Consider the following 671,052-nt stretch of genomic DNA (forward strand, 5'->3'; position numbering starts at 1 on the left):
GCCATCGACATCGGCATCGCCGCCCAAGCAGCCGAGGCCGTCGGCGCCATGGAGCAGTTGGTGGCCATCACCGTCGAGTACATGAACACCCGTAAGCAGTTCGGCGTCGCCATCGCCAGCTTCCAGGCGCTGCGCCACCGCATTGCCGACGTGAAGATGCAGCTGGAGCTGGCGCGATCGATGAGCTACTACGCCAGCCTCAAGCTTGGCGAAGATGCCGCCCAGCGCCGCCGCGCCGTCTCGCAGGCCAAGGTACAGCTGAGCCAGTCCATGCGTTTCGTCGGCCAGCAGTGCACCCAGCTGCATGGCGGCATCGGCGTAACCGACGAGTACATCTCCAGCCACTATTTCAAGCGCCTGACGACGATGGAAATGCAGTTCGGCGACGGCCTGCACCATCTCGGCGAAGTCGCAGCCCGGATGCAGGACACCGCCGGCGTTTTCGCCTGAGCCGCCGCGGCACAATCGCCGCATGAGCACCTCGACCGCCACGCCCGCCCCCGCCCTGCTGGGCAGCGTTTGTGATGTCGCCGGGCTCAAGCTCGGCCACCACACCGACCCGCGCCGCCCGACCGGCTGCAGCGTGGTGCTTTGCGAAGCCGGCGCCGTCGCTGGCGTCGATGTGCGCGGCGCCGCGCCCGGCACCCGCGAAACCGATCTGCTGCGCCCTGAGAACACCGTCGATCGCGTTCATGCCATCTGCCTGAGCGGCGGCAGCGCCTTTGGCCTCGATGCCGCCAGTGGTGTGATGCGCTGGTTGCTGGAACGCGGCCATGGCTTGAGCGTCGGCCCCGCCTGCGTGCCCATCGTGCCGGCCGCGGTGCTGTTCGATCTTTGGGTCGGCGACCCCAGCATCACGCCCGATGCCCAGGCTGGCTATGCGGCCTGCGAAGCCGCCAGCGCCAGCTGCCAGTTGCAGGGCTCGGTCGGTGCCGGGGCTGGCGCCACCGTCGGCAAGCTCTTTGGCACGGCGCGGGCCATGAAAGGTGGCATCGGCATGGCGTCGATCCGCCTGCATGGCATCACGGTGGCGGCGCTGGTGGCCGTCAATGCCGTTGGCGATGTGCTGGCCCCCGTCACCGGCCTTGTGCTGGCTGGCAGCCGCGACGCGAATGGCCGGCCACGCAGTGCGGCCGCCGCCCTGCTGGCCGGCGAACGCCCCGCCAGCCTCTTGCGCGGCAGTGCCACCACCATCGGCCTGGTCGCCACCGATGCGCCGCTGAACAAGCCGGCGGCGACCAAGCTGGCGCAGATGTCGCACGACGGCCTGGCCCGCTGCATCAACCCCATCCACACGCCCAGCGATGGCGATGTGATGTTCGCGCTGGCCACCGGACATGCCAAGCAGGCAGCAGACCTCACCTGGCTGGGCACGCTGGCCGCCGAGGTCACGACACGGGCCGTTCTGCAGGCCATCTACAGCGCCACGCCGTGGACTCAAGCCGGGCTGCCCGCCATCCCGAGCTGGCGGCAGCTGCAGCGGACCGTCTGAGACAATCGCGCCATGATGATGCGCCTCTCCCAAATCCTTTTTTCCCAGGGCTTCGGCTCGCGCCGGCTGTGTGCCGGTCTGATCTACAACGGCGAGGTCAGCGTCAATGGCGACGTCATCGACGACCCGGATGCCGAGTTCGACACCAGCGGCTTCAGCTTCGAGGTTTCAGGCAAGACCTGGCCCTTCTACGACAAGGCACTGATCCTGCTCAACAAGCCCAGCGGCTACGAGTGCTCGCAAAAGCCCAAGCATCACCCCAGCGTGATGAACCTGCTGCCTGCGCCGCTGCGCGAACGCAATGTGCAGCCAGTCGGTCGCCTGGACGAAGACACCACGGGGCTGCTGCTGCTCACCGACGACGGCACCCTGATCCACAAGCTGACCAGCCCCAAGCACCATGTGCCCAAGGTCTACGAGGCGCGCTGCAAGCACCCGGTCACGGCCGAAATGGTCAAGGCGCTGACCGACGGCGTTGAGCTGCATGAACCCGAGCTGCGCCGCCCCGATCCGAGCGGCAAGCCCCGACCACCACGGCCGCCCGAGTTGGCCCGTGCCGAGGCCGCAGAGGCCTTTGACAGCCATGGCCTGCGCCTGACCTTGACCGAGGGCAAGTACCACCAGGTCAAGCGCATGGTGGCCGCGGCCGGCAATCGCGTCGAGGCCTTGCATCGCCCGCAATTCGGCGCACTGCGCCTGCCGCAAGACCTGGCCCCGGGCCAATGGATCTGGGTCGCCAGCCCCGACCTGATTGCCAAGCTCTGAGGCCTCAGTCAGGCTCGAGGCCTGCGCCAGGCAAGATCTGACCCCGCTCTGATCTTGCTATTCGCACAAACACACGTATTCCCTGAGGTCTGTTTGCGACGCACCGGGGGCTTCCCCTTAGTCCTGCTGTCATATTCCGAGTAGAAACTAAACGTATCAGGGGCATCCAAATAATTCCCCATCTATGCAAGATCGAGTTCGCCACAGATGCGGGCCGACTTGTTCGGGATGAACGAAAACATGACAGTTGGGCCCACGAGGGGCGGAGGAAGCGAGGCCGGCAAGGCCGCCATCGACGCGCAGGTGCAAGCCGCGCGCGTCGCCTCGCTGTATGAGCTGACCATTCCACCGACGCTGGCGGGATGGCTTTTTTGCATCTTTCCGGTCTATCTGCTGTGGCCGCACCTGCCGCACGACTTGCTCGGCGGCTGGTTCGCGTTGCGCAGCCTGATCGTGCTGGCGCGCTGCGCCGATGTGATGCAGTTCCGCCGTGCCGCCCCCGGGCCGCAGGAGATCGCTCCCTGGCGCCGCCGCCACCTGGCGCTGCTGACGCTGGACGGCCTCAGCTGGGGCGCGATGGGCTGGTATTTCCATACACCGGCCGTGCCGGACCTGAACGGCATCATCCTGGCCTGCATCGTGGCCCTCGGTGCCATCGGCCTCTTCTCCCTCGGCGCGGTGTTCCGCGCCCATCTGCTGTTTGCCTCGGTCACCTTCGCGCCGCTGATGCTGTACCAGGCGCTCGCCGGCACGCCGGCCGGCTGGCTCAGCGTGCTTGGCCTGGGCCTGTTCCTGGCTGTCTCGATCTATGAATCGCGGCGCATCGAAGCCCATCACAACGAACTGCTGCGCCTGCGCTTCGAAAACGCCTTCGTGGCCGAACAGCGCCAGCAGGCCTTGCAAAGCGCCGAGCTGTCGAGCACCAGCAAGAGCCGCTTCGTCGCAGTGATGAGCCACGAGATTCGCACCCCGCTCAACGGCATCCTCGGCATGACCCAGTTGCTTGAGCGCTCCCCTCTGGACGCCAAGCAGCGCGAGCAGGTCGACATCGTGCGCCGCTCCGGCCGCCACCTGCTGACCTTGGTCAATGACATCCTCGACCTGGCCCGCATCGAGTCGGGCAAGCTGGTCGTCGAGTCCGGGCCGGTGCTGGTGCGCGAGGTGGTTGACGATGTCTGCCAATTGCTCGGCGAGACGGCACGCGACAAGGGCCTGGACTTCGACCTGCAAATGGCCAGCGGCCTGCCCAGCCACGCGCTGGGCGATGCCTCACGCATCAAGCAGGTGCTGCACAATCTGGTCGGCAATGCGATCAAGTTCACCGAGCGCGGCAGCGTCTGCGTCGAGGTCTCGACGATTCTGGACATGCGCGCCGGCACGCTGTTGCGCTTTGCCGTGCGTGACACCGGCGAGGGCATCGCGGCCGATCAGATGGAGCGCGTGTTCGCGCCCTTCGAGCAAGCCGAAAGCGTGGCCTCACGGCGGCGCGACGGCACCGGCCTCGGCCTGACGATCTCACGCGAACTGGCGCGCGCCATGGGCGGCGATTTGCGCTGCGCCTCGACACCCGGCCAAGGTTCGGTCTTCGAATTCACCCTGCCGCTGCTGAGCTGTGCGCCTCAGATCAGCGCCCAAGTCGACCCGCCCCCGCGCGACACGTTGCCGCAGTTGCAAGGCCGGGTGCTGCTGGTCGACGACAGTGCCGTCAACGTGCTGGTGGCAGCCAGCATGCTGGAGCGCTGCGGACTGCGCGTCGATGCCGCCGAGCACGGCCGCGAGGCGCTGGAGAAGCTGCAGGCCGGCCGCTATGAGTTGGTGCTGATGGACTGCCAGATGCCCGAGATGAACGGCTTCGAGGCCACGCTGGCCTGGCGCCAGCATGAGGCCCGCGAATCGCTGGCCCGCACGCCCATCGTCGCGCTGACCGCCAGCGCGGTGAACGGCGACCGTGATCGCTGCCTGGCCTGCGGCATGGACGATTACCTGGTCAAACCGTTTGAAATGGACGATCTGCTGCAGGTCGTGCAGCGTCATCTGCGCCCGCACGAAGAGGGTCTCAGCCGCATCACGGCCGAAGCGCTGGCCTTCGCCTGAGCACCAGCTGGGAGCACTCGCTGCTGCCCTTGGTCCGGGAACCCGCCGGCAGGCCGGATAATCGCCCCCCATGCAGGTTTTTCGCGGCTTCCAACATCCCGGCATCGCCAGCGCCTGTGCGCTGACGATAGGCAACTTCGACGGCGTCCATCGCGGCCACCAGGCCATGCTGGCCTTGCTACGCTCCGAGGCCCAGCACCGTGGCCTGCCTTCCTGCGTGATGAGCTTCGAGCCTCATCCGCGCGATTTCTTTGCTGCGCGCCTCGGCAAGCCTGAGCTGGCACCGGCACGCATTGCCACCTTGCGCGACAAGCTCAGCGAGCTGGAGCGCTGCGGCATCAATCAGGTCGTCGTCTTGCGTTTTGACGAGCGCCTGGCCGCCTTGAGCGCGCAGGACTTCATCAGCCAGGTGCTGGGCCGCGGCCTGAATGCGCGCTATGTGCTGGTCGGTGACGACTTCCGCTTCGGTGCCAAGCGCCAGGGCGACTACGCCACGCTGGACGCGGCCGGCCGCACCCACGGCTTCGATGTGGCGCGGATGATGAGCTACGAAGTCCACGGCCTGCGCGTCAGCAGCTCGGCCGTGCGCGAGGCGCTGGCCGCCGGCGATATGGAGGCCGCTGCACGACTGCTGGGCCGCCCCTATTCGATCTCCGGCCACGTCGTGCACGGCCAGAAACTGGGGCGCAGCCTGGGTGCCTCGGCGCCAGGCGCCGACGATGGCTTTCGCACGCTGAACCTGCGTTTCCCGCACGACAAGCCCGCCGCCATGGGCATCTACGCGGTGCGCACCCATGGCCTGGGCGAGCAGCCGCTGGACGGCGTCGCCTCACTGGGCGTGCGCCCCACCATCGAGGACGCCGGCCGCGTCTTGTTGGAGGTGCACTGCCTAGCCTGGCCGGCCGATCTGGGCTGCAACGGGGCCTACGGTAAACTCGTGCGCGTGGAACTGCTGCACAAACTGCGTGATGAAGCCCGCTACGAGGGCCTGGAAGCCCTGACGGCTGCGATCCGTCGGGACGTGGACAACGCACGTGCCTTCCTCGCCACCCATGCCGCGGTGCGCCGCCAGACCACCCGCGACCGAATTTGACGCGGCGCCCCGGCCGCCTCGCTTCGCCGCCTTAACGTCCTAGCGCATTTGCACCGCAGCCGCCGCGCTGCAGTGCCCACCTCACTTGACGGGCCCCCTGCCCTGATCCCGATTCCGTCTGCCCGTCCAGCAAAGAACTGCCGCCGCCATGAACGACACCACCAAGCCCGATACCGCCGCGCCCGACTACCGAGCGACGCTGAACCTGCCCGACACCCCCTTCCCGATGCGCGGCGACCTGCCCAAGCGCGAGCCGGGCTGGGTCAAGCAATGGGAAGAGCAAGGCATCTACAAGCAGCTGCGCGATGCACGCTGCGGCGCGCCGAAGTTCGTGCTGCACGACGGCCCGCCCTATGCCAACGGCCAGATCCATATCGGCCATGCGGCGAACAAGATCCTCAAGGACATGATCGTCAAGGCGCGTCAGCTCGAGGGTTTCGATGCCGCCTACATCCCGGGCTGGGACTGCCACGGTCTGCCGATCGAGAACCAGATCGAGAAGACCCACGGCCGCGGCCTGCCGCGCGACGAGGTGCAGGCCAAGAGCCGCGCCTATGCCGGCGAGCAGATCGACGCGCAGCGCCTGGACTTCAAGCGCCTGGGCGTGCTGGGCGAGTGGGACCGCCCCTACCGCACCATGGACTTCAAGAACGAAGCCGGCGAGATCCGTGTCCTGAAGCGCCTGTTCGAACGTGGCTTCGTCTATCGTGGCCTGAAGCCGGTGTACTGGTGCTTTGATTGCGGCTCCTCGCTGGCCGAGTTCGAGATCGAGTACCAGGACAAGCAAAGCCCGGCCGTTGACGTCGCCTTCCTGAGCGCCGAGCCCGACAAGCTCGCCGCCGCCTTTGGTCTGGCCGCGCTGGCCAAGGAGGCCTTCACCGTCATCTGGACGACCACGCCCTGGACCATCCCGGCCAACCAGGCGCTGAACCTGAACCCCGAGCTGCCCTACGCGCTGGTCGACACGCCGCGCGGCATCTTCATGGTCGCCAAAGCCCTGGTCGAGAAATGCCTGGCGCGCTGGAAGCTCGAAGGCACGGTGCTGGCCACCACGCAGGGCAAGAACCTGGCGATGCTGAAGTTCAAGCATCCGCTGGCGCATGTTGACGCCGGCTTTGATCGCGAAAGCCCGGTCTACCTGGCCGATTACGCGACCGCGGAAGACGGCACCGGCGTCGTTCATTCCGCGCCCGCCTATGGCCTGGATGACTTCCAGAGCTGCGTGTCGCACGGCATGGCCTTCAAGGACATCCTGAACCCTGTGCAGGGCAACGGCTGCTATGAGGCCAGCCTGCCACTGTTCGGCGGCCTGCACATCTGGAAAGCCAACCCTGTCATCGCCGAAGCGCTGGAAAACGCCGGCCGCCTGCTCTCGCATGTAAAGATCACCCACAGCTACCCGCACTGCTGGCGCCACAAGACGCCAGTGATCTACCGCGCGGCAGCGCAGTGGTTTGTGCGCATGGATGAGGGCGAAGGCCTGTTCGCCCTCGACAAGGCCGAGAAGAGCCTGCGCCAGACCGCGCTGGAAGCCATCGACGCCACCAGCTTCTATCCTGAAAACGGCCGTGCCCGCCTGCGCGACATGATCGCCGGCCGGCCCGACTGGTGCATCTCGCGCCAGCGCTCCTGGGGCGTGCCGCTGCCCATCTTCCTGCACAAGGACAGCGGATTGCCGCATCCGAAGACGCTGGAGTTCATCGAGCGCGCCGCCGAGATCGTCGAGGCCGGCGGTGTTGAAGCCTGGGCCAAGCTGGACGCGGCCGACTGGCTGGGCGCCGAAGCGGCCGAGTACAGCAAGGGCAGCGACATCCTGGACGTCTGGTTCGACTCCGGCTCGACCTTCCAGCACGTGCTCAAGGGCAGCCATGCCGGTGCCGCCCACGACAGCGGACCCGAGGCCGATCTCTATCTGGAAGGCCACGACCAGCATCGCGGCTGGTTCCACAGCTCGCTGCTGATTGGCTGCGCACTCTATGGCCGCGCGCCCTACAAGGGCCTGCTGACCCACGGCTTCGTCGTTGACGGCCAGGGCCGCAAGATGAGCAAGTCGGTCGGCAATGTGGTCGCACCGCAGGCGGTCAGCGACAAGATGGGTGCCGAAATCCTGCGCCTGTGGACGGCAGCGACCGACTACTCCGGCGACCTCGGCCTGGACGAGAAAATCCTCGCCCGCGTCGTCGACGGCTACCGCCGCATCCGCAACACGCTGCGCTTCCTGCTGGCCAATGTCAGCGACTTCGATGCCAAGGCTGACGCCGTGCCGCTGGACCAGCTGCTGGAGGTCGACCGCTATGCGCTGGCCCGCGCCGCCGAACTGCAAACGGAAATCCTCGCGCACTTCCAGCGCTACGAGTTCCATCCGGTGGTGGCCAAGCTGCAGGTCTACTGCTCGGAAGACCTCGGTGGCTTCTACCTCGATGTGCTGAAGGACCGCCTCTACACCACGGCCCCGAAGAGCCTGGCCCGCCGCTCGGCGCAAACGGCACTGTGGCAGCTGAGCCATGCGATGCTGCGCTGGATGGCACCCTTCCTCAGCTTCACTGCCGAGGAAGCCTGGCAGGTTTTCGACGGCGACCACGCCGGCAGGAGCATCTTCACCGAGACCTTCTGGAAGTTCCCGCAAGGCCAGTCCGATGCCGACTTGCTGGCCAAGTGGAGCCGCATTCGCACCATCCGCGAGGCGGTCAACAAGGCCATCGAAGAGGTGCGCGCCGCCGGCCAGGTCGGCTCGTCACTGCAGGCCGAAGTCGCCCTGGGCGTCAATGCGCAAGACCTGACCCTGCTGCAAAGCCTGGGCGAGGATCTGAAGTTCGTGCTGATCACCTCAGCCGCAACCATCAGCGAGGCGGCCGAGTTGACGGTGACGGTCAGCCCCTCGACGGCACAGAAGTGCGAGCGCTGCTGGCACTACCGCTTCGACGTGGGCAGCAATCCCGCCCATCCGACGCTGTGCGGCCGCTGCGACAGCAATCTGCACGGCAGCGGCGAGGCCCGCCAGTTCGCGTGATCGGAGATCCGCGACAGCCTGGCCACAAGCAATCAGGGGCGTTGCTCACAAGGAGCAACGCCCCTTTTGCTTCCGTCGACCGCGAGGCGTCGCCAGCTTCCGTTCAAGCCGGCCTGGCCGGTAGGTCCTGCCCGTCCAAGGTGCGGAAGCTGCCCACCACGCCCGCCAGCCGCTCCGCCTGATCCTGCAGCGACTCGGCCGCCGCCGCGCTCTGCTCGACCAAGGCCGCATTCTGCTGTGTCATGTGGTCGAGTTGGGTCACGGCGTCGCTGATCTTGCCGATGCCCTCACTCTGCTCTGCGGTGGCTGCGGTGATGCGCACAATCATGTCGCTGACCTGGCGCACGCTGGCGACAATTTCCTCCATCGTGCGCCCGGCATCACTGACCAGCCGGGTGCCCGACTCCACCTGCTCGACGCTGGCGCCAATCAGGCTCTTGATCTCCCGCGCGGCCTGAGCGCTGCGTTGCGCGAGACCACGCACCTCGGCCGCCACCACGGCAAAGCCGCGCCCCTGCTCGCCGGCCCGCGCCGCTTCGACTGCCGCATTCAAGGCCAGGATATTGGTCTGGAAAGCAATGGTGTCGATCACACCAATGATGTCGGCGATCTTGCTGCTGGCGTGATTAATGCCATTCATCGTCTCCACCACCTGCACCACCACCTCGCTGCCACGCTGTGCCACTGCCGAGGCTGTGCTGGCCAGTTGATTGGCCTGCACCGCGGCATCGGCGGTCTGGCGCACATTGCCATTGACTTGGTCCATGCTGGAGGCCGTCTGCTGCAGATTGCTGGCCGCCACCTCGGTGCGCGTGCTCAGGTCGTGGTTGCCGGTAGCGAACTCGGTGCTCGAGACCTGGATGCGATCAGCACTCTGGCGCAGCTCCCCCACCAGCACCCGCAGCCGCGCTTGCATATCGGCCAGGCTGCGCAGCAGGTCGCCCACCTCGTCATCCTGGTCGGAGTTGATCGGCTGGGTCAGATCACCTTCGGCCACGGCCTGGGTCAGGCGCTGGGCCTTCTGCAGGTCGCTCACACAGCGGTTCTTGACGATGATGATGGCGGCAGCCGCCAACAGCGCGGCCAACAGGGCGGCCGCACCGGTGCTCCATTGCAGGGTTCGCTCGCGCACGGCTGCAGCCTGCGCCATCTCCTCGGCATCCTGTTCGATCTGTGCCACCACATTGGCGAGCAGCTTGGCCAGAGATTCGTAGCTGTTGTCGGCGTTCTGCATCGCAGCCACGCCAACGTTTGGATCGACCGAGGCCATGTCAATCGCCTGATCGGCCTGCTTGACATAGTTGTCGATCAGCGCCGAGGCATCGGCGACGGTCTTGCGCAGCGTGTCGTCAGCAGACTCAGCCTCGAGCAGGCCTTGCAACTGCTGCTTGATGCCGCCCATCTGCTGCGCCAGCTTGGCACGCACCGCCTTGACCTGTGCATCGTCCAGCGAGGCAACCAGTGCAACGGCCCGGTACGACCTCGAATGCACAGCGCCAAGCAACTCCTGCTGGGCGCTGAGCGTCTTGAAAACCTGTATCGAGTTCGCAAACTCAGCGCGCGCCGTGGCCGCCTGCCGGCTCGACAGGCCGGCATTGACCACGGCCGCCAACAAGACGATGCTGATGGCTGCCATTGGCGCCATTAAGAGCTTGGGTCCAAGTCTCATTTTTTACTACTCCCTGACCAAGCGCCGCCCGAAGTGGGGCGGCCTCACATCAACTCATTTGTAGACGCCTCCGCAGACCACGGTTTGTTCCAGCCGCTCGCAATACATTGACTTCGGCTCGACTTTTTTATTCTCGGGATTGGTGAACTTGTAGTCCTGCCAGAAGCTCGGCTTCGCTTTGCCCATCTCGACCCGCTCGCGGACAAAGGCCTTGCCGTCGACATCCTTCAAGTCGATCAGATTGCGGCCAACCATCTTTTCATTGGCGCCATGGGCGTGGACCACGCCATCGAGGCCATAGACGACCAGGTAGAGATCCTCCTGGCGGAACTGTCCGGCCTTGCTGGTGATTTCGGCATAGCCCTTGGTCGTGCCATTGGCCTTGATATAGGCCACGCCCTTTTTGACCATCTGCACCGCCTGATCCGGCGTAGCGCCGCCGTCAGCGGCGTAGGCCGGAGCCAGGGTCACGCAGGCCAGAGCCAGCAGGGCACGGGAGCAAAGACGCTTCATGTTTCCATCCTTCCTGAAGTGACAAGACAAAGCTGCCCGCACACGCCCCATTCAGCTGCCGCATTAGGTGAACGGCTTGGGCACCGGTTTCAAGAGAACACCGCTCATTGCCCGGGCGCAGGCCCGAGGTCTGAGTTCACGAAGTCTGCGCAGCCAGCTGATCGCTGAATGGCCGAACAGAGGGGAGAAGATACGCCATCTCAGAAAAATACTCAGCACTTCCGTGAAGCGCGGGCTGCTGCCAGAACGGAGCAGCCTGCCGAGCCGGCTACAGTTACGGCCTTGCCCGCATCTGCCCATTTCATGTCCACCAAGCGCTCCACTTCCGCCGCCGCCCCTCTGTTCCAGTGGCTGGCCATCGCTCTGATTGTGATTCTTGCCGATCAGTTCACCAAGATCTTGATCGTCGGCAATTTCCAGCTGGGTGGCAGTGTCACCGTCACCAGCTTCTTCAACGTCGTACGCTGGCACAACACTGGCGCCGCCTTCAATTTCTTGGCTCACGCGGCGGGCTGGCAGCGCTGGTTCTTCGTCGGTCTCGGCACCGCAGCCACGCTGTTCATCATCTGGCTGCTGCGCCGTCATGGTCAGCAAAAGCTCTTTGCCTGGGCGCTGTCGCTGATATTGGGCGGGGCGATCGGCAATGTGATCGACCGGCTGGTGCATGGCTACGTCGTCGACTTCATTTCCATCCACTATCAGGATGCCTGGACCTTCCCAGCCTTCAACATTGCCGACAGTGCCATCACCATCGGCGCCGTGCTGCTGATCTGGGACGAGTTGCGACGCGTCCGTCGGGGCTGACCCTCCCCTGGAAACCACGCTGTCTTCGCGGGCTTTATCGGGCTAGGCTGCGGCATCCAGAAGGGAGCAGCCGCCATGAGGCCCAGTGAAGCGCCAGTCGATCCGAACACCGAGGCCACCGACCCGGAAGCTGCCCCTGAGGCCGCCGCTGTCGACACCGAGGCCATCTCGGCCTTCAGCCTGCGCCTGCACCCGCTGAGCTATGCGCAGCCCTTTCAATGGCTGCAGGCCGGCATGCGCGACTTTCTACGCCAGCCTGTCATTGGCGCGTTCTACGGCTGCCTGTTCATGGCGATGGGCTGGCTGCTGCTGACGGTCTATCGCCACGCGCCTGCCTACTTGTTGGCCCTGTCGGCCGGTTTCCTGTTGATGGGGCCCTTTTTGGGCATGGGGCTGTACCAGGTCAGCATGCGGCTGCAGCGCGGCGAGCGCCCTGACCTGGGCGACTCGCTGACCGCCTGGGACAGCCATATGGGCCAGATGGCCATCTTTGGCGGCGTGCTGCTGATCCTGGAGATGATCTGGGCCCGCGCCTCGCTGATCGTCTTCGCCGTCAGCTTTGATGGCATGCCTGATCTCGGCGGCTCGATCGAAAAGTTCCTTGACCCGGAGAACCTCGGCTTCGTCATCGCCTACTTGGGCGTCGGTGCGCTTTTCGCCGGGCTGATCTTCGCCATCAGCGTGATCTCCATCCCGATGATGCTGGACAAGCAGGTCGACGCCATCACTGCCGCGCTGACCAGCCTGCGCCTGGTGCTGACCCAGACCGGCGTGATGCTGCTCTGGGGGGCGCTGATCACGCTGCTGGTGATCGTGGCGATGTTGCCCGGCTTTGCCGGACTGCTGGTCATCGGCCCGGTGCTGGGCCATGCCAGCTGGCATGCCTACCGGGCCAGCGTGGCCGACTGAGCAGCAAGGCTGCTGAGGTCGGCAAGCCGGCAACAGCCAAAATCTTCTCGGCGCCCGCTGTCACTCGGTTGACAATGCGAGCTGCTTCTCGCGGCCGACAGCGTGGCCGCCGCCCCATCCACCCATGCTTGATTTCTCCAGTTTGTCCCATTACGACTGGCTCGACGTGCCCATGTGGGTCTTCGATCTGGAGCGGCGCCGCAATCTCTGGGCCAATGCTGCGGCACTGAGTTTCTGGCGTGCCGAAAGCGCCGAGGAGTTTCTCGGCCGCAGCCATGCCGACATGACCGAGGTGGTGCGTTCGCGGCTGGCCGTCACCGCCGCCGATCATGCCCAAGGCAAGATCGTGCGCGAGCAATGGACGCTCTACCCCAAGGGTCAGCCGGTGACCGTGATGCTGGTCTCGCGTGGCATGCGCACGCCGGATCGCCGCCAGGTGATGCTGTTCGCGGCCGACTCGCTGCCCGGCGGCACCGACAAGTCGATGCTGCGAGGCGTTGAAGCGCTGCAACACACCTCGGTGCGCATCGCCATGTTTTCGCTGCGCGACGGCAGCGTGCTGATGCGCAATCCGGCAGCTGCGCTGTTCTTTTCCGGTCTGGTCAAGGCAAGAGGGCAATCCGATTTCTCCTTGCTCTTCGCCGATGCTGAGATTGCCAAGCGCATCATGGTCCAGGTGCAGCGCGGCCAGACTTTTGCCGCCGACCTGGAACTCAACACCAGCAGCGGGCGGCGCTGGCACAGCCTGGACGCACGGCCAATGCGCGATCCGGTGACCGGCGACCTGGTGATGCAGCTCAACGCTCGCGATATCGCAGACCTCAAAGCCACCCAGCAAGCCTTGGAAGCGGCCCGCGAGGCCGCCGAAGCTGCCAGCCAGGCCAAGAGCGCCTTCCTGGCCAATATGAGCCATGAGATCCGAACGCCGATGAATGGCGTGCTCGGCCTCACCGAACTGGTGCTGCACACCGAGCTGAACGACAAGCAGCGCAAGTTCATCGAGTTGGCACACAGCTCGGCCAAGGGCTTGATGGTCATCATCAACGACCTGCTGGACGTGGCCAAGATCGAAGCCGGCCGGGTGCAGATCGACGCCAGCCGTTTCTCGCTGCACGACTGCCTGCGCGAGTCGCTGCACCCGCTGCTGCTGCAGGCCCATGAGAAAGGCATTCAGCTGCACGCCAAGATGCAGCCGGGCGTGCCGCAATTTCTCATGGGCGACGCGCTGCGGCTGCGCCAGGTCATCGTCAATCTGGTCGGCAATGCGCTGAAGTTCACCGAGCGCGGCGAGGTCAGGCTGGAGGTTCAGCGCCTGGACGACGGCGATCTGCCTGCCACGGCCCCGGTGCTGCTGCGCTTTTCGGTGCATGACACCGGCATCGGCATGACACAGGAGCAAATTCGGCTGATCTTTGCCCCCTTCAGCCAGGCCGACGGCAGCATCACCCGGCGCTTTGGCGGCACCGGCCTGGGTCTGACCATCGTTCAGCGCCTGGTCGACCTGATGGGCGGCCAGGTGCAGGTCGAAAGCCAGCCTGGCACCGGCTCCTGCTTCAGCTTTGAAATCACCTTGCCAGTGGCGCCAAGCGCTGAGGCAAGACCTGAGCCCAGCGGCTCACACGAGTAGCACGCCCGAGCCCACCGTCGTGCGGGCTTCCAGATCGCGATGAGCCTGGGCCACCTCGGCCAGCGGGTAGCGCTGCTCGACGCGGATCTGCACCTGCCCCCCCAGCACCACGGCAAAAAGTTCGTCGGCCATGGCCTGCGTGCTTTCGCGGGTGGCCAGATGGGTGAACAGCGTTGGCCGGGTGACATACAGCGAGCCCTTCGCACTGAGGGTGCCCAAGGCGACCGGCGGCACGACGCCCGAGGCATTGCCAAAGCTGGCCAGGAGGCCGAAGGGCGCCAGGCTGTCCAGCGAGGCATTCCAGGTGTCGGCGCCGACCGAGTCATAGACCACCTTGACGCCCCGGCCGCCGGTGATCTCGCGCACCCGCGCGGCCACGTCTTCACGGCGGTAATTGATCACATGGCTGGCCCCGGCGGCCAGGGCCAGCGCGCATTTCTCGTCGCTGCCGGCGGTACCGATCAGTTGCAGGCCCAGCGCCCGCGCCCAGTTGCAGGCAATCAGGCCAACGCCGCCGGCCGCGGCATGAAAGAGCACATGATCGCCGTGCTGCAGGCCGCCCTGGGGCAGCGTCTTCTTCAGCAGGTATTGTGCGGTCAGTCCCTTCAGCATCATGGCCGCGCCGGTCTCGAAGCTGATCGCATCGGGCAGTCGCACGACGCAACGGGCCGGCATCACCCGTGCCGTGCAGTAGGCGCCCACCGGCTGGCTGGCATAGGCCGCGCGATCACCGACGCGCAGGTGCTCAACACCCTCGCCCACCGCCTCAATGACACCGGCCGCCTCCATGCCCAGTCCTGAAGGCATGGGCAGCGGATAGACGCCGCTACGGTGGTAGATGTCGATGTAGTTCAGGCCGCAGGCGACGTGGCGGATGCGAATCTCGCCGGGCCCGGGTTCGCCGAGCTCCAGCTCGACCAGTTTCATCTGCCCGGCATCGCCGGGGGCCTCGATACGAACCGCTTGTGCGCTTGTCATCTGCGTGCCTGCTGAGGAGTGCGAATTCCGCTATCGTGCCAGCCTTCAGCCGGATTCGCCTGCGGTGATTACGGATGCCCCCCAAACGCTGCACGCCCACCATGAAGCTGACGCCCCGGCTCGCCCTCTTGCTCACCCTGCCGCCGCTGATGTGGGCCGGCAACGCGGTGGTCGGCCGCCTGGTCGCCAGCAGTGTGCCGCCGCTGCTGCTCAACGCGCTGCGCTGGAGCCTGGCTTTTGTGCTGCTGGCGCCGCTGGCTCGTGGCCTCTACGCGCAGCGCGGCGAATTGCTGCGCCGCTGGCGCTACTTCGCCGTCGTCGGCTTTCTGGGCATGGGCTGCTACAACGCACTGCAGTACCAGGCGCTGCACAGTTCGACGCCGATGAATGTGACGCTGATTGCCGCCAGCCTGCCGGTCTGGATGCTGGCCATTGGCGCACTGCTGTTCGGCGTCATGCCGAGCCCGCGCCAGCTGCTCGGCGCCCTGCTCTCACTGGCCGGCGTGGCACTGGTGATTGCACGCGGCGAGTTGGCGGCGCTGGCGCATATCCAGTTCCTGCCCGGCGATATGCTGATGCTCTTGGCGATCTTTTCCTGGGCGCTCTACAGCTGGTTGCTGGCCCGCCCCCCGCGGTTCTTGCGCAGTGAGATGCAGGGCGAGCAGCGGCCGAACTGGAATTGGGCCGAGCTGCTGATGGCACAGCTGGTCTTCGGCCTCGCTTTCGCCGGCAGCATGGCTGGCCTGGAGCAGTGGCACGGCGCCGCGCCGGTGGCCTGGGGGCCAGGTCTTGCGCTGGCCCTGGTCTATGTCGCCATCGGCCCCTCGCTGATCGCCTACCGCTGCTGGGGCCTGGGCGTGGCCGAGGCCGGCCCGTCGCTGGCGGCCTTCTTTGGCAATCTGACGCCGGTGTTCGCCGCGCTGATGTCGGCGGCGATGCTGGGCGAGTGGCCGCAGCCCTATCACGGCGCCGCCTTCGCGCTGATTGCCGCCGGCATTGCCGTCAGCGCAAGGCGCTGAGCTTATTGCGACTGACGGCTGCCGGTGAAGCTGCCCGAGCCATTGCCGCGGGCCATGCGCCAGGTGCCATTGACGGCGCCGCTCATCGGATCGATGGCGCCGGTGAACACGGCCCCCCCGGCCTGACCATTGGCCGTCAGCGTCACTCGGCCGTTAGGCGCCACCGCCCCCTGGATGCCAAAAGCACCAGTCTGGGCCGACTGGCCCTGGCCGCTGACCATGCCATTGGGCATCACGACCACGGTGAAGCTGCCCTGATCGGCGCCATAGAAGCTGCCGCTGAAACTGCCGTAGATGCCGCTGCCGGTCGTCAGCGGAGCCGGCGCCGGCGCTGCAGCCACCGGGCCGCAGGCGCCGACCAGGGTGCGCTGCACCCAGCCGCTGAAGTTGGCCGCGTCGACATAAACAAAGCCGTTCTTGACCTCGCCGGAGGCAATCAACTCCTCGGTCTTGGGCACGGTGGCCACCACCTTGGCGTCCTTGGCCGCGTCGGCATAGGCCTTGACGTTGGCGATCTTGGCGCACAGCGTCTGGCCGGCCTGCTGTGGCGCCTCGGCCTTGGTTGAGGCGGCAGCATTGGCATCGCCGGCTGCGCTGCTGCTCTTGATCAGCGAGGGCTGATCGCGGATGGTCTGGACGATCTTGTTGTAGTTGTCGAGGAAGCTGGCGGCCACCATCTTGCCCTCGGGGGTGCTGGTGTAGCCGCCCAAGGCGCCGAGCGCGCCGCCGCCAAAGGCCCAGCCGCCGATACCGAAATCGGTCTTGGTCGCCTTGCCCTCGGCCGCCGCCACCTGGATGCTGGAGCGCACATCGGCCACCAGCAGGCTGGTCGAGGCTTCCTTGAACTTGAGGCTGCCGGCGATGGCGCCGAGCACGCCCAACTTGCCGAACAGCGCGCCACCGACACCGCCGGTGGTCGAGGAGCCGACCTGCACATTGGGCGTCATCACAAAGTCGGCCGCCTGCATCTGGCCCTTGCCAACGTTGGACTCCTGGCGCAGATCGCCACCCTGGGCCAGCGCCCGCTCCTGCTGCAGGTTTTGCATCGCGACGCCGCGTTCGACCACGTCGAAGCAGCCGGACTGCTGGATCATCATCCGCAGCAAGGCAGCCGGCGAACCCAGGCCGTATTGCGAGAGGTGATTCCAGCCGGTCTGCGGCTCGGCCACGGCGATCACGCCGAGCTTGGTCGAGCATTTCTCGACCTGCGAGCTGGTCTCTTCGGCCTGGGCCGCACCCACGGCCGCCAGCGCCATTACGGCGCCCAGCGCCAGCTTCCATCTGCTTGTTTGCATTGCCATCCCCTTGCTCAGAATTGCAGCGCCGCAGGTTTGATCGCGACGCACGGCGCGCATTGTCTCCAGCAGCCAGGGCCTGGTCGCGGCGGCAGCGCGGCGCAGAAGTTACCGCTGGTAACGCCGGCTGTCAAAACGTCCCCGGGTAGGCGCCGCCATCGAGTAAGATGTTTTGTCCGGTCAGATAAGCGGCCTGCACGCTGCACAGCATCGCGCAGATGGCGCCGAACTCGGCGGCCGTGCCAAATCGCTGTGCTGGAATGCCGGCCGCTCGCCGCGCCGCCACCGCGTCAAGTGCCTGGCCGGTCTTCTCGGCGCCGGCACGCAGAGTCTTCTGTAGCCGCTCGGTATCGAATGCGCCGGGCAGCAGGTTGTTGATCGTCACATTGCGCGAGGCCAGCGCCGGCTGGCGCGCCAGGCCGGCAACAAAACCGGTCAGCCCCGAACGCGCGCCATTGGAGAGGCCCAGCGTATCAATCGGTGCCTTCACCGCGCCCGAGGTGATGTTGATGATGCGACCGAAGCCGCGCGCGGCCATCGCGTCCACCGTGGCCTTGATCAGCGCAATCGGCGTCAGCATATTGGCCTCCAGCGCGGCCAACCAGGCCTCGCGGTCCCAGTCGCGGAAATCGCCGGGAGGCGGTCCGCCGGCGTTGTTGACCAGGATGTCAACCTGCGGGCAGGCCTGCAGCGCTGCGGCACGACCGGCCTCGGTGCTGATGTCGCCGGCCACGGCCAGCACCTGCACGGCCGGGTTCTGCACCCGCAGCGCCGCGGCCGTGGCCTCCAGCGCCTCGACACCGCGAGCGGTGATCACCACATTGACGCCCTCGGCCACCAAGGCCTCGGCGCAGCCCCGGCCCAGGCCCTTGCTGGCCGCACACACCAAGGCCCAGCGGCCCTTCAATCCCAGATCCATAGACTCATCTCCAACGTCCCAGCAACCACACGCCGCCCAGCACCAGCACCGTGCCGCCGGCCACCCAGGGTGTCAGCGGCTCGTCCAGTATCAGCATGCCCATCAACAGCGTGGACATGGGCCCGATCATGCCTGTCTGCGCCGTCACCGCGGCGCCAACGCGTTCGATCGCCATCATCACCATCAGCACCGGCGCAAAGGTGCAGGCCAGCGCATTGAGCAGCGACAGCCACAGCACCGGTGAGGGCTGAGCCAGCGCCAGCGACACTGGCCTGAGCAGCAGAAACTGCGCGATGCAAAGCCCGCAGGCCACGCTGCTGGCCAGGCCGGTGAGGCGCAGCGAGCCGAGCCGGCGCACCTCCTCGCCGCTGAACAGCAAATAGCAGGCATAGCTGAGCGCGCTGCCGAACACCAGGGCCGCGCCGCGCCAGACCTCGGGGCCCTGCCAGTGAAGTTCCTGACCGAAGACCAGCAGCACGCCGCTGTAGCTGATGCCCAGGGCCAGCAACTGGCGCAGGCTGACGCGGCGCTTGAAGATCAGCCAGCCCAGCAGCAGCACCAGGGTCGGGTTGAGATAAAGAATCAGCCGCTCGAAACCGGCGCTGATATAGGCCAGACCGGCGAAGTCCAGGTAGCTGGCCAGGTAGTAGCCGCTGAAACCCAGGCCAAGAACGGCCAGGCGATCGCGCCAGCTCAACGCCGGCTGGCCGCGGCCGGCCCACCAGGCCAGTGCCAGGAACAGCGGCAGCGCGAACGACATGCGCAGCATGATCAGCGTGACCGCATCAACGCCATGCCGGTACGCCAGCTTGACGATGATGGCCTTGCCGGAAAAGGCCACCGCGCCCAGGCTGGCCAGCGCCATGCCTGGCCAAAGCGGCCGGGATTCGCCGGCCGATGTTGCTGCTGCTGTCATCGGGCTCATTCTAGGAAGCGCGCCAGGGCCGCGGCATCGTGAAGTCGAAAGCCCCGCCACAGCCGCGGCGAAGTCGCCAGCCTGGTCTTAAATTGGTCTCGAAATCTGTCGCGCCCGTGACAAAGCTCGCAGACAGCAGCGCTGAGCGCTTTCTACAATCGGTCTCAAATTGGTATTGCCATCCATGCAGCAGCGCCCCCGCGCTGAGCCCTGCGGGGCTGGAGGACGAGGAGACCCTGATGACGACTGTGCCCCGGCACCGCGCCAGCCTGCGCGGCCTGACCCTGATCGAGCTGATGATTGCCCTGGCCCTCGTGGCCATCCTGGCCGCGGTCGCGATGCCGGCCTACACCAGCTACATCACCAAGGCCCGCGCCAAGGATGCCAGCGCCGATCTGGCCGCGCTGGCGCTGAACATGGAGAACCGCTACCAGTTGCAACTCAGCTACCCGGTCAACGCCGCCAACACGGTGGCCAGCAGCAGCAACTTTTCCGGCTGGGCGCCGACGCAATCGGCCTTCTTCAACTACACCCTGGTCAGCACCGCCAGCAGCTACACGCTGACGGCCACCGGCAAGGCCGGCGCCAGCGGCTGCACGCTGACGCTGGACAACAGCAACGCGCGCAGCGCCACCAGTGCCTGCGGCTTCAGCTCATGGTGAGGCCCGCTGCGCGTTCTCAGCGCGGTTTCAGCGTCATCGAAATGATGGTGGTGCTGACGCTGATGCTGCTGATCGCCGTCGCCGCCGCGCCCTTTGCCAGCAGCTGGGGCAATCAGGCAGCGGTGCGCCAGACCCAAAGCCTGCTGCTGCAGGCGATGGCACTGGCCAAGGCCACCGCGCTGCGCAACCCCCAAGCCAGCCCGGCCGACCAGCCGGCAGCCACCCTGCTCAGTAGCGCGGCCGGCCTGTGTGTCTTCGCCGGCACGCCCAGCAGCCTGGCCTGCAGCGGTGCGCTGTGGCGCGCCACGCCCTCGGCCAGCATCCAGCTGCAGGGCGCCACCAGCCAGTGCATCGCGCTGGCCAGCGACGGCCGCCCACTCAACGCCAGCGTCGGCAGCACCGACTGCCTGAGCACCCTCAGCTACACCATCAGCCGCGGCAATGAAACCAGCCAAGCGCAACTCAACTAAACGGCAACGCGGCGACGCCCTGCTGGAGAGCCTGGTCGCCGTCGCGCTGCTGGGCATCATCGGCCTGGGCCTGTGCTACGCCCTGGGCCGTGCCATGGTGGCGCAGAAGTACCAGAAGGCGCAGAGCCTGACGGTGCAGGCGGTGCGCTCGACGCTGCAGTCGCAAGGCGTGGCGAGCGCCTGCCCGACAAGCGGCAGCAACAGCAGCACGCAAAGCATCAGCCTCAGCCTCAGCGACAGCATCAGCCTCAGCAATGTGCAAAAGTCCTGCACCATCGCCGCCGTCACCGTTTCGGTCAATGGCGTGACCAAGACAGCGCAGCTGCCACTGGTGCGCTATGCCGTCGACGCCCAAACCCTGCTGGGGCCAGGCACCTTGATGCTGGGCAATCAATGATGCGGCGCTTTCAAGCAGGCGTCAGCCTGATCAGCCTGATGGTCGGCCTCGCGATCTCGATGTTCGCCGTGATGGGCGCGTTGGCCTTGTACCGCAGTGCCAGCCTCAATATGTTCGGCAATGGTGGACTGGTGCGCAATGCCGCGCAGGACGGTCAGCTGGCCAGCGGCCTGCTCAGCGCGCAGATCGCGCTGCAAGGCGCCGGCTACGGCATCAGCAATGCCGCCAGCGGCACCGATCTGCTCTTGCTTGGCAATGGCAGCATCAGCAACGGACGGCTGAGCGGTACGCCAACGACGATTCTGAACAGCGCCACCAGCGGCAATCTGCTGGTCTGGGGCGAGCAGATCAATGGCGTTTACCGTTGCCAGGCCTTGCTGATCGACAGCAACGACAAGTCCCTGCGCCTCTACAAGTCCAGTGGCAGCTGCAGCCCCTTGGCCAGCAACTGGAATGGCGCCATGGGCTGGAGCAGCAGCACGCTGATTGCCCCCCATGTGCTCAGCCAAGCGCCACGGCTGAGCCTGCGCGGCAATGCCGGTTGCTGGCCCTATGGCGCGGTGCCCAACACCATCAGCAGCCTGGCCGCACCCAGCGCGCCGCTGGAGCTGCAGCTGGGCTACGACACCAGCACCGCCGGCGCCAGCAATACCTACACCCTTTGCCTGTCCAACTTCCGCTCATGAAGACACGACGCTCACAGGCCGGCATGGCCTCGCTGCTGTTCATGCTGCTGTCCGGCCTGGCGCTGGGGGCGATGGTGTTTGGCGCCGTCTACTATGTGCGCGGGCTGCAGGCCCAATCGGTCACCGTCCATGCGCTGACCCAGGCCCAGCTGCGTGCCTGGAGCGGCGCCGAGGCCCTGCGCCAGTACCTCTACCAGCTCGGCGCCACGCCGGCGGCGGCGCTCAGCGGTGGCCAGTCGATCAGCTTCAACGGACTGAGCGGCGTCAGCGCCACCGTCAGCGCGGTCACGCCGAACGAAACCAGCAACTGTGGCGGCGGCACCCTGGTCGCGGCCGACATCGTGGGCAGCAGCGGTGGCGCGAATTCGCTGCTGGGGGTCGTCTACTGCGCGCGCGGCTCGGCCGCCAGCAGCGGCACCCTGGTCGAAGCCATCAATATCAAGGGCGATCTGCAACTGGGCGGTGATCTGAACGTCAGCAGCGACAGCTCCACCCGCATGGTGGTCGACGGCCGGGTCAGCGGCAGCGGCAGCCTGAACGGCATCTCCAATCTCTATGCCAGCGGCGACGTCAGCCTGGGCGGCGCCACCAGCATCGCGACGCTGTTTTCCGAGGGCAATATCAGCCTCGATGGCAGCGGCCAATACACCAGCGTGAACAGCATGCGCAATGTCAGCCTGAGTGGCAGCGTGCAGGTGGCCACGCTCAATGCCAATGGCGCGGTCAGCCTGCAAAGCAATACCGTCACCGAGCTCAACGCCATCGGCAACGTCAGCCTGGGCAGCAATGCCGGGGTCAGCCAGCTGAAGACGCAGGGCAATGTCAGCGCCAACAACAGCCGCATCACCGGCACCGCCAGCGTCCAGGGCGACTACAGCGAAAGCAGCAATGGCGCCGTGAACGCCGGCCGCTATGGCGGCAGCTTGAGCAAGCCGAGCTGGAACAACCAGCTGAATCTGAGCCGCCAGGCCGGCCTGCAAGTCGCCATCACGCCGCTCACTGCGACCACGATCAGCACGCCGCGTATCGACACCTATGCCTTCAAGGCCTCGGCCAACTATGTGTTCGAACGCGTCGGCAACGACACCCGGGTGACCGTCAACAGCGTGCACAGCATTCCCGATGGCAGCTACTACCTGGCCGGCAGCGGTGCCAACCAGGACTGGCTGTGCCGCACAAACAGCTATGCCGCGGCCAGTTGCCTGGCCAAGATCTGCACCGGTTTTTCGGACCACAACAGCTGCTTCAGCTATGCCAACGGCACCTGGACGGTGGCCGGCCAAGGCATGGCGCCGGGCGTGGTCTGGTTCGCCGGCGACCTGATTGCCGGCCAGGGCAGCTACACCAACACCTTCCTGGCCAGCGGCAATATCAGTACCGCCGGCAACAACATCAGCACGGCTTTGAACTATGCCGGTGCTGCCACGGTGTGCAGCCAGACCCAGTTCCCGGGCCTCTACCCCAGCAATTTCTGCAACAGCAGCGGCGCGCTGATCGAAAACGCGCTTGGCAATATCGTCTTCGCGGCCGGCGGCTATGTCGGCAGCAGTTTCAGCGGCGGCCGCATCGACCTGAGTGCGTCCAACCATGTCTATGGCGACGTGCTGGCCGGCGACACCCTGACCACCGGCGGCAGCACCGTCGTGCACGGCTATATGGTGGCCGCCCGCGGCAGCAATATCGGCAGCAGCCGCCTATCGGCCAGCACCTCGCTGGACCTGCGCAATCTGCCCAGCAGCTTCAAGCCCGGCCAGCTGCCGACACCCGGCACGCCGCTCTCGGCGACGCTGCTGTGGTCGCGCTACCGTTAAGGACGCGCTACCGTCAGGCCGGCAACGCCGCCAACTCGGCGCGCGTCATCAGCCGCTCCATCAGCTCGCGCACGCTGCGGATCTGCTCGCCAAAGGGCAGGCTGCCGGCGCCACGGAAGAACAGCCCCTTCTTGACGTCGCCACGCAGCGCGGCGGCCAGCTGGTTGTCGATGCAGAACTGGCCCCAGTCCTTCAGGCCGTCGCGCAGGCCGCACTGGGCCAGGCAGTCAAAGGCCTTGGTGCAACGGCTCTTCACATGGGCCACCGCCTGCAGTTTGTGCTCGATCTTCATATAGGCGCGCAGCCAGGGCGTGCCCACCGCGCGGGCCGGCAGGCCGGCGACGCTGGTGAACTCGACCATGTCCTCCTCACGCGCCTCGGCCAGCACGCGCTTGAAGGCCTCATCGGCATCGCCTTCGGTGGTCACCGCGAACGGCGTGCCCAGCTGTACACCAGCCGCACCAAGGCCCTGCAGACGCTCGATGTCCTCGAAGCTGCGAATGCCGCCGGCAACGATCAAGGGAATCTCGCGCTCCAAGCCAGCCCTGCGGAAGAAGTCCTGACACTCCGGCAGCACACGTTCGAAATCAAAGCGGCCATCGTTCAGATCGGCAATACGCGCCGCGCCCAGGTGGCCGCCGGCCAGCCGCGGGTGCTCGATCACGATGGCATCGGGCAGACGCTTCTTGCGCTCCCATTTCTTGACGATCAGCTGCACACCACGGGCGTCGCTGAGGATGGGGATCAACAGCGCCTTCGGGTGGTCTTGAGCCAGATCCGGCAGATCCAGCGGCAGGCCGGCGCCAACGACGACGGCATCGATACCCGCCTCCAGCGCCCGGCGCACCTGCACCGCGTACTCGCTGACGGCACGCATCACGTTCAGCGCCACCAGGCCGCGCCCCTGCGCCAGCGCCTTGGCCGCAGCGATCTCGCGATCCAGCGCCTCCAGATTCGCCTCGTTGATCAGCCGCTTGGCTTCTTCCCCTGCGTTGAGCCCCTCGGTACGCGCCATCAGATCGGCATGATGGCGACGCAGATCGACCGAACTCAAGGTGCCGATGCCGCCCAGCGAGGCCACCGTGCCGGCTAGCCGCTTGGCGCTGACGCCCACGCCCATGCCGCCCTGAACGATGGGCAGCAGGCTGCGCCCGGCCAGTTGCAGGGCGCGCAGGCCGCTGCGCTCGAAGGTGGGCAGCAGTTCGGCAGCGATGAAGGGAAGGCTCATGGTGGCGTCTGGTCTGATGGGTGTGAAGAACGCGAACCAGCCCGGCCCGCGAGACCGCTAGGCTAAGCGCTCGGATTTAGACGCACCTTGACCCATATCATTGGCGCCCGGGATGCCCGGCCACTGCGCCAACCTGGCCCCGTCGATGTCGCCCTGCAGCGGTGGGCAAACGTAACAGCCGCCGACGGATGCCCGGAAGCACTGCCGAAACCGCGCTTTTGTGCCTTTGGCGAGACGATGGCGCCTCCATAATGCTGATAATGCAAGCAGCTGCCCCGGCAGCCTGTACGTTGCCGCTTGCTGCACTCGCTCGGGAGGACACAGACCTTGAGGTTGTTCAAAAGCTCCTTGCGCTACGCCGTTGTGCTGGCGCTGGTGATCGGCCTTTTGGCACCCACCGTCATCGTCTTGAGCATCGACGTCCAGAGCACGCGACGGATCGCGCTGGACGATCTGCAGCGCGACCTGACCCGCACGACCGAGGTGCTGGCACTGTCGCTGTCCGAGCCGATCTGGCAGGTCTCGGCCGATCTGGCCGAGCCGATGATCAAGGCGCAGATGGACGACCCGCGCTTTGTCCGCGTCCGCGTGATGGAGCCGTCCAGCACCCAGCCCTTTCTGGACCTGCCGACCACGCCAATCGAAAGCGATCCCAATCTGACGCTGACACAAACCCGTCCGGTGGTGCGCGATGGCCGCGAGATTGCCAAGCTCACCGTCTCGATGAGTGCGGCGCCGCTGCTGGAAGTGAAGCGCGCCGACATGCTGCGCTCGCTCTGGCGCAGCGCGCTGACACTGACGATTTCGCTGGGCCTGATCCTCTGGGTGATGCAGCGCCGCGTGCTGCAGCCGATGAGCCAGCTGAGCAATGCCGCCGATGAACTCGCCGCCGGCAAGCTCGACCGCCCGCTGGAGTTGGGCGGCGCCGATGAAATCGCCCGCGTCGGCAAGGCCATGGAGCGGATGCGCCAGGCCCTGCTGCGCGCCTTCGAGGATTTGCGCGGCCATGCCAACACGCTGGAAGACCAGGTGGCGCAGCGCACCGCCGAGCTGACCTCGGCCAATGGCGAGTTGACCCAGGCGCTGGCCAATCTGAAGACCGCGCAGCGCGAGCTGGTCGAATCCGAGAAGCTGGCCTCGCTGGGCCGTCTGGTGGCCGGCGTGGCGCATGAGCTGAACACGCCGCTGGGCAATGCGATGACGGTGGTCTCGGCACTGGAAGACCGCTGGGCCAAGCTCGACCAGATGCTGACCGACAACACGCCGATGCGGCGTAGCCAGCTGGAAGAGCTGGTCAAGGACACCCGGCGCGGCCAGGACATCCTGCAGCGCAATGTGCAGAAGGCCGCCGATCTGGTGCGCGACTTCAAGCAGGTGGCCATCGACCAGACGACCGACTCACGCCGCGACTTCGAGCTCTCGCAGGTGATCGAAGACGTGCTGGTGATGGTCGAGCCCAGCTTCAAGCACACGCCGTTTCGCATCCACACCACGCTGGAACGCGGCGTCGAGATGAGCAGCTACCCCGGTGCATTAGGCCAGGTGCTGACCAATCTGCTGATGAACGCGCTGATCCATGGCTTCGAGGGCCGCGACGAAGGCTGTGTCGAAGTCAGCTGCTGCCGCATCGACAACAGCGAGGTCGAGCTGATCGTCAATGATGATGGCCGCGGCATGGATGCATCGGTCGCGCGCCGCATCTTCGATCCCTTCTTCACCACCAAGCTGGGCAAGGGCGGCTCGGGCCTGGGCATGCACATCGTGCACAACATCGTCACCAATGTGCTGGGCGGCCAGATCGAGGTGCTGTCCAATCCCGGCCAGGGCGCCAAGATGGTGATACGCATCCCGACTATCGCGCCGCAGCGCTCAAGCAACGACGACTCGGTGCATTGAAGAGCGGCGCAATGCGCCTCAGTGCAAGACCAGCACCGGCAGCTTGCAACGGCTGATCACCGCCTTGGCGTGTGAACCAAACACCAGGTCGCCGAACAGGCCGCGGCCATGGGTGGCCATCACGATCAGATCGCAGCCGCGCTCCTGCGCCACCTCGATGATGGCCTGCACCACATCGTCACTCTGCCGGTAGCAACCGGCATAGGCCACACCGGCCTGCTGCGCCGCCTGTTCGAAGGCCGCCAGCACACTTAGGGCATGAGCCTCGGCCTGCTGGCGCTGCTCAACCGTGGCCCGCTCGTAATGGCTGGGATGCATGCCCACGATGGGCAGGGCCGGCGCGGGTTCGCAGATGAAGCCCGTCAAGCTGCCACCCAGGCGGCTGGCGAGCTCGATCGCCGCGTGCACCGCATGCTGGGACAGTTCGCTGCCGTCGACCGGCACCAAGAGATGGCTGAACATGTGCGCGTCCTCCTCGCCGGCCATGCTACGCCCGCATCGCCTGGCTGCCCAGAGGCTCAGCCCGCGGGCTGAGGCCCGTCACACAGCGTCACACAAGCCACACCGAGCGTCCACTGACGCGCCGGGCCTGCCCCGGAACAATTCAGTCAACGCAGCAAACACTGCGCCGGCAAGGCAGAGGCAAGACGCCCCTGCCCCATGAAACGAACTGAAAGGACAGACCATGTCGAGCAAGCAACACCTGACCCCGAGCACCCTGATCGGCGCCTGCGCCGCCGCCCTGGCCCTGTGCAGCACGGCCGCCATCGCCGCGCCGGACCAGGGGCTGTACATCGGCGCCGACCTGGGCCGCAGCAAGAACGACATCAGCATCCCGGCCGATGTCAAACCACAGCCGGGCAGCAGCAAGTCGGCCACCAGCCTGGGCCTGCATGTCGGCTACCAGTTCAACCGCCACTTCGCCACCGAGCTGAGCGTGGCTCGCCTGGGCAAGGCCAGCATCGGCGACAGCAGCAGCAAGACCACCGCCTATTCGCTGGATGCGCTGGCCAAGCTGCCGGTGAGCGATCAGTTCAGCGTCTATGGTCGCCTGGGCGCCAGCCACTACGAGCGCGGCTTCCAGGGCCTGGCCAACACCGGCGGCCAGCACAGCGTCGGCATGCACGTCGGCCTCGGTCTGGACTACGCCATCACCCTGCAATGGGGTCTGCGCGCCGAGCTGAGCCGCCACAACAACCTGCCTGATGGCGCCGGCTACGGCCGCAGCACCGATCAGTGGAGCATGGGCGTGAACTACCGCTTCTGAGCGTTGCGTTGACGAGCGCCGGGCCAGCTTTCGCATCCGCGAACCCTGGCCGGCGCTGTAGCAGGCCCGGGGCGCGCTACAGTTCGCCCCATGATTTCACGTCTTCTTCCTGCCCCGATTCTGGGCGCCCTCACCGGCCTGCTGCTCGCGCTCAACACCGTCGTCGGTGTCGCGCTGATGATTGTTCCCGCCTTGCTGAAGCTGTTGCTGCCCATTCCCGGCGTACGGCGTCTCTGCGATCAGCTGCTCAATGGCATTGCCGCCGGTTGGGTGGCGGTCAACAACGGCTGGATCGCCACGCTGAATCCACAGCACTGGGATGTGCAAGGGGTGGACGGCCTGCACGAACGCGGCTGGTACCTGGTCTCGCCCAATCACCAGACCTGGGTGGACATCCTGGTGCTGCAGCGCGTCTTCCACGGTCGCATTCCGTTTCTGAAGTTCTTCCTGAAGAGCGAACTGATGTGGGTGCCGGTGATCGGCCTGGCCTGGTGGGCGCTGGACTTCCCCTTCATGAAGCGCGGCCGCAGCGCCGGCTCGCAAGCCGCCGATCTGGAAACCACACGCAAGTCCTGCGAGAAGTTCAAGACCATTCCGACGACGGTGATCAATTTCGTCGAAGGCACGCGCTACACCGCCGGCAAACACGAAGAGCAGAAAAGCCCCTACCAGCACCTGCTCAAGCCCAAGGTCGGCGCGCTGAGCATGGCGCTGGCGACAATGGGCGAACAGTTCGAGGCCCTGCTGGATGTGACCCTGGTCTACCCCGAAGGGACGCCGACCTTCTGGGATCTGCTGTGCGGCCGCTGCGGCCAGGTCATCGTGCGCGTTCAGCAGCGCGAGATTCCTGCCGATCTGGTCGGCGGCAATCCGATGGAAGACAAACGCCTGCGCGCCGGCATCTCGATGTGGATCAAGAAGCAATGGTCCGAAAAGGACGAGCTGATCAAGCAGCTGCTGGTTAAGCCATAAAGCCAGCAGCTGCCATGAGCGCTGAACAGAGGCTTCTCGCCCTCGGGCTGCAACTGCCCGGCAGCAGCGCGCCGGCCGGCAACTATGTGGCCGCCGTGCAAAGCGGCGCCCTGCTGTTCCTCTCCGGCAAGGCACCATCGGCCATTGACGGCCGCTTGCCCAAAGGCCGGCTGGGCCGGGAGTTTGATACCGAGCAGGGCTATCAGCTGGCCCGTTCGGCCTGCATCGAACTGCTGGCCACGCTGCGCAAGGAACTGGGCTCGCTGGACCGGGTGGCCCGCGTCGTCGACCTCCATGGTTCGCTGAACACCACGCCGGACTTCGAGGACCACGCCCGCGTGCTGGACGGTGCCTCGGATCTGCTGGCCGAGGTCTTTGGCGCGGCCGGCCTGCATGCCCGCTCGGTCGTTGGCGTCGCCTCGCTGCGCCTGGGTGTGCCGCTGACGCTGAAGGCGGTGGTCGAAATGCACCCCGGCAGCTCGCCTCAGGGCTGAGCCCACTGCCGCCACGGCGGGCTCGCGCTACCATCGCCGCGCAGCTCCACGGAAGTCCGCATGAAATCAAACCAGCCCGAGTCCAGCGCAGCACCCAGCCTGCCCCCTGCGGCCTTCATCGACGCCAAGATCCGCGAACTGGGCGACTGGCGCGGCGAGACGCTGGCCCAGCTGCGCGCCTGGATCAAGGCCGCCGACCCCGAGGTGGTCGAGGAAGTGAAGTGGATGGGCACGCCGGTGTGGTCGCATGGCGGCATTCTGTGCACCGGCGAAACCTACAAGGACAAGGTCAAGCTGACCTTCATGAAGGGCGCCTCGCTGCCCGACCCCAGCGGGCTCTTCAACGCCAGCCTGGACGGCAATGCGCGCCGCGCCATCGATATCGCGGCCGGCCAGACGCTCGATGCCGCGGCCTTCATGCAGCTGATCCAGGCGGCTGTGGCCGCGAACAGCAAATCCAAGCCGAGCAAGGCCGGCAAGACGGCATCCAAGCCCTAGCGAACTTGACTGATGGACCTTGGCCTTTTGTGCCACACGCGTCCATTGACCGAACAGGCACTTCCGGAGGAGCCAGACATGAAACGCAGAGCCCTGCTGAGCCTCGCCGCCACGGCCAGCCTCACCAGCTTGACCCGGGCCGCCAGCGGCGCCGAGCCCGCGAAAACCGTCCGCGTTCGCGTCGAGACGGCGCTCGGCGCCTTTGTGCTGGCGGTGGATGCGCAGCACGCGCCCCTCACCGCCGAGAACTTTCTGCGCTACGTCGATGCCAAGCTGCTCGACGGTGGCTCGGTCTATCGCATCGTCAGCGAGGCCAATCAGCCCGCCAGCGTCAAGCAGCGCATCCAGGTCGTGCAATGGGGCATGAACCTGCCCGACGACAAGCCCACCCCCTTCCCGCCCATCGCCCACGAAACCACGCAGAAAACCGGCCTGCGCCACCGCGACGGCACCATCTCGATGGCGCGCAAGCAGCCCGGTAGCGCCGCGGCCGAGTTTTTCATCTGCATCGGCGATCAACCGGCGCTGGACTTCGGCGGCCTGCGCAATCCGGATGGCCAGGGATTTGCAGCCTTTGGCCAGGTTGTCGAGGGCATGGATGTGGTCCGGGCCCTGCACGCCAAGGCGCAGGCGCGCGACATGCTCGATCAGCCGATCGCCGTGCGCACGGTCAGGCGCGGCTAGCTGCGTGCCAGCTCATTACTGGGTTAGCATCTGAGCCACGATTGATCCAGGCCGGCACGCCTCTGCCCGCGTGGCAAACGGTTGAATGCGAGGATCAGTTGGAAAAGCCCCCGGACACAGCGCGCAAGCGCAAGCCTGCCAGTCATCTCACTGGTTCGCGGCCTGGCCTCTGGCGGATCGGCCTGCTGCTGGGCGCGCTGCTGCTGCCGCTGGCTTTGCAGCAGCTCGGCAACGCGCCGGTGCGCATTGCCGATCAGGCCCTGCTCTATGTGCTGCTGGCGCTGGGCATGAATGTGGTCGTTGGCTATGCGGGACTGCTGGACCTCGGCTATGTGGCCTTTTATGCCATCGGCGCCTACCTGTTTGCGCTGCTGTGCTCGCCCCATCTGTTCGAACAGTTCGCGCTGATACGCCAGCTCTTCCCGGGCGGGCTGCATACCGCCTGGTGGTTGGTGCTGCCGCTGGCGGCCTGCCTGGCCGCGCTGCTGGGTGTGCTGCTGGGAGCGCCGACCCTGAAGCTGCGCGGCGACTACCTGGCGGTGGTGACGCTGGCCTTTGGTGAAATCATCCGCCTCTTCATCAACAATCTGGCCCACCCCGTCAATCTGACCAATGGCGCACGCGGCATCAGCCAGATCGACGATGTGCAGCTGCTGGGCACGAATCTCGGCAAAGGCCTGAGCACTGCGGGCATGCAGCTGCCCTCGGTCACGCTGTACTACTACCTGTTCCTGGCCCTGGTGCTCATTGCCTTGCTGGTCAGCTGCCGGCTCGAGCGATCACGAATAGGCCGCGCCTGGATGGCCATCCGCGAAGACGAGACCGCCGCGCTGGCCATGGGCATCAATACCCGGAACCTGAAGTTGGCCGCCTTTGGCATGGGCGCCAGTTTCGGCGGCGTGGCCGGGGCGATGTTCGCGAGCTTTCAGGGCTATATCTCGCCGGAGTCGTTCAGCCTGAACGAATCCATCCTGATCGTCGCCATGGTCGTGCTTGGCGGCATCGGCCATCTGCCCGGCGTGGTCGTCGGCGCGCTGCTGCTGTCGGCGCTGCCCGAAGCCCTGCGCTATCTGACCGGGCCGCTGCAGACCCTCAGCGACGGGCGGCTGGACGCCCCCATTCTTCGCCAGCTGCTGATTGCACTGGCGATGATTGGCGTGATGCTGCTGCGCCCAGCTGGCCTGTGGCCGCTGCGATCACGGGGCAAGGCCGCGCCACAAGCGCTGCGCTGAACTGCGATTCGCTCAGAGGCTGAACACCTGCACCGCACTGGCCAGGCGGCCGGCCTGATCCTTCAGGTTCTCGCTGGAAGCGGCCATTTCCTCGACCAGGGCGGCGTTCTGCTGGGCCACCTTGTCGAGCTCATGCACTTGCAGCTGTAGCTGTTCGATATCGTCGCTGTCGCGGCTGGAGTCGCTGTCCAGCTGCGTCATCAGCTGGCTCAGGCGCTGGATTTCGTCGACCATGCTTTGCAGCGTGGCCCCGGTGTCATCAACCTGGCGGCTGCCGGTTTCGGTGCGCGCCGAGGCATCGGCAATCAGCGACTTGATCTCGCGGGCGGCCTCGGCACTGCGGGTGGCCAAGGCACGCACTTCGGCGGCCACGACGGCAAAGCCGCGGCCCTGCTCGCCGGCACGGGCCGCCTCGACGGCCGCATTGAGCGCCAGGATATTGGTCTGAAAGGCGATGCCATCGATGGTGCCAATGATGTCGGTGATGCGCCGCGCCGCCTCGTTGATGCCGTGCATCGCGCCTATCACCTGACTCATCTGCGTGCCGGCCCGTTCGGCCACCTGCTGCACGCTGGATGCCAGTTCATGGGCCTGACCCGAGCTCGCGATGCGCAGGCTCAGGCGCTGCATCACCTCATCCAGCTTGGCGCTGGCGCGCTGCGTGGTGGCCGCGGTTTCCTCGGTGCGGCTGGACAGGTCCATATTGCCTTGGGCAATCTGCCCCGAGGCCGAATGCAGCTCGTGCACATTCGCGCGCACCTCGCGCACCAGCGTGGCCAGCCCCTGCTGCATGCCGTGCATGAAGGCCATCACGCTGGACTTGTCGCCCTGCTCCAGGCGAATGCTCTGGTTCAGGCTGCCCTTGGCAATGCCCTCGGCAATGCTGCGCACGCCGCTGGGCTCGGCGCCCAGCGAGCGCATGATGCGCGCCGTGATCAGCCCGGCCACCAGCATGCCCAGCCCGCAGGCCAGCGCCAGACCCAACCAAGCGGACCACCGGGCCTGCTGGTAGCGCTGGCCCCCGAGCTCGTATTCCTGCTTGGCGACCTTGAGCTGCACCTCGACCAGCGCATTGAGCTTGTCGCTCAGCGGGTCAACCGTCTGGTAGAGCTCGGTCTTGACCAGCTTCTCCAGGCCAGCCTCATCATGCGCGGCCAGCAGCCCTTGCAGGCGCTGGCGCATCACCTCGGCGGCTCGCATCAAGGGCTCGATGTCGGTGACCAGTCGCTTTTCGTCCTCGACCAGAAAGGTCTCGACATAGGCTTTCCAGGTCTGCTTGACGGTGGCCCCGGACGCATCGACCAGCGCCTGGCCGGCCGCCCAGTCCAGATTGCCGTTGCGCACCTTGTGCGAGGTATCGACGATATTGACCGCATACATATCGGCCACCGTCTTCAGCTGCTGCAGCGGCACGACGCGGTCGTCGTAGACAGTGCGTAAGGCTTCGTTGGACAGCGCCAGCAGCCGCATGCCCGCCAAGGCCAGCAAGGCCATCAGCACGCACATCAGGCCGGTCAAGACGGCCAGCCGGGCACGCACCGTCGGGATGCGTGCAAACAGAGCATCAAGCATCATCAAAGCCCCCCTGGCTTTACAGACCCGTACATCGCGGGCGAAGCCGTACGCTAGCACGATCGTGCCGCGCTAACACGCAGAAATCAGCGCATTCAGGGGGCTGTTCAAGGCTTCAGCCGCAGCGATGCCAAACAAGGCAGCGAGCCGTTGTCCAGTGATGGCAGTTCATGAGCCGGCCACCGCGAGCACCAGCCCGCAGCGTGGCCAGAGCTGAGGCTGCTTACTGCGACGCTGCAGACGCTGGCAGTGAGGCCGAGGCGGCAGCCGGGCTGGAGGCGGTTTCGGCTGGCGCCGCCACCTCGTGCTTCTCACCGCCCATATCGATATTGCCGCCGCTCTTGGTCAGCACAAAAATGGCCAGGGCCGCGAAGATGGCAAAGCCGACGAGCAATTTCCACATGGTTGGATTCCGAAAAAGTCTGCTGAAGATGGCGCGATTGTTCAGCGCCTTGCTGACAGCAGGCTGAGCGACATCAAGCCAAGCTCATCTGCTGGACGCCTTCCGGCGTGCTGTAGTGCAGCAGATGGCTCTGGTCGCGATAGTCGATGCGCAGCTCGGCGTATTCCTCGCCCTGCTGCCAGCGCAGCTGCAAGACCTCGTCGGCGGTGTCGGCCAGGCTGAACTGGCCGGCGAAGGCCGGATGCTCGTTGCGCAGCCGGATCAGCGCCAGCAACTGCTGCACCACCGGGCGCTGCAGCTCGGCCGTGATCTCATCGACGCTGTAGTGGTGGCGATTGATATCGCGCCCCACGCCACTCTGGGCCAGCAATGCCATGTCGTTGCCACCGGCCAGCAGGCCGACGTAATAGACCTGCGGCACGCCGGGCAGGAAGAACTGCAGCGCACGCGACAGCAGATAGGCCCGCTCATCGCCACCCAGTGCCGCGAAGAAGCTGCAGTTGACCTGATACAGGTCCAGATTCGACGCCGCCGCCCCGGTGGCCTGGCGGCTCTGCCCGCCGCTGTTGGCGTGGACGCGCTCAACCAAGGCATCGAGCTCCGCGGGCGGCACCAGGCCGGGCGAACCAATACGGTCCTGCGCATCGGCGCCGATGTCGATGATGCCGATGCCGTCATGGGTGTCCAAGACCGTCAGCGCGTTATGCGGGCGCTCGGCAATCCAGCGCTTCAGCGGCGCGGCCGTCTTGAAGAACAAGGCATGCAGGGCCAGCGGCGGCAGCGCGAAGTCATAGACCCAATCGACCCGGGCGGCGATCTCGATCTGGCGCCGGTAGTAGCTGTGGATCTCGACCAGCACCTCGATGCCCAGCCGGCGCGCTTTGGCCGCGAAGTCGGCGATGAAGGCAAATGTCTCGGGCATCATGAAGCAGGACTGACCGGCCTTCTTGATCGCGTAGCCGGCGGCGTCCAGCCGGATCATGCGGATGCCGCTGTCGGCAAAGCGCTGCAGGATGCTGTTCAGATAGGCCTCGCCTTCGGGGTGATGGACGTCGATGTCCAGTTGCTTGGGCGTGAAGGTGGTCCAAAGGATTTTCTTCTGGCCGTTCTTCAAGGTGGCGTAGTGCAGCGGCAGGCCGGGCCGCGGCCGGTAGACGGCGAGCAACTGCTGTTCGGTCGCCCCTTGCGGGAACACCGAGTCCAGGGTCAGGAACAGGCCCGCATAGGGCGAGGCATCGCCGCGGGCCGAGTAGTCCTGGAACTGCGGCGAATCGGCCGAGATGTGGTTGACGATCACATCGGCCATCACCTCGGTGTGCTGCGCCAGCGCCTGGATATCGGCCCAGTCGCCCAGCCGCGGATCGACCTGGGTGTGATCGATCGGATCAAAGCCGGCATCGGCGCCATCGATGGGGTAGAAAAACGGCAGCAGATGGACGCCACCGAACAACCCCGCCAAGGGCCCCTGCAGCAGTACGCTCAAGCGCTGCACGCCGCCGCCACCAAGGCGGTCCACATAGGTGATCAGCTGTACCTGGTTCTTCATGGCAAGACCTGTCCCTGCCAAGCACGACACGCCGTCGTGCCTGGCATCAAAAACGGTTGAAATCAGTGCGCTGGCCGACGCGCCTCAGGCCGGCCCGACACGCGCTGCGGCCGCAGCCCCGGGCCGGGCCACGCGCAAGACCGCGATCGCCGCCAGCAGCAGCAGCACGCCGGCCAGCCGAATGACGTTCTCGGGCTGCCCGCCCAGCAGCGGCTGGTAGATCAAGGGCAGCGTCACCATCTGGATCAGCATGGGAATGACGATGAACATATTGAAGATGCCCATATAGACCCCGGCACGCTGTGGCGGAATGCTGCCGGCCAGCAGCACATAGGGGTTGCCCATGATGCTGGCCCAGGCCAGGCCGATGCCCAGCATGGGCAGGAACAGCAGCCAGCGGTTGTGGATCTCGGGGATTGCCCACATGGCCAAGCCCGCCAGCATCAGGCACAGCGCATGCACGCGCTGCGCGCCGAAGCGCCGGGTGAAGGGCAGCATGGCCAGCGCCGCCAGAAAGGCCACGAAGTTGTAGAAGCCGCCAATCTGACCATTGATCAGGCCGGCATCGCGAAAGCCCTGCGAGCTGGCGTCGCTGGTACCGAACAGGGTCTGAGCCAGGGCCGGCACGATATAGATCCAGTAGCACATCATCGCGTACCACTGGAACAGCTTCATCCACCAGAGCTTGCGCATGGTCTCGGGCATCTCGCGAAAGGCGCTGACGATTTCCTTCAGCGTCTCCGCCGCCCCGCTGGGCCGTGCCGCCAGGGCCTGCGCCTCGGCCGCGCTCAGCGGCAGCTCGGGCACCTTGCGCACCGACCACCAGACCGTCGTGAACGAAAACAGCGCGCCGATGGCAAAGGCCAGCACGGTGATCTGCGGGATATTGCTGCTGGTGACCGCATCCTTGTTCATGCCCAGCGCCACCATGATGGAGGGCGCCAGATAGGCCAGCGTCTGCGCCAGGCCGGTGAAGGCACTCTGGGTCAGAAAGCCCTGGGCATGCTGGCTCTCGTCCAGCCGGTCACTGACGTAGGCGCGGTAGGGCTCCATCGTCACGTTGTTGGCGGCATCAAGCAGCCACAAGAGGCCGGCGGCAAACCACAGCGTCGGGCTCATCGGCATCAGCAGCAGGCCCAGGCTGCACAGCAGCGCGCCAATCAGGAAGTAAGGCGTGCGCCGGCCCCAGCGCGTCACCGTGCGGTCGCTGATGGCGCCGATCAGCGGCTGCACCAGCAGGCCGGTCATCGGCCCGGCCAGCCAGAGCAAGGGCAGACTGGCTTCATCGGCGCCCAGGTATTTGTAGATCGGGCTCATATTGCTCTGCTGCAGCCCGAAGCTGAACTGGATGCCGAAGAAACCGACATTCATGTTCAGGATCTGCCACAGGCTGAGGCGGGGCTTGGCACTGATCGGCGTGACACTCATGCGGCACTCCTTGTCGCGTCGGCCGCAGCCGCCTTGCCCCGGCCCAGCGCAGCATGCCAGGGCAGGTAGAAAGCCTCATCGGCCGGCACCGGGCCGCGCTCGCCGCACATCGCGGCGGCAAATCGATTGGCCAGCGCCAGCGCCTTCGCGATCGGCTTGCCCTGCAGCGTGGCGGCCAGCGCCATCGCGCTGAAGGCGTCGCCGGCACCGACGGTGTCGACCAATCGCGCCAGCGGCACGCCGCCGCCCTCGGCCTCGACCAGGCCATGCCGATCAAAGCAGGCATAGCCGGCCGCACCCCGGGTCAACACGATGCGCTGCAAAGCAAAGCGCTGCGCCAGCGTACGCACGGCCGCGCTGCAGGCCGACGCATCACCGCCGCCCACCAGCGCTGGATCGCCGGGCAGGTCGAACCAAGCCATCAGCTGCACCAGCTCCACATCATTGAGCTTGACCCAGTCGGCCCGCGCCAGACAGTGCTCGGCCAGGGCCGGCGCGGCGCTGCCGGCGCGCAGATTCAGATCTAGGTAGCGCAGGCTGCCGCGCTGACCGAGTTCGTCCAGCAGCGCGCCGAGCCGCTGGCGCGCCGCCGGGCTGCGCTGCGCCAGGCTGCCGAAGTAGACGATGGCCGGCGGGCGCTCGGCAAAGTGCTCGGCCAGCGGCTGCGTGTCCAGATGGTCCCAGGCCGCATCCTCATGGATATGAAAGCTGTGCCCGCCGTTGGCCGACTCGCTGATCGTCACCCGGCCCGTGGCCTGGCCGGCATCACGCTGCACCCCGGCCTCGCTGAGGCCGAAGCGGCGCAGGCTCTGCAGGATCAGCGCTGCGGCCGCATCCTCGCCCAGCCGGGTGGCCAGCAGCGCAGGCTGGCCCAGCGCGGCCAGCGAGCGCGCCACGTTCAGCGGCGCACCGCCGGCGATGTGCTGGTCGGCGAATTCGTCGACCAGCGCCTCACCGAGCAGCAGCACCGGCTGGCCGGGCAGCGCAAAGGGCATGGCGGCTGTGTTCATGGCCACTCAGAACTCGTACTTGAGCGTGGCACGAACCGTGCGGCCGGTGAGCGCGCGGGCCGCATGGCCATCGCCCTCGATCTCGGTATAGGCCAGCGCATTGAAGAGGTTGTTGGCCGAGACCGACAGCTGCGTCTTCGCATTGAGCTGGTAGTTCACAAAGGCGTTGACGACGGTATAGCCCGGCATGGTGATGGTGTTCTGGTCGTCGCCGAAGGACTTGCCCGAGCCGATCAGCGAGGCGCCAAACTCCAGCTCCCCGATGCTGTAGCTCGGCGTGATCTGGTAGACCACATCAGCCTGGCGGCGCGGCTTGTTGCCGACCACGGTGGCGTCGTTGCTGCCGGCGATCTTGGCGTGGGTGAAGGTGGCGCCGCCGCTGAGTTTGAACGGCCCCTGTGCGTAGGCCGCTTCCAGCTCCAGGCCACGCGACTCGTACTTGTTCGCGGTGAAGGTGCGCGTCGTCACCTCGTAATTGCTTTCCTTGGTGCGCGCATTGAACAGCGTGGCGAACAGGCTCAGCCCTTGGCTGCGCCACTTGAGGCCGGCCTCCTGCTGATCGATCTCGTTGACGGCAATCGGCACCGAGCCGTCGAGCGGGTTGCCGTAGAGCAGCCGGTCGGCGCTGAAGGCCACGCCATTGCTGGCGCGGGCGAACACGGCCATATCAGCGCTGAGCGCGTAGTTGGCGCCGAGCGAATAGCTGTTGTGATTGACCTTGTAGCTGACCTGCTTCTGGCTGGCCGCATCCCACTTCTGCGCGGTGTTGTCGCCGGCCAGCGTAAAGCCCTGTGCCTTTTGTTCGTCGCGACGCAAGCTGACATCCAGGTTCAGCGGGCCGGACTCCCAGGCCAGGGCCAGATAGGGCGAGGTCTCGGTGTACTGCACGTCAAAGGTGCGCGTGCAGCAGCCGCCCCAGGTCGTCCAGCCGCTAGACACCGGGTTGCTGCTGGGCTTGCCGGCCGCGTCGACCACCTGGGCACTGTTGCCGCTCATCGTCAGGTTGTACTGGTTCCAGAACCAGGTCGCGGCGACGTTCTGCGAGCCGTAGAACAGGCCAGCAACCAGCGTCGTCTTGCCGCCGGCACCGGCGAAGCTCTTGCTCAGCTTGAGGTCGTTGAAGACGTTGTCGAAATTGTCCAGCGCGGTATTGAACAGCGTGCCGGTGAAGAAGCTGGCCTTGCCGTTGTTGCCGCTGCCATTGCCGTTATCGGCCGGGAACAGCGCGATGAAGCGCCCCGAGTTGCTGCTCTTGCGGAACTTCTCGTCCAGGCTCAGCCCGTCGCCGAGGTCCAGGCTGCTTTCCAGGCCGACCGCCGTGCTCTTGACGCGCAGGCCGTCCCGCGTGGCGGTGTTGCTGTAGCCGCCGTCCTTGTTGAAGCTGCTGTCACGTGCCAGCGAGGGCGTGATGAAGAAGGCTTCGCGCGGATCGATGCCGGCAATCGTGTTGATGCGACCGTTGCTGACGGTCACCGGCACCGGCATCAGCGAGGGCGTGCGGTCGTCCAGCGATTTGAAGCTCAGGCGCACAAAGCCGTTGCTGAGCTTTTGCGTCAGATTGGCCTTGAGCTGGCCGCCGTTTTCCAGCGTTTGGCCGGTCGGCCGGCCGCCTTCGCCGATGCGCTGAAAGCCGCCCACATGGAAGGACAGGCCATTGCCCAGCTTGCCGCCGTAATCGGCATCAACGCGCCACAGCCGGCGATCCAGCCCGGCCGTCAGCCCCAAGGCGCCGCCGGTCTCGCTGCCGGTCTTGCTGATGAAGTTGACGATGCCGCCGGGCGAGTTGCTGGCCAGCGTCGAGGCCGAACCACCGCGCACGACTTCCAGGCGCTCGGTGTTGTAGTCGGCACGCAGGAACTGGTCGGCCGTACCGAAGGCGATATCGCCGAACAGCAGCACCGGCAGGCCGTCTTCCTGCATCTGCACATAGCGCGAACCGCCGGCCGACAGCGGCACGCCACGCACGGTGATATTGGCATTGCCCTCGCCGCCCGAGGACTCCGAGCGCACGCCGGGCACCGAGCGCAGCAGCTCGGCCGCGTTGGTGGCGCCGGACTTGCTCAGCTGCTCACCGTCCATCGCGCTGACGGACAGGCTCTGCTTCATCTTGGTGGTCTTCACCGAGGCACCGGTGACCATCACCGCATTGAGCTTCAGGCCATCGCCGGCGGCCTCATCCGGCCGGGCGGCCTCCTGGGCGTGCAGCGCCGGCGCGAAGCCCAGCAGGATGGACAGCGCCAACGGCGCAAGAACGGGACGAGCGATGGGAGTGGGGCGAGTGGCGTACATCTTGTCTCCTGGCCCGATGCTCGCACGACGGCGGCATCGTTTGGTGTGGTGAAACGACACGGAGTTGCTGGCCCGACTCGCCCCGTTTCAAGGCGGCATGCACAAAGGCGTCTCCGTTGGCACCAATGTACGACTACCTCACTCGTTTTGCAATCGATTGCATTTTAGGGAAAACGCCTAGATTGCCGATATTTATTCAATACCAATCACACCTGTTCAGTTCATTTGCTGTGTTTATGCAAACGCTTGCAAACGCAGCGTGTGTGCAGATCCTGCCGGCTTGAGCTGCGTTACGCGGCAGCGGACCAGGGCACTGCTCAGGCGGCAGCCGGCGCGCTCTCGCGGACCACCAGATGAACAGGCAGCGTGATCGGTGCCACGTGTTCGCCTTCCATCATCCGCATCAGCGCCTGCACCAGTTCGGCGCCGGCCAGGGCGACCGGCTGATGCACGCTGGTCAGCGGCGGATCGCAGTAGGCGGCCAGCGGCATGTCGTCATAACCGCTCACCACCACGTCCTTGGGTACCGCCCTGCCCTGCCCGCGCAGCGCCTGTATGGCCTGCAGGGCCAACAGATCGCTGCAGGCCAGCACGGCATCGACCTCGCGATGCGCGGCAAAGAACTGCTCGATCGCCCCACGGCCGACGTTCACCTCGAAGGGCACGGCCAGCTCCAGCGCCGCTTCACGCGCCACGCCGGCACTCGCCAAGGCCTGCCAGAAGCCTTCACGGCGCATCATCACCTCGGGCAGGGCCGCGTCGCCCAGAAAGGCGATGCGCCGGCGCCCCAGCGCGAGCAGATGCTCGGCCGCCAGGCGCCCGCCCAGCACATTGTCGCCACCGACGCTGCAATAGATCTGCTGTGCCAGCTGCGCGCCCCAGACCACCACCGGCAGCTTGCGCGCCGCCAGCTCATTGAGCTGATCGTGATGGCGCCACTGGCCGATGATCAAGAGCCCGGCCGCCTTGCCGGAGTCGATCGCATGGGCGGCCAGGTCCAGCCGTTCGGCATCGACGCGCGACAAGAGCATGTCGTAGCCCCGGTCGGTCAGCGCATCGGCGATCGCGCCGACGATGGACAGGAAGAAAGGATCCGAGATGTGCTGGCGCGAGGCCGCGTCGTAAGGCACGACAACAGCCACCGTGCGGTTCTTCTGCAGGCGCAGGTTCTGCGCGCCAAGATTGATCGAGTATTTCAGCGAGCGGGCCAGTTCGGTGACGCGCTCTCGCGTCTCTTGATTGACCAGCGGGCTGCCATTGAGCGCCCGCGACACCGTCGCCACCGAGACCCCGGCCAGCCGCGCGATGTCAGCCATCTGCAGCCGCCGCTGGTCGGCAGGTTTGGCCGGCGTGGCGTCGGTGGGCTTGATCGGTTCGGACTGCTTGCTCATCTGCTCAATTGTGCATCGGCCGACAATCCCGGCGAGGCCTACGGCCCTGTCGCCAGCCGGTGCATTGTGCGAGCTACGTCACGGTCAAGGCGCCGTTGTTGCCTCTCAGTCCAGGCAAGCTGCAAACGCCGCTTGCGCGTGCACCTTGGTGGTGTTGAGCCAGCGCAGCCCCTGGCTCTCGAACTGAGCCAGATGTTGCAATGATGGAAACGCCAGCGGCAATTCGGTGCAGGACAGGCTCACGGCCCGCTGCGGCCCCGCCGCAATGCCCAGCTCGGCAAAGGAGCGCTCGGCGATCTCGCTCATCAGCGCAGCGGCCTCGCCGCTGCGTTCGGCATACAGGCCCATGATCAGCCGGTACAGCGCTTCACGATCGGCTTCTCGCGGCGGCTTGTGCCCGCGCACGCCATGGCGCGCCAGCACGGCCGAGAAGGCATCCGACTCCAGCGTCGGCCGGGTGCCAAGAATCAGCACATCGCTCAGGCCGGCTTTAACGCAGGCCGCACTGACGGTTTCAAAAATGCTCAGCACCGGCATCGTCAGCCCGGCGGTGATGGCCTCAAAGCGGTTGTGCGGCGTGTTGCTGGCGATCAGCGCGAAGTCGGCACCGGCCGATTGCAGGCGTCGCAGCGCGGCGTTGAAATAGGCGTCATAGCGCTGCCAGGACGCCTCGTCCCCGGGCTGGCCGCGCAGCGAGAAGCTGTGATTGACGTTGACCGATTCGATGCTGAATTCCGGCATCGGCGCCGGGCCAACGAAGGCGCGACCGGCCGCCGCTTCGGCCTCATGCCAGCGCTGACTCATCCGGCAGATCGCTTGATAGAACTCCACCGTCGAGGGCCAGGCCACGCCGCCCACCATGCCAATCTTCTTCATCGCTACCCCACCGATCTGACAGAGAGGCCGCGATTGTGGCGCAGGCCAAATGCCTCATCGGTACACCGCCCGGCAAGCACGCTGCGAACAAAAAAAGGCGGCCCGCAGGCCGCCTCGAAGTCCGGTAAAGGAAAAGTCGCTATCCATCCATCGCGCGAATCAGTCGTGGGCGTAGATGTCCACGTCCTTGGTTTCGCGGATGAACAGCATGCCGATCACGAAGGTCGCCGCGGCGATGCCGATCGGGTACCACAGGCCGTGATAGATATTGCCGTTTTGCGCCACCATCGCGAAGGTGATCGAGGGCAGCAGACCACCAAACCAGCCATTGCCGATGTGGTAAGGCAAGCTCATCGAGGTGTAGCGGATGCGGGTCGGGAACAGTTCCACCAGCATCGCGGCGATCGGGCCATAGACCATGGTCACGTACAGCACCAACACAGACAGGATGGCGATCACCAGCGGCTGATTGACCTTGGCAGGGTCGGCCTTGGCCGGATAGCCGGCGGCCTTCAGCGCCTCGCTCAGCTCCTTCTTGAAAGCGGCGATGCCCTTGGTGCTGGCCTCGTCGAACTTGTGCTCGGTCGCCTTGGTGGCATTCAGGCCGTTGATGACCTTGTCGCCAACCTTGATCACCGCCACGCTGCCGGCCGGGCCAGGCAGAGTTTCGTAGCTGGCCGAGGACTGCGCCAGTGCACGCTTGGCGATGTCGCAAGAGCTGGTGAAGTCGACTTCACGAGCGATTGGGCTGCCCTGGAAGGAGCAGGTCGACATATCCACCGTCAGCGAGATCTGAGCGGTGGCTTGCGCCTTGGCCAGATCCGGGTTGGCGGCATTGGTCAGCGCCTTGAACAGCGGGAAGTAGGTCACGCAGGCCAGCAGCAGGCCGGCCATGATGATGGGCTTGCGGCCGATCTTGTCGGACAGCGTACCGAACACCACGAAGAACGGTGTGCCGATGATCAGCGACACGGCAACCATGATGTTGGCCGTGGCGTTGTCGACCTTCAGCACGCTGGTCAGGAAGAACAGCGCATAGAACTGGCCCGAGTACCAGACCACGCCCTGACCGGCCACCAGGCCGAACAGCGCCAGCAGCACGATCTTCAGGTTCTTCCACTGGCCGAAGGACTCGGACAGCGGTGCCTTGGAGGTCTTGCCCTCGGACTTCATCTTCTGGAAGGCCGGCGATTCATTCATCGACAGACGGATCCAGACGCTGATGCCCAGCAGCAGGATCGAGACGATGAAGGGCACGCGCCAGCCCCATTCGGCGAAGGTGGCTTCACCCAGCGTGTTGCGGGTCAGCAGAATCACCATCAGCGACAGGAACAGACCCAGCGTGGCCGTGGTCTGGATCCAGGAGGTGTAGGCACCCCGCTTGCCCTGCGGCGCGTGTTCGGCCACATAGGTGGCGGCACCACCGTACTCACCACCCAGCGCCAGGCCTTGCAGCATGCGCAGGCCGATCAGGATCACCGGGGCGGCCGCACCAATCGCTGCATACGACGGCAACACACCGACGATGAAGGTGGACAGGCCCATGATCAGGATGGTGACCAGGAAGGTGTACTTGCGGCCGATCATGTCGCCCAGGCGGCCGAACACCAGCGCGCCGAAGGGGCGCACGATGAAGCCGGCGGCAAAGGCCAGCAGCGAGGCGATGAAGGCCGCCTGCGGATCCAAGGCCGAGAAGAACTGCTTGGCGATGATGGGCGCCAGCGAACCGTAAAGGTAGAAGTCGTACCACTCGAACACGGTGCCCAGCGAAGAGGCGAAGATGACCTTCTTCTCTTCTGCCGTCATCGGCGTGTTGGTGGTCACTGCTGTTGCAGTTGCCATGTGGGAAGTCTCCAGTGTGTTGATCGTGGAGAACCACCGCCCGGTGATCCTTGGGATGGACTGTGAAGCCCTCCTCTGACCCGTCTCTGACGCCAGCCTGAACGCTGGCTGACAAACCCCAAGGCAACCCTAGGGCGCGATTTCACATTGCGAGAAATTGCCACCCGGCAGGGAAAGCACTGAGCTGCCCGTGTCAGCCGTCGACCAGCTTGCGCTGCAGCTGCGGCCGGGGTCAGGTCTTGCGCTGCACACCCACCGGCGTGGCCGCGGCGGCTTCCCAGGCAGCGCTGACAAACCAGGGGTCGTCGCGCAGATAGGCGGCCAGCATGTCCAGCGCGTCCAAGCCCCAGAACAGCTTGTCATCAACCGCGATGGTCGGCACGCCAAAGACGCCCTGCGCGATCGCCGCCTCGGTGGCCTCGCGCAGCGCCTGCTTGACCGGCTCGCCCTCGGGGGCTTGCGCCGGGGCCAGGTCTTGCGTCAGTGCGGCCAGCCGTACAGCGTCTGCCGCGTCGGCCCCGCCCTGCCAGACATGATTGAACACCCGCTCGACCACCCAGCGCGAAGGCGTCTGCCCCGTGGGCGCGCAAGCCCAGGCCAGCCGCAGCAGCGGCAGCGGGTTGAAGGGATGAGCGGCCGGCAGCTGCAGCGGAATCTGCAGGCGGTGGGCGGCCCAGGCAATCTGCCGGTAGGTCCAGGCGCGCTTGGCCGGGATCTCAGCCGGCCCTTTTTGCCCTCCGGCCTTGAGCATGGCGGCGAACAGCACCGGCACATAGTCAACGCTGTAGGACAGCCCCTGCAGTGCCTCGGGCAGCCGCGCGAAGGCCAGCGCCGCGTAGGGCGAGATCGGGTCGAAATAGAAACGCAGCGACTTCATCGGCCCTCCGCCCTCTTTTTGCGCTCAGACGCTAGGCTCGGCCGCCGTGAACACGCCCTGCTCCAGCAGGACCTCACGCCGCGGCGGCAGCAGGGCGAGGATCTGCAGCCGTGTCGCATCATCGGCCTTGGACCAGACGGTGATCTCGGCAATCGTTCGCGCGCAGCCCTCACACCAGCCGGTCGGCTCGTGCATCTTGCAGACATTGGTGCAGGGCGAGGCCACCCGTGCCGCCCCCGTTGAAGCAAGCTGGGCGCTCATGACTGCACCACATCGATGATGGGCGCACCAGTCAGCTGGGCCAGCTCGTCCGGCGTCATCCGGAACACCCCGTTCGGGTGGCCGGCCGCGGCCCAGATCTGGTCGAAGCGAAACAGCTCGCGGTCGACAAACAGCAAGGGTGCCGCCGCCCCATCCAGCGGCGCAAAGCCCAGCGGCGACACGCCACCGATCGAGAAGCCGGTGCGCGCCTTCACATAGTCGGCATCGGCGCGGCCCAAGGGCCCGGTATGGGCCTGCAGCTTCTTCTCATCGACACGGCGATCGCCCGAGGCGATCACCAGCACCGCCTGCTCGTCGGACTTGCGCTTGAAGACCACGCTCTTGGCAATCTGGCCCAGGCTGACGCCCAGCGCATCGGCGGCCTCCTGCGAGGTGCGGGCTGCTACCTCCAGCCACAGCGGGGCATGGCCATGCTGACGTTGCAGCAGCGCTTCGCGCACACGCTCGAAGCCTTCGGGGTGGCGGGTGTCTTTGTCGTTCGGATCACTCATGGGCGCTATTGTGTCAGCGCAGCGCCACCGAGCAGGCTCAGCAGCCCAAGCCCCCACACAAGAGGGCGAATATCAGTGCCTCGGCGGACTTGAAATCGTCAACCTCCAAGGCCGGCTTGCCGAGCAGGATGGCGAACTGCGGGCCCAGATCGGCATAGGCCTGGGTCATCGCCCAGATGCTGAACATCAGATGGCGGTAGTCCAGCCGCGCAATCCGCTTCTCGCGCGCCCAGCGCTCGAAGGTGCGCACATCGGCATTCAGCGCCGGCAGCACGCGCGATTCGATGGCGTCGCGAAAGCGCGGCGCACCGGCCATCACCTCGCGGGCAAAGACCTGCGAACCCGCCGGCCGCTCGCGCGAAAAGCGCAGCTTGGCCACGATGTACTCGCGCAGCGCGGCGCGCGGGTCGGTGCCCGAGACAATGCCGGCCATGCGCGTCAGCCACTCGTCCATCACATCGTCCAGCACCTGGCGGTAGAGCGCTTCCTTGCTCGGGTAGTAGTACAGCAGGTTGTGGCGCGACAACCCCAGCCCGGCGGCGATGTTTTCCAGAGACGCGCCTTCAAAGCCATATTGCGCGAACTGGCGCTCGGCCTCCGCACAGATGGCAGCCTGCTTGCGCAGGCGCGCGGCCCGCGGCGCGGCGCGCTTGACCGTTGGTGCTGAAACCTCGGATGCTGCTGAAGACTTGCTGGGCGGCTTGGACATGATGGGCCGCGATTATCCCGATGCCGGCCCGCAACGGCGCGGGCCACACCAAGGGAATTCACCAACTGGTCTATTTTTACCAATTGGTAAAACATTCAGACACCGCAGCCTGGATGAACGTCGCAAGCGCTGCGTCACGCTCTCGGAGGAGTTCCATGGACAAGACCGCTGTCGGCATCAACAAGCCCGGCCTGTGCAGCCACCGGCTCGACGACACTGCTTTGGCGCGCAATTTCAGCGACGCCCACCCGCCGCTGAGCCGCCACCAGGCGCAGATCGAAGCCGAGCGCTGCTATTACTGCCATGACGCGCCCTGCATCACCGCCTGCCCCACCGGCATCGACATCCCCAGCTTCATCGCCCGCGTCGCGCAAGGCAATGAACGCGGCGCCGCCGAAGCCATTCTCACGGCCAATCCGCTGGGCGGCATGTGCGCTCGGGTCTGCCCCACCGAGATCTTGTGCGAACAGGCCTGCGTGCGCAACAGCCTGGAGGACAAGCCGGTTGAAATCGGCCTGCTGCAGCGCCACGCCACCGATCACTTCTTCGCCAGCCAGGCCGTCGGCGCCAAGCCCCTGTTCGAGCGCGCTGCCAGCAGCGGCAAGCGCGTCGCCGTGGTCGGTGCCGGCCCGGCCGGCCTGGCCGCCGCTCACGGTCTGGCGCGATGCGGCCATGCCGTCACCCTGATCGAGTCGCGGTCCAAGCTCGGCGGCCTGAATGAATACGGCCTGGCCAGCTACAAGACCACCGGCGGCTTTGCCCAGCAGGAGGTGCAGTGGCTGCTGTCCATTGGCGGCATCACGGTACAGACCTCCACCCAGCTCGGCCGCGACATCAGCCTGGCCCAGCTCTGCGAAAGCCACGACGCCGTCTTCCTCGGCCTGGGTCTGGCCGGTGTCAATGCGCTGGGCATTGCCGAGCCGCCCTTGAGCGAGGCGATGGACTCTGTCGAAGGGTTGCGCGACGCGGTCGACTTCATCGCCGAGCTGCGCCAGGCCGGCCACCCGCGCGATATTGCCGTGGGCCAGCGCGTGCTGGTCATCGGCGGCGGCATGACCGCGGTTGACGCTGCCGTGCAAAGCCGCCTGCTCGGCGCTCGCGAGGTGCAGATCGTCTACCGCCGCGGCCCCGCGCAGATGGGCGCCTCGGCCCATGAGCAGGCCTGGGCGCAACAGAACGGCGTGCAGCTGCGCTGCTGGGCGCGGCCGCTGGAATTGCTGAGCCAGAACGGCCGCGTCAGCGGCATGCGCTTTGCGGTCACTGCCGAGCAAGACGGCCGACTGATAGACACCGGCGAGCAGTTCGAGCTCGCGGCCGATATGGTGCTCAAGGCCATCGGCCAGCAGTTCGTCGCCGATCCGGTCGCCGCCCAGCTGGAACTGCAGAATGGCAGGCTGCGCACCGATGAGGACGGCCGCTGCGGGCAGACCCGCATCTGGGCCGGCGGCGACTGCCGCCACGGCGGCCGCGATCTCACCGTTGAGGCGGTCGAGCACGGCAAGCGTGCCGCCATCGCCATCGATCAGATGCTGCGCGGCTGAGCCGCTCACTGTCACAGAAATTCTTCGCGAGGCCGGCCAAGGCCACGCAGCAGACAAGAGGGTGAACCCATCATGGCGGACATCAGCAGCAATTTCCTCGGCATCAAGAGCCCCAACCCCTTCTGGCTGGCCTCGGCGCCACCGACTGACAAGGAGATCAATGTCACCCGCGCCTTCGAGGCGGGCTGGGGCGGCGTGGTCTGGAAGACGCTGGGCGAGGACCCGCCGGTGGTCAATGTCAGCGGCCCGCGCTATGCCACGCTGATGAGCCAGGATCGCCGCGTGATCGGGCTGAACAATATCGAGCTGATCACCGACCGGCCGCTGCGCACCAATCTGGAGGAGATCCGCCGCGTCAAGCGCGCCTGGCCGGACCGGGCGATGATCGTTTCGCTGATGGTGCCCTGCACCGAGCAGAGCTGGAAAAACATCCTGCCCATGGTGGAGGACACTGGTGCCGACGGCATCGAGCTGAACTTCGGCTGCCCGCACGGCATGAGCGAGCGCGGCATGGGCTCGGCGGTGGGCCAGGTGCCGGAGTACATCCAGATGGTCACCGCCTGGTGCAAGCAGTACAGCCGCCTGCCGGTGATCGTGAAGCTGACGCCCAATATCACCGACATCCGCCAACCGGCCCGCGCGGCCAAGGCCGGCGGTGCCGATGCGGTGTCGCTGATCAACACGATCAACTCGGTGATGGGCGTTGACCTCGACCGGATGCAGATGAGCCCCAGCACCGATGGTTGGGGCTCGCACGGCGGCTACTGCGGCCCGGCGGTCAAGCCGATTGCGCTGAACATGGTGGCCGAAATCGCCCGCGACCCGGCCACCGCCGGGCTGCCCATCTCGGGCATCGGCGGCATCAGCACCTGGCGCGATGCGGCCGAGTTCATCGCCCTGGGCGCCGGCACGGTGCAGGTCTGCACCGCCGCCATGGTCTATGGCTTCAAGATCGTGCAGGACATGTGCTCGGGCCTGGCCAATTTCATGGACGAACGCGGCTACCGCACGCTGGACGAGATGGTCGGCCTGGCCACGCCGACGGTCAAGAACTGGAACCAGCTGAACCTGAACCATGTCGAGAAGGCCGTCATCAATCAGGACAGCTGCATCCAGTGTGGCCGCTGCCACGTGGTCTGCGAAGACACCTCGCACCAGGCGATCAGCGCCAGCAAGAACGGCCAGCGCCATTTCGAGGTCAAGGAAGAGGAATGCGTGGGCTGCAATCTCTGCGTGTCGATCTGCCCGGTGCCCAACACCATCAGCATGCGGGCCCTGCAGGCCGGCGAGATCGATCTGCGCACGGGTGTGTCGGTGACGGGCAGCTACGCGAACTGGACCACTCACCCCAACAACCCGATGAGGACCGCATGAACACGGCCGGCGCCCCACCGACGCGCACCCTCTCAAGGGTATTCCACGTGGCAGCCTGAGGCCACCCGGCACAGAGTTTGCTCACGTCAGCCATCACAGCAAAGGACAGCCCCATGAGCGATCTAGGCAGCACCAGCGGTTTGTGGAACGAGGACCTGGCGCCCACCAGCGCCGCGCAGCGCACCTGGCGCTGGTACCACTTTGCCGCGCTCTGGGTCGGCATGGTGATGTGCATCCCGGCCTACACGCTGGCCGCCAGCCTGATCGACTCCGGCATGAGCTGGAGCCAGGCGGTGCTGACCGTGTTTCTGGGCAATCTGATCGTGCTGCTGCCCATGCTCCTGATCGGCCATGCCGGCGCCAAGTACGGCATTCCCTATGCGGTACTGGCCCGGGCCTCATTCGGCACCCGCGGCGCCCGCCTGCCGGCCTTGTTGCGCGCCCTGGTGGCCTGCGGCTGGTACGGCATCCAGACCTGGTTCGGCGGCATGATGATCTACACGCTGGCCGGCGTGCTGATCGGCCATCCGCTGGAAGGCGACAAGCTGCCCGGCCTGGGCATCAACAGCGGCCAGCTGCTGTGCTTCCTGGCCTTCTGGGCGATCCAGTTCTACTACGTCGTCCACGGCATCGACGCGATCCGCAAGCTGGAGACCTATACCGCGCCGATCAAGATCCTGATCTGCTTTGTGCTGCTGTACTGGGCTTGGAGCAAGGCCGGCGGCTTTGGCCCCATCCTCGACCAACCCTCGGCCTTTGTCGAAGGTGGCAAGAAAGCCGGCCAGTTCTCGGCCGTGTTCTGGCCCTCGCTGACGGCCATGGTCGGCTTCTGGGCCACGCTGGCGCTGAACATCCCCGACTTCACCCGCTTTGCCAAGAGCCAGCACGATCAGGTGCTGGGCCAGGCGCTCGGCCTGCCCGCGCCCATGGGCCTGCTGGCCGCGCTGGCGGTGTTCGTGACCTCGGCCACCGTGGTGATCTACGGCAAGGCGATCTGGGACCCGGTCGACCTGGCCAGCCGGATGAGCGGCGCCGCGGTGCTGATCGCACTGATCGTGCTGTTGATCGATACCGTCAGCGTCAATCTGGCCGCCAATCTGGTTGGCCCGGCCTATGACTTCTCGGCGCTGAACCCGCAGGCCATCAGCTACAAGACCGGCGGCTACATCACCGCCGGCATCGCCATCCTGATGATGCCGTGGAAGATTCTGGAGAGCAGCCAGGGCTATATCTTCACCTGGCTGATCGGCTACTCGGCGCTGCTGGGGCCGGTGGCCGGCATCCTGATCGTTGACTACTACCTGCTGCGCAAGACCCGGCTCGATGTGCGCGAGCTCTACACCGAAGGCGGCGCCTACAGCTACGCCGGCGGCTGGAACTGGGCCGCGGTGGCCGCCTTCGTGATCGGCGTGCTGCCCAATGTGCCGGGCTTTCTGAATGCCGCCTTTCCGGCCGCCTTCCCCGATGTTGCCGAGGTCTTCAAGCTGATCTACACCTATGCCTGGTTCATCGGCCTGGCGCTGGCGGCGCTGGTCTATCGGGTGGCGATGCGGGGCAAGGCTTGAATGCAAATTCGAATGCAAACCACAGAGACACAGAGACACGGAGTAAGACAGGTCAGCATTCGATTTGGCACGTGTATTGACTCTGTGGCGCTGTGTCTCCGTGGTCTGTTCCATTTCAACTGAGGGCTTAGAAGCATGGCTGCATTGCTGATCCAGGGCGCCACCGTCGTCAATGCCGACCGTGAGGAGCGCGCCGATGTGCTCTGCGTCGACGGCCGCATTGCCGCCGTCGGCCCCCGTGCGCAAGACCTGACCCCGGCCGGCGCCGAGCGGCTCGATGGCAGCGGCCAGTACCTGCTGCCCGGCGGCATCGATCCGCACACGCATATGCAGCTGCCCTTCATGGGCACGGTGACGATGGACGACTTCTTCACCGGCACGGCCGCCGGCCTGGCCGGTGGCACCACCAGCATCATCGATTTCGTCATTCCCAATCCGCAGCAGTCGCTGCTGGAGGCTTACCAGACCTGGCGCGGCTGGGCCGAGAAATCGGCGGCCGACTACGGCTTTCACGTCGCCATCACCTGGTGGAGTGAGCAGGTCCATGCCGAGATGGGCCAGCTGGTGCGCGACGAGGGCATCAACAGCTTCAAGCACTTCATGGCCTACAAGAACGCCATCATGTGCGACGACGAGACGCTGGTGAACAGCTTCCGCCGCGCGCTGGAGCTCGGCGCCATGCCCACCGTGCACGCCGAGAACGGCGAGCTCGTCTATCTGCTGCAACAGGAAGTGGCCAGGATGGGCATCAGCGGGCCCGAGGGGCATCCGCTGTCGCGCCCGCCCATGGTCGAGGGCGAGGCGGCCAATCGCGCCATCGCGATTGCCGATGTGCTGGGCGTACCGATCTACATCGTTCACGTCTCCTGTATCGAAGCCGCCGAAGCCATTGCCCGCGCCCGCGCACGCGGCCAGCGCGTCTACGGCGAGGTGCTGGCCGGCCATCTGCTGATCGACGACAGCGTCTACCGCCACCCCGACTTCGCCACCGCCGCCGCCCATGTGATGAGCCCGCCCTTCAGGCCCAAGATCCACCAGGACTTCCTCTGGCGCGGCCTGCAATCCGGCCAGTTGCACACCACCGCGACTGACCACTGCACCTTCTGCGCCCAGCAAAAAGCCGCTGGGCTGGACAACTTCGCCAAGATCCCCAATGGCTGCGGCGGCATCGAAGAACGCCTGGCGGTGATCTGGGATGCCGGCGTCAACAGCGGCCGGCTGACGCCCAGCGAGTTCGTGGCCATCACTTCGGCCAATACCGCCAAGCTCTTCAACCTCTACCCGCGCAAGGGCCTGATCGCGGAAGGCGCCGATGCCGACCTGGTGCTCTGGGACCCACAAGGCACCAAGACCATCTCCGCCGCCACCCAGCACTCCAAGGGCGATTTCAATATCTTCGAAGGCCGCAGCGTGCGCGGCATTCCCAGCCACACCATCGCCCAGGGCCGCATCGTCTATGCCCAGGGCGAGCTGCGCGCCGAGGCCGGCCGTGGCCGCTACCTGAAACGCCCGGCCTTCGGGCCGAATTTCGCGGCGGCCAAGGCACGCCAGCAAGACCTGAGCCCGACCGCGGTCAAGCGCTCGTGAATCCCGTCAAGAGGCCCCGCATGGACACATCCCAGAGCAACATCACCGCCCTGCGCATCAACGGCAACCGCCTCTGGGCCTCGCTGATGGAGCTGGCGCAGATCGGCAAGACCGACAAGGGCGGCGTCTGCCGCCTCGCCCTGACCGAACTGGATCGCCAGGGCCGCGATCTGGTGCTGGGCTGGGCCCGCGAGGCCGGCATGACGGTGACGGTGGACAAGATCGGCAATGCCTTCATGCGCCGCGCTGGCCGCAACAACACGCTGCCGCCGGTGATGACCGGCAGCCATATCGACACCCAGCCGACCGGCGGCAAGTTCGACGGCAACTACGGCGTGCTGGCCGGCCTGGAGGTGGTGCGCACGCTGAATGACCACGGCATCGAGACCGAAGCGCCGATCGAGGTCGCCTTCTGGACCAATGAAGAGGGCTCGCGCTTCGTGCCGGTGATGATGGGCTCGGGCGTGTTCGCCGGGGCCTTCACACTGGAACATGCTTATGCGGCGCGCGATACCGAGGGCAAGACGGTGCGCGAGGAACTCGAACGCATCGGCTATATCGGCAGCGAGGAGCCAGGCGCGCACCCGATTGGCAGCTATTTCGAAACGCACATCGAGCAGGGCCCGGTGCTGGAAGACCATGGCGTGACCATCGGCGTGGTCACCGGCGTGCTGGGCATCAAATGGTATGACTGCACCGTCACCGGCATGGAAGCCCACGCCGGCCCGACGCCGATGGCACTGCGCAAGGACGCGCTGCAGGTGGCCACGCGGCTGATGCAGGACGTAGTGGCCGTGGCGCATAAGCATGCGCCGCATGGCCGCGGCACCGTCGGCATGGTGCAGGTGCACCCGAACAGCCGCAATGTGATTCCGGGCCGGGTCAGGTTCAGCATCGATCTGCGCAATGCCAGCGATGCGCTGGTCGATGCCATGGACGCCGACATTCGTAGCCGGGCCGCCCGCCTGAGCCATGAAACCGGTCTGTCCATCCAGATCGAGCTGGTCTCGCACTACCCGGCCCAGCCCTTCCATGCGGACTGCATCAAGGCCGTGGCCCGGGCCGCCGAGCGGCTGGGCTATTCGAACATGCCGGCGGTCTCAGGTGCCGGCCATGATGCCGTCTATATGGCGCGGCTGGCACCGGCCGGCATGATCTTCATTCCCTGCAAGGACGGCATCAGCCACAACGAGATCGAGGATGCCAAGCCCGAACACATCACGGCCGGCTGCAATGTGCTGCTGCTGGCGATGCTGGAGCGGGCGATGGCCGCCGCGTGATGCTGCTCTTTCACTCGCGCCAATGGCCGTGGCGGCGCGGCACATAGACCTCGCGCACCCAGTCCTCGCGCACAAAGTAGACCGGCCGGCCGCAGGCGCCATAGCGCTCGCAATGGCGGTGCCAGTGGCGCTGATGATGCACCGGTGCATAGATGTAGAGCGGTTCCCGGTACTCGCGCCGTTCGCGATAGACCGGCTCGGGCCGCACCAGCACCGGCTGCGGATAGACCACCCGCGGCATCATCGCCGAGCCAATGTCGACACGGCCATAGAAACCCGGTTCGGCGACGCGCAGCGACAAGCTGGCGTCCTGGGCCGCTGCCAGATCGGCGCTGGCCCACAGGCTCAGCCCCAGTCCAAGGCCCAACAGGGCTTGCGACAGCGTTCGGTTGAGCAAAGGGATTGGTCGGGTCATCGTGCGGATCATCGTGCGGCTCCTCGAACAAGCGTCAAGCATTGACCACTGCTCAACGGCTGCCCGGGACCACACGACGACCCGCGCTTGCAACTGCTTACAAGCCCGACTCCAGCAGTGCCAGCGCCGCAGCCAGGCCCGGCGCCGGGCTGGCCAGCACCGGCCGCGGCCAGTCCTCATCGGCCAGCGTCGCCATCGAGGCCTGGGCCAGCAGCACCGCATCGACAGCATCGTTGCCCGCGCCCGCAAGCGCATTGCGCAGCGCCACACGGAGCGTGGCCAGGTAGCCCGCCTCATCGCCGGCTTCAAAACAGGCCCAGGCCTCGCTGACCAGCAGCGTGCGCGCCTGCAAGACCTGACCCCGAGCCTCGGCCACCGCCTGCAGCAGGCTCAGCGTTGGCGCCAGCGTGCTCTGCAGCGCGGCCACCACCAGCAGGCGTGGCCCATGGGCAAGCGCCAGCTCGCACATGGCACGGTCAACGCGCAAGGCCCGCAGCCCCGGAAACTCCGCCATCGCGGCGGCGGCCCGGGCCTCCACCAGCCCGCCCAGGGTCGAGCAGGTGCACAGCAGCACCGCAGCGCCGCTGGCGCGCGCGTCGGCGAGTGCCTGGTCAATGCCGGCCTGCAGCTCGACCGAGCCCAGGCCCTGCTCACGCGCCAAGTCCAGCAATTCCGGCTGCACCCGATGAGCCAGCGGCAGCCCCGGTGCCAGGCACTGCGCCAAGGCCTCGAAGCGGGCGATATGAACGGCCGCGGTGTGCAGTAGCAGCAATCGAGCGGCCTGGGGCTCGGTGGCCTGCATCGTCATGGCGCGTCAAGCTCCAGCCGCGCCAGCACCTGATGGCTCCAGTCCATCAGCTCCAGCACCTCGCCCTCCAGGCGCCAGCGCTGCACCTCACCGAGCGCAGCAATGAAGCGCTGCTCCTGCTCCATGCCGCGCGGGCAGGCCATCATCGTCGTCACCGGGTGCTTGATCGTCAGCCGCTCGCCCTGAACGCTGAAACTGCCCATGATGCGATTGCAACCGCCCGAGCCGCTCAGGCGCGACTTGGTGGCGCTGAAGATCAGGTGTGGCGCGCGTGCGCCACTGGCACGGGCCTCGATGGCGGCGCCATCGAGCTTGCTCAGCCGCCAGCGCTTGTCCTGCACGGCGGCAAAAGCCGCTGCGCCAGCGGCCTGGCTGGCAGCACTCGCCGCCGGGGCAGCGGCCGGGGCCGCCGTCACTGAGGCCGGTGTGGCCAGCGCAGTGAGCCAGCCGGCCAGCAAGCAACCGGCGGCGCTCGGCATGCCAATCCTGCGCGGTGTGAATGATGCTTCTGCCATGGCCCTGCCTTCCAAGTCTGCCGAGTACGTCGGCCAGTATCGTCGCAAGCGGGAAGCCCAGCGGGTCTTGCGGGCGCCTGTCACACAAGATCAGCGCCCACGCCGCACAATGGCCTCAGCCATCACGTCGGAGCGCGCCTTCATGAGCACCCTTGCCCTTCATCCCTTTGCCAGCACCCTCGATCGCTTTCACTGGGGCAGCGACAAGAGCGGGCAGTTCTACTCGTTGCCACGACTGGCCCAGCAATACCCGAATATTGCGCGGCTGCCGATCAGCCTGCGCATCGTGCTGGAATCGGTGCTGCGCAACTGCGATGGCGAGCGTGTCGGCCGCGAACACGTGGCGCAGCTGGCCAACTGGCAGGCAGGCGCCGCGCGCAGCGAGGAAATCCCTTTTCTGGTTTCCCGCGTCGTGCTGCAGGACTTCACCGGCGTGCCACTGCTGGCCGATCTGGCCGCGATGCGCAGCACGGCCGCCGCGGCAGGGCACGAGCCCGGCCGCATCGAGCCCCTGGTGCCGGTCGACCTGGTGGTGGACCACTCGGTGATGATCGACCACTACGGCGACGCTGCGGCGCTGGACCTCAACATGAAGCTGGAATTCGAGCGCAACCGCGAGCGCTACCAGTTCATGAAATGGGGCATGCAGGCCTTCCAAAGCTTTGGCGTCGTGCCGCCGGGCTTTGGCATCGTCCACCAGGTCAATCTGGAATACCTGGCCCGCGGCCTGCACAAGCGCAAGACGGCAGCCGGCAGCGCGAAGCTCTACTACCCTGACAGCCTGGTCGGCACCGACAGCCACACCACGATGATCAATGGCATCGGCGTGGTCGGCTGGGGCGTGGGCGGCATCGAGGCCGAGGCCGGCATGCTGGGCCAACCGGTCTACTTCCTCAGCCCCGATGTGGTTGGTTTCGAGCTGACCGGCCAGCTGCGCGAGGGCTGCACCGCCACCGATCTGGTGCTCACGCTGACCGAGCAGCTGCGCCAGGCCAAGGTGGTCGGCAAGTTCGTCGAATTCTTCGGCCCGGGCGCCGCCCAGCTCTCGGTGCCAGATCGCGCCACCATCGCCAATATGGCGCCCGAATATGGCGCCACCATGGGTTTCTTCCCGGTCGATGGCAAGACGCTGGACTACTTCCGCGCCACCGGCCGCAAGCGCGGCGAGATTGCCGCCCTGGAAGCCTATTTCCGCGCCCAGCAGATGTTCGGCATGCCCGGCACGCCCGAGGCCCATGCCTTCACCGCCGACATCGCCTACAGCCAGCGCCTGCGCCTGGACCTGGGCAGCGTCGTGCCCTCGCTGGCCGGCCCGAAGCGGCCGCAGGATCGCATCACCATCAGCGATCTGTCGCCGCGCTTTGCCGAGCTGTACAGCGCGCCGCCCACCGCCAACGGCTACAACCGCCCGGCCAAGACACTGCGCGAACGCGTCAGCACCGAGAGCGGCCTCTCGCTGGGCAATGGCGATGTGCTGATCGCCGCCATCACCTCCTGCACCAACACCTCCAACCCCAGCGTGATGCTGGCCGCCGGCCTCTTGGCCAAGAAGGCCGTCAAGGCCGGGCTGCGGGTGGCGCCCCATATCAAGACCTCGCTGGCGCCGGGCTCGCGCATCGTCACCGACTACCTGGAGCGGGCCGGCCTGCTGCCCTATCTGGAAAAGCTCGGCTTCCATGTTGCCGCCTATGGCTGCACCACCTGCATCGGCAATGCCGGCGACCTGACGCCGGAGATCAACAGCGCCATCACCGAGCACCAGCTGGTCTGCGCCGCGGTGCTCTCGGGCAATCGCAACTTCGAAGCCCGCATCCACCCCAATCTGAAGGCCAACTTCCTGGCCTCGCCGCCGTTGGTGCTGGCCTATGCGCTGGCCGGTAACGTGATGGTCGACCTGATGCGCCAGCCGCTGGGCATCGGCAAGGGCGGCCGCGAGGTGTTTCTGGGCGATGTCTGGCCCAGCAGCGAGGAAATCCACAAGCTGCTGCGCCATGCCCAGGATGGCAAGGCCTATCGCCGCAACTACGAGCAGATCGCCAGCCGGCCAGGCCGGCTGTGGCAGCAGATCAGCGGCGCGGCCGCGGGCCAGGTCTATGACTGGCCGGCCAGCAGCTATATCGCCGAGCCGCCCTTCTTCGCCGGCTTCGAGCTGGAGCCGGCGGCGCGCGAAGCCAGCATTCGCGGCGCCCGCATCATGGCCCTGTTCGGCGACTCCATCACCACCGATCACATCTCCCCCGCCGGCAGCATCCGCGCCGATTCACCGGCCGGCCTGTGGCTGCAGGCCCAGGGCATCAAGCCCGCTGATTTCAACAGTTACGGCTCACGCCGCGGCCATCACGAGCTGATGATGCGCGGCACTTTTGCCAATGTGCGCATCAAGAACCTGATGCTGCCGGCGCAGGCCGACGGCAGCCGCGTCGAGGGCGGCCTGACCCTGCTGCAACCCAGCCAGGATACGCTGCCCATCTACGACGCCGCGATGCGCTACCAAGCCGCCGGCACGCCGACGGTGATCTTTGCCGGTGAGGAATACGGCACCGGCTCCAGCCGCGACTGGGCCGCCAAGGGCACGCAGCTGCTGGGCATCAAGGCCGTGGTGGCACGCAGCTTCGAGCGCATCCACCGGGCCAACCTGGCCGGCATGGGTGTGCTGCCGCTGCAATTCATGCCGGGCGAGAGCTGGGCCAGCCTGGGCCTGCAAGGCGATGAGCTGATCGACATCGTCATCGACGGCGAATTGACCCCACTGCGCGAGGTGTCACTCGCCATTCAAACTAGGGGGGGTGAGCGCCGTGAGCACCGCTTGCTGTTGCGCCTGGACACCGCCATCGAACTCGAATACTTCCGTCACGGCGGCATTCTTCCCTATGTGCTGAGGCAGTTGCTGCGCTCATGAGCTGGTGCACGCCGGACCTTGTAACGCAGCTTCGCGTGCTCCGTATCAGTTAGCTCTTACAGCTTGACCGGGCGCTGATCGGCCCACTACGCTTCAGCGCTCCACTGACACATGTGCCGCATTGCTCGCCGAGCTTGCCGATGAAGTACAACGCTCCGCCACAGCTATCGTCTCCTACAGCCCCCGAGTTGCTAGCGCCAATGCTGCGCGTCTTGCAGAGCAGTGCCGCGACTGCTACGCCTGCTGCTGGCCGAATCGCCGAACGCCTGCATGGCGAGCTCGCCCAGCTGCTGGCCATGGCCTTGGTCCACTTCGATCACGCCCGCTCCGATCCCGAAGCGTTTGGTCGCGCGCAAGTGCTGGTGCAGGAGGCGCTACGCGCCACACGCACCCTGTTGCGCGAGCTGGCGCTGTCGGAGTCGAGCGTCGCGTCAGCCCCCAGGCCGGACCTGGCACGCCAGCTGCAGCACTGCATCGAGCAGCTGCACCGCACTCACAACCTGGCGATCGACTTCGTCTGCGACGGCCAGCCCGAGCCGCTGCCAGACGCCATTGCCAGCGCGCTGCTTGATGGCACGCAGGAGCTGCTGAACAACGCCTGCAAGCATGCCGGCCCTGGCCGTGTCGAAACCCGGCTGTTTGCCCGCCCTGGTCGCCTGGCCATCACTGTGGCCGATCACGGCGCCGGCCTGGCCGCCACGCGCCCCACCTGGGCCAGCGCGCCCACCGGGCTCGGTATGCCGCTGCTGCGCGAACGCCTGGCCGCCATCGGTGCCACACTGCGCTGGCGCATCGGCCGTGGCGTGCAGGCCCGCATCAGCTGGCGCGCCTTGCCCTCGGGAGCACCGGCATGAGCATCCAGGTCATCGTCGCCGACGACCACCACATCGTTCGCGAAGGGCTGGTCGCGCTGCTGGAGCGCGAGCACGACATTGAGGTGCAGGCCCAGGCCCGCGACGGCATGGAGCTGGTGCGCCTGGCCCGCGAGCACGACCCCGATGTGGTGCTTGTCGATGTGGCCATGCCCTGCATGAACGGCATCGAGGCGATGCGCCGGCTGCGCGCCGAGCCGATGCGCTGCAAGATGATCTGCCTGTCGGTCCACGCCGAGCCGCAGCAGGTCGCCGCCGCGCTGGACGCCGGAGCCAGCGGCTATGTGCTGAAGGAAAACTCCTTTGACGAACTGGCTCGCGGCGTGCGCCGCGTGATGGCCAACCAGCTGTTCCTGAGCGGCGAATTGGTCGGCGAGATGCTGCTGGGGCGGCTGCAGAGCCGCTCGCATGGCGGCTCGCCCGATGGCTCAGGGCCCGGCAGGGCATCCGCCACTGGCTCTGCCCTGACCCGTTTGACCCCGCGGGAGCGCGAGATGGTGCAGCTGTTCTCCGAAGGCTATACCGCCCAGGAAATCGCCACCCAGCTGCACCTCAGCGCCAAGACGGTTGCCACCCACCGCGAACACGTCTTCGCCAAGCTGCAGATCCAGGGCATTGCCGAACTGACGCGCTTTGCGCTGCGCGAGGGCTTGAGCAGCCTGGACGTCAGCCGGCCGCGTGCTTGAAGCGCGCAGGCCAAAGCGCCCGTTGATCGCAGCGCTCGACGCCAGGCACAGCACACGGTCAGGGAGGCCCCGATGGCAGACACCGACAAGCAAATGCGCGCCCCGGCAGGGCCAGCCCAGACGCCGATCTTTCGCGCCGCCGCGCTGCACAGCCAGCCGTTTGTCACGGGCACGGCCAGCGGCCGGCCTGCACAGCAGCAGCACAGCCCGAGGATGGTGGCGCAAAGGCGACAAATCCACAGCCTGAGCGTAGCGGCGCAGCGTGCCAGCGACGAGCGCCCGGCAGCCGCGAGCAAGGACTTGCCAGCCGGCCTGAAGGCCGGCGTTGAAGCACTTTCCGGCTTGTCCATGGACCATGTCCAGGTCCACTACAACTCGGCGCAGCCGGCGCAGCTGAACGCACGGGCCTATGCCCAGGGCAGTCAGATTCACCTCGCTCCGGGGCAACAACAGCACCTGCCCCACGAGGCCTGGCATCTGGTCCAACAGGCTCAGGGGCGAGTACGGCCAACGATGCAGATGAAGCCCGGCCTTGCCATCAACGACGACGCCGGCCTGGAGCGGGAAGCAACGCAGATGGGGGCCAAAGCCTTGGCCGCCCCAGTGCTCGGGCCGGGTGCTCTGCCCCTGCAAGCCATGCCAGCGCGGGCGGGCGACGCAGCGGCACCGGTGCAGCGGGTTCTGACCCTGGACAACGCCGATTTTTCCGAAGTCAATCAGATCAGGAAACTAGGCGGTGCGGCCGAAGGCGCCTACCTGGTCAGCGATGGCGATGGCGAAGTCGTCGTCAAGATTGCCGAAGGCATCGATGGCACCGTCCTGGCTTACAACTTGGCCAAGGACTTTGGCGTTGCAACGCCCAAGGGCCGGCATCTGACTCTGGACAGCGACGCTGGGCGCGCGCTGCTGGCCAAGGCCGAAACGCTGTCGCCCGAGTTGTTCGGCAAATTGACTGCTGCGAGCAGCGTCACGCTGTGGTCCATGGTCAGGGGCCAGACCCTGGGCCAGCTTGGCACTGCGGTCGGCGGCGAGCAAGGCGCCATCGAGGGTGAAGCCAACTTTCAGCAGATTGGCCGGATGCTGGTGTTTGACGCCGCCATCCTCAACGAGGACCGCTTCAAGCTGGCCTTCAATCTTGCGACCAACGCCGGCAATCTGATGGTTCAAGACCGCGCGCCGGTCGCCATCGATCAGGACTTTGCCAACATCGACAAGGATCCCGACTCCTCGCGCAACGAGCAGATCGATAACTACGGCGAGATGATGGCCAGCCGACTGCAAGCGCTGCTGGCTGATCCAGACGCCATGGCGAGCGCGCTTTGCAAAAAGCTCAGCGGCGAAGGCTACAAGATGTTCGCCGGCCAGGAAGCGCCCATTGCCGCCGGCATCCGACAAGGCATCGCTGTCTTGCGCACGCTGGCAGCAGACGACAACCAGCGCCTGCCGACGCTGATCGGCTGGGCCAAGACGTTCGATGCCAGCAGCGATGTCGATGCCGGCAAAGTCAAGTCCTACTGGCGCAGCCTGCTGGCAGACTGAGCATCGCCTGCACAGCAGCCCACCTGCTGGCTGAAGGCCGGCCGGCTCAGTTCGCCGGTTTCCAGCCCTGCACCGCCTGGCGCCCAACCGAAGAGTCGTCGGTGAAGAAGCCGTCGATGCCGGCATCAAGATAGGCGCGGATCTCGGCGATGCTGTTGCCGCGCGTGTTTGGATCGGCCGCCGGGCTGCCCTTCAGGCTCACAGGCAGGAAGGTGTTCTCCGGGCGCAGCGTCCAGATGGTGATCTTCAGCCCTGCTGCGTGGGCGTCCTTGACAAAGCTGGTCGGCTGGCCAAGCGCCAGCGTGCTGCCATTGGCATCGCGGGTATGCGGAATGACCCATTCCTTGTACGGCCCCACGGCATAGGCATAGCGGGCGATCTCCTTCAAGCCATCGGCGCTGACCATATCGGCGTAGCCGCGCGTGTTGGCCGCGCCTTCCTGCACAAAGTCCCAGGGGCGTCCGCCGCTGTTGATCAGCTGCACCAGGCGTACCGAGCTCTTCTGCGCGATCGCCTTCAGATTGGCCACCTCGAAGGACTGCACGATCACCGGCGCCTCCTTGTTGTTCCAGCCATTCTTCTCCAGCACCGCCAGCAGCGCCGGCTCCAGCGCCAGGCCCAAGCCCTGGAAATAGCTTGGATGCTTGGTCTCGGGAATGATGCCGATGGTGCGACCCTTGGCTGCTGTCTGCGCCTTGGCCAGATCGATCACCTCCTGCAGCGTCGGGATCTCGAACTGGTCGTTGTAGGCCACATTGGCCGTGCGCACGGCAGGAATGCGCTCACGGGCCCGCAGCGTCTTCAGCTCGGCCAGCGTGAAATCCTCGGTGAACCAGCCACGGATGCTGACACCATCAATACTCTTGGTTTTCAGCCTGTCCTTGAACTCGGGCTTGTCGGCCACATTGGTGGTCGCCTCCTTGATGCTGCCATCGGCATTCAAGATGGCGATGGCGTTCTCGTGCCGTGCCACCAGCACGCCATCCTTGGTGCTGACCAGATCGGGCTCGATGATGTCGGCGCCGTCGTCGATCGCCTTCTGATAGGCCGCCAAGGTGTGCTCCGGGCGCAGGGCCGAGGCGCCGCGATGGGCAATGACGGCCGATTGAGGCGGCCACGGGGCGGCCTCGTCGGAGCCGCTACCGCAGGCGGCCAGCACGGTCACCGTCAGGGCCAGCGGGGCGGACAGACGCAGGCCTTGCAGCCAGGATTTCTTGATTGCATGCACGATGTGAACTCCCTATTGTCGTGATGCCCGGCAGCTTGGCAGCGGCAGATGACAGGCGTATGCAAACCCCTGAACTCGCTACGGCGATCAGTGGATACGCAACTGATCCGCTGCAGCGAGCCCGCCAACTCAGCATTTTTCCTAGGCGCAAACCCCGAGCAGGCAAGACCTGACCCCAGCAGCCAGCGAGCACAGCGCCTAACGCCCGGGTTTCCCCGCTCAGCAAATTGCTGAGCCCAAATCAGCCGCCGTCCGATAGCAGACGGAGGCAAGCAAACCTAGGCTTTGCCCATCGGTGCCATGGGGGCGCCGTCGCCTGTCCTGGATGCACCATGATTGACGCCGCTCTGACACAGATTGCCGGTCAGCTGAACCAGCATCTGCGCCAGCGTTTTCAGGTCAGCGAGGACCTGGCGGTCTTGTCCAATCTGCATGAGCAGAACGGCACGGCGGTGCCCATCGTGGCCAACAAGCTGGTGATCTTTCTGGCCGGGGTAGAGCGCGACACCATGGCCCATCGAAGCAACAGCAGCAGCAACACCGCCACCCGCGTCGGCAGCGCGCAGTTGCGCCAGCAGGAACCGGTGTTTCTGAACCTGCTGATGATGTGCGCGGCCAACTTCAGCGGCACCAACTATCCGGAAGCGCTGAAGTTCCTGTCTGGCGCCATCGGCTTTTTCCAGGCCACACCGGTGATCGACCATCACAACGCACCGACGCTGGACCGCCGGCTGGAGCGCCTGATCCTGAACATCGAGAACTTGAGCAGCTCCGAGATGCACAGCCTCTGGGGCATTCACAGCGGCCGCTACCTGCCCTCGGTGCTCTACCGGGTGCGCATGGTCAGCGTCGACAGCGAACAGATCCTCGGCCGCGATCAGCCGATCCGCGTCGGCGATGTGCGGGGGCTCTCATGAGTCTGAAGCTCAGCAGCGATGCGCGTACCGATACGGGCCGCCAACGCCTGCGCGAGCCACGCGCCGCCGAGCAATTCCTGCCGCTGCTCAGCGTCGGGCTGCAGCACGAGTACGGTGCCAGCGCGCTGGCCGGCCTCAGCCTGACGCCGAGCCAGGCCACCCGCGAGCTGTGCCGCCAGCATGGCCTGCTGCTGCGCAGCGATGCCGGCGGCCTGACGCTGATTGGCGCCGCCAGTGCCCTGCCCCAGCTCTGGCAGGCCCAGCGTGACGAGGCTTGCGACTACCTGCTCAGCTGGCGCCTGGATAGCAGCGAGCCGCTGTTCGCGCTGGCCAGCGCCGACGACGTGCCGCGCCATCTGCTGTTGCCGCTGGCGCCGCGCTCGGCACTGGACAGCGACTGCGAGGCCTGGTGCCAGAGCCTGGGCCGGCGCGAGCTGCTGCGCTTCGCCGCCCGGCAGTGCCGATGGAAATACCTCTTGCTCGGCGACTGGGCCAGCCTGGCGGCCAGCGGCGATATCGCCGATCTGGCGCTGAGCCTGAGCCCCGCGCTGAACACCGCCGCCACGCCGCTGCAGTTCCAGCGCGACGCGGAGCAGGAAGCCCTGCCCGATGGTCGGCTGGCCTGGGTCTACCGCAGCCCCGAGCCGCTGCCACTTGCCGAGCACAGCAGCCGCCGCGTCGCCCTGAGCGATGCCGGCAGCACACCAGCACGCGTCCTGATGGGCGCGCTTCCCCATGGCGCCCCACGCAGCCTGCAGCGCGAAGCCCGCGCTGGTGGCAGCCAATGGGTGACCGAAATCTTCCTTATCCGATGACGACTCAACCAGGAGAATTGCGATGGCTGTAATGAAGACGCCGGGCGTCTATATCGTCGAAAAGAACGCCTTTCCGAACTCCGTGGTCGAGGTGGCCACGGCGGTGCCGGCCTTTGTCGGCCACACCGAGTTCGCCGACAACCACAACACCCCGTTGTCACTGCGGCCCTGGCCGATCAGTTCGATGGCCGAGTACCACCAGTACTTTGGCGGCCCGCCGAAACCGCGCTTTGCGCTGAGCGAAGAAGCCGATCCACTGGACGCGCAATTCCAGGCACTCAGCGAGCCCGACACGCCGTCGAGCAAGAAGGGCTACAAGCTGGCCCAGGTCAAGGGTGTGGCCGGCCATGACTTCGGTCTGTACAACGCGCTGCGCCACTTCTTCCAAAACGGCGGCGGACGCTGCTATGTCGTCTCGATCGGTAGCTACAAGCAGGAGCTGGACCCGGACCTGTTCCAAAAAGGCATCGACGCGCTGAAGAAGGAGCAGGAGCCGACGATGCTGCTGGCCCCTGAGGCGGTGCGCTTTGAGGACGCCAACACCTGCAAGGACATCCAGCAGGCCATGCTCAATCACTGCGGCTACGAGATGAAGAATCGTGTCGCGATTCTTGATGTCTACAACGGCGACAAGCCGCGCGAGTACCCGCCCGGCGATCCGGTTGCGGCTTTCCGCGACAGCCTGGGCATCAACTTCCTCGACTTCGCCGCGGCCTACTACCCCTGGCTGAACACCTCGGTGGTCGGTGAGAAGGAAGTTGACTACGAGAACATCGCCCCGGACAGCCTGGATTTGCTGTGCACGCTGCTGCGCGCCGAATTGAACCTGCCAGCCGATCGCCCTGGCGCCGAGAAGCCCAAGGCCCGCGCGATGTGGGACGAAGTTGCCAAGCTGAAGACCGATTTCACGCCCATCGTCATTGCCGAAGCGCGCAAGCAGCGTGACGACGCCGCCGCCAAGCAGAGCACGGCGGCGCGGGCCAAGGTCGAGAGCGAGGCCAAGGCAGCCAAGAAGTCGGCCGATGAGATTGCCGCTGCACTGAAGACCTTTGACGATGCCCAGGCCCAGGCCAAGGCAGACGCCGACAAGGCCCGCACCGATGCCCGCAAGGCCTTCATCGACGATTTCGTCACCAAGGCCAAGGCCGCCGATGCCGACCTGACTGACGCCGCCGCCGCCGAGCAGGCCGAGACCGCCGCCAAGGCCTGGGACGTCAGCTACGACAACCCGCTGTCCAGTGCGGCGCTGGCCGATGGCGTCAAGGTCCGTCGCGAGCTGCTGAACAAGACCCTGGTCAATGCCAGCAACGTCTTCAAGGCAGTGCTGACCGAGGTGCGCCGCCAGCTCAATGTGATGCCGCCGAGCAGCGCCATGGCCGGCATCTACACCATGGTGGACAACACCCGCGGTGTCTGGAAGGCACCGGCCAATGTGAGCCTGAACGGCGTGATCTCGCCGACGGTCAGCATCTCGCATGAGCAGCAGGAGGACCTGAACGTCAGCGCCCAAGGCAAGTCGATCAATGCGATCCGTGCCTTCATCGGCGAAGGTGTGCTGGTCTGGGGGGCACGGACACTGGACGGCAACAGCCTGGACTGGCGCTACATCAATGTGCGCCGCACGATGATCATGCTGGAAGAGAGCTGCCGCTTGGCCGCCAAGGCCATGGTCTTCGAGCCCAACACCGCCAACACCTGGGTGACCATCAAGAGCATGATCGCCAACTTCCTGACCAGCGTCTGGAAGCGTGGCGGCCTGATGGGCGCCGTGCCCGAGGATGCCTTCAGCGTCCACGTGGGCCTGGGCGAAACGATGACGCCCAACGACATCCTCGAAGGCATTCTGCGTGTCACCGTGCTGGTGGCCATGGTCAGACCGGCCGAGTTCATCGAGATCACGTTCCAGCAGCAGATGCCCAAGTCTTGAGCGGCTGAGTCCTTTTTACTGCGCGACCGCCATGCGGCGTTGGCCGGATGCTCGGAATCCTCACGTACCCCAAGTACGTTGCGGTTCCTGCGCTCCGTCCGCCTGGCCTGGCGGCCGCTCGCTACAAAAGTACCCAGCCTCTGCGCAGATCCACCCGCACAGCAATTGAGTTAACGGAGAAATACCATGGCTGACGACGGCTCCAAGCAATCCACCAATGTCTGGCCGCTGCCCAAGTTCCACTTCCAGGTGAAGTGGGACTCGGCGGTGATGTCCTTCGAAGAGGTCTCCGGCCTCGATGTCGAAGCCCAACCGATCGAGTACCGCCACGGCGACAGCCCGGTGTTCTCGGCGATCAAGATGCCAGGGCTGAAGAAGTACGGCAATGTCACGATGAAGAAGGGCGTCTTCAAGTCGGACAACAAGTTCTGGGACTGGTTCAACCAGATCAAGATGAACACCATCAAGCGGGTACCGGTCACGATCAGCCTGCTCGACGAGGAAGGCAAGCCGACGATGGTGTGGACGCTGACCAATGCCTGGCCGACCAAGGTCACCGGCACCGATCTGAAGTCCGAGGGCAACGAGGTGGCGGTCGAAACCATCGAGATCGCCCACGAAGGCCTGACCATCGCCAACAGCTGATCGCCCCATGAGCGCCTACGACTTGCTATCTGCCAAGGCGTTGGGCCTCTGGGAAGCGCCGCCGGTTGCCTTCCACTTCTCGGTCAATATCGGGCTTGTACCGGCCGGTATCGATAGCTCCTTCCAGGAGGTGTCAGGGCTGACCCAGAGCCTTGAGACCGACGAGCTGCGCGAGGTCTCCGAGAGCGGCTACCGGCTGCCGCTGCCCAGAGGCGTCAAGCAAGGCACGCTGAGCTTGAAGCGTGGCATCGCGCCGATCAGCTCACCACTGATGCAATGGTGCATGGCGACACTGCAGGTCGGGCTGGCGCTTCGCATCCAGCCCTTGCCAATTCTGGTCAAGCTGCTTGACCCGGATGGGCTGCCACTGCGTGCCTGGCTGCTGGGCGACGCCTACCCGATCAGCTGGGAGTTCGACAGCTTCGCTTCGACCAAGAACGACATGGCGATCGAACAGATCGACTTGCAGTACACAAGCTGCGTGAGGATGCTATGACTCTGGAAGTACGCCAGCTTCATTTGAAGTCCACCGTCCTGGACCAGAAGGACAGCGGCAAGGCCGGGGCACAAGCCAGCGAGACGAACAAGCCCGCTGCAGCTGGCGATGGCAGTGGCGACGACTTTGAGGCGCGCGAGCAACTGAAGGAAGAGATTCTGGCCGAGTGCCGGGTCTGGCTGCTGGCACAGCTGCAGCAGCTGCGCGAGCGCTGAAACGCCTGAGCCCCCACCTAACGGACCTCTTCCATGGCCACCTCAGCAGCCGCCTTGACAGCCTCGGGCATGAAACAGCCGCTCACTCTGAGCGCCTGCAATGCTGACGAACGCGCTGGCAGCTACACCGTCATCAGCGGCAAGAGCTATCAGCTGCAGATCAACCCGAGCGACTTCAAGCATTCGCGCTCGATTTGCTACAACACCAAAGTCCCCCTGGGCGCTCCTCGAAGCACGCTCAAGTACAAGGCCATGGGCCCGGAGACCGTCAGCTTTTCTGCGGTGCTTGACGGAACCGGGGTCGTACCCAGGCTGCAAGGTTTCAACACGCCGCTGGAGGTGGCCGATCAAATCGATGCAATCAGCGAAATCATCTACAACTATGACGGAGAAATGCATGAGCCGCCCTATGTGCAATTGCTCTGGGGCAAGCTGGTCTTCTATGGCAGGTTGCAGACCTTCAAGTCCGACTACTTGGTGTTCAAGCCCAGTGGCGTGCCACTGCGGGCAAAGCTGGACCTGGAGTTCCTAGGTTCCAGCTCTTCACAGTCCACTGAACTGGCGGCCAACAAGTCCAGCCCGGATTTGAGCCACGTCGTTGAGGTGCGTGACGGTGACACGCTGCCCTTGTTGTGCCTGCGCATCTATGGCGACAGCCGCTACTACACCGCTGTCGCGCGCCACAACGGGCTGGCCGAGTTCCGCCGGCTCATGCCCGGGCAACGCCTGCATTTCCCACCATTGGAATGAGCCACCGCAGGAGACCGCGCCATGCCTTCAACAGCCTCCACTGAGGGCGTGCTTCGTCTGCTCGTCTCTTGCAACGGTGATGAGCAGCCCAGCCTGCCTGTCATCAGCTGCAGCATCCGACTGGCGCTCAATGCCGTACCCTGGGCCCGCCTGGTGATCGAAGACGGTGACATGCCGAACAAGTGCAGCCCGCTGAGCGACGGTGAACTGTTCAAGCCCGGCACTGAAGTCAAGATCAACGCGGGCTATGCCAACCAGGACACCGAGGTGTTCAGCGGCATCGTCGTCCGCCATGGCTACAAGATCACCGGCAACAACTACAGCCGTTTGATCGTCGAGTGCCGCGACAAGGCCTGCAAGATGACGCTGGGGCGCCGAAACGCCAACTACGTCGACAAAAAGGACAGCGACATCATCCAGACGCTGATCAGTGACGCCGGCCTGAGCGCCACCGTCAGCAGCACCGCCATCACGCACAAGGAATTGGTGCAGTACTACTGCAGCGACTGGGACTTCATGCTGGCCCGCGCCGAGTTGCTCGGCCTCGTGGTCAACGTAAGCGGCGGCGCTGTCAGCGTCAAGGCGCCCGCTGTCGATGCCGCGCCGGTGCTGACCCTGACCTGGGGCGACAACCTGTTCGAACTGCATGCCGATATCGATGCGCGCAGCCAGTGGACAGCCGTACAGGCACAGGGCTGGGACCCGGCGCAACAGGCGCTGGTACAAGGTGCCTCAGCCGAACCGCTGACACTGAACAGCCAGGGTGATCTGGACAGCGCCACCCTGGCCGCGGTGGCCTCGCCAGCCACCGTGCTGCTGCAAAGCCCAGCCAGCAGCGATAGCGCACTGCTCGACCAATGGGCCAAAGCGGTGCAGCTCAAGGCCGGCCTGGCGCGCGTGCGTGGCCGCATGAGCTTTCAGGGTACTGCCGCCGCCCTGCCCGGCAGCTTGATCACGCTGGCCGGCGTCGGCAACCGCTTCAACGGCGATGTCTATGTCAGCGCCGTGCAGCACGAGATGGTCGACGGCAACTGGATCAGCGAGGCCGAGTTCGGGCTGGACCCGAACTGGCTGGTCGAACGCCCCGACGTTGTCGCGCCGCTCGCCAGCGGGCAGCTGCCCGGCGTCAGCGGCCTGCAAATCGGCGTCGTGATGAAGCTCGACGGCGACCCCGCCGGTGAGAGCCGCATTCAGATCAAGCTGCCCAGCCTGAGCAATGCCACCGAAGGCGTCTGGGCCAGGCTGCTGCAGCTGTATGCCTCAAACAGCTTCGGCGCCCTATTCCTGCCCGAGGTCAGCGATGAGGTGTTGGTCGGCTATCTGAACGGCGATCCGAGTTGCCCGGTCGTGCTCGGCAGCCTCTACAGCAGCAAGCAGGTCAGCCCCTATGCACTTGAAGCGGCGAACAACACCAAGGCCATCGTCACCCGCTGCAAGCACAAGATCGAATTCAATGAGGAAGACAAGATCATCACCGTCACCACGCCGGCGAACAACAAGCTGGTGTTGGATGACAAGGACAAGAGCATCCTGGTGCAGGACCAGAACGGCAACAGCATCAAGCTCAGTGAGAGTGGCATCGCGCTGGACAGTCCCAAGGACATCAAACTGACCGCCAAGGGCGGCATCACGCTGGACGCGGTCAATGCCATTTCCATCAGCTCCAAGGCCGACGTCAAGGCCGCCGGCCTGAACATCGCCTGCGAGGCCCAGGTCGGCTTCACCGGCAAGGGCAGCGCCACCGCCGAACTCTCCGCCTCGGGCCAGACCACGGTCAAGGGCGCGATGGTGATGATCAACTGAAGCCAGCGCGAGCCCAACACCATGCCCCCCGCCGCCCGCCTCACCGACATGCACACCTGCCCGATGCAGACCCCGGGCCTGCCGCCGATTCCGCATGTCGGCGGCCCGGTGATCGGCCCCGGCGTGCCCACGGTGCTGATCGGCAAGCTGCCAGCCGCCGTGCTCGGCGACAACGCCGTCTGCGTCGGCCCGCCCGACGTGATCGTCATGGGATCGGCCACAGTGATGATCGGCGGCAAGCCCGCGGCCCGCATCGGAGACAGCACGGCACATGGCGGCTCCATCGTGCTTGGCTGCTTCACCGTACTCATAGGAGGCTAGGGATGACCCACCCCCTACGCGCTACGCGGCTCCGCCAGCCGCGCCTTGCCAGCGGCAAGGCCCTTCGGCAGGCACAAACGCCAAGGCCTTTGTGTCCAGCCTCAGCCCCCTCGAAGGGGGCACACCCGCAGGACCGGCAAAGCCGGATCCTCGGGTGCCGCTGGATCGAAACGTGGCGCAGATTCCGGCCGCAAAGCGCTACGCGACAAGGAGCATGCAGATGAGCTTCCTGGGCCGAGGCTGGAGCTTTCCGCCGCGCTTTGACGGCGGCAAGCGCCTGGTGATGGTGGAGAACGAGGCCGATATCGAGGAGAGCCTGCGCCTGCTGCTGGCCACGCGCTGTGGCGAGCGGGTGATGCAGCCGGCCTACGGCACAACGCTGCACCGGCTGGTCTTCGAGGGTGCCAACGAGCAGTTGCTGACCGAGCTGAAGGACATGTTGAAGAAGGCCATCCTGTTCTTCGAACCGCGCGTCGAGGTGTTGCAGATCGAGGCCCATATTTCGGCCGAGAACTGGGGGCTGGTGCAGCTGCTGCTGGACTACCGCATCCGCACCACCAACACCCGCCACAACCTCGTCTACCCGCTCTACCTCGACCAGGCCAGCCACCCGGTCAGTGCAGGCTGAGCCGAAGGCGAACATCATGCACCCCGGTACCCAACAAGACGAACGCCTGGCCCCGCCGCTTGACCCGGCGCTGTCGCCCCCCTATCTGCGCCCCGATGAGCTTGATCTGGCCACCCGTTTGCGCCTGACGCTGGAGCTGGCGCGCAGGCTGCGCTTTGTCGACGATATGGGCCTGCAGCAGGGCGACTGGGGCGAGGTGCTGGATCAGGATTTGAGCCTGCTGCTGGCGGAGATGGCGGCCTGCCCGGCGTTGGCCGAAGAGGGCCGGGTGATGGCGATCTGGGCGCGGCTGTCGGACCGGCAGCAATGGCACTACTGCCGCCGCCTGGCCGAACAGTTGGACGGCTGGTGCGCACGGATGGAGCAACACGCCGCTGCGCCAAGCAACGAGGCCGGTGGCAGCCCAGCGGCGGCGCGCCTGCTGCAGTTGCTGCAAGGGCAGCTCGACGGCGAGCTGGGACGTCTGCTGCTGCTACTGCTGCACCGCTTCAGCGCGGATGGTGGCAACGGCCTGCCCATGCTGAGGAGCCGCATCAGCAGCAAGCACCTGCCCGCCGTCGACCAACAGCCTCCCGGCGGCGATACTGACCGCATCCTGCGCCAGCTCTGGCTGGGCCTGGCACGCGCGCGCCGCCAACTGGCCCTGCTGGCCAAGACCCTGCTGCCTGCCAGCCTGCAGCAAGGCGACCATGATCCCGCGCTCGGGGCGCTGTTGGCCTTTGCCCAGCTGCTGCAACTCAGCCGCGGGCCGCTGGACGCCTTCACCGACAGGCTGACCCGCTACTACTACCGTGACAGCCTGGGCTTCAGTCCGCAGAGCGCCAGCGCCGACCGCGTCCATGTGCTGCTGGAACGCGATCCGCGTCACAGCCGCCCGGTGCTGCTGCCGCAGGGCTGCCTGTTCATTGGCGGCAAGACTGAGCAGGGCCAGCCCTTGAACTATCGCGCAGAGCAGGAATTGCTGCTCAGCACGCTGAAGGTCGAGCAACTGCTTGCGTTGCGCCTGCAAAGTGATCCGCGCATCTCGCCGGAATATGAGTTCGGCTACGCCACCGAGGCGCATGCGCTGCAGTTGCGGCCACCGACCCCCGAAGAGGCGGCATTGCCGCGCGCACGGGCCTGGCCGCTGCTGGGCGGTGGCCCCTGCATCAGTTTCGACGAGGCCCGCCAAGGCTTGGTCCTGGCCTCGCCACTGCTGCAACTGCAAGAGGGCGAGCGCGAGATCCTGCTCGAACTGCAGCTCAACCATCCACTGGCGCAGGACAATCAGCTGCAGCGTGCCGCCGCCGATCTCGACACCATGCTGCACAACACACCAGCGCCGCAACAGGCGGCCCAGCGCGATGCAAGGCTGGCTCATGTTCAGCGGCTGTGGTTGCAAATCTTCGTGCGGCTGGCCAGCTACGAAGGTCTGTCGAGCCCGCCAGCGGACAGGCTGTCCGAGCACGCCAAGCCCTTGTCGGAAAGACTGGAGCAGCTGTGCCGGCGTCCAGCCCGCCATAGCCTGCGTCTGGCCCAATTGCGCGCGCAGCGCCACCATACGCTTCCCGCCACCGGCCCCTGGCTGGCGTTCCTGCTGGCACTGTGTCTGGAAACCCATCGCCCCGAGCTCCTGCGGCCGCGGCTGGGCCGCTTGTTCGCGGTCTGGGTCAGCGTTGGCGACGAGGAGTTGGCTGCGCATGATCTGCGCGCGCTGCGCCGTCATGCCCAAAAGGTGCTGGGCAATAACCGCGGTGCCGTGGTGCAGGTCGACAACCCGCTGTCGCTGATCTATGGCCACAAGCCGATGGAGCGCTCGCTGATCTTTGATCGCGTCTTTCGCGGTCTCTGGTTGGCCAAGCTGAGCAGTGCCCAAGGCTGGCTGCCGCTCAAGGAGGTCTACACCAGCCGGCTCGACAGCGGCATGGCGCAATCCCCCGGCGGCCGGCTGCAGCTGCGTTTGGCGCTGTCGGCCGGCGCACCGGCGGTGCAGGCCTGCACTGCCGCTTTGCATGGCGCGGGCTGGCCGGCGCTGCCGGTGCTGCAGCTGCGCATGTCGGGCCAGACCCGTGTGTTTGGCTGCAGCCTGCTGCAGCAGCTGCCGCTGGACGCCGTCCGCCTGCAGGTGCGTGTCAGCGGCGTGCGCCAGTTGCAGCTCTACAACCAGCTCGGCCGGCTCGACCCCAGCAAGCCCTTCCTGCCCTTTGGCCCCCTGCCCGACCGATCCGCCTATCTGATGTTCACCAATGCCGAACTGGCGGCCAAGCCGCTCAGCGCCCTCAGTCTGCAACTGCAATGGGCCGGGCTGCCCAGCAGTGGCCTGGCCGCGCACTATGCTGGCTATGCCGAGCCTGCCGCCGGTGTCAAGCATCCGGCCGAGCGCAGCCCGCGACGCTGGGACGAGGCCAGCTTCATGGTCCGGCCGGCGCTACTGTCCGCCGGGCGCTGGCAGGACGGCAGCGGGCGCCTGCGCCTGTTCGCCGACCAGGGCGCGCGCCAGAACATCACGCTCGATGGCGACGATCTGCAGCGCCTGCATCAGCCGATCAGCGCCGCCGGCCCGAGCGAGTACAGCCTGGCCAGTCGCCAGGGCTTTTTCCGGCTGCGACTCGAGGGCGACGAGAGCGCCTTTGGCCACACGCTCTATCCGCAACTCCTGAGCGAACGGCTGACGCAGAACAGCCGCATCAAGCAACTGGAAGATCAACAGCCGCTGCCCAAGGAACCCTACACACCGCGCCTCGAACAGATCAGCCTCAGCTATGCCGCCGAGGAGCGCATTGCTGCGCGCCAGGACCGCGGCACCCTGCCCGGCCAGAGCCATGCCAGCCAGCTGCTGCAACTCTGCCCCTTCGGCCTGCAGCAGCTGCAGCGTGGTGGCGCCGATCAGCGTTATCACCTGCTGGCCCATTGGCCCTGCGGCGGCCAGCTCTATATCGGCCTCAGCGGCACCCCTAGCGGCGGCGCCCTGAGTCTGCTGTTCCAGCTGCAGGCCGACGCTGCCGCCGAGTCGCTGGCACGGCCTCGCCCCCAGCTGCGCTGGGCGGCCTGGTGTGGTCAGCAATGGCGCGAACTCGAGCCCTACCGGCTGCTACTCGACGACACCCAGGGCCTGCTGCGCACCGGCCTGATGATGCTCGATCTGCCTGAAGGCCTGACTGCCGACTGCCCGGAGCTACCCGCCGGTGACAAGGGCCCCTTGCTCTGGCTGCGGCTGTCGGCCAGCGGCAATCTGGAGCGGCTCGCACCGGTGCAGGGTCTGTGGAGCCAGGCGGTTAGCGCGCGGCGCGTCAGCCCGGCCGGTGCTGAGGCACAAGCGGTGCTGCCGGCCAACAGCATTCAAGCCACCCAACCGGCCATCGCCGGCCTGGCCAGTGTGCGCCAGCCGCTGGCTTCCTTCGATCTTCACGAGGCCGAGAGCGAAGCACAGCTGCGCACCCGGGTGGCCGAGCGGCTGCGCCACCGCGACCGCGCGCTGACACCCTGGGATATCGAACGTCTGGTGCTGCAGGCCTTTCCCCAGGTGCAGAAGCTCAAATGCCTGCCGCTGGGCGCCGAGGGCCAGGGCCGTCGCCGGGTGCTGCTGGTCGTCGTGCCGGCATTGCCGCCGGGCCGCGAGATCGACGGCACCGAGGCGCCGCGACTGGACGCCGCCACGCTGGACGAGATCGCGGCCTATATCCGGCGGCGCGGTGTCGCCGATCTGCCGCTGCTGGTGCGCAACGCCGTCTACGACCGCATTCAGGTGCGCTGCAAGCTCAAACTCAAGACCGGCGTGCAGGCCGGTGAGCGGCTGCGCCAGCTGCACCAGGCGCTGCGCGACTACCTCTCGCCCTGGCGGCCAGGCGGCATCACCGCCCGCTTCGACTGGCAACTGCGCGCCGATGAGGTCGAGGCCTATCTGCGCGCACAAGATGGCGTCGAGGCGGTGGGCGAAGTTTCGCTGCTGCATATCGTGCGCAACGACCGCGGTCGCTACAGGCTGGACGACAGCGCGCGGCGTCCGCAGCAAAACCTGGTCACGCCCTCGCGGCCCTGGAGCCTGGCGCTGCCGACACGCAAACACCTGCTTGAACTCAGCGATACGCCGCCGCCCTCGGCGCCGCGCACCACCGGCCTGGCCCGGCTGGCGCTGGGCGGCAGCTTCATCATTGGCAGGGCACTGGCATGAAGCAGCTGGAAAACCGCAAAACACTGAAGGAGCTGTTCCGCGACGGCGCCTTGCCGAGTGAGAACGACTTTGCTGCGCTGATCGATTCGATGCTCAATATGAGCGACGAGGGGTTTCGCAAGACGCCGGAGAACGGTGAGGAAATCTACGCGCCGGTTGGCCACCACGCGCTGCTGAGCTTCTACCGCGATCAGTTCCCCGACCGCGCGCTGTGGCGCGTCGCGCTCAGTCCGGCGCGCGACCGCCTGCACATCAGCAGCGGCGATCAGAGCCAGCCGCTGCTGGGCATGGAAGCCCCCGAGGCAGAGGCGCCGGAAAAGGCCGAACTCGGCGACGTCGATCTGGTCAACCACCGCGGCCGGCTGGGCATTGGCTGCGCCGAACCGCGCGACACATTGGATGTCGCCGGCATCGTGGCCAGCAGCGGCCGCCGCGGTCGCCACAGCACCGCCAAACGCATCAAGGCCAATGGCAAGTGGCAGGACGTGATCAGCGGCTTGCAGGGCTGCCAGGGCTTTGAAGTCGTCGCCGGGGCCGGCGGGCCGCACGGCAAGGGCCATTTCGGCCTCTTGCATGCGATTGCCCTGAGCACTTTCAATCCCAGCTTCGGTCTGCTGGCCTGGTGGCGCCGCCGCCGCGGCATCCGCCAGACACAGGCCTGGTGGGGTCGCCGCTGCGACCGGCTGGAACTGCGTTGGCATGGCGGCAGCGGTCGCGGCGGCAGCTATGCGCTGCAGATACGCACCGGCTGCAATTTCGGCGACGACCAAGTCATCCAGGTTCAGCTGACCCGGCTGTGGTTCGACCCCGAAATGGCCGATTGCCGCCAAGCTGATCTTGGCGCCGGCAGCGGCGACGAGTCGCCATGAGCAGCCAGACCCGGCACGCACTGCAGGACTTGCCGCTGCCTGGCGACAAGCCCTTGCCTCAGCAGCGGGCCTTGAGCGCCCCGCAACGCCTGGCGCGCCTGCCGGCCGCGCGCGAGCAGCGCGATCCGCTGGGCTTCGATGCGCTGCGCGAGGCGGCGCTGCAACTGGCCCAGGGCGCCAGCCGCCAGCAGTGGACCGACTACAACCTGCACGACCCCGGCGTCACGCTGCTGGAAGCGCTTTGCTACGCACTCAGCGAGGACATCTTCGCCTGCCGGCAAAGCGTGCCCGAGCTGCTCGGCCTGCTGGCCGACGACGCAGGCGACGACCCCAACGCCAGCATCAGCGATGCCGCGCTGCAACGCCACGCGCTGTATGGCCGCCGCGACGCCCTGCCCTGCCGGCCCAGCACGGCAGCCGACTACCAACGCTGGCTTTACGACCTCTGGCCCGAGGCCCGCCACCTGCGCATCCGCGCGTTGCGCGACCATGCCGGCCGCGCCAGCGGGCTGTGGCAGCTCTCGCGCCAGGCCCAGCAGGCCGATGTCAACGATCAGCAGCAGGCGCTGGCCCAGACAAGCGCCTACTGGGCGGCACGCAATCTCGGTGAAGACCTGCTAGATGTGCAGCAGTTGCTCAAGCCGCGCTGGGTCAGCTTGCGTTGCCGCTTGCGGGTCGACGGCCAACGCGATCTGGCCGAACTGCTTGCCGAACTGCTGGCCCGCTGCGACGACTACATCGCCGCCCGTCCACTGCGCCGCGCGGTTGCCGAACAGCCGGACGCTCGCCGCAGCGGCCCGCTGATGGGTCAGGGCTGGGTCAGCCGCCGCGAGCTGGAACGCTGCCAGGCCGACGAACTGAAGTTCAACGACCTCGCGCTCTATCTGCGCGACACCGTCGGCGTTCTCGACGTCGACGAGCTGCGCCTGGAGGAAAGCGCCGAGCTGCGCATGCTGAGCTCGCTGGACGGCGATCCGACCGACCCCGAAGGTCCGCAGCCGCTGCTGCGGGACGCCAACAGCCTGCCGATGCGCGGCGCGGGCTGGGCCTTGCGTCTGGCCTGGCCGAGCAGACCCGAAGACCTGGAAGGCTGGCAGGTCAGCGGCCAGGGCAGCAGCGATCAGCTGCCGCTGCAGCAGCTCTGGCAGCAGTTGGAGGACGTACGGCGCACGCCGCGCCGCTTGGCCCTGCCCGAGCTGGCCGGCGCCCCGGGCCGTGACGCCCGCGAGGCGCGCGACACGCCGCCCGCGTATGTGGCCGCCAGCAGCCATCTGCCCGAGGTCTACCGCCACCCTGGCCGGCACGGCGCCAGCCTTGAACTGCGATCCGGCAGCAGCGGGCAACGCCTGCAATGGCATGCCTATCTGGCCCTGCTGGAGCAATGGCTGGCCCATAGCCGCGCACAGCGCCAGCACCTCGGCGAGCTGTTTGACATCGGCCGCGCCATGGAGCCCAGCTATTGGTGGGACCTGCCCGGCAATGCCCAATTGCCCGGGCTGGACGCTGTCGCGCCCGACCCTATGGCCACCCTGGCGCGGCCACAGGCTCAAGCGCCGGGCGAGGGCCTCTATCTGCAGCCACGCGCCCAGCTGGAGCGCGATCTGTTTGCCACCGCCGACGATGCCATCGAGCGCCGCTCCCGCGTACTCGACCAGCTGCTGGCCATGCATGGCGAGGGGCTGGACTTCCAGCCGCTGCAAGGGCTGCCCTGCTATTGGTCGGCCCCCAGCTGGCGGCGTCATCTGCTGCGCTGCAAGCAACGCTACGCCCGTCAGCTGCCCTTGCTGACCCGTGACCGGGCAGCGGCCTTCGATTACAGCCAACCCATGCTCGGCCGGCGCGACAACCGCAGCCCGCTGGCGCTGCGCCTGGCGCTGCAGCTGGGCATGGCGCATCCCTTCCCACGCCTGCTCACGCCGGCGCTGGAGGCGCTGGGCCTGCAGCTCATCCACGATGACCGCCCGGCCAGCGGCGAGCCCCCCATGGTCCACGCCGATGCTCAGCACGAGCCGCTGCATCTGCTGCCAGGCAGCCGCCCGCCGCGGCGCGGCGCCGAGCTCCGTGCCAGCTGGCAACTGCTGCGCCGCCATCTGCCCCGGCTGCGCGATCCCTTGCCGGCGGCCCTGCTGCGCAGCGCCGTTTATGCCGAGCGTTATGTTCTGCAACACCATCAGGGCATATTGAGCCTGCTGCTGACTGGTGAGAGCCGCGGCCAGCAGTGGCAGCTGGCAAAGGTCAACAGCAGCCAACAGGCCTTGCAGCTGGCCACCGAGCTGCACCATCTGGCCTGCGCACTGCAACGCCATGCGGAGGGCCTGCACCTGGTCGAACATCTGCTGCTGCGCCCCCCGGGCCACGACAGCACCAGGCTCGACGGCCTTCACCGCGCCAAGCTCAGCCTGCTGCTGCCTGGCTGGACCGCGCGGGGCGCCGACGCCCGCTTCCAGGCGCTGTGCCGCGACGCCTTGCTGATGGCCGCGCCGGCCCATCTTGAAAGCCGCGTATTCTTTCTGCAAGCCGAGGACATGGCGGAGTTTGAACGTCTCTATGCCGGCTGGCTGCAGGCCAAGGAAACCCACTGCAAGCTGCTGCAGCGCGGTGCACTGGACGGCCCCATGACCGAGCAGCTGGCCCAGCAGGCCGCTGCACTCACCGCATTTTTACGGCCTCTGTGGGCTCGCCCTGAAGCCTCTGGCAGCAGCGCATGAACAGCAGCCACCGCATCGAAACAATCAGCTGGGAGGCCCGCTTTGAACATGCACGGCTGGCCCAGCAGCAACAGGAACGCCTGAGCCGCTTCATCCATCAGCAAGCCCTGCCCTGCCTGGCAAGGCGTTTTGACGCCTTCAGCCCGCCCGACGAGGTCTGGACGGTGGACCGGCTGGAGATCGACATCGGCCAGTTGCGCGTCCAGGACAGCCCGGCGCAATGGCTGCAGCAATTCGACGCCGCGCTGCAGCGCAGCCTGGCCAGGCTGGCCGCGCAAGGCGTGCACGGCCTTCACGCCGGCAGTGCCGCCAGCGCCGCCAGTGGCGCCACTGGCAGACCATTGGCAGCGGGGCGGCAAAGCGGCGCCAGCCACGAGTTGGGCCAGTTCCTGTACTACCTGCAGCATGGCCTGCTGCCCTGGGGGCTGCCGCTGCGCTCGGCGCGCGATCTGGCCGGCTGGCTGGAGCGCTTGGCCTTGCAGCACGGCCCACGGTTGTGGCAGGCGCTGCAGCAACTGATGCCACCGGAGCCGGTGCTGGCGCGGCTGGCACTGATTGCACCGCACGCCGGCCTGCAGGCGCTGCTGAGCGTGCGCCACCGCGAACTGGCCGAGGCGATGCTGCTGCTTGACGAGGCCTGGCTGGCCCCCTTGCAAACGCGCGGCCGCCTGAGCGCCTACCAGGTGCAAAGCCTGCAGCAGCGGCTGCGCGCGGCCGGCCTGCATGCACTCTGGGGCCTGAGCGGTGGCGCGCTAGGCGGCGCACGACAGCGCCGCCTGCTGGGCGAGCTGCAGGCCAGCCATGCCGAGCTGCTGGGCCCGGGATGGATCTCGCTGCAGCGAGCGCTTGAGGGTCAGGTCTTGCCCCGCCAGCCCGGTTCTGAGCTGGCCGCGGCGATGCTGCGCGCCTTGCTCGGTGTGGGCACCGCCGAGCTCGCCATAGCCGCGGCGCCAGCAGAGCGCCAGGCGGAGTCCATTGCCCGGCAGGAACACGATGAACCATCGCCCGCAGTCACCAGGCAGGCCGAAGCCCCCCTGTCGCGCCTGGCCCAGGCGGCCTGGCGACGACTGCAGCAGCAACTCGACGCCTGGGCCGCCGGGCGAGCGCCGGCCGGCAGCGACCTTGCCGCTTTCAGCACCGCGCTGGCCGAGCTGCACCGGCAGGCCCCTGCCGGGCTTCGCCACAGCTTGCGCGAGCAGTTGCGCCGTCGCGCCGCCCGCCGTGCCTGGAGTCAGGCGCTGCCGGCCGAACACAGCTGGCCGCTGCTGGCGCTGCTGGCCGATCGCGGCGAGGCGAGCTCCGGCAAAGCGCCCGGCAGTACCCGGCCGCAGAACCGGACAGCGCCACCGCAATGGGCTGACTCACTGCGCCAGACTGCCCTGCAGCTGCTCAGCCATTGTCCTGCCGAGCAACGCCCCGGCCTGAGCACGATGCAGTCGCTGCTGCTCGAGGCCAGCCTGGCCTATCTGCTTGAGCATGGTCGCGCACCCAGCAGCCACAGCGCCTGGCTGGCCGTCTGGCACGGCGCCTGGGCACGCTGGCAGCGGCCGGAAGCCCCGGCCGCGGACCAGGCGCTCGGCCCGGCCGCAAGCGCCAGCGAGCATGAGCGCGATCAAGCCTCCGCCCGGCTCCCCAGCAAGAACCTGCCGGTCGAGCAGGCCGCCCTGCTGCGTCTGCAACGCCTGCCCTGGCTGCCAGGCCTGATCGCCGTCTGGCAACCCGGCCCGGGCCCCGCCTCGGCACCAAGCGCCACGAGCGAGACCGACAAAGCTGCAGGTATCAGCACGGACAGCGGCGCGCCAAGCGACCCCAGCTGGACCCATGCCGGTCTGCGCCGCTGGCTGTGGCAGGAGGCCGAGCTGCTGGCTGCGCTGCCCGGCGCAGCCCTCACCGAAGCCGGTCTGCGCCGCCACTGGCAGGCGCGCTGGCCGCGCAGCGGACTGCCCCATCCGCAGGCTGCCATGCCTGCCAGCAACGCTGCAGATGTGCGCGCGGGCGATAGCGCGCCGAAGGCTGCCACGGAGCACCCCAGCCAGGCGCTGAACGACGAGCCTGAGCACCAGCCATCTGCCGAGCCAGCCCGCGCGGCGCCATTGGCCGAGCAGCTCCAGCAACTCTGGCAGCACTGCGAAGCCCGTCGCTACGGCCCGACCGACCGGCTGCGCCTGGCCGAACTGCTGGAGCGTCCAGAGGACTGCCAGCAATGGTGTACCCAGTTTGACGAGGCGCAGCGCTGGCGGTGGCTGGCGGCGCAGTTCGGCGACAGCAGCGCCAACTCGCTGCGGCGCGGCCTGGATCAGCTGCTGGCCGAGATTCAGCAACCACAGCCCAGGTCAATCGCGCAGGCGGATGAGCAGCAGTCTGCGCCGTCATTGCCGCCCTCAGGTGAAAGCCTGGGCCACGGCGCAAGAGCACCACAGCCCGCTGTGCCCTGGTGGCCCTTGCTCTGCGAGCACCTGTTCGTGCTGGCCGGCCCACCCGACGCAGCGGCACTGCGGCGCCACTACCTGAATGCCATCACCACACCGGCCCGCCCCAGCAGCGCCAACGCCAGCACCGCACAACCCGCGCCAACGACGGCGCCGCAGGCGGCAGTCGCTGGCTTGACGACGGCGGCCATCGAGTCCGCGCTGGCCGGCGATCCGCCGCCCGCCGTCGCGCCAAAGCCGGTCTCGGCAGCGCGCCCGGTGGCGAAGGCGCCGGCGCCCGCCCCCCGCGGCCCGCTGGCGGCGCCGATCTGGGTCGACGACGCGGGTCAGGTCCTGCTCGCCGCCTATGCCGAACGGCTGTTCAAACACCTGGGCCTGATCGAGGCCGGCAAGTTTGTCGATGCCGAGGCGCAGGCGCGCGCGGTGCTGTGCCTGCAGGCCTTGGTGCGCGGCGAGGCGCCCAGCAGCGAGCCGCTGTGGCCCTTGTCCAAGCTGCTCTGCGGCCTGGCCCCGAACGACCTGCTGCCGGCCTGCGAACCGCTCAGCGCCACCGAACACGCGCTGCTGGCCGATTTGCTGGTGGCCGTGATCGCCCACTGGAAGGCCATCGGCAAGACCTCGGTGGCCGGGCTGCGCGAAAGCTTTCTGCAACGCGAGGGCCGGCTGGAGCGGCAGAAGGCCAGCGACGGCGAACCGCCGCCCTGGCGGCTCAAGGTGCAGCCGCGCGCCTTTGACATGCTGCTGGATCGCCTGCCCTGGGGCTTCTCGATCATCAAACTGCCGTGGATGCAAGGAGTGCTGCATGTGGAATGGCGCTGACACGGCGCATGCTCAGGCGCTGGAGCTCGAACTCGACTGGCTGGCCGAGCTCTTGAACGCGCGCCTGGAGCAGCATTTCCAGCAGACGCCGCTGGCGCTGACGCTGCCGCCGCCCGCGCTGCCGGCCGGCAGCGAGCTGGCCCGCGTCCACGCCGAGCTGGCCGAGCTGCAAGGCCTGCCCAGCCTGAGCGTCGAGGAACGCCTGCTGCTGGCCCTGGCGCTGGCGCCGCATCTGCGGCCGGCCGCGCTGGACCTGCTCTTCATGCGCAACCAGAACCTGGAGCGCGGCTTCACCGAGTTTGGCGGCATCAAGAGCCAGACCCATGGCGGCTTCATCCCCACCGGCGAGACGGCCGCCTTCCTGATTGCCGGCGAATCGCTGGCGCGCCGCTTTGCGCTGCTGGCCCTGTTCGACCCCGGCCATGGCTTCGCCCGCCGTGGCCTGCTGCGCCTGGAAGCGCCGGCCAATGGCGAGCCGCAGCTCAGCGGCCTGCTGGCGGCCAGCCCCGAGGCGCTGCAGCGGCTCTCCACCGGGGTCTGGCACAAGCCCGACTACAACGCCCAGTTCCCCGCCAAGTTGATCAACAGCCCCTTGAGCTGGGACGATCTGGTGCTGGCCCCCGAGGTGCTCGACGAGGTGCGCCAGCTCTGCGCCTGGCTGCAGCACGGGCCGACGCTGATGCAGGGCTGGGGCCTGGCGCGCAGCCTGAAGCCCGGCTACCGCACGCTGTTCTACGGCCCGCCCGGCACCGGCAAGACGCTGACCGCCACGCTGATCGGCCAGCAGGCGAAGCTTGACGTGTACCGGATTGATCTCTCGATGGTGGTGTCCAAATACATCGGCGAGACCGAGAAGAATCTGGCCCGCGTGTTCGACCAGGCCGAGACGCGCAACTGGGTGCTGTTCTTCGACGAGGCCGATGCGCTGTTCGGCAAGCGCAGCGCCGCCAGCAATGCCAACGATCACCACGCCAACCAGGAAATCGCCTATCTGCTGCAGCGGGTCGAGGACTTCCCCGGTGTCGTCATCCTGGCCAGCAATCTGCGCGGCAATCTGGATGAAGCCTTTTCAAGACGATTTCAATCGATGGTCTATTTCCCCATGCCCGATCCCGAGCAGCGGCTGCGCCTGTGGCGCGGCATGCTGGCCGGGCAACACCTGGCCCCCGATGTGCGGCTGGACGAGATCGCCGAGCGCTACGAGCTCTCCGGCGGCGCCATCGCCAATGTGGTGCGCCATGCGGCGCTGAGCGCGGTACGCCATGGCCGCGAGCAGGTGCGCATCGGCGAGCTGCGCAGCGGTCTGGCCAAGGAACTGCGCAAGGAAGGAAGAACGCTGTGAACCCCGCTCACCTGAACGACCGCCGCCCGCGCTGGCCGCGCCTGATCGCCACGGCGCTGTGGCTGGGCGCCAGCCTGAGCGCCACCGCCAGCGAGCCCGAGGCCGCCGCCACCGCCACCAACGCGGCCAGCGCCGTGGACAGCGCCGCCAGCAGCAGCCCCGTGGCCCCGCCACGCCCGGCCCAGAGCGCCAGCCTGCCATCGATGAAGACGCCGCGCTGCCAGGCCGGTGCCAGCGAGGCCGCATGCTGCTGCGCCGCCAACCCGCCGCTGCGCCTGGATCTGCCGCCGGTGCGCCTGCCTACGGGCGTTGTCGGCAAGGACTACAGCCGCCAGCTCAGCGCGCAAGGTGGCCAGCCGCCCTACAAATACCGGATCAGCGGCGGCGATCAGCCCGAGGGCCTGGCGCTTGACGAACAGGGCAAGCTGAGCGGCAAGCCGCTCGTCGTCAAGAACTACAGCTTCACCGTCACCGTCAGCGACGATCAGGGCCGCAAAGGCCAGCAGGCCTACAGCCTGAGCGTCATCGCGGCGCAGGCCGCCAAACCCGCCGCCGCGGCATCGTCGCCAGCAACGGCCACGCTGAAAGCCGTCTCGCCGCGCGAGGCCCAGGCCAAGGTCCCGGCACCGCGGCGGCCGCAGGTCGAAGTCTTCAAGCTCGACGCTGCCACCTTGAAGCTGCTGGTGCCCACGCCCGGCCCCGAGGAGGAGGAAGCGCTGAAGCAGGCTGCCGCCAAGCAGGCCGAAGACGAGCGCGTCAACGGCGTGCTGATCGAAGCGCCGGCAACAGCGGCAGCGGCCGCCTCGGCCCCTGCCGCCGATGCCCCGCCGCCGGCGCCCGGGCCGCTGGAAAAACCGCAGATCGAGCAGCTGCTGCAACTGCTGACCCCGCTGCTCAATGTCGAGTACCCAACCCAGCAGCTGTTCGAAGCCGCCCTCGATGGCCAGCTCTGCCAGTTCGTTGCCGAGCTGACCCGCGTCAGCGCCGGCAAGCAGGGCGTCAAGCCGCCGAGCAGCGAAGAGTTTGCCCGCGCCTGCCCGCCGACCGACTGGCCGCGCCGCCTCGCCGAGGCCCAGGCCCGCCGCGCCCGTGTGGCGGCGGATCCGGCCAAGGCAGTGGCAGCGGCCAGCCTGAAGCCGGCCACGCCGGACATCAGCTGGCAAGACCTGGCCCCCAGCATCATGCCGCCTGAGCTGCGCGCCTGGCTGATCGAGCGCAGCGGGCGCAAGTACCTGCTCAGCTTTGACAAGAAGATCGCCTGGGACGGCAAGGGCTGCGGCTGCGTGCAGGAGGAGATCGGCGGACAGATCTACGGCTTCTTTCCTGACTGGTGGTCCAGTGGCAAGCCGCAGAAGATCGACTTCAGCCGCCTGCACCGCGTCAGCGTCTTCGGCCTGGCCTTCAATGACGACGGCAGCCTGGCCCTGCCCGAGCATATGGAGCCGGGCTTCAACGATTTCGTCCAGCAGGCCCGTGTGCACGGCACCGAGCTGGACCTCACGCTCTACCGCAATGACTGGCAGTTCCTGAAGAACGCCGACCGCAACGAACGCGACAGCATGGTCGAGCGGATGATCCGCGAAGTGCCGGGCCGGGCCTTGGGCGTGATCGACCGGCGGTTGGACGACTGGGCCTCGCGCATCATCGGCGTGCTGCCCGGCCTGAGCCGGGCCACGCGAATGGGCGACGGCATCACGCTCTTTCTCGACAAGCTGCCACCACGCAGCGACAAGGCCTGGCGTGATCAGTTCGATGCCTTCTACAAAAAGCTGGTCGAAGGCCTGATCGCCACGCTGCGCAATGGCCCCAACGACTACACACTGAACCTGGTGATCAGCGACCGCGAACTGGCCACGCCAGGCGCCTTCGAGCTGGACAATCTGTTCGACTACCTGCGCCAGGCCGAGGAGCCGACGCTGCTGCGTGGCCGTATCCATGCGGAAACGGCCGAGTACAAGAGCAACACCAATCTGACGCTGCGCTTCATCGTCACGCTGTCTGAGCCCACCGGCGACAGCAAGAAGGCGCTGCGCATCAAGCTCGATCAATCGACCGCCATCCGCGGTGGCGACCGGCGCATCTTTCTGCGCAAGCTGATCCCCATGGTCTCGCCGCGCAGCAAGGGCGGCCAGCAGTTCGGCGACGACCTGATCTACTACGACGACAACTATGGCGGCGTCGCCTTCTGGCCGCTGCCGATCAAGGAGGTCTCGACGCCGGTCGACTTCGATCAGAACTTCGACACCGCCTTCCTGACCGGCTCAGTCAGCGACTTCAAGCTGGCCGTGCGCGGCTGGGTCTGTGAACACCGCTGGCCGCTGCGTGCCGCCTTTGATCTGTTGCTGATGGTCGGCGCCGGCTGCTGGCTGGCCATGGCCTTGAACTGCGCCTGGCGCGCCCGCTGGGGCCGCTATATGCCGCTGGGCGCGCTGCCGCCGCTGGCCGTCGGCGGTCTGCTGTTCACCTTCGACCCGGCGCTGAAGCCGCTGCGTGAAAGTCCTTTCCTGCTGTGGACCCTGCTCGTCGTCGTGACGATCTGGGCGGTTTTGGCGATGCGAAGAACCCAGGTGGAGAAACCATGAGCACGAGCAAGCAAAGACTCTCAAGCCCGGCCCGGGCGGCCGCCCCGCTGCAGGCGGCTGCCGCCAACGCAGGTGGCCTGGCCGCCGACGCCAGCAGCCCTCGCCAGCTGGCCCAGGGCGCGCAGATCGCGCAGCTGGAGCGCAAAACCAAGGGGCATTCGCGCGGTGCCTCGCATTCGACCACCGGGCCAACAGGCAAAACCACCTCGCACCAGCCCGGCAAGGGGCGCACGGAAGACCCGCGCAAGAGCGCCGCCAAGAACCGCAAGCGCGACCGCATGCTGCAGGCCAATGTGGCGAACTCGATTGCCAAGGACAAGAAGTGAGCGCCTCGTCCCAGCAGATGTAGCACGGGTCGTTGGACCCGCGCCCATACGGAGCAACCGCAATGAGCAACGCCCCGCGCCAACGCCTCGCCGCCGAGCCTGCCGGCCCGCAGCGCTCACCGGCCGCCGACGCCGACACGGCCGTCGCCCACGGCGGCGGCAGCGCCCTGCCCGCCTGGTCCGACAGCCCGCGCCAGCTGAAACAGGCCGAGCAGTTGACTCAGCTGCAGCCTGCCGCTGCGCCCAGCGCCACGGCCCAAGGCGGACTGCCCGATGGCCTGCGCAGCGGCATCGAAGCCCTGTCCGGCATCGACATGTCCGGCGTGCGCGTACATCGCAATTCCACCAAGCCGGCAGCGCTGCAGGCGCATGCGTATGCACAGGGGCAGGACATTCACCTGGGGCCGGGGCAGGAGAAGCATCTGCCTCATGAGGCCTGGCATGTGGTGCAACAGGCACAGGGGCGGGTGCGGCCAACGATGCAGATGAAGGCGGGCGTGCCGGTCAATGACGATGCCGGCCTGGAGCGAGAGGCGGACGTGATGGGGGCGAAAGCCACACAGATCGGGTCCGTTCCTAGCGGGACGTCAAGGCCGACGCGCGCACCGAACGCAAATGGTGGCATTCAGAAGGCCGCGATTCAACGCAAAGTCGGATTCGAGATCGAGGTCCTGCCCTACAGGATTCAAGAGAGTGACGAGCGCCAGTTGGCCAAGGCTGAGGTCTTGCACCAGGCCGATGGCTGGAAGCTGACCCCCGATGGTCATACCGATGACAACTGGACGCCGGAGTACGTGGTGGCGGCTATCGACGAGACGACCAATGCCGACCAGATCCCTGTCGTTCTGGGCCAGGTCGCGGCCCACGCCCGGGACCAGCTGCAGACGCCGCAAAGCTGGAGCGCTGGCCAGGACCTGACTGTCTATGAAGACATGGACCAGGAACTGGTTGGCAACTTCCATGTCACCGGAGGCTTGCGGCTTAGTCGGCTGGCGCAAGTCATCAAACTGCTCTATCCCGGTGACGAGGCGCTGGCCACGCGCGCGGAGGGCACTCACTACTTCGACGAGAACTACAAGAACGTGGTGGCGCTGATCGCCCTGCAGGTCGCCGACCTCGTCAACAACCCGGGGCAGGACGGTGCGTCGGCGAAGCAGCGTGTGAGCATGCTGAGCCGCACCGATCTCGGCCTTGTACTCGCCAAGGTCAAGGGCTGGAAGAGGAAGGAAACCTTTGTCGCCGATGTGCTGACCGCATCCCAGGTCGCCCGCAATGCACGCCTGTTCAACCATGTCTTGCCCGGTTCTGGCGGAAGCGGAAGGACCATCGACGACCAGCAGAACCTTACCGTCAGCCAGTGGTTGGACCAACTCTGGACCGGCGCCGACTATGTCTGGAGCGAGACCGCTGACGACCAGGGCGGCCACTTCCCGATGGAGAGGGTCGGCCCGAGCACCCTGGGACATCGTGCGGAGGGCGTGATCCTGGAACTCCGAGCGCTTCAGGAGCAGGGCGTGTACTCCCCTCGCGTGGACGATTGGGCCGATGTTGGCGTCAAGTACGCCACGATCTTCCGGATGCTCAATGATAAGAAGACCAACCCCCAGATTCGAGCGGCGCTTGAATGAGCACGCAAGCCGCGCGAGGCTCCAGACGCCGGCGGAGCGCCCCCTCGTTCAAGGCTACGGCGCCTGAGCGGGGCTGGCGTCCTCGTCGCCCCGTCGCTCGAACCAGCGTGGGTGAATCCATGAACTCCGCGGCGCCAGCCCAACATCCCATCACCTCCCCATGAGCATGAAACGCGCTTCCAGCAAAGATGGCAGCCAACTGTCCGTCAGCACCTCGCGCGGGCCGGCAGCAGTTAGCCTGAAGCCCGCCAAAGGCACCGCGAGCCCACCACCCAGCAGCCCTCGACAGCGCAAGCAAGCCTTGCAGCTGGCGCAACTCCAAGGCGGCGGCAGCGCTGCCTCCCATGCCAGTGCTGGCCTGCCAGAGCCACTGCGAGGCGGCATCGAGGCCATGTCTGGCATCGACATGTCCGGCGTCCGCGTCCATCGCAATTCGAGCAAGCCGGCAGCCTTGCAGGCGCATGCATTTGCGCAAGGTCGCGACATCCATCTCGGGCCGGGTCAAGAGAAGCATCTGCCGCACGAAGCCTGGCATGTGGTGCAACAGGCGCAGGGCCGCGTCAGACCGACGTTGCAGATGGCCGGCGGTGTTGGTGTGAATACCGACGCTGCGCTGGAGGCCGAAGCCAGCAGCGTCGGCGCGCGTGCCCAAGGCCTCGGCAGCGCTGGGGCAACGGGCATGGCGCTGCGCCCCTTGAACGTCGGCGCTGATACCGTCAGCCGCTTTGCCTCCAGATTCAAGGGCAAACGCGATCCGGCCCCGCGGAAGTATGAAATCACCGAACAGACGCTGGATGAATACATCGGCGCGATCGAAGCGGGCGAGTTCACGGACGACGACGTCATCGAGACCTTCAAGGCGGCCTTCCAATTGGCCAACATCGGCAGGGAAGACGCGCAGTTCGTTGAAGACGCTTGGCAGGAGGCCTACAACGCGTTCGCCAAGCGCAACATTGAGTTGGAGCGGCCTGACGCGGCCGGTGGCGTCAAGAAGAAGGACTTTGCGAAATCCAACCCGCGACCGACGCTCACCGTCAAGCTGCTGCCGGACATCGTCGACCGCATGGAGCAGATGGTGCAGGCACTGACCGCCCTCGACAAGCGCTTCGCCGCCCTCAATCATCAATCACTGGCCAACAACCTCAGCTTCGTCGTCGACATCAAGGGCGTGCCCGAGTACGCCGGATTTCCGGAGCTCGTCATCGACGGCGCACAGAAATGGGCCGGGCTGGGCGTCGACATCGGTCAGTTCTTCAGCGAATTCGATCGCCTCAACAAGATCCCCAGCAAATGGGTCGCCGAGACGGCCGGCGGCATGATTGGCGCGATTGCCGAAATCGCTGACGCGCTGCGCGCGCCGGCCCCCGGTCGCGACAGCGTGAAAGGCATGCTGGGCGGCGAATACCTGGGCTATGCGGCCGCTGACCTACAGAACAACCCAGGCGCGCTGGGCGGCGATGATCTGCGCCGCTTGAAGGCGACCAGCGACGTCGCAGAGCAGCAGCGTATCCTCGCCTCACTCAAGCAGGACGTCGACCGCCGGGAGCTCCGTGCCAATGGCGATGAGTACTACATCGAGGTCAAGGACAACGCGCACACCGCCCGCGTCAAGCACAGCGGTGGCGCGCAGGTCGACCGGCTCTGCGCCGTCGTCGCCAAGATGAACCGCGATGCCCCGGGGCCGCAGCGCTTCGCTGCCCTCTCGCTGGCCTCAGGTCGCGGCTTCCAGGAGCTCTTCCTCTCAGGGGTCGGCCAGATCTACATCCATTTCGGTTTGCACATCTTTGTTGAGGGCAAGCATTACACGCCCGAGGACATCAGGGCGCTCTGGGACGACCATGCCGGCGAGCGCGCTGCCCAGTTGCTGACCAAGAGCAAGGCCTCGGCAACGAACTACAAAAACGCCGGCGACCTTCGCCCACCGACGGGTGTCTGAAGCGCAAGGTGTAGCCACCATGAGCCAGCCCCGACCTGAGCAGGTCCATACGGTCCGACGCCGGGCCCGGCAGCTTGGCACAGCTCTAGGCCGGCGCTTGCATGGACGGGGCTGGCCACGCTCAAGGGCCGAGCGGCGCAGGCCCGCTGACGCAGGCGCCGCAGGTGACGCAGCATGACCCCCCTCGCTGCTCCGCAGCATGCCGACGGTGGCGCCGCGCGAACCTCGCTACCGGCCGCCGAAATGGCTTACCGTCCAGCTTCGGCCGGCGCTGAACCCAGAAGCGCCTGGGCCGACAGCCCCCGCCAACAGCAGCAGAGCGCGCAGCTGGCTCGCTTCAGCCCGGCGGCCACCGCTCCCGGTGCCGATCAAAGACAGGGCGCGCCAGGCCCGCTGGGCACAATAGCTCAGCAAGGCCAGCACAACTCGGTCCTGAGCAAGCCTGGCGCTGCGGCAGGCACCGCAAGCGCCTTACGCTCCGGCGCGGTAGTGCAACGCGGCGGCGGCAAGGGCATCGCCAAGAAGGACGCGCCGCCAGCACCCGACGACGCCAGCCTGTTCGGCGACGGCCCGGCCTGGGCCGAGGTCCGTGGCGTCGAAGCGGAAAGTGCGGCGCGAGCGCGCCATGCCACCGATGAGGCGGTCCATGACCATTGGACCGGCATGTTCTGGAGTGCGGTGCCCAGCTTCAGAATTCTCGATCCGGAAGCCGACGACGGCGACGTGGCAGACCTCGACCAGTCGATGCTGGCGATCTATGTGCGCGACACCATCGTCGACAAGCTCGATGCCGCCTGCAATACCGCGGTCCAGCTCGAAGGCTTCCGGCTCGACTTCGTCACCGGCCTGGTGACCATCGCCACCATTCGGCTCGGGCCGATGCTGGTCAAGGGCGGAGGGCGCAGCGTCCTCAGCGGTGGTGCCTCGATCAATGGCGTCGAAGCGGAATTCACATTGGCCGACCTGTGGCGCGCCTATCGCAAGCAGGCGATGCAAAGCGCCGTCACCATCCGTTTCACCTCGATCCACTTTCCGCGCCTGCAGATCGCTGCCGACAAGGCCGATCAAGCAGACAAAGCTGCCAAGGCCGCCCAAACGTCCGAGGCATCCCCCGCGACAGCCAAGCACGAGTCCGCCAGCAGCGGCGCTTCAGCGCCGGTCAAGCTTCCTGACACGTCATCGGACACAGCAGCGATGCCGGCGCCAGTCCGACCGAGCGAGCCCACCGCCACCGAAAAGCCCGATGCGCCGGCATCCTCCGCGGCACAGGCCCCACCCTCGGCGGCAGTGGTGCTCAGCGTGCTGGACTCGCTCAAGCTCGGCTTCCATGTCGACGCGGTCGAGCTGCAGGTCTTCCAGCAGCAGGGCGATGATCTGCTGCTGGGCGTGCTGGTGCGCAGTGGCGCGCTACGTCTGCAGGCCGGCGGCGCCCTGCGCGACGCACTGCTGCCGTTGACCAAGGCCAAGACGGTGACGCTTGATGGGCAGGACGTTGAGCCCGCCGCGCTGAGGGCCAAGATCGAGACCGGCGCGCTGCGCGGCGGCCTGTTTGCCAGCATGCGCAGCTGGGACCCGCAGAAGATCGCGGCGATGCGCGAAAAGTATCTGCGCCCCCTCCAGCAAGCTTTGGCGGACGCAGGCCTCACGCCGGCCCAGACCCACGACATCCAGGCCGCGATCGAGTTTCTGCAGGGCAATGCGAAGGCCTTCAAGGAGCACGAAGTACGCAAACAGGCGCAGGCCAGCGCGAGTGCCGCCGCGGAGGAAGAAGCGCGCCCCGAGCAACGTCGCCTGGCCCGCGAGCGTGCCGAGCAACTCGGCCTCACCCGGCCCAGCCGCGACGCGCCGGTGCTGAGCAGCCTGACGGTCGAGGACATTCATGCCGCCGTTGTCGGTGCCAACACCTCGCGATCCGGCGAAACGCGGGCGCGGCTGGCCATCGGCCGCATCCGCGGTCGCCAGCTTGGGCGCGAAACCGCGACCGACACCGTGGGCATCGGCGCCATCGACATCGAACGCATCGAAGCACGTCTGCTGCATCAGCAACTGGGCCTGCAGATCGGTGGCGTCATGGCCAGTGAGCTGCGCTACGGCAGCGGCGGCAAGGCCGATGATCCTCTGGCCGGCGACGTGCTCGGTATCGACAGGCTCAGTCTTGGCCGCAGTGCGGCCTCGGTGCGCGTCAGCGAGCCGTCGCGGCTGGATCGCAGCACGCTGCACGCGCAGGCCCATCTTGGCACGCTGGAGGCGCGCGGCATCGGCATCAAGCGCGGCGACACCGCCCTGCTCGCACAGCAGGCCAGCGTCAGCGGCGCCGATCTGGCCGCCACGCGCCAGGGCGGGCAGCAAGGCCTCAGCGCCCGCGGGCTGGGTCTTGACGTCCGCGACTTGACCGCTGCCAGCCAGGGCCAGGTGCTGAGCGTCAATGCCCTCAATCTCGCCCCCAGCGCGGCGCACCTTGAGCGCGATACCGCGGCTTCCTCGGGCAAAGCTGGCGCCAAGGCCGGGACGAGCACGGTCGTCCGCGGCGAAACCGGCGCCCTGTCGCTGGGTGGCGTGCTGCTGGAGGATCCGCAGGCACACAGCCAGGCCAGCATCAGCGCCCTCAGCCTGGGCGCCGCCGAGATCACTGGCCGGCAGGACAACGCCGGGCGCGAGGCCGATCTGAGCCTGCAAGGCCTGGCCAGCGTTGCCGACGATGTAGGCCTGGCCAGACCGGGGATGTCCGCTCGCGTCAAGCGGGTGCACGCTGGGCCCGTAGAAGCCCGGCTGGGCAGCAGCGCTTTGGGCAGCAGCGTCGAGCTGGGGCTGGAGCGTGCCGGCCTGCGTGGCCTCAGCGCCGGCCAGACCGGCGCAAAAGGCTTGCCGCCGAGCAGCCTCGACATCAGCGAGGCCTCGCTAGGCGGGGTCAAGGCCATCGCCCTCGACAATATCGCCCTGGCCGGACTCGAGCACATCGACGTGCGCGGCGTGGACCTGCGCAAGCACTCGCCCCTGCCCGGCCCCCCGGGCACCGAGCAGCGCTGGCAGCAGCAGACACTGGCGGCACGTGCCGGCCAGATCAGGCTCGATCGGCTTGAACTCGACACAGCGATGGGCGGCGATGAGGCCGCGCCGGATCGCCGCGGCCTCACCCTGGCCGGGCTGGGCCTGGCCGATGCCCATCTGCAGCGACGCACACGGAGCGATCGCCTCAGCTACAAGATGCAAAAGGCGATCGCCGCGCGCGACAAGGCCATTGCCAATGCCGAGCAGCAACGCGCCATCGCACGGCGCCAGGCCGATGACCAGCTCAAGGCCGCGCTGGCCCAGATCGACCATGACGAGCAAGTCAAGCAGGCAGCACCTGGCCCCAGCCAGGCTGGCAAGGCCCAAGCGCTACCGGCCCGAGCGGCAGTGGTAGCGCCCAGTCCTGCCGACAAGCTGCGTGCCAAGGCCCGCGCCAACCATGAACAGGCTCTTGCGGCGGCCCTGAAATCCTGCGAGACGGCCAAGCAAGCTGCCGCCGCCGCGTTTGCCAAGCGGGAGCAGGTGCTGGCCAAACGTGAACGCGAGGGCGTCGAGAAACGCAAGGCCGGCGTGCACAAGCAGCAGGGCAGCGACGTCGACGTCGGCGCGCTGACGCTCTCCAGCATAGCCGCCGAGCTGAGCGGCTTCGAGGCCGGCCGGCCCGCCGTCGAGCACATCGATGTTGGCACGCTGGAGGCGCGCGGCGCCGCCCTGCACAAGGCCGGTGAAGGCGACGACAGCAGCCTGACGGTCGAAGTTCAGCGCATGCTGCTCGAACTGGACGAAGCGCAGAACGGTGCCGTCCTGCTGTCGCTGCGCACCGGCAAGGACATGCTGGAGAACCTGCTGGGCGACAAGTCCGGCGCCACGGCCAACTTCATCGGCGGTGTCGATAACACACAGCTGGATGTCCGGGTCGGCGTCATCGGCGGGTTCGTCGATCTCGCCAGCGCCGCCGCCAGCTTCGGCAAAGACACTTCATGGCGCACCAAGAAGCTGATCGAGAAGCTGCTGAAGGGGCTCCATGTCGGCGGAGATATCGCTCGCGACAAGCGTGCTGCGGCGCATGAACAGCCGCATCTGCACATCGTCTCTGGTGTCGAATTCCAGCTCGAGCAGCTGGGACTGGAACGTTTGCACAAGGCGCAGAAAAAGGTCTTCGTCGGGCGCAAGGCGATCGGCGAAAAATCCCAGGGCGGCGTGCATCTGAAGCACCTGCTCGAGAGCGGCCTGCAAGCGGCGATCGACCAGGCCATCGTCGGCCCGGGCACCGAAGCCGCACGAGTGCCGGCCAGCGATGGCTCACCGAGCGCCGAGGCCGCGCTGGGGCTGCGCCAGCTGGGTGGCGCGTCAGTCCGCGGGCTTGATGTGCGGGACGTCCATCTCGCCACGCAATCCGGCAGCCAGCCCGGCAGGGTGCCAAGCCAGGCGCTGCATCTGGGCGTCGGGCGCGCTCGGCTCGGCGAGGTCGGCGTCAGCGCCGAACGGGTGGCACCGCTGCAGCAGCTGCTGCAGACGCTGGGCCGCGCGATGCTGGGCGAAAAGCCTCCGCCCAAAACCCCAGCCGAGGCCCCACGCAAGGGCCCGTCCGACGCCGACCTGCCGGCCGCAAAAGTCCCGGCATCCAGCGCCACCGGGGCCAGTTCAGGCCCTGTTGCCGCAGCGCCGACCAAACAAGACACGCCGCTGGATGCGCTGTTCAAGGCCTTTGAGGCCTTGCTGGGTGGCGGCAAGGCCCATGGCGGCGCCGGCTCAAGGGGCGCGGCCCGGGCCGACGATCTGCCTCAGGTGCGCCGCTTTGCAGGCGCCGACGGCCATGCCTTGGGTGTATCGGACACCACCGGCGACGGCAGTTGCGGCATCCATGCCATGCTCGGCGTGCCGGTCTGGAACCCCGAGCTCCAGCGCATGGAGTACCGGCATGCTGACCCGGCAGGCAAGCGCCGCGATATCGCCACCGTGCTGCGTGCCCACGACGCCCGCTATCTGGCCGCCTATACCGAGCACCTGACCACCATCCTCAAGGACATCTGGAGCAAGGTGGCGCGCGCACGGGCCAATGGGCAGGCCGACGATGCGAACTTCGACATCCATGACCGTCTGCTTTGGGCCGGCCTGCGGCGTGTCGACGGTGTGGAGGCCGCGCTCGGGCGAGCCGAACAAGACGAAGAACGCGGCGCTCCCGCCTTGGTCGAGGGCGTCAGAGCGGCGATTGACCGCTACGTCGCCGGCATGCGGGCGGCCAGCGCCGACTACGACGCGGCGCGCCTTGCGCTGGCCGACGCGCTGATCGCCAGCAACGCTCCCGCCGACGCCGACTTGCGCGGGCGCCTTCAGGCGGCCGTGGGTAACGCCGGCCGCATTGCGCTGCTGCGCGCCGAGCCCGCGGCGACGCTGCGCCGCGCCGTCAACAACCATGTCGACCATGTCCGCGCGGCCGTGCGCGCGGCCCCGGCGATACACGCCGACGAGGCGGCGCATCGGGCGCTCGAAGACGTTCCGGTGGCGCCCTACCGCGCGGTCGTCGTCGCCAGGCGCAACGCCTTGCTGGATGCCTATGCCGGCATCGTTGAAAACGCCGGCTACTACCTCGCGCCGCCTGACCTCGCCGTGCTGGCCGACCTCGAGCACAGGCAGTTGGTTCTCTATCGACAAAGCCATGCCGCCCCCGGCCAGTACGAGGAGATCATGCGGCACGGTCATGCCGGCGACCCGCTGACGCCGATCTTCCACGGTGGCGCGCACTATGAGCGCGCGCAGCGGCACTGACTCATGCAGCCCGCAAGCGCCGACATCAATGGGTCGCGGCGCGCCACAGCTGCGACCCACCCCAACCGATACAGACCTTCCGGAACAGGAGCTTGCCGATGAGCACCCGCACCCGCCAAACAAACAGCCACAGCCTGCGGACCGCAGCCAAGGCCCCGGCGGCCGAGCGTGACGGGCCTCGCGCCGCCGGGCAGCTCGCGTCGTCCGCCAGCCCGCGCCAGTCGCAGCAAGGCGTCCAGCTGGCGCAGCTGCAGCGCCGCGAGCCAGCGTCGGCCCGGGCGGGCTTGCCCGCCGAGCTGCGCAGCGGCATCGAATCGCTGTCCGGCGTCGATATGTCGGGCGTTCGCGTGCACCGCAACTCGAACAAACCGGCGGCGCTGCAGGCCCATGCCTATGCGCAGGGCCAGGACATCCACCTCGCCCCCGGTCAGGAGCAGCACCTGCCCCATGAGGCCTGGCACCTGGTGCAGCAGGCCCAGGGGCGTGTGAAGCCGACGCTGCGGATGCAGGGCGGCGTGGCCGTCAACGACACACCCGCACTCGAACGCGAGGCCGACCTGATGGGCGCACGGGCCTTGAAGAATGTCGGCACAGCGCCCGTCAGCCAGCGCCGCAGCAGCGTCAATGCTAGCGCCCCATTGCAGCGCGTCGGCCGCGGCGGCCACATCGCCATCGGCGCTGCCTTTGGCAGCGTCATTCCGGTGCTGGGCACCGCGCTGGGCGCCTATATCGGCAATCGCATCTACAACAAGAAGCAGCGCCGGCCGGCGCGCGGCCAGCGTGGCGGCACTGCGGTCGGCGCCGCGGCACCGCACCTGCCGGCCTTCCAGTTGTTTATTCAGGCCGTCAGAACCGACATCCAGGCGGGTAACTTCCAGGCCGCCGCCGATGCGATGTCGACCCGGCGCACCGCGCTGCTCAACAACCTCGGCCTGCATCTGGATCTGTCCCTGCTCGCCGGACCGGCCGATAAGATGGTCTCGACCATCGCCACGAAGAATATGTACTTCCCAGGCACGCAGCGCATCGCCATCACGCTGCCGGCCACCAAATTCCCTGCATTGACCACCTTCTGGGCCGACGATCCGGCCCGTTCGCGCCAGGTGCTCTTCATGGCGCTGGAGGAGTTCATGCATGCCTACCAGCACCTCAGCGACAGCTTCTTCTCGCCAGACACCAGCGAATACAAGAGCACCGATAGAGCCCACAACGCCGCCGCACAGGCCGGAGCCGCCGGCTATGACTACGACGAAATCGATGTGATGGCCGCCTATCAGGACTGGGGCGAGGACGTGCAGGCGCTCGACTATGTCAATCGCTACCCAGAGCGCCAGCATTTCCAGCAGTGGCGCCAGGACCGCCAGACGCCGGGCTATCGCTTCAAGGACAAGCTGGCGCTGAACTGAAGTTCGAAGGCAGCGCAGTGCTCACGCCGCGCCGCATCCGACTCAGCCGCGCACCTCGACGCCCGCCGCCTTGCCGGCGCAGCACGCGTTCGAGCTCACGACCTGCAGAGACGACAAACCGACGCTGGCCTTGGCGACATCAAGCACCGTGGACATCTGTGTCGGCATGCCGGCGAATATCCGATAGCGAAGGGGCGTCGCGCTGGCGCTGAAGAGATGCCCAAGCTCGATCGCATCGGGACGCGCATCAAGCTGCCACGCGCCACTCAACAAGGAGTCAGACCCATAGCACAAGGGTCAGCAAGAGCCTGTTGGCCTTTTTTTTTGGCGACGCCGGCATGTGCCAGCCCGGCGGCAAGCAGCGTCATCTGCCCTTCGCTCAAGGGAGAAGCCGGGTACCCGACAGCTCCGGCCGCACTCGCCCGAACAGGCACTGCAGGCAGAGTTCGCCAGCCAGCATGTGTTCGTGCAGGCACTGGCCCGGCCCCAGCAGCAGATGCAGAAGCTACAAATGCTCGGCCTTGTTCAGGCGGGTGATTTGAAGCTCGGGCTTGAATTCGACCGAGCCTCAGCGCCATCACTCGGCTGAGATCCAGCCTTGCCTGGGCGGATGGCCGGCGCTATCGCCGTGCTTGAGCCAAGCGCAGCGCGGGTGCACCCTAGCGCCGCTGTGGTGTGGCCTTGCTACAGTCGCGCAGGCCTGTGGCGAAAGCCTGCACCGTCAGCGCCGCGGCCATCACATCGAGATCGAAACGAGAGGAGCAAACATGCAGACCCCACAGTTGCACAAGCCGACCGGCGCCTTTGTTGGCGCTTCATGGGCGGCAATGATTGCCGGCGCCGGTGCCTATCTGGTCGGGCTCTGGAATGCGGAGATGCAGCTGAACGAGAAGGGCTATTACTTCACGCTGCTGATGTACGGGCTGTTCTCGGCCGTGTCGCTGCAAAAGTCGGTACGCGACCGGCTGGAAGGCATCAGGGTCACGGGCCTCTATTTCGGTCTGTGCTGGGTCTCGCTTGGCGTGGCGCTGCTGCTGCTCGGTGTCGGGCTCTGGAACGCCACGCTGAGTGCCAGCGAAAAGGGCTTCTACGCGATGTCCTTCCTGCTCAGCCTGTTTGCCGCCGTCGCCGTGCAGAAGAACGTTCGCGATATCGCCCTGTTCGAGCCGGCAGCGCCGGTGAACGAGGGCACCAGCGAAGGCTAGTGCCCTGTCAAGAAAGGTCTGCCTACAAGAAGCGCACCTCAAAGTCCACCGCATTGCTGGTGTAGAAAGGGCTGGACGTCACCACCTGCAGCGACTGCACGCCGGCACTGGCCTGGTCGACATAGAACACCGCGGTGAGCTGGTTTGGCGTAGCGGCCGTGATGCGGTAGGGAATCGGCGTTGTGCCGCCGCTGAACACCAGGTGGTTGCTGTACAGCCCGCTGGCAAAGCCGCTGCCCAGAATCTGCACGGTCACACCGGCCGGGTTACCCCGGTAGGCCGAAGTCGGGCTGATATCGGATATCTGCGGTGGCGCTGCCGGCGCATCGCTGCCACCCCGCACAACGATGCTGGGGTCCATCAGCTGCGTCAGCCCGAGGTAGACCGGATAGCTGCTGGAATGCTGATAGCCCGCCTGCGCCGCAAAGGCTTCAAGATAGTCCGCCAGGCCGCTGACCAGGCTCTCAAAGCTCAGGCTGCTGCCGATGAAACTGCCGGCGAAGGTTTCTGATGGCAGCTGTGTATAGCCTTGCGGGCTGAGCATGCTGGCCAGCGGCTGCAGCACCAAGGGCTGGAAATACTTCCACTCTTCAGCGGCCGTCGCTGACAGATTGCCAAAGTCGATCACGTCGACACTGTTGTTTGGCGTCGCATAGAGCGCGAACAAGGGGCCCGCCAGGCCACCGCTGGCGATGTTCTGCCCTGCGCTGAACAGTGGCGCCGCATCCAGCGAACAAGCGACGTTGTCGAGATTGCTGGCCAGGCTGGTGTCCCAGCCCGGGAAGGACCCTGCCGCGGCGGCCTGCTGAAAGACCGCGCCCGCATTCGCAGCAAACAAGGCATTGCCCGCAGTCGGCGCGGCAAAGCTGACGCAGCTGACGGTCGACGCGCCGGAAGCATCCCAGGCGCTTTGGTTTTCCAGCAGGTACAGCGCCAGCGTGCTGGCCAAGACGCCGCCCAGGCTGTGCCCGGTCACGCACAGATTGATCGGCTTGCCCTGCGGCGCACGCTCGGCCAGGAATGACAGCAGCTGACCATGGACCGGATCTGTCATATTCGGCCCGAGCAGCACCTGCAGATCGATGCTGGTCGACTCCGAGATCGCCGCGCCAGCCTGGCACTTCGACACCGCGCCGGGCACCGGCCAGGGCATGGTGTCGATCACCTCGAAGTCCTCCAGAAACCAATCGACTTGTGAGACGAAATTCGTGCCGCGCACGGCGATGGCATAGTCGGCGCTGCTGCCGTTCTGCAGCACATACACCATGTTGTCCTGGTACTTCGCGCCGGGCACGGTGAAGGCAATTGGCCCCCAAACCACCGACCAGGTCGACAGATCGACCGGGCTGCCGATCGACTGCAAGGCGGCGTTGATATTGCTGAGGATGATGGCCTCAGGGTTCGGCGTCGTGATCCGCTCGCCGGTGTACGCGAGGTAGGCGAAGCAGAGCATCTGCTGGCGCACGCTGAGGTTGGTGATGGTGGTGTCGACGGTGGACATGGTTCTCTCCCTGCGCAAAAGGCGCCGGCGCACGTGGCGGGCATGCAGGGCGCAACAGCCGGCGTGGTCGAGCCCTGTTCATCGGTGCGCTTGAATGACGATCCAGCGTCGATGCTGCAAGGAATGTGCAGTGCGCCCAGGGGCAGGTCAATCTCAGTTCGGCCAGCAGGGTCTTAGCCCAAGCAAGCCATTCACCCTGCTAGTTATCCGTAGCCACCGAGTCAACCTGTCACCACCAGAGTCAGCAACAAACTGCTGTCCATTTCGGCCACCACCGCATGCGCCTGCCCGGCGGCCAGCAGCGTCATCTGCCCGGCACTCAGTGGCAGCTGCGTGCCCGGCATCTCCAGCCGCACACGGCCGGCCAGGCAGTGCAGACAGAGTTCACCGGCAAGCTTGTGTTCATGCAGAGACTGGCCGGCGCCCAAGAGCAGGTGCAGCAGCTGCAGCTGCTCGGCCTTGATCAGGCTGGTGCTTTGACCCTCGGGGTTGAATTCGGCCAAGGCCTGAAGGTCGATCAGCTGGCCAGGGCTGGCGTGTTGCAGTGCCATGAGCGTCTCCCGCTGCACGATACCGGCCGGGGCGGACGGCGAACGTGCCGGCCTCATTGTGATCCGAACGAAGGCGCATCAGCCTGATCGGCAACTGATACGGGAAATCAGCATTTGACCGATAGCCCTCGCCGACCCGGCTGCACACACTAAGGCCTGGAAGGCGCGCTTGCGCCGGGAGCGTTGGATGCTGACGACGGATTTGGCTTCAAGACTTGAGTGCATGCGCGGCGGGCGTCTGCTGCGCCATGCCGGCAGTGGCTGGCTGATGGCCGCTGCCCTGCTCACGGGCTGCAGCCATCTGCCGCCGGCGCCTCCTGCACCCTCAACGCCAGCTGCGGCGCCACTGTCCGCTACCGAGGCTGTCGTCGATGCGCCCGGCGAAGGCCTGGGCGGCTCGGCAGTTCGGCTGCCGGGCTGGGCCGAGCGCATTCAGCATCTGGCGCTGCAGGAATGGGCCTTGTGGGGGCGCGTGCGCTGGCAGTTGCCGGCCGACAGGCTGGAGCGTCCGCGTGGCGCCGAGGCCCCCACCGAAGCGGATGCAGCCTTCACCAGCCGCGTGCTGCAGTACTGGAGCAGTGCCGTGGGCAGCGAGCTGACAGAGTCCAAGCTGCTGTTTCCCGACGGTTCTCTGCAGGCCTGGTCGGCGGCCTTCATCACGCATCTGGCCCGCGGCGCCGGCCTGGGGGCGGATTCATTTCCGTCCGGCCGCACGCATTGGGGTTACATCCGCGCCAGCCTGGAGCAGCCGCGGCGCAGCGGCTTTGCGGCCCTTGACGCGAGCCAGACGGCCCCTCAGCTGGCCGATGTCATCTGCGCCCCGCGCGAGGTCTCGGTCAGCCAGTTCAAACAGTTTGCCCAACTCGGCAAGCTGAGCCGGCAGGAGCGCGAACGGGCCTGGCCCTTCCACTGCGACCTCGTTGTGGCAATCAGTCCCACTGCGCTGGGCGCCATCGGCGGCAATGTGCAGGAACGCGTGGTCTGGACCGACACCCCGCTGGATGCCCAGGGTCGCCTGCTGCCGCTGCCGCAACGCCCCTGGCTGCTGATCCTGCGCCGCGCCGAGAGCGGCAACGGTGCTGGCCGCAGACAGGGTCAGCCATGAAAGCTCTCGAGCGCCCCGCCACCGAAGCGTCAGCCGATGAACCGGGCTGGCGTGCGCACTGGCGCAGCATCGTCACGATTGCCTCGGGCATCAGCGTCATCGTTGGCGTATTTGTCTCGGTGGGCCACTTCCGCGATTTCGTCGAGAACTCGATCCGCGGCGATATGTCCAAGCGGCTGGCCGCGCTGCAGCAGGTCAAGGAGTTCCTCGCCGAGGACGCGCGCATCGCGCGCTGTGCCGATCGCTTCCTCAGCACGCGCTGGCCGACGCTGCAAACCGAGCTGCCGTCGCGTGTGCAGGCTCGCAACGGTCGCTCCGTGTACCTGAGCGAGGAGATGAGTGACTACGCCGCGGTGCACTACCACTACGAACAGCTGGGAGCGCTGGTCAAGCTGCGCTATATCGAGTTTCCGCTGGTCTTCGAGATCATCGCCTTCCCTGACGAGTACATGGAAGCCACGGCCAGCGCGCAGGCAGCGTTGGCGGCCAGCTGGTATGGCCCGAACAAGCCGCTGAAGGACTTTGGCGCCAACATCCGCTGGTTGCAGCGCTGCTACCAGCACAGCCGCAAGCTGCCGCACGGGCAGACGCCGGCATGCCCGACCGAATGAAGCCCGGCCGAGTGAAGCCCGGCCGGGCCGCGCTGTACCCCTCCCGGCACTGACACAGCGCTGATACAGCCCGCCCGCCTTGTGCCTTGGCCCGCGGCCGCCGCAGCCCTAGCCTTGCAGCCTGTGTTCTCACTCGCTTCAAGCAAGCCCCGCTGCCATGACCGACCTGCTGCCGCTGATGACCTACTGCCTGGTGATGTCCGGCACGCCCGGGCCGAACAATGTGATGCTGACGACGGCGGGCGCCAACTTTGGTTACCGCGGCGCCTTGCCACAGATCCTCGGCATCGTCGTTGGCGGCTTCCTGCTGACGCTGGCCTGCTGCCTGGGGCTGGGCACGCTGTTCCTCGCCTACCCGTTGGCGCAGCAGGTGCTGCGCGTCGGTGGTGCGCTCTACCTGGTCTGGCTGGCCTGGAAGCTCACCGGTGCGCGCATTTCCGAAGCCGGCGCGCTCGATCGGGCGCCAGGATTCGTTCACGGCGCGCTGTTCCAGCTCGTCAACCCCAAGAGCTGGCTGAAGGCAATCACACTGGCCTCGGTGTTCATGCCGGCCTGGCTCTCGCCCTGGCCGGCCGCCCTGCTGGTGGCCACCTTGGGCGCCCTGGTCGGCTTTCCAGCGATCTCCATGTGGGCCTTGTTCGGCATGGCGATTCGCCGGGTGCTGACCCGACCCAGGGCCCAGCGCCTCTTCAACCTCGCCATGGGCGGCACGCTGGTGGTGCTGGCGCTGCTGATCCTGCGCTAAGCTGCCTACGTGATTGCCATCGACCGCCACTCCCCCACCCCGCTGGCCGACCAGATCGAGGCCGGCCTGGCCGGGCTGATCGAGCGCCGCCAGCTGCCGCCCGGTGCCCGGCTGCCTTCGATACGGGCGCTGGCCACGCAGCTGGCGGTCAGCCCCAATACCGTGGTGCTGGCCTACGACAAGCTGGCCTCTTCCGGCCTGATCGATTCACGCGGTACGGCCGGTTTCTTCGTCTGCGAGCCGCGCCCGACCGAGCGTGACGAGGTGCTGCTCGAGGCCGGCGAGGAGCAGGAAGGTGTCTGGCTGGCCCAGCAGGCCAATGACCAGCGTGCCGGCGTACTGCTGGCCAGCAGCGGTGCACTGCCGCCCACCTGGCTGGAAGACGCCGTGCCGGCCGCCGCCGTGCAGCGCGGGCTGGCACGCAGCAGCGCCGGCATGGCCTCGCGCTGCCCGCCGCAAGGCCTGCCCGAGCTGCGCGAACGGATCGCCACGCTGATGCGCGCGCAGGGCATCGCCGTTGACGCCGGCCGGCTGATGACCTGCTATGGCGGCACCCATGCGATTGATCTGATCTGCCGCAGCTTTGTGCGCCCCGGCGATGCGGTGCTGGTCGAGGACCCCGGCTATTTCCTGATGTTCGACCGCCTGCGCCAGGACGGCGCCCGGCCCATCGCCGTGCGTCGCGGGCCGGACGGCCTCGACCTCGAAGCGCTCGATGCCGCCTGCCGCGAACACCGACCGCGCCTGCTCTTCCTGCAGCCTGCCCTGCACAGCCCGACCGGCTGGAGCAGCACGGCCGCCAATCTGCATCGCGTGCTGCTGCTGGCGCGCCAGCACGGCCTCCTGATCGCCGAGGATGATGTGCATGGGCATTTCCATCCCGGCCATCCGGGGCGGCTCGCGGCGCTCTCAGGGCTGGAAGGCGTCATCTACTACTCGAGCTTCTGCAAGGCGCTGAGCCCGGCGCTGCGCATGGGCTATATCGCCGCCGAGCCGGCGCTGCTGAAAACGCTGATGCGCAGCAAGATCTGCTCGGTGCTGACCAGCGCGGCGCTGAACGAATACGTGCTGCTGGAGGTGCTGATCGCCGGCCGCTGGCGCAAGCACCTGGACCGCCTGCAGGCCCGGCTGCTGCAGGCGCGCAGCCAGTGCGCCCGCCAGCTCACCGAGGCCGGCATCCAGCTCGACCATCCCGGCGAAGGCGGCATCTTCCTCTGGGGCACGGTACCCGAGGGCGTTGATGTGCAGCTCTTGGTGCAGGATGCGATGCGCAACAAGATCCTGCTGGTGCAAGGTTCGACCTTCTCGGCCGAGCGCAAGCCCGATCCGCACATCCGCTTCAACGTCGCCTTCAGCCAGCACCACCGGCTGGGCGACTATCTGCGCGAACGGCTGCAGGCGCTGGCCGGCGCTCAGGCAACGCTGGCCGCGCTGCGCTGAGTTCGGGGAGGCTGCGGTCTCAGCCCTTGAGCAGATCAGGCAAGACCTGACCCTGGCTGGCCAGCCAGGCTTCCAGCTGCGGCAGTAGCGGGCCCAGGCGCTCGTCAACGGCGGCGCGCACGGTGTCCACCAGCACCTGGGTCTGGCGCTCGATCTCGATGTTCAGCGCGGCGCCCTCGGCCTTGTCGGCAAAGGTGGTCATGCGCAGGGTCTCGGGGATCAGCCAGACCTCGAACCAGCCCGAGCCGTCGCGTTCGCGGCCGGCCTCGGCAACGGTCAGGCTGGCGCCGTTCACCGCGATATAGCCCTTGGCAAAGATGTAGCGCATCCACGGCGCCGGCACGCCGATGCGGATCACATGGTTGTTGGCCGGCTGGCGGATCGCCTGCACCGTGGCCATGAAGTCCACATGGCCGGAGAGCGGGTGGCCGCCAATCTCGGCGCCATCGCGGGCCGCGCGCTCGACATTGATGCGGCTGCCCACATGCAGGCCGGCCAGCGTGGTGAGATTGAGGCTTTGCTGCATCACGTCGAAGTCGGCGCGGTCGCCCTCGTGCAGCGCCGTCACCGTCAGGCAGACGCCGTCCGAGGCCACACTGGCGCCGATCTCCAGCCCGGCGCAAAAGCCGGGCGGGAACTGCAGCGTGAAGCTGCGCAGACCGGGAAGATCGCGAATCGCCGCCACGCTGGCGACGCCTTGGACAATGCCTGTGAACATCAGGGGGCTCGGGGCTGCTAGGAACAGCCCGCCAGCTTACCAGCTGACCTCGCGATCGGGCGTCGAGCCGATCTTGTGGATGGACAGGTCGGCGCCGTCGAATTCCTCTTCCTGGCTCAGCCGTAGACCCATGGTGGCGCGCAAGACACCGTAGACGACGAAGCCGCCAGCCAAGGCCCAGGCCACGCCGATCAGCGTGCCAATCAGCTGCGCCGCCAGGCTCACACCACCGATGCCGCCACCGGCCACCGAGCCAAACACGCCACAGGCCATGCCGCCCCAGGCGCCGCACAAACCGTGCAGCGGCCAGACGCCCAGCACATCGTCGATCTTCCAGCGGTTCTGCGTCAGCGTGAACATCTTGACGAAGATGAAGCCGGCCACGCCGCCGGTGATCAGCGCACCCAGCGGATGCATCAGATCGGAACCAGCGCACACGGCCACCAGCCCAGCCAGCGGGCCGTTGTAGGCAAAGCCGGGGTCGTTGCGGCCCAGCAGCGTCGCCACCAGCGTGCCGCCCACCATGGCCATCAGCGAGTTCACCGCGACCAGTCCGGAGATCTTGTCCAGCGTCTGCGCGCTCATCACATTGAAACCGAACCAGCCCACCGCCAGCACCCAGGCGCCCAGGGCCAGAAAGGGAATGCTGGACGGCGGGTGCGCGCTGATGGCGCCATCCTTGCGATAGCGGTTCATCCGCGGGCCCAGCAACAGCACGGCGGCCAGCGCGATCCAGCCGCCCACGGCATGAACGACCACCGAACCGGCGAAATCATGGAACTCGGCGCCGAACTGCGCCTTCAGCCAGGCCTGCAGGCCCAGGCCCTGATTCCAGGCCACGCCTTCGAAGGCCGGATAGATCAGGCCAACGATGACGGCCGTGGCAATCAGCTGCGGGCCGAAGCGGGCCCGCTCGGCGATGCCGCCGGAGATGATGGCCGGAATCGCCGCCGCAAAGGTCAGCAGGAAGAAGAACTTGACCAGCTCATAGCCGTTCTTCGCGGCCAAGGCTTCAGCGCCGGTGAAGAAGTGCACACCGTAGGCCACCGTGTAGCCGACGAAGAAGTAGGCGATCGTCGAGACCGCGAAATCCATCAGGATCTTGACCAGCGCATTGACCTGGTTCTTCTTGCGCACCGTGCCCAGCTCCAGAAAGGCGAAGCCGGCGTGCATGGCCAGCACCATGATGGCGCCCAGCAGAATGAACAGCGCATCGGCGCTTTGCTTGATCGTCTCCATGCAGTCCTCATGTCTGAGCCGGGCCGCCAGCACGGTGCGAAAACGTGCACCGCCTTGGCCCGAGCCGCACCAGAACAGCAAGAACAGTGCCCAGACTGGGGCGGGTTCAGCGGCCAGCCGCTGCACCGAAGCGTGGCGTGTTCGCCCAGCCTCAGTGCATTAACGCACCGCGGCAGTGCACCGCGGCAGTGCGCTGCTCAGCGGTGCGCGTCGAACAGCTCGGCGCTGAAGCCCAGGCTCAGCCGGCCATCGGCCCATTCCACAATGGGCCGCTTGATCACACTGGGCTCGGCCAGGCACAGCGCCGCAGCGCTGGCCGCATCGACGACGGCCGCCTTCTGCGCCTCATCGAGCTTGCGCCAGGTGGTGCCAGCACGGTTGACGACGCGCTCCCAGCCCAGTTCGGCCAGCCAGCGCGGCAGCCGGTCGGCCGGCACGCCGGCCTTTTTGTAGTCGTGAAACTGATAGGCCAGGCCGGCCTGATCCAGCCAGGTGCGGGCCTTTTTGACGGTGTCGCAATTGGGAATGCCGTAGACGGTGATCATCGATGTTGAGGGCAGTAGCGCCAGGATTTGCCAGCCGCGCACGCTACCATGCCGCGATGATTCCCTGGCTTGACGACCACACGCTCGACTTCCCGCCCACCAGCGCTGCGCTGGGCCCGGATTCCGAGGCGCCGGGCCTGCTGGCGGCCGGCGGCGATCTGAGCCCGGCGCGGCTGCGCGCCGCCTATGCGCGCGGCGTCTTTCCCTGGTACGGCCAGGGCCAGCCCATCCTGTGGTGGAGCATGGACCCACGGATGGTGCTGCAGACCCGGCATTTCAAGCTGTCGCGTTCGCTGCGCAAGACGATTGCGCGTTTTCGTGCCACACCGGGCTGCGAGATCCGCATCGACACGGCCATTGCCGAGGTGCTCAAGGCCTGCGCCAGCACGCCGCGCGAGGGCCAGCGTGGCACCTGGATACTGCCCGAGATGCAGGCCGCCTATCTGCGCCTGGCCCGCGCCGGCCACCTGCACACGGTGGAAACCTGGATGGACGGCGAATTGGTCGGCGGCCTCTATGGCGTCAATCTGGGCCGGATGTTTTTTGGCGAATCGATGTTCATGCGCCGCACCGACGCCTCCAAGATCGCGCTGGCCGCCCTGGTCTGCCTATGCCGCGAGCATCAGATCCCCTGGATCGATTGCCAGCAGAACACCCAGCATCTGGCCTCGCTGGGTGCATTCGAGCTGCCACGCCCCCAGTTTGAAGCCCATTTGCGCGGACATATCCCGAGATCGGCACCCAGCGATTGGACCTATCATCCGCAACTCTGGTCGCATCTGGATGTTGTGCCCGCTGACGGGGATGACATCGCCAGCCCCGCCGACGCCCCTCTTGACGCCACCTTCTTGACGCCAAAGCCGCAACCGTGACGCATCCCAAAGAGCTACCGCTGGCCGAGCTGCAGTTCTATGCGACCGCGCCCTACCCCTGCAGTTACCTGCCCGACCGGCTGGCCCGCTCGCAGGTGGCCACACCCAGCCATCTGATCCATTCCGATGCCTACTCCGGCCTCGTTGCGGCCGGCTTCAGGCGTAGCGGCATGTTCACCTACCGGCCCTTTTGCGATGGCTGCAAGGCCTGCGTGCCAATGCGCATTCCGGTGGCCGATTTGAAGCCCACACGCAGCCAGCGCCGTGCCTGGACCAAACACCAGAACCTGCAAGCCCGGGTGATGCGCTTGGCCTTCAACGAAGAGCATTACCAGCTCTATCTGCGCTACCAGGCCGGCCGCCACAGCGGCGGTGGCATGGACCACGACAGCGTCGACCAGTACACCCAGTTCCTGCTGCAAAGTCGTATCAATTCGCGCCTGGTCGAGTTCCGCGAGCAGCAGCCCGATGGCCGCATGCTGCTGAAAATGGTGTCCATCCTGGACATCCTGGCCGATGGTCTGTCTGCCGTTTACACCTTCTACGAGCCCGAGCCTTCAACCAGTTATGGCAGCTACAACGTGATGTGGCAGACCGCCCAGGCCCGCGAGCTGCAACTGCCCTATCTCTACCTTGGCTACTGGATTCAGCAGAGTCCCAAGATGGCCTACAAGGCGCAGTTCACGCCACATGAACTGCTGCTCGACGGTCAATGGCAGCGCATCGACGAGCGGGCTGCCGAACAGCACGCGACGCCGAAATAGGCGCTTGACGCAGTCGCGCCGACAGCCGCTCGGCCTCGTATAGGGCACCTCAACGCAACGGCGCCGATGCGGCGCCCGCACTTGCGGCCAGGCCGGGTGACTCGCCACGCTGCCGCGCAAAGCCGGCCTACGGAAGCGCTGGCGGTGCAGCGGCCGCCCACCGCGTCGATCTGCCAAGGGTTTCACCGCTGATCGAGCCAGGCCCGAAGGTGTACAACCCCGGCCAACACGCGGGCGCGGTCCGGCCGGTGTGCCACAAAGCACAAAGATTTTCTCGAGGGATAGAGACCATGAACAGCAAGTTCCTACGGCGCAAGCCGGCCCGCGGCCTGCGCGAAACACCGCTCCATGCCACCCTGCGCCTCGCCCTGCTGGGCGGCCTGAGCCTGAGCAGCGGCCTGGCCAATGCCCAGGGCGACACGGCAGCGGTCCAGATGGACCGCGTGACCGTCACCGGTTCCAACATCCGCCGCATCAGCGCCGAAAGCCCCAACCCGGTCCAGGTGATCAGCGCCGATGAGCTGAAGAAGTCGGGCTACACCGATGTCTCCAGCGTGCTGCGCAACATTACCGCCAATGGCCAGGGCACACTCTCTCAAGGCTTCTCGGGCGCCTTCGCCGCCGGCGCCAGCGGCGTCTCGCTGCGCGGCCTGATGGTCGGCGCGACGCTGGTTTTGATCGATGGTCGTCGGATGGCGCCCTACCCGATCGGGGACGACGGGCAGCGGCAATTCGTCGATGTATCCAACATTCCCTTCGAGGCCATCGAGCGCATCGAGGTGCTGAAAGACGGTGCCTCGGCGGTGTATGGCTCCGACGCCATCGCTGGCGTCGTCAACGTGATCCTCAAGCGCAGCTTCAGCGGCGCGCAGCTGTCCGCCGACTATGGCCAGAGCAGCAGGGGTGATGGCCGCACCAAGCACGCGACGGCCATCATCGGCAGCGGCGACCTCGCCAGCGATGGCTACAACGCCTACCTGTCGGCCGAAGTGCGCCAGCAGGACCAAATCCGGGTGATCGACCGCCCCGGTGTACTGACCGAACGCGACTTCCGCAAGACGGGCGGCTACGACCTGCGCTACGGCGCGCCGAATGCCGCCAATGGCGGCCTACCGCGCAGCGCCAGCGGCTATCTGACGGACGAATCGGGCGCGATTGTCGGCTTCTTCCCCGGCTGCGATGCGGCCAAGCTGGCCGCCGGCCAGTGCATCTATGAGGACAACTGGTCGCAGCTGCAACCGGCAACGCGCAACGTCAACCTGCTGGCTCGCTACACCCGCAACCTGGACCGCGACTGGCAGTTCTCGCTGCAGGCCAGCCAGTTCCAGAGCAAGGCCGAGCAGATTTCCGGCCCGTCCAACAGTTCACCCGATGGCTATCAGGGCGTTGCCTTCGGCCCGACAAGCCCACTGTCGGTGCTGAGCCTGCCGCCAAGCACCATCGGTCGGGGCAATCCCAGCTTCCCGGCAGGCACCGCTGTCGACCGCGCTGTCTTGCGCAAGACCTTTCTGGATGTCGGACCGAACCGGACGCTGCTGGAATCCAAGGCGAGCCGCCTGGTGGCCGATCTGCATGGCCGGCTGGGCGAGTGGGACCTCAGTGCAGCGGCCGGTCTGACCCAGGTCACGCTGGACATCGTGGCACGCGGAGCCGTCGACGCCGGCCGCCTGCAGACCGCGCTAGACCGCAGCAACAACCCCTATCTCGTCGGCGGCAAGAACAGTGCCGAGGTGCTGGACTTCATCGCCCCGGACAGCACGGCACGGGACAGCTCCAAGCTGCGCTTCCTCAATGTCTCCGCCCAGCGCGAGTTGATGGAACTTGGCGGCGGCGCGCTGGCCGTTTCGCTGGGCGCCGATCTGGTGCATCGCAGCACCCACGCCGAGGCACCGGAGGCGATTGCCGCCGGACGCATCGCCGGCATCAACACCTTTGCGATCGGCGAACAGGATGTGAAATCGGTCTATGCCGAGCTGTCGGCCCCGCTCAGCAAAGCACTGGAGCTGGACGCCGCCGTGCGTTACGACCACTACAACCTGTCGGGCGGCCGCGCCAGCCCCAAGCTGGGCTTCAAGTTCCAGCCCAATGCCAGCTGGGGCCTGCGCGGCACTGTCTCCGGCGGCTTCCGTGCCCCCAGTCCGGCTGAGAACGGTCAGAGCGGCCTGACCTACTTCGCCGGCACCGAGCACGATCCCCTGCTCTGCGCCGACGGCAATACCCAGACGCCGGGCAACTTCCCCTCGCAGTGCTCGTTCGCACCGCCGCATGCCCAACTGCCCAACGCGGCGCTCAAGCCCGAGATCTCCAACTCGCTGACGCTCGGCCTGCTCCTGCAGCCACTGAGCAGCCTGAGCGCCCGGCTGGACTACTACGCCATCGAGGTGAAGAACCAGATCGTGGCCGGCCCCAGCAGCGTCGATGACGCGGTACGCAATCCGGCCAGCACGCCGCTACCACGGGTGCAGGCCGACGGCAGCATCCGCAGCGAGTTGCCACCGGTCGGCACGATCGCCTATCTGCCATCGGCCTATATCAATGCCAACGCGACCAAGACCAGCGGCCTGGAGCTGGACCTGGAGTACAGCGCCAAACTCGGTGACTGGGGCAAGTTCCGCTCCAACTTCATGCTCACCCATGTGCTGAGCTATGACACCACGGTGGGCGGCCAGACCTATCACCTGGCCGGCACGCACGGCCCCTTCCTGGTCGGTGGCAATACCGGCAACCCGCGTGATCGGATCCAGTGGTCCAACAGCTGGTCGCGTGGGCCGCTGCAGCTGACGGCCACGCTGAACCGCGTCGGCGGCATGGACGTGACCGACCCCTCGATGGGCATGACGGACTGCCTCAAGGGCCTGTCCTTCGGCGGCGGTGCCGCTTCGTTCGCCTACCCGGATGTGCTGCAAGGCGGCGAAGGCAAGGTACCCGACGCGCGCATGTGCCGGGTCGCGGCCTTTACCACGCTGGATCTTTCGGGCAAGTATGAGTTCAGCCCCAAGCTGAGCCTGTCCTTCGCGGTGCTGAATCTGCTCGACGCCAAGGCACCGGAAGACTGGTTCACCTACGGCGGCGGCATGGGTGCCTTCCCCTTCAACCCGTCGATGCACACCCAGGGCGCCGTCGGCCGCTTCCTGAACGTCGGCGTGAAGTACCAGTTCTAGGAGCGGCAGCCATGATGCATCGAGTCTCCCGCGAGCAACTGGTCTATGCGATGTCGCGGCACAACAAGCCGGTGTTGGAGGTGGACAGCGGCGCGCGGCTGCTGTTTGAGACCTGCGACTGCTTCCAGGACCAGATCGAAGGCGAAGCCAGTCGCTTCGATGGCGTGGACTGGTCGCGTGTCAATCCGGCCACCGGGCCGGTATCGGTGCGCGGCGCCGAACCCGGCGATGTGCTGGCCGTGGAAATCGAGCACATCAGCGTCGGGCCGCGTGCGGTGATGGTGACGGCGCCGGGGCTGGGAATCTGGGGCCACAGGATCGAGCAGCCCTCGATCCGCAGCGTACCCATCATCGACGGTCAGGCACTCATGCCCGGTGGCGTGACCGTGCCGCTGCGCCCCATGATAGGCGTGATAGGCACGGCTCCCGCCGGCGATCCAGTGCCCTGTGGCGTTCCCGACGCGCATGGCGGCAATATGGACTGCAAGCTGATCTGCGCTGGTCACACGCTCTATCTACCCGTGCAGGTCAGCGGCGCGCTGCTGGCGCTCGGTGATCTGCATGCGGCCATGGGCGACGGTGAGGTATCGGTCTGCGGGCTGGAGATTGCCGGCGAGGTGCAGCTGCGCCTGCACCTGATCAAGCAATGTCCGTGGCCCATGCCGATGATCGCCACCCCGGAGCATGTCTACACCCTCGGCTCGGCCGTCACACTGGACGACGCGGCGCTGCTGGCCAGTCGCCAGATGCTGGCCCTGCTGAACGGCCAGACCCGGCTCGGCGAAGTCGATGCCTTGAACCTGATGAGCATCGCCGGAAACCTGCAGGTCTGCCAGATCGTTGATCCGCAGAAGACCTGTCGCTTTGAAATGCCGCGCGCCATGCTGGCGCAGCTGGGCCTGACGCTTTGAGGAACCCGCATGTCAGTGGAACAATTCGGTTATCAGCAGCAACTCAAGCGTGTGCTGGGCTTCAAGGATCTGCTCAGCTACGGCATGGTGGCCATGGTGCCGATCGCGCCCTTCGGTGTCTACGGCTTTGTGGCCGAGGCCTCTCAGGGCCGGGTACCGCTGGCCTATCTGCTCGGGCTGCTGGCCATGCTGTTCACGGCACTCAGCTATGCGGCCATGGCCGAAGCCTTTCCAGTAGCAGGATCGGCCTACGCCTACACACAGCGCGGTCTGCACCCCTTGGCCGGTTTCTTCGCTGGTTGGCTGCTGCTGCTCGACTACATCCTGGTACCAGCGCTGCTGTTCGTCATCAGCGCCGGTTCCTTGCAAGCACTGCTGCCGGCCTGGCCAAAATGGCTCTGGGTGCTGGGCTTTATTGCCCTGTGCACCGCCATCAATCTGCGCGGCGTCGAGCTGACGGCACGTGCCAACCGGCTGTTCCTGCAGCTGCAGCTGCTGGTGCTGGCCTTGTTCATGGTCATCGGTCTGTGGGCGCTTTACCAGGCCGGCGGACCGGGACTGAGCCTGGCGCCGGTGAGCCCCACCGGCCTGAGCTGGAGCTGGTTGGGCGGCGCAGCAGCCATAGCGGCACTGTCATTCCTGGGCTTTGACGCCATCTCCACGCTCAGCGAAGAGGTGCGCGAGGATCAGCCGCGTGCCGTTTCCCGGGCCACCTTGCTGGTGCTATTCCTGATGGGTGCCTGCTTCATCGCCCAGACCTGGGTCGCCGCGGACCTGGCTCAAGGCTTGCAGATCAGCAGCCCCGACAGCGCTTTCTACGAGATCGCCCAGAAGGCAGGCGGCCGGGCCTTGTTCGTCACCACTGCGGTGGCCACCGCACTGGCATGGGGAATCGCTAACGCAATGAGTGCGCAGGCTGCGGTTGCACGCGTGCTGTTTGCCATGGGCCGCGACCGCCAGCTCCCGGGCTCGCGCTGGCTGGCCGCCGTGCACCCGGTAAGGCAGACGCCTGGCTTCAGCACCGCCCTGGTGGCGCTGGTGTCACTGGCGGTGGCTCTGTATTTCCTCGACGATCCCGCAGCGTTGACCAATCTGGTCACCTTCGGTGCCCTCAGCGCCTTCGGCCTGCTGCATCTGGCTGTGAGCTGGCATTTCCTGGTGCGCCAGCGCAGCCGACGTTGGCTGCGCCACGGCCTGCTGCCCTTGGCCGGCCTGGCGGTGCTGCTCTTCATCCTGCACGGCCAGGACCGTGCCGCCATGCAGCTGGGCCTGGCCTGGCTGGCGCTGGGCGCGCTATGGGCCGGCGTGCAGCGCCTATGGCTGCGCCGTGAGCTGAAGCTGGCCGTCTGATCCGGGCAGCACAAATAACCCTCCAACGCCGCGGCCAGCGCCGCGGCCGAAACGCGAGCGCAGCCACGGCCACGCCCTGCCGGTCAGCCGCGGGATCGGCGATCTTGCCCTGCGCCTCGCGCTGCCCGGTCGGGCCCGCGCCACCCCTCAACTGGCACCAATCTGGTATGCAAAGTTACTCTGCGTTACCGCCGCCATTAGTGTTTTCATCGATGTTTTTGTCCAAACTGGTATCTACATTAAATACCACTAAAACGCCAATGGTCGAAAAGACCAAGAGCAACGGGACCGGTGCTTAGGGGAATCGGGATCCGTATCAAAGAGAGAGACAGCCTCAGCGCTTAGCAGTTCGCGCTCTGGACGCAGGAGACGTTCATGGAGATTCGCGCAGTAAGCCCGCGCTGGCTTGGCCATGCCTTGCCCGCCGCCCCCGCCCACATCGGCCATGTCGGCCGTCGGGCAGCCCTCAGCAGCCATGTGTTGCTCGCCTTGAGTCTGGCCTTGGCCAGCCTGCCCGGCATGGCAGCGATCAATTGCAGCAGCCTGCCGGCCTGGTCGGCCGCCAACGCATACACCTCCGGCACCCAGGTGCAGGATGGCGGCAATGCCTATTCGGCCAATTGGTGGACGCAGAACCAGCCGCCGGCGAGCAACTCCGGCGCCTGGGCCGTCTGGAAGCCGCTGGGCGCCTGCGACAGCGGTGGCGGCAGCACCGGCGGCAACAAGCCGCCCGCCGCCGCCTTCGCTGCCACCGTGGACCGGCTCAGCATCAGCTTCGACGCCAGCGCCTCCAGCGATCCGGACGGTAGCGTCGCCAGCTACAGCTGGAACTTTGGCGACGGCAGCACTGGCAGCGGCGCCAAGCTCAGCCACAGTTACGCGGCCCCCGGCACCTATCCGGTCACGCTGACCGTCACCGACAACAAGGGCGCGACCGGCAGCAAGGCGGCGAGCTACACACTCGCTTCGGTCACCAAGGACCCGGCCACCGGCAAGTACCTGCTCAAGCAGGCCGATGTGCTGGCCACCGAAGCCGCGCTGACCAACACCGCGCTGTTCCGTGCCGTCAAGGCCTCGATCGCGACGCGCGACAACGCGGTCGTCACCGCCACCGCGCCGGGTCTGGCCAGCAATCCGGAAAACGTCAAGCGGGTCGAGCGGTTGCTGCCGGCCAGCCAGTGGGAGTTCCTGTTCCCGCTGCGCAACCCTTCCTATACCTACACCGGCTTGCTCCAGGCGATCGCCAAATTCGCCGGCGTCTGTGCGACGTACACCGACGGCCGCGACAGCGACGCCATCTGCCGCAAGACGCTGGCAACGATGTTCGCGCACTTCACCCAGGAGACCGGTGCCCACGATCCGAACAGCACCACGCCGCAGTGGCGCCAGGCGCTGTACTTCGTCCGTGAGTCCGGCTGCAGCGAAGACGGCTACGGCTGCCCCTACAACAACGAGTGTGCGCCAGGCACCTGGCAAAGCGCCGCCTGGCCCTGCGGCAAGGACGCGCAAGGCCGCTTCAAGCAGTACTTCGGTCGTGGCGCCAAGCAGCTGTCCTACAACTACAACTACGGCCCCTTCTCCGATGCGATGTACGGCGATGTGACGGTGCTGCTGAACAAACCCGAACTGGTCGCCGACACCTGGCTGAACCTGGCCTCGGCGGTGTTCTTCTTCACCTACCCGGCCTCGCCCAAGCCCAGCATGCTGCATGTGGTTGACGGTACCTGGCAACCCAACGCGGCCGACACCGCGGCCGGCATCAAGCCCGGCTTTGGCGCCACGACCAACATCATCAACGGTGGCATCGAATGCGGCCAAGGCGCCGAGAAGCCGCAGTCAGTCAATCGCATCGCCTACTACAAGGCCCATGCGGCAGCACTGAATGTGCCGATCGGCGCCAACGAGGAACTCGGCTGCGCCAATCAAAAGCCCTTCACCGTCAGCGGTGCCGGCGCACTGAACATCTACTGGGATCAGGACTGGTCCTATCACCCGGAGATGCCCGAAGGCAAGGCCTTCGCCTGCAAGCTGGTCGGCTACCAAACCGCCTACTTTGCCCTCAAGGCCGGCGACTACCAGCGCTGCGTCGTGAAGTACTTTGACGTCGTCGTGAAGCCTTAGCCAGGCGACGCGGCGCTCTCGCGCCCTCCGCTCCCCCAGCCGGCAAGACCTGCCCTGACCCGGCGCCCCAAAGGCGCCCCGGGGTCGGGTCTCGCTCATCCTCAGTCTCCTCCAACTCATCAAGAGGTTTCCATGCGAACCCGTCTCGTCTATGCGCTCGCCCTGACGGCCAGCGCCGGCCCTGCCCTGGCCTACAACTGCACCAACGTCGCCCCCTGGAACGCCAGCACGGCCTACAACGGCAGTGCCATCGTCAAGGACAACAACGTGGCCTACCAGGCCAAATGGTGGACCCAGAACGAAGTCCCGGCCACGCACAGCGGCCAGTGGGACGTCTGGAAGAACCTCGGCAACTGCGATGGCAGCGTCAATCAGCCGCCGGTGGCCAGCTTCACCAACAGCGCCAGCGGCCTGACTGTCAGCGTCAACGGCAGCGCCTCGAGCGACCCGGACGGCAGCATCGCCAGCTACGCCTGGAACTTCGGTGACAACAGCACAGCCAGCGGCGCCACCGCCAGCCACGCCTATGCCGCGGCCGGCACCTACACGATCACGCTGACCGTCACCGACAACAAGGGCGCGACCAACAGCAAGACAGCCAGCGTCACCGTCAGTGGCACGGCGGTCAACAAGCCGCCCGTCGCCAGCTTCACCAGCAGCGCCAGCGGCCTGACGCTGAGCGTCAACGGCAGCGGTTCCAGCGATCCGGACGGCACGATTGCCAGCTACGCCTGGAACTTCGGCGACAACACCAGCGGCAGCGGCGTCAGCACCAGCCACGCCTATGTGGCCGCCGGCACCTATACCGTGACGCTGACCGTCACCGACAACAAGGGCGCGACCAACGCCAAGAGCACCTCGGTGACCGTCAGCAGCACCAGCACCAACAAGCCGCCCACGGTGACACTGACCGCTCCGGGCAATAACAGCACGGCCAACGATGGCGACGTGCTGACGCTCAGCGCCAGCGCCAGCGATCCGGATGGCAGCGTTGCCAAGGTCAGCTTCTACGACAACGGTGCGCTGATTGCCGACGATGCCAGCAACCCTTACAGCGTCAGCTGGACGGCCAAGGCCGGCGTGCATGACCTCAGCGCCCGCGCCACCGACGACAAGGGCGCGACCAGCGATCTGGCCACCGCGCGCGTGACCGTCAACGGCGGCGTCGCCGGCGACGAGAAGTGCCGCCCCGAAGGCCTGTACACGACGCCGGGCACGACGCCGGCCTACTGCAAGGTCTATGACGCCAATGGCCGCGAGCTGATGGGGGCCGACAAGCCGCGCCGCATCATCGGCTACTTCACCAGCTGGCGCACCGGCAAGGACGGCACGCCCGCCTACCTGGCCAGCCAGATCCCCTGGGACAAGCTGACCCACATCAACTACGCCTTCGCCCATGTGGACGGCAGCAACAAGCTGTCGATCGGCAACACCGCCGACCCGAACAATGCCGCCACCGGCCTGACCTGGGCCGGCGTGGCCGGCGCCGAAATGGACGCGGGCTTTGCCTACAAAGGCCATTTCAACCTGCTGAACAAGTTCAAGAAGCAGTACCCGAATGTCAAGACGCTGATCTCGGTCGGCGGCTGGGCCGAAACCGGCGGCTACTTCGACGACAGCGGCAAGCGCGTGGCCAGCGGCGGTTTCTACACGATGACCACCAATGCCGATGGCAGTGCCAACACCGCCGGCATCAACACCTTCGCCGACTCGGCCGTGGCCTTCATCCGCCAGTACGGCTTCAATGGTGTTGACATCGACTACGAGTACGCCACCAGCATGAAGGACGCCGGCAACCCCGACGACTTCACGATCAGCAATGCGCGCCGCGCCAGCCTGATGAAGAACTTCGTCACGCTGATGCAGACGCTGCGCGCCAAGCTCGATGCCGCCGGCCAGGCCGACAGCAAGCACTACATGCTGACCGTCGCCGCCCCGGCCTCCGGCTATCTGCTGCGCGGCATGGAGACCTACCAGGTGACCCAGTACCTGGATTACGTCAACATGATGAGCTACGACCTGCACGGCGCCTGGAACCAATTCGTCGGCCCCAACGCGGCGCTGAACGACAAGGGTGACGATTCCGAACTGGTCGCCTGGAGCTACTACACCGCCAGCCAGTACGGCCGCATCGGCTACCTGAACACCGACTGGGCCTATCACTACTTCCGCGGCGCCCTGCCGGCCGGCCGCATCAATATCGGTGTGCCCTACTACACCCGCGGCTGGAAGGACGTGACGGGCGGCAGCAATGGCCTCTGGGGCACGGCCGCACAGACCGACCAGAGCAAGTGCCCTCCCGGCACCGGCGGCGGTACCGTACAGAAGTGCGGCGCCGGCGCGATCGGCCTGGACAATATCTGGCACGACCTCGACGTCTCCAGCAAGGAAGTGCCGGCCGGCTCCAACCCGCTGTGGCACACGATGAACCTGGCCGCCGGCAAGAGCGGCAGCTATATCGGCGCCTATGGCCTGAACCCGGCCACCAATCCGCAGGACCAGTTCGTCGGCAGCTACACCCGCTACTACGACAGCACCCTGGTCGCGCCGTGGCTGTGGAACGCGCAGAAGAAGGTCTTCCTGTCGATCGAGGACGAGCAATCGCTGGGCGCCAAGGCCCAGTGGGTGTCCGACCGCGGCATCGGCGGCGTGATGTTCTGGGAACTCGCCGGCGACTACGCCTACGACAACAGCAAGGCCGAGTACGGCATGGGCAGCACGCTGACCAATCTGCTCTACAACAAGTTCAAGACGGCCGCGCCCTATGGCAACCGGCTGGCGCAGAACTCCACGGCGACCATCCCCAGCGACACGATCGACATCCGGTTCGCCATCAGCGGCTTTGCACTCGGTGATGCGAACTACCCGATCAACCCGACGCTGACCGTCACCAACAAGAGCACGCAGACGCTGCCGGGCGGTACCGATTTCAGCTTCGACATTCCCACCGCGATTCCGGCTTCGCTGACCGACCAAAGCGGCTTTGGCCTCAAGGTCGTTACCGACGGTTCCAACCCCGGTGGTGGCAATGTGGGCGGGTTGAAGAACGACTTCCATCGCGCCGCCTTCAAGCTGCCGAGCTGGCAGACCCTGGCCCCCGGCGCCAGTGTCGCGATCAAGCTGAACTACTACCTGCCGATGCCGACGCCCAGCAACTGGGTCGTCAGCTTCGGCGGCAAGAGCTATGCGCTGACTCAGGAAAACCGCCGTACCACGACGACCAGCCTGGCTGCCACCAGCAGCGCCAATCGTGCCCGGGCTAGCAGCGTCAGCAAGGCCCAGCACTGAGTCCCCTGCCCTCCCTCCCTTCCTTCCTTCAAATGAGAGAGACAACGATGAAGTTCACACCTACCTTTGTCCAGCTGGCCGTCGCGGCCGGCTTCGGACTGGCCGGCTCACACGCCATGGCCTACAACTGCACCAACGTCGCCGCCTGGAATGCGGCGACCGCCTACAACGGCAGTGCCATCGTCAAGGACAACAACATTGCCTACCAGTCCAAATGGTGGACCCAGAATGAAGCCCCGGCCACCCACAGCGGTCAATGGGATGTCTGGAAGAACCTCGGCAACTGCGACATCACCAATACCGACACCACGCCGCCCACCGTGCCAGGCAGCCTGGCCGCCAGCGCCATCACCGCCAGCAGCATCACGCTGAGCTGGGCCGCCTCGACCGACGCCGGCAGCGGCGTTGCCGGCTACGACGTCTACCGCAACGGCACGCTGGTCGGCTCGCCGACCGGCACCAGCTATGTCGACAGCGGCCTGGCCGCCAACACCAGCTACAGCTACACGGTGCGCGCCAAGGACAAGGCCGGCAACAACTCGGCCCAGAGCAGCGCACTGAGCGCCAAGACCTCGGCCGCCGGCAGCTGCGCCGCCGCGCCGGCCACGCCGACCGGTCTGTCTGCCCCGTCCAAGTCCAGCACCGGTGTGAACCTGAGCTGGAACAGCGTCACCGCCGGCCCGAACTGCACCGTGCAGTACCGTGTGCTGCAGGGCAGCGCCCAGGCCGCCCAAGGCGCGGCCACGACGGCCAGCATCAATGGCCTGACGCCGGACACCGACTACAGCTTCAGCGTTCAGGCGGTCAACGAGGCGGGCGCCTCGCCGGCCACCCCGGCCCTGACGGTGCATACCGACAAGGCCACTGTCGGCGGCAAGAATGTGCTCGGCTATTTCGCGCAGTGGGGCATCTACGACCGCAAGTACTTCGTCAAGAACATCGATACCAGCGGCTCCGCCCCGCTGCTGACGCACATCAACTACGCCTTCGGCAATGTGCGCAACAACAAGTGCGAGGTCGGCCTGACGGTGCCGGTGAATGAAGACACGGGCGTGGGCGGCGACGCGTTTGCCGACTACACCAAGTCGATCGACGCCGCTGGCAGCATCGACGGCAAGGCCGACGCCTGGGATGCGCCGCTGCGCGGCAACTGGGGCCAGCTGAAGAAGCTCAAGGCCAAGTATCCGAAGCTCAAGGTGCTGATCTCGCTGGGTGGCTGGACCTACTCGCGCGGCTTCTCCGAGGCCGCCAAGCCTGAGAACCGTGTCGCCTTCGTCAAGAGCTGCGTCGACGCTTACATCAAGGGCGATCTGCCCAAGGTGGACTACGCCGGTGGCCCGGGCGCGCTGGCCGGCGTGTTCGACGGTATCGACATCGACTGGGAGTACCCGGCGGCCTGTGGCCTGTCCTGCGGCAAGCCGGAAGACACGGCCAACTTCACCGGTCTGCTGGCGGAGTTCCGCAAGCAGCTCGATGCGGTCAAGCCTGGACTGCTGCTGTCGATCGCCGCACCGGCTGGCGTGGACAAGATCCGCATGATCGAGCCCGACAAGTTCCACCCCTACCTGGACTTCATCAATGTGATGACCTACGACTTCCACGGCGGCTGGGAAGGCACCACGGGCTTCCACTCGCCGCTGTATGGCAATAGCAATGACCCCGGCACCGGTGATGTGAAGTTCTACAACACCGACGCTGCACTGCAGGCCTACCTGAACAAGGGCGTGCCTTCGAACAAGCTGCAGATCGGCATCGGCTTCTACGGCCGTGGCTGGACCGGTGTGGCCAACGTCGGCAACGGCCTGTACCAGAAGGGCACGGCCGCTCCGGGCAAGTACGAAAAGGGCATCGAGGACTACAAGATCCTCAAGACCCTGGGCTACCCAAGCTTCGTCGACCCGCAAAGCCGTGCGCAGTGGATCTACAACGGCACGACCTTCTGGAGCTTCGACACGCCGGCCCAGATCACCGAGAAGATGAGCTATGCCAAGTCCAAGGGCCTGGGTGGCGCTTTCTTCTGGGAGTTCAATGGTGACGACACCCAGGCCACGCTGCTCAAGGCGATCAGCAATGGCCTGAAGTAAGACCCAGCATCGCCAGCGTCGCGTCCGCCACGGCCAGGCTGCTGGTCAGGCCGGGCGACTCGATGCCCAGCAGATGCACCAGGCCCGGCACGCCATGCGTGCTTGGGCCCTGGATCAGAAAATCAGGGGCCGCCTCGTGCGGCCCCTTTATCTTTGGCCGCACGCCGCTATAGGCCGGCTGCAAGGCGCCGTCCGGCAGCCCTGGCCAATAGCGCCGCACATCGGCATAGAAGCCCTCGGCGCGGGTGGGGTCGACACCATAGTCGAGCTGAGACTCGTTCTCGATCTCCGGCAGCCACTGCGCATCCGGGCCGAAGCGGGCCTGCCCGGCCAGGTCCAGCGTCAGGTGCACGCCCAGCCAGGCGTCCTGCGGCAAGGGATAGATCAGCCGCGAAAACGGCGCCCGGCCGGCCAGCGCGAAATAGCTGCCCTTGCTGAACCAGGCCCTGGGCGCCAGCGCACGGCTCGGGCTGGCCGCCGCCAGCGCCGGTGCGCCAAGGCCGGTCGCGTTGACGATATGGCGGGCCGCCAGCAGCATCTCGCTGCCCTCTGTCGTCGTCATACGCAAGACCTGACCCTGGCCCTGGTCTTCAGCGATGGACAAGACCCGGGTTTGCAGGGCCAGCTGGCCGCCGGCCCGCTCCAGATCGCCTTGCAAGGCCAGCATCAGCCCGTGGCTGTCGACGATGCCGGTCGAGGGCGAGAGCAAGGCGGCACAGCAGCGCAGCTGCGGCTCCAGCGCCTGGGCCTCGGCGCCGCTCAGCCAGCGCAGGTCGTCAACACCATTGGCCTCGGCGCGGGCCTGCAGCTCACGCAGGCCGGCGAGCTGATCGTCGTCCGTTGCCACCACCAGCTTGCCGCAACGTTGGTGGGCCACGCCATGGCTGGCGCAAAGGGCATAGAGCTGGTCGCGGCCTTGCCGGCACAGTCTTGCCTTCAGCGAGCCGGGCGGATAGTAGAGACCGGCATGGATGACCTCGGAGTTGCGCCCGCTGACCCCCTGGCCGATGGCGCGTTCGCGCTCCAGCACCAGCGTTTCCAACCCAAGCAGTGCCAAGGCCCGCCCGCAGGCCAGGCCCAGCACACCGGCCCCAATCACCACCGCATCGACGCTGTCCATCGCGCGCATTGTGCCCGGGCTGTCGACTGTGCCTGCCGCGCCACGGCGTGGGCGCGGCCACCGCGCACAAAGTCACGCCAGCCCGGAATTGGCGGGCAGTCCCCGTGTTTTTCCGGGCATGGGCGCGCAAAGTCGGCGATGACACTCCGAGCCAAGCCAGCACACCACGAGCGGTCGGTGCGCTGGCGGCAGGACAGCCCCAAGATAGGGGCGGAACCGACGAGGATCGAGGCACGCACGCCCCAGCCCGGCCACAGCAGCCGGCGTCTGGGCGCAGCGGCCGGCTTGATTCGTAACGGGTTCACTGCGGTCAAGAAAGTGTGCCAGGGAGCATTTGGACGCGGCCTTTGATGCCGCCGCCCCGTGCCGACCGAAAGTGCCATGTCTCTCACCACCGCCACGCCCCCCGCCAGCTCAGCCGCCCGCCGCGTGCTGATCGTCGACGACAGCCGCGCCATCCAGTCCATCATCCGCCACGCCCTTGAATGCGGTGAGCTGGGCCCAATGCAGATCCAGACTGCCAACAACGGCGCCGAGGCACTGGACAAGGTGGCGCAGTTCAAGCCCGATCTGGTGTTGTCGGACTGGCATATGCCGGGCGTTTCCGGCATCGAGATGCTGCAGACCCTGCGCCAGACCGGCCATGCCGATATGGCGGTGGGCTTCGTCACCACCGAAACCAATCGCGAGCGCCTGAGCGAGGCCGAGATGAATGGCGCCGCCTTCATCCTCAACAAGCCTTTTGACGACAAGGCCCTCTGCCAGGCCGTCTCGCGCTCGCTGCAGAAGCGCCCTACAACTGTGACGTCCAAGCCCCCGGGCCATGGTCCGCAAGCGCTGGAGTCGATCAACCAGACCCAGCAGATGATGTTCGCCCACCTGGGCACCCGGCATTTCGACCTGCGCCGCGCCGAGGGCTTCAGCAACTTCGCCGAGTACCCGCAGTTCATTGCGCTGTACAGCAGCACCGGCCGCAAGAGCGTCTATGCGGTCGGCCTGCTGGACATCGCCGCCTGCTGTCTGATTGGCGGCATGGCCGAGGGCAGCAGCGCCGAACAGATCCAGCTGGCCACCCAAATCGCCCAACCGGCCGCCAAATGGCTGGATCACGCCAGCCGCTTCATGCGCGCGCTCGCACCGGTGCTGGTGAAGCGCAGCGCCAGCGACCAGCCCAGTCTCGGCGCCGCCCGGCTGACCCTGCAGCCCTTCGACAAGCTCGCGATGCTGCTGCAGCAGAACAATGGCCGCACCGAGCTGCGCCTGCATGTGCCCGGTTACGGCGAAGGTCGGCTGTGCTTCCTGCTGGTCTAGTGCAAAGAAATAGACCACAGAGACACGGAGTCACAGAGGAAACACAGAGTCAAAGTGCTCTGAATCTCTCTGTGTCTCCGTGGCTCTGTGGTCGGCTTGCATCTACCGGCCCTGCACCGGCAGCCGCCGGACTCAGAACATCGTGAAGCTGAGCCAGTAGCAAACGCCGGCGACGAAGGCCGAGGCAGGAATCGTGAAGATCCAGGCCCAGACGATATTGCCGGCCACGCCCCAGCGCACCGCCGAGGCGCGCTGCACCGAGCCCACGCCAACAATGGCGCCGGTGATGGTGTGCGTGGTCGACACCGGCACGCCCAGCGCGGTGGCCAGGAACAGCGTCAGCGCACCACCGGTTTCCGCGCAGAAACCGCCGACCGGCTTGAGCTTGGTGATCTTCTGACCCATGGTGCGCACAATGCGCCAGCCCCCGAACATCGTGCCGCAGCCAATGGCCAGATAGCAGGCCCAGATCACCCAGGACGGCGGTGCCTTGTCGGCCGCCGCGGCATAGCCCGAGGCCACCAACAGCATCCAGATGATGCCGATGGTCTTTTGTGCATCGTTGCCGCCATGACCCAGGCTGTACAGGCCGGCCGAGACCAGCTGCAAGCGGCGGAACCAGTTGTCGACCTTCAGCGGCGAGCTGCGGCGGAACAACCAGGCGACGATGACCATCATCAGGGAGCCCAGCAGGAAACCCAGCAGCGGCGACAGGAAGATGAACAGCACCGTCTTGCCGACGCCGGCAGCAACCAGCGAACCGGCCCCCGCCTTGGCAATCACCGCACCGACGATGCCACCGATCAGCGCATGCGAGGAGCTCGACGGGATGCCATACCACCAGGTGATCACATTCCAGGCGATCGCGCCGATCAGCGCCCCAAAGATCACGTGGTGATCAACGATGCCGGGATCGACGATGCCCTTGCCGATGGTGGCCGCCACCTTGAGCTGGAAGAAGGCCACCGCGATGACGTTGAAGAAGGCCGCAAACAGCACCGCCTGCTGCGGCTTGAGCACACCGGTGGAGACCACCGTGGCGATGGAGTTGGCCGCGTCGTGAAAGCCGTTCATGAAGTCGAACATCACGGCCAGCACGACCAGCACGGCCACGACCCAGAACGCTACCTGAACCGATTGCATTGCTGGCGCCCGCTCAGGAGTTCTCGAGGACGATGCCCTCGATCAGGTTGGCGACGTCCTCGCAGCGGTCCGAGATCGATTCCAGCTGCTCGTAGATGGCCTTCAGCTTGATCAGCTCGCGCACATCCTCCTGCTCACGGAACAGCTTGGACATGGCCGAGCGCATCACCCGGTCGGCATCGGATTCGAGCTTGTCGATCTCTTCGCAGGTCTTGATCGCCGCTTCGGCCGTCTGCGGCTGGCTCAGCTTGGACAGCAGCGACACCGCATGCTGAACGCGCTCGCAGCAGCGCGCCGACAGCTCGCCCAGGCGCAGCACCTCCTCGGGAATGCTGCGCACATCGTAGAGCTGCATGGTCTCGGTGGAATCCTGCAGCAGGTCCAGGATGTCGTCCATCGCATTGATCAGGCCGTGGATCTGCTCGCGGTCGATCGGCGTGATGAAGGTGCGATGCAGCAGGCGGTTGACCTCAGCGGTCACGCGATCGGCATGGTGCTCGGCAGCATCGACCTCGGCGGCGTACTTCTCACGCAGGCCGGGATCGGCATAGTTCTGGATCATGGCCATGAAGGCCCGCGCGCCTTCGGCGATCTTGTCGCCATGCTCGTTGAAGAGTTCGAAAAAATTGCCCTCGCGGGGCAGCAGCTTGCCAAACAGCATGAGTTCTCCTGACGGAACAAGCAGGCCGCAGCCACTCGATCCAACAACGCAATTTCAAATAATTGTCATCGCCGCGTCATGCGGCACGGGCAGGAGTGTAAATGCGAGCAGCGCACAACAGTAGGCCGGGGGCCTCAAAAAGCTGGCTCAGGCACCGCGGAAGATGAAGTACACGGCGCCCATCAGGCACAGGCCGGCCCAGATGAAGTCGGTGCGAAAGCCCTGCCCCATATAGAGCATCGAGAAGGGCACGAAGACCGCCAGCGTCACAACTTCCTGGGTGATCTTCAGCTGCGCCAGCGTGAAACCACCTTCGTTGCCGATGCGGTTGGCCGGCACTTGCAAGAGGTACTCGAACAGCGCAATGCCCCAGCTGAGCAACGCGGCAATCCACCAGGGCTTGGCCGACAGGTTCTTCAGATGCCCATACCAGGCAAAGGTCATGAAGACATTGGACAGCAAGAGCAGTACGACGGTCTGCCATCCAGCGGTGAAATTGATCATCACGGCGCCTCCTGCATCATCAAGGGAAGTCCATCGTCGCGCTGCAGCCGCTGATCTGCGACATCGACCAGGCAGTCGTGCAGCTTGCGGCCATCAGCCAGTTCAAGCGTGGCAAGACCTGGCCCCAGCTCCAGCAAAGGCAGCAGCACGAAGGCGCGCTGGTGCAGCCGCGGGTGAGGCAAGCTCAGCCGCGGGTGTTCGAGGCAGAGCTCGCCGTAAAGCAGAAGATCCAGATCCAGCGTGCGTGGCGCATTGCGATACGGGCGCTGGCGGCCGTGCTCCTGCTCGATGGCCTGCAAGGCATCAAGCAGCTGCAGCGGCTCAAGCGCGGTCTGCAGCCGGCAGACGGCGTTCAGGAAATCCGGGCCGCTGGCCTCGATGGGCGCGCTGCGCCAGGCCGAAGAGCAGTCGAGCAACCGGATGCCGGGCAGCGCCGCCAAGGCGTGCAGCGCGGCCTGCAGGGTGGCCCGGGTGTCGCCCAGATTGGCGCCCAGGCCGACAAAGGCCACCGTCTGCCTCATCGCTGCGTCATCGCTGGTTCAACGGCGCGTGGCGCGAATCAGGCGCCTTCGCCAGAGCCGCCGGCGCTGCCGGAGCCAGTCGAAACGCTCCCAGCGCCGCCCTTGGCGCCCGAGGGCTTGCGGCGGCGGCGGCGTTTCTTGGCCGGGGCTGCATCGCCCTCACCCGTGCCTTCGCCGTCAGCGATCAGCGGGCGGCTCTGGCGCTCAGCAGACCCGCCGGGCTGGCCGGTCACGGCCCCCTGCCTGACCTGGTGGACCTTGCTGCCGCGGCGCTGCTTGTCGGCCTCACGGGCGGCGTCCAGCAAGGCGCGGCGTTCCTCGTCGCTGCCCAGGGCAAAGTCTTCCCACCAGTCGACCAGGCTCATCTCGACCTCGCCGACCTCGGCGCGCAGCAGCAGAAAGTCGAAGCCGGCGCGGTAGCGCGGCTGCTCGACCAGGCTGAAGGGCCCATTACCGCTGCGGCGGTCAAAGCGCGGCTGCATCATCCAGATCTCGCGCATATCGGCGGCCAGCTTGCCACGGCCCGAGATGTCGCCGACACGGGCATCAAAGACCTGGTCAATCGCCTGCTGCAGCGCCGGCACCGGCGCTTCGCCGGCGTCGCGCAGCTGCGCCCAGCGGCCTTGCACCTCGTGCCAGAGCATGGTGGCCAGCATGAAGCTGGGCGCCACGCTGCGACCTTCGGCGACACGCAGATCGGTGTCCTCCAGCGCACGGCGGACGAAGTCGCCACGCGGGCCGGCCGGCAGTTCGCCGCGCTCGTCGAGCACCGCATCAAGAATCGGGAACACGCCGCGGGCCATGCCCTGCTTGCGCAGCTCCTCCAGGCTGGCCAGCGAGTGGCCGGTCTGCAAGAGCTTGATCATCTCGTCAAACATCCGCGAGATCGGCACATTGGCCAGCAGCGGCACACAGGCCTTGACCGGTGCGCGCGTCTTGGGCTCCAGCTCGAAGCCCAGCTTGGCGGCAAAGCGCACGGCACGCAGGATGCGCACCGGGTCTTCCTTGTAGCGGGTCTCCGGGTCGCCAATCATGCGCAGCACGCGCTTCTTGGCGTCGGCCAGGCCGCCGTGATAGTCCACCACCAGCTGGCGCTGCGGGTCGTAGTACATCGCGTTGACGGTGAAGTCGCGCCGTGCCGCATCTTCGATCTGCGGGCCCCAGACGTTGTCGCGCAACACCCGGCCGCTGGCATCGACCACATGGCTCTTGCCCGCCAGCTCTTCCTTCGAAGTCTTCTCATTGCCGGCCACCTGCTCGGCCGACTCATTGGCCAGCAGCGCGCGGAAGGTCGAGACCTCGATCACCTCATGCTCGCGGCCTCGGCCGTAGACCACATGGACGATGCGAAAGCGCCGGCCAATGATGAAGGCGCGGCGGAACAGGCCCTTGACCTGTTCCGGCGTCGCATTGGTGGCCACGTCAAAATCCTTGGGCCGGCGGCCCAGCAGCAGATCGCGCACCGCGCCACCGACGATGAAGGCCTCGAAGCCGGCATCGGTCAGCGTGCGCACGACGCGAACGCCGCGCTCATCGAGCAGGTTCGGATCGATGCCATGCTGCTCGACGCCAATCTCCACCCGCTTGCCCAGCGGCGAGGCGGCCTTGGCCGGCTTGCCCAGCAGCTTGTCTATGAATTTCTTGATCATGCGAAGAGTTTCAAAATTGGCCAACCACGCGCCTGGGCCACAGCCTCCAGCGCCGGCGTCGGATTGGTCGCCACCGGATGGCTGACCAGTTCCAGCAGGGGCAAGTCGTTCATCGAGTCGCTGTAGAAGCTGACCCGCTCGAAGTCTGCCATGCGGTGTCCCAGGCCGCTCAGCCAGTCATTCACACGCAACACCTTGCCGGCCTGAAAGGACGGCACGCCACGCACGGTGCCCAGATAGCGCCCCGATGCATCGCGCTGCAGTTGCACCGCCAGCAGATGCTCGACCCCGAAGGCCTTGGCAATCGGCTCGGTCACGAATTCATTGGTGGCCGTGACGATGGCCACCAGGTCGCCAGCGTCCTGATGCTGGCGCAGCAAAGCCCGCGCATTGTCGCCCATCAGCGGCGCCATCACTTCCTGCATGAAGCGCTCGCGCATGGCCAGCGCCTCGGGCAGCGGCCGCGAGCGCCAGACCGAGGTGGCGAAATCGACGTATTCATCCAGATCCAGGCGCCCTTCCTGGTACTGGCGGTAGAAGTCATCGTTGCGGGCTCGCCATTGCTCGCCATCGGCCCAGCCGATGTCGACCATGAAGCCGCCAAACGCGTGGTCCGAGTCGTTCGGGATCAGCGTCCCGTCAAGGTCGAAAAGGGCCAGATTCATCCCGTCATTCCTTCATCAGCGAGCATCTGGCGCAAGAGCGGCACGGTGACCGCGCGCTTGTTGGCCAGCGCAAATTCATCCAGCCTGTCGAGCAGGCGCATCAGGTGCTTGAGGTCGCGGGCGAAGCGGGTGAGCAGATAGTCCATCACCTCGTCGGCCAGCGCGATGCCGCGGCGGTCGGCCTCGCGGCGCAGCGCCGCACGCATCTCGGCCTCGCCCAAGGGCCGCAGCTCAAAGGTCGGCCCCCAGCCCAGGCGGGTGCGCAAGTCCTCGCGCAGATCCAGGTCGACCGGCGGCGCCACGCCGGTGGCCACCACCGCCAGGCCATGGGTCGCGGCCTCGACAAAAAGCGTGAAGGCAGCGCGCTGCTGGCCCAGATCGAAGCGGTCGCAATCGTCCAGCAGCAAGAGGCTGGGCTGGGCGGGGAGTTCCCAGGGCAAGGGGGTGTCGGCGTCATACCAGCCCACCTGCGCGCCCGCGGCCTGCCAGGCCTGGGCCAGGGCCTTCAGCACATGGGTCTTGCCGCAGCCGGCGCCGCCCCAAAGAAAAACCGGCGGCGAATTCGCCGTCAGGCCTTGCAGATAGGCCAGCGCCTGCGTGTTCGCGCCAGGCAGCAGGTTGTCGAAGGAGAAGACCGGTTCGGGACCGAGGGACAGCGGAATCTGCTTCAAGAACGGGAACCCTTGTACAGCGGGCTGGCCAGATAGAGATCACGGACGCGACGGCCGGCAACCACACCCAGCGCCGACACCGGCAAGGCGATCAGCACGCCGAGAAAACCGAACAGATGGCCAAAGGCCAGCAGCGCAAAGATCACCATCAGCGGCGACAGGCCGATGCGTTCGCCGACCAGGCGCGGCGTCAGCACAAAGCCCTCGATCAGCTGACCGAGGCCATAGACCACCGCCACTGCGATCAGGCCGTACAGGCTGGCAAATTGCAGCACGCCGGCCAGCAGCGCCAGCACCAGGCCCAGGCCAAAGCCCAGATAGGGAATGAAGACGGCCAGGCCGGTGAACACGCCGACCGGCAGCGCCAGGTCGAAGCCGGCCAGCAAAAGAGCCACGCTGTAATACACCGCCAGCAGCAGCATCACCAGCAATTGACCGCGCAGATACTGGCCCAGCATCAGGTCGCACTCGGCCAGAAAGCCGCCCACCGGCTCGCGCAGGCGCGGCGGCACCATGCCCCAGGCCCGGCTGATCAGCTGCGGCCAGTCATGCAGCAGATAGAAGAGCACCACCGGCAGGAGCACGGCATTGCCAACGATGGCCAGCACAAAGCTGCCACCGATGCGGGCCGAATTCAGCGCGGTGGCCAGCCAGTCTTCCAGGTTCGCATCGAGGTACTTCAGCACAAAGGCCTTGATGCTGGCGGTGTCCAGCGCGACCTGAACGCCATGCTGCTGCAGCCAGGGCACCAGCGTCTTGTTCAGCGCCGTGGCCAGGATGGGAATCTGCTCGCGCAGCAGCGGCAGCTCCTTGCTGAGAATCGGTACGACCAGCAAGAGCAGCGCCAGCAGCAAGAGCACCGCCACGCTCTCGACCAGCAGTACCGCCAGCACCCGCGGCAGGCCCCGGCGGGCCAGCGCATTGACCGGCGGCGCCAGCGCATAGGCCAGCACCGCGGCAGCGACAAAGGGCGACAGCACCGGCGCCAGCAGCCAGATGAGGAACAGACACAGCAGCGCCAGGCCGGTCCAGGCCAGCGCTTGACGTTGAGGATTGCTGAGCTTCATCGGTAGGAGTGCTGCCGCAAGTGGCGTCGTGAGGCCGTGAGGGTCGTGTGCAGAGCAAAGCCGAACCTTGCCCTGACCAGGGTGGCGGGATTCTAGTGTCAGGTCGAAGGGCCGCCATCGAAGGGCGTGCCATCAATGCAGCGCCGCCCCACCCTGGCTGCGCAGCCAGGCGATTTTTTCCTGCAGTAGCGCCGCATCCGCCACCTCGGGCCGGCGCTGCAGATAGTCGGCATAGTCGGCTGCCGCTGCCGCGTGTTGCCCCAAGGCCTCAAAGGCCGCGGCGCGATCGCGCAGCTCTTCAAATTCCTCCGGCAAGAGCAGCAGCAGGCGGTGCTGCACCGCCAGCAGGGCGGCCCAGTGCTCGGCACTGCGGTGAATTTCCTTCAGATTGCGCAGCATCCGGGCCAGCACCTGGCGCGGGCTGGCGTTTTGCAGGAACAAGGCCAGCGGCAACTCCTGCGGGTCGTCGATGCCGGCCCGCTCCCGGTAGGGCTGCAGATAGCCTTCCAGCGCGTCGCGGCTGAGCGATTGGCCGCTGAAGGGGTCAAGGATGACGTCGCCTTGCGCCAGCTGCAGCTTGATCAGGAAATGGCCGGGAAACGAGACGCCACAGGCACGCAGGCCCAGTTGCTGGGCCAGCTCGAGGTAGATCACCGACAGGCTGATCGGTATGCCCCGCCGGGTGCGCAGCACCTGATGGATATAGGAATTGCTGGCCGCGTAGTAATCATTGACGTTGCCGGCGAAGCCCAGCTCCTGATGGAAGTACTGGTTCAGCGCGCGCAGCTTGTGCAAGGCCGCCGCATCGGCCGGCAGCCGGCGGCGCAAGGTCAGCGCCAGCGCATCGACCTCGGCCAGCACCTGCTGCACATCCAGGCGCGGCTCAGCATCCTGCGCAATCGACGCGGCGGCCTCGAGCAGATTCAGGCTGCCATCGTCGGCGACCAGGCTAGCGAAATACTGCAGCGCCGAGGGCGGCCGCAGGGGCAGGTGCGCACTCATGCCTACATTCAAGCGCGGCGAGCGAACTGGCGCAAGTTCAGGCCCAGCGCCATCAGCACCGCAAAGTAGACCAGCGCCGAAGCCGCCAGCGACAGCGCCATCCAGCCGGCGCGCAGGCCCTCATGGTGGACCATGCCGACCCAGTCCAGGCGCTGCGCCAGCTGATGCTGCAAGGCCCCCATGGCCACGCAGGCGGCCAGCACCCGCAGGCCAAAACCGGCCCAGCCGGGCGCAGGCTTGTAGACATCCAGGCGGCGCAAGCCCCAGAGCAGCCAGCTGGCATTGACCAGCGCGCCGACGCCGATCGACAGCGCCAGGCCGGCCACGCCCACCCAGGGCACAAAGACCAGGTTCATCAGCTGGGTCAGCACCAGCACGGTGATGGCAATCTTGGCCGGCGTACCCGTATCCTGGCGGGCATAAAAGCCGGGCGCCAGCACCTTCACCGCAATCAAGCCGATCAGCCCCACGCCCCAGCCCATCACCGAGCGCGCCGTGGCCGCCACGTCGGCCGCGGCAAAGGCGCCGCGCTGGTACAGCACCGCCACCAGCGGCTCGGCAAACACCAGCAGGGCCACTGCGCAAGGCAGGGCCAAGAGCACCGCCATGCGCAGGCCCCAGTCCAGCAGCGCCGAATACTGCTCGCCATCGTTCTTGGCCTGCGCGGCCGAGAGCTGCGGCGTCAGCAACACGCCCAGGGCGACGCCGAGCAGACCCATCGGAAACTCCATCAGCCGGTCGGCATAGTTCAGCCAGGAGGTGGCGCCCTCGCCGATATGGCTGGAGATCTGCGTATTGATCATCAGCGAGATCTGCGACACGCCGACGCCCAGCAAGGCCGGGCCCATCTGGCGCAGGATCTGACCCACGCCCACATGAGCGCGAGCTTGGCGCAGGCCGGTCAGCGTCAATCCAATACGCGGCAGCAGGCCCACCCGCGCCAGCGCCGGCAGCTGGATGGCCAGCTGGGCCAGGCCGCCGACCGTGACGCCGATCGCCATTGCATAGATGCCGGGATAGCCCCAGCGTTCGATCAGCGGCGCCAGCCACAGCCCGGCAACGATGGAGCTGAGGTTCAGCAGCACCGGTGTCGCCGCTGGCACCACGAAGCGCCGCCAGGTGTTCAAGATGCCGGCCGACAGCGCCACCAGCGACATGCAGCCGATATAGGGGAAAGTCCAGCGCGTCATCACCACGGCGGCCTCGCGGCCATGGGCCGGCATGCCGGCACCCAGGGCCCAGACCAGCAGCGGCGCGCCGATGATGCCCAGCACGCAGGTCAGCAGCAGCACCCAGACCAGCACCGTGGCCACGGCGTCCACCAGCCGGTGCGTGGCCTCGTCACCCTCGGTGGCACGGGTCGCCGCCAGCACCGGCACAAAGGCCTGCGAAAAGGCCCCTTCGGCAAACAGCCGGCGAAACAGATTGGGAATGCGAAAGGCGACCAAAAAGGCGTCGGTCATCGCGTTGGCGCCGAACAGGCCGGCCACCAATTGCTCACGAACCAGGCCGGTGATGCGCGACAGCAGAGTCAGGATGGAAATCGTCGAGGCAGCGCGCAGCAGATTCATGAAGCTTGAGATTCGGCAGAATTCGAAAAAAGGCGGCAGCAGGCACAGCAGGGCCGCAGCTGCCCGCACTGGAGGAAGACGGAGACGTCAGCGCGCCGGGCACATCGCGACTCCTGCACACCTTCACCCGCAAGCAATGCCTTCCGCAGCAGCACGCTGGCCAGCGACATACCCCGGACGGGACAGTCGAGCGGCATTATCAGCGTCCAAACACGCAACGGGATTTTGTTTTCCTGTCACATCAGTGCTATACTCGCGGTCTTTGCACCAACTGGATTACTCAAAAAATGGCAAGCTCTTCCAAAGCCAAGAAGAAAACCGTCCGTTTGGCATCGGGCCGCAAGCGCGCCCGCCAGGACGTCAAGCTCAACGCCGCCAACACGGCGCTGCGTTCCAAATTCCGCACGGTCGTCAAGAACGTGCAAAAGGCCGTGGTTGCCGGCGACAAGACCAAGGCTGCTGAGCTGTTCAAGGCTGCTCAAGCCGTGATCGACTCGGTCGCTGACAAGGGCATCTTCCACAAGAACAAGGCTGCTCGCCACAAGAGCCGTCTGTCCGCCAAGATCAAGGCACTGGCTGCCTAAACAACCAGTCTCGGTGCAAAGCAACAAGGCCCGCGTCAGCGGGCCTTTTGCATTTCCGAAGACCTGCTCAGCGCACCGACGCCAAGCCGTACCAACAGCCGCAGCGCCTCACTCCGGCTGGCGAACAAAGGGCTGGGTGCGATCCGGCAAGGAGGCCGGCTCCGTCGGCAGGTAGGCCAGGTGCTCGCGTGCCTTCAGCCACTCCAGCACCGCATTGACCACCCAGGGGCCATCGTCCAGCGGCAGATCGTGGCCGGCACTGGTGTGCAGGCGCAGCGGAATTCCCCAGGCACGGCTCAGATGCTGAGAGCAGCGCCAATCGACCAAGCCGTCAGCCTGGCTGCACAGCAGCAGCATCGGCGCCGACGGCCGCCGACGGCTGGCCCGGTAGCGCGCCGCCGCCAGCAACTGGCGCAAGGCATTGCGCCCGCTGACCGGCCGCTTCTTCTGCACCTCAACCCAGCGGTCGAGCAGCGGTTCGGCCTGCTCGACCAGGCGCGTGGTCAGCGCCAGCACCTTGGCCTCGCGCCAGCGTGAACCGGCGCGCCAGAACGCCATCATCAGCAGCGACCAGTAGTTGCTCGGCCGCAAGCGGCGGAAGAAGGGGCTGAACGGGCTCAGGCTGGTGTTGATCAGCACCGCCGCCTCGATCTCGTTCGGAAAACGCATCGCCCAGTCGGCCGCCACCATCGCGCCCAGCGACATCGACAGCAGATGGATGGGCCCGCTGACACCGGCGCGGGCCAGCTGATCACGACAGGCGTCGACCATCTCCGGCACCGAGCCGGGGCTCGGCTGCTTGTACAGGCGCCCATTGCCGGGCAGGTCCAGCATCATCACCCGCACCGTCGGTTGCAGCGCCTGCAGGCGATTCAGCAGGAGTTGCGGGAACTGGCCCCAATGGCCACTCTCACGCGTCAACCCACGCAGCAAGACCCAAGTCGGCGCCCCGCTCATGCCTGCTCCCGGCGGCGGCGGTACCACCGCGTCAGCGCCAGTTCGCGGTGGCGCTCGCGGGCCTCGCCCTGCGGCAGCCAGGCTTCGGCACTGCTGGCGGCGCGCGCGCAGAAATCCAGCCAGGCGATGTGCCGGCGCAGCACACGCTGCTGGCGGTGACCGATCAGCGGATTGAAGATGCCGTCGCGCGAGAACAGCTGGCGCGGATTCTTCTTGACCCACAGCCAGGAACCCATCTCCAGCGTCAGCGGCAGCAGCATCGTGCCGGGCAGCGCACTGGCGCGGCGGTAGAGGTGATCCCAGATATCGCCATGAGTCAGGTACTGACGGCTCTGCGGCTCAAAGACATAGCGATGCTGGGCGTGAGTCTGATCCATGATGTCGCACAGCGCATGGATCTCGGCCAGATGCTCCAGCGGTTGTGCGGTATGCGCGTAAGGGAACCAGATTCTGTCATTGAATCCAAAGCCCGAATGGCAGTCGATCGACAAGGCGAATCGATGGGCCAGCAGTTCTTCTTCGACCAAGCCGCACAGCGCCTGGTTCTCGGCCTCCATGGCGGCGCCGGCCTCGCCCCGATACCAGGGCAGCCGCGCACTCAGGCGCTGGCCGCCAATCAGCAATGGCACACCCGCCGCAGCTTCCACCGGCGCATTGCGCATCAGGTCCACGCCGCGCGGATTGGCGCGGGTACCCTGCCACAGGCCGCCTGGGTTGACCAGGGGCATGAAGACCATGCGCAGTGATTCGAGCTGGGTCTGCAGCGTCTTGTCCCAGCGCAGGCGCATCACCAAACTGCCCAGATAGGCCAGCACCACCTGCGCGCCGATGCGCTCCAGCCCATGGACACCGCCAAAAAGCCCGATGGCCGGCACGGCGGGGTCCGGATTGCCCAGTGTTACCGCCAGCACGGGAAAACGCTGCTCGCCTGTATCCACCTGGCACAGCTGGCGCGCCTGCAGATGATGCGCGCCGAGCTGGATCAGACGCTCCAGCTCATTGATTTCGGCCAGCGACGAGAGGGCATCACCCGGGGTGAGGGACATCGATAGAGGACTTCCAGGAAGTCGCACAGCATAGCGGCCCGCCCTGCCGGGCTGCCATCACGTCTGGCGATTAGCGTGCGCATTAGAGCCTGCCATCAAACCGTCATCAAGCCCTTCTAAGCTGCCGCACAGCCCAGAAGAGCCTCAGCGCCGGAGACACGCATGCAAGCTTCGATACAGCGATGGATCACCCACCCCGCCCTGGCGCTGGGCAGCACGGTGCTGTGGGGCGTGATCGAGTGTGTGGCACTGTGGCGCTCGCGCCGCCGGCTGACCCGCAGCCGCTGACACACTGCCTCAGCGTTTGCCGTCGCCGCGCTCGGGCAGCAGGCAGGCCTCGGCGACCTGCAGATGGTTGTCACGGGCAAAGTTCATCACAAAGTCCCAGGCCATCGGTTCCAGCGCCTTCAACTCCTCGTTGACGATGACGCATTTGATGCCGTTGATCACCCGGGGCACGCAGTAGGGCGAGTAGCCGATATGGCTGCCGATGCCGGGCTTGGCGCCGCCGGGGCGGAAGCAAGACATGGCCCCCGCCAGCCGCTCGGCCCAGTCACTGGGCCTGAAAGTGCGGCCCTCCAAGGTCACACCTTGGATGAACACTTCGCGGGGTTTGGCAGGCAGACTCATGGGCGTTGGCTAGTGCCGCAAGGGAACAACAAGGGGTGCGACAGAGGCGCTATTGTGCCTTCATTGTGTTGCGCCGCAGCACACAGCAGTTACCAACAGGCCTCAACTGTGCGGCACTTGTTGGCAACCAAGCCGGTCGCGCTCGATCGCCGCATAGAATCAACGCTCACTTTTTTGCCAGCCTGGCAAGAGGTTCAACCCCGTATGGAGAGCTGATGAACGCCCCTGTCCCGTCTGTCGTCACACCCACCGAACCGCATGTGATGCAAACCTATGGCCGCCTGCCCATCGCGCTGGCACGCGGCGAAGGCTGCTGGGTCTGGGACGTGAACGGCCGACGATACCTGGACGGCCTGGGCGGCATCGCCGTCAACACCCTGGGCCATGCCCACCCCAAGCTGGTGCCGGCGCTGCAGGAGCAGATCGCGACGATGATCCACTGCAGCAATTACTACCATGTGCCGCTGCAGGAAAAGCTGGCTGCCAAGCTGGTCGAGCTGTCGGGCCTGACCAACGCCTTCTTCTGCAACAGCGGCCTGGAAGCCAATGAAGCGGCGCTGAAGATCGCCCGCAAGTTCGGCCACGACCGCGGCAACCACAATCCCGAACTGCTGGTGTTCGAAGGCGCCTTCCATGGCCGTTCGATCGCCACGCTGTCGGCCACCGCCAATCCCAAGATCCATGCCGGCTTCGGCCCGCTGGTGCCTGGTTTTGTGCGCGTGCCGCTGAACGATATCGCCGCCGTCGAGGCGGCGCTGGCCGCCCATCCCAATATCACCGGCATCTTCCTGGAAACCATCCAGGGCGAAGGCGGCGTCAACCCGGCTCGCATCGAATTCCTGCAGCAGCTGCGCCAGGTCTGCGACAAGCACGACATCCTCTTGATGCTGGACGAGGTGCAATGCGGCATCGGCCGCACCGGCAAGTGGTTTGCCCACCAATGGGCTGGCATCCAACCCGATGTGATGCCGCTGGCCAAGGGCCTGGGTTCGGGCGTGCCCATCGGGGCCGTTGTTTGCGGCCCGCGTGCGGCCAAGGTGATGCAGCCGGGCAACCATGGCACCACCTTTGGCGGCAATCCGCTGGCGATGCGCGCCGGCGTCGAGACCCTGCGCCTGATGGAAGAGGAAGGCTTGCTGGCCAATGCCGCCAAGGTGGGCGCCGAGCTGAAGGCCGGCCTGGAGCGCGAGCTGGCTGGCGTGGCCGGCGTCACGGACATCCGCGGCCAGGGCCTGATGCTGGGCATCGAGCTGGATCGCCCGGCCGGCGCCGTGCTGGGTCTGGCTGCTGAAGCGGGCCTGATGGTCAGCGTCACCGCCGATCGCGTCATCCGCCTGGTGCCGGCGCTGATCCTGTCCAGCAGCGAAGCCGCCCAGATCGTTGAATTGCTGGTGCCGGTGGTCAAGGCCTTCCTCGCCAAGGAGCCGACATGAAGCCCGGCAATGGCCTGATGCGCCACTACCTGCAGTTCAAGGATTTTCGCGCCGAGGAATACGCCTACCTGTTCGAACGAGCGGCCATCATCAAGCGCCGTTTCAAGAACTACGAACGCTATCAGCCGCTGGCCGATCGCACGCTGGCGATGATTTTCGAGAAGGCCAGCACCCGCACCCGGGTCAGTTTCGAGGCCGGCATGTACCAGATGGGTGGCTCGGTCGTGCACCTGACCACCGGCGACAGCCAGCTGGGCCGTGCCGAGCCGATCGAGGACAGCGCCCGGGTGATCAGCCGCATGGTCGACATCGTGATGATCCGCACCTTCGAGCAGACCAAGATCGAGCGCTTTGCCGCGCATTCGCGGGTGCCGGTGATCAACGGCCTGACCAACGAGTACCACCCCTGCCAGATCCTCGCCGATCTGTTCACCTTCATCGAGGCGCGCGGCATGGACCGCCGCGGCGGCATCGACATGGACTGCCTGAAGGGGCGCGTGGTGGCCTGGGTCGGCGACGGCAACAATATGGCCAACACCTGGCTGCAGGCGGCCGAGATCCTCGGCTTCACCGTGCACGTCAGCACCCCGAGCGGCTATGAGGTCGACCCGGCCGTGGCCGGCATCAAGAATGCCGATTGCTACAAGGTCTTCAAGGACCCGATGGAAGCCTGCCGCGGCGCCGATCTGGTGACCACGGATGTCTGGACCAGCATGGGCTACGAAGCCGAGAACGAGGCCCGCCGCAACGCCTTCGCCGACTGGTGCGTGGACCGCGAGATGATGGCCGCAGCCAAACCCGACGCCCTATTCATGCACTGCCTGCCCGCCCACCGCGGCGAGGAAGTCAGCGCCGACGTCATCGACGGCCCCCAATCCGTCGTCTGGGACGAGGCTGAAAACAGAATGCACGTGCAGAAGGCACTCATGGAGTACCTTTTGCTGGGTCGCATCGGCTGACCACACGCTCAGCGCGGCCTGATGCTGTCATTCAGGCTGCCTGCCGGGTAGTACTTCTGAAATCCACGCCAGACGGCGCCGCTTTTCGCGCCCTGCTCCAACAGCTCGCGCAGCCTGGCGCGATCACCATCTCCCAGGCTGCTGCGCGATAAGTAGGCGCCGCTTTCGCTCCATGGCAATTCCTCAACCGGTTCGATGCGCAGCCGCTCCGCCAATTGCTGCACCCGCGCATCGCCTGTGATCGCGCCGATCAGGATTGACGGCGCCATCAAAGTCAGATCTGCAGCGCCGGCCGCCAAGGAGCGCGCCACCGACACCGCATCGCTCTCCCAGGTCACCCGCCCCTGTCGCGCCAGCTCCCGCACCAAGGCCTGGTATTCGTCGCCATAGTCAAAGCCACGCACCAGCACGACGCGCAAGTCGCGCCGTTCGCTCAAGTCTTTCAGGCTCAGCAATGCCGGGCGATCGCTTTTCAGCGAGATCAGCGTCGGCCGTGCGCTGATCAAAGGCACGAATTCGCCAAACTCATCGCGACGTGGCGTGCGGCTCGCCGGAATCAGCACATCAGCCTTGCCCGTTTCAAACATCAGCTCCAGCCGCGCCCGTGGCACCGCGGAGAACAGGAACTGGCAGCCATGGCGACGCTCCAAGGATTTCAGCAGCTCGGGATAGACACCGCTGAAGCCGGCATCAGCCGCTATCACGACACTCTGCCCCACTGGCGCCAGAGGCACCTCGATGGGACGCGAACAGGCGGCCGGCTGCGCGTGCAGCGCCGAGGCCCAGAAGCCGCCCAGCACACCGAGCATGCCCAGCAGCCTGACGGCGACCACACGTCGCGGGAGTCGCAACAAAGAGACAGCTTTTCTGCTTTGCATAGGCACCGAGCATAGCCGGCCCCAGGGATTCTCAGCCTGACGTCAGCCGCTTCAGGCATGCTAGCCCCATGAAGATTGCGCTGATTTCCGATTTGCATTCCAACCGCGAAGCGCTGGCTGCCGTGCTCGAACATGCCGCCAGCCATCAGGTCGATCGCTACGCCCTGCTGGGCGACTTCGTGGGCTACGGCGGCGACCCGGCCTGGGTGGTCGAACAGGTGCGCGCCTTGGTCGCCGCCGGTGCCGTGGCCGTGATGGGCAATCACGACAGCGCCGTGGTCCTGGGCGCGCATAGCAGCATGAATGAGGATGCTGCAGCCGCTGTCAACTGGACGCGCGCCCAGCTCAATGCCGAGCAGCTGGACTTCCTCAAGCAGCTGCCGATGAGCGTGGAACGCGACAACTGCCTGTTCGTTCACGCCAATGCCTTTGACCCTGCCGGCTATGCCTATATCCAGGGGCGTCTGGAAGCGATGCGCAGCCTGCATGCCACCCAGGCCCGCTACACCTTTTGCGGCCATATGCACGAGCCCATGCTGTATCACCTGTCGGGCACTGGCAAGGCCGGCGAGTTCACGCCCCAGCCGGGGGTTCCGATTCCGCTGATGTCCAACCGCCAGTGGCTGGTGATTCCCGGCTCCTGCGGTCAGCCGCGCGATGGCAATCCGGCCGCCTGCTACGCGCTGTTTGATCTGGATGCAGGCAGCCTGAGTTTCGAACGCGTACCCTATGACCACGATGCAGCAGCCGCGCGGATTCGTGCTGCCGGTTTGCCGGAGCGGCTCGCCCAGCGCCTGATCACCGGCGAGTGAACCGGGTACCGCGCCACGCGGCATGACTTGGTGCCCCCAAGCGCCCCCACCCTGACCTCTTTCTTGCGCACACCATGGCCGACAACGAACCGCAAGCATCTCTGGCAAGCCCGGCCTCGGCCAGCACCGCGGCTCCCGCACCGGCGCCACAGGGCCCGCTGGAGGCCGGCATGGTGCTCGACGGCTTCCGGCTCGAGGAAAGGCTGCATCAAGGCGGCATGGCCAATCTCTGGCGCGTGACGCGGCTCGATCCGCCAGAAGGTGAAGTCCTTCCGCTGATCATGAAGGTGCCGCGCATCAAGGGCGGCGAAGATCCGGCCACCATCGTCGGCTTCGAGGTCGAGCAGATGCTGATGCCCGCACTCAAGGGCCCCCATGTGCCACGCTTTGTGGCGCGCGGCGACTGGACGCGGCAGGCCTATATCGTGATGGAGCATATCGAGGGTCAGTCCTTGCGTGCCCGGCTTGATGAGGCGCCGCTGCCGCTCGATGAGGTGATTGAGATCGGCTCAAGGGTGGCCACGGCGCTGCACGATCTGCACAAGCAGCATGTCGTGCACCTGGACATCAAGCCCAGCAATATCGTGATGAAGCCGGACGGTACCGCCGTGCTGGTGGACTTCGGCCTGTCGCGCCACGATTTCCTGCCCGATCTGCTGGAAGAGGAGTTCTCGCTGCCCATGGGCACCGGGCCCTATATGTCGCCCGAACAGGTGCAGTTCGTGCGCAATGACCCGCGCAGCGATCTGTTTGCGCTGGGCGTGATGCTCTATCACTTCTCAACCGGTGAACGCCCATTCGGTCAGCCCTCCTCGGTGCGCGGCCTGCGCCGGCGGCTCTATGTGGAGCCGGTACCGCCGCGCGCCATCAATGCCGAGATCCCGCCCTGGCTGCAGGAGGTGATCCTGCATTGCCTGGAAGTCAAACCGGAGCGGCGCTATCAAAGCGCCGCCCAGCTGGCCCTCGATCTGCAGCGGCCCGAATCGGTGGTGCTGAGCAAGCGCGCCGAAAAGATGCAGACCAGCGGCACGCTGAAGACGCTGAAGCGCTGGTTCTTCGCGCTGGGCTCGGAGCCCCCGCTGCAGGCCACCGTCACCGAGCAACTGGCCCGCAGCCCCATCATCATGGCGGCCGTTGATACAGAACACGCCACGGCGGGCTTGCTGGAGCAACTGCGCGAAACCGTGCGACGCATCGTCCAGACTGAACCCGGCGCACGGCTGGCCTGCGTCAGCGTGATGAAGACGGCACGCATCGGCATGGACGAGCTGACCGACAAGGACGGCAAGAGCGTCCACGTCAAGCAGCTGATCGCGCTGAAGCACTGGGCCCGCCCGATCAGCCGGGCACTGAAGCTCGACGATGGGCGCCTCACCTTCCATGTGCTGGAGGCCCCGGACGCTGCCCGCGCCATCATCGAGTTTGCGGCCAAGAACCGCGCCGATCACATCGTCATGGGTGCGCGCGGCAACTCGGCGCTGCGTCGCTATCTGGGCAGCGTGTCGGCGCAGGTGGTGGCCGAGTCGGAGTGCAGCGTCACGGTTGTCAGAGAATCCTGATTGGCCGTCACAGCGATCAAGGCGATCAGCTGTCAGCAGGCCGAATCAGATACCCCTCAAACCGCCGCTAACCAGCCTGCCATGAGCACCTCAACATCGAATCCCTGCCTAGGCTGCGGCGCCTGCTGCGCCAGCTTTCGAGTCGACTTCGCGCGCGAGGAACTGCTCAGCGAGGGCGGCACCGTGCCGGACGGGCTTTGTGTCGACCTGACAGCCGCGCTGCGCAGGATGCGTGGCACCGACCACGCCTCGCCGCGCTGCGCCGCGCTTAGCGGAATGGTCGGCCAGAACGCCAGCTGTGGCATATACGAGTGGCGACCCTCGCCGTGCCGCGAATTCGGCCTGCGCGCGCCGCTGGGCCTAGGCGACGAAGCCTGTGCGCAAGCGCGGCGGCGGCATGGCCTCGAGCCGCTGCAGGGCTAGGGTGTACGCCCTCCTTGAGCCGACGCCTGCAACAAACTTTGCAACTTGGCGGCGTAGACCTGTCGCTTTGACTGTGTCGCACTAGTCTCTTTGGCCAGCACCAACTGCTCCGCAGCAGCGGACATGTCATTCAAAGCATGGTTTGCCAGAGCTAGCCAAAAATGCGCCTCGTCACTGAAAGACGACCGCGCCAACTCCTTGATGAAAAGTTGCTGTGCCAGCCGAGGCTCGCCACGACCCATGGCAGCAATGCCCTCATCAAGATACTGAAACGGCCGTACGGGTTGCAACTGCGCCAGCCGCTTCGTTAGCTGATCACGTTCGACTCCACGATGTGTCTCGCCGAACACCACCGCCAAATTGCCAAGCGCCGCAAGATTGTCGGGTTCGCGCGCGAGCACATGGCGCAACACCTGTTCGGCGAGCAAGATCTGGCCGTGTCGGCGGTAGATAACCGCCAGCGTATTGAGCGCCTGACTCAGGCGCGGCTCAGCTTGCACCGCCGCACGCGCATACCAGTAGGCCGCGTCCAACTTCCCCGCATTCAATGCCTCTGCCGCCCTGTTGTTCATATACATGCTGACGATGACAGACTCGCCGATCTCATGCACGCGCTGCTGCGCACCTGCCGGCAGCGGCAGGAAGTCGATCACCCAGTCGGCTCCATCGCCGGTTGCCCCGACCGGGCTGAAGCGGCGAAGCTGCAGTGACAGATTGACGTGTCCGGAGACGAACAGCAGGTCGTTAGATCGGCTGAGGTAGTGATCAACGTAGACCGAACGATAGTGAACCGGAATGCCTAGCTCGCGTGCAAATGCTGCTGTCATGATGACCAGCGACAGGCAGTTGCCACGTCGGTCGGCAAAGGTTTCGCGGGCCGTGCGCGTGTATTCCGCGTCGTAATCGATCTGCAGTGCACTGTGCTCATAGAGCGCCTCGATCATTGCCCGTTGCGGCCCAATGCGCGCGGCCAAAGGCTCAATCCGCTGCTTGAGGTAAGCCAGCATCTCTGGGCTCCGCTCGAAGACGAGATCAGGACGCGGCACCTGCGGCGGCGCCTTGAATGCGGCGTCAGCCAGCAGGTCCTCGACGGCGAATCGTTCAGGTGACGGCACCGTGCTGCAGCCGGTCAGGACCAGTTGGAGGCCCAGCAAGAAGCCGAGCAAGGTGGTCCACCAAAGTAACTCAGCTGTATAGCGTCGGTGCATGACGACAATCCGCGCCGGGACATTGCCATCTGGCACGGTCAGCGTAGCGCTGTCGCCCGCTGACTGGCCCGATTCAACCGTTCCAGATCGCGCAGGTGATTGAGCTTGGCAGCGTAGAGCTCGCGTTTCTGGCTATTGACACTGCTTTCTCCCGCCAGCTGCAAGTGTTCGGCCGCCTGCCGCAAGTCCTGCTGCGCATAGCTGGCCAGAGCCATCCAAAAATGGGCCTCATCGCTATAAGCGGTGCGCGCCAACTGCTTGGCAAACAGAGCACGCGCCGCTGGATAGTCACCGCGATGCATCGCGGCAATGCCGTCGTCCAAGTACTTGAAGGGCGCGACCGGCTGCAGTTCGCTCAAGCGCAGACGCAGCGTGTCGCGCTCGGCAAGCTTGCCCTGATCGCCCAGCACCAGCGCCAAATTACTGAGAGCATGCAGGTTGTCAGGCTCCTGCGACAAGACCTGGCGCAGGACCGCCTCGGAAGCCGACAGATCGCCGTGGCGCCGATAGACGACACCAAGCGTGTTGTAGGCGGGCAAGTAACGGGGCTCGACCAGCAGCGCAGCCCGAGCCCACCAATAGGCTTCGTCCACCCGCTGGACATTGAGCGACTCGGCGGCCCGGTTGCTCATGTACATCGCTATCACGGTGCTTTGGCTGATCTCGACGCTGCGTTGCTGGCGCGTCAGGGGTTCGGGCTCGAAATCGACAATCCAGGCATCCGACTCCAGCACTTGAGTGCGGCGCTCGCGGATCGGCGAGGACAAGGACAGGTTCACATGACCGGCGAGAAAGGAGAGCTCCTTCGAGCGCGACCACAGCTCATCGACATAGACGGAGCGAAAGTTGAACGGCAGATTGAGATACTGCGCGAAAGCCGCAGTCATGATGACCAGCGACAGACAGTTGCCGCGACGGTCGCGAAAGGCCTCCGCCGCCGTGCGGGTGTAATCGGCGTCATAGCTGATCTGCAGCGCGCTCCGTTTGTAGAGCGCGTCGATCAAGGCGCGGCGTGTGCCAAGTTTGTCGGCCTGCGGCCGGATGTAGCGCTCGGCATAGTTGACCATTTCCGGGCTCATGGCCAACAACTGCCCGGCATCTATCGGTGTCGGCGGCGCTGCAAAGCTGGCATCACGCAACAGTTCCTGTGGACGAGGCTGCAGCCGATCGATCACGCTGGGATCGGTTGTTGCACACGCGCTAAGCAAGAGGCTTGCCACAACGCTGATCAGTCCTGAAATGGGTCGCCGCTGAAGCTGCAACAGCAGTTGGTGCAATCGGTGGGTGGACAAGATCATGGCGAGTGTCTCCGGCTATGGCTTCGGGCCCGGACGCTCCGTACCTGAGCCAGCATCTGCTTTGGTCAATCATGCCCCTCGGCCAAGCGACTGACAAGGCATGCCTATCCACACCCCTGCCGGCACTCATCACTCAGTCCAGCGAGAACACCACCGCACTGCGGCCGGGGACCTTGAAGCGCCCGTTGGCAGCATCAAAACTTGCTTCCTGGCTGACGCGTGGATCGGCGGCCGCGCCGGCAGCCTGCAGCGGGTGCAGCCGCCACGGTTGACCACGCAGCGCATCGAGCTGAAGGGTCTGTGCCGCTGGCGAGGCGTTTAGCAGATACAGCAGGCTGCGCGCCGCAGCGCCGGGCCAGCGCTGCTCGTTCGTTTCACCGTCGAACTGGCCCATCAATTGACCGACCAGCAGCGCGGGGTTCTGTCCAGGCCCGGTATTGTGGAAGCGCAGGCGTCGGCGCACCTCGGCGGCCGTCGGCAGTCGAAACAGACTGGAACTCGCCCGTAGGGCCAGCAACTCACGGAACAGACTGCTGGCCAGCGCCAGCACCTCAGGCCCAGGCTTTACCGCCGGGTCGCGCAGCAGCGGCGCCAGCAGCGCATGGTCGGCGCCGTTGTCGGCCCGCGGCGGCAGACCGCTACCGAAGTGGTTGTCCTGCAGTGTCCAGTCCAGGCGGTTGAACCAGTCGCCGGAGTCATAGCTATTGCGATCCAGCGATTTCGATCGCAGCAGGTCCTGCCCGGCATGGAAGTAGGCGACACCCTGGCTGAAGGCCACCACTGCCGCCCCCAGCGCCTGCACACGGGCTCGATCAATAGCGGGGGTGCCGCGTGGAAGACGCATCACATTCAGATCGAACAGGGTCTGGTTGTCGTGGTTCTCGGCGTAGTTGACCACCTCGCCGGGCTCGCTGACATAGCCCGCCGGCTGATCGCCGTAGGGGATCGCGTCGGTGCGGCGCCAGCTGCCACTGGCGTCTTCAAATTCAAAGTCGCGCAGCGACCCCGCCAGCGCCACGCGCAGCTGATCAGCGGATGCCAGCAAGGCCGGCGCCTGCGCCAGTTGCGCTTGCGGTGACAAGGCCAACACCGACTCATTCGGCGCATAGCTCAGGCCATTGAGCCAGCCCTGGCGGGTGAACAGGGCCGCCCCGCTGTCCCCGGCGCTGCCACCACGCAGCGCATCGCGCCCCCGGTCACTGAAGGTCGCAATCCCCGAGCCGTTCAGTGACAGCTGCGAAGCCTGCACAAAGCGCGCGCCGTTGGCCACCTCACCGAAGTTCCAGCCCTCACCGATCAGCGGCACATGCTGGCCGGCTTGCGCATCGAGCCGGCGCTGCAACGCCTCCATCAGCGCACGCGGTTGATGGGCCATCAGGTCGAAGCGAAAGGAGCTGATCTTGTAGTCGCGCTGCCAGCGCAGCACGGTGTCGCGCGTCAGCTTGGCCATCATCCGGTGCTCGGTGGCGGTGTTGTCGCAGCAGGTCGAGCGCTCGATGCGGCCTTGCCAGTCGAGCCGCTGGTAATAGCCGGGCACGATGCGGTCGAGCACCGACGGCACCTGCTGGCCGGCCGCCGCCGTGTGGTTGTAGACCAGGTCCATGCCGACCCTGAGCCCGGCGGCATGCAGGCCCATCACCATCTGGCGGAACTCGATGATGCGGCGCGCGCCGTCATTCGCATCGCTGGCATAGCTGCCTTCAGGCGCACCGTAGTGCAACGGGTCATAGCCCCAGTTGAAGCAGTCGCGCGCTGCCTCGGCCATCACGGCCGCCTGCTGAGCCTCGCTGTCCGGCGCGGCGCGGGGCACTTGGGGCGTGCTGCAGCCGCGTTCCGGCACGCTGGCGATGTCGAACACCGGCAGCAGATGCAAGTCTGTGACCCCGGAGCGCGCCAGCGCCTGCAGATGGCGCATGCCGGCCGAGGCCGGCTCGGCGAATGCCAGGTATTTGCCGCGTGCCGCTGGGGGGACGCTCGCGTCACTGATGGAGAAATCACGCACATGCAGCTCATAGACCACCATATCGGTGTTGCGCGCCACCGTCTGCGGTGCCCGGCTCTCGGTCCAGCCCGGCGGTTGCAGCGCTGGCGCATTGAGGTCAGCGATATAGCTGCGCCGCGAGTCGGCATTCAGGCTCACCGAATAGGGATCGGTGACGCGGTTGCGCACCAGGCCCAGCCCGGGCACGAACACGTCGACGAGATAGCGGTAGTACTGGCCCGACGCGTCGCCATCGACCTCATCGTGCCAGGCGCCCGTGCTCGCGTCGAAGCGCAAGGGCCGCACCGCCAACGCCGGGCCCTCAGCATCGGCGTAACGGCACAGGGCAACCCGCTGCGCCGTTGGGGCCCAGAGCCGAAAGCGGGACTGTCGGCGCTCAGCGCCTCCGAACGCCCTGCTAGCAATCTGCGCGCCGAAATCGCGCTCATCATCGGCAGCGCGATAGCCCTCGTCGAGCGCGCCGGGCAGCTGCAGCGCGCTGAATCGCAGCACCCGGCCGTGCGGGTCCAGCTCCGCCAGCAGCTGCTGCGCACGCATCAGCTCGATCCAGCGCAGCCGCGGCAGCGCCGCGAGCCGCAGCCTGACGCCGGGCTTGAGGAAGGCAAAACGCTGCGTCAGTTCTGGTGGCAGCGCACCGGTATCGACCTGCAGTGGCAGCACCAGATCAGCGGCGCCGGGGCGCTCGCCCACACGCAGACGAAGGCCTGCAGTTCGTGAGGCATACAGCACAAAGCGGCTCTCAGCCTTGGCGCTCACGCCGGGCCACTGCAGATGCTGAATACCCACCCAGTAGGCCGCTGCGGGCACCTCAGCCGGATCGGCCTGCGCCTGCAGCAGTCGATAGGGAGCTGGATCGTCACAGTCTGCCGCCAGCGCCCGGGTGACGGCACCCTGCGCCGCCAGGGTCACGCCCGATGCCAGCAACAACAGCCAGCGGCGCCAAAGCCTGTTTCCGGGATTTGTCAGCGCCGAGAACAAAGGGGGCAATGGCATGTCGAACTCCTGTTGATGCCAATGCTACTAAAACTACAGGACAAAACCTCAGCCGAAGACCATTCATACAGACAAACGCCTACGTAATATCCACAAAGCAAAGTTGCGATGTAGTATTACTTCATGCAATTGAATCAAGAAGTGCCGCCCAGACTCACAGCCCACGCCAGCCTGGCCATCACGCTGCTTTGCGGCTCCGCCTGGCTGGGCTCTGGCGCGGCAGCCCAGACACCACCCAATGAGGCTGGGCAAGCCTGGGGCAGCATCAGCCCCCTGCCAAACACGAGCACGCTGCCTGAGGGCTGGCAACACGGCGCCTTCATGGAGGTGTTTGTGCGTGGCTACAAGGACAGCAATGGCGACGGCATCGGCGACCTGCGCGGCCTGACCCAGCAGCTGGACTATCTGCGCGACCTGGGCATCAAAGGCCTGTGGCTGATGCCCATCACCGCCAGCGCCGACCATGATCACGGCTATGCCACCACCGACTTCCGCGCGCTGGAGCCCGACTACGGCTCGCTCGACGATCTTGACGAGCTGCTGCGCCAGGCCCACGCCCGAGGCATCGGCGTGATCATGGACTACGTGCTCAACCACAGCGCCGCCAGCCACCCGCTGTTCCAGCAGTCGGCGCAGGGCGCGGGCAACCGCTGGCGAAGCTGGTATGTCTGGCGTGAGCCCGGGCAACAGGCAGACCTGAAGCAATGGGACATCTGGGGCAAGAACCCCTGGTACCAGCAGCTGACGGACGCAAACAGCGACGATGGCTCACGCTATTTCGCCACCTTTGGCGCCGCGATGCCGGACTTCAATCTGCGCCTGCCCGAGGTGCAGGAATTCCACCGCAGCAGCCTTCGCTTCTGGCTCAACCGCGGCCTGGACGGTTTCAGGCTCGATGCTGTTCCCCACCTGATCGAGAACGATGCCGAGCATTGGAACGATCAGCCGGAAAGCCGCCAGCTCACCGGCGAATTCAGCGCCTTGATTCGCAGCTACCCGGGCCGCCATGTCGTCTGCGAAGCCACAGCCAATCCGAGCGCCTATGCCGCTGCCGAGGTGTGCGGAAGCGCCTTTGCCTTCGGCCATGAAGGCCGCATCATCAAGGCCGCTCGCGGCGATCGGCAGGCCGTTGCCGACGTCGCCCACTTTTTCGAGACGGCGCCGCTGAGCCTGGCCACCATGCTGTCCAACCACGATATCTTCGCCGGCCAGCGTGCCTGGGACCAATTCCACGGCGATGAGGCGGCCTACAAGCTGGCCGCTGCCACCTATCTGCTGCAACCCGGCACCCCCTTCATCTACTACGGCGAAGAAATCGGCATGGCCGGCGTCCCCGGTCTCGCCGGCGACGCCCCGCTGCGCACGCCGATGAGCTGGCGCGCGCCCTCGCGCGATCCGCAGGCCGGCTTCAGCAAGGCAGCGCCTTATCGACCCATCTCGCCCAATGCCGCCAGCCACAACGTCGAGCGTGAAGCCGGCAATCCACGCTCACTGCTGAACTTCTACAAGGCCATGCTGAAGCTGCGCAACACGCTGCCAGAGATCGCCAGCGGCAGCTATGAACAGGTGCGCGTCGACGGCCTGATGACGAGCTTCAAGCGCTGCCAAGGCGCGCATTGCAGCATCGTTGCCATCAACTACGGTCGCCAAGCGGCCACGCTGCGCCTGGATGCAAGCGCGGGGTCGCCGCAGTTGCAGCAGCGCTATCCTCGCGAGGGTCAGGTCTTGCCCACCGCGCGCAATGCGGGCGCCGCACGACCTGCCGCGCTGCGCATCAAGATGGCGCCGCGCTCGGTGCAAGTCTGGCGCGAAACTTCCCACATCAACACCCAGCCATGAAGCACAGCCATCACTCCAACGCGCGCAGCCTTGTCATCCTGCCGCTGGGTCTGCTGCTAGGCCTGCTGCTGGGCCTGCTGATGACCCGCGCCCATGCGACGCCGCCCCTGGACCATGTCGAGCCACCCAGCTGGTGGGTTGGCATGAAGGAGCGCCACTTGCAGCTGATGCTGCACGGCCCAGGCATAGCCGAGATGCAGGCCAGCATCCAACACCCCGGCGTGCGCTTGCTGGGCAGCCAGCGCGGCGACAGCCCGAACTATCTGTTCCTGACCCTGGAGATCAGCAAGAAGGCTCGGCCCGGCCAGATGGACATTGTGCTGAGCGCGAAGGGCAAGCCGCTGCTGCGCCAGCCCTATCGTCTGCAGGCCCGTGAACCCGGTTCGGCCGAGCGCCGCGGCTTTGACAGCGGCGATGCGATCTACCTCGTCGTGCCAGACCGCTTCGCCAACGGCGAGCCGGCCAACGACACCCTGCCCGATCTGGGCGATGCCGCAGATCGCAAGCAGCCCGGCGGCCGCCATGGCGGTGATCTGCGCGGCATTGAGCAGCATCTCGACTACATCGCCGGCATGGGCTTCACCCAGCTCTGGGCCACGCCGGTGCTGGAGAACCGGCAGCCCGCCCATTCCTATCACGGCTATTCGATCACCGACCTCTACCGCGTCGATCCGCGGCTGGGCAGCCTGGACGACTACCTGCGCCTGTCTCAGCGCGCCCGCGCGCTGGGTGTGGGCCTGATCCAGGACATCGTGCCCAACCACATCGGCTCCGGCCATTGGTGGATGGCCGATCTGCCGACGCGAGACTGGATCCATCCCGCCCAGCCCTATCGCGAGACCAACCATCGCCACGGCACCGTGCAGGACCCCTATGCCAGCCAAGCCGACACCCGCGCCTTCCTGGATGGCTGGTTTGTGCCGACGATGCCGGACCTGAACCAGGGCCAGCCCCTGCTCGCTCGCTACCTGATCCAGAACGCCATCTGGTGGATAGAGACCGCCGGACTGAGCGGCTTGCGTGTCGACACCTACCCGTACTCCGACAAGCGCTTCCTGAGCGATTGGACCCGCGCCATCCTGGCCGAATACCCGCGCTTCAGCCTGGTTGGCGAGGAAATGAGCGACAAGGCCTTGATGGTGGCCTACTGGCTGCGCGGCCAGCAAGCCCCTGATGGCTACCGCGGCAGCATGCCCAGCATGATGGACTTTCCGCTCCATGGCCGGCTGCGCGAGGCGCTGATCGAGCCCGATGGCGGTGGCTTCGGCCAGGGCCTGGGCAAGCTGTACGAGGCGATGATGGACGACCGCCTTTACCCCGAGCCTGACCGGATGGTGCTATTCGGAGGCAATCACGACACCAACCGGATCTTCTCGGCGCTGGGCCAGGACCCAGCCTTGATGCGCATGGCCGCGGCCGTGATCGCAACAACGCGACGCACGCCGCAGTTCTTCTACGGCACCGAACTGCTGATGACGAGCCCGATCGAGCGCGACGACGGCGCGGTGCGCGCCGACTTCCCCGGCGGCTGGGCCGGCGATGCCGTCAATGGCTTCAGCGGCCAAGGTCTGAGCAGCGAGCAGGCCGGCTTCCAGGACTTTCTGCGCCACCTGCTCAACTGGCGCAAGCACAGCCCGGCCATCCACCAAGGCCGTCTGCTGCACTTCAATCCGCAGGACGGCTGCTATGTCTACTTCCGCATCGCGCCCGAGCAGACGCTGATGGTGGTGCTGAACAAGAACAACATCGCCAAGCACCTGGACAGCCGCCGCTTCGCCGAGGCACTGCCCGCCGGCAGCCAGGGCATCGACATCATCAGCGGCGCCCAGCAGCGTTTGGACGAGCTCATCGAGGTGCCGGCCCGCGCCGTGCTGATGATAGAGATCAAGCCACGCTGAGTGCGCCACCTAAAGGGCGCCACATGAGGTGCGCCACCAACGCGACGTCCAGAATGAGAAAAGGAGCCCGAAGGCTCCTTTCCCACTCCACCCTCTGACGTCAGGGTATTCAGACTTCCCGGCGGCGGCGGGCCAAGGCGCCAACAACGCCCAAACCAGCCAGCAACAGGGCGTAGGTCTGGGGTTCCGGCACCGGCGTCGCCACAAAGCTCAGCTTCAGCTCATTCTGCGGCTGGCCAATGACTGAGGCGAAGCTGCCACCACTGGCGGACAGGCTCAACACGCCGCCACTGAAGCTCAGGCTGCTGAAGGCGCCGACCGGTGCGCTGCTGCTACCGGCGTAGAAGCCGCTGGTAAAGCCAGGTGAGGCTGTGGTGATCGTGCGCCCCAGCGTGCCGCCAAAGCTGACCGCCGGGCCACCATCCACGGACAGCTGGCCGGACGCCGAGGCCGAGGTGCTGCCACCGACTTCGTTGAAGACCAAATTGCCGAGGAAGCCGGAAAAGCCACCGCTCAGCGCAAAGCCAGGCTTGGCCAGAACCGTGAACGAGGGCAGGTTGAAGTTGGCATTCGCAGCAGCGCCACCAATGCTGACCACTTGCACCGAACTGGGCACTTGCCAGGCGAAGCCCACCACGTCTCCGCTCGAGCTGAACGAGTAGGCCGGGGCTCCAAACACCGTGCTGGCATCGAAGTCCAGCACATAGGCGCCGAAGTCAATCGTGTCGGCATGAGCGGCTAGGCTGGCCACAAGGCCCAAGGTGGCCAAAAAAGTCGATTTCAGTTTCATGGGTGCTCCTGGTACTGCATTCGGGGCATGGCCAAAGAGGCATGAACCGCCACTTCGGTCAATAGCATGAAGCGTGACAGACTGCACGAATCGCGTCCATCCCCAAATTGTGTGCCTTCGTTTCAGACGGTGCGATCGGCGCGCAAATTGAAACCGCATTGCGACGATCGCCTGTGGTGCAATAGTCAGGCAGCGGCCACACTCGTGTCGCCGAAGCGTTTCGCACAAGCTCATGAGGAAACAGCCGATGGCCTCTGGAAAGATTCTTGTCGCCCAGGGAGGCGGCCCGACCGCCGTGATCAACCAGTCCTTGGTGGGCGTGGTGCTCGAGGCGCGCCGGCACAAGGGCGTCGAGCTGGTCTATGGTGCCCGCCACGGGGTGCGCGGCATCATCAATGAGGACTTCGTGGACCTCACCCAGGAAACCAGCCACAACCTGGAACTGGTGGCCGGCACGCCGGCCTCGGCCTTGGGCTCGACCCGCGACAAGCCTGATCTCGCCTACTGCCAGCAGATCTTCAAGGTGCTGCAAGCGCATGAGATCGGGCATTTCTTCTACATCGGCGGCAATGACTCCTCGGACACGGTGCGCATCGTCAGCGAGCAGGCGCGCGAGGCCGGCTATCCGCTGCGCTGCATCCACATCCCGAAAACGATCGACAACGATCTGGTCGGCAACGACCACACGCCCGGCTTCCCATCGGCCGCACGGTTTGTCGCCCAGGCCTTTGCCGGCGCCAATCTGGACAACGCCGCCCTGCCCGGCGTCTATGTCGGTGTCGTCATGGGCCGTCACGCCGGCTTCCTGACCGCAGCCTCCGCGCTGGGCAAGAAGTTCGATGACGATGGCCCGCACCTGATCTACCTGCCCGAACGCGTGTTCGAGCTGGAGCGCTTCCTCGCCGATGTGAAGGCCATGTACGCCCGCCATGGGCGCTGCGTGATCGCCGTGTCCGAGGGCATCCACGATGCGTCCGGCCAAGCGATTGCCGCTCAGTTGGCCAAGGATCTGGAACACGACGCCCATGGCAATGTGCAGCTCTCCGGCTCCGGCGCGCTGGCTGATCTGCTTTGCGAGGAAATCAAGAACAAGCTCGGCATCAAGCGTGTGCGTGGCGACACCTTTGGCTATCTGCAGCGCTCCTTTGTCGGCTGTGTCTCGGATGTTGATCAGCGCGAGGCCCGCGAGGTTGGCGAGAAGGCGGTGCAGTTCGCGATGTGGGGCGACCGTGATGGCTCGGTGGCCATCAAGCGCAATGGTTTCTACTCGGTCGACTACGAGCTGCTGCCGCTGGAAGCCGTCGCCGGCAAGACCCGTGTGATGGAGGATGAGTTCATCAGCCCCAGCGGCACCGATGTCACCGATGCCTTCCGCCTGTATTTGCGCCCGCTGCTGGGCTCGGGCATGCCGGACGCCTTCCGGCTGCGCCCGGCGCCGGTCGCCAAGCGGCTGCAACGCTGAATCCGCGCGGCCCGCCCGCGCCCACTCGCTGTTCGCAATCGTTGTTGTTTCCGATGTTTGACGCTGTACCGCCCCTGCCCACCGACATCCTGCGCCAGGCCGCGCGCCTGGCCGACGAGGGCCAGGGCCATGCAGCGGTGGAGCTTGCCGAGCAGGTGCTGGCGCTGGGTCAGCGCAGTGGCGATGAGCTCTTGCAGGCCCAGGCCATGCAGTGCCTGTCCAGCTGCGAGCTGCGTCTGCTGGGTGGCTACCGCCGCGCCTGCGAGCTGGCCCAGCGTGCTGCGATGCTGTACGAGCGCCATGACGATGTCGCCGGCGAGGCCTTGGCCCTGGCTGACCACGCGATTGCCGCGACGCGCCTGGGCCAATACGAAGATGCCGTCGAGAGCGCGCTGCTTGCCGTGCGACTGACGCAGCCGTTGGGTCCCTGCAAGCATCAGGTGATTGCCCAGCATGCCTTAGGCGTGGCCACCTACAGCGGGCGCAACTATGCCGCCGCCGAAGAGGCCTACCAGCAGGCGGTCACGATTGCCCTGCTTTGCCAGCCGCCGCTGAGCACCTATGAGCTGCACATCAATACCGCGCTGGTCGCGGTGGCCGACTTTGCCGCCGATCGCCAGCAGGTCGGCAGCAGCCAGGCCCTTGGCAGGCTGCAGCAGCAGCTCACGCAAGCCAAGCTCACCCGCGAAAGCACCCGCGACAGCATGGCGCCCGGCAGCCTGCATGCGCTGCAGATCAAGTCCGAGATGGCGCACTGCCTCTTGCAATGCTGGCTCGGCGAGCACGAGGCCGCCGCACGCGGGCTGCATCATCTGCGCCTGCTGGCGGCCGAGCTGGCCCAGCCCTGGGCCAATGCGGCCACGCACTGGTGCGCCGCCGAGCTGAGCCTGGCACAAGGCGACTGGCCGGCGGCCGAGGCCGCGGCGGAACGCATGACGGTGACCGCCGAACAAGCTCGCCACGAAGGCCTGATCCAGCTGGGCTACGCGCTGCAAAGCCATCTTTGCGAGGCACAGGGCAAGTACCGCGAGGCGCTGGCGGCCTTGAGGGCCTTGTCGCGCCACGAGCAGGAAAGCCGGCGGCAGAACCTGCAAAGCCGCGCCCACGTGATCGATTGGCAGCTGCAGCTGCGCCAGAACCGCCGCGATGTCCAACACCTGGAGCGGCGCTCGCAGCAGATGGAACAGCTGGCCATGAAGGACACGCTGACCGGCCTGCCCAATCGCCGCCATTTCGAGCAGCATCTGCGCCTGCTGCTGCTGGGCGAGCACGCCATCGCGCCCTGCCTGGCGCTGATCGACGTGGACCACTTCAAGCAGGTCAATGACGGGTTCTCGCACGGCGTCGGCGACGCGGTGCTGCGCACCCTGGCCCAGCTGCTGCGTGAACATCTGCGCGAGCAGGACCTGCCGGCGCGGCTGGCCGGCGACGAGTTCGTGCTGCTGCTGGTCGATGTGGGGCTGGCGCAGGCCCAGCAGATCTGCGGCCGGCTTCAGGCCAGCGTGCAAGCCCATGACTGGCAGGCCATCGCACCGGGCTTGCGCGTCAGCATCAGCCTGGGTCTGGCCCAGTGGCAGCCCGGCGAATCGCTGGAGCAATGGCTGGAGCGCAGCGACGCGGCGATGTATAGCGTCAAGCGGGCACGCCGCCCGGGCTGAGCCGGCCAGCCCGCCGCTAGGCCTGGCTGGCGCTTGCCACGGCCCACGCTGGCTGATGCAGACCGTGCTTATGCGCTCTTGTGTATCAGCGCCTTGATACGCGCCAGCTTGGGCGCCACCACCGGCACCGTCAGCATGGTGCTGGCCACGGCCATCAAGAGCAGCGCGGTGAAGGTCTCGCTGGTGATGATCTGCTTGTCCAGCAGGATGTTGGCGAAGATGATCATGATCAGCGCCTTGGTCTGCAGCAGCCAGCCGATGATGGAAGCCTCACCCGGCTGCCAGCCCAGGATGCGCCCGGCCAGATGGATGCCCATCAGCTTGCCCGCCACCGAGGCCAGCAGCAAGGCGGCGGCCGCGATGAACACGGCCGAGCCGCCCAGGTTCCAGTTGGTGCGCAGCCCCGTGCTGAGGAAGAACACCGGCATCACGACCAGGAGCACATGGTGGCGCAACAGGTCCATCTGCGCCTGATCGAACCAGTCGGCATCGAGCACAGCGCCGGCCAGGAAGGCGCCCACCATGAAATGCAGGCCCGACCAATCGGCGCCAAGGGCACACAGGGCCAGCCAGATCAGGCCGGCATACCAACGATCGCGCGCCGGTATCGCCTGCATCAGCCGCCGCATCGCCCAGGTCAGCGCGGCGAAGGCGATCAGAAACACCAGCTGCTTGCCGACCCGCTGCCAGTCCATCAGGATCAGCGCCAGCACGCCCCAGATCGCCACATCGTCGACGCTGGCGTAGCGCAGGATGCGCTGGCCTATGGGCTGGCGCAGGATCTCCAGCTTCTCCATCAAGAGGATCAGGATGGGCAGCGCCGTCACCGCGCAGGACATGCCCACGCCGAGCACGAACTGCCAGGACAGCGCCCTTGGCCCCATCCAACCGGGCACAGCCACCATGCCCAGCGCCGCCACGCACCCGAAAGCCAACGGCATGCCCAGCGCCAGGCCGGCGGTGATGCCGCTCTCGACGCGGTGCTTCCAGGCCTGTTTCAGGTCCAGCTCGATGCCGGCAATCCAGACGAACAGCATCACCGCCCACCAGGCAATGCCGTTGAGCGACTGCACCACCGACGGGTTGAAGACGAACTGGTAGTAGTCGGGAAAGGCCTTGCCCAACACGCCGGGGCCCAGCAGGATGCCGGTGATGATCTGCACCACCACCAGCGGCGCGAAATAGTCGGTGCCACCGAGCCGCCACACCAGGTAGGGCACGGTGAAAATGATCGTCATCGCGATCAGAAAAATCTCGGTCGTGTTCATCGCCGCATGATGACCCAGCCTGGCCGGCCCGGCGAGCGGAGAGGCCCGGGGTCGGGAACGCCGGGTTTCATGCTAAGAAAGCGGTTTCAAGGCAGGCACATCAGGCCGACATCGGCCCGGCCGCTGGCCGCGGTAATCAGGCCCAGCACACGCCCATGTTCAGGCGTCAGCATGTCCCAGCGCAGGCGCCAGGCCCAGTTGCCGCCGAGCACGCCGGGCACGTTCATGCGGTGTTCCCCGCCCAGGCCCAGCACGTCCTGCATCGGGAAGACCGCCATATTGGCCACGGAGTTGCAGCAGGCGCGGATCATGGCCCAGTGCACATCGTGCGCGCCGCAGGCCAGGTAGGCGCCGGCGAAGGCCCGCTCGCGAGCGCTGGCCTTGTGCCACCAGCCCAGCACCGTGTCGTTGTCGTGCGTGCCGGTGTAGGCCACGGCGGCGCGCGGCCACATCTGGGGCAGGAACTCGTGCTGGCCGTCACCGCCGAAGCCGAACTGCAGGATCTTCATGCCAGGGAAGCCACAGGCGTCGCGCAGCGCGTGAACATCGTCGGTGATGAAGCCCAGGTCCTCGGCCACGATGGGCAGCGGGCCCAGGGCCTTCTCGATGGCGTCGAACAGCGCCTTACCGGGACCGCTGCGCCAGACGCCTTGCTTGGCATCGGGGCTGCTGCCGGGGATCTCGTAGTAGCCGGCGAAGCCACGGAAGTGATCGATGCGGAAGACATCGGCGCTGCTGAGCGCCCGGCGCACGCGGGCGGTCCACCAGGCATAGTCCTCGGTGGCCATGCGGTCCCAGCGGTACAGCGGATTGCCCCAGCGCTGGCCGTCGGCCGACATCGCATCGGGCGGCACGCCGGCCACCGTGACGGTCTGGAACTGCTCGTCCAGATCGTAAAGATCGGGGCGTGACCAGCAGTCGGCGCTGTCATGGGCGACGAAGATCGGCAGATCGCCCATGATGCGCACGCCCCGCGCATTGGCATAGGTCTTCAGGCCGGCCACCTGCCAGTCGAAGCACCACTGGACGAAGCACCAGAAGGCGATCTCGGCGGCGTGCTCTTGGCGGGCGGCGGCCAGGGCAGCGGGCTCGCGGCGTGCCAGGTCTTGCGGCCACTGCCACCAGGGCTGCCCACCCAGCGGGTTGCGGATGGCCATGAAGAGGGCATAGTCGTCGAGCCAGTCGGACTGACTGGCGCACCAGGCGGCGAAGTCGGCCTGCTCCGAGGTACTGGCCTTGGCTCGGAAGCCGGCCTCGGCGATGCGCAGCTGCTGCTCGCGCCAGGGCAGCACGCGGCCGTAGTCCACGCGGCAGGCATCGAAGCCGTCCGCCGGCAGCTGCGTCGCGCTCATCCAGCCTTTGGCTACCAGGGGCTCGAACGCCACCATCCACGGGCTGCCCGCGAAGGCCGAGACGCCCTGGTAGGGGCTGTCACCGGGGCCGATCGGCGTCGAGGGCAGCCACTGCCAGAGGCCCTGGCCGGCCGACTGCAGCCAGTCCACATAGCGATAGGCATCGGGGCCAAAGTCGCCCATGCCATGCGGGCCGGGCAGCGAGGTGATGTGCAGCAGCACACCGGCAGTGCGTTGATTGAGGTCCATAGCGGGAAGTCTCTTACAAAAGCTGAAAACTCAGAGCGACTGCAGCAGCCAGAGGCTGTGGGCCGGCACGCACCAGCCCTCATCACCGGCGCGAACGGATGCCGCCTGCCCGGTGGGGGCGCTGCTGTCGAGCAGGCCCTGCCACTGCCAGCCGGCTGCCACGGCCGGCGCCTGGAAGCGGCGCTCCACGCCGTCCGGGTTGAACAGCAACAGGAGCTTGTCAGACGCAGCCGAGCTGCCATGGGCCGGACGGATCAGGCAGGCCAGTGCGCCGTCCTCGCCATGGTGCCAGTCCTGCACCTGCATCTCGTGGCCGGCGGGCGTCAGCCAGGTCAGACAGGCCAGGCCGACCGCGCCCTGCCCCGCCGTGGCGAACCACTGCTCGTGGCGCAACAGCGCATGGCTGCGCCGCAGGGTCGCCACATGGCCGACGAAGGCCTGCAGATCGTCGCGCCCTTGGCTCCAATCCAGCCAACCCAGCGGGTTGTCCTGGCAGTAGGCGTTGTTATTGCCTTGCTGGCTGTTGGCCAGTTCGTCGCCGGCATTGAGCATGGGCGTGCCCTGGGCCAGCAGCAGCGTGGCGAGCATGGCACGCCGGACGCGATCGCGAGTGGCCACAATCGCTGCGGTGGCACCCTCGCCTTCATGGCCGAAGTTGTGCGCCAGCTCGCCATCGCGGCCGTCACGATTGCCCTCGCCATTGGCGTGGTTGTGCTTGCCGCTGTAGCTGAGCAGGTCGTGCAGCGTGTAGCCGTCATGCACGGCGATGAAATTCACCGAGGCCATCGGCAAGCGCTGGGCATGATGAAACACATCACTGGAGGCGCTGAAGCGGCGGGCGAACTCGCCGCGGCTGATCGCGTGGCCCAGCCGCGGCTGGGTGGCCTCGGCACCGAGCCAGTAGCCGCGCACCGCATCGCGGAACTTGTCGTTCCATTCCATGAAGCGGCCGGGAAAGCGGCCCAGCTGATAACCGTCATAGCCCGCGTCCCAGGGCTCGGCAATCAGATGCACGCCGGCCAGCACCGGATCCTGGCGCAGCGCGGTGAAAAAGGCCGCATGCGGATCAAAGCCCTGCATGCCGCGACCCAGCACCGGCGCAAGGTCGAAGCGGAAGCCGTCCACGCCCATTTCCTGCACCCAGAAGCGCAGCGAATCGAGCACGAACTGCGTCACCCGTGGGTGCTGGACGTTCAGCGTGTTGCCGCAGCCGCTGAGGTTCTCGGCGCGGCTGGCATCGTCGGGCACATGGCGGTAGTAGCTGCGGTTGTCCAGGCCGCGCCAGGACAGCGTCGGGCCGCACTCATTGCCCTCGGGCGTGTGGTTGTAGACCACGTCCAGCACCACCTCCAGGCCGGCGGCATGCAAGGCCTCGACCATGGCGCGGAACTCGGCCGCCACGGCGGCGGGATCGTGCCGCGCGGCCGCACTGGCCAGGCGAGGATCAGGCGCGAAGAAGCCCAGGCTGTTGTAGCCCCAGTAGTTGCGCAGCCCCTTGTCGGCCAGGTGCGGCTCATCGATGGCGTAATGCACCGGCAGCAGCGACAGCGTGCTGATACCCAGGCGCTTGAAGTGCGCAATCGACGCCGGGTGGGCCAGGCCTGCATAGCTGCCACGCGAGGCAGCGGGAACTTCCGGGTGCTGAGCCGAGAAGCCTTTGACATGCACCTCGTAGAGCAGCAGATCGGCCGCCGCATGGCGCGGGGCCGAGGCGCGCGGGCTCGGGCCGAGCAGCGGCGCGGCCACGCGGGCTTTGAGCGCATGCAAGGCGTTGTCACGCGTATCAAAGCTGCGCGGCCCGTCCGGGTGGCCCAGTTCATAGCCATGGTGCTCGGCGCGCCAGCTGAAGTGACCGACGATTTCCCGGGCATAGGGATCGAGCAGGAGCTTGTTCGGATTGAAGCGATGGCCGCGCTCCGGCGCATAAGGCCCATGGGCGCGCAGGCCATAGACCAGGCCGGTACCGACGCCCGGCAGGAAACCGTGGAAGACACCGTCGTGCGGCCCATACAGGGCATAGCGGCGCAACTCCCGCTGCCCGGCGGCGTCGAACACGCAGAACTCCAGACGCTCGGCGTGTTCCGAAAACACCGCGATATTGAGGCCGCCGTCGCGCACCGTGGTGCCCAGCGGTTCGCTGCGCCCAGGTGCCAGATGCGTAGGAAGTGAACTGTTCATGAGGGAGTGGCGGTGGGTTCAAGCGGCGACACGCGAGGCTGATCGACGGGCGCCAACATCAGCGTGGCCAGCGGCGGCAGCAGCAGGCTGATGGCGCCCTCCTGCACCGGCAGCTCGGCCTGCAGATTGCCCTGATTGCTGCCGCCGTAGATCTCGGCATCGGTATTCAAGACCTCGCGCCAGGCGCCGTGCCCGTCAGGCACCGGCAGCCGGTAACCCGGCCGCGGCACCGGCGTGAAATTGCAGATGACGATGGTCTCCTCACCTTTGCCATCGCCCTTGGCATCGCGACGGAGCCAGGCAAAGACCGAGTGATCGCGGTCCTCGCTGATCAGCCATTCAAAGCCGGCCGCCTCGCAGTCCAGGCGGTGCAGGCTGGGGCGTTCGCGGTACAGCCGGTTCAGATCGCGCACCAGGCGCTGCACGCCGGCATGGCGCGCATCGTCGAGCAGCTGCCAGGGCAGACTGGCGTCGTGGTTCCACTCGCTGGCCTGGGCGAACTCCTGGCCCATGAACAGCAGCTTCTTGCCCGGATGGCCCCACATGAAGCCGTAATAGGCGCGCAGAGTGGCGAACTGCTGCCAGGCCGTCGGATCCTTAGGGTCACCGGGCATCTTGCCCAGCATCGAGCCCTTGCCGTGAACGACCTCGTCATGCGAGATCGGCAGCACGAAGTTCTCGCTGAAGGCGTAGACCAGGCCGAAGCTGATCTTGTCGTGGTGCCATTTGCGGTGGATGGGGTCTTCGTGGATGTAGCGCAGCGTGTCGTTCATCCAGCCCATATTCCATTTGTAGTGGAAGCCCAGTCCGCCGGCGCCGGTCGGGGCGCTGACGCCAGGAAAGCTGGTCGACTCCTCGGCCACCGTGATGGCGCCGGGCAGCTCGCGGCCCAGGGTCTCGTTGATGCGTTTGAACAGCGCGATCGCTTCCAGGTTCTCGCGGCCGCCCTGCGCATTGGGCAGCCACTCGCCGGCCGGGCGCGAATAGTCGCGGTACAGCATCGAGGCCACCGCATCAACGCGCAGGCCGTCAACGCCCCAGCATTCGCCCCAGTACAGCGCACTGCCGGCCAGGAACTGCGCCACCTCGTGGCGGCCGAAGTTGTAGATCAGCGTGTTCCAGTCGCGATGAAAACCCTCGCGCGGGTCGGCATACTCGTACAGCGCCGTGCCGTCGAACTGCGCCAGGCCATGGGCATCGCTGGGGAAGTGGGCCGGCACCCAGTCCAGCAGCAGCCCCAGGCCCTGCTGGTGGCAGGCGGCCACAAAACGCGCAAAGCCTTCCGGCGGGCCGAAGCGGGCCGAGGGGGCGAACAGGCCCAGGGTCTGGTAGCCCCAGGAGCCGTCAAACGGGTGTTCGCTGATCGGCAGCAACTCCAGATGGGTGAAGCCGAGGTCGGCGGCGTAGGCCGGCAGCGTCGCCGCCAGCTCGTCCCAGCTCGGCCAGGCGCCATCGCTGCGCCGCCAGGACGCCGCATGCACCTCGTAGATGCTGATCGGCGCATCGCGGCGGTTGGCGGCCGCGCGCACGGCCGGCAGGGGCAAGGCATTGGGCAGCGCGGCGACCACGCTGGCCGTCTCCGGGCGCAGCTGGGCGGCGCGGGCATAGGGGTCGGCCTTCAGCGGCAGCAGCCGGCCATCGGCGGCCAGCAGCTCGTATTTGTAGAGGTCACCGACGGCGGCGTGCGGCACAAAGATTTCCCACACGCCGGCCTGATGGCGCCGCCGCATCGCATGGCGGCGGCCATCCCAGTTGTTGAAGCTGCCGACCACGCTGACCCTGGCCGCATTCGGCGCCCAGACGGCAAAACGCACGCCGCTCACGCCGTCGATCAGGAGCGGCTGCGCACCGAGCAGCTGCCAGGGCCGCGGATGGCCGCCCTGGGCGAACAGGGTCAGGTCTTGCTCGTCCAGCAAGGGGCCAAAGGCATAGGCGTCGGCATAGTGCTCAGGCTGCTCTTGCTCGGCCGACCAGCGCACGGCCAGCCGGTAGCCGAAGCGCTTGCGGCGCCGCGGCACCGTGGCCTCGAACAGCCCATCACCAGCCTGCTGCAGCTCGACCAGCACCTTGCCGCTGGCCGCCTCGATCAGACTGACCGCCGTTGCGCCGGGCAGCAGGGCGCGCATCTGCAGCCGCCCCTGCCCGTCGGCATGCAGGCCGAGCACGGCAAAGGCGTCGCCGTGCCGGCCTTCGATCAGCGCTGCGCGTTCGCTGGGAGCCCGCATAGAGATTCAGCCCAGCGTGCTGGCCGACCAGACCTTGTCGACATACTCGGCAATGGTGCGGTCGGTCGAGAACCAGCCCATGCCGGCCACGTTCAGGATGGCGCGCTGGTTCCAGGCGGCCGGGTCGCGGTACAGCGCGTCAACGCGCTGCTGGGTGGCCAGATAGTCGGCAAAGTCGGCCATCAGCAGATAGGGGTCGCTGCCCAGCAGCTTGTCGACCAAGGCGCGGTAGCGTTCGGTATCGCCGTTGCTGAAGCCGCCATTGGCAATCGCGTCGATCACCTGCTGCAGCTGGCGGTTCTGCTCGACGTAGAGCCGCGGGTCGTAGCCCAGCGCCTTGATCTGCGCCACGGCCTCGGTACGCAGGCCGAAGGTGAACATGTTCTCGGTGCCGAAGGCCTCGGCCATCTCGATATTGGCGCCGTCCCAGGTACCGATGGTCAGCGCGCCGTTCATCGCGAACTTCATATTGCCGGTGCCCGAGGCCTCGGTGCCGGCGGTGGAAATCTGCTCGGACAGATCGGCCGCCGGAATGATGCTCTCGGCCAGCGACACGCCGTAATTTGGCAGGAAGACGAGCTTGAGCTTGTCGCCCACACGCGGATCGCTGTTGACCACACGGCCGACATCATGGGCCAGCTGTATCACCGACTTGGCCATCTGGTAGGCCGAGGCGGCCTTGCCGGCGATCAGCACGGTGCGCGGTGTCCAGTCGGCGTCCGGCTGGGCGACGATGGCCTGGTAGCGCGCGATCACATGCAGCAAATTGAGCAGCTGGCGCTTGTACTCGTGGATGCGCTTGATCTGCACATCGAAAAGGCTGTCCGGGTTGATGGCCAGGCCCAGCTCGCGGCCGACCAGCGCCGCCAGCCGCTGCTTGTTGGCCCGCTTGACGCGGCCGAACTCGGCGCCCAGCCCGGCATCGGCGGCCAGGGCGCGCAGGCCTTGCAGCTGGCTCAGATCCTGGCGCCAGTCCTGCCCCAGCCGCGCATCCAGGACGCCAGCCAGCTGCGGATTGGCCTGCTGCAGCCAGCGGCGCGGCGTCACGCCGTTGGTGACGTTGATGAAGCGTTCGGGATAGAGGCGCGCGAAGTCGGCAAAGATGGTCTGCACCATCAGCTCGGAATGCAGCGCCGCGACGCCATTGACGCGGTGCGAGGCCACGATGGCCAGATGGGCCATGCGCACACGGCGCTCGCCGCCGCTGCCGTAGCCGCCCTCTTCCTCGATCAGCGAGACGCGCGACAGCAGCGCTTCGTCGCCCGGCACGCGCTGACGCAGCTCGTCCAGGAAGCGCTGGTTGATCTCGAAGATGATTTCCAGATGGCGCGGCAGCAGGCGCTCCAGCATGCCCAGCGGCCATTTCTCCAGCGCCTCCGGCATCAGCGTGTGGTTGGTGTAGGAGCAGGCCTGGCGGGTGATCGTCCAGGCCTCGTCCCAGCCCAGGCCGTGCTGATCGAGCAGCAGGCGCATCAGCTCGGCCGGCGCCAGTGCCGGGTGCGTGTCGTTCAGATGGATGGCGTTGCGGCGGCCGAGCTGGTGCAGCGCGCCGCCTTCATTCAGATGGCGGGCAATCAAATCCTGCAGCGAGGCGCTGACCAGCAGCGCCTCCTGCTTCAGGCGCAGCTCGCGGCCGGCCTCGGTGGAATCGTCCGGATAGAGCACCCAGTTGATCGCCTCGGCGGCAACACGGTGGCGCGCCGCGCCAGCATGATCGCCACGGCAGAAGGCGTCGAAATCGATCGGCGCGGCCGCACTGGCCTGCCATTGGCGCAGCGTCGACACCCGCTCGCTGTGATGGGCCGGCACGATGAAGTCATAGGCCTGCGCGATCAAGCGCTCGGCCGGCTGCCAGTGGCGGCTGCCATCGGCCTCGACCCGCACATGCCCGCCAAAGCCGACCGGGTAACGCAGCTCGGGCCGCGGCAGCTCCCAGGCATTACCGAGCGCCATCCAGTCGTCCGGCGTCTCGACCTGGCGGCCGTTCTGAATACCCTGGGCGAACATGCCGTACTGGTAGCGCAGGCCATAGCCAAAGGACGGCAGGCCCAGCTCGGCAAAGGAATCCAGAAAGCAGGCCGCCAGGCGCCCCAAGCCGCCATTGCCGAGCGCCGCATCGGGCTCGCGCTCCAGCACCTCGGGCAAGACCTGCCCCTGCTCGGCAAAGGCCGCGCGCAGCGTCTCGTCCAGTCCCAAGGCGGCCAGCGCATTACCGAGCGCCCGGCCCATCAGGAACTCCATCGACAGGTAGTGAACCCGGCGAGCGTCGGCCGCGCGCTCCCTGTCGGCTGCCTGGCTCGCGGCCCAGCGCGTGGCCAGCAGTTCGCGGCAGGCGCCCGCGGCGGCGCGCATCAGGCTGTCGCGGCTGGGCTGGCCGGGGCACTGGCTCAGCTCATGGCGCAGCGCGGTCTTGAAGTGTTGGCTCAGGTCGTCGTTCATGGTGGCGGGCTTGAAATGGGCTCCGAGGGCCTTGATCGATTGAAGGGCCTGGCGGGCGGTGGTGACGGTCATAGGGCTTGCATCAATGGGCCGAAGGCAGAGGCTCCCGCAAGATTCAGAACAGCCCGCGCCAGGGGGCGCAGACCCGTCTTGAGGGATTCACTCTCGGGCCAGGCCGGGAGCACAACAGCCGCAGCGGCGGCAGCGATGTGCAAAGTATCGCGCCAAGACGGACTTTTGTGTAGTTTCACTACATCGGGTGAACCCTAGTTCGATTGTAAGACATTGATTTTTAATGAATCAAACGCAGAACACCAGGGCACGCGCCGTTGTTAAACTACATTCAAGTCTGTATATTCTCTACAAACAAAGCGTTCAGCGCGTCGGCTGAATGCCGCCGGCAGCCCGCACAGCAGCCGGCGCCCCATCCGAACCCGAGACAAGCCCTGGCGCCTGAGGCGCCACGGCGAAAGGCACAGAAGTGGCGGACGTCCAACTCAAAGCCGTGGCCAAGGCCTACGGCGACATCAAGATCCTGCACGGCATCGATCTGGAGATTCGCGATGGCGAGTTCATGGTCTTTGTCGGCCCCTCGGGTTGCGGCAAATCGACCCTGCTGCGCAGCATTGCCGGCCTGGAAGACATCACCGGCGGCGAGCTGCGCATCGGCGGCCGCCTGGTCAACGATGTGCCGCCGGCCGAGCGCGGCATTGCCATGGTGTTCCAGTCCTATGCGCTGTACCCGCATATGAATCTGTTCGACAACATGGCATTCGGCCTCAAGCTGGCCAAGGTGCCGAAGGACGAAATCGCCACCGCGGTGCACAACGCCGCCCGGATCCTGCATATCGAACACCTGCTCGACCGCAAGCCCAAGGATCTCTCCGGCGGCCAGCGCCAGCGCGTGGCCATCGGTCGCGCCATCGTGCGCAAGCCCGAGGTCTTTCTGTTCGACGAACCGCTGTCCAATCTCGATGCCGCGCTGCGCGTGCGCATGCGCTACGAGTTCGCCAAGCTGCACGAAGAGCTGAAGACGACCATGGTCTACGTGACCCACGATCAGGTCGAGGCGATGACCCTGGCCGACCGCATCGTCGTGCTCTCGGCCGGCAAGATCGAGCAGGTCGGCTCACCGCTGGAACTGTACGAACACCCCTGCAATGTCTTTGTGGCCGGCTTTATCGGCAGCCCCAAGATGAACTTCCTGAGTGGCGAGCTGGAGGCGATCGCGGCAGACCATGCACTCATCAAGCTGGCCGACGGGCTGACGTTGCAGGCGCTCGTGGATGCCAGCAGCGCGCGTGTCGGCGACCGGGTCACCGTTGGCGTGCGGCCCGAACACATCCGTCTTGGGGGTGAGCGCAATGTGCTGCAAAGCACGGTGGCCTTTGTCGAATCACTGGGCGGCACGACCTTTGCCTACTGCCCCTACCCCGGCCTTGAAGAGCCGCTGACCTGCCAGTTCGAAGGCCGCAATGGCTGCGACCGCCTGCGCAGCGGTACCGCGCTGGCCCTGCAGTTCCCGCCCGAGGCGCTCTATCTCTTCGATGCCCAGGGCCAGGCGTTTCGCCGCCTCGCGGCGCCGGAGCTGGCGGCATGAGGTCCGCGCTCGCAATCGCTCTGAGCCTGCTGCTGGCGCCTGCGGCCCAGGCACAAACCAGCGCCAAGCTGCTGGTCTGGATCAATGGCGACAAGGCCTACAACGGGCTGCAAAAGGTCGGCAACGCCTTCGAGCAGGCTTCCGGCGTCAAGGTCGTGGTTGAGCACCCGGTTGACGCGCCCGAGAAGTTCACCCAGGCCGCCGGCGCCGGCAAGGGCCCGGACATCTTCTGCTGGCCACACGACCGCATTGGCGAGTGGGCCAAGGCCGGCCTGCTGACCGCCATCCGCCCCGGCAAGAAGCTGCGCGAAGAAAACGAGGAGGCCGCCTGGAAGGCCATGGCCTATCGCGGCAAGCTGTGGGGCTATCCGATTGCCATCGAAACCACGGGCCTGATCTACAACAAGGCCCTGGTGCCCAAGCCGCCCGCCAGCTTCGACGCACTGATCGCCCTCGACAAGCAGCTGCAGTCACAAGGCAAGCACGCCATCCTGTGGGACTACAACAAGAGCTTCTTCAGCTGGCCGCTGCTGGCCGGCGCAGGCGGCCAGATCTTCGGCCGTGATGCCGCCGGCGAATACGACGCGAGCGCCGTTGGCGTCAACAACGCCGGCGCACTGGCCGGCGCCCAGATGCTGGAGCGCCTGATCAAGCAAGGCCATATGCCCAAGGGCGCGCGCTATGCCGAGATGGAGACCGGCTTCGCCCGCGGCCAGGTGGCAATGATGATTTCCGGCCCCTGGGCCTGGGACAACGCCCGCCGCGCCCAGATCGACTTTGGTGTGGCGCCCATTCCGGCCGTTGTTGCCGGCCAGCCCTCCAAGCCCTTTGTCGGCGTGCTGGGCTGCATGGTCTCGGCCCCCAGCCGCAACAAGGACATCGCCGTCGAGTTCATCGAGAACCATCTGATGCGCCCCGCGGCGCTCAAGCTGCTCGACGACGATGTGCCGATCGGCGTGCCCGCCAACAAGGCCTTCTACGCCGCGCTGGCCGTGAACCCCTTGATCAAGGCCAGCATGGACAACGCCCGCGCCGGCGAACCGATTCCCAATGTGCCCGAAGTCGGTCGCTTCTGGACCGCCATGGACGCCGCCCTGGAGGCCATCACCAACGGCCTGCAGACGCCCAAGGACGCCCTCGACGGCGCCGCCGGACGCATGCTGCTGAAGCAGGCGAAGTGAGCCGGGAGATCATCATGAACGCCTCAACCACCGCTCACCGCTTCGCCTACAGCCAACTGCCGCCCGGGCCGCTGGAGCGCAGCGCTCGCCTGCTGCGCTGGCCACTCACCGGCGCGGCCATGCTGGCCTCGCTGTACCTGGTGTTCATGGTCTACGCCTCGGGCCAGACCCTCGGCGCGCTGGGCCTGCTGGCGCTGTTCGCCGCCGGCTTCTACATCTACGTCAGCCAGGCCGCCTTCGCCGCGCGCTATCTCTTCCCCGGTATCGCCGGCATGCTGGTCTTCATCGCCTTTCCACTGGTCTTCACGGCGGTGATCGGCTTCACCAACTACTCCTCGGCGCACCTCCTGAGCGAGGAGCGGGTGCGCGACTATCTGCTTGAGCAGCATGATGCCGTCGAGGCCCAGGTGATGGGCTACAGCCTGCATGCGGATGGGAAATCCTTGCGCCTGGTGCTGAGCGATGCCACCAGCGGCGAGCCGCGCTTCATCTCTGCACCACTAGCGCTCCAAGGCGGCAAGCAAGCGCAGCTGGTGCCCATGCGGGAGCTCGCGACCGAGGCCCAGGCCTTGGCAGCCACCCTGCCCCTGCGCGAGCTGATTGCGCAGCGCGAGGCACTGTCGCAGCTGAGGCTGCAGCTGCCCGGCCAGGCCGAGCCGCTGCACTACCTGGGGCTGCGCGAGTTCGGGCCGATCCGCCGCCATTGGGAGAGCCTGCCCGACGGCAGCTTGAAGCGGCTCGCCGATGGCCAGGTCTTCCAGCCCAAGCGCGATAGCGGCTTTTTCGAAAGCGCTTCGGGGGAACAGCTGCAGCCCGGCTTCAAGGTGCTGGTGGGCAGCCAGAACTATGCCCGCATGCTGCTGAATGAAGACTTCCGCGGCCCCTTCCTCGCCATCTTCAGCTGGACGGTGATCTTCTCGCTGTCCACCGTCGTGTTCTCGACGGTCATCGGCATGCTGCTGGCCGTGCTGCTGAACTGGGAAGACCTGCGCTTTCGGGGCACCTACCGCACGCTGCTCTTCCTGCCCTATGCGGTGCCGGGCTTCATCTCCATCCTGGTGTTCAAGGGCCTGTTCAACCAGAACTTCGGCGAGATCAATGCCATCCTCGACGCGCTGATCGGCGTCAAGCCGGCCTGGTTTGCCGATCCGCTGCTGGCCAAGATCATGCTCGTGATCGTCAATGTCTGGCTGGGCTATCCCTACATCATGATTCTGTGCTCGGGCCTGCTGAAGGCGATTCCCGCCGATCTGTACGAAGCCTCGGCCCTGGCCGGCGCCGGGCCACTGACCAACTTCTTCAAGATCACCGCCCCGCTGATCATCAAGCCGCTGGCACCGCTGCTGGTCAGCGCCTTCGCCTTCAACTTCAACAACTTCGTGCTGATCGCGCTGCTCACCGATGGTCGCCCCGACTACCTCAGCAGCAAGATTCCGGCCGGTCAGACGGACATCCTGGTGTCCTACACCTACCGCATCGCCTTCCGCGATTCCGGCACCGACTTCGGCCTGGCGGCGGCAATCTCGACGCTGATCTTCATCCTCGTCGCAGCGATGTCGCTGATCAATCTGCGGCTGATGAAACGAGCCCAGCAGTAAAGCAAGGACACAGATCATGGCAATCGTTCGAGGCAAGCAAGCCCGCTGGCGGGTGTTCGGCGCCCATGCGCTGCTCTGGGTGTTCCTGGCGCTCACGCTGTTCCCGCTGCTGGCAGTGGTGTCGATCTCGCTGCGGCCGGGCAACTTTGCCACTGGCAGCCTGATCCCCAGCGAGATCAGCCTGGAGCATTGGAAGCTGGCGCTGGGCATCTCCTACCAGGCCGCCGATGGCAGCTGGGTGGCGCCGCCCTTCCCGGTGCTGACCTGGCTGTGGAACTCGGTCAAGGTGGCCACCATCGCCGCCTGCCTGATCGTCGGCATCTCCACCACCGCCGCCTATGGCTTTGCGCGGCTGAAGTTCCGTTTCAAGACGCCCATCCTGAACTCGATGCTGCTGCTGCAGATGTTCCCGGCGGTGCTGGCCCTGGTGGCCATCTACGCCATCTTCGAGACCATCGGCAGCTATGTGCCGGCCATCGGCCTGGAGACGCACGCCGGCCTGGTGCTGGCCTATCTGGGCGGCGTGGCCACGCACATCTGGACCATCAAGGGCTACTTCGAGACCATCCCGCAGGAGATCGAAGAGAACGCCACCGTCGATGGCGCCACGCCCTGGCAGACCTTCCGCCTGGTCTTGCTGCCGATGGCCGTGCCCATCCTGATGGTCGTCTTTGTGCTGGCCTTCATCGGCACCATCATCGAGTACCCGGTGGCTTCGGTGCTGCTGCGCGAGGAAGGCAATCTGACGCTGGCCGTCGGCTCCAAATACTTCCTTCACGACCAGCGCTTCCTCTGGGGCGATTTCGCCGCCGCGGCGGTGCTCTCGGGCCTGCCCATCACCGCCGTCTTCCTGCTGGCACAGCGCTGGATCGTCAGCGGCCTGACCGCCGGTGGCGTGAAGGGCTGAGCCAACAGGCAGCACCTGGGCTGATCCCAGGCGCGCGCGGGGCCTTGAACTGCTAGGGCCTGTTAACACTACGTCTGCCTGATGCGTTGCCACACAAATCGCCGTGAACGAGGCGCAAAACGAAGCCGGGGCTGCTCCCCCGGCGAGGCTTTGCAACGACGTGCACGGCGATTTGTGTGGCAACCCTCCGGGAGAGGGGCTCCAAGGGCCCCACTCGTTGTTGAACTCCTTGCCCAGGCGGCCAGCCTGGGCGTCGTCGTCCGCCTAGATTGGGGCCCTTGGAGCCCCTCTCGCACAGGCAGACGTAGTGTTAACAGGCCCTAGCCTTGCTGGCCCAGCAGTCCAAGGCAAGCCACCATGCTCGAACCCATCGTCTACGCCGTTCCCGTCTTCTTGCTGATGATGGTGCTGGAGTGGTGGCTGGGCCGGCGCCGCGGCCTGCAGCTCTACCGCGCTGCCGACACCGTGGGCAGCCTGGCCAACGGCATCGCCAGCCAGCTGGTGGCCCTCTTCGTCAAGGCCTGGACCGTGGGCATCTATGCCTGGGTCTGGCAGCACGGCGCGCTGATCAAGCTGCCGGCGAATGCCGTCTGGGTCTGGCTGCTGGCCCTGGTCGGCTACGACTTCTGCTACTACTGGCTGCATCGCTGCGGCCACACGATGGCCATACTCTGGGCCGCCCACGAGGTTCACCACAGCAGCGAGGAATACAACCTCAGCACGGCCCTGCGTCAAAGCAGCAGCGGCTTTCTGTTCGGCTGGCTGTTCTACCTGCCGCTGGCCCTGCTGGGCGTGCCGCCGCTGGTCTTCATCGGTGTCGGGCTGATCGATCTGCTCTACCAGTTCTGGGTTCACACCCGGCTGGTCGGCCGCCTGGGCTGGTTCGACCGCTGGTTCTGCTCACCGTCGAACCACCGGGTTCATCATGGCCAGAACGACTACTGCCTGGATCGCAACTACGGCGGCATCCTGATGTGCTGGGATCATCTCTTCGGCAGCTTTGTCGACGAAAAACCCGACGAGCCCATCATCTATGGCACGCTGACGCCGCTGCACAGCTGGAGCCCGCTGCGCGCCAACACGCGTGGCTATGCCCAGATCTGGGCCGATGCGCGGCTGGCCGAGCGCCGGAGCGAACGCGTGAGCATTTGGTTCCGCCACCCCGGCTGGCGGCCCGAATCAGCCAGCCGCCTGGCGCCCAAGCCAGCGCCCGATCTGCGCCGGTTCCAGCGCTATGAACCGGCGCTGCCGGCCGGCATGCCGCGCCATGGTCTGGAGCAGTTGTTCGTGCTCTTGCTCGCTGGCGTGCTGCAGCTGGCGCTGGCACCCCGGCTCAGCGAGCCGCTGAACCTGCTGGCCAGCGGCCTGATCGTCTGGCAGCTGGTGCTGCTGAGCCGCACGCTGGACGATGGCAGCCTGCGCCGCGAGGGTGCACGCCTGCTGCTGCAGGCCGGCCTGGCGGCCGCGCTGCTGGCACTGTCGCTGACGGGGGCGCTCAGTCCGGGCCTGCCAGACTGGGCTCAGCCCGCGCTCGCCACCTGGGCCGCGCTTGGCCTGGCCGCCAGCGCACTGGGCGGCTGGCGCTTGGCGCGATCGCGCTGACGAACGGCCTCAGGCCGCCTTCGTCACCGGCGCCTCATCGGGCAGCAGCACCCGACCAAACACCAGCTTGACCAGCAAAAGGCCGGCGCCAGCACCCGCCACCAGCAAGGCATGCAGGGCCCAGAACTGGGTGCCGGGCAGCACGTCGAGCAGACCGGCCAGCCAGCCGACAAAGGTGTTGCCGATGAACAGATGCAGGTAGTAGATGCCAATCATCATGCCTTCGAGATTGCGCGGCGCGGCACGCGAGTACAGCGCCAGGCCCACCGGCAGGATGTTGGCAAAGCCCAGGTCATTCAGCAGCGCGTAGCCCAGCGTCCAGGCAAAGCTGATCTTGCCGTGGCCGGACTCGATCTGCACCGCGGCCAGCACCAGCAGCAGCGGCGCCGTGGCGGCCAGCAAGGCGCCCAGGCCCATCTTGGTGATTTCATCCGGCTCACGGCGGCGCGTCGCCCACCAGCGCCAGAAGGCCAGCGAGCCAATCATGGTGGCCGTGCTCATGAAGGCATCGACCGCCTGCAGCCAGGTCACCGGAATTTCCCAGCCGAACAGCACCAGGTCCATGTACTTCTGCGACCACAGCGGGTAGGCATTGTTGAACTGCTGGTTGCCGACGATGGAGCCCATCAGCAGCGGAATGATGGCAATCAGCAGCAGCAGGCGGGCGCGTTCGTTGCCGCTCATCTTGGCGCGCGGTGCACTGTCCTTGCTCGCCGCCTGGCGAGGCGCCTCAACGGGCAGCCAGCGTCGGCCGGCCAGATAGACCACCAGGCCGATCACCATGCCGACGCCCGCTGCGCCAAAGCCCCAGTGCCAGCCGACCTTCTCGCCCAGCGTGCCGCAGACCAGCGGCGCCAGAATCACCGCCACCTGCACCGCCAGCATGAAGATCTGGAAGGCGCTGGCGCGGCGCTTGTCGCCAGGCGCATAGAGATCGCCCACCTGGGCGGCGATATTGCCCTTGAAGCAGCCCACACCGAGCAGCAGGCAGCCGATGGCCGGGAGGAAGCTGGCTTCGAAGGCCATCAGGAAATGGCCCAGCGCCATCAGGCTGGCGCCGATCACCACCGTCTTGGTGCGGCCGAGCACGCGGTCGGCCAGCAGGCCGCCGAAGATCGGCGTCAGATAGACCAGGCCGGCATAGAGCCCGAACACCACCGAGGCCAGCTGCTGCGGCGAGCGCGGGCCGGTGACCGACTCGATCGCCCGGCGCAGCACATCCATGCCGTTCACATGAACGATGTTCTCCGGCTGGAACAGGAAGTTGCTGAGGTAGAGCACCAGCAAGGCCTGCATGCCGTAGTAGGAAAAACGCTCCCACAGCTCACAGAAGGCCAGCCAGCCCAGGCCGACCGGGTGGCCAAAGAAGGCGCGATCACTGCGCGGGCGGGAGGTGTCGCTGGGCACGGCGGCGGCAGCGGCGTCGAGAGGGATGGAGCTCACGGCAAACCGGCCGGCAGCGCTTTTTGAGCCCTGCCGGCAAAAAGGAAAAGCGCGACTGTCCCTGAAATGACACTCAGCAGCAATCGGGCCTGACCCGTGCGTCGGGCGATCAGCGCCCAAAAGCCGGTGTGATGCGCGCAAGATGCAGCGGCCGGCGCTGCCCCGTGCGAATGCCAGAGAACTTTGAGAACTCCCGATGCCCAGCGCTCCCGACATCTGCTTTGACCTCGCCACGCTGGCGCAAGACCGCGATGCCCTGCTCGAACTCAATCTCGAGTACATGCAGTGGGTGCTGGCCGGCATGGCGCCCGTGTTCGGCACCCCGACCGACCGCCTGCAGGACCAAGCTCTGGCCGACTACGTGGCGATCAGCCTCGACAAGGTCTGCGCCGCGGCGCCGCCGCGCGGCGTCTTCTATCTGATCCAGGCTGATGGCCAACTGGCCGGCATGGCCGGTCTGCGGCCCTTGGATACTGGCCCTGCTGCCGGGCCAGCGGCCGAGATCAAGCGCCTCTACATCCGCCCCGCCTGGCGCGGCCAGCGCCTGGGTCAACACGCCCTCGCCCGCCTGCTGGCCGATGCGCGGGCCTTTGGCTACCGCAGCGTCTGCCTGGACTCCGCGCCCTTCATGGCCGCCGCGCATGCGCTCTACCTGGCCCAGGGCTTTCTTGACTGTGCGCCCTATGCGGGCTGCGAGGTGCCGAGCGAGTTCCACGCGCGCTGGCGCTTCATGCGCCTGGACCTGCTGGCCGCACCGGCCTGAGGCAGCCGAGCGCCGTCAAGGCGCTCAGCCGTCCACCAGTCGATTTGTCGTTCCCCCAAGCGCCGGTCGCGATGCGGCGCTTCAGCGCGGGGCCAGATGCTTGTCCAAAAAGGCGGCCACGTGGTTCCAGAAGTCGACCTTGGTGGCGCTGCTGCGCCAGCCATGCCCCTCGTCGCGGTAGAGCAGCCACTCGACGTTCTTGTTGTCCGGCGACAGTGCCCTGCGAAAGCTTTCGCCGTGAATCAGCGGCACGCGCTTGTCGGCGCCACCATAGGCAAGCAGCAGCGGCTGCCTGATGCTGGCGGCGTGCGTCAGCGGCGAGTTGACCTTCAGATCGGCCGCGTCCTTCTCCCGGTCGCCCAGCACCACGGGCAGGCCATGCCGCTTGAAATCGTCGGAGACATCGGACCAGTTGACCGTGTGCAGCATGTCGAGATCGGTGACGCCCACCCAGGCCACGCCGCAGCGAAACAGCTCGGGATCGCGGATCAGGCCCATCAGACTGGCATAGCCGCCATAGCTGGCGCCGGCGATGGCGATTCGCTCGGGATCTGCAATGCCCTGCGCAATGGCCCAGCGGGCCGCGTCGGCCAGATCGTTTTGCATCGCCTTGCCCCACTGGCGCCAGCCGGCTCGGGCATGGGCCGCACCGAAACCCTGGGTGCCACGGAACTGCGGCTGCAGCACGGCATAACCGCGCGCCACCAGGAATTGCAGCTCCGCATCGAATTGCCACGACGGGCCGCGCACAAAGGGGCCGCCATGGACCAGCACCACCAGCGGCAAGCGCCTGGGCTGGCCCTCGGCCTTGGCAGCGCGAGGCAGGCTGAGCCAGGCCGGCAGGCTCAGGCCGTCCCGCGCTGGAATCTGCACCATGTCCATGGCCGCCTGCTGCTTGGCGTCGAGGTCAGGCCTTTGGGCGCCGAGGCGGACGAACTTGCCGGTCTCGCGTTGATAGAGGTAGTACAGCGTCGGCTGGATGTCGGCAAAAGCCTCGACCAGCACCCAGGGCTGCTTGCCCGACCAAGGCAGCGACAGGCGATTCACGGTGCGCGGCAGCAGCTTGTCGATGCGCTCCTGCAACGCACGCACGCCCGGGTCCTGCCACTGCGTCACTTCGGCATCGATGGTGAATCGCCAGCCGAGCACCTGGCCCTGGCTGCTGACGATATGGGCGTCGACATCAAAGGCGGGCGACTGCGCCAGCGGTTCGTCTGTCCAGCGGCCCGTTGCCGGGTCCAGCAACCACAGCGCCTGCTTGTCGCGCCCGCGCCGAGCACTGACGTAGAGCCGCCCGTCCTCGGCCACATGGCGCACCTGCAGATCGCCATCGCCGGTATAGCTGTTGAACTCACTCAGCGTCTTCCAAGCGCCTGATGCCGGATCGCGCCAGAGCAGCGCACTCTGCGCGCCCTGCTGGGTCAGCACCACGCGCAACTCGCCTTGTGCATCGGCCCACCAGCCCACGGCGTGCAAAGGCGCTTCGATTTCCGTGCTGCGGCCGTTGCGGGTGTTCAGACGCAAGAGGCGGATGAAGCCAAGGGACTTGCCGTCAAAGGCTTCCGGGCGCAGCACCAGCACCTCGTCGCCGCTGCGCTGCGTGCTGCCATTGAGCAGATAGGTATTCCAGGGCTCCAGCCGCTGCGTGTCATTGCCATTGCGTGCCCAGACGCGCTGGCGCTCCACCAACTGCCTGAAGCCCGTGCCGTCATGATCGACCGCAAACAGGCCCGGCCCCGCATCGAGCTTGCCCTCGGGTGTCTCGTGATCGCCCAGCGTAAAGGCGAGCCGATCGGGGTTGACCCAGACCACCTGCTGCACATCGGCGGCCTCGGAGCTGAAGGCCACCGTGGGCTTCAGGCTCGCCAGAGCCAGCACCGACAGCATCGCCCGGCCATGTGGCCCCATGACGATCATGGCCAGCCGCTTGCCGTCCGGCGACAGCACGGCGCCCATCATCTGTGGCGGGCGGAAATAGCGCTGCGCATCAGTTAGCGCACCATTCAGCGCACCATTCAGCTCACCAGGCTGCGCATTGGCCTTGGCGTCGCCATCAGCCGCCCATGCGGGCAGCGCAAGTCCCCAGGGACAGGCCGCCAGCAGACCCAGGCCCAAGACACGTCGTCGGTGCTGGTCTGATTTCATTTGAGCATCCTCCACCATAGCTCAGGCCACTCCATTTAGATGCTAGGCATTGCAGGCATCCGAATGGAAAACGGCCCCGACGTTCACACGCCGGGGCCGCCTCAAGACCGCTGTCGTTTAGAACTTGTAGTTGGCACCCAGCATCACGGTGCGGCCCCACTTGATGTATTCGGCCGGGCGATCCTTGGTACCGAAGTAGGTCTGGAAGGCCGAGTCGCTCAGGTTGTTCACCTGCAGGGTCAGGCCCAGGCCCTTGAACTGGCCGTCGTTGAAGTTGTAGCCGATCTGCGCATCGGTGATGTTTTCACCGACCACATAACGCAGCGAACGCGAGGCATCGAAGTTCTTGATTTCACCGATGAAGTCGGAGCGGCGGCGCTGGCTCAGGCGCACCTCAAAACCATCCTTCTCGTAGTAGAAGGTCAGGTTGCTGACGGTCTTGGACAAGCCCGGCAGCGTGATGTCGGCCGAGCCCACCGAACTCTGGCTGTTCGGCTCGGCCTTGATCTTGATGCTGCTGTTGGTCAGGCTGGTGCTGGCGGTGATGCCAAAGCCCGACAGCGAGGGCGAGAACTGGCTGAAAGGCAGCGACACCGTCAGCTCTACACCGCTGAGATTGCCGCCCTGGCCGTTGTAGGGCGCGGTGAAGTCACCCATGGTTTGTGTCGGTGGCGCGCCGACCGGCGGCACATAGCCGCTGACGAACTTCGAGAAGTCGTAGCTGTTGCTCTGCGTGTAGATATAGCTGGTCAGCTTCTTGTAGAAAGCGGCGGCAGCGAAGTAGGCCTTGGTACCGAAGTACTTCTCGTAGGACAGGTCCAGCGCATCGGCGCGCCAGGGATCCAGCTTGGGATTGCCGCCGGTGGCACCGGGCTTGCCGCTGGTCTTGTCCACGCCGAAATCAATGCCGGCGCGCAACTGGTCCAGACGCGGACGGGCCACCTGCTTGGCCACGGCCAAGCGCAGTGTCTGATCGCTGCCCAGATCGAAGGCCAGGTTCAGCGCAGGCAGCACATCGGTCATGCTCTTGCCGTCGTTGATGGGCTTGAGCTCGCTGCCGGCGGGCGCGGTAGAGTCCCAGTAATGCGAGTCGGAGGACTGCTTGACGCTCTGAATCTGCAGACCCACGTTGCCGCGCACCGGAATCGAGCCCCAGGTGCTGTCGATATTGGCCTTGACGAAGGCCGTGGTGATCTTCTCGCGTGCTTCCCAGGAATTGCCGACCTTGTCGTGGTACTGGTTCTCCGCCAGGCTGTAGTTCATGTACTTGGCGACAACGCCGGGCACATTGAAGGACGGGATCGAGGCCAGATTGGAGCCGGCAAAGCTCAGGTCCACCGGCGAATACTGCAGCTCGGAGGCGATCGGTGCCTCTGCCCCGTTGAGGTTGATATTGCCCTCGGGCTGCTGCTTGGTCTTCTTGCGATCGGCGTAGTTCACGCCCAGGTGGAAGTCGGAGAACAGCTTGTTCATAGCTGCCGGTGCCGGCACCTTGGCTTCCAGCTTCAGGCTGCCCAGCTCGTCGGCAACATGCTGAATGCGTGCATAGCCCGAGCCATAGATGCTGTTGCGCAGGAACAGCTTGCTGGCATCCGAGTAGTTCAGCGTCGGATTCATCGTGGCGAAGCCGTCGCTGGGGAAGGCCAGCGTCAGCGTGTCGAACTGCTTGGCGGGCACCAGCTGGGTGTTGATTTCCAGATTGGTTTCATCGCGATTGGCCTTCGAATAGCTGGCGTCGGCGTTCAGCGCCACATCCGCCACCTTGAAGGCATTGTTCCAAGCGATCGAGCTGATCTTGTCATCGCGGTTGTTGTACTGGCCGCGCACCAGCGGGTAGACGTTGGTGACCACGCCGCCCGTCAGCGTCTGGTTGCCGTTGACGGTGGCCTTGGTCCAGACGCAGTCCGGCTTGCAGGGGTAGTCGCCGTTGTAATAGAAGTGCGATTCGAACTGGTTGGCCGTGTCCGTCTGGTTGGACTTGGACGCAAACAGGTCCACCGTGCTGGTCCAGTCCTTGGAGGCCTTGACCTCCAGCGTTGCCATCAGGCCGTCACGCTTGTTGACGCCGGTGCGACGCAGTGCCTTGATGCCATCGGTATCAAAGGTGTTGGCGGGGATGCCCACGCGCGGGTTCTGCGCCCAGGGCTCGTAGGTGCCAGTCTGGTTCTCGGCCACCGGGGTTTCCAGGTGTGCAAAGCCAATCGCCAGGCCCACGGTGCGATCATTGAACTGATCGATGTAGCTGGCGCTGATGCGATTGCCACTGGCCTTGGCATTGGCGGCCGAGCCCAGCGAGTTGTTGGAGAGGCGGCCACCCAGGGTCGTCACGCGGCTGCCAAAGCTCAGCGGACGCACCGATTTCATGTCCAGTGTCCCCGACAGGCCTTGACCCACCAGGCCCGCATCGGGCGTCTTGAACACCGTCACGCCGGCGAGCAGCTCGGAGGGGTAGACGTCGAATTCCACGCTGCGGTTGTCGCCGGTGCTGACCAGCTCACGACCATTCAGCAGCGTGGTGGCGAAGTCGGGCGAGAGGCCGCGAACGCTGATCACCTGGGCGCGGCCCGCCACACGCTGAGCCGACAGGCCCGGCAGACGGGCGATGGACTCGGCAATGCTGTTGTCGGGCAGCTTGCCGATGTCTTCGGCGGACACGGCCTCAACGATGGAGTCAGAGTTCTTCTTGACGGAGATCGCCGCCTCGATGCCCTTGCGGATGCCGGTCACGGTCACGGAGTCCAGCGTGGTCGGGCTTTGCTGCTGCGCATAGGCAGCGCCGGCCATCACCAGCAGCGTGCAGCCTGCAACAACGGGACTGACGCGAAACAGCTCGCGCTTGATCGGGGAAGGTTTCATCACTTGTCTCCTGAAGCTCTCTGTACAACATGGGCCCCGTCTCGCTTCTGCCTGGCCCGAAGCGGCGGGATCTGGAACTCTGGTATGAAAGAATTTTGTACTAAAACTAGATCTTTAGCCAATTCAAGGCAAACCCTAGGTTTTGCCGAAAATCTGTCGTTTAAACCGCAATTTACAGCATTTTAAGCGATCAACCCGTCATTCAAGGGGGTCGATCTTCCGTCTTGATGTCTACTTTACCGATCTGTTTGTAGCTCAACTACATTTACTACATCAATGCTGATGGTGGCAGCGATCACTGCCTCAAGGCCTGGGCGGCGCCGTCCAGCGCCACCAGGGTGTCGGTGATCAGTGCGCTGGGAATCTGGGCCAGATAGGCCTGGAAGCGCCCCTTGGCCTCAAAGCGCTCGCGAAAGGCCGAGGCGAAGAATCGGTCGCCCAGCCTCGGCACGATGCCGCCACCGATATAGACGCCGCCGCGTGCCCCCAGCGTCAGCGCGACGCTGCCGGCAAAGCTGCCCAGCAAGGCACAGAACTGATCCACCGTCCGCCCCGCCACCGCATCCTGGCCGGCCAGGCCGCGCTGCACGATCTGCTCGGCGCTCAGCGCCTCGGCCGGCTGCCCAAGCACAGCAGCCACACAGCGATGCAGCAGCGGCAAACCAATCCCTGACAGCAGCCGCTCGGCCGACACATGGGTGAACTCACGCCGCGCCTGCGCCAGCAGCGCACTTTCGAAATCATCGGCCGGCGCCAGCGTGGCATGGCCACCCTCGCCCGGCAGCGGCACCCAGCGCGAGCCCAGCTGCAAGAGTCCGGCCACGCCCAGGCCCGTGCCTGGCCCGATCACCGCCAGCGTGCCGCGCGGATCGGGCGCGGCACCGTGGCAGCGCAGCTGTGTCGGCCGCAGGCCGGGCAAGGCCAGGGCCAAGGCCTCGAAATCATTGAGCAGCAGCAGCTCACGCAGGCCCAGCTCGCTGCACAGCTGCGCCGGGGTCAGGCGCCAATGGCTGTTGGTCAGCTCCAGCGTCTCGCCTCCCACGGCCGTGGCCACCGCCATGGCCATGCGCACCGGCCGCGGCGCCGCCAGGCCTGTCAGCCCACGCAGCCCGTCCAGATAGGCCAGAACCGCCTCGGCTGGGCCGGCATGATCGGCAACCAGCAGCGCCTGCACATGGCTGGGCCGCGACGTGGCATCGGCCAGCCAGCCAAAGCGGGCATTGCTGCCGCCGATATCGGCCACCAGGGCCGGCCAGCCCGCGCCTGTATCAGGCCGGCTCACGCGCTCGCCCCCGAAGGCCAGCACCGAGCGATGAATCTCATCCGCCGCACCGTTCACCCACTTTCCGCACTTGATGTAGTTTTGCAAAAATTCCTGCGATGCATAACAGTAGCAAAACTACATGATGGCCGCAAGAGGTAAAGTGCCAGCCGCGACGAGACACGCTCGCATTCCTCAAGAAACGGGCTCAAGTCATTGATTTACATTGGCGAGACGGCCGTCTGACGGGAAGCGCCGCACGGCAAGGGATTCACCATCGCCTTCGGACTCCGGGCTAGCACCCTTGCCGCAATGCTGTAGTCACGCTACACCCTCACTACAGCCAGATGCTTCTTGCGCACCAGCATCAAGGGCCACGCTGATAATCGCCAGCATCAGGCGGGCCCGATGGCTTCCGCCACGCCCCCTGGGCCTGATGCGCCTCTGACAAAAAACCGACCATGCTTGCTTTTGACAGCCCCCGACTGATTGCCGACATCGGCGGCACCTATGCGCGCTTTGCGCTGGAGCGGTCGCAGGGCGAGTTCAGCCAGATTGCGCTGCTGCGTTGCGCCGACTACGCAGATTTCCACGCCGCCATCAGCCATTACCTGGACGGCCTGGGCGGCGTCAGCATCGAGCACGCGGCGATCGCGATTGCCAACCCGGTCGAAGGCGACCAGGTGCGCATGACCAACTACCACTGGCAGTTCAGCATCGAGGAGATGCGCCAGCGCCTGGGACTGGACACGCTGGTGGTCGTCAATGACTTCACCGCGCTGGCGATGGCGCTGCCGCGCCTGGGCCCCCGCGACCTGCGTCAGATCGGCGGCGGCGAGGCGCGCAAGAACAGCGTGATCGGCCTGCTCGGCTCGGGCTCGGGCCTGGGCGTTTCCGGCCTGATTCCAGCCGGCGAGAGCTGGATCTCGCTGGGCTCGGAAGGTGGCCACACCAGTTTTTCGCCGCGCGACGAACGCGAGATCGCCGTGCTGCGCCATGCCTGGACGCAGTTCGATCACGTCTCCTTCGAGCGCCTGGTCTCCGGGCCGGGGCTGGAGCTGATCTACCGCGCACTGGCCGAACGCGCCGGCACCGCCGACCGCGGCCTGACCGCGCCCGAGATCACCCAGCAGGCGCTGGAAGGCAGCGACCCGGTCTGCGCCGAAACGCTGGAGGTGTTCTGCGCCCTGCTGGGCACGGCTGCCGCGAATCTGGCCGTCACGCTGGGGGCGCTGGGCGGCATTTATATCGGCGGCGGCATCGTGCCGCGGCTGGGCGAGTATTTCGACCGCTCACCGTTTCGCCAGCGTTTTGAAGACAAGGGCCGCTTCAGCGCCTATGTGGCGGGCATCCCGACCTTCATCATCACCGCCGAGCACGCCACCTTCAACGGTGCCTCGGCCATTCTGGAAGCTCAGCTGCGCAGCCTGCAAACGGCCGCCGGTTCGGCCATCCTGGGCCAGATCCGCCGCGCGCGCAGCGAGCTGTCGCCGGCCGAGTTGCGCGTGGCCGAGCATGTTCTGGCCCATGCCCGCGATGTGCTGAATGCGCCGATTGCCGACATCGCCCGTGCCGCGCAGGTCAGCCAGCCGACGGTGATCCGCTTCTGCCGCTCGCTGGGCTGCGAAGGCCTGTCGGACTTCAAGCTGCGCCTGGCCTCGGGCCTGACCGGCACGGTGCCGGTGACCCATACCCAGGTGAACCTGGATGACTCGATGGTCGAGCTGGGCGCCAAGGTGCTCGGCAACACCGCCTCGGCCATCCTGCAGCTACGCGGCCAACTGAACCGCGACATGATCGATCGCGCGATCGAGCTGCTGCTGCATGCCGGCCGGATCGACTTCTATGCCGTTGGCCACTACGGTGTGGTGGCCCAGGACGCGCAGTTCAAGTTCCTGCGCTTCGGCGTCTCCTGCGCCGCCTATACCGACCCGCGCCTGCAGTCGCTGGCGGCCGATGTGCTGCGCCCCGGCGATGTGGCCGTCATCATCAGCAGCAGCGGCCGGCTGCCGGAGCTGCTGGAGGTGGTGGAGAAGGCGCGCGCCCGCGGTGCGGCCGTGCTGGCGATCACCGCCAGCCAGTCGCCGCTGGCGCGCAAGGCCGATGCCTGCCTGATCGTCGACCACATCGAGGATGTGGCCACCCACCTGCCCATGGTCAGCCGCATCCTGCATCTGCTGATCATCGACATCCTCGCCGTCGGTGTGGCGATGCGGCGCAACCCGGAAGTGATGCAGCAGCTCGACGAAGACGACCGCGCCGCCCTGCAGCAGGCCCAGGGCAGCAAGCCGGCGGCACGCACAGCAGCGCCCGGCATCAGCATGGCCGCGCCGCTGGCCAAGCTGACCTCGCACTCACGCTGAGCCTGACGCTTCAGCTGATGTCGTCCGGCTCGGCCGCGCGCTTGCGGCCATTGATCATCGCGGCGATCAGGTTCTCGCGATGCCGCCAGCTGGTGAACAGCACGCCAGCGACGTGGGCAGCGATCAAGGCCCCGATCAGCAGGGCCAGCGCCGCGTGCAGCTGCTCCAGCCAGGCATAGCCCCAGAGCCAATCGCTGGTGTAGAGCCAGCCGCTCAGGCCCAGCGCGGCACTGAATGCCAACAGTGCCAGCACCATCCAGCCGCCCAGCGGGTTGTGGCCGATATAGCGCGGCTCGCGCCCGGCCAGCAGCAGGCGCAGATAGCGCCAGCCCGCCCGCGGGCCACGCACGAATTGCCTGAAGCGCGCATAGGCACTGCCGCAGCAGCCCCAGACGCTGCGCAACAGCACCAGGCCCAGCGCCAGATAGCCGGCGCCATGATGCAGCCATTCAAAGCCCTGCTCACCCAGCTCAGCAAACAGCGAGCCGCTGAACCAGCCCGTCAGCAAGGCGAGCAGCACCGAGGCTGCCAGCAGCACATGGCACAGGCGCACCAGCCCATCCCAGACCGGCAGCGTGGCCGGCACTGGGGGCTGACGCTTGTGCCGCGCTGCAGCGCGCGCCTCCACCCTCAGGCCACCGTCATGGCTTGGCCGCCTCGCCCTCAGGCTGGACGCGCTCGAAGCTGCCCGGATGGAAGAAGGCCTCGACCTTCTTGCCCTGGGCGTCAAGGCCATAGACCTCGTAGCAGTTCTTGTAGTTCTTGACCTGGCGCACCTTCCAGCCCTCGGCCTCCAGCTTGCGCTGCAGCTCCATCTGCGGCTTCTTCTCTTCCTTGGGCACGACCGGGCAGCTGACATTGCCATGGGCCAGCGCAGCGACCGCCCAGCCCGCCAGGCTCAGCGCGCACAGGCTCTTCAGCAGCATTTGTTTCGTCTTCATCTCGGCTCCTTCATCACAGGGTTGAAAACACATCACTCACATCAATCGCGCCAGAGCAGCTGCGGGCCGGCATCGGCCAGCGTGCGGCAGCCACTCAGCGCCATCGCAATCTCAAGCTCATCGCGCAAAAGGCGCAGCGCCCGGGCCACGCCCAGCGCGCCCGCCGCGGCCAGCGCATGGACATAGGGGCGGCCCAGCAACACCGCATTGGCGCCCAGGGCCATGGCCTTGAGCACATCGCTGCCACGCCGTATACCACCGTCCACCAGCAGCATCGCCTCGGGGCCCAGCTCGGCACGCAGCCGCGGCAAGAGCGCCGCGGTGGGCGGCAGGCTGTCCAGCGTGCGGCCGCCATGGTTGGAGACGATCAGGCCGCTAACGCCCAGCTGAAGCGCCTGGCGGGCATCGTCTTCGTGGGCGACGCCCTTGAGCAGCAGCGGCAGCCGGCTGTGGGCACGCAGCCATTCGACCTCGGCCCAGCCCGCCGCGCGCGGCAGCAGGCCGTCGAACAACGCACTCTGCCCGGGCTGCAGTTCCAGCGGCTGCTTGCGGCCGCCGAGGTTGACGGCACGAATGCCCTCGGGCAGCTTGAAGCCGGCACGGCGCTCGCGATCGCGCGCGCCGTGCACCGGCGCGTCAACGGTCAGCACCAGCGCCTCGTAGCCGGCGGCTTCAACGCGCTGCAGCAGCGCCTGCATGAACTCGCGGTCGTCGCGCCAGTAGAGCTGGAACCACAGCGGGCCGGCCTGCGGCTCGCTGCGCATCACCGCCGCCACCCGCTCCATCTCGACGCTGGCCTGCGCGCTCAGGATCAGGCCGGCCGATTGCGCCGCCGCGGCATGGGCCACGGCCAGTTCGCCGTCGTCGTGGAACAGCTTCTGGTAGGCAATCGGCGCCAGCAGCAGCGGATGCTGCAGCTCGCGGCCCAGCAGCCGCACACGGCAGTGGCCCCCATCGAGCCGGCGCAACACCCGCGGCAGCAGGCGCAGATCGTCCCAGGCCTGGCGATTCGCACGCAGCGTGATCTCGTCGGCCGCGCCACCATTGAGGTAGGCCCAGGCCGCCTCGCCCCAGGGCTTGGCGCTGACACGGGCCTGCGCGGCCGCCTCAAAGTCGGCCAGGTTCACCAGGCCAGCCGGCAGCGCTTCGATGCGGGGCGCGTCGCTCATCAGCTCTCCGCCCACAGGCGCAGCAGGTTGTGATAGCAGCCGGTCAGCCGCACGGTGTCGGCGCTCTCGCCATGCGCGGCACGCAGCGCCATCAGGCTCTGGTCCATGTCGTAGAGCAGGCGGCGCTGCTCGGCGCTGCGCACCATGCTCTCGATCCAGAAGAAGCTGGCCAGGCGCGTGCCGCGCGTGACCGGTTCGACCCGATGCACGCTGCTGCCCGGGTAGAGCACCAGATCGCCGGCGGCCAGCTTGACGCGCTGTTCGCCAAAGCTGTCCTCGATGACCAGCTCGCCGCCGTCGTAGTCCTCGGGCTCGCTCAAGAACAAGGTGCAGGAGATGTCGCTGCGCAGCCGCTGCACGCCGCCGGGCAGGTAGCGGATTGCCTGATCGACATGGCTGCCGTAGGCATTGCTCTGGCCGCCATAGCGATTGAACAGCGGCGGCAGCACTCTTTTGGGCAGCGCGGCAGAAAAGAACAGCGGCTGCCGCTCCAGCGCCTGCAGCACCAGCGCCTGCAGCTGCTGCGCCGCCTCGCTGCCGGCTTGCAGCTGCTCGTTGTTCTTCACGGCGGCGGCCTGACGGCCGGCCGTGGCGCGGCCGTCCTGCCAGGGGCCGGCGGCGAGCAGTTCGCGAGCCCGGGCCAGGCCCTGCGCATCGAGCACCTGGGCAAACTTCAGCATCATGGCCTGGTCCTTTCAGTAAGGGCTGCCCTTTGCAATCAGAACTTGTAGCTGCCGGTCACGGTGACGATGCGGCCCTTGCCCGGAATGTAGTGGCCGGTGTAGAGCGAATCGGCGTACAGCTTGTTCGTCACATTGTCGACATTGACGCGGAAGGACAGTGCATCCTCGATCAACGTGTACTCGGCCATCAGATTGGCAATGACGAACTTGGGCGCATAAAAGCCCGGATTGCGATTGGGTTGCTGGCTGCTGCGTGCGTTCAGGCCGGCACCGATGCGCCATTTGCCATCGAGTCGGTAAGTCGTCCACAGGCTGCCGGAGTAGACCGGCGTCAGCGAGGGGCGCGTGCCCTGCCCCTCTGCTCCGGGGGCGGCGATGTCGATCTTGGCCACCGGCATCCAGGTGAAGCTGCCGAAGACTTCCCAATCCGCCGTGATGTGGCCGATGACATCGACATCGATGCCCGCCGCATGGCGCTTGCCCGACAGCGTGACCAGATTGCTCAGCGGATCGGTGTTGCGCTCATGCAGCTTGGTAGCGCGGAACAGGCCAAAGCGCGTGGTCAGCTTGCCGTCGGCCGAGTCGATCTGCCCACCGAGTTCGATGTTCAGCGACTTCTCCGGCGGGATGTCCTGATTGGCGCTGCTCAGGGAGTAGGTGTCGCCCGAGGTGTTGAACGAGGTGGCCGCCAGGAAGTGCAAGGACAGGCGCTCATTCGGCTGGAACAGCACGGCGGCACGCTTGCTCCATTCGCCGATGTTCATCTGATAGGGCTGCACGGTCTCCGGCGTCTTCGCGTTGGCGGGGATGCTGTAGACCTGGTAGTTGCCGCGCACCTTGTCGTAACGCAGGCCGGCCAGCAACTTCCACATCGGCGCAATCTCGACCAGATCCTGCACATAGGCGCCATAGGCCTTGGAGACATAGTCGTTGTTGGTGCGGAAGCTGCGCAAGCTCTCGTCGACACGGGCGCCATCATTGGGGCTGCCAATCGTCGTCGTAGGCTTGGCCGGCACCACACCGCCTTGCGCCGCACCATAGGCCGCGTAGACCTGTTTCTTCTCCTGGGCGAAATCAACGCCGGTCTGCAGGCTGTGCGCAAAGCCTGCCGCCTGGAATTTCGCGCTCAGATCGCTTTGCAGATTCAGCGTCTGCATGTCCTGCACCTTCAGCTGCGTGCCGCGGCTGATGACGGTGCTCGGACCAAAGCTGTCCAGCGCCACGGCGGTCTTGCCCGGCTGCAGGCTGGCCGCAGCAAAACGCACCGTGCCGGCGCGTTGGTCGCGGCTGTAGTTGGCGCTGCGCAGCTTGGTCACCAGTTCCAGGTCGGCGTTGAAGCGATGCGTGTGGTCCAGCATCAGGTAGTGCGCCGAGCCCTTGTTGTAGTCGCTGGCCAGCCCATAGTAGGCGGTCGGGTCCAGCGGCAGCAGCGTGGTGGCCGAGGTCGGCGCGGCCAGGGTCGGGCGAATCCAGGGCATGCCGTAGTTCATGCCGTTGTCGTTGTCCAAGGCATAGAGCGTCAGGCCGAACTCATCGGTCTCGCCGATGCCGGTACGCAGCGAACCGGCCAGACCGGCCTTGTTCAGGCTGCTGCCGGCACCGTCGTTATCCGAACGCGTGACCATGGTGGCGATGCGCCAGGCCGTCGATTCACCGACCCGCTTGTTGAAGTCGCCGACCGCACGCACACCGGCATGGCTGGAGAAACCAACGTCAACCTGGTTCTGATCGGCCAGCAGCGCCTGCTTGGTGACCTGATTGACCGCGCCGCCGCTGGAGCCGCGGCCGAACATCAGTGCGCCGGAGCCGCGCAGCAGCTCGATCTTGTCGAGGAAGAAGGTGTCGCGGTCGTAGAAGGCCGGGTCGCGCAGACCGTCGATGAAGATGTCGCCAGTGCTTTGCAGCGAGATGCCGTGGATCTTGATGTCCTCCTCGCCACCCTCTGCGGCCTGGAAGGTGATGCCGGCGGTGTTCTTCAGCACTTCCTTGACGTTGTCCAGATTGCGATCGTCGATCAGCTTTTCGGTGACGACGGTCAGCGATTGCGGGATATCGCGGATGTCCTGCTTGCCCTTGCCGATGCGGGTCTCGGTGGCCTGGTAGCCGTCCTTGCCCTGACGCTCGACGGTGGCCTTGATGCGCACGACGGGCAGCGCATCGGCTGTGGCCGCGGCGCCTTGCGCCGGCTGGGTCGGCACGGTCTGGGCCAGCGCGGCGCTGGCCAGTCCAAAGCCGGCGGCCAGTGCGCCCAGTGGCAGCAAGCGGGCGCTGGAGCTCGTGGCTGGCGAATGAGAGTCGCGACGGGACATGGTGAAAAACTTCCTCGGAGATCGTGTTGTGGTGCTGGCTGGGCCGCGGTGAGCAAGGACAGGCCCTTGCCCAACGCCAGGCGTGGCTGTGGATGGGCCGCGGACACAGGTCCGGCGGCGGTAGCGGCGCAATCGCGGCGGCGATGAGCCGCGATTACGCTTCTAGATCGGGGTGGCGAGTCGGCAGCGGCTCAGCCGCTAACGGTCACATTCATGGGCCATAGTCATCGGTCGAGCTCATAAGCCAGCGGCGCCAGCGTTTCCCACTCCACCGGCCGGCCTTCATCGGTTTGCGGCGCGAAACGAGCGCTGCGAATGTCCTGCAAGGCCTGCTGGTCGAGGCGCTCAAAGCCCGAGCTCTTGTGCACCGCGGCGTCCTTCAGCCAGCCCTGGCTGTCGACAACGATGCGCAGCACCACCACGCCCGCTTCCCGCGCCCGCTTGGACAACAGCGGATAGTTCAGCCGCGGCAGCGCCAGATAGCGCAGCGCATGTGGCGGGATCTGCTTCAAGGCGGGCGCCGCGGCGGCGGCGGGCGTCGTGCTGCTGCTGGGTGACTGCTGGGGTGAGGGCAAAGGCGCAGCGATTGGCGCGGCGGTCGGCGTCGAAACAGTGGCCGGTGCTGCGGCGACCTCGGCCACGACACTGATGCTGGGCGGCGCCAGCAGCGCAGGCTGCACGGCGCTGTTCAGGGCGGCAGGCTCATTCAGTGGCTTGCGCTGCACCTGCACGGGTTCGGCGGGTGGTGTCGGCGCCAGCATCTGCACCACCAGGGCCGGCGCCACTTCCGCCAGTCGGCTGCGCACCGGGCTGGCCTGCAACACCGCCCAGAGCAGCAGCAGGTGGACCAGAACGGCGGCCACGCCGAAGCCGCTGCGCAGCCGGCTCCCCTGCCCGTAGCCCAGGGCGGCGGCACTGGGCTCCACATGCAGAGCAGGCGAACGCTTGGGCTGGCTCCGCCGGGCTGAAACGGAGCTGGGCAAGGTCAGGACGGCGGTGGTGTTCACGATGGGACGAGATGCTGGTCGGTGCAATGGCGGGCGACATCGACCAGGGGCAAGGTCAACGCCCTTCAACAAGGGCGATCAACGGCGCGTCGAGGTCAGGTGTGCACTGTAGCACGGAATGCGAACGATTCGCATTTGAATTCGCAAACGAACAAAGGCGCTTCTCAGCGGCCCGATCTGGCCACTACAGGCGCCGTGCCATATCGCTCCGCTCCAGCCGCAACGTTCTATCGCCGGTGCGCGAGGCCGGCCAGCATGCAGACCTTCTCAGCTCCGGCAACGAACATGAAACACCGCCTCGCTCTCCTCATCCGCAAAACGCTTCGCATCGGCTTCGCCCCGCTGATGCTTGTCGGTGGCAACGGGTTGGCCCTGCTCTGGGCCGGCCACGCCAGCCCCGCCACCCTGGGCCCGGGCCTCGCCGCGCTGTTGATGCTGGCTGGGCTGCTCGCACTCGGTGTCGAGCGTCTGATCCCCTACCGGGCCGACGTGCCTGGCAGGCCCGGTGAAGCCGTGCGCGACCTCGTGCATGCAATGGTCAACGAAGGGCTGAGTGCATCGTGCGTGCTGCTGGCCCCGCTGTTGACGGCACAGCTGAGCCTCACTTGGCACGGTCGCCCGGTCTGGCCACTGCACTGGCCGCTGCCGCTTCAATGGCTATGCGCGGTGCTGATCGCCGATGCCGGCATCACCCTGATGCACGTCGCCAGCCACCGGCTGCCACTGCTGTGGCGCCTGCACGCGGTGCACCATTCGGTCCAGCGCTTCTACTGCCTGAACGGCCTGCTCAAGCATCCCCTGCACCTGCTGCTGGAGGCCAGCGTCGGCCTGCTCCCACTGCTGCTGCTGGGGCTGCCTCAGAGCATGGCCATGCTGCTGAGCTTCTCCATCGGCTTGCAGCTGCTGATGCAGCATTCAAACGCCGATATGCAGCTCGGACCCTGGCGGCGCTGGCTGTCGCTGGCGCCACTGCACCGTTTCCATCACCTGCCCTGGGCCGGTATCGGCGATGTCAACTTCGGCCTGTTCACGACCCTGTGGGACCGCCTGCTCGGCACCGCCTACGACGATCCGAGCCGCCGCTTCGGCCCGGGTGACTTCGGCATCGGCACGGAGCCGAACTATCCGCAGGACTACCTCGGACAGCTGCGCCAGCCCTTCATTGCCGCGAGTCGTGCAGCCGCACCGGTCAAGGTGGCGCCAAGCGCGGACACAGCAGCTGGGTCGCGCTGACACCAAAGTTGTGCCTCAGCGTGCGGCCAAAATGCGCCGCATCGGCAAAGCCCGCGGCATGCGCCGCCTGCGTGACACGTTCGCCGTCCTGCAAAAACCTGAAGGCCCGATGCAGGCGGCGCCAGAGCACAAAACGGCTGAATGGCAGCCCCATCCGCTCGGCGAAGAGGTGGCGGAAGCGATCGTCGGACAGCCCGAAGCGGCGCGCCAGGGCCGGCAGTCGCAACACCCCCTCGGCCAGCGATGCATCAAGCAGCGCGCGCATCCCTGCCTCCCATCCCAGATCAGCCCTTGCAGTGGCCCCGGCCTGCCAGCGTGCCCAGAAGCTCGATTTGTCAGCCGCCCCCGTGTCGCCATCGCCGAGGGTGCGCGCTGCCAGCACGCCCTGCAGGGCCTGGCGCCAGGGCGCCGGCAGGCTCAACGCTGACCACGGACGCGGCTCGACAAAAAGCAGGACGCCGTGGTCCGCCGCGTGCAGGCGATGCCGCTGCAGGGGCTCGATCAGGCCATGGCCCGGCAAGGCACGCCCGTGCTGATCGAGCACGCTGACCGCTGCGCCTGACGTATCCAGCAAGGCCTGGGCCGCAAAATGCCGATGCCACCGGTTGTCGCCAATCCGGCCGCGCCAGAGCGCCCAATCGTCGCCAAGCTGCAGCTCGCCGAGCCAGGGCGCCTTGGCTGCAGACTCTGCTGCCGGCTGGGCAGGAACTGCGCGCAGCCCGGCGGCCATCAGTTGCCGTGCTCCGCGGTTCCCGCGGCATCGCACAAGCCACGCAATCGTGCCAACTGCGCCGCATCCAGCCGGCCGCCCGCTTCAGCCAGCACCAGTTGACGCAGCGCCAGCTGCCGGTAGAGCTGACCATGGGCCTCACCCAGGCCATCAAAGGCCTGCAGATGGGCCGCGACGACGGCCGTATCGCCCCGCATCAACGGGCCCGAGAGCGCCGCAGCCAGCCCGGCTCCACCGGTGCTGCTGACGTTGGCCGCTGCGTCCAGACTGCCTCGCGCCAGCGGCAACAGCGCCTGCAGCGCCTGGCCTTCCTCAAGTCCTAGCCGCTTGAATACCTGCACCGCCTCGCCGAGCACGGTCAACAGATAGCTGGCGGCAAAGCCGGCGGCGCCGTGATAGAGCGCCCGGCTGCCGGGCGGCAGTTCAAACGGCCGCAGCTGCAGCCGGCGCGCCAGCTGATGCAGGCCCTGCCGCAGCAGCGGATCAGCAGCCTCGATGGCCACCGTGGTACCGGGCAGATGGCGCAGCGCCGCCGCCGGGTCAGAGAAGATCTGCAGCGGGTGAAAGCCGCCCGTCAAGGCGCCCTGCTCCGCCGCCGCGCTCAAGGCCGTCAGCTCGGTGGCACCGCTGCAGTGCACGACGGCCTGCCCGGCCCGCCAGCGCAGGCTGGCCACGGTGCTGGCAATGGCGTCGTCCGGCGTGGTGACGAACACCAGATCCGCGCGATCCAGCAGCTGCTGGGCCGTCATCAGCTCGGCCGTGGGCACGGCGGTGGCCAGTGCCTCGGCCGAGGCCGCGCTGCGGCTGGCCACCGCGCGCGGCGCCACGCCCGCAGCATGCATGGCCTGCGCCATCACCCGTGCCAGGCGGCCGGCGCCGACAAAGCCCATCACCCACCCGTCCAGATCGCCCTTCACCCTGCCTTGCTCCAGCGTTCAGTTTGGGCGCCATTGTGCTGGAACCTGGACAGGCGCCGCGAGCATCACGGCCGATGAATGCGGCGACGCTGCCGGCCCAGCCCCGCAAGCCCGATGAGGCCCAGCATGAGCAAGCTGGCCTGCGCCGGCTCCGGCACGGCACTGGCGGCATAGTCGTAGCCGCTGGCGCCCTGCGTGTTCAGGCCGGCCAGCGAGGGGCTCAGGCTGAAGCCGGCCGAATGGTAGAAGTCGGCACTGGCCGATCGGGCGCTGCGCGCATTGGCGCTGACGCTGGCGCCCACGGCCAGCATGGCGCTGACACTGATCTCATGGCCCACTGCCGTGTTCAGCACCAGGCTGAAGCTGCCCGGCAGATCGCGATCAGCCTGCCAGACCATCGAATCCAGCGCATGGCTGCTCAGATCGGTGAAGCGGATATCGGCCACGCCGTAGGCCGCCAAGGCACCACCCATCTCGAAGGAAGGTTGGCTGAGCGCGCCATCGATGCGGATGTTCAGCTTGTAGCTGACCGGCGTCCCCGCAGCCAAGCCGGCGCCCGTGACCAGCACGCTGTCGTAGAAGCCGGCCTTGACCTCGGCATCCGCATAGCCCTGGATGATCAGATGCCCGGTCGCATCACAGCAGTAGGGGAAGCTGGCCGAGGCGTAGGCCTTGAGCAGCCCCATATGGGCCAGCACCTTGGCCTCGGCACGGCCTGCGCTGAGCGCGGCCGTGTCGTCCAGGCGCAGCCACTGCGTCGCCCGTGCATCGTTCAGCCAGTTGGCGTCGAGGCCGTGGTAGTCGGAGTCCTGGGGCTGCGGATAGCTGCGCATGACGTTGACGATGGTGTTGCCATAGAGCTGATAGGTGCCGGCCTGCGCCAGCCCGAGCCCGCAAAGGCCAGCGACGAGCATCAGCCGGATCAGCGATGCCGCGCGCCTCATGCTGCGGCTCCCGGGCGACGACGCTGCTGCCAGGCGGCCACTGCCGGCAAGCCGCAGAGCAGCAGCCAGGCGGCGCCCGGTTCGGGCACGCTGCTGGTCATTTCCACCCGCAGGCCGGTCGGCGACTGCGTGCTCAGCGTGTCGAACTCCAGCACGTTCACGCCGGCAATGAAGCCGCTGCTGATGCCAAACCCAGTCCAACGATCGAACTGGGCGATGCCGCTGCCGCTCAGGGCCACGCCATTGAGACGTATGGCCAGGCCGCTGTCATCGGCGGCCCAGCGCCCCTGGATGCGCAGGCTGGCGGCCTCGGCGGCGCTCAGCGTGAACTCGGTGCGCCAGGTGATTGCATCGCTGAGACCGGGCTGGTCGGCGAAGAAGATGGCGGGCGTGGGCACCAGCCAGGACGAGTCGGGCGTATCGAGCACCCAGCCGCCGACGGTGATCGGCGCTCCATCACCGGCGCGCACCGCATAACTGGATGGACCGAAGACCGGCGAACCGACGATCTGGTAGTGCGCATCGATGGCCGCGCCGGAGAGCGGATTGCCGGCGGCGTCGACGCCGGTGTTGTAGGGCCCGAGATGGGCCAGCGCCAGCGGGCTGAAGCAAAGCAGAACGGGCAGCAGCCCGCGGCGCAGATGATGAATAGGCATGTGTAGCTCCCTGAACAGAGTGGCATGCCAGCTGGCATGCCTGGTGAGGCGCAAGGACAAGCTTGCCTGCACACATACGCAAGCCGGCCCGCCCTCCGGCCACCCGACTGCCCGGCCCCCCTAAGGTGTGGGAGCGCAGCCCCTGCTGGTGCCAGGCGCCTGCAGGCCTTGCAAGGCGCGCTCGAGCGCCAGGCCGCTGGGCCGCTGAACCTGAGCGGCACACAGCCGCGCGGCGAGCTCCGCGAGTTCTCGCAACGGCTGCCGCGCCAACCGTGCCTCGGCCCCAAGGCTGGCCTGCAGGTGCTGCAAGGCCTGCAGCGCCGACTGCAGGGCCGGCTCGGCCTGGCCCAAGCCTTGCTGCAAGCGGGCCTGCTGCACCAGCAGGCGGACGTGGTCAAGCGCGACATAGGGTTCCGCGTGCCGCAGCAAGGCTTCGGCCTGCGCGAGCGTCTGCAAGGCCTGCTGCGAACGCCCCTCGCCGGCCTCCAGGCGGGCCAGGCCCAGCAGCGTCGCAACGCGGCCGCTGTCGCTGGGCGCATCCGCCTCATAACGGCGCAAAGCCTGCTGCAGGGCGCGGTATTGGGCAGGCGCTCGTGCTTGCGGCTCCGCCGTGCCCAGGCCCAGCCTGTCGGCTTCGGCCAGCCACCACTCGGCCCGCAGCATGCCGCGCTCGGGCAACTCGGCGTCGAGCGCCTTCAACAGGCGTTCGGCCGCCGGGCCGTCCTGAAGCGCCAAGGTCGGCCAGACCAGGGCCATGCCGGCCGCCTGGGCGCGCGGGTCGCTGCCACCCCAGCGCGCCAAGGCCTGTGTGCGCCGCAGCTGCCCCAGCGCGCGGCTGCGCTCGGCCTCGCCCAGGTAGTCGTAGACGGTGGCGCTGACCTTGAGCAGCTCGTCGGCCAGCTCCGGATCGCTGGGCAGCAAAGCCTCGATCTGCGCCAGCTTCTGCTGCATCAGCGCGCGCATCAGCAGCTCGGGCCGCGCTGCCTCGGCCTGGCGCGGATCCAGCGTGCGCAGCAGGTCCAAGAGATAGCGATTGGCCAGCTGGGCGCGGCGCGCCTGCACACCGGCCTCGTGGGCCTGCCAGAGCGCCAGCGACAAACCGAGCAGCAGCGCCGCCACGCCCAGACCCGCGAGCGGCGCCGCGGCACGATGACGGCGCAGCCAGCAACGCCAGCGGTAGGCCCAGCGCTGGGGCATGGCCTGCACCGGCCAGTGCTCCAGCCAACGCTGCAACTCGGCAGCCAGGGCCTCGACGCTGCCATAGCGCTGCGCCGGATCGGCCGCCGAGGCCTGTTCAATCACCGCCTGCAGCGCCGGCTCAGGCGCGGCGTCTGGCCGGCCGGCCCTCAGCACATCGAGCAGCACCTGGCCCAGCGCGTACACATCAGCACCCACCGTCAGCGCCTGGCCGGCGCGCTGCTCGGGCGGCGAATAACGCGGTGTGTGCGCAGCCGGCAGCAGCGCGGCGCGAGCCGGGCCGGCCTGGCCCTCGTCGATATCCAGCAGGCGGGCAATGCCGAAGTCCAGCAGCTTCACCTGGCCCTCTTGATTGACGAGGATATTGGCCGGCTTCAGATCGCCATGAACGATCAGCCGCCCGTGGGCATGAGCCACGGCAGCCAGCACCTGGAGGAAGAGCTGCACCCGCTGCCGCAGCGGCAGGCCATGCACATGGGCGTTGAGGGGCTGGCCGAGCACGCATTCCATCGCCAGATATGTCTGGCCGCTGGCGTCGACCCCGGCGTCGTAGAGCCGGGCAATACCCGGATGCTCCAGCGCGGCGAGCAGATCGCGTTCACGCTCGAAACGTTGCGCCGCGGCCGACGGTGTTTCGGCCAGCGCAAACGGCAACTTCAGCGCCACCAGGCGGCGCGGGCCGCCCTGCTGCTCGGCCTGCCAGACGCCGGACATGCCGCCCTGCCCGAGCAGGCGCAACAGGCGGTAGGGCCCGATGGCATCGCCCGGCTGCTGCTGTGGCGGCGCCAAGGCAGCCTGGAGCAGCGCAGCGTCGGGCATGCGCAGTTCGGTGTCCAGCGCATCGGCACGCAGCAAGCGATCCACGGCCCGCGCCACCGCCGGGGAACTCTCGCCCAGCACCTGCAGGCGGCGGGTCCGTTCATCGGTGGGCAGCTCGATCAGCAGGTCAAACTGCGCCGAAACCTCGGCCCACAGCGCGGGGGTCAGCAGCGTTGCCCTGGGACTGTCACTCACGATAGGACGTACGTGAAAGGCCGAGCAAAGCGGTCAACCCTGCAGCTCAGCGAGCAGGAAGGCACGGGCCTTGGCCCACTGGCGGCGCACGGTGCGCTCGCTCAAGCCCAGCGCCTCGGCGGTCTCGGCCTCGGTGTAGCCGCCGTAGAAGCGCAGCTCCACCAGCTCGGCCAGCGCCGGGTCGAGCTGCTGCAGCGCCACCAGCGCGGCATCCACATCGATCAGCGATTCGGCAGCTGCAGTAGCGCCCAATGCCCGGGTGTCCCAGGTCTGGCGTTGCCAGTCGCCGCCATGGCGCTGCGCCTGGCGCCGGCGCACATGATCGATCAGGATGTGGCGCATGGCCTGGGAAGCCAGGCTGTAGAAATGCTTGCGCCCGTGCAAGGGCCCCAGCTGGGCCGAGACAAACCGGATAAAGCATTCGTGCACCAGCGCCTCGGTGTCCAGCAAGGTGGGCACCTGATGGCCATGCAGGCGCGCCCGCGCAATGCGGCGCAGCTCCGGGTAGATCAGGCGAAAGGCCTGATCGCCAGCCGCGCCGTCCCCGGCACGGGCCTGTTCCAGCAAGACCGTGAGCTCCACCCCTGAGTTCATGGGGCGCAGTATGGCAGAGCAGCTTTGCGCTCAGCCCCAGGCAGACAGCTGCGCAGAATCACGCCATTTCAAGAGCGGCTCTTGCGCCCGGTGAGCCCGTTGATCCAGGGGCCTAGCTTGGCCGAGGCGGGCACCTGCAGCCTGGCGTCCTCGGGCAGGCCGCGGGCCGACAGGATGGCGCACTGGCTCTTGGGCTTTTCGACCTTGGCGGCCTTCTTGTCGCCCGCCTCGGCCGCCTCATCTTCATCGCCAAACTGATCGGTCTCGTAGAGGTAGAGCAGCCGGCTGCTGCCATTGGCCCATTGCCAGTGGCCCGGCGGCTCGCCGATGGGTTGGCACAGGGCCACGCCGGACACATCGGGAATCAGCCAGCGAAAGGCCCAGGGCAGCAGGCCCTTGAAATCGGTGACCATGGCACGCAGGGTCTGGTCGGTCTTCTGCAGCACCGCCGGGCTCAAGGTTGCCGGCTTGGCCAGCACATCGAGTTCCAGACCCACGCCCATGCTGCCCTTGGGCTGGTTGGTGATCAGCTTGGCGTGTTCCGAGCGTTCCACACTCAACGGCGGCAGGCGCACCAGCCCCTTGGCATCGAGGCCCACATCCAGCACCTCCTCGCTGCCGTCGTCAAACTCGATCTCGATCTTGGTGCCGCGGGCCGGCCGCCCCCCGTTCTTGCCCACCACCTTGAAGTCCAGGCGCACCGTCTCGTTGCCGTGCTTTTGCGCGATCCGGTCGATCTTGTAGATGAACTTGGCCGGCATCACGGCCGGGTCGGGAGAGCGCTTGCCCACCACCTCGACCGGCGCCAGCGAGGCCTCGGGCTTTGCCTCAGCGCCCTCGGCCCGAGCTACGCCGGAGGCACTAACTAGGGCCGCCAGGGTCAACACGGCCCCACAACACATCATGTTCTGATTCACTGTCAAGACTCACCGCGCTGTCCGCGCTTCAGGCTGCACGCCGGCTGGCGATGCCAGGCCGGTCCAAACAGGGCGGGAGTCTATCGAGCATGCCTCGGCCGTCTGCCGGCATGGGCATGAATTGCCGTCTCAGGCGCATGAAATGCGCCAGGCTGGGGATCAGAATGCTGCGATGCCGGTCATCGCGCGGCCGAGGATCAGCGCATGGATGTCGTGCGTGCCCTCGTAGGTGTTGACGACTTCCAGATTGACCAGGTGGCGAGCGATGCCGAACTCGTCGCTGATGCCATTGCCGCCCAGCATGTCGCGCGCGGTGCGGGCGATTTCCAGGCTCTTGCCGCAGCTGTTGCGCTTCATGATGGAGGTGATCTCGACGGCGGCCGAGCCTTCGTCCTTCATCCGCCCCAGGCGCAGGCAGCCCTGCAGGCCCAGCGTGATCTCGGTCTGCATATCGGCCAACTTCTTCTGGATCAGCTGATTGGCGGCCAGCGGCTTGCCGAACTGCTTGCGGTCCAGCACGTACTGGCGGGCCTTGTGCCAGCAGTCTTCAGCGGCGCCCAAGGCGCCCCAGGCGATGCCGTAGCGGGCGCTGTTCAGGCAGGTGAACGGCCCCTTCAGGCCGCGCACCTCGGGGAAGGCGTTCTCCTCGGGGCAGAAGACTTCGTCCATGACGATCTCGCCGGTGATCGAGGCACGCAGGCCCACCTTGCCGTGGATGGCCGGCGCGCTGAGCCCCTTCCAGCCCTTCTCCAACACGAAGCCGCGGATCGCGCCTTCATCGTCCTTGGCCCAGACCACGAACACATCGGCCACCGGTGAGTTGGTGATCCACATCTTGCTGCCGCTGAGGCTGTAGCCGCCCGCCACCTTCTTGGCGCGGGTGACCATGGAACCGGGGTCGGAACCGTGATTCGGCTCGGTCAGGCCGAAGCAGCCGATCCATTCGCCGGTGGCCAGCTTGGGCAGGTATTTCTGCTTGGTGGCCTCGTTGCCGAATTCATTGATCGGCACCATGACCAGCGAACTCTGCACGCTCATCATGGAGCGGTAGCCGGAATCGACGCGCTCGACCTCGCGGGCGATCAGGCCATAGGCCACATAGTTCAGGCCGGGGCCGCCGTACTCGGGTGCAATCGTCGGGCCGAGCAGGCCGATCTCGCCCATCTCGCGGAAGATCTCCAGATCGGTACGCTCGTTGCGGAAGGCCTCCAGCACGCGCGGCACCAGGCGCTCCTGGCAGTAGGCGGCGGCCGCCTCGCGCACCATCCGTTCATCGTCGCTGAGCTGTTCGTTCAGCAGCAGCGGATCGTCCCAGTGAAAGCTTGCCTTGGTGGCCATGATGGTCTCCTGTCTTGGTCTGGTAAGTCTTTGGTGGCTGGCCGGGTGCCCGCGCGTGCGAACACTGATGACCTTGATGATGCGCAAGTATTCCCTGTGAGACGATTCGTGTCCAATACGATTCAGCCATCCACCAATAGGCATTGAATATGGCCACATCGGGCAATTCCCGCCACGCCAGCAGCGCCGCCAGCGCAGCACTCTCACGCGTCGAACTGCGCCATCTGCGCTACTTTCTTGCGCTGGCCGAGGAGTTGCACTTTGGCCGTGCGGCGCAGCGGCTGGCGATGTCGCAGCCGCCGCTGTCGGTGGCCTTGCAGCAGCTGGAAGCGGCCGTGGGCGCCCGGCTGCTGGATCGCGATAGCAAGGGCGTGCGCCTGACCCCCGCCGGCGAGAGTTTTCGCGCCAGCGCGCAGGCCCTGCTCGGCCGCGTCGAAGAGGCCTGCGCGCAGGCCCGCGAGGTGCAGGCCGGCGAGGTCGGCCGGCTGCGCCTGGGCTTTGTCGGCTCGACGCTGTTCCACGGCCTGCCGGCCTGGCTGCAAGCTTTCCAGGCCTCGCATCCCCGTGTGGAAGTGGTGGTGATCGAGCTGAACTCGCAGGATCAGATCCAGGCCTTGCTGCAGGAAGAGCTGGACCTCGCCCTCTTGCACACCGACCGCTTGCCACCCAGCCTGGCCTGCGAGCCGCTGTACGACGAGCCCTTTCTGGCCTGCCTGCCCGCCGCCCACCCGGCCGCCGCCAAACGCCGCGTCGCGCTGGCCTCGCTGAGCGAACAGCCCTTCATCCTGTTCTCGCGCAAGGGTTCGCCGGACTACCACGCCCGCATCGTCGAGATGTGCCGCCAGCAAGGCTTCTACCCGCGGCTGCAGCACGAGGGCCGGCACTGGCTGTCGGTCGTCTCCCTGGTCGCCCGCGGCCTCGGCGTCTCCATCGTGCCGGCGGCCTTTCAGGACGCGGGCATCCAGGGCGCGGTGTTCAAGCCCTTGGCCGAGACGATGGAGCGCAGCCGGGTCTTTGCGGCCTGGCGGGACGATTCGGCGCCGGCACTGCGGGCCGCGTTTTTGGCGGCGAGGAATGGGGCTTGAGCCAATGGCGTTGGCGCCTTGCGCGTCGGCCTTGAGTTGACAGAGCGCGCTTGTCACGCCGAGTGTGTCGCATGGCCAAGCACTGCCCAGTCCCTGCCAGCGGCCGATTCTTTTGAGCCACCTGCCAAGTCCAAAGCTTTGGACACTCATTCTGTTCGTTACCAGTCATGACCTTGGAGAGCGCCAAGATGATGGGACGACATGCGCGCGGTTAGGATCGACTGTTCCACTCATTCAAGCTCAAAGACCACGCCCCCTGAGCCACCTGATGCGCGGCATTGAGCGCTGCCTCGACTTCGCTGGTCTGCGCGAGCGCCTCGCTGAGCACGACGGCCCGATCAGTCGCCCGTCCATCGATCCTGCGCTGATGCCACGCAGCTCACAGCAGGCTGCAGCGACGGCATTGGCTCCAAACGTCGCCAGTGCGGAGAACACACCTCTTCAAGATCGAGCAGCCTGGCAGCGTTCGTTGCTCACCGGGCCCCGCAGGCGGCTATCGGCCAACAACCGCTTCGCGATCAAGTGCACTCGATGTGGCACTTCCGGCCTCCCCGGCAAAGGCCCACAGCCTCACGCTGCGGATTGCTCAGGCAAGCCAAGCCGGTCAGTTCCTTGAGGGCGGCCGAAGCATTTCACGGTGCAAGCCCCAATACTCGACCGCAGCGACGAGCACAGATGACTCGCCCTCGTCGACATGGGCGTCGACTTCTGCGAGTTCGACACAGACGCGCAACAAGGTCAGCCGCAGCCCCGGATCCTGAATCTCGCCCATCAGGTCCGCCAACGTGCGCTCGTCCACCGGGCACGCGCCGGCCCATTGCAACTGGCCGCTCGAATGCAAGTCTTCGCAGCAGCTGTCCAGCAGCGCGTGCAGCTCATGCCGCGCCAGGCCTAGCCGCTCATGGACGGCAAGCCGGTCGAGACACTCGATCTCAGCGTCTGCGATCTCGCCGTCGGCGACCACCGTCAGCGCGACGATGCGGGCTGCGGCCTGAGGACTGTTCACGGGATAGCTACGCATGAGGGGTCTCCTTGCTGGCTGATGGACTCGGGGCAATCAAAGCTATTGCTCAGCCAGGACTTCCTGCGATTGCCCAGCTGGACTTGGCCTTGTTCATAGTCGGAATAACGAATTACGGCGATGTTTGCACTGACGCGTTGGCGGCCGGCGCTGGCGTCACCGTTGCCGAACGCTCGATCAGCTGGTCGGTTTCACTGCGCTCCAGCCCAACGCCGCCGCATTGCGGCCGGTAGTCGAGCTGAAGCAGGACCGGGGGCAATCGGCGCCGAAGCCGTGGCCTGCACGTGAGTGCGCGAGGCGATGGGTGTCATCGAGTCCATGGTGTTTTGCCCTTCGGTCGTTCGAGTTCAGTCTTCTTGACTGATAAAGCGCAGGCGCAGGCGGCGCGCGTCTTTCCCGCGCTGTCGCAGGCGCATGAGGAAGCGCGCGGCACGTGCCAGCGCCTTGTCCAGCGCGGTGCGCCAATCGCTGGCCACCGATGCCACGACCACCGCCCCTGCGCCGTCGGTCCGCAGTTCAACCTGGCAGCGCTTGTCGATGCCGCCGCGCGGCCCGTTCACATCCGACATCTGCACCTCGGCGCGCGGCACTAAAAAGTCCAGGCGCCGCAGCACGAAGCGCACACGGCGTTCAGTCAGGTCGCGCAAATCGGTGGCTTGCGGATGGCGGGACTTGAAAAGCACCTGCATCACGAATCTCCAGTCGTTGATCGTCAGACGGAATGTGGGGCGCCTGGCGGTTCTGAAAAAGCAGTCTTTCAGGAACCCGAACATCGGATAAACCTGAACATAGGGCGGCGCTTCGGCCGCAGACTTCGGGTTTTGACGGCTCCGTTCGGCGCGCGCTGCAGAACGCGAGCCTCCTGGTGCCTAGCCCCGTGGAGAAACAGCCGATGCCCAACACTCGAACCGCGAATGCCGTCCGTCTGGAGTTCGCGCCTGACTCCCTGGTTCAGTCGAATCTGTCAGGCGCCACCCGGCAGCCTTCCAGGACGCGGTCATCCAGGGCGCGGTGTTCAAGCCACTAGCTGAGAAGATGGAGCGCAGCCGTGTTTACGCGGCCTGGCGGGAGGATTCGGTGCCGGCCATGAGACAGTCGTTTTGGGCTGCCAGGCATGGCAGCCGAGACTCAACATTGCGCCTGCGCAGGCCAAGGAGCAAGCGCGAGTGGAGCGGCTACAACTCGACACCGCGAGTGGCCATCGCACTGCGCAGGCGCTCAAGACCCAGCGAAAAGTCAAAGTCATGGATGGCCCGCTCAATCGGCCCAAACGACTCGCCCAGGGCCGCATGCAGCAGCGCCGTGTTGGCATCAAAGCGCTCAACAGCGCCAAAGTCATCCGCTACCAGCGCCGCAGCCAGCTGACTGCACACACGCCTCAGCTCAGGCACATGGTCATCGGCCTCGCGAGGCCCTGTCGGCTCGGCTGAGGCTGCAGGCTGCAAACGACGGCCAATCGCCGAGACCAAATCGGCCAGCGAGTGCGCCACCTGGGCCGTCGACGCATCGAGCAGTGGCCGTGGGCCATGATCGTTGACGCTGCGCTCCAGCCCGAGCGCCAGGACATGCAGCGCTCCGGCGCCGATCTGCGCGCACAAGCCCTTGAAGGTATGGGCAAGAAGCTCGGCGCTGTGCCAGTCACCGGCGTCCAGAGCAGCGGCTAGGCGGGCTGGAAAATCACGCTGGGTCTTGCTGAACTTGTCCAGCAGCGACAAATACAGCGACTCGCGTCCGAGCGCATGACGCAAGCCGACCTGCACATCCAGACCAGCGATGGGCCCGATATGCGCTGCCACCGCATCGCCGTCTATCGGTGGCGTGGGCAAGGCCATGGCCATGTCGGCCGCACGCAGCGGGGGAATCCATCGCAGCAGCGTTGCCCAAAGCTGCTCGGGATCGATGGGCTTGGCGACATGGTCGTTCATGCCCGCCTCCAGGCATCGCTCGCGATCGCCGCCCATGGCATTGGCCGTCATGGCGACAACAGGCAGCGTCGCGCAGGCCGGCAGCACACGCAAGGCCCGCGTCGCCGTGAAGCCATCCATGACAGGCATCTGCAGATCCATCAGCACGATTGCAATGTCTGGCGCTGCGCCCTGGCGCTTCAGCCGCTCCAGCGCCACGGCGCCGTTCTCGGCCAGTTCCACGACAAAGCCGGCTTGCTGGAGCAGTTCGGTGGCGACCTGCTGGTTGAGCTCGTTGTCTTCAACCAGCAGGATACGCGCGCCGGCAATCGTCGACAGATCGGACGCCGGCCTCGACCCGGCAGCCGGCAAGGCCGCGCCAGCCGGCATTCCGCCCAGCACATGCACCACGGTGTTGAACAGCAGCGAGGAGGTCACCGGCTTGAACAGCACGCCTTCAAAGCCCACGCCCTTGGCAACGCTCATCACCTCGTCGCCCATATGGGCGGTGATCATGACCAGGTGCGGCCCCGATCCTGCAAGCAGACGGCGAATTTCCTTGGCACTTGCAATGCCATCCAGCTCGGGCATCTGCCAGTCGAGAAAGACGATGTCGTAGGGCTCACCGGCCTCGATGGCACGCCGCACTTCGGCAACGCCTTGCCGCCCGCCGCCCGCGGACGCGACCACGAAGGACATGCTGCGCAGCAGATCGACGATCACCTCGCGTGCATGATCGTTGTCGTCAACGACCAGCATGCGACGGCCGCGCAAATCGGGCTCGGGAACGAGAAGGCGCGGCTGGGCCTGGCCCCTGCCAAGCCTTGCGGTGAACCAGAAGGTTGAGCCCTTGCCGACCTTGCTTTCGACCCCGACCTCCCCTCCCATCAGCTGCGCCAGCTGGCGCGAGATGGACAGCCCCAGGCCCGTGCCACCGTACTTGCGCGTGGTCGACGCATCGGCCTGTTCGAAGCTCTGAAAGAGCCGGCTGCACTGCTCTTCGTCCAGGCCAATACCGGTGTCGCTGACCTGGAAGCGCAGCACGACCTCCGCGGCCGCCGACTGCGCCACCGCGACGCTGATGGCGATATCCCCGCGGTCGGTGAATTTGACGGCGTTGTTGGCATAGTTGATGAGCACCTGGCCCAGTCGCAGCGGGTCACCGATCAGGCTGTGCGGAACCTCGCGACCGATTTCCAGAATGAGTTCAAGCTTCTTGGCAGCGGCTTTCTCCGCGATCAGGCCCGCGACGCTGTCGAGCACCTCATCCAGCTCGAATTCGACCGCCTCGACGGTCAGCTTGCCCGCCTCTATCTTCGACAGGTCAAGAATGTCATTGATGATGCCCAGCAGGTGCTGCCCCGCCGCCTGAATCTTTTTCAGATAGGCCTGCTGCTGCGGCGTCAGCGCCGTCTTCATCGCCAGATGCGACATGCCGATGATGGCGTTCATGGGCGTGCGGATCTCATGACTCATATTGGCCAGAAAGTCCGACTTGGTGCGGGCAGCCTTCTCGGCCAGCAACTGAGCCTGGCGCATCTGCTCAATGCCGGCGCGTTCGGCAGTGATGTCGTCAATCACCCAGACGGTGCCCTTGGCGTGGTCGCTCAGATCCACCGCGGTACCGGTCAAGCGGGCCCAGAAGCGGCTGCCATCCCGGCGCGTCAGCTCCTGCTCGCGACGATGGACTTCACCGCGCCAGATCTGCGTGTAGACCGGCTCGCCACCGGCATCATTGGCTGCAGCATCGGCATACCAGATGGCCGTGGGCTGGCCCAGCATGGCGCCCGGCGGCCAGCCGAACATCTCATGCAGGCGACGGTTGCCGCGAAGGATGCGACGGTCCGCAATCAAGGCGATGCCTGAGCTGGCCGTATTGAAGATCGCCTGCTGCTCATCATTGACCTGGCGCAGCGCTTGAGCGGCAGCGCGTTCGGCGGTGATGTCCTCGAATATTGCCACCAGTCCGCGCGTCAGATCGGTGGCATCGATGGCGCGACTGAAAACACGGCACCAGAGCGGCTGCCCGTCCTTGCGCAACAGCGACATCTCGCGCACATCGATCGCGCCGCTGGCCATCTGCGGATAGATCTCGGCGCCGGCCTGCTCGTAGGTGGCATCGTCCGGATACCACAGCCGTGTCGAGCGCCCGGTCTGCTCGCCGAAGCCATAGCCGAACATCTCATCCATGCGCCGGTTGCAGCGAACGATGATGCGCTCCTTCAGCAGCACAATCCCGGTGCTGGCGGCCTCGAACAGCGCGTCCTGCTCACGCATCGCCGTTTGCAGCTCGGCCGTGCGGCTTTCAACAAGCTGCTCCAGGTGATCGCGATGGCGTTCCAGCTCGTCGGCCATCGCCTTCTTCTCGGTGATGTCTTCCTTGATGGCCACATAGTGTGAGACGGCGCCTTCAGGCTGATGTATCGGCGCGATGTTCGCGAATTCCACATACTCTCGGCCATCCTTGCGGCGGTTAAAAAGCTCGCCTCGCCAGATCTCGCCGCGGGCCAGCTGCGCCCACATGGCTTCAAAGCTTGCCTTGGGTGTGCGGCCGGACTGCAGCACCCGCGGGTTCAGACCAATCGCTTCAGCGCGGCTGTAGCCGGTACTTCGCTCGAAGGCCTCGTTAACGTATTCGATCCTGGCGTTGAGGTCGGTAATCACGACCGAGCTGGGGCTCTGTTCGATGGCCAGGGACAGCTTGCGTATCTCCGCCGCCGCCGCCTTCTCGGCGCTGATGTCGCGCCAGATGCCCACCAGGTACTCGCAGCCGTTCTGCTCGATGGCCCGCACATGGACGCGGACATCGATCAGCGTACCGTCCTTGCGCCGGTGCAGGGTCTCGAACTCTGCGCCCCCTTGCTCCACGATGACTTGAACGGCTTCAGTCAGCTGCTGCGGCGTCATGCCAGCCTGCACATCAAACAGCCGCAGGCCGAGCATTTCCTCGCGCGAGTAACCCAGCATCTGGCAACTCGCCTCGTTGACTTCCACATACTCCAGGCTCAGGCGGTCGACCAGCTCGATGGCGTCGGGCGCCTCGGCAATCACGGCATCGATCAGCGCCTGCCGGTCTCTTTCTGACGCAGCGATGCGATGCCGCTCGACGGCCGTCGCCAAGTGAGCGGCGATGGCCTCGAGCAAGGCCTGCTCCTCGGGCAGGAAGGGCTCGCCGGCTTCCGGCGGCAGTGGCTGGCCGTAGACCATGATCACGCGGGACGGCTGTCCGTCGATGCCGACAAAGGGCACGCTCAGAGACGGCCCTTCGGCCTGCGTGCCGTAACGTCGATCACCGCATTCGATACACCCCGCCGCCAGTTCCGGATATCGCATCGCAGCGGCCAGCCGTCCGGCGACCATCTCGAACAAGGTGTCTATGTCGATGTCATCGCGGGCCTTGATGCGGACGACGTCGAACAGGCATGAAAGCTCCTTCATGCGCTCGCCTAGATCAGCCTGCGCCTGACGGTGGGCCAGGCTGGTGTCACGAAAGGCCAGCACGGCGTGGGCGAGGTCGGTCAGCAGGCTACGCCGTTGATCGGCCAGCTGACGAACCTGAGACAGGGTCGGTGGATTGACCGCCCCCTTCGACAGTGCATCCAACGCCGAGGTGATGGCCGACAGCCGCCCGGTGAGGCGAAGCATCAGCCAAGCCCAGATCACAATCAGGCACGCGACCAGCACGCCGCCAACGATGGCGTTCTGGATCAAATGAACGTGCAGCGACTCTTCGCGCGTTGCACTGCGACGCTCCATCTGCTCGTTAAGCTTGGCCGCTACCGCCCGGACCCGCTGCGACAGCTGCAGCTGACTGAGTGTCGCCTGATTGGCGTGCCCCATCGCCGCAGCCGGATCGATCACCGCCAAGTCTGTGGCCTGCACGATGGCCGTGCGATAGGCCTGGAAGTCCTGCTGCATCGCGCGCAGGCTGTCAGCGTCTACAGCATCCTTCAGCCCGGCAAGCTCCAGTTCCAGTACCGCCAGCTGATTGACCAGCTGGGCGTGCAGGCGGTAGGCCGCCGCCTGATCGATGCGCGCTGAACGGGCGCGCTCCATGAGCTCCGTCGCCTGCGCCTGAACCACGGCAATGCCATTGTTGACGTTTCTGTTGAGGCGCAGCTTGCGCTGATCTTGCGCCTCTTCAGCGACGGCGGCCAGGTGCCCTGCCCGCAGTTCCAGAAACGACAGCAGATTGATTCCTCCGGCTAGCAAGGCCACCAGAGCCACCGGCAGAAAGAACGCCAGTAGATAGGGTGGCAGCCTGCGGCGTGAGGCCATCACGGACGCCCCGGGCGCAACAACTCGCCCCAGAGCGCCGGCGGGATGCTGGCCACGTATTCGAAACCGCCCTTCTCACCCAGCGGCCGAAAGACCACCAAGGTGGCTTCCTTGGGAAAGTAGCCCATCAGGTCCATCAGGTTGGGCGCATGCGCAATGAGCAGCCGGTTATTGCCGGCTGCGACGGCCGTGGACAAGAGCTGACGCGTGCGGGCGATGATGGGCGCCTTCTGCACATCGGTGAAATTGGCGGTGTACATCAGTTGCTGATCCAGCACATAGGCCTGGCCCGGGAAGGCATCGGCCACCGTGTCCCTGACCCGGCAAAGCGGGCTGATGAGGATGTCTCCGATGGGAATCCTGGCCTTGCGCATCGCTTCGCCGACGCGAACCGCCATCTTGTGTCCTTCGGCAGAGAGCGGCCGTTGCGTCGAGCAATCGTTCAGATCCACACCCGTGGCACGGTCGGGCTTGCTGTTGTCGGTCGCACCATGGCGCAGATACAGCACGAACCCGCCACGACGCAACTGCTCCAGCGTCTGGGCACTGCCCGGCACCTCGTCAAAGCGGCTGGCCGCCGGGGGTGGCATGCCATAGGCGTCGGCCCGCACGACCGGCAGGCAGCACAGCAGCGCCGCAGCCGCCATGCAAGTCCTGAGCTGGGCTGAAACTGCTCTCATGCTGGATCAGCGAAGCGGGCCGCGATCTCGGCGAACTGCTCGCGCTGCGCCACGAACGCATCAACGACCGCCGGATCGAAGTGCTTGCCCCGCCCTTCAAGAATGATGGCCGTCGCTTCGTCCAGCGTCATCGGCGGCTTGTAAACGCGCCGGCTCATCAGCGCATCAAAGACATCGGCCAGGGCCATCAGGCGTGCGGCCACCGGGATCGCATCGCCAGCGCTGCCCGCCGGGTAGCCGCTGCCGTCCCACTTCTCCTGATGCCCCAGGGCGATGTCCTGCGCTACCTGAAGGAAGGCAAAGGCGCTGTCGGCCACTTCAGCCAAGGCCGGGTCGGCCCCGGTAAGCGCCTGCGCCATCGCTCTGCCGATGGCCTCCGAACCGATGGTCGTGTGCGTCTTCATGATCTCGAATTCTTCGGCGCTCAGCTTGCCCGGCTTGAGCAGAATGGCGTCCGGAATGCCGACCTTGCCAATATCGTGCAGCGGCGCCGCTTTGACGATCATGCCGAGCTTAGGGCCGGCGAGCGCCTTCTGAAATCGCTCATGCGTGAGCAATGCCTTGGCCAACAGCTCCACGTAGATCTGCGTGCGCACGATGTGCTGGCCGGTTTCGTTGTCACGCGCCTCGGCCAGACAGGCCAGCGCTCGCACGCTCAGATCCTGAATCAGCCGATTCTCATGCATGCGGCGCTCGACCTCACGCTCAAGCCAGTCGTTCTGCGCGGCCAGGCGGTCGCGTGCCTGCTTGAGCTCCAGCTGTGTGCGGACACGGGCCAGCACGATGGACGGGTTGAAGGGCTTGGTGATGTAGTCCACCGCGCCCAACTCCAGACCGTGCTCCTCGTCTTCGGTGGCGACCATGGCGGTCACGAAGATGACGGGAATCTCGCGGGTCCGTGCATCGCTGCGCAGCCGGCGCAGGACTTCATGCCCGTCCATATCCGGCATCATCACGTCGAGCAGGATCAGGTCGGGGCGCGGCTCGGTGACAGCAGCGCGCAAGGTTCGTTCACCTGAATTGGCCGCCCTGACGTGGTAGTAGGGTTTCAGCAACTCGCCGAGTACGGTGAGGTTTTGCGGCGTGTCATCAACGATCAGGATCGTTGATGTCGGCAGGCTTGCATGCATGGCGACGTGGCTCCAGGATGAAGACGCTGGGCGAGTCCGCTGCGCAGACTGTCAATATTCATTCTCGGCCTTTTCGCAGGCGCGGCAAAGAAACGATTGACGCTGCCCTCGCCCGATCAGTGCCGAACTTGACCCAGGTCAGGTCGATGCGCGCCACTCATGCAGCTTGGCGCCTGCCACCATGCGAGCCAACCCTTGGCCGCCAGGCAGCGCCTGCGCACGCTTACAGACGCCTGGAAAAGAACCTGAGCACCTCAGCGCGCGCCTGATACGCCTGCTCAACCGAGGGGCTGATCGCGACCGAGGGGACAACGCCGGTCGCGAAGTAGCTGCCCCGGTCGGCATAGGGATCAGGCGCAACGATGGGCACCTGCAGGCGATCCCAGGCATGCCGGGCACCGCCATACACATTGAGAGTGACGACGCCGCCATTGGCCGGATTCACCGCTGACACCATTGCCTCACAGGGCTGGCTGCCGTTGTCGTAGCCGTCCTCGCTGCCTATCTGGATCAGCACCGGCGCGCCGGTCAACTGCTGCCATTGCACGCCGAACTTGGCTGGCGTCGTCTTCAACGCCGACAGCACCGCCGCATTGTTCCAGGCATAGCAGACCGGATAGTGGGCCACATGGGCCTTGAACTTGCGGCCGCCGCCGAACTGCCCGGCGTAGAGTCGCTCGGCGGCGCCGAGACTGATCAGCCCTCCCCACGAAAAGCCGAGCACGCCGACACGGCTGCCATCGATGCCCGGCTGCTGGGCCAGGAAGTTCAGCGCCGAGAAGGCATCGGGATAGGTGAGGATGGGCGCACTGGGCCGCTGGCTCAGATTGCTGACGCCACGGGCCTGCCACATATCGATCTGCAGCGTGACGATGCCGGCGGCGTTCAGCGCGGCTTCGTAGAAATCGCCGCGGGCATCGACACCGGCCGAGCCGTGCAGGATCAGCACCGCGGGCAGTTTGCGCACCGTGCTGTCGTGGCGCTCGGTCGGCCGCGGTACGCTGAGCTTGCCCTGTATCGTCAGCATCGTGCCGGGCGCCGCCAGATTGGGCGACGGGAAGCTGATGAAGGACACGTCCAGCCGCGAGGCGGGCTGCAAGGCCAGTTCGCCGGCGGCCGTTGCCGCGTGTGTCAGCGGCGCTACCGCCAGCAGCGCGGCCAGTGCCAGCCTGGCTTTCCACGTCTGCCACTGCAGATGGCGTTTGATGCGAGATTTCATGCGGGTCTCCGTCGCTATCGGCCGGCACCTCACTGGCGCCTCCCTGCCAACAGCGCCAACATACCACCCGCTAGCGCGTTACGTCCTGCACTCCGCCGCCAAAAGAGAAAGGGTCTGTAAATGCGTGGCGCCGGCCCTTCAGCCCAGCACCGCCGTCACTTCGATCTCGACCTTGGCGCGGTCTTCCATCAGCGCCGCCACCTGCACGGCACTCATCGCCACGCCGTACTCGCGCCCCAGCACCTCGCGGTAGACCTGCCCGACCTCGCGGCCGCGGGCGATGTACTCGCGCTTGTCGAGCACATACCAGGTCATCCGGCAGATGTGCTCGGGCGCCGCACCAGCCTCGGCCAGCACGGCCTTGATGTTCAGCAGCGCCTGGCGCACCTGGGCGACGAAATCGTCGCTGTCGAACTGGCATTGCGCGTTCCAGCCGATCTGGCCGGCGACGAAGATCTGCCGCCCGGTGGCCGCCACGCCATTGGCATAGCCCTTGGGCGCTGCCCAATCGGCCGGTTGCAGGATCTGCTTGTTGCTCTTGTTCTCACTCATGGCTGGCACTCCTGGCACGCTCGAGGGCGGCGCGTAAATCATCGGGGAAAGGCTGGGGCTGGTGGCTCACGAGCGAGGTACAGACCAGCACCTGATCGAAGCCGACGCGCAGGTCCGGCCCGGCACCCGAGCCGTGGAACTCGACGCGCAGCGTCAGCGATGTGCGCCCCAGCTTGACGATGCTGACCCGCTGCGCCAGCCGCTCGCCCATGCGGCTGATGCGCTTGAATTCGGTGTTCAGCTGCACGGTAGGCAGGCCAACGCGGCGCGGCCCGAGCAGCTCGGCGTAGTTCACGCCCAGGCCCTCGGTCAGCCAGTCTTCGATCAGCGCATTGAGCATCTCGAAGTAGCGCGGATAGAAGACGATGCCGGCCGGGTCGCAATGGCCGAAGCGCACCAGTTCCTGTCGCCGATAGACGGGGTTCATTGCTTGATCAGTCATGGGACACTGCTCGTGGGCGGCAAAGCGCCGAAATACCCAGCGACGTCCGACGATCCGGCTCCGCCGGGCGTTCGGACGTGCCCCCTTGAGGGGGCCGGCGCAGCCGGTACGGGGTGGTCCATCTCATACTCCCACGTAACGTTGCCAGAGGCTGGGATCGGCATCGAGCGCCGGCGAGTCGCCCTGCCAGGCGATGCGGCCGCGCTCGAGGATGCTGTGCCGGTCGGCCAGCGCGATCAGGCGGCGCACGTATTTGTCGACGACCAGAATCGTCTGCCCCTGCGAGCGCAGCTGTGCCAGGCAGCGCCAGATCTCTTCGCGTATCAGCGGCGCCAGGCCTTCGGTGGCCTCGTCAAGAATCAGCAGATGCGGATTGGTCAAGAGTGCGCGGCCGATGGCCAGCATCTGCTGCTCGCCGCCGGAGAGCTGGCCGCCCATATGCTGGTGGCGCTGCTGCAGGCGCGGGAACAGGGCATAGACCCGTTCCAGATCCCAGCGCATGCTGATGGCGCCGCTGCGGTTGGCCGCGAAGGCCAGCAGGTTCTCGCGCACGCTCAGGTTGGGGAAGATCTGCCGGCCTTCGGGCACCAGGGCCAGGCCCAGGCGCGCGATGCGGTCGGCGCTCCAGCCGGTGATGTCTTCGCCAGCAAAACGGATGCGACCGCCGCGCGGCTTCAGCCAGCCGCACAGGCATTTGATCAGGCTGCTCTTGCCCATGCCGTTGCGGCCCAGCAAGGTCGCGACCTCGCCGCGCTCGATGCGCAGGTCCAGGCCGAACAGCACCTGGCTGTCGCCATAGGCAGCTTCGAGGCCTTCAACTTCCAGCAAGGTGCTGAAAGGCGTAGAGGCTTTGGTGCTCGTCGTCATGTTCAGATACCCATCGGTACGGTCGGGTCCATGCCATCGCGGTAGGACTGATCGCTGAGCTCGATATCGGCCAGCAGACCGTCGGTGCTGCTGCCGACCGCTGCGCGCTGCGGCGTTTGGCCCGAGGCCTCGCTGAGTTCATCACCGAGATAGGCCAGGCGCACTTCGGGATGGGCGCGGATCTCGGCCGGCGTGCCGCAGGCGATCACCCGCCCGGCCACCAGCGTCGAGATGCGATCGGCGAGCCGGAACACCGCGTCCATATCGTGCTCCACCAGCACCAGGGTCAGGTGTTGCCGCAGATGCTGCAGCAGCGCGAACATGCGCTCCGATTCATCGGGCCCGAGGCCGGCCATAGGCTCATCCAGCAAGAGCAGGCGCGGCTTGGCGGCCAGCGCCAGGCCCAGCTCAAGCAGGCGCTGTTCGCCATGGCCCAGGCTGCCGGCACTGCGCTCCAGCTGGCCGGTGAGGCCGATGCGCTGGGCAATCGCCTCGGCCTCGGCATGGGCCATGATGTCGCGCCGTGCTGAACGCCACCAGCTGCGGCCGCCATCGCGCCGCGCCAGCACCGCCAGCAGCAGGTTGTCCATCACGCTGTAGCGACGAAAGATGCTGGTGATCTGGTAGGAGCGCACCAGGCCGGCGCGCACGTGCGCGTCCATGGGGGCCAGGGTCAGGTCTTGACGCTCGAAGATCACCTGCCCGGCATCGGGCCGCAGCGCGCCGCTGATCTGCTGGATCAGCGTCGTCTTACCCGCGCCATTGGGGCCGATCAGCGCATGCACCTCGCCTTCGCGAACGAGCAGATTGGCCTCATCGGTGGCGCGCAAGGCGCCAAAATTCTTGACCAGGCCTTGCACCCGCAGCAACTCAGCCATGGCGGGCCTCCTTTCGGCGCAGCAAGGCGCCCATGCCCTGCGGTGCATAGAGCACGACCAGCAGCAGGAGCAGACCCAGGGCCATCTGCCAGTGCAAGGTGTAGCCAGACAGGAACTCTTCCAGCAGCAGCAAGACCGCTGCGCCCAGCACCCCGCCCCAGAGCAGCCCGGCGCCGCCGATGATGACCATGATCATCAGCTGGCCGCTTTGCGACCAATGCATCATGTGCGGCGTGACCAGCCCGTTCAGATTGACCAGCAAGGCACCCGCCAGCCCGGCCAGCGCAGCGGCCAGCACAAAGGCCTGCCACTGCAGGCGCTGCACTGGCGTGCCCAAGGCGCGCATCCGCGTCTCGTTGTCCTTGATGCCCTGCAGCATCCAGCCAAAGGGCGCGTTGAGCAGGCGTTGCAGCCCCGCCATCACCAGCGCCGCCAGCGCCAGCACCAGCCAGTAGAACTGCTGGTCGTTGGCCAGATTGAGGCCGGGCAGCAGCGAGCGCGCAGGCAATGGCAGGCCATCGTCGCCGCCATAGTTCTTCAGCGAGACGACGAGGAAATAGAACATCTGCGCAAAGGCCAGCGTGATCATGATGAAGTAGACGCCACGGGTGCGCAGGCTGATCGCGCCGATCACGGCCGCTGCTGCCGCACTCACCGCCATCGCCAGCGGCCAGGCCAGCCAGGCCTGCAGGAGCAGCGGGTGGCCGGCCCGGCCGATCTCGGCCAGCACGGCCACGGTGTAGGCGCCCAGGCCGACAAAAGCCGCATGGCCGAAGCTGACCATGCCGCCGAAGCCAAGGATCAGGTTCAGGCTGCTGGCCGCAATGGCGAACACCAGTACCCGGGTGGCGACGCCGGTATAGAACTCCAGACCCACCGCCGCCAGCGCCTGCGGCAAGGCCGCCAGCAACAGCAACAAGGCCAGCGACCCCCAGCGGCCGAGGCCGGTGTGATGCAAAGAGGCAGAAGAAGATGTGTTCATCAGTCAGGACCGGGCGGGGAACAGGCCTTGCGGCTTCCAGAACAACACGGCCGCCATCAGCACATAGATCAGGATGGAGGCCAGCGCCGGGCCGAGATTGGCGGCCAGTTCGGCCGAAGCCATCTGGCGCAGCAGCAGCGGCAGCAGGCTGCGACTGGCGGTATCGACCAGCCCCACCAGCAGCGAGCCGATCAGGGCACCGCGGATGGAGCCGATGCCGCCGATGACGATGACCACAAAGGCCAGGATCAGAATGCTCTCGCCCATGCCCACCTGCACCGCCAGCAACGGCCCGAGCAGCGAACCGGCCAGCGCGCACAGCGCCGCGCCAAAGCCGAACACCAGCGTGAACAGCCGCGAGATATTGACGCCCATGGCCATGGCCATGGGCCGGTTCGAGGCCCCGGCCCGCACCCACATGCCGATGCGGGTGCGCGTCACCAGCACAAAAAGCAGCGCCGCCACCGCCATGCCAACCGCAATGATCAGCAGCCGGTAGGCCGGGTAGAACAGGCCCGGCAGCAGCTCGACCGGGCCGGACAGCAGCGCCGGCGTATTCAGCATCAAGGGCTGCTCGCCCCAGATCATGCGCACCCCCTCGTTGCAGATCAGGATCAGCGCAAAGGTGGCCAGCACCTGGCTCAGGTGGTCACGCTGGTAAAGCCGGCGCAGCAGCGTCAGCTCCAGCAGCATGCCAAACACCGCTGTGCCCGCCAGCGCGGCCAGCACGGCCAGCAGAAAGGAGCCGCTGGCCGCCATCACCGCAGCGGCCAGATAGGCGCCAATCATGTACAGCGAGCCATGGGCCAGATTGATCATGTCCATGATGCCGAACACCAGCGTCAGGCCGGCCGCCAGCAGAAACAGCATCAACCCGAACTGCAGGCCGTTGAGCAGTTGCTCGGCAACGAGAATCCAATCCATTAAGTACTCACGCAGACACAGGAAGGTATTCCCCAGCGGAGCCCGAGGATCCGGCTCCGCCGGGCCTACGGGCTCGCCCCCTGGAGGGGGCGCGCGAAGCGCGTAGGGGGTGGGTCATTTCATCTTGCAGCTGGCTGCGTATGCGTCAGCATGGTTCTCGAAGATCTTGCCCAGCATCTTGTTCGTCACCCGGCCTTGCGCGTCCTTGCCGATGATGCGCAGGTAGTAGTCCTGGATCGGGTACTGGTTGTTGTTGAACTTGAAGGGGCCGCGCACCGACTCGAACTTGGCCGCCTTCAGCGCCTTGAGCACCGCGTCCTTGTCCTCGATCTTGCCCCTGACATCGCGCACTGCGGCGTTGATCAGCAGCGCGGCGTCATAGCCCTGGCTGGCATAGAGCGAGGGCAGGCGCTTGTACTCGGCCTGAAAATCGGCAACGAACTTCTTGTTCGCCGCGTTGTCCATGTCATGGGCCCAGTGCGAGCTGTTGAACATGCCCAGCATCGGCTCGCCCACGGCCTTGATCACGTCCTCATCGGCCGAGAAACCGGGGCCAAACAGCGTGATGTCGCGAGACAGGCCGGCGCCGACAAACTGCTTGATGAAGTTGATGCCCATGCCACCGGGCAGGAAGATGTACATCGCATCGGGCTTGGCGGCGCGGGCCTGAGCCAGCTCGGCGGCGTAGTCCAGCTGGCCGAGCTTGGTGTAGATCTCGTCCGCCACGGTGCCCTTGTAGAAGCGCTTGAAGCCGTTGATGGCGTCCTTGCCTGCCGGATAGTTGGGCGCCAGCACGACGACCTTCTTGAAGCCCTTGTCCATCACCGTCTTGCCGACCGCCTCGTGCAGGTTGTCGTTCTGCCAGGCGACGTTGAAAAAGAAGGGATTGCACTGCTCACCGGCGTATTGCGAGGGGCCGGCATTGGCGCTGATATAGGGTGTCTTGCTGTCGAACACCGTCTGGCCGACGGCCAGCATGATGTTGGAGAACACGATGCCGGTCATGAAGTCGACCTTGTCGCGCTTGAGCAGGCGATCGGTGGTCTGCTTGGCCACGTCGGGGTTCTGCTGGTCGTCGGCCGTCACCACCTCAGCGGGCAGGCCGCCGAGCTTGCCACCCTGGGTCTTCAGCGCCAGATTGAAGCCATCGCGAATGTCCACGCCCAGGCCGGCGCCCGGGCCAGACAGCGTGCTGAGCAGGCCGACCTTGACCTTGTCGGCGGCGAAAGTCGCTTGAGCGGCCAGCAGCGCCACGGCGGCGCAGAGCATCGTCCTTGTCTTCATCGTCTTTGTCTCCTGGAGGGGGTCAAGCGGATTGCTTCAACTTGAAGCGCTGCAGCTTGCCGGTTTCGGTGCGCGGCAGGCTGGCGCGGAACTCTATCGCACGCGGGTACTTGTAGGGGGCAACGGTTGCCTTCACAAAGTCTTGCAGCGTCTTGACCATGGCGGCATCTTCCGCGTGGCCGGGCCGCAGCACGACAAAGGCCTTGACGATCTGGCCGCGTTCCTCGTCCGGCAGGCCGATCACACCACATTCAGCCACCGCCGGATGGGCCAGCAATGCCGCCTCGACCTCGGGGCCGGCAATGTTGTAGCCGCCGGAGATGATCATGTCGTCGGTGCGGGCCTGGTAGACGAAATAGCCGTCGGCATCGATCAGATAGGCGTCGCCGGTCAGGTTCCAGCCCTTCATCACATAGCCGCGCTGGCGCTCGTCGGCCAGATAGCGGCAGCCGGTCGGGCCCCTGACCGCCAACTTGCCCACCTGCCCCGGTGGCAAGACCTGACCCTCATCGTTCATCACGCAGGCCTGGTAGCCGGGCACCGGCTTGCCGGTGGCGCCGGGGCGGGCCTCGGTTTCGGTGTGCGAGATGAAGATGTGCAGCATCTCGGTGGCACCGATGCCGTCGATCATCTCTATCCCGCTGGCCTCTTTCCAGAGCTTGCGTGTCGCCGCCGGAAGCGCCTCGCCGGCACTGACGCACTTGCGCAAGCTGCTGAAGTCATGCTGAGCGACTTGAGCAGCCATAGCGCGGTATGCGGTAGGCGCGGTAAAGCACACGGTGGCGCGGTACTCGGCGATGGCGGCCAGCAGCGCGTCCGGCGCAGCCTTTTCCAGCAGCACGGTCGAGGCACCCACGCTCATCGGGAACAGCACCAGGCCGCCCAGGCCAAAGGTGAAGGCCAGCGGCGGGCTGCCAATGAAGATGTCATCAGCCACCGGCTTCAGCACATGCGGCGGCCAGCAGGCGCAGATCGCCATCACGTCGCGATGGAAATGCATGGTGCCCTTGGGCTGGCCGGTGGTGCCCGAGGTGAAGGCGATGATGCAGCAGTCGTCGGCCGCGGTGTCAACGTTCTGGAAGCTCGCCGGCTTGCCGGCAGCGCGCGCCTCGATGCCGTCCGCCGCATCGCTCATATAGTGTGCCACCGAGCGCAGCACCGGGCATTGCGCCTGCGCCAGCGTCAGTTCCTCAGCCAGCCGCGCATCGCACAGCGCATGGCTGACCTGGGCCTTGTCAATCACCTGCCCCAGTTCCTTGGCGCGCAGCAGCGGCATCGTCGCCACCGCAATCGCACCGACCTTCATGATGGCGAACCAGCAGGCCGCCATCATCGGCGTGTTGGCACCGCGCAAGAGCACCCGGTTGCCGGGCAGAACGCCCAGATCCTCGACCAGCACATGGGCGATCCGGTTGGCCTCGGCTTGCAGATCGGCATAGCTCCAGCGCAGGCCCGGCGCCTGCATGCACAGGCGATCGCCCTGCCCCGCGGCCACCCAGCGGTCCAGCAATTCGCTGGCGCAGTTCAGCCGTTCGGGGAACTGCAGCTCGGGCAGTTCGAAGTTCATCTCGGGCCACTGCTCGCGCGGCGGCAGGTTGTCGCGCGCAAAGGTGTCAACGTGGGATGACGGGGTCATTGCTTGTCTCCTCTTGCCTGCGGCGGTGCTCGTCGTCACACGCTCTTGAGCAGGTCTCGGCCAATGATCAGTTGCTGGACCTCGCTGGCACCTTCGTAGATGCGCAGCGCACGGATCTCGCGGTAGAGCGACTCCACCATCTCGCCGCTCTTCACCCCGCGGCCGCCGAACAGTTGCACGGCCGCATCGATGACGCGCTGCGCGCCCTCAGTGGCCATCAGCTTGGCCATGGCCGCTTCGCGGGTGACGTTCTGGCCCTGGTCGCGCTGCCAGGCGGCGCGGTAGACCAGCAGGGCCGAGCTGTCCACGGTGCAGGCCATATCGGCCAGCTTGGCCTGGGTCAGCGGCAGATCGGCCAGCGTGGCGCCGAACATCTTGCGCTCGCGGGCCTGCTGCAGGCCTTCCTGCAGCGCGCGGCGTGCAAAGCCCAACGAGGCCGCCGCCACCGAGGTGCGGAACACATCGAGCGTGCGCATCGCTACCTTGAAGCCCTCGCCCGGCGCGCCAATCATCTGGCTCTTGGCGACCCGGCAGTTGCTGAACTTCAGGCGCGCCAGCGGGTGCGGCGCGATCACCTCGATGCGCTCGGCGATCTCGAAGCCCGGCAGCCCGGCATCGACGATGAAGGCGCTGATGCCTCTGGACCCTGGCGCTTCTCCGGTCCGCGCAAACAGCACATAGAAATCGGCAATGCCGCCGTTGGAGATCCAGGTCTTCTCGCCGTTGAGCACATAGCTGTCGCCATCCTCGACGGCGCTGCACTGCATGGCCGCCACATCCGAGCCGGCCTCGGGCTCGGACAAGGCAAAGGCCGCCAGTGCCTCGCCCCGCGCGACCCGTGGTAAATAACGCTCTCGCTGCGCGGCCGTGCCGGCCAGCGAGATCGCGCCCGAACCGAGGCCCTGCATCGCAAAGGCGAAGTCGGCCAGGCCGTTGTAGCGCGCCAGCGTTTCACGCAGCAGGCAGATGGCGCGGGTGTCTATGGTGTCGGCCGCGCCGCCCAGGGCCACGCCGGCAATCGCATGCTTGAGCCAACCGGCCTCACCCAGCGCCTTCACCAGGCTGCGGCATTCGGCATCGATGTCGGCGCCGTGGCCGGCATGCAGGTATTGCGCGCACCAGGCGTCGAGCTCGGTGGCAAGCTGGCGGTGTGGGTCGCCGAAGAAAGGCCATTCAAGATGCTTCAAATGCACGATCAGTCTCCCTCGAATACTGGCTTTTGCTTTGCCACAAAGGCGTGATACGCCCGATGGAAATCCTGCGTCATCATGCAGATTGCCTGGGCCTGGGCCTCGGATTCGATCGCCTCGTCCACGCTCATCGCCCATTCCTGGTGCAGCATCTTCTTGGTCATCGCGTGGCCGAAGCTCGGGCCGGCAGCGATCTCCGCCGCCCACTGCAGCGCAGCGGCTTCCAGCGCCTCGGGCTCGGCCAGGCGATTGTGAAAGCCCCACTGATAGGCCTCGTCGCCGCCCAGTGAGCGGCCCGAGTACAGCAGGTCCGAGGCGCGGCCCTGGCCGATGATGCGCGGCAAGATGGAGCAGGCGCCCATATCGCAGCCGGCCAGGCCGACGCGGGTGAACAGAAAGGCCAGCTTGGAGCGGGCGGTACCAACGCGCAGATCAGCAGCCATGGCCATGATGGCGCCGGCACCGGCGCAGACGCCGTCGATGGCCGCCACGATGGGCTGCGGGCAGGCGCGCATGGCCTTGACCAGATCGCCGGTCATGCGGGTGAAGGCCAGCAGGTCCGGCATCGTCATTTGGGTAAGCGGGCCGATGATCTCGTGCACATCGCCGCCAGAGCAGAAATTGCCGCCGGCCCCTTGCACGACGATGGTCTTGACCTCGTCGACATAGCAAAGCGTGCGGAACAGATCGCGCAGCTCGGCATAGGAGTCAAAGGTCAGCGGGTTCTTGCGCTCGGGGCGGTTCAGCGTGATCACGCCGACCGCACCCTCTTGGCGCCACAGAAAATGCTGCGGCTGATAGGCGGCCAGGCTGTGGCGATTGCCGGCGCTCAGGTGCGCATCGATGGGGCGGCTCATGGTGTCTTCTTCTCCTTGCGGACGGTTTTCTTGCTGGCAGTGGCAGGCGCAGCCTCCAGCGTGCCCAGATGTTGTTTCAGATCGGCCAGCAGACCATAGACCTGGCCCTTCTGTTCCGGGCTCCAGCCGGCCAGCAACTCGACCACCCAGCCCTCGTGCGTGGCGGCCATCTTCTTGAACTGGCGTCGCCCGGCCGGCGTGAGCTTGACGCTGAAGGAGCGCCGGTCGCTCGGGTGCGGCACGCGCAGCACCAAGCCTTCGGACTCCAGCTGATCGGTGATGCCGGTGATGTTGCCGCCGGTGACCATCAGCCGCTGCGACAGCTCGCGCATGGCCAGGCCCTCGGGATGGCGCTCAAGCTGCGCCAGCAGGTCAAAGCGCGGCAGTGTGGTGGCGAAATCCTGGCTCAGGCGTTTGCGGATCTGGCCTTCGATCCGCGTGGTGCAGGCCAAGAGGCGCAGCCAGAGCTTGAGCGCCTGGTGATCATCGGCACTGACGCGCGACTCCAGATCGGGGCCCAGGCTGTCGCCAGCGTCGAGTGTGTTCATGACCATTCCCCGCCGCAGACGGCAATCGCCTGCCCGGTCATCGCGCTGGCGCCGCGCGAGGCCAGCCAGGCCACCGTGTGCGCCACTTCCTCGGGCTGCACCAGCCGGCCCTGCGGATTGCCGGCCGCCAGCTCCTGGCGCGCCGCCTCGGCCGTGCGGCCGGTCTTGGCGACGATGTTGGCGACCGCCTGCTCGACGATCTCGGTCTCGGTATAGCCCGGGCAGACGGCATTGACCGTGACGCCCTTCTTGGCCATTTCCAGCGCCAGCGCGCGCGTCAGGCCGAGCACGCCATGCTTGGCCGCGCAGTAGGCCGCCACATAGGCATAACCTTTCAAAGACGCGGTGCTGGCCACATTGATGATGCGCCCAAAGCCGCGCTGCGCCATGCCGGCCACCACCTGCTGGGTGCAGAGGAAGGTACCGGTGAGGTTGACCTGCAACATCTGCTGCCACTGCGCCAGGCTGGTCTTCACAAACGGCGCCGTCTGCGCCTGGCCGGCGTTGTTGACGAGGATGTCCACCGCGCCAAAGTCCGCCGCTGCGGCCGCAAAAGCGGCCTGCACGCTCGTTTCGTCGCCGACATCGCAGCGCTGCTCGGCCACCGGACCCAGCTCAGTCAACCGCGCCCGCTGCGCCTGCAGGCGCGCCAGATCGCGGCCCATCAGCGTGACGCGCGCACCGCGCAGCAGCAACTCACGCGCCACCGCCGCGCCAATGCCGGAGCCACCACCGGTGACCACCGCATGAAGGCCTTGCAGCTCGCTCATGGCTTGGCTGCTTTCTCGCGTGCAAACAGGCTTTCCATCTGCGGCTTGCCCGAGCGGTATTGCTTGGGCCAGGCCAGCTCGGTGAAGCCGATCTTGGCCGCTTCGGTCAGCGTCCAGGCCGGATTGGCCAGATGCGGGCGGGCCACGGCGCAGAGGTCAGCCCGGCCGGCGGCGATGATGGAGTTCACATGATCGGCCTCGCTGATCGCACCAACGGCGATGGTCGGGATGCCGGCCTCCTGGCGGATGCGGTCGGCAAACGGGGTCTGGAACATGCGGCCGTAGACCGGCTTCTCGGCCTTGCTGACCTGGCCCGAGGAGCAATCGATCAGATCGGCGCCGGCCGCCTTGAAGGCCTTCGCGATCTCTACCGCATCGGCTGGCGTAATGCCGCCCTCGACCCAGTCATGCGCAGAGATCCGCACCGACATCGGCAGATGCTCCGGCCAGGCCGCACGCACCGCGGCGAACACCTCCAGCGGGTAGCGCAGGCGGTTCGCCAGGCTGCCGCCGTACTCGTCGCTGCGCCGATTGGTGAGCGGCGAGATGAAGCTGGAGAGCAGATAGCCGTGCGCGCAGTGCAGTTCCAGCCAGTCGAAGCCTGCCGCAGCGGCCCGCTTCGTGGCGGCCACGAAGTCGGCCTTGACACGATCCATATCGCCGCGGTCCATGGCCCGCGACAGCTGGCTGACGCCGTCCAGATATTGCTGGGGCGAGGCGCTGATCAGCGGCCAGTTGGCGTTCGCGTCGGCCAAGGGGCGGTCGATGCCCTCCCAGGCCAGGCGGGTCGAACCCTTGGCGCCGGCATGGCCCAGCTGCACGGCCAGCTTGGCGTCGGAGTTGGCGTGAGCCCAGTCGACGATGCGTTTCCAGGCGGCGCCTTGTTCGTCCGTCCACAGGCCTGGGCAGCCCGGGGTGATGCGCGCATCGGGGCTGACGCAGGTCATCTCGGCAAACACCAGGCCAGCGCCGCCCATGGCGCGCGCGCCCAGGTGGACCAGGTGGTAGTCGCCGGCGATGCCGTTGACGGCCGAGTACTGCGCCATCGGCGACACCACGACGCGGTTCTTCAGCGTCACCGAACGCAGCGTGTACGGCGTGAACATCGGTGGAACGGCCGGCAAAGCCGGGTCGCGATCCATCCCGGCACGCGCAGCAAACCAGCGCTCGTAGCCCTCCAGCCAGGCCTTGTCGCGCAGGCGCAGGTTTTCGTGGCTGATGCGCTGGCTGCGGGTCAGCATCGAGTACATGAACTGCTCGGGCTCGAGCTGGTCGCAATAGCGCAGGCCGCAGACCTCGAACCATTCCATCGCGTTCCAGGCCGCGTTCTGCAGGCGCAGCGTTTCGATGCGGCGCGCATCCTGGTAGGCAGCCAGCACGGCGGGGATGTGGCAGCGGTCATCGCCTTCCTGCTTGAACAACCGGGTCAGCTCGATCGCATCCTCGATCGCCAGCTTGGTGCCGGAGCCGATGGCGAAATGGGCCGTGTGCACGGCGTCGCCCATCAGCACCACATGGCTGCCATGCTTGTTCTGCAGCGACCACTGCTCGCAGACCACGCGTTGGAAGTTCAGCCAGGCCGAGCCGCGCAGATGGCGGGCATTGGTCATCAGCTTGGCGCCCTGCAGGTTCTTGGCGAAGAGCTGCTCGCAAAAGGCGATCGACTGCTCCTGGTCCGCCTTGTCCAGACCATGGGCGAGCCAGACATGCTCGGGGCATTCGACGATAAAGGTCGTGGTCTGCTCGTCGAACTTGTACACATGGGCCTGGAACCAGCCGTGCTCGGTCTTCTCGAACAGGAAGTTGAAGGCGTCGTAAAGCTTGTGGGTGCCCAGCCAGATGTAGCGGTTCGGGCGGGTGACGATGTCGGGCTTGAAGACGTCGGCGTAGCGGCCGCGGATGCGCGAGTTGATGCCGTCGCTGGCGATGATCAGGTCGGAGTCGGCGTAGTCTTCGTCCGACTGCGCATCGCACTCGAACACCAGCTTGACGCCCAGCTGCTCGCAGCGCGCCTGCAGGATGTTCAGCAGCTTCTTGCGGCCGATGCCGACAAAACCATGGCCACCCGAGCGGATCGCCCGGCCCTTGAAGTGCAGCTCGATATCGTCCCAGTGATTGAAGGCTTCCTGGATCTCGGCGGCGGTCTCTGGGTCCCACTCGCGCATATTGTCCATCGTCGCATCGGAGAACACGACGCCCCAGCCGAAGGTGTCGTAGGGCTTGTTGCGCTCGACTACGGTGATGTCGTGCGCCGGGTTGAGCTTCTTCATCAACAGGCCGAAATACAGGCCCGCCGGACCGCCACCGATGCATGTGATGCGCATTGCCTTGTCTCCCGCGGCCAGGCCGCTTGATCGCTTCTCTGTTGGCAATCAATTTAACCGTGAATAGTTTATGTGTAAAGCATATTCACGAAGATCGAGGCGCGACGGGATGCGAAAAAACCCTGAGAGGGTTTTCAGCATATGTTAGATATATCTCTGGCATTTTTGACAACAAAGCACTGTAATGCGCGGCGTGCGCACCGCTTCTTGTTTCATCCCGCCATCAGGAGACCCTCATGCCTCTTCCCCATCTACGCCGCCCTGGCCGGCGGCTCTTGAGCGTCGGCATCGGCGTCAGCGTCGGCGCTGCCGCGCTGCTCGGCCTGGCCACGCTGCCCGCCAGTGCCAGCCCCCAGTCCACCCCACACGCCATGCTGACTGACAGCGCTGTTCTGGGCGCCGAGCAGGCCCGCCTGGCACAGGCCCCGCGCCAGCCTGGCGAAGCCAAACCAGGCGAACACATCGCCCGCCAGCCACTGCCCGCCACGCGGCTGCCGCTGCGCAATGCCGAATCGCTGCTGCCGCGCCAGCAGCGCTACGGCGAGGCCACCGAGCCCAGCAACGAGCAGAGCGAACGCAGCGCACTCAGTCCGCAGGCCCGTTCCGCCCGTGCGCTGCAAAGCCGGCTGGCCAGCCAGGCTGCCGCGGCCAATTGCAGCGGCAGCGATTTCGTCGGCAAGGCGGGCAGCACGCTGATCGCCTTCATCGACCAGGCCTCGCTGCGCGGCTGCATGTACCAGCTCTACAGCGGCTCGGTGGATCAGTACCGCAGCGTCTTCAGCGATGCCAACATCATCAGTGTCGCCAACGCGCTGAAGCAGCGGGCACTGAACTACCCGGGCAATGACACGGGCAAGGCGATGAATCTGCTGTCCTTTCTGCGCACCGCCGGCTACTGGAGCTTCATGAGCCAGGCGGGCGATGCCAGCAATGGCATTGCGCCAGGCAGCCGCAGCATGCTCAATGCCGCCGGCGCTGCACTGCGCCAGCTGACGCAGGCGCCGCATTTCTACGACATCAGCGAGGACAACGCCTATTTCGTCAGCGAGGTGTTCAAGACTGTGCCGGCCGGCTTTGCACCGCTGTTCGCTCCCGCCGCCAAGCGCTGGATCGACCAGGCCCAGCCATCCAGCTTCGCCACCGGCTACTGGACCAATGACGCGATTCTTCAGGCCATGAACGTGCTGTTCTATGGCGACTACCAGGTCGACTTCCAGAACGCCGTCAAGAACGATCCCAGCCTGCCACGCAGCCTGGACAGCTTCCTGACTCGCAATCGCAGCCTGTTGGGCGGTGACTACGCCTACCACCTCAGCAATGCGATGGGCGAGATGCTGCGCTTTCTGCGCTACCCGGCGCTGAAGGCAGAGCTACGCAATCTGGGCATCAACCAGCTGCGCTACTTCCCGGTCACGCAGGACAACGCCGTCGACGTCTGGCTGCGTGCCGCCACCATGGTCGATCAGTACGACGCCGGCAATTGCAGCGCCTACGGCACCTGCAATGCCTACGATCGCATTGCCGCGATCAAGCTGCCGATTCGCTACGCCTGCGGCAGCCAGTACACGATACGCGCCCAGGCCATGACGGCACAGCAACTCAGCGATACCTGCGCCAGCATCAGCCAGCAGACCGGCTACTTCCACACGCTGATGGGCACCCAGCCCGGCCAGCCGGTCGGCAACGACGGCAATGCCCAGCTGGAGCTGGTGGTGTTTGACAGCTACGCGCAGTACTCGCGCTTCTCCGGCTATCTGTTCGGCAACGACACCAACAACGGCGGCATCTATCTGGAAGGCGACCCGGCCGCACCCGGCAATGTGGCCCGCTTCCTGGCCCACCGGGCCGACTGGCTGGCCGGCTTCGAGATCTGGAACTTGAACCACGAGTTCACCCACTACCTCGACGGCCGCTACAACCTCTGGGGCGCGTTCTGGAACTATCCGCTGGAGCTCAATGCCGCGGTGCGCAACCCGGCGGTCTGGTGGATCGAGGGCGTGGCCGAGTACGTGTCCTACAGCTATCGCCGCCAGTACTACGCCGACGCCACCTCGCGCGCCCAGACCGCGCCGCTGGCGCTCAGCGAGGTGCTGCGCAATACCTACAGCAGCGGCCAGACGCGGGTCTACAACTGGGGCTATCTGGCGGTGCGCTATATGCTGGAACGCCAGCCCAACCAGGACCGCAACTTCCTGCCCCTGATGCGCACGGGCAACTACGCCGGCTACAGCGCGCAGATCGACGCCATCGGCAGCAGCCTGGACAGTGACTTCTCACGCTGGCTGGGCAGCTGCATCGCCAGCGGCGACACCAGCTCGGCCGGCTGCGTCAGCCAGCGCCCCGGCACGCTGCCGCTGCTCAACGCCAGCGCCATCGGCGCCTGCAATCTGGGCAATGCCAGCGCACTGGCCAATGGCTGCAGCAAGGCCTTGAGCGCCGGCTCGGGCAGCTACAACTTCTACATCAGCGCCTCTGGCTGGAACGACGTGCTGTTCAGGCTCAGCCAGGTGCAAGGCGGCGTTGACCTCTATGCCAAGGCCGGCGGCTGGGCCTCGGCCAGCGATCATGACGTCAAGGCCGGCGGCGCCGGCGGCAGCGATCTGATCGTCAAGCTGCCCAGCAAGGGCCAGGGCTGGGTCTATGTGAACGTCGTGCCCCGCGCCGGCTTCCAGGGCGCCCAGCTGCGCGCCATGTTCAGCCAGCTGCCGCTGGGCAGCAGCGCCAGTTTCAGCGCTGCCGCGGCGCACTGAGCCCCCCATTCATTGAAACGGAAACCAAACCATGAATCCCATCAATGCCTCCTCCCCTGCGCCGCTGCGCACCTTGCCACTGCTGACTGCGCTGGCGATGGCCGGGCTGCTGCTCTTGGCGCAGCCGGCCCGGGCCGACCTGCAATTCCTCAATGCCACGCAATTCAGCGCCGCCCTGCAACACAGTGGCAGCGACAGCTTTGCCGATCTGCCGGCCGACACCGTGCTGCCCGGCCCGCTGCTGCGCCAGGCGGGCGACTTCGCCTACCAGCTGCAGGCCAGCAACGCCGGCTTCTACGGCTTTGCCGATGCGGCAGGCGGCCTGACACTGAGTACCGAAGAGCTGCTCTCCGGCATCAGCTTCAGCCACTTTGCCGGGGGTGTGAACGCCTTCGCGCTGGACCTGAGCGCGCTGAACTTCTATGGCCAGCCGCGTGAAAACACGATGCTGGCCCTGAGCGTCACCGACCTCAGCGGCGGCACCAGCACACGCCAGCTGAGCCTGGCCGAGGGCTTCAGCCATCTGGCCTTTGTCAGCAGCGCGCCGCTGGCCTCGGTCAGCTTCAGCGTGCTGGACCACGGCAGCGTCTACACCAGCTATGTGTCGCCGGGCATCAGCCACGTCCAGCTGGCCATCGCCAGCAGCGTGCCCGAGCCAGCCTCGGCCGCGCAGCTGGCCTTCGGGCTGTTCGGCCTGTTCGGCCTGGTGGCGCTCAAGTCACCCAGCAGCCGTCAGCGCCGTCGCCGCCAGGATGCAGGGGGCGCCCCGAACTGATACGAACGCAGAGTCGCTGTCATCAGCGCCCCGGTTGCCGCCCTGGCACCGGGGCGTTTTTCTTGGGCGGCGGCCGTCTGCCCTGTCAGGCAGCGGTAGCAGCCTTGGGTTTGCACCCAATCTGCGGGCATGTTGGAATTAACCGACACCACGCGCCAATCAGGCTTGCTATCGTTTCACCGCAATTTGCTTTAAGCCTAAACCATGTCTGCAAGACGCTTGTGGGACATCTCGCCGCTGGTCAGCGACGATGCCCCAATCTTCCCCGGCGACGAGCCCTACAGCCTGCGTTGGACCGCGCGGCTCTCGCCGCAATGCCCTGTGAATCTGAGCGCGCTGACCATGTCGCCGCATGTCGGCGCCCATGCCGATGCGCCTCTGCACTACGCCGATGGTGTGGCCTCGGCGGCCGAGGTCGGGCTCGATGCCTACCTGGGGCACTGCCGCGTGATCCACGCGATCGGCTGCGGCCCCCTGATCCGCATCGAGCATCTTCAGCATGCGGCCGACGCCCTGCCTGCGCGCGTGCTGGTGCGCTGCTGCGAACGTGCCGACACCGTCTGGAACCCGGACTTCACCGCCTATGCGCCCGAGACCGTGGCCTGGCTGGCCGCGCAGGGCGTCAAGCTGATCGGGCTGGACACGCCTTCGGTCGACCCGGCCAGCAGCAAGAGCCTGGACAGCCATCAGCAGCTCCTGCGCCTGAACCTGCGCGTGCTGGAGAACCTGGTGCTCGACGAGGTGCCTGAGGGCGACTACGAATTGATCGCGCTGCCGCTGAAGCTGGCCGGCGCCTGTGCATCACCCGTTCGCGCCGTACTGCGCGAACTCTGAAGGAGACCATCAAGTGACCACCCGCCAAGACTGCGATGTCCGCGACGCCGAGGACGGCCTGCGCGAACTGCGCCATCAATTCGATTTGCCGCCCGGCGTGATCTACCTGGACGGCAATTCGCTCGGCGTACTGCCCAGCGCCACGCTTTCGCGCGTGCAGGAGGTCATCACCCGCGAGTGGGGCCATGACCTGATCAAGAGCTGGAACACCGCCGGCTGGATCGACCTGCCGGCCCGCATTGGCAACAAGATTGCCCGGCTGGTCGGCGCCGATGCCGGCGAGCTGGTGGTGGCCGACTCGACCTCGCTGAACCTGTACAAGGTGCTGTCGGCCGCGCTGCGCATCAGCCTCGCCGATTCACCCGCGCGCCGCGTGATCGTTTCCGAGCGCAGCAACTTCCCCACCGATCTCTATATCGCCGAAAGCCTGGCCCAGCAGCATGGCCTGACGCTGAAGCTGGTGGACAGCGTCGAGGACATCCCCGCTGCGCTGAACAGCGAGCTGGCGGTGCTGATGCTCACCGGCGTCAACTACCGCACCGGCTATCTGCACGATATGAAGGCCGTCACCGCCGCAGCCCATGCCGCCGGTGCGCTGGTGATCTGGGACCTGGCCCATTCGGCCGGCGCCGTGCCGGTGGACCTGAAAGGCGCCGATGCCGATTTCGCGATTGGTTGCGGCTACAAATACCTGAACGGCGGCCCCGGCGCGCCGGCCTTTGTCTGGGCGCATCCGCGCCATGCCGAACGCTTCTGGCAGCCGCTCTCGGGCTGGATGGGCCATGCCGCGCCCTTCCAGTTCACGCCCAACTACTTGCCAGCCGCCGGCATCCAGCGCTACCTCTGCGGCACGCCGGCGGTGCTGTCGATGGCGGCACTTGAATGTGGCGTTGACACCCTGCTCGCGGCCGAACCCATGGGCGGCATGGCCGCGCTGCGCCAGAAGTCGATCGCGCTGACCGAGCTCTTCATCGAGCTGGTCGATGAACGCTGCGCCAAGCTCGGCGTGCGTGTGGCCTCGCCGCGCCAGGCCGCGCAGCGCGGCAGCCAGGTCTGCCTGAGCCTCGCCGCACCGTTGGAACAGGCAAGCTACGCGGTCGTGCAGGCGCTGATCGCGCGCGGCGTGATCGGCGACTTCCGCGCCGGCGACCCGAACGATCTCGCCGCCATGCCGCACATCCTGCGCTTTGGCTTCACCCCGCTGTACATCGGCTTCGCCGAGGTCTATGACGCGGTCGAGCACCTGGTGCAGGTGCTGTCCACCGAAGAATGGAAGCAGGAACAATTCAACCAAAAGGCAGCAGTGACATGACGTGCCCTCATCACCACACCGAAAACGTCGTTCGTGAAGAAGGCGCCCAGCTCGATTTCTCGAAGGACATGAGCTACGGCGACTACCTGAAGCTCGATCAGGTGCTGTCCGCCCAGCACCCGCTCTCGCCCGAGCACAACGAGATGCTCTTCATCGTCCAGCACCAGACCTCGGAGCTGTGGATGAAGCTGATGCTGCACGAGCTCCATGCCGCCGTCGGCTGCGTGGCCGAGGGCCGCCTGCCCGAGGCCTTCAAGATGCTGGCCCGCGTGTCCAAGATCATGGAGCAGCTGGTTCATGCCTGGGATGTGCTGGCGACGATGACGCCGCCCGAGTACACCGCCATCCGCCCCTATCTCTCCAACAGCAGCGGCTTCCAGAGCTGGCAGTACCGCCAGATCGAGTTCATGCTGGGCAACAAGAACGCGGCCATGCTCAAGCCGCATGCGCACCGCCCCGATCTGCTGACCGCCGTGCAGGCCGCCTACGAGGCACCCTCGCTGTACGACGTGGTGCTGCAGCTGATGGCCAAGCGCGGCATCAGCGTGCCCGAGAGCGCCTTGCAGCGTGACTGGACCCAGCCCTATGCGGCGCAGGACGGCGTCAAGCAGGCCTGGCTGGAGGTCTACCGCGACCCGACGGCCCACTGGGACCTCTACCAGATGGGCGAAGAACTGGTCGATCTGGAAGACGCCTTCCGCCTCTGGCGCTTCCGCCATGTGACCACGGTGGAACGCGTGATCGGCTTCAAGCGCGGCACCGGCGGCACCTCGGGCGTCGGCTATCTGCGCAAGATGCTGGACGTGGTGCTGTTCCCCGAGCTCTGGGCGCTGCGCACCGAGCTCTGAGCACGCCCCCGCCGGCCGCGACTCAGGCGCCCGGCTGGCGATTCAGCGCTCGTGCTTGCCATTCAGCGCAAGCACGGGCCGCGGCCGCGGCTGGGTCGGCACAGTGCGCTCATCGCAACAGCACTTCCCCTGAGGAGACCACGATGAGCCCCACCCTGCGCAAGCCCCACAGCCTGACCCGCCTGATTCAAGGCGCCCTGCTCGCCATCGGCCTCGCCGGCAGCATGGGCAGCCAGGCTGCCACCGCCACCGCCACTGCCAGCACCACCACCGCCAGCACCGCCGCCGACACCGCAGTTCAGTTCAAGGACTTGCGCATCACCGTGCGCGGCGACGGTCAGCCTTTGCTGATGATTCCCGGGCTGAACAGCGCCGCCAGCGTCTGGGACGAGACCTGCGCCAAGCTGCAACCCGGCGTCCAATGCCTGATGGTGCAACTGCCCGGCTTTGCCGGCGCGCCCGCCAGCCCCGCCTTCCAGCAGCAGTTCCTGGCCAGCGCACGGGGCCAGTTGCTGGACTATCTGCGCGAACAGGCGCCGCAGGGTGCCAGCGTCGTCGGCCACAGCCTTGGCGGCGTGCTGGCGCTGCAGATGGCGGCCGAGGCCAAGGCGCCGATCAAACGTCTGGTGATCGTCGACTCCCTGCCCTTTCTGGCCGGCATTCAGAATCCGAACGCCACCGTCGACAGCGTCAAGCCCATGGCCGAGGGCATGCGCGCCGGCATGATGCGGCCGGCCAGCCCGGAACAGCGCCGCGCGACGCTGGCGCCGATGGCTGCCACCATGGTGCATGGCGATACTCAGATCGAGACGGTCGTTCAATGGGGCATCGCCAGCGACGCCGCGTCGACCGCTGCGGCCATGTACGAGCTGTGGGTCAGCGATCTGCGCCCCATGCTGCCGCAGGTCAAGGTGCCAACCACCGTGCTCGGCTCCTGGGCCGCTTACGCGCCGATGGGCTCGACCTTGGAAAGCACCCGCGCCATCTTCGAACGCCAGTACGAGGGCCTGAAGGGTGTCGAGCTGAAGATGAGCACCAAAGGCTTTCACTTCCTGATGTGGGACGACGCCGAGCTGGTCAGCAGCACGCTGAAGCAGGCGCTGCGCTGATGCAGCCTGCCCGCGGCGAAGTGCCGCTGCGCCCCTGACGAACGGCGCCGCTGCCGCACAGTCCTTAGAATTGGTGTCACCACAATCGCGGCGTGCCAGCACCCTGGCACGCCGCTGTCACAAGCAGCGCTGGCCCAGCCGGTTGGCGCCAGACCGGAGACCGCCATGGACACCCGCACTTCCGAGATCACCCTGCGCGTCGAACGACTGCGCGACGCCCTGCGCGCCGAAGGCCTGCACGCCTGCCTGGTGCCCTCGGCCGACCCGCATCTGTCCGAGTACCTGCCCGAGCGCTGGCAGGCGCGCCAGTGGCTGTCGGGCTTCACCGGCTCGGTCGGCACCCTGGTGGTCGGCCTGGATCGCGCCGCGCTGTTTGCCGACAGCCGCTACTGGACCCAGGCCGAGGTTGAGCTGGCCAACACCGGCATCGAGCTGGTGAAAGTGCCCTCGGCCGCCTCGCCGCTGTTCATCGACTGGATCGCCCAGCAGCTGCAGTCCGGTCAGACGCTGGCGGCCGATGGCCAGGTGCTCGGCCTGGCCCTGGCGCAGCAGCTGCGCGGCGCGCTGAATCCGCGCGGCATTCAGCTGCGCACCGATCTGGATCTGGTTGACCGGGTCTGGAACGAGCGCCCGGGCCTGCCCGCTGCGCCGGTCTACGAGCACCTGCCGCCGCAAGCCAGCGTCAGCCGCGCTGACAAGCTCGCGGGCGTGCGCGCCGCGATGCAGCGCCATGGCGCCAGCCACCACCTGATCTCCAGCGTCGACGACGTCGCCTGGCTGTTCAATCTGCGTGGTAGCGATGTCGAGTGCAATCCGGTCTTCATCGCCCATGCGCTGCTGGATGCCGCGCACGCCACCATCTTCCTGGCCGAGGGCAAGGTGCCGGCCGACATCGTCGAGCGCCTCGCCGCCGATGGCGTCTCGTTGCAGCCCTACGCGACCGCAGCCACCGCACTGGCTGCCCTGCCCGCCGGCGCCAGCGTGCTGATGGACCCGCGCCGCGTCACCCTGGGCCTGCGCGAAGCCGTGCCGGCCGCGGCCCGCGTGGTCGAAGCCATCAACCCCAGCACCCTGGCCAAGAGTCGCAAGACCGCCGATGAAGCGAAGTTCGTGCGCCAGACCATGGAGCAAGACGGCGCCGCCATGTGCGAGTTCTACGCCTGGTTCGAACAGGCGCTGGGCAAGGAGCGCATCACCGAGCTGACGATTGACGAGAAGCTGTCGGCCGCGCGTGCGCGCCGGCCTGGTTTCGTCGGCCTGAGCTTCTCCACCATCGCCGGCTTCAATGCCAATGGTGCCCTGCCGCACTACCGCGCCACGCCGCAATCGCATGCGGTCGTCGAAGGCACCGGCCTGCTGCTGATCGACTCCGGTGGCCAGTTCCTCGGCGGCACCACCGACATCACCCGCGTCTGGCAGATCGGCGAGGTCACGCCGGCGCAGAAGCGCGATTACACGCTGGTGCTCAAGGGCACGATGGCGCTGTCGCGCGCCGTCTTCCCGCGCGGCACGCTGGGCCCGATGCTGGACGCGCTGGCCCGTGCGCCGATGTGGGAGCATGGCCTGGACTTCATGCACGGCACCGGCCACGGCGTCGGCTATTTCATGAACGTCCACGAAGGCCCGCAGAACATCTCCAAGGGCATCCCGGACGCCAATATGGCGATGGAGATCGGCATGATCACCTCGATCGAGCCGGGCATTTACCGCCCCGGCAAATGGGGCGTGCGGATCGAGAACCTGGTGCTGAACGTGCCGCATGCCACGCCCGAGCAAGGGGCTTTTGGCGAGATGCTGCGCTTTGAGACGCTGACGCTGTGCCCGATCGACACCCGGCCGCTGGACCTGACGCTGCTGCGCGAGGACGAACGCGCCTGGCTGAACGATTACCACCGCGAAGTGCGGCAACGCCTAGCCCCGCTGGTCGCTGGTGCGGCGCTGGACTGGCTGATCCTGCGCACCGAAGCGATCTGAGGCCAGAGCCCCGTCGCCCTTCTCACCCGTTTCGACACGACCAAAGCGCGGCCAAGCCGCGCTTTTTTTTCGTCCTCAGCGGCAAGCGCTGCGCCCTCCCCGCATCAGCTGCAGCTCAGGTTTGCGCAAGAACAAAGCCATGGCTTTAAAGCCAGCAGCGCGGCGCCTAGAGTTGAAGCGTCAGGCCCATCCGGCTGGCAACGCGAGGAGTGAACCATGTCCAGCAAGCAGATCCATGAGTTCTCGGACAGCAAGCTTCACACGGCCCTGCTGTTCGCCCTGTTCGTGATGGCCGCCCTGGTGGCGGTCGATGCGCTGTTCTTCACACCCGAGGGGCAGACGCCGCTGATCTGGCACTTCGATGCCGTCGTCGTGCACGGGCAGTCGAGCCCACCCAAGCCCTGAGCAAGGGGGTGCCTCAGCCGCTGGCTGACTACATCTGTCTGAACAGGTGCAGATAGCTGCGGCTGACCGGCAGCACCTCGCTGCGGCCACGCAGATGCACATCCGCGGTTTCGTTGGCACCGCGGGTGATGTGGCTGATCGCGTGCAGATTCACGACCACCGAGCGATGTACCTGTGCGAAGCGTTTGGGGTCAAGCTGCTCGATCAGTTCGCGGATGGGCGTGCGAATCAGCGCCTCGCCTTCGTCCCAGACCACCAGCGTGTATTTCTCGTCCGAGCGCAGGAAGATGATTTGCTCGACCGGGATCAGCTTCAAGGTTGAACCCACCGACGCACGCAACCACTGCAGGTACTCAACAGGCTGTGCCGCCCCACTCTGCCCTGGCTGCGATCCGCCAGCTGCTGAGGGCAGGCGCAATCGCTGCGCCAGTGCCTCGATGGCGGCTTCCAGCAATTCGCCCTTGGGCAAGCTGGCCGCCACCGCCGCTGTGTCAGCAGGCGATGGCGCCCCTTGCGCAGCACCATGCTGCAAGCGCTGCTGCAGCCGCTGCACGGTGTCACGCAGGCGTATCTCTTCGACCGGCTTGACCAGGTAGTCCAGCGCCCCCTGCTCAAAAGCCTGCACCGCGTACTGCTCGTAGGCGGTCACGAACACGATCTGCGCCCGGCGAGCAATCTGCCGCGCCGCCTCGACGCCATTGACGCCAGGCATGTGCACATCGAGAAAGACGATGTCGGGCTGATGGCGCTCGAACTGCTCCAGCGCCTCCCGGCCATTGCGCGCCGTGGCCACGATCTCAAGCGCCGGCCAGGTCTGGCGCAGCGCCAGCTCCAGGCTTTCGCGCAGCAGCGGTTCATCGTCGGCAATCAGCGCCCTGGGGCGCTGCTCATATCCGTTATCACTCATGGCCAGAAGCACAGTTGGGCGATCAGCCCGTGCGGCGATTGCTCGGCCAGTTCCAGCCGCGAACGCTCACCGTAAAAGACTTTCAAACGCTCGCGCAGATTGCGCAAGCCGGTTCCGGCGCCCGACTGCACGGACAGGCCAACGCCGGTGTCGCGCACCGACAGGCAGACCATGCCGTCCGGCAGGCGCTCGCCACGCAGCTCGATCACGCCGCCTTCCTCGCTGGGATCGATGCCATGGCGCACCGCATTCTCCACCAGGGTCAACAAGGCCATGGGCGGAAAGCGCAGCCCATGGAGCTCAGCATCCACTTCGATGCTGAAGCTCAGCCGATCGGGCATGCGCAGATGCATCAGTTCCAGATAGGCTCGCACCAGGCCCAGTTCATCCTGCAGCGTGGCCTGCTCGTTCTGCAGCCGCGGCATGGCGGCGCGCAGGTAGGCAATCAGACTGCGCAGCACCGGCGCTGCCTGTGGCGAACCGGCCTCCACCAGCGCCCGCACATTGGCCAGCGTGTTGAACAGGAAATGCGGCTCGACCTGGGCCTGCAGCAGGCGCAACCGGGCGTCCAGCGCGCGCCGCTCCAGCTCGCTGCGCTCCAGCTCGAAACGCAGCGCCTGGCTGCGCGCCTCGACATCGCGCTGGCGAAACAGCGCGCCCATGGCCAGCAAGGGGCCAACCAAGAGACCAGAACCAACAATCCAGAAATAGCCCTGGATGCGGCCCTCGCTGCGCAACAGGCGGCCGAGATCCCCTCCGACTGCCACGAGATACACCAGCAAGGTGGCCAGCGGCACCATGGCCGCCACCACCGCCACCTGCAGCAGCCAGCGCGCCATCCAGGGCGGCAGGCGTCGCGGCCACTGCGCGGCGGCCGAGAAAGCCAGCAGCACCAGAATGCCGACGAACATCGTCCGCCCCAGCAAGACCGGGAACGGCGTGATGAAGATGGGGTTGAGCGCCGCCGCAGCGGCCGTCGCCAGCAGCAACGCAACGCCGATGCGCTGTGGCGTCAGATAGGCCATGAAGCCCCGCCAGGCCTCGGCATGGCTGGGAATGGCGGGCGCGCGAGGCTGATCCAGAGACATGGCCGGCACGATAACCGCGCCGATGGCGCTCACCAAGTGATTGGGCGCAAACAGGCGACGAATGACGGCCTGGCATCCCTCAGCCACGACGGTCGCTGCAGATCATCGCCAGCAACCCGTCCTTGTCACCAGCGGTGAACCGCCACTCAGGCCAGCATGCCGTGGCGACACATCACCACATCGCGGCCGGCATTGATGGCAAAGCGCAAGGCGTCGGCCGCCGAGGCCCAGCCGTAGCCGCCGGCCAGGTTTTCATCGCGAAACGCTTCGCGGCGCGGCTGCTGACCGCGCACCCGCACGACCACCACCGCGGCGATATAGCCAAATGAGCGCGGGCGTTCCATGGCGCCCGCGTAGATCCGATAGTCCCCGGCGTCAACTTCATCAAAATGCATGACAGCTCCTGCACATCGCCATACGACAGCGGCGACGATGAGCACACTGTCGTTGAAGGCCATATCGAAGCCCCGCACACCCGATGGGGGCCCCCATCGGGGGGATAGGCAGCCGCCCGCTTGCGCAACGTTGCCAGAGCGACGGCTCAGGCCGCGCCGCGCTGCACCTTGGCGCCCAGCACCGTGATGCCACGGCGGCCGTCGGCCATGGGCGCGGTGGCCAGGCCGAGGTCCTGGAAGCGCTGCTGCATGGCTTCGCTGACCACCCGCCCCTCTGGCGCCTGCGGAATGAACCAGAGCGCCTCACGCTCTTCCTTGGTCAGCATCTTCAGAATTTCAGCGGCACTGCGTTGTGTCATGGCTCGAAACCAGCGAATGGGGATCTGTGTAGGCGGCAACCATAGTGCACCGCGCCGCCCTCGCGCAAGCAGCCACTGACGCAAAGAACTAGCGCAAAGAAAAAGCCCGCTGGGCTTGCGCTCAGCGGGCTCTTGTCTGGAGGAGAGGGGGGGATTCGAACCCCCGAGACGTTTCCGTCCGCCTGATTTCGAGTCTTCTGGAAAATCCATACAAATCAACCACTTAGGTTGATTTCATTTCCGCAACTGCACAAAAATCGCGCAGCTGCAGCCCGCATGAATACTAGGGGTCACATTGGGTTGCGGAAATGATTTTAGAGGGCTGGTGAGCCTCCATGGCGCCGAAGTTGGTCTGCCACTCAACCTCCAGCCCCAGCTGCTCCAGCGCTCGCGCCACCATGGTGTTGATGGCGTAATGGGGTGGATTCACGGTGATGCTGAAACCGTTCGGGTCGTAGGCCGAGTAGCCAATCACAACATACCAACCCTCGACTCGCACCCTTTCCCAAGGGGGAAGTGCATAGATGTGCATTGCATTCAGTTTCGCAATGAGGTCTGGCAACAGCATGGCCCAATGCTAGCCGGGCCGTCGCCCCTCAAGCCCAGCCAAAACGCCCATTTACCCGACTAAAACGCTCGGTCTTTCATCTTGAATCGGTGCCAGATTCACCCCATAGATGGTGCTCAAACGCAACAACGTCGCGGGCCGGTAGCTTCGATTTCTTTATCGACTCGTTCGCCGACTGTGCGCGCACCAGAGTTAGCAAATGTTGCCGACTTCATAGAGCACCGGCTCTATTTTCATTAGCACTCTGCGTTAGCGAGTGCTAAAGCTGAAGCCAAGCACTGGATAAAACACCATAGCGGCTAGCGACAAAACAGGGAGAGGTCAACGGGGTGCGTGCGGGGAACTGACCCTGCCTACGTCGTACCAAGCCTTGCATAATGGGTTTCATGCACGGGCCGGAGCCCATGCAAAAACGGGCTGCACACGAAATGTGAGCAGCCCGTGATGCCCCTCCGGAGAGGGAACAAAGACCTAGTAGGACTCTGCCGTCGGAAGCGAGATCTTACTTTGTTTGGGTTTCCTTAAATGAGGGTTTTTACCAGCCAACATTAAGGCAATCATGAACAATCTTTTCATTTCATACGATCTGCATGCTCCTGGCAGGAGCTATGACCGAGTCATCGAGACTATCAAGAAGCTCGGCAATTGGGCTGCAGTCAATCAGTCGATGTGGTACGTGCGCTCTCGCTACAACAGCGAATCAGCGGTTGCGGCACTTCGGCAGGCGGGAGACAGCAACGACAGCTTCTGTGTGATCGATGCGACCAACAACAACGCCCATTGGTACAACATTGACCAAAAGGTCGCAGAGCAAATTCAGATGAACTGGCGTGCAAATTAAGGAAGCCGCGGCCCGCACATAAATGGGCCAAAGGCCCGCCGTTTGGTGGGCCTTTTTCGTTTCTGGGTCTGGCGGTGGTTGAGGACTAAGGCAAGCGAGCCGCGCCGCCATTGGGTGCGAGCAGCTCATCGGTGCGCTTGGCATCAGCCAGATCAAATATCTCGACGGGCGAAGGCTTAACTAGCTGGCGCGCTTCGCTTTCACTGCCATGCAGCCATTGCTCCCACTCAGCGGGTTCAAGATGGATAAGCGAGCGCTTGTCCTGGCCATCTGGCGGCAGCTCCGGATCTGGCTTGTGCAACCGGCTCAGCAACGGGTGGCTGTCGCAGTTCGTGGTGATCATGGTGAAGTTCGGCACCACCTCGCCAGTGGAGTGGTCGACCCACTCGGACCAGAGGCCGGCCAGCATCCACGGCTGGCCGTCTGCGCGCTTCAACTGCCACCAGATATTCTTGCCCGTCTCCCAGTTGGGCTCCTGATACCAAGATGCAGGCACCAGGCACCGCTGGCCGGCGGCCCAGGCGGCCTTGAAAGTGGGCTTCTTCTCAATGCCTTCGATGCGCGCGTTGTTGGTGCTGCGCGGCCGGCCTCGCTTGCCAGGCACTTTCGACGGCATGTAGTCGACACGCTCCGGCTGACCGGGCCGAATCAGCCCCCACTGCCCAACGAACCCTTCGACGGTGGCGGCATTCGGCCGCAGGAACAGCCCCGGCTGGAACGGTCCAGCGGTGCGCAGTTCGTAGTCTGGCACCACCCATCCGGGGGCATGGCGGGAGATGTACGTCGCAAACTCCCTCTTTGGGGAGACGTGGTAGAGGTTGCACATCCGCCGAATGTACCCCCTCCTCAGGCCCTACCTAAGAGGGGTGCGCAACTGGCCCCTACAAGCTGAAAATTGCGATCAGCAGGGCCTTGGGCAGCCGGAGTGCACGCCGGCGCGCTGGCCAGGGCGGGCACCCTCAGCGGCGGCCGACCTGATCGCCCTGCTCTCATGGTGGTCAGAGCCGTGAACTGACAAGGGGCCCTTTCGGGCCCCTTGTTCCTTGCTGGGTTTCATGCACCTATTGCGACGTACCGCGCGTAGTCCGAGCCTTCAGGGTTGATGTACATCGTCGGACGTTCCGGCGCTTGAACTGCGACGCAACGTGCAGCTCCGTATTCAATCCCACCCTTCCCTGCCAGCCAGGGGCGCGAGGCGAAAAGGTTGCTGGCGATTTCCTCGTATTCGTTGGCGCTGACCGCGCGGGTTTCGATCACCAAGACTCGCATGCGCTCGCCTTGCTCGGCGCGCACCACATCGAGCGAGGTGGGCTTGCGTACAAAATTCAGGGTTTGGCTGGTTTCCATCTTGGTCTCCGGTTGCGATGGCCCCAGTACCGCTCTACGCCGCAACACAGTCAACGACAGCCGCGACAAGCCCTAGCACCGGAGTCTGGCTTTCAAAACAGCCCAGCTGGTTCCGCCGCTTGGTCCCAGGACCAGATCACCAGCTCCTTTCGATCAGCAGCACGAGCGCCACCGCCCACCGTGTAGCTGATGTCGAGGCTTTCCATGTGGAAGCCCGCAAAGCATGCACGGATGTCCGGATGGTCGTTGATGCTGATGATGGCCTTGCCCTGCAGCTCGCGCAGCGTCTGGGCCATGAGTTGATATTGCTCGAACTGGAACGGCACGCCGTAGCCCTCGGTCTGCCAGTAAGGCGGGTCGAGATAGAAAAAGCTGTGCGGCCGGTCGTAGCGGCGCATGCACTCACGCCAGTCGAGACGCTCGATGTAGGTGCTGGCCAGGCGCAGATGCGCGGCGCTGAGCTGCTCTTCGATGCGCAAGAGGTTCACCGGCGGCGCCGTGGTTGCGGTGCCCCAGGTCTGGCCTTCAATCTTGCCGCCGAAGCACTGGTGCTGCAGGTAGTAGAAGCGCGCCGCACGCTGGACGTCGGTGAGCGTCTCGGGCAGCGTGTCCTGCAGCCATTTGAAGACCTCGCGGCTGGATAGCGCCCACTTGAATTGGCGGACGAACTCCTCCAGGTGATGCTTGACGACCCGATACAGGTTCACCAAATCGCCGTTGACGTCGTTGATGACCTCGACCTCCGCTGGGGGCCGCAGAAAGTACAGCGCGGCGCCGCCTGCAAACACCTCGACATAAGTCTTGTGCGGGGGGAAGCGGGGGATCAGCTGGTCAGCCAGGCGGCGCTTGCCGCCAATCCACGGAATGATGGGTTGTGCCATGCGTGAGGGTCCAGGTGGTTAAACTCGGCCCGCCTCCCGGGAGGTGGCAGGGCCTTGGCTGGGCTCACAGGCGCGATCTGTGGGTTTGGTGGCCGTCCACGGTGTTAGCGCACCGTGGGCGGTCGCCCTGTCTTTTTTTCTTGGCCTTGACGTTAGGGTGTCAGGGCTTCATAGGACTGCTCGCAGAACTGACCGGCAATGCGAGCCCGGTCAGCATATTCAGCGAGCTCTCGTCGTCGGCCGCTGCACCGGCCGAGCAGGTCGGCAAGCATTGCGGCGGACGCGGCGGCTGCTCTGCAGCCTTCGGTAGCTTCGGGATCAGCCGAGGCTGAAGTGGCGCGGGCACGCTCGGTGGCGAGTTGCTCGCGCAGGCTGCGAGAAGCAGCGGCAGCACGGTCGCGATCATGCTGAGCTGCATCGGTCTGAGTCTGGGCCGCATTGAGCGCCTCCCTCTGCTGGTTGATGGTGTGCAGGTCTTGCTGCCTGGCCTGCTCGACTGAGCTGGCCAGCGCGGCGGCGTAGGCCTGGCGATCCTGGCTCAGCGCCACTTCTGCGCGCGCCTGTGCTGCCTGGGCACGTGAGGCGCGCACCTCTGCCCAAGAGCCCCAGGCCACCGTGAGACAGATTGCGAGCGCCAGAAGGCGTGCGGGTAAGTTCCCGGTCTGTGTTGGGATCAGCGACATAGGCGCTTCCTTTTGAGCCATAGCAAAGCAGTCAGGCGTCCCGCCAATCGTCCACCGGCCATGCCGGGATGGGCACCGTCTGGCCGGCCAGTGCATGCGTGCAATCGCCAAGCATCTGCATTCGCCCTTCCACAACGAACGAATGACAAACCTTGGCGGCCAGCGGTACCTTCACGCCCTGCTCGCCAGAGTCACGGCGCCGCTGCACGTCAGCCAGATCGCGCTGCATGGCCTCTGGATCGTGAAGATTGGCCGGCTCGCTCCACGTGACCAAGACGCTGGGTGTGAACGTTGGACTCTCCGCATCCTTGTTCCAGCCCCAGCGCGGCCCAGGTCCTTCGCCGGTCTGAATGGTGTGCGGGCCGTCGCAGCCTGGACACCACCAGGTCAAGCGGCCATCGGTGCCGTCGCGGAGGATCGTTGAGATCAGCGCCATGTCACAGACCTCCGCTCAGCAGCCGCATGAGCCCAGCGATCAGGCATAGTGTCGGGATGCAGCCCGCCGCCGTGGCAACGGCGTCCCACACACTGACCTCGTGCTGGCCCGGGTTGGCGCGGTTATCGAGCCAGTCGGCGCCTTCCTTCGTCACGCCGGCTGTACCGGCAGACAGCACGGCTCCGAAAGCCGCCATCAACGGTGTGAGCAGCGCCGATGGCATGCGCAGCAGCTGCGCCGCATACCAACCCGCCACCGCGCCCACCACGGCACCGGCAAGAGACACGATCAGGCCGCCCTCGAAGTGCTGGATCTTGTCGGGCGCCAGGCCAAGACGCGACAGCAGCGCGCTGAGGATGCTCATGATGATGACCTTCCTTCACAGAGGGCGCGCTCGCGGGCGCGCCGGTTGACGATGCCTGGGCAATGGTTCGCCGGATCGCGGCAGTCCTTGCCGGCGACATAGACCCACCGCGACAGCTCAGCGCACGCAGCTGGCACATCACCGGCCTCCAAGCGCTTACGCAGGGTCGAGCCGCAAAAGTTCTTGGCGCCGACGTTGTAGGTGAAGCTCAACATGGCCGCCTCGACATGTGGCGCCAGCTGGACGCTCAAGCAGGCACGCATGTCCGCGTCGTGCTCGTACAAATTGCTGGCTAGGCGCTGGTCGCACTCGGCCGGCGAATAGCGCCGCTGCTCGACGTTCTTGGTGTCGCCGTCGCAGACGGTCCACACACCACCGACGTCTCGGTAGGGTTTCAGGCTCCGGCCTTCCGATTGCATGATGAGCGGCATGACCAGGGCCAGCACAAGCGCGCTGACGCCCGTGCCCACTGCGACGCGTTGCCCTGCGCTCATCGCCGCCCCCTGCGGCCCGCCGGCCGAGCTTCTCGCCACCAGGACCAGAGCTTGTGGGCGATCTGGATGATCAGAAACACGCAGCCCAGGATTGCGGCCAGCGTATGAATGTCGACCCCTGCCCACCAGGCCCCGATAGCGCCAATGCTCGGCGCTGCCTGGATGAGGTTGGAGGCCGCGTCAGATCGATGGTCAGACATGGCTCTCCCTCAGATGTCGTACGCGACGGTGCTATCGCGCAGCAGGTTGTCGACGGCAGAGATCGTCGCTCGAGCGATGCGGATGCTGACCGTCGCGCCGCTGGCGCCGGCCTGCAGCTGGATCAGGCCGTCCAGGCTGTTCAGCACACCGCCGGCATCGGCAGGAATGCGCCACGGCGGCAGGCCCGCCACTCCACGACACGCGGCATTCGGATGTGCCGAGGTGACAGTGCCTGAGCGGTAGAACGTGAATAGCTGCAGCGTTTGCTGGCTGGCCGATGGCGGCGTGTAGTTGGACGAGATACCGACCTGCAGCTTGCTGATGCCCGTAGGCGTGGGCGATGCCAGCACCTCAAGCTCCATCTCTGCCACCACATCCGCGCCCAGCGCCAGGCGGCCATACACCGGCGATGCCTCGAGGTCGCGATGCGCATTGAGGTAGATCTGCACCAGTGCGTTGGCACCCAGCACGAAATCCATTTGCCACCAGTTGCCGAACTGATCGGCCTGACCCGAGCGGTCGGTGTGCGCGCTGAACGAATTGGTGACCGACGAGCCCGCTGGGATGTCAATCGAGCAGCCGCTCGGCACCGTGCCAGTGACCGTTCCACCGCCGCTGCTCGACCCGCCCGTGGTGGTGACGAAGAGCGGGTTGTCGAAGACGTTGTTGGCCGTGGAGACGTTGATCGTGCCGGTATAGGAGCCGGGCACGGCGCAGGCGAGATCGATGTAGGTCGTGGTCGCTGCAACGACTGTCCAGCGACCGTTCCATGCCTTCTGGCCAGCAACCGGCACGTTGATGGTCGCCTTGTCGCCCTTTCGAATCGCTGCAGTTCCGGCCTGCGAGTTGTTCATGGTGACGCGCAGGGTTCCATCGCCATTGGATGCGAGCGCCGTGCCGGTGAGCTTCAGATTGGTCCATGCATCCACCACGGTGTGCGGCAGGTAGATGTTGGGGCGCACGTAGCTGCCCATGTAGGCGGCCAGCATCTTTCCGCGCAGGAACGCGCCCAGGCAGCCGGGATGGATGCTGTCGCCATACATGCCGCTGCGCACATCACCCGCCGCGCTGACCGGGTCCCACGTGATCTCGTCGAGCGGCACGTAGTGAAAACGGGGATCGCTGGCCGCCAGCCACCGGTACCAGCGGTTGAGCTGTGCCGTCCGGTGGGCGAGCCAGCGCGTCTGGTCGCCCGCGCCATTGGCCGGGGAAGTCTCCGGCAGGATGACCACCATAGCCGCCAGCTTGACCAGCTGGTAGAGCTGCTTGCTCGCGCGGCTGATCAGGATGGACAGATCGGTCTGGTCCGAATCAGTCACGTACGGCAAGCCGGTGTAGCGGCTGTTGCCCGTGTTCTTGGTGTTCTTGAGGTCGTTGATCCCTGCATTCCAGAAGACCGCGGCATAGCGTTCAGCAGCCCCCTGCGAGATACGGTCCGCCATGTCGATCAGGCGCTCACCGCCGATGGCATGGCCGCGCACGATCTCCCAAGGCCGGTCAAGCAGAAAGTTCGCCCAGACGACGGTGCCGTTGAGGTTCTCGATGGGCCGGTTGAAGGTGAAGGTGTCGGTCTCTTGGTCCAGGTAGCTGTGACCAAACAACAGCACCCTGCTGCCGGCGCGGCCGATGGGCAGGGGCTGTGCCTCGCCTTGCCAGTGCATCATGGCGCCGCCGGCGGGGTCTTGGCGAGCGGTCAGGCCCGCGCCCTTGCTGTTCAGTTGCGGCATGGTCAAACCCCCGAGGAATAGGCAGACGCCGCTGTGTTCGCGCCCAGCGCTGTGCAGCGCCAGCGCAAGCGGGCCCAGGTGTGCTGCAGCGGCGGTGTGTTGTCAGAGACGCCGGAGCCGGTGTCGGTGCCAGTCATCGGAAACGTGGCAATCGCGGTCCAGCCGGTGGCGCCAGTTGGGTCGTTGGTGCCCTCGGCCACCAGCGTGGCCGAGACAGCTGCTGGAGCCGCAGCCGTGGTCTTGAGCACGACCTGGTGCGTCCAGTTCAGCCGCGCGAGCGGTGCGATCGCACGGCCCGTGCCCGTGGCGGTGAAGTCCTGCTGAAGGACCGGGATGTTGTCCAACATTACGGCGTCCCTTTCGTGAAATCTTGTTGAGGCTGGGCCTGCGCCTTCGCGGCCGCGGCGCTGGCTGCATCGGAGGTGAACAGCAGGCCCTTCGCGCGCGCTTGCTCGCGGAATTGGAAGATTTGGGCCATGACCTCATCGGGGTTGGCACCACGGCGGCGGATGGCCTCGATCTCGCTCATGAAACCGGCCTGCGTGAGTTCCAGCAGCGCCGCCGCCTCATGCAGCGGATTGATCCACGGCATGGCCGGCGCCACGGCAAGGAATGCGCCCTCGGTGCCGGGCTTGACGTCCTTCGGCGGCTTGGCCAGGCCGCTCAGCCGAGCAGCCAGTGTGAAGTCGTCGACCATGGGCGTGATGGCGCGGCCCACGAAATCGTCAGTCAGCGCAGCGTAGTTGCACCAGCACTCAACCAGCTCCTGGCGCTGCGCGCTGTAGGTGCCGTTGTAGTCGCGGGCCAGGCTCGAATAGCTCGCGCTGATGCCTGCGGCAAAGGCGCGTAGCTGGCCGCCGCGCCACGTGACGAGGTTGGGGTTGGGTCGGTTGGAGTCGATCATGCCGATCTCCTCGCCCACGGCCAGCGTGTCGATGATGGCGCCGGGTGACAGCGAAATCTGACGCTGGATGACGTTGCCGTCCTCGTCCTGCATCGGGCCTTCATAGCCGCCGCCATCAGGGGCTTGGCGCTTGACGTAGGCCGTCATCATGGCTGCGACCTTGGCGGCAATACGCTCGCTCTCCTCGTAGTCCTTGAGGTCTTCGATGCGGGTGATGACGCTGGCGAAGCGGGAGACGCCGCGCAGCTGGCCAATGCGGGTCAGGTGCGCGACCTGCAGCATGCGGTCGGCCGGGATGGACTTGAGGCCAGACACACTCAGCGCCGAGAAACCCACCATGTCGCCCGGGAAGGCCTTGAACACGTAGTAGTTGCGCTTGCGGCCCCAGGCGTCCAGCTGCACGCCCTGGACAACGCCGTTGGCGGGGTCGTTGTAGGACATTGGCACCATGTCCGGCTCCAGCAGCTCGACGCTGTAGGGCACCTTAGTGCCGTGGTCCAGGAAGTTCACCGGGCCGATCAGGCGCTGTGCAAACGCCTCGCCTTCACGCAGCCAGGTGCGGCAGAGCAGCCTGCACACGTGCTCGAAGTCGTGCGACCAGGTGACCTCCGGCCGGCGCTTCCAATCCTCGTACAGCGAGGCCAGCAGCGACGCGTACTCCTGATGGATGGTGCCGTCGGCTCGCCGTGGCTGGAACTCAACACCCAGGCCGCGAGGCCCGACGATGTTGTTGACCATCGTATCCAGCGCGCCCGCCACGAGGTCGTAGTTGCGGTCGTAGTGCCGCATCTGCTCGCGGATGCTCTCAGCGCCGGATTGCACCGCGCGGTTGGGCGAGACGTTGCCGCGAGTCAGCTTGCGCTGACGGCTGGGCTTTGCGGCCTCGTAGAACGCCATGGCCTGCCTGGCTTGGAGGCGGCGCATGCCCGCGATGGGATTGAAGGCGGCCACTAGGCGGTCAATGACGTTGAGGCTCGTCATCGCTCAGTTCCCATCCAGGCGCGCCACGCCAAAGCCCAGGCCACCGAGGCGCGCGCCGCCGGCAGCACGATTGGCCTGGCTGTTGAGCACCGCCTGCCACTCCTGCCGGCCTGCTCGAATGGCCGGCAGATCCTCACGCGTGAGCATGCGATCACCGGTTCCCAGATTCATCCGAACCTGCTTGCCGGCCAGGACATCGAGCTCGGCCTTCAGGTAGGCATCGAGCATCTCTTGTGCGGTGGGCGTCGTCATGGCCGCAACGGTATCGCTGGGCCTGTCTCATCCTTTGACAGAAGATGAGACGATTTTTTGCGGCGCTGTTTGTGCGCCGGATGCTCAGCCGCTAGCCGAATCTAGTGTCGCTTGGCAAAACGCGCTTCTGAACCTCAACAGGCGGTGAGAGCAAGCTGAGGCTCCCAGCCGCACTGGCCAGCTTGCGCAGATTGATTGCCGCTGGGGCTTCCTTCGTTGGCTGAACGCCATCACACATTGCGCTCGAGAAACGCGCCCCGTCGCCCATGAATAGTCCCTCAAGCCAAAGGCGCTGCGCCGGGAGCGCTCGACCAAATGCGGCAATTTGAAAGGTCTCGATGCACGCCATCAGCACGGCACTCGCCAGGCCGCAGCGGCGCAATTGAGCAGGTACGATGAAGTAGTTGCCCAGGTAGAGCACGGCCTCCGTTTCAGTTCCATCGAGCACGGACTCGATCTGGATGCCGTGGTCAATCACCTTGAGTGTGACTGAGGCTCGTTCGCCCTTGTGCTTTACCCAGGCCAGTTGGACATTGAACTGCAGTGCATGATTTCGGCCAGACCAATCGAACGAGGCTGGTGTGAAATCCCGAAACGCAATCGTGCTTGCCGAGCTGGCAGTCGCCGATGATTGACGGCCGCGCCGAATGAAGCTCAGAAGACCCATGGTGGTGCCGCTATCGCTAGTTTGCCTCGGTAGCCCGATGCTAGCGCACATAGTGCGCACCTCAAGGCCTTCCGACCTAGCGTCTCACTTCATAGCTGAAGTGCAACACAGACGCCCCAAAAGGATTGGGCACGATCCCTATGCGGAGCCCGCTGTCTAGGCGATAGCTGGGCACCAGCATGGGAATTGCCGGCGCCTTTGGGTACCCTGATACACCGCCCACCGTCAGGGCCCAGCGCCCTTGTTCCAGCGTCCAGCCGGCAAACACACTGCGCCGGCCGTGGCTGTTGAGGTAGACGCCGGCAGTTGCGCCACTCTCCAGTTGCACGTAGGCGCCTGGCGTGAGCGTTCGCAGATCACCGCCGCCTGCGTGCAGCGATAGCAGCTGGATGCCAATCACGAGCCCCGCCGCGCTCATGAGCAGATCCCGCAGTTGATGAGCGCTTGGCGGATGCCGTCGATCAATGCATTCCCGCTCGCGCCTGGCAGTGCGTAGGAACTCTGAGGGCTCCTTCCGTTACATGCGAAAGCTCCACCGACTTTCATCGCGCTAAGACACTCAATGTCTCCGTTGGTCGTGATACCAACCTTCGACGTAATCGTGCTATTGAATCCAGATGTTGCTGGACCGAACACCAGGTTATTCGCGCTGTCGATGCCAATGCCCCAGGGATATTGGCCAGACCGAATCAGGCCAATGTAGGTCCGCTTGCTGGCGCTGGCTGGCAGAGTGACTGACAAGACACCAAATGGCTCGGGCGTAGCGCCGTAAGCAACCGTGACCGCGCCTTCCGCTGCAATTGCGTGAGTGCTGACGACTCCGTTCGCGTATAGACCAGCGCCAGTTGAAGACTGAGCAAATACGCCATTCCCACTAGTCGCAAAGCCATGGACACCGGCGCCAGACAGCGCCGAGCCGCGCACGCCACTGCCACCACCGCTGCTCACAAATCCGAATACACCTGCAGGCGCGGCCGTGTTGCAGATGCTGGCGCCAATAGCCCCGGAGCCGCCGAAATCTGCAATGGAGTATGAAGATCCATAGGCCCCACTGCCGGCCTTGCCGATCTGAGCCAGCACTTCGGTGCCGGCACCAACATCCCCATACAGCCGCAGCGTGTTGGTGCTGCTTTCGTTCAACACTGCCCGCCGGCCTGAACTCGCCGTCTGAATAGTTGCCCCGGTAATCGTTCCACCGGAGATAGTCACGCCGTCGATTGAGCCGGCAGTGATCGAACCCAGGTTTGCGCTGATCGCGCTTAACGAGCCCACCTTCAGACTGCTGATGTAGGGCGTTGTCCAGACTGTGTTTCCGGTGGCCGGATCGTAGATGCCATCGCACTGGTACAGCGTGTTAGTGCTGCTCGGATTCGGGTCACTGGCCACCCAGGCCTGATTGATGCCCCAAGTTGCATTCGACTGCGTCGAGGTCGGGAAGCTGCTGCTGCCCGATGTTGTGATGGTGCCACTGGTCGGCGTCGGGTTGCCGGGCACGCGCTGGTAGGCATACCGGGCCGATGCACCGGCGGTGCCCGGTCCACCATCGGTGCCATTGGCCCCGGCGTAGCCGGCCGACACGATGCCGGCTCCCGTCCAGCTGAAGGCCGTGGTTGCATTTGCCGCGTTGTCGATCAAACTCACGGATGCTTGCCAGAGCGTGTACCCCGGCGAAGGCGTAGTGCCAGGGGTCAGGCTCCATCCCGCCGGCGCCGCCCCGAAGCTGCCCGTCGCCCAGGTGTAGGTTGCCGAGCCCGAAGGCCCTGCGGGGATCGTGGCCGCCCACTGCCAGACCGACACGCGCGCCGCATGCAGGCCGCTGGCACCGTTCAATGACTGCGCGTAGACCGAAGCACCCGAACTCCAGCTCACGCTGCTGCTCAGCGCACTCGCCGTGGCCGTTATCGCCTTGGATGCGACCCAGAGAGACACGCCCGGTGTGCCCGGGTTGGCGGGGACGCTGACGCTCCATCCATCGCCCGCTGAATACCCAGCGTTTGCAGCCGTCGCCCAGGTGTAGGTCGACGTGCCCGTCGGCGCGGCCGGCGCGCCGCTGTTCCACTGCCACAGGTTGACGGTCGCGGTCTTGCTGCCGTCGGCTCCTGCGGAGCCCCCGATCCGAATGGCCGCACTCCAGGATCCAGCGCCAACACGCTGGCGCATGTACATGTCGCCCGGCGAATAGGTGCTGTGCCAGCCGGTCACTCCGTCTACCGAGTACTCAACGGTGAGCCCGGCCGCGTCTATTTCCGCGACTGTGATGAGCAGCGAGACTGGCGTGCCGAAGTTCCGGCTCGTGTCTTGGTGCCGCAACCAGAATCGATAGTCGCCCGGCGTGGCCTGAGCCCAGGTGTGCGAGTTCGCAGCGCCCTGCCAGACCAGGGTTGCTGTGGCAAGCGTCGGGCCCAGGAACAGCTGGCTGTCGAGGTAATCGGCATCTGGGCATTGCGTCCAATAGAGGAGCGCGCCACCGAGGACACCTGTGAATCCGAAGCCGCTGGCCGTCGACGGCGGCGCCTGCTTGCCGAGCACCACATGCTGCAATACGACTGGCTCTGACGACACACCATAGGCATTGACGGCTGCGACTGACACGATCACAACGTCGCCATCGGTCACACCGGTGACGAACAGTTCGAGATCCATTGGCGCACCCTGCACGGTGTTCCAGGTTCGACGTCCGACGCTGCGCCATCGGACCTCAATCACGCCTGAATCCATGAAGGCACTGATCGGTCGATTCCAACTGACACGGATGCGGGAGAGCACCGTCCCGTCCGCCTGCCGCAAGAGCTGTGCGGTGCCGCTGTCGAGACTGACACCCGTCAGCGATGGCCGCTCCCAAGGATTCGGCAAGTTGCTGTTAGGTGTCGGGTCAACTTCCGTTGCGTCGGCAGCGTCATAGGCCGCAGCGCCGTCCTCCTGCAAGGTGAGCTGCACGGCGGACCGCAGGCCAAACTGCCAGTCGGTCACCATGAAGTACTTGGCGCTCCAGCCGTATTCGGCACTGGTAACGCTGACACGGTTGCCTGGCTGCAGCGGCCATGCCCGCAGCTTGGCCGGATAGCTGATGATCAAGCCATTGCGGGCGCGCTCCGTTTGCACCCGTGCGATCTGGCGCGCGCGCACCTCGCTGTCGGTGTACGGCAAATCGAAGGCCTGCCAGAGCACCGCGCCGTCAGCCGCAATGAAAGTCTCATTGCGGTAGGGCTGCATGTCCTTGGCGATGGCAGCATCGCCCGGCACATACCGCGCGTGCACCGCATTGAACAGATCACCTGCGGCCTCCCCTGCCTGCACCACTGAGATCGACCCCGCCAGGTCGTCGTCGGTGAGTGCCATGACGGGCGGCGACCAGGTGCCCGCCTGCAAGCGCCAGGCGCCGGCCGGAAAGGCGTAGCCGCACATCGCTTCGCACAGCTCCTGCAGCACGGCTTCTTTGGCCTGATCGCTGCTGAGGACACCATTCACGGTGTAGCGGGCGATGTTCACCGTTGTTGGCGAGCCGCCAGCCGCTGGCGTCACTGGCACAGCGAACACTTCATCACAGGCATTTGCTGCCGCGATCACTGAATCGGTGTCGATGTCGGCCGCATCAGCACGATAGCCCCACTCGGCGCGCAGCCAGTCGTAGATGCAGAGTGCCGGATTGGCGCTCCAGCTCGTGCCACCGGTGCGCGGGTCCAGCACCAGCCGGCCTTGCACCTGGGCAGTGATGCCGGGCGGCCCGCCCTGGAACTGCTTATGCTCCAGATCCAGCGTAATCACGCTGTAGCAGCAGCCACGCAGGCGATGTGCAGAGGTCCACTTGTCACCCGCGACTGACATCAAGAACGCGTCGGCGGCCTGGTCGTCAGCGCCCAGATGGTGGTGAACGCGAACGCAGCTGCTGCCGGTCGGCAGCGCGGCCAATGCCGTGATCTCCCAGGTGTCGTTCTCGTCGGGCGTCTGGCTATCGCCTCGCACCCAAACCGTGCCGGGCAGCGTGATGGTGCGACCGTCGGGTGAGATCGAGTATGCGTAATCGGGCAGCGAAACTGTCCATGGCAGAGAGTTCCTAAAGGTGCGCAATGCCACGCTGACGATATTTGCACCTGCCGGCAGCGTCATGCTCCGAACCTCGCCGGTTGCGTTGAAGACGCGCGTTCCCCGCGTGTCGTTCGTGTTCCATGCATCCCCCTGGGCCCAGCCGTCAGCATCAATCCCACCCAGGCTGACACCCTCAATCTGCAGGTCGACGATGGCCTGGCATTGATGCCGGGCCCAAATGACAACAAGGTGCTTGTAGGCATCGGGGCGGTTGTAGGCCGCGCCCTCCTCATCCTTGGTTGGCTTATCGCTGGAGAAGATGGCAACGATGTCGCCACCGGTCCAGGCCGTGCCATAGACGATGCGCCAGGCTGGGTCTTCTGACAAAACGGTGGCCTGCCGGTCTTGCAAGGCCGCGTTCCGAGCGGCTTTTGCAGCGGCTGCGGCCTGGCGCGCCTTTGACCTCGCCTGAGCGGAGCCGATCGCACTTGCGGTCACCACAATTGCGACCTTGACCCACACGCTTTCGACCAGCGATGTCGCGACGAAGGCGATCACTGAGATGGGGTCGGCATGAGCGGGAAGCGCGACCAACAGCAAGCCGGCAATGATGAGCAACACGCGATTCACAAGACAACCTCCGGCAGACGCCAGCAGGCGCCCGCAAATCTGGTCGGCACATAGGCAAGGCCGCCGCCTTCGAGCGCGATGGCGGTGTGCTCGCCAACACAAATGCCCACCAATGCACCGATCCGGGCCTCAGTGCAGCGCGCCGTGGTTTCGATCAGCACAACATCGCCCACTCTCGCCAGCGTGGCCGGCGAAGAGGCGATGCCCAATCGCGCGCTCCAAGCGGCTCGCAAGTCGCCGCCAAGCGCCCGCACCAGTCGCAGTGCCTGTCTGGCAGTGAGCGTCTCGGCCAGTCCGTTCATTGGGTTGCGGCCGATTGCCAGTTCGACCCAGCCGGCGGCGAAGTGGCAGCAGTTCGCCGTGCCCCAATCGAACGGCTGAATCGGCCTGGTTAGATAGTCGGTTAGCAGATGGGCTCTGGACATCACCGCTCCTGCTGAAAAGCGGTTGAGAGCCATAGCGCTGGCTGCTTGATGAGCCCTGCGAGGTATTCAAGGCCTCGGTCACCAGGGAAGCGGGCGCGCTGCTGCTCGTCAGACAGGCGCAGGCCTTCGACGTTTCTGGCGCGAGAGAGGCCTGCGCTGGTCAGTGGCAGCTCGATAGAGCCGCCAACCACGCCACCGTCCGGCCCCGGCTGATCCCGCTCGATCTTCACCGGCTGCATGTAGCCGGTGTAGCGCAGCCGTGGCACGCCAACTGGGCGATGCACCTCGTCGACCAGTTGCAGGTACAAGCGGGCCGCCTTGCCGCGATAGCTCTCGACATTGCCAAGCGCCGAGGCAAGCACAGCCGGATTCGCCACGCTTAAGCGCAGGGCAATTGGCTGCGTGCTGGGGTCCAGCGATTCCTTCAGCTCGCCGACGGCGAGCAGGTCTCCCGCAGCGCGGTAGGTCTTCCCTCCGATCTCCAGCGGCACGTTCATGCTGGTAAGGCAGATCTGGCCGCTTGTGAAGTCGAGCTCGACCAGCCATACCACGCCTACCACGCGCGTTGCCAGCAGCGCCAGCTGTGCAGTGTCCAAGGCGAGCATCAGGGCTCCTCGATCAACGAAAGCTGTACACCGGTCACCCACCGGCCCGGATGTGATTGCCATCCAAACCGTGGGTCGACACGCCGCATGTACATGCGTGGGTAGGACCACGAGACGCCAAGGCCAGATGCATACGCACGGCGGGCCGGCGGCTCAAAGGCAACTGAAATGCCACCAGCGCCATCCGCGACTGCGTCTGCCGCGACCATCACCACCTGGCTGCTTCCCTGGCCGGAGCCGATCTGCAGAAGATCACCAGTGGCGAGCGTGCGACCGCCCTGCCCTGCGCCAGCGCTGAGGCTCATCACCGAATCGCCCTGTGCCAGGTTGGCCGCCAATGACACAGAGCCTCGCAACGTTCCCGCTGGCTCTGGGCGCGCGGGATCGAAGGCAGCGATCAGGTTCACGAAGCCGCGCATTTGCATGCCCAGCGCCTTCCACAGCGACGCATCGCGGTCATTCATTGGCGAGGGCGCCTGCAGCACCATGGCCCAGACGGGAACGCCGTAGCTGCGGGCCTGCCCAGTGCTTGTGACGTCGCTGCGCGTCATCGTGTCAGCACTGACCAGCTCGATGCTACAGCCCTTGGCACAGGGCAGATTGGTGGGCATGGTGATGACGCTCATCGAATCGCCCCCTTGTCGCGCAGCATCGCCACCAGCTCGCGCGTATGGGCCTGCTGCAGCTGCTGCACAGCGCCGAGCGTGGCCTGCCTATCGGCCGTGGCGTCCAGGTAGATGGTGGGCGAGTACACGATGCTCGGCGCCACCGCCGCTCCCGCGCTGCGCGCCGGGGCAGTGACTCGCCCCGAACGGCCGGACATCATCAGGTAGTCCTTGCCGTTGGCAGACAGGATCTCCGGATCGCCGCGCTCATTGACCTGGTATAGGGTGCCGCGGGTGACGTCGCCACCGTTGGCACGGCCACCGCCGAGGCCGAGGTCGACAAGGCCTGGCCCTCCAGCAGCAGTGATAGGCGTGCCAAACGGATCAAAGCCAAAGCCAGCGCCAAACAAATTGCCGAAGAGCGCCTCGCCAGCAGATGCAAACTGCTTCGACAGGTAACGGTCGAACACCATCTTGGCAAACTGATCGCGGGCGTAGTCCACCAGGCTGCCGATGCTCCGCTTGCCGGTTCGCAGGAACTGCGAGAAGGCGTCGCGCCCTTGATCGACCCAGCCATTCATGAACTCATCGCGCGAGCGTTTCATCTGCAACTGCGCATCGTCCCAAGCCTCGATCTGGCGCTGCCACTCGGGCTTGAGCTGCTCTGTCAGCAGGCGCTCGCGGTTGACGCGCCAGGCGGCCAGCTCCTCCTCGATCAGCTTGCGGCTGGCGGCTGACTCTTCCTCGAGGTGCAGGCGCTTGCGGATCTGCTCCTCCTCCAGCGCGATCTGGGCCATGCCACGGGCCGTGTCGTCCCGGATCAGGTCCACGCCGAGCTGGCGGTTCTGGTCGCGCAGCTGCTGGAGCAGATCGGCATTGGCCTGCTTGGCTTCTTCGGATTGGCGAACGATCTCAGAGTCTTGTCCGTGCTCGAAGCGGCGGAACTGTTGGTTGGGGGTCTCGTAGTCCGACTTGGGCACCGGGTTCAGCTCGCCGGCCCGGATCTTGTCTTCCAGCTCGCGGCGGCGCTGCAGCTGCTCCACGAGCTTGGCTTCCAGATCCAGCCTGCGCGCCTTCTGCGCGAGCACCTCTTCGGGATTCGCGGCAGTGCGCTGGCCTTCGATTTCGATGGCCTTGCGCGTCTGCGCGATTTCGAGTTCAGTGCGCTTGCGAGCCTCGGCGATCACCGCTGCCGTGTAGGTGCTGTAGCCCACTTCGTTGCGCGCCCAGGCGCGTTCCATCAGCATGTGCTGCTGGTCGAGCGCGGCCTGCTGGTCGGCCAGCATCTTGTTGGCGCCAGCACGCGCCAGGTCGATCATGGCGGACTCATGCCCACGCTGCGCCTCTTCGAGTTCCTTGGCGTTTTGCATGGCCGCAGCCGTGGCCTGGGCTTGGCTCTCGACGGCGTTGAGGAAGGTGCGGTTTGCCGCGCCCATGTCCTCACGCGCCCTGCCCTCCAGGTAGGCACCAAGCCGCCCAATCAGGCTGCCGCCGGCGTTCTCCTGCAAGCGCTGCGCCATCCCGATGGTTGACTGGAGCTTGGCGATCTCCTCTTGCGCTGTGTCTGCGCGCCCGACCCCTTTGGCGGCATCCCAGAACCGACTCCACAGCTGCTCCGCACTCTTGAGCGCCTCGCCCAGCGAATTGAGCTTGACGGGCATGCGTGTGCCCATGGTGTCGCCCAGGATGCGCAGGTTGTAGTCCATCGCCTGCTGCACCTTGCCTTGAGCCTCCAGCTGCTGGATGTGCTTGTACTGGGCAGCGGACAGGTAGTTGTAGGCGCTGTTGTGGGTGTATGCCCATTGCGCAACGCCCTGGCGCATGGAAGCGTAGTCCTTCACGATTTCGTCGGCCGCTTGCCCAGTGACGCGCTGCATGGTGAGTGTCGCTGCGATCGCGCTGTTGAGTGACTCCGCGCCGAACTGCCCAGAGCTAACAACGGCCGTCACCGCGTCCCGCGCCTCGCCCTTCGTTGCGTTGGCGAGGTTCGCATGGGCTGTGGCCAGGCTCTCGACTTTCTCGGCAGTGACGCCGGCAATGTTGCCGGTAAGAGCCAAGGACTTGCCCAGCCGATCAGACTCTGCCCTTCCCTGCCCGATTGCGACAACCGCTCCCAGCGCCGCTGCGCCAAAAGCGCCCATGGCTACGGTCGCCGGTGTGATGAGCGAAGCAATACCGCGCAGGAAGTTGCCCGTTCCACCGAATTGGCCGATGGCTTGCCCGCCCTGCTGGAACAGCGCCAAAAGCACGTTCTGGCCGCCAGCGACTTGGCTGATGAAGTCTTGCGTCTGGTAGCCCAGGCCCTTGAGCTGCTCGGCGGTGACCTTGAAGCTGCCCGCCAACTTGCCGCCCGCGTTGTCGACTTCTTTGAACTTTTCCTTGACCCTGCCGAGGGGGTTCTCAACCCCGTCAGCATCGACCGAGATCCTGAACACGTATTCCTGAATCGACATCACATCACTCCGCGTTCATGGCTTCCAGTGCCGCCAGCTCGAGCGTGCGCAGCTGCGCGAGCAATCGACCAGGCTGGGCTTGCTGCAAGTGCTCCGGCAACTCAGCCGCGATGGCCGGCATGACGACACTCAGCGAGCTGTACTGCAGCCCCACCCGGCACGCACCTGCCATGCTCGACACCCAGACCCATTGCGTCTCCATCGCGAGGAACAGGCTGACGGCGTGCATGTTTTCGGGCCACACCGGGAACAGTTCGGGCTCTTGCTGCCCTTTGAGCTGCTCGCGCAGTGCCTCGATGAGTTCAGGCGGCGCTCTCTGGGCTTCAAGCGCTGCGATCCACTGGTGGCCGGCTTCGAGGCCGCCACGCGCCCAGATGCGCGCGGCCTCTTTCAGTTTCCCAAGGCAGCCTGCTTGTGCGCCTCGAAGTAGCCCTTGACCACCGCGCCGGCCAGCGAGGCCACATCGAGCAGTGCCGCCAGCGTCGCAGGGTTGACTGGCACGTTGGCGCCGTTGCGGTCGCGGATCTCGCCATCCGCCCAGCCGATCAGCAAGCGTTCAGCGATTTGCCGATCACTCAGCTTGCCGCTGCGTGCATCCTCGGCCAAGCGATCGATCTCACTGCCAGGCAGGCGACGCAGCTCGGCCGTGAAGGTGTTGGACACCGCAGTGCCGCCTGACTCTTTCGGCAGGGTGAACGTGACGGGCCATTGGAACGAGGGAGAGAGATCGAGGCAGAACATGGTGTGGCGTCCGATGTTGGGTGTAAGCCAGGAACGGCTCAGAAGCAGACGATGCGCAGCTCGTCGTTGCCAGCCACAGGCGTGGCGCGCACGCTGTAGCCGTTGAGGCGCCGGCCGTTTAGTTCTTCCTTGCTGGGGTCGATGAACTGGGCGGCGGGCATGTGCACCAGGGTCTTGAAGCCAGCTGCGGTGCCGTGGATGAGGCTGACGCCGGTGAGCGTGGCAGCCAGCACATCGGCCATCTTCGACACCTCTTGCGCAGGCGTCATGTCGACCACCAGCTTGCCCACGGCCTCGCGGCCGGTGATGTCGACGGATTCGCCGCCGAGCAGCGCGGTGAAGTTCACCGAGTTGCCCAGCGTCACTTCCAGGCCGGTGCTAGGGAAGGCCGTACCGCCGCTGATGGCAGGAGCCCCGGTGCTGGCCACCGTGCCGCCAAGCATCACATCGCCGGTGTTCGCATCGGTGACGACCAGCGGCGTCTTGAACGCCGAGTAGTCCGCCACGCCCGGGCTGCCGGCAACGATGCCACCGTAGAGGCCCTGGAAGGTGAAGGACATGATGGGCTTGCCGCCCGCGTTGAGCTTGAAGGCCACGTCGCCGCGCGCGCCGAGCAACTTGTGATTGACGCCATCGTCGTGATAGATGATGGTGGCGGATTCGGCGCTGTCGGTGATCGGGGTGTAGTCGACACGCGTGCTGGCCGTCACCACCTCGGCCATGGCGCAGGCACGCAGGGCGGCGCCCCAGCGCGGCGCTTGGCCGGCCGCCCCGCTGCCGACGAATTCGATGTCGAAGCTGAGCTCGACGCTGCGGGTGCCGACTAGCTGCTCACTGGCGCCAAAGTAAGGTCGGACCAGCGCACGGTCGACGTTATTGGCCTTGAGCGGCACGATGCGCTGATTGCTCACCAGCATTTCGTTGGCGCCGTAGGCAGGCACTGCATCGGTGCCGTACGTGGTTTCGATCTTGAGCAGCACGGCTGCCTTGCGGGTATTGCGGCTCATGGCTCAGGCCTCCTGGGCGGCATCGCCGTCAGCCTGGGCGGCGGCGGTGCTGGGTTGAGTGGCGTGCACGAGGGTCAGCTCACCGGTGACGGGATCGCGCATGTAGCTGCCGCCTTGTGCCGGGTTCTGCGGCTCGGCCGGCGACTGGGGGTCGGTTTCAGTGTTCATGGGCTGCTCGGGTTGAATGAGTAGGAGGCGGTCTGGTGCTTGACGCGCAGCAGCAGGCGAAACGCCCCGGTTTGCGTGGCAAGCCGCTGCTGGGCGGTGCTGACGGCAGCGGGCTCAAGTTCCATCACCATGGCCTGCACGGCAGAGTCGCCGGCCAGCCGTTGCAGGCATTGGCTGGCCATGGCCCGGCTGGGCCGGCCCTGGCTGCCCGCCTGGTCGTCGCGGGCAAAGCACTCGATACCGATTTCGCTGAGCCAGGTGCGCGGCGCGCCGAACAGCTCAGGATCTTGGGCCGTTCCGCCGATGTAGGACAGGCGCACGGCAGCGGGCACGCCCTCGGCCACTTCGATACCGTCGTCTTCGGCCACATCTGCGCAGATGGCGGGTGCAGCCTGCAGGGCAGCCAGCATGGTCTGGATCAACTGGTCGAACGCGTTCATGCTGTCAGCTCCAACTGCCAGTGCAGCTCGGCACCGAGGGCTTGGGGGTCGCGCACCAGATAGGCCTGGGCGCCGATGGTGATGCGAGCACCGGCGGCGATAGGTTCGGTGGCGTCTGCCGCCAGGCAGATGAATGAGAGCTGGCGCGCGGCCATGCCGGTGCCGAACAGCTCAGCGGTAGTGGGGACGTCGTTCAAGATGCCATCCACTTCGCCGCCCAGCGGCAGGCGTGCCGTGGCGTTCGCGGTGCCGCGAATGCAAGCCCGGGAAACAGCCTGCTCAAGGGCAGCGAACGGGGTAGGCATGGTCAGTGGCGATCCGGGGCGATCAGCAGTTGATCTTGATGTCCACCGTGGTGACACCGCTGCCCGCGGCCGCTGCCGCATAGCCGGCGTAGGTGTTGCCGGCGGCCGTGACGGTGAGGCGCTTATTGGTGTTGTCCCAGTACAGCGCAGCGCCTTGCGCGACCACATCGGTGCCGAGCTTTGCGATGGTCCACACACCGGTAACGCGCACGGCGCCGGGTGTGTTGGCCTTGATGGTGGTCAGCGCGACGCCGACTTTGGTGCCGATCAGGATCACCGAACCACTGGGCGTGTCAGCTCCCGGGGTGTAGTCCAGATGATCGCCTTCCTGCTTGAAGTTGCCGGCCATGGTGCCGTCCTTTCAGAAGAGTGAGTTGCTTGGGTGCCCCGCCAGGATGTAAGCGGGGCCGGTGGTGTCGATCAGGCGCCGGGGTCTTGATAGGCGCCGCGGAAGTCGATGGCGCCGACGCCGTAGTCCATGCGCACCTTCCAGCTGGAGCCGTCGACGGTGAAGCCGGTCTGCTGCTCCAGGTAGGGCTCCTGATTGCCGTCCAGGAAGTCGACCTCGATGACGGGCGCTTCCATCGGATCGGCGAAGGCGTACCAGGCCGTGCCCGAGAGCCGCGGCGTGTCGACGATGTCGCTGAACAGGTTCTGCACGATGTTGGGCACCTGGAACTTGTTGCTGACCTGGGTGTCGTACTGGCTGCCGTTGACCTGGCGTGCCTGGCCGCCCTTGGAGAGCGGGCCCAGCCAGATGCTGGGGCGCAGATCCAGGAAGTCGTTCTTGCTCACATCCTTCTGCTGGCCGATGGCCTGGCGAGCGGCGTCAAAGCTGGTGGTGCTGGGCGCCGAGCCGGCGCCGGCCAAGTTGCCGTGGTTGGCATGGAAGAGCGCGAAGCCGTCGGCCATCACGGGGTTGCTGGCCAGCAGCGCGTAAACATCGGCCTCGATCGTGCGCTTGGCGCCGCGACCCATGGCGACGGTGACGCCGCTCAGGAAGCCGAGGTCATCGTTGATGATGGTCTGGCGGCTGACGTTGACGACATAGCCCTTGGTGCCGGCCTGCATGGTGGCCTTCTCACCGTCAGGGATGCTGACGTTCTTGAATTCCTGCAGCTCGGTCAGGCTGAGCAGGTTGCCCAGCGAGCCGACGCGGTAGCGCGGGCTCGGCCGGAAGTCGCTCACGCTGCCGATGGCGCAGAAGCGGGTCCAGGTGTCGGGCGCGATGGCGTAGGCGGCCAGCAGCGTCTTGCGCATCGTGTTCTCGAGCAACAGCGGGAAATCGCCCGTGCTTTGCGTGAACGCAGCGGCCACGATGTCCATCTGGCTCATGCCGTCGGTGCGCACACCAGCGCGCTGCAGGCAGGCGGCAGCGATCTCGACCATACGGCGGCCGCGCAGCGGATTGGCACCATCGGCGCGCACGTACTGGCCCTTCTCGTCACGCACGGCGGCGCGGGCCATGATGGCGTTGACGCCCGCGGCGCGGAACTTGTCGCGTTCGTCTTCGATGGTCTGAACACTGGTGCCGCGTGCTGCAGCGCCAGCTGGCTCAACGCCGGCAGCCAGCAGCTTGAGGATGGCCTGGCCTGCGGCCTCGGGCGTGCAGGCGGCGTTGGCGATGCACTGGGACCGCAGGGTTTCCAGCTCGGTCTTGAGATCGGTGCGGGACGCGAAGGGTGTGAACTGCGCGCTGATGTCAGCCTGGCGCTGACGCTCGGCTTGAGCGCCTTGCTCGCGCGCAGCAGCGAGGGCGGCTTGCTGTTCAGCCGCGGTGGGGGTGTTGCCACTCATTCGGTTGGGCTCCTTTGGTGATACGGCGGCTGCCGCGGGTGTTGACTGGGACTGGATGCCGAGCAGCGCACTGATGTGCGCGGGCATATCGCGCAGGCTCGAAGGCCGCACGGCGGCCATGGCGACGACCGGGGCCGCGCTGATGACCTCATCCACAAAGCCCATCGCTTGGGCCTCGGCTGCGGTGTAGAAGTGGTCTTTGCCGTCTTGCAAGAGCGCCAGCATTTCGCTCTGGCTCTTGCCTGTCTTGCTGGCATAGGAGGCGCTGATAGCGGTGGCCCAGACGTCGAGCTGATCGGCGACCGCGCGCAACTCAGGCGCATTGCCGCCTGCGACCGTCCACGGCGCATGCACCATCAGCACCGCGTTCTCGGCCATCTGCCGGGTGTCGCCACCGAGCGCGATCAGGCTGCCGATGGACATCGCGCAGCCCTCGATCACCGTGGTGACATGCGCCTGGTGGCGGAGCATGGCGTTGTAGATGGCGATGCCGTCAGGCACCGAGCCACCCAGGGTGTTGATGCGGACGGTGATGTCGCCCACATCCAGCGCGTTCAGCTCACGCACAAAGGATGCAGCGCTGACGCTCTCGCTCCACCAGTTCTCGCCGATGTCACCGTAGATGAGCACCTCAGCCGAGGAGGCATTGACGGCGCCGACCGCATCGGCACTGACGCCGGCCGTGCTGAGCGCTGCCAGCACCGCGGCGGACACCGCGTTGCGAACACGGATGGAATACCAGGACTTGGGTGCGGGTGGTTGCTTCATGTCGATGAGCCTGCGGTGGCAATCGGTCGCTTCGATGTGCCGCAGTCTCTCGACTTCGCTGTCTCATCGCATGGCAAAGGATGAGACGATTTTTTTCTACCCCCTTGACTTACACACGCGATATACGGTAGCCCGCGAGACGCGGAACTTGCGCACCAGCTCGATCACGTTGTCACCGCGCCAGAGCGCACGCATGGCCGCGTTGCGTTCTTCGACGGCACGCTCTGGCATGGGCACATAGAGCCGCTCGCCGCCGTAGCGCTCGCGCAGCTTGCCGAGCAAGCCGGCTGCGATGTTGTCGGCGAAGGCGCCGTGCAGTCCGGTGGCCTCGCTGAGCATTTCTCGCAGCTCGCGATGGAGCTGCAGCGCGCAGTCGGCTTCCATGGCTGGCGAGTGGCCGCCGCCGTTGGGCTTTCCTGGGTGTGGCTGGTTCATAGGCGACTCATCCATTCGGTGCTGGCCAACCCGCCAGGGGCGGCCGGTGCGAGCGTGCGGCGTCGGTCTCGCGCATTGCCGCCAGCTGCAGCAATGGGCTCGGCCTCTTCCGCATCGGCCTCCGGCGCGCTGCTCGGCGCTTCGGGCACTTGCGAGAAGAGGTCGGGCTCCAGGGCTGCGGAGAGCCGGCGCCAAAGCGCTTCGGTGTACTTGTGGACTTCGAGCATCTGGATGCAGAACAGGGCGTAGACGGTGCAGTCCAGCACTTCGTTGCGCTTGCCCACAGGGCAGTCCCAACGCGTGGTCATGCCCTTGGGGGTGCGCACCGGGATGCGCTTCTCGGCAGTGAGCTGCGCATAGAACTCGCTCGGCAGGGCCGGCGTGAAATGGATGCAGCCCTCGCCGGGCTCGGTGACGGACAGTCGGCCGTGCAGCAGATCCTTGGCGGTGTCGGTACCGACAAACCAGAGCCGAACGCCGCGCTTCTGGATGCGGCCATTGGCTTTGATGTCCACCAGCTTGGAGCGGCTCTTGATCGGCTTGCCGTATTCGCTCTCGCCCTTGATGGCGTACCACCGCGGGTGGGCTTTGGCGTTGCGGCTGATGAACTGGTAGCACTGGTGCGTGAAGTTGCCACCGGTATCGATGGCCACCGCATCGGCATGCATCGGCATGCCGGAGTGGTGCTGGAACTGACGCTCGAGCGCAGGCTTGAGCTTGTCATCCCACTCCCGCAGATCGGCCGGATTGCCGTAGACCACCTGGTAGTCCACAGCCCAGAGTTCCTCCCCTCGCCCAACGCCCCAGCTGACCAGTTCCCAGCGGTCCTTCTGGGTGTCGACACCCGTGACCACGTGCACTGCGCACTGCGGCACAGTGCGTAGCGGCCAGGGGTGCGGCTCGGCCTTGGCGCGTTGCTCCAGCACGCTGGATTCGGTGGACTCGAAGTCGAGTTCGTAGGTCTCGCCGCGTGTTTCGTTGACGAAGCCTTGCATGGCACCGTCGTCGCCGGCCTTGAGGCTGGCCGCGGCCTCGATGCATTCACGAGCGATCTTGGCCCAGGTGGTCTGGGGGCTGTAGGCCGTCCAGACATGAAAGGCCACATGGCGTGGTGGCTTGACGGGCATGCCGCTGACCAGACTGAGCCACTGCGCGGTGTGGTGGTCGTAACGGAAGCCGCCGCGGTCATCCACCCAGCTGCCTTGGTCCCAAATGCGGAGGTAGTCGGCCTGCGTGATGCTGCCATGGCAGTGCGGGCACACGTGGTGCGCGGAGTCTGGATCGCCAGCGTTCCACTTGAAGCCGTGCCGGACGTCTTTGCCGCCCCAGGTCAACGGATGGTCGAGGCCGCAGTGCACACAGGGCACCTGGTAGCGCATGTAGGCCTCGGCCACGTTGGCCCGGCGCTCCACGTGGCTCATGCCCTTGATGCGCGGCGTGCTGCCGACGATCAGCTTGGGATAGGCCGCGCCCTCCAGGCGCTTGCCGGCGAGCGTGATCGGATCGGCACTCTTCTCGACGCGTTGGTCGAAGCCGTCGATCTCGTCCAGCAGCGCAGCAGCGACGGTGATGCGGCGGTAGTTCTTCGCGGCCTTGCCGCCGAGCGTGTGCAGCACGCTACCCAGAAAGCGCTTGAGGTGGAGGGTGTTTTCCTTGGACTTCACCGAGGCGCCGACAAAGACGCTGGCCATGCATTCAACGTCGCGCAGCATTGGCTCAAGCTCGGTCTTGACGAAGCTGTCGCGGTCGTCATCGGTGGGTTGCCAGATGGCTTGGTTGCGGCGCCTGTGGTGGGCGTTGTAGGCCATGAAGGCCAGCAGCATCTTGGTGTAGCCCACGCGTGCGGACTTGGGGACGTTGACCTCCTCGATGGCGTCATTCGAGAAGGCGTCCATGATGCCGATCTGGAAGGGATAGGCCACCCAGTCTTGCTGGCCCTGCGAACTCTCAGCCGACAGGTAGAAGTTCTTGGCAGCCCAGGTGCTGAGCCGTTGCGGCGGCACCGCCTTGAGCGGCGACAGGCCCTTGCGCATAGCGCGCTCGATAGCTGCTCGCGCTTCGGCCGCGGCGACGGCCCAGGCCTGGCGAGGGAGCAGCGCCATGTTCATGGCTGCACCTCGTCATCATCCAGATCGGGCCCGCCAGCGCTCGCAGGGTCGACCTCCTCGTCCTCGTCCTGCGGGACTGTCTCGACCTCGGGAACAGCCAGCCGGCGTGTTGCCGCGACCCAGCCATTGCGGGCCACGGCCAGCGTGGCCATGAGCGTGGTGCGCGCGTCGTCAGGTAGATCAGGGCAGGTCTTTGCCAACTTGGCGGGGAGCGCATCAAGGTGGTCGGCAATGCTCTTGCTGGCATTGGCCAGCACCTCGGCCAGCAGGGCGATAGGTGCATAGGTGCCACGCGCCACCTCGTTCTTGATCTCCTGAGCCTCACGCTGCGCGCGAGCCAGCAGGGCGCGCTCGGTGGTCAGATCCAGATCACCAGATGCCGCCCGGCCTGCAGCCTCTAGGCGCAGCCGCTCGCAGTACGCGAGCAGCCAGGCGCCAGCGCACTCATCGCGCACCAGCGTGCCATCGCCCACCAGCTGCGAGATACGTGCAGGCGAGACGCCCACCAGACCGGCCATCTCGGCCTGGGAGATGGGCTGGCGCAGCAGCTGGGCCAGGGTCATGCTTTCGCTCCGGCAAAGCGGCGCTCTACCTCGGCGTCCATCTGCCGCGGCAGCTCAGCGCGGACGGTGCGGTCCGCCACGCCGTAGAAGTCATAGCGCGGCCGGTAGGTGGCGGCGGGCACGAAGAGGAACATGGGCTCGACGATGGAGCCGTGCAGGCCACTGCGCCGCCAAATGCCAGCCGGCAGATGCTGCTCGCGGCCATTACGGAAGCGCGCAGACGAGCGATTGCCCTTGCCGTGCGATACGAAGTATTCAGCGCCTCCCTTGCGAACCGCCAGCGCACCCTGGCGCTGCAGGCCCTTGGCCTTGATCTGGCTGACTGGCACGAATCGGCCATTGATCCAGCGGCCCCGGCCGGAAAGCTGGTCCTTCCGCTTCTGGGTCATGTTCGCTCGGTAGCCCTGCTCCCCGAAGGCCTGCAGGTAGGACAACAGCTGGACGATGAAAGGCCCAGGCACGCCGCCGAAGCCGTCGCGCGGCGCCTTCGCGCCAGGCACGGCCACCCAGCCAGGCGGCAGCACGCCGATGCGCTGCAGTGCGCGCTCGAAGCGCTTCGGCCTACGCTTGCCGCCGTCGATCTCGGCGCGCAGCACGCTGTTCGGGTCGACGCCCTTGCCGCCGAGGCTCTGCAGATAGAGCGTGGCGAACGGCTTGCTGCTGTTGGCGGCCCCCACCCACACTGACCCGGTGATGTACGGCGTCACGCGGTCAAAGACTGCCCGCATTTCCTTCTGCTCTGCCTCTCGGGCGATGAAGGCCACGGCGTTCACGGCACGGACACCAGCGGCCCGGAATTCATTGGGGAACTTGTTGAGCAAGCTGGTGATGCGTGGGACTGGACTGACTATGCGACCCATCACTTAACCCCCCTAGGCACTGCCGCAAGTAGCGAGCGAAGGGGGCTCGAATTACCCGTCTCCGGGGGCTTCCGGGAGGACCCGCAGCCTGCCCGGGTCGGCCGGGTCCGGGGGGCGGACTGGGCCGGTCGGGCGGGCCGTGCGCCGAGAGCAGTCAGGGGCTGACGGCCATCGACCGTGCAAACGAGTGCACAACCCTTTTCTTCTTTCTCACCCTCTACCTTTTCTTCTTTGGAAAGTAGAAAGGGTGTGGGTGTTATAGGTGTTGCGGCACCTGTTACAGCGCAAAGCCGCGCCGTTACTAGCGTTGCGCTGTATCGAATGGGTTTGCTTCGCATGATATGCAGTCCTTTCGAATGAGGTGAGTACAGTTGCAGCGATGCTTGTGCAACGCGCGTACGGGCGCGCGCCCGGAAACCGCGCAACACGCGTAACAGCGGGGCTTCCAGCCGCAACAGGCGCCGCAACAGCCGCAACAGCGATAGGTCAGGAGCCGAGCGCATCGTCGTCATCACGGTCGTTTCTCCTCATGAAGTCGCGCACGACTTTCTCGAAGTCCTTCACGGCAGCCGCAGCCCACTCGCCCTCGCTGATGCCTGGCTCGGGCGGTGCGCACTTACGAGGCACCCAGCAGCGCACGGCGCGCCGCCCGCCACCCTCGGCCACGCTCACCTTCAGCTGGATCACCTTGGTCTGAATGACTGGCGGCAGCCGGCAGCCCTTCTCATCGCGCTCGACGCGCTCGTGTGCAAACCGCCCAGCGGTGCTGGTGAACTGGGCCTGTGTCGGCCAGAACCGCTCGCCGGTGGCATCGCACCAGCGGCGGAAGGCGCGGTACAGCTGCTCGACGCTGCACACGCGCATCGGCAGATCGAGGAAGCCGCGCAGCCACTCATGCATGAACCGCTCGGCCGGCTTGTAGCTCAGCTCGATCAGGTTCTGCTTGGCGACGGTGAGCGGCGGCTTCGTGTGTTCATCGAAGTCCTGCAAGTCCAACGTCATCAGGAAGTGCATGAACTTGGCCGCACCGCCGTTCGCCAGGAATTCGGCGACGCGTGCATACAGCGTGCCGTCCTCAGCCGCAGGCGTGTAGACCACCAGATAGCGTCGATCCAGATCCTCCAGCACCAGCGGCTGGGACTCATTGGAGAGGAACACAAGATTGGCGTGGTTCGATTCCCAGCGCGTGTCCGCATGCATGGCGCGGATCGGGATCTTCGTGCGCTGGGTGACGATCCACTTCAGCCTGTTCTTGCCGTGGTACATCTCCTGCCGGCTGACCACCTCGTCGCCGATGATCAGCATGCGCCCAGACAGCCAGGTGTTGTACTTGTCCTCCAGCTCGGTCTGCCCGACCATCACGCCATAGTCGCCGAAGAAATCCCGGTAGGCATCGAAGAACAGGTTCTTCCCCGTGCCCTGCGGGCCGTGAAAGACCAGCGCGGTATCCATCTTCGCGCCCAGACGCTGCAGTGGCAGTGCAAGCCAGCGCAACACCCAATCCGCGATCTCTTCTGCCCCCAGGCCAGGCGCCTCGCTGGTCGAACACAGATGCCGCAGCAGCTCGATCATCACCGAGCAATCGCCCGGCTCCGGCTCCAGGGGCAGCCCTTTGAACAGATTGATGCATCCCTTGCCAAGGTCTACCCCGGGTTCGAAGGCGATCTCGTGATCCCGCACCACCCAGCGGTCCTCGCTGGCCATCCAGAGCTTCACCACATCGCCGCCAAACGTGTGCCGGAGGTTCGCGATCTCGATTGCCTTCAGTTGCTCGGTGTCCCAGGCCAGCTTGGTGCCGTACTGGTAAGCAAAGGTCTTCTTCAGCACCAACAGGTTCGCCTGTTCACGCTTGGTCAGCGGGCGGCGACGGCGCTTCTGCGCCTTGCCGTCACCCTCGTCCGCGTCTTCTTGGCCCAGCCCATCGTCATCGGAGTCGCCGCCCCCTCCCCCGCCGCCATGCCCGGCGCCGCCACCGTCTTCGATAGGGGGTGGGGGGGGCTCCGGGCGCTGGCTATCACCCCCGCCGCCGTCCGGCTCGGGCCTGCGTGCAGACGCGCGCCTGCGTTGCGTTAGCTGCACGCCCACGCGCTGCGCGAGCCAGTGCAAGGCCTCCTTCACGGACATGCACCCGAACTTCACGACCACATCGATAGCGGTCAGCTTCTCTTCGGCACCGAAGTCCTGAATGCCGCTCGGCAACAGGCCCAGATCCTCCTGGAGCTCACGCCCCAGATCCTTGGAAGAAACGCGGTACCCGTCCTTGTAGGCACGCGCCTTGGGGAACAGCTCCGGCACCCAGCTGGCCAGCGCCCGCAGCGCCTCTTGGTTGACCCGCTTGAAATCGTCGGCGCCCTCCGTCCTGTCCGTGCCTTCACTGCGCCGCTTGGCTTGCGCCGCGCCGGTTGCTGCTGGCGCTGGTGCAGCGGCAGCTTTGCGCGCATCACGCTCCCGCTTGGCCTGCTCGCACATGCCGCGCATCACCGCCAAGGCTTCCGGGTCCGCCGGCTGGGCCTGCTCAGGCGCATTGCCCCAGCGCTCGCCTGTGCACGTGAAGAACTGGCGCCCGCAATACACCTCCAGTCCAATGTCATCGTCTTTGAACGACTCCACCTCGCCGGAAAGAATGATGTGCACGCCCGTGCCGCTCACGGAGCGCTCCGCATAGCTCGGGCACATGCGCAACACGAGGTCGCAGCGGCGAGAGACTTCACCGGTCTCCAGATCGATGGCGCCATCGATGTCAACGCCAACCAGCCCGTCGCCAGGCAGAAAGGCAAAGCCAATGCCATCCCAACTCTGCCGCGATGCAAACGCGGCAATCACCGCGTCAAAGCTCACCAGCTCAGCACGGTCTAGCGGGTCGCCCTGCTGCACCTGGGGCATGCCCTCAGTAGGCTTGCCGTCCTTGGGTTTGCCATGCGGCCAACCGCGCAACTGCCCCGACGCGTAGTACGGCATCTTGGCCGGCTTCTTGGTAGGGTCCTTGCGCACATAGCGCCACACCAACCACTGCGGTAGCGCGCGCATCGCCTCCGGAAGGCCGCGGAAGCGCTCGATCTGCGCGTTCCGAGCCGCCAATGCGTCAGCTCTTGAAACCATCAGGCGCTGCGCCCCTGCTTGGCGAGCGTCAGCAGTCGCCCCTCATGGTCCTGGCGGCAATCGGTATCGCAGTAGACGGCCAGAGGCATGCAGGCGGCGCCGCAATTGCTGCACCAGCCAGGCCGGCCAGCCGGCACGCGCGCTGCAGCGGCCTGCGCTTCGAGCAGCGCTGCTGCCAGGAACTCTGCCTCGCGCTGTGTGGCCAGGTCGTCTGGGCTGAGACGCGTGGATGGGTCTACATCCACCAGGGCATCAGGCACCGGGCTCATGCGCTCACCGCTTCGGCCTGGCGCGCAGCCCGCAGCTGCTTAAGCAACGTGATGTCATCTGCCGGCCGCACCAGGCCTTGCGCGGCCAGCTCGGCGTTGATCTCGTCGATCCGGTCAATGTCGCGGCGCGAGGCCGCATCCTGCAAGGCCACGATCACGGCCGGCGGGAAATGGCTGCTCACAGCCATCACCGGTCTGCGCCCATCGCCCAGACTACTCTGCATCCGATAGTCACTCATTGCTCGCATCTCCTAGGCACTGCGACGCGCCCCAATGAATCGTTATGCTGTCGGCTCAACGCTGCTGCCAGCGCTCAAGCACCGAACAACCAATGGAAAATCCGCTCGCCAAACTTGCGCTCGACTACTGGTACAAGGTGCTCATGGCCGCCGGCTTGGCTGTGTTTCTTGCCACCGGCGCTGGCTTGCTCCCCGCCTTTCCAACAGCCGCCACCGCTCTCACGGCGCTCGGCGTGTTCTTCGTGGGGGTGGGTGAGTGGATCAATCACCCCTTGCAGACCAGGTTGTTGCGAGCCACCGCCCGCTTTCCGGGCGGCGTTGTCACTGGCCATCCCCGAAGCCCGCACTTCGCTGGCATCGCCTTTGACGCTCTCGGCGCAGCGCTCATCAGCGGCGGGCTCTACAAGTTCCTGGCTTAAGCGATGCCCGCACTTTGGGCAGTTGAAGTAAAACGGAGTGATCGTTGCGCCCGGGGGAAGCTCGATATCTGCGCCGATCAGGTAAGGCCCGTGCTCGCTGTCAGAGAGCGGCTGAGCGAACATGGCGTTGACTGCGTCAGTTCGGCGCATGCTGAGCCCCCTGATGACCCGAAACAGGGACGGCGGGATTGGACGCTGGTGCTATTGCTTGGGCCATACGCCATTGCGCAGCCTGGACCATGCTTTGGTGATGCCGCTTCAGCTCGTCTGGCCACTGGCTGAGGGCGGAATGCGAAATACATAGCGCCTTGGCTGCACGCGTCACTGCACCACGCCCATTACCCCCCAAGAGGGTGATAGCTTCAGACTTAGTCATTTGTTCATAGTAGCATGCTTACTTACAATGGCAAGCACGCTCACTCGTTAGTGCACTAAATTCCAAGCATGGATTTGCAGCACCGCCTCGAACACGTGATGCGCACCATGGGCTGGGATCGCGGAGACTTGATCCGCATATCCAAACAGTCCAGCTCGGTGGTGTCGCAGTGGCTTGGCCATGGCAGCAAGCCAATTAAGAGCATCGCAAAGCTTGAAGCCGCCGAGGCGCTTGCCAGGGCGAGCGGCTTCAACGCGTTGTGGATTGCCAGAGGCAAAGGCGCCCCTCGCCCAGCAGATGATGACGCCATCGCGAAGGGCGTCTGGCCTTTTGAGCGCGTCACACTGGCACAGTTGTTGGCACTTGACCCCGCGATGCGCGCGAGGCTGGAAGCCATGATTGAAGGCGCTATTGCATGCAATGCGCCTGCGCCATTCGCGGCGACTCGATCTGCTTGGCACGGCACCGCCATGCAAATTGCAGCTGCCGTCGATGCCGTCAATAGGACCGATCAGTTCACACGGTTCATCGAGTCCATTGACCGGCAGTTTGAGTCGGCCCGGCCAATTGCTGAACTGCCCGACAGCGCCGTCAAACCGACAAGGTAGTCAGCCGGCGATCAGCCCCCGAACTTGCGATGGCCAATCAAACTCGGCTAGCGCGCGAGCAAAGACATGCGCTGCCTCAAGCCGGTTTAGCGCAGCATCGTTGGCATCCAGCAGCCGTGCATTGCTACGGATCATGAACTGATCTAGTACACAGATCTCACTGTCGCCAGGCGCAGCAAACCAGCGCCAAGTTAGGTAAAGCGGCCTTTCACAGTTCACGCTCAGATAAGTGCAAACGCCAGTGAGGCCTGAGCACATTGGCGTTTCGAAGACGCCTTCGACGCGACTGGTGTAGTGCCCCCATTGAACGCGGCAGAGCTCTGGCCAGCGCATAGCGACTCCGAGCCAGTTCGCCCAGTTCTCGGGCGTTGACTCGTAAGCTCGCTCATCAACAAGGTAAGTGGGCAACATCAGGAGGCCGACTTTCCCCGATTTTTGACCTCTGCGCAACCTGCAATCAGTAGCAGGTTGCGTTAGTCGGCTAACTGAACCACAATCTAACGTCCTAATTGGGGTTGCCATGCTTACTTCCAACGCAATCTTTGCCGCGCGTACAGGCAACGAGTTCCGCGATGAGTTGATCCGATTCACGCACGAGCTTGGCTTTCCGACTTGCGACGTGACAGCGTTCATTCGTCGCGGGAACACTAGTGATGAAGATCACATCTACATCGACAATCTTCCCAGGTCTGACGAATGGAAGCACCTCGACCCCGGCCTTGGGAAGCGCTGCCCCGTGATGCAACACTGCAAGACTTCCAGCCTGCCTACGGTATGGGATGAGTCGACCTACAGGAAGCACAACTGCCTCGATATCTTCGATGCTATCTCAGCATTGGGCCTCCGCAGCGGCGCTTCCGTGTCCCTACATCTGCCAAGCATTTGCTTTCAAGTGTCAGTCCACTCTGACTTGCCACTTGAATCGAAGGCCCTCGGTCGGACCCTAAGCAAACTCACAAGTTTTGCAAGCGCAGCGCTCGTGCCAGCAGAAGCACTTTTCTTCGCCGCCTCCTCAGGTTTTGATGTTCAGTCGCTGACCCGCATAGAGCGTGAAGCTTTGGCCTGGATCAGCGATGGCATGACCGTCGAGCAAGTTGCCAGAAAGTTATCGATGTCCATTACTGATACTGAACAGATGCTAGGGCTGGCGGCCAAAACATTGGGTTGCAGCTCTTCACAAGGCGCTTCCTTGAAAGCGATGCGGCTGGGTATCATTTAGACCGCTCTGCCACACCACTTTTTGGAGAACCCATGAATGAGCATCTGAACCCGGTCGACCAGCCTGTTGAATTGTCCGACGAAGATCTGAAGCACGTCGCCGGCGGGAATGACACCCCACCGCCGCCGCCCCAGCCGCAAGCGGAAGTCACCCCCGGCCCACTGCCAACGCACTAAGGCGACAACACCCGTCGGTAACGGCCCGCCTCAGGCGGGCTTTTTTTCGCCCGAAATGGTTAGCGTATTGACATTGTTAGTACGCCTGCTAATCTCCCGCTTACCAACTAGCGGAGTTAGCAATGGAGAGCCAATCCGGAATCCAGTCTCTTGCAGGCACCCAGTCCCCGACTGCGCAATCACCCGATCCCAGCCGCATCGTCGCAGTCGTGCATCACTCTCGGCGGGCGCTGAAGCCAGTTGTCGGCCGCTCCAGCTGGTGCCGCCGTGCGCACGCTTACCTGAAAGCCTGGGGACTGCGCCGCCGCATCAGCCGGCTTGAGAACGCACGTGTTGAGTTGGTGCACTGGATGGCGATGGACGAGGCCTCTTGCGCCGCCATGCGTATCGACTACAAGAAGAGTCCGGTGCTGATGGACCGCATGGCCCGCGACAAGATCGAACTGGCCAACATGGAGGCCCGCATCGAGCAGATGCTGGACGACCTGCAGGCGATGGAGCAAGCGCTGTGAGCCGCGCCCTTGCCCTCACTGGAACCGCCCAGCGCGCACTGGCCGCTTACATGGTGAAGCGCCTGACGAAGGAGCTGGCCGAGGCAGCCACCAAAGCTGAACAGCCAGGCGCCTACGCGAAGGCGGACGCCGCCAGCATGCGGAACACTTCGCTCGAATACGCCCTCGTTTGCCTCATTGGAGCGCTCGGTGGTGAAGCGGCTGAGCGCGAATTCAGGCAGTCGCTGGGCAAGCACTGGAACGAGGAGCAGAGCATCCCTCTTCAGGGCCAGTCGATCCGCGAGCACGCCTACATGCTTGCCAATTCAGCCGGGCTGGCAGCGCGGAGAGCAGCATGCTGAGCTCGCTCAACCCTATCCCAGCTCCCAACGCGTGGATGGCTGCCGAGTCGCGCAGCTATCGCGCTTGCGCCCTGTGCGAACACGGCGCCGGCGATCTGCTGCACCGCGTGTGCTGCTGCCCCGGCCAGGTGCCGCGCGGCGGCATGCCGGTGAGCCTCGCGCGCTCTGCCACGGGGCCTTGCGGCCCGGATGCGCGGCACATGTCAGCCCCGTGGCTGCGCCTGCAGGCCTGAGCATGCAGCGCGATCTGCAGCCCACCAGCGAGGACCTCCAGACCGCCTGGGATCTCGTCGCGCACCGTGATTGGCCCAGTCTGCACGAGCTGGCCCTCGCAGCCGCTCGCTACAAGGTGCTGCAGGGCGCCGCGCTGCGCGTCGCCCGCGGCGAACGCGTCACCCGCGACAACACGCCCGAGCCGCAGGCCCCCGCTGTGCAAACGCCTGCACACGCGGGAGCCTCGCACGCCCCTCACTCGCAGCACCGCTCCGCTGGCCCGGTGCTGCCCAGCGTCCACCCGCACAGCCACGCACGCGCCTTCGACGCCAAACGCGCAGCTGCCGGCGACCGCGACGACGACTGACCGGCCAGCACCACCACCCACATACGAGGCACCACCATGCCGCACCACCACAAGCGCCACGACCGGCGCGACCGCTTCGCCCACGCTGCATTTGCCATCCCGCTGGAGGAAACGCCACTGGGCATTGCGCTCAACCAGGCCGCCACACTGCTGCCTGCCGAGCGCGCGCTGATCACCGAGCCAATGCAGGCGGCCTTTGACGCGCTGCGCGCGGCCCAGGGCGACGCAAGCCAGCTGGCACACATCATCGACGCCATCAACATCGGCAACGAGATCGCCCGCCGCTACCAGATCGCCTCAGACCACCAGGCCACTCGCGATGCCGCCCAGGCTGCTGTTATCGCGCTGCTCGAACGCGCCCAGGCTACGGGCCGCTGGACGCTACGCGGCGCCGAGATCGCGGCATTTGACGACGCGCTGTGGATCTTCAGCGTGCAGCTGCAGTTCGTCAGCCGCGGCGAACTGGCGACCTGCACCCGAGTGCTCAAGGCCCGGGCGCGCTCAGCACTGGCTGGCAACACGGGCCCGGGCGTGCGCGTCTTCAATGCGCCCGCGCCATCGCACGCGTGAAAGGGCCCGCCATGATCTACACCCCACGCGACGGCTCGGTGGCAGATCGCTACCTCACCTGGCTGCGCGCCAATCCGCTCGAAGAGCTGACGGCGCTTGAGATCGCGCAGCGCTTCGGCACGAGCAGCGCCAGCATCCCCGCCCTTCTCGCCTCAGCGCTACAGAGCAAGATGCTTACGCGCCAACGCGATGCGCAGGGCAACATGGTGTACATCGCCGGCCCCGAGTTGGCGAGGGTGCGCCCCGCCCAAGCGCCGGCAGCGGCCAAGGAAGGCGCGGTGCCAGTGCTCACCGCCGCCACGACACTCACATGGCCGGCCGAAGTGCCGCCGCTTGACCTCGTCATTCCTGTGATGGCCACCGGCAAGCCAGCCAGCAAAAGCCCAACCCCCTTGCTGGACCTGAACGCCATCACCGTGCGCCGCGGCATCCCTGCGCCTGTCACCCGCGAGAGCATCCAGCGGGCGTTCTTCAAGCTGCTTGATCGCTTGGACGCGCCGAGCAGCGGTGCCGACGTTCAGTCCCATTACCGCGCGCCGCTGCAGCGCGCCATTCGCCAATACGTGGCCCAAGCCCCGCACCAGGACAAGCGCTTCTGCCTGCTTCCGAGTGACCAGGGCAAGGCCTTCTTCCTGCTCTATCGCGAGGCCTGATTTGCCATGAGTACCACCGCAATTGAACCGTTGAACCCCTCCACCGCCGAGGCCGCCCAGCACCTGCCGCTGACGCTGTTCCGCCGCAGCCCGACGAATCCGCGCACGCGCTTCACGCCGGCCAAGATCACCGAGCTGGCCCAGAGCATCAAGAAGCTCGGCGGCAATTTCACCCCGATCCTGGCGCGACCGAACCCTGACTACACGCCGACGAACGGACAGCCCCCGTTTGAGATCGTGGCCGGCGAGCGCCGCTGGCGTGCCAGCATCGAGGCGCAGATGCCCACCATCCTGGCGCTGGTGCGCAACCTCACCGACTTTGAGGCGCTGGAGATTCAGCTGATCGAGAACATCGACCGCGAGGATCTGCACCCAATGGAAGAGGCCCATGGCATGCAGGCGCTGTTGCGGCAGCCCAAGGGGCTACAGGGCTACACCAGCGTGGACGAGCTGGCGGCGCGCCTGAGCCGCAGCCGCCGCTGGGTCTACAACCGGCTGCAGCTGCTGCAGCTCTGCCCTGCCGCACAAGAGGCTTTCCTCGACGACAAGCTGCAGGCCACGGTGGCGCTGCTGATCGCGCGCATGCCCAACGAAGCCCAGCAGACCGAAGCCACGGAGCGCCTGCTCGCCGGTTGGGGCGGCGAGCCCTTCAGCTACCGCGCCGCCAGCGAGTTCCTGCAAAAGGAATACATGCTGCGCCTGGACGCTGCGCCCTTCGATGTGCATGCGATCTACCCGACAGCAGGCCCCTGCGGCAACTGCGCCAAGCGCAGCGGCGCCACGCCAGAGCTGTTCGACGACGTCAAGGGCGGCGACATGTGCCAGGACAGCGCTTGCTACCACGCCAAGGAAGCGGACGCCCGCGACGCTCTGCTGCAGTCCGCGCGCGACGCCGGCCACACCATGATTGCTGGCGAGGATGCCCGCCGCATGGTGCCCAGCCCCAACTACCTGCCGCCTGGCCATCTGTGGTTCGACCAAGCCGCTCCCACGCTCACTGCCGACCCGCGCACGCTGCGCGAGTTGTTTGGCGCGAAGCAACGCGACGCCGTCACGGTCGACCACCCGAGCGGCAAGATCTACACGCTGGTGCCCATTGCATCGGCCAAGAAGGTACTCAAGGCCAAGGGGCTGTTGCGTGAAGAGGCGCCCGCGCCGGCTGAAGCGCCCCGCCCAACGTTGTCGGCTGCAGCCGCTGCCGTCAGCCCGCCTGCAGCTACCCCAAAGCAGCCTGCGCCCACTGCCGAAAAGCCTCGCACCGCTGCGCAGCTGGAGGCCGCCATCGAAACGCGCGCCAACGCCTTGCTCGGGCAGATGCTGTTCAAGGCCATCGGTGATGCACTGAGTGCGGCCGAGGAGCCACCGCTGCTGATCCTGCGCTTGGCGATCCGCCAGCTGATGGAGCACACCAGCGCCGAGGGCAACCAGCTGCTGTTCGACGCACGCGGCTGGAAGCAGCCGACCTCCAGCGGCCGATACGACGATGCGCTGGCTTCCGAGCTCGGCCAGCTGGACGGCGGCGAACTCGCCGAGGTGCTGGGCCTGGCGCTCTGCGCCGAGGACCTGACGGACGAGGGCCGCTGCCTGGAAGTCATGCGCGACGAAGATCTGCCCGCGCTGCGCCTGGCTGATGTGTTGTGCATCGATGCGACCTCGATCGAGGACGAAGCCCGCGATGCCGCCGAGCTGCAGATCGGCAACGAAGAGCAGCGCCGCCGAGGCATCGCTGCGGCGCCCAAGCCCGATGCCACTGCCGCCTTCATCACGGCACACGCAGCGCCCGCCGTGGCATCCAAGCCCGGCGCCAAGGTTCAGATCAAGTACCGCAACCCGGCGACCGGCGAGACCTGGAGCGGCCGTGGCCTGCAGCCCCGCTGGCTGAAGGCCGCCCTCGCCGCCGGCAAGACGCTTGCCGACTTCGACACCAGCATCGCGTCCGCGGACACCGCGCCTGCCGCCAACGATGAGGCCGAGGAGGCCGCAGCAGCATGATGCCCATCCAACCCATCGAACACGCCAAGATCGCCTGCTACGGCATCTGCTGCGCGAAGCATGGCGACTGCCAGCACTACCACGCTGTAGAGGCCGCCACGACCCATCACGTGATCGCCAGCTGCGACGACGGACACGGCCATCTGCCGGCGTTCAAGGCCGTCAGCCGAGAAACTGCAGCGGAGGCCACATGAATACACCGGAAGGCCTCTCCCCTGCCGCCGACTTCATCGGCAAGACAGTCCTTGTCACAACGGACAACTGGTTCTATGCGCCCAATGGCTGCCAGTACAGAGCCGCCTTCGGCACCTTGCTGAGCATCGACACCGCCGAGCAAACGCTAGGCGTAAAGCCCAACGGGCGAAGCACGAACTGGTACCTGCGCATCGGCAAGCTCGTCATCGCTGGCTGCCAGGTGCACTACGTGTTGGCTTGCGACGGCTGCAATCTCGGCCAAGCGGCAGATTGGACTGCCAACGATGGCAAGCTCAACCAGTACGAGCGCCCTCCAGCCATCTTCGATGCCGACAACAACGCCACCTGGCCTGCAACCGCAACGGAGGCCACTTGAGCGACGACGCTTTCTCCCTCAACCGGGACGTGCACGCGGCACTGCCCAGAGACGCCATCGCCGCGCATGCGGCGGTGGACGCCCTATTGTTTGAGTTCCAGGCACAAGAAGCCCGCACCGATGCAGCCTACAAAGAGCGCAACCAGGTGGTCGCCGCGCTGGCCCGATGCTTTCCTTCGGGCATAGCGCAAACGCCCATCGAGGGCTGGGCGCCTGAGTGGTGTAACTGCGTCTATATCGATCTGCCCACCGGCCAGGCCAGCTGGCACTTCCACACCCGCGAGGCGCACCTTTTCGCTGGATTGCCTAACTACCCAGGTCAATGGGATGGGCACACCACCGAGGAGAAATACGAACGCCTCGCGCGACTGACTGCCACGCCCAAGGTTGAGCAGCTGGCCGCAGCGATGCCTGTGTGCTCATGCCCAAGCGGCGATGGTTCGCTGCGCTGGCCGTGCTCGGTCCATCCAGCAGCACCACAAGCGCAGCCCGACCAAGCAACCAACGCAGGGCTGATCGCTGCAGACGGCCACTTGTCAGCGTTGGTTGACGAGGCACAGGGCCTGCTTGCTGAGCTGGTGGAATATGCCCGCGCCCTTGAAAGCAACACACGCGGCGGCCAGTCTGAGCGCGGCGAGGTGCCGCTGATGGACCGAGTTGATGACTGGCTTGCGGCCCGACCGGATGTTGAGCCGGCACCACAAGTGCGTGAGCCGATGAGCCCGGAGGAAGAGCTGCGCGAATTCGAAGCTCATGCGTCAGAACTTGGTCTTGATCTGACGCGCTTCGATGGCATAGCAGCACCGTGGCGCAGCGTCGAAACCAGCAAGCACTGGCAGACGTGGAGAGCCCGCGCCGGCATCGGCGGCAACGGAGGTGTGTGATGTTCGGACTCACCAAACGCGAACAGCGCTGGAAGGCCGAGCAGCAGGCTGCCGATCTGTATCTCAGCCTCGTCGGCACAACGCTCAAAGCCGCCGCAGCCGTGCGCGTGGCCGAGGTGGAGGCTGATGCCGAGCTGGTCCGACTTCGCCAGGAAAACGCCAGCCTCGTCAGCGACCTCCAGATGAGCACTCGCGTCATCAACATGCAGATCCAGACCATCAAGGAACTGGAGGCGCAGATCGCCGCACTTTCCAACGGCAACCGAGGACAGCCATGAGCAACGACCAAATTCAGATGGAAGCCACCACGCGCCGGCCAGCAGAAATGATCGGTGCCGTCTGGCAAGAGCTTGAGACTGCGTGCGCCAAGTTCCCGACCTGGCCGACTGCCCCGCTGCACGCTCTGGCAGTGTTAGGCGAAGAGTTTGGCGAGTTGACGAAGGACGTGCTGCAGATGGCCTATGAGCCCGGCAAGACCAGCGCCGAGAACGTGCGCAAGGAAGCGATCCAGACTGCTGCGATGGCCCTGCGCTTCGTCGCCAGCCTGGATGCCTACATCTACAAGGCCGGCGAGCAGCATCGTCAGGAGCAGTGGCAAGCCCATCGCGATGCGTACTCCGCCAGCGGGAGCCTTCATCCCTGCTACGACTGAGGAACCAACCAATGAGTTATGACACGCTGGCGCAGGCGCTGCGCGACATCATCGACCCTATCGCTCACATGGAGCGCAACCTTGAAGAAGGGTACAGCCTTGATGGGCACGCGGCACTTCGCGCAATCAACTCCCGCGAGTTCTACGTGAATTTGGCCCGCCAAGCCCTCTCCACCGCAGAGGCAGAGAAGCCGACGCAAGCAGCCCTGGACGTACTGGCCGAGCGCCAGCGCCAGATCGACGCCGAGGGCTGGGCGCCGGAGCGTGACGACGCCTACACCGACGACGAGCTCGCGAAAGCAGCCGCCGCGTATGCCATGTGTTCGGTCACAACCGACCGGGGGCACCTTGCACTTAGCCTCTGGCCCTGGGATCACGAGTGGTTCAAGCCGTCCGGCAGTCGCCGCAACCTCATCAAGGCCGGCGCCCTGATCCTGGCCGAGATCGAGCGCCTGGATAGGGCGCAGCTCAAGCAAGCAGGGAGCGCTCAATGACGCCCGTCGAGATCCGCCATTTCCATCTGTTCGCCGGCCTGGGTGGCGGCGCACGCGGCTTCAACCGCGGCGAATCCCGCGTCGGCCAGCTGGAGGCTCGCTTCCGCTGCATTGGCGGCATCGATGTTGACCCGGCGGCCATGCGCGATTTCCAGCGCCTGGCCGGCGTGCCCGGCACCGTGCTGGACATGTTCGACCGCGAGCAGTACCGCGCCTTTCACGGCGCCGAGCCTGCGGCCGACTGGCGCGAGGCCACGCCGCAGGACATTCAGCGCGCTGCAGGCGGCGAGCGCCCGCACATCGTCTTCCTGTCGGCCCCTTGCAAGGGCTTCAGCGGCCTGCTCAGCGAGAGCAAGAGCAAGACGGCCAAGTACCAGGCCTTGAACAGGCTCACGCTGCGCGGCGTCTGGCTCATGCTGGAGGCCTGGGCCGACGATCCGCCAGAGCTCGTGCTGTTCGAGAACGTGCCGCGCCTGGCCACCCGCGGCCGCGCGCTGCTGGACCAGATCACGGCGATGCTGCGCGCCTATGGCTACGCCACGGCCGAGACGACGCACGACTGCGGCGAGCTGGGCGGCCTGGCCCAGAGCCGCAAACGCTTCCTGCTGGTGGCTCGCCATATCGCCAAGGTGCCGCCGTTACTGTACGAGCCGGAGCGCCGTCCGCTACGCGCCGTGGGCGATGTGCTCGGCCGCATGTTGATGCCTGGCGATCTGCGCGCCGGGCCAATGCACCGCGTACCGGCGCTGCAGTGGAAGACCTGGGTGCGTCTCGCCTTCGTCGAGGCCGGCAGCGACTGGCGCAGCCTGAACCGGCTCGCGATCGAGGGCGGCCAGCTGCGCGACTATCTGATCGTGCCGTCAATGCACAACGGTGGCCTCGGCGTGCATCGGTGGGAAGAACCGACTGGTGTGATCGCGGGTGCCAGCCGCCCAGGCAATGGCTCATTCTCGGTGGCTGACCCGCGCGCTCCGGATGGAGCCCTGCAATATCAGAACTATGGCGTCTTGCCCTGGGACCAGCCCAGCGGCACCGTCATCGGTGTGAAGAGCCCCGGCCAGGGCACCTACAGCGTGGCAGATCCGCGTCTGCCCGAATCTTCAGCAAGGCACACCCAGATGTTCCGCGTGGTCCGATGGGATCGCCACTCTGCGACGGTGACGGGAAGCCAGCAAGTTGGAAGCGGCGCCGCCTGCGTGGCCGATCCGCGCAACCACGGCGCCGACTTCGCCAAATACGCTGTGGCCGACTGGCAGCGCCCCGCTGGCACCGTCATTAGTGGCAGCACCACCGGCCAAGGCGCCTATGCCGTGGCCGACCCACGCAGCGGCATGGACGCCGACCGCGCTGCCTACCTGACCGGCGGCCACTACGGCGTGATGCGCATGGACCAGCCGGCCGGCGCGGTGAGCGCTGCAGCGTGCCACGACAACGGCAGGTGGTCGGTTGCTGACCCGCGCCTGCCCGAGTCCACCGACAACCTGGTGGCCATCATCCGCGCCGAGGACGGCACCTGGCACCGGCCATTCACCACGCTGGAGCTGGCCGCCCTGCAGTCGCTGGTCGACCCCGAGGAACAGCTGGAGCTCGACGGCCTCAGCGATCAGGCCTGGCGCGAACGCATCGGCAACGCCGTGCCCAGCGACGCGGCCCAGGCCATCGCCAGCGAGATGGGCCGCACCCTGCTGCTGGCCTGGAGCGGCGAAACGTTTCAGCTCAACGCTGCGCCGGTGTGGGTTCGGCCGGTGGCTGTTGGGCTTAGCGTCGCACAGGGGGCTTGATGACTCTAGCTTTTAACAATCGTCCAGCCGGCGTGGTCATCGTTTCGATCGTCATCAAGCTGAAGAACGGCTCCGCAGGTTTTGCATCGGTAGTCCGATACGGAGCCAATAGCCATAGCGCCTGTGTGCTTCCGCCGGGCAGTTTGCTCCAACGCGGAATGTGCCGGCTCCTTCCTACCAAGGCCATCTTGCCTCAAGCAATCGCTACATGCAGCCATTGGAGTCTCCCTTGAAAGAACTCCCAATCTTATTCTCGGCCGCCATGGTCCGCGCCATCATGGCCGGAACGAAGACGCAGACGCGGCGGGTAGTGCGCAAGCAATTTGAAGCCGACGCCATCGTCGCAGAGGTGCCGGCGATAACACCTGAAGGCTGGCAGGTCAGCGGACATTCCGGCCGGTGGTGGGACGACGCCAGTGCGAACCTCGATGATGCGGTGCCCTGCCCCTACGGCAGGCCCGGCGACAGGCTGTGGGTGCGGGAGAGCTTTCGCATCGGCGAAGACCTCGGCGCCGGCTGGGAACCTTGGATGTCTACCGGCGACCGCTTCGTCGCCTACGACTCGCCGGCTGCTGACGAATACTGTGTGCCAGCGGACTACACCATCCCGCGCAATGCTCGTGAAGTGCACAACTGCGAGGGCACCGACGAACACTGGCGGAGCTTCGGCCCAATCCCCAGCATCCACATGCCCCGTTGGGCCAGCCGCATCACGCTTGAGATCACCGGAGTGCGCGTCGAGAGGCTGCAGGACATCAGCGAGGCGGATGCACAGGCCGAGGGCGTCAAGCACAGCCTCCACCTTCCCGGTGGGCGATTTGCTCGCGAGAACTTCGCGCACCTGTGGTGGACGATCAATGGCGACGGGGCATGGGAAGCCAATCCCTGGGTCTGGGTCGTGACGTTTCGGAGGCTGCCATGACGTCAGGGCGCCCCGCGCTGCACGCGCGATCCCAGCACCGTGATGCCCCGCCGGCCATCTGCCATCGGCGCGGTGGCCAGGCCCAGGTCTTGAAAGCGCTGCTGCATCTCTTCGCTGACCACGCGCCCTTCCGGCGCCTGCGGGATGAACCACAGCGCCGCGGCCTCTTCCTTGGTCAGCATGGCACGAATCTCGGTGGCGGTCTTGGCTTGAGTCATGCCCGCCACCATACCACCGGAGGCTGATGTGAACGCCATACTCGGACTACCCCAGCGCGATGAGCTGCAACTCACTGCTGAAGAACTTGAACGCATGACCGGCACGCCAGTTCCACGCCTGCAAATTCACTGGCTCGAATCCAACGGTTGGAAGTTCATCAAGACCCGCGCCGGCGTGCCGGTTGTTGGCCGGCTGTACGCGAACCTGAAGATGGGCGGCGTTGAAATGGCTAATATCGTTGCTCCCGAGGCCTGGGAGCCCGACTTCTCATCCGTGCAATGAACCGCCCCAAGTCCACCGGCCGCAACCTACCGCCGCGCATGCTGCCCCGCGTACGCACGCTCAAGAGCGGCGAAGTCTGGGTCGGCTACTACTACAACGGCCGCGACGACGCTGGCAAGCGCAAAGAGATCCCGCTCGGCACTGACCTTGCAGAGGCCAAGCGCAAGTGGGCCGAGCTGGAGCACGTGCCCCCGCCTGCCGAATCCGGCACGATGGCCGTGGCCTTCAACCGGTACGAGCTAGAGGTGATCCCCAAAAAGGCGCCCAAGACTCAGGTTCTGAACCTGGCTGAGCTGGAGAACCTGCGCGCGGTGTTTGCATCAGCACCCTTCAAGGCCGTGCTGCCCAAGCACATCGCTGGCTACCGCGACAACCGCAAGACCAAGCGCCGGCTGCGCAAGGACGGCACCGTTCGCGATCCAGGCGGCAAGCCCGCGCCAGTAGCAGCCAATCGCGAGCTGGCCCTGTTCAGCGACATCTGGAACATGGCCCGCGAATGGGGCTACACCGACCGCGAGAATCCCTGCCGTGGTGTGAGCAAGAACGAGGAGACGCCGCGCGACTTCTATGCAGACCCTGAAGTCTGGGCCGCCGTGCGCAGCCAGGCGCCGCAGGAGCTGAAGGACGCCATGGATCTGGCCTACCTCAGCGGCCAGCGGCCAGACGATGTGTGCGGCTTCACCGTCAAGCACATCATCGACGATGCACTAACCGCCAAACAGGGCAAGACCGGCAAGCGCCTGCGCATCGATCTGACCGACCGCGAGACTGGCGTGCGGACCGAGCTCGGCCAGCTGATTGACCGCATCAAGGCACGATCAGTTCGCACGCTTGCTCTGCTGGCCACGCCCGAAGGCAAGCCGCTAACACGGCACATGCTGCGCACCCGCTTTGAGGATGCCCGAGCAGCAGCACTGGCCCAGGCTCTGGCCGCCAAAGACGCCGACCTGGCCGCCCGCATCAAGCAGTTCCAGTTCCGCGACGTGCGCCCGAAAGCGGCCAGCGAGATCGAGGACATCGCCCAGGCGCAGAAGCTGCTGGGCCACACCAAAGAGCAGATCACCCGCACCGTGTACCGCCGCGTTGGCGAGCGCGTGAAGCCCACGAAATAGGCCGTTTTCGCCTGAGTTGCGGAAATGGGTTGCGGAAATGGGGCTCAGAAAGCAAAAACCCCGCACTTGGCGGGGTTTTTTAAGTCCTTGATTTACAAGGCTTTCTTCTGGAGGAGAGGGGGGGATTCGAACCCCCGAGACGTTTCCGTCCGCCTGATTTCGAGTCAGGTACATTCAACCACTCTGCCACCTCTCCGGAATTTCGGTGCTCGCGTTGGTTGCTGCGAGTAAGCCCGCTAGTATAGCGAGCTTTTTAGAGACTTCAAAGGTTTTTTGAAAACTCTTTGAAAATCACTCCGCGCGCAGCAGCTCGCGACCACCCAGATAGGGGCGCAGCACCTCGGGCACCGTGATGCTGCCATCGGCGTTCTGGTAGTTCTCCAGCACGGCCACCAGGGCGCGGCCGACGGCCAAACCCGAGCCATTGAGCGTGTGCACCAGCTCGTTCTTGCCCTGCTCGTTCTTGAAGCGAGCCTGCATGCGCCGTGCCTGGAAGGCGCCCATGTTGGAGCAGGAGCTGATCTCACGGTAGGTGTTCTGCGCCGGCACCCAGACTTCGAGGTCATAGGTCTTGACCGCACCAAAGCCCATATCGCCGCTGCACAGCAGCACGGTACGGTAGGGCAGACCCAGCTTTTGCAGGATGGCTTCGGCATGCAGCGTCATCTCCTCGAGCGCGGCCATGCTTTTCTCCGGATGCTCGATGCGGACCATCTCGACCTTGTCGAACTGGTGCTGTCGGATCAAGCCGCGGGTGTCACGGCCGGCGCTGCCCGCTTCCGAGCGGAAACAGGGGCTGTGCGCCGTCAGCTTGATCGGCAGCTGGGCAGCATCCAGCACCTGCTCGCGCACCGTGTTGGTCAGCGAGATCTCCGAGGTCGAGATCAGGTACTGCTCCTGCGCCTCGGCGTCGCCGCCGCGCAGCACCCAGAACATGTCTTCCTTGAACTTGGGCAGCTGGCCGGTGCCTTCCAACACCTCGCGGTTGACGATGTAGGGCGTGTAGCACTCGGTGTAGCCATGCTCGTCGCTCTGCGTATCGAGCATGAACTGCGCCAGCGCGCGGTGCAGCTTGGCCGCCGGGCCGCGCAGGAAGGAGAAGCGCGAACCGCTCAGCTTGGCGCCAGTCTCGAAATCCAGGCCCAGCGGTGCGCCCAGGTCGACATGGTCCTTGATCTCGAAGTCAAAGCTGCGCGGCGTGCCCCAGCGGCGCACCTCGACATTGCCGCTCTCATCGGCGCCGACAGGCACGCTTTCATCGGGCAGATTGGGCACGCTCATCAGCATCACATTGAGCTCTTGCTGAATCGCCTCCAACCGCTCCGCGCCGGCCTTCAGCTCCTCGGCAATCGCACCGACCTGCGCCATCAGCTCGCTGGCGTCCTCGCCCTTGCCCTTCTTCATGCCGATCTGCTTGGACAGGCTGTTGCGCAGCGCCTGCAGTTCCTCGGTGCGGATCTGCACGCCCTTGCGCTCGCTCTCCAGCGCGCCAAAGCGGGCCACATCGAGAAAGGCTTGCGGGTTCTTGCGGGTGTTCAGGCGCACCACGACAGCGTCGAGGTCCTTGCGCAGCAGGGTAATGTCAAGCATGGGGTCTATTCCTTGAAACTGGGCTGAATTCTATGAAAGCGAAACGGCGCCACTGCTGGCGCCGCCTGGAGCATCAAGCACCAGGCTTCAAGATCGGGAGGCGGCCACCTCGGCCATGGACTTGTCGCCCAGGCCCAGCGGCAGCGGGAATCGCACATGCTCTTCAACGCCCGGCAGGCTGCGCACCGAGGTCGCGCCCAGCTCGCGCAGCCGGCTGATCACCGCCTGCACCAGCACATCGGGCGCCGAGGCGCCGGCGGTCAGACCCACGCAGGCACGGCCGTCGAACCAGGCCGGCTGCAAATCATCGGCAGCGTCGACCATATAGGCCGGTGTGCCCAGCCGCTCGGCCAACTCGCGCAGCCGGTTGCTGTTGGAGCTGGTCGGGCTGCCGACAACGACGACCACATCCACCTGCGGCGCCATCACCTTGACGGCATCCTGGCGATTCTGCGTGGCGTAGCAGATGTCCTGCTGCTTGGGCTCACGCACCAGCGGAAACTGGCGTTTGACGGCCGCCAGGATGTCGGCTGCGTCGTCAACGCTCAGGGTGGTTTGCGTCACCACGGCCAGACGCGCCGGATCCTTGACTCGCACATGAGGCACGTCGGCTGCGTCCTCGACGAGGTAGATCCCGTCGCTCAGCTGCCCCATCGTGCCTTCGACCTCGGGATGCCCCTTGTGGCCGATCATGATGAATTCGTAGCCTTCCTTGTGCAGCTTGGCCACTTCGACATGCACCTTGGTCACCAGCGGGCAGGTCGCGTCAAAAACCTGGAAGCCGCGCTCGGCCGCCTCGCGACGCACCGCCTGGCTGACGCCATGGGCGCTGAACACCAGCGTGGCGCCCGGCGGCACCTCGGCCAGCTCCTCGATGAAGATGGCACCCTTGGCCTTCAAATCATTGACCACATAGGTGTTGTGCACGATTTCGTGGCGCACATAGATGGGCGCGCCAAACTTGGTCAGCGCACGCTCGACGATCTCGATCGCGCGGTCGACGCCAGCACAAAACCCGCGTGGCTCGGCCAGCAGGACTTCTTTCTCATTCATCGATGGATTCATTCTCGTTTTCAGGGCATGCGCGAGTCTACCCAAGCCTCGTGGCGGATCATGCTCAGAGCACGCCGATCACCTGCACCTCGAACAGCACCGGCTGGCCGGCCAGCGGGTGGTTGAAGTCAAACAGCAACCAGTCCTCACCCACCTCGCGCACCAAGCCGGCATAGCTGCCCTGCCCGTCCGGCGTTGGGAACTGGACCACATCGCCGGGTCGGTATTCCTCGTCAGGATCGCCCAGCTGGCGCAGCAGGCTGAGCTTGACACGTTGCAGCATGTCAGGATTGCGCGGCCCGAAGGCTTCGCCGGCGGCCAGTTCGAACTGGGTGCGCGTGCCTTCGGGCAGGCCGATCAGCCGGGCCTCGATCGCCGGCGAGAGCTCGCCGGTGCCCAGCGACAGCGTGGCCGGCTTGTCGGCAAAGGTGTTGATCACGTCGGTGCCATCCAGGCCCGCCAGACGGTAATGCAGGGTCAAGAAGGACCCTTGTTGAATGAGGTTCACGGTGATTGCGGCCCTGCGGCCGCCGGCATGGAATGCGTGGATTTTAGGCTTGCCCGACAATGCGGCCTTCCTCAGCCCGCCAATGCCCTGCCCGCCATGCCGCTTGACCACCTGCCGCCCGAGTCGCGACCGCGTGAAAAGCTGCTGGCCCGCGGCCCTGCCGCCTTGGCCGATGCCGAACTGCTGGCCCTGCTGCTTCGCTCCGGCATCAAGGGCAAGCCGGTGCTGCAGATGGCTCAGCAGTTGCTGGACGAGTTCGGTGGCTGGGCCGGCTTACTCAATACCGAGGCCAAGGATCTGGCCCGCATCAAGGGCCTGGGCCCGGCCAAACGGGCCGAAATCGCCGCCGTGCTGGAGATCGCGCGCCGCTCGCTGAACCAGCAGCTGGCGCGCCGGCCGGTGTTTGAGTCGCCTGAGTCGGTCAAGCAGTTCCTGCAGCTGCAGCTGGCCGCGCTGGATCACGAGGTCTTTGCCCTGCTCTTGCTCGATGCCCAGCACCGGCTGATCGCGATGGAAGAGCTGTTTCACGGCACGTTGACCCAGACCAGCGTCTACCCCCGCGAGGTCGTCAAGCGGGCGCTGGCCCATGGCGCTGCGGCCGTCATCCTCGCGCACAACCACCCCTCCGGCGTGGCCGAACCCTCGCGCGCCGATGAATCACTGACCCAGGCCCTGCGCAGCGCGCTGGCCCTGGTGGATGTGCGCGTGCTGGACCATCTGGTCGTCAGCCAGGGCTCGGCCGTGTCGATGGCCGAACGGGGGCTGATGTGAGCGAGAAGCTGAACAGCCTGCAGGACCTGCGCAGCCTGCAGCGTGAGCTGATGCTGCGCCGCCGTCTGGCCGAGGAACGCGCCGAGCGGGAGGCCGCCGCCGCGCGGCTGCGCGAGCGCGAGGCGCGGCTGTTCGAGCTGAGCGTGGGCGTGGTGACGCCGCTGGCCCAGCCCCCGCGGGTGCTACACCGGCTGACCCCGCCAGCGCCGGAGCCGCGCCAGCGCGAGGCCGACGAGCGCTTGGCGCTGCAGCAGGCCTTGTCTGACGACTTTGATGTTGACTCGCTGCTGGAAACCGACGAGAGCCTGTCCTTCCGCCGCCCGGAGATCAGCCCCGAGGCGGTGCGCAAGCTGCGCCGTGGTCATTGGGCGCTGCAGGGGCAGATTGATCTGCATGGCCTGCGCCGCGACCAGGCCCGCGAGGCCCTGGGCCAGTTCATCCACGACAGCGCCCGACGCGGCCTGCGCTGCGTGCGCGTTGTTCACGGCAAGGGCAATGGTTCACCCGGCCGCGAGCCGGTGCTCAAGAGCCGTGTGCGTCGCTGGCTGGTGCAAAAGCAGGAGGTGCTGGCCTTCGTTCAGGCCCGCGCCAGCGATGGCGGCGCCGGCGCGCTGATGGTGCTGCTGATGCAGGTCTGAGCCCGCGTCTTCATGGTCAACCACCATCGAGCTTTATAGCCTTGGCATACGGCGCGCAGTGTTGCTCGCAGCGCAAGTGAGCGTCAAAAAATCGGCTTGACCTGGATCAGACCCGCTCGCTAGTCTGGTGCTGCGGAACATCGGTGTCAGCGCAGTGCATCAAGGCCTGGCTGTTTGGGGCTTGATGGCGCCGTGGATCGAGGAGCGACAGCGACAGGCCTGTGCGGCAAGCACGGGGTGATCGCTGTCACGGCGCAGGGCTGCGCCACCGTGGATCGTGAAAAGCTGTACCCATCAACCTTTGACACGACAAGGCCACAGCATGAACATGACGCGTCCCTCCGAAGCCCCTTCCCGCTTCACCGGCATCGGCCTGGTGGCAGCGGTTCACCTGCTCGCCATCTGGGCGCTGGTGAGCGGTCTGAGCAATCACTGGAAGAAAACCGAACCGTCGCTCGCCCAGGTGGATCTCATCGAAAAGACGGAGCCACCACCACCGCCGCCCAAAATCGTGCAGATCGAGGCGCCCAGCCAGCAACTGCCCGACAAAGTTCAGATCGTCGTGCCCGAGATCACCATCATCGAGACCAGCGACAGGCCGCTGATCCAGACCAGGCCGCTGGACGTGGGGCTGACGACGAGCACACCCGGCACAAGCGTCGGCGTGGTGGAAAAGACACCGGGCACGCCGACCGTTGCCAAGACTGAAAAACCCGGCGCCATCTGCACCCGCATGGGCCAGCCCGAGGCGCCAGCGATGAACTGGAGTGGTGACGCCGTGCTGCGCGTGCTGGCCACTGTGCAGGCCGGGCGTGTGACTGGCGTCGAGTGGCTGGCGGTCAGCGGCGTCGGCGATGCGCGCGCCCGGCGCGCGATGCAGGCGGCGGTCGAAAACACGCTGCGCAGCAGCTATGAATGCCCGGGCGAGCATCGCTTCGAACAGGAGTTCCGCTTCAGGATTGACTGAAGCCCCAGCGCCCCCATGGCGCCGCGGCCTGGCTCAGATATTGCGCATCCAGTCCGCGGTGTTCATGAAGGCGCCGTCCAGGCGCTGCTGAAGCTCGCCGTCAACAGCCAGCTCCTGCATCGCCTGGCGCATGCAGGCCATCCATTGATCACGTTCGGCGATGCCGATGCGAAACGGCAGATGCCGGGCGCGCAGCCGTGGGTGGCCGAATCGCTCGATGAAATAGTCCGGCCCACCCAACCAGCCGCAGAGGAACCAGAACAGCTTGTCGCGCGAACCCTCCAGCGAACTGGGGTGCAGGGCGCGCAGGCCAGCATAGGCCGGCTCCAGGTCCATCAAATCGTAGAAGCGGTCGACCAGGGCGCGCACCTGCGCTTCGCCGCCGAGCCAGTCGTAGGCGCTGGCCGGCGTGTTGGCGGGGGCTGGCGAGGAAGAAGTCGAGTCGGCAGAAGCAGTCATCGCCCGAGCTTACCAAGCCCCGGGGCGCCTCAGCTCAGCAGCTTGGCCGCCAGCGCCTTGATCGCCTGCGCGGCGTCGCAGCCCGGATAGTGCTCCAGCATCAGCTGGCGCTTGAGCACCGCCTGGCGCACCGTCGGATCGACCTTGACCTCGCCCCACAGCTCCAGCTTGAAGCTCTGGCCCGGCGCCGGGCCAACAAAGCGCTGCAGCACCTGCTGCAACTGCCCGCAGATCAGCTTGCCCTCGCCGGCACGTGAGGCCTGGTTGACGACCAGGCCAACGTGTCGCCGGTCCTGCTGCGTGGCCAGCACCTTGATGGTGGCGTAGGCGTCGGTCAGCGAAGTCGGTTCGGGCGTGGCCACCACCAGCACATCGGTGGCCAACGACACGGCAAACAGCACCACATCGGAAATGCCGGCGCCGGTATCGAGCAGCACCCAGTCAAAGCGCGGCTTGACGATCTCGACGATGTTCAGCAGCTTGTCGCGCACCTCAGGGGTCAGCCGCGAGTACTCGACCATGCCGGAGCCGGCCAGCAGCACCGAAAACCCGCCCGGCGCGGGCAGGATGGCCTGCTCCAGCGTTGCCTTTTCGGTGAAGACATCGTGCAGCGTCAGCTTGGGGTGCAGATTGAGCACCACATCCAGATTGGCCAGGCCAAGGTCAGCATCCAGCACCAGGACCTTCTGGCCGCGCGCTGCCAGGGCCGCGGCGAGGTTGGCGGTGACAAAGGTCTTGCCCACGCCGCCCTTGCCGCTGGTCACGGCCAGGGTCTTGGCGCCGCTGCGTGGGCCGGGCATCTTGGGTGGTGCAGCAGGAGCAGGTGTCGTACTCATTCACTATCCTGTTGCGTTACGGCAAACAACATGCCTTTTTCCTCGGCGCTGACCAGCGACTCGACTTGCATTTCCAGACAGGCGCGGTTGCGGCCTTCGGCCTTGGCGCGGTAGAGCTGCCGATCGGCCCGCTCCATCCACAGCAGCGACGACGATCGCACCCACTGCGGCGCAAAGGCACCGCCCAAGCTCACCGTCGCCTGCAGCGAGACACCCGAGGGCAATTGCACGACCGAGGCTGCCACCCGTTCGCGGATGCGCTCGGCCACGGTAGCGCCAAAGGTCGCCGGGCAATTGGGCAGGATGACGGCAAACTCCTCGCCGCCCACACGCGCCACCGTGTCCATCGGCCGCACCGTCTGTTCGACGGCCCGCGCGACGGCCTGAATGACCAGGTCGCCGGCCGCGTGGCCATGGGTATCGTTGACCGACTTGAAATGGTCGATGTCCAGCATCAGCAGCAGCGCCGGCTCGCCCGAGCGGGCGACGCGGTCGACCTCGCGCGACAAGGCCATCTCGAAACTGCGCCGATTGACCAGCCCGGTCAATGCATCCTTGCTCGACAGATCACACAGGGCATCAATGACGGCCTGCAGCCAGGCTTCGCTATAGGGCTCGGCTTCGGGCAGCAAGGCCCCTGCCTGTTGCAGCAGCTGCAAGGCCAGGTCGAGCTGCAGCTCGTGGGGATTGATCAAGGTGGTCTGGGGGCTGGATTCCAAAGGTTTCCCCTGAGGATGCCGCGGCAGTCTAGCAGTGCGTTTCTGCCACAAGGGGCGCGAATTACGGGCGCAAGCGCCACTTGTTCCTGTTTTCACAACAGGCCCTGGCGTCGACACTGCAAAAGACCGGAGAATCAATCAGGCGGAGGGTTTGCGCCCTCCGTTGGACAACCAGAAGCGAGTCCCCTACATGCGCGCAGCCATGCCAGCGACCCCGCCTCCCGCCGAGGCCGTGGATCATGAGTTCAGCTTCAGTCGCGCCGACTTCGATCGCGTGCGCCAGCTGATCTACCAGCACGCCGGCATCAGCCTGCACGACGGTAAGCACGCGATGGTCTACAGCCGGCTGTCCCGCCGGCTGCGCGACACCGGCCACCGCAGCTTTGCCAGCTATCTGCAATGGCTGGAATCGGTCACCGGCCCGCAGGGCGAGCAGGAATGGCAGGAGTTCGTCAACTGCCTGACCACCAACCTCACCTCCTTCTTCCGTGAGGAACACCACTTCCACGCGCTGGCCGAGGATCTCAAACCCTTGGCCGGCAAGCCGGTGCGCATCTGGTGCTGTGCCGCCTCCACCGGCGAGGAGCCCTATTCGATCGCCATCACCTGCCATGAGGCCCTGGGCGGCAATGCGCAGGTGCAGATCGTCTCCAGCGACATCGACACCAATGTGCTCAACACCGCGCGGCGCGGCGTCTACAACAGTGATGCCCGTGGCCTCTCGCAGCCCCGGCTGCGCAACTACTTCATGCGCGGCACCGGGGCCAACGAGGGCCGCATGCGGGTCAAGCCCGAGCTGCAGCGCTGGATCGACTTCCGCACGCTGAATCTCATGCACACGCAGTGGTCGCTGGGCGAGCCCTTTCACATCGTCTTCTGCCGCAATGTGATGATCTATTTCGATGCGCCAACGCAGCGCAAGGTGCTGGAGCGCATTCACAAGGTGATGCGCCCCCACGGGCTGCTGTTTGTAGGCCATTCGGAGAACTTCACCGAAGCCAAGGACCTGTTCCGGCTGCGCGGCAAGACCATCTATGAACGGGTCTGATCAACACCTTTGATTGCGCCTCAATAGAACAACCAACTGGCCGATAAAGCACAAATGAGCACGCCCCCCTCCACCTCCGGCGCTGGAGCCATGCTGTCCAGCACGGCCGGCGCAGCGCGCGTCGCCCAGCTCAAAGCCCAGCATCGCAAGAACGGCGAAGCGTCCTTTTTCTTCTACGACGCCCATTTCAAGAATGCGGCCGTCAAGATCCTGCCCGGCGAGTATTTCGTCGACAACGAAGACCTGCTGGTCATGACCACGCTCGGCTCCTGCATCGCCGCCTGCCTGTGGGATCGCCACGCGCAGATCGGCGGCATGAACCACTTCATGCTGCCCGAGGGCAGCGGCGATTCGGGCCGCTACGGCTCCTTCGCCATGGAGTTGCTGATCAACGAGATGATGAAGCGCGGCGCTTCCAAGGGCCGCATGGAAGCCAAGATCTTTGGCGGTGGCGCCGTGATCTCGGGCATGAACACCATCAATGTTGGCGAGCGCAACACCAACTTCGTGATCGACTATCTGAAGACCGAACGTATTCCGATTGTTTCCAAGGATGTGATGGACATCTACCCCCGCAAGGTCTGTTTCCTGCCGCACAGCGGCAAAGCCATGGTCAAGCGCCTGGCCCCAACGAATGCCGACGCGCTGATCCAGCAGGATCGCGCCGCCGCGCAAAAGGCGCAGCCCGTGGTGGCCACCGGCGGCGCCATCGATCTGTTCTGAGCCGCACGACACAAGGAGTAAGCAATGGCCAAGACCAAAGTCGTGGTGGTCGACGATTCAGCGCTGGTGCGCAGCATCCTCACCGAGATCATCAACCGGCAGACCGATATGGAGTGCATAGGCGCCGCCAGCGATCCGCTGCTGGCACGCGAGATGATCCGCAATCTGAACCCCGACGTGATCACGCTGGATGTCGAGATGCCCAAGATGGACGGGCTCGATTTCCTCTCCCGGCTGATGCGGCTGCGGCCGATGCCGGTGGTGATGGTGTCGACTCTGACCGAGCGCGGCGCCGAGGTCACGCTGAAGGCGCTCGAGCTGGGCGCGGTCGATTTCGTTGCCAAACCCAAGATCGGCGTCGCCGATGGCATCCGCTCGCTGGCGCAGGACATCACCGACAAGATCCGCATCGCAGCCAAGGCCCATATCCGCCGCAGCCATGCCGCACCGCCAGCCGCCGCTGCGCCAGGCGCCGCCCCAGGTGCGGCCGCACCGGCGCCCAAGCCGGTGACGGTGGCCAATATCGGCCGGCTGTCGACCGAGAAGATCATCTTCATCGGCGCCTCCACCGGCGGCACCGAAGCGACCAAGGACGTGCTGGTGAACCTGCCCGCCGACGCACCGGCCGTCGTCATCACCCAGCACATGCCGCCCGGCTTCACCCGCAGCTACGCGGCGCGGCTGGACGGCCTGTGCAAGATCCGCGTCAAGGAAGCGCAGGACGGCGAACGCATCCTGCCCGGCCACGGCTATATCGCGCCGGGTGGCATGCACCTGAGCGTTGAACGCTCCGGCGCCAACTACATCGCCCGCGTCCAGGATGGCGAACCGGTCAATCGCCACAAGCCCTCGGTCGAGGTGCTGTTCAATTCGGCGGCCCGTGTGGTCGGCCCGAATGCACTGGGCATCATGCTGACCGGCATGGGCGCTGACGGTGCCCGCGCCATGAAGGTGATGAAGGACGCCGGCTCCTACAACTTTGTGCAGGACGAGGCCAGCTGTGTGGTCTTCGGCATGCCGCGCGAAGCCATCAATGCCGGTGCCGCCGACGAGGTGCTGCCGCTGAACCAGATCGCCCCGCGGCTGATCGAGCGGCTGCGCAGCACCGCCGGCATTTCGATCAACCGGGTCTGAACTGCCGCGCGTCCCGAACAAGCGCCCTCCGGGGCGCTTTTTTGTTGCGCCAACTCGACAAGGCGGCGAGGCCAGCGTGAACAAGCGCACATCAGGGCGGCTTCAGTGCGATGCACGTAGCCAGGCGCCTGCGGCTTCGTCGGCCTGTCATCTGCGCTGCCGACACTGGCTGGCTCAGTGCCTGATGCCAGGCCATGCTCACCCGCTCCGCCATGCCAGCCCTCCTGATCGATCGCCCCACCTGCCCAGCAACTCAGCTGCACAGCGCTCGCCGCCTGATTGCCGAGGAGCGCCTGCACACGCTGTTCCAGCCCATCGTCAGCCTCGACTGCGGCGTCATCTACGGCCACGAGGCCCTGGTGCGCGGCCCGGCCGGCAGCCCGCTGGAAATGCCGGACGCCTTGTTCGCCGCGGGCCGCGCCGAGGGCCTGAGCATGGAACTGGAAATCCGCTGTGCACTTCAGGCGATGAAGGACTGGAGCCAGCTCCAGCGTCCCGGCAAGCTTTTGATCAATATGAGCGCCGCCGCGCTGAGCCAGGCCACCGCCGATGGACGCTGGCAGCGCGGTCTGGGCATCTGCGAGGACTATGGCCTGCAGCCCACCGAGTTGATGATCGAGCTGACCGAGCATGAGCGCGTTGCCGATATCGACGCCCTGCGCCGCGGACTGACGCTGCTGCGCCGGCTGGGCGTCGGCGTCGCGCTGGACGATTTCGGTGATGGCCGATCCAGCCTGCGCCTGTGGTCGGAGATCCAGCCCAACCTGGTCAAGATCGACAAATACTTCACCCGCGAGCTGCCGGCCCACGCCGAGAAACTGCAGACCTTTCGCGCCCTCTTGCAACTGGCCGAAACCTTCGGCGCCCAGCTGGTTGCCGAGGGCATCGAGCAGCCCGAGGAACTGCGCGTGCTGCGCGATCTCGGCGTGTCCTACGGTCAGGGCTGGCTGCTGGGCCACCCCAGCAGCAGTGGCGCCAGCGAAGCCGCTCCGGCCGCCTTGCAGGTACTGGCCAGCAAAGAGATTGCCGTGATGCCCGAGCTGCGCCGCGCCGGCGGCAGCGGCATCACCGCCGAAAAGCTGATGATGCCGGCACCGGCCATCAGCGATCAGGCCAGCCATGAGCAGCTCTATCGTTTCTTCACCGAGCATGAGGACCAGCATGCGGTGGCCGTCATCAATGCCGCGCAGCAACCGGTCGCGCTGATCGACCGCGCGCAGTTCATCAGCCGCTGGGCCAAGCCCTTCTTCATGGACCTGTACGGCCGCCGGCCTTGCACGCTTTACGCCAACCCCTCGCCGCTGATCGTCGATGCCGACACCGGCATCGAGGCGCTGACCCGCGTGCTGACCTCGGCCGACCAGCGCTATCTGCGCGAAGGTTTCATCATCAGCCGCCAGGGCCGCTATCTGGGGCTGGGCACCGGCGAGCAGCTGGTGCGCTCGGTCACGGAGGCGCGCATCGAGGCCGCCCGCCATGCCAACCCGCTGACCTTTCTGCCCGGCAACATCCCCTTGAGCCAGCACATCGGCCGGCTGCTCAGCAGTGGCCGCGAGTTCGTCGCCGCCTACGCCGATCTGAACCAGTTCAAACCCTTCAACGACCAGTACGGCTATTGGCGCGGAGACGAGATGATCCGCCTGGTCGCCCGCGTCATCGGCGCGCATTGCGACAGCCAGCGCGATTTCGTCGGCCATGTGGGCGGCGATGATTTCGTGATGCTGTTCCAGAGCGACGACTGGGAGCAGCGTTGCGAGCAGATTGTCGGCCGCTTCAACGAGCTGGCGCGCAATCTCTTTGATGCCGAGGCGCTCGAGGCCGGCGGCATCATGGCCGAGGACCGCGAGGGCAATCTGCGCTTTCACCCCTGCACCACGCTGAGCATCGGCGCAGTGCGCGTGGCGCCTGGCCGCCTGCACCGCGCCGAAGACGTGGCCAGCGCCGCCGCCGCGGCCAAGCGCCAGGCCAAGCATGGGGCCCTGGCCGTCTATGTGATGGCGGCCTGAGCTGGGCGTTCAGTGGCCCACGCGCAGCCGTGGCGAGCCGAAGTAGAACATTGCGGAGCGGATCAGCCCGCCGTGAATCTGGTAAATCGCCTGCATTTCCAGCTCACGCAGGCCCTCGGACAAATTGCGCGTGACCAGTTCGTGATCGCAGACCATCTCGCCGATGACGCTGCGATAGAGCAGCTGGGCGTGCAGATCGGGCTCGGCAAAGCGCTCGACGATGCGCGCCCGCATCTCGGCGTGGCCGCGGGCCAGCACGGTGCCGGGATAGAGGTATTGCACGGCATCCTCGGCATAGGTCGAGAGCCAGGCCTCGACATCGCGGGCGTTATAGGCCTCCAGCTGGCGCTGGGCGACAAATTCGGGGCTCAAATGGGTAGCGGGCATGCTCGGTTCTCAATGCTGCAGGAACGTGGTGACGCGCTGGCGCCAGGCTTCGGGCTCTTCGATGAAGGGACGATGGCCGCTGTGCTCGAAGATCTGCTGTTCGCTGGGGGCCGCCTTCAGCGCCGCGCCGATTTGCCGGGCCAGCAGTGGCGGTGCCACCGGGTCGTAGCGGCCGGTCAGCACCAGCGTCGGTGCCTTCACGACTGAAAGCCTCGGCAGCAACTCGACCTTGCGCAGGCTGCCGCCAATCTGCCACTCGGCGTCGGGGCCCAGCATGGCCGCATAGACCTCCGGGTTGAAGGCGTCTCGTGGATCCGCACTGGCAGGCGCCTTGGCATGAGGCTGCACACGATCGGCCCAGTACAGCGGCGCGAAGGCCGGCGCCACCAGGGCCTGGGCTTCGGCGCTGGCAGTCAGCGCCCCTTGCGCGCGCAAGGCCAGCAGTTGCTCCCAACGCTCCGGCTCGTGCAGCTTCAGCCAGACCTTGAAGCCGTCGATCTGGCTCTGCCAGCTGGCCGCGCCATGCAGTGTGTTGCCCAGCACCAGATGGTTGAGCCGCTCTGGATGGCTGATCGCAAACTGCTGCGCCACCAGGCCACCGTAGGAATGGCCATAGACCGCGATGGTCTTTTGCCCGAGAAAGACGCGCAGCCGCTCGATGTCCTCGGCATCACGCTCCAGCGTGTAGCGGCTGGGATCAGCCAGGCGGGCGGATCGGCCGCGGCCGATGTTGTCGACGATCAGCACGCTGAAATCGCGCGCCAACGGGGCAAAGGCATGACGCAGATGATGCCCGCTGCCGCCGGGCCCGCCGGGAATGACCACCAGCACCGGCCCCTGCCCTAGGCGCGTGTAGAAAAGCTCGCCGTCTGGCGTAGCCACGCGGTGCTCTGACCATTGGCGCTCGGCCTGCACGGCACGGGCCTCGCTGCGGCCCAGCGCGAGCGCCTGAGCGACGGATTCACCTGGCTTGCAGGCCGCCAGCGCGGCAGCAAGCAAGAGAACACTGGCAGACCAGAACTGACGCTGATTCATCGCGAAACACTCCTCCTGAACAATGCTGGTCATGCTATCCACCCACAATCAGGAAGGAAAACGCGATATTCTTCAGATTCTGGTTAGTTTTCCTTACCAACAACCCTACTGCAATGTCCCGTCTGCCGCGACTGCCCCTGCAATACCTGGCTGCCTTCCGCGCCGCCGCCGCCAGCGAGAACCTGCGCGCGGCCGCCGAGCAACTGCATCTGACGCACAGCGCCGTCAGCCAGCAGATCCGCGCGATGGAATTGCAGCTGGGCTTTGCCCTGTTCGAGCGCAGCGGCCGGCGCATCCAGCTCAATGCGGCCGGGCGAGCGCTGCAACGCGCCGTCGAACGCGCCTGGGTTGAACTGGACCAGGGCCTGCAGCAGGCGGCCGCCGCCAGCGGCAGTGCCGTGCGGGCCTTGCGCATCACCAGCCTGCCCTCGTTTGCGCAGCGCTGGCTGATGCCGCGCATCGGCCGCTGGCATGCCGCGCACCCGGAAATCGCGCTGGAGCTGCATGCCTCGCAGCTGCTGGTCGATCTTGAACGCGAGGGCTATCAGCTGGCGCTGCGCCAGGGTCAGGGGCCGTGGACCGGCCTGGTCAACGAGGTGCTGATGGAATCGCGGCTGATCCCCGTCTGCGCGCCAGCGCTGGCGCAGCGCTTGATCGGCGCACCGCTGGAGACGCTGGCCGAGCAGGCGCTGCTGGGCGACGCCGCGCGCTGGACGCACTGGTTTGCCAATGCGGGGCTGAAGCGCCGCATCGTGCCCATGGCCAGCTTCAACGATGCCGGCCTCCTGGTGCAGGCGGCCGAGCAAGGCATGGGTGTGGCGCTGGCACGCGAACTGCTGGCCGCCGACGCCTTGCTGGAAGGGCGGCTGGTGCGCGTCTCAGCCCAGGCGCTGGAAGGCTTTCACGACCAGAGCTATCACATCGTCTACCCGCCTGCGCTGAAGGATGAGCCGGCGCTGCGTGCCCTTTGCGAGTGGCTGCATCAGGAAATCGCACTCTCGGCCCGCCAGCTGCGCGGTGACTTGCTGCCGCCGCTGATGGATGGAAGCCCGGGCTAGCGTCGGTCCGCTGGATTCACTCGGCCAGATCAGTCGGCAAGAAAGAGCGACTGCAGATCGCTCAAGAAATCAAAGCCGCGCGCGGTCGGCTGGATGCGGGCTGGATCAGCCTCCAGCAGGCCCTTGGCCCGGCCCTGCTCCAGGCCCACACGAATGCTGGACGGCGGCAGGCCGCTGCGCTCAAGAAACGTGGCCAGCGGCACGCCTTCACGCAGGCGCAGCGCATTGAGCATGAACTCGAAAGGCAGCTCACGGCGCGCCACCTCATGCTCGTTGGACACCGCGGCGCCGGCCAGCGCTTTCTCCATGAAAGCGGCCGGCTCGCGCCAGCGCACCTGGCGTAGCACGCGATGCGGGAAGGACAGCTTGCTGTGCGCGCCGGCGCCAATGCCCAGATAGTCGCCGAACTGCCAGTAATTCAGGTTGTGCGCGCAGCGGTGGCCAGGCCGCGCATAGGCCGACACCTCATAACGCTCCATGCCAGCACCTCCGGTGCGTGCCGTGATCAGATCCAGCATGTCGCTGGCCAGATCGGCATCGGGCACCTCGGGCGGCGCTATCGCAAAGCGGGTATTGGGCTCGATGGTCAGGTGATAGACCGACAGATGGGGCGGCGCATAAGACAGCGCCAGGCTCAGGTCCTGCTCCAGTTCGGCCAGGGTCTGGCCGGGCAAGGCATACATCAGATCGATGTTGAAGGTCTCGAAGGCCTCGGCCGCCTCGGCCACCGCGGCGCGCGATTGGGCGCCATCATGCACACGGCCCAAGGCCTTCAGCTTGGCGTCGTCAAAGCTCTGCACGCCGATCGACAGGCGCGTCACACCGGCCGCCGCAAAGCCTCGGAAACGGTCGCGCTCAAAGGTGCCCGGGTTGGCCTCCAGCGTGATCTCGCAGCCCGGTTCCAGCGGCAGCCGGGCGCGCAGGTCCGAGATCAGCTCGGCGATCTGTTCCGGCGCAAACAGGCTGGGTGTGCCGCCGCCGATGAAGATGCTGACGATGGGCCGCCCCCAGATCAGCGGCAACGCCGCTTCCAGATCGGCCCGCAAGGCGGCCAGGTACTCGCGCGCCGTATCGACCGGCAGTTCGCGACCCTCGCGCCACTCATGTGAGTTGAAATCGCAGTACGGGCATTTGCGCAGGCACCAGGGCAGATGCACATAGAGCGATAGCGGCGGCAGCGCCGCCAGGCTCAGCGTGCCTGGGCGCATCAGCTCGGCAAGGCGGTCTGCGCTCATGCTGCCCCGTTCGGCACGCTCGGCTCGTTGAGCCAAACGCTCTTCAGCTGCTGCACCAACTGCGCCGCCGCCAGCGCGCGATGGCTGAGCCGGTTCTTGGTCGCCGCATCGAGCTGGGCCACGCTTTGGCCGAGCGCGGGGATGAACATCAGCGGGTCATAGCCGAAGCCGCCCTCGCCTTGCGCCGACGGCAGGATCTCGCCATCCCAGCGGCCCATGGCGATCAAGGGCTCAGGGTCGTCGGCGCTGCGCACCGCCACCAGCGAGCAGACAAAGCGGGCGCGGTGCGGGCCCGGCTTGCCGGCCAGCTGTTCGAGCAGCACGCGGTTGTTGTCGGCATCGGACTTGGGCTGGCCAAACAGCGTTGCAAAACGCGCCGACAGCACACCCGGCGCGCCACCCAAGGCATCGACCGACAGGCCCGAATCGTCGGCCAGTGCCGGCAGTCCGCTGGCGGCCGCGGCGTGGCGGGCCTTGGCCAGCGAGTTCTCGACGAAGCTGTGAAACGGCTCCTCGGCCTCGGTGATGCCCAGCGAGCCCTGGGTCACGAGTTCGATACCCAGGGGTGCAAACAGCGCCTGCAGTTCAAGCAGCTTCTTGGCATTGTTGGAGGCGAGGACGATCTTCATCGCTTCAGAGCCCCAGCGCGTCGCGCTGCGCCTGCAGCAACTCGCCGATGCCCTTCTCGGCCAGGTCCAGCAAGGCGTTCATTTCCTTGCGGCTGAAGGCCACGCCCTCGGCCGTGCCCTGCAGTTCGACAAAGCCGCCGCTGGCCGTCATCACGACGTTCATGTCGGTGTCGCAGGCCGAATCCTCGGTGTACTCCAGATCGAGCAGCGGCTGCCCGTCGACGATGCCGACCGAGATCGCGGCCACGCCATCCTTGATCGGCGAGCGCGAGATCTTGCTCTGTGCCAGCAGCCAGCTGACGGCGTCATGCGCCGCCACATAGGCGCCGGTGATGGCGGCGGTGCGGGTGCCACCATCGGCCTGGATCACATCGCAATCGAGATGGATGGTGCGCTCACCCAGGGCGGACAGATCGAACACACAGCGCAGCGAACGGCCGATCAGGCGCTGGATTTCCTGGGTGCGGCCGCTCTGCTTGCCGCGCGCGGCCTCGCGGTCGCTGCGGGTGTGGGTGGCGCGCGGCAGCATGCCGTACTCGGCCGTCACCCAGCCCTCGCCCGAGCCTTTCTTGTGCGGCGGCACCTTTTCCTCGACCGAGGCGGTGCACAGCACCTTGGTATTGCCAAACTCGATCAGCACCGCGCCTTCGGCATGGCATGTGTAGTGGCGCGTGATGCGCACCGGGCGCAGGGCGTTGGCGGCGCGCGTCTGGCGCGAAGGCAGGGAGTTGGTCATGTGGTGGCCCTTGCGGAAAATTCGTCGTCGTTCAAGAAAAACGGCCCCGCGAGCGGAGCCGGTCGGTGGTCGGGCGGCAGATGCTCAGGCGTGCTTCTTTCCAGCGCGGCGGATCGCTTCCTGGATCTCGCGCACCGAGCGCTCGATCTCAGCCTCGTCCATCTCATGGCCTTCGGCGGCGGCACCCTGGATTGTCGAGGCAAAGCCGGTGTCGTCCATGCCCTGAGTGGAAATCGAGTCCATCGCCTCTTCGGGCTCGTCCTCGCCTTCCCACTCGACCGCCAGCGCGGTGACGTTGTCGCTGCGCGCGCCACCCATGCGCAGCGCCTGCTCGACCAGCTCGGGCACCGCATCGGAAATCACACGGGCCGACAACTGCTCGGCAATCGTCACATCGGAGAGCACGCTCCACAGCCCGTCCGAGCACAGCATCATCCGGTCACCCGGCTGCAGCGGGATGGGCCCGGTGATGTCGACCATGGGCTTGCCCGGGCTGCCCAGGCAGGTGAACAGCACATTGCGGTTGAAGCGTTCGGCGCCGGTGGGCTGGCGGCCCAGCGCCTCTTGCAGCTCGCTGTAGGAATGGTCGCGTGTGCGCGCCACCAGCTCCTTGCCGCGCAGCATGTACAGCCGCGAATCGCCGCAATGGGCCCAGTGGGCGTTGCCGCGCTGCAGCACGCAAACGACGATGGTGGTGCGCGGCGTATCGGTGAGGCCCTTGTCCGCGCCATAGCGCAGCAGCTGCTGATGGGCCACCAGCACCGCGTCTTCCAGAAAACGCACCACATCGCCCAGCATCGGCTTGGCATCGCGCTGGAACATGCTGGCCACCGTCTGCAGCGCGATCTGCGCGGCGACCTCGCCCTCCGGATGGCCACCCATGCCGTCGGCCAATGCAAACATCACCGCATCGCGGGTGTAGCAATAACCCATGCGGTCTTCGTTCTTCTCCCGGCCGCCGCGGCGGCTGACCTGATAGACGCCAAATTTCACGCCTTGGCTCCCGTCTTCAGGTTCTCCAGCTGCAACTTCAAACGCTCACTGAAAGTCAATTTCGTGTACCGGCGCTCGGTTTCGCGGGCCAGTTCCTTTTGCAATGCAAACACGCTCTGCGGCCGCGACAAGGGGTCCAGCGACATGCACCACTGGGTCACCTCAAGCAGATTGTCCGAATAGACATTGCGCAGTCGCGACAGGCTCAGCGCCAGCCGGTCTTTCTCCATGCGCTGCGGCGCATCGTTGGGCGGATAGCCCTGCATACAGGCATAGATGCAGGCGCCGATGGCGTAGATGTCGGTCCAGGGGCCGAGCGAGCCGTCGCGCCGGTACATCTCGGGCGCGGCAAAGCCCGGCGTGTACATCGGCCGAATGAAGTTGCCTTCCTTGCTCAGCACCTCGCGGGCGGCGCCGAAGTCCAGCAGCACGGCCTTGTTGTCGTTGGTGATGAAGATATTGGCCGGCTTGATGTCCAGGTGCAGCATCTTGTGCTGGTGGACGATGCGCAAGCCCTTCAGGATTTCGTCAAACAGCGACCGGATCGTCGATTCGCGGAAGACCTTGTCCCGCTTCAGATCGCGGGCGGTGACGATGAAGTCCTGCAAGGTATCACCTTGCAAGTAGTTCATCACCATGTAAACGGTTTCGTTTTCGCGCAGGAAATTCAGCACCGAAACGACACTCGGGTGTGAAATCTGCGCCAGTGAGCGGCCTTCTTCGAAAAAGCTGCGCAGGCCCAAACGATAGAGCGGCTGCTTTTCGGGCTTGACGCGGGGGGTCAGTTCGCCGGGGGAGCGTTCTGCCAGTGACGAAGGCAGGTATTCCTTCAACGCCACCAGGTGCTGTTCGGGGTCTTCAGCCAGGTAGACGACGCCAAATCCGCCTGCCGCCAGCTTTTTGATGATTTGGTAGCCCCCAACTACCGTTCCTGCGGGCAATGGCGCCGGTTTCGGCTTTGACATAATCGAGTTTTGATTGCTACACCGAATGCTCATGCCAGTTTACAGCATGACAGGTTATGCCAGCGCCAGCTCGCAACCTGTCCAGGAAGGCGAAACGAGCACTGTCACGGGCACCAGCGTGACCGTGGAAGCCCGCTCCGTCAATGGGCGTTTTCTCGACCTCAGCATGCGCATGCCCGAAGACCTGCGCGGTCTTGAGCCGGCACTGCGTGAATTGGTCAGCGCCACCGTCAAGCGCGGCAAGATCGAGTTGCGCATCAACACGCAGCGCGAATCGGAGTCAGCCTGGCCGCAGCCGCAGCCCGAACAGCTGAACCGGCTGGCACGGCTGGAAAGCACCATCCAGGGCTGGTTGCCCAAGGCCGCGCCGCTGTCGGTGCAGGAGGTGCTGCAATGGTGCAAGAGCGGTGGCACGACCGAGAAGCTCGACGAAGCCACGCTGGACGCCGCCCGCCGCTGCATCGCCGGCCTGGCCGAGGCCCGTGAACGCGAGGGCGAGAAGCTGGTTGCCATCCTGCTGGAGCGTGTCGCCACCCTGCGCAGCCTGGCCGACCAGGCCGAGCCGCTCCTGCCCCAGGTGGTGCAGCGCCAGCAGCAGCGCTTTCTGGAGCGCTGGCAGGAGGCGCTGGCCAGCAGCGGCGCGGCCAACACGGTGTCCGAGGAAGCGCTGCGCGAACGCGCGCTGAACGAGGCCGCCGCCTATGCGATTCGCATCGACGTCGCCGAGGAACTGGCCCGCCTGCGCGCCCATCTCGATGAAATCACCCGGCTGCTGAAAAAGGGCGGCGAATTGGGCAAACGGCTGGACTTCCTGATCCAGGAGTTGCACCGCGAGGCCAATACCCTGGGCTCCAAGTCCTCGGCGTTGGATCTGACCAATATCTCGGTGGAGATGAAGGTTGCCATCGAACAGCTGCGCGAGCAGGTTCAGAACATCGAATAAGACTCCCCAAACACATGGAATACCCCGGCAATCTCTTCGTTGTCGCCGCCCCCAGCGGCGCCGGCAAATCCAGCCTGGTCAAGGCCCTGCTGGAACTGGACGCCAAGCTGGCCGTCTCGATCTCGCACACCTCGCGCGCACCGCGCGGCCAGGAACAGCATGGTCGCGAGTACTGGTTCATCAGCCCGGACGAGTTCCGCGCCATGGCCGAGCGCGGCGAGTTCTTCGAATGGGCCGAGGTGCACGGCAATCTGTATGGCACCTCGCGGTCTGCCATCGAAGCTCGCATGGCTCATGGTGAAGACGTGGTGCTGGAGATCGACTTCCAGGGCGCGCTGCAGATCAAGCAGCTCTTCCCCTACGCGGTGCTGGTCTTCATCCTGCCACCCAGCTGGGAGGAACTGGAGCAGCGTTTGAACCGTCGCGGCGACACCCAGCCCGAGGTGATTGCCAAGCGCATGGCCAATGCCCGTGTCGAGGTGGCGCAGGCGCAAAGCTTCGATTTCGTCGTCGTCAATGCGGTGTTCGAAACTGCGCTTTTCGATCTGAAGGCGATTGTTCACGCGCAGCGGTTAAAATACGCTGCTCAGCGCCGCAATCGCTCGGCCGTCTTCCGCGCACTCGACCTGCCCTGAAGCCGTCCGAAGCGCCTGGATTTGCTCCGGCGACGCTCCCCAACAACATCACCTGGAACCCAAAATGGCCCGCATCACCGTTGAAGATTGCCTGACCAAGATCCCGAACCGCTTCCAGCTGGTGCTCGCCGCGACCTACCGCGCTCGCATGCTGAGCCAGGGCCATACGCCCAAGATCGAAAGCAAGAACAAGCCCGGCGTGACCGCCCTGCGCGAAATCGCTGCTGGCGAAGTCGGCGTGGAAATGCTGCGCAAGGTGCCGGTCTGAGCCTTTGAGCCGCGGCGCACTGCCGCCTGCCTAGCCTGAGTCGGGCGCCCGCTGTGGCGCCCTTTTTCATTTCTATCGCGGCAATAGTGAACCCTGGCTGATGCCTGCTGTCAGCATGCGGTAAATTCGGGCCATGGGTTTTCGCTCCTTCGCCGCCGCTCGCCTGCCTGCCGCTTTGTCCGGCCTGCCCGGTCTCGCCAAGAACGCCCCCGAGGCGACGCAGGCCGAGGCGGCGTCATTCGACATCTTGCTGCACCGCCTGGCCTATCTGCCCAAGGCCGATATCAAGCGCATCCGCGAGGCCTACAAGTTTGCCGATGAGGCCCATCTGGGCCAGTTCCGCGCCAGCGGCGAGCCCTACATCACCCATCCGATTGCCGTCGCCGGCATCTGCGCCGAATGGCGGCTCGACGCCCAGGCCATCATGGCCGCGCTGATGCACGACGCGATGGAGGATTGCGGTGTCACCAAGACCGAGCTGATCGAGCGCTTCGAGGCGCCCACGGCCGAGCTGGTCGATGGCCTCACCAAGCTCGACAAGCTGCAGTTCTCCACCAAGGAAGAGTCGCAGGCCGAGAGCTTTCGCAAGATGCTGCTGGCAATGGCGCGCGACGTCCGCGTCATCCTGATCAAGCTGGCCGACCGTCTTCACAATATGCGCACCATGGGCGCGATGGCCTTCGAGAAGCGCCGCCGCATCGCCCGCGAGACGCTGGACATCTACGCGCCGATAGCCCACCGGCTGGGCCTGAACGAGATCTATCGCGAGCTGCAGGAGCTGTCCTTCCAGTACATCCACCCCTGGCGGCATGCCGCGCTGTCCAAGGCGATTGCCAAGGCGCGCGGCAATCGGCGCGATCTGGTCTCGCGCATCGAGAAGGACGTCAGCAAGGCCTTCGCCGAATCCGGCGTCAAGGTCGAGATCCAGGGCCGCGAGAAGACCCTGTTCTCGATCTACAAGAAGATGCGCGACAAGCACCTGAGCTTTGCCCAGGTCAGCGACATCTTTGGCTTTCGCATCGTCGTGCAGGACCTGCCGCAGTGCTATTTGTCGCTGGGCGTGCTGCACCAGCTCTACAAGCCGCAGCCGGGCCGCTTCAAGGACTACATCGCCATCCCCAAGCCCAATGGCTACCAATCGCTGCACACCACCCTCGTCAGCCCGCTGGGCACGCCGGTGGAATTCCAGATGCGCACCGAGACCATGCATATCGTGGCCGAAAAAGGTGTGGCGGCGCACTGGCTGTACAAGAACAAGGGCGACCCCAAGGCCGCCCAGCAGCTCGGCTCGCGCTGGTTGCAGTCGCTGATCGACATCCAGGACGAAACCCGCGACGCCAACGAGTTCCTCGAACACGTCAAGATTGATCTCTTCCCTGACGCGGTCTATGTCTTCACGCCCAAGAGCAAGATCATGGCGCTGCCGCGCGGCGCCACGCCAGTCGACTTTGCCTACGCGATCCACTCCGATGTGGGCGATCATTGCGTGGCCGCCAAGGTCAACGGCGAACCGGTGCCGCTGCGGGTCGAGCTGCGCAGCGGCGATGTGATCGAGATCGTCACCGCCACCGGCGCGCGCCCCAATCCGGCCTGGCTGAGCTTTGTACGCACCGGCCGGGCGCGCTCCAAGATCCGCCATTTCCTGAAGAATCTGGAACAGGAAGAATCGCGCGAGCTGGGTCAGAAGATGCTGGCCCAGGCGCTGCGCGCCGAGGGCCTGGCCCTGCCGAGCCTCGACGACGAGGACAACGACGCCGCCCAGCTCTGGCAGGAGCTGGCGCGCTGGGCCGGCAACCGTCATGTGGACGAGTTGCTGATCGAAATCGGCCTGGGCCGCAAGATCGCCACCATCGTGGCCAAGAAGCTGGCCCGCATGCTGGCCGAGCAAGGCCAGCGCCCCGACGCGGTGATGCTCAGCATGGGCCGCTTTGCCAGTGATGACGCCCCGGCCCAGGGCCAGGTCACGCTCGATGGCAGCGAAGGCGCCTCCGTGCGCCTGGCCAGCTGCTGCCGGCCGATTCCGGGCGACGACATCAAGGGCTATCTGGGCCGCGGCGAAGGCCTGGTCGTGCACACCGCCGAATGTCAGGTCGGCCGCCGACTCTACCAGCGCGACAGCGAGCATTGGATTGCCGTCGCCTGGGCCGAGGAGCTGACGCGCAGCTTCGAGGCTGCGATTGGCGTGCTGATGCAAAACGGCAAGGGGGTGTTGGCGCAGATCGCGACGGCCGTCAGCAGCGCCGAAGCCGACATCACCCACATCTCGATGAGCGACGAGGCCCAGCAGCGCGAAACCGCCGAGATGCAGTTGCTCCTGAGCGTGCGCGACCGCCTGCATCTGGCCGATGTGCTGCGCACGATCAAGCGCTCGCCGATGGTCTTGCGGGTTTGGCGCATCAAGCCCTAGCTGTGGGCCCCTCGCCCGCGGGGACGCGGGCGGTCCCCCGAGGGGACGCCGCTGACGACGAGGAGCCCTCGCCTTCAGCGGCTCGCCTTGTTCTTGGGGCGGCCCGGCGAACAAGGCAGAGTCATTGAATTCAAACTAGGCCTTCGGTGCCGGATAGCGGACTTCCAGCACCTCGATCTGCTCGACGCCACCAGGCGTCAAAAGCTGCAGCTCATCGCCTTCGCGGGCCTTGAGCAGCACGCGGGCGATCGGTGAGATCCAGCTGACTTCGCCGGCCAGGCTGTCGGATTCGTCGATGCCCTTGATCGTGATCGTCCGCTCCTCGCCCTTGGCGGTCGCATAGGTCACGGTGGCGCCGAAGAAGATCTGGTCGCTGCCATGGTGGATGCTGGGATCGGCCACCTCGGCGATGTCCAGGCGCTTGGTCAGAAAGCGCAGCCGCCGGTCAATCTCACGCAGGCGCTTCTTGCCGTAGAGATAGTCGCCATTCTCGGAACGATCGCCGTTCTTGGCCGCCCAGGACACGATCTCGACGATCTTGGGCCGCTCGACATCGAGCAATTCCATGAACTCGGCACGCAGCCGCGCATAGCCCTCCGGCGTCATGTAGTTGCGGGTGCCCTGCGGCAATGCCGGCAGGCCGACCTCGTCATCGTCGTCCTGCTCGCTTTCCTTGGTGAATGCCTTGCTCATGCCGTGTATTGTGTCGCCATCCATCGTGACGACGAGGCGCAAGGGCCATGGGCTGTCTGACAGGCACAAGAGTGATCGAGTTCGCCGGCATCGGCCCCGGGCCGATGTGCGGCATGCTGCTGGCCGACCTGGGCGCCGAGGTGATCGTCGTCGAGCGTCCGGCGGCCCAGCGCAGCCTCGGCGGTGGCGGCGCCATGAACCGCGGCAAGCGCTCGATCTGCCTGGATCTGAAACAGGCCGACGATTTGGCCACCGCGCGGCAGCTGATCCTCAGTGCCGATGCGCTGATCGAGGGCCTGCGCCCCGGCGTGATGGAGCGGCTGGGCCTGGGCCCCGAGAGCTTTGAAGCCAGCCATCCCGGCCTGATCTATGGCCGCGTCACCGGCTGGGGTCAGACGGGGCCGCTGGCCCAGGCCGCCGGCCATGACATCAACTACCTCGCGCTGACCGGCCTGCTGTCCTTGTCGGCCCGCCCCGGTGCGGCGCCCACGGTGCCCGCCACGCTGCTCGGCGATATGGCCGGCGGTGCGATGTTTCTGGCCTTAGGCCTGTTGGCCGCGCTGATCGAGCGGCAGCGCTCGGGCCGCGGCCAGACCATAGACGCGGCCATGGTCGATGGCGCCGGACTGCTCGGCAGCCTCGTCCATGCGCTGCGCGGCCAAGGCCAGTGGGACGACGCGCCCGAGCGCAATTTCTTCCTGCACAGCTCGCCGTTCTACGACAGCTTTGAGTGCGCCGATGGCCGCTATCTGAGCCTGGGCGCGATCGAGCCGGCCTTCTATCGCGAGCTGCTGCTGCGCCTGGAGCTCAGCGATGTCGACCCGGACAGCCAGTACGACAGCCGCCAGTGGCCGGCGCTGCGTGCGCGGGTCGCAGCGCGGCTCAAGGAGCGCAGCCGTGATGAATGGGCCGTCATGCTCGAAGGCAGCGAGGCCTGTGTGGCGCCGGTGCTCAGCCTGGACGAAGCTGCTAAGCACGCCCATCAGCGGGCACGTGGCAACTTCGTCGAGGTCCAGGGCCAGTGCCAACCGGCCAGCGCGCCCCGCTTCTCGCGTACACCGGGGCCGCCGGCGCGGCCCGCGCCGGAGCCCGGCCAGGATACCGAGGCGGTGCTGGCCGAGTTGGCTGCGTTGACCGCACGGGGCGCGTGCCCTCACCACGCTGAGCCACGCTGAGCGCTTCAAGCGCTGGCTGCCCGGCAGGCTTCAGCGCGCTTGCAGGGTAGCCACGTGCTGGTACGCGCAGTCGAGGTTCAAGCCCGACTCGTCCTCCATCTGCATGGCGACCCAACGTCGGGTCGCGGCCCCATAGCGGGCCTCGATCATGCAGAGCTGCTCACGCAGCTGTGCCACCGGCTTACCGTCGTGCCAGCGCAGCCACCGGCCATCGTTCTGGCCGCCCTGCGGCTGCGCCGCCAGCAGCTGTATGCCGCTACGCAGACGCAAGGCTTGGGGTGCGCCATTGAGCGCCACGGCCTGCACCTCGCTGCGATAGCTGCGTGACCAGGCGTCGGCGATCAGGGCCACAGTGACGTCGTCACTACCGGGCTCAACCGGCAGCTGCAGGCTTTCATGCCGCCAACGCATCAGCCAGTTCGCCGCCACCGTCAGCAAGGGCGATTGACGCAGGCCGAACGGCGCACTGTTGTGCCTCTCACTCCAATCGGCAAGCCCCAGTTCGGCGGCCAGTGGCGCGGCGCGTTCGCGCCCGCCCAGCGCTTCGACCAGCGCGATGCTGACCGTCAGCGACGCACTGACACCGGTGGTACTGAGCACCGGCCCATCGCGCCAGAAACGGCGGTCCGGCATGTGCATGGCGCCACGGTGGCGGCGCAGCAGGCTGTCGCGGTCAAACCAGTGGCCGGTGAAGCTCCGTCCCTCCAGCAAGCCGGCCTGCCCCAGCACCCGCGTGCCCGAGCAAATGCCAACCATCAGCGCACCGCGCGCGGCCTGCTGACGCAGCCAGGCCAGCACCTGCGGCTCGGCATCGTCATGCAGGGCGGGCACGATGACGATGTCGGCACCGGCCGGATAACGGCGATCAAAATCCTGCAGGTCCTGCTCAATGGCGATACGCAAGGCCGGCATCAGCTCGACCGGCCCACGCCGCAGCGCGACCGCCTCGACATCGGCCACGCCCGAGCGTTTCAGCAGCGCATGCGGCACCAGAAAGTCCGTCGTTTCCGTGCCCTCGTTCAAGGCCAGCACCGCCACGATGGCGCGACGCCCGGGCGGCAGTCGCGAGGGGAGCAATTCGGCGACACTCTGCCCCGCTGACGGGCTGCTCTGCGTCGCTGGGTTCGGCTCGTCGGCAGCCCGCGCGCCCACCAACAGACCGCATGCCAGCAGCACCAACAATATTCCAAAGTAGCGCCAACTGCTGTCCATTCCCGCCCTCTCCTCGTCTTGAATCATGGAGCGCAGCATAGAAAGCACCGTCTTGAGTCACAAGGACATCCGAACCGCAGATTCGGCCAGCGTCGCGACGCGCGAGATTGGCCTGATCATCTTTGACGGCGTCGAAGCCCTGGACGTCGCCGCCCCGGCGAGCGCCTTTGCCAAGGCCGCCGAGCTGGTGCCCGGTGCCTACCGGGTCAGGCTGCTGTCGCCGACCGGCGGCCTGGTCACGACCAATGCCGGCCTGCAGCTGGCGGCCAGCGAGGCGCTTTCGGCGCTCGAGCCCGAGCAGTTGCAGCTCGATACCCTGCTGATCGCCGGTGGCGACGAAGCGGCACTGCGCCACGCCATCATCGAACAGGGGCTCGGCGCCTGGTTGGCGCGGGCCGCACCGCGGCTGCGTCGCGTCGCCAGCATCTGCACGGGCGCCTTCGCGCTGGCCGCAGCCGGCCTGCTTGATGGCCGTCGGGCCACCACCCACTGGCATGCCTGCGATCTGCTGGCCGAGCTGTCGCCGCGCACCGACGTGCTGCGCGAACGCATCTTCGTTCACGACGGGCCGGTCTGGACCTCGGCCGGGGTCAGCACCGGGCTGGACCTGACACTGGCGCTGATCGAAGCCGATCTGGGCCGCACGGTCGCCGTCAGCATCGCCCGACAGCTGGCGCTCTTCATGCTGCGCGGCGGCAGCGATCCGCAGCTCAGCCCGGCACTGGCCGCCCAGGCCCAGGCGGGCCAGCGCATCCGCGAGCTGCTGGCCTGGCTGGTCCAGCATCTGCAGGCCGACCTGTCGGTGCCGGCACTCGCCGCCCGGGCCTGCATGAGCGAGCGCCAATTCAGCCGCGCCTTTCGCCAGCAGACCGGGCTGAGCCCGGCCCGCTTTGTCGCACAGGCCCGACTCGACCGTGCCTGCAGCCTGCTCGCCGACAACGATTGGCCCCAGGAGAAGATTGCCCAGCTGTGCGGCTTTGGCTCCACCGATGCGCTGCAGCGCGCCTGCGCCAGGCAGCATGGGCTGAGCCCGGAGGCATTGCGGCGCCGGCGGCGGACGGGCCCAGCTTGAGGACGTTGCGCCGGCAGAAACAAAGGCGCACCGCGCATGCAAAGTGCGGCGCGCAAAGCAAAAAGGCCCGTGATTGCTCACAGGCCTTCAGGCATTTCTTTTTATTTTGGTGCGGCTGGCAGGATTCGAACCCACGACCCCTTGGTTCGTAGCCAAGTACTCTATCCAACTGAGCTACAGCCGCCAAGAGCCTTAGACTATAACATGCTTTTTACGGCTTGCACAAGCTTCGGCTCGATTTTTTCAGTTTCCGATGATCCATACGGCGCGGTGTCATCAACACCCTTGCAGACCACGATGCGAGAGCCTGAGCCCTCTCTCGGTGAAAGCAAAAGGGTCAGTGTCTGGCACTGACCCTTCACTGTTTGGTGCGGCTGGCAGGATTCGAACCCACGACCCCTTGGTTCGTAGCCAAGTACTCTATCCAACTGAGCTACAGCCGCTGAAAGATAAGACTATAACACGAGATTTCCGCTCTCTTTGGAAATTCAAGTAGTTTCTTTGAAAAACCTTCGCGCAGTGCTCAGGCGCTTGCTGGCGCCGTCCAGCAGCTCAAGATTAGACCCACCCATGCTTGATGGCCACGAGCTCATGGCCTATCCGAGTCCGGCCAGCTGCCAAGTGCCGGCGCGCCGCAGCCACTGATTTGCAGCGGCAGCACCGCGCCGAGCTGGCCACCGGCACTCAGGCCTGCAGCGTGGCCGCGGCCTCGTGGCAGCGCGCCCGGCGTTCGAGATCGCCATCCTGCGCGGCGAGCTCGGCCAGCTTCAGCCAGCTGCGCCGCCGCGCGGCCAGGCTGACGCTGCGGTCTTCACAGACCTGCTCCAGCATGGCCCTGGCCTTGCCCCACAGCTGGCGCTCGGCCAGCACATGGCCCAGTGCATAGGCCAGGTGGTGATCGCGCGGAAAGCGCTGCATCGCCTGCTCCAGACGCTGCAGCCATTCAGGGCCGATGCCGATAACGCACAGCACCAGCGCATCGGCCAGCGTCGAACGTTCGTCGCTGGACAGCTCGTTCAAGCTGTCCCAGAAGGGGCGCATCCAGCCGCGACCATCCTCGGGCGCGCCCAGGGCCGCCGCGCATTGCCCGGCACGGGCAGCAACGAAAACATCCTTGCGATCAGCGCTGTCCAGCTGCTGCCAGGTCTGGCGCAGCTGATCGAGATCGCGCGCGCCTTCCAGGGCCTCGAAGGCAAGCGAGCGCAGCAGGCCCTGCGCAGCGACCCGCGAGAAGCCCTGGTGCTTGGCCAGCAGCCGCGCGGTGCGCAGCGCCTCCAGCGGCTGCTTGGCCAGCCGAGCCGCCTGCAGCTTCAGGCGCAAGGCCTGGGTGCGGCGGGCAACACCTGGCCCCATCTGGGCCAGCAGGTCGAGCGCGCGCAGGGCATCGCGGTCGTCCAGGGCCCATTCGGCGGCCAGCAAGCGGGCGCCCTCTTCCTGGGCCTTGGCCTGCGGGGAGCGCTGGGCCAGCTCCAGGGCCAGGCGCAGCTGCTCGTCGCGGCGCTGCTTGTCCTGCAAGCGATGGGCGCTTTGCGCGGCCAGCAGATGGGCCAGGGCCATGAAGCCGGCGTCTTCGGCCAGATCGGCCGTCTGCGACTGGATGGCCAGCGCGCGCTGCACCGCCTTCTGGGCCCGGCTGTAGCGAGCGCCAAAGAAATCAGCCAGCCCTTCGCGCAACGCCAGCTGGGCACTGCGCTCGCGCTGCGACAGCCGCCATTCGCGCGCCCGCCGCGGCAGGCTGATCAGCGAGTCCAGCGTCTGAATCAGCGTCACCAGCGCGAAGCAGCCGCCAATCAAGAGCAGCAGGAACAGGTTCAGCGACAGGTCCAGCCGCCAGCCATTCCAGTAGAAGCTCGCCAGGCCGTCATTGCTGCCCAGCGTCAGCGCAGCCACAACGGCCACGGCGAACAGGAGAACCAACCAGATCACGGTGCGCATCGTTGTCGGCGCTCCGAATCAGCGGCCCGCGGCGGCCAGGGCCGCCAGCGTATCGTCCGGGCGCGGCACCACCACCTGGCGGGCCTGCCCCTGCACCTGGCGCAGCAACTCGCTGGCCGCCACCACCTTGCGCGAGCGGCCATCGAAGTAGCGGTCCAGCATGTTCAGCGTGTCGCGCAGATCGGACTGCGCGGTGTCGAACTGCCGGCTCATCAGCGCCAGCCGTGCATTGAGCAGGCGCAGCTTCAAGTTCTCGCGCAGGAAATAGCTCTGCTCGGGCGCGATCAGCATCGCCTCCGGCTGGTTGATGCGGGTCACGCGCAGCAGCGACTTGGCCTCCTGCCAGACCTGGCCGGCGGTGTCGCTCCAGCGCGTCTGCGCCGCATTCAGCCAGGCCTGCCAGCCCTCGTCGGCCTCAGCCTTGGGCGCCGGCTTGGCCGCCGGTTTCTCGGCGCGGGCCTGGCGCAGCGCGGCCAGCTCGCTGCTCTTGTCGGCGGCCGACAGCAGCGGCAACTCGTCGAGCAGGCGCACCACCTCGTCGAGCTTGATCGCCAGCGTGGCCACATCGATGACACTGACCGCCTTGACACGATCCAGATCGCGCACCACCGCGCGACGCACACCTTCCAGGCGCGGCTGCTTGTGGCGGGCCAGCCGCTCATCAGCCTGGCGCAAGGCGGCCACCAGCGGCTCGGCACTGCCGGTGATCGTGGTCTGCTGCAGGGCGACGCGGATCGCCGCGTCGACATCGCCGACGACGTTCTCATCGCGCGAACGGCTCAGCGCCTGCATCAGCTCTTCCAGCTGACCGCGCTGCAGCGCGACCTCAGCCAGCCGCGCATCAAGCAACGCGACCTTGGCCGCGGTGTCGCGGGTCAGGTCTTGCGCCTGGCGCGCCGCGGCACGGGCTTCGCTGGCATCGCCCTGGCTGCTGGCCTGGCGGCGCACCAGCTCCTGCTCCAGCGCCTGCAGCCGGCTGTTGCCCATCCAGGCCAGCCCCAGGGCGCTCAGGCTGCACAGCGCCAGCACGGCCGCGGTGATCGGCCAGACATGCGCCGACAGGCCGCGCGGCGATGCCGCCGCCTCGGTGCCGGCCGTTGCCACAGTGGGTGCCGCTTCAAGCGCTGGCACAGGGGAAATGGGGGTGTTGGGGATGTCGCTCACAGTGCGGCGATTCTAGGGTCGACCCTTAGAGCCTCGACAGCGCATTGGCAATTGCCTGTGCATCCGGTCGCGCCAAAACCACATGGCCAAAGCCCAGCTGGCGCACGCTGTCGGCAATGCGCGGGTGGGTGGCAATGGCGCGCGCCGCTGACCACTCCGCGGCCGGTGCCAGCTGGCGCAGATGGCCGGCGGCCTCCGAGCTGCTGAACAGCCAGACATGCTGCCCCGGCGCCGCCACCGCTGCCGCCAGCAAGCCGGCTTCCTCGGCCGAGAGCTGCGGGCAGCCGCGCCGGTAGACCGAAAGCTGCAGCACCTCGGCGCCGCGTTCACGCAAGCGCTCGGCCAGCCAATCGCGCCCGCCCTCGCCGCGCAGCACCAGGGCCAGCCGGCCCTGCCAGTCCAGCGGCTCAAGCAGCGGCCAGAGATGTTCCGAATCCAGGCTGGCCGCGTCGGCCGGCGGCTGGCGCAGCAAGGCCTGCGGCACGCCTTGCGCCAACAAGGCCTGGGCGCTGCCGGGGCCGACGGTGGCCGCCAGCGTTTGCGCCGGCCAGCGCCGCTGCGCGGGCCGCAGGGCGAAGAACTGCTCGACCGCATTGGGGCTGACGAACATCGCCAGCGCCGCCTCGGGCAGCCGCCGCCAGCCTTCCAGCGCTGGTCCCGGATCAAGCGCCGGCGCAATCTCCAGCAGCGGCAGTGCGTGCGCCTGCACACCGAGGGCGGCCAGGCGTTGCAGCCAGTCGGCGGCCTGCTGGCGCGGCCGGGTCAGCAGCAGCGTGGAGCCAGAGGGCGTCGGGCCTGGGCTCAAGTCGCGGCCAGATAGTCCGCCGCACCGAGGGCGCGCAGGGCCTCGGCGGCCTGCTGGCCCAAGGCCAAGGCCTGGTCCAGCTGGGTCACGGTGGCCTGCAGCGTCTGCTTCAGCAAGGGCTTTGCGTTCTCTTCCGGATGACCCAGCGCCACTTGCAGCGTCAGTTGCTCACCGTGCCAACGGCCATGCGCCGCCAGCGGCATGCTGCAGCTGCCGCCCAGTGCACGCGACACCGCCCGCTCGGCCTGGGTGGCGAGCCAGGTCGGCGTGTCGATCAAGCCGGCCAAATGCTGCTGCAGCGCGGCATCATCGGCGCGAATCTCCAGGCCCAAGGCGCCCTGCCCGGCACAGGGAATCATCTGCTCGACGTCGAAACGGCTGCGAATGCGCTCGGCCAGGCCCAGCCGCATCAGGCCGGCTGCGGCCAGCACGATGGCGTCGTAGCCGCCTTCGTCGAGCTTGCGCAGACGGGTGTCCAGATTGCCGCGCAGCGGCTCGATGCGCAGATCGGGCCGCAGATTCTTCAGCTGCACGACCCGGCGCAGGCTGGAGGTGCCGACCAGCGCGCCCTGCGGCAGCGCCTCGAAATTCTCATAGCGATTGGACACAAAGGCATCGCGCGGATCTTCGCGTTCCAGGATGGCCACCAGCGCAAAGCCCTCGGGCAGATCCATGGGCACATCCTTCAGCGAGTGCACCGCCAGCCGGGCCCGCCCCTCGGCCAGGGCGGTCTCCAGCTCCTTGACGAAGAGGCCCTTGCCGCCGACCTTGGACAGCGTGCGATCGAGGATCTGGTCGCCGCGGGTGGTCATGCCCAGCAGTTCGACCTGGGCTTGCAGCTTGTCTTCCAGCAGTGCCTTGACATGCTCGGCCTGCCACAGTGCGAGGCGGCTTTCGCGCGTCGCAATCACGATTTTTTCAGTCATGGCGGCATGCTAGCGCAGTGCTGTCGCAGGCCCGCTACGCGACCGTCAAAGAAACTGGTAAAGTCGAAATCAAGTAACTTGGTTACAGCCTCATTTCGATGCCGCGCCGGTTACCGCGCCCTTCACAGGGCGAGATCGTGCCAGTCCTCCCCCCGCATCACCCGCACCAGCCCAACGGACCGACCATGCCTGCCCGACCCGCCTCCGCCCGCCGCCCAACCGCCAAAGCCACCAGCGCCAGCAAGCCCACTGCGCGCCAGCAGGTGCTGGACAAGAACCAGCCGCTGATGGACGACATCCGCCTGCTGGGCCGCATCCTCGGCGAGGTGATCCGCGAGCAGGAAGGTCGTGAGTCCTACGAGCTGATCGAGCGCATCCGCAAGCTTTCGGTGGCCTACCGCCACAAGGCCGATGCACAGGCCGGCAAGGCCTTTGACAAGCAGCTCAAGAGCCTGTCCGGCGAGCAGGCGGTCAGCGTGATCCGTGCCTTCAGCTATTTCTCGCATCTGGCCAATATTGCCGAGGATCGCCACCATGTGCGCCGCCGCGAGATCCACGAGCGCGCCGGCAGCCTGCAGGCCGGCTCGCTGGCCTACTGCATGGAGCGCCTGCATGAGGCCGGCGTGCGGCCCAACGAGGTGGCCAAGACGCTGCAGCATGGCTTCATCTCGCCGGTGCTGACCGCGCACCCGACCGAGGTGCAGCGCAAAAGCATTCTGGACGCCGAACGCGCCATCGCCGAGTTGGTGGAACAACGTGAACGGCTGCACACCGAGCGCGAGCGGCGCGACAACGAGGGCCTGATCCGCGCCCGCATCACCCAGCTCTGGCAGACCCGGATGCTGCGCTACTCCAAGCTGACCGTAGCCGACGAGATCGAGAACGCGCTGTCCTACTACCACGCGACCTTTCTGCGCCAGATTCCACGCCTCTACGCCGAGCTGGAAGAGGCCCTGCCCGGCCATGAGCTGAACAGCTTTCTGCGCATGGGCCACTGGATAGGCGGCGACCGTGATGGCAATCCCAACGTCACCGCCACCACCTTGCGCCATGCGCTCAAGCGCCAGAGCGAGGTGGCGCTGCGCCATTACCTGACCGAGCTGCATGAGCTGGGCGCCGAGCTGTCGATCTCGGCGCGGCTGGCCCAGGTCAGCCCGGCGATGCAGGCCCTGGCCGAGCGCAGCCCGGACCGCAACGAACACCGCATGGACGAGCCCTACCGCCGCGCGCTGACCGGCATGTACGCGCGTCTGGCCGCCACGCTGCACGCGCTGACCGGTACCGAGGCGCTGCGTCACGCGGTGGCGCCGCAAGACCCCTACCTGAGCCCGGAAGAGCTGCTGGCCGATCTGCGCACCATCGAGGCCTCGCTGAAGAGCCATCATGCCGAGGCCCTGATCGCGCCGCGGCTCAAGCCGCTGCAGCGCGCCATCCAGGTGTTCGGCTTCCACCTCGCCACGCTGGACCTGCGCCAGAGCTCGGACCAACACGAAGCGGTGATTGCCGAGCTGCTGGCCGCCGCCCGCATCACGCCCGACTACAGCGCGCTGAGTGAAGCCGAGCGCCGCTCACTCTTGCTGCAATTGCTCAACGACGCCCGGCCGCTGCGCGTGATCGGCGCGGTCTACAGCGAGCGGGCCGAATCCGAGCTGGCCATCTTCAGCGCCGCCCGCGAGGCGCTGCAACGCTTTGGCCGCGAGGCGATCCGCCACTACATCATTTCGCACACCGAGTCGGTCAGCGATCTGCTTGAGGTGATGCTGCTGCTGAAGGAAGCCGGCCTGCTGCGCGGCACGCTGGACGGCGAGGCCATCAGCGATGTGATCGTCTCGCCGCTGTTCGAAACGATTGGCGATCTGCGCGAGGCGCCGGCCATCATGGCCGCCTTCTACGCCCTGCCTGGCATCGCGGCGCTGATCCAGCGCTCCGGGGTTGGCAATGTCGGCGAGCAGGACATCATGCTGGGCTACTCCGACTCCAACAAGGACGGCGGCATGTTCACCAGCTCCTGGGAGCTCTACCGCGCCGAGATCGCGCTGGTGGACCTGTTCACCGCGCTGAAGGCCGAGCACGGCATCAGCCTGCGCCTGTTCCACGGCCGCGGCGGCACCGTCGGCCGTGGCGGCGGCCCGAGCTACCAGGCCATCCTGGCCCAGCCGCCGGGCACGGTAAACGGCCAGATCCGCCTGACCGAACAGGGCGAGGTGATCGCCTCCAAATACGCCAATCCCGAGATCGGCCGGCGCAATCTGGAGACCCTGGTCGCGGCCACGCTGGAAGCCACGCTGCTGCACCCGACCAAGAGCGCGCCCAAGGCCTTTCTGGCCGCCGCGCAGCAGCTCTCGGACGCCAGCTTCGCCGCCTACCGCGGCCTGGTCTACGACACCAAGGGCTTTGCCGACTACTTCTTTGCCGCCACGCCGATCCGCGAAATTGCCGAGCTGAACATCGGCTCGCGGCCGGCCTCGCGCAAGGCCACCCGGGCCATCGAAGACCTGCGCGCCATTCCCTGGGGCTTCAGCTGGGGCCAGGCCCGTGTGGCGCTACCCGGCTGGGCCGGCTTCGGCTCCGGTGTCGAGGCCTTCCTGACGCAAGACCCGGCCCAGCGCGCGCAAAACCTGACCCTCTTGCGCCGCATGCTCAAGCAATGGCCCTTCTTCCAGGCCCTGCTGTCCAATCTGGACATGGTGCTGGCCAAGACCGATCTGGGCCTGGCCCAGCGCTATGTCGATCTGGTCGAGGACAAGCGCCTGGGCAAGCGCATCTTCGCTGCCATCGAGGCCGAGTTCCGCCGCACGCAGGAGGCGCTGACGCTGATCACCGGCGAACCCAAACGCCTGGCCTCCAACCCGGCACTGGCCCGCTCGATCGAGCACCGCTTCCCCTATATCGACCCGCTCAACCATCTGCAGGTCGAGCTGATGCGCCGCTACCGCGCCATCCCGCTGGAACAGCGCGCCGCCGACCCCAGCCTGGAACGCGTGCAGCGCGGCATCCACCTGTCGATCAACGGCATCGCGGCCGGCCTGCGCAACACCGGCTGAGCCCCGCTGCCGTGCGGGCTCAAACCGGCGGATCGAGCAGGCCGCGGCGCTGCTGCTGGCGAAAGCGCGCCGCCCAGGCGGCCTGATCGATGCCGCGCTCGCGCATCTGCTCGTGCAGCACCCCGGCCTCGCCGCGCTGTGCCAGCGCATGCAGCTGGGCCCGCGCGGCCGGCTGCTGGGTGCAGGACTGGCTGGCCTCGGCCTGCAGCGCCGACACCTCGCCGCTCCACTGTCGCATGGCCTCCAGCTGCTCGGCCCGCGCCGGCCAGGGCCTAGCGCGTTCCAGCCCGGCCATGCGCCGCACCAGGCCCAGGGCCATCCCCTGCTCCAGCATGTTGTCACTGGCCCAGAGTTGCTCGGCCGCCTGCTCGCAGGCCGCGCGCACCGCTGCCTCGCTGCGGCCCTGGCACGCATTCATCAGCGGCGCATAGGACGGTGAGGTCCAGGTGAAGAACAGGGCCTGCATCAATTCCAGCTCGATCTGCTGGCGCAAGCCGGGCTGTGGCGTCTGCGGCAGCTGCAGCAGCTGGATCAGGCTGTGCTGCGCATAGCTGCGCACATAGCGGGCCTGCGCCAAGCCAGCGAGCTGGGCACGCCAGTCGTCGCCGGCCCAGCGACCATTGACACTGCGCACCCGCCACAGCCAGGCATGCAGATTGCCCGGCTCGATGCTGGCCCAGCGCCCACCATCAAGCTGCTGGCAGCCGGCCGGGCCCAGGCAGGGCAGCTGCAAGGCCACCGCCAGCGCGGCCGGATCAGCGGCGCTGAGGCTGAGCTGCAGCAATGCCTGCGCGGCCCGTTCGCGTTGCGCCACCGGCGCATCACTGCGCACCACCAACAGCTCCGCCAAGGCCTGGGCCAAGGGCTCCGGCCGCAAGCGCAGCTGTTCGGCCCAGCGCAGCGCAATCGCGGTGCGCAAGGCGGTGATGCGCCGGCCCCAGCCGGGCTCGGCATCGCTGCCGTGTGGGGCGTCTGAGGTCGGGCTTGACGAAGCGGCGGCCGGGTCGATCGGCTGCAGCTCGCGTTCGAACTGCCAGTGCCCCTGGCCGCACCAACGGGCATCAAGCGCCTCGGCCGCCGGGCCGTCCAACAGCGGCGACGCCTCGTTCAGGCCCTGCTCCACGCGCAGCCGCGCCGCGCTGGCCTGTTCGGCCAATTCCCATGGGCCAGGAGCTCCGGATCTGATTCCAGCGCCAGGGGGCTGCTGCCGCAAGGCGGCCTCGGGATCGAGGGCAGGCGCTTCGGTCAGCGGTGCAGGTCTGAGCATGGCCCAGCACGCCAGAACGGCGGCTGCCATCACCAATCCCCGGCGCACCCAGTGCCGCCCTGCCATACCACTCCCTTGCGGCTGTCTATGCCCGCTTATCTGCAAGCAAGATACACCAAGCCGATGACGATGCCCAGCCGGCGACGCGGCGCCTGAATCATCTAACATCGCAGCACAACAGCATGGGACGGAGGGCCTGGCCGGCGCCCAGTCGCGCAAAGCGCAAACGCGCTTTTGCGGTGGCAACGCCAGGCCGGCCAAGACAGCAATGAACGAGGACGCATATCCATCCACCTCTACGGGCAGCAGCGGGCATGACCTGACCCTCTTGCTGCTGGCCTGGAAGCATGGCGACGCCAGCGCCTTCGAGCGCCTGGCTCACGCGGTGCACCAGGAATTCCTGCGCATGGCCGGCGCCCGGCTGCGCGGCCACGACCCGCTGACGCTGACGCGCGGCGATGTCGTCAACGAGGCCATGCTGCGCCTGATGCAGGCCTCCACCGACTGGCAGAACCGCGATCACTTCTTCGCCATTGCCTCGCTGACCATGCGCAGCGTGCTGCGCGAACATGCCCGCGCCCGCCTGGCCGACAAGCGCGGCGGCCAGCGCGTGCAGATGACGCTGGACGACGAGGCATTTGGCGAGGAATCGATGGCAGCCGACCTGTTGACGCTGGACGCGCTGCTGACCCAGCTCTCGCACGACGACGAGCGCAGCGCCCGCGTGCTGGAGATGAGCTATTTCAACGGCCTGCAGCGCGAGGCCATCGCCGAGGTGCTGGACATCTCGGTGCCCACCGTCGACCGCGAGCTGCGCTTTGCCCGCGCCTGGCTGGCCGAGCAACTCGGGCGCGAGCTGCAGGCGTGATCACCATCCAGACCCAGCCGCCGCCGGTTCGGCCCGACCCGGCACTGCGCCAGGTCAAGGCCCTGTTCAACCAGCTCTGCGACCTCACCGATCCGGCCGAGCAGCAGGCCCGACTGCAGCAGGAGGCGGTGCCGCCGGAGCTGGCTGAGCGCGTGCTGGCCCTGCTGCGCCTGGACACCCAGCACAGCACCCGCGTCGCCCCGGCGGTGCAGCAGATGGCACGCAGTGCCGCCAGCCAGGCCGAACGCGCCCAGGTGCTGCCGCCCGGCAGCCGGCTGGGCGCCTGGACGCTGCAGAGTCCGCTGGGCCAGGGCGGCATGGGCACCGTCTACCTGGCCGAGCGCGGCGATGGCCATTACGAGCAGCGCGCCGCCGTCAAGCTGCTGCGCGGCTTCAGCAGCCCCGAGGCGCTGGCCCAGCTCAGCCGTGAACGGCAGATCCTGGCCCGGCTCAAGCACCCGCATATCGCCCGCCTGATCGATGGTGGCAGCACCGCGGACGGCCAGCCCTTTCTGGTCATGGACCACATCGCTGGTCAGCGCATCGATGCCTGGCTGCGCCAGCGCTACGCCGGGGCCGTGGCCGAGCCCGACCCGTCAGGGGCCGGCATCGACGCCTGCCTGACGCTGTTCCGCCAGGTCTGCGACGCTGTGGCCCACGCCCACCAGCAACAGATCATTCACTGCGACATCAAGCCGGGCAATGTGCTCGTCGACGACGAGGGCCGCGCGATGCTGCTGGACTTCGGCATCGCCCAGCTGCCCGGGCGTGACGACGGTGGCCGCCAGGCGCTGACGCCGCGCTATGCCAGCCCCGAGCAGCAGGCCGGCGAGGCCGCCAGCGCGGTGTCGGACATCTACAGCCTGGGCCGCCTGCTGGAAGACCTGCTCGACCTGCTGCCGGCCTACTGGCAGCTGCCCGCCGCCCGCCGCGCCGAGCTGGCTGCCATCATTGCCCGCGCCTGCCGCGCCGATCCGGCCCAGCGCTACACCAACGTCGCCGCGCTGCTGGCCGATCTGCAGGCCTACCAGCAGCAGCAACCGGTGCACGCCGCCAGCGGCGGCTGGGCCTACCGGGCCTACAAGCGGCTGCGCCGCCGCTGGCCCTGGGTGCTGGCCGGCAGCGCTGCCCTCGGACTCAGCCTGGCCTTCACGCTGCGTCTGGTCCATGAGCGCGACCGCGCCGAGGCCGCCCGGCTGCAGGCGCTGGATGAGGCCGCCAAGGCCCAGGCCGTGCGCCAGGTCGTGATCGGCATCTTCGAGGACTTCGACCCTTTCATCATCGGCCGCAAGCCCAAGTCCTTCGCCGAGTTCGTTGACGACGCGCGGCGCCGCGTCGATGCCGATCTTGGCACGCAGCCGCAGGTGCAGGCCGAGCTCAAGCATGTGCTGGGCCTGGTCTACCAGCGCAGCGGCCGTTCGACCGAGGCCATCACCCTGTTCGAACAGGCGCTGGCCCTACGGCGCGCGCAGCCTGAGCGTAATTTCGCCGTGGAGGCCGAGCTGCTGCACGAGACCACGGTGGCCATGGTCAACACCGGCATGGCGGCCCGCACGCTGCCGCTGGCCCGCCAGGCCCTGCTGCTGCGCGAGCAGGCCAGGCCGATCAATGGCAGCCTGCTCGGCGATTCGCTGGCGGCCCTGGGCCTGGTGCTCACCAAGCTCAGCCATTTCGACGAGGCCCGGCCGCTGTACGAGCGCGCGCTGCAGGTGCGCGAGGCGGCCGATGGCGCCGGCTCGGCCAAGGTCGCCTCGGCCCTGCACAGCCTGGGCGCGCTGGCCGAACGGGAGCAGCGCTATGCCGAGGGCCAGCAGTACCTGGAGCGTTCACTGGCGCTGAAGGCCAAGCTGCTGCCCCCCGAGCACCCCTACACGCTGAACTCACGCCACATGCTGGCACTGTGCCTGTTGGGCCAGGGCCAGGTCGAGCCAGCCGTGCGGCTGCTGCGCGAGGTGCTGCGCCAGCGCAGCAGCGTGCACGGCGAGGCCAGCGTGTTTGCCGCCGAAACCCGCAGCGCCTTGGCGCGGGCCTTGCAGGCCGTGCCGGCCGCAGGCAGCGCCACGGCCCGCGCCGAGGCCGAGGCCTTGCTGCGCCAGAACCTGGCCCAGTTCGCCACAGATCCCGGCCGGCGCAGCAGCCTCTACGCCGCCGATCTGGCCGAGCTCGCCCGCCTGCTGGCGCGCACAACGGGCAAGGGCGCCGAGGCCCTCGCCGCGGCGCGCGAAGCGCTGGAGATTCTGCAAAGCCAGCCCGCCCAGGATCGCGTGGCCATCGCGCAGCTACAACTCGACCTGGCCGAGCAACTGATCAAGGACGGCGCGCTCAGCGCCGCCGCCGAACCGCTGCAAGCCGCCCAGGCAACGCTGGCGCTGCGCCACTGGGCCGCCAGCCACAGCCTGGCGCTGCGCCCCACGCTGCTGCAGGCGCGCTGGCAGCTGGCCAGCGGCCAGGCCCCGGCCGCGCTGGCCACGCTGCAGCCCGTGCTGCCATTGCCCGCGCTGGCAGCGGATGCCGAGCAGGCCTTGCAGGCGCTGCTGGCCGACTTGCGCCGCAGCGGCCTGCAGGTGCCGGCACGCGGCACGCCGGGGAAGGTCTGAGGGATGCCCCGCCGGCCGGCGCCGGCCTTGTTGTCAGCAGCGGTAACAGCGATCATCGCCAGGGATCGGCGTCTATACACTGCACGCCGTTGCCGTTCAGCCCTGCCCACGATGACGCCGCCGCCTGACGCCCCTGCCGCCACGGACACCACGCTCGACGCGATGACCCAGCTGCTGCATGCCTGGCAAGGCGGCAGCAGCGAGGCCTTTGGCCGCATCGTCCAGGCCCTGCATGCCGAGTTCCTGCGCATGGCGGCCTCGCGGCTGCGCGGTCATGACGACGCCTCGCTGAGCCGCGGCGATGTGGTCAACGAGGCCATGCTGCGGCTGATGAACAGCCCGGCCGACTGGCAGAACCGCGCCCACTTCTTTGCCACCGTCTCGCTGACCATGCGCAGCGTGCTGCGCGAGCATGCCCGGGCCCGGCTGGCCGGCAAGCGCGATGGCGGCGACCGGGTCGAGCTGACGCTGGCCTCGGCCGAGCTGGGCGAGGAGGCCCAGGCCGCCGATCTGCTGACCTTGGACAAGCTGCTCGAGCGCCTCGGCCAGCACGATCCGCGCGCGATGCAGATCCTGGACATGACCTACTTCGCCGGCCTGCAGCGCCACGACATCGCCACCGTGCTCGGCGTCTCGGTGCCCACAGTGGACCGCGAGCTGCGCTTTGCCCGCGCCTGGCTGGTCGAGCGGCTGGGCCGCGAACTCGAAGCATGAGCACCGACAGGGCCGCGGCCGATGACGATATCGATGCCGACTACGCCCGCGTCAAGACCCTGTTCGGCGAGGTCTGCGAGCTGCCCGACGAAGCGGCGCGGCGGGCCCGGCTGATCGAGCTGGGCGCCGACGCGCAGATCAGCCAGCGCGTGCTGGCCCTGCTGGCTCAGGACGGCGCCACGCGCCAGCTGAGCGCGCCGGTCGAGGCCATGCTGCTCGATGCCAGCGAGCAGCTGCAAGGCGCTGGCAGCGAGCTGCAGCCGGGCGACCGACTCGGCGCCTGGACGCTGCAGTCCGAGCTCGGCCACGGCGGCATGGGCCGGGTCTTCCTGGCCGAGCGCAGCGATGGCCACTACCAGCAGCGCGCCGCCGTCAAGCTGCTGCTGGGCTGGTCCGGCGCCGAGGCGCGCGCGCAGCTGGCCCGCGAACGGCAGATCCTCGCCTCGCTGAACCACCCGCATATCGCCCGGCTGCTCGACGGCGGCACCACACCCGGCGGCCGGCCCTATCTGGTGATGGAGTACATCGAGGGCCAGCGCATCGATCGCTTCTGCGCGGAGAGGTCGCTCGATCTGCAGGCCCGGCTGGCGCTGTTTGCGCAGGTCTGCGAGGCGCTGGCCTATGCGCACCGCCAGCTGGTCATCCACTGCGATATCAAGCCCGGCAATGTGCTGGTCACCGCCGAGGGCCGAGCCATGCTGCTGGACTTTGGCATCGCCCGGCTGCAGGACCAGGAGCAGAGCGGCCACAGCGGCCTGACGCCGCGCTATGCCAGCCCCGAGCAGCAGGCCGGCCTGCCGCCGACGGTCAGCTCCGACATCTACAGCCTGGGCCGCATGCTGGACGATCTGCTCCAGCCGCTGGGCCGGCAGGCGGCACGGCGCGAGGAATGGCAGGCCATCGTCGCGCGGGCCAGTGCCAGCGAACCGGCGCTGCGCTACCTGAGCGTGGCCGCGCTGCAGAGTGATCTGCGCCGCTTTCATCAACATCTGCCGCTGACGGCACTGCCGCGCCGCTGGCCCTACCTAACCCGCAAATTGCTGCGTCGCCGCTGGCCCTGGGTGCTGGCGGCCGCGGTGGGCCTGCTGATGGCGGGCGGCTTCACGCTGCGCCTGGTGCAGGAGCGCGACCGTGCGCTGCAGGCGGAAGGCCGAGCACGCGCCGAGGCCGCTACGGCCGAGCAGGTCAGCGAGATGATGATTGCGATGTTCGAGGGCGCCGATCCGGCCGTCTCCGGCCGCCCCGATCTCAGCGCCGCGGCCCTGGTCGACAAGGGCCGCGAGCATGTGCAGAGCGATCTGGGCAATCAGCCGGCGCTGCAGGCCCGGATGCGCAGCGTGCTCGGTCGCGCCTACGAGAACATGGGCCAGCCGCGCCCGGCCATCGAGCTCTACCAGCAGGCGGCGGCACAGCTCGGCGCCCAGGGCCGGCTCGACGAGCAGGCCGCCCAGCTCAGCCGTTTGGCGATGGCTTTGGGCAATACCGGCCGCCATGCCGAGGCCGAGGTGCCGGCCCGCCAGGCGCTGGCACTGCGCGAACGGCTGGGCAGCCCGGCACTCGAGCTCGCCGATGCCCGCGACACGCTGGGCTATGTGCTGGCACGGCTGGGGCGTCACGACGAGGCCGAACCGCTGCTCTCGCAGGCGCTGCAGACGCGACGTGCTGCCGAGCAGGGGCCGGACCGGCTGGTAGCCGTCTCGCTGCATCACCTTGGCATGCTGGCGGCCAACCGGGCCCGCTGGGAAGAGGCCGAGGCGCGGCTGCGCGAGGCGCTGGCGATCAAGCAGCAGCTCTTCCCGCCGGAGCACCCCACGGTGCTCAACAGCGTTCAGCAGCTGGCCGCTGCCCTGACCCAGCTGCGCCGGCTCGATGAAGCCCAGGCCCTGCTGCGTGAGCTGCTGCAACGGCGCCGCCAGGTCTTCGGCGTGCACAGCGCGCCCTATGCCACGGCGCTGAACGAACTCGGCAGCGCGCTGCAGGACGCCGGCCAGGCCGAGCAGGCCGTGCCGCTCTACCGCGAGGCGATGGGCATCGTCGAGGCGCTGCAGGGCCGGCGCTCGGCCACCTTTGCCGTCGATCTGAACAATCTCGCCACCGCGCTGGAAGACCTCGGCGATCCGGCGGCCGAGGCGGCCTACCGGGAGTCGCTGGCCATACGCCAGGCGGTGCTGCCCGCTGGCGACCTGTCAATCGCCCGGGCCCAGCACAATCTGGCCCGCTGGCTGCTGCGCCAAGGCCGCGCTGCCGACGCCCTGCCGCTGGCCCAGGCGGCGCTGCAGGGCCGGCTGGCGCGGCTCAAGCCCGAACACCAGGACTGCGTGGACAGCCGCCTGCTGATGACCGAGCTCTCGCTGAATCTCGGCCAGCCCGCCCAAGCCCGCGCGCAGCTCGACACGCTGCTGCCGCTGATGCCCCAGCTGCGGCCCTTGCGACAGGCGCTGCTGCAGCGCATGCTCGCACGGGAACTGCTGCAGCCGCCGCAGCAGCCACAGCAGCGGGCGGCCGCGCTCAAGGCCATCGAATGGCTGCAAATGGCCTTGCCCACGCTACAGGCCCAGCTGCCGCCCAAGCACCTGGAGCTGCTGCGCACGCAGCTGCTGCTCACCACCGCGCAGCGCCAGGCCGGCCAGGGCGCAGCCGCTGCACGAACCTGGCAGGACGCGATGAGCCGCGCCGCCAGCCTGCCGCCCCGGCACCCACTGCGCCGCGCCACCGAAGCGCTCAAGCCCGCCCCGGCCTGAGCCGGCCACGACTGGCACCCAAACCCTGGGTGAACTCCGGACAAACCCTAGGTTTTGATAGTTCCGGGGGCTGATTCGCCCTTAGATCTACAGAGGCCCCGCCGTCATGGTGCGGCCACTGTGCATCAACCAGGGAGAAGTCCATGCATCCATCCACCGTGCCCATGCTTGCGGCGCTGGCGCTCAGCCTTGGGCTGGGCAGCGCGCAGGCCGACAGCCGCTCCTACAGCGGCAGCTTCCAGACCGACGACGAGCTCTTCACCACCAGCTTCACGCTGACCGGTGACGACCTCTTCAGCGCCATCAGCTACTCCTTTGCCGGCGGCAGCAATGCCGCAGGCAGCAGCATCGCCGCCGGCGGCTTTGCCCCGGTGCTGGCGCTGTTCGAAGACCAGCTGGGCCTGGTGCAGCTGGTGCGCGGCAGCAGCACCGTGTGTGGTGCCGGCAGCGCGATCGACCCGCAGAGCGGTTTCTGCTGGGACGCCCGGATGAGCGTAAGCCTGACGGCCGGCCACTACACGCTGGTGCTGTCGCAGGACGGCAATGAGCCGCTTGGCCAATTGCTCAGCGATGGCTACAGCCAGAGCGGCGTGCCCGACTACACCGGCCAGTTCTACCTGGGCCAGGCAGGCCAGCATTTCGTGATGGTCGACGGCAGCCAGCGCAGCGGCGCCTTCGCGCTGGACATCCAGGCCGCAGCCATCCCCGAGCCGGCCAGCGCCGCCTTGCTCAGCCTCGGCCTGCTGGCCCTGCTGCGCCGCCGCCGCGAGCAGTGAGCATTGCCCCAGCCGCCGCCCCCTTTGCACTGAAACAGGACCCATCATGAACAAGCACCACCTCGCCCTGGCCTTGGCCCTGCTGAGCCAGGCCGCCCTCGCCCTCGACCTGCCGCTGGCCGCCGATGCCCACATCAGCAGCGCGCTGCCCGCCAACAACTTCGGCGCCCTGCCCAATCTGAACGTCGGCAACGGGGCGACCGCGCTGCTGCGCTTCGATCTCTCCGCCCTGCCCGCCGGGCTCAAGCCGGCACAGCTGCAGAAGGCGACGCTGAAGCTGCATGTCAATCGCGTCGGCAGCGCCGGGGCGATCGAGCTGCAGACAGTCAACGGCGCCTGGAGCGAAGCCGCCGTCAGCGCCAGCGCGGCACCGCCGACCTCGGGCGCCGGCAGCGGCCCGGTGGCCAGCGTCAGCGCCGCCAATCAGTTCATCAGCATCGACGTCAGCAGTCAGCTGCGCGACTGGATTGCCAATCCCGGCGCGGCCTTCGGCTTTGCCATCACGCCGGCGCTCAGCGCGCCGTCGACGGTGGTCTTCATCGACAGCAAGGAAAACACCAGCACCTCGCATCTGCCGCAGCTGGACCTGACGCTGGCCGAGCAGGGCCCCAAGGGCGACCCCGGGCCGCAAGGCTTGCAAGGCCTGCCCGGGCAGCCCGGCGCCAAGGGCGATCCGGGGCCGCAGGGTCTCCAGGGGCCCAAGGGTGATACGGGCCCCAAGGGCGACACCGGTGCGACCGGAGCGCGCGGAGCGACCGGCGCCACTGGTGCCACTGGTGCCACTGGTGCGACTGGCCCGCAAGGCGCGCAGGGCCCGGCGGGCCCGGTCCGGCTGACCTATGTGCAGGCCGACAGCAATATGGGCGCCAACAGCTGGGGCGGCCTGAATGCCTCCTGCCCCGCCAACACCTTCCTGACCGGCGGCGGCTGCGGCCATCGCGACAACAACAGCGCTCAGGCCGATATCCGGGTCGACTACGCCGGCCCCCATCCGAGTTCGCCGACCAACGCCTTCCACTGCCTGCTGACCAACACCAGCGGCAGCGGCCGCGCCGTGCGGGCCTGGGCCATCTGCGCCTCGGCCACCAGCGTCAGCGTGCAATGAGCAAGCAGGAGACCGCCATGAAGCCATCACCCTCGTTGCACAGCGCCATCGGCGCCGCCTTGCTCGCCCTGATCAGCACCCCAGCCCTGGCGCTGGATGCACCGCTGGCCGCTGACGCGCACATCAGCACCAGCCTGCCGGCCAACAACTTCGGCAGCGTCGCCACCATCAACGTTGGCGGCGGCGCTACCGGCCTGCTGCGCTTTGACCTCAGCGGCCTGCCCGCCGGGCTGAGCGCCAGCAAGCTGGTCAAGGCCAATCTGCTGCTCTATGTGAACCGCGTCGGCACGGCCGGCGCCATCGAGGTGCAGGCACTCAACAGCGCCTGGAGCGAAGGCGGCGTCACCGCGGGCAGCGCACCGGCCACGGCCGGCGCCGGCAGCGGCCCCAGCGTGCCCATCGGCGCGGCCAATCAATTCGTCAGCGTCGACCTGAGCAATCTGGTGCGCCAATGGATCGCCAATCCGGGCAGCAACTTCGGCATCGCGCTCACCCCGTCGCTGAGTGCCCCGGGCACCGTCGTGTTTCTGGACAGCAAGGAGAACAGCGCCACCGCCCATGTGGCCCGGCTGGACCTGACGCTGGCCGACCAGGGCCCCAAGGGCGACACCGGCGCGACCGGGGCCACTGGCGCTCCCGGGCCGCAAGGCGCCAAGGGCGATCCCGGCCCGCAAGGTCTGCAGGGCTTGACCGGGGCGACAGGCGCAACGGGTGCAACGGGGGCAACCGGCCCGCAAGGTGCCACCGGTGCTCAAGGGCCGCAGGGGGTGCAGGGTGTCCAGGGCATTCAGGGCCCGCCGGGACTGTCCAACTATCTGCGCGTCAGCAGCGACGTGAGCGTGCCAGCCAGCTTCCTGGCCCAGCTGGACATCGGCTGCCCCAATGGCCGCAAAGTCCTGGCCGGCGGTTTCAAGCAGCCCGACGGCACGTCGGTGAACAACCAGATCCTGGTCAATGTGCACCAGAGCTTCCCGGCCTCGGACACCCTCTGGCGCCAGTTCATTGCCAACCGCACCGCAGCGCCCTTGACGATCACCATCTGGGCGGTCTGCGCGACGGCCAACTGAGCACAGCGGCCGAGGTAGCGCCGGGTCCGCACCGGACCCGGCCCGCGTTCATGCCTCGCCCGACTCCGGCAGGTGGATCATGCCTGTGTGGTAGTTGTACTCGAAGACCTCGCCATAACGCGCCCATTCGATGGCCACCTTGAGCACCCGCTCGGCCTCGTGGGCGTCCATGCTTTCCTGCAACAGCTTCAGGAACGGCTCCTCGCGCAGCTCGCCGTGCACTTCCTGCTCCAGGCTGTGGCGGATGAAGGCGGCGATGGGCACATGGGCCAGCAGCTGCTGGCCAAAGATCTCGCGGCGGAACTCGTGCTCGCCCTCGACATAGCGCTGGCCCAGCGGCGTGATCAGCAGATCGCCGCGCTCCAGCTGCGCCAGGCCCAGGCGGTGCAGCGCATCGGCCAGCGGCAGCAGTTCCTCGTCGGTGAGGTCGCTTTCCTCGACCAGCTGCGGCAGGTCGGCGCGGCCCTTGAACTGCTCGTCGGCCAGCAGCTCCAGCAGGCTCTCCATCCGACCCACATCGGCCTCGGGCAGGCGGTCGGACAGGTGGGCACGCACCGGCTCGGCCTGACCGCTGGGCACCGAGCCCGCCGTCATCAGGCCGTAGACCTCGTCGATCAGGAGGCGCACTTCGGGGCTGTCCGGATGGCGCGGCCGCGGCAGCGAGATCGGCAGCTCGGCGCGCACACGGCCGGGGTTGCTGGAGAAGATCAGCACCCGGTCGGCCATCATCACCGCTTCCTCGATGTTGTGCGAAACCACCAGCATCGCCTTGGTCGGCATCTGGCCGCCCTGCCAGAGCTCGAGGATTTCGTTGCGCAGTCGCTCGCCGGTCAGCACATCCAGCGCGGAGAAGGCCTCGTCCATCAAGAGCACCGCCGGCTCGGTGACCAGCGCGCGGGCCAGGCCGACACGCTGGCGCATGCCGCCGGACAGCTCACGCGGCAGCGCGCCTTCGAAGCCGGCCAGGCCGATCAGCTCGATGGCCGCTTCGGCCCGGCGTTCCCGCTCGGCCGGCGCCACGCCGCGCGCCTCCAGGCCCAGCTCGACGTTCTGCTGCACCGTCAACCAGGGAAAGAGCGCGAAGGACTGGAACACCATCGCAATGCCCTGGGCCGGCCCGAACAGCGGCTGGCCGCGGTAACGCACATCGCCGCCATCGGCCGGAATCAGCCCCGCCATGATGCGCAGCAGCGTGGACTTGCCCGAGCCCGACTGGCCCAGCAGCGCCACGATCTCGCCTTCCTTGAGCGTGAAATCCACATGCTCCAGCACCGAGCGCGAGCTGCCGTCCGAGGATTTGAAGCTCTTGGCGACGTTCTTCAGTTCAATCAATGGGTTCATACGGTTCTCTGTCTTCCCCAGCGACGCCCGAGGCTCCGGCTCTGCCGGGCCAATGGGCGTGCCCCCTTGAGGGGGCGCGCGAAGCGCGTAGGGGGTGGGCTAGAAATGCATACGCTGTTCGGCCAGGCGGTACAGGCGCCGCCAGACCCAATGGTTCAAGGCCATCACGAACACACACATCACGCCGATGCCCAGCGCGATGCGGGGGAAGTCGCCGATGGCGGTCATGTGCTGGATATAGCTGCCCAGGCCCTGGGCCTGCAGCGTGGTGTCGCCCCAGCTCACATACTCGGCCACGATGCTGGCGTTCCAGGAGCCGCCGCTGGCGGTGATGGCGCCGGTGACAAAGCTCGGGAAGATCGCCGGCAGCAGGTAGCGGCGCCACAGCAGCCAGCCCTTCAGGCCGAGGTTGTGCGCGGCATAGCGCAGCTCGGAGGGAATCGTCGAGGCGCCGGCCACCACATTGAAGAGCAGATACCACTGCGTGCCCAGAATGATCAGCGGCGACAGCCAGATGTCCGGATTCAGCTTCCAGTGCACGATCAGCATCACCGCCACCGGGAAGACAAGGTTGGACGGGAAGGCGGCCAGAAACTGCGCCAGCGCCTGCACCCGCCCGGCGATGCGCGGATTCAAACCGATCCACACACCAATCGGCACCCAGATCAGCGAGGCCACCGCAATCAGCACCAGCACACGGGCCAGCGTGTACAGGCCGAGCTTGAACACATGAGCGGCCTCGCTCCAGCCCACCTCGGCGTGAATGAAGCTGATCAGCCGCCACAGCGCAAACATCACCACCGCGGCCAGCACGGCGTCCCAGACCCGCGCCCACAGGGGGTTGGGCGGGCGCTGCCGGGCGCGGATCGAGGTGCCGTCATGGCGCAGCCTGAAGGTGGCGAAGCTGGCCGTCAGCCAGCGGCCCGGCCAGTCGCCCAGGCGCTTGAGCAGCTTGGTGCGGCGCAGCCAGGTCAAGAGCCAGGACGTCGGCGCATCTTCGCTGCCGCTTTCCTCGAAGCGAAACTTGTCGGCCCAGGCCAGCAGCGGGCGGAAGAACAGCTGGTCGTAAAGCAGGATGCCGATCAGCATGCCGAGAATGGCCCAGCCAATCGCCCCCAGGTCCTTGGCCTCGATGGCCAGCGCGATATAGGAGCCGACGCCGGGCAGCTTGATGTCCTGATTGGCCACCGAGATCGCCTCGGACGCAACCACGAAGAACCAGCCGCCGGACATGCTCATCATCATGTTCCACAGCAGGCCCGGCATCGCAAATGGCAGCTCCAGCCGCCAGAAGCGCTGCCAGCCCGAGAGCTGGAACACCCGCGCCGCTTCCTGCAGTTCGGTCGGCACGGTGCGCAGCGACTGGTAGAGGCTGAAGGCCATATTCCAGGCCTGCGAGGTGAAGATGGCAAAGATGGCCGCGCACTCCACGCCCAGCAGGCTGCCCGGGAACAGCGCGATGAAGCCGGTCACCGTGATCGACAGAAAGCCGAGGATGGGGATGGACTGCAGGATGTCGAGCAGCGGCACCAGCACGCGTTCGGCAATGCGGTACTTGGCCGCCAGCGCGGCGAACACGCAGGCAAACAGCACCGAGGCGGCCAGGGCCAGAAACATCCGCAGCGTTGTGCGCAGCAGGTAGTAGGGCAGCACCAGCGGGTCCAGGCTCAGCGGCAGCTGCTCGCCGACATGAAAGGGCCGGGCCATCTGCGAGGCGGCCAGCGCCAGCAGGCTGAACACGGCCAGCACCAGCGGCAGCAGGGCCCAATCCCAGCGGTTGGTGGCGGGCTCGACGACCTGGCGCGGAAAGAAGCGTTTGTCTTGCATGGTGCGGCAGCGTCGGCACAAAGCTGAGGGAGCGCAGCGGCCGGCCCGGCACCGGGCGGCCACATGAGGCGGCGCGCCATCCTAGCCAATCGAAGCTGAGCGCAAGCTGACCAGACGCGCGCCAGCTCAGCTTGCCCGCGCGGTGCCTACCCGCCGCCCGCCTGGCTCAAGCCTGCTGCTGCGCCAGTGCCTCGCGCACGGCCGCCACCTGGCGGCGCGACACCGCCAGCCATTCATTGACACTGGCCACCCGCACCGCCCAGCCCTCGCCGCCCTCGCTGGGGGCCTCGCCGCCATCGAGCTCGCCAAAATTGGTGCTCGGTGCATGGCGCTCCAGCTCGCGCACCGCCGCCTTGGCCACCAAGGCATTGCGGTGGATGCGCAGGAAGCGTTCGCCCAGGCGCTGTTCCAGATCGGACAGCGAGCCGTCCATCACATAGCTCTGCGCGGCGGTGCGCAGGGTCAGGTATTTCAGTTCGGCCTTGAAGTACAGCACCTCGGCCAGCGGCACGCGCAGCAGGCGGCCGCGGTCGCTGATGGTGATCACCGCCTGCTCGCTCTCGTCCTGCTGGCGCACCGACTGGGCCGCGGCGCGCTCCGCCAGGCGCTGCGCCACCCTAGCCAGCGCCTGCTGCAACCTCTCCCGGCGCACCGGCTTGGTCAGATAGTCCAGCGCATCGAGCTCGAAGGCCTGCACCGCATGCTCGGCATGGGCGGTCACGAAGACCACGGCCGGGCAGACCGGCAGGCTGCGTATCGCATCGGCCAGCTGCAGGCCATCGGGCCCGGGCATCTGCACATCGAGCAGGATCAGGTCGCAGCCATGGTCGCGCAACCAGTGCTGGGCCTGCGAGGCGGTGCCGGCCTCGGCCACCACCTCGGTGCGGGGCTCGCTGCAGGCCTCCAGCAGGCTGCGCAGGCGCAGCCGGGCCAGCGGTTCGTCATCAACAATCAGGATCTTCAGAGGGTTATTCATGGCTGTGGGAAGCGATGGAACTCAACGCGGCAGCACGATGCGCACACTGAAGCGATCGCTGCGCCGATCGATTTCGAAACGCGCCGCCACATCATGCATCAGGCGCAGGCGCTCGCGCACATTGCGCAAGGCCAGGCCATGGCCGGGCCGGCTGGGTGCGCCGCTGATGGTGTTGATGACACGGATCTCGACCTCGCCGCCGCGCACCTTGGTGCTGACCTGCAGATCACCACCGCCATCATTGGGCTCAACGCCATGGCGCACCGCGTTCTCGACCAGGGGCTGCAGCAGCAGGGGCGGCACGCGGGTGGCGCCGGCTTGCGGGTCCAGCTTCCAGTGGATGCGCAGTCGCTCGCCAAAGCGCAGCTGCTCGATCTCCAGATAGCGCCGCGCCAGCTCGACCTCCTCGTCAAGGCTGACCACCGCATGCGTCTCGGCCAGTGCCACGCGGAACAGCTCGCTCAGATCCTCCAGCACACTCTCGGCCCGCTGCGGGTCAACGCGCACCAGCGCAATCGCCGTGTTCAGCGTGTTGAACAGGAAATGCGGCCGGATGCGCGACTGCAGCTCGACCAGCCGGGCCAGCGCATCGGCCGGCCGCTGTGCCCGTTCGCGCAGTTTCAGCCAGTACATCAGCACCCCGGACACGGCGGCGCCCGAGAGCGTCAGCGCCAGCAGGCGAAAGGCCGTGGTCGGCTCGTCGCTGGCCACGTTCAAGAGCTGCCAGCCCAGCCAGGCGGCCAGCGCACCGAGCAGCATCAGCGTGGTCCATTGCAACGCCTCGCGCAGGCCAGCCAGCCAGTGCCGCAGCGCGCACACAATGAGCAGCCAGCCGAGCACCGCGCTCAAGGAGACCACGGTGCCGCTGCTCATCCAGATCAACCACTGTGTCGCATCGCGCGCACCCAGCGCCAGGCCCAAGGCCAACGCCCCCTGCACGCCCAGCACCGCGCGCAACACCAGGCCGACATGGCAGACGTTGAACACCCGCCCGGCCTCGAACAGCGGCAGCACCTCGTCCTGGATTTCGCTCACCGGCGGCGCCAGGCCCAGCATGCTGGTCAGATTGCTACTGTCGGCCCATTCGGTGGAGCTGCGGGTCGTCTCCGGGCCGGCGGTCTTGGTCATTGTTCTTGTCCCTACAATCGAGCGCTGCCGATTCTGCCCCATCCCATGCGGGCGCACCGGCCGCAGCGCCCGCTTCTGGCCCGTGCTGTTACATGCCCTGCCCTTCGCCCCTCAGCCAAGCTCCCATGTCTGACAACCAACTCGCCAACAAATCCCAAGCCTGGTCCGCGCTGTTCTCCGAACCGATGAGCGAGCTGGTCAAGCGCTACACCGCCAGCGTCTTTTTCGACAAGCGCCTGGCCTTCGCCGACATCGAGGGCAGCCTGGCCCATGCCGAGATGCTGGCCGCGCAGGGCATCCTCAGTGCCGACGACCACGCCGCCATCCAGCGTGGCATGGCGCAGATCCTCGACGAGATCAAGAGCGGCGGCTTCGAATGGAAGCTGGACCTGGAAGATGTGCATCTCAACATCGAGGCGCGGCTGACCGAGCTGGTCGGCATCGCCGGCAAACGCCTGCACACCGGGCGCAGCCGCAACGACCAGGTGGCCACCGACGTGCGGCTGTGGCTGCGCGGCGAGATCGACGAAATCAGCCTGCTGCTGAACGCGCTGCAGCTGGCCCTGGTCGAGGTGGCCGAGCGCAATGCCGAGGTCATCCTGCCCGGCTTCACCCATCTGCAGGTGGCACAACCGGTTGCGTTTGGACACCATTTGCTCGCCTATGTCGAGATGTTCGCCCGCGACGCCGAGCGCCTGGCCGATGCGCGCCGCCGCGTCAACCGCCTGCCGCTGGGCGCCGCCGCGCTGGCCGGCACCAGCTACCCGCTGGACCGCGAGCGCGTCGCCCGCACGCTGGGCATGGAAGGCGTCTGCCAGAACAGCCTGGACGCCGTGTCCGACCGCGACTTCGCCATCGAGTTCAGCGCCGCCGCCGCGCTGGTGATGGTGCACATCTCGCGCCTGTCCGAAGAGCTGATCCTGTGGATGAGCCAGAGCTTCGGTTTCATCGATCTGGCCGACCGCTTCTGCACCGGCTCGTCCATCATGCCGCAGAAAAAGAACCCCGATGTGCCCGAGCTGGCGCGCGGCAAGACCGGCCGCGTGGTTGGCCATCTGATGGGCCTGATCACGCTGATGAAGAGCCAGCCGCTGGCCTATAACAAGGACAACCAGGAAGACAAGGAGCCGCTGTTCGACACCGTCGACACGCTGAAGGACACGCTGCGCATCTTCGCCGAGCTGGCGGCCGGCATCACCGTCAAGCCCGAGGCCATGGAGCGCGCGGCCTTGAAGGGTTATGCCACCGCCACCGATCTGGCCGACTACCTGGTCAAGAAGGGTCTGGCCTTCCGTGATGCGCATGAGATCGTCGCCCACGCGGTCAAGACCTCGATCGCCCGCGGCCTGGACCTCTCGCAACTGCCGCTGGCCGAGCTGCAGCAGTTCGATGCCCGCATCGCCGAGGACGTGTTCGAGGTCCTGTCGCTGCGCGGCTCGCTGAATGCCCGCAACATCCTGGGCGGCACCGCGCCGGCCCAGGTGCGGGCCCAGGTCGCGCGCCATCGCGCACGCCTGGCCTGATGCGCGCTCCCAGGATCTCGTCGTGCCCGAGCGCGGGCCGTCGGGCCCTGCTGCTGGCGTTGGTGGCACTGCCGCTGGCAGCGCAGGCCGAGCCCGACCCGCTGTGGCTGAAATTCCTGGCGCATCTGGACGCCGTCAAGACCGTGGCAGCCGATGAGTCCGAGGTCCGGTTCGATGTGCAGCGCAGCGGCCCCGAGAGCCGCAGCGAGCACACGGTGACACGCTACCGGCTGGACCGTTGGGATGGCGACAAACCGGTCTACGTGGTGACTGCTGCCGAGCCGCCGCTGGAAACGAATGACGCCCGCGCCCGCCAGGCCGAACAGCTGGACCAGCTCAACAGCGGCCGCAAGGCCTCGACCGAATGGCTGCGCCCCGACACACCGGTGCGCCGCAGCGACGAGCAGGCTTTCGGCAGCAAGCTGCTGACCCGCTTCGAGGCCGAGGACAAAGGCCTGGGCCGCGCCAGCCAGCTGCAGGCCTGGGTCGACCCGCTCAGCGGCCGGCCCGAGCGCATCGAGGTACGCGGCCGTTTCGTCTTCGTGCTGAACCTGCAGATCGCCACCGACTACCAGACCGACGAACTGGGCCGCAGCCTGCCCAGCCAGATCAGTGGCCAGCTGAACATCGATGCGATGGGCCGCGGCCTGCGCATGGACTTCGGTGTATCCGTGCAGTCCTGGGCCAGCCGCCCCGCCAGCCCCCGAGCCAGCACCCAATAGCGCCAGGGGCAGCGGCGCACGCCTGTATCAAGGCAGCCTGAAGCGCATCACCCCGTCAGACAGCGCCAGCGCCTCATGGCGCAGCGCCGCGGTGGCGGCAGCGGCCTGCTCAACCAAGGCGGCGTTCTGCTGGGTCAAGCGGTCCAGTTCCTGCACATTGCCGCCCACCTGCACCACCCCCTCGCTCTGCTGGCGGGCGCCGACGGCGATTTCGCTGAGCAAGGCCTGCACATGGCCCGCACGGCCGGCCAGCTGCTGCAGCGTCTGATCGGCCTCACGCACCGCCAGATGGCCCTGCTCGACCTGACCCAGGCTGGCGCTGGTCAGCGTCTTGATCTGCCGCGCGGCCTCACCAGCCCGCGCCGCCAGCGCCCGCACCTCGGCCGCCACCACCGCAAAGCCGCGGCCGTGTTCACCGGCGCGCGCTGCTTCCACCGCCGCATTGAGCGAGAGGATATTGGTCTGGAAGGCGATGCTGTCGATCAAGCCGGTGATGTCGGCAATCTCGCGGGCGGCCTGGTCGATCGAGGCCATGCGCTGCAAGGCCAGTTCGATCTGGGCGCTACCTCGTTGGGCCAGCCCGGCCGTGCCGGCCGCCATCTGCTCGGCCTCGCCGGCATGCTCGGCAGTTTGGCGCACGGTGGCCGAGATCTGCTCCATCGCGGCGGCTGACTGCTGCAGGCTGGCCGCGCTGCGCTCGGTGCGGCTGGAAAGGTCCTCGGCCCCGGCGCTCATCTCGCCGCTGGCGCTGACGATGGCCTGCGAACTGTCGCGCACCCGCGCCACGATGCCCTGCCAGGCCAGCTGCAGCTCGGCCAGCGTCTGCATCAAGGCGGTGACCTCATCACGTCCCGGGTTGGCCGGCTGTTGGCTGAGGTCGCCATTGCGCATTGCATCCATCTGCCGCCGCATCCGCGCAAATCCGCTGTGCATGGCGATGAAGAAGGCACGGAAGAGGTAGGCGGCCAAAGCCAGGCAGACCAGGGTCAGCCCGAGCACCAGCTGGCGCCGCCACAGCAGCTCGGCCTCGCGCTCCTGCAGCAAGCCGTCCAGCGCGTCCAGGCCCTGGCGGCCAAAGGCCTGCAGCCCGCGCAGCGCCTGCTCGCCCTGGGCAAAGCGCTCGGCTGCATTGGTAGCGCTCGCCTCTGTGGGCTGGGCCACAGCAGCCAGGTAGTGCTGCAGGCCGTCCAGGCCCTGCAGCGGCAGTCGCTGGTGCAAGGCGGGCCGCGCCCCCTGGGCCCGCGACACATGTCCGCGCATGGCCGACAGGCCATTGACGGCGCCATGGTGCCAGAGTTGATAGCGCTTCAATTCAGCGTCCGGCAAGCCACCGCGTGCCTGGGCATAGCTGGACCAGCCCCACAGCTGACCAACATCCTCCTCCAGCGCCGGCAGCGTCAACACCAAGGCGTTGACCAGGTAGAAGCTGTCCAGCTCCGGGTCCAGCACCAGGCTGCTGTTGTCACCCAGGGTTTGCAGCAACTCCTTCAGCGCCGCCGTGACCGGGCCATAGACGGTACGGCCCTGTTCATCGACCCCGCCAGGCGTACGTGCCGCCTGCTGCCAGACTTGAACAAGCTGCGCATGCGCCGGACCCAGGCGCAACGCCGCTGGCGCGGCATCGATGGCCTGCGCCAGCTGCTTCAAGCCCTGCTCCAGCTGATGTTGGCCGGCGGCGCCGTCCACGGCCAGGCCACCGAGCCGTGCCCGCGTGGCATTGCGGGTCAGCAGCAGCCCCTGCTGCACCTCGCCCAAGGCCCGTAGCAGCTGCACACCCGAGCGCTCCAGTCTCAAGCCGTCCAGCTGCTTCTGGGCATCGGCAATGAAGCAGAGCATCAGGCATAGCAGCGGCACGCCGAATGCCAGGCTGATGCACAAGGCCTTGGCCTTGAAGCTCAGGCGCATCAGCAGCCGCGCCCCCCAGCCAACTTGTTCACGCTCCAGGCCGGCCATGGCTGGCGCTGCGACCTGATGGCGCATCTCACTATTGAATCTCATCATTTCCCTCGACTCGTTCGCGCTTCGCGACGCCGTCGCAGCGACGGCGTGCTGTGGATATGCCTACCCGTGGGCGGCTCTCTTTACTTCGCTACTTCTGGCCGTGCGCACTGCGGCGCCTCATCGTGCCTGCTGGCTTGCCGCTGGTCGCCGCTGCCGCAGGTCTGCAGATTCAGTGCCACGCCCCTTGGCCGAGCGCCGCGCCTGATCTGGCCCCTGTCTGCCGGGGCTTGCAGCGGATTCTTGTGAGCGCCCGTATATGACAAAGCCGAATAAGCACGTCATTGCGGCCTCTGTTTGAGCATCGGCAAGCTGACCAGGCCAGATGCAGCGAAAATGCCGCCTTTGCCACCCATCAGCACCGCGCCACCATGAGCAGTCTTGCCTGGAGCGATCAACTCGCCCTGAATCAGCCGCAGATCGACAGCACCCACCAGGAGTTCGTCGAACTGCTGCAGCGCTTCCGCGACACCCTGGCCAGCGGTGCCGATCCGCTGCCGGCCCTGCGTGAGCTGATCGCGCACACCGAAGAACACTTCGCGATGGAGGAGCGCTGGATGGCGGCCACCGGCTTTGCGCCCGAGAACTGCCACAGCAAGCAGCACAGCATGGTGCTGGACACCCTGCGCGAGGTGCTGCGCTACGCGGTCGAGCTGAAGGACAGCGAGCCGATGCAGATCATTGGCGGCGAACTGGCCCAGTGGTTCCCGGCCCATGCCGAGATGATGGATGCAGCGCTGGTGTTCCATATGCAGCAGGTCGGCTTCGACCCCGCCACCGGCACGCTGCGCGAACCGCTGGCCGCCGAGAGCGCCAGCATCAGCTCCTGCGGCAGCAGCAGCTGCGGCTGAGCCGGGGCGTCCAGCGCCGCGTGATGGCGCGATCCGGCTTACGGCCGCGCGCAGCGGCTCGATGCGGACTTAGCCTGGCAATTGCCGGTAGGGCAGATAGACCACGAATCGGCTGCCCTTGCCCAGCTCGCTGTGCAACTCGATGCGGCCCTGGTGCTTCTCGACGATCTTCTTGCAGATGTCCAGCCCCAGGCCGCTGCCCTCGCCGGTCGGCTTGGTGGTGAAAAAAGGTTCGAAGATCCGTTCGCGCAACTCGGGCGCGATGCCGCAGCCGGTGTCGGCCACCGAGACCACCGCCTCATCGCCCTGGCGACGGATCTCCACCGTCAAGGTGCCCTGCTCATGCATGGCCTGCAGCGCGTTGTGGATCAGATTGGTCCAGACCTGGTTGAGCTCGTCGGGCAGGCACAGCAGGGGCGCCATCGGCTCATAGTGGCGCAGCAGCTCGGTGCCCCGCTTGATCTGGTTCTGGTACATCGTCAGCACCGTGTCCATGCCCTCGTGCAGCTGCGCCTCGACCATGGTGCCGCTGGGGTCGCGACGTGAGAAGGCCTTCAGCGCAAAGACGATCTTGGACACCCGCTCCACTGCCGTATTGATGTTGTGGGCCCCTTGCACGAGGGCGCCGACACCGACAGCGGTCTCGATGATGTAGGGGCCCTGCGGATGGCGCAGCAGCGGCAGGCAGTTGTCCAGTTGCCGATGCGCCTGCAGCTGCACCAGCTGGCTGGCCAGCGCCGCGGCGTTGGCGATCCCGGCCTCGTTCAAGACCCGCATCACCTCGCGCCGCTGCGCCCTTTCCTCTCGGGTGGTCAGCATCGGCGTGGCCAGCGCATCAGGGTCCACCAGACGCATGAATCGTTCGCGACCGGCCTCATCCAGCGCCAGCAGGGCTGCGGGCAGACGCCGCAGGGTATCGTTCAGGGCGCCCAGAATCGTGTCGCCGCTGGACTTGATGGCGCCGATCGGCGTGTTGATCTCATGGGCCACATTGGCCACCAACTGCCCCAGCGAGGCCAGCTTCTCGGCCTGGATCAGCTGCGCCTGGGCGCGACGCAGCTCGGTGACGTCCTGCACCGTCCAGATGTCGCCCTTGGCGGGATCGCCGGTGTCGACCTTGGCACCACTCAGTTCGCACAGCAGCTCTGTTCCGTCGGCCCGGCGCAGCAGCAGCTCGACGCGAAAGACCTGCCCCTCGGCCATCAGTGCATAGCCCCGCTCGGCGGCCTCGAAGCCCGCCTGGCTGGCATAGAACTGACGCGTGTCGCTGCCGACCATCTCCGCCACCTGATGACCGAGCAGATTGGCCAGCGCCTTGTTGACGCGCAGCAGCCGCCGCCCCCGCGTGTAGGCAATGCCGACGCTGGTGTGCTGAAAAATAATCTCGAGCTCATTGCTGGTCTGGCGCAGATCGGTCTGCGCCTGGTCCAGCTCGCGGTTGACCTTGGCCAGCCGGCGGTTCCATGGCACGATCACGGCAATGATCAACAGCACAAAGGCCGTCGCGCCGCCGACGATCTTCCACAGCAGCCAGTAGTCGAAGCCCTGCTCGAAGCGCACCGACACCCAGCGGTTGACGATGGCACGGCGCTCGTCTGCGCTGATCGCGTCGACGGTCTTCTGCATGATGCCCACCAGCAGCGGCTCATCGTTGCGCGCCGCCACCGCCGTCTGCACATTGACCTCGAGCTTGCCGGCAATCTTCAGATCCAGCATCGAGTGCTTCTGCAATTGGTAGCCGATGGCTGCCATGGCATCGACATAGCCCCAGAGCTCACCCCGGCGCACCCGATCGAGCCCGTCCTTGGTGCTTGCAACGTCAACGATCTGCAGCCGCGGATGGAGCTGGCGCAGTTGCTCGGCGAAGGAGTAGGCCCCGATGATGCCGATCTTGCGCTCGCCGATTTCCGAGGCATCCTTGATGAAGAGCTCGCGCGCCTGGGTGGCGATGACCAGCGGTTCGACATCGGTTGGCCGCGTGAAGTTCATCGCGTCGTGCCGGCTCGGCACGTCGGTGGCCATGGGCAGGATGTCGCAGGCCCGGCTGCGTATTGCCGCCAGCGATTCGGCCCAGGTCTTGGTCGGATGCAGCTCGAAGCGCACGCCCAAGCGCTGCTGCATCAGCGCCACCGTCTCGGCAACAATGCCCTCGATCTCGCGCTTCTCATTGATACGCACATAAGGCAGCCAGTCGGGCTCGACGCACATCTTGATGACGCCTTTGCGCGCCAGGTAGCTGCGCTCCTCATTGCTCAGCGGCACCATGGCCTGCATGCTGGCCTCGGGCCCGAACCACTTGGCCTGCAGCTGATGGATCTCACCAGGTGCCAGCGTGGCCAGTGCCTTGTTCAGCATGCTGGCCAGCTCTGGCGACTCCTGGCGGGCATAGAAGTGATAGGCCAGGCCACGCTCGCGCTCGAATTCCAGCGCCGGCGCACCCACTTGAAGCTCGTTCAGGCCTTTCTTGCGCAACCAGTAGCGGACGATCTCGTCAGCCTCGAAGGTCGCGTCGGCCCTGCCATCGGCCACGGCCTGCAGCATCTGCTCGATATTGTCGACCTCCAAACGCAGGATCTCCGGGTGGCGACTGCGCAGAAAACCGTCCTGCGACCAGCCCCGGCCCACTGCCACCGTGCGCCCCTTGAGCTGCCCGAATCCGCTGATCCGGCCTTCACCCTTGCGCGACACAAAGACCGGCCGCAGCTGCGCATAGGGCTCGGTGTAATGGCCGGTACGGGCCCGCTCCTCGGTGTAGTAGATGCTGTGCAGCAGATCGATGCGGCCATCGCGATGCTGCTGCTCGAGTTCATGCCAGGGCGGCCCGCTGACGTAGTCGACCTGCACGCCCAGCCGCTCGGCCAGCAGGTTCAGCAGATCAATGCTGAAGCCCTGCGGCCGGCCATTGACGGCGAAGTCAAAGGGCGGGTAGTCGGTCTCGTTGCTGGCGTGGATGATGGGATGGGCGCGCAGCCAGATCTGCTCGGCCGCGCTGAGCTGTACGGCCGCCGTCCGGCCCGGCTCGGCGTTCAGCCAGCGGCGGCGCAGCTCGGCCTGCTCCTGGTAGCTGATTGAGGCCAGCGCCTTGTCCAGCGCACTGCGCAATAGCGGCCAGTCCTGGCGCACGCCGATGCGGTTGTACTTGTCGCGCGCGCCGCTGAGTTCGGCCTCGCCGCTGACGATGAGCTGCGGAATCGCCCGCTCCAGGATCTGGTAGTTCAAGACCGGGCCATCATCGATGGCCGCATCGGCCTGACCGAAAGCGACCGCCTTCAGCGCTTCCTGGGTATCGCGGGTCAGCAGCAACTTGAGTCCCGGGTGGTGCTTCTCGATCGCCTCCTGGTGCCAGAAGCCGCGCACCACGGCCACCGTCTTGCCCTGCAGCTCGGCCAGATTGCGCAGCGGTTGCTCGCGCCGGCTGGCAATGCCTGGCAGGCTGCTGATCAGCGGCGAAGTGAACAGCGCAAAATGTTCGCGATCCGGCGTCTGCACCATATTGCCAACCAGGTCGATCTGGCGCTTCTTCAGCATCTCGATGAAGGTGGCCCAGTCCGGGCCGCTGACGAATTCGAAGCGAACGCCCAGCTTGGGTTCCAGTCGGCGCAGCAGATCGATGGTGTACCCCTGCGGCTGGCCGTTGCGATTGAAATTGAACGGCGCCCAATCCTGCTCGTTGTGCGCGCGGATGACCGGGTGCTGGGCCAGAAAGGCACGCTCCTCGGCCGTCAACGCCGTCAACGCCGTCAAGGCCGGCGGCGTGGCCGGCTCCCGTCCGGCCGCACGGGCCGGCGCTGACCATAACAGTGTCAGGCAGAGCAGCGCCAGCAAGAGCATCGTCCCAGCAGCGCCAAGATGCCGCCACAAGCCCGGCCCTTGCCCTGCAAGCCTCGGTTGTTCGAGCCGCCACTGACGAGCCATCGCTAACGCCTTCCATGCTGAGCAAAGCGGGCAAATTACAGCATGAAGTGCGCGACACTGCTGACAGGATCGGGCCGCCTCAGGCACGACAATGTGGCATGGCCAGCCCGCACACCCCCACGCTGCCCGAGCGCCTGATCGCACATCTGGACATGGACGCCTTCTATGCGTCCGTCGAGCTGCTGCGCTACCCGGAGCTCAAGGGCCTGCCGGTGGTCGTCGGCGGGCGGCGCATGCATGAACCCAAGACCCTGCCCGATGGCAGCCGCCAGTATGCCCGGCTGCGCGACTACACCGGCCGCGGCGTCATCACCACCTCCACCTACGCCGCCCGCGACCTGGGCGTGTTCTCGGGCATGGGCCTGATGAAGGCGGCGCTGCGCGCGCCCGACGCCATCCTGCTGCCCACCGATTTCGATCGCTACCGGCATTTCTCGCGACTCTTCAAGGCGGCGGTGGCCGAGATCGCGCCGGTCATCGAGGATCGCGGCATCGACGAGATCTATATCGATCTGAGCGAGGTGCCCGGCGTGCGCGAGTCGGTCGGCCACGACCCGCAAGGCGGCGTGCGGGCGGTGGCGCGGGAGATCAAGAACGCGGTGCAGCGTGCTACCGGGCTGACCTGCTCGATTGGCGTGACGCCGAACAAGCTGCTGTCCAAGATTGCCTCCGAGCTCGACAAGCCCGATGGCCTGACCCTGCTGCGCGCCGACGAGATCCCCAGCCGCATCTGGCCGCTGGCGGTGCGCAAGATCAATGGCATCGGGCCCAAGGCCAACGCGAAGCTGGAAAGCCTGGGCATTGAGACCGTTGGCGAACTGGCCGCCGCCGATCCGCAGATGCTGATTGCGCAGTTCGGTCGCAGCTACGGCCATTGGCTGCACGAGGCCGCCCATGGCCGCGACGAGCGGCCGGTGGTCACACACAGCGAGCCGGTGTCAATCAGCCGCGAGACCACCTTTGAGAGAGATCTGCACGCCAAGCTAGACCGCGCCGAGCTGGGCGCCATCTTCACCCGGCTGTGCGAGCAGCTGGCCGGTGATCTGGCCCGCAAGGGCTATCTCGGCCGCACCATCGGCATCAAGCTGCGCTTCGTCGGCTTTCGCACCGTCACCCGCGACCTGACCCTGGATCTGCCCACGCAGGACGCCCAGACGATTCGCCAGGCCGCCGGCGCCTGCCTGAAGCGGGTGGACCTGAGCCAGCGCCTGCGCCTGTTGGGCGTGCGGGTGGGCAGCCTGTCACGGCCGGGCGATCCCGCTCCGGCCCGCCGCCCGACGCGCCGTGTCGACAGCGGCCCCAAGCCCGAGAACCTGTCGTTGTTCTGACGCCGCGCCCGCGCGTCCCAGGGACAGTGAGCGCTGCCCGAGCGGGCCAAACATCGGTATGCTGGCTCGCAAGCCGCCACGGCATGCCCTGGGCGTGCCGGCGTCAGGCAAGGATTTCCCATGCAGTTTGCTTCCCCTGAAGCGTCTCAGCCAGGCCAGGGCCAGGACAGCGCCATGACGCTGGCTCGCTTGCACGCCGTGGCCCTGGCCCACCCCCGGCTGGCACTGCCGCTGTACCAGCACATCGAGGCCGCCTGTCTGGCGCCCGAAGGGGCCGACCCGGCGACCGCACTGGAGGCCGTCTGCGGCCAGTTCTTCGTGCTGGAGCGGCTGGGCCGTGGCGGTGAGCTCTGGCAGCGCCTGCACAGCGCGCTGGAGCAGTCCCGCCAGCTGCATGCCCCGCAGCTGGCCGCCCGGCTGCACGAGGCCTTGGGCCGCATCCACTACCTGCGCGCCGAATATGGCGAGGCCACCCAGCAATGGTCGACCGCGGTCGATCTCGCCGCCGTGGCCGGTGATGCCCGCACCGGCGTCAATGCCCGCATCGGCCTGGGCCAGATCCATTACGCGCTGGGCGACTGGGCCAGCGGCCACCGTTTCCATGCCGATGCCCAGGGCCTGATGGCCGGTCTTGACGACGCCTACCTGGCCGGCAAACTGGCCCTGAACCTGGGCGTCGGGCTGTTCAACCAGCAGGCTTTTGCCGAGGCCGATGGTCAGTTCAGCCAAGGTCTGGCGGCGGCCCGGCGCGCGCGCCACCGCGACTACCAGGCCGAGGCGCTCTGGTACCTGGCGCGCTGCGCCCAGGCCCGTGGCGATGTCGACGGGGCGCTGCTGCGCTGCCAGCAGGCCTTGAGCCTGGCGCTGCGCATCGGCTACGCCTGGCTGCAGGCCAGTGCCAGCGCCACGCTCTGCGAACTGGCCTTCAGCCGTGACGATGCCGTTGAAGCGCTGCGTGCCGGTGAACAAAGCCTGGCCATCGCCAAGCGCATCGGTGCCCGGCGGCTGCAAAGCGCGGCTCATCGGGCGCTGGCCCGCCTCTACCAGTCGCAGGGCAAGCTGGGCGCGGCGCTGGAGCAGCTCTGGCTGCATCAAGGCGTCGAGGCCGAGCTGGCCCGCCACCAGCTGCCCGAACAGGTCGGCCAGCTGGCGCAGTACGACCTCAGCCACAAAGGGCCGGAAGAGCAGCTGCTCGAACTGTCCAACCAGCACTGGCCGGTCGATAACGCCGAAGACTTCCAACGGGCCGTCGAGGCCATGGCCGAGGCCGTGCGCGCCGCGCTGGGGCTGGACGGCCTGCGCTTCTGGTGGGACGAGGAAGCCAAGCACGATTTCCGCGAACTGCGCTGGGACGGCCAACCGGCCGGCAACCTCGCCGGCGCACCACGCTACCTGGCACTGATGGCCACCCAGACCGGTGCACTGGCGCTGGCCGATTTGAGCCTGCACCCCTGCCACCAGGAACTGGCCGCGCTGCAGGGCGCGGCGCAGTCGCGCATCGAACTGGCCCTCACCGTGCAGGGGCGCTGCACCGCCCTGCTGTGGCTGGAACAGCACCAGCTGCGCGCCTGGACGCGCCAGGACGCCCTGCGCGCCAGCCATATCGCCAAGCTCTACGAGCGGCTGCTGCTGGCGCTGGACCTGTCTCTGGCCAAGCAGGCCCGCGCCCAGATGGAGCAGGAAAAGATCACCGCGCTGGGCCGCCTGGTGGCCGGCATCGCCCATGACGTCAACACACCAATCGGCGTGGCCATCACCGCTGCCTCCGGCATGGACGAAGCCGCCAAGCAGCTCAACCGCGCGCTGTGGGCCGAGAAGGTCAGCCGCAACGAGCTGCAGCGCCTGTGCACGCAGATTGGCGCCAGCGCCGAGTTGATCGACCGCAATCTGCAGCGCGCCGCGGCGCTGATCGGCGACTTCAAGCGCGTCGCCGTCGACCAGAGCAGCGGCCAGGTGCTAGAGATCGCCCTGGGCGACTATCTGCGCTCGGTCGTCACCATCCACGGCCCGGCGCTGCGCAAGGCGCGCGCCCAGGTCGAGCTGAAGCTGGAAGATGGCCTGCAGATGACGGTGGCCGCCGGACTGCTGACCCAGGTCGTCTCCAACCTGATCATGAACAGCCTGACCCATGGCTTTGTGCGCGGCGACGGCGGCCAGATCACCATCAGCGCGCGCCGCGAGGGCGAGATGGTGCAGCTGGAATTTGCCGACGACGGCGTCGGCGTCAGCGAAGCCGTGCGTGCCCATGTCTTCGAACCCTTCTTCACCACCAAGCGCGGCCAGGGCGGCTCGGGCCTGGGCATGTTCATCGTGCAGGACATCGTCAACCGACTGCATGGCAGCATCAGCCTGCCGCCCACCAGCAAGGGCTTTTGCGTCAGCATGCGGCTGCCGCTGAAGCCGCCGGCCGAGCCCAAGGCCTAGGCCGGCGCGCGTGTCACGCTCTGCAGGCCCCTAGCGTCCGGTGCGGAAAAAAATTCAAAGCTGGCTGAGCAAAGTTCAGCTGCTGCGCCATGCCTGCCACTAGCATCGGCGCAGCCCTCACCCTTGCCCTGCCGGAGCACCATGCCCACGATCACCTGCATCGAAGACCTGCGACAACTGGCCCAGCAACGCGTGCCGCGGATGTTCTACGACTACGCCGACTCCGGCAGCTGGACCGAGAGCACCTACCGTGCCAACAGCGCGGACTTCCAGGCCATCAAGCTGCGCCAGCGGGTCGCGGTGAACATGGAAAACCGCAGCACCGCGACGACGATGATCGGCCAGTCGGTGGCCATGCCGGTGGCCATCGCACCGACCGGGCTGACCGGCATGCAGCACGCCGATGGCGAGATCCTCGCTGCACGCGCGGCCGAGGCCTTCGGCGTGCCCTTCACGCTGTCGACGATGAGCATCTGCTCGATCGAGGACGTCGCCGCCCATACCCAGGCGCCATTCTGGTTTCAGCTCTATGTGATGCGCGACCGCGATTTCATCGAGCGTCTGATCGAGCGCGCCCGCGCCGCCCGCTGCAGCGCGCTGGTGCTGACGCTGGATTTGCAAATCCTCGGCCAGCGCCACAAGGACATCAAGAATGGCCTGTCCGCGCCCCCGAAGCCGACGTTGGCCAATCTGATCAACCTGGCTACGAAACCACGCTGGTGCCTGGGCATGCTGGGCACGCCGCGGCGCCAGTTCGGCAATATCGTCGGCCACGTCAAGGGCGTCGAGAACATGGGCTCGCTGTCGGAATGGACGGCCAAGCAGTTCGACCCCCAGCTGTCCTGGGCCGATGTCGAGTGGATCAAGAAGCGCTGGGGCGGCAAGCTGATCCTCAAAGGCATCCAGGATGTCGAGGACGCCCGGCTGGCCGTGGCCTCGGGCGCCGATGCGCTGATCGTCAGCAACCACGGCGGCCGCCAGCTCGACGGCGCCGAATCGAGCATCCAGGCGCTGCCGGCCATCGTCGACGCGGTCGGCTCGCAGATCGAGGTCCATATGGACGGCGGCATCCGCAGCGGCCAGGATGTGCTGAAGGCCTGGGCCCTCGGCGCACGCGGCACCTATATCGGCCGCGCCTTCCTCTACGGTCTGGGCGCCATGGGCCAGGCCGGTGTGACCAAGGCGCTGGAAATCATCCACAAGGAGCTGGACCTGACCATGGCCTTCACCGGCCATACCCAGCTCAGCCAGGTCGGGCCGGAGATCCTGCGGCCGGCACGCTGATCAATCCGACGACGATTGATCCCGCCAAGAGAAATCCCCGCCAGACAGCCGTCTGTGCGGGGATTGTTGTCAGCCTTGAGGGCAACACCTGACCCTCATCGCAGCGCCAGCGCTGAGCTCGGCGCTCAGCGTGCGCTCAAAGTCCGCGCAAGGTACGCTCAGAGCGCATTCAGCTCCTTGAGCAGCTTGTCGGCCTTGTCGACCACCTTCATCTGCCACAGCATGTAGCGCGCATCGAGGCAGATGCTGCGCGTGGTCTTGGGGTTGAAGTCCCAGTCGGAGATCACCGCGTCCAGCGTGCCGTCAAACAGCAGGCCGACCAGCTCGGCCTTGCGGTTCAGCACCGGAGAGCCGGAGTTGCCGCCGGTGGTGTCCAGCGTGGCCAGGAAGTTGACCGGCACCGAATCCAGCTCCGGCGCACGGTACTTGTCGAACTGGCGCGCCTTGATGGCAGCGAGCTGCTGGGCCGGTGCATCGAAATCGCCCTTGCCGGTGTGCTTGGCAGGAATGCCGCGCAGCGTGGTGAAGGCCGACCAGCTGGTGCCGTCTATCGTGCCCTGCGCGCGGCCGGCCACCTTGCCAAAGCTGACGCGCAGCGTGCCGTTGGCATCCGGATAGACCGCCTGGCCGCGGCTGGCCTTGAAGGCGATCAGGGCCTTCATCACGCCGGCATAGGCCTGCTGGATATGGCCGCCCAACTCCTTGTTGCGCGCATCGCGCGCCTCGTCGTCCTCATACAGTGCCACGGCGGCAGCGATGAACGGGTCGGAACTGGCCTTGAATTCGTCCACGCTTCTGCCCAGCCAGGCCAGGCGTTCGGCCTTGTCGCCCAGCTTGCTGCCAGCGTACAGCGCGCCGAGCCTGGCCTTGACGGCCACCTCGTCCATGCCGGCGCTGACGCCCAACGTCTTCAGCAGCGTGGCATTGAGCTGATCGGCCGGCAGGGCCAGGTATTGCGCCAGGAAGTGCGAGGCCAGGCGCATGTCGGTCTGTTCGTCGTAGCGGCGTTCCAGCGCCTCCAGGCCCTGGCGGCGGCGCAATGCGTCGCGTTGCTGGAAGCCGGGCCTGCGTTCGGCATCGGGTTTCAGGTTTTGTTGCGCCTGTTGGTAGAGGCTGCGTGCCGTGGTCAGCAGCAGCGGGTTGCTGAAGTTCAACAGCAGTTCGCGCTTCTCCACGGACTGGCGCTCGGCCAACAGCCGCTCAATCTCAGCGATGCTGGCGCCGTACTGCGCGCTGCGCTTGGCGTCGCCATTGACCCAGGCCTTCAGCTCATGGAAGGCGGCGGTCTTGCGGGCCAGGATGTCGCTGCCGGTATAGCTTTCCTGCTGGCCCTGCATGTTCTTGAAGCTGTTGCCATAGCCCTGCACCAAGCCGGCCAGCTTGATCTCGGCCTCACGACGGCCGGCGGTCTCCTGCTTGATCAGCTCCAGCGCCTCGCCAAAGATGCGGATCAGCTCGGGGGCTTCCCAGCCGAAATTGAAGTCCACCTCGGTCGGCAGGCGGTGGCGATCGGTGCCGCCGGGGTAGCCGGTGACCATCACGAAATCGCCTTCCTTCAGCGGCTCGCTGGCCAGCTTCAGGTGGAACTTGGGCGCATAGGGCTTGTTGGCCAGGTTGTAGTCGGCCGGCTTGCCATCCGGGCCGACATAGGCGCGGTAGAAGCTGTAGTCGCCGGTGTGGCGCGGCCAAACCCAGTTGTCGGTCTCGCCACCAAAACGGCCGACCATATCGGCGGGCGCATGGACCAGCCGCACATCGCGGATTTCCAGCTGCTTGATCAGCTGGAACACCAGCCCGCCATAGAAGCGCGAGACGGTGCAGCGGTAGCCCTTGTCCTGCTCGCACTCAGCGACCAGCTTCTTCTGGTTGGCCTCGATCGCATCGCTGCGGACCTTGCCCTTGAGCGCGGTGGTCTTGGCGTCGAGAATTTGCGCGCTGACATCACGCACCGCCTCGGTCACATAGACGCGGCTGCCCGGCGCGGCCGGCAACTCCTCTTCCAGGCTCTGGGCCAGAAAACCCTTCTTCAGCAGGTCGCGCACCGGCGTCGAGTTGTACTGGATGCTGCCGTAGGCGCAGTGATGGTTGGTCACCACCAGGCCCTGCGGCGAGACGAAAGACGCGGTGCAGCCGCCCAGGCTGATGATGGCGCCCATCGGGAATTCGGTCAGCTTGGACAGGCTGGCCGGATCGATGGCCAGACCGGTGGCCTTCAGATCCTTGGCGATTTGCGGCAGCTGCTGCGGCATCCACATGCCTTCATTGGCCTGCGCCAAGCCGATGGACAGGGCCAGCGGCGCCAGCGCAAAGCGGGCCAGTGAAATGGGCTTGCTGAGTCGATTCATGGGGGGAGTCTTGCTGTAGGACGAAGCCTGCGACGATAACGCAGATCGCCCAAATCGCCCTGTGGCAGAGGGCACCGGGGGCAACCCCAGGCCAGGCTCGATCCCTGGCCCTTCTTCTTTGGCGAGCCCCTGCAATGAAGGATGGAGAAAAGGCCGGCGATGGCCGATAAATGTCTGACACCAAACTGACAAATTCCCATACCCCACCGCAGGAGCGCACCATGGACCTGACCCAGCTGATGCAAGTGAAGCGCTGGCTGCTGCTGCATGCGCATTACCACCCGGTGGAGCTGGGCGTGTGGAATCTGGTGCTGGTCTGCTGGCTGCTCGGCTGGGTGGCGGTGCCGGGCGCCTTGCTGGCCCAGCAATGGGCCGCCCTGCCCTTGTGCCTCTTGGGCTTCACCAGCCCGAACTGGTACGTCGGCGGCCGCAAGCGCCTGCACCGCGCCGGCCGCCTGCGCTGCGACTGGCTGACGGCCTTGTGAAGCGCCCCATGGACGAAAAAAGCTCTTTGCGCGTTAGCTGTTGATCAGCCAGAACAAACCACAGAGTTGCAGAGGAATTCACAGAGGGAACAAAGGTTTGCTGCGCTTTTCTCCGTGTCTTTGTGCCTCTGTGCTTGCCCTTGGCTGTTTCCAGAGCATCCACACTTGACGCCCAAAGAGCCGAAAAAAAAGCCCTCGCAAGGAGGGCTTGGCTGTTCAGGCGAAAAAGGCCGTGTCAGTGGATCAAGCCAATCCATTCGCCCCGGGCCTGGTAGCTGTCGAACAGCTGCAGGGCCTGAGCCTGCAAATCGGGATTGGCGCTGGCATGGGCTGCGGCCAGACGCTCGAAGGCATAGAGCCGGTCGTAGATCATTCTTGTCGGCTGCAGCGGCAGGCGTTCCAGCTGCATCAACTCGGCGAAGCGCTGCAACTCACCGCCCTCGACCGCGCCACTGACCGTCAGGCCGATCTCGACATGCTGCTGCGGCAGCAGGCCGGCATCAAGCGCCGCGAGGTAGCGCGGATCGCCATGGCGGGCGTCGAAGAACTCCAGCGGTGCCGGTGCGCGCTCGGAATACAGGTGCAGCGGGATGATCATCTGGGGCCTCGTCAAGCGTCAGTGCTGATGGGCTAGATGATGCGCGGGCGGCGCCAAACTTAAATGTGAAAAAGCGGGGGAAAGCCCCGCTTTTTCCATTCAAGTTATTGCAATCAGGCGCCTTGCCTCAGGTCTTGGGCAGCGTCACCCCGCGCTGGCCCTGGTACTTGCCGCCGCGATCCTTGTAGCTGGTTTCGCAGACCTCGTCGCTTTCGAAGAACAGCACCTGGGCACAGCCTTCGCCGGCATAGATCTTGGCGGGCAGCGGCGTGGTGTTGGAGAACTCCAGCGTCACATAGCCTTCCCATTCGGGTTCGAAGGGGGTGACGTTGACGATGATGCCGCAGCGGGCATAGGTGCTCTTGCCCAGGCAGATCGTCAGCACATTGCGCGGGATGCGGAAGTACTCGACGGTGCGGGCCAGCGCGAAGCTGTTGGGCGGGATGATGCAGTAGTCGCCCTCGACGTCGACGAAGCTCTTCTCGTCGAAGTTCTTCGGATCGACGACGGTGCTGTGGATGTTGGTGAAGATCTTGAACTCGGGCGCGCAGCGGATGTCGTAGCCATAGCTGGAGGTGCCGTAGCTGACGATCTTCTCGCCGGCCGCGTTGTGGCGGATCTGGCCCGGCTCAAACGGTTCGATCATGCCGTGTTGTTCGGCCATGCGGCGTATCCACTTGTCGCTCTTGATGCTCATAAACGCTGTCCCTCAGACTGTGCTGCGGCATTGTAGGGCGTGGCCTCGCACAGGCCGAGGCGGCTGGCGCGGAGGACCGGCAGACCGCAGTCGGGCGCAAATTTGACGCGTTAAGCCGACATCTGCCGCCAAAGTCACGCCAAATACAGGCCAAAGCCTCGGGCTGGGCGATCCAGCTCTCTAGAATCCAGCGCATCGCCACCGTTTGCGCCTGCTGTACCCGGGCCTGCCTGCCGCCATGACCCTGCACGAGATGCTTGAGAAGTCCATCTGGGGCCGCAATCTCAGCAGTCTGGAGATGCAAAAGGTGTTGGCCGAAGCACGCGAGCGCGAGTTCAGCGCCGGGCAGGCCATCGTCCGCGTCGGCGAGAGCGCTGAGCATTGGGTCGGCCTGATCAGCGGGCTGGCCAAGATGAGCGTCAGCAGTGCCGATGGCCGCGAGACCACGCTGATCAGCACCGCCGCCGGCGGCTGGTTTGGCGAGGGCACGCTGATCAAGCGCGGCCGCTGGCAGTACGACGCCATCGCCATGCGCGACAGCCAGGTTGCCCTGCTGCCACGCGACACCTTCGAGTGGCTGCGCAACACCAGCATCCCCTTCAACCACTATCTGCAAAACCTGATGAGCGCGCGCATGGGCAGCTTCATCGCCCTGCTCAGCCAGGACCGGCTGCTCGATTCCAGCGCCCGCGTCGCCCGCTGCCTGGCCGGGCTGTTCAACCCCGAGCTGTATCCCGAGCCGGGCCGCTATCTGGACCTGCGCCAGTCGGAGCTGGGCCAGCTCGCCGGCGTATCGCGCCAGCGCGCCAATATTGCCTTGCAGGCCTTGGAAGCGGCGGGCTTGATAACCGTTGAACGGCGCGGCATCTCGGTGCTGGATCTGCAGGGGCTGCGCGATTACCGCGGCCTGACGGCACAGCCGCCTGCACGCTGAGCCCGGACCGCACAGCAGAACCTTCGATCTGCAGGCAGAATCCCGCCCCCGAACATCAATCCTGCCTGCGACAGCGCGTCGCAGGCCCTTCGCGATGGCCGCCTCCACCACCCTTTACACCGACCGGCTGCTGCTGCGCGCCGCCGGCCCCGCACTGGCCGAAGCGCTGGCCGACTTTCATCTGCGCAACGCCGCCCATCTGGCGCCCTGGGATCCGCCCAGCCCGCCCGGCTTCTTTGACACCGAGGCGGTGCGCGAGCGCCTGGCGCTGGCCGGGCAGGCCTTCGAACAAGGCAGCGGCTACCGCTACCTGATCTGCCTGCGTGAGGCGCCCGACCGGGTGATCGGCCAGTGCAACTTTTCGCAGGTCTCGCGCGGCCCCTTTCAGAACACCATCCTGGGCTATTCGCTGGACGCGCAACTGCAAGGTCAGGGCCTGATGGCCGAAGGCTTGCGCGCCGGCTGCGCCGAAATGTTCAGCGAGCGCGTGCGCCTGCACCGAATCCAGGCCGGCGTGCGGCCCGAGAACGCACGCAGCCGCGCAACCCTGCTGCGACTGGGCTTTGCGCTGGAGGGGCACAGCAAGCGCTATCTCTTCATCAACGGTGCCTGGCGCGATCACGATCTGTTCGCGCTGTTGCATCCCAGCTGGCCTGACGATCAGCCTCCGGCCTGACGCCCTGCCCTCAGCTGGCCGGGCTTTCAAGCGCCGGCGTGCGGATCTCGCCAGGAATACCCCGACGCGCGAACAGCGAATACATGGTCGGCACGACGAAGATGGTCAGCAAGGTGCCCAGGCTCATGCCGCCGACGATGACCCAGCCGATCTGCTGGCGGCTCTCGGCCCCGGCCCCGCTGGCCAGGGCCAGCGGCAAGGCGCCCAGCACCATGGCGCCGGTGGTCATCAGGATGGGGCGCAAGCGCATCGCCGCGGCCTCGACCACCGCCTGCTGCACCTCACGCCCCTGCTGGCGCAGCTGATTGCTGAATTCCACGATCAGGATGCCGTGCTTGGTGATCAGGCCCACCAGCGTGATCAGACCGATCTGCGAATAAACGTTCAGCGTGCCGCCGCTCAGCTGCAGCGCCGCCAGCGCGCCGACCATGGACAGCGGCACCGAGAACATGATGATCAGCGGATCGACAAAGCTCTCGAACTGCGCCGCCAGCACCAGGAAGATGAAAAGCAGCGCCAGCACAAACACCAGGCCCAGCGCACCGCTGGACGAGCGGAACTCGCGCGACACGCCGTTGAGTTCGGTCGCATAACCAGCCGGCAGCACCTGCTCGGCGATCTTGTCCATCGCGTTCAGTGCGTCGCCCAGCGCAAAGCCGGGCGCGAGGCTGGCGCTGATGACAACGGCGCGGCGTTGGTTGAAGTGGTTCAGCTCGCGCGGGCTGACCGCCTCCTGCAGCTTCACCAGGCTGGACAGCGGCACCAGCGCATCGCCCTTGCCGCGCACGAACAGGCGCTCGATTTGCTGCGGCGTTGTGCGCCGCTCGTTCTCGGTCTGCACCAGCACGTCGTACTGCTCGGCGCTGCGCTTGTAGCGTGTCACGGCGCGGCTGCCCAGCATGGTCTCGATGGTGCGGGCCACCTGATCGACCTGCACGCCCAGATCGGCAGCGCGCTCGCGATCCACCTCCAGCAACAGCTCCGGCTTGTTCAGGCGCAGATCGTTGTCGACCTGCACAAAGCCCGGGTTCTTGGCCATCTCGGCGATGAAGCGCTGGGTCACCTGGGCGATGTTCTGGTAGCTGTCGCCGGTGACGAGGACGAAGTTGACCGGCCGCGAGATGAAACCCTGGCCCAGGCTGGGTGGCGTGGTCGGGAAGGCGTTGACGCCGGGCAACAGGCTGACCTGCGGGATCAGCAGCCGCGCCAGCTCCTGCGTGCTGCGGTGGCGCTCGCTCCAGTCCACCGTGCGCAGAATCGCCAGGCCGCTGGCCACATTGGGCGCGCCGGCAATCATGAAGCGCTTGTCCAGTTCCGGATACTGGCCGCCGAGGCGCTCGATGGCTTCCAGGTAGCGGCCGGTGAAGGCCAGCGTCGAGCCATCGGGCGCCGAGACCGGCATCACGATCACACCGCGGTCCTCGATAGGCGCCAGTTCCGATTTGGCATTGAGGAACAGCCAGGCGCTCGCGCCGGCCGAGGCCAGCATCACCAGCACCACCGCCCAGCGCGCCGACAGCGCCGCGCGCAGCGCCGCCGCATAGCGATCGCTGATCCAGACCAGCAGCCGCTCCATCCCGCGGTCAAAGCGGGTCGGTGCCTCGACATGGCGCAAGAGCTTGGAGCACATCATCGGCGTCAGCGTCAGCGCGACGAAGCCCGACACCAGCACCGCGCCGGCCAGCGTCAGCGCGAACTCGACGAACAGCCGCCCGGTGCGCCCCGGCGTGAAGGCCAGCGGCGCGAACACGGCCACCAGCGTCAGCGTCATCGCCACCACCGCAAAGCCAATCTCCTGCGCGCCCTTCAAGGCCGCCTGGAACGGCGACATGCCGGCCTCGATATGGCTGAAGATGTTTTCCAGCACGACGATGGCATCGTCGACCACCAGGCCGATGGCCAGCACCAGGGCCAGCAGCGTCAGCGTGTTCACCGTGAAGCCGGCCGCGGCCATGATGCCGAAGGCGCCGATCAGGCTGACCGGGATCGTCACCAGCGGGATCACCGAGGCGCGCAGCGTGCGCAAGAAGACGAACACCACCAGCGCCACCAGCACCACGGCCTCGCCGATGGTGTGATAGACGGACTGGATCGAGCGGTCGATGAAGACGGCGTTGTCCACCGCCAGCAGCACCTGCAGCGTGTCGGGCAGATCGCGGCGCAGCTTGGGCAAGAGGGCCTGCACCGCCGCCGAGACCTCCAGCGGATTGGCCGTGGCCTGCTTGATCACGCCCAGCGACACCGCCGTCTTGCCGTTCAGCCGGATCAAGGTGCGTTCGCTGGCGGCGGCCTCGCTGACCCGCGCGACATCGCGCAGCTTGACCGCATAGCCGTTGACGCTGCGCAGCACGATCTGCTCGAACTGCGCCACCGTGTTCAGATCGGTGCGCGCGGTGACGTTGAACTCGCGCTGCTGGCTCTCGATGCGGCCGGCCGGCACTTCCAGGTTCTGGCGGCGCAGCGCGTCTTCAACATCCTGCACCGTGATGCGGTAGGCGGCCAGGCGGTCGGCATCGAGCCAGACGCGCATCGCATAGACGCGGTCGCCGCCGGTTTCGACATCGGCCACGCCGGGAATCGTCTGCAGCCGCGGCTTGACGACACGGTTGACCAGATCGGTGACCTCCAGCGGGTCCAGCGTGTCGCTGCTGAAAACGATGCGCAGCGTGGCCTGGGCATCGGCCTCGACCTTGGCGACCACCGGTTCATCAACCGCCGTGGGCAGCCGACCGCGCACGCGGGCGACGCGGTCGCGCACATCGGCGGCGGCGTTGTCGGGGTTTTTCTCCAGCTTGAAGCGCACCGAAATCTGGCTCGATTCGGAGCGCGAGCTGGAGGTAACGATGTCGACGCCGTCTATGCCGGCGATCGAATCCTCTAACGGTTTGGTGACCTGGCTCTCGATCACCTCGGACGAGGCACCGACCAGCCGGGTCGAGACGGTGACCACCGGCTCATCGATGCGTGGGTATTCGCGCAGGCTCAGCTTGCCGAACGACACCAGGCCGACCAACACCAGCAGCAGGGACATGACGGTCGCAAAGACCGGACGACGGATGGAAATCTCGGACAGACGCATGACGTTGCGGCGCTCCGCCTCAGGGCTTGGCAGCCGATGGGCCGGCGCCGGCGGGCGCGCTCGCAGTGGCCGGGCGGCGGCCCTGCTGATCGACATCGATGCGCTTGATCGCCTGCTTTTCACCCCGCATCAGCCGCGACTGCCCGGCCGTCACCACCCAGTCGCCGGCCTTCAAACCGGCCAGCACCTCGACCTTGCCGGGCAGGCGCTGGCCCAGCTTGGCCTCGATCTTCTCGGTCAGCGGCAGCTCGGCCTTGGGGTCGACCAGCTTGATCAGGAACTGCTTGCCGCCCTGCGGCACCAGCGCCTCCTCGGGCACCAGCACCGCCTCGGCGCGTTCGCCCAGGCGCACGCTGACGCGGGCAAACAGGCCGGACTTCAGCTCCGGCGCGCTCTTGTCCAGCCGCGCCCGCACCAGCATCGAACGGCCCGCCGTGTCCAGCTGGGCGTCCAGCGCCTCGACCCGCGCTTCGAAGCTGCGGCCGGGCATGGCGTCCAGCGTCAGGCTGACCGACTGCCCCTTGCGCAGCCGCGGCAGATCGCGTTCGGGCAGGCGGAAATCGACCCACATCGAGGACGCGTCTTCCAGGCTCAGCAGCGCGGCGCCGTCCTTGACGTAATCGCCCAGATTGACCTGGCGGATGCCGGCCACGCCATCAAAAGGCGCGACGATGCGCATGCGTTCCAGCTGGGCGCGGTTCAGCGCCACCTGGGCCTCGGCCACATCGAGGGCTGCCTTGGCCTGATCGACCACGCTGGCCGACACGAAGCTCTGCGCCAGCAGCTCGCGGTTGCGCTGCAGCTGGGTGCGGGCGATGCCGGCCTGAGCCTCGGCCTGCTGCAGCTGCGCGGCCTGCAGGCTGTCGTCGAGCTGGATCAAGACCTGACCCCGGCGCACCCGCTGGCCGTCGCTGAAGCCGAGCTTGACGACCCGGCCGCTGACCTCGGGCTTGAGCATCACGCTCTGCCGGGCGCGCAGGCTGCCAACGGCCTGCGACTCCTCGGCCAGCACACGCAGCTCGACCGGCTGCGCCTCCACCGGCGTGGCCGCGGGCGCCGGCGCCGCGGCGGCCTGAGCCGGGCGATGCTGCCACCAATAGGCGGCCGCACCGAGGGCAAACAAGGCCGCCAGGGCAGCGATGGAATGAAGCTTGGATCTGGTGTTCTGGCTCATGCGCGCGAAGGTCTCCGAGCGCGCACTGTAGCGGGGATAACCCTAGGGCGATGCCCCCTGAATCTGCTCGTGCGCCGAGCGACGGAAACAAGGCCCTGAGCGGCGGTGCAGTGCGCTGGCCGCCCTTTGCACGACTTCAGCCGCGGCCGACCGAGGCCACGCCCTTGTTGGCCAGGCCGTCGGCCCGCTCGTTGCCGGGGTCACCGGCATGGCCCTTGACCCAACGCCATTCCACCTGGTGCAGCTTGCGCAGCGCGTCCAGGCGCTGCCAGAGCTCGGCGTTCTTCACCGGCTTGCCGTCGGCCGTCTTCCAGCCGCGGCGCTGCCAGCCAGAAATCCATTCGGTCATGCCCTTGCGCACGTATTCGCTGTCGGTATAGACGGTGATCTCGCAGCTGCGCTTCAAGGAGGCCAGCGCTTCGATCACGGCGGTCAGCTCCATGCGGTTATTGGTGGTGTTGGCCTCGCCGCCGAACATCTCCTTCTCGTGGCCAGGCGTCGACAGCCAGGCCCCCCAGCCGCCGGGGCCGGGATTGCCCTTGCAGGCGCCATCGGTGTAGATGGTGACCTTGGGCTTGGCAATCTTGGCCGCAGGCGCTTGTGATTCAGTCATGGAAGCTTTGAAACCGATGTCGTTGAAGAGGAAGCTGCGGCGCTCGCCGCAGGCGCGCCACTGAAATGTTGTTGGTGCAGGGCCACCGCCGGCGCCGCTGCACCGGCCGGCCGCTTGCTGCGCAAGAGCCCCACCAGGCGCATGCCATGCACACGCTTGACGGCCGTGACGCAATAGACGGCGCCCAGCACCGGCCACCAGCGCGGCCCCAGCCGCTCCAGCCATTCCCAGCGCGCCAGCCAGCGCTCGCTGCGCAAGGGCGGCCGGTAGCAGCCGAAGTGGGCGCTGTCGATCTCGAAGCTGAGCAGGCGCAGCCAGTCGCGCAGCCGCCAATAGCCGATGAACTCGCCGGCGCGCGGCAGGAACAGGCTGTCGTCCAGGCTGGGCATCAGCCGGTCGCGCAACCGGCCGAGATTCTGCCTCAGTCCCCAGAGGCTGGCCGGATTCAGACCGACGACGACCAGCCGCCCTTCCGGCCGCAGCACCCGCTCGACCTCACGCAATGCCTGGTGCGGGTCAGCGGTCAGCTCCAGCGTGTGCGGCAGCAGCACCAGGTCGAGGCTGTTGGCCTCGAAAGGTAGGGCATCGAAATCGGTCAGCAGGGCCACGCTCTGCGGGGCCGCACCCTCGGCAAAAACGCTCGCCAGCGCATCAGCATCAGCGTAGGCCTCGGCATCGGCGCCGGGCCAATGGGCGACATCGGGCAGTGGCCGCTCGGCGTCATCATGGCTGTTCAAGGCCAGCCAGCGGTGCGGCATCCGGTTGGCCGCCAGGCCGGCCAGCTGCGGCAGGCCCAGCTGCAGCGCATGAAAGCCAAACATGTCGACAACGATCTCGTCCAGCCGCGCCTGTTCCCAGGCCAGCAGATAGCGCCCAGGCGGGGTTCGCAGCCACTGGCCCAGCCCTACAATGACGCCTTCCTTGCGCTCCTGCGTCACCGCAGCACCTCCTGCCCATGCATCTGCTCGCCATCCCAGCGTTTGACGACAACTACATCTGGATGCTGCACGATGGTGTTCAAGCCCTGGTGGTAGATCCGGGCGATGCCGCCCCGGTGCTGGCGACGCTGCAATCGCTGTCGCTGCGTCTGGCCGGCATTCTAGTGACCCATCATCATGGCGATCATGTCGGCGGCGTTTCCACGCTGCAGCAGGCCTGGCCCGACGCGGCCGTCTACGCACCGAGCGCAGAGCTGGCCAGCGGCAAGATCAAGGGCGAGTACCAAGGCCTGTGCGGCGGCAACAAGCTGCGCCTGCTGGATCAGGAACTGAGCGTCATCGAAGTGCCTGGCCACACCGCTGGGCATATCGCCTACTTCATCGCCGCGTCGGCCGGCGCAGCACCGCTGCTGTTCTGTGGCGACACCCTGTTCAGCGGCGGCTGCGGCCGGCTGTTCGAGGGCACGCCGGCACAGATGCATGCGTCCCTGCAGGCGCTGCTGGCCCTGCCGGCAGACACACGGGTCTGCTGTGCGCACGAGTACACCTTGTCAAATCTGCGATTTGCAGTGACAGTCGAGCCCGGCAACGAGGCGCTGGCGGCGTACCAGCACTGGTGCCAGGACCAGCGCAAGCAGGGGCGGTCCACCCTGCCCTCGACGCTGGCCAACGAGGCTGCGATCAATCCATTCCTGCGTTGTGATGTGCCCGGCGTGCAAGCGTCGGTGCGCCAATGGCAGCGCGAACAGTCTTTGCCCATCGCGGCCGACGGCGACGTTGTCGCGATCTTTGCCGGTCTGCGGCAGTGGAAGAACGAGTACCGATGAGCCCATCCGCCCTGCCACAGCACGCTGCACTTTCTGCACCCACCCACCCACGCCTGGGGCTCAGTGCCCTGACTGCCCTGCTCGCCGCCATCCTGGCTGGCTGTGCCAGCACGCCGACCGTCACCGATCGCAACGCCAATACGCCAGCGCGCAACTGGGTGCAGGCTGCGCCACTGACCCAGGCCGAGGCCCTGCAACAGGCCGCTGCCCCCAGCGCCACCGCCGTGGCCAGCAGCGCGCTGCTGGAAGACAGCCTGAACCCCGGCAGCAGCATCGATTTGAACAATGCCGAGGCCCGTGCCGATCTGTGGGCCCGCGTGCGCCGCGGTTTCAAGATGCCCGAGCTAGACAACGACGGCGTCAAAAAGGCCGAGGCCTGGTACAGCGCCCGGCCCGACTATGTGCAGCGCATGACCGAGCGCGGCAGCCGCTACCTCTATCACATCATCGAAGAGGTCGAGCGCCGCGGCCTGCCCAGCGAGCTGGCCCTGCTGCCCTTTGTTGAGAGCGCCTTCCGCGCCGATGCGCAATCGAATGCCAAGGCCGTCGGCATGTGGCAGTTCATGCCGGCCACCGGCCGCGATTTCGCGCTGAAGCAGAACATCTTCCGTGACGATCGCCGCGACGTGCTGGCCTCGACCCGCGCCGCGCTGGACTATCTGGAACGACTGGCCCGCCAGTTCGATGGCGACTGGCAGCTGGCGCTGGCGGCCTATAACTGGGGCCAGGGCAATGTGCAAAAGGCGATCGCGCGCAACCAGAAAGCCGGGCTGCCGACCGACTACGACAGCATCAAGATGCCGGACGAGACGCGCTACTACCTGCCCAAGCTGCAGGCGGTGAAGAACATCGTGCTGCGCCCCGAGGCCTACGGTTTGGCCCTGCCCGAGATCGCCAACCATCCGTACTTCCTCAGCGTGGCCATCGAGCGCGATATCGATGTGGACTTGGCCGCCCGGCTGGCCGGCATGGAACTGGAGCAGTTCAAGCAGTTCAATCCGCAGATGAACAAGCCGCTCATCCTGGCCGCCAGCACGCCGCGGGTGCTGCTGCCCTATGACAACGCCGAGACCTTCGTCGGCAATCTGGCCGCCCACCGTGGCCCGCTGGCCAGCTGGACGGCCTGGGTGGTGCCCAAGACCATGAAACCAGCCGACGCCGCCCGCCAGGTCGGCATGAGCGAGGCCGAGTTGCGCGCCATCAACGGCATTCCGGCACGCATGCTGGTCAAGCAGGGCTCGACGCTGCTGGTGCCGCGTACCGCGCACCGCGATAGCGATGTCTCCGTGCATCTGGCTGAAAACGCCAGCATGACGCTGACACCAGACGCCCCGCCGCTGCGCCGCGTCAGCATCAAGGCCGGCAAGGGCGAAACACTGGCCATGCTGGCCAAGCGGCAAAAGGTCAGCGTCGAACAGCTGGCCAGCTGGAACAAGCTGAGCGCCCATGCGGCGCTCAAGCCCGGTCAACAGCTGGTGATCTACACCAGCAAGCCGGCCGAGCCGGTGCTGCGTACCGCCGCGGCCAGCAAGGCGCCGGTGCGCGCCAGCAAGCCGCAGCGCGCCAAGCCGATCACGGTGGCCATGGCCCCGGGGGCCGGTGCGAACTCAGGCCGACAGCTGGCCCAGGCACAGCGCTGAGCCCAGGGCCGGCTGAGTGTTGGCCGGCGCCTGATTCGGCTGGAAATCAGGCGAAAAACAAGGCCACGCTGCAAGCCACGCCAGCCGCCCAGACCACGCTGCGCAGGCTGGCCTTGTCGGCCAGATAGCAGGCGATATAAGCCAAGCGTAGCGTGATGAAGGCCAGCGCCAGCAGGTCGATGCGAGCCTGCGCGGCCTGCATCTGCTGCGCCGCCAGCACACCGGCGATGAACAGCGGCAGCGCTTCAAAGCTGTTGGCCTGCGCCGCATTGGCGCGCGCCTGCCAGCCCTGCTGGCGCGCCAGCCAGGCGCGCGGATCGCGGTTGTCAAAACCGCCCTCACGGCGCGGCTTGCCAAAGCCCCGCGACTTGGCCAGCCCGGCACAGACGATGGGCAACAGGCAGGCGGCGATCAGGCAGTAGTTCGCGAGGGTCATGTCTTGCCTTTGGGTTCGGATTGAGGATGCGCTTGAAGCCAGCGCCGTGGCCAGGTGGCTGGCGCGCGTGGCCTCAGCGGCGGTCGACCAGCGCGTGGGCGATGGTACCCAGATCCACATATTCAAGCTCGCTGCCCACCGGCACGCCGCGCGCCAGCCGGGTGGCACGCAGGCCGCGCGCCTTCAGCGTCTCGGACAGCACATGCGCCGTCACCTCGCCCTCGGCGGTGAAACTGGTGGCCAGGATCACCTCCTCCACCTGCCCATCCGCCGCGCGCTCCAGCAGCTGGGCCACACCCAGCTCGCGCGCGCCAATGCCGTCCAGCGGGCTGACGCGGCCCTGCAGCACGAAGTAATAGCCCCGGTAGGAGCCGGTACGCTCCATCGCCGCCTGATCGGCCGGCGTCTCGACAACGCAGAGCAGCCGCGCATCGCGCGTGGCGTCCTCGCACAGCGCGCAGATGCGCGCCTCGCTGAAGCTGTGGCAGCGCTCGCACTGCTGCACCCGCTCCGCCGCCGCCGCCAGGGCCGTGGACAGCCGTAGCGCTGCCTCGCGGTCATGCTGCAACAGGTGGTAAGCCATGCGCTGCGCCGACTTCTGACCCACACCCGGCAGGCCACGCAGCGCATCAATCAGTTGCTCAAGAGCGTTCAAAGCAGTGACTTCCGTGGATCCAGCTTCATCGGGCTGCGCGAGCTGCAAGGCCCGAGCGCGCAACATGCTCAGGCCTTCACACAGTGCCGGTATTGACCGAGTGGCGTCCGAGGATCCGGCTTTGCCGGGCCTACGGACGTGCCCCCTTTGAGGGGGCGCGCGCAGCGCGTAGGGGGTGGTCCATCAGAACGGAAACTTCATCCCCGGCGGCAGCGGCATACCAGCCGTCAGCTTGCCCATCTTTTCCTGGCTGACCGTCTCGGCACGGCGCAGGCCGTCGTTGAAGGCGGCGGCGATCAGGTCTTCCAGCATGTCCTTGTCATCGGCCAACAGGCTGGGGTCGATGGTGACACGGCGCACCTCGTGCTTGCAGGTCATCAAGACCTTGACCATGCCGGAGCCCGACTCGCCCTCGACCTCGATATTGCCCAGTTCGTCCTGCGCCTTCTTCAGGTTGTCCTGCATGGCCTGAGCCTGCTTCATCAAACCGGCCAGTTGACCCTTCATCATGATTGCTTCTCCTTCGAGTTCAGTGATTCACTGGCGCTGTACAGAGCCCCGCTCCTGCAGCGCCGATTTCGATGGACTGGCCCACGGCGTGCGACGCGGTATCGCCCGTCGCTACGCCAGCCGGCTCGCCCCAGTCAATGCGGCTTGATCGACCCCTGCACAATCCGCGCCGTCCTGAACTGGCTGAGCAGTTGCTGAACGAAGGGGTCTTCAAGAATGATCTGCTCGGCACGCCGCTGCCGAGCCTGCGTGGCCGTGGCCTCGCGCAGCGCGGCCGAATCGGTGGCCACGCCGGGCTCCAGCTCGATCTGCACCGGCTGATCCAGCAGGGCGGCCAAGGCGGACTGCAGCTTGTCCTTCAGCGCCGGCTGGCGCAGCGATTCGCGCTCGACGCGAAAGCGCCAGCGCTGCGGCGTGCTCTGCTCGTCGATGGCCAGGCACTCGGCCTGCATCGCCAGTTCACGCGCCAACGCTGTCAGCCCCAACTGCCTGACCAGGCCCGCCCAGCGCTCGCCGAGTGCTGTCGGCTGCAAGGGCACATCGGCGCCGGCAGTGCTGGCGTAAGCGCCCTCGCCGCGATCCGATCTGGCGGCGCGACGGGTGGGCTCGGGCAGGTCGCCATAGCCACCGTCAGCATCTGTTGCACCCGGAGCGCCCTGGGCACCATCTTCAGCCTCGGCCGGCCGGCCCGCTTCGCCAGCCTGGGCCGCGAAGCCGTGCCCGTCTTCATCGGCCGGCGGCGCGTCGAGCCAAGGCGGCAAATCATCGTCAGGGGCCGGCGCAGGCGCTGCAGCCACCGGCCGCGGGCGCAGCCGCGCGCTCATTGGCCCGGCATCGGCAGCATCGCGTGACAGGCGCCTGGCTGGCGCTGCCGTCGGCGCGGCAGGCAGGGCTGGCGCTGCTGCAGCTGCGACCTCGTCGACCGCAGGCTCGGGCGCAGCGTCTGGTGCAGCCCCAATCGCCAAGGGCTCGGCGGCTGCCGACTCAAACGCCCTCACTGGCGGCCGTTCACTTGGAGCGTCAGACGGCAGCTCGCTCGGCGAAACAAGGGGTGCGGCGGGCTCAGGCTGATTCAGCGCCGTGTTGGCGGCCGCATAGCCTGGGTCTGGCGCGGGCTCGCTGACTTGGGCTTGAGGGACTTCGGCATCGGCCGAACCGGCGGGCGCCCTGCTTACCGCTGATGCAAGCGGCAGGCTGGCGCTCGGTGGCGCGGTTCGTAGCAGCGGCGCTGTCGCAGCCGGGGCACTCGCGACCGGCGCAGCGTCAGCAGCAGCCGCAACAGGGGCCGGCGCGCTGCTGGCGGTCGACGTCGCGCCGCTCGTGCTCAGCGCCTTGCCGCCACCGCTGCCCCCACCACCGCCACCGGTCGGGCGAAAGCTGAGCATGCGCAGCAGCACCATCACCAGGCCTGCATATTCGTCCGGCGCCAGCGGCAGCTCCTGGCGGCCATGCAGGGCCAGGCTGTACATCAGCTGGGTCTCGTCGGGCGGCAGCAGCGGCGCCAGGCGGCGCAGCTCGGCGGTATCGGGGTCTTGCTCGTCCAGGGCGGCAGGCGCGGCCTGGGCCACGGCGATCTGCTGCAGCGTCGTCGCCAGGTCTTCCAGCGTGCCGGCCGCAGAAAGGCCGAGGCTGCGCAAGCGATCGGCCTGGGCGACGACGGCCGGGCCGTCGGCCGCGATCAGCGCATCAAGAATGGCCACCACATGGCCGCGGTCCACCGTGCCCAGCATCTGGCGCACGCCGGCCTCGGCCAACTGCCCGGCGCCGAAGGCGATGGCCTGGTCGGTCAGCGACAGCGCATCGCGCATCGAGCCGCGCGCCGCGCGCGCCAGCAAGCGCAGCGCGCCCGGTTCAGCCGGCACGCTTTCGGTCTGCAGCACCTGGGTCAGATGCGAGAGCACGTTTTGCGGCGACATCGGCCGCAGATTGAACTGCAGGCAGCGGCTCAGCACGGTGACCGGCACCTTCTGGGGGTCAGTCGTTGCAAGCACGAACTTCAGGTACTCGGGCGGCTCCTCCAGCGTTTTCAGCATCGCATTGAAGGCGGTGTTGGAGAGCATGTGCACTTCGTCGATCATGTAGACCTTGAAGCGGCCAACCACCGGCTTGTAGACGGCCTGATCAAGCAGCTGCGAAATTTCCTCGACGCCACGGTTGGAGGCCGCATCGAGCTCCACATAGTCGACAAAGCGACCGCTGTCGATATCGCGGCAGGCTTCGCAGACGCCGCAGGGCTGGGCGGTGATCGTGCCCTGGCCATCCGCGCCGGTGCAGTTCAGGCTCTTGGCCAGGATGCGCGAGACGGTCGTCTTGCCCACACCCCGCGTGCCGGTGAACAGATAGGCGTGGTGCAAGCGCTGCTGCGTCAGCGCATTGGCCAGCGCCTGCACGACATGCTCCTGACCCACCAGCTCCTCAAAGCTGTGGGGACGGTATTTACGCGCGAGGACCTGATAACTCATGAAGGCATTCTAGGGCTGCTGGAGGGGTAGGCCCCTCGCCCAGGTCCCCGGGCCTTTGGCCCGTGGGCTGGTCGGTCCCCCGAGGGGACGAAGCTTGGCGCCGCTTGCGCAGGCGCCGAGCTTCAGGGCAGCCGCCTTGGGGCGGCCCGGCGGCGGCTGAGGCTGCAGGCCCCTCGCCCAGGTCCCCGGGCCTGCGGCTCCGTGGGCTGGTCGGTCCCCCGAGGGGACAAAGCTCGGCGCCGCTGGCGCGGGCACCGCGCTTCAGGGCAGCCGCCTTGGGGCGGCCCGGCGGCGGCTGAGGCTGCAGGCCCCTCGCCCAGGTCCCCGGGCCTGCGGCTCCGTGGGCTGGTCGGTCCCCCGAGGGGACAAAGCTCGGCGCCGCTGGCGCGGGCACCGCGCTTCAGGGCAGCCGCCTTGGGGCGGCCCGGCGGCGGCTGCAAGTGCGGCGCTCAGGCTTGGCCTGGCTTGGTCTTGGCGCTGGTGACCGATAATGTCCCGATGAGCACGCACGCCCCCTCCTCTCCCGACACGCTGAGCTACGAGCAAGCCGGCGTCAACTACGACCTGATCGACCCGCTGAAGATCAGCGCCCAGCGCGCCGCTTCAGCCACTGGCGCCCATCTGGGCGTTCATGGCTTCAGCGAAGTGCCGGCCTCGCGCGGCGAGTCGGCCTATGTCGTCGATGTGGGCCCGTTCTATATGGCGTCCATCGTCGAGTGCCTGGGCACCAAGACGCTGGTGGCCGATGAGATGCATCAGCTGACCGGCAAGAGCTTCTATGCCGGCATCGCCCAGGACACCATCGCGATGGCGATCAACGACCTGATCACTGTTGGCGCCACGCCACTGGTGGTGCAGGCCTACTGGGCCGCCGGTGGTTCCGACTGGTTTGGCGACAAACAGCGCGCCCAGGCCTTGGTCGAAGGCTGGAAGAAGGCCTGCGACGTCTGCCAGGTCGCCTGGGGCGGTGGCGAGACGCCGGCGCTGGCCGGCATCGTCGAGTCCGGCCGCATCGATCTGGCGGCCTCCTGCACCGGCCTGATCAACCCGAAGACGCGGCTGTCGGTCGGCGACGATCTGGCTGCCGGCGATGCCATCGTGCTGCTGGCGTCCAGCGGCATCCACGCCAACGGCCTGTCGCTGGCGCGCAAGCTGGTTGAGCGGCTGCCGCAAGGCTATCTGACCGAAATCTCGCCCGGCCTCAGCTATGGCGAGGCGCTGCTGGCGCCGACGGTGCTGTACTCGCCGGTCACCGAAGCCCTGTTCAAGGCCGGCATCCAGCCGCATTACTGCGCCAATATCACCGGCCACGGCTGGCGCAAGCTGCTGCGCCATCCGGCGCGCTTCACCTACCGCATCCACACGGTGCCGCCAGTCACGCCGGTGCTGAAGTTCATCCAAGAACAGGCCAAGCAGGATGACCGCGAAGCCTATTCGACGCTGAATATGGGCGCCGGTTTCGCCATCTTCGTGCCCGCTGCCGACGCCGAGCGCACGGTCGAAATCTCGCGCGCCTGCGGCATCGAGGCCTGGGTGGCCGGTCAGCTGGAAGAAGGCGAGAAGCAGTTGCTGATTGAGCCGCTGAACATCCGCTTCAGCGACGACGATTTGCAGTTGCGCTGATCCGCAAGGCCGCCCCGCCACGGGGTGGGCTGATCACATCAACAAAGCCCGCCAGACTGCGACGCCTGGCGGGCTTTGTCGTTCATGGCGCCAACAGTGCGCCGCTCAGGCTCGCAGCCGCCAACCGGCCTGCCACAAGGCCTGCACTGCGGCCTTGCGGGCCTGTTGCAGCAAGTCGCCGGGCTGCAGCGCCGCGCCGCGCGGCAGCGCCGGGCTCAGCCATTGCGGGCCGGTATCGCGCCCCAGACGCGGCTGACCATGGCGCTCGGCGCGAAACAGCGCCAAACGCCAAGCCGGCTGACCGGGGTGGCGCGAGCGGTCAGATGCCTCATCGGCCAGCAGGCCGCACCAATCGTCGGCCTGCAGGCGGTAGGCGGCGGCGAGGATTTCTGCACTGCTGGGCGTGGCGCTCAGCTCGGCAACCTCGTGCCCATGCGGATCAAGCAGATGAAGCGGGGCTTGGACAGCGCTGGCGCCCCAGAGGCGGGCAGACTGAGCCTGGCTGAGCAGACGATCGAATTGAGCCAATCCGTGCATGAATGAAAAACTCCGAGAGCCCACTGGTGTACCGGCGTTTGCCGGCCCGGGGCATCTCGGAGCCGCAACGCTTTAGCCGTATTTGTGATCCGCCCGCAAGTAGTTGGTAAATCGGCGGCAGACAGCTCAAAGCTGAGCGTCTGCCACCATTGTAAGCGCGCTTTGCGCAAACAGCCAAGAGCGCCTGTGCCACATATCACCGCTTTTCGGCCGCCAGTCGCACGGCTTGCTGCGCCGCGATCGCTGGCGGCTGCAACTCGTTCGAGGACGCTGCGCCATCGCTTACAATGCGCGTTGACGGGCCTCCTCGCATGGAAGCGCGGCCAACCGGGTCAGGTGGGGAACCAAGCAGCCCTAGTCGTTGTGACCAGTGCCGGGGGTAAGGCTCGTCAACCCCGAATTCACGCGCGCCGCCTGGCGCACCGCCTCAAGCCCTCGATTCCTGTGAACGAGGGCTTTTTTGTTGCGACGTCCGACCGGACCAGGCCCACGTCAGTCTTGGTACTGGGGTTTGCTGCGGCGCAGATAGAACTCGTCAAACTGCGGTCGCAGGCGTTCGGCCGTGTCAGCGTCCAGCCAGGCGCGGCCCGTCTGGCGCAGCATCTCCGCGCCGGCCGGCGTGCCCAGCGTCCGATCGATGGTGCGTATGGCCGCCAAACCCCAGGGGGTGCGCGGGCAGGCAATGCCCAGCACCAGGGGCGCCGTGGAGCCCTGGATGGGCAGGCCAACAAAGTCGTCTGCGGCCAGCTCGCGCCGGCGCATCTGCTCCAGAGCGCCCTGCGCATCGATCAGATAGTCGCTGCGGCCATGGGCCAGCATGTCTTGCAGCCGCGTGCCAAAGCCCGCCGTGGCGTAATCGGTCAGCGATTTATTGCTGGCCTGCGCCTGCAGCAGGCTGTCGATGCGCTCGCCAAAGCTGCGGCCGCGCAGATAGGCGCCCTGCAAGCGCCCCTGCCGAAGCAGCGTTTCCAAATCCACCTCGCCAGCGGCATTGCGGGGCAGCGCCGTCAGCTTGTCGCGCCTGACGATCAATTCGGCCGGCGGCGCCAGCATGGTGTCGGCGAAATAGGCTTGAGCCTCACGCGCGGCCGTGCGCACCGTGGTCGGCCGGCAGGCATGCTCACCCCGTTCGATCATCTGCCAGCTGCGCAGCGCATTGGTGGCCAGCGGCTCGTGCTTGATCTCGGGCAGCTGCTTGGCGAGGTAGGCAACGATGGGATTGGGCTTGCTGGCATCGGCCTGCAACCAGATGATGTGCTCGACGGCAGGCGCGCCCCCTGCCGCCGCAGCTCGGGCAGCACAAGACAACATCATCAGACCCAGCGCACACAAGGTTCTCATGGCCATCGCTCAGAGATGCTTGCCACCGCGCTGGCTTTCGCTCAACCCGCCTGCTTGAAGGCCATCACCGCCTGGTTGCGCAGCGTGCGCAGCAGCGACAGCTCCTTTTCATCGAGGTCGATACCGCCGGGGCCGGACTTGTCGGCATAGATCATCGCGAAAGGCGCACCGCGCATGGCCATGGGCAGCAGCAGAAAGCTCGGTGACCAGACCGCGCCATTGAACCAGAGCGGCAAGCGACCGGCAATCTTCTCGGCGGTGGCATCGGCAATCAGGGTGTCGGCGCCCTTCTGGCAGACCGCCGAGAACAGATCGGCCTGGCCGCCGGCCGGCGTCCGCAGCGGCACGCGGAACTGACTGACCACGGCCTCAACGCCCTCACCGAGGCCGAAGCGGCCGGTCAGCATCTCCTGCTTGGGGTCGCGCAGGCAGAACACCACCCGCCTGAAGCCGAGGCCGCGGTAGATGGTTTCCAGAATCATCCGCAGCACTTCGTTGAGCTTGAAGTTCTCGACCATCACATTGGTGATGTCCTGTATGCCGGCGGCCAGCGTCTCTGCTGCCTGCTGGCGGAAGATCAGCCGCTCGTCCAGCGTCGGCTCGTGGATGACTGTGGCCTGCAGCTCATGCGGCGACAGCGTGTCGCTGAGTGCCGGGGCCAAGGGCGCCAACAGGCGCAGGCCCGGCGAGCTCTTGGGCAGATGAATTTCCATCGCATCGGCAATCTGCGTCAGCCGCTGGCGGGCCGCAACGGCCGCGGTGTCGAAGGCCTCGGGTGTGGTGCCCAGCGCGCGGGCGTAGCGCTGCGCCATCGCCTTGACGCGGGCATGGGCCTCGGCCGGGTCGGTGTGCAGGATCAGATCGGCCACATCATTGGCCGCCCGAGCCAGCCAGCGCTGGCGCTCGATGGGGCTGTCGACCAGCTTGTGCGAAGCCTCGCCATCCGGGCGACGCATGCTGCGCTGCAGCGACTCAGGCAAGCCCCAGGACTTCGCCACCCCCAGGCCCAGCTGTTCGTAGCTGATGCCCAGCACCTGGGTTGCGGCCACCGCCTCGCTCACCGGCGCCGCGGCACCAGGGCGACGTTCGGCGCGGGTCAGGCGGCGAATCTGGGCCGCTTCTTCCGGGAAGTAGAACTCACTGAGCAGGCGGCCGAGATTGAGGAACATCGCCGCCAGAAAGGTCTCCTCGCTCTCGCGCGGATTCAGGCACAGCTCGCGGGCCAGCGAACCGGCCATCAGCGAGCGCAGGAACTCGACGCGCAGCTGCTGCGCATGGGCCTTGTTTTCCATCCGCTCCAGCAGGATCAGCGACAGGGCCAGATTGCGTATGCCGGCAAAGCCGACCAGGGCCACCGCACGCGACACCGTGCTGATGCTGCCGCCGCCGGCGTGGCTGAAATGGGCGGTATTGACCAGGCGCAGCAGCTTGTGCGTCAGCGCCACGTCCTTCAGGATCTCGTTGGACAGGCTGGTCAGGCTCTCGTTCTCTGAGGCCGTCAGCTTTTGCACTCGCGACACCGCATCCGACATCGCCGGGAAATCGCTCTTGTGGCGCATGCGGCGCAGCAGGAAGTCCAGCGTCGCGTTATCGACCATTTCCTCGGCGGGCACCTGCAGCGCGGGATGCAGCCACTCGGCCAGCGCATTGTGGAAGTCCTGCGCACTGGCCCAGCGCTGGGCCGGGTTGCGCGCCAGGCCGCGTTGCACGATGGCACGTAGCGCATCGTCGACATCCGGCCCCAGGCCATGAGGCAGCAGCAGGTCTTCGGCGATCACCCGGCGCACCGCGCGCCAGGGATCGGGGTCATGGTTCAGGCGCACGCCCGACAGCAGCTCGGCCAGCATCACCGCCACCGCGAACACATCCATCTGCGGCGTCGGCGGCAGGCCGCGCGCCGCCTCGGGCGAGATATAGCCCGGCGTGCCGACGATGCGCTGCGGCGTTTGCGCGCCCAGGCCTTCGACCACGCGCGCGGCGATGCCAAAGTCCATCACCCGCGGCCGCCCCTTGGGATCGAGCAGGATGTTGGAGGGCTTCAGATCGCGATGGACCAGCCCGGCCGCATGGGCCGCCGCGAGCGCGTCCAGCACGCCCAGCATCAGCTCGACCGCGGCACGCGTGTCCAGCGGCGCGCCGCTGCGCAGCCGCTCGCTGAGCGTGCCGCCGGGCACGTATTCAAAGGCCATATAGGCTTGGCCATCCTGCATATCGGCCTCGAACACCGGCACGATATTCGGATGGGTCAGTCGCGAGACCGCACGGGCCTCGTGCAAGGCCTCGTCAAAGTTTGGTGCATCGGCGCCGCGCTTGAGCACCTTCAGCGCCACTTCACGGTCCAGCCTGGGGTCGTGAGCCAGCCAGACTTCGGCCTGCGCGCCCTGGCCCAGCAGCTTGAGCAGCTTGAATCTGCCCAGGGCGGGTGGCGGCTTGGTGGCTTGCATGATGGGGCGCTGGGTTCTGGCCTGTATCAGGGCGGAGAAGGAGCTGTTCAGGGCGTGCCTCGGGTGGTCGGCTTGGGCGAAGGCGGCTGCGCACCGAGGCGGGCGCGCAGCGGCGAGGGAATCGGCGCGGCGGGCGATTCGGGCATCGCCAGATCACTTGTCATCTGCGCTGCACTCTGGCCTGACATCAGCGGTTCGCTGCTGAAGCTCGGTTCGTCCATCAACTCGGCTGCGGCTGCGGCACGGTCAGGCAGTGCCGGTTCGCTGTCGCGCGAGGCCAGCTCCGGATGCAAGGCATGCATCACGTCGCGCAAGCCCAAACCCAGCGCCCGCGAATAGCGCCGCGCGGCCAGTTCGACCGCCTGCTGGCGCTTGTGTTCGGGCAGCAGCTGCGCATCGACCAGCTCATTGGCCAGGCTGCAGGTCAGGCGCAGCAGTTCGGCATCACTGTCGCCGGCGCGCACCGGCGCATCGGGCGATTGGCGGTGCATCATGTGCATCACCTCCTCGCCCAGGCTCCAGTGCCGCGCGACGGCCAGGCCAAAGGCCTCGACATCGCAGCCCAACACCGCATAGGCGGCGGCCTGCTCGCTCATGCCAACCGGATTGGGGTTGTCCTCGGTCGGCTCAGCCGGCTGCATCAGCTGGCGCACCTGCTGAGCGTCATCGGGAAAGTGGTACTGCAGCAGCAAACGGCCCAGGTTCTGCAGCAGGCAGATCAGGTAGACCACCTCGGCGTCGTAGCCGGCCGGCCGCAAGGTGCGCGCAATCACGCCGGCGCGGTGCACCCGCCGCATCAGGCTTTTCAAGAGCTCTGCCTGCACTTCGCCCAAGGGGCCTGGCCAGGGTTTGATGGCGCGTGTGGCCTGCTGCAAGCCATTCAGTCCCAGCATCGCAATGGCACGCTGAAGATTCAGCACCGTGCCGCTGCCGCCCTGCTGCTTCAGCGCGTTATTGACCCGGCGCAGCAGCTCGAGGCTCAGCGCCATGTCCTGCAGCACCAGCGTCGACAACTCGCTGGCATGCTGCGCCTCCAGCGCCGAGGACTGCGCGATCCGCGCCAGCTTGGTCGAGCTGCTGGGCAGATGCCCGGCCCGCTGCATCTTGTCCATCAGCAGCGCGATCGGGCCGCCCTGCTCGTAGGCCGCCGCCGTGCGCCAACCGTCGAGTGCCCGGTGGAAGCTGCGCGCCAGGTGGTAGCGCTGGCGGGCCTGACGATCGGTGGCACGGTTGGCGATCGCGCGCAACGGCTCGGCGATCGGATGCGGTGTCTCCCAACTCAGCCGCACCAGCTCGCGGCCCAAGGGCTGCATCTGCTGCACCGCCGCCTGCAAATCGGTTTGCTCCAGCACGGCTCGGCCGGTCAGCAGCCGGTGCAGGATCAGCCCGACGCAGAGCACGTCCTCTTCCGAGGATTCGCGCACCGCGCGGCGGGTGACGGTGTTGAAGTCGGCGCTAGCCGGAAACACCTCCTGCGCTACTTCCAGGCCCACTAGGCGCACCTGGTTGGCCGCATTGATCAGCACATGGGCGCACTGGATATCGCGGTGGGCATGGCCGGCCTCGTGGGCAAAGGCCAGGCCCTCGAGCAGCTGGCAGACCCAGTCGGCCGCGTCCAGTGGCGTCGGTGCGTTCTGCTTCTGCAAGCGCTCATCCAGCGTTTCGCCCAGTGCACGGTCATAGGCGATATAGGGCCACATCTCGACCCGGCTGACCTCGACCACATGGGCCAGGTTGGGATGCTGGACGCGGGCGCCGGCCTGCGCCATCTTCAGCCAATGCGCGAGTGCCTCCTCGCTATTGGGCTTCTCGCGCGGCATGGACAGCAGCATCTCCTGGCCATGGCGTGAATCGAAGACCAGCCACAGCATGCTGCGCGCACTCTTGCCCAGCAGGGCACGCAACTCGAAACGGCCAAAGCGGCGCATCGGCGCAGCGGAGGCTGCCGGTGCGGGTGCCGGCGAGGACGGGGAAGAAGCAGACACGGCGGAAAGGACCTGGGAGCTCTGTTGGCTAGCTTCGCCGATTTGAACCGCAAGCGCCAGCCCGCAATCGCCGGAACTGGGCAGAATTACTGCCGCTTCCGCAGTGCAGCACGCCGCCTCAGTTGCAGATCTGCTGCCAAACCTTGTCCAGCCGCTTGACGCTGACCGGCTGCGGTGTGCGCAGCTCCTGGGCAAACAGGCTGACGCGCAACTCCTCCAGCTGCCAGCGGAAATCGCTCAGCCGGGCATCCTGCGTCCCCTTCAACTCGGCCAGCCGGCGCAGATAGCGCTGCTCCAGCGGCTTCAACTCGGCCATCAGCCGGGCATCACGGGCCGCGTCAACCCGCCATTTGTCCAGCCGCGCGACGATGGCCTTCAAGTAGCGCGGCAGGTGCTGCGCCTGGGCCCAGGGCGTCTGCAGCACAAACTGCTTGGGGCAGAGCCGCTGCAGCTGGGCCTGGATGTCCTCGGCCACGTCCTTGGGCGCGCGGCTGTCCTTCAGCTTGCGCAGTGCCGCCTGGTACTCGAGCAGGATCACGCCGCTCAACCGTGCCACTTCCTGCGCAATCAGGTTGAGCCGGCTGCGGCCCTCCTCGATGCAGCGCTTGAAGGCGAACTCGTCGCTGGGCAAGGGCTCGCTCAGAAAGGCGCGGTCCAGCGCCACGCCGATGATCTGCTCGCGCAGCTCCTCGGCCGTGCCAAGCTGCATATAGGCCACCGACATCTTCTGCAGGTCCGGAATGTTCTTTTCCAGATACTTCAGCGGCTCCTTGAGCTGCAAGGCGACCAGGCGACGCAGGCCCTGGCGGTGCTTGGCGGCCGCGACATCGGGTTCATCGAAAACCTCGATCTCCACATGCGCGCCCTTGTCGATCAGCGCCGGGAAGCCGATCAGCGCCTGCTTGCCGCGCTGGATCTCCATCAGCTCGGGCAATTCGCCAAAGGTCCAGCTGGTGTAGGTCTGGCTGGCCTCGCGCTTGTTCCCTGCTTCGCCAGCAGCAGACTTGGCCTTGCTCACGACCTCCGCACGCAGCCCGCCCGCCGCCACCGGCGGCAGCGGTGCCGGCTCGGGCGCCGTGCTGGCCAGCTTCAGCTGCGCCAGGGCCTGGAAGGCCGAGCGGGCCTGGCCGCCCAGCTCCGCCTTCAGCGCGGCCAGATTGCGACCGATGCCGAGTTGGCGGCCATGTTCGTCAACGACCAGGAAGTTCATGAACAGATGCGGCTGCAGCTGTTCCAGCTTGAAGTCATTGCGCTGCACGGCCAGCTGGCTGCGCGCCTTGACCGCCTTCAGCAGCACCTCGACCAGGCTGCCCTGGGCAAACGGGTTCAGCTCGACGAACTCGGCCACGAAGTCCGGCAGCGGCACCAGCCGTGCGCGCGGCTTCTGGTGCAGGCTCTTCAGCAGCGCCATCACCTTGGCTTCCAGCATGCCGGGCACCAGCCATTCGCAGCGTTCCTCGTTGACCTGGTTCAGCGCGTAGATCGGGATGCTGACGGTCAGGCCGTCGCGGGCATCGCCGGGCTGGTGCAGATAGTCGGCACGGCAATCGACGCCGCCCAGCCTGATCGTCTTTGGAAACGCGTTGCTGGTGATGCCGGCCGCCTCGTGGCGCATCAGCTCATCGCGGCTCAGATGCAGCAGGCGTGGATTGCCGCGCGAGGCCTCGCGGTACCAGCGCTCCAGGCCGTGGCCGGAGCAGATGTCCTGCGGCAGCTGCTGGTCGTAGTAGGCGAAGATCAGCTCATCGTCGACCAAGACGTCCTGGCGGCGCGATTTGTGCTCCAGCTCCTCGACCTTGGCGATCTGCTTCTGGTTGTGCGCCAGAAAGGGCAAGCGGGTGTCCCACTCGCCATTGACCAGCGCCTCACGGATGAAGATCTCGCGTGCCTTGGGCAGGTCCACACGCCCGAAGTTCACCCGCCGGTTGCTGTAGATGACGATGCCGTAGAGCGTGGCCCGCTCGAGTGCAATCACCTCACCGGCCTTCTTTTCCCAGTGCGGCTCCAGCAGCTGGGTCTTGAGCAGATGGCCGGCCATCGGCGCGATCCACTGCACATCGATATTGGCGATGCCGCGGCCGAACAGCCGCGTGGTGTCTACCAGTTCGGCCGCGATGATCCAGCGACCCGGCTTCTTGCTCAGATGCGCGCCGGGATGGCGCCAGAACTTGATGCCGCGTGCGCCGAGGTACCACTCGTCCTCATCGCTCTTGCAGCCGATATTGCCAAGCAGGCCGGCCAGCATCGACAGGTGCACCTGCTCGTAGGTGGCCGGGCTGCCGTTCAAGCGCCAGCCATGCTCGGCCACCACGGTGTGCAGCTGCGAGTAGATGTCGCGCCATTCGCGCACCCGGCGCGGCGAGACGAAGTTGTCGCGCAGCAGTTGCTCGTAGCGGCGGTTGGACAGCTTGTGCGAGGGGTGGGCACCGTCCGCACCCGGGCCCTGCCCGCCCTTGGACTCTTCCAGCCATTTCCAGAGCTTCAGATAGCCCATGAACTCCGAGCGCTCATCGTCGAACTTCTTGTGCTTTTCGTCGGCCTGTTGCTGCTGCTCCATCGGCCGGTCGCGCACATCCTGGCCGGACAGCGCGCTGGCAATGATCAGCACCTCGTTCAAGGCCTCGCGGCTCTTGGCCTCCAGAATCATCCGGCCGACGCGCGGGTCCAGTGGCAGCTTGGACAGCTCGCGGCCCATGCTCGTCAGCTCATTGCGCTCATCGACCGCGCCCAGCTCGGCGAGCAGCTGATAGCCGTCGGCGATCGCCTTGCGCGGCGGCGCCTCGATGAAGGGGAAGTCCTCCACCTGCCCCAGATGCAGCGCCTTCATGCGCAGGATCACACCGGCCAGCGAGGAGCGCAGGATTTCCGGGTCGGTGAAGCGCGGGCGCTCGTTGAATTCCTTTTCCGCGTAGAGACGGATGCAGATGCCGTTCGAGACCCGGCCGCAGCGGCCGGCACGCTGATTGGCTGCCGCCTGGCTGATGCCCTCGATCTGCAGTTGCTCAACCTTGTTGCGATAGCTGTAGCGCTTGACGCGGGCCAGGCCCGGGTCGATCACATAGCGGATGCCAGGCACCGTCAGCGAGGTTTCGGCCACATTGGTGGCCAGCACGATGCGGCGCTGGCCATGGGGCTCGAACACCCGATCCTGCTCGGCCTGCGAAAGCCGCGCGAACAGCGGCAGGATCTCAACCCCGGGCGGATGGTGCTTGCGCAGCGCGTCCGCGGCCTCGCGGATCTCGCGCTCGCCGGGCAGGAAAACCAGCACATCGCCGCCGCCTTCGCGCCAGAGTTCGTCAACAGCGTCGGTGATCGCGTTGTTGAGGTCGTACTCGCGCGACTCCTCGAAGGGCCGATAGCGCTGCTCGACCGGGAAGGTGCGGCCCGAAACCATGACCACAGGCGCAGGACCCTTGGCCGACTCGAAATGCTTGGCGAAGCGCTCGGCATCGATGGTCGCCGAGGTCACCACCACCTTCAGATCGGGCCGGCGCGGCAGCAGCTCGCGCAGATAGCCGAGCAGGAAGTCGATGTTCAGGCTGCGCTCATGGGCCTCGTCGATGATCAGCGTGTCGTAGGCCTGCAGCAGCGGGTCGGTCTGCGTCTCGGCCAGCAGGATGCCGTCGGTCATCAGCTTGACCGACGCACCCGGCTGCAAGCGATCCTGGAAGCGGACCTTGTAGCCCACGATCTCGCCCAGCGGCGTCTTCAGCTCATCGGCAATGCGCTTGGCCACGCTGGACGCGGCAATGCGCCGCGGCTGCGTGTGGCCAATCAGCCGGCCGGTGTTGGCCCGGCCACGGCCCAGCACCAGCGCCAGCTTGGGCAGCTGGGTGGTCTTGCCCGAGCCGGTCTCGCCGCAGACGATGATGACCTGATGCTCGTTGAACAGCCGGGCAATCTCCTCGCGCCGGGCCGAGACGGGCAGCGATTCGGGGAAGTCGATCGGGGGCAGTGGGTTGGCCGCTGCCACAGCCTGTGTCGGCCGCGGAGGTCGAGCCGAGCGCCTGGGCGCCGGTGCAGATGTTGGGGGGAGCTTTGCATTCACGAGGCGCGGATTATCCGCGCCCCGCGACGGTCGGTGTTCAGCCGGCCTTTGGCTCGTAACTGATGATGTTGATCACGGCCCCCTGCGGGTCACTGATACAGGCCATTCGCCCGACTGTCGGCACATCCATGGCCGGCATCAGCACGGCACCGCCCAGGGACCTGCACCGCTCAATAGCGGCATCGACATCTGCAACTGTCACATAGCACCGCCAGACCGGTGCTTCGCCGCTGGGATCCGGAGATGCCATCATGCCGGCAATTGCGACATCGCCAATTTTTGCGACTCGGTACTGGCCGGTCGGCATGTCCATGCTTTCAATCGACCAGCCAAACAGCTGGCCATAGAACTCAGCTGCAGCAGCCGCGTCCGAGGTCATCAATTCCGACCAGCTGAAGGCACCTGGGGTCGTGAACGCATCCATTCTGGGCTCCTTTTGAAAGTGGAACCTGATGCTCGCGAGAAGTAACGCGGCATGCAAGTGACCAAACGCATGCATGGCTGCGGCACAATTCCGGCCCATGAGCCTGGTCTTCCCCCACACCTTCGTCCCCTGGTTTCGCGCCGTCGCCCCCTATATCCACGCCTACCGGGGTGAGACCTTTGTGATCGGCATGGCCGGCGAGTTGATTGCCGCCGGCAAGCTGAACGCCTTTGTGCAGGATCTCTCCATCCTGCATGCGATGGGCATCAATATCGTGCTGGTCCATGGTTTCAGACCCCAGGTCAATGAGCAACTGGCCGCCAAGGGCCATGCCTCGCAGTACAGCCACGGTGTGCGCATCACCGACGCCATCGCGCTGGACTGCGCCCAGGAAGCCGCCGGCCAGTTGCGATTCGAAATCGAAGCCGCCTTCTCGCAGGGCCTGCCCAACACGCCCATGGCCAATGCCACGGTGCGGGTGATCTCGGGCAACTTCCTGACCGCGCGCCCGGTCGGCATCGTCGATGGCGTTGATTTCCAGCACAGCGGCCTGGTACGCAAGGTCGATGCCTCGGCCATCCAGCGCGCCCTGGACACCGGTGCCGTCGTGTTGCTGTCTCCGTTCGGCTTCTCGCCCACCGGCGAGGCCTTCAATCTGACGATGGAAGACGTGGCCACCAGCACCGCGATTGCGCTGCAAGCGGACAAGCTGCTGTTCGTCTCCGAGGTGGCCGGCGTGCGCGAGGATCAGGATGACCCGGAAAGCGCCATCGACACCGAACTGGCCCTGGCCGATGCCGAGAAGCTGCTGGCCCGCCTGCCCGAGCCGACCCAGCCGACCGATGTGGCCTTCTACCTGCGGCACTGCGTGCGGGCCTGCCAGGCCGGCGTCGAACGCTCGCACATCCTGCCTTTTGCCGTTGATGGCGCCTTGCTACAGGAGGTCTATACCCACGATGGCATCGGCACCATGGTGGTTGACGAGAAACTCGAATCCCTGCGCGAGGCCGGTTCCGACGATGTCGCCGGCGTGATTGCGCTGATCGAACCGTTTGAGCGCGATGGCACCTTGGTCAAACGCGACCGGACCGAAATCGAACGTGATATCGAGCTGTACACGGTGATCGAGCACGATGGCGTGATATTTGGTTGCGCCGCGCTCTATCCCTATGTCGAGGCGCGCACCGCCGAAATGGCAGCGCTGACGGTGTCGCCGGCAGTGCAAGGCCAGGGCGATGGCGACCGGATACTGAAACGGGTCGAGCAGCGCGCCAAGGCCATGGGTTTGTCCAGCATTTTCGTGCTGACGACACGAACCATGCACTGGTTCATCAAACGCGGTTTTGCGCAGGTCGACCCCGAATGGTTGCCCGAGGAACGCAAGCGCAAATACAACTGGGATCGGCGCTCGCAGGTGCTGGTCAAGAAGCTGTTCTGACCCTACGAAACAGCCGACAAATCGAGCTGCGCTAGAGTGCGCAGCATTCATCACTAGCGCGAATTCAAGAGGTTGATATGGCTCGCAGCGTCCAATGTGTTTATCTGAAGAAAGAAGGCGAAGGCCTGGATTTCGCGCCCTATCCCGGCGAGCTGGGCAAGCGGATTTACGAGAATGTTTGCAAGGAAGCCTGGGCGGCCTGGATGAAGCACCAGACCATGCTCGTCAATGAAAACCGCCTGAATCTGGCCGACCAGCGCGCCCGCCAGTATCTGGCGCGGCAGATGGAGCAATTCTTCTTTGGCGCCGGCGCCGAACAGCCGGCCGGTTATGTGCCGCCCAGCGCCTGAAGCCACACGCTGAGGGCTTAGCAAGGCCGGCAATAGAAAGCACGGCCTTGCGATATGGCTCTGGCCACGCGCTCTAGTTTCAATTGGCCGACTGGTGAATACCCAAACAATTCACATTTGCGCGACAGTGGCCGCTAGCAACATTTGAAACCCTGTGCCTATAATCAACTCGCCTAGGTGGTTTGTGATCTGCCTGGAAACCAACGCGAGGATTTGCACAGATGGCATCACTCAAAGACCTGCTTGCCCAACGGGCCGCTCTGGATCAACAGATTGCAGAAACGCAGGACAAGGAGCGCAGCGAAGTTATCAACAAGATCAAGGCGCTGATGGCTGAATACAGCCTGACGATTGCTGATCTGAGCTCGCGCCAGCCCAAGGTTCAAAAGGCTTCCAAGGTTGCCGTCAAGTATCGCAACCAGGCTACAGGCGAAACCTGGAGTGGCCGCGGCCTGCAACCCAAATGGCTGAAGGCGGCCATTGGCGCCGGCGCCAAGCTGGAAGACTTCCACGTTTGAGCAGCCGCTGATCTCGCCTGGATGAGTGTCCAAGCGCGGCCAGGTTTTCGCCCGATCTTTGCCGGGTCGACAGCACGATAGATAGGTCGCCCTTTTTCCTGACTGCTGAATGAATGCTGCCTCCGGGCAGCATTTTTTATTGCGCAGCAGTTTGTGCGGGCAGCAATTTCGCCGCAATTTCGCCGCAATGGCGCCCGGCGCAGCGCCTCGGATATTTGTCGTGCGAATTGTGGCTCGGGGTTTATGAGCCCGCCCATTCGCAGGGGGCGGATCGCCGCCTGTCGGCAGCGGCGCTGCTAGCATCACCGACCGTCCGCCTTCTCGGCCACTTTGCCCTGCCCGCCCCTTGCTCTCCCTGTTCGCCAACGACCGCACACCCGGCCCCGCCAGGCACCCGGTACTCACGCTGCTGCTGCCATTGCTGCTGACCGCCGCAGCTGGCACTGCACTGCTGGCGCTGACGCCCGGGCTCAGCCTTCAAAGCGGCATGCCCGCCTTGGTCTGGCCATTTGCCGGGCTTGCTCTGGGCAGCCTGGTGCGCTGGGGTTGGTCCATGCTGCTCGGCCTGGCTCTGGCTGCGGCGGCGGCTTCGCTGTTGCAAGGGCAGAATCAAGTTCATGCGCTGAGCTCGGCCATCGCCGCCTTGAGCGGCGCCAGCATCAGCTATGCCGCCTGGCTGACCTTGGGGCGCAGTCGCAGCCTGCGTTTTCGCGCCGATGTGCTGGCCTTGCTGCTGCCGGGTGCCGTGCTCGGCGGTGGCGCCCATGCGCTGAGCCTGGTTCTGGCCGAATCGCTGGCTCAAGGCTCGCTGCTGGCCCAGTTGGACCGCCAGTTCCTCACCCAGGCACTGCAATGCTGGGCCGCCGCCGCGGCGGGCACCCTGCTGCTCGCGCCCTGCTGGCTGGCCGACTGGCGCGCTCATCGTCTGGCTGCCGGTGGTGCTTGGCAGCCCGGCAATCTGCTGCTGATGCTTACCGCCTTGGGCCTGAGCTTGGCGGGCGCCAGGCTGCCGCTGGCCGGCGCGCCGCTGCTGCTGCTGCCCCCCTTGCTGCTGGGCTGGCTGGCCCTGCGCTGCCCGCTCGGGCCCGCTGCACTGACCGCGCTGGGCATGGCCATCGCGCCACTGTTGCTGGCCCGCCAGGGCCTGGCACCTGTCTTTGCCGGCGAGCAGGGGCAGCTGCTGCTGTGGATCTGGTGCAGCGCCATGCCCCTGGTCGTGCTGCTGACCCATGGCACCCAGGGCGAACTGCAACTGCAAAGCGAGAACTGGCGGCGCAGCATGGCCGCCACCGGGGCCGCCTTTGCCGAATGGCACACCGAGCCGGGCCGCAACTACCGTTCGCCAGGCTGGATGCTGCTGATGGGCCACAGCATGGGTTCAACGGCCCATGCCGACGATTGGCTGGATCGCCTGCACCCCAACGACCATCAACGCGTGCTGCAAGCACTGGAGCAACTGCAGCAGGGCAGCGAGGAATGGCAGGACCAGATCCGGTTGCGCAGCGAAGATGCCCAATGGCTGCCCTTCGAGCTGCGCTTGCAGGTGCGCTCTCGCGATCTTCACGGTCGCGTCGGCCATTGGCTCAGCTGCCTGACCGACACCAGCCTGCAGCGCCAGGCTCGCGAGCAGCAGCGCCTGGCCAACAGCCTGTTCCAGCATTTGCATGAGGGCTTGCTGATCACCGATGCCCAGCACCAGGTGCTTGATGCCAATCCGAGCTACTGCGAGCTGATGGGCATGGAACGCGAGGCCCTGATTGGCAAGCCAGCAGCGCCGCTGGACATTTACGTGCTCAGGCTGTCGGGCCATGACCCCCAGGATGTGCGCGAACTGCTGGAGGAGCGCGGCCACTGGCAGGGCCTCGTCACCTTGCTTGGCGCACAGCACACCCAGCGCCGTGTGCAGCTGACGGTGTCTGTCGTGCCTGAAGCCGAGGGCTCGGCGCGCTATCACGTGCTGGCAGTCAGCGACCGCAGCATCGAGCTGCAGCAGCGCGAGCTGATCGAGCGTCAGACCCGCTACGACCTCAAGACCGGCCTGCTCAATCGCAGCGAATTCATGCTGCGCCTGAAGAGCGCCTGCCGGCAATCCGAGCGCGAGGGCTTCATGCTCTGCCTCTGCCATCTGGACCTCGACCAATTCAAGCGCATCAACCAGGGCCTGGGCGAGGCTGAGGCGGATCGCGTGCTGGTCGAGGTGGCAGAGCGTCTGCGCAGCAGCCTGCGCAACGCGTCGCAATGGTCAGACGAGGTGGCTCGCCTGGGTGGCGATGGCTTCGCCCTGCTGCTGCGCTGCCACAGCCTGGAGGAGGCACGCCAAGCGGTCGAACGCTTCCTCACTGTGCTGCGCGCGCCCTTCTACCTTGACGATCAACAAGCGCCACTGAACCTGACTGGCAGCATTGGTGCCACCTTGTTCCCGCAGGATGCCTCCGGCGCCGAAACGCTGATGCGGCATGCGGCCCACGCGCTGTATCGCGTCAAACGCTCGGGCCGCGATACCTACGAGTTCTTCGACACCGAGAAGCGCCTGCGCAACGAGCAGCGGGTGCTGGCCATGGGCCGCATGCAGCAGGCACTGGACTCCGGCGAGCTGCTGCTCTACTACCAGCCCAAGGTCGATATGCGCAGCGGCAAGGTGCTGGGCATGGAAGCGCTGCTGCGCTGGCACCATCCAGAGCGCGGCGTGCTCGGCCCCGGCACCTTCCTGCCGCTGATCGAGCAGACCGGCCTGGGCGTGCAGGTCGGTGACTGGGTGTTTGAGCAGGCCATGCGCCAGTGCTCGCAGTGGCTCGCACTCGGTCTGGACCTGAATATCTCCGTCAACGTGGCGGCCCGGCATCTGCAGGCCGAGGACTTTGCGCTGCGCCTGAAGGAACTGCTGGCCCGCCACGAGGCCGCCGTCGCCAGCCATCTGATGCTGGAAGTGCTCGAGTCCGCCGCGCTGGCCGATATCGATGCCACCCATGCGCTGATCCAGCGTTGCAAGGGTCTGGGCGTCAGCTTCGCGCTCGACGATTTCGGCACCGGCTATTCAACGCTGACCTATCTGAAGCGCCTGCCGGTCGACACGCTGAAGATCGACCGCTCCTTTGTGCAGAACATGTTGATCGACAACCAGGACCATGCACTGGTCGAAGGCGTGCTGGGCCTGGCCCGCACCTTCGGCTGCGAGGTGGTCGCCGAAGGGGTGGAATCGGCCGCCCATGCCGAGGCCTTGCTCGCCCTGGGCTGCCATATCGGCCAAGGCAATGGCATCGCCATGGCCATGCCGGCGGCCCAGGTGTCTGACTGGGTCAAGGCCTTCGAGGCCGCCCCGAGTTTTGGTGGTCGTGTCGAGCTGCCCCGCACCGGCACGCTAGACTGACGCGGTGATTCCTCCCGGCTTTATCCAAGATCTGCTTGCCCGCGTCGACATCGTCGATGTCGTCGGCCGCCATGTCGAGCTCAAGAAAGCCGGCATCAACCACAAGGGCCTCTGCCCCTTCCACGGCGAAAAAAGCCCCAGCTTCATCGTCAGCCCGACACGCCAGACCTACCACTGCTTTGGCTGTGGTGTGCACGGCAATGCCATCGGCTTCCTGATGGAGCACACCGGGGCCGGCTTTGTCGAAGCGGTCGAAGATCTGGCCCAGCAGATGGGCATGAAGGTGCCCGAAGACGAGCGCAGCCCCGAGGAGCGTGAGCGCGCCCAGGCCCAGAAGGTGCGCCAGGCGACGCTGACCGAGGTACTGGCCCGCGCCGGCGAACACTACAAGAACCAGCTGAAACAGAACCCACGAGCGATCGACTACCTGAAGCGCCGCGGCCTGACCGGGCGTATCGCAGCCCAGTTCGGCCTCGGCTATGCGCCAGAGGGCTGGCGCGCCCTCGCCAGCGCCTTCCCGTCCTACGACGATCCCTTGCTGGTCGAATCAGGCCTGGTGATTGTTTCGGGTGACGACGGTGGGGAACCCAAACGCAGCGGGCCGAGCGCCGGGCCGCCCCAAGCCGGCCCGCATCCCCTCGGGGGATCGAACGGCGTACCCGCTGGTCGAGAGGTCAAAAGGTATGACCGCTTCCGCGATCGCATCATGTTCCCGATCCGTAATGTCCAGGGCGAGGTGATCGGCTTTGGCGGCCGCATCCTGGACAAGGGCGAACCCAAGTACCTGAACTCGCCGGAGACCCCGGTGTTCAGCAAGGGCCGCGAGCTCTATGGCCTGTTCGAGGGCCGACAGGGCCTGCGCCAGCGCGGCTATGCGCTGGTCGTCGAGGGCTATATGGACGTGGTCGCCCTGGCCCAGCACGGCTTCAACAATGCGGTGGCCACGCTGGGCACGGCCTGCACGGCCGAGCATGTGCAAAAGCTGTTCCGTTTCACCGAATCGGTGATCTTCAGCTTTGATGGTGACGCGGCCGGCCGCCGTGCCGCCGGCCGCGCGCTGGAGGCCGCCCTGCCCCACGCGACCGACACGCGCAGCATCAAGTTCCTGTTCCTGCCGCCTGAGCACGATCCCGACTCCTATGTGCGCGACCTCGGCGCCGAGGCCTTCGAGCGCTGCGTTGAAGCGGCCCTGCCCTTGTCGCGGCAGTTGCTGGCGGTTTGCACCGAGGGCTTGGACATGAGCAGCGCCGAGGGCCGGGCCCGCATGCTCGCCAATGCCAAGCCACTCTGGGCAGCGCTGCCGCAAGGCCTGCTGCAGCGCCAGCTGCTGGGTGAATTGGCCAAGCTGGCGCAGCTGCCTGATCAGGAATTGCTGGGTCTCTGGCAAGGCGCCACGACGACACGCGGTGCGCGGCCCGTGCGGGGTGGTGAACGCCGCCAGCAAGGCAGCGCCAGCATGCAGGACTTTGCCGGCGCCAGCGCCGCCGCAGACCCCTTCGACGATTTCGGCCCACCCCCAGAGCATCCGGGCCACGATGCCGATTACGGCGGCCCAGAAGGCTTTGAGCATTTCGAGCCGATGACGGACAGCGGCCCAGCTGCCGCGCGCAGCCCGTATGCGAGCCGCAAGGACAGCCAGGGTCAGAAGTGGCAGGGCAAATCGAGCAGCAGTGCGGGCGGCAAGGGAAGCGGCGATTTCAAGCTCGACTGGAAGGAACGCAAGCGCCGCGAGCTCGACGAAACCATTGGCATGCCGCGCCACCAACCGGCCTCGCCGATGGATCACGCCCTGCGCATGCTGCTGCTGCAAAGCAGTTGGTGGGACCAGCTCAGCGACCAGGATCATCAGCTGCTGCACGAGCTGCCCGGCGAACATGGTGAGATGGTGGCCTGGCTGGAGCGCTTTCTGGTCAATCACGGCGCCAGCGCTTGGTCGGTGCTGCAGGCCGATCTGCAGGAACAGGGGCGCTACGAGCAGGCGCTGCGCGTTTGCGGTGGGCGCCTGGATGAGAGCGCGGCCGACGATCTGGTCGTCGACGACCTGCGCCAGATCCTCAAAAAGCTGTGGATTGCCCGGCTCGAGAAGGAAAGCCAGGCCATCGCCAGCGGTGCCATTCAAGCCGACACGCTGGAGCGGCTCAAGGCGCTGCGCCAGCAGATCATCGAGCTGAAGAGCGCCTGAGCGCAGCGCTGCCGGTCCAGCGCGCCTGCAGCCCCCAACGGGGCCCCGGGGTATTCACCTATTTCACGTCATCTTTGACCTGCCCGTAATATTCGCCGATAATTAAGGGTTTTCGCGCGTCAAGAGTGACGGCAACCACTTCCGGACCCGGCCACCCACTGATCCTGGGCACCCACTGAGGTATCAGGCCACCTTTATCCGCCAAGGGCTGCACTCTCAAACGTTCACGCTAGCCTTGCACGCGCAAAGCCTTGTCAGTTCGAAGCGGTGTTCGCATCGCTTCGTCGGGCAAGGCCCTGTTTTTGCCGCCTGAGTTGATCGCATCAAAAAAATATTTGATGCTGAGCACCCAGGTGGCCGACTGCATTGCGCCCCCCCAACTCGTCCGAGGATCTGCATGACTGCCAAGAAGACCGCGCCCAAGGCTGCCGCCACCAAGGCTGAAGACATGGCTGAAGAAATCAAGAAGCCGGCCGCCAAGGCCAGCAAAGCCAGCAAGGCAGCCGCCGCGCCGTCGGCCAGCGACGACGACGCCAAGCCCAAGCGCGGTCGCAAGCCCAAGGCAGCCACCGAAACCAAGAAGCCCGCCGGCAAGGCCAAGGCTGAGGTCGAGGAAGAAGATTTCTCCGACCTTGAAGCGGAGCTCGAAGGCGAGCCCGAGGCCGAGGCGGAGACCGAGGAGGTCGCCGAAGACAAGCCCAAGGCCAAGCCGCTGCGCATGAAGGTCAGTCGCGCCAAGGAGCGCGCGCTGATGCGTGAGTTCGGTCTGGACGAGACCGCGCTGACCGAGGAAGAAGTCGCCAAGCGCCGTCAGGAGCTGAAGACCCTGATCAAGATGGGCAAGACCCGTGGTTTCCTGACCCATCAGGAAATCAACGACCACCTGCCCGAAAAGCTGATCAACGAGGAAATCCTCGAGGCCATCGTGTCCATGTTGAACGACATGGGCATTGCCGTCTACGAGCAGGCACCTGATGCCGCCACGCTGCTGATCCAGGGCAGCACCTCGCCGACTGCGACCGAGGAAGAAGCCGAGGAAGCCGCAGAGGCTGCCCTGTCCACCGTTGACTCCGAGTTCGGCCGCACGACCGACCCGGTGCGCATGTATATGCGCGAAATGGGCACCGTCGAACTGCTGACCCGCGAAGGCGAAATCGAAATCGCCAAGCGCATCGAAGGCGGCCTGCAGGCGATGATGCTGGCCATCTCGGCCTCGCCGACGACGATTGCCGAAATCCTGTCGATGGCGGCCAAGATCCGCGCCGGCGAGATGCAGATCTCCGAGTCGGTGGACGGTTTCGTCTCTGACGATGAGGCCGACGACTACGTGGCCGAAGAAGACTTCGACGAATTCGACGAGGAAGACGACGACGACGGCAATGGCGGCTCCAAGGCGCTGACCAAGAAGCTCGAAGAGCTGAAGAACGCCGCCCTGGTCAAGTTCGACAATCTGTCGACCAACTTCGACAAGATGCGCAAGGCCTTCGAGAAGGACGGCTACAAGTCGGCCTCCTACAACAAGGCTCAGCAGGCCATCAGCGCCGAGCTGATGACCATCCGCTTCACCGTCAAGACGATTGAACGCCTGTGCGACATCCTGCGCTCGCAGGTCGATGATGTGCGCCGCTACGAGCGCGAGCTGCGCAAGATCGTCGTCGACAAGTGCGGCATGCCACAGGAGCACTTCATCAAGGTGTTCCCGCCCAATGCACTGAACCTGCAATGGGCCGAAAAGGAAATCGCCACGGGCAAGCCCTACGCCGCCGTGCTGAGCCGCAATCTGCCGCCGGTGCAGGAGCTGCAGCAAAAGCTGATCGACATCCAGGCCCGCGCCGTCGTGCCGCTTGATGACCTGAAGGAAATCAACAAGCGGATGAACGAGGGCGAAAAGGCCTCGCGCGATGCCAAGAAGGAAATGATCGAGGCGAACTTGCGTCTCGTGATCTCGATTGCCAAGAAGTACACCAACCGCGGCCTGCAGTTCCTCGATCTGATCCAGGAAGGCAATATTGGCCTGATGAAAGCGGTGGACAAGTTCGAATACCGTCGCGGCTACAAGTTCTCGACCTATGCGACCTGGTGGATCCGTCAGGCCATCACCCGCTCGATCGCCGACCAGGCCCGCACCATCCGCATCCCGGTTCATATGATCGAAACGATCAACAAGATGAACCGCATCTCGCGCCAGCATTTGCAGGAATTCGGCTTCGAGCCGGATGCCCCGACCCTGGCCGAGAAGATGGAGATCCCCGAGGACAAGATCCGCAAGATCATGAAGATCGCCAAAGAGCCGATCTCGATGGAAACGCCGATCGGCGATGATGACGACAGCCACCTGGGCGACTTCATCGAGGACACCAACAACACCGCGCCGATCGAAGCAGCGATGCAAGCCGGCCTGCGCGATGTGGTGAAGGACATCCTCGACTCCCTGACCCCGCGCGAAGCCAAGGTGCTGCGCATGCGCTTCGGCATCGAGATGAGCACCGACCACACGCTGGAAGAAGTCGGCAAGCAGTTCGACGTCACCCGCGAGCGCATCCGCCAGATCGAAGCAAAGGCCATCCGCAAGCTCAAGCACCCCAGTCGTTCGGACAAGCTGCGTACGTACTTGGACAATCTGTAAAGCTTGGACAGGGGCGTGTCCTGCTGTGCTTATGCACCGCAAGATGCCGCACAGCGGCGACGCAGTTTGCGCCGCAGGCACAAGTTGCGGACTTATTTGGACAATCTCTGATTGGGCAAAAAGGCCGCCGAGTGCCTCAAGACGCCTGCGCACCGCCCAAAAGGGCCGGACCCCCGTCCGGCCCTTTTTCATGGCAAGCACCAGCGTCGCGCGCTTCGTATTTGCACGACAACGACTCGTCACCCTGCCCGGCTACACTGAGACTTTCGTCACAGACCGATTGACCCGCCGCCCATGACCCAGATTCGGGAACGCTCCGTCCTCTTTGCCGATTTGCGCGGCAGCACGGCGTTGTTTGAGACCCTGGGCAATGCCGAGGCCACGTCGGTGGTCACCCACACGGTCAGCCTGATCGCCCAGGCCGTTGACGAATGCGGCGGCAAGCTGGTCAAGACCCTCGGCGATGGCCTGATGGCCGTGTTTGACAACGCCGCCGATGGCGTACGCTCCAGCGTGCGCATGCACGAACTGCTGGAGCGCGTGGTCTCACGCGGCAAGCAGCATGGCGCCTCGCAGGGTCTCAGCGCCTTGCGCATGCAGGTGGCGCTGGCGCATGGCGAAATCGTCGAGATGAGTGGCGACTGTTTTGGCGATGCGGTCAACGTCGCCGCCCGGCTGCTCAACCATGCGGGCGACAACGAGACGCTGATCACCAAGGAAGTGCTGCTCGGCCTGGGCTCGGCGATGAAATCGCGCTTTCGCAGCCTGGACCTGATCGCGGTGCGCGGCCGTGCCGAGCCGGTTCATGTGTACGTCCTGGACAAGCCGCAGGTGGGTGACGTGGCGGCCACGCAGTTTGGCGACATCATCCAGGCCGTCGAGCCGGACGGCATCCGGCTGGTCTGGCTGGACCTGGATCGCGTTTTTGACATCGGCAGCATGCCCATCGTGCTGGGTCGCAGCACCCAGGCCACCTACTGCATCACCGATGGGCGCGTTTCCCGCTCGCACGCCCGCATCGACTGGCATGGCGGCAGCTTCTCACTGACCGACCTCAGCTACAACGGCACCTTTGTGCGCTTCGGCAATGACGGCGAAATCGTCAGCCTGCGCCGCGGCTCCTGCACATTGCATGGCAGCGGCTCGATCGGCCTGGGCAGCTCGCCCACCGACCTGAGTGCGCCAACGGTGCGCTTCGAAGTGCTGCACTTTGCCGATACCGAACCGCTTCCCCTGGGCCAATCGCGCTCACGTGGCTGACATGACATTCAAATCCGAAGCTCCCTACCGCCACGGCAGCGCGCCCAAGACGGCACTGCTGTTCTGCAATCTGGGCACGCCCGAGGCCCCTACGGCCGCCGCACTGCGCCGCTATCTGGCGCAGTTCCTCAGCGATCCCCGCGTCGTCGAGATTCCACGGCTGGTCTGGATGCTGATCCTGCACGGCATCATCCTGCGCGTGCGTCCGGCCAAGTCGGCCGCCAAATACGCCAGCGTGTGGATGAAGGAAGGCTCGCCATTGAAGGTCTGGACCGAGCGCCAGACCAAGCTCTTGCAAGGCATGCTGGGCGAGCGCGGCCATCGCCTGGAAGTGCGCCATGCGATGCGCTACGGCAATCCCTCGATCGCCAGCCAGCTGGACGCCTTGCGAGCCGCCGGTGCGACCCGCATCCTCGTCTTTCCGGCCTACCCGCAGTATTCCGGCGCCACCACAGCCAGCGTGGTCGACGACGTCGCCCGTTGGGCCTTGAAGACCCGCCATCTGCCCGAGTTGCGCTTCATCAACCGCTATCACGACGAGTCGGTCTTTATCGCAGCACTTGCTGAAAGCGTGCTCAAGCACTGGAAGCAGCATGGCCGCGGCGAGAAGCTGGTGATGAGCTTTCACGGCTTGCCGGCGCGCACGCTGCAACTCGGCGACCCCTATCACTGCGAGTGCCTGAAGACCGGCCGCATGCTGGCCGAAGCCCTGGGCCTGGGCAAGGATCAATACCTGGTGACCTTCCAAAGCCGCTTCGGCAAAGCCAAGTGGCTGGAACCCTATACCGAACCCACGCTCAAACAGCTGGCGGCCAGTGGTACGCGCCGGGTCGATGTGGTCTGCCCAGGCTTCAGTGCCGACTGCCTGGAGACGCTGGAAGAAATTGCCCAAGAGGCCCAGCAGGCATTTCTCGACGCCGGTGGCAGCGAATTCCGCTACATCCCCTGCCTGAACGACAGCGCCGAAGGCATGCTGGCGCTGTGCAGCATTGCCGAGCGCCATCTGCTGGGATGGCCTACACAAAGCGCGCCCGACGACAGCGCCCTGCGCGCACAGGCCGAGCGCGCGCGGGCGGCGGGAGCCACGGCGTGAGCAAGCCTGCCGATTTGGCCGAACGCGGCCTGCGCCTGGACAAATGGCTGTGGGCGGCACGCTTCTACAAGACACGCTCCATCGCCGCCGAAGAAATCGGCAAGGGCCGAGTCAGCGTCAATGGCCAGCCGGCCAAGGCCTCGCGCGAGTTGAAACTTGGCGACTGCCTGCGTTTCCGTCAGGGCGTGATTGAGCGGGAAGTGATCGTGCGCGGGCTCAGCCATGTGCGCGGCCCTGCGCCCCAAGCCCAGGCACTTTACGAAGAAACGGCGGACAGCATCGCCGCCCGCGAACGCGCCGCCGAGGCCCGCCGCCTGGCACCCGAGCCGGCTCAAAGCATCACCCAGGGCCGCCCGACCAAGCAGGACAGGCGCCGCCTCAGCGACTGGGACCGCTGGAGCGCCCAGCTGGATTGAATCGCGCACCGGCCTGCGGGTTTTTCCCGCATTGGATGCGAAAATCCCCCTCTTGAACGTCCGGGCTCTGGCCCCATATGGACGCGGTTACCCGAAAAGCCTGTAGCAACTCGGGGGCCAGCACTTGCAAAGCACATGACGACCGAGAACAACATGTCCCAGGAATCCCAGGCCGCTGCTGCCGCCGACACCCACGCCGCCAGCAGCGCCAGCGCGGCCACCGATGCCCCGGCGAGCACGCCGGAAGCCAAGCTGGCTGAGCTGGAAGCACGACTGGCCGAAATGTCTGACGCCTATCTGCGCGCCAAGGCCGAGGTCGAAAACATCCGCCGCCGCAGCGAAGAGGAAATGTCCAAGGCGCGCAAGTTTGCCGTCGAAGGCTTTGCCGAGGCGATGCTGCCGGTGATGGACAGCATGGAGGCCGCCATCGCCCGCCCCGACGCCAAGGTCGAACAGGTGCTCGAAGGCGTGCACGCCACGCGTCGCCAACTGGCCGCCGCGCTGGAGCGCAACAAGGTGAACGAGATCAACCCGCCGGCCGGCGCCAAGTTCGATCCGCACCAGCACCAGGCGATCTCGATGGTGCCCGCCGAGCAGGAGGCCAACACCGTCGTGGCCGTGCTGCAAAAGGGCTACTCGATTGCCGAGCGCGTGCTGCGCCCGGCGCTGATCACGGTGGCCGCACCAAAGTAATTCACAGTCCGCCGTCCCTTGAAATACGGCGACTTATCCACAATTCAGAAGCATTCCAGCGAATTCAGGAGCAAGAACATGGGAAAGATCATCGGCATTGACTTGGGCACCACGAACTCGTGCGTGGCCGTCATGGAAGGCAACACGACGCGTGTGATCGAGAACGCTGAAGGCGCTCGCACCACCCCGTCCATCATTGCCTACCAAGAAGATGGCGAAATCCTGGTCGGCGCCTCGGCCAAGCGCCAGTCGGTTACCAACCCGAAGAACACGCTGTACGCGGTGAAGCGCCTGATCGGCCGCAAGTTCTCGGAAAAGGAAGTGCAGAAGGACATCGACCTGATGCCTTACACCATCGCCGCCGCCGACAACGGCGACGCCTGGGTGGAAGTGCGCGGCAAGAAGTTCGCACCGCCGCAAGTCTCGGCAGAAGTGCTGCGCAAGATGAAGAAGACGGCCGAAGACTACCTCGGCGAAGAAGTCACCGAAGCCGTGATCACGGTGCCGGCCTACTTCAACGACGCCCAGCGTCAGGCCACCAAGGACGCCGGCCGCATCGCCGGTCTGGACGTCAAGCGCATCATCAACGAGCCCACCGCCGCGGCCCTGGCCTTCGGTCTGGACAAGCATGGCAAGGGTGACCGCAAGATCGCCGTCTATGACCTGGGTGGCGGCACCTTCGACGTCTCCATCATCGAAATTGCCGATGTTGATGGCGAGATGCAGTTCGAAGTGCTGTCGACCAACGGCGACACCTTCCTGGGCGGTGAAGACTTCGACCAGCGCATCATTGACTACATCATTGCCGAGTTCAAGAAAGAACAAGGCGTTGACCTGACCAAGGATGTGCTGGCCCTGCAGCGCCTGAAGGAGGCCGCTGAAAAGGCCAAGATCGAGCTGTCGAACTCCTCGCAGACCGACGTCAATCTGCCCTATATCACCGCCGATGCCTCGGGTCCGAAGCATCTGAACATCAAGCTGACCCGCGCCAAGCTGGAGTCGCTGGTGGAAGAGCTGATCGAGCGCACCATCGCGCCCTGCCGCACCGCGATCAAGGATGCGGGCGTGGCCGTCAGCGCGATCGACGACGTCATCCTGGTTGGCGGCATGACCCGCATGCCCAAGGTGCAGGAGAAGGTCAAGGAGTTCTTCGGCAAGGAGCCGCGCAAGGACGTCAACCCCGATGAGGCCGTGGCCGTCGGCGCCGCCATTCAAGGCCAGGTGCTGGGTGGCGACCGCAAGGACGTGCTGCTGCTGGACGTCACCCCGCTGTCGCTGGGCATTGAAACCCTGGGCGGCGTGATGACCAAGATGATCAAGAAGAACACGACTATCCCGACCAAGTTCAGCCAGACCTTCTCGACCGCCGAAGACAACCAGCCTGCCGTGACCATCAAGGTCTACCAGGGCGAACGTGAGCTGGCCTCGGGCAACAAGAGCCTGGGCGAATTCAATCTGGAAGGCATCCCGCCGGCACCGCGTGGCACGCCGCAGATCGAAGTGTCCTTCGACATCGATGCCAACGGCATCCTGCACGTTGGCGCCAAGGACAAGGGCACCGGCAAGGAAAACAAGATCACCATCAAGGCGAACTCCGGCCTGTCTGAAGCCGAGATCGAGAAGATGGTCAAGGACGCCGAAGCCAATGCGGCCGAGGACAAGAAGAAGGTCGAACTGGTGCAGGCCAAGAACCAGGCCGACGGCCTGGTGCACAGCGTGCGCAAGTCGCTGACCGAGCATGGCGACAAGCTCGACGCCGGCGAGAAGGACAAGATCGAAGCCGCCATCAAGGAGCTGGAAGAAGCCATCAAGGGCGACGACCAGGCCGCGATCGAGGCCAAGAACGAAGCGCTGATGGCTGCCAGCCAGAAGCTCGGTGAAAAGGTCTACGCCGAAGCCCAGGGCGCGCAAGCCGCTGCCGGCGCTGCCCAGGCAGAAGCCGCTCAAGGCCATGGCCACGAGCACGCCGCGGGCGCCTCGGCCAAGCCGGCCGACGACAACGTCGTCGACGCCGAGTTCAAGGAAGTCAAGGACAGCAAGTAAAGCCTTGCTGAGAGGGCGGCAGGCTGCAAGGCCGCTGCCCTTTTACGCCGCCGCGCGGGAGCCCGAGGTTCACACCGAGTTGCTCAGCGCGGCGCAATTGTTTCAAACGCCGGGACCCTGCGATGGCAAAGCGTGACTATTACGAAATCCTTGGTGTCGCCAAGAACGCCAGCGAAGACGACATCAAGAAGGCCTACCGCAAGCTGGCCATGAAATTCCACCCTGACCGCAATCAGGGGGATGGCGCCAAGGAGGCCGAAGAGAAGTTCAAGGAGGCCAAGGAGGCCTACGAGATGCTCAGCGACGCGCAAAAACGCGCCGCCTACGATCAGTTCGGCCATGCCGGCGTCGACCCGAATATGGGTGGCCGTGGCGGCCCGGGTGCCGAGGGCTTTGGTGGTTTCGCCGAGGCCTTTGGCGACATCTTCGGCGACATCTTTGGCGGTGGCGGCGGTGGCCGGCGCGGCGGTGGCGGCCAGCAGGTCTACCGCGGCAGCGATCTGTCCTACGCGATGGAAATCACGCTGGAAGAAGCGGCCCGCGGCAAGGAATCGCAGATCCGCATCCCGTCCTGGGAAAGCTGCGAAACCTGCCACGGCAGCGGCGCCAAGCCCGGCACCAGCGCCAAGACCTGCGGCTCCTGCGGCGGCTCGGGCACAGTCCATATGCGCCAGGGCTTCTTCTCGATCCAGCAGACCTGCCCGCACTGCCATGGCAGCGGCAAGATCATCCCCGACCCCTGCACCGCCTGCAGTGGCCAGGGCAAGATCAAAAAGAGCAAGACGCTGGAAGTCAAGATTCCCGCCGGCATCAACGAAGGCATGCGCATCCGCTCGGCTGGCAACGGCGAACCCGGTGTGAATGGCGGCCCGGCGGGCGATCTCTACATCGAGATCCGCATCAAGCAGCACGAGATCTTCGAGCGCGATGGCGACGATCTGCACTGCACGATGCCGGTCGGCATGACGACGGCCGCCTTGGGCGGCACCATCGAAGTCCCGACACTGGGCGGCAAGGCCGAGATCGAACTGCCCGAAGGCACGCAGCACGGCAAGACCTTCCGCCTGCGCGGCAAGGGCATCAAGGGTGTCCGTTCCAGCTACCCCGGCGACCTCTACTGCCACATCAGCGTGGAGACGCCGGTCAAGCTGACCGAGCATCAGCGCAAGCTGCTCAAGGAGTTGGACAAATCCTTCAAGGACGGTGGCGAACGCCACTCGCCAAATGCGAAGAGTTGGACAGATCGCGTGAAAGATTTGTTTAAATAAGCACTTGCGTTCGCTTATCAAAGCGTACGCTCAAGTTCTGGGTGAACGCGCCGATAGGCAGGATGTGAGAGCTAAACGTCAGAGCATCAAGGCCAGCTCGCTGTCTGCGACAGCGGCTTGGCCTTTGTCTTGCGCCAGGAGTCCGGCATGCACATGCTAGACGCCCATATCCAGGACGCCAGCGCCCTGGTCATCGACAGCAACGCGACCTCACGCAGCCTGATGGCGGCGCAGCTGCGCGAGCTGGGCGTCGGCACGGTGCGCCAGGCCACCCGTGTGAAGGATGCGCGCATCATCCTCGAGCACAAAGCCTATGACATCGTCCTGTGCGACTATCACTTCGATGGTTCGGAGATGTCCGGCCAGGACCTGCTGGACGAGCTGCGCCGCGAGCAGCTGATGCCCTACTCGACCGTGTTCATCATGGTCACCGGCGAGGCCACCTATGCCAAGGTGGCGGAGGCCGCCGAGGCGGCGCTGGACGCCTACCTGATCAAGCCCTACACCAGTGCCTCGCTGGCCGAGCGCCTGGCCAGTGCACGCCACCGCAAGCGCGTGCTCAAGGACATCTTCGAAGCCATCGAGGCGCAAAACTTCGAGCTGGCCGCCGGCCATTGCATGAAGCGTTTCGAAGCGCGCGGGCAGTTCTGGCTGTATGCGGCGCGGATCGGCGCCGAGCTCCTGCTGCGGCTGAACCGCTTTGACGATGCCAAGGCGCTCTACGATGCGATCATCGAGGCCCGCACCGTGCCCTGGGCTCGCCTGGGTGTGGCTCGCACCCAGCTGGCCTCGGGCAATGTCGTCGCCGCCAAGCGCACGCTGGAATCGCTGATCGGAGACACGCCCGATCACGCCGATTCCTATGACGTGATGGGCCGGGTACAGATGGAACAGGGCGAGATCGGCGAGGCGCTGAAGACCTACCGCATCGCCACCAACCTGACGCCGGGCTGCCTGCTGCGCCAGCAACGCGCAGGCACGCTGGCCTTTTATGTTGGCGAGCGCGATGAGGCGCTCAAACAGCTGGAGCGCACCGTCATCAACGGCCTGCGCTCCAAGCTGTTCGATATGTTCACGCTGGTGCTGATCGCGCTGTGCCGCTTCGACATCAAAGACGGCAAGGGCCTGAAGGCCACCCACGAGACCTTGCTGCGCGAGCTGGAAAAAGCGCCGAAGTCGACCCGCCTGCAGCGCTTCAGCACGGTGATGCAGGGCTTGCGCCTGCTCTACGAGCGTCGTGTTGCCGATGCCCTGCAACTGGTACGCAGCTTTGGCCATGAGCTCGAGCAGGAGAACTTCGACCTTGAGGCCGCCAGCCTCTTGGTCGCCCTCTGGGTGCGCTTGAGCGGCCAGGAGATTCAGCTTGAAGAGATGAACGGCGTGCTGACCCGCATCGGACTGCGCTACTGCACCTCCAAGTCCAGCACCGAGGTGTTGATTGCGATGGCCGAGAGCAATGAAGTGGCCAGCGCCGAGCTGCGCAACTGCCATGCGCGCATCTTCGAGATTGCCGAAACGGCGATGCGCCACGCGATGCGCGGCAGCGCCCGGGTGGGCGTCGAGCTGCTGATCCAGCAAGGTGGCCATACCCGCAATGCCAAGCTGATCGATATGGCCGGCGCCGTGCTCAAGCGGCACAGCGAAAAGATCGACGACGCCGAGCAACTCAACGAGCAGATCGACGAGCTGCAAAAGCGCTACGTGCTGCCGCAAAACGGCGCGGCACTACGTCGCCGCTCGGCGGGCGGTCTGGCACTGCGCGCCTGAGCGTCGCGACACACAGGGACCATCGGCTCTGCGTCACAATTCGGGCCTTCTCGGCTCAGATGGCAAGGCATGACGCGCTTCGGCAAGCTCCACTCCCTGATGCGCACCCCGCTGGTGTTAGCCTGGTTGACGGCACTGTGGATCGGCACTTTGGCCAACTGGCCGCTGTGGCAGCAACTGCTACAACTGCCCGAGCTCGACAACAGCGCCGGCCGTCTGTTCGTGCTGGCCTTCATGGGCATCGTGACGGCACTGCACGGCGCCGTCTTCAGCCTCGTGGCCTGGCCATGGTTGCTGCGCCCGCTGATGGTGTTCAGCCTCTTCAGTGCCGCCGCGCTGGCGCATTTCATGGGCAGCTATGGCATCGTGGTCGACCCCAGCATGGTGGTCAACATCGTGCAGACCGATGTGCGCGAGGCCCGCGATCTGCTCAGCCTGCGCCTGCTGGTCAGCCTGCTCATCCTGGGCCTGCTGCCGGCGCTGTGGCTGTACCGCTCACCTGTCCGGCGGCTGGGCGGCTGGCGGCAGCTGGCGCTCAATGCAGCAGGCGCCGTGCTGGGCCTGGGCGTGGTGCTGGCGCTGGGCATGGCCAGCTTTGCCACACTGGCGCCGACGATGCGCGACCACAAGGAGCTGCGCTACATGATCAGCCCGCTGAACGCGTACTGGTCATTGGGCGTGGTGGCCTACGAATCGCAGGCCCAACCCGATGGTCCGCCCGCCGTGGTCGGTGCCGATGCCCGGCTCTTGCCGCGCAGCGCCGATGCCAAGCCGCCGCTGCTGTTGCTGGTCGTCGGCGAGACCGCCCGCGCCGCCAATTTCTCGCTCAATGGCTATGCAAGGCCGACCAATCCGCGGTTGCAGCAAGAGACCGATCTGCTCAGCTTCCGCCAGGTCAGCTCCTGCGGCACCAGCACGGCCGCTTCGCTGCCTTGCATGTTTTCGCACCTGGGCCGCAATGCCTTTCTCGACTTGAAGGGCAGCCAGGAGAACCTGCTCGATGTCTTGCAGCGCGCCGGGCTGGCCGTGCTCTGGTTGGACAACCAATCCGGCTGCAAGGGCTTGTGTGATCGTGTACCCAATGCGCAGGCCAACCAGCCGGCGCCCGCCGCGGCAGCATTGCCCGCCGGCCTGTGCGATGCCGAGGAATGCCTGGACGAAGCGTTGCTGCACGGCCTGGACCAGCGGCTGGCGGCACTGCCCGCCGAGCGACGCGCCCGCGGCACGGTGCTGGTGATGCACCAAATGGGCAGCCACGGCCCGGCCTACTACAAGCGCTCGCCGAGCGGCGCCAAGCCCTTCCAGCCCGAATGCCGCACCAATGCACTGCAGCAATGCCCGCGCGAGCAGGTGCTCAATGCCTACGACAACACGATCGCCTACACCGATCGCATCCTGGCGGGTGCGATCGACTGGCTGAAACAGCAGTCGGGCCAGCACCAGGTGGCCATGCTCTATGTGTCAGATCATGGCGAATCCCTGGGTGAGAACAATCTCTTCCTGCATGGCATGCCCTATGCCGTGGCGCCGCGCGAGCAGACCCATGTGCCGCTGCTGCTCTGGCTGCCGCCGGCCACAAGCGCGGCGCTGAGGCTCCAAGCCGGCTGCCTCGCCCAGCGCATCGACCAGCCCTTCAGCCATGATCAGCTGTTTCACACGGTGCTGGGCTTGAGCGGCGTTGCCACTTCGCTGTATCGCCCCGACTGGGATCTGCTGAGCCCCTGCAAGGCTCATTGAGGCAAGCAGCGCCGCTCAGAACAGATTGGCCTGCTCGCCCTGACGCTGTTCGCCCAGACGACGAAACTGGCTCAGATCCAGCGGCAGGCGCTGGCCGTCCAGACCCAGTCGAGCGCAGGCCTTGCGCTTGCGCTGCTGCAGCAACTGCGCCCAGATGCCCTCGCCCTGCATGCGGCTGCCGAAGCGAGGATCGTTGTCACGCCCACCCCGCATCTCATGCAAGCGGGCCATCACCCGCTCGGCCCGCTCCGGATAGTGCTGCTGCAGCCAGGCCTTGAACAGCGGCGCCACCTCCCAAGGCAGGCGCAGCGGGATGCTGAATGCGGCGCGCGCACCGGCCTCGGCGGCCGCCTCCAGCACCTGCTCCAGCTCGGGCTCGTTGATGAAAGGGATCAAGGGCGACACGCTGACGCCGACCGGCACGCCAGCCTCTGCCAGGCGGCGCATGGCTTGCAGGCGCCGCTGCGGAGAGGCCGCCCTGGGCTCCAGAATGCGCGCCAGCACAGGGTCCAGCGTCGTGATCGACACATAGACGCCGACCAGCCCCTGCGCCGCCAGTGGCGCCAGCAGATCCAGGTCACGTTCGACGCCGGCCGATTTGGTGATCAAGGAAAAGGGATGCTTGAACTCGGCCAGCACCTCGATCAGCGCTCGGGTGATGCCCAGCTTGCGCTCAATGGGCTGATAGGCATCGGTGGCCGTCCCCAGGCAGAGCAGCTTGGGCTGATAGGCCGGGCTCATGAAGCCGGCACGCAGCCGCTCGGCCGCGTTGACCTTGGCGATGATGCGGGTCTCGAAGTCCAGGCCTGGCGACAGGTTCAGATAGCTGTGCGTCGGCCGGGCAAAGCAGTAGATACAGCCATGCTCGCAGCCTCGGTAGGGATTGATCGACAGCTCGAAACTGATGTCAGGTGACTGGTTGCTGGAGAGTATGCGTTGGGCTCGCTCCTCGATGATCTGCGTTTGCGGCGCCAGCCGCTCCTCGACAGCGCGCTGTTCCAACGTGCCCCAGCCATCATCGAAGGCCTCGCGCTGATCCCGCTCAAAACGATGGGCCAGCCTTTGTCCGGTGCCGCGCCCCTTGAACTGCGGGATGGGCAGTGCGATCGGCACGCTCGCCGTGTCTGTCGATGGCGAATCGCTGTTCGGCGAATTGAGGTCTAGGCGTTCACGCATACTGTATTTTCATACAGTCTTTGGCGTGCCGCCAGCAAAACGAAAAAGGCCCTGCATCACAGGACCCTCGGGACGAAACGTCAGGTGCCGGACGCCGGCTTCACTCAGTATTCGCTACCACCGCTATAACCGGGCGCCAGGTTTTCGAACTTGGTGTGCATGCGCTGGAAGGCCAGCTTCACCGTGCCGACCGGGCCGTTACGCTGCTTGGCGATGATGATCTCGGCCACACCGGGTTCCTTGCACTCTTCCTTGGTGTAGTACTCATCGCGGTAGATGAACATGATGATGTCGGCATCCTGCTCAATGGCGCCCGATTCGCGCAAGTCAGACATCATCGGGCGCTTGTCCGGCCGGGTTTCAACCGAGCGATTCAGCTGCGACAGCGCAATCACCGGGCACTTGAGCTCCTTGGCCAAGGCCTTCAAACCCCGCGAAATTTCACCAATGACGGTGGCACGGTTTTCCTCGTTGCCACCATTGCCGCTCATCAGCTGCAGGTAGTCGATGATGATCAGGCCGAGCTGGCCGCTGATCCGCGCCTGCCGGCGCGCCCGCGCTCGAACCTCGCTGGGCGACAGGCCTGGGCTCTCGTCGATATAGATGCTGGCCTTGCCGAGCTTGTCCACCGCTTCGGAGAGCCGGCTCCATTCGTCATCGGTCAGGCGGCCGGTACGCAGATGGCCCTGGTCAATGCGGCCGATGGAGCCCACCATACGCAGCGCCAGCTGTGCCGCGCCCATTTCCATCGAGTAGATGACGACCGGCAGGCCTTCATCGATGGCGACGTTTTCGCCGATATTGATCGCGAACGCCGTCTTGCCCATCGAGGGACGTGCGGCCAGCACGATCAGATCGCCGGGTTGCAGGCCGGCCGTCATCCGGTCCAGATCGAAGAAGCCGGTGCGCACGCCCGTCACATCCTCGGCGCCGTTCTCGGCCAGCTCATTGACGCGATCGATCAGTTGCACGACCAGGTTGTCCATGCTCTGGAAACCCTGACGGCTGCGCGAACCTTCTTCGCCGATGCGGAAGATCTTGCCTTCGGCCTCGTCAAGAATCTGCGTCACCGCCCTGCCCTGCGGTGCCAGGGCCGCGGTCGCGATCTCATCGCTGGCGCTGACCAGCTTGCGCAGGATGGCGCGCTCGCGAACGATTTCGGCATAACGGCGCAGATTGGCGGCGCTGGGCACGCTCTGCGCCAAAGCGTTCAGATAGGCCAGGCCACCGCATTCATCGGCCTTGCCCAGCGAAGTCAGCTCTTCAAAGACCGTCACCACGTCGGCCGGTTTGCCGGCATTGATCAGCTTGCCCACCGAGGCAAAGATCTGCTTGTGCTCGTAGCGGTAAAAGTCGGTGTCGGTCAGCAGGTCGCCGGCGCGGTCCCAGGCGCTGTTGTCGATCAACAGGCCGCCGAGCACACTCTGCTCGGCCTCAATCGAATGCGGCGGCACGCGCAGCCGCGCCACTTCGTCGTCGCGTTTCTCGGTGCCCGGCGAGCCAGGCATGGGGGTGGAGCTGAAGATCGCGGACATGGTCTTGACTATACGGCCGAGGGCCGCTCATCCCCTGTGGACAAGCTTGTGGAAATCCTGGGGGCCGGGCTGTATAAGCCGCGGCCCAGAATGCAAAAAGCCGACGGCTGCGGGAGTCGTCGGCTTTTCTTGTGCCAGCCCCACGAGGAGGCGGCAGCGGGGGCAACGCTTATTCGGCGTCAGCCACCACCTGGACGCTGATCTCAACGACCACGTCGGTGTGTGCAGCAATGTGCACCGGGAACTCGCCAACGGCCTTCAGCGGACCCAGCGGCAGACGCACTTGCGACTTGGCCACGGTCGTGAAGCCCAGCTTATTCAGGGCGTCAGCGATGTCAGCGTTGGTGACGGAACCGAACAGGCGGCCGTCAACGCCAGCCTTCTGGCTGATGCGCACGGTCTTGCCGGTCAGGCTTTCGCCCAGGGCTTGAGCGGTGGCCAGCTTTTCAGCGGCGATCTTTTCCAGTTCGGCGCGCTTGGCTTCGAATTCCTTGATCGCGGCCGCGGTGGCACGACGTGCCTGGCGGGTCGGGATCAGGAAGTTGCGTGCGTAGCCGTCCTTGACCTTGACGACGTCGCCCAGGTTGCCGAGGTTCGCGACCTTTTCAAGCAGGATGATTTGCATGTTGGCTTACTCCTCAGACCTTGTGCTGGTCGCTGTAGGGCAGCATGGCCAGGAAACGAGCGCGCTTGATGGCGACCGTCAGCTGACGCTGGAAGAAGGCGCGCGTGCCGGTCAGGCGAGCGGGCGTGATCTTGCCGTTTTCGCTGATGAAATCGCGCAGCGTGTCGATGTCCTTGTAGTCGATCTGCTCGACACCGGTGACGGTGAAGCGGCAGAAACGCTTGCGGCGGAACAGCAGCGACTGTTGATTGCGCTTGGGCTTGCGGTCCTTGGAGAACCGACCTTTACCACGTGCTGGGGGCATGTTGTGACCTCTTAACTTTTCAATCCGGATGGAAACTCTTGCGCCGTGCTTTGCTTGGCAACCGCATTCAGTTCGGTGATGTGGAACACAGTTCCTCTGCCGTTGCGCTGGGCTGCCAGGAAGCCGCCGTAGCAGCTTTCGTGACCGACACCCAGTGCCTGAATCCGTTTGGCCAACTCACCAATCGCCACCGCCTTCATTTCCAGCAGCACCTTGCGGGGGCTGCCGGCTTCCAGAACCTGGGACTCGTGCTTCAAGCCGATGTCCAGGGCCGGCAATCCGGCGGGCGTGTATCTGAGTAGGCCCAGTTGCTCTATCCTGGCCTGCAGCAGCAGTTGGTTCACAAGTGCCGGGCAGAAACAGAACAGATCGCTCGCATCAGCGAAGCGACATTAGGCAGAAGCTTCTTGAGGGGCCTTGCGGGCTTCCTCGCGTTCCACAGCCTTCATCATCACTGACGGGGTGGTCTCGGCCTTGGCCTTGACAACGGTCATGTGACGCAGGACGGCGTCATTGAAGCGGAAACCGGTTTCCAGCTCAGCCAGGACTTCCTTGCTGCACTCGATGTTCAGGCACAGGTAGTGCGCCTTGGCCAGCTTCTGGATCAGGTAAGCCAGTTGACGGCGGCCCCAATCTTCAACACGGTGAACCACACCACCACCAGTGGTGATCAGGCCCTTGTAACGCTCCAGCATGGCCGGAACCTGTTCGCTTTGATCCGGATGGATCAGCAGAACGATCTCATAGTGACGCATAAACACTCCTTGTGGATTCCAAGCCTTGTTTGCCCGGGAAATTCCAAACCAACGCGGCTTGTGGAAGCCGAACCCAAGCGTCATACCTGTGGGCCCGGCAAGGGAAAGCCAATGATTATAGCGCGCTGATGAGATTTCGCAAAACCGTCATTCGGTCCGGCAGCGAGATCAGCCTGGCTGAGGCGGCGAACGCAGCTCAGCCAGCAGTTCGCGCACGGCCTGCGCGGGCGCCGGCGTCAGCAGGCTGACCAGCACGATGAGCAGCACACTGAAGGGCAAACCAAAGACCGCCGCCGAGATGGGCTGTATGCCCCACCACAGCGTGGCCGGCCCCGGCACGCCAAAGAGCAGGCGCAGGCCGTCGTGAGCCTGCACCATATAGAACAGCGTCAAGGCAAAGCCGCCCAGCATGCCAGCGATGGCGCCCCAGCGATTGGCCCGCTGCCAGAACACGCCGAGCACCAGGCTGGGCACAAAGGTCGCCCCCGCCAGCGAGAACGCGGCCGACACCAGGAAGAGGATGTCGGCCGGCTTTTGCGCCGCGAAGGCGGCGGCGCTGAGCGCCGTGGCCAGCAGTAGCGCCTTGGACAGCGTCACCCGGCGCGTGGCGCTGGCTCGCGGGTTGAGCACCTTGTAGTAGATGTCGTGCGACAGCGCGCTGGAGATCGTCAACAACAGACCATCGGCGGTCGACAGCGCGGCAGCCAGCCCGCCGGCCGCGACCATGCCAGCAACCACGTATGGCAGGCCCGCCAACTCCGGCGTCAGCAGCATGACGATATCGCCGCCCATTTGCAGCTCACCGAGTTGCAGAACGCCGTCGCCATTGACATCGTTGATCGACAACAGGCCCGGGTCGACCTTCATCCACTGCCCGATCCAGCTAGGCAACTCGGCAATCGGCGTGCCCACCAGGCTGTTGAACACCTCGTACTTGACCATCACGGCCAATGCAGGCGCGGTGAAGTACAGCAGGCCAATGAACAGCAGCGACCAGGCGACCGAGCGGCGCGCCTCACCCACCGATGGTGTCGTGTAGTAGCGGGTCAGGATGTGCGGCAACCCGGCCGTGCCCACCATCAGGCAGAACACCAGCGCAAGGAAGTTGCGCCGCGACAGATCAAAGCTCTCGCGCTCGGCGGCGCTGCCTTCGGGATCGCCACTGAAGGGCAGCGCGTGCGGCGGCATGCCGGCCAGCGGCTTGGCGCGCTGCTCATCAGCCGCACGACCACGCTGCCATTGCTCGCTGGCCTCGGCTTCGGTCTTGGGCAGCGCGGCGCGGCGCTTCTCGGCCGCCTGAATCTCGGCCAGCGAGGCGCCCTGCTGCTTCAGCGCCGCGACCCGGCGTGAGGCCTCGGTGCGTTCGCGCGCCAGCGTGCCGGCAACGTCTTCAAGCTTGCCGGACAAAAGCTTGGCATGCTCGGCGTAATAGCGACGCACCGACAACTCGGCCGGATCCTGGATCAGCTCGCGCTCGCGCTCACTGAGTTTTTGCAGCTGGTAGCCATAGACTGCCTGCGGCACCGGCACACCGGTCTGCTTGATCGACAGCCAGACCACCGGCACCAGATAAGCGGCGATCAGGATGATGTACTGGGCCACCTGTGTCCAGGTCACCGCTCGCATGCCGCCCAGAAACGAGCAGACCAGCACACCGCCCAGGCCGACAAAAACCCCAAGCTCAAAACTCAGCCCGGTCAGGCGCGCCGTGATGAGGCCGATCCCGTAAATCTGCGCCACCACATACACAAACGAGATCAGCACCGCCGCGCTGGCGCCGATCAGACGCACGGCCTCGCCACCATAGCGGGCGCCGAGAAAGTCCGGCACGGTGAACTGGGCAAAGCGCCGCATGAAGGGCGCAATCAGGATGGCCACCAGGCAGAAGCCGCCGGTCCACCCCATCACAAAGGCCAGGCCGCCATAACCGCTCAGGTAGAGCGTGCCGGCCATGCCGATGAAGGAGGCCGCGCTCATCCAATCGGCGCCTGCCGCAAGACCGTTGTAGAAGGCCGGAACGCGGCGACCCGCGACGTAGTACTCGTCGATATCGGTGGTACGGCCGATGATGCCGATACCGGCGTAGACGATCACCGTCGCCGCCAGAAAGCTGAAGCCTATCCAACTCTTGGGCAGGCCGATGCGCTCCAGCAGGGCCAGCACCAGCACGAAGGCCGCAAAGCCCAGCGTGTACCAGAGGTAGATACGGTTGAGGCGCGAACCCAGGCCCTGGGATGCGCCTGGCTCTGTATGGGCGGTTGGGGGTGGCACGCGCGACAGCCTAGGAACGGTGAGCGGCCATCATGCGATCAGCCGCGCCACTGCGCCATAGCGGGAACCCCGGGGCAGCAAACGCTCAGGAATTGGCGCCGGCCAAGCGGCTGGCACGCGGCCGGCTCGGCAAGGCATGGCGCAGGATGCGCCAGATCACCTGTGAGAACTGCATGGGCAGCGAACCGGTGTTGTAGTGCACGCCGTAACGCTTGCAGATCGCCCGAACCTCGGGCGCCATCTCGACGTAGCGATTGGCCGGCACATCGGGGAACAGATGGTGCTCGATCTGATGGCTCAGATTGCCCGACAAGGTGTTGAGCAGAAAGCCGCCGGACAGGTTCGACGAGCCGCGGATCTGCCGCCAGTACCAATGTGCGCGTGTCTCGTTCTTCAGCACGCCCTTGGGAAAGGTCTCGACGTCAGTGGTGAAGTGGCCGCAAAAGATGATGGTGTAGGTCCACAGATTGCGCAGACCGTTGGCGACCATATTGCCGCTGGCCACGAACAGAAAGCCTGGCCCCGCCAGCAGCGGGAAGACAAGATAGTCCTTGATCAACTGGCGCCCGATCTTCTTCAGCACCGGCACGCCGGCACGACGCAGCTCGGCGCGTGCCTGCTGCTTGCGCGCACCGAACAGGCGGCCCAGGCGCAGGTCCTGGATGGCCACACCCCATTGAAACAGCAGTGCAAAGACAATGGCATACAGCGGCTGCAAGAGCGCCGCCGGCGTCCAGCGTTGCTCGGGGAAGAGACGCAGCACGCCATAGCCGATGTCGTCATCCAGGCCGTGGATATTGGTGTAGGTGTGGTGGCGGAAGTTGTGGGTCTTGCGCCAGTTGTCGCTGGTGCCGACGATGTCCCACTCGAACTGCTTGCCCTTGAAGTGCGGATCGCCCATCCAGTCAAACTGGCCATGGATGACGTTATGGCCGAGCTCCATATTGTCCAGAATCTTGGACAGGCCCAGTGTCAAGGCGCCGAGCACCCAGCAGGCGATCAACCAGGGCTGCGGCAGGAAGGCCCCGACCATCAGCAGTGCCCGACCGGCGAATTCGGTCCAACGCACGGCCTTGAAGATAGTGCGGATGTAGCGGGCGTCGCGCTCGCCGAGGTCGGCCACCGTCTTGGCGCGCAGCGCCTCGATCTCGGCGCCAAACTGCTCCAGTTCCTCGTTGCTGAGCTTGCGGGTCAGAGATTTATTCATGCTCGGTGTCTCAAAGATCCAGGCTGATATTGCCGCAGGCGCGGCTGACGCACAGGCGCAGCGCGCTGCCAGGCTCGCCATCTTGTTCGGCGGTCAAAAGGTTTTGCGTCTGGCCTTCCAGCTTGGTGCAGACACAGCTGTGGCAGATGCCCATCCGGCATCCCGAGGCCGGGCGCAGACCCTGAGCCTCCAGCGCGCCAAGCAGGCTGTCGCCCGAGCTGATCGTCAGGCTGCGGCCACTGCGCTGCAGCTGAACCGTGACCGGCCGGACCTCATCAACGCGCAGCGGTGTGGCGGGCGAAAACGCCTCGGCCTGGAAGCCGGCCACGCGCGAGGCCAGCAACTGCCGCGCCGTTTCGACGAAGCCCCCGGGACCACAGGCCAGCACGTGCAGGTCGGCCACAGCGGCTGCATCGAGGAGCAACGCGTCGAGCGGCGCTGCACCGATGCGTGCCGCCGGCGTGGCGGGATGTTGCGTCAGCAGCAGATGCAGGCGAAAGCGCGGCTGCGCCTCGGCCAGCGCCTGCAGCTCTTTGGCAAAGCACAGCTGTTCCTTGGTGCGCGCCCAGTAGGCCAGCGTCAGCCGGCTCTCGCCCCCGGCGGCCGCCCAGGATCGGATCAGGCTCATCAGCGGCGTGATGCCGCTGCCCGCCGCCAGCAGCAGATAGCCACCCTTGCCGGTCTTGGGCAGCGCCAAGTCGCCATACGCCTGACCTATGGTCAAGATGTCGCCAACCTGGGTTCGATCGCACAGCTGGGTGGACAGCAAACCGCCGGGCACCTGCTTGACGGTGATGACAATCAACCCGTCCGGGCGCGGCTGGTCGCTGAGGCTGTAGCTGCGGGTGACGCAGCGGCCATTGACCTCGGCGCCGATGTTCAGATGCTGGCCGGCGCGAAAGCCTTGCCAGTGCCGGTTGGGCTTGAGCAGCAGCGTGACGGCATCGGCCGCCTCCTGGCGCCGCTCAACCACGCGGGCCAAGGGTCGCTCCCAGGTCCACAGCCGGTTCAGCTGACCCAGCCAGAAATCGACGATGGCCTGATCGACCAGAGGATCGACCAGGCGACGCAGCAGACCGCCACGCCCAAGGCTTTGAGAGGACGCAAGTGAGGACACAAGAACTCCGTTCGACGCGGCGGCAAAAAGCCCGAGGGCTCTGCACCCCATCTCCCGAGGCGCAACCGTGCTTGGGCACAAGTATACAGACATAAGCACAAGCGTCTATACACATGTATAGCAATTCAGCTTGGTTATGATGCCGACTCTCGCACACGCCCATGACAAGCCTTCTACAGCCTTCCGCCGACAACAGCCTTGACCCGCAGCCCCCTGCCGGGCCGGGCCGCAAGGCGCATATTTCGCGCGAAGACATCGTGAGGGCGGCGCTGAACCTACTGGGGCCGCATCGCAGCGTGTCGACCCTGAGCCTGCGCGAAGTGGCCCGCGAAGCCGGCATTGCGCCGAACAGCTTTTACCGCCAGTTCCGCGACATGGACGAGCTGGCCGTGACGCTGATCGACATGGCCGGCGAATCGCTGCGCGAGATCATTGGTGAGGCCCGGCTGCGCGCCAGCAATGGCAGCAGCGTCGTGCGTTGCGCGGTGCAGGCTTTCATGGAGCAGCTGCGCTCGGACGACCGCCTGCTGCACATCCTGCTGCGTGAGGGCACGGTGGGCTCGGACGCCTTCAAGCGCGCCGTCGACCGTCAGCTGCTGTTCTTTGAAGATGAGCTACGGCTCGACCTGATCCGCCTTGCCGAAGTGCATGGCACCGGCCTGTACGAGCCGGCGCTGACGGCCAAGGCCATTACCCGGCTGGTTTTTGCCATGGGCGCCACGGCCATGGATCAACCACACGACAAGCTGGCCGAATTGACCGAGCAACTGATCGTGATGGTGCGAATGATCATCACCGGCACCCAGACCCTGGCGGTCGTGGGCTCGCCGGATCACCGAGCGGCCTCAGGCGCCTGAGGCTCGGCGCTCGCTTGGGTCAAAGCCGACCGCGCCGCCCCTTCCCGATTCGGGAAGGGACGACATCAGCGGCTTGACTTACTTCGCCGCCAGGCGCTGCCAGGTGTCGATCACCGTGTCGGGGTTCAGCGAGATCGAGACAATGCCTTCGGCAGCCAGCCAGTCGGCGAAATCCGGATGATCGCTGGGACCCTGGCCGCAGATGCCGATGTACTTGCCGGTGGCGCGGCAGGCATTGATGGCGCGCGAGATCAGCGCCTTGACGGCCGGATCGCGCTCATCGAAATCGCCAGCCAGCTGTTCCAGACCCGAATCGCGATCCAGGCCCAGGGTCAGCTGGGTCAGGTCGTTGGAGCCGATCGACATGCCGTCGAAATGCTCCAGGAACTGATCGGCCAGGATGGCGTTGCTGGGCACCTCGCACATCATGATGACGCGCAGGCCGTCCTGACCGCCGGTGGCCGCACGCTTCAGGCCACGCTCGGCCAGCATGCCAACCACACGTTCAGCCTGGCGCACCGTGCGCACGAAGGGCACCATGATTTCGACATTGGTCAGGCCCATGTCGTTGCGCACGCGGCGCAGCGCTTCGCACTCCATCGCGAAGGCATCCGAGAACTCGCCGCTGATGTAACGCGAGGCGCCACGGAAGCCCAGCATCGGATTCTCTTCATCAGGCTCATAGCGTGAGCCACCGATCAGCTTGCGGTACTCGTTGCTCTTGAAGTCCGACAGGCGCACGATCACCGGCCGCGGATAGAAGGCTGCCGCGATGGTGGCGATGCCTTCGACCAGCTTGTCGACGTAGAAGGCACGCGGCGAGGCATGACCACGGGCGACCGACTCGACCGCCTTCTTCAGGTCGGCATCGATATTCGGATAGTCCAGGATGGCCTTGGGGTGGACACCGATATTGTTGTTGATGATGAATTCCAGCCGGGCCAGGCCAACACCGGAACTGGGCATCTGCGCGAAGTTGAAGGCCAGCTGCGGATTGCCGACGTTCATCATGATCTTGATCGGGCAGTACGGCAGCTCGCCACGATGGACTTCGCTGACTTCGGTTTCCAGCAGGCCGTCGTAGATATAGCCGGTATCGCCCTCGGAGCAGGCGACGGTGACCAGTTGGCCATCCTTCAGCCGCTCGGTCGCGTCACCGCAACCGACCACGGCCGGAATGCCCAGCTCGCGCGCAATGATGGCGGCGTGGCAGGTGCGGCCGCCACGGTTGGTGACGATGGCCGCGGCCCGCTTCATCACCGGCTCCCAGTTCGGGTCGGTCATGTCGGTCACCAGGATGTCGCCTGGCTGCACGCGTTCCATTTCGCTGATGCTGTGCACCAGACGCACCGGGCCGGTGCCGATCTTCTGACCAATGGCGCGGCCCTCGGCCAACACGGCGCTGTGGCCCTTGAGCTTGTAGCGATGCTCAACCTGGCCTTCGGCCTGACTCTTCACCGTCTCCGGGCGAGCCTGCAGGATGTAGATCTTGCCATCGACACCGTCGCGGCCCCATTCGATGTCCATCGGGCGCTGGTAATGCTGCTCGATGATCAGCGCGTACTGGGCCAGCTCGACCACCTCGGCATCATTCAGCGAGTAGCGATTGCGTGCTTCGGGCACGGTGTCCACCGTCTTGACCAGCTTGCCGCTGGCGGCCTTTTCTTCCGGCGTTGCGAACTCCATGCGGATCAGCTTGGAGCCCAGATTGCGGCGGATGATGGGCTGCTTGCCCTTGTTCAGCGCTGGCTTGTGGACATAGAACTCGTCGGGGTTGACGGCGCCCTGCACCACCGTCTCACCCAGGCCGTAGCTGGACGTGATGAAGACCACATCCTTGAAGCCGGACTCGGTGTCGATGGTGAACATCACGCCGGCCGAACCGAGGTCGGAACGCACCATGCGCTGCACACCGGCCGACAAGGCCACCTCGGCATGGGCAAAGCCCTTGTGGACGCGGTAGCTGATGGCGCGGTCGTTGTAGAGGGAGGCAAACACCTCCTTCATCTTGTGCAGCACTTCCTCGATGCCGACTACGTTCAGGAAGGTCTCCTGCTGGCCGGCAAACGAGGCGTCCGGCAGGTCTTCCGCGGTGGCGGACGAGCGCACGGCAAAGGACACGCCGGGATTGTCGGCCGTCAGCTTCTCGAAGGAGCTGCGGATCTGCGCCTCCAGATCGGCCGGGAAGGGCTGCGCCTCCAGCCAGCCACGGATTTCGGCGCCGGCCTCGGCCAGCGCGCGGACGTCGTCGGTGTTCAGCGTGGCCAGGCGCGCTTCGATGCGCTTGTCCAGACCCTCATGCTTGAGGAACTCGCGGAAGGCATGGGCCGTGGTGGCAAAGCCGCCGGGCACACGCACACCGGAGGCGGCCAGCTGCGAGATCATTTCGCCGAGGCTGGCGTTCTTACCGCCAACGACCTCGACATCGCTCATTCTCAGATTCTCAAAGGGAACGACCAGGGCGGTCGCGTCAAAGCGAGAAGACATGGGAGGGCTCCGTGATGTTGTGAAACTGGCACTCCCGTGCAGCGGCGGCTCAGGGAGCTCGCACCGTCCTGCACGGCTTCAGCGCACGCACCCGCCCCACCATTTGTGGATTCTGATTGGGGGTGGAAGGAATGCATGTGGCTTTGATCGACAAACTGCGGCCGATTGTAGGGGGAGGCGCGCCTATGATGGAAACCCTTGCTTGACAGGTTTGCCACCATGCCCAATCGCACCGTGTACTTTGTCTCGGACGGCACCGGGATCACCGCCGAAACCTTCGGTAACTCCATCCTCGCCCAGTTCGCCGGCAAGCCCCGCCATGTGCGGCGCCCCTTCGTCGACAACGCCGAAAAGGCCTACGAGGTGGTGCGCGAGATCAACGCCACCGGCGTGGCCGAGGGGCGCCGTGCCATCGTGTTTGCCACCCTGGTCAACCGCGAGGTGCTGCAGATCGTGCGTGAGCACTGCCAGGGCCTGGTGCTGGACATGTTCGGCACCTTCATCGAGCCGCTGGAGGAAGAGTTCAAGATCAAGTCCAACCACCGCGTTGGGCGCTTCTCCGATGTGGCACGCAGCCAGGAGTATCACGACCGGATCGAGGCGATCAATTTCTCGCTGGCTCATGACGACGGGCAGTCGGCCAAGAACCTCGAGGCCGCCGACGTGATCCTGGTCGGCGTGTCGCGCAGCGGCAAGACGCCGACATCGCTCTATCTGGCCATGCAGCACGGCATCAAGGCGGCCAACTACCCACTGATCCCGGAAGACTTCGAGCGCAGCAAGATCCCTTCGATGCTGGAGCCGCACAAGAAAAAATGCTTCGGCCTGACCATCGACCCGGAGCGGCTGTCGCAGATTCGCAATGAGCGCCGACCCGGCAGCAAGTACGCCGATCTGATGAACTGCCGCTACGAGATCAACGAGGCCGAGGCGATGATGAAACGCAACGGCATCTCCTGGCTGTCCTCGACCAACAAGTCGATCGAGGAAATCGCCACCACCATCCTGCGTGATATCCGGCCGGACCGGCTGATTTACTGAGCCGCCACCAGGCGCTGCCGGGCACTCTCGTACAGGCAGATCGCGGCAGCGCTGCCCACGTTCAGCGACTCCTCGCCGCCCGGCTGGGGAATGCCGACGGTCAAGCTGCAGCGCTGCATCAGCGCCGGCTGCACGCCCTGCCCTTCATGGCCCATCACCCAGGCGCAAGGGCTGGGCAGCGCCAGCTGATGCAACTGCGCCGCGGCATGCGAGCTGGTGGCGACCAGCGGCACGCCCAGTGCATCAAGATCCTCCGGCGCCAGGCCTTCCACCAGCTGCAGGCCGAAATGCGCACCCATGCCGGCACGCAACACCTTTTGCGACCACAGCGCCGCTGTGCCCTTGAGCGCCAGCACCTGGCGAAAGCCCATCGCCGCCGCGCTGCGCAGAATCGTGCCGACATTGCCGGCATCCTGCAGGCGGTCCAGCACGACGGAGTCGACGCCCGGGGTCAGGTCTTGCCTCGCCTCGTGGGCAATCTCAAAGCCCAGCTGCGCCGGCGACTCCAGGCCGCTGACCGTCTTGAACAATGCCTCGGGCACAACCAGCACCTTGGGCGCTGCGTCGGCCAGGGCTCGCAAGCCTGCATGTGCGTAAGCCTGCTCGGTGATCAGCGCCAGGCCAGGCTGGCGGCCGCGTTCCAGCGCCGCGCGGGCCAGGTGATCGCCCTCCAGCCAGACGCTACCAATCTTGCGATAGGCCGCGCCATCCTGGCTCAGCTTGCGCAGCCGCTGCAAAACCGGGTTATCACGCGAGCTGATGTGAACGATCTGGTTCATGGATGCAATACCTCGCGGACCGGGCCGAAGCTGCGCCGGTGCCAGACGGTGGCGCCGTGCTGGCGCAAGGCGGCGATGTGATCGGCCGTCGGATAACCCTTGTGGGTGGCGAAGCCGTACTCGGGATGGGCCTCATGCATGGCCAGGCAGAGCCGGTCGCGATGCACCTTGGCGAGGATGGACGCCGCCGAGATCGCCTGCACCTTGGCATCGCCCTTGACGATGGCCTCGGCAGGCACCTTGAGCACCGGCAGCCGGTTGCCATCGACCAGCACCTTGGCCGGCTTCAGCCGCAGGCCTTCGACCGCCCGGCGCATCGCCAGCAGCGTCGCCTGCAGGATATTAAGCTCGTCGATCTCCTCGACCGAGGCCTCAGCGATGCAGCAGCACAGCGCCTTGGCGCGGATCTCGTCAAACAGGCGCTCACGCTTCTTCTCGGTCAGCGCCTTGGAATCGGCCAGGCCGGCAATCGGCTGCTGGTCGTCAAGGATCACCGCCGCAGCCACCACCGGGCCGGCCAGCGGGCCACGGCCGGCTTCGTCGACGCCGGCCATCAGGCCCGGCACGTCCCAGAGCAGGCCCAGCTGTTCGGGCGCGGCCTGCTTAGGCGCCGAGGACTTGCGCGATCGCATCGGTGGCGCGCTGTGCGGTATTGCAGCGCAGCAGCTCATGTTGTTGACGGAAGATGGCCACGGCATGCTCGCGGCGCGCCGCATCGTCCAGCCAGGCCAGGCCTTCACGGGCCAGTGCCTCGGGCGTGCAGGCGTCCTGCAGCAGCTCGGGCACGACGAAGTCTTCGGCCAGCACATTGGGCAGCCCTACCCAAGGCTGCAAGCGCTTGGTGCGAATGCGCCGCCAGTTCAGCCAGTGCATCCGGTAGGCAATCACCATCGGCCGCTTGAAGAGCGCCGCCTCCAAGGTCGCCGTGCCGCTGGCGACCAGCGTGATGTCACAGGCCGCCAGCGCTTCGTGCGAGCGCCCGTCCAGCACCTCCAGACGCAGGCCCTGCGCGTGACGCTGCAGCAGCGGCGCCATCAGCTCACGCATGCCGGGCGCCACCGGCATGATGAAACGCAGCTCGGGGCGCTGCCGCTGCATCAGCTGCGCCGCACGCAGCAGCGGTTCAGCGATGTAGCGGATCTCGCTCCTACGGCTGCCTGGCAACAGGGCCACCACGGTGTCGGTCTCAGAGAGGCTCAGCGCCGCGCGGCAAGCTGAGCGCGGCGGCTCCATCGGGATTACATCGGCCAGCGGATGGCCGACATAGCTGGCCGCAATGCCGGCCTTGTGCAACAGCGCCGGCTCGAAGGGAAACAGGCAGAGCACATGGTCGACCGAGCGGCGGATCTTCTCGACGCGCTCGGCCCGCCAGGCCCAGATCGAGGGGCAGACGAAATGGATGCTCTTGATGCCGGCCGCCTTCAACTTGGCTTCGAGCGCGAAATTGAAATCCGGTGCGTCGATGCCAATGAAGGCCTGCGGTGCCTCGGCCAGCAGCCGTTCACCGAGCTGCTTGCGTATGCCCAGGATCTCGCGCAGATGGAGCAAGGCATCGACATAGCCGAACACCGACAGCTTGTGGTGCGGCCACCAGGCCTTGAAGCCCTGGGCCGCCATCTTGGGGCCGCCGATGCCATCGGCCTGCAGCTCGGGCCAGCGCTGGCGCAAGCCGGCCAGCAGCAAGCCGCCAAGCAGGTCCCCGGAGGCCTCGCCGGCCACCAGGCTGAAGCGAGGCGCGGATACGGACATGGCGTGTTAGCGAATGATGCCGCGCGTGGCGGTATTGAGGAAGTCGATCATCAGCTGAATGGTGTCCTTCGCCTCGGCCAGCGTGGCCTGCAGGGCGATCATTTCCATCTTGGCCTGATCGACGGTCAGGCTCTTGCGGTAGAGCAGCCGGTACATCTGCTTGACGGCATTGAGCTGCTCGGGCGTGAAGCCGCGGCGCTTCAGGCCTTCGAGATTGAAGCTGCGCGCCTCGGCGGTATTGCCGCTGGCCATGATGAAGGGCGGCAGATCCTGGAACAGGATGGAGCCCATGCCGGTCATGCTGTGCGCGCCGATATGAACAAACTGGTGCACCGCCGTGTAGGCGCCAAGGATGGCGAAGTCGCCGACGTGGACATGCCCGGCAATCTGTGCGTTATTGGCGAAGATGGTCTTGCTGCCGACCACGCAGTCGTGGGCCAGATGCACATAGGCCATCAGCCAGTTGTCATCACCAAGCCGGGTCACGCCTTCATCTTGCGCGGTGCCGCGGTTCATGGTGCAGAACTCGCGCACCATATTGCGGTCGCCGATGATGAGCTGGGTCGGCTCACCGGCGTATTTCTTGTCCTGCGGCGCCGCGCCGATGGAGCTGAACTGGTAGAACTGGTTGTCGCGGCCAATCGTCGTCGGCCCTTCGATCACGCAGTGCGGGCCGATCTTGGTACCCGCGCCAATCTTCACGCCGGCACCGATCACGCTGTAGGCGCCGACCTCGACCGTGCTGTCGAGCTCAGCGCCGGCATCGATGACGGCGGTGGGATGGATCTTGCTCATGGCCGAACAACCTTCTGCGCTAGAACTGCCGGGCAGCGACTCAGGCCTCGATGCGACGCATCGTGCACATCAACTCGGCCTCGCAGGCGACTTCATCGCCCACATAGACCTTGCCGGTGTACTTGAAGATCGAGGCCTTGGCGCGATCCAGCGTCACGTCCAGGATCAGCTGGTCGCCGGGCTCGACCGGGCGCTTGAAGCGCGCGCCATCGATGCCGGCGAAATAGCACACCGTCTTGTCGTCGAGCTCAGTGTCCAGGCTGACCAGGGTCAGCACGGTAGCGGCCTGTGCCATCGCCTCAAGCATCAACACGCCCGGCATCACCGGGCGGTGCGGGAAGTGGCCCATGAAATAGGGCTCGTTGATGGACACGTTCTTCAGCGCGCGGATGCGCTTGCCCTTTTCGATCTCCAGCACACGATCCACCAGCAGGATCGGATAGCGATGGGGGATCTTCTTCAGGATTTGATGGATGTCCATGGTGCTCATGTTTTCTTTTCCAGCGTGCGGATGCGGTCGCGCAGCGCATGCAACTGTCTCAAGGTGGCGGCGTTCTTTTCCCAGCTGGCATTGTCGTCGAAGGGGAAGACGCCGCTGTACTGGCCCGGCTTCGTGATCGAGCGGCTGACCACGGTGGCGGCCGACACATGCACATGGTCGGCCAGGCTCAAATGCCCCAGCACGATGGCACCGCCACCGACGGTGCAGTGGGCGCCGATGCGGGCACTGCCGGCCACGCCGGCACAGCCGGCCATCGCGGTGTGGGCGCCAACGTGCACGTTGTGGCCGATCTGCACCAGGTTGTCGAGCTTGACGCCGTCTTCCAGCACCGTGTCGCCCAAGGCGCCCCGGTCGATACAGCTGTTCGCGCCGATTTCGACCTCATCACCGATGCGGACCGCACCCAGCTGCTCGATCTTTTCCCAACGCCCCTGGCTCAGCGCAAAGCCAAAGCCATCGGCGCCTATCACGACGCCGCTGTGCACGATGCAGCGCGCGCCGATGCTGCACTCGAAGCCCAGCGTTACACGCGGCGCCAGGCGGCTGCCCGCGCCAATCTCAGCCTCGCGCTCGATCACGCTGTTGGCACCGATGCGAACGCCGGGCCCAATGCGCACGCCGGCCTCAACAACCACGCCGGGGCCGATATCGACGCCCTCACCGATCACGGCCGATGCGTCGATATGAGCGCTCGGATGGATGCGCGCCGCGAGCTGCGGTCGCAGATGGCGCGCCCACCACTGCGTCAGGCGCGCGAAGTAGAGATAGGGATCGGGGGTGACGATGCAGGCAGCGCCAGCTACACGGGCCGCGGCCGCCTCGGCCAGCGCGGGGGCCACGATGACACAGCCAGCGCGCGTGCTGGCCAACTGCGGCTGATAGCGCGGATTGGCCAGAAAGGAGATGGTCTGGGCGTCCGCCTCTTCCAGGCTGCCAATGCGCGTGATGAGCAAGTTGGCTTCACCAACAAGATCGCCGCCCAAGGCGGCGATCAGTTCAGCCAGCGTGATGCGGACTTCTGTCTTCAATCAATCACTTCTGCGCGTTGAGCGCATCGATCACCTTCTTGGTGATGTCCACGCGGTTGCTGGCGTGCAGTGCGTCTTGCACGATCAGATCGTACTTCTCGGTCTCGAAGATCTGCTTGACAACGCGGTTGGCCTTGTCGACCAGACCCTGCATCTCTTCGCTCTTGCGCTGCTGCAGGTCTTCTTGCCATTCGCGGCGCTTGCGCTGCAGATCGCGATCCTGCTCGACCAGATCGCGCTCACGGCGATTGCGCTCGGCCTCGGCCAGCATCGGCGCATCCTTCTGCAGCTTGTCGGCGGCGCCACGCAGCTTGTTCTCCAATTCCTTCAGATCCTTCTCGCGCTTGCCGAATTCGGCTTCCAGCTTGATCTGGGCCGATTTGGCAAGGTTGGTTTCGCGCAGGATCCGCTCGGTGCTGACGTAGCCAATCTTCAGTTCTTGTGCGTGTGCAGTGATGGCCGAGGCGGCCAGCAAGGCAGCCGCGGCCACCGTCTTCAACAGCTTGCTCTTCATCAGAATGCAGTCCCGATCTGGAATTGGAATTTTTCGATTCTATCCGTCCGCTGTTTGCGAATCGGCGTGCCATAGCTCAGCTTCAACGGCCCCATCGGCGACAGCCAGCTGATACCGATGCCTGCAGACACGCGCATGGTGTCCCAACTGACCCTTTCGGTGTTGGCAGCCGTGCGCTGGGTCGACCACACATTGCCCGCGTCAACGAAGCCAAACAGGCGGAAGCTCTTGTCGTTGCCTGCACCGGGCACCGGCACATACAACTCGGCATTGGTATTGAATTTCACGTTGCCGCCACTGTAGGAACCAGTGACGTCCACCGGCCCCAGCGAGCCCTGCTCGAACACCCGCACCGAGCCCAAACCGCCCGCATAGAAGTTCTTGAACACTGGGTAAGGCCGGCCCCCGAGTCCATAACCCAAGCCCAGTTCAGCATTCAAGCCCACGGTGAACTTGCGACCCAGCGGAATGTACTGCTGATGTTGCAAATTCAGCCTGGCGTATTGCGCCTCGCCGGCCGGACTCAGCTCCATATAGACCTTTTGCAGGCGCCCGGCGCTGGGCGAGATGACGCTGTCACGCGCATCGTTCTGCCACCCGATAGTCAACGGATACGCTGCACTGCGAGCGCCAAACTGTTTGGCGAACTCGAAATACGCATTGGGCACGCCGGTCGAGTTCGTGATCTTGGTCAGCTCGTAACCGATACCGAAGAACACGGTGTCGAGTTCGCTGAAGGGCACGCCGAAACGGAGCGAGCCCCCATACGAGGCAAACTCATAGACCTCGCCCAAGCTGTTCAGCGGTTTGCTGGTCCGGTAGAACACGTCGACCGCGCGTGACACGCCATCGACGGTGAAATAGGGATCGACAGTACTCACCGACAGCGCACGGCCGGTGCTGGCCGTATTCACTTCCAAGCCCAGATAGTTGCCCGAACCGAAGACGTTGTCCTGACGGATCGCGCCCTGGAAGGAGAGCTTCTGCGCACTCGAGTAGCCCGCCCCCACAGACACATTGCCGGTCGGGCGCTCGGTCACCGTCAAGGTCACGTCGACCTGATCAGGCGCGCCAGCAACTTCGCTGGTGTCGATGGTCACATCCTTGAAGTAGCCCAGGCGCTCGACGCGATCACGCGAGGCCTTGATCCGCTGGCCGTCGTACCAGGCCGATTCAAACTGACGGAACTCGCGACGAATGACTTCATCGCGAGTCTTGGTGTTACCCGAGACCAGCACCCGGCGCACATAGACGCGACGCGCCGGATCAGCAGTAAAGACCACCACAACCTGACCCGTGGCTTTGTCGACTTCGGTGCGGCTGTCCACACGCGCAAAGGCGTAGCCGAAGGTGCCGTAGTAGTCGGAGAAAGCGCGCGTGGTGGCCGCCACAGCGTCACCGCGATACGCATCGCCTGGGCGTACCACGATCAGACGCTTGAACTCTTCCTCGCGACCGAGGAACTCCCCCTCGAGCCGCACGCCGGACACCGTGTAGGGCTGGCCCTCCTTGATGGTGACCGCAATGCTGATGCTTTGCTTGTCCGGCGAAATCGTCACCTGCGTCGACTCGACCGAGAACTCCAGGTAGCCGCGGTTCAGGTAATACGAACGAAGCGTCTCTAGATCAGCATTGAGCTTGGTACGCGAGTAGCGGTCGGTCTTGGTGTACCAGGTCAGCCACCCCGACGTGGTCTGCTCCAGTTGGCCCAGCAACGTGCTCTCCGAGAAGGCCTTGCTACCGTTGATCCGAATATCGGCAATCTTGGCCGGTTCACCTTCAGTGACGGCAAAGCTGACGTTGACACGGTTGCGCTCCAGCGGGGTGATCGTCGTCGTGACCTCGGCGCCGTAGAGGCTGCGCGTCAGGTACTGCCGCTTCAACTCCTGCTCGGCGCGATCGGCCAGCGCCTTGTCAAAGGGCTTGCCTTCGCCGATGCCGACTTCCTTCAGCGATTTGGTCAGCGCTTCGGTATCGAACTCCTTCAAGCCGATGAAGCTGACGTTGGCGATGATGGGTCGCTCTTCGATGACGACAACGACGTCGTTGCCATCGATATTGATGCGCACGTCCTTGAACAGGCCGGTGGCGAACAGGGCACGCAGGGCGGCCGCGCCCTTGTCGTCGTTGTAGGTGTCGCCAACGCGGAAGGGCAGGCTCGCGAACACCGTGCCGGGGTCGGTGCGCTGCACGCCCTCAACCCGGATGTCCTTCAGCACAAAGGGCTCAACCGCCCAAGCGGCGCCCGAGTGCAGGGCGGCGATCAGCGCCAAGGACATCAATGAGGGGCGCAGAGGCGATCGCTGGGGCAACTTAGGCAAGTACATGCAGAAATGGATTCAGTGCAGACCCAGCAGGCGGGTCATGTCGTTGGAAAGGGCCAAAGCCATCATCAGCAGCATCACGAAGGCGCCAGCGCGCTGGAGCTGCTTGAGCCACCACTCGGATACGGGGCGACCGCTCAAACCCTCGAAAAGATAATACATCAGGTGTCCACCATCGAGCATTGGCAATGGCAGCAGGTTCAGCACCGCCAAGCTGACGCTGACCAGGCCGAGGAAATTCAGGAAAGCCACCAGGCCCAGACTGGCCGACTGCCCAGCATAGTCGGCAATCGTGAGCGGGCCGCTCAGATTCTTCAGCGAAGCTTCACCTGTGAGCATGCGGCCAAACAGGCGCAGGGTCATGCTGGCCACGTCAAAGCTGCGACGTGCGCCCTTGGTCAGACCATCTAACAAGCCCTCTCGCACCAGCACCATCTGTGGGCGACTACCGACCAGGGCTTCGATGCGGGCCAGCCTCTGCCCGCCGTCTTCGACCAGGCGCGGGCGCACTTCGAGGCTCAGCACCTGGCCAGCACGAGACACGGTCCATTGCATGGGCAGCGCTTCACCGTCGCGGACAGCACGGCGAATCTGTTCTCGCAAGCTGGCGGCATCCTGGGTGGCAATACCGTCCACCGACAGCACGCGGTCGCCTTCGCGCAGACCGGCTTGCTCGCCGGCCCCACCCGGCGTCAAACGGCCCAAGACCGGCTCGCTGAAGGCCGCGCCCAGGCCCAGTTTGCGCAGCGCCTGGGCATCGAGCTCACGGCTGGCCAGCTGATCCAGCGGCAGCACGATCTCGCGCCGACCATGGCCGGCCGTGTCGCTGAGCAGCAGATGCAGTGCTCGCCCTTCGGTGATGGCCTGAGTCAGTTGCCAGTGCAGATCGGGCAAGGCCTGAATTTCGGTCCAAGTCTGACCGTCCAGCGAGCTCGCCTGCACGCGGTCACCGACGCGCATGCCGGCCACTTCTGCGATGCCACCTGCGGCCGGGGCACCCAGCACCGGCTGCGCCTGTTCCTGGCCCAGCCAGGCGACAGCACTGAACATCGCCACGGCCAGCAAGAGGTTGGCGATCGGGCCGGCCGCCACGACAGCAGCACGCTGCCACAGCGGCTTGTTGTTGAAGGCCTGGCCGCGCATGTCCGCCGGCACCGGCGCCTCGCGCTCATCCAGCATGCGCACATAGCCCCCCAGGGGCAGCATGGACAGCGTGAATTCGGTGGCGTCCGGATGCGCCTGGCGGCGCCAGATCACGCGGCCAAAGCCCACCGAAAAACGCAGCACCTTGACGCCACAAGCCCGCGCCACACGGTAATGCCCGTACTCGTGCACGACGATCAGAATCGCCAGCGCAAGCAAAAAGGCCGGCACCGACATCATCATGCCGCGGCCGCCGCGATCAGCTGACGCGCATGGCGACGCGCCCGGCCATCCAGATTGAGCAGGCCGTCAACACTGGCCGCCTCATCGGCAGCCGGCGTCAGCTGCGCCAGCGTGCTGGCATTGATCTGATGGATCTGGTCGAAGCGCAAACGGCGATTCAGGAAGGCTTCAACCGCCTCCTCGTTGGCGGCATTGAGCACCGCCGTCGATCCCTCGGCACCTCGCAGCGCCTGCCAGGACAGGTACAGGCCGGGGAAGCGCCGCTCATCAGCCTCCTCAAAGCTGAGACCAGCGCTGCTGCTCAGCAGATCAAGCCGGCTGGCGCCGGATTCGATCCGTTCGGGGAAGGACAGGCCATAGGCAATCGGTACCCGCATATCGGGCGTGCCCAGCTGGGCCAGCACCGAGTTGTCGCGGCAGACCACCATCGAATGGATGATGCTTTGCGGATGGATGATGACCTTGATCTGTGCCGGCTGCAGATCAAACAACCAGCGCGCCTCGATCACCTCCAGCGCCTTGTTCATCATCGTTGCCGAGTCGACCGAGATCTTGCGGCCCATCACCCAGTTCGGGTGCGCACAGGCCTGTTCTGGCGTCACCTCGGCCAGGCTGGCTGGGTCACGCTGGCGGAAAGGGCCGCCGGAGGCCGTCAGCACGATGTGATCGATGCGCTGCGCCCAGCTGCTGCGGTCTTCGGGCAGGCACTGGAAGATGGCCGAGTGCTCGGAGTCGATGGGCAATAGATCCGCCCCGCCCTGCTTCACCGCATTGATGAACAGCGCGCCACCCAGCACGATGGCTTCCTTGTTGGCCAGCAGCAGCCGCTTGCCAGCGCGCGCCGCCGCCAGACAGGGCGCCAAGCCCGCCGCGCCAACAATGGCCGCCATCACCACATCGACATCGGGATGGGCCGCCACCTCGCTGAGCGCTGCAGCACCATCGAGCACCTCGGTGCGCGAACCCTGTTCCCGCAAGGCGGCGCGCAGCTGCGCCGCGGCCGCCGTATCGGGCATCACCGCGAAGCGCGGCTGCCATTGCAGGCATTGGGCCAGCAGCGCATCCACACGGCTCATCGCACTGAGCGCGAGCACCTCATAACGCTCAGGGTGGCGGGCCAAAACGTCCAGCGTGTTGGTACCGATCGACCCGGTCGATCCGAGCACACAAACGCGTTGACGGCGCGCGCTCATGCTGGTGCTCCCAGCGAGGCCAGCGCCATTGCCAGTGGAAACACCGGCAGCAAGGCATCGACTCGGTCCAGCACACCGCCGTGTCCGGGCAGCAGCTGGCTGCTGTCCTTGGCGCCGACCGCCCGCTTGATCAAGGATTCAAACAAGTCACCCACCACACTCATGGCACTGAGGAACAGCAGCGCCAGCACGCCAATCGCCAGGCCCTGGCCGTGCAGCAGGCGCTGATAGAGACTGGCCGAATCGACAGCCAGACGCTGGTCAATCACATAGGCCCACAAAAAGCCGAGCAGCAAGACCGCCACCATGCCGCTCCAGACACCTTCCCAGCTCTTGCCCGGGCTGATGGCTGGGGCCAGCTTGCGCCGGCCCAAGCTGCGGCCGCCGAAATATGCGGCGACATCGGCCATCCACACCAGGCTGAAGATGGAGAGCAGGAAATTGATGCCTACCGCCTTGGCCTGCGCCATGGCCAACCAGGCCGCCCAGAGCGCCAGTACACCAAGCCCAAGGCGCAAGCCGCGGGAGATTTGTGGCCAATGGCTCGGGCCGCTGCGCAAGGCCTGCGCACCACCGAGCACCCAGATCGCCCCCCCCAGCCACCAGCACCAGGCCGGTGCCGCTTGCAGGCCCAGCCACTGCAGGCTGGCCGCACACAAGGCCGCCAGGCCCAGGCCCATGCCCCAAGCCGGCAGACCGGGCGCGCCATTGAGGCGTGACCATTCCCAACCCGCCGCGGCGATCAAGACCAGCGTGAGCAGTGCAAAAGGCAGCGGCGAACTGGCGAACAGTGCCGGTAGCAGGATCGCCAGCAGCACCAGGGCGGTAATGATTCGGGTCTTCAGCATCTCAATCGCTCCAAGGCGCTTTGCGCGACCCCGTTCAGTTCGAACACGTCAAGAAACCAGCGGGCATCCGGACCAATAGCGCGGCTCAAGCCGCACTCAGCGAGCCGCCTGCGTCCTTGACTCCGCCAAAGCGCCGATCACGATCACGGAAGGCACTGATGGCCGCATCCAGCTGCGCCTCACCAAACTCCGGCCAGAGGCAATCGGAAAACACGAATTCGGTGTAGGCCACCTGCCAGAGCAGGAAATTGCTGATGCGCACCTCGCCGCCGGTGCGTATGAACAGATCCGGATCCGGCGCATAGCTCATCGCCATGAACTCGGACAGCTTGGCTTCGCTGAGCTGATCGGGCGGCACACCGGCAGCCATGGCCGCCTTGCAGGCCTGCACGATGTCCCAACGGCCACCATAGTTGAAGGCCACCGACAGCGTCAGCTTGGTGTTGTGCTGAGTCAGCGCCTCGGCCTCATTCCAGGCATTGCGCAGCTTCTCGGACACCGCCTCACGGTCGCCGACGATGCGGATGCGCACGCCCATTGCACCCATGCGCGCCAGGTAGCGGGACACCGCGGCCAGCACCAGGCCCATCAGGCCCGAGACTTCGTCGCTGGGGCGCTTCCAGTTCTCGCTGGAGAAGGCAAAGACGGTCAGGTAGCCGATCTCGCGGTCGATACAGGCCTGAACCACCTTGACCAACGCATCCACACCTTGCTTGTGGCCGAAGAAGCGCGGCAGAAAGCGCTTCTTGGCCCAGCGACCATTGCCATCCATGACGATGGCGACATGGCGGGGAACCGCCTTGTTATCGCTAGTCACAGCGTCAGACGGCCAGGATCTCGGCTTCCTTGCCCGCGACCAGCTTGTCGATCTCGGCAATGACGCGGTCGGTCAGCTTCTGGACTTCGTCCAGGCTGCGACGCTCGTCGTCCTCGCCGATTTCCTTGTCCTTGAGCAGCTTCTTGGCCTGCTCGTTGGCATCGCGGCGCAGATTGCGCACGGCCACCTTGGCGTCTTCGCCGGCATTGCGCACGACCTTGGTCAGGTCGCGGCGGCGCTCTTCGGTCAGCGGCGGCATCGGCACGCGGATCAGATCGCCTTGGGCGGACGGGTTCAGGCCCAGGTCCGACTCACGGATGGCCTTCTCGATCTTTGCGCCCATACCTTTTTCCCAGGGTTGCACGCTGATCGTGCGAGCGTCCAGCAGGCTGACGTTGGCCACCTGGGAGATCGGCACCATCGAGCCGTAATAGTCGACGCTGACCTGGTCCAGGATGCCAGGGTGGGCACGACCGGTACGGATCTTGTGCAACTCGTTCTTGAAGGCCTCGACGGACTTGGCCATCTTGGCCTCGGCGTTCTTCTTGATCTCTGCAATGCTCATGATGCTCAAACCTTGAAACTTGTCTGACTCGGCGGCGCTAAATGCCACTCAAACGTGAACCAGGGTGCCTTCGTCTTCGCCCATCACCACGCGCTTCAGGGCGCCCGGCTTGAAGATGCTGAAGACCTTGATCGGCAGCTTCTGGTCGCGGCACAGCGCAAAGGCGGTGGCGTCCAGCACCTGCAGATTCTTGGTGATGGCCTCATCGAAGCTGATGCGCGTGTAGCGCGTCGCGTTCGGATCCTTCTTGGGATCGGCGGTATAGACGCCGTCGACCTTGGTCGCCTTCAGCACGATCTCGGCACCGATCTCGGCACCACGCAGCGCCGCGGCGGTGTCGGTCGTGAAGAAGGGATTGCCGGTACCGGCGGCAAAGATGACGACTTTGCCCTCTTCCAGGTACTGCAGCGCCTTGGGACGCACATAGGGCTCGACAACCTGCTCGATCGAGATCGCCGACATGACGCGGGCGGTCATGCCTTCCTGGCGCATCGTGTCGGCCAGGGCCAGCGAGTTCATCACCGTGGCCAGCATGCCCATGTAGTCGGCTGTGGCACGGTCCATGCCCACGGAACCACCCGCGACGCCGCGGAAGATATTGCCGCCACCGATGACGACCGCCACCTCCACACCCAGCTGCGTGACCTCCAGGATTTCACGCACCATGCGAACGATGGTGGCGCGGTTGATGCCATAGGCGTCATCGCCCATCAGGGCTTCGCCGGAGAGTTTGAGCAGGATGCGTTTGTGCGCGGGCATTCTTACCTCGTCATTGCTGTGTGGATTGGCCGCGATGCCGCGCTTCAGAGGCGCGACCGCAGGCACAAGTGTAAAGGGCGCCAGAGGCGCCCTTTTGTTGCGGAGCGCTTAGGCGCCCTTGGCGGCGGCCACTTGGGCGGCCACCTCGGCGGCAAAGTCGTCCACCTTCTTCTCGATGCCCTCGCCCACGACGTAGAGCGTGAAGGCCTTCACCGTGGTGGCCTTGTCCTTCAGCATGGCGCCGACGGTTTGCTTGCCGTCAGCCGCCTTCACGAAGACTTGGTCCAGCAGCGAGACTTCCTTCAGGAACTTCTGCACCGAGCCTTCAACCATCTTGGCGACGATCTCGGCCGGCTTGCCGGATTCGGCAGCCTTCTCGGTAGCGATCTTGCGTTCCTTCTCGACCAACTCGGCCGGCACATCGGCCGACGACAGTGCAGCCGGCTTCATCGCGGCAACGTGCATGGCGACGTCCTTGGCCGACACATCGTCGCCTTCGAACTCAACCATCACGCCGATGCGGGTGCCGTGCAGGTAGGAAGCCAGCTTGCTGCCATTGGCATAGCGCTGGAAGCGGCGGATCGTCATGTTCTCGCCGATCTTGCCGATCAGGCCCTTGCGCACGTCTTCCACCGTCGGGCCGAAGCCTTCTTGCGACAGCGGCAGTGCCGACAGTGCAGCCACATCGGCCGGCGCGTGTTCAGCGATCAGGGCGGCTGCGGCGTTGACGAAGGCCAGGAAGGCATCGTTCTTCGACACGAAGTCGGTTTCGCAGTTCACTTCCAACAGTGCGCCGGCATTGCCGACCACGGCGGCGGCAACCACGCCTTCGGCGGTCACGCGCGAAGCGGCCTTGCCGGCCTTGTTGCCCAGCTTGACGCGCAGGATTTCCTCAGCGCGGGCCAGATCGCCATCGGCCTCGGTCAGCGCCTTCTTGCATTCCATCATCGGGGCGTCGGTGCGAGCACGCAGTTCGCCGACCATGCTTGCGGTAATAGCAGCCATTTCTATCTCCGTTGAACTCAGGATCAGGCAAGACCTGACCCCATGTTGATATTCAGCTTGGAAAAAGGGGGCTGAATCAGCCCCCCTCTTTTTGCAGGATTCCTGCGAGCAGACCAGCGCTTAAGCGCCTTCGCTGACTTCCACGAACTCGTCGCCAGCGGGTGCCACGGCTTGCAGCACTTCGTTGGTGGCGTTGGCGCGGCCTTCCAGCACGGCGTCAGCAACGGCGCGGGCGTACAGTGCCACAGCCTTGGCCGAGTCGTCGTTGCCGGGGATCACGTAGTCGATGCCTTCGGGCGAGTGGTTGGTGTCAACCACGCCGATGACCGGAATGCCCAGCTTCTTGGCTTCGGCAACGGCAATCTTGTGATAGCCGACGTCGATGACGAACAGCGCGTCGGGCAGCACAGCCATGTCCTGGATGCCGCCGATGTTCTTTTCCAGCTTGGCCAGATCGCGTTGGAACAGCAGGGCTTCCTTCTTGATGGCGGGCTGGGTGCCGCTCTCGACCTGGGCTTGCATGTCCTTCAGGTTCTTCAGCGAACCCTTGACCGTCTTGAAGTTGGTCAGCATGCCGCCGAGCCAACGCTGGTCAACGTAAGGAACGCCAGCGCGCTGGGCTTCCAGAGCGACGACTTCGCGAGCCTGGCGCTTGGTGCCGATCATCAGGATGGTGCCGCGCTTGGCCGACAGCTGGCGCACGAACTTCATCGCTTCCTCGAACGCGGGCAGCGTCTTCTCGAGGTTGATGATGTGAATCTTGTTGCGATGGCCGTAGATATACGGGGCCATCTTGGGGTTCCAGAAGCGGGTTTGGTGACCAAAGTGGACGCCGGCTTCCAGCATCTCGCGCATCGTAACGGACATATTCAACTCCGAAGGTTGTGTCTTAAAACCGGCATGAATCACCGCTCGCGGGCCTCAAGCCTCACGGGCAGCAACACCTCGAATTGCCGGGTTTGCGGATGGATTTGTCAGGCGGAATTGCCTGTCAAACCTGCTTTGCTGCATGGCCCACCCAGCAACTTCCGCCACAAGACAGCCTTTAGTCAGGCCCATGTTCGCGAAGGTTCTTGGGGTGGCTTGGCACTGCACTCTCGAAGAGAACCTGAGCGGAAATCCGTCAAACAGTCTGTCAGACAGCTCTCGCCTACAAGACCCTTGCACGGGCAGTGACCAGCAAAGCCCAAAGATTGTATACCAATATGACTCACCCATCAAAGGGCGACAGCGGCTGGCGAGCTCAACACGGCGCAGCTCGGCTTGATGCTGATTCCGCGACAGTCACACGCGCCGAGTGACAATGCAGCCGATTCGGGCCCTGCCGCCGCCAGCTCCAGCCGGCGCACGACCCTCACAGATACAAAAGGTTTGAGATGCGAATCGCGATTGTGGGCGCCGGCCTGGTTGGCGTCACCACGGCATATCAGCTGGCCAGCGAGGGCCATGAGGTCTCGGTGTTTGAGCGGCGCGGCAGCGTCGCCTCAGAAGGTAGTTTTGCGATCGCCGGACTGGCCGCTCCCGGCCTCAGCGGATTGAGCTGCCAAGCACCGGTGCAAGGGGTGGGCCGCGCGATGATCGGTCTGCCGTTGCCGGGCAGTCGCGCGAGTTGGGCCTGGCAGCGCTGGCGCGGCGGCCGCGCCAAGGCAGGTGAGTCGCAAACGCTGGCCCTCAACCAGATGCTGGCCGCCGGCCTGCAGCAGCTGCAGCTGTGGCGCCAGCAATTGGGCATCGACGATGAGCACAGCAAAGGCTTGCTCTGCCTGCTGCGCAGCGCCAGGGATGAACAGCAGATTCGTCGCCAGGAGACGCTGCTGAACGACCTTGGCCAGACGCCACGCTGGCTGGATGCGGCCCAGTGCCTGCAACAGGAACCCGGGCTGAGCCCCGAACTGGCGCTGCACGGCGGTCTCTATCTGCCCCACGCCAGTGCCGGCAATGCGCGGCAATTCGCCCATGCCTTGAAGAGCGCCTGCCAGCGCCTCGGGGTGCGCTGGCGCTTTCACGCGACCGTCACCGCCATCACCGCCGGCGCGCCGGGCAGCAGCCCAAGCCTGACCCATGCGCACACCCCGCCTGAGCTGCGCGAGCTGCGCCGCTCAGAGGCCCTCTCGGAGCAAGGCCCCAGCACCGTGCCGATGCCGCTGGAACCGCAACAGGAACGGTTTGACGCGATCGTGGTTTGTGCCGCGCAGGGCAGCGCCGACTTGTTGAAGCCACTGGGGCTGAAGCTGCCGCTGGTCGCCATCCATGGCTTTTCAATCACCGCGCCACTGCGCCAGCTGGAAGCCCATCCCAACCTCGGCCCGCGCGCCGCGCTGCTGGATCTCGCAAGCGGCATCAGCATCTGCCGGCTCGGCCAGCGGGTACGCGTGGCCGGCCTGCCCACGCTGGGCGTGCCCAGCCGCCGCCAGCAGACACTGGCGCAGCAAAGCCTGCATCGCGTGCTGCACGAATGCTTCCCCGGCGCCGCGCAAACCACCGCCGCTCTGGCCTGGAGTGGCGCTGGCACTGCACTGCCCGACGGCCTGCCGCTGCTGGGTCCATCCGGCCTTGCAGGCATCTGGCTCAATCTCGGCCAGACCGATGAGGGCTGGGCACTGGCCTCCGCCAGTGCCAAGAGCCTGGCTGAGCTGCTCGCCGGCCGCAGCTCCAGCATCGATGCGCAGGCCTTCAACATCGAGCGCCTGCGTTGAGGTGTAGCGACAAGACCAGCCGCACCAGACTCAAGCAGACCCGCAGCGCAAGCGCTAGAGTCGCGCCATGCATAAGGTCCTGCCCGTCACCCAACGCCAGCCGCTGCTGAACGTCGCCCACAGCCGCCAGCTGGAAGCCCAGGCCGCAGCCGCACTGCCGGCCCACACTCTGATGGCGCGAGCGGGATTGGCCGTGGCCAAGCTGGCACACGCACTTGCCGCGCCCGAGGCCTGCATCTGGATCGTTTGTGGACCAGGCAACAACGGCGGCGATGGGCTGATTGCGGCGCGCTGGCTGCATCAAGCCGGGCGGCGCCTGCGGGTGCAGTGCCTGGCTGACCTGAGCCGGCTGCCGGCCGATGCCGCCTGGGCCGCCGCGGCAGCGCACGCGGCTGGTGTGACGCTGGAGCGCTCACTGGAGTTGGACTGCGCGGCCGGCGATCTGTTGATTGACGCGCTGCTGGGCATGGGCCTGAGCCGCCCTGCCGAAGGGCTGCTGGCTGCTGCGATCACGGCCGTCAATCGCAGCGCGGCGACCGTGCTCGCCGTCGATCTGCCCAGCGGCCTGCAGGCCGACACCGGCCAAGCCCTTGGCGAGGCGTTGCGCGCCGATCACAGCCTCAGCCTGCTCAGCCTGAAGCCGGGCCTGTTCACTGCCCAAGGCCGCGCGCTGTGTGGCACGCTCTGGCACGATGATCTGGGTGTGGTCAGCCCCATCGAGGCTGATGCCTGGCTGAGCGGTGCCCAAACACTTCAGGCGTGGCAGACCCGCCATCGGCGCACGGCCGACAGCCACAAGGGCAGCTTTGGTGATGTGCTGGTGGTGGGCGGCGCGCCCGGCATGGCCGGCGCCTTGCAGCTGGCCGCGGGTGCTGCCCTCAGTGCCGGCGCCGGCCGGGTCTATGCCTGCGGACTGGACGACGGCGCCAATGTCGGCGTCATCCGATGCGGCCGGGCCGAGTTGATGCACTGCCCGCCTGAGCGACTGGCACAGCCGGAATCACAGAGCCAGGCCACGGTGGTGGCCGGCTGCGGTGGCGGCGCAGCCATCACCCCGCTGTTGCCAAACCTGCTGCGCCATGCCGCACGCCTGGTGCTGGATGCCGATGGACTCAATGCCGTTGCCGCGTCCACCGATTTGCAAGCCCTGCTGCGCCAGCGCGCCAGCGCAGGGCAAAGCAGCATCCTCACCCCCCACCCGCTGGAAGCGGCCCGCCTCTTGGGCATCAGCACCAGCGAAGTCCAGGCCGACCGACTGCACAGCGCGCAACTGCTCGCCGAGGGCTTTGCCGCCACCGTGATTCTCAAAGGCTCGGGCAGCGTGATTGCAAGCCCATCAACCACGCCATCGATCAACAGCAGCGGTAGCGCGGCGCTGGCCACGCCGGGCAGCGGCGACGTGCTGGCCGGCTGGCTGGGCGGCATGTGGGCACAGGCCGAGGAGCAGCCGACACAGGAGCTCGCAGCCGCCGCCTGCTACTGGCATGGCCTTGCCGCCGACGGCTGGGCCGGCCCCCTGCGCGCCAGCGATTTGATCGAGCAGATGGCGGCCCACCACGGCCGCTAGTCCAGCGAATCAGCCACACCGCTGAGGCGCCGAACAGCGCCTCAGCTCAGCGCCGCTTGCGTGTCCGTGCGCCCTCGGCTGCAGGCGCAGCCTGGCGCGCCGCCTGCCGAGCGGCCTTGACCGGGTGGGCGGCCGCCCCTACCGTCTTGGACCTGGCCCGCCCTGCCTTGGCCGCCTTGCTGGCCTTGCTTGGCCGCGACTGCTTGCGCTCGGCCTTCAGCGCGCGATCAGCACGTTGCAGCAATTCCAGCGCTTCGGTCGGCGCGACGGCCGATTCCTCATCCGCCGGGCTCGCGACGGCCTTCACCGCCGCCTTCGCTGCCTTGGCCGCCTTGCTGGCCGAATCGGCACGCGATTGCTGGCCATGTTTGTCGCGCTGCGCCCGGGCAACAAGACGCGCCTCGTCGCTGTCGCGGACCAAGCGGAAGTCGATCTTGCGACCATCCAGATCCACGCGGCTGACCTGGATCTGCACCCGCGCGCCGGTGGCGTAACGGATGCCCGTGCGCTCACCACGCAATTCCTGGCGCACCTCGTCGAAGCGGTAGTACTCGCCACCCAGCTCGGTGATGTGGATCAGGCCCTCGACATAAAGCGCATCGAGCTGCACAAAGAGGCCGAAGCTGGTGACCGCGCTGACGGTGCCGGCAAACTCCTCGCCCAAATGCTCGCGCATATAGCGGCACTTCAGCCAGGCCTCGACGTCGCGCGAGGCCTCATCGGCGCGGCGCTCATTGGCGCTGCAGTGGGCGCCGGCCACCTCCCAGCGCTCGAGCTCGGTGCTGGCCGTGGCCGGATTGATCGGCTTGCCTTTGCCGGGCCGCTTGGGCGGCACTGGCACATTCATCTTGCTCGCGTCAAGCTGGTAGCGCTTGTTGCCCAGCATCGCCTTGATGACCCGGTGCACCAGCAGATCCGGGTAGCGGCGGATCGGGCTGGTGAAGTGGGTATAGGCCGAATAGGCGAGGCCAAAGTGGCCCGAATTCGCCGAGGTGTAAATCGCCTGCTGCATTGAGCGCAGCAGCATTGAGTGGATCTGGGTCGCGTCGGGCCGGTCCTTGGTCGCGTGGGCAATGGCCTGGTACTCGCCCGGGCTTGGATCGTCGCTCAAGCCCAGCCCCAGGCCCAGGGCGCGCAGATAGGCTTGCAGCGCGGTGCGCTTTTCCGGTGTTGGGCCCTCGTGCACGCGGAACAGCGCGTGGTGCTTGTTGCCGGCGATGAAGTCGGCCGCGCAGACGTTGGCCGCCAGCATCGCCTCCTCGATCAGCCGGTGCGCCTCGTTGCGGGTGCGTGGGACGATCTTCTCGATGCGGCCGTTGTCGTCGCAGATGATCTGCGTCTCGGTCGTTTCGAAATCAATGGCACCACGCTTCTGGCGGTTAGCCAGCAGCGCCCGATAGACCTCGTGCAGATGCAAGAGATGCGGCACCAGATCGCGCCGCTTGGCCGCCTCGGGCCCGTGGGTATTGGCCAACACCGCGGCCACCTCGGTATAAGTGAGGCGCGCATGCGAGCAGATCACCGCCGGATAGAACTGGTAGGCCTGGGTCTGGCCGTCCTCATCGATCAGCATGTCGCAGACCATGGACAGCCGGTCGACATCCGGATTCAGCGAGCACAGGCCGTTGGACAACTTCTCCGGCAGCATCGGAATGACGCGGCGCGGGAAGTAGACCGAAGTCGCCCGTTCGTAGGCATCGAGATCCAGCGCCTCGCCAGGCTTCACGTAATGGCTGACGTCGGCAATGGCGACCAGCAGGCGCCAGCCGCTGAACGCATTCTTGCCGCGGCCTTGCTTGTGCGGCTGGCAATAGACCGCGTCGTCAAAATCGCGCGCATCCTCGCCGTCGATGGTGACCAGCGGCACATCGCGCAGATCGATACGCTGCTTGAGATCGACCGCGCGCAGCCTTTCCGGCAGCTTGGCGGCTTGTGCCAGCGCGTCGGTGCTGAAGGCATGCGGCACATCGTATTTGCGCACCGCAATTTCGATCTCCATGCCGGGATCGTCGATTTCACCTAGCACCTCGGTGACGCGCCCAACCGGCTGCGAATAGAGCGACGGCGGCTCGGTCAGTTCGACCGCGACCACTTGGCCGGCGGTGGCGTTGGCGATGCCGTTTTTTGGAATCAGGATGTCCTGGCCAAAACGCTTGTCCTCGGGCGCCACCAGCCAGATGCCCGACTCGAGCAGCAGGCGGCCGATGATGGGCCGCTTCTTGCGCTCAAGAATCTCCAGCACCCGCCCTTCCGGCCGACCGCGCTTGTCGAAACGCACCACCCGCACCCGCAGTCGGTCGCCGTGCATCACCGAATGCATTTCCTGCGCGGACAGATAGACATCACCCTGCCCTTCATCGGGAATCAGGAAGCCATGGCCATCGCGGTGGCCCTGCACCGTGCCTTCCACTTCGCTGAGCAGCGCTGCCGCGTTTTGCGGGCCGCCAGCGGCGGGTGTAGTACTTGTGTTCTTGGTATTTTTGATGATAGAATCCTTCTCTTTCCTGAATTGCTCAAGCTTTTATAGCGCAGCAATTACAGCGATCTGATTCGATGGCAAGCCACGTTGTTGCGTAGTTTGACACCGGTTTGGATGGTTCAGGGAACAAGCCCAGGTGGCGGAATTGGTAGACGCACTAGTTTCAGGTACTAGCGGGTAACTCCGTGGAGGTTCGAGTCCTCTCCTGGGCACCAAACAATAAAGGCCAGCACGCAAGTGCTGGCCTTTTGCGTTTGTGGCCGCCGCGGCGTCAGCGACGATGTGGGCTTGGGGCAGCAAGCACTTGCTCATGCCTTCATTCTGCCGCCTGCGGGCACAAAACTGATGGCGTGCAACAGCCTGGGCGCTGAAACAACAAACCGGCCGGGCATTGCGCATGCCGAGGCCGGTTCCAGGTGCTAGCAATGGCGGGGTCAGGTCTTGCCTAACCCGTGGAGACCTAGCGCGAACGGCGCCACCACATCGGCTGATGCAGCCACCAGGCTGCAGTTCCTGCCGAATCGATGCGATGGTCGCGCGCTCGTCAGACGACAAATTTCTTCGCCAGCGCGTCCGGGCGCATATCGTCGTACTCCTCGAATGGCTGATGGATCCAGGGGCTGGTCTCCAGCATTTCGACGTAGTAGTCCGGCGTGTAGGTCGACACGCTCTTGGTCCAGATCACCGCCGAGCGCAGCTCACTGATGGCGGGCATGCCACGCAGTCGCTCAACGACGGCCTTCAGCGTCACACCCGAATCGGCCAGATCATCAACCAGCAGCACACGGCCAGCCAGCTCACCCTTGGGCATGGTGATGTACTTGGCAATGTCCAGTCGGCCCTGAATGGTGCCAGCTTCGGCGCGGTACGAGCTGGTGGACATGATGCCCAGCGGCTTGTCGAACACGCGTGAGAGCACGTCGCCAGGACGCATGCCGCCACGGGCCAGGCAGAGGATCTGGTCAAACTCCCAGCCGGAAGCATGCACCTTGAGCGCCAGGCGCTCAATCAGCAGATGGTATTCATCCCAGGACACATACAGGTGCTTGCCGTCGTCGGTCAACATGGATGGGGTCTCCTTTGCGGTGTTTATCGGCTGTAGCTACTGCCAATCCAGCAGCCGACGCCTGAGGGGAAAACGTCTGGGCACTCAGCCCTTGTAGGGGTGGCGCAGCAGGATGGTGTGATCGCGATCCGGGCCGGTCGACACCATATCGATGGGCGCGCCGATCACTTCCTGCACCCGCTCCAGATAGCGGCGTGCATTCAGCGGCAAGGCATTCCAGTCGGTGATGCCAAAGGTGGTTTCGGTCCAGCCCGGGAAGGTTTCGTAGATCGGCTTGCAGGCGCTGATCTCGTCACCATCCAGCGGCAGGATGTCGATGGTGCGGCCGTCAAGCTCGTAGCCCACGCACATCTGGATCTCGCTCAGGCCGTCCAGCACATCCAGCTTGGTCAGGCACAGGCCGGTGATGCCGTTGATGATGATGGAGCGCTTGAGCGCTGCCGCATCCAGCCAGCCGCAGCGGCGCGCACGGCCGGTTACGGTGCCCTTTTCCTGGCCCACCGTGCTCAGGTGATAGCCGACCGTGCCTTCCTTCTCCCATTCCAGCTCGGTCGGGAACGGGCCCGAGCCGACACGCGTCGTGTAGGCCTTCGTGATGCCCAGCATGTAGTGCAGCATCTGCGGCCCGACGCCGGCACCAGCGGCGGCATTGCCGGCCACGCAGTTGCTCGAGGTCACATAGGGATAGGTGCCGTGGTCGATGTCCAGCAGCGTGCCTTGCGCGCCTTCGAACAGGATGTTGGCGCCGGCCTTGTGGGCCTTGTGCAGCAGATAGCCGACGTCGGCCATCATCGGGCGGATCTGCTCGGCCATCTTCATGGCCTGGTCGTAGATCGGCTGGAACTCCAGCGCATTGGCCTTCAGATAGCCGTTGAGCGCAAAGTTGTGCAGGTCCAGCAGCTCGCGCAGCTTCTTGCCGAAACGCTCGGGGTGCTTCAGGTCTTGCACACGCAGGGCACGGCGCGCCACCTTGTCTTCATAGGCCGGGCCGATGCCCTTGCCGGTGGTGCCGATCTTGCCGCTGCCACTGCTCTCGCGCAGCGCCTCGCGTGCCTTGTCGACCTCGACATGGAAAGGCAGGATCAGCGGGCAGGACTCGCTGATGAACAAGCGCGAACGCACTTCGACGCCAGCCTTCTCCAGCCGCTCGATCTCGGACAGCAGATGGGTCGGATCAACGACCACGCCATTGCCGATATAGCAGGCCACGCCGTCGCGCATGATGCCCGAGGGAATCAGCTGCAGCGCCGTCTTCACACCCTTGATGACCAGCGTGTGGCCGGCATTGTGGCCGCCCTGGAAACGCACCACACCCTGGGCGTGATCGGTCAGCCAGTCGACCACCTTGCCCTTGCCTTCGTCGCCCCACTGGGTTCCAACCACGACCACGTTGCGGCCGCGCGCGATGTCACTGTGCATGATGCTCATCCAATGAAAAAAGTTGTTCCGGGCACGGGCGCTGTCAGCGCGCCCGCGTCACCCAGCGACCGTCCTGCAGGACCAGTTCGCGATCGCAATCGAATTCGTCGTTCTCGTGCTCATGGCCGGGCAGCACGCAGACCACCGTCTCACCGCCCTCGCGCAGCGCACGGATGGCCGCACGCAGCGCCGCATCCTCACCCCAGGGGGCGCGCACCGCCGCGCGCAGCGGCGAGGCCGGCGCCAGCGCGACCAGGCTCTTCAGATCCAGGCTGAAGCCGACGGCCGGACGACGCCGGCCAAACACGGCACCGACTTCGTCATAGCGACCACCGCGCAGCACCGCGTCGCTGGAGCCCGCGGCGTAAAGTGCGAAGCGCACGCCGCTGTAATAGGCGTAGCCACGCAAATCGGCCAGATCAAAGCCCAGCACCACCTCGGGATGGGTAGCCTGCAAATGCGTGGCCAACCATTGCAGATCGGCCAGGGCGGCGTCGATCAGCGGATGCTTGGGCAGGCGCTGCTTGGCCAACTCCAAGACCTCGATGCCGCCGTACAGCGACAGCAAGGCCTGTAGCCCCTGCACCGCGCCGGCCGGCAGGCCGCTGCTGGCGCTGGCCAGACCCACCGGATCCTTGGCGGCCAGGGCGGCAATGATGGCATCCAGCGTGTCCGCCGGCAGGCTCAGCTCAGCCAGCACACCCTGCACCAGACGGGCGTCACCGAGGTCCAGCGTGACCTGCGTCAGCGCCGCGCGGCGCACCGCATCCAGGGCCAGTTCCTGCACCTCGAGATCGGCTTCCAGCCCGGCGTGGCCGTAGATCTCGACGCCGAACTGCAGCGGCTCACGGGTGGCATGCAGGCCTTCCGGCCGGGTATGCAGAACCGGGCCGCAGTAGCACAGCCGGGTCACACCTGCGCGATTGAGCAGATGGGCATCGATGCGAGCGACTTGCGGCGTGGTGTCGGCACGCAGACCGAGACTGCGACCGGACAGCTGGTCCACCAGCTTGAAGGTCTGCAGATCCAGCGCGTGACCGGTGCCAGACAGCAGCGAGTCCAGGTGCTCCAGCAAGGGAGGCATCACCAGCTCGCAACCATAGGTCCGCGCCATGTCCAAGAGTTCGCGGCGCAATTCTTCAATGCGGCGCGCTTGGGAGGGCAGGACGTCAGCAATGTGCTCGGGCAGCAGCCAAGCTGAGGACATGGACGTATTGGGGGGGATTAAAAACGGCATTGTACCGGCCCGGCGCGGCGGCCACAAATGGGCCGGCGCCTGGCGCGCAGAATTTGCCGATTTTTTGGAGCCACGCCGCGCAAGGCCTGACCCTGCGGCGCAGCAGCGGTCGGTCGTCAGGCTTGGCCGCCGCCGCGCATCAGCGCCAGAACAGGAACAGCAGCAAACCGGCCAGCATGCTGGACAGGCCGATGAAGCGGATCTGCCCGTCGCTCATCGCAAGCACGCGAGCAAACACCTGGCGCCAGGCGGCCGGGCTGATGAAGGGCAAGAGCCCCTCGATGATCAGCATCAGCGCGAGTGCGCCGAACAGGAGATCGGACATGGCGAACTGGGCGGTGAGCTAGGCAGCGCTGACGCTTTCAGCTCACTTGCCGCGCGGCGCGGCCGCAGCCGGCGCGCCGGGGCCACCGGCACGCATGGTCTTGAAGAATTCGTTGCTCGGGTCGACCACCATCACATCCGACTTGTTGCGCCAGGCCGCACGATAGGCCTCCAGCGAGCGATAGAACTGCGCGAACTGGGGATCACGGCCGAACGCTTCGGCGTAGATGGCCGAGGCCTTGGCATCGCCCTCGCCCTTGATCTTCTGTGCGTCGCGATAGGCCTCGGCGACGATCACTTCGCGCTGGCGATCGGCATCGGCGCGGATCTTTTCGCCATCGGCACCGCCGGTCGAACGCAGTTCGTTGGCCACGCGCTTGCGCTCCGATTCCATGCGGCTGTAGACCGAGGAGGTGATATTCGCCGAGAAGTCGACGCGCTTGATACGCACATCAACGATCTCGATGCCGAACTGCTTGGCCTCCTCTTCAAGGCGCTTGCGCACATCGGTCATCACCTTCTCGCGCTCGGTGGCCAGCACGGCGCGCACCGAACGCCTGGTCACTTCCTCGTTCAGCGCCGCCTGCACGATGGGGCTGAGGCGGTTCTCCACATTGCGCATATCGGCGCCGCTGTTGCGGATGAACTGGCGCGGCTCGCTAACACGCCACTTGACCAGCCAGTCGATCACCAGGCTCTTCTTTTCGGCGGTGAAGATGGGGCGCGATTCCGGGCTGTCCAGCGTCTGCATACGGCGGTCCAGGAAGACCACGTTCTGGAACGGCGGCGGCAGCTTGAACTTCAGGCCGGGTTCGGTGATGACTTCCTTGATCTCACCGAGGGCATAGACGACCGCGAACTGGCGCTGGTCAACAATGAACAGGGTGGAACTGGCGAGCAAGAAGGCGATCAGCGCGCCGATGGCCATCGAGGCAATGCGATTCATGGTCATGTCTCCCTGCGCTTAACGGCTGTCGCGCTCACGGCCGCGTTGGCCATCGCGGGTGCGTGAGTCATTGTTGGTGCTGGGCAGCACCGTCTCCGGCACCGTCACCGCCACCGGCGGCGAGGTCGTCACCGTGCCGCTGCTTTGCTGCAGCAGCTTGTCCAGCGGCAGGTAGAGCAGATTCGAGCCGCTGCGGCTGTCCACCATCACCTTGGTGACGTTGCTGTAGACCTGCTGCATGGTGTCGATGTAGAGGCGATCGCGGGTCACCGCTGGCGCCTTCTGGTACTCGGTCAACACGCTCTTGAAGCGCTGCGCGTCACCCTCGGCCTGCGCGACCACACGGGCGCGATGGGCCTCGGCCTCTTCACGCAAGCGGGCCGCCGTGCCCTGCGCCTTGGGGATCACGTCATTGGCGTAGGCCTCACCTTCGTTCTTCAGGCGCTCGCGGTCGGCATTGGCCTTGAAGGCGTCTTCGAAGGCGGCTTGCACCTGATCGGGCGGCTGCACATTCTGAACGTTGACGTTGGCAATCAGGATGCCGGCCTTGAGCCGGTCCAGCTGGGCCTGCACCGAGCGAGCCAGCTCGGCGGCGATGGCATCGCGCTGCTCATAGAGCACCGAGTCCATATTGCTCTTGCCGACGATCTCGCGCACCGCCGATTCGGCGGCCTGCACCACCGCATCGTCGGGCTTGAAGTTCTCGAACAGGTACTCGCGGGCGTCCTTGAGCCGGTATTGCACGGTGAAGCGGATGTCGACGATGTTCTCGTCCTGCGTCAGCATCGAGGAGTCACGCAGTCCGGTGGCCTGCACCACCGCGTTGCGCCCGACCTCGGCCGAGCGCAGCTGCGTCACCGAAACCGTCTCGCTGGCCTGGAACGGATACGGCAGACGCCATTGGAAGCCGGCATCCACCGTCTTCGAGTACTTGCCGAAGGAGGTGATGACGGCCTGCTGGCCTTCCTGCACGATGAAGAAGCCGCTGCCCAGCCAGGCCAACGCCACCACGCCTGCTATCAACCCTACGCCGATGCCGGCGCTCTTCATATCGGGCTGGAAATCGCCGCCGCCACCACCGCTGTTGCTGCTGCCACCGCCCTTGCCGCCGAACATGCCGGACAGCTTGCGGTTGAAATCTCGCCAGAGCTCGTCAAGGTCCGGCGGGCCGTCGTTGCGGCCGTTGTTCAACGTACGACCTTCACGCCAGCCACGCGGCAGCACAAGGCCGGCCAGCAGGGCCCGCGCAGCGGCGGCCGTGTCACGCAGTCGCACCACCGCGCCACTGTCAGAGTTGTTCATGCTCATGCCTGTCTTGCTGAGTTTGTGTCTGGCCGTCCTGCTGGGCCTCGTCATGGTCTGGCGCATCCGACTGCGCCAGCTCTGGCGCAGATGGAGACGATAGCTCGGGATTCAAGTCGGGGGTCAGTCCTTGCGCACGCATCGCTGCCACGATCTGCTCGCGGATCAACTCCATGCCCTCGCCGGTCAGCGCGCTGACGAAGACGCGCGGCACACGCACGCCGCCGTCACGCTCCAGCCAGTCCTGCGCTTCGCGCGGCCGCTGATTGTCTTCCAGCCGGTCGACCTTGTTGTAGACCAGGATCTGCGGCACATCGGCGGCACCGATTTCAGCCAGCACGCGCTCAACCTCCACCATCTGCTCATCGAGCACCGGCGAGGCGGCATCGATCACATGCAGCAGCAGATCGGCATCGGCCGCCTCCTGCAGCGTGGCCTGGAAGGCCTCGACCAGCTTGTGCGGCAGATCGCGGATGAAACCCACGGTGTCGGACAGCGACACGCTGGCGCCGGCGGCCTCCAGGTAGAGCGAACGGGTCGTCGTGTCCAGTGTCGCGAACAGCTGATTGGCCGCGTAGGTGCGCGCCTTCACCAGCGCATTGAACAAGGTCGATTTGCCGGCATTGGTGTAGCCCACCAGCGAGACGCGAAACACGCCATTGCGGGCCCGGGCGCGCCGCTGCGTGCTGCGCTGGCGCTGCACCTTCTTGAGCCGCTCCTTGATCGCCTTGATGCGCTCATCGATCATCCGGCGATCCAGCTCGATCTGCGCCTCACCAGGGCCGCCGCGCATGCCGATACCGCCGCTCTGGCGCTCCAGATGGCTCCAACGACGCACCAGCCGCGAGGCCAGGTATTGCAGCTGCGCCAGTTCGACCTGCAGCTTGCCCTCGTGGCTCTTGGCCCGCGCAGCGAAAATTTCAAGAATCAGTGCGGTGCGATCGGCCACCGGCACGCCGAGCAAGCGCTCCAGATTGCGCTGCTGAGCCGGCGAAATCGCCTGATCGAAAAGCACGGTGTGGGCCTGGTGCGCCTGCACCAGCAGCTTGATCTCATCGGCCTTGCCCGAGCCGACGAACAGTGCCGCGTCGGGCGCCTGGCGCTTGGCAGTGACGCGGGCCACTGGCGTGTCGCCGGCTGACTCGGCCAGCAGGGCCAGTTCGTCCAGGCTGGGATCGAAATTGCCGCCGTGGGGACCGGTGCGACCGAAGTCGACACCCACAAGAATGGCGCGCGCCGCCTCGGAGGGCGGCGGCGTGGAGGAGGTAGAGGAAGAACTCAAGGTCTTGCTGGCAGGCGCCCCGGCCTGGACTGGGGCGCCCCAAGCCTCAGGGGGCTTCGGCGGCTGCGTCGTTGGCGTGGAAGTTCACCGCGCGGCCCGGCACGACCGTGGAAATCGCGTGCTTGTAGACCATTTGAGTGACGGTGTTGCGCAGCAACACCACATACTGATCAAAGGACTCGATATGCCCTTGCAGCTTGATGCCGTTGACCAGGTAGATGGACACCGGCACATGCTCCTTGCGCAGCAGGTTCAGGAAAGGATCTTGCAGGAGTTGTCCTTTGTTGCTCACGATATGCTCCGTGTTGTGAGAGAGGGTTGGAGAGCCGCCACCTTAACACAGGGTGGTGTTTCCCCGCAGTCGACTTACGCGTCTTTCTCGTCGAAGGGATTCTTCGACGAGCGCATTTCGATCTTCATCGGCGTGCCGGTGAGCTTGTAGTGCTCGCGGATGCGGCCTTCCAGATAGCGCTTGTAGGCGTCGGTGATGTGATCCAGCGAGTTGCCGTGGATGACGACGATGGGCGGGTTCATGCCGCCCTGGTGGGCGTAGCGCATCTTGGGCCGGAAATGGCCAACGCGCTTGGGCGTCTGGTGCTGCACGGCCTCCTGAACCAGGCGGGTCAGCACCGGCGTGGTCATCTTCTTGTAGGCCGATGAATAGGCATCGGCCAGCGCATTCCACAAGGGCCCCAGGCCCTGTCGCTTCAGCGCCGAGATGTGCAGGATGCTGGCGAACTTCAGGAAGCTCAGTCGGGTCTCGATCGAACGCTGCAGCACCTCACGCTGGTAGCTGTCGACGGCATCCCATTTGTTGATCGCAACGACGACGGCACGGCCGCTGTCGAGGATATAACCGGCAATGTGCGCGTCCTGATCGGTCACGCCCTGGGTCGCATCGACCAGCAACAGCACGACATTGGCGTCGGCAATCGCCTGCAGCGTTTTCACGACAGAGAACTTCTCGATCGCCTCGAACACCTTGCCCTTGCGGCGCAGGCCAGCGGTATCGATCAGCTTGAATTTCTGGCCTTGGCGCTCGAAATCGACCGAGATTGCGTCACGGGTCGTGCCCGGCATGTCAAAGGCCACCAGGCGCTCTTCACCGAGCCAGGTGTTGATCAGCGTGCTCTTGCCGACATTGGGCCGGCCGGCCACCGCCAGGCGGATGCAGGGGTCTTCCTGCGGGCCGTCGCCGAACTCGTCGGTCGACTCAAAGCCTTCCAGAACCGCTTCGAGCATGCTGCGAATGCCCTGCCCGTGCGCCGCCGAGATCGGATGCGGCTCACCAAGACCCAGCTCATGGAACTCACCGAGCAGCGGCGATTCGCTCATGCCCTCGGCCTTGTTGACGGCCAGGAAGATGCGCTTGTTGGCAGTACGCAAATAACGCGCAATGTCAGCATCCTGCGCCGACAGGCCCAGGCGGATATCAACGACAAAGACCACCGCATCGGCCTCGGCCACGGCCTGGCGCGTCTGCTTGGCCATTTCCTTGACGATGCCGGTGGTGCTGTCGGGCTCGAAGCCACCGGTGTCGATGACGATGAAATCGCGATCACCCAGGCGGCCGTCACCGTAGTGACGGTCACGCGTCAGCCCGGCGAAGTCTGCCACGATGGCATCGCGGCTCTTGGTCAGGCGGTTGAACAGCGTGGACTTGCCCACATTGGGGCGTCCGACCAGGGCGATGACGGGTTTCATATTGTTTTTCTTCTCGAGCTTGTTACTACAAATGGGCTCAGTCAACCCGCAGGGCAAACAGGCCGCCGTTCTTGGTCGCCACCAGCGCAGTATTGCCGAGCACAACGGGTGCTGCCACGATGGCCGAACCATCGGTGGCAATGCGTTGCTGGGTCTTGCCGGTCTCGCGCGACAGCAGATGCACCTGGCCGTCCAGATCGCCAACCAGCACTTGTTTGCCAACCACCACCGGCGGGCTCAGCTTGCGGTGCTGGAACTGGTCAGCCGTCCACAGCACGTCGCCATTGCTGGTCTTCCAGGCCGTCATGCGGTCGGAGCCATCGGCGCCGATGATCTGCTCCTTGTCGCCGCCGACGCCGCGCACGCCGCCGGTATTGCGCATCCACTGCTGCACGCCACGCTCTGCGTTGACGCAACCCACAGCGGACTGGAAGGCGCGTGCACAGAGCAGATTATCGGCACGCACCAGCGGACCAACCAGATCGGCCAGGCGCTCGACCTCGTTGGTGCCACGCGGCGTCGCCACACTGGCTTCCCAGCGCACCGTGCCACGCAGGGGATCAACGCCCGCCAGACGCGGGCCTTGGCCGACGATCAGCGTGTCCTTGTAGGCGCCAAGCACGCTGGCCTGCGCCAGCGTCAGTGCATCACCGGGGCGGCGCATTTCCCACAACTTGCGGCCATCGAGCACGTCGTAGGCCAGCACGGCGCGGTCCAGCGTCAGCACGAAGACGCGCTCACCGGCCACCAACGGTGCCGTCGAGACCGGCACCTGCAAGGTCTTGCGCCACTGCACCTTGCCGCCATCGAGCACCACCAACTCATTGGCACGCGTGACGACTGCCGCAAAGCGACCATCGCTGCCGACGCCGGCGGTCAGCTTCTGGCCGACTTCAGCGCGCCACTGCACCGCACCGGTGTCGGCGCTCAGGCTGCTGACGGCACCATCGGTACCGGCAACGATGAATTGATTGCCACGCGCCGCAATCGACAGCGGGAACTGCACGCTGTCGATGCGCGCCTGCCACAACACCTTGGCGCTGCCGCCAGCGGGCAGCGTTTCCAGCGGCGCGGGCTTCTGCGCCGTCGACGAGGAAAACAGCGAGCAGGCCGACATCAGGCTGGCCACGGCCAGCACGGCGGCGCCCTGAACGCAGCGGCTCAGGCCGCGCTTGCTGCCAGTCATTGCGAGGCTCCCTGCGCGGTGGCCTTGTCGGCGTCAGGCACAGCAACACCCAAGGAAGCCAGCTTGGCCTCGATCAGGATGCGGTAGTTCTGCGTCTTCTCGATGCCGGCATAGGCCTTCAGGAATTCGGCCTTGGCCTGATCGGGCTTACCTTGGGCCAGGGCCAGATCGCCGCGACGGTCGGCCACCAGGGCGGCGAGCTCGCTGCTCTTGACGGCGTCCAGTGTCTTGGCAGCCTCGTCGTACTGCTTGGCCTCGGTCTGCAAGCCGGCCAGGCGCAGGCGGGCGATATCGCGATAAGGCGGCTCGGACGCGTTCTCGGCCACCCAGCCCAGCGTGGCACGGGCGGCGTCGGCTTGGGCCTTCTCATGCTGGAGCTTGGCGGTCAGCAGCGCAGCCTGCGCGGCGTAGGCGGTGCCGGGGTAGCGCTGCTTGAGCTCGCTGAACAGGCCGTTGAGCTTGTCCAGCTCGCCGGCCTTGGCGACGCGCTCCAGCTCATCGAACATGGCCGCGGCCTTGACGGCCTGCTGCTGCTGCCAGTAGTTCCAGCCGGTCCAGCCTGCATAGGCGGCCAGCGCCAGCGTCAACACCCAGGTGATGAGGTTGCCATAGCGCTTCCAAAAGGCCTTCAGCTCTTCCAGCTGTTCCTGTTCTTCGAGATCGAGATGTGACGCCATGGGAATCGTTCTTGTGCAAATGGGTGAGAGAGCCGCGATTATGCGTTGAGCAGATCAGGGGCCCAGGAAGACACGCTATCGAGCGAGCGCAGCGTCTGTGCGGCAGCCGCATCGCGCAGCGGCTTGACGGCGACCTGGCACTGGGCCAGCTCCTCGTCGCCGAAGATCAGCGCGTAGCGGGCACCGCTGCCATCGGCCTTCTTGAACTGCGACTTCATGCTGCTCTGGCCGGGGTGCATGACCACGGCCACGCCGGCCGCGCGCAGCTGTTCCAAAGCGATCATGATGCGCGGCAGCTGGACCGCCGAGGGCACGATGGCATAGGCATCGGGCACCGGCTCGGCGGGCAGCAGGCCCACCGCTTCCAGCAACAAGAGCATGCGCTCAAAGCCCATGCCAAAGCCGACGGCCGGTGTCGACTTGCCACCGAGCTGCTCGATCAGGCCGTCGTAGCGGCCGCCGCCACACACCGTGCCCTGCGAGCCCAGCTTGTCGGTCACCCACTCGAACACGGTCAGGTTGTAGTAGTCCAGCCCGCGCACCAGGCGCGGATTGATGCGGTAGGCGATGCCGGCCGCATCGAGGATGGCGCGCACGCCGTCGAAATGCGCACGCGAGGCGTCCCCCAGGAAGTCCAGCAGCTTGGGCGCGGCATCGGCCATGGCCTGCAATGCTGGGTTCTTGGTGTCCAGCACACGCAGCGGGTTGCTGTACATGCGGCGCAGGCCGTCTTCGTCCAGCAGCTCCTTGTGCGCCTCCAGATGCTGGATCAGCGCCTCGCGGTGGGCGCGCCGTTCATCGGGCTGCCCCAGGCAGTTCAATTCCAGCTCCACATGCTCACCGGCCTTCAGGCCCAGCTCGGCCAGCAGGCGACTGGCCAGCAGGATGACCTCGGCGTCGACATCCGGGCCATGAAAGCCCAACGCCTCGATGCCCATCTGATGGAATTGGCGGTAGCGGCCCTTCTGCGGCTTCTCGCGGCGGAACATCGCGCCGAAGTAGTACAAGCGCCGGCCACCATCGCGCAGGAACGAGTGCTCGATCATGGCGCGCACGACGCCGGCCGTCATCTCCGGGCGCAGCGCCAGGTGCTCGGCCTGGCCGTGCTTGTCGGCACGGTCTTCGAAGGCGTACATCTCCTTCTCGACGATGTCGGTCACCTCGCCGATGCCGCGCACAAACAGCGCCGTCGGTTCGACGATGGGCGTGCGCACATTCTGGTAGCCATAGCGCTGCAGCACGCTGCGCATCTTGGCTTCCAGCCATTCCCAGCGCGCCGATTCCGGCGGCAGGATGTCATTCATGCCCTTCACCGCTTGCAGCTGGGGCAGTTTCTTTGTGTCAGTCATTTCTTCAATCGGCTTAGTGCGCCGAGTATTGTCTAGCGGAGGCCACGGAACCGGCTCCGCCGGGCCGCTGGGCTCGCCCCTTTGAGGGGGAGCGCCGCAGGCGCAACGGGGGTGGGCCACTACCCTCCAAAACGCTTTTCGATGTAGTTCTCGACCAGCGCATGGAACTCGGCAGCGATATTGTCGCCACGCAGGGTCAGGGCCTTCTGGCCGTCGATGAAAACCGGCGCGGCCGGCGCCTCGCCGGTGCCCGGCAGGCTGATGCCGATGTCGGCATGCTTGCTCTCGCCCGGGCCGTTGACGATGCAGCCCATCACGGCCACCTTCATCGCCTCCACGCCCGGATACTTGCTGCGCCAGACGGGCATCTGCTCGCGCAGGAAATCGTCGATCTGCTTGGCAAGTTCCTGGAAGGTGGTGCTGGTGGTGCGGCCACAGCCAGGGCAAGCCGTCACACTGGGGTTGAACTGGCGCAGGCCCAGCGACTGCAGGATCTCCAGCGCCACCACCACCTCTTGCGTGCGCGACTCTCCCGGCTGCGGCGTCAGCGACACGCGGATGGTGTCGCCAATGCCTTCCTGCAGCAGGATGGACAGCGCCGTGGCCGAGGCCACCGTGCCCTTGGTGCCCATGCCGGCTTCGGTCAGGCCCAGATGCAGCGCGTAGTCGCAGCGTTGGCTCAGGCCGCGATAGACCGAGATCAGGTCCTGCACACCGCTGACCTTGCAGCTGATGATGATGTTGTTGGGATTCAGTCCCAGCTCGGCCGCATAGCTGGCCGAGGACAGCGCCGATTCGATCAGTGCCTGGTACATGACCTGCTGACCATCCCAAGGCTCGGCACGGCCGGCGTTCTCGTCCATCATCTGGGCGAGCAGTTCCTGATCCAGGCTGCCCCAGTTGACCCCGATGCGCACGACCTTGTCGTACTTCATCGCCGCCTCGACCATCATTGCGAACTGACGGTCCTTCTTGTCGCCCTTGCCGACATTGCCTGGATTGATGCGGTACTTGGACAGCGCCTCGGCCATCGCCGGATACTCGGTCAGGAGGCGGTGACCGTTGTAATGGAAGTCGCCCACCAGCGGCACGTCGATGCCCATGCGGTCGAGCTGCTCACGGATATGCGGCACCGCCTCGGCGGCCTCGGGCGTGTTGACGGTGATGCGCACCAGCTCCGAGCCGGCGATCGCCAATTCCTTGACCTGGATGGCCGTGCCAATCACGTCCACCGTGTCGGTATTGGTCATCGACTGCACGCGCACCGGCGCATCGCCCCCGATGGTGACCAGCCGCGAGCCCCAGCGCACCTGGGCCTGACGGCTGCGCCGCGCTGCCGGACGCGCTGCGGCAATCGCGGCGGAAATACTGCTTTGTGTGTCGATCATGAATGCAAAGAATCAAGGCCTGCGACGCCGTGAGCGCGTCGCGGTTTACTGCAAATCCAGCCGGGCGACGTTGTCGCGAGCCACTGCGGCCAGGTCGACTTTCTCACCACGCAGCAAGAGCTCGGTGCCGGCCACATTGCCCACCCGCAGCTTTAGCGGCGCCTGCACCTGCAGATCCGCCTGCTCGCCGCTGCGCAGCAGTTTGGAGATCAAGACCTGACCCCGCGCATCGACCACCTCAACCCAGGTGTCGGCGTGCGCACGCAGATGCAGCGGCGCCAGCGCAGCACCGGACAGCGCAGCGGCACCGGCGGTGGGCGTGAGCGCCGGTTTGTTGTTGACAGCCAGCGGGGCCGTGGTCTGAGATGGAGGCGGCACAGACGCCGCTGGCGGCACAGCATTGGTCGCCACGGGTGTTGCCGGTGCGGCTGCCACATTCGATGGCGCCGGCGCGTTGATGGCGGTGCCGGTAGCGGGCTGCGATGCGGCCTCGATCACGGCTTGCACGGCACTGGCCGCAGCGGGCGCAGCGCTGCCATCGGGCGTGGCAGCGAGAGGCACGCCGGCGTCAGTGGCAGCCGTGCTGGCGGTCGATGGGCTCGATCCGTGGTCGAAGTTGAGCCACTGCGGCGGCAGGAAATACACCACCGCCGCGGCCACCAGCAAGCCTAGGGGCGCGAGCACGGCGGGCCGCTTCAGCCAGTCCAGGCTCGGCCCGTCGTTACGCCCCATCCGTTCACGGAAAGGCTGGTTCAGCCCCTTGGAGACACGGTCAAGCTCCAGCTCCTGGCCCTTGGGCAGCAGTGCCAGCACCGGCGCGGCGTCGACCTTGAGCGCACGGCACATGGCCTTGGCCAGCGCGCGGGCAAAGGTGGCGTCTGGCAGATCCTGATGACGGTCGGCCTCCAGCGCTTCCAGCTTGGCCTGCGGCACCTTGAGCAGCGCAGCCAGGGCGGCGATATGCATGCCGCGCGCCAGGCGCGCCTCGCGCAGGCAAGCCCCTGCCGTCTGCGGCGCCGCGCGCGGTGTCGGCGCTTCCGTCTCCACTGTCGTCATGCGATGTCCCTCATCCATCGAACCGGCCATTGTTCAGCGCCTGCGTCTCAGGCGACTGCGGATGGCGCTTGCGCAGCTGCTGGGACAGCTCCTCCACGCTCACCGTATTGCCCAGGCGGCGCTCCACGCGCAGTTCCAGCCACAGGCTTTGTGCATTGCTTTGCTCGGCCTGGGCATTGACCCGGCGGGCATAGAAACGGGCGCGCTCCAGCTGCCCCTGGCGCAACAGCACCTCGCCGAGGTTCAGCGAGATCGACGGATTGGCCGGGTCGAGCTCAAACGCGCGGGTCAGGTTGCGTTCGGCCTGCTCCAGGTCACCGGCCCGGGCATCACAAACGCCCTTGGCCAGGTAGGTGCGACCAGGGCTGCGGTACTGCGGTTGCGCCAGCGCAATGTCGAACTGGGTGCGTGCCTGCGCATAGCGCGACTGCTGGCACAGGAACCAGCCATAGTTGTGGGCCGTGTCGCCATCATGGCCGTTCAGCGATAGTGCGCGCTTGAAGCCCTCTTCGGCCATCTCGTTCTCGCCCATGGCGGCATAGACCAGGCTGCGCAGATTGATGGCTTCACGCAGATCCGGCTTGGCGATCAGCGCCTGCTTGATCTCGTCCAGCGCGGTGCTGTACTGGCCACGGGAAAAATAGCCGGCCGCCAGTTCGAGGCGCACCGAGGCACGTCGATCAGCGTCGGTCTGGTCGCTCTCGGTGCGCGGGCTGTTGCTGGCACTGCTCGAAGGCCCGGAGGCGCAGCCAGCGCCGAGCATGGCGAGCAACAGCAGGCCAGCGGCCGCGCCAAGGCGAGCCAGGGAGAGGGACTTCAGGACTTGCTTCGCGTCGTTCATGCCGGTGGCTGAGGGCTCAGGAAGAGTTGCGTTGCGGGGGATTCTTGACCACCACGGGCGCGCGCACCATGCGTATATGCGCGCGGGTCCGGTCCTGCACCTCACCGGCCAGCTGGCCGCAGGCGGCATCGATATCGTCACCGCGGGTCTTGCGCACCGTGGTGACGATGCCGGCCTTGATCAGCACCTCGGCAAAGGCCTTGACGCGCTCGTTGCTGCTGCGCTTGAGGCCCGAGGCCGGGAAGGGATTGAAGGGAATCAGGTTGAGCTTGCAGGAGACCTTGCTGTTGCGCACCAGGCGCACCAGTTCCTCGGCCTGCTCCGGCGTGTCATTGACGCCGTCCAGCATGCAGTACTCAAAGGTGATGAAGTCGCGCGGCGCGCGCTCCAGGTAACGATTGCAGGCTTCCAGCAGCTCGGCAATCGGGTACTTCTTGTTCAAGGGCACCAACTGATCGCGCAGCGGATCGGTGGGCGCATGCAGCGACACCGCCAGCGCCACCGGGCAGTCCTCGCGCAGCCGGTCCATCATCGGCACCACACCCGAGGTGGAGACGGTGACACGGCGGCGCGACAGGCCATAGCCATGGTCGTCCAGCATGATGCGCAGCGCCGGCACCAGCGCGCCGTAGTTCTGCAAGGGCTCGCCCATGCCCATCATCACCACATTGGAGATGACGCGCTCCTCGGTCTGCAGCCGCTTTCTCAGGCTGTGCTCGGCAAACCAGAGCTGGGCGACGATTTCAGACGTCTCCAGATTGCGACTGAAGCCCTGATGCCCGGTCGAGCAGAAACGGCAGCCCACGGCGCAACCGGCCTGGCTGGACACGCACAGCGTGCCGCGGTCGTCCTCAGGAATGAAGACCGCCTCGACAGCATTGCCCTGGCCGACGTCGAACAACCATTTGACCGTGCCGTCGGCAGAAATATGTTCGGAGATGACCGTCAGCGCAGCAATCTGCGCCCGGCCGGCCAACTTGTCGCGCAGCGACTTGGCCAGGTCGGACATCTGAGCAAAGTCAGACGCGCCTTTTTGATGAATCCAGCGGAACAACTGGGTCGCGCGAAAGCGCTTCTCGCCCAGCTGCTCGCAGTACGCGGCCAAGCCCTCAAGATCGAATCCAAGCAGGTTGACCGCGTCCATAGCAACTCTTCAATACCCCCTCACCGCCGTGCTTTGCCGTCTGATCCAGCAGAGCCCGGAGATCCGGCTCCGCCGGTCTCTCGGGCTCGCCCCCTTGAGGGGGCACGCGCAGCGTGTAGGGGGTGGGCCGATCAGCGGCTGTAAACGTTCATGCCCGGGAAGAAGAACGCCACTTCAACAGCGGCGGTCTCGGCAGCGTCCGAACCGTGGACGGCGTTGGCGTCGATGCTGTCAGCGAAGTCAGCACGGATGGTGCCCTTCTCGGCCTTCTTCGGGTCGGTAGCGCCCATCAGGTCGCGGTGCTTCAGGATGGCGTTCTCGCCTTCCAGGGCCGAGACGACGACCGGACCGGAGATCATGAAGCTCACCAGGTCGTTGAAGAAAGGACGTGCCTTGTGCACGGCGTAGAAGGCCTCGGCCTCGCCACGCGACAGGTGGACCATCTTCGAGGCCACGATCTTCAGGCCGGCGCCTTCAAAGCGCGAGTAGATTTGGCCGATGACGTTCTTGGCCACGGCATCGGGCTTGATGATGGAAAGGGTGCGTTCGATAGCCATGGTTTTTCTCCTGAAATCTGAGGCTTGGCAAAGCCTTGTATTGTACTGCGTGAAGATGAGCGGCCTGTGTCAGACCGCTGCTGAAAGCCATGCGATAGCGCCGAATTGAGGGCTCAGCGACGACCGCGACCGCCGCCACCGCCGCCGCGATTGCCCCCACCACCGCCACGGTTACCGCCGCCACGGCGCAGGAAGGCATCGCCACCGATATAGCCCACCGAGGTCTGCATCGGATCCGGCTCGCGCGGGCCGCCTGCCGGTTTGCCCTTGCCGCCACGGCCCTGCCCCCCGCCATGCTGGCCACTACCGCCGCTGCCAAAGCCGGACGGAATGCCGCGACCCTTGTTGCCGGCGAAGCGGCGGTCAAAGGTCTGCTCCAGCGGATTGATATTGCGCGGGATGAAGTCGTCATCATCCTCGTCGCTGCGCTCGCGCGGCCGGTCCTCGCCACGGCTTTCATTGAAGCGATCGCGCTCGGGACGGTCCGGACGGTCAGGGCGATCGGCACGCGGCTCGGGACGACTCGGGCGCGGGCCCACACCGGCCTGACGACCGTCGGCACGCCGCTTCTCGTTGCGGCCACCGCGGCCGCCGCGTTCATTGCGCTCTCCGCGGTCTGGGCCGCGATCGGCCCCACGCTCGGCGCCGCGCGGGCCGCGGCCCTCGCCACCACGTTCGCCGCGCTCACCCCGATCGCCGCGATCATCGCGAGCGCCGGCCAGGCGACGAATCACCCGCACATCGTTGTCATCCAGCTCAACCCAGACACCGCGCTTCAAGCCACGCGGCAGTACCACCGTGCCGTAACGAATACGGATCAGGCGGCTGACCGTCAGGCCCACGGCATCAAAGAGCTTGCGCACCTCACGGTTGCGGCCTTCGGTGATGATGACGCGGTACCAGTGATTGACACCTTCGCCGCCACCATCTTCAATGCTCTTGAAGCTGGCCGCCTGGCCTTCGATCTCGACACCGGCCAGCAACTTGGCGCGCGCCTCGTCGCTGAGCGTGCCCAGCACACGCACCGCATACTCACGCTCGACGCCAAAACGCGGGTGCATCAGCTGATTGGCCAATTCGCCGGAGTTGGTGAACAGCAGCAGGCCTTCGGTATTCAGATCCAGACGCCCCACCGACTGCCACTTGCCGTTCTGCAGGCGCGGCAGGCGACGGAACACCGTCGGCCGACCTTCCGGGTCGTTGTGCGTGACCACCTCGCCCGCGGGCTTGTGGTAGGCAATGATGCGCGGCGCCGGCGGCGAGATACGCACCTTGATCGGCCGGCCCGCAACAGCCACGCGATCGCCAAAGGAGATGCGCTGACCGATATGGGCAACCTCGCCATTCACCGAGATCTTGCCCTCGGCAATCATGTCTTCGATATCGCGGCGCGAGCCCACGCCGGCCTGCGCCAGCACCTTCTGCAGCTTGGGCGCATCGGGCTCGGGCGCCAGCACCCGCTTGGTGTCTTGCACCGCCTCTTCGGCTGGCGCTTCGGCCTCGCCGTCGAACTCGCCCGCCAACAATTGCGCGAAACGCTCGCCAACCTCGGCGCGCACCTGCTCGGGCGCCACGGTGCGCGGCGCGGCGTCGCCGGCCTCGGCAGTTTCACCGTCATCGTCAATCGGCTCACCCAGCGTGAACACGGCCTCGGCCGGACGTGCGGGGCGTGCCTGAGCACGATCACCAGCGCCGGCCTCACGTGCGCCCTCGCCGTCACGGTTGCGGCGGCCACGCCGACGATTGCGCGAGCCACGGCCAGCGCGCTCTTCACGCTCTTCGTTCGACTCGCCGCTGTCCCGCTCGCCGCCCACATCCTCGCCTTGCGCCGCCTCGGCCTCGCCGGCAGTTGCGAGGGGAGCCGGCGACGGCGCCGCATCCTCAGCCTGCACATCGCGCGGTTTGCTGGCCCGCTTGGGCTTGACGGCCTTGGCCTCAGGTTGACGTTCAGCCTGACGCTCCGGCTGCGCCTCCTGCGCTGCCGCAATCACCGGCTCTGCAGACGGCTGCTGAACCGCCTCGGCGCCTGCAGCGGCACGCTTGCGCGGTGCGCGCTTGGCCGGCGCGGCCTCTTCGGCCGGTGCTGCGGGCGCCTCGAGCTCAGCAGCCTTGGCTGCCGTCTTGCGCGGTGCGCGCGGTTTCACGACCTTGGTCGGCTCGGCGGCCACCGCATCGGCAGCGGACTGCGGCTCGGTTGCCTTGGCCTTGGCGGGCGCGCGGCGCTTCTTGGGCGCCGCCTCGGCAGCACTCAACTCGGCAGCGGCGCCTGCGTCGGCAGCGCCCTTGGGATCGGTGTCATTGGCATTCATGCGTCAGCTTGCACCTTGTCGTCGTTCAAATCGGTAGGAGTTTCCGGCTCGGCCGGGTCACTGGCAGCCTGAGTGGGCTCGCCGTCTGTGGCGAGCGCTTCAGGCGCCTTGTCAGTTTCAGGGGCCGTCGCGTCGGCAGCTTCGTCAGCAGCCGCCTCGAGCAGCGAGCCTTGCGCGGCTTCCAGGGCCTCGGCCAAGCCCGCGGCCGGCTCGCCCGTGGCCTCGATCGCGGGCAGTTGCTCCAGGCTCGCCAGCCCCAATTCGTCGAGGAACTGCTTGGTGGTCGCATAGAGCGCCGGACGGCCCGGCGCCTCACGGTGGCCGATCACATCGATCCAGCAGCGGTCTTCCAGCTGCTTGATGATCTGGGTCGACACCACCACGCCGCGAATGTCTTCAATATCGCCGCGGGTGACCGGCTGGCGATAGGCAATGATGGCCAGCGTCTCCATCACCGCCCGCGAGTAGCGCTGTGGCTTCTCGGGATTGAGCCGGTCCAGGAACTCACGCATCTCGGGTCGACTCTGGAATCGCCAGCCACTGGCAATGGCGGTCAGTTCAACGCCGCGACCGTCCCAATCGCGCATCAGCTCGTCGAGCAGACCGCGCAGGCTGTCGGCACCGATCTCATCGGCAAACAGGCTGCGCATATCCCGAAGGGTCAGCGGTTGTTGGGCGCAAATCAGCGCGGTCTCAAGGACGCGCTTTGCATCCTGCGTGTTCATTGACAGTGGTCATCCATCCCGGCTTGTCGTCCGGGCCTAGTTTTTGGTCGACCCATCGGGCCCCATCAAGGTCTTTACGGCCTCGCGCAAATTCCGCGTCATGCTTCGCCGCCCTTGACGGCGATCCTGGAGGTCTTGCCCCGCCGCCTCTTGGCTTGCCGACGGCGCTGATGGCGCCGGGCGAGTCAGACAGGGCTTGGGGCCGTTTGTCACCGGGCCCCGGCCGCCCTCACGAACGACACCGACAGACCCGCACAAACCATCTCGGCGCGCTTGCGAAAACGCTCTTCTGAGCATTCCGTCCAGCAGCTTCATGGACGCCGAGTTTTGCCGATTGTAGCCTGCTCGCGCGGCCAGACCTCACCACTGCGGGCTGGCAAAGCCTCCCAAAGCCCAGGCGGAGGCCAAATCCTGTGGCATGGGCGCATCAAATTGCAGTGCTTCGCCGCTGATCGGGTGGGCAAAACTGAGCCGGGCCGCATGCAAGGCCTGGCGCTGCAGGCCCAGCGCCTGCGCGCCACCATAGAGCGCATCGGCCAGCAGCGGGTGGCCCTTGTGAGCGAGATGAACCCGGATCTGATGGGTGCGCCCGCTGTGCAGCACGCAGCGCACGGCACTGATGTGCTCGGCAAAGCCTAGCAAATGGACATCGGTACGCGAGGGCTTGCCACCGGACAACACCGCCATCTTGATACGCGTCGCCGGGTCGCGGCGCAGCGGCGCATCGATCTCCAGCAAGTCCGGCACCCGACCATGGGCCAATGCCAGGTACTCGCGATGAACCTCGCGGGCAGCAATCATCCGCACCAGCGCCGTCACCGACTCCAGCCGCTTGCCCACCACCATCAGGCCAGAAGTGTCCTTGTCCAGCCGATGGACGATGCCGGCCCGAGGCAAGGTGGCCGCCGCCGGGTGATGCGCCAGCAGGCCATTCATCACCGTGCCCGACCAGTTGCCGGCAGCCGGATGCACGACCATGCCCGGCACCTTGTTGAGCACCATCAGGTGCTCGTCCTCATAGACGATATTCAGCGGCAGCGCCTCGGCGCGGAAGGCCCGGCTTTCTTCCGTCGGCAGCAACTCCACGTCGATTTGCTGCCCCGAACGCAGCTTGACCGCCGCGTTTTTGGCCGGCGCCCCCTGCACCAGCACGCAACCGCGCTCGATCAGTGACTGCAGGTGATTGCGCGAAAACTCGGGCGCCAGCTGCACCAGCCAACGGTCCAGGCGCTGACCATGCCAGTCGGCCGCAACCAGGCCTGAGCGCTGCTCGGCGGCGTCCTGCGGCGCGTCAATCGCACCGGCGTCGTCTTCATCGGCATCGAGGCCGTCATCTTGCAGAGGCCTGGAAGCCTGAACCATATAATCGCCGCTCCGTATTCAGCTCAAGGTGGCACCGATCGGTGCACACCCACAGGGACCATGATCGAAATCTGGGGGAAGCGTCAGCCGACGCAGGCAGCAGCGACCGAAGCCGCTGGCCGTGAAACTGGTCCGTCGTCACGCGTGGGGCTCGGCCTGGTGCTGGCCGCCGTCGCTCTGGCCTTGGCCGCCTGCTCGTCCCCCTTCAAGGATGACCCGAACTCGCAGGCCAGCCTGGACAAATTGTACGCAGAGGCCAAGGACGATCTGGCCAGCGGCAGCTACGAGCGCGCGATCAAGTCGCTGGAACGCATCGAAGGTCGCGCCGCCGGCACGACCATGGGCCAGCAGGCGCAGCTGGATCTGGCCTGGGCGTACCACAAGAGCGGCGAACGCGCCCAGGCGGTCAGCACGCTGGATCGCTTCATCAAGCTCAACCCGTCCAGCCCGGCAATGGACTACGCCCTCTATCTGAAGGGCCTGGCCAACTTCAACGAAGACCTGGGCCTGTTCGGCCGTCTGGCCAACCAGGATGTCGCCGAACGCGACCAGCAGGCCTCGCGCGATGCCTTGCTCGCCTTCCGTCAGCTGGTTGATCAGTATCCCGACTCACGTTATGCCGGCGACGCCGCCGTGCGCGTCGACTTCATCACCAACACACTGGCCAATTACGAGGTCCACGTGGCGCGCTACTACTACAACCGCGGTGCCTATGTGGCCGCGGCCAACCGCGCCCAGCAGGCGGTGCAGGAATTCCAGCGCGCACCGGCCACCGAAGAAGCGCTCTACATCATGTCGCAAAGCTATGCCAAGCTGGGTCTGGACCCGCTGAGCAAGGACGCTTACCGCGTGCTGGAAAAGAACTACCCGCAAAGCAGCTTCATCACCGGCGAACTGCGCAACAAGAAGGCCTGGTGGAAGCTCTGGTGAGCGGCCTTCGCTGACACTTCAAAAGCGCGTCCGTCGACGCGCTTTTTTCATGCCTGCGCTTTGTTGCGCCGGCGCACTCAAAGCAGCTGGCGCTGTGCGGCCAGTTCCTGCAGCCAGGCCAGCGCCTCGCCCTCGTTGGCGGCCGTGCCAAAGGGCGGCAAGGCGGCGCGCAGCCGGCGACCATAGTTCATGCCGGCCATGCGCGGGTCGCAGACCACCAACAGGCCGCGATCCTGCTCGGTGCGTATCAGCCGGCCGGCGCCCTGCTTCAGGGCAATCGCCGCCTCGGCAATGAAGTAGTCGGCAAAGGCATTGCGCCCTTGCGACTCCAGATGCTGAACGCGGGCCTCGACCAAGGGATCGCTGGGCGGCGGGAACGGCAGCTTGTCGATCAGCACGCATTGCAGATCGTCGCCGGGCACGTCGATGCCCTCCCAGAAGCTGGCCGAACCGACCAGCACGGCGCGCGGATCATCCTTGAACTGCTGCAGGATCACGCGCTTGGGCGCCGCGCCCTGCACCAGCACGCGAATGTCGTCGCCGGCCTGCTCGAAGTCCTGCCTCAGCGCATCGCCAATCGTCTGCAGCGCACGCAGTGTCGTCGTCAGCACGAAACAGCGCCCGCCCAGCGCCCGCGCGCAACGCGCCGCCATCGTGGCTACCGCCAATGGATGCTCGGCCTCGGACGGCTTGGGAAAGCCACGCGGCACATAGAGACGCGCATTCTCGGCGTAATTGAACGGGCTGCCGACGCGCAGCACGCGCGCATCGTCCAGGCCAGCCGATTCAGTGAACCAGGTCAAACGCTCGTCGTCACCCAGCGTGGCCGAGGTGAAGATCCAGGCCTTGGAGGCGCCGGCACCGGCCAGCACCTGTTGTTGCATCGCCTCGCGAATGTCCAGCGGCGATTCAACCAGCCGCGCCTGATTCGGGCTCAGGTCTATCCAGCGCACCGCGCCCGGCGCAGCCTCGCTGGAGAACTGCAGCGCCAGAGCGCTCAGTTGCTGAGCCCGCTCATGCAGCCGGGCAAAGTCAGGCGAGGTCTCGACCACGGTTTCCAGCGCGGCCACCGCCGCATCGGCGGCGCAGGCCACATCGGCCAGGGCCGGCGCGAACTCTGGCCGTGTGGCGCGTTCGGCCCAGCGCAGCTTGAGCATGCCGCGCGGCTCGCGCATGGGCCCGGCACAGGCCAGGCGCAGCTCGCGCGCGGCGCGCTCCAGTTGCTGCTGCAAGGCCTGCCAGTCCTGCAGGCCGCGCGCCTGCGCCAGGCCCAGGCCGAGCAGATCGCGGGAGAAGTCCAGCAACTGCCCGGTACCCAGCATGCTGCCGAGAAACTGCACGCCGACCTCGGCCAGCGAATGGGCCTCGTCAAAGATGGCCATGTCGACACTGGGCAGCAGCTCGGCCACCCCGCTGTCGCGCAGCGCCATATCGGCAAAGAAGAGGTGGTGATTGACCACCACCACATCGGCCTCCATCGCCTCGCGCCTGGCCTTGACCACATGGCAGTCGCGGAACTCGGGGCAGTCGCTGCCCAGGCAGTTGTCGCGTGTCGAGCTGACGATGGGAATCACCGGCGAGCGATCGTCCAGGCCATCGATCTCGGCAAAGTCGCCGCTGCGTGTCTGCATCGCCCAGCGTTCGATGCGTGCCAGCGCCATCACGGCGCGGCGGTCTGGCAATTCCGCGCTGTGGCGGGCCTGCTTGAGCCGGTGCAGACAGAGATAGCTGCCGCGCCCCTTGAGCAGCGCCGCGCGTACCGGCACCCCCAGCGCCTCGCACAGGCGCGGCAGGTCACGCATGAAAAGCTGGTCCTGCAGGCTCTTGGTGGCGGTGCTGATCAGAGCCCGGCCGCCACTTAGCAGGGCCGGCACCAGATAGGCAAAGGTCTTGCCGACACCAGTGCCGGCCTCGACGACCAGGGTCTCCCGCGCCGCGATGGCCTGGGCCACCGCCTGCGTCATCTGCAGCTGCGGCTCACGCGGCGAATAGCTGGCATCGGCGCGCGACAAAGGCCCGCCGCGATCAAAGGCCGCGGCCACCCATTGCTCCAGCTCCGAGGCGCTTGTCTCGTTCAGATCGTCGTCACTCAAGGGCTGTTGCCGCGGGCCAGCGCCGGCGGTCCTGGTGGGGTGGCATCACGCCGGTTCGTCGGGATCGCAGGCAATTTCCAGCCGGACGATCTGATCACGCAGCGCCAGCCGGCGCTTCTTCAGGCGCCGCAGCTGCAACTCATCCAGCGGCTGCTGCAGGGCAACGCGGTCGATCAACTCATCCAGATCGCCATGCTCGATACGCAATTCGATCAAGCGACGCGACAGAGAGTGAAGTTCTTCATCCATGAATGCCTGGGGCGACGCTGCGCGGGTAGTTTCACGATTATAGTTTTCGGATGAGTCGCATCCCCCCGGGCTTTCGCCTGAGCGCCGCCACCGGCATCCACCGTGGCGACCGCGTGTACCAGCAGGATCAGGTGGAAATCATCAGCCATGCCCGCATCAGCGGCTGCGTGCTGGGCGTGCTTGCCGATGGCATGGGCGGCAAGAGCGGCGGACGCAAGGCGGCCGACCAGGTTGTGCTGACCGCCCAGCAGCTGTTCGAACGCTTCTCGCCCGAGGATGAAGACCCGGCCGAACTGCTGCGCCAGTTGGTCTCGGAAGCGCATCTGATGATCAAGCTGACCGCGCTGTCGGCCGAAGAGGAGCCACACAGCACGCTGGCCGCCTATCTGGTGATGCCGGACCGGCGCTGCTTCTGGATCCATGCCGGCGATTCACGGCTCTACCACTTCCGCGGGCCCAAGATGGTCAAGCGCAGCATGGACCATTCCTATGTGCAGCGCCTGATCGACCAGGGCCAGATCACCGAGGCCGAGGCGGCGGTGCACCCGCAGTCCAATCTCTTGACCGGTTGCCTGGGCACGGTCAATGAGCCGGTGCCGACCGAGGACATGATCGAACAGCTGGAGGTCGGCGACAGCCTGATGGCCTGCAGCGACGGCCTGTGGCACTACTTCAATCCCAACGAGCTGGGCACCGTGCTGCACAGCCTGCCGCCACGCGAGGCGGCCGAACTGCTGATCAGCAAGGCCCGCCAGCGCGCCCATGGCAGCGGCGACAACCTGTCGCTGGCCGTTGTGCGGGTCGAAGCGCTGCGCTGATCAGTGCGGAGCGCTCCCGGCAGGCGCCTTGGCCCGCCCCGGCGTTGACGCTGCGGCAGACACCGCACTGGCTGACGGCAGCGGCAGTGGTGCAGCCGGCGCCTTGCGCGCCGCACGCTCGGCATTGCGCCGCTCCACCGCCTGACGATGCGCTTGCGCCGCCTGCTCGCGCTGCAGCAGCTGCTGACGCTGCAATTCCGCCGCCTTTTCGTCAGCCACCCGGCGCGCCAAGGCCTGGCGGCCGCGCTCGTTGCTGTCCGGCGCGTCGGGCCGTGCCTTGCTCACGGGCTCCGCCTGCATCGGCGTTGGCTCAGCCAGCAGGGACTGCGTCTTCTGCCTGGCGTCACGCTCGGCATAGTCGGCCTGTTTGGCCTTGACCCGCTGGCGCTGGGCCTCAGCTCGCGCCGCGCGCTCGGCGGCATTGAGTTCGTACTCACGGGCCTGCAGCGGCTTGATCGCCTCATGCCTTTGCTGCTTGGCTTGCAACTGGCAGTCAATGACGGCAAAGCGCTGCGCACATTGCGCCAACGCCTCCTCGTAACGCGCCTCGATGGCCGCCCTCTGCACACGCAGCTGCTCGGCTTCGGTCGCCTCGGCGCTCCAGGCGCCAGGTCCGGCAGCCATCAACAGCAGGCTCAGCATCAGGTGCTTCATGTCAGCGAGGTATCCACATCACGCCGCTCCAGCGACAAATACTCCCGCGACTGCATCTCCTGCAAACGCGAGATGGTGCGCGGGAACTCGTGGGCCAGCGGCCCCTCGGTATAGAGCTGTTCAGGCGGCACGGCAGCCGAGATGATCAGCTTGCAGCGGCGGTCGTAGAGCACATCGACGAGCCAGGTGAAGCGCCGCGCCTCACTGGCCAACCGCGGCGGCATTTCCGGCACATTGGCCAGGATGAGGGTGTGGAACTGCGTCGCCAGCTCAAGGTAATCGTTCTGCGAACGCGGACCGCCACAGAGCGTGCGGAAATCGAACCAGACCACGCCGCCAGCGCGGCGCACCGCGCGCAGCTCGCGGTGTTCGATGTGCAGACATGGGTCTTCGTCGCGCGCCTCGGCCAGCGATTCGAAGGCCGAAGTCAGCGCCGCGTCGGCCGACTCATCGAGCGGGCAATGGTAGAGCTCGACATGCTCCAGCGAACGCTGGCGATAGTCGGTGCCGTTGTCGACATTGATCACCTCCAGCTTGTCCTTCAGCAAGGCGATGGCCGGCAGGATGCGATCGCGGTGCAGGCCGTTGGGGTACAGGCCATCGGGGTGGAAGTTGGAAGTGGTGACGATGGACACGCGGTTCTTGAACATCGAGTCCAGCAACCGGTGCAGGATCATCGCGTCGGTGACATCGGCCACATGGAACTCGTCGAAGCAGATCAGCCGGAAGCGCTTGGCGATGCGCTTGCCCAGCTCATCAAGCGGGTCGGCAATGCCCTTCAGATCCTGCAGCTCGCGGTGCACCTCGCGCATGAATTCGTGGAAGTGCAGCCGTGTCTTGCGGGTCAGTGGCACGGCCTGGAAGAAGCAGTCCATCAGAAAGCTCTTGCCCCGGCCGACACCGCCGAACATATAGACGCCACGCGGCAGCGGCGGCCGCACCAGCAGCTTGGTGACGGCATTGCTGCGCCGCGCCTTGTAGTCGGCCCATTCGTCCTGGCAGCGCTGCAGCGCTGCGACGGCACGCAGCTGCGCAGGGTCGGCCTTGTAGCCGCGCTCGGCGAGGGTCTGCTGGTAAAGCTCGGTGACTGAGGTCATGCAATTACTGCCAAAACAAAGGGGCGACCATGGCCGCCCCTTTCACTTCATCGTCGCGGCTCGCGCGATCAGAAGTTGAGGGTGCGCTTGTCGATGGCCAGTGCCGCTTCCTTGGTCGCTTCGCTCAAGGAGGGGTGGGCATGGCAGATGCGTGCGATGTCTTCGGCCGAGGCCTTGAATTCCATCGCCACCACGGCTTCCGAAATCAGCTCCGAGGCAAAGGGGCCAATGATGTGCACGCCGAGGATTTCGTCGGTCTTGGCATCGGCCAGGAACTTGACGAAGCCTTGCGTATCACCCAGCGCGCGGGCGCGGCCATTGGCCAGGAAGGGGAACTGGCCGGCCTTGTACTCGACGCCATCGGCCTTGAGCTGCTGCTCGGTGCGGCCGACCCAGGCAATCTCGGGGCTGGTGTAGATGACCCAGGGGATGGTGTTGAAGTTGACATGGCCATGCTGCCCAGCAATGCGCTCGGCCACGGCAACACCCTCTTCCTCGGCCTTGTGCGCCAGCATCGGGCCACGCACCACATCGCCAACGGCCCAGACATTGGGCAGATTGGTCTTGCACTCGTCGTCCACCACGATGGCGCCACGCTCGTCCAGCTTCAGGCCCACCGCCTCGGGGTTCAGGCCAACGGTGTTGGGCACGCGGCCGATCGAGATGATCAGCTTGTCGACGGACAAGGTCTGGGCAGCGCCCTTGGCATCGGTGTACGCCACCGTCACGCCGTCCTTGCTCTTGGCGACTTCGCCAATCTTCACGCCCAGCTCGATCTTCAGACCCTGCTTCTTGAACAGCTTGGCGGCTTCCTTGGCGACCGATTCATCGACCGCGCCGAGGAAGGTCGGCAGGCCTTCAAGCACGGTGACTTCCGCGCCCAGGCGGCGCCAGACCGAGCCCATTTCCAGACCGATCACGCCGGAGCCGATCACGCCCAGCTTCTTGGGCACTTCGCCCGAAGTTTTCCCGATCTGCAGGGCGCCGTCGTTGGACAGGATCAGCTCTTCGTCAAACGCTGCGCCGGGCAGCTGGCGAGCATTGGAGCCCGTGGCCAGCACCACGTGCTTGGCCAGGATGACTTCTTCACCGGCCTTGATTTCATACAGGCCGTCCTTGGCCGCCACGAAGGAGCCGCGGCCGTGGAAGAACGTGACCTTGTTCTTCTTGAACAGGTAGAGGATGCCATCGTTGTTCTGCTTCACGACGGTGTCCTTGCGACCGATCATCTTCTTGATGTCGATGCGCACGTTGTCCGCCGAGATGCCGTGGTCGGCAAAGTGGTGGTTGGCGTGCTCAAAATGCTCGCTCGATTGCAGCAGCGCCTTGGACGGGATGCAGCCGACATTGGTGCAGGTGCCACCGGGTGCCGGACCGCCCTTCTCGTTCTTCCACTCGTCAATGCAGGCGGTGTTGAAGCCCAGCTGGGCCGCACGGATGGCAGCGATGTAGCCGCCAGGGCCACCGCCGATGACGACGACGTCGAATTGTTTGGTGCTCATGTCTTGATTCCTTGTCCCAGCATGCCCCAGTGTCTCAGGGCGTAGCGAGCGGGTGTGTGGCTAGGCGCGGGTGCCGACCCACCGGAACGTAGCGGCGCTACGTGAGGATGGGAAGGACGGGCCCCGCAACGACGCCACGCGCCCGCGCAGTAGCCCTCGCTCTTAGATGTCGAACAGCAAACGGGCCGGATCTTCCAGCGCTTCCTTCATGGTCACCAGGCCCAGCACCGCCTCGCGGCCGTCAATGATGCGGTGGTCATACGACATGGCCAGATAGTTGATCGGGCGCACCACCACTTGACCGTTCTCAACGACAGCGCGGTCCTTAGTCGCATGCACACCCAGGATGGCCGATTGCGGCGGGTTGATGATGGGGGTCGACAGCATGGAGCCGAAGGTGCCGCCGTTGGAGATCGAGAAGGTGCCGCCGGTCAGATCGTCCAGCGAGATCTTGCCTTCCTTGGCCTTCTGGCCAAACTCGGCGATCTTCTTCTCGATGTCGGCAAAGCTCAGCTGGTCCGCATTGCGGATGATGGGCACCACCAGGCCGCGCGGCGAACCGACGGCGATGCCGATGTCGAAGTAGCCGTGGTAGACGATGTCATTGCCGTCGACCGAGGCGTTCAGCACCGGGTACTTCTTCAGGGCGGCGACCGCGGCCTTGACGAAGAAGCTCATGAAGCCCAGCTTGACGCCGTGTTCCTTCTCGAACTTTTCCTGGAACTTCTTGCGCATCTCCATCACCGGGGCCATGTTCACTTCGTTGAACGTGGTCAGGATGGCGTTGGTGGCTTGCGATTGCAGCAGACGCTCGGCAACGCGGGCACGCAGGCGGGTCATCGGCACGCGTTGCTCGGGGCGGTCGCCCAGGTTCTGCGCCACCGGTGCAGCCACGGCGGGCAGCGGCTTGGCCACCGCAGGAGCGGCAGCCACAGCCACAGGCGCAGCGACGGCAGCCGGCTTGGCCGAAGCGGCCAGCGCGTCACCCTTGGTCACGCGGCCGTCCTTGCCGGAACCGGCGACGTCGGTGGCCGACAGGCCCTTCTCGGCCAGGATCTTGGCGGCGGCCGGCATGGCCACATCGCCCTTGGAGCCGCCCACAGCAGCAGCGGGTGCAGCGGCAGCAGGCGCGGCAGCGGCTGCAGCGGGTGCGGCAGCAGCCGGGGCAACAGCGCCGGCCTTGCCTTCGCTGTCGATGCGCGCGATGACTTCCTCGCTGACGACGCTGGAGCCGTCGGCCTTGACGATCTCGGCCATCACGCCGGCCGACGGTGCCGGCACTTCCAGCACGACCTTGTCGGTCTCGATCTCGACCAGGATTTCGTCGATGGCGATGGCCTCGCCGGGCTTCTTCTTCCAGGTCAGCAGCGTGCCTTCGGCCACGGACTCAGACAGTTGGGGAACTTTGACTTCTACGATTGCCATGATGATTCTTTCGATTTCGGTGCCGTACTTCCGCGCCGTCTGGCTGTTGAGCGGCACGCGCCGCTCGAACAGCCAGAGTTATTGCGTCGCGGAGCGCCGCAATAACGTTATTTGGTCAGGATGAAGCCCTTGAGCTTGGCAAAGGCCTGATCCAACAGGGCCTTCTGCTGCTCCTGGTGCAGATGCGCGTAGCCAACGGCCGGCGAGGCCGAGGCCGGGCGGCCGGCGTAGCCGAGTTTCTGCCCATCGAGCATGTTCTCGTGCACATAGTGCTGCACGAAGAACCACGAGCCCTGGTTCTGCGGCTCGTCCTGGCACCAGACGATGTCTGCGGCGTTCGGATACTTCTTGAGCTCGGCAGCGAAAGCCTTGTGCGGGAAGGGATACAGCTGCTCGACGCGGATGATGGCCACATCGCTGGCCTTCTTCTCGGCACGGGCCTTGACCAGGTCGTAGTACACCTTGCCCGAGCAGGCGATGACGCGCTTGACCTTGTCGGCCACGATGCTGTCGTCGCGCTCACCGATGACGGTGCGGAACTCGCCCTTGGTGAACTCGGTGATCGGCGAGGTCGCGTCCTTGTTACGCAGCAGCGACTTCGGCGTCATGATGATCAGCGGCTTGCGGAACATGCGCAGTTGCTGGCGACGCAGCAGGTGGAAGATCTGCGAGGCCGAGGTCGGCTGCACCACCTGCATATTGTTGTCAGCGGCCAGCTGCATGAAGCGCTCCAGGCGCGCCGAGCTGTGCTCAGGGCCCTGGCCTTCATAGCCGTGCGGCAGCATCAGCGTCAGGCCGTTGGAGCGGCCCCACTTCACTTCACCGGAGGCGATGAACTGGTCGATCACGACCTGGGCACCGTTCACAAAGTCGCCGAACTGGGCTTCCCAGATCGTCAGTGTCACCGGGTCGGCCGAGGCGTAGCCATATTCGAAGCCGAGCACGGCTTCTTCGGACAACAGCGAGTCGATGACGACGAAAGGCGCCTGGCCTTCGGCGACATTCTGCAGCGGCACATAGGTGCCGGTGTCCCACTTCTCGCGGTTCTGGTCGTGCAGCACGGCATGGCGGTGCACAAAGGTGCCCCGGCCGCAATCTTCACCGGACAGGCGCACCGGATAGCCCGAGGCCACCAGCGAGGCGAAAGCCATGTGCTCGCCCATGCCCCAGTCGACATTGATCTCGCCACGGCCCATGGCCGCACGGTCGGCAATCACCTTCTCAACCAGCGGATGCAGCTTGAAGGTGTCGGGGATGGTGGTGATCTTCTCTGCCAGGCGCTTGAACTCGGCCACCGGCAGCGCGGTATCGCAGCTGTCGGTCCACTTCTTGCCGAGGTAGGGCGACCAATCGGTGGCGTACTTGCTCTTGAAGTTGGTCAGCACCGGGTCAACGGTGTGGCGGCCTTCGTCCATCGCCGAGCGGAAGGCCTTGGACATCACGTCCGGGCCGTCAGCCGGCAGCACGCCCTGGGCAACCAGCTTGTCGCCATAGAGCTTGCGGGTGCCTGGGTGTTGAGCGATCTTCTTGTACATCAGCGGCTGGGTCAGTGCCGGCGTGTCCTGCTCGTTGTGGCCCAGCTTGCGGAAGCAGATGATGTCAACGACGACATCCTTCTTGAACTGCTGGCGATAGTCCAGCGCCAGCTGGGTGCACAGCACCACGGCTTCCGGATCGTCACCGTTCACGTGCAGCACCGGGGCTTCGATCATCTTGACGACGTCGGAGCAGTACAGCGTCGAACGCGAATCGCGCGGATCGCTGGTGGTGAAGCCGATCTGGTTGTTGATGACGATGTGCACCGTGCCGCCGGTGTAATAGCCACGGGTCTGGGCCAGTGCCAGCGTCTCCATCACCACGCCCTGGCCGGCAAAGGCTGCGTCGCCGTGCACCAGCACGGGCAGCACTTGCGCGCCGTCCTTGTCGCCGCGGCGGTCCATACGCGCCTTGACCGAGCCTTCGACGACCGGGTTGACGATTTCCAGGTGCGAGGGATTGAAGGCCAGCGACAGGTGGACCGGGCCGCCTGCGGTGGTCACATCGCTGGAGAAGCCTTGGTGGTACTTGACGTCGCCAGCTGGCAGGTCTTCCGGCGCCTTGTGCTCGAATTCGGCGAACAGGTCCTTGGGCATCTTGCCCAGCGTGTTCACCAGCACGTTCAGGCGGCCGCGGTGGGCCATGCCGATGACGATTTCCTGCACGCCCTTTTCGCCGCCGCGCTGAACGATTTCGTCCATCGAGGCGATGAAGGACTCGCCGCCTTCCAGCGAGAAGCGCTTCTGGCCGACGTACTTGGTGTGCAGATAGCGTTCCAGGCCTTCGGCCGCGGTCAGGCGGTCGAGGATCTGCTTCTTCTTTTCGGCGCTGAAGCTGGGCTTGGAGCGGATCGACTCCAGGCGCTCCTGCCACCAGCGCTTCTCGGTCGGATCGGTGATGTGCATGTACTCCGCACCGACCGAGCCGCAGTAGGTTTCACGCAACGCCTGAACGATCTGACGCAGGGTCATGTTCTCGGCGGTGCTGAAGTAGGTGTTCGACGCGCTGAACGGGATGTCCATATCGGACTCGCTCAGGTCGTAGAACGAGGGCTCGAGTTCCGGAATGCGCGGGCGCTCGGTGCGCTGCAGCGGGTCCAGATCGGCCCAGCGGGAACCCAGGAAGCGATAGGCAGCAATCAGCGACTGCACATGCACCTGCTTGCGCGCGACGGCCAGATCGGTGCTGGACGCCTTGTTGCCAAAAGCATTGGCCTTGGCTCGCTGCGCGAAGGATTCGATCACCGGGGCGTGAGCGACATCGCGGGCGTCGCTGCCGTCGGTGGCCGGCACGTGTTGAAGCGCGTCGAAGTAGGCGCGCCAGTTGTCAGGCACGGAGCCCGGGTTGTCGAGGTAGGCCTCGTACATCTCTTCGACGTAGGGCGCATTGCCCCCGAACAGGTACGAGTTCGACCTGTATTGCTGCATCATTTCGCTCACCTTTCACCCCGGTATCCAGGACGTTGGCTGGTTAACAAACCTTCCGCGACACGGCTCGACCGGTTGGCGGATTGCGACCCGCCTTCACTGTTGCCAGAAAAGGGGACGGGAAGGACCTCAAGTCTCAAGGGGACGACTGTAACACCCTTGACTTATCCGACCAATGCGCGACATCGACTGAAGAGCCCTGGATATCGGCCCGCGACGGCCAAAGCTGAGCAAAAAGGCGCAATCCAAGACGCAAACCGCGCTGCCGTTCTTGCCGATAAGAACCGCTCACCGCGCCAGGGGCCCCGGTAACCCTGCGTACCCGGCCGGCCGTCCTGAAGTTGGCAAACGTTTGCGATTCGGCCGACCATGCCCTAGACTTTGCCCCGCGCGACCAGCCCCGCGATTGAATGGCTGCGCGCCGCGACAGATTCAGGAGACCCCATGCAAGTTCGCGTTGTCGATTACCGCGCCGCCGATGCGGCCGAACAATTCACCCGCTCGCTGCACGAAACCGGCTTCGGCGTGCTGGTCAATCACCCGATTCCGCAGGATCTGGTCGAGAAGATCTATGCCGACTGGCTGAGCTTCTTTGACGGCGGCAACAAGCACGACTTCGCCTTTTCGCGCGAGACCCAGGACGGCTATTTCTCCACCGAGATCTCCGAAACCGCCAAGGGCGCAACGCAAAAAGACATCAAGGAATACTTCCACATCTACCCCTGGGGCCGCATCCCGGACAGCCTGCGCGCCGATGCGATGCGCTACTACGAGGTCGCCAACGGCCTGGCCGCCGAGCTGCTTGGCTGGGTAGAACGCTACACACCGGCCGACATCGCGCAGCACTACAGCGAACCGCTGTCGCAGATGATCCGTGACAGCCGCCAGACCCTGCTGCGCGTGCTGCGCTATCCGCCGCTGACCGGCCAGGAGCCGGCCGGCTCGCTGCGCGCCGCCGCCCATGGCGACATCAATCTGCTGACGATTCTTCCCGCCGCCAACGAGCCGGGGCTGCAGGTGCAGGACATGAACGGCAACTGGGTCGACGTGCCCTGCGATTTCGGCATGCTGATCATCAATATCGGCGACATGCTGGAGGAAGCCTCCAAGGGCTACTACCCCTCGACCCAGCACCGCGTCGTCAACCCAGCTGGCGAAGGCGCCAAGAAGAGCCGCGTCTCGCTGCCGCTGTTCCTGCATCCGCGCAACGAGGTGGTGCTGTCCGAACGCCATACCGCTCACAGCTATCTGGAAGAGCGCCTGCGCGAACTGGGCGTCAAGACCTGACCCCACCAGCACACTTGGCCTGCCCTGCCTGGCCAGCAGCGGCCTCTAAGATCGCTGCATGGCCCACCCGCCTCGCACCATCCTGATCCACGCCGACGCGCCAGCCAAGCCGGCCCTCGGCCAGACCTGCAATGGCTGTGGCCTGTGTTGCCTGGCCGAGCCCTGCCCGGTCGGCATCGCACTGAGTGGGCGCTGGCGCGGCGCCTGTAGGATGCTGCGTTGGGATGCGGCTGCCCGGCACTATCGCTGCGGCGCGCTGCAGTCGGCACCCGCGCTGCTGAAGCCGCTGTTCGCACGCTGGATCGCCGCGGGACAGGGCTGCGATGCCGAACTCGACGCGGCTCCGGACAAGCCCTAGCCTGGCCATGCACGCGGGCCGCTAGCATGCGCTGGCGCCTTGCCGCTGTCCGTGCCTGCAGCCCATGCATGCAGACCCTAACGGCGGCGTTCTTCGGTTCACTCGGAGTGCCCCATGCCTGCTGCCCGCCCTCATCGTTTTTGCCAACTGCTCAGCGCCAGCCTGCTGGCCCTGCTGAGCTGCCTGCCCCTCCCCTCAAACGCCGCCGCGCTGCGCTGGGCCGCCCAGAACGACATCCTGACGATGGACCCGCACTCGCAGGACCACACCACCTCGAATGCGATCGCGGCCCATGTCTACGAAGGCCTGACACGGCGCAACGAGAGCTACCAGCCCGAGCCCGCGCTGGCCACCAAATGGTCCTATGTATCGCCGACACAGGTGCGCTTTGAACTGCGCCGCGGCGTCAAATTCCACGACGGTAGCCCCTTCACCGCCGACGATGTGCTGTTCAGTTTCGATCGCATCCGCCAGCCGCTCGGCACCAAGCAGACCTATGTCTCCGGCATCAAGGAAATCCGCAAGATCGATGAGCACACCATCGATTTGATACTGGAGTCGCCAACGCCCATGCTGCTGGCCAATCTGGTCAATTTCAGCATCATGAGCAAGGCCTGGTCGGCGAAGAACAACGCCACGAACATCTCCGACTACAAGAGCAAGGAAGAGAACTACGCGACCCGCAATGCGGTCGGCACCGGGCCCTACAAGCTGATTTCCTGGCAGCCGGACCAAGCCGTCAAGCTCGTTGCCAACAAGGACTGGTGGGGCAGCAACAAGGGCAATATCACCGAACTCAGCTATCTGCCGATCAAGTCGGCCGCGACCCGGGTCGCCGCCCTGCTCTCCGGCGATGTCGACATCGTCACCGACATGCCACCGGCCGATTTCCTGAAGCTCAAGGAGGAAGGCCGCGTCAAGGTGATCGAGGGCCCCGAGGTGCGCACCATCTTCTTCGTGATGGACCAGGGAGCCGAAGATCTGCGTGGCGCCAGCGTCAAAGGCAAGAACCCCTTCCGCGACAAGCGCGTACGCGAAGCGCTGAACCTGGCGCTGGACCGCGAGGCGATCAAGCGCAGCATCATGCGCGGGCTCTCTACGCCTGGCATGCTGATGGTGCCGCCGGGTGTGAATGGCTATGACGCCGCCCTCGATGCGCCGATCAAGCCCGATCTGGATCGCGCCCGCAAGCTGCTCGCCGACGCCGGCTATCCGGCAGGCTTTGAGCTGCCCCTGCACTGCCCGAACAACCGCTATGTCAACGATGAGCAGATCTGCCTGGCAGCGGTATCGATGTGGGCCAAGATCGGCATCAAGGCCCGCCTGGTGGCCGCGCCCTTCCAGACCCACAGCCAAACCTTCCAGCGCGGCGAATCAGCGCTGTACATGCTGGGCTGGGGGGTCTCCACCTACGACGCGCAATACGCCCTGCAGGCCTGGGGCCATAGCCATACCGGCGGTGCCGACGGCAATTTCAACTTTGGTCATCTGAGCGATGCCAAACTGGATGCGTTGATCCAGAAGGTCAAGGCCGAGGCCGACACGAACAAGCGCAATGCGCTCTTGCGCGAGGCCTTGATCTATGTGCGCGATGAAGCGCTGTTCGTGCCCATCCATCACCAGATGCGCCCCTGGGCCATGAAGCAGAACATCGACACCCTGCACCGCTCGAACGACTACTTTGAAGCGCGCTTCACCTCGATACGCTGAGCGGCTGCGAAGTCTGAAAGCAGAACGGCCCCTCGCGGGGCCGTTTTCACATCAGCGCAGTGCCAGTCGCTCGCGCGCGGCCAGGTACTCGCGGCGCAGCCGCTCCACCAAGGCGGCAGCGGGCAAGACCTCGCGGATTGCGCCAATGCCTTGGCCACAGCCCCAGATGTCCTTCCAGGCCTTCTTGGAATCGCCACCGAAGTTCATCTTGCTGGGATCGCTCTCCGGCAGGTGATCCGGGTCCATGCCGGCATTGACGATGGAGCCGCGCAGGTAGTTGCCGTGCACGCCGGTGAAGAGATTGCTGTAGACGATGTCGTCGCTATTGCTGTCGACGATCATCTGCTTGTAGGCATCGGCCGCACGCGCTTCTTCGGTGGCGATGAAGGCCGAGCCGATATAGGCGAAGTCAGCGCCCATGGCCTGCGCCGCCAGCACCGCATCGCCCGAGGCGATCGAACCGGACAGTGCCAGCGGGCCGTCGAACCATTCGCGGATTTCCTGGATCAGCGCAAAGGGGCTCTTCACGCCCGCATGGCCGCCGGCGCCCGCCGCCACGGCGATCAGGCCATCGGCGCCCTTCTCGATCGCCTTCTTGGCGAACTTGTTGTTGATCACATCGTGCAGCACCACGCCGCCCCAGCCATGCACGGCCGCATTGACGTCTTCGCGGGCGCCCAGCGAGGTGATGATGATGGGCACCTTGTACTTGGCGCAGACGGCCATATCCTGCTCGAGCCGGTCATTGCTCTTGTGCACGATCTGGTTGATCGCAAACGGCGCCGCCGGCTTGTCCGGGTTGGCCCGGTTGTAGGCCGCCAGCTCAGTGGTGATCTCGTTCAGCCACTCGTCCAGCAGCTCGGCCGGGCGGGCGTTCAGCGCCGGCATGGCGCCCACAATGCCGGCCTTGCACTGGGCAATCACCAGCTTGGGGTTGCTGATGATGAACAGCGGCGAGCCGATGATGGGCAGGGGCAGGTTTTGCAGCACGGGAGGCAGGGCCAATTCGAACTCCTAGACAACAGAAGCAATGAGTGGGGATGGGGCGCGCGCGGTGCCCCATCACCCAGGCGACAAGATCGGGCCGGCGCTCGACGCCGGCTGCGCGATCAGAAGGCGTCCAGCGCCATCGCGGTGACGCTGTCGGCGCCTTCGACGATGGCATCGCGCAGGCCGCCGGCACGAGTCAGGATGTGCTCGGCGTAGAAGCGCGCGGTGGCGATCTTGGCGCTCATGAAGCCACTGTCCTCGCCCGCGGCCAGCTTGTCTTCAGCCACCAGCAAGGCGCGGCCCAGCTGCCAACCCGCGACCAGATTGCCGGCCAGCATCAGATAGGGCACCGAGCCGGCAAACGCCGCGTTCAGGCTGGCCTTGCCCTGGCCGGCAATGAACTCGGCCGATTGCACAAAAGCCTCGCGCGCGGCGCCCAGGCGCTTGGCCATCACCTGCGCTGCGGCGCTGCTGCGCGCGGCCAGCAGGCTCTCCGTCTGAGCCACCTGGGCGGCAATCGCCTTGGCCATTTGTGCACCGTCGCGCAGCGTCTTGCGGCCGACCAGGTCGTTGGCCTGGATCGCCGTCGTGCCCTCGTAAATCGTCAGGATCTTGGCATCGCGGTAGTACTGGGCCGCACCGGTTTCCTCGATGAAGCCCATGCCGCCGTGCACCTGCACACCCAGATCGGTGACTTCCAGGCTCATCTCGGTGCTGTAGCCCTTGACCAGCGGCACCATGAACTCATAGAAGGCCTGGTTCTGCTTACGGGTGTCGGCATCCGGGTGATGGTGGGCGGCGTCATAGGCGGCGGCGGCCACCAGGCTCATCGCGCGGCAGCCTTCGGTCAGCGAACGCATCGTCATCAGCATGCGGCGCACATCGGGGTGGTGGATGATGGCAGCGCTGCCGGCTACCGAGCCATCGACGGGGCGGGACTGCACGCGGTCGCGCGCATAGCTGACGGCCTTTTGATAAGCCCGCTCGGCAATCGCAATGCCCTGCACGCCGACGCCAAAGCGCGCCGCGTTCATCATGATGAACATGTATTCGAGGCCACGGTTCTCTTGGCCCACAAGGTAACCGATCGCGCCGCCATGGTCGCCAAATTGCAGCACCGCGGTAGGACTGGCCTTGATGCCCATCTTGTGCTCGATGGAGACGCAGTGCGCATCGTTACGCGCGCCCAGCGAGCCATCGGCATTGACCATGAACTTGGGCACGATGAACAGGCTGATGCCCTTCACGCCTTCGGGCGCGCCTTGCACACGAGCCAGCACCAGGTGCACGATGTTCTCCGACATATCGTGCTCGCCATAGGTGATGAATATCTTGGTGCCGAAGATCTTGTAGCTGCCATCGGCCTGCGGCTCGGCGCGGGTGCGCACCAGGGCAAGATCTGACCCCGCCTGCGGCTCGGTCAGATTCATCGTGCCGGTCCAGCTGCCATCGATCAGCTTGGGGATGTAGGTCGTGCGCTGAGCCTCGCTGCCGGCGGTCAGCAGCGCCTCAATCGCGCCATCGGTCAGCAGCGGGCACAGCGCAAAGCTCATGTTTGCGCTGTTGATCATTTCGCCGCAGGCCGCTCCAATCGTCTTGGGTAAGCCCTGGCCGCCGAATTCGGCCGGATGCTGCAGACCTTGCCAGCCGCCCTCGGCGAACTGCTTGAAAGCCTCCTTGAAGCCCGGGGTCGTGAAGACCTGGCCGTCCTTCCAGTAGCTGGGGTTCTTGTCGCCTTCCCAGTTCAGCGGCGCGATCACATCTTCATTGAGCTTGGCGCATTCTTCGAGCACGGCCTGGGCGGTGTCGATGCCGAAATCGGCGAAGGCGGGAATCGCGGTCAGGGCCTCCAGGCCGGCGAGTTCCTGCATATTGAACAGCATGTCCTTGACGGGGGCGCGGTATGTCATTGCTTGTCTCCGGAAGAAAACAAGGGCGCCGCGACCGTGAAGTCGGGCGCCCTGGATAGGCTCAGTCGATAGCTCGACTTAGAGGCTGTTCACGAGTTCGGGCACGGCGGTGAACAGATCGGCTTCGAGGCCGTAATCAGCCACCGAGAAGATCGGCGCTTCGGGATCCTTGTTGATCGCGACGATCACCTTGGAGTCCTTCATGCCGGCCAGATGCTGGATGGCGCCGCTAATGCCGGCCGCGATATAGAGCTGCGGTGCGACGATCTTGCCGGTCTGACCGACCTGCCAGTCGTTCGGCGCATAGCCGGCATCGACGGCAGCGCGCGAAGCGCCCAATGCGGCGCCGAGCTTGTCGGCCAGCGGGGTCAGCACTTCATTGAACTTGTCGCTGGAACCCAGGGCACGGCCACCGGAAACGATGATCTTGGCGGCGGTCAGTTCGGGGCGATCGCTCTTGGTCACTTCACGACCGGCAAAGCTGCTCTTGCCGCTGTCAGCGGCGGCCGCGAGCGTTTCGACGGCGGCGCTGCCACCGGTGGCAGCGGCGGCATCGAAGCCGGTGGTGCGAACGGTGATCACCTTGGTGGCGTCAGACGATTGCACGGTGGCAATCGCGTTGCCGGCGTAGATCGGGCGCTCAAAGGTATCGGCGCTGATCACCTTGGTGATGTCGCTGACCTGGGCGACGTCCAGCAAGGCAGCGACGCGCGGCGCCACGTTCTTGCCCGAGGCCGTGGCCGGGAACAGGATGTGGCTGTAGCCAGCGGCAATGGCCAGCACCTGGGCGGCCAGGTTTTCTGCCAGCCCATCGGCCAGCTGCGTGGCATCGGCGTGCAGCACCTTGCTGACGCCGGCGATCTGTGCCGCCGCAGCGGCTGCGGCGGCGGCATTGTGACCAGCCACCAGCACATGCACATCACCACCCGCCGCGGCAGCCGCGGTGACGGTGTTCAGGGTTGCGGCCTTGATGGACGCGTTGTCGTGTTCAGCAATGACGAGTGCAGTCATGTCTTTTCTCCGTGGGTGCGGCGCATCAAATCGCCGCACAGCATCAATCCGTATTTGACTTTCCCAGTGGAGCCCGAGGATCCGGCTCCGCCGGTCCTACGGGCTCGCCCCCTTGAGGGGGCGCGCGCAGCGCGTAGGGGGTGGGTCAGATCACTTTCGCTTCGTTCTTCAGCTTGTCCACCAGGGCAGCCACATCGGCCACCTTGATGCCGGCGCTGCGCTTGGGCGGCTCTTCGACCTTCAGCGTCTTGATGCGCGGGCTGACATCGACACCCAGATCGGCAGGCTTGACCACGTCGAGCTGCTTCTTCTTGGCCTTCATGATGTTGGGCAGCGTCACATAACGCGGCTCGTTCAGGCGCAGATCGGTGGTGACCACAGCCGGCAGGCTCAGGGACACGGTTTCCAGGCCACCATCGACCTCGCGGGTCACGGCCACCTTGCCGCCATCAACCACCACCTTGGACGCGAACGTGCCTTGCGGCAGGCCGGTCAGGGCGGCCAGCATCTGGCCGGTCTGGTTGCAGTCGTCATCGATGGCCTGCTTGCCCAGGATGACCAGCTGCGGCTGTTCCTTGTCGACCAGCGCCTTCAGGATCTTGGCCACGGCCAGCGGCTGCAGTTCGGCATCGGTCTCGACCAGAATCGCGCGGTCGGCGCCAATGGCCATCGCGGTACGCAGCGTTTCCTGGCATTGCGTGACGCCGCAGGACACGGCGATCACCTCGGTGACCACGCCCTTTTCCTTCAGGCGCACGGCCTCTTCAACAGCGATTTCGTCAAAGGGGTTCATGGACATCTTGACGTTGGCGATGTCCACACCGGTGCCGTCACTCTTGACGCGCACTTTGACGTTGTAGTCGACGACTCGTTTGACGGGAACCAATACCTTCATCGAAGCACTCCAAGGCGAATTGACGTTAACGTTAATCAGGATTCTACGGGGGTCTGAGCACCCCGCCCGTCGCCGCGCTGTCAAAGCAGCAAATTAAAACGAACGATCGTGCTATTTTAGCGACGAGATCAGCACTGCCAAGCGAAGCATTTAGACTGCGCTCCCTGATGACAGCGAACCCAAGCACACACCCCGCCAGCGCAGCGCTCATGCCGTTCATCGGCGTATTCGATTCCGGCGTTGGCGGCCTGACGGTGCTGCGCGCCCTGCGCGCACGCCTGCCAGATGTGGCCCTGCGCTACGTCGCCGATTCTGCCCACGCCCCCTATGGCCCACGCAGCAGCGAGTTCATCGCACAGCGCAGCCTGGCCATTGCCGAGTTCCTGATTGACGAAGGTGCCGCCCTGCTCGTGGTCGCTTGCAACACCGCGACCGCCCATGCGGTCAATGCGCTGCGTGAACGCTGGCCGCTACTTCCCGTCGTTGGCATTGAACCCGGCATCAAGCCGGCGGTGGCGGCCAGCCGCAATGGCAAGGTCGGCGTCATGGCGACAACGGCAACGCTGGCCAGCGCCCGCTATCAGGAGTTGCTCCGCGCCCATGCGCAGGGTTGCCAGATCATCAGCCAGGCCTGCCCGGGTCTGGTCGACCTGATCGAGACCGGCCAGCTTGATCAGCCAGCGATACGCGAAAAGATCCAGCAATGCTGCGCGCCCTTGCGCGAGGCCGGCGTGGACACCGTGCTGCTGGGCTGCACCCATTACCCCTTTGTGCAGCAGCAGATTCAGGCCGAATTGGGTGCGGCGGTGAGCCTGCTGAATATCGAGGACGCGGTCGCCAGGCAGGCGCAAAAGCGCTGGCAGGAGGCTGGACTCGCCAGCACACCAATCGCGCCTAGCACGGCAATGACGCAGCCACTGATCTACAGCACTGGCAAGACGGACGCGGTCAGCCGCATGGCAAGCCTGGCCTTGGGAGCAAACCTGAGGGCCGCACCTATCGAGGTCTGAAGCCTCACCAGACAAGCAAAAAGCCGACGCAAAAACGTCGGCTTTCTTGTTTGGTGCCCGGGACGGGAATCGAACCCGTACAGCCTTTCGGCCGGCGGATTTTAAGTCCGCTGCGTCTACCAATTTCACCACCCGGGCGACATCGTGCTGCGGCCGAATTATGCGGGTTTACAGACCACCCGATAGAGCGTAAACGGGGCCACAACGAAAAAGGGAAGCCAAACGGCTTCCCTTTTCGATTTGGAGCGGGAGAAGAGTCTCGAACTCTCGACCTCAACCTTGGCAAGGTTGCGCTCTACCAACTGAGCTACTCCCGCAAAATCCTGGAGGCGCGGTCCGGAGTCGAACCGGACTAACCGGATTTGCAATCCGGGGCATAACCGCTTTGCTACCGCGCCCTCAAAATCCACCGCCACAGCCTTTATGCGGCGCTGTGACGAAAAAGAGAAGCAGCTGCTTCTCTTTTTAATGACGCAAAGAGCCTGGGCTCTTCACAAAAATCCTGGAGCGGGAGAAGAGTCTCGAACTCTCGACCTCAACCTTGGCAAGGTTGCGCTCTACCAACTGAGCTACTCCCGCATGGACTTCAACACACGACTCGCAAGGCTTGAAGCTTTTCAACTTCTTGCGTTGCGCTGTTTGCGCTGAAGCTCACATTCTAGCTCGATTTTTCCGCCCCTTGCAAGTGCTTGCGCAGACTTTTTGGCAAACTCTTTGCTCGGGCCGGAAATCACAAGCCGCCAATCAGTGCTTGATGGCCTCGCCGCCGGCGGCCACCACAGCCGCTTCCGGCTTGGCGGTTTCGGTCGCACTCTTCTCGGCCACCACCTCGTCGTCAGGCAAGGCCTGCGGCGCCGATTCCAGTGCCACCTCGAGCACGCGATCGATCCACTTGACCGGCACGATCTCAAGCTGGTTCTTGACGTTCTCGGGGATGTCCTGCAAGTCCTTGACGTTCTCTTCCGGAATCATCACGGTCTTGATGCCACCCCGATGGGCCGCCAACAGCTTTTCCTTCAGGCCGCCGATGGCCGTGACCTCGCCGCGCAGCGTGATCTCGCCGGTCATTGCCACGCCGGCACGCACAGGGATGCCCGTCAGTGCCGAGACAAAGGCCGTCGTCATCGCGATGCCGGCGCTTGGGCCATCCTTGGGCGTGGCGCCATCGGGCACGTGGATGTGCACATCGCGCTTCTCGAACAACTCGTCCTTGATGCCCAGGCGGCGAGCGCGTGAACGCACCACCGTGCGAGCGGCCTCGACCGATTCCTTCATCACATCGCCCAGCGAGCCGGTGCGAATGATGTTGCCCTTGCCCGGCATAGCGGTGGCCTCGATGGTCAGCAGATCGCCGCCCACCTCGGTCCAGGCCAGACCGACCACCTGACCCACCTGGTTCTTCTTCTCGGCGCGGCCGAAGTCGTACTTGCGCACGCCGAGGAAGTCGTTCAGGTTGTCTTCGGTGACCTCGACCTTGCCTTCGTAGGTCTTCAGCGCCAAGCCCTTGACCACCTTGCGGCAGATCTTGGAGATCTCACGTTCCAGCGAGCGCACGCCGGCCTCACGGGTGTAGTAGCGAATGATGCCGCGGATGGCCGACTCGGCCACTTCCATCTCCGCATCCTTCACGCCGTTATTGCCGCGCTGCTTGGGCAGCAGATAGCGCTGGGCGATATTGACCTTCTCGTCCTCGGTGTAACCCGACAGGCGGATCACTTCCATCCGGTCCAGCAGGGCCGGCGGGATGTTCATCGAGTTCGAGGTGGCGACAAACATCACATCGGACAGATCGAAATCGACCTCGATGTAGTGATCGCCAAAGGTGTGGTTCTGCTCAGGATCCAGCACCTCCAGCAAGGCCGACGACGGGTCGCCACGGAAGTCCATGCCCAACTTGTCGATCTCGTCAAGCAGGAACAGCGGATTGCGCGTGCCCACCTTGGTCAGGCTCTGCAGCACCTTGCCCGGCATGGAGCCGATATAGGTGCGGCGGTGACCACGGATCTCGGCCTCGTCGCGCACGCCACCCAGGGCCATGCGAACGAACTTGCGGCCGGTGGCGCGCGCCACTGACTGCCCCAGCGAGGTCTTGCCAACACCCGGAGGGCCAACCAGGCACAGGATGGGGGCCTTGACCTTGTCGACACGCTGCTGCACCGCGAGGTACTCAAGGATGCGATCCTTGACCTTTTCCAGGCCGTAGTGGTCTTCGTTCAGCACCGCCTCGGCATTGGCCAGGTCGTGCTTGATCTTGGTCTTCTTGCTCCAGGGCAGATTGACCAGGGTCTCGATGTAGTTGCGCACCACCGTCGCTTCGGCGGACATCGGCGACATCAGCTTGAGCTTCTTGAGCTCGGCATCGGCCTTCTTGCGCGCTTCCTTGGGCATGCGAGCAGCCTGGATCTTCTTGTCCAGCTCCTCCATGTCGGCGCCGTCTTCGCCGTCGCCCAATTCCTTCTGGATGGCCTTGACCTGCTCGTTCAGGTAGTACTCGCGCTGGCTCTTCTCCATCTGGCGCTTGACGCGACCACGGATGCGCTTTTCAACCTGCAGGATGTCGACCTCATGCTCGAGCAGATCGAGCAGTTTCTCCAGTCGCTTGGACACTTCGGAGAGATCCAGTACCGACTGCTTGGCATCGAGCTTCAGCGGCAGATGTGCGGCGATCGTGTCGGCCAGACGGCCGGCATCATCGATGCCCGCGATCGAGGTCAGGATCTCGGGCGGGATCTTCTTGTTCAGCTTGACGTACTGGTCAAACTGCTGGGTCACCGCACGGCGCAGCGCCTCGACCTCGGGCTTGGTATCCACCTCGGGCGGAATGGGCATCACCTCGGCGACGAAATGCTCTTCGCCATCGGTGATGGTTTGCGTGGTGGCGCGCTGCAGGCCTTCGACCAGCACCTTCACCGTGCCATCGGGCAGCTTGAGCATCTGCAGGATGCTGGAGACGCAGCCCACCTCAAACATATCGTCCGCCTTGGGCTCGTCCTTGCCGGCGGCCTTTTGTGCCACCAGCATGATCTGGCGGCCGGCTTCCATCGCCGCTTCCAGGGCCTTGATGGACTTGGGGCGACCGACGAACAGCGGAATCACCATATGCGGAAACACCACCACATCGCGCAGCGGCAGCAGCGGCAGCGTGATGGGTTCAGCAGGCAATATCGGATGACCGGACATAGAAACCTCTCTTTCTCAGTCCCATCTAGGGCCTGAGAGGGCCATTACAAGATGCGCACTGGGCGCTCGCACGCCAAATCGGGTCTTGCGACCGTCATGACGCCAATACCGGTCAAGCGCTGGCCTTGGCCTGCTCGCGATAGACGAGCAGCGGCTTCGCGTCTTCATCGATGTTGTGCTCGTCAAGCACAACCTTGGCCACACCATCGAGGGCGGGCAGTTCAAACATCGTATCGATCAGGGAATGCTCCATGATCGAGCGCAGGCCACGGGCGCCGGTCTTGCGCGCCAATGCCTTGCGCGAGATGGCGGCCAGCGCGGAGGGACGAATCTCCAGCTCGACACCATCCATGGCGAACAACTGCTGATACTGCTTGACCAGCGCGTTCTTCGGTTCGGTCAGGATCTGCACCAGCGCGTCTTCGGTCAGCTCGCCCAGCGTGGCGACCACCGGCAGACGACCGACCAGTTCGGGAATCAGGCCGAACTTGATCAGATCCTCAGGTTCAACCTCGCGGAACAGCTCGGACACCTTGCGTTCAGACTTGGTCTTCACCGTCGCGGCGAAACCGATGCCCGACTTTTCCGAGCGGTTCTGGATGACCTTTTCCAGGCCATCGAAAGCACCGCCACAGATGAACAGGATGTTGGTCGTGTCGATCTGCAGGAAGTCCTGATTCGGGTGCTTGCGGCCGCCCTGCGGGGGCACCGAAGCCATCGTGCCTTCAACCAGCTTCAGCAGCGCCTGTTGCACGCCTTCGCCCGACACATCGCGGGTGATCGACGGGTTGTCGGCCTTGCGCGAGATCTTGTCGATCTCGTCAATATAGACGATGCCGCGCTGTGCCCGCTCGACGTCGTAATTGCAGTTCTGCAGCAGCTTCTGGATGATGTTCTCGACGTCTTCACCGACGTAGCCAGCTTCTGTCAGCGTCGTTGCATCAGCGATCACGAAGGGCACGTTCAGGAGGCGCGCCAAGGTCTGTGCCAGCAGCGTCTTGCCGGAGCCGGTCGGGCCGATCAAGAGGATGTTGCTCTTGGACAGCTCGACCTGATCCTTGTTGTCCGCCATATGGCGCAGGCGCTTGTAGTGGTTGTAAACCGCCACCGCCAGCGTGCGCTTGGCGACGTCCTGGCCGATCACATACTGATCGAGGCTGGACTTGATCTCGCTGGGCACAGGCAGATCGGACTTGCTGGCGCGGGTTTGCGCCGCGTCGGCGGGGACTTCATCGCGAATGATGTCGTTGCACAGCTCGATGCATTCATCGCAAATGAACACCGACGGGCCAGCGATCAGCTTCTTCACCTCATGCTGGCTCTTGCCGCAGAAGGAGCAGTACAAAACTTTTTCGCTGGAGTTGCCTTTTTTCTCGGCCATGGATCTGCTTTTCGATTCAGGCGTGAGTACCTGATGGGATGATAGTTCAAATGCACAAGGGCCCCTTTTGTCGATAAGGGCCCCGTTTCAAGTGCTAGTTGGCGCGGCTTGCGCCGCACCCGCAATGTCCGAGATTCAGCCGCCGCGCTTCTCAATGACCTGATCGATCAGGCCATAGCTGGCCGCTTCGGCCGCCGACATGAAATAGTCGCGCTCGGTATCGTTCTGGATCTTCTCCAGGCTCTGGCCGGTGCGTTCGGCCAGGATGCGATTGAGCTGCTCGCGGGTCTTCAGGATCTCACGGGCATGGATCTCGATATCGGTGGCCTGGCCCTGCGCACCACCCAACGGCTGGTGAATCATGATCTTGGAGTTCGGCAGCGCCAGGCGCTTGCCCTTGGCACCAGCGGCGAGCAGGAAGGCGCCCATGCTGGCCGCCATGCCCATGCACAGCGTCGACACCTGAGGCTTGATGAACTGCATGGTGTCGTAGATCGACATGCCGGCAGACACGCTGCCGCCCGGCGAGTTGATGTAGAGCGAGATTTCCTTGTCGGGGTTTTCGCTCTCCAGAAACAGCAGCTGGGCGACGACCAGATTGGCGACCGCATCATTGACCGGGCCAACCAGGAAGACGATGCGCTCGCGCAGCAGGCGGCTGTAGATGTCGTAGGCACGCTCACCGCGGCCCGATTGTTCGATGACGATGGGCACCATGCCCAGATTGCTTGTTTCCAGCGCGCTCATGAATGGGGTTCCTGTAGAAGCAGTCTTGTTGTGGGGCCGATTATGTCGCGTCAATTGAAGACCCGCTGAAAAGGACAAAGGCGCCGGCCTCACGGCACGGCGCCTTTCTGCGACGCTTGAGCCGCTGCGGGGCCGCTACAGCCCCGGGCGGCGCGGCAATCAGCCAGCGGTGGCCATCAGTTCGTCGAAGGGCAAAGCCTTGTCGCTGACCTTGGCGGTGGCGAGCACGAAGTCGGTGACGTTGTTTTCGATCACAACGGCTTCGACCTCAGCCAGGCGATTGCGGTCGCTCAGGTACCAACGCACGACTTCAGCCGGCTTTTCGTAGCTTTGCGACAGCTCTTCGATATGGGCTTGCAGCTGCTCGGGCTTGGCTTGCAGATTGTTGGCACGCACCAGCTCGGCCACCACCAGACCCAGGCGCACGCGGCGCTCGGCCTGAGGCTTGAAGATTTCTTCGGGGATAGGCGCCTTGTCAGCATCCTTCACGCCGCGCTTCTTCAGGTCTTCACGGGCCGAAGCAACCAGGCGTTCGACTTCGTTGGCCACCAGCGCGTTCGGCACATCCAGCTCGGCAGCACCGACCAGTGCGTCCATCACGGCGCCCTTGTTGCGAGCCAACACGCGGAACTTCACTTCGCGCTCGAGGTTCTTCTTGATGTCGGCGCGCAGCGCTTCGACCGTGGCGTCCTTGATGCCCAGGGCCTTGGCAAAGGCCTCGTTCACTTCAGGCAGGTGCTGGGCTTCGATCTTCTTGACCGTAACCAGGAAGTCAGCTTCCTTGCCGGCCACGTCCTTGCCGTGATAGTCCTCGGGGAAAGCCAGCGGGAAGGTCTTGGACTCGCCCGCCTTCATGCCGCGCACAGCCTTTTCGAAGGCTTCGAGCATCTGGCCTTCGCCCAGCAGGAACTGGAAGCCTTCAGCCTTGCCGCCGGCGAAGGTTTCGCCGTCGATTTTGCCTTCGAAGTCGATCGTCACGCGATCGCCGTCGGCAGCCACGTCAGCGGCAGCGCGCTGAGCGAAGCTGCGGCGCTGCTTGCGCAGGATGGCGACGGTCTTGTCGATGGCTTCTTCGGTGACGTCACTGCTGACGCGCTCGACTTCAGCGGCGGCCAGGTCGCCAATCTTGACTTCTGGATAGACCTCGAAGGTGGCGTCAAAGGCCATCTGGCCTTCCGGCGCTTCGTCCTTCTGGGCGATGCGGGGCATGCCGGCGACGCGCAGCTGCGCTTCGTTGGCGGCGCTGGAGAAGGCCTCGCCCAGCTTGTCGTTGACGACTTCGTACTGGACGGAGTAGCCATAACGCTGAGCGACGACGCTCATCGGCACCTTGCCGGGGCGGAAGCCATCGGCCTTGACGGTGCGGGACAGCTTCTTGAGACGCTGTTCGACTTCGCTGTTGATGTCAGCGGCCGCCAGCGTGAGCGTGATGCGGCGTTCGAGCTTTTCGAGGGTTTCGACGGTGACAGCCATATGTGACTCTGAACAAAGTGTTATCTGGTGCGCGGGGCCGGACTCGAACCGGCACGCCCGTGAAGGCGTCAGGACCTAAACCTGGTGCGTCTACCAATTTCGCCACCCGCGCTGAGTGGTCTCAGGACTGACGCGATGCAAGCATCACCTCAGCCCTGCGGCATTTCGGCAAACCGGTGATTGTAGCCACTTAAAGGGCCGAAATCCGGCGCCAAGGAAAACCCGCAGCGACGTCTCGCCCGGGAGCGTGAAAAACAAGAGGCCTCGCACGCGTCAGCGGCGAGGCCTCGGGCTGAGCGCTTTAGCTTGAATCAGGCCTGATCGGGCAGTTGCGACGCCTCGCCAAAGCGCGAGGCTTCGGCAAACCGTGAGGCCTCGGCCGGGCGCAGCACACGGAACCAGGCCGCGTACATGGCCGGCAGCGTGAGCAGGGTCAGCACGGTGGCGACCAGCAGGCCGCCCATGATGGCCACCGCCATCGGCCCCCAGAACACGCTGCGCGACAGCGGAATCATGGCCAGCATCGCCGCCGCCGCCGTCAGCACGATGGGACGGAAACGCCGCACCGCGGACTCAACGATAGCCTGCCAGGCCGGCACGCCCCGTTCGCGGTCCTGCTCGATCTGGTCGATCAGGATCACCGAGTTGCGCATGATCATGCCCATCAGCGCAATCACACCCAGCAGCGCCACGAAGCCGAAGGGCCGATTCAGCAGCAGCAGCGCTGCCGCCACGCCGGCAATGCCCAGCGGGCCGGTCAGGAAGACCAGCATGGCCCGCGAGAAGCTTTGCAGCTGCAGCATCAGCAGCGTGAAAGTGATGAACAGCATGATGGGCATGCCGGCCAGGATGGAGCCGGAACCCTTGCTGCTCTCCTCCACCGCGCCGGCCACTTCGATGCTGTAGCCATGCGGCATCTTCTTCTGCAGCTCCTGCAGCTGCGGCCAGATCTGGTTGGACACCGTGGCGCCCTGCAAGCCCTCGGCCACATCACCCTGCACCGTGACGGTGTAGCGGCGGCCGTTGCGATGCAGGATGCCGGGCTCCCACTCGAAGCCGATCTTGGCAATCTGCGTCAACGGGATCGCGCGGCCGGTGCTGGTGGGTACATAGGCGTTGCCGATGTCGGTGATCGCATTGCGCTCCTCCAACGGTTGGCGCAGCACGATGTCGATCAGCTTGTCGCCCTCGCGGTACTGGCCAATCGTCGAGCCCGACAGAATCGTCCGCGAGGCCTGGGCCAGGCTCTGGCTGCTGACGCCGAGCGCGCGCGCCTTGTCCTGATCGATGTCCAGCTTCAAGGCCTTGATCGACTCATTCCAGTTGTCGTTGACGCCGCGCATATTCGGATTGGCACGCAGGATCTCGCGCGCCTGATCGGCCCAGCGGCGGACCTCCTTCATGTCCTCGCCGGCCACCCGGAACTGCACCGGATACTGCACCGGCGGCCCATTGGGCAGCAGCTTGATGCGCGAACGAACCTCGGGGAATTCCTCGGCCATCAGCGTCGGCAGACGCTTGCGCAGCTCCTCGCGCAGCTTCAGGTCCTTGGGCAGCACGATGGCCTGGCTGACATTGCTGGCCGGGAAGACCTGATCCAGCGGCAGGTAGAAGCGCGGCACACCGGTGCCGACCCAGATCGTCACCGCCTCGACGCCGGCCTCCTTCAACATCCGCTGCTCGAAGCGCTTGGCCATGGCCTCGCTCTGCTGGATGGTGGCGCCTTCGGGCAGCCACAGGTCGACCAGGATTTCGGGCCGGCTGGAATCCGGGAAGAACTGCTGCTGCACCTTGGCCATGCCACCCAGACCAGCCACAAAGAGCAGCAGCGTCATGCCAATCGTCTTCCAGCGGTTCTCCACGCACCAGCGCACCAGATGACGGAAGCGGTTGTAGAACGGCGTGTCGAACAGCTCGTGCGGGCCGTCGTCACCGCCGGAGCGCGTCTTCAGCAGCAAGGCGCCCAGATAGGGCACAAAGTAGACCGAGACGAACCAGGAAATCACCAGCGCCGCCGCGGTAACGGCAAAGATCGCGAAGGTGTACTCGCCGGTGGCCGACTTGGCCAGACCGATGGGCAGGAAACCGACCGCCGTGATCAAGGTGCCGGTCAGCATCGGCATCGCCGTCACGTCATAGGCATAGGTGGCGGCATGCAGCTTGTCGTAGCCCTCCTCGAGCTTGCGCACCATCATCTCGACGGCAATGATGGCATCGTCGACCAGCAGGCCCAGTGCGATGATCAGCGAGCCCAGCGAGATCTTGTGCAGGCCGACGCCCCAATAGAACATGGTGACGAAGGTGATCGCCAGCACCAGCGGGATCGTGATCGCCACGACCAGGCCCGGCCAGATGTCGATGCGCAGCGGCCGCGTATGCAGGCCCAGGCTGATGAAGCTGACCGCCAGCACGATCACCACCGCCTCGATCAGCACGCGAACGAACTCATTGACCGAGCGCGACACCGCCTTGGGCTGATCCTGGATCTGGGTCAGCTCGATGCCGGCCGGCAAGGCCTTTTGCGCACCGGCCACCGCCTTGCGCAAGGACTCACCCATCGCAATGATGTCGCCGCCCTTGGCCATCGAGACACCGACGGCGATCACCTGCTTGCCCTGGTGGCGCACCGAGATCGCCGGCGGGTCGACATACTCGCGCTTGATCGCCGCGATATCACCGAGGCGCAGGCTGCTGGCCTGGCCGGTGAAGGGATTGACGCCGCGAATCGGAAACTCCCTCAGAGCCTGCACCGAGTTCAGCTGCCCCTGCACCCGCACCTCGATCTTGCTGCTGCCGGCATTGAGCACACCGGCGCCCTCGATCGCGTTCTGCGCGCCCAGCTGGTTGATCACCTGGCTGAAGTCCAGGCCCAGCTCGGCCAGGCGCTTCTGCGAGATCTCGATGTAGAGCTTCTCGGGCTGCACGCCGAAGAGCTCGACCTTGGCCACATCATTGACCGTCAGCAGCGCCCGGCGCACGTCTTCGGCGTGGACGCGCAACTCTTCCTGGCTGAAGCCATCGGCCGAGATCGCATAGATCGAGCCATAGACATCGCCAAACTCATCGTTGAAGACCGGGCCGAGCACGCCTTGCGGCAGCGTGTAGCGCATATCGCCGATCTTTTTGCGCACCAGGTACCAGACGTTGCTGACCTCCTTGGGCGGCGCGCTGTCCTTGAGGAAGAACATCGTCACCGATTCACCAGGCTTGGTGAAGCTGCGGATCTGATCGCCGTAAGGCACTTCCTGCAGCGTGCGCTCGATCTTGTCGGTCACCTGCTCGGCCATCTGCTGGGCCGTCGCGCCGGGCCAGAAGGCCTGCACGACCATGATGCGGAAGGTGAACGGCGGGTCTTCGTCCTGGCCGAGCTGGAAGTAGGCGGCAAAGCCCATCAGCATCAGCACGATCATCAGATAACGCGTCAGCGCCGGATGTTCCAGCGCCCATCGCGAAATATTAAAGCGCGAGGCGCTGTGACTGCGGTGCGGGGTGTTGCTCATGAACGCTCCCGACTCAGCGCGATGCGGCCACAGCGGCAGCAGAGACCGCCGGCGCTGCCGGCGCTGCAGTCACTGGCGCAGAGGGGCCCTGATAGCGCTTGACCTTCTGCCCCGGCATCAGCACATGGACCCCGGCAGTCACGATCTCCTGGCCGGCCTGCAGGCCGCCGGCGATCACCACCTCATTGCCATCGGCGCCGGCAATCTGCACCGGCTGCTGCTTCAGCGTCATGCTGGCCGGATCGAGCACCCAGACGATGCTCTGGCCCTTTTGCTCCAGCACGGCAGACAGCGGCAGCTTGATGATATTGGCCTGGCGCGGCAGCTCCAGCTGCACCGTGGCCGTCTGGCCCAGCTTGGCGTCGATCTTGCCGAGATCGGCCTTGACCAGGAAGGTGCGCGTCACCGGATCGGCCGCGGCCGAGACCTCGCGCAGCTGCACCGGCTGTGCCGGCCCGCTCGCCCCCCAGATCTTGACGCGCAGCGCACCGGGCTGCGCCGCAGCGGCGCGCAGGCTGCCCACCTGATCCTCGGGCACGGAAAACACCACGTCGCGCGGCCCCTGATGGGCAATACGCACAATCGGCGTTCCCGGTGCGACCACCATGCCGGGCTCGGCATCGATGCCGGTCACGACGCCAGCACTGTCGGAGCTCAGCACCGCGTAGCCCACCTGGTTGACCTGCACATCCATCTGCGCCTTGGCCTGGTCCAGCTGCGCCTGTGCCGCCTTGAACGCGGCATCGCGGCGCTCCAGCTCGGCCGCGCTGATGAACCCTTGATCGCGCAGATCAATAAAGCGCTTGTAGTCGGCCCCGGCCTGGTCACGCTGCGTGCGCGCCGCCAGCATGGCCGCCCTGGCCGCTTCCTGGCCCAGACGCAAATCCTGTGCATCCATCTGCGCCAGCGCCTGGCCCGGCCGCACCACATCGCCGAGATTCACATAGCGCTGCAAGAGCTTGCCGCCAACCCGGAAGGAGAGCCGGGACTCGGTGCGCGCCCGCACCTCGGCGGCGAATTCGCGCGTCATGCCGGCGGAATCGGCAGTGATCAATTGGGTGCGCACGGCACGTTCTGGCTCGGGGGCGGCGGCCTGCTGGCCACAGGCGGCCAACAGGGCCAAAGCGCCCGCTGCCGCCACATTCAAGACACCCTGGAAACCCTGGATACGGATATTCGGCATGAAAAACCTCTTGGAGCCTGGGCACCATTTCGGCGCAAGCTGGCGCCGCGCCAAAATAACTGACTAACCGGTCAGTAATGTATTCAGGCACCCGGACGCTGTCAAACCTGCAAACGTGGTGCGCCGTCTTCCATGCGCCCAAGGCCAACGCGTACACAATGCCGGCCGTGAGCATAGACCACTACGAGAACTTTCCCGTCGCCTCGCTGCTGTGCCCGCCGGCGCTGCGTCCGGCGGTGGCGGCCATCTACCATTTCGCCCGCACCGCAGACGATCTGGCCGACGAAGGCAACGCCTCCAGCGAGCAGCGTCTGGCCGATCTGCGCGCCTACCGCGCCGAGCTCCATGCTTCGGCCACGGGCAGCCCCCCGCCGCCCGGCGCGCGTTGGCAGCAGCGCGTCTTTGCCGCCCTCGGCCCACAGATCCGCCAGCACCAGCTGCCCCTGCCCTTGCTGGAGGCGCTGCTGGATGCCTTTGAGCAGGATCTGGTCAAGACCCGCTATGAGGACCGCGAGGAACTGCTGGACTACTGCCGCCGCTCGGCCAATCCGGTGGGGCGCCTGCTGCTGCACCTCTATCGTGTCAAAGACGAGACGGCGCTGCGCCGCTCGGATGCCATTTGCAGCAGCCTGCAGCTGATCAATTTCTGGCAGGACATGAGCCGCGACTGCCCGAACGGTCGCATCTACGCACCACGCGCCGATCTGCGCTGCCACGGCGTCGACGAAGCCGCGCTGTTGAACTGCCAGGACAGCCAGGCCGCCCGCGCCCTGCTGGCCGAGCTCTGTGCCTGGGCCGAGCAGCTGATGCTGCAAGGCGCGCCGCTGGTTCATCAGCTGCCCGGACGTGCCGGCTGGGAATTGCGCCTGGTTGTCCAGGGCGGGCTGCGTATTCTTGAGAGAATCCGCGCCATGGACTTTGCCACCCTGACCCAGCGCCCCGCCCTCGGCGCGCAAGACCTGCCCCCGATGGCCTGGCGCGCCCTGCGCATGAAGCCGGCACTGCCGCAGCCGAGCGGAGCCGCGCCTTGAGCCCCGAACAGTACGTCCAGGACAAGGCGGCCCGCAGCGGCTCCAGCTTCTACTACGCCTTTTTGTTCCTGCCGCCGCCGCGCCGCGCCGCAATCACCGCCTTCTACGCCTTCTGCCGCGAGGTCGATGACGTGGTCGATGAAACGCAAGATCCCGGCGTCGCCGCCACCAAGCTGGCCTGGTGGCGCAAGGAGGCCAGCGCCGCCTTCGCCGGCAAGCCCAGCCATCCGGTCATGCTGGCGCTGATGCCACATGCCCAGGCCTACGACATCCGGCTCGAGCACCTGCTCGCCGTCATCGAGGGCTGCCAGATGGACCTGGACCAGACCCGCTATCTCGATTTCGCCGGCCTGCAGCGCTACTGCCATCTGGTGGCCGGCGTGGTTGGCGAAGTGGCCTCGGCGATCTTTGGCCGCGAGCACGCCGGCACGATTGCCTATGCCCACAAGCTGGGCCTGGCCATGCAGCTGACCAACATCATTCGCGATGTCGGCGATGACGCGCGCCGCGGCCGCATCTACCTGCCCGTCAACGAGCTGCAGCAGTTCGAAGTCAAGGCCAACGAGATCCTGCTGCGCCAATCGCCCTGGGGCTATAGCGATCGTTTCACCGCGCTGATGCGCTTCCAGGCCGAACGCGCGCACCGGCTCTACGACGAAGCGTTTGCGCTCTTGCCCGAGGCCGACCGCCGGCCGCAAAAGCCCGGCCTGATGATGGCCAATATCTACCGCGCCCTGCTGCGCGAGGTCGAGGCAGAAAACTTCCAGGTGCTGCACCAGAAGATCTCGCTGACACCCCTGCGCAAGCTCTGGATCGCGATGCGCACCAACTGGCGCGGCCATTGAAGAAGCGCTTGGCCATCGTTGGCGGTGGCTGGGCCGGTGTGGCCGCCGCCCTGCGCGGGCTCGAAGCCGGCGCCGAGGTCCATCTGTTCGAGATGGCTGGCCAGCTGGGCGGAAGGGCGCGCAGTCTATCAGTTAGCCAAGCAGACGAACCGCGGCTGGACAACGGCCAGCACATCATGATCGGCGCCTACACGCACAGCCTGGCGCTGATGCGCAGCCTGGGTCTGAAGCCCGAAGACTTGCTGCTGCGCCGCCCGCTGCAGCTGCGCTACCCCGATCGCGCGGGCCTGCACCTGCCACCCGGCGCCGCCCTGCCCGCCTTTGTGCGCGCCGTGCTGGCCCTGAGGCACTGGCGCTGGCGGGACCGGCTGGCCCTGCTTGCCGCCAGCAGCCTCTGGGCCTTGCGCGGCTTCCGTTGCGCGCCAGACATCAGTGTGGCCCAGCTCTGCGCTGGACTGCCGCCGCCTGTGATGCAGGAGCTGATCGCGCCGCTGTGCGTGGCGGCGCTGAACACGCCGGCCGAGGCCGCCAGCGCCAGCGTGTTTCTGCGCGTGCTGCACGATGCCTTGTTCAGCGGCCCTGGCTCGGCCGATCTGCTGCTGCCGCGGCGCCCCTTGAGCGAACTGCTGGCCGAGCCGGCCCAGCGGCAGCTGCTGGCCGCTGGGGCCACCCTGCATCTCAATCACACGGTGCGCCAGCTTGATCGAAAGGGGCAAGGATGGTCTGTGGACGGCGAGCACTTTGACGCCGTGCTGCTGGCCTGCAGCAGCCGCAGCGCGGCCGATCTGGCGCGCGCCCATGCGCCCGCCTGGGCCGAGCGCTGTGCGGCCCTGCAGTTTCAGCCCATCATCACCGTCTATCTGCGCAGCCCCGGCAGCCGCTTGGCCGCACCCATGCTGGCGCTGGGCGAAGGCCCCGAAGCGCCCGCCCAGTTTGTTTTCGATCTGGGTCAACTTGGCCACGCGCCCGAGCTGTTCGCTTTCGTCGTTAGCGGCGCTGCCCCCTGGGTCGAACGGGGCCTGCCGGCCACGGCCGAGGCCTGCATCGCTCAGGCCAGCGACCAGCTGCACTGGGCCAGCCCGCCGACGCTGCTGCGCGCGCTGGCCGAGAAGCGCGCCACCTTCGCCTGCACGCCGGGCCTACAGCGTCCGGCAAGCTCCATCGCGGAGCGGTTGGCCGCTGCCGGCGACTACATCGCCGGCCCCTACCCTGCCACGCTTGAAGGCGCGGTGCGCAGCGGTGAGGAAGCCCTCGCCTTGCTGCGGCCAGTGCTCACAGCCTGAACCGGGCGCCGCTCATTGGCGCGACACGGCTGACGCGGCGCGCGGCGGTACCGCCGCAAAGGGAGCCGCCAGCGGCTCGCCGATGAAGACGCCCTGCCCCGGCCAGGCGACGCTGCGCCAGTAGGCCTCCAGCGCGGTGGCGCCTTGCAGATAGTGCAGCAGCAAGACCTGGGGATGCGGGAACTTCTGCAGATGATTGCAGGGCTCGCTGACCGTGCCATAGCTGGCCGTGGCACCAGCGTCCAGCCACTCGATGGCGCTCATCTGGGCCGACTGCGGCGGCGCGTCAAGTCGCCCGCCAAACGAGGTCAGGTGGTCGGCCAGCGCGCCGGGCAGCCAGCCAATCTTGTCCAGGCCCTCGACGCGCATCTGCCCGCTGCTCAGCAGCAAGGCGTTCGGCAGCGGCTCGGCGCTGACCGGTTGTTGGCGGATTTGCATGCCGGCCAGCACACCAGCGCGAGGAAACAGCGCGGCACGCACGTTTCGCGCCTTGTCATCACTGCTCAAGAAATAGGCCTGCGGCAGCACGCTCCCCGGCCGGCGTTCTGCCGCTACGGCGCTGCCGTCCGCCGCGATGCCGCGTTCAATCAGCGCCTTGCCGGCCTCCAGGCTGCGCGCGGCCAGCAACATCGCCGGCAGCACGCCCAGATCGGCATGCGGCCGGCTGCTGGCGCTGTTGAACATCGGCGAGGGCCGGCTTGGCGCGCAGCTCTGCTGGCACAGCGCGCCCTGGAAGCCGATCGCCAGCGCGGCAGTGATGGAGTTGCACTCGACGGCATAAGGCTGTGACCACACCAGCGCCAGCGCCTGCACGCGGCTGCCCAGCGTGGTCTGGATCTTCTCGCGCAGCGCTTCGAACTCGGCGAAGCTCAGCGCGGGTTTGAGCGGCACCTCCACGCGCAGCACCTGCTCGGCGGCGATGCCGCGGCGGCGGATGTAGTACTCGCCCAGGGCGACCGACAGCGGGTCGTTCTGGTTGATCACCACGCCCAGTTCGCTGGCCTGCAGACGCGTGGTCAGCCTGGGCACCGCAACCCAAGGTGCGCCGGTGCCAGCCGCTGACGCTGCTGCCGGCGACGATGTAGCAGACATCGGCAAGACCTGACCCTGCACCAAGGCAGCCAGACCCAACAGCAGCGCGCCTAAGAGAGCCCGCCCTAATTTCGCGATGTAAGACAAAGCCACATTCCTTGATGAAATCCCGCACAATGGACGGATGAAAAACAAAGAGGCACAGGCACCCGCGATTCAAGTGCTGGAACGCACCTTCGCCTTGCTGGATGTGTTGGCCAGCCATCAGGACCCGGTGTCGCTGAAACAGGTCAGCGAGGCCACCGGCCTACACCCGTCCACCGCCCACCGCATTCTGAACGACCTGGCCATCGGTCGATTCGTTGATCGGCCCGAAGCCGGCAGTTATCGACTCGGCATGCGCCTGCTTGAGCTCGGCAACTTGGTCAAGGCCCGCCTGGATGTTCGCGACGCTGCCATCGGCCCGATGCGCGAGTTGCACAAGTTCACCCACCAGCCGGTCAATCTGTCGGTTCGTCAAGGCGACGAAATCGTCTACATCGAGCGCACCTACTCCGAACGCTCGGGCATGCAGGTGGTGCGTGCCGTTGGCGGCCGGGCGCCACTGCACCTGACCTCGGTGGGCAAGCTCTTTCTGGCCAGCGACGACCCACAGCGTGTGCGTGCCTACGCCACCCGCACCGGCCTCGCCGGCCACACCCGCAACAGCCTGACCGACATCACTGCACTGGAGCGTGAGATGGCCCTGGTGCGCCAGCGCGGCGTAGCCCGCGACGATGAGGAACTGGAACTCGGCGTGCGCTGCATGGCTGCCGGAATTTACGACGACCAGAGCAAGCTGATCGCCGGCCTGTCGATTTCGGCGCCCGCCGATCGCCTGGAGGAGGCCTGGCTGGCGCGGCTGAAAGACACCGCGGCCGCCATTTCGGCGGCCTTGGGCTATCGCGGCTGAGCGCCACGGCTTCGGTCGCGGCGGAGGCTGCAGTTGCAATGAAAAACGCGCCCATGAGGCGCGTTTTCCGTTTTGACTGATGCGAGGTATCAGCCGTCGATCTTGACCGCGCTGCTGGCCACGCCGGTACGGCCGGACAGCCACTTGCGCACCGTCTCGGCATCGCTGATACGCGAATACTTGCCGGTCGAATCAAGGAACACCATGATCAGCTTGCGCCCGGCCAGGCGGGCTTGCATCACCAGGCACTTGCCGGCTTCGTTGATGAAGCCGGTCTTTTGCAGGCCGATGTCCCACTCGCCGCTGCGCACCAAGCCATTGGTCGTGTGGAAGGCGACTTGGCGGCGGCCCAAGGCCACGCGGTAGTCGCGCGAGGTCGAAAACTCGCGCAGCAGCGGGAACTCATGCGCCACCTTGACCAGAGCCGCCAGATCTTTGGCACTGGACTGGTTGCGGCTGGACAGCCCGGTGGGCTCGACATAGCGGGTATCGGCCATGCCCAGCAACTGCGCCTTCTGGTTCATCGCCTCGACAAAGGCTTGCAGCCCACCCGGATAGGTGCGGCCCAGTGCATGGGCAGCACGGTTCTCCGAGGCCATCAGCGCCAGATGCAGCATTTCGCCACGGCTCAGCGTCGTACCGATGGCCAGACGCGAGCCGGTACCCTTTTCGGTGTCCTTGTCGTCGTCGGTGATGGTGATTTTCTCGTCCAGCGGCAGATTGGCTTCCACCACCAGCAGAGCCGTCATCAGCTTGGTGATCGAGGCAATCGGCAGCACCGCCTGCGAGTTCTTGGAGAACAAGACCTCGTCGGTGTCCTGATCAAGCACCAGGGCCACGCTGGACTTCAGATCCAGCGGATCGTCGACCGCATGCAGGCCGTAGAGCTGGCCGAAGGTGGGGGCAGCGGCCACAACCGTGGCCTTGCGCGGCGCCCGTGTGGCCGGCTTGGCCTTGCGCGCATTGCTCTTCACCTTGGCGGGCGGCTGCGCTGCTGCCTCGGCCGAGGCCACCGGCAGGGCCAAGCCCGCCGTCAGCAGCACCGCGCTCAATACCGCACTTGCAATGGCGGCCCCGGTGAACCCAAGCGTGAATGTCTTCAATCCAGTCCCCAACAACTCGCAGCCAGTTTAGGCGATCGCAAAAAGTCAGGCAAGATCAAAAACTTAGCGCGCACTTTTGAAGTGCCGCAGCGCTGAATTTGTGCACGGATGACGGTGTTTGCCACCGCCACCGCTGCCTTCATCAGCCCTGCGCAGCCACCCGTTCGGTCTTGCTCTGCAGTTTGTTCAGTGCACTCAAATATGCCTTGGCCGATGCGACCACGATATCGGGGTCGGCACCAACACCGTTGACCACCCGCCCAGCATGTTGCAGCCGGACCGTGACCTCGCCCTGCGATTCTGTGCTGCCGCTGGTGATGGCATTGACCGAATACAGGATCATTTCCGCGCCACTCTGGGCCTTGGATTCAATCGCCCGTAGACAGGCATCCACCGGACCATTGCCGTCGCTCTCGACCCGGTGCTCGACGCCGGCCGCATGGAAGACCACGCTGGCATGCGGCCGCTCGCCCATTTCCGAGCGCTGCGAAAGCGCGACCAGGCGGTAATGCTCGCTGTCCTGCTGCACCGATTCATCCATCACCAACGCGATGATGTCCTCGTCGAAGATTTCGTTCTTGCGGTCTGCCAGATCCTTGAAGCGCACAAAGGCGGCGTTGACCTCGGTTTCGGACTCCAGCGAGATGCCCAACTCCTGCAGGCGCTGCTTGAAGGCATTGCGGCCGGAGAGCTTGCCCAGCACGATCTTGTTGGCGCTCCAGCCCACGTCTTCGGCGCGCATGATCTCGTAGGTGTCACGCGCCTTCAGCACGCCGTCCTGGTGGATGCCGGAGGCATGGGCGAAGGCATTGGCGCCAACGACGGCCTTGTTGGGTTGCACGACGAAACCGGTGGTCTGCGAAACCAGGCGCGAGGCCGGCACGATCTGGGTCGCATCGATACCGACGTCCAGCCCGAAGTAATCGCGGCGGGTCTTCACCGCCATCACCACTTCTTCCAGCGAACAATTGCCGGCGCGCTCGCCCAGACCGTTGATCGTGCACTCGATCTGGCGGGCGCCACCGATTTGCACCCCGGCCAAGGAGTTGGCCACCGCCATGCCGAGGTCGTTGTGGCAATGCACCGACCAGATGGCCTGATCGGAGTTCGGCACCCGCTCGCGCAGCGTCTTGATGAAGCTGCCGTAGAGCTCGGGGATGGCGTAGCCGACCGTGTCCGGAATATTGATCGTGCGGGCGCCTTCACGAATGACGGCCTCGACGACCCGCGCCAGGAACTCTGGATCGGAGCGATAGCCGTCCTCGGGCGAGAACTCGATGTCATCGGTCAGGTTGCGAGCGAAACGCACGGCCTGGATGGCCTGCTCCAGCACCTGCTCGCGGGTCATGCGCAGCTTTTTCTCCATATGCAACTCGCTGGTCGCAATGAAGGTGTGAATGCGCGAGCGGGCCGCGCCCTTCAAGGCTTCGGCGGCGCGGGCGATGTCGCGGTCGTTGGCGCGGGCCAGCGAGCAGACCGTGCTTTCGCGAACCACATCGGCAATCGCCTTGACGGCCTCGAAGTCGCCGTTGCTCGATGCGGCGAAGCCCGCCTCGATCACGTCGACGCGCATCCGTTCCAGCTGACGCGCAATGCGTAGCTTCTCGTCCTTCGTCATCGAAGCGCCGGGCGATTGCTCGCCGTCACGCAAGGTGGTGTCGAAGATGATCAGCTTGTCAGCCATGGGGGTTCTCCGTGAAAGGCTGGTTGGAAAGAGCTAGCAGCAAAAAACAAAAAGCCCGCGAAGCAATTGCTTGGCGGGCTCTTGGTTGGAGAGGACTGTCGGTTTCAGGCGTGAACCGGCCTCGTGCCCAAGGGCCCGATGGCTAGTAGCAGTGCGTTGAAAGCGGTCTTCATGGATTTGAATGTAGCACGGCAGCGGCGGAAAAAACCAGCCAGCCTACGTCAATGGTGAAGACCCTTTTCATCAGGCTCATCGGTCGAGGTGGCAATCACGCTGACGGGCTTGCCCTTGGCCTTTTTGATCGCAAACACGATATAGCCCGAGAGGCCGTAGGTGCAGAACAGACCAAACAGCACATTCGGCGGATCTATATTGATCGCGGCAATGCCCAGGGCGATGGCCACGATGGAAATGAAGGGCACGCTGCGCTTGAAGGTGATGTCCTTGAAGCTGTAGAACGGCGCATTGGTCACCATGGTCAGCCCGGCATAGAGCGTGAAACCGAAGGCCAGCCAGGGCATCCAGCCCGGCATCACCGCTCCACCCGCCTTGGCGTCCTCCACGGCCCAGATCAGGCCCATCACCAACGCGGCCGCCGCCGGGCTGGGCAAGCCCTGGAAGAAGCGCTTGTCGACCACCGCCAGATTGGTGTTGAAGCGCGCCAGCCGCAACGCCGCCGCGGCACAGTAGACGAATGCAGCGATCCAGCCGGCCTTGCCCAGGCCCTTGAGTGTCCATTCATAGGCAATCAAGGCCGGTGCGGCACCGAAGGACACCATGTCCGACAGGCTGTCCATCTGCTCGCCAAAGGTGCTCTGGGTATTGGTCATCCGGGCAACGCGGCCATCCAGGCTGTCCAGCACCATCGCGCAGAACACGCCATAGACCGACTGCTCGAAACGACCGTGCATGGCCATCACGATGGCATAGAAGCCACCAAACAGCGCTGCCAGCGTGAACAGATTGGGCAGGATGTAGATGCCCTTGCGGCGCGGGCGCACCGGCTCCAGCACCTCGCCGTCGTCGTCGTCGTGCAGGGCGTTATCGTTTTTAGCGTCGGTCATGGGGCGGGAGGATACAACAGCGACTCAATGAAAAATGCCGCGGTGGGCACCGCGGCACTGGGGAGGCACGTCCAGCAGCGCCCTGGAAACGCTGCCGTCGACCAGCCTTAGTTCTTCGACTGGTCGACCAGACGATTCTTCTTGATCCAGGGCATCATCGCGCGCAGCTTCTCGCCGACCTGCTCGATCTGGTGCTCCGAGGTCAGACGGCGGCGCGACAGCAGCGTAGGTGCACCGGCCTTATTTTCCAGGATGAAGCTCTTGGCGTACTCGCCGGTCTGGATGTCCTTCAGGCACTGGCGCATCGCGTCCTTGGTCGCGGCGGTCACCACGCGCGGGCCGGTCACGTACTCGCCGTATTCGGCGTTGTTCGAGATCGAGTAGTTCATGTTGGCGATGCCGCCTTCATAGATCAGATCGACGATCAGCTTCAGTTCGTGCAGGCACTCGAAGTAAGCCATTTCGGGCGCGTAGCCGGCTTCGACCAGCGTTTCGAATCCGGCCTTGATCAACTCGACCGCACCACCGCACAGCACCGCCTGCTCGCCGAACAGGTCGGTTTCGGTTTCTTCACGGAAATTGGTTTCGATAATGCCGGCCTTGCCGCCACCATTGGCCGAGGCGTAGGACAGCGCCAGATCGCGAGCCTTGCCAGTCTTGTCTTGATAGACGGCGATCAGGTGCGGCACGCCGCCACCCTGGGTGTAGGTGCCACGCACGGTGTGGCCGGGGGCCTTGGGAGCGACCATCCAGACGTCGAGGTCGGCGCGCGGCGTGACCTGGCCGTAGTGGACATTGAAGCCGTGTGCGAAGGCCAGCGAGGCGCCCTGCTTGATATTGGGCTCGACCTCGCGCTTGTAGACATCGGCGATCTGCTCGTCGGGCAACAGAATCATCACGACATCGGCCGACTTCACGGCGTCAGCGATCTCGGCCACCTTCAGGCCGGCGTTCTCGGCCTTGGCCCAGGACGCGCCGCCACGGCGCAGACCGACGGTGACCTTGACGCCGCTGTCGTTCAGGTTCTGAGCATGGGCGTGGCCTTGTGAGCCATAGCCAATGATGGTGACGTTCTTGCCCTTGATCAGGCTGAGGTCGGCGTCCTTGTCATAAAAAACGTTCATGTCGGTCTCCAGAAAAACTGTGCAAAAAATGTTCGGGCCCCTTCGTGGAGCAAGCCTTATGCCGGGGCCACACCGAGCCAGGCTTGCTGCCAGGCAGGCTCATGGCCGCCCGGCGACGCCACGGCCAAGGGCCGCAGCGCCAGGGGAAACTCAAATCCTGAGAATGCGTTCGCCGCGACCGATGCCGCTGGCACCGGTGCGCACCGTTTCGAGAATCGCGCTGCGATCGATGGCGTCGATGAACGCATCCAGCTTGGACGCATCGCCAGTCAGCTCGATCGTGTAGGTCTTCTCGGTCACGTCGATGATGCGGCCGCGGAAGATGTCGGCGGTGCGCTTCATCTCCTCGCGCTCCTTGCCGACGGCGCGCACCTTGATGAGCATCAGCTCGCGCTCGGTGTAGTTGCCCTCGGTCAGGTCGACCACCTTGACGACCTCGATCAGTCGGTTCAAGTGCTTGGTGATCTGCTCGATCACCTCGTCGGAGCCAGTGGTCACGATGGTCATTCGCGACAGCGACGGGTCTTCCGTCGGCGCCACCGTCAGGCTCTCGATGTTGTAGCCGCGGGCGGAGAACAGCGCGACGACGCGCGACAGCGCGCCCGGCTCGTTCTCGATGAGCAGTGCAATGATGTGTTTCATGAATCTCGTCCTTCGCGCTCTTCAGCCCGGCGGCGGTAACCGACGGACCTTGGCCACGCTCTTCGATCAAAAGGGAATTGCAGGCATTCCGCTGCAAGCGACTTCCACCCAGTGATCAACGTCGGCGCGGTAACGCCGACGCTGTCACAGCGTTTCAGTCGCTCACAGGTCTTCGGAACCCAGCAGCATCTCCGAAATACCCTTGCCCGCCTGGACCATGGGCCAGACGTTCTCGGTCGGATCGGTGCGCACGTCGAGGAAGACCGTGCGGTCTTTCAGGCGCATGGCTTCGCGCAGCGCCGGCTCAACATCTGCGGGGCGCTCCACCAGCAGGCCGACATGGCCATAGGCCTCGGCCAATTTGACGAAGTCCGGCAGCGCGTCCATATAGCTGTGCGAGTAGCGCTTGCCGTAGTCCAGTTCCTGCCACTGCCGCACCATGCCCAGGTAGCGGTTGTTCAGGGAGACGATCTTGACCGGCGTCTTGTACTGCTGGCAGGTCGAGAGCTCCTGGATGCACATCTGGATCGAACCTTCGCCGGTGATGCAGAAAACATCGGATTCCGGCTTGGCCAGCTTGATGCCCATCGCATAGGGCAGGCCCACGCCCATGGTGCCCAGGCCGCCGGAGTTGATCCAGCGGCGCGGCTCGTCGAATTTGTAGAACTGCGCGGCCCACATCTGGTGCTGGCCGACGTCCGACGTGATGTAGGTATCGCGCTCCCGGGTCAGGTTCCACAGCGTCTCGACGACCATCTGCGGCTTGATGACCTCGCTGTCGCGCTTGTAGGCCAGGCAGTCCTTGCGGCGCCATTCATTGATCTGGCTCCACCAGGCGTTGATCGCCTGACTGTCCGGGCGGGCCTGCGCCTCCTTGATCTGGTGGATCAGCTCCTGCAACACATCCTTCACGTCGCCGACGATGGGGATGTCCACACGCACCCGCTTGGAAATCGACGAGGGGTCGATGTCCACATGGATGATCTTGCGCTCGACCTGGGCAAAGTGCTTGGGGTTGCCGATCACACGGTCATCGAAACGGGCACCAACGGCCAGCAGCACATCGCAGTGCTGCATGGTCATATTGGCTTCGTAGGTGCCGTGCATGCCCAGCATGCCAAGGAAGCGGGGGTCGCTGGCCGGGAAGGCGCCCAGGCCCATCAAGGTGTTGGTGCAGGGATAGCCGAGCAGATCGACCAGCTCGCGCAACTCCTTGTGCGCCTGGCCGAGGATGACGCCGCCACCGGTGTAGATATAGGGCCGCTTGGCCTGCATCAGCAGCTGCACCGCCTTGCGAATCTGCCCGCTATGGCCCTTCTTCACCGGGTTGTAGGAGCGCATCTCCACATGGGTGGGGTAGCTGAACGCCGTTTTGGCCAGCGACACATCCTTGGGGATGTCCACCACCACCGGGCCCGGGCGGCCGGTGCGGGCGATGTGAAAGGCCTTCTTCATCGTCATCGCCAGGTCGCGGACGTCCTTGACCAGGAAGTTGTGCTTGACGATGGGGCGGGTGATGCCCACGGTGTCGCATTCCTGGAAGGCATCCAGGCCGATCGCCGGCGTAGGCACCTGGCCGGTGATGATCACCATCGGGATCGAGTCCATGTAGGCGGTGGCGATGCCGGTCACGGCATTGGTCACACCTGGACCCGAGGTGACGAGCGCCACACCCACTTCACCAGTGGCGCGGGCATAGCCGTCAGCGGCATGGACGGCGGCCTGTTCATGGCGCACCAGCACATGCTGGATATTGTCTTGTTTGTACAGTGCGTCGTAGATGTACAGCACCGAGCCGCCCGGATAGCCCCAGAGGTGCTTGACCCCTTCGGCATGCAGACAGCGAACAAGGATTTCAGAGCCGTTGGGCTCCGCGTGGGAATTTGAATGCGGTTGTGCTGTGGAAGCACGCTTGACGTCCGCGGCAGACATGTCCATTTTCGAACCTCTGTGAATTTCTCTAACGAAAAACCATCGGTGCCCCTTCTCGCACCCTCGTGAGGTGGATTCGGAGCCTGCGCGGTCAAAAACGAGGCGCCCCGGTCGGGCGGCCAGCTTGAGACCAAAAACTCTTTGTGCGAAGCAACATTATGCATGCAAACCCGCAGCATCCCGAACAAAGCCTAGGGTCTGCTCTCGCAATGCGATAATCCGCGGCGTTTTGCCTGCTTCAGGGCTTGCCCGTTCACCCATTGGCCACCGACAAAGAACTCAACGACTTCTTGCGCAGCATCGACAGGCGTGCCTTCAAGCGCACCGCCTATCTGGTGCGCAATGACGATGCGGCACTGGACATCGTCCAGGATGCGATGATCCGCCTGGCCGAGAAGTACTTTGACCGGCCGGCCGCCGAGCTGCCGCTGCTGTTCCAGCGCATCCTGTCGAATGCGACGATGGACTGGTTCCGCCGCCAGAAGGTGCGCAATGCGGTGATGAGCAATATGTCCGATTTCGAGTCTTCGGATCCGGACGGTGACTTCGACCTGCTGGAATCATTGGAATCGCAGGACGGGGCCCTGGGCGCGCTGAGCGCCGCGGACGAGGTGTCGAGAACGCAGATCCTGCAGGCGATCGATGACGAAGTGGCCCAGTTGCCGGCGCGTCAACGGGAAGCCTTCCTGCTGCGTTACTGGGAGGAGTTGGACGTCGCCGAGACGGCCGCTGTTATGGGTTGCTCCGAGGGAAGTGTTAAAACACACTGCTCTCGCGCTGTCCATGCCTTGGCCAAAACGCTCAAAGCCAGAGGAATCACGCTATGAACAAGCCGCAACATTCGCATTTCGATCAAGAACTGGACGCCCGCATGGCGCGTTTCGGCTTGCGCGTGGCCGCCGGCTTGTCAGAACAAAGCGAGCAATTGCCGGCGGATATCGGCGAACGGCTGCGCTTCGCGCGCGAACAGGCGCTGCTGAAGGCGCGTACCGCGCGTGCCGCCCAGCCCGAACTGCAAAATGCGCCATCCGTCGTGGCCGTGGGCGCATCGCTGGCCATGCGCGGTGGCCCGGCCGACAAATCGCCCCGCTGGCTGAAGCTGGCGTCGCTGACTCCCCTGCTGCTACTGGTGCTGGGCCTGTTGCTGATCCAGCACAGCCAGTGGTACCAGCAGATTCAGGCCGCCGCCGAAGTCGATACTGCGCTGCTGTCCAAGCCCCTGCCGCCGGCCGCCTACAGCGATCCCGGCTTCAGGGAATACCTGAACGAAGAGCAAGAGTGATCACCCCTTGACCATGACCCGGCCACTGCCTCCAGGATTCCTCAAGCACCTGCATCTCTGCACCGCACTTGTCGGCCTGTGGCTGGCCGGTCACGCCTCGGCGCAAGCGCCCGCTGCCGCTGCCGCTGCCGAGGCACCCTCCGCCCCGGACGCGGCGGCCAGTCAAGCCGCGCCGCCACTGAATCTCCCCAAGGCGCCCGCGCCGAAGCCGCTGGCCCCAGCAACCTTTGTCGGTGGCCCGGCCTGGCAGCAGCTAAGCAATGAACAGCGCCAGGTCCTGTCACCACTCGCCACCGACTGGGACAAGTTGGACGGCACTCAGCGCGGCAAATGGCTGGAACTGGCCGCGCGCTTTCACGCCTTGCCGGCCGATGAGCAGCAGCGCGTGCGTGAGCGCATGAGCGAGTGGGCGCGGCTGAGTCCGGCAGAGCGTCAGCAAGTGCGCGCCGGATTCCAGAACACGCAGCAGTTGAAGAAGCAGGATCTGCAGGCGAAGTGGGAGGCCTACCAGTCGCTGCCGCCGGAGCGGCGCCAGGAACTGCTGGACAAGGCCGCGCAAAAGAAACCGCCGGCGCTGGCTGCCACCGCATCGGCGCCGGCACGGATGACTAAATCCAATCTTGTCCCAGCCCGCCCGCCCCAGCCGATCACGGCCGTGACGCCCTCGCTGCGCCAGGCCAAGCCGGGCGCGACAACGCTGCTGATCACCCAGGGCAGCAGCCTGCCCAGCCACCAGCAGGCGGGCATGCCCAAGGTGCTGGCGAATCCCGAGCTGATCGATCCCAAGACCCTGCTGCCCCGGCAGAGCGCCAGCAAGAAACCATGAGTGAAGCCAGCAGTACCGAGGCGCCCAGCTTGATGCGGCGCCTGGCCAGCTTTATGTACGAAGGCGTGCTGCTGTTCGGCATCGTCTTTGTCGCCGGCTACCTGTTCTCGGCGTTGACCCAGCAACGCCACGCCTTGCAGGGCCAGCATGCCTTGCAAGGCTTTTTGTTCATCGTGCTGGGCGTCTATTTCATCTGGTTCTGGTCGCATGGCGGCCAGACGGTGGCGATGAAGGCCTGGCATTTGCGCGTCGTTGATCGGCAGCGTCAGCCCTTGACGCAGGGCCGCGCGGCATTGCGCTATCTGCTGGCTTGGCTGTGGTTCCTGCCGGCACTGCTGAGTGTCTGGCTGATGGATCTGCACTCGCTGGGCGCTATCTTTGGTAGCCTGGGCGCCGGCGTGGCCGCCTATCTGCTGATCGCCCGGCTGCATCCGAGCCGGTTGTTCCTGCATGATGTGCTCAGCGGCTGCCAGCTGATCACCGAGCAGCCCGCACTGAAAGCCAAAGGATGAGCCCGAATCCGCACAAGGGCCGCACCGGCATTGATCGCGTACTTCATGCTACTGGATACTCGATGGCCGGACTCAAGGTCGCTTACCAGGGCGAGAGCGCATTTCGCCAGGAGGTCTGGCTGGCACTGATCGCGTCGCCCGCGGCGTTCTGGCTGGGGCGTAGCTGGGTTGAAGTGGCTTTGCTACTCGGTTCGTTGATGATCGTGCTGATCGTCGAGCTACTGAACTCAGGCATCGAGGCGGCCATCGACCGCGTCTCGCTGGATCTGCACGAACTCTCCAAGCGCGCCAAGGATCTGGCCAGCGCTGCCGTCTTCCTGTCGCTGCTGCTGTGCGCCGGCATCTGGGGCGCGGCACTCTGGCATCGCCTGCTGGGCTGAAGCACAGGTTCAACCTAGCGCAGCCCTCGCAGGCTCAACGCCAACTCAAACCGCCGCTTCGTCGGTCTCACCGGTGCGGATGCGGATCACCTGCTCGACCGGCGTGACGAAGATCTTGCCGTCACCGATCTTGCCGGTCTTGGCCGCCTTCAGGATGGCATCGATGCAGCGATCAACGTCCTCATCCTTGACCACCACCTCGACCTTGACCTTGGGCAGAAAGTCCACCACGTACTCGGCGCCGCGGTACAGCTCGGTATGGCCCTTCTGGCGGCCAAAACCCTTGACCTCGGTGACCGTCAGTCCAGATGCACCCACTTCGGCCAACGCTTCGCGGACCTCGTCGAGCTTGAAAGGTTTGATGATGGCGGTGATCTGTTTCATCGATAACTCCGAAGCGATGGGATAGAGGCAAACTGCCCCGATTTAAGCATGGAACTCAGGCCGGAATGCGCTGCAGATCGGCCAGCCAGACGCTCGCCTCGCCATCGCTGGGCGCCCGCCAATCGCCGCGCGGCGACAGCGAGCCGCCACTGCCCACCTTGGGCGCGTTGGGCACGCAGCTGCGCTTGAACTGGCTGCCCTGGAAGAAGCGCCGAACGAAGATGCCGAGCACCCTTTTGATTTCGGCAAGCTCGTATTCGTTGCGCTGCACATGCTCGCCATCGGGCCAGTCACCGCGCTGCCTGTCACCCCAGGCCTGCAGCGCCAGGAAGGCAATCTTGGCCGGCGCATAACCATGGCGCAGCGTGTAGAAGAGGTTGAAATCCTGCAGCTCGTAGCGGCCGATATGGCTCTCGGTGCTCTGCAGCGCTTGCCCTGGCACGAGCTCGGGGCTGATCTCGGTGGCCAGGATGTCCAGCAGCACCTCGCTAGCCGTGGCGGCGCCGAGCTGGCCAGTCTCCGCGACCCAGCGCACCAGGTACTGGATCAGCGTCTTGGGCACGCTGGCATTGACGTTGTAGTGCGACATATGGTCGCCGACACCATAGGTACACCAGCCCAGCGCCAACTCGCTCAGATCACCGGTGCCCAGCACCAGCGCGCCCAGATGGTTGGCCAGCCGGAACAGGTGGCTGGTACGCTCGCCCGCCTGGACATTTTCGAAGGTGACGTCGTAGACCGCTTGACCCTGCGCGTAGGGGTGCCCCAGGTCTTTGAGCATCTGCGTGCAGCTGGGCCGGATGTCGATCTCGCGCGCCTCGCAGCCTATCGTCTGCATCAGCCGCCAGGCCTGATCGCGGGTGCGGGTGCTGGTGGCAAAGCCAGGCATGGTGACGCCGATGATCTGTGTGCGTGGCAGGCCCATCCTGTCCATCGCCCGTGCTGCCACCAAGAGCGCATGGGTGGAATCCAGTCCGCCGGAAATACCAATCACCAGCTTGCCGATACCGCTGGACTGCAGACGCTGCACCAGTGCCTGCACCTGGATGCTGAACACCTCTTCGCAGCGCTCATCGCGGCGGCTGCGCTCGGCAGGCACATAGGGGAATCGTTCAACACGCCGCTGCAGCGGCAGCACAGTCTCGCGAGGCGGCGCAAGCGCCACCTCAACGCGCCGAAACGCCTGCAGCGCCTGCTGATGCACACCCACCGAGGCGCCAAAGCTGCTCTGGCGCATGCGCTCGCGGCTGAGCCGCTCCAGATCGACGTCAGCGACGATCAGCTGCGACTCGCGCTGATAGCGCTGCGACTCCACCAGGGTCTCGCCGTTCTCGCAAATCAGCGCCTGACCGTCCCAGGCCAAATCAGTGCTGGACTCCCCCGCCCCGGCCGAGGTGTACACATAGGCAGCCAGGCAGCGCGCCGACTGCTGAGACACCAGCTGGCGCCGGTAATTGGCCTTGCCAACCGTCACATTGGAGGCGGACAGATTGACCAGCACCGTGGCCCCGGCCAGTGCCGCAAAGCTGGACGGTGGGATTGGCGTCCAGACGTCCTCGCAGATCTCGCAATGCAACACTAGGCCCGGCAGATCCTGCACCTCGACCAGCACATCGCTGCCCAGCGGCACCGACTGCCCCAGCAGCTCGATCTGCTGGCTCAGCAATTCGCTGGCAGCATTGAACTGGCGCGCTTCGTAGAACTCAGCGTAATTGGGCAGATAGGTTTTGGGCCAGACGGCCAGCAGGCGGCCGCGATACAGGGCCACAGCGCAGTTGAACAGCCGCTGATCAATGCGCAGCGGCAGCCCGACGATGGCAATGCTCATCAGCGTCTCGGAGGCCTTCAGCAGCTCAGCCAGCGCCTGCTCGCAGGCATCCAGCAAGGCACGCTGATGGAACAGGTCGTCGCAGCTGTAGGCCGACAGGCCCAACTCAGGAAACGCGACCACTGCAGCGCTGGCTTGATCGGCCTGCTGCATCAGCGCCAGCGTCTGCGCCGCATTAAAGACAGGATCGGCCACGCGGCACAGCGGCACGCCAACGGCGATGCGTGCGAACTGGTGGTTGTAGAGATTGTGAAATTCCATGCCCGCATCCTGCCATCAAACGCACGATCGCCAAATCCCTGCAGCAGCGCGTCATGCAATGCGCACCTATCATCCGCCCCGACGATGAACACGCCACCACTTACGTTGCGCCTGCAGATCGATGAGGACCCGCTGCAACTCGATGCCGGCCGCTGGGACGCGCTGCTGGCGCAAAGCGCGCAGCCCACGCCGTTCATGCGCCTGGCCTTCCTGCGGGCGCTGCAGCGCAGCGGCTCTGCCTGCGCGGCCACCGGCTGGGAGGCGCGCTTTCTGAGCGTCTGGGACGGTGATCAGTTGATGGGCGCCTGCCCGGCCTATCTGAAATCGCACTCCTGGGGCGAATACGTGTTCGACTGGGCCTGGGCCGAGGCCTACCATCGCCATGGCCTGCACTACTACCCCAAGCTGCTGGTCGCCGTGCCCTTCACCCCGGTGCCGGGCAGCCGCCTGCTGGCGCGCACGCCAGCGGCCCGCCAGGCCTTGATCGATGGCCTGCGGCAATTGGCCCTGCGGGAGCAGGCCTCTTCGGCCCATGTGCTGTTTGGCGATGACAGCGATCAGGCCGCCTTGTGTGCGGCGGGTTGGCTGCCACGCCAGCAGGTGCAATTCCATTGGCAGGGCAATGGGCAGCCCTGCAGCTTTGCCGATTTTCTGGCCAGCCTGCAGCGCGAAAAACGCAAGAAAATCCAGCAGGAGCAGCGCCGCGTTCGCGAGGCCGGCGTCAGTTTCCGGGCGCCGCGCGGCTCAGACATCAGCTCTGCCGACTGGGACTTCTTCTACCGCTGCTACCAGCTCACCTACCGCGCACATCACAGCAAGCCCTACCTGAGTCGCGATTTCTTCGCCCAGATGCAGGCCGAAATGCCTGAGCACTGGCTGATGTTCATCGCCGAACGGGAAGGCCAGCCCGTCGCTGCCTCGCTGCTGGCGCTGGACCCCGCCAGGCGCAGCGCCTTCGGCCGCTACTGGGGCGCCACCGAGGCCATTCCCTGCCTGCACTTTGACGCCTGCTACTACCAGCCGCTGGCCTGGTGCCTGGCGCAGGGCTGGCTGCGTTTTGAGGGTGGCGCACAGGGCGAGCACAAGATGGCGCGTGGCCTGCTGCCGGTGGGCACCCAGTCAGCACATTGGCTGGCCCATCCGCAGTTCCGCGACGCGGTGGCCGACTTCCTCGCCCAGGAGGGCCAGGCCATGCAGAACTACGTCAATGAACTGGAGCAGCACCAGCCCTTCAAGCCCGCGTCGACCAGCAAGACCTGACCCTCAAGCGCAGCCCATCGCAACCCATTCCGGGCATGAAAAAAGCGCCCGAAGGCGCTTGATGCCAAAGCTCACCGCAGTGAGCCAGCTGGCCAGGCTTACTTGGCGGCAGCCTGCTTGGCGTAGGCGGCCATGCCCGAGCTGATCTCGGCCTTGGCAGCTTCCGGGCCTTCCCAGCCCTGCACCTTGACCCACTTGCCCGGCTCCAGATCCTTGTAGTGCTCGAAGAAGTGCTGGATGGCGTTCAAGCGCATCTTGTTCACGTCTTCGGGCTTTTGCCAGTGGGTGTACATCGGCAGGATCTTGTCGATGGGCACGGCCAGCAGCTTGGCATCGCCACCGGCTTCGTCGTCCATCTTCAGCACGCCGATGGCGCGGCAGGTCACGACCACACCAGGGGTCAGCGGATAGGGCGTCACCACCAGCACATCAACCGGATCGCCATCGTCGGACAGCGTCTGCGGGATGTAGCCGTAGTTGCAGGGGTAGTGCATCGCCGTCGTCATGAAACGATCGACGAACAGCGCGCCGGTTTCCTTGTCGACTTCGTACTTGATCGGGTCGGCATTCATCGGGATCTCAATGATCACGTTGAATTGCTCGGGCGCCTTGGCGCCAGGGGTCACGTTGTGCAGGCTCATTGTGTTCTCTACGGCAAGGGGAAACCCGCATTCTAGAGGCAGCCCTGGCATGAGCCTGACAGCGCAGCACTGAATCTTGCATGAATCTGGTTTACCCCAAACCACTGGTAAACGCTCAATCGCGGCAGCGTGCCGCTCACTTAGCATGATTCCACCGACCTGTTTCGCAGCGCGCAGGACTGGCGTTGGAGAGAACAGGCGTCTTTTCAAAACGGCAGATACAACACAGGAGACATGTTCATGTCGACGAGTTTGGCGCTGTATTTCGCGCTGGCCTGCGGCCTTGCCGCGGTACTTTATGGCTTCATCCAAAGAAGCTGGATCCTCAGTCAGGACGCGGGCAACGCGCGCATGCAGGAGATCGCTGCGGCGATTCAGCAGGGTGCGGCCGCCTATCTGGCCCGTCAGTACAAGACGATTGCCGTGGTCGGCGTCGTGCTGGCCATCCTGATCGCCCTGTTCCTGGACAAGACCACCGCCATCGGCTTCGTCGTCGGCGCGGTGCTCTCAGGCGCCTGCGGCTTCATCGGCATGAACGTCTCGGTGCGCGCCAATGTGCGCACCGCTCAGGCCGCCACCAAGGGCATGGCCCCGGCGCTGGATGTTGCCTTCAAGGGCGGTGCCATCACCGGCATGCTGGTCGTCGGCCTGGGCCTGCTCGGCGTGAGCCTGTTCTTCTGGTTCCTGAGCGGCGGCGACAAGGTGGACTCCGCCACGCTGAAGCCGCTGCTGGGCTTTGCCTTCGGCTCCTCGCTGATCTCGATCTTCGCTCGCCTGGGTGGCGGAATCTTCACCAAGGGCGCCGACGTCGGCGCCGATCTGGTGGGCAAGGTCGAAGCCGGCATCCCCGAGGATGATCCGCGCAACCCGGCGGTGATCGCCGACAACGTTGGTGACAACGTCGGCGACTGCGCAGGCATGGCCGCCGACCTGTTCGAGACCTACGCGGTGACACTGATTGCCACGATGGCTCTGGGCGCCCTGGTCGTGACCGCTGCACCGATGGCCGCCGTGCTCTACCCGCTGTTACTGGGCGGCGTGTCCATCATCGCTTCCATCATCGGCTGCAGCTTCGTCAAGGCCAGCCCCGGCATGAAGAACGTGATGCCGGCGCTGTACAAGGGCCTGACCGTCGCTGGCGTGCTCTCGCTGATCGCCTTCTTCTTCGTCACCCGCGCCGTCGTGCCCGATGACGCGCTGGGTGCCGGCACCCAGCTGCGCCTGTTCGGTGCCTGCGCCGTCGGCCTGGTGCTGACCGCCGTGCTGGTCTGGATCACCGAGTTCTACACCGGCACACAGTACTCGCCGGTGCAGCACATCGCCCAGGCCTCGACCACCGGCCATGGCACCAACATCATCGCCGGCCTCGGCGTCTCGATGCGCTCGACCGCCTGGCCGGTGCTGTTTGTCTGCGTTGCCATCATCGCCTCCTACTCGCTGGGCGGCCTGTATGCGATTGCCGTCGCGGCCACTTCGATGCTGAGCATGGCCGGCATCGTCGTTGCCCTTGACGCCTACGGCCCGATCACCGACAACGCCGGCGGCATTGCCGAAATGTCCGAGCTGCCCGAGAGCGTGCGCGCCGTCACCGATCCGCTGGATGCCGTCGGCAACACGACCAAGGCCGTGACCAAGGGCTATGCCATCGGCTCGGCCGGTCTGGCTGCGCTGGTGCTGTTCGCCGACTACACCCACTCGCTGTCGGCCCGTGGTATCAATGTGCAGTTCGATCTCAGCGATCCCAAGGTCATCGTCGGCCTGTTCATTGGCGGCCTGATTCCCTACCTCTTTGGTGCGATGGCCATGGAGGCCGTTGGCCGCGCGGCCGGCGCCGTTGTCGTTGAGGTGCGCCGCCAGTTCAAGGAGATCAAGGGCATCATGGACGGCTCGGGCAAGCCGGAGTACGGCCGTGCGGTCGACATGCTGACCACCGCCGCGATCAAGGAAATGATCGTGCCCTCGCTGCTGCCAGTCGTCGTACCGGTGCTGGTCGGCCTGCTGCTCGGTCCGGCCGCGCTGGGTGGCCTGCTGATGGGCACCATCGTCACCGGCCTGTTCGTTGCCATTTCGATGTGCACCGGCGGTGGCGCCTGGGACAACGCCAAGAAGTACATCGAAGACGGCCATCACGGTGGCAAGGGTTCCGAGGCGCACAAGGCCGCCGTCACCGGCGACACCGTGGGCGACCCCTACAAGGACACGGCAGGCCCTGCCGTCAACCCCTTGATCAAGATCATCAACATCGTCGCCCTGCTGATCGTGCCACTGCTGCCGATGGCGTCGCAAAGCGTGGAACCGGTCAATGCCGGCCACCTGCCCGCCGTGGCCGCCAGCGAGCCCGCTGCTGCGGCCTCTGTGAGCCTGGTTGGAGCGCTGCCGGCTGAGCCCGCAGCTTCGGCAGCCTCGGCCATGGAGTCTGGCGCGTCCAAGCCCTGAGGTGTTTCCCTAATCAGGCCGAAACGGCCAGGAAGCAGCCCGCAAAGCAGTGGTTTTGCGGGCTGTTTTTCTTTTCCCAAACGCGTATTGCCGTGCAGAATAGCGCTATGCCCGACCCGCGGCCCCATCGGCGGCACACACCGCTCACTGCATGAGAACACCGACGATCACCAGGCATGAACTCGCACGTCGCCGCGGCCAGCTGAGCGACCTGCAAGCCTATGTACAGAGCCTGGAAGGCGAGTTTGGCGCCCTGCACCAAAGGCTGCAGGAGTTCGTTGCCCGCTACACCGATCTGCTAGGCCCGCTGTACCTGGAGCTTGATGCACTCGAGTCGCAACTCCATCTGGCCACCAGCTACCTGTCTGAAGCGCTGCGCCGCAACGGCGTTGATGTGCGCATGCCCATGCCGCCCAAGCCCACCGCCCTGCCCCAACTGCCCACGCTTCCCGCCGCCGCGCCGCTGCCCCACGAGCCCCAAGGCGGCATGGTTGAAATCGAGCCGCCCAGCCTGAAGCAGCTGTATCGCCGCGCCGCGATGCGCCTGCATCCTGACCTTGCGCGCAGCGATATCGAACGGCTGCAGCGCGAAACCGACATGATTGACGCCAACGCGGCCTACGCCGCTGGCGACAGGCCACGCCTCGAGCGCTTGCTGCTGCGTGCCGGCGAAGACCCCTTGAAGGTCACCGGCAGCAACGGCGATGCGGTGCTGGAATGGCTGCGGCGCAGCGAGCTGGGCGTGCAAGGCCGGCTGCGCGTCGTGCAAGCCCATTTGCTCGCCCTGCAAGCCCATCCCATGCACCAGCTCCTGCAAGCCATCAGCCAGGCCGAGGCCAAGGGGCTGGACCCGATGGCGGTGATGGCCAGCCGGCTGCGCACGCAAATTGCCGAGCGGCGCCAGGAGCTTTACATCGGGCAGCGCCTGCAGCCCGAATCCAGCCTGGCACAGGCCTTTTTGCATCAGCGCATCGAGCGCATGGGCGCGGCGACCAGCTGACTCTCCGGCGCCGGCAGCCCCATCACAACGGGGATCGCCCAACAGGGCGAGCAGCGCATACACTCGATCGGGTCGGGGCCTCGTCCAACCCCGCCAGAGGTGTTCATGCAGTACCCATCCGCCGTCGTGGCCGCCCTGGAGGCCGCGCTGGCCGAGCTGAGCGCACAGTTCGCCCTCGGCCAATTCACCGAAGTCCTGGCACAGCTGCCACCGCTGTTTGAAGGCGTAGATGGCTTGGAAGACAGCCCCTGCAAGCGCGATCTCCAGCTTCGACTGCTCTTCATCCGCGCCCGCTGCCACAGCAAGTTCGATCGTTTTGGCGACACGCTGCAGGACTGCGCCGAGATGCTCAATCTGCGCGCACTCGACGAAGGCTCGCGCCAGCGTGCAGAACTGATGGAGTTGATCTCCTACTGCCATGTGAACCTGTCCATGCCCGAGCAAGCCCTGCGCGCGGCCCAGGTGACGCTGCAAGACGGCCTGCTGCTGCGCGATCCGCTGCTCTGCTCGCAAGGCCTGGAGCGCAGCGCCATGGCCTATCTGTGCATGGGCGATGCCTTGGAAGCTGAGCGATTCATGATTGAGTCGCTGGGCTTTGTCGAACAGCAAGGCCTGGGCTATGAACGCTTGCGGCGCTACTCCAACGCCATCCACCTGCTGTGCGCGCTGCACGACAACTATCTGAGCGCCGGCAATCAGCGCATGGCCCAGGGCGTGCTCGAACGCGGGCAACGCCTGCTTCCGCTGGGCGACGCGCTGGCCAGCGGCGAACCCAGCGAGTTCATCCGCCTGATGTGGCACGCCAATATGGGCCGCTGGAAGCGCCGTCAAGGCCGCCTGAGCGCGGCCCAGGAGCAGCTTGCATCGGTGCTCGCCTCACCCTCGACAAGGCAATGGCATGGGCTGCGCCGCTCGATGCAGCTGGAGCTGGCCCTGATCGCCGAAGCCAGCGATCGGCTTGATGACGCTCTCGCCTTGCTGCAGGCGCTGTTCGAGCCGCAGTCGCTGCGCGTGCGCGACGTTGAAGCGTTAGGTGCCATGGCCGCGCAGCTGCGTGTCTTGATCCTGCTACAAAGGCCGGCCGAGGCCGAGCGGGTCAGCCAGGCCCTGGCCCAGCGCCGCAATGAACGCATGCAGGCAGCGCGCCAGGCGCACCAGCAGCTGCAGGGCGTGCGCCAACGCATCATCAGCGCCTTGGCGCAGGCCGACCGGCAGCGCGTTGAGCACGAGATCCACAGGCTGCGCGGCTTGCGGCATCAGTCGGCGGCACTTCAACCGAGCCCCGAGGCTCAGGCCTGGATCAGCGAGCAGGACATGGCAGGCTGAATGCCGCCGCCAAGCAGGCCCAGACCCCCACTTCACTTCGTTTCACTGCGCCCTGAAAAGCAAAAAGCCCGGCATCTTTCGATACCGGGCTTCAGCTGTTCTTTGGTCGGGGCGGCGGGATTCGAACTCGCGACCCCTTGCACCCCATGCAAGTGCGCTACCAGGCTGCGCTACGCCCCGACTGAGAAAAAGATTATAGAACGAAAAAACACTATTGCGCAAGCAGTGTCGATCGAATCGATAGCAATTCTTCGCGGACCTGGGCGATCGACAGCTTCTCGAGGCTCACCGTCGTGCGCGCACTGTCCTGCACGCCGGCCGCCATCACCGCCGGTGCGGCGGCGCGCGGGGTCAGGTGTTGCCCCGCAAGCAACAGGTCTTCATCCAGGCGCTGAGCGGCCTCGGCCTCGTCACGGAAGCTGCTCTGCGGCTCGCCACGCGCGGCCCCATCGGCCAGCTGATTGCGGGCACCGCTGATGGTGAAGCCCTGGTCGTAGAGCAGATCGCGGATGCGGCGAATCAGCAGCACCTCGTGATGCTGGTAGTAGCGCCGGTTGCCGCGCCGCTTCATCGGCTTCAACTGGGTGAACTCCTGCTCCCAGTAACGCAGCACATAAGGCTTCACGCCACACAACTCGCTGACCTCACCGATGGTGAAGTAACGCTTGGCGGGAATGGCAGGAAGCGCTTTGTCCATTGAAATCAAGGGCTTCAGGTGGGGAGGTCAGACTCTACTCGAAGTCATCCGCGGCGGGAACATCCCCTTGTACCGCACCCTTGAGTTTGTGGCTGGCATGAAAGGTAACAACGTTGCGCGCCTTGATAGGAATCGCTTCACCGGTGCGCGGATTGCGCCCGGGGCGCGAGGCCTTGCGGCGGATATTGAAGTTGCCAAAGCCGGACAGCTTCACATCCCTGCCCTGCACCAGGCTGCCATGGATGATGTCGAAAAAGGCCTCGACCATGTCCTTGGACTCGCGCTTGTTCAGGCCCAGCTTGTCGAACAGCAATTCGGCCAGCTCGGCCTTGGTCAGCGTGGGCGTCTCCAGGCTCGGCAGCAGCACCGGCACCGTCTCGGCGCCCTTACTCACGTCATCGTCGTTCATCGCGCTCATCACCCCTTGCCTCGTCAGGCGCGCAGTCGGGCACCGAGACGCTCAGCCAGGGCCTGCAGCACCTGGCTCACCGTCTGCTCGATGCGTTCATCGGTCAGCGTTGCTTCGTCGTCCAGCAATTCGAGGCGGATTGCCATGCTGCGTTCGCCAGCTTGCAGATCGCTGCTGCCCTGCACCGGCTTGAACACATCGAACAGCCGCGCCGAGCGTACCAGGGTGCCGCCCACGCCGCCAATGGCCTGCATCAACAATTCGTGGGTGACATGCTCGCCGACGATGACGGCGATATCGCGCAGCACCGCCTGCTGGCGCGGTACGCCCTGGCCTTGCGGCAGCTGCTGCGACAGCGAAGCGTCGAGATCCAGCTCGAACAGCACCGGCGCGCCGCCGTTCTGCGGCAGCTCATAGGCCTGGCGCCACTTCGGATGCAGTTCACCGATCACGCCGATCTCGCGACCGTCCAGCTCCACACGGGCGCTGCGGCCCGGGTGCAGGGCTGGATGCTCGGCGGCCACAAAGCGCAGCTGGCGCGGTGCGAACAGCGCTTCCAGATCGCCCTTGACGTCGAAGAAGTCGACCGCGCGATCACGCTGACTCCATTGCTGCTGATCGGCCGCCCCCCAGGCCAGACCACCCAGGTGCTGCGGTTGCGCCACGCCGGCGATGCTGGCATCGCCCTGGCCGACGCTGGCATCACGCAGGAAGACGCGGCCGATCTCGAACACGCGCACCCGCGGTGCCTTGCGAGCGAGGTTGTGACGCAGCACCTGGATCAAGCTGCCGATCAGGCTGCTGCGCATCACCGACAGCGGCGCTGCAATCGGGTTCAGCAAGCGGATCGGGTCGGCATTGCCGGCCAGCTCCTGCTCCCAGCGCGCCTCGACAAAGCTGAAGTTGATGGTCTCGAAATAATCCCGTGCAGCCACGGCACGGCGCAGCGCGTGAACACCACGGCGTGACTCCGAGAGCACCTTTCCGACCACCGGCGCCAGCGGCGGCGTCGCCGGCAGCTTGGGATAGCCAAGCACGCGAATGATTTCCTCGATCAGGTCTTCCTCGATCTGGATATCGAAACGCCAGCTGGGCGGCGTGACCGTCAGCACACCGGGAGCTTCACTGAAGCTCAGGCCCAGGCGCGTGAAGACGCTGACGCAATCGGCCTGGCTGATCGGCATGCCGATCACCTTGGCCGCACGCGCCACCCGCAGCTGCACCGGCTTTTGCTCGGGTAGACGCGTGGTCTGGTCGTCCATGGGACCAGCCTGGCCACCACAGATGTCCAGAATCAGCTGGCTGATGCGCTCGATGTGATCAACGGTACCGGCCGGATCTACGCCGCGCTCGAAGCGATGGCCGGCATCGGTGGAGAAGTTGTAGCGTCGGCCGCGGCCCATCACGGCTTCCGGCCACCAGAACGCGGCCTCGACATAGATGTTCTGCGTGCTGTCCGACACCGCCGTGTGATCGCCCCCCATGATGCCGGCCAGCGACTCAAGCTGCTCGGCATCGGCAATCACGCCGACCTTCTCGTCGACGGTGATGGTGTTGCCATTGAGCAGCTTCAGCGTTTCGCCGGGTTTGCCCCAGCGCACCACCAGTTCCTTGGCAATCTTGTCGAGATCGAAGATGTGCGAGGGGCGGCCGAGCTCGAACATCACATAGTTGGAGATGTCGACCAGCGGCGACACCGAGCGCTGACCGCAGCGCGCCAGACGTTCGACCATCCAGGCCGGCGTCTGCGCCTGGGTGTTGACGCCACGGATGATGCGGCCCGAGAAACGACCGCAGAGATCCGCGGCTTCGATGCGCACCGGCAGTTTGTCCTGATGGCTAGGGGGAACCGGAGCGATGGCCGGCAGCGCCAGCGGCACGCCGGTCAGCGCCGAGACCTCGCGGGCCACACCCAGCACGCTCAGGCCATGGCCCAGATTGGGCGTCAGCTTCAGCGTGAACAGCGTGTCGTCAAGGTTCAGGTGGGCGCGGATGTCCTGGCCCACGGCGGCGTCAGCAGCCAGCTCCAGCAGGCCACCATGATCCTCAGACAGCTTGAGCTCACGGGCCGAGCACAGCATGCCGAAGCTCTCGACGCCGCGCAGCTTACCCACCTTGATCAGGAAAGGCTTGCCGTCCTCGCCCGGCGGCAGCTCGGCACCAACGGTGGCCAGCGGCACCTTGATGCCGGCGCGAGCGTTCGGTGCGCCGCAGACGATTTGCAGCGGCTCGCCGTTGTTAAAAGCGCTACCCGCATTGACCTTGCAGACACGCAGCTTGTCGGCGTTAGGGTGTTGTTCGGCTTCGAGGATTTCGGCCACAACGATGCCGCTGAAAGGCGGGGCGGCCGGACGCAGCTCCTCGACTTCCATGCCGGACATGGTCAGCAGATCGGCCAGCGCTTGGGTGTTCAGCGGCGGGTTGCAAAAGGCGCGCAGCCAGGACTCTGGGAATTGCATGTTCTTCGCTTCTTGTTCAGGCTTGTTCGTGGGCAGGCGTTGAGGGCTTTACTTGAATTGGCTCAAGAAGCGCAGATCGCCATCAAAGAACAGGCGCAGGTCGTTGACGCCATAGCGCAGCATGGCCAGGCGATCGATGCCGGAGCCAAAGGCAAAACCGATGTACCGCTCGGGGTCCAGGCCCATATTGCGGATAACCTGCGGATGCACCTGGCCGGCGCCGGACACTTCCAGCCAGCGGCCTTTCAGCGGGCCGGCCTCGAACATGATGTCGATCTCGGCGCTGGGCTCGGTGAAGGGGAAATAGCTCGGGCGGAAGCGCAGTTGCAGCGCATCGGTCTCGAAGAAGGCGGTGATGAAGTTCAGGTAGACCGACTTCAAATCCTTGAAGCTGATGTTCTCGCCCACCCAGAGGCCTTCGACCTGATGGAACATCGGCGAGTGGGTCGCGTCGCTGTCGACCCGGTAGGTGCGGCCGGGCGCAATGACGCGGATCTCCGGCATGCTGTCCTGGCCGGCATACTTGCGCGCATGGGCCTGGGCATAGCGGATCTGCATCGGGCTGGTGTGCGGGCGCAAATTGAAGTAGCGGCCGCCCTCGTCCTTCATGTCGACATAGAAGGTGTCCTGCATCGAGCGCGCCGGATGGTTCTCCGGGTTGTTCAGCGAGGAGAAGCTGAACCAATCGGTCTCGATCTCGGGGCCGTCGGCCACATCAAAACCCATCGAGCCAAAGATCGCCTCGATGCGCTCCATCGCGCGGGTGATCGGGTGCAGACCACCAGTGCCACGCTGGCGGCCGGGCAGGCTGACGTCCAGCGCCTCGGCCTTCAGCTGCAGCGCCAGTTCAGCATCAGCCAGCGCCTGGCGGCGGGCGGTCAGTGCGGCCTCGATGCCCAGCTTCAGCTGGTTGATCTCGGCCCCGCGGGTCTTCTTCTCTTCCACCGACAGCGCGGCCAGGCCCTTGAGCAGTTCGGTCACACGACCGGACTTGCCCAGAAAGCGCGCCTTGGCGTTCTCCAGGTCGGCGGGCGTTTGGGCTTGGTCAAACTCGGCCTGAGCGGCCTGCAGCAGTTGAGCTAGATCGTTCATCGCGGGGCGATTCGTTGTCGGTCTGGCCCCGCAAGCGGGACCGTGACGGGAATAAAAAAGGCCGAGCACCAGGGTGTCGGCCTTTGAAAGGTGCGCGCCACGGCTACCAGAGCCGGGGCTGCCGCACCCTCCTGCCCTCCGAGGAGGCCAGAAGGGTATCGGGCGATTTAAGCGAGAGCGGCCTTCACCTTGGCGAAGATGCTGGCAAAACCAGCAGGATCGTTGACGGCGAGGTCAGCCAGGACCTTGCGGTCGATGTCGATCTGAGCCTTCTTCAGGCCAGCGACGAACTTGCTGTAGGTCAGGCCCAGGCCACGGCTTGCTGCGTTGATACGAGCAATCCACAGCGCACGGAACACACGTTTCTTGGCGCGGCGGTCACGGTAGGCATACTGACCAGCCTTCATCACCGCCTGCTTGGCGATGCGGAAGACGTTCTTGCGACGACCACGGAAACCCTTGGCCAGAGCCAGGACCTTCTTATGACGAGCACGTGCGGTAACACCACGTTTAACGCGAGGCATGTTTAACTCCTTGTGTTAGTGGGTGAATTACAGACCAGCCAGGGGCAGCATCTGTGCGATGTGGCCCATGTTGGTTTCGTGCACGTTGGTAGCACCACGCAGGTGGCGCTTGTTCTTCGTGGTCTTCTTGGTCAGGATGTGGCGCTTGAACGCTTGACCGCGCTTGACGGTACCACCCGGACGAACGCGAAAACGCTTTTTCGCGCTGCTCTTGGTCTTCATTTTGGGCATTTGAGTGCTCCTTTTAAGTGCGTCCCAGGGGCGGCTTCGATTCCTCGACGCGCTTTCCTTGCCTCTGGAGACTAATAAGCCCGCCGACGACCAGATCGACGGGCCAGAACTTTTTGCAAACAGCTGCATTTGGGCCGTTCGCCGAGCCGCCTCAAGGACGGCCCCAAGGTAATCAAAATCGGACCAGCGCCCGATTTTGATTACACCCCCTCGGGGGTGAAGCCCGCGTACCCGCGGGCCGGGGGTTAGCGTTTCTTCGGCGCCAACACCATGATCATCTGCCGGCCTTCCAGCTTGGGCATGTTCTCGACGACCGCCACATCCGCCAGCTCGTCGCGAATACGCTCCAGCAAGCGCATACCGATGTCCTGGTGGGTGATTTCACGGCCGCGGTAACGCAGCGTGACCTTGCCCTTGTCACCGTCTTCAGCGATGAAGCGACGCAGATTGCGCATCTTGATCTGGTAGTCGCCTTCGTCCGTACCCGGGCGGAACTTGACTTCCTTGATCTCGATGACCTTCTGCTTGGCCTTGGCTTCGGCCGCGCGCTTCTGCTCCATGTACTTGAACTTGCCGTAATCCATCAGCCGGCACACGGGCGGCGTCGCGGTTGCGGAAATTTCAACCAGGTCCACATCCAGATCACCTGCCATGCGCAGGGCTTCCTGGATGCTCACGATCCCGATGGGCTCGTTCTCCGGGCCGTTCAGGCGGACTTCGGGAGCAAGAATTTCACGGTTCAGCCGATGCTTGCGCTCGGGAATCGCTCGACGGTCAGCAAAAGTAGCGATGGTGCGTACCCTTCAAAGAACCCAAGGCAACAGGCCCACAAATAATAAAAACGCGCCCTTGTGAGAACCGCATCAGACCTTGGCGGCGATGTCAGCCTGGAGCTTCTCGATGAAGGATTCCAGCGACATCACACCGAGGTCTTGGTTGCCACGGGCGCGCACCGCAACGGCTCCATTTGCCTTCTCCTTGTCGCCGACGACGAGGATGAATGGAACCTTTTGCAAAGAATGCTCGCGGATTTTATACGTGATTTTCTCGTTCCGCAAATCGCTCACCACCCTAAGCCCTTGTTTTTGCAGCGATTTCACGATTTCCGCGACGTAATCGGCCTGTGCATCGGTGATATTGGCCACGACCACCTGGGTCGGCGCCAGCCAAACCGGCAGTGCGCCGGCGTGCTGTTCGATCAGGATGCCGATGAAGCGCTCCAGGCTGCCGACGATGGCGCGATGCAGCATCACCGGGCGGTGGCGCGAGCCATCCTCGCCGACGAATTCAGCGTCCAGGCGCTCGGGCATGTTGGGGTCGACCTGGATGGTGCCGCACTGCCAGGGGCGGCCCAGCGCATCCTTCAGCGTGTACTCGATCTTAGGGCCGTAGAAGGCGCCTTCGCCCGGCAGGTATTCGAATTCGCAGCCGGAAGCACGCAGACCTTCGGCCAGCGCGGCCTCGGCCTTGTCCCAGCTTTCATCGGTGCCGATGCGCTGCTCGGGGCGCGTCGACAGCTTGTAGATGATGTTGGTGAAGCCGAAGTCCTTGTAGACCTTTTGCAGCAGCGTCGTGAAGGCCTTGACCTCGGTCTGGATCATGTCTTCGGTGCAGAAGATGTGGCCATCATCCTGCGTGAAGCCGCGCACGCGCATGATGCCGTGCAGGCCGCCGGTCGGCTCGTTGCGATGGCATTGACCGAACTCGCCGTAGCGCAGCGGCAGGTCGCGGTAGCTCTTAATGCCCTGCTTGAAGATCAGGATGTGGCCCGGGCAGTTCATCGGCTTCAGCGCGTAATCGCGCTTTTCCGACTCCGTCGTGAACATGTTCTCGCGGTACTTGTCCCAGTGGCCGGTTTTCTCCCACAGGCTCTTGTCAATGATCTGCGGACCCTTGACCTCCTGGTAGCCGTTGTCGCGATAGACCCGGCGCATGTACTGCTCGACCTCCTGCCAGACGGTCCAGCCCTTGGGATGCCAGAACACGGTTCCGGGCGAATGCTCATCGATATGGAACAGATCCAGTTCGCGGCCGAGCTTGCGGTGGTCGCGCTTCTCGGCTTCCTCGAGCAGGGTCAGGTACTTCTGCAGATCGTCCTTGCTGGCCCAGGCCGTGCCATAGATGCGCTGCAGCTGCTCGTTGCGGTGATCGCCGCGCCAGTAGGCGCCGGCCACCTTCATCAGCTTGAAGTGCTTGAGCTTGCCGGTCGAGGGCACGTGGGGGCCGCGGCACAGATCGGTGAACTTGCCCTCGGCGTACAGCGACACATCCTGATCGGCCGGGATGCTCTCGATGATCTCGGCCTTGTAGGCCTCGCCGATGCTCTTGAAGTAGGCCACGGCCTCGTCACGCGGCAGCACCGAGCGCACCACCTTCTCATCCTTCTTGGCCAGCTCGCCCATCTTCGATTCGATGGCCGCCAGATCCTCGGGCGTGAACGGGCGCTTGTAGCTGAAGTCGTAGTAGAAGCCGTTGTCGATCACCGGGCCAATCGTGACCTGCGCCTCCGGGAACAGCTCCTTGACCGCATAGGCCAGCAGGTGGGCGGTCGAGTGGCGGATCACTTCAAGGCCATCGGCATCCTTGTCGGTGATGATGGCCAGCTGTGTATCGGCCTCGATCAGATGACTGGTGTCGACCAGGCGGGCGGATTCACCGCTGCCAACACGACCGGCCAGGGCCGCCTTGGCCAGGCCAGCGCCAATGGACGCGGCCACATCGGCCACGGTGACGGCTTGCGGGAATTCGCGCTTGGAACCGTCGGGCAATTGAATCGAAATCATGCTGGTGAACTCCGGATCGGAAGGGCTGCCAGTTCAATAGGAAAAAAGGCAGGCCCGGAAAAACAAAAAGCGCGGCTGCTGGGGCCGCGCTTTGTGGGGAGGCTGCTTGCTTCAAGCAGCGAAAGACGTGACGAGCCGCAGCCGACTAAACCTCTGTGGGGGTGGTCGTAGTTCGCGGTGTCATAACCATCTCGCCTTTCTCAGCCCTTGTTCGTTGATCGAGCGCCGATTGTAGGCCAGCCGGCGCCCTGGCCGTCAAGCGCGTGCGCGGCGCTTCTGTTGCCTCACAGCGGCAGGGCCTCGATGCTGCCTTGCTCGCAGGCGGCGGCAAACTCGTCGCGCAGGCGCTGGCTCTCGGCGATGGCCCGCTGCCAGGCCGCCACCCGCGCCGCCAGATCGCTGCCGAAATGCTGGAAATCTGCCCGGTCGGGCAGCTTGGCATTGGGCAGGGTCTTGATCCAGTCCGGGTTCGGTGCCAGCAGCACGACATTGTCGAGAAAACGGCTCGGCCGGTGGCGCTGCTTCAGCCCCTTGTCCAGCCAGCCTGGAATCACCTCGCGCTGGAAATGTGGGTACAGCACCAGCCCGTCACCGGCCATGGCCGCGTAATCCAGATGCAGGTGGTAGTCGGTGATCCCACCGTCCCAGTAGGCGCCGGCCGGCGCACCGGCGATGTCGTGCACCGCCTTCAGCCAGAAAGGAATCGAGCAACTGGCCAGCAACGCCGGCTGCAGATTCAGCGCATTCAGCGCCACCTGGCGGCTGCGGTAGTCCTGCAGTGGCATCGGCAGCGGCGCGCGCGGATCGGAAAACACCACCCGCTCCAGCCAGCCGCCCATGGCGCGACGCGATAGCAGATTCGCCGCAAACGCGCCACCATAGCCCAGCGGCGTGCGCCAGCGGCTCTCGCGCGCCAGCAAATGCCGGCCCCGCGAGGTAAAGATGTGCAGACGCAGGCGCGGATGGCTGAGCAGTTCGGCCTCGCGGCCGGCAAAGATCTCGCTCAGCTTGGCGCCAAAGACGCGCGAGACCAGGGCCGCTGACGGCGCCTTGCCGGGATCGCTGTCGTAGTGCTGATGCACATACTCGTGGGCCATGCGTGCGAACTCGACCTTGGCCTCGGCGCCGCTGCGCGCCAGGCAGGCCGTGGCCATGCGCCAGGAGCCGATGGAGGCGCCGAGCAGATGCACATCCTGGCGGCTGCGCGGCAGCCATTCGCCAAACACATACTGATCCAGCGGATTGAGGATCAGCCCCTTGGGGCCACCGGCCGCCGCCGGGATCACGCGCACCTGCGCGGGCCGCAGGCCCTCGGCCGCCAGGCGGGCGCGGGCCCGGGGGCCGGCAAGGATCTGCAGTGCGCGCATGGGTTCTCTCAGAGCTTGGTCTCGTACTGCACGCCGAACCAGGTGCGCCCCAGTCGCTCGCTTCTGCTGCCATAGCCGCTGGCCAGCAGCGCCCGCGAGCTGGTTGGCAGCGGCAGCAGATTGCCGGCCGAGAAGCGCAGGCTGCTCTGGCGGCTCAAGGTCCACTGCGCGAAGGCATCCAGCGAGCGCGAGCGCGACTGCAGCAAGTCCTGGCTGGCCGTCTGCTGGGTTTCATAGCCGGGCGTGTAGGCCAGGCTGGCGCCGAAGTTGACCGGCAGGCTGCTCATCCGGTAGTCAAAGCCCAGGTTCGCCGACCAGGGCTGCTGGCTGTCGAGCCGGTTGTTCGGGCCGCTCAAGGCCGCTACCTTGGAATGGTAGACGTTGAAAGAACCGCGCAGATTCAGCGGCAGCTTGGCGTCAAACAGGGCCGGCATCAGCTCGCCGGCCCGGCCCTTGACCTCAAACTCCAGGCCCATGCTGTGGGCCTTGGAGAAATTCACCGGTCGCGAGACGTAGCGCGGCACCGTCGACCAGGCCGGCTGCTCCAGCGTGGTGACGTTGCGGATCAAATCGGTGACATCGCGGTAAAAGCCGCCGATGCTGATCATGCCGCCGCCGGCCAGGTAGGTCTCGAGGGCGATGTCCAGGCCCGTGGCCAGTTCGGGCTTCAGCAGCGGATTGCCGACGCGGTCTGGCGACAGCTCGGTATTGGCCTGGCTCGCGTCCGGGAAGAGGCTGCTGAGGCTGGGGCGGGCCAGCAGTGCGTTCAGCTCGGGGGCCTTGTAGCTGCGCGTCAGTGAAGCGCGGATCAGATCGCGGCCCTTGGCATCGAGCTTGTAGTTCAGGTGCCAGAGTGGGGTGATCACGCGACTGACGTTGCGCGCGCCGTCACCGCTACCCCGGCTTTCGGTGGCAATGCGCTCGGTGCGCAGGCCCAGATAGGTGGACCATTGCGACGACAGCTCCCACTCGTCTTGCACAAACAGGGCCTGACGTTCGATGCGGGCGCCGAAGGGCTGGCCGTCAAACTCGGGCAGCTGCGGCTTGCCAAGCTCCGTCGTGGTGCGATCCTCATCGCGGCGGCGCCATTCCAGATCCCAGCCCATCGTCAGGCTGTGCTCGTCGCCGAGCAACTGGCTGAACTTGCCCGCCTGGGTCAGGCTCTGGTCGTGGTTATTGCCCACCGAGTGGCGCTGGTCGGCGCCCTGGCGGTAGGTCTGGGTGTCGAAGCGGCTCTTCGAGTCCTGCAGGCCGCCCTTGAGCTCGACGCGCTGGCTGTCGTTGAAACGGCGAGTCCACTGCAGATTGCCGCGCAGCATCTGCCAAAAGCCGTGGCTGTAGGCATCGTCTTCAAGCTGCGCGTTCGGCGTCGATTGCTCGTTGACGTAGAACTGCCGGTTGTTCCAGTTGCCACGCTGGGCAAAGCCCTGCAGGCTGAGGTTTTCGTCGTCGCTGAGCTTCCAGTTCAGCCGCGGCGTGGTGTTGAAACCGTGGCCCCAATTCGGCTGGGTCTGGCGCTGGATCGCCTGCGAAGGCGCCCCATCGGCGCCAGGCATACGACGCTCGCTGGTCGCCGTGCTTTCGCCGCGCCATTCAAACATCGATACCGGCAGCGACAGTGCCAGGGCACCAATGCGCTCGCCGTAGGTGAAGGTGGCCGAGGGTGTTGGCCGCTGAGCGCTGTAGCCGACGCCGACACGCAGATCGCGCTGCGACACCCGCGGCGCTTCCTTCAGGATGATGTTGATCGCGCCGGCCACGGCCTGGGCGCTTTGATCGGCCGTCGGGCCCTTGGTGATCTCGATCCGTTCGACCTGGGCGGGATTGAGCTGGTCCAGCGCAAAGCCCGGCGGTGCCGGATCGCCGTTGATCAGGATCAGCGTGTAGCCGGCGCCCAGGCCGCGCATCCGTGGCGAGCCGCCCTGCAGATCAACGCCCGGCAGGCGCTTGAGCACGTCGGCCAGATTGGTGTCGCCGTATTTGTCCATCTCCTCGCGGCCATAGATCTGCTTGGCCACCGGCGACTTGCGGCGCAGATCCGTATCGCCGAGGCTGCGCGAGCTGATCTCCACCCGCTCCAGCTTGGTGCCGGCCGGGCGCGGCTGCGGCTCGCCGACACCGGGGGGCAGGTCTTGCGCATGTGCGGATGGCGCGGCGAGGACGGCGCTCAGCGCCAGCATCTGAGCACAGGCGGCGGCAATGCGATGAGGATTCAAGACTGGGGCTCCAGGGCTCGCGGGCACGGGGACCCAGACGACAGAGATTGAGAAACTGGGCGCCACGATAGCGGCGGCGCCCGGCCCTGTCTGTCACCTTGCGACCAATGGCGAGAAAGCCACCTTCACTGGCGGTTTGCCCGCCGGCTGGCCGCAAGGCTTGAAAGCGAACTCAGCGCTTGGGCTGCAGCTTGGCAAAGGCCGCTGCCATCGCACCGCCGGCCGCCGGCGCCGCGGCCGGCCGGGCCGGGCCGCGCTCATGGCGGGCCGCCGGGCGGAAGCTGTTGTCCTGCGCCTTGCGTTCGCCGCGGGCCTGGGGCGCTGCGTCGAGCTTCATCGTCAGCGAGATGCGCTTGCGGGCCAGGTCGACCTCCAGCACGCGCACCTTGACGATGTCGCCGGTCTTGACCACCTCGCGGGCGTCGCTGACGAACTTGTTGGCCAGCTGGCTGACGTGAACCAGCCCGTCCTGATGCACACCCAGGTCGACAAAGGCGCCGAACTGGGCGACGTTGGACACCGTGCCCTCCAGCACCATGCCTTCGACCAGGTCCTTGATGTCCTCAACGCCCTCATTGAAGCGTGCCACCTTGAAGTCCGGACGCGGGTCGCGGCCCGGCTTTTCCAGCTCGGCCAGGATGTCCTTGACGGTGATGGCGCCGAATTTCTCGTCGGCAAAGGCTTCGGGCTTCAGCGTACGGATGACATCGCTCTTGCCCATCACCTCGGCAGCCGGGCGGGCCAGCTTTTCCAGCATGCGCTCGACGACCGGATAGGTTTCCGGGTGCACACCAGACAGATCGAGCGGGTTGTCGCCATCACGGATGCGCAGGAAACCGGCCGATTGCTCGAAGGTCTTGGGGCCGAGGCCCGTCACATCGAGCAGCTGCTTGCGGTTGCGGAAGGCGCCGTTGGCATCGCGCCAGCGCACGATGGAGGCTGCCACCGCGGCCGACAGGCCCGACACACGCGACAGCAGCGGTGCCGAGGCAGTGTTCAGATCGACGCCGACCGAGTTCACGCAATCCTCCACCACCGCGTCCAGCGTGCGCGCCAGCTCGCTCTGGTTGACGTCGTGCTGGTACTGGCCGACGCCAATGCTCTTGGGGTCGATCTTGACCAGCTCGGCCAGCGGGTCCTGCAGGCGCCGCGCAATCGACACCGCACCGCGCAGGCTGACGTCCAGATCGGGCAATTCCTTGGATGCAAACTCCGAGGCCGAGTAGACCGAAGCGCCGGCTTCGCTGACGACCACCTTCTCGATCTGCGTGCCGGGCGCGAGCTGTTGAATGCGCTTGATCAGATCGGCGGCCAGCTTGTCGGTTTCACGGCTGGCCGTGCCATTGCCGATCGCGATCAGGTTGACGCCGTGGGTGGCGCAGAGGCGGCCCAGCGTGTGGATCGACCCTTCCCAGTCCTTGCGCGGCTCGTGCGGGTAGACGGTGTGGGTGTCCAGCACCCGGCCGGTGTCGCTGACCACGGCCACCTTGACGCCGGTGCGGATGCCGGGATCCAGACCCATCACCACCCGCTTGCCGGCCGGCGCGGCCAGCAACAGATCGCGCAGGTTTTCGGCAAAGACCTTGATCGCCACCTTTTCGGCCTCGTCGCGCAGGCGGGCGAAGAGATCGCGCTCCAGGCTCATGCTGAGCTTGACCTTCCAGGTCCAGGCCACCGTCCTGCGGATCAGCTCATCGCTGGGCCGCTTGGCATGGCTCCAGCCCAGATGGCGGGCAATGCGGCCTTCCGCCAGGCCAGGCTGGCCGACCACCGTCTCTTCGTCGAGCACCAGCTTGGCGTCGAGAAACTCCTGGGTGCGCCCGCGGAACACGGCCAGGGCGCGGTGCGAGGGCACGGTCTTGATCGCCTCGGCGTAGTCAAAGTAGTCGCGGAACTTGGCGATGTCGGGGTTGTTCTCGTCCTTGCCGTCCATCAGCTTGGACTGGAACAGGCCCTCCTCCCACAGCCATTCGCGCAGCTTGCCAATCAAGAGCGCATCCTCGGCCCAGCGCTCGGACAGCAGATCGCGCACGCCGTCCAGCACCGCATGGGCATCGGCAAAGCCGGCCTCGGGGTTCAGGAAGGCCGCGGCTTCGGCCACAGGGTCCAGTGCGGGATCGGCAAACAGCTTGCCGGCCAGCGGCTCCAGGCCGGCCTCGCGGGCGATCAGGCCCTTGGTGCGGCGCTTCTGCTTGTAGGGCAGGTAGAGGTCTTCCAGCTCCTGCTTGGTCGGCGCGGCCTCAATGGCAGCGCGCAGCTCGGGCGTCAGCTTGCCCTGCTCTTCAATGCTCTTGAGCACCGCAGCGCGACGCTCTTCCAGCTCGCGCAGATAGCCCAGCCGCGATTCCAGATCGCGCAGCTGGCTGTCATCCAGGCCGTCGGTGGCCTCCTTGCGGTAGCGGGCGATGAAGGGCACGGTGGCGCCGCCATCGAGCAGCTCAACGGCTGCATTGACCTGGGCCGGCCGAACTTTCAGCTCGGCAGCAATCTGAAGCAGGATCTTGTCCAAAACGTCTGGGACCAGCAAAAACTAGGGAAGCGCGGGAGTGTGCCACAGGCCTTGACCACGTCCGGCTGCTGATACCAGCGACATTTTTAACGCTTCAATGCGATCAATTTAATTAGCACTAATATCACTTTAATCAATTGATCTAGGATAGCGCCATGTCCAACTGAGGCCGCCGGCAGCAAAAGCCCGCGGTACAGCACGATGAGCAGCATGGCCCTGATTTCCGCCAGCCCCAGCAGCGACGCCCACGGCGCAGCGCCTGTCGGCCTGAAGGCTGCAGCCGGTGAGTACCTGAGCCTGCGCTTGGGCAAGGAGGAATACGGCATCGATCTGCTGTGCATCCAGGAAATTCGTCGCCACGAGGAATGCACCCGCATCGCCGGCGCGCCCGATCATGTGCGTGGCGTGCTCAATCTGCGCGGCGATATGGTGCCCATCGTCGATCTGCGTCTGCACTTCGGCCTGCCGGCGCGGGTGGACGACAACACCGTCACCGTGGTGCTGCGCCTCGGTGATCGCACCGTCGGTGCCATCGTCGATTCGGTCTCCGATGTGCAGCGCCTGGCTGAAAACCAGATCAGCCCGCTGCCGCCCTTTCGCGGCGGCACGCTCAATACCGCACACATCCGCGGTCTCGCCAACCTCGACCAGGACGGCCAGCGCCGCCTGCTGATTCTGCTGAATATCGAGAGCCTGATGCAGGACTTGGCGCTGGCAGCGCAACTGCAGTGAACCCGACCGACATCGCAAGGAGACGCTCATGCTCAGACTCAACACCCTGGCCCTGCGCACCCGGCTGCAGCTGGCGTTCGGCAGCCTGCTGCTGCTGTCGGTACTCTCCTCGGCCCTGGCGCTGAAGGAACTTGCCGACATCGAAGCGAACCTGGATTTGGTGGTCACCCAGAACAATGTCGAGCTGGAACTGAGTGTCGACATGGCCGATGCCGTGCACAAGGTATCGCGGCAGATGCGCACACTCGCGCTGTTGCATGACGACCAGCAAATCGACGCCGAGTACAAAAAGGTCGAGCTCTCGCGGCAGGACTACGCCAAGGCTCGTACGGCCTTGGAGCGACTTGTGCCCGACGAGGCCGGCCGCAAGCTGCGTGCCCGCATTGATGCCGCGCTGCAGCACGCACAGCCGTTGAACGACAACTTCATCGCGCTGGCACGCCAGCACCGCGATGGCGACGCCCTGGCACTGCTGATGGACCAGGCCGCGCCGGCCACACAGGCCTTGCAGGACGCGCTTGATGCCAACACCGAGCTTGTCAAGGCCAATAATCTGCAACGCCACGCCGCCGCACAGACTGACTACCAAGACGCCCGCCGACTGATGCTTGGCTTCGCCCTGGCCTCGCTCGGAGCGGCTTTGCTGCTGAGTTGGTTGGTGACACGCAGCGTTTTGAACGAATTGGGTGGCGAGCCCGCGGAGGTGGCACGCGTGGCGCAGACCATTGCCGATGCCAGATTGGACATCCTGGTCCCGCGCCGCGACGGCGATAACAGCAGCGTGATGGCGGCAATGGCGCGCATGCAACAGTCGCTCAGCAGCCTGGTGGCAACCATGCGTGGCAACGCCGAGTCGGTGGCCACCGCCAGTGCGCAGATCGCCCAGGGCAACCAGGACCTGAGCCAGCGCACCGAAGAACAGGCCAGCGCCCTGCAGCAGACCGCGGCCACCATGGACCAGCTTGGTGGCACCGTGCGCCACAACGCCGACAACGCGCAGCAGGCCAATCAACTGGCCAGCGGCGCCAGCGATGTAGCCAGCCGGGGCGGCCAGGTGGTCAGCGCGGTGGTCGACACCATGCGCGGCATCAATGACAGCTCACGCAGAATTGCCGACATCATTGGCGTCATCGACGGCATCGCCTTTCAGACCAATATCCTTGCGCTGAACGCTGCCGTTGAAGCAGCACGTGCTGGTGAACAGGGGCGCGGCTTTGCCGTTGTCGCCGCCGAAGTACGCAGCTTGGCGCAGCGCAGCGCCGAGGCCGCCAAGGAGATCAAGAGCCTGATCACCAGCAGCGTCGAACAGGTCGAGAAAGGCACGCATCTGGTTGATCAGGCCGGCAGCACGATGGAGGAAATCGTCGCCTCGGTTCAGCGTGTGCGCGACATCGTCGCTCAGATCAGCGCCGCCAGCGCTGAGCAAAGCGGTGGCGTGACACAGATCTCGCAGGCGGTCACGCAGATGGACCATGTGACCCAACAGAACGCCGCGCTGGTGGAAGAAGGTGCCGCTGCCGCCGAAAGCCTGCGCCAGCAAGCCCAGCAGCTGCTTGAAGCGGCGGCAGTCTTCCAACTGCCGCCAGAGGTGACTGCGCCTCGCGCCAACGAGGCCACGCAGCACAGTCCCAAGCTCGTCGCCGCCGCCGCGATTGGCAAGATTCGTGCGAATGCCGCCGCCAGCAGCAAGCGCACGATGCCGGCCAAGCCCGCGCGCGGCGCGGCAGCGCCAAGCCGTGCCTCCAGCACGCTGACCGAACAGCAGTGGGAGGCGTTCTAGCCCGCGGCGCACGCCGCTCATTTATAGCGCTAGCACGATCGACCCAGCGCAGCATCTCCCATGACCAACGGCACCGGCAGCGGCTGGCGCCGGCCGGAAAGCCGGCAACATCTGGCGCCGATCCACGACATTTCATCGCCACCATCCGCGCCTTCGTCGCGCCAGCAGCGACGCTCGCGAAGCCTGCCCCTAGTCTTCGCGGCGTTTCCTCAACCGCTGATCTGCGACACCATGTCTAGCCACACTGCTTCTCTGTCTTCCTGCCTCCGCAACAAGCGTCGTCCGGCGCGCGCCGTGCTGCCTGCCGCCGTCCTGATGGCCGCATGCATTTCGAGCGCCCAAGCGCAAGGCCCGGCCAAAGCCGACGACCAGACCCACTACAACGTCGGTCTGGGCGTCATCAGCCACGCCGAGTACTTGGGATCGGATGAGCGCCGCACCCAGCTCTTCCCTTACCTGGACATCGCCTGGTCCAACGGCTTTGGACTGGGCCAGAACGGCCTGACGTACTCGCTGTCGCGCGACCCCCAGCTGAGCTACGGCTTCAGCCTCGGCGCCAGCAGCGATCGCAAGGAAGGCCGCGCCAAGGCCCTCAAGGGCATGGGCAACATCTCCAGCCGTGCCGAGTTCGGCGGCTTCGTCAACTACGCGCTCAGCCCGGCGCTGTCGCTGAGCTCGAGCGTCAAGTACGGTTCCGGCAATGACCGCAAGGGCCTGGTCTGGGATCTGGGCCTCAACTATGCGATGCAGCTGGCGCCGGACTGGCAGTTGCGCCTCGGTGCCGGCGCCACCGTCGCCAATGCGCGCTATATGCAGAGCTATTTCGGCGTCAATGCAGCCCAGGCGGCCAGCAGTGGCTACGCGCTCTACACGCCCAAGGCCGGCCTGCGCGACGTGCACGGCAGCGCCATGTTGATGCACCCGATCAGCGAGTCGCTGAGTCTGGTGGGTATCGTCAGCGCCACCACCTTGCTGGGCGACGCCAAGAGCAGCCCGCTGACCTTGAAGCGCACCGAGCTGATGGCCGGCGTGGGCGTGATCTACAGCTTCTGAGCAGCGCAAACGCCATTGGCCTGGCGCCGGCGCATCAAGCCAGCCAGCCCCGCCCCGCCCAGCAGCCCTAAGGCCAGGCTGCTGGGCTCGGGCACCGCGCTCAGCTGCAGGCTCGCCTGCAGGGCTCTGTTGCCCGAGTACAGATAGCTCAAGCCCTGATTGGGGTTCCCGGGCTGACTGCTCAGCATGAGCGTCAGCGTACCGGCGGACAGCACATCCAGGTGCAGCGTGCCCAGTTCCACAGCCGCCTGCGCCAGATTAGCCAAGGCTGGGAAGCGCGAGCCGGCCATGCTGCCGTCGCCCAGCAGCGCCCCATCGTCATCCCAGCCGCTGGCCACGCTGATGCCCTTGATACGTGCCTGCGTGGCATCCAGGCCGATGCCAAAGCCAAAGCTGAGCAGCAGTTCGTCGCCGGCCAAAGCCGCAAAGGGTTGCTCCAGCACGACCTTCACATCCAGACCTTGGCCAACGATGGCCGGCCCCTGTGCCTGCAGGCTCAGGCTGACGGCAGATGCTCCGGTTGCCGCCGTCGCCAGACCCAGTGCCAAGGCCAGCGTACGCCACAGTGATAGCTTGCTCATTTCGTTCCCTTCGGTGCACTCATTGCTTGTTGAAGATGTCGTACCAGGCGCGGTAGTCGACCTGGGTGATGCAGCTATCCGCATCGAGATTGGCCAGCGGCTGATAGCGAGGCTGACCAGCACAAGCACCTAGCGCATTGCGCAGCTGCTCGCGATCGGCGGCGTCAATGCGGCCATCGCCATTCAGATCACCGGGCTTGAGTACCCGCAGGTCCAGCCGCGGTGCGGCCTCGCCGTAGCCATCGTTGAGGAAGAGACCGATGAAGTACTCACCTTCGGCTAGGCCGCTGATCACCTGGCTGCCCGCGGGCGCGGCCACATAGTTCCACTTCAAGGAGCTGTTGCTGCCGGGCACCCAACCCTTGCGATAAATGCCAATCCAGTGCTTGCTGCCTGCCGGTAGCCCCTGCCAGGCCACCGACAGCGACTCGCCCACGCGGATTGCCTTGGCATTGCCGCTGAATGTGACCGTCGAAGCCGGTGGCGGCACCGTCAGCGGCGGCGGCGAGGCCTGGGCCACGGCCAGGCCATTGAGCACGGGATCGGTGTAGTCCAGGCCGCAGCCCTCCAGGTGGCCGCTGAGGCGGCGCCAGTAGCTGCTGTCGCCATCGACGGTCACGCCAAGGTCGTACCAGCCCTGGCTGTATTCAACATTGCGGACCAGGCTGCGCGTCTGCCCCGCTGGCACCGTCACGCTGAGCTGGGCCTTGTCGCCATAGGACAGATCGCTGAGCTTGAAGCTCAGGCTGGCGCTGCCGCCGTTGAAGCAGTCGATGCGGACCGACCTGCTCGCCGCATCGTCCTGCACCGACACCTCGGCCAGCCGGGCGCTGCCGGCGAAGTTACCGCGGTATTCACGAACGAAGCCGTTGTGGCTGTGCACCGCCAGCGCGTAGTCCTTGCTGCTCCAGTTCCAAACCTCGTTGTCGATGCGTTTGCCGGCCTCGACCGTGTAGTGCCAGGGCCCGTCACTGCGCAGCGTCGAGTAGACGATGAAGGCGGCGGCAGCCGAGCCCGTTGCGGCGCCATTGGCCAGGCTGAGCATGAACTGCTGCGCGCTGGCCGAGGCCTTGCCGCTGGTAGCGCAGCGGTAAGGCAAGGCGCAGGCTGGCCGTGCCTGCGCGCCGCTGACGCTCTCTTGGCGAGGCAGCACCTGCTGTGCAGGCGGCAGCGCCGACGCCGAACCCCAGCCCTTGAAATAGAGCGCGGTGGCCGGCACGGTGGCCGGCCAGGCGGCATTCGGGTTGAGGAAGTTGAAGGCGCTGGTCAGATCGCCACTCACCGCGCGCCGCCAGGGCGAGATCGCCGCGCAGTGCACGCGCTCGCGCGCCAGGCCCCGCCCCTGCACCGCCCATTCCTCGATGAAGCGGATCAAGGAGGTGTGATCGAAGAGCTGTGAGCAAACACGCCCGCCCTTGCTCCAGGGCGACACCACCGTCGTCGGCACCCGCGGGCCCAGGCCTATCGGCTCGCCCTGGTAGACCTCGCCCTGCGTGGCATTGGCCAGCGTGCTGCGGCCGCGATCGCTGTTGAGCGCGGGCATGGTCGGCGGCATGTGGTCAAAGAAGCCGTCGTTCTCGTCGTAGGTGATGATCAGCGCCGTCTTGGCCCAAACAGCAGGATTGCTGACCAGAGCGGCCAGCAGCCGGGCGCTGAAGTTCTCGCCGGCATTGGGCGTGGCTTCCGGATGCTCGCAGTATTCGGTCGGCGCGCAGATCCAGCTGACCTGGGGCAGGCGATCGGCTCGCACATCGGCGGCGAACTGGTCGATCAGCCACTGGCCGCTGGTGCCGCTGGCATTGGCTGCCGTCGAGCCCGGCGCATAGGCACGGCCCTTCTGGTACAGCGGCGAGGCCGGTGTCAGCGGCCGGCCCTGGGCATCAACACGGAAGTTCTTGAAGTACTGCAGGTAGTTGTCGCCGTAGTTGTCCCACTCCTGGTAGACCTTCCAGCTGATGCCGACGCCCTCCAGCTGTTCCGCATAGCTCGGCCATTCGATACCGGCGGCGGCCGGGTTGTCGTTGGCGATATCGGCGTTGTAGACGCCGTTGGTGACGTTGTAGAGGCGGCCATCGCCAATGCCGGTGACGTTGCCGCCGCTGTGACCACTCAGCGCGTAAAAGCGGTTCGGGTCGGTCGGGCCAAACACGGCGCAGTGGTAGGCATCACAGACGGTGAAGGCATCGGCCAGCGCGTAGTAGAAGGGCAGGTCCTGGCGATTGAAGTAGCCCAGGCTGCGCACGCTCTTCTTTGCAATCCAGGCGTTCCAATCCTTCCAGGTTTGTTCCGAGCCCTTCCAGGAATGGTCCAGGCCGATGCGCAGCGCATTGGTGTTCTTGATGTCGAAGTGATAGGGCAGCACCGTCTTGCTGCCATCGGGCTGATACCAGACCGGCTTGCCCGAGGGCAGCGTGATGGCGCGCGGATCGCTGAAGCCGCGCACGCCGGCCAGCGTGCCGTAGTAGCTGTCGAACGAGCGGTTTTCCTGCATCAGGACGACGATGTGCTCGACGTCGGCGATGCTGCCGCTGCGCGCCTGCGCCGGCAAAGCGGCGGCACGCGCCAGTGTCTTGGCAAACAGCGGCGGCGCCGCCAGCCCCAGCATCGAAGCCCCGAGGAATTTACGACGTGAAGCGCCTGCCATGCTGAACCTGCCATCCCTGCGTTTGAAAGGGCGGCAGTATCGGCAGCGCTCAAGTCAGCATGGTGACGGCACGATGTCAGCGTTGGCGCAGGTAGGCGGCAGCGCCCTCGCCGGCCACCCAGCCGCTGGCCATGCTGGCGGTGAGCAGATAACCACCGGTCGGTGCTTCCCAGTCCAGCATCTCGCCGGCGCAGAAGACACCGGGCAACTGTTGCAACATCAGCGTCCCGTCCATGCCTTCCAGGCGGACCCCGCCCGCGGTGCTGATCGCCTCGGCCATCGGCCGCGGCGCTGCCAGACGCAGCGGCAGGCGCTTGAGCACGGCCGCCAGCGTCATCGGATCGCCGTACTCCTCTTTGCTCAAGACCTCATGCAGCAGGCCGGCCTTCAAGCCCTCGATGCCGAGCCGGCTCTTCAGATGGGTAGACATCGAACGCGAGCCTCGCGGCCGTGCTACTTCAGCGCTCACAAAGTCGACGCTGCGATCGGGCAGCAGGTCGAGATGGATCAGCGCCTCGCCAAACTCCTCGATCTCATCGCGCAGCAGTGCCGAGGCGGCGTAGATCAATGAGCCCTCGATACCGCTGGCCGTGATGACGAACTCGCCTTGCCGTTCGAAGCGGCGGCCGCTGCGGCCCTCCAAGTACAGCGCGACCGGCTTGACCGGCAGACCAGCGAAGCGCTCCACAAAGAGCGGGCTCCAGCCTGCACGCCCTGCACCAGCTCGCGCCAATCCGAGGTCGAAGCCGCAATTGGCTGGCCTGAGCCCGGCGATGTCGACCCCCCGGGCTGCCAGCACCGGCACCCAGCCGGCATTGGAGCCCAGCTGTGGCCACGAGGCGCCGCCGAGGGCCAGCACCAGCACGTCGGCAGCAACGGTGATCTCCTCACCGCCATGCGCAAAGCGCAGCTCGCGGGCCTCGTTCCAGCCCAGCCAGTGGTGCCGCATATGAAAGCGCACCCCGGACTCGCGCAGCCGCGACAGCCAGGCACGCAGCAGCGGTGCTGCCTTCATGCTGACCGGAAAGACCCGCCCCGAACTGCCGACAAAGGTTTCAACCCCCAGCCCTTCGGCCCAGCGCCGCAGGCCCGGTCCATCCAGATGACGCAGCCAGGCCGAGACCTGTTCGCAGCGCTCGGCAAAGCGGCTGTTGAACTGTTCTTCCGGCTCGGAATGAGTGAGGTTGAGCCCACCCTTGCCGGCCAGCAGGAATTTGCGGCCGACCGAGGGCATGGCGTCATAGACATCGACTTGCAGCCCTGCCGCCTGCAGCCGCTCTGCCGCCATCAAGCCAGCCGGACCACCGCCAATGACGATGGCATGGCGCTGAGGAACTGGGCTGGCGATGGACTGCGGCATGTGGCAAGACAAAGTGCGTACGGGGGGCGACAGTGTGACAGAGATCAGTCAGGCGCTGGTGGCAGCGGCAGGCTGACAAGAAAACGTGTTCCCAGCCCCGGTTCACTGCCAACCTCGATCTGCCCACCGTGGCGTTTGACGACGCGCTGCACGATGTCCAGGCCCAGGCCGCTCCCTTCGCCGATGCCCTTGGTTGTAAAAAAGGGCTCGAAGATGCGCGGCAGCACCGCGGGATCGATGCCGGTTCCGCTGTCCTGGCACTCGACATGCAACAGCTCACCCTGCTGGCGCAATGCCAGGCGCAGCCGGCCTCCCTGCGGCATCGCCTGCAGCGCGTTGTGGATCAAATTGCTCCAGACCTGGTTGAGCTCATCAGGCCAACAGAGCAGGCGTGGAACCGGCTCGAAACAAGTCTCCAGCTCGATGCCGCGACGCAATTGGTGCTGACATAGCGTCAGCGCCAGTTCCAGACCTTCACGCACATCGGCCAGCACCGGGCTGGCACCGGCATCGATGCGCGCATAGCTGCGCAGCGAGAAGACGATCTTGCCGACCCGCTCGACTGCACGGCCGATGTTGTCGGCGTTGACAAACAGTTGCGACAGGCCGAGCGCCCCTTGCAACAGCCGCGCCTGCTGCGCATGCCTCAGCAAGGGCAGCAGGGCCTCCAGCTGATCGTCGCAACGCATCTGCACCAACAGCTCGGCACAGCGCTGTACATCGGGCACACCGAGTTCCTGCAGGCGCTGGGCCAGCTGTCGTTGCAATGCCCGTTCCTCTCGCGAGCCCAGCCAGCGAGGTGGTCGGTCCAAAAGCTTGATCCAGTCCAGGAAGCGCTGCAAGGCTTCGACATCGAGGCTGCGCAGCAGCGCCGGCAGTGTCAGCAAGCTGGCGCTCAGCGCCTCACGCAGGTTCTCGCCACTGCCCTTGATCGCGGCAATCGGCGTGTTGATCTCATGGGCCACATTGGCAACCAGCTGGCCCAGGGACGCCAGCTTCTCCTGCTGAACACGCACCGCCTGCGCCTCAACATTGGCCAGCGCGATCGCCGCATAGGCGCCGAGGCTGCGCATGATGGCCAGCTCGCGCTCGCCGAAGGCGCCAGCGCGAAAGGCCTGGGCGCTCAACACGCCAAGTACGCGATCACCTTGGCGCAGTGGGGTGTAGATCTTGCTGCGGGTGTGGCGCGTGCCGGCGATCACCAGGCGCGGGTCGTTGTCGTCGTGAACCACGATGTCAATGCCTTCTCGGGCGCAGCGTGGCGCGCGGCGCTGCGGGTCATCGAGCGCATAGCTCAGCGGCGCGATCCGCTCACCGGCTTCCATGCCATAGAGCAGCTCCAGCCGGCCCGCGAGGCTGTCCACACGGAACAGCGTCAGGCTGTCCAACGGCAGCATCGAGTTCGCATGGATCTGGAGCGCCGCGAAAATCGATTCAAACTCCAGAGAAGCAGTGATCTCGCGGCCCACTGCCGCCAGTTGCTCCAGTGTTGTCTTCGACTGCTGCAGCGCTTCGGCCCGCAATGCCTCAGCGCGCGATTCCTCGCGCAGCCGCGCCAGCTCAGCCCTTGCTCGCTGCCCCTCCTGCTCCAACTGCACCGCCACGGCACGCTGTTTCAACTCATGCCCCTGGAGCTCACGATTCGCCTGCCAGGCAAGTTGATCGGCGGCATAGGCTTGCTCGTAGTCGCCCAGCGCTGCATGAGTTTGGGCCAATTGCTGCAGCAACTCGACGGGCAGTCGATAACCGTCAATGCCCCTCGCCATGTCCAACGCCTGCTGCAAGTACAGCAGCGACTGCCGCAAGTGCGCAGACCGAACGGCGCCCTCGGGTGCAGCGAGAACGGTGGCGCGCGCCAGCACCATCAGCGCAGCGACCTGATCGTTCTTCAGCGCCGTCGGCAAGTCCAGCAACGCTCGCGCCTGCGCCGCCGCCTCGTCGATCCGACCGAGCGCGAGAAGGCACCTGACGACATCGATCTGTACACGCAGCCACAAATCACTGTGACCCTGAGCAAGTGCGGCACGCTGTAGGCTCTGGTAATGCACCAGGGCCTGCGCGTCCTCACCGCGTTGACGCTCCAGATCGCCCAGTCGGCGCAGACTCAGGCCATGCAATCGGGAGCCCGGCTGCTGCATGGCCAATGAGTCGATCAGCAAGGCCTGGGCGGCATCCAAATGACCCAGCTCGGCCAATCTGGCCGCCGTCTGCGACATCGCCAGTCCCAGCACATAGGGCGCGCCGAGCGCACGGGCGAGTTCCAGGCTGTGCTGCGCCCAGATCAAGCCGTTGCCCGGATCGTTCAGATAGGCGTAGGCATCACTCACATTGCCCGCGGCGATCACCGCCAGGCGCTTCTGCCCTGTGGCCATGGCGCACTCGCCTGCTGCAATGGCATGCTCTATGGCGGCTCGCCAGCGAGCTGCGCGCGCCGCATGAGCAGCCAGGGTGAATTCGCTCAAGGCACGCATGGCGGTGCCGGCGCCGGCACCAAAGTCGAGCGCATGCTGGGCTTCGTCAAGACCTTCAAAGGCACCGCGATACAGCGCCATTCGAACGACATAGGCGCGCGCCATCCAGCGCCTGTTCGCCTCAGGCTCGGCGGCATCGAGTACGGCCTCCAGAGCCTCGTCAACGCCTCTCTGATTGCCCAATGCGAAATGCATTTCGGCCAGCAAAAGCCAGGCGTCGGCCTGCCCGGTGACATCGGCACAGGCGGCAAAACCCGCCATAGCCAGATCCGCTTTCTGACTCGCGAGCTCGAACTGGCCAAGCAGCAAGGCGTGCTCGCCGCGCACCAAGTCCAGCCGTGCCAATACGGCTCGCCCCTCGGCAGCCGGCAGTTTGGCGGCGGCCAGCCGCGACTCGGCGACTTCCACCAGCTGCAGCGCGCGCGACGTGTCGCGTTGCCGCAGGTGCCAGGCCAGATGCAGGGCAGTCTCCAGGCACTCCTGCGCGCTGCAGGCCGCCTGGTAAGCCTGTTCGAGCAGCGCGAGTTGCTGCTCATCGATAAAGAGTTCAACCCGCCGCATGCACGTCCTCCGCTGCAGCAGCGTGCCCTTGGCCGCCTCGCCGCGGCCTCGATGCTAACAAGCCAGTGGCCAGTGCAGGCCAGCTCAGGCGCCGCGCAGCAACTCGGCGATGTGCTCGCCGAGCTCCGGCTTGTCCTTGAACGGGCTGCTCGGATTGCGCAGCTGCATCACATCCTCGCAACGCGTCTGCACGCCGGACAGCACCTTGGGGTGGCTGAAGATGTAGAACTGCTCGTCGTCCGTCGCGGCGAAGACCATGGCCGCGACCTCGGCGGCCGTGACCTTGCCCGAGCTGACCGCCTTGTCGCTCATGGCCTGCGAGATCAGCTGGCTCTTGGTCGGCTTCGTCATCGCGAACTCGCCCGGCCGGTTGCGATGGCTTTGCGAGATGCCGGTGGGCACGAAGAAGGGGCACAGCACCGAGCAGTGGATCCGCTGGGTGACCAGGGCCAGGTCTTGATACAGCGTCTCGCTCAAGGACACCACCGCATGCTTGGAGACGTTGTAAACGCCCATATTCGGCGCGTTCACCATGCCGGCCATCGAGGCGGTGTTGACGATATGGCCTTCATACGCGGGATCGGCCTCGGCGGCGGCCAGCATCATCGGCGTGAACAGGCGAACGCCGTGGACCACGCCCATCAGGTTCACGCCCAGCACCCATTCCCAATCGGCCAGGGTGTTCTCCCAGATCAGGCCGCCGGAGCCGACGCCGGCATTGTTGAAAACGAAATGCGGGGCGCCAAAACGGGCCTGCACGGCCGCGGCCAAGGCCTCCATCTGATCGGCCTTGGCCACGTCAACACGCTGGGCCAGGACCTGATGGCCGGCGAATTCGGCCGTGGCGCGTTCCAGCGCATCGGCCTGCACATCGCAGAGCACCAGATTCATGCCGCGCGCGGCGGCCAGGCGAGCCACTTCCAGGCCGAAGCCCGAGCCTGCGCCGGTGATGACCGCTGTCTTGCCTTGGTATTGCTTCATCGAATGCCTCACTGATCTTGGCTGCGCAAGGCATAGCCGATGCGCGGGAAATGCACGTGCACGGTGCCGGCGCGCTCGTCCTGGCGGCTCAGCGTGATCTGCCCGGCGCTGAGGCCGACCAGCTTGCCGGCGATGACGTCGCTGGCGTAATCGGTGGCGCTGACGTTCACGGGTTGGCCGGCCTCGAATCCCAGCCCCGGCTCGACCTGCACCGGCCACCCCGGCCCCTGGCTGCGAGCAATGGCGATGGCCGCTTCGCTGTCGAGCTTCTCAGCCTGGCCATGGCCAAAGGCAGCCACGCGCTCATACCAGGCGGCCAGTCGTGTGAACGGCGCCAGCATGCCCGCGACCGGCGGCGCCCGGCGGATGTACCAGGGGCTTTGCACGACGGCGAAATCGGCCACGCAGGCCTGCTCACCGAGCAGATAGGGCCGGCCATCGGCCAGCAGCGCCTCGAGGCGCTGCAGATAGCTCGCCAAGGCCGCGGCCGCATCGCGCGTGCTGGGCCGCTTCATGCCGGCCGTCATCGCCGCGCGATCAGCCGCAAAGGCTTGCAGGAATTCCGGCGGTGCACCAGCGAAGATGGCCGCAGCGCCGGCCGGCTGCATCGTGTAGGGAATGGCGGCCCAGAACAGATCGCTGTCGGCCCACTGGGCCAGGATCTCGGCCGCACCTGCCGAGGCTGCAGGATACAGCGAGGGCTGCGGATGCAAGGCCTCAATCACCCGGCACATCAGCGCGGTGTCGCAGAACACATCGCCGCCGATCTGCAGAAACGGTGTGCGCCGGTAGCCGCCGGTGAGCGCCGCCACATCCGGCTTGGGCAACATCACCGGCACGGTGACGCTGTGCCAGCTCAAGCCCTTGAAGCCCATGATCAGCCGCATCTTCTCGGAGAAGGGCGAACCGGCGTAGTGATGAAGAATCAAGTCGTTCAAACCTGTGACTCCCGGCGCATATCGATGTGCGCGATGCCGTCTTCGTCATAGACCGCCGAGCAGGGCACAAAGCCCAGGCTGGCGTAGAAGTCCTGCAGATGGGCCTGGGCACTCAGCGCCACGGCCTGCCCCGGCCACAGGCGCTCGCAGTGCAGCAGCGCCTGCTGCATCAACGCCCGGCCCTGACCGCTGCCGCGGGCCTGGGGGGCGGTGAGCACCCGGCCTATCATCGGCTCGCTCTGTGCCGCACCCTTGGCCCCGGGCGGCAGCAAGCGGGCATAGGCCAGCAGCTGGCCGCTGGCCTCGTCCAGGCCGCGCAGATGCCAGAGATCCGGGTCAAGCCCGTCCAGGTCCTGGTAGATGCAGCGCTGCTCGACGACAAAGACCTCGGCACGCAAGCTCAGCAGCTCGTACAAGGCCGCGCCGCTGAGCGCACAAAAACGCTGGCACTCCCAGCGCATCAGACCAGCTTGACCAGCTGTTTGCCGAAGTTCTTGCCCTTGAGCAGGCCCAGAAAGGCCTCGGGCGCCGCGGCAATGCCCTCGGCCACGCTCTCGCGGAACTTCAGCTTGCCGGTGGCCACCATGGTGCCCAGCTCCTTCAGCGCCTCTGGCCAGACTTCCATATGCTCGGAGACGATGAAGCCTTCGACCTTCATCCGGTTGACAAGAATCAGCTGCGGCGCGGCCATCGGAATCGGCTCGCCGTTGTAGCCGGAAATCATGCCGCACATGGCGACGCGGCTGAAGGCATTGGCACGCAGCAGCACCGCGTCAAGGATGATGCCGCCAACGTTCTCGAAGTAGCCATCAATGCCATCGGGGCAGGCCGCCTTCAGCGCTGCAGACAGCGACTTCATATCGCGATGTTCCTTGTAGTCGATGCAGGCATCAAACCCCAGCTCCTCGACGACATAACGGCATTTGTCCGCACCACCGGCAATGCCCACGGCCCGCGCGCCGCGCGCCTTGGCCAACTGGCCGACGACGCTGCCGACCGCCCCGCTGGCCGCGCTGACGACCACCGTCTCACCCGCCTTCGGGTTGATGATCTTGACCAGGCCGTACCAGGCGGTCACGCCGGGCATGCCGACCGCACCCAGATAGGCCGACAGCGGCACATGCGTGGTGTCGACCTTTTGCAGCACGCCGCGCTGGCTGGCGTCAACCAGCTGGTACTCCTGCCAGCCGCCCATGCCGACGACCTTGTCGCCGACCTTGAAGTGCTCGTTCCTGGACTCGACCACCTCGCCGACGGTGCCGCCCAGCATCACCTCATTGAGCGGTTGCGGCTGTGCATAGCTCTTGCCATCGTTCATGCGGCCGCGCATATAGGGATCGAGGCTCAGGAAGTGGTTGCGCACCAGCACCTGGCCCTCGCTCAAGGCCGGCACCGCCGCTTCGACCAGGCGGAAGTTGTCGGCCGTGGGCTCGCCCTGGGGGCGCGAGACCAGCTGGATCTGACGGTTGACGTGGCTCATGGGGGCTCCTGTTCAATTGCTTTTCAATCGGGCGCACCGCAGTCGCTGCATGGCGCGCCTTGACGACCTGCGCATTGAATCACGCGTGCCATGGCCCTGGCGTCCCACGGGTGACAAAAAAGCACGATCGTTCGCTTCAAGATCAGATCTCCGCCCGGCGATTCATGCGCACAATGGGCACTGCGGGGGAGCCCACGAATACGTTGGACCAAGAGTCCGCCCAACGAGTCCAACCCGACGATGTTGAAGTCCCGAGCCCTGCGCGGCCTGCTGTTCGCGCTGCTGCTGTCGCTGCTGCAGAGCAACGCCGTGGCGGTGACGCTGAGGCTGTGTCAAACCGATGCGGCTCGCTATGGCTACCGCATGGCCCTGTTGCAGCTGCTGCTGGACAAAACCAGCCGCGTCGGTGAGCACAACCGTCTGCTGCCCTGGAGCAAGGGCGGCGACCCTGCACAAGATCGCTGCCTGGGCCTGCTGCGTGAGCGCGAAGTGGATGTCGTGTATCTGCCGCCCACACCACAACGCCTTGCCGAACTGGCCGTCATCCCCATCGACCTGCACCAGGGCATGCTGGGCTACCGCTTGTTGCTGATCAACCGAAAGGACACGGCCCGTTTTGCCGACGTGCACAGCCTCGCTGACTTGCGACAGCTCAAAGGCGGCTTTGGCCGGCAGTGGAGCGATTTCGTGTTGTTCGAGCGCAACCAGCTCCCCGTCGTTGGCGCAAACAACAGCAAGACGCTGATGGCCATGCTCGAGGCCGGCCGCTTCGACTATTTCCATCGCGGTCTTCACGAGGCCTGGGCCGAGCTGGCCGAACAACCGGCGGGCAGCCCGCTGATCGTTGAACCCCATCTGGCCCTGCACTATGCCTTTCCGGTCTATCTGATGCTCCATCCTGACGATCGGGCGCTGCACCAGCGCCTGCAGCGTGCCTTCGAGCTGGTGCTGGCCGATGGGTCCTTCAAGGCCTTGTTCGTGCGCGAGTTCGGCGACATCGTTCAACGCGCCCAGCTCAAGCGCCGCACCATCATCGAGCTGGATTTCCCCTTGCCATCGGGCTTACCAGCCATAGACAGCCAGCTCTGGCTGGGCCGCTAGGGCCCCGATCACGCGATCGGCGACAAGTTTCAGCTCAAGTCTGGCACTGGCCGGCCGATGCATTGACTGAGTTCGTGCAACGGCTGAGGTCGTGGCGCGCCCGGTACTGCCTCCCCGCTGGAAAGGTTCATGATGCAGTTGTCCGACTACAAAATCCAGGTGAAGCTGGTCGCCGCCTTCGTGCTGGTTGCCATGATCGGGCTGGCGCTGGGTGCCTTCGCGATTCGCAATATGAATCGACTGAACGACGCCGACACCAGCCTCTACGAGAACGGCTTGACGAGCCTGGTCACACTGAAGGACGCCGAGCTCGAACTGGTCAAGGTCACGCGCTCGGTGCGCAATGCCCTGCTGGCCACAACGGCCGAACAGCGAGAGGCCGCGCGAGAGGCGATGAAGAAAGGCATGGCCCAGGTCAAGGCACGGATGGATGCCGCCGCCAAGCTGGCCGAAGGTGACAAGGAGCGCCAGCTGAACAAGGCCGTGATGGACGAGATCGCGAAGTACGAGATCGCCCTGGCTGAAATGGACAAGTTGATCACTTCCAGCGATTTGACGACTTCCAACCCGGCCCTGAAGTTCATGGACGCCACCTTGTTCCCGCAGGTTCAGGTTACCGGCGCCAAGCTCAGCGAACTGCTCAAGTTCCAGGATGCCGAGGCCAAGAAAATCTCCGACGACAACACGGTACTGTATGAAAGCAGCCGCAACACCATGCTGGTGCTGATGCTGCTGGGCCTGGGCGTCGGTGTTGGCCTGGGCATTGCGATTTCCCGCCATGTCACCTCACCGCTGCAAAAAGCGCTGGAAGCCGCCCACCGGATGAGTGAGGGCGATATGAGCCAAGCCCTGGAGTCCCATGGCAAGGACGAGACGGCCCAGCTGGTGCAGGCGCTGGAAACCATGCGTGCGCGGCTGCTGGACATCGTCAGCTCGGTGCGCTCCAACTCCGAAAGCGTGGCCACCGCCAGCGCCCAGATCGCCCAGGGCAATGCCGACCTGAGCCAGCGCACCGAGGAGCAGGCCAGCGCGCTGGAACAAACCGCGGCGACGATGGACCAGCTCGGCTCCACCGTGCGCAACACCGCCGACAACGCCGCCCAGGCCAACCAGCTGGCACATGGCGCCTCGCAGGTGGCCACGCAGGGCGGCGAGGTGGTGGGCCAGGTGGTCGAGACGATGAAGGGCATCAACGAGAGTTCGCGCCGCATCTCGGACATCATCGGCGTCATCGACGGCATCGCCTTCCAGACCAATATCCTGGCGCTGAATGCCGCGGTGGAAGCCGCGCGGGCCGGCGAGCAGGGGCGTGGCTTTGCCGTCGTTGCCAGCGAGGTTCGCTCGCTGGCCCAGCGCAGCGCCGAAGCGGCCAAGGAGATCAAGGCCTTGATCGGTGCCAGCGTCGAGCGGGTCGAGCAAGGCACGCAGCTGGTCGACCGTGCCGGCCAGACGATGGAAGAAATCGTCAGCGCCATCCGGCGTGTGACCGACATCGTTGGCGAGATCAGCTCAGCCAGCCGTGAACAGAGCTCGGGCGTCGGCCAGGTCGGCGAGGCCATCACCCAAATGGACAAGGTGACGCAGCAGAATGCCGCCTTGGTGGAAGAAAGCGCTGCGGCCGCCGAGAGCCTGCGCAATCAGGCCGACCAGCTGGTGCAGGCGGTGTCCATCTTCAAGCTCAGCCACCATGCTGCCCCGGCTTCCAGCCACCGGCCCGCCGCACACAGCAAGCCCCGCACGGCCAGCGTGCCTGCACCTCGGGCTGCCGCCGCGCGGGCTCCTGCGCCCCGCCCAGCGCCGCCAGCGGCCGCTGCGCAAAGCCCGGCTCCTCGGCCTGCACGTGCTGCGGCCAGCCCCGCGCCTTCAGCCACCAGCGATCACAACGATGACTGGGAAAGTTTCTAAGGCCGGCATGGCGCTTGGCCCATCGCTCGGCTGTGCCAGATGGTCAGACTGAGTGAACACAGCAAGCCGGCACCAGGTGCCGGTTTTTTCTTTGCAAGGGCTTGAGCGCAAATGCCGCGACTGCAGCGGCTCTAGCGCTCGTCAGCCCTTGGGGGGCGCGGGCTGGCTGAACCTGACCTGCAGACGCTCCGCACGCTGCCACTCCGCCAGCTCACTGGGCCCCTCACCGGGCCTAAGCCCGTCGGCACGCAGCGCGCCAACATAGCCGTCCCGTCCTTGCGCCTTGGCCGCGTAGAGCGCCGAGTCGGCCAGGCCCAGGCTGGATTGCCAATCCCAGGCCCGTGGCTGTGACGGATCCAGCGGATAGGCGGCGAAGCCAATCGACACGGTGACCCGCACCGACTGCCCTGGGGCAATCTCGAAAGGCTGCTCGCGCACGGCGGCACAGACCCGAGCCGCCAACTCGGCGGCATCGTCGCGCTGGGTCTCGCGCACCAGCACCAGCACCTCTTCGCCGCCCCAGCGCACCAGTGAATCGGTATCGCGAAACACCTGGCGCAGCCGCTTGGCCATTTGCACCAGCACCGCGTCACCCGCCGCATGGCCGTAGGCATCATTGATACGCTTGAAGTAGTCCAGATCCAGCAGCATCAGCAGCAGATCGGCATCCGGCCCGGGCAGCCCCGGCTCGCTGCTTTCAAAGCGGCGCAGGCACAGGCGCAGGTCATCGTCCAAGCGCAATTCCAGATAGCGACGGTTGCGCAGGCCGGTCAGCGCATCGGTCAGGCTGGCCTCACGCAGCTCGGCGGTGCGCTCGTCGACCAGGGCCTGCAGTTCCAGCTCGCGCCGGCGCAAACGGCGGGTACGCCAGCGCACCCAAGCCCAGATGCTGAACAAGAGCACAGCCAGCCCCGCCAGCCTGGCCCAGACCGTTTGCCACCATGCCGGCAGCAAGACGATGGGCAGGTCCAGCTGCGCGGCATCACCGATGGCCAGCGGCAGTGTGGCGCGCATCTGCAGCGTGTAGCTACCGGGGCTCAATGGGCCGAAGCTGGGATTGCGTGTGCTGGTGTCGGCACTGGTCCAATCGCTGTCCAGGCCGAGCAGCCGGTACTGATAGCGCAGCCGTCCCGGGTCGGCATAGTCCAGGCCGGCAAACTCGACACCGAGCGTGCGCGTCCCGGCCGGCAGCTCGAGTCCCTCTTTCAGACTGGCGGGATGATAGGGTTGCCCGTTGACGCGCAGCGCACTGATCACCAGGGGCAGTGCCGCCGCCGTCGGCTTGAAGGCGGCCGGCTCGACGCGCAGCAGGCCCCGGCTGCCGCCGAATAGCAAGCCACCTCCAGGCAACTCGGCGCTGGCAAAGAACCAGAAGCTGCCAAAGGACGCCCCTTCTGCCGCCCCGAAGGCCTGCACCTGGTTGCTGTGCGGGTCGTAGACATAGAGCTGGCTCCAGATCCGGCCCTGCGCATCCTCGTGCAGATTGGCGCCGAACACGCCCTCCATGCCGTGCTGCTCGCCGATCCGTTCAAAACGAGCCCGGCCCTGCGCATCCCAGCCACTCAGCCGGTGCAGCCCACCCACCGGGGTGTCCAGCCACATCGTGCCATCGCGGCCCTGCAGCAATCCCATCACCACGGGGCTGGCCAGGCCCTCGCCGGGGGCCTGCGGCACGGGCAACAGCTGCCCCTGGCGTTCACGGAACAGGCCCATCTGCCCACCCACCCAGATGCTGCCGTCCTGCGGTGTTTCCAGCAGTGCGTAAACGCCACCATGCAAGGCCTGACCCTCACTCGGATGGACACGCTGCAGCGCATCGGCCTCGGCACTGCGCAATCGGTACAGGCCTTCCTGCATGCCCAGCCAGACCTCGCCATTGCTGCGCAGCAGAATTTGCTGCGCCCGCCCGCCATCGAGCGGCCAGTCGCGCAGCAGGCGGCCGCTGGCATGGCGGTGCTCCAGACGGCCCGCCGAGGCCAGCCAGAGGCTGCCATCGGCGGCCTCGTTGAGCTGATCGACGACCGCCTTGCGTTCACGCGCCAGCACACCCAGCGTGGCCAGATGCCCGCCTTCGCGCCCATCCAGCCTGACGACCGGACCGGCCTGCGTTGGCGCCAGCACCTCGCCATTGCGCAGGGCCAGCAAGGCACGGACATCGACTTCTGCCAAGGGACTGCCCGGCGCCGCGTCCGGCCCGCGCACGGCCAGGGCCGGATGGTGCTGATGCCGCTGCAGGCCCAGCCCATAGCCGGTGACCCACATCGTGCCGACCTGATCGCGCAGCAAGCCGCTGATGTCGTTGCCCGCCAGACCGCTCAAGCGGCGCGGATCGTGCCGCAGCCGGGCCTCGATCGCGCCACTGGCCCGATTCACCCACAGCAGCCCGGCCTTGGTGCCCACCCACAGACGACCATCGCTGGCCTCGGCCAGGGCCTGCACCGGCCCGCCCAGACCCTGCTGCACCCAGCGCACTTGATCATCCCTCACCAGTCCCAAGCGGCCGTCCTGCGTACCCAGCCAGATGCCTGCGTCGCTGGCCTCGCCCAGGGCCAGCACCGGCGCGCCCGCGGGCAGTCCGGGCAAGAACAGCGACTCCCATTGCGCACCGGCCCCGGCGCGCAAGCGCGACAGGCCGCGCCAATGAGCCACCCAGACGGTGCCATCGCGCCCCACCAACAGGGCCAGCACGCGGTTCTCGGCTTCACCCTGCCAGCGCAGTGCCTGTGCTTCGTAGCGCCTCTCGGCCGGGACGTAGCGAAACAGGCCTTGACCGAGCGTACCGATCCAGACGGCGCCCTGCGCGTCTTCGCCCAGCGCACGAATCGGCGAACGGATGGGCGCCTCGGCGGCAGCAACGGAGGCGCTTGAAGCGCTTGAAGCACCACGACCCACGCCATGCGGTTCGACGCGATCCTGCTCCGGGTCATAGGCCATCAGGCCGCGGAACTCGGTCCCTATCCACATCCGGCCATCGCGTGAGGGCGCCAGCGCCCGCACCCAGCCAAGATTGCGCTGGGCGCTGGTCTCGCCCTCGGCCTCGATGGCGCGCAGGCGATAGCCGTCGTAACGGGTCAGGCCGCGCGCGGTGGCCACCCAGATGAAGCCGGCGCGATCCTGTGCCAGCGTTGGCACCGTGCTCTGTGGCACGGCGATGCTGCGGAACTGCACCTCGAAGCTGGGCGAAATCTCGGAAGCTGGTGAGGTCGCTGCAGAGGCTGCCCCCAGGCTCAGCAGCAAGAACTGGCAAACAAGAAAAAGGAAACCCACGACGGTACTGCGCATGGCGCCCATCGTAAGCGGCGCCAGGCCCGCCGCTGCGAGGGAAGGCCCTGCATTGATGGAATCAGATGCGCGGAACTCACAGAATTCCCAGCGCTGCTGACCGGCCCAAGGCCCGCCCTTTGAATCGCGATGTTTCAGCCAGCAGAATCGTCCTGGCGCTGCAACGTCTTGACGCTGCGGGCGCGCCCCGGCAGCGCCTTCAGGTACTTGAAGGTGGCGGTGGCATGGGCACACAGCTGCCCGTCCTCGCCGAACACCGAGCCTTCGCAGAAGGCCATCGTGGTCGAGCGGTGTAGCAATTTGCCCAGCGCCCGCAACTCACCTTCGCCCGGGCGCATGAAGCTGGTCTTCATTTCTATCGTCACCACACCCGGGCCCATGCCGGGCTGATGCTTGTGCACGCTGCGCGCCGCATGGGCCATGGCGACATCGAGCAGCGTCATCAGCACGCCGCCATGAGCGACCTCCCAGGAATTCAGATGGCCCTCCTTCAGGTCCACCCGCAACTCGGCCTGGCCATCGCCCAGGCTGTGCAGCTCGAAGCCGAGCTGTTCCACAAAGGGAATGTGCACCGGGAAACTCAGCTTGCTCTTCTCACTCATCTTTCGTCCATTGTCCGCGTCCGCCCGCCTCGCTTCACTCTGACCCAGCGGAGCCCGCGGATCCGGCTCCGCCGGTCCGCCAGGCTCGCCCCCTCAAGGGGGTGGCGCGCAGCGCCTCGGGGGTGGGCCGTCTAAGCTCCATGAATGGCACTGACGCCGCCGTCGACCGCGAGGATCTGGCCGGTGATGTGTTTGCCGGCCCGCGAGGCGAACAACAGCGCTGCGCCTTTCAAGTCCTCATCATCGCCGATACGGCCCAGCGGCGCGGCAGCGGCGAGATTGTCTTCGCCCAGCGCGGCCAGCAGACCCTTGGTCATCTTGCTCGGGAAGAAGCCCGGCGCCAGCGCGTTGACGGTGATGCCGTGCCGCCCCCATTCGCCAGCCAGCGCGCGGGTGAAGTTCACCGCCGCGCCCTTGCTGGTGTTGTAGGCAATCGTCTTCATCGCGGCCGGATTGCCGCCCAGGCCGGCGATCGAGGCGACGTTGATGATGCGGCCGTAGCGGCGCGGAATCATGCTTTGGCGCGCGGCCTCCTGGCTGATGACGAAGAGGCTGCGGATGTTCAGGTTCATCACCTTGTCCCAGGCCTCCAGCGGATGCTCCTCGGCCGGCGCACCCCAGGTGGCGCCGGCGTTGTTGACCAGGATGTCGATCTGGCCCAGTCGCTCCATGGTCTGGCTCACGATGGCGCGGCCCTGGCCTTCGTCGGCGGCGTCCGCCGCAATCCAGCGTGCATCGATGCCACGGGCCTGCAGGTGGGCAACGGCCTCCTCCAGATCGGCGGCCTTGCGCGAACTCAGCATGATCTTGGCGCCGGCCTCGCCCAGGCTCTCGGCGATCTGCAGGCCCAGGCCGCGCGAGCCGCCGGTCACCAGGGCCACCTGGCCGCTCAGATCAAACAGCGCTTGTACGTTCCTTGTTGTCATCACCGATTCCTTTGAAAGAAAACAAATCGACCACAGAGACATGGAGATGCAGAGAAAGACACACAGAGGGCATGCAACTGCATTCCTCTGTGTCTCCGTGTCTCTGTGGTCCGTTCCAAAAGCCTTCAGAACCAGGCGTCCTGCATCTCGCGGGTCAACGGCTCGCGCGCGGCGGCCACGGCCAGCCAGGCGGCAATCTTGGGCAGCTCGTAGCGGTAGAAGTACTGCTGCGCGGCCCGCTTGCCGCGCTCGAAATCGCTGTCGCCCTGGGCCACCAGCGCCACGTCCAGCCACAGCCAGGCCAGCACCACATGGCCGAAGGCCTGCATATAGGGCGTGGCATTGGCCAGCGCCTCCTCGGGCAGGCCGCTGGCCCAGGCTGATTTCGTGGCCTTGCCGACCTGCCCCAGCGCACCGGCCAACTGATTGGCGGCCTCGGCAAGACCTGGCACCGCCAGCGCCCGCTGCACCGTCTGGTTGATGCGGCCGGCCAGGGCCAGCAGTGCCTGGCCGCCATTCATCACCACCTTGCGCCCGAGCAGATCCAGTGCCTGGATGCCATGAGTGCCTTCGTGAATCATGTTCAGCCGGTTGTCGCGCCAGTACTGTTCGACCGGGAAATCGCGCGTGTAGCCATAGCCGCCCAGCACCTGGATGGCCAGGCTGTTGGCCTCCAGGCACCACTCGCTGGGCCAGCTCTTGGCGATCGGGATCAGCACCTCGAGCAGAAGCCCGGCCGCCGCGGCCTCATCGGGCTTGGCGGTGTGCAGCTCGTCGACCAGCCGGGCGCAGAACAGCTCCAACGCCAGCGCACCTTCGACATAGCTCTTCTGCGCCAACAGCATGCGCTTGACGTCAGCATGCTCGATGATGGGCCGCTGCGGCGAGGCGGCATCCTTGCCAGCCTGCGTCATTGGCCGGCCCTGCGGGCGCTGCCGGGCATAGGCGAGGCTCGCCTCATAGCCGGCATAGCCCAGCATCGTGGCGCCCAGGCCGACGCCGATGCGCGCCTCGTTCATCATGTGGAACATGCACTTCAGGCCCTCGCCGGGCTTGCCGACCAGATAGCCGATGGCGCCGCCCTGCCCGCCCGGCTTGAAGCGGCCTTCACCGAAGTTCAGCAGGCAGTTGGTCGTGCCGCGATAACCGAGCTTGTGGTTCAGCCCCGCCAGGGCCACATCATTGCGCTCGCCCGTCAATTCGCCGCGCTCGTTGACCAGGTGCTTGGGCACGATGAACAGCGAGATGCCGCGGGTGCCGGGCAGCGTCTTGCCATCAGGCCCGGGAATCTTGGCCAACACCAGATGGATGATGTTCTCGCTGATCTCATGCTCGCCGGCCGAGATCCACATCTTGTTGCCCTTGAGCCGGTAGCGCGGCCCCAGCGCATCGGCTGCAAAGCCCTCGCCATCGGGCTCGGCACGCGTGGCCACATCAGACAGCGACGAACCCGCCTGCGGCTCGGACAGGCACATGGTGCCGAACCAGCGGCCGGAAAACTCGTTCTTGGCAAAGACCTCGCGCTGCAGCGGCGTGCCATGGGCCATCAGCAGATTGGCATTGCCGCTGGTCAGCATCGCGTAGCCGCCCATGGCGATATTGGCCATGCTGAAGAAGGCATTGGCCGCCATCTCGATCACACAGGGCAGCTGCATGCCGCCGGTGTCATAGTCCTGCGCCGCCGCCAGCATGCCGGACTCGACATAGGCCGCCAGCGCCGCGTGTGTGGCCGCTGGCAGATGCACGCGTTCGCCGTCGAAACGCGGCTCCTCGGTATCGGTCAGCCGATTGACCGGCGCGAACTTCTCGCGGGCAATCTTCTCGCAGGTGTCCAGCACCGCGGCAAAGGTCTCACCGCTGTGCTCGGCAAAGCGCGGCCGCTGGTTCAGTTCATTGACCTTGAGCCAGTCGTTCAGCAGGAAATCCAGGGTCTGGCGCATGGCCACTCCTTCAAAAATTCAGCGCCAACAGCCAGTTCTAGCCGTCAGCTCTCACCGTCAGCCTTGACGGACGATGGTGCCCTGGGCCAGCGCACAGAGCTTTTCCTCGCCGCCGCTGAGGGCAAAGACCTCGCAGCGGCACACCGCCTGCGATTTGCTCACCGCCAGCGCCGAGGCACGCGCGATCAGCCGATCACCGACGCCGGGCCGCACATAGTTGATCTTGAACTCCGAGGTCAGCACCGGCACCTGCATCGCCGTGCCGCCGGCAAAGGTCAGTGCGTTATCGGCCAGATAGCTGATCACGCCGCCATGGGCGAAGCCGTTCTGCTGTTTGAGCTGATCCGTCAGCGCCAGCCGCAGCTCGACCTGGCCCGGCGACAGCGCCGTCAACTCGGCGCCGAGCAAAGTGCTGAAGGCCTGCTGGCCCAGCACCTCGCGGCCCATTGCCAGAAAGACTTCGGGGGAGACGGTCATATCAAGCTTTCCTTTTGAAGCAGGAGATCCAGGGTCTGGTGCATGCAAGCTCCATCAAACAGGGCGGCATCGGCGAAAGGGGCAGGCGCCCATCAAGCGACGCCCGCCGATCCGGCTCCGCCGGGCGGTCGGGCGTGCCCCCTTGAGGGGGCTGGCGAAGCCAGCAGGGGGTGGGTCACAAGACTTCAAAGATGCCAGCCGCCCCCATGCCGCCGCCAATGCACATGGTCACGCAGACGCGCTTGGCGCCGCGGCGGCGGCCTTCGATCAGCGCATGGCCGGTCAGGCGCTGGCCGGACACGCCGTAGGGGTGGCCAACGGCAATTGCGCCACCGTTGACGTTCAGGCGATCCATCGGAATGCCCAGCGTATCGGCGCAGTAGAGCACCTGCACGGCGAAGGCCTCGTTCAATTCCCACAGATCGATGTCGGCCACGGTCAGGCCCAGCTTTTTCAGCACCTTGGGCACGGCAAAGACCGGGCCAATGCCCATTTCGTCGGGCTCGCAGCCGGCCACGGCAAAGCCGAGGAAGCGGCCCAGCGGCTTCAGGCCGTGCTGCTCGGCATAGGCCTCGCTGACGACGACGCAGGCGCCGGCGCCATCGGAGAACTGGCTGGCGTGCCCGCCGTCACCACGCCGCCGGGCAGGGCCGAGCGCAGGTTCTTGATGCCGTCGTAGGTCGTGCCCTCGCGCAGGCCTTCGTCGACGCTGACGGTCACTTGCTTGCTCGTCATGCCCAGCACCTTGTCGGCCACGCCGGCGGTCACAGTGATGGGCACGATCTCATCGACGAACTTGCCGGCGGCCTGTGCAGCACAGGCCTTTTGCTGGCTTTCGGCGCCAAAGTGGTCCATGCGCTCCTTGGCAATCTTGTAGCGCGTGGCCACGTTCTCGGCCGTCTGCAGCATGCTCCAGTAGATCTCGGGCTTGTTCTTGGCCAGCCAGCTGTCGCTCAGCATGTGCTTGTTCATCTCCTGCTGCACGCAGGAGATGCTCTCCACGCCACCGGCGACGAAGACATCGCCCTCGCCGGCGATGATGCGCTGCGCGGCCAGCGCAATCGTCTGCAGGCCGCTGGAGCAGAAACGGTTCACCGTCAGGCCGCTGACCGTGATGGGCAGGCCGGCACGCAGCGCAATCTGGCGGGCGATATTGTTGCCGGTGGCACCCTCGGGGAAGGCGCAGCCCATGATCACGTCTTCCACATGGCCGGCATCGATGCCGGCGCGCTCGACGGCCGCCTTGACCACATGGCCGCCCAGCGTCGCGCCATGGGTCATATTGAAGGCGCCCTTCCAGCTCTTGGCCAGCGGCGTGCGTGCGGTGGAAACGATGACGGCCTTGCTCATGATGTGTCCTTCAGGGCTGAATCGATATCGGGGGATGGCTCACTGCGTGCTCAGCGTGGCCAGGCGGTGATAGAAGCGGATCATCTCGACCAGATTGCGGCTGGCGATGCGTTCATTGGTGCCGTGGAAACGGGCCAGATCGTCGGGCCCGGCGCGCACCGGCGAAAAGCGGTAGATGTGCTCGGACAGCGCGGCGAAATGGCGCGAATCGGTCGCCGCGGTCATCAGGCCCGGCGCCACCAGCGTGCCGGGAAAAACCTCGCGGATGCCGCGCGCCAGTTGCTGGTAGGCCGGCGCATCGCTGGGCGACACCGGGCTGGGCTCGGAACTGCCGGGCACGGTGCTGAGCGTGAAGCGGTTGGCATCGGGCAGCGCCTGGCGCACATGGCCCAGCACGGCGGCAATGCTGTCGCCAGGCAGCAGGCGGAAGTTGACGGTGGCCTCGGCCTCGCCGGGCAGGACGTTGTCCTTGTTGCCGGCCTTGACGATGGTCAGCGCCGTGGTCGTGCGCAGCAGCGCATTGCTCGAGGCCTTGGCCTCCAGCTGGCGTTGCACCACCGGGCCGAACAGCCAGAGATTGCTCAGCGCCACGCGCTGAAAGCCGTCCATCTCCGGCGCCAGGGTCTCAAACATCTCGCGGGCGATGCCGCGCAATCCAGCGGGTAGCTGATGTTGATCGAGCTGCTGCAGCGCTTGGGCCATCATGCCGATGGCGCTGCTGCCCGGTGTTGGCGGCATGCTGCTGTGGCCCGGCGTGGACAGGGCCTTCAGCTCGACCGAGAGATAGCCCTTCTCGGCAATGCCGATCAGCGCCGCCGGTGGCTTCAGCCCCGGCACGATGCCTTCGGTGATGACCAGGCCTTCGTCCAGCACCGACTCCAGCTTCACGCCGCGCGATTGCAGCAGCTTGGCAATCACCGCCGCGCCCTGCAGGCCGCCCAGCTCCTCATCGGCGCCAAAGGCCAGGTAGAGCGTGCGGCGCGGCTTGAAACCGCTGGCCGCCAGCAGCTCCAGCGCCTCCATCTGGCTGATCAGATTGCTCTTGTTGTCCCAGGCGCCACGGCCCCAGATATAGCCATCGCGCACCACGCCGGCAAAGGGCGGCTGCTGCCACTGCGATTCGGTGCCAGGCGCCACCGGCACCACATCCTGGTGGGCCAGCCAGAGCACCGGCTTGGCCGCAGCATCACTGCCCGGCCAGCTGTAGAGCAGGCTGGACGCACCGACCTGCTCGCGGCGCAGCAGCGCGTGCAGGCGCGGGTAGTCGCGCTGCAGCTGCGCGTGCAGGGCCATGAACTGATCGCGCCGCGCCTCGCCCTCGGCCGAGATGGTCTGGTGGCGAATCGCCGCGGCCAGATGCTCGGCCGCGGCGTGCTCGTCAACAGCGAGTTGGGGCAGCGGCGCCACCTCGATCTGCCGGCTGCGCCGGCCCAGTGTGTTCACCGCCAGCAGCAAAGCCAGCGCGAGCAGCAGGCCGAGCAGCCAGCGCAACAAGGTCTTTAGCAGTTTCATTCAGTCAGCTTCAGTCGTTGAAGCCCTTGCCCTGCTCGACCAGGCGAGCCAGCAGCGGCGCCGGCTGCCAGAACTTGGCGTCGTCCAGCGGGTTCTTGGCAAAGCGCTTCATCGCCTGCACGACGTTGAACAAGCCCACCGTGTCGGCGTAGCACATCGGGCCACCGCGCCAGAGCGGGAAGCCGTAGCCTGTCAGGTAGACCATGTCGACATCGGAGGCGCGCTGCGCAATGCCTTCTTCCAGCAGATGGGCGGCCTCGTTGACCAGGGCATAGACCAGGCGATGGACGATTTCGTCATCGCTGATTTCTCGCGCTGTGATGCCCAGCGCAGCGCGGTGCTTGTCCAGCATCTCGCCCACCACCGGCGAGGGAATGGCATCGCGCTTGCCCGGCACGTAGTCGTACCAGCCGGCGCCGGTCTTCTGGCCAAAGCGGCCCAGCTCGCAGAGGCGGTCGGCACTGGCCGAATAGCGCAGCTCCGGCTTTTCCTGATAGCGGCGCTTGCGGATCGCCCAGCCGATGTCGTTACCGGCCAGATCGCCCATGCGGAAGGGGCCCATCGCAAAGCCGAACTTCTCGGCGGCGCGGTCGACCTGCTGCGGGCTGCAGCCCTCGTCGAGCAGGAAGCCGGCCTGGCGGCTGTACTGCTCGATCATCCGGTTGCCGATGAAGCCATCGCAGACGCCGGACACCACCGCCGTCTTCCTGATCTTCTTGGCCACTGCCATCACCGTGGCCAGCACGTCCTTGGCCGTGGCCTTGCCGCGCACCACCTCCAGCAGCTTCATCACATTGGCCGGGCTGAAGAAGTGCATGCCCACCACATCGGCGGGGCGCTGCGTGAAGCCGGCGATCTTGTCGACATCCAGCGTCGAGGTGTTGGAGGCCAGGATGGCGCCGGGCTTCATCACTGCGTCGAGTTGCTTGAAGACCGCTTCCTTGACGCCGATCTCCTCGAACACCGCCTCGATGACCAGATCGGCATCACCAATTTCGGCATAGCTGAGCGTGGTCGACAGCAGGGCCATGCGCTGCTCGTACTTGTCCTGTTTGAGCTTGCCCTTGGCGACCTGGCCCTCGTAGTTCTTGCGGATGGTGGCCACGCCGCGGTCCAGCGCTTCCTGCTTGGTCTCCAGGATGATCACCGGCAGACCGGCGTTCAGGAAGTTCATGCTGATGCCGCCACCCATGGTGCCGGCGCCGATGACGGCCACCTTGTTGATCGCGCGCACCGGCGTGCTGTCCGGCACATCACTGATCTTGCTGGCCGCCCGTTCGGCAAAAAAGGCGTGGCGCAGGGCCTTGGATTCCGGCGTCACCATCAAGGCGGCAAAACCTTCGCGCTCGGCGCGTAGGCCATCCTCGAATTTCATGTTCACCGCAGCGGCCACCGCCTCCAGGCAGCGCAGCGGCGCCGGGAAGTTTTTGCTCATCGCGCCGACGGTGTTGCGGGCGAACTGGAAGAAGGCCTGCGGCTCGGCGTGGCGCGCCTTCAGATCGCGCACGCGGGGCAGCGGGCGCTTGTCAGCCACTTCGGCCGCAAAGGCCAGCGCGGCTTCCATCAGATCGCCGTCGACGATGCGATCAAACAGCTTCTGCCCCGGCAACTGGGCCAGCATCTCGCTATTGACCGGCTCGCCACTGACGATCATGTTCAGCGCCGGCTCCACGCCCAAGGCGCGCGGCAGCCGCTGCGTGCCGCCGGCGCCGGGCAGCAGGCCCAGCTTGACTTCGGGTAGCGCGATCTTGGCGCCCGGTGAGGCCAGCCGGTAGTGGCAGCCCAGCGCAAGTTCCAGCCCGCCGCCCATGCAGACACTGTGCACCGCCGCGACGATGGGCTTGCTGCAGGCCTCGACCAGGGCGATCAGCGACAGCAGATTGGGCTCGGCCAGCGCCTTGGGGCTGCCGAATTCCTTGATGTCGGCGCCGCCCGAGAAGGCCTTGCCGGCACCGGTGATGACGATGGCGACAACGCCGGCATCGGCCTCGGCGCGCTCGACCCCCTCGGCCGCGGCCTTGCGGGTCGCATAGCCCAGGCCGTTGACCGGCGGGTTGTCCAGCGTGATCACGGCCACATTGCCGCGGACTTCATAGGAGGCGGTCATCGCAACACCCTTTCAGCGAAGCTAAAAATAGAACGATCGTTCGATTCTAGGCAGGAGCCCCCGCGATTGTTTGTCCCAGTTGTGACAAGTTGACAGGGCGGCGCGAGGACCGGCGCTTCCAAGGCTCGGCAGCGCGAATGATGGTAAGCACACTGCAGCGCCTGCCTGCGAAAAACCCCTGGTTTACCCTGCTCGCGCGCCGCAGAACCGTCGCCAGTGTCCTGCTCGGACGGGCCGGCACGGCGCGCTAGCAGGCCAAGTCAACAGGCCAAGTCCGCAGGCCGGAATCGCATCGTCGCAGCTGCACTGCCCTGCAGATCGCTCAGCCGCCGCGCACCGGCGCCGACCACACCGAAGGCTGGCCGTGATCGCTGCACCTTCTTGCCGTCGCACGCGCCATCGCCGCCAGGGCCAGGCCGATCGGCAAGACTGTCGCTTCCACCACCCAGGCCTTGTTGAACACCGCCAGCCCGATAACGACTTCGCACAGGCCCAGCAAGGGAATGGCCAGGCTGAGCACCACGGCGAGCCGCAACACAGGCAGGGCAGCACGGGCTGCACCGCGCCAAACGCTCCAGCCCAGGCAGGCCAGGAATATGGGGTAGTACAGCGCCGCTGGGCGCAACGCCGACTCAGGCAGGCAAAGCACTTGCAGCTTCAGGCCCAGCAGCGTCCCCGACAGCGCGGCGATGCAGCCCAAGCTGACACCGACGCTAAGCGCTGCCATGACGCGGCTCCCTCGCGTTTGCAGCGCTTCACCTGCAGCCACCGCGCGCTTGCGTCGGCTCTCGATCCACAGCAGATTGCCGCTGTAGAACAACCAGGCCCCGGCCAAGGCAAGCAGGAAATACATCCAGCGCACCTCTGTGCCGCCAAAGGAGGCCATGTGTAGCGCGAAGGCGCTGCTGATGATCAGCGCCGCCGCGCCCTGTTGGCCGGGCAGGAAATCGCGGTTCAGCACACGTCCGCTGTAGGGATCCAGCGCGAGAAAGCCGCCGCGCGCCCGTGGCGATACCGCACGCTCGTCATGGCCCCAGACCCGCAGCAGCGGGCGTGGCCCCAGCAACTGCTGGTATTGCAGCTGCTCGATGCGCAAGCCCGGCGCCTCGGCCTCGGCCCGCGCGACAAGCTGCTGCGGCGACAGCATCTGCGCGAGATCTGGCGGCGGCGCCGCGACGCTGACCGCGGGCCTGCCCTGTAGCTGCGATTGATGCAGCCAGCGGTCCTGCAGGGCGTAGAGGCCATCGTGAACGGCAAAGACCACCGCCGTCACGGCCATCACCAGATGAAAGGGCAGGCTGGCGACGCCCACCGCATTGTGCGCATCCAGCCACAGCCGCTTCAAATTCTTGCCCAGGCGCAGCGCCAGGAAGTCCTTGGCCAGCGTCGGTAGCACCAGCACCAGGCCGGAGAACAGGGCCAGCGCGTACAGCGCGGCGATCACACCCATCAGCCAGCGACAGACGTCGTTGTCGACGGGCAAGCCGACGACACGGTGCAGATCATCGACAAAGCGCCCAAGCGGCATGGCCGCCGGCAGTGTCTGCAGCTGCAGCTGCCCGGCGGCATCGAGATGCGCGCTGCGCCTACGGTCCGCGGCGCCACCCTCTCCCTCATCGTCTTCATCCCCGTCGCCGCCAACGCCCCCCGCGGCGGCCTGCCAGGACAGGCTGGCGCGGCGCTGCACCCCCTCGCCCTGCAGATCCAGGCGCAGCTCGCGCGCCGCGGCCGGCTGCTCGCGCAGCAAGCGGGGTAACAGTGCGCCGAGCTCGTCCAGGCTCTGCTGCACTGCTTGCTGCTGCTGCGCTGGCCGCAGCCAGTCGTCCAGCTCCGCCTTGAACAAGGTGAAGGCGCCCGCATAGAAAGCGATGAACAAGGCCAGGCCGCTGAGCAGACCGGTCCAGCCATGCACCGCCTTGTAGATGCGCAGGGTTTCGCTCTTGAGCTTCATCAGCGCTCCAGCAACACAAAGGCCAGGGCCAGCAGCGCCGTGGCGCCACCAAGGCTCAGCCAGGCGCGCCGACCGCTGCTGAAACCAAAGCTCAGCGCCAGCAGGGTGAGCCAGATCGGCGCCACCATCCACATCGCCAGCTGAGAGCGCAGCGCAAGGGTCAGGCCCGGCTGCGCCAGGTGGTTGAACAACGCGCTGCACAGCAGGGCCACGACCAGCCCGCCCAGCGCGCCGGCCAGCGTCTTGGACCACCAGTCGCGCCGCGGCGCGGACCGCGGCGTCTGCACCAGCGGCATCATGGGCACCTCCGCATCAGCGGCTTCAGCAACTGCCGCGCCGCGGCCAGGTGAGGCAGCAGCACCAAGGCCAGCATCCAGACCGTCAGCAGGGTGTAGACCAGGGCCAGGGCTTGCCGCTGCTCGGCAAGCATCAGGCCACCGGCCATGCCGCACAGCAGCGCCAGGCCGTAGGCCGGGCCGCGCCGCCAGGGCCGCGCCAGCCATCGCTGTTGCGCCAGGCCCAGGTAGACACAGACGGGCGCCGCGGCCAGCAGCGCCAGCTTGATAGCAATCGCGGCCATGCTCAATAGTCCAGGCTCAGCGACGCGCTCAGCGCGCGCGCAGGCCCTAGCGTTGCAATCGGCGTGCTGTCGCTGAAGGCCCCGTTGAAGAAGCGCTGGTTGAGCAGGTTCGTCACACCCAGCCGCCATTGCGCGGCCTGACCGAACAGCCGGCTGTTCAGCCGGGCGCCGACATCGAGCTGCTGCCAGGCAGGCAGGCGCAGCTGATTGGCCGCATCGAGATACTGCGGCGCCGTCGCCGCCAGCCGGGCGTTCAGCGCCAGACCCGGGATGCTGCTGAGCTCGGCATCCAGGCCCAGATTGGCCTGCCAGGCCGGACCGCCGACGGCGCGATGGCCGTCCTGGAGCCCGCCCTCGGTGCGCGCCAGCACGGCACGGGACAGCGTCGCCCCGACCAGCAGGCGCAGGCCCTTCTGCAGCTCTCCGCTGCTGCTCCACTCCAAAGCTCGCACCCGCTTGCGGCCACCGTCGACATAGGTCGGCCGAGTGCTGGGGCCGGTCGCGATCAGCGTTGGGCGGCGAATCTCGTAGACCGCCAGCGCATGGAGCATGCCTTCTTGTTCCCATTTCAGACCCAGCTCGGTCTGCTGCGTCTTGTAGGGTGCAAAGACCTGCTGGTAGTTGCTTGCCGAGTTGTCGTCGATGGTGTCGCCCTGGCTCAGCCCCTGCACATAGTTGGCATACAGCGACAGCTGTGGCCCCCAGGGCTTGAGCACCAGACCCAGCGAGGGCGTCCAGGCGCTCTGGTCATAGTGATCCCTCAAGGCGCCGCTGGCCGCCAGATAGCTGCGCGTGCGCACGTTCTGGCGGCGCACACCGAGGTTCAGACTGAACAGCCCATCAGGGCTGCTGATGCTGTCGACCAGGGCCAGGCTGCTCAAGCGCGCGTCGCCGGTCTTGGGCGCACCGGCCGGCAGCTCCACCATCGCGGCCTCGGTCGGCTGATAGAGGTTGGAACTGAACGGCCGCATATTGACCGCCGAACCGCTGTCCTGATCGAGACGGCTGAGCTGCAGCACCCATTGATGCTGCAAGCCGAGCCAGTCGGCACGGGCGCGCAGCCCCAGCTCCCCGGAGCGGCCGTCGTTATACCCGCGCTGGCCAATCATGCGGGCGCTGTAGTTGCCCTGCGGATCGATCATGCGCGCATGGGTGCCGTTGATGAAACCACTGAAGCGGTGCGTGCGCTGCCCGAAACCGGCGAAGGCCTCCAGCTGATCGCTGAGCGCCAGATCGACATGGGCGATCAGGGCGCGGCTGAGCAAGGCGCCCTCGGCCTTGGGAAACTGGTTGATCGTAGGGGCCGGCACGGCAGGCAGGCTGGGTCCGGCAAACCAGTACATCGCCGCCGTGCCGCCGCTGAACGATTCACGGCTGTGGTAGCCATCCAGCGTCGCGCGCACCGCGGCACTGCGGTAGTCCAGCGCAGCGCTGAGCAATTCGCGGCGCTTGGCCTGCCCCTGCAGCGGGGTGCGGCCCTGGCCATGCGCGGCGTTGACGCGCAAACCCCAATCCTGCTGCTCGCCCAAGCGGCGCGCGATGTCCAGTCCAAGCTGCGCCTGCGAGCGGCTGCCCCACCCCAGATTCACCCGCGTCAGCGCTTGATCGCCAGCGCGCTTGGGCACCAGGTTGATCACACCGCCGACACCACCATCGGGCGGCATGCCGCTGAACATCGCATTCGGCCCCTTCAGCAGCTCGGCCCTTTCGACGAACTCGACCGGCACATGGCCGACCGGCGCCAAACCGAACAGACCCTCGATCGCAATGTCGCCGGCATTGACATCAAAGCCGCGCACCCGAAAGTTCTCGTAAGCATGGCCGCTGCTGGTCGTCAGGCGCAGCGCCGCGTCGTTCTGCAGCACCTCGCCCAAGGTGCGCGCCTGTTGGGCCTCTATCAGTTCGGCGGTGTAGGCGGTCTGGCTGAACGGGGAGTCCAGCAGCGACACATTGCCAAGCAGACCGAGCCGGGCACCGCGCGCGAGCTGGCCGCCCGCTTGGGTCTCTGGCAACTCGGCCCCCAGCGGCACGCGGGCGCGTACACGGACAATGGGCAGGCTGTCCGAAAAGCCATCGGCCTTGTCGGCCTTGTCGGCCGAGCTGGCGCGCTCTACGCCACCGGCGCCCTCGGCCGGCGTCTGCGGCCTGTCGTTCGCCCGGGCCATATGGCCAAGGCTGAGCAGGCCAAGCAGCATCGGGGTCCATCGAAATCGCGCAGCGCGCATGGTGTTCACTCCTCTGGCAGTGTTGTTGTGAAAGGCAAAGCTGCGCCCCACCCTCTCGGGGCGCGAAAGAAAACTCAGGGATCGCCGCGGTGGGCGGAGCTGACCTCAGGGCTCGGAAGCCGCCCCTGGGTTCAGGCTGTCCAGCGCGCGCTGCAGGCCGCTGGCGCTGGGCTTGTCGACGAACACGCAGCGCTTGCCATGACGCTTGCAGTGCTCCTTGACGCGCCAGTAGGCGTCATGGCTGATACAGCCGGTCTGGCAGATCACCAGGTCCGCCGCTGCCAGGCTGGCGTCCAGCTTGGTGACCGCATCCTCCTCGCCGCCGTCGTGGTGCAGGAAGCGCCCGCCGGTGCGCTCGATCAGCTGCCGGTAGATAGGCACGACGCCGGCCCGCCCGCCCACACAGAGCACCGCGCGCTCGGCCAGCCTTGGCAGCGGTGCGGACTCGGTGCAGCCCTGGGCTTGATCGGCCGGCGCCGGCCGCAGCCCTGGCCGCATGTCGGCCGCTGGCGCGCGGGCCGCTTGGGCCAGCGCTTCACGCGCCTCGGCCAGCGCAGCCTCCAGCGCCTCGATACGGGTACGCTGGCGCGCCAGGCGCTCGGCATCGTCACGCCGTCGCAGCACGGCATCACCGCCTTGCTGCAGCGACTCGCGCAGACTGGCGATCAGCGTATCGCGTGCCAGCAGCTCGGCGCGCAGCTGAACGACGCTGGCCTGTAGACGATCACGCTCACGGCCCTGCAGCTCGGCCAGCTGGGTGCAACGCGACTGCGCCTGCGCCAACTCGCGGCCCAGCACCAGATTCTCCTGGGTGAGCGATTGAAGACGGCGCTGATCGACCCGCTCGGCACTGCCCAGCTGGTGCTGCAGCATGTGGATGTCGCGCAGCACCAGCTCCTGCAGCGCCTCGTCGCAGCGCGCATGGGTCAGCGTGGCCCACAAGGCGCCATCGACCGTGGCGCCCTGCACATGGGCGCGCCACCAACGCGTTAATGCCTCGGTGCTCTTCTGCCGCGCCGCTTCCTTCAGCGCCAAGGCAAAGCGCTGATCCAGCTCGCGCTGCAGCAGCTCGGCGACCGGCGAACGGCGGCTGCTGTCATTGATCGCACCGCAGTGCAGTTCGTAGTCGCCCGCTTCGATCAGGCCGCCGAACAGCCGCCCCAGGGCCTTGCGCAGCACCGGCATCGGCAGGCAGACCCCCACCACCGGGCACAGCGCCTGGGACGGCAGCTCCCAGAGGCGGCGACGGCGCGAGCCCTGGCGAGTCGGTAGTGGCGGTGCGTCCGGCGTTGCCGGCCTCGCTGCCGCAGTCAGCAAACGGGCGAAGTCGGGGCGGCGCTCACACATGAGCAGCTCCCCGGCGCAAACGGCGAAGCGTCAGTCGGCGTGTCCGCAATGGCGGTGCATGGCGTGGCGTCAGCATGGCGAGTCCTCGGCATGAGGGGCACGGGCTGGCGCTCAGCTGGCTGGTGCGGTGGCGGTGGCGTGGGCAATGGCCATCTGGCCAGGCCCGATTACTTGGTCAGGATCAGCTTGCCCTGCGCGGTCAGACTGAGCCTGTACACCTGACCGGCATGCTCAAGCTCGACCTGGCGCTGGCCCTGCAAGAGCTGGGCACTGCTCCAGCGGATGATGGGGCCGCGCGGTGCACCATCACGGCGAACGGCAGACACGGCGCGGTCGCCACCAAGCTGGGGGACATCGCCGGGCTGCATTGGGCTCAATAGCCGGGGCGTGTTTGTCGTCGTCATGGCCTCAATCATAAATGATAACCATTCTCATTAACAAGCAAAATGCGCACAGGCAGGAAACAGCGGCAAGGGCGTGACTCGGTCAGGGACGGCCTGCATCAGGGCTTGATCAGCTGCGAGGTCGCCCAGGGGCCGGTGATGCCGTCCAGGTCGCAGTCCCACAGCGCTTGCGCATCCTGCGGATCCTTGATGCCCTCGGCATAGACGCGCACATTCAGGCTGCGCAGCATGATGACCATGCCGCGCACAAAGGCCACGCGCGCCGCCTCGTCGGCCAGACCGCTGACCACCGAGGCGTCCAGCTTCACATAGTCCAGCCCGGCCTGGAACAGCCGGTCGACCTGGGCAAGACCTGCCCCGGCATGCTCCAGGCCCAGCTGCACGCCCAGCGGGCGCAGCTGCCGGCCCAATTCGTGCAGCAGCTCGAAGTGCTGGATGGCCGCGGCCTCAGCGAGCTCCAGGCCCAGCTTGCGCGCCGCCTGCGGCGACTGAAAGACCAGCTCGCGCAGCCGGGCCAGGAAACCGCCTTCCAGCAGCGAGGCCGGCGCCAGATTGACGCAGCGCGGCCGGCCATCGGCAGCAATCGCCTGCAGGGCCAGCGCCACCGCCTGGGCATCGGCGTCACCGCTGAGCCGGCTGCGCAGCGCCAGCGGCAGCCATTCCGATGCCGGCTGGAAGCCACCTTGCGGATCGAGCTGCAGCTGCAGCGGGCACTCCAGATGCAGCAGCTTGCCCTCGCGATCAACCAATGGGAACTCGACCAGCCGGGCGCGGTTCTGCAGCACCGCTTCCTGGATCTGGCGCCGCCAGACCCGCTCGCCATGGGCCTGCCAGTCCGACACCGGCGCGGCAAAGGCCTCGACGACCACGCCACTGCCCTGCTCGGCCCGCGCCAGCACCGCATCGGCCTCGCCGAACCACTGGCTCAGCGTGCGCTGCCGCGGCAATTCAACCGCGCTGATCGCCACCTGCAGCCCCTGGCCCAAGGGTGCCAGGCCAGAGCGCAAGGCCTCGGCCAGCGCGTGGGCAGTGTCGGCCGCCACGCCGGGTGCCGGTAGCCAGAGCGCGAAATCGGAACCGTTCAAGCGGCCAGCCAGGCAGCCGCGCACGCGGTCCGGATAGACCTTCACCGCCCGGGCGATCGCCTGCAGGATCTGATCGACCTGCTGATGGCCCATGCGCTGATTCAGGCCCGGCAGGTCGCGCAGGCGCAGCAGCACCAGGCCGGCGCGAGCCGGGCCGTCGTCGCGCGTCAGCACCGACTCCAGCTCGGCCAGGAAATGCTTGCGCTGCGACAGCCCCGTCAGCGCATCGCAATGGGCCTGCTGCTGTAAGACCTTCAGCTGCCCGGCCTGCGCCTCGAACAGGCTCTTGATGCGCGCCACCATGGTGTTCATCGCCCGCGTCAGCCGCTGCAGCTCAGGGATGGTCGGTTCATCAACCGTGGTGAACTGCCCCTCGGCCAGGGCCTGGGCCTGGGCCACCGCGTTATCCAGCGGTTGGCGCAGCTTGCGCAGGCCCCAGGCGGCCAGCAACAGGCCGATCAGGCCCAGCAGCAGCAGCAGCGAACCGCTGCGCAGCGTGCTTTGCCAGAGCTCGTCATGGGCATAGGCGCTGTGGCTGCGCAGCTCGACCGAGCCGGCACTGTTCCAGCCATTGGAGACCTGGGCGACACCAGCTTGCACGGCAATCGGCGTCAGCGCGATGAACCAGGCCGGCGCCTCGCTGGCGCGACCATCCATATGGCGCTCAAAGGCCACCGAACCATCAGCGCGGCGCCAGATCACGCTCTGGTAATGGCCGGTATCGAACTGCGCCGAGATCAGCAGCGACATCAGCTCGGCATCGCCGCGCTGCTGCGACAGGGCCAGCGCCAGCGCCGCTGCGTTGTCGCCGTTCTTCACCTGCAGCTGGGTCAGCAAGAGCTGGCGCACCGACGCCGTCGTGACGGCCACACTGCCCAGCAGCGAGACCAGCACCACCGCCAGCACCAGCAATCCCAATCGGCGTATCAAGGACATGAGGTTTCTTTCGCTGAACGATTCTAAAAGCCCTCGGCACGCGCCTTGGCGAGCAGATCCCGCCATTGCGACAGCCGGTTGACCGGGTTGCCGGCGCTGCTGCCGGCCACGCCGTTCCACAGCCCTTCGGCATTGAAGCTGAACACCGGCTGCAGATCGCGCCGCGCCGAGGCGGGCCGCAGCTCGGTTTGAAGATTGTCAAGAATCGTCGGCTCGGCCTCGGGGCTGGCGTAGTGGGCCAGCACCATGTGCGCGACCGAGCGACCCTGCAGCTGCGCCCGCACATAGACCATGCGCAGCTGCTCGCCCGGCACACCGGCGGCGAGCAGGCTGAAGTACTTGGCGCTGGCGTAGTCCTCGCAGTCGCCACGGCCTTTTTGCAGCGTCTCCAGCGGGCTGGCCCAGTAGTCGATCACGCCCCAGGCGTCGGTGTCCTCGGCATAGGCGACGCGCTGGTTGAAGAAGTTGTTGATCAAGGCCAGCTTGGCCGGCGTGTCCAGCGAGGCGGCACGTTCAACCAGCTGGCGCAGCGCCTGCACCTGGCTCAGCGTCTTGGCGCCGCGCTGCTCGGCCGCCTCCAGCACCCGCTCGACATCCCAGGCCAGCCCGGGCTGTTGCGCCAGCCAGGCGGCCAGCAGCACGCCGAGTCCCCGCCACAGAGACCAGCGTCGGCAAACGGGGAGCAGACGAAAGGGAGAAGGCGCCATGCGTGAACAGCCCTGGCAGCGGACCGGGCCGCCACGACCATGGCACTGACTGTAGCGGGGCCGCCCACTGGCAATCGCTGCAAATGCACTCAAGCCGGCCATCTCTGCGCACAATGCCCGGCTATTCCTTGCCTAGAAGTCGCGGGCGGGGCTGATAATTCCACTCAGTCTTTGCCAATGAAAACTGCCGCGCCGGCGCCCCGCATGAAGTCACTCGCCATTCGCCAAGAGCTCGACCAGGCCCGTGAACGCGGCCCCTTGCGGCAGATCATCATTCCGCCCTGCCCCGAGCTGCTGCAGCGCCTGCAGCAGGCCATGGCCGAGGCCGAGCCCGATCTGACCGAGGTGGCGCGCATCGCCGCCAGCGATGTGGCCATGTCGGCCACGCTGCTGCGCATTGCCAACAGCCCCTTGCATCTGGCCGATGGCCAGCCCTGCACCACCGTGGGCCAGGCGATGACGCGGCTGGGCTTGGACGAGACCACCCAGGTGATGATGGGCTTTCTGGTCAAGCACGCCATTCCGGTCAACAACCCCCAGCTGGCACGCTTCTGGGAGCGCTCGACCAAGCGCGCCCTGGCCATGGCCTTCATCGCCCGCCAGCTGCCGGGCCTGCCCACCGATCTGGCCCACACCTATGGGCTGTTCTGCCATGTCGGCATCCCGGTGCTGCTGCAAAGCATGCGCGGCTATGGGGCCACGCTGGTCGAGGCCAATGCGCGCATTGACCGCCCCTTCATCGCCACCGAGAACGTCAACCACAAGACCGACCATGCCGTCGTCGGCGCGCTGGTCGTGCGGGTCTGGAACCTGGCGCCGCAGCTGATGTCGGCGATCCGGCTGCACCACGATTTCGTCTCGCTGGGCGACGAGGGCATTGACCCCGAGACCCATACGCTGGTCGCCGCCGGCATGGTGGCCGAGCACCTGATGCGCATGCATGAAGGCCTGAGCGTCGACGCCGACTGGGCCGACAACCACCAGGCCGCGTTGCAATGGCTGCACATCTCGCTGGACGAACTGGAGCAGTGGGACGAGGCGCTGCGACCGATCCTGGATGAGGCCTGAGCCCCAACGGACGGCACGGGCCCACTCTTCACCTGGGCGTGAGGGCTTGGCGAATCGCTCGGCGTAGGCACTGGCGCGCAGGATGGCCTCGGCATCGCTGAACTTCAGCAGCTGGGCCAGGGCCTGCGGCCTGTCAGCCGCTTGTTCATAAAAGGCCTTGGCGATCCGGTAGCCGATGAAATAACCCAGGTCAGCGGGGCGGTCCTTGCTGTTGTCGCCGTTGTACAGCCAGGCTGACAGATCCGTGCCATGACGCTGCTCGCTGAATTCGCGCCACAAGGCCGCCTCATGGGCCAGACCATAGACGCGCTGAGTCTCATTGGCGGTCTTGCCCGTCGTCAGCTCGGCCAGCAGGTCGGCGACACCCTCCTTCAAAGCCTCATCGAGCAGCGTGTGTCCAGGTGGCGGCGTCTGCTGGAAATGCGCCAGCTCATGGAGCACGATGTGCGGCAGCTGGTCGCCCGACTGCAGCGACGCCTTCAGCCAGGGCGTCAACTCCTCACGTGGCACCGTGGCACTGAGGCTGTACATCTCGGCGCCCATCAGCAGGCCGGTGTCGGTCGAGGTGCCGCCACTGCTGAGCACACCGATGACGAAGTAGATGTCCGGAAACAGCGCCGCCGGATAGACGGCCTTGAGCCGACGCAGGCCAGCGCGTATCGCTGGCTCTGACCGATCGATGGCCAATGTGTTGGCACGGATCGCAGCAAAGTAGCGCGGATAGGTCTGAATCGTCTTCAACAGGCGTTGGCCGCTGCCGATGCGCTGGCCGATGAAGTCCTGCAGTCCCGCCGAGCCTTCTTCCAGATAGGCCTGCTGCAAGAGCGCTGCGCCATCCTTGCTCGATTCAAGCTGATCGTAGACATGCCAGAAGCGCGCCACATCCTCGGTATGCAAGCGGGCTTTATCGGGGTCGGCGTGTTCGGCGCGATAGCGCGTGGCGTTCGCCAACACGCGCTGCTCCAACGCCGCCCAACCGCTCAGCTGGCGTACCGGTGCCAGCTCGGGCGAGCCGCGCAGCTCATCGATATTCCAATAGCCTGCCGAAGCCGCCTCCTGCAAGGCCTGCAATGCCGGCTCGGCCTCACCGGCCAAGGCCAGGGCCACGGCCTTCAGCACGCGCGGCGTCCGCGTCTTGGCGCCGGCGGCGCTTGCCGCGGCGAATTGAACCGCTGCCTGCTTGAATTCGCCCTTGCCCAGGGCCTGAAAGCCCGCCCCGATGGCCGTCGAGGCGGGCGCCTCGGCGGCTCGCCCTGCTGACGCCAGCCCGAAGCTCAGGCACAGCGCTGCCAGCGTTGCGATCACGGGCCGGGGAACCGGGGCAAAAGCGGAAAGCAGCAACATGCGCGACTCCAAAAACGGAAGTCGCGCATCTTAGCGATCAACAATGGCTCACGGCAGCCTGGCTCACGGCAGCCTGGCTCAAGGCAGCGGCGGGCTGTTCTCGGCGAAGTACTCGTGGCTGTCGGCGTTGTCCAGCGCCTTGGCCGGATTGGAGATCGCCAGCGACTTGGCGGCGCTCTGGCCGTAGGCCCAGTCATCGGTGCTGGCCACGACGTTGAAGTGCGTCATTTCATGGACCAGCGTGCCAGCCTTGGAGTCGGTGCCGGTGGCGGGTGCCGACCAGAAGGCATTGCAGACATAGATCTTGTACGGCTGCGTCGGGTAGACATAGGCGTAGTAGGACTGCTTGCAGCTGCAGTCCAGTGTCAGCGGCTTGTTCTTGAAGGCATCCAGCGTCGAGGTGTAGTGCGACTTGGCGGTGTTCCAGCCGCTGGCGCTGTAGGTACCAAACCAGGTCTTGTAGCGCTGTGTGCCGGAACCTGCGCCGGACAGATAGCTGGTCGCCCCCTGTGAGTAGTTGGTGGCCGCCGTCACCGCGTTCTGCAGCGCCGTCTTCTGTGAAGACGAACAGTTGCCGGTGTAACTGATGCTGCCGGCCAGCGCGTTCAGGCCCTGAGAAGCCTGCAGATCCGGCGTGAACTTGGCCGTGCGGCCTTCCAGCCAGAAATAGGTCGGCGCAGTGGCGGCGACCAGGCCTTCGGCACCATCATGCTTGTTCAGCCCCACATACTCGAGCGCATAGCGGCCGTTCTGGCTGAGGTCGTAATAGGCGGTCAGTTCCACCTCATAGCTCAGCGAGACACCGGGGGCCAGGCTGAGGAAATCGGCCGCGGTGCGCGGGCCACGCTTGACCAGCGGGCCGGTGTAGTCCACCGGCAGTCCATCGCGGCTGATGCGGAACAGCGCGCCTTCCTGCACCTGGCCGGGCAGCTGACTCTTGGCCACCTGCTGCACGGCGCGGGAGGTGTTGGTCACGGTGACGTTCACCACCACATCGACATCGCCAATCAGCACCGGCTTGGCCAGGCTGACCCGCACATCCAGACCCGCTGCCGCAGCAGCCTGTGCACCCAGCGCCGCAGCGCACACCACCGTGGCCTGACGCCATTTGCTCGAAAACAAGTTCATCGTGGACTCCATCGTTGCTTGTGAGGGCACCGGCTCGTCCGCCGGGAGGCGGTCGGCAACGGCTGAGCCACTCTAGGAATGCCGGCCATCGCGGCACAGCTGTCAACTTCTACAGCTTGCCGTTTGTACTTTTTTTGGCCATTTGGGCGAATATCGCACGTTTCTCAAATTTCTTTGCGCGTCGTGATAGGCCGCCTGAGACGGCTGCCATTGCTGTGATGGGCGAGGACGGCTTGGCAGCTCAGCCAGGCGATGGCGCCCGCCAACCCACAGCCAAGGACCGCCATGAAGCCAGCTCTCTCACCCAGCCTGCCCACCACGTCCACCGTCGAGATTTCGGCCGCAACCACCCGGGTGCACGACTTCGTCGCCCAGGGCTACAACTCGCACAGCGGCATCATTGCGCGCAAGAACCGAATCGCCTTCGACGCGCTGGCCGAGCATTGGCGCGGCCACAGGGCGCCGCTGAAGGTGCTCGACCTCGGCGTTGGCGATGGCGCGCTGCTGGCCCAGCTGCAGACCTTGCCGTTGAACTGGGAGATGACCGGCCTGGACATCTCGCCGGCGATGCTCGACTGCGCCGCCGCCCGCGTGCCGATGAAGCGGGTGCTGGCGCCCGTGGAGCAGGCCGCCGCCCATCTGCCGGCCTCTCACTTCGATCTGGTACTGGGCCATTACGTCCTCGCCTACGTGGCCCTGCCCACACTGCTTGACCAGGCCAAGCAGTTGCTGGCGCCAGGCGGCGTGTTCTCGCTGGCCACCTCGACGCTGACCGGCGCCAAGCCGCTCTTCCTGCAACTTGAACAATTCCGCCAGGACAGCCGCCTGCCCTGGCGCCGCTGGATGGCCCGGGCAATCGAGCGGGCACTGGACAGCACCAGCATCCCGCCCACCTACGCTGAACTTGAACAGCAGATCGAAGCCGCCGGCCTGCGCGTGCAGCAACGCCAGACGCTCAGTGAGCCGCTGGTGTTCAACAGTGCCGAAGACGCCTTTGACTTCTTCATCCGCCAGGGCTGGGGCGCCTCGCTCCTGGCCGGCTTCGGCCGCCTGCCACTGGCCTGCAGCCGGGCGCTGGTCTATCTGGGCCTGTGCGACTACACCTACCCGATCTGCTGGACCCATCACACCGAAGTCTTGCAGATTGTCCGTGCCGATGCCTCGTGCTGATCCCGGCCGGCAGCGCCGGCGCCTGGCGCCATGACGGCCTGGATCACGGCCCTGCCGGCCTTGCAGCCGCTCGAGCCCCTGCAGGCCTGCACCCTGGCGCTGCTGCCCGGCCTGGCCTGCCTGTTGATCTGCCAGCGATTGCTTGTCGAACGCTGGCCTGACAAACCGCCAGCATCGCCGACGCTGCTGGGCCCGCTGCTGCCGCTGGCCGCGCTCGATCCCGGCCCGGCCACCGCCTGGGCGCTGGCTTTGCTTGGCGCTGCTCATCTCTGCCAGCCGCGCCTGCCACGGCACTGGCGTGCCTGGCTGTCACCGGCCCTGGGCGCCAGCCTGGGCCTACTTGGCCTGGCGCTGCTTCACCAGGCCGGCAACAGCCTGCGCCTGGCCTGGCCAGACCTGGCGCCGCCAGCGCCCACGCCTGCCCACACGCTGGTCCTCGCGCTTGGCGCGCTGATCTGCCTGCTCACAGGCCGCGCGCTGGCAAGCCAGGCGGCACAGCGGCAAGGCCCAAGCCCCAGCAAGTTGGCAGAGGCCGCGCTGCCCCTGCTGGCCGCCCTGCTCTACCTGAGCGCGCTGCTGGCGCCGCCATCGGCAGGGGGCTGGCTGCTGCCGGCCGCTGTGCTGATCGGCGCGAGCCTTGGCGCTGACTCCCTTCGTTCCCGCCAGCGCTGGGCCGCGGTGGACAGCGGACTGCTGATCGGCAGCACTGTCATCGTCGCAACGCTACCCGCCTGGCCGGCGAGCGCGTCATTGACGCTGCTGGGCTTGATGGCGCCGATGACGTTGCTGCTGCGCCGGGCCGGGGCGCTGTTGACACGAGGAACGCGACGCGCGGCGCTCGCCACGCCGGCTGCCACCGATGAGCTGGCCAGCCCTGCCGCCCAGCTCGACCAGTGGGACGAACAACGCCGCCAGCAGCTGGCCGCACTGCCGGCCTTGCTGGAGGCACCGGCAGATCAGCGCAGTGCCAACAGTGCCGACGCCCTGGCGCTGCAAGCGCTGCTGCAGCAGCTGATGCGCTTTTGCCAGGGCAGCCAGTTCGCCGAGCGCCGGCTGCAAACCCGCGCGCTGCAGCTGCGCGAGCAGGTCCAGCAGCTCTTGGCCTTGCGCGAGGCGGTGCTGGAGCTGCTGCGCCAGGCGGCCGAACCTGCCCTGGCCGGCGAGGCGCTGAACGACCATCTGCAGCAAAGCCTGGCCCTGCTCTTGGGCCTGCTGGCCGAGAGCGAGGCGGCGCCCAGGCCGGCTCACCAGGCGCAGGACCCGGAGCTACACACCGAGCTGCGCCTGCTCAGCCACGATCGCTCGGAGCAGATGCACGAGTTGCGCCGCCAGCTCGTTCGCGAACGCAGCGGCGATCCCGCCCTGCCGGCCCTGCTGCAGCTGAGCAGCCAGTTCGAACACTGCGTCTGGCTGCTGCGCCGGCTGGCGCTGCTGCAGGCCAGCGCTGGACAGCAGCGCCAGCAGGGGCAACGCCAGCCCTGGCGCGGCAACCGGCTGCTGCAAGGCCTGGGCGACGATCTGCTGCACCAGCTCGAGCCCCTGCTGCGCCCGCAACGCCTGGCTGCCGGTGAGCTGCTCTACCAGGCTGGTGACGCGGCCGAGCAGGTCTGGCTGATCACGGCCGGTGAATTGCTGCTGCAACATCCGGGGCAGGCCCCCACGTCACCGATCGCGCCACGTGGCGAACGCGTGGGCGCTGGCGAGGCGCTCGGTGAGCTGGAGCTGCTGCAACAGCTGCCGCGCCAAGCCACGGCGGTGGCCTGCGGCGAGGTCGAGCTGTGGGCCCTGGATCGCAGCGCCTTGCAGGCCTTCGAGAGGCGCAGCGGCTATGCGCTGCTGCCGCTGGCCCTGGCGCGCCAGCAGCTGCAACTCGGCGAGCAGTTGGACCAGGCCCGCCAGCGTGGCCTGCAAGCCCTGCAGCAGGGCATGGAAGAGTTCCGCCTGCGCAGCGCCTTCGGCACCGTGCTGAGCAATCTGATCCTGCTGATCTTTGTCTACACCTCGGCGCTGAGCCTCTTGCGCCAGATTGCAAAGGGCCAGGCCACGACCACCTTCGTCACCTCGACGGCACTGGCGGCGATGGCGCTGACCAGCTGGTGGATGGTGCGCCAGACCGGCTTCAAGCCGGCGGTGTTCGGCTTCAGCCTGGCGCGCTGGCGCTGGGTGCTGATCGACAGCCTGCACTGGACCTTCTGGGCCTGCGCCTTGTGCACGCTGCTCAAGCTGCTGCTGATCAAGTTCGTGCCGCATTTTGCCGAGCTGGCCTTGATCTCACCCTGGGTCGCCAAGACCGGCTGGCGCGACACCCTGGCCGCCTATGCGCTCTACATCGTCTGTTCGCCGGTGCAGGAATTCGTCGCCCGCGGCGCCATCCAGGGCTGCCTGCAACACATGCTGACCGGCCGCCATGCCGCCTGGCGCGCCATCATTGTGGCCGATGCGGTGTTCTCGATCAGCCACCAGCATCTCGGCCCCGGCTATGCCTTGATCGTGTTCATCCCGGGCCTGTTCTGGGGCTGGATGTACAGCCGCCAGCGCTCGCTGCTGGGCGTCAGCGTCTCGCATGTGCTGATCGGCCTGTGGGTGACCGGCGCGCTCGATCTGGCCAGTGTCGTTGGCGACTGAACAGCAAGGTACTCATCTTTTCTGCAAGGCCTCGGCCTCGGCAAAGCCATAGAAGCGCTCGCCCAGCAGCTGCCAGCGGCCGTTCTGGCGCGCTTCCCGGGCGATGTCGCGCAGCTGGCCCATGCAGGCCAAGATGGGGCAGACGCCCAGGCTGACGCGCCGCGCGCCAGCGGCGAACAACTCGGCCGCCGACGGTGCGCCGGGCTGCACCATCACGCTCAGCGGCCCGTCGATCGCGTCGGCCAGACGGCGCAGCAGCACGGTGTCGATCAGGCCCGGCACGAACACCATGTCGGCGCCGGCGGCCAGATAGTGCTGGGCCCGGGCCACCGTCAACGCCAGGCGCTGTTCAAGGTCGCCGCCCTCGCCGAGCAGCCAGCTGTCGATGCGGGCATTGATCCACAGCGGCGCGCCGTCAGCGGCGGCCCGTGCGGCGCGCAGGCGTTCGGCCTGCAGGGCGGCATCGAACTGGGCCGCTTGACCCTGCCCGTGGATGCGGTCTTCCAGATTGATGCCAACGGCACCGGCGGCGATCACCGCACGCACCGTCGTCGCGACATCTTCAGGCGCAGCACCGTAGCCGGCCTCGATATCGGCCGTCACCGGCACCGGCACGGCGGCGCAGATGCGCGCAATCTCGGCGACCATGGCCTCGCGACCGATCAGCTCGGCATCGGCAAAGCCGCGCGCATAGGCGATGCCACCACTGGTCGTGCCCAAGGCCGGAAAGCCTTCGGCGACCTGGACGCGGGCGCTGGCGCAGTCCCAGGCGTTGGCGAGCAGGAACTCGCCTTGTTGATTGAGTTGGCGGAATTTCAGGGCGTGTTCGTATTGAGTCGGGTTCATGGCTGGAAAGCTCAGAAAGGTCTGCATCAGTCGTTGACAAGGCTGCGCATGGTGCCGCCGGCCTTCAGCCTCGGCTCGCGGAATCCGGACCTCGCCATCAGCCGCCCAGGCCGCGATGGCGATGTCCGAAAAGCGCTAGACAGCGCCCGCCGCCCTGGCGACGATGCGCGCCATGGAGCTTCTCGACCACGACACCTGCTACCGCGCCCTGGCCAGCCGTGACGCCCGCTTTGACGGCCGTTTCTTCATCGCCGTCAAGACGACCAGGATCTACTGCCGGCCGATCTGCCCGGCCCGCACCGCACGTTCCGAAAACGTGCTGTTCTTTCCCACCGCCGCCGCCGCGCAGGAAACCGGCTACCGGCCCTGCCTGCGCTGCCGGCCGGAGGCGGCGCCGGACTCCAGCGCCTGGCGCGGTGTGTCCAATACCGGCGTCTCGCACACGGTGACGCGGGCGCTGGGCCTGATCGAGATGGGCGCGCTGGACGAGCACGGTGTCGAGGCGCTGGCCGAGCGCCTGGGTGTAGGCGACCGGCAGCTGCGCCGGCTGTTTGCCGAACATGTCGGTGCCACACCGGTCGCCGTGGCCCAGACCCGCCGCGTGCTACTGGCCCAACAGCTGATCCACGAGACCACGCTGCCGCTGACCGAGATCGCCTTCGCCGCCGGCTTTGGCAGCGTGCGCCGCTTCAACGAGGTGTTCCAGCAGCTGTTCAAGCGGCCGCCGACGGCGCTGCGCCACAGCCGCCAGGCCGAGATCGCCACGCCCGAAGGCGAGGTCACGCTTCTATTGCGCTACCGCCCGCCTTACGACTGGCCGGCCATGCTGCGCTTCCTGAGTGATCGCGCAATCAGCGGCATCGAGGCGGTGCACGAGGGCCATTACCTGCGCAGCTTTGCCGTCGACGGGCCTGGCGGCCAGCGCTGCCTGGGCACGCTGAAGGTGGCTCATCGCCCGGCCGAACAGGCGCTGCAGGTGACGCTGCGCTGCAACCAGCTGGTGGTGCTGCCGCAACTGATTGCGCGGCTGCGCCGCGTCTTCGATTTGGCCGCCGATCCCGGCGTGATTGCCGAGCAGCTGTCGGTTGACCCGCTGATGGCGCGGCTTTGCGCCGCCCGCCCGGGCCTGCGCGTGCCCGGCGCCTGGGACGGCTTCGAGCTGGCGATGCGGGCGGTGCTGGGCCAGCAGATCACCGTGGCTGCCGCCGTCAAGCTGGCGGCCAAGCTGGTGGATCAATACGGCGACGCCCTGCCCTGCGCCAGCGAGGACCGGCCCGGCCTCAGCCGCCTGTTCCCGACGCCGGCACAGCTGCAAGGCGTCGATCTGGCCCGGCTTGGCATGCCGCGCAGCCGCGGCGCCACGCTGGCCGTCATCGTTGACGCCGCCCTCAGCCAACCGCGGCTGTTCGAGGCCGCGGCCAGCCTCGATGAGGGCGTGGCCGCGTTGCGCGCGCTGCCCGGCATCGGCGACTGGACGGCCCAGTACATCGCCATCCGCCAGCTGCGCGAACCCGATGCCTTCCCGAGCAGCGACGTCGGCCTGATGCAGGCGATAGAAAAGCTGGAAGGCCAGCGGCCCGATGCACGAGCGCTGCTGCAGCGCTCGCAGGCCTGGCGGCCCTGGCGAGCCTATGCCGCGCAGCAGCTGTGGACGGCCCTGCTTGGCGATTTGCCTGTGCCGGCCACACCCTGATCAATCCGCATCCTTGACGGCATAGCGATCCGCCTGCCGATCACCGCGCACAAAGTGGGTGTAGGCCTCGGGCGGAATGGCCAGCATGGAGGCGTTCCAACGCTCCCAGGCGGCACGCAGCCCGGCCAGCTGGGCGGGACGGCGTGTGGCGAGGTTGGCGCGTTCGCGTTCGTCGGCGGCCAGGTCGAACAAAAACTCATGGCCCTTGATGCGCAGGTACTTCAGATCGCCCCGGCGCAGGGCCCGCTGGCTCTGCGCCTTGTAGCGCCAGGCCAGTTCGCGCGGCTGCGCGGCCTGGCCGCTGAGCATCCAGGGTAGCAGGCTGATGCCGTCAACCGGCTCCGGCACGCTGACGCCCGCCGCCGCGGCCAGCGTCGGCAGCCAGTCCATGCTGATTGCCAGCTGCTCCTGCACGCCCACCGGCACGCGACCCGGCCAGCGCAGCAGCAGCGGCACGCGGATGCCGCCTTCGAGCAGCTCGGTCTTCTGGCCGCTGAAGGGCCAGGTGCGCGAGAAGCGCTCGCCGCCGTTGTCGCTGGTGAAGACGACCAAGGTGTTGTCTGCCAGGCCCAGGCGCTGCAACGCGGCCAGCACGCGGCCAATGCCCTGATCCATCGCCGCGACCATGCGGCCGTAGATGCGCAAATTGCCGCCATCCAGATGCTGCAGGCCACGCAGCTGCGCCGCGGTGGCGGCATCGTCCGGCCCTTCCCAGGGCCAGTGCGGCGCGGTGTAGTGCAGGCTCAGCAACAGCGGCCGTGCATCGTCCTTGCAGCGCTCCAACTGCGCAATCGCCTGCTCGCTGAGCAGATCGGTGTAATAGCCCTGGCGCTGCACCTGCTGCTCGCCATCCCAGAGGTCGTTCTGCGCGTCCTTGCCCACGCCGTCCAGATGGGTGAAATAGTCGATGCCACCACCGAGATTGCCAAAGAAGCTCTCATAGCCGCTCTTCAGCGGCCCGTAGGCCGGCGGGTGGCCCAGATGCCATTTGCCGACCAGCGCGGTGCGATAGCCCTGGGCGCGCAACAAGGCCGGTAGCGTCTGCGTCTGCGGCGGCAGGCCGTGGGGGGAATCGCGCCCCGGAATCGGCTCTTCCAGGCCCACGCGCAGCCGGTGCGGATAGCAGCCCGTCATCAGCGCGGTGCGTGTCGACGAGCAGACCGGTGAGCTTGAATAGGCCTGGCGCCAGCGCTGGCCCTGGGCGGCCAGCGCATCCAGGGCCGGTGTGGCGAAATCGGTCTGGCCATAGCAGCCCAGATCGCCCCAGCCGAGATCGTCGGCGAGGATGAAGAGGATGTGCGGGCGGCGCGGCGCCGTTGCGTTGCCGGCCCCTTGCGTTTGCGCTTGTGCGGCGAGCACGCTGGCGCCACCCATGCCACAGCCCAGCCCGGCGGCCATCAACCGCCGGCGCGTCGTGAACCCCGGCAGCTTGCTGACTCTTTTCATGTGCGCCTCCCTTCGCTTGATCTGAGGGAGGCAATCTAGCCGGCAGCGCCGCAGTTGTAGAAATCAATTCAGGCCGGTTCGCGCGGGAGCGCCTGCGCCAGCTCACGCGCCAGGGCCATCGCGCCCTCGGCCGCTGGCGACAGGCTGCGGCCGCGCAGCCAGATCGCGTGCATCTGCACCGCCATGGCCGGCGGCGCGCCGCTGATCTGCAGACGCCGCAGGCCGCGCTGCTCGGCCGCCAAGGCATGCGGCAGCAAGACCAGCGCATCGCTGTCGCGCGCCAGCCGGGCCAGCGTCGTCAGGTCATCGCATTCCACACGCAAGGGCAAGGGCTCAGTTGCGGCAAGGCCCAGGCTGGCCCGGAGCATGGCGCGCAGCGGCGCCGAGGCGGCGACCACCCCAATGCCATGCCCGACCACGACCGAGATATCCAGGCTGCGGCGCCGCGCCAGCGGATGGCCGCTGCGGCAGTACAGACCACCGTGGACCTCGCCCAGGGCCTGCGTTTGCAGGCGCGCATCGGGGGCCAGCATCCGCGGATCGGCGATGAAGAAGTCGATCTGCTCTGCATGCAGCAGGGCCAGCAGGCTGTCCGCGTGGCCGCTGCGCACCCGCGTCACCAGGGCCGGATGCTGGCGCTGCAAGGCCGCCAGCAAGGCCGGCACCAGCGTCGCCCCCGGCACCGGGCCGGCGCCAAAGCTCAGCTCGCCCAGCGCCCCCTCGCGCAGCAGGGCCAGATCACGGGCGAAGCAGCGCTGCTCAAAAGCCAGCTGCCGGGCGCGCTCGACGACGACGCGGCCGGCGGCCGTCAGCCTTGCGCCCTTGGGCCCGCGGTCGAACAGCCGCAGGCCCAGCCGCGCTTCCAGCTTCTGGATGCTGCGGCTGAAAGCCGCCTGGCTCAGATGCACCCGCTCGGCGGCCTGCACGAAGCGGCCGGTTTCGGCCAGGGCAATCAGGTGATTCAGCTGACGTGGGTCCATTCGACGGCTCTCCTTGGAAGCACGGCTCAATATGCGCGGCTTGCAATGACTATGGAAGCAATATGCATTGGACAGCAAGATGAAGCGCGGCGAAGCTGTGCGCTCCACCCGCCCAGACGGGATTTACGGAGACAGCCATGCCCAGCCCAAAGCCCCGCCCGCAGCGCGCCCTAGCCGTCTTGGGCGTGGCCGCGGGTCTGCTGTTCAGCCTCAGCGCCTGCCAGCGCCAAACCAATGGCGGCGACAGCGCTGCCGGCCAGGCCAGCCCGGCCACACTGGCGGCGCAGGCCGCCGTGGCGCAGGCACTGCCGCTGGCCGATCAGCAGGATTTCGAAGACGCACGCCGCGGCCTGCTGGCCCGCCCCGAGGGCCAGATACGCGCCGCCGATGGCACGGTGCTGGTCGATTTCGACGCCTTCAAGTTCGTCAGCGGCGAGGCGCCGGCCACGGTCAACCCCAGCCTCTGGCGTCATGCCCGGCTCAATGCCGAGATCGGCTTGTTCAAGGTGGTCGACCACGTCTACCAGCTGCGCGGCTTCGACATCGCCAACATCACCCTGATCGAGGGGCAGACCGGCTGGATCCTCGTTGACGCGCTGACGGCCCGCGAAAGCGCCGCGGCGGCGCTGGCCTTTGCCCGCCAACATCTGGGCAACAAGCCGGTGACGGCGCTGGTCTTCACCCACAGCCATGCCGACCACTTCGGCGGCGCCCTGGGCCTGCTCACGGCCGAGCAGATCGCCGCCGGCAAGACGCCGGTGGTGGCGCCCGCCGGCTTCATGGAAGAGGCAACCAGCGAGAACGTGATGGTGGGCACCGCGATGGCGCGGCGTTCGATCTACCAGTTCGGCAAGGACCTGCCACGCTCGCCGACCGGCCTCGTCGACACCGGCCTGGGCAAGAACGTGGCCTACGGCCAGGTCGGCATCCTGCCGCCGACCCAGCTGATCACCGAGGCCACGCAAGACCTGACCCTGGACGGCGTGCGCTTCGTCTTTCACAACGTGCCCGGCGCCGAGGCACCGGCCGAACTGACCTTCAGCCTGCCGGACTTCAAGGTCTACGGCGGCGCCGAGAACCTGGCCCAGACCATGCACAACCTGCTGCCGGTGCGCGGCGCCAAGGTGCGCGATGCGCTGCGCTGGGCGCAGTACATGCAGCAGGCGCTGGACCAGCTGGAGGCGAGCAATGCCGAGGTCTATGTGGGCCAGCACAACTGGCCGATATGGGGCCGCGAGAAGATCCGCGACTTCATCACTGCCCATCGCGATGTCTACCAGTACACCCACGACCAGACGGTGCGGGCCATCAATGCCGGGCTGACGCCCAATGAGATCGCCGAACGCGTGCAGCTGCCGGCCTCGCTGCAAGGACATTTCGGCGCCCGCGGCTATTACGGCGATCTGCGCCACAACGTGCGCGCCGTCTACCAGCATTACCTGGGCGCCTATGACGGCAACCCGGCGCATCTGAACCCGCTGCCCGCGCAGCAGTCGGCACCGCGCTATCTGGCGCTGATGGGCGGGGTCGACCGCGTGGTCGCCGCCGCGCAGGTCGCCTACGATCAGGGCGACTACCGCTGGGCCGCCGAGCTCTTGAACCAGGCGGTGTTCGGCGAGCCCAAGCAGCAGGCCGCCCGCGAGCTGCTGGCGCGCTGCTACGAGCAACTCGGCTACCAGGCCGAGGCCTCGACCTGGCGCAACAGCTATCTGAGCGCCGCCCAGGAGCTGCGCCAGGGCCCGCCCGCCAAGGGTATCAGCCGCGCCACGCTGATCGACATGCTGGGCCAGACGCCAACGCCGCGCTTTCTCGAAGCCATGGCCGCCGGCCTCGATGCCGCCGCGGCCGATGGCAAGCGCTGGAAGATCAATCTGCAGCTCAGCGATGTCGGTGAGAGCTATCAGCTCTGGCTGGAAAACGCGGTGCTGCATCACCGCGCGGCAAAACCTGACCCCGAGGCCGATGCCACGCTGACGCTGACCAAGCCGCTGTTCATCAAAATGATGGCCGGCACCGCCGGCCTGCGTGACACCTTGCTCAGCGACGAGCTGAAGATCAGCGGCAGCCGCGTCACGCTGCTGCGCTTCCTCGGCCTGATCGACAAAGCCAGCGGCACTTTTGCGATCGTGACGCCGCGCTGACTCGGCACTGCGCACTTGGGGGCTAAGTTTCAAAAGAACTCGCCGAAGGCAGCCCTCACAATACGCGGCCTATGACCGCCGCCGACGACTTCTTCCGCCAGCGTCCACGAACGCGCCTGCAGCGCCTGCGCTGGCTGCTGCCCGTGGCGCTGGTGGCCGGCACAGCGCTGTGGGTCTTTGGCCCCAAGGGCTACAGCGTCGAAATCACCGGCAAGCGCTGGCAGCTTGATATCGAGATCGAACGCATCATCGAGGAGAGCAGTTCGGCCTGGTGCGACGAGATGCCGCCCGGTGCACGGGTCTTGAGCCGGCGCCTGGTCAGCGATCCGCGCGGCCAGCGCCCCGCGCCGGCCGAGCACTGCCGCTACAGCGCGCCCGAATGGCGCAAATGGCGCATCGCCACGCGCAAGGGGCCCGCCAGCGAGACGCCGCAATGGCCCGACCTGGAGCTCAGCGACATCGCCCCGCCAGCCCTGGGCGCCGAACAACCGGGCAAGCGGCACAGCTATTACGAGCTGCTGCTGCATGACAGCAATGGCCGCGATTGGGCCTGCCTGCAGCCGCGGGCAGACTGGCAGCGCTGGACGACCGGAGCGCGTTTCTATCTCCAAATCGATCGCTTTGGCACCGCCAATTGCGCGAGCCTGCCGGCGCCGCGTTGATCCCCCGGGCCTGCCCCGGTGCCAGGCCGCAGCCGGCATCGCTATCATCTCGCCGCGATTTCACCCCCGCCGGCTTGCAAAAGCCGGCAGCCACAGGACGGCATCTTGACCACACTTTCCGCTCGCCTCGCCCAGATCCCGCCCGGCTCCGCCGTGCTTTTCTTCATCCAGACCTTCGCGACGCTGGGCTTTGCCGTGCTGTATTCCAGCCTGGTGCTGTACGCGACCGAGCATCTGCACTTCAGTGCCGAACATGCGGCGCTGATCATGGGCGTGTTTGGCGCCTTCAACTATGGACTGCATCTGTTCGGCGGCTATCTGGGCGGCCGTTTCCTGAGCAACCGCAATCTGTTCGTGGGCGGCATGCTGCTGCAAGTCTTGGGCTGTGCAGCGCTGGCGACCGGCAGCGAGGCCATGCTGTACTGGGGCCTGGCGCTGTTCCTCACCGGCAGCGGCCTGAACGTGACCTGCCTGAACATGATGCTGACCCAGCGCTTTGCGCCCGAGGACAGCCGCCGCGAAGGTGCATTCCTGTGGAACTACGCCGGCATGAACGTCGGCTTTTTCATCGGCTTCACGATGGCCGGCCATTACCAGCTGAGCCACAGCTACAGCAGCCTGTTCTGGTTCGCCACACTGGGCAATGCCGCCGCCATCGTGCTGGCGCTGATCTTCTGGCGCACGCTCGCCGACATCGACACGCCGCTGCTCAAGGCCAACGCGACGCAGTTCAAGCTGCGTTTCGCTGCCGGCTGCGCCATCCTGGTCGGTCTGGTGCCCGTGCTGTGGTGGCTGCTGCAGCATCCGCATGGCACCGAGTCGCTGGTCAAGTGGATCAGCGCGGGCGTCGCCCTGGCCCTGCTGGTGCTGACGCTGCGCCATCGCGATGCGCCGGAACGCCGCCGCATGTGGGCCTATCTGGTACTGACGCTGGGCTCGCTGATGTTCTGGTCGCTCTACCAGATGGCGCCCAGCGGCCTGCAGCTGTTTGCCGTCGGCAATGTGCGGCTGGAGCTCTGGGGCGTGACGATTGCACCGCAGTGGGTGCAGAACATCAACTCCGCCGTCATCGTGATCGGCGGCCCGCTGCTGTCGGCCTGGTTTGCCCGGCTGCGTGCGCGCGGCTGGCCGATCGACGTGCCACAGCAGTTCGCCGCCTCGCTGCTGCTGATGGGGCTTGGCTTCCTGGCCCTGCCGCTGGGCATCCATTACGCTGACGCCCAAGGCCAGGTTGCCTTCGTCTGGCTGTTCACCAGCTATGTGCTGCAGTCGATCGGCGAATTGCTGATTTCACCGGTCGGTTACGCGATGATCGGCCGCCTGGCACCGCGCCAGTACCAGGGCGTGATGATGGGCAGCTGGATGCTGGTGACCGGCCTGGCCTCCTTGTTCGCCGCCGATTTCTCCGGCATGGTCGCCCAGCCGCCTGAGAGCACGGCGCTGAGCAGCAATCCGGCCTACGCCCAGCTGTTCACCCAGCTGGGGCTGGGCAGCGTGGCCGTCGGCATCGCGCTGATCGCGCTGGTGCCGTGGCTGAGCAAGCTGATCAAGAACGAGCGCTGAGCCTCTCGATCAGCCGAGCGTCACGCCGGCCAGCGTGAGCAAGGCCGCTGCCGCCAGGCCCAGCCAGCCCAGATGACGGCCGGCCGTCGCGCCAGCCAGCCCCGCGGCGCCGGCCAGCAGGGCCAGCGTCAGCTCGAGGCCGAGATGCTGGTCGGCGGCGCTCAGCGGCAGGCCGGCACTGCCGCGTTCCCAGAGTGCCGCCGCCATCACCCATCCGAGCAAGGCCGTCAGATGCCAGCTCACCCATTGGACGCCGAGGCGATGTCCAGCGGCATAGGGCACCACCCGCCCGGCAGCGCGGTGCGGCGCGAAGATCCGTCGCTCACCGAGCAGGCTGTGCACCAGCCCGACCAAGACCAGCAGCACGGCAGCGGCCATCCAGAAGTAGTTCATCTCAGCCTCTCCCGGGGCGCAGCAGCCCCCACACCGGCGGCAACAGCAGCCAGAAGCCCGAAGCCGGCATCAGGCTGATGCCCAGCAGGGCCAGCCCAAGCAGGCCCCAGCCGAGCTGGCGCAGCAGCGCGGGCCGGGCGGCCGACTGCAGCGCCGGCAGCAGCCAGGCGAGCAGCGCCAGCGGTGCGCCAAAGAGCATGAACCAGCTGGCCGCCGCCAGCGGCGCGGAGCTGGTGGCCGCGCCGATCCAGCCGGCAGCGACGATCTGGCGCAGCATGGGCGCGAAGGCCCACAGCCCGAAGGCCGTGTGCAGCGCGGCCACGCCCAGCAGCCAGGGGCCGATCCAGCGCGGCGAAGCGAGCGGCTGGGCGGCTGAAGACAAGGGGGCGGGAATAGCATTCATCAAGGACTCCTGATCCATTGGTTGCAGGTCTGTACACGGGCCCCCAGCCGCATCAACAGCTGATTCAGACCCAGATAGGCGCGGTCGAAGAAGGGCAGTTCGCCGGGCATGCCGCGCAGCCGGCGCATGGCGTCGCGTTGCTGCTCGGCATCCAGGCGCGGCAGCGGCTGGCGCTGGCTGAAGTCGTAATGGCTGTGGCGAAACGGTTCGAGCTGCCAATCGATCAGCGGCCTGAGCGCGGGCAAGAGCTGCTGGCAAAAGCTGTCCGGCGTCATCGCCGGGTCGACCAGGCCCAGTGCCTGGTAGGCGGCCAGCAGCGCGTCCTCGCCAGCGGGCCTGAGCACGGCGTTCCAGGCCTCACCCAGATGAGCGACAAAGGACGCCGACAGACGGCGGGTGCAGCCAAAGTCCAGCAGCGCCAGACCGCCATCGGGTAGGAAGAGGAAGTTGCCGGGGTGCGGGTCGGCATGCAGCCAGCGCAGCTCGAAAACCATGGACCAGAAACTGTCGAACAGCAGCTGGCCCAAGCGGTCGCGCTCGGCCTGGCTCGGCGATGTGGCCAGCCAGTCGCCCAGATGCTGGCCCTGCATCAGCTCGCTGCACAGCAACTGGCCATTGCCGAGCTCAGGCCAGACGGCCGGCACGCTGAGGCCCAGTGGCTGCAGCCGCTCGCGCAGCTCGGCCTGGGTGGCAGCCTCCTGCTGGTAGTCCAGCTCGGTGGCCAGGCTGTGCTCGATATCGTCGAACACCCGCTGCAGCGCCGCACGGGCCGTGTCATCAACATCGCCGATCAGGCGCTGGCCCAGCGGCCCGAGCAGCAGGCCGCGCAGCAGCTGCATATCGCTGCGCACCGTGGCCGCCATGCCGGGGTATTGCAGCTTCAGCGCGACCTGGCGGCCATCGTGCAGCCGGGCCCGGTGGACCTGGCCGAGGCTGGCCGCCGCAAAGGCCTGGGGCTCGAAGTCGGCAAAGCGCTCAGCCCAGTCGGCACCGAGGGCCTGGCGCATGCGCTTGTCGACCAGGGCCTGATTCATCGGCGTGGCCTGGTAGCAGGCCTGGGCCAGCTGCTCGCGCAGCGCGGGGGGCAGCAGCTGCACCTCGGAAGCGAGCAGCTGCGAGGCCTTCAGCGCCACGCCCTTGAGCTGGTTCAGCGCTGCAAACAGGATGCGACCCAGCTCAGCTTCGCGCTCGCGCTGAAGGCGCTCGCGGGTGGCTTCGTCCTGCGCTTGACCTGGACTCAGGTCTTGCATCTTGTGGCCCAACCGCGCCAGCCCCGCCCGAGCAACGGCACCGCCCGCCACCAGGCCGCGCCCCAACCGACCGGTGCGCGGCGCGCGACCGGCGGCGCTCATGGCCTGCGCTCCGGCTGCGCCTGCAGCCGCCGACCCAGCTGGCGCAGCAGCAGCGGCACGATCAGGCTGTGCACCGGGCCGACCAGCGCCATATAGCAGCGGCCCAGCAGATTGTGTTCATGGACCACCGTCGACAGCGCCAGCCGGCTGCTGCCATCGGCGTTCTGCAGCCGCAGCAGCGAGACGCGCACATGCAGATGCCTGTCGCGATCCCCGAGCACCAGCTCCTGCGGATGCTGGGCCTCCAGCGTGAAGATGCCGACGCGGTCGCCCAGCTTGAAGTCGCCCGCTGGCCGGCGCCTGGCAGCCGCCGCACTGCCGGCCATGCCGCCGAGGTCCTTCAGGCCGAACACCTTGACCACACGGTTGCGCAGCCACATCAGGCCGTCCATCCAGGCCGGCGTGCGGCCCATCAGCCGCAGCCAGCTCTCCAGCAGGCCCAGCTCGGGATAGGGATCGGGCAGCAGATAGCTGTCGGCAAAGTCTGCCGTGGCCAGGCTGGGCGCCAGGCAGCTTTGCGCCGGCACGGCGATCTTCAGCGGTTTGGCGTCTGGCGCAATGACGGCGCTGGTTTGCGGCTGGCTGCTCATCGCCTGGCCTCCGCCGCGCTCGTGGCCGCCACCGTCGACAGCCCGCGCCGCGCCAGCTGCAGCAGCTCCAGCACGCCGCCCTGGCCTTGCAGGAGGCGCGCCAGCTGATTGCGCAGCAGAAAGCCGGCCAGATCGCTGAGCTTGTTGATCAGCCCGCTTTGCAGCACCAGCACCAGCACCGACAGGCTCAGATCGGCCAGCTGGGTGGTGTTGGCGAACTCCTCGCTGTCGTCATCCAGCCAGTAGACCAGCAGGCCAAACAGATAGTCGGTGAACATGCCGGCCACCAGGCCCTGGAAGTCGCAGGGCGCAATCTGACCCGCAGCCTGCGCCTCGGCCAGCCAGTCCTGCACACAACGCTTCAGCGCTGCCTTGCCCGGCAAGGCATCGCCAAGCAGCAGCAGCGGCGATTGACGCGCCAGACCGCGGGTCAGCGCAACGAACTCCCGATCGGGCAGCAGGCGCTCCAGCACCGCGTCAACCAGGCGCTGCAGCTTCTCCTGCAGCGTGAAGCGCTCGAAACCGCGCGTCTTGCCGGCCTGCGCGAGCGCCTCGGCCAGCGCCAGCTCGTAGTAGCCCAGCACCAGCTTCTCCTTGCTGGGAAAGTACTTGTAGATCGTCGCGTCGCCGATGCCGGCCTCGCGAGCGATCTGCTTCATGCTGGTCGCCTCAAAGCCCTGGCGGCTCATCAGCTCGACCGCCGCGGCCAGGATCTGGCGCTGGGTCTTGTCTTGCTGGCTCTTGGATGTCTTCATTTGCTATCCAATACTTCATCTATTTGCATTTTTTTACGATAGTACGTATTCATTAAATTGGTGGCAAGCGCTTTTTCTTGCGAATGGCTGCGCGTGACGGTGGCGCGCCGAAGTCAAGAACGCAACAGCCAAACGCGGCGAGCTGACGCAGAACGACAGCGTCGCCACGGCGCTCGAGATGGACGCGCTGGAGGGACTGAAGGTCCTCAGCGTTGACGAGATTGACAAGTAGCCTGAGCCGCCCGCGCGCAGCGTGCTCTCCCACCAAGCCCCCCACAAGGCGCTGCAGACGTCGATTCCCGGTGCATTCGACCGCCTCCTTCGGCAGCTCAGGCTGTCGCCGAAGTGGCATAAGCGGTGCAAACTGCCTGCCCCGCAGAGTAGCCAAGCACCGTGCGTTGACGAGCCGGAGCCCGGTGCCCTGGGGGTCGCAGATCTGCTGGCAACTGGGTTGCGCCGGGCCATGGCAGCAAGCCGAGACTCCCCTCGGACTGCTGCCGCCCCGAGGCCTTGCGCCCGAGCACCTGCTGCCGGCTGAGGCCGTCATCACGCGCATCGGCGAGCGTCTGCGTGCGCCTCCCAGGCACATAGATCACCCCTGAGCGATCGACCGTTCACGTTTGCACGGATGAAAGGTCTTACAGCTTCGCGCGTCAACAGCGCCTAAGGCGCGTTTTATTCGGGTTAGCACGCTGAGTCGGTGACATCTGCACGCGCAGTATCTGCAGCCGCAGCCTCGCGCCATCAAACGCCGCGGCTGTGAGACCGACCGGGAATGCCCTCGCATCCCAGGGGGCTTGCACGGCGGCCGCTTCTGTCCACAGACACTCAGGAGACCTGCGATGAACCACAGCTGTACGCCTAAGCACAGCCTGCCCACACGGGCATGGCGTGGCCTTGCCTGCCTTGCGCTGATGCTGCCCGCCCTGGGCTTTGCACAGAGCGGCACGCGCGCTGACTTGAACCCGCAAATCGTCGGCGGGACCGTCACGACGCCCTATTCACGCCCCTACCAGGTGGCCCTGCTGATGAACGGCCGCCAGGGCTGTGGCGGCACGCTGATCAGTGCCGACTGGGTGCTGACGGCCGCGCACTGCCTGGACAGCGCCTCAACCAGCAATCTGACCGTGCAGGTCGGCGCCCACAGCATCAGCCGCCGTGACGGCCAGAACCTGCGCGTCAGCCAGATCATCCGCCACGAGAACTGGCGCGGCGCCCAGGGGATTCAGTCGGGCTGGGACATCGCCGTGCTGCGCCTCGCCAGCCCAGCCCCTGCCAGCATCACGCCGGCCAAGCTGCCGACACTGGCGATCGAGTCGCAAGTGGCCGGCGTGGGCCGCTATGTGACCGTCTCCGGCTGGGGCTTGACCAGCAATCAGGGCAGCCCCAGCGATGTACTGCGTGAGGTCAATCTTCCCGTGATCAGCAATCCCTCCTGCAGCAGCGAGCTGGCCTTCAATCTGCCTGCATCGGTGATCTGCGGAGGCGGCACGGGAGGCGTCTCGGCCTGCAACGGCGACAGCGGCGGCCCCTTTGCGGCCGGCGCAAACGGCAAGTTCTACAGCATCGGCATCGTCAGCTGGGGCAATGCCTGCCGTGGCGCAACCGTCTTCACGCGCACAAGCAGCTATCTCGACTGGATCGCGCAAAAGACCGGCGTGAAGCCTGACGGCGACACGCCCAACGACTTGCCGCCCGTGGCCCGCTTCACCGCCACGGTGACCGGCCTGAACGCCAGCTTCGCCGATGGTTCTACCGACGACAAGGGCATCAGCCGCTGGTCCTGGAACTTCGGCGACAACAGCAGCTCGACCCAGCAATCACCGAGCCATGCCTATGCGAAGTCCGGCAGCTACACGGTGACACTGACTGTCACCGACACGGCCAACCAGACCAACACGACCTCGCAGGTGGTGAACGTCGGCGACACCAACAGCGGCTGCACGGGCGTGCCGGCCTGGAGCGCCAGCAAGATCTACGCGATCCGCGACATCGTCAGCTACAAGGGCAAGAAGTACGAGGCCAGCTGGTGGTCCTATGGCGCGGCACCGGACATCTACTCCAATGTCTGGACCCTGCAGGGCAATTGCAATTGAGCCACTGAGCTGAAGGTCCGGGTCTGCGCACCTGATGGACGCTGCGGACCCTGACTTGATGCTCACGGCGGCCGGGGCCCTTCGGCCCGGCCGCCTGGGGCGGGGCCGCCCATGCCCTATGCTTGCGTGCAACTCCAGCCGCAGCCAACCGGCCCATGCTTCGCGAACTTCAACAACTCAGCCGCTCCCACGGCCCCCTGCGTGCCGGTACCGGTCTGGTCGGCGGCATCATTGCGCTGGTGCTGAGCACGGCGGCGTCGCTGGCGGCACTGGTGTTGCGCTTCCCCGGCGCCTTGAGCACCCCAGAGCTGCGGCAAAGTGTGGAGCCCTCGACACTGCAGGCGCTGCTGATGGCCTGCAGCGTGCTGGGCGGCGCGCTGGCGCTGGCCAATGCGCTGCGCGGCCGGCTGCTGTGGCTCTCGGGCCTGAGCTTTCTGCTGATGGCGCTGGCCGCGCTGCTGGGCGGCTACCGACCGCCGGCCGAGGGCTGGCAGCTGAGCGCTGCGCACACGCCCTATGTCGGCCTGGACTGGTTTGTGCTGGATCTGCTCGCCTCGACGCTGATCTTCGTCTTCATCGAGAAGCAGTTCCCGCTGCGGCCCGAGCAGCCGGTGTTTCGCGCCGAATGGCAAACCGATCTGCAGCATTTCTTCGTCAATCACCTGCTGGTTGGCTTCGTGCTGCTGGCCACCAATCTGATGGTGCACCGCTTGTTCTCCTGGGCGATCAGCGACGCGCTGCAGGCCTGGGTGCAGGCCCTGCCCTTTGCGCTGGAGTTGCTGCTCTTGATGCTGGTGGCCGACCTGATTCAGTACGCCGTGCACCGGGCCCTGCATGAATGGCCGCCGTTATGGCGCTTCCACGCGGTGCACCACAGCATCAAGACGCTGGACTGGCTGGCCGGCTCACGGCTGCATGTGGGCGAGGTGCTGCTGATGCGCACGCTGGTGCTGGCGCCCATCTATGTGCTGGGCTTCTCGCGCGGCGTGATCGACGCCTATATCGTCATCATCGGCTTCCAGGCGGTACTGAATCACTGCAATGTCAATCTGCGCCTGGGTTGGCTGGAGTATGTGCTGGTGACGCCGAACTTCCACCACTGGCACCACTCGCAGCAGCACGAGGCGCTGGACCGCAACTACGCCGGCCAGTTCGCCTTCATTGACCATCTGTTCGGCAGCGCCGTGCGCGCGCCCGATCGCTGGCCCAGCCGTTACGGCGTGATTGACGACGCCGTGCCGCCGGGCTTCTGGCGCCAGTTGATCTACCCCTTCAGCAGAAGGACATAGTCGAAGGACAACAGGAACACGCCACAGAGCCACGGAGACACAGAGACGGCAGACTCAATGCCTTGATTGCTCCGTGACTTTCTCTGTGGCTCTGTGACTCTGTGGTCTTTTTTCGCTGTTCAGCGCTTAGTCAAAACAAGTCCTGATGCCCAGCCGCGCCAGCACCGCCTCGATACCGGCCCAGGGAATGCGGTTGCTCAAGGGATTGGCCCAGCCGCTCAGGATGCAGTAGTTGAGGCGATGCGGCGGACGGTGATGACGGCCATGGATCTGGCTGTTCAGCAGCAGATGATGGCGCTGCGCCCACAACATCCAGCCGGGCCGCCGCGCCAGCGGCAGATGCGACCAGCGGTGAAACAAATTGGACAGCACCGCAAACACGATCAGCCACAGCATCGTCAGCCGCCAGGCAAGACCTGGCACCGAGCTCGCCGCCTGTGCGGCCCAGGGTGACCACAGCCACAGCACCAGATCGCCAGCCAGCGCCGAGGCGCCGAGGTTCTCCAGCAGCGAGATGCGGGTGATCTGCAACGGATCGCGATGGTGGCGCCGAAACGGCCCGACCAGCGCCGGCCCCCACAGCGGCGTGTGCTCGTTGCCGAAGGAATCGCAGACCCAGTGGATCAAGCCGCTCAGCAGATCGGCCAAGTAGTAGGCGGCGGGGAGGGTCAGCAAGGCGAGCAGGGCCAGCCAAGCGTCCTGGCTCCGGCCCTGCGCCACGGGCCGCGCCTGCACGAGCAAATGCCAGCCCGCGTCCAGTACCATCGCCGCGAACAGCAGCAGGCCCAGTGCCTCCAGCACACAAACCGCCAGGCTGCGCGGCGCAGCGCCATGGCTCGGACGCTTCTCTTTCATCACCGGCCCCTCACGATGCAAGCACCTCTCGCTCCCCAGCTGCCGCCTGAACGCGCCCGTGCGTTGTGGCAGGCCATGCACGCCCGCATTGTGGCCCAGGGCCTGACCCGCGGCGCGGCGCCACGCGCCTGGCTGACGCTCGCCCTGCTGGCGACCGCGCTGGGCGCCACGCTGGCGTTCTGCTGGCAGCCAGAGCAAGGGCCGGCGGCGCTGGCGCTGGGCAGCCTGGTGCTGGCCCTGCTGCTGGCCCAATTCGCCTTCTGGGGCCATAACGCCGGCCATGGTGGGGTGCATCGCAGGGCGGCCTTGAACCAGTTGCTGGGCCAGCTGGCGATGACGCTGGTCACCGGCCTGGCCTTCGGCGAGTGGTGGCAGCGGCACAAGCTGCACCACAGGCACTGCCAGGACGAAGCACGCGATCCGGACATGGCCGTCAGCGTCGTCGTCTCGTTGACCACCAACTCGCTGGCCGCCAAGGGCCCCGTGGGACGCTGGATGACGCGCCACCAGGCCTGGCATCTCTGGGGCCTGAGCCTCTTCTTCGCGCACAGCCAACGCCATCTCGCGCAATGGGGCGCGCTCTGCCGGCCACGCCGCCATGCGCTGGACCTGCTGGTGCTGATCGCCCACTTCGCGCTGTGGTGGGCGCTGCCACTGGCGCTGGGTGTGCCGTTGGCGACGGTAGCGCTGGTGTACGTTGTGCCGCTGTTCTGGCTCGGCCCCTATCTGGCGCTGATCTTCTGGCTCAACCACATCGGCATGCCGCTGATTCAGCCCAGCCCGGCGCTCTCTTTTCTGGAGCACCAGGCCGCGACCTCACGCACCATCCTCAACCCGCCGGCCTGGGACTGGTTTTTCGGCGGCCTGAATTTCCAGATCGAGCATCACTTGTTTCCGCGCGTGCCCGCTTGCCGCTTGCGCGCCGTGCAGTGTGTCGTGCAAGAGCATCTGGCCACGTCATGTTTGCGTTATCACGGTGTCAGTCTGCGACTTGCACTGCTCGAGGTTGCCGCGCATTTCAAGGCTGTCTCGCGGGCCGGTTGTAATGACAGGTAACTCGATCATTGGGACTTGAGCTGCACAGATTCGGCGCGCTGCGCCCTGAAAGACTTGACATGGACAGGGCCAGCCGCAGGCTGCTAAGGTCTCAGACGAGCTGCGTCGTCCCGATGCAGCCCGGTATTTCACATAGCCATGACTAGCCATTGGCAAGAAGAGCTGCTCCACGTTGTTGACTCCGAACCTGATCAAGCCACCGTCTTTACCGCCGTGGCAGCCGCCGCGCACGCGCTGGGATTCGAACACTGCGCCTACGGACTGCGCCTTCCTGTGCCCGTCACCCAACCGCGAACCCTGCTGCTGAACAACTATCCACTGCCCTGGCAGCAGCGCTACCAGGCCGCCGGCTATCTCCATATCGACCCCACCGTGGCGCACTGCCGGCGCAGCACGGCGCCGCTCGTTTGGGATGAGTCACTGTTTCTGCAGGCTCGCCCGCTCTGGGACGAGGCACAGCAGCATGGACTCGGCGTCGGCTGGGCGAAATCGCATTTCGACGCCAATGGCGTGGGTGGCATGTTCACGCTGGCGCGCTGTGCCGATCCCATCAGCAGCTCAGAGCTGCAAACCAACCGGCTGAAGATGGTCTGGCTGACTCATGTGGCCCATATGGCGCTTTCCCGGCACATCACGCTGCAGGCCGCAAAGCCGCTCCCGGCGCTGACCGAGCGCGAGGTCGAAGTACTGAAATGGACCGCCGACGGCAAGACCACCAGTGAGATTGCCGACATCCTGGAGTTGTCGGACAACACGGTGAATTTCCACATCAAGAACTCGATCTCCAAGCTTGGCACGACCAACAAAACCGCCGCGGCGGTACGTGCTGCGCTGCTAGGCCTGTTCAATTGAGCGGGTGATCGCGCCAGCCTGAAGTCATGCGGGGCCGCGCCCGAAAATTCATCCCTTCATTTTCGCCGTTACTTTCACCACAGCCTACCAAAGCAGGTAGTTGGCGATCGGCGCGCGCCCCCCTAGTCTGCAGGGTATCCAACGGCGTTTGCAAAGACCATGGAACTCGACATTCCCGGCGTCAAGCTCATCGAGACGTTTCCCAAGCAGCATTTCCTTGCCCAGTGCACCGAGCTGACGCATGCGGTCTATCCCCACGACCGCATCTATGGCGACTACTGCACCGTTCAAGCGCATATTGACGCACCCGCCGAGGCCGTCTTTCGTTACCTCGCTCGCACCGAGTCGCTGCAGGAATGGCGCTATGCGCTGCGCCAGCCTCGCCTGCATCGTGCGCCCGATCTCTACAGTTTCGTCGACCTCTTGGGCGAACCCGGTGAAACCCGCCGCTACTGCCGTGCCGTCAGCCACGCGCAGGCGATGACGGTGGACTTCCATACCGCTTGGGATCAGGCCGATGAGCTCTGGATGGTCGACCTGATGCGGGTTGTGCCCTCATCAAGCGTGCTGGCGCGCCCCGGTTGCGTCGTGTTGTGGACTCATTGCCACCACCCCAACTACCTGCGTAATCCCTATCCAGAGACCGCCGTGGCGGAGCGGCGCTTCTGGATCGGTGATGCCTGGCCATTTGCCTATGCCGCCCACACGGTGGAGCTGGCCAATCTCAAAGCGATTGCCGAACACAGGCATCTTCTCGGTCGCCTGGCCTACCCCTGTGTGCTTGATGCAGCGTGCGCCGCATGAGCAGGCTGAGCCCCCTGAGCTTGCGCGACACTGCCAGCTATCTGCCCAAGGCCGTGATTGACAACGGCTTCTACCAGTGCGCCCTCACAGGCTCGGCGCCACATCCGCTGTTCCGCGGAACGCGGCTGCGTCATCACATCGCACCAGGCGAACGCGCCGCCGACATGATTGCCCACGCGGCACAAAAGCTGATTGACCGTCAGCACCTCGACCCGGCGCGCGATATCGACGTGCTGCTCACCAATGTTTCGCTGCCTGACCAGCCATTCACCGGTTGCGGGGCCGCGGTGGCCCAGCTGATTGGTGCCCGGCCGCGCCACATCCTTGATCTCTCCAATGGCGACTGCGTGTCCTTCCTGCTGATGCTGGAGCAGGCGCGGGCCTTGTTCACTGCCACCGGCGCGCGCTCGGCGCTGATCTGCAATGCCCAGACCGCCGGCGGGCGCATCTTCAACCATCCGGCCAGCCGATCGCTGCCGCAGTCCGCACTGCCCGGCGATGGCGCTGGCGTCGCCTATGTCGTCGCCGACGACAGCGCACCGCTGCTGTCGCTCCTGACTCAGAGCTACCCCGAAAACGCCAATGAACTACGCCTGCAGGCCGCCGACCGGGACTGGTGGGCCCCCGGCTCCGGCGCGCTGAATGTTGACTTCAGCATGCCCACGATCGCGGCCATCATCTGGCGTGCCAACCAGCTGATGCCGCGCGTGCTCAACGAGGCGCTGCAGATGGCGGGACTGCAGCCTTCCGATGTCGCCTGCCTGGTGACCAACCAGCCCAATCGCACGCTGCTACGCAACTGGCGCGAGGCCATGCAGCTGGCGCCCGAGCGCCATGCCAACACCTTCGATGAGCACGGCGACTTGTTCGGCGCGGCCCTGCCGATTGGCATTGAGCGCGCGCGGGACGACGGCGTGCTGGAGCCCGGCGAGATCCTGCTGTTGGGTGGCTTTTCGCATGCCGGCGACTATGCCGCTGCGGCAGCACTGCGTTGGCCGGATTCGCTGTGTTGCTGAAACAAGCTTCCAGCACTGAGGCGACTCGAAAGCCGCCGCAACGCAAAAGCGGCCGCCAGCACCTAGCTGCGGCCGGATGGCAGGCGCTGCGTCGCCTTCTTCAGCCGGGCGATGCGGCCGCGTCCCGCTCAGATCACCGGGATCCAGCAGGCGAACAAGGCCTTGCCGTCTATCGTGACCGGCGGCGCCGCCCGCTCGGCCCGGAAACCAGCGCGGCGCAGCAGACGCTCAATGCCGAGCGGCGAGACCGTGATCACGTGGTGTGCGCCCTGCTCCGCTGCTGCCTCAAGCGCCGCTCGCAGCAGCCCGATGGCGATCGGCGAGGAGAACTGCAGCATCGGCGAGCTGATGGCGTCACTCAAGCCGACTGCGGCGAAGCGCGACAGCTCCCACACCTCAGGCGAACAGGGCATCGCCCGACCCTGCATCAGCTCGGGAAAGACCTTGCTGAGCAGATAGGGCGCGGTCGTCGGCAGCAGGCGCGCACAGCCATTGATATGGCCCGACTCATCGCGCGACACCACGTAGCGGGTATCGGGGCGATCAAACTCGTCGAACTCCAGACCGTTTTCGCACCGCATCTGCCAGCCCAGCATCTCGACAAAGACCCGGTGCCGGTACCGCGCCAGCTCCTTGGCCATGTGTTTGGGCATATCGCGCGGTGATGCGCTGATGATTTGCATACGTCCTCCTTCTGCGTTTTTTGCAATTAGGCAAACGAAGCGGCAATCTCGCTACTACCAGGCTTGGTAGGGTTGTTGGCACCATGCTGTAACCCGCGGCTGTTAGGGATTGCGCTGAGGCTGCACCTTCTCCTTTCAGCGCGCCTGCGGCGCACGCCCTTCCAGCAGCGGCAGCCAGGCAAGACTGCCCACCTTGAGCTGCTCAATCAGCTGCTTGACCGGCGGCACCTGGCGCAGTCCCCGACGCGCAAGCAGCAAAGCTCGCTGCGCCCCTCAGACAGCGGCTCGCCCCCACAGCGCAGATCGAGATCGAGATCGGCATCGCCCAGCCGCACCCCGCTGCGCACATGCTGCAACACATTCACCAGCGGCTTGCTGCGCAAGTCCAGCTGCCGTGCCAGCCCCTGCTGGCGGCCGGCCGCGCCTGGCATCGTCACCTCGCCACCAGACAGGCAGCGCCGGGCTCGACTGAGCCCGAAGAAAAATGCCGGTCGGTGCGCGTCACTATCCCGCTAGGACATTGCCGCTTGAGCAGTGGCAGGGCGAAGCGGGCGAGACCGCCCCCCTCACCGACCTGCTTCGCCTGGATTGACGGCCCCCGTCCATTCCCCCACCGCGCGCATAGCGCCCGAGGAGCCCGGCTGCGGAGCTCATCAAGACGCACTTTAACGCCGTTATCATCAGCACGCCTCGACACCTGAGGCGACACATTGAGAGGGAGCACCCATGAGAAACCTACAGTCCATCCGTAGCGCCGCGCAGACGGCGAGTGGCTTTGCCTTGGCAACGCTATTGGTCGCATGTGGCGGATCACCCGCCCCATTTGACGCCGACGCCTTCGGCAGGGATGTCGGCGGGGCGATTGTCAACTCATTCATCTGCGCGCTGGCAAATTGCAAGGCGTCTGGCGACGTGCCGATCCAGGACATCGCGATGAACTACACCGTTCGCCAATCCGCAGGTCAGCTGCTGATCCAAGTCCAGCTGCGCCAACAAAGCAAGTCCGCACCGCTGCAGCTCACCGGAGGCGATCGCCTGACTGTGGAGTTCGCCGGCAAGGTGACCGACCTCAAGGAAGACAGCGCCGGCAGCACGACCTTCGTCGCCAGCTTTGCTGCCAGCGCGGCCCAGCCCAGTGTCAAGGTGAGTTTTGTACGCACCGGCCAGAGCTACAGCAGCATGGCCACAGTGCCGCCACGCTTCGAAGTACTGAGCCCGAGCGCGGCAGTGGCGATGAACCGCCAAAGTGCAGACCTCGACGTCGTCCTTCAACTGCCGGCCGCCAGCACACCGAGCCTGGTCGGCACGACACATTGCGTGCTGCAGAGCGGCAGCGCATGGGACGGCTCGATTGCCCTGCCTTTTGAACGTGTGGACGGCAACAACAGCCAGCAGCGCCTGCGACTGCCAGCAGCAGCGCTGGCGCGCGCGGTCGACAACGCTTTCGCCCAGTCGACCAGCAAGCCACAGGCCTGCCGACTACAGCCCAGTTGGGTACTGATCCAGGACGGCGCCGCACCAGCCGGACTGCATGCCGCAGGCACGCGTCAGGCTCAGTTCGCAGCCGGTGTGACGATCGATTTCGACGCCAAGCCTTGAAGCAGCACGTCCGTCACTTGGAGGGCTGTAGTCTGAGGACCGGCCAGCAGCTGCCAATGCTGTCGCCAGCTGGTCGCCCCGCCCGCGGGGCAGTCGCACGGTCGCGCGCGGGCGCTTGCCAGCCCCCCACTTTTGCAATGCCACGAGTTTCCTGATCACGACGGGCGCGCAAGGTCTCAGCACGTCGACGCTGCGACTCAGGCTGATGGCAAGGGCAGCCCAATGATTCGAGCTCGACGAATCAGTCGAGCAGCTCGCGCTTGAGCGTCGCCTCGTCCCAATTGCCGTTGACGCGCTTGCTGAGCTTGCCCTTGTCGAACAGCAGATAGCTCGGCAGGCCGTTGATGCCCAGGCGCTTGGCCAGCGGGCTTTGGCCGACCGTCGTCCAGGGCTGCCAACTGCTTCGCACAAACACCGTGCCCTCGGAAGCAGCGCGGCTGGACAGGGCAGCAAACACCGGGTTGGCCTTGGCACAGTGGCCGCAGTTGGCATCAAAGCTGGTGAACTGCACGAGCACCCGCTGCTGCTCATGGCCTTCAAGCCAGGCCAGCAGGGCATCGGGCGCCACATCGACGATCCTGGGCGGGCCGGCCGGTGGCTCGGCGGCCGCGGCCGCCTGGGGTGGTGGTGGCAGCGCGGCCGACTTGGGTGCAGCCTGCTGCAGCGCGATCCAGGCCTGCAAAGGGCCCAGATCCAGCGAGGCCGACTGCACCAGCTTGACCGTGGAAACGGGGCGATCACCGAACTGCCCGACCCGGACGGCGGCCACGGCATCGGGCTTGTAGGCCATGAAATAGAGCCCGCGATTGCCAAAGCGATAGAGGTCCAGCTTCTTGCCCGTCATGTCCAGCTCTTTGCGCCAGGACATCGAACTGTCGGCCGTGCCATCCGGCGCCGCACAGGGCATCTCGCAAATGGTCAGCAACTCAAAGCCGCGCGCCTTCAGTTCGCCGGCATAGTGGCGCGCAATCAGCAAGGGGCTGTCATCGTTCTTGTGGTCGTATTGAATGACGCTGACCGCGCCCTCGTAGGGCAGCCGGTACTGGCTCTTGGTCTCGCCGCCGCTGCGCACCGGCGGCGAGATCGGCAGGCTGCCCTGCTCCAAGGGATTGATATGGCGTTGGTACTCGCTGGCCCGCGGATAGGGCGTCAGCGCAGACGGTGCCTGCGCCAAGGCAGACATGGCGCTCAGGGCGAGCAAGGAAAGCAGACCGCACAGCCGTGCGGCGTCAAAACTCAACATGGCATTCTTGAATGGATGAGGGAATGCTTGCGGCACCCCTGTGCCGCATGGCGGACAAAATCTTCTCACGCCAGGGGCCGCCCCCGGCCTCAGCCCGGCCATCTCAAGGTGACAGCTTGTTGCGCTGCGGTCCTGGCCCTGGCTTGAATCGCTGAAGCGCTTCGCGACCTGGCGCGCCCGACTCAGGACTGCGCACCCTTGAATTGGTAGCGGCCATCAAAGGGCGCATCACCCCAGGCACTGGCGCAGCCTTCCGCACTCAGGCGCACCGCGCCGGCAGCACGCTTGAGCGACAGCCGGCAGCTGCCATTGCTGGCGCTCCAGCCGCCGGGGGCGTCGGTCAATTGGCCGTCGCCGGCGCCGGCGCGCGCGCCACCCGCCTTGCTGGAAACCTTCAGCTCGAAGCGCCCATTGGCCATCACCAAGAGGCTGCGCTCGAAGTTGCGGTCGCTGCCGTCATAGAGGCCTGGCGTCGGTGTATTGATGTACTCGCCCGGCTCGGCCGAGCCGCCGGACTTCGCAGCGCCGGCATCGGCCAGCACCGGCGTGGGCGCCACCTTGCCGTCGGCACTGACGCCTGACACCCAGACCCGCATCGTGTCGTGCGGGTACTCCCAGGCATAGCCCATCTGCACAAACATCGAGCCAATGTAGAAGACGCCGCCGCCGTACATGAAGTTGCGCGCCACCGGGTCTGTCGGATAGGGCTGCTTGGGTGCGACCGGGCCGTCGTCACGCACCTGACCGGAATTCTTGTTGTAGTTGAACTTGACCGGCCAGGGGCTGCGCACCGTGGTGTAGCTGATGTCAAAGGCCAGATCGGTGGCGCACATGCGCAGCTTGTCGAACTTCTCGCTGCTGCGCTCGTCGGTCCACAGCGTGACCTGGTAGTCGACGCACTCATTCGGCGTGTTGCTTCGCGTCTCCCACTGGCCCAGGCTCTTGGCATGGCTGAGGATGCGGATCGCCACCTTGGGAAAGGCCGGCGGGTTCATATCGTCACGAACCGGATAGGCCTTGAACAGGTCCTTCAACTTGGTGTCGGTCAGCTTCTGGTAGCCGCCAGCGCTCTGCCCGTTCGCACCCGCTGCGTCTTGCTGGCCGACGCCGTTCTTGTTCAGCGCCTTCTTGACGCTGTTCATCAGCATCGAGCCGAAGCCACCCGAGTTTTCGCTTTGCGCCTGGCTGGGCAGGGCTGCGCCCAGGGGCAAGGCACAGAGCGCCAGCTTGAGGAATGCGGTCTTCATGAAAGGGCCTGTCGTTGGCGGAAAAAGTGTTTCCAGCCGCCTCTGTGCAAGGCAGCCGGGGCAAAAGTCCGCGCGATGATAGACGCGCAATATTCGCCATATGTTCGTTTCCTGTAACAGCCGCTACAACCAGCCGCCAGCACGGCGCCCTCCCCCCGGAGACAGGGGGGAGGGGTCAGGAAAGACCAGCCGGTGAACTTCGCGCCGCGGCTGCTTACTTGCCCGGCATAAAGCCCAGCATCCACGAGAAGTCCACCGGCTCCCAGTGGCTGCCGGGAATCACCGGCGGATAGACCGGCTTGCCGATCGACGGCCCCTTGCCAATCGGCCCACCGTTGCCACTGCCGGGCGGGTTCAGCGCCACATTGATGGCGGCATAGCCGTGGCAGGTGATGCAGGAGGCTTGCTGCGGCAGAACCTGCGCATTGAATTCAACGAAGGAATTGCCGAGCTTGCCTTTGCTCGCGATGGGCTGGTCGTACTGGGTCTGCGTGCCCACCAGGCGGTAGTTGCGGAACTCCGGCGCGAGGCCAAAGCGATCCATCAGATCGCTCAACTTCTTGGTCGCCGCCGTCGGCTGGCCGGTGCTGACCGGCGGATTGGAGCCCCAGGCATCGTTGCAGGCCGAGTACAGCGAGGGCTTGCAGCGATTGGGATTGGTCAGCGGCGATTGCGGCTCGAAGGTCGCCCACAGCCAGTTGGGATAGAGCTTGGACGAGATGTGCACGCCGACCAGCGCATAGCAAACCCCATCGATCTGCTGCACATAGACACCGGCCGGCTTCTTGTCGCTGCAGTTGAAGAAGCTCGCTGCATCGAGTGAACTGGCGGCAATCCAGTCAGCCTTGACCTCGACCGCCTCCTTCGGGAAGTCCAGCGGCTTGCCGGTGGCAGCGATATAGCTGGCCTGCCCGGTGCGCGTGGTCAAGTTGACGCCCGGCTTGCCACCCGGCGGCGCGGTGACAAAGGCGGCCTCGGCAGCGTTCACATAGACCTCTTCGCAAAACTGCGGCGTGGCGCTCAGATTGCCCGGCACAAAGGGCAGCAGCGATTTAGGCGTCTGGCTGGAGGCCGTGGTCATCGCCTGGCAGCCGGGCAGGCCCCCGGCGGCTTGAGGTGTCGCGCTTGATGCGGGCGCGGCGTGGGCCAGCTTGCCGCGGGTGGCCAGCAGGCTGATCGCATGGCTGAAGCGCTTCTTCTCCTCGCCGCTCTTGCAGCCTGGCGCGCCCGGCTGCAGCCAGCACGTCTGCTCGGTCCAGGTTTCCCAGTTGAGCTTTTTGCCTGCCGGCGTATTGACGCTGCAATGCGCGGCCACAAACAGCTGCCAGGCCGTCTCCTCCTGGCTGCCGGCGGGCTGCTTGGGCGGGCTGCAGTCCAGGGCGGCTGCCGCGGCGCCAGAAGCCGCGCCAGCCGGCTGCGCGGGCGCAGCCGATGCGGCCAAGGCAGTGGCCGCGACCAGCAGCAGGCCGGCGCCAGGCATGGCGGCCGAGCGCCACGCGGCAGCAATGGGCGCGAGCGAAGGGTTGAGGTCTTGCATCGATGTTCTCCCTGGTGATGAAGGCGCCTGATATGCGCAACGCCGCCCTGCCCGTTCAAGCGTGGCGAGGCCGCGGCGAGCGACTGCAGCGCCAGCAGTCGCCGATGCCCGACAAGCGCATCCGCAGGCACAGACTTGCACAGCCCCACCACGCCGAAACCTGCAAACCCTGACAGGGCCGGGCCCAGCGCCGAGGCTTCTTGCCGCCGCAGCATCAATGCCCTGCAAGGCCCGCCCCGGGCGTTAGCCCTTCGCCAGGCGGCACGGCGCGCCAGTGCAGGCCCTCACGGGCTGATGCCAAACTGATGCGCCCTGATGCTGCATTGCCCACATCCCCGCCGCGCCATCGCTCGACAAGCGCGGCAATTCAGAGCTAGCCGCATCGCGGCGCCTCGTCACTCGCTGACGCCGCCGCTAGCCCACGCCAGCACACCACCACGCCGCAGGCCACGAGACCGAGGTCCACCGAACAGAGCCGCCCCAGCCAGGTACAGCACATTACAGGCTCGAAGCACCTCGGCAAGCACGCACAATACGGCCCAGCGCATCGCGGCCGCGGTGCGAACGCGCCGGTCTGGCGCGCCTCCTCTTCAGAACATCGCCATGCTGCAAAAGAATCAAGCTCTTTCCCAAGTTGCCGCCGCCATCGGTCCGGTGGTGGTGGTTGTGATGGACGGCTACGGCCTCTCGAAAACCGATGCCGGCAGCGCCATTGCCGCGGCCAACAAGCCGACGCTGGACCGCCTGTTCGCCGAGCATCCGAACATCCGCCTGCGCGCCCACGGCACGGCGGTTGGCATGCCGTCTGACGAAGACATGGGCAATTCCGAGGTCGGCCACAACGCGCTGGGCGCCGGCCAGGTCTATGCGCAGGGCGCCGCCCTGGTGGCGAATTCGATCGCCACCGGTGAGATCTGGCAGGGCCAGGCCTGGCAGGAGATCGCCACGGCAGCCAAGAGCGCCACGCTGCACTGCATCGGCCTGCTGTCCGACGGCAATGTGCACAGCCATATCGATCACCTGAAGGCGCTGGTCACGCAGGCCAAGGCCGAGGGCATCGCCACGGTGCGCATCCATGCCTTGATCGACGGCCGCGATGTGCCCGAGACCAGCGCGCTGGACTATGTCGTGCCCTTCGAGGCCTTTCTGGCCGAGCTGAGCACCGATGGCTTTGACGCCCGCATCGCCTCCGGCGGCGGCCGACAGTCCATCACCATGGACCGTTATGACGCCAACTGGCCCATGGTCGAACGCGGCTGGAAAACCCATGTGCTGGGCCAGGGCCCGCAGTTCGCGAACGCCACCGCTGCCATCGAGGGCCTGCGCCAGCAGCACCCGGGTGTGATCGATCAGGACCTGCCCGAGTTCGTCATCGCCGAAAACGGCCAGCCCATCGGCACTATCGAGGACGGCGATGCCGTCGTGCTGTTCAACTTCCGCGGTGACCGCGCCATCGAGATCACCCGTGCGTTCGAAGAAGGCGCCGGCTTCGACAAGTTCGACCGTGTCCGCGCCCCCAGGGTCAGCTATGCCGGCATGCTGCAGTACGACGGCGATCTGAAGCTGCCGGCGCGCTTTCTGGTCGCGCCGCCGGCGATCCGCAACACCTCGGGCGAATGGTTCAGCAGGCTCGGCGTGACGCAATTCGCCTGCTCGGAAACGCAGAAGTTCGGCCACGTCACCTACTTCTGGAACGGCAACCGCTCCAGCAAGTTCGAGGGCGAGACTTACCTGGAAGTGCCCAGCGATGTCGTGCCCTTCGAGCAGCGCCCGTGGATGAAATCGGCCGAGATTGCCGACGCGATGATTGCCGCGCTGCAAAGCGGCCGGCACAAGATCCTGCGCTGCAATTTCGCTAACGGCGATATGGTGGGCCACACCGGCAACTTCCACGCGGCCATGATGTCCATCGAGGCGGTCGATCTGGCGCTGGGCCGCCTGCTCAAGGCGGTGGATGCCGCCGGCGGCGTGGCCCTGATCACCGCCGACCACGGCAATGCCGACGAAATGTATGAATTGGACAAGAAGACCGGCCAACCCTCGCTGAACAAGGACGGCAGCTTCAAGGCCAAGACCGCCCACACGTTGAACCCGGTGCCGCTGATCCTCTACCACCGCATTGCCGGCCTGCAGCTCGGCTTGAAGCAGACCGAGACCGCCGGCCTGTCCAACGTTGCCGCGACGACCGCTGCGCTGCTGGGCTATGACAAGCACGCCGATTGGGACGAGAGCCTGCTGAGCACCGCGGATTGAGGCTGGCAGCGAGCCAAGGCGATTGGGGCGTGCACGAGGCGCCCATTCAAGCGTGCAGCGTGTCGTCAGGCGCCCTGCCACAGCGGGCATGCCGCATGCGCCGGCTCGATGCTGGTGCAGGCTGGGCAGGCCCTCGTTGGCTGCTTCAGCCTTACCCTGGTGTCGATTGAATCACCCTGGCTTGCTGCGGCGGGACCAGCTACACCACACTGTTGAGGCACCCACGGGCCTCAGGACTTTCCGCTCCGCAACCGATCCTTGCCCGGTCGGGCGGGGGCGCCGGCGGCGCGCAGCACAGCCGCCAGCTCGGCGTGCCCTTCGCGGTTGGCGATTTCCAACGGAGAGTCGTCGGTCTGACCGGTGCGACGCAGGTCTGCGCCCTGCTCGATCAGGCGCCGCGCCATGGCCGTCTGGCCAAAATAGCTGGCCCAGTTCAGCGCGTGATCACCATACCTGTCGCCCTCATTGACCGCGGCGCCGGCGCGCAGCAGCGCGTCGACGATGCGCGGGTTGCCGTGGCGGCTGGCCTCCATCAGGGGCGTGCTCTGATAGCAGCTCTTGGTGTGCGTGTTGGCATTGGCCCCGGCCTGCAGCAGCACGTCGACCAGTTCGGCATGTTGCCAACGCACCGCCAGCGCCAGTGCCGTGTAGCCTGAATCGGCGCCCAGATCCGGCGCAACGCCGGCGCCAAGCAGTTGGCGCACGGCAGCCGTACGCCCCAGATGAGCCAGCAGGCGCAGCAGACCGGCCTGCAGGGCCGGCGCAGCCGCAGGAGCAACTGGCCGCGGCGTGACGTCTCCCGCCAGCAGCGCTGTCACATAGTCTTGCTGCGCAGTGCCCTCGACACTGCGCTGCAGTGCTTGCTCCAATAGCAGTTGCGCCGCCGCAGGCTGCTCGCGTTCGATCGCGTAGTCCAGCGCGTCATAGCCGTCGGCGTCCCGCTGCCACAGATCCTGCCCTAGAGCTGCGGCGCGCTTGATCAGGTCCACATCGCCCGTTTGCGCGGCCTGCCAGAGCTCGGCGGGCGTCGGCGGCTGGGCCCGGGCAGCGCCTAGCGAAACCAGGCCCGCCAACAGCAGGGCAGCGGCTTTGTGCAGCATCGTCGATCTCCTTGTGGGTGCCATGCCGGCCACTGTGGCCGAGCCCGGTGAATGTAAAGCCTTGCCATGCCGCCAAAGCTGCGGACCAGAGCCTGCCTCAGTCCTCCCCGCTCAGGCGTGCCAGCAAGCGCTCGGCCGACTGCCTCAGCGCCTCGTCATCACGCTGGCGCACGCCATCGAGAACGAACAGCGCCTGATAGCGCATGCCCAACATCGCCGCCGTGCGCTGCAAGGGCTTCATCAATTCGCTGAGGCTGTATTCATTGAAGCCGCCAGCCTGGTAGTCGTCAGCGCTGGCGCCGGTACTGAGTGCCTGCAACCAGTCCTTGCCTTTGAGCGTTTCGACACCCGGCCCGTAGGCCCAACCAAAGGTCAGCACCTCGTCCATCCACAGCTTCATCAAGGGCGGCACCGAGTACCAGTAAAGCGGGTGCATGAAAACGATGCGCTCGTGGCTCACCAGCAGTTGCTGCTCGCGTTCAATGTCGATGCGCCAGTCAGGATAGCGCTCGTAGAGGCGGTTGATCGTCAGGCCGGGCGCGTGGCTCAGGCGCTCGAGCCAGGCGCGCTGAACGCGCGAGCGTTCGGGCTGTGGATGAAAGGCTTGGATAAGGGTCTTTTTCATGTCGGGAACGATAGCCAGCCGCGCCCGCGCCGACCGCCAATAGGCTCCAATACGCCTATGAATGCTGTTCATACCCGGCCCCTCGATCTGCGCCTGCTGCAATGGCTGGACCTGCTGCTGCAGGAGGCCAACGTCAGCCGCGCCGCGCTGCGCGCCGATGTCACGCAATCGGCGATGAGCCATGCGCTGCGCCGGCTGCGCGCGCACTTCGACGACCCACTCTTGGTGCGCGCCGGCCGTGGCATGAAGCTCAGCGCCCGGGGTCAGGCCTTGCGCGGGCCGCTGCGCGAGGCGCTGCAGCAACTGCACCGCGTCGCCGAGGCGCAGGAGGCTTTCAATCCCGCCCAGGGCGCGCACCAGTTCCATCTGGTCATGCCCGACTATGGCGACATCGTGCTCGCACCGCCCTTGCAGCGCCGCCTGGCCCGGCTGGCACCGCAATCCAGCCTGCACTGCCAGCCCGGCAGCGACCCCGACCCACTGGCCCTGCTGGCCCGCGCCGATCTGCTGATTGGGCGCTTTGCGCAGGCACCGCAAAGCCTGCATCAGCGGGTGCTCTGGAACGAGGACTTTGTCGTCATCGCCAGCCGCAGCCATCCGCGGCTGCAAGGAACGGCGCTGAACCTCGACGCTTATGTCGCCGAAGCCCATGTCCAGGTGCGCTTGACGGGGCTGGGCCGCGGCGCCGTCGATCAGGCGCTGGCCGAACGCGGCCTCGCGCGCCATATCGCCTGCAGCTTCGGCCAGTTCGCCAGCGCCGCACGGCTGGTGGCCCAAAGTGAGTTGCTGTGCACGCTGCCCAGGCGGGTCGCCCGCGTGCTGGCCGAGGACGCGCCGCTCAGCCAGCACGAACTGCCACTGCCCGTGCCCAGCTACCAGGTGCTGATGCTGTGGAGCCCCGCGCTGCACCGCGAGCCACGCCACCAATGGCTGCGCGAACAGGTGCTGGCGGCGCTGCGCGATTGAGCATGCCGTCTGGCGCCACCTTTGAAGCCACGGACAATGTGCCGATGATCCCGTCGTTCTCCGCCATCACAAGGCTGCAACACCGCCCTGCACGCCAGGCCCTGAGCCTGCTGCTGCTGGCCCTGGCCGGCTGCGCCAGCGCGCCGCCACCGGTCGCGCCACCCGCCCCCGCCGTGAAGGCGGCTCTGCCAGGCCCGGCCAGCGCAGCCCCCACGTCAGCCGCACCGCCGCCGAGCCCCGCAAGCCCCGCCGTCACCGATCTCAGCGCCGAAGTGCTGCAGGCTCGCTGCCTGGCCTGGGCGCAGGGTTTCCGCCCCGAGGCACGTGCCGCCGGCATCAGCGAGGCGGTGCTCGATGCCGCCTTCGGCCCGCTGCAATGCCTGCCCCGGGTGCTGACGCTGGACCGCAGCCAGCCCGAGTTCACGCGGCCCATCTGGGCCTATCTGGACAGCGCCGTGAGCGCCTATCGCATCAAGCAAGGTCTGGCGCGGCTGGCCGACCCGGCGGCTCGTGAAGCGCTGGAGCAGGCCAGCACCCGCTATGCCATCCCCGTGCCCCTGCTCGCCGCGTTCTGGGGCTTGGAGAGCGATTTCGGCCGCGATTCGGGCAGCGTGCCGGTGATCGACGCACTGGTGACGCTGGCGGTGGACGGCCGCCGCGAAGCGATGGCGCGGCGCGAGCTGCTGGCCGCGCTGCGCATCCTGCAGGCCGGCGATGCCGACCGCGCCCGCCTGCTCGGTTCCTGGGCCGGCGCGATGGGCCAGACCCAGTTCATGCCCAGCAGCTTTCTGAGCGACGCGCAGGACGGCGATGGCGACGGCCGGCGCGACATCTGGACCAGCCTGCCCGATGTGATGGCCTCGACGGCCAACTATCTGAGCCGGCGCGGCTGGCGCCCCGACGAGCCCTGGGGCCAGGAAGTGCTGCTGCCAGCAGGCTTTGACCCGCTGCGCGCCGACGCCTCGCTGAAGCAGAGCAGCGCCGCCTGGACCGCCGAGGGCCTGCGGCCCGCAGACCCGTCTGGCGAATCGCTGGCGCCGATGCGTGAAGCCTGGGTGCTGCTGCCCGCCGGCAGCCGCGGCCCGGCCTTTCTGGTCGGTCATAACTGGCAGGTGATACGGCGCTACAACGCGTCCGACAGCTACGCGCTGGCCATCGGGCTGCTCAGCGAGCGGCTCGCCGGCCGCAGCGATGGCGTGCGCGCCGCCTGGCCCCGCGAGCTGCAGCCGCTCAGCCGCACGCAGATACAGGCCATGCAGCGCGCACTGACCGAACAGGGCTTTGCGCCCGGCGCTGCCGATGGCGTGTTCGGCCCCGCCACCCGCGCCGCGCTGCGCGCCTGGCAGCAGCGCGAGGGACTGCCGGCGGATGGCTTTCCAAGCCAGGCGCTGCTGCCACGGCTGATGCCGCAAGAAGCTGCCGCAGCCACCGCGCCTTGAGTCCGCCCTGAGCCTCGACCGCAAGATCTTGCCGCCCTGGTGTCCTGTCCCCTGAGCGGTCAAGCCTCAGGGTGCAAGCGTCGGCGCCAAGTCGATGGTTTTCAAGCCCTCATCCAATGCCTCCAGCCATGCGCGATCCAGCTGGCGTTGGCACATCAGGTGCCGCGTCGGCGATTCCGCCATGCCTGGCAATTGCACGATCTCAAGCGCCGCTGCTGCAGGTCCGAGATCCTTCAACAACTGCGTGGCCTGATCCATATCGCTGAACATGTACTCGGCATGACCGCGCAGCAGCATGTGGATCTGCCGCGCCGGCGGGGCGGCGACACGCAGCACGCCACCACCGCGACGCTTCAGCCAGGCATCCAGCTGCGGCCCATAGGAGGCGCCATCGGTCAGCAGCAGGCGCTGGCCGGGGTCTTCGATCAAGGCCTGCGCACTCTCGTGGCGCCGCATCTTTGCGGCAGCCGTGCGCGTCGCCACAAACACCGACGGCGACTCGCGATAGATCGGGCTGGAAAACCACGCAGCCGCCTCGCGCTCGGCGGTCTTGAACACGCCGATCAGGCAGATCGGCTCGCCGCTGTCGAGGATGTCGTGCACCGAGCGCTTCAAGGGAGCCGCAACCATGGGCGGCAGCGGCAACTCCGCCGGCCAGGCCTTGCGCACACGCTCGATCAGGCGGCCCGCCGCACGCCCTTGGCCATCGGTGAACATCATCGGCGGAATGTCGAAATAGTGCAGCTCGCGCGGCGGCTCGGCCCGCCCGCGCTGGCACAGCAGCAAGCTGATCACTGTCAGCCAGGCGAACAGTGCAGTTCGGGTGACGGCAATTCGGTGCACGACATCAATAGCGCATCAAAAGCCCGAGTTTGCACCTTTGGCGGCGTCTGGGCAGCCCCACAAGACGGCGACATCGGCCAGCACCGCTGACTGCTCTGGTCCAAGACGTCCTACCCTTGCCTGCTCAGCATTCCTCGCGCTTGGCCACCACAGCCTCGCGCGGGCCCGAAGTCACTCGATGATCAGCGATGAGATCGCGCGATCAAACCGGGCCTCCAGGATGCTTGCGTCAGCGCTCAGCACCAGTGCCGCGCCACTGAAGTGCTCATGCTGATAGGCCGTCAGCTTGTAGCCCGGTGGCACACGGACCGAGCGGATGCTGTCGTTACTGATCTCCAGGTTCAGCAAATCCGCCATGTCATAGCGCCCCTTCTCCAACAGGATGGCCGGACCCTCAAAGCCCGGTTCGGTATAGAACGCCAGGCCGGTACTGGCCGGTGGTACATAGGGCTGGCCACTGTGGGCGGACCACAACTCCGCCAGCGACTTGCCCGTCAGTTCGGACCACACGCTGCTGCGATAGACCACGCCTTGCATGGCACCGACTTGCAAGGCCACGGCAACCGGTTCCTTGCCCTGCCGGTAGTTTGTGTCGACCCAATTGAAGAATTGGGCCGCCGTGCCATAGCCATCGGTGTAGCGGTCGTTCGCGGCTACCACGGTGGGCAGGGCCCAGCCGATGTCCTGGTTATAGCGCCCGAGGCGATTGCGTACCCAGTCCGCCGTGCCCTCGATGATCCAGCCTGGGGGCACTTTGTGTTGTTGGCCCTGGATGATGTGTGTCAACTCGTGAACGGCGACATCGATGTCTCGCTGCATCCGCTGCAGGTAGATCGTTGAGTAGTAGACCGTCGTCCCGCCCTGAACCCAGGCCGGTGGCTTGTCCCGCTGATCAACAAAGCTATAGGTCACCTCCTTGGGTGCCTCAGTCTTCAGCAGCGCCGCCATCGCCGGGTAGACCTCGTAGAAGGTGCAAACCATTTTCTCTAGCTGTGCCGGATTGACCCGCGCTGCGTTGACGATATGGAGCGTCAGCGGGCTGGACGCACCGCATGCCGGTCGGGCCAGCTGCGGTGTCATATCGGGCTGCGCCACTGGCGCTGCCGAATCTGGCGCGCTGCCCGACCCGCCACCGCAAGCCAGCAGCAATAGCGCAGCGGTCCCGGCCGCCAGATGGCCAGCCCCCGCTCGCCCCCGAACCGCGCAGGCCGCCATCCGTCTTTCCTCCATGCCGAATCCCCTTGTGTAATGAGCGGCGCAGATTCTGTGCCGGACGGGGCGAACTCTGGAGCCGGCGCGAACAACGTCGCATCAAATGCGGCTTGAGGGCGCAGCTGATGCGACTTTCTGGCCAAGGAGCAAGACGTCGCCCCGGACACCTGCTCCTGCGCGGCGCCTTGTTTTCACGGTGCTGAGCGGTGGCAACCCTTCCGTTGCGGCGGCACAGCCGCACGGGAACGACGCGCCGGCTCGGCCGCCATGACTATGCTTTCGCCCAGTGTCGGGTGCGGGTGGATGATCTTGCCGATGTCCACCGCGTCGGCGCCCATCTCGATGGCCAGGGCGATCTCGCCGATCATGTCGCCGGCGTGGGGGCCGACGACGTGGTGCGTCTCCGCATCGAGCAGCAGCTTGGCGAAGCCCTCATCGCGGCCATTGGCCATGGCACATCCGGAAGCTGCCCAGGGGAACAGGCCCTTCTTGACCTGGAGCCTTGGCCTGCCCTGGGGCAGGCCGACCCAGGCGACTGCGGGCTCGGTGTAGGCGACGCTTGGGATCACGCGGGCGTCGAACTGGCTCTTGGCCAGCTTGGCGTCGCCCAACAGTTCACCGGCAATCACTTCGGCGGCCACATGGGCCTCGTGCACCGCCTTGTGCGCCAGCATGGCGCCGGCCGACGATGTCGCCGATGACGAAGGTCTTGGCCACATGGCTGCGCATCTGCACGTCGACGTTGATGAAGCCGCGGTCGGTCACCGCGACACCAGCCTTGTCGGCAGTGAACTTCTTGCCAGGGGGCGTGCGGCACGCCGCCTGCAGCACCGGGTCGCAGGGGCCTGGCCGATGAACAGCACCGTGAGGCTTGCGGGTGTGCCCTCGGCGCCAACGGCCTCGGTTCTCACATGAGTTTGCCAAGCCGCCACTGGCGCGGCTACTGAGGCACCGCTTCGGCATTCTCAGGGCGGGCTTGCAGGCTGAGGCGATCCAGGCGCGGGCTGGTTTGTGTCAGGCCCGGCTGGCGCGCGCCGCCAATGGCGTAGAGTTGGCCGTTCAGACTCAGCACGCCCAGGCCGTGGCGTGGCTCGGGCATCTCTCCGATCACCTGCCAACGGTCACCACCCAGTGCGCGACATTGCACCTGGCTCAGCATGCCGCCACCGTTGTCGGCAGTTTCGCCACCGATGCTGCAGATCAGCTCCTGGCCCGGACGGCCCAACAAGCCCACGCCATGGGCGGCCTGGGCGAAAGCCAACGGCGCTTCGGCCTGCCAGCGGCCAGTGACAGCATCGAATCGATGGACACTGCGCAGATTGGCGCCGTTGTACTGACGGCCACCAATGAGCCAGGCCTGTTCGCCCGCCGCCAGGGCGGCCGCACTGCTCTTGATCTCCGGCCCGTCGGCCAGGGCATGCCAGCGATCCCGCTGCGCTTCATAGACCCAGTGCCAGGCCACATCGCGATGGTCACCCCACTGCGCATTGGCCTCGCCGCGCGGGCTACGGCCACTGACCAGATGGATCTGGCCCTGCTTCACAAAGGCGGTCGATTCGGTCAGGGCCTGTGGCAGAGCGCCCAGGCGCTGCCAGCGCGCACTGCCGTCGTCCAGGCGCAATACCTCGCGGCTGGCGCACCAGTCGCCGCTGTCACAACGCACAAAGCCACCGATCAAGTACAGGCTCTTGCCCAGGCTGAGCAACTGCGCATGATGTCGCCCCTCGGGCAGCGCCGGCCCCAAGCTCCAGCGGCCGCTGCTCGGGTCGTAGATCTGCAGCGCGTTGCTGAGGTGGCCTTGCTCAGCCGGCAGTTCGCTGCTCAAACCGCCGGCGACGATCAGGCGGCTGCCATGGACGACCGGATAGATCTCCTGCACACCGATGGGCATGGGCGCCAGCGTTTCCCAGCGCAGAGGATTCGCCTCGACAGTGCTGGCTTGGGCCTGGCTGCAACTCAACGCCAGACCTGCCCATAGGGCCTGCAGGCCTCGCAATCGACGTGGTTTCATGGCGGCTCCCTCTGGCTGATACGCAACAAATCATTGGATTAGGGCGCTGGCAGCAGACTCGCTGCAGCGCCGGGCGCGCGTAGCCTAGCGCAAGGCGAGGCGTCGGTGGCCAGGAAAACGGACTGCCTCCATAGGCCTGTGCGCGCTGCAGAACTTTGCCGGCCGGTGCCAATGCAGGGCACTGGCAGTTGGGCCATCGCGTCTGCTCACAATGCAGCCGTGACCGCAAAGCCAAGCGCGTGACGCAATACAGTGCCCCGAGAAAGCTTCCCGTCCGGGGCTTTACTCAAGGCTCTTTTCGCGTTAAGTATGAATGCTCTGGAAACAGCCGAAAGCAAGCACAGAGGCACAGAGGCACAGAGGCACGGAGTCACGGAGAAAAACAAGTCGAAACCTTGTCTTCCCTGTGAATCCCTCCGTGCCTCCGCACCTCTGTGCTTGCGTTTCGAGTGTTGGTTGCCGAGCATCAACTAACGCGCAAAGAGCTCTTTTTTCGAGGACGCCGCCATGCCCTTACCCCTTGCCCGCTCATGGGCCACCCTGGCGCTTGCCGCCTTGGCCGCTGCTTCCGCACCGGCCCAGGAGAGAACCCAGAACCCGGCCCAGACCACGGCCCGGACCGGCCCCCTGTTCGACGAGCTGGCCCGCATGGACCAGGCCCTGTTCGACGCGGCCTTCGTGCGCTGCGACGCGGCGGGCTTCCGGGCCCTGTTCACCGAGGACGCGGAGTTCTATCACGACCGCACCGGCGCCGCCGTCGGTGAGGCGGCCCGCAGCATGCGCTCCTGCCCACGCGACCAGGGCGTCAGCCGCCGCCTGGTACCCGGCAGCCTGGAGGTCTATCCGATGCAGGGCTACGGGGCGATCCAGATCGGCCGGCACGTCTTCACCCGCCAGGGCGAGCCCGGCGCGGAGGAGGCCAAGTTCGTCCACCTCTGGAAGCAGGAGCAGGGCAGCTGGCGCCTGGCCCGCGTGCTGAGCTTCGATCACCGGCCGGCCGCCGCCGCCGGCAAGTCGGAATGAGCACGCGGCGGTTGGCGCGCCGCCGCCTGATCGCTCTGGCCGTGCTGGGCGCCGGTCTGCGGGCGGGGGCGGCCGAGGCGCCCGGGGCATCGAGCGTCGAGGCCTATGCCCGGACCCTGTTTCGCGACGCCGAGGTGCAGCTGCTGTCGACCGACGAGGGGGCGCCAACGCGGCGCCGGGTCTTCGGCGTGGCGCTCGGACCCGGCGAGGGCAGCCGCCAGGGCCGCGTCTTCGTGCTGGAGCGGCTTCCCGGTGGCGGCCTGAGAGAGCTGGCACGCTCCCAGGCCTTTGACTTCGCGGACGCCAGCGGCCGGACAGACTTCGAGATCGTCGAGGCCCAGTCGGATCGACGCTTCTCGCTGCAGATCAACAGCCGCTCCGCCTGCGGCGTCCATGTCACGGTCTACCGTTTCGCGCAGCTCGAGGCCGGCACCTGGGTGCTGGCCGGGATGGACACCCGCACGCCGACCTGCGGCCGCAATGGCGAGCTGGAGCTGGCGGCCACGCGCTCGACCAACTTCCTGACCGGCCAGCACATCGAGCAGGCCTATCGCAACGACAAGCCGGCGAAGCGGACCGTCAAGCAACTCGCCTTCCCGCCGTTCCCGCTGGCCGGGTTCGAACCGTTCGACAGCCGGCACAATCCCTGAGGCGTGTGCTGCGCCAGGGGCGTCGCGCTCAGCGCGATGCGGGCGGGCTCCGTGCCGTCGGCGCTCAGGTGCAGGCGGCCCGGGCCCTTGAGCGCCAATCGCGCGCTGGCTGCCGAGGAAGCGGTCCATCGGATCGCCTTTGACGGTCAGCCAGACCCGGCGCTGCAGCACGTGCAGCTCGACCGGGCCCTACGGATAGGATATTCAACCGAATGAGGAAAACTGTGGCACGGCTTTTGGGCTTCGAAACACGTTCGGCCAAGGCAGGTTGAGCGCTCGCTTGCCGCTCAATGGTGAGCGCTTGGGTGCAATAGGCGTTTGGGTCTGGCGCGCACGCCAGTAGTCCCCCGGCCAATCAAAGCCGCTCCCTTGCTCAGTCACCAATTGATGCGCTGGTCAACTTCGCAGTCGGTTGCAGGTTCTTGCCGCCAGATCCCAATCCGGCTCGCCTTGCACACCCTCATCCACCGGCGCGCCGCCGCCTTCCCACGGTGGTGGACCGTGTGCCGGGGCGATGTGCGACGGCTCGGTCTCCACCCCGATGTGTTCCAGTATTTGCCGAATGTCGGCGCCGGAAGTGATGAAACCGATGATTCGCATCTGCCCGCCACAGATGGGGTACAGCAGCGGGAGCACTTCGTAGCTGCGGGGGCGATCAGCGCCGCCCACAGCCCGTGTGCCCGGCGCATGGGCAGCGCCACCTGCGTCGGCTCAGCCAGGGTTAGAGCGCGTCGCCTGCACCGATCCTGCCCTCGCCCCCCGCTTCAAAACAGTTGTCGCCCCGGTCGATCCAAAACAGGGGCCGGCGATGAAGGACGACAGCGGCAAGGTACGGACAAGCATTCAAGGACCAGGCTGTCGCACGCATGCAGCTGCCTGAAAGCGCGCCAGTGCAAGAAGTGGCGCGGGAGGTGGGGGTTGGCGTGAGCACGCTGGAACGTTGGCACAGCGAGGCTCGGGCACAAGCGCCGAGCAAAAAGGTTTGGACGGCTGTGGGGCGGCTTGTAGAGCCTGGGCTTGGAATTTGCGGGCATAAACGCCGTGCACATACACAGCATTCTGCGGCGATTGTTTGGAGACGCAAGGCAAAAAGCCCCGGACAGTTTCCCGTCCGGGGCTTGGGTCTTGCCAGCGTTGTAGCGGACTACTTCCTTGCCGGCGGCACATCCGTGCAGGAGCCATGCGCCACTTCCGCCGCCATGCCGATGCTTTCGCCCAGCGTCGGGTGCGGGTGGATGGTCTTGCCGATGTCCACCGCATCGGCGCCCATCTCGATGGCCAGGGCGATCTCGCCGATCATGTCGCCAGCGTGGGTGCCGACAATGCCGCCGCCGAGGATCTTGCCGTGGCCGTGGGCTTCGGGACTGTCGTCAAACAGCAGCTTGGTGAAGCCTTCGTCGCGGCCGTTGGCGATGGCGCGACCCGACGCCGCCCAGGGGAACAGACCCTTCTTGACCTTGATGCCTTGGGCCTTGGCCTGGTCTTCGGTCAGGCCCACCCAGGCGACTTCGGGGTCGGTGTAGGCAACGCTCGGGATCACGCGGGCGTCGAACTGGCTCTTGGCCAGCTTGGCATCGCCCAACAGTTCACCGGCAATCACTTCGGCGGCCACATGGGCCTCGTGCACCGCCTTGTGCGCCAGCATGGGCTGGCCGACGATGTCGCCGATGGCGAAGATATTGGCCACATTGGTGCGCATCTGCACGTCGACGTTGATGAAGCCGCGGTCGGTCACGGCCACGCCGGCTTTGTCAGCAGCGATCTTCTTGCCATTGGGCGTACGGCCGACGGCCTGCAGCACCAGGTCGTAGACGCCTTCGCTCTTCGTGCCATCCAGGCCCTCGAACTGCACCTTGATGCCCTCGGGCGTGGCCTCGGCGCCGACGGTCTTGGTCTTCAACATGATCTTGTCGAAGCGCGGCTTGTTCATCTTTTCCCAGACCTTGACCAGGTCGCGGTCGGCGCCCTGCATCAGGCCGTCGAGCATCTCGACGACATCCAGCCGTGCGCCCAGCGTCGAGTAGACCGTGCCCATTTCCAGGCCGATGATGCCGCCGCCGATGATCAGCATCTTCTTGGGCATGCCCTTCAGCTGCAGCGCGCCGGTGGAGTCGACGATGCGATCATCCTGCGGCAGGAAGGGCAGGCGCACCGCGGCCGAGCCGGCAGCGATGATGGCCTTCTTGAAGCGAACGACCTTGCTCGTGCCGGTCTTCTCCTGCGCGGTGCCGGTGGTCTCTTCGACGCTCAGGTGGTAGGGGTCGATGAAGCTGCCGTAGCCGCGCACGACGGTCACCTTGCGCATCTTGGCCATGCCGGCCAGACCGGTGGTCAGCTTGGCGATGACCTTTTCCTTGTGGCCGCGCAGCTTGTCGATATTGACCGTGGGCGCGCCGAAGTCGACGCCCAGATCGGCCATGTGCGAGACCTCGTCCATCACCGCCGCCACATGCAGCAGCGCCTTGGACGGGATGCAGCCGACGTTCAGGCAGACGCCGCCCAGCGTCGCATAACGCTCCACCAGCACGACCTTCAGGCCGAGGTCAGCCGCGCGGAAGGCGGCCGAATAACCGCCAGGGCCACCACCCAGCACCAGCACATCGGCCTCGATGTCGGCGGCACCGCTGTAGCTGCCGGCGGGCAGCGGGGCGGCTGCGACTGGGGCAGGTGCCGGTGCGGCTTGCGCGGCCACCGGCGCGGCGGCGGCAGGCGCAGCGGGCGCAGGCGCGGCAGCACCTTCGCTTTCCAGCAGCAGCAGGAGCGTGCCCTGGTTGACCTTGTCGCCCAGGCTGACCTTCAGCTCCTTGACCACGCCCGCGTGCGAGGAGGGAATCTCCATCGAGGCCTTGTCGCTCTCGACGGTGATCAGGCTCTGCTCGGCCTTCACCGTGTCGCCGGCCTTGACCAGCAGCTCGATGATGGCCACGTCCTTGAAGTCGCCGATGTCCGGGACCTTGACTTCTACCAATGCCATGTCTGTCTCCAATTCTCGAGGCGCCGGGATGATGGCATGCCTCGGATGATCAAGCGACGCCCGCGGATCCGGCTCTGCCGGGCCGCCGGGCGTGCCCCCTTGAGGGGGCGCGCGCAGCGCGTAGGGGGTGGTTAAAGAGCAATCCGCCTGAAGTCGGCCAGCAGGGATGCGAAGTACACGTTGAAGCGCGCGGCCGCTGCGCCGTCGATCACGCGGTGATCCCAGCTGAGGCTCAGCGGCAGCATCAGCCGCGGCGCGAACTGCTTGCCGTCCCACTTGGGCTCGATCTGGCTCTTGCAGACGCCCATGATGGCCACCTCGGGCGCATTGATGATGGGCGTGAAGTAGCGCCCGCCAATGCCGCCCAGCGAGGAGATCGTGAAGCAGCCGCCGCTCATATCGGCCGGGCCCAGCTTGCCGTCGCGGGCCTTCTTGGCCAGCTCGCTCATCTCGGCACTGATCTCGACGATGCCCTTCTTGTCGGCATCCTTGATCACCGGCACGACGAGGCCGTTGGGCGTGTCCGCCGCGAAACCAATGTGGAAGTACTTCTTCAGCACCAGCTTCTGGGCGTCGCCCCCACTTTCATCACTTTCCAGCGAGGCATTGAACTCGGGGAACTTCTTCAGCGCGGCGACGGCAGCCTTGATCATGAAGGCCAGCATCGTCACCTTGACACCGCTCTTCTCGTTCTCCTTGTTCAGGAGCACGCGGAAGGCTTCGAGATCGGTGATGTCGGCATCGTCATGGTTGGTGACATGGGGGATCACCACCCAGTTGCGATGCAGATTGGCGCCGGAGATCTTCTTGATGCGGCTGAGGTCCTTGCGCTCGACGGCGCCGAACTTCTCGAAATCGACCTTGGGCCAGGGCAGCAGGCCGGGCAGGCTGCCGCCACCCGCGGCTGCAGCGCCGGCCGGTGCAGCGGCCTTCTGTGCAGCGGTTTGAAGGCTGCCGGCCATCACGGCCTTCACAAAGGCCTGCAGATCGGTCTCGATGATGCGGCCCTTGGGGCCTGTGCCCTTGACCTCGGCCAGCGGCACGCCCAACTCGCGGGCGATGCGGCGGATGCTGGGCGAGGCATGGGGCAGGCGGCCACTCGGCGTGCTCGGCTCGTGGGCCGGCAGGGCCGCGGCTGGCGCAGCGGGAGTGGCTGCTGGTGCCGAAACTGGCGCCGCTGGCACGCTGGCGACAGCGGCGGCGGGCGCAGCCGCTGCCACGGCCGCCGCAGGCGCAGCGCCGGCCACTTCCACCAGCGCCAGCAGGCTGCCCTTGGCGATCTTGTCGCCGAGCTTGACCTTCAGTTCGCGGATCACGCCGGCATGCGAGCTGGGGATTTCCATCGAGGCCTTGTCGCTCTCGACGGTGACCAGGCTCTGTTCCAGCTTGATCGTGTCGCCGACCTTGACGAAGACCTCGATCACTGCGACCGAGTCGAAATCGCCGATGTCCGGCACCACGACTTCGACCAGGCCGCCTGATGTGGCAGCTGCGGCGGGAGCCGCGGCCGGTGCAGCCACTGGCGCGGCAGCGGGTGCTGCCATCGGGGCCGCAGCGACCGGTGCCGAGGCCGGCGCAGCGGCAGCCGCCGCGCCTTCTGCGTCAACGACGACCAGCAGACTGCCTTCGTTGACCACATCGCCGACGGCGACCTTGATCTCGCGCACCACGCCGGCATGCGAGCTGGGGATTTCCATCGAGGCCTTGTCGCTCTCGACCGTGACCAGGCTTTGCTCCAGCTTGATGCTGTCGCCGACCTTGACCAGCAGCTCGATCACCGCCACGTCCTTGAAGTCGCCGATGTCCGGGACTTTGACTTCTACCAATGCCATGTCTGTTCTCCGCTAACTCTTCGCTTGCGCACCTCGGTGGTGCGACCTTGAAGCCCGTGGCGCAGGCTGCGCTACGCCAACCGGCCTCGCGCCTGCTCGCCTCGGCGCTGATCAGGCGTACAAGGGGTTGATCTTGTCTGCGTTCAAGCCGTAGTTGGAAATCGCTTCGGCCACCGTACCGACCGGGATCTTGCCCTCGTCGGCCAGGCTCTTCAGCGCGGCCACGACGATGTAGTGCCGGTTGATCTCGAAGTGCTCGCGCAGCTTGGAGCGGAAGTCCGAGCGGCCGAAACCGTCGGTGCCCAGCACCTTGTAGCTGCGGCCGGCCGGGATGAAGGCGCGGATCTGTTCCGCATAGTTCTTCATATAGTCGGTCGAGGCAACGACCGGGCCGCTGGTCTTGCTCAGCTGCTGGGTCACGAAGGGCACGCAGGCCAGCTCGGTCGGGTGCAGCAGGTTCCAGCGCTCGGCGTTCTGGCCGTCGCGGGCCAGCTCGTTGAAGCTCGGGCAGCTCCAGACGCTGGCGCCCACGCCCCACTCGGCTTCGAGCAGCTGCTTGGCCGCCTGGCTCTCACGCAGGATGGAGCCGGAGCCGAGCAGATTGACCTGCAACTGCAGCGGCGCCGCCTCTTCGAGCAGATACATGCCCTTGATGATCTGCTCTTCGGTGCCGGCCTTCAGGCCCGGCATCGCGTAGTTCTCGTTCAAGAGCGTCAGGTAGAAGAACACGTTCTCCTGGTCCTGCACCATGCGCTTCAGGCCGTGCTGCATGATCACCGCCACCTCATGGGCAAAGGTCGGGTCGTAGGACACGCAGTTCGGAATGGTGCCGGCGAGGATGTGGCTGTGGCCGTCTTCGTGCTGCAGGCCTTCGCCGTTCAGCGTGGTGCGGCCCGAGGTGCCGCCCAAGAGGAAGCCACGCGCCTGCATATCGCCGGCCGCCCAGGCCAGATCACCGATGCGCTGGAAGCCGAACATCGAGTAGTAGACGTAGAACGGGATCATCACCCGGTTGTTCGTCGAGTAGCTCGTGGCCGCCGCGATCCAGCTGGCCATGCCGCCTGCTTCGTTGATGCCTTCCTGCAGGATCTGGCCATCCTTGGCCTCGCGGTAGTACATCACCTGGTCCTTGTCGACCGGGGTGTAGTTCTGACCCTTGGGGTTGTAGATGCCGATCTGGCGGAACAGGCCTTCCATGCCGAAGGTGCGTGCCTCGTCGACCAGGATGGGCACGACGCGCGGGCCCAGATCCTTGTCGCGCAGCAGCTGGGTCAGGAAGCGCACATAGGCTTGCGTGGTCGAGATCTCGCGGCCTTCGGCGGTGGGCTCGAGCACGGCCTTGAAGGTGTCCAGCGCCGGGGCGCTGAAGCTCTCCTCGGCCTTGACGCGGCGCTGCGGCAGGTAGCCGCCGAGGGCCTGACGGCGCTCGTGCAGATAGCGCATCTCGGGCGTGTCGTCGGCCGGCTTGTAGTAAGGCAGCTTGGGCAGCTCGCTGTCGGGGATGGGGATGCCGAAGCGGTCGCGGATGTACTTGATGTCCTCGTCGCTCAGCTTCTTGGTCTGGTGGACGGTGTTCTTGCCTTCACCGGCCTTGCCCATGCCATAGCCCTTGACGGTCTTGACCAGCAGCAGCGTCGGTTGGCCCGAGTTGTTGTTGTGCGCGGCATGGAAGGCGGCGAACACCTTCTCCGGCTGGTGGCCACCCCGGCGCAGCTCGAAGATCTCGTCATCGCTCATGTGCTCGACCAGCTTGGCCGTCTCCGGGTACTTGCCGAAGAAGTGCTTGCGGACGTAGGCGCCGTCATTGGCCTTCATGGCCTGGTAGTCGCCGTCGACGGTTTCCATCATCAGCTGTTTCAGCTTGCCGCTCTTGTCGCGGGCCAGCAGCTCGTCCCAGCCCTTGCCCCAGATCAGCTTGATGACGTTCCAGCCGCTGCCGCGGAACTCGCCTTCGAGCTCCTGAATGATCTTGCCGTTGCCGCGCACCGGGCCGTCCAGGCGTTGCAGATTGCAGTTGATGACGAAGACCAGATTGTCCAGGCCCTCGCGCGCGGCCAGGCCGATGGCGCCCAGGCTTTCCGGCTCGTCCATCTCGCCGTCGCCCATGAAGGCCCAGACCTTGCGGTTCTCGGTATTGGCAATGCCACGGGCGTGCAGGTACTTCAGGAAACGCGCCTGGTAGATCGCCATCAAGGGGCCCAGGCCCATGGACACGGTCGGGAACTGCCAGAACTCGGGCATCAGCTTGGGATGCGGGTAGCTGGACAGGCCCTTGCCATCGACTTCCTGGCGGAAGCTGTCCAGTTGCTCCTCGCTCAGCCGGCCTTCCAGGAAGGCGCGGGCATAGATGCCGGGCGCGCTGTGGCCCTGGATGTAGAGCAGGTCACCGCCATGGTTCTCGCTCTCGGCGTGCCAGAAATGGTTGAAGCCGGCGCCCAGCATCGAGGCCAGCGAAGCAAACGAGCCGATATGGCCGCCCAGATCGCCGCCGTCGGCCGGGTTCAGGCGGTTGGCGCGCACCACCATCGCCATCGCATTCCAGCGCATATAGGCGCGCAGGCGCTTCTCGATCTCGATATTGCCGGGGCAGCGCGCTTCCTGGTCAGCCGGGATGGTGTTCAGGTAGGGCGTGGTGGCCGAGAACGGCACATCGATGCCGGCCTGGCGGGCGTGGTCGATCAGCTGGTTCAGCAGGAAATGCGCGCGCTCACCACCTTCCTCGCCAATCACAGCCGACAGCGCGTCCAGCCATTCCTTGGTTTCGAGGGCATCGGTGTCGAGGGCGGCGGCGCCTGCAAAGGACTGGGGCTGCGCGGACATGCTGTCTCCTTGGGGGTTCGGGCTGGTGGGCCAGCCGTGTTTCAAGCGGAAATCACTGCCACATCAGGTCAATCCAGGCTGTACCAGACAGCCGGCTGCCGATGATCCGCCCGGAGTGTCGCACAACATGTCGGAAAATTCCAAATCGTGCGACTGCGTTTCACATCGTGATATTTGAAGGGATTGCCTGGGCCGGGCGAGGCGGGCCGGCACCGGATAATCGCGCCCATGCTTGCTCGTTTTGATGTCAAAGGCGCCTGGCGCCGTGCCCTGCTGCCGCTGCAGCGCCTGGCCACCGGTTGGTGGCGCAGCCAATCGCCCTCGCGCCAGGACCGTTTCGCCACGCTCGGGCCGCTGATCTCGGTGCTCTTGTTCCTGTCGGCCATCGTGCTGGCGGTCTGGTACCTGCGCAACGAGGAAATCGACCGCGCCAGCGAGGCGGTGCGCCGCGATACCGAGATCGCTCAACAGCAGATCCAGCTGCGCCTGATCGAGAACGAGGAACAGCTGCTGCGCATCGCCCGCGAGATCGCCACCCGCGCCACCGACGCCAGCCAGTTCAACGCCCAGGCCAAGGCCTTTGCCCGCGACCGGCCCGAGATCATCCACATCACCTGGCTGGGCTCCAAGCGCGAGCGGCTGGCCAGCGAGAGCGCCAGCGGCCTGCAGGCCGAAACGCTGATGGCATTGGGCAGCGATGACCCGTCGATGCCCGCCGGCAACCCGGCCACGGCGCCGGAGCGCGCCTTCCAGCAGGCCAAGCAGTTGCGCAAATCGGTGTATTCGCAGGCCTTCAGCGACTACAACAACACCACGGTGTTCCAGATCCAGGTGCCAGTGCTGGACCGCCACGGCTTCAGCGGCATGCTGATCGCCGAGTATTCGGTCGAGGCGCTGCTGCGCTATTACGTGAAGTCCGAGGTGTCGGCGCGGCATGCGCTGTCAATCCTCGACGACCACGATCAGATCCTCGCCAGCACCGCGCCGGCCATGCCGGGCCAGCGCATCAAGAAGCCGGTGATCTTTTACGACGCCCCGCTGGGCCGCAAGCTGGACAACGGCCTGTATTTGCGCGGCCAGGGCTACCGCACCTCGGCCGGCCTGATCGGCAACACGCTGTTCTGGATGGTGGTGGCGCTGTCGGTGCTGACCGTCTGGATGCTGCTGGGCACCTGGAAGCATATGCGTCGCCGCATGCACATCCAGAATGCGCTGGTCAACGAAACGAATTTCCGTCGCGCGATGGAAAACTCGATGCTGACCGGCATGCGCGCCATGGACATGGAGTCGCGCATCTCCTACGTGAACCCGGCCTTCTGCGCGATGACCGGCTTCTCGGAGGCCGAGCTGATCGGCCGCAAGCCGCCCTTCCCCTACTGGCCGCCGGACCGCTACGAAGAGAACGCCCGGCTGTTGCAGCAGGAAATCCACGGCCGCAGCCCGGCCGGCGGCGCCGAGGTGAAGGTGATGCGCAAGGACGGCACAACCTTCGATGCACGGATGTACGTCTCGCCGCTGATCGACCCCAAGGGCAAGCAGACCGGCTGGATGACCTCGATGACCAATATCACCGAGGCCAAGCGGGTGCGCGACCAGCTCTCGGCCTCGCATGAGCGCTTCACCACCGTGCTGGAGGGGCTGGACGCGGCGGTGTCGGTGCTGTCGGTCCAGCAGGGCGAGCTGCTGTTCGCCAACCGCAGCTACCGGCTCTGGTTCGGCGCCGATCCCAAGGGCCATGCAATGCTGGCCGGCAGCCAGCTCTCACGCAGCAAGGAAGACCCGGACGCCGACGAAGAGGTCGACGACTACGGCGGCCTGCCCTCGCAGCATCTGACCGAGGTGGGCTCCGATCCGCGCGAGGTCTATATCGAATCGCTGGAGATGTGGTTTGACGTGCGCGCCCGCTACCTGCAGTGGACCGACGGCCGCCTGGCGCAGATGCTGATCGCCACCGACATCACCGCGCGCCGCCATGCCGAGATGCTCGCCGCCCAGCAGGCCGAGAAGGCCCAGGTGACCAGCCGGCTGATGACCATGGGCGAGATGGCCTCCAGCGTCGCTCACGAGCTGAACCAGCCACTAACGGCAATCACCAATTACTGCAACGGCATGGTTTCGCGGGTGCGCAATGACGCGATCCAGAAAGACGATCTGCTCGCCGCGCTGGAGAAGACCGCCAAGCAGGCGCAGCGCGCCGGGCAGATCATTCACCGCATCCGCAACTTCGTGAAGCGCAGCGAGCCGCAGCGCCAGGCCTCGTCGGCGCACAGCATCGTCGAGGATGCAGTCGAGCTGGCCGGCATCGAGCTGCGCCGCCGCAACGTCGCCATCCACACCTATGTGGCGCAGCGGCTGCCGACGCTGATGGTCGACCCGATCCTGATCGAGCAGGTGCTGATGAACCTGCTGAAGAATGCCGCCGAGGCGATCGACAACGCCGGCCTCCCGGTCTCGCGCCGCCATATCGAGCTGCGCGTGGTGCCCAAGCACACGCCGGAGCTGGGCGGCAATATCGAGTTCAGCGTCACCGATATGGGCCCGGGCCTGCCCACCGAGGTGATCGAGCGCATGTACGAAGCCTTCTTCTCGACCAAGGCCGACGGCATGGGCATAGGCCTAGGGTTATGCCGGTCTATCGTCGAGTCGCACCAGGGCCGGATCAGGGCCGAGAATCTATACAATGGCCCGTCCATCGTGGGGTGCAGGTTCGCCTTCACGATCCCCGTAGACATTCCGCGCCCCGAGCCCTCGGGGGCGGCTCAAAACACTGCTGCGACACCATGAGCCTGATTCCGAAGAAGGGTAACGTCTACGTTGTCGATGACGACGAAGCGGTACGAGACTCCCTGCAATGGCTGCTTGAGGGCAAGGACTACCGCGTCAAGTGCTTTGACTCGGCGGAATCCTTTCTGAGCCGCTACGACCCGCGCGAAGTGGCCTGCCTGATTGCCGACATCCGCATGGAAGGCATGAGCGGCCTGGAGCTGCAGGATCGACTGCTGGAACGCCGCAGCCCGCTGCCGGTCGTCTTCATCACCGGCCACGGCGATGTGCCGATGGCGGTGCAGACGATGAAGAAGGGCGCGATGGACTTCATCGAGAAGCCCTTCAAGGAGGACGAGCTGCTGGCCCTGGTTGAGCGCATGCTGGACCAGGCCCGCGAGGCCTTCTCCAGCCACCAGGAAGCCGCCAGCCGCGACGCCCTGCTGTCGCGCCTGACCACCCGCGAGGCCCAGGTGCTGGAACGCATCGTCGCCGGCCGCCTGAACAAGCAGATCGCCGACGACCTGGGCATCAGCATCAAGACGGTGGAGGCGCACCGCGCCAACATCATGGAGAAGCTCAACGCCAACACGGTGGCCGACCTGCTCAAGATCGCCCTGGGGGCGCAAGGCAAGGCCTGAAGCCCTGCCTGAGCTGAAAGAGGCCGCTGCGTGATCAGCGGCCTTTTGCATTTCAAACTTCTGTTCAAAGGCAACCACAGAGGCACAGAGCCGCAGAGCACAAGAACCATGCTGGCTGTTCTCCGTGCCTCTGTGCCTCTGTGGTTGCATTTTTCCTGCATTCACTCGGAACTGCCATGAGCGCACAAATCATCGACGGCAACGCCCTCTCCCAACAAGTCCGCGCCGAGGTAGCCGCACGCACCGCCGCGCTGAAGGCCCAGGGCAAGACGCCGGGGCTGGCGGTGATCCTGGTCGGCGACAACCCGGCCAGCCAGGTCTATGTGCGCAACAAGGTCAAGGCCTGCGGCGATGTCGGCTTCCACTCGGTGCTGGAGAAGTACGAGGCGACGATGAGCGAGGCCGAGTTGCTGGCCCGCGTCGAGGCGCTGAACAATGACCCCAGCATCCACGGCATCCTGGTGCAGCTGCCGCTGCCCAAGCACATTGACGATCACAAGGTCATCGAGGCGATCTCGCCGGCCAAGGACGTTGACGGTTTCGCTGTTGAAAGCGCGGGCGCACTGATGGTTGGTGAGCAGGGCTTCAAGGCCTGCACGCCCTATGGCTGCATGAAGATGCTGGAGAGCATCGGCATGAAGGATCTGCGCGGCAAGCACGCCGTGGTGATCGGCCGCTCCAACATCGTCGGCAAGCCGATGGCCATGATGCTGCTGCAGGCCAATGCCACCGTGACCGTCTGCCACAGCGGCACCGCCGATCTGGCCCACCACACGAGGCAGGCCGATGTCATCGTCGCCGCCGTCGGCAAGCGCAATGTGCTGACGGCCGATATGGTCAAGCCCGGCGCCGTCGTCATCGACGTGGGCATGAACCGCAACGACGAAGGCAAGCTCTGCGGCGACGTCGATTTCGACGGCGTCAAGCAAGTGGCCGGCTGGATCACCCCGGTGCCCGGCGGCGTCGGCCCGATGACCATCACCATGCTGCTGGTCAACACGATGGAATCGGCGGAACGCTGAGGCCTGCCCGCTGCTCCTTCCACGCCGTATCGATAAAGGCCTCTGCCCGCCATGAGCAATCCGCTGCTGTCCACCGCCCCGCTGCCCGCCTTCGCGGCCATCAAGCCCGAACACATCGCGCCGGCCGTCAACACCCTGCTTGATGAAGCCCGGGCCGCGCTGGCCACGGCCACCGCCGACAGCACGCCGGCCGATTACGAGACGCTGGAGCGCGTGCTCAGCGTGGCCACCGAGCGCCTGGGCACCGCCTGGGGCGCCGTCAGCCATCTGAATTCGGTCGCCAACACGCCGGAGCTGCGCGAGGCTTACAACGCCATGCTGCCGGTGGTGACCGAGTTCTACACCGAGATGGGCGCCGACGAGCGGCTCTACGCCAAGTACAAGCAGATCAATGCCAACGCCGCGGCGCTGAACGCCGCCCGCCAGCAGGCGCTGCGCCACTGGATGCGCGATTTCGTGCTCTCCGGCGCCGAGCTGCAGGGCGAGGCCAAGACGCGTTTTGCCGCCATCCAGGAGCGCAGCGCCGAACTCAGCCAGCAGTTCAGCGAGCATGTGCTCGATGCCACCGACGGCTATGCGCTCTATGTCAGCGCCGACCAGCTCAAGGGCCTGCCCGATGACATCCTGGCCAGCACCCGCGCCGCCGCCGAGGCCGAGGGCAAGGACGGTCACAAGCTGACGCTGCAGTTCCCCTGCTACCTGCCGGTGATGCAGTACGCCGACGACCGCGAACTGCGCCAGACGCTCTACCGCGCCTACGTCACCCGCGCCAGCGAACTCGGCGCCCCCGAGCACGACAACAGCGCGCTGATGCAAGAGCTGCTGGCGCTGCGGCAGGAAGAGGCACAGCTGCTGGGCTATGCCAACTACGCCGAGGTCTCGCTGGTGGCCAAGATGGCCGAGTCGCCCGCCCAGGTGATGCAGTTCCTGCGTGAACTCTCAGCCAAGGCGCGCCCCTTTGCCGAACGCGACTTGAGCGAGCTGCGCGATTTCGCCCAGGCCGCGCTGGGCCTGGCCGATCTGCAGGCCTGGGACGTGTCCTACGCCTCGGAAAAGCTGAAGTTGGCCCGCTATGCCTTCAGCGATCAGGAGGTCAAGCAATACCTGACCCTGCCGCGCGTGCTCGATGGCCTGTTCGGCATCCTGCAGCGCCTCTTCGGCGTGCAGCTGGTGGCCGACCAGGCCGAGGTCTGGCACGACTCGGTGCGCTTCTGTCGGCTCGAGCGTGCTGGCCAGACCATTGGCCACGTCTACCTGGACCTCTATGCCCGCAATGGCAAGCGGCCCGGCGCCTGGATGGACGAGGTGCGCGGCCGCTGGCTGCGCCCGGACGGCCAGCAGCAGCTGCCGGTCGCTCATCTGGTCTGCAATTTCGCCAGCCCGGTCGGCGATCAGCCGGCGCTGCTGACCCGCGACGACCTGACCACGCTGTTCCACGAGTTCGGCCATGGCCTGCACCACCTGCTGACCCAGGTCAACGAGCTGGGCGTGGCCGGCATCTCCGGCGTGGAATGGGATGCCGTCGAGCTGCCCAGCCAGTTCATGGAGAACTTCTGCTGGGAATGGGAAGTGCTGCAGCAGCTGTCCAGCCATGTCGAGACCGGCGCCGCGCTGCCACGCGAGCTGTTCGACAAGATGGTCGCCGCCAAGAACTTCCAGTCCGGCCTGCAGACGCTGCGCCAGATCGAGTTCGCGCTGTTCGACATGCGCCTGCATGCCGAGCTCGGTAGCGAGCAGCGCATCCAGGCCGTGCTGGACGAAGTTCGTGCCGAGGTTTCGGTCAACCCGCCGCCCGCCTTCAACCGCTCGCAGCACAGCTTCTCGCACATCTTCGCGGGCGGCTACTCGGCCGGTTATTACAGCTACAAATGGGCCGAGGTGCTGTCCGCCGACGCCTGGAGCGCCTTCGAGGAAGAAGGCGTCTTCAACGCTGCCACCGGCGCCCGCTATCTGCACAACATCCTCGAGGTCGGTGGTTCGCGCGATGCGATGGACAACTTCAAGGCCTTCCGCGGCCGCGAACCGAAGATCGACGCCCTGCTGCGCCACCAGGGCATGGCCTGAGTCGCGCTCAGGCCGCGCGGCCGAGCTCGGCCGCGTCAGCCACGCTCCAGAACATCGCTTCGGCGCGCCCCAGGCCCTGGGGATCACAGCGTGCCAGCAGCTCGCGCACCGGTTCCTTGACCCGTGCCAGCAGCAGTTCACAGCCCGCCTGGCGCAGACGCTGGCGCAACTCCAGCAGGCATTCCAGCGCGGTCACATCAAGATCGCCGCTCTCTTCCAGACTCAGCACCACCGCGTGCAGTGCTTCGGCACTGGCGCGGCGTTGCTGCACGCGGGTCAGCACCTCGGCGACCACGCGCTCGGCGCTGGCGAAGAACAAGGGCTCCTCGGGTCGCAGGATCAAGAGCCCCGGCCGCACCAAGGCCTCGGGGTGCTCGTCGCGAACGACGTAGTTGCGCGTCTCGTCCAGCTGCGCCAACTCGTGAACCACCGGCTGGCTGAAGCGCCGCAGCGCGCCGATCAGCGACAGCGCTATCGCCGTCAACATGCCGTGCAAAACGCCTAGCAAAAGCACCGCCAGCACCGCGGCCACGATCAGCCAGCGGTCGCGGTCCAGCCGCCACATCGCCAGCAGCGGGCGCGGCGACAGGCTGTGCCACAGCGCGCTGATCACCGCCACCGCCAGCACCGGGCGGGGCAACAGATGCAGCGCCGGCAGGGCCAGCCACAGCGCCAGCACGATGGCCAGCATCGCAAAGGCACCGGCCCAGCGGCTTTTTGCGCCCGCCGCCTCATTGGCCGCCGTGGCCGAAAAGCCAGCCCCGACCGGCAGCCCCTGCAGCAGCGCCGAAGCGATATTGGCCAGGCCCAACGCGGCCAGTTCGCGATTGGCATCGGGCCGCTCGCCATGGCGCAGCGCGAACGTCCGCACACTGCCCCAGGACTCGGAAAAGATCAGCACCACCAGGCCGAACGCCAGCTCACCGGCACGCAGCCATTCATCGGCGCTGAGCTGCGGCCAGACCGGCCTGAAGTCGGGTCGGGCCAGCGCCCCCACTTCGTGAACGCCCAGGCCCCGCAGGTCCAGCCCGCGCGCCGCGGCAATCGCCAGCACGATCACCAGCAAGGAGGCCGGCAGCTGCGGCCAGCGGCGCAGCAGCGCCAGGCCGAGCGCCGCCGAGAGCGCCACGCCGACACTGGGCAGATGCAGCTGCTGCAGATGGCTGCCCAGATGCAGCAACAGGCGCAGGGGATCGGCGCCGGGCTGCGGCGCCAGGCCCAGCGCATCGGGCAGCTGCTTGATGACGATGCTGATGGCCAGGGCAAAGGCAAAGCCGCGCAGCACCGGCCGCGACACAAACCCCGACAGCTGCCCCTGACGGCCCCAGGCCAGCAGCAGCAGGATCGCGCCGGCCAGCAGCACCAGCGCCGTCAGCGCCGCGCCATAGCCGGGCGCCAGCGCGCCGGCCGCCGGTATCGACAAGGCCGCCGCAGCCGCCAGGCTGGCGCTGGACGAGGTCGGCGCCACGATGGCAAAGCGGCTGCCGCCACAGCAGGCATAGACCAGCAGGCCGAGCAGGCAGGCGGTCAGCGCATGCGCCACCGGCACCTGCGCCAGGCCGGCATAGGCGACCGCCTCGGGCAGCAGCAGGCCGGCCACACAGAGGCCCGCGACCAGGTCGCGGCGCAGCGCGCGACTCAGCTCGGGGCTCACGCTCGGCCAGGCCGCACAGCCTACTTGCCGGCGGCGCCGGCAAAGTCACCGGCAGTGGTGACGACGAAAGCCTCGGGGCGGATCAGCCGGCGCCAGGCGGCGCGCAGCTGCTCCAGCGTTACCGCCTGCAGCTGCGCCTCGCGCTCGGCCTCATAGGGCCAGGTCTTGCCCAGCTCGGCATACCAGAGCAGCGCGCCGCCCAAGCGGCCATCGTCGGCACGGCCCTGCTTCCAGCCCTCCAGCACATCGTGCTTGGCGCGGGCCAGCTCGGCCTCGCTGGGGCCCTGCTCGCTCATCGCCAGCACTTCCTCGCGGATCACGGCCAGAATCTTTTCGCGGTTCTGCGGCGCGTAGCTGCCCGAGATTTCCAGGCTGGCGCTGCGCCCAAAGTAGTCGGCACTGAGGCCTGCACCAACGCCATAGCTCAGCCCCTCCTGGCGACGTACCCGGGTGCTCAGCCGGCTTTCCATGCCACCGGCGCCGAAGACATGAACGGCCAGCATCATCGGCAGGTAGTCGGCATCCTGGCGGCTCAGCTCGAAGCTCTGCACCATCTGCAGCGTCGCATTGGCCTTGTCTGTGGCCTGCACGTCGAAGCGGGCCGGCGGCAACTTCAGCGCTGCGGCGATATGGCGCTGGAAGCGCGGCGCATCGGTCTTTTTCCAATCACCAAACAGCTGCTCGATGGCCGCGTCCAGGCCCGCCGGCAGCGTGCCGACGACGGCCACCCGTGCCGCATCGGCCGACCAGTACTGGCGATGGAAGCGCTGCACATCGGCCAGCGTGGTGCGGCGCAGCTCATCAATCCGTTCATCGAGGCTGGGGCGGTAGTCCGGGTCGCCGGGGTGGTAGCCACCGGCTGCATTGATATGGGCGCGGTTGGCCTCGGCAGCCATGGTATGGAGTTCCTGTCGCGAACCTTCCAATGCGGCCAGGCCCTGGCGCTTCAGCCGTTCGAAGGCATCGGCAGGCAGGCGCGGCTCGCGCATCAGCTCGGCGGCAATGCGCAGCGCCTCGATCAGCGTGTCGCGCTCGGCGCTCAGATAGAGCGTGGCGCCCTGATTGCCCGCACTGACGTTCAGATTGGCCTTCAGTCGCACCATCTCGTCGCGCAGCTTCTGCTTGTCCCAATGCGTGCTGCCCTCGGCGAGCAGCTGGCCAACCATCGTGGTGCCCAGGGCGGCCGTGGTCGCCCGCGGCTCGCCCCAGCGCAGCTGCAGCTGCAGCGTCACACTATTGCCGCGGGTCTGCTTGGCCAGCGTCTGCAGCTCGATGCCGCTGGGCAGGGTCTTGCGCTGGGTGCGCGACTCCAGCGCCTGCGGTGTCGGTTCGAAGCGCTCGCCCTGCTCCACCACCGGCGGCGGCTTCAGCAGGGCCAGGCGCTCGGCCAGCGGCGGTGCGGCCGGGATCTGCACCCGCTCGACCTCGCTGGCCGGCAGGTAGCGGCCCAGCGTGCGATTGGCCGGCTTGAAATAGGCCTTGCGCACCCGCTCGACGTCGGCCAGCGTGACCTTGGGCAAATCATCCATCAGCTGGAACAGCAGGCGCCAGTCGCCGGCGCCCAGCAGCGATGAAATCTGCTGGATCAGCCCTTCGGGGCTCTTCATCTGCTGCCGGTAGGACAGCAGCGCCACCTCGCGCACCCGGGCCAGCTCCTCCTCGGTGAAGGGCTGGCCGGCGCGGCCTTCGACCAGTGCAAGCAGCTTGTTCTCAACTGCAGACACATCGGCACCGGGCGCCAGCACCGCGATCGCCTGCGCGCTGCCGGGCGCCTGCCCGCCCAAGCCGCCCAAACCGGCGCCCAGCGCCAACTTGCTCTCGACCAGTTCCTTGTACAGATGGCCGCTGGGCTGCATCGACATCAGCAGGCTCAGCACAAGCAGCGGCGCGCTGTCGGCATGGGCAATGGCCGGCACATGGTAGTGGGCCAGCAGCGTCGGCTGGCCGCCGATGCGACGCACGACGACGCTGCGCTCGCCGTCCTGCGCCGGTTCTTCGGTATAAGGCTCGGGAATCGCTTCGGCCGGCTTGGCGATGGGGCCGAAGCGCTCGGCAATCAGCTTCAGCGTGGCCTCGCGGTCAAAGCGGCCGGCGACCAGCAGCGTCGCGTTATCGGGCCGGTAATAGCGCCGGTAGAAGGCCTGCAGCTTCTCGATCGGCACATTCTCGATATCGCTCTTCGGACCTATCGTCGAATGGCCGTAGGCATGCCAGTCGAAGGCGACCGCCTGCACCCGCTGGCTGAGCACGCGCATCGGATCGTTCTCGCCGCGCTCGAACTCGTTGCGCACCACGCTCATCTCCTTGTCCAGATCGCTTTTGGCGATGAAGGAGTTGCGCATCCGGTCGGCCTCCAGGCCGAGCATGAAGGCCAGGGTGTCGGGATTGGCGTTGAAGCTGGCGAAGTAGTTGGTGCGGTCGTTGGTCGTCGTGCCGTTGAAGCGCACGCCGCGCTCGGCCAGCGCCGTCGGGATGTCCTTGTTCGACGGCGTACCCTTGAAGACCAGATGCTCCAGCAGATGGGCCATGCCGTACTCGCCCTGCGATTCATGACGGCTGCCGACGCGGTAGGTGATGTTGACGGTGCTGGTGCTCTGCGCCTCATCCGGGAAGAGCAGGATCTGCAGGCCGTTGGGCAGGCTGTATTCGCTGATGCCGCCCAGCTCGCGCACGAACTGTGCCTCGATCATGACTGGAGCGGCTGGCGCGGCCGGCGCCTTCTTGGCTGCCGGCTTGACCGCGCCCTTCGCCGCAGCCCCCGCCACGGGCTTGCTCGGCTCGGCGCCAGCCGCGGCCAGCGCGCCGCCCGCGAGCGCCGTGCTGATCAACACGGCCAACAGCTGTTGATTCAGAGGCTTGGGGCTGAAATGAAGCACGAACATGAAAGCTCTACCTTTTTTGCGGGACAAGTGATCGATCGCGGCCCAAGCCCATCGCCCGGCCGCTCCGCATTGTGACGCCGCCTGCGGTGCATCAGGCAGTACCGAAAGTGTCGTGCCGCGCTACCACGCCGGGCTTGGGCACGCCACCCCGCCCGCCCGCTCCCACAATGCGCGCCATGCCTCGCCTACACCCACTCACGAAAACCATGACCCGCATTGCCCTGCCCCCTTGGCTGATCGCTTTGCCGATCGCCACAGTGGTGCTGGCCGGCTGCGCCAGCAATCCCCTGCGCATGGCCAAGCCGCCCGAGCTGGCCGGCCGCGCGGCGGTGCTGGAGGTCAGCGATCGCAGCAGCGCCCGTGGCCTGCTGGTCGACGAGTCCTTCAAGCTTGGCAGTGACCAGGTCAGCCAGGTCAAGCGCGACTGGGACTCAGGCGGCGGCCTGGCGATCGGACCGCTGAGCACACGCCAGCAGCGCGAGGGCTTTCGCTACCGCTACCTGGGGCGCGAAGACTGGGACGCCCAGTGCGAATACACCAGCCAGGAGCGCGGCCTGCAACTGTTCAAGAGCCTGGCGCTGGAGGACAACAAGGCCCACCTCAGCTGCGCCTGCCGCAGCGGCAGCGAACAGGTGCAGATCGATCTCGATGATGAATGGAAACCGCTGCAGGGCAGCGCGCGCATCGGCAGCTCGAGCTACCGCATCAGCCAGATCGCCGAGCGGCGCACGGTCAACGGCATGGCCGTCGAACAGGGCCTGAAGTCGCCGGCGCTGGGCTATCGCCTCGATGACGCGGCACGGGGCCAGAGCGTGGCAGCCGTTGAAGTGCTGCACCCCGGGCGGGTCTGGCTGGCGCACCAATTGCCAGCCTCCGAGCGTGAACCGCTGGCCTGCCTGATGGCCGGGCTGATGCTGTACGGGCCGCAGCAATAGGCGCCCGACCGGCTAAGGCGCCGCCGGCCAAGGCGTTTCGCGCAGCTCAGTGCCGCTCGACCACCTCACGCGTGAGCGCCCTTGCCGGCCATTGCGCCAGCACGAGCAGGCCGGCCATCAGCCACATTGGCGCCGCTGCCGTGGTCGCGCCAGCCAGCAGACCAAAGCCCAGCGGCATGCCGACCGTGGCGCCATTGCTGGCCAGCATGCGCAGGCCCAGCGCCTGGCCATGGCGGTCCGCCGGCGTGACCTGGTGCAGCACGGCCAGCGCCATTGGCTGCACCGAGCCCAATGCCACGCCCAGCAAGGCTGAACCCAGCATCAGCCCGGCCGTCCCCGGCAACCAGGCATAGGCCAGCAGCACCAGCGTGGCCAGCACCATTGCAAGCCGCATCGACTTCATCTCGTCCAGCTGCGCCGCGAACCGGGCAATGGCCAGGCGCACCACCGTGGCCGCACAGGCAAAGGCACCAAGCACCAGGCCAATCTCGGACGCGCTCAGGCCCTTGGCATGGCCGACCACCGGCACGACGAAGCTGTGCGCGTCCCAGCAGGACGAGAGCACGATATTCAGAATCAACAGCCGACGCAGCGGTGCCAGGCGCAGCAAATCCCAGGCCGGCCGTGGGCGGGCGTGGGCATCGTGGGCCTTGGGCGCATGGCGAGGCACTTTGCTGGCCAGTGCCCAGCACAGCAGCGGCAGCAGCGCGGCCAGCACGAAGGCGGCGCGAAAGCTGATGTGGTCGATCAAGAGCCCGGCCGCCACCGGCGCCAGCGCATTGGAAATGGCCGGCCCCAGCGCGACCCAGCTGAAAACGCGCTTGAGCTCACCGGGCTCATCGGCCATCAAACCGGCCTCGCGCTGAATGGCCACCGCCGCCACCGACAGCGCCCCGCCACTGAGCAGGCAGCTGAAGAAAATGGTCGGCAGCGTTTGCCAGGCCAGCGCCGTCAAGGCGCCGCACAGCGCCATCAGCACGGCAATGCCAATCGGGCGATGAAAGCCATGCCGGTCGGAGAGTTGCCCGGCCCACATCGCCAGCGCTATCGGCGCCACCGCAAACAAGCTCAGCAGCAGGCCCACCGTCCATTCACCATGGCCCTGGCGCAGCACCCAGAGGCTGGCCGCCACCCGGGTCACGGCCATGCAGGCATGGACGGCGATCAGCGTGGCAATGACCCAGGGAAAAGCGCGCCTGAAACTGCCGGCTGCCGCCCCCGGGCCGGCGCTCATGCCTCGCCGTCCTCCGCCTCGCCAGCCCCCAGCTGCAGCAGCTGCTGGCTGCTCTCATCGGGCAGCGCCTCGACGCTCTTGAGCTTGCGCGACATCGCGCGGGTGCGCACCTCGGCGGCGTCGATGGTGTTGCTGGCTTCCTCCAGCTTTTTCTTGGTCTTGGCCAGCACATCGCCGAACTTGCCGAACTCGGTCTTGACCGCGCCCAGCACCTCCCAGACCTCGGCCGAACGCTTTTCCAGCGCCAGCGTGCGAAAGCCCATCTGCAGGCTGGTCAGCGTGGCCAGCAGCGTGGTCGGGCCGACCAGCATCACCTTGTGCTCGCGCTGCAGCGATTCGACCAGGCCCGGGCGGCGCAGGGCCTCGGCGTAGAGGCCCTCGGTCGGCACGAAGAGCATGCCGAAATCGGTGGTGTGCGGCGGGCCAATGTATTTCTCGCGAATCGTCTTGGCTTCCAGGCGCAGGCGCGCCTCGATGGCCTTGCCCGCCGCCTCGACACCGGCTGCGTCGGCGCGGTCCTGCGCTTCGAGCAGGCGCTCGTAGTCCTCGCGCGGGAACTTGGCGTCGATGGGCAGCCACAGCGGCGCACCACCGAGTTCTTCGTCGCGACGCTGGCCCGGCAGTTTGATCGCAAACTCCACCCGCTCGGTCGAGCCCGGCAGCGTGGCCACATTGGTGGCGTACTGCTCGGGCGTGAACACCTGTTCCAGCAAGGCGGCCAGCTGCACCTCGCCAAACACGCCGCGGGTCTTCACATTGGTGAGCACCCGGTTCAACGAGCCGACATCGCGGGCCAGGTTCTGCATCTCACCGAGGCCCTTGTGCACCTGCTCCAAGCGCTCGGCCACCTGCTTGAAGCTCTCACCCAGGCGCTGCTCCAGCGTGGCGTGCAGCTTTTCGTCGACGGTGGCGCGCATCTGTTCGAGCTTCTTCTCGTTGTCCTGCTGGATCGCCAGCAGGCGCTGCTCGACGGCGCCCTGCACCTGCGCCAGGCGCTGCTCATTGCTTTGCTGCAGCGCTTGCAGCTGCTCGCGCATCGCATCGCTGAGCCGCTGCATCGCCTCGTTGATCGACTGGCTGCTGCGCAGCGCGGCGGCGTCCTGGGCTTCGCGCGCGGCCAGCGCCTGGGCAGCCAGCGATTGCGTCGTCTGCTGCAAGCCCTGGGCCAGCGCCTGCTGCAGGCTGCCCAGCTGCACGCGGAAGCTGTCGATCTGTTCGTTCTGGGTGCGCGCCACATCGCCGCTTTGCGCCAGCAGCGTCTGCTGGAACTGGGCCAGCTGGGCCAGCATGTCCTGGCGTAACCCGGCGCTGCCGCGCTGCGACTCCTCGCGCAGCTCGCGCTCCAGGCGGGCCAACGCATCGAGCTGGCTCTGTGCCTGGGTTTGGGCCTGGGCTTGCGTCTGCAGCGCGGCAATCTCGCCGCCCCCCTGGCTGCGCCGCAGCAAGACCAGCAAGAAGATCAGGACCAGGGCCAGCGCGGCCAGCAGCAAGAGTTCAACAAGCGTCATGCGAACCATTCTCGCAGGGCCGCGAGCGCAGCCGGTGCGGCCCGCATCGCCAGGCGAACAGCGCTCGTAGAATCCGCGCCTTGGAACCCGTTCATGATCTCTATCCCCAGCCTCTCTGATTTGCGCGAGCAGCTTCGCGCCCTGGGCGCCCTGCCCAAGCACGAGCAGCGGGTGCTGCGGCTGTGGAGCCAGGCGCTGCCGCAGACCAGCGGCAAGCGCCTGATCGAGGACTTCCTGCCGCGCAGCCTGCGCGAGGGCCTGCCCGCCTTCGAGGCCGCGCTGGCGCAGCTGGCCCGGGTGCAATCGGCCCATCCCGGCGAGGACGGCTCCCAGCGCCTGCTGGTGGCGCTGGCCGATGGCATGACGGTGGAATCGGTGCTGCTGCCACGCGATGGCCTGTGCGTCTCATCGCAGATCGGTTGTGCGGTCGGTTGCCAGTTCTGCATGACCGGGCGCGACGGCCTGCTGCGCCAGGTCAGCAGTGCCGAGATCGTCGCCCAGCTGGTGCTGGCGCGGCAGCGCCGGCCGGTCAAGAAGGTCGTCTTCATGGGCATGGGCGAACCGGCCCACAACCTCGACGCTGTGATGGAGGCCATCGAGCTGATGGGCACGGTGGGCAATATCGGCCACAAGAATCTGGTCTTCTCCAGCGTTGGCGATCCGCGCGTGTTCGAGCGGCTGCCGCAGGGGCCGGTCAAGCCGGCGCTGGCGCTGTCGCTGCACACCAGCAAGGCGGCCCTGCGCGAGCAGCTGCTGCCACGCGCGCCGCGGCTGACGCCCGAAGAGCTGGTCGAGGCTGGCGAACGCTATGCGCGCCAGGTCGGCTATCCGATCCAGTACCAATGGACGCTGCTCGACGGCGTCAACGACGGCGAGGACGAGCTCGACGGCATCGTCCGCCTGCTCAAGGGCAAGTACGGCGTGCTGAACATGATTCCCTACAACAGCGTGCCCGAACTGCCGTTCCAGCGACCCAGCTGGGAGCGCGCCGCCGAGATTGCCCGCCAGCTGCACCGCCGCGGTGTGCTGACCAAGCTGCGCAACTCGGCCGGCCAGGATGTTGATGGCGGCTGCGGCCAGCTGCGCGCGCGCAGCCTGGCCGATGATGGCAGCCGGCCGGTGCGTCTCATCCGGCAGCGCCGTCCATGAGTGCGCCCCGCTTCGTGCCGGCGGCGCTGCAGCCGACCGATGAACAGCTGGCCATACAGACCAGCCGCGAGACCCGCATCCTGATCGAGGCTGCGGCCGGCGCTGCCAAGACCACCACGCTGGCGCTGCGCATCGGCGAACGCCTGGCTGCCGGCAGCCCGCCGCAGCGCCTGCTGGCACTGACCTTCACCGACACCGCCTGCCAGGCGCTGCGCGACAAGCTGGAGCAGCTCGGCCTGCCGCGCGCCAGCATCCAGCAGCTGCGCATCCACAGCGTGGAGGACTACGCCAGCCGCGTGCTACGCCATCTCGAGGTGCAGCAGGGCCGCGATCCAGTGCAGTGGCTGCAGCGTGCCGAGCAGCTGCGCCCACATCTGTGGGACGCTATCGAGCAGCTCAGCCTGAATCCCGACGAACGTCACCGCGAGGCGCTGGCCCTGCCGGCCTTCAACAGCGATGCCGCCGTGTCCGCCTATCTGCGCCAGTTCCGGCAGCTCAAGGGCCGGCTGCTGCTGGAACAGCAGCCCAGCCATGACGGCGATGGCGGCCACGACAGCCCCGACTACGCCGAGGATCTCGGCATTGACTACACCTTGCTGCGCGTGCTGCGCAGCTACGAGGCGCTGCGCTGGAGCGTCGGCGATGCCCACCCGCTGTTCCGCGGCCCTTACGACGCCACCTACGACCTCGCCCGGCTGCTGCTGGCCGAAGAAGAGCTGGTGCCGCTGGACTGGCTCTTGGGCCGCTACGACGAGTTGCTGATCGACGAGATGCACGACTGCAATGCGGCGATGTTTGCGCTGCTGCAGGTCTTCATGCGCGACAGCCGCCTGGTGATCTGCGCCGTCGGCGACCGCGATCAGGTGATCCACCGCCAGCATGGCGCGGACGCCCGCTTCATGGGCCGCTCGCTCGACGAGGCCGCCGGCCGCCCCTGGGCGCGGCCGCGGCTCTCGGCCAGCTACCGTTTCGGCCAGGACCTGGCGCAGTGGATGAGCCAGCTGAGCAACAAGCCGATCCGCTCGGCCGAGGCCCTGCTCGGCGCCGAGCGCCTGCACACCGACATCGTGCCACTGCACTACGAGCGCAGCGACGAGGGCTGCGACGTGGGCTGCGTCAACGCGGTGATCGCGGCGCTGCGCGACTGGCGCCGCCAGCGCGGCAGCGAGGCCGCCTGGAGCGAGAGCGCGGTGCTGCTGCGCCATGAATCGCAATCGGTGCTGCTGGAGAACGCGCTGCACAGCGCCGGCATTGCCTACCGCTGCCAGGGCTTTCCCAGCTATCTGCGCCGGCCGGAGGTGCTGTTCGTGCGTGCCGTCTATGCGGTGGCCAGCCAGCGCTGGGATGCGCTGGGCGGTGCCGCCACACGGGCACTGATCCCGGCCGCGCTGTTCGAGATGACGCAGACCCCGCCGCGCCAGGCGGACGACAGCGAATACGCCAGCGATGCCGACTACCTCGCCGAAGCCGCCCGCTATGCCGCCGACAGCGCCATGGTGATCGGCGATATCGTCAATAACACCCTGATGCAGCGCGCCAGCCCTGGCATGCAGCGCCGCCTGCAGCGCGCGCTGGCCGCCGTGCAGAAGAGCAGCGAGGCCTGCGCCTTTGCCGATTTCCTGCAGGCGCTGGACATGCCCGGCATCGCCCGCGAGGTCTTTGTCGAGCCCGAGCGGCGCGCCGAGTTGCAACGGCATATGGAAGGACTGCAGGCCTCGGCCGCGCACTTCGAATCGGTCGAGGCCTTCTTCCGCTCACTGCAGCAGCACGACGAGGCCAATGAGCAGCGCCAGGCCGCCCGCGCCGCCGGCCGCCAGTACGGCGTTCGCGAGGCCCGCCATTGGCTGACGCTGGCCAGCGTCGAGCAGGTCAAGGGCCTGGAGTACGGCCATGTGCTGCTGCCCTGGCTGGCTGACGGGCTCTTCCCTGAGCGCAGCCAGGCGCTGGCCGATGAGCGCAATCTGTTCTACGTCGGCGCCACCCGGGCCCGGCAGCGGCTGAGCCTGATCATCGACGCGGCGCGGCCCAGCGCCTTCATCCAGGGATTGAAGCGCTGACGCGGGCGCCGACGCAAGACCATCGGGCTTTCATCGCCGTGCCCTCTGGCACTGACCATGGCACGCGCATGGCGCCTACAGTCACCGCATGTTGCCGCTGACCCGCCCCCGCCTGCTCGAACACCTGCACCAGCTGGTGCCCACCATCCCCGCGGTGGTCGCCGCCTGGGAGGGCGGCAGTGCCGCCTTCGACTACCGCGATGAACTGTCCGACATTGATGCGGTGCTGGTGGTGGAAGACGATGCAGTCGAGGCGGTGTTCACGGCCGTCGAGCAGGGCCTGCAGACCTTGTCGCCGCTGGCGCTGCGCCACGATGTGCAGGGCAGCGTCGGCTACACGCAGCGCTTCTACCGCTTGGAGGGCTGCTCGGAATTCCTGGTCATTGATCTGGTGTTGATCAGGCGCAGCGACCCGCTGCTGTTCCGCGAGGTCGAGCTGCACGGCCAGGGCCACACCTGGCTGGACCGCGCGGGCCTGCTGGTCGAGGCCCATATCGACCCGCTGGCCGACCGCGCCGCGGCCCGCGCCCGGCTGGCACCGCTGCGCAGCGGCTTCGAGATGTTCCAGCACATCGTCAAAAAGGAGCGGCTGCGCGGCCGCGCTGTCGAAGCGCTGCAGTTCTACCAGGCGATGTCGCTGCGTCCGCTGGTCGAGGCCCTTCGCCTCTTGCACTGCCCGGCCCGGCGCGGCTTCGGCCTGCGCTATCTGGCCCGCGATCTGCCGGCCGAGGTGCATCAGCGGCTGATCCCGCTGGCCTTTGTCCGTGATCTCGACGATCTGGCCCTCAAGCACGAAGCGGTGCAGGCCTGGTTCGCCGAGACGATGGCGCTGCTGGCGCTGGACGCAGGCGACACCAGGCTCAGTTGAGCGCCGTGCGCATCACCCCGCCGCACAGGGCGGCGATCAGGTTGTCGATCGCCAGATTGCACATCGCCCGGCGCGTCGGCACCGAGGCGCTGGCGATATGCGGGGTCAGCACCACATTCGGCACGGTGAGCAGATCCGGGTGCAGCCGCGGCTCGCCCTCGAAGACGTCGAGCCCGGCCGCAGCGATGCGGCGCTCGCGCAGCGCCTGGGCCAGCGCCACATCGTCAACGATGCCGCCACGCGCGATATTGCTCAGCGTGGCGGTGGGCTTCATCTGCGCCAGCTCGGCCGCACCGATCAGGTGGTGGGCCTCGGGGCTGTAGGGCACGACGATGATCAGATGATCGGCCTCGCGCAGCAGCGTCTCCTTCTCGACCCAGCGGGCGTTCAATGGCGCTTCCAGGGCCGGATCGAGCCGGCTGCGGTTGTGATAGATCACCTTCATGCCAAAGCCCAGCGCACCGCGCCGTGCAATCGCCTGGCCGATACGCCCCATGCCCAGAATGCCCAGCGTGGCGCCATGGATGTCGGCGCCGACCAGCAGATCCACATGCCACTGCCGCCACTGGCCGCTGCGCAGATAGTGCTCGGATTCGCTGATGCGCCGCGCCGCCGCCATCATCAGCGCAAAGCCGAAATCAGCGGTCGTCTCGGTCAGCACATCGGGCGCATTGCTGACGCGCACGCCGCGCGCCGTGCAGGCGGCCAGATCGACGTTGTTGTAGCCCACCGTCATCAGGCAGACGGCGCGCAGCGCCGGGCAGGCATCGAGCAGCGTGGCGTCGATGGTCTCCGTTCCAGTCGCAAACAGCCCCTGCTTGCCCTGCAGCCGGCGTATCAGCTCCGGCTGGGGCAAGGGCTCGTCATCGAGCGGCTCCTCGACGTCGACATGGGCGCGCAGCCGCTCGACGATGTCGGCGAATATCTTGCGTGCCACCAGCACTTGGGGTTTGGCGCTCATAGAACTCTTGAAAGTCAAACGAAAAAGAACAGCGTCATCAGCAGAAACAGCGGGATCAGCACCGCGCTCGACCAGGCCATATAGCCAAAGAAGCTGGGCATGCGCACCCCGCGCTCCTCGGCAATGGCCTTGACCATGAAGTTGGGCGCATTGCCGATATAGCTATTGGCCCCCATGAAGACCGAGCCGGCAGAAATTGCAGCCAAGGTGCTGGCCAGCGGACCCATCAGGCTGGCGGCGTCGCCACCGGCCAGATTGAAGAAGACCAGATAGGTCGGCGCATTGTCGAGGAAGGACGACAGCAAGCCGCTGAGCCAGAAATAGGCCCAGGGCAAGGCCTGACCCTGCTCGCCGCTGACGGCAGCCGCCACCGCATGAAAGGCGCCGGCCGGGCCGGCCTTGAGCATGGCCAGCACCGGCAGCATGGTGACGAAGATGGCCGCAAACAACTTGGCCACCTCCTGCATCGGCGCCCAGGAAAACTGGTTCTGGCTGCGCAGCGTCAGCGGCGTCAGCTGCACCGAGCAGACGATGACGGCCAGCAGGCCCAGATCGCGCAGCAGGGCCGGCGCTGCCAGCCACTGGCCGCCCAGGTGCAGCCCGGCGTCGGTCTTCCACAGCCCGCTGATCAGCACCAGCACCATGACCACGGCCAACAGGGCGACGTTGAGCCCCCCCTCGATGCCGAAACCATGATCGTCCGGGGTCGGGTCTTGCGGCAGCACGCCCTCGCGGCGGTACCAGTAGCTGTCAATCAGCCAGAACAGTGCCAGCAGGCTGCCGACCAGGAACAGCGTGTGCGGCCACAGGTGGCGCAGCGTCCAGAAGAAATCCACGCCCTGCAGGAAGCCGAGGAACAGCGGCGGATCGCCCAGCGGCGTCAGTGCCCCACCGGCATTGCTGACGATGAAGATGAAGAACACCAGCACATGGGCCTGGTGGCGGCGGTTGTCGTTGGCGCGAATCAGCGGCCGAATCATCAGCATCGAGGCGCCGGTCGTGCCCATCACGCTGGCCAGCAGCGCACCTATTGCCAGCAGCGCCACATTGGTGCCCGGACTGCCGTGCAGATTGCCGCGCAGATAGATGCCGCCTGCGGTGGTGAACAGTGCCGTCACCAGGATGATGAAGGGCAGGAACTCCTCCAGCAGCGTATGCAGCAGCAGCCCGGCGCTGGCCGCGGCGCCCTGTTGGAATGCGTGGGGAACGACAAAGGCTGCGGCCCATGCCAGCGCAATCTTGCCGAAATGCCGATGCCAGAGATGGGGCCGCAGCAGTGGCAACAAGGCGATGGACAGCAGCAGGCCGGCAAAGGGCAGGCCCCATTGCGGGCCGAGGCGGGCCAGTGCTTCGGCGGACGCGCTCATTCGGACAGAAAGCGACTGAACTCTGCCACCGGCGCCCGCTCGGTGACCAGGCTGTTCTCCACCGCGGCCGGGTCGGCATGGCCCAGTGCCATGCCGCAGACCAGCATCTGCGCGGGCGCGAACTTGAGTTCGTCGGCGATCAACCGGTGGAACTGGGTGAAGGCCGCCTGCGGGCAGGTGTGCAGACCATGGGCGCGGGCGCTAACCATGATGTTCTGCAGAAACATGCCGTAGTCCAGCCAGGAGCCCTGGCACATGATGCGATCGATGCTGAAGATCAGGCCGACCGGCGCATCGAAGAAGCTGTAGTTGCGCGCGTGCTGTTGCTGCATCCGCGCCTTGTCGGTCTTGGCGATGCCGAGCAGCCCGTACAGATCCCAGCCGACCTTGCGGCGGCGGTCGATATAGGGCGAGGCCCATTCACGCGGGTAGTAGGCGTATTCCTCCTGGTGGCTGGCCTGCTCGGCCGGGTCCAGATAGGCGGCCTGGATGCGGGCACTGAAGCGGGCCTTGGCGGCCCCGGTCAGCACATGCACCTGCCAGGGCTGGGTATTGGTGCCCGAGGGCGCGCGGGCGGCCACTTCCAGGATCTGCTCGATCACCTCGCGCGGCACCTCGGTCGGCAAGAAGGCGCGCATCGAATGGCGGCTGGTGATGGCGGCTTCGATGGCGGCGCGCTCGGCGGCGCTGGGCGTGTCGTAGAGAGTCAAGGCTGTGGTCCTTCCAGGGCTTGCAAGGCGGAGAGATAAGCATCGGGCAGCGCGGCGACCGGGCGGCGGCTGTCGCGCTCGACATAGACATGAACAAAGTGGCCGCGCGCCGCGCAGCGATCCTGGCCCGGCGCGAACAGCCCGATCTCGTAGCGCACGCTGGAGCGGCCGCGCTGGCTGACGCGCAGGCCGGCCTCGATGGTCTGCGGAAACGCCAGTGATTCGAAATAGTTGCAGTGCGTCTCGACCACCAGGCCGATCACCGCGCCGCCATGGATGTCCAGCGCGCCGGCGGCGATCAGGTACTGGTTCACCGCGGTATCGAAGAGGCTGTAGTAGACGACGTTGTTCAGATGGCCGTAGATGTCGTTGTCCATCCAGCGCGTGCCCAGCGGCACGAAGCGGGCGTAGTCGGCACGGGTGTCGGGGGCAGGTCTTGCGCTCATGCCTGCATTCTTCCATCGCCTTGCTGCCAGCGCTGCCACCAGCGCGACGCGGCGTTCAGGGTATTCACCTGCACGGCCACCGTGGTGGTCAGATCGTGGCCATAGCCGCCGGCCATGGACAGCGCCACCGGGATGCCGCGCTGGTGCAGCTGCGCGAGCACCCGCTCGTCGCGCGCCAGCAAGCCGGCATTGCTGAGCTTGAGGCGGCCCAGGCGGTCGGCCTCGTGCGGGTCGGCGCCGGCCAGGTAGAAGGCCAGCCCCGGCGGCTCGGCCCCCAGACGCGCCCAGATCGTTGCCAGCGCCTGGTCCAGCGCGGCCAGGTACTCGTCGTCGCCACAGCCATCGGGCAGCTCGACGTCCAGGCTGCTCGCCTCCTTGCGGAAGGGAAAGTTCTTGGCCCCGTGCATGGAGAAGGTGAAGACCGTCGGGTCGTCGCGAAAGATCGCCGCCGTGCCATTGCCCTGGTGCACATCCAGGTCGATCACCAGCACGCGCAAGCCCGGCGCCGCAGCACCGTGGCGGCGGTGCCATTCCAGCTGCATCAGCCGGGCGGCCACCGCCACATCGTTGAACACGCAATAGCCGCTGCCCTTGTGGGCATAGGCGTGGTGGGTGCCGCCGGCCATATTGGCGGCCACGCCCTCGGCCAGGGCAGCCCGCGCGGCCGCGATGCTGGCGCCGACCGAATGGCGCGAGCGCAGGGCCATCGTCGGCGACCAGGGGAAGCCGATCTCGCGCTGCTCGGCGGCGCTGAGCCGGCCCTGCTGCACGCGATCGACATAGTCCTGCTCGTGCACCAGCGCCAGCTCGGCATCGCTGGCCGCTGGCGCCGCCTGCATGCGCAAGAGGCCGGGTTCGCGCTCGAAATGCTCGCGCAGCAGCCGGTATTTGGACTGCGGAAAACGGTGCCCCGGTGGCAGGGCCAGCGCGTGGGCGTCGGAATGAAAGGCCAGCATGCCCGGCACGATAGCCGCTTTGTGAGCGGTCTGCCGTCATCGGGCTGTCAACACCGTGTCACCGGCCGCGACGAGGCTCCAACAGGCCCGCGGCAAATTTGCACAGGCTCGAGTGCTTATTTGCAATTCTTTGCTGCACTGCACAAAAAGTACTTGCAATCCGATTTCCCGACCCTATACTTCGATTCATGTTGCAGTGCACCATAAACACTGTGAACGAGGTCCACGAGGTTTCCCCGCGGTAATCCGCTCAGTTTTTTTGGAGAACTACCATGTCCGTACTGACTGCTGATCAAATCTTCGCTGCCCACAAAGCCAATGTCGAAACCCTGTTCGGTCTGACGAACAAGGCCTTCGAAGGCGTGGAAAAGCTGGTCGAGCTGAACCTGCAAGTGGCCAAGGCCGCGCTGAGCGAAGCCGCCGAAACCACCACCGCCGCCCTGTCGGTCAAGGACGCTCAAGAGCTGCTGGCCCTGCAAGCCGCCCTGCTGCAACCGTCCGCCGAGAAGGCCGCTTCGTACAGCCGCCATCTGTATGACATCGCCACCGCCACCAACGCCGAAGTGGCCAAGGTTGCCGAGGCTCAGATCGCTGAAGCCCAAGCCAAGTTCAACGCCGTGGTCGAAACCGCTGCCAAGAACGCCCCGGCTGGCACCGAGAATGCTGTGGCCCTGGTGAAGTCGGCTGTCGCCGCTGCCAACAACGCCTTCGAGAACGTGCAAAAGGCTGCCAAGCAAGCCACCGAAGTGGCCGAAGCCAACTTCAACGCCGTGACCAACACGGCCGTCAAGGCTTCGCAAACCGCTGCCCGCAGCAGCAAGCGCGCCGCCGCCTAAGACTGCAGACCGCGGGCCCAAGAGGCCCGCGACTCGTCAGCCGACGATTGTCTCCTCGGCACCCACCAAGGCGCAGGCCTTGAAAGTGCCCTTGATGCCCGATGCCACAAGCCTCGGGCTTTTTTGTGTCTGCAGCACGAGCGGTCCAGCGCCGGCAGGGCATGAGAAAGGCGTTAGCATCCCGGCCCGACTCCGCCCATTTCCTGCCTGACCTTGCCCTCGTGAGCCAAGCCGCCCTGCCCTGCTGCCCCAACTGCGACCAGCCACTGCTGCAGGCCGAGCAGCGCTTTTGCGGCCATTGCGGTCAGGAGACACGGGTTCGGGCGCCGACCCTGCTGGAATTCCTGCAGCAGTTCGGCGGCGCCTATTTCTCCACCGAGGGCGCGCTGTGGCGCAGCCTGAAGCTGCTGCTACTGCCCGGCGCGCTGACGCTGGAGTATTTCCGCGGCCGCCGGCGCCACTATGTGCTGCCGCTGCGGCTGTACCTGACGATCAGCGTGTTGCTGGTGCTGGCGACCTCCTTGCTGGGCGTGGCGCAGCTCTCGCCCGAGCAAGAGCAACGGCTGGCCAAGAGCATTGCCGATGGGGGCAGCTTCTATCTCACCAACGTCGGCAGCTACATGGCCGGCATGGAGAAGCGGCAGTTCATCTGCACAGGCTTTCCGGTCTGGATGTGCCAGCGCTTCCAGCAAAAGCTCGACACCGATCCGCGCGGCATGGTGCGCTTGCTCAACGACACGCAGACCCGCGCGTTCAGCCATATGAGCCGGGCGATGTTCGTGCTGCTGCCCTTGTTTGCGCTGTGGCTGAAGTTGCTGTACTGGCGCCGCGGACTGCGCTACACCGAGCATCTGGTGTTCACCTTGCATCTGCACAGCTTCTGGTTCTTGATGCTGTGCCTGGCCGAACTGCCAGTGCCGGGGCTGCCGCTGGCCGCCGCCGCCCTGATGCTGGGCTACACCCCGCTGGCGCTGCGCCGGGTCTATGGCGGCGCCTGGTGGCGCACGCTGCTTGGCACCGCGCTGGCCATGGGCCTGCAGGCCGTGGCCCTGTTGGCGGCGCTGCTGATTGCCTTGTTCTGGGCCTTGCTGTCATGAAACTCATGTCGTTGCTGCGCCCCTATATGGTGGTGCCCACGCCCGAGCCCGGCCACTGCGCCAACTGCCGCGCGCCCTTGTCCGAACCGCTGCCCAAGTTCTGCGGCGCCTGCGGCCAGGAAACCAAGATCAAGGCACCGACGCTGTGGGAGTTCCTGCAGCAGTTCGGCGGTGCCTACATCTCCACCGAGGGCGCGCTATGGCGCACCCTGTGGCGCTTGTTGCTGCTGCCCGGGCAGCTGACGCTGGAATACTTTGCCGGCCGGCGGCGCCACTACGTGCTGCCGGTGCGCCTCTACCTGACGATCAGCGTGCTGGCCCTGGTGCTCCTGAAGTTGACCAGCCATCTGGAGCTGGACGAGAAGGCGGCGCAGGGCATCATGCAACTGGACCGCAGCGAGAAGCGCGAGGTACGCATCGGCATCCTGGACAGCCATGCCTTTGGCTTGCATGAGGGCAAGTTCTTCTGCGAGGGCCTGCCCGATTTCATCTGCCAGCGCGCCGAACTGCTGTCCAGTTCAGACAACGCCGCCATCGCCCGCCAGATGCGCGAGCTGCCGGCGCGCTTCGTCAGCCACCTGGGCTCGGCGATGTTCCTGCTGCTGCCGGCCTACGCCTTCTGGTTGAAGCTGATCTATTTCGACAAGCGGCGCCGCTACACCGAGCATCTGGTTTGCTCGCTGCACCTGCATTCCTTCTGGTTTGCGATGCTGGCGCTGATCGTCAGCGGTTCGGGCCTGCTGACCTTTCTGGCCGTGCTGGGGGCCATGATCTACCCGGTGATTGCCCTGCATCGCGTCTATGCCACACGCTGGTGGAGCACCGGCTGGCGGGTCTTCAGCGTCGCCATCCTGTACCTGACGACGCTGACCATGGTCCTGATGCTCTTGGGCATCTACGCCGCGCTCACTTGAGCGGGGCGGCTGTCCCACGCGATTTCCACACGATTTCAGCGAGATTTCGCCGCCAGACGCTGGCGCAGCTGGGTCAGCATGGCCTGGGCCGCGTCGCGGCCGGCCTGAATGCTGCGCCGGCGGGCCGAGAAATCGGCGCTGCCGACGCCATCGAGCTTGGGCCGGATCACGACATCGGCCTCGCGCAACTCGAAGTTGTTGATCGAGCGGCCCATGATGGAGAAGGTCTGCAGCAGCATGCGCATCGCATCGCCGGGCGGCTTGCTCTCGGGCGGCTCGGAGATGTCGACCGCAATGATCAGCTCGGCCCCCATCTGCTTGGCATAACGCACCGGCACCGGCGCGACCAGCCCCCCGTCGACATACTCGCGGCTGCCGATCTTGACCGGCTGGAACACGGCGGGCACGGCACTGGAGGCACGCACCGCCGCGCCGGTGTCGCCGCTGCGGAACAGGATGGGCGAACCGTCCGAGAGGTCGGTGGCCACAATGCCCAGCGGTAGGCTCATCTGCTCGATCAGGCGGTTGCCGGTCTTGTCGCGAACAAAGCGGGCCAGCGCCTCACCACGGATCAGGCCGCGCGTCGGGAAGGCCCAGTCGGTGATCGCGCCCTCGTCCATGGCCTCGGCCATGCTGGCCAGTTCCTTGCCGTTCTTGCCCGAGGCATAAAGCGCGGCGACCAGGCTGCCGGCCGAAGTGCCGGCCACCAGATCAACCTTGACGCCCTGTTCCTCCAGCACCTGAATCACGCCGATATGGGCAAAGCCGCGCGCCGCGCCGCCGCCCAGGGCCAGGCCAATCCGCGGCAGACGCAGCGGTCGCACCGGGGCAGGCAGCTCGGCCACTGGCGCCGGACTGGCGCTGCCAGGGCTGGGCGTCGCACCGCTGGAGGGAGAACTGGCTGGCGGCGGCGGTGCACTGACGCTGCCCGGCCGAGCGGCTTCGACCGGCGCCTGGCTGGTCGTTGTCGCGCAGCCGGCCAGGATCAGCGCCAAGCACAGCCAGGCCAGATGCCGCAAGGGCTTGAGGTGGGTTCGATCAGACATGGGGGCGGATTCTAGGTTTCAGTGGCCGGCAGCACCGCTAGACTGGCCACATGGATCAGCCCCAGCGAGTCCGCGACCGCAGCGCCGACGCCTTGCGCGCCAGCGCCGTCTTTGGTTCGCTGCCCGAGCCGGTGATCGCCGAGCTGACCGAGCTGATGAGCTGGCGCCATGTGCACGGCGGTGAGACCGTCATTGTCGAGGGTGCCGAGTCGGACAGCATCATCTTCGTCATCAGCGGTGCGCTGCGCGTATCGCGCCGCGACCGCGATGGCAGCCTGCTGCTCTACAACCAGATCCATCCTGGCCAGAGCATTGGCGAGTTAGGCATGATTCTGCAGCAGCCGCGGGCGCAGGATGTCAGCGCGATCCGCGATTCCACGCTGGCCCTGCTGGACCGCCAGGCCTACGAAACCCTGCTGCTGCGGCACCCACTGGAGTTGAGCCGCGTCTTCATGCGCGCCGTCTATGACCGGCTGCGCCACGGCAGCGAGGTGCAGGAGCAGCGGCTGGCGCAAACCTTTGTGTTGGTGCCGCTGCACGAGGGCGCCGGCGCCGGTGCGCTGGCCGCGGCGCTTGTCAACGCCTTTGTGCACAACCAGGGCATGGACCCGCGCCGGGTCGGCCATCTGGCCGTCGAGCCGCATGGCGGCCGCACCGTGCTCAACGGCGAGCTGCTGGACGGCACAGATACCCGCGCGCTGGAAGACAGCCACGAGATGCTGGTCTACGAGGCCGAGGAGCGCGACAGCGCCTGGACCCGCTACGCCTTCCGCCAGGCCGATCAGGTGATCTTCGTCGCCTCGGCCGGCAGCTCCAGTGGCCTGGGCGAGATCGAAGCACTGCTGCGCCAGGAGCCAGGCTTTGCCTTCAAGCGCAAGCACCTGGTGCTGATGCACCCGCCGGGCGCGGCGCAGCCCGAGCATCCGGCCGCCTGGCTTCATGGTCGCGAGCTGGAGCGCATCTACCCGCTGCGCCAGCATTCGCAGGCCGATGCCGAGCACCTGGCCCGTTTCCTGACCAGCTCGGCCGTCGGCATCGTGCTGGGCGGTGGCGGCGCGCGCGGCTTTGCCCATCTGGGCGTGCTCAAGGCGCTCAATGAATGCCATATCCCCGTCGACCTGATCGGCGGCAACAGCATGGGCGCACTGATCGGCGCCCAGCTGGCCTGCGGCCACGGGCTGGACCAGATCCTTGAGCAGACGCGGCGCTTTGCCTCCGGGGGTGAGCGGCTGACGCTGCCGCTGGTGTCGCTGGTGGGCGGTCGGCGCGTCGAGCGCGATCTGCGCCGGCTGTTCGGCGAGCAGCTGATCGAGCAGCTCTGGCGGCCCTTTTTCGCCGCCGCCTGCAATCTGAGCCGCGGCAACACAACGGTGCAGGACCAGGGCCTGCTCTGGCGCGCGGTGCTGGCCAGCAACTCGCCGGCCGGCCTGCTGCCGCCGGTGCTGCAGGGCGGCGAACTGCTGGTCGACGGCGCCATCCTGGAAAACGTACCGGTGCAGCCGATGCGCATGCGCCTGGGCACGCCGCTGGAGCGTCGGCGCGGCAATGGCAAGATCATCGCCATCGACGTCGATGTGCGCGCCCATCTGCGCGCCGACGCCGAGCTGCAGCGGCTGACGCCCTGGAGCACGCTACGCGCCAAGCTGCGCGCCAACGCTCCGGCATCGCCGGGCCTGGCGAATATCCTCTACAGCGCCGGACATATCGGCGGCAGCAGCCAGCGCGGCCGCACCATTGCCCAGGCCGATTTGTATCTGGAGCCGCCAGTCGCTGAATTTGCGCTAATGGCCTACCAGCGTGGTGCCGATATCGCAGAGATCGGCTACCGCTATGCGATGGAAAAGATAGCTCAATGGGATCGACAGAAGATGCTGCCCTGAGTTCTCCCCTGCTGCCCTTGGCGATGAGCCAGCGCGAGGTCTGGCTGGATCAGCGCGCCTGGCCGGGTAGCACCCATCTGAATATCGGCGGCGGCGGCTATCTGGTCGGCCCGCTTGATGTGACACTGCTGCAGCAGGCGCTGTGGCAGTTGATCGATGAAACCGAGGCCTTGCGCCTGGTGCCGCTGCCCGAAGGCGGCCAGCGCCTGCTGTCGCACTACCGGCCGCCGCTGGAGCTGCGCGAGCTGCCTGACGGCCCCGAGCTGCGCCGCGCGATGCGCGACTGGTCGCAGGCCCAGCTGAGCGAGCCCTTCGAGCTGGGCAGCGGCCCGCCCTGGCGCTTCACACTGCTGCGCGGCCGGCCCGATCTGCACTGGATCAGCGTCCAGTACCACCATACCGTGATGGACGGCTGGGGCACCACCCAGGTGATGCGCCGCTGGGCCGAGCTGTACAGCGCCTTGATCGATGGCCAGCCCGCCCCGGCGGCCGACGACGCCCCCTATCTCCAGCACATCGAGGACAGCACCAGCTACCGCGCCAGCCCGGCCTTCCAGCGCGACGGCGCCTTCTGGCTGGAGCAACTGGCCGAACTGCCGGCGCCGGTGATTGCCAGGCGCCATGTCCAGCACCAGGGCGGCCTGGCCCATGCGCACCTGGTTCAGCAGCTGCTGCCGCGATCCGATTACGCGCGCTTCACCGCCCAGGCGGCCGGTCTGGGCTGCACGCCCTTCAGCTGCTTTCTGGCCGCGCTGGCGCTGTATTTCTGGCGCAGCAGCGGCCGCGATGAACTGCTGATCGGCGTGCCCAGCCTGAACCGCAGCGGCGCGCGCTTCAAGCGCACGCCCGGCATGTTCGTCGGCTTGCTGGCGTTGCGGCTGAAGATTCAGCCGGGCATGACCGGCGCCCAGCTGCTGGCCCATGCGAGCCACCAGATGCAGGCGGCGCTGCGCCACTCGCGCTATCCCTTGAGCGAGCTGGGCCACCAGTTGCAGCTGATGCGCATCGGCCGCGACAGCGTGATGGATGTGCTGCTCTCCTTCGAGCGCCAGGATTACGCGCTGCGCTACGGCCAGGCCCGGCTGGAAGACTCGCGCCAGGTCTTTGCCGCCTGCGCCCGCTATCCGCTGGCCATCACCATCTGCGAGTTCGATCCCGAAGGCGATCTGGAGCTGGCGCTGGAGGCCAGCGCGGACTGTTTTGCCGCTGACGAGTCCGAGCTGCTCGGCCGCCGGCTCTGGAGTCTGGCGGCCGATCTCGCCGCGGCGCCCGAGACCGCACTGGCGGACTATGAAGTGCTGCCCAGCGAGGAACGCTGGGCCCTGGTCGAAGGCCTGCACAAGGATCTCGCCCATCTGGACGCGCCACCGGCCTTCGTCCAGCTGTTTGCCCGCCAGGCCGCGCTCTACCCGGAGGCCACCGCCCTGCTCTGGGACAGCGACAGCGGCGTGCAAACGCTCAGCTATGGGCAGCTGGCCCGCCAGGCGGCGGCGCTGGCCGCGCAGCTGCAGCGTTTGGGGGCCGGCCCGGAATCCATCGTCGCCCTGGCCCTGCCGCGCTCGGCCGAGCTGATCGTCGCGCTGCTGGGCTGCGCGATGACCGGCGCCGCCTTCCTGCCGCTGGATGTCGAGGCACCGCGCACCCGGCTGATCGACATCATCGAAGACAGCGGCGCCATCGCCGTGCTCTATGGCGAGCAAAGCCCGCCCGCCGCGGCGCTGCTGCACCGGCAGAGCCTGGCGGTGCCGACACTGGCCCCGAGTGCGCTGGCCGCTGCCGCCGAGAGCGGCCCGCAAAGCTGGCCCGAGCCGCCGGCCTGCCATCCCGAACAGCTTGCCTATGTGCTCTACACCTCGGGCTCCAGCGGCCGGCCCAAGGGCGTGCTGATGTCGCATGGCAGCCTGTCGCGCCGGCTGGCCTGGCTGGCCAAGGCCTGGGCCATCGATTCGCGCGACCGCGCGGCGCAGACCACCCAGCTGGTCTTCGACCCGGCGCTGATCGAGCTGCTGCTGCCGCTGAGCCAGGGCGCCAGCATCGCCCTGCCGCCACCGGGGCGGCTGCATCCTGAGCGCCTGGCGGACTTCATCCTGCGCCACGGGGTCACGTTTTGCGCGCTGGTACCCACCACACTGGCCGGCTTTCTGGCCGGCCTGCAGGGCCTGCACAAGGGCAGCGGCCGACGCGCCGAAGATGGTCCAGCGGCCCGGCGCCGCGATGCGCTGAAGCTGCGCGTCGTCTGCAGTGGCGGCGAGGTGCTGCCCGCCGAGCTGGCCAACCGCTTTCTGGCCGATACCGGTGCTCAGCTCTACAACGTCTATGGCCCCACCGAGGCGGCCATCTTCGCCACCGCCTGGCCCTGTGTGCCAACGCCGGGCGAGCAGACGCTGCCGGTGGGCCGCCCGGTCGACGACACCCGGCTTTACGTGCTGGATGAGCGGCTGCGGCCCCAGCCTTTCGGCGTGCCGGGCGACATCTACATCGCCGGCAGCACGCTGGCGCGCGGCTATCTGGGCCGGCCCGAGCTCGATCGCCAGGCCTTTGTGCCCGACCCCTTTCAGCCCGGCCAGCGCATGTACCGCAGCGGCGACCGCGGTTGGCTGGACTGTCAGGGCCAGCTCCACTTCAGCGGCCGCGCCGATCGCCAGATCAAGCTGCGCGGCTACCGCATCGAGCTGGGCGATGTCGAGGCCGCCTGCCTGGGCGTGCCCGGCGTGCGCCAGGCGGTGGTCGCGCGCATCGAGCCCGATGGCCAGGCACGCCTGCATGCCTGGCTGGCGGTGCGGCCCGAGCTGGAAGCGGCGCACATCCAGGCGGCGCTGCGCGATCGCCTGCCCGACTACATGCTGCCCAGCTCGCTGAGCCTGCTCGATGCCCTGCCGCAGACCAGCAACGGCAAGATCGATATGCGGGCCTTGCCGGCACCCAGTTCCGGCGCCCCCAGCGAAGGGCGACTGGAGCCGGCCAACGATCTGGAACGTGAGCTGCTGAAGCTGTGGGACGAGGCGCTCAGCCACCGCAGCGAGCGCCGTGCCATCCGCATGCAGGACAACTTCTTCGATCTCGGCGGCGACTCGCTGGCCGCGCTGAGCATTCTGGCGGCGATGGAGCCCCGCGTCGGCCGCGCACTGCCGCTGCAGACGATCAGCGAGCACCCGACCATTGCCAGCCTGGCCGCCGCACTGGCACGGCCGCTGGCCCTGCCTGGCGTGCTGCAGCGGCTCAGCAGCGGGCGCCGCGCCACACCGCTGTATCTGGCCGCCTCCGGCCATGGCGATGTGCTGCGTTTCAAGACGCTGGCCCGCGCGCTCGACGGCATCCTTGACGTGCAGATGCTGCAGCCCCCGCATGGCGAAAGCCCGGCCGGCATCGGCGATCTCGCCGGGCTCTATGCCGACTGCATCGCCGCGCAAGACCTGGCCCCCGGCTGGGTGGCCGGCTTCTCGGTCGGCGGCGTCACCGCCTTGGAAACAGCATGCGCGCTGCAGGCACGCGGCCTGCCGCTGCGCGGCCTGATCCTGCTGGACACCATCTACCCCGAGGCGGTGCTGGGTGGCAGCAGCTCCTGGCGCACGTTGGGCTGGCTGGTGCGCAAGCTGCATATTCAGGAACTCAGCATGAACGGCCGCCGGCTCGGCGCGATGTTTTCCGACCCCGGCCTGATCGCCCAGGTGATGGCCTTGCGGGGCTACAAGTCGCGCGGCTTTGACGGGCCCTGCCTGCTGGTCAAATCGTCGGGCCTGGCGCCCTGGGACCGCCTGCTGTTCAAGCCCTGGCGGCGCTTGATGAGCGGGCCTTTCGAGGAACAGGTGGTCAGCGGCTTGCATGGTTCGATCTTTGAGGCCGCCCATGTCGCCGCGCTGGCCCAGTGCCTGGGCGGCTTTGTCCAGCGCCCGCCAGCGCCCATGGCCACATTGCCGCTGCAAGCACTGCGGGCATGAGCAGAACCGGCGAAGGCGGCCTCATCGACGCGCGGCTGCGGCGCCGCTTGCGCCTGCTCTGGCTGATACTGGCCCTGCTGCTGGCGCTGACGGCCGCCTGGCGCTGGTCACCCTTGAGTGCCTGGCTCGATGCCGAAGGTGTGGTGGCGGCCCTGCGCGCCAGCGCCGCACTGCTGGGTGCCCCGCTGTCGGTCCTGCTGATGGCGCTGGCGCTCAGCCTGGCCCTGCCCTTGATCGTGCTGACGCTGATGAGCATGCTGGCCTTCGGCCCGCTGATGGGCAGTGCCTGCGTGTTTGCGGCCGCACTGCTGTCGGCCAGCGTCAGCCACCGGCTGGGCCGCTGGCTGGGCCACGAGGCGCTGCTGCGCCTGGGCGGACCGCGCTTGCAGTTGCTCAGCCAGACGCTGGCGCGGCGCGGCTGGTTGGCGGTGCTGCTGATGCGTCTGGTGCCGGCGGCACCGTTTGCGCTGGTGAATATGCTGGCCGGCGCCACCCATCTGAGGCTGCGCCATATGCTGCTCGGCACGGCACTGGGCATCACGCCCAGCACGCTGGCGCTGGCCCTGTTTGCCGAGCAGCTGCGCGCCGCGCTGCAGCATCCCGGGCCGCTGGCCTGGCTGGGCCTGGCGCTGATCGTGCTGCTGGTGCTGGGCGCCGGCCTGGCCGTGCGGCGCTGGTTGGCGCGCAGCGTCGATTCAGAGCCCTAAGCGCACACTTTGCGCCCACGCTGCGGCCACAATGCGCGCCATCGACGCTGCATCCGCGCCCTGCCGCCCATGACTGTCATGACTGCCCCCCGCACTCGCACCCACACCTTGCGCCGCTGGGCCTTGCGCCTGCTGCTCACGCTAACCGCACTGCTGCTGGCCCTGCTGCTGGGCGCCTACGGCCTGCTGCGCGCCAGCCGTCCGCAGCTGGACGGCGCGATCAGCCTGCCGGGCCTGCAGGCCGAGCTGCGCCTGCAGCGTGATGCGCTGGGCACCGCCACGCTGCAAGGGCAGACCCGGCTGGACCTGGCCCGCGGCCTCGGCTGGCTGCATGCGCAGGAACGGTTTTTCGAGATGGATCTGACCCGCCGCTCGGCCGCCGGCGAGCTGTCGGCGCTGTTCGGGCCGCGCGCCGTCGAGCGCGACAAGGAGCGCCGCCAGCACCGCCTGCGCGCCCGGCTGAGCGCGCGCTACGCCAGCCTGCCCGCGGCCGACCAGGCACTGCTGCAGGCCTATGCCGATGGCGTCAACGCCGGCCTGCACAGCCTGGCCGTGCGGCCCTGGCAATACCTGCTGCTGCAAGCTCAGGCCGAGGACTGGCAGCCGGTCGATTCCCTGCTGGTGATGGGCGAGATGTTCTGGAAGCTGCAGGCGCAAGCGTTCGAAACCGGCTTGCAACGCGCCCTGCTGCGCCGCGAGCTCGGCGATGCGCTGTTCGATGCGCTGCATCCGCGCGGCGGCCGCTGGGATGCACCGCTGGACGGCAGCGCGCTGACGCCGCCGGCGCTGCCCGGCCGCGAGCTGATCAATCTGCGCAAGCAGGCGGCCGCGGTCACCACGCTGGGCAGCGCCGCCGGACGCGAGGAAGCGCCGGTCTACGGCAGCAACAACTGGGCCGTGGCCGGCAGCCGCAGCGCCGATGGCGCGGCCCTGCTGGCCGACGATATGCATTTGGGCCTGGGTGTGCCGAGCATCTGGTATCGCACCCAGTTCGAGCTGTCGGCCCCGGGCCAGCCGGCACTGCGCGCCGCCGGCCTGTCGCTGCCCGGTGCGCCAACGCTGGTGGTGGGCAGCAATGGCGCGGTCGCCTGGGGCTTCACCAATGCCTATGGCCAATGGTTCGACTGGCTGGCGCTGGACGAGGGCGGCGCGCTGGACGCTGCCGCGCTGCAAACCCATGAAGAGAAGATCGCCATCAAGGGGGGCGCGAGCGTGAGCCTGCTGGTCAGCGAATACCGGGGCGCGCCGGTCTTCAAGCGCGCTGGCAAGCGCTACGCGCTGCGCTGGGCAGCCCACGAAGGCGAGGCCTACAACCTGCTGCTGGACCAGATGCTGCAGCAGCGCAGCGCGGCCGATGCACTGCGCCTGCTGCAAAGCGCCGGCTTGCCGCACCAGAACGCGCTGGTGGCCGACAGCCAGGGCCATATCGGCTGGACCCTTGCCGGCCGCCTGTGGACTCAGCCAGGCATTGCAAACAGCCGCTGGCGCCTGCAAGCGCACGACGCCCCGGCGCACCAGTGGCTGGCGCCGGCTGACTATCCGCAACGCCTGGACCCGGCCGATGGCCAGCTGTGGACGGCCAACAACCGCCAGCTGGGGGGTGCCGAGGCCGAGCTGATTGGTGACGGTGGCTTTGACCTCGGCGCCCGCGCCCAGCAGATCCGCGACCGCCTGGCCGAAACCCAGAAGCACGATGAGGCCAGCCTGGCCCGCCTGCATCTGGACGACGAGGCCCGCTTCATCAAGAGCTGGGCCGTGCGGCTGCGCCGCGTCGCCAGCAGCAGCCCGGCGCATGCCGAAGCGCTGGCCGTGCTGCAGGGCTGGAACGGTCGCGCCGATGCCGACCAGGCCGGCTACCGGCTGGTGCGTGCCACCCGGCTGCGCACGCTGGACCTGCTCTGGGCCGCGTGGACGCGTCGCCCCGGCACCGAGGCGCCAGACACCAGCAGCGCCAGCAAGGAAGAGGCGCTGAGCTGGTCGGCCCGCTTTGAATACCCGGCCGCCGCAGCCTTGGATCAGCAAGCCGCTCATCTGCTGCCGACCAGCTACAGCAGCTGGGACGCGCTGCTGCTCGACCAGATGGACGGCGCCATCCGCGAGCTGACGCACGAGGGCAAACGACCGCTGGCTCAGGCCGTCTGGGCCGAGCACAACCGCAGCCGCATCCAGCATGTGCTGTCCAAGGCCTTGCCACCGCTGGCGCGCTGGCTGGACATGCCGGCCCAGGCGCAAAGCGGCGACTCGCACCTACCCCATGTCGCCCAAGCGGCGTTTGGCCAATCACAGCGCCTGGTCGTCGCGCCTGGGCACGAAGAGCGCGGCAGCCTGAGCATGGCCGGCGGGCAAAGCGGCCATCCGCTGTCGCCGCATTACGGCGCGGGCCATGCCCAGTGGGCGGCCGGTGAACGCACGCCGCTGCTGGCCGGCCCGGCCGAGCATCAGCTCAGCGCGACGCCGCGCTGACTGCGCTGGCGAGGCTGTGCACCATGAGCCCCGGGGCGGTTCAGTCGCCCAGCAGCGCCGGGTCGTAGGCATGGACCTGCAGGCGCTGCTCGCCGAGGCCGGCAATGCCTAGACGCAGCTGATCGCCAGGGTGCAGAAAGCGCGGCACCGGCTTGACGCCCATGCCCACACCGGGTGGCGTGCCGGTGGAAATCAGGTCGCCCGGGTACAGCGTCATGAATCGGCTGACATAGCTGACCAGTTCGGCCACACCGAAGACCATGGTGGCCGTCGAGCCGCGCTGCTGGGGCTGGCCGTTCAGATCCAGCCACAGCGACAGCTGCTGCACATCGGCAATCTCGTCAGCCGTCACCAGCCAGGGGCCCACCGGGCCGAAGCTGTCGCAGCCCTTGCCCTTGTCCCAGGTGCCACCGCGCTCGAGTTGGTAGCTCCGTTCGGAGACGTCGTTGACGACGCAATACCCGGCCACATGCTGCAGCGCCTGCTCGACGCCGACATGCCGTGCCATGCTGCCGATCACCACACCCAGCTCGACCTCCCAGTCGGCCTTTTCGGCACCAGGCGGCAGCACCAGTGCATCCTCGGCGCCGATCACGCAGCTGGGCGGCTTCATGAACAGCACCGGCTCGGCCGGCAGCGGCATGCCGGCCTCGGCGGCATGATCGGCATAGTTCAAGCCCACACAGATGAATTTGCCCATGCCCGACCAAGGCGGCGCAATGCGGTGCCCGGCGGCCTCCAGCAGCGGCAATGGCTCAGCATCCGGTGCCACCGCCCGGGCCAAGCCGGCCAGCACGGCCGGCGCCAGCGTGGCCGCGCTGATATCGGGCAGCAGTGCAGACAAATCTCGCCAGCGGCCCTGGCTGTCAATCAGGGCCGGTTTCTCGGCCCCACGGGGGCCATAACGGAGCAGCTTCATCGCATCCCCTCGTCCGCCGCCCCGCTCTTCAGCGCGGCTCGGCGATCTTGAACACCTGGCGCAGATAGGCCAGAAAGGTCTGGTCGTCGCACAGGGTTTTGCCCGGGCTGTCCGACAGCTTGGCCACCGGCTGGCCGTTGACATGGCTCAGCTTCATCACGATGTTCAGCGGCACAAGGCCCATGTCGTTGCTGAAGTTGGTGCCGATGCCGAAGCCGAGCTGGGTGCGGTCGGCAAAGTGGCGGTACAGGGCCAGCGATGTGGGCACATCGAGGCCATCGGAGAACACCAGGCGTTTGGTGTGGGCGTCGATGCGCAGCCGCGCATAGTGAGCCAGCGCCTTCTCGCCCCATTGATAGGGATCGCCGGAATCGTGGCGCAAGCCATCGAAGAGCTTGGCGAAGTAGAGGTCAAAGTCGGCCAGAAAGGCCTCCATGCCAACCACATCGGTCAGCGCCACGCCCAGATCGCCGCGGTACTCCTGCACCCAGTCTTCCAGCGCCGCCTTCTGATGATCGCGCAGGCGCACGCCGGTAGCCTGATAACTCTGCAGATACTCGTGCGCCATCGTCCCGATCGGCACCAGGTCCAGATCGCGGGCCAGGAGCACATTGGAGGTGCCCTTGAAGTACTGCGGCAACTCGCGCTTCAGCGTCGCCACGACTTCACGCTGCCAGGCCGCCGAAAAACGCCGGCGCACGCCGAAGTCAAAGACCTCAAAGGGATGGCGTCGCGGCACTTCGTCGCCCAGCCCGCGCAGCTGGGCGATCTTGCTGGCCAGCCGGCGCCGCCCCTCGGCCAGCGCGGCCGCGGCATCGAAGCGACGGAAATACAGCTCATTGACGATGGCCAGCACATAGATCTCGAAGCCCATCACATGGACCTGCGGCCCGCGAGCCACGATTTGCAAGACCTGACCCTCGACGCTGGCCGAGATGAAATCGCGCTGGAAGCGGAAGATGCGCAGGAAATCGATGAAGTCCGATTTCATGAAACGCAGCCCCGCCAGATAGGCCAGCTCGTCCGGCTGAAAGCTCAAGCCGCACAAGGCATCGAGCTCGGCATTGATCTCGGGCAGCAGGTCCGCCAGCGGGAAGGCCGGCGCATTGCGGCAGACGAAGCGGTACTCGGCCTGCGCCTGCGGGTGCCGATGCAGCATGGTCTGCCACATCGTGAACTTGTAGAGATCGGTCTCCAGCAGGCTGTGGATCACGGCGGGCATCAACGACCTCCCGCCAGCAGCGCCAGCGCGGCGTGGCTGCTGCACAGGCGCAGGCCGCGCGCCTGCATGGCGGCGAAGAACTCGCGCTGCTGAGCCTCGAACCCGGTCACCGGGCTCATGCAGTCCTCGATCAGCACCAGGCGCTGGCTCTGCCCGGCCGGCCAGTGGGCGAGCAGATGCTCGACGCTGGCGCGCACGCAGTGGCTGGACGCCTCGCCGGCAATCAGCAGCAGTTCGGCCTGGGTAAGTTCTTCCAGCAGCGGCTGGTTCAGCAAGGTGCGCGCATCGTTGGCGTCAGGCACTTCGGCCTGCAAGGCGCTGTAGTGCTCGGTCCAGCGGTTCTCGCCCTTGCTGAGCTTGTACACGCTGCGCTGCCGGCCCTCTTCCCAGCGCTGGCAGGCCGCCAGCACCGCGGCATGCACGCCCTGCCCCCAGCTGCCGATTTCGCAATGCACCGGCCAGACCATCAGCTGGTAACGGCCTGCGGCCTCCAGCGCATCGAGATAGGCCTGGCAGCGGGCCAGCACGGTGCCCTCAGCATTGGTTTCGCGCGGCCGGTAGCGGCCCTCGCGCAGCTGCGCCGCCGTGATGGTGGTGAACGGCGCCACCGCGCTGCCGTCGGCCTGCTGCCAGAAGCCGGGATGGGCAATGTCCAGATGCTGGTGGGCATCCAGCGTCAGCGTGATCGCATCGAGCCGATCGCGCGCCGCGTCGATGAAGCCGGCCAGGCGCAGCATGTCCTGATGGGCGCCGCTGACCGGGAGCGAGGGTCGCAAGACGCCGCCCTGCAGCGGGTCCGGCGGGCACCAGGCCTCGGGCAAATCGCAGAAATCGTTCTGCGGGTCGATGATCAGCAGCTGGGTATTGGCGGTTGCGGGCATGAATGCTCTGGTGTGGTGAACAGGATGCGCAGTCTTCCCCGCGGGCGCTCGGGGGGCCGGTCAGGCAATGTAGCGCCAGACGAGGCTTGATCAGCCGGCCTTGTAGGTCTGCAAATGGATGCTGGTCTCGGTAGCGCCTATGCCCTTGATCAGGCGCACCCGCTCCAGCACCTCGGCGAGTTCGTTCAAAGTGCTGGCGCGCAACTCAGCCAGCAGGTCCCAGCGGCCATTGGTGTCGAACAGGCCGGCCACACCGGGCTCGCCGAGCAGGATGCTGATCACCTCGCGGGTCTTGTTGCCCTCGACGGCAATGCTCATCCAGGCGGTGATCTGGTTGGGCGTGACGTCGGGCCGCAGCCGCACCGTGTAGCCGACGATGACGCCGGCATCCTCCAGCTTGGCAATGCGATTGGTGATGGTGCCGCGCGACACCTTCAGCTTGGTGGCCAGCGTCGCCACGGTGGCGCGGGCATCGAGGCGCAGCAGCGCCAACAACTGTTGATCGAGCGTGTCCATGCGTTCAGGCCGGCTTTGCGTTCAGGCGGGCGAATTCCGCCCAGTCGTCGCGCTCTGCCCCTCTGTTTTTGCCATTTCGGCAATATAGCCTATCGAAATGACAGGACTTGATGAGTTTTTGATCATCTCTTGGGCTTCTCGCTAACACGCCGCTTGAGAAGAATCTAGGCATCGAAACAACGAGTGCCGCCTATGACGACCTTGCTGAACATCCACGACATCGCACGCATCGCCCAGACCCTGGGCATGAAGGCCTGCTTTGAACGCCTGGTCGGCTATCTCGAAGCCGATTTCCAGCGCTGGGCCGAGTTCGACAAGACCGCCCGCGTCGCCGCCCACTCCGCGGATGGCGTGATCGAGCTGATGCCGATTGCCGATGCCGAGTTGTACAGCTTCAAGTACGTCAACGGTCACCCCAAGAACACCCGTCAGGGCCTGCCCACGGTGATGGCCTTCGGCCTGCTGGCCGATGTGGCCACCGGCAGCCCCGATCTGCTCGCCGAGCTGACGCTGACCACCGCCATGCGCACCGCCGCCACCTCGGCGATGACGGCACGCAAGCTGGCCCGCCCCAATTCGCGCCGCATGGCGCTGATCGGCAATGGCGCCCAAAGCGAGTTCCAGGCCTTGGCCTTCCATTACCTGCTGGGTATCGAGGAAATCCGCCTGTTCGACATCGACCCGGCAGCAACGGCCAAGCTGATTCGCCACCTGCAAGCAGTGCCAGGTCTGCGCCTGATCGCCTGCAGCAGCACGGCCGAGGCGGTGCGCGGCGCCGATATCGTGACCACGGTGACGGCGGACAAGACCAACGCGACCATCATCACGCCGGAGATGATCGAGCCGGGCATGCACATCAACGGCGTAGGCGGCGACTGCCCGGGCAAGACCGAGCTGCACCGCGGTGTGCTGGAAGCGGCCAAGGTGTTTGTTGAGTACGAGCCGCAGTCGCGGATCGAAGGCGATATCCAGCAGATGCCGGCCGAATTCCCGGTGACCGAGTTCTGGCGCGTGCTCAAGGGCGAGGCCAGCGGGCGCGACAGCACCGAGCAGGTCACCGTGTTCGACTCGGTCGGCTTCGCGCTAGAAGACTTCTCGGCACTGCGTTTCCTGCGCGACAGCGCCCGCGAACTCGGCCTGGGCACAACGATTGACCTGATCCCGCAGATGGCCGATCCCAAGGACCTGTTCGGCCAGCTGGGCATCCAGAGCGCCCCGGCCGCACGCCTGGCCGCCTGAACAAGCCTCAGCCGCGCAGGCGGAAGCTGAACACCGCGGTGACCAGCTGAGTGGTCAGGTCGCGCCGGCTCTCGGCCGCCGCCGCCGACTGCTCGACCAGCGAGGCGTTCTGCTGAGTCATCTTGCCCAACTGCGTCACGGCCTGACCGATCTCGCCCAGCGTCAAGGCCTGGGTCGAGGTCGATTGCGAGAAATCGGTTGCGATGCGCGCCACCCGCTGCATGCTCTGCACCACCTCGCCGATGGTGCGGCCGGCTTCCTGCACCAGCTGGCTACCGCGCTCGACCTTGTTCACCGAGACAGTGGTCAGCGTCTTGATTTCGCGCGCCGACTGTTCGCGGCATGGGGCCAGCTCCGGCACTTCGGCAGGGCAAGGGCATGGGTCGATCAGCACCAAACGGGCCGCCATCACGACGGCCGGAGCCTAGACGCACCGCGTTTGCCTAGCGCCTCAAGCCAGCGCACCCCGCCTCGTGCGAAGCCCGCAGCATCAAGGCCGCGCCGAGGGCGAGTCAACAAATGGCCAGACGATAAAAAGCCCATGGCGACTGTAGCGTCGCCATGGGCTGAGCCTGTCAGGCTTGTTCAGCCAGCCAGGTTTTCATTTCGGCGCGCTTGGCACGCGTCGCTGCGCGGCGGTAAGCCTCTTCGGCCTCCTGGCGCAACTCCACAGCTTTTTCGAGCGCCTGGTAATAGCGTTCGACCGTGTAGGTGCTCTCGGAAGCGATGTAGACGCTGCGCCGACGCGGAGCCTCGCCAAAACGCGGCAGCAGCACCGTGAAGCTGCAATCGCGCACATTGGCGCGACGCTGCCTGACGATGGGGCCAGAGATGCCGACCGGCAGTTCGCTGGTCTTGTTGCCGTTGGGACCGGGCTTGAGCCGGGTCGGTGCAGGCAGCTTGGCAATGCGCTTGGCGAGTTCCTTGGTGGCGGCCTTCAAGGCCTCACCGGGATCTGCGGAAAATTTGCTATCGGAGTAAAACTTGGTGCCACCGTAGCGGAGCTGCCACCCATGGGTTGATCGTGAATCGATGCGTTGAATGCCTTGCGGCACTTCGTAACGCTGCCCTGTATAGATCTCGACGTCTCTTAGTTTCATGAGTCCCCTCAATACTTCTGGATGACTCCCTGACGGCGCAAGTGTACGGCTTGACGTTGAGCTTGGCACGCCCCCCGAGCAAGGGACAAGCAGTGCGCCTGTGTGGAGTGTGCCACGTACTGTGCCGGTTGATGGCGCAGCCGTTGATACAGGAAAGCCCGATCGGGTCGGGGTGTCGCATTCATGCAGAATGCGCGCCTCAAGCGTGCTTTGCCGACAGTCTTGGCGACTTTTGGCACAACGCCCGGAGCCCGCTATCGTTCGCGCCACTGCCCCACCCAGAGCCCTTAGGCCCCCACGTCAATGAAACGCCGCACCTTCTGCACGACCAGCCTCACCGCCCTCGGCCTCGGCGCGATGGGCACTCGCAGCCAGGCTCAGACCAAGCCCATCGAGGGCAAGCACTATCGGCGCTTGGCGCCGCCGCAGCCCGTCTCTAACGACAAGGGCGAAGTGCTGGAGTTCTTCTGGTACGGCTGCCCCGCCTGCTACCGGACCGAACCCTCCGTCAAGCAATGGTTGGCGCGCAAACCGGCCCAGGTCTCATTCAAGCGCAGTGCGCAGATCATTCACACGATCAGCCGATCGCATCAGCGCATGTTCTTCACGCTGGACCAGCTGGGACTGAGTGATTCACTTCATACACCGGTCTTTGATGCCGTGCAGAAGGACAGCTCGGCCCTGCAAGAGCTGCCGGAAATCCTGGCCCTGATGGGCAAGCTGGGCGTCGACACCGCCAAGTTCGGCCAGGTCTATCAGTCCTTCGCCGTGGCATCGCGATGCCGCCAGGCTGATCAGATGATGAGCACCTACGGCCTCAACAGCGTGCCGAGCTTTGCCGTCAATGGACGCTACGTCACCTCGCCAAGCATGGCGGGCGGTGAAGCCGCCTGCATGGCCGTGGTTGACTATCTGCTCAGCCTGCCCACAGCTTGAGCCTGCGCCGCTCAGTCACCTTCTCTATAGGCCTGATCCAATTTGCGCATCGCATGGGCGTAATAGGCAACGATCAGGCCATAGACGAGCAATGCCCCCTGTGAGGCGATCCAGAAGCTGAAGGGCCAGCCAAAGAAGCTGAAACTGAGCTGCCGCGCAAAATAGATCAGGCCAAAGCTGACCACCGACCAGATCAAAAGCAAGGCCACCGTCAGCCGACAGGTCCGGCGCCAGTAGTGCTGGCGCTGCAGGCTGGCAAAGCTGGTCTTGGGCTTGAGGTCAGGAAATTCCATGGGCTGAACGGCTGAGCCGCCCCAGTGTGCCGCAAACCGCGACCGCGCCAACCCGCGGTTTGCCCTCAGACCCTGCCCCTGCGCGGACAGCCGCATGGCAAAATAGCGGGTTGCCCACCTGCTGCGAAGCCTGCGGCAGGCACACCCTGGACCGACTCCAGGCGACCATACAGGATCAGTCATGGACATCGAACGAATCAATGCCATCGGCACCACCCTCGCCGATCTGACAGCGCGTACCGACGCGCTAAGGGGGTATCTTTGACTACGACCGCAAAGCACTGCGGCTGAACGAGGTCAATGCCGCGCTGGAAAACCCCAACGTCTGGAACGAGCCCAAGCGGGCGCAGGAACTGGGCAAGGAAAAGCGCACGCTGGAAAACGTCGTCGAGACGATCAATCACCTGACCAGCAACCTCGCTGACAACAGCGAGCTCTACGAGATGTCGAAGGAGGAAGGCGATCTGGCCGGCCTCGAGGCCATCGAGGCCGATGCCGCCAAGCTGCGCGAGATCGTCGAGCAGTTCGAGTTCCGCCGGATGTTCAACAACCCGGCCGATCCGAGCAACTGCTTCATCGACATCCAGGCCGGTGCCGGCGGCACCGAGGCCTGCGACTGGGCCGGCATGCTGCTGCGCCAATACCTGAAGTATTGCGAGCGCAAGGGCTTCAAGGCCACGCTGGAAGACGAGACCCCGGGCGATGTGGCCGGCATCAAGAGCGCCACCATCAAGGTTGAAGGCGAGTACGCCTTCGGCCTGCTGCGCACCGAGACGGGTGTGCATCGGCTCGTGCGCAAAAGCCCCTTCGATTCCTCCGGCGGCCGCCACACCAGCTTTGCCTCGCTGTTCGTCTACCCGGAAATTGATGACTCGATCGAAATCGACATCAACCCGGCCGATGTGCGCACCGACACCTTCCGCGCCAGCGGCGCCGGCGGCCAGCACATCAACAAGACAGACTCGGCGGTGCGGCTGACCCACATCCCGACCGGCATCGTCGTGCAGTGCCAGGATGGCCGCAGCCAGCACAGCAACCGCGACGTCGCTTGGAAGCGCCTGCGTTCGCGCCTGTACGACCACGAGATGCGCAAGCGCCAGGAAGAGCAGCAGAAGCTGGAAGACACCAAGACCGATGTCGGCTGGGGTCACCAGATTCGCAGCTATGTGCTGGACCAGAGCCGCATCAAGGACTTGCGCACCAACTACGAGACCTCGGCCACGCAGAAGGTGCTGGACGGTGATCTGGATCAGTTCATCACCGAGAGCCTCAAGCAAGGCGTGTGATCCCCCCCCCTACCGACTGCGCCGGCCCCCTCGAGGGGGCGATCCCGGCTGACCGGCGGAGCCGGATCAGCGGGATCCGCTGGGGGAATACATCCGCTGCCTGTGCTGATTGACCACTCGCCTCGAACCACACCGAGGCATTGAACGACACACCTAAGGAAGACCGCCATGATGCGTGAAGGCTCTGCCACCCTGATCCGCCGCGAAGACTATCTGGCTCCGGCCTTTTGGATTCGTACCGTTGACCTGAGCTTCGACCTGGACCCGGCCAAGACGCTGGTGACCAGCAAGATGCAGATCGAGCGCAATAGCGCCGTCGCCCATGGCCCGCTGCGCCTGCATGGCGAAGAGCTGAATCTGTTGCGCGTGCTGATCAACGGTGAAAGCGTGTCCTTCCGCCAGGAAGGCCATGAGCTGATCATCGAAGGCGCGCCTGACGCCGACTTCCAGCTCGAGATCCGCAACACCTGCGCCCCCGAGAAGAACACCACGCTGTCGGGCCTCTACACCTCGGGCGGCAGCTTCTTCACCCAGTGCGAGGCCGAGGGCTTCCGCCGCATCACCTACTTCCTCGATCGCCCCGATGTGATGGCCGTCTACACGGTGCTGCTGCGCGCCGACAAGGCCAAGTACCCGGTGCTGCTGTCCAACGGCAATCTGCTGGAATCTGGCGAGCTGGAGAACGGCCGCCACTTTGCCAAGTGGCACGACCCCTTCCCCAAGCCCTCCTACCTGTTTGCCTTGGTGGCCGGCGATCTGGTCGCACGCGAACAGCGCATCCGCACCCGCGCCGGCAAGGATCACCTGCTGCAGGTCTTCGTGCGCCGTGGCGATCTGGAGAAGACCGAGCATGCGATGAACTCGCTGATCGCCTCCATCGTCTGGGACGAAGCGCGCTTCAAGCTGCCGCTGGATCTGGAACGCTTCATGGTCGTCGGCGTGTCCGACTTCAATATGGGCGCGATGGAGAACAAGGGCCTGAACATCTTCAACACCAGCGCCTTGCTGGCCTCGCCGGCCACCGCGACCGACGCCGACTTCTCGCGCATCGAATCCATCGTGGCGCACGAGTACTTCCACAACTGGACCGGCAACCGCGTCACCTGCCGCGACTGGTTCCAGCTGTCGCTGAAGGAAGGCCTGACCGTGTTCCGCGATCAGGAATTCAGCATGGACATGGCCGCCACGCCGAGCGCCCGCGCGGTCTGCCGCATCCAGGATGTGCGCCAGCTGCGCGCCGCTCAATTCCCCGAGGACTCCGGCGCCATGGCCCATCCGGTGCGGCCTGACTCCTACGTGGAAATCAACAACTTCTACACCGCCACCGTCTATGACAAGGGCTCGGAAGTGGTCCGCATGTACCAGACCCTGGTCGGCCGCGCCGGCTTCGAGAAGGGCATCAGCCTCTACTTCGAGCGCCACGACGGTCAGGCTGTGACCTGCGACGACTTCGCCCAGGCCATCGCCGATGCCAACCCGGGCTCCGAACTGAGCACCCGCCTGGACAGCTTCAAGCGCTGGTACTCGCAGGCCGGCACCCCCCGCGTGCAGGCGCGTGGCAGCTATGACGCCGCCAGCCAGAGCTACACACTGACGCTGAAGCAGACCACGCCGGCCACGCCCGGCCAGGATCACAAGCTGCCCCAGGTGATTCCGGTTGCGCTGGGTTTGATCGGCGCGGAGGGTCAGGCCTTACCTCTGCAGTTGCAAGGCGAAGCCACTGCCAGCGGCACCGAGCGCGTGCTGGTTCTGGATCAGGCCGAGCAGAGCTTCGTCTTCGTCAACGTGGTCAGCCAGCCCGTACCCTCGCTGCTGCGCGGCTTCTCGGCACCAGTGGTGCTGGACGATGGCCTCAGCGATGCTGAGCTGCTGACCCTGCTGCAGCACGACAGCGACGCCTTCAACCGCTGGGAAGCCAGCCAGCGCCTGGCGCTGAACCGCATCCTCGCCGCCGTGCGCAGCGGCAGCGCCCTGCAGCTTGACGATGCCTTCATCGAAGCGATGCGCGCCGTGTTGCGCCACACCGAGCTCGATCCGGCCTTCAAGGAACTGGCCCTGACCCTGCCCGGTGAGGCCTATATCGCCGAGCAGCTGGATGTCGTCGACCCGCAAGCCATCCATGCAGCTGTCGAGGCAGCACAGGCCCAATTGGCCGCCGCACTTCGCGACGATTGGCAAGCGGCCTTCGAAGCCTGCCAGATCAGCGCCGGCTACGCCCCCACGCCCGAGCAGTCGGGCAAGCGGGCACTGGCCAATCTGGCCCTGTCCATGCTGGTGCTGGATGCGACACGCAGTGGCGACAGCGTCTGGCCCGGCCGCGCCTATCAGCGCTTCAAGGATGCCAGCAATATGACGGACCGGCTCGGCGCGCTGTCGGCCCTGGTCAACGCCCATGCCGAGCTGGCCGAGCCGGCGCTGGCTCGCTTCCATGCTCTGTTCAAGGGTGAAGCCCTGGTGATCGACAAGTGGTTCGCACTGCAGGGCCGCACGCCCGAGCGCGATGGCAAGAGCTTTGCCCGTGTCAAGCAGCTGATGCAGCACCCGGACTTCACGCTGAAGAATCCGAACCGTGCGCGCAGCCTGATCTTCTCGCTCTGCATGTTCAACCCCGCCGCATTCCACCGCACTGATGCTGCCGGTTATGTGTTCTGGGCCGAACAGGTGCTGGCGCTGGACGCCATCAATCCGCAGATCGCTGGGCGCCTGGCCCGCGTGATGGACCGCTGGAGCGTGCTGGCCGAACCCTATCGCAGCGCCGCACGCGAAGCCGTGGCTCGCGTCGCCGCCAAGGCGGACCTGTCCAGCGACGTCCGCGAGATCATTGAACGTGCCCTGGCCTCGGGAGAGCAAGCATGAGCCGCCGCATCAGCCTGACCCAATACCTGATCGAACAGCAGCGCCAGCATGGCCATATTCCGCAGGAGTTGCGCCTGCTGATCGAGGTCGTCGCGCGCGCCTGCAAGCGCATTGCCATCAGCGTCAACAAGGGTGCGCTTGGTGATGTGCTCGGCACGGCCGGCAGCGAGAACGTGCAGGGCGAAGTCCAGAAGAAACTGGACATCATTGCCAACGAGGTGCTGATCGAGGCCAATGAATGGGGCGGCCACCTGGCCGCCATGGCCTCCGAAGAAATGGAAGGCATCTACCTGGTGCCCAACCGCTTCCCCCAAGGCGAATACCTGCTGATGTTCGACCCGCTCGATGGCTCGTCGAACATCGACGTCAATGTCTCGATCGGCACGATCTTCTCGGTGCTCAAGAAGGTCGAAGGCAGCAAGGGCGTCAGCGAGGATGATTTCCTTCAACCCGGCAAGCAACAGGCCGCGGCAGGCTATTGCGTCTACGGCCCGCAGACCACACTGGTGCTGACCGTTGGCGACGGCGTCGCGATGTTCACGTTGGATCGCGAGCAAGGCTCTTTCGTGCTGACCCAGGAAGGCGTGAAGATCCCCGAGGACACCAAGGAGTTCGCCATCAATATGTCGAATATGCGCCACTGGGACGAGCCGGTGAAGCGCTATATCGACGAATGCCTGGCTGGCGCCGAGGGCGCGCGTGGCAAGGACTTCAATATGCGCTGGATCGCCTCCATGGTCGCCGACGTCCATCGCATCCTGACCCGTGGCGGTGTGTTCATGTACCCCTGGGACAAGCGTGAACCCAACAAGGCCGGCAAGCTGCGCCTGATGTACGAGGCCAACCCGATGGCTTTCCTCGTCGAGCAGGCCGGCGGCGCAGCCACCAATGCACGCCAACGCATCCTGGATCTGCAACCCAGCAAGCTGCATGAACGCGTTTCTGTTGTGCTGGGCTCAAAGAACGAAGTTGAACGAATTACTGCTTACCATCTTGAAAGCGGCAAATAAATCCTGCTAGAATAGCGGGCTTACACGCCGGTGTAGCTCAGTTGGTAGAGCAGCGCATTCGTAATGCGAAGGTCGGGAGTTCGACTCTCTTCTCCGGCACCAAAACAAGAAGGGATCTGGTGAAAGCCAGATCCCTTTTTCATTGGCAAGTCCGGTTACGTAGCCGGCCATCCCATCAATCGCTGCGCCACAGGAGTGGACAGCCCAGCACCGGCGACGCTGCAATACGCCTTCGGCCGGACGGTCGCGAAACGTATGCCACGCTCCGATTATTCGACACCGCCCTTTGGCGGTTTCTCCAGCAGATCGATCAAGGTATCCCAAGGCTCACTCGAAGTTCCATCGCCAGTCATCTGCAGGCGCTGATCCTTCAAGTAAGTGGCTACTGCCGACGCACTGCCAACCGAGCGCACCACGTGCGCCAGAACCTGCTCATGCACTAGGGCACGCAGTTGCAGCATGCCGATGGCTTCCTGCAGGTCGAGCAGCACTTTCTTGTCCATGGGTGTCCTTGCCTGTTGCACTGATCACATCAACATGATGCCCACTACGGCGCGAGTGCAGCCACGTGACACCAGTCAAGCGAACTAGATAGTCGCCTAGCATGCCCGAACGCTGTCTGCGGCGTCGTCAAAACTGCTGCTGCTTTACAGCCTTCTTTTGCCTGATGCAGCCACAGATGAGGCGCTTGCTGTCGCCAATAGACTTCATGCCTTCATCGACGACTCAAACCGTAAGCTCCCCCACCAAGTAGACAGCTGAGATCAGAGAATGCGGCCCAACCCCGGAAGGAAGAGGCCGATGAGGAAGAGCAAGTTCACGGAGAGCCAGATCGTGGCGATCCTCAAGGAAGGCGAAGCCGGCGTGCCGGTGGCGGAGGTCTGCCGCAAGCACGGCATCAGCTCGCCGACGTACTACGCTTGGAAGAGCAAGTACGCGGGCGCGACGGTTTCGGACCTGACGCGCATGCGTGAGCTGGAGGCGGAGAACGCACGGCTCAAGCGCATGTATGCCGACCTGGCGCTGGAGAACGCGGCCATCAAGGACGTGCTGACAAAAAAATTCTGACGCCGTCCGCGAAGCGGCAGGTGGTCGAGGTCATGGTGACCGCACCGCTTGCCGATCACGCGAGCCTGCGGGGCTGCAGGCTTGTCGCGGGCGGCGTCTACAAGGTTCCGGCGCTGCCGCAGGAGAAGGATGCCGAGGTCATCGACGCGCTCAACGGTGTGGTCGAGCGCAATGGCCGTTGGGGCTTTTGGAAGTGCTTCGACCGGCTGCGCCTGGATGGCCGGCCGTGGAATCACAAACGGGTCTGGCGGGTGTATTGCGAGCTGGGGCTGAATATCCCTCGCCGCACCAAGCGCCGAATCCCCAAGCGCGAGCCGGTGCCGTTGGCTGCGGGGTCGTTCGTCAATCAAGGCTGGGCGCTGGATTTCATGCATGACGTTCTCTACGACGGCCGTCGATTCCGAACCCTCAACGTCATCGACGAGGCTAACCGCGAGGCGCTGGCCATCCAGGTGGCCCAATCGCTGCCGGCCTCGATGCTGATTCGAACAATGGACCGCCTGGTGGATTGGTACGGCCCGCCGCTGTCGATCCGCATGGACAACGGGCCTGAGATGACCAGCCATGACTTCGTCGAATGGGCTCAGCGCCGGGGTATCGCGCTGAACTACATCGAACCCGGCGAGCCCAACCAGAACGCCTATATCGAACGATTCAACCGGACGTTCCGCACCGAGGTGCTCGATGCCTACCTGTTCAATTCCATCGAGCAGGTGCAGGCCATCGCCGACGACTGGCTGACCCAATACAACGAGTACCGACCGCATGACTCGCTGGGCGGCGTGCCGCCCAAGCAGTTCATGCCCCGACTGATCAACACAACCGCCGCAGACTCTAGGAATCAGCTGTCTGCTTGACAGGGGAGCTTACGAAACCACGCGCATTGCTGGAACGCATGCGCCGGCTTTGCCCAAGCTAGAACCAGCCGGACGAAGATCCAAGCAGCCGGAGCGAGCAGGTGTTTGACCAACTTATGGCTGGCGGGCAATTGAAGGCCGAAGGTGAAGTGATCCGAATCACTGCCTAGTCGAGTGTTGCGCTGTATCGGTCTCATTCGGCACAGCTCTCCGCGGTGAACCCAAATGCAAAAACCCCCGCTTCGTACGAAGTCGGGGGTTTTGAACTTGCAGGTCTCACTGTGG

General features: G+C 66.2%; 553 protein-coding genes, 11 tRNA genes, 2 other RNA genes and 7 pseudogenes (1 of these 573 running past the window's edge). 236 read left to right on the forward strand and 337 right to left on the reverse strand.

Features of this window, described 5'->3' with window-relative positions; genetic code table 11:
* The 6 genes from RQP53_RS02495 to ileS all read left to right on the forward strand — a co-directional run.
* Nucleotides 1–450: the final stretch of an acyl-CoA dehydrogenase family protein gene (locus tag RQP53_RS02495; RefSeq protein WP_315648445.1), read on the forward strand. 660 nt of this gene lie to the left of the window's left edge; only the last 450 of its 1,110 coding nucleotides appear in the window; the start codon falls outside the window, past its left edge; it ends in the stop codon at nucleotides 448–450.
* A gap of 22 nt (nucleotides 451–472) precedes the next feature.
* Nucleotides 473–1,492, forward strand: a complete 1,020-nt coding sequence (locus RQP53_RS02500) for a P1 family peptidase (protein WP_315648447.1) — start codon at nucleotides 473–475, stop codon at nucleotides 1,490–1,492.
* 18 nt (nucleotides 1,493–1,510) lie between these two features.
* The gene (locus RQP53_RS02505; RefSeq protein ID WP_315649183.1) at nucleotides 1,511–2,257 is read left to right on the forward strand and encodes a pseudouridine synthase; all 747 of its coding nucleotides are present in this window, start codon (nucleotides 1,511–1,513) and stop codon (nucleotides 2,255–2,257) included.
* 240 nt (nucleotides 2,258–2,497) lie between these two features.
* Nucleotides 2,498–4,351 carry an ATP-binding protein gene (locus RQP53_RS02510; protein WP_315648448.1) on the forward strand — a complete coding sequence of 618 codons (1,854 nt, stop codon included), beginning with the start codon at nucleotides 2,498–2,500 and terminating at the stop codon, nucleotides 4,349–4,351.
* 70 nt (nucleotides 4,352–4,421) lie between these two features.
* A complete protein-coding gene (locus tag RQP53_RS02515) occupies nucleotides 4,422–5,444 on the forward strand; it encodes a bifunctional riboflavin kinase/FAD synthetase (protein WP_315648450.1) in 1,023 nt (340 codons plus the stop codon).
* Nucleotides 5,445–5,592: 148 nt separating this feature from the next.
* Nucleotides 5,593–8,454, forward strand: a complete 2,862-nt coding sequence (gene ileS, locus RQP53_RS02520; protein WP_315648452.1) for an isoleucine--tRNA ligase — start codon at nucleotides 5,593–5,595, stop codon at nucleotides 8,452–8,454.
* A gap of 103 nt (nucleotides 8,455–8,557) precedes the next feature.
* On the opposite strand, the gene RQP53_RS02525 is transcribed toward ileS, so the two are convergent.
* Nucleotides 8,558–10,090, reverse strand: a complete 1,533-nt coding sequence (locus RQP53_RS02525; protein ID WP_315648453.1) for a methyl-accepting chemotaxis protein — start codon at nucleotides 10,088–10,090, stop codon at nucleotides 8,558–8,560.
* Between the two features lie 87 nt (nucleotides 10,091–10,177).
* Complete coding sequence (locus RQP53_RS02530; protein WP_315648454.1) at nucleotides 10,178–10,636, reverse strand: cache domain-containing protein; 459 nt, start codon at nucleotides 10,634–10,636, stop codon at nucleotides 10,178–10,180.
* A gap of 303 nt (nucleotides 10,637–10,939) precedes the next feature.
* Here RQP53_RS02530 and lspA point away from each other — a divergent pair, with 303 nt between their 5' ends.
* The 3 genes from lspA (at nucleotide 10,940) to RQP53_RS02545 (ending at nucleotide 13,976) form a co-directional block, all read left to right on the forward strand.
* Nucleotides 10,940–11,440 (forward strand): signal peptidase II, encoded by a 501-nt coding sequence (gene lspA / locus RQP53_RS02535; RefSeq protein ID WP_315649184.1) that lies wholly within the window; start codon nucleotides 10,940–10,942, stop codon nucleotides 11,438–11,440.
* Nucleotides 11,441–11,515: 75 nt separating this feature from the next.
* Nucleotides 11,516–12,349, forward strand: coding sequence for a DUF2189 domain-containing protein (locus RQP53_RS02540; protein ID WP_315648456.1), 834 nt, complete (start codon nucleotides 11,516–11,518; stop codon nucleotides 12,347–12,349).
* A 124-nt stretch (nucleotides 12,350–12,473) separates the two neighbouring features.
* A complete protein-coding gene (locus tag RQP53_RS02545) occupies nucleotides 12,474–13,976 on the forward strand; it encodes a hybrid sensor histidine kinase/response regulator (RefSeq protein ID WP_315648458.1) in 1,503 nt (500 codons plus the stop codon).
* On the opposite strand, the gene RQP53_RS02550 is transcribed toward RQP53_RS02545, so the two are convergent.
* Nucleotides 13,965–14,954: a quinone oxidoreductase family protein gene (locus RQP53_RS02550; protein WP_315648459.1), complete on the reverse strand. Its 990-nt coding sequence runs from the start codon at nucleotides 14,952–14,954 to the stop codon at nucleotides 13,965–13,967. The two genes, RQP53_RS02545 and RQP53_RS02550, sit on opposite strands and share 12 nt — an antisense overlap.
* 101 nt (nucleotides 14,955–15,055) lie before the next feature.
* On the opposite strand from RQP53_RS02550, the gene RQP53_RS02555 reads away from it, so the two are divergent.
* Entirely contained in the window at nucleotides 15,056–15,973 is a 918-nt protein-coding gene (locus RQP53_RS02555; RefSeq protein WP_315648460.1) for a DMT family transporter, read from the forward strand.
* Between the two features lie 2 nt (nucleotides 15,974–15,975).
* Here RQP53_RS02555 and RQP53_RS02560 read toward each other — a convergent pair whose 3' ends face one another.
* From RQP53_RS02560 to RQP53_RS02570, 3 genes are all read right to left on the reverse strand, one after another.
* The gene (locus RQP53_RS02560) at nucleotides 15,976–17,268 is read right to left on the reverse strand and encodes a CsgG/HfaB family protein (protein WP_315648462.1); all 1,293 of its coding nucleotides are present in this window, start codon (nucleotides 17,266–17,268) and stop codon (nucleotides 15,976–15,978) included.
* 130 nt (nucleotides 17,269–17,398) lie between these two features.
* The gene (locus tag RQP53_RS02565) at nucleotides 17,399–18,187 is read right to left on the reverse strand and encodes an SDR family oxidoreductase (protein ID WP_315648464.1); all 789 of its coding nucleotides are present in this window, start codon (nucleotides 18,185–18,187) and stop codon (nucleotides 17,399–17,401) included.
* Between the two features lie 4 nt (nucleotides 18,188–18,191).
* On the reverse strand, nucleotides 18,192–19,112 hold the full coding sequence (locus RQP53_RS02570) for a DMT family transporter (RefSeq protein WP_315648466.1): 921 nt from the start codon (nucleotides 19,110–19,112) through the stop codon (nucleotides 18,192–18,194).
* A 230-nt stretch (nucleotides 19,113–19,342) separates the two neighbouring features.
* On the opposite strand from RQP53_RS02570, the gene RQP53_RS02575 reads away from it, so the two are divergent.
* The 5 genes from RQP53_RS02575 to RQP53_RS02595 are packed head-to-tail and all read left to right on the forward strand — an operon-like array spanning nucleotide 19,343 to nucleotide 23,129.
* Nucleotides 19,343–19,765: a type IV pilin protein gene (locus RQP53_RS02575; RefSeq protein WP_315648468.1), complete on the forward strand. Its 423-nt coding sequence runs from the start codon at nucleotides 19,343–19,345 to the stop codon at nucleotides 19,763–19,765.
* Nucleotides 19,759–20,235 (forward strand): pilus assembly FimT family protein, encoded by a 477-nt coding sequence (locus RQP53_RS02580; RefSeq protein ID WP_315648470.1) that lies wholly within the window; start codon nucleotides 19,759–19,761, stop codon nucleotides 20,233–20,235. The genes RQP53_RS02575 and RQP53_RS02580 overlap by 7 nt, the downstream gene beginning before the upstream one ends.
* Nucleotides 20,207–20,632, forward strand: a complete 426-nt coding sequence (locus tag RQP53_RS02585) for a type II secretion system protein (RefSeq protein WP_315648471.1) — start codon at nucleotides 20,207–20,209, stop codon at nucleotides 20,630–20,632. Before RQP53_RS02580 ends, RQP53_RS02585 begins: the two co-directional genes overlap by 29 nt.
* Nucleotides 20,632–21,318, forward strand: coding sequence for a PilW family protein (locus tag RQP53_RS02590; protein ID WP_315648472.1), 687 nt, complete (start codon nucleotides 20,632–20,634; stop codon nucleotides 21,316–21,318). The genes RQP53_RS02585 and RQP53_RS02590 overlap by 1 nt, the downstream gene beginning before the upstream one ends.
* A complete protein-coding gene (locus RQP53_RS02595) occupies nucleotides 21,315–23,129 on the forward strand; it encodes a hypothetical protein (RefSeq protein ID WP_315648474.1) in 1,815 nt (604 codons plus the stop codon). Before RQP53_RS02590 ends, RQP53_RS02595 begins: the two co-directional genes overlap by 4 nt.
* Nucleotides 23,130–23,142: 13 nt before the next feature.
* On the opposite strand, the gene RQP53_RS02600 is transcribed toward RQP53_RS02595, so the two are convergent.
* Nucleotides 23,143–24,357 carry an NAD(P)H-dependent flavin oxidoreductase gene (locus RQP53_RS02600; RefSeq protein ID WP_315648475.1) on the reverse strand — a complete coding sequence of 405 codons (1,215 nt, stop codon included), beginning with the start codon at nucleotides 24,355–24,357 and terminating at the stop codon, nucleotides 23,143–23,145.
* A gap of 327 nt (nucleotides 24,358–24,684) precedes the next feature.
* Here RQP53_RS02600 and RQP53_RS02605 point away from each other — a divergent pair, with 327 nt between their 5' ends.
* Nucleotides 24,685–26,253: a sensor histidine kinase gene (locus tag RQP53_RS02605; protein ID WP_315648476.1), complete on the forward strand. Its 1,569-nt coding sequence runs from the start codon at nucleotides 24,685–24,687 to the stop codon at nucleotides 26,251–26,253.
* An 18-nt stretch (nucleotides 26,254–26,271) separates the two neighbouring features.
* Here the strand turns inward: RQP53_RS02605 and RQP53_RS02610 are convergent, their stop codons facing one another.
* Nucleotides 26,272–26,715, reverse strand: coding sequence for a universal stress protein (locus RQP53_RS02610; protein ID WP_315648477.1), 444 nt, complete (start codon nucleotides 26,713–26,715; stop codon nucleotides 26,272–26,274).
* A 223-nt stretch (nucleotides 26,716–26,938) separates the two neighbouring features.
* On the opposite strand from RQP53_RS02610, the gene RQP53_RS02615 reads away from it, so the two are divergent.
* The 6 genes from RQP53_RS02615 (at nucleotide 26,939) to RQP53_RS02640 (ending at nucleotide 31,400) form a co-directional block, all read left to right on the forward strand.
* A complete protein-coding gene (locus RQP53_RS02615) occupies nucleotides 26,939–27,520 on the forward strand; it encodes a porin family protein (RefSeq protein WP_315648478.1) in 582 nt (193 codons plus the stop codon).
* Nucleotides 27,521–27,610: 90 nt separating this feature from the next.
* Nucleotides 27,611–28,492, forward strand: coding sequence for a 1-acylglycerol-3-phosphate O-acyltransferase, YihG family (gene yihG, locus RQP53_RS02620; protein WP_315648479.1), 882 nt, complete (start codon nucleotides 27,611–27,613; stop codon nucleotides 28,490–28,492).
* A 14-nt stretch (nucleotides 28,493–28,506) separates the two neighbouring features.
* The gene (locus RQP53_RS02625) at nucleotides 28,507–28,986 is read left to right on the forward strand and encodes a RidA family protein (RefSeq protein WP_315648480.1); all 480 of its coding nucleotides are present in this window, start codon (nucleotides 28,507–28,509) and stop codon (nucleotides 28,984–28,986) included.
* Between the two features lie 60 nt (nucleotides 28,987–29,046).
* A complete protein-coding gene (locus tag RQP53_RS02630) occupies nucleotides 29,047–29,484 on the forward strand; it encodes a DUF1801 domain-containing protein (protein ID WP_315648481.1) in 438 nt (145 codons plus the stop codon).
* Between the two features lie 78 nt (nucleotides 29,485–29,562).
* Nucleotides 29,563–30,168 carry a peptidylprolyl isomerase gene (locus RQP53_RS02635; protein ID WP_315648482.1) on the forward strand — a complete coding sequence of 202 codons (606 nt, stop codon included), beginning with the start codon at nucleotides 29,563–29,565 and terminating at the stop codon, nucleotides 30,166–30,168.
* Nucleotides 30,169–30,344: 176 nt separating this feature from the next.
* Nucleotides 30,345–31,400 (forward strand): branched-chain amino acid ABC transporter permease, encoded by a 1,056-nt coding sequence (locus tag RQP53_RS02640; RefSeq protein ID WP_315649185.1) that lies wholly within the window; start codon nucleotides 30,345–30,347, stop codon nucleotides 31,398–31,400.
* Between the two features lie 12 nt (nucleotides 31,401–31,412).
* Here the strand turns inward: RQP53_RS02640 and RQP53_RS02645 are convergent, their stop codons facing one another.
* The 13 genes from RQP53_RS02645 to RQP53_RS02705 all read right to left on the reverse strand — a co-directional run bounded on the left by RQP53_RS02645 (nucleotide 31,413) and on the right by RQP53_RS02705 (nucleotide 46,116).
* Nucleotides 31,413–32,972 carry a methyl-accepting chemotaxis protein gene (locus RQP53_RS02645; protein ID WP_315648483.1) on the reverse strand — a complete coding sequence of 520 codons (1,560 nt, stop codon included), beginning with the start codon at nucleotides 32,970–32,972 and terminating at the stop codon, nucleotides 31,413–31,415.
* Nucleotides 32,973–33,195: 223 nt separating this feature from the next.
* Entirely contained in the window at nucleotides 33,196–33,375 is a 180-nt protein-coding gene (locus RQP53_RS02650; RefSeq protein WP_315648484.1) for a hypothetical protein, read from the reverse strand.
* A 73-nt stretch (nucleotides 33,376–33,448) separates the two neighbouring features.
* Entirely contained in the window at nucleotides 33,449–34,921 is a 1,473-nt protein-coding gene (gene gtfA / locus RQP53_RS02655) for a sucrose phosphorylase (protein ID WP_315648485.1), read from the reverse strand.
* An 84-nt stretch (nucleotides 34,922–35,005) separates the two neighbouring features.
* On the reverse strand, nucleotides 35,006–36,349 hold the full coding sequence (locus tag RQP53_RS02660; protein ID WP_315648486.1) for an MFS transporter: 1,344 nt from the start codon (nucleotides 36,347–36,349) through the stop codon (nucleotides 35,006–35,008).
* A complete protein-coding gene (locus tag RQP53_RS02665; RefSeq protein ID WP_315648487.1) occupies nucleotides 36,346–37,359 on the reverse strand; it encodes a PfkB family carbohydrate kinase in 1,014 nt (337 codons plus the stop codon). The genes RQP53_RS02660 and RQP53_RS02665 overlap by 4 nt, the downstream gene beginning before the upstream one ends.
* A 6-nt stretch (nucleotides 37,360–37,365) precedes the next feature.
* Nucleotides 37,366–39,648, reverse strand: a complete 2,283-nt coding sequence (locus RQP53_RS02670) for a TonB-dependent receptor (protein ID WP_315648488.1) — start codon at nucleotides 39,646–39,648, stop codon at nucleotides 37,366–37,368.
* 317 nt (nucleotides 39,649–39,965) lie between these two features.
* Entirely contained in the window at nucleotides 39,966–41,039 is a 1,074-nt protein-coding gene (locus RQP53_RS02675) for a LacI family DNA-binding transcriptional regulator (protein ID WP_315648489.1), read from the reverse strand.
* A gap of 105 nt (nucleotides 41,040–41,144) precedes the next feature.
* Nucleotides 41,145–41,915, reverse strand: coding sequence for an aspartate/glutamate racemase family protein (locus tag RQP53_RS02680; protein ID WP_315648490.1), 771 nt, complete (start codon nucleotides 41,913–41,915; stop codon nucleotides 41,145–41,147).
* 159 nt (nucleotides 41,916–42,074) lie between these two features.
* The gene (locus RQP53_RS02685; RefSeq protein WP_315648491.1) at nucleotides 42,075–43,757 is read right to left on the reverse strand and encodes an MFS transporter; all 1,683 of its coding nucleotides are present in this window, start codon (nucleotides 43,755–43,757) and stop codon (nucleotides 42,075–42,077) included.
* A gap of 232 nt (nucleotides 43,758–43,989) precedes the next feature.
* The gene (locus RQP53_RS02690; protein ID WP_315648492.1) at nucleotides 43,990–44,634 is read right to left on the reverse strand and encodes a 2-hydroxychromene-2-carboxylate isomerase; all 645 of its coding nucleotides are present in this window, start codon (nucleotides 44,632–44,634) and stop codon (nucleotides 43,990–43,992) included.
* Between the two features lie 24 nt (nucleotides 44,635–44,658).
* Nucleotides 44,659–44,895 (reverse strand): DUF1289 domain-containing protein, encoded by a 237-nt coding sequence (locus tag RQP53_RS02695; protein WP_315648493.1) that lies wholly within the window; start codon nucleotides 44,893–44,895, stop codon nucleotides 44,659–44,661.
* Nucleotides 44,892–45,407 carry a YbaK/EbsC family protein gene (locus RQP53_RS02700; RefSeq protein WP_315648494.1) on the reverse strand — a complete coding sequence of 172 codons (516 nt, stop codon included), beginning with the start codon at nucleotides 45,405–45,407 and terminating at the stop codon, nucleotides 44,892–44,894. The genes RQP53_RS02695 and RQP53_RS02700 overlap by 4 nt, the downstream gene beginning before the upstream one ends.
* Before the next feature lie 37 nt (nucleotides 45,408–45,444).
* On the reverse strand, nucleotides 45,445–46,116 hold the full coding sequence (locus RQP53_RS02705; protein WP_315648495.1) for a TetR/AcrR family transcriptional regulator: 672 nt from the start codon (nucleotides 46,114–46,116) through the stop codon (nucleotides 45,445–45,447).
* Between the two features lie 155 nt (nucleotides 46,117–46,271).
* On the opposite strand from RQP53_RS02705, the gene RQP53_RS02710 reads away from it, so the two are divergent.
* From RQP53_RS02710 to RQP53_RS02730, 5 genes are all read left to right on the forward strand, one after another.
* Entirely contained in the window at nucleotides 46,272–47,657 is a 1,386-nt protein-coding gene (locus tag RQP53_RS02710) for an NAD(P)-dependent oxidoreductase (RefSeq protein ID WP_315648496.1), read from the forward strand.
* Nucleotides 47,658–47,729: 72 nt separating this feature from the next.
* Complete coding sequence (preA, locus tag RQP53_RS02715) at nucleotides 47,730–49,031, forward strand: NAD-dependent dihydropyrimidine dehydrogenase subunit PreA (RefSeq protein WP_315648497.1); 1,302 nt, start codon at nucleotides 47,730–47,732, stop codon at nucleotides 49,029–49,031.
* A gap of 113 nt (nucleotides 49,032–49,144) precedes the next feature.
* Nucleotides 49,145–50,596 (forward strand): NCS1 family nucleobase:cation symporter-1, encoded by a 1,452-nt coding sequence (locus RQP53_RS02720; RefSeq protein ID WP_315648498.1) that lies wholly within the window; start codon nucleotides 49,145–49,147, stop codon nucleotides 50,594–50,596.
* 135 nt (nucleotides 50,597–50,731) lie between these two features.
* Entirely contained in the window at nucleotides 50,732–52,183 is a 1,452-nt protein-coding gene (gene hydA / locus RQP53_RS02725; protein ID WP_315648499.1) for a dihydropyrimidinase, read from the forward strand.
* Between the two features lie 20 nt (nucleotides 52,184–52,203).
* Nucleotides 52,204–53,463 (forward strand): Zn-dependent hydrolase, encoded by a 1,260-nt coding sequence (locus RQP53_RS02730; RefSeq protein ID WP_315648500.1) that lies wholly within the window; start codon nucleotides 52,204–52,206, stop codon nucleotides 53,461–53,463.
* Between the two features lie 10 nt (nucleotides 53,464–53,473).
* Here the strand turns inward: RQP53_RS02730 and RQP53_RS02735 are convergent, their stop codons facing one another.
* The 3 genes from RQP53_RS02735 to RQP53_RS02745 form a co-directional block, all read right to left on the reverse strand.
* On the reverse strand, nucleotides 53,474–53,890 hold the full coding sequence (locus RQP53_RS02735) for a hypothetical protein (protein WP_315648501.1): 417 nt from the start codon (nucleotides 53,888–53,890) through the stop codon (nucleotides 53,474–53,476).
* Between the two features lie 85 nt (nucleotides 53,891–53,975).
* Nucleotides 53,976–54,686 carry an Asp/Glu/hydantoin racemase gene (locus RQP53_RS02740; protein WP_315648502.1) on the reverse strand — a complete coding sequence of 237 codons (711 nt, stop codon included), beginning with the start codon at nucleotides 54,684–54,686 and terminating at the stop codon, nucleotides 53,976–53,978.
* Nucleotides 54,683–55,165 (reverse strand): META domain-containing protein, encoded by a 483-nt coding sequence (locus tag RQP53_RS02745; protein ID WP_315648503.1) that lies wholly within the window; start codon nucleotides 55,163–55,165, stop codon nucleotides 54,683–54,685. The genes RQP53_RS02740 and RQP53_RS02745 overlap by 4 nt, the downstream gene beginning before the upstream one ends.
* A 178-nt stretch (nucleotides 55,166–55,343) precedes the next feature.
* Here RQP53_RS02745 and acnA point away from each other — a divergent pair, with 178 nt between their 5' ends.
* The 4 genes from acnA to RQP53_RS02765 all read left to right on the forward strand — a co-directional run bounded on the left by acnA (nucleotide 55,344) and on the right by RQP53_RS02765 (nucleotide 61,197).
* Nucleotides 55,344–58,100: an aconitate hydratase AcnA gene (gene acnA / locus RQP53_RS02750; RefSeq protein WP_315648504.1), complete on the forward strand. Its 2,757-nt coding sequence runs from the start codon at nucleotides 55,344–55,346 to the stop codon at nucleotides 58,098–58,100.
* Nucleotides 58,101–58,300: 200 nt separating this feature from the next.
* Entirely contained in the window at nucleotides 58,301–58,954 is a 654-nt protein-coding gene (locus tag RQP53_RS02755) for a sensor histidine kinase (RefSeq protein WP_315648505.1), read from the forward strand.
* Nucleotides 58,951–59,658, forward strand: coding sequence for a response regulator transcription factor (locus RQP53_RS02760; protein WP_315648506.1), 708 nt, complete (start codon nucleotides 58,951–58,953; stop codon nucleotides 59,656–59,658). The genes RQP53_RS02755 and RQP53_RS02760 overlap by 4 nt, the downstream gene beginning before the upstream one ends.
* A 72-nt stretch (nucleotides 59,659–59,730) precedes the next feature.
* Nucleotides 59,731–61,197: an eCIS core domain-containing protein gene (locus RQP53_RS02765; protein ID WP_315648507.1), complete on the forward strand. Its 1,467-nt coding sequence runs from the start codon at nucleotides 59,731–59,733 to the stop codon at nucleotides 61,195–61,197.
* Between the two features lie 46 nt (nucleotides 61,198–61,243).
* Here the strand turns inward: RQP53_RS02765 and RQP53_RS02770 are convergent, their stop codons facing one another.
* Nucleotides 61,244–62,416, reverse strand: a complete 1,173-nt coding sequence (locus tag RQP53_RS02770; RefSeq protein WP_434064056.1) for a glycerophosphodiester phosphodiesterase — start codon at nucleotides 62,414–62,416, stop codon at nucleotides 61,244–61,246.
* 341 nt (nucleotides 62,417–62,757) lie between these two features.
* On the opposite strand from RQP53_RS02770, the gene RQP53_RS02775 reads away from it, so the two are divergent.
* The 22 genes from RQP53_RS02775 (at nucleotide 62,758) to RQP53_RS02880 (ending at nucleotide 96,915) form a co-directional block, all read left to right on the forward strand.
* A complete protein-coding gene (locus tag RQP53_RS02775; protein WP_315648508.1) occupies nucleotides 62,758–63,342 on the forward strand; it encodes a Pvc16 family protein in 585 nt (194 codons plus the stop codon).
* Nucleotides 63,339–64,157, forward strand: a complete 819-nt coding sequence (locus tag RQP53_RS02780) for a hypothetical protein (protein ID WP_315648509.1) — start codon at nucleotides 63,339–63,341, stop codon at nucleotides 64,155–64,157. Before RQP53_RS02775 ends, RQP53_RS02780 begins: the two co-directional genes overlap by 4 nt.
* A gap of 22 nt (nucleotides 64,158–64,179) precedes the next feature.
* The gene (locus tag RQP53_RS02785) at nucleotides 64,180–66,084 is read left to right on the forward strand and encodes a phage tail sheath family protein (protein WP_315648510.1); all 1,905 of its coding nucleotides are present in this window, start codon (nucleotides 64,180–64,182) and stop codon (nucleotides 66,082–66,084) included.
* A 62-nt stretch (nucleotides 66,085–66,146) separates the two neighbouring features.
* Nucleotides 66,147–66,223, forward strand: a non-coding RNA gene (locus RQP53_RS02790) — sX9 sRNA.
* A 47-nt stretch (nucleotides 66,224–66,270) separates the two neighbouring features.
* A complete protein-coding gene (locus tag RQP53_RS02795) occupies nucleotides 66,271–66,729 on the forward strand; it encodes a phage tail protein (protein WP_315648511.1) in 459 nt (152 codons plus the stop codon).
* Between the two features lie 7 nt (nucleotides 66,730–66,736).
* Entirely contained in the window at nucleotides 66,737–67,225 is a 489-nt protein-coding gene (locus tag RQP53_RS02800; protein ID WP_315648512.1) for a phage tail protein, read from the forward strand.
* Nucleotides 67,222–67,440: a DUF5908 family protein gene (locus tag RQP53_RS02805; RefSeq protein WP_315648513.1), complete on the forward strand. Its 219-nt coding sequence runs from the start codon at nucleotides 67,222–67,224 to the stop codon at nucleotides 67,438–67,440. Before RQP53_RS02800 ends, RQP53_RS02805 begins: the two co-directional genes overlap by 4 nt.
* Nucleotides 67,441–67,509: 69 nt before the next feature.
* Nucleotides 67,510–68,190: a CIS tube protein gene (locus tag RQP53_RS02810; RefSeq protein WP_315648514.1), complete on the forward strand. Its 681-nt coding sequence runs from the start codon at nucleotides 67,510–67,512 to the stop codon at nucleotides 68,188–68,190.
* A 21-nt stretch (nucleotides 68,191–68,211) separates the two neighbouring features.
* Nucleotides 68,212–69,993, forward strand: coding sequence for a type VI secretion system tip protein VgrG (vgrG, locus tag RQP53_RS02815; RefSeq protein ID WP_315648515.1), 1,782 nt, complete (start codon nucleotides 68,212–68,214; stop codon nucleotides 69,991–69,993).
* Nucleotides 69,994–70,014: 21 nt separating this feature from the next.
* A complete protein-coding gene (locus tag RQP53_RS02820; RefSeq protein WP_315648516.1) occupies nucleotides 70,015–70,314 on the forward strand; it encodes a PAAR domain-containing protein in 300 nt (99 codons plus the stop codon).
* Nucleotides 70,315–70,534: 220 nt separating this feature from the next.
* Nucleotides 70,535–70,942 (forward strand): GPW/gp25 family protein, encoded by a 408-nt coding sequence (locus RQP53_RS02825; protein ID WP_315648517.1) that lies wholly within the window; start codon nucleotides 70,535–70,537, stop codon nucleotides 70,940–70,942.
* Nucleotides 70,943–70,958: 16 nt separating this feature from the next.
* A complete protein-coding gene (locus RQP53_RS02830; protein ID WP_315648518.1) occupies nucleotides 70,959–75,092 on the forward strand; it encodes a baseplate J/gp47 family protein in 4,134 nt (1,377 codons plus the stop codon).
* Nucleotides 75,089–75,961 (forward strand): hypothetical protein, encoded by an 873-nt coding sequence (locus RQP53_RS02835; protein ID WP_315648519.1) that lies wholly within the window; start codon nucleotides 75,089–75,091, stop codon nucleotides 75,959–75,961. The genes RQP53_RS02830 and RQP53_RS02835 overlap by 4 nt, the downstream gene beginning before the upstream one ends.
* Nucleotides 75,958–78,669 (forward strand): hypothetical protein, encoded by a 2,712-nt coding sequence (locus tag RQP53_RS02840; RefSeq protein WP_315648520.1) that lies wholly within the window; start codon nucleotides 75,958–75,960, stop codon nucleotides 78,667–78,669. The genes RQP53_RS02835 and RQP53_RS02840 overlap by 4 nt, the downstream gene beginning before the upstream one ends.
* Nucleotides 78,666–81,917 carry a contractile injection system tape measure protein gene (locus RQP53_RS02845; protein WP_315648521.1) on the forward strand — a complete coding sequence of 1,084 codons (3,252 nt, stop codon included), beginning with the start codon at nucleotides 78,666–78,668 and terminating at the stop codon, nucleotides 81,915–81,917. Before RQP53_RS02840 ends, RQP53_RS02845 begins: the two co-directional genes overlap by 4 nt.
* Entirely contained in the window at nucleotides 81,901–83,259 is a 1,359-nt protein-coding gene (locus RQP53_RS02850) for an ATP-binding protein (RefSeq protein ID WP_315648522.1), read from the forward strand. Before RQP53_RS02845 ends, RQP53_RS02850 begins: the two co-directional genes overlap by 17 nt.
* Nucleotides 83,256–85,841, forward strand: a complete 2,586-nt coding sequence (locus tag RQP53_RS02855; RefSeq protein WP_315648523.1) for an Ig domain-containing protein — start codon at nucleotides 83,256–83,258, stop codon at nucleotides 85,839–85,841. Before RQP53_RS02850 ends, RQP53_RS02855 begins: the two co-directional genes overlap by 4 nt.
* On the forward strand, nucleotides 85,838–86,167 hold the full coding sequence (locus tag RQP53_RS02860) for a hypothetical protein (protein ID WP_315648524.1): 330 nt from the start codon (nucleotides 85,838–85,840) through the stop codon (nucleotides 86,165–86,167). The genes RQP53_RS02855 and RQP53_RS02860 overlap by 4 nt, the downstream gene beginning before the upstream one ends.
* Nucleotides 86,168–86,229: 62 nt before the next feature.
* Nucleotides 86,230–87,795, forward strand: coding sequence for an eCIS core domain-containing protein (locus tag RQP53_RS02865; protein ID WP_315648525.1), 1,566 nt, complete (start codon nucleotides 86,230–86,232; stop codon nucleotides 87,793–87,795).
* Between the two features lie 166 nt (nucleotides 87,796–87,961).
* A complete protein-coding gene (locus RQP53_RS02870; RefSeq protein WP_315649187.1) occupies nucleotides 87,962–89,731 on the forward strand; it encodes an eCIS core domain-containing protein in 1,770 nt (589 codons plus the stop codon).
* A gap of 174 nt (nucleotides 89,732–89,905) precedes the next feature.
* Entirely contained in the window at nucleotides 89,906–95,509 is a 5,604-nt protein-coding gene (locus RQP53_RS02875; RefSeq protein WP_315648526.1) for a hypothetical protein, read from the forward strand.
* 98 nt (nucleotides 95,510–95,607) lie between these two features.
* The gene (locus tag RQP53_RS02880) at nucleotides 95,608–96,915 is read left to right on the forward strand and encodes an eCIS core domain-containing protein (protein ID WP_315648527.1); all 1,308 of its coding nucleotides are present in this window, start codon (nucleotides 95,608–95,610) and stop codon (nucleotides 96,913–96,915) included.
* A 42-nt stretch (nucleotides 96,916–96,957) separates the two neighbouring features.
* Here RQP53_RS02880 and RQP53_RS02885 read toward each other — a convergent pair whose 3' ends face one another.
* Nucleotides 96,958–97,188, reverse strand: a complete 231-nt coding sequence (locus RQP53_RS02885) for a hypothetical protein (RefSeq protein WP_315648528.1) — start codon at nucleotides 97,186–97,188, stop codon at nucleotides 96,958–96,960.
* A 494-nt stretch (nucleotides 97,189–97,682) separates the two neighbouring features.
* Here RQP53_RS02885 and yiaA point away from each other — a divergent pair, with 494 nt between their 5' ends.
* Complete coding sequence (gene yiaA / locus RQP53_RS02890) at nucleotides 97,683–98,120, forward strand: inner membrane protein YiaA (protein ID WP_315648529.1); 438 nt, start codon at nucleotides 97,683–97,685, stop codon at nucleotides 98,118–98,120.
* Between the two features lie 22 nt (nucleotides 98,121–98,142).
* Here yiaA and RQP53_RS02895 read toward each other — a convergent pair whose 3' ends face one another.
* Nucleotides 98,143–99,621 carry a lipase family protein gene (locus RQP53_RS02895; protein WP_315648530.1) on the reverse strand — a complete coding sequence of 493 codons (1,479 nt, stop codon included), beginning with the start codon at nucleotides 99,619–99,621 and terminating at the stop codon, nucleotides 98,143–98,145.
* Nucleotides 99,622–99,842: 221 nt separating this feature from the next.
* A complete protein-coding gene (locus RQP53_RS02900) occupies nucleotides 99,843–100,172 on the reverse strand; it encodes a cupin domain-containing protein (RefSeq protein ID WP_315648531.1) in 330 nt (109 codons plus the stop codon).
* 223 nt (nucleotides 100,173–100,395) lie between these two features.
* Between RQP53_RS02900 and RQP53_RS02905 the strand changes: the two genes are divergently transcribed.
* The 4 genes from RQP53_RS02905 to RQP53_RS02920 all read left to right on the forward strand — a co-directional run bounded on the left by RQP53_RS02905 (nucleotide 100,396) and on the right by RQP53_RS02920 (nucleotide 104,073).
* Nucleotides 100,396–101,277 carry a DUF2272 domain-containing protein gene (locus RQP53_RS02905; RefSeq protein ID WP_315648532.1) on the forward strand — a complete coding sequence of 294 codons (882 nt, stop codon included), beginning with the start codon at nucleotides 100,396–100,398 and terminating at the stop codon, nucleotides 101,275–101,277.
* Nucleotides 101,274–101,888 (forward strand): hypothetical protein, encoded by a 615-nt coding sequence (locus RQP53_RS02910; RefSeq protein ID WP_315648533.1) that lies wholly within the window; start codon nucleotides 101,274–101,276, stop codon nucleotides 101,886–101,888. Before RQP53_RS02905 ends, RQP53_RS02910 begins: the two co-directional genes overlap by 4 nt.
* A gap of 157 nt (nucleotides 101,889–102,045) precedes the next feature.
* Nucleotides 102,046–102,633, forward strand: a complete 588-nt coding sequence (locus RQP53_RS02915; protein WP_315648534.1) for a LysE family translocator — start codon at nucleotides 102,046–102,048, stop codon at nucleotides 102,631–102,633.
* A 9-nt stretch (nucleotides 102,634–102,642) separates the two neighbouring features.
* Nucleotides 102,643–104,073 carry an aminotransferase-like domain-containing protein gene (locus tag RQP53_RS02920; RefSeq protein ID WP_315648535.1) on the forward strand — a complete coding sequence of 477 codons (1,431 nt, stop codon included), beginning with the start codon at nucleotides 102,643–102,645 and terminating at the stop codon, nucleotides 104,071–104,073.
* Nucleotides 104,074–104,092: 19 nt separating this feature from the next.
* Here the strand turns inward: RQP53_RS02920 and RQP53_RS02925 are convergent, their stop codons facing one another.
* From RQP53_RS02925 to RQP53_RS02935, 3 genes are all read right to left on the reverse strand, one after another.
* The gene (locus RQP53_RS02925) at nucleotides 104,093–104,791 is read right to left on the reverse strand and encodes a riboflavin synthase subunit alpha (RefSeq protein ID WP_315648536.1); all 699 of its coding nucleotides are present in this window, start codon (nucleotides 104,789–104,791) and stop codon (nucleotides 104,093–104,095) included.
* 36 nt (nucleotides 104,792–104,827) lie between these two features.
* On the reverse strand, nucleotides 104,828–106,030 hold the full coding sequence (locus RQP53_RS02930; RefSeq protein WP_315648537.1) for an ammonium transporter: 1,203 nt from the start codon (nucleotides 106,028–106,030) through the stop codon (nucleotides 104,828–104,830).
* A gap of 197 nt (nucleotides 106,031–106,227) precedes the next feature.
* On the reverse strand, nucleotides 106,228–106,575 hold the full coding sequence (locus RQP53_RS02935; protein ID WP_315649188.1) for an ArsC family reductase: 348 nt from the start codon (nucleotides 106,573–106,575) through the stop codon (nucleotides 106,228–106,230).
* A gap of 56 nt (nucleotides 106,576–106,631) precedes the next feature.
* Here RQP53_RS02935 and aat point away from each other — a divergent pair, with 56 nt between their 5' ends.
* The 8 genes from aat (at nucleotide 106,632) to RQP53_RS02975 (ending at nucleotide 121,126) form a co-directional block, all read left to right on the forward strand.
* A complete protein-coding gene (gene aat, locus RQP53_RS02940; RefSeq protein ID WP_315648538.1) occupies nucleotides 106,632–107,447 on the forward strand; it encodes a leucyl/phenylalanyl-tRNA--protein transferase in 816 nt (271 codons plus the stop codon).
* A complete protein-coding gene (locus RQP53_RS02945) occupies nucleotides 107,444–108,211 on the forward strand; it encodes an arginyltransferase (protein ID WP_315648539.1) in 768 nt (255 codons plus the stop codon). Before aat ends, RQP53_RS02945 begins: the two co-directional genes overlap by 4 nt.
* Nucleotides 108,212–108,501: 290 nt before the next feature.
* Complete coding sequence (locus tag RQP53_RS02950) at nucleotides 108,502–111,372, forward strand: TonB-dependent receptor plug domain-containing protein (RefSeq protein WP_315648540.1); 2,871 nt, start codon at nucleotides 108,502–108,504, stop codon at nucleotides 111,370–111,372.
* Nucleotides 111,373–111,383: 11 nt separating this feature from the next.
* A complete protein-coding gene (locus RQP53_RS02955) occupies nucleotides 111,384–112,283 on the forward strand; it encodes an acetamidase/formamidase family protein (RefSeq protein WP_315648541.1) in 900 nt (299 codons plus the stop codon).
* Nucleotides 112,284–112,292: 9 nt separating this feature from the next.
* Nucleotides 112,293–113,633: an APC family permease gene (locus RQP53_RS02960; protein ID WP_315648542.1), complete on the forward strand. Its 1,341-nt coding sequence runs from the start codon at nucleotides 112,293–112,295 to the stop codon at nucleotides 113,631–113,633.
* A gap of 375 nt (nucleotides 113,634–114,008) precedes the next feature.
* Nucleotides 114,009–115,754 carry a glycoside hydrolase family 19 protein gene (locus RQP53_RS02965; protein WP_315648543.1) on the forward strand — a complete coding sequence of 582 codons (1,746 nt, stop codon included), beginning with the start codon at nucleotides 114,009–114,011 and terminating at the stop codon, nucleotides 115,752–115,754.
* Between the two features lie 132 nt (nucleotides 115,755–115,886).
* Nucleotides 115,887–119,042 (forward strand): chitinase C-terminal domain-containing protein, encoded by a 3,156-nt coding sequence (locus RQP53_RS02970; RefSeq protein ID WP_315648544.1) that lies wholly within the window; start codon nucleotides 115,887–115,889, stop codon nucleotides 119,040–119,042.
* 47 nt (nucleotides 119,043–119,089) lie between these two features.
* The gene (locus RQP53_RS02975; RefSeq protein ID WP_315648545.1) at nucleotides 119,090–121,126 is read left to right on the forward strand and encodes a glycosyl hydrolase family 18 protein; all 2,037 of its coding nucleotides are present in this window, start codon (nucleotides 119,090–119,092) and stop codon (nucleotides 121,124–121,126) included.
* On the opposite strand, the gene RQP53_RS02980 is transcribed toward RQP53_RS02975, so the two are convergent.
* Nucleotides 121,107–122,246 (reverse strand): NAD(P)/FAD-dependent oxidoreductase, encoded by a 1,140-nt coding sequence (locus RQP53_RS02980; RefSeq protein ID WP_315648546.1) that lies wholly within the window; start codon nucleotides 122,244–122,246, stop codon nucleotides 121,107–121,109. The genes RQP53_RS02975 and RQP53_RS02980 overlap by 20 nt on opposite strands.
* Nucleotides 122,247–122,627: 381 nt before the next feature.
* Between RQP53_RS02980 and RQP53_RS02985 the strand changes: the two genes are divergently transcribed.
* Nucleotides 122,628–123,557: a response regulator gene (locus tag RQP53_RS02985; RefSeq protein ID WP_315648547.1), complete on the forward strand. Its 930-nt coding sequence runs from the start codon at nucleotides 122,628–122,630 to the stop codon at nucleotides 123,555–123,557.
* Between the two features lie 132 nt (nucleotides 123,558–123,689).
* Here the strand turns inward: RQP53_RS02985 and RQP53_RS02990 are convergent, their stop codons facing one another.
* From RQP53_RS02990 to murJ, 10 genes are all read right to left on the reverse strand, one after another.
* Nucleotides 123,690–124,700, reverse strand: a complete 1,011-nt coding sequence (locus RQP53_RS02990; RefSeq protein WP_315648548.1) for an inorganic phosphate transporter — start codon at nucleotides 124,698–124,700, stop codon at nucleotides 123,690–123,692.
* Between the two features lie 13 nt (nucleotides 124,701–124,713).
* Nucleotides 124,714–125,361, reverse strand: a complete 648-nt coding sequence (locus tag RQP53_RS02995) for a DUF47 domain-containing protein (protein WP_315648549.1) — start codon at nucleotides 125,359–125,361, stop codon at nucleotides 124,714–124,716.
* Nucleotides 125,362–125,508: 147 nt separating this feature from the next.
* Nucleotides 125,509–125,865 carry a DMT family protein gene (locus tag RQP53_RS03000; protein ID WP_315648550.1) on the reverse strand — a complete coding sequence of 119 codons (357 nt, stop codon included), beginning with the start codon at nucleotides 125,863–125,865 and terminating at the stop codon, nucleotides 125,509–125,511.
* A complete protein-coding gene (gene folK, locus RQP53_RS03005) occupies nucleotides 125,865–126,386 on the reverse strand; it encodes a 2-amino-4-hydroxy-6-hydroxymethyldihydropteridine diphosphokinase (protein ID WP_315648551.1) in 522 nt (173 codons plus the stop codon). The genes RQP53_RS03000 and folK overlap by 1 nt, the downstream gene beginning before the upstream one ends.
* Nucleotides 126,387–126,424: 38 nt before the next feature.
* On the reverse strand, nucleotides 126,425–128,035 hold the full coding sequence (gene pcnB, locus RQP53_RS03010; protein WP_315648552.1) for a polynucleotide adenylyltransferase PcnB: 1,611 nt from the start codon (nucleotides 128,033–128,035) through the stop codon (nucleotides 126,425–126,427).
* Nucleotides 128,032–128,700, reverse strand: coding sequence for a histidinol-phosphatase (locus tag RQP53_RS03015; protein ID WP_315648553.1), 669 nt, complete (start codon nucleotides 128,698–128,700; stop codon nucleotides 128,032–128,034). The genes pcnB and RQP53_RS03015 overlap by 4 nt, the downstream gene beginning before the upstream one ends.
* Nucleotides 128,697–129,371, reverse strand: a complete 675-nt coding sequence (locus RQP53_RS03020) for an HdaA/DnaA family protein (RefSeq protein ID WP_315648554.1) — start codon at nucleotides 129,369–129,371, stop codon at nucleotides 128,697–128,699. The genes RQP53_RS03015 and RQP53_RS03020 overlap by 4 nt, the downstream gene beginning before the upstream one ends.
* On the reverse strand, nucleotides 129,368–130,438 hold the full coding sequence (locus tag RQP53_RS03025; protein WP_315648555.1) for an AI-2E family transporter: 1,071 nt from the start codon (nucleotides 130,436–130,438) through the stop codon (nucleotides 129,368–129,370). The genes RQP53_RS03020 and RQP53_RS03025 overlap by 4 nt, the downstream gene beginning before the upstream one ends.
* Nucleotides 130,439–130,570: 132 nt before the next feature.
* On the reverse strand, nucleotides 130,571–131,440 hold the full coding sequence (locus RQP53_RS03030) for a SirB1 family protein (RefSeq protein WP_315648556.1): 870 nt from the start codon (nucleotides 131,438–131,440) through the stop codon (nucleotides 130,571–130,573).
* 8 nt (nucleotides 131,441–131,448) lie between these two features.
* Nucleotides 131,449–133,011 carry a murein biosynthesis integral membrane protein MurJ gene (gene murJ, locus RQP53_RS03035; protein WP_315648557.1) on the reverse strand — a complete coding sequence of 521 codons (1,563 nt, stop codon included), beginning with the start codon at nucleotides 133,009–133,011 and terminating at the stop codon, nucleotides 131,449–131,451.
* 287 nt (nucleotides 133,012–133,298) lie between these two features.
* On the opposite strand from murJ, the gene rpsT reads away from it, so the two are divergent.
* The gene (rpsT, locus tag RQP53_RS03040; RefSeq protein WP_315649189.1) at nucleotides 133,299–133,595 is read left to right on the forward strand and encodes a 30S ribosomal protein S20; all 297 of its coding nucleotides are present in this window, start codon (nucleotides 133,299–133,301) and stop codon (nucleotides 133,593–133,595) included.
* Between the two features lie 108 nt (nucleotides 133,596–133,703).
* Here rpsT and RQP53_RS03045 read toward each other — a convergent pair whose 3' ends face one another.
* Nucleotides 133,704–134,552, reverse strand: a complete 849-nt coding sequence (locus RQP53_RS03045; protein WP_315648558.1) for an alpha/beta fold hydrolase — start codon at nucleotides 134,550–134,552, stop codon at nucleotides 133,704–133,706.
* A complete protein-coding gene (locus RQP53_RS03050) occupies nucleotides 134,549–135,598 on the reverse strand; it encodes a M14 family zinc carboxypeptidase (RefSeq protein ID WP_315648559.1) in 1,050 nt (349 codons plus the stop codon). The genes RQP53_RS03045 and RQP53_RS03050 overlap by 4 nt, the downstream gene beginning before the upstream one ends.
* Nucleotides 135,599–135,760: 162 nt before the next feature.
* On the opposite strand from RQP53_RS03050, the gene RQP53_RS03055 reads away from it, so the two are divergent.
* Nucleotides 135,761–135,886, forward strand: a complete 126-nt coding sequence (locus tag RQP53_RS03055; protein WP_315648560.1) for a hypothetical protein — start codon at nucleotides 135,761–135,763, stop codon at nucleotides 135,884–135,886.
* Nucleotides 135,887–135,895: 9 nt separating this feature from the next.
* Here the strand turns inward: RQP53_RS03055 and RQP53_RS03060 are convergent, their stop codons facing one another.
* Entirely contained in the window at nucleotides 135,896–136,228 is a 333-nt protein-coding gene (locus RQP53_RS03060; RefSeq protein WP_315648561.1) for a DUF3579 domain-containing protein, read from the reverse strand.
* A 215-nt stretch (nucleotides 136,229–136,443) separates the two neighbouring features.
* Between RQP53_RS03060 and RQP53_RS03065 the strand changes: the two genes are divergently transcribed.
* Together RQP53_RS03065 and argF are read left to right on the forward strand one after the other, a co-directional pair.
* Entirely contained in the window at nucleotides 136,444–137,661 is a 1,218-nt protein-coding gene (locus tag RQP53_RS03065; RefSeq protein WP_315648562.1) for an aspartate aminotransferase family protein, read from the forward strand.
* A complete protein-coding gene (gene argF / locus RQP53_RS03070) occupies nucleotides 137,658–138,620 on the forward strand; it encodes an ornithine carbamoyltransferase (RefSeq protein ID WP_315648563.1) in 963 nt (320 codons plus the stop codon). Before RQP53_RS03065 ends, argF begins: the two co-directional genes overlap by 4 nt.
* 8 nt (nucleotides 138,621–138,628) lie before the next feature.
* Here argF and RQP53_RS03075 read toward each other — a convergent pair whose 3' ends face one another.
* Nucleotides 138,629–139,471: a substrate-binding periplasmic protein gene (locus RQP53_RS03075; protein WP_315648564.1), complete on the reverse strand. Its 843-nt coding sequence runs from the start codon at nucleotides 139,469–139,471 to the stop codon at nucleotides 138,629–138,631.
* Nucleotides 139,472–139,566: 95 nt separating this feature from the next.
* Here RQP53_RS03075 and RQP53_RS03080 point away from each other — a divergent pair, with 95 nt between their 5' ends.
* The 3 genes from RQP53_RS03080 (at nucleotide 139,567) to RQP53_RS03090 (ending at nucleotide 142,292) form a co-directional block, all read left to right on the forward strand.
* Nucleotides 139,567–140,310: a metallophosphoesterase family protein gene (locus RQP53_RS03080; protein ID WP_315648565.1), complete on the forward strand. Its 744-nt coding sequence runs from the start codon at nucleotides 139,567–139,569 to the stop codon at nucleotides 140,308–140,310.
* 74 nt (nucleotides 140,311–140,384) lie between these two features.
* Nucleotides 140,385–141,869 carry a serine/threonine protein kinase gene (locus tag RQP53_RS03085; protein WP_315648566.1) on the forward strand — a complete coding sequence of 495 codons (1,485 nt, stop codon included), beginning with the start codon at nucleotides 140,385–140,387 and terminating at the stop codon, nucleotides 141,867–141,869.
* Between the two features lie 81 nt (nucleotides 141,870–141,950).
* Entirely contained in the window at nucleotides 141,951–142,292 is a 342-nt protein-coding gene (locus RQP53_RS03090) for a YkgJ family cysteine cluster protein (RefSeq protein WP_315648567.1), read from the forward strand.
* On the opposite strand, the gene RQP53_RS03095 is transcribed toward RQP53_RS03090, so the two are convergent.
* The 3 genes from RQP53_RS03095 to pulA all read right to left on the reverse strand — a co-directional run bounded on the left by RQP53_RS03095 (nucleotide 142,289) and on the right by pulA (nucleotide 147,793).
* Nucleotides 142,289–143,500, reverse strand: a complete 1,212-nt coding sequence (locus RQP53_RS03095; protein ID WP_315648568.1) for a transglutaminase domain-containing protein — start codon at nucleotides 143,498–143,500, stop codon at nucleotides 142,289–142,291. The genes RQP53_RS03090 and RQP53_RS03095 overlap by 4 nt on opposite strands.
* Before the next feature lie 38 nt (nucleotides 143,501–143,538).
* Nucleotides 143,539–144,798, reverse strand: a complete 1,260-nt coding sequence (locus RQP53_RS03100) for a tetratricopeptide repeat protein (RefSeq protein WP_315648569.1) — start codon at nucleotides 144,796–144,798, stop codon at nucleotides 143,539–143,541.
* Nucleotides 144,799–144,931: 133 nt separating this feature from the next.
* The gene (pulA, locus tag RQP53_RS03105; protein ID WP_315648570.1) at nucleotides 144,932–147,793 is read right to left on the reverse strand and encodes a pullulanase-type alpha-1,6-glucosidase; all 2,862 of its coding nucleotides are present in this window, start codon (nucleotides 147,791–147,793) and stop codon (nucleotides 144,932–144,934) included.
* Between the two features lie 123 nt (nucleotides 147,794–147,916).
* Here pulA and RQP53_RS03110 point away from each other — a divergent pair, with 123 nt between their 5' ends.
* Complete coding sequence (locus RQP53_RS03110; protein ID WP_315648571.1) at nucleotides 147,917–149,632, forward strand: alpha-amylase family glycosyl hydrolase; 1,716 nt, start codon at nucleotides 147,917–147,919, stop codon at nucleotides 149,630–149,632.
* Complete coding sequence (locus RQP53_RS03115) at nucleotides 149,629–151,530, forward strand: glycoside hydrolase family 13 protein (protein ID WP_315648572.1); 1,902 nt, start codon at nucleotides 149,629–149,631, stop codon at nucleotides 151,528–151,530. The genes RQP53_RS03110 and RQP53_RS03115 overlap by 4 nt, the downstream gene beginning before the upstream one ends.
* Before the next feature lie 109 nt (nucleotides 151,531–151,639).
* Here RQP53_RS03115 and RQP53_RS03120 read toward each other — a convergent pair whose 3' ends face one another.
* Nucleotides 151,640–152,320: a PEP-CTERM sorting domain-containing protein gene (locus RQP53_RS03120; protein WP_315648573.1), complete on the reverse strand. Its 681-nt coding sequence runs from the start codon at nucleotides 152,318–152,320 to the stop codon at nucleotides 151,640–151,642.
* Between the two features lie 247 nt (nucleotides 152,321–152,567).
* Here RQP53_RS03120 and RQP53_RS03125 point away from each other — a divergent pair, with 247 nt between their 5' ends.
* Nucleotides 152,568–153,782: a 6-phosphofructokinase gene (locus tag RQP53_RS03125; protein ID WP_315648574.1), complete on the forward strand. Its 1,215-nt coding sequence runs from the start codon at nucleotides 152,568–152,570 to the stop codon at nucleotides 153,780–153,782.
* Nucleotides 153,783–153,835: 53 nt separating this feature from the next.
* Nucleotides 153,836–155,440 (forward strand): GGDEF domain-containing protein, encoded by a 1,605-nt coding sequence (locus RQP53_RS03130; RefSeq protein WP_315648575.1) that lies wholly within the window; start codon nucleotides 153,836–153,838, stop codon nucleotides 155,438–155,440.
* Nucleotides 155,441–155,508: 68 nt separating this feature from the next.
* Here RQP53_RS03130 and RQP53_RS03135 read toward each other — a convergent pair whose 3' ends face one another.
* From RQP53_RS03135 to RQP53_RS03155, 5 genes are all read right to left on the reverse strand, one after another.
* The gene (locus RQP53_RS03135; protein ID WP_315648576.1) at nucleotides 155,509–156,708 is read right to left on the reverse strand and encodes a cation:proton antiporter; all 1,200 of its coding nucleotides are present in this window, start codon (nucleotides 156,706–156,708) and stop codon (nucleotides 155,509–155,511) included.
* A gap of 86 nt (nucleotides 156,709–156,794) precedes the next feature.
* Nucleotides 156,795–158,309: a 4-alpha-glucanotransferase gene (malQ, locus tag RQP53_RS03140; RefSeq protein ID WP_315648577.1), complete on the reverse strand. Its 1,515-nt coding sequence runs from the start codon at nucleotides 158,307–158,309 to the stop codon at nucleotides 156,795–156,797.
* A 30-nt stretch (nucleotides 158,310–158,339) separates the two neighbouring features.
* A complete protein-coding gene (glgX, locus tag RQP53_RS03145) occupies nucleotides 158,340–160,487 on the reverse strand; it encodes a glycogen debranching protein GlgX (protein ID WP_315648578.1) in 2,148 nt (715 codons plus the stop codon).
* A complete protein-coding gene (gene glgB, locus RQP53_RS03150) occupies nucleotides 160,484–162,712 on the reverse strand; it encodes a 1,4-alpha-glucan branching protein GlgB (protein ID WP_315648579.1) in 2,229 nt (742 codons plus the stop codon). The genes glgX and glgB overlap by 4 nt, the downstream gene beginning before the upstream one ends.
* A gap of 6 nt (nucleotides 162,713–162,718) precedes the next feature.
* Nucleotides 162,719–165,151: a glycogen/starch/alpha-glucan phosphorylase gene (locus RQP53_RS03155; RefSeq protein ID WP_434064057.1), complete on the reverse strand. Its 2,433-nt coding sequence runs from the start codon at nucleotides 165,149–165,151 to the stop codon at nucleotides 162,719–162,721.
* A gap of 481 nt (nucleotides 165,152–165,632) precedes the next feature.
* Between RQP53_RS03155 and RQP53_RS03160 the strand changes: the two genes are divergently transcribed.
* The 5 genes from RQP53_RS03160 (at nucleotide 165,633) to RQP53_RS03180 (ending at nucleotide 172,039) form a co-directional block, all read left to right on the forward strand.
* Entirely contained in the window at nucleotides 165,633–166,751 is a 1,119-nt protein-coding gene (locus RQP53_RS03160) for an ABC transporter ATP-binding protein (RefSeq protein WP_315648581.1), read from the forward strand.
* Nucleotides 166,748–167,932, forward strand: a complete 1,185-nt coding sequence (malE, locus tag RQP53_RS03165; RefSeq protein WP_315648582.1) for a maltose/maltodextrin ABC transporter substrate-binding protein MalE — start codon at nucleotides 166,748–166,750, stop codon at nucleotides 167,930–167,932. The genes RQP53_RS03160 and malE overlap by 4 nt, the downstream gene beginning before the upstream one ends.
* 14 nt (nucleotides 167,933–167,946) lie before the next feature.
* Complete coding sequence (gene malF, locus RQP53_RS03170) at nucleotides 167,947–169,530, forward strand: maltose ABC transporter permease MalF (RefSeq protein ID WP_315648583.1); 1,584 nt, start codon at nucleotides 167,947–167,949, stop codon at nucleotides 169,528–169,530.
* Between the two features lie 16 nt (nucleotides 169,531–169,546).
* Nucleotides 169,547–170,437, forward strand: a complete 891-nt coding sequence (gene malG / locus RQP53_RS03175) for a maltose ABC transporter permease MalG (RefSeq protein ID WP_315648584.1) — start codon at nucleotides 169,547–169,549, stop codon at nucleotides 170,435–170,437.
* Nucleotides 170,438–170,794: 357 nt separating this feature from the next.
* The gene (locus tag RQP53_RS03180; RefSeq protein ID WP_315648585.1) at nucleotides 170,795–172,039 is read left to right on the forward strand and encodes a sterol desaturase family protein; all 1,245 of its coding nucleotides are present in this window, start codon (nucleotides 170,795–170,797) and stop codon (nucleotides 172,037–172,039) included.
* Nucleotides 172,040–172,048: 9 nt separating this feature from the next.
* On the opposite strand, the gene RQP53_RS03185 is transcribed toward RQP53_RS03180, so the two are convergent.
* The gene (locus tag RQP53_RS03185) at nucleotides 172,049–173,482 is read right to left on the reverse strand and encodes a peptide MFS transporter (protein ID WP_315648586.1); all 1,434 of its coding nucleotides are present in this window, start codon (nucleotides 173,480–173,482) and stop codon (nucleotides 172,049–172,051) included.
* A 196-nt stretch (nucleotides 173,483–173,678) separates the two neighbouring features.
* Between RQP53_RS03185 and RQP53_RS03190 the strand changes: the two genes are divergently transcribed.
* Complete coding sequence (locus RQP53_RS03190; protein WP_315648587.1) at nucleotides 173,679–174,245, forward strand: GNAT family N-acetyltransferase; 567 nt, start codon at nucleotides 173,679–173,681, stop codon at nucleotides 174,243–174,245.
* 81 nt (nucleotides 174,246–174,326) lie between these two features.
* Here the strand turns inward: RQP53_RS03190 and RQP53_RS03195 are convergent, their stop codons facing one another.
* The 3 genes from RQP53_RS03195 to glk all read right to left on the reverse strand — a co-directional run bounded on the left by RQP53_RS03195 (nucleotide 174,327) and on the right by glk (nucleotide 180,585).
* Nucleotides 174,327–176,390 carry a S9 family peptidase gene (locus RQP53_RS03195; protein WP_315648588.1) on the reverse strand — a complete coding sequence of 688 codons (2,064 nt, stop codon included), beginning with the start codon at nucleotides 176,388–176,390 and terminating at the stop codon, nucleotides 174,327–174,329.
* A gap of 117 nt (nucleotides 176,391–176,507) precedes the next feature.
* Entirely contained in the window at nucleotides 176,508–179,246 is a 2,739-nt protein-coding gene (locus tag RQP53_RS03200; protein WP_315648589.1) for a TonB-dependent receptor, read from the reverse strand.
* A gap of 295 nt (nucleotides 179,247–179,541) precedes the next feature.
* Nucleotides 179,542–180,585, reverse strand: a complete 1,044-nt coding sequence (gene glk / locus RQP53_RS03205) for a glucokinase (RefSeq protein ID WP_315648590.1) — start codon at nucleotides 180,583–180,585, stop codon at nucleotides 179,542–179,544.
* 383 nt (nucleotides 180,586–180,968) lie between these two features.
* On the opposite strand from glk, the gene RQP53_RS03210 reads away from it, so the two are divergent.
* Nucleotides 180,969–182,870 carry a glucokinase gene (locus tag RQP53_RS03210; RefSeq protein WP_315648591.1) on the forward strand — a complete coding sequence of 634 codons (1,902 nt, stop codon included), beginning with the start codon at nucleotides 180,969–180,971 and terminating at the stop codon, nucleotides 182,868–182,870.
* A gap of 10 nt (nucleotides 182,871–182,880) precedes the next feature.
* On the opposite strand, the gene RQP53_RS03215 is transcribed toward RQP53_RS03210, so the two are convergent.
* The 6 genes from RQP53_RS03215 to RQP53_RS03240 form a co-directional block, all read right to left on the reverse strand.
* Entirely contained in the window at nucleotides 182,881–183,456 is a 576-nt protein-coding gene (locus RQP53_RS03215; RefSeq protein WP_315648592.1) for a cytochrome b/b6 domain-containing protein, read from the reverse strand.
* A gap of 55 nt (nucleotides 183,457–183,511) precedes the next feature.
* Nucleotides 183,512–183,811, reverse strand: coding sequence for a PepSY domain-containing protein (locus RQP53_RS03220; RefSeq protein WP_315648593.1), 300 nt, complete (start codon nucleotides 183,809–183,811; stop codon nucleotides 183,512–183,514).
* Nucleotides 183,812–183,852: 41 nt separating this feature from the next.
* Nucleotides 183,853–184,980: an alpha-hydroxy acid oxidase gene (locus RQP53_RS03225; protein WP_315648594.1), complete on the reverse strand. Its 1,128-nt coding sequence runs from the start codon at nucleotides 184,978–184,980 to the stop codon at nucleotides 183,853–183,855.
* On the reverse strand, nucleotides 184,980–185,663 hold the full coding sequence (locus RQP53_RS03230; protein WP_315648595.1) for a Fe2+-dependent dioxygenase: 684 nt from the start codon (nucleotides 185,661–185,663) through the stop codon (nucleotides 184,980–184,982). Before RQP53_RS03230 ends, RQP53_RS03225 begins: the two co-directional genes overlap by 1 nt.
* A gap of 35 nt (nucleotides 185,664–185,698) precedes the next feature.
* A complete protein-coding gene (locus RQP53_RS03235) occupies nucleotides 185,699–187,972 on the reverse strand; it encodes a TonB-dependent receptor (protein WP_315648596.1) in 2,274 nt (757 codons plus the stop codon).
* 224 nt (nucleotides 187,973–188,196) lie between these two features.
* On the reverse strand, nucleotides 188,197–188,979 hold the full coding sequence (locus tag RQP53_RS03240; RefSeq protein WP_315648597.1) for an energy transducer TonB: 783 nt from the start codon (nucleotides 188,977–188,979) through the stop codon (nucleotides 188,197–188,199).
* Nucleotides 188,980–189,324: 345 nt separating this feature from the next.
* On the opposite strand from RQP53_RS03240, the gene RQP53_RS03245 reads away from it, so the two are divergent.
* A complete protein-coding gene (locus RQP53_RS03245) occupies nucleotides 189,325–190,212 on the forward strand; it encodes a sterol desaturase family protein (RefSeq protein ID WP_315648598.1) in 888 nt (295 codons plus the stop codon).
* Here RQP53_RS03245 and RQP53_RS03250 read toward each other — a convergent pair.
* The 8 genes from RQP53_RS03250 to RQP53_RS03285 form a co-directional block, all read right to left on the reverse strand.
* Complete coding sequence (locus RQP53_RS03250) at nucleotides 190,169–190,942, reverse strand: helix-turn-helix domain-containing protein (protein WP_315648599.1); 774 nt, start codon at nucleotides 190,940–190,942, stop codon at nucleotides 190,169–190,171. The genes RQP53_RS03245 and RQP53_RS03250 overlap by 44 nt on opposite strands.
* Nucleotides 190,942–191,859, reverse strand: a complete 918-nt coding sequence (locus tag RQP53_RS03255; protein ID WP_315648600.1) for a Rossmann-like and DUF2520 domain-containing protein — start codon at nucleotides 191,857–191,859, stop codon at nucleotides 190,942–190,944. The genes RQP53_RS03250 and RQP53_RS03255 overlap by 1 nt, the downstream gene beginning before the upstream one ends.
* Before the next feature lie 65 nt (nucleotides 191,860–191,924).
* On the reverse strand, nucleotides 191,925–192,803 hold the full coding sequence (locus RQP53_RS03260; protein WP_315648601.1) for a PEP-CTERM sorting domain-containing protein: 879 nt from the start codon (nucleotides 192,801–192,803) through the stop codon (nucleotides 191,925–191,927).
* Nucleotides 192,800–193,459, reverse strand: a complete 660-nt coding sequence (locus RQP53_RS03265) for a hypothetical protein (RefSeq protein WP_315648602.1) — start codon at nucleotides 193,457–193,459, stop codon at nucleotides 192,800–192,802. The genes RQP53_RS03260 and RQP53_RS03265 overlap by 4 nt, the downstream gene beginning before the upstream one ends.
* A gap of 120 nt (nucleotides 193,460–193,579) precedes the next feature.
* Nucleotides 193,580–195,670 carry a protein kinase domain-containing protein gene (locus RQP53_RS03270; protein WP_315648603.1) on the reverse strand — a complete coding sequence of 697 codons (2,091 nt, stop codon included), beginning with the start codon at nucleotides 195,668–195,670 and terminating at the stop codon, nucleotides 193,580–193,582.
* A gap of 33 nt (nucleotides 195,671–195,703) precedes the next feature.
* Nucleotides 195,704–196,264, reverse strand: a complete 561-nt coding sequence (locus RQP53_RS03275; RefSeq protein WP_315648604.1) for an ECF-type sigma factor — start codon at nucleotides 196,262–196,264, stop codon at nucleotides 195,704–195,706.
* 68 nt (nucleotides 196,265–196,332) lie between these two features.
* Nucleotides 196,333–197,169 (reverse strand): hypothetical protein, encoded by an 837-nt coding sequence (locus RQP53_RS03280; RefSeq protein ID WP_315648605.1) that lies wholly within the window; start codon nucleotides 197,167–197,169, stop codon nucleotides 196,333–196,335.
* 171 nt (nucleotides 197,170–197,340) lie between these two features.
* Complete coding sequence (locus RQP53_RS03285) at nucleotides 197,341–198,519, reverse strand: acyl-CoA dehydrogenase (protein WP_315648606.1); 1,179 nt, start codon at nucleotides 198,517–198,519, stop codon at nucleotides 197,341–197,343.
* Between the two features lie 149 nt (nucleotides 198,520–198,668).
* On the opposite strand from RQP53_RS03285, the gene RQP53_RS03290 reads away from it, so the two are divergent.
* Complete coding sequence (locus RQP53_RS03290) at nucleotides 198,669–199,604, forward strand: LysR family transcriptional regulator (protein ID WP_315648608.1); 936 nt, start codon at nucleotides 198,669–198,671, stop codon at nucleotides 199,602–199,604.
* A gap of 604 nt (nucleotides 199,605–200,208) precedes the next feature.
* On the opposite strand, the gene RQP53_RS03295 is transcribed toward RQP53_RS03290, so the two are convergent.
* The 19 genes and pseudogenes from RQP53_RS03295 to RQP53_RS03385 form a co-directional block, all read right to left on the reverse strand.
* A complete protein-coding gene (locus RQP53_RS03295; RefSeq protein WP_315648610.1) occupies nucleotides 200,209–200,625 on the reverse strand; it encodes a tellurite resistance TerB family protein in 417 nt (138 codons plus the stop codon).
* A 347-nt stretch (nucleotides 200,626–200,972) separates the two neighbouring features.
* A complete protein-coding gene (locus tag RQP53_RS03300; protein ID WP_315649190.1) occupies nucleotides 200,973–201,314 on the reverse strand; it encodes an HPF/RaiA family ribosome-associated protein in 342 nt (113 codons plus the stop codon).
* Between the two features lie 486 nt (nucleotides 201,315–201,800).
* On the reverse strand, nucleotides 201,801–206,807 hold the full coding sequence (locus RQP53_RS03305) for a PAS domain S-box protein (protein WP_315648611.1): 5,007 nt from the start codon (nucleotides 206,805–206,807) through the stop codon (nucleotides 201,801–201,803).
* A complete protein-coding gene (locus tag RQP53_RS03310; protein ID WP_315648613.1) occupies nucleotides 206,807–207,487 on the reverse strand; it encodes a histidine phosphatase family protein in 681 nt (226 codons plus the stop codon). The genes RQP53_RS03305 and RQP53_RS03310 overlap by 1 nt, the downstream gene beginning before the upstream one ends.
* On the reverse strand, nucleotides 207,484–208,617 hold the full coding sequence (locus tag RQP53_RS03315; protein ID WP_315648614.1) for a response regulator: 1,134 nt from the start codon (nucleotides 208,615–208,617) through the stop codon (nucleotides 207,484–207,486). Before RQP53_RS03315 ends, RQP53_RS03310 begins: the two co-directional genes overlap by 4 nt.
* A 223-nt stretch (nucleotides 208,618–208,840) precedes the next feature.
* A complete protein-coding gene (locus RQP53_RS03320; RefSeq protein WP_315648615.1) occupies nucleotides 208,841–209,836 on the reverse strand; it encodes a dienelactone hydrolase family protein in 996 nt (331 codons plus the stop codon).
* Nucleotides 209,837–209,974: 138 nt separating this feature from the next.
* Nucleotides 209,975–210,388, reverse strand: coding sequence for a RidA family protein (locus tag RQP53_RS03325; protein ID WP_315648616.1), 414 nt, complete (start codon nucleotides 210,386–210,388; stop codon nucleotides 209,975–209,977).
* The gene (locus RQP53_RS03330) at nucleotides 210,381–210,830 is read right to left on the reverse strand and encodes an acyl-CoA thioesterase (protein WP_315648617.1); all 450 of its coding nucleotides are present in this window, start codon (nucleotides 210,828–210,830) and stop codon (nucleotides 210,381–210,383) included. Before RQP53_RS03330 ends, RQP53_RS03325 begins: the two co-directional genes overlap by 8 nt.
* Before the next feature lie 123 nt (nucleotides 210,831–210,953).
* Complete coding sequence (locus RQP53_RS03335; protein WP_434064041.1) at nucleotides 210,954–211,697, reverse strand: ABC transporter ATP-binding protein; 744 nt, start codon at nucleotides 211,695–211,697, stop codon at nucleotides 210,954–210,956.
* A gap of 122 nt (nucleotides 211,698–211,819) precedes the next feature.
* A pseudogene (locus tag RQP53_RS03340) lies at nucleotides 211,820–212,575 on the reverse strand (ABC transporter ATP-binding protein); the annotation flags it as partial.
* Complete coding sequence (locus RQP53_RS03345) at nucleotides 212,568–213,557, reverse strand: branched-chain amino acid ABC transporter permease (protein WP_315648618.1); 990 nt, start codon at nucleotides 213,555–213,557, stop codon at nucleotides 212,568–212,570. The gene RQP53_RS03345 and the pseudogene RQP53_RS03340, both read right to left, overlap by 8 nt.
* A 3-nt stretch (nucleotides 213,558–213,560) precedes the next feature.
* The gene (locus tag RQP53_RS03350) at nucleotides 213,561–214,481 is read right to left on the reverse strand and encodes a branched-chain amino acid ABC transporter permease (protein ID WP_315648619.1); all 921 of its coding nucleotides are present in this window, start codon (nucleotides 214,479–214,481) and stop codon (nucleotides 213,561–213,563) included.
* A gap of 114 nt (nucleotides 214,482–214,595) precedes the next feature.
* Entirely contained in the window at nucleotides 214,596–215,765 is a 1,170-nt protein-coding gene (locus tag RQP53_RS03355; RefSeq protein ID WP_315648620.1) for an ABC transporter substrate-binding protein, read from the reverse strand.
* A 22-nt stretch (nucleotides 215,766–215,787) separates the two neighbouring features.
* Nucleotides 215,788–217,401, reverse strand: a complete 1,614-nt coding sequence (locus RQP53_RS03360) for an AMP-binding protein (RefSeq protein WP_315648621.1) — start codon at nucleotides 217,399–217,401, stop codon at nucleotides 215,788–215,790.
* A 35-nt stretch (nucleotides 217,402–217,436) separates the two neighbouring features.
* The gene (locus tag RQP53_RS03365) at nucleotides 217,437–218,594 is read right to left on the reverse strand and encodes an acyl-CoA dehydrogenase family protein (protein ID WP_434064042.1); all 1,158 of its coding nucleotides are present in this window, start codon (nucleotides 218,592–218,594) and stop codon (nucleotides 217,437–217,439) included.
* A gap of 2 nt (nucleotides 218,595–218,596) precedes the next feature.
* On the reverse strand, nucleotides 218,597–219,448 hold the full coding sequence (locus RQP53_RS03370; RefSeq protein ID WP_315648622.1) for an enoyl-CoA hydratase family protein: 852 nt from the start codon (nucleotides 219,446–219,448) through the stop codon (nucleotides 218,597–218,599).
* Nucleotides 219,445–219,996: a MarR family winged helix-turn-helix transcriptional regulator gene (locus tag RQP53_RS03375; protein WP_315648624.1), complete on the reverse strand. Its 552-nt coding sequence runs from the start codon at nucleotides 219,994–219,996 to the stop codon at nucleotides 219,445–219,447. The genes RQP53_RS03370 and RQP53_RS03375 overlap by 4 nt, the downstream gene beginning before the upstream one ends.
* Complete coding sequence (locus tag RQP53_RS03380; protein WP_315648625.1) at nucleotides 219,993–220,766, reverse strand: SDR family NAD(P)-dependent oxidoreductase; 774 nt, start codon at nucleotides 220,764–220,766, stop codon at nucleotides 219,993–219,995. Before RQP53_RS03380 ends, RQP53_RS03375 begins: the two co-directional genes overlap by 4 nt.
* On the reverse strand, nucleotides 220,763–223,090 hold the full coding sequence (locus tag RQP53_RS03385; RefSeq protein WP_315648626.1) for a bifunctional salicylyl-CoA 5-hydroxylase/oxidoreductase: 2,328 nt from the start codon (nucleotides 223,088–223,090) through the stop codon (nucleotides 220,763–220,765). Before RQP53_RS03385 ends, RQP53_RS03380 begins: the two co-directional genes overlap by 4 nt.
* Before the next feature lie 236 nt (nucleotides 223,091–223,326).
* On the opposite strand from RQP53_RS03385, the gene RQP53_RS03390 reads away from it, so the two are divergent.
* The 8 genes from RQP53_RS03390 to RQP53_RS03425 all read left to right on the forward strand — a co-directional run bounded on the left by RQP53_RS03390 (nucleotide 223,327) and on the right by RQP53_RS03425 (nucleotide 233,097).
* Nucleotides 223,327–225,840 (forward strand): collagenase, encoded by a 2,514-nt coding sequence (locus RQP53_RS03390; RefSeq protein ID WP_315648627.1) that lies wholly within the window; start codon nucleotides 223,327–223,329, stop codon nucleotides 225,838–225,840.
* A 31-nt stretch (nucleotides 225,841–225,871) separates the two neighbouring features.
* On the forward strand, nucleotides 225,872–226,615 hold the full coding sequence (locus tag RQP53_RS03395; RefSeq protein ID WP_315648629.1) for a hypothetical protein: 744 nt from the start codon (nucleotides 225,872–225,874) through the stop codon (nucleotides 226,613–226,615).
* Nucleotides 226,616–226,819: 204 nt separating this feature from the next.
* Nucleotides 226,820–227,449 carry an arylformamidase gene (kynB, locus tag RQP53_RS03400; protein WP_315648630.1) on the forward strand — a complete coding sequence of 210 codons (630 nt, stop codon included), beginning with the start codon at nucleotides 226,820–226,822 and terminating at the stop codon, nucleotides 227,447–227,449.
* A 13-nt stretch (nucleotides 227,450–227,462) separates the two neighbouring features.
* Complete coding sequence (gene kynU / locus RQP53_RS03405) at nucleotides 227,463–228,761, forward strand: kynureninase (protein ID WP_315648631.1); 1,299 nt, start codon at nucleotides 227,463–227,465, stop codon at nucleotides 228,759–228,761.
* On the forward strand, nucleotides 228,758–229,609 hold the full coding sequence (kynA, locus tag RQP53_RS03410; RefSeq protein WP_315648633.1) for a tryptophan 2,3-dioxygenase: 852 nt from the start codon (nucleotides 228,758–228,760) through the stop codon (nucleotides 229,607–229,609). The genes kynU and kynA overlap by 4 nt, the downstream gene beginning before the upstream one ends.
* A gap of 143 nt (nucleotides 229,610–229,752) precedes the next feature.
* Complete coding sequence (locus RQP53_RS03415) at nucleotides 229,753–230,718, forward strand: alpha/beta fold hydrolase (protein ID WP_315648634.1); 966 nt, start codon at nucleotides 229,753–229,755, stop codon at nucleotides 230,716–230,718.
* A 165-nt stretch (nucleotides 230,719–230,883) separates the two neighbouring features.
* Complete coding sequence (locus tag RQP53_RS03420) at nucleotides 230,884–232,692, forward strand: aminopeptidase P family protein (protein WP_315648635.1); 1,809 nt, start codon at nucleotides 230,884–230,886, stop codon at nucleotides 232,690–232,692.
* Between the two features lie 216 nt (nucleotides 232,693–232,908).
* On the forward strand, nucleotides 232,909–233,097 hold the full coding sequence (locus tag RQP53_RS03425) for a hypothetical protein (RefSeq protein WP_315648636.1): 189 nt from the start codon (nucleotides 232,909–232,911) through the stop codon (nucleotides 233,095–233,097).
* A 28-nt stretch (nucleotides 233,098–233,125) separates the two neighbouring features.
* On the opposite strand, the gene RQP53_RS03430 is transcribed toward RQP53_RS03425, so the two are convergent.
* From RQP53_RS03430 to RQP53_RS03450, 5 genes are all read right to left on the reverse strand, one after another.
* Entirely contained in the window at nucleotides 233,126–234,004 is an 879-nt protein-coding gene (locus tag RQP53_RS03430) for a LytR/AlgR family response regulator transcription factor (RefSeq protein ID WP_315648637.1), read from the reverse strand.
* Nucleotides 234,001–235,092 (reverse strand): sensor histidine kinase, encoded by a 1,092-nt coding sequence (locus RQP53_RS03435; protein WP_315648638.1) that lies wholly within the window; start codon nucleotides 235,090–235,092, stop codon nucleotides 234,001–234,003. The genes RQP53_RS03430 and RQP53_RS03435 overlap by 4 nt, the downstream gene beginning before the upstream one ends.
* Before the next feature lie 146 nt (nucleotides 235,093–235,238).
* Nucleotides 235,239–235,487, reverse strand: a complete 249-nt coding sequence (locus RQP53_RS03440; protein ID WP_315648639.1) for a hypothetical protein — start codon at nucleotides 235,485–235,487, stop codon at nucleotides 235,239–235,241.
* 146 nt (nucleotides 235,488–235,633) lie between these two features.
* A complete protein-coding gene (locus tag RQP53_RS03445; RefSeq protein WP_315648640.1) occupies nucleotides 235,634–235,846 on the reverse strand; it encodes a hypothetical protein in 213 nt (70 codons plus the stop codon).
* A gap of 283 nt (nucleotides 235,847–236,129) precedes the next feature.
* On the reverse strand, nucleotides 236,130–236,414 hold the full coding sequence (locus RQP53_RS03450) for a hypothetical protein (RefSeq protein ID WP_315648641.1): 285 nt from the start codon (nucleotides 236,412–236,414) through the stop codon (nucleotides 236,130–236,132).
* A gap of 559 nt (nucleotides 236,415–236,973) precedes the next feature.
* Between RQP53_RS03450 and RQP53_RS03455 the strand changes: the two genes are divergently transcribed.
* Nucleotides 236,974–237,255: a hypothetical protein gene (locus tag RQP53_RS03455; protein WP_315648642.1), complete on the forward strand. Its 282-nt coding sequence runs from the start codon at nucleotides 236,974–236,976 to the stop codon at nucleotides 237,253–237,255.
* An 85-nt stretch (nucleotides 237,256–237,340) separates the two neighbouring features.
* On the opposite strand, the gene RQP53_RS03460 is transcribed toward RQP53_RS03455, so the two are convergent.
* The 33 genes from RQP53_RS03460 to RQP53_RS03620 all read right to left on the reverse strand — a co-directional run bounded on the left by RQP53_RS03460 (nucleotide 237,341) and on the right by RQP53_RS03620 (nucleotide 268,277).
* Complete coding sequence (locus RQP53_RS03460; protein WP_315648643.1) at nucleotides 237,341–238,006, reverse strand: SOS response-associated peptidase; 666 nt, start codon at nucleotides 238,004–238,006, stop codon at nucleotides 237,341–237,343.
* Between the two features lie 302 nt (nucleotides 238,007–238,308).
* Nucleotides 238,309–238,602, reverse strand: coding sequence for a hypothetical protein (locus RQP53_RS03465; protein WP_315648644.1), 294 nt, complete (start codon nucleotides 238,600–238,602; stop codon nucleotides 238,309–238,311).
* A 92-nt stretch (nucleotides 238,603–238,694) separates the two neighbouring features.
* Complete coding sequence (locus RQP53_RS03470; RefSeq protein WP_315648645.1) at nucleotides 238,695–239,483, reverse strand: DNA adenine methylase; 789 nt, start codon at nucleotides 239,481–239,483, stop codon at nucleotides 238,695–238,697.
* Nucleotides 239,484–239,635: 152 nt separating this feature from the next.
* The gene (locus RQP53_RS03475; protein WP_315648646.1) at nucleotides 239,636–240,166 is read right to left on the reverse strand and encodes a DUF2514 family protein; all 531 of its coding nucleotides are present in this window, start codon (nucleotides 240,164–240,166) and stop codon (nucleotides 239,636–239,638) included.
* A 31-nt stretch (nucleotides 240,167–240,197) separates the two neighbouring features.
* Nucleotides 240,198–240,602 (reverse strand): ubiquitination-like system serine protease family protein, encoded by a 405-nt coding sequence (locus RQP53_RS03480; protein WP_315648648.1) that lies wholly within the window; start codon nucleotides 240,600–240,602, stop codon nucleotides 240,198–240,200.
* 1 nt (nucleotide 240,603) lies between these two features.
* Nucleotides 240,604–240,966 carry a hypothetical protein gene (locus tag RQP53_RS03485; protein ID WP_315648649.1) on the reverse strand — a complete coding sequence of 121 codons (363 nt, stop codon included), beginning with the start codon at nucleotides 240,964–240,966 and terminating at the stop codon, nucleotides 240,604–240,606.
* On the reverse strand, nucleotides 240,963–241,460 hold the full coding sequence (locus tag RQP53_RS03490) for a lysozyme (protein WP_315648650.1): 498 nt from the start codon (nucleotides 241,458–241,460) through the stop codon (nucleotides 240,963–240,965). The genes RQP53_RS03485 and RQP53_RS03490 overlap by 4 nt, the downstream gene beginning before the upstream one ends.
* 209 nt (nucleotides 241,461–241,669) lie before the next feature.
* On the reverse strand, nucleotides 241,670–243,388 hold the full coding sequence (locus tag RQP53_RS03495; RefSeq protein ID WP_315648651.1) for an SGNH/GDSL hydrolase family protein: 1,719 nt from the start codon (nucleotides 243,386–243,388) through the stop codon (nucleotides 241,670–241,672).
* Nucleotides 243,389–243,390: 2 nt separating this feature from the next.
* On the reverse strand, nucleotides 243,391–243,735 hold the full coding sequence (locus RQP53_RS03500) for a hypothetical protein (protein WP_315648653.1): 345 nt from the start codon (nucleotides 243,733–243,735) through the stop codon (nucleotides 243,391–243,393).
* The gene (locus RQP53_RS03505; RefSeq protein WP_315648654.1) at nucleotides 243,735–245,273 is read right to left on the reverse strand and encodes a phage portal protein; all 1,539 of its coding nucleotides are present in this window, start codon (nucleotides 245,271–245,273) and stop codon (nucleotides 243,735–243,737) included. The genes RQP53_RS03500 and RQP53_RS03505 overlap by 1 nt, the downstream gene beginning before the upstream one ends.
* Before the next feature lie 3 nt (nucleotides 245,274–245,276).
* A complete protein-coding gene (locus tag RQP53_RS03510) occupies nucleotides 245,277–245,525 on the reverse strand; it encodes a DUF6148 family protein (protein WP_315648655.1) in 249 nt (82 codons plus the stop codon).
* Between the two features lie 91 nt (nucleotides 245,526–245,616).
* On the reverse strand, nucleotides 245,617–246,192 hold the full coding sequence (locus RQP53_RS03515; RefSeq protein ID WP_315648656.1) for a hypothetical protein: 576 nt from the start codon (nucleotides 246,190–246,192) through the stop codon (nucleotides 245,617–245,619).
* 414 nt (nucleotides 246,193–246,606) lie between these two features.
* On the reverse strand, nucleotides 246,607–250,836 hold the full coding sequence (locus RQP53_RS03520; protein WP_315648657.1) for a hypothetical protein: 4,230 nt from the start codon (nucleotides 250,834–250,836) through the stop codon (nucleotides 246,607–246,609).
* Nucleotides 250,837–250,844: 8 nt separating this feature from the next.
* Nucleotides 250,845–251,273 carry a DUF6950 family protein gene (locus RQP53_RS03525; RefSeq protein ID WP_315648658.1) on the reverse strand — a complete coding sequence of 143 codons (429 nt, stop codon included), beginning with the start codon at nucleotides 251,271–251,273 and terminating at the stop codon, nucleotides 250,845–250,847.
* The gene (locus tag RQP53_RS03530; protein ID WP_315648659.1) at nucleotides 251,273–251,878 is read right to left on the reverse strand and encodes a hypothetical protein; all 606 of its coding nucleotides are present in this window, start codon (nucleotides 251,876–251,878) and stop codon (nucleotides 251,273–251,275) included. Before RQP53_RS03530 ends, RQP53_RS03525 begins: the two co-directional genes overlap by 1 nt.
* Nucleotides 251,878–252,504, reverse strand: coding sequence for a hypothetical protein (locus RQP53_RS03535; protein WP_315648660.1), 627 nt, complete (start codon nucleotides 252,502–252,504; stop codon nucleotides 251,878–251,880). Before RQP53_RS03535 ends, RQP53_RS03530 begins: the two co-directional genes overlap by 1 nt.
* Complete coding sequence (locus RQP53_RS03540) at nucleotides 252,501–254,936, reverse strand: phage tail length tape measure family protein (RefSeq protein WP_315648661.1); 2,436 nt, start codon at nucleotides 254,934–254,936, stop codon at nucleotides 252,501–252,503. Before RQP53_RS03540 ends, RQP53_RS03535 begins: the two co-directional genes overlap by 4 nt.
* A gap of 4 nt (nucleotides 254,937–254,940) precedes the next feature.
* Entirely contained in the window at nucleotides 254,941–255,180 is a 240-nt protein-coding gene (locus RQP53_RS03545; RefSeq protein ID WP_315648662.1) for a DUF1799 domain-containing protein, read from the reverse strand.
* Between the two features lie 146 nt (nucleotides 255,181–255,326).
* Nucleotides 255,327–255,677, reverse strand: a complete 351-nt coding sequence (locus RQP53_RS03550; protein WP_315648663.1) for a hypothetical protein — start codon at nucleotides 255,675–255,677, stop codon at nucleotides 255,327–255,329.
* 38 nt (nucleotides 255,678–255,715) lie between these two features.
* Nucleotides 255,716–256,684 (reverse strand): phage tail tube protein, encoded by a 969-nt coding sequence (locus RQP53_RS03555; RefSeq protein WP_315648665.1) that lies wholly within the window; start codon nucleotides 256,682–256,684, stop codon nucleotides 255,716–255,718.
* Nucleotides 256,685–256,687: 3 nt separating this feature from the next.
* Nucleotides 256,688–256,852: a hypothetical protein gene (locus tag RQP53_RS03560; protein WP_315648666.1), complete on the reverse strand. Its 165-nt coding sequence runs from the start codon at nucleotides 256,850–256,852 to the stop codon at nucleotides 256,688–256,690.
* Nucleotides 256,849–257,292 carry a hypothetical protein gene (locus RQP53_RS03565; RefSeq protein ID WP_315648667.1) on the reverse strand — a complete coding sequence of 148 codons (444 nt, stop codon included), beginning with the start codon at nucleotides 257,290–257,292 and terminating at the stop codon, nucleotides 256,849–256,851. Before RQP53_RS03565 ends, RQP53_RS03560 begins: the two co-directional genes overlap by 4 nt.
* Entirely contained in the window at nucleotides 257,289–257,678 is a 390-nt protein-coding gene (locus tag RQP53_RS24735) for a head-tail joining protein (protein ID WP_434064044.1), read from the reverse strand. Before RQP53_RS24735 ends, RQP53_RS03565 begins: the two co-directional genes overlap by 4 nt.
* The gene (locus RQP53_RS03575; protein ID WP_315648670.1) at nucleotides 257,620–257,946 is read right to left on the reverse strand and encodes a DUF2190 family protein; all 327 of its coding nucleotides are present in this window, start codon (nucleotides 257,944–257,946) and stop codon (nucleotides 257,620–257,622) included. Before RQP53_RS03575 ends, RQP53_RS24735 begins: the two co-directional genes overlap by 59 nt.
* 71 nt (nucleotides 257,947–258,017) lie before the next feature.
* The gene (locus RQP53_RS03580) at nucleotides 258,018–260,162 is read right to left on the reverse strand and encodes a ClpP-like prohead protease/major capsid protein fusion protein (RefSeq protein ID WP_315648671.1); all 2,145 of its coding nucleotides are present in this window, start codon (nucleotides 260,160–260,162) and stop codon (nucleotides 258,018–258,020) included.
* 96 nt (nucleotides 260,163–260,258) lie between these two features.
* Entirely contained in the window at nucleotides 260,259–260,597 is a 339-nt protein-coding gene (locus RQP53_RS03585; protein WP_315648673.1) for a Mor transcription activator family protein, read from the reverse strand.
* Nucleotides 260,594–262,705, reverse strand: a complete 2,112-nt coding sequence (locus RQP53_RS03590; RefSeq protein ID WP_315648674.1) for a phage terminase large subunit family protein — start codon at nucleotides 262,703–262,705, stop codon at nucleotides 260,594–260,596. Before RQP53_RS03590 ends, RQP53_RS03585 begins: the two co-directional genes overlap by 4 nt.
* Nucleotides 262,702–263,268 (reverse strand): hypothetical protein, encoded by a 567-nt coding sequence (locus RQP53_RS03595; RefSeq protein WP_315648675.1) that lies wholly within the window; start codon nucleotides 263,266–263,268, stop codon nucleotides 262,702–262,704. The genes RQP53_RS03590 and RQP53_RS03595 overlap by 4 nt, the downstream gene beginning before the upstream one ends.
* Nucleotides 263,265–264,089, reverse strand: coding sequence for a hypothetical protein (locus RQP53_RS03600; RefSeq protein ID WP_315648676.1), 825 nt, complete (start codon nucleotides 264,087–264,089; stop codon nucleotides 263,265–263,267). Before RQP53_RS03600 ends, RQP53_RS03595 begins: the two co-directional genes overlap by 4 nt.
* Before the next feature lie 525 nt (nucleotides 264,090–264,614).
* Nucleotides 264,615–267,206: a DUF5906 domain-containing protein gene (locus RQP53_RS03605; protein WP_315648678.1), complete on the reverse strand. Its 2,592-nt coding sequence runs from the start codon at nucleotides 267,204–267,206 to the stop codon at nucleotides 264,615–264,617.
* Nucleotides 267,207–267,226: 20 nt separating this feature from the next.
* Nucleotides 267,227–267,496: a hypothetical protein gene (locus RQP53_RS03610; RefSeq protein WP_315648679.1), complete on the reverse strand. Its 270-nt coding sequence runs from the start codon at nucleotides 267,494–267,496 to the stop codon at nucleotides 267,227–267,229.
* Nucleotides 267,493–267,735 carry a hypothetical protein gene (locus RQP53_RS03615; protein WP_315648681.1) on the reverse strand — a complete coding sequence of 81 codons (243 nt, stop codon included), beginning with the start codon at nucleotides 267,733–267,735 and terminating at the stop codon, nucleotides 267,493–267,495. Before RQP53_RS03615 ends, RQP53_RS03610 begins: the two co-directional genes overlap by 4 nt.
* A gap of 74 nt (nucleotides 267,736–267,809) precedes the next feature.
* Nucleotides 267,810–268,277, reverse strand: coding sequence for a hypothetical protein (locus tag RQP53_RS03620; protein WP_315648682.1), 468 nt, complete (start codon nucleotides 268,275–268,277; stop codon nucleotides 267,810–267,812).
* A gap of 321 nt (nucleotides 268,278–268,598) precedes the next feature.
* Here RQP53_RS03620 and RQP53_RS03625 point away from each other — a divergent pair, with 321 nt between their 5' ends.
* Entirely contained in the window at nucleotides 268,599–269,138 is a 540-nt protein-coding gene (locus tag RQP53_RS03625; protein ID WP_315648683.1) for a hypothetical protein, read from the forward strand.
* Here the strand turns inward: RQP53_RS03625 and RQP53_RS24675 are convergent, their stop codons facing one another.
* Nucleotides 269,139–269,771, reverse strand: a complete 633-nt coding sequence (locus RQP53_RS24675) for a DUF4902 domain-containing protein (protein WP_350340385.1) — start codon at nucleotides 269,769–269,771, stop codon at nucleotides 269,139–269,141. It lies immediately after the preceding gene.
* On the opposite strand from RQP53_RS24675, the gene RQP53_RS03630 reads away from it, so the two are divergent.
* From RQP53_RS03630 to RQP53_RS03705, 16 genes are all read left to right on the forward strand, one after another.
* A complete protein-coding gene (locus RQP53_RS03630) occupies nucleotides 269,659–270,357 on the forward strand; it encodes a helix-turn-helix transcriptional regulator (RefSeq protein ID WP_315648684.1) in 699 nt (232 codons plus the stop codon). The genes RQP53_RS24675 and RQP53_RS03630 overlap by 113 nt on opposite strands.
* A 32-nt stretch (nucleotides 270,358–270,389) precedes the next feature.
* Nucleotides 270,390–270,533 carry a hypothetical protein gene (locus RQP53_RS03635; protein ID WP_315648686.1) on the forward strand — a complete coding sequence of 48 codons (144 nt, stop codon included), beginning with the start codon at nucleotides 270,390–270,392 and terminating at the stop codon, nucleotides 270,531–270,533.
* A 122-nt stretch (nucleotides 270,534–270,655) separates the two neighbouring features.
* On the forward strand, nucleotides 270,656–271,045 hold the full coding sequence (locus tag RQP53_RS03640) for a hypothetical protein (RefSeq protein ID WP_315648687.1): 390 nt from the start codon (nucleotides 270,656–270,658) through the stop codon (nucleotides 271,043–271,045).
* Nucleotides 271,042–271,386: a hypothetical protein gene (locus RQP53_RS03645; protein ID WP_315648688.1), complete on the forward strand. Its 345-nt coding sequence runs from the start codon at nucleotides 271,042–271,044 to the stop codon at nucleotides 271,384–271,386. Before RQP53_RS03640 ends, RQP53_RS03645 begins: the two co-directional genes overlap by 4 nt.
* Nucleotides 271,387–271,621: 235 nt before the next feature.
* On the forward strand, nucleotides 271,622–271,966 hold the full coding sequence (locus RQP53_RS03650; protein WP_315648690.1) for a hypothetical protein: 345 nt from the start codon (nucleotides 271,622–271,624) through the stop codon (nucleotides 271,964–271,966).
* 36 nt (nucleotides 271,967–272,002) lie between these two features.
* Nucleotides 272,003–272,536 (forward strand): hypothetical protein, encoded by a 534-nt coding sequence (locus RQP53_RS03655; RefSeq protein ID WP_315648691.1) that lies wholly within the window; start codon nucleotides 272,003–272,005, stop codon nucleotides 272,534–272,536.
* Nucleotides 272,537–272,547: 11 nt separating this feature from the next.
* On the forward strand, nucleotides 272,548–273,189 hold the full coding sequence (locus RQP53_RS03660; RefSeq protein ID WP_315648692.1) for a hypothetical protein: 642 nt from the start codon (nucleotides 272,548–272,550) through the stop codon (nucleotides 273,187–273,189).
* A gap of 6 nt (nucleotides 273,190–273,195) precedes the next feature.
* Nucleotides 273,196–275,181, forward strand: a complete 1,986-nt coding sequence (locus RQP53_RS03665) for a ParB/RepB/Spo0J family partition protein (protein WP_315648693.1) — start codon at nucleotides 273,196–273,198, stop codon at nucleotides 275,179–275,181.
* Complete coding sequence (locus tag RQP53_RS03670) at nucleotides 275,178–275,375, forward strand: hypothetical protein (RefSeq protein WP_315648694.1); 198 nt, start codon at nucleotides 275,178–275,180, stop codon at nucleotides 275,373–275,375. The genes RQP53_RS03665 and RQP53_RS03670 overlap by 4 nt, the downstream gene beginning before the upstream one ends.
* Nucleotides 275,372–275,752 carry a hypothetical protein gene (locus tag RQP53_RS03675; RefSeq protein ID WP_315648695.1) on the forward strand — a complete coding sequence of 127 codons (381 nt, stop codon included), beginning with the start codon at nucleotides 275,372–275,374 and terminating at the stop codon, nucleotides 275,750–275,752. Before RQP53_RS03670 ends, RQP53_RS03675 begins: the two co-directional genes overlap by 4 nt.
* The gene (locus RQP53_RS03680) at nucleotides 275,749–276,636 is read left to right on the forward strand and encodes a WDGH domain-containing protein (RefSeq protein ID WP_315648696.1); all 888 of its coding nucleotides are present in this window, start codon (nucleotides 275,749–275,751) and stop codon (nucleotides 276,634–276,636) included. The genes RQP53_RS03675 and RQP53_RS03680 overlap by 4 nt, the downstream gene beginning before the upstream one ends.
* Nucleotides 276,636–276,914 carry a hypothetical protein gene (locus RQP53_RS03685; RefSeq protein WP_315648697.1) on the forward strand — a complete coding sequence of 93 codons (279 nt, stop codon included), beginning with the start codon at nucleotides 276,636–276,638 and terminating at the stop codon, nucleotides 276,912–276,914. The genes RQP53_RS03680 and RQP53_RS03685 overlap by 1 nt, the downstream gene beginning before the upstream one ends.
* On the forward strand, nucleotides 276,911–277,288 hold the full coding sequence (locus RQP53_RS03690) for a nucleoside triphosphate pyrophosphohydrolase family protein (RefSeq protein ID WP_315648698.1): 378 nt from the start codon (nucleotides 276,911–276,913) through the stop codon (nucleotides 277,286–277,288). The genes RQP53_RS03685 and RQP53_RS03690 overlap by 4 nt, the downstream gene beginning before the upstream one ends.
* Nucleotides 277,289–277,299: 11 nt before the next feature.
* Complete coding sequence (locus RQP53_RS03695) at nucleotides 277,300–277,782, forward strand: hypothetical protein (protein WP_315648699.1); 483 nt, start codon at nucleotides 277,300–277,302, stop codon at nucleotides 277,780–277,782.
* On the forward strand, nucleotides 277,779–279,563 hold the full coding sequence (locus RQP53_RS03700) for a DNA cytosine methyltransferase (protein ID WP_315648701.1): 1,785 nt from the start codon (nucleotides 277,779–277,781) through the stop codon (nucleotides 279,561–279,563). The genes RQP53_RS03695 and RQP53_RS03700 overlap by 4 nt, the downstream gene beginning before the upstream one ends.
* A gap of 229 nt (nucleotides 279,564–279,792) precedes the next feature.
* Nucleotides 279,793–280,485, forward strand: a complete 693-nt coding sequence (locus RQP53_RS03705) for an ASCH domain-containing protein (RefSeq protein ID WP_315648702.1) — start codon at nucleotides 279,793–279,795, stop codon at nucleotides 280,483–280,485.
* 2 nt (nucleotides 280,486–280,487) lie between these two features.
* Here RQP53_RS03705 and RQP53_RS03710 read toward each other — a convergent pair whose 3' ends face one another.
* The gene (locus RQP53_RS03710; RefSeq protein WP_315648704.1) at nucleotides 280,488–280,703 is read right to left on the reverse strand and encodes a hypothetical protein; all 216 of its coding nucleotides are present in this window, start codon (nucleotides 280,701–280,703) and stop codon (nucleotides 280,488–280,490) included.
* Between the two features lie 28 nt (nucleotides 280,704–280,731).
* Here RQP53_RS03710 and RQP53_RS03715 point away from each other — a divergent pair, with 28 nt between their 5' ends.
* Together RQP53_RS03715 and RQP53_RS03720 are read left to right on the forward strand one after the other, a co-directional pair.
* Nucleotides 280,732–280,986, forward strand: a complete 255-nt coding sequence (locus RQP53_RS03715) for a DUF4224 domain-containing protein (RefSeq protein ID WP_315648705.1) — start codon at nucleotides 280,732–280,734, stop codon at nucleotides 280,984–280,986.
* Nucleotides 280,983–282,098: a tyrosine-type recombinase/integrase gene (locus RQP53_RS03720; RefSeq protein WP_315648706.1), complete on the forward strand. Its 1,116-nt coding sequence runs from the start codon at nucleotides 280,983–280,985 to the stop codon at nucleotides 282,096–282,098. Before RQP53_RS03715 ends, RQP53_RS03720 begins: the two co-directional genes overlap by 4 nt.
* A gap of 108 nt (nucleotides 282,099–282,206) precedes the next feature.
* Here the strand turns inward: RQP53_RS03720 and RQP53_RS03725 are convergent.
* The 4 genes from RQP53_RS03725 to RQP53_RS03740 form a co-directional block, all read right to left on the reverse strand.
* Nucleotides 282,207–282,294: transfer RNA gene (locus tag RQP53_RS03725), tRNA-Ser, on the reverse strand.
* A 95-nt stretch (nucleotides 282,295–282,389) separates the two neighbouring features.
* Entirely contained in the window at nucleotides 282,390–283,688 is a 1,299-nt protein-coding gene (serS, locus tag RQP53_RS03730) for a serine--tRNA ligase (RefSeq protein WP_315648707.1), read from the reverse strand.
* A gap of 87 nt (nucleotides 283,689–283,775) precedes the next feature.
* The gene (ispH, locus tag RQP53_RS03735; RefSeq protein ID WP_315648709.1) at nucleotides 283,776–284,753 is read right to left on the reverse strand and encodes a 4-hydroxy-3-methylbut-2-enyl diphosphate reductase; all 978 of its coding nucleotides are present in this window, start codon (nucleotides 284,751–284,753) and stop codon (nucleotides 283,776–283,778) included.
* Between the two features lie 52 nt (nucleotides 284,754–284,805).
* Nucleotides 284,806–285,249, reverse strand: coding sequence for an FKBP-type peptidyl-prolyl cis-trans isomerase (locus tag RQP53_RS03740; protein WP_315648711.1), 444 nt, complete (start codon nucleotides 285,247–285,249; stop codon nucleotides 284,806–284,808).
* Nucleotides 285,250–285,345: 96 nt separating this feature from the next.
* On the opposite strand from RQP53_RS03740, the gene radC reads away from it, so the two are divergent.
* The 3 genes from radC (at nucleotide 285,346) to RQP53_RS03755 (ending at nucleotide 287,625) form a co-directional block, all read left to right on the forward strand.
* Entirely contained in the window at nucleotides 285,346–286,020 is a 675-nt protein-coding gene (gene radC / locus RQP53_RS03745) for a RadC family protein (RefSeq protein ID WP_315648712.1), read from the forward strand.
* On the forward strand, nucleotides 286,017–286,658 hold the full coding sequence (locus RQP53_RS03750; protein WP_434064045.1) for a Smr/MutS family protein: 642 nt from the start codon (nucleotides 286,017–286,019) through the stop codon (nucleotides 286,656–286,658). Before radC ends, RQP53_RS03750 begins: the two co-directional genes overlap by 4 nt.
* 328 nt (nucleotides 286,659–286,986) lie before the next feature.
* Entirely contained in the window at nucleotides 286,987–287,625 is a 639-nt protein-coding gene (locus RQP53_RS03755) for a hypothetical protein (protein ID WP_315648713.1), read from the forward strand.
* A 33-nt stretch (nucleotides 287,626–287,658) separates the two neighbouring features.
* On the opposite strand, the gene RQP53_RS03760 is transcribed toward RQP53_RS03755, so the two are convergent.
* The 3 genes from RQP53_RS03760 to RQP53_RS03770 are packed head-to-tail and all read right to left on the reverse strand — an operon-like array spanning nucleotide 287,659 to nucleotide 289,639.
* Complete coding sequence (locus RQP53_RS03760; protein ID WP_315648714.1) at nucleotides 287,659–288,084, reverse strand: group II truncated hemoglobin; 426 nt, start codon at nucleotides 288,082–288,084, stop codon at nucleotides 287,659–287,661.
* 29 nt (nucleotides 288,085–288,113) lie between these two features.
* Nucleotides 288,114–288,920, reverse strand: coding sequence for a MinD/ParA family protein (locus RQP53_RS03765; protein WP_315648716.1), 807 nt, complete (start codon nucleotides 288,918–288,920; stop codon nucleotides 288,114–288,116).
* Nucleotides 288,917–289,639: a GGDEF domain-containing protein gene (locus RQP53_RS03770; protein WP_315648717.1), complete on the reverse strand. Its 723-nt coding sequence runs from the start codon at nucleotides 289,637–289,639 to the stop codon at nucleotides 288,917–288,919. The genes RQP53_RS03765 and RQP53_RS03770 overlap by 4 nt, the downstream gene beginning before the upstream one ends.
* Nucleotides 289,640–289,841: 202 nt before the next feature.
* On the opposite strand from RQP53_RS03770, the gene RQP53_RS03775 reads away from it, so the two are divergent.
* From RQP53_RS03775 to RQP53_RS03790, 4 genes are all read left to right on the forward strand, one after another.
* Complete coding sequence (locus RQP53_RS03775) at nucleotides 289,842–290,687, forward strand: CheR family methyltransferase (RefSeq protein WP_315648718.1); 846 nt, start codon at nucleotides 289,842–289,844, stop codon at nucleotides 290,685–290,687.
* A 54-nt stretch (nucleotides 290,688–290,741) separates the two neighbouring features.
* The gene (cheD, locus tag RQP53_RS03780; protein WP_315648719.1) at nucleotides 290,742–291,410 is read left to right on the forward strand and encodes a chemoreceptor glutamine deamidase CheD; all 669 of its coding nucleotides are present in this window, start codon (nucleotides 290,742–290,744) and stop codon (nucleotides 291,408–291,410) included.
* Between the two features lie 24 nt (nucleotides 291,411–291,434).
* Nucleotides 291,435–292,544, forward strand: coding sequence for a protein-glutamate methylesterase/protein-glutamine glutaminase (locus tag RQP53_RS03785; protein WP_315648720.1), 1,110 nt, complete (start codon nucleotides 291,435–291,437; stop codon nucleotides 292,542–292,544).
* 194 nt (nucleotides 292,545–292,738) lie between these two features.
* Nucleotides 292,739–294,550: an EAL domain-containing protein gene (locus tag RQP53_RS03790; RefSeq protein WP_315648721.1), complete on the forward strand. Its 1,812-nt coding sequence runs from the start codon at nucleotides 292,739–292,741 to the stop codon at nucleotides 294,548–294,550.
* Between the two features lie 9 nt (nucleotides 294,551–294,559).
* On the opposite strand, the gene RQP53_RS03795 is transcribed toward RQP53_RS03790, so the two are convergent.
* Nucleotides 294,560–294,937: a nuclear transport factor 2 family protein gene (locus RQP53_RS03795; RefSeq protein WP_315648722.1), complete on the reverse strand. Its 378-nt coding sequence runs from the start codon at nucleotides 294,935–294,937 to the stop codon at nucleotides 294,560–294,562.
* A 9-nt stretch (nucleotides 294,938–294,946) separates the two neighbouring features.
* Complete coding sequence (locus tag RQP53_RS03800) at nucleotides 294,947–296,005, reverse strand: alpha/beta fold hydrolase (protein WP_315648723.1); 1,059 nt, start codon at nucleotides 296,003–296,005, stop codon at nucleotides 294,947–294,949.
* Between the two features lie 80 nt (nucleotides 296,006–296,085).
* Between RQP53_RS03800 and RQP53_RS03805 the strand changes: the two genes are divergently transcribed.
* Nucleotides 296,086–297,030 (forward strand): LysR substrate-binding domain-containing protein, encoded by a 945-nt coding sequence (locus RQP53_RS03805; protein ID WP_315648724.1) that lies wholly within the window; start codon nucleotides 296,086–296,088, stop codon nucleotides 297,028–297,030.
* Between the two features lie 29 nt (nucleotides 297,031–297,059).
* Here the strand turns inward: RQP53_RS03805 and hemW are convergent, their stop codons facing one another.
* The 5 genes from hemW to RQP53_RS03830 all read right to left on the reverse strand — a co-directional run bounded on the left by hemW (nucleotide 297,060) and on the right by RQP53_RS03830 (nucleotide 301,588).
* Nucleotides 297,060–298,265 carry a radical SAM family heme chaperone HemW gene (hemW, locus tag RQP53_RS03810; RefSeq protein ID WP_315648725.1) on the reverse strand — a complete coding sequence of 402 codons (1,206 nt, stop codon included), beginning with the start codon at nucleotides 298,263–298,265 and terminating at the stop codon, nucleotides 297,060–297,062.
* Nucleotides 298,262–298,894 (reverse strand): non-canonical purine NTP pyrophosphatase, encoded by a 633-nt coding sequence (locus RQP53_RS03815; RefSeq protein ID WP_315648726.1) that lies wholly within the window; start codon nucleotides 298,892–298,894, stop codon nucleotides 298,262–298,264. Before RQP53_RS03815 ends, hemW begins: the two co-directional genes overlap by 4 nt.
* A gap of 4 nt (nucleotides 298,895–298,898) precedes the next feature.
* Nucleotides 298,899–299,630, reverse strand: coding sequence for a ribonuclease PH (gene rph / locus RQP53_RS03820; protein WP_315648727.1), 732 nt, complete (start codon nucleotides 299,628–299,630; stop codon nucleotides 298,899–298,901).
* An 84-nt stretch (nucleotides 299,631–299,714) separates the two neighbouring features.
* Nucleotides 299,715–300,623 (reverse strand): PP2C family protein-serine/threonine phosphatase, encoded by a 909-nt coding sequence (locus RQP53_RS03825; RefSeq protein ID WP_315648728.1) that lies wholly within the window; start codon nucleotides 300,621–300,623, stop codon nucleotides 299,715–299,717.
* Entirely contained in the window at nucleotides 300,620–301,588 is a 969-nt protein-coding gene (locus RQP53_RS03830; RefSeq protein ID WP_315648729.1) for a serine/threonine protein kinase, read from the reverse strand. Before RQP53_RS03830 ends, RQP53_RS03825 begins: the two co-directional genes overlap by 4 nt.
* A gap of 31 nt (nucleotides 301,589–301,619) precedes the next feature.
* Here RQP53_RS03830 and RQP53_RS03835 point away from each other — a divergent pair, with 31 nt between their 5' ends.
* From RQP53_RS03835 to RQP53_RS03850, 4 genes are all read left to right on the forward strand, one after another.
* Complete coding sequence (locus RQP53_RS03835) at nucleotides 301,620–302,531, forward strand: YicC/YloC family endoribonuclease (RefSeq protein ID WP_315648730.1); 912 nt, start codon at nucleotides 301,620–301,622, stop codon at nucleotides 302,529–302,531.
* Nucleotides 302,532–302,545: 14 nt separating this feature from the next.
* The gene (gene gmk / locus RQP53_RS03840) at nucleotides 302,546–303,166 is read left to right on the forward strand and encodes a guanylate kinase (RefSeq protein ID WP_315648731.1); all 621 of its coding nucleotides are present in this window, start codon (nucleotides 302,546–302,548) and stop codon (nucleotides 303,164–303,166) included.
* A gap of 64 nt (nucleotides 303,167–303,230) precedes the next feature.
* Nucleotides 303,231–303,434, forward strand: coding sequence for a DNA-directed RNA polymerase subunit omega (rpoZ, locus tag RQP53_RS03845; RefSeq protein ID WP_077036989.1), 204 nt, complete (start codon nucleotides 303,231–303,233; stop codon nucleotides 303,432–303,434).
* 133 nt (nucleotides 303,435–303,567) lie between these two features.
* On the forward strand, nucleotides 303,568–305,841 hold the full coding sequence (locus RQP53_RS03850; RefSeq protein WP_315648734.1) for a RelA/SpoT family protein: 2,274 nt from the start codon (nucleotides 303,568–303,570) through the stop codon (nucleotides 305,839–305,841).
* A gap of 135 nt (nucleotides 305,842–305,976) precedes the next feature.
* Here the strand turns inward: RQP53_RS03850 and greB are convergent, their stop codons facing one another.
* Nucleotides 305,977–306,534, reverse strand: a complete 558-nt coding sequence (gene greB / locus RQP53_RS03855) for a transcription elongation factor GreB (protein WP_315648735.1) — start codon at nucleotides 306,532–306,534, stop codon at nucleotides 305,977–305,979.
* 47 nt (nucleotides 306,535–306,581) lie between these two features.
* Here greB and RQP53_RS03860 point away from each other — a divergent pair, with 47 nt between their 5' ends.
* Entirely contained in the window at nucleotides 306,582–307,709 is a 1,128-nt protein-coding gene (locus RQP53_RS03860) for a CaiB/BaiF CoA transferase family protein (protein WP_315648737.1), read from the forward strand.
* 30 nt (nucleotides 307,710–307,739) lie between these two features.
* On the opposite strand, the gene RQP53_RS03865 is transcribed toward RQP53_RS03860, so the two are convergent.
* Nucleotides 307,740–308,921, reverse strand: coding sequence for a DJ-1/PfpI family protein (locus tag RQP53_RS03865; RefSeq protein ID WP_315648738.1), 1,182 nt, complete (start codon nucleotides 308,919–308,921; stop codon nucleotides 307,740–307,742).
* Nucleotides 308,922–308,973: 52 nt separating this feature from the next.
* On the opposite strand from RQP53_RS03865, the gene RQP53_RS03870 reads away from it, so the two are divergent.
* Nucleotides 308,974–309,993: a GlxA family transcriptional regulator gene (locus tag RQP53_RS03870; protein ID WP_315648739.1), complete on the forward strand. Its 1,020-nt coding sequence runs from the start codon at nucleotides 308,974–308,976 to the stop codon at nucleotides 309,991–309,993.
* Between the two features lie 107 nt (nucleotides 309,994–310,100).
* On the opposite strand, the gene RQP53_RS03875 is transcribed toward RQP53_RS03870, so the two are convergent.
* From RQP53_RS03875 to hemC, 6 genes are all read right to left on the reverse strand, one after another.
* Nucleotides 310,101–310,177 (reverse strand) — tRNA-Arg (locus RQP53_RS03875).
* A 182-nt stretch (nucleotides 310,178–310,359) separates the two neighbouring features.
* Nucleotides 310,360–310,436 (reverse strand) — tRNA-Arg (locus RQP53_RS03880).
* Nucleotides 310,437–310,677: 241 nt separating this feature from the next.
* Nucleotides 310,678–311,928 carry a heme biosynthesis HemY N-terminal domain-containing protein gene (locus tag RQP53_RS03885; RefSeq protein ID WP_315648741.1) on the reverse strand — a complete coding sequence of 417 codons (1,251 nt, stop codon included), beginning with the start codon at nucleotides 311,926–311,928 and terminating at the stop codon, nucleotides 310,678–310,680.
* Nucleotides 311,929–311,946: 18 nt separating this feature from the next.
* Nucleotides 311,947–313,059 carry a uroporphyrinogen-III C-methyltransferase gene (locus RQP53_RS03890; RefSeq protein ID WP_315648743.1) on the reverse strand — a complete coding sequence of 371 codons (1,113 nt, stop codon included), beginning with the start codon at nucleotides 313,057–313,059 and terminating at the stop codon, nucleotides 311,947–311,949.
* 58 nt (nucleotides 313,060–313,117) lie between these two features.
* Nucleotides 313,118–313,897 (reverse strand): uroporphyrinogen-III synthase, encoded by a 780-nt coding sequence (locus RQP53_RS03895; RefSeq protein ID WP_315648745.1) that lies wholly within the window; start codon nucleotides 313,895–313,897, stop codon nucleotides 313,118–313,120.
* Nucleotides 313,894–314,823: a hydroxymethylbilane synthase gene (gene hemC / locus RQP53_RS03900; protein ID WP_315648746.1), complete on the reverse strand. Its 930-nt coding sequence runs from the start codon at nucleotides 314,821–314,823 to the stop codon at nucleotides 313,894–313,896. The genes RQP53_RS03895 and hemC overlap by 4 nt, the downstream gene beginning before the upstream one ends.
* Nucleotides 314,824–315,008: 185 nt before the next feature.
* On the opposite strand from hemC, the gene ppc reads away from it, so the two are divergent.
* Nucleotides 315,009–317,867, forward strand: coding sequence for a phosphoenolpyruvate carboxylase (gene ppc, locus RQP53_RS03905; RefSeq protein WP_315648748.1), 2,859 nt, complete (start codon nucleotides 315,009–315,011; stop codon nucleotides 317,865–317,867).
* Between the two features lie 19 nt (nucleotides 317,868–317,886).
* Here ppc and RQP53_RS03910 read toward each other — a convergent pair whose 3' ends face one another.
* Nucleotides 317,887–319,164, reverse strand: a complete 1,278-nt coding sequence (locus tag RQP53_RS03910; RefSeq protein WP_315648749.1) for a hypothetical protein — start codon at nucleotides 319,162–319,164, stop codon at nucleotides 317,887–317,889.
* Between the two features lie 238 nt (nucleotides 319,165–319,402).
* Here RQP53_RS03910 and RQP53_RS03915 point away from each other — a divergent pair, with 238 nt between their 5' ends.
* The 7 genes from RQP53_RS03915 to RQP53_RS03945 all read left to right on the forward strand — a co-directional run bounded on the left by RQP53_RS03915 (nucleotide 319,403) and on the right by RQP53_RS03945 (nucleotide 329,002).
* Nucleotides 319,403–320,002, forward strand: coding sequence for an ECF-type sigma factor (locus tag RQP53_RS03915; RefSeq protein WP_315648750.1), 600 nt, complete (start codon nucleotides 319,403–319,405; stop codon nucleotides 320,000–320,002).
* Entirely contained in the window at nucleotides 319,999–322,599 is a 2,601-nt protein-coding gene (locus tag RQP53_RS03920) for a serine/threonine-protein kinase (protein WP_315648752.1), read from the forward strand. Before RQP53_RS03915 ends, RQP53_RS03920 begins: the two co-directional genes overlap by 4 nt.
* A 111-nt stretch (nucleotides 322,600–322,710) precedes the next feature.
* Nucleotides 322,711–323,313, forward strand: coding sequence for an ECF-type sigma factor (locus tag RQP53_RS03925; RefSeq protein WP_315648753.1), 603 nt, complete (start codon nucleotides 322,711–322,713; stop codon nucleotides 323,311–323,313).
* Nucleotides 323,310–326,054 (forward strand): serine/threonine-protein kinase, encoded by a 2,745-nt coding sequence (locus tag RQP53_RS03930; RefSeq protein ID WP_315648754.1) that lies wholly within the window; start codon nucleotides 323,310–323,312, stop codon nucleotides 326,052–326,054. Before RQP53_RS03925 ends, RQP53_RS03930 begins: the two co-directional genes overlap by 4 nt.
* 143 nt (nucleotides 326,055–326,197) lie before the next feature.
* Entirely contained in the window at nucleotides 326,198–326,830 is a 633-nt protein-coding gene (locus RQP53_RS03935; RefSeq protein ID WP_315648755.1) for a DVUA0089 family protein, read from the forward strand.
* A 46-nt stretch (nucleotides 326,831–326,876) separates the two neighbouring features.
* The gene (locus tag RQP53_RS03940; RefSeq protein WP_315648757.1) at nucleotides 326,877–327,935 is read left to right on the forward strand and encodes a DNRLRE domain-containing protein; all 1,059 of its coding nucleotides are present in this window, start codon (nucleotides 326,877–326,879) and stop codon (nucleotides 327,933–327,935) included.
* Nucleotides 327,936–327,952: 17 nt separating this feature from the next.
* Nucleotides 327,953–329,002, forward strand: a complete 1,050-nt coding sequence (locus tag RQP53_RS03945; RefSeq protein ID WP_315648759.1) for a DNRLRE domain-containing protein — start codon at nucleotides 327,953–327,955, stop codon at nucleotides 329,000–329,002.
* Between the two features lie 48 nt (nucleotides 329,003–329,050).
* On the opposite strand, the gene RQP53_RS03950 is transcribed toward RQP53_RS03945, so the two are convergent.
* The 4 genes from RQP53_RS03950 to RQP53_RS03965 all read right to left on the reverse strand — a co-directional run bounded on the left by RQP53_RS03950 (nucleotide 329,051) and on the right by RQP53_RS03965 (nucleotide 334,274).
* Nucleotides 329,051–330,343 (reverse strand): ABC transporter ATP-binding protein, encoded by a 1,293-nt coding sequence (locus tag RQP53_RS03950; protein ID WP_315648761.1) that lies wholly within the window; start codon nucleotides 330,341–330,343, stop codon nucleotides 329,051–329,053.
* Between the two features lie 99 nt (nucleotides 330,344–330,442).
* Complete coding sequence (locus tag RQP53_RS03955) at nucleotides 330,443–332,170, reverse strand: ABC transporter permease (RefSeq protein ID WP_315648762.1); 1,728 nt, start codon at nucleotides 332,168–332,170, stop codon at nucleotides 330,443–330,445.
* Nucleotides 332,171–332,336: 166 nt separating this feature from the next.
* Entirely contained in the window at nucleotides 332,337–333,146 is an 810-nt protein-coding gene (locus RQP53_RS03960) for a LytR/AlgR family response regulator transcription factor (RefSeq protein ID WP_315648763.1), read from the reverse strand.
* Nucleotides 333,147–333,167: 21 nt separating this feature from the next.
* Nucleotides 333,168–334,274: a sensor histidine kinase gene (locus RQP53_RS03965; protein ID WP_315648764.1), complete on the reverse strand. Its 1,107-nt coding sequence runs from the start codon at nucleotides 334,272–334,274 to the stop codon at nucleotides 333,168–333,170.
* A gap of 125 nt (nucleotides 334,275–334,399) precedes the next feature.
* Here RQP53_RS03965 and argH point away from each other — a divergent pair, with 125 nt between their 5' ends.
* Entirely contained in the window at nucleotides 334,400–335,797 is a 1,398-nt protein-coding gene (gene argH, locus RQP53_RS03970; RefSeq protein ID WP_315648765.1) for an argininosuccinate lyase, read from the forward strand.
* Nucleotides 335,797–336,519, forward strand: a complete 723-nt coding sequence (locus RQP53_RS03975; protein WP_315648767.1) for a hypothetical protein — start codon at nucleotides 335,797–335,799, stop codon at nucleotides 336,517–336,519. The genes argH and RQP53_RS03975 overlap by 1 nt, the downstream gene beginning before the upstream one ends.
* Nucleotides 336,520–336,546: 27 nt before the next feature.
* Here RQP53_RS03975 and RQP53_RS03980 read toward each other — a convergent pair whose 3' ends face one another.
* Nucleotides 336,547–338,517, reverse strand: coding sequence for a methyl-accepting chemotaxis protein (locus RQP53_RS03980; RefSeq protein WP_315648769.1), 1,971 nt, complete (start codon nucleotides 338,515–338,517; stop codon nucleotides 336,547–336,549).
* 371 nt (nucleotides 338,518–338,888) lie between these two features.
* Here RQP53_RS03980 and RQP53_RS03985 point away from each other — a divergent pair, with 371 nt between their 5' ends.
* Entirely contained in the window at nucleotides 338,889–339,368 is a 480-nt protein-coding gene (locus RQP53_RS03985; RefSeq protein WP_315648770.1) for a hemerythrin domain-containing protein, read from the forward strand.
* Nucleotides 339,369–339,437: 69 nt separating this feature from the next.
* Here the strand turns inward: RQP53_RS03985 and RQP53_RS03990 are convergent, their stop codons facing one another.
* Nucleotides 339,438–343,199 (reverse strand): transporter substrate-binding domain-containing protein, encoded by a 3,762-nt coding sequence (locus tag RQP53_RS03990; RefSeq protein ID WP_315648772.1) that lies wholly within the window; start codon nucleotides 343,197–343,199, stop codon nucleotides 339,438–339,440.
* A gap of 182 nt (nucleotides 343,200–343,381) precedes the next feature.
* Between RQP53_RS03990 and dinB the strand changes: the two genes are divergently transcribed.
* The 3 genes from dinB (at nucleotide 343,382) to RQP53_RS04005 (ending at nucleotide 348,319) form a co-directional block, all read left to right on the forward strand.
* On the forward strand, nucleotides 343,382–344,611 hold the full coding sequence (gene dinB / locus RQP53_RS03995; protein WP_315648773.1) for a DNA polymerase IV: 1,230 nt from the start codon (nucleotides 343,382–343,384) through the stop codon (nucleotides 344,609–344,611).
* 120 nt (nucleotides 344,612–344,731) lie between these two features.
* Nucleotides 344,732–347,035 (forward strand): HAMP domain-containing sensor histidine kinase, encoded by a 2,304-nt coding sequence (locus RQP53_RS04000; RefSeq protein ID WP_315648774.1) that lies wholly within the window; start codon nucleotides 344,732–344,734, stop codon nucleotides 347,033–347,035.
* A gap of 141 nt (nucleotides 347,036–347,176) precedes the next feature.
* The gene (locus RQP53_RS04005; protein ID WP_315648776.1) at nucleotides 347,177–348,319 is read left to right on the forward strand and encodes an alpha-hydroxy acid oxidase; all 1,143 of its coding nucleotides are present in this window, start codon (nucleotides 347,177–347,179) and stop codon (nucleotides 348,317–348,319) included.
* Nucleotides 348,320–348,477: 158 nt separating this feature from the next.
* On the opposite strand, the gene RQP53_RS04010 is transcribed toward RQP53_RS04005, so the two are convergent.
* Nucleotides 348,478–350,664 (reverse strand): S46 family peptidase, encoded by a 2,187-nt coding sequence (locus RQP53_RS04010; RefSeq protein WP_315648778.1) that lies wholly within the window; start codon nucleotides 350,662–350,664, stop codon nucleotides 348,478–348,480.
* A 221-nt stretch (nucleotides 350,665–350,885) separates the two neighbouring features.
* On the opposite strand from RQP53_RS04010, the gene RQP53_RS04015 reads away from it, so the two are divergent.
* Entirely contained in the window at nucleotides 350,886–351,149 is a 264-nt protein-coding gene (locus RQP53_RS04015; RefSeq protein ID WP_315648779.1) for a hypothetical protein, read from the forward strand.
* A 235-nt stretch (nucleotides 351,150–351,384) separates the two neighbouring features.
* Here the strand turns inward: RQP53_RS04015 and RQP53_RS04020 are convergent, their stop codons facing one another.
* Both RQP53_RS04020 and dcd read right to left on the reverse strand, forming a co-directional pair.
* Entirely contained in the window at nucleotides 351,385–351,747 is a 363-nt protein-coding gene (locus RQP53_RS04020) for a hypothetical protein (RefSeq protein WP_315648781.1), read from the reverse strand.
* A gap of 127 nt (nucleotides 351,748–351,874) precedes the next feature.
* Nucleotides 351,875–352,444, reverse strand: a complete 570-nt coding sequence (gene dcd, locus RQP53_RS04025) for a dCTP deaminase (protein ID WP_315648782.1) — start codon at nucleotides 352,442–352,444, stop codon at nucleotides 351,875–351,877.
* Between the two features lie 253 nt (nucleotides 352,445–352,697).
* Between dcd and RQP53_RS04030 the strand changes: the two genes are divergently transcribed.
* On the forward strand, nucleotides 352,698–353,378 hold the full coding sequence (locus RQP53_RS04030; RefSeq protein ID WP_315648784.1) for a Crp/Fnr family transcriptional regulator: 681 nt from the start codon (nucleotides 352,698–352,700) through the stop codon (nucleotides 353,376–353,378).
* Between the two features lie 94 nt (nucleotides 353,379–353,472).
* Entirely contained in the window at nucleotides 353,473–354,054 is a 582-nt protein-coding gene (locus RQP53_RS04035) for a GNAT family N-acetyltransferase (RefSeq protein ID WP_315648785.1), read from the forward strand.
* Nucleotides 354,055–354,064: 10 nt separating this feature from the next.
* On the opposite strand, the gene RQP53_RS04040 is transcribed toward RQP53_RS04035, so the two are convergent.
* From RQP53_RS04040 to RQP53_RS04055, 4 genes are all read right to left on the reverse strand, one after another.
* Nucleotides 354,065–357,133, reverse strand: coding sequence for an efflux RND transporter permease subunit (locus tag RQP53_RS04040; protein WP_315648786.1), 3,069 nt, complete (start codon nucleotides 357,131–357,133; stop codon nucleotides 354,065–354,067).
* A gap of 19 nt (nucleotides 357,134–357,152) precedes the next feature.
* Nucleotides 357,153–358,307, reverse strand: coding sequence for an efflux RND transporter periplasmic adaptor subunit (locus RQP53_RS04045; protein WP_315648788.1), 1,155 nt, complete (start codon nucleotides 358,305–358,307; stop codon nucleotides 357,153–357,155).
* Nucleotides 358,308–358,443: 136 nt separating this feature from the next.
* Entirely contained in the window at nucleotides 358,444–358,920 is a 477-nt protein-coding gene (rnhA, locus tag RQP53_RS04050) for a ribonuclease HI (protein WP_315648789.1), read from the reverse strand.
* On the reverse strand, nucleotides 358,917–359,858 hold the full coding sequence (locus RQP53_RS04055; RefSeq protein WP_315648790.1) for a class I SAM-dependent methyltransferase: 942 nt from the start codon (nucleotides 359,856–359,858) through the stop codon (nucleotides 358,917–358,919). Before RQP53_RS04055 ends, rnhA begins: the two co-directional genes overlap by 4 nt.
* Before the next feature lie 17 nt (nucleotides 359,859–359,875).
* On the opposite strand from RQP53_RS04055, the gene gloB reads away from it, so the two are divergent.
* Together gloB and RQP53_RS04065 are read left to right on the forward strand one after the other, a co-directional pair.
* The gene (gloB, locus tag RQP53_RS04060; protein ID WP_315648791.1) at nucleotides 359,876–360,685 is read left to right on the forward strand and encodes a hydroxyacylglutathione hydrolase; all 810 of its coding nucleotides are present in this window, start codon (nucleotides 359,876–359,878) and stop codon (nucleotides 360,683–360,685) included.
* Nucleotides 360,682–362,325 carry a transglycosylase SLT domain-containing protein gene (locus RQP53_RS04065; RefSeq protein WP_315648792.1) on the forward strand — a complete coding sequence of 548 codons (1,644 nt, stop codon included), beginning with the start codon at nucleotides 360,682–360,684 and terminating at the stop codon, nucleotides 362,323–362,325. The genes gloB and RQP53_RS04065 overlap by 4 nt, the downstream gene beginning before the upstream one ends.
* Nucleotides 362,326–362,371: 46 nt before the next feature.
* Here RQP53_RS04065 and RQP53_RS04070 read toward each other — a convergent pair whose 3' ends face one another.
* The 4 genes from RQP53_RS04070 to dnaX form a co-directional block, all read right to left on the reverse strand.
* Nucleotides 362,372–362,761, reverse strand: a complete 390-nt coding sequence (locus RQP53_RS04070; protein ID WP_315648793.1) for an MAPEG family protein — start codon at nucleotides 362,759–362,761, stop codon at nucleotides 362,372–362,374.
* A 73-nt stretch (nucleotides 362,762–362,834) separates the two neighbouring features.
* Entirely contained in the window at nucleotides 362,835–363,416 is a 582-nt protein-coding gene (gene recR / locus RQP53_RS04075) for a recombination mediator RecR (RefSeq protein WP_434064046.1), read from the reverse strand.
* A gap of 183 nt (nucleotides 363,417–363,599) precedes the next feature.
* Nucleotides 363,600–363,929 carry a YbaB/EbfC family nucleoid-associated protein gene (locus RQP53_RS04080; protein ID WP_315649194.1) on the reverse strand — a complete coding sequence of 110 codons (330 nt, stop codon included), beginning with the start codon at nucleotides 363,927–363,929 and terminating at the stop codon, nucleotides 363,600–363,602.
* Between the two features lie 131 nt (nucleotides 363,930–364,060).
* Nucleotides 364,061–366,388, reverse strand: a complete 2,328-nt coding sequence (dnaX, locus tag RQP53_RS04085) for a DNA polymerase III subunit gamma/tau (protein WP_315648795.1) — start codon at nucleotides 366,386–366,388, stop codon at nucleotides 364,061–364,063.
* 498 nt (nucleotides 366,389–366,886) lie between these two features.
* Here dnaX and RQP53_RS04090 point away from each other — a divergent pair, with 498 nt between their 5' ends.
* Nucleotides 366,887–368,011 (forward strand): AIR synthase-related protein, encoded by a 1,125-nt coding sequence (locus RQP53_RS04090; protein ID WP_315648796.1) that lies wholly within the window; start codon nucleotides 366,887–366,889, stop codon nucleotides 368,009–368,011.
* Between the two features lie 105 nt (nucleotides 368,012–368,116).
* On the opposite strand, the gene RQP53_RS04095 is transcribed toward RQP53_RS04090, so the two are convergent.
* Nucleotides 368,117–368,548 carry a hypothetical protein gene (locus RQP53_RS04095; protein ID WP_315648797.1) on the reverse strand — a complete coding sequence of 144 codons (432 nt, stop codon included), beginning with the start codon at nucleotides 368,546–368,548 and terminating at the stop codon, nucleotides 368,117–368,119.
* Nucleotides 368,549–368,844: 296 nt separating this feature from the next.
* Here RQP53_RS04095 and ffs point away from each other — a divergent pair.
* Nucleotides 368,845–368,942, forward strand: an RNA gene (gene ffs / locus RQP53_RS04100) — signal recognition particle sRNA small type.
* 98 nt (nucleotides 368,943–369,040) lie between these two features.
* On the opposite strand, the gene RQP53_RS04105 is transcribed toward ffs, so the two are convergent.
* From RQP53_RS04105 to RQP53_RS04125, 5 genes are all read right to left on the reverse strand, one after another.
* Nucleotides 369,041–369,889 (reverse strand): hypothetical protein, encoded by an 849-nt coding sequence (locus RQP53_RS04105; RefSeq protein WP_315648798.1) that lies wholly within the window; start codon nucleotides 369,887–369,889, stop codon nucleotides 369,041–369,043.
* A gap of 41 nt (nucleotides 369,890–369,930) precedes the next feature.
* Entirely contained in the window at nucleotides 369,931–372,333 is a 2,403-nt protein-coding gene (locus tag RQP53_RS04110; RefSeq protein WP_315648799.1) for a protein kinase domain-containing protein, read from the reverse strand.
* Between the two features lie 47 nt (nucleotides 372,334–372,380).
* Entirely contained in the window at nucleotides 372,381–374,318 is a 1,938-nt protein-coding gene (locus RQP53_RS04115) for a serine/threonine protein kinase (protein ID WP_315648801.1), read from the reverse strand.
* A 118-nt stretch (nucleotides 374,319–374,436) separates the two neighbouring features.
* Nucleotides 374,437–378,366 carry an ATP-dependent RNA helicase HrpA gene (gene hrpA / locus RQP53_RS04120; RefSeq protein WP_434064047.1) on the reverse strand — a complete coding sequence of 1,310 codons (3,930 nt, stop codon included), beginning with the start codon at nucleotides 378,364–378,366 and terminating at the stop codon, nucleotides 374,437–374,439.
* Between the two features lie 37 nt (nucleotides 378,367–378,403).
* A complete protein-coding gene (locus tag RQP53_RS04125) occupies nucleotides 378,404–378,790 on the reverse strand; it encodes a VOC family protein (RefSeq protein ID WP_315648804.1) in 387 nt (128 codons plus the stop codon).
* A 97-nt stretch (nucleotides 378,791–378,887) separates the two neighbouring features.
* On the opposite strand from RQP53_RS04125, the gene argA reads away from it, so the two are divergent.
* The 14 genes from argA to RQP53_RS04195 all read left to right on the forward strand — a co-directional run bounded on the left by argA (nucleotide 378,888) and on the right by RQP53_RS04195 (nucleotide 399,548).
* Nucleotides 378,888–380,228 carry an amino-acid N-acetyltransferase gene (gene argA / locus RQP53_RS04130; protein ID WP_315648806.1) on the forward strand — a complete coding sequence of 447 codons (1,341 nt, stop codon included), beginning with the start codon at nucleotides 378,888–378,890 and terminating at the stop codon, nucleotides 380,226–380,228.
* Between the two features lie 77 nt (nucleotides 380,229–380,305).
* Nucleotides 380,306–380,578, forward strand: a complete 273-nt coding sequence (locus RQP53_RS04135; protein WP_315648807.1) for an oxidative damage protection protein — start codon at nucleotides 380,306–380,308, stop codon at nucleotides 380,576–380,578.
* A 221-nt stretch (nucleotides 380,579–380,799) separates the two neighbouring features.
* Nucleotides 380,800–381,096 (forward strand): H-NS histone family protein, encoded by a 297-nt coding sequence (locus RQP53_RS04140; RefSeq protein WP_315648808.1) that lies wholly within the window; start codon nucleotides 380,800–380,802, stop codon nucleotides 381,094–381,096.
* Nucleotides 381,097–381,442: 346 nt separating this feature from the next.
* Nucleotides 381,443–384,463 (forward strand): EAL domain-containing protein, encoded by a 3,021-nt coding sequence (locus RQP53_RS04145; RefSeq protein ID WP_315648809.1) that lies wholly within the window; start codon nucleotides 381,443–381,445, stop codon nucleotides 384,461–384,463.
* Between the two features lie 4 nt (nucleotides 384,464–384,467).
* Nucleotides 384,468–386,645 carry a DNA primase gene (locus RQP53_RS04150; protein ID WP_315648811.1) on the forward strand — a complete coding sequence of 726 codons (2,178 nt, stop codon included), beginning with the start codon at nucleotides 384,468–384,470 and terminating at the stop codon, nucleotides 386,643–386,645.
* Nucleotides 386,646–387,042: 397 nt separating this feature from the next.
* The gene (gene rpoD / locus RQP53_RS04155) at nucleotides 387,043–389,271 is read left to right on the forward strand and encodes an RNA polymerase sigma factor RpoD (RefSeq protein ID WP_315648812.1); all 2,229 of its coding nucleotides are present in this window, start codon (nucleotides 387,043–387,045) and stop codon (nucleotides 389,269–389,271) included.
* Nucleotides 389,272–389,565: 294 nt separating this feature from the next.
* A complete protein-coding gene (locus tag RQP53_RS04160) occupies nucleotides 389,566–390,531 on the forward strand; it encodes an adenylate/guanylate cyclase domain-containing protein (protein WP_315648814.1) in 966 nt (321 codons plus the stop codon).
* Between the two features lies 1 nt (nucleotide 390,532).
* Nucleotides 390,533–391,624: a ferrochelatase gene (hemH, locus tag RQP53_RS04165; protein WP_315648815.1), complete on the forward strand. Its 1,092-nt coding sequence runs from the start codon at nucleotides 390,533–390,535 to the stop codon at nucleotides 391,622–391,624.
* Nucleotides 391,621–392,040: an RNA-binding S4 domain-containing protein gene (locus RQP53_RS04170; protein ID WP_315648816.1), complete on the forward strand. Its 420-nt coding sequence runs from the start codon at nucleotides 391,621–391,623 to the stop codon at nucleotides 392,038–392,040. The genes hemH and RQP53_RS04170 overlap by 4 nt, the downstream gene beginning before the upstream one ends.
* Nucleotides 392,041–392,193: 153 nt before the next feature.
* Nucleotides 392,194–392,733 (forward strand): nucleotide exchange factor GrpE, encoded by a 540-nt coding sequence (gene grpE, locus RQP53_RS04175; RefSeq protein ID WP_315648818.1) that lies wholly within the window; start codon nucleotides 392,194–392,196, stop codon nucleotides 392,731–392,733.
* A 78-nt stretch (nucleotides 392,734–392,811) separates the two neighbouring features.
* A complete protein-coding gene (dnaK, locus tag RQP53_RS04180; RefSeq protein WP_315648819.1) occupies nucleotides 392,812–394,776 on the forward strand; it encodes a molecular chaperone DnaK in 1,965 nt (654 codons plus the stop codon).
* Between the two features lie 122 nt (nucleotides 394,777–394,898).
* Nucleotides 394,899–396,044: a molecular chaperone DnaJ gene (gene dnaJ, locus RQP53_RS04185; protein ID WP_315648821.1), complete on the forward strand. Its 1,146-nt coding sequence runs from the start codon at nucleotides 394,899–394,901 to the stop codon at nucleotides 396,042–396,044.
* A gap of 147 nt (nucleotides 396,045–396,191) precedes the next feature.
* Complete coding sequence (locus tag RQP53_RS04190; RefSeq protein ID WP_315648822.1) at nucleotides 396,192–397,811, forward strand: response regulator; 1,620 nt, start codon at nucleotides 396,192–396,194, stop codon at nucleotides 397,809–397,811.
* 99 nt (nucleotides 397,812–397,910) lie between these two features.
* A complete protein-coding gene (locus tag RQP53_RS04195; RefSeq protein ID WP_315648824.1) occupies nucleotides 397,911–399,548 on the forward strand; it encodes a phosphoethanolamine transferase in 1,638 nt (545 codons plus the stop codon).
* Nucleotides 399,549–399,563: 15 nt separating this feature from the next.
* Here RQP53_RS04195 and RQP53_RS04200 read toward each other — a convergent pair whose 3' ends face one another.
* The 9 genes from RQP53_RS04200 to RQP53_RS04240 all read right to left on the reverse strand — a co-directional run bounded on the left by RQP53_RS04200 (nucleotide 399,564) and on the right by RQP53_RS04240 (nucleotide 408,538).
* Entirely contained in the window at nucleotides 399,564–400,724 is a 1,161-nt protein-coding gene (locus tag RQP53_RS04200) for a PA0069 family radical SAM protein (RefSeq protein WP_434064048.1), read from the reverse strand.
* Nucleotides 400,725–400,828: 104 nt separating this feature from the next.
* A complete protein-coding gene (dnaB, locus tag RQP53_RS04205; RefSeq protein ID WP_315648826.1) occupies nucleotides 400,829–402,259 on the reverse strand; it encodes a replicative DNA helicase in 1,431 nt (476 codons plus the stop codon).
* A 169-nt stretch (nucleotides 402,260–402,428) separates the two neighbouring features.
* A complete protein-coding gene (gene rplI, locus RQP53_RS04210; protein ID WP_315648827.1) occupies nucleotides 402,429–402,884 on the reverse strand; it encodes a 50S ribosomal protein L9 in 456 nt (151 codons plus the stop codon).
* Nucleotides 402,885–402,897: 13 nt separating this feature from the next.
* The gene (gene rpsR, locus RQP53_RS04215) at nucleotides 402,898–403,188 is read right to left on the reverse strand and encodes a 30S ribosomal protein S18 (protein ID WP_285232880.1); all 291 of its coding nucleotides are present in this window, start codon (nucleotides 403,186–403,188) and stop codon (nucleotides 402,898–402,900) included.
* Nucleotides 403,189–403,199: 11 nt separating this feature from the next.
* Entirely contained in the window at nucleotides 403,200–403,532 is a 333-nt protein-coding gene (gene priB, locus RQP53_RS04220; protein WP_315648830.1) for a primosomal replication protein N, read from the reverse strand.
* Nucleotides 403,533–403,580: 48 nt separating this feature from the next.
* Entirely contained in the window at nucleotides 403,581–403,943 is a 363-nt protein-coding gene (rpsF, locus tag RQP53_RS04225; RefSeq protein WP_315649195.1) for a 30S ribosomal protein S6, read from the reverse strand.
* A 168-nt stretch (nucleotides 403,944–404,111) separates the two neighbouring features.
* Nucleotides 404,112–406,214, reverse strand: a complete 2,103-nt coding sequence (locus RQP53_RS04230; protein ID WP_315648832.1) for a VC_2705 family sodium/solute symporter — start codon at nucleotides 406,212–406,214, stop codon at nucleotides 404,112–404,114.
* 85 nt (nucleotides 406,215–406,299) lie between these two features.
* Nucleotides 406,300–407,421: a fatty acid desaturase family protein gene (locus tag RQP53_RS04235; RefSeq protein WP_315648833.1), complete on the reverse strand. Its 1,122-nt coding sequence runs from the start codon at nucleotides 407,419–407,421 to the stop codon at nucleotides 406,300–406,302.
* 10 nt (nucleotides 407,422–407,431) lie between these two features.
* Nucleotides 407,432–408,538, reverse strand: a complete 1,107-nt coding sequence (locus tag RQP53_RS04240) for a ferredoxin reductase (protein ID WP_315648834.1) — start codon at nucleotides 408,536–408,538, stop codon at nucleotides 407,432–407,434.
* A gap of 161 nt (nucleotides 408,539–408,699) precedes the next feature.
* On the opposite strand from RQP53_RS04240, the gene fabR reads away from it, so the two are divergent.
* Nucleotides 408,700–409,395, forward strand: coding sequence for an HTH-type transcriptional repressor FabR (fabR, locus tag RQP53_RS04245; RefSeq protein ID WP_315648835.1), 696 nt, complete (start codon nucleotides 408,700–408,702; stop codon nucleotides 409,393–409,395).
* Nucleotides 409,396–409,473: 78 nt separating this feature from the next.
* On the opposite strand, the gene ppsA is transcribed toward fabR, so the two are convergent.
* Nucleotides 409,474–411,882: a phosphoenolpyruvate synthase gene (gene ppsA / locus RQP53_RS04250; RefSeq protein ID WP_315648836.1), complete on the reverse strand. Its 2,409-nt coding sequence runs from the start codon at nucleotides 411,880–411,882 to the stop codon at nucleotides 409,474–409,476.
* A gap of 219 nt (nucleotides 411,883–412,101) precedes the next feature.
* Between ppsA and ppsR the strand changes: the two genes are divergently transcribed.
* On the forward strand, nucleotides 412,102–412,923 hold the full coding sequence (gene ppsR, locus RQP53_RS04255) for a posphoenolpyruvate synthetase regulatory kinase/phosphorylase PpsR (RefSeq protein WP_315648837.1): 822 nt from the start codon (nucleotides 412,102–412,104) through the stop codon (nucleotides 412,921–412,923).
* Here the strand turns inward: ppsR and RQP53_RS04260 are convergent.
* The 16 genes from RQP53_RS04260 to rpsB all read right to left on the reverse strand — a co-directional run bounded on the left by RQP53_RS04260 (nucleotide 412,917) and on the right by rpsB (nucleotide 428,054).
* A complete protein-coding gene (locus tag RQP53_RS04260; protein ID WP_315648838.1) occupies nucleotides 412,917–413,702 on the reverse strand; it encodes a TrmH family RNA methyltransferase in 786 nt (261 codons plus the stop codon). The two genes, ppsR and RQP53_RS04260, sit on opposite strands and share 7 nt — an antisense overlap.
* Nucleotides 413,699–414,334 (reverse strand): ribonuclease HII, encoded by a 636-nt coding sequence (gene rnhB / locus RQP53_RS04265; protein WP_315648840.1) that lies wholly within the window; start codon nucleotides 414,332–414,334, stop codon nucleotides 413,699–413,701. The genes RQP53_RS04260 and rnhB overlap by 4 nt, the downstream gene beginning before the upstream one ends.
* The gene (lpxB, locus tag RQP53_RS04270) at nucleotides 414,306–415,451 is read right to left on the reverse strand and encodes a lipid-A-disaccharide synthase (RefSeq protein WP_315648842.1); all 1,146 of its coding nucleotides are present in this window, start codon (nucleotides 415,449–415,451) and stop codon (nucleotides 414,306–414,308) included. Before lpxB ends, rnhB begins: the two co-directional genes overlap by 29 nt.
* A gap of 6 nt (nucleotides 415,452–415,457) precedes the next feature.
* Complete coding sequence (gene lpxA, locus RQP53_RS04275) at nucleotides 415,458–416,246, reverse strand: acyl-ACP--UDP-N-acetylglucosamine O-acyltransferase (RefSeq protein ID WP_315648843.1); 789 nt, start codon at nucleotides 416,244–416,246, stop codon at nucleotides 415,458–415,460.
* Nucleotides 416,247–416,286: 40 nt separating this feature from the next.
* Nucleotides 416,287–416,727, reverse strand: coding sequence for a 3-hydroxyacyl-ACP dehydratase FabZ (gene fabZ / locus RQP53_RS04280; protein WP_315649196.1), 441 nt, complete (start codon nucleotides 416,725–416,727; stop codon nucleotides 416,287–416,289).
* Nucleotides 416,728–416,732: 5 nt separating this feature from the next.
* Complete coding sequence (gene lpxD / locus RQP53_RS04285; protein ID WP_315648844.1) at nucleotides 416,733–417,776, reverse strand: UDP-3-O-(3-hydroxymyristoyl)glucosamine N-acyltransferase; 1,044 nt, start codon at nucleotides 417,774–417,776, stop codon at nucleotides 416,733–416,735.
* Nucleotides 417,777–417,780: 4 nt separating this feature from the next.
* Nucleotides 417,781–418,290: an OmpH/Skp family outer membrane protein gene (locus tag RQP53_RS04290; RefSeq protein ID WP_315648846.1), complete on the reverse strand. Its 510-nt coding sequence runs from the start codon at nucleotides 418,288–418,290 to the stop codon at nucleotides 417,781–417,783.
* Nucleotides 418,290–420,569 carry an outer membrane protein assembly factor BamA gene (gene bamA / locus RQP53_RS04295; RefSeq protein WP_315648848.1) on the reverse strand — a complete coding sequence of 760 codons (2,280 nt, stop codon included), beginning with the start codon at nucleotides 420,567–420,569 and terminating at the stop codon, nucleotides 418,290–418,292. Before bamA ends, RQP53_RS04290 begins: the two co-directional genes overlap by 1 nt.
* A gap of 60 nt (nucleotides 420,570–420,629) precedes the next feature.
* Entirely contained in the window at nucleotides 420,630–422,000 is a 1,371-nt protein-coding gene (gene rseP, locus RQP53_RS04300) for an RIP metalloprotease RseP (RefSeq protein WP_315648849.1), read from the reverse strand.
* Entirely contained in the window at nucleotides 421,997–423,193 is a 1,197-nt protein-coding gene (gene ispC, locus RQP53_RS04305; protein ID WP_315648850.1) for a 1-deoxy-D-xylulose-5-phosphate reductoisomerase, read from the reverse strand. Before ispC ends, rseP begins: the two co-directional genes overlap by 4 nt.
* On the reverse strand, nucleotides 423,190–424,041 hold the full coding sequence (locus RQP53_RS04310; protein WP_315648852.1) for a phosphatidate cytidylyltransferase: 852 nt from the start codon (nucleotides 424,039–424,041) through the stop codon (nucleotides 423,190–423,192). The genes ispC and RQP53_RS04310 overlap by 4 nt, the downstream gene beginning before the upstream one ends.
* An 85-nt stretch (nucleotides 424,042–424,126) precedes the next feature.
* A complete protein-coding gene (uppS, locus tag RQP53_RS04315) occupies nucleotides 424,127–424,858 on the reverse strand; it encodes a polyprenyl diphosphate synthase (RefSeq protein WP_315648853.1) in 732 nt (243 codons plus the stop codon).
* A 4-nt stretch (nucleotides 424,859–424,862) separates the two neighbouring features.
* The gene (gene frr, locus RQP53_RS04320) at nucleotides 424,863–425,423 is read right to left on the reverse strand and encodes a ribosome recycling factor (RefSeq protein ID WP_315648854.1); all 561 of its coding nucleotides are present in this window, start codon (nucleotides 425,421–425,423) and stop codon (nucleotides 424,863–424,865) included.
* Between the two features lie 48 nt (nucleotides 425,424–425,471).
* Nucleotides 425,472–426,182 (reverse strand): UMP kinase, encoded by a 711-nt coding sequence (pyrH, locus tag RQP53_RS04325; RefSeq protein WP_315648856.1) that lies wholly within the window; start codon nucleotides 426,180–426,182, stop codon nucleotides 425,472–425,474.
* A 108-nt stretch (nucleotides 426,183–426,290) separates the two neighbouring features.
* Nucleotides 426,291–427,187, reverse strand: a complete 897-nt coding sequence (tsf, locus tag RQP53_RS04330; RefSeq protein ID WP_315648857.1) for a translation elongation factor Ts — start codon at nucleotides 427,185–427,187, stop codon at nucleotides 426,291–426,293.
* A gap of 120 nt (nucleotides 427,188–427,307) precedes the next feature.
* Nucleotides 427,308–428,054, reverse strand: a complete 747-nt coding sequence (gene rpsB / locus RQP53_RS04335; protein ID WP_315648858.1) for a 30S ribosomal protein S2 — start codon at nucleotides 428,052–428,054, stop codon at nucleotides 427,308–427,310.
* A gap of 509 nt (nucleotides 428,055–428,563) precedes the next feature.
* Between rpsB and RQP53_RS04340 the strand changes: the two genes are divergently transcribed.
* Both RQP53_RS04340 and RQP53_RS04345 read left to right on the forward strand, forming a co-directional pair.
* Entirely contained in the window at nucleotides 428,564–429,883 is a 1,320-nt protein-coding gene (locus RQP53_RS04340; RefSeq protein ID WP_315648860.1) for an FAD-dependent oxidoreductase, read from the forward strand.
* A gap of 67 nt (nucleotides 429,884–429,950) precedes the next feature.
* Nucleotides 429,951–431,450 (forward strand): NAD(P)H-hydrate dehydratase, encoded by a 1,500-nt coding sequence (locus tag RQP53_RS04345; protein ID WP_315648861.1) that lies wholly within the window; start codon nucleotides 429,951–429,953, stop codon nucleotides 431,448–431,450.
* A 46-nt stretch (nucleotides 431,451–431,496) separates the two neighbouring features.
* Here RQP53_RS04345 and rnr read toward each other — a convergent pair whose 3' ends face one another.
* Nucleotides 431,497–433,848, reverse strand: a complete 2,352-nt coding sequence (gene rnr, locus RQP53_RS04350; protein ID WP_434064049.1) for a ribonuclease R — start codon at nucleotides 433,846–433,848, stop codon at nucleotides 431,497–431,499.
* 211 nt (nucleotides 433,849–434,059) lie between these two features.
* On the opposite strand from rnr, the gene RQP53_RS04355 reads away from it, so the two are divergent.
* Nucleotides 434,060–434,144 (forward strand) — tRNA-Leu (locus tag RQP53_RS04355).
* Nucleotides 434,145–434,473: 329 nt separating this feature from the next.
* Here the strand turns inward: RQP53_RS04355 and RQP53_RS04360 are convergent.
* From RQP53_RS04360 to RQP53_RS04455, 20 genes are all read right to left on the reverse strand, one after another.
* Nucleotides 434,474–434,995: a phosphoribosyltransferase gene (locus RQP53_RS04360; RefSeq protein WP_315648863.1), complete on the reverse strand. Its 522-nt coding sequence runs from the start codon at nucleotides 434,993–434,995 to the stop codon at nucleotides 434,474–434,476.
* An 84-nt stretch (nucleotides 434,996–435,079) separates the two neighbouring features.
* Complete coding sequence (locus tag RQP53_RS04365; protein ID WP_315648864.1) at nucleotides 435,080–436,414, reverse strand: adenylosuccinate synthase; 1,335 nt, start codon at nucleotides 436,412–436,414, stop codon at nucleotides 435,080–435,082.
* Between the two features lie 43 nt (nucleotides 436,415–436,457).
* Entirely contained in the window at nucleotides 436,458–437,621 is a 1,164-nt protein-coding gene (locus RQP53_RS04370) for an ATP phosphoribosyltransferase regulatory subunit (RefSeq protein WP_315648865.1), read from the reverse strand.
* Between the two features lie 169 nt (nucleotides 437,622–437,790).
* Nucleotides 437,791–437,976 (reverse strand): DUF2065 domain-containing protein, encoded by a 186-nt coding sequence (locus tag RQP53_RS04375; protein WP_315648866.1) that lies wholly within the window; start codon nucleotides 437,974–437,976, stop codon nucleotides 437,791–437,793.
* A gap of 42 nt (nucleotides 437,977–438,018) precedes the next feature.
* Entirely contained in the window at nucleotides 438,019–438,921 is a 903-nt protein-coding gene (hflC, locus tag RQP53_RS04380; protein WP_315648868.1) for a protease modulator HflC, read from the reverse strand.
* An 18-nt stretch (nucleotides 438,922–438,939) separates the two neighbouring features.
* Nucleotides 438,940–440,223: an FtsH protease activity modulator HflK gene (hflK, locus tag RQP53_RS04385; RefSeq protein ID WP_315648869.1), complete on the reverse strand. Its 1,284-nt coding sequence runs from the start codon at nucleotides 440,221–440,223 to the stop codon at nucleotides 438,940–438,942.
* The gene (gene hflX / locus RQP53_RS04390; protein WP_315648871.1) at nucleotides 440,210–441,505 is read right to left on the reverse strand and encodes a GTPase HflX; all 1,296 of its coding nucleotides are present in this window, start codon (nucleotides 441,503–441,505) and stop codon (nucleotides 440,210–440,212) included. Before hflX ends, hflK begins: the two co-directional genes overlap by 14 nt.
* Before the next feature lie 46 nt (nucleotides 441,506–441,551).
* A complete protein-coding gene (gene hfq, locus RQP53_RS04395; protein WP_315648872.1) occupies nucleotides 441,552–441,797 on the reverse strand; it encodes an RNA chaperone Hfq in 246 nt (81 codons plus the stop codon).
* 74 nt (nucleotides 441,798–441,871) lie between these two features.
* The gene (gene der / locus RQP53_RS04400; protein ID WP_315648874.1) at nucleotides 441,872–443,209 is read right to left on the reverse strand and encodes a ribosome biogenesis GTPase Der; all 1,338 of its coding nucleotides are present in this window, start codon (nucleotides 443,207–443,209) and stop codon (nucleotides 441,872–441,874) included.
* Between the two features lie 37 nt (nucleotides 443,210–443,246).
* Nucleotides 443,247–444,395, reverse strand: coding sequence for an outer membrane protein assembly factor BamB (gene bamB, locus RQP53_RS04405; RefSeq protein ID WP_315648875.1), 1,149 nt, complete (start codon nucleotides 444,393–444,395; stop codon nucleotides 443,247–443,249).
* On the reverse strand, nucleotides 444,392–445,072 hold the full coding sequence (locus RQP53_RS04410) for a YfgM family protein (protein ID WP_315648876.1): 681 nt from the start codon (nucleotides 445,070–445,072) through the stop codon (nucleotides 444,392–444,394). The genes bamB and RQP53_RS04410 overlap by 4 nt, the downstream gene beginning before the upstream one ends.
* A 38-nt stretch (nucleotides 445,073–445,110) precedes the next feature.
* Nucleotides 445,111–446,421 (reverse strand): histidine--tRNA ligase, encoded by a 1,311-nt coding sequence (gene hisS, locus RQP53_RS04415; protein WP_315648877.1) that lies wholly within the window; start codon nucleotides 446,419–446,421, stop codon nucleotides 445,111–445,113.
* A 119-nt stretch (nucleotides 446,422–446,540) separates the two neighbouring features.
* Nucleotides 446,541–447,809 (reverse strand): flavodoxin-dependent (E)-4-hydroxy-3-methylbut-2-enyl-diphosphate synthase, encoded by a 1,269-nt coding sequence (gene ispG / locus RQP53_RS04420; RefSeq protein ID WP_315648879.1) that lies wholly within the window; start codon nucleotides 447,807–447,809, stop codon nucleotides 446,541–446,543.
* A gap of 45 nt (nucleotides 447,810–447,854) precedes the next feature.
* Nucleotides 447,855–448,865, reverse strand: coding sequence for a helix-turn-helix domain-containing protein (locus tag RQP53_RS04425; protein WP_315648881.1), 1,011 nt, complete (start codon nucleotides 448,863–448,865; stop codon nucleotides 447,855–447,857).
* 10 nt (nucleotides 448,866–448,875) lie between these two features.
* Complete coding sequence (gene pilW, locus RQP53_RS04430) at nucleotides 448,876–449,706, reverse strand: type IV pilus biogenesis/stability protein PilW (protein ID WP_315648883.1); 831 nt, start codon at nucleotides 449,704–449,706, stop codon at nucleotides 448,876–448,878.
* Nucleotides 449,707–449,722: 16 nt separating this feature from the next.
* The gene (gene rlmN / locus RQP53_RS04435) at nucleotides 449,723–450,850 is read right to left on the reverse strand and encodes a dual-specificity RNA methyltransferase RlmN (RefSeq protein ID WP_315648885.1); all 1,128 of its coding nucleotides are present in this window, start codon (nucleotides 450,848–450,850) and stop codon (nucleotides 449,723–449,725) included.
* A 131-nt stretch (nucleotides 450,851–450,981) separates the two neighbouring features.
* Complete coding sequence (gene ndk / locus RQP53_RS04440; RefSeq protein WP_315648886.1) at nucleotides 450,982–451,407, reverse strand: nucleoside-diphosphate kinase; 426 nt, start codon at nucleotides 451,405–451,407, stop codon at nucleotides 450,982–450,984.
* A 113-nt stretch (nucleotides 451,408–451,520) separates the two neighbouring features.
* On the reverse strand, nucleotides 451,521–453,716 hold the full coding sequence (gene rluB, locus RQP53_RS04445) for a 23S rRNA pseudouridine(2605) synthase RluB (RefSeq protein ID WP_315648887.1): 2,196 nt from the start codon (nucleotides 453,714–453,716) through the stop codon (nucleotides 451,521–451,523).
* Nucleotides 453,713–454,366 (reverse strand): SMC-Scp complex subunit ScpB, encoded by a 654-nt coding sequence (scpB, locus tag RQP53_RS04450; RefSeq protein WP_434064050.1) that lies wholly within the window; start codon nucleotides 454,364–454,366, stop codon nucleotides 453,713–453,715. Before scpB ends, rluB begins: the two co-directional genes overlap by 4 nt.
* A 435-nt stretch (nucleotides 454,367–454,801) precedes the next feature.
* A complete protein-coding gene (locus RQP53_RS04455) occupies nucleotides 454,802–455,803 on the reverse strand; it encodes an RluA family pseudouridine synthase (protein ID WP_315648889.1) in 1,002 nt (333 codons plus the stop codon).
* A 60-nt stretch (nucleotides 455,804–455,863) separates the two neighbouring features.
* Here RQP53_RS04455 and RQP53_RS04460 point away from each other — a divergent pair, with 60 nt between their 5' ends.
* Nucleotides 455,864–456,733: an outer membrane protein assembly factor BamD gene (locus RQP53_RS04460; RefSeq protein WP_315648890.1), complete on the forward strand. Its 870-nt coding sequence runs from the start codon at nucleotides 455,864–455,866 to the stop codon at nucleotides 456,731–456,733.
* Nucleotides 456,734–456,810: 77 nt separating this feature from the next.
* Here RQP53_RS04460 and yoaA read toward each other — a convergent pair whose 3' ends face one another.
* The gene (gene yoaA, locus RQP53_RS04465; RefSeq protein ID WP_315648892.1) at nucleotides 456,811–458,826 is read right to left on the reverse strand and encodes a DNA repair helicase YoaA; all 2,016 of its coding nucleotides are present in this window, start codon (nucleotides 458,824–458,826) and stop codon (nucleotides 456,811–456,813) included.
* Between the two features lie 45 nt (nucleotides 458,827–458,871).
* Entirely contained in the window at nucleotides 458,872–459,075 is a 204-nt protein-coding gene (locus RQP53_RS04470; RefSeq protein WP_315648894.1) for a YdcH family protein, read from the reverse strand.
* 50 nt (nucleotides 459,076–459,125) lie between these two features.
* On the opposite strand from RQP53_RS04470, the gene RQP53_RS04475 reads away from it, so the two are divergent.
* Nucleotides 459,126–459,893, forward strand: a complete 768-nt coding sequence (locus tag RQP53_RS04475; protein ID WP_315648896.1) for a PP2C family protein-serine/threonine phosphatase — start codon at nucleotides 459,126–459,128, stop codon at nucleotides 459,891–459,893.
* Here the strand turns inward: RQP53_RS04475 and RQP53_RS04480 are convergent, their stop codons facing one another.
* From RQP53_RS04480 to RQP53_RS04500, 5 genes are all read right to left on the reverse strand, one after another.
* Nucleotides 459,894–460,547, reverse strand: coding sequence for a hypothetical protein (locus RQP53_RS04480; protein ID WP_315648898.1), 654 nt, complete (start codon nucleotides 460,545–460,547; stop codon nucleotides 459,894–459,896).
* Nucleotides 460,544–461,644, reverse strand: a complete 1,101-nt coding sequence (gene zapE, locus RQP53_RS04485; RefSeq protein WP_315648899.1) for a cell division protein ZapE — start codon at nucleotides 461,642–461,644, stop codon at nucleotides 460,544–460,546. Before zapE ends, RQP53_RS04480 begins: the two co-directional genes overlap by 4 nt.
* Nucleotides 461,645–461,712: 68 nt before the next feature.
* Complete coding sequence (lpdA, locus tag RQP53_RS04490) at nucleotides 461,713–463,146, reverse strand: dihydrolipoyl dehydrogenase (protein WP_315648901.1); 1,434 nt, start codon at nucleotides 463,144–463,146, stop codon at nucleotides 461,713–461,715.
* 162 nt (nucleotides 463,147–463,308) lie between these two features.
* The gene (odhB, locus tag RQP53_RS04495) at nucleotides 463,309–464,571 is read right to left on the reverse strand and encodes a 2-oxoglutarate dehydrogenase complex dihydrolipoyllysine-residue succinyltransferase (protein WP_315648902.1); all 1,263 of its coding nucleotides are present in this window, start codon (nucleotides 464,569–464,571) and stop codon (nucleotides 463,309–463,311) included.
* Between the two features lie 107 nt (nucleotides 464,572–464,678).
* Nucleotides 464,679–467,537 carry a 2-oxoglutarate dehydrogenase E1 component gene (locus tag RQP53_RS04500; RefSeq protein WP_315648904.1) on the reverse strand — a complete coding sequence of 953 codons (2,859 nt, stop codon included), beginning with the start codon at nucleotides 467,535–467,537 and terminating at the stop codon, nucleotides 464,679–464,681.
* Between the two features lie 441 nt (nucleotides 467,538–467,978).
* Between RQP53_RS04500 and RQP53_RS04505 the strand changes: the two genes are divergently transcribed.
* The 3 genes from RQP53_RS04505 to RQP53_RS04515 all read left to right on the forward strand — a co-directional run bounded on the left by RQP53_RS04505 (nucleotide 467,979) and on the right by RQP53_RS04515 (nucleotide 470,889).
* The gene (locus RQP53_RS04505) at nucleotides 467,979–468,821 is read left to right on the forward strand and encodes a 2OG-Fe(II) oxygenase family protein (RefSeq protein WP_315648905.1); all 843 of its coding nucleotides are present in this window, start codon (nucleotides 467,979–467,981) and stop codon (nucleotides 468,819–468,821) included.
* 58 nt (nucleotides 468,822–468,879) lie between these two features.
* The gene (locus RQP53_RS04510; protein ID WP_315648907.1) at nucleotides 468,880–469,179 is read left to right on the forward strand and encodes a hypothetical protein; all 300 of its coding nucleotides are present in this window, start codon (nucleotides 468,880–468,882) and stop codon (nucleotides 469,177–469,179) included.
* A gap of 114 nt (nucleotides 469,180–469,293) precedes the next feature.
* A complete protein-coding gene (locus RQP53_RS04515) occupies nucleotides 469,294–470,889 on the forward strand; it encodes an ABC transporter substrate-binding protein (protein ID WP_315648909.1) in 1,596 nt (531 codons plus the stop codon).
* Nucleotides 470,890–470,940: 51 nt separating this feature from the next.
* Here RQP53_RS04515 and RQP53_RS04520 read toward each other — a convergent pair whose 3' ends face one another.
* The 4 genes from RQP53_RS04520 to RQP53_RS04535 all read right to left on the reverse strand — a co-directional run bounded on the left by RQP53_RS04520 (nucleotide 470,941) and on the right by RQP53_RS04535 (nucleotide 475,695).
* Nucleotides 470,941–471,894 (reverse strand): NAD(P)H-dependent flavin oxidoreductase, encoded by a 954-nt coding sequence (locus tag RQP53_RS04520; RefSeq protein WP_315648910.1) that lies wholly within the window; start codon nucleotides 471,892–471,894, stop codon nucleotides 470,941–470,943.
* Between the two features lie 104 nt (nucleotides 471,895–471,998).
* Entirely contained in the window at nucleotides 471,999–473,789 is a 1,791-nt protein-coding gene (locus tag RQP53_RS04525) for an acyl-CoA dehydrogenase (protein ID WP_315648912.1), read from the reverse strand.
* A gap of 78 nt (nucleotides 473,790–473,867) precedes the next feature.
* Nucleotides 473,868–474,800, reverse strand: coding sequence for an electron transfer flavoprotein subunit alpha/FixB family protein (locus tag RQP53_RS04530; RefSeq protein ID WP_315648913.1), 933 nt, complete (start codon nucleotides 474,798–474,800; stop codon nucleotides 473,868–473,870).
* A 145-nt stretch (nucleotides 474,801–474,945) separates the two neighbouring features.
* Nucleotides 474,946–475,695: an electron transfer flavoprotein subunit beta/FixA family protein gene (locus RQP53_RS04535; protein ID WP_315648915.1), complete on the reverse strand. Its 750-nt coding sequence runs from the start codon at nucleotides 475,693–475,695 to the stop codon at nucleotides 474,946–474,948.
* 209 nt (nucleotides 475,696–475,904) lie between these two features.
* Here RQP53_RS04535 and murI point away from each other — a divergent pair, with 209 nt between their 5' ends.
* A complete protein-coding gene (gene murI / locus RQP53_RS04540) occupies nucleotides 475,905–476,705 on the forward strand; it encodes a glutamate racemase (RefSeq protein ID WP_315648917.1) in 801 nt (266 codons plus the stop codon).
* 51 nt (nucleotides 476,706–476,756) lie between these two features.
* Here the strand turns inward: murI and RQP53_RS04545 are convergent.
* From RQP53_RS04545 to RQP53_RS04595, 11 genes are all read right to left on the reverse strand, one after another.
* Nucleotides 476,757–476,843 (reverse strand) — tRNA-Leu (locus RQP53_RS04545).
* A gap of 103 nt (nucleotides 476,844–476,946) precedes the next feature.
* Nucleotides 476,947–477,022: transfer RNA gene (locus tag RQP53_RS04550), tRNA-Gly, on the reverse strand.
* Nucleotides 477,023–477,029: 7 nt separating this feature from the next.
* Nucleotides 477,030–477,103 (reverse strand) — tRNA-Cys (locus RQP53_RS04555).
* A 105-nt stretch (nucleotides 477,104–477,208) separates the two neighbouring features.
* Nucleotides 477,209–477,284: transfer RNA gene (locus tag RQP53_RS04560), tRNA-Gly, on the reverse strand.
* Between the two features lie 165 nt (nucleotides 477,285–477,449).
* On the reverse strand, nucleotides 477,450–479,885 hold the full coding sequence (lon, locus tag RQP53_RS04565) for an endopeptidase La (RefSeq protein ID WP_315648918.1): 2,436 nt from the start codon (nucleotides 479,883–479,885) through the stop codon (nucleotides 477,450–477,452).
* A gap of 112 nt (nucleotides 479,886–479,997) precedes the next feature.
* On the reverse strand, nucleotides 479,998–481,266 hold the full coding sequence (gene clpX, locus RQP53_RS04570; RefSeq protein WP_315648919.1) for an ATP-dependent Clp protease ATP-binding subunit ClpX: 1,269 nt from the start codon (nucleotides 481,264–481,266) through the stop codon (nucleotides 479,998–480,000).
* Between the two features lie 135 nt (nucleotides 481,267–481,401).
* Nucleotides 481,402–482,013, reverse strand: a complete 612-nt coding sequence (gene clpP / locus RQP53_RS04575; protein WP_315648920.1) for an ATP-dependent Clp endopeptidase proteolytic subunit ClpP — start codon at nucleotides 482,011–482,013, stop codon at nucleotides 481,402–481,404.
* 159 nt (nucleotides 482,014–482,172) lie between these two features.
* The gene (tig, locus tag RQP53_RS04580) at nucleotides 482,173–483,486 is read right to left on the reverse strand and encodes a trigger factor (protein ID WP_315648921.1); all 1,314 of its coding nucleotides are present in this window, start codon (nucleotides 483,484–483,486) and stop codon (nucleotides 482,173–482,175) included.
* A 25-nt stretch (nucleotides 483,487–483,511) separates the two neighbouring features.
* Nucleotides 483,512–483,598 (reverse strand) — tRNA-Leu (locus RQP53_RS04585).
* A gap of 199 nt (nucleotides 483,599–483,797) precedes the next feature.
* Nucleotides 483,798–486,986 carry an efflux RND transporter permease subunit gene (locus tag RQP53_RS04590; RefSeq protein WP_315648923.1) on the reverse strand — a complete coding sequence of 1,063 codons (3,189 nt, stop codon included), beginning with the start codon at nucleotides 486,984–486,986 and terminating at the stop codon, nucleotides 483,798–483,800.
* A gap of 13 nt (nucleotides 486,987–486,999) precedes the next feature.
* A complete protein-coding gene (locus tag RQP53_RS04595) occupies nucleotides 487,000–488,169 on the reverse strand; it encodes an efflux RND transporter periplasmic adaptor subunit (protein WP_315648924.1) in 1,170 nt (389 codons plus the stop codon).
* 158 nt (nucleotides 488,170–488,327) lie between these two features.
* Between RQP53_RS04595 and hpnC the strand changes: the two genes are divergently transcribed.
* Genes hpnC through hpnE form a run of 3 tightly spaced genes read left to right on the forward strand, consistent with a single transcriptional unit; the run spans nucleotide 488,328 to nucleotide 491,328 of the window.
* Nucleotides 488,328–489,200 (forward strand): squalene synthase HpnC, encoded by an 873-nt coding sequence (gene hpnC, locus RQP53_RS04600; protein WP_315648926.1) that lies wholly within the window; start codon nucleotides 488,328–488,330, stop codon nucleotides 489,198–489,200.
* Nucleotides 489,197–490,045: a presqualene diphosphate synthase HpnD gene (hpnD, locus tag RQP53_RS04605; protein WP_315648927.1), complete on the forward strand. Its 849-nt coding sequence runs from the start codon at nucleotides 489,197–489,199 to the stop codon at nucleotides 490,043–490,045. Before hpnC ends, hpnD begins: the two co-directional genes overlap by 4 nt.
* On the forward strand, nucleotides 490,042–491,328 hold the full coding sequence (gene hpnE / locus RQP53_RS04610) for a hydroxysqualene dehydroxylase HpnE (protein WP_315648929.1): 1,287 nt from the start codon (nucleotides 490,042–490,044) through the stop codon (nucleotides 491,326–491,328). The genes hpnD and hpnE overlap by 4 nt, the downstream gene beginning before the upstream one ends.
* Before the next feature lie 12 nt (nucleotides 491,329–491,340).
* Here the strand turns inward: hpnE and RQP53_RS04615 are convergent, their stop codons facing one another.
* The gene (locus RQP53_RS04615) at nucleotides 491,341–492,420 is read right to left on the reverse strand and encodes a TIGR03790 family protein (RefSeq protein ID WP_315648930.1); all 1,080 of its coding nucleotides are present in this window, start codon (nucleotides 492,418–492,420) and stop codon (nucleotides 491,341–491,343) included.
* Between the two features lie 124 nt (nucleotides 492,421–492,544).
* Between RQP53_RS04615 and RQP53_RS04620 the strand changes: the two genes are divergently transcribed.
* Nucleotides 492,545–493,312: an IclR family transcriptional regulator gene (locus RQP53_RS04620; protein WP_315648932.1), complete on the forward strand. Its 768-nt coding sequence runs from the start codon at nucleotides 492,545–492,547 to the stop codon at nucleotides 493,310–493,312.
* Between the two features lie 89 nt (nucleotides 493,313–493,401).
* Here RQP53_RS04620 and pbpG read toward each other — a convergent pair whose 3' ends face one another.
* The 6 genes from pbpG to RQP53_RS04650 all read right to left on the reverse strand — a co-directional run bounded on the left by pbpG (nucleotide 493,402) and on the right by RQP53_RS04650 (nucleotide 500,867).
* Nucleotides 493,402–494,415 (reverse strand): D-alanyl-D-alanine endopeptidase, encoded by a 1,014-nt coding sequence (gene pbpG, locus RQP53_RS04625; RefSeq protein ID WP_315648934.1) that lies wholly within the window; start codon nucleotides 494,413–494,415, stop codon nucleotides 493,402–493,404.
* 142 nt (nucleotides 494,416–494,557) lie between these two features.
* Nucleotides 494,558–496,099, reverse strand: a complete 1,542-nt coding sequence (locus RQP53_RS04630; RefSeq protein ID WP_315648936.1) for a 2-isopropylmalate synthase — start codon at nucleotides 496,097–496,099, stop codon at nucleotides 494,558–494,560.
* Between the two features lie 221 nt (nucleotides 496,100–496,320).
* Nucleotides 496,321–497,136 (reverse strand): CDP-diacylglycerol--serine O-phosphatidyltransferase, encoded by an 816-nt coding sequence (gene pssA, locus RQP53_RS04635; RefSeq protein ID WP_434064058.1) that lies wholly within the window; start codon nucleotides 497,134–497,136, stop codon nucleotides 496,321–496,323.
* A gap of 134 nt (nucleotides 497,137–497,270) precedes the next feature.
* Nucleotides 497,271–498,287, reverse strand: coding sequence for a ketol-acid reductoisomerase (gene ilvC / locus RQP53_RS04640; protein ID WP_315648939.1), 1,017 nt, complete (start codon nucleotides 498,285–498,287; stop codon nucleotides 497,271–497,273).
* 150 nt (nucleotides 498,288–498,437) lie between these two features.
* Nucleotides 498,438–498,929, reverse strand: coding sequence for an acetolactate synthase small subunit (gene ilvN, locus RQP53_RS04645; RefSeq protein ID WP_315648941.1), 492 nt, complete (start codon nucleotides 498,927–498,929; stop codon nucleotides 498,438–498,440).
* Nucleotides 498,930–499,091: 162 nt separating this feature from the next.
* Nucleotides 499,092–500,867, reverse strand: a complete 1,776-nt coding sequence (locus RQP53_RS04650) for an acetolactate synthase 3 catalytic subunit (RefSeq protein WP_315648942.1) — start codon at nucleotides 500,865–500,867, stop codon at nucleotides 499,092–499,094.
* 254 nt (nucleotides 500,868–501,121) lie between these two features.
* Here RQP53_RS04650 and RQP53_RS04655 point away from each other — a divergent pair, with 254 nt between their 5' ends.
* The 5 genes from RQP53_RS04655 to RQP53_RS04675 are packed head-to-tail and all read left to right on the forward strand — an operon-like array spanning nucleotide 501,122 to nucleotide 503,861.
* On the forward strand, nucleotides 501,122–501,688 hold the full coding sequence (locus tag RQP53_RS04655) for an RNA polymerase sigma factor (protein ID WP_315648944.1): 567 nt from the start codon (nucleotides 501,122–501,124) through the stop codon (nucleotides 501,686–501,688).
* Nucleotides 501,685–502,143: a DUF3619 family protein gene (locus RQP53_RS04660; RefSeq protein WP_315648945.1), complete on the forward strand. Its 459-nt coding sequence runs from the start codon at nucleotides 501,685–501,687 to the stop codon at nucleotides 502,141–502,143. Before RQP53_RS04655 ends, RQP53_RS04660 begins: the two co-directional genes overlap by 4 nt.
* 13 nt (nucleotides 502,144–502,156) lie before the next feature.
* Nucleotides 502,157–502,969 carry a DUF3106 domain-containing protein gene (locus RQP53_RS04665; RefSeq protein ID WP_315648947.1) on the forward strand — a complete coding sequence of 271 codons (813 nt, stop codon included), beginning with the start codon at nucleotides 502,157–502,159 and terminating at the stop codon, nucleotides 502,967–502,969.
* Complete coding sequence (locus RQP53_RS04670) at nucleotides 502,966–503,481, forward strand: RDD family protein (RefSeq protein WP_315648948.1); 516 nt, start codon at nucleotides 502,966–502,968, stop codon at nucleotides 503,479–503,481. Before RQP53_RS04665 ends, RQP53_RS04670 begins: the two co-directional genes overlap by 4 nt.
* On the forward strand, nucleotides 503,478–503,861 hold the full coding sequence (locus RQP53_RS04675; protein WP_315648950.1) for a diacylglycerol kinase: 384 nt from the start codon (nucleotides 503,478–503,480) through the stop codon (nucleotides 503,859–503,861). The genes RQP53_RS04670 and RQP53_RS04675 overlap by 4 nt, the downstream gene beginning before the upstream one ends.
* 45 nt (nucleotides 503,862–503,906) lie before the next feature.
* Here the strand turns inward: RQP53_RS04675 and RQP53_RS04680 are convergent, their stop codons facing one another.
* Nucleotides 503,907–504,245, reverse strand: coding sequence for a P-II family nitrogen regulator (locus RQP53_RS04680; protein WP_315648951.1), 339 nt, complete (start codon nucleotides 504,243–504,245; stop codon nucleotides 503,907–503,909).
* 55 nt (nucleotides 504,246–504,300) lie between these two features.
* Nucleotides 504,301–506,334, reverse strand: a complete 2,034-nt coding sequence (locus RQP53_RS04685) for an NAD(+) synthase (protein WP_315648953.1) — start codon at nucleotides 506,332–506,334, stop codon at nucleotides 504,301–504,303.
* Between the two features lie 84 nt (nucleotides 506,335–506,418).
* Here RQP53_RS04685 and RQP53_RS04690 point away from each other — a divergent pair, with 84 nt between their 5' ends.
* Nucleotides 506,419–507,594, forward strand: coding sequence for a GNAT family N-acetyltransferase (locus RQP53_RS04690; RefSeq protein WP_315648954.1), 1,176 nt, complete (start codon nucleotides 506,419–506,421; stop codon nucleotides 507,592–507,594).
* A gap of 98 nt (nucleotides 507,595–507,692) precedes the next feature.
* On the opposite strand, the gene ppa is transcribed toward RQP53_RS04690, so the two are convergent.
* Complete coding sequence (gene ppa / locus RQP53_RS04695) at nucleotides 507,693–508,235, reverse strand: inorganic diphosphatase (protein ID WP_315648956.1); 543 nt, start codon at nucleotides 508,233–508,235, stop codon at nucleotides 507,693–507,695.
* Between the two features lie 240 nt (nucleotides 508,236–508,475).
* Here ppa and RQP53_RS04700 point away from each other — a divergent pair, with 240 nt between their 5' ends.
* The 3 genes from RQP53_RS04700 to RQP53_RS04710 all read left to right on the forward strand — a co-directional run bounded on the left by RQP53_RS04700 (nucleotide 508,476) and on the right by RQP53_RS04710 (nucleotide 512,997).
* The gene (locus tag RQP53_RS04700) at nucleotides 508,476–510,671 is read left to right on the forward strand and encodes a sodium-translocating pyrophosphatase (protein WP_315648957.1); all 2,196 of its coding nucleotides are present in this window, start codon (nucleotides 508,476–508,478) and stop codon (nucleotides 510,669–510,671) included.
* Between the two features lie 151 nt (nucleotides 510,672–510,822).
* Nucleotides 510,823–511,671 (forward strand): J domain-containing protein, encoded by an 849-nt coding sequence (locus RQP53_RS04705; protein ID WP_315648959.1) that lies wholly within the window; start codon nucleotides 510,823–510,825, stop codon nucleotides 511,669–511,671.
* A 105-nt stretch (nucleotides 511,672–511,776) separates the two neighbouring features.
* The gene (locus RQP53_RS04710; RefSeq protein ID WP_315648960.1) at nucleotides 511,777–512,997 is read left to right on the forward strand and encodes an ATP-binding protein; all 1,221 of its coding nucleotides are present in this window, start codon (nucleotides 511,777–511,779) and stop codon (nucleotides 512,995–512,997) included.
* Nucleotides 512,998–513,100: 103 nt separating this feature from the next.
* On the opposite strand, the gene RQP53_RS04715 is transcribed toward RQP53_RS04710, so the two are convergent.
* The 12 genes from RQP53_RS04715 to RQP53_RS04770 all read right to left on the reverse strand — a co-directional run bounded on the left by RQP53_RS04715 (nucleotide 513,101) and on the right by RQP53_RS04770 (nucleotide 527,284).
* Nucleotides 513,101–513,177: transfer RNA gene (locus RQP53_RS04715), tRNA-Pro, on the reverse strand.
* 31 nt (nucleotides 513,178–513,208) lie between these two features.
* A complete protein-coding gene (locus RQP53_RS04720; RefSeq protein ID WP_315648962.1) occupies nucleotides 513,209–513,694 on the reverse strand; it encodes a MerR family transcriptional regulator in 486 nt (161 codons plus the stop codon).
* A 34-nt stretch (nucleotides 513,695–513,728) separates the two neighbouring features.
* Nucleotides 513,729–514,103: an integration host factor subunit alpha gene (locus RQP53_RS04725; protein WP_315649198.1), complete on the reverse strand. Its 375-nt coding sequence runs from the start codon at nucleotides 514,101–514,103 to the stop codon at nucleotides 513,729–513,731.
* Between the two features lie 23 nt (nucleotides 514,104–514,126).
* Nucleotides 514,127–516,562 carry a phenylalanine--tRNA ligase subunit beta gene (gene pheT / locus RQP53_RS04730; RefSeq protein WP_315648963.1) on the reverse strand — a complete coding sequence of 812 codons (2,436 nt, stop codon included), beginning with the start codon at nucleotides 516,560–516,562 and terminating at the stop codon, nucleotides 514,127–514,129.
* 48 nt (nucleotides 516,563–516,610) lie between these two features.
* On the reverse strand, nucleotides 516,611–517,654 hold the full coding sequence (pheS, locus tag RQP53_RS04735) for a phenylalanine--tRNA ligase subunit alpha (RefSeq protein WP_315648964.1): 1,044 nt from the start codon (nucleotides 517,652–517,654) through the stop codon (nucleotides 516,611–516,613).
* A gap of 167 nt (nucleotides 517,655–517,821) precedes the next feature.
* Complete coding sequence (gene rplT / locus RQP53_RS04740; protein ID WP_102766472.1) at nucleotides 517,822–518,178, reverse strand: 50S ribosomal protein L20; 357 nt, start codon at nucleotides 518,176–518,178, stop codon at nucleotides 517,822–517,824.
* Between the two features lie 27 nt (nucleotides 518,179–518,205).
* Entirely contained in the window at nucleotides 518,206–518,409 is a 204-nt protein-coding gene (gene rpmI, locus RQP53_RS04745) for a 50S ribosomal protein L35 (RefSeq protein WP_315648969.1), read from the reverse strand.
* Nucleotides 518,410–518,654: 245 nt separating this feature from the next.
* A complete protein-coding gene (gene infC, locus RQP53_RS04750; RefSeq protein ID WP_315649199.1) occupies nucleotides 518,655–519,200 on the reverse strand; it encodes a translation initiation factor IF-3 in 546 nt (181 codons plus the stop codon).
* Between the two features lie 72 nt (nucleotides 519,201–519,272).
* Nucleotides 519,273–521,192 carry a threonine--tRNA ligase gene (gene thrS / locus RQP53_RS04755; protein ID WP_315648970.1) on the reverse strand — a complete coding sequence of 640 codons (1,920 nt, stop codon included), beginning with the start codon at nucleotides 521,190–521,192 and terminating at the stop codon, nucleotides 519,273–519,275.
* A 284-nt stretch (nucleotides 521,193–521,476) separates the two neighbouring features.
* A complete protein-coding gene (locus tag RQP53_RS04760) occupies nucleotides 521,477–522,559 on the reverse strand; it encodes a patatin-like phospholipase family protein (RefSeq protein WP_315648972.1) in 1,083 nt (360 codons plus the stop codon).
* Nucleotides 522,560–522,567: 8 nt separating this feature from the next.
* A complete protein-coding gene (locus tag RQP53_RS04765) occupies nucleotides 522,568–524,775 on the reverse strand; it encodes a TonB-dependent receptor plug domain-containing protein (RefSeq protein ID WP_315648973.1) in 2,208 nt (735 codons plus the stop codon).
* Nucleotides 524,776–524,947: 172 nt separating this feature from the next.
* On the reverse strand, nucleotides 524,948–527,284 hold the full coding sequence (locus tag RQP53_RS04770) for a Tex family protein (protein WP_315648975.1): 2,337 nt from the start codon (nucleotides 527,282–527,284) through the stop codon (nucleotides 524,948–524,950).
* Nucleotides 527,285–527,494: 210 nt separating this feature from the next.
* Between RQP53_RS04770 and RQP53_RS04775 the strand changes: the two genes are divergently transcribed.
* The 3 genes from RQP53_RS04775 to RQP53_RS04785 all read left to right on the forward strand — a co-directional run bounded on the left by RQP53_RS04775 (nucleotide 527,495) and on the right by RQP53_RS04785 (nucleotide 530,849).
* Nucleotides 527,495–528,016 (forward strand): chemotaxis protein CheW, encoded by a 522-nt coding sequence (locus tag RQP53_RS04775; RefSeq protein ID WP_315648977.1) that lies wholly within the window; start codon nucleotides 527,495–527,497, stop codon nucleotides 528,014–528,016.
* Nucleotides 528,017–528,044: 28 nt separating this feature from the next.
* Nucleotides 528,045–529,796: a methyl-accepting chemotaxis protein gene (locus RQP53_RS04780; RefSeq protein ID WP_315648978.1), complete on the forward strand. Its 1,752-nt coding sequence runs from the start codon at nucleotides 528,045–528,047 to the stop codon at nucleotides 529,794–529,796.
* A 315-nt stretch (nucleotides 529,797–530,111) separates the two neighbouring features.
* Entirely contained in the window at nucleotides 530,112–530,849 is a 738-nt protein-coding gene (locus tag RQP53_RS04785; RefSeq protein WP_315648980.1) for a MipA/OmpV family protein, read from the forward strand.
* On the opposite strand, the gene RQP53_RS04790 is transcribed toward RQP53_RS04785, so the two are convergent.
* The 8 genes from RQP53_RS04790 to RQP53_RS04825 form a co-directional block, all read right to left on the reverse strand.
* Nucleotides 530,837–531,430, reverse strand: coding sequence for a PEP-CTERM sorting domain-containing protein (locus RQP53_RS04790; RefSeq protein ID WP_315648982.1), 594 nt, complete (start codon nucleotides 531,428–531,430; stop codon nucleotides 530,837–530,839). The genes RQP53_RS04785 and RQP53_RS04790 overlap by 13 nt on opposite strands.
* A gap of 19 nt (nucleotides 531,431–531,449) precedes the next feature.
* On the reverse strand, nucleotides 531,450–534,074 hold the full coding sequence (locus RQP53_RS04795; RefSeq protein ID WP_315648984.1) for a phosphocholine-specific phospholipase C: 2,625 nt from the start codon (nucleotides 534,072–534,074) through the stop codon (nucleotides 531,450–531,452).
* Nucleotides 534,075–534,150: 76 nt separating this feature from the next.
* Nucleotides 534,151–535,434 (reverse strand): TIGR03862 family flavoprotein, encoded by a 1,284-nt coding sequence (locus RQP53_RS04800; RefSeq protein ID WP_315648986.1) that lies wholly within the window; start codon nucleotides 535,432–535,434, stop codon nucleotides 534,151–534,153.
* A 44-nt stretch (nucleotides 535,435–535,478) separates the two neighbouring features.
* Nucleotides 535,479–538,466: an ATP-binding protein gene (locus RQP53_RS04805; protein ID WP_315648988.1), complete on the reverse strand. Its 2,988-nt coding sequence runs from the start codon at nucleotides 538,464–538,466 to the stop codon at nucleotides 535,479–535,481.
* Nucleotides 538,467–538,550: 84 nt separating this feature from the next.
* Nucleotides 538,551–539,447: an SDR family oxidoreductase gene (locus RQP53_RS04810; RefSeq protein WP_315648989.1), complete on the reverse strand. Its 897-nt coding sequence runs from the start codon at nucleotides 539,445–539,447 to the stop codon at nucleotides 538,551–538,553.
* 8 nt (nucleotides 539,448–539,455) lie between these two features.
* The gene (locus tag RQP53_RS04815; protein ID WP_315648991.1) at nucleotides 539,456–540,385 is read right to left on the reverse strand and encodes a glutathione S-transferase family protein; all 930 of its coding nucleotides are present in this window, start codon (nucleotides 540,383–540,385) and stop codon (nucleotides 539,456–539,458) included.
* Complete coding sequence (locus RQP53_RS04820) at nucleotides 540,382–540,846, reverse strand: GNAT family N-acetyltransferase (RefSeq protein ID WP_315648993.1); 465 nt, start codon at nucleotides 540,844–540,846, stop codon at nucleotides 540,382–540,384. The genes RQP53_RS04815 and RQP53_RS04820 overlap by 4 nt, the downstream gene beginning before the upstream one ends.
* Complete coding sequence (locus RQP53_RS04825; RefSeq protein WP_315648995.1) at nucleotides 540,846–541,865, reverse strand: NADP-dependent oxidoreductase; 1,020 nt, start codon at nucleotides 541,863–541,865, stop codon at nucleotides 540,846–540,848. The genes RQP53_RS04820 and RQP53_RS04825 overlap by 1 nt, the downstream gene beginning before the upstream one ends.
* A gap of 240 nt (nucleotides 541,866–542,105) precedes the next feature.
* On the opposite strand from RQP53_RS04825, the gene RQP53_RS04830 reads away from it, so the two are divergent.
* Together RQP53_RS04830 and RQP53_RS04835 are read left to right on the forward strand one after the other, a co-directional pair.
* Entirely contained in the window at nucleotides 542,106–542,966 is an 861-nt protein-coding gene (locus RQP53_RS04830) for a transporter substrate-binding domain-containing protein (protein WP_315648997.1), read from the forward strand.
* 129 nt (nucleotides 542,967–543,095) lie between these two features.
* On the forward strand, nucleotides 543,096–544,871 hold the full coding sequence (locus RQP53_RS04835; protein ID WP_315648998.1) for a methyl-accepting chemotaxis protein: 1,776 nt from the start codon (nucleotides 543,096–543,098) through the stop codon (nucleotides 544,869–544,871).
* 141 nt (nucleotides 544,872–545,012) lie between these two features.
* Here the strand turns inward: RQP53_RS04835 and RQP53_RS04840 are convergent, their stop codons facing one another.
* The 16 genes and pseudogenes from RQP53_RS04840 to RQP53_RS04915 all read right to left on the reverse strand — a co-directional run bounded on the left by RQP53_RS04840 (nucleotide 545,013) and on the right by RQP53_RS04915 (nucleotide 566,236).
* Nucleotides 545,013–548,153 (reverse strand): ligand-binding sensor domain-containing diguanylate cyclase, encoded by a 3,141-nt coding sequence (locus RQP53_RS04840; protein ID WP_315649000.1) that lies wholly within the window; start codon nucleotides 548,151–548,153, stop codon nucleotides 545,013–545,015.
* A gap of 134 nt (nucleotides 548,154–548,287) precedes the next feature.
* Nucleotides 548,288–548,755, reverse strand: coding sequence for a PaaI family thioesterase (locus RQP53_RS04845; RefSeq protein ID WP_315649002.1), 468 nt, complete (start codon nucleotides 548,753–548,755; stop codon nucleotides 548,288–548,290).
* Nucleotides 548,756–548,886: 131 nt separating this feature from the next.
* Nucleotides 548,887–549,681, reverse strand: a complete 795-nt coding sequence (locus tag RQP53_RS04850) for an SDR family oxidoreductase (protein WP_315649003.1) — start codon at nucleotides 549,679–549,681, stop codon at nucleotides 548,887–548,889.
* Nucleotides 549,682–549,806: 125 nt separating this feature from the next.
* Nucleotides 549,807–551,627, reverse strand: coding sequence for an acyl-CoA dehydrogenase (locus RQP53_RS04855; protein WP_315649005.1), 1,821 nt, complete (start codon nucleotides 551,625–551,627; stop codon nucleotides 549,807–549,809).
* 51 nt (nucleotides 551,628–551,678) lie between these two features.
* A complete protein-coding gene (locus tag RQP53_RS04860; RefSeq protein ID WP_315649006.1) occupies nucleotides 551,679–552,098 on the reverse strand; it encodes a PaaI family thioesterase in 420 nt (139 codons plus the stop codon).
* A gap of 175 nt (nucleotides 552,099–552,273) precedes the next feature.
* Nucleotides 552,274–553,448, reverse strand: a pseudogene (locus tag RQP53_RS04865) (acetyl-CoA C-acyltransferase).
* A 39-nt stretch (nucleotides 553,449–553,487) separates the two neighbouring features.
* Nucleotides 553,488–554,960, reverse strand: coding sequence for a M20 family peptidase (locus RQP53_RS04870; protein ID WP_315649008.1), 1,473 nt, complete (start codon nucleotides 554,958–554,960; stop codon nucleotides 553,488–553,490).
* 10 nt (nucleotides 554,961–554,970) lie between these two features.
* Nucleotides 554,971–557,067 carry a 3-hydroxyacyl-CoA dehydrogenase NAD-binding domain-containing protein gene (locus RQP53_RS04875; protein WP_315649010.1) on the reverse strand — a complete coding sequence of 699 codons (2,097 nt, stop codon included), beginning with the start codon at nucleotides 557,065–557,067 and terminating at the stop codon, nucleotides 554,971–554,973.
* Between the two features lie 322 nt (nucleotides 557,068–557,389).
* Nucleotides 557,390–559,018, reverse strand: coding sequence for a PepSY-associated TM helix domain-containing protein (locus RQP53_RS04880; RefSeq protein ID WP_315649011.1), 1,629 nt, complete (start codon nucleotides 559,016–559,018; stop codon nucleotides 557,390–557,392).
* Nucleotides 559,018–559,317: a hypothetical protein gene (locus RQP53_RS04885; protein ID WP_315649013.1), complete on the reverse strand. Its 300-nt coding sequence runs from the start codon at nucleotides 559,315–559,317 to the stop codon at nucleotides 559,018–559,020. The genes RQP53_RS04880 and RQP53_RS04885 overlap by 1 nt, the downstream gene beginning before the upstream one ends.
* Nucleotides 559,314–559,598 carry a hypothetical protein gene (locus tag RQP53_RS04890; RefSeq protein WP_315649014.1) on the reverse strand — a complete coding sequence of 95 codons (285 nt, stop codon included), beginning with the start codon at nucleotides 559,596–559,598 and terminating at the stop codon, nucleotides 559,314–559,316. Before RQP53_RS04890 ends, RQP53_RS04885 begins: the two co-directional genes overlap by 4 nt.
* Before the next feature lie 2 nt (nucleotides 559,599–559,600).
* Nucleotides 559,601–561,823 (reverse strand): TonB-dependent receptor, encoded by a 2,223-nt coding sequence (locus RQP53_RS04895; RefSeq protein WP_315649015.1) that lies wholly within the window; start codon nucleotides 561,821–561,823, stop codon nucleotides 559,601–559,603.
* 105 nt (nucleotides 561,824–561,928) lie between these two features.
* Nucleotides 561,929–563,170 carry a DUF2325 domain-containing protein gene (locus tag RQP53_RS04900; protein WP_315649017.1) on the reverse strand — a complete coding sequence of 414 codons (1,242 nt, stop codon included), beginning with the start codon at nucleotides 563,168–563,170 and terminating at the stop codon, nucleotides 561,929–561,931.
* A gap of 167 nt (nucleotides 563,171–563,337) precedes the next feature.
* Nucleotides 563,338–563,574 (reverse strand): hemin uptake protein HemP, encoded by a 237-nt coding sequence (gene hemP / locus RQP53_RS04905; protein ID WP_315649019.1) that lies wholly within the window; start codon nucleotides 563,572–563,574, stop codon nucleotides 563,338–563,340.
* Between the two features lie 98 nt (nucleotides 563,575–563,672).
* On the reverse strand, nucleotides 563,673–565,595 hold the full coding sequence (locus RQP53_RS04910) for an EAL domain-containing protein (RefSeq protein WP_315649021.1): 1,923 nt from the start codon (nucleotides 565,593–565,595) through the stop codon (nucleotides 563,673–563,675).
* Between the two features lie 23 nt (nucleotides 565,596–565,618).
* Nucleotides 565,619–566,236 (reverse strand): transglutaminase-like cysteine peptidase, encoded by a 618-nt coding sequence (locus RQP53_RS04915; RefSeq protein ID WP_315649022.1) that lies wholly within the window; start codon nucleotides 566,234–566,236, stop codon nucleotides 565,619–565,621.
* A 270-nt stretch (nucleotides 566,237–566,506) separates the two neighbouring features.
* On the opposite strand from RQP53_RS04915, the gene RQP53_RS04920 reads away from it, so the two are divergent.
* Nucleotides 566,507–567,370, forward strand: coding sequence for an HDOD domain-containing protein (locus RQP53_RS04920; protein WP_315649024.1), 864 nt, complete (start codon nucleotides 566,507–566,509; stop codon nucleotides 567,368–567,370).
* Nucleotides 567,371–567,493: 123 nt separating this feature from the next.
* On the opposite strand, the pseudogene RQP53_RS24800 reads toward RQP53_RS04920, so the two are convergent.
* Nucleotides 567,494–568,192, reverse strand: a pseudogene (locus tag RQP53_RS24800) (gliding motility protein GldB-related protein); the annotation flags it as partial.
* Between RQP53_RS24800 and RQP53_RS04930 the strand changes: the two are divergent.
* Nucleotides 568,118–568,630, forward strand: coding sequence for a hypothetical protein (locus RQP53_RS04930; RefSeq protein WP_315649028.1), 513 nt, complete (start codon nucleotides 568,118–568,120; stop codon nucleotides 568,628–568,630). The pseudogene RQP53_RS24800 and the gene RQP53_RS04930 sit on opposite strands and share 75 nt — an antisense overlap.
* 162 nt (nucleotides 568,631–568,792) lie before the next feature.
* Here RQP53_RS04930 and RQP53_RS04935 read toward each other — a convergent pair whose 3' ends face one another.
* Nucleotides 568,793–569,842, reverse strand: coding sequence for a M35 family metalloendopeptidase (locus tag RQP53_RS04935; RefSeq protein ID WP_315649029.1), 1,050 nt, complete (start codon nucleotides 569,840–569,842; stop codon nucleotides 568,793–568,795).
* A gap of 285 nt (nucleotides 569,843–570,127) precedes the next feature.
* Between RQP53_RS04935 and RQP53_RS04940 the strand changes: the two genes are divergently transcribed.
* Together RQP53_RS04940 and RQP53_RS04945 are read left to right on the forward strand one after the other, a co-directional pair.
* Nucleotides 570,128–571,012 carry a class I SAM-dependent methyltransferase gene (locus RQP53_RS04940; RefSeq protein ID WP_315649031.1) on the forward strand — a complete coding sequence of 295 codons (885 nt, stop codon included), beginning with the start codon at nucleotides 570,128–570,130 and terminating at the stop codon, nucleotides 571,010–571,012.
* 30 nt (nucleotides 571,013–571,042) lie between these two features.
* A complete protein-coding gene (locus tag RQP53_RS04945) occupies nucleotides 571,043–573,637 on the forward strand; it encodes a cyclic nucleotide-binding domain-containing protein (RefSeq protein ID WP_315649033.1) in 2,595 nt (864 codons plus the stop codon).
* A gap of 12 nt (nucleotides 573,638–573,649) precedes the next feature.
* Here the strand turns inward: RQP53_RS04945 and RQP53_RS04950 are convergent, their stop codons facing one another.
* Nucleotides 573,650–574,483, reverse strand: coding sequence for an isocitrate lyase/PEP mutase family protein (locus RQP53_RS04950; protein ID WP_315649035.1), 834 nt, complete (start codon nucleotides 574,481–574,483; stop codon nucleotides 573,650–573,652).
* A gap of 172 nt (nucleotides 574,484–574,655) precedes the next feature.
* Between RQP53_RS04950 and RQP53_RS04955 the strand changes: the two genes are divergently transcribed.
* Nucleotides 574,656–576,176: a DNA-3-methyladenine glycosylase 2 family protein gene (locus RQP53_RS04955; protein WP_315649037.1), complete on the forward strand. Its 1,521-nt coding sequence runs from the start codon at nucleotides 574,656–574,658 to the stop codon at nucleotides 576,174–576,176.
* On the opposite strand, the gene RQP53_RS04960 is transcribed toward RQP53_RS04955, so the two are convergent.
* Nucleotides 576,177–577,622: a sulfatase family protein gene (locus RQP53_RS04960; RefSeq protein ID WP_315649038.1), complete on the reverse strand. Its 1,446-nt coding sequence runs from the start codon at nucleotides 577,620–577,622 to the stop codon at nucleotides 576,177–576,179.
* 68 nt (nucleotides 577,623–577,690) lie between these two features.
* Nucleotides 577,691–578,602 (reverse strand): LysR family transcriptional regulator, encoded by a 912-nt coding sequence (locus RQP53_RS04965; protein ID WP_315649040.1) that lies wholly within the window; start codon nucleotides 578,600–578,602, stop codon nucleotides 577,691–577,693.
* Between the two features lie 137 nt (nucleotides 578,603–578,739).
* On the opposite strand from RQP53_RS04965, the gene RQP53_RS04970 reads away from it, so the two are divergent.
* From RQP53_RS04970 to RQP53_RS04980, 3 genes are all read left to right on the forward strand, one after another.
* Nucleotides 578,740–580,743: an alkyl/aryl-sulfatase gene (locus RQP53_RS04970; protein WP_315649042.1), complete on the forward strand. Its 2,004-nt coding sequence runs from the start codon at nucleotides 578,740–578,742 to the stop codon at nucleotides 580,741–580,743.
* A gap of 71 nt (nucleotides 580,744–580,814) precedes the next feature.
* Nucleotides 580,815–581,405, forward strand: a complete 591-nt coding sequence (locus tag RQP53_RS04975) for a hypothetical protein (RefSeq protein WP_315649044.1) — start codon at nucleotides 580,815–580,817, stop codon at nucleotides 581,403–581,405.
* Nucleotides 581,406–581,510: 105 nt separating this feature from the next.
* Nucleotides 581,511–582,968 carry a peptide MFS transporter gene (locus RQP53_RS04980; protein ID WP_315649045.1) on the forward strand — a complete coding sequence of 486 codons (1,458 nt, stop codon included), beginning with the start codon at nucleotides 581,511–581,513 and terminating at the stop codon, nucleotides 582,966–582,968.
* 9 nt (nucleotides 582,969–582,977) lie between these two features.
* Here the strand turns inward: RQP53_RS04980 and RQP53_RS04985 are convergent, their stop codons facing one another.
* The 5 genes from RQP53_RS04985 to RQP53_RS05005 are packed head-to-tail and all read right to left on the reverse strand — an operon-like array spanning nucleotide 582,978 to nucleotide 586,461.
* Complete coding sequence (locus RQP53_RS04985) at nucleotides 582,978–583,361, reverse strand: hypothetical protein (protein WP_315649047.1); 384 nt, start codon at nucleotides 583,359–583,361, stop codon at nucleotides 582,978–582,980.
* A 1-nt stretch (nucleotide 583,362) separates the two neighbouring features.
* Nucleotides 583,363–583,764, reverse strand: a complete 402-nt coding sequence (locus tag RQP53_RS04990) for a DUF6463 family protein (protein WP_315649048.1) — start codon at nucleotides 583,762–583,764, stop codon at nucleotides 583,363–583,365.
* Nucleotides 583,764–585,116: an ABC1 kinase family protein gene (locus tag RQP53_RS04995; protein WP_315649050.1), complete on the reverse strand. Its 1,353-nt coding sequence runs from the start codon at nucleotides 585,114–585,116 to the stop codon at nucleotides 583,764–583,766. Before RQP53_RS04995 ends, RQP53_RS04990 begins: the two co-directional genes overlap by 1 nt.
* Entirely contained in the window at nucleotides 585,113–585,706 is a 594-nt protein-coding gene (locus RQP53_RS05000) for a DUF2867 domain-containing protein (RefSeq protein ID WP_315649052.1), read from the reverse strand. The genes RQP53_RS04995 and RQP53_RS05000 overlap by 4 nt, the downstream gene beginning before the upstream one ends.
* Entirely contained in the window at nucleotides 585,703–586,461 is a 759-nt protein-coding gene (locus tag RQP53_RS05005) for a TetR/AcrR family transcriptional regulator (protein ID WP_315649054.1), read from the reverse strand. The genes RQP53_RS05000 and RQP53_RS05005 overlap by 4 nt, the downstream gene beginning before the upstream one ends.
* An 842-nt stretch (nucleotides 586,462–587,303) precedes the next feature.
* Between RQP53_RS05005 and RQP53_RS05010 the strand changes: the two genes are divergently transcribed.
* Both RQP53_RS05010 and RQP53_RS05015 read left to right on the forward strand, forming a co-directional pair.
* Complete coding sequence (locus tag RQP53_RS05010; RefSeq protein WP_315649056.1) at nucleotides 587,304–588,557, forward strand: trypsin-like serine protease; 1,254 nt, start codon at nucleotides 587,304–587,306, stop codon at nucleotides 588,555–588,557.
* Nucleotides 588,558–588,712: 155 nt separating this feature from the next.
* A complete protein-coding gene (locus RQP53_RS05015; protein ID WP_315649058.1) occupies nucleotides 588,713–589,846 on the forward strand; it encodes a sterol desaturase family protein in 1,134 nt (377 codons plus the stop codon).
* Nucleotides 589,847–589,972: 126 nt separating this feature from the next.
* On the opposite strand, the gene RQP53_RS05020 is transcribed toward RQP53_RS05015, so the two are convergent.
* Nucleotides 589,973–590,701, reverse strand: coding sequence for a fatty acid desaturase CarF family protein (locus RQP53_RS05020; RefSeq protein WP_315649060.1), 729 nt, complete (start codon nucleotides 590,699–590,701; stop codon nucleotides 589,973–589,975).
* A gap of 15 nt (nucleotides 590,702–590,716) precedes the next feature.
* Between RQP53_RS05020 and RQP53_RS05025 the strand changes: the two genes are divergently transcribed.
* The 4 genes from RQP53_RS05025 (at nucleotide 590,717) to RQP53_RS05040 (ending at nucleotide 594,429) form a co-directional block, all read left to right on the forward strand.
* Nucleotides 590,717–591,757, forward strand: coding sequence for a fatty acid desaturase family protein (locus RQP53_RS05025; protein ID WP_315649062.1), 1,041 nt, complete (start codon nucleotides 590,717–590,719; stop codon nucleotides 591,755–591,757).
* Between the two features lie 138 nt (nucleotides 591,758–591,895).
* Nucleotides 591,896–592,609, forward strand: coding sequence for an autoinducer binding domain-containing protein (locus RQP53_RS05030; protein ID WP_315649064.1), 714 nt, complete (start codon nucleotides 591,896–591,898; stop codon nucleotides 592,607–592,609).
* A 159-nt stretch (nucleotides 592,610–592,768) separates the two neighbouring features.
* Nucleotides 592,769–593,413 carry an SRPBCC family protein gene (locus tag RQP53_RS05035; RefSeq protein ID WP_315649065.1) on the forward strand — a complete coding sequence of 215 codons (645 nt, stop codon included), beginning with the start codon at nucleotides 592,769–592,771 and terminating at the stop codon, nucleotides 593,411–593,413.
* Nucleotides 593,410–594,429: a 3-oxoacyl-ACP synthase III family protein gene (locus tag RQP53_RS05040; protein WP_315649067.1), complete on the forward strand. Its 1,020-nt coding sequence runs from the start codon at nucleotides 593,410–593,412 to the stop codon at nucleotides 594,427–594,429. The genes RQP53_RS05035 and RQP53_RS05040 overlap by 4 nt, the downstream gene beginning before the upstream one ends.
* A 128-nt stretch (nucleotides 594,430–594,557) precedes the next feature.
* On the opposite strand, the gene RQP53_RS05045 is transcribed toward RQP53_RS05040, so the two are convergent.
* Nucleotides 594,558–595,112: an acyl-homoserine-lactone synthase gene (locus RQP53_RS05045; protein ID WP_315649069.1), complete on the reverse strand. Its 555-nt coding sequence runs from the start codon at nucleotides 595,110–595,112 to the stop codon at nucleotides 594,558–594,560.
* A gap of 135 nt (nucleotides 595,113–595,247) precedes the next feature.
* Nucleotides 595,248–595,370, reverse strand: a complete 123-nt coding sequence (locus tag RQP53_RS05050; RefSeq protein ID WP_315649071.1) for a hypothetical protein — start codon at nucleotides 595,368–595,370, stop codon at nucleotides 595,248–595,250.
* 675 nt (nucleotides 595,371–596,045) lie between these two features.
* Between RQP53_RS05050 and RQP53_RS05055 the strand changes: the two genes are divergently transcribed.
* A complete protein-coding gene (locus tag RQP53_RS05055) occupies nucleotides 596,046–596,711 on the forward strand; it encodes a hypothetical protein (protein WP_315649072.1) in 666 nt (221 codons plus the stop codon).
* A 241-nt stretch (nucleotides 596,712–596,952) separates the two neighbouring features.
* Here the strand turns inward: RQP53_RS05055 and RQP53_RS05060 are convergent, their stop codons facing one another.
* The 3 genes from RQP53_RS05060 to RQP53_RS05070 all read right to left on the reverse strand — a co-directional run bounded on the left by RQP53_RS05060 (nucleotide 596,953) and on the right by RQP53_RS05070 (nucleotide 600,738).
* Nucleotides 596,953–597,951: a thioredoxin family protein gene (locus RQP53_RS05060; protein WP_315649074.1), complete on the reverse strand. Its 999-nt coding sequence runs from the start codon at nucleotides 597,949–597,951 to the stop codon at nucleotides 596,953–596,955.
* A 185-nt stretch (nucleotides 597,952–598,136) separates the two neighbouring features.
* Entirely contained in the window at nucleotides 598,137–599,201 is a 1,065-nt protein-coding gene (locus tag RQP53_RS05065) for a hypothetical protein (protein ID WP_315649076.1), read from the reverse strand.
* 214 nt (nucleotides 599,202–599,415) lie between these two features.
* Nucleotides 599,416–600,738: a hypothetical protein gene (locus RQP53_RS05070; RefSeq protein WP_315649078.1), complete on the reverse strand. Its 1,323-nt coding sequence runs from the start codon at nucleotides 600,736–600,738 to the stop codon at nucleotides 599,416–599,418.
* A gap of 603 nt (nucleotides 600,739–601,341) precedes the next feature.
* Here RQP53_RS05070 and gpmI point away from each other — a divergent pair.
* The gene (gene gpmI, locus RQP53_RS05075) at nucleotides 601,342–602,991 is read left to right on the forward strand and encodes a 2,3-bisphosphoglycerate-independent phosphoglycerate mutase (RefSeq protein WP_315649080.1); all 1,650 of its coding nucleotides are present in this window, start codon (nucleotides 601,342–601,344) and stop codon (nucleotides 602,989–602,991) included.
* Between the two features lie 230 nt (nucleotides 602,992–603,221).
* Here the strand turns inward: gpmI and RQP53_RS05080 are convergent, their stop codons facing one another.
* On the reverse strand, nucleotides 603,222–604,091 hold the full coding sequence (locus RQP53_RS05080) for an ankyrin repeat domain-containing protein (protein ID WP_315649082.1): 870 nt from the start codon (nucleotides 604,089–604,091) through the stop codon (nucleotides 603,222–603,224).
* A gap of 97 nt (nucleotides 604,092–604,188) precedes the next feature.
* Complete coding sequence (locus RQP53_RS05085) at nucleotides 604,189–604,716, reverse strand: NAD(P)H-dependent oxidoreductase (protein ID WP_315649084.1); 528 nt, start codon at nucleotides 604,714–604,716, stop codon at nucleotides 604,189–604,191.
* A 57-nt stretch (nucleotides 604,717–604,773) separates the two neighbouring features.
* On the opposite strand from RQP53_RS05085, the gene RQP53_RS05090 reads away from it, so the two are divergent.
* Together RQP53_RS05090 and RQP53_RS05095 are read left to right on the forward strand one after the other, a co-directional pair.
* Nucleotides 604,774–605,682, forward strand: coding sequence for a LysR family transcriptional regulator (locus RQP53_RS05090; protein ID WP_315649086.1), 909 nt, complete (start codon nucleotides 604,774–604,776; stop codon nucleotides 605,680–605,682).
* Nucleotides 605,683–605,684: 2 nt separating this feature from the next.
* Entirely contained in the window at nucleotides 605,685–607,121 is a 1,437-nt protein-coding gene (locus tag RQP53_RS05095; protein WP_315649087.1) for a lytic murein transglycosylase, read from the forward strand.
* Nucleotides 607,122–607,187: 66 nt separating this feature from the next.
* On the opposite strand, the gene RQP53_RS05100 is transcribed toward RQP53_RS05095, so the two are convergent.
* The 4 genes and pseudogenes from RQP53_RS05100 to RQP53_RS05115 all read right to left on the reverse strand — a co-directional run bounded on the left by RQP53_RS05100 (nucleotide 607,188) and on the right by RQP53_RS05115 (nucleotide 611,187).
* A complete protein-coding gene (locus RQP53_RS05100; RefSeq protein WP_315649089.1) occupies nucleotides 607,188–607,964 on the reverse strand; it encodes a transporter substrate-binding domain-containing protein in 777 nt (258 codons plus the stop codon).
* Nucleotides 607,965–608,135: 171 nt separating this feature from the next.
* A complete protein-coding gene (locus RQP53_RS05105; protein WP_315649091.1) occupies nucleotides 608,136–609,044 on the reverse strand; it encodes a basic secretory protein-like protein in 909 nt (302 codons plus the stop codon).
* A gap of 323 nt (nucleotides 609,045–609,367) precedes the next feature.
* A pseudogene (locus RQP53_RS05110) lies at nucleotides 609,368–610,087 on the reverse strand (oxidoreductase dimerization domain-containing protein); the annotation flags it as partial.
* Nucleotides 610,088–610,116: 29 nt separating this feature from the next.
* Complete coding sequence (locus RQP53_RS05115) at nucleotides 610,117–611,187, reverse strand: Kelch repeat-containing protein (RefSeq protein ID WP_315649093.1); 1,071 nt, start codon at nucleotides 611,185–611,187, stop codon at nucleotides 610,117–610,119.
* 507 nt (nucleotides 611,188–611,694) lie between these two features.
* Between RQP53_RS05115 and RQP53_RS05120 the strand changes: the two genes are divergently transcribed.
* Together RQP53_RS05120 and RQP53_RS05125 are read left to right on the forward strand one after the other, a co-directional pair.
* Entirely contained in the window at nucleotides 611,695–612,210 is a 516-nt protein-coding gene (locus tag RQP53_RS05120; RefSeq protein ID WP_315649095.1) for a nuclear transport factor 2 family protein, read from the forward strand.
* Nucleotides 612,207–612,860: a hypothetical protein gene (locus RQP53_RS05125; RefSeq protein ID WP_315649097.1), complete on the forward strand. Its 654-nt coding sequence runs from the start codon at nucleotides 612,207–612,209 to the stop codon at nucleotides 612,858–612,860. The genes RQP53_RS05120 and RQP53_RS05125 overlap by 4 nt, the downstream gene beginning before the upstream one ends.
* A 377-nt stretch (nucleotides 612,861–613,237) precedes the next feature.
* Here RQP53_RS05125 and RQP53_RS05130 read toward each other — a convergent pair.
* Nucleotides 613,238–613,570 (reverse strand): annotated as a pseudogene (locus RQP53_RS05130) (IS91 family transposase); the annotation flags it as partial.
* A gap of 126 nt (nucleotides 613,571–613,696) precedes the next feature.
* Here RQP53_RS05130 and RQP53_RS24685 point away from each other — a divergent pair.
* A pseudogene (locus RQP53_RS24685) lies at nucleotides 613,697–613,810 on the forward strand (transposase); the annotation flags it as partial.
* A gap of 194 nt (nucleotides 613,811–614,004) precedes the next feature.
* Here the strand turns inward: RQP53_RS24685 and lpdA (RQP53_RS05135) are convergent.
* The 3 genes from lpdA (RQP53_RS05135) to aceE all read right to left on the reverse strand — a co-directional run bounded on the left by lpdA (RQP53_RS05135) (nucleotide 614,005) and on the right by aceE (nucleotide 620,486).
* Nucleotides 614,005–615,834, reverse strand: coding sequence for a dihydrolipoyl dehydrogenase (gene lpdA, locus RQP53_RS05135; RefSeq protein WP_315649099.1), 1,830 nt, complete (start codon nucleotides 615,832–615,834; stop codon nucleotides 614,005–614,007).
* A gap of 131 nt (nucleotides 615,835–615,965) precedes the next feature.
* Complete coding sequence (gene aceF / locus RQP53_RS05140; RefSeq protein ID WP_315649101.1) at nucleotides 615,966–617,666, reverse strand: dihydrolipoyllysine-residue acetyltransferase; 1,701 nt, start codon at nucleotides 617,664–617,666, stop codon at nucleotides 615,966–615,968.
* A 111-nt stretch (nucleotides 617,667–617,777) separates the two neighbouring features.
* Nucleotides 617,778–620,486: a pyruvate dehydrogenase (acetyl-transferring), homodimeric type gene (aceE, locus tag RQP53_RS05145; protein ID WP_315649103.1), complete on the reverse strand. Its 2,709-nt coding sequence runs from the start codon at nucleotides 620,484–620,486 to the stop codon at nucleotides 617,778–617,780.
* Nucleotides 620,487–620,714: 228 nt separating this feature from the next.
* Between aceE and RQP53_RS05150 the strand changes: the two genes are divergently transcribed.
* The 4 genes from RQP53_RS05150 (at nucleotide 620,715) to RQP53_RS05165 (ending at nucleotide 626,976) form a co-directional block, all read left to right on the forward strand.
* Nucleotides 620,715–623,270, forward strand: coding sequence for a PAS domain S-box protein (locus tag RQP53_RS05150; protein ID WP_315649105.1), 2,556 nt, complete (start codon nucleotides 620,715–620,717; stop codon nucleotides 623,268–623,270).
* Nucleotides 623,267–623,890, forward strand: coding sequence for a response regulator transcription factor (locus tag RQP53_RS05155; protein WP_315649107.1), 624 nt, complete (start codon nucleotides 623,267–623,269; stop codon nucleotides 623,888–623,890). Before RQP53_RS05150 ends, RQP53_RS05155 begins: the two co-directional genes overlap by 4 nt.
* 176 nt (nucleotides 623,891–624,066) lie before the next feature.
* Nucleotides 624,067–624,912, forward strand: a complete 846-nt coding sequence (folD, locus tag RQP53_RS05160) for a bifunctional methylenetetrahydrofolate dehydrogenase/methenyltetrahydrofolate cyclohydrolase FolD (RefSeq protein ID WP_315649109.1) — start codon at nucleotides 624,067–624,069, stop codon at nucleotides 624,910–624,912.
* Nucleotides 624,913–624,963: 51 nt separating this feature from the next.
* Entirely contained in the window at nucleotides 624,964–626,976 is a 2,013-nt protein-coding gene (locus RQP53_RS05165; RefSeq protein WP_315649111.1) for a M3 family metallopeptidase, read from the forward strand.
* A 7-nt stretch (nucleotides 626,977–626,983) separates the two neighbouring features.
* Here the strand turns inward: RQP53_RS05165 and RQP53_RS05170 are convergent, their stop codons facing one another.
* Both RQP53_RS05170 and RQP53_RS05175 read right to left on the reverse strand, forming a co-directional pair.
* Entirely contained in the window at nucleotides 626,984–628,630 is a 1,647-nt protein-coding gene (locus tag RQP53_RS05170) for a SulP family inorganic anion transporter (RefSeq protein ID WP_315649114.1), read from the reverse strand.
* 20 nt (nucleotides 628,631–628,650) lie between these two features.
* On the reverse strand, nucleotides 628,651–631,512 hold the full coding sequence (locus RQP53_RS05175) for a M16 family metallopeptidase (RefSeq protein ID WP_315649115.1): 2,862 nt from the start codon (nucleotides 631,510–631,512) through the stop codon (nucleotides 628,651–628,653).
* 206 nt (nucleotides 631,513–631,718) lie between these two features.
* Between RQP53_RS05175 and RQP53_RS05180 the strand changes: the two genes are divergently transcribed.
* A complete protein-coding gene (locus tag RQP53_RS05180; RefSeq protein ID WP_315649117.1) occupies nucleotides 631,719–632,447 on the forward strand; it encodes a hypothetical protein in 729 nt (242 codons plus the stop codon).
* A gap of 46 nt (nucleotides 632,448–632,493) precedes the next feature.
* Here the strand turns inward: RQP53_RS05180 and RQP53_RS05185 are convergent, their stop codons facing one another.
* The gene (locus RQP53_RS05185) at nucleotides 632,494–633,681 is read right to left on the reverse strand and encodes an MFS transporter (protein WP_315649118.1); all 1,188 of its coding nucleotides are present in this window, start codon (nucleotides 633,679–633,681) and stop codon (nucleotides 632,494–632,496) included.
* Nucleotides 633,678–635,198: a DNA recombination protein RmuC gene (locus tag RQP53_RS05190; RefSeq protein WP_434064051.1), complete on the reverse strand. Its 1,521-nt coding sequence runs from the start codon at nucleotides 635,196–635,198 to the stop codon at nucleotides 633,678–633,680. The genes RQP53_RS05185 and RQP53_RS05190 overlap by 4 nt, the downstream gene beginning before the upstream one ends.
* 84 nt (nucleotides 635,199–635,282) lie before the next feature.
* On the opposite strand from RQP53_RS05190, the gene RQP53_RS05195 reads away from it, so the two are divergent.
* From RQP53_RS05195 to RQP53_RS05205, 3 genes are all read left to right on the forward strand, one after another.
* Entirely contained in the window at nucleotides 635,283–636,338 is a 1,056-nt protein-coding gene (locus tag RQP53_RS05195) for an RNA methyltransferase (protein WP_315649122.1), read from the forward strand.
* Complete coding sequence (locus tag RQP53_RS05200) at nucleotides 636,335–638,395, forward strand: UvrD-helicase domain-containing protein (RefSeq protein WP_315649124.1); 2,061 nt, start codon at nucleotides 636,335–636,337, stop codon at nucleotides 638,393–638,395. Before RQP53_RS05195 ends, RQP53_RS05200 begins: the two co-directional genes overlap by 4 nt.
* 88 nt (nucleotides 638,396–638,483) lie before the next feature.
* On the forward strand, nucleotides 638,484–639,263 hold the full coding sequence (locus RQP53_RS05205) for a hypothetical protein (RefSeq protein ID WP_315649126.1): 780 nt from the start codon (nucleotides 638,484–638,486) through the stop codon (nucleotides 639,261–639,263).
* On the opposite strand, the gene RQP53_RS05210 is transcribed toward RQP53_RS05205, so the two are convergent.
* Genes RQP53_RS05210 through RQP53_RS05230 form a run of 5 tightly spaced genes read right to left on the reverse strand, consistent with a single transcriptional unit; the run spans nucleotide 639,256 to nucleotide 643,703 of the window.
* Nucleotides 639,256–640,224, reverse strand: coding sequence for a 2-hydroxyacid dehydrogenase (locus tag RQP53_RS05210; RefSeq protein WP_315649128.1), 969 nt, complete (start codon nucleotides 640,222–640,224; stop codon nucleotides 639,256–639,258). The genes RQP53_RS05205 and RQP53_RS05210 overlap by 8 nt on opposite strands.
* 14 nt (nucleotides 640,225–640,238) lie before the next feature.
* Nucleotides 640,239–641,591 (reverse strand): sodium:proton antiporter, encoded by a 1,353-nt coding sequence (locus RQP53_RS05215; protein WP_315649130.1) that lies wholly within the window; start codon nucleotides 641,589–641,591, stop codon nucleotides 640,239–640,241.
* Nucleotides 641,588–642,301, reverse strand: a complete 714-nt coding sequence (locus RQP53_RS05220; RefSeq protein ID WP_315649132.1) for a nitroreductase — start codon at nucleotides 642,299–642,301, stop codon at nucleotides 641,588–641,590. The genes RQP53_RS05215 and RQP53_RS05220 overlap by 4 nt, the downstream gene beginning before the upstream one ends.
* A complete protein-coding gene (locus RQP53_RS05225; protein ID WP_315649134.1) occupies nucleotides 642,298–642,747 on the reverse strand; it encodes an acyl-CoA thioesterase in 450 nt (149 codons plus the stop codon). The genes RQP53_RS05220 and RQP53_RS05225 overlap by 4 nt, the downstream gene beginning before the upstream one ends.
* A complete protein-coding gene (locus RQP53_RS05230) occupies nucleotides 642,744–643,703 on the reverse strand; it encodes a histone deacetylase family protein (RefSeq protein WP_315649136.1) in 960 nt (319 codons plus the stop codon). The genes RQP53_RS05225 and RQP53_RS05230 overlap by 4 nt, the downstream gene beginning before the upstream one ends.
* Nucleotides 643,704–643,975: 272 nt before the next feature.
* Between RQP53_RS05230 and phaP the strand changes: the two genes are divergently transcribed.
* From phaP to RQP53_RS05245, 3 genes are all read left to right on the forward strand, one after another.
* On the forward strand, nucleotides 643,976–644,539 hold the full coding sequence (gene phaP / locus RQP53_RS05235; protein WP_315649138.1) for a TIGR01841 family phasin: 564 nt from the start codon (nucleotides 643,976–643,978) through the stop codon (nucleotides 644,537–644,539).
* Nucleotides 644,540–644,760: 221 nt separating this feature from the next.
* Nucleotides 644,761–645,636, forward strand: coding sequence for a zinc ribbon domain-containing protein (locus tag RQP53_RS05240; RefSeq protein WP_315649140.1), 876 nt, complete (start codon nucleotides 644,761–644,763; stop codon nucleotides 645,634–645,636).
* The gene (locus RQP53_RS05245) at nucleotides 645,633–646,550 is read left to right on the forward strand and encodes a DUF3667 domain-containing protein (RefSeq protein ID WP_315649142.1); all 918 of its coding nucleotides are present in this window, start codon (nucleotides 645,633–645,635) and stop codon (nucleotides 646,548–646,550) included. Before RQP53_RS05240 ends, RQP53_RS05245 begins: the two co-directional genes overlap by 4 nt.
* Before the next feature lie 35 nt (nucleotides 646,551–646,585).
* On the opposite strand, the gene RQP53_RS05250 is transcribed toward RQP53_RS05245, so the two are convergent.
* On the reverse strand, nucleotides 646,586–647,596 hold the full coding sequence (locus RQP53_RS05250) for a patatin-like phospholipase family protein (protein ID WP_315649144.1): 1,011 nt from the start codon (nucleotides 647,594–647,596) through the stop codon (nucleotides 646,586–646,588).
* Between the two features lie 50 nt (nucleotides 647,597–647,646).
* Here RQP53_RS05250 and RQP53_RS05255 point away from each other — a divergent pair, with 50 nt between their 5' ends.
* The 4 genes from RQP53_RS05255 to RQP53_RS05270 all read left to right on the forward strand — a co-directional run bounded on the left by RQP53_RS05255 (nucleotide 647,647) and on the right by RQP53_RS05270 (nucleotide 656,584).
* On the forward strand, nucleotides 647,647–649,476 hold the full coding sequence (locus RQP53_RS05255; protein WP_315649146.1) for a patatin-like phospholipase family protein: 1,830 nt from the start codon (nucleotides 647,647–647,649) through the stop codon (nucleotides 649,474–649,476).
* On the forward strand, nucleotides 649,449–653,414 hold the full coding sequence (locus RQP53_RS05260) for a non-ribosomal peptide synthetase (RefSeq protein ID WP_315649148.1): 3,966 nt from the start codon (nucleotides 649,449–649,451) through the stop codon (nucleotides 653,412–653,414). The genes RQP53_RS05255 and RQP53_RS05260 overlap by 28 nt, the downstream gene beginning before the upstream one ends.
* Nucleotides 653,411–654,121, forward strand: a complete 711-nt coding sequence (locus RQP53_RS05265) for a TVP38/TMEM64 family protein (protein ID WP_315649150.1) — start codon at nucleotides 653,411–653,413, stop codon at nucleotides 654,119–654,121. Before RQP53_RS05260 ends, RQP53_RS05265 begins: the two co-directional genes overlap by 4 nt.
* A 78-nt stretch (nucleotides 654,122–654,199) precedes the next feature.
* On the forward strand, nucleotides 654,200–656,584 hold the full coding sequence (locus RQP53_RS05270; RefSeq protein WP_315649152.1) for a penicillin acylase family protein: 2,385 nt from the start codon (nucleotides 654,200–654,202) through the stop codon (nucleotides 656,582–656,584).
* Nucleotides 656,585–656,624: 40 nt separating this feature from the next.
* Here RQP53_RS05270 and RQP53_RS05275 read toward each other — a convergent pair whose 3' ends face one another.
* From RQP53_RS05275 to RQP53_RS05290, 4 genes are all read right to left on the reverse strand, one after another.
* The gene (locus RQP53_RS05275) at nucleotides 656,625–657,503 is read right to left on the reverse strand and encodes a fumarylacetoacetate hydrolase family protein (protein ID WP_315649153.1); all 879 of its coding nucleotides are present in this window, start codon (nucleotides 657,501–657,503) and stop codon (nucleotides 656,625–656,627) included.
* 28 nt (nucleotides 657,504–657,531) lie between these two features.
* A complete protein-coding gene (gene pncB / locus RQP53_RS05280) occupies nucleotides 657,532–658,725 on the reverse strand; it encodes a nicotinate phosphoribosyltransferase (protein ID WP_315649154.1) in 1,194 nt (397 codons plus the stop codon).
* Nucleotides 658,725–659,606 carry a cysteine hydrolase family protein gene (locus tag RQP53_RS05285; protein ID WP_315649155.1) on the reverse strand — a complete coding sequence of 294 codons (882 nt, stop codon included), beginning with the start codon at nucleotides 659,604–659,606 and terminating at the stop codon, nucleotides 658,725–658,727. Before RQP53_RS05285 ends, pncB begins: the two co-directional genes overlap by 1 nt.
* Nucleotides 659,607–659,696: 90 nt before the next feature.
* On the reverse strand, nucleotides 659,697–660,122 hold the full coding sequence (locus RQP53_RS05290) for an Lrp/AsnC family transcriptional regulator (RefSeq protein WP_315649156.1): 426 nt from the start codon (nucleotides 660,120–660,122) through the stop codon (nucleotides 659,697–659,699).
* A 192-nt stretch (nucleotides 660,123–660,314) separates the two neighbouring features.
* Here RQP53_RS05290 and ocd point away from each other — a divergent pair, with 192 nt between their 5' ends.
* Entirely contained in the window at nucleotides 660,315–661,361 is a 1,047-nt protein-coding gene (gene ocd / locus RQP53_RS05295; protein WP_315649157.1) for an ornithine cyclodeaminase, read from the forward strand.
* Nucleotides 661,362–661,368: 7 nt separating this feature from the next.
* Here ocd and RQP53_RS05300 read toward each other — a convergent pair whose 3' ends face one another.
* Both RQP53_RS05300 and RQP53_RS05305 read right to left on the reverse strand, forming a co-directional pair.
* Complete coding sequence (locus RQP53_RS05300) at nucleotides 661,369–661,770, reverse strand: methyl-accepting chemotaxis protein (RefSeq protein WP_315649158.1); 402 nt, start codon at nucleotides 661,768–661,770, stop codon at nucleotides 661,369–661,371.
* Between the two features lie 166 nt (nucleotides 661,771–661,936).
* Entirely contained in the window at nucleotides 661,937–662,461 is a 525-nt protein-coding gene (locus tag RQP53_RS05305; RefSeq protein WP_315649159.1) for a hypothetical protein, read from the reverse strand.
* A gap of 303 nt (nucleotides 662,462–662,764) precedes the next feature.
* On the opposite strand from RQP53_RS05305, the gene RQP53_RS05310 reads away from it, so the two are divergent.
* Nucleotides 662,765–663,397 carry a thiol:disulfide interchange protein DsbA/DsbL gene (locus RQP53_RS05310; RefSeq protein WP_315649160.1) on the forward strand — a complete coding sequence of 211 codons (633 nt, stop codon included), beginning with the start codon at nucleotides 662,765–662,767 and terminating at the stop codon, nucleotides 663,395–663,397.
* A gap of 11 nt (nucleotides 663,398–663,408) precedes the next feature.
* Here the strand turns inward: RQP53_RS05310 and RQP53_RS05315 are convergent, their stop codons facing one another.
* Entirely contained in the window at nucleotides 663,409–663,690 is a 282-nt protein-coding gene (locus RQP53_RS05315; RefSeq protein ID WP_315649161.1) for a DUF4212 domain-containing protein, read from the reverse strand.
* 181 nt (nucleotides 663,691–663,871) lie between these two features.
* Between RQP53_RS05315 and prfB the strand changes: the two genes are divergently transcribed.
* From prfB to RQP53_RS05335, 4 genes are all read left to right on the forward strand, one after another.
* A protein-coding gene (gene prfB, locus RQP53_RS05320) for a peptide chain release factor 2 (RefSeq protein WP_315649162.1) occupies nucleotides 663,872–664,976 on the forward strand; the annotation gives its coding sequence in 2 pieces (ribosomal slippage) (nucleotides 663,872–663,952 and nucleotides 663,954–664,976; 1,104 coding nt in all).
* A gap of 171 nt (nucleotides 664,977–665,147) precedes the next feature.
* Nucleotides 665,148–667,832, forward strand: coding sequence for an aminopeptidase N (pepN, locus tag RQP53_RS05325; protein ID WP_315649200.1), 2,685 nt, complete (start codon nucleotides 665,148–665,150; stop codon nucleotides 667,830–667,832).
* On the forward strand, nucleotides 667,829–668,842 hold the full coding sequence (locus RQP53_RS05330; protein ID WP_315649163.1) for a class 1 fructose-bisphosphatase: 1,014 nt from the start codon (nucleotides 667,829–667,831) through the stop codon (nucleotides 668,840–668,842). The genes pepN and RQP53_RS05330 overlap by 4 nt, the downstream gene beginning before the upstream one ends.
* Nucleotides 668,843–668,868: 26 nt before the next feature.
* A tRNA-Thr gene (locus tag RQP53_RS05335) sits at nucleotides 668,869–668,944 on the forward strand.
* Nucleotides 668,945–669,111: 167 nt separating this feature from the next.
* On the opposite strand, the gene RQP53_RS05340 is transcribed toward RQP53_RS05335, so the two are convergent.
* Nucleotides 669,112–669,345: a hypothetical protein gene (locus RQP53_RS05340; RefSeq protein ID WP_315649164.1), complete on the reverse strand. Its 234-nt coding sequence runs from the start codon at nucleotides 669,343–669,345 to the stop codon at nucleotides 669,112–669,114.
* A 298-nt stretch (nucleotides 669,346–669,643) separates the two neighbouring features.
* Between RQP53_RS05340 and RQP53_RS05345 the strand changes: the two are divergent.
* Nucleotides 669,644–670,767: pseudogene (locus RQP53_RS05345) on the forward strand (IS3 family transposase).
* Nucleotides 670,768–671,052 lie beyond the last annotated feature (285 nt).

The sequence above is a fragment of the Roseateles aquae genome, assembly GCF_032337115.1.
Classification (GTDB): Bacteria; Pseudomonadota; Gammaproteobacteria; order Burkholderiales; family Burkholderiaceae_C; genus Roseateles_C; species Roseateles_C aquae.

What these genes read in the sequence shown, in the direction of transcription:
- RQP53_RS02500 (WP_315648447.1), top strand. Translation starts at nt 473, where the DNA reads ATGAGCACCTCGACCGCCACGCCCGCCCCCGCCCTGCTGGGCAGCGTT.
- RQP53_RS02505 (WP_315649183.1), top strand. Translation starts at nt 1,511, where the DNA reads ATGCGCCTCTCCCAAATCCTTTTTTCCCAGGGCTTCGGCTCGCGCCGG.
- RQP53_RS02510 (WP_315648448.1), top strand. Translation starts at nt 2,498, where the DNA reads ATGACAGTTGGGCCCACGAGGGGCGGAGGAAGCGAGGCCGGCAAGGCC.
- RQP53_RS02515 (WP_315648450.1), top strand. Translation starts at nt 4,422, where the DNA reads ATGCAGGTTTTTCGCGGCTTCCAACATCCCGGCATCGCCAGCGCCTGT.
- ileS (WP_315648452.1), top strand. Translation starts at nt 5,593, where the DNA reads ATGAACGACACCACCAAGCCCGATACCGCCGCGCCCGACTACCGAGCG.
- RQP53_RS02525 (WP_315648453.1), bottom strand. Translation starts at nt 10,090, where the DNA reads ATGGCAGCCATCAGCATCGTCTTGTTGGCGGCCGTGGTCAATGCCGGC.
- RQP53_RS02530 (WP_315648454.1), bottom strand. Translation starts at nt 10,636, where the DNA reads ATGAAGCGTCTTTGCTCCCGTGCCCTGCTGGCTCTGGCCTGCGTGACC.
- lspA (WP_315649184.1), top strand. Translation starts at nt 10,940, where the DNA reads ATGTCCACCAAGCGCTCCACTTCCGCCGCCGCCCCTCTGTTCCAGTGG.
- RQP53_RS02540 (WP_315648456.1), top strand. Translation starts at nt 11,516, where the DNA reads ATGAGGCCCAGTGAAGCGCCAGTCGATCCGAACACCGAGGCCACCGAC.
- RQP53_RS02545 (WP_315648458.1), top strand. Translation starts at nt 12,474, where the DNA reads ATGCTTGATTTCTCCAGTTTGTCCCATTACGACTGGCTCGACGTGCCC.
- RQP53_RS02550 (WP_315648459.1), bottom strand. Translation starts at nt 14,954, where the DNA reads ATGACAAGCGCACAAGCGGTTCGTATCGAGGCCCCCGGCGATGCCGGG.
- RQP53_RS02555 (WP_315648460.1), top strand. Translation starts at nt 15,056, where the DNA reads ATGAAGCTGACGCCCCGGCTCGCCCTCTTGCTCACCCTGCCGCCGCTG.
- RQP53_RS02560 (WP_315648462.1), bottom strand. Translation starts at nt 17,268, where the DNA reads ATGCAAACAAGCAGATGGAAGCTGGCGCTGGGCGCCGTAATGGCGCTG.
- RQP53_RS02565 (WP_315648464.1), bottom strand. Translation starts at nt 18,187, where the DNA reads ATGGATCTGGGATTGAAGGGCCGCTGGGCCTTGGTGTGTGCGGCCAGC.
- RQP53_RS02570 (WP_315648466.1), bottom strand. Translation starts at nt 19,112, where the DNA reads ATGAGCCCGATGACAGCAGCAGCAACATCGGCCGGCGAATCCCGGCCG.
- RQP53_RS02575 (WP_315648468.1), top strand. Translation starts at nt 19,343, where the DNA reads ATGACGACTGTGCCCCGGCACCGCGCCAGCCTGCGCGGCCTGACCCTG.
- RQP53_RS02580 (WP_315648470.1), top strand. Translation starts at nt 19,759, where the DNA reads ATGGTGAGGCCCGCTGCGCGTTCTCAGCGCGGTTTCAGCGTCATCGAA.
- RQP53_RS02585 (WP_315648471.1), top strand. Translation starts at nt 20,207, where the DNA reads ATGAAACCAGCCAAGCGCAACTCAACTAAACGGCAACGCGGCGACGCC.
- RQP53_RS02590 (WP_315648472.1), top strand. Translation starts at nt 20,632, where the DNA reads ATGCGGCGCTTTCAAGCAGGCGTCAGCCTGATCAGCCTGATGGTCGGC.
- RQP53_RS02595 (WP_315648474.1), top strand. Translation starts at nt 21,315, where the DNA reads ATGAAGACACGACGCTCACAGGCCGGCATGGCCTCGCTGCTGTTCATG.
- RQP53_RS02600 (WP_315648475.1), bottom strand. Translation starts at nt 24,357, where the DNA reads ATGAGCCTTCCCTTCATCGCTGCCGAACTGCTGCCCACCTTCGAGCGC.
- RQP53_RS02610 (WP_315648477.1), bottom strand. Translation starts at nt 26,715, where the DNA reads ATGTTCAGCCATCTCTTGGTGCCGGTCGACGGCAGCGAACTGTCCCAG.
- RQP53_RS02615 (WP_315648478.1), top strand. Translation starts at nt 26,939, where the DNA reads ATGTCGAGCAAGCAACACCTGACCCCGAGCACCCTGATCGGCGCCTGC.
- yihG (WP_315648479.1), top strand. Translation starts at nt 27,611, where the DNA reads ATGATTTCACGTCTTCTTCCTGCCCCGATTCTGGGCGCCCTCACCGGC.
- RQP53_RS02625 (WP_315648480.1), top strand. Translation starts at nt 28,507, where the DNA reads ATGAGCGCTGAACAGAGGCTTCTCGCCCTCGGGCTGCAACTGCCCGGC.
- RQP53_RS02630 (WP_315648481.1), top strand. Translation starts at nt 29,047, where the DNA reads ATGAAATCAAACCAGCCCGAGTCCAGCGCAGCACCCAGCCTGCCCCCT.
- RQP53_RS02635 (WP_315648482.1), top strand. Translation starts at nt 29,563, where the DNA reads ATGAAACGCAGAGCCCTGCTGAGCCTCGCCGCCACGGCCAGCCTCACC.
- RQP53_RS02645 (WP_315648483.1), bottom strand. Translation starts at nt 32,972, where the DNA reads ATGCTTGATGCTCTGTTTGCACGCATCCCGACGGTGCGTGCCCGGCTG.
- RQP53_RS02650 (WP_315648484.1), bottom strand. Translation starts at nt 33,375, where the DNA reads ATGTGGAAATTGCTCGTCGGCTTTGCCATCTTCGCGGCCCTGGCCATT.
- gtfA (WP_315648485.1), bottom strand. Translation starts at nt 34,921, where the DNA reads ATGAAGAACCAGGTACAGCTGATCACCTATGTGGACCGCCTTGGTGGC.
- RQP53_RS02660 (WP_315648486.1), bottom strand. Translation starts at nt 36,349, where the DNA reads ATGAGTGTCACGCCGATCAGTGCCAAGCCCCGCCTCAGCCTGTGGCAG.
- RQP53_RS02665 (WP_315648487.1), bottom strand. Translation starts at nt 37,359, where the DNA reads ATGAACACAGCCGCCATGCCCTTTGCGCTGCCCGGCCAGCCGGTGCTG.
- RQP53_RS02670 (WP_315648488.1), bottom strand. Translation starts at nt 39,648, where the DNA reads ATGTACGCCACTCGCCCCACTCCCATCGCTCGTCCCGTTCTTGCGCCG.
- RQP53_RS02675 (WP_315648489.1), bottom strand. Translation starts at nt 41,039, where the DNA reads ATGAGCAAGCAGTCCGAACCGATCAAGCCCACCGACGCCACGCCGGCC.
- RQP53_RS02680 (WP_315648490.1), bottom strand. Translation starts at nt 41,915, where the DNA reads ATGAAGAAGATTGGCATGGTGGGCGGCGTGGCCTGGCCCTCGACGGTG.
- RQP53_RS02685 (WP_315648491.1), bottom strand. Translation starts at nt 43,757, where the DNA reads ATGGCAACTGCAACAGCAGTGACCACCAACACGCCGATGACGGCAGAA.
- RQP53_RS02690 (WP_315648492.1), bottom strand. Translation starts at nt 44,634, where the DNA reads ATGAAGTCGCTGCGTTTCTATTTCGACCCGATCTCGCCCTACGCGGCG.
- RQP53_RS02695 (WP_315648493.1), bottom strand. Translation starts at nt 44,895, where the DNA reads ATGAGCGCCCAGCTTGCTTCAACGGGGGCGGCACGGGTGGCCTCGCCC.
- RQP53_RS02700 (WP_315648494.1), bottom strand. Translation starts at nt 45,407, where the DNA reads ATGAGTGATCCGAACGACAAAGACACCCGCCACCCCGAAGGCTTCGAG.
- RQP53_RS02705 (WP_315648495.1), bottom strand. Translation starts at nt 46,116, where the DNA reads ATGTCCAAGCCGCCCAGCAAGTCTTCAGCAGCATCCGAGGTTTCAGCA.
- RQP53_RS02710 (WP_315648496.1), top strand. Translation starts at nt 46,272, where the DNA reads ATGGACAAGACCGCTGTCGGCATCAACAAGCCCGGCCTGTGCAGCCAC.
- preA (WP_315648497.1), top strand. Translation starts at nt 47,730, where the DNA reads ATGGCGGACATCAGCAGCAATTTCCTCGGCATCAAGAGCCCCAACCCC.
- RQP53_RS02720 (WP_315648498.1), top strand. Translation starts at nt 49,145, where the DNA reads ATGAGCGATCTAGGCAGCACCAGCGGTTTGTGGAACGAGGACCTGGCG.
- hydA (WP_315648499.1), top strand. Translation starts at nt 50,732, where the DNA reads ATGGCTGCATTGCTGATCCAGGGCGCCACCGTCGTCAATGCCGACCGT.
- RQP53_RS02730 (WP_315648500.1), top strand. Translation starts at nt 52,204, where the DNA reads ATGGACACATCCCAGAGCAACATCACCGCCCTGCGCATCAACGGCAAC.
- RQP53_RS02735 (WP_315648501.1), bottom strand. Translation starts at nt 53,890, where the DNA reads ATGATCCGCACGATGACCCGACCAATCCCTTTGCTCAACCGAACGCTG.
- RQP53_RS02740 (WP_315648502.1), bottom strand. Translation starts at nt 54,686, where the DNA reads ATGACGATGCAGGCCACCGAGCCCCAGGCCGCTCGATTGCTGCTACTG.
- RQP53_RS02745 (WP_315648503.1), bottom strand. Translation starts at nt 55,165, where the DNA reads ATGCCGAGCGCCGCCGGTTGCTTGCTGGCCGGCTGGCTCACTGCGCTG.
- acnA (WP_315648504.1), top strand. Translation starts at nt 55,344, where the DNA reads ATGAGCACCCTTGCCCTTCATCCCTTTGCCAGCACCCTCGATCGCTTT.
- RQP53_RS02755 (WP_315648505.1), top strand. Translation starts at nt 58,301, where the DNA reads ATGCTGCGCGTCTTGCAGAGCAGTGCCGCGACTGCTACGCCTGCTGCT.
- RQP53_RS02760 (WP_315648506.1), top strand. Translation starts at nt 58,951, where the DNA reads ATGAGCATCCAGGTCATCGTCGCCGACGACCACCACATCGTTCGCGAA.
- RQP53_RS02765 (WP_315648507.1), top strand. Translation starts at nt 59,731, where the DNA reads ATGGCAGACACCGACAAGCAAATGCGCGCCCCGGCAGGGCCAGCCCAG.
- RQP53_RS02775 (WP_315648508.1), top strand. Translation starts at nt 62,758, where the DNA reads ATGATTGACGCCGCTCTGACACAGATTGCCGGTCAGCTGAACCAGCAT.
- RQP53_RS02780 (WP_315648509.1), top strand. Translation starts at nt 63,339, where the DNA reads ATGAGTCTGAAGCTCAGCAGCGATGCGCGTACCGATACGGGCCGCCAA.
- RQP53_RS02785 (WP_315648510.1), top strand. Translation starts at nt 64,180, where the DNA reads ATGGCTGTAATGAAGACGCCGGGCGTCTATATCGTCGAAAAGAACGCC.
- RQP53_RS02795 (WP_315648511.1), top strand. Translation starts at nt 66,271, where the DNA reads ATGGCTGACGACGGCTCCAAGCAATCCACCAATGTCTGGCCGCTGCCC.
- RQP53_RS02800 (WP_315648512.1), top strand. Translation starts at nt 66,737, where the DNA reads ATGAGCGCCTACGACTTGCTATCTGCCAAGGCGTTGGGCCTCTGGGAA.
- RQP53_RS02805 (WP_315648513.1), top strand. Translation starts at nt 67,222, where the DNA reads ATGACTCTGGAAGTACGCCAGCTTCATTTGAAGTCCACCGTCCTGGAC.
- RQP53_RS02810 (WP_315648514.1), top strand. Translation starts at nt 67,510, where the DNA reads ATGAAACAGCCGCTCACTCTGAGCGCCTGCAATGCTGACGAACGCGCT.
- vgrG (WP_315648515.1), top strand. Translation starts at nt 68,212, where the DNA reads ATGCCTTCAACAGCCTCCACTGAGGGCGTGCTTCGTCTGCTCGTCTCT.
- RQP53_RS02820 (WP_315648516.1), top strand. Translation starts at nt 70,015, where the DNA reads ATGCCCCCCGCCGCCCGCCTCACCGACATGCACACCTGCCCGATGCAG.
- RQP53_RS02825 (WP_315648517.1), top strand. Translation starts at nt 70,535, where the DNA reads ATGAGCTTCCTGGGCCGAGGCTGGAGCTTTCCGCCGCGCTTTGACGGC.
- RQP53_RS02830 (WP_315648518.1), top strand. Translation starts at nt 70,959, where the DNA reads ATGCACCCCGGTACCCAACAAGACGAACGCCTGGCCCCGCCGCTTGAC.
- RQP53_RS02835 (WP_315648519.1), top strand. Translation starts at nt 75,089, where the DNA reads ATGAAGCAGCTGGAAAACCGCAAAACACTGAAGGAGCTGTTCCGCGAC.
- RQP53_RS02840 (WP_315648520.1), top strand. Translation starts at nt 75,958, where the DNA reads ATGAGCAGCCAGACCCGGCACGCACTGCAGGACTTGCCGCTGCCTGGC.
- RQP53_RS02845 (WP_315648521.1), top strand. Translation starts at nt 78,666, where the DNA reads ATGAACAGCAGCCACCGCATCGAAACAATCAGCTGGGAGGCCCGCTTT.
- RQP53_RS02850 (WP_315648522.1), top strand. Translation starts at nt 81,901, where the DNA reads ATGTGGAATGGCGCTGACACGGCGCATGCTCAGGCGCTGGAGCTCGAA.
- RQP53_RS02860 (WP_315648524.1), top strand. Translation starts at nt 85,838, where the DNA reads ATGAGCACGAGCAAGCAAAGACTCTCAAGCCCGGCCCGGGCGGCCGCC.
- RQP53_RS02865 (WP_315648525.1), top strand. Translation starts at nt 86,230, where the DNA reads ATGAGCAACGCCCCGCGCCAACGCCTCGCCGCCGAGCCTGCCGGCCCG.
- RQP53_RS02870 (WP_315649187.1), top strand. Translation starts at nt 87,962, where the DNA reads ATGAAACGCGCTTCCAGCAAAGATGGCAGCCAACTGTCCGTCAGCACC.
- RQP53_RS02875 (WP_315648526.1), top strand. Translation starts at nt 89,906, where the DNA reads ATGACCCCCCTCGCTGCTCCGCAGCATGCCGACGGTGGCGCCGCGCGA.
- RQP53_RS02880 (WP_315648527.1), top strand. Translation starts at nt 95,608, where the DNA reads ATGAGCACCCGCACCCGCCAAACAAACAGCCACAGCCTGCGGACCGCA.
- yiaA (WP_315648529.1), top strand. Translation starts at nt 97,683, where the DNA reads ATGCAGACCCCACAGTTGCACAAGCCGACCGGCGCCTTTGTTGGCGCT.
- RQP53_RS02895 (WP_315648530.1), bottom strand. Translation starts at nt 99,621, where the DNA reads ATGTCCACCGTCGACACCACCATCACCAACCTCAGCGTGCGCCAGCAG.
- RQP53_RS02900 (WP_315648531.1), bottom strand. Translation starts at nt 100,172, where the DNA reads ATGGCACTGCAACACGCCAGCCCTGGCCAGCTGATCGACCTTCAGGCC.
- RQP53_RS02905 (WP_315648532.1), top strand. Translation starts at nt 100,396, where the DNA reads ATGCGCGGCGGGCGTCTGCTGCGCCATGCCGGCAGTGGCTGGCTGATG.
- RQP53_RS02910 (WP_315648533.1), top strand. Translation starts at nt 101,274, where the DNA reads ATGAAAGCTCTCGAGCGCCCCGCCACCGAAGCGTCAGCCGATGAACCG.
- RQP53_RS02915 (WP_315648534.1), top strand. Translation starts at nt 102,046, where the DNA reads ATGACCGACCTGCTGCCGCTGATGACCTACTGCCTGGTGATGTCCGGC.
- RQP53_RS02925 (WP_315648536.1), bottom strand. Translation starts at nt 104,791, where the DNA reads ATGTTCACAGGCATTGTCCAAGGCGTCGCCAGCGTGGCGGCGATTCGC.
- RQP53_RS02930 (WP_315648537.1), bottom strand. Translation starts at nt 106,030, where the DNA reads ATGGAGACGATCAAGCAAAGCGCCGATGCGCTGTTCATTCTGCTGGGC.
- RQP53_RS02935 (WP_315649188.1), bottom strand. Translation starts at nt 106,575, where the DNA reads ATGATCACCGTCTACGGCATTCCCAATTGCGACACCGTCAAAAAGGCC.
- aat (WP_315648538.1), top strand. Translation starts at nt 106,632, where the DNA reads ATGATTCCCTGGCTTGACGACCACACGCTCGACTTCCCGCCCACCAGC.
- RQP53_RS02950 (WP_315648540.1), top strand. Translation starts at nt 108,502, where the DNA reads ATGAACAGCAAGTTCCTACGGCGCAAGCCGGCCCGCGGCCTGCGCGAA.
- RQP53_RS02955 (WP_315648541.1), top strand. Translation starts at nt 111,384, where the DNA reads ATGATGCATCGAGTCTCCCGCGAGCAACTGGTCTATGCGATGTCGCGG.
- RQP53_RS02960 (WP_315648542.1), top strand. Translation starts at nt 112,293, where the DNA reads ATGTCAGTGGAACAATTCGGTTATCAGCAGCAACTCAAGCGTGTGCTG.
- RQP53_RS02965 (WP_315648543.1), top strand. Translation starts at nt 114,009, where the DNA reads ATGGAGATTCGCGCAGTAAGCCCGCGCTGGCTTGGCCATGCCTTGCCC.
- RQP53_RS02970 (WP_315648544.1), top strand. Translation starts at nt 115,887, where the DNA reads ATGCGAACCCGTCTCGTCTATGCGCTCGCCCTGACGGCCAGCGCCGGC.
- RQP53_RS02975 (WP_315648545.1), top strand. Translation starts at nt 119,090, where the DNA reads ATGAAGTTCACACCTACCTTTGTCCAGCTGGCCGTCGCGGCCGGCTTC.
- RQP53_RS02980 (WP_315648546.1), bottom strand. Translation starts at nt 122,246, where the DNA reads ATGGACAGCGTCGATGCGGTGGTGATTGGGGCCGGTGTGCTGGGCCTG.
- RQP53_RS02985 (WP_315648547.1), top strand. Translation starts at nt 122,628, where the DNA reads ATGTCTCTCACCACCGCCACGCCCCCCGCCAGCTCAGCCGCCCGCCGC.
- RQP53_RS02990 (WP_315648548.1), bottom strand. Translation starts at nt 124,700, where the DNA reads ATGCAATCGGTTCAGGTAGCGTTCTGGGTCGTGGCCGTGCTGGTCGTG.
- RQP53_RS02995 (WP_315648549.1), bottom strand. Translation starts at nt 125,361, where the DNA reads ATGCTGTTTGGCAAGCTGCTGCCCCGCGAGGGCAATTTTTTCGAACTC.
- RQP53_RS03000 (WP_315648550.1), bottom strand. Translation starts at nt 125,865, where the DNA reads ATGATCAATTTCACCGCTGGATGGCAGACCGTCGTACTGCTCTTGCTG.
- folK (WP_315648551.1), bottom strand. Translation starts at nt 126,386, where the DNA reads ATGAGGCAGACGGTGGCCTTTGTCGGCCTGGGCGCCAATCTGGGCGAC.
- pcnB (WP_315648552.1), bottom strand. Translation starts at nt 128,035, where the DNA reads ATGATCAAGAAATTCATAGACAAGCTGCTGGGCAAGCCGGCCAAGGCC.
- RQP53_RS03015 (WP_315648553.1), bottom strand. Translation starts at nt 128,700, where the DNA reads ATGAATCTGGCCCTTTTCGACCTTGACGGGACGCTGATCCCGAACGAC.
- RQP53_RS03025 (WP_315648555.1), bottom strand. Translation starts at nt 130,438, where the DNA reads ATGAAGCTCAGCAATCCTCAACGTCAAGCGCTGGCCTGGACCGGCCTG.
- RQP53_RS03030 (WP_315648556.1), bottom strand. Translation starts at nt 131,440, where the DNA reads ATGAGTGCGCACCTGCCCCTGCGGCCGCCCTCGGCGCTGCAGTATTTC.
- murJ (WP_315648557.1), bottom strand. Translation starts at nt 133,011, where the DNA reads ATGAATCTGCTGCGCGCTGCCTCGACGATTTCCATCCTGACTCTGCTG.
- rpsT (WP_315649189.1), top strand. Translation starts at nt 133,299, where the DNA reads ATGGCAAGCTCTTCCAAAGCCAAGAAGAAAACCGTCCGTTTGGCATCG.
- RQP53_RS03045 (WP_315648558.1), bottom strand. Translation starts at nt 134,552, where the DNA reads ATGAGCGGGGCGCCGACTTGGGTCTTGCTGCGTGGGTTGACGCGTGAG.
- RQP53_RS03050 (WP_315648559.1), bottom strand. Translation starts at nt 135,598, where the DNA reads ATGTCCCTCACCCCGGGTGATGCCCTCTCGTCGCTGGCCGAAATCAAT.
- RQP53_RS03055 (WP_315648560.1), top strand. Translation starts at nt 135,761, where the DNA reads ATGCAAGCTTCGATACAGCGATGGATCACCCACCCCGCCCTGGCGCTG.
- RQP53_RS03060 (WP_315648561.1), bottom strand. Translation starts at nt 136,228, where the DNA reads ATGAGTCTGCCTGCCAAACCCCGCGAAGTGTTCATCCAAGGTGTGACC.
- RQP53_RS03065 (WP_315648562.1), top strand. Translation starts at nt 136,444, where the DNA reads ATGAACGCCCCTGTCCCGTCTGTCGTCACACCCACCGAACCGCATGTG.
- argF (WP_315648563.1), top strand. Translation starts at nt 137,658, where the DNA reads ATGAAGCCCGGCAATGGCCTGATGCGCCACTACCTGCAGTTCAAGGAT.
- RQP53_RS03080 (WP_315648565.1), top strand. Translation starts at nt 139,567, where the DNA reads ATGAAGATTGCGCTGATTTCCGATTTGCATTCCAACCGCGAAGCGCTG.
- RQP53_RS03085 (WP_315648566.1), top strand. Translation starts at nt 140,385, where the DNA reads ATGGCCGACAACGAACCGCAAGCATCTCTGGCAAGCCCGGCCTCGGCC.
- RQP53_RS03090 (WP_315648567.1), top strand. Translation starts at nt 141,951, where the DNA reads ATGAGCACCTCAACATCGAATCCCTGCCTAGGCTGCGGCGCCTGCTGC.
- RQP53_RS03095 (WP_315648568.1), bottom strand. Translation starts at nt 143,500, where the DNA reads ATGCACCGACGCTATACAGCTGAGTTACTTTGGTGGACCACCTTGCTC.
- RQP53_RS03100 (WP_315648569.1), bottom strand. Translation starts at nt 144,798, where the DNA reads ATGATCTTGTCCACCCACCGATTGCACCAACTGCTGTTGCAGCTTCAG.
- pulA (WP_315648570.1), bottom strand. Translation starts at nt 147,793, where the DNA reads ATGCCATTGCCCCCTTTGTTCTCGGCGCTGACAAATCCCGGAAACAGG.
- RQP53_RS03110 (WP_315648571.1), top strand. Translation starts at nt 147,917, where the DNA reads ATGCAATTGAATCAAGAAGTGCCGCCCAGACTCACAGCCCACGCCAGC.
- RQP53_RS03115 (WP_315648572.1), top strand. Translation starts at nt 149,629, where the DNA reads ATGAAGCACAGCCATCACTCCAACGCGCGCAGCCTTGTCATCCTGCCG.
- RQP53_RS03120 (WP_315648573.1), bottom strand. Translation starts at nt 152,320, where the DNA reads ATGAAACTGAAATCGACTTTTTTGGCCACCTTGGGCCTTGTGGCCAGC.
- RQP53_RS03125 (WP_315648574.1), top strand. Translation starts at nt 152,568, where the DNA reads ATGGCCTCTGGAAAGATTCTTGTCGCCCAGGGAGGCGGCCCGACCGCC.
- RQP53_RS03130 (WP_315648575.1), top strand. Translation starts at nt 153,836, where the DNA reads ATGTTTGACGCTGTACCGCCCCTGCCCACCGACATCCTGCGCCAGGCC.
- RQP53_RS03135 (WP_315648576.1), bottom strand. Translation starts at nt 156,708, where the DNA reads ATGAACACGACCGAGATTTTTCTGATCGCGATGACGATCATTTTCACC.
- malQ (WP_315648577.1), bottom strand. Translation starts at nt 158,309, where the DNA reads ATGGACCTCAATCAACGCACTGCCGGTGTGCTGCTGCACATCACCTCG.
- glgX (WP_315648578.1), bottom strand. Translation starts at nt 160,487, where the DNA reads ATGAACAGTTCACTTCCTACGCATCTGGCACCTGGGCGCAGCGAACCG.
- glgB (WP_315648579.1), bottom strand. Translation starts at nt 162,712, where the DNA reads ATGCGGGCTCCCAGCGAACGCGCAGCGCTGATCGAAGGCCGGCACGGC.
- RQP53_RS03155 (WP_434064057.1), bottom strand. Translation starts at nt 165,151, where the DNA reads ATGAACGACGACCTGAGCCAACACTTCAAGACCGCGCTGCGCCATGAG.
- malE (WP_315648582.1), top strand. Translation starts at nt 166,748, where the DNA reads ATGAGGTCCGCGCTCGCAATCGCTCTGAGCCTGCTGCTGGCGCCTGCG.
- malF (WP_315648583.1), top strand. Translation starts at nt 167,947, where the DNA reads ATGAACGCCTCAACCACCGCTCACCGCTTCGCCTACAGCCAACTGCCG.
- malG (WP_315648584.1), top strand. Translation starts at nt 169,547, where the DNA reads ATGGCAATCGTTCGAGGCAAGCAAGCCCGCTGGCGGGTGTTCGGCGCC.
- RQP53_RS03180 (WP_315648585.1), top strand. Translation starts at nt 170,795, where the DNA reads ATGCTCGAACCCATCGTCTACGCCGTTCCCGTCTTCTTGCTGATGATG.
- RQP53_RS03190 (WP_315648587.1), top strand. Translation starts at nt 173,679, where the DNA reads ATGCCCAGCGCTCCCGACATCTGCTTTGACCTCGCCACGCTGGCGCAA.
- RQP53_RS03195 (WP_315648588.1), bottom strand. Translation starts at nt 176,390, where the DNA reads ATGAAATCAGACCAGCACCGACGACGTGTCTTGGGCCTGGGTCTGCTG.
- RQP53_RS03200 (WP_315648589.1), bottom strand. Translation starts at nt 179,246, where the DNA reads ATGAAACCTTCCCCGATCAAGCGCGAGCTGTTTCGCGTCAGTCCCGTT.
- RQP53_RS03210 (WP_315648591.1), top strand. Translation starts at nt 180,969, where the DNA reads ATGCTTGCTTTTGACAGCCCCCGACTGATTGCCGACATCGGCGGCACC.
- RQP53_RS03220 (WP_315648593.1), bottom strand. Translation starts at nt 183,811, where the DNA reads ATGAAGACGAAACAAATGCTGCTGAAGAGCCTGTGCGCGCTGAGCCTG.
- RQP53_RS03225 (WP_315648594.1), bottom strand. Translation starts at nt 184,980, where the DNA reads ATGAGCGACGCGCCCCGCATCGAAGCGCTGCCGGCTGGCCTGGTGAAC.
- RQP53_RS03230 (WP_315648595.1), bottom strand. Translation starts at nt 185,663, where the DNA reads ATGATGCTGAAGTTTGCCCAGGTGCTCGATGCGCAGGGCCTGGCCCGG.
- RQP53_RS03235 (WP_315648596.1), bottom strand. Translation starts at nt 187,972, where the DNA reads ATGTCCCGTCGCGACTCTCATTCGCCAGCCACGAGCTCCAGCGCCCGC.
- RQP53_RS03245 (WP_315648598.1), top strand. Translation starts at nt 189,325, where the DNA reads ATGCTTGTCGGTGGCAACGGGTTGGCCCTGCTCTGGGCCGGCCACGCC.
- RQP53_RS03250 (WP_315648599.1), bottom strand. Translation starts at nt 190,942, where the DNA reads ATGGCCGCCGGGCTGCGCGCAGTTCCTGCCCAGCCGGCAGCAGAGTCT.
- RQP53_RS03260 (WP_315648601.1), bottom strand. Translation starts at nt 192,803, where the DNA reads ATGAGGCGCGCGGCATCGCTGATCCGGCTGATGCTCGTCGCTGGCCTT.
- RQP53_RS03265 (WP_315648602.1), bottom strand. Translation starts at nt 193,459, where the DNA reads ATGCCTATTCATCATCTGCGCCGCGGGCTGCTGCCCGTTCTGCTTTGC.
- RQP53_RS03275 (WP_315648604.1), bottom strand. Translation starts at nt 196,264, where the DNA reads ATGAACTCAGGGGTGGAGCTCACGGTCTTGCTGGAACAGGCCCGTGCC.
- RQP53_RS03280 (WP_315648605.1), bottom strand. Translation starts at nt 197,169, where the DNA reads ATGATGTGTTGTGGGGCCGTGTTGACCCTGGCGGCCCTAGTTAGTGCC.
- RQP53_RS03285 (WP_315648606.1), bottom strand. Translation starts at nt 198,519, where the DNA reads ATGGCCACCAAGGCAAGCTTTCACTGGGACGATCCGCTGCTGCTGAAC.
- RQP53_RS03290 (WP_315648608.1), top strand. Translation starts at nt 198,669, where the DNA reads ATGGCCACATCGGGCAATTCCCGCCACGCCAGCAGCGCCGCCAGCGCA.
- RQP53_RS03295 (WP_315648610.1), bottom strand. Translation starts at nt 200,625, where the DNA reads ATGCGTAGCTATCCCGTGAACAGTCCTCAGGCCGCAGCCCGCATCGTC.
- RQP53_RS03300 (WP_315649190.1), bottom strand. Translation starts at nt 201,314, where the DNA reads ATGCAGGTGCTTTTCAAGTCCCGCCATCCGCAAGCCACCGATTTGCGC.
- RQP53_RS03305 (WP_315648611.1), bottom strand. Translation starts at nt 206,807, where the DNA reads ATGGCCTCACGCCGCAGGCTGCCACCCTATCTACTGGCGTTCTTTCTG.
- RQP53_RS03310 (WP_315648613.1), bottom strand. Translation starts at nt 207,487, where the DNA reads ATGAGAGCAGTTTCAGCCCAGCTCAGGACTTGCATGGCGGCTGCGGCG.
- RQP53_RS03315 (WP_315648614.1), bottom strand. Translation starts at nt 208,617, where the DNA reads ATGCATGCAAGCCTGCCGACATCAACGATCCTGATCGTTGATGACACG.
- RQP53_RS03320 (WP_315648615.1), bottom strand. Translation starts at nt 209,836, where the DNA reads ATGAAATCTCGCATCAAACGCCATCTGCAGTGGCAGACGTGGAAAGCC.
- RQP53_RS03325 (WP_315648616.1), bottom strand. Translation starts at nt 210,388, where the DNA reads ATGAGTGAGAACAAGAGCAACAAGCAGATCCTGCAACCGGCCGATTGG.
- RQP53_RS03330 (WP_315648617.1), bottom strand. Translation starts at nt 210,830, where the DNA reads ATGACTGATCAAGCAATGAACCCCGTCTATCGGCGACAGGAACTGGTG.
- RQP53_RS03335 (WP_434064041.1), bottom strand. Translation starts at nt 211,697, where the DNA reads ATGACGACGAGCACCAAAGCCTCTACGCCTTTCAGCACCTTGCTGGAA.
- RQP53_RS03345 (WP_315648618.1), bottom strand. Translation starts at nt 213,557, where the DNA reads ATGAACACATCTTCTTCTGCCTCTTTGCATCACACCGGCCTCGGCCGC.
- RQP53_RS03350 (WP_315648619.1), bottom strand. Translation starts at nt 214,481, where the DNA reads ATGGATTGGATTCTCGTTGCCGAGCAACTGCTCAACGGCCTGCAGTTC.
- RQP53_RS03355 (WP_315648620.1), bottom strand. Translation starts at nt 215,765, where the DNA reads ATGAAGACAAGGACGATGCTCTGCGCCGCCGTGGCGCTGCTGGCCGCT.
- RQP53_RS03360 (WP_315648621.1), bottom strand. Translation starts at nt 217,401, where the DNA reads ATGACCCCGTCATCCCACGTTGACACCTTTGCGCGCGACAACCTGCCG.
- RQP53_RS03370 (WP_315648622.1), bottom strand. Translation starts at nt 219,448, where the DNA reads ATGAGCCGCCCCATCGATGCGCACCTGAGCGCCGGCAATCGCCACAGC.
- RQP53_RS03375 (WP_315648624.1), bottom strand. Translation starts at nt 219,996, where the DNA reads ATGAACACACTCGACGCTGGCGACAGCCTGGGCCCCGATCTGGAGTCG.
- RQP53_RS03380 (WP_315648625.1), bottom strand. Translation starts at nt 220,766, where the DNA reads ATGAGCGAGCTGCAAGGCCTTCATGCGGTGGTCACCGGTGGTGGCTCC.
- RQP53_RS03385 (WP_315648626.1), bottom strand. Translation starts at nt 223,090, where the DNA reads ATGCGCATCACATGCATCGGTGGCGGTCCGGCGGGCCTGTATTTCGGC.
- RQP53_RS03390 (WP_315648627.1), top strand. Translation starts at nt 223,327, where the DNA reads ATGCCTCTTCCCCATCTACGCCGCCCTGGCCGGCGGCTCTTGAGCGTC.
- RQP53_RS03395 (WP_315648629.1), top strand. Translation starts at nt 225,872, where the DNA reads ATGAATCCCATCAATGCCTCCTCCCCTGCGCCGCTGCGCACCTTGCCA.
- kynB (WP_315648630.1), top strand. Translation starts at nt 226,820, where the DNA reads ATGTCTGCAAGACGCTTGTGGGACATCTCGCCGCTGGTCAGCGACGAT.
- kynA (WP_315648633.1), top strand. Translation starts at nt 228,758, where the DNA reads ATGACGTGCCCTCATCACCACACCGAAAACGTCGTTCGTGAAGAAGGC.
- RQP53_RS03415 (WP_315648634.1), top strand. Translation starts at nt 229,753, where the DNA reads ATGAGCCCCACCCTGCGCAAGCCCCACAGCCTGACCCGCCTGATTCAA.
- RQP53_RS03420 (WP_315648635.1), top strand. Translation starts at nt 230,884, where the DNA reads ATGGACACCCGCACTTCCGAGATCACCCTGCGCGTCGAACGACTGCGC.
- RQP53_RS03425 (WP_315648636.1), top strand. Translation starts at nt 232,909, where the DNA reads ATGTCCAGCAAGCAGATCCATGAGTTCTCGGACAGCAAGCTTCACACG.
- RQP53_RS03430 (WP_315648637.1), bottom strand. Translation starts at nt 234,004, where the DNA reads ATGAGTGATAACGGATATGAGCAGCGCCCCAGGGCGCTGATTGCCGAC.
- RQP53_RS03435 (WP_315648638.1), bottom strand. Translation starts at nt 235,092, where the DNA reads ATGTCTCTGGATCAGCCTCGCGCGCCCGCCATTCCCAGCCATGCCGAG.
- RQP53_RS03440 (WP_315648639.1), bottom strand. Translation starts at nt 235,487, where the DNA reads ATGCATTTTGATGAAGTTGACGCCGGGGACTATCGGATCTACGCGGGC.
- RQP53_RS03445 (WP_315648640.1), bottom strand. Translation starts at nt 235,846, where the DNA reads ATGACACAACGCAGTGCCGCTGAAATTCTGAAGATGCTGACCAAGGAA.
- RQP53_RS03450 (WP_315648641.1), bottom strand. Translation starts at nt 236,414, where the DNA reads ATGCTGTTGCCAGACCTCATTGCGAAACTGAATGCAATGCACATCTAT.
- RQP53_RS03455 (WP_315648642.1), top strand. Translation starts at nt 236,974, where the DNA reads ATGAACAATCTTTTCATTTCATACGATCTGCATGCTCCTGGCAGGAGC.
- RQP53_RS03465 (WP_315648644.1), bottom strand. Translation starts at nt 238,602, where the DNA reads ATGGAAACCAGCCAAACCCTGAATTTTGTACGCAAGCCCACCTCGCTC.
- RQP53_RS03470 (WP_315648645.1), bottom strand. Translation starts at nt 239,483, where the DNA reads ATGGCACAACCCATCATTCCGTGGATTGGCGGCAAGCGCCGCCTGGCT.
- RQP53_RS03475 (WP_315648646.1), bottom strand. Translation starts at nt 240,166, where the DNA reads ATGTCGCTGATCCCAACACAGACCGGGAACTTACCCGCACGCCTTCTG.
- RQP53_RS03480 (WP_315648648.1), bottom strand. Translation starts at nt 240,602, where the DNA reads ATGGCGCTGATCTCAACGATCCTCCGCGACGGCACCGATGGCCGCTTG.
- RQP53_RS03485 (WP_315648649.1), bottom strand. Translation starts at nt 240,966, where the DNA reads ATGAGCATCCTCAGCGCGCTGCTGTCGCGTCTTGGCCTGGCGCCCGAC.
- RQP53_RS03490 (WP_315648650.1), bottom strand. Translation starts at nt 241,460, where the DNA reads ATGAGCGCAGGGCAACGCGTCGCAGTGGGCACGGGCGTCAGCGCGCTT.
- RQP53_RS03495 (WP_315648651.1), bottom strand. Translation starts at nt 243,388, where the DNA reads ATGCCGCAACTGAACAGCAAGGGCGCGGGCCTGACCGCTCGCCAAGAC.
- RQP53_RS03500 (WP_315648653.1), bottom strand. Translation starts at nt 243,735, where the DNA reads ATGTTGGACAACATCCCGGTCCTTCAGCAGGACTTCACCGCCACGGGC.
- RQP53_RS03505 (WP_315648654.1), bottom strand. Translation starts at nt 245,273, where the DNA reads ATGACGAGCCTCAACGTCATTGACCGCCTAGTGGCCGCCTTCAATCCC.
- RQP53_RS03510 (WP_315648655.1), bottom strand. Translation starts at nt 245,525, where the DNA reads ATGACGACGCCCACCGCACAAGAGATGCTCGATGCCTACCTGAAGGCC.
- RQP53_RS03515 (WP_315648656.1), bottom strand. Translation starts at nt 246,192, where the DNA reads ATGGGTCTTCTGAGCTTCATTCGGCGCGGCCGTCAATCATCGGCGACT.
- RQP53_RS03525 (WP_315648658.1), bottom strand. Translation starts at nt 251,273, where the DNA reads ATGTCCAGAGCCCATCTGCTAACCGACTATCTAACCAGGCCGATTCAG.
- RQP53_RS03530 (WP_315648659.1), bottom strand. Translation starts at nt 251,878, where the DNA reads ATGCTCGCCTTGGACACTGCACAGCTGGCGCTGCTGGCAACGCGCGTG.
- RQP53_RS03535 (WP_315648660.1), bottom strand. Translation starts at nt 252,504, where the DNA reads ATGAGCGTCATCACCATGCCCACCAATCTGCCCTGTGCCAAGGGCTGT.
- RQP53_RS03540 (WP_315648661.1), bottom strand. Translation starts at nt 254,936, where the DNA reads ATGTCGATTCAGGAATACGTGTTCAGGATCTCGGTCGATGCTGACGGG.
- RQP53_RS03550 (WP_315648663.1), bottom strand. Translation starts at nt 255,677, where the DNA reads ATGTTCTGCCTCGATCTCTCTCCCTCGTTCCAATGGCCCGTCACGTTC.
- RQP53_RS03555 (WP_315648665.1), bottom strand. Translation starts at nt 256,684, where the DNA reads ATGAGCCGCAATACCCGCAAGGCAGCCGTGCTGCTCAAGATCGAAACC.
- RQP53_RS03560 (WP_315648666.1), bottom strand. Translation starts at nt 256,852, where the DNA reads ATGAACACTGAAACCGACCCCCAGTCGCCGGCCGAGCCGCAGAACCCG.
- RQP53_RS03565 (WP_315648667.1), bottom strand. Translation starts at nt 257,292, where the DNA reads ATGAACGCGTTCGACCAGTTGATCCAGACCATGCTGGCTGCCCTGCAG.
- RQP53_RS24735 (WP_434064044.1), bottom strand. Translation starts at nt 257,678, where the DNA reads ATGCGGCAGCGGCCGCGGGCAGCGGTGTCACCACGGTGGACATCAAGA.
- RQP53_RS03575 (WP_315648670.1), bottom strand. Translation starts at nt 257,946, where the DNA reads ATGGCCGGCAACTTCAAGCAGGAAGGCGATCATCTGGACTACACCCCG.
- RQP53_RS03580 (WP_315648671.1), bottom strand. Translation starts at nt 260,162, where the DNA reads ATGAAGCAACCACCCGCACCCAAGTCCTGGTATTCCATCCGTGTTCGC.
- RQP53_RS03585 (WP_315648673.1), bottom strand. Translation starts at nt 260,597, where the DNA reads ATGAACCAGCCACACCCAGGAAAGCCCAACGGCGGCGGCCACTCGCCA.
- RQP53_RS03590 (WP_315648674.1), bottom strand. Translation starts at nt 262,705, where the DNA reads ATGAACATGGCGCTGCTCCCTCGCCAGGCCTGGGCCGTCGCCGCGGCC.
- RQP53_RS03595 (WP_315648675.1), bottom strand. Translation starts at nt 263,268, where the DNA reads ATGACCCTGGCCCAGCTGCTGCGCCAGCCCATCTCCCAGGCCGAGATG.
- RQP53_RS03610 (WP_315648679.1), bottom strand. Translation starts at nt 267,496, where the DNA reads ATGAGCCCGGTGCCTGATGCCCTGGTGGATGTAGACCCATCCACGCGT.
- RQP53_RS03615 (WP_315648681.1), bottom strand. Translation starts at nt 267,735, where the DNA reads ATGAGTGACTATCGGATGCAGAGTAGTCTGGGCGATGGGCGCAGACCG.
- RQP53_RS03620 (WP_315648682.1), bottom strand. Translation starts at nt 268,277, where the DNA reads ATGTTCGCTCAGCCGCTCTCTGACAGCGAGCACGGGCCTTACCTGATC.
- RQP53_RS03625 (WP_315648683.1), top strand. Translation starts at nt 268,599, where the DNA reads ATGGATTTGCAGCACCGCCTCGAACACGTGATGCGCACCATGGGCTGG.
- RQP53_RS03630 (WP_315648684.1), top strand. Translation starts at nt 269,659, where the DNA reads ATGCTTACTTCCAACGCAATCTTTGCCGCGCGTACAGGCAACGAGTTC.
- RQP53_RS24675 (WP_350340385.1), bottom strand. Translation starts at nt 269,771, where the DNA reads ATGAACGCTGTCACGTCGCAAGTCGGAAAGCCAAGCTCGTGCGTGAAT.
- RQP53_RS03635 (WP_315648686.1), top strand. Translation starts at nt 270,390, where the DNA reads ATGAATGAGCATCTGAACCCGGTCGACCAGCCTGTTGAATTGTCCGAC.
- RQP53_RS03640 (WP_315648687.1), top strand. Translation starts at nt 270,656, where the DNA reads ATGGAGAGCCAATCCGGAATCCAGTCTCTTGCAGGCACCCAGTCCCCG.
- RQP53_RS03650 (WP_315648690.1), top strand. Translation starts at nt 271,622, where the DNA reads ATGCAGCGCGATCTGCAGCCCACCAGCGAGGACCTCCAGACCGCCTGG.
- RQP53_RS03655 (WP_315648691.1), top strand. Translation starts at nt 272,003, where the DNA reads ATGCCGCACCACCACAAGCGCCACGACCGGCGCGACCGCTTCGCCCAC.
- RQP53_RS03660 (WP_315648692.1), top strand. Translation starts at nt 272,548, where the DNA reads ATGATCTACACCCCACGCGACGGCTCGGTGGCAGATCGCTACCTCACC.
- RQP53_RS03665 (WP_315648693.1), top strand. Translation starts at nt 273,196, where the DNA reads ATGAGTACCACCGCAATTGAACCGTTGAACCCCTCCACCGCCGAGGCC.
- RQP53_RS03670 (WP_315648694.1), top strand. Translation starts at nt 275,178, where the DNA reads ATGATGCCCATCCAACCCATCGAACACGCCAAGATCGCCTGCTACGGC.
- RQP53_RS03675 (WP_315648695.1), top strand. Translation starts at nt 275,372, where the DNA reads ATGAATACACCGGAAGGCCTCTCCCCTGCCGCCGACTTCATCGGCAAG.
- RQP53_RS03685 (WP_315648697.1), top strand. Translation starts at nt 276,636, where the DNA reads ATGTTCGGACTCACCAAACGCGAACAGCGCTGGAAGGCCGAGCAGCAG.
- RQP53_RS03690 (WP_315648698.1), top strand. Translation starts at nt 276,911, where the DNA reads ATGAGCAACGACCAAATTCAGATGGAAGCCACCACGCGCCGGCCAGCA.
- RQP53_RS03695 (WP_315648699.1), top strand. Translation starts at nt 277,300, where the DNA reads ATGAGTTATGACACGCTGGCGCAGGCGCTGCGCGACATCATCGACCCT.
- RQP53_RS03700 (WP_315648701.1), top strand. Translation starts at nt 277,779, where the DNA reads ATGACGCCCGTCGAGATCCGCCATTTCCATCTGTTCGCCGGCCTGGGT.
- RQP53_RS03710 (WP_315648704.1), bottom strand. Translation starts at nt 280,703, where the DNA reads ATGACTCAAGCCAAGACCGCCACCGAGATTCGTGCCATGCTGACCAAG.
- RQP53_RS03720 (WP_315648706.1), top strand. Translation starts at nt 280,983, where the DNA reads ATGAACCGCCCCAAGTCCACCGGCCGCAACCTACCGCCGCGCATGCTG.
- serS (WP_315648707.1), bottom strand. Translation starts at nt 283,688, where the DNA reads ATGCTTGACATTACCCTGCTGCGCAAGGACCTCGACGCTGTCGTGGTG.
- ispH (WP_315648709.1), bottom strand. Translation starts at nt 284,753, where the DNA reads ATGAATCCATCGATGAATGAGAAAGAAGTCCTGCTGGCCGAGCCACGC.
- radC (WP_315648712.1), top strand. Translation starts at nt 285,346, where the DNA reads ATGCCGCTTGACCACCTGCCGCCCGAGTCGCGACCGCGTGAAAAGCTG.
- RQP53_RS03755 (WP_315648713.1), top strand. Translation starts at nt 286,987, where the DNA reads ATGACGCGTCCCTCCGAAGCCCCTTCCCGCTTCACCGGCATCGGCCTG.
- RQP53_RS03760 (WP_315648714.1), bottom strand. Translation starts at nt 288,084, where the DNA reads ATGACTGCTTCTGCCGACTCGACTTCTTCCTCGCCAGCCCCCGCCAAC.
- RQP53_RS03765 (WP_315648716.1), bottom strand. Translation starts at nt 288,920, where the DNA reads ATGAGTACGACACCTGCTCCTGCTGCACCACCCAAGATGCCCGGCCCA.
- RQP53_RS03775 (WP_315648718.1), top strand. Translation starts at nt 289,842, where the DNA reads ATGCCAGCGACCCCGCCTCCCGCCGAGGCCGTGGATCATGAGTTCAGC.
- cheD (WP_315648719.1), top strand. Translation starts at nt 290,742, where the DNA reads ATGAGCACGCCCCCCTCCACCTCCGGCGCTGGAGCCATGCTGTCCAGC.
- RQP53_RS03785 (WP_315648720.1), top strand. Translation starts at nt 291,435, where the DNA reads ATGGCCAAGACCAAAGTCGTGGTGGTCGACGATTCAGCGCTGGTGCGC.
- RQP53_RS03790 (WP_315648721.1), top strand. Translation starts at nt 292,739, where the DNA reads ATGCTCACCCGCTCCGCCATGCCAGCCCTCCTGATCGATCGCCCCACC.
- RQP53_RS03795 (WP_315648722.1), bottom strand. Translation starts at nt 294,937, where the DNA reads ATGCCCGCTACCCATTTGAGCCCCGAATTTGTCGCCCAGCGCCAGCTG.
- RQP53_RS03800 (WP_315648723.1), bottom strand. Translation starts at nt 296,005, where the DNA reads ATGACCAGCATTGTTCAGGAGGAGTGTTTCGCGATGAATCAGCGTCAG.
- RQP53_RS03805 (WP_315648724.1), top strand. Translation starts at nt 296,086, where the DNA reads ATGTCCCGTCTGCCGCGACTGCCCCTGCAATACCTGGCTGCCTTCCGC.
- hemW (WP_315648725.1), bottom strand. Translation starts at nt 298,265, where the DNA reads ATGAGCGCAGACCGCCTTGCCGAGCTGATGCGCCCAGGCACGCTGAGC.
- RQP53_RS03815 (WP_315648726.1), bottom strand. Translation starts at nt 298,894, where the DNA reads ATGAAGATCGTCCTCGCCTCCAACAATGCCAAGAAGCTGCTTGAACTG.
- rph (WP_315648727.1), bottom strand. Translation starts at nt 299,630, where the DNA reads ATGACCAACTCCCTGCCTTCGCGCCAGACGCGCGCCGCCAACGCCCTG.
- RQP53_RS03830 (WP_315648729.1), bottom strand. Translation starts at nt 301,588, where the DNA reads ATGTCAAAGCCGAAACCGGCGCCATTGCCCGCAGGAACGGTAGTTGGG.
- RQP53_RS03835 (WP_315648730.1), top strand. Translation starts at nt 301,620, where the DNA reads ATGCCAGTTTACAGCATGACAGGTTATGCCAGCGCCAGCTCGCAACCT.
- gmk (WP_315648731.1), top strand. Translation starts at nt 302,546, where the DNA reads ATGGAATACCCCGGCAATCTCTTCGTTGTCGCCGCCCCCAGCGGCGCC.
- rpoZ (WP_077036989.1), top strand. Translation starts at nt 303,231, where the DNA reads ATGGCCCGCATCACCGTTGAAGATTGCCTGACCAAGATCCCGAACCGC.
- RQP53_RS03850 (WP_315648734.1), top strand. Translation starts at nt 303,568, where the DNA reads ATGGGTTTTCGCTCCTTCGCCGCCGCTCGCCTGCCTGCCGCTTTGTCC.
- greB (WP_315648735.1), bottom strand. Translation starts at nt 306,534, where the DNA reads ATGAGCAAGGCATTCACCAAGGAAAGCGAGCAGGACGACGATGACGAG.
- RQP53_RS03860 (WP_315648737.1), top strand. Translation starts at nt 306,582, where the DNA reads ATGGGCTGTCTGACAGGCACAAGAGTGATCGAGTTCGCCGGCATCGGC.
- RQP53_RS03865 (WP_315648738.1), bottom strand. Translation starts at nt 308,921, where the DNA reads ATGGACAGCAGTTGGCGCTACTTTGGAATATTGTTGGTGCTGCTGGCA.
- RQP53_RS03885 (WP_315648741.1), bottom strand. Translation starts at nt 311,928, where the DNA reads ATGCGCACCGTGATCTGGTTGGTTCTCCTGTTCGCCGTGGCCGTTGTG.
- hemC (WP_315648746.1), bottom strand. Translation starts at nt 314,823, where the DNA reads ATGACTGAAAAAATCGTGATTGCGACGCGCGAAAGCCGCCTCGCACTG.
- ppc (WP_315648748.1), top strand. Translation starts at nt 315,009, where the DNA reads ATGCCTGCCCGACCCGCCTCCGCCCGCCGCCCAACCGCCAAAGCCACC.
- RQP53_RS03910 (WP_315648749.1), bottom strand. Translation starts at nt 319,164, where the DNA reads ATGGCAGCCGCCGTTCTGGCGTGCTGGGCCATGCTCAGACCTGCACCG.
- RQP53_RS03915 (WP_315648750.1), top strand. Translation starts at nt 319,403, where the DNA reads ATGAACGAGGACGCATATCCATCCACCTCTACGGGCAGCAGCGGGCAT.
- RQP53_RS03925 (WP_315648753.1), top strand. Translation starts at nt 322,711, where the DNA reads ATGACGCCGCCGCCTGACGCCCCTGCCGCCACGGACACCACGCTCGAC.
- RQP53_RS03930 (WP_315648754.1), top strand. Translation starts at nt 323,310, where the DNA reads ATGAGCACCGACAGGGCCGCGGCCGATGACGATATCGATGCCGACTAC.
- RQP53_RS03935 (WP_315648755.1), top strand. Translation starts at nt 326,198, where the DNA reads ATGCATCCATCCACCGTGCCCATGCTTGCGGCGCTGGCGCTCAGCCTT.
- RQP53_RS03940 (WP_315648757.1), top strand. Translation starts at nt 326,877, where the DNA reads ATGAACAAGCACCACCTCGCCCTGGCCTTGGCCCTGCTGAGCCAGGCC.
- RQP53_RS03945 (WP_315648759.1), top strand. Translation starts at nt 327,953, where the DNA reads ATGAAGCCATCACCCTCGTTGCACAGCGCCATCGGCGCCGCCTTGCTC.
- RQP53_RS03950 (WP_315648761.1), bottom strand. Translation starts at nt 330,343, where the DNA reads ATGAACCCATTGATTGAACTGAAGAACGTCGCCAAGAGCTTCAAATCC.
- RQP53_RS03955 (WP_315648762.1), bottom strand. Translation starts at nt 332,170, where the DNA reads ATGCAAGACAAACGCTTCTTTCCGCGCCAGGTCGTCGAGCCCGCCACC.
- RQP53_RS03960 (WP_315648763.1), bottom strand. Translation starts at nt 333,146, where the DNA reads ATGAATAACCCTCTGAAGATCCTGATTGTTGATGACGAACCGCTGGCC.
- RQP53_RS03965 (WP_315648764.1), bottom strand. Translation starts at nt 334,274, where the DNA reads ATGACCAAGACCGCCGGCCCGGAGACGACCCGCAGCTCCACCGAATGG.
- argH (WP_315648765.1), top strand. Translation starts at nt 334,400, where the DNA reads ATGTCTGACAACCAACTCGCCAACAAATCCCAAGCCTGGTCCGCGCTG.
- RQP53_RS03975 (WP_315648767.1), top strand. Translation starts at nt 335,797, where the DNA reads ATGCGCGCTCCCAGGATCTCGTCGTGCCCGAGCGCGGGCCGTCGGGCC.
- RQP53_RS03980 (WP_315648769.1), bottom strand. Translation starts at nt 338,517, where the DNA reads ATGAGATTCAATAGTGAGATGCGCCATCAGGTCGCAGCGCCAGCCATG.
- RQP53_RS03985 (WP_315648770.1), top strand. Translation starts at nt 338,889, where the DNA reads ATGAGCAGTCTTGCCTGGAGCGATCAACTCGCCCTGAATCAGCCGCAG.
- RQP53_RS03990 (WP_315648772.1), bottom strand. Translation starts at nt 343,199, where the DNA reads ATGCTCTTGCTGGCGCTGCTCTGCCTGACACTGTTATGGTCAGCGCCG.
- dinB (WP_315648773.1), top strand. Translation starts at nt 343,382, where the DNA reads ATGGCCAGCCCGCACACCCCCACGCTGCCCGAGCGCCTGATCGCACAT.
- RQP53_RS04000 (WP_315648774.1), top strand. Translation starts at nt 344,732, where the DNA reads ATGCAGTTTGCTTCCCCTGAAGCGTCTCAGCCAGGCCAGGGCCAGGAC.
- RQP53_RS04005 (WP_315648776.1), top strand. Translation starts at nt 347,177, where the DNA reads ATGCCCACGATCACCTGCATCGAAGACCTGCGACAACTGGCCCAGCAA.
- RQP53_RS04010 (WP_315648778.1), bottom strand. Translation starts at nt 350,664, where the DNA reads ATGAATCGACTCAGCAAGCCCATTTCACTGGCCCGCTTTGCGCTGGCG.
- RQP53_RS04015 (WP_315648779.1), top strand. Translation starts at nt 350,886, where the DNA reads ATGGACCTGACCCAGCTGATGCAAGTGAAGCGCTGGCTGCTGCTGCAT.
- RQP53_RS04020 (WP_315648781.1), bottom strand. Translation starts at nt 351,747, where the DNA reads ATGATCATCCCGCTGCACCTGTATTCCGAGCGCGCACCGGCACCGCTG.
- dcd (WP_315648782.1), bottom strand. Translation starts at nt 352,444, where the DNA reads ATGAGCATCAAGAGCGACAAGTGGATACGCCGCATGGCCGAACAACAC.
- RQP53_RS04030 (WP_315648784.1), top strand. Translation starts at nt 352,698, where the DNA reads ATGCTTGAGAAGTCCATCTGGGGCCGCAATCTCAGCAGTCTGGAGATG.
- RQP53_RS04035 (WP_315648785.1), top strand. Translation starts at nt 353,473, where the DNA reads ATGGCCGCCTCCACCACCCTTTACACCGACCGGCTGCTGCTGCGCGCC.
- RQP53_RS04040 (WP_315648786.1), bottom strand. Translation starts at nt 357,133, where the DNA reads ATGCGTCTGTCCGAGATTTCCATCCGTCGTCCGGTCTTTGCGACCGTC.
- RQP53_RS04045 (WP_315648788.1), bottom strand. Translation starts at nt 358,307, where the DNA reads ATGAGCCAGAACACCAGATCCAAGCTTCATTCCATCGCTGCCCTGGCG.
- rnhA (WP_315648789.1), bottom strand. Translation starts at nt 358,920, where the DNA reads ATGACTGAATCACAAGCGCCTGCGGCCAAGATTGCCAAGCCCAAGGTC.
- gloB (WP_315648791.1), top strand. Translation starts at nt 359,876, where the DNA reads ATGCATCTGCTCGCCATCCCAGCGTTTGACGACAACTACATCTGGATG.
- RQP53_RS04065 (WP_315648792.1), top strand. Translation starts at nt 360,682, where the DNA reads ATGAGCCCATCCGCCCTGCCACAGCACGCTGCACTTTCTGCACCCACC.
- RQP53_RS04070 (WP_315648793.1), bottom strand. Translation starts at nt 362,761, where the DNA reads ATGACCCTCGCGAACTACTGCCTGATCGCCGCCTGCCTGTTGCCCATC.
- dnaX (WP_315648795.1), bottom strand. Translation starts at nt 366,388, where the DNA reads ATGAGTTATCAGGTCCTCGCGCGTAAATACCGTCCCCACAGCTTTGAG.
- RQP53_RS04090 (WP_315648796.1), top strand. Translation starts at nt 366,887, where the DNA reads ATGAGCACGCACGCCCCCTCCTCTCCCGACACGCTGAGCTACGAGCAA.
- RQP53_RS04095 (WP_315648797.1), bottom strand. Translation starts at nt 368,548, where the DNA reads ATGCACGGATTGGCTCAATTCGATCGTCTGCTCAGCCAGGCTCAGTCT.
- RQP53_RS04105 (WP_315648798.1), bottom strand. Translation starts at nt 369,889, where the DNA reads ATGAGAACCTTGTGTGCGCTGGGTCTGATGATGTTGTCTTGTGCTGCC.
- RQP53_RS04110 (WP_315648799.1), bottom strand. Translation starts at nt 372,333, where the DNA reads ATGCAAGCCACCAAGCCGCCACCCGCCCTGGGCAGATTCAAGCTGCTC.
- RQP53_RS04125 (WP_315648804.1), bottom strand. Translation starts at nt 378,790, where the DNA reads ATGGATGCGTTCACGACCCCAGGTGCCTTCAGCTGGTCGGAATTGATG.
- argA (WP_315648806.1), top strand. Translation starts at nt 378,888, where the DNA reads ATGAGCCTGGTCTTCCCCCACACCTTCGTCCCCTGGTTTCGCGCCGTC.
- RQP53_RS04135 (WP_315648807.1), top strand. Translation starts at nt 380,306, where the DNA reads ATGGCTCGCAGCGTCCAATGTGTTTATCTGAAGAAAGAAGGCGAAGGC.
- RQP53_RS04140 (WP_315648808.1), top strand. Translation starts at nt 380,800, where the DNA reads ATGGCATCACTCAAAGACCTGCTTGCCCAACGGGCCGCTCTGGATCAA.
- rpoD (WP_315648812.1), top strand. Translation starts at nt 387,043, where the DNA reads ATGACTGCCAAGAAGACCGCGCCCAAGGCTGCCGCCACCAAGGCTGAA.
- RQP53_RS04160 (WP_315648814.1), top strand. Translation starts at nt 389,566, where the DNA reads ATGACCCAGATTCGGGAACGCTCCGTCCTCTTTGCCGATTTGCGCGGC.
- hemH (WP_315648815.1), top strand. Translation starts at nt 390,533, where the DNA reads ATGACATTCAAATCCGAAGCTCCCTACCGCCACGGCAGCGCGCCCAAG.
- grpE (WP_315648818.1), top strand. Translation starts at nt 392,194, where the DNA reads ATGTCCCAGGAATCCCAGGCCGCTGCTGCCGCCGACACCCACGCCGCC.
- dnaK (WP_315648819.1), top strand. Translation starts at nt 392,812, where the DNA reads ATGGGAAAGATCATCGGCATTGACTTGGGCACCACGAACTCGTGCGTG.
- dnaJ (WP_315648821.1), top strand. Translation starts at nt 394,899, where the DNA reads ATGGCAAAGCGTGACTATTACGAAATCCTTGGTGTCGCCAAGAACGCC.
- RQP53_RS04190 (WP_315648822.1), top strand. Translation starts at nt 396,192, where the DNA reads ATGCACATGCTAGACGCCCATATCCAGGACGCCAGCGCCCTGGTCATC.
- RQP53_RS04195 (WP_315648824.1), top strand. Translation starts at nt 397,911, where the DNA reads ATGCGCACCCCGCTGGTGTTAGCCTGGTTGACGGCACTGTGGATCGGC.
- RQP53_RS04200 (WP_434064048.1), bottom strand. Translation starts at nt 400,724, where the DNA reads ATGCGTGAACGCCTAGACCTCAATTCGCCGAACAGCGATTCGCCATCG.
- dnaB (WP_315648826.1), bottom strand. Translation starts at nt 402,259, where the DNA reads ATGTCCGCGATCTTCAGCTCCACCCCCATGCCTGGCTCGCCGGGCACC.
- rplI (WP_315648827.1), bottom strand. Translation starts at nt 402,884, where the DNA reads ATGCAAATCATCCTGCTTGAAAAGGTCGCGAACCTCGGCAACCTGGGC.
- rpsR (WP_285232880.1), bottom strand. Translation starts at nt 403,188, where the DNA reads ATGCCCCCAGCACGTGGTAAAGGTCGGTTCTCCAAGGACCGCAAGCCC.
- rpsF (WP_315649195.1), bottom strand. Translation starts at nt 403,943, where the DNA reads ATGCGTCACTATGAGATCGTTCTGCTGATCCATCCGGATCAAAGCGAA.
- RQP53_RS04235 (WP_315648833.1), bottom strand. Translation starts at nt 407,421, where the DNA reads ATGAATAAATCTCTGACCCGCAAGCTCAGCAACGAGGAACTGGAGCAG.
- fabR (WP_315648835.1), top strand. Translation starts at nt 408,700, where the DNA reads ATGACAAGCCTTCTACAGCCTTCCGCCGACAACAGCCTTGACCCGCAG.
- ppsA (WP_315648836.1), bottom strand. Translation starts at nt 411,882, where the DNA reads ATGTCTTCTCGCTTTGACGCGACCGCCCTGGTCGTTCCCTTTGAGAAT.
- ppsR (WP_315648837.1), top strand. Translation starts at nt 412,102, where the DNA reads ATGCCCAATCGCACCGTGTACTTTGTCTCGGACGGCACCGGGATCACC.
- RQP53_RS04260 (WP_315648838.1), bottom strand. Translation starts at nt 413,702, where the DNA reads ATGAACCAGATCGTTCACATCAGCTCGCGTGATAACCCGGTTTTGCAG.
- rnhB (WP_315648840.1), bottom strand. Translation starts at nt 414,334, where the DNA reads ATGCGATCGCGCAAGTCCTCGGCGCCTAAGCAGGCCGCGCCCGAACAG.
- lpxB (WP_315648842.1), bottom strand. Translation starts at nt 415,451, where the DNA reads ATGTCCGTATCCGCGCCTCGCTTCAGCCTGGTGGCCGGCGAGGCCTCC.
- lpxA (WP_315648843.1), bottom strand. Translation starts at nt 416,246, where the DNA reads ATGAGCAAGATCCATCCCACCGCCGTCATCGATGCCGGCGCTGAGCTC.
- fabZ (WP_315649196.1), bottom strand. Translation starts at nt 416,727, where the DNA reads ATGGACATCCATCAAATCCTGAAGAAGATCCCCCATCGCTATCCGATC.
- RQP53_RS04290 (WP_315648846.1), bottom strand. Translation starts at nt 418,290, where the DNA reads ATGAAGAGCAAGCTGTTGAAGACGGTGGCCGCGGCTGCCTTGCTGGCC.
- bamA (WP_315648848.1), bottom strand. Translation starts at nt 420,569, where the DNA reads ATGTCCTTGGCGCTGATCGCCGCCCTGCACTCGGGCGCCGCTTGGGCG.
- rseP (WP_315648849.1), bottom strand. Translation starts at nt 422,000, where the DNA reads ATGATGATGTCGGTGCCGGCCTTTTTGCTTGCGCTGGCGATTCTGATC.
- ispC (WP_315648850.1), bottom strand. Translation starts at nt 423,193, where the DNA reads ATGAGCGCGCGCCGTCAACGCGTTTGTGTGCTCGGATCGACCGGGTCG.
- RQP53_RS04310 (WP_315648852.1), bottom strand. Translation starts at nt 424,041, where the DNA reads ATGCTGAAGACCCGAATCATTACCGCCCTGGTGCTGCTGGCGATCCTG.
- frr (WP_315648854.1), bottom strand. Translation starts at nt 425,423, where the DNA reads ATGAGCATTGCAGAGATCAAGAAGAACGCCGAGGCCAAGATGGCCAAG.
- pyrH (WP_315648856.1), bottom strand. Translation starts at nt 426,182, where the DNA reads ATGCCCGCGCACAAACGCATCCTGCTCAAACTCTCCGGCGAAGCCCTG.
- tsf (WP_315648857.1), bottom strand. Translation starts at nt 427,187, where the DNA reads ATGGCTGCTATTACCGCAAGCATGGTCGGCGAACTGCGTGCTCGCACC.
- rpsB (WP_315648858.1), bottom strand. Translation starts at nt 428,054, where the DNA reads ATGTCCGTTACGATGCGCGAGATGCTGGAAGCCGGCGTCCACTTTGGT.
- RQP53_RS04340 (WP_315648860.1), top strand. Translation starts at nt 428,564, where the DNA reads ATGCGAATCGCGATTGTGGGCGCCGGCCTGGTTGGCGTCACCACGGCA.
- RQP53_RS04345 (WP_315648861.1), top strand. Translation starts at nt 429,951, where the DNA reads ATGCATAAGGTCCTGCCCGTCACCCAACGCCAGCCGCTGCTGAACGTC.
- RQP53_RS04360 (WP_315648863.1), bottom strand. Translation starts at nt 434,995, where the DNA reads ATGTTGACCGACGACGGCAAGCACCTGTATGTGTCCTGGGATGAATAC.
- RQP53_RS04365 (WP_315648864.1), bottom strand. Translation starts at nt 436,414, where the DNA reads ATGCACAGTGACATCGCGCGCGGCCGCAACGTGGTCGTGGTTGGAACC.
- RQP53_RS04370 (WP_315648865.1), bottom strand. Translation starts at nt 437,621, where the DNA reads ATGTCCTCAGCTTGGCTGCTGCCCGAGCACATTGCTGACGTCCTGCCC.
- RQP53_RS04375 (WP_315648866.1), bottom strand. Translation starts at nt 437,976, where the DNA reads ATGTCCGATCTCCTGTTCGGCGCACTCGCGCTGATGCTGATCATCGAG.
- hflC (WP_315648868.1), bottom strand. Translation starts at nt 438,921, where the DNA reads ATGAATCGCATTGCCTCGATGGCCATCGGCGCGCTGATCGCCTTCTTG.
- hflK (WP_315648869.1), bottom strand. Translation starts at nt 440,223, where the DNA reads ATGAACAACTCTGACAGTGGCGCGGTGGTGCGACTGCGTGACACGGCC.
- der (WP_315648874.1), bottom strand. Translation starts at nt 443,209, where the DNA reads ATGAAACCCGTCATCGCCCTGGTCGGACGCCCCAATGTGGGCAAGTCC.
- bamB (WP_315648875.1), bottom strand. Translation starts at nt 444,395, where the DNA reads ATGACTGGCAGCAAGCGCGGCCTGAGCCGCTGCGTTCAGGGCGCCGCC.
- RQP53_RS04410 (WP_315648876.1), bottom strand. Translation starts at nt 445,072, where the DNA reads ATGGCGTCACATCTCGATCTCGAAGAACAGGAACAGCTGGAAGAGCTG.
- hisS (WP_315648877.1), bottom strand. Translation starts at nt 446,421, where the DNA reads ATGACTGACACAAAGAAACTGCCCCAGCTGCAAGCGGTGAAGGGCATG.
- ispG (WP_315648879.1), bottom strand. Translation starts at nt 447,809, where the DNA reads ATGATCGACACACAAAGCAGTATTTCCGCCGCGATTGCCGCAGCGCGT.
- RQP53_RS04425 (WP_315648881.1), bottom strand. Translation starts at nt 448,865, where the DNA reads ATGACGACAGTGGAGACGGAAGCGCCGACACCGCGCGCGGCGCCGCAG.
- pilW (WP_315648883.1), bottom strand. Translation starts at nt 449,706, where the DNA reads ATGAACGACGCGAAGCAAGTCCTGAAGTCCCTCTCCCTGGCTCGCCTT.
- rlmN (WP_315648885.1), bottom strand. Translation starts at nt 450,850, where the DNA reads ATGGACGCGGTCAACCTGCTTGGATTCGATCTTGAGGGCTTGGCCGCG.
- ndk (WP_315648886.1), bottom strand. Translation starts at nt 451,407, where the DNA reads ATGGCTATCGAACGCACCCTTTCCATCATCAAGCCCGATGCCGTGGCC.
- rluB (WP_315648887.1), bottom strand. Translation starts at nt 453,716, where the DNA reads ATGAATGCCAATGACACCGATCCCAAGGGCGCTGCCGACGCAGGCGCC.
- scpB (WP_434064050.1), bottom strand. Translation starts at nt 454,366, where the DNA reads ATGCGCAGCCTGTTTGCCGATGAGATCGGTGCCGACAGCCTGCGCGGT.
- RQP53_RS04455 (WP_315648889.1), bottom strand. Translation starts at nt 455,803, where the DNA reads ATGGTTCAGGCTTCCAGGCCTCTGCAAGATGACGGCCTCGATGCCGAT.
- RQP53_RS04460 (WP_315648890.1), top strand. Translation starts at nt 455,864, where the DNA reads ATGATCGAAATCTGGGGGAAGCGTCAGCCGACGCAGGCAGCAGCGACC.
- RQP53_RS04470 (WP_315648894.1), bottom strand. Translation starts at nt 459,075, where the DNA reads ATGGATGAAGAACTTCACTCTCTGTCGCGTCGCTTGATCGAATTGCGT.
- RQP53_RS04475 (WP_315648896.1), top strand. Translation starts at nt 459,126, where the DNA reads ATGAGTCGCATCCCCCCGGGCTTTCGCCTGAGCGCCGCCACCGGCATC.
- RQP53_RS04480 (WP_315648898.1), bottom strand. Translation starts at nt 460,547, where the DNA reads ATGAAGCACCTGATGCTGAGCCTGCTGTTGATGGCTGCCGGACCTGGC.
- zapE (WP_315648899.1), bottom strand. Translation starts at nt 461,644, where the DNA reads ATGACCTCAGTCACCGAGCTTTACCAGCAGACCCTCGCCGAGCGCGGC.
- lpdA (WP_315648901.1), bottom strand. Translation starts at nt 463,146, where the DNA reads ATGAGCACCAAACAATTCGACGTCGTCGTCATCGGCGGTGGCCCTGGC.
- odhB (WP_315648902.1), bottom strand. Translation starts at nt 464,571, where the DNA reads ATGGCAATCGTAGAAGTCAAAGTTCCCCAACTGTCTGAGTCCGTGGCC.
- RQP53_RS04500 (WP_315648904.1), bottom strand. Translation starts at nt 467,537, where the DNA reads ATGATGCAGCAATACAGGTCGAACTCGTACCTGTTCGGGGGCAATGCG.
- RQP53_RS04505 (WP_315648905.1), top strand. Translation starts at nt 467,979, where the DNA reads ATGCAAGTTCGCGTTGTCGATTACCGCGCCGCCGATGCGGCCGAACAA.
- RQP53_RS04510 (WP_315648907.1), top strand. Translation starts at nt 468,880, where the DNA reads ATGGCCCACCCGCCTCGCACCATCCTGATCCACGCCGACGCGCCAGCC.
- RQP53_RS04515 (WP_315648909.1), top strand. Translation starts at nt 469,294, where the DNA reads ATGCCTGCTGCCCGCCCTCATCGTTTTTGCCAACTGCTCAGCGCCAGC.
- RQP53_RS04525 (WP_315648912.1), bottom strand. Translation starts at nt 473,789, where the DNA reads ATGACATACCGCGCCCCCGTCAAGGACATGCTGTTCAATATGCAGGAA.
- RQP53_RS04530 (WP_315648913.1), bottom strand. Translation starts at nt 474,800, where the DNA reads ATGACTGCACTCGTCATTGCTGAACACGACAACGCGTCCATCAAGGCC.
- RQP53_RS04535 (WP_315648915.1), bottom strand. Translation starts at nt 475,695, where the DNA reads ATGAAGGTATTGGTTCCCGTCAAACGAGTCGTCGACTACAACGTCAAA.
- murI (WP_315648917.1), top strand. Translation starts at nt 475,905, where the DNA reads ATGCCGTTCATCGGCGTATTCGATTCCGGCGTTGGCGGCCTGACGGTG.
- lon (WP_315648918.1), bottom strand. Translation starts at nt 479,885, where the DNA reads ATGTCCGGTCATCCGATATTGCCTGCTGAACCCATCACGCTGCCGCTG.
- clpX (WP_315648919.1), bottom strand. Translation starts at nt 481,266, where the DNA reads ATGGCCGAGAAAAAAGGCAACTCCAGCGAAAAAGTTTTGTACTGCTCC.
- clpP (WP_315648920.1), bottom strand. Translation starts at nt 482,013, where the DNA reads ATGAGCGCGCTGGAAACAAGCAATCTGGGCATGGTGCCCATCGTCATC.
- tig (WP_315648921.1), bottom strand. Translation starts at nt 483,486, where the DNA reads ATGGCTGTCACCGTCGAAACCCTCGAAAAGCTCGAACGCCGCATCACG.
- RQP53_RS04590 (WP_315648923.1), bottom strand. Translation starts at nt 486,986, where the DNA reads ATGAGCAACACCCCGCACCGCAGTCACAGCGCCTCGCGCTTTAATATT.
- RQP53_RS04595 (WP_315648924.1), bottom strand. Translation starts at nt 488,169, where the DNA reads ATGCCGAATATCCGTATCCAGGGTTTCCAGGGTGTCTTGAATGTGGCG.
- hpnC (WP_315648926.1), top strand. Translation starts at nt 488,328, where the DNA reads ATGCCGGCCGTGAGCATAGACCACTACGAGAACTTTCCCGTCGCCTCG.
- RQP53_RS04615 (WP_315648930.1), bottom strand. Translation starts at nt 492,420, where the DNA reads ATGTCTGCTACATCGTCGCCGGCAGCAGCGTCAGCGGCTGGCACCGGC.
- RQP53_RS04620 (WP_315648932.1), top strand. Translation starts at nt 492,545, where the DNA reads ATGAAAAACAAAGAGGCACAGGCACCCGCGATTCAAGTGCTGGAACGC.
- RQP53_RS04630 (WP_315648936.1), bottom strand. Translation starts at nt 496,099, where the DNA reads ATGGCTGACAAGCTGATCATCTTCGACACCACCTTGCGTGACGGCGAG.
- ilvC (WP_315648939.1), bottom strand. Translation starts at nt 498,287, where the DNA reads ATGAACGTTTTTTATGACAAGGACGCCGACCTCAGCCTGATCAAGGGC.
- ilvN (WP_315648941.1), bottom strand. Translation starts at nt 498,929, where the DNA reads ATGAAACACATCATTGCACTGCTCATCGAGAACGAGCCGGGCGCGCTG.
- RQP53_RS04650 (WP_315648942.1), bottom strand. Translation starts at nt 500,867, where the DNA reads ATGGACATGTCTGCCGCGGACGTCAAGCGTGCTTCCACAGCACAACCG.
- RQP53_RS04660 (WP_315648945.1), top strand. Translation starts at nt 501,685, where the DNA reads ATGAACAAGCCGCAACATTCGCATTTCGATCAAGAACTGGACGCCCGC.
- RQP53_RS04665 (WP_315648947.1), top strand. Translation starts at nt 502,157, where the DNA reads ATGACCCGGCCACTGCCTCCAGGATTCCTCAAGCACCTGCATCTCTGC.
- RQP53_RS04670 (WP_315648948.1), top strand. Translation starts at nt 502,966, where the DNA reads ATGAGTGAAGCCAGCAGTACCGAGGCGCCCAGCTTGATGCGGCGCCTG.
- RQP53_RS04675 (WP_315648950.1), top strand. Translation starts at nt 503,478, where the DNA reads ATGAGCCCGAATCCGCACAAGGGCCGCACCGGCATTGATCGCGTACTT.
- RQP53_RS04680 (WP_315648951.1), bottom strand. Translation starts at nt 504,245, where the DNA reads ATGAAACAGATCACCGCCATCATCAAACCTTTCAAGCTCGACGAGGTC.
- RQP53_RS04685 (WP_315648953.1), bottom strand. Translation starts at nt 506,334, where the DNA reads ATGGAATTTCACAATCTCTACAACCACCAGTTCGCACGCATCGCCGTT.
- RQP53_RS04690 (WP_315648954.1), top strand. Translation starts at nt 506,419, where the DNA reads ATGAACACGCCACCACTTACGTTGCGCCTGCAGATCGATGAGGACCCG.
- ppa (WP_315648956.1), bottom strand. Translation starts at nt 508,235, where the DNA reads ATGAGCCTGCACAACGTGACCCCTGGCGCCAAGGCGCCCGAGCAATTC.
- RQP53_RS04700 (WP_315648957.1), top strand. Translation starts at nt 508,476, where the DNA reads ATGTCGACGAGTTTGGCGCTGTATTTCGCGCTGGCCTGCGGCCTTGCC.
- RQP53_RS04705 (WP_315648959.1), top strand. Translation starts at nt 510,823, where the DNA reads ATGAGAACACCGACGATCACCAGGCATGAACTCGCACGTCGCCGCGGC.
- RQP53_RS04710 (WP_315648960.1), top strand. Translation starts at nt 511,777, where the DNA reads ATGCAGTACCCATCCGCCGTCGTGGCCGCCCTGGAGGCCGCGCTGGCC.
- RQP53_RS04720 (WP_315648962.1), bottom strand. Translation starts at nt 513,694, where the DNA reads ATGGACAAAGCGCTTCCTGCCATTCCCGCCAAGCGTTACTTCACCATC.
- RQP53_RS04725 (WP_315649198.1), bottom strand. Translation starts at nt 514,103, where the DNA reads ATGAACGACGATGACGTGAGTAAGGGCGCCGAGACGGTGCCGGTGCTG.
- pheT (WP_315648963.1), bottom strand. Translation starts at nt 516,562, where the DNA reads ATGCAATTCCCAGAGTCCTGGCTGCGCGCCTTTTGCAACCCGCCGCTG.
- pheS (WP_315648964.1), bottom strand. Translation starts at nt 517,654, where the DNA reads ATGAACGATCTAGCTCAACTGCTGCAGGCCGCTCAGGCCGAGTTTGAC.
- rplT (WP_102766472.1), bottom strand. Translation starts at nt 518,178, where the DNA reads ATGCCTCGCGTTAAACGTGGTGTTACCGCACGTGCTCGTCATAAGAAG.
- rpmI (WP_315648969.1), bottom strand. Translation starts at nt 518,409, where the DNA reads ATGCCCAAAATGAAGACCAAGAGCAGCGCGAAAAAGCGTTTTCGCGTT.
- thrS (WP_315648970.1), bottom strand. Translation starts at nt 521,192, where the DNA reads ATGATTTCGATTCAATTGCCCGACGGTTCCAAGCGCGAATTCCCGCAA.
- RQP53_RS04760 (WP_315648972.1), bottom strand. Translation starts at nt 522,559, where the DNA reads ATGCGCGCACTGCAGATCCTTGCCGGCCCCCGGGCCCGCGCCCGCCTG.
- RQP53_RS04775 (WP_315648977.1), top strand. Translation starts at nt 527,495, where the DNA reads ATGGCCCTGATTTCCGCCAGCCCCAGCAGCGACGCCCACGGCGCAGCG.
- RQP53_RS04780 (WP_315648978.1), top strand. Translation starts at nt 528,045, where the DNA reads ATGCTCAGACTCAACACCCTGGCCCTGCGCACCCGGCTGCAGCTGGCG.
- RQP53_RS04785 (WP_315648980.1), top strand. Translation starts at nt 530,112, where the DNA reads ATGGCCGCATGCATTTCGAGCGCCCAAGCGCAAGGCCCGGCCAAAGCC.
- RQP53_RS04790 (WP_315648982.1), bottom strand. Translation starts at nt 531,430, where the DNA reads ATGAGCAAGCTATCACTGTGGCGTACGCTGGCCTTGGCACTGGGTCTG.
- RQP53_RS04795 (WP_315648984.1), bottom strand. Translation starts at nt 534,074, where the DNA reads ATGGCAGGCGCTTCACGTCGTAAATTCCTCGGGGCTTCGATGCTGGGG.
- RQP53_RS04800 (WP_315648986.1), bottom strand. Translation starts at nt 535,434, where the DNA reads ATGCCGCAGTCCATCGCCAGCCCAGTTCCTCAGCGCCATGCCATCGTC.
- RQP53_RS04805 (WP_315648988.1), bottom strand. Translation starts at nt 538,466, where the DNA reads ATGCGGCGGGTTGAACTCTTTATCGATGAGCAGCAACTCGCGCTGCTC.
- RQP53_RS04810 (WP_315648989.1), bottom strand. Translation starts at nt 539,447, where the DNA reads ATGAAGCAATACCAAGGCAAGACAGCGGTCATCACCGGCGCAGGCTCG.
- RQP53_RS04820 (WP_315648993.1), bottom strand. Translation starts at nt 540,846, where the DNA reads ATGCGCTGGGAGTGCCAGCGTTTTTGTGCGCTCAGCGGCGCGGCCTTG.
- RQP53_RS04825 (WP_315648995.1), bottom strand. Translation starts at nt 541,865, where the DNA reads ATGAGCCACGTCAACCGTCAGATCCAGCTGGTCTCGCGCCCCCAGGGC.
- RQP53_RS04830 (WP_315648997.1), top strand. Translation starts at nt 542,106, where the DNA reads ATGTTGAAGTCCCGAGCCCTGCGCGGCCTGCTGTTCGCGCTGCTGCTG.
- RQP53_RS04835 (WP_315648998.1), top strand. Translation starts at nt 543,096, where the DNA reads ATGATGCAGTTGTCCGACTACAAAATCCAGGTGAAGCTGGTCGCCGCC.
- RQP53_RS04840 (WP_315649000.1), bottom strand. Translation starts at nt 548,153, where the DNA reads ATGCGCAGTACCGTCGTGGGTTTCCTTTTTCTTGTTTGCCAGTTCTTG.
- RQP53_RS04845 (WP_315649002.1), bottom strand. Translation starts at nt 548,755, where the DNA reads ATGAGTGAGAAGAGCAAGCTGAGTTTCCCGGTGCACATTCCCTTTGTG.
- RQP53_RS04850 (WP_315649003.1), bottom strand. Translation starts at nt 549,681, where the DNA reads ATGACAACAAGGAACGTACAAGCGCTGTTTGATCTGAGCGGCCAGGTG.
- RQP53_RS04860 (WP_315649006.1), bottom strand. Translation starts at nt 552,098, where the DNA reads ATGACCGTCTCCCCCGAAGTCTTTCTGGCAATGGGCCGCGAGGTGCTG.
- RQP53_RS04870 (WP_315649008.1), bottom strand. Translation starts at nt 554,960, where the DNA reads ATGAAACTGCTAAAGACCTTGTTGCGCTGGCTGCTCGGCCTGCTGCTC.
- RQP53_RS04875 (WP_315649010.1), bottom strand. Translation starts at nt 557,067, where the DNA reads ATGACCGCCTCCTATGAAGTCCGCGGCAATGTGGCCGTGATCACGCTG.
- RQP53_RS04880 (WP_315649011.1), bottom strand. Translation starts at nt 559,018, where the DNA reads ATGAAGCTCAAGAGCGAAACCCTGCGCATCTACAAGGCGGTGCATGGC.
- RQP53_RS04885 (WP_315649013.1), bottom strand. Translation starts at nt 559,317, where the DNA reads ATGATGCCGCTGGTGCAGACGCCGCGGTCCGCGCCGCGGCGCGACTGG.
- RQP53_RS04890 (WP_315649014.1), bottom strand. Translation starts at nt 559,598, where the DNA reads ATGGCCGCGATTGCTATCAAGCTGGCGCTGCTGGCCGCGGCGCCCGTC.
- RQP53_RS04895 (WP_315649015.1), bottom strand. Translation starts at nt 561,823, where the DNA reads ATGCGCGCTGCGCGATTTCGATGGACCCCGATGCTGCTTGGCCTGCTC.
- RQP53_RS04900 (WP_315649017.1), bottom strand. Translation starts at nt 563,170, where the DNA reads ATGTGTGAGCGCCGCCCCGACTTCGCCCGTTTGCTGACTGCGGCAGCG.
- hemP (WP_315649019.1), bottom strand. Translation starts at nt 563,574, where the DNA reads ATGACGACGACAAACACGCCCCGGCTATTGAGCCCAATGCAGCCCGGC.
- RQP53_RS04910 (WP_315649021.1), bottom strand. Translation starts at nt 565,595, where the DNA reads ATGTCCTTGATACGCCGATTGGGATTGCTGGTGCTGGCGGTGGTGCTG.
- RQP53_RS04920 (WP_315649024.1), top strand. Translation starts at nt 566,507, where the DNA reads ATGAAGTCACTCGCCATTCGCCAAGAGCTCGACCAGGCCCGTGAACGC.
- RQP53_RS04935 (WP_315649029.1), bottom strand. Translation starts at nt 569,842, where the DNA reads ATGAACTTGTTTTCGAGCAAATGGCGTCAGGCCACGGTGGTGTGCGCT.
- RQP53_RS04940 (WP_315649031.1), top strand. Translation starts at nt 570,128, where the DNA reads ATGAAGCCAGCTCTCTCACCCAGCCTGCCCACCACGTCCACCGTCGAG.
- RQP53_RS04945 (WP_315649033.1), top strand. Translation starts at nt 571,043, where the DNA reads ATGACGGCCTGGATCACGGCCCTGCCGGCCTTGCAGCCGCTCGAGCCC.
- RQP53_RS04950 (WP_315649035.1), bottom strand. Translation starts at nt 574,483, where the DNA reads ATGAACCCGACTCAATACGAACACGCCCTGAAATTCCGCCAACTCAAT.
- RQP53_RS04955 (WP_315649037.1), top strand. Translation starts at nt 574,656, where the DNA reads ATGGAGCTTCTCGACCACGACACCTGCTACCGCGCCCTGGCCAGCCGT.
- RQP53_RS04960 (WP_315649038.1), bottom strand. Translation starts at nt 577,622, where the DNA reads ATGAAAAGAGTCAGCAAGCTGCCGGGGTTCACGACGCGCCGGCGGTTG.
- RQP53_RS04965 (WP_315649040.1), bottom strand. Translation starts at nt 578,602, where the DNA reads ATGGACCCACGTCAGCTGAATCACCTGATTGCCCTGGCCGAAACCGGC.
- RQP53_RS04970 (WP_315649042.1), top strand. Translation starts at nt 578,740, where the DNA reads ATGCCCAGCCCAAAGCCCCGCCCGCAGCGCGCCCTAGCCGTCTTGGGC.
- RQP53_RS04975 (WP_315649044.1), top strand. Translation starts at nt 580,815, where the DNA reads ATGACCGCCGCCGACGACTTCTTCCGCCAGCGTCCACGAACGCGCCTG.
- RQP53_RS04985 (WP_315649047.1), bottom strand. Translation starts at nt 583,361, where the DNA reads ATGAACTACTTCTGGATGGCCGCTGCCGTGCTGCTGGTCTTGGTCGGG.
- RQP53_RS04990 (WP_315649048.1), bottom strand. Translation starts at nt 583,764, where the DNA reads ATGAATGCTATTCCCGCCCCCTTGTCTTCAGCCGCCCAGCCGCTCGCT.
- RQP53_RS04995 (WP_315649050.1), bottom strand. Translation starts at nt 585,116, where the DNA reads ATGAGCGCCGCCGGTCGCGCGCCGCGCACCGGTCGGTTGGGGCGCGGC.
- RQP53_RS05000 (WP_315649052.1), bottom strand. Translation starts at nt 585,706, where the DNA reads ATGAGCAGCCAGCCGCAAACCAGCGCCGTCATTGCGCCAGACGCCAAA.
- RQP53_RS05005 (WP_315649054.1), bottom strand. Translation starts at nt 586,461, where the DNA reads ATGAAGACATCCAAGAGCCAGCAAGACAAGACCCAGCGCCAGATCCTG.
- RQP53_RS05010 (WP_315649056.1), top strand. Translation starts at nt 587,304, where the DNA reads ATGAACCACAGCTGTACGCCTAAGCACAGCCTGCCCACACGGGCATGG.
- RQP53_RS05015 (WP_315649058.1), top strand. Translation starts at nt 588,713, where the DNA reads ATGCTTCGCGAACTTCAACAACTCAGCCGCTCCCACGGCCCCCTGCGT.
- RQP53_RS05020 (WP_315649060.1), bottom strand. Translation starts at nt 590,701, where the DNA reads ATGAAAGAGAAGCGTCCGAGCCATGGCGCTGCGCCGCGCAGCCTGGCG.
- RQP53_RS05025 (WP_315649062.1), top strand. Translation starts at nt 590,717, where the DNA reads ATGCAAGCACCTCTCGCTCCCCAGCTGCCGCCTGAACGCGCCCGTGCG.
- RQP53_RS05030 (WP_315649064.1), top strand. Translation starts at nt 591,896, where the DNA reads ATGACTAGCCATTGGCAAGAAGAGCTGCTCCACGTTGTTGACTCCGAA.
- RQP53_RS05035 (WP_315649065.1), top strand. Translation starts at nt 592,769, where the DNA reads ATGGAACTCGACATTCCCGGCGTCAAGCTCATCGAGACGTTTCCCAAG.
- RQP53_RS05040 (WP_315649067.1), top strand. Translation starts at nt 593,410, where the DNA reads ATGAGCAGGCTGAGCCCCCTGAGCTTGCGCGACACTGCCAGCTATCTG.
- RQP53_RS05045 (WP_315649069.1), bottom strand. Translation starts at nt 595,112, where the DNA reads ATGCAAATCATCAGCGCATCACCGCGCGATATGCCCAAACACATGGCC.
- RQP53_RS05055 (WP_315649072.1), top strand. Translation starts at nt 596,046, where the DNA reads ATGAACTACACCGTTCGCCAATCCGCAGGTCAGCTGCTGATCCAAGTC.
- RQP53_RS05065 (WP_315649076.1), bottom strand. Translation starts at nt 599,201, where the DNA reads ATGAAGACCGCATTCCTCAAGCTGGCGCTCTGTGCCTTGCCCCTGGGC.
- RQP53_RS05070 (WP_315649078.1), bottom strand. Translation starts at nt 600,738, where the DNA reads ATGCAAGACCTCAACCCTTCGCTCGCGCCCATTGCTGCCGCGTGGCGC.
- gpmI (WP_315649080.1), top strand. Translation starts at nt 601,342, where the DNA reads ATGCTGCAAAAGAATCAAGCTCTTTCCCAAGTTGCCGCCGCCATCGGT.
- RQP53_RS05080 (WP_315649082.1), bottom strand. Translation starts at nt 604,091, where the DNA reads ATGCTGCACAAAGCCGCTGCCCTGCTGTTGGCGGGCCTGGTTTCGCTA.
- RQP53_RS05085 (WP_315649084.1), bottom strand. Translation starts at nt 604,716, where the DNA reads ATGAAAAAGACCCTTATCCAAGCCTTTCATCCACAGCCCGAACGCTCG.
- RQP53_RS05090 (WP_315649086.1), top strand. Translation starts at nt 604,774, where the DNA reads ATGAATGCTGTTCATACCCGGCCCCTCGATCTGCGCCTGCTGCAATGG.
- RQP53_RS05095 (WP_315649087.1), top strand. Translation starts at nt 605,685, where the DNA reads ATGCCGTCTGGCGCCACCTTTGAAGCCACGGACAATGTGCCGATGATC.
- RQP53_RS05105 (WP_315649091.1), bottom strand. Translation starts at nt 609,044, where the DNA reads ATGACACCGCAGCTGGCCCGACCGGCATGCGGTGCGTCCAGCCCGCTG.
- RQP53_RS05115 (WP_315649093.1), bottom strand. Translation starts at nt 611,187, where the DNA reads ATGAAACCACGTCGATTGCGAGGCCTGCAGGCCCTATGGGCAGGTCTG.
- RQP53_RS05120 (WP_315649095.1), top strand. Translation starts at nt 611,695, where the DNA reads ATGCCCTTACCCCTTGCCCGCTCATGGGCCACCCTGGCGCTTGCCGCC.
- RQP53_RS05125 (WP_315649097.1), top strand. Translation starts at nt 612,207, where the DNA reads ATGAGCACGCGGCGGTTGGCGCGCCGCCGCCTGATCGCTCTGGCCGTG.
- lpdA (WP_315649099.1), bottom strand. Translation starts at nt 615,834, where the DNA reads ATGGCATTGGTAGAAGTCAAGGTCCCGGACATCGGCGACTTCAAGGAC.
- aceF (WP_315649101.1), bottom strand. Translation starts at nt 617,666, where the DNA reads ATGGCATTGGTAGAAGTCAAAGTCCCGGACATCGGCGACTTCAAGGAC.
- aceE (WP_315649103.1), bottom strand. Translation starts at nt 620,486, where the DNA reads ATGTCCGCGCAGCCCCAGTCCTTTGCAGGCGCCGCCGCCCTCGACACC.
- RQP53_RS05150 (WP_315649105.1), top strand. Translation starts at nt 620,715, where the DNA reads ATGCTTGCTCGTTTTGATGTCAAAGGCGCCTGGCGCCGTGCCCTGCTG.
- RQP53_RS05155 (WP_315649107.1), top strand. Translation starts at nt 623,267, where the DNA reads ATGAGCCTGATTCCGAAGAAGGGTAACGTCTACGTTGTCGATGACGAC.
- folD (WP_315649109.1), top strand. Translation starts at nt 624,067, where the DNA reads ATGAGCGCACAAATCATCGACGGCAACGCCCTCTCCCAACAAGTCCGC.
- RQP53_RS05165 (WP_315649111.1), top strand. Translation starts at nt 624,964, where the DNA reads ATGAGCAATCCGCTGCTGTCCACCGCCCCGCTGCCCGCCTTCGCGGCC.
- RQP53_RS05175 (WP_315649115.1), bottom strand. Translation starts at nt 631,512, where the DNA reads ATGTTCGTGCTTCATTTCAGCCCCAAGCCTCTGAATCAACAGCTGTTG.
- RQP53_RS05180 (WP_315649117.1), top strand. Translation starts at nt 631,719, where the DNA reads ATGACCCGCATTGCCCTGCCCCCTTGGCTGATCGCTTTGCCGATCGCC.
- RQP53_RS05185 (WP_315649118.1), bottom strand. Translation starts at nt 633,681, where the DNA reads ATGAGCGCCGGCCCGGGGGCGGCAGCCGGCAGTTTCAGGCGCGCTTTT.
- RQP53_RS05190 (WP_434064051.1), bottom strand. Translation starts at nt 635,198, where the DNA reads ATGGTTCGCATGACGCTTGTTGAACTCTTGCTGCTGGCCGCGCTGGCC.
- RQP53_RS05195 (WP_315649122.1), top strand. Translation starts at nt 635,283, where the DNA reads ATGATCTCTATCCCCAGCCTCTCTGATTTGCGCGAGCAGCTTCGCGCC.
- RQP53_RS05200 (WP_315649124.1), top strand. Translation starts at nt 636,335, where the DNA reads ATGAGTGCGCCCCGCTTCGTGCCGGCGGCGCTGCAGCCGACCGATGAA.
- RQP53_RS05205 (WP_315649126.1), top strand. Translation starts at nt 638,484, where the DNA reads ATGTTGCCGCTGACCCGCCCCCGCCTGCTCGAACACCTGCACCAGCTG.
- RQP53_RS05210 (WP_315649128.1), bottom strand. Translation starts at nt 640,224, where the DNA reads ATGAGCGCCAAACCCCAAGTGCTGGTGGCACGCAAGATATTCGCCGAC.
- RQP53_RS05215 (WP_315649130.1), bottom strand. Translation starts at nt 641,591, where the DNA reads ATGAGCGCGTCCGCCGAAGCACTGGCCCGCCTCGGCCCGCAATGGGGC.
- RQP53_RS05225 (WP_315649134.1), bottom strand. Translation starts at nt 642,747, where the DNA reads ATGAGCGCAAGACCTGCCCCCGACACCCGTGCCGACTACGCCCGCTTC.
- RQP53_RS05230 (WP_315649136.1), bottom strand. Translation starts at nt 643,703, where the DNA reads ATGCTGGCCTTTCATTCCGACGCCCACGCGCTGGCCCTGCCACCGGGG.
- phaP (WP_315649138.1), top strand. Translation starts at nt 643,976, where the DNA reads ATGTCCGTACTGACTGCTGATCAAATCTTCGCTGCCCACAAAGCCAAT.
- RQP53_RS05245 (WP_315649142.1), top strand. Translation starts at nt 645,633, where the DNA reads ATGAAACTCATGTCGTTGCTGCGCCCCTATATGGTGGTGCCCACGCCC.
- RQP53_RS05250 (WP_315649144.1), bottom strand. Translation starts at nt 647,596, where the DNA reads ATGTCTGATCGAACCCACCTCAAGCCCTTGCGGCATCTGGCCTGGCTG.
- RQP53_RS05255 (WP_315649146.1), top strand. Translation starts at nt 647,647, where the DNA reads ATGGATCAGCCCCAGCGAGTCCGCGACCGCAGCGCCGACGCCTTGCGC.
- RQP53_RS05260 (WP_315649148.1), top strand. Translation starts at nt 649,449, where the DNA reads ATGGGATCGACAGAAGATGCTGCCCTGAGTTCTCCCCTGCTGCCCTTG.
- RQP53_RS05265 (WP_315649150.1), top strand. Translation starts at nt 653,411, where the DNA reads ATGAGCAGAACCGGCGAAGGCGGCCTCATCGACGCGCGGCTGCGGCGC.
- RQP53_RS05270 (WP_315649152.1), top strand. Translation starts at nt 654,200, where the DNA reads ATGACTGCCCCCCGCACTCGCACCCACACCTTGCGCCGCTGGGCCTTG.
- RQP53_RS05275 (WP_315649153.1), bottom strand. Translation starts at nt 657,503, where the DNA reads ATGAAGCTGCTCCGTTATGGCCCCCGTGGGGCCGAGAAACCGGCCCTG.
- pncB (WP_315649154.1), bottom strand. Translation starts at nt 658,725, where the DNA reads ATGCCCGCCGTGATCCACAGCCTGCTGGAGACCGATCTCTACAAGTTC.
- RQP53_RS05285 (WP_315649155.1), bottom strand. Translation starts at nt 659,606, where the DNA reads ATGCCCGCAACCGCCAATACCCAGCTGCTGATCATCGACCCGCAGAAC.
- RQP53_RS05290 (WP_315649156.1), bottom strand. Translation starts at nt 660,122, where the DNA reads ATGGACACGCTCGATCAACAGTTGTTGGCGCTGCTGCGCCTCGATGCC.
- ocd (WP_315649157.1), top strand. Translation starts at nt 660,315, where the DNA reads ATGACGACCTTGCTGAACATCCACGACATCGCACGCATCGCCCAGACC.
- RQP53_RS05300 (WP_315649158.1), bottom strand. Translation starts at nt 661,770, where the DNA reads ATGGCGGCCCGTTTGGTGCTGATCGACCCATGCCCTTGCCCTGCCGAA.
- RQP53_RS05305 (WP_315649159.1), bottom strand. Translation starts at nt 662,461, where the DNA reads ATGAAACTAAGAGACGTCGAGATCTATACAGGGCAGCGTTACGAAGTG.
- RQP53_RS05310 (WP_315649160.1), top strand. Translation starts at nt 662,765, where the DNA reads ATGAAACGCCGCACCTTCTGCACGACCAGCCTCACCGCCCTCGGCCTC.
- RQP53_RS05315 (WP_315649161.1), bottom strand. Translation starts at nt 663,690, where the DNA reads ATGGAATTTCCTGACCTCAAGCCCAAGACCAGCTTTGCCAGCCTGCAG.
- pepN (WP_315649200.1), top strand. Translation starts at nt 665,148, where the DNA reads ATGCGTGAAGGCTCTGCCACCCTGATCCGCCGCGAAGACTATCTGGCT.
- RQP53_RS05330 (WP_315649163.1), top strand. Translation starts at nt 667,829, where the DNA reads ATGAGCCGCCGCATCAGCCTGACCCAATACCTGATCGAACAGCAGCGC.
- RQP53_RS05340 (WP_315649164.1), bottom strand. Translation starts at nt 669,345, where the DNA reads ATGGACAAGAAAGTGCTGCTCGACCTGCAGGAAGCCATCGGCATGCTG.